Source organism: Kitasatospora sp. NBC_00374, assembly GCF_041434935.1.
In the GTDB taxonomy this organism is placed as follows: Bacteria; Actinomycetota; Actinomycetes; order Streptomycetales; family Streptomycetaceae; genus Kitasatospora.
This window is the reverse complement of sequence record NZ_CP107964.1, coordinates 4807070-5729815: the sequence shown is the minus strand read 5'-3', so window position 1 is coordinate 5729815 and position 922746 is coordinate 4807070. Positions and strand designations below refer to the sequence as shown.

Genomic DNA, 922746 nt, shown 5'->3' with positions numbered 1-922746 from the left:
TCGGCGAGGTGGTCCGCCGGGCCGCCGCGGAAGGCCGCACGGTCAAGGCGGTCGGCTCGGGCCACTCCTTCACCGCGGTCGCCGCCGCCGGGGACGGGGTGCTGGTCCGACCGGACGGGCTCACCGCCGTCCGTGACATCGACCACGAGGCGGGCACCGTCACGGTCGAGTCCGGTCTCCCGCTGCACCGGCTCAACCGGCTGCTGGCCACGGCCGGCCTCGCACTCGCCAACATGGGCGACATCGAGGTCCAGACCGTGGCCGGCGCCACCAGCACCGGCACCCACGGCACCGGCCGCGACTCCGGCTCGCTGGCCGCACAGATCAGGGCCGTGGAGATCGTGCTCGCCGACGGCTCCGTCCAGCACTGCTCGCCGACCAAGAACGCGGAGCTCTTCCAGGGCGCCCGGCTCGGCCTCGGCGCGCTCGGCGTGATCAGCGCCCTCACCCTCGGTGTCGAGCCCGCCTTCCTGCTCACCGCCCACGAGCAGCCGATGCTCTTCGACGAGGTGCTGGAGCGCTTCGACGACCTGACCGCCGTCAACGAGCACTTCGAGTTCTACTGGTTCCCGCACACCGACCGGTGCAGCACCAAGCGCAACAACCGCAGCCAGGGCCCGGCCGCCCCGCTGCCCGGGTTCAAGGCCTGGCTGGACGACGACTTCCTCTCCAACACCGTCTGGGAGGGCGCCTGCCGGGTCGGCCGCCGCTTCCCCGCCGCCATCCCGACGATCGCTCAGCTCGCCAGCCGCGCCTGGTCGGAACGCACCTTCACCGACACCGCGCACAAGGTGTTCACCAGCCCCCGCAAGGTGCGCTTCACCGAGATGGAGTACGCCGTCCCGCGCGAGGCGGCCGACACCGTGCTGCGCGAGCTCAAGGCCCTGGTGGAGCGCTCGAACTGGCGGATCAGCTTCCCCGTGGAGGTGCGCACCGCGCCCGCCGACGACCTCTGGCTCTCCACCGCCAACGGGCGCGACAGCGTCTACATCGCCGTCCACCTCTACCGCGGCAGCCCCGAGCAGGGCTACTTCACCGAGGTGGAGAAGCTGATGACCGCTCACCGGGGCCGCCCGCACTGGGGCAAGCTGCACACCCGGGACGCCGAGTACCTCGCGTCGGTCTACCCGCACTTCGGCGACTTCACGGCGCTGCGCGACAAGGTCGACCCGGGCCGGCTGTTCACCAACGACTACCTGCGCCGGGTGCTCGGCGCCTGATCCGTCAGGGGGACGGCGAACCGCTCGGGGCCGCGGCCGACGCCGACGGCTCGCCGGAGGGGCCCGGCGGACTCGCCGCCGCGCCGTTCGACGGAGTACCGCTCGGCGAAGCGCCCGACGGGCTCCCCGACGGCGTCCCGCCCGGCGACCCGGACGGCCCGACCGACGGACTGCCCAAGGGGCCGGCGCCCCCGCCCGGCGGGACGCTCCCAGGCCCGGACGGCACGGCCGCCGGGCCGGAGCCGCCGGTGGAGCCCTCGGCGGGCGGCTGCCGCACCGGTTCGCCACGGCCGGGGTTGAGCGAGGTCCCGGTCCGCGAGTCCCCGCCGGTCAGGCTGCTCACCGGCTCGCCCGCCACCACCTCGACCGCCAGGATCGGCACCATCGCCAGGCCGAAGACCAGCGCGGACACCGCCGCGTACGTGCGCCAGGTCCACCGACGGCGGGCCCGGACCAGCCGCGGCTCGTTCCACTCCCCGGTCGCCACCGGTACGGCGTCCGGGGCCGGCACCTGGCGCAGCCCGTTGACGGTGGCGCCCGGCCCGCGGTCCACCGCGCCGCGCAGCTGCTCGCCGGTCCGCCGGAAGAGGTGCTGGAAGAACGCGCTGCCGACGGTGGCCCCGACACTCACCACGGCGGCGCCGATGATCGTGCCGTACACCCCGAGCTCGGAGGCGAGGACCGCGCCGGCCACGGTGGCCAGGGCGCTGGCGGCGACCTGGGCCACACTCAGGTCCAGCCGCCCGCGGCCCTGCCCGCTCTTCCCGCCCGCGGCCGCGGCCCCTGCCTGCGGCGCGAACCGCTCCCTCTGCTGCGGCATCGACATCCCTCGGTCAGCGCGTCGCGATTTCGAACAAGTCAGCCCATCTTGCACAGACAAGGACACATAGGGCGAAAATCCGACTCCCTGAAGTCGATATATGTGAAGATGATCACCACCGAGTGATCGAGGGTCTGCCATTGGAGTGCGGGCTCTTGAGATTCCGGTGATTCGCGGGAGACTTGAGCGGCGAGCCGCCCCTGTCGATGCCACGAATGGAGTACTGTTCGTGGAGCCTGAGCCTTCGGTCGATCAATCGGCTGACCGTCGGAAGACGATCGGAACGCCCGGGCGCAACGTCGACCGGCGACGTGGCAAACAGGCAACCGTGCCACAGCGGCGCGCCCGGGCGAAAGCCCGACACGCCGGGTAACTCTGCAAGGTTGTGGCCACTCGCCAGCGGGCAGGCCACACTCAGTACGGGAGCAGCGACGCAGGTGACGTCGGCAGGCACCACCCGGGAGGTAACCGTGCCCGAACTGCGCGTCGTGGCCGTCAGCAACGACGGCACACGGCTGGTGCTCAAGGCTGCCGACAGCACGGAGTACACCCTCCCGATCGACGAGCGGCTGCGCGCCGCCGTCCGGGGTGACCGGCCTCGGCTCGGCCAGATCGAGATCGAGGTCGAGAGCCACCTCCGCCCCCGTGACATCCAGGCGCGGATACGAGCCGGTGCCTCCGCCGAGGAGGTCGCCCAGGCCGCCGGCATCTCCGTCGACCGGGTCCGCCGGTTCGAGGGTCCGGTGCTGGCCGAGCGCGCCTTCATGGCCGAGCGGGCCCGCAAGACCGCGATCCGCCGGCACGGCGAGTCGACCGGTCCGCAGCTCGGCGAGGCCGTGGCCGAGCGGCTCGCGCTGCGCGGCGCCGAGAAGGACACCGAGCGGTGGGACTCCTGGCGTCGGGACGACGGCACGTGGGAGGTCATCCTCGCGTACCGCTCCGACGGCGAGGGCCGCAGCGCCAGCTGGACGTACGACCCGCCGCGCCGGCTGGTGCAGCCGAACGACGACGAGGCCCGCGCGCTGATCGGCGAGAACGTCGATCGCGAGGAGGACTCGGTCTTCCCGTTCATCCCGCGGATCGCCCGGCTCCCCCAGGACCGGCCGTCCCGGCCGATGATCGAGCGGCCATCGGCCGACCGGATCATGTCGTCCCGGGAGGTCCGCGAGGTCCGGGAGGCGCGCGAGCCCAGGGAGGCGACCGCCGAAGCACGGGACTCGCTGACCAGCCTGCTGGACGTGGTGCCCGCCTTCCGCGGCGATCTCGCGATCGGTCCGGCTCCCGAGCCCGCCGTGGCCGAGGAGCCCGAGGTCGCGGAGGAGCCGGCCGCGCCCGCGGCCAGCATCGGCGCCGGTTCGGCGTACGCGGACATCCTGATGCCCCGTTCGGTCGCCCCGCACCGGGACAGGCTGGTCGGTACGACGGACCGTCAGGCCGAGGCGGACGGCGTCCGTCCGGGCCGGCGGGCCACCGTGCCCAGCTGGGACGAGATCGTCTTCGGCAGCCGGCGCAAGAAGCAGGACTGAGACGAAGCAGCACCGAGGCCGCGAACGGGCGGCCGCTCCCTCCCCGGAGGGCGCGGCCGCCCGTTTCGTCGTACCCCGGAGCGTCAGCCCGGCAGGGCTCCGGTCGCCGCCGGGTTGCGGGGGTCGCCCGACCACTCGCTCCAGGAACCGGGGTAGAGCGCCGCACCGTCCCGGCCGGCGATCGCCAGAGCCAGCAGTTCGTGTGCGGCCGTGACCCCGGAGCCGCAGTAGACGCCCACCCTGCGGCCCTCGACGCCCAGCGCGCCGAAACGGGCCGCCAGTTCGGCAGCCGGGCGGAAGCGGCCGTCGGCCGACAGGTTCTCGGTGGTCGGCGCGGAGACCGCACCGGGGATGTGCCCGGCACGCGGGTCGATCGGCTCGACCTCACCGCGGTAGCGCTCCCCCGCCCGGGCGTCCAGCAGCAGCCCGGCGCGGGCCAGCTCGGCCGCGCCGGCCGCGTCCAGGGTCGGCAGCTGACCGGGCACCGGCGCGAAGTCGCCGCCCCCGTCCACCGGAAGGTCGGTGCTCTCGGGCAGACCGGCCGCCCGCCAGGCGGCCAGTCCGCCGTCCAGCACCCGGACGTCCTGGTGGCCGGCCCAGCGCAGCAGCCACCAGGCCCGGGCCGCGGAGGTGGCCGGGCCCGCGTCGTAGACGACCACCGCACGCCCGGCCCGCACCCCGGCCCGCCGCAGCGCCACGCCGAACACCTCGGGGTCGGGCAGCGGATGCCGGCCGGCCGCACCGGGCGGGGCGGCCAACTCGGCGTCCAGGTCGAGGTAGTGCGCGCCGGGCAGGTGGCCGGCCGCGTACTCCTCGGCGCCGGGCGGGCCGCCCAGCTGCCAGCGGACGTCCAGCAGGACCGGCGGGGTGGCTGAGCCGAGTGCGGCGTGCAGCTCGGCGGTCTGGATCAGCGGGTCGGGAGTAGCCGTCATGCCGCCATTGTCGCCCGACGGCTCAGCTCTTTGTACGGTCTTTGCCCGGCCTCGCGGTCGGTCGCGGGGCTCGGGACGGGCCGGGGTGCGACGATGCGGCCTGGACACGTCGGCCACCCGGTGAGGAGACCCGATGACGGCGGTGCAGGTGCGGCTCGCTCAGGGCACACCCTGCTGGGTGAGCCTGACGACCGGCGACCCGGACGGCGCCAAGGCGTTCTACGGCTCCCTGCTGGGCTGGGAGTTCGAGCCCGGGCCGACCCGGCTCGGCGACTTCGTCCGGGCGGCCCTGAACGGCACGGAGGTCGCCGCTCTGGGGGTCGTCCCGCCCGGCACGGCCCACCCGGCCGGATGGACCACCTACTTCACGGTGGACAGCGCCGACCGGGCAGCCCAGCGGATCCGGGAGTGCGGCGGCACGGTGGCGGTCGGCCCGCTCACGACGGACCGGACCGGGCGGACGGCGATCGCCGCGGACCTGTCGGGTGCGGTCTTCGGCATCCGGGAGGCGGCCGGACACCTCGGCCGGGAGGTGGCCGGCGAACCCGGACGGCAGGCGGCGGGCCGGCCCGGCGCACCCACCTGGAACGAGCTGGTCACCGGCGACGAGGAGAGCGCGACGGCGTTCTACCGGGCGGTGCTGGGACGGTCCGTGGCGACCGGGATCCGGTACCGCGCCGCCCGGCCCGGCGGGCCGTCGCGCTGGCGGGTGCACTTCGCGGTGGCGGACACGGACCTGACGGTCCACCGGGCGCTCGCCCTGGGCGGAGTCCTGCGGGCGGGACCGTACGACACCCCCGACGGACGGGTGGCCTGGCTGGCCGACCCGCAGGGCGGGCGGTTCGCGGTGGCCGGTCCGGCCCGGACGGGGTCAGGCCCTGTCTGACGGTCCCCAGCGGCTCTGCTCCTCGAAGGGCAGCACGTCCGGGGAGAGCACCGCGGCCCGGGAGGTCGCGGCGGTGAGGCGCCGGCGGTGGTGGCGGCGGCAGAGCACCTCGTAGCCGATCTCGTCCTCGTTCACGGCGACGTCGCCGACCACCACCTGCGCCCCCTCGACCACCATCACGCCGCCGACGGTCCGGGCGTTGTGGGTGGCGCGGGCTCCGCACCAGCACAGGGCCTCGACCTGGAGCACCTCGACCCGGTCGGCGAGCTCGATCAGCCGCTGGGAGCCGGGGAAGAGCCTGGTCCGGAAGTCGGTGGTGATGCCGAAGGTGTAGACGTCGATGCCGAGTTCGTCGACCACCCGGGCCAGCTGGTCGATCTGCTCGGTGGAGAAGAACTGGGCCTCGTCGCAGATCAGGTAGTCCACCTTGCCGCCGGCGGAGAGCAGGTGGACGACGTGCGACTGGAAGTCGAAGTCGTCGGTCACCTCGACCGCCTCGGTCCGCAGTCCGAGGCGGCTGGAGATGGTCGCCGCACCGGCCCGGTCGTGGCGGGTGAAGATGATGCCCTTGCGCCCGCGCGCCGCGTGGTTGTGGTCCATCTGCAGCGCGAGCGTCGACTTGCCGCAGTCCATCGTGCCCGAGAAGAACACCAGTTCAGCCATGGGTGGAGCGTGGGCCTTTCAGTGAGGTTGCCGGGTCAGGCGCGGACTTCGAGCAATGGCACCAGTTGCTCGACCGGGGTCATCGAGCCGTGCAGGCCGATCATCGAGGACTCGCCCGGCTCCTTGCGGGAGGCGATCACCGCGATGTCGTCCCGGGCGGCGGCCACCACGTCACCGATCCGGTGGTACACCCGGTCGTCCACCACCGGGCCGAACCAGCCCTCGGCTATCGCCCGGTCGCGGCTGGCGACCCACATCCGGTCGCCGAGGACCTCGCTCCAGACCGTGAACACGTCGTTGGCCGCCCCGGGCACCGCGTACACGTGCCGGGCCCGGCCCTCGCCGCCGAGCAGGGCCACCCCGGCGCTCAGCTCCCAGTCCTCGTCGAAGTCGACCCGGTCCTCGGGGGCGATGTCGATCATGCCGTGGTCGGCGGTGATGTACAGCGCGGAACGCGGCGGCAGCTGCTCGGCCAGCCGGCGCGCCAGCCGGTCGACCGTGTTCAGCATCATCCGCCACTCGTCCGAGTCCACCCCGAAGCGGTGCCCCGCACCGTCCAGCTCGCTCACGTAGGTGTAGACCAGCGCCCGGTCGTGGTCGGCCAGCCAGCGGGCCGCCTCGTCCATCCGCTCCTCGCCGGTGGTCCGGCCGAGGAAGGAGCCGCCGGACAGCGCCACCCGGGTCAGCGGGGTCTGCGCGAACAGCGGCGAGGAGACCTGACTGGTCGCCACCCCGGCCCGGTGGACCTGCTCGAAGACGGTCGGGTACGGCTGCCAGCTGCCCGGGTCCACCGGGGGCTGCCAGCGCAGCTGGTTCATCAGGTACCCGGTGCCCGGCACGGCCACCGTGTAGCCGGCCAGCCCGTGCAGCCCCGGCGGCGTGCCCGTGCCGACCGAGGCCAGCGAGGTCGCCGTGGTGGACGGGAAGCCCGCGGTGATCGGATTGGCGCCGGCCATCAGGGAGGTCAGGAACGGGGCGTACTCCGGGTGGCGCCGGATCAGCTCCCAGCCCATCCCGTCGACCAGGAACACACAGACCCGGTCGGCGGGCTCCAGCACCAGTCCGCTGTGGAAACCGGGCAGCCCGAGCCCGACCGCCACGGCCGGCAGCAGGTCGGCCAGCGACCCGCTCCCGTAGGCGGGCACGGGTGCGTCGGCGGGGTCGAGGATCTCGAACGCGTCGTAGTCGAGGTGCGGCATTCGGTGACGGACCTCAGCCCCGGGTGCTGACGGTCGCCTCGGACAGCGCGCGCGCGAACACCAGCGCCTGGGCGACCGTCTCCGGGCCGTCCCCCGCCTCGCTGACCCGCAGCGACAGGTCGTCCGCGGTCGCGGAACCGGTGTAGCCGTGGTCCGCCTCGCAGTTCGGGTCCGAGCACCCGGCCGGCTCCAGGTCGAGGCGCTGCACCGCACCCCAGCCGATGGTCAGCACGACCTCGCGCGGCAGCGTGCCGGGCGTGTACGTCTCGGGGTTCGCGACCATGCGGCTGACCACCACGGAGTTGATCCGGTCCAGCCGGACCGTCTCGGTGGAGGTGGTCGCGTACGGCACCGGGTTGCCCGCGTCGCCGTTCTGCTCGTCGGTGTGGCTGACCACGAACCGGGACGAGGTCAGCACCAGCACGGTGACGTGCCGGCGCACCTCGTTGGCGTCGAAGGTCGTCTCCTGGTGCACCAGGTAGGAGGTGATCGGCTCAGGGCCCACCGCGGACTCGACCGCCTCGGACACCAGCGCCGGGTAGTAGCCGCTGCGCTCGATCGCGGACCGCAGGTCCTGCGTGGTGGTGGTACCGGTCTTGGCCATAACTCCATCCTGGCATGTCCCGCCGACGAAGCGGGCGGCACTGCGCCGAGCTTCCGGGCCTTCCACGCCCCGTCGAAGGGGCGCAACCACGAAAGGTTACAGGGTGCTCATGGCACGTGGCCCCAGATCGCTGCGGACCGGCAGGGGCGCGATCCGCACCTGCGCGCCCAGCACGGCCAGCCCGCGCGGGGCCACCACCACCGGTTCGAGGTCGACCGAGGCCACCTCCGGCAGGTCGTCGACCAGCCGGGACACCCTCAGCAGCAGTTCCTCCAACGCCCCCGTGTCCACCGGCGCCGCGCCGCGCCAGCCGAACAGCAGCGGCGCGGCCCGGACCTCCCGGATCAGCTCCGCCGCGTCCCGGTCGGTGGCCGGCACCAACCGGTGGGCCAGATCACCCAGCAGTTCCGACGGCGCGCCGGCCAGCCCGAAGGAGAGGATCGCGCCGACCGCCGGGTCGACCGTGGCCCCGATCACCGTGTCCACCCCGCGCGGAGCGAGCCGCTGCACCACCAGCCGGGCCCGCTCCGCCCCGCCGAGCAGCGCGTCCAGCTCCCGGTGCGCCCGGCGCAGCTCCGCCTCACCGGTCAGGTCCAGCCGGACGCTGCCCAGGTCGGCACGGTGGCGCAGGTGGTCGGCGGTGGCCTTCAGCGCGACCGGGTAGCCGAGCTCGGCCGCGGCGCGCACCGCGCTCCGCTCGTCCGGTGCCGGGACGGTCGGGCTGACCTCGATGCCGTAGGACCCGAGCAGGCGCACCGTGTCGGCCTCGGGGAGGGTGACCCGGGCGCCGCCCGGCTGGGTGCGGGCGGCCACCGCCGCCCGGGTCTCCAGCGCGGCCTCCACCAGCGCCCGGGCGCCGGCCTCGTCGATCCCGTCCAGTTCGGGCACCCGGGCGGTCTGCTCCGCCTCGGCGGTACGGCGGCGCCAGTCGGCGTACCGGACGGCGTCCGCGAGGGCGTGCACCGCCCGCTCGGGCGCCGGGTAGGCGGGGATCCGGCCGGGCCGCAGCCGCTCGGTGAGACCGGTCAGCGCGAGGTGGGTGAGCAGCAGCGGCTTGCCCACCTCGCGGCCGAGCGCGGCGGCGTCCAGCAGCGCCCCGGCGATCTCCGGGTCGTCGGTGCTGAGCTCCTGGTCGGGCCCGGCGCCCTGCACCCCGATCGGCGGGATGGCGACCGCGATCACCGCGTCCACGCCCGGGTCGCGCAGCGCGGTGTGCAGGGCGATCCGGAAGTTCTCGCCGGTGGCGGCGGTGGTGAGGTCGACCGGGGTGCGCGGGCGCAGCCCGGCGCTCAGGCAGGCGTCGTGGGTGAGCAGGCCGAGCGAGTCGGAGTTGCCGACCACCGCCACCCGGTCGCCGGCCGGCAGCGGCTGCCCGGCGAGCAGCTCGCCGGTGTCGAACAGCTCGGTGATGGTGTCCACCCGGACCACCCCGGCCTGCTGGAACAGGGCGTCCACGGTGGCGTCGCGTAGCCGGCCGGCGGCCGGCTGCACGGCGTGGCCGGGCGGCAGGCTGCCGGTGTGCCGGGCGCCCTTGAGCACCACCACCGGCTTGGCGGCGGCCAGCCGGCGGGCGATCCGGGTGAACTTGCGCGGGTTGCCGAAGGACTCCAGGTACAGCAGCAGGACCTCGGTCGCCTCGTCCTCCTCCCAGTACTGCAGCCAGTCGTTGCCGGAGACGTCGGCCCGGTTGCCGACCGAGGCGAAGGAGGAGACCCCGAGCCCGCGGCGGTGCGCGGCCTCCAGGAGCGCCACCCCGATCGCGCCCGACTGGCAGAACAGGCCGAACGGCCCTCGCGCGGGCAGCACCGGCGCCAGCGAGGCGTTCAGCGGGCACTCGGGGTCGGTGTTGATCAGGCCGAACGCGTTCGGGCCGACCACCCGCATCCCCGCGGCCCGGGCCTGCCGGACCAGGGCGCGCTGCCGGTCCCGGCCCTCCGGCCCGGTCTCGGCGTACCCGGCGGTGACCACCACCAGCCCCTGCACACCGTGGGCGCCGCACTCGGCGACGGCGGCGGGCACACCGGGCTCCGGGACGACGATCACCGCGAGGTCGATCGGCCCGCCGATCTCGAGGACCGAGCGGTGGGTGGCCACGCCGTCCAGTTCCGTCCCGGCCGGTGCGTTCCGGTTCACCGCGTACACCGGGCCCCGGAAGCCCGCCAGGTCGCGCAGCACCGCCCGGCCCACCGCGTGCGGGTTGCGGGAGACCCCGACCACCGCGACCGAGCGCGGGGTGAGCAGCCGCTGCACCGAGCGGGCCTCGGCGCGGTGCTCGCGGGCCCGCATCACGGCGAGCGAGGCCGCGGTGGGCTCCAGGTCGAACTCCAGGTGCACCACGCCGTCGGCGATGCTGCGGCGCTGGGTGTAGCCGGCGTCGGTGAAGACCTTCACCATCTTGCGGTTCTCGGGGAGCACCTCCGCGGTGAAGCGGCGGATGCCGCGCTCCTGGGCGACCGCCGCGATGTGCTCCAGCAGCGCGGAGGCGACGCCCCGGCCCTGGTGGGCGTCCTGCACCAGGAAGGCCACCTCGGCGTCGGTGCCGGTGGTGGAGGGGCGGCCGTCGGCGTCGATCCGGTCGTAGCGCACGGTGGCGATGAAGCGGTCACGGACCACCACGGCGAGGCCGACCCGGTTGATGTAGTCGTGGTGGGTGAAGCGCCGGACGTCCTTGTCGGACAGCCGGGGGTACGGCGCGAAGAAGCGGAAGTACTTGGACTGGTCGGAGACCTGCTCGTAGAACTCCACCAGGCGCCGCGCGTCGGCCTCGGTGATCGGCCGGATCCGGGCCGTCCGGCCGTCGCGCAGCAGCACGTCGGCCTCCCAGTGCCGGGGGTAGCTGTGCTCGTCGCCCCGGTGCGGGGGGCGGGCCGCGGAGTCGTCCACGATCGTCAGGTTATCCGGCCCCGGGCCGGATGGCGCCGGGCATGCGCGCGCGGCAGGGTGGGGCCGGGCCGCTGGTCACGAATCGGCCGCCGACCGGTTCCGAACCGTGCACCGGGCGGCGCGCGGAGGCGACCGCCATGCAACACTGGTCTAGACAACATGGCTTTACCAGCACCACCTGAAAGGCACGTCACATGGCCGAGCGCCGCGTCACCATCGGTTGGCCCGAGGGCCTGCACGCCCGTCCCGCCTCCGTCTTCGTCCGCGCCGTGACCTCCACCGGCCTGCCGATCACCATCGCGAAGGAAGGCGGCAACCCCGTCAACGCCGCCTCCATGCTCGGCCTGCTCGGCCTCGGCGCCGAGGGCGGCGACACCGTCGTCCTCGCCTCCGACGCCGACGGCGCCGACCAGGCCCTGGACCGCGTCGCCAAGCTCGTCCAGGAAGGCCTCGACGAACTCCCCGCCGCCTGACCCGGCACCACGAAGGGGTGCCCCGCCGACCGCGGGGCACCCCTTCTCGGCAGCATCGGCACCGACCGTCAGAACACCGACCACCCCGTCGCCGTGGTCAGCGCGTCGAGCGCCGCGACCCCCAGCACCGAGTTCCCCGCCACGTCCAGCCCCGGACTCCACACGCACACCGAACCACGCCCCGGCAGCACCGCGAGCACCCCACCGCCCACCCCGCTCTTGCCCGGCAGCCCCACCCGGAACGCGAACTCACCCGCCGCGTCGTACGTCCCGCAGGTCAGCAGCACCGCGTTGACCCGCTTCGCCTCACTGCGCGTCAGCAACCGCGAGCCGTCCATCCTTATCCCGTGCCGCGCCAGGAACAGCCCCGACAACGCCAGGTCGCGACAGCTCGCCGCGATCGCACAGTGCGCGTAGTAGTGCACCAGCACGCTGTCCACCGGATTGCGCAGATTCCCGTAGCTCGCGATGAAGTGCGCCAGCGCCGCGTTCCGATGCCCGTTGCGCGCCTCCGAGGACGCCACCGCGTCGTCGGTGTCCACCAGCGCGTTGCCCGACTCGGCCCGCAGGAAGTCCCGCACCGCCCCCGCCGCGTCCCCCGTCAGCTCCAGCAGCCGGTCCGTCACCACCAGCGCACCCGCGTTGATGAACGGATTGCGCGGAACACCGTGCTCCGTCTCCAACTGCACCAGCGAGTTGAACGGATTCCCGGACGGCTCCCGCCCCACCCCCCGCCAGAGCCCCTCGTCCCCCTCCGCCATGGCCAACGCCAGCGTGAACAGCTTCGAGACACTCTGGATCGAGAACGGCTGCTCCCAGTCCCCCGCCCCGTACACCTCGCCGTCCACCGTCGCGATCGCCATCCCGAACGCCCCCGGATCGGCCTCGGCCAACGCCGGAATGTAGTCCGCGACCCGGCCCCGCGCCTCCCCGCGCAGCGCCTGGCCCATCACGTCGTGCAGCAGTCCCTGGTAGTCCACGGGGGCCATTGTGTCCTGCGGGACGGAATGGACAAGCAGTCGGACATTTCGACTTTAGTGAATGCGCACCATCGGATGATCCTTGCCGGTCCGACGCCGGAGCGCCACGCCGGCCGCCGAGGATGAGCGCCATGAGCAGCTTCGACCTCGCAAACCCCGAGCACGCCTACATGTTCGGCTTCATCCAGGCGGACGGGCACCTCAGCGAGGATTCTCGCAACCGAGGGCGGCTACGAGTCGAGCTGTCGGCACGCGACCTCGCCCTCCTGCTGGAGTTCCAGCGGATCTGCCCCTGGCCCAGCAGCGTCACCAGCCGGACCAGGGCCACGAACTTCGCCGATGCCCACGCCTCCGTCTCCTGGTCGGTCCACGCGCGTGAGTTCAGGACGGCGTTGAAGGAGCTCGGGCTGCCGGCGGGCCGGAAGTCGACCACCGTCGCACCGCCAGTAGCGCCGTTCGCCCCACGCGACTACCTCCGCGGGCTGATCGACGCCGACGGCTCGGTGGGACTGACGGGAACGGGCAAGCCGTTCGTTGCCCTGACCACCGCCAGCGACGCCCTGATGCGTTTCTTCCGCGACTACGCGCAGGACCTCACCGGCGCCCGGCGCACCCTGAACCGCAACGCCCGCGACGCCGTCTACAACGTGCTCTACAGCAACGAGGAGGCCGTCACGCTGGCCCGTGACCTCTACTACCCCGGGTGCCTGGCCCTTCCGCGCAAGCAGGCGGCCGCACTCGGTGTCACCGCCTGGCTCCGGCCACCGGGGAGCCGCAAGGTCCTCCGGAAGGTGTGGACGGCCGAGGAGGACAGCGCGCTCCTGGCCGCCGCCCGCCCGGAGGAGGCCGCCGCCCTGCTGGACCGCTCGGTCAGCAGCTGCTCCATGCGCCGATGGCGCCTGCTGGGACCGGAGAAGGCCAGGGTGCGGTTCCCCCGCACCCCGGCCACCTGAGATCAGCCCTTCACGCAGACGACCTGCTTGAGCTGCGCGACGACCTCGACGAGGTCCTTCTGCTGGGCGATGACCCGCTCGATCGGCTTGTACGCGCCCGGAATCTCGTCGACCACACCGGAGTCCTTGCGGCACTCCACGCCCTTGGTCTGCTCGGCCAGGTCGTGCGCGGTGAAGCGCTTCTTCGCCGCCGTCCGGCTCATCTTGCGGCCGGCGCCGTGCGAGGCCGAGTTGAACGAGTCCTCGTTGCCGAGACCACGGACGATGTACGACCCCGTACCCATCGAGCCGGGGATGATCCCGTAGTCGCCCGAACCGGCCCGGATCGCGCCCTTACGGGTCACCAGCAGGTCGACACCGTCGTACCGCTCCTCCGCCACGTAGTTGTGGTGGCAGCTGATCATCTCGTCGAAGGCCACCTTCGCCTTCGGGAACTCACGCCGCACGACGTCCTGGAACAGCGCCATCATCATGGCCCGGTTGTTCTTGGCGTACTCCTGGGCCCAGAACAGGTCCTGCCGGTAGGCAGCCATCTGCGGGGTGTCCGCGATGAAGACGGCGAGGTCCCGGTCGATCAGGCCCTGGTTGTGCGGAAGCGAACGGGCCACGGTCATGTGGTGCTCGGCCAGCTCCTTGCCGATGTTGCGCGAACCGGAGTGCAGCATCAGCCAGACCGAATCGGACGTATCTACACATACCTCAACGAAATGATTGCCTGATCCGAGTGTCCCCATCTGCTGCATGGCACGCTCACGCCGCCACTTCACATCTGACGCCACACCGTCGAAGCGGCCCCAGAAGTCGTCCCAGCCCGCCGTCGCGAAGCCGTGCAGCTTTCCCGGGTCGACCGGCTCGGAGTGCAGCCCGCGGCCGACCGGGATGGCCTGCTCGATCTTGGAACGCAGCCGGGACAGGTCGTCCGGCAGATCCTTGGCGGTGAGCGAGGTCTTGACGGCGGTCATCCCGCAGCCGATGTCGACCCCGACCGCGGCCGGGCAGACCGCGCCCTTCATGGCGATCACGGAGCCGACCGTCGCCCCCTTGCCCAGGTGGACGTCGGGCATCACGGCGAGGCCGTGCAGCCAGGGCAGCGTGCTGATGTTGCGCAACTGGTCCATCGCCTGGCTCTCGACGGTGGCCGGGTCGGTCCACATCCGGATCGGAACGCGGACGCCGGGAACCTCGGTGTACGACATGGCGGTACGACCTCCCAGGGTCGGTTGGTTCAAGCGTAGAAGAGTTGCCGCGCGAGATGTCCCGGCGTGGCTCGGGGAAGTCCTGTGGCTGCCGCGCTCAGGCCGACGGTCGTCGGCCGGTCGATCGCCGGAGGGACGGTCGTGGGGAGCGTCGACAGATGTGCTCGACCCGCATGGTGACCGCCTCCTTCCGTGATCCGTCGCAGCGGTTGCGGGAGTTATCTACCCACACTCCGGGCAGCGGGCGCAACGCAATTGGGGCCGCTGCTCATCGCTAGTCCTGGCCGGCGCCGGTGGCCCGCCAGAGGTCGTGGAGGCCCTGGGCCAGCGTGATTCCCGGCTGCCACCCCGGGGCTCGGCCGGCCCGGGAGATGTCGGCCTGCTGCCAGGCCACGCCGGCCGAGCGCGCCGAGCCGGGCCCGTTCTCGGCGACCGTGCCGCCGTAGCGGCTCGCCGCGACGAGGCCCTCGGCTATCGCGCGCACCGGCCGGGCGCGCCCACTGCCGATGTTGATGATCCGCGGGAGGCGGGCCGGTGTGCGGGCGGCGGTGACGACCGACCGCGCGATGTCGCGCACGTCGACGAAGTCCCGGTGGCCTGCCAGGGATCCCATCCGGACGACGGTTCCGTCGGCCGCCCCGGACCGCACCGCTCTGTGGAGTTCCGTGGCGAGACGCCCCGGCAGCCTCGACGAGGTGCGAGCCTATGAATCCCTCGGCGCCGGTGACGGCAACGGTCTGCGTGTCTTCCCCTGTCTCGGCCGGTCGGTGGCAGGCCGCTCGGCCCTCGGCCGGTCTGCGGATGTGCGAGGGGCCCGGCGGAGCTGCTGCTCCACCGGGCCCGCGGGGTCCGTGGTCAGTTGGCGATCACGGTGACGTCGCCGATGCCGAGTTCCTTGACCGGTTCGGCGATCACGGAGGCGTCGCCGACCAGGACGGTGACCAGGCGGTCCGGGGGGAAGGCGGCGACGACGGCCTCGGTGGCCGCGTCGGTGCCGAGTTCGGCGAGCTCGCGGTAGACCTCGGCCTGGAAGTCGTCGGGCAGGTACTGCTCGACCTGGTCGGCGAGGGTGGCGGCGACGGAGCCGGCCGTCTCGAACTTGAGTGGGGCGACGCCGACCAGGAACTGGACGGCGTCCTCGCGCTCGGCGTCGGTGAGGCCCTCGGCGGCGAGGGTCCGCAGGATGGTCCAGGTGTCGGCGAGGGCGGGGGCGGTGGAGGCGGTGTCCACCGAGCCGCTGATGGCGAGCAGGGCGCGGCCGGAGCCGTCGGCCGCGGAGCGCAGCGGCTGGGCGAAGGAGCGGACGCCGTAGGTGTAGCCCTTCTCCTCGCGCAGGACGCGGTCGAGGCGGGAGGTGAGGGTGCCGCCGAGGCAGTAGGTGCCGAGGATCTGGGCCGCCCAGGCGGGGTCGTGGCGGTCGGGGCCGATCCGGCCGATCAGGAGCTGGGTCTGGACGGAGCCGGGGCGGTCGACGATGACGACGCGGCCGGTGTCGTCGGCGGTGACGGGGGCGTGCACGCTGGGGGCGTCCGTGCTGCCGGTCCAGCGGCCGAGGGTGGTTTCGAGCAGCGGGATCAGGTCGATGCCGGTGAGGTCGCCGACGACCACGGCGCTGGCGGTGGCCGGTCGGACGTGGGCGTCGTAGAAGGCCTGGACGGCGGGGCGGTCGATGGTCTTGACGGTGTCGGCGGTGCCGCTGCGGGGGCGGGAGAGGCGGTCGGCGTCGTCGAAGAGGGTGGCGTAGAGGGCCTTGGCGGAGCGCCGCGCCGGGTTGGCCTGCTCGTGGACGATCTCGTCGAGCCGGTTGGCGACCAGGCGCTCGATCTCGTCGGTGGGCAGGGCGGGGGCGCGCAGGGCGTCGCCGAGCAGGGTGAGTCCGCGTTCGAGGCGGGAGGCGGGCACTTCGAGGGAGACGCGGATGGCGGGGTGGTCGGCGTGGGCGTCGAGGGTGGCGCCGGCGCGTTCCAGCTCGCCGGCGTACTCCTCGGCGGTGAGGGTGTCGGTGCCCTCGCTGAGGGCGCGGGCGAGGATGTTGGCGACGCCGTCCAGGCCTTCGGGTTCGGCGGCGAGCGGGGCGTCGATGACGATGTCGACGGCGACCAGCTGCTGGCCGGGGCGGTGGCAGTGGAGCACGGTGAGGCCGTTGGCCAGGGTGGCGCGCTCGGGTGCAGGGAAGGCCCACGGGGTGGGGGTGCCGGGCCGGGGCTGGGGGTGGAAGGTCATCGCGGGGGTGGGGTCGGTGCTCATGCCGCCGTCTCCTCGGTGGTCGTGTCGGCGGTGGTGTCGTCGTCGGTGGTGGGTTCGTAGACGAGGACGGCCCGGTTCTCGGGGTGGAGTCGGGCGGCGGCGACGGCCCTGACCTCCTCGGCGGTGACGTCGAGGACCTTGGTGAGGGCGTTGTTGAGCAGCTCGGGGTCGCCGAACAGGACGGCGAAGCGGCAGAGTTCGTCGGCGCGGCCGGCGACGGTGGTGAGCCGGTCGAGCCACTCGCGTTCGATCTGGGCCTGGGCGCGTTCGAGTTCCTCGGCGGTGGGGCCTTCGGTGGCGAAGCGGGCGAGTTCCTCGTCCGCGGCGGCCTGGATCTGCTCGATGGTGGCGTCGCCGGAGGTCTTCACGTCGAGCCAGCCGAGCGAGGGTGCGCCGGCGAGGCGGAGCAGGCCGAAGCTGGCGGCGACGGCGGTGCGGTCGTGCCGGACCAGGCGGTTGTAGAGGCGGCTGGATTCGCCGGAGCCGAGGATGGTGAGGGCCAGGTCGGCGGCGTCGGCCTCGCGGGTGCCGTCGTGCGGGAGGCGGTAGGAGGCCATCAGCGCGCGGGAGGGGACGTCCTCGTGGATGACCTCGCGGACCTCGCGGCCGAGGGTGTCGGGGAGGGTGCCGTCGCGCGGGGGCTGCTTGCCGTCGTGGGCGGGGATGCTGCCGAAGTACTTCTCGACCCAGGCGATGGTCTGCTCGGGGTCGAGGTCGCCGACGATGGAGAGCACGGCGTTGTTGGGCGCGTAGTACGTGCGGAAGAACGTGCGGGCGTCCTCCAGGGTGGCCGCGTCCAGGTCGGCCATGGAGCCGATCGGGGTGTGGTGGTACGGGTGGCCGTCCGGGAAGGAGAGTGCGGTGAGCTTCTCGAAGGCGGTGCCGTAGGGCACGTTGTCGTAGCGCTGGCGGCGTTCGTTCTTGACGACGTCGCGCTGGTTCTCCATCGAGGTCTCGTCGAGGGCGACGAGCAGCGAGCCCATGCGGTCGGCCTCGAGCCAGAGGGCGAGCTCCAACTGGTGGGCGGGCATGGTCTCGAAGTAGTTGGTGCGCTCGAAGCTGGTGGTGCCGTTGAGCGAGCCGCCGGCGCCCTGGACCAGCTCGAAGTGGCCGTTGTTGCTGACGTTGGCGGAGCCCTGGAACATCAGGTGCTCGAAGAGGTGGGCCAGGCCGGTGCGGCCCTTGACCTCGTGTCGGGAGCCGACGTCGTACCAGAGGCAGACGGCGGTGACCGGGGTGAGGTGGTCCTCGGACAGCACCACCCGCAGGCCGTTGGCCAGGCGGTGCTCGGTGATGGCGAGGCCTCGGGTGGAGGCGGGAGCCGGGTTGGCCATGCGGGTTTCCGGTCCTTTCGGGGAAGCGGTCGGTCTTCCGTGGAGGCGGGAGGCGTTCCGTCTTCGGCTTGGTCAGGGGGCGGATGGCGTTCCCCCATTGTGGTGTAACGCGCAACGGTGCGTGATGTGTCCGCGCGCGGGGCGCGTTCGCCACGGGCGGAAGCGGGGGCGGCGGGTGGCCTGCGGCAGTGGCTGTCGGCGGGAGGGTCCACAATGGGGGGCGCCGTGCCTCCGTACGGTTCGACTCAGTTATCACAGACTCGGTCCGACAAGATCTGACGCAGCCGACTGACGCAAGGGAGCCCCGCCGCGATGGCCCGCCGCAGTTCGCCCACCCCGCCGCCCGGAGACTTCGAGGAGCGGATCCTCGATGTCGACGTCGTGGACGAGATGCAGGGCTCGTTCCTTGAGTACGCCTACTCGGTCATCTACTCCCGCGCCCTGCCGGACGCGCGGGACGGCCTGAAGCCGGTGCACCGGCGGATCCTCTACCAGGCCAACGAGATGGGCCTGCGCCCGGAGCGCGGGCATGTGAAGTGTGCGCGGCTGGTCGGCGAGGTGATGGGCCGGCTGCACCCGCATGGTGACGCGTCGATCTACGACTCCGTGGTGCGGATGGCGCAGCCGTTCTCGATGCGGCTGCCGCTGATCGACGGGCACGGGAACTTCGGTTCGCTGGGCAACGACGATCCGCCGGCCGCGATGCGGTACACCGAGTCGCGGCTGACGGCCGCGTCGATGGCGATGGTGGAGTCGATCCACGAGGACACCGTCGACTTCGCCCCGAACTACGACGGCAGTGAGCAGGAGCCGTCGGTGCTCCCGTCGGCGTTCCCGAACCTGCTGGTGAACGGCACGTCCGGGATCGCGGTCGGGATGGCGACCAACATGCCGCCGCACAACCTGGCGGAGGTGGTGGCGGCCGCGCGGCACCTGATCAAGCACCCGGGTGCGGACCTGGAGACGCTGATGCGTTTCATCCCGGGTCCGGACCTGCCGACGGGCGGCCGGATCGTCGGGCTGTCGGGGATCCGGGACGCGTACGAGTCGGGCCGCGGCACGTTCAGGATCCGGGCGACGGTGTCGGTGGAGGCGGTGACGGCCCGCCGCAAGGGCATCGTGGTCACCGAACTGCCGTACAGCGTCGGTCCGGAGAAGGTGATCGCGAAGATCAAGGACCTGGTCGGTTCGAAGAAGCTGCAGGGCATCGCGGACGTCAAGGACCTGACCGACCGTGAGCACGGCCTGCGGCTGGTGATCGAGGTCAAGAACGGCTTCGTGCCGGAGGCGCTGCTGGAGCAGCTGTACAAGCTGACGCCGATGGAGGAGACCTTCGGCATCAACAACGTGGCGCTGGTGGACGGCCAGCCGCTGACGCTGGGCCTGAAGGAGCTGCTGGAGGTCTACGTCGACCACCGCTTCGAGGTGGTGCGCCGGCGCAGCGAGTTCCGGCGGCGCAAGCGGCAGGACCGGCTGCACCTGGTCGAGGGTCTGCTGGTCGCGCTGGTCGACATCGACGAGGTCATCGCGATCATTCGTTCCAGCGACGACGCGTCGCAGGCGAAGGACCGCCTGATGGCCCGGTTCGGGCTGTCCGAGACGCAGACGGCGTACATCCTGGACACCCCGCTGCGCCGGCTCACCCGGTTCGACCGGGTGGAGCTGGAGAGCGAGCAGGCGAAGCTCAACAAGGAGATCCAGGAGCTCACCGAGATCCTGGAGTCGGACACCAAGCTGCGCAATGTGGTGTCGGGCGAGCTGGCCGCGGTGTCGAAGCAGTTCGGTACCGAGCGGCGGACGGTGCTGCTGGAGGCGGGGACGGTGCCGAGTGCGGCGCTGTCGGTGCCACTGGAGGTGGCGGACGACCCGTGCCGGGTGCTGCTGTCCTCGACGGGTCTGCTGGCGCGGACGGCGGACGGCGAGCCGCTGGAGTCGGGCGGTTCGCGGGCCAAGCACGACGCGGTGGCCTCGGCGGTGCCGGCCACCGCGCGGGCGGACGTGGGTGTGGTGACGACGGCGGGCCGGGTGCTGCGGCTTCCGGTGATCGACCTGCCGGCGCTGCCGCCGGGCACGTCGGCGCTGGCGGGCGGGGCCGCGGTGAGCGAGTTCCTGCGGCTGGAGGCCGGGGAGCGGGCGCTGGCGCTGACCACGCTGGACGAGTCGTCGCCGGGTCTGGCGCTGGGGACGGCGCAGGGTGTGGTCAAGCGCGTGGTGCCGGAGTGGCCGGCCAACAAGGACGAGTTCGAGGTGATCGCCCTCAAGGAGGGTGACACGGTGGTCGGTGCGGTGGAGCTGCGGACGGGCGAGGAGGACCTGGTGTTCATCGCCTCGGACGCCCAGCTGCTGCGCTATCCGGCGGGTCAGGTCCGGCCGCAGGGACGGCCGGCCGGCGGTATGGCGGGTATCAAGCTGTCGGACGGCGCCCGGGTGCTGTCGTTCACGGCGGTGGACCCGGCGGCGGACGCGGTGGTGGTCTCGGTCGCGACCGGGTCGGACACGCTGACCGGCGGCGAGCAGACCAGCTGGAAGGTCACGCCGTTCGAGCAGTACCCGCGCAAGGGGCGGGCGACCGGTGGTGTGCGGTGCCAGCGCTTCCTGCGTGGCGAGGACGCCCTGGTGTTCGCCTGGGCGGGCGCGGAGCCGGCCCACGCGGCGGGGGCGAACGGCTCGCCGGTCCAGCTGCCGGAGCGGGACCCGCGCCGGGACGGCTCGGGGTCGCCGGTGACGGCGAAGATCGCGGCCATCGGCGGGCGCCTGTAGCGCCGGGCCGGTGGACATGAGGACGGGGGCGCCTGCGGGCGCCCCCGTCCTCATTGGTCGCAGCCCGCGCGGTCCGCACGGCCTGCCGGACTCCCTGCGCGTACGGACCCGACGCGTGCCCTGCGCCCCCGGAAGGCCTGCGGCAGCGCCGATCCGGGCCGGTGGACGACGAGTAGGGTTGGCCGGGTGAGCACCTGTACAACGCTGTCCCGCGAACTGACCGAGCCGCTGGCCGCGACCGCGGCGACCGCCACCACCTGGGTGCTGGTGGAGCAGGCCGGCCCCTGGGGGGCGAAGGCGCTCACCGAGAGTCACCTGGACCCCGAGCTGGGCCGGACCCTGGACCGGGCCGCGGCCGGCACCGGGGTCCGGATCGCCCTGATCCGCAGGCCCGGGCGCCACGCGGACCTGCGGCCCGAGGCACTGCGCCAGGTGATCGTCGCGCACACCCGGCCGGGTGCCTCCTGGGTGCGCAGGATGAGCGTGGCCGATCCGGCGGAACTGCGGGCGCTCGACTTCACCGCGCTCGGCGCGGGCGTGCACGGCGGCCTCGGCAGCGAGCACGTCGGCGACCCGATCGCCCTCGTGTGCACCAACGGGCGGCGGGACCAGTGCTGCGCGGTGCTCGGACGGCCGCTGGCGGCTGAGCTGGCGAGCGCCGGCCACGCCGAGGTCTGGGAGGTCACGCACCTCGGCGGGCACCGGTTCTCGCCGACCATGCTGGTGCTGCCGTTCGGCTACGCGTACGGGCGGTTGAGCGGCGCAGCCGCCAAGGAGGTGCTGACCGCGACGGCGAACGGGCACACGGTGCCGGAGTGGTCGCGGGGGCGTTCCTGCTGGGAGCGGCCCGGGCAGGCGGCCGAGCAGGCGGTGCGCGGGCTGACCGGTGAGACCGGGGCCGAGGAGCTGACGTTGGTTCAGCGGGCCGGTGGCGAGGGGCGGTGGGCCGTCGTGGTGACGCACCGGGACGGGCGGCGCTGGCGTGTTTCGGTCGTCGCCGGGGTCAGCGAGCCGCCGCGGCCGGAGAGCTGCGGGAAGGCGCCGGGGGTGCCGGTGCGGATGGACGTCGTTTCGGTCGAGGCGTTCTGAGGGGGCGTCCGGGCCGGGCCGGCGCCACTGGCGGGCGGATGACAGATTTCACCATCTGTCATCCGCCCGCTGTCGTTCGCCGCCCGTCATCCGCCATCGGTCGCCGGCCATGGGCCGCCGAACCCACGCCTGACGCCCGACCGAACGTTCCGGCGCCGATTCAAACGTGAGACAACCCACAGTGACTGTTCCGTCACAGATATGACATGCTCGCCACAGCAAGCCAACCGGCTCTGATTCAAAGGAGAACAGCGCCATGATTTCGCGTATCGCAAGCCTGGTGGCGGCAACGGCCGGAATCCTCGCCCTCACCGTCGGCCCGTCCACCGCTGCAGCCCCGGTGAAGGCCTCCTGTCCCAGCCTGGCGAACACCCCGTGCGCCTGGCATCAGCCCACCGGCGCCGGCGTCGTCGGCTCGGCCCGGATCAGCGCCGCCAGCAGCAGCCAACTCACCCTCCTGCGAGTGGAGGTGAAGATCCAGCGCGCCTGGGGCAGCCCGTGGGAGACGGTCGCCTCGGCCACCCGCGTCCAGACGGGCTCGATCCAGCTCAGCACGCCGGTCGTCACCACCGAGTTCCTCACCCTGGTCTGCGCCACCGGGGGCCCGGCCGGCCGGGCCGAACTCCAGTCGACCACCTGCACCAGCCCGCACTGACGCCCAGTCACCACGGCACGACGGGGCCGCGCCGGGACGTTCGCCGGCCGGCTCCGCCCCCTGCCCACCGGAGAGGTGCAAGTGTAATGTCACACGGCATGAAACCCTCCCGCCATCTCCCCCTGGCCGCCGCGCTGCTCAGCGCGGCGGCGGTGCTGGCAGCCCCGCCGGCCCACGCCGACGCGGGCACCTCGGCCGGCTGCCGCACCACCGTCGCCGCACCCGACCGCGAGCAGAGCAGACTCCGCGACCCGCGGACCGCCGCCCTCACCGACCGGGCCGGGCTGACCACCTTCACCGCCCGCTTCCCGGCCGCCCTGTGCAGCGTCCGGAACCCGGTCGAGGCGGGGCAGTTGATGGACTCCTGGGGCGAGGCGCTGTGGCAGTCGGCGGTCGGCCGCGCCCAGGGCCGGCGTCCCGGCGGCGACCTGGCCCCCGGGGACGACCGTCCGCTGTACTGGACCAGAGTCGCGATGACCGCCCAACTCGCCTCCTGGCAGCCGGGTTTCCCGGTCGACACCTCGACCCTGCGAGCCCGTTTCGAGGACGCCTCCCGCGGCCTCACCAACAACGGTTTCAGCACAACCCCCGGCGTGCGACGGGTGTTCATCAGTGGCTTCGACCCGTTCGGCCTCGACGGGGACATCCGGACGGCCAACCCCTCGGGTTCGGCCGCCCTCCGGCTCAACGGCCGCAAGGTGCCCCTGGCGAACGGCGGCACCGCCGAGATCCGGGCCGTCGTCCTCCCGGTCCGGTACGAGGACTTCGACCGCGGGATCGTCGAGCGCGCCTTCGGCCCCAGAATGGCCGCCGGACCGCGGTCGGCCGATCTGATCACCACGATCAGCCAGGGGTACCCGGGACTGTTCACCCTGGAGGCCTGGGCCGGGCGGGCCCGCTCGGCGGATCCGTACCCGGACAACCAGGGCGCGCTCTCCGGCGGCAGCTACGACCACCCGGTCGACGCGCCGGGTCTGGGCCCGGGCGCGGAGTTCATCGCCACCACCCTGCCGACGGACGCCATGACGGCAGCGACCCAGACGCCGTACCCCGTCCTGCTCAACACCCAGGTCAGCGAGATACCGGCCGGGCAGAGCGAGCCGGTGGACCTGCCCGACGGACCGACGCCCGGCTCACGTGCGGTGGCCGGCGGAGGCGGCGGCTACCTCTCCAACGAGGTCGCCTACCGCAGCAACCGCCTCCGCCTGGAGCTCGCCCCCGCCCTCCCCGGCGGGCACCTGCACACCCCGGTGCTGACCGGCCTGCCCTCCGACCGGGACCGGCTCACCGGCCCCGACTTCGAGCGCAACGAGAACGAGATCACGGCGGAGATCCTCACCATCCTGACGTCCTGACCGCGGCCCGACCGCGCCGGCGGGGGCCGGACTCACACCGCGCCGGCCCCCGTCAGCGACCGGACCTCCAGCTCGGCGTACCGGTCCGGATCCGGCATCTCCCGCGAGGTCACCGTCCCGATCCAGCCCGCCAGGAAGCCCAGCGGGACGGAGACCAACCCCGGGTTCTCCAACGGGAACCAGTGGAAGTCCACCCCGGGCACCAGGGAGGTCGGCGAGCCGGAGACGACCGGTGAGAACAGCACCAGCAGCACCGCGGGCACCAGCCCCCCGTACACCGACCAGACCGCACCGCGGGCGGTGAACCGCCGCCAGAACAGGTTGAAGAGCAGGGTCGGCAGATTGGCCGAAGCCGCCACGGCGAACGCCAGCCCGACCAGGAACGCCACGTTCAGCCGCTGGGCGAACAGGCTGAGCACGATGGCCAGAGCGCCGATCACCACGGCGGAGACCCTGGCCATCACCACCTCCTGCTGTTCCGTCACCTCCCGCTCGTCCGGACGGCGCCAGGCGCGGGCGTAGAGGTCGTGGGCGAAGGCGGCCGAGGACGCCAGGGTCAGCCCGGCGACCACGGCGAGGATGGTGGCGAAGGCGATCGCCGAGATCAGCGCGAACAGCACCACGCCCGCGGTCGACCCCGCGCCTCCGCCCAGATCCAGCGCGAGCAGCGGAACGGCGGTGTTCCCCGCCGGGTTGGCCGCCCGGATGTTCGGCGCACCGACCAGCGCCCCCGCTCCGAGGCCGAGCACGACGGCCATCAGGTAGAAGCCGCCGACCAGGGCGATGGCCCAGATCGTGGAGCGCCGGGCGGCCCGCGCGGTGGGGACGGTGTAGAAGCGGCTGAGGATGTGCGGGAGCCCTGCCGTGCCGAGCACCAGCGCGAGGCCGAGACTGACGAAGTCCAGCCGGCGGGTCGGGCTGCCGCCGTACCTGAGCCCGGGTTCGAGATAGCGGTACCCCGCCCCGCTGCGGTGGGCGGCGGAGCGCATCAGCTCGGCCACGTCCCCGTGGAAGCGGGCCAGCACCAGCACCGTCAGCAGCACCGAACCGGCCAGGAGCAGCAGCGCCTTGACGATCTGGATCCAGGTGGTGGCGCGCATTCCGCCGACCGTCACGTAGACGATCATCAGGGCGCCGACCGCCACGATCGTCCAGGCCTTGGCGGCAGCGCTGTCCGTGCCGAGCAGCAGGGCCACCAGGCTGCCGGCCCCGACCATCTGGGCGATCAGGTACAGCAGGGTGACCACCACACTGGCCGTACCGGTGGCGGCCCGCACCGGGCGCCGGTTCATCCGGACCGCGAGCACGTCGGCGAGGGTGTAGCGCCCGGCGTTGCGGACCAGTTCGGCGACCAGCATCAGGACCAGCAGCCAGGCGACCAGGAAGCCGATGCTGTACAGCACGCCGTCGTAGCCGTAGAGCGCGATCAGGCCGGTGACACCGAGGAAGGAGGCGGCGGAGAGGTAGTCCCCCGACAGCGCGAGGCCGTTCTGCAGCGGGCCGAAGCCGCGGCCGCCGACGTAGAAGTCCTCGGCGGCCTGGCCCCGGCGGCCCACCCAGAGAGTGATCGCCAGAGTGATCAGCACGACCACCGCGAAGAGCGCGACCGCCAGGCCGTGGTGCGGGCCGACGGGGGCCGGGGAGGAGGACAGGGCGCCGGTCATCGCAGCTGGTCCTGGGTGTCCCAGCGCAGTTCCAGGGCCGCCCGGTCGCGCTCGGTGCGGGCGTTGCGGGCGTACAGCCAGGTGAGCACGAAGGTCGAGGCGAACTGCAGCAGCCCCAGCAGCCAGGCGACGTTCACCGGGCCGGCCAGCCGGATGCGCATCAGCTCGGGCGCCGCGGCCTGGGCCAGGACGTAGAGCAGGTACCAGCCGAGGAAGAGCCCGGTGGCCGGGAAGGCGAAACCGCGGTAGCTGCGGCGGATCTCCCGGAAGGCCGGGCTCTGCTGCACGGCGCGGTAGACCTGGCCGGCCTCGACACCGGCGTGCGGACCAGCGGCAGGGGCGGGCGGCCCTACGGGGACGGCGGCGGGCGCCTCCCCGACGGCGGTCCCCTGCCGGGCCACGGCCGGCGCGGCCGTCCGGGCTCCGGCCCGGCCGGCCGGCGTGGTCGCCGTACGCCCGGCGGGCTCGGCGGCCCACCAGTCGAACCTCTCCTGCTGTGCCACTGGAGCTCCATGGCCGGGCCGCTCCGCATGGGGGCGGGCGTCGGGTTCGCCGCCGGAGCGGGTGCTTCCGGTAAGCGCTGACCGGTCCAGGATCCGGTGCGATCCGCCTGGCCGGGCCCGGTTGCAGATACGTTCACCCAATCAGGTGGCGTACGTGGCCAGCACCACCTCGGTGGCCGGGTGCCAGGTCCGGATCCGGCGGGTCGCCTCGACGCCGTCGCAGCGCGGCATCCCAAGGTCCATCAGGACCACGTCGGGCGCCGGCTCGGCGACCGGGGCCAGGGCCTCCTCCCCGTCCGCGGCCGCGCCGACCACCTCGACAAACGCCCAAGGGCTCGCCACCCGGGGGTGGAGAGCCCTTGGGGGAACCGGCCGGTCAGGCGTCGATGCGCGAACGGTCGAGGGTGGCGGCCGAGTTGACGATGAAGTCCCGGCGGGGCGCCACGTCGTTGCCCATCAGCAGGTCGAAGGCCTTCTCGGCCGAGTCCAGGTCGACCAGGTTGATCCGGCGCAGGATGCGGTGGCGCGGGTCCATGGTGGTCTCGGCCAGCTGGTCGGCGTCCATCTCGCCGAGGCCCTTGTAGCGCTGGATCGGGTCCTTCCAGCGCAGCCCCTTGCTCTGGAAGCCCAGCAGGGTGCGGCGCAGCTCGGCGTCGGAGTACGTGTAGTGGTACTTCTCCTGGCCGCGCTTGGGGTTGGTGAGCTCGATCCGGTGCAGCGGGGGGACGGCGGCGAAGACGCGGCCCTTCTCGACCATCGGGCGCATGTAGCGCTGAAAGAGCGTCAGCAGCAGGCAGCGGATGTGCGAGCCGTCGACGTCGGCGTCGGCCATGAAGATGACCTTGCCGTAGCGGGCCTGGTCGATGTCGAAGGAGCGTCCGGAGCCCGCTCCTATCACCTGGATGATCGAGGCGCACTCGGCGTTCTTGAGCATGTCGGCCACCGAGGCCTTCTGCACGTTGAGGATCTTGCCGCGGATCGGCAGCAGGGCCTGGAACTCGGAGTTGCGGGCGAGCTTGGCGGTGCCGAGCGCGGAGTCGCCCTCGACGATGAACAGTTCGCTGCGGTCGACGTCGTCGCTGCGGCAGTCGGCCAGCTTGGCGGGCAGCGAGGAGGTCTCCAGGGCGGTCTTACGACGCTGGGCCTCCTTGTGCTGGCGGGCGGCGACGCGGGTCCGGGCGGCGGCGACGATCTTCTCCATGACCGCGCGGGCCTGGACCTTCTCGTCCTTCTTGGTGGAGGCGAGGAAGGCCTTGAGCTCCTTGGCGAGTACCGCGGAGACGATCCGGTTGGCGGCCGAGGTGCCGAGCACCTCCTTGGTCTGGCCCTCGAACTGCGGCTCGGCGAGCCGGACGGTGACCACGGCGGTGAGGCCTTCGAGGGCGTCGTCCTTGGTGATGTCGTCCTCGGCGACCCGCAGCAGCTTGGCGGAGCGCAGTACCTCGTTGACGGTCTTGGCGAGCGAGCGCTCGAAGCCGGTGACGTGGGTGCCGCCCTTGGGGGTGGCGATGATGTTGACGAAGGAGCGCAGGGTGGTGTCGTAGCCGGCGCCCCAGCGCAGGGCGATGTCGACGCCGAGGGTCCGGGTGACCTCGGTCGGTGTCATGTGGCCGAGCTCGTCCAGGACGGGGACGGTCTCCTTGAAGGTGCCCTCGCCCTGGAGCCGGAGCACGTCGCAGACCGGCTTGTCGGGGGCGAGGAACTCGCAGAACTCGCCGATGCCGCCGTCGAAGCGGAAGGTCGCCTCGTCGACCTTCTCGCTCTCCGTCAGCCGTTCGTCACGGACGACGATGGTGAGGCCGGGGACCAGGAAGGCGGTCTGCCGGGCGCGGCTGTGCAGGCTCTCCAGCGAGAGCTTGGCGTCCTTGAGGAAGATCTGCCGGTCGGCCCAGTAGCGGATCCGGGTGCCGGTCCGGCCGCGGGGGGCCTTGCCCTTCTTGGTGAGGCCGTTGGCGGCCTCGAAGGGGGCGTCCGGGCTGAGCTCGGTGAAGATGCCGGGCGTGCCGCGGCGGAAGCTGATGGCGTGGGTGTGGCCGCCGCGGTCCACCTCGACGTCCAGTCGGGCGGAGAGCGCGTTGACGACCGAGGCGCCGACGCCGTGGAGGCCGCCGGAGGCGGCGTAGGAGCCGCCGCCGAACTTGCCGCCGGCGTGCAGCTTGGTCATCACGACCTCGACGCCGGACAGCCGGGTCTTCGGCTCGACGTCGACCGGGATGCCGCGGCCGTTGTCACGCACCTCGACCGACCCGTCACCGTGCAGCAGCACCTCGATCCGGTCGCAGTAGCCGCCGAGCGCCTCGTCGACCGAGTTGTCGATGATCTCCCAGAGGCAGTGCATCAGACCACGGCTGTCCGTCGAGCCGATGTACATACCCGGCCGCTTGCGGACGGCCTCCAGGCCCTCGAGGACGAGCAGGTGCCGTGCGGTGTAGTTGGAGCTGTCCTCCCCGGCGACCAGAGCGGACGGCACGGACGTTTCAGCACTCACTCGCTGCACTCCTCAATGACGTTCTGACTCGGCTGACCGGATGGTGCGGCCGCCCCGGGGGGACGCCCCGCTCTCTCAGCAACTGAGACACCGGCCTCCCGGCTCCGTTCGGCTTGTACGCGCTGCGCGAACAAGACCTTCACCGGGGCCGGGTGCTCCAGGGTGCCATCTCCACCTGACACCACGGTTCCTGGCGGGCCGTAGAACCGGGAGCAGGCGGCGGAGCTGCTGGGATGCAGGCTATCGGGGCCCGGGACGGGGCTTATGCTCCAACCCAGCAGAGGATTATGCTACGCGGACCCCGGACATCGCTTCGCTAGGACGTTCGAGGCCGATCGGCGGGTCGTCGGATTCGGTACGCATGAACCACCGGAGCCCGGGGCACGTCCTCATCAACAACAAGACTGCAGAATCCTCGAACCGAGAAAAGCCACGAGCGGGAACGAAATCGACCTGGTTGGATGTTGACCCTGGTACGACAGCTCGTCGAGCTAGAGAAGAGGCGACGTGACTACTGTTCTGACCCCTGCGAGCCCGCTCACCGCGGCTGAGCGCTGCGACCGGTGCGGCGCCCAGGCCTACCTGCGCGTTGTCCTCGCGAGCGGCGGAGAGCTGCTCTTCTGCGCCCACCACGGGCGGAAGTTCGAGCCTGAGCTCAAGAAGATTGCCGTGGAAATACAGGACGAGAGCGGTCGACTGACCGCGACGCCCGCCACGGCCGGCGAAGACGAGCGTTGATCTTCGCGCTCGCCCCGACGAGCTGAATCGGTCTTCAGGGCCGATGGGCCGGTCGACAGGCTTCCCAGCCTGTCGACCGGCTCTGGCGTTTCTCCGGCACCTCGAGTGACGGCGGGATCACTCACTGACGCCACATCGAGTGGCCTTCACCACAACGCCGGTGGCCGCACCGGGTGCCGGCCCGGCCGGAGCCCCGGCGGTCGGTCGACTCCAGGTCACCATGCCAGCACGGAACGTACATCGTCGGCCACGGCCGCGATCCGGGTGTAGACGCCCGGGTGGGCGGCCTCCGCACAGCCCGTGCCCCAGGAGACCAGGCCGACCAGCCGCCCGGCCACCACCAGCGGGCCGCCGCTGTCGCCCTGACAGGCGTCCTTTCCGCCGTGCTCGGCCGCCGCGCACACCATCGTCCGCGCGTCGAAGACGCTCTCGGCACCGGGCGGGTACGCGTGGGAACAGTCCGTGTCCGGGATGATCGGCACCTCGACCTCGCGCAGCGTCGGCGAGTACCTGCCCCGGCCCGTGGTGTCTCCCCAGCCGAAGACCTGCGCCGTGGTGCCGGGCGCGTACGGCTCGGTCTCGCCCTGGCCCACCATGTCGATCACCTCCCGGCCGGTCTGCGGCTCGGCGAGGGTGAGCACGGCCACATCGCGCTCGTTGGTGGCGAAGTTGTAACCCTCGTCGACCCAGACGTCGCGGACCGCGACCTCCTGACCCTGGCGACCGTTGAGGTCGTCCCGGCCGAGGATGACGCGCAGGCCCGGCCGGTCGGTGCGGCGGCCCGTGCTCTCGTTGTAGAAGCAGTGCGCCGCCGTCACCACCTTCGTCCCGGAGATCAGCGCCCCGCCGCAGAACTGGCCGGAGCGCGCGCTGCCGAACTGCTCCCGGCTGGACAGCGCCACCATCCACGGGTGGTCCTTGGTGCCGACGCTCCAGCCGCCGACGATCCGGCGCTGCGCGGCGGCCGGCGCGGCCGATGCCAGCGTGAGCATCGGGGCGGGCAGGGCCGAGAGTGCGAGAAGGGCGACCGCTCGGCGGGAACGGCCGACGGCGGCCGACGAGCGTCGGGGCAGGTGGGCGTCCGAGCTGGGCAACACCGGGTCTCCCAAGATGGTTCGACAGCAGCCAACCGGCACAGCGTAGTCGAGCGGACACCCTGCGTACCGGAGGCGCCCTGCGGGCCACCCGGACGAGTGATCGCCAGGCCACGGCGGCTGACGGCGCGGGCAGTGCGGCCGGCCGCCGACAGGGGCCCCGAACGCCGAGGAGCCCGGCACACTCCCCTCGACGGGGACGTGTGCCGGGCTCCTCGGTAGGGCCCGAGCCTCTTAGTCCAGGTAGTCGCGCAGCACCTGGGAGCGGGACGGGTGGCGCAGCTTGGACATCGTCTTCGACTCGATCTGGCGGATGCGCTCACGGGTGACCCCGTAGACCTTGCCGATCTCGTCGAGCGTCTTCGGCTGACCGTCCGTCAGGCCGAAGCGCATCGAGACCACGCCGGCCTCACGCTCGCTGAGCGTGTCGAGCACGGAGTGCAGCTGCTCCTGGAGCAGGGTGAAGGAGACCGCGTCGGCCGGGACGACCGCCTCGGAGTCCTCGATCAGGTCACCGAACTCGCTGTCGCCGTCCTCGCCGAGCGGGGTGTGCAGCGAGATCGGCTCGCGGCCGTACTTCTGGACCTCGATGACCTTCTCGGGGGTCATGTCGAGTTCCTTGGCCAGCTCCTCCGGGGTGGGCTCGCGGCCCAGGTCCTGGAGCATCTGGCGCTGGACGCGGGCCAGCTTGTTGATGACCTCGACCATGTGCACCGGGATGCGGATGGTGCGGGCCTGGTCCGCCATGGCGCGGGTGATCGCCTGCCGGATCCACCAGGTCGCGTAGGTGGAGAACTTGTAGCCCTTGGTGTAGTCGAACTTCTCGACCGCACGGATCAGGCCCAGGTTGCCCTCCTGGATCAGGTCCAGGAAGAGCATGCCGCGGCCGGTGTAGCGCTTGGCCAGCGAGACCACCAGGCGGAGGTTGGCCTCCAGCAGGTGGTTCTTGGCCCGGCGGCCGTCCTCGGCGATGATCTCCAGCTCGCGCTTGAGCTTCGGCGCGAGCTTGTCGGCGGCGCTGAGCTTGTCCTCGGCGAACAGGCCGGCCTCGATGCGCTTGGCGAGCTCGACCTCCTGCTCGGCGTTGAGCAGTGGAACCTTGCCGATCTGCTTGAGGTAGTCCTTGACCGGGTCCGCGGTGGCGCCGGCGACGGCGACCTGCTGGGCCGGTGCGTCGTCCTCGTCGTCGTCGGAGAGGACGAAGCCCTCCGACTCCTCCTCGGGCTCGGCCTCGGCCTTGTCGGCCGGCAGGGCGGCATCCTCGACCAGCAGCTCCTCGTCGCCGGAGCCCTCGTCACCGCCCTTGCCCGCGGCCTTGGCCGTGGTGGTCTTCTTGGCGGCGGTCTTCTTGGCGGGTGCGGCCGCCTTCTTCGCCACGGTCTTCTTGGCCGGGGCGGGGGCCGCCTTCTTCGCGGTGGCGCCGATCTCCGTGACGGTCTCGACCACGGTGACCTCGGCGGCCGCCGCAGCGGCGACCGCAGCGGCGGACGGGGTCGCCGACGGCGCGATCCGCACCGGGGGCTTGGTGGGGGCGGACGGCGTGCGGGTGGTGACAGCCTTGGTCGCGGTGCGCTTGGTGGTGCTCTTGGCCGCGACACTCTTGCGCTTGGCGCCTGCGGGCTCGGCGGCGCTGACCATCAGATCCACCCCCTCCTCAATCAGCACCTGGTTGAGGCTGCGCATGACGTTCTTCCACTTGGTGACCGGGATCTGGTCCGCCTCGAACGCATGGCGCACGTCGTCACCGGCGATCTGCCCCTGGGCCTTGCCCCGCTCGATGAGCGCGAGCAGAGCCGCGGACTCGGCAATCTCGGGGGGGAGCGAACGGGATGTGCTGGCCGACACGAACAACCTCTCGGACGATGAGTGGACTAGAACCTCGGCCCGGCTGCCCGGGACGGCGGATTCCCGTACCCGCACGACAACGCGCGGTGACGGTTCCGACGACTCGGGGGTGGGGACGTGGACTGGGTCTTTAGGACGGCAGCAGCGCCGCAGACCAACACAGCATTCTGACATGCCCGTGTTGTTCCGGAGCTGCTTCCGCTCCGTACACATCGCTGCCGCCCCTCAAGTGTTACGCATGCTCTTCGTGTCGCCCGTCACATCGCGGCGCGGCGGATCACCAGGGGCTGTTCGGGGGTATCCGGAGAGCCGTTCGAGGGGGCGCGGGAGGCTCCGGGAAAGGCGATGGCCCTCCGGCTGCCCATCGGGCAGCTGAAGGGCCTGGTGCCGTCTCCCGCGGGGGCCTCGCCCCCGTCAGTGCTCGCGGGGGGCCGGGACGGACGGCTCGACCTCCGCCGGGTGGACGGTGAGCAGCGCCCGGATGGCGGCCTCCGCCGCCGTGCCGTCCCCGGTGCCGAGCGCGTCCACCAGCCGGATGTGCAGGCTCAGCGACGGGTCGCAGGGGCGGTCGCAGGTGGTGGTCGGGCCGCCGGACACCTGGAGGGCGCAGCCGACGATGCCGGAGAGGTGCTCCAGCATGCGGTTGCCGGCCATCTGCAGGATCAGTCCGTGCAGCTCCGCGTCGGCGCGGGCGTAGCTGACCACGTCGCCCTGGGCGCCGGCGTGGCCCATGATCTCGGTCAGCTCGACCAGGCGGTGCTGGACGTCCTCCCGGCCGTGGCCCGCGGCCAGCCGGGCGGCCAGCGGCTCGATCGCCCAGCGCAGCTCGAACAGCTCGCGCCGCTGCTCGTCGCGCTGCGGGCCGAAGGCGCGCCACTCGATGATGTCCGGGTCCAGCAGGTTCCAGTCGCCGACCGGACGGACCCGGGTGCCGACGTTGGGGCGGGCACTGACCAGACCCTTGGCCTCCAGCACCCGCAGCGACTCGCGGACGACGGTGCGGGAGACCTCGAAACGCTGACCGATCTCCTCCGGCACCAGCGGGCGGTCTGCACCGAGATCACCGGAGACGATCATCTGGCCGAGCTGCTGGACCAGCTGGCCGTGCAGGCCACGGCCGCGGCTGCTGGTGGTCTTGCGGCCGACCCTGGAGAGGTCGGACTCGGCGCCCTCCCAGCGCGGGGCGGGCGGGGTGGGCCGGTCGGCGTAGGGGAAACGGTCCAGCTCGCCGGGGCCGATCGCGTCGGCCGGGCGGGCTGCGGTCATGGTGGGGTGCGCAAGGGTACTCACACGTCCTTTGTCGGCGATCGGGGGGTCCGCCTTGAGGATTCTCGTGAAAAGCACACGAAAGGGTGATCGCCCGTGACCGGATAATTGACTTCTTATCAGGCAGAAGTCACCATTTCGGACTTGCGATCTGAACGATCCCTGACGGGTGGTCACCGCATCGGAGCGGCAACCCGGTGATCACAGGGCCCGGCGGCGGATCTGCACCAGCACACCCGCCAGCACCAGCAGGACCGCGGGCACCGCGAGGGCGCCCGCCAGCGCGACCGCGCCCGCCGACGGCGACCCGGAGGGCGCACCCAGGTGAAGGACGCCGAGGCCGGACCCGAGGTCCAACCCGTCCAGCCGCTCCAGCCCGTACCGGAACGGCATCAACTCCCGGGCCCAGACCGGCCAGCCGCCGCCGGCCTGACGCAGCGCCAGGCCAACGGCGGGCGCCATCAGCACGGGCAGCGCCGCCAGCAACAGCACACCGGCCGCGGCGCTCCGCACCACCGAGGTGATCAGCAGCCCGGCCCAGCCGCTGAGCAGGACCAGCGCGGCGAAGGCCGGCAACGAGTGGACCAGTGCGGCCGGCGGCGCGGCCGCGAAGAGTTCGGGGCGCAGCAGCGCCGGGTCCGCCAGCGCTCCGACGGTCACCTCCGGCGGCAGCGCGATCCGGACGACCAGCGCGTCCAGCGTCAGGGTGAGGACCGCCAGCAGCAGTGCGACCGGGGTCAGCACGGCGAGCTTGGCCGCCACCAGCGCGAGCCGCCGCCCGAGTCTCACCCGCGACGCCGCCAACCCCGGGTGCCGCACCTCGTGACCGTACGAGAGCGCGCCCAGCGCCCCGGCGCCCAGAGCCGCGAAAGGCAGCGGCAGCAGCGGGACCAGGGCGGTGACGGCACGGACGGCGTCCCGGGCGGACAACGGCCCGCCGGGCAACCGCACGGTGAGCACCGCCGCGGTGGCCACGTTGCAGACCACGACGGTGGCCACGATCAACCAGGTCGAGCGGAGGCTGCGCAGTCGGCGCACCTCGTAGGCAAGTACGCGCACGGTCACTCACTCAGCTGGTCGGGCCCGGCGGACGGGCGGGCGGCGGGGCGGAGGGTGGGGCTGTCGACGGGGGCGGCGGGGCGGTCGGTGGGGGTGGTGTGGGTGGTGTGGGTGGTGTGGGTGGTGTGGGTGGTGTGATCCGGATGGTCGGCCCGGGGTCGGCGGCCCGGACGGTCGAAGTGCTCCAGGCTCTCGAACGGGTCGAAGTGGTCCAGCCGCTCGAGGGGGTCGGGGTGGTGAATGGTGCGGGAGCGGTCGCCGTGGTCGGCGTTGCCGGCGTGGCCGGGTCGGTCGCGGTGGTCGGCGTGGTGGGGGCGGTCTGCGTGGTCGGCCGCCGTGGGGGCCGCCGACGACAGCGAGACCGGGATCAGGCCGGTGTGGGCGGGCTCGGACAGGGGTTCGCGCGGCCCGGGAGCCGAGGGCTGGGCTCCCGGCGGCGGCTCGGCCTCGCCGGCGGGCCGGGCGTGGCGGCGGGTGCGCTCCTGGTCCTCCGCCTGGGCCTGGAGCTGGACCTGTCCCGAGCGGCCGGAGACGGTCGGCAGGGTCGGACGCGGGACCGGCTGCTCGACCACCCGGTCGGCCAGTTCGTGCAACAGGATGCCGTGCCGGTAAGCGAGTTCGCCGATCTCGGTGCGGCCGATGCCGCTCACCGCGATGCCCGTGGTGCCGTCCGGTCGCACCTCGGCACCCTGACCCAGCAACAGGTCTGCCAGCCGGGCGATCTGCGGTCCGCGGACGGCGGTCTCGCCGCCCAGCCTGGTGCGGCGGAAGTCGGTCACCGGCTGGTCTGCCACCAGCCGCCCCTGGTCCAGAGTGATCACCCGGTCGGCCAGCACCGCGGCCTCCTCCGGGCTGCGGGTGGTCACCAGGACCGTCCCGCCCGCCACGGCGAAGGAGCGCAGGAAGGAGTGGAACCACTCCATGCCGCGCGGGGACAGGCCTTCGGTGGGGGCGTCGAGCACCAGTGTCTTCGGGCTGCCGAGCAATGCGCCGGCCAACGCCAGCCGCCGGTTCATCCCCGGCGAGAAGGAGCGCAGCCGCTGATCGGCGACGGTGACCAGCCGGGTCTGTTCCAGCAGATCCTCCGCCCGGCGGGCCGGCACCCCGATCGCGGCGGCGAGCATCAGGAGATGGCTGTGCGCCCGCCGGCCGGGGTGGCCGGCGGGTGGGAACTGCCGGGATCCGCCGGGGCCGCCGCCGGCGAACAGGACCCCGACCTCGCGCTCCGGTCGGCGCAGCGCGCGGTAGGTGCGGCCGCCGAAGAGGGCGACGCCCTGGCCGCGTTCGAGCTCCACCATCAGCCGGAGCGCGGTGGTCTTGCCCGAGTCCGCGGCCCCGAGCAGGGCGGTGACGACACCGGGCCGGGCGTCGAAGGTGAGGTCGAGCAGGGCGGGCGGGCGTCCGCGCCGGTAGACCTTGGTCAAGCCGGTGGTCTGGATCATCGCTGGTGCTCCCATGTCCTCGTCCGACCGGGTCTGCGAGGCACCGGGGGCGTCCCCGTGTGCCTGCGCGAGCACACTAGGACGCGATCGTGCCGAAACCGGGCATTACGGATGTGTGGGAGACGGCGTGGCCCGGCAGCTCACTCGATCAGGGGACCGGCCGGCCGCCCGGAGGGCGGCACCCGCCCGCCGGGTGGCGGTCAGGCTTCCGGGCGCAGCATCGGCGGGTTGAGGACGGTGGCGCCCCCGGCGGTGAAGAGCTGGGCCGGGCGGCCGCCCTGACGGGTCGTGGTGCCTCCCGACGGCAGCAGGAAGCCCGGGGTGCCGGTCACCTTGCGGTGGAAGTTCCGCGGGTCCAGGGTGACGCCCCAGACCGCCTCGTACACCCGGCGGAGCTCGCCCACGGTGAACTCCGGCGGGCAGAAGGCGGTGGCCAGCGAGGAGTACTCGATCTTGGAGCGGGCTCGCTCGACGCCGTCCGCCAGGATCTGGCCGTGGTCGAAGGCCAGCGGGACGCCGTCGGTCGGGGTCTGGCCGAGCAGGTCGCCGACCGGCGCCCACCGTGCGCCGCTGGCGTCACCTCCGGGGCGCGGGGTCGGCAGGTCGGGCGCCAGCACCAGGTGGGCGACGCTGACAACCCGCATCCGCGGGTCGCGCTGGGGGTGGCCGTAGGTCGCCAGCTGTTCCAGGTGTGCGCCAACCGCGGCCTGGCCGGGCGCGGAGGAGGCTCGCAGGCCGGTCTCCTCGGCCAGCTCGCGGGAGGCCGCCTCGGCCAGCCCCTCGTCGGGGCGTACGAAGCCTCCGGGCAGGGCCCAGTAGCCCTGGAAGGGCGCCTCACCTCGTTTCACCAGCAGTGCGCAGAGCGCGTGCTCGCGAACCGTCAGCACCACCAGGTCGACTGTGACTGCGAACGGGGGGAAGGCCGACGGGTCATAACGCGACATGGCGACGATGATAGTCGTCTCTTTGACGATAAGCACAGAGCGCCGCAGCCCGGGCCTCGAATCCCCGCTCCCCGGCGGGTCACCGAGGCGCGCCTCCGTGCACCCGTGTGCCCGCGTGCCCGCGTGCCCGCGTGGCCCCTGCGCCTCCGGGCCTCCGGGCCTCCGGGCTCAGCCGGCGCCGAGCTGGAGCTCCGTCGACGCCTCTTCCACCACGGCCACACCGATCCGGCTCACCCGGACCGAGAAGGGCTCGTTCGCCACCCGGAGGCCGGTGAGCTGGAGCATCCCCAGCGGCGCGGTGCTGGCCGGTCGGACCGCCACCCGCCCGGCCGGGACGTCGGGGCGGACGCCGGCGAGCGAGAGCACGAGGTGCACAGCGGCAGCGGCGGCGACCGCGGCCGGGCGGCAGGCCGCCGGGTGCGGCGCAGGCGGGCAGTCGGCCACCCGTTGCTCACCCGCGTACATCTCGGGGAGCCTGCCCTCGAAGTGGCGGGCGGCGTCCAGCAGGCCCTCCAGCAGGACTCCGGCCTCGCGCTCGAAGCCGGCCTCCGCGAGGCCGGACACCGCGAGCACCGTCTCGTGGACGCGGACCGCGCCACTGCGGTGGCCGAGCGGGTTGAACCGCGGGGACTTGGCGCTCAACGTTCGCAACCCCCAGCCTGTGTCCAGCTCCGGGGAGGCCAGCCGCTGGGCCAGGACGCGGGTCTGCTCGCGGTCGAGCAGACCTTCGTGGAGCTCGCCCTCACCGGCCAGGCCGCGGTCGAGCAGGTGGACGAAGGAGGCGGCGACGGCCGGCACCGTCCGGCCGCCGGCCAGCATGGCCGCGGCCGGACGCCCACCTGACAGGTCGTCGATCCAGAACTGCTCCCGGAATCGCTCCCGCAGACGGGCCGCCCAGGCGCGCCACTCCTCGGCGCCGGGGCGGCCGAAGGCGGCGAGCAGGTCGGCGCCGTGCAGGGCGGCCCGGTGCGCCTGGGCCTGCACCTCGCACCTGGCGGCCGCCGGGCGGGTGGCGCGGTCCTCCGCGGTACGGCCCAGGTCCGTGACGAACCCCTCGGGGCCGTCCTCGCCGTCCCCGAGGGCGCCGCGCAGGGCTCCGAGGGCCCGCTCCGCGGCGGGCAGCAGCTCAGCCACCTCCTGGCGCGGAAGGCCCCAGCGCCAGGCCTCGGCCAGCAGGGTGACGAACAGCAGGGTGGCCTCGGTCGCCGTGCAGGAGGGCGGCAGCTCGGGCCCGGCGTGTCGGAGCGGGCCGGGGATCAGCCCGTCCAAACGGCCGCCCGAGCCGACCTCCGCCGAGCCTGCGGAATTCACGCCGTCGGCGCTGGCCGGTGCGGCCGCGGACGTCGCCCCGACGGACTGCGGTGCGGCCGGGCCACCGGGGCCCGGTGCACCGCCCACGTGCTGGCGCCTGGCGAGGGCCCGCAGGGTGCCCGCGGCCAGCCGGGTGCCCAGCGGCAGGGTCAGCCTTGCGGCCCAGATCGCGTCGGCCGGGGTCATGCCGAAGCGCCACGGCGCGCCGGAGGCGGCGTACAGGTCGGTCGGCCGGTCCGGGTCGGCGATCAGCAGGCCGCCCAGGGTGTCCAGCGAACGTACGACCAGTTGCACGGCGCGGGGGTCGTCGCTGCGCACCTCTGGTTCGGCCCAGGGCAGCGGCACGCCGGCCCCGCGGCCGGTCGGCGGGCGGACGGCCGCCGACGCCGACTCCAGCTCCGCACACAGTTCGACGGACCAGCGCGCCCCGGCCTGGACCTCCAAGTCCCAGCGGAGCACGCCGGCCCCGGCCAGGACGGCATGCGGGGAGGGCTGGGCGGACACCGTCGCGCTGCGGCCGTGGCCCGCCCAGCGCAGGCCTGCGGACTGCACCTGCCCCGGAAGGTCCGCCGAGCGGCGGCCGGCCGCGATGTCGGTGAGCAGACCGAGGTCGGTACCGAGCGCGATCTCCAACGGCAGGCGGGCCGGGCGGGCACCGGTGTTGCGGACGGTGATGCTCTCCGTCCCGTCGGCGTGCCGCAGCCGCTCCACGGTCAGCGCCGGGTCGGGATCGGGATCGCCGGGGAGGCGGACCGCGCCGAGGAAGCGCGCGGCGGCGGCCGAGGTGAGCGTGCCCTGGAGCGGCATCGGCTCCATGCCGCCGACTCGGACCTCCATCCGGGCGAGCGTGCGGACCCCGGCCCGGAAGAACCCGTGCAGGCCGTGGCCGCGGAGCTGGCCGTCGATGCCCGAGGAGGCCATCGCGGGCGCGTTGACGCACAGGACGGCGTCGTGGGTCGAGACCTGCTGGGGCCTGGGCGGCGGGCCCGGCTGGCGGGGAGGAGCGGCGGCCGGGTGGTCGGGCCGGGGCCGCGGCGAGGCGGTCGCCGGATGGCCGGGGGGCTGATGGCCGGACGGCGGGTACGGGGGCGATGGGCTGCCGGCCGGCCCGGAGCCTGCGGGCTGGACGCCCGGCGGCGGAGGTGTCGCCCGAGGCTGCTGGTGCGGCCAGGCGGCCGGTGCCGCAGGTGGCACCGCGCTCGGCCCGACCTGCGGCCCTGCCTGTGCCGGCCTCATGGTGCTCACCGGGCTCTCCTCCCCTTGCTCGACCGGTCTGTTCGTTCTCGTCGTCCCCCGGCCCCGAGCCGTGTCGGCTCGCGATCGGTACTGCCCTGCTGCCCCTGCGGCTGTACCGGTGCAGGCTCCGGCCGTCGAACCGTGGCCGTCCCGGAGAGTACAGCTCCCGGCACGGTCCGTGTGGCCCATGACCGTCGTGGGGCGCTGGGCCACGGCTCCGCCGCCGCCGTGCGGCGGTAGGAGCATCGGTCGCGGTTCGGCTTCGGTGGCATCCCGCAGAGTGAACGCACCGCACCTGCCCCAGGTCACGCCGGTCCGGTGTCCCCCTGCCCGGCGGCCGCGCGCACCTCGGACCCCACCCGATCGCCGATGGCACCGGGCGTCATTGCCCGGAATCACGCGGCTCCGGGCGCCTCGGGCCGTGACCCGGCCGCGGCTACCCGTGTGCGCCGCCAGGATACGGTGCGTGGGCACCGGCGCCCGCATCGGAGACCCCGGCGGAGGCTGCCGAACCAAGCCTGTGACCAGCACGGACCGAGGAGTTGCATGTCCACCACCAGCCGGCTGCCCGGAATCGTCACCACCGATCACGTCTTCCGGGTGCCGCTCGACCACCGGCGGCCCGAAGGCGAGCGGATCGAGGTGTACGCCCGAGAGGTGGCAGCCGCAGGCCGTGAGCACGACGATCTGCCGTGGCTGCTGTTCCTCCAGGGCGGCCCCGGCGGCAAGGCCGGGCGGCCCCTCGGCCGGGACGGCTGGCTGGCCCGGGCGCTGGACGGGTACCGGGTGCTGCTGCTCGACCAGCGCGGCACCGGCCGCTCCACCCCCGCGGGGCGCCAGACACTGGCGCGCCGGGGCGACGCCCGGCAGCAGGCCGACTACCTCGCGCACTTCCGCGCCGACGCGATCGTGCAGGACGCCGAACTGATCCGACGCCTGCTGCTCGGGGACGGGGGGAAGTGGAGCCTGCTCGGGCAGAGCTACGGCGGTTTCTGCACCCTGACCTACCTGTCCCTCGCGCCGCACGGCCTGCGCGAGGCGTTCGTGACGGGAGGCCTGGCCGGACTGCGGACCTCGGCCGACGACGTCTACCGCGCCGCGTACCCAAGGGTGGCGGACAAGAACGCGGCGCACTACCGCCGCTACCCGCAGGACGCCGAGACGGTCCGCCGGATCGCGGCGTACCTCACCCGGCGCCCGGCCGACCTGCCGGACGGCGGCCTGCTGACCGTCCAGGCGTTCCAGGCGCTCGGGCTGCTGCTCGGCGGCGGAGCCGGCTCGCACAGCCTGCACTACCTGCTGGAGGAGGCCTGGGTGGAGGGCGTGGACGGGCCGGAGCTCTCGGACACCTTCCTGGCCGGTGTGCAGGCGCAGGTGTCCTTCGCCACCGGGCCGCTCTACGCGCTGATGCACGAGTCGATCTACGGCCAGCGCTCGGTGGACCCGGCCGGCACGGGCTGGGCCGCGGAGCGCGTCCGCAAGGAGTTCCCCGAGTTCGACGCGGCACAGGCGCTGGCCTCGGACTCCCCGGTCCTGTTCACCGGGGAGATGATCTACCCCTGGATGTTCGAGACCGACCCGGCGCTGCGGCCGCTGCGTGAGACGGCGCAGCTGCTCGCCGAGCGCACGGACTGGCCCGACCTGTACGACCTCGATCGGCTGGCGGCCAACGAGGTGCCGGTGTTCGCCGCGGTCTACCACGACGACATGTACGTCGACACCGCGGACTCGCTGGCCACCGCGCGGGCGGTGGGCAACGTGCGCACCTGGGTGACCAACGAGTGGGAGCACGACGGCCTGCGGGTGAGTGGTGGCGCGGTGCTCGACCGGCTGATCCGGATGGCGCGCGGCGAGCTGTAGCCGCACCACCCGGCGCATGACGGGATACACCGGCGCGACCCGGCCTCGGAGCGGTCGCCGGGGCATCTCAGCCACCCACCGCGTGGTCCCGGTGACGGCGCTGCACCGGAAGGCGCAGTCGGCGCCGGGCGAGGCGCCTGCGTGGGCCCTCCGCTGCCCCGGCGGGTGGCCCGCCCTCCGCGGGCTCCGCGTCGGGGCCCTCGGCGGTCTGCTCCGGGGCGGGCCCGCCGGGGCCGGCCGCACCGCCCGCGTCCGGCGCGTCCTGTTGGGTGCCGGCGCCGTCGTCGAGGCCCGCGGTGTGGCGATCGGTGCCGCGGGGCCGGGCCTGGCGGGGCGGAGCGGGATCGGAGGCCGGCCCGGGCCGGCTCGAGGGCGGGGTGGCCCGGCCGGCCCGCTCCCTGCGGACGCTCTCCAGGAGCAGGTCGGGCAGCAGGCCGCCGTTGATCGACTCGTGGAGCAGGTGGGCCAGGGTGTAGCCCGGGTCGATGTCGAGGGCCCGGGCGAGCACGATCCGGGCGGTGGCGGTGTCCCCGGCCAACCAGGCCGTCCATGCCAGCAGGGTCATCGGTGGCGGGGCGAGGTGCTCGAACGGGGGCACGCACCGCTGGGCGAGATAGCGCCACAGCCGCTGCGCGGCGACCAGTTCGTCCGGTTCGCTGTACTCGGCGGCGCGATCGCGCCCGAGCTTGTCCTGCAGGCCGATCAGCAGGCGGGCCACCCGGTCGGCATCGAGCGCCCTGGCTCCGGCCCGGAACTCGGTGACCGCGCCGGCGAGCATCCGGGCCGTCCGGTCGACCGCTCCGGCCCGGCCGCCGGGCCCGGCCAGCTCGCGGATGAAAGGCGCCCCCGCCTGCTCGATGGCCTCCCGCAGCGTCAGCGCCTCGGGCGGCCCGACCGGGGCGAGGCCTGCCGTGATCGTCTTTCGGCTGCCGCGCGGTGCGAGCCCGGCGAAGGTGGCCGCCGCGGCCAGCGGGCCGGGACCGTCCGCGGATCGGATCGGGGTACCTCCCGGGTCACAGCAGTCGGCCCCGGTGCACAGGAAGGACCACCAGCTGCCGCCGGAGACGCACAGCGACTCCTTGACGCCGACGCCCTCCCGCTCGAAGGCCGCGGCCAGCGCGGCGGAGAGCGGCCCGAGGCCGGCGAGTACGCGACGCGCCGAACCGGCACCCGGAGCAGGGTCCCGGCAGAGGTAGACCAGCACCTGGGCCGGACGCTCGTAACGCTGCTCGGAGAGCTCGACCAGCAGCCGCGCCGTGTCGCCTGCGACCCGCGGCCAGACAGCGGGGTCGTCGGGGATGTCCACGCGGATGACTCCTCCCTGCTGAAGCTCGGGGCCCTGCAGCCCGACGACCACGATGCTGTCGTCGGGGAAGAAGCCGAGCAGGTACGGGAGCATCTCTGCCATGTCGGCCGGTCCGCGCATTCTGACCGGCAGCTGCCCGGGGAGCGGACCGGGCCCGAAGCCGGGCAGCGGACCGGGCACGGGGCCGGGCATCGGTTCAGGCGCAGGGCCGGGCAGGGGACCGAGGTCGGGGTTCGTTTCACCGCGTTCGTCGTTCATGACGGGAAGCCTGCCGCAGCCGCGCCCGGCTGCCGGAAAGCTCTGTTTTCCTGTGGATAAGTCGGGGGGTCCAGCATTTGGTCACTCGTTCGGGGGACCAACACGCGGCTGCGCACGATGTTCTGTCGATCCCTCAGCTGCTCCTGCGGCCGCCTGTTTCGGCCCAGCGCCCCCGACTCCCGGCCGTCGCCGTTCGTCGCCGTTCGTCGATTGTCCGCGGCACGCTGTATTGATTGAGGCATGGACGAGCCGACTCCGCACCACCCCACCGACACTCCAGACCGCGCCGCCGTGCGGATGCGGGCCGAGGCGGTGCTGCGTGAGCTGGCAGGCCCGTCCGCGGTCCTGCGGGAGGACCAGTGGTCGGCCATCGAGGCGTTGGTCGTCGACGGGCGGCGCGCCCTGGTCGTGCAGCGCACCGGCTGGGGCAAGTCGGCGGTGTACTTCATCGCGACCGCGCTGCTCCGCGCCCGCGGTTCCGGCCCGACGGTGATCGTCTCCCCACTGCTGGCACTGATGCGGAACCAGGTGGACTCCGCCGCCCGCGCCGGGATCCACGCCCGCACCATCAACTCCGCCAACCCCGAGGAGTGGGACGGCATCCAGGCGGAGGTGGCGGCCGGCGCCGTCGACGTCCTCCTGGTCAGCCCGGAACGCCTCAACAACCCGGACTTCCGTGACCAGGTGCTCCCGAAGCTCGCCGCCTCCACCGGTCTCCTGGTGGTCGACGAGGCGCACTGCATCTCCGACTGGGGCCACGACTTCCGCCCGGACTACCGCCGGCTGCGGACGATGCTGGCCGATCTGCCGCCGGGTGTGCCCGTCCTGGCCACCACCGCCACGGCCAACGCCCGGGTCACCGCCGACGTGGCCGAGCAGCTCGGCACCGGCGGGACCGACGAGCGAGCCCTGGTGCTCCGCGGCCCCCTGGACCGGGAGAGCCTGAGCCTCGGCGTCCTGGCCCTGCCTGACCCGGCACACCGGCTGGCCTGGCTCGCCGAGCACCTCGCCGAACTCCCCGGCTCCGGCATCATCTACACCCTCACGGTGGCCGCCGCCGAGGAGATCACCGCATTCCTGGGCGAGCGCGGCTACCCGGTGGCCTCCTACTCCGGCCGGACGGAGGACGCCGACCGCCGCAGCGCGGAGGCGGATCTGCTGGCCAACCGGGTCAAGGCGCTGGTCGCCACCTCGGCCCTCGGGATGGGCTTCGACAAGCCGGATCTCGGCTTCGTCGTGCACCTGGGCTCGCCGGGCTCCCCCATCGCGTACTACCAGCAGGTGGGCCGGGCCGGGCGCGGGGTCGACCGGGCCGAGGTCCTGCTGCTGCCGGGCCGGGAGGACGAGGCGATCTGGCGGTACTTCGCCTCACTCGGCTTCCCGCCCGAGGAGCAGGTCCGACGGACGCTCGACGCGCTCGCCGAAGCCGGCCGGCCGCTGTCCACCGCCGCGTTGGAGCCGCGGGTCGACCTCCGTCGGGCCCGTCTGGAGACCATGCTCAAGGTGCTGGACGTGGACGGCGCGGTGCGCCGGGTCCGCGGCGGGTGGACGTCGACCGGGGAGCCCTGGGCCTACGACGCCGCCCGCTACGCCAAGGTCGCCGAGTCCCGGGAGGCCGAGCAGCGCGCGATGCGCGAGTACGCGACCACCGCGGGGTGCCGGATGGAGTTCCTCCGCCGCCAGCTGGACGACCCGGAGGCAGTCCCGTGCGGCCGCTGCGACAACTGCGCCGGCCCGCGCCACGGCGTCGAGGTGTCCGAGGAGGCACTCGCCGCGGCCCGGGCCGCGCTGGGCCGTCCCGGGGTCTCGTTCGAGCCGAGGCGGCAGTGGCCGACGGGCATGGAGGCCATCGGGGTCTCGCTCAAGGGCCGGATCCCGGCCGGCGAGCAGGCCGAGACCGGCCGGGCCCTGGGCCGGCTCTCCGACATCGGCTGGGGCACCCGGTTGCGGGCACTGCTCGCCGACCAGGCTCCGGACGGGCCCGTGCCCGCCGAGGTGCTGGACGCGATGGTCAGCGTGCTGGCGGACTGGGCGCGCGGCCCGGGCGGCTGGGCCGGTCCGCCCGCGGCCGACGGCGCCCGGCCGGCCCGGCCGGTGGGTGTGGTGACCATGGCCTCGGCCACCAGGCCCGCCCTGATCGGCAGCCTGGGCGAGCGGCTGGCGGCGGTCGGGCGGCTGCCGCTGCTCGGCCGGATCGAGTACGCGACCGGGGAGCCGCCGCACGGGCCGCGCAGCAACAGCGCGCAGCGGCTGCACTCGTTGTCGGGGACCCTCGTGGTGCCGCCCGCGCTGCGCGCCGCGCTCGCCGAGGCTCCCGGGCCGGTGCTGCTGGTCGACGACCTGGTGGATTCCGGCTGGACTGTCACGGTGGCGGCCAGGCTGCTGCGTCAGGCCGGGGCCGGAGCCGTCCTGCCGCTCGTTCTGGCCGTCCAGGGCTGAGCATCCGGGCCGGGCAGCCCGGCTTCCGGCGGCCCCGCGTCGGTCGGCCGTCTGCCGCTCCGATTGCCCCGTTCCGGCAGCGCCCGCACCGGGCTTCGGGCGGCTCGGCTCGCGGACCCGGGCGAACCGACCCGCCATCCTTCGAATGGCGCCACCCGCGGCGTGGAATATATCCGGCAGAACACTGACTTTCGGGCGGCGTCTGTCATTTCATCGTTGCCGCTCGACCCGCTCTGACATGAGAATTGGACGGTATCCATAGCCCGGTCCACGGACCAGGCCCTCGGCGTACGCCCGCACCAGCGCGCCTGCGGGCCCGGGAAGGAGGATCGTGATCAACGGTATCGACCGAGGTCAGACCCCCTGCGATGGCGCGCGGACGATCGATCTGGCGACCTGGACCGGGTCTGATGTCCCCTTGCTGAGAGCACCACGCGAGTTTGTCACCGAGCTGCACGGCCGGCACCTCCCCCAGCCGGGCACCAACGTGCTCGCCGTGCTCGACCCCCTGCACCGGGTGGTCGCCTCCGCCTCGTTCACCGGCCGACCGCACGCCACGGACGGTTGGCACCACCGCAACACGATCCTGGCCCAGCTCCGCCGCATCACCTCGCACGATCTGCGGCTCACCGTGCCGACCCGGACCGCCGTCCTGCTGCGCTGCCGCGAGGGCGGACCGGACTGGACGGAGCAGGACGGCGCCTGGATGTGGGCGCTGCGGGACGCGGCGGCCCTGCACGGACTGCGCTGCGGGTCCTACCTCACCCTGACGCCAGCTGGCTGGCTTTCCCTCGGGGACGGGCACCATGGGCACACCCCGCACTCGGGATCCTGGACGGACGGCCCGGTCCACACCGTCAGGGAATTGCCTGAGCGGGTCTCTCCGGGGTCGGCGGCCCGCTGCCGGCCGGTACCGGTCGGGTCACCGGGACACGTGGGACAGGGCGGCCGACTGGCCCAGGTGAGCCGGCTTGCACAGGGCGAGGAGCCGCAGACCCGCGAGCTCCAGGACGAAGGTCGGCACGAGCACCCTCCGCGCGAGCTGCACGCCCGTGAGCTGCGCGCCCACGACCTGGGGCAGCTGGCCTCGACGGCGCCGCTCTCCCCGGGCGACGCCGCGGTCCGGCGCGCCGCCGCCCGCTGAACGCGGGGACGCCGCACTCGGCCGACCCGAGCACTCCGGTCGACGCGACGCCTCGGTCGCCGGGACACCACACGGCGTCCCGGCGACGGAGCCGTCAGGCCGGTACCCGGCCGCCCGGCCGCCCCAGCACCGGCGCGACCGCCGCGGCGTCGCCGCAGACGACCAGCAGCGCCGCTGCATGGCCGAGCGCCTTCCGGGCCGCCTGGTGGACCCGGCCGGGCCGGGTGTCGTTGACGACCAGGACCACGACCTCGCGCCGCATCGGCCGGGTGGCGTGGGCATCCGCGTAGAAGACGTCGCCGCCCTCCGCCAGTTGGGCCCAGTACGCCGCCTCGCCGAACGAGCGCTCGTGGCGCTGCCAGGGATGGGCATCGCCCGCGGTCAGGACCAGGATCTCGCCGGGGCTCCGTCCGGCCTCCAGCAGCGCGTCCACCGCTTCGTCGGCACGCTCCAGCGCCCGCCGCGGGTCTGCGGCGATCAGCTGCACGGCGGGCGCCGCCGACGCCGCGGGAGGCCCGGCAGCGCCGGGCTTGGGGATCAGGGCGCTCCGGGCCGGAGGTCCGGGCCTCGGCGGTGCCGGGCGCGGCGGCGGGCCGGGCCGGGCCGCGGCGGGTACTCGGGAGGCGGAAGCATCCGGCTTGCGGGGGGAGGGAACGCCGGGGCCCGGGACACTCTCGTGAGTCCCCGGCTCCTCGGGAAAGACTGGCATACCCGGATATCTATCAAACGACGGTCGGACACGCACAGGCGCCCCCATGGTTTGGACACCTCGCTCCGACGGTCCACACCCGTCCGATTCTGACGATTCATCGCCAAATCGGGCGTCAGAAGCCCAAGGAGAGCTGCTCGTCCTGTGGCTCGCCCAGCCGGCCGCGTTTGAGGTGCCGCCAGCGGGGCAGCGCGTCGAGGTACGCCCACGAGAGCCGGTGGTGCCCGGTCGGCCCGTACTCCTCCAGGGCCGCCCGGTGCACCGGCGAGGGGTAGCCCGCGTTGTCCCCGAAGGCATAGGCGGGGAGGTCGGCGCCCAATTCGGCCATCAGCCCGTCCCGCTGGACCTTCGCCAGCACGGAGGCGGCCGACACGCAGACGCAGGACTGGTCCCCCTTGATCACCGTCCGGACCTGCCAGGGGCCGCCGAGGTAGTCGTGCTTGCCGTCGAGGATGATCGCGTCCGGTTGGACCGGGAGCGCCTCCAGAGCCCGCACGGCGGCCAGGCGCAGGGCGGCGGTCATGCCGAGTTCGTCGCACTCCAGCGGTGAGGCCTGGCCGATGGCGTAGGCGAGGACCCAGTCCGCCAGCACCGGCGCGAGGGCGGTGCGGCGCTTCTCGGTGAGCAGCTTCGAGTCGGTGAGGCCGTCCGGAGGGCGGCGAAGGCCGGTCACCGCGGCGCCGACCGTCACCGGACCGGCCCAGGCGCCGCGCCCGACCTCGTCCAGGCCGACCACGGTGCGGGCGCCGGCCCGGCGCAGCGAGCGCTCCACCGAGTGGGTCGGGGGGTCGTAGGGCATCGGTTCGGTCCGTTCGGCTGTGGTCTGGCAGCTTCCAGCCTACGGCCTGATCCGGCCCCGCCCGCGCCCACCCGCCCCCCCCCCCGGTCGGACCGTCCGGACCGACAGGGCCGGCCGCACCAGGGCAGCGGCCAGAGCCAGCAGGTCGGCCCCGGCGGTCAGGGCCGGACCATCGGCAACAGGACCTGCTCCGCCAGCTCTCGGCAGAACTCGGTGTCCAACGGGCCGTCCCAGACCTTCGCGCGGTAGAGCAGCATCGCCGGGGCCACATCGGCGACCAGGGAGGTGGCGGCGCCGCGCCGGACGTCACCGCGTTCCTCGCCGCGGCGGAGGATGGCGAGCATGGCTTCGGTGACCGGCTCGATCACCCGGCTCAGCACGAACCCCTTGAACGGGACGACCTGTTCGTGGTCGAGCTCGGCCATCAGCGCCCGGACCGCCGTACCGGCCCGGGAGTTCATCATCTCCCCCAGATACGCCGTGAGCTGGACCAACTCGTCCCGCACGGACCCGAGGTCGGGGATGTCCGTAGGGGGTGGGAGAGTTGAGCCCAGGGCGTCCACGACCAAATCGGCCTTGGAGGCCCAGCGCCGGTACAGCGCGGCCTTGCCGGTGTGCGCCGCACCGGCCACCCCCTCCATCGTCATCCGCGCGAACCCACCGGAGGTGAGCTGATCGAGAGCCGCATCGAAGATCGCCACTTCCAGCGCCCGGCCGCGCCTGCGCGCGGCCGGGGCCGCGACGCCCGGACCGACCCCGGCCGCGACCTGGGGTGGAGCGGACCTGAGGGTGGCCACCACGAGGTCGACCGCGCCCGGACCGGCAGGCACGGCTTCCCTGCCGGTCGGCACCCGGGGAGCCGCGCGGTGCGCGGGCGGAACCTCGGGTGCGACGGGCTCCGGCCGGCGATCAGTCTGATTCATCGTCACCAATCCTAGAGAACGCTTGCGTTCACAATAGTCGACCGGCTATCGTCACGCTAGTGAACGGATCCGTTCACTGAAGCAGCATCAGGCCGCCCGCGTGCGGTCGGCCACGGATCGACTCGGCATCGAGCACTCATCGAACAACCGTAGCCAGCAGGGGGAATGCAATGGCTGTATCGGAAACGCTCAGCAAGTCCGCTCCACCAGAAGTCGGCCAAGGCCGGAGCAAGGGCCTCGCCCTGACGGTCATCGCGGCCACGCAGCTGATGGTCGTCCTCGACGCCACCATCGTGAACATCGCGCTCCCGCACATCAAGACCGCCCTCGGCTTCTCCGACACCAGCCTGTCCTGGGTGATCAACGCCTACACCCTCGCCTTCGGCGGCCTGCTGCTGCTCGGAGGCCGGATCGGTGACATCCTCGGCCGGCGCCGGGTCTTCGTCGTCGGCGTCCTGCTGTTCGGGCTGGCCTCCCTGATCGGCGGAATCGCGCAGGACGCCGGCATGCTGCTGGCCGCACGGGGGCTGCAGGGCATCGGCGGCGCGATCTGCTCGCCCACCGCGTTCGCGCTGATCGCCACCAATTTCCAGGAGGGACCGGAACGCAACCGCGCCTTCGGTGTGTTCTCCGCGGTCGCGGGTTCCGGCGCGGCGATCGGCCTGCTGGCCGGCGGCGCGCTCACCGAGTACCTCAACTGGCGCTGGGTGTTCTTCGTGAATGTGCCGATCGCCGTCCTGATCGCCGTCGCGGCGCCGCGGTTCATCAGCGAGTCGGAGCGTCAGGAGGGCCGCTTCGACGTGCCGGGCGCGCTGGCGTCGACGCTCGGCCTGGTCGGCCTGGTCTACGGTTTCATCCGGGCCGCCTCCGACGGTTGGAGCGACAGCGTCGCGCTGGCCTCCTTCGCGATCGGTGCGCTGCTGATCGTGGCGTTCGTGGTGATCGAGCGACGGACGGCCCAGCCGATCACCCCGCTCCACCTGTTCCGCAACCGGAACCGCACAGGCGGTCTGATCATGATGCTCTGCCTGGCCGCGGCCATGTTCGGCATCTTCTTCTACATCACCATCTTCGCGCAGACAGTGATCGGCTACAGCCCGCTCAAGGCCGGCGTGGCCTTCCTCCCGATCAGCGTGGCCATCATCGTGGCGGCTCAGTTGGCGTCCGCCTTTCAGGCCAGGTACGGCCCGAAGGTCTTCATGGCGGGCGGGGCCGTCCTGGTGGCCCTGGGCCTCATCTGGCTGACGCAGCTCAAGGCCGACAGCAGCTACCTCTCCGGGGTGCTCGGCCCAACGGTCGTCTTCGGCTTCGGCATGGGTCTGATCTTCGTGCCGGTGATGCTGCTCTCGGTGGCCGGAGTCTCGGACCATGAGACCGGAGCCGCCTCCGGCCTGCTCAACTCGACGCAGCAGATCGGCGGCGCACTCGGCCTCTCGATCCTCACCACGGTGTTCAGCACCGCGGCAAAGGACGAGGTCAAGACCCAGCTCCCCGACTTCCAGGCCCACGCCACCCCGGCACAACTCGCCTCATTCAAGGGTGAGTTCCCGCTCGGCAGCCCCTGGTACAGCCAGGTGCTGGCACACGGCATCGGCCAGGCCTTCATCGTGGGCGCCGTGCTGGCAGTGGTGGCCTTGCTGGCAGCGGTCTTCGTGGTCAAGGCCAAGGCCGGCGACCTTCCCGCCGAGGGCCCTGCCGGGATGGCCATCTGACGACAGATCGGCTGCGAGGGCGCGAGCCCGCACCCGACACCGGCGGTGGACGTGCCCCCCGGCACGCCCACCGCCCCCGGCCCCAGGCGCCCCCGGCCCCCGACCTTGCGACAACGGCCTGCGGCCACAAGGGCCCAACAGGCCTCGCGGAGCTACCTCCCGTAAGGGTCCACCCGGACGCCCGCACGCCGGCACGCCGTACCCCGGTCCTTCTCCACCGGACGCTCCCGCAGGATCTCGCGGGCGCGGGCCTCGGAGAGGCTGGTCGCGTACCAGGGCGCTTCCTCCGAGAGGTCCTCCGCGATCTGCTGCAGTGCACAGGTGCGTCGGTCGCCCGAGAGGCGGTCAAGAGCGGGAACGGCGTCCGCCGACAGGTTGCGCAGGTAGTCGATGTCCACCTTGCCGGTCCGCTCGGACATGGCCACGTTCTGCTCGGCGATCCACGCGTCCGGCGAGCTCAGTCCGAGGACGGCGGTACCGATCACGGCACTCAGCACCACGGCCCGGGGCAGCCAACGCTGCGAGCCGAGCACCACCGCGACAATGATCAGCGCGAAGACCACGCCGAGCCAGAGCTCCACCGCGGCGACCGAGACCCTCAGCCGAGTGAGACCGAAGGCATCCACATAGATCTGCATGCGGTAGATCGCGGAGGCCACGACCGCCAGCGTGAGCGCACACAGGACGCTCAGCAGCACCCGGACCATCAGCCGGTCTCCCGCCGTCTCGCGAGGGGCCCAGCGCTTCGCCAGGGCCACCACCACCAGGGTCAGCACGATGACCCACAGAAGCTGCCAGAATCCCTCCCTCGCGAACTGCGACGGGATCACCCCGGGCTTGGTCCTGATCGCGTCGTCGCTGCCGATCACTGCCGCCACCTGGGTCGACACGAACACCGCGAACAGCAGGCTGAGGACGGTCATGGGCAGCGCCCACTCCACCCGGCTGCGCTGCTTGCCGGGTGCCACCGGGAACTTGTCCCAACGCCGGGGAGCTGCCGCGGTGTGCGCCGCTCCCAGGGACACCAGCAGGCCGACCAGGAAGAGCAGCACCCGCAGCGGCAGGTCCTCGGCGTCCAGACTCGGCGTCAGCCCTTCCAGCAGATCGGCCACCGTCGCGTCGGCACTGGCGAAGAGGGCGCCGAAGACCACCAGCAGACCCACCGAGACCGCCACTGCCTTCAGGACCTGCACCGCCTTCCCCCGGCCGGGGAGGTTGGCGCCGCGCAGGCCGCCCGCCGCCCAGGGCAGCGAGGTCGTCACATGCGCCCAGAACCCCACCGGGCCGAGCAGGACGCCCGACCACCGACTGCCGCCGTGCAGCGCGAGGGAGCCGGTGCCCGCCGCGACGATGATCGCCGGCGCGGTCGGCCAGCCGGCCGAGCTGATCGCGGGCACCAGCAAAAGCGCGAGCGCCCCGAGGGTCCACACCACCGTCCACGGCCGTACCCTTCGACCCGCCGACCGGGCCGACAGCGTCGCCGCGGCGGTCGCGACGACGGCGCACAGCAGCAGGTTGACGCCCAGCCCCTCACCGAGCAGGGCAGCCGAGGCCAACCCCGCACCGACACCGGCCAGGGGCACCCAGGGACCGGGCGCGGCCGCTTTCCGGGGCTGGGTCAGCTTGATCCAGGCCGGTGTGGGCGGCTGCGGGTAGGGAGGCCGATAGGGGTTGGCCGGCGCCGGTCGATAAGGATTGCCCCCCGCAGCGCCGGGTGCACCGGACGCTCCGGGCGGGACCGGCTGGCCGGGCACCCTGGGAGGTACGGCCGCACCCGGCGACGGGGACGACGGCCCGGCAGCCCCGGACGACGCAACGGACTTGGCCGACTCGGGCTGCACGACCACCCCGGACGGCTCGGACGGCTCGGTGGACTCGGAAGACCTGGCGGGCTCGGACGACTCAGCAGGCTTGGGCGGTTCGGACGCGGTGGAGATGATTCCCCCTCAGGATGACCGGGCCGCGGCAGCGCCGCCAGAAAGGGCGCTCCGCGTGCAGACGTCGCGACTCTAGGCCCGAACCGATCATTCTGAACAGGTTCAAAACCCCCGTGGGGCGGCTGTGTCGCAGAGTTGTGACACAGCCGCCCCACGGGGGTCTCAGTCAGTCAGGTCGCCGCGCCCTCAGTACGCGCCGTACAGCGAGTAGGCGAGTGAGTCCTTGACGGCCGGTCCGAAGTCCGACGGCCAGGTGCCGAACGGCACGCCGCCGCTGCTGTAGGCGCCCTGCCCGGCCGTCCCCCCGCTGTAGTTCATGTTGTTCACGGAGGAGGTGCTGCCGTTGCTGTTGTAGACCAGCCAGTAGGTGGTGTTGGCGGCCAGCGTGACGCTCACCGGGACGGTGTTCCAGGCGTTCGGCGTGAGCGCGCCGCCGACGGTGGAGATCACCAGGGTGCCCGGCGACCCGGCGTTGTCGGTGTAGACCGCCAGCTGGTACTGGTTGTTGGGGGCCGCGCTCACCGAGCCGACGTGGACGCTGAGCGAGGTCAGCGGCACCGGGGTGGCGCCGGTGGTGACCTTGCTGCCGTTCATGTGGTTGGAGTCGGTGTCGTCGATCAGGGTGCCGACCGCCGTGTTTCCGATGGTCTTCGGCGGGGCGCCGCCCGTGGTGAAGGACAGGGTGAACGGGCTCGCCAGCGGGTTGCCCGCGTTGTCCTTCACCCCCTGCACGGTGGCCGTGTAGCCGGTGGTCAGGGCCAGCGCGGCGTTCGGCGTGAAGACCGCGCCGTTGGTGGCGGAGTCGTAGGTGACCGTGCCGGCCACCGGCGTCGAGCCCGGGGTGGTCTTCAGCGTCACCGTCGAGGTGCTGACCGTCGACGGGTTCAGCGGCTCACTGAAGTTGAACCGGACCGTCGAGGAGGGAGCCACGCCGGTCGCGCCGGCCGCCGGAGTGGTCCCGGTGACGGTCGGCGCCGTGGTGTCCTGGCCGTAGGTCGCGCTGTACGAGCCGACGGCGCCGTCGAAGAAGGCGTACGAAACGCCCTTGACGGTCTCGATCCGGTAGGTGACGGCCTGGCCCTGTCGGCTGATCCCGGTCAGCGTGCCGGCCGCCGAGGTCACCGGCACCATCGCGCGCAGCCCGTTGGTCCCGCCGGTGATGTCGAACGTGAGCTTGTTGCTGCTCCAGGCCATCTTGCTGAAGGCCGAACCGTTGCGTCCGTCGAGCCAGTTCAGCATCTGGCGGCCGGACACCACCGGCGCGCCCTTGGCCTTGGCCGCCGAGATGATCGCGTCGGAGGCGGTGGACGCGGCGTAGTCGGTGTGGATGTTGGCGGTCAGCGCCGCGTAGTAGCCCTTGCTGCCGTAGGCCGCGTCCAGCAGCGTGTTGACCGTCGACGGGTAGGTCTGGCCGGACTCGTCGGTGAGCTGGGTGGTGGCCTGGTACTCGTCGATGACGCTGCCGTCGGTGTCGGCGAACTTCATGATCTGGGCGGTGCCGTTGAAGTAGCCGGCCCGGTCCTTGGTGAAGGAGGCGGGGTAGAAGTAGTAGTCCTCGTCCAGCCGGATCCCGTTGGCGAGCTTGGTCTTGGCCTGGGTCGCCCAGTCGTCCCACTCCACGCAGTGGGTGCGGCTGCTCGACGGCATCGGCAGGGTGGAGTACTTGGCCTTCCAGGCGTTCAGCTGGGTGGCGTAGACGGACTGCAGGTTGGCGGCGGTCCCCCAGGGCTTGCAGTCGGTGGTGACGTGCACGCCGACCTCGAAGCCCTCGTCGGTGTAGGCCTGGGCCTGCGCCGGGGTCATCGGGTCGTCGGTGTAGATGTACGAGGAGCCGCGGACGCACTCCCAGTTGGCCACGTTGCAGCCGGGCGGGCTCTGCGCGATGTAGCCGTCCCAGCGGCCGACGGTGCCGCCGATGCCGTGGTCGTCGCCGCTCATCACCACGACGGCCTTGACGTCCCGAGGGAAGTACCAGAACCGGGGCAGCGGCTTCTTGGCCGCGTCCATGGTGGTGATCAGGTTGGCGAGCAGCCGCTGCTGCTCGTCGGCGATCGGGATCAGGGCCTTGTCGAGGTTGTTCCAGTCCGGCTGGCCGCCGGTGCCGTAGAACATCTCGCTGGCCTCGAAGCCGTCCGTGGAGTCGCGCTGCTGGCCGGCCCAGGCGATGTTGCCCTGGCGGGTCTGGACCACGGACTTGGCCAGGTCGAAGGTGAACGCGGCGGCCCGGCCGGTGCCCACGGTGCGCAGCGTGACGGCGGGGTTGGCGGTCGCGGTGTTGGCGTCGCTGTAGAGCGTCGCCACGGCGGTGGCACCGTTCAGGGTGTAGCGGTCGGCCGCGCCGTGGAAGCCCATGGTGTCGGCGGTGAGGCCGGCGCCGGGGGCCGCCGAGGTGTCGATCTTCAGGTAGGTGTCGGCGAGGGTGTCGGGCGTCGCGGTGAGGCCGAGCAGCGGCGCGAGCTGCTTGTCCGGGCGCATCGCGATCAGCCGGCCGCCGCCGTTGGTCCAGGTGCCGAACATGCTCACCTGGGCCGGGGTCAGTGCGCTCTCGCCGAGCAGCACCACGTCGTAGGAGGCGAGGGTGGCGGCGGACACCGCGGAGAGGTCGCTGACCTTGTAGTAGTTCAGCCCCTCGGCCTTGAGGATCTCGGTGTAGTACCGGGTGTACGGGTTGGCCGGGTTGCTGACCAGCAGGATCGGCCCCTCGGCGCCGGGGCCGGCGCCGGGCGGGGTGACGGTGCCGGCGTCCGGCGTGTACGTCGCGTAGATGGAGAAGCTGACGCTGTCCGTCGAGACGGTGCCGAAGGTGGCGGGCCAGGTGCCGAAGGCGGTGCCGCCGACGCTGTAGCCGCTGGTGCCCCCGGAGGCGTACTTGAGGTTGTTGACCGCCGCGGAGCTGCCGTTGCTGTTGTAGGCGAGCCAGTACGGGGTGTTGGGTGCGAGCGTCGCCGTCAGCGCGAGGGTGTTCCAGCTGTTGGCGGTGAGGGTGCCGGCGGCGCTGCTGGCCAGCAGCGAGCCGGGCTTGCCTGAGCTGTCGGTGTAGAGGCCGACCTGGTACTGGTTGTTGGGCGCCGCGTCGACCGCGCCGGCGTAGACGCTGATGCTGCTGACCGCGCCCCCGTTCGAACCCGTGACATACCGTGAGGTATTCATGTGGTTGGAGTCGCCGGAGTCGATGGCGATGCCGACGGTGGTGGTGCCGAGCGTCGCTGTGCCGGCCGCGTGGGCGGGGGCGGCGACCAGAGCTGCGGCTGCCATCAGGGCCGCCACCAGGCCCGACGCACGTTTCCTGAACCTCACACAAGCCCCCAGATCGGATTACCACACCAGCGGCGGAATCGCCGCTACCGGTGTACCGGCTGGGAGCACGATGTGTCTTCGAAATCCCCACATTCCTGGGACAGGTCAACCCGAAATCCGGTCAGCCCTTGACGGATCCGGCCAAGAGCCCGCGGACGAAGTAGCGCTGCAGGGCGAAGAAGACGCCCAGCGGGACGATCAGCGAGAGGAACGCCCCGGCCGTCAGCAGCTCCCAGCGACCGCCGAAGGAACCCGAGAGCTGCGCCAGCCGGGCGGTCATCGGGGCGACGTCCGGGGAGCCGCCGGCGAAGGTGAGCGCGACCAGCAGGTCGTTCCAGACCCAGAGGAACTGGAAGATCGCGAAGGAGGCGAGGGCCGGTGTGCAGAGCGGCAGCACGATCGAGCGGAAGATCTTGAAGTGCGAGGCGCCGTCGACCACCGCGGCCTCCATCAGGTCCCGCGGCAGCTGGGAGATGAAGTTGTGCAGCAGGAAGGTCGCCAGCGGCAGCGCGAACATGGTGTGCGCCAGCCAGACCGGCGCGTAGGTCCCGCTCAGGTCCACGGCCGGGACGATGGTGACCCCACCCAGGTGGGCCCCGCCGGAGAACAGCTGGAGCAGCGGGATCAGTGCCATCTGCAGCGGCACCACCTGCAGCGCGAAGATCACGAAGAAGACGGTGTCACTGCCCCGGAAGCGGACCCAGGCCAGCGCGTACGCGGCCATCGAGGCCAGCACCAGGGGAAACAGGGTGGCCGGCAGGGTGATCGCCAGCGAGTTCACCAGGTACGGCATCAGGCCGCCGCTGACACCGAAGCCTCCCTCGAACAGCACCGTGTGGTAGTTGGACAGGGTCAGGTCGGGGTGGACGAACACGTCCCACCAGCCGGTCTCCGCCACGTCCCGCTTGGGCCGCAGGGAGGTGGCCAGCAGGCCGAAGGTGGGGATCGTCCAGAGCACGGTCACCACGATCACCAGCAGCGAGGCGAGCGGGCTGCTGAACGAGCGCCGGACGGCCCGGGCGCCGGTCACCCCGGTCTTCTCCCGGGCGGTCCGGGCAAGCGCGGTCTCGCTCATCGGGTCGCACGCTCCTTGCGCAGCTGGACGATGTTGTAGGCCACCAGCGGCAGCACCGCCAGGAAGAGGATCACCGCGAGCGCGCTGCCGCGGCCGTAGTTGAACTGGACGAAGGACTGCGAGTACATCTCGTTGGCGAGCACCTGGGTCCCGAAGTTGCCGCCGGTCATGGTGCGGACGATGTCGAACGCCTTGAGCGTGGTGATCATGACGGTGGTCAGCACCACCACCAGCGTGGTGCGGATCATCGGCACGGTGACGAACCAGAACAGCCGGGCGCCGCCCGCGCCGTCCAGCCGGGCGGCTTCGGTGATCTCGTCCGGGATGGCCTTGATCGCGGCGGAGAGCACCACCATCGCGAAGCCGGTCTGGACCCAGACCATGACCGCCATCAGCAGGAAGTTGTTGAGCGGCTGCGACAGGATCCAGTTCGGCGGATGCTCCCAGCCGAGGCTGACCGCCAGCTGGCTGAGGACGCCGACCTGCCGCTGGGCCGGATCACGGGCCTCGTAGACGAACTTCCAGATGATGCCGGCGCCGACCAGCGAGACCGCCATCGGCATGAAGATCAGCGACTTGTAGACCGCCTGGCCCTTCATCCGGTCCACCAGGAGCGCGAGCAGCAGGCCGAGCCCGGTGGCCGCCAGCGGGGCGACCACCAGCCAGAGCAGGGTGTTCAGCAGGACCTCGTGGACGGAGTCGGTGGTCAGCGCCCAGTCGTAGTTCTTTAGGCCGAGGAACCGGGTCGAGTCGTCGTTGCGAACGCTCAGGAAGATCGTCCGGATCAGTGGCACCACCAGGCCCACGATCAGCAGCAGCACGGCGGGGCCGAGCATCACCGCGATGGCCAGCGGCCGGGAGAACCGGCCGCCCGCCCGGCCCGCGGCGAAGAAGACGACCAGGAGGATGCCGAGGAAGCCGGCGATGGCGCCGGCGCTGTTCCCGAGCTTGACCGTCGCGTCCGTCCACGCCGAATCGGCCAGCTGGGCCGCGGCGAGGGGTGCCGTTGGCATACGAAGGTCCTTCCTCGGACTACGGGCCGGGCGGTCCCGCGGGCGGGACCGGGTGCGGCCCGGACAGCAGGGGCGACAACAGGGGCGGAGGGGAGGGGCAGCGCGGGCGGGTGGGCCCGCGCTGCCCGGTGGCGGTCGGCTACTGCGGCCAGGCCGCGTCGATGTCGGCCGCCACCTTCGGGATGGCCTGTCCCTCGGCGAACCAGGCGGTGAGGGCCTTCCACTCGGCGCCCGCGCCGACCGCGGCCGGCATCAGGTCGGAGCCGTCGAAGCGGAAGGTCGCCGCCGGGTCGGTCAGCGCGTCGGCGGAGAGCCGGTCGATCGGGTCGGTGTAGAGGCTCTTGTCCACGCCCTGGTTGGCCGAGACCCAGCCCTGGGACACCTTGACCCGGCTGCTCGCCCAGTCCGCGCTGGAGAGGTAGTTCTGCACCGCCTGCACCTCGGGCCGGCCGGCGAAGGCGGTCAGGAACTCGCCGCCGCCCTCGACCGGGTTGGTGACCGACGGGTTCACGGCCGGGAGGTGGAAGGCGAAGATGTCGCCGTCCGGGCCGATGGTGGTGCCCTGCGGCCACTGCGCCCGGTAGAACGAGGCCTGCTGGAGCATCCAGCACTTGTTGGTGAGGATCGGCGCGCCGGCGTCCTGGAAGGTGGTGGTGGCGATCGACTTCACGTCACCGATGCCGCCGTTGACCCACGCCGGGTTCTGCATCCAGCCGGCCACCGTCTGCATGGCCCCGGTGATCTTCGGGTCGCCGAACTTGACCTGGTGGTTCACCCACTGGTCGTAGACCTCGCCACCGTGGGTACCGAGGACGACCTCCTCCAGCCAGTCGGTGGCGGGCCAGCCGGTCGCCGTACCGGAGCCGATGCCGCCGCACCACGGCTTGCCGCCGCCCGCCTTGGCGATCCGGTCGCTGAGCGCCATCAGGTCGGCCCAGGTCTTGGGCGCCTCGTAGCCGGCCTGCTTGAAGGACTTCGGCGAGTACCAGACCAGTGACTTCATGTTGGCGCTCATCGGAGCGGCGTAGAAGGTGCCGTTGACCGAGCCGTAGGTCTTCCAGACCGGGTTCCACTTGTCCTCGTTGGCCACGGTCTGGGCCGGCGGCTTCACGACTTTACCGGTCTTGACCATCTGGGCGAGCAGGCCCGGCTGCGGGACGATCGCGAAGTCCGGCGCGTTTCCACCGGCCACCCGGACCGGCAGCTGGGATTCGAAGTCTGGGGAGCCCTCATAGACGATCTTGATGCCCGTACAGGAACTGAACTCGGACCAGGACTTCTCCAGCGAGTCGGACTCCGGGCTGCGAATCGATGCGAACATCGTCACCTTGGTACCGGAGTGGCCCGCATAGGCCTGGTACTTGGCGCAGTCGCCGGTCAGCGGGGAGGCGTCGGCGACGCCGCCGCCCTTCCCGGAGCTGCCCGAGCTGTTGGAGCAGGCTGCGGTAAGTACCAAGGCGAGAACGGCCGGTGCGGCAAGCAGGCGGCGGTGACGCAAGCCGGTCATCGGTGTCCCCCGGTCGCGGTCAGGGTGGTGGTCAATGAGTCCTCCTTGCCAGGGCATGGGCATGCCAGCAGTAAGACAGAACAACACTGCGCTGAACCGGAGATTGTCTACCCAGCGATCGCTGGCTTTTAGACGTTAACCCACAGGTCATTCAGCGCCAAGGTGCGCGTTCGACCTTCACCCGCCAGTGCCTCAGTCGTGACAAGGCTGTGCTGGAGGACCGGCCACATCCGGCCCTCCAGTGCGCTACCGCGGGTCCACCGCGCCCGCGGCGGCCGCCGGCAGCCGCGGCTCAGAGCCGGACCGGCAGTTCCCGCAGGCTGTTGACCACCATCGACGGACTCGGCCGCAGGTCGCCGTCCTCGACCGCCAGCGCCAGGTCGGGGAAGCGCGCGAACAGGGCCGGCAGCGCGACCCCCGCCTCCAGCCGGGCCAGCGGCGACCCCGGGCAGACGTGCGGGCCGTGGCCGAAGGACAGGTGCCGGATCGGGTCCCGGGTGACGTCGAACAGTTCCGCCGTGACCCCGTGCTGGGCCGGGTCCCGCCCGATCGCGTTGTACGAGATCAGCACCGGGTCGCCCTGCGGGATGACCTCGTCGCCCACCTTGATGTCCTCGCTGGCGAAGCGGAACAGGAAGTTGCTGGTCGGCGGCGTCCAGCGGAGCGACTCCTCCACCACGGCCGACCACTCGACCCGGCCCGAGCGCACCAGGGCCAGCTGGTCCGGGTGGGTCAGCAGGGCCCGGACCGCGTTGCTGATCAGGTTGACCGTGGTCTCGTGGCCGGCTGCGATGATCACCCGCAGGGTGGCCGCGGCCTCGGCGTCGCTCAGCGCACCGCCCTCCACGTCCGCCGCCAGCAGGGCGCTGGTCAGGTCGTCACCGGGCTCCGCCCGGCGGGCCGCCACCAGGTCCGCGACGAAGGCGGTCAGCGCGGCGATGGTCGCCGGGACGTCCGCCGGCTTGGTGGTGCTGCTGAAGAAGCGCTCGTACAGCTCGCGGATGTAGGCGTGGTCCCGCTCGGGCACGCCCAGCAGCCAGCCGATCACCGACATCGGCAGCGGGAAGGCGAAGACCGTCTTCAGGTCCACCACCGGTCCGGCCTGCTCCAGGTCGTCCAGCAGCCGCGCGGTGATCTCCTCGATCTTGGGCCGCATCAGCTCCACCCGGCGCGGGGTGAAGGCCTGCGCGACGATCGCCCGCAGCCGCCGGTGGTTCGCGCCGTCCGTGGTCACCATGGACGGGCCGGGCACCGCCAGGCCGATCAGCGGCCAGGTCTTCGGCACCTCGCCGCGCTGGTACGCCGCCCAGTGCCCGGCATCCTTCACCAGCCGCTGGTCGGTCAGCAGCTCCCGGGCCTCCGCGTGCCGGGTGACCGCCCAGCCGCGCACCCCGCCGAGCAGCTCCACCGGTACCACCGGCCCGGCCGCCCGCAGCCGGGCACCCTCCGCGACGTTGTCGCTCGCCAACGGGTCCATCATGATCGGGGCAGTCATCCGCTCACTCTCCAGCAGTCGGCATTCGGCAGTCGGGTCGGTCGGCGGTCCGCGGGGGTCGTTCGGCGCGGCGACCGGTCCGGATCCGGTCGGTCAGTCCGTGACGTAGCCCGGCGTGAACGCCACCGGCAGCGCGACCAGTGCCCGCACCCACGCGGACGGCCGCCAGACCAGCGCGCTCTCGGACACCGCCAGCCGCAGGTCCGGAAGCCGGTCGAGCAGGACCTCGATCGCCGTGGTCGCGATCACCTCAGCGGCCTCGCGCGCCGGGTGCGGGCAGCCGTGGTCGCCGTAGGAGAAGCTCAGGTAGGCGCGGTTGCCCTCGGCCGGCCGGCCGTCGTCGGGCCGGACCGCCGGGTCGGCGTTGGCGCCCGCGAAGCCGAGCAGGACCATGTCCCCCTTGTTGATCTTCTGCCCGCCGAGCTGGGTGTCCCTGGTCGTCCAGCGCCCCGCGAAGATCTGGGTCGGGGTGTCCTCCCAGAGCGCCTCCCCGAGCGCCTGGCCGATCGAGCGCCGGCCGCCCGACAGCGAGGCCGCGAACCGGTCGTCCGTCAGCATCAGCCGCAGCGCGTTGGAGATCCAGTACGCGGTCGTCTGGTGGCCCGCGATCAGCAGCACCCGCAGGTCGCGCATGATCTCGTCGTCGGTCAGCGCGGCCTCGTGCGCCACCAGGGCCGAGGTGACGTCGGCGGCCGGGTGCTCCCGGCGCTCCTGCACCAGCTGCAGCATGACGGCCAGCAGGTCGACCGCGCCGGCCTGCGCTCCCGGCCCGCCGTCCACCATCGCCACCAGCGCGCGGATCAGCCGCGGCGTCTGGGTGTCGTCGAGCCCGAACATCCGGCACAGCGCCAGCAGCGGCACCTGGTGGGCGTACTCGGCGACCAGGTCCGCCTCGCCGCGGCCCGCGAACTCGTCGATCAGCCGGTCGGCGATCTCCTCGCAGTACTTCTTCAGCTCGTACGCGTCCACACCCGTCAGCGCCTCGTCCACCGCCGCCCGGCGGCGCTGGTGCTCGGTGCCCTCCGCGTACATCACCGACGGGGCCGAGGTCATCATCGGCCGCAGCGGCCAGTCCTCGGGGATGCTCGGCCAGGCGTGCCAGCGGTTGGAGTCCCGCCCGAACACCTTCGACTGGCTGGTCACCAGCTGGAGTTCGCGATAGCCCATCACCAGCCAGGCCGGCACTCCCCCGGCGAGCTCGACCGGCGCCACCGGGCCGTGCGTCGCCCGGAGCTCCTGGTAGACCTGCGCCGGGTCGGTCTGGAACCGGGGACCGTACAGCGGGGCCGCACCGGCATGCGCCGGGCATCCCGGCGGCGGGGTGATCGCGGGCTCGGTCACGGGGTCTCCTCCACAACGACTCTCTGGGCTTCGGCCAGCCGGTGCAGGTGCCGGACCAGCTCGATCAGCACCTGCTTGCTCGACTCCCGGCTACGGGCGTCGCAGTCCACCAGCGGGACGTGGTCGGGCAGGTCCAGCGCGGCCCGGACATCGGCCAGGGTGTGCTCCGGGCCGTCGAAGTTGTTCCGGGCCACCACGAACGGCGTCCCGTGCTGCTCCAGCCGGTCGATGGCGTACCAGGACTCCTCCAGCCGGCGGGTGTCGACCAGCACCACCGCGCCCAGCGCACCGGAGAACAGCCGGTCCCAGAGGAACCAGAAGCGCTCCTGCCCCGGGGCACCGAACAGGTAGAGGACGTTCTCCGCGTTGAGCGTGATCCGGCCGAAGTCGAACGCCACCGTGGTCGAGCGCTTGTCCCGGACCGCGGAGAGGTCGTCGATGCCCTCGCCCGCCCGGGTCATGGTCTCCTCGGTGTTCAGCGGACGGATCTCGCTCACCGAGCCCACCAGGGTGGTCTTGCCGACCCCGAAGCCGCCGACCACCACGATCTTCAGGGCGTTCTCGGCGGTGCTGCGCAGCGGCACGCGGCCGGGGCGCCGCAGGGTGTCAGAGCTGTTGGAGACCATGCAGCACCTGCTTCAGCATGTCGAGATCGGGCAGCCGGGCCTTGTTCGGCGCGAACCGGGGGTGGCGGGCGGTGACGGTGCCGGCCTCCAGCAGGTCGCCGAGCAGGATCTTCACCACGCTGACCGGCAGGTCCAGCTCCGCGGCCACCTCCACCACGGCGGTCGGGGTCTCGCACAGCCGCAGGATCCGGGCGTGCTCGGACTGCATGCCCGGTGCGGGCTCCCGCTCCGTGACGATCAGGGTGACCAGGTCGAAGGCGTGCTCCGGCGGACGGCTCCGCCCCTTGGTCACGGTGTAGAGCCGGTCCGGGTCCTCGTCGCGTCCCGGCAGGTTCCGCGGGGCGTTCACACCCCGGCCTCGATCTCGCGCGGCGGGGCGCTCAGGTACGCCCCGATCTGCTCGATCAGACCGTGCATGTTGTGCCCGACCACGCCCACGTCGGCGTCGTCCTCGGTGACCACCGCCAGGTGGGCCCCCTCGCCGGCCGCCACGATGCACAGGATGCCGCCGTGGAACTCGGTCATCGACTGCCGCACCCCGCCCGAACCGTCGCCGAACTCGATCGACGCCCCGTGCGCCAGGCTCTGCATGCCCGAGGCGATCGCCGCGAGCTGGTCCGCCTGGTCGGTACCCAGTCCGACCGTGTGACAGAGCTTCAGCCCGTCCGCCGACAGCACCAGGGCGTGCCGCGCCCCCGGAGTGCCGCTCAGCAGATTCTCCAACAGCCAGTCGAGATCACGGTCGGTGCTGCTCATCAGGAATCGTCCTTCGGGAGAGCGTCATGGGTGTCCGGCCCCTGCTGCAGGGCCTTCCGGAAGGCGCCGAACCGGGCCGCCGACAGGGCGGCGGCACCGGGGCGGACGGGCTGCGCCGCCGGAGCGGGCGCGGAGGTCTGGGTGGCCGTGGCACCGGCCAGGGTCTGCCCGCGGCGGCGCTGCGGCAGGCCGCCCGGGCCCGCGGGAGCGGTCTCGGCGGCCTCCTCCGGACGGGCCGGCTCGGGACGGGCCGGTTCCGGGCGGACCGACTCGGGGCGGCGCGGCTCCAGTACCGGGCGGGGGTCGCTGCCGCGCCGGTCCGGCGACTGGCCCGTCGTCAGCGCCTTGGCCAGCGCCGGGCTCGGATGGGTGACCAGCTGCTCCGGGATCAGCACCACCACTCCGGTACCACCCCGGGCCGACGGCCGGAAGGAGATCGACAGGCCGTGCTTGCGGGCCAGCGAGCCCACCACGGCCAGGCCCAGCCGGCTGCCGGCGGAGAGCGTGGTCAGGTCCAACGGCTCGGCGGACACCGCCTGTTCGGCCCGGCGCAGCCAGCTGCCGCCCAGGCCGAGACCGCCGTCCTCGACGGTGATCACCAGGCCGGAGTGGACCTCCTCGACGTACACGTGCACCTCGGCCGGGGGCGCCGAGAAGTTGGCCGCGTTGTCGAGCAGTTCGGCCAGGGTGTGCATCACGCCCTCGGCCGCGAAGCCCGCCACGGCCGCCGTCGACGCCGAGTGCAGGCGCACCCGCTGGTAGGCGCCGATCCGGCCGAGCGCCCCGCGCAGGATCGACTCGACGCCGATCGGCTTGGTCCACCGGCGGCCCGAGCGGGCGCCGGTGAGCACCGCGATGCTGTCGGCCATCCTGCCCACCTGCGCGGTCGAGTGGTCCAGGCTGAGCAGGTCGCCGAGCACGTCGTCGCCGTGCCGGTGCTGCATCTCGCGCAGTTCGGCGTGCATCGAGGTGGCCAGCGCCTGGACCCGGCCGGCCGCGGTGGCACACACCGCGAGGGCCGCGGCCCGCTGGCGCTCGCCGCGGCCGATCTCCTCCGCCACCGACCGCAGCAGGCCGTCGTGGGCGGTCGCCGGGCGGCCGGCCAGCACGGTGTTGACCGCGGCTCCGGAGCGCAGCCGTCCGATCACCTCGGGCAGGACCTCCTCGGCCAGCCGGGCCAGTGCGGCCCGCTCCTGGTCGGCGGTGTGGACCGCGGCGCGCAGCCCGGCGGCCTCGCTCTCGGACTCGGTCAGCGCGGTGCGCACGCTGTGCAGATCGGCGCGGTCCCGCTCGGCTCCGGCCTGGGCCTCGGCCAGGGCGGCGCGCAGGGCGGCCGCGACGTTGTGGGCGGAGTTCAGCTCGGCGTGCAGCTGGGCCGCCGAGCTCTGGAGTGACGCCACCTCGTGCTGGGCCACGGACAGCTCGGTCTCGGCCCCACGGGCCCGGCCGGCCAGCCGGGCCGCGACCAGGACCAGCACGGACCACAGCAGCACCGCCCCGCCCGCCGTGCCGGCGACGGCCGAGCGGTGTCCGGGATCGGAGCCGGCCACCGCCGCGACGGCGGCGCCCACCCCCAGCAGCAGAGCGGCGGCCGCCCCGAGCACGGTGCCGAGGTCCAGACCTTGGTACGCCGCGCGGGAGGGGCGCGTGCGAGCTCTCATCTATCTGATCCTCGGTGCAGGCGTCAGCGGCGGGCGGTCGACATCGCGCGACCGCCCGGGACGCACAGCACGGCGCGCTCCGGGGGGCTGATCAGTACACGCGGTCATCAGATCATATCGATTCAGCACACGGTCTCAACCGGCCAGTTGACGTTCCGTTGTGAAGACCCAACCCTGCGCATCCGCACAACTCCTCCGGAACACCGGTCGATCCGCTCCCCGGAGGGTCCGGATCCGGACCGGAACCACCCGGCGGACCTGGCCGGACTGCCCCGACGCCCCGACGCGCGGCACCCCGGCGCACCCGGCGCACCCGGCGCAGGACCGACGATCCGGCGTGTGAGCCGGTGCAGTGCGGTCGCCGTCCCACCGGGGTGGTGCCGCAACGCGCCCCACCCGTCCGCTGTGCGCCGCAACGCCCGGAGGGCGCCGACCTGTCGGTCGACGCCCTCCGGGTGAGTCACGGCTCGGCCGTCCTCGCACCGCGCGCCCCGGCGGGCGCGCTGCCGTCCAGGGTCAGCTGCAGCCGCTGGTGGAGCCGCAGCCCTCGCAGAGGTAGCAGCTGCCGGCCCGGCGCATCTTGGTGCCGCAGGAGAAGCAGAGCGGTGCGTCCGCGCTCAGGCCCAGCTGGATCTCCGCCAGCTCGGTGGAGTTGTGGGCCCTGGCCGGCGCCGGGGCGACCGCCTTCGGCTGCTCGGCCGCGGGCTTGGGCGCGGCCGCGAGGGGTGCGGACTGGGCCAGGCCCTCGACGTCCAGGTCCTCCTCGACGGGCTCGTAGGAGCCGGTGTCCAGGTGCCGCTGGCGCTCCTCCACGGAGTGGATGCCGAGGGCGGAGCGGGTCTCGAAGGGCAGGAAGTCCAGCGCCAGGCGGCGGAAGATGTAGTCGACGATCGACTGGGCCATCCGCACGTCCGGGTCGTCGGTCAGGCCGGCCGGCTCGAAGCGCATGTTGGTGAACTTCGAGATGTAGGTCTCCAGCGGCACGCCGTACTGCAGACCCACCGAGACGGCGATGGAGAAGGCGTCCATCATGCCCGCGAGGGTCGAGCCCTGCTTGGACATCTTCAGGAAGACCTCGCCGAGGCCGTCGTCCGGGTAGGAGTTGGCGGTCATGTAGCCCTCGGCGCCACCGACCGTGAAGGAGGTGGTGATGCCGGGACGGCCCTTGGGCAGGCGGCGGCGGACCGGACGGTACTCGACCACCTTCTCGACGACCTTCTCGACCTCGGCGGCGGCCTCGGGAGCCGCCGCGGCCGGGGTCTTGGTCTTGGCCGAGAGCGGCTGGCCGACCTTGCAGTTGTCGCGGTAGATGGCCAGCGCCTTGACGCCGAGCTTCCACGCCTCGAAGTAGATCTCCTCGATCTCCTCGACGGTGGCGACCTCGGGCATGTTGACCGTCTTGGAGATGGCGCCGGAGATCCACGGCTGGATGGCCGCCATCATCCGGACGTGGCCCATCGCGGAGATGACCCGCTCGCCCATCGCGCAGTCGAACACCTCGTAGTGCGCGGGCTTCAGACCGGGCGCGTCCACCACGTTGCCGTGCTCGGCGATGTGGGCGACGACCGCCTCGATCTGCTCCTGCTGGTAGCCCAGACGCCCGAGCGCCCGCGGCACCGTGCCGTTGACGATCTGCATCGAGCCGCCGCCGACCAGCTTCTTGAACTTCACCAGGGCGAGGTCCGGCTCGACGCCGGTGGTGTCGCAGTCCATCATCAGGCCGATGGTGCCGGTCGGTGCGAGCACCGAGGCCTGGGCGTTGCGGAAGCCGTTGCGCGCGCCGATCCGGAGCACGTCGCCCCACGTCTCGGTGGCGGCGGCCCACACCGGGGCGTCCAGCTCGTCGACCGGGACGGCGGCCGCGTTGGCGTCGGCGTGCTGCTGCATGACCCGCTGGTGCGGGGCGGCGTTGCGGGCGTAGCCGTCGTACGGGCCGACCACGCCGGCGAGTTCGGCGCCGCGGCGGTAGGCGGTACCGGTCATCAGGGAGGTGATGGCGCCGGCCAGGGCGCGGCCGCCCTCGGAGTCGTACGCGTGGCCGGTGGCCATCAGCAGGGCGCCGAGGTTGGCGTAGCCGATGCCGAGCTGGCGGTAGGCGCGGGTGGTCTCGCCGATCTTCTCGGTGGGGAAGTCGGCGAAGCAGATGGAGATGTCCATCGCGGTGATGACCAGCTCGACGACCTTGGCGAAGCGCCCGGCGTCGAAGCTGTCGTCGTCGCGGAGGAACTTCATCAGGTTGAGCGAGGCGAGGTTGCAGCTGGAGTTGTCCAGGTGCATGTACTCGGAGCAGGGGTTGGACGCGTTGATGCGGCCGGACTCCGGGCAGGTGTGCCAGTGGTTGATGGTCGAGTCGTACTGGATGCCCGGGTCGGCGCAGGCCCAGGCGGCCTCGGCCATCTTGCGGAAGAGCTTCTTGGCGTCGACGGTCTCGATGACCTCGCCGGTCATCCGGGCGCGCAGGCCGAACTCGGTGCCGTTCTCGACCGCGGTCATGAACTCGTCGGAGACGCGGACCGAGTTGTTGGCGTTCTGGTACTGGACGGAGGTGATGTCGTCCCCGCCGAGGTCCATGTCGAAGCCCGCGTCGCGCAGCGCGCGGATCTTCTCCTCCTCCTTCACCTTGGTCTCGATGAAGGCCTCGACGTCGGGGTGGTCGACGTCCAGCACGACCATCTTGGCCGCGCGGCGGGTGGCGCCGCCGGACTTGATGGTGCCGGCGGAGGCGTCGGCGCCGCGCATGAAGGAGACCGGGCCGGAGGCGTTGCCGCCGGAGGAGAGCAGCTCCTTGGAGGAGCGGATCCGGGAGAGGTTCAGGCCGGCGCCGGAGCCGCCCTTGAAGATCATGCCCTCTTCCTTGTACCAGTCGAGGATCGACTCCATGGAATCGTCGACGGCCAGGATGAAGCAGGCGCTGACCTGCTGGGGCTGCTTGGTGCCGACGTTGAACCAGACCGGCGAGTTGAAGCTGAAGACCTGGTGGAGGAGGGCGTGGGTCAGCTCGTGCTCGAAGATCTCGGCGTCGTCCGGGGAGGTGAAGTAGCCGTTCTTCTCGCCGGCGGCGCGGTAGGTCAGCACCACCCGGTCGATGATCTGCTTGAGGCTCCACTCGCGCTGCGGGCTGCCGACCGCGCCGCGGAAGTACTTGGACGTGACGATGTTCACCGCGTTGACCGACCAGAAGTCGGGGAACTCCACGCCGCGCTGCTCGAAGTTGATCGAGCCGTCCCGCCAGTTGGTCATGACGACATCGCGCCGCTCCCAGCTGACCTGGTCATAGGGGTGGACGCCAGGGGTGGTGTAGATGCGTTCCATCCGCAGGCCTCCCTTGGGAGCCTTCCCGGCGCCCTTGGCGGTCTTGTCGGACTTCGACCCGCGTGCGGAACCGCTCGTCGTGTCTGTCACTTCTGGTCCTCCTCCTGGGCAAACGCCCTAGGTGCCCCGAACCTTCCGGGCACCGCTGGTTCGCTTCTCCTGGCGTGCGGCAGCCGATCGGCCGGCCGATGTGCACGTTTTGTTCTGATCTGTGCGCGCGTTTTGGACGCACGGGGGCCCCGAAGGGCCGCAGGGCGGTGACCGACCCGCTAGGGGGCGGCGGCGGTGGCCGGCACGGGTGCGCAGTCCTCCGCGGTGACGGGCCGCTCGACGCGGAGCTCCGCGATCGCCGCCTCGAAGTCCTCCAGGCCGTCGAAGGCCTTGTAGACGCTCGCGAACCGCAGGTACGCGACGACGTCCAGCTCCTTGAGCGGGCCCAGTATGGCCAGCCCGACGTCGTGGGTGGACAGCTCGGCGCTGCCGCTGGCCCGGACGCACTCCTCGACCCGCTGGCCGAGCTGGGCCAGCGCGTCCTCGGTCACCGGGCGGCCCTGGCATGCCTTTCGGACACCCGAGATCACCTTCTCCCGGGAGAACGGCTCGGTCACTCCACTGCGTTTGATCACCATCAGCGTGGCCGTCTCCACCGTGGTGAAACGGCGGCTGCAGTCGGGGCACTGGCGGCGTCGGCGGATCGAACTTCCGTCATCGCTCGCGCGGCTGTCCACGACGCGACTGTCCGGGTGCCGGCAGAAGGGGCAGTGCACCTGAGGACTTCCTCCCTGGCGGCAAGACATCGGACTCCGCCACTCTACCGGACCACAACCTGTAGGTACGAGCGAGGAGACTAGCCACTAGATCTGGGAGTCGGGGGGCGACGCGCCGGGACGGGTCGAGATCCGCGCGCAGAGCGGAATAGACTGTTCGAGTCGAACATTTAATCGATGTACACCCAAAGCCTTGATCGAGTCAGCTAACTCCTTGATAATTCACTCGAACGTGTGTTTGGCGCAACCTTTCGATAGGTGCACCAGTTGAGCTGCACAAGGGAGTACGCCTGTCGAATGAGGGCCGCGATGAACACCGTAGAAGCAAGGACCGCCATTCCGGTGCAGGAGCGCTCGGCGCGCACCACGGACCAGAGCATGGACCACAGCATGAGCCAGAGCCAGCCGATCGAGCACGCCTCGGTGCAGGACGTGGCGCTCGTCCAGACCACCCCGCCCCGCGCCATGCCCGGCCGCCCCCCCGGCATCCGCACCGACGAGGCCGGCCTGACCGAGCGCCAGCGACGGGTCATCGAGGTGATCCGGGACTCCGTGCAGCGCCGTGGGTACCCGCCGAGCATGCGGGAGATCGGCCAGGCCGTCGGCCTGTCCAGCACCTCCTCGGTGGCGCACCAGCTGATGGCCCTGGAGCGCAAGGGCTTCCTGCGGCGCGACCCGCACCGCCCGCGCGCCTACGAGGTCCGCGGCGTCGAGGTGACCCGGCCCAACACGGCGGAGACCGCGGGGCGTCCCTCCACCTCCTACGTGCCACTGGTCGGCCGGATCGCGGCCGGCGGCCCGATCCTCGCCGAGCAGACCGTCGAGGACGTCTTCCCGCTGCCCCGTCAGCTGGTCGGCGAGGGTGAGCTGTTCGCCCTCACGGTCCGCGGCGACTCGATGATCGAGGCCGCGATCTGTGACGGCGACTGGGTCACCGTCCGCCGCCAGCCGGTCGCCGAGAACGGCGACATCGTGGCCGCGATGATCGACGGCGAGGCCACCGTCAAGCGCCTGAAGCGCGAGGACGGCAAGATCTGGCTGATGCCGCACAACCCCGCGTACGAGCCCATCCCGGGCGACAACGCGACCATCCTCGGCAAGGTCGTGGCGGTGCTCCGCCGGCTCTGACCCGACCGGCGGACAGTCGACGGGGGCTCCGGGCCGATTCGGCCGGAGCCCCCGACTCATGTCCGGCTACGGGGCGGTCCGCTTCACCACCGGGCGGACCGGCGCGGCCGCGGCGTCGATCGCGGCCAGCGAGCGGCGCACCTGGTTGCGGTCGGTGGTGTACCAGAAGTCCGGCATCGAGGAGCGGAAGAAGCCGCCGTACCTGGCCGTGGCCAGCCGCGGGTCGAGCACCGCCACGATGCCCTTGTCGTCCGCCGCCCGGACCAGCCGTCCGGCGCCCTGGGCCATCAGCAGCGCGGCATGGGTCGCGGCGACCGCCATGAACCCGTTGCCGCCGTGCTCCTCGACGGACTTCTGCCGGGCGCTCATCAGCGGGTCGTCCGGACGTGGGAACGGGATCCGGTCCATCACCACCAGCTGGCAGGCCGAACCCGGCACGTCCACGCCCTGCCAGAGCGAGAGGGTGCCGAACAGGCAGGTGGAGGCGTCCGAGGCGAACTCCCGGATCAGCTCGCCGAGGGTGTCCTCGCCCTGCAGCAGGATCCGGTTGTCCAGCCGCTCGCGGAGTGCCTCGGCCGCCGTCTGCGCCGCCCGCATCGACGAGAACAGGCCCAGGGTACGGCCGCCGGCCGCGCCGATCAGCTCGGTGAGCTCGTCCAGCATCTGCGGCCGGTCGGGCTCCCGGCCGGGCGGCGGCAGGTGCTTGGCGACATAGAGGATGCCCTGCTTGGGATAGCTGAACGGGGAACCGACGTCGATCCCGCGCCAGTACGGCGGCGCCTCGTCGCCCTGCGCCGGCTCCGGCTCGGCGACCGAGCGCTCGTCCGGCAGCCGTCCCTCGACGGGCAGGCCGAGCGAGCTGGCCACACCGTTGAAGTCGCCGCCCAGCTTGAGGGTGGCCGAGGTGAGGACGACCGAGCGCTCCTTGTAGAGGTTCTCCCGCAGCAGCCCGGACACGCTCAGCGGCGCGACCCGCAACGAGGCCGCGCCCAGGCCGAAACGGTCGGACCGCTCGATCCAGACCACGTCGTACTCGGAGTCCTGCAGCAGCCGGTCGGCGGTCTCGTGCAGGGTCTCGGCGGAGGCCATCGCCTGCTTGCGCACCGCGTCCTCGTCGGTGAGCGCCTTGTCCCGGGTCTCGCCGAGCGAGGTGATCACCTGCCGGCAGGCGTCCCGGACGGCGGCCACCGCGTAGGCCAGGTACTCGGGCAGTTCCTCGACCCGGCCGGGCTGGGCGGTCTCCATCAGCCCGTGGAAGTTCTCGGCGGCGGCCTGGAGGGCGTCCACCGCCTTCTCGTTGGCCAGCTTGGCGGCCCGGCGGACGGCGCGGTTGACGGCGTGCACCGACATCTCGGCGGTGGCCGCACCGGTCACCCGGTTCACCAGTTCGTGCGCCTCGTCGATGATCAGCAGCCCGTGCTCGGGCAGCACCGGGGCACCCTCGATGGCGTCGATCGCCAGCATGGCGTGGTTGGTGACCACCACGTCGGCGAGCTTGGCGCGTTCGCGGGCGGCCTCGGCGAAGCACTCCCCGCCGTAGGGGCACCGGGTGGCCCCCAGGCACTCCTTGGAGGTGACGGAGAGCTGGGCCCAGGCCTTGTCGGAGACGCCGGGCGTGAGGTCGTCCCGATCCCCCGTGTCGGTCTCGCCCGCCCACTCGCGCAGCCGCAGCACGTCCTGGCCGAGCTTGCCGGTCGGGCCGCCGAGGGCCTCGACCGGGTCGAACAGGCCCTCCCCCTCGTCCGCCGGGGTGCCCTCGTGCGCGCGGTGCAGGCAGAGGTAGTTCGACCGGCCCTTGAGCATCGCGAACAGCGGGCGGCGGCGCAGCACCGGGTGGAGCGCGTCCACCGTGCGGGGCAGGTCCCGTTCCACCAGCTGGCGTTGGAGCGCCAGGGTGGCGGTGGCCACCACCACGCGGTCGCCGTGGGCGAGCGCGGGCACCAGGTAGGCGAGGGACTTTCCGGTACCGGTGCCGGCCTGCACCAGCAGGTGCTCGCCCGCGTCGACCGCGGCGGAGACCGCCTCGGCCATCCGGACCTGGCCGGGGCGCTCGACGCCGCCGACCGAGGTGACCGCGGCGTGCAGCAGTTCCGGGAGGCGGGACGCGGGGACGGCGGCCGATGTCGTGTCGCCCGGCCCTTCGTCGGCCGGCGCTGCGTCGGCCGGCGCTTCGTCGCCCGGCTGAGGGAGGGATTCGGAGTCGTTCGTCATGGCGCTCCCAACCCTACGGGGCGGGAGTGACAATCCGGGTGGCCGATCGGTTCCTGCGGCTCGAAAGCGTCGTACGGGCTGCGCTCCGGCGTCGTGCGCGGGGGCAGCAGCGCGGTGGCGGGCGGCGCGAAGGTGGTCCAGGCGGTGCGGGCCGGCAGGCGGTGGATCGCCCGCCCCGCCACCGCGTTGAGGATGACGGCGGCGCGGTGGGCGCCCAGCCCGAGGTCCGGGACGCCCACCCCGTGCGTGTGGAGCTCGGCGTTCTGCACGTACAGGGCGCCGGTGAGCGGGGGGCCGGTGGCCACCCGGTGGTGCGGGTCGACCTGGTAGCGGCCCTGCTCGTCCCAGTCGATCAGGTGGGCGATCGGGTCCAGCAGGTCCGGGCGGACGGCCCGGTAGCCGGTGGCCAGCACCACGGCCTCCGTGCGCACCGCGTGCCGGAGCCCCGAGTCCACGTGCCGGCAGCGCAGTTCCAGGCCGCCGCACGGCCCGGCCAGGGCCTCGGTGACGGCGGTGCCGGGAACGATCTCGACCGGTTCGGCGGCCAGTGGGCGGCCGACGGTGCGCTCGTAGAGGTGGTCGTGGATCTCGGCCAGGGTCTCGGCGCTGGCCGCCTTGTGGAGCTGCCACTGCGCGGGGACCAGGCGGTCCCGGACGGGGCCGGGCAGTCCGTGGAAGTAGCGGGTGTAGTCGGGGGTGAACTGCTCCAGGCCGAGCTTGGAGTACTCCATCGGGGCCAGCGCGCGGCTGCGGGTCAGCCAGCGCAGCCGGGTGCCGTCGCCGGCCCGGGTGCGCAGCAGGTCGAGGAAGATCTCGGCGCCGGACTGGCCGGAGCCGAGCACGGTGATGTCCCGGGCGCCGGCCAGGCCGGACCGGCGGTCCAGGTACTCGGCCGAGTGCCAGACCCGGGGGTGTCCGGCCAGTGCGGCGAAGGCCTCGGGGCGGACCGGGCCGGTGCCGACGCCGAGCACCACCGCCCGGGCGAGCAGCGGGCCCGCGCCGGTCTCGGCCCGGTAGAGCTCGGCCCGGGGCTCCCAGTGCAGGGCGGTGACCTCGGTGCCGAAGCGGCAGTTGGGCAGTCGTTCGGCGGCCCAGCGGCAGTAGTGGTCGTACTCGCGGCGGGGCAGCTGGAAGCGTTCGGCGAAGTAGAACGGGAACAGCCGTTCCTGATCGCGCAGGTAGTTGAGGAAGGACCACGGGTTGGTCGGGTCCACCAGGGAGACCAGGTCCGCCAGGAACGGCACCTGCATCCTGGCCCCGTCGACCAGCATGCCGGGATGCCAGCGGAACTCCGGCTTCGCGTCGCAGAACAGCGTGCGCAGGCCGTCGGTCCGGTCGGCGAGCGCGGCGAGGGACAGGTTGAACGGGCCGATGCCGACGCCCAGGAGGTCGTACGGCTCGCACTGCGGGAGGTCCATGCCCATCCAGTTCGGGGAGGAGTGCGGGAGGTCGGCGCAGGCCCGCGGCGGGCCGGGTGCCGGTGGGGGTCAGCGGGCGCGGCCCGGGCGGGGGCGCACCATCAGGGCGGCCCGTTTGCCGGGGAGGTGGAGTTCGGCGGCGAGGTCGAAGCCGGCCCGCCGGAACGCCCCGAGCGAGGCGGTGTTGCGCAGGTCCGGCTCGGCGACCACGCGCTGGCAGCGCGGGCGGCGGTCCAGGATCCGGCCGGCGAGCGCGGCCAGCAGCAGGCTGCCGAGGCCGCGCCCGCGGCTGTCGGCGGGGCCGAGCAGCAGGTGGACGCCGGTGTCGTGGGGCCGCGCCGGGTAGTACCGGGCGAGCGGGTCGAGGTCGGCCCGGTAGAGCTCCCAGTAGCTCATCGGGACGCCGTCCAGCAGGCCCAGGCAGGGGAGGCTGCGGCCGTCGCCGTCGAGTTGGGCGCGCAGGTGCCGGCCGGTGGTGGCGGACGGTCCGGCGAGCTGCCAGAAGGCGTCCACCGCCGGATCGTTCATCCAGGCCGTGACCAGCGGCAGGTCGGTGTCCGGACGGACCGGACGGAGCCGGAACTCGCCCGCGGCGGTGGGCATCGGGCCCCAGTCGGCGACGCCGTCCAGCGGATCCGCCGCGAGGGGCTCGGCGGCCGTCACGGCGCCACGGGGTTGCGGACCGTCACGTACACCGACTGGGTCTCGACCGGGCCGACCAGTTCGTCCAGGCCGTGGAGTCTGGTGAGCAGGTTCGCCTTGCAGCGCAGGGTCGGCGAGTCCAGCAGGCGGGCGGGGAGCCCGGAGCCGGTGGCGGCGGCCTCGGGGCCGGCCAGGAAGGCGCGCAGGGCGGCCAGCAGGACGGACTCGTCGGCCAGGCCCTGGGAGCCGAGGCCGCCGATCAGCCCCAGGACGTGGTTGATGCCGAGGTAGTAGGTGAAGCGCTCGTCGGCGACGTGGTCGGGCACGAAGGTGTCGCTGTGCGCGCCGATCCCGGGCAGCCGGGCCGCCAGGCGGTCGGCGTGCGAGGCGCGGTAGTAGTAGCCCTGGTTGTCGCGGTAGCGCCCGCCGACCGGCCAGCCGGCCGCGTCCAGGACGGCAAGGCTGTTCTGCTGGTGGGCCTCCAGGGCGATGCCGGCCCGGCCGTCCAGCCAGAGGACGGGCAGCACCACGGCGTGCAGGTAGCGCAGAAACCATTCGGTGGCCACGGCACGGGTCGGCCGGCCGCTGCGGCGGGCGAGTTCGCCGAGGATGTCGGAGAGCTGGGAGCGCATCCGCTCCAGCGGCTGTTCGGCGATCAGGCCGGCCACGCACAGCGCCCGGTCGGTGGGGCCGAAGGGCTGCTCGCGGAGCACGGTGTCCAGCCCGTGCGGGTCGCCCAGCCGTGGGTGGTCGACGCCGATCCAGGCCGGGTCCCGGACGATGTCGAAGCCCGGGTGGACGGCCTGCAACTCGGCGGCCAGGCCGGCCTCCAGCAGCCGGTGCACCTCCAGGCCCCGGTGCAGTTCCTTGCGGAGGTTCTCCCGGCGGGAGTTGGTGATCCGCAGGCCGAGCGAGAGTTTCAGCATCCACGGGGTGCCCGGGCGGCAGACGGTGCGGACGGAGGACGTGGGGTGCCACGGCTCGCCGTACGGCCCGAGGTCGTGCAGCAGGCCCTCGTCGAGCAGGCCCACGACGGCGGGGCGCAGCAGCAGCTCTCTCGCCTGCCAGGGGTGCAGTGGCAGCGCGGCGGTGCCGGGTGGCAGCAGCTCCGGCCGGCCGAGCAGCCGGGCGGTGATCTCCTCGGCGGGCTGTCCGGTGGCGGAGTCCGCGGCGAGCAGCTCGCGGTCCACGGCGTACCAGTGCAGCCGGAAGCTGCCGCCCAGTTCGGGCGAGTAGGCGGCGCTCTGGGCGGGGCCGAGACCGTCGCGGCTCTTGGGGGTGGGGTGCAGCGGGTGGCCGAGCAGCAGCGACTGCTCGGTGCGCAGGAACGGCGTCCCGGCCGTCGGCCCGGCGGCCCTGCGGTGGGCCAGGATCTCGGCGCTGCGGCCGACCGAGTCGGCCACCCGGGCGGCGAGGTCGGCGATCTGCCCTGGGTCGGGCCGTTCGGCGGCCGCGCCGGCGAGCAGCGCGGCGACGGTGACCGGGTCCACCGGGCCGGCCGTCCCGCCGCCCGCGGTGACCGTGGTCCGGCCGAACCGGTGCCAGCCGCACGCGGACCAGTACCGGACGGGGGCGGCCAGTTCGGCGGCCCCGCCGAGGACGGCGATCCGCAGCTGCCCGGTGTCGTCGGGGACGGCGCCGGTCTCCCTGGCCCAGCAGCGCAACAGGCTTTCGCCGGCGGCCTGTTCGGCGGCCGTGCCCGGGTCGGGGTGGAGCAGGGGATCCGCCCCGGCCGCGGCGGCCGGCGCCGCCGGTGGTGCGGGTACGGCCGGCGCGGCTCCGGTGAGGGCGGTGCTCAAGGCTGCTCCTTGGGGGCTGGACTACTGGTAAGGGCTACCTATCCCACCCCGGTGAGCACAAGATCAATCCACTCGTTCCGGTGAATGACAGCGGATCACTCACCCCTGGGAGTGAGCACGGTCACTCCGACGGGCAGTGCCGGTCACGAAAAGGTGACCGCTCGTCAACAGGCCGACACCCCGGACTCCGGCCGCTCGCGCGGATGGGAGACTGCCGCAGGGGCATTTCTGCCGAACCACCGGGGGGTGTGGTCCATGAGGACGATTCGCCGTGCCGCCGTGGCGGCCGCGACGGCCGTCGCCGTCCTGTTCGCCGTGCCGGCCTGCGGCCCGGCGGGTGGCGCCGACCGCGCGTCCGGGCTGCCGAGGAGCTGGGACGAACTGAAGGGCTGGCGCTTCGAGGACTGGGACAACTGGGCCTCCAAGCACGTCTTCCACAACCCCGAGACCGGTGGTGTGTGGAGTCCGGAGACGATGGGCGACGCCGCGCCGCAGCAGCCCGCACCCCCGGCCGTACCGCCCTCGGCCACCGCCGGCCCCGAGAGCACGGCTGCCACCGGGAGCGCTGTTGCCACCGGGACCACGGCCGCCCCCACCGCCACGGCGTCCGGCGCCACGGTCGCGCCCACGCCCTCCACCGGGCCGGCGCCCGCCGTGGTCCAGGCCGTGGCCGTCCCCCGCCCGTACACCCGGTACGCCGCGTCCGGCAAGGTGTTCATGACCGCGCCGAACGGCGGCACCGGTCAGTGCTCCGCCACGGTGGTCGCCGACCCGGCGCACCCCGGCCGGAGCAACCTGGTCTGGACGGCGGCGCACTGCGTCCACGAGGGCCAGGGCGGCGACTGGTTCAAAAACATCATCTTCGTGCCCGCCTACAACAGTTCGGGGGCGGCCGGCGGGGGCCGCCGGGCGACGCTGCCGGAGGTGGCGCCGCTGGGCCAGTGGTGGGCGGACAAGGTCATCACCTCACCGCAGTGGACCGCCGAGGGCGGGCACTCCGGCAACGCGGCCAACCAGTACGACTTCGCCGTGCTCCGGGTGCACGACCCGGCGAACACCGAGCGGTCGCTCGAGGAGACGGTCGGCACCGCCGTCCCGGTCTGGTTCGACGCCCCGCGGGACGAACTCACCGTCTCGGCCTGGGGGTATCCAGCCGTCCGCCCCTTCGACGGCCAGGAGTTGGACCGCTGCGACTCGGGTCGGCCCGGGCAGCTCTCGTTCGACCCGAAGCGTCCGGCGATGCTGACCATCGGGTGCACCATGACCGCCGGCGCCAGCGGGGGCGGCTGGTTCGCCACCACGCCGGACGGCCGGCAGGCGCTGGTCAGCAACACCTCCATCGGCAACCTCGACCACACCTCGCTGAACGGCCCGTACCTGGAGAGCGTGGCCCGGCAGGCACTCGACTACCTGTCCAAGAAGTGACACCTGATCAACCGACCATCCGAACGACGGGGGAACCCAGCACATGCCAACCACCATCCGGCGCTCCGGCGCGGTCACGGCCGCCTTCGTCATCCTGCTCGCCCTGACGGCCGCCGCCTGCGACGACGACACCACCCCGCAGGCCGCTCCCCCGGCCACCACCGCGGCCGCCTCGGCCTCCGGCAACGGCAAGAGCGGGATCAAGCTGCCGGACTCGCTGAAGGACCTCAAGAACTGGAGCGCCGACGACCTGGCCAAGTGGGCCGCCGAGCACGGCTTCAAGCCCGAGGTGCTGAAGGGCTACTGGAATCAGGTCAAGATGGAGGCGGCCAAGGGCGTCAAGCCCAAGGAGGCCAACATCGCCACCGCCAAGTCCCCCAGCCGGGCCGAGGTCCAGCTGCCGCCGGCCATCCCGGCCGTCGCGGAGAAGCACCCGTACAACGCCGCGACCGCGGTGGTCGGCAAGATCTTCCTGAGTGTCAGCCCGAGCGCCGACGCGGAGTGCTCCGGCACGGTGGTCTCCGACCCCGCCAACCCCGGCCGCAGCAACCTGGTCTGGACGGCGGCGCACTGCGTCCACCAGGGCAAGGGCGGCGACTGGTTCAAGAAGATCGGCTTCGTGCCCTCGTACAACAAGGGCGGCGCCGCGAGCGGCGGCAGGAAGGCCACCTTCGAACAGCTCGCCCCCTTCGGCGCCTGGACCATGGACGACGGCTACATCGACCCGCACTGGTACCAGGAGGGCGGTGACAAGGGCGGCCCGGCCAGCCAGTACGACTTCGCCGTCTTCCACGTGCGCAACGAGGACGGCAGCGGCCGCTCGCTGGAGGAGACCGTCGGCGGTTCGATCCCGGTCTGGTTCAACGCCCCGGCCGACCAGGTCACCGCCGCCTCCGCCTACGGCTACCCGGCCGACGCCCCGTTCGACGGCCTGGAGCTCGAGCACTGCGACTCGAAGGTCAGGCTCACCCCGTACGTCTACGACGCCGAGCGCCCGCCGATGAACGCGATGGGCTGCACCATGACCGGCGGCTCCAGCGGCGGCGGCTGGTTCGCCCAGCACGGCGGCAAGCCGGCGCTGGTCAGCAACACCTCGGTCGGCAACGACGCGGGTACCTTCCTGGCCGGCCCGACTCTCGGGGCGGACGCGCAGAAGGGCTTCGACTACTTCAGCCGGAAGAAGCACTGACCCGCCGCCCCGCCCGGTCGAACGCCGCGGGCCCGGCCTCCGTGCAGGAGACCGGGCCCGGGGTGTGCCGTACGGGTCAGACCTGGCCGACCACGGCGAACCGCTCCAGCTCGGCGGCCAGCTCGGCCGCCACCTTGGCGCGCAGCAGGGTGCCGTCGCCGGTGTGCTCGGTGGAGATCAGCTCGCCCTCGGCGTGCACCCGGGAGACCAGGTCGCCCCGGGTGTAGGGAACCAGCGCCAGCACCTCGACGGCCGGGCGCGGCAGCTCGTCGTCGATCAGCTTCAGCAGCTCGTCCATGCCGTGCCCGGTGCGGGCCGACACCACGAGGGCGTGCGGCTCGCGGCGCAGCAGCCGCTGGAGCACCAGCGGGTCGGCGGCGTCGGCCTTGTTGATCACGACGATCTCCGGCACGTTCTGTGCGTCGACCGAGACGATCACCTCACGGACGGCGGCCAGCTGCGTCTCCGGCTCGGGGTGCGAGCCGTCGACCACGTGCAGGATCAGGTCGGCCTCGGCGACCTCCTCCATGGTCGAGCGGAAGGCCTCGACCAGGTGGTGCGGCAGGTGCCGGACGAACCCGACGGTGTCGGCCAGCGTGTAGATCCGGCCGCTCGGGGTCTGGGCCCGCCGGACGGTCGGGTCCAGGGTGGCGAACAGCGCGTTCTCCACCAGGACGCCCGCGCCGGTGAGCCGGTTGAGCAGGGACGACTTACCGGCGTTGGTGTAGCCCGCGATCGCGACCGAGGGGACCTGGTTGCGACGGCGCTCCTGGCGCTTGGTGTCGCGGCCCTTCTTCATGTCGGCGATCTCCTTGCGGAGCTTCGCCATCTTCTCGCGGATCCGGCGCCGGTCGGTCTCGATCTTGGTCTCACCGGGACCACGGGTGGCCATACCGCCGCCGGAGGAGCCGGAGCCACCGCCACCCATCTGACGGGAGAGCGACTGACCCCAACCACGCAGGCGAGGCAGCATGTACTGCATCTGCGCCAGCGACACCTGCGCCTTGCCCTCCCGGGACTTGGCGTGCTGGGCGAAGATGTCCAGGATCAGGGCGGTCCGGTCGACCACCTTGACCTTGACCACGTCCTCCAGCTGGATCAGCTGGCCGGGGGTGAGCTCTCCGTCGCAGACCACGGTGTCGGCGCCGGTGGCGGCCACGATGTCGGCCAGCTCGCGGGCCTTGCCGGAGCCGATGTAGGTGGCGGGGTCGGGCTTGTCGCGGCGCTGGATCACGCCGTCGAGCACCTCGGAGCCGGCGGTCTCGGCCAGGGCGGCGAGCTCCGCGAGGGAGTTCTCCGCCTCCTCGACCGTGCCGCTGGTCCAGACGCCGACCAGCACCACGCGCTCCAGGCGGAGCTGGCGGTACTCGACCTCGGTGACGTCCTGGAGTTCGGTGGAGAGGCCCGCGACACGGCGCAGGGCCGCACGCTCGGAGCGGTCGTACTGGTCACCGTCGTAGGTGCCGAGGTCCTCGTCGATCGCCGCGAGGTCCTCGTCCATCAGGGCGTCGGCCTTGATGTCGGTGAGTCGGCGGCCGGAGTCGCCGGCCTGGGTGCGGCTGTCGAACGTGGAGGTCATCTCATCCTTTTGCTGGATCGGAGGCCGGTGCGCCGCCCGGATCGGCGGATGCACGAGGAGTCTGCCCCCTGACCGCCCGGAAAACCACCGTGGACGAGACGGGCTACCCCTGCGGACCGCGGGCCGCATCGGCACTACTGCTGCCTTGCGTCAACGCCGCGGACCGGCCGTGAATTCCCCATGATGGTCGCATGCCGCTCCGGCCCGGGTCATCCGGATTACCGCCGCCCGGCCGGTACACGTCGTACACGCCGGACACCCGGAGCATCGCGCGCATCACGGCGGGCAGCGCCCCGGCCGCGGGCAGCTCGACGGTGTAGCTGTGCCGGACCCGCAGCTCCTGCGGCGGGCCGACCTCGGCCGAGACGATGTCCACGCCCTCGGCGGAGATCACCGCGGTCAGGTCGGCGAGCAGCCGGGGGTGGTTCAGCGCCTCGGCGTGCAGGGTGACCCGGTAGCCGGAGGCGGGCTCCGCACCGGGGATCCAGGTCAGCTCCAGGTCGGTGCGGCCGGCCGTGCGCATCTGCTCCCCGGCCGGGCAGTCGGTCCGGTGCACGGCGACCGCGCCGCCGCGGATGGAGAAGCCGGTCACCTCGTCGGGCGGCACCGGTGTGCAGCAGCGGGCCAGCCGGACGGCCGCGCCCGGGCGGCCGGCCACGGCCACCGGTGAGCTGCGCCGGCCGGCGGCGGGCGGGGCGAGCGGAACGGGGTGGCCGGGCGCGCGCCCGGACCCCGCCGGGGCGGCGCCCGGCACCGGGCTGCCCGCCGGGTGGTCGGCCAGCCAGCGTTCGATCGCCAGCCGGGCGGCCGGGGTCCGGGTGTACTCCAGCCATTCGGCGGCCGGGCCGGAGGCGTCGCCCGCCTCGGTGAGCACGGCCAGCACGTCGCCGTCCTTGAGCGGGGTGGACAGCGCGGTGAGCCGGCCGTTGACCCGGGCGCCGATACATCGGTGGCCGGTGTCCTCGCCGAGCAGGTACGCGGCGTCCACGCAGCTGGCCCCGGCCGGCAGCTGCAGCGTCTCGCCGGTCTCGGTGACGGCGGTGATCTCCCGGTCGTCCGAGAGGTCGGCGGTCAGCGCGGACCAGAAGGCGTCCGGGTCCGGGGTCTCCTGCTGCCAGTCGAGCAGCCGGCTGAGCCAGCCGGGGCGGGCCGGGTCGGTGCGGTCCAGCTCGGACTCGTCGCCGGTCGGCTGCGGCGCGTCGCCCTGGTGCGGGTCGCCCAGGGCGACCACGCCGAACTCGGCCACCCGGTGCATCTGCCGGGTGCGCACCAGTACCTCGACCACCTCGCCGCCGGGCAGCGACACGGCCGTGTGCAGGGACTGGTAGAGGTTGAACCGGGGGGCGGCGATGAAGTCCTTGAACTCGCCGGGCAGCGGCGTCCAGCAGGTGTGCAGCTCGCCGAGGACGGCGTAGCAGTCGGCGTTCTCCTCCACCACGACCAGCAGCCGGCCGAGGTCCGCGGGAAGCAGACCCTGCGGTCTGCCGTCCGGCCCGGCGGCGGCGTTGCGTTTGAGCAGCACCCGGTGCGCCGACACGTGGTGCCGCGGCCGGACGGCCACCGAGGCCTGGACCCCGGTCTCGGCGAGCTGGCGGGCGAGCGCCTGGGCGAAGGGCTGCAGCAGCCCGTCCGGCCGGGCCTCGTGGACGGCCAGCAGCGCGCCGGTCCGGGCGTACTCCTCCGGGTGGAGGGTGGCGAAGACGATGTCCTCCAGCTCGGCCTTGACCACCTGGATGCCGAGCCGCTCGGCGAGCGGGATCAGGACGTCCCGGGTGACCTTGGCGATCCGGATCCGGCTGGCGGGCTTCATGTGACGGATCGTCCGCATGTTGTGCAGCCGGTCGGCGAGCTTGATCACCATCACCCGGACGTCGTCGCCGGTGGCCACCAGCATCTTGCGGAAGGTCTCGGCCTCGGCGGCGGCGCCGAAGTCCACCTTCTCCAGCTTGGTGACGCCGTCGACCAGGTACGCCACCTCGGGGCCGAAGTCGGCGCTGACCTGAGCCAGTGTCACCTCGGTGTCCTCGACCGTGTCGTGCAGGAGCGAGGCCACCAGGGTCGTTGTCCCGGCGCCGAGTTGGGCCAGGATCATGGTGACGGCGAGCGGGTGGGTGATGAACGGCTCGCCGCTCTTGCGGGTCTGACCGCGGTGGCTGGTCTCGGCCGTCCGGTAGGCGCGGCCGAGCAGGGCCAGGTCGGCCTGCGGATGGTGCACCCGGTGTGCCTGCACGATCGGCTCGATGGCGTCCGGCACGGGGCCCCGGCCGGTCGCCAGCAGGGCGGCCCGGCCGGCCCGCCCGAGCGCGGCCCGGCTGAGCCGGGGCAGCGGACGCTTGGGTACGGCGTACGGGACGGCCTCGTGCTGGCCGGCTTCGATGGTCATCTGCACCTCCGGCAGTGATCACCGGAGCGAGGTCCGACCCGGTGGTCCATGCTACCGAGCACAGCACGTTCCGCGACGGCCTGCTCCCACTCCGTGAGCCGAATCACCCGATCAGGGGGATTCGCACGGAAGGGAACGGGGCAAAGCGGGCCGCTCTCAGCCCGTCGGAGCGCCCAGCCACGCGGGGTCGAGGGTGCCGGAGGCGACGATCACCGCGGGCCCGGTCATCTCCACCCGGCCGTCCGGGAACTCCTCGATCACCAGCCGGCCGCCCGGGAGGTCCACCGTGTAGCTGACCGGCTCGCCGGTCACGGCCGGGTCGACGCCGTCCCGGCGGGCGGTGGCCACCGCGACGGCGCAGGCGCCGGTGCCGCAGGACCTGGTCTCGCCGGAGCCGCGCTCGTGCACCCGCATCTCGACGTGGCGCGGGCCGCGGTCCACCACGAACTCGACGTTGACACCCTCGGGGTACGCGGCGGCCGGGGTGGTCAGCGGGGCGGTGTAGAGGTTGCCGGCGTCGGCGAGGCTGTCGACGAAGGCCACCGCGTGCGGGTTGCCCATGTTGACGTTCCGGGCCGGCCAGCGGCGGTCGCCGACCGCGACCTCGACGGCGTCCGGGCCCGGCAGCAGCGCCCGGCCCATGTCGACGGTGACCTCGCCCGGCGTGCCGTCCGGGCCGTCACCGGCCACCGTGACCCGGCGGACGCCCGCCCGGGTGGCGACCGCGAGCGGGCCCGGCTCGGCCAGCCCGGCGTGGACCAGGTAGTGGGCGAACACCCGGACCCCGTTGCCGCACATCTCGGCGATCGAGCCGTCCGCGTTGCGGTAGTCCATGAACCACTCGGCCTCGCCGGCCAGGTGCGCCGCCGCCGGGTCGGCCGCCGAGCGGACCACCCGCAGCATCCCGTCGCCGCCGATCCCGGCCCGCCGGTCGCACAGCCGCGCGACCTGGGCCGGGCCCAGGTCCAGCCGGCCGTCCGGGTCGGGGAGGATGACGAAGTCGTTCTCGGTGCCGTGGCCCTTGAGGAACGGCAGGCCCGCCGCGGTGGAGTCGCTCACATCCACGATCGTACTGATCCGGCCACCGGGCCGGGTCGCCGGTTCACCCCGTGGGCGGCCGGACGGGAGGCGGCCGGCCGGAGGCCCGGTCAGCCCCGGAGCTGGACGACCCGCCAGACGGCCAGCGCCACCGCGGCGCAGGCCGTCAGGGTGTAGAGCACGATCGCCCGCCAGCCGGCCCGCTGACCGCTGCCGCGCCGCGGCACGCCCGGCCACTTGTATCCGGCCCGGCGGGCGGCCATCGCACCCCAGCCGACCGAGGCGGAGGTGAGCAGCAGGCCCAGCATGCCGATCATCGCGGAGGCGCGGTCGCTGCCGAAGGCGAGGGGGAAGGCGAACATCAGCGAGCCGAGGGTCGCCATCAGCACGATCGGCAGCAGCTGCCACCAGCGCAGCCGGCGGCGCGGGCGGATGTCCCGCTCGTGCACCACACCGGCCAGGTCGTCCGTGACGGGCAGGGCCACCGCGTAGGAGGTGGTCGGCACCACGAGCTCGGGCAGCGCGTCGGCGACGCTCTGGGCGTCACCGGGCAGCTGCTCGGTTTCGGGGCCGGTACCCGTGGACACGCGGCCTCCCCCTGACGCTTCGACACGAGCTGACGGGCTCGCAGGTGGTGAGGCCGACCGAGTGCGACCGACCCCAAGTGCTACCGATGATGGCATGTCCAGAGTCGCGGGCAGGTCGTCGCGGGGGTCGTCGGGTGATCCGTGGCCAGGACGTGATCGCCCTGTAACCCCCGGTTCGCGCAGGACCTGCGGCTGCCGGTGCAGCTGCACGGGCCGATGGCCGAAAACCGCCCCCGGCCGTCGGGGTCAGGCCGGCGGCTGATTCCGGATCAGCTCCAGCGAGCGCTCCAGCAGGGCCACCGGGTCGGTTCCGGCCGGGCGGGACAGCCAGTGGATCCGGTCGTCCCGGCGGAACCAGGACTCCTGCCGGCGGGCGAACCGCCTGGTCGCCCGGACGGTCTCGGCCCTGGCCTCGTCCTCGGTGCACTCGCCGGCGAAGTACCCCAGCACCTGCTGGTAGCCGAGCGCCCGGCCCGCCGTACGGCCCTCGCGCAGGCCCAGTTTCTCCAGTTCGCGGACCTCGTCCAGCAGCCCGGCCTGCCACATCCGGTCAACCCGCAGGCTGATCCGCTCGTCCAGTTCGGGCCGCGGCACCTGCACGCCGATCTGCACCGCCGGGTAGACGGCGGTGTGGCCGGGCAGGTTGGCGGTGAAGGGCTGCCCGGTGATCTCGATCACTTCCAGCGCGCGGACGATCCGACGCCCGTTGCTGGGCAGGATGGCCGCGGCGGCCGGCGGGTCGAGCTCGGCCAGCCGGCGGTGCAGCAGGCCCGGGCCTTCGGCCTCCAGCTCCGCCTCGAGACGGGCCCGGACATCCGGGTCGGTGCCGGGGAAGTCCATCTGGTCGATCGCCGCCCGGACGTACAGCCCGGAGCCGCCGACCAGGACGGGGCTGCGGCCGGCCGCGAGCAGCCGGTCGATCTCGCCCCGGGCGAGGCGCTGGTACTCGGCGACGCTGGCGGCCTCGGTGACGTCCCAGATGTCCAGCAGGTGGTGCGGGATCCCGCCGCGCTCCTCGACGGTGAGCTTCGCGGTGCCGATGTCCATCCCCCGGTAGAGCTGCATCGAGTCGGTGTTGATCACCTCGCCGCCGAGGCTGCGGGCGATGGCGACCGCGAGGTCGGACTTGCCGGCGGCGGTCGCGCCGACCACCGAGACGACGCGGGGCGGGAGGGGGTGGGTACTGGTCACGGTTCCAAGTCTCGCAAAGAGCCGGAGCGGGCCGGATGCCGATCCGGGTGGTTCGGGTGGCTGTGGAGTGGTATGTCAGATTTGCGGCCGAGAACATTCGGGCCGATCACGGCGTTGGACCAGTAGCGGCAGCAGCGACAGGGAGAGCACCCCATGAGCCTGATGGACAACCTCAAGGGCAAGGCCGAGGAGCTCAAGGTCAAGGCCGAGGAGCTCGCCGGCAAGCACAACGAGAAGATCGACGAGATGGTCGACAAGACCGGCACCGCGGTGGACCGGGCCACCAAGCACAAGTACAGCGAGAAGATCGAGCACGGCACGACCAAGGCCAAGAGCGCCGTGGACCACTTCGCCGCCAAGCCGAAGGAGGACGGGCCGCCGGCCTCCTCCTGAGCCGGCCCCCGGTGGCGGTCCGGGTCAGCGCCAGGAGGCCACGAAGTACCCGACGCCGTAGGGCGCCGCGTCGTAGCGCAGCCGCGCGTTGAGACCGGTGCCCTCGGCGGCCCCCGCCAGCACCTGCCACGGGGCCCGGCCCTCGGCCATCAGCTCGCCGGCGAGGTCCGGGTCGAGGGCCGCCAGTGCGGCGGTGTCGGCCGCCCCCAGGGCGGCCGACACCGCCGCGTCGTAGCCCTCGGCCCGCTCGTCCAGGTAGCCGGGCGCCTTCACCGAGCGGCAGGCACTGCCGTCGCCCATGACCAGCAGACCGACCCGGTCGGCCAGGTCGGCCAGACCCTTGCCCAGCCCGAGCAGCCGCTGCGGACCGGTGTCGGTGGGCACCGCGCAGGCGTGCGTGGGCACGGCCGCCCCGGCCTGCTCCAGCAGCCAGGCCCCGACGGTCAGCGACGGCGTCAGTTCCGTGCCGCCCGGTCCGCCCAGCGGCAGCCGGGCCGCGAGCTCGACGCCGTAGCGCTGGAAGGAGCCGACGCCGCCCTCGGTCCAGACCTCGGCCCGGGGGCCGGTCCCGACCACCACGATCAGCTCGGCCGCCGACCCGAGCAGTTCGCCGACGGCCTCCCGGCAGGCCGCCCGCAGCGGCTCCAGTTCGGGGGCGGCCCCGGCGGCGACCGCCGGTACGAGAAGCGGCGGGCAGGGGCAGACGGCGGCGGCGACCAGCATGTGGATCACTCTAGCCCGGCCCGGCCGCGGGTGACCGGCCGCGCGACGCCGACGGCCCGGCGGGGTGTCCCGCCGGGCCGTCGGTCGTGCTGACGGGCTCGGTCAGTCGCAGCCGCAGCCGCTGCCGGTGGGAGCGGCGGCCGGAGCGGCGACCGGAGCGGGCCGGCCGATGCTCGGCAGGCCGAGCATCACCCCGGCCGGCTTGGCCGCCGGGGCGGCCTGCCGCTTCTCCCAGGCGTCGCCCGCCCGGGTGCGGCGGACGGCCAGGGTCGGGCCCTCGGCGAGCAGGTGGTGCGGGGCCGCGTAGCTGATCTCCACGGTCACCACGTCACCGGGGCGGACCGGGTCCACGGGACGGGTGAAGTGCACCAGCCGGTTGTCGGGGGCGCGGCCGGAGAGCCGGTCGGTCCGGTCGTCCTTCTTGCCCTCGCCCTCGGCGACCAGGATCTCCAGCTGCCGGCCGACCTGCTTCTTGTTCTCCTCCCAGGAGATCTCCTCCTGCAGGGCGACCAGCCGCTCGTACCGCTCCTGGACGACGGCCTTGGGGATCTGGCCGTCCATCTCGGCGGCCGGGGTGCCGGGCCGCTTGGAGTACTGGAAGGTGAAGGCGTTGGCGAAGCGGGCCTCGCGGACCACGTGGAGGGTCTGCTCGAAGTCCTCGTCCGTCTCGCCGGGGAAGCCGACGATGATGTCGGTGGAGATGGCGGCGTCCGGCATCGCGGCGCGCACCTTCCGGATGATGCCGAGGAAACGCTCCTGCCGGTACGAGCGGCGCATCGCCTTGAGCACGGTGTCCGAGCCGGACTGCAGCGGCATGTGCAGCTGGTGCATCACGTTCGGGGTCTCGGCCATCGCGGCGATCACGTCGTCGGTGAAGTCGCGCGGGTGGGGGGAGGTGAAGCGGACCCGCTCCAGGCCCTCGATCTGACCGCAGGCGCGCAGCAGCTTGGAGAAGGCCTCGCGGTCTCCCAGGTCGGAACCGTAGGAGTTGACGTTCTGGCCGAGCAGGGTGACCTCGACCACGCCCTCCGCGACCAGCGCCTCGACCTCGGCGAGGATGTCACCGGGCCGGCGGTCCTCCTCCTTGCCGCGCAGCGCCGGGACGATGCAGAAGGTGCAGGTGTTGTTGCAGCCGACCGAGATCGCCACCCAGGCCGCGTAGGCGGACTCACGGCGGGTCGGCAGCGTGGAGGGGAAGGTCTCCAGCGACTCCAGGATCTCCACCTGGGCCTGCTGCTCGACCCGGGCCCGCTCCAGCAGCGCCGGCAGGTGGCCGATGTTGTGGGTGCCGAAGACCACGTCGACCCACGGCGCCTTGCGCACGATGGTGTCGCGGTCCTTCTGGGCCAGGCAGCCGCCGACGGCGATCTGCATGCCCTGGTGGCTCTGCTTGGCGGGGGCGAGCCGGCCGAGGTTGCCGTACAGCTTGTTGTCGGCGTTCTCACGCACCGCGCAGGTGTTGAAGACCACCAGGTCGGGGTCACCGTCCTGGTCGGCCTTGGCGTACCCGGCCTCCTCCAGCAGCCCGGACAGGCGCTCGGAGTCGTGGACGTTCATCTGGCAGCCGTACGTGACGACCTTGTAAGTTCGCAAGCTCTCCTCCATACCCACAACTGCAAGGGTAAGGGCAGCGGCCGGGGCCTCCCGTCCGGCCGTCGCGCCTGGCAGTATCCCTGCATGGCCCACACCTCGATCCCCGCCCGCACGGGCGCCGCCCTGCGCCGGGCCGCCCGCAGCCGCCCGGTGCTGGCGGCCGTGGTGCTGCTGCTGGTCGCGGCCGCCCTGGCCGCCTGGCGGATCACCGACGCGGGCTCCCCCCGGCACCAGACGCGGGAGATCGGCTTCGCCACCGGCGTCCCGGGCGGGGTCTACGACCGGTACGGCCAGCTGCTGCGCAAGCACGTGGTCGACGCCGTCCCCGGTGCCAGGCTGCGGCTGGACAACTCCGAGGGCTCGGTCGACAACCTGGAGCGGGTGGTCACCGGACGGGACGACTTCGCCATCTCCACGGCCGACGCCGTGACCTCGTTCAGCAGCCCCGACAAGCCCCGGCTGCGCGCGATCGCCCGGCTGTACGACGACTACCTCCAGCTGGTCGTACCGGCCGGCTCCCCGGTGCAGAAGGTGTCCGACCTGCGGGGGCTGCGGGTCGGGGTGGGCCAGCCCAAGTCCGGCGTGAACCTCGTCACCCGCCGGCTGCTGGAGGCCGCCGGCCTCGACCCGGACCGCGACATAGTGCCGTACGGACTCGGCATCGGCGACGCCGCCGACCAGCTGCGGTCCGGGCAGCTGAACGCGTTCTTCTGGTCCGGCGGGCTGCCCACCTCGGCGCTCACCAACCTCGCGGCCGGCTACCCGATCCGGATCGTGCCGCTCGCCGACCTCGCCGAGCCGCTGCAGCGCCAGGAGGGCGGCGGCGCGGACGCCTACCGGGCGGCCACCATCCCCGCCAACACCTACCCGGGCATCCAGCCCGCCGGGACGACGGTGGCCACCGTCGCCGTGCCCAACCTGCTGGTCACCCGGGACGACCTCGACCCGGCCCTGGTCCAGGGCATCACCCGGGCGGTGATCGACAGCCGCGACACCATCGGCGCCCAGGTGCACGCCGCCCAGCTGGTGGACCTGCGCACGGCCGTCTACACCGACCCGCTGCCGCTGCACGAGGGCGCCCGCCGCTACTACACCTCGGTCAAGCCGTGACCCGCTGACGTCCTGGCGGCGGCCGCCGGCCTCAGCGCTGCCGCGGCACGGTGAGAACGACCGCGAGCCCGGTCGGCTCGACCTGCCCGAAGTCCAGCGAACCGCCGCCGGCCAGCAGCAGGGTGCGGGCGATGGAGAGGCCGAGCCCGGAGCCGTCCACGTTCTGGTGCCGGGAGCTGCGCCAGAACCGGTCGCCGACCCGGCCCAGCTCCTCCTCGGTGAGACCGGGGCCACGGTCACTGACGGTCACCACCACCTCGCGCTTGTGCAGCTCGATGCCGACCGTCACGGCCGAGCCCGGCGGCGCGAACTTGAGCGCGTTGTCGAGCACCGCGTCGAGCGCGCTGCCGAAACCGATCGGGTCGGCCAGGCCGTGGGCCAGCAGCGGGGCGTCCCAGTCCAACCGCAGGCCGCGCTGTTCGGCGGTCGGACGCCAGGACTCGATCCGGGCCAGCACCAGGCGGGTCAGGTCGACCGGCTCGGGCTCCGGGCGGGAGTGCTCCGCGGTCGCCAGGCCGAGCAGGTCGTCCAGGACCCGGGCCAGCCGGACGCCCTCCTCGCGGACCCCGCCGAGCTCCTCGTCGTGTCCCTCGGGCAGTTCGAGGCCGAGCAGCTCGACCCTCAGCAGGAGCGCGGCGAGCGGGTTGCGCAGCTGGTGGGACGCGTCCGCGACGAAGGCCCGCTGCTGGTCCATGGCCAGCACCACGTGGTCGGCCATGTCGTTGAAGGAGCGCGCCAGCCGGCGCAGCTCGGGCGGCCCGCCGCTGGGGGCGACCCGGGCGTTCATCCGGCCCGTCGCGATGTCGTGGGTGGCCCGGTCCAGGGTGCGCACCGGGCGCAGCACCCACCCGGTGAGCAGGACCGCGAACAGGATCGCGACGATCATCGCCAGCACCTCGCCGCCGGCGATCACCATCCACTTCTGCAGCACCCGGGCGCGCAGCGGGCCGGTGGGCGACTCCGTGATCACCACCGCGACCACGTCGCCGTCCCGGACGACGGGCAGCGCGACCGTCAGCGTCTGGTCCTTGCTCCACGGCCAGACCTGCCGGGGATTGTGGCTGCGCCGGCCGTCCAGCGCCTCCTGGAACGCCTCGGCCCCCGGGCCGACCGTGACCTGCCAGCCCTGCGGGGCGACCGCGACGGGCCCGCCGTCACGGTAGAAGATGCCGATCCGGATGCCGTACAGCTCGTGGTACCGGGTGACCTCGCCGACCAGTGAACTCAGCCGGCCGCTGTCCCCGGCCACGGGCTGGTAGTCACCCTTCATCGCCGTGTTGGATCCGCCGGACCGGCCCGGGGTGGGCAGGTCCTGGGCGAACCGGGCCGCGTCGTCGATCCGGTCGACCACCACCTCGCTCTGCTCCGAGGCCGCCGTCAGATAGCCCAGCGGCACCCCGAGGGCGGCCAGGACGGCGGCCATCAGGGTGAGCAGGATTCCGAGCAGACGGGTGCGCACGAGTGGTCAGCGCCCCGCTTCGCCGTGGTCGGCGGGCCGGTCGAAGGCGGCCTCGGGGCCGGTCGGGCGCCCGTCGGCGGGCTGCTCCGGGATCAGCCGGTAGCCGACCCCGCGGACGGCCTCGACCAGGCCGGGCAGGCCGAGCTTGGTGCGCAGCGAGCCGATGTGCACCTCCAGGGTGCGGCCGTTGCCCTCCCAGCCGCTGCGCCAGACCTCGCTGAAGATCTGCTCGCGGCGGTAGACCACGCCGGGGCTCTGCGCGAGCAGGGCCAGCAGGTCGAACTCCTTGCGGGTGAGCGGGACGTCCCGGCCGTTCACGCTGACCCGGCGGCGCTCGCGGTCGATCACCACGCCGCGCGCCTCCAGCGGGCCGCGCGGCGGGTTGGGGCCGTCGGGCTCGGCCACCGCGGCGGCGGGCGCGGTGAGGCCGCGGCGGGCCACGGCGTGGATCCGGGCGAGCAGCTCGCCCATGTCGTACGGCTTGGTCACGTAGTCGTCGGCGCCGAGGTTGAGGCCGTGGATGCGCGACCGGATGTCGGCGCGGGCGGTCACCATGATCACCGGAACGCTGCTCGCGGCCCGGATCCGGCTGCACACCTCGAAGCCGTCCCGGTCGGGCAGGCCGAGGTCGAGGAGGACCACCCGGTAGGGGTCGTTGCCGTCCGGGACGAGCGCGTCCAGCGCCTCGTGCCCGCTGCGCGCATGCCTGACCTGGAAGCCGTGCCGGCCCAGGACAGCGCTCAGTGCCGCGGCGACCCGGTCGTCGTCCTCGACCAGAAGCAGTCGCATCGTGCTCCTCTCCCTCGTTGATCCTCTGGATGCTGCCCCACCCCGGACGTACTGGGCAGGTCGCAGTATTCTCCGGCCCCGGTCCGCCATTGTCACGGTGGCCTCTGCCACGTGCCACGGCGCACCGCCCCGGCGGGCGGGCCGCCGGGGCGGGCCCGGCCTGCGGCCGTCGGCCGGGGCGGGCCTCCGTCCGGGGTCGCCCGCGGTCGTCCGCGCCCGCCTGCGGTCGGTCCGGGCGTCGGGCCGGACGCCGTGGACGTTACGGAGCGGGACCGGCGGTAACGGCCGGTGTGGCCGGATCGTGATGCTCAAGTTCCGCTCAGATCGGCTGACATGACATCGTCGGCTTTCCTATGGTCACCCCACCGGGGGCTGCGGGCTCCGCCGGCTCCGGCCCCCGGTACCAGCGTCGGCAGGGCCGGCTGCGGGCTCCTGTCGCCCGGGCCACCTGCTGGGCAGCCCAAGGGAGTTCACCCTCTGGGACCGGACATGAGGGAGCAGGGCGCGATGACCGAGAAGACCGTCACCGACTCCGTCGCCGGGTCGACTCCCCTGGTCGTCCTGAACGGCGTCGACAAGCACTTCGGCGCACTGCACGTGCTGCAGGACGTCAACCTGGAGATCGCCCGGGGCGAGGTCGTGGTCCTGATCGGCCCGTCCGGCTCCGGCAAGTCGACCCTCTGCCGGACGATCAACCGGCTGGAGACCATCGACTCGGGCACCGTCCTGATCGACGGCCGCCCGCTGCCCGCCGAGGGCAAGGCGCTGGCCCAGCTGCGCGCCGAGGTCGGCATGGTGTTCCAGAACTTCAACCTGTTCGCGCACAAGACCGTGCTGGAGAACGTGGTGCTGGGCCAGGTCAAGGTGCGCAAGGTGAAGCGCCCCGAGGCCGAGGCGACCGCCCGCGAGCTGCTGGACCGGGTCGGTGTGGGCGCCCAGGCGGACAAGTACCCGGCGCAGCTCTCCGGCGGTCAGCAGCAGCGCGTCGCGATCGCCCGCGCGCTGGCCATGAAGCCCAAGGTGATGCTCTTCGACGAGCCCACCTCGGCCCTCGACCCCGAGATGGTCAACGAGGTGCTGGAGGTGATGCGTTCACTGGCCGCCGACGGCATGACGATGGTCGTGGTGACGCACGAGATGGGCTTCGCCCGCTCCGCCGCCAACCGGGTGCTGTTCATGGCGGACGGCCGGATCGTCGAGGAGAACACCCCGGAGGCGTTCTTCACCGCCCCGCGCACCGACCGGGCCAAGGACTTCCTCTCGAAGATCCTGCACCACTGAGGCCACCGCTGATCTAGCGTCAGTGCCGACCGGGCGTACGGCGGCCCCGCCGGGGCCCGCCCGCGCCGAACGGAACTTCCCGACCCCAGTGCCCGGTTGACCCGTGGCCAGATCCGAGGAGAACAGACCCTCATGAAGACCCGTCGCACCATCGCCGCCGCCCTCGCCGTGCTGACCCTGACGGCCGTCGCCGCCTGCGGCAAGGAGGGCTCGCCGAACGACGACGCGGCCGGGTCGGCCAAGCCCCAGCTGCCGACGTACACCGTGAAGACCGACTTCAAGCTGGAGTCCTCGCCGGCCTGGGTGAAGGCCAAGGCGGACGGCAAGCTGGTCATCGGCGCCAAGTCCGACCAGCCGTTCCTCGGCTTCGAGGACGTCCAGACCAGCGTCCGCAGCGGCTTCGACATCGAGATCGCCAAGATGATCGCCGCCGACCTCGGCTTCTCGGAGAAGCAGATCTCGTGGCAGACCGTCGCCTCCGTCAACCGTGAGACCGCGATCTCCGGCGGCCAGGTCAACTACTACGTCGGCACCTACAGCATCAACGACAAGCGCAAGGCCACGGTCTCGTTCGCCGGCCCGTACTACATCGCCGGCCAGGACCTGCTGGTGCAGAAGGACAACACCACGATCACCGGTCCGGAGAGCACCAAGGACAAGAACGTCTGCACGGTCACCGGCTCGACCTCGATCGACCAGATCAAGAAGTACGGCGCCAAGGTCACCCAGTACGACTCGTACTCGCAGTGCGTCGAGAAGCTCCTGAGCGACGAGGTCGACGCGGTCACCACCGACGACGCGATCCTCAAGGGCTACGCGGCCAAGAACGCCGGCAAGCTCAAGGTGGTCGGCAAGACCTTCTCCACCGAGAACTACGGCGTCGGCCTCAACAAGGACGACAAGGCGCTGCGCGACGCGATCAGCGACGCCCTGAAGGCGCACGAGGACAACGGCGACTGGAAGAAGGCCTACGACGCCACCCTCGGCCTGTCCGGCTCGGCCGCGCCGGAGGTCCCCGCCCTGCAGCGGTACTGATCCGATCCGTCGGGGCTCCCCGGCCCGCCCGTCCCACCGGCGGGCCGGGGCGGCTCCGCGGCCCCGAGCCACCACGTAACCACCAATGAGAGGAGGGCCGCCGGCATGGGCATATTGTTCGAGGACGGTAATTTCGCGCTGTTCCGCGACGGCTTCCTGCGGACGGTCGAGCTCAGCGCGGTCAGCGCGTTCTTCGCGCTGCTGCTCGGCACCGTCCTGGCGGCCTTCCGGGTCTCCCCGGTCCCGGCCCTGCGGGCGCTCGGCACCGTCTGGGTCAACACCTTCCGCAACACCCCGCTGACCCTGCTGTTCTTCGCGGTGACCTTCGCGCTCCCGCGGCTGGACGTGCACCTGTCGTCGTTCACCTTCGCGGTGCTCGCGCTCAGCGCCTACACCGCGAGCTTCGTCTGCGAGGTGCTGCGCGCCGGTGTCAACACCGTGCCGCTCGGCCAGGCCGAGGCGGCCCGCAGTCTGGGGATGGGCTTCGGCCAGACGCTCGGCCTGGTGATCCTGCCGCAGGCCGTCCGCTCCGTGATGTCCCCGATGAGCTCCATCTTCATCGCCCTGCCGAGGAACTCGGCGATCGCCGGCGCGTTCAGCGTCTCCGAGCTCTACAGCGTGCAGGCGACACTGACCGACAAGGGGTACGCCATCTTCGGGATCTTCCTCTGGATTGCGATCGCGTACCTGTTCATCAGCTTCAGCGTGCAGCAGCTCTTCAGCTTCGCCGAGAAGCGGCTGGCGGTGGCCCGATGAGCAGCCAGTCCGCCTCCGTCCTCTACGACGCGCCCGGCCCCCGGGCCAGGATGCGCTACCGGGCCTTCGGGATCCTCTCGCTGGTCGGCATCGCCGGTCTGCTCTGGTTCGTCTACAGCCGCCTGAACGACGCGGGGCAGTTCTCCGCCGACCTCTGGGCGCCGTTCGAGTACGCCAAGGTCCAGCAGCGGATCGTCGACGGACTCCTGGAGACCCTGAAGGTCTTCGGCCTGGCCGCCGTCGCCTCCATCGTGCTCGGCACGGTGCTGGCCGCGGGCCGGCTCTCCGACCACCGGCCGCTGCGCGCGGTCTCCACCGGGATCGTCCAGTTCTTCCGGGCGATGCCGCTGCTGATCATGATCTTCGCGCTGTACCGCGGCGTGTTCAGCGCCGACCCGTTCTGGGCCCTGGTGATCGGCCTCACCCTGTACAACGGGGCCGTGCAGGCGGAGATCATCCGCTCGGGTGTCAACGCCGTCCCGCGCGGACAGGCCGAGGCCGCCTACGCACTGGGCATGCGCAAGACCACGGTGATGACGACCATCCTGGTGCCGCAGGCCGTCCGGTCGATGCTGCCGGCGATCATCGGCCAGTTGGTGGTCACCCTCAAGGACACCTCGCTCGGGTACGTCATCACCTTCAACGAGCTGCTCTACCAGGGCAAGCTGATCGCCAGTAACTCGGACGGCTACCCCTACATCCCGGTGATCCTGGTGATCGGCCCGATCTACATCGGGATGTGCCTGGCGCTCACCGGTCTGGCCAAGTGGATCGAGGCGCGCGGCCGACGCGGCGCGAACCGGCGCACACCTGCCGCTGCTTGACGGACACCCAGGTGATCTGTTGCATTGCTCTTCGTGACACCACCCGGAGCCTTTCCAGCACTGAGCATTGAATCCGGGCACCTCCCGCCGCGCCGGGCGGAGGTCCCCGCGTGGACCCGGTGATCGTGGTCGGGGCCGGGCCGGTCGGCCTGGCCCTGGCCCTCGCCCTGGCCCGCAACGAGGTGCCCAGCATCGTGCTGGACGAAGGCGCCGGGCTCTGCCCGGAGAGCCCGCGCACCGTGGTGCTCGGCAGCGACACCACCTCCTTCCTGACCAGGCTCGGCTACACCCGGGCCGAGTCCGACGCGGCCCGGTGGGACGCCTTCACCATCTGGCGCCGCCGCACCGAGGTGCTACGGCTCCCGCTGGACGGCTCCCCCGTCCTGCACCTCGCCCAGCACCGCCTCCAGCGCGGACTGCGGGACGCCGTCACCGCCACCCCCCTGATCCAGCTCGTCCCGCTCAGCCGCGTCGTCGAGCTGGAACAGGACCGGGACGGCGTGAGCGTACGGACCGAGCACACCCAGGACGGCAGCCGGACCTGGTGGCGCGGCAGCCACCTGGTCGGCTGCGACGGCGCGCGCTCCACCGTCCGCCGGCTGCTCAAGATCCGCTTCCCCGGCCGCCCCGCCGTCGACCGGCACGCGATGGCCACCGTCCGGGTCGACCTCCCGTTCCACGGCGAGGCCCGGCTGCACCGCGAGCCCCCGTGGCGGGGCGACCGCGAGGCCTGCGCCCGCCCGCTCCCGGACGGCCTCTGGCGCCTCGACTGGCGACTGCCACCCGGCCGCCCGCAGCCCAGCGAGCCCATCGACCCGCACGCCACCTGGCCCGGCATCGTCACCGGCGACACCCTGCTCACCCGGGTCAAGGCCACCCTCACCGGCTGGTGCGGCGGTGAACTGCCCACGTACGAGCTGCTCGCCGCCGCCGACCACACCGCCCAGCAGCGCCTGGCCGCACGCTTCCGCTCCGGCCGCTGCTTCCTCGCCGGCGACGCCGCCCACCTGCACGGGGCCCTCGGCATGCAGAACCTCGCGGACGGCCTGCGCGACGCCGACAACCTCGCCTGGCGACTCGCGCTCGCCTGGCACCTGCACTCCGGCGGACCGCAGCCCGGCGGCTCGCTGCTGGACGGCTACGAGACCGAGCGGCGCGGCGCGGTCGGCGCCCGGCTGCGGGCCGTCGACCAGTCGATGCCGCTGCTGCGCCCGCTGCGCGGCTGGCAGCAGACCCGGCGGTCACTGCTGACCGGTTCGTTCCGCAAGCACGCACCCCTGCTGGCGGACGGTCAGCTCGGCACCGGACGGTTCGGCGGCGCGCCCGCGTACCCGGCCGCCCCCTCGGGGGTGCCCGGCCGGGTGCCGGTGCAGCGGGGGCCCGGGCGGGGCACCTCGCTCACCGAGAGCCTGCCCGCCACCGCGCCCGGGGTGCTGGTGCCGGACGTACCGGTGGTCACCACGGAGGGCGCCACCGATCAGCTGCGCTCCCACCTCGGCGGCGGGTTCCTGTTGCTGCTGGTGGCGCCCGGGACGGCCGTCTGGGCCTCGCAGCACTGGCTCGGGGCCGGGTTGATGCCCCGGCTGGCGGAGGTCGCGACGGCGCTGCCGGTGCCGGCGGAGGTGCTGGTCACCGAGGAGTACCCGGGTGCCGACCCGCACACGGTGCTGCTGATCCGGCCGGACGGACACCTGGTCGGCACCACCCAGGGCTGCCGGGCGGACGCGCTGCTGGCGCTCGCCGACGGCGCGCGCGGGGGCGGGCCGGGCGCGCTGGCGAGCGCGGACAGCTGACCGACGGCAGGCGTCGGACTCCCGATGCCGGCTGACCGACTCCGAACTCCGTCAGCCGGCATCCCACCCCCGTCACCGCGCCGTCAGCGCGCGAACTCCGTCGCCCGGCTCTCCCGCACCACCGTGATCCGAATCTGCCCCGGGTACGTCAGCTCCTCCCGCACCCGCCGGGCCACCTCCCGCGCGATCACCTGGGCCCGCCGGTCGTCCACCAGCTCGGGCTGGACCATCACCCGCACCTCGCGCCCCGCCTGCATCGCGAACACCTTCGACACCCCGTCGTACCCGCGAGCGATCTCCTCCAGCCGCTCCAGCCGGCGCACATACGTCTCCACCGACTCCCGTCGGGCCCCCGGCCGCCCACCCGAGCACGCGTCCGCCGCCTGCACCAGCACCGCCTCGACCGTGCCCGGCTCGACCTCGCCGTGGTGCGCCTCGATCGCGTGCACCACCTCCGGCGGCTCCCCGTGCCGCCGCGCGAACTCGGCCCCGACCGCGGCGTGGCTCCCGGCCACCTCGTGGCTGAGCGCCTTCCCGATGTCGTGCAGCAGCGCGGCGCGCCGCACCGGCTCCGGCTGCACCCCCAGCTCGGCCGCCATCATCCCGGCCAGGTGCGCCGACTCCACCAGGTGGCCGAGCACGTTCTGCCCGTACGAGGTCCGGTAGCGCAGCGTTCCGAGGGCGCGGACCAGCTCCGGGGCCATCTCGCCGACCCGCACGGCCAGCAGCGCGTCCTCCCCGGCGCGCACGCACAGCCGCTCCACCTCGGCCCGGCTCCGCTCGTGGACCTCCTCGATCCGGGCCGGCTGGATCCGGCCGTCCCCGACGAGCGCCTCCAGGGTCAGCCGCGCGGCCTCCCTGCGGACCGGGTCGAAACAGGAGAGCTGGACCACCCCCGGGGTGTCGTCCACCACCAGGTTGACGCCGGTGACCGCCTCGAACGCGCGGATGTTGCGCCCTTCACGGCCGATGATCCGGCCCTTCATGTCCTCGTTGGGCAGCGGGAAGACCGTGGTGACCGACTCGGCGGTCTGCTCGGTGGCCAGCCGCTGGACCGAGACCGCGATGATCTCCCGCGCCCGCAGTTCCCCTTCGGCCCTGGCCGCCCGCTCCAGCTCCCGCACCGTCACCGCGGCCTCACGTCTGGCCTCGGTCTCCACCTCCCGGACGATCTCCGCCCGCGCCTGGGCCGCCGTCAGCCCGGTGACCCGCTCCAGCGCCTGCCGGTGACCGGCCTCCAGCTCCCGCAGCTCGGCCTCGGCGACCACCAGCTCGGCCGAGCGCGTGGCGAGTTCGTCCTCCTGGAGGTGCAGCCGCCCGAGCTCGGCGGCCAGGCGCTCCTCGCGCCGGTCCAGCTCCGTCCGGCGCTGACGGAGCATCATCCAGCCGGCGACGAGCACCAGGCACAGCGCCAGGGCCAGCACCAGACCGGCTCCCAGCAGAACGGGCCCCGAACCGGCTTCAGTCGCGATCGTCATCCGACTCACTCCCCCGTCCCTGCGCACACTCTGCCGTGGCGGCGGCGAGGGAACCGCCTTCGGCCGACCTCGCGCCCCGCGCGCCGTCGACATGATCGGAGAGACCGCCTCGCTGCTTGCGAGGCTAGGCGCAGGTTACGAAACGGTCAAGATGCGATCGAGAATTGACGTCGATGGACCGGACGCGCCGTCAGCCACAGCGCGGTCGGCGGAACCCGGGGCCCGATGAACAGGCCCGGTCGGCGGCAACGGCGGCAAGGCGGCGCCGTCACCAGTCGCCGCCGTCCGAGGAGTCCTCGTCCTGGCCGCCCTCGTCGGCCAGCGCCGCCAGGACGACCCGGAAGGCCAGCCCCTCCGGGTAACCGCGCCGGGCCAGCATCGCGACCAGCCGCCTGATCCGGGCCTGCCGCTCCACACCCCTGGTGCTCCGCAGCCTGCGGTCGACCAGCGCCCGCGCGGAGTCGGTCTCGTCCTCGGAGTCCACCTGGGCCACGGCCTGTTCGACCAGATCGCCCGAGACTCCCCTGGTCCTGAGCTCCTGGGTCAGCGCCCGTCGTCCGCGGCGGCCCTGCCGCGACTCCACCCAGGCCTCGGCGAAGGCGCCGTCGTCGATCAGCCCGACCTCCTCGAAGCGGTCGAGCACCTGCTCGGCGATCTCCTCCGGGATCTCCCGCCGCCGCAGGGCGTCGCCCAACTGCTTCCGGGTCTTCGCCGCACCGGTCAGCAACCGCAGGCAGATGTCCCGCGCCCTGGTCTCCGGATCGGCGGACTCCGCCGGCTCGGCGGCCGACGGCCCGTCCCGCCGCTGCCGGCGCTCACGCGCACCGGGCCCCGCGGACGGTCCGGCGAAGGACTCGGCGGTCGGCTCCACGGGGGCGCCGGCCGGACCGGCGGTCTCGTCGGCGACCGCGCTGCGCCGACGCCGACGCCCGCCGGGCAGCTGCGAGGCGGGCATCAACTCCGAGAGGTCCAGCACCGGCTCCGGCAGTGCGGCCGACCCGGGCGTCACAGCCCGCCCGGGCTCCGGCTCCGGCTCCGCGACGGCGGCGAACCAGTCGGGCGGTCCCCAGTCACCGGGCTCCTCGGAGCGGCCCGGTGACTGGTCGGGGTGGTGCATCAACGACTCAGGCCTTGGCCGCCGCCGTCTTCTTCGCCGCCGCGGTCTTGGCCGGTGCGGCGGCGGGGGCCTCGACGGCAGCGGCGGGCGCGTCCGCCGCATCGGCCGGAGCCTCGACCTTCGGGCCGATGCCGAGCTTGCCCTTGATCTTGGCCTCGATCTCGTCGGCCAGCTGCGGGTTGTCCCGCAGGAAGTTGCGCGCGTTCTCCTTGCCCTGGCCGAGCTGGTCGCCCTCGTAGGTGTACCAGGCGCCGGACTTGCGGATGAAGCCGTGCTCGACGCCCATGTCGATCAGGCCGCCCTCGCGGCTGATGCCGACGCCGTAGAGGATGTCGAACTCGGCCTGCTTGAACGGCGAGGCGACCTTGTTCTTGACGACCTTGACGCGGGTGCGGTTGCCGACCGCCTCGGTGCCGTCCTTCAGGGTCTCGATCCGGCGGATGTCCAGCCGGACGGAGGCGTAGAACTTCAGCGCGCGGCCACCGGTCGTGGTCTCCGGCGAACCGAACATCACGCCGATCTTCTCGCGCAGCTGGTTGATGAACACGGCGGTGGTGTTCGACTGGTTCAGCGCACCGGCGATCTTGCGCAGGGCCTGGCTCATCAGCCGGGCCTGCAGACCGACGTGCGAGTCGCCCATCTCGCCCTCGATCTCCGCGCGCGGCACGAGCGCCGCCACCGAGTCGATGATCACCAGGTCGATCGCGCCGGAGCGGATCAGCATGTCGGTGATCTCCAGCGCCTGCTCACCGGTGTCCGGCTGGCTGACCAGCAGGGCGTCGGTGTCCACGCCGAGCTTGCGGGCGTACTCCGGGTCGAGCGCGTGCTCCGCGTCGACGAACGCGACGGTGCCGCCGAGCCGCTGGGCGTTGGCGGCCAGGTGCAGGGTCAGCGTGGTCTTGCCGGAGGACTCCGGGCCGTAGATCTCGACCACCCGGCCGCGCGGGATGCCGCCGACGCCGAGCGCGACGTCCAGCGCGGTGGATCCGGTCGGGATCACGTCGATCGGGCTGCGGGCCTGGTCGCCGAGGCGCATCACCGAGCCCTTGCCGAACTGCCGCTCGATCTGGGCGAGCGCGGTCTCAAGAGCCTTCTCGCGGTCCGTTGCTGCCATGGCTTCCACCCTCGGGTTCTGTGCTGTGCGCTTCATCGTCATCGACGCTAGCGCGTCCCACTGACAATCGGCCCCGATCGGGCTCGGCCTGTGGAAAACTCGCCGCCATTGAGTATAGGGAACGAATGTTCGATTCCCGCAGGGATCCCTACCCCTGCTTCCCGGCCCCGCCCTGACCTGCGCAATCACCGGTCCCATAGCCGTCCCGGCCCCGACCCTGCGGCGCACGCTCCACGCGCCCGCGCCGGTCCGACCCGCGGTCCACCCGCTCCCGCTCGTCCGACTCACGCGACTCGCGCCCACCCGGCTCCCCCTCGTCCGCCTCCGGCGCGCCCACCATCCGCCGCAGCCGGCGGGCGGCCAGTCGGCGCCGCTCCCGCCAGGCCTTCCCGCGGTCGATCCGCGGGTCGGTGGTCACCTCGTAGCGGCGCACGTACGTGCCCACGAAGCCCTGCAGGGTGGCCGCGGCCGGGATGGCGATCAGCGCGCCCACCGCGCCCAGCAGCGCCGCCCCGGCGATCACCGAACCGAAGGCCACCGCCGGGTGCACGTCCACCGTCCGCGCGGTGATCCGCGGATGCAGCAGGTAGTTCTCGATCTGCTGGTAGACGATGACGAAGGCCAGCACCCAGAACGCGTCCGACGGCTGGACGGTCAGCGCCACCAGGACGGGCAGCGCACCGGCGATGTACGTGCCGATGGTCGGGACGAACTGCGACATCACACCGACCCAGATGCCCAGCGCGATGGCGTAGGGCAGGTCGAGGATCTGGAACACGATCCAGTGCGCCACGGTGGACACCAGCGCCAGCAGCGCCCGGGAGTAGAGGTAGCCACCGGTCTTCGCCAGTGCGATCTCCCAGGCCCGCAGCACCTCGCCCTGCTTGTCCGGAGGCAGCAGCGAGCAGACCGTCCGGCGCACCCGGGGCCCGTCGGCGGTGAAGTAGAAGGTGAACAGCCCGACGGTGAAGGCCTGGAACAGGCCGCCGATCACCGTGCTGGAGACGCCCCACACGTTGTCGGCGGCCTGCTGGGCGTACTTCTCGATGGTGCCGGAGTCCTGCAGCACCTGGTGCTGGAGCTGGTCCAGGGAGAAGTCCTGGTGAAAGGTCCGGTTGACCCAGCCGATCAGATTGTCGAGCAGGTGCGGCAGCCGGCCGGCGATCTGGGTGACCTGGTCGACGAGCAGCGTGCCGAGGGCGGTCAGGAAGCCGGCCACCGCCACCGCCAGGCCGATGAACACCAGGAAGGTGCCCAGCCCTCGGCGCACCCCGCGGGCGGCCATCCGGTCCACCGCGGGTTCCATCGCCAGCGAGAGGAAGAAGGACACCAGCAGCATCACGAACAGGTCGATCAACTGGTGGAAGGCCCAGTCGGCGAGCTTGAACAGCCCGACCAGCACCAGGGCCAGCACCATCGCCCGGGGCAGCCACCTGGGCATCGCACCGCCGGTCAGCCGGGTACGGCCTGCGGGGGCTCGACGTGCGGGGGCCGGGTCCTTCGTCTGGGGTTCTGCGCTGCTGACCACCGGGCCAGTCTCACCCATGAACCGGGGCGAACCGGACGGACCGGGCGCCCCGGGTGCGTCGGCGCCCCGGCCCTGCCCCTCCGGTCAGCCCGTCCGGTCAGCGCAGCAGCGCGGACACGCCCTGCGTCCGGCAGACCACCCGCCAGACGTCCTTGGCCTCCCAGCCCGCCGCCAGCGCCTGGTTGACCGTCCGGCCGCCGAGTTCGCTCATCAGGTGGTCCTGCGCGAACGACTCGGCGTACACCTCGCCGAAGTGCTCGTGCATCCGTCGCCAGAACTCCGTCAGCCTCATGCCGCCAGTATCCCAAACCGTCCCGGCGACCGGCCGGGATTCCTACGGCTGCCGGTCCGCCCGTTCCAGGGCGTACTCCACCTCGCCGTGCTCGGCTCCCTCGACCGGTTCGGGCCAGTCCTCGTGGAACGTGCGGACGAGCCGCAGCCCCGCCTTCTCCATCACCCGCCGGGAGCCGAGGTTGACCGCCATGGTGGTGGCGAAGACCCGGTCGACCCCCAGTGCGGTGAAGCCGTGCCGGACCAGTGCACGCGAGCCCTCGGTGGCGTACCCCCGCCCCCAGGCGGCCCGCCGCAGACGGTAGCCGAGCTCGACCTCGCCGGGCGGCCCGTCCCGGTGCGGTCGGAACTCGAACCAGCCCAGGAACTCCCCGCCGGCCCGCTCGATCGCGGCCCAGTGGCCGAAGGACGGGTGGCGGCGGTACGCGTCGAGGTACCGGGGCAGCAGTTCCCGCTCCACCACCTCGCGCGGGGTGGGCGTGCCGCCGGTCAGGTAGCGCATCACCTGCGGGTCGGAGTCCAGCTCCACCAGCAGGTCGACGTCGGCGGCGGTGAAGCGGCGGAGCAGCAGCCGTTCGGTCGTCAGGTGTACGGACACCGCTCGATCCTGCACCGGCCCACCCCGCGGCCGCCTCCGGTTTTCTCCGGGCTCCGGCGGCCCGGGGCCCGGGACCGGGCGGCCGTCAGTCGGGCAGGACCAGCACCCCGGCGCCGTAGTACTCGCGGTACGACGGGTCCGCGCAGACGGCCGCGGCACGCTGGCAGCCGGCCGCGGCGGCCGCCGCCAGCCGGGCGACCACCTCGTCCGGGCCCCAGTCGGGGTGGGCCGCCACCGCCACCGCCACCGCGCCGGTGACGTGCGCGGCCGACATCGAGGTGCCGGCCAGGGCGGCGTACTGGCCGCCGGGCCAGTCGGAGACCACCGCGCCCTGGGTGCCCCCGTCCGGGTCGCCGCCCGGGGCCGCGATCGAGATCCGGCCGCGCCCGTAGTTGGAGTAGCCGGCGGGCAGGCCCCGGCGGTCCACGGCGCTCACGGTCAGCACCCCGGGGAGTTCGCCGGGCAGCCGGATGCACTCGCTGCCGAGCAGCCGGTCCTCGCCGGGGCCGGAGAGCCGGTCGTTGGGGCTGCGCCGGTCGGGCCGGGGAGCGGTCAGGTCCTGGCTGTCGTTGCCGGCCGAGGCGACCACCACGGCGCCCTTCCGCTGGGCGTAGGCCACGGCCCGGCCGACGGCGGCGGCCAGCGCCGCCTGGTCCTCGTCCTGTGGGCAGTTGTACTTCCACGGGTCGGCGAAGTAGCTGTCGTTGACGGCCTTGGCGCCGTGGTCGGCGGACCAGAGCATCCCGCAGACGATGTTCTCCGTGTAGTACTGGCCGAGCGGCCCGAGCAGCCGGACGGCGGCGATCCGCACCCCGGGGGCGACACCGGTGACGCCGTGGCCGTCGCGGGCCGCGCCGACGATGCCGGCCACATGGGTGCCGTGTCCGCTCTCGGCCACCCCGGGGTCGGGCCGCCAGGAGCCGTACCGGGCGTCGGGCCTGCCGTCGGCGCAGGAGACCGAGGCCTGGGGGTCGACGGCGGAGCGCAGGTCCGGATGGGTGTCGTCGACCCCGGAGTCGAGCACCGCGACCAGGACGCCGTGCAGTGCCGGGGCATTGGGCAGCGGCGGCGCGTCGGGGGTCCGGGCGGCGCTCTGGGCCAGGCCGGGGGCGCGGAGCAGCGCGGCGAACCGGCTCTGCGACTCGGTGGCGCCGATCATGGCGAGGTTCCAGTCGCTCTGCTCCCCGGGGTCGGGCACGGTCGCGGTGGAGTCGTCGGCACCGTCCGTGCTCGGCGCGAAGGATCCGGCGCCGCGAAGCGGCCTGGGCGGTCCCGGTACGGGGGTGGTCCGGGTGGCTCCGACGGCGGCCACCCCAGGCCGGCCGCGCAGGCGTTCGGCGAAGGCGCCGGTGGCGTAGGCGAGCACCACGCCGATCTGCGGGTAGTCCTGCAGCACCAGACCGCCGGCCGCGCGGGCCTGCTCGGCGGCGAGTTCGGCGCCCGCGGCGTCCTGCCGGTCGGCGAGCACCAGGTAGCTGAGGTAGCCGCGGGCCGGGCCGGAGACGTACGGGACGGCTCCGCCGAGCAGCAGCGCGGTCAGCAGCATGACCATCAGGATGCGGGCCGGGCCGCGGTGGTGCCGGGCGGTTCCGCCGGGCGGGCTCACCTGCTCCATCGTGCGGTCTCCGCTCGTCGGGCCGGTCCAGAGGGTGCTCCAGCGCCATCCAGCGAGGCTCTGAGCTATTACCCTATGGTCATTTTGTCCGGGTTTGCCCGCCAGATTGCGGCAGCAGGGGCCACCCGGGCCCGCGACCGCCGCTGTCAGTGGCGGCGTGCACCATGGGGGCATGGCGCCGCACAGCAACACCGAGCCCCCGACGGACTCGCTGGCCGGCTTCGCCCCGGCCACCCGGGCCTGGTTCACGGGCGCCTTCGACGCACCCACCGAGGCTCAGACCCGGGCCTGGGCCGCGATCCGGCAGCAGACCGACGTCCTGGTGGTCGCGCCCACCGGCTCCGGCAAGACGCTGGCCGCCTTCCTCTCCGCCCTCGACCGGCTCAGCCACACCCCGCCCCCGGCCGACCCGAAACGCCGCTGCCGGGTGCTCTACATCTCGCCGCTCAAGGCCCTCGCCGTCGACGTGGAGCGCAATCTGCGCGGCCCGCTGGCCGGCCTGCGCCAGGCCGCCGTCCGGCTCGGCCTGCCCGAGCCGGACGTCGAGGTCGCGATCCGCTCCGGCGACACCCCGGCGGCCGACCGCCGCCGCTTCACCAGCCATCCGCCGGACATCCTGATCACCACCCCGGAGTCGCTCTTCCTGCTGCTCACCAGCGCCGCCCGGGAGGCCCTGCGCGGCATCGACACGGTGATCCTCGACGAGGTGCACGCCGTCGCCGGCACCAAGCGCGGCGCCCACCTCGCGCTCAGCCTCGAACGGCTGGACGAGCTGCTCGACCGGCCGGCCCGGCGGATCGGACTGTCCGCCACCGTCCGGCCGGTCGAGGAGGTCGCCCGCTACCTCAGCCCGCAGCGCGGCGCGGCCGTCGTCCAGCCGCCCTCCACCAAACGGTTCGACCTCTCCGTCGTCGTCCCCGTCGCCGACCTGGACGAGCTCCCGGCCACCACCGACGACCCGGCGCGCCAGGCCTCCATCTGGCCGCACGTCGAGGAGCGGATCGTCGACCTCGTCCAGGCCCACCGCTCCACCATCGTCTTCGCCAACTCCCGCCGACTGGCCGAGCGCCTGTGCAACCGGCTCAACGAGATCGCCGTCGAGCGTGCCTCCGGCACCGCCCTGCCCGCCGCACACGCCCCCGCCGAGCTGATGGGCGGCTCCGGCGCCGCCGCCGGCGCGCCCCCCGTCCTGGCCAGGGCCCACCACGGCTCGGTCTCCAAGGAGCAGCGCGCCCTGGTCGAGGAGGAGCTCAAGGCCGGCCGGCTGCCCGCCGTGGTGGCCACCTCCAGCCTGGAGCTCGGCATCGACATGGGCGCCGTCGAGCTGGTGGTCCAGGTCGAGTCGCCGCCCTCGGTCGCCTCCGGCCTCCAGCGGGTCGGCCGCGCCGGCCACCAGGTCGGGGCCGTCTCCACCGGCGTGTTCTTCCCCAAGTACCGGGGCGACCTGGTCCAGTCCGCCGTGGTCACCGAACGGATGCGGGACGGCCGGATCGAGGCCCTGCGCATCCCCCGCAACCCGCTGGACGTGCTGGCCCAGCAACTGGTCGCGATGACCGCCCTGGACACCTGGGACGTCGACGAACTGCTCACCACCGTCCGCCGGGCCGCCCCCTTCGCGACCCTCCCGCAGTCCGCCTTCGACGCCGTCCTCGACATGCTCGCCGGGCGCTACCCGTCCGACGCCTTCGCCGAGCTGCGCCCCCGGCTCGTCTGGGACCGCGTCGCCGGCACGGTCACCGGCCGCCCCGGCGCCCAGCGGCTCGCCGTCACCTCCGGCGGCACGATCCCCGACCGCGGCCTGTTCGGCGTCTTCATCGCGGGCACCGACCCCAAGAAGGGCGGCGGCCGGGTCGGCGAACTCGACGAGGAGATGGTCTACGAGTCCCGCGTCGGCGACGTCTTCACCCTCGGCACCACCTCCTGGCGGATCGAGGAGATCACCCACGACCGGGTGCTGGTCACTCCCGCCCCCGGCATCCCCGGGCGGCTGCCGTTCTGGAAGGGCGACACCCTGGGCCGCCCGCTGGAGCTGGGCCGCGCCCTCGGGGCCTTCGTGCGCGAACTCGGCGCCCTGCAGCCCGAGGCCGCCACCGAGCGGCTGCGCGCGGCCGGCCTGGACGACTGGGCCGCGGGCAACCTGCTGACGTACCTCGCCGAGCAGCGCACCGCCTGCGGCCATCTGCCGGACGACCGCACCATCGTGGTCGAGCGCTTCCGCGACGAGCTCGGCGACTGGCGGATCGTCATCCACTCCCCGTTCGGCGCCCAGGTGCACGCCCCCTGGGCGCTGGCCATCGGCGCCCGGCTGCGCGAGAAGCACGGCCTCGACCCGCAGGTCATGCACGCCGACGACGGCATCGTGCTGCGTCTGCCGGACGCCGACCTGCTCGACTTCCCCGCCGACCGGCCCGCCACCGAGGAGGCCCCGGTCGGCGCCGACGCCGCACTGTTCGACCGGGCCGAGATCGAACAGATCGTCACCGACCAGGTCGGCGGCTCGGCCCTGTTCGCCTCCCGGTTCCGCGAGTGCGCCGGCCGGGCCCTGCTGCTCCCCCGCCGCAGCCCCGGCCGGCGCACCCCGCTCTGGCAGCAGCGCCAGCGCGCCTCCCAGCTGCTGGAGGTCGCCGCCGAGTACGGCTCCTTCCCGATCGTGCTGGAGGCCGTCCGCGAGTGCCTGCAGGACGTCTTCGACGTGCCCGGGCTGGCCGAGCTGATGGGCGATCTGGAGTCCCGCGCCGTCCGGCTGGTCGAGGTCACCACCCCCGAGCCCTCCCCGTTCGCCCGCTCGCTGCTGTTCGGATACGTCGCCCAGTTCCTCTACGAGGGCGACTCCCCGCTCGCCGAGCGCCGCGCCGCCGCCCTCTCCCTCGACTCCCGGCTGCTCTCCGAACTGCTCGGCCAGGCCGAGCTGCGCGAACTGCTCGACCCCGCCGTCCTCGCCGAGCTGGAGGCCGAGCTCCAGCGGCTCACCCCGGAGCGCCGGATCAAGGACGTCGAGGGCGTCGCCGACGCGCTGCGGCTGCTCGGCCCGCTGAGCGAGGCCGAGCTGACGGCCCGCGGCGCCGACCCGCTCTGGGCACTGGAGCTGGAGGCCGCCCGCCGGGTGATCCAGGTCCGGACCGGCGGCGAGCAGCGCTGGTCCGCGATCGAGGACGCCGGGCGGCTGCGCGACGCGCTGGGCACACCCCTCCCGGTCGGCGTCCCCGAGGCCTTCACCGAGCCGGTCAAGGACCCGCTCGGCGACCTGATGGCCCGCTACGCCCGCACGCACGGCCCGTTCACCGCCGCCGAGGCGGCCGCCCGCTTCGGCCTCGGCACCGCGGTGGTGGTCGGCACGCTGCACCGGCTGACGGCCGCCGGCCGCCTGGTCCAGGGCGAGTTCCGCCCGATCGAGGGGCACACCTCCACCGTCGAGTGGTGCGACGCCGAAGTGCTGCGCAGGCTGCGTCGGCGCTCACTGGCGGCCCTGCGGCAGGAGGTCGAGCCCGTCCCGCCCCGCGCCCTGGCCGCGTTCCTGCCGCAGTGGCAGCACCTTGCCGGCCACCGGCTGCGCGGCCCGGACGGCCTGCTCCGGGTGGTGGAGCAGCTCCAGGGCACCGCGCTGCCCGCCTCCGCGCTGGAGAAACTGGTCCTGCCCGCCCGGCTGGCCGACTACACACCGGGCCTGCTGGACGAGCTGATGGCCGCCGGCGAGATCGGCTGGTCCGGGGCCGGCGCGCTGGCGGGCAAGGACGGCTGGATCGGCCTCCACCTGCCCCAGGACGCCCACCTGCTGCGCCCCGAGCCCGTCCAGCCCGCGCTGACGCCCGTCCACACCGCCCTGCTGTCGGCCCTGGCCGGCGGCTACGGCCTGTTCTTCCGCCAGCTCGCGGAGCGCACCCCCGACACCCCGGAGGCCGAGCTCACCGAGGCCCTGTGGGACCTGGTCTGGGCCGGGTACGTCACCAACGACACGCTGGCCCCGCTGCGGGCCCTGCTCGGCTCGGGCCGCACCGCCGGGTCGACGGCGCACCGGGCGCCCAGAGCCGCCCCGCGCGGCCGCTACGGCGGCGCCGGGCGGGCCCTGGGCCGCCCCGGCACGCTGCGCTCGGGCCCGCCCACCGCCGTCGGCCGCTGGTCGCTGCTGCCGGAGTACGACACCGAGCCGACCGCCCGGGCCGCGGCCCAGGCACAGGGCCTGCTCGACCGGCACGGTGTGCTCACCCGCGGCGCGGTGGCCGCCGAGCGGGTCCCGGGCGGCTTCGCCGGGGTCTACCGGGTGCTGTCGGCGTTCGAGGAACGCGGACGGGCCCGCCGGGGCTACTTCGTGGAGGGTCTGGGCGGCGCCCAGTTCGCCATGGACGGCGCGGCCGACCGGCTGCGCTCGGTCAACGGCCGGCTGGAGCGGACCACCGGGGCCGAATGGCCGTCGGCCGCCCCGACCGAGGCACCGCAGGTGCTGGTCCTGGCTGCGGCGGACCCGGCCAACGCGTACGGCGCGGCGCTGCCGTGGCCCGAGCCACCCACGGGGTCCGAGGACGCCGGGGCCGTCTCCGGGCACCGGCCCGGCCGCAAGGCGGGGGCCCTGGTGGTGCTGGTCGACGGGGAGTTGAGCCTGTACGTCGAGCGGGGCGGCAGGTCGCTGCTGGCCTGGTCCGCCCCGGAGCCCGCGACGGCCGCGCTCGCGCAGGCCGTCCGGGCCGGCGCCCTCGGTACCGTCACGGTCGAACGGATCAACGGTGAAGCGGCCCTGACCTCGGCGCTCGGCACGTCGCTGGAGGAGGCCGGCTTCCACCCCACGCCGCGCGGCTACCGCCTGCGCGGTTGAGCTCTTCGGGTTGCTCCGAGTCCGTCAGGTCCCGGCGGCCCCGGAGGCCGCGGGAGCGGACGGGTCGGCGGGATCCGGGGGCTGCGGCGGCGCGGCCGTCCGGCGCTGCGGTCCGGTGAGCAGGCGGTTGCTGTGCACCGGGACGAGCCCGAGGCCCCAGCCGCCGGCCAGCATGCCGAGTGCGGCGCCGCCCAGACCGGCGGCGCCAGCCGTCAGCAGCCAGAGCGCTGTACCCGTGAGCAGCAGCGCGACCCACCAGGGGCCGCACCGCCCGGCCGTTCGCCGCAGGACCGCTTCCGCAGCGGTCGCGCACACCGACCACGTAGTCCGCACCACGGCCTCCTCCGCTCGGCCCCGCGCGGGGCGCGGGGAGGGCGAGGCCGGGTCAGGCCGCTACCACGTCCATGGCGGCAGCCTTGGGCGAGATGGTCCCGGCCCGGTCGACCCCGGGGGCCGGCAGCGATACCGGTTCGAGGACCGGCCTCAGCAGATCACCCTCCGAGAGGGTGGCCATCGCCGCAAGTTCGGCGAGCGACAGCTCGTCGCTGACCTCGCGCATGACCTCCGACATCCGGACGTCCAGTGCGTCACAGATGGCGGAGAGCAGCTCGGAGGAGGCCTCCTTCTGCCCCCGCTCCACCTCGGAGAGGTAGCCGAGCGAAACCCTGGCAGCTGCCGACACCTCGCGAAGTGTGCGGCCCTGGCGCTGGCGCTGCCGACGCAGCACATCGCCCAGCAGGCGACGGAGCAGGATCATCGGTGCCTCCCTCCTCGGACTGCGAATCGAGATGTCACGCCCCCACCGTACCGCCTTGTCCGCATCGTGTGCGGGGACCATGGTCGTGTTCACTCTGGGCTGCAAGGCTGCCCCCTCCCCTGTCTGTTCCCCGCAAGGACCCCGGCAGGACCCCGCCGGTTCCCCTTCCGGAGTGTCCGGCCGGGGCCGTGCAGCGCGTCCCCTGGCTGGTATCTGCCCAGCCAGGGCATCCGGTCTAACACGATCCTCCCGACGAGGCGCGCAGTTCAGCGATTTCAGCAAACCTCAGCGGGACGGCGCCGGGCGCGCTAGGTGTCCCAGCAGCAGTTCCAGAGCCGCCGTCACCGCGGACCGTCGGATTTCGGCACGGTCCCCTGACAACCTCGGAGAGGCCACCAGTGTTCCCGCCGGCCCGGCGAGCGCCACGTGCACGGCGCCGACCGGCTGCCCGTCCTGGGGTTCGGGGCCGGCCACACCGGTGGTGGCGAGCGCGTAGTCGGCCCCCAGCAGCCGCCGGACGCCCTCGGCCATCTGGCGGGCCACCACCGGGTGCACGGGCCCGTGGACGGCCAGCAGGCCCTCGTCCACGCCGAGCACCGAGGCCTTCAGGTCGGTGGCGTACGCGGTGACGGAGCCACGGAAGGTCGCCGAGGCGCCCGGGACGTCCACCAGCTCCGCCGCGAGCAGGCCACCGGTGAGTGACTCGGCCACCGCGAGGGTGGCGCCGTGCGCCCGCAGCGCGGCGTGCACCTCGGCCGCGAGCGCGGTCACCGGGCCGCCCGCTCCTCGGCCCGGCCCTCGCGGCGCAGCCGGACGGCCTGGCCGACGTAGTCCAGTCCGGTGCCGACCGTGAGCACGACCGCGACGGCCATCAGCACGGCCCGCGCGGTGGCCAGCCAGCCGGTCAGCGGCAGCACGTACATGCCGACCGCGATGCCCTGGGTGAGGGTCTTCAGCTTGCCGCCCCGGCTGGCCGGGATCACCGCGTAGCGGATCACCCAGAAGCGCATCAGGGTGATGCCGAGCTCCCGCGCCAGGATGACGGCCGTGACCCACCAGGGCAGGTCGCCCAGGACGGACAGGCCGATCAGCGCCGCACCCATGATCGCCTTGTCGGCGATCGGGTCGGCGATCTTGCCGAAGTCCGTGATCAGCCCCTTGCGGCGGGCCAGCTCACCGTCGAACAGGTCGGTGATCATGGCGATCGCGAACGAGGCCCAGGCCACCGCGCGCCACTTGGGGTTGTGGCCGCCGTCGGCGAAGAGCAGCGCGACGAAGACCGGCACCAGCAGCAGCCGTGCCATGGTCAGCACGTTGGCGATGTTCCAGATCCCCGGGGGCGGGGGCAGAGCGGCCGTCGGCCGGTCCCGGCCGGCCGCGGTTGGGGCGCCTGGCCCGTTGGTCATGCCCCGACTCCCACGTGCTCGGCCTCGTCGGCCGCCGCCTCGCCGGCCGCGGCCTCGGAGGACAGTGCCTCGGGGGACAGCGCCTCGGCCACCAGGTCGACACCCTCGGTGCCGACCACCCGGGCGCGGTAGAAGCGGCCGACGACCGCGTCCTCGACCCCGAGCAGGGTGGTCAGACCGTCGGTCTCGGGTGCCTGGTGGGCGGCCCGGCCCTCGACCACGCCGTCCTCGACGGACTCGACCAGCACCTCGACCTCGTCGCCGATCCGCTGCTCGGCCCGCTGGGCGGTGAGCTCCTCGGCCAGCCGGGACAGCTTGGCGAGCCGGTCGGCGACGACGTCCTCGGGCAGCTTGCCGTCGAAGCCGGCCGCCTCGGTGCCGTCCTCGTCGGAGTAGCCGAAGACGCCGATGGCGTCGAGGCCGGCGTGCGTGATGAACCGTTCCAGCTCCGCGAAGTCCTCCTCGGTCTCGCCGGGGAAGCCCACGATGAAGTTGGACCGGGCGCCCGCCTGCGGGGCCTTGTCGCGGATGGTCTTCAGCAGCCCGAGGAACTGGTCGGTGTTGCCGAACCGGCGCATCCGGCGCAGCACCGCCGGAGCGGAGTGCTGGAACGAGAGGTCGAAGTACGGCACGACCCCGGGCGTCCCGGTCATCACGTCGATCAGGCCGGGCCGCATCTCGGCCGGCTGCAGGTAGCTCACCCGGACCCGTTCGACGCCCTCGACCGCCGCGATCTCGCTGAGCAGCGTCTCCAGCAGCCGGATGTCGCCGAGGTCCTTGCCGTACGAGGTGTTGTTCTCGCTGACCAGGACGACCTCCCGGACGCCCTGCTCGGCCAGCCAGACGGCCTCGTTCAGCACGTCGGACGGGCGGCGGGAGATGAACGAGCCGCGGAAGGCGGGGATGGCGCAGAAGGAGCAGCGCCGGTCGCAGCCGGAGGCCAGCTTGACCGAGGCCACCGGGTTGTCGTCCAGGCGCTTGCGCAGGGTGCGCGGGCCGGAGGCGGGGGCGACGCCGTCGGGCAGGTCCTCGGGGGTGCCGTGGCCCGGCAGTGCCACCTCGGCGGCGGCCTCCTGGCGCTTGACGGGGCTGAGCGGGAGCAGCTTGCGGCGGTCGCGCGGGAGGTGGGAGGCGTGGTGGCCGCCGGACAGGATGGTCTGCAGGCGGTCGGAGATGTCGGTGTAGTCGTCGAAGCCGAGGACGCCGTCGGCCTCGGGCAGGGCGTCGGCGAGTTCCTTGCCGTAGCGCTCGGCCATGCAGCCGACCGCGACCACGGCCTGGGTACGGCCGTGGCCCTTGAGGTCGTTGGCCTCCAGCAGGGCGTCGACGGAGTCCTTCTTGGCGGCTTCGACGAACCCGCAGGTGTTGACCACGGCGACGTCGGCGTCGGCGGCGTCGTCGACCAGCCGCCAGCCGTCGGCCTCCAGTCGCCCGGCGAGTTCCTCGGAGTCGACCTCGTTGCGGGCGCATCCGAGCGTGACCAGGGCGACAGTGCGGGGTTCAGGCATGACGCCAAGATTAACGCGCGGGCCCCGGTGCCGTTCGCCCCGGAGTCCGCGCGCGTTGATCGTCGGGCCTTCGGAGCCCTGCGGGTCAGCCCGCCTGCGGGTCGCCGGGGGTGTAGGTGAGATGCACCACCTGCCCGTCCGTCCCGGCCGGACCGAGGTCCTTGCCGTTGACGTACACGTGGACGGCGCCCGCGTTGCCGATCACCAGCGTGATCTTCGCGGGGTCGGTGAAGGTCTGGTCCTGGCCGGTGTCCAGGTTGTTGGAGAACAGCGACTTGCCCTTGCCGTCCTTGGCCGTGACCCAGCTCTTGCCCTTCTCCGCGACCAGCTTGACGGTCACCTTGTCGACCGGGGCGGCGGCGATCGCGGCGGGGGAGCTGGGGGCCGGGGCGGGCGGCTGGGCGGAGGCGGTCACCGGGGCGGCGGCGGTGCTGGGCAGCGGCTCGCTGGCGGCCCCCGCGCCGGCGTCGACGGAGTTGTCGGTGAAGAGGTTGAAGCCGATCAGCGCGACCACGGCGGCGATCGCCAGCATCATGGCGGCGGTCCAGTTCGGGCGCCGGTGGTCGGTGACCTTGATCGGGCCGGTGTCGAGCAGCTGGGTGGCCCGCTGCGGGCCGGGGGCACCGCCGTGGTCGGCGTCGTACCGGGTGACCAGCTGGTCGCCGTCGACGCCGACGGCCCTGGCGAGGGCCCGGATGTGGCCGCGGGCGTAGACGTCGCCGCCGCAGCGGCTGAAGTCGTCCTCCTCGATGCCGTGCACGATCGGCACCCGGACCCGGGTGGCGGCGCTGACCTGGTCGACCGTCAGACCCGCGTCGAGCCGGGCCGCCGAGAGCACCCGGCCGATGCTCGGCGACTCGGCGGCCGGTGGTTCGACCACGGACGGCTGCGGCGTCGTCTGGCCGGACCCGGTCTGCCCGGGGACGGCGCTGGACGCGGAGGAGCCGTGGCTGCCGCGACGAGGGGACTTGCCGATGGACACTGGGCGCGCCTTTCGAGCGTTGGCCACCTGCTGAGAAGACAGTCTAGGGGCGGGGCCGGAACGTTTCTCAAGCGGACGGGCCCGAACGGGCATCCCGGGCCCCCATCCGCTGACGGTCGGTCAGCCCGGCCGGGCGGGCCGAGCGTCCGTGCCCGGATGGACGCCCTTTCGCCTGCCCCGGTTCCGGCCGACCACACTGCTCCGAACGAGGTTCCTCCGAACGGGTGAGACGGGCCGCTGCTCACCCTCGAAGGGTGATCAGAACCCCGTCCAGTTCGTCCGGTTTGACCAGCACGTCACGGGCCTTGGAGCCCTCGCTCGGCCCCACGATCCCACGCGACTCCATCAGGTCCATCAGCCGCCCCGCCTTGGCGAAGCCGACCCTCAGCTTGCGCTGGAGCATCGAGGTCGAACCGAACTGGGTGGAGACGACCAGCTCGGCCGCCTGGATCAGCAGGTCCAGGTCGTCGCCGATCTCCTCGTCGATCTCCTTCTTCGGTCCGCCGCCGACCGTGACGTCGTCCCGGTAGACCGCCGCCATCTGGTCCTTGCAGTGCTGGACCACCTTGGCGATCTCCGCCTCGGTGACGAAGGCCCCCTGCATCCGGACCGGCTTGCTGGCGCCCATCGGCAGGAACAGCGCGTCGCCCTTGCCGATCAGCTTCTCCGCGCCGGGCTGGTCCAGGATGACCCGGGAGTCGGCCATCGCCGAGGTGGCGAAGGCCAGCCGGGAGGGCACGTTGGCCTTGATCAGGCCGGTCACCACGTCCACCGAGGGCCGCTGGGTGGCCAGTACCAGGTGGATGCCAGCCGCGCGGGCCAGCTGGGTGATCCGGACCACCGAGTCCTCGACGTCGCGCGGGGCGACCATCATCAGGTCGGCCAGCTCGTCGACGATCACCAGCAGGTACGGGTACGGGGTCAGCTCCCGCTCACTGCCGAGCGGCGGCTGCACCTTGCCCGCGCGCACGGCCGCATTGAAGTCGTCCACGTGCCGGAAGCCGAAGGCCGCCAGGTCGTCGTAGCGCAGGTCCATCTCGCGCACCACCCACTGGAGGGCCTCGGCGGCCTTCTTGGGGTTGGTGATGATCGGCGTGATCAGGTGCGGGATGCCCTCGTACGCCGTCAGCTCGACCCGCTTGGGGTCGACCAGGACCATCCGGACCTCGTCCGGGGTGGCACGGGCGAGCACCGAGGTGATCAGGCAGTTGATGCAGGAGGACTTGCCGGCGCCGGTGGCGCCCGCGACCAGGATGTGCGGCATCTTGGCGAGGTTGGCCATCACGGTGTGGCCCTCGACGTCCTTGCCCATGCCGACCACCATCGGGTGGCCGTCCTCGGCGGCGGCGCGCGAGCGCAGCAGGTCGCCGAGGTTGACCATCTCCCGGTCCCGGTTGGGGATCTCCACGCCGACCGCCGACTTGCCGGGGATCGGACTGATGATCCGCACGTCCGGGCTGGCCACCGCGTACGCGATGTTCTTGGCCAGCGCGGTGATCCGCTCGACCTTGACCGCCGGGCCGAGCTCGACCTCGTAGCGGGTGACCGTCGGGCCGCGGGTGAAGCCGGTGACCCGGGCGTCCACCTTGAACTCGGCGAACACGCCGGTGAGCTGGGCGACCACCTCGTCGTTGAGCTTGGAGCGGGCCTTGGCGGGCGCGCCGTAGTCCAGCAGGTCCAGCGGCGGCAGCGCGTACGTGATGTCGCCGGCCAGCTGGAGCTGCTCCATCCGCACCGGCGCCGGCCCGTGCCCGTCGGGGGCCCCGGCGCTGCGGGCCTGCGGAACGGCCAGGTCCTCCGGCGGTGCGGTGCGGTCCTGCACCTGGTGCATCATGCTGGCCACCGCCGGGGAGGCCGGCACGCCGTAGAGCAGGGCGCCGTCCAGGTCGGCGGCCACCCCGGCGGCGAGGTCCCTGGTCTGGTACGGGTCCTTCTCGAAGGAGACCGCCTCCGGCTCCTCGGCCGGCTCCGCCTTGCGGCGACGGCGGCCGCGGCGGCGGGAGAGCTCGTCGGTGTCCGCGCCCTCGATGGTGAAGGGCAGCGCGTCGGGATCGGCGTCCTCGGGCGGTTCGGTGGAGAACTCCCGGCCGGCCCCGGCGCCGTCCGCCGCCGCGGAGGCCGCCGCCTCGGCGGCGGACGGCTCGACCACCCCGAGGCGCACCCCGAGCTGCCGCAGCCGCTCGGGAATCCGGTTGACGGGGGTGGCGGTGAGCACCAGCAGGCCGAAGAAGGCGACCAGCAGCAGCAGCGGAACGGCGAGCGGCGGCCCTGCGGCGGCCATCATCGGGGTGGACGCGGCCCAGCCGAGGATGCCGCCGGCCTGCCGTATCTTGGTCGCCCCGCTGCCCATGCCGGGCGCACCGCAGCCGATGTGCACCAGCCCGAGGACGCCGACCACCAGGGTGCTCAGGCCGATCAGGATCCGCCCGTTGGCCTCCGGGAGTTCGGGGTGCCTCATCAGCCGGACGGCGACGGCGACGAGCAGGAACGGCACCAGCACGTCGAGGCGGCCGAACAGCCCGGAGACCACGTTGGTCGCCACCTCGCCCAGCCAGCCCTGCGGGCTGAACCAGGTGCCCGCCGCGGTGACCAGGCCGAGCGCCAGCAGCAGCAGTGCCAGGCCGTCCTTGCGGTGGGCCGGGTCGAGGTTCTTGGCACCGTCGCCGAAGCCCCGGAAGACCGCTCCGACGCTGTGGGCGAGGCCGAGCCAGACGGCGCGCACGGCGCGGAAGAGTATGGGGCGCGGCGGGGGCGGGGCAGGCGCGGCCGCGGGCTTGCGCGCCGCCGCCTTCCGGGCCGCCGGAGCCGCCTTCTTGGCCGCGGGGACGGCCTTCTTCGCGGGTGCCTTCCCGGCCGGCGCCTTCTTGGCCGGCCCGGGCTTGGGGTTGCGTGCCGCGCTGCCGGGCGTACGTGTGGCCATGGGTCAGCAGCCTACCGGCGGCCGGGGCGAGTGCCCATGCCCGGACCCCGTCGCGGGGCCCGTGTCGCCGAACACCTGCTCGCCTGACGGCCGGTCAGCGAACCCGCCGTCACCGCTGCCGACCACCGGGCTCGGCCGGTGGTGCGAGGGGTGGTGCGGAGCTCAGTTCGCGCCGGGGCGCATCGCGTCGAGCGCCCGGCGCAGACCTGCCAGCTTGCGTTCGAGATGGGCGGAGGAGGCGGCCGCACCAGGATCGGCGGAGTCGTCCAGCTGCTTGGTCAGCGCCTCGGCCTGCTCCTCGACCGCGGCGAGCCGGGCCGAGAGCTCGCCCAGCAGCGCGCCGCCGAGGCTGGCCGCCTCGCCCGACTCCAGCTGCAGGCGCAGCAGCGCGGCCTGCTCCTTGAGCTGGCAGTTCTTCATGTAGAGGTCGACGAAGACCGAGACCTTGGCGCGCAGCACCCACGGGTCGAAGGGCTTGGAGATGTAGTCCACCGCGCCCGCCGCGTAACCGCGGAAGGTGTGGTGCGGACCGTGGTTGATCGCGGTCAGGAAGATGATCGGGATGTCCCGGGTCCGCTCCCGGCGCTTGATGTGGGCGGCCGTCTCGAAGCCGTCCATCCCGGGCATCTGGACGTCCAGCAGGATGACCGCGAAGTCGTCCGTCAGCAGCGCCTTGAGCGCTTCCTCACCGGAGGAGGCCCGGACCAGCGTCTGGTCCAGCGCGGACAGGATCGCCTCCAGCGCCAGCAGGTTCTCCGGCCGGTCGTCGACCAGGAGGATCTTCGCCTTCTGCACCTGGACCCGCCCTCCTGCCGCTTGTCTTCCGAGGGACGGCACCCGCGTGCCGCTCACCACTGCCCCGGTCATGCTAGCCGTACCCCCTCGCCCGCCACATCGCTTGGCGCGATCCGGCCGATGGCCGCCCCGGGGAAGTGCCGCGTCCGGCGCAGGCCGCACTGAGCGTCGTGTCACCATCCGGTCACCGTTCGCAACGATGGGTGACCCTACAGCGTTCCCGGCCGGAGCCGCCAGTGCCGACCGCCCCAGGACCCCTGCCGCTATCCGACCGCCAGGAACTGGCGCATCACCGCCAGCAGGGTGTCGGCCTCCACCGGCTTGGTGACGTGGGCGTTGGCGCCGGCCGCCAGGCTCTTCTCCTTGTCGCCCTTCATCGCCTTCGCGGTCAGCGCGATGATCGGCAGACCGGAGAACTGGGGCATCCGCCGGATCGCCTCGGTGGTCGCGTAGCCGTCCATCTCGGGCATCATGATGTCCATCAGCACCAGCGCGACGTCCTCGTGCTGCTCCAGCACCTCGATGCCCTCGCGGCCGTTCTCGGCGTACAGCACGGTCAGCCCGTACTGCTCCAGCACGCTGGTGAGCGCGAAGACGTTGCGGATGTCGTCGTCGACGATCAGCACCCGCTCGCCGTCGAACCGGCCGTGGAACTGCGCCTGCCCGCCGCTCCGCGACGAGGCCTCCGGCTGCTGCGGCACCGGCGGCTCGGCGAGCTGGGCCGAACGCCGGCGCTCGGCGGCGCCACGGCGGCGCTCCTCGGCCAGCTCCCGGACCTCGTGCGCCCAGTGGTCCGCCAGGTTCTCGCCCACCGGCACCGGGGTGCCGGCCGGGGTCACCCCGACCGCGGCGCGCACCGGCAGCGGCGACGGGCGCTCGATCGCGGGCGCGTCCGGGGCCTCGGTGCGCAGCGGCAGGTACAGGGTGAACGTGGAGCCCTGGTGCAGCTCGCTCTCGACGTGGATCTCACCGCCGAGCAGACGGGCGATCTCCCGGCTGATCGACAGCCCGAGGCCGGTACCGCCGTACTTGCGGCTGGTGCCGCCGTCGGCCTGCTTGAAGGCCTCGAAGATCTCCCGCAGTTTGTTGCCGGGGATCCCGATACCGGTGTCGGAGACGGAGAACGCGATCAGCGCCTCGTCCGGGTCCCCGATCGCCTCGGCCTCCAGCAGCATCTCCCGCACGTGCTGCGGGACGTCCGCCCCGGCCGGACGGATCATCAGCTCGACGGCGCCGGAGTCGGTGAACTTCACCGCGTTGGAGAGCAGGTTGCGCAGCACCTGCTGGAGCCGCTGCTCGTCGGTGTGCAGGGTGACCGGGAGGTCCGGCGAGACCCGGACGGCGAAGTCCAGGTTCTTGTCCGCCGCCAGCGGGCGGAACGCCGCCTCCACGTAGTCGACCAGCTGGACCAGCGCGATCTTGGCCGGGCGGACGTCCATCTTGCCGGCCTCGACCTTGGACAGGTCGAGGATGTCGTTGATCAGCTGGAGCAGGTCGGAGCCGGCGCCGTGGATGGTCTCGGCGAACTCGACCTGCTTGGCGGAGAGGTTGCCCTCGTTGTTGTCGGAGAGCAGCTTGGCCAGGATCAGCAGCGAGTTGAGCGGGGTCCGCAGCTCGTGCGACATGTTGGCGAGGAACTCGCTCTTGTAGCGGGAGGCGAGGGCCAGTTGCTCGGCACGCTCCTCCAGGATCTGCCGGGCCTCCTCGATCTCGCTGTTCTTGATCTCGATGTCGCGGTTCTGCTGGGCGAGCTGTTCGGCCTTCTCCTGGAGCTCCTCGTTGGTGCGCTCCAGCTCCTCCTGGCGCGCCTCCAACTCGGCCGACCGCATGGAGAGTTCGGCCGTCAGCCGCTGGGACTCCAGCAGCAGGCCCTCGGTCTTGGTGTTGACGCTGATGGTGTTGACGGTGACGCCGATCAGGTCGGCGATCTGGTTCAGGAAGTCGAGGGCGACGGCGGTGAAGGAGCTGAAGGTGGCCAGCTCGATCACGCCGAGCAGCCGGTCCTCGAAGAGCACCGGCAGGACCACCAGGTGGGACGGCGAGGCCTCGCCGAGCCCCGAGGCGATCTTGAGATAGCCCGGCGGGGTCTCCTTGACGATGATCGAGCGCTTCTCCACCGCGGCCTGGCCGATCAGCCCCTCGCCGGGCCGGAAGGTGGTCGGCATCGAGCGCCGGTTGTAGCCGTAACTGCCCAGCAGCCGCAGGACGGTGTCGTTCTCGTCATCGTCCTCGGTGATCAGCTCCGCGGTCCGGCCGGCCGGCTGGGAGAGGAAGAAGGCGCCGTGCTGGGCCGAGACCACCGGGGTGAGCTCGTTCATGATCAGCGAGGCGACGGCCTCCAGGTCGCGGCGGCCCTGCAGCAGACCGGACATCCGGGCCAGGTTGGTCTTCAGCCAGTCCTGTTCCTTGTTGGTCCTGGTGGTCTCGCGCAGGTTGGCGATCATCTGGTTGATGTTGTCCTTGAGCTCGTCGAGCTCACCGGACGCGTCCACGTCGATCCGCAGGCTGAGGTCGCCCCTGGTCACCGCGGTGGCGACCTGGGCGATCGCCCGCACCTGCCGGGTCAGGTTGTTGGCGAGCTCGTTCACCGACTCGGTGAGGTCCTGCCAGGTGCCGGCCACCCCGGGCACCCGGGCCTGGCCGCCGAGGCGGCCGTCGGTGCCGACCTCGCGGGCGACCCGGGTGACCTCGTCGGCAAACGCGCCGAGCTGGTCGACCATGGTGTTGATGCTGGTCTTGAGCTCCAGGATCTCGCCGCGGGCGTCCACGTCGATCTTCTGCGACAGGTCGCCGCGGGCGACGGCGGTGATCACCAGGGCGATGTTGCGGACCTGCCCGGTCAGGTTGTTCGCCATCAGGTTGACGTTGTCGGTCAGGTCCTTCCAGATCCCGGCCACGCCCGGCACGTTCGCCTGACCGCCCAGGATGCCGTCGGTACCGACCTCACGGGCCACCCTGGTCACCTCGACGGCGAACGCCGAGAGCTGGTCGACCATGGTGTTCAGGGTGCCCGCCAGCGCGGCCACCTCGCCCTGCGCCTCGATGGTGATCTTCTTGGAGAGGTCACCACTGGCCACCGCCGAGGCAACCTCGGCGATGTTGCGCACCTGACTGGTCAGATTCGACGCCATGAAGTTGACGTTGTCGGTCAGGTCACGCCAGATGCCGGAGACCCCGCGCACCCGGGCCTGACCGCCCAGAATGCCCTCGGTGCCCACCTCGCGGGCCACCCGGGTGACCTCGTCCGCGAACGCGGACAGCTGGTCGACCATGGTGTTGACGGTGGTGACCAGCTCGCGGATCTCGCCCTTGGCGTCCACGGTGATCTTCTTGGAGACATCGCCCCGGGCCACCGCGGTGGTGACCTCGGCGATGTTGCGGACCTGGCTGGTCAGGTTGTTCGCCATCAGGTTGACGCTGTTGGTCAGGTCCTTCCAGGTGCCCGACACCCCCGGCACGCTCGCCTGCCCGCCCAGGATCCCCTCGGTGCCGACGTCCCGGGCCACCCGGGTCACCTCGTCGGCGAACGCGCCGAGCTGGTCCACCATCGTGTTGATGGTGTTCTTCAGCTCCAGGATCTCGCCCTGGGCATCCACCTGGATCTTCTGTGAGAGGTCGCCCTTGGCCACCGCCGTGGTCACCTGGGCGATGTTCCGCACCTGGTTGGTCAGGTTGTTGGCCATCGAGTTGACGTTCTCGGTCAGGTCCTTCCAGACCCCGGCGACGCCCGGCACCTGCGCCTGGCCGCCCAGGATGCCCTCCGTCCCCACCGCGCGGGCCATTCTGGTCACCTGCTCCGCGAAGCCCGAGAGCTGGTCCACCATGGTGTTGATGGTGTTCTTCAGCTCCAGGATCTCGCCGCGCGCATCGACCTCGATCTTTCGCGACAGGTCGCCCTTGGCCACCGCCGTGGTCACCTCGGCGATGTTGCGCACCTGCGCGGTCAGGTTGTTGGCCATGAAGTTCACCGAGTCGGTGAGGTCGCGCCACACTCCCGCGACGCCCGGCACCTGGGCCTGACCGCCGAGGCGACCCTCGGTACCCACGTCCCTGGCGACCCTGGTCACCTGCGCGGCGAACGAGTTGAGCTGGTCCACCATGGTGTTCACGGTGTTCTTCAGCTCCAGCATCTCGCCGGCCACGTCCACCGTGACCTTGCGCGACAGGTCGCCCTTGGCCACCGCCGTGGTCACCTCGGCGATGTTGCGCACCTGCGCGGTCAGCCGGCCGGCCATGGTGTTCACCGAGTCGGCCAGGTCCTTCCAGCTGCCCGACACGCTCCGCACCCGGGCCTGACCGCCGAGCTTGCCCTCGGTCCCCACCTCGATGGCCACCCGGGTCACCTCGTCGGTGAACTCCGAGAGCTGGTCCACCAGCCCGTTGACCGTCCGGCCGACCTTCAGGAACTCACCCCGCAGCGGATAGCTCGCCCCCGTGGTGTGGACCGAGCGCAGCTCCATCCGCTGGTCCAGGTCGCCCTCGGCGATCGAGGTCAGCACCCGGCCCACCTCGGCCATCGGCCGGGCCAGATCGTCGATCAGCGCGTTGCAGTTGTCGACCGCCGCCATCCAGGCGCCCTCGCCGACCCCCATCTCCAGCCGCTCCGACAGCCGGCCCTCCCGGCCGACCGCCCGCCGCACCCGCGCCAGCTCACCCGTGAGGTGCTGGTTGCGCTCCGCGACCTCGTTGAACACCGCGGCGATCTCCGCGAGCACGCCGTCCCCCGGGAACGTGAGCCGGCGCCGGAAGTTGCCGTCCCGCATCGCGGTCAGCGCCGTCAGCAGCCGGCGCAACTCGGCGGGTTCCGCCCCGCGGTTGGGGTTGGCGCGGCGCCCGGCGACCCCGCGCGCAGGCGTCGCGGCCCGGCCACCGCGCTCGGCGGCCGAAGTCGTACCGGTAACGTCCTTGGTCGCCGAACTCAACGGGGCCCTCCCACATCGTGACGGTTCAGTACCGCTCGGGAAACAGGCACCGGGCCCGCTTCCGAACACCGCAGCGGGGCTGCACACAGCCACCGGTGCCGCTTCGACCGTACTGCGCCGAACGGACACCGCGGACTCCCCAGTCTGTCAGCACCGGCGCCAGGTGTCCGGCCGGTTGCACAGGGTCGTTGCCGACCCTGCGCAAAAGTGGTGGGGAGAATCACCCTCAGGTGCCCGATTCGGCTCCCCGCCCCCACAGCGCGCCCGGCGGAAAGTAGGGTGGACCGCTGCACCGGATCCCGTGCCGCGCACCGATCGCCCACCGGCGGCCGTCCTCCGAGGCGCCCGGCCGGGGACGAACCGGCACAGGACGGCCGGGGACGGGCAACGAGCACACCGGGCCGACAGCCGGACCAGAGCAGAGGAGACGTGGCAGTGGTCACCGCACGCGCAGCCGCCACCTTCGAACCGGTCGGCCGGTCGGCCGCCGCCGCCCGCGGCTTCGTCCGCGAGGCTCTGCTCGGCTGGGGACTGCCCGAGGTCGTCGACGACGCCGTCGTCCTGGTCAGCGAACTGGTCACCAACGCCGTGGTGCACGCCGGCACCGCCGCCGAGGTCTGCTGCCTGCGTGAGCAGGAGACCATCCGGATCGAGGTCACCGACCGCCATCCCGAACGCGGCCTGCCCGCCTTCGCCAACGTGCCGGTCCCCGCCCCCGAGAGCTACGCCGACCCCGACGGCGAGGGCGGCCGCGGGCTGCTGATGTGCTCCGCGCTCTCCGAGTGCTGGGGAGTCGAGTACTCCTCCGGCCGCAAGACCGTCTGGTTCCGACTCGCCCTGCCCGCCCAGGTCCGCGGCACCCGGTACGCCCTGCCCAGCATCCCCGGCGGCGAACTCCCCGACAGCGACGGCCCGGTCCGCGTCGCGGTGGTGCAGATCGACGACCTCGGCCTGGTCAGCTCCTGGAACGCCGACGCCGAGGCGCTCTTCACCCACACCGCCGACCAGGTCCTCGGCCGGTCCTGGTCCGAGTACGCCTGCTGGCCCCCGTCCAACGGCGCCGGCCTGCGCCTGGCCGACACCCTCCGGATGGCCCGCTGGGAGGGCGGTTTCGGCGTCCGGCGCCCCGACGGCACCCTGGTGGACGTGTACGCGCTCCAGGTCCGCCTGCGCGACACCCACGGCACCCCCTCCGCCCTCTGTCTGCTCGTCCGCGAGGAGGACCGCGCCGTCCTGCGCTCCCCCGCCGGCGCCGCCGACACCCCGGCCGCCGTCGAACCCCTCGACCTGCTGGTCGGCGCCGTCGCACCCGACGACCTCGGCGGGCTGCTCCAGCGCATCGTGGACCGCGCCCGCGACCTGCTCGACGCCGACGCCGCCTACCTGTTGCTCACCACCGAGGACGAGACCGAGTTCGAGGTCCGCGCCGCCACCGGCCTCGCCGCGGCCGCCCGGCGCTTCGTCAGGATGCCGATCGAGTCCGGCGCCGCCCGCTTCGACTCCGACCGGCTGCCGGCCGTGCACGAGGACCTCTCGGTGCGGCCCACCGTCGCCCCGCTGCTGGCCGGCACCGGGCTGCGCTCGCTGATCACCGTCCCGCTCAAGGTCGAGGGCCGGCTGACCGGTTCGCTCGGCGTCGCCGCGGCCGGCCCGGGCCGCTACGACAACGAGGACGCGCTGCGCCTGCAGTTCGCCGCCGACCGGATCGCCCTGGCCCTGGAGAGCGCCCGGCTGAACGAGCTGGAACGCCGCCGCCGCGGCGCGCTCTCCTTCCTGGTCGAGGCCTCCGAGCTGCTGGCCGGCACCCTGGAACACGAGCAGACCCTGGCCCTGATGGCCCAGATGGCCGTCCCCACCCTGGCCACCTGGTGCGCCGTCTACACCACCGGCGAGCAGAGCGGCGGGGCCGGCCTCGCGTTCGTCCTGCACGAGGACGAGGACCGGATCGACCCGCTGCGCGCCCTGCTCGACAAGACCCCCGCCCCGGCCGCCGACCCGGCCCCCGGCGCGCGGTTCTGGACGGCCCCCGCCGACACCGCCCGCGCGCTCGGCCAGGCCGACGGCCGCGAGCTGCACGGCATGCTCGGCGAGACCGTGGTACTGCCGCTGGCCGCCCGCAACCGGGTGATCGGCCTGCTGGTCCTCGGCGTCCCGACCGGCGCCCGGTTCCGCCAGGAGATCCTGGAACTCGGCGAGGACCTCTCCCGCCGGGCCGCCCTGGCGATGGACAACGCCCGCCTCTACTCCGAGCGGACCGCCACCAGCCAGGCCTTCCAGCGCGCCCTGCTGCCACCGGAGTTGCCGAAGATCCCGGGCGTCGAGGTGGAGGTCTTCTACCAGGCGGCCGGCGAGGGCAACGAGGTCGGCGGCGACTTCTACGACATCTTCCCGATCCGCGAGGGCACCTACGGCTTCGCCATCGGCGACGTGTGCGGCACCGGCCCCGAGGCGGCCTCGGTCACCGGCCTGGCCCGGCACTCGCTGCGGCTGCTCGCCCGCGAGGGGCTCAGCGCGCCGCAGGTGCTCAGCCGCCTCAACACGGCCATCCTCGACGAGGGCCCCCGCTCCCGCTTCCTGACCCTGCTCTACGGCGAGCTCACCCCGCGGGAGGACGGCAGCACTCTGCTCTCCCTGGTCTGCGCCGGCCACCCGCTGCCGCTTCGGCTGCGCACCGACGGCCGGGTGGACGCCGCGGCCACCCCGCAGCCGCTGCTCGGCGTGATGGACGAACTCGATCTGACGGCAGAGGAGTTGGTGCTCTCCCCCGGCGAGGTGCTGCTCTGCGTGACGGACGGCGTCACCGAACGCCGGGAGGGCAGCCGGATGCTCGGCGACGACGGCCTGGCCGAGGTGCTCACCGGCTGCACCGGCCTCACCGCCGGCGCGGTGGCGGCCCGGGTCCAGCGCGCGGTCGAGCGGTTCGCCCCCGAGCCGCCGTCCGACGACATGGCCATCCTCACGCTGCGCGTCCCCGGCCAGCGCCAACCCTGACGCCATGTCAGGCTGCGCGCCTGATCGTTCAGACTCGTTCAGCAACTGTCCAACCGTCGCTGCCCTACAGCTGACGACTGTACAAATTGTGAGATTCACAAGGGTACAAGCGGCTGTGGCCGGGTACACCGGAGACACCGGGGGATTCCCCCCGGAGGGGACATCGACCAGCACCTGACCTGCTGGTTCATCACTCGGTCGCAGCCGCCCGCACGCCTCTTCCGTGCGCCCGCGGCACGGCTTCGCGCACCCACTTCAGCACCATCCTCACCTTCACCGGACATCTGCCGATCATCGGCGCCCAGAAGTGAAAGGAGCCTCCGGTGAGCAATGAAGCCTCCGGGGCGAACGCCCGATCCGACGACGCGGGTCCGCTCGGCTACCTGGCCCTCGGTCTGACCCTGCTCGCAACCGGCCTGCTGTCCACCGGCATCCTCAGCGGAACCGGCATCAAGGACGCAGCCTCCCTCGCCCACCTGGTGGGTGGACTGACCCTCTTCATCGCCGGCCTCTGGCAGTTCCGGGGCGGCGACCGCTTCACCGGCACCGCCTTCGCCGGGCTCGGCGCCTTCTGGGCGACCTGGTCCGCAGGCGCCGGGGCGAGCAAGAATGCCGCAGGCCTGTTCCTGCTGCTCTGGGCCCTGCTGGCACTCACCGTGACGCTCGCCGGATGGCAGGGCGGCCTGTTCAACCGTCTCGTCTACGGTCTGCTGACGGTCTCGCTGGCGCTCAACGCCATCGCCACGTTCGCCGGCAACGACGGGCTCGGCAAGGTCTCCGGCTGGGTCGCCGCGGCCTCCGGCCTCGCCGCCTGGTACTGGGCCACCGCCACCCTCACCAACAGCGGGTGGGCCAGGGCGGTCCTGCCGCTGAAGTAAACCCTCCCCGGGTACGTCGGGCCGAGCCTCCTGCGGGAGTGCCCGGCCCCTCGCCGTTTCCGGATTCCCTCCGACCCGTCACCCCCGGCCGTCCCGGCCGTGACTGGTTGTCACGTTTGCGTCACACCACCTCCCAACCCTGCCTGCCCTGTCCTGCGCGGCTGCGAGACTCGGGCCATGACGGCTCCCCCGACGGTCGCACCACGGCATCGTGTCCTGCGCGCGGCGCCCGCTCTCGCCCTGACCGGCCTCGCGCTGGCAGCCTGCTCCTCCCCGGACGGCACCCCGCCCGTTCCGGCCGGCCACACCACGGTGGTCTTCACCCCGGCCCAGACGCTGGAGGACAGCCAGCTCCGGCAGGCCGCCGAGCTGCTGTCGGCCCGGGCGGGCAGGCGTGGCCTCAAGGACGTGCAGACCGATGTCTCCGGTGGCGCCGTCACCGTGACCGTCGCCGGGCACGTCGGGGACCAGCTCGCACCACTGGGCCGGCGTGGGGCGGTGGACTTCCGGCCCGTCCTCGCCATGCTTCCGGCCGGGGCCGTCGGCACCCCGCCCCAGGGGACGGTCCCCGCCGACCTGCTGCAGCAGTTCGACGCCCTCACCTGCACCCAGGCCCCCGACCCTCGCGCCCGGCGCGCCCTGTCCTCCGCGTCGACCCCCTCGGTGGCCTGCGGCCGCGACGAGGAGCAGGGGCAGCGGTACAAGTTCGCCCTCGCCCCGGTGGCGGTGAAGGGTACCGACATCTCCGAGGCACAGAGCGCCTTCGACGGGCAGAGCGGCGCGGGATGGCAGGTGCAGCTGACGTTCAACAGCGCCGGCTCGGAGGCCTTCTCCTCCGCCACCGCCGACCTCGCGACCCGGCCCGCGCCCACCAACCAGTTCGCCATCGTGCTGGACGGCCAGGTGCTGTCCCATCCCTACGTCGCCACGGCGATCACCGGTGGCACCGCCGTGATCTCCGGCAGCTTCGACGAAGGCGAGGCGAAGGGCCTGGCTGCCTCGCTGGCGACCGGTGTGCTGCCGGCCGAGTTCACCCCCGCCTCCCCCCAGGAGACGGACTCCTGAGAACGGCTCCCGGGCCGCGCTAGCGGTCCGCCTGCGTCCACTGCGGGACGGGCTCCTCGGCCGCGGCCGGCCGTCCTCCCTGCCCGGGCTCCTGGCCCCAGCCGGAGAAGGCGTGCTGGACCAGGTACACGACCAGCAGAAGACCGACCGCCACCAGGCCGTCGGCCCAGAAGTGGTTCGCCGTCACCACGACCACCACGACCGTCACGACCGGGTGCAGCAGCACCAGCCACCGCCACGGCCCCCGGGCGACCAGGACCACCGCCACCGCGACGATCACGCACCAGGCCACGTGCACGGACGGCATCGCCGAGAGCTGGTCCGGCACCACCCCCGCCACGGCGCCGCCGTACACCGACTGCCCGTACTGCGCCGCGACGTCGACGAATCCGTTGGCCGGCAGCATGCGAGGCGGGGCGACCGGAATGAACTGGATCAGCAGACAGGCCCCGGTGGTCAGCACCACCGTGTTCCGGACCCACCCGTACCTGTCCCGGTGCCGGAGGAACAGCCAGAGCAGCAGGACGAGCATCACGCCGAAGTGCATGGTGGCGTAGTAGTAGTTGGCCGCCTGCATCAGCCACGGATGCGGCATCGCCGCGCGTTGCCACGCCGCCTCGTCGGGGAGGCCGAACGACAGCTCCGTCCGGTGGATCCAGTCCGCCCGGTCCAGTGCGTGGTCGGTACTCATCAGCGAGAGGTGCCCGACCAGCTGCCACAGCGTGAACAGCGCCAGGAGCGTGCCCGCCTCCCGCAGCACGGCCGCAGCCGTCCGCGCCCGGCCGGCCCGGTGGACCGCGTACGCCGAGCCGAGCAGCGCCCCGGACACGACGGCCGAGGTCTGCCAGGTGAGGGTCAGGTTCTGCATTGGCGAAGGCTAACGCAGAAAGCCCCCCTCCCGGGCGGGAGGGGGGCTTTCTCTTAAAAATTGTTCGGCGGCGTCCTACTCTCCCACAGGGTCCCCCCTGCAGTACCATCGGCGCTTTGAGGCTTAGCTTCCGGGTTCGGAATGTAACCGGGCGTTTCCCTCACGCTATGACCACCGAAACACTATGAAACTGTCAACCGCACCAGCCATGTGACCAAACCTGGCTGGGGTCGTTGTTTCAGAACAACACAGTGGACGCGAGCAACTGAGGACAAGCCCTCGGCCTATTAGTACCGGTCAACTCCACCCCTCACAGGGCTTCCATATCCGGCCTATCAACCCAGTCGTCTACTGGGAGCCTTACCCTCTCAAGGAGGTGGGAGTGCTCATCTCGAAGCAGGCTTCCCGCTTAGATGCTTTCAGCGGTTATCCCTCCCGAACGTAGCCAACCAGCCATGCCCTTGGCAGGACAACTGGCACACCAGAGGTTCGTCCGTCCCGGTCCTCTCGTACTAGGGACAGCCCTTCTCAACACTCCTACGCGCACAGCGGATAGGGACCGAACTGTCTCACGACGTTCTAAACCCAGCTCGCGTACCGCTTTAATGGGCGAACAGCCCAACCCTTGGGACCTACTCCAGCCCCAGGATGCGACGAGCCGACATCGAGGTGCCAAACCATCCCGTCGATATGGACTCTTGGGGAAGATCAGCCTGTTATCCCCGGGGTACCTTTTATCCGTTGAGCGACGGCGCTTCCACAAGCCACCGCCGGATCACTAGTCCCGACTTTCGTCCCTGCTCGACCCGTCAGTCTCACAGTCAAGCTCCCTTGTGCACTTACACTCAACACCTGATTGCCAACCAGGCTGAGGGAACCTTTGGGCGCCTCCGTTACTCTTTAGGAGGCAACCGCCCCAGTTAAACTACCCACCAGACACTGTCCCTGATCCGGATCACGGACCCAGGTTAGACATCCAGCACGACCAGAGTGGTATTTCAACGACGACTCCACCCAAACTGGCGTTTGGGTTTCAAAGTCTCCCACCTATCCTACACAAGCCGAACCGAACACCAATATCAAGCTATAGTAAAGGTCCCGGGGTCTTTCCGTCCTGCTGCGCGAAACGAGCATCTTTACTCGTAATGCAATTTCACCGGGCCTATGGTTGAGACAGTCGAGAAGTCGTTACGCCATTCGTGCAGGTCGGAACTTACCCGACAAGGAATTTCGCTACCTTAGGATGGTTATAGTTACCACCGCCGTTTACTGGCGCTTAAGTTCTCAGCTTCGCCACACCGAAATGTGACTAACCGGTCCCCTTAACGTTCCAGCACCGGGCAGGCGTCAGTCCGTATACATCGCCTTACGGCTTCGCACGGACCTGTGTTTTTAGTAAACAGTCGCTTCTCGCTGGTCTCTGCGGCCACCCCCAGCTCGGAGTGCAAGACTCGTCACCAGGAATGGCCCCCTTCTCCCGAAGTTACGGGGGCATTTTGCCGAGTTCCTTAACCATAGTTCACCCGAACGCCTCGGTATTCTCTACCTGACCACCTGAGTCGGTTTGGGGTACGGGCCGCCATGAAACTCGCTAGAGGCTTTTCTCGACAGCATAGGATCATCCACTTCACCACAATCGGCTCGGCATCAGGTCTCAGCCTTAATGAGTGACGGATTTGCCTATCACTCGGCCTACACCCTTACCCCGGGACAACCACCGCCCGGGCTGGACTACCTTCCTGCGTCACCCCATCGCTCACCTACTACCCTGTTGGGTCACCGGCTCCACCACGTCCCTTTGTCCGAAGACTCCGGGCCGGCTTCACGGGCTTAGCATCAAGAGGTTCGACGTTGGCGCTTCAAAGCGGGTACGGGAATATCAACCCGTTGTCCATCGACTACGCCTGTCGGCCTCGCCTTAGGTCCCGACTTACCCTGGGCAGATCAGCTTGACCCAGGAACCCTTGGTCAATCGGCGCAAGAGTTTCTCACTCTTGTATCGCTACTCATGCCTGCATTCTCACTCGTGTACCGTCCACAACTGGATTCCTCCGCTGCTTCACCCGGCACACGACGCTCCCCTACCCATCCACACAGCCGTTGGGCCTATATATGTGAATGACACGACTTCGGTGGTGTACTTGAGCCCCGCTACATTGTCGGCGCGGAATCACTTGACCAGTGAGCTATTACGCACTCTTTCAAGGGTGGCTGCTTCTAAGCCAACCTCCTGGTTGTCTCTGCGACTCCACATCCTTTCCCACTTAGCACACGCTTAGGGACCTTAGTCGGTGTTCTGGGCTGTTTCCCTCTCGACCATGGAGCTTATCCCCCACAGTCTCACTGCCGTGCTCTCACTTACCGGCATTCGGAGTTTGGCTAAGGTCAGTAACCCGGTGAGGCCCATCGCCTATCCAGTGCTCTACCTCCGGCAAGAAACACACGACGCTGCACCTAAATGCATTTCGGGGAGAACCAGCTATCACGGAGTTTGATTGGCCTTTCACCCCTAACCACAGGTCATCCCCCAGGTTTTCAACCCTGGTGGGTTCGGTCCTCCACACGGTCTTACCCGCGCTTCAACCTGCCCATGGCTAGATCACTCCGCTTCGGGTCTTGGGCATGCAACTCAACCGCCCTATTCGGACTCGCTTTCGCTACGGCTACCCCACACGGGTTAACCTCGCTACACACCGCAAACTCGCAGGCTCATTCTTCAAAAGGCACGCAGTCACGAGACACACAGCAAGCTGCGCATCCGACGCTCCCACGGCTTGTAGGCACACGGTTTCAGGTACTATTTCACTCCGCTCCCGCGGTACTTTTCACCATTCCCTCACGGTACTATCCGCTATCGGTCACTAGGGAATATTTAGGCTTAGCGGGTGGTCCCGCCAGATTCACACGGAATTTCTCGGGCTCCGTGCTACTTGGGAGAAGCTCAAGTGAGCCGTACAAGTTTCGTCTACGGGGGTCTTACCCTCTACGCCGGACCTTTCGCATGTCCTTCGACTACCCATACGGTTTCTGACTCACCCAGCCGCCGGCAGACGACTGAAGAACTTTCCCACGACCCCGAAGTGGCAACCCCTGCCGGGTCTCACACCACTCCGGTTTAGCCTCATCCGGTTTCGCTCGCCACTACTCCCGGAATCACGGTTGTTTTCTCTTCCTGCGGGTACTGAGATGTTTCACTTCCCCGCGTTCCCTCCACATACCCTATGTGTTCAGGTATGGGTGACAGCCCATGACGACTGCCGGGTTTCCCCATTCGGAAACCCCCGGATCAAAGCCTGGTTGACGGCTCCCCGGGGACTATCGTGGCCTCCCACGTCCTTCATCGGTTCCTAGTGCCAAGGCATCCACCGTGCGCCCTTAAAAACTTGGCCACAGATGCTCGCGTCCACTGTGCAGTTCTCAAACAACGACCAGACACCCACCATCAACCCACCAACAGGCGGACATCAAGTAGGACCGGCTCACTGAAGCAACGACCAACCGGCCGTTCCCTCAGGACCCAACAACGTGCCCGACACACCCAACCCCAGGATTCGCTTTCCACGCCGAAGCAGTACTCGCAGTCCCCAGGACCAGTGTGTGCCGAATAGTCAACGTTCCACCCATGAGCGAGCACTCCGGAACATTCGTCCGAAGCTGCTATGTGCTCCTTAGAAAGGAGGTGATCCAGCCGCACCTTCCGGTACGGCTACCTTGTTACGACTTCGTCCCAATCGCTGGTCCCACCTTCGACGGCTCCTCCCCTTACGGGTTAGGCCACCGGCTTCGGGTGTTACCGACTTTCGTGACGTGACGGGCGGTGTGTACAAGGCCCGGGAACGTATTCACCGCAGCATGCTGATCTGCGATTACTAGCAACTCCAACTTCATGGGGTCGAGTTGCAGACCCCAATCCGAACTGAGGCCGGCTTTTTGGGATTCGCTCCGCCTCGCGGCATCGCAGCCCTTTGTACCGACCATTGTAGCACGTGTGCAGCCCAAGACATAAGGGGCATGATGATTTGACGTCGTCCCCACCTTCCTCCGAGTTGACCCCGGCAGTCTCCTGTGAGTCCCCATCACCCCGAAAGGCATGCTGGCAACACAGAACAAGGGTTGCGCTCGTTGCGGGACTTAACCCAACATCTCACGACACGAGCTGACGACAACCATGCACCACCTGTATACCGACCACAAGGGGGGCTACATCTCTGCAGCTTTCCGGTATATGTCAAGCCTTGGTAAGGTTCTTCGCGTTGCGTCGAATTAAGCCACATGCTCCGCTGCTTGTGCGGGCCCCCGTCAATTCCTTTGAGTTTTAGCCTTGCGGCCGTACTCCCCAGGCGGGGAACTTAATGCGTTAGCTGCGGCACCGACGACGTGGAATGTCGCCAACACCTAGTTCCCAACGTTTACGGCGTGGACTACCAGGGTATCTAATCCTGTTCGCTCCCCACGCTTTCGCTCCTCAGCGTCAGTAATGGCCCAGAGATCCGCCTTCGCCACCGGTGTTCCTCCTGATATCTGCGCATTTCACCGCTACACCAGGAATTCCGATCTCCCCTACCACACTCTAGCCTGCCCGTATCGAATGCAGACCCGGGGTTAAGCCCCGGGCTTTCACATCCGACGCGACAGGCCGCCTACGAGCTCTTTACGCCCAATAATTCCGGACAACGCTCGCACCCTACGTATTACCGCGGCTGCTGGCACGTAGTTAGCCGGTGCTTCTTCTGCAGGTACCGTCACTTGCGCTTCTTCCCTGCTGAAAGAGGTTTACAACCCGAAGGCCGTCATCCCTCACGCGGCGTCGCTGCATCAGGCTTTCGCCCATTGTGCAATATTCCCCACTGCTGCCTCCCGTAGGAGTCTGGGCCGTGTCTCAGTCCCAGTGTGGCCGGTCGCCCTCTCAGGCCGGCTACCCGTCGTCGCCTTGGTAGGCCATTACCCCACCAACAAGCTGATAGGCCGCGGGATCATCCTGCACCGCCGGAGCTTTACACCCACCCCCATGCGAGGACAGGTCATATCCGGTATTAGACCTCGTTTCCAAGGCTTGTCCCAGAGTGCAGGGCAGATTTCCCACGTGTTACTCACCCGTTCGCCACTGATCCACCCCGAAGGGCTTCACCGTTCGACTTGCATGTGTTAAGCACGCCGCCAGCGTTCGTCCTGAGCCAGGATCAAACTCTCCGTGAATGTCTACCGGTCATCCGGTAACCACTCGCGTTGAGCGGCACGGCAACCACCGGAATAGGGCGGCCCCGCGCACTGCGTCCTCGCTAGTGTTTTGTTACTAAAGGAATCTCCAACCGATCCGAAAGGACCGGCCGGGGATGTCAACATATCTGGCGTTGACTTTTGGCACGCTGTTGAGTTCTCAAGGAACGGACACTTCCTTCGGACCGCCTTCCAGCGGGCCCTCCGGGCGCTTCGTTCGTGTTTCCCAGCTTACCAGATGTTTTCCGCTCCGTTTTCCGGAGTTTCACTCACCCGACTCGCCGGTCTTTCGTGTTTCCAGCTTATCAGACGTTTTCCGCGCCGTTTCCGGGCTTCCCTGTCCGATTCGCCTTCCGCCGGTCCGACCTGACGGCCTGTCCGACGTCCTGAACTCTAGCCGAACCCCACTCCGAAAAGCGAATCCAACCGCAATCCATAAAAGCGCGCACGCCAATTCACACCGAGCCGCGACAAAGCACGACCCAGCCGAATGGAGATGGTGTTTCAAGGGATTGGCCGCCCCGGGACCGTCCGCGTAGACACGTGTCCGGTGCTCCCAGCCGAGCGACTAGAGAACACTACGCCCATCCCGGGCCGTAGGCAAACGAGGGCCGCCCGGCGGCCGCACCGCCGGCGGACGGCGGGGCGGGCCGGGCGGCCCTCGGGGTCGGTGGCGTCGGCGGGCTCTGCCCGCGGACGGTCAGGAGTTGGTCGGGAAGCCCAGGTTGATCCCGCCGTGCGACGGGTCCAGCCAGCGCTGGGTGACGACCTTGCCGCGGGTGAAGAACTGGACGCCGTCCGGGCCGTAGGCGTGGGCGTCGCCGAAGAGCGAGGCCTTCCAGCCGCCGAAGGAGTAGTAGGCGACCGGGACGGGGATCGGCACGTTGATGCCGACCATGCCGACCTCGATCTCGTTCTGGAAGCGTCGGGCCGCGCCACCGTCGTTGGTGAAGATCGCGGTGCCGTTGCCGTAGGGGTTGGAGTTGATCAGCTCCACACCCTCCTCGTAGGAGGCGACCCGGACGACCGAGAGCACCGGGCCGAAGATCTCGTCGTTGTAGACGGACATGCCGGGCTTGACGTGGTCGAACAGGGTCGGGCCGAGCCAGAAGCCGTCCGTGGTCGGGGCGCCGGTGGCGTCCTCGGCCGCGATCGTGTGCTTGCGGCCGTCGACGCTCAGCTCGGCGCCGTCGGCGACACCGGACTCCACGTACGAGGTGACCTTGTCCCGGTGCTGGCCGGTGACGAGCGGGCCCATCTCGGAGTCGCCGTTGCAGCCCGGGCCGACCTTGAGGGTGGCCATCCGGGACTTGATCTTCTCGACCAGCTCGTCGCCGATCGGGTCGACCGCGACCAGGACGGAGATCGCCATGCAGCGCTCGCCGGCCGCACCGAAGCCCGCGTTGATGGCGGCGTCGGCGCTGAGGTCGAGGTCGGCGTCGGGGAGGACCAGCATGTGGTTCTTGGCGCCGCCGAGCGCCTGCACGCGCTTGCCGTACCGGGTGCCGGTCTCGTACACGTAGCGGGCGATCGGGGTGGAGCCGACGAAGCTGACCGACTTGATGTCGGGGTGCTCCAGCAGGCGGTCGACGGCGACCTTGTCGCCGTGGACGACGTTGAAGACGCCGTCGGGCAGACCGGCCTCCTTCCACAGCTGGGCCATGAAGTTCGCGGCGGACGGGTCCTTCTCCGACGGCTTGAGGACGACCGAGTTACCGGCCGCGATCGCGAGCGGGAAGAACCACATCGGGACCATGGCCGGGAAGTTGAACGGCGAGATGATCGCGACCGGGCCGAGCGGCTGGCGGATCGAGTAGACGTCGATGCCGGTGGAGGCCTGCTCGGTGAAGCCCCCCTTGACGAGCTGCGGGACACCGCAGGCGTACTCGACGACCTCCTGGCCGCGGGCCAGCTCGCCGAGCGCGTCCGAGTGCACCTTGCCGTGCTCGGAGACGATGATCGCCGCCAGCTCGTCCTTGCGGGCGTTGAACAGCTCGCGGAAGTTGAAGAGCACCTGGGTCCGCTTGGCCACCGAGGCCGTGCGCCACTCGGCGAACGCGGCGGACGCGGCCGCCACCGCCTGGTCGACCTCGGCGATCTCCGCGAAGTCGACCTGGCCCGCGACCTGACCGGTGGCCGGGTCGAAGATGTCGCCGCGCCGGGGCGCGGAGCCGGCGGTGGCGACGGGGGCGCCGCCGATCCAGTGGGTGATGTGCTTGCTCAAGGTCTTCTGCCTCCGAAGTCCGTACGGCGCAGCGCCGCCGGTACCGTGCCGGCACCACCCGGACGAGGGGCCGGGCGGCGGGAACACGGGGCTCCCGCGCTCAAGCTCCAGTCTGGTGACCGGGCGGGCGGGTCTCAACGAGCAGCATGACGGGGAACGGAGATTCACCCTTACAGGTCGTCGGGCGTGGGGCCCTCCGGGTCATCGCGCTCCGGATCGGTCTCCTCCAGATAGGGGTCGTGCAGGCCGTCGGGGAGGGTGAGCGTCTCCATGAGGTCGAGCCGCAGGTCCTGGGCCCAGTTCTGGGCCCAGGCCTGGAGCGCGGTGCGGTCGGCGCCGACGAGTTCGGCGGCGCCCTCCAGCCGGTCGGCGAGGACGGTGGGCTGGAAGTCCTCGTCGAGTCCGGCGGTGAGGGAGAGCAGCTCGCCCTCACGAAAGTGGTCGGTCAGCGCGTGGACGGCGGCCAGGTCTGCGGGCAGGGCTCGGTCGCACAGTTCCAGGACGGCGAGGCCGGCGGCGTCGGCCAGGGCGATGACCGGGACGGGGGCGTCCAGCAGCAGGGGCGGGTGCCGCAGGGGCTCCTTGCGGAGCTCGATCGGGCAGGAGGCGCCGGAGAGCTGGATCCGCCGGGGTGTGCCCTGTTCGGCGCGGACGGGGAGTCCCCAGGCCCGGAACGTCTCGGCGAGTCCGGCCGCCAGTTCGTCCAGCGGCGGGCCCTCGGAGGCGATCAGGACCAGGCCGGTGGACCGTCCGACGGCCAGGCCGTGGGCGCGCAGGGCTTCGGTGCCTGCCAGGGCGAGGGCGTACCGCAGGCAGTACGGCTGGGCGGTCTCCAGCAGCTGGAGGTGCTCCTCGGCGAGCAGGCTCGGGGTCATGTCTCAAGTCTCCCGTCCCGGGGCCGCGGGTGCAGGGGGCGGTTCGGCTGTCCGCCTCACCCGGCGGTGTGGCGGCGCGCCGCCGCGTCGTGCAGGGCCATTTCCAGCAGGGCGGGGTCGACCAGGCGGCCGGAGCCGTCCGGGGGGACCAGCCAGCGCAGCCCGTGTCGTCGTCGAGCGGGGTGCGGCAGTGCCACCCACAGGCCGGGGCCGGCGACCTTGACCCCGGTGCCGAACCAGCGGGCGGCCGTGCCGACCGGGACGAGGAAGCCGACCTGTCCGCCGCCGGCGAGCGCGGGGCCGCCGCCGGGCAGCCGGGTCAGGAGGCCGAGGGCGGGCAGGCCGAGTCCGTCGGGGACGGACAGCAGGTCCCACTGCTGTCCGGCGGGCAGCAGCAGGAGGGCGGCGCCGGCCCGGGCCCAGTCCTGCCGGCAGCGGTCGGGGTCGGAGGCCGCGCTCGCGAGCCAGGTGAGTGCGGCGTCGTGGGGGTTTCCGGATGCCATGGTGGTTCCTCCGCTCGATGGGGTCTCACGGGGAGAGCGGCGGCCACGTCGGCTCTTACACGGGTGGCGGGGCACGGGGACAGCATGAAGGGGGCGCATCCGGGAATGGACGCGCCCCCTTCGGGGTCGGGCGAACGGTCAGCTGTCGAAGCCCAGACCGAGGCGGTCGAGCGTGCGCAGCCACAGGTTGCGGTGGCCGCCGTTGTGGTCGGCGCGGTCCAGCGACCACTTGGTGATCTCGATGCCGGCCCAGCGGACCGGCTCCGGCGGGAACGGCAGCGGCTTGCTGCGCACCATCTCCAGCGAGGTCCGCTCGGTCAGCTCGCCGGCCAGCAGGTCGAGCATGACCTCGGCGCCGTACCGGGTGGCGCCCACGCCGAGTCCGGTGAAGCCCGCGGCGTAGGCGACCTTGCCCTTGTACGCGGTGTCGAAGAAGGCCGAGAACCGCGTGCAGGTGTCGATCGCGCCGCCCCAGGCGTTGGTGAAGCGCACGCCCTCCAGCTGCGGGAAGGTCTCGAAGAAGTGCCGGGCGAGGGTCCGGAAGGTCTCCGGCCGCTGGTCGTACTCGGCCCGGACCTTGCCGCCGTAGTTGTAGACGGCGTCGTAGCCGCCCCACAGGATGCGGTTGTCGGCCGAGAGCCGGAAGTAGTGGAACTGGTTGGCGCTGTCGCCGAGGCCCTGGCGCCCGCTCCAGCCGATCGAGGCGAGCTGCTCGGCCGTGAGCGGCTCGGTCATCAGCGCGTAGTCGTAGACCGGGGCGATGTACGGGCGCACCCGCCGGACCAGCGAGGGGAAGACGTTGGTGCCGAGTGCCACCCGCCGGGCGCGGACCCGGCCGTACGCGGTGCGCACGGCCATGCCGCTGCCGTACTCGGCGAGGTCGGTGGCGCGGGTGCGCTCGAAGATCCGCACGCCCTGCGTCAGGCAGGCGGCCTTCAGGCCCCAGGCCAGTTTGGCCGGGTGGACCATGGCGACGCCGTCCTTGTCCCAGACGCCGCCGAGGAAGGTCGGCGAGTCGACCTCGCGGCGCAGCTCGTCCGCGTCCAGGACGGTGAGGTCCAGTCCGTACTCGGCGACCGCCTCGGCGACCTCGTGGAGTTCGGCGAGCTGGTGGGGCTGGGTGGCGACGTCGATCTCGCCGGTGCGCTCCCACTCGCAGTCGATGCCGTAGCGCTTGACCGCGTCCTCGATGGCCTGCAGGTTCGCGGCGCCCTGGCGTTCCAGCTCGGCGAGTTCGCCGGGCCAGCGCTGGAGCCCGTTGCCGAAGCCGTGGGTGAGGCTGGCCGCGCAGAAGCCTCCGTTGCGCCCGGAGGCGGCCCAGCCGATCTCGTTCCCCTCGACCAGGACGACGTCCAGCGAGGGGTCCCGCTCCTTGGCGATCAGTGCCGTCCACAGGCCCGAGTAGCCGCCGCCGACCACCAGCAGGTCGCAGGTGGTGTCGCCGACCAGGGCGGGCAGGGCCTGGGGCCGACCCGGGTCCTCCAGCCAGAACGGGGTCGGCTGGACGTCACTGAGCGCACGGGCGGAGTCCATGCTCTATCAGCTACTTTCTGGTCGTCGATGGTGTCGCGCGGCCTGCCGGGTGCCGTGTCAGGCGCGCGCCTTTCGTCGGTTGCCGATCGTCTGGCCGACGACGGTGAGGACCACTGCGGCGAGGAACATCGCGGTACCGATCACATTGACCTGGACCGGGATGCCGCGCTGGGAGGCGCCCCAGACGAACATCGGGAAGGTGACCGTGGTCGGTCCCGAGTTGAACTGGGTGATGATGAAGTCGTCGAAGGAGAGCGCGAAGCTGAGCAGCGCGCCGGCGGCGATGCCGGGGGCGGCGAGCGGCAGGGTGATCTTGAGGAAGGTCTGCACGGGGGTGGCGTAGAGGTCCTGGGCGGCCTGCTCAAGCCGGGGGTCCATGCTCATCACGCGGGCCTTGACGGCGGTCACCACGAAGCTGAGGCAGAACATGATGTGCGCGATCAGGATGGTGGTGAAGCCGAACGGGATGCGCATGTTGAGGAAGAGCGTGCCGAGCGAGGCGGCCATCACGACCTCGGGCATCGCCATCGGCAGGAAGATCATCGCGGTGGTGGCGGACCGGCCGCGGAAGCGGTGGCGGGCCAGCGCGAAGGCGACCATGGTGCCCAGCACGGTGGCGCCGAGGGTGGCCAGGGCGGCGATCTTCAGGCTGAGGGTGAGCGAGCCGCACATGTCGGCGACGCCGCAGGGGTCGGTCCAGGCGTCGGTGGAGAACTCCTTCCACTCGTAGTTGAACTTGCCCGCGGGCTTGTTGAACGAGAAGGCGAGCACCACCAGGTTCGGCAGGACCAGGTAGGCGAGGGCGAGGATGCCGGCCAGGACCACGAGGTTCCGGCGAACCCATGAGATCAGTCGGGTCATCAGACCAGGTCCTCCGTTCCGGCCTTCTTCATGTAGACCGTCACCATCCCCAGGATCAGGGCCATCAGGATGAAGCTCAACGCCGCCGCGGTCGGGTAGTCGAGCACGTTCAGGAACTGCTTCTGGATGCCGTTGCCCACCATCTGCTCACTCGGCGAGCCGAGCAGCTGGGCGTTGATGTAGTCACCCGAGGCCGGGATGAAGGTGAGCAGCGTGCCGGCCACCACGCCGGGCAGCGAGATCGGGAAGGTGACCTTGCGGAAGGTGGTGAACGGCCGCGCGTACAGGTCGCCGGCCGCCTCGTGCAGCCTCGGGTCGATCCGCTCCAGCGAGGTGTAGAGCGGCAGGATCATGAACGGCAGGAAGTTGTACGTCAGACCGCAGACCACCGCGAGCGGGGTGGCCAGCACCCGGTGACCGGAGGTCAGGCCCACCGCGTCGCTGATGTCCAGCAGGTGCAGCGTGTTGAGGGCGCTCACCACCAGGCCGCCGTCCGAGAGGATGGTCTTCCAGGCCAGGGTGCGGATGAGGAAGCTGGTGAAGAACGGCGCGATCACCAGGATCAGGATGACGTTGCGCCAGCGCTTGCTCGCCTTGAAGGCGATCGTGTACGCGAGCGGGTAACCGATGGCCAGGCAGAGCACCGTGGCGGTGGCCGCGTACGAGAACGAGCGGACGAAGTGCCAGCGGTATTCGACCAGGGCGTCCCAGTACGTGGCGAAGTGCCAGGTGACCCGGAAGCCCTCCTCGAGCGAGCCGGTCTGCAGCGACGTGGAGCCCTGGTAGACCATCGGCACCGCGAAGAAGACCACCAGCCAGGCGATGCCGGGCAGCAGCAGCCAGTACGGGGTGAGTCTGCGGCGGGTGCGCCTGGGCTCGGCCAGCGGTACGACCTGGGGTGGCGCCGCCTCGGTGGTGGTGGTCATGCCGCCTCCTCCCCGGTGCCGGCGTCGATCGCCTGGGTGGCGTCCATGCCGAAGGAGTGGGCCGGGTTCCAGTGCAGGACGACCGGGGCGCCGGGGGCTATCCGGAGGTCGCGGTCCATGTTCTGCTCGAAGACGGCGAGCTCCTGGCCGGTCTCGGCGCGCACCACGTACTGGGTGGAGACGCCGATGAAGCTGGAGTCGACCACCGTGCCGGCGACCTGGTTGCGGCCCTCGGCCACCACCGTGTCGGCGTGCGCGATGGTGATCTTCTCGGGCCGCACCCCCAGGTGGACCCTGGTCGCGTCGGTGGCGCAGCGGGCCTTCGGCAGGGCGAGCCGCACGCCGGAGGCGCTCAGCAGCAGGTCGCCGCCCGCGCGGCCGGTGACCTCGGCGGGGATCAGGTTGGACTGGCCGAGGAAGTTCGCCACGAAGGTGGTGGCCGGGTTCTCGTACAGGTCGGCGGGGGCACCGAGCTGCTCGATCCGGCCGCCGTTCATCACCGCGATGGTGTCGGCCATGGTCATGGCCTCCTCCTGGTCGTGGGTGACGTGGACGAAGGTGATGCCGACCTCGGTCTGGATCCGCTTGAGCTCCAGCTGCATCTGGCGGCGCAGCTTGAGGTCGAGGGCGCCGAGCGGCTCGTCGAGCAGCAGCACCTGGGGGTGGTTGATCAGGGCGCGGGCGACCGCGACGCGCTGCTGCTGGCCGCCGGAGAGCTGGTGCGGCTTGCGGCGGGCCATCGGGCCGAGCTCGACCAGGTCGAGCATCTCCTCGACCTGCTTCCTCACGTCCTTGCGTCCCCGCCGGCGCAGCCCGAAGGCGACGTTCTCGAAGATGTCGAGGTGCGGGAAGAGCGCGTAGCTCTGGAAGACGGTGTTCACCGGGCGCTTGTACGGCGGCAGGGCGGTGACGTCCTGGCCGCCGATCACCACGGTGCCGCCGCTGGGCTCCTCCAGGCCGGCGATCATGCGCAGGGTGGTGGTCTTGCCGCAGCCGGACGCCCCGAGCAGGGCGAAGAACGAGCCCTGCGGCACGGTCAGGTCGAGCGGGTGGACGGCGGTGGACGCGCCGTAGGTCTTGCTGATGCCGGTGAGGCGAACGTCTCCGCCGGCGGCCGCGGTGTCGCGCAGCTGCTCCGTCATGGTGTCCCTCTGTCAGATGCCGTACTGGGTGCCCGGAGGCCGAGTGGTGGTCAGGCGCCGATCAGCTTGGAGAACTTGTCCTCGAACTCGCTCTCCTCGGCCTCGGTGAGGCTGCGGAAGGCGTGCACCTTGGCGGCCATCTCCGGGGTGGGGATGACCAGCGGGTTGGCGGCCGTGTCCGGGTCGAGCGCGGCGAGCTCGGCCTGGACTCCGCTGACCGGGGACACGTAGCCGATCCCGGCCGTCAGTGCGGCGGCGACCTTCGGCTGGTAGTAGAAGTCGATCAGCAGCTCGGCGTTCTTCTTGTGCTGGGCCTTGGCGGGGATCAGCATGTTGTCGGTCGAGGAGACGTATCCGTGCTCCGGGATGACGAACTCGATGTCCGGGTTGTCCGCCCGCAGCTGGATCAGGTCCCCACCCCAGGCGACACAGGCGGCGATGTCGCCGGAGGACAGCTCCTGGCCGTAGTCGTTGCCGGTGAACTTGCGGATCTGCTTGCTGTCCACGGCCTTCTGCAGGCGGTGGATGGCCGCGTCGTAGTCGTCGGCGGTGAACTTCGCCGGGTCCTTGCCCATCTCCAGCAGGACCATTCCCACGGTGTCCCGCATCTCGGAGAGGAAGGTGACCCGGCCCTTGAGCTCGGGGTCGTCCAGCAGCTGGGTGACGCTGGTGACGGCCTTCCCGCCGGTGGCCTTCTTGTTGTAGGCGACCACCACCTGGATGCCGGCCCACGGGTAGGAGTACTGCCGGTTCGGGTCCCAGTCCGGGGTCCGCAGGCGGTCCTCGATGTTGGTCACGGCGTGCGTGAGGTTGGCGGGGTTGAGCCGCTGGGCCCAGCCGAGCCGGATCAGCCGGGCGGCCATCCAGTCGGTGAGCACCATGAGGTCGCGGCCGGTGTCCTGGCCGGACGCGAGCTGGGGCTTGACCTTCCCGAAGAACTCGACGTTGTCGTTGACGTCCTCGGTGTAGCGGACCTTGATGCCGGTGGCGGCCTCGAACTCGTCGAGGGTGGCGTGCTTCTGCTCGTCCTGGGCGTCCACGTCGATGTAGAGCGGCCAGTTGGAGAAGTTCACCGCCTTCTCCTCGTCCGAGTGGTCCGGGGCGGTGACCGCGTCACCGGTGGCGGAGCTCCTGGCCGGCGGGATGCCGCAGGCCGCAAGGGTGCCGGCACCTGCGGCGACCGCGCCGGCCTGCAGCAGGGCGCGCCGGGACAGCGCGGCCCGGCCTCCGGTCAGACTGCGTTCCCAGGCCTTGCGGACCGGGTCCGGCAGACTGCCGGTGATCTCGTTGAGCTCCATGCGGGGACACCCTCCTGGGGGAAGAGGACGGGAGACGACGGGGGTTATCGGTCTCCGAAGATCGTGCGGTGCCAGTCCTTGCGGACCACCGCCGTGGTGTCGAACATGACGTGCTTGACCTGCGTGTACTCGTCGAGCGAGTACTGCGACATGTCCTTGCCGTAACCGGAGGACTTGTAGCCGCCGTGCGGCATCTCGCTGATGATCGGAATGTGGTCGTTGACCCACACGCACCCGGCGGCGATCTCCCGGGTGGCCCGCAGCGAGCGGTGCACGTTGGTGGTCCAGGCGGAGGCCGCCAGGCCGTACGGGGTGTCGTTGGCCAGCCGCAGGCCCTCGTCGTCGCTCTCGAAGGGCAGCACGACCAGCACCGGGCCGAAGATCTCGCCCTGTACCACCTCGCTGTCCTGCGCGACGCCGGTGATCAGGGTCGGCCGGTAGTAGGCGCCGAGCGAGAGGTCGCTGCCGTCGTGGCCGACGGCCGGGACCTGACCGCCCGTCACCACGGTGGCGCCGTACGAACGGGCCCGGTCGACGAAGCCGGCCACCCGGTCCCGGTGGGTGTACGAGACCAGCGGGCCGAGGTCGGTCCGCGGGTTGAGCGGGTCGCCGAGCCGGACGGCGGCGAACAGCTCGGCCACGCCCGCGACGAAGGCGTCGTACAGCGGGCGCTGGACGTACGCGCGGGTCGCGGCCGTGCAGTCCTGGCCGCTGTTGATCAGCGAGGCGGCGACCGCGCCGTGCACGGCGGCCTCCAGGTCGGCGTCGTCGAAGACCACGAACGGGGCCTTGCCGCCGAGCTCCAGGTGGGTGCGCTTGACGGTGGCGGTGGCCAGCTCGGCGACCCGCTTGCCGACCGGGGTCGAGCCGGTGAAGGACACCATCGCGACACCGGGGTGCGAGATCAGGTGCTCGCCGGCCGGTCGCCCGGCGCCGGTGACCACGTTGACCACGCCGTCGGGGATGCCGGCCTCGGTACAGGCCCGGGCGAACATCAGCGAGGTGAGCGGGGTCAGCTCGGCGGGCTTGAGCACGATCGTGTTTCCGGCCGCGATCGCCGGGAGGATCTTCCAGGCGGCCATCTGCAGCGGGTAGTTCCACGGGGAGATGGAGCCGACCACGCCGATCGCCTCGCGGCGGACGTACGAGGTGTGGTCGCCGGAGTACTCCCCGGCGGCCTTGCCCTCCAGGTTGCGGGCGGCGCCCGCGAAGAAGGCGGTGTTGTCGACCGTGCCGGGGACGTCGAACTCGGTGGAGAGCTTGATCGGCTTGCCGGTCTGCGCGGTCTCCACCCGGGCGAACTCCTCGGCGCGCTCACCGAGGATCGCCGCCAGCTTCAGCAGCGCCTCCGAACGGGCGCCCGGGGTCGCACCGGACCACTCGGGGAAGGCGGCCCGCGCGGCGGCGACGGCAGTGTCGACGTCGGCGGTGGAGGCCAGCGTGACCTGCTGGACGACGCTGCCGTCGGCCGGGTTGACGACCTGGAAAGGTTCGCTGCCGGTGCCCTCGGTCAGCCGGCCCGCGATGTACTGCGCGCCTGCGCTGAAGTCGGTCAGGTCCATCAGTTCCTCCATGTGCCCGGTGGTTCGACGGCAGCGGCGTGGGGGTGCCGCTGCCCGTCATGCTGCACGCGTCGACGAGTCGTATCCGGTACTGCGCGGGCGCGGCTGGTCGAGTCGCGCCTAGCAGCTCCGGTCGGCCCGCGAGGTCGAATCGCCGGGATTGCGTGATCCTGGCAGGCGCGGTCGGCGCCCACAAGGGATTCCGCTGTTGCCATCTGGTTACGCGACGGATTCCGGCGGCAAGCGCGCTCAGCGCCACTGCCGACTCGCTGACGATGCCCGCTCCGGCGTCCGGGTGACAAGGGTCACTGCGACAGGCCGGACCCCGAGCGCCTTACAGGGTGAAAGGCATCATCCGGGTGACAGGGCGTCGCGGAGATGGATGATTTACCTGACACTCTGAACCCGCAGGAGGACCCGCGATGCTCCCCACCGTCGCCCGCGTGCTCGACCTGGACGTGATGCGGCGCGGCCTGCCCCAGGTGGTGGCCGGCGCGGAGCACCTGGAGCGCCCGATCCGCTGGGTGCACGTCAGCGAGCTGCCCGACGTCGCCGGCGTGCTGCAGGGCGGCGAGCTGGTGCTGTCCACCGGCATCGCGCTGCCCGAGGACCGCGAGGGCCTGGCCCGCTACGTGCGCGAGCTGGCCGAGGTCGGTGTGGCCGGGCTGGTGATCGAGTTCGGGCGGCGCTACTTCGACTCGCTGCCGCGCGCCCTGGTGCACGCCGCCGAGCAGCGCGGCCTGCCACTGATCGTGCTCCGCCGCGAGCTGCGCTTCGTCGCCGTCACCGAGGCCGTCCACGCGCTGGTGGTCAACGCCCAGCTGGAACAGCTGCGCACCTCCGAGGCGGTGCACCAGATCTTCAACGAGCTGGCCACCGAGGGCGCCGAGCCGGGCGAGGTGGTCCGCCAGGTCGCCCAGCTGGCCGGCGCGCCGGTGGTCCTGGAGAACCTCGCCCACCAGGTCCTGGCCCATGACCCGGCGGGCCGGCCGGAGGCCGAACTGCTGGAGGGCTGGGAGCGCCGCTCGCGCGGGGTCCGCCCGCCCGGCCGCACCGGGCACGACCCGCGCAGCGGCTGGCTGGTCACCACGGTCGGCGCCCGCGGCCAGGACTGGGGCCGGCTGGTGCTGGTCGACGAGCCCGGCCCGCTGCCGGAGGGCGTCCCGCACCGGCACACCATGATGCTGGAGCGCGGCGCGGCCACCCTCGCCCTGAACCGGCTGGTGGTCCGCGACCGGGAGAGCCTGGAACGCCAGACCCACCGCACCCTGCTCTCCGGGATCCTGACCCACGCCCTGACCGTCTCCGAAGTGGCCCTGCGCGCCCAGGCGCTGGGGGTGCCGCTGGAGGGCCGCCGGCTGGTCGGGGTGGTACTGCGCAGGCGCCAGGGTCCGATCCCGGCGGCGCTGGAGGCCCAGGCCCGGCTGCGTGACTTCACCGAGCTGGCGGCCACCGCGATCCGCACCGCCCGGCTGTCCGCCCTGGTCGGCGCGTTCGACGACGAGGGCGTCGGGCTGCTGATCGCACTCGGCTCCCAGCAGGACGAGCACGCGGCGCTGGAGGCCTTCGCCGCCGCCCTGCGCAAACTGCTCGCCGAGGCCACCCGCGAACCGGCCGCACCGCTCCCCCAGCCGGTGATAGCCGTGGGCTCCTCGGTCGGCTCGGTCCGCGACGCCCGGCGCACCCTGCTGGAGGCCACCCAGGTCGCCGACGCCGCCCTGCACGACGTCCCCGGCGGCCGGGCGGCCGCGTACTACCGGCTCCCGGACGTCCGGCTGCGCGGCCTGCTGCACCTGCTGCGCGACGACGAGCGGCTGCAGACGTACGTCGAGCGCGAGCTCGGCCCGCTGCTCGCGTACGACGCCGAGCACGGCGGACAGCTGGTCCGGATGCTGCGGATCTACCTGGAACAGGGGCGCAACAAGTCGGCGGCGGCCGACGCGGCGCACCTGTCCCGGCCGTCCTTCTACGACCGGCTGCACAAGGTCGAGCGGATCCTCGGGGTCGACCTCGACCAGGTCGAGTCCTGTCTGTCGCTGCACGTGGCGCTGCTGGCACTGGACGCCGTGCGCCGCTGACGGGTGGTCAGCGGCGCTGCCGGGGGCCGGTTCAGACCCCGGCGACCTGGCCCCACACCTGGTGGAACCCGGGCCGTTCGGCCGGGGTGACGTCGCGCATGGTGTGCAGCCGGGCCCGCATCTCGTCGGTCGGGAAGATCAGCGGTTCCTCGGCCAGCGCGGCGGTCTCCTCGTCGGCGCTGCCCGCGAGGACGTCACGGGCGGCCGGGACGGGACAGATGTACTGCACGAAGGCGGCGAGCTCGGCGGCCACCTCGGGCTGGTAGTAGTGGTCGATCAGCAGCTCGGCGTTGCGCTTGTGCAGCGCGCGGTCCGGGATCATCAGGCTCTCCGCCCACAGCTCGCCGCCCTCCTCGGGCACTACGAACTCGATGTCCGGGTTCTCGGCCTTCAGCTGGATCGCGTCGCCGGAGTACGCCTGGCAGGCGACGGCCGCGCCCGAGGCCAGGTCGCTGGTGTAGTCGTTGCCGGTGAAGCGGCGGATGTGCCGGCTGTCGACCAGCTTCTGCACCTGGGCCATGGCCCGGTACGCGTCGTCGGCGGTGAACGCCGAGATGTCCGCGCCCTGGGCCAGCATCAGCAGGCCGAGCGCCTCGTCCATGCCCGCGAAGAGCGTGACCCGGCCCTTGAGATCCGGTGCCCAGAGGTCTCCGGTGCTCCGGATCTCACGGCCCAGCGCCTTGCGGTTGTAGGCGATCCCGGTGATCCCGGACTGCCAGGGCACGCTGTGTGCCCGCTCCGGGTCGAAGGCGGGCCGGCTGAGCTGCGGGTCCAGGTACGTGGTGACGTTCGGCAGGTTGGCCCGGTCGAGCGACTGCACCCAGCCGAGCGCCACGTAGCGCGCCGCCATCCAGTCGCTGATCACCATCAGATCGCGCCCCGGCGCCCCGCCCTGGGCGAGCACCGGGCTGATCTTGCCGAAGAACTCGTCGTTGTCGTTGATGTCCTCGCTGTACTCGACCGCGATCCCGGTCCGCTCGGTGAACTCCTCCAGCGTCGGCCGCCTGCCGGAGCCCTCCTCGACGTCGATGTACTGGGTCCAGTTGGAGAAGACGAGCGAGGCGTCCGACTCCGAGCGGTCCGGCACCGACCGGCGCTCGGCCGGCACGTAGGCGGGGGCGATGCCGCAGGCGGGCAGCGAGCCGAGGCCGAGCAGACCGGCGGCCCCGATCATCGAACGACGGGAGAGCGTGGTGACCATGGGGGAGGTTCTCCAGACATAGGACGGCCCCGGGCAGCGCTGCCCGGGGCCGCGGTGCGGAGCCGGTGAGGGTCAGACGGTGTGCGCGTCGGCCACGGTGAGGGCCTCGTCGAGGACGGCCAGACCGGTCTTGGCCTCCTCCTCGGTCACGGTGCACGGCGGCACCGCGTGGAAGCGGTTCATGTTGATGAACGGCCACAGACCGCGCTGCTTGCAGGCGGCGGCCAGCTCGGCCATCGGCGCGTTGGCGGCGCCGGCCGCGTTGTACGGCACCAGCGGCTCGCGGGTCTCCCGGTTCTTCACCAGGTCGAGTGCCCAGAACACGCCCAGGCCGCGGACCTCGCCGATCGAGGGGTGCCGCTCCGCCAGCTCCCGCAGGCCCGGGCCGAGCACGGTCTCGCCGATGTGCTTGGCGTTCTCCACGATGCCCTCCTCGGCCATCGTGTTGATGGTCGCTACCGCGGAGGCACAGGCCAGCGGGTGGCCCGAGTAGGTGAGCCCGCCGGGGAAGGGCCGCTCGGCGAAGGTCGCCGCGATCTCGGCCGAGATCGCCACGCCGCCCAGCGGGACATAGCCGGAGTTGACGCCCTTGGCGAAGGTCAGCAGGTCCGGGGTGATGCCCCAGTGGTCGGCCGCGAACCACTCGCCGGTCCGGCCGAAGCCCGCCATCACCTCGTCGAGGATGAAGACGATGCCGTAGCGGTCGCAGATCTCCCGGACCCCGGCCAGGTAGCCGGCCGGCGGGATCAGGATGCCGGCGGTGCCGACCACGGTCTCCAGGATGATCGCCGCGACGGTGGCCGGCCCCTCGAAGGCGAGCACCTGCTCCAGGTGCGCCAGCGCGCGCTCGCACTCCTGCGCCTCGTTCTCGGCGTGGAAGTTGGAGCGGTACGCGTACGGGCCCCAGAAGTGCTTGATGCCGGAGACGCCGGTCTCGTTGGCCCAGCGGCGGGGGTCTCCGGTCAGCGCGATCGCGTTGGCGGTGGCGCCGTGGTACGAGCGGTAGGTGGAGAGCACCTTCTGCCGGCCGGTGTGCAGCCGGGCCATCCGGATGGCGTTCTCGTTGGCCTCGGCGCCGCCGTTGGTGAAGAAGATCTTGTCGAGGTCCCCGGGGGTGCGCTCGGCGATCAGGCGGGCCGCCTCGCTGCGGGACTCCTGCGCGAAGCCGGGAGCGATGGTGCAGAGCTTCCCCGCCTGCTCCTGGATCGCCGCGACCACCTTCGGATGCTGGTGCCCGATGTTGGTGTTCACCAGCTGCGAGGAGAAGTCGAGGTAGCGGTTGCCGTCGTAGTCCCAGAAGTAGGAACCCTCGGCGCCGGCCACCGCGAGGGGGTCGATCAGCGCCTGGGCGGACCACGAGTGGAAGACGTGTGCGCGGTCGGTGGCCTTGACGACCTGCCCGGCAGCCGAGTCAGCGGTGGGGATGCTCATGCCGCAAGCGTAGGGAAGTCCGCCGCCCGCCAGCAGGTGCATCTTGTCAGGCGGTCCTCGCGTCGGCCGACAGCTTGACAGGGGGCGCGCGGACGACGAAACGGGCGCGGGGAACGGCGGCCGTGCGCCTCCGTGGAGGCCGGGCCGCGCGGTTCCCCGCGCCCGTGGGCGGCTGTCCGTACCGGACGGCCGGCAGGCGACGCCGAAGGTCGCCGGACGACTACTAGATGGCGGTCATCACGTGCTTGACGCGGGTGTAGTCCTCGAAGCCGTAGGAGGAGAGGTCCTTGCCGTAGCCGGACTTCTTGAAGCCACCGTGCGGCATCTCCGCGACCAGCGGGATGTGGGTGTTGATCCAGACGCAGCCGAAGTCCAGGCGGCGGGACATCCGCATGGCGCGGGCGTGGTCCTTGGTCCAGACGGAGGAGGCGAGGGCGTAGTCCACCCCGTTGGCGTAACCGACGGCCTGGTCCTCGTCGGAGAACTTCTGCACGGTGATGACCGGGCCGAAGACCTCGTTCTGGATGATCTCGTCGTCCTGGTTCAGCCCGGAGACGACGGTGGCGGCGTAGAAGTAGCCGACGTCGCCGACCCGGTGGCCGCCGGCCTCGACCTTGGCGTGCGCGGGCAGGCGCTCGATGAAGCCCGCGACCTGCTTGAGCTGGTTCGCGTTGTTCAGCGGGCCGTAGAGCACGTCCTCGTCGTCGATGCCGCCCGTCCTGGTGTCGGCCGCGGCCTTGGCCAGCGCCTCCACGAAGGCGTCGTGGATCGACTCGTGCACCAGCACGCGGGTGGCGGCGGTGCAGTCCTGGCCGGCGTTGAAGTAGCCGGCCACCGAGATGCCCTCGACGGCCTCGGCGATGTCCGCGTCCTCGAAGACCACGACCGGGGCCTTGCCGCCCAGCTCCAGGTGGACCCGCTTGACGTCCTTGGCGGCCGACTCGGCGACCTGGATGCCGGCCCGCACGGAGCCGGTGATCGAGGCCATCGCGGGGGTGCGGTGCTCGACCATCAGGCGGCCGGTCTCGCGGTCGCCGCAGATCACGTTGAAGACGCCGGCCGGCAGGTCGAGGTCACGGAGCACGCCGCCGATGATCTCGGCGAGCAGCACGGTGGACGCCGGGGTGGTGTCCGAGGGCTTCAGGACGACGGTGTTGCCCGCGGCGATGGCCGGGGCGAACTTCCAGACGGCCATCATCATCGGGTAGTTCCACGGCGCCACCTGCGCGCAGACGCCGACCGGCTCGCGGCGCACGATCGAGGTCATGCCGTCCATGTACTCGCCCGCGGCCTTGCCCTCCAGCAGGCGGGCGGCGCCGGCGAAGAAGCGCAGCTGGTCGACCATCGGGCCGATCTCCTCGGAGAGGGTCAGCCCGCGCGGCTTGCCGGTGTTGCGACACTCGGCGTCCACGATCTCGTCGGCGCGCGCCTCGACCGCGTCGGCGATCTTCAGCAGCAGCTTCTGCCGGGTGCTCGGGGTGGCGTCCCGCCAGGCCGGGAACGCGGCGTCGGCGGCGGCCATGGCCGCGTCCACATCGGCCTCACCGGACAGCGGCGACGTCGCGTACACCTCGCCGGTGGTGGGGTCGATCACGTCCAACGTGCGGCCGTCGGCCGCATCGACGAACTCACCGTTGATGTAGTTGCGCAGCGTACGAAGCTCGCTCACGGGTCTCTCCTACGGTCTGGCCTGCGGCGTTGCAGTTCCGGCGCCAGGTTACTCCGGCACCGCGCGAGGCGGACCCGACGAAACGGCAGGTCCGCTGTCCACATTTGGACGTGTTCACGCGTTCGCGTGTACCTCCTCAGGCTACCGCGACACCTGGCGGTATCGACAGGCGTTCCGCAGAAGAACGACGCAATCCGTACCGATTTTTCGAAACAGCGACGAAATCAGCAGTACGTTGGGTTGCGCGACCGGAGTCGATCAGGCACAGTGGCGACGTGGCCAACCGCGACCGGAACGCCAGCGTTCCCCTCGACGCCGCCTCCAAGGCGATCATCGAGCAGCTCCAGGAGGACGGGCGCCGCCCGTACGCCGCCATCGGCAAGGCCGTCGGCCTTTCGGAGGCGGCCGTGCGCCAGCGCGTCCAGAAGCTGCTCGATCAAGGCGTGATGCAGATCGTCGCCGTCACGGACCCGCTCACCGTCGGCTTCACCCGTCAGGCGATGGTCGGGATCCGAATCGAAGGCGACATCGAACCCGTCGCCGACGCGCTGGCCGCCCTCGACGAGGTCGACTACGTGGTCTGCACCGCGGGCTCCTTCGACCTGCTGGCCGAGCTGGTCTGCGAGGACGACGAGCATCTGCTCGAACTGATCAACAAGCGCATCCGCGCGCTTCCCGGCGTGCGGAGCACCGAGAGCTTCGTTTATCTGAAGCTCCGGAAACAGACCTACACCTGGGGCACCCGATGAGCGCCGACCCGGCACAGAAGGACCTTTCGAAGACCGCCTACGACCACCTGTGGATGCACTTCACCCGCATGTCGTCGTACGAGAACTCCCCCGTGCCGACCATCGTGCGCGGTGAGGGCACCTACGTCTTTGACGACAAGGGCAAGAAGTACCTCGACGGCCTCGCCGGCCTGTTCGTGGTCCAGGCCGGCCACGGCCGCGAGGAGCTGGCCGAGGCCGCCGCCAAGCAGGCCAAGGAGCTCGCCTTCTTCCCGGTGTGGAGCTACGCCCACCCGAAGGCCGTCGAGCTGGCCGAGCGCCTCGCCAACTACGCCCCGGGCGACCTCAACAAGGTCTTCTTCTCCACCGGCGGCGGCGAGGCCGTCGAGACCGCCTGGAAGCTGGCCAAGCAGTACTTCAAGCTGACCGGCAAGCCGACCAAGTACAAGGTCATCTCGCGCGCCGTCGCCTACCACGGCACTCCGCAGGGCGCCCTGTCGATCACCGGCCTGCCGGGCCTGAAGGCCCCGTTCGAGCCGCTGGTGCCGGGCACCCACAAGGCCCCGAACACCAACATCTACCGCGCCCCGGCCTTCCTGGCCGGCCCCGACGGCACGGTGGACCCGGAGGCCTACGGCCGCTGGTGCGCGGACGAGATCGAGGTCGCCATCCTCAACGAGGGCGCTGACACCGTCGCCGCCGTCTTCGTCGAGCCGGTGCAGAACGCCGGCGGCTGTTTCCCGCCGCCGCCCGGGTACTTCCAGCGCCTGCGCGAGATCTGCGACCGCCATGACGTGCTGCTGGTCTCGGACGAGGTCATCTGCGCCTTCGGCCGCCTGGGCACCATGTTCGGCGCCGACAAGTTCGGCTACCAGCCCGACATGATCACCTGCGCCAAGGGCATGACCTCGGGCTACTCCCCGATCGGTGCCACGATCATCTCGGACCGCCTGGCGGAGCCGTTCTACAAGGGTGACAACACCTTCCTGCACGGTTACACCTTCGGCGGCCACCCGGTGTCCTCCGCGGTCGCGCTGGCCAACCTCGACATCTTCGAGCGCGAGGGCCTCAACCAGCACGTGCTGGACAACGAGGCGAACTTCCTCGGCACCCTGAACAAGCTCCGCGACCTGCCGATCGTCGGCGACGTCCGCGGCAACGGCTTCTTCTACGGCATCGAGCTCGTGAAGGACAAGGTCACCAAGGAGTCGTTCAACGACGACGAGGTCGAGCGCGTGCTCTACGGCTTCCTGTCGAAGGCGCTCTACGACAACGGCCTGTACTGCCGCGCCGACGACCGTGGGGACCCGGTCGTCCAGCTGGCGCCGCCGCTGATCTCGAACCAGTCGACCTTCGACGAGATCGAGCAGATCCTGCGGACCAGCCTCACCGACGCGTGGGCCAAGCTCTGATCTTCCCCCACCCTCCGCCGCCAGGGCGGTCCCGGTCTCCGGGACCGCCCTGCGGTGTTCTCCCGACGGTCCGGTTCCGGCCCTGGCAAGGTTTTCCGGACCCAACACGCCGGATTGAGGATGATTTGCCCCTGGATGGGCCAGTGTGCCGCAACCACGGGGAGCCCCGGTCGTTCTAATCTGACGACTGTCATATCCCTGCGCAGCCATCAGGATGGAACCTCATGTCAGCGGCCCCGCCTGACAACGACGTGCTGTGGGCCCGAGGGATCGTCAAGTCCCACCACGGCACCCCCGCCCTGCGCGGGGTCTCGCTCGGCGTCCACGAGGGCGAGGTGTTCGCGGTCACCGGTCCGCGCGGATCGGGCAAGAGCACCCTGCTCGGCTGCCTCTCCGGCCTCCTCCCGGTCGACGAGGGCGAGGTGTGGTTCAACAGCGGCCCCGTCCACACCCTCTCCCGGACCGGCCGCGAGAAGCTCCGCCTTGAGCGCTTCGGCTTCGTCGGCTCCGAGCCGCATCTCGTCCCCGAGCTGACGGCCCGGGAGAACGTCGCCCTGCCGCTGCTGCTCGCCGGCGCCGGCCACCGGGCCGCGCACGGAGCCGCCGGAGAGTGGCTCGAACGCCTGGACGTCGCCGACTGCGCCGCCCTTCGGCCCGCCGAGATGGTCCAGAGCCAGCGTCAGCGGATCGCCGTCGCCCGGGCCCTGGCCCCGCTGCCCACCGTGGTCTTCGCCGACGAGCCCACCGCGCCGCTGCACCGCGACGCCCAGAACCAGGTCCTGCGGATACTCGCCAGCGCCGCCCGCTCCCACCGGCTCACCCTGGTCCTCGCCACCCACGACCCGGAGCTCGCCCGCTACGCCGACCGCACGGTCGCGATCGTCGACGGCCGGCTCACCGGGCCGGTCGCACCGGTACCGCCGCGGGACACCTCCGCGGTCTCGGCCGGGCGCTGAGGGGGACGGCAGTGCTCTATCTCCGACTGGCCCGGGGCTACCGGACCCTCGACCTCGGCCGCTGGCTGCTCACCGCGGCCGCCGCCGCCGTGGTCGCGGCCTTCCTGCTACGGGCGCTGGGCCGGGCGCTCGGCGACCCCGCCGGTGCCTCGCTGCCCCGCCTGATCTGGTGCCTGCCGCCGCTGGCCGCGGTGAGCTGGCTCGCCGCCGCCACCGCCCGCGCCGTCCCCTCCCAGCGCCCGGAACGGATCGCCGGACTGACCGCCGCCGGCGCCGGCCTCAACCGGATCCGCGCCCTGATCGCCGGCGAGACCGCCCTCGCGTGCGTACTCGGCAGCGGCAGCGCCCTGCTGCTGTTCCTGGTGCTGCGCAACGACATCGCCGGCCCCTCGCTCGCCGCCGACCTTGGCATGGGCACCCCGCTGCCGGCCGCCGCCCCGATCACCCTGCTGGCGCTCGTCCCGCTGGTCGGCGGGCTCGCGGCGGCAGGTGCCGTCAGAGCCCCGGAGCACCTTCCCGGCCGCACCGCCCGCACCGCCGCGGTCCCCGCCCACGGACCGCTGCGGATCGCCCTGCCACTCGGCCTCACCGTGGTCGGCACCGCCCTGGAGCTGTACGGGCTGCGCCCCGGCGCCGCCCAGGACGGCCGGCCCATCGACCTGCCCGCCGGGCTCGGCTCCGCCAGCGCCGCCCTGCTCGTCGGCTGGTCGTTCGCCGCGCTCGGCACGGCCCTGCTCACCGGGCCGCTGCTGGCCCTCACCGGGCGCCTGCTCGCGCTCGGCCGACCGACCCCGCTGCGGCTGCTCGCCGGACGCGGGCTGACCGCACAGTCGGACCGGCTGGCCGGCCCGCTCGCGGTCCTCGTCCTCACCCTCGCCGTGGTGCTCACCGCCGCCCGGCACTGGACCGGCCACCCCGGCACGGCCGAGCCACTGCCCGTGGCGGAGGGAGTGCTGCTGGTCGGCTGCGCCGCGGGCGCGGTCGCGGCCCGCCTGGTCGAGGTCAGGAGCAGCCGACGCGAGGTCACCGCCCACCTGCTCGGGCTCGGCGCCGCTCCCGGTCTGCTGGTCGGCGCGGTGGCCCTGCGCACGCTGGCCGCCGGCACCGTGCTGCTGGTGACCGGCGGCCTGACCGCACTGCTCGCCTCCGGCGCGCTGACCGCGTAGCGGCCGCCCGCCCCCGCTCAGCCCGCGGCGGCCAGCTGGCCGCAGGCGCCGTCGATCTCCTGGCCGCGGGTGTCGCGGACGGTGGTCGGCACGCCGTGGGACTGCAGCCGGCGGACGAACTCGCGCTCGTCCTCCGGGCGGGAGGCCGTCCACTTGGAGCCCGGCGTCGGGTTCAGCGGGATCAGGTTGACGTGCACCCGGTGGTTCTTGATCAGCCGGCCGAGCAGGTCCGCCCGCCAGGCCTGGTCGTTGATGTCCTTGATCAGCGCGTACTCGATGGAGATCCGGCGGCCGGACTTCTCCGCGTAGTTCCACGCGGCGTCCAGGACCTCGGCGACCTTCCAGCGCGTGTTGACCGGCACCAGCTCGTCGCGGAGCTCGTCGTCGGGGGCGTGCAGCGAGAGCGCGAGCCGGCAGCTCAGACCCTCGTCCGCGAGCCGGTTCATGGCCGGCACCAGGCCGACGGTGGAGACGGTGATGCCGCGCTGCGACAGGCCGAAGCCGTCCGGCGCCGGGTCGGTGAGACGGCGGATCGAGGCCAGCACCCGGTTGTAGTTGGCCAGCGGCTCGCCCATGCCCATGAAGACGACATTGGACAGCCGCGCCTCGCCGCCCGGGATCTCGCCGGCCTTCAGCGCCCGCATACCCGCGGCGATCTGCTCGACGATCTCCGCAGTGGAGAGGTTGCGGGTCAGACCGGCCTGGCCGGTGGCGCAGAACGGGCAGTTCATCCCGCAGCCCGCCTGCGAGCTGATGCACATCGTGACCCGGTCCGGGTAGCGCATCAGCACGGACTCGACCAGCGTGCCGTCGAAGAGCTTCCACAGCGTCTTGCGGGTGGTGTCGTCGTCGCAGGACACGTGCCGGACGACCGACATGAGGTCGGGCAGCAGGCGCTCGGTGAGCTTCTCGCGGCTCGCGGCGGGGATGTCCGTCCAGCTCTCCGGGTCGTTCGAGATCCGGCCGAAGTAGTGGTTGGACAGCTGCTTGGCGCGGAACGGCTGTTCGCCCAGCTCGGCGACCGCCTCCTTGCGCTCGGCGGGGCTGAGGTCGGCGAGGTGTCGCGGGGGCTTGGCGCCGCGCGGCGCGACGAAGGTCAGTTCTCCGGGCTTAGGCATGGTTGTTCCAGTGTCGCAGATCGGCGCAGTGCCCCTGCGCGCGCTGCCGCCGAGCGCCCGAGAGCCCCGAACGACGGGAGTCCGGGGCTCTCGTAGGGGGTACTCCTGGCTCGGGCAGCCGCTCGCGCCGGGCTCAGCCGCGGGGCTCAGCTTCCGACGAAGGCGGCGAGCAGCAGCCAGACTACCGGGGCGGTCGGCAGCAGCGAGTCCAGGCGGTCCATGATGCCGCCGTGGCCGGGCAGCAGCGTGCCCATGTCCTTGATCCCGAGGTCGCGCTTGATCATCGACTCGGCCAGGTCGCCGACCGTCGCCGTGACCGCCGCGCAGCCACCCAGGATCAGCCCCTGCCACCAGGTGCCGTCGTCGATCACGTACTGCATGAGCAGGGCGCCCGCCAGCATCGACAGCCCGATGCCGCCGGCCAGGCCCTCGCGGGTCTTGCCGGGGCTGATCGTGGGAGCGAGCTTGTTGCGGCCGAACTTGTAGCCGACGGCGTACGCCCCGGTGTCGCTGCAGATAGTGACGACCAGGAAGAGCAGGATCCGCCAGGCGCCGTCGTCCGCGGCCAGCATCAGCGCCACGAAGGTGGCCAGGAAGGGTACGTAGAAGGCGGTGAAGATGCCGGCCGTTATGTCGCGCAGGTAGTTCTCCGGCGGCGTGCTCATCCGCCAGACCATCACCGCCAGACCGGTCAGCGCCAGCACGGCGGCCGCCCACTGGGCTCCGGCGAAGTAGCCGGTGACCACCATCGCCACGCTGCCGAGCAGCAGCGGGATCCGCGGGACGTGGACGTCCTTGCGCTCGGCCAGCCGGCTGGTCAGCTCCCAGACCCCGACGCCCACCGCGGCGGCGACCACCGCCAGGAAGAACGCCTTCACCACGAAGAGCGAGGCGCCGATGACCGCGCCGAGGCCGACGCCCACGCCTATCGCCGCTGGCAGGTTGCGGCCACCGCGGGGCTTGGGGGGCTGCTGGTCGGGCTGGGCCACGGGTGTCTCCTGGACAAGAGGGCATCATCTGAGTCTGCGCCGCAGTGCCCCCTTGGTACACCGCAGTGCGCTGCGAGTGACCCGTTCGGTCCGTCGGACCGGGTACCTCCGGCAACGGCCGGGGCCACTCGCAGCGTCGGGTGCGGAGGTGCTGTGCCGAAAAGATCAACGGGGAGCGCCCCGCCCCGGATGACAGGGTCGCGGGGCGCGTCGCCCGTCAGACCTCGAGCAGCTCGGCTTCCTTGTGCTTGAGCAGCTCGTCGATCTGAGCCACGTACTTGGCCGTGGTGTCGTCGAGCTCCTTCTCGCCACGACGGCCGTCGTCCTCGCCGATCTCGCCGTCCTTGACCAGCTTGTCGATCGCGTCCTTGGCCTTGCGGCGGATCGACCGGATGGAGACCTTGGCGTCCTCGCCCTTGCCGCGGGCGACCTTGATGTACTCCTTGCGGCGCTCCTCGGTCAGCTGCGGGAACACCACCCGGATGATGGAGCCGTCGTTCGACGGGTTGACGCCCAGGTCCGAGTCCCGGATGGCCTGCTCGATGTTGCGCAGCGCGGTCTTGTCGAACGGGGTGACGACCGCCATCCGCGGCTCCGGCACGGCGAACGAGGCGAGCTGGTTGATCGGCGTAATCGCGCCGTAGTAGTCGGCGACGATCTTGGCGAACATCGCCGGGTGCGCGCGGCCGGTGCGGATCGCGGCGAAGTCGTCCTTCGCGACGGATACGGCCTTCTCCATCTTCTCCTCGGCCTCGAGGAGGGTCTCTTCGATCACTGTGTGCTCCCTGTCCGCTTCATCTGCTGTAGTCCCGTACCGGTACACCGGACGGCTGATTGCTGCTCAGGCCCGGGCGGAATCCTGGCTGATGAGTGTGCCGATCTTCTCACCCTTCACCGCACGGGCGATATTGCCCTCGGCCAACAGCTCGAACACCAGCATCGGCAGGCTGTTGTCCTTGCACAGCGTGATCGCGGTCAGGTCCGCCACCTTCAGATCGCGCGAGATCACCTCGGTGTAGTCCAGCGCGTCGAACTTGACCGCCGAGGGGTTGGTCCGCGGGTCGGCGTCGTAGACCCCGTCCACGCCGTTCTTGCCCATCAGCAGGACCTCCGCGTGGATCTCCAGCGCACGCTGCACGGCGGTCGTGTCGGTGGAGAAGTACGGCATGCCCATTCCGGCGCCGAAGATGACCACGCGGCCCTTCTCCAGGTGCCGCACGGCGCGCAGCGGGAGGTACGGCTCCGCGACCTGGCCCATGGTGATGGCGGTCTGGACCCGGGTCTCGATGCCCTCCTTGATCAGGAAGTCCTGGAGCGCCAGGCAGTTCATCACGGTGCCGAGCATGCCCATGTAGTCGGAGCGGGCCCGGTCCATACCGCGGACCTGCAGCTCGGCGCCGCGGAAGAAGTTGCCGCCGCCGATCACCACCGCCACCTCGGTGCCGGCGCGGACCACCGTGGCGATCTCCCGGGCGATCGCGTGCACGACGTCCGGGTCGACGCCGAGGCCGCCGCCACCGGCGAAGGCCTCACCGGACAGCTTGAGCAGCACCCGCCGACGGTTGCCGTCCTGCGCGGTCTCCTGCGTCTGGTGCATGGGCCTCTCCTTCTCCGCCTGCGGGTTCGCAGGGCTGCATGTGCTGCTCACAGTGCCGGGTGTGCGGTCCCCGGACCTGCGGGTACACGCGAGGAGGCCACTGCCGCGGGAACCGGTACGGTGTCCTGCACGGCAATGGCCTCCTCGTCGTTCATGGTGCCGACGCGGCCCCCCTCGGGGTACCGGAGAGCCTGATCGGCGCGTTCCTGCCGCCCACTCGGGACGGAGCGCCTCCTACCTTAGGCCGGAAGCGCGCGGGAACTGGTTTCAGGCGCCGACGCGGAAGCGGACGAAGCGCTTCAGGGTGACGCCGGCCTCGTCGAGGACCTTGGCGACGGACTTCTTGTTGTCCTTCGCGAAGGCCTGCTCGAGAACCGAGTTCTCCTTGACGAAGCCGGTCACGCGACCCTCGACGATCTTCGGCAGAGCAGCCTCGGGCTTGCCCTCCTCGCGAGCGGTGGCCTCGGCGACGCGACGCTCGTTCTCGATGTCGGCGGCCGGGATGTCCTCGCGCGAGAGGTACTTCGGGGCGAAGGCGGCGATGTGCTGCGCGACGTCCTTGGCGACCTCGGCGTTCTCCTTGTCGAGCTCGACCAGGACGCCGACCTGCGGCGGCAGGTCCGGGGAGGTGCGGTGCATGTAGGCGGCGACGAAGCCGTCACCCGAGAACTGGGCGAAGCGCTTGAAGACGATCTTCTCGCCCAGGTTGGCGTTGGCCTCGTCCACGAACTGCTGGACGGTCTTGCCGGCCTCGATCTCGGAAGCCAGCGCGGCCTCCAGGTCGGCCGGGGCGACGGCGGCGACGTGCTTCGCCAGCGCGTCGGCGACCTCGACGAACTTCTCGCCCTTGGCGACGAAGTCGGTCTCGCAGTTCAGCTCGAGCAGGACACCGGAGTTGCCGCCCTCCAGGACCAGCGACAGCGCGCCGTTGGAGGCGTCGCGGCCCTCGCGCTTGGCAACACCCTTCTGGCCCTTGATGCGCAGGAGCTCCTGGGCCTTCTGGACGTCGCCCTCGGCCTCGTCCAGAGCCTTCTTGCAGTCCATCATGCCGGCGCCGGTGAGCTCACGGAGCTTCTTGACGTCCGCGGCGGTGAAGTTCGCCATGGTGTGATCTCTTCTCACGTCTCGCGTGTCAGCGTGGGGTTGTGCCGGGACCGCTGGTTCGGCCCCGGCACGGGAGAGAGGGGCACCTACCGGCTACGTACCCGGTGGGCGCCCCTCACCCTTTGGTACGTCAGGCCTGGTCGGCCTCGGCGGCCGGAGCCTCGACAGCGGCCTCGGCGGCGGCGGGGGCCTCAGCCTCGGCGGCGGGGGCCTCGACAGCGGCGGCCTCGGCCTCAGCCTCGGCGGCGGGGGCCTCGTCGGCCTTCTGGCCCTCGAGGATGTCCTTCTCCCAGTCGGCCAGCGGCTGGTCGGCGCCCGGCTCGGCCTTGGCGTCGCCCTTGGCGACACCGGCGCGGGCCTTCAGGCCCTCGGCGACGGCGTCGGCGATCACGCGGGTCAGCAGGGTGACGGAGCGGATCGCGTCGTCGTTGCCCGGGATCTTGTAGTCGACCTCGTCCGGGTCGCAGTTGGTGTCGAGGATGGCGACAACCGGGATGTTGAGCTTCCGGGCCTCGCCGACCGCGATGTGCTCCTTCTTGGTGTCGACGATCCAGACAGCGCTGGGCACGCGCTGCATGTCACGGATACCACCGAGGGTCTTCTCGAGCTTGGTGTGCTCGCGCTCGAGGACCAGGAGCTCCTTCTTGGTGAGGCCGGAACCGGCCACGTCCGTGAAGTCGATCTCGCTGAGCTCCTTCATCCGCTGAAGGCGCTTGTAGACGGTCTGGAAGTTGGTCAGCATGCCGCCGAGCCAGCGCTGGTTGACGTAGGGCATGCCCACGCGGCCGGCCTGCTCGGCAATGGCCTCCTGCGCCTGCTTCTTGGTGCCGACGAAGAGGACGCTGCCGCCGTGGGCAACGGTCTCCTTGACGAACTCGAACGCGCGGTCGATGTAGTTCAGCGACTGCAGCAGGTCGATGATGTAGATGCCGTTGCGCTCCGTGAAGATGAAACGCTTCATCTTCGGGTTCCAACGACGGGTCTGGTGACCGAAGTGGACGCCGCTCTCCAGCAGCTCCCGCATCGTGACGACGGCCATGGCCGTGCTCCTCAGGTGTTGCGCCCGGCTCATCCGCCCTGTGCTCACGTATGTGCTTGCGCAGTGCGGCCTGGCGCCGGGTCGGTCTCGGTTGTCCGTGCCGGTCGGGATGACCGCCACGCCTGACACCCCGGACGTGCCGTGCCCGCCTCCGTCTGCACTGCGGCGCTGGGCCGAAGGCCGGGGACGCGATCCTGGCGGGGACGTGATCCACGGCTGCGCAGACTCGGGGGACCGAGCGGCACTCGCACCGGAAGGGCCTCGCCGGGCCCTCGCGGGCCGGCTGCTCCACCGGTGGCGGGGCGTGCGAAGTCGACCCGGCGGACCGGGTCGCGTGTGAAGTGTACGGGAAGCGCCGAGCCAGGAGCGACCCCGGACGTTGGGCGGGGCAGACGGTGGCGCCGATCCGGCCTCGCCCGGCGGGTACAGGGGCTGGTTCACGGGCCGGATTGTGGGCTGGATTGCGGGCTGGTCCGGGCTGGATTGCGGGCTGGCGTACAGGCGGATGCCGAGGGCGGCTCCGGTTGGGCGAAGGCGGGGCGGCGGCCGCTCTGTGGCTGCTCTGTGGTGTGGCTGTGGCGCGGTGCGAGTGGGGCTGGGTGGCGCTTGCGACTGCCGCCCGAGGTCACGTCGGGGGTTGGTGGTGGGCACCCGCGGGAGGAACAGAACGGGCCCTCGCGTTCACCCGTGTGGGGGATGCCCGTTCTCCACAGCCCGGGGTTGTCCACAGGAAACGGGGTGAGTCTGGTCGGCATTCCGGATGGGCGGGAGCCTCGGGCCCATGACAGCGCCCCGGTTGACCTCTGTCCTCACCCCGGCCCTGACCCTGGCCCCCGGCACACCCTCCGCTACGCACCCGGCGACCCCTCCGCCCGGGCCCGACCGGCGGTGGCGGGCCGTGCTGCTCGTCCTGTTCCTGACGACGGGCATTCCGGCTGTTTTACTGCCGCCGCCCACGGCCCGTGCCGCGTCGGCCGCCGCCGTCATACCGGCGTCCGACGGCGCCGTCCCCGCCGCCGCCCCTGCCCCCGGGCGGGCCTGGCCGGTCGGCGATCGCTCCGGACTGCTCCGGCGGTTCGACGCGCCGACGGCCCCCTGGGCCGCCGGACACCGCGGGGTCGATCTGGCGGCCTCGCCCGGCACACCGGTACGGGCGGCGGCCCCCGGCGTGATCGCTTTCTCCGGGACGGTCGCCGGACGCCCTGTGGTCACGGTGCAGCACCCCCGGTCGGGCAGCCCGCCTCTGCGGACCACCTACCTGCCAGTGACCGGCACGGTGCCGGTGGGCACCGCGGTGTCGGCCGGGCAGGTCATCGGTGAGGTCGCCACCGGGACCGGTCACTGCGCGACGGGCTGCCTGCACTGGGGGCTGCTCCGCGGGGGGCGCTACCTGGATCCGCTGGCCCTGTTCGGCTCAGGCCGAGCACGGCTGCTGCCGCTCTCAGCTGCCCGACGAGGCGGTTGACGCTCCGGACGTCAAGCCGTGCAGAGCGAGCGCGACGGCCGTGTCCGCGATCTGGTCGGCCGCGGCCCGCGCGGCCTGGTCGTCGGAGCCTGCGTCGCTCCCCGAGTCGGTCGCCGGGTTGGTAGCCGGGTTGGTAGCCGGGCCGGTCGCTGTGTCGGTCGCAGCGTCGGCTGCCTGGTCGGCGCCGTATACCGGCCGCCCTTGCGCCAGCACCCGTTCGGACTGCCGGACCGCCGCCTCGACCACGCCCTGCAGCAGGGCGGCAGCGAGCCTCGGCTGCGGATGCCCGAGCTCCTCCAGGGCCTGGAGCACCAGGCCCACCAAGCCTGCGTGGGCCGCGCGGATCCGCTCCCGCGAGGCGTCGTCCAGCTCCAGTTCGGAGATGGCCACCACGGAGCGGTGTCGCGGATCACCGGCGAGCGCGAGCTGGCCTCGGACATAGGCCTCGATCTGGGCCTCGGCCGTGTCGCACGCGGCCATCCCGGCCTCGATCTCGGCCGCCCAGAGCGGGAGGTCCACCGCGCACAGCGCCTCGACGACGGCCGCACGGGAGCGGAAGTACTCGTACACCGACGAACGGGCAAGTCCGGTCCGAGCGGCGAGCGCGGGAAAGGTCAGGGCGTCACCGCCCCCCTCGGTCAGCAGGGAGCGCGCAGCGTCCAGGAGCGCTGCTCGTTGCAACTGGCGATGCGCGGCCACCGTCGCCGCTCGGATCTTCGGCACCCCCCAACTCTACGAACCCCTGCGGGCTCCCGGTACGGTGCCGCGCAATTCCGGTCCGCCCGGCCGAGGCAGCGGCCGAGCGGGGCGATGGTCGGCTGAGTCCCGGCCGGCATGGCGCGAGCTGGTCAGCGCATGTCGGACAGCTTGGCGCGCAGTTGGAGAACGGACTTGGTGTGGATCTGACTCACCCTGCTCTCCGTCACCCCGAGTACCTGGCCGATCTCGGCCAGGGTCAACCCCTCGTAGTAGTAGAGCGTCACCACGGTCTTCTCCCGCTCCGGCAGCGTGTTGACAGCGGTCGCCAGCAGCCGACGCAATTCTCGGTCCTCGGCGACCTCCACCGGATTGTCGGCCCCGGTGTCCTCAAGGGTGTCCATCAGGCTGAGCCGGTCACCGCTCTCCCCCACCGGATGGAGCAGTTCGTCCAGCGCGACGACGTTGGCGAGCGAGAGCTGGCTGAAGATGGCGCGCAGATCCTCCAGCGTGATGCCCATCTCCGCCGCCACCTCGGGCTCGTGCGGCGTCCGGCGCAGCCGCGCCTCCAGGGTGGCGTAGGTCCGCTCCACCGCCTTGGCCTTCTGCCGGACCGACCGTGGGATCCAGTCCAGTGCCCGGAGCTCGTCGATGATCGCACCGCGGATCCGGCTGATGGCGTAGGTCTCGAACTTGATGGCCCGGTCGACGTCGAACTTCTCGATCGCGTCGATCAGCCCGAAGACCCCGGAGGAGACGAAGTCGGCCTGCTCGACGTTGGCTGGCAGGCCCACACTGACCCGGCCCGCGACGTACTTGACCAGCGGCGAGTAGTGCAGGATCAGCTGCTCGCGCAGCCGTGGGTCACCATCCTCCTTGTAGGACCGCCAGAGCTTCTCCAGTGCCGTGCGCTCGGCCGTGACGGGCTGTGACTTCGGCTTGAGCTGCGCTGCGGACGGGGAGCCTGAGGAGGGTGCCGAGGCAGAACCGGGCGAAGGAGCGGACGTAGGACTGGAAGCAGGGCCTGAGGCAGGGCCGGAAGCCGAACCTGGAGCAGGGCAAGGGCCGGGGGACGAGGCGGGGATGGCGCCGGAGGTGGAGGCGCCGGTGAGGTCGGCGCCGGATACCGTCGGCGCCGCCCCTGCCTCTGAGCAGGAACCCGGTGGGCGGACCAACGTCGGCTCCGGCCCGGGCACGCGGCCTGCCCCCGCGCTCTGCGGCCCGGGTGGACGGCCGATCTGCCGCGCCAGCCCCACGATCGCCGGCGCCTTCGGCGGCTGCAGCTCCGCCGTGGGACGGGCATCGGCCGCCGTCCCTTCCGAGGGCCGAGCGTCACCGGGCACCCGGTGTCCGGGGGTATGTGTGGGCATGCGTTGGTCTGCGCCGTTCTGCCGAGTCCTGTGCCGATAGGGAAGCCAGATGCGAGCGTAGCGTGATCGCATCACTGCATTGTGCTACCGCCACTCGGTCGTCCCCCGATCCGGTGGCTGATCCGGCAGGTAATCCGGTCACCGGCCCCGCAGGCAGCGGGCACTGCGTGCGGCGTGGCGCGACGGGAAGGTCAACGGCTCCGTGGCAGCCGCCAGTGAGCTCCGGACCGTTCGACGTGGCCGAGCGAGCCCAGCTCGTACAGCCGTTGGAGGACTTCGTCAGTGGACAGGCCAGTCCGCCGGGCCAGTCGCTCGACCGGCGCTCCGTCGGCGCCGGCCGGTACGGCATCCAGCACCTGGGCTGCGGCGGGCTCCAGGAGATCCCTGGGGAGGACGGGCCCGGATCTGACGGGGGCCAGGTCGTCACCGATCGACCCGATCAGCTCTCCGACCTCGCCCGCGTCGGTGACCAGGGTGGCCGCCCCGCTGCGGATCAGGGCGTGCACGCCGGCCGAGAGTTCCGAGGTGACGGGGCCTGCGACCCCCATGGTGTGCCGATTGAGATCCCGGGCGCGGCGCGCCGTGCTGAGGGCCCCGCTGCGCATCGCCGCCTCGACGACCACCGTGCCCCGGGTGAGCGCGGCGATCACGCGGTTGCGCAGCACGAATCGGGCGCGGGTGGGGTGCTCGCCCGGTGGCAGTTCACTGAGCAGGATCCCCTGTTCGGCAATGTTGCGGATCAGCTGGGTGTTGCCCGGCGGATAGGCCACGTCGACGCCGCAGGCGAGCACCGCGACGGTGATTCCGCCCGCCGCGAGCGCACCCCGGTGCGCTGCGGCGTCGATGCCGTAGGCGGCGCCGGAGACGATCACCCAGCCTCGTTCGGCGAGTTGGGCAGAGAGCTCGCCGGCCACATGCGCTCCGTAGGCACTGCAGGCCCGAGCACCGACGACGGCCACCGAGCGCAACGCCAGAAGTCTCAGCGAGCCTGTCCCGCGCACCCACAGGCCGATGGGCCGGGTGTCACCGAGATCGTCGAGCTGCGAGGGCCACTCGCAGTCGCCCGGAATGATGAACCGCCCGCCTCGCGCTTCCACCCGTTCCAGTCCTGCACCGGGATCCACGGCCCGGAGCCTCGCCCGGTACGAGGCCAGGCGCGCGCTGCTCAGGTCGTCCGGGCCGGGAGCCGTCCGGCCGCTGATGACCTCCAGCAGGGCGGAGGCAGTCGTGCTGAGGAGCCGGCGCCCGATCACCGCGTCCCCTGGTTCGACGATGCTGCTCAGGGTCGCGCGGGCGCGGCGTTCCTGATCCGACGGTGCCGGTCGGGCCGCCACAGCCGCATCGGGTGACGGCGGCCCTGTCCCCGGAGCCGTCCGGTCGGCGGGTGCGGTGACCGCGGCGGTGGTGTGGTCGGCGGTCGTCCGGGCGTGTTCCACCGTGGCCTCCAGGGCGAGTGGGTCTGCGGGGCGTTCAGCGGGGTGCGGGCGGGGCGGCGAGGTGCGGTACGGGTGCGGGCTGACGGCCCCGAGCGGCCTGCCGGATCAGAGCTCGCCGCCGAGGTCCGTGCCCGGATCGACCGGACCGGTGGGGGCGCGGTCCTGGTGTGGGAGCCCGCGTTGGACTCCGGTCCGCAACATCAGCGCGGTCCGAACGTCCAGGCGGCCCGGTTGGTCCCGACCGGCCAGGTCGGCGACGGTCCAGGCCACCCTGAGTACCCGGTCCAGCCCGCGCGCGGTGAGCAGACCGCGTTCCAGGTCCTGCTCGGCATCGGCGAGCGCCCCGGGAGCCACCCGCCAGCGGGTGCGCAATTCGTGCCCGGGGACCTCGCCATTGGTCCGCCACGGCGTCTCGGAGAGCCTGGCAGCCGCACGTGACCTGGCGTCCAGCACCCGGGCGGCGACGCTCCGGGTGCTCTCCGCCGACCTGTCCTCGCCCAGAAGCTCGACTCTGGTCACGGAGGCGACCTGAACCTGCAGGTCGACCCGGTCCAACAGGGGGCCGGACAGCCTCGCCTGGTAGCGGTTGACCATCGCGGGGGTGCACTCACATCCGCCTCCCCGCATCGAGTGGCGGCCGCACGGGCACGGATTGGCCGCGAGGCACAGGAGGAAGCGGGCCGGCAGTCGCATGGAACCGGCGGACCGGGCGATCATCACCTCACCGGACTCCAACGGCTGCCGCAGCGCGTCGAGGGCGCGGACGGAGAACTCGGGCGCCTCGTCGAGGAAGAGCACTCCTCGGTGCGCAAGCGACACGGCTCCGGGCCTCGGCAGCCCGCTGCCACCGCCGACGATGGCCGGCATGGTGGCCGAGTGGTGCGGCGCGCAGTAGGGCGGGGTGTCGATCAGCGGGCGGCCCGGCGGGAGGAGACCGGCGACCGAGTGGACGGCGGTGACCTCCAGCGCCTCGCTCTGGGTGAGCGGCGGCATCAGGCCCGGCAGTCGCTCCGCCAGCATGGTCTTGCCTGCTCCTGGCGGGCCTTTCAGATACAGGTGGTGAGCCCCGGCGGCGGCGATCTCCAGGGCGCGTCGGGCCTCGTACTGGCCGGCCACATCGGCGAGATCGGGCACAGGTCGGGGCGAGCCGCCGAGATCCCGAATTCCCATCCCGGGGAGGAGCAGGCCCGCCAGCATGGGGTCCGGCTGCCCCGCCACCGGTTCCGGGGCCTCGTCCGGTGGCGCCGTCCCCGACAGCAGGGCGATCAGCTGGCGCAGGCTGCGTACGCCGAGCACGGAGACACCGGGGACCAGGGAGGCCTCCGCCGCAGCCTGTTCGGCGACCACGATCTGGCGGTACCCGGCGTCTGCGGCGGCCAGGACCGCGGGCAGGACGCCGCGGACCGGTCTGACCTTTCCGTCCAGGCCGAGCTCGCCGATGATCAGCAGCTCGGCGATGGCGTCGGGCGGCAGTCTTTCGGCGGCTGCCAGGACGGCGCACGCGACGGCCAGGTCGAAGCCGCTGCCTCCTTTGGGCACCGAGGCTGGGCTGAGCCCTACGGTGAGTTTGCGTTGCGGCCAGCTCTCGCCGCTGTTGACCACCGCGGCGCGTACCCGGTCGCGGGCCTCGCTGAGAGCCTTGTCCGGGAGCCCCACGAGGGCGAAGGCGGCAACTCCGGGTTCGAGATCGGCCTGGACCTCGACGACGACGCCGTCGACGCCGACCAGCGCGACGGAGCAGGTGCGGGCGAAGGCCATCTCAGATCGCCCCTCGGAGGTGCTCGACCTGCGCCGCGCCCTTGAGGCGGTTGACCACGGCGACCAGATCGATGCGCACACCGCCGGGCGGCGGCGGTGCGGGGGCGACCGTCGCAGCGGCCGGTGCGTGTTCGGGCGCTACGGCGACTGGGAGCCCGTCGCCGCGAGGTTTTCCGGACCGCCTGCGCGTCCTGCCGGTCTTTCTCTCCGTGCCCGGCCTTTCGGCCTGCCCGGCCGGCTGTCCTTCCTCGCCGGCCGCCGGGTCCTTGTCCAGGCCAGCGGCAACGCCGTCCGGCAGGGCGGCCACACCTGCCCGGGCGGCCTCGACCGCCTGAACGAGCCGGTCGAAGTGCACCGGCCAACGCTCGTCCAGCCATCGCTCGGCGAGGCGGTGGAGCCGTTGCGCCTTGGTCTGGTCGATGGCCTGGGTGGGCTGCTGAAAACCTCGCTCCGAGCGGGTCTTGACCTCGCAGACCGCCAGCGTGTCCCCGTCCAGGGCGACGATGTCCAGCTCGCCCTCGGCACAGCGCCAGTTGCGTTCCAGGATCCTCAGGCCGCCCTGGACGAGCCAGCGGGCGGCGACCTCCTCGCCGTATCGGCCGAGGCCGTTGTTGCCACTCTGCACGGCAATCACCTCCGAGACAGGAGGTTGCCGAGCCGGGGCCGACAGGACCAGAGGGTGCTCGTTCCCTGTGGACAAGTCGGGGCTGTGGATAACCGGTGTCACCCACAGGAGTGGTGATTCGGCCGAGCTCTGGACAGCCGGCGAGCGCGGCGGTCAGTGTCGGTGGCTCCGGGGTGGCCTCAGCTCAGTTGCCGAAGGCCGCGTCGTCGGAGGGCAGCTCAAGATCGCTCTTCGCCAGTTCCTCGATATTGACGTCCTTGAACGTCAGCACCCGCACCTTGCGGACGAACCGGGCCGGCCGGTACATGTCCCAGACCCAGGCATCCGCCATCGACACCTCGAAGAACACCTCCCCCTGGACCGAGTGGACCTGCAGGTCGTAGTCGTTCGTGAGGTAGAAGCGCCGCTCTGTCTCGATCACGTACTTGAACAGGCCGACGACATCCCGGTACTCCCGGTAGAGCTTGAGCTCCATCTCGGTCTCGTACTTCTCGAGGTCTTCGGCACTCATCCAAGCGTCCCCTCAACTCGTCACGTCCACCCCATTGTGGACCACCACACCTGTCCTCAGAGCCGAACCGGCGGGTCCGGTGGATCGCCGGTGGAGACGCGCTCCAGCAGCCCCGCCAGTTCCGCCGGATAGACCGTCTCCCGGGTCGCCCGCAACTCCGCGAGTGTCCACCACCGCGCGCCGAGCAACTGGGCATGTTCCTGCTCGCCGCTCACGGCGAGACCCACCTCGGTCGTGCTGCTCCAGGCCAGGTGGAACCACTGCTCCTGCTCGAAATCCTGCCCTTGATAGGAGAAACCAGTCGTGCCATACGCCACCAGAGGCCCCAGCTCCACGTCGACGGGCCCGAGTTCCTCGGCGAGTTCCCGAAGCGCGGCCGTCCTGAGGTCCTCGCCGCGCTCGATGCCACCGCCCGGCGTGATCCACCAGGTCACCCCGGGTACCGCAGGGTCCGACCCGTGGAGCAGCAGCACCCGCCCTCGGGGGTCCAGGAGCAGGACGCGGACCGCCTTGCGCCGTACCACCGCCACCTGGATCACCTCCGTGCTGCGGGTCCGCCTGCGGCCGCCACGGGCTGTGCCGAAGATCCCCTCGTGGGCGGGATCATGGGCGGGATCATGGGCGGAGCGGGTCCCGCGGGTTCTGTGTGCCGTGTGGGCCGCGCCGTGGTCCGTCACGGCGGGCGGACTGCCGCAGGGTGGGTCAACGTCTGAGGCGTCTCCTGGTCCACCGGGCCACGGAGACCGCCCACCCGACCGCCGAGGCCAGCACGACCACTGCGGCGCCTCCCACCATCGCGTAGACGGCCGGCCGCAACGGGCCGGGGCTGTGGGCGTTCGGCCCACCGAGGTTGTCGAAGGCGGAGGTCCGCTCGTGAGTCCGGATCCTGGAGGTCGGCACGACGGTCGCCTCCACCCGGCCCTCCACGCCGGAGGCGGCGATCGTGCCCGACGCGATCTCCAGGTGGCTGCGCGAATCCAGCGAGTTGGACCGGAAGTCACCCAGCAGGAACAGCCGCCCTTCGGGCACCGTCACGCTGAACCCGGTACCGGGGCCGATGCCGCGCTCCAGGTAGGGCTCGTCGATCGCGACACCGTTGACGCTGAGCCGCTGTTGATCGTCACAGCAGGCCACGGTGTCCCCGGCGACCCCGATCACGCGCTTGGCCATCTCAGCGTTGCCCCAGAGCGGCTCTCGGAAGATCACGATGTCGCCCCGTCCGACCGAGGCACCATCGACCCGCCGGGCCAGCACGGTGTCGCCGCCCTCGATGGTCGGAGACATCGAGGTGGTCGGGATGCGGTACGGCCGGTAGTACCCGGCGATCAGGCCGAAGCCCGCCACCAGGACCACGAAACCGAGTGCGATGACCGCGCCCTGGAGCAGTACCGCCTTGCTCCGGCGCGGCCGGGACGCTGCCGGCACGGACGCCGTCCGCTCCGCCACACTGCTCATCGTCACCAACCCGTTCTGTTCGGCCCACCCGGTGGCTCCGGCCCGGACGGGCCCGGACCGTACTGGCGGGTCGGTTCGCGTCCGAGGCCGGACCCCGTCCGCTGCATCGGCACCGGCGAGCGGGGATCCCCGACGGGTCCGGAAAGACTCGCGGGCCGCGGCACGTGCGAGCAGATTACTCACGAGTACCGCGGCCCGCGCAAGAGTCGGCCACAGATCAATGTGCCCGGGACGGTATTCACCGCCCGGCCACCGGCGAGGTCACCGGCGGCGGCGAAGCCACCAGACAGCGGGGAGGACGGCCGCCGCTCCGGCCAGTGGGGGAGCCATCGGTCCGGCCGACGAGAGCCCCTTCTGGTCGAAGGTCTCCGGCACCGGGAGAGTCGCCCAGTCACCGATCGGCCATGCCACGACGAACGCCCGGCCGACCACGTTGTCCACCGGCACCGTGCCGCCGCCCGGCTGGTCCTGGTGGTAGCGCGAGTCGAGCGAGTTGCCGCGGTGGTCCCCCATCACCCAGATCCGCCCCTCCGGCACCTTGATCGGCCCGAAGGGCTTCTCACCGCACGGAGTGTTCCCGGGATAGATGTACGGCTCGTCCAGGGCAATGCCGTTCACCTTGACCGGCCCGTTGCCCTCGCACTCGACTGTGTCGCCGCCGACACCGATGACCCGCTTGATCAGGTCCTTCTCGTTGCTGGACGGCATCAGCCCGATAAAGCTGAACACGTCCTGCACACCACGGACGAAGGCGCTGTCGCTTCGCTGGCCCGGCTCGTCGTTCAGCCAGCCGCCCGGGTCCTGGAAGACCACCACCTCACCGCGCTCGGGCTCGGCACCGAACCACGGCGTCAGCTTGTCGACCAGGACGCGGTCTCCGACCTGGAGGGTGTTCTCCATGGAGCCCGAGGGGATCGAGAAGGCCTGCACGAAGAAGGTCTTGATCACCAGCGCCAGGATCAGCGCGATGCCGATCAGGATCGGCAGTTCCTTCCAGAACGACCGCGGCTTCTGGGCCCTCGCCGGCGACTCCTCGGCGTCGTCCGACTCGGCCGTGTCCTTCTCGCCCGGCCCGCCCGGAGTTCCGGGCCCGAACTCGTCCGACGGGCCCTGCCCGTCGAACGGCTCACCCTGCCGGGCAGCCATCTCGGCGCCATTGGGCTCCGAGGACGGCTCGGCCTCGGCCGACCGGACCCCTCGGCCCCCTGCGCCCTCAGGCTCCGGGGCGCCCGAACGGGCACCGATCACCAGATCCCCCACGACATCTCCTCCCTGCTGTGCGGACGCCTGCGCGCCCGCGCTCACCAGTGCCGCACAGCGGGCACCACGTTGCGTGATCGACCGTCAACCCGCCTCAGAACCGCCCGACAAGGGTCGTCCTGACACCAGCGCAGCCTTGGAGACGACCGAGCAGCACACCGGACGATGCGGCATCGAACGATACGGCACTGAACGGCCGGCACCCGGCACTCCAGCACTTCTCTATCACTCCCGATCGACACACCGGTGCTCCCACACGGCGGTCGGGCCGACCGGCAGGTCGAGTGATCATCCGCTCCGGTCTATCGCCGACGGCGGACCAGGATCGGGAGAACTCCCAACACACCCATAACGAGCGGAGGTTCCGCAGGATCCGGCCGACCGAGGGCCAACTGCGATCCCGGCACACCGACAAGGGTCTGCGATTCCGCCCGCCCGGAGGCGGCCGCCCGGGCCGGAACGGAGGAGAGTGACGACGGTGCACCGAGTTGACCGGTGCGGGAGACCGGCCAGGCGATCAGGAAGGCCCGACCGACCACGTTGCTCATCGGGATGGTGCCGTTGCCCGGATTCGCCATGTGGAAACGGGAGTCCGCCGAGACGTCGCGGTGGTCGCCCATCACCCACAGCCGCCCGGCCGGCACCGTGACCTTGAACGACGTCCGGGAAGGGGCATTCCCGGGGGCGACGTAGGACTCGTCCACGGCGACCCCGTTGACGCTCAGGCGCCCCTGCTTGTCGCAGCACTCGACGGTGTCACCCGGCACCCCGATGACCCGCTTGATCAGGTCTCCCTCGTCGTTGGAGGGAATCAACCCGGCGGTCGAGAGGACCGACTTCACCCGCCGCATGACCGGACCGTCCGAGGAGCGCTCATGATCGGACTCGAGCCAACCGCCGGGGTCCTTGAACACCACGACATCGCCACGCCCCGGCTCACTGCCGAACCAGGGCGTCAGCCGGTCGACCAGCACACGGTCGCCCACCTGGATGGTCGGCTCCATCGAACCGGAGGGGATCACGAAGACCTGCACCAGGAACGTCTTGAGCACCACCGCGATGATCAGCGCGACCACAGCTATCAGGGGCAGCTCCCGCAGGAGCGAGCGCCTGCGGCGGCGGGCGGCACGACGCGCGGTACGGCGGCGCTCGGCGCGACCGCGGACGGGCATGGTGGACGGTGTCCTCGGTGCGGAGTTCCCGCTGGCGACCGGTACCGGCCGCTCGGCCAGTCGGCCCCTAGCCCTGCTGCCCATGTCCGGTGGCCCCCTCTATCGCCGAGAATCCCGACGGCCGGTCGAGCGACGTCCACCGGCCGACCGGGAAGACCACCCAGTCCGCACGGCCGATCACCTTCTGCTCCGGGACGGTGCCACCGCCGGGCTCACCCAGGTGGTCCCGGGAGTCCCTGGACGCGCTCCGATGGTCACCCATCACCCAGAGCTTGCCCGCAGGGACCACGATGTCGAAAGCCACCCGCGAGGGCGCGTCGCCCGGTGCCAGATACACCGACTCGTCGATCGGCACTCCGTTGACCCTGACCCGGCCGTCCGCACCGGAGCAGGTCACCCGGTCGCCCCCGACACCGATAACCCGCTTCACGAACACCGAGTTCCCGGTCGGCAGCAGCCCGAGGTCGGCGAGCAGGCCGCGCGGACCGGAGAGCTCGTCGGCGTAGGGAAGGAAGGAGCCCGTCCCGTCGAACACGATCACGTCGCCGCGCTGCACATGCCCGCCGAACGCGTAGGCGAGGCGGTTCACCACCAACCGGTCACCCGGCTTGAGGGTGTTCTCCATCGACTCGGACGGCACCGCGAACGGCCGGGCAACGAAGGCGTTGACCAGCACGAGGAGCACGGCACACGTGCCCGCCACCGCCATCAGGTCACGCACCCACCGGCCGGGCCGGGCGGTGGCAGGCTCGCCAACCGCACTCCCGTCCACCGCCGCAGGCTCGGCGGCGCTGACCGCCTCCGTACCGCCGACGGCACCGTCGCCGGCGCCGTCACCGGCGTCGGAAACGACCACGGACCGCGCCGGCGAGTCCGCACCGAGTGGCGCGGGACTGCTGACGCGGTCCGTGGGTGGTTCTTGCGTGCTCATCGCGCTGAGCTTATCTCCAAGGCGACAGCCTTGAAGAGGGCCCGGCGTGACCTGAGCGGAAGCGGCCCCGGAAGCCGGAGCCGTCCGATCAGTTGTCGCGCTTCTCCTTGATCTTCGCGGCCTTGCCGCGCAGGTCACGGAGGTAGTACAGCTTGGCGCGGCGGACGGCACCGCGGGTCACGACCTCGATCTTCTCGACGACCGGGGTGTGCACCGGGAAGGTGCGCTCCACGCCGACGTTGAAGCTGACCTTGCGGACGGTGAAGGTCTCACCGACGCCGGCGCCGTGACGACGGATAACGACGCCCTGGAAGACCTGGACACGGGAGCGGTTGCCCTCGATGACCCGGACGTGAACCTTCAGGGTGTCACCGGCGCGGAAGGCCGGGATGTCGGTACGCAGCGAAGCGGCGTCGACACCAGCGAGCTTGTTGCTCATTTTGGTCTCCATCGCAGGCGCCACGGGCCGCCCACGGAAAATCGTCACAATGGGGATTGCTGCGGGCCGCATCGGCTGGCGGTGATCCCCCCGCGGCGGGGGCACCGGTCCACGTGACGCCCTCTAGGGGCACCCAGCGACAGACAACAGTCGCCTATTCTTCCACAGCATCGGCCATCGGCCGAAATCGGCCCAGCTCGCCGTCCCACACCAGGCCGAGGACGCTGAGCGCCTCTCGCTCCTTCTTGTCGAAGGCGCCGAGCTGCCAACGCGCCACCAGGTCGGGGCGGTGCGCCAGAGTGCGGGCGAAGGCCTGCTCGCGACGCCAGCGGGCGATCTTCCCGTGGTGACCGCTCAGCAGCACCTCGGGAACCTCGCGGCCGCGCCACTCCGCGGGCTTGGTGTAGACGGGGCCTTCCAACAGGTCGGCCATCGCGCCGGGCGCGAAGGAGTCGTCCCGGTGCGACTCGGCGTTGCCCAGCACGCCCGGCAGCAGTCGGGCGATCGCCTCGACCATCACCAGCACCGCGACCTCGCCGCCCGCCAGCACGTAGTCGCCGATGGAGGCCTCGACGACCGGCATGCGGGTCGCGGCCTCCTCGATCACGCGGCGGTCGATGCCCTCGTACCGCGCGGGAGCGAAGGCCAGCCACGGCTGGTCGGCGAGCTCCTGCGCAAGCTCCTGGGTGAACGGCCGCCCACTGGGAGTCGGCACGACCAGGGTCGGCACCTCTCCCTCGGGTCCTTCGGCGAGCACGGCGTCCAGCGCGGCGCCCCAGGGCTCCGGCTTCATCACCATGCCCGGCCCGCCGCCGTACGGGGTGTCGTCGACCGTGCGGTGCACGTCCGTGGTCCAGGAGCGCAGGTCGTGCAGGTGCACGTCGAGCTGCCCGCGGGCCCGGGCCTTGCCGACCAGCGAGACGTTCAGCGGCTCCAGATACTCGGGGAAGATCGTGACGACGTCGATCCGCATCCGGCTCACGCGACGCCCCCGGCGCCGGAGCCGCCGTCGGCGCCACTGCCAGTGCCAGTGCCACGGCCGACGTCGGCACCGCTCCCCGCAGTGCCATCGCTCTCGGACGCGGACTCCACCTCGACCTCGACCTCGACCTCAGCCTCGACCTCGACCTCGGGCTCGGCATCGACCTCGATCGGGTCGATCAGGCCGGGCGGCGGGTCGATGACAGCCCGCTGGTTCTCCAGGTCAATGGTCGGCACGATCCGGGTGACGAACGGCACCAGCACCTCGGTCCCGTCCGTCTTCGTGACGGTCAGCAGGTCCTGGTAGGGCAGGTGGATGACCTCGGTGAGCTCGCCGACCAGGGTTCCGTCGACGAGGACCACGTCCAGGCCGATGAGCTGATGGTCGTAGTACTCCTCCGGGTCCTCCGGGCTCTCGTCCGGATCCACCTCGGCGATCAGCATGGTGCCGCGCAGCGCCTCGGCGCCGTTGCGGTCCTTGACACCGGCGAAGCGCAGCAGCAGTCGGCCGCTGTGCACCTTGCCGGACTCGATGGTCAGCGGGCCGGCCGAGGCCGGGTCGGTGAGCAGGACCGCGCCCGGGCCGAGCCGGAGTTCCGGCTCGTCGGTACGGACCTCGACGCTGACGTCCCCCTTGATGCCGTGGGCGCGGCCGATCTTGCCGACGACGAGCTGCACGGTGATCGCTCTCCTGGTGTCGTGCGCTGCTGAGCTGAGCAGAGGTGGGCGGAAGGTATGGAACCGGGGGCGGCGGGCGGGCCGGCCCCGAACAACGAGGAAGGGCCGGCCGGGACGACTAAGCGTCCCGGCCGGCCCAGAAACCTGACGGTCGAGTGTCAGCGAATGCTGTCCACGTCGACCAGGTCGACCCGGACGTTGCGACCGCCGAGAGCGCCGACCACGGTGCGCAGAGCGCGCGCCGTACGGCCGCCACGACCGATCACCTTGCCGAGATCATCGGGGTGAACACGTACCTCGATGGTGTGGCCCCGGCGGAGCTGGCGCGAACGCACCTGCACCTCGTCGGGGTGCTCGACGATGCCCTTCACCAGGTGGTCGAGGGCTTCCTCGATCACGCTCAGGCCTCGGTGGAAGCGGCCTCGGCCTCGTCAGCCTTGTCCGACTTCTTGGCCTTCGGGGTGATGGCGACACCGGTGGTGGCGTCCTCGAAGCCGGCGACGGCCTTCGCGAACAGGTGCGAGAAGTCCTCGACCTTCGGCGCGGCGACCTTCAGCGGCTCCGGAGCCGGCAGGCCCTTGAACTTCTGCCAGTCGCCGGTCAGCTTCAGGATGGCGAGAACCGGCTCGGTCGGCTGGGCGCCGACGGACAGCCAGTACTGGGCGCGGTCGGTGTCGACCTCGATCTTCGAGGGGTCGTAGGTCGGCTGGTAGATGCCGATCTCCTCGATCGCGCGGCCGTCACGCTTGGTGCGCGAGTCGGCGACGACGATGCGGTAGTGCGGGGCGCGAATCTTGCCGAGACGCTTGAGCTTGATCTTGACTGCCACGGGAGTGGATTCTCCTGGTGTTGACGTGGGTGAGCGGCCGGATGGCACCGCGTGGGGTTGCGGGCCCGGTCGTTCAAGGGACACGCCAGCCGTAGGAGAGAGGGGTCCTGCTCGGCTGCCGAGTACTCAGCTGTCCATTCTGCCATACCGGGGCAGGTCGGCCCGACCGAGGGTCCCCGCCCCCGGTAGAGCCGAACAGCCACTCGGCGGCAGATGGCAGCGGCCGTCGACAGTCGGCGCAGTGCGCCGCCGGTCGGCCCGACCAGCCTCCGTCGCCCTCCAGTCACACCGTGTACCACCGCTGCGACAGCCGTCGCGCTTCCGCCCCTGCTTCGGCGTCCGTCACACCTGCTCTGCCCCTGCGGGTCCTGCGACCTACTACCACTGCGGCTATTCCTACTACCGCGGCCTTGCGTACCACTGTCCTGCCTACTACTGCCTTACCTACTACTGCCTTGCTGCTGCGCTCCGCGGCCCCTGTCGGCCCGACGCACTCGCCGTCCGACGGATGGCGGATGCGTGCCCACCGCACGGGTCGGCCACAGGTGCGGGGCGCGTCGACGATCCACAGCGCCGGAGTCACGGAGGCCCAGGCGCCGGCGCCGACTACGCGATCTTGAAGGGCTGCTGGCAGGCGCCGCACACGATCGAGGCCTGCGCGAGCACCGACGGAACCACCCGCACGTTCCGGCCGCACCCGCAGACCGCCTTGACCCGCACTCCGCCACCGGACGAACCGTGCCGCGCCGCCGGGCCGCGGAACGCCCGGTGCCCGCCCTCGCCGGCCACGGCCAGCTGGTGGGCGCCCAGCGCGCGGTCGAGCCGCTCGATGGTGCCGGAGTACCGGTCTCTGGTGTCGTTGAGCATGGTCACCTGCGAGAAGCCGCTGCTCGCGTGCGGCTCCACCGGATGGGCCAGCCCGAGCTCGGAGGCGAGCATCAGGAAGCGCCGGTTGTGATACCGGCCGGCCCTGGAGGTGTCACGGATCTCGCGGGCGGCTGCCAGCCCGTGGGCGGCCTCGTGCAGCAGGCGCTCGAAGTCGAGCCGCGTGCCACAGGCCGAGGAGGACTCGCCGATCAGTGCCTCGGGCGAGGCCAGGTCGGGGAGATCCTGATGGTGGGCCTGGATGTCACTCCAGGCGGCGGCCAGTTCGGCCGCCAGGACGAGAGGCTGTGTCGTGCTCACGCTGTACCAACGATGGGAAGAGAGCCGGCGTTCCACGAGTTCCCGTTCGCGGGGAATTCCCAGCGAACTCTCAGGAATACACAGCTGTGCGCGAATTGCGCTGCTCGGATCTGACGCAAGACCAACCCCCTGCAACTCTGGGCCCGCCGGATTCGGCGAGCTCTCGGCTATCGCCCAAGGGCGCCGCCGCCCATAGGGCGGACGGCCCGCGGCCTGGTCAAAATTGACAGGGCCACGGGCCGTATACCGTACCGCTAGTTCAGCGAGACCGGCAGTTGACTGGTGAGTAGTCTCAGCAGAGAACACAGACCCGAGGACGAACGGCATTCGAACGGACGTCAGCGCCCACGGATACCGGAATGTTCAGCGACGGTTCACCGGCTGAGGCTACTACTCGGGTGATCATCACCACCGTCACCGGGAGCTGAGCTCTGCCCGGCCACCCCGCCGACCCTGCCCTCCGCCGAACCGGTCCTCCGCCGAACCGGCCAGTCACTGAACCGGCCCTCCGCCGAGCCGGCCCGCCACGGAACACACCGGTCCCTCCCCCGTCGAGCCCGTCCGCCCCACCGTCGGAGTGACGGTGGGGCGGACAGGGCTGCGGGACGACGAGGCTGCGAGCGCCGGGCCACGGCCTTCGGCCGACTGCGGATCCGCTACGTCAGTAAGCGCGCGCCACGATCGCGATGTTGCCGTCCTGGTCGTCGGTGGCCGGCACCGAGCCGTCGGCGGCGACGATGCAGCGCACCGAGACACCCTGCTCGGCCAGCTTGGCCTCGCCCTCCGGGCCGAGCTCGGCCCAGGAGATCCGGCCCCAGCCGGTGGCGGCGGCCTCGACGGCCTCGTCCAGGTTCTTCACGTCGACGGTGCGGGACTCGCGGCGCTCACGCGACTGACGGAGCAGCAGCGCCTGGTCCTCCTCGAGGATCCCGGGCAGCAGTGCGGCCAGGGCGTCGACGGCCACCGGCTCCTTGCCGCCGGGGATACGGCGGGCCAGCATCGCGGTGCCGTTCTCCAGGTCGCGCGGGCCGACCTCGATGCGGACCGGAACGCCCTTGAGCTCCCAGTCGACGGCACGGCGGCCGAACGGGGTGTCGGTGCGGTCGTCGACCACGACCCGGACCCCGGCGGCCTCCAGCTGGGCGCCGATCTCGCGGACCTTCGCCAGCACCGCGTCGTCGCCCTTGATGGCGAGCACGACGACCTGGACGGCGGCCAGCCGCGGCGGGACGCGCAGGCCGTTGTCGTCGCCGTGCGACATGATCAGGCCGCCGACCATGCGGGTGGAGACGCCCCAGGAGGTCTGCCAGACGTGGTCACGCTGGTCGCCGCCGGAGAGGAAGGTGGTGTTGAAGGCCTTGGCGAAGTTCTGGCCCAGCTCGTGGCTGGTGCCCATCTGCAGGGCCTTGCCGTCGCCCATCATGGCCTCGAGGGTGAGGGTGTTGATGGCGCCGGCGAACCGCTCCTTGGCGGTCTTGCGGCCGAGCACCACGTCGATGCCCAGCACGTTGGTCATGAAGTCGCCGTAGACCGTGGTGTGGATCCGCGAGGCGTAGTCGCGCGCGTCCTCGTACGTGGCGTGGGCGGTGTGGCCCTCCTGCCAGAGGAACTCGGTGGTGCGCAGGAAGACGCGCGGGCGCAGCTCCCAGCGGACCACGTTGGCCCACTGGTTGATCAGCAGGGGCAGGTCGCGGTGGCTCTGGATCCACTTGGAGAAGTACTCGTTGATGATCGTCTCGGAGGTCGGCCGGACGACGACCGGCTCCTCCAGCTGCTTGCCGCCACCGTGGGTGACCACGGCGAGCTCGGGGGCGAAGCCCTCGACGTGCTCGGCCTCCCGGGTCAGGTAGGACTGCGGGATGAACATCGGGAAGTAGGCGTTCTGCGCGCCCGCCTTCTTGATGCGCGCGTCCATCTCCTGCTGCATCCGCTCCCACAGGCTGTAGCCGTACGGTCGGATGACCATGGTGCCGCGCACCGGACCGTTGTCGGCCAGCTCAGCCTTGTTGATGAGGTCCTGGTACCAGCGGGGGAAGTCGTCCGCCTGGGGGGTGAGAACGGGTGCCTTAGCCATGGGGCAGATGGTACGGGGACTCGGCCGTCGACTGTGAATCGGTTTACCTGCCGAACGGGCGGCCCGCGTACCCGCCCCGCACCGGCGCATCCCACCGGCGCACCACCGCGGCGCGCGGATACCTGCTCGCACCCCTCTGGACGCCGGGCCCCGACCGCTGTTCGCTGGATGCGGGGCGGGGTCCATCGGGGGGAGCCGTAGACATCTCAACAGACACCGATGCAGACATCGGAATCCAGAACCGGATGGGAGGCCGCGATGGCTTCAGCGCAAGTGGCCGGCACAACCGCACAGCGCCCCGACGCAGACGGCATGGCGGGGTCGCACGGCCGGGCGCGGGACTGGGCGGAGATCCAGGAGCGCATGCTCGTGCCGCTCTACCAGGCGGTCTTCGAGCGGCTGGAGGTCGGCCCGGCCACCAGTGTGCTCAGCCTCGGGTGCCGCTCCGGGCTGGCCCTGCTGCTCGCCGCGGCCCGCGGCGCCCAGGTCTCCGGACAGGAGCCGGAGGCGGAGCTGCGGGAGCTCGCGGAGGGCCGCGGACTGCGGGTGCTGGCGGAGTCCGCGGGCGGCGTACGAGGGCCGCAGCAGGCCGCGCAGCGAGTCACCCGGACGGCGTACGGCATCCCCCGGGCGGCCCATTCGCTGGTCACTGTTTTCGAGCAGCTTCCCTACGTCCGGGATCCGGCCGGGCTGGTCGCCGAGGCGGCGGGGCTGACCCTGCTGGGCGGGCATCTGGTGCTCGCCTCCTGGGGCCCGCCGGAGCGGTGCGAGAGCGCGGGCGCCCTGGATGTCGCGCGCCGCCTCTCGGTCCGTACGCCCGCCTGCACGCCGTTCGCCCTCAGCGGCCCCGGCGCGTTGGAGGACCTGTTGAGCGGTGCGGGGCTGCGGCCGGCCGGCAGCGGGCGGGTGAACTGCCCGTTCGCCTATCCGGACCTGGAGAGCGCGGTGCGCGGGATGTTGTCCACGGGACTGTTCGAGACCGCGATCGAGGACTCGGGGCAGACCCTGGTCGGCAAGGAGCTGGAGGAGGCACTGCATCCGTACGTCCAGCCGGACGGGTCGGTGCGGATGGCCAACATGTTCCGCTACGTGGTGGCGGAGCAGCCCCGCTGAGCAGCGCCGCCGGCGTCGCGGTGGGTGCGGCTCGGCCCGCCGGGGTGCCTCCCCGGCCGGGCGGGGTGGCCGCACCCACCGCTACCCCTGGCCACCGCTACCCCTGGCGCCCCGCCGGCCGGGGCCACTCCTCCGCCGTCAGGGCGAACCGTTCGTGGTCCCGCCAGGCCCCGGCCAGGAAGAGCATCCGCGGGGTGAATCCCTCGTGCCGGAAGCCGAGCCGCCGGGCCAGCGCGATCGAACGCTCGTTGTCCGGCTGGACGTTGATCTCCAGCCGGTGCAGTCCCAGGCCGCTGCGCTCCATCGGGGCGAAGCAGCGGTCGACCACCAGCCGCATGCCCTCGGTCATCAGCCCGGTGCCCGCGAACGGGAGGTACGAGTCGTAGCCGAGGGCGCCGTTGCAGAAGCGGCCCATCACGATGTTGGCGACATTGCACTTTCCGACCAGCCCGCCGGTCGCGAGGTCCTCGATCAGGAAGGTCCGCAGCCCCGGCCCCTGCCGCTCCAGCAGCTCCGGAAGCCCGTCCGGCTCGACCGGGTTCCACCGCCCGATGTGGTCGGCGGACCGGCGGACCGCCTCGGCGTACGGTTCAGCGTCTGCGGGCCTCGGCGCCCGGATCCTCACTCGCATCGGACCATCATCGACCATTTTCGCGCACCCGTACGGTGGACCCGGCCCTCCGTGCACCACCCCGGAGCCCGATCCCGATCCCGATCCCGATCCCGATCCCGCCCCCGAGCGGGGTACGCCGACGGCCCGTCACCCCACAGGGGCGGCGGGCCGTCGGGACGGACCGTCAGATCAGGTCCTTGAACTCCTTGGGCAGCTCGAAGTCGGCCGGGCCCTTGCCCGCGCCGAGGCCGAACGCGCCGCCCGGGGCCGGGGCCTGCGGGGCGCCGCCGGGGCCGAGCGCCCGGCGCTCGGCGGCCGCCGCCTCCTCCTGCGCCCGCTTCAGCGGGTTGCCGGACTTCTTGCGGCCCTTGGCGGGCTGGGCCTTCTTCGCGGACTTCTTGCCGCCGCCGCCCATCCCGGGGATGCCCGGCATGCCGGGGATGCCCTTGCCGGAGGCCATCGCGGACATCATCTTGCGGGCCTCGAAGAACCGCTCGACCAGGTTGTTGACCTCGCCGACACCGACGCCCGAGCCCTTGGCGATACGGGCCCTCCGCGAGCCGTTGATGAGCTTCGGGTCGGTCCGCTCGGCCGGGGTCATCGACTTGATGATGGCGCCGACGCGGTCGACGTCCTTGTCGTCGATGTTGTTGATCTGCTCCCGGATCTGGCCCATGCCGGGCAGCATGCCGAGCAGCTTGGAGATCGAGCCCATCTTCCGGACCTGCTCCAGCTGCGACAGGAAGTCGTCGAGCGTGAAGTCCTTGCCGCCGCCCTGCAGCTTGGCGGCCATCTTCTCGGCCTCGGCCTGGGAGAAGGTCTGCTCGGCCTTCTCGATCAGGCTGAGCATGTCGCCCATGCCGAGGATGCGCGAGGCCATCCGGTCCGGGTGGAAGGCGTCGAAGTCGTCGACCTTCTCGCCGTTGGAGGCGAACATGATCTGGCGGCCGGTCACGTGGGCCACCGAGAGCGCGGCGCCACCGCGGGCGTCGCCGTCCAGCTTGGACAGCACCACGCCGGTGAAGTCCACGCCTTCGAGGAAGGCCTGCGCGGTGGTGACCGCGTCCTGGCCGACCATGGCGTCGACGACGAAGAGGACCTCGTCCGGGGTGACGGCGGCGCGGATGTCGGCGGCCTGCTGCATCAGCTCGGCGTCGATGCCGAGGCGGCCGGCGGTGTCGACGATGACCACGTCGTACTGCTTCTGCTTCGCGTACTCGATCGAGTCGCGGGCGACCTGCACCGGGTCGCCGACGCCGTTGCCCGGCTGCGGGCCGTAGAAGGCCACGCCGGCGCGCTCGGCCACCACGCCGAGCTGGGTGACGGCGTTGGGGCGCTGGAGGTCACAGGCGACCAGCAGCGGGGTGTGCTTCTGGGACTTCAGCCAGTGGCCGAGCTTTCCGGCCAGGGTGGTCTTACCGGCACCCTGCAGACCGGCCAGCATGATCACGGTCGGGCCGGTCTTGGCGTACCGCAGGCGGCGGGTCTCGCCACCGAGGATGCTGATCAGCTCCTCGTTGACGATCTTGATGATCTGCTGCGCCGGGTTCAGCGCGCCGGAGACCTCGGAGCCGAGCGCGCGGTCCTTGATCTGCTTGATGAAGGCCCGCACCACGGGGAGCGCGACGTCCGCCTCCAGGAGGGCGATCCGGATCTCGCGCGTGGTGGCGTCGATGTCCGCCTCGCTGAGGCGGCCCTTGCCCCGGAGGTTCTTGAACGTCGCTGCGAGGCGGTCGGAGAGAGTGTCGAACACGTCGGTCGCGGGTCCCTTGCGGCATCGGTACGGGTACTGTCGTCGCCCCCAGGGTATCCGCCCGGCCCAGCTGCGGTCTCCACCCCGGTGGACGATCGGCCCGCAGGGCGGTTCGGGCAGTGGTCACGGCGGCCCCGGCCGGCCCGGACCGCCCGGGCGTGACGCCCCACGCGTCACACCCGTCACAGCAGGTCAGCTGGGCGGGCGCGGTCAGCCCAGCGCGGACTGGACCGCCCTGGCCACCTCACCGGCCCGCTCGGCCGCCAGCGGCTTCCCGGCCGCGTCCGTCACGTAGAAGGCGTCCACCGCGTCCGCCCCGAGGGTGGAGACGTGTGCGGTACGGACCCGGACACCGGCCGCGTCCAGCGCCCGGCCGATCCGGTGCAGCAGCCCGGGGGCGTCATGCGCCCGCACCTCCAGGATGGTGGCGCTGCGCGAGGTGTCCGGGGCCACCGCGACCACCGGGGGCGGGGTGGCGATCCCCCGCCGGCGCGGCGCCGCGGCGTCCCGCTCGGCCAGCTTGCGCGAGACGTCCAGCGAGCCGTCCAGCGCCCGCCGCAGGTCGGCCCGGAGCCGGGCCGCCTCCGGCAGCTCGCCGTACTCGGCGGCGACCGTCCAGGAGATCAGCAGCACCGGGCCGGCTCCGATCGGGTCCAGCTCGCGCAGGCTGGCCGCGCGGACCGTCAGCCGGTGCAGCGCGAGCACCCCCGCGACGGTGCCCAGCAGGCCCGGCCGGTCCGGGAGGGCCAGGGTCAGCTCGACGCCCATCGGCTCGGTGACCGGCGACTCGTGGTCCGTCTCGGCGTGCAGCGCGAGCGCCGGGGCGCCGGTCCTGGCCGCCTCGACCGCCAGCCGTTCCTCGTCGACGGTCGGCTCGGCGTCCGCCGGGAAGCCCCCGTCGCCGGCCAGCTGCGCGGCGGCGCGGGCCGCCAGCCCGGAGACCAGCGAGGCCCGCCAGCCGCTCCAGGCCGCGGGGCCGGTGGCGGTGGCGTCCGCCTCGGTGAGCGCGTGCAGCAGTTCCAGCTGGGGCAGGGTGCCGACCACCTTGGTGATCAGGTCGACGGTGGCCGGGTCGTCCGGGTCCCGCCGGGTCGCGGTCTCCACCAGGGTCAGGTGGTGGCGCACGAGCAGTGCCAGGGTCTCGGTGTCCGCCCGGTCGAAGCCCATCCGGGCGGCGACGTCGCGGACGATCACCTCGCCGGCCTCCGAGTGGTCCCCCGGCCAGCCCTTGCCGATGTCGTGCAGCAGGGCCGCGACCAGCAGCAGGTCCGGGCGGGCCACCCGGCGGGTCATCGCGGCGGCCCGCACCGCCGTCTCGATCAGGTGCCGGTCCACCGTCCAGCGGTGGACCGCGTTGCGCTGCGGCCTGCACCGGACCCGCTCCCAGTCCGGCAGCAGCCTGCTGATCAGGCCCTCCGCCTCCAGGGCCTCCCAGACCGGCAGGCAGGCCTCTCCCGCGCCGAGCAGGGTGATCAGCTGCTCGCGGGCCTCGTCCGGCCACGGCACCGGCAGCGGTCTGGTCTCGGCGGCCAGCCGCCGGACGGTGGCGTACGAGACGGTCAGCCCGGCCTGCGCGGCCGCGGCGGCGGCGCGCAGCGGCAGCACCGGGTCCTGCGCCGGGCGGGCGCTCTGGGCGAGGACGGCCTCGCCGTCCTGCTCGACCACGCCCTCGGCGAGCGGGCGCCGTTCGACCGCGCCCTTGGCGACCGCGCCGCCGGCCCGGCCGACGCCGCTGAACGGGAAGGCCAGCCGGGAGATCCGGCGGCCGCGCTGGGAACGGGCGGCCAGTATCCGGTCGACCGAGCGCCAGGTGACGTCCCCGGCGTACGCGATGGTGCGCGCGGCCTCGTACACCTGGCGCAGCAGGGTGTCCGCGTCCAGGACGCCGAGCTGCGCGGCCACCTGGTCCTGGTCCTGCAGGCTGAGCCGCTCGGTGGCCCGGCCGGTGACCAGGTGCAGGGCGTCCCGGACGTCGGCGAGTCGGCGGGCGGCGGCCTCCAGCCCGTCGCGCGGCGCGTCGGCGAGCCAGGTGGCGGCGATGGCGTTGAGCGCGACCACGTCGCGCAGGCCGCCGCGGGCCTCCTTGAGGTCCGGTTCGAGCAGGAAGGAGAGCTCGCCGTGCCGCTCGGCCCTGGCCCGTCCGAGTTCGTGCAGCTCGGGCAGCCGCTGGGCGGCGCCGGCCCGCCAGTCGGCCAGGACGGCGGAGCGCAGGCCCGCGGTCAGCTCGGGGTCGCCGGCGATGTGGCGGGCGTCGAGCAGGCCGAGCTGGGCCTTGAGGTCCTCGGCGGCCACGGTCCGGGCCTCGGCCAGGGTGCGGACCGAGTGGTCCAGCGCCGCGCCGGAGTCCCAGACCGGGTACCAGAGCCGCTCGGGCAGCTCGGGGTCGAGTGCGCCGTCGTGCAGCAGCAGGACGTCGAGGTCGCTGCGCGGGGAGAGCTCGCCGCGGCCGTAGCCGCCGACCGCGACCAGGGCCGTCCCGGCCGGCGCGCCGGCCCGGCGGAACAGCCCCGTCAGCCAGCGGTCGGTCAGCCCGGACAGCGCGGTGCGCCGTTCGGCACCGGACAGGTCGGGGTCGGCGAGCAGCCGGGCGCGGTCGGCGCCGTGGTCGCCCGGGCGGGCCGGGTCGGTGGGGTGGGCTTCGGTCGCGGTCACGTCGTGGTCCCCATCCGTGTACGAGCAGGCACCGGGCGGCTCCGGCGGCGTTGCCGGATGCACCCCCGGCGACAGGAGCCGGATACGCCTTCGGCGGACCTGCCTGGAGCAGGTCCGCCAAGGGACGGTTGTGCTGAATGCTAGAGCGCGTCGGGCCCGCGCTCGCCGGTGCGCACCCGGACGGCCGTGTCGACCGGGACGGACCAGACCTTGCCGTCACCGATCTTGCCGGTCCGGGCGGCCTTGACCACCACGTCGATCAGCTGTTCGGCGTCGTCGTCCTCGACCAGGATCTCGATCCGGACCTTGGGCACCAGGTCCACGGTGTACTCGGCACCCCGGTAGACCTCGGTGTGGCCGCGCTGCCGTCCGTAGCCGCTGGCCTCGGTGACGGTCAGGCCGTGCACCCCGAAGGCCTGCAGGGCGTCCTTCACCTCGTCGAGGCGGTGGGGCTTGATGACTGCGGTGATGAGCTTCATCAGGCGTCGACCTCGGTCTTCCTGGCGGTGGCGGTGGTGGCGGGGGCCGCTGCGGTGGCCCGGCCGAGGCTGGCGCCGACGGCGCTGAAGTCGTACGCGGACTCGGCGTGCTCGGCCTGGTCGATGCCGGCCACCTCGACGTCCTCGGAGACCCGCAGGCCGATGGTCCTGTGGATGGCCTGGCCGAGCAGCCAGGAGACCACGAAGGAGTAGACGGCGACCGCGGCGACACCCAGGGCCTGCTTGCCGAGCTGGTCGAAACCGCCGCCGTAGAACAGGCCCTGCGCGGTCTGGCCGACGTGGCCGGTGGCGAAGAAGCCGATCGCCAGCGAGCCGACGATGCCGCCGACCGCGTGCACGCCGACCACGTCGAGCGAGTCGTCGAAGCCGAACCGGTACTTCAGGCTGATCGCGGCGGCGCAGACGGCGCCGGCGATGAGGCCGATGGCGATCGCGCCGAGCAGGGAGACCGAGCCGCAGGCGGGGGTGATGGCGACCAGGCCGGCCACCGCGCCGGAGGCGGCGCCCAGCGTGGTGAACGCGCCGTGCTTGATCTTCTCGTAGGCGAGCCAGCCGAGGACGGCGGCGGCGGTGGCGACCTGGGTGTTCATGAAGGCCATGCCGGCGACGCCGTTGGCGGCCAGGGCGGAGCCGGCGTTGAAGCCGAACCAGCCGAACCAGAGCAGGCCGGAGCCCAGCATCACCAGCGGCAGGCTGTGCGGCCGCATCGGGTCCTTCTTGAAGCCGATCCGCTTGCCGAGCACGAGGCACAGCGCGAGACCCGCCACACCGGCGTTGATGTGCACCGCGGTACCGCCGGCGAAGTCGATCACGCCGTTGCGGTCGCCGAGCCAGCCGCCGTTGCCGCCGTCGAAGAAGAACACCCAGTGGGCGACCGGGAAGTAGACGATCGTGACCCAGAGCGCCACGAACAGGGCCCAGCCGGTGAACTTGGTGCGGTCCGCGACGGCGCCGCTGATCAGCGCCGGGGTGATGATCGCGAACATCAGCTGGAAGGCGGAGAACGCCGTGACCGGGATGGTGCCGGTGATGTCGTTCAGCCCGATGCCGCGCATCCCCAGGAAGTCCAGGTTGCCGATCAGGCCGGCGCCGGCGTCGGGGCCGAAGGCCAGGGTGTAGCCGTAGAGGACCCAGAGCACGCTGACGATCGCAAGCGAGATGAAGCTCATGACCAGCATGTTGAGTGTGCTCTTGACCCTGACCATGCCTCCGTAGAAGAAGGCCAGACCCGGGGTCATCAACATGACCAGGGCCGCACAGATGAACACAAAGGCGGTATCGCCCGCGCTGAAGCCGTCCGGCATCGGCGTCTCCTCTGAAATGAAAGCCGCTCCACACCCGGGATCCCTGTCCCGTGCCACCCGGGGTGTCGGCGATGAAGAGGAGAGTGCCGAAGGCGGGTTTCGGCCGATGCGGCTCGGTGTTTCACCGCAGTGACGTCGTTGACGTACGCGTTACGAGGGCGTGAACTACGGCCGTGCCATGACAGATCTTGCGATACCTTGCGGCCGCACCGCACCGGACGTGCCGGAAACGTCACCGACCGTGGAGGCCTTCTCGCGGCGGGGCGGGGGAGCCCGTACGGATGCGAGTTGCGGTGGCCTCCACGGTCGGAGCCTGCTCCGGCGATGGCCGGAAATCGGTGGGCGCGGGGTCGGACCCCGGAGTCGGGGCCCCGAAGTCCAGCCCCGGACTCAGACTGCGGTGGCGGCGAACTCCGGGATGTCCTGCACCACGCGCTCGGCGAGCCGGGAGACCTCCGGCACGTCCTTGTACTGCCGGGTGGCCGCCTCCGAGGTCTTGCGGACCCGGGTGTTGAGCCGCTCCGAACGCACCTTCTTGGCGATGTCCACGGCCTGCTCGCACATCACGGCGGCCTGCTCCGGCTCGTTCTGCAGCAGGTGGACGCTGGCCATCCCGACCAGGTTGAAGGCGTACGAGCGGACGTGCTCGCCGTCCTGCCGGAAGAGGTCGACCGCGCGCTCCATGACCGGGGAGGCCATCGAGGCGTAGAGCGGGCTGCGGGTGGAGTGGTAGGCCAGGTCGCGGAAGGAGTGCGCGTTCTCCGCGTTCAGCTCGGCCTCGGAGAAGAACTTCAGCCAGTCCGGGGTGCCGTCGCCGGGCCTGCAGTCACTGAAGGTGTCCTCGGCCAGCCGGGCCGCCCGGGCGCAGCGGTTGACCTCGCCGATGGTCGCGTAGGCGCGGGCCTCCATCGCGTAGAGCAGGGCCTGCTGGCGCGGGCCGGCGGTGTCGCGGCTGCCGTACTGGGCGAGGTGGATCAGCTCCAGGGCGTCCTCGCCCCGGTTGAGGTGGATCATCTGGCGGCTCATGTCGGTGAGGATCAGCGCGCCGAACGGCCGGTCCCCCGCCTCCTTGGCGGCGTGCAGCGCGAGCACGTAGTACTTCTGGGCGCTCGGGTGCATACCGACGTCGTACGACATCCAGCCGGCCAGGTGGGCCAGCTCGGCGGTCAGCCGGAACAGCCGCCTGGTGGTCTGCTCCGGGTAGGTCTCCTGCAGCAGGTCGGTGACCTCGTGCAGCTGGCCGACCACAGCCTTGCGGCGCAGGCCGCCGCCGTTCTGGGCGTCCCACTGCCGGAACATCTCGGTGGTCTGCTCCAGCAGCTGGAGCTCGGGCTCGGAGAGCCGGCCGGTGTGCGGTTCGCCGTGGTTGGCGGCGGTCAGGATGGGCATCGGTGCTCCGCCGGGGCCGGGGGTGAGCCAGCGCTGCATCGGCTCGATCAGCGCCGCGCCGGCCGTCAGTGCGAGGGAGGTGCCGAGAAAGCCGCGGCGGTTGAGCATCAGGTCGCTGCGCGAGTACTCGCTGATCAGCTGGACGGTCTGCTCGCCGCTCCACGGCAGGTCGACGCCGCCGCCGACGGTGGAGACCGGGACGGCGGCGCGCAGGCCGAGGTCCTCCACCGACACCACCGAGCCGAACCGCTCGGAGAACAGCTCGGAGAGGATCTTCGGGATCGGCTCGCGCGGCTGTTCGCCGTCGAGCCAGCGACGCACCCGTGAGGTGTCGGTGCTGACGTGGTGCGCACCGATCTGCCGGGCCCGGCGGTTCACCTGACGGGCCAGCTCCCCCTTGGACCAGCCGCTGCGTGTGAACCACGAGGTCAGCTTCTCGTTCGGTTGCTTGTCTCCCATGGGAACGTCCCCATCCCGCCCGGCCCCACCGGGGGCCCCGATCGTGTGCCCGACAGTCGCGGGCGCTTGCTCGACGTGCTTGCGGTGCCTGTGCCGTGCCATGCCTCGTACCGCGCACCGGAATGAGCGGCCCATTGCATTCCGTAGCCTGAACGTAATGCCCCATCGGCCATCCGGGGGAGCATGACTCAGGAAACGCCACCTTTCGCCACCCCTGCGAGTGAACAAACGGCGGACCTCAGGCGGTTCACTGGTAGCCCGCCCGGCGTGACACCGGCACATGCCGGTCCCGCGGAGGGACGCTCCACCCGCCGCTGCCTGCGGCCAACTTCCGCGAGGAGACGGCGCGTTGCCGGCCTCGGAGACCACGGAGGCACCCCGTGCAGCAACGACGATCCGGCATCCGGCGAGCCGGTGCAAGGCGGCTCCTGGCCCGCGCCACCCGAATTGGTGCACGCCGTCCGCTGCGCGCCGCCAACGCGCCACGCGCACCGCACCGGACAATTGACGCATGGTCACGTTCCCGTAACCACCGGCAACCCGATCCTGTTGGGGGAGGCATGGACAACCTGTTCGGCGATCTCCGGCTGGGCACCCTGTGGTCGACACCGCGGACCGCCCGTCGCACCCGCGCCACCTCGCTCCAGGCGGCCACCGAGTACACCGGCCGGCTCGGCTGGGCGGTCGCGGTGGGCGCCACCGCACCGGGGCGCGCCTCCGGCGACGGCTCGTGCGACTGCGCCACGCCGTACTGCGCCGCCCCGGGCCTGCACCACGAGGTCGGCCCCGAGCTGGCCGCCGGCACCCCCACCCAGGAGCTGACCGGCCGGTGCGCCGCGGGCGCCCCGCTGCTGCTGCCGGCCGGGCGCCACTTCGACGTCCTGGACGTCCCGGCCCAGGCGGGCCTGCAGGCGCTGGTGCGGCTGGAGCGGATGGGCACCCAGGTCGGCCCGGTCCTGGCCGCCCCGACCGGCCGGCTGCTGTTCTTCGTCGCCCCCGGCACGGCCCAGCACCTGCCCGAGCTGCTCTACCGGATGGGCTGGGACGACGCCGCCCTCGACCTGGCCTGCCACGGCACCGGCAGCTACGTCGCGGCCCCGCCGACCGTGCTCGCCGGGCTCGGCCCGATGCGCTGGCTGCGCCGGCCCTGCCGGGAGAGCGCGGCCTGTCCGCCGGAGGCCCGGCTGCTGCTCGGCACCCTCGCGTACGCCTGCCACCGCAGCCGCGCCCGCACCGCCGAGCCGGCCTGGCTGGCCTCCTGACCCGCCGGGCCGCCTCCCGGCCGCAAGCCGAAGGGCCGTCTCCCCCGCGGGGAGACGGCCCTTCGGCGGGAACGCCCGCGGCTCAGTCGCCGATCAGCGCGTCCACGAACGCTGCCGGCTCGAACGGCGCCAGGTCGTCCGCGCCCTCGCCGAGCCCGATCAGCTTGACCGGCACGCCCAGCTCGCGCTGGACCGAGATCACGATGCCGCCCTTGGCGGTGCCGTCCAGCTTGGTCAGCACGATGCCGGTGATGTCGACCACCTCGGCGAAGACCCGGGCCTGGACCAGACCGTTCTGACCGGTGGTGGCGTCCAGCACCAGCAGCACCTCGTCGACCGGGCCGTGCTTCTCCACCACCCGCTTGACCTTGCCGAGCTCGTCCATCAGGCCGGTCTTGGTGTGGAGCCGGCCGGCCGTGTCGATCAGCACGGTGTCCGCGCCCTCGGCGATGCCCTCCTTGACCGCGTCGAAGGCCACCGAGGCGGGGTCGCCGCCCTCCGGGCCGCGGACGGTCTGCGCGCCGACCCGCTCGCCCCAGGTCTGCAGCTGGTCGGCGGCGGCGGCGCGGAAGGTGTCGGCGGCGCCGAGCACCACCTTGCGGCCGTCGGCGACGAGGACCCGGCCGAGCTTGCCGGAGGTGGTGGTCTTGCCGACGCCGTTGACGCCGACCACCAGCACGACCGCCGGGCGGCCGTCCTCGTGCTTGGCGGTCTTCAGCGAGCGGTCCGCCTCGGTGCCGATCAGCCCGGTCAGCTCCTCGGCGAGCAGCGTGCGCAGCTCGGCCGGGGTGCGGGTGCCGAGCACCTTGACCCGGGTGCGCAGGCTGTCCACCAGCTCCTGGGTGGCCGCCACGCCGACGTCGGCGGTGAGCAGGGTCTCCTCGATCTCCTCCCAGGTGTCCTCGTCCAGCCGGTCCCGGGAGAGCAGGGTCAGCAGTCCCTTGCCCAGGGTGTTCTGGGAACGGGAGAGCCGGGAGCGCAGCCGGACCAGCCGGCCCGCGGTGGGCTCGGGCACCTCGACGGCCGGCGGGGCGACGGCCTCCTCGACCGGCACCTCCTCGACCGGCGCCTCCTCGACCGGGGCCGGGGCGGCCTCGACCGGAGCCTGCGCCGGCGGTGCCTCGGCGGTCGCCTCCTCGACGGCCTCCGGGGCCTTGGGTGCGGGAGCGGTGACGACGGGGGTCTCCGCCCGCGGGGGCAGTTGCTTGCGTCGTCTGCCGGTAACGACGAGACCCGCGATCGCGCCGACGGCGACCACGGCGATGACTACGGCAAGGATCACGTATTCCATAACCCCCCCAGTATCCGCGACACCCCTGCCGCGGGGAACGGTGACATTCGCGGCCTGTGTCACCTTCCGCCCGTCTGCCGCACCCGGTGCGACGGACGGGGAGGTCAGGGCGAGGTCGGGCGGAGGTCAGTCCGTGCCGACGGCGGCTTCCCGCCGGCGGGGCGGCACGGGCCGTTCGCGGTGTTCCTCGCGCAGCCGCTGGCTGATCACCTGGGAGATGCCGTCGCCCTTCATGGTCACGCCGTAGAGCGCGTCGGCCGACTCCATGGTCAGTTTCTGGTGGGTGATCACGATCAGCTGGGAGCTCTCCCGGAGCTCCTCCATGATCGAGACCAGCCGGCGCAGATTGGTCTCGTCCAGCGCCGCCTCCACCTCGTCCATCACGTAGAAGGGGCTGGGCCGCGCCTTGAAGATCGCGACCAGCAGCGCCACCGCCGTCAGCGAGCGCTCGCCGCCCGACAGCAGGGACAGCCGCTTCACCTTCTTGCCCGGCGGCCGGGCCTCCACCTCGACCCCGGTGGTCAGCATCGAGTCCGGGTCGGTCAGCACCAGCCGCCCCTCCCCGCCGGGGAACAGCCGCGAGAACACGCCCTCGAACTGCGCCGCCGTGTCGTGGTACGCCGCCGTGAACAGCTGCTCCACCCGCACGTCCACGTCCCGCACGATGTCCATCAGGTCGCGCCGGCTCTTCCTCAGGTCGTCCAGCTGCTCCCCCAGGAAGCGGTGCCGCTCCTCCAGCGCCGCGAACTCCTCCAGCGCCAGCGGGTTCACCTTGCCCAGCTGCTGGTAGGCCCGCTCGGCCGCCTTCAGCCGTTTCTCCTGCTCGGCCCGGACGTACGCAGTGGGCTCGCCCGGCTCCTCGCCCTCCTCCGGGAGCGGCGGCGGGACGAGGGTGTCCGGACCGTACGAGGCGAGCAGCTCGCCGCCCTCGATGCCGAACTCCTCCAGCGCCCGGGCCTCCAGCTGCTCGATCCGCAGCCGCTTCTCGGCGCGCAGCACCTCGTCGCGGTGGCCTGCGTCGACCAGCCGGTCCAGCTCGGCCTTGAGCTCCCGGCCGGTCTCCCGCCCGGCCCGCAGCTCGCTCTCGCGTGCGGCCCTGGCCTGCTCGGCCTCGGTGCGTTCCGCCTCGGCCCGCGCGAGCGAGCGTTCCAGACAGCCGAGCAGCTGCCGGGCGCCGGCCGCGACCGCGGTGGCCACGGCGGCCTCGTGCCGGGCGCGCTCGCGGAGCTCGGCGGCCCGGGCCCTGGCCTCGCGCTCGGCCAGGGCCGCCCGGTCCAGTTGGTCGGCGCGGCCGGTCAGCGCCCGGACCCGCTCCTCGTGGGTGCGCACCGCCAGCCTGCTCTCCACCTCGGCCTGGCGGGCCGCCGATCCGGCCTCGGCCAGCCGGTCACACTCGGCAGCGTCCGGTTCCTGGTCGCCGATCTCGGCGAACTCCTCGGCGGTGGCGAGCCGTTCGGCCAGCTCCTCGGCCGCGGCCAAGGCCTCGGCCAGGCCCTGTTCGGCCCGGGCCGCCGCGCCGGCCAGCCGCTCCGCCTCGCCCTCGGCCGCCCTGGCCTGACCGCCCAGCCGTCCCAGCGAACCGGCCAGCTCGGCCCGTTCGCGCTCGGCCCGGCGCCGGTGGGCCGTCAGCTCCTCCAGCTCCGCGGCGAGCTCCCGCCGGCGTTGCGCGGCCCGGTCGAGCAGTTCCGCCGCCGCCGCGTGGCGCTGCCGCGACTCCTCGATCAGCCTGGCGGTGTCCGCCACCGCCGCCTGTGTCTCCAACTGGCTCGGCGCACCGGCCGAGCCGCCCTGGGCGAAGCCGGCCGAGAGCAGGTCGCCGTCGGCCGTCACCGCCGTCAACCCGGGTTGCGCCGCGATCAGGAGGCGGGCCTGCCCGAGGTCCGCCACCAGGACGGTGCGCGCCAGCAGTACCGCGGCCGCGGCCAGCAGGCCGGCCGGCCCGGTGAGCAGCTCGACCGCCCAGCGCGCCCCCGGGGGCAGGGCAGGCCGTTCCCCCGCGGCCGGGGGCCGGGCGATCAGCAGCGCGGCCCGGCCGGCCTCCTCGGCGCGCAGGCGGCCGAGCGCCTCGGCGGCCGCCGCCACACCGTCCACCGCCACGGCGTCCGCGGCCGCGCCCAGGGCGGCCGCGATCGCGACCTCGTGGCCGGGCTCGGTGACCAGCAGTTCGGCGACCGGGCCGAGCACACCCGCCTCGGCGCCCCGGTCGAGCAGCGCGCCGCTGCCGTCCCTGCGTCGCAGGCCCATGGCCAGCGCCTCGTGACGCGCCGTCAGGGCGGCGCGCTCCCGCTCGGCGGCGCCCAGCTCATCCCGCGCGGCGGCCAGGTTCCGCTCGGCCCCGGCCAGCGTCTCCCGGGCCTGCCGGTGGGCGTCCTCCGCCTGCTCGTCACCGGCCTCCACCCGCTCGGCCTGTTCGCGCAGGTGCTCGTACTCCTGCCGGGCGGCCTCGGCCCGCAGCGCCGCCTCGTCCCTGGCCTCGGCCAGCCGGCCGGTCTCGGCCTCGGCGCTCGCCGCCTTCGAACGCGCCGCCGCGGCCTGACCCTGCAGCCGGGCGAGCCCCTCCCGGCGGTCGGCGATCGCCCGGGCCGCGGCCTTCAGCCGCCGCTCCTCCTCGGTGAGCGCCCGCTCCAGCGCGGCCCGTTCCTCGACCGCCTCGGCCAGCGCGTAGCGCGCCTCCTCCAGCGCCTGCGCGAGCGCCTCCTCCTCCTCGCGGATCCGCTGCGCCTCCCGCTCCAGTTCCTCGGGGTCGCGTCCGCGGCGCTCCTGGGCCTGTCCGCTGCCCTGCGCGTGCCGGATCCTCGCCTCGGCCAGCCCGATCGTCCCCCTGGTCCGCTCCCCCAGCGCGGAGAGCCGGTACCAGGTCTGCCGGGCGGCCTCCAGCTGCGGGCCGAGCTGCTCGACCTGGGCCTCCAGGACGGCCTCGCGCTGCTGCGCGCCGGCCAGTTCCTGCTCGACGGTGGAGCGGCGCAGCCTCAGCGCCAGCTCGTCCGCGATCTCGACCTCGACGGCCTGCCGCAGGGCGAGCAGGTCGTCGGCGAGCAGCCGCAGCCGGGCGTCGCGCAGTTCGGCCTGGATGCCGGCGGCCCGGCGGGCGATCCTGGCCTGTCGGCCGAGTGGGCCGAGCTGGCGGCGCAGCTCCGCGACGAGGTCCTGGACGCGGTTGAGGTTGCCCTGCATCGCGTCCAGCTTGCGCAGCGCCTTCTCCTTGCGCTTGCGGTGCTTCAGGACGCCGGCGGCCTCCTCGATGAAGGCACGGCGGCCCATCGGGTCCGCGTGCAGCACGGAGTCCAGCCGGCCCTGGCCGACGATCACGTGCATCTCGCGTCCGATACCGGAGTCGGAGAGCAGTTCCTGGATGTCGAGCAGCCGGCAGGTGGAGCCGTTCAGCGCGTACTCGCTGCCGCCGTTGCGGAACATCGTCCGGGTGATCGTCACCTCGGAGTACTCGATCGGCAGTGCCCCGTCGGTGTTGTCGATCGTCAGGCTGACCTCGGCCCGGCCGAGCGGGGCGCGCCCGCTCGTCCCGGCGAAGATGACGTCCTCCATCTTGCCGCCGCGCAGCGACTTGGCGCCCTGCTCGCCCATCACCCAGGAGAGCGCGTCGACGACGTTGGACTTACCGGAGCCGTTCGGCCCGACCACGCAGGTGATCCCCGGCTCGAAGCGCAGGGTGGTGGCCGAGGCGAAGGACTTGAACCCGCGGAGCGTCAGACTCTTCAGGTGCACCTGCGTGCCCTCCTGACCTCGGCGTTCCGGCTCTGCTGGCGACTGTATCCGGCAGTGCGGACGGCGAGTGGTCAGGAGGCGGTTTGGCCACGCCGGGGTTGGGCACCTTTACCGAAAAAGACCGCATGCGACTGATGGCCGGACACGACGAAGGGACGTCACCAGGACGTCCCTTGCAGGCTGCATCCCTGATCGGGAAGCTCAGTGCACAACAGCGTCGATCTGCGAGGATCGGGCGGGATCAGGTGAGGGCAGGCTCCCGGTGATCCAGTTCGATGCTGCTGAGCAGCGAGTGCTCGTCAGCGACGGCAATCAGTGCGTCGTTCTCCGTCTGGAGCCGGTTGAGCTCGGCTTCCAGATCCTGGACGCGCTGCTGGAGCCGTCGCATCTCGGAGAGCATTCGCGGGTCGGGGCCGCCGACGTACCCGAGAAGCGCCTTTGCCATGATGAATGGTCCTCCACGCTGAGTGACCGAACCGGGAGCGGTACTGGTCTAGGGGGAAGGGAACACGCACCCGACGACGCGACCGGCTGTGCTGGCTGGGCACCCCGGGACAACCGCAGTGAGCTGGGCCCACGGCGGACTGACCCGACCGGGAAAACGTGGACGTGTGCGCGGGTTTCCAGAGTCTCACCAAAGACGGTACGGGTCAACACGATCACCGCACGCTACCGCGCCCCTGTCACCTGCACGGCGGAACGTCACGTCGTGGGGCGGGGGCGGGCCCACCGAGGGGCCCGGTGGATCACTGCACGGTGCGGAGTCAACCACGAGTCTGCCCGGATGGCAACCGCATGACACCGGCAGTTGCCCCGACCGGGGGACATCTCCCGCGCGTCAGCGGATGGCGAAGCCGTCGTAGCCGTCGCCGGTCGCGCTCCAGATCTCGGTCACGCCGCTGACCTGGCCGGGAGTACCCGGTCCGCGCAGCAGCGCGAGCAGTTCGTCGCACTCGGCGTGCAGGCCCTCGGCCACCACCTGCACCCGGCCGTCGCCGAGATTGCTCGTGTAGCCGGTCAGGCCGATCTCCAGCGCGCGGGCCCTGGTCCACCAGCGGAACCCGACCTGTTGGACCTTCCCGCGCACCCACGCGGTGACCCGGACCGGCTGCTGACTGTCATGACCGTGCATGCGCCGACCCTATCCGCCGGGCCGGACGGCTCAGAAGCCGCCGAAGTCGCCGCCACCGCCGAAGTCGCCACCGCCCGAGTCGCCGAAGCCGCCGAAGTCCGAGGAGTTGAAGTCGCCGCCCGAGTAGTCGCCGCCCTCGACCCCGTTGCCGCCGTCGAACCCGTCGGAGGCGGCCCAGGCCGTCCCGGGGGACATCATCGAGCCGAGCATGGTGCCGACCAGCAGACCGGGCAGGATGCCCGAGCCGAAGTAGCCGCCCGCCCAGGGGCTGTAGGCCGGCCCCGCGTTCCAGTACGGCTGGTCGCCGTGGTCGGTGCGGACGGTGCGGATGTCCGGGTCCCGGCCGTCCGCCAGCCGGGCCGCGTCCGCGGCGCAGACCGGGACCGAGCGCGCCGCGCCGCCGGCCGGGGCCCAGTCGGCGTCCTGCACCGAGGGACCGTGCCGGGGGTCGAAGAAGCACGGCACCCGGCGCTCGGGCAGGGCGCGGTGCTCGCGCCGGGCGGCCAGCGTGGCCAGCGCGAAGCGTCCGTCGGCGAGCGCCTCGGTGACCGGGCGGACGTCCTCGGGCCGCTTCGCCGCGTCCATGGTCCGCTTGGCGTTCTCGTAGGCGTCCAGGGCATGGGTGTAGTCGGCGCGCTGGACGTCGTCGGCGTCCGGGGCGCCGGGGGTGAACTCCAGCCGGTCCAGCTCCTCGCCGAAGGCGGTGATGTCCTCGTCCACGACGGTGCGCAGCTGGGCCAGCTCGGCCTGCTCGCGGGCCAGCCTGCGCCGCTTGGAGCGGCGCAGCAGCAGGAAGGTGCCGGCGCCGGCCAGGCCGAGCAGGGCGATCGGGACGACGATCGCGGCGGTGCTGACCCCGCCCGAGTCGACGCCGTGGCCCCTGGTCTGGCTCTTGGCCTGGTCGACGAAGTCGTCGAGGGTGCCGGCGATGTCGCCGGGGTGCGAGCGCGCGGCCGCGCCGGCGATCCGGTCGGCGGTGGCGGGGGCAAGCGCCTGGCGGTCGGCGAAGGCCTTGAACTGTTCGCCGCGCCAGATCGCGTAGACCCCGACGATGCCGACCTTGGTCCGCAGGTCCTGGGCGACCGTCCCGGCCGGGTAGGTGTCGTCGGCCGGCACGACCGCGACGAAGATCGGCTTGTCGGCCCGCTCGATCTGCTGGGTGAGCGCGGCCGTCTGGGCCTCGGAGAACCGGCCGGTCATCGCGGGGTCGACGTAGACCTGCCCCTGCTTGAGGGCGCTCGCCGCCTGGTCGACCCCGGAGGCCGCGGAGGCGACGGAGGCCGGGCCGGCGAACACCAGGAGCAACCCGAGCAGTGCCGCCAGCAGGGCGGCGGCTGCGATGCCCGGGATCCGGCGGGAGATGGTTCTCATGGGACCGACGGTACCTGGCGGGGAGGGTGGTGTGCCGATACCTCAGGCTGACCCACCCCCGCCGACCGACCGGTCTTCCGAGCCGGGTAGATCATCTGCCGCCCGGACCAGGCATAGTGGTGCCTGCCTTCCCGGCCCTCGGCCCACCGCCGAGCCCTCCCGCCCACGGCCCACCTCTGAGCCTCGGCCGCCCCTGATCGGAGCACCTGGTGATCATCGGACTCGTCACCGCCGTGGCGGCCTCCGTCTGCTACGGCACCGGATCCGTCCTGCAGGCCGTCGGCACCCGGCGGTCGGCGCGCGAGGAGGTGGCCGCCCGCGGTGCCGGGGCGGGTGCGACCGAGCACGGCGGGCCGAGCCTCTCCTCGACCGCCAAGGCGGCGGTGACCTGGGAGTTCATCGTCGGCACCGTGCTCGACCTGATCGGCTTCGGGCTGGGCGCGCTGGCGGCCCGGCTGCTGCCGCTGTTCCTCTCCCAGACCATCATCAGCGCCAACCTGGTGATCACCGCCCTGCTCAGCATCAAGCTGCTCGGGCTGCGGCTCAAGCAGCTGGAGTGGATCTCGATCGGCGTGCTGTGCGGGGCGCTGGTGATGCTGGCCGTCGCCGCCGGGCCGGAGGGCGGGCACCACGCCGCGATGTCCTTCCACTGGGGGCTGCTGATCGGCTCGGTGGTGCTGATCGCCGGCGGCAGCCTGATCGTGCGCCGGCTCGGCCGGAGCGGGGCGATCGTGGCGGGTCTGCTCTCCGGCCTCGGCTTCGGCGCGCTGGGCGTCGGCGTACGGATCCTGAACGGCGTCGACCCCTTCGACCTGGCGCAGCTGCTCGGCGACCCGGCGCTGTACGCGATCCTGGTCGGCGGCATCGGCGGGATGTACCTGCACACGGTGGCCCTGCAGGTCGGCTCGGTGAACGGCGCGACGGCGGCCCTGGTGGTCGGCGAGACCGTGGTGCCCGGGATCGTCGGTGTGGTGTGGCTGGGCGACACCTCGCGCGAGGGCCTCGGCTGGCTGGCCGTGTTCGGCTTCGTGCTCGCGGTGGTGAGCGCGGTGGGGGTGGCCTACTTCGGCCAGAGCGAGGCCGAGGAGCACGGCGCCCAGCCGAAGCTCCCCGAGCGGGCCGGCCTCTGATGGCCCCCGCCGGCGCCGTCGGCCGGGGCAACCGGCCCTAGCGGGGCCGCGGGACGCGCTGGCAGCGCGGGCAGAAGTAGCTGGAGCGGTTCATCCAGGCGGCCCGCCGGATCGCGGTGCCGCAGCGGCGGCAGGGCTCGCCCTCCCGCCCGTAGGCGTCCAGCTCGCGGGAGAAGTACCCGCTCTCGCCGTTCACGTTGACGTAGAGGCTGTCGAAGCTGGTACCGCCGACGGCCAGCGCCGCCCCCATGACGTCCCGGGCGTGCTGGAGCAGCCGGGCCGCCTGCGGGCGGGTCAGCGTGGCGGTCGGCCGGTCGTAGTGCAGGGCCGAGCGCCAGAGCGACTCGTCGGCGTAGATGTTGCCGACGCCGCTGATCAGGGTCTGGTCCAGCAGCGCCCGCTTGACGGTGGTGCGCTTGGCCCGCAGCGCGGTGATGAACGCGGCGTCGTCGAAGCGCGGGTCGAGCGGGTCGCGGGCGATGTGCGCGATGGACACCGGGGTGTGCTCGGGGTCCCCGGGCTCGGACTCCTCGACGGCCAGGCCGCCGAAGGTCCGCTGGTCGACGAAGCGCAGTTCGCGGCCCTGGTCGGTGAAGCGCAGCCGGACCCGCAGGTGGGTCTCGTCGGGCACCGAGGGGTCCTGGACGAGCAGCTGGCCGCTCATGCCCAGGTGGCCGATCATCGACTGGCCCTCCCCCAGCGGTACCCAGAGGTACTTGCCGCGGCGCTGGGCCGCACCGAGGGTGCTGCCGGTGAGCCGGGCGGTGAACTCGGCGGCGCCGCCGGGCTGGCGGCGGACGGCGCGCGGGTGCAGCACCTCGACCTGGGCGACGGTACGGCCGGCGGCCCAGCGGGCCAGGCCGCGTCGGACCACCTCGACCTCGGGAAGTTCAGGCACCTCAGGCCCCCCGGCCGGGTCAGGCGGCGCCGGGGCGGTCGTCGGCGTACTTGGCCTTGATGGCCCGCCAGGCGCTCTCCGCGGCCTTCTGCTCCGCTTCCTTCTTCGAGCGGCCGGTGCCGTGCCCGAAGTCCTCGCCCGCCACGCGGGCGGCGGCGGTGAACGTCTTCTCGTGGTCCGGACCGGACTCGGCGACCACGTACTCCGGCACTCCGATGCCCACCGAGGCGGTGAGCTCCTGGAGGCTGGTCTTCCAGTCCAGGCCGGCGCCGAGCTGCGCGGATTCCGCGATCAGCGGGTCGAACAGCCGGTGGACGAACACGGTGGCGGCGTCCAGGCCCCGGTCCAGGTAGACGGCGCCGATCACGGCCTCGACGGTGTCGGCGAGGATCGAGGACTTGTCGCGTCCACCGGTCCCCTCCTCACCCTTGCCGAGCCGGATGAAGGCACCCAGGTCCAGGCCTCGGCCGACCTCGGCGAGCGCGCGGGAGTTGACCACCGCGGCGCGGAGTTTGGCGAGCGTGCCCTCGGCGACCTCTGGGTGGAGGCGGTAGAGGGTGTCGGTCACCACCAGGCCCAGCACCGAGTCGCCGAGGAACTCCAGGCGCTCGTTGGTGGGCAGCCCACCGTTCTCGTACGCGTACGAGCGGTGGGTGAGGGCACGTACCAGAAGGGCGCGCTCAAGTGTGTACCCGAGGCGCCCTTCCAGGACGTCGTATTCGGTCGAGGCCGGCCCACTGCCCTTGCCCCCGGTGGAAGAGTCCTTCACGGTGGGAGCCTGCTTGCGGGGGGAGTTGCTCTCCGACATCGATCCGTGCACCCTGCCGATCAGACCGAGAGGACCTGGCGGCGGTTGTACGTGCCGCAGCTGGGGCACGCGATGTGACCGAGCTTCGGCTCGTGGCAGCGGTCGCACGCCACGAGGGCCGGAACGACGGCCTTCCAGTTGGAACGGCGGTGGCGCGTGTTGCTGCGCGACATCTTCCGCTTCGGAACAGCCACGGCTACTTCTCCTGGTTCTCGGCGAGACCCTCACGGGTACCGCTGTTCTTGATTCCGTCACCCTCGTCGCCGGGGGCGGCGGAGAGTCCCTGCAGTGCCGCCCACCGGGGGTCGGCGGCGTCGTGGTGGTGCGACGGGTCGTCGCTCAGGCGTGCACCGCACTCGGCGCACAGTCCCAGGCAGTCTTCCTGGCACACCGGCTGCAGCGGCAGTGCGAGCACCACCGCGTCACGCAGCACCGGCTGGAGGTCGAAGAAGTCGCCCTCCAGACGGTAAGTCTCTTCGTCCGAGTCCCCGTCGAGGTCCTCGTCGGCGCCCGAAACCCGGCCACGGCCACGGTCGTCGGACTCCGGGTAGTAGTACAGCTCCTGGAAGTCGACCGCCAGGTCGTCGTCCAGCGGCTCCAGGCAGCGCACGCACTCGCCCTCGACGTGGGCTTCGGCGGTGCCGGTCACCAGGACACCCTCGACCACGGACTCCATCCGCAGCTCGACGGCGATCTCGGCGGCCTCCGGGACGGTGATCACGTCTTCGATACCCAGCCCCTCGGGGGCCGCCACGGTGCGGGAGACCCTGCGCAGCGAACCGGGGCGACGGCCGAGCTCATGCGTGTCGAACACGAGCGGGTCGCGGTGGTCGAGGCGGTTCAAGGTGTCCTGACTTCCTGGTGGCGACGCGCACGGTATGTGCTGCCGCGAGTTCCTGAAGAGTGTGTTGCCGCCGTGTTGCGGGCAGCAGACGGCCCCGGAACAGGCCGAGTGGTCAGACTACCGGAGAGTGCGGCCAGGCCCAACTTCGGTCCCGTTCCGGACGGCCTCAGCGGCCGCCGAGCTCCCGCAGCCTGGTCATGTCGATCATGCTGGTGTCGAAGAAGCTGGTCTCGTCCAGACCGGCCTGCTGCGGCACCTGAGGGTGCCCCTGGGCCTGCTGCCCCTGCTGGTAGCCCGCGTCCGGCACCGGGTTGCCCCAGGCGTCGTACTGCTGGACCTGAGGGTAACCGGGCTGCTGCTGGTAGTACGGGTCGTGCCCGGCCGCGGCGTCCTGCCCCGGGTAGACGGGCTGCTGCTGGTAGCCGTACGGGCTGTTCGCGCCGGTGTCGGCCTGCGGGTTGCCCCACTGGTCGGTCTGCGGGGCGCCGGACGGGTCGTAGCCGCCGCCGTAGACCTCCGCGTACTGCGGGGCGGCGTACTGCTCGTCGCCGGGGGCCTGCCAGCCGGCCGCGGCGGGGGTCTGCTCCGGCCAGCTCTGCTGCTGCGGGACCTCCTCGCGGTACCAGGGCTGCTCCTCGCCGTCCTCGGCGAATCCGGAGGCCACCGCCTCGGCGCGGTTCTTCAGCTGCTGGGCCTCGTCGGCGGCGGCCAGGTAGGCGCCCAGCTCGTCGATCGGGGCCTTGCCGAGCAGGGTGTCGCGGCCCTTGCCGACGGCCTGCAGGGTCTTGCTGAGGACGGCCTCCAGGGTGGCCAGCTTCACATCGACGTACTCGTCGACCTCGGGGCTCGGGGTGGCGTGCGGCTGGAACTCCTCGCCGTCGCTCTCGCCCCCGGCCTCCGGCTCGTAGACGCCCGCCGCGCCGCGCAGCTTGGTGCGGCCGCGGCCGACCGCGCCGAGGGTCTTGGTGAGGACCACCTCGAAGTTGGCGAGCTTGCTGTCGACGTAGTCGTCGGCCTCGGCGCGCTTGGTGTGCGCCTCGGAGCGGGCCTCGGCGAGGATCCGGTCCGCCTCGGCCTGGGCCTGGCGGACCACCTCGGTGTCGGAGATCAGCGAACCGCGCTCGTCGTGCGCGCCGCGGATGATCTGGTCGGCCTGGGCGTGCGCGTCGGCCACCATCTGCTGGTGGTCGGCGACCACCGACTGGGCCTGGGCCAGCTCGGCCGGCATGGTGTCGCGCAGGTCGCGGAGCAGCCCGACCAGTTCGGCCCGGTTCACCACGCAGGATGCCGACATCGGCATGGCGCGGGCGTTCTCCACCACGGCGACGATCTCGTCGAGTTTCTGCTGCACGTCCACGAGCGCATCAGTCTTTCCGTGTGCCGCCGAGGTGCGGCGGAGGCAGTCCCCGTCGGCTCGGCAGCGCCCACGGGGCGGGAGTACAGACTGTACGGCCACTGCGCCCGGAGCTCACAACGCCGAGGGGTCCGCGCCACCCGACAGGTGGACAGGATGTGACAGTTCGCCAGGAGTGTCCGGGTTGACCGGATCAGCCCCGGCGCTCGGCGATCCGCGCGACGAGCTGTCGGTTCACCGTCTCGGGCAGCAGGTGGGAGACGTCGCCGCCGTAGGAGGCGACCTCCTTGACCAGCGAGGAGGACAGGAAGCTGTAGGTCGGCGAGGTCGGCACGAAGAGCGTCTCGACGCCGGTCAGGCCGTGGTTCATCTGCGCCATCTGCAGCTCGTAGTCGAAGTCGCTGACCGCCCGCAGGCCCTTGATGATGGCCGGGATACCGCGGTCCCGGCAGAAGTCCACCAGCAGGCCGCTGTGCGACTCGACCTCGATGTTGCCGTACCGGGCGCAGGTCTCCTCGATCAGCGCGATGCGCTCCTCGATGGTGAACATGCCCTGCTTGTTCTTGTTGATCAGCACGGCGACATGGACCACGTCGTACAGCTTCGAGGCCCGCCCGATGATGTCGAGGTGCCCGTTGGTGATGGGGTCGAAGGACCCCGGACAGACGGCGCGGCGCATGTCGTGTGCTCCCTTGTGGGGGTTCCGGGTACTACGGGTGTCGGTCGCCCTCGGCGGCGGCGCGACCGTACCAGAGGGTGCCTTCGCCGTAACGGCGGGAGCGCAGCGGCTCGATCCCCTCCGGCCAGCCGAACTCGCCGCCCCGGGTGCTGCGTTCCACGGTGACGAGTGCGTCCTCGCTGAGCCAGCCCCCCGAGCCGAGTGTGATCAGCATCTCGCGCACCTCGTCGTCGGTCACCGAGTACGGCGGGTCGAGGAAGACCAGGTCGTACGGCGCCCCGGACGGGCTCTGCGCGATGACCCGCTCGGCCCGGTCGGCGCGCACCTCGGCGCCGGGCAGGCCGAGGGTGCGGACGTTCTCCCGGATGACCCGGGCGGCGCTCGGGTCGGACTCGACCAGCAGCGCGTGCTCGGCCCCCCGGGACAGCGCCTCCAGGCCGACCGCGCCCGAGCCGCCGAAGAGGTCGAGCATCCGGGCCCCGTGCACGGTGCCGCGCAGGGCGGCGAGGGTGGAGAACATCGCCTCCCGCGCCTTGTCGGAGGTCGGGCGGGTGGTCCGGCCGGGCGGCACTGCCAGCCGGCGGCCGCCGGCCGTGCCGGCGATCACGCGGGTCATGAGGTGGTGGGTCCTTTCCGTCAGGCACCACCACGCTATCCGGCTTTGCCGCCGGGCCGCGTCCTCAGGCCCCGCCGGCCGCGGCGGGCACGCTCGCGGCCTGCAGCGGCGCCAGCGGTGCCAGTGGGGCCCGCGGGCAGTGCTCGGGGTGGCGGGGGTCGTGGCCGAGCTCCCGCAGCCGGGCCCGGACGGCGTCCGGGGTCCGGCCGTAGCGGGCGGCGATCCGGGCGATGCTCTCCCCCGCGTGGAACCGCCGGACCAGGTCCGCCTCCGGCGACGCGTCCGGACCTGCCCCGACGGCGGCCAGGACGCGGTCGAGCGCGCCGCGCAGGCCGGCGGCGTCCTCCACCGGCAGCCGGAGCCGGCCCGAGGCCCCCGGGCCGGTGACGCTCAGCACCACCTCGCGACCGCCAGGGCCGACGGCCTCCACCCGCAGGACGGCGCCACCCAACGGGATCTCGCCGATCTGACGCAATGCCATGACAGAACCCCCTGGATGCCGCGCCGACGACGCACCCGCGGCGCGCCCTGACACGGCCATCATCACCGGCGGCACTGACAGTTGGCGTACCGTCAGCCCTTCTCCAGGTACTCGGCCCGGTCCTCGTCGAGCAGGCTCTCCAGCGCCGTCCGCAGCTCCGGATGGCGGGCGAGGTCCGGGTCCTCGGCGACCAGGGCGGTGGCCTCCTCGCGGGCGGTGGCGATGACGTCCTCGTCCTCCAGCACGGAGAGCACCTTGAGCGAGGACTTCACCCCGGACTGGGCCTGCCCCAGCACGTCGCCCTCGCGGCGCTGCTCCAGGTCGATCCGGGACAGCTCGAAGCCGTCCAGCGTGCCGGCCACCGCGTCCAGCCGGGCCCGTGCGGAGCTGCCCGCCGGCATGTCGCTGACCAGCAGGCACAGGCCGGCCGCGCTGCCCCGGCCGACCCGGCCGCGCAGCTGGTGCAGCTGGGAGACGCCGAAGCGGTCTGCGTCCATGATGACCATCACGGTGGAGTTGGGGACGTTGACGCCGACCTCGATGACCGTGGTGGCGACCAGCACGTCCACCTGCCCGGCGGTGAAGCGCTGCATCACCTCGTCCTTGGCGTCCGGCGCCAGCCGGCCGTGCAGAATCTCCACCCGCAGCCCGGCCAGCGGACCCTTGGTGAGCATCTCGGCCGTCTCCACCACGGACAGCGGCGGGCGCCGGTCGTCGCTCGCGGCGCCGAGGTCCTCGGGGTCGTCCGGCATCGCCTTGCGCTTCTTCTTCGCGTCCGGCGGCTCGTCGCCGATCCGGGGGCAGACCACGTACGCCTGGTGGCCCTTGCCGACCTCCTCGCGCACCCGTTCCCAGGCGCGGGCCAGGAAGTTGGGCTTCTCCACCGCCGGCACCACATGGCTGGAGATCGGGGAGCGGCCGGCCGGCAGCTGGTCCAGCACGGACGTCTCCAGGTCGCCGAAGACCGTCATGGCGACCGTCCGCGGGATCGGCGTGGCCGTCATCACCAGTAGGTGCGGGGGCTGCCCGCCCTTGGCCCGCAGGGCGTCGCGCTGCTCGACACCGAACCGGTGCTGCTCGTCGACGACGACCAGGCCGAGGTCCTGGAACTGCACCTTGTCCTCGATCAGCGCATGGGTGCCGATCGCGATGCCCGCGTCCCCGCAGGCCATGTCGAGCAGCATCTGCCGACGGGCCGGCGCCCCCATCGAGCCGGTCAGCAGGGCCACCTTGGTGCCCAGTTCGGAGCCGCCGAGCATGCCGCCCTCGGCGAGGTCCCCCATCATCTCCACGATCGAGCGGTGGTGCTGCTGGGCGAGCACCTCGGTGGGGGCCAGCAGGGCGGCCTGCCCGCCGGCGTCCACCACCGCGAGCATGGCGCGCAGCGCCACCAGGGTCTTGCCGGAGCCGACCTCGCCCTGGAGCAGCCGGTGCATCGGGTGCTCGCTCGCCAGGTCGGCGAAGATCTCGCCGCAGACCTTCTGCTGACCCTCCGTCAGGGTGAACGGCAGCCGGGCGTCGAAGGCGTCGAGCAGACCGCCGGGGCGGGGGCGCCGGGCCACCGCGGGCAGCGCGGAGTCCGCCGCCCGGCGCTGGGCGAGCGCGACCTGGAGGACGAACGCCTCGTCCCAGCGCAGCCGGCTCTGGGCGCGCTCGCGGTCGGCCTGGCCGCGCGGCCGGTGGATCAGCTCCAGCGCCTCGGGCAGCGGGATGAGTTCGTGCTTGTCCCGCAGGGCGGCGGGCAGCGGCTCGCCGACATCGCCGAGGTGCTTGTCGAGTGCGGTCTGCACGCACAGGGACAGCTTCCAGCTGGGCAGCTGGGCACTGGCCGGGTAGACCGGGATCAGCCGTCCGGCGAACTGCCGCGCGGCGTCCGAGTCGGCCTCCTCGTCCAGCAGCTGGTAGTCCGGCGAGGCGAGCTGCCGGGTGCGGTTGAACAGGCCGACCTTGCCCGCGAACAGGCCCTGGGCCCCGGGGCGCAGCTCCTTCTGCCGCCAGCCCTGGTTGAAGAAGACCAGGCTGAGCCGGCTGCGCCCGTCGGTGACCACCACCTCCAGCCGGTCGCCCTTGCGCCCCTTGAAGGGGATCAGGGTGACCTTCTCGATCCGGGCCAGCACGGTGACGTGCTCGTCCACCTCCAGCTCGTCCAGGCTGGTGAGCGAGCCGCGTTCGACGTACCGGCGCGGATAGTGGTGCAGCAGGTCGCCGACCGTGCGCAGCTTGAGGCTGTCGGCCAGCACCTTCGCGGTGCGGTCGCCGACCAGCTTGGTCAGTGATTCATCGAGAGCGCCCATCAGCTCCTATTGGACACCACCGGGCGGACAGTCCCGTCCTACTCCACCCCGATGAGCAGTGGAGCCGACTCCTGGCCGCCCCGGTAGACCAGGGTGTCCACCTCGGGGCGCTGCCTGCGGGCGTGGGTCACCAGCAGGTCGGCCAGCTCGTCGGAGGCGGCCTCGCCCAGGACGAGGGTGACGAGTTCGCCGCCGGCCGCCAGCATCCGGGAGAGCACGGTGACGGCGGTGTCGGCGAGGTCGGCGCCGATCACGGCGACGTCCCCGTCGATCAGGCCGAGCACGTCGCCGGCCTGGCAGACCCCGGCCATCGTCCAGGACTCCCCTTCGGCGACGGCGAGTTCGGCGTACCGGGTGGCGCCGGCGGCGGAGGTCATCGCGACCACGTCCTCGTCGAACCGGCGGGAGACCTCGTGCACGGCGAGCGCCGCCAGCCCCTGGACCGGGGAGCGGGTGGGCAGCACGGCGATCCGCAGGCCCTCCTCGCGCAGCTGGTCGGCGGCGGCCCCGGCGGCGGCCCGCAGTTCGGGGTCGTTGAGCAGCAGGACCACCTCGCGGGCGGCGCAGCGGCGGACGGCCTCGACCAGTTCGCCACTGACCGGCGGGCGGTCCGGGTCGGCGGAGAGCACCGCGGAGCCGGCCTGTTCGCAGAGTTCGGCGAGGCCGCTGCCGGTGACCACGCTGAGCACGGCCCGGCCCTGCGGGGTGGGGGTGGTGATCTCGCCCTGCCGGGCGGCGGCCTCGGCGAAGTGGGTGATCCTGATCCGGTAGGGCCGGCCGGCCTCCACCCCGGCCTCGACCGCGGCGCCGGCGTCGTCGACGTGCACATGGACGGTCCACAAGCCGTCGCCGCCGCCGACCACCAGGGAGTCGCCGAGCCCGGCGAGCCTGGCGCGCAGGGTGGGCAGTGCGTCGTCGGGGGCGTCCAGCAGGTAGATCACCTCGAAGGCGGGGTGGCCCGGGCCGGGCGGCCGCTCGTGGCCGTCGCAGCCGGGCTGTGCGGCCGGGGCGGTCACGGCGGACTCCCGGCGCAGCGCCACCGGGCCCATCGGGGTCTGTCCGCTGACGGCGTCCAGCAGGGCGCCGAGGACGGCCACCAGGCCGCGTCCGCCGGCGTCCACCACGCCGGCCTCGGCCAGGACGTCCAGTTGGAGCGGGGTGCGCGCCAGGGCCTCGCGGGCGGCCAGGTAGGCGGCCTCGGCGACGGCGGCGAGGGTGTCGGGCCCGGTCGCGGCGGCGCGGGCGGCGGCCGCGGCGACGGTGAGCAGCGTCCCCTCGACCGGTTCGGCCACCGCCTGGTAGGCGGCCTCGGCGGCGCCGGCGAGGGCCAGCCGCAGGTGCGCGGGTGCTCCGCCGTCGGCCAGTGCGGCGGCGAGTCCGCGCAGCCACTGGGCGAGGATCACCCCGGAGTTGCCGCGGGCGCCGATCAGCGCGCCCCGGGCGAGGGCGGCCATCGCGGGGCCGAGGCCGGGCTCGGGGTGCTGCGCGAAGCAGGTCTCGGCGTTGGCCGCGGCGGACTCGACGGTGAGGTAGAGGTTGGTGCCGGTGTCGCCGTCGGGCACGGGGTAGACGTTGAGCGCGTCGATCTCCTCGCGGGCCTCGCCGAGGGCGGCCAGCGAGAGCCGGTACCAGGTGCGGACGGCCGGGGCGTCGAGCGTGTCCAGCACCAGGTCTCCTCCGGGTGAACGCCACGGGAACGCGACTGAACGCGGTGGCTAGGGCGATGCTGGCAGGTTATCGGTGCCCGGCCCCGGCCCGCCCGCGCGGCCCCGGGGGGGGGCGGCACCGGCCGAGAGGAACGATCACGGCTCTGAGCATGGTAGTTTCGTTGGGCGGGAGCGGCCGTTGTATGCTTCTCCGGTTGCCTGGAACAACCTGGGCTCACCCCTTGATCCGATTCAACCCACGATGAGTGGGGCGGTCGCTCAGCCGGGGTTTTCGAACGTATCTGATCTGAAGTCTTGGAGTGACTCCTGTGGCTGCCAACTGCGACGTCTGCGGCAAGGGGCCGGGCTTCGGCAACAGCATCTCCCACTCGCACCGCCGTACCCCTCGTCGTTGGAACCCCAACATCCAGACGGTGCGCGCTGTGGTTGGGCGGACGCCGAAGCGGCTCAACGTCTGCACCTCGTGCATCAAGGCCGGTAAGGTCTCGCGCTGACGCGCAGACCGGTAAGCCGGTCCTCCGGACAGCCGATCCATCCTCGGGTGGGTCGGCTGCTCTGTCTTTCCGGGCCCGCACGGCACTGAGGGGGTCAGGAGGTTCTCCTCCTGACCCCCTCAGTGCTGTCCGCTTCCCTTTCTCAGCGCCAGCGCCAGGCGTGGTCGACCGGACCGATGCCGGCGCCCAGCGCGAAGCCGGCCGCGATGGCGCCGGTGATGTACTCCTTCGCGGCGGCGACCGCGTCGGGCATCGCGCCGCCCTTGGCGAGCTCGGCCGCGATCGAGCTGGCGAGGGTGCAGCCGGTGCCGTGGGTGTGCCGGTTGTCGTAGCGCGGTGCGCGGTACCAGTGCTCGGTACCGTCCCGTCCGACCAGCAGGTCGGCGGCCTCGCCCTCCAGGTGGCCGCCCTTGACCAGCACCCAGCGCGGCCCGAGGGCGAGCAGCGCGTCGGCGGCGGCCCGCATGTCCCGCTGCCCGGCGACCTCGATGCCGGTGAGCTGGGTCACCTCGTGCAGGTTGGGCGTGGCCAGGGTGGCGAGCGGCAGCAGGCGTTCCCGTACGGTGGCCACCGCCTCGGCCGCGAGCAGCGCGTCGCCGTGCTTGGAGACCCCGACCGGGTCGACCACCACCGGGGCGTCGACGCCGGCCAGCAGCTCGGAGACCACCGTGACCAGCTCGACCGAGGCCAGCATGCCGGTCTTCACCGCCTGCACCCCGATGTCGTCGACCACGCTGCGGAACTGCGCGCGCACGGCCTCCGCCGGCAGTTCCCAGTAGCCCTGGACGCCGAGCGAGTTCTGCGCGGTGACGGCGGTGATCACGCTCATGCCGTGCACGCCGAGCGCGAGCATCGCCTTGAGGTCCGCCTGGATTCCGGCGCCGCCGCCGGAGTCCGAACCGGCCACGGTGAGCACCCGGGGGGGCGCGGAGGGGGAAGGGGCTGTCGAAACCATGCCGCCAACCTACCGGGAGCCGTTCAGAGCACGGCCTCCGATTCCGACCAGCGGTCCTCGGGGACGGTCTTGAGCCGGGTGACGGCGTCGCCGATCGACACCAGCCGGATGTCGTTGCCGCGCAGCGCGGTGAAGTGTCCGAACGTGCCCTGGTGGACGGCCTCCACGGCGTGCCAGCCGAACCGGGTGGCGAGCACCCGGTCCCGCGCGGTGGGTGTGCCGCCGCGCTGGGTGTGGCCGAGGATGACCGGCCTCGCCTCCTTGCCGAGCAGGCCCTCCAGTTCGTTGGCGAGCCGGTTGCCGATCCCGCCGAAGGTCTGGTGGCCGTACTGGTCGAGCTGGCCGTGCTCGAAGCGCAGCGTGCCGGGCAGCGGCCTGGCGCCCTCGGCGACGGCGATGATGGCGAACTTCTTGCCCCGCCGGAACCGCTCCTCGATCATCCGGGCGACGCCCTCGATGTCGAAGGGCTTCTCCGGGATGAGGATCCCGTGGGCGCCACCGGCCATCCCGGCGGTCAGCGTGATCCAGCCGGTGTGGCGGCCCATCAGCTCGACCACCAAGACCCGCTGGTGCGACTCGGCGGTGGTCTTCAGCCGGTCGATCGCGTCGGTGGCGACGTGGACGGCGGTGTCGAAGCCGAAGGTCACGTCGGTGGCGTCGATGTCGTTGTCGATGGTCTTGGGCACGCCCACCACCGGCAGCCCGGCCTCGCTGAACATCCTGGCGGCGGTCAGGGTGCCCTCGCCGCCGATCGCGATCAGCGCGTCGATGCCGATGTTGCGGGCCAGGATCCGGGCGTTGTCGATGGCCCAGTCGATCCGTTCGCGCTGGACCCGGGCCGAGCCGAGGATGGTGCCGCCGAGGGTGAGCAGGCCGGTGACGTCGTCGTGCGAGACCACCCGGGAGCGGCCCTCGATCAGGCCCCGGAAGCCGTCCTCGATCCCGACGATCTCGTCGCCGTGGACGTCGGTGCCCCGGTGGACCACCGACCGGATCACCGCGTTGAGGCCGGGGCAGTCGCCGCCGCTGGTCAGAACACCGATGCGCATGGTGGCTGTGCTCTTCCGCTCCATGGGGCCCCGCAGGCCGGGCGCGGCCCCGAGTGGCCCCGAGTAGATGGACCCGTGCAGTCGGGCACCGGCGGGTGGGCCGGACCGGCGCCGACAGCGCAAGCCTACGCACTCGGCCCGTTCGCGGGCCGCTCCCGCGCCACCGCCCCGCGCGGCGGTATCCGGGCGGGGATATCCGAACGGGTCGGTATAGCTCAGGCGTCGGCGAAGTGGTCCCAGCCGCCGGCCCGGTCCCAGGGGGCGCCGTCGACGGTGACCCGGCCGCCGCGGGCCGCGCTCGCGGTCCGCACCACCTCGCCGACCACCCGCCACCGGGCGGGCAGCTGGACGGACTTGGGGAAGGTGGCCACGATCGCGTGGTCCTCGCCGCCGGAGAGCACCCACAGCAGCGGGTCCACGCCGACCGCCTGGCCGATGTCGGCCATCTGCGCGGGGATGTCGAACTCGGCCGCGCGCAGGTCGATGTCGACCCCGCTGGCCCTGGCGACATGGCCGAGGTCGGCGACCAGGCCGTCGCTGACGTCGACCATCGCGTTGGCGCCGAGGTCGGCGGCGGCGGGGCCGGCGTGGTACGGCGGCTCCGGGCGCCGGTGCGCCTCGACGAAGGCGCGCGGCGAGCGGAATCCCCGCTGCAGCACGGTCAGTCCGGCGGCCGACCAGCCCAGCCAGCCGGTCACCGCGACCACGTCGCCGACCTGGGCGCCGGAGCGGAGCACCGGCGCCCGGCCCTGGAGGTCGCCCAGCGCGGTGATGGCCAGGGTGATGGTCTCGCCGCGGACCACGTCCCCGCCGACCACGGTGGCGCCGGCCACCTGGCACTCGTCGCGCAGCCCGTCCATCAGCTCGGTGGCCCAGGTCGTGGGCAGGTCGGCGGGGGCGACCAGGCCGAGCAGGATCGCAGTCGGCACCGCGCCCATGGCGGCCACGTCTGCGAGGTTCTGGGCGGCGGACTTGCGGCCGACGTCGTACGCGGTGGACCAGTCGCGGCGGAAGTGCCGTCCCTCGATCAGGACGTCCGTGGTGGCCACCACCCGGCCGTCGGGTGCCTTGACGACGGCCGCGTCGTCCCCCGGCCCGAGTTCGACGGCCGGGGTCAGCGGCAGCCTGGCGGTCAGCTCCCGGATGAGTCCGAACTCGCCGAGCTCGCCCACGGTCCCCTGCATCTGCCGTCCTCTCAACTCACGTCGTCCGAGCCTGCGGATGGCTCCGCGGCCCTGGTCGGCACGCCTGCGCCCACCCGAGTCCCGCGCGCCCCCGCGCGCAGCGTACGCCCTTGGGCCCGGCAGGGGACTCCCGTACCGGCGCCACCGCGCGGTAGCGTGGTCATCCAGCCTGCCGGTCGGCCCGCCGCACCACCCTGGCCGGTCCCCGGAGGGCGATCTCCGTTCCCGAGCCGCCTGGAGGTCCCTGTGGTCCATGCATACATCCTGATCCAGACCGAGGTGGGCAAGGCGACGGCCGTGGCCGAGTCCATCTCCAAGATCGAGGGCGTCCTCACCGCCGAGGACGTCACCGGACCGTACGACGTGATCGTCCGTGCCGCGGCCGACACGATGGACAACCTGGGACGGATGGTCGTCGCCCAGGTGCAGCAGGTCGAGGGCATCACCCGGACCCTGACCTGCCCGGTGGTGAACCTGTAAGGCCCGGCTAGCATCGGCGGGTGACCCTGACCTCCCGCCTGACCACGCTGCCCGCCCCGGTCCGCTGGCTGACCCTGCCCGCGGTGCTGCTGACCGGGGTCGTCGTGCTGCCCTTCGTCTGGGCCGCACCCGCGGAGGTCACCCCGCCGGTGCCCCGGGCCGGGGCCGCCGAGTACTGCGCCACGCTGGACCGGGCGCTGCCCGACACGGTTCTCGGTCACCGGCGTGAGGACCCCTCCCCCGCGTCGCCGTACACCGCCGCCTGGGGCAGCTCGCCGCGGACGGTGCTGCGCTGCGGCATCGAGCGGCCCGGCTACCTGGACGACGACCCGCTGAAGCAGTCCCCCGAGGTCAACGACGTGCAGTGGGGGATGTCCGGGACGCCCGACGGCGGGTACCGCTTCGTCACCACGCTGCGCAAGGCGTACGTCGAGATCGAGGTACCCAAGGGCGCCTACCCCGGCTACACCGACCCGCTCGGCTCGTTCGCGGACGCCATCAAGGCCACCGTCCCCGACGGCCTCTGAGGCCGGACCGCCCGCCGTCCGGGACGGCGAGCAGGCCCCGGGCCGCGGGGCCTGCTCCGCGATGTCCGCCGGGAGTTCCGGCCGGGGCCTACCGCAGGCCGGTCGGGCGCCGCAGCGCGGCCTGCAGCAGGCGGTCGATCAGCTCCGGGTACGGGACCCCGCTGGCCTCCCACATCTTCGGGTAGGCCGAGATGGGGGTGAAGCCGGGCATGGTGTTGATCTCGTTCACCATCCAGCTGCCGTCCTCCAGCAGGAAGAAGTCGACCCGGGCCAGGCCCTCGCAGCCGAGCGCCTCGAACGCCGCCACGGCCTGGCGGCGGATCTCGGCGGTCTGCTGGGCGTCCAGCCGGGCCGGGATCTCGACCTCGGAGGAGTCGATGTACTTGGCCTCGAAGTCGTAGAACTCGAAGTCCCCGCCGACCAGGATCTCGGCCGGCACGCTGGCCCGCGGGCCGTCCTCGAACTCCAGCACCGCGCACTCGATCTCGCGGCCGGCGACCCCGGCCTCCACGATGATCTTCGGGTCGTGGCGGCGGGCCTCCTCGATCGCGGCGTCCAGCCCGGCCAGGTCCTTGACCTTGGTGATGCCCATGCTGGAACCCGCCCGGCAGGGCTTCACGAACAGCGGCAGGCCGAGCGCGGCGATCCGCTCCCGGGCGGCGGCGCGGCCCTGCTCGCTCTCCCACTCACGGGGCCGGACGACCGTCCAGTCGCCCACGCCGATGCCGTGCGAGGCGAGGATCCGCTTGGTGTACTCCTTGTCCATGCCGGCCGCGCTGGCCAGCACGCCGGAGCCGACGTACGGCACCCCGGAGAGCTCCAGCAGGCCCTGCAGGGTGCCGTCCTCGCCCCAGGGACCGTGCAGCAGCGGCAGCACCACGTCCACCTCGCCGAGCACCTTGGGCGCGGCGCCCGGCTCGCTCCAGACCACCTCGCGGCTGGCGGGGCTGCCCGGCAGCGCGACCTGGCCCTCGGTGGACTCGGCGACCTGGTCGACGTCGGGAAGCCGGCCGTCGGTGATGGCCATCCGGTCGGGCTCGTCCCCGACCAGGGCCCAGCGGCCCTCATGGGTGATGCCGATCGGCAGCACCTCGTACTTGCTCCGGTCGATCGCCCTGAGCACACTGCCGGCCGTGACGACCGAGATGGGGTGCTCGGAGCTGCGGCCGCCGAAGACGATCGCGACGCGCGGCTTGGCCGCGTGGTTCGGGGAGGTCTTTTCGATGCTCATATCGCTTTTGAGACTACCGTGCGGATGTTTCCGGTTCCTGTCACCGGCGCTCCGGCTTGGCCGAACGCGCCATCAGCCCCTTGAGCACCTCGCGGGTCGGACGCCCGTTGTGGACCACGTCGACCACGGCCTCGACGATCGGCATGTCGACTCCGCTGCGCCGGGCCAGGTCGAGCACCGACTCGCAGGACTTGACGCCCTCCGCGGTCTGGCTGGTCGCCGCGACCGCCTGCTCCAGGGTCATGCCGCGGCCGAGGTTGGTGCCGAAGGTGTGGTTGCGGGACAGCGGCGAGGAACAGGTGGCGACCAGGTCGCCCATGCCGGCCAGGCCGGCGAAGGTGAGCGGGTCGGCGCCGAGCGCGACACCGAGCCGGGTGGTCTCGGCCAGGCCGCGGGTGATCAGGGTGGCCTTGGTGTTGTCGCCCAGGCCCATGCCGTCGGCCATGCCGACCGCCAGCCCGATCACGTTCTTGACCGCGCCGCCGAGCTCGCAGCCGACCACGTCGGTGTTGGTGTACGGGCGGAAGTAGGGCGTGTGACAGGCCGTCTGGAGCCGCTTGGCGACCGACTCGTCGGTGCACGCGACCACGGTGGCGGCCGGCTGGCGGTTCGCGATCTCCCGTGCCAGGTTGGGCCCGCTGACCACGGCCACCCGCTCGGGACCGACCCCGGCGACCTCCTGCAGCACCTCGGTCATCCGCTTGGCGGTGCCGAGTTCGATGCCCTTCATCAGGCTGACCAGCACCGTCTGCGGACCGAGCAGCGGCGCCCAGGCGGCGAGGTTCTCGCGCAGCGTCTGCGAGGGCACCACCAGCACCGCGAAGTCCGCGCCCGCCATCGCCTCGGCGGGGTCGGCGGTGGCCCGGACCGACTCGGGCAGCCGGACTCCCGGCAGGTAGTCCGGGTTGACGCGGGTCTGGTTGATGGCGTCGGCGAGCTCCTTGCGGCGGCCCCACAGGGAGACCTCGCAACCGGCGTCGGCCAGGATCATCGCGAAGGCGGTGCCCCAGGATCCGTTCCCGAATACGGCACAACGGGTCACTGGACCTGCTCCTCGGTGTCGTCCTCGCCGGCCGCGCGCTCGCGCTTGCCGGCCGCCGTCGCGGCCCGCTCCCGGGCGGCGCGGCGCATGTCGTAACGCTCGGCCGGGGGAAGTTCACCACGGATGCCGGCCAGCACGTCGGTGATCGCGGCCATGATGTCCTCGGTGGCCTCGCGCAGCACCTGCGCGGTGAGTTCCTTGCCCTGGTACCGGCTGAGGTCCACCGGCGGTCCCGCGGCCACCGTCACCCGGTGCCGGGGGAAGAGGTTGAACTTGCTCTTCCCGCCCCGGCCGTAGGGCGGGACGATCTCGTGCGCGCCCCAGTGCGCCACCGGGATGACCGGCGCGCCGGTCATCAGCGCGACCCGGGCGGCGCCGCTCTTGCCGGTCATCGGCCACAGGTCGGGATCCCGGGTGAGCGTGCCCTCCGGGTAGAACTGCACGCACTGGCCGCGCTCGACCGCGTCGATCGCGGCGCGGAACGCCTCGGCCGCGTCGGTGGACTCCCGGAACACCGGGATCTGGCCGGTCTTGCGCAGCATGAACCCGATGAACGGCACCGAGAACAGCTGGGACTTGCCGAGTATCCGCGGCGGCCGCCCGCTGTTGTACTGCCAGTGCGCGTAGACCACCGGGTCGATGACCGAGTTGTGGTTCACCACCGCCAGGAAGCCGCCCTCCTTCGGGAGGTGCTCCCATCCGCGCCAGTCCGGCTTCACCAGGGCGGTGGTCACCGGCTTCACCAGCACGGCCGCGAAGCGGTACCAGATGCCGTAGTCGGCGTTGCCGAACCTGGCGTACGAGCGGCGGGCCACCCCAGCTCCTCCTCATCCGGTGCGGCACCCCGGGTGCCGCACGTCTTCCCTCGCCTCCCGGTCTCACCGGTCGGGGTCGCCGGCCCGGCCCCTCGGTTGCCACCGCTGCCACCAGCGGTGAGGGCCTGACCTGCGGCTCACCCGGCCTGGCGGCCGGGAGCAGCCCCGAGGCGCGGACCAGTCTCACCCGCGGGCGCACCGGCTGTCGAGCGGACGTGCCCGTTCGCGGCGGGCACGTGAGCAACCGCACGCCGGGACGGGCGACACGGCTGGCCAGGGCTCCGGGCCCGACGCCAGAATGGCGCCGATGACCGAGGACACCGTACGCCCCGCCGGGCCGCCCACGCCCGCTCCCTCCCTGCCCGGACGCGGCAGCGGGGCTTCGGCCGTGCCCCGATGGTCACTCGTTCTGCCCGTGAAGCCGCTCGATCTGGCCAAGAGCCGGCTCGGGCCGTTCGCCGGGGCGCGACGGGCCGAGCTGGCGCTGGCGTTCGCCCTGGACACCGTCTCGGCCGCACTGGCCTGCCCCCTGGTGGCCCGGGTCCTGGTGGTGACCGGCGATCCGGTGGTGGCAGCCGGGGTCGCCGCACTCGGCGCGCTGGTGGTCGGGGACGAACCGGGCGGCCGGCACGGCGGGCTCAACCCCGCACTGGCGCACGGCGCGGCGCGAGCGCGCCTGTTCGCTCCGCGCGCCCCCCTCGCCACCCTCTCCGCCGACCTCCCCGCGCTGCGGCCCGCCGAACTCGCCCGCGTCCTGGCCGCCGTACCGCCCGGTCACCGCGCCTTCCTCGCGGACACCCCGGGAACCGGGACCACCCTGCTGGCCTGCCCGCCCGGACGGGCCCTGCGCCCGGCCTTCGGTCCCGGCTCCCGGGACCGGCACGCCGCCGACGGCGCCCGTGAACTCCCGCTCCCGGACGTGCCGTCGGTGCGCCGGGACGTCGACACCGGCGCGGACCTGGCCGAGGCGCTCGCCCTCGGCGTCGGCCCGCACACCGCCACCGTGGCCGCCACCCTGGTCTGAGCGCACCGGGCGCTCGCTATGCTGCTGGCATGCAGGCCACCTCGTTCACCTTCGACGCCGCGACCCGGACGGGCTCCGTCCTGCTCGACGACGGCACTCCGGTGCCCTTCGACGCGGCGGCCTTCGAGGCCGGCGGCCTGCGCCTGCTGCGGCCCGGCCAGCGGGTCCGGATCCGCACCGAGGGCAGCGGCGAGAGCCGCCGGGTGGTCTTCCTGACGCTGCAGACCTTCCCCGACCCCGGCGCGGATTCCTGAACCCCGCGGCTCGTGCCCCTTCACCCGTGGTGCGCCGTGCGGTCCCGGGTCCGGTCCGCCGGCTGGGTGGGGACCACTCTGACGACGTGTGAACGGCCCGCCATGGTGAAGGTCATGGCCAGCTGCCCGTCCCGCGCCAGCGCCGCCTCGACCCGCTCCACCACGCCCGGTCCGAAGAAGGCACGGTAGGCGTCGTACTGGGTCCAGCCGAGCGGCAGCATCCGCAGGGACCGCCAGAGCGCCGCAAGGGCGTCCGGCAGCCGGCTGAAGGTGGCCGGCCCGGCGACGCCCTCGATGGACACGGTGACCTGCCGTGGGGCGTTGGCGGTGGTCATCTCGGTGGCTCCTCGCTGTCGTCGTCGATCTCGGCCCAGACCAGGTGGGCCGCGTTGCTGTACTGGTGGCCGTAGCGGTCGGCCTCGGCCAGCGCGGCGAGCACCGCGCGGTGCGCGTCTTCCCCGAGATCGTCGGCAAGCGACGCCTCCACCCGGTAGCCGCCTCCCCCGGGCCGCCGGCGGACCCTGGCCCTGCTGCCGGCCGCGAGGGCGAGACGTCCGGCGAGGGCGAACGCCCTGGTACTCCGCACGCGATGTTTCTCCCTGCATGCAGCCACTCACTCAAGGTAAATCTAAATCATTAGATTCCACCTGATGCATTAGATTGTCAATGCTGAATCACCCGCCCTGCCGAAGCGCAGGGGCCGAGCCTGCCGCCGGGAGAGCCGGATATGCCTTCGGAGGAGCCCCCGTACCTGCGGATCGCCGACGACCTGCGCCACCGGGTGGCCGGCGGCGAGTGGCGGGTCGGTGAGCGGCTGCCGTCCCGCGCCCAACTCGCCCTCAGCTACCGGGTCGGCGCGAACGTGCTGCAACGGGCGCAGGAACTGCTGATCGTCGAGGGCGTCCTGGAGGGCCGGGCCGGATCGGGGACGTACGTACGGGTGCCCGCCGAGCGCCGCCCGATGGTGCGCTCCCGTCTCCGCGGCGACGACGGCCGCACCGCCCGGCCCCCGCTGCGGCCCGGTCTCGACGAACGGACCCCGGCCGGCACCTGGGACGCCCACAGCTTCGCCCGCACCCCGGCCCCGCCGCGGATCGCCGTCCGGCTCGGCATCGAGCCCGGCGATCCGACCGTACGCACCTGCTACGAGTTCCTGACCGACGGTCGGCCGGTGCAGACCGCCGAGAGCTGGGAGCCGATGGCGGTCACCGGCGGAACCCCGGTCCTGCTGCCCGAACTGGGCCCGCTCGCCGGGCGCGGCGTGGTGGAACGGATGGCCTCGATCGGGATCGTGGTCGACCGGGTGGTGGAACGCCCCCGCCCGGCCCGGGCCACCCAGGAACAGGCCCACCTGCTCGGCATCTCGGCCGGCGACCTGGTGACGCTGATCGAGCGGACCTCCTACGACCCGGACGGCCGGGCGGTGGAGACCGCCGACCTGGTCGTGCCCGACTCCCGCTGGGAGATCGTCTACGAGCTCCCGGTCCAGGGGCACTGAGCGGACGTCACGCCGACCGGCCCCGCGCGTCCTTCGGAACGCACACGGCTGCGGCGGCCCACCCCGGGATTCACCGGAGTTCGGGCCGCCGCAGCCGTCGTCTTGCTGGTCCTGCCGATCCTGCCCCGCACCGACGGTCCTGCGCGGTGCGTCCGGCCGCTGCCGGTCGAGCTCCGCCGGAGCTACTTGGCGGTGGCCTTGCGCGCGGTGGTCTTGCGCGTGGCGGTCTTCTTCGCCGGAGCGGTCTTCTTGGCCACTGCCGTCGTCTTCTTGGCGGGGGTGGCCTTCTTGGCCGCCGCGGTCTTGGCGGGGGTGGCCTTCTTCGCCGCGGTGGTCTTCGCCGCGGTGGTCTTGGCCGCCGTCGTCTTGGCCGCGGTGGTCTTCGCCGCCGTGGTCTTGGCCGCCGTGGTCTTCGCCGCGGTGGCCTTGGACGCCGTGGAGCGGGCGGTGGTGGTCTTCTTGACCGCCGTGGCCTTCTTCGCGGTGGTGGTCGCCTTGCGGGCGGCCGTCTTCTTGGCCGCGGCCGGAGCCGCAGCGGCGGCGGCAGCGGCGCGCTTGGTGGCGGCGCGCTTCACGGCGGCGGTGGTGCCGCTCTTGCCCGGGGTGAGGGAGCCCTTGGGGGCCTTCTTCACCGAGGGGCCTTCCTTCGGCAGCTTCTTGGCGCCGGAGACCAGGTCCTTGAAGCCCTGGCCGGGACGGAAGCGCGGAACCGCGGTCTTCTTGACCTTGACCCGCTCACCGGTCTGCGGGTTACGGGCGAAGCGCGCGGAGCGCTCCACCTTCTCGAAGGTGCCGAAACCGGTGACCGACACGCGGTCTCCTGCCACAACGGCACGCACCATGGTGTCGAGCACTGCGTCGACGGCCTCTGCGGCAGCCTTGCGACCGCCCAGCTGCTCGGCCACCGCTTCGACAAGCTGAGCCTTGTTCACGTCTTCCCCTTCGGAAACGGGCGCCGGATGATTCCATCCGTTCATTTCGCACGTTAGGTATGTATCTGCGGACTTTCAATTACCGAACGCGTGAATCACCCTAGTGTCGCAATGGATTTGCGCATCGGCGACCTCACAGGAGCGGCTGGCGCCCCTCGTCGAGGTCCTGCACAAAGCGACTCAACCGCCGCGCCGCCTCGGGGAGATCGCGCTTGGCGGTCTCCGTGACGATGAGCAGTTGACGGGTGAGAGCGGTCTTTGCATCGGTTGACACGTTCAGCGCAGAAACGCGAGCGTGTGCTTGCTTCAACCGCTCGGCCACAAGCGCGTAGAGCGCTTCGACTTCCGGGTCGTCCGGTTCCTCAGCAGGTGAGGTGTGTTGGTCCGTCCGGTCGTCAATTCGACTGCCGGCTGCGCCGTCCGTCTCCTCCGGCGCCGCGGGTTCGCCACCCGGGTACGGAGGTTCGGGGTTCCGGTGCATGTGACGATTGTGCCATCTGTACGGAGTTGCGCTGCGCCGGGGGTTTATGCAGACCTCGGCGACCGTCCCGAACTCCCGTCCCGAACAGCCGAAGACCCGCCCCCCCGAGGGGAGCGGGCCATCCGGCGAAGCATCAGAAAGCGCGTTCTCACGCCGCCGGGAGGGTGCGCGGCTTGAACGTCGGCCGGGTCGTCTCGAAGGCGGCGATCGCGTCCTCGTTCTGCAGCGTGATGCTGATGTCGTCCAGACCGTTGAGCAGCCGCCAGCGGACGTTGTCGTCCAGCTCGAAGGAGGCGGTCACGCCCTCGGCCCGCACCTGCCGGGCCTCCAGGTCCACGGTGATCTCGGCCGTGGGGTCGGCCTCGGTGAGGGCCCACAGCCGCTCCACCGTCTCCTGCGGCAGAACCACCGTCAGAAGGCCGTTCTTCAGCGAGTTGCCGCGGAAGATGTCGGCGAAACGCGAGGAGATGACGGCCTGGAAGCCGTAGTTCTGCAGCGCCCAGACGGCGTGCTCGCGGGAGGAGCCGGTGCCGAACTCGGGGCCAGCCACCAGGACGCTCGCGCCGGCCCGCTCGGGCCGGTTCAGGACGAAGTTCTCGTCCTTGCGCCAGGCCTCGAAGAGGCCGTCCTCGAAGCCGGTGCGGGTGACCTTCTTCAGCCAGTGCGCCGGGATGATCTGGTCGGTGTCGACGTTGCTGCGGCGCAGCGGAACGGCCCGGCCGGTGTGGGTGGTGAACTTCTCCATGCTGCTCAGACCTCCACGGCGACGTCGGACGACAGGTCGGCGGGCGCGGCCAGCCGGCCCAGCAGGGCGGTCGCGGCGGCGACCTGCGGGGACACCAGGTGGGTGCGGCCGCCCTTGCCCTGGCGGCCCTCGAAGTTGCGGTTCGAGGTGGAGGCGCAGCGCTCCCCGGGGGCCAGCTGGTCCGGGTTCATGCCCAGGCACATCGAGCAGCCCGCGTGCCGCCATTCGGCGCCGGCGGCGGTGAAGACCTTGTCCAGGCCCTCCTCGACGGCCTGCAGCGCGACCCGCACCGAGCCCGGGACCACCAGCATCCGCACGCCCTCGGCGATGGTGCGGCCCTCCACGATGGCGGCCGCGGCCCGCAGGTCCTCAATGCGGCCGTTGGTGCAGGAGCCGACGAACACGGCGTCCACCGTGACCTCGCGCAGCGGCGTACCGGCCGTCAGGCCCATGTACGTCAGCGCGTTCTCCGCGGCGACCCGCTCCTGCGGGTCCTCGAAGGAGGCCGGGTCCGGCACGTTGGCGCCCAGCGGCGCGCCCTGGCCGGGGTTGGTGCCCCAGGTGACGAACGGGGTGAGCTCGGTGGCGTCGATGAAGATCTCGTGGTCGAAGACCGCGTCCTCGTCGGTGGCCAGGGTCTCCCAGTACGCGACCGCGGCGTCCCAGTCCTCGCCCTGGGGGGCGTGCGGACGGCCCTGGAGGTAGTCGAAGGTGGTCCGGTCCGGGGCGATCATGCCGGCCCGGGCGCCCGCCTCGATCGACATATTGCAGATCGTCATCCGAGCCTCCATGGAGAGGCTGCGGATCGCCGAACCGCGGTACTCCAGGACGTAGCCCTGGCCGCCGCCGGTACCGATCTTCGTGATGATGGCCAGGATCAGGTCCTTGGCGGTGACGCCCTCGGGCAGCTCGCCCTCGACCGTGATCGCCATGGTCCTGAACGGGGCCAGCGGCAGCGTCTGGGTGGCCAGCACGTGCTCGACCTGGCTGGTGCCGATGCCGAAGGCCAGCGCACCGAACGCGCCGTGGGTGGAGGTGTGCGAGTCGCCGCAGACGACGGTGGTGCCCGGCTGGGTCAGGCCCAGCTGCGGGCCGACCACGTGGACCACGCCCTGCTCGATGTCGCCCAGCGAGTGGATGCGCACGCCGAACTCCGCGGCGTTGCGGCGCAGCGTCTCCAGCTGGATCCGGGAGACCGGGTCGGCGATCGGCTTGTCGATGTCCAGGGTCGGGGTGTTGTGGTCCTCGGTCGCGATCGTGAGATCGGTCCGGCGGACGGCGCGGCCGGCCAGTCGGAGCCCGTCGAAGGCCTGCGGGCTGGTCACCTCGTGCAGCAGGTGCAGATCGATGTAGAGCAGGTCGGGCTCGCCCTCGGCGCGCCGGACGACGTGGTCGTCCCAGACCTTCTCCGCCAGTGTCCGTCCCATCGCTTTCCCTCCAGCCGGCCGCATTGCCGGCCTTCTCGTGTCTTCGAGGTCTCTTCCCGAGCCACCCTGGTGAGGCTCGCCGCAGGCGACCTGCACGCCGGATCGTGTCCAGGATGTGGACACCTTGGTGAGGGTCCATCCTGGGTGTCTCCCGGGCTGCTCCATCCAGAGTGGCGCTTTTCTCGCAAGATTGAACTTGCGTCTCGCGTACTGAGACTGCAGTATCGAGACATGGACAACACTAGCGGCGTCGGCGTTCTCGACAAGGCCGCTCTGGTGCTCAGCGCACTGGAGTCGGGCCCCGCCACGTTGGCGGGGCTGGTCGCCGCCACCGGTCTGGCGCGGCCCACCGCCCACCGACTCGCCGTCGCACTCGAACACCACCGCCTGGTCACCAGGGACATGCAGGGCCGGTTCATCCTCGGCCCCCGGCTCTCCGAACTCTCCGCCGCGGCCGGCGAGGACCGCCTGCTCGCCGCCGCCGGCCCGGTGCTCACGCACCTGCGCGACGTCACCGGCGAGAGCGCCCAGCTCTACCGCCGCCAGGGCGAGATGCGGATCTGCGTGGCCGCCGCTGAGCGGCTCTCCGGCCTGCGCGACACCGTGCCGGTCGGCTCCACGCTGCCGATGAAGGCCGGTTCCGCCGCACAGGTCCTGCTCGCCTGGGAGGAGCCCGAGCGGCTCCACCGCGGCCTGCAGGGCGCGCGGTTCACCGCCACCGCGCTGAGCGGCGTACGGCGGCGCGGCTGGGCCCAGTCGATCGGCGAACGCGAGCCCGGTGTGGCCTCCGTCTCGGCCCCGGTGCGCGGCCCCTCCAACCGCGTGGTGGCCTCCGTCTCGGTCTCCGGCCCGATCGAGCGCCTGACCCGCCACCCGGGCCGGCTGCACGCCCAGGCCATCATCGAGGCCGCGAACCGCCTCACCGAGGCCCTGCGTCGCGGCTGAACAGGAACGCAGACGGCTGGGGCCGCCCCGCACTCCGCGGGGCGGCCCCAGCCGTTCTCCGAACCGACCACCGACGGCCACTGACCGCCGACCGCCGAGAAAAACAAAAAAGCCCCGGATCTACCGGAGCTTTCTTCGGGTGGTGCTGGTATTTCTGGCTGGGGTACCAGGACTCGAACCTAGACTAAATGAACCAGAATCACTCGTGCTGCCAATTACACCATACCCCAAAAGTACCCCCGACCGGATTCGAACCGGCGCTACTGCCGTGAGAGGGCAGCGTGCTAGGCCGCTACACAACGGGGGCCCGCACCATCACTGGTGCTGAGTACCCCCGACCGGATTCGAACCGGCGCTACTGCCGTGAGAGGGCAGCGTGCTAGGCCGCTACACAACGGGGGCATACTCATTACTGTATTCAGTTGGCAATTTGCATTGCGTACCCCCGACCGGATTCGAACCGGCGCTACCGCCTTGAGAGGGCGGCGTGCTAGGCCGCTACACAACGGGGGCCTGTACTGCGGAACCACTGTACTGCGCTGGGGTACCAGGACTCGAACCTAGACTAACTGAACCAGAATCAGTCGTGCTGCCAATTACACCATACCCCACCAGAGTTCAACCCCTGCGGGGCCTTCCTCGGTGCTTCGCGCCTCCCTGCCCGGGCGGCGCAGAAAGAACATTACCCGACGCGTGGCCCCGCTCCAAAATCGATAACCGCAGGCAGGGCCGTGGGCGCCTGCGGGCCTGGTCAGCGCACCAGACCCGCAGGCGCCCCGGACGGGCTCAGGAGGCCGGTACGAGCTCCAGGGCGGCGGTCAGCCGGCGGAGCGTCTCGGCCCGGCCGAGCAGCTCCATCGACTCGAAGAGCGGCGGGGAGATCCGCCGGCCGGTGACGGCCACCCGCAGCGGGGTGAAGGCGAACTTGGGCTTGATGCCCAGCCCGTCCACCAGTGCCTCGCGCAGCACCGCCTGGATCGGCTCCGGGGTGAAGTCCCCGAGCTCCTCCAGCGCCTTGATGCTGGCCTCCAGGACCGCGCGGGAGTCGGCGGTCAGCGCCTTGGCCGCGTCGTCGGGGTCGACCGCGAAGTCGGCCGGGTCGACGAACAGGAAGCCGGCCATCGCGACGATCTCGCTCAGCACGACCATCCGCTCCTGGGTGAGCGGCGCCACCGCGGCCAGCAGCTCCAGCTGCCCGGCGCCCGGCTCGGCCGGCAGCAGACCGGGGGCCTGCAGGTACGGCACCAGGCGGCGGACGAACTCCTCGGGCGCCAGCTCGCGCACGTGGCGGGCGTTGATCGCCTCGCACTTCTTGAGGTCGAAGCGGGCCGGGTTGGCGTTGACGTCGGCGATGTCGAAGGCCGCGACCAGCTGGTCCATCGAGAAGTGGTCGTCGTCCGCGGAGAGCGACCAGCCGAGCAGCGCAAGGTAGTTCAGCAGGCCCTCGGGCAGGAAGCCGCGCTCGCGGTACAGGTTGAGCGAGGCCTGCGGGTCACGCTTGGAGAGCTTCTTGTTGCCCTCGCCCATCACGTACGGCAGGTGGCCGAACCGCGGGGTGGTGCCGTTGCCGACGCCGATCTCGGCGAGCGCCGCGTACAGGGCGATCTGACGCGGGGTGGAGGAGAGCAGGTCCTCGCCGCGCAGGACGTGGGTGATCTCCATCAGCGCGTCGTCGACCGGGTTGACCAGGGTGTACAGCGGCGCGCCGTTGGCCCGGACGATGCCGAAGTCCGGGACGTCCTTCGGGTCGAAGCTGACCGGGCCGCGGACCAGGTCGTCGAAGGTCAGGGTGTGGTCGGGCATCCGGAACCGGACGATCGGCTGCCGGCCCTCCTGCCGGTAGACCTCGACCTGGTCGGCGGTCAGCGCGCGGCAGTGGCCGTCGTAGCCGCTGGGCCGGCCGGCGGCCCGGGCGGCCTCGCGGCGGGCGTCCAGCTCCTCCGTGGAGCAGTAGCACTCGTACGCGTGGCCGGCCTCCTTGAGGCGGCGGGCGACGTCCGCGTAGATGTCCATCCGCTGCGACTGGCGGTACGGCGCGTGCGGGCCGCCGATCTCGGGGCCCTCGTCCCAGTCGAAGCCGAGCCAGCGCATGGCGTCGAGCAGCTGGTTGTAGGAGTCCTCGGAGTCGCGGGCCGCGTCGGTGTCCTCGATCCGGAAGACCAGCGTGCCGCCGTGGTGGCGGGCGAAGGCCCAGTTGAAGAGGGCGGTACGGACCAGGCCGACGTGCGGGTTGCCGGTCGGGGAGGGACAGAAGCGGACCCGGACGGTCGGGTCCAGCTCAGAGTTAGCCACGCTTACAGCCTCAATCACGGGAGATGACCTTGTTGGCGAGAGTGCCGATACCTTCGATGGTGACGGCGACCTCGTCGCCGACGCCGATGGGGCCGACACCCGCGGGGGTGCCGGTGAGGATGACGTCGCCCGGGAGCAGGGTCATCGCTTCGGAGATGTGCGCGATCAGCTCGGCGACCGGACGGACCATCAGGGAGGTCCGGCCCGCCTGGCGGAGTTCGCCGTTGACCGTGCAGGTCACCGCGAGGTCGGACGGGTCCAGGTCGGTCTCGATCCACGGGCCCAGCGGGCAGGCGGTGTCGAAGCCCTTGGCCCGGGCCCACTGGCCCTCGCGCTGCTGGACGTCGCGGGCGGTCACGTCGTTGGCGCAGGTGTAGCCGAAGACCACCTCGGGCACCCGGTCGACCGGGACCTCGCGGCACATCCGGCCGATCACCACGGCCAGCTCGGCCTCGTGCTGGACGTCCGAGGAGAACGGCGGGTACGCGATGGCCTCGGTCGGGCCGATCACCGAGGTGGAGGGCTTGAAGAAGGTCAGCGGGACGTCCGGGACCTGGTTGCCCAGCTCGGCCGCGTGCGCCGCGTAGTTGCGGCCGACCGCGACGATCTTGCTGGGGAGCATCGGGGCCAGCAGCCGCACGTCCTGGAAGCGGTAGCTCTCACCGGTCGGCTGGGGAGCCCCGAACGGGTGCCCGGCCAGCGCGTGCAGCACCAGCGAGTCGGGCTTCGAGGGATCGCCCTCGACCACACCGAAGGAGACGCTGCCGGCGGCAGGGCTTCCTTCCCGGACGGAGAACCTGGCAATGCGCACTGCCCAGCAACCTCTCGGTTCGTCGGCCGCCGGGGCGCCCGGACGCTGGCGGAGCCCGCGGATCGGGGCCCCGCTCGATCGTCCCCAGGCTATCGCGTGGGCCGTCGCCCACCGGCTCACGGCGGGCGGGGGCGCTCCGAGGCCGGGCGAACCGCCGACGGGCCGGCGGCCGGCGACCCGCCCGGCAGGCCGCCGGACAGACGACAGGGGCGCCGGCCGCGTGTGCGGTCGGCGCCCCTGTCGGGAGTTGAGGATCAGTCCAGCGGGATGCGCGGGGCCGGGGCGACCATCAGCTTGGTGCGGCGCGGGTTGGCCGTGCTGTCGGGCAGCTCGACGGCGTACTCGCGGGGCTCCTTCGAGGCGAGGAAGCCGGGCAGCTGGCCGAAGTCCTCGACGGAAGCCAGGCTCGTCCGACGCGGGTTGGCCGTGGGGCGGCAGTTGAGCGTGGACTTCGAAGCCTTCGTCGGCTCGGGCATTGCGTCACACCTCGGGATCATGGGTCGGCCCGCTCGGTCGCGGCCGACCCGCAGGGGTCGGGGCTTTTGGGCGGGCCTCGGGATGGGCAGGCTGAATCACAGCGGCACACCACCGTGTGCCCGCCGGAGCAAGGTTAAGGATCTCCTTTCACAGCCGCCGTGACCAAAGCTACACATAGCGGTGTGACTTTGCTCACTTTTCCCGGGAAAATTGCCGCGATCTCGGTTATTTCCGGCGAGTAGAAATCATCGACATAGGGGATATCTCGGACATTTTGGGACCTCTGACACTCCGACGGATCCGCAGCCCACTTGGCATGCATCCGGCAAGTGTCCGAAAAGGGCCGTATTCCGGCACCCCTACCGCACAGTCCGTGAGGCGGTGCACGCACTGGGTAGCTCAGGACACCGACGGGTAACGCCCCTTGTTGGACTTCCCGTGCTGTGCTGGAATGCCACGGAAAAACTCGACACCGCCCTATCCCGCCACTCGCGGGAGGGGCGCCCGGTCCAGAGGTTGCGACGCCAGTGCAGGGACGTTTCAAGAGGGGCAGCGGCGCCGCGGGTGACCCGGAGCAGCGCGAGCCCATGTCAGGCTCCCACCAGGCAGCACCGATGACCGGCGCTGCCGCCGACCGGTTGGTCTCCGGCGGCTCCGAGCCAGATCCCGGTGACACCGCCGGCGCGGACAGCGCCGAGCACGCCGACAAGCAGAGCCGCCGATCCAGGCTGCGCGGAACGCTGAACCGCCGCCGGGCCACCGGCATCAGCCGGTTCGCCATGCGCAACTGGCGTATCCGGACGCGTCTGATCGCCCTGCTGCTGCTCCCCGTGATGGTCGCGCTGGTGCTCGGCGGCCTCCGGGTGCAGACCTCGCTGGAGAACTCCCGGCAGCTGGCACAGATGAAGGACCTGGCGGACCTGGCCCGTAAGGCGACGGCCCTGGCCAACGCCCTGCAGACCGAGCGCGACGTCAGCGCCGGCCCGCTCACCGCGAAGCTGGGCGACGCGACCGACCCCGACGTGGTCGAGGCCCGGAAGACCAGCGACGCGCTGAGCAAGGCGTTCAACGCCAGCGCCGACAAGTTCGACGAGCTCGACCTCGCCGGTGGCAAGACGCTGCTGCTGCAGGTCCGCAAGGACCTCAACCAGCTGACCGCGGCCCGGACGAGTGCGTACCGCAGCGCGGACAACATTCAGGCCACCATCACGAGCTACGACGTGATGATCAAGGACCTGATCGACATCATCCAGGACCTCGCGATCACCTCGAACAGCACCGAGTTGATCAAGATCACCCGTGCGCTGCGCCAGTTCTCGCTGGCCAAGGAGTCGACCTCCATGCAGCGCGCACTGATCAGCGCGGCGCTGGCCCGCCCCGGCCAGCCCGACCTGAGCACCTCGGACGAGACCTTCGGCATCCGCCTGCAGGGCGGCGAGGACAACGCGCTCGCCAACTTCACCGCCATCTACGGCGAGGGCGAGGCCCGCGCGAAGCGCGCGCAGATGAGCTACAACCAGCTGATCGCCGACTCCGACCGCTTCACCAAGGCGGTGCTCAACCCGAACGGCATCCAGCAGGCCGAGAGCCGGACCTACAAGGACTGGTACGACGCCGCCTCCGCCAAGATCACGGCGGAGAAGAACATCGAGACCTCGCTGGTCGAGGACCTGGACGGCAAGGCCCAGGCCCTGCAGTCCGACGCCGACACCGAGGCCCTGGTCAACGCGGCGCTGGTCGCGATCGTGCTCATCGTCGCCATCGCCGGCGCGGCCCTGATGGCCCGCTCGATGGTGCGCTCGCTGACCCGTCTGCAGACCGCGGCCGAGGACGTCGCCGAGCGGCGGCTGCCCGAGCTGGTCAAGACCCTCTCGGAGAGCGACCCGCAGGACGTCGACGTCACCGTCGAGCCGGTCGGCGTCGACTCCGCGGACGAGATCGGCCACGTGGCGCACGCGTTCGACATGGTGCACCGCGAGGCCGTCCGACTCGCCGCCGAGCAGGCGCTGCTGCGAGGCAACATCAACGCGATGTTCACCAACCTCTCGCGCCGCAGCCAGGGCCTCATCCAGCGCCAGCTGTCGCTGATCTCCGAGCTGGAGAGCCGCGAGGCGGACCCGGACCAGCTGGCCAGCCTCTTCAAGCTGGACCACCTCGCGACCCGTATGCGCCGTAACGGCGAAAACCTCCTCGTCCTCGCGGGCGAGGACCCGGGCCGCCGCTGGACCCGCCCCGTCCCGCTGGTCGACGTGCTCCGCGCCGCAGCCTCCGAGGTGGAGCAGTACGAGCGCATCGAGCTCGCCGCCGTACCGTCCACCGAGGTCGCCGGCCGCGTCGTCAACGACCTCGTCCACCTGCTCGCCGAGCTGCTGGAGAACGCCACCTCGTTCTCCAGCCCGCAGACCCGGGTCCGGGTCACCGGCCACGCCCTGCCGGACGGCCGGGTGCTGGTCGAGATCCACGACACCGGCATCGGCCTCAGCCCGGACGACCTCGCGGACATCAACGAGCGTCTGGCCAGCCCGCCCGTGGTGGACGTCTCGGTCTCCCGCCGCATGGGTCTGTTCGTGGTCGGCCGCCTGTCCCTGCGACACGGCATCCGGATCCAGCTCCGCCCCAGCGACTCCGGTGGCACCACCGCGCTGGTCATGCTCCCGATCGACGTCACCAACTCCGCCGACCGCCGGGGCGGCCGTCCCGGCGGCCCGGCCGGCCCCGGTGGCAAGCCGCAGCGCGGCGCCGGTCCGACCCCGCGCCAGCAGGGTCGCCCCGGTGCGGCCGAGGCACTGGCCGGACGGCAGACCGCCGCGCTGGGCCAGGGTCCGGGCTCCGCCCCGACCGGCCGCCCGCAGCTCGGCGCGCCGAAGTCCGGCGGCCCCCAGGGCGGCCAGCAGGGCGGCCAGCAGGCCGGTGGCGGGCTGTTCGGCGGCGGTCAGCCGTCGGGTGGTCCCGGCAACCGCGCCGGCGGCCTGCCGACCCGTGAGGTCGGCCAGGCGCTCCAGGGCGGCCCGGCTCCGCAGGGCGGCGGCCAGTCCGCCGACCTGCCGCCGCGCCGCGTGCCCGGTGCCTCCGGTGCCCCGGGTGCGCCCGGTGCCGGTGCCGGTGCGCCGGGCGGCATGCCCCGCCGGGGTCAGGCTCCGCGTCCGCAGGAGGGCCAGCCCGGCCGGCGGCCCGCGCCCGAGCGCCCGCAGCCGCGGGCCGGGGCCGAGCGCCCGGAGAACGCCAACCTGTTCGGCGAGCGTCCGCAGCACGGCCGGGCCGACCAGGCGCCGGCCGGCGACCAGGCCGGCGGCCGGCCGCAGCGCGGACCGCTCCCGGGCGGCGACGCCGCCCGCGGCGGGCTCGCCCCGCGCCGTCCGCAGGCCCCCCAGGGCCGCCAGGAGCAGCCGCAGCCGTCCGCCGAGAGCGACTCGGAGAGCACCGCCCAGTTCGCCCGGCCCCGCTTCGAGGCCAGCGACATCGACCCGCGCGACCCGCTGGGTCTCGGTCTGGTCGAGCCGGTGCTGCCCAGCGTTCCCGGCCCGGCCGGTCAGGGCCCGCAGGGCCAGGTGCCCCAGCAGCCGTTCGCGCCGCAGCAGAACGGGCAGCCGGGCGGTCAGCGTCCGCAGCGCCCGGCGGGCGCCGAGCGTCCGCAGCCGATGGCCCTGCCGACCGGCCCCGGCGACGACACCCAGTGGTTCCGTCCCGAGGACGCCGCCGAGGGTGGCCGCGCCGGTGGCTACCAGCCGCAGCGCCCCGGCACCACCGCCCCCGGGATCGCCCCGCAGGGCCGCCCGCACCAGGGCCAGGCTCCGCAGGGTCGGCCGCAGCCGGCTCCGCAGCAGCGCCAGGCCCCGCAGGGTGGTCCCGAGCAGGCGGCCCAGCGGCCGGCCCAGGGTCAGCCGCAGGCACCCGTCCAGGGCGAGGCCCCGTGGCGGCCGTCCGCCAACGACGAGCGGTGGCGGCGGGCCGAGCAGCTGCGTGAGCCCTCCACCGGTGGGCTGACCACCTCGGGGCTCCCGCGCCGCACCCCGCAGGCCAACCTGGTGTCGGGCACGGCGGAGGCTTCGCCGCTGACCGGCCCGCAGGTCTCCCGGAGCCCCGACGAGGTGCGCGGCCGGCTGACCAACCTGCGCCGCGGCATCCAGCAGGGCCGGCAGGCGGGTACCGGCACCAACCCCGGTGCCGGCCAGGCCCAGCAGGGCTTCGACGGCTTCGGCGGCGCCGCACGCGGCAACCGTCCCGGTCACGACGGGCAGCGCAACGCCGATGGCACCTTTGGCTTCGGCCCCGAGCACCAGGAGCGTTGAGTTGAGTCAGATGAGCCAGGCCGCACAGAACCTGAACTGGCTGATCACCAATTTCGTGGACAACACCCCCGGGGTGTCGCACACGGTGGTGGTCTCCGCAGACGGTCTTCTGTTGGCCATGTCCGAGGGCTTCCCGCGCGACCGCGCAGACCAGCTCGCCGCCGTCGCGTCCGGCCTCACCTCGCTGACCTCCGGCGCCAGCCGGATCTTCGAGGGCGGCGACGTCAACCAGACCGTCGTCGAGATGGAGCGCGGCTTCCTGTTCCTGATGGCCATCAGCGACGGCTCCTCGCTCGCCGTCCTGGCCTCCCCCGACTCCGACATCGGTCTCGTGGGCTACGAAATGGCCCTCCTCGTCGACCGCGCCGGAGCCGTCCTCACCCCCGCGCTGCGCGCGGAACTCCAGGGCAGTCTCCTGCATTGAGGTAGTCAACCGCGCCCCTGCGCCGGGCCGCCCGTCCGGGGCCCGGCGCCCAAACCCCGGCCGCCGAAAGGCGGCTGACCCCGCCTCAGCCGGCCCGTGCCGGCTGACAGCCGCCAGCGACGGCTGCAGCACAAGGAGGACTCATGACCCCGCCCCCGACACCCGCCGGCTCGTACGGCAGCGGGTACGGCAGTGGCTACGGCGGCCAGCAGGCCGGCGGTGGCTACGGTGGCCAGCAGTCCGACGGCTACGAGCAGCAGCCGCTGGTCCGCCCGTACGCGATGACCGGTGGCCGCACCAGGCCCCGCTACCAGCTGGCGATCGAGGCACTGATCTCGACCACCAGCGCGGCCGAGCGGACCGGCGGGCTGCTGCCGGAGCACGCCCGGATCGTGGGCCTGTGCCGCGAGGTCAAGTCGGTCGCGGAGATCTCCGCCCTGGCCGGGGTGCCGCTCGGGGTTGCCCGGATCCTTGTCGCAGACCTGGCCGAAGCCGGCCTGGTCGCCATCCACCAGCCCGCCGCTGCGGGCGAGTCGGGCGGTACGCCTGACGTCACGCTGCTCGAAAGGGTCCTCAGTGGACTTCGCAAGCTCTAACGCGGCCGCCCCCAGCCGCGCCACCACCTCGGCGAAGATCGTCGTCGCGGGCGGCTTCGGTGTGGGCAAGACCACCCTCGTCGGGGCCGTCTCCGAGATCAACCCGCTGCGCACCGAAGCCGTCATGACCTCGGCCTCCGCCGGCATCGACGACCTCACCCACACCGCGGGCAAGACGACCACCACCGTCGCCATGGACTTCGGCCGAATCACCCTCGACGAAGACCTGATCCTCTACCTCTTCGGCACCCCCGGCCAGGACCGCTTCTGGTTCATGTGGGACGACCTCGTCCGCGGCGCCATCGGCGCCGTCGTCCTCGTCGACACCCGCCGCCTCGCCGACTGCTTCCCCGCACTCGACTACTTCGAGAACAGCGGCCTCCCCTTCGTCGTCGGCCTCAACGGCTTCGAAGGACACCAGCCCCACACCCCCGAAGAAGTCCGCGAAGCACTCCAGCTCGGCCCCGACACCCCGATCATCGCCCTCGACGCCCGCCGCCGCGACAGCGCCAAGAGCGCCCTGATCACCCTCGTCGAACACGCCCTCCTGGCCAGACTCCGCTGATCGCCGGGCCTCTCGTGAGTGAGGTTCGGCACGTGCCCGCCTTCCGCCCTCCCGGCGGAGGCGGGCACGGGCGCAGTTGTCCATAACAGTTCGGTAGGCATTTGGAGATCACTAGTGACACAGGGTGATGTATCCGATTCAATATGCGCGGATGACCTTGCGTTTTGCTACTGACTGCCCATGAATGTCCGAATTGCTCGTGCCTGACCGGGTACGGAGAGCTGTTTGTCCCCCATCCCTGCACGTGCTGAAATTCCAGCTACCCCGTAGTCACCCTTGGCAGTTCCACCCACAGCGGGCTGCGGCCACCGGGGGAAGCCGCTGGATTGATCCATGGCCGCCAGTCGGTCGAGAGGTTGTTGTCGAGTGAGGCGTAAGCAGCCAGTCACCCCGCAGCGCTCCGAGCCCGGTCGAAACGAGCCGGGCGGAAGCGGCGGCCAGGTGCCCCCCTCCGGGTTCTCCGCGTTCACCCCGACCGAGGAGCGTCCGGGCAGCGGCCCGGCCGTCGTCATCGGCGGCGGTGCTTCGCAGCAGGCCGGTTCGAGTGCGAAGAGCCCCGGTCCGGACGACCGCCGGACGAGCTCCGGCCGTTACGAGTTCCTGTCCCCGCTGAACTGGCGGGTGCCGACGCGACTCGTCGCGATTCTGCTGATCCCGGTCATCATCGGCCTGGTCTTCGGCGGTCTGCGCGTCAACACCTCGTTCGACGACTGGGTCAAGGCCGACCGCGCGCTGAAGACCGCGGCCCTCGCCCGGGCCGCGACCCAGCTCGCCGACGCCCTGGAGAACGAGCGCGACCTCACCGCCGCGCCGCTCATCATCGGCAACGACACCGAGGGCACGGTCAAGAAGTACCGGGGCCTGACCGACCAGGCGCTGGCGGCGTACAACTCCGCCTTCGCCAAGGTCAAGGACGACCAGACGCTGGCCCGGCGCAACGAGGCCTTCCAGCAGCTCGTGGCGGACCTCCCGCACCTGCGGGACAACGCCTACAAGAAGGAACTCTTCGCGACCGCCACCCAGGGCGCGTACTCGATCATGTTCGCGCCGCTGCTGGCCATCGACAACTCCGTCGGCTTCGGCAGCTCCAGCGAGACCAGCCGCGGCCGCTCGATCTACGCCATGTCGCTGGCCAAGGCCTCGGCCTCCACCCAGCGCGTGCTGATGCTCAACCTGCTGGTCGGCATCGGCACCGGCACGGTCACCAAGTACGAGAACATCGAGCTGATCCAGACCCTGCTGGTCTCCGCCAAGCTGGAGCAGACCGCGATCAGCGAGTTCATCACCGGCAGCACCTCCGCGGACGCCAAGGTCTTCGCCGACGCCCTGGTCAACCAGGCCGCCGCCGACCTGCGCACGCCGCGCCGGATGCCCGGTGGCCAGGCCATCCCGACCGTCCAGGGCCTGCTGAACATCGGCATGGCCTACTCGGCGGCCGCGGCGGCGGGCGAGGCCAAGGGCAAGGAGCAGGCCGCGGCGACCTTCCAGGCCGCCAAGGACGAGGGTCTGACCCCCGAGAACTGGATGCAGGCCACCAACGGCCACATCAGCGCCCTGCGCGCCACCGAAGTCGCGCTCCTCGACCAGGTCGTCGCCGGCGCCGCGAACATCAAGTCCCGCGCGCAGACCGACGCCATCCTCAACTCGGCGATCGTGATCGCGGCCCTCGCGCTGGCCGGTCTGCTCACCGGCTTCATCGCCCGCTCGATGATCCTCGGTATGCGCGTCCTCAACAGCGCCGCGCTGGAGATCGCCAACCACCGTCTGCCGGACCTGGTCGAGAAGCTCTCCAAGACCGACCCGGACCGGGTGGACACCTCCGTCGCCGCGATCCCGCTGTGGGGCAAGGACGAGATCGGCGAGGTCGCCCGCGCCTTCGACCAGGTCCACGCCCAGGCGGTCTCGCTCGCCGCCGAGCAGGCCCTGCTCCGAGGCAACCTGAACGCGATCTTCTCCAACCTGTCGCGCCGCAGCCAGAGCCTGATCCAGCGCCAGCTGGCGCTGATCACCGACCTGGAGAACAACGAGGCCGACCCGGACCAGCTGGAGAACCTCTTCAAGCTGGACCACCTCGCGACCCGTATGCGCCGTAACGGCGAGAACCTCCTCGTCCTCGCGGGCGAGGAGCCCGGCCGCCGCTGGAACACCCCCGTGCCGCTGGTCGACGTGCTGCGCGCCGCCTCCTCCGAGGTGGAGCAGTACGAGCGCATCGAGCTGGCCGGCATCCCCGAGGCCGAGGTCGTCGGCCCCGCCGTGACCGACCTCGTCCACCTGCTCGCCGAGCTGCTGGAGAACGCCACCTCGTTCTCCAGCCCGCAGACCCGGGTGCTGGTCAACGCCACCCGCCTGCCGGACGGCCGGGTGCTGGTGGAGATCCACGACAAGGGCATCGGCCTCACCGCCGAGGACTTCGCGGAGATCAACGAGAAGCTGGCCGAGCCGCCCACGGTCGACGCCACCATCTCCCGCCGCATGGGCCTGTTCGTGGTCGGCCGCCTCTCGCAGCGCCACGACATCCGGGTCCAGCTCCGCCCGTCCGGCGAGTCCGCCGGCACCACCTCGCTGGTGATGCTCCCGCAGGCACTGACCCAGTTCAACGCCCCGCCGGAGCCGGAGGAGGAGTTCACGGTCTCCCGGATCTTCGCCGAGCAGGAGCCGAGCACCCAGAACTGGGACCAGGTCGGCCAGGCCCGCAGCGCCGCCGAGCTGGGCTTCGACGACCACCTGACCGGCCACGGGCAGGACGGTGGCTTCAGCCCCGCGCTGGAGTCCATGCAGCGCTCTCAGCGCCTCGAGCAGCGCCGCCTGGCGGCCCTGGAGGTCGGTCCCGGCGACGGTGACGGCGAGCCGGTCGAGGCCGAGCTGGTCGAGCCCCCGTACGGCGACGGCTACGGCCGCCCGCAGCAGGACCCGTACGGCCAGGAGCAGTTCGCCAACGGTCAGCAGTACGCCCAGGACGGCTACGGCGAGTACCCGGAGTACGCGGACAACCAGTACCAGGACCCGCAGTACCAGGGCGGCCAGTACCAGGACCCGCAGTACCAGGGCGCCGGCTACCAGGGCGAGGCCTACGGCCAGGACCAGCAGTTCGCCGACGGCGGCTACCAGGACCAGTACGGCCGTGAGCAGTACGCCGACTCCTCGTACCCGCAGGACGGCTACGGCGGCCAGCAGTACGACCAGGGCTACCAGCCCTACGGCGGGGCCTCCGAGGCCGCTGCCGGGCACCCGTACGGTCAGGAGGAGCCGCCTACGGCCCTTCCGCCCGCCGGTGGCGGGACGCTCGGCTCGGGCCTGCCGCAGCGCCGTCCCGGCCAGCAGCTGGCCGGCGGTTCGGCTCCGGTCTTCGGAGACCAGGGCACCGGCCAGGGCGGCGACAAGCCGAACTGGTTCGCCGGGGCCAGGGAGAGCGGCTCGGAGTCCGAGCAGCGCGGCCACCAGGTGTCGGCGCTCGGCGGCTACGGCCCGACCGGTCCCACCAGTTCGCCCACCACGTGGGAGTCGGCCAACGACGGCGACTGGCAGCGCGCGGAGCAGCTCCGCGAGCCCGCCGCCGGCGGCACCACTCCCTCCGGCCTGCCGCGCCGGGTTCCCAAGCAGAACCTGGTCGCCGGCAACGCCAAGCCGACTCCGCAGGAAGGCCCGCAGGTCTCCCGCAGTCCGGAGGAGGTCCGCGGCCGCCTGACCAACCTGCGCCGCGGCGTGGAGCAGGGCCGCAGTGCCGGCGGTGACCCGGGTGCCACCGGCAGCTTCCGGATCGATCCCCAGGAAATTTCCCAGCAGGGCCGGTCCGGCAACGGACAGCAGAACAGCAGCACCGATCTCTTCGGCGGCTCGAACCACCAGGAGCGTTGAGTTGAGTCAGATGAGCCAGGCCGCACAGAACCTGAACTGGCTGATCACCAATTTCGTGGACAACACCCCCGGGGTGTCGCACACGGTGGTGGTCTCCGCAGACGGTCTTCTGTTGGCCATGTCCGAGGGCTTCCCGCGCGACCGCGCAGACCAGCTCGCCGCCGTCGCGTCCGGCCTCACCTCGCTGACCTCCGGCGCCAGCCGGATCTTCGAGGGCGGCGACGTCAACCAGACCGTCGTCGAGATGGAGCGCGGCTTCCTGTTCCTGATGGCCGTCAGCGACGGCTCCTCGCTCGCCGTCCTGGCCTCCCCCGACTCCGACATCGGTCTCGTGGGCTACGAAATGGCCCTCCTCGTCGACCGCGCCGGAGCCGTCCTCACCCCCGCGCTGCGCGCGGAACTCCAGGGCAGTCTCCTGCACTGACGGTTCGTCGGATACCGTCCTGGTATTCGAAAGACCTCATTGCCCGTCCCGGGTCCCTCCCGGACACCGTTGGCCCACCGCCTCCGGTGTCCGTGAAGGACCCGGGTTCGGGCGTTGTACGGCCTTCGCACCACCGGCTCGGGGCGCAGCTGTTCCGGGCCAGCACCGCACCGCCGCACCCTGTGAGGAGAGGAACCGTGACACCGCCCGACGACCGCAGCGGCCAGTACGGCGTTCCGTACCCCGGCACCGGCCATGACGCCTTCGGAGCCCCCGGCGTCGGCCACGGGCACCAGTACCCGCCGCAGCAGCAGCAGTACTTCGCACCACCCCAGCCGGCCGCCCAGCAGCAGTACGGCCAGCAGCCCTACCAGGAGCCGCAGCAGCCGTACCGCGAGCCCGGGCAGTACGCCCGGCCCGAGGACGGCTACCAGGGCTACCCGGGGCCCGAGGCCTTCCCCGAACGGGACGAGGCCCGGTACCAGGAGGACTTCGGGCAGCACGACGACGACGGCCAGGACGCCGGCCCGCTGATCCGCCCGTTCGCGATGACCGGTGGCCGTACCCGGCCCCGCTACGAGCTCGCGCTGGAGGCCCTGGTCTCCGCCAGCGTCGAGCCGGCCCGGCTGGCCGGGCTGCTTCCGGAGCACCAGCGGATCTGCTCCCTGTGCACCGAGGTCAAGTCCATCGCCGAGGTCTCCGCCCTGCTCACCATCCCCTTGGGGGTGGCGCGGATCCTCGTCGCCGACCTGGCCGAAGCCGGTCTCGTGACCATCCACCAGCCCGCTGCCGGCGGCGAATCCGGCAACCAGCCCGACGTCACGCTGCTCGAAAGGGTCCTCAGTGGACTTCGCAAGCTCTAACGCGGCCGCCCCCAGCCGCGCCACCACCTCGGCGAAGATCGTCGTCGCGGGCGGCTTCGGTGTGGGCAAGACCACCCTCGTCGGGGCCGTCTCCGAGATCAACCCGCTGCGCACCGAAGCCGTCATGACCTCGGCCTCCGCCGGCATCGACGACCTCACCCACACCGCGGGCAAGACGACCACCACCGTCGCCATGGACTTCGGCCGAATCACCCTCGACGAAGACCTGATCCTCTACCTCTTCGGCACCCCCGGCCAGGACCGCTTCTGGTTCATGTGGGACGACCTCGTCCGCGGCGCCATCGGCGCCGTCGTCCTCGTCGACACCCGCCGCCTCGCCGACTGCTTCCCCGCACTCGACTACTTCGAGAACAGCGGCCTCCCCTTCGTCGTCGGCCTCAACGGCTTCGAAGGACACCAGCCCCACACCCCCGAAGAAGTCCGCGAAGCACTCCAGCTCGGCCCCGACACCCCGATCATCGCCCTCGACGCCCGCCGCCGCGACAGCGCCAAGAGCGCCCTGATCACCCTCGTCGAACACGCCCTCCTGGCCAGACTCCGCTAGACGCCCGCCGCCGGTGACGGCAAGGGGCCCGCGGACCTGTCGGTCCACGGGCCCCGGCGCGGCCGCCCGCGGTCAGCTCTCCGCGGGGTCCACCCCGGCGTGGATCAGGCCGTAGGTGTACGCGTCGTCAAGTGCCAGCCAGGAGGCGGCGATCACGTTGTCGGCGACCCCGACCGTGGACCAGGTGGCGGTGCCGTCGGTCGACTCGATCAGGACCCGGGTCTTGGAACCGGTGCCGTGCTGGCCCTCCAGGATGCGGACCTTGTAGTCGACCAGCTCCAGCTTGGCCAGCTGCGGGTAGATCCGTTCCAGGGCCGCCCGCAGCGCCTTGTCGAGCGCGTCCACCGGGCCGTTGCCCTCGCCGGTGGCGACCCTGCGCTCGCCCTTGGCCCAGATCTTCACGGTGGCCTCGTTGCCCGCGCGGCCCTCCGGCCCCTGCTCGCTGATGGTCCGCCAGGACTCCAGTGAGAAGAAGCGCTGCCGGCTGCCCCGCACCTCGTCGCGCAGCAGCAGTTCGAAGGACGCGTCGGCGGCCTCGTACGTGTAGCCGAGGTTCTCCTGCTCCTTCACCTTGGCCACCACCCGGCCGACCAGGTCGCGGTCGGCGGAGAGGTCGTAGCCGAGTTCCTTGCCCTTGAGCTCGATCGAGGCCCGGCCGGCCATGTCGGAGACCAGCATCCGCATGGTGTTGCCCACGAGTTCGGGGGCGATGTGCTGGTACAGGTCCGGGTCGACCTTGATCGCGGAGGCGTGCAGCCCGGCCTTGTGCGCGAAGGCCGAGAAGCCGACGTAGGGCTGGTGGGTCGAGGGTGCCAGGTTGACCACCTCGGCGATGGCGTGCGAGATGCGGGTCATCTCGGCCAGCCGGCCCTCGGGCAGCACCCGGAGGTCGTACTTGATCTCCAGCGCGCCGACCACCGGGAAGAGGTTGGCGTTGCCGACCCGCTCGCCGTAGCCGTTGGCGGTGCACTGGACGTGGGTGGCCCCGGCGTCGACCGCGGCCAGGGTGTTGGCGACGGCGCAGCCGGTGTCGTCCTGCGCGTGGATACCGAGCCGGGCGCCGGTCCGGGCGAGCACCTCGGCGACGGTGTCGCGGACGCCGGCGGGCAGCATGCCGCCGTTGGTGTCGCACAGGACGACGACGTCCGCGCCGGCCTGGTGGGCGGTGCGGACCACGGCGAGGGCGTACTCGGGGTTGGCCTTGTACCCGTCGAAGAAGTGCTCGCAGTCGATGAACACCCGCCGGCCCTGGGCGCGCAGGAACTCGACGCTGTCGCGCACCATCTCCAGGTTCTCGTCGAGGGTGGTGCGCAGGGCGAGCTCGACGTGCCGGTCGTGCGACTTCGCGACCAGGGTGATCACCGGGGCGCCGGAGTTGACCAGGGCCGCGAGCTGGGGGTCCTCGGCGGCCTTGCCGCCGGCCCGGCGGGTGGCGCCGAACGCGACCAGGCTGGCGTGCTTGAGGTCGAGTTCGGCGGCGGCGCGGGCGAAGAACTCGGTGTCGCGGGGGTTGGCGCCCGGCCAGCCGCCCTCGATGAAGCCGACGCCGAACTCGTCCAGGTGCCGGGCGATCGTCAGCTTGTCCGCCACCGTGAGGTTGATGCCCTCGCGCTGGGCGCCGTCGCGCAGCGTGGTGTCGAAGACGTGGAAACTGTCGTTGGGGCGGCTGTTGCTGGCCTCGGTCATGGCCCTGGGTTCTCCGTTCGATGGAGTTACTGCTGTTGCCGGTAGGGACCCGGCTCCACTGTCCAGCATCCCGCGCGCACCCGGTGTCCCTCGGCCCCTTGTGGGGGCTCCGGCCGGTCCGGGGCAAAACAAAAGACCCCTCGCGGGTGCGAGAGGTCTGCGCGCGGGTCTGGACGCTGGTGGTCGCTCCGCATTCGGGTACTGCGGAACGGTCACTGCGGACCGGCGCGCCTGCTGCTAATAATCAGCGAGAGCGAGGACACGCTTGCAGTCTGGCACACCGCCCGCATTCCGGCCGGGGCGTCTCGCGATGCGAAACGCCTCAGGTCAGCCGGTCGGTGGAGAGCTCGAACCCGAACGGCTCCGGCAGCGGCAGCGGTTCGCCGACCGGCACGCCGGTGGTGCTGGCGTAGTCACCGCGCGCGGGGTCGCTGTGCAGCACGATCCGGTTCGCCTGTCGGTCGACCAGCAGGTAGAGCGGGATTCCGGCGGCCGCGTAGCCGAGGCGCTTGGCCTCCCGATCCTTGCCCGGTCGGCTGGAGGTGACCTCCATGACCATCAGTACGCCGTCCGGCTTGGACCAGGACTCCCGGCCGAGCATGGCGTCGGCCGCGGTGAAGGTGCCGTCCGGGATGTAGCGGCCGCTCGGGACGATCAGGCCCTTGCCGCCCGCGAAGTCCATGTCCTTCGGGCACTGCCGGAAGACCTGCCGGACGATCCGGCCGATCGCGGTCTCGTGGTCCCCGTCCGCCGGTGGTGTCACGACGATCTCCCCCTCGATGAGCTCGGCCTTGAACCCCTCGGGGGTGTCCAGGGCCAGGAATGCGTCGAGGAGGTATCCGTCCTGGTCGTTCCAGGCCTCGGCGAAGTCATGCGTCAGCGCGCTCACAGCCCCTCCTTCAGGTCCGAACGGCTCAACGAGCGGGGTACCTCGAGGTTACCCAGAACGGGCGTCCCGCCGGGGCGGGACGCCCGGCACCAGGTCAGACGATCTTGTGCAGCCAGCCGTGGGTGTCCGGGGCCTGGCCGCCCTGGATGGCGAGCAGGGACTTGCGGAGCTCCATGGTGACCGGGCCGGGCTCACCCTTGCCCACGGTCCAGTCGGCGCGGGCCGACTTGACCGAGCCGACCGGGGTGATCACGGCGGCGGTGCCGCAGGCGAAGACCTCGGTGAGGGTGCCGTCGGCGTTGGCCTGCTTCCACTCGTCGGTGGAGATCTTCCGCTCCTCGACGGCGTAGCCGAGGTCCGAGGCGAGCTGGAGCAGGGAGTCACGGGTGATCCCGGGCAGCAGGGCGCCGGAGAGCTCCGGGGTGACGATCTTCGCGTCCTTGCCCTCACCGAAGACGAAGTACAGGTTCATCCCGCCCATCTCCTCGATCCACCGGTGCTCGGCGGCGTCGAGCCAGACGACCTGGTCGCAGCCCTTGGCGGCGGCCTGGGCCTGGGCGACCAGGGAGGCGGCGTAGTTGCCCGCGCACTTGGCGGCGCCGGTGCCGCCGGGGGCGGCCCGGACGTACTCCTCGGAGAGCCAGACCGAGACCGGCTTGATGCCGCCGGGGAAGTACGCGCCGGCCGGCGAGGCGATGATCATGAAGAGGTAGGAGTTGGCCGGGCGCACGCCCAGGCCCACCTCGGTGGCGAACATGAACGGCCGCAGGTACAGGCTCTGCTCGGCCTGCGAGGGCACCCAGCCCTGCTCCTGCTGGACCAGCAGCTCGACCGCCTCCACGAAGGTCTCGATCGGCAGCTCGGGCATCGCCAGCCGGCGGGCCGAGGCCTGGAAGCGGGCCGCGTTGGCCTCCGGCCGGAAGGTCGCGATCGAGCCGTCGGCCTGGCGGTAGGCCTTCAGGCCCTCGAAGATCGACTGGCCGTAGTGCAGCGTCATGTTGGCCGGGTCGATCTCCAGCGGCGCGTACGGCGTCAGCTGGGCGTCGTGCCAGCCCAGGCCCTCCGTCCACCGGACGGTCACCATGTGATCGGTGAAGACCCGGCCGAAGCCGGGGTTGGCCAGCCGGGCCTCGCGCTCCGCGTCGGACAGCGGGTGCGCGGAGGGCTTGAGGTCGAACGTGATGGGCGCCTGGGTGGGCGTACTCATGACTGTCTGTCCTTCACCGTGGGGTTGGTCCGGGCCGCCACCCTCGGTGAATCAACGCACGAAGGCACGGCCCACTGTCGATACTCGCATCCAGAGGGCCGTGCCGAACAGCCAGGCGGCTGTCTCGTCGTACTCCCGGCCCGTCAGCCGGATACTCGGGCGGAGAGCGCGTCGCCGACCTCGGAGGTGGAACGGGCGCCGGAGCGCTCCGCCAGGTCGGCCGCGACGGCGGCCTCGACCCGGGCGGCCTCGGCGGTGTAGCCGAGGTGCTCCAGCAGCATGGCGACCGAGAGCACGGTGGCGGTCGGGTCGGCCTTGCCCTGGCCCGCGATGTCCGGGGCCGAGCCGTGGACCGGCTCGAACATGGACGGGAAGTCGCCGGAGGGGTTGATGTTGCCGCTCGCGGCCAGGCCGATGCCGCCGGTGACGGCCGCGGCCAGGTCGGTGATGATGTCGCCGAACAGGTTGTCGGTGACGATCACGTCGAACCGCTCGGGCTGGGTGACGAAGAAGATCGTCGCCGCGTCCACGTGCAGGTAGTCGGTGGTGACCTCGGGGAACTCCCGGCCGACCTGCTCGAAGATCCGGGTCCACAGGTGGCCGGCGTGCACCAGCACGTTGTTCTTGTGGACGAGCGTGAGCTTCCTGCGCGGGCGGCCGGCGGCGCGGCGGTACGCGTCCCGGACCACCCGCTCGATGCCGAAGGCGGTGTTCAGGCTGACCTCGGTGGCCACCTCGTGCTCGGTGCCGGTGCGCAGCGAGCCGCCGTTGCCGACGTACGGGCCCTCGGTGCCCTCGCGGACCACCACGAAGTCGATCTTCGGGTCGCCGGCCAGCGGGGACTTCACACCGGGGAAGAGCGTGCCCGGACGGAGGTTGATGTGGTGGTCGAAGGCGAACCGCAGCTTGAGCAGCAGGCCCCGCTCCAGCACACCGGACGGCACGCTGGGGTCGCCGATGGCGCCGAGCAGGATCGCGTCCCGGCCCTTGAGCTCCGCGAGCACGCCGTCCGGGAGGGTCTCACCGGTGCGGTGGTAGCGGCGGGCGCCGAGGTCGTACTCGGCGGTCTCCAGCTTGACGTCGGAGGGGAGGACGGCGCTGAGCACCTTGAGGCCCTCGGCGACCACTTCCTGGCCGATACCGTCACCGGGGATCACTGCAAGGCGAAGGGTGCGAGACATGCTCGCGACCCTACTCCGGCGTCCCATGGGCTGACATCTCATGTCCGCCATTCGGACATACCCGACAGCTCGGGAGGCCCTGGCCGCGCCCGCGGCGGTCGCCGCGGGCGCGGTCCCGGTCCCGGTCGGCCGGATCCGGGGCTCAGCGCAGGGCGACGACCTCGGCCCGGCGCCCGTCCGGGTTGAGGTGGTGGACCAGGAGCAGCCTGGCCGCTGCCCCGGCCGGATCCCTGCGGACGTCCAGCAGCGTGCCCGGCTGCGCCGGGGCGGCGATCGCGGCCCGTCCGTCGGCCGCGCTGCGGATGTCCAGAGCCGGGTGCAGGACGTCGATCGTCAGGGTGGGCCGCTCGCCGTCCAGACCGATCGAGGAGAGCGCGTCCGCGGCGCTCGGCACCCCGCCGGCGGCGAAGCCCGTCCACAGCCCGTACCTGATCCGGCCGGTCAGGCCGGGCAGGGCCGCGAGCCGGACCGGCAGCACCAGGGCGTCGCTGTCCAGCAGGTCGGTGTCGGTGTCGCCCCAGCGCGCGTTCAGCGGCTGGACGTCCAGCTCGGTGCCGGTGCGGGCGTCCACGGTGCGGGCCACCAGGACGTCGCTGCCGCGCAGCCGGTCGGCCGAGACGACGGCGTCCGTCCTGCCGTCCCCGTCGACGTCCAGCGAGGCCCGGACACCGAACTGGCCGACCGGGGTCGCCGCCGGGCCCCACAGCGCCGCCGCCAGGTACAGCGTGCCGTGCTCCAGCGGCCCCGCGCCGACCGCCGGCGCGTCCGTGGCGGCGCCGGCCGCCCGGAGGTTGGCGGCCCGCTCGGCCGGGGTGCTCACGCACAGCCCGTCGGCCGGGCAGTCCGGCCAGCGCTTCGCCTCACCGCCCAGCTGGAAGGCGCTGACCAGCCCGCCGGCCCCGGACGGCGCCGCCGTGCCGTTGAGCACCAGCAGGGACGAGCCCGGCCGGGCCGCCCTGGCCTGCAGACCGGCGGCCAGCTCGGAGGCCGGGCGCGGGGCCGCGAACAGCGGCACCCGCAGCGCCGGCGCGTCGCCGGAGGCCGGCGTCAGCAGCAGCCGGCCGGACAGCTCGCCCCGGTAGCTGCGGGCCCGCCCGCCCTGGACGGTGTCGATGGTCGGATCGGGTGCCCGGTCGAGCCGGCCGGGGACCCGCAGCGTGACCTTCACCCTGGCCGTGCCGCCGGCCGGGACCTGGATCCGGGCCGGGCTCGGCTCGAAGGCGGCCCCGGGCAGCTCGGTCGCCGGGAGGTACCCGGTGGTGTAGGTCAGCGGGAGGTCGCCGAGGTTGCGGACCTCGACCTCCCGGGTCAGTTCGGTGCGGCGGGCGACCGGGACCGGACCGAAGGACAGGCCCACCGCGCCCTCCACCGCCCCCTCCCCCGCGGCGTACGCCACGGCGGGGGTGCGGACCGCCAGGTCCACCCGGGCACGGCCTGCGCCGGCGCGCTCCGGCCCGTACACCGGCCCGGTCCTGTTGTCGCCGCGCCAGGTGTCGCCGGCGGTGTTCATCAGGGCCGCCTTGACCTCGGCGACCGACCAGCCCGGGTGCGCCGCGCGGACCAGTGCCGCCAGGCCCGCGACGTGCGGGGCGGCCATCGAGGTGCCGTCCTCTCGCATGCCGCCGCCGCCGCTGCCGGCCTTGGCCGACCAGACGGTCTCGCCGGGCGCCGCCAGGTCGGGCTTGACCAGGCCCGGCTGCCCGATCCCGCGCGAGGTGAAGGAGGTCAGGGTGTCCACCCGCTGCGGCTGGTCCTGGGCCACCGCGCCGTGCAGCTGGTTGCCCGGGGTCGCCAGCTGGACCCGGACGGTGCCCTCGGCGACGGCTCTGGTGAGCCGCTCCCCGTCGGCGCGGGCCAGGATCGCGACCGGCACCCGGTCGTCGCCGGCCAGCTCGCCCAGGTTGTCGCCGTCCGCGGCGAACAGGGCGCCGAGCGCCCCGGCGTCGGCCGCGTGGTCGGCGCGGGCCGCCGATCCGCAGGCCCGGTCCGGGTCCTTGGTGTGCCAGGACAGCAGCGCCACCTTGCCCTTGAGCCGCGCGGCGTCGGCGGCGTCGAAGACGGTGCAGCCGTCCGCCTGGTCGACCGGCGCCACCAGGTCGCCGGTGACCTCGGCGGTCGACCACTGCTGGTACTTGGCGCTCCAGTGCGCCGGGACCAGGCCGGCCAGCGCCGGCGGGGCCAGCACCCGGATGCCGTCGGCGTCGCCGTGCCGGTCGACCGAGGCCGCCACCGCGAGCACCCGCGGCGCGATCCCCGGGCTGCCGCCGATGGCGTACACGTCGCCCTCGTTGCCTGCCGCGGCCACCACCACGGTGCCCAGCTCGGCCAGCCGGTCGGCGGCCAGCGCGTCCGCGTCGTCGGGGTTGCCGAAGCTGCTGCCGAGCGAGAGGTTGACCACGTCGAGGCGGTCCGTCAGGTCGCCGTCGCCGTTCGGGTCGGCGGCCACGTCCAGCGCCTGGGCCAGCTGGTCGGTGGAGCCGCTGCAGCCGAACACCCGGATCGCGTACAGCTGCGCCTCGGGCGCGGCACCGGGACCGACCTTGAAGCCGGCCGGGTCCAGCCCCGGCCGGTAGGGGCCGCGGTAGGTCTGCCCGGCGGCGGTGACGCCGTACCCGGCCGCCGTACCGGCCACGTGGGTGCCGTGGCCGTTGAGCGCGCAGTCGATCGGGTTGGCGTCCGGGTGCGGGACGGGCTGGGAGTTCGGCGCGGACGGGTCCGGGTTGTAGTCGTCGCCGACCAGGTCCTTGCCGCCGGCCACCTTGGCGTTCGGGAACAGGCCGGCCGGCGCCGGGGCGGCGCCGTCGACCGCCGTGAAGGCCTGCTCGGTGCCGGGGCCGCCGAAGTCCGCGTGGGTGTAGTCGACACCGGAGTCGATGATGCCGATCCGCACGCCCTTGCCGGTGTTCCCCTCGCCGGCCGCGGGGGACCACAGCTCGGGCGCCCCGGTGAGCGGGACGGAGTAGGAGTTGGCGCGCTCCTTGAGGGCGATCGGGTGCACCGCCCGGACGCCGGGCAGCGCGCCGAGCCTGGGCAGCGCGGCGACGGGAGCCCGGACGGCCAGCCCGGAGAGCACCGTGCCGGTGCGGTAGAGCAGTTGGACGCCCGGGTCGACCCCGCGGACCGAGTCGGCCAGGCCCTGGACGGCCTTGAGCGCCCTGGTCCGCTGCTCGGCCCCGGCCCGGGCCGCGTCCTGGCGGACGGCCTCCGGGCTCCGCCGGGCCCGGCGGGCCTCGTCGGCGGCCCGGCGCCAGGCGGGCGCTGCGGGCTCGGTGTCGAGTTCGAGCAGGAATCCGGCCGTGGGGCCGGCGTGGCCGACCTGCCCGGACGGCTCGGCCGCCGCCGCACCGGCGGGTGCGACGGCGGTCAGCAGGGCGAGGGCGAGTCCGATCCGGACGATCGGTACCGCTCCGCGAGGGGTGGATGGGGTGCGCACAGGTCCGTCTCCCCCGGCAGGGGTGGACTGATCTGCGTGCCGGTCAGCCGCGGTCCGCGCCGTGCGGAGATGGATCACCCTTCCGGAGGACCCAAATTAGGATCATCGAGCCGGAGTCCGCGAGCAGTGTCCCCCGTTGGGGAACGGCTTGCACTCCTGTGGGTGACGGATCGTCAGTCGTTCGGCGCAACAGGCCTGCCGGTTCAGCCGGCGTGGCCGGTGGCGCCGCCGTTGTCCCGGCGGTCCAGGGCGCGCTGCAGGGCGGCCGCGGCGTACGGGTGCGGCTCGCTGCGGCGGCGACGACGCGGGGTGTGGGCGGTGGGAGCGGCGGGGGCGGTGTGACGGTCTGCGACGGGGGGCATACCGGTCTCCTCGGTTCAGGGCGCACTCAGGGTGCAGTGGGGAGGGTCTGGGTACGCCGGCAAGGGTCACCTGCCGAACTGCGTACGGGCGCACACGGGCCACACACCCTGGGCTTGGAGGGGTGGCTCACCGTATGGCTCTTTCACGGTACGACGGCCCGGCGCCGCTGTCTGCATGATTAGTTGGATTTCCTAGTATCTGAGACGGGGTTCACCCGCCCGCCGGTGCCGGGGTGCACGAACGGCCCTCCCGCCGGTGGCGGAAGGGCCGTTCGAAGACGCTGCGGGGCGGTCTCAGCCGAGGTTGACCGCGCGGGCGAAGCGGGCGCCGATGGCCGCCGCGATCTCGGCCAGGACCTCCTGGGAGACCTCGCTGTCGACGGTGATCGAGGCCAGCGCCTCCGAGCCGTCCCGGGCCACCTGCATACCGGCGATGTTGATACCGGCGTCGCCGAGGATCCGGCCGAGGGTGCCGACCACGCCGGGGCGGTCCTCGTACTTGAAGAACGCCATGTGGTCGGTGAGCGCGACGTCGACGTCGAAGGCGTCCACGCCGACGATCTTCTGCTGCTGCTTCGGGCCGGAGAGCGTGCCGGAGATGGCGACCTCGCCGCCGTCGGCCAGCGTGCCGCGCACGGTGATCACGTTGCGGTGCTCGGGGCTCTCGCTGGAGGTCGTCAGACGGACCTCGACGCCACGCTCCTGGGCGAACAGCGGGGCGTTGACGTACGACACCGTCTCGGCCACCACGTCCTCGAACACGCCCTTGAGGGCGGAGAGTTCGAGCACCTTGACGTCGTGCTGGGTGATCTCGCCGCGGACCTCGACATCGAGCCGGACGGCGACCTCGCCGGCCAGCGCGGTGAAGATCCGGCCGAGCTTCTCGGCCAGCGGCAGACCCGGCTTGACGTCCTCGGCGATCACGCCGCCCTGGACGTTGACGGCGTCCGGCACCAGCTCGCCGGCGAGCGCGAGGCGGACCGAGCGGGCGACGGCGATGCCGGCCTTCTCCTGCGCCTCGTCGGTGGAGGCGCCCAGGTGCGGGGTGGCGACCACGTTGTCGAAGCCGAACAGCGGGGAGTCGGTGCACGGCTCCTTGGCGTAGACGTCCAGGCCGGCGCCGGCCACCCGGCCGTCGCGCAGGGCGCTGGCGAGCGCGGCCTCGTCCACGATGCCGCCGCGGGCGGCGTTGACGATCCGCACCGAGGGCTTGACCTTGTGCAGCGCCTCGTCGCCGATCAGGCCGACCGTCTCGGGGGTCTTGGGGAGGTGCACGGTGATGAAGTCCGAGACCTCCAGCAGCTCCTCCAGGGAGAGCAGCTTGACGCCCATCTGGGCCGCGCGGGCGGCCTGGATGTAGGGGTCGTAGGCGACGATCTTCATCCCGAAGGCGGACATCCGCTGGGCGACCAGGACGCCGATACGGCCGAGGCCGACCACGCCGAGGACCTTCTCGCTCAGCTCGACGCCGGTGTACTTGTTGCGCTTCCACTCGCCCTGCTTGAGCGCGGCGTTGGCCGGCGCGATGTTGCGGGCGACGGAGATCAGCAGGCCGCAGGCGAGCTCGGCCGCGGTGACGATGTTGGAGGTCGGGGCGTTCACGACCATCACGCCGGCCTTGGTGGAGGCCGAGACGTCCACGTTGTCGAGGCCCACGCCGGCACGGGCGACGACCTTGAGCTTCTTGGCGGCGGCCAGCGCCTCCGCGTCCACCTTGGTGGCGCTGCGGATCAGGATGGCGTCCACGTCCGCGATCGCGGTCAGCAGCTCGGTGCGGTCCGCGCCGTTGCAGTGCCGGATCTCGAAATCCGGGCCCAGCGCGTCGACGGTGGCAGGGGACAGCTCTTCGGCGATCAGTACTACGGATTTGCTGCTCACGACAGTGTCCTTAACTGTCCGGTTCTCCCCGGCACGTAGGTGGCGTGGCGAACGGGGGGAAGGTGGCATGCCGCGTAGGTAGACGCACGACGCTGTGGGCCTGACGCGCACTCGGAAGTGTATCGACGGGCTGGGTGCCGGGCTGCTCCCGTCCGGCGAAATCACCCGGACGGGAGCAGCCTGGTTGTACAAGGCAGTTGGACCGCCCGAAGGAGTTACGCCTCCGCGTCGACCCAGCTCATCAGCTTGCGGAGCTTCTTGCCGGTGGTCTCGAGCAGGTGCTCGGAGTCCGCGTTCTTGTACTCGTTGTACTTCGGCAGGCCCGCCTTGTACTCGGCGATCCAGGTGTTGGCGAAGGTGCCGTCCTGGATCTCCTCGAGGACCTTCTTCATCTCGGCCTTGGTGTCGGCGGTGATGATGCGCGGGCCGGTGACGTAGTCGCCCCACTCGGCGGTCTCGGAGACCGACCAGCGCATCTTCTCCAGGCCGCCCTCGTACATCAGGTCGACGATCAGCTTGAGCTCGTGCAGGCACTCGAAGTAGGCGATCTCCGGCTGGTAGCCGGCCTCGACCAGGGTCTCGAAACCGGCCTTCACCAGGGCGGCGGTACCGCCGCAGAGAACGGCCTGCTCACCGAACAGGTCGGTCTCGGTCTCCTCGGTGAAGGTGGTCTTGATGACGCCGGCCTTGGTGCCGCCGATGCCCTTGGCGTAGGACAGGGCCAGATCGAACGCCTTGCCGGTGGAGTCCTGCTCGACCGCCACGATGCACGGGACGCCGCGGCCCTCCTCGTACTGGCGGCGGACCAGGTGGCCCGGGCCCTTGGGGGCGACCATGCAGACGTCGACGTTCTCCGGCGGGGTGATGAAGCCGAAGCGGATGTTCAGGCCGTGACCGAAGAAGAGGGCGTCGCCCGCCTTCAGGTTGGGCTCGATCGACTCGGTGTAGACGTCGGCCTGGATCGGGTCCGGCACCAGGATCATGATGACGTCGGCCTCGGCCGCCGCGGTGGACGGGTCGGTCACGCGCAGACCGGCCTCCTCCGCCTTGGCGCGGGACTTCGAGCCCTCCAGGAGGCCGACCCGGACGTCCACGCCCGAGTCACGCAGCGACAGCGCGTGGGCGTGGCCCTGGCTGCCGTAGCCGATGACCGCGACCTTGCGGCCCTGGATGATGGACAGGTCGGCGTCGTCTTCGTAGAACAGCTCGGCCACGGGGGCACATCTCCTTGCGTGGTGGTGGTGCCGGTGCGTACCTACCGTACGTGGACCCGGCGGTGGGGTGGTGCGTTGCTTCACGGGGTGAGACAGCGGGGTTTCGGCGGCCCGGTCAGGCGCTGCGGTCGAGGGCCCGCAGCGAGCGGTCGGTGATCGAACGGGCGCCGCGCCCGATGGCCACCAGGCCGGACTGGACCAGCTCCTTGATGCCGTACGGCTCCAGCATCTTCAGCATCGCCTCCAGCTTGTCCGAGCTTCCGGTGGCCTCGATGGTCACCGCGTCGGGCGAGACGTCGACGGTCTTGGCGCGGAACAGCTGCACGATCTCCACGATCTGCGAGCGACTGTCGGCGTCGGCCCGGACCTTGACCAGGACCAGCTCGCGCTGGACGGCCTGGGTCTGGTCGAGTTCGACGATCTTTATCACGTTGACCAGCTTGTTCAGCTGCTTGGTGACCTGCTCCAGCGGCAGGTCCTCCACGTTGACCACGATGGTCATCCGGGAGATGTCCGGGTGCTCGGTCGGGCCGACGGCCAGCGAGTCGATGTTGAAACCCCGACGGGAGAACAGCGAGGCGATCCGCGCGAGCACGCCGGGCTTGTTCTCGACCAGGACGGAGAGGGTGTGCTTGGACATGATGGTCATGGTCTCTCTATCGGTGAGGTCGGGCCGTCAGTCGAGGTCGTCGCCGAAGTCCGGGCGCACGTCCCGGGCCGCGAGGATCTCGTCGTTGCTGGTGCCCGCGGCGACCATCGGCCAGACCATGGCGTCCTGGTGCACGATGAAGTCGATGACGACGGGGCGGTCGTTGATCTCCATCGCCTGCTTGATCACCGCGTCCAGGTCCTCCGGTCGCTCGCAGCGCAGGCCGACGCAGCCCATCGCCTCGGAGAGCATCACGAAGTCCGGGATCCGGGTGCCCTGGGCCGGCGGCTGCTTGCCGTCGTGCTCCGGGCCGGCGTGCAGCACGGTGTTGGAGTAGCGCTGGTTGTAGAACAGGGTCTGCCACTGCCGGACCATGCCCAGCGAGCCGTTGTTGATGACGGCGACCTTGATCGGGATGTTGTTCAGCGCGCAGGTGACCAGCTCCTGATTGGTCATCTGGAAGCAGCCGTCGCCGTCGATCGCCCAGACCTCGGTGTCCGGCTTGCCGGCCTTGGCGCCCATCGCCGCCGGGACGGCGTAGCCCATGGTGCCCGCGCCGCCGGAGTTCAGCCAGGTGGCCGGCTTCTCGTAGCTGATGAACTGCGAGGCCCACATCTGGTGCTGGCCGACGCCGGCCGCGTAGATGGCGTCCGAGCCGACCAGCTGCCCGATCCGCTCGATCACCTGCTGCGGCGACAGCTCGCCCTCCGGGGCGGCCTCGTAGCCGAGCGGGTAGGTCCGCTTCCACTCGTTGAGCTTGACCCACCAGTCCGTGTAGTCGCCCTTGTGCCCGGCGTCGAACTCGGCCTGGACGGCGACGATCAGATCGGCGATCACCTCGCGGGCGTCACCGACGATCGGCACGTCGGCCGGGCGGTTCTTGCCGATCTCGGCCGGGTCGATGTCGGCGTGCACGACCTTGGCGAAGGGGGCGAAGCTGTCCAGCTTGCCGGTGACCCGGTCGTCGAAGCGGGCCCCGAGGGTGAACAGCAGGTCCGTCTTCTGCAGCGCGGTGACGGCCGGGACGGAGCCGTGCATGCCGGGCATGCCCAGGTGCTGGGGGTGGCTGTCGGGGAAGACGCCGAGCGCCATCAGGGTGGTGACCACCGGGGCGCCGGTCAGCTCGGCCAGGATCCGCAGCTCGGCGCTGGCGTTCGCCTTGAGCACGCCGCCGCCGACGTACAGGACCGGCTTGCGGGCGGCGACCAGCATCTTCGCGGCCTCGCGGATCTGCTTGGCGTGCGGCTTGGTGACCGGACGGTAGCCGGGCAGCGAGGTCTCCACCGGCCAGCGGAAGACGGTGGTCGCCTGCAGCGCGTCCTTGGCGATGTCGACCAGGACCGGGCCGGGACGGCCGGTGCCCGCGATGTGGAACGCCTCGGCGATCACCCGGGGGATCTCGGCCGGGTCGGTGACCAGGAAGTTGTGCTTGGTGATCGGCATCGTGATGCCGCAGATGTCCGCCTCCTGGAAGGCGTCCGTGCCGATCGCCTTGGAGGCCACCTGGCCGGTGATCGCGACGATCGGCACCGAGTCCATGTAGGCGTCGGCGATCGGGGTGACCAGGTTGGTGGCGCCGGGGCCCGAGGTGGCCATGCAGACGCCGACCCGGCCGGTGGCCTGCGCGTAGCCGGTGGCGGCGTGGCCGGCCCCCTGCTCGTGCCGGACCAGGATGTGGCGGACCTTGGTGGAGTCCATCAGCGGGTCGTAGGCGGGGAGGATCGCACCGCCCGGGATACCGAAGACCGTGTCGGCGCCCACGGCCTCGAGAGAGCGGATGAGCGACTGGGCGCCGGTCATGGTCTCGGTGGTCTGGGGACCCGGAGCGTGGGCTGCCGGGGTGTCCCCGCGGCGGGGGGATGCGGCGTGCTCAGTCATCTGCCTGTCTCTTCTCGGGTTCTGCCGGCCCCGGCAGTTGAGGGTCCTGCCGTCCGGGGGCCGATCTCCGGCTCTGCCCCAATCGTCCCGTTTTAGGACGCTCAGGGCCAGGGGTATCGCGGGGGTGGAACAGGTTCAGTGCAACAAAAAACCCCTCGTGCCCAGGGCATGCGAGGGGTGGCGCGTCGGTCTGTCATGAGGCAGGCACAGGAGCCCGCTCAGCCGACGCGCCCGCCAAGTACGAGAATTCGGGTGCGCATGGCACCGACCTTCCTCCCGCGCGGTGCCGAGTGTCAAGCTGGTGGGACGGACGTCTCGCCATGCGGACCCCCGGACGGACCCCCCGCAACACGGCGTTGTGGCAGGTCGAGCGGCCCGTGGTGGTGTGCGGAGCGGCCCGCCACCGGCTCCGGACAGACACCCGAACGGGCCTCCGGTGCCAGGTGCGGGCGGCGGCCGGCGAGCGTCCCGACCGGGCGCGGCAGCGGGTAGACCCGGCGCACCAGGGCGCGCCCCAGCCGGGCCTCGTCCAGCGGCTGGGCGAAGGCCAGCCCCTGGGCCCGCCGGCAGCCCAGTTCCTGCAGGACGGCGACCTGGCGGGCCTGGTCGGCCCCCTCGGCGGCCGTGACCATGCCCAGGTCGCGGCCGAGCCGCAGGGCGTTGCCCGCCAGCGCCCGGGTGAGCGCCGAGTCGGCCAGGTCCTGGACCAGGCTGCGGTCCAGCTTCAGCACGTCGAAGGGCAGCCGCGCCAGGGTGCCGAGCGAGCCGCCGCCCGCCCCGAACCCGGCCACCGCGGTGGCCACGCCGAGCCGCCGCAGCGCGGCCAGCCGGCGCCCGAGCTCGTCGGCACCGTCGTCGGGGCCCGGGCGGGCCAGCTCCAGCATCAGCTGCCCCGGCGGCAGGCCGCTGTCGCGCAGGGCGGCCGCGACGGTCTCGTACATCCCGGGGGCGCACAGGCGCTCGCCGGTCAGCCGGACCGAGACCGGGACGTCGGGGGTGCCCGGCTCGGCTCTGCGCCGGGCGGCGGCCCGGACGGCCTCCTGCAGCATCCAGCGGGCGAACCTGGTCGCGGCGTCGCCCTGCTCGGCGGTGCGCAGGAACTCGGCCGGGGTGAGCAGCAGGCCCTGCGCGGAACGCCACCGCGCCTGCGCCTCGACCACCGCGACCTGCCCGGTGGCGAGGTCGACCACGGGCTGGTGAAGCAGGGTGAACCCGCCCTCCCGCACGGCCAGGCGCAACCGCTCCTCCAGCTCGGTGCGCCGCTCCAGCTCGGCCCGTATGGCCGGGGTGTAGAGCACCACCCGCCCCTTGCCCTCGGACTTGGCGCGGTACATCGCCAGGTCGGCGTTGCGCAGCAGCTCGTCGGAGCCGGCCTTGGGATCGGCACCGGGGGCCTGCTCGCGGGGGGCGAACGCGATGCCGATACTGGCCGCCACCCCCAGCTCGGCCCCGCCGATCCAGTACGGCTCGGAGAGCGCGGAGCGCAGCCGCTCGGCCAGCTCCTGCACCTGGACGGGGGCCAGGCGCCCGCAGATCAGGGCGGCGAACTCGTCACCGCCGAACCGGGCGACGGTGTCCCCGGAGCGGACGGCGCCCTGGAGCCGGCGGGCCGCCTGCACCAGCAGCTCGTCGCCGACCTGGTGTCCGGCGGTGTCGTTGACCGCTTTGAAGCCGTCCAGGTCGAGGAAGAGCACCGCGACCGTGCCGCCCTCGGCGGCCCGGTGCCCGCGGGCGGCCTCACCGTCGCCGGGGGCCAGCGCGGCCCGCACCCGCTGGGCGAACAGCGCCCGGTTGGGCAGGTCGGTGAGCGGGTCGTGGAAGGCGTGGTGCTGGAGCTGGGCCTGCAGCCGGACCCGCTCGGTGACGTCCCGGCTGTTGAGGATCAGCCCGTCCCGGTAGCGGTTGACGGTCGACTCCAGGTGCAGCCACTCGCCGCTGCCGGAGCGGATCCGGCACTCGACCCGGGCGGAGGGCTCGCCGGCGCCCTCGCGGCGGGACGGCACGCGGCCGCGGGCCAGGATCCGGCCGGCCTCGGAGAGCACCCGGTCGACGTCCTCGGGGTGCACCAGGTTGAGCAGGTTCCCGCCGACCAGTTCCTCGGGGTCGCGCCCGTAGACCCGCAGCGCGGCCGGGCTGACGTAGGAGAGCACCCCGTTCGCCCCGGCGATCATGATGACGTCGCTGGAGCCCTGGACCAGCGACCGGAAGTGGGCCTCCTTCTGGGCCAGCTCCTGCGCCAGCGAGAGGTTGTCCAGCAGCATCACCCCCTGCCGGACGATCAGGGCGAGGCCGACGGTGCACGCCGCGGCGAGCACCGCGCGGTCCACGAAGTGGCCCACGACCGCGTTGTAGAGGATGCCCACGGTGCACACGGTGGCCGCCACGTACGGTGTCAGCGCGCTGAAGGTGCTGGCCACCCGGCGGCGCGGGACCCCGCCCGCCGAGGGGTGCTCCCGGCTGGCCTGCCCGGCCGGCTGGGACCAGGGGGCGCGGGCCAGCAGGACGCTGCCGGCGAACCAGCCCGCGTCCAGCAGTTCGCCGGAGCGGTAGGTGCTGCGCAGTTCGGGGGAGGTGAACAGGGCGTCGCAGATCACCGTGACGGCGAGGGCCACCATCGCGGTGTGCACCGCCGCGCGGTTGCCGTCCCGGCTGCGGAACCGCAGCCCGACCACCAGGCTGACCAGCAGGATGTCCAGCACGGGGTAGCCGAGGCCGAGCGCCAGCTTGAGCGGGTCCCCGGCCTCGCCGCTGGCGACCCGGCCGAGCGCCAGGCTCCAGCTGAGGGTGAACAGCGAGCCGCCGACCAGCCAGGCGTCCAGCAGCAGGCAGAGCCAGCCGGCCGCGTTGCGCGGGCGCTGGGCCAGCACCAGCAGGCCGGTGATGGCGAGCGGGGCGAACAGCAGGAAGGCGAAGTCGGCGAGGGAGTCGGCCGGCACCTGGGTGCGCAGCACCACCTCGTACCAGCCCCAGGTGCCGTTGCCGAAGGCCACCATGGCGGAGGAGAGCCCGAACAGCAGCCAGGCCGGGCGGGCCGGGCCGTCGACGGCGCAGCCGTGCGCCATGCAGGAGAGCGCGGCGGCCAGGGCGGCCCCGGCCAGGCCGAAGTCACCCATGAACAGGGCGACCGAGGGCGAGCCCCAGCCGAAGGAGGCGCCGACGGTGTAGCCGAGGCAGAGCAGCAGGAGCAGGGCGCCGGCCCGGCCCGTGGTGCGGGTCCGCAGGACCAGCGAGCGGCGCAGCCGGGCGATCCGGCGGTGCTGCCGGACGGTGGTGCGCGAGGGGGGCCGGGAGGTGGGCAGCACCGCATCGGTGGAGTTCAATCGACGTCTCCCCCTCCGACCCCAGGACCGTGTCGGCCCGGGCCTCGGCTGTGCGGCGCTCCGCGGTGCCGTACCGGTGTTCCCGATCCGGACCCTACACCACTTTCGTCACTCAACGACACGCCCACTCAACTTAGAGTAATGACGCACGGAGGCGGCGTGGTGGGGTACGGGCCCGGGTCGCCCGATCGGCAGGGGCGCACGCCCCCAGGGCGCGCGCCGAGGCCTACGCGCCCTTGTCGGCGGCCGTCAGCTGCCGCCGGACACCAGGTCCACGTCCGGGAACAGCCGCCAACGATGGGCCAGGGCCGCCGCCTCACCGCGCCCGGCGACCTCCAACTTGCCCAGGATGTTGGAGACATGGACACTCGCGGTCTTCGGCGAGATGAACAGCTCCTCGGCGATCTGACGGTTCGTCCGGCCGAGCGCCAGCAGCCGCAGGACGTCCCGCTCGCGCGGGGTCAGCCCGAGTGCCTCGGCCGCCGGCGGCGTCGCGGCCGGGCCGGGTACGGCAGCGCCGGCACCGCCCGCGGCGCGGTCGGCCCGCAGCGGCAGACCGGCCCGTTCGGCGAGCCGTTCGGTCTCCCGCCGCAGGTGCCGGTCGCCGCACCGGCGGGCCAGCCCGTGGGCCTCGGCCAGCAACTCGGCGGCCGCGTCCCGCCGTCCGCCCGCCGCGGCGCACTCGGCGGCCCGCAGCAGCGCGTACGCCGCCGGGTACGGCAGCCCGGTCGGCCGCAGGGCCTCGACCGCGGCCGCCCAGTGCGCGTCGGTGTCGGCGCCGCGGGCCCGGGCCAGTTCGCCCTCCAGGAGCAGGAACCAGCCCAGCTGCAGCGGCACCTGCGGCCGGTGCCCGGCGACGGCGGCGGCGATCCTGGCCAGCGTCTCGGGCCGCCCGGGATCGGCGGCGGGCAGCCCCCGGACGTCCGCCTCGGCCGCGGCGGCCTGGACCAGCAGCGGGAGCAGCAGCGCCTCCTGGCCGTCCGGGAGGTCGCCGTCCAGAACGGCCAGCAGCTCCTGCCGGGCGGTCGCGGGCCGGCCCCGGCGGGCCGCGAGCCGGACGGCCACCCGGGCGGTCGGCAGGTAGTGCTGGGGCTTGTCGTCCCGGCCGGCGGCCCTGGTCTGCGCGAAGGCCGCCTCGGCGGTGGGCAGGTCGTCGGCGAGCAGCGCGAGTTCGGCCCGCAGCCGGGCGAGGAACTCGTGGTGCGAGTCCCGGGACGGGTCCTCGGCCCAGGCGTCGAGCAGCGCGGCCGCTTCGGGCAGCCGGCCGAGCGCGATCAGCGCCTCGGCGAGGTTGCCGGTGAGGATCGCGCCGGTGTTGCCGAGCAGCCCGGTGCTGCCGGCCGCCTCCAGGCCCTCCCGGGCGACCTCGGCCGCCTCCGCGGCCCGGCCCAGCAGGTTGAGCATGCTGGCGAGGTTGTTCAGCCCCCGGCAGAGCAGGTCGGGCACGCCCAGCCGTCGGGCCTGCGCCACCGCGTCGGTGAGCAGGGCCAGCCCCTCGGCGGGGTCGTCGAAGTCGGTGCGCAGGCTGCCCAGGGTCATCAGGGCGTGCAGTTCGACGCTGCTCGCCCCGACCTGCCGGGCGATCCGGGCGGCCCGTTCGGCGATCGCCTGGTGTTCCCGGGTGGGGCGCCGCAGCAGGGCGTGCGCGGCGTCCAGGGCGAGTACCTCGGCCTGCACCGCGGACGGCCCGAGGTCGGCCACCAGGCGGTGCGCGTAGGCGAGTTCGTCCGTTCCGCCGCGCCGGTCGAGGTGCCCGAGCATCCGGGCCCGCTGCATCCGGAACCACGCGGCCCTGGTCGGGTCGGACCGCTCGTCGACCAGCTTGACGCCGCGCTTGGCGAGGCTGAGCCCGCGCTCGCGCTCCCCGCTGCGGCGGGCCGCGACCACGGCCTCGGCCAGCACGTCGACCACCCGCAGCCGGTCGCAGGTGGCGTCGTGGGTGCCGGGGTCGCAGGCGCAGGGCGGATAGGTCTCGGCCCAGTCGTACGGGCGCAGGGTGTTCTCCAGGACGTCCTCGGAGACCTCGTCCCAGAGCTCCAGCGCGCGTTCCAGCATCCGCAGCTGCTCGGCGAATGCGTTGCGGCGGCGGGCGGCCCGGGCCGCTTCCAGGGCGGCCGGCAGGGCGCGGGCCGGATGGTGCGCGTGGTACCAGTAGTTGGCCAGCCGGGCGGGCCGCACCTCGCCGTTGACCAGACCCGGGTCCTGCTCCAGCGCGCCGGCGAACCGGCGGTTGATCCGGTGCCGTTCGCCCGGCAGCAGGTCGTCCGAGACCGCCTCGCGGACCAGCGCGTGCCGGAACCGGTAGCCCTCGCCGTCGGTGTCCGGCCGCAGGATGTTGGCGCCCACGGCGGTGCGCAGCGCCTCGATCAGCGGCTCCTCGCCCTCGTCCAGGACGGCGGCCAGCAGCTCGTGCTCGACACAGGAGCCGCCCTCCGCGGCGAACTTGACCACCTGTTGGGTCTCGTCGGGCAGTGCCTCGACCCGGACCAGCAGGATGTCCCGCAGCGATTCGGTCATCCCGGCCGGACAGCCCTGGCGGTGGGCGGTGGCCAGTTCCTCGACGAAGAACGGGTTGCCCTCGGAGCGGCGGTGGATCCGGTCCACCAGCGCACGGTCCGGCGCCTCGGTGCCGAGGATCCCGGCCAGCTGGGCGGCCACCTCGCCCTGGCCGAAGCGGTCGAGCTCCAGCCGCTGCACGGTGCGCAGCCGGTCGAGTTCGGCCAGGAAGGGGCGCAGCGGGTGGCGGCGGTGCAGGTCGTCGCTGCGGTACGTGGTGACGATCAGGACCCGGGAGCGGTGCAGGGTGCGGATCAGGTAGGCGAGCAGCTCGCGGGTGGAGCGGTCGGACCAGTGCAGGTCCTCCACGGCCAGGACCAGCGTCCGGTCGGCGCCGAGCCGCTCGAAGAGGCGGGCGGTGTGCTCGAACAGCCGGGCCCGGCCGAACTCGTCGTTCGGTTCGCCGTCGGCCTCCCCGAAGTCCGGCAGCAGCCGGGCCAGGTGCCCCTCCATGCCGGCCGCGGCCAGCTCCAACTCCGGCCCCAGCAGGCGGTGCAGGCGGCGAAGCGCGGTCGCCAGCGGGGCGTACGGCAGGCCCTCGGCGCCGATTTCCAGGCAGCCGCCCAGCGTTGTGACCGCCCCGCACGCGGCCGCGCTGTCGAGGAACTCCTCCACCAGCCGGGTCTTGCCGACCCCGGCCTCTCCCCCGATCAGCACGGTCTGCGGTTCACCGCCCTCGGCGCGGCGCAGGGCCGTCGCCAGAAGGTCGGTCTCCGCGCTGCGCCCGACGAAGACCGGGCTGACCGATATCTGCTCCATGCCGGCGAGCATGCCACAGGCCCGTATCGCGGACCGAGGCGTTATCCGGGGGCCGGACGGCCCGAAGGGGAGCACGCCGGTGGCGTGCTCCCCTTCCGTCCCGGATTCGGCACCCGGGTTGTGCCGCTCTGTCAGCATTCGCCGAGGCGGGCGGGCCGGGCGGCGGCCGTCCGGCCCGCGGCCGGGCCGCCGCGGCGTACGCTGCGGGCGAACCGGGCCCGCAGGCCGGTGCGGCCCTCGTCGGTGCTCCGGCCGGTCCGCGCCTCGCGGACCAGGCGGGCGCGGTCCGCCTCCTGCTGGAGCTGGTGCTGGCGCTGGCGGATGATCTCGTACTCGTACACGGTGGTGGTCCCCCTGGTCGGGACGCTTCCCGGCCTCGGTGGCCAGTCCGTCGTCCGGTCTCCAGATTCCCGTCCCAGTCGGGGGTGCGGCATCGGCAGCATGCCTCATCTTCGGCGGGCGCACCGCCTTAGGAACCTTCGCCTCGAAGCCGAAGGGCCCGTCCGTACCCCGGAACGCGGGGTACGGACGGGCCCTTCGGACTAAGGAGGCCTAAGGCGTCCTCAGGAGAGCTTCGCCAGCAGCATGTCCTTGACCTTGGCCGCGTCGGCCTGGCCCCGGGTGGTCTTCATGACCGCGCCGACCAGCGCGCCGATCGCCTGGACCTTGCCGTCGCGGATCTTGGCGGCGATGTCCGGGTTCTCGGCGATGGCCTGGTCGACGGCCGCGCCGAGCGCGGAGTCGTCCGAGACCACGGCCAGGCCGCGCTGCTCGACGACCGCGTCCGGCTCGCCCTCGCCGGCCAGCACGGCTTCGATGACCTGGCGGGCCAGCTTGTCGTTCAGCTTGCCCTCGGCGACCAGCGCGGCCACCCGGGCCACCTGGGCCGGGGTGATCGGCTGCTCGGCCAGCTCGGTGCCGGTCTCGTTGGCGCGGCGGGCCAGCTCGCCCAGCCACCACTTGCGGGCCTGGTCGGCCGGCGCGCCGGCGGCGATGGTCTGCTCGATCAGCTCGACCGCGCCGGCGTTCAGCACCGACTGCATGTCCTTGTCGGACAGGCCCCACTCGGCCTGCAGCCGGGCCCGGCGGACCCGGGGCAGCTCCGGCAGCCCGGCGCGCAGCTCCTCGACCCACGCGCGGGAGGGCGCGATCGGGACCAGGTCCGGCTCCGGGAAGTACCGGTAGTCCTCGGCGTTGTCCTTGATCCGGCCCGAGGTGGTGGAGCCGTTGTCCTCGTGGAAGTGCCGGGTCTCCTGCACGATGGTGCCGCCGTCGGTGAGGACGGTGGCGTGCCGCTGGATCTCGAACCTGGCCGCCCGCTCGACGCTGCGCAGCGAGTTGACGTTCTTGGTCTCCGAGCGGGTGCCGAACTTCTCGGTGCCGTTCGGGCGCAGCGACAGGTTGACGTCGCAGCGCATCTGGCCCTTGTCCATCCGGGCCTCGGAGACGCCGAGCGCCCGGATCAGCTCGCGCAGCTCGGCGACGTACGCCTTGGCGACCTCGGGGGCCCGCTCGCCGGCGCCCTCGATCGGCTTGGTGACGATCTCGATCAGCGGGATGCCGGCCCGGTTGTAGTCCAGCAGCGAGTGCGAGGCGCCGTGGATCCGGCCGGTCGCGCCGCCGATGTGGGAGGACTTGCCGGTGTCCTCCTCCATGTGGGCGCGCTCGATCTCGACCCGGAAGGTCGAGCCGTCCTCCAGTTGCACGTCGAGGTAGCCGTTGAAGGCGATCGGCTCGTCGTACTGCGAGGTCTGGAAGTTCTTCGGCATGTCCGGGTAGAAGTAGTTCTTCCGGGCGAACCGGCACCACTCGGCGATCTCGCAGTTCAGCGCGAGACCGATCTTGATCGCGGACTCGACGCCGATCGCGTTGACCACCGGCAGCGAGCCGGGCAGGCCGAGGCAGGTCGGGCAGGTCTGCGAGTTGGGCTCGGCGCCCAGCTCGGTCGAGCAGCCGCAGAACATCTTGGTCCTGGTACCCAGCTCGACGTGGACCTCAAGGCCCATCACCGGGTCGTACGAGGCAAGAGCGTCCTCGTACGAGACCAGACTGATGACGCTCACAGCGTCCCCTTCACTTGAGTCTTGGAGGTCCGTCAGCCCAGCAGCACGTCGTCGTCACCGAGCCGCTTGAGCTCACGGACGAGGAGCGCGGTGCCGGTGATCAGCGCGGCGGCGCCGACCAGGGCGTTGATCAGCTTGAGGGTGTCGTTCTCGCCACGCGCCTTCTTGACGTCCTTGACGATCGAGACCGCGCCGAAGGCACTGGTGCCGATGGACAGCCACAGGCCGGGCTTGGAGTGCTTCCAGCCCTTGATCGACGAAGAACTGGCTTTGGCCTTCGCAACGGTGCTCACAGTGCCGGTGCCTCCTCCAGCAGGGGGTGTCCCCACTTGTCGTTGAGTGCGGCCTCGACGGCGCCGCCCACGCGGTACAGGCGGTCGTCCGCCATCGCGGGAGCGATGATCTGCAGGCCGACCGGGAGATTGTCCTCCGGGGCCAGGCCGCAGGGCAGCGACATGGCCGCGTTGCCCGCCAGGTTCGACGGGATGGTGCACAGGTCGGCCAGGTACATCGCCATCGGGTCGTCGGCGCGCTCGCCGATCGGGAAGGCGGTGGTCGGCGTGGTCGGCGAGATCAGGACGTCGACCCCGGCGAAGGCGGCGTCGAAGTCACGCGAGATCAGGGTGCGGACCTTCTGCGCCGAGCCGTAGTAGGCGTCGTAGTAGCCCGAGGAGAGCGCGTAGGTGCCCAGGATGATCCGGCGCTTCACCTCGTCGCCGAAGCCGGCCTCGCGGGTGAGCGCGGTGACGTCCTCGGCGGACCGGGTGCCGTCGTCGCCGACCCGCATGCCGTAGCGCATGGCGTCGAAGCGGGCCAGGTTGGAGGAGGCCTCGCTCGGCGCGATCAGGTAGTACGCCGGCAGCGCCAGGGTGAACGACGGGCAGGAGACCTCGACGACCTCGGCGCCCAGCTCGCGCAACAGCTCCACCGACTCGTTGAAGCGCTGCATCACGCCGGCCTGGTAGCCCTCGCCGGCGAACTCCTTGACGACGCCGATCCGCATGCCGCGGACGTCGCGCATCTTCGCCGCCGCGACCACGGCCGGGACCGGCGCGTCGATCGAGGTGGAGTCCAGCGGGTCGTGGCCGGCGATGGCCTCGTGCAGCAGGGCCGCGTCCAGCACCGTCCGGGCGCACGGGCCGCCCTGGTCCAGCGAGGAGGAGAAGGCGACCAGGCCGTAGCGGGAGACCGAGCCGTAGGTCGGCTTGACGCCGACCGTGCCGGTGACGGCGCCGGGCTGGCGGATCGAGCCGCCGGTGTCGGTGCCGATCGCCAGCGGGGCCTCGTAGGCGGCCAGTGCGGCCGCCGAGCCGCCGCCGGAGCCGCCCGGGATCCGGGTCAGGTCCCACGGGTTGCCGGTCGGGCCGTAGGCGGAGTTCTCGGTGGAGGACCCCATGGCGAACTCGTCCATGTTGGTCTTGCCGAGGATGACCACGCCGGCGTCCTTCAGACGCTTCGTCAGGGTCGCGTCGTACGGCGGGATCCAGCCTTCGAGGATCTTCGAGCCGCAGGTGGTCGGGATGCCCTCGGTGGTGAAGACGTCCTTCAGCGCCAGCGGGACGCCGGCCAGCGGGCCGAGCTCCTCGCCGCGGGCGCGCCTGTCGTCGACGCTGCGGGCGGCCTTGAGCGCGCCCTCGGTGTCGACGTGCAGGAAGGCGTTGACCTTCTTGTCGACGGCGTCGATGCGGTCCAGGTGGGCCTGGGCGACCTCGACGGCGGAGACCTTGCCGGAGGCGATCGCGCCGGCCGTCTCAGCTGCGGTGTAGCGGATGAGATCGGTCATGGTGATCAGTCCTCCCCGAGGATCTGGGGCACGCGGAAACGCTGCTCCTCGGCGGCCGGGGCGCCGGACAGCGCCTGCTCCGGCGTGAGCGAGGGCCGCACCTCGTCCGCGCGCATGACGTTGGTCAGCGGCAGCGGGTGGGAGGTCGGCGGGACGTCCTGTCCGGCGACCTCGGAAACGCGGGCGACCGCGCCGATGATCACGTCGAGCTGCTCGGCGAAGTGGTCCAGCTCTTCGGCCTGCAACTCAAGACGCGACAGCCGGGCGAGGTGGGCGACCTCCTCGCGCGTGATGCCAGGCATGCAGCGATCCTCAAGGTGAGTTCTGGTGAGACCGGACGGCGCTGACGCGGCGCCCGGCCCGGACGGGCGGGCGCTCGGCGCACCCCGTCCTCTTGGTCTGTGGGGCCCATCCTATGGGGCGCGGCCCCGTCACCGGCCACGGAGATACGGCAGGCGGGACGAGAACGGCGCCCCGCCCACCCGTCGACCGGGGTGTGCGGGGCGCCGTCGGGCCGTCACTGCTGGGTGGTCGGCGCCTCCAGCTCGGGCTGGGCCTTGGCGCCCGGACGGACCTTGCCCACCGGGCGGGGCTGCGCGGCAGGACGCACCTGCGCCACCGGGCGGGCCGGCGCCCCGGGACGGACCTGGGCCGTTGGACGGACCTGGGTGGCCGTCAACCGCTCGACCGACGGCGCGCCGGTGCTGTGCACCATCAGCCAGGCGGTCGCCTGGTCGGCCGGCAGCGCCGCCGAGACCAGCCACCCCTGCACCGCGTCCACCCCCATGGCCTGCAGCCGCTCCCAGGTCTCGTCGTCCTCGACACCCTCGGCGACCACGGTCAGCCCGAGCGAGTGCGCCAGCTCCACCGAGCAGCGCACCACGGCGGCGTCGTGGTCGTCGGCGACCATCCGGGAGACGAAGGAACGGTCGATCTTGAGCTCGCCGACCGGCAGACTGCGCAGCCGCACCAGCGAGGAGTGGCCGGTGCCGAAGTCGTCCAGCGACATCTGCACGCCGTAGCGGCGCAGCTCGTCCAGGGTGTCGGCGGCGCGCCGGGAGTCGTCCAGCAGCAGCCGTTCGGTGATCTCCAGCTGGAGCGCGTCGGCCGGCACCTGGTTGCGGTCGAGGTGGCCGGCCACCCGGGCGGCGAAGCCCGGGTTCAGGACGTCCCGGGGCGACACGTTGACCGCGACCGGCACCTTGAGCCCCTGGGCCCGCCAGATCGCCAGCTGGCCGACGGCCGACTCCAGGACGTAGTCGGTGAGCCGGGGCATCAGGCCGCTGGACTCGGCCAGGCTGATGAACTCGTCCGGCGCGACCCGCCCCTGCCCGGCCCGCTCCCAGCGCAGCAGCGCCTCCAGGCCGACCACCCGGCCGTCGAAGGCCACCTTCGGCTGGTAGTGGAGCTTCACCTCACCGGTCTCCAGGGCCCGGCGCAGGTCGCCGAGCAGCCCGATCCGGTACGGCGTGTCGATGTCCCGCGCCTCGTCGTACTGCTCGACCCCGCTGCGGCTGCGCTGGGCGTGGGCCATCGCGACGTCGGCGCGTCGCAGCAGCGATTCGGCGTCCTGGGCGTGGGTCGGGTAGACGCAGACCCCGGCGCTGGCCTCCAGGACGAGCAGCAGCCCGTCCAGCCGGATCGGCGCGGCGAGCTCCACGATCAGGGCCTTCGCGACCCGTTCCATGGTCTCCGGGCTGCCGACGCCCGGCAGCAGGACGGCGAACTCGTCGCCGCCCATCCGGGCCACCACGGCCTGCCCGCTGCGCTGGACCGACGGGGGCAGCGCGGCGAACACGTCCTCGGGCGTGTCGGGCAGGCCGTGGTGGCCCGGGCCGGGTTGCTGCCCCGGGCCGGAGCGCAGCGCGCGGTGCAGCCGGCGGGCGATGTGCACCAGCAGCCGGTCGCCGGCGGTGTGGCCGAGCGCGTCGTTGAGCGAACGGAAGCGGTCCAGGTCGAGCAGGATCAGGCCGACGCTGTAGCCGTCCTCCCCGTCGTGCTGGGCGATCGCCTCCTGGGCCGCGATCAGTAGCGCCTGTCGGTTGGGCAGGTCGGTGAGCGGGTCGGTGAGCTGGTCCCTGGCCCGGTCGCGGGCGATCCGCCAGGCCGCCACGAGGACGGCCAGCGGGACCGCGAACAGCGGCAGCAGCTCGGGTTCGTACCGGTAGACCAGGACGGCGAGCGGGATGAGCGGCGCGGCCCCGGCCAGCACAACGCCGAGCAGCAGGACCGCACCTGCCACCCCCTGCGGCGGGCGTGTGGGCGCACCGCCGGTCGTACGATCCATAAGCCCTGTCCTCCGTCGGGCCCGCCCCGTCAGGCCGCCTTACGGTGAGGCACCGTGCTGGTGCCGATGGACGTCAGGCGACGGGGTGTCCCCACGGGCACCGGTCAAGACCGGAGCCGCCCACCCCTGCTGACTCTCTGTTGCGCTCCAGGGTATGCCGGGGTCGACCGGGAGGGCAGACTTTCGGACATCCCTGAACACGCCACCGGCCGGACTCCTCCCCCGGGAGGGGCCGACCCTGCCGCACAGTGACAGAATGCCCGAGTTCCCGGGGGCGGGCGCCGGTGACGCCGCATCAGGAGGATAACGACCGAGGGGCGGACGGGATCCGGGGGGCGTCACTCCCCGGTGGCGGGCTCCGCGGACTCGGGCCGGTCGGCGGGCTCCGCGGCCTCGGGCCGGTCGGCGGGTTCGGCGGCGGGCACCGGCGGCAGGCCGAGGTGGGCCCGGGCGGCGTCGGGGCCCTGCTCCAGCAGCACGGTGAAGCCCGCGTCGTCGAGCACCGGCAGCCCGAGCTGGACGGCCTTGTCGTACTTGGAGCCGGGGTTGTCGCCCGCCACCACGAAGTGGGTCTTCTTCGACACCGAGCCGGTGACCTTGGCGCCGCGCGAGGTCAGCGCCTCCTTGGCGCCGTCCCGGGTGTGGCCGGCGAGCGTGCCGGTGACCACCACGGTCAGGCCCTCCAGCGGGCGCGGGCCCTGCTCCTGCGCGCCCTCCTCGACGAAGCGCACGCCGGCGGCGCGCCACTTCTCCAGGATCTCGCGGTGCCACTCCTCCTCGTACCACTCCCTGACCGAGCGGGCGATGGTCGGGCCGACGCCCTCGGCGGCGGCGAGCTCCTCCTCGGTGGCGGCGAAGATCCGGTCCAGATCGCGGAACTCACGGGCGAGGGCCTGCGCGGCGACCGGGCCGACGTGACGGATCGACAGTCCGTTGACGAACCGCCAGAGCGGGCGGTCGCGGACGGCGGCGAGGTTGTCCAGCAGCAGCGTCAGGGACTTCTTCGGCTCGCCCTTGAGATTGGCGAAGAAGGTGGCCACCTTCTCCTTGCCCGTCCGGTCGTCCAGCTTGGGCATACCGGTCTTGGGCTCGCGCACCAGCACCTTGATCGGCAACAGCTGGTCGGCGGTGAGGCCGAAGATGTCCCCCTCGTTCCTGACCGGCGGGTCGGCGGGCTCCAGCGGCTGGGTGAGCGCGGTGGCGGCGACGTAGCCGAGGCCGTCGACGTCCAGCGACTCCCGGCCGCCGAGGTAGGCGATCCGCTCGCGCACCTGGGCCGGGCAGTACTGCGCGTTCGGGCAGCGCAGATCGATGTCGCCCTCGGACATCGGGCGCAGCTCGGCGCCGCACTCGTGGCAGTGCGAGGGCATCACGAACTCCTGCTCGGTGCCGTCCCGCAGGTCCTCGACCGGGCCGAGGATCTCCGGGATGACGTCACCGGCCTTGCGCAGCACCACGGTGTCGCCCAGCAGCACGCCCTTGGCCTTGACCACCTGCTGGTTGTGCAGGGTGGCGTACTGGACCATCGAGCCGGCCACCTTCACCGGCTCGGCGAGCACCGCGTACGGGGTGGCCCGGCCGGTGCGGCCGATGCCGACCTTGATGCTGGCCAGCTTGGCGGTGACCTCCTCCGGCGGGTACTTCCAGGCGATCGCCCAGCGCGGGGACTTCGAGGTGGCACCGAGCCGGCCCTGCAGCGGGATCTCGTCGACCTTGACGACCACGCCGTCGATCTCGTGCTCGACCGAGTGGCGCTGCTCGCCGAAGCGCTTGATGAACTCCCGGACCTCGTCGAGGGTGTCGACCACCCGGTTGTGCCGGGCGGTGGGCAGGCCCCAGTCGCGCAGCAGCGCGTAGGCGTGCGACTGGCAGTCGATGTCGAAGCCGACCCGGGCGCCGATGCCGTGCACCACCATGTGCAGCGGGCGCGAGGCGGTGACGTGGGTGTCCTTCTGCCGCAGCGATCCGGCGGCGGCGTTGCGCGGGTTGGCGAACAGCTTGAGCAGGGCCTGCGGGCGCTTGCCCGCCTTCTCCCGCTCGGCGTTCTCGGCCTTGCGGCGCTCGTTCTCCACCGCGAGCGAGGCGTTGAGCTCGGCGAACGCCTCGGTGGGCAGGTAGACCTCGCCGCGGATCTCGACCAGCTCGGGGATGTGCTCGCCCGTGAGCCGGTGCGGGATCTCCTTGATGGTGCGGACGTTGGCGGTGATGTCCTCGCCGACCCGGCCGGTGCCGCGGGTCGCGGCCAGCACCAGCTCGCCCCGCTCGTAGGTGAGGTTGACGGCCAGGCCGTCGACCTTCAGCTCGCAGAGGTAGTGGTACTCGATGCCGGACAGCTCGCCGGCGACGCGCTCGGCCCAGGCGGCGAGCTCCTCGTCGTCCATCGCGTTGTCCAGGCTGAGCAGCCGCTCGCGGTGCTCGACCTTGGCGAAGGCCTCGCCGGCGCTGCCGCCGACCTTCTGGGTGGGCGAGTCGGGGGTGACCAGCGCCGGGTGCTCGGCCTCCAGCGCCTCCAGCCGGCGCATCAGAACGTCGAACTCGGCGTCGCTGACGACCGGGGCGTCCTGGTCGTAGTACCGGACCCGGTGCTCCTCGATCTCGGCCGCGAGCTCCGCGTGCCGCGTGCGCACCTGTGCCGGGATCTCCTCCCAGCCCTCAACTGCCGCCACCCTGGGCCCTCCTGCCGTCTTACTCCGGGTTGTCCACCAGGCTCCGGGCCGCCTTCACACTGAGTGACAGTGCCCGCTTGGCGTAGTCGGGGGAGGCCCCCGCCAGCCCGCAGCTCGGCGTCACCAGCACCCGGCGGCCCAGCAGTTCCGGATCCAGCCCGAGCCTGCGCCACAACGTCCTGACACCCTGGACACTACCGGCCGGGTCCGACAATCCGGTGTCGGTGGAGGGCACCACACCGGCCAGGATCACGGTGCCGTCCTCGACCGCTTCACCGAGGACGTCGTCGTCACGTTCCGTCAGCAAGGAGAAGTCCAGCGAGACGCCCGCGACCCCGGCCCGGCGCAGCAGCGGGATCGGCACCTGCGGGGCACAACTGTGCACCACCACCGGCACGTCCAGGCTGCTGATCACCCCGCGCAGCGCCTCCTCGGCGACCTGCCGGTCGACGGCGCGCAGCCGCTGGAAGCCGCTGGCCGTCTTCACCGACCCGGAGAGCACGGCCGGCAGCGAGGGCTCGTCGAGCTGGAGCACGAGCTGCGCCCCCGGGATCCGGCTCCGGACGTCGGCGAGGTGACGGCGCAGGCCCTCGGTGAGCGACTCGGCGATGTCCCGGCAGGCGCCCGGGTCGGCGAGGGCCTTCTCGCCGTGCCGCAGCTCGACCGAGGCGGCCAGCGTCCACGGGCCGACCGCCTGCAGTTTGAGGGCGCCGCGGTACCCCTGGGTGAACTCCTCCAGGGCGTCGAGGTCCTCGCCCAGCCAGGAGTGGGCCCTCTTGGTGTCCCGGCCCGGCCGGTCGGCGAACCGCCAGCCGCTCGGTTCGACCTGGGCGAAGAGCTCGACCAGCAGGCCGGCCCCGCGTCCGATCATGTCCGCACCGGGGCCGCGGGCGGGCAGCTCCGGCAGGTGCGGCAGCAGTTCGAGCGAGCCCGTCACGGTCTTGGCGGCCTCGCGGGCGTCCGTGCCGGGCATGGACCCGGCGCCGGTCGCGGCTCCGGGCAGCGTCTGGAGGAGATTCTCGGTGCTCACGGGCACGAGCCTAGTGCTCCAGGACGGGCCCGGCCGTGCCGTCCGCGGCGGCGGCCGGGCCCGTCCCGCCCGTCAGCGGCCGGGACGGACCGTGATCTCGGTGAGCGCCGCGTCCCGCGGCAGGTCCAGCGCGGTGACGATCGCGGTGGCGACCGACTCCGGGTCGATCCACCGCGTCGGGTCGTACTCCTTGCCCTCCTGGTGGTGCACCTTGAGCTGCATCGGGGTCGCGGTGCGCCCCGGGTAGACCGTGGTCACCCGGACTCCGTTGCCCTGCTCCTCCACCCGCAGCGCGTCGGCCAGCGCGCGCAGGCCGAACTTGCTCGCGGCGTAGGCGCTCCAGTTCTCGTCGGCGCGCAGGCCCGCACCGGAGTTGACGAAGACCACCTGGCCGCGGGCCTGCCGGAGCGAGGGCAGGAAGAGTCTGGTCAGCTCGGCGGGGGCGACGGTGTTGACGTTCAGCTGGTACTGCCAGGCCTTGACCGGCAGGTCGCCGACGGTGCCGAGCTCGACCACGCCCGCGATGTGCAGCAGGGCGTCGACCTCCACCGGCATCTCCTGCTGGCCGAGCGCCCAGGACAGCTTGGCCGGGTCGGCGAGGTCGCCGACCAGCGTGCGGGCTCCGGGGAAGCGGGAGCGCAGCACGGCCGCGCGCTTCGCGTCGCGGGCCAGCAGCCAGAGCTCCGCGCCCCGGGCGGCGAGCCGCTCGGCGACGGCCGAGCCGATGCCCGAACCGGCGCCGGTGATCAGGTGTGCACCCATGATGGCCTCTCAGTCGTGGTCGCGTGGTGGGTCAGGAAGCCCGGTCGAGCTGTGCGAGCGCCTCGGCGGGGGTGGCGGCGAAGGAGATCAGCTCGGCCAGCGGCCGGGGCAGGAAGCCCTCGGCGTCCATCCGCTCCAGCTGGGTGCGCAGCCCCGCGTAGAAGCCCTCGGTGTCGAGCACCACGACCGGCTTGTCGTGCAGGGCGTGCTTCTTGAGCTCCAGCACCTCGGTCACCTCGTCCAGCGTGCCGAGCCCGCCGACCAGCACCACCACCGCGTCGGCCCGGGCCAGCAGCAACGCCTTGCGTTCGGCCAGGTCGGCGGTCATGACCAGCTCGTCCGCGCCTTCGTACGACTTGTGGGCGAGGAACTCCACCGAGATCCCGACCAGCCGTCCGCCGGCCTCCTTCACGCCGTCGGCGAGCAGGCCCATCAGGCCGGCGTGCGAGCCGCCCCAGACCAGGGTGTGCCCGCCCGCGCCGAGCAGCCGGGCGAACTCGGCGGCGGGCACGGTGTAGCGGTCGTCCAGCGAGTACGCGGAGCAGAAGACAGTGATGTTCATGATGGCCCCAGGTCTACCACGCGCCCCGGCCGCGGCCGCCGCCGGAGGCCCCGGCTCAGGCCGGGACGCCGCGGCGCTCGGTGGCGGAGATGGTGGCGGAGCCGACCACCCGGGTGCCGTCGTAGAGCACCACGGCCTGGCCGGGCGCGATGCCCCGGGCGGGGGTGTCCAGGCGGACCCGCAGCTCCTCGCCGTCGAGCGTCGCGGTCACCGGTACCTCCTCGCCGTGGGCGCGCAGTTGGGCGGTGTAGCGGCCCTCCCCGACGGCCGGGGTGCCGCACCAGCGCGGCCGGATCGCGGTGAGCCCGAGCACGTCGAGGCCCTCGGCGGGGCCGACCGTGACGGTGTTGTTCACCGGCGAGATGTCCAGCACGTAGCGGGGCTTGCCGTCGGCGGCGGGGCGGCCGATCCGCAGGCCCTTGCGCTGGCCGATGGTGAAGCCGTACGCGCCGTCGTGCTCGCCGAGCTTGGTGCCGTCGGCGTCGAGGATGTCACCGGTGGCCTCCCCGAGGTGCCTGGCCAGGAAGCCCTGGGTGTCACCGTCGGCGATGAAGCAGATGTCGTGGCTGTCGGGCTTCTTGGCGACGGCCAGGCCCCGGCGCTCGGCCTCCTCGCGGATCGCGTCCTTGGTGGTGTCGCCGAGCGGGAACATCGAGTGGGCGAGCTGGTCGGTGTCGAGCACACCGAGCACGTAGGACTGGTCCTTGGCCGGGTCGACGGCGCGGTGCAGCTCGCGCCCGCCGCCGGGCAGGTCGACGATCCGGGCGTAGTGGCCGGTGCAGACGGCGTCGAAGCCGAGGGCGATCGCCTTGTCCAGCAGCGCGGCGAACTTGATCTTCTCGTTGCAGCGCAGGCAGGGGTTGGGGGTGCGGCCCGCCGCGTACTCGGCGACGAAGTCGTCGATCACGTCCTCGCGGAAGCGCTCGGCGAGGTCCCAGACGTAGAACGGGATGCCGATCACGTCGGCGGCCCGGCGGGCGTCCCGGGAGTCCTCGATGGTGCAGCAGCCGCGGGCGCCGGTGCGGAAGGACTGCGGGTTGGCGGAGAGCGCCAGGTGCACCCCGGTCACCTCGTGGCCGGCCTCGGCCGCGCGGGCGGCGGCGACGGCGGAGTCGACCCCGCCGGACATCGCGGCCAGCACGCGCAGCGGTCCGTTGGCCGCCGCGCCCGCCTCCGGGCGCTCGCGGGGCAGGTTGCGGCCATCGGAAGGGGCGGTCGGGGCACCGGGGAAGTCGCTCATGATGCGACCAGCGTACGTGTTCCCGCCGGGCGGGCGGTAAGGGATTCGCCGCGGCCCGCGACCGGGCCGCGGCCCCGGCTCAGCGCCGGGCCGCCGCCGCCAGGCCCGCGTTGCGGGCCCGCTGCACGGCCGGGGTGATCGCCGCGGTGAGCGCCTCGACGTCGGCCCGGGTGGAGGTGTGGCCGAGCGAGAACCGCAGCGAGGCGCGGGCCAGCAGCGGGTCGGCGCCCATCGCCAGCAGGACGTGGCTGGGCTGCGGCACACCGGCCGAGCAGGCCGACCCGGTGGAGCACTCGACGCCCTGGGCGTCGAGCAGCATCAGCAGCGCGTCGCCCTCGCAGCCGGGGAACGAGAAGTGCGCGTTGGCGGCCAGCCGGCCGGCCGGCGCCGGGTCGCCGTTCAGGACGGCGTCCGGGACGGCGGAACGGACGGCGGCGACCAGCTCGTCGCGCAGCGCGCCCACCGCGGCGGCGTACGGTTCCCGCCGCTCGACGGCGAGCGCGGCGGCGGTGGCGAAGGCGGCCGCGCCGGGCACGTCGAGGGTGCCGGAGCGGACGTCGCGCTCCTGGCCGCCGCCGTGCAGCAGCGGCACCGGGTGGGCCTGACGGGCCAGCAGCAGCGCGCCGACCCCGTACGGGCCGCCGATCTTGTGGCCGGTGACGGTGAGTGCGGTCAGCCCCGACTCGGCGAAGGAGACCGGCACCTGGCCGAGCGCCTGCACCGCGTCGGCGTGCATCGGGATGCCGAACTCCTGTGCCACCGCGGCCAGTTCGTGGATCGGTTGGAGGGTGCCGACCTCGTTGTTGGCCCACATCACGGTGACCAGCGCGACCGAGCCGGGATCACGCTCGATCGCCTCGCGCAGCGCACCGGGGTGCACCCGGCCGTAGGCGTCGACCGGCAGGTAGTCGACCAACGCGCCCTCGTGCTCGGCGAGCCAGTGCACCGCGTCCAGCACCGCGTGGTGCTCCACCGGGCTGCACAGCACCCGGCGGCGGGCCGGGTCGGCGTCCCGGCGGGCCCAGTACAGGCCCTTCACCGCGAGGTTGTCGGACTCGGTACCGCCGCCGGTGAGCACGATCTCACTCGGGCGGGCGCCCAGCGACTCCGCGAGGGACTCCCGGGACTCCTCCACCACCCGGCGGGCCCGGCGGCCGGCCGCGTGCAGGGAGGAGGCGTTGCCGACGACTCCGAGCTGCGCCGTCATGGCGGCGACAGCCTCGGGCAGCATCGGAGTGGTCGCGGCGTGGTCGAGATAAGCCATAGCGGGACCAAGTGTAGGCGGCGATGGCGCACCCCCCAGCCGAAGACCGCAACAGGATCACGATTTGGCCATTGCACCCCCTGCAACGCGCCGTTAGCCTCCTGCCCACTGCCGGGCGTGGAGGGGTGGACACGATGTCGCAGACAGTCGACCGGGCGCTGACCATCCTGGCCGCCCTCGGGGAGGGACCGACCTCGCTGGAGCAGGCCGCGGGCCGGATCGGCGTGCACAAGTCGACGGCCCTGCGGCTGCTGCGCACGCTCCAGGAGCACGGCTTCGTCACCCGCCAGCCGGACCACCGCTACCGCCTCGGCGGGCGGCTCTTCTCGCTCGCCCAGCAGGCCCTGGAGACCATCGACATCCGGCAGGTGGCCGCGCCGTACCTGGCCTCGCTGAACGAGCGGTACGGGCACACCGTGCAGCTGTCGGTGCTGGAGGACGGCAAGGTGCTCCAGCTGGACAAGGCACAGAGCCGCTACCCCGACCGGCCCGGCTCGCGGCTCGGCCCGGACGGCCGGTTCGGCCACCGCACCCCCGCGGCCGCCACCGCGGTCGGCCGGGTCCTGCTGGCCGACCTGCCGGAGGAGCAGCTGACGGCGTTTCTGGCCTCGCAGCAGGCGGGCGGCCGGGAGCAGGGCTCCGAGGCGCTGCGCGAGGAGCTGGCCGCCGTCCGGCGCCAGGGCTGGTCGATGGACCAGGCCGACGCCCGGGAGCCGGTGAGCCTGATCGCCGCACCGATCGCCGGCACCGAGGGCCGGGCGATCGCCGCCTGCTCGATCTCCGCACCCGTCTACGAGGCCTCGCCGGCCGAGCTGAGCCGGCTGGTGCCGGAGCTGCTGTGCACGGTGGAGGCGATCTCGCTGGCGTACGGCGGGACGCCTACTCCTCGCTGGTGCGAGAACCGTTGCGGTGCCAAGCACGCGGAGCGCGCCAGCCGTACCTGAGCGCGAGCATCCGGATCACGAAGGCGGACAGCGCGGCGGCCGAGGCGTTCAGCGGGGTGAGCCGGTCGGTGGAGATCAGCACCGCGACCACGGTGGCGCCGACCAGGGCCGGCACGGCGTAGATCTCGCGGTCCCAGCGCAGCAGTGAGGGCTGCTCGGTCGCCAGGACGTCGCGGATGACGCCGCCGCCGGCGGCGGTGAGCATGCCGAGGGCCACCGAGGCGACCGAGCTGAGGCCGTAGTCGTGCGCCTTGATCGTGCCGGTGACGCAGAACAGGCCGAGACCCGCCGCGTCCAGGGTCTGGACGGCGGTGTTGATCCGCTCCACCTGCGGGTGCAGGAAGAACACCACCACCCCGGCGGCCAGCGGGGTGGAGAAGTACCCGAGGTTGCTGAAGGCCGCCACCGGTGTGGCCCCGATCACCAGGTCGCGCATCACCCCGCCGCCCAGTGCGGTGGCCTCGGCGAGCACGCAGATGCCGAAGATGTCCATGTTCTTGCGCACGGCGAGCAGGCCGCCGGACAGGGCGAAGACGAAGATGCCGATCAGGTCCAGGGTCTGCTGCACCCCTGGCGAAAAGATTTGCGAGGTCACAGGGGCCAGTGTCCATGCCGCATCCACGGCCGGACCAATTGACGGGTCGTCGGCCGCGGCCCTCAGGCGAGGGACTCGTGGGCCGCCGGGCCGCCGAGTGCGTCGAGCCGCGCCGGCATCCTCAGCGTGGTCATCCGGTGCCAGCCGCCGAGCCGCTCGTAGCCGAACACCCCGTGGATCCCGGCGGCCAGCGCGGCCGACTTGGCCCTGGGCCAGCGCAGGATCGCGCCCATGTGCGCCATCACCGCGAGGCTCACGTCCCGGTAGGTGCGGATCTCGGCCCGGGCGGTGTCCTGCAGGGTCCGCAGGATCTGCCGGCCGTGGCCGGCGGCGGCCAGCCGGAGCAGTTCCTCGTGGCAGTAGGCGAGGTGGTTGTCCTCGTCGGCGGAGATCATCCGCACCGCCCGGCCGATCTCCGGGTGTTCCCCGAAGACCCGCCTGAGCAGCCGCATCTGCTCGGCCGCCCGCTGTTCGGTGACCCGGCTGTGGGCGAGGTAGGTGATCACGTCGGCCTCGGTCAGCGGCTCGTCGCGGCGCAGCCGGGAGTGCGCCAGGCCGATCCCCTGGCGTTCCAGGATCATCGTGTAGTCGGTGCTCTCGGGCACCTCGACCGGTCCGAGGCCCCGCTTGTGCAGCAGCGCGTTGAAGATCCTTCCGTGCTTGTCCTCGTCCGCACCGTGCCGGGCGATGCGCGGGGCGAGCCACTGGTCGTCGACCAGCCTGGAGATCCGGCCGTTCTCCCAGCCGCCCTGGTCCTCGCCCTTGGCCGCGATGGAGCAGAAGAGCCGGAATGCCTCGTCGTGGTCGTGGATCTCGTGGAACAGACTGCGCGCCGACAGCACCGGACGGCCTCCCAGCTGCCCGGCCGGGGTCGGGCGTCGATCGGATCAGAACACCGATCAGTGAACGCACGCCCCCGTCCCGGCCGCAACGACTGGGGCCGCGGGCTGCACCGTACGGAGGACGGCGGGTGCGGCAGAAGGCCTAGAGCGGGGCCCGGCGGCGGGCCGGGCGGGCCCGGCGCTCCCGCGCCGCGCCGGGACACGCCGAAGGCCACCGGCCGCGGACGGTCGGTGGCCTTCGTGACGCTCGGCCCGGTCGGCCCGGGTCGCCCCGGTGCTCAGACCAGGACGGGGTTCTCCGGGAAGTGGCAGGCCACCTGGTGGCCGGCCTTGGCCGCGACCAGCGGCGGCTCCTGGCTCGCGCAGACCTCCTGGGCCTTCCAGCAGCGGGTCCGGAAGCGGCAGCCGCTCGGCGGGTTGATCGGCGACGGGACGTCGCCGGTGAGCAGGATCCGCTCCCGGCGCTCCTTGCGGGTCGGGTCGGGCACCGGCACGGCCGACATCAGCGCGGTGGTGTACGGGTGCATCGGGGCCTTGTAGAGCGAGTCCCGCTCGGCGATCTCGACGATCTTGCCGAGGTACATCACCGCGACCCGGTCCGAGACGTGCCGGACCACCGAGAGGTCGTGCGCGATGATCAGGTAGGTCAGGCCGAGCTCGTTCTGCAGGTCGTCCAGCAGGTTGACCACCTGGGCCTGGATGGAGACGTCCAGCGCCGAGACCGGCTCGTCCGCGACGATCATCTTGGGCTTGAGCGCCAGCGCCCGGGCGATGCCGATGCGCTGCCGCTGGCCGCCGGAGAACTCGTGCGGGTAGCGGTTGTAGTGCTCGGGGCTGAGCCCGCACAGCTCCAGCAGGTCCTGCACGGCCCGCTTGACGCCGTGCTCGGTCCGCACCTTCTGCAGCCGGAACGGCGCCCCCACGATGGTGCCCACGGTGTGCCGGGGGTTCAGCGAGGAGTACGGGTCCTGGAAGATCATCTGGATGTCTTTGCGCAGCGGCCGCATCGCACCCGTGCTCAGGTGCGTGATGTCGTTGCCCTCGAACTCGATCTTCCCGCCGGTGGGCTCCGCGAGCCGGGTGACCAGGCGCCCCATGGTCGACTTGCCGCAGCCCGACTCGCCGACCACGCCGAGGGTCTCGCCCGCGTTGACCGTGAAGTCGATCCCGTCCACCGCCCGGACGGCGCCGCTCTGCCGGCGCAGCAGTCCCTTGGTGATCGGGAAGTGCTTGGCCAGAGCGGTCACCCGGAGCAGCGGCTCACGGTCGGAGGCGGACGCGGGTGCGGGGATTGCCGCTGTCTGACTGTCCGTCATGGGGTGTCTCCTGAGGGGTGGTACGGGGTCACAGCCGGGGCGCGATCTCGTCGGTGAAGATCCGGTGGCGGTCGGCGGCCGGGATGTGGCAGGCGGCATGGTGCCGCTCGGAGGCCTCCGCCAGCACCGGCACCTCGGTGGACGAGCGCCCGCCGGTCAGCTCCGCGTACGGGCAGCGCGGATGGAAAGCGCAGCCGGACGGCACGTTGATCAGGCTGGGCGGGGTGCCCTTGACCGGGATCAGCCGGTCCTGCAGCTCGCGGTCCAGGCGCGGCATCGAGCCGAGCAGGCCCCAGGTGTAGGGGTGCTCGGGTGCCTCGAACAGCGTGGCCGCGGGGCCCCGCTCGATGCACTTGCCGCCGTACATCACCAGGATGTCGTCGGCCAGTTCGGCGACCACCCCGAGGTCGTGCGTGATGATGACGACCGCGGAGCCGAACTCCTGCTGCAGGTCGCGGATCAGGTCCAGGATCTGCGCCTGGACGGTGACGTCCAGCGCGGTGGTCGGCTCGTCGGCGATCAGCAGCGACGGGTCGTTGACCAGGGCCATCGCGATCATGGCGCGCTGGCGCATGCCGCCGGAGAACTGGTGCGGGTAGTCGTCCACCCGGCGGTCCGGCTGCGGGATGCCGACCCGGTCGAGCATCTCCACGGCCCGCTTGCGGGCGTCCTTCTTCCTCACCTCCGGGTGGTGCACCCGGTAGGCCTCCACGATCTGCTGGCCGATCGTGTAGTAGGGGTGCATCGCGGTCAGCGGGTCCTGGAAGATCATCGACATCTTCTGGCCGCGGAGCTGCCGGACGCGCTCGGGCCCGGCGGCGATCAGCTCCTCGCCGTCCAGCCAGATCTCGCCGGTGATCCGGGCCCGCTTGGAGCGGTGCAGGCCCATGATGCCGAGCGAGGTGACGGACTTGCCGGAGCCGGACTCGCCGACGATGCCGAGGGTCTTCCCGCGCTGCAGGTCGAAGCTGACCCCGTCCACGGACCTGACCAGGCCGTCGTCGGTGTCGAAGTGGATCCGCAGGTCGCGGACGGACAGGAAGCTGTCCGGCGAGGAGGACTGAAGGTCGATCATGACAGCCTCACGCGGGGGTCGACTGCGGCGTACAGGAGGTCAACCAGGAGGTTGCAGGCCACGATGAAGAAGGCGGCGACCAGGGTCACGCCGAGCACCTTGGGCAGGTCGTTCTCACCGATGGCGGCCACGGCGTAGGCGCCGATGCCCTTGAGCGAGAAGACCTGTTCGGTGATCAGGGCGCCACCGAGGAGCAGGCCCAGGTCCATGCCGAAGATGGTGATGATCGGGGTGAGCGCCGAGCGCAGGCCGTGCCGGACGATCACCTTCCGCTCGACCAGGCCCTTGGCCCGGGCGGTGCGGATGTAGTCCTCGCTCATCGTCTCCAGCATCCCGGCCCGGGTGAGCCGGGCGTAGAGCGCGGAGTAGAGGAAGGCCAGCGAGACCCACGGCAGGATCAGGTGTCCGGCCCAGGCGAACGGGTCGTCGGTGAAGTTGACGTACTCGACGTTCTCGAACAGCGGCCACTTGAAGTGGAAGAAGAGCAGCAGCAGGGCGCCGGTGAAGAAGACCGGGCTGGAGACGCCGGCCAGGGCGACGCCCATCGACAGCCGGTCGAAGATCGACTTGGGCTTGAGGGCCGAGATCACGCCGGTGGAGACACCGGAGACCAGCCAGATCACCGAGGCGCCGACGGCCAGCGAGAAGGTGACCGGGATGCGGGAGGAGATCTCCGGCCAGACCTCGACGTGGTTCTTGAACGAGTAGCCGAAGCAGGGGACGTGGCAGCTGACCGGGTCCGGGCCGAACTGGTACTCGGCGCCGCTCACCAGGGCCTTGAGGAAGCGGCCGTACTGGACGTACAGCGGCTGGTCGAACCCGAGGTTCTGCTTGACCGCGGCGATCGCCTCGGGGCTCGGGTTCTTGCCCACGTACTGGGCGGCCAGCTGGTCGGTGGTCTCCCCCGCCAGCGAGGGCAGCAGGAAGAAGATGCCGAAGGTGATGGCGCTGACGACCAGCAGCAGCACGACGGCCGCGAGGATCCTTCGGATGATGTAGGCGAACATAGTCGGTCGGCTGCGGCGGCCCGCCTCCGCCCGGGGTGACCGGGCCGGAGGCGGGCGCCGCTGCCTTCACCTGCCTTCAGGGGTGTGGAGCCAGGCTCTTACTTGGTGACGCCGATGTTCAGGTAGTCGTACTGACCGGAGAAGGCCGGGGTGGAGGCCATGTTGGTGGCGCCCACCGGGCGGTACAGGAAGACCTTGTAGTAGGTCAGCGGGACGATGACCGCCGCGTCCATGGCCTTCTTGTCGATCTCGCCGTAGATCTTCTCGCGGGCGGCGCGGTCCGGGTTGGCGATCGCGTCGTCCAGCAGCTTGTTGATCGACGGGTCGTTCAGCTGCGAGAGGTTGGTGTTACCGGACTTCTTGATCGCCCGGCCGTCCACGACCTGCTGCAGGAAGCCGTAGCCGGTCGGCCAGTCGGCGCCCCACTGCATCATGATCAGGCCGGTGCCGTGGCTGTCGGTGTACTCCGGCACGCCCGCGAAGTCCGAGAAGTACTTGCCCTGCGGGAACTGCTGGATGTCGACCTCGATGCCGACCTTCTTCAGCGCGGCCTGGATCGCGGTGGCCGAGGCGACCTCGGTCGAGCGGTCCTGGCGGGCCATGATGCTGGTCTTGAAGCCCTCCGGCTTGCCGCAGGCCTTCAGGGCCTCCTTGGCCTTGGCCTCGTCGCCCTTGTTGCCGGCGGTCTCGTACAGGTTGGACTTCTGGTAGCCCGGGATGTCCGGCGGCAGCACGGTGGAGGCCACGTCGCCGCGGATCGGGCCGCCGATCGCGGTCTGCACCGAGACCTTGTCGATCGCGAACTGGACGGCCTTGCGGCAGTCGATGTTGTCGAACGGCGCGACCTTGGTGTTGATCGCGGTGTAGACCAGGCGGCCACCGTAGGTGTTGTCGGTCTGCGCCTTGAGCTTCGGGTCCAGCAGGAGCTTGGCCTGGGTCTGCGGGTCGACACCCTTGCCGGCCAGGTCGACCTGGGCGTTGCCGGCCAGCAGGTCCTGGTCGATGGTGGACTGCGCGATCTTCAGCTTGACCTGGATCTTCTCGGCCAGCTGCTTGCGGATCGGGTCGGTCTTCGCGTCCCAGTTGGTGTTCGGGACGAGCACGACCTCCTTGCCGTCCTCGTAGCTCTGGAACTTGTAGCTGCCGGTGGAGGCGATGTGCTTCACATAGTCCGCGCCGGTGTCCTTGGCCTGCGGCACCGGGACCGTCTGCGGGGCGCTGACCAGGTAGTCGAAGTCCGCGAACGGCTGCTTCAGGTGGAAGACGATGGTGGTGTCGTCCGGGGTCTCGATGGACTTCAGGCCCTCGGGGCTCTTGTCCTTGTACGGACCCGCGTACGGGGTGTCGTTGTCCTTGAGCAGGTCGTGGAAGTAGGTCGGGCCGTTGGACAGCACGTCGGCCGCGAAGTTGGAGCGCTCCACCGCGTACTTGACGTCCTTGGAGGTGACCACGCTGCCGTCGTCGTACTTGATGCCGGCGCGCAGCTTGTAGGTCCAGCTCAGGCCGTCGGCGCTGACCTGGCCGAGCGACTCCGCGAGGTCCGGGACCAGCTTGTTGCCCTCCTCGCCGGCGGCCGGCTGGAAGGTGGTGAGGGGACGGCCGTACAGACGCGAGAAGTTGTACATGTACGCGTAGTACGTGTTACCGGGGTCGAAGGAGTCCGGCACGTCGGAGTGCTCGTAGACGACCGTGCCGCCCTTCTGCTCCGAGGCGTTCACGATGTTCTTCGTGGCCGCGTCGGCACCGGCGACGGAGCCGCCCTTGGTGGCGCCCTCGGAGCTGCCCTTGCTGCTGGAGCAGCCGGTGAGGGTGAGCGCCACGGCCGCGGCGAGCGCGGTCAGCGCGGCAGTACGGGACCTGCGCATAGCTGAAATCAACCCCTTGGAGGAAGAGCGATGACGGTGGAAAAAGTTCTGACGGTATGTCAGTTGTTCTTGGGGTCGAGGGCGTCACGGAGCCCGTCACCCAACAGGTTGAAAGCGAGCACGGTGATGAAGATCGCCAGGCCGGGGACCATCAGGTACTGCGGGTCCACCTGGTAGTAGTCGATCGCGTTGCTCAGCATCCCGCCCCAGGAGGCCTGCGGCGGCTCGATGCCGACGCCGAGGAAGCTCAGGCCGGCCTCGAAGAGGATGTTGGTCGGGATCAGCAGGGTCGAGTAGACCAGGATCGGACCGACCAGGTTCGGCAGCAGCTCCTTGAACAGGATGAACGGCCCCCGGGCACCGAGGCTGCGGGCCGCGTCCACGAACTCGCGCTCACGCAGCGAGAGGGTCTGGCCGCGCACGATCCGGCCCATGTAGGGCCAGTTGAAGAAGCCGATCACGAAGATCAGCACCGCGATGTGGAGCGAGGTGCCGTGCAGCCCGAACGCGCCGTCCTTGAGCGAGGCCGAGATGGCGATCGCGAACAGCAGCAGCGGGAAGGCCAGGAACATGTCCATCAGGCGGCTGATCACGGTGTCCACCCAGCCGCCGTAGTAGCCGGCGGTGATACCCAGCACGGTCCCGATGACATTGGACAGCACGGTGGCGCCGAAGGCCACCAGCAGCGAGACCCAGGAGCCTTCGAGGATGCGGGTCATGATGTCGCGCCCGTACTGGACGTCGACGCCCAGCGGGTGCTCCCAGCTCATCCCGCCCCAGTCGCCGAACGGGATGCCGCCGAGGTTGGCGTCCAGGGCGTCCTGGTGGAAGGCGTTCGGGTCGAGGCCGAAGACCGCCTCGATCGGCTTGGCCAGTGCCGCGAGCAGCACCAGCAGGATGACGACCACGCCGCCGGCGACGGCGGCCTTGTCGCGCTTGAAGCGCAGCCAGGCGATCTGGCTGAGCGATCTGCCCTCGATCCGCTTCGCCGGGCCTGGTTCCTGCTTGGCCTGGGACGCGGTGCCGATGGTCTCGTTCGATGTGGTCATGGTCAGTTCGGTCCCCTCGCCGACGGTGGCCGGCCCACGGTCTCCGGTCCGTTCGCGTACCGTCCGGCCCGATCAGGGCCGAAGCTGCGAAATGGACCGAATTGCGCCACTGATGCTTGGTGACGATGCGTCGGTGCGGTGGTGCCGGAAACGGTGCGGCGGTGCTGAAGGTGCGGTGCTGAGGTGCTGAGGATGCCAAGTACTGCAATACGACTGCCCGTTGCGACGAGCTGGTACTCCGGTCGGAACGCCGACCGCGCGGATCAGGTGTTTCAGCTTGCGCGTTCGCCTTCGTGGGGCTCCTGCCGCGCTCTGCATTGCGCAGAACTCTGTGTCATTCGGACAGGCTTGCGCCACCCCCCACAAGCGAAGGATGCCCAACTGTGATCTGCCTGCATGCATGGCCGTTTCCACCGCATATCGCTCTTCACACAGGTGTTACGTTCCTGTCAAGGCATCGGCTGACGGAAGGTCGCCAATGGCGGAGAACTGCCAGGTGGCCGCGCCGGGCCAGGCCGGAGGAACCGTCGGCGAATTGCCCGACGGCCGGTCATTCGAATGGTGTACGAACCTGATTCAGCGGCCCGGGTACCCGGGCCACGGCGGTTGCTGCCAGCCCGCGACGGACTGCCCCTGCGGCGGCGGGTAGCCGTACCCCGGGTACGGCGGGGGCGGCGGCGCCTGGGTGTGGCCGAACCGGGCCTCGCGGTCGTACAGCGGCCGGCCGTTGGCCCACAGCCACATGGCGACCGGGTCGAACTCGTCCGCCAGCATCACCGTGGACACCGACAGGCCCTCGGGCACGTGCGCCACCGCGCGCTGCACCAGCGCCCGGGCCGCCTCGACGGCGGGCGGCGAGGTGTCGTACAGGTCGAGGCCGATCGCCAGGTACGGCTCGCCCAGGGCCGGCTGGACCCAGGCCTGGCGCAGCGAGCGCAGCGGGCGCACCTCGGCCGCCTGGCGGTCCAGCTGCGCGTAGAACTGCGGCGCCTGCACCTGCGGTTCGCCGAGCTGGAGCGGGCCGGCCGGCAGCCGGTCCAGGCCGACGGCGATCCGGCGCAGGTCGGCCCAGGGCACGCCGACCCCGCCGCCGGGCACGTGCGGGTCGAGCCACAGGCCCCAGCGGGTGCGGTACAGCGCGTTGGCGATCTCCAGGCCGGTGATCACCTCGTGGCCGCGGGCCCAGCCGCTGGCGGTGAGCTGCCCGGGCGAGGTGACGGCCGGCGCGTAGCCGTGGCCGCCGATGTCCATGTTCCCGTACTGGGCGTCCGGGCTGCCGGGCTGCCCGTGCCAGAGCAGCATCCAGACCTGGCCCTCGGCGATCGCGCGCAGCAGCGCCTCGTAGGCCTCGTACCGCTCGGGCGCGACCTGGCCCAGGGCGCGCTCGATCGCGCCCGGGTCACCACCGGGACGCGCCGGGGCAGCCGGGCCCCACTGGCCCGGTGCGCCGCCGCCTGCCGCTCCCGCGCTCACGCGCCCACCTCGCTCTCGCCCGTCCCGTCGCCTCCGCCGGCCTCGCCGCGCGGGCTGTCGGCAGCAACCCTATTGGGCAGGCCCGACACACGTCATACCGCCGTCCCTCTACTGGACGGTCACCAGCGGGCGGGCCCGCTCAGGCCCGTACGTAGAACGGCCGTACCTGTGCGATCAGCCAGTCGACCACCGGATCGGCGGCCAGGTCGAGCAGCACCAGGTGGACGCCCCAGGCCGGGGCGGCGGTTCCCAGGGCCCGGCCGAGCGCCTCGCCCACCCGGGCCGGGTCGGCCGGCAGCGCCGGGTCGAGCTGGATGCCGAGATAGAGCAGCGTGGCCTCGCCCTCCACCTTGGCCAGCGCCCGGCGGGCCGTCAACACCTCCGGCAGCGCGGCCAGTTCGGCACCGGCGGCGGCGAGGAAGGCGTACGGCTCCTGGTGCGGCTCGGGCTCCTTGAGCGCCACCCGGGCCCCCTCCTGGACGGCCGGCGCCGGGCCGCGCTCGCCCTGCGGGCCGCGCCGCAGCTCGCCCACCCCCTCCGGCGGCACCGGGATGCCCACCGGCGCCTCGGGGTTGACCGCGATGCCGATCCCCAGCGGAAGACCGCGGGCGAACTCCCACATCGGGGCGATCGCGAAGGCCATCCCCGGCGCCTGGCGCAGGAACTCCTCCTGGGAGGAGAAGACCGGGACGTAGGGGGCACCCGCCAGCTCGATGGTGGGCAGGTCCAGCGACTCGCCCTGCCGGTCGGCGCCCGCGGGCAGCGGGATCCACACCTGGCTGCGGGCCAGCACCTCGATCACCCGGGGGGTCGCCCCCGGGTCGCCCAGAGCCGCGGTGAGGACCTGTTCCAGCTCGTTGACCGGCCAGCTCCCGCCCTCGGGAGCCGCGCCCGGCTCCGCCCAGGACTGCGCCTCGCCCGCCGGGTACCCCATCCGCCTCTGCCCCTTCCGCCCTGACCGGGCGAGCCACGTGCCGTGCGGCCCGTGCGCCGGCCGAAGAACCGTCCCACAGAGCGTATCGCCCGGCCCCCCTCCCGTAGGCCCCCCCGGGCATGCCATGATGACCCCGATCGAACTTCATACTGGCCGCTCGAACCCGCGCGGGAGAGTCCGGAGTGCCTCGTCAGAGGCTGGGCCGGCGCCGAAGGAGCAAGTCCTCCCCGGAATCTCTCAGGCACCCATACCGCACGGGCGAGGCACATCTGGAAAGTGGACACGGCCGCGCCGTGCGCCCACCCACGGTGCAAGCCGCCATTCTTATGTGCGGTGAAGCTCTCAGGTTGCGACGACAGACGGGGAGTCCTCGCCACCGCATGCCCGCATCCAGGTGCGGGCGCGCTCCAGAGTGCCCAGCCAAGGAGTCTCGCCGCCATGTCCCTCCGCCACACCGCGCTCGACGCGCTGCACCGATCGCTCGGCGCCACCATGACCGACTTCGCCGGCTGGGACATGCCGCTGCGCTACGGCTCCGAGCGCGAGGAGCACCTCGCGGTCCGCACCAAGGCGGGTCTGTTCGACCTCTCGCACATGGGTGAGATCACCGTGACCGGCCCGCAGGCCGGCGAGCTGCTGGACCACGCGCTGGTCGGCTTCATCTCCGCGCTCGGCGTGCTGCGCGCCCGCTACACCATGATCTGCCGCGAGGACGGCGGCATCCTGGACGACCTGATCGTCTACCGCACCGGCGAGACCGAGTACATGGTGGTCGCCAACGCCTCCAACGCCCAGGTCGTGCTGGACGCGCTGACCGAGCGCGCGGCCGGCTTCGACGCGGTCGTCCGCGACGACCGCGACGCCTACGCGCTGATCGCCGTCCAGGGCCCGGAGGCCAACGGCATCCTGGCCTCGCTGACCGACGCCGACCTGCCCGCGCTGAAGTACTACGCCCTGCTGCCCGCCACCGTGGCCGACCGCGACGTCTGGCTGGCCCGCACCGGCTACACCGGCGAGGACGGCTTCGAGATCTTCTGCGCCCCCGCCGACGCCGAGCACCTGTGGCAGGCGCTGACCGGGGCCGGCGCCCCGGCCGGCCTGGTCCCGGCCGGCCTGTCCTGCCGCGACACGCTGCGCCTGGAGGCCGGCATGCCGCTCTACGGGCACGAGCTGTCCACCGACCTCACCCCCTTCGACGCGGGTCTGGGCCGCGTGGTCCGCTTCGACAAGACCACCAACAACGGCGAGTTCGTCGGCCGCAAGGCCCTGGAGCAGGCCGCCGCGGCCGCCGAGACCAACCCGCCGCAGGTCCTGGTCGGCCTGGTCTCCGAGGGCAAGCGCGTCCCGCGCGCCGAGTACGCGGTGGTCTCCACCGAGGGAGCCCCGATCGGCCGGATCACCTCCGGCTCGCCGTCCCCCACCCTGGGCAAGCCGATCGCCATCGCGTACGTGGACGCGGCGCACGCCGCCCCCGGCACCGCGGTCGCCGTCGACGTCCGCGGCAGGCACGAGCCGGTCGAGGTCGTCGCGCTGCCGTTCTACAAGCGCGCCCGCTGAGCCGTACGAACCCCCGAGTCCGGTCCGCGCAGCGGACGGCTTCGCCTACCCTCTTGCGATCCTGGAGAATGACGTCATGAGCAACCCCACGCACCTGCAGTACACCAAGGAGCACGAGTGGCTGACCGCGGCTGACGCGGACGGCGTCTCGACCGTCGGCATCACCAAGCACGCGGCCGACGCCCTCGGCGACATCGTGTACGTCCAGCTCCCGGAGGTCGGTGAGACCGTCACCGCCGGCGAGACCTGTGGTGAGCTGGAGTCGACCAAGTCGGTCAGCGACCTGTTCTCGCCGGCCACCGGTGAGATCGTCGAGATCAACCAGGCCGTCATCGACGACCCGGCGCTGGTCAACGGCGAGCCCTTCGAGGGTGCCTGGCTGTTCAAGGTCAAGGTCGAGGCGACCGACGAGCTGCTCGACGCCGAGGCCTACACCGCCTTCACCACCGGCGTCTGACCGACCCGCGTGAAAGGGGGCCGGCCGCAGCGCGGCGGACGGCCCCTTCCCCTCAGGTAACCCGCCCAGCCCCACGGGAAGACCCACTCATGACGGTTCTCAACCAGTCCCTGCACGCGCTCGACCCGGAGATCGCCGCCGCGGTCGACGCCGAGCTGCACCGCCAGCAGACCACCCTCGAAATGATCGCCTCCGAGAACTTCGCCCCCGTGGCGGTCATGGAGGCCCAGGGTTCGGTCCTGACCAACAAGTACGCCGAGGGCTACCCCGGCAAGCGCTACTACGGCGGCTGCGAGCACGTCGACGTGGTCGAGCAGATCGCGATCGACCGGATCAAGGAGCTGTTCGGCGCCGAGCACGCCAACGTCCAGCCGCACTCCGGCGCGCAGGCCAACGCGGCCGCCATGTTCGCGCTGATCCAGCCGGGCGACACCATCCTGGGCCTCAGCCTGGCCCACGGCGGCCACCTGACCCACGGCATGAAGATCAACTTCTCCGGCAAGCTCTACAACGTGGCCGCCTACCACGTCGACGAGACCGGCGTCGTCGACATGGCCGAGGTCGAGCGCCTCGCCAAGGAGCACCAGCCGAAGCTGATCATCGCCGGCTGGTCCGCCTACCCCCGCCAGCTGGACTTCGCCGAGTTCCGCCGCATCGCGGACGAGGTCGGCGCCCTGCTCATGGTCGACATGGCGCACTTCGCCGGCCTGGTCGCCGCCGGCCTGCACCCGTCCCCGGTGCCGTACGCCGACGTTGTCACCACCACCACCCACAAGACCCTCGGCGGCCCGCGCGGCGGCGTGATCCTCTCCAAGGCCGAGTACGCCAAGAAGATCAACTCCGCGGTCTTCCCCGGCCAGCAGGGCGGCCCGCTCGAGCACGTGATCGCCGGCAAGGCCGTCGCCTTCAAGATCGCCGCCTCCGAGGAGTTCAAGGAGCGCCAGCAGCGCACCCTGGACGGCGCCAAGATCCTCGCCGAGCGCCTGCTGCAGGCCGACGCGACCGAGGCCGGCGTCTCCGTCCTCTCCGGCGGCACCGACGTCCACCTGGTCCTCGTCGACCTGCGCCACAGCGAGCTCGACGGCCAGCAGGCCGAGGACCGCCTCCACGAGGTCGGCATCACGGTCAACCGCAACGCCGTCCCGAACGACCCCCGCCCCCCGATGGTCACCTCCGGCCTGCGGATCGGCACCCCCGCCCTCGCCACCCGCGGCTTCCAGGCCGAGGACTTCACCGAGGTCGCCGACATCATCGCCGAGGCGCTGCTGCCCGCCTTCGACGAGGCCAAGGCCACCGCCCTCAAGGCCCGCGTCACCGCGCTGGCCGCCAAGTACCCGCTCTACCCGAACCTGTAGTTCACCTCGGGGTACGACGGGCGCCCCCCGCCGTACCTCCCGGTTCTCCGGGGCACCGCGCACACTGGACAGTGGACCGCGGTGCCCCGCGCCGTGCCCGCACCTTCTAGCACGTCTCCACGAGACCAGACAAGGACGTCCCCCGTGGCCATCAGCGTCTTCGACCTCTTCTCCATCGGCATCGGCCCGTCCAGCTCGCACACCGTCGGCCCGATGCGAGCGGCCCGGATGTTCGCCCGCCGGCTGAAGTCCGAAGGGCTGCTGACCCAGGTCACCACCGTCCGGGCAGAGCTCTTCGGCTCACTCGGCGCGACCGGGCACGGCCACGGCACCCCCAAGGCCGTGCTGCTCGGCCTGGAGGGGAACTCCCCGCGCACCGTCGACGTCGACCAGGCCGACCTGGACGTCGACCGGATCAAGGCCGACAAGCGGCTGCGACTGCTCGGCGCCCACGAGATCACCTTCGACCCGGACACCGAGCTGGTCCTGCACCGGCGCAAGTCCCTGCCCTACCACGCCAACGGCATGACCCTCTGGGCCTTCGACGCCGCCGGCGCCACCGTCCTGGAGAAGACCTACTACTCGGTCGGCGGCGGCTTCGTCGTCGACGAGGACGCCATCGGCGCGGACCGGGTCGTGCCCGACGACACCGCCCTGCGCTACCCCTTCCGCACCGGCGAGGAACTGCTGCGGCTCACCCGGGAGACCGGGCTGTCGATCTCCGGCCTGATGCTGGAGAACGAGAAGGCCTGGCGCAGCGAGGCCGAGATCCGCACCGGACTCCTGGAGATCTGGGGCGTGATGAAGGAGTGCGTCGACGCCGGCATGGCCCGCGAGGGCATCCTGCCCGGCGGCCTCAAGGTCCGCCGCCGCGCCGCCTCCGGCGCCCGCGCACTGCGCGCCGAGGGCATCGGGCCGGCCAACGCGATGGAGTGGGTCACCCTCTACGCGATGGCCGTGAACGAGGAGAACGCCTCCGGGCAGCGCGTGGTCACCGCACCGACCAACGGCGCGGCCGGCATCATCCCGGCCGTCCTGCACTACTTCCAGAACTTCATCCCCGGCGCCGACGACGACGGCATCGTCCGCTTCCTGCTCGCCGCCGGCGCGATCGGCATGCTCTTCAAGGAGAACGCCTCCATCTCCGGCGCCGAGGTCGGCTGCCAGGGCGAGGTCGGCTCCGCCTGCTCGATGGCCGCCGGCGGTCTCGCCGAGGTGCTCGGCGGCAGCCCCGAGCAGGTCGAGAACGCGGCCGAGATCGGGATCGAGCACAACCTGGGCCTCACCTGCGACCCGGTCGGCGGTCTGGTCCAGATCCCCTGCATCGAGCGCAACGGCATGGCGTCCGTCAAGGCCGTCACCGCGGCCCGGATGGCCCTGCGCGGCGACGGGCGGCACCACGTGTCGCTCGACAAGGCGATCAAGACCATGAAGGAGACCGGCGCCGACATGAAGATCAAGTACAAGGAGACCTCGCGCGGCGGCCTCGCGGTCAACGTCATCGAGTGCTGAGTCGGCACCACCGCTGAATGTCCCGGCCCGCACCGCGCGGGCCGGGGACTCCGGCCCGGAAACCCCCGGGGTGGTCGTCGGGATCGGTTGCCGGCCGCGAGCCCGGACGCCGGTGGCCACTTCGCGGGGCTGGAACCACTCCTCACCGTCGTCCCGGTGACCCGGCCGAAGGCGCTTCACAACGACCGAGTTCGAACCAGACGGTCTTGCCCGGGCCGGACGGGCGGGGGTGGGTGCCCCAGCCGGTGGCGAGCGCGGCGACGAGCACGAGGCCCCGGCCGGACTCGTCGTCGGGGCCGGCCCGGCGGGGGCGGGGGACGCCGTCGCCCGGGTCGGAGACCTCGACGCGCAGGGTGCCGTCCCGCAGGATGCAGCGGATGCCGACGCGTCGGCCCGACGGGACCCTGGCGTGCCGGCAGGCGTTGGTGACCAGTTCGCTGAGCAGGAGCAGGGCGGTCTCCGTCGTGTCCTCCGGCAGGCCCCACGCGTGGGCCTGGTCGCGCAGCAGCGCGCGGGCGCGGCCCGCACTGCGGGCGCGCAGCGGCAGCAGCCACTCGGCGGGAACGGCGGTGTGTGCGGTCATGGCTGTCCTCGGGGACGGGTTCACTCACGGGCGCGGTTTGCGCCGATCGACGCTCCCAAGGTGCCGGTCGGGCCCTACTCTCAGGAGTGACGCCACGGGTACAGAACGTGGTCGTACCCGGCGCGTACCTGGAGAGGGGACGGCACCCGGTGACGAGCGAGACCGCCCAGCCGCCGATGGCGTGGCGCTACTGCGGCAACCAGATCAAGCTCTGGCGCACCCAGGCGGGCGTCACCCGGGAGGAGTTGGGCAGGGCGGCCAACTACGAACCGGAGAGCGTGAAATCGATGGAGCAGGGGCGGCGCAGACCCAGCCTGCGCCTGCTGGAGGTGGCGGACGAACTCTGCGGCGCACGGGGCAAGTTGGTCGCGGCCACGGAGTACCTTGCGCCGGAGCGGTTCCCGTCGTTCTCGCGGGACTTCATGCGGTACGAGGCTGAGGCCCGGGTACTCAACTGGTACGAGAACCAGCTGATTCCAGGACTCCTCCAGACCGAGGACACCGCACGGGCACTGCTCAGCGCGCACTGGCCGCCGCTGGACGACGACACGGTCGAGGAGCGGGTCCGCGCCCGGCTGGCCCGCCAGGCGGTGCTGCACAAGCAGACCAAGTCGTTCACCTTCGTGATCGAGGAGGCCGTCCTACGCCGCCCGGTGTGCAGCAAGGGTGCTCACAAGCTGCAGTTGCAGCATCTCCTCGCGGCGGGCGAACCACGGCACGTCACCGTCCAGGTGGTGCCGTCGGTGGGCGTGCATCCTGGCGTCAACGGACCCTTCGTCCTGTTGGAGACGGCCGAGCATGAGCGGCTCGCCTACGAGGAGGGACAGGCGATGGGCATGCTCTACTCCGACGCGGAGAGGGTGAGCACACTGACCCAGCGCCATGCAATGATCGTTCGACAGGCTCTGAATCCCGAGGAGTCGGCGCGGTTCATCTGCAGGTTGGCGGAGGAGCTATGAGTACCGAACTGACGTGGTTCAAGTCCAGCCACAGCGGCACCGAGGGCGGCGCCTGCGTCGAGGTCGCCCCCTCCCCCGGCACCGTGCATGTCCGGGACTCGAAGGACAAGGCCGGCCCGACGCTCGGGTTCCCGCCGGGCCGGTGGGCGGAGTTCGTGGCGTTCGCGGCGCGGCAGCCGCTGCCGTAGCCCCGGGTTCGACCTCCCGACGCCGAGCGATCTCGGGTCGGAACGGGTGGGTTCTCACCCAAGTGCCCCCGTGACCATCAGGTATGACTAATCGTCACCCTCTCGCTACCATCCGCCACGGCCGTGTAGCGTGCGCAGCAACAGAACAACCCCCGCCGGCGCTCGCAACACCGGACGGGGGTCCGACCACCCCGACCGTGCAAGGCGATCCTGTGGCTTCCCAAGACTTTGGCGCCGCCCCGCCCCCGTACGCGCCTCCGATGGCCAAACCCGGCTTCGGAAAGCGCTCCGCACCCACCGAACACCCGCACGGCGCAGCGGACTTCGCACATCTGCCCGCCCGAGAGGCGTACCTGGCGGCGTTCATCGACCGGCTGCCCGAGGGCGCGGCGATCGACACCAGGACGCTCGCCCGGGAGCAGCCGCACTACGGGCAGCAGGCCGTGCGGTCCGCGCTGCGAAGCCTCTCCGAGGCGGGTCATCTGCGCCACGTCCGGGCGAACGCCGGTCCGGGCGGTGCCCATTGCGTGCAACGCACGTACTTCTCCCGTACGCCGCGCTCCGACGCCTGGTGGCAGGAATTCCTCGCGCGGAACGCTCCGGCCGGGGGCGCCCATGACCTCAAAGTGGCGATTCGCTGAATAATCACAGGCCGGCACGCCAATCCATTCGCACACCTAAGGTGAACTGGGTTACATGCCTTCCAATCCAATTTGCTCACATGCTGAGACCGTGCGATAGTCGAACAAGTCCGGCGCCCCGCGCGCCGACGCGATCCACGGCCTCCACGACCCGGTCCGGCCGTCACCACTGCGCAGCATGCACCCCCATTGGCCTGCGCGGTGACCTGCAGGGGCCCCCAGACCACGTACACCGTGGACGGGGGGCCCCGCACTGGTTTTCCGGGCGTCCCGGCTCAGCCCGCCACGCGTTCGCGCACCTTGAGTTCGAACCAGACCGCCTTGCCACGTGGCAGCAGGTCCGCCCCCCAGCGGTCGGAGACCTCCGCGACCACCCGCAGGCCGTGGCCGCTCTCGTGCAGCGGTTCGGTGGAGAGGATCAGACAGGGCAGCGCCCGCGAGGAGTCCCGCACCTCGACCCGGACGCAGCCGGGTCTGCGCACCATACGTAACCCGATCGTGCGACCCCCGGCATGCCGAACGGCGTTCGCGACCAGCTCGCCGGTGAGCAACTCGCCCGCCGCCAACTGCTGATGGAGGCCCCAGTCGGACAGGACCGCGAGGACCACCCGGCGGGCGATGCCGGCCGACTGCGGGCGGGACGGGAGCCGGGCCTCCTCGTCCGGGGCCCGGCCCCTGAGCTGCTGGAACGCGGTCTCCTGCAGCTCCGGGGAGGTCCGCCGTTCCAGCTCCGACAGTGCCGGCACACCGCACACCGAAAGGCCGTCATCGGCCAGTGCGGCCAAGGAATATGATGCCTGGTCCGCTTCGCCCCATCCTGCCATGCGCCCATCATTGCGGAACGCATGCGGGCGCGCACGGACAATGACCAAACGATCACTATTCGTCTGGCATATGCCCGCCACAATCGAACACCGGCCCGGGCGGGGCGTTCGAAACGCCCACCGGCGCCTACCAGTTGGGCCAGTCGAGGTTCCAGCCGCTCAGCCCGTTGTCGGCCGCGACCTGCCTGCCCTTGGAGTTGACCACGGTGACCACGTCGCCGACCAGCGAGGAGGCGTAGAACTTCCCGGCCCGCGAGCCGGCGCTGCCGCCCTTGCCGTCGGCCAGGCCGATGCAGCCGTGGCTGGCGTTGTAGGAACCGAACGCGTTGCCCCAGTAGTTGCCGTGGACGTACGTGCCGGAGTCGGTCAGCCGCATCGCGTGCGGCACGTCGGAGATGTCGTACTCGTCGCCCGAGCCGACCCCCGCGACGCCCTGGGAGGTCATCCGGGTGGTCTCGGACATCTCCTCGACCACCATGGTGCCGTTCCAGGTGTCGAAGCCCGCCTTGCCCGCCGTGAACGGCACGGTGTCGGCCTGCTGGCCGTCGCGCACCACCGCCATCTGGTGGGTGGCCACGTCCGCCGTGCTGATCTGCGAGCGGCCGATGGTGAACGGCTCGTCCCGGTCCACCCCGCCGTAGACGCCGGGCGAGACCTCGACGCTCTTCAGCCGGTAGTGCACGTTGACCTTGGTACCGGCCGTCCAGTACCGCTCCGGCCGGAAGTCGACCCGCTGGCTGCCGAACCAGTGGCCCTTGACCACCGTGCCGTCCGAGGTCTCGAAGGTGACGCCCTTCTCCACCGCCGCCTTGTCCTTCACCGGGCGCTCGAAGGTCAGCGAGACGATCATGCCGACGCCGTAGGTGGCGTTGTCGGCGATGTTGTCGTGGGCCCCGGCGTCCTTGGTCGGGGTGAGGGTGGTGAAGCCGCTCTCGGCCGTCGTCCGGATCCCGTTGGCGTCGGTCGCCGTCGCCGCCACCTTGTACTGCGCGGAGACCGCGAGGTTGGCGGCGGGCACCCAGCTGAGCCCGTCCGCGGCGACCGCGCCGGGCACCTGGGCGCCGTCCGGGCCGGTGACCGTGACGGTGGTCAGCCTGCCGCCGACCACCCCGACCTTGAGCGCCCCCGCGGGCTTGACGCCCTTGGCGCCGTTGGCCGGCTCGATGCTCAGCACGGCCGAGGAGGCGGTGGGCCCGGCGGAGGAGGCGGACGCCGCAGGGGCCGAGGAGGGCGCGGCCGCCGGGCCCGCGGCCGTGCCGCCGGCCGAGTTGCAGCCGGTCGCCAGCAGCACCAGCGCGCTCCCGAGCGCCCCTGCCGCCAGACCCGTGCGTATCGACTTCACTCGCGTGCTCCCCATCTCCCCAGTCGGCCGTCAGCCCTTTACACGTGGGGTCCTCTCGCAAGGTTGCGCGATCAGGGTCGAGATTCGGTCACGAACAGAGCACGGCCCGGTCGTTCCGAGGAACGACCGGGCCGTGCGGAGCGGGGTGCGGACTACCAGCTGCCCCAGGCGACGTTCCAGCCGCTCAGGCCGTTGTCCGGGGAGACCTGCTTGCCCTTGGAGTTCACGATCTTGACAACGTCGCCGACCATCGAGCCGGACCAGAACTTGCCCGCCGTCGAGCCGTCGTCGCCGCCCTTGCCGTCCTGCATCGAGATGCAGCCGTGGCTGGCGTTCGACTTCCCGAAGGCGCTGCTCCAGTAGTTGCCGTGCACGTAGGTGCCGGTGTTGGTGAGCCGCATCGCGTGCGGGACGTCCGGGACGTCGTACTCGCCGCCGACCACGTTGGCCACCGTGGCCGAGTTCATCCGGGTGACCTTCTCCTTGCTGGAGACGACCAGGGTGCCGTTCCACGACGGGTTGTCGTCGTTGCCGGCGGTGATCGGGATGGTCTGGGTGGTGCCGTCGCCCTTCTTGACCGTCATCTGGTGGCTGGCCGCGTCCGCGGTGCTCACCTGGTAGCGGCCGATGGTGAACGGCTCGTCCTTGTCCACGTCGCCGTAGACGCCGGGCGAGACCTCGACGTTCTTCAGGCGGTAGTGGATGGTCACCTTGGTGCCGGGCTTCCAGTACTCGGCCGGGCGGAAGTCCAGCCGCTGGGTGCCGAACCAGTGGCCCTTGACCACCGTGCCGTCGGAGGCCTCGAAGGCGATCCCCTGGGTGACCGCCTCCTTGTTCTTGACCGGCTTGCTGAAGGCCACCGAGACGATCATGCCGACGCCGTACGTGCCGTTGTCCGCGATGTTGTCGTTGGTCGCCGCGGTCTTCGCCGGGGTCAGCGTGGTGAAGGTGCTGGTCGAGGCGGCCTCCAGGCCCGCCGCGTCCTTGGCCTGCGCGTTCACCTTGTACACCATGCCGACGGCGAGGGAGTCGGTCGGCTTCCAGCTCAGGCCGTCCGCCGCGATCGCGCCGGCCACCGCCTTGCCGTTCTTGTCGGTCACCTCGACGTTGGTCAGCTTGCCGCTGGCCACCGCGACCTGCAGGCCGTTCGGGGCCACGTCGGTGGAGCCGTCCTTGGGCGTCACGGTCAGCTGCGCCGTCGAGACCTTCGCCGGCTCGGCCGCCGAGGCCGACGAACCACCGCCACCCGTCCCGCCGCCGGAGCCCCCGTCGCTGGAACCGCCGCCCCCCGAGCTGCACGCCGAGCCGAGCAGCAGCACGCCGCCCATCAGCACCGCGACCCCGGCCTGGCGGACGGCCCGTCCGGTCGTCCCCGTGTTTCTGCGTATTGCGGCGTCGGCCGCCTGAACCGGCTTCACGTCGGTCTCCCCTCCCGGTAACCCAAAGCGAATACACGCGCTGTGCCCGGGTCGGGTTGCACCGGGCGAAGGACAACTTTTTCGCGCTGCTCGCCGGGCAGGGACCCTGGACCGGCGCGGGAGGTCAGGATAACTGGCCCATACGGGTGAATCTTCAAGGGGCGGCGGGTGCCGGTTCAGTGAATGGTCATCCGGCCGCCGGGGCGCTTCCCCCGGTCCACCGCGCCCAGGGGAGGTTCCAGCCGTTGAGGCCGTTGTCCGGCGGCACCCGGTCGCCCGCGCCGCCGCGGACCTCGATCACGTCGCCGGTGATGGTGTGCTCGAAGAACCACCCCGCCGGGGAGTCCGCCGCACCGCCCTTCGCGTCGGCCAGCCCGATGCAGCCGTGGCTGGTGTTGGCGGTGCCGAAGATCGTCCGGGGCGACCAGTAGTTGCCGTGGACGAACGTCCCGGTACCGGTCAGCCGCATGGCGTGCGGCACGTCCTTGATGTCGTACTCGTCGCCCATCCCGACCGTCTGCGAGCTCATCCGGGTGACCTGGAACTTCTCCGAGACCACCATCGCCCCCAGGTAGGTGGAGTGCTCCGGGCCGCCCGCGCTGATCTTCAGGGTGCGCAGCACGGTGCCGCCCTGCCGGACGGTCATCGTCCGGGTGTCCAGGTCGACGGTGCTGACCTGGGAGCGGCCCACCGTGAAGCGGACCTCCTTGGACTGCGTCCCGACGTAGCCCGGCGCGCCCTGCACGTCCTTGAGCCGCAGGGTCAGCACCACCTTGGTGCCGGGCGCCCAGTACCGCTCCGGCCGGAAGTCCAGGCGGCGGTTGCCGAACCAGTGCCCGGCCACCCGCACCGGCGGGTCCGCGGCGACGGTCACGGCGCGCTCCACCGCCGCCCGGTCGGTGATCGCCCGGGTGAACCGGAGCGAGACCGGCATGCCGACACCGACGGTCGAGCCGTCCTCGGGGGTGTAGAACGCCGCGAAGGTCCGTGCGGGGGTCCGGGTGGCGAAGGAGACGTGCTGGGCGGCCGGGAGCCCGGCCTCGTCCTCGGCCAGCGCGTCCAGCGTGTACGGGGTGGCCGGCGCGAGCCGTCCGGTCGGGCTCCAGCTGCGCCCGTCGGCGCCGATCCGCCCGGGCACCTCGGCCCCGCGGTCGTCGGCGAGCCGCACGGACCGCAGCCGGCCCTGGGTCACCGCCACCCGCACCGGCACCTCGGCCGGGATCTCCTGGGCGCCGTCGACGGGCGTGACGGTCAGCTGGGCGCGGGAGACCGGTGGCGACGGGGCGGTCGCGGCGTCGGCGCTGCCGGCCGGCCGGTCCGCACCGGTGCACCCCGCCAGCAGGAACAGCCCGAGGACCGCCGCCCGCCGCGCCCAGTCCCGTACTCCGGGATGCATCCCGGACCTCCCCTGATCAGCTGGTTCGGCCGAAACCGGCCCGACAGCGGGCATAACGACGGCGGACGGGCGGGGACACGAGGGGGCGAGTTCACTCATCGGGCGCCGTCAGGATGCACAACGGGACACAATTGTTCACAGTCCGTCACGGGACGGTCCGTCACGTGACGGCGGCATCCGATCAGGGAACAACAGGAAAGCGGGGACGGGACCCCCGCGCTGGGAGGGTGCGGCGATGACTGCGTGGCAGGAGCTGGACACGGGGACGGACCGGGACGAGCCACAGCCCCGCGCCGCGCCCTCCAACGGCACGGCGCCCCACCCGGCCCCGCCCGACCCCTGGCCCGGCAGCTGGCAGCCGCTCGGCGCCCGCTTCCGCACCGACCTGCGGGGCGGCCGGGGCACCAACTTCGCGCTCTGGGCACCGGCCGCCGAGGCCGTCGACCTCTGCCTCTTCGACGAGCAGGGCCGCGAGAGCAGACACCGGCTCGCCGAGCAGACCTTCCAGACCTGGCACGGCTACCTGCCCGGCGTCCTGCCCGGCACCCGGTACGGCTACCGCGTGCACGGCCGCTGGGACCCGTGGACCGGCGCCCGCTGGAACCCGGCCAAGCTGCTGCTCGACCCGTACGCCCGGGCCGTCGACGGCCACTACACCACCCACGACGCCACCTGCGCCGCCGTCCGCAACTGGCCCGAGCGCGAGGTCGCCGACACCGTCCGGGACAACCGCGACTCCGCGCCGTACGTGCCCCGCGGCGTGGTCGTGCACGACGACGACGACTGGTACGACGACCACCGGCCCAAGACCCCCTGGGCCGAGACCGTCCTGTACGAGCTGCACGTGCGCGGCTTCACCATGCGCCACCCCGACATCCCGCCGCACCTGCGCGGCACCTACGCGGGCCTGGCCCACCCCGCGGCGATCGAGCACCTGACCCGGCTCGGCGTCACCGCCGTGGAGCTGCTGCCCGTCCACCACCACGTCAGCGAGGACCACCTGCAGGCCCGTGGCCTGGTCAACTACTGGGGCTACAACACCCTCGGCTACTTCGCCCCGCACGCCGGCTACTCCTCCGCCGGCAGCCGCGGCCAGCAGGTCGGCGAGTTCAAGCGGATGGTCCGCGCCCTGCACGCGGCCGGCATCGAGGTGATCCTCGACGTGGTCTACAACCACACCGCCGAGAGCGGCACCATGGGCCCGGCGCTCTCCCTGCGCGGCATCGACAACGGCGGCTACTACCGGCTGGACCGCAGCCGCCGCGGCTACGCCGACTACACCGGCTGCGGCAACACCCTGGACACCCGCCAGCCGCACACCGTCCGGCTGATCACCGACTCGCTGCGGTACTGGGTCACCGAGATGGGCGTCGACGGCTTCCGCTTCGACCTCGCCTCCGCCCTCACCCGGGGCAGCGACGGGGTCGAGATGCACCACCCCTTCCTCGGCGCCGTCTCCCAGGACCCGCTGCTCAGCCGGGTCAAGCTGATCGCCGAGCCCTGGGACGTCGGCGCCGGCGGCTACCAGGTCGGCGGCTTCCCCCCGCTGTGGGCCGAGTGGAACGACAAGTACCGCGACACCGTCCGGGACTTCTGGCGCGGCGCCCGGCCCGACGTCCGCGAGCTCGGCTACCGGCTCTCCGGCTCCTCCGACCTCTACCAGCGCGGCGGCCGCCGCCCGTACGCCTCCGTCAACTACGTCACCGCCCACGACGGCTTCACCCTGCGCGACCTGGTCTCGTACAACCAGAAGCACAACGAGGCCAACGGCGAGGACAACCGGGACGGCACCGAGGACAACCGCTCCTGGAACTGCGGCGCCGAGGGCGACAGCACCGACCCGGCCGTCCTCGCCCTGCGCCGGCGGCAGCTGCGCAACCTGCTCACCACCCTGCTGCTGTCCACCGGCGTCCCGATGCTCACCGCCGGGGACGAACTCGGCCGCACCCAGCACGGCAACAACAACGCCTACTGCCAGGACGACGAGACCAGCTGGCTGGACTGGTCACTGCTGGAGCAGCCCGAGTGGCGCTCGCTGGCCGACCTCACCGGCCGACTGATCGCCCTGCGCCGCCGGCACCCGGTGCTGCGCCAGCGCGCCTTCTTCTCGGGCCGCGCCGCCGTGCCGGGCGGGCAGCGGGATCTGGCCTGGTTCACCGGCACCGGCAAGGAGATGACCGAGGCCGACTGGTTCACCCCCACCGCCGTCCTCGGGATGCTGCTCTCCGGCTCCACGATGTCCGAACGCGACGAGCACGGCCGGCCGCTGCGCGACGACAGCTTCCTGCTGCTGCTCAACGCCGGCCCCCAGGCCGTCTCGTTCACCCTTCCGGGCGCCCCCTGGGCAGCGGTCTACCGGACCGAGGTGGACACCGCCCGGGACGAGCTCCCCGAGGGCCCGCACGCCGCCCTGACCGCCGTCACCCTGGCCGGCCGGTCCTGCCGGCTGCTCCGGGCGGTGGACGACCATGGCCGGTTCCCGCCGACAGGCGCGTAAAACCGGATGAGAAATGTCATGGCCTCGGCCTACCCTCTCGGCGATGGCCGAGAACGAGCACACCGCGCAGACCACCGCCGAGGACCTTGACCCACCGTCGGTCGACAGACCCGACCCGACGGACAGACCGGCACACCGGTCCACAGTGCGCTCCCTGCTGCGCATGTGGCCGTACGCCCGCCCGGCCCGCTGGCGGCTGGCCGGCGCCGTGCTCGCCGCCCTGATCGCCTCCGGCAGCGTGCTCGGTGTCCCGATCGTGCTCCGCCGGATCGTCGACGGACCGATCGCCCACCGCGACCTGGACGCCCTGTGGCCGCTGGCCGGACTCCTCCTGCTGCTCGGCCTGGTCGAGGCCGGGCTGTTCGGGGTCCGCCGGGTGATCGTGGCCCGACCGCTGGCCCGGGTCGAGACCGCGATGCGCGGCGACCTCTACGCCAAGCTGCAACGGCTGCCGGTCTCCTTCCACGACCGCTGGTCCTCCGGCCAGCTGCTCTCCCGGGCCACCTCCGACATGTTCACTATGCGGCTGTTCCTGGCCTTCCCGCTGGTCTTCCTGATCGTCAACACGATGGTCTTCCTGACCGGCACCACGCTGATGCTGGTCCTCAGCTGGCAGCTCGCGCTGATCACCCTGGTGCCCGCCGTCCCCCTGATGGTGCTCACCCGGTACTTCGAGAACGGGTACGCCGCCTCCGCCCGGCAGGCCCAGGACCAGAACGGCGACCTGGCCACCGTGGTCGAGGAGTCCATCCTCGGCATCCGCATCCTCAAGGCCTTCGGCCGCCACCGCACGATGACCGAGGAGTTCAGCGGCCACAGCCACCGGCTGCGCAGCACCGAACTGCGCAAGGCCGACCTGCTGGCCAACCTCTGGGCCGTCATCGTCGGCCTGCCGGAGCTCGCGCTCGGCTGCGCGCTGGCCGTCGGCGCCGTCCAGGTCGCCCACGGCACCCTCTCGGCCGGCACCCTGGTCGCCTTCCTCTCCACCGCCCTCGCGCTGCGCTGGCCGGTCGAGTCGCTCGGCTGGCTGCTCGCCTACGCCAACGAGGCCGCCACCGCGACCGACCGCTACTTCGAGGTCATGGACGAGCCCGACCTCCGGGAGACGCCGTCCGGTACCGCCCCGGTCGCCGACCGGGGCATCCGCCTCACCGGCGTCCGCTTCCGCTACCCCGACGCGCCCGCCGACACCCCCGACCTGCTGGACGGCATCGACCTGCACATCCGGCACGGCGAGACACTCGCCCTGGTCGGCGCCACCGGCAGCGGCAAGACCACGCTCACCGCCCTGCTCCCCCGGCTGTACGAGACCACCGGCGGCTCGATCACCCTCGACGGCCGCGACATCCGCGACATCCCCCGCGAGGAGCTGCGCCGGCTGGTCTCGGTCGCGTTCGAGGAGCCGACGCTGTTCTCCGCCTCGGTGCGGGACAACGTGCTGATGGGCGCTCCCGGGGCCGGCCCCGAGCAGCTCGCCACCGCCCTCGCCACCGCCCAGGCGGCCTTCGTCGACCGGCTGCCCGCCGGCCCCGACACCCAGGTCGGCGAGCAGGGGCTGAGCCTGTCCGGCGGCCAGCGCCAGCGCCTGGCCCTGGCCCGGGCGGTGGTCGGGGGCCCGGCCTTCCTGGTCCTGGACGACCCGCTCTCCGCCCTGGACGTGCACACCGAGGCGCTGGTCGAACGCGCCCTGCGCGAGGTGCTCTCCGGCACCACCGCCCTGGTGGTCGCCCACCGGCCGAGCACCGTACTGCTCGCCGACCGGGTCGCCCTCCTCGCCGACGGACGGATCACCGCCGTCGGTACCCACCCGGAGCTGTTGCAGAGCTCCCCGGCCTACCGCGCGCTGATGTCCGGCGAGGCCGCGCAGGAGCTCGAAGGGAGCACCCGGCGATGACCACCACCCTGGAGCCGGCCGAGGAGCTGGAGGAGCTCGGCACCGCGACACCGGACGACGAGGACATCCCCGTCCCCCCGGGTGCGGCCCGCACCCTGCTCGGACAGCTGCTCGGCCCGCACCGCCGCCGGATCCTGCTGGCCATGCTGGTGATCTTCGTCCAGCAGGCGGCCCTGCAGGCCGGCCCGCTGCTGGTCGCCGTCGCGATGGACCGGGGCATCCCGGCGCTGCGCGAGCACGACAACGGCCCGCTGATCGCGGTCACCGCCGCGTACCTGGGCTGCGCGCTGCTCTCCACCTACCTGCAGCGGCTGTTCATCCGGTACAGCGCCCGGATCAACCAGGACGTCCTGCTGGACCTGCGCGGCCGGATCTTCCGGCACGCCCAGCGGCTCAGCCTGGACTTCCACGAGCGCTACACCTCCGGCCGGATCATCTCCCGGGCCACCAGTGACGTGGACGCGCTGCGCGAACTGCTGAACGAGGGCCTGCAGGAGCTGCTCTCGGTCGCCCTGTCGGTCAGCTTCATCTCGGTGGTGCTGCTGGTGATGGACTGGCGCCTGGGGCTCGCCGCGCTGGCGTCCTTCCTGCCGATGTACCTGATCATCCGTTCGTTCCGGCGGCGCTCGCTGCGGGTCTACCGGCGCTCCCGGACGGCCGTCGCCTCGGTGATCGTCAAGTTCACCGAGACCATGAACGGCATCCGGCCGGTACAGGCCTTCCGGCGCGAGCGGGCCAACGAGGAGGCCTTCGGCACCGTCAACCGGCAGTCCGCCGCCGCCACCGCCGACGGCCTGCTGGAGATGGCCCGCTACGTCGGCTTCTCCCGGGCCGTCGCCAACGTGTGGATCACCGGCATCGTGGTGCTCGGCGCCTACCTGGTCACCGACGGCAGCCTGGAGCTGGGCGTGCTCACCGCCTTCGTGCTCTACCTGCGCCGCCTCTACGACCCGATCGACCAGCTGGCGATGTTCCTGAACAGCTACCAGTCGGCCGCCGCCGCGCTGGAGAAGATGGCGGGACTGCTGGCCCACGAGCCGTCCGTGCCCGAGCCCGCCGCCCCGGTCGCCCTGCCGGCGATCACCGGCAGCGGCCGGGCGGTGGACTTCCGGGGCGTCCGCTTCGCCTACCGCAACGGCAAGGAGGTACTGCCGGTCTTCGACCTGTCGCTGCCCGCCGGCCGGACCACCGCCGTGGTCGGCGCCACCGGCGCGGGCAAGTCCACCCTGGCCAAGCTGCTGGCCCGGTTCTACGACCCGACCGACGGCCGGATCACGCTGGACGGCACCGACCTGCGCGAGCTGGCCACCGCGGAGCTGCGCCGCAACGTGGTGATGGTGACCCAGGAGTCCTTCCTGTTCTCCGGCACGGTCGCCGAGAACATCGCGATCGGCCGCCCGGAGGCCACCCGCGCCGAGGTCGAACAGGCCGCGAAGGCCATCGGGGCGCACGAGTTCATCGCCGCCCTGCCGGACGGCTACGACACCGACGTGCGCAAGCGCGGCGGCCGGATCTCGGCCGGCCAGCGCCAGCTGGTCGCCTTCGCGCGTGCCCTGCTGGCCGACCCGGCGGTGCTGATCCTGGACGAGGCGACCTCCTCCCTGGACGTACCGGGCGAGCAGGCGGTGCAGCGCGCCATGCGGACCGTGCTGGCCGGGCGCACCGCCGTGATCATCGCCCACCGGCTCTCCACGGTGGAGATCGCCGACCGGGTCCTGGTCATGGACCAGGGCCGGATCGTCGAGGACGGCTCCCCGGCCGACCTGATCGGCGGCCAGGGCCGCTTCGCCCACCTGCACCGGACCTGGAAGGACAGCCTGGTCTGAGCCGCCGGCCGGCTTCAGCCCGGAGGATCCGCCGGCGCGACGCCCTCCGCGAGCAGCCGGTCGACCGCGGCGAGCGCCTGTCGCTGGCGTTCGCCGCGGTCACCGCACAGTTCCAGCCAAGGTGTCCGGCCGTCCGCCAGGACCTCCCGGAACAGACCGGCCGTCCAGGGCCGCAGGTGCTCGCCGTCCCGCAGGCCGTCGTCGTGGAACGGAGCTCGCTCAGGAAATCGCCGACGGGCATGGGTGCGGCCCCTCCCGATCATTATGGTCAGAGTGACGATAATGACCGGGAGGGGCCGCGCGAGCCGGATTCCTCGGCGGATCGACCCGGAGGGCTCAGCGCAGGACGCCCGCGTCCATCCCGACCGCCTCCGGGGGGAGGGAGATCAGCCCGAGCTCGGCCGGGGAGGCCAGCAGCGGGTGGGCCGGCAGCACCCGGACGGTGTAGCCGAACGGGCCGGTGCGGGAGAGCTCCAGCGAGCCCTCGTAGCGGCGGCGGCCGTCCAGGTCCGGTCCGCCGGCGGGCTTGAGGGCGATCGCGACGGCGTCGGAGATGCCGTCGCTCTCGTCCACCCGGCCGGAGACCACCTGTACCTCGACGTCGGTCGGCTGCAGCGGGCCGAGCGAGACCTGCACCCGCAGGGCCAGCGTGGCGCCCAGCTCCTGGGCCTCGTCCGGCCCGTCCGCCTCGACGTGCTCGACCCGGACGGCCGGCCAGGCCTGCCGGACCCGGGCCTTCCACTCCGCCAGCTCCCGGGCGCCCGGGTACGACGGGCCACCGGGCTCGGCCGCGGCCAGCTCGCGCCGGGCGTTGGCCGCCGGCGCGTACAGCCGCTCGACGTACTCGCGGACCATCCGGCCGGCCAGCACCTTCGGGCCGAGGGTGACCAGGGTGTGCCGGACCATCGCGATCCAGCGGTGCGGCAGCCCGTCCGCGCCCCGGTCGTAGAACCGGGCGGCGACCTGGTGCTCGATCAGGTCGTAGAGCGCGGCGGCCTCGATGTCGTCCCGCTTCTCGGCCTCGGCGCTCTCCGGGTCGAGCCGGCCGAGGCCCGCGCTGTCCGCGGTGGGGATGGCCCAGCCGTTCTGCCCGTCGTACCACTCGTCCCACCAGCCGTCCAGGATGGACAGGTTGAGGCAGCCGTTGAGGGCGGCCTTCATCCCGGAGGTGCCACAGGCCTCCAGCGGGCGCAGCGGGTTGTTCAGCCAGACGTCGCAGCCGGGGTACAGGTGCGTGGCCATCGCCATGTCGTAGTCCGGCAGGAAGACGATCCGGTGCCGCACGGCGTGGTCGTCCGCGAACGCGACCAGCTGCTGGATCAGCCGCTTGCCGCCGTCGTCCGCGGGGTGCGCCTTGCCCGCCACCACGATCTGCACCGGCCTGGTCGGGTGCAGCAGCAGCGAGCGCAGCCGCTCCTGGTCGCGGAGCATCAGCGTGAGCCGCTTGTACGAGGGGACCCGCCGGGCGAAGCCGATGGTCAGCACGTCCGGGTCGAGGGCCGTGGCGACCCAGCCCAGCTCCGCCTCGCCTGCGCCGCGCTGGCGCCAGGAGGCGCGCACCCGGCTGCGGGCCTCCTCCACCAGCTGGGCCCGCAGGGTGCGGCGCAGCTCCCAGATGTCGGCGTTGCCGATCCGCTCCAGGCCGGTCCAGCGCTTGGCCTCACCGATGGTCATGGCGTCCTCGGCCCGCTCCAGGCCGATCTCGCCGGCGCCGAGGCGGACCACCGCCGGGTCGATCCAGGTGGGGGCGTGCACGCCGTTGGTGACCGAGGTGATCGGCACCTCGGCGGCGTCGAAGCCCGGCCACAGGCCGTTGAACATGGCCCGGCTGACCTCGCCGTGCAGGGTGGACACACCGTTGGCGCGCTGGGCCAGCCGCAGGCCCATGGCCGCCATGTTGAAGAGCTTCGGATCCCCGCCCGTCCAGCTCTCGGCGCCGAGCGCGAGCACCTGCTCGACCGGGACGCCGGGCAGCGCGGCGTCGCCGCTGAAGTGTCGGGCGACCAGGTCCCGGTCGAAGCGGTCGATGCCCGCCGGGACCGGGGTGTGGGTGGTGAACAGGGTGCCGGCCCGGACGGCCTCCAGGGCCGCGCCGAAGTCCAGCGGCGGCTCGTCGGGGGCGGCGACGCCCTCGGCCGGTTTCTCGTCCGCGCCGACCAGCTCGCGGATCCGCTCCAGGCCGAGGAAGCCGGCGTGGCCCTCGTTGGTGTGGAAGACCTCGGGGGCGGCGTGCCCGGTGAGCCGGCAGTAGCTGCGCACGGCCCGGACGCCGCCGATGCCCAGCAGTATTTCCTGCATCAGCCGGTGCTCGCTGCCGCCGCCGTAGAGGCGGTCGGTGACGTTGCGCTCGGCGGGGCCGTTGGCCTCGATGTCCGAGTCCAGCAGCAGCAGCGGGACGCGCCCCACCTGGGCCTTCCAGATGTGCGCGGCCAGGCTGCGGCCGGCCGGCAGGGCGAGGTCGACCCGGCAGGGGGAGCCGTCCGGCTCGCGGAGCAGGCTGACGGCCAGCTCGTCCGGGTCGAGCAGCGGGTAGCGCTCCTGCTGCCAGCCGTCCCGGGAGAGCGACTGCCGGAAGTAGCCGTGCCGGTAGAACAGGCCGACGCCGATGATCGGCACGCCGAGGTCGCTGGCGGCCTTGAGGTGGTCGCCGGCCAGGATGCCGAGCCCGCCGGAGTACTGGGGCAGGGCGGCGGCGATGCCGTACTCGGGCGAGAAGTAGGCGATGGCGGCGGGCAGCGGGCCCGCGCCGTCTCCCGGGGGGAGTGCGGACTGGTACCAGCGGGGGCCGGTGAGGTAGTCGCGGAGGTCGTCCGCGAGGTCGCCGAGCCGGCGCAGGAACCGCCGGTCGGCGGCGAGTGCGGAGAGCCGGGCCGCCGGTACCTCGCCGAGCAGCCTGACCGGGTCCTCCCCGACGGCGGCCCACACCTCGGGGTCGACCGAGCGGAACAGCTCCCTGGTCTCGGGGTGCCAGGACCAGCGCAGGTTGAGCGCGAGTTCGTGCAGCGGCTGGAGTTGCTCGGGCAGGACGGTGCGGACGGTGAATCTGCGGATTGCCTTCACGGCCTGAAGCGTAGACCCCGCAGAGCGCCTGAAGGGGCGTCAACTACCGTATTGCGCACCCGTTCGGACCATTGGTGAGATCGCATCGGGCGCACTCCGGCACACGGGGGGCGCAGGGGGCGCGTGATGGCCGGAGGGCGCGCACTGGGCGCGTAAACACTTGGGAACAGCTGCATGTCGGGTGTCTGATTTGCCCCCGTTCATCGGCCAAAAACGGGTGCATACCCGCCCCGAGGACTTGCCGGTGGTGCGAGGATGCACAAAGGTCGTTGGTGCCGCGGGGAGTGCGAGCCGGTTGGCGCGCCCTGCTGCTCCAGGTCCGGGAGCATCTCGTTGACGAACCTTTTTCTTCCTTAGCCCATTCGGCCCTGAGCTGCGTTCTGAACGCGTGTCCTCATCCCTGCTCCGCTCGTTTCCGGTTGGGTTGGGTCACCTCGGGGCGTACCCCGAGCGGCGCGCGCCGGGACGCGCGCGCCTGCTCGGGAACACGAGTCGCGGTCGCGGGCCGGTGAGCAGGTTGCCGGGCGCGTCGGTGCGGGCAGGCTTCCGGTCGCACGTCCTTCCTCAGCCAGCAGTTCCTCCGGCACTCCCCGGCCACCGGCCCGCGGGAGCCGCCGCCGATCTCGGGCAGGAGTTTGGCATGCACGGCGACACGCGGGACCAGTCCACCTCGCCGTCGGGCTCACCCGACACACCGTCAACCACGGAGCAGCCCTTGCCGGCCCCGCGCGCCGGCGGACCCGACGGCGCCGCCGCCGCAGGCGCCGCCGCCCCGGCCCGCCGGGCCGCCCCGCGCAAGGCCGCCCCCCGCAAGGCCGCCCCCGGCGCCACCACCACCAGTACCGCCACCACGGCCCGACCCGCGGCAGCCACGGCGGCCGGCCGGCCGGCGCCCCGCAAGACGGCCGCTCGCAAGACGACCGCCCGCAAGACGACAGAGAGCGACACCGTGATCGGCCGCATCCCCGTCCTGGACGTCACCCCCCTAGTGGACGCCGGGCGACGCCCGGCCAAGGCCGTGGTCGGGGAGGCCTTCCTGGTCAGCGCCACCGTGTTCCGCGAGGGTCATGACGCGGTCAACGCCAACGTGGTGCTGCGCGACCCGCGCGGCCGCAGCGGCCCGTGGACCCCGATGCGGGAGCTGGCCGAGGGCACCGACCGGTGGGGCGCGCAGGTCACCCCGACCGCCGCGGGCCGCTGGTCGTACCTGGTGGAGGCGTGGAGCGACCCGGTGGCCACCTGGCGCAAGCACGCCGCGGTGAAGCTTCCGGCCGGAATCGACACCGCACTCGTCCTGGAGGAGGGCGCGCAGCTGCTGGAGCGCGCCGCCGCCGGGGTGCCGAAGAAGGACGCCCGGGCCCACGTCCTGGCCGCCGTGGACGCGCTGCGCGACCCCGGCCTGCCCACGCTCAGCCGCTACGCCGCCGCGCTGGCACCGGAGGTGACGGCCCTGCTGGCCCGCTTCCCGCTGCGCGAGCTGGTCAGCGCCTCCCGTCCGCTGCCGCTCCAGGTGGACCGGCAGCGGGCGCTGTACGGCGGCTGGTACGAGTTCTTCCCGCGCTCCGAGGGCGCCCTGGTCGACCCGTCGGGCGTCGCGCCGCCGGTCTCCGGGACGCTGCGGACGGCCGCCGAGCGGCTGCCCGCGGTCGCCGCGATGGGCTTCGACGTGGTCTACCTGCCGCCCGTCCACCCGATCGGCCGGGCCTTCCGCAAGGGGCCGGACAACACCCTGACGGCCGGCCGGCACGACGTCGGCTCGCCCTGGGCGATCGGCTCCCCCGAGGGCGGCCACGACGCGGTCCATCCCGACCTGGGCACCATCGAGGACTTCGACCACTTCGTCGCCGAGGCCGATGCGGTGGGCCTGGAGATCGCCCTCGACTTCGCCCTGCAGTGCTCCCCCGACCACCCGTGGGTCAACAAGCACCCGGAGTGGTTCACCCACCGCGCCGACGGCACCATCGCGTACGCCGAGAACCCGCCGAAGAAGTACCAGGACATCTATCCGGTCAACTTCGACCAGGACTTCGACGGGATCGTCAAGGAGACCCTGCGCGTCCTGAGGTTCTGGATGGCCCACGGGGTGCGGATCTTCCGGGTCGACAACCCGCACACCAAGCCGGTCAGTTTCTGGGAGAAGGTGCTCGCCGACATCGCCCGGACCGACCCCGACGTGATCTTCCTGGCCGAGGCCTTCACCCGTCCGGCGATGATGCACACCCTGGGGAAGATCGGCTTCCACCAGTCCTACACGTACTTCACCTGGCGCAACACCAAGCAGGAACTCACCGAGTACCTGACCGAGCTGAGCGGCGAGACCGCCGCCTACATGCGGCCGAACTTCTTCGCCAACACCCCGGACATCCTGCCCGAGTACCTCCAGCAGGGCGGTCCGGCCGGTTTCGCGGTCCGTGCCGTCCTGGCGGCCACCCTGGCACCCAGCTACGGCGTCTACGCCGGCTTCGAGCACTACGAGAACGAGCCCGCCCATCCCGGCTCGGAGGAGTACCTGCACTCGGAGAAGTACGAGCTGCGCCCCCGCGACTGGACCCGGCAGGACACCCTCGCACCGCTGCTCACCGCGCTGAACCGGCTGCGCCGACGGCACCCCGCCCTGCAGCAGCTGCGCAACCTGCGCTTCCACCCGACCGACAACGACCAGGTCATCGCCTACTCCAAGTCCGCGACCACCGAGGACGGCATCGAGGACCACGTGATCGTGGTGGTCAACCTGGACCCGAGGCACGCCCAGGAGGCGACCGTCACCCTCGACGGCGACCACCCGCTCACCGTGCACGACGAGCTCACCGGCGCCACCTACACCTGGGCCCGGCGCAACTACGTCCGGCTCGACCCGTCCGCCGGGCCGGCCCACCTCCTCACCGTTCGGAGGCATCCTCAGTGACAGTCAACGAGCCCGTCCCCGACACCTTCGCCGAGACGCCGCGCAAGGACCGGGATCCCGACTGGTTCAAACGCGCGGTCTTCTACGAGGTCCTGGTGCGGTCCTTCCAGGACAGCAACGGCGACGGCGTCGGGGACCTCAAGGGCCTCACCGAGAAGCTCGACTACCTGCAGTGGCTCGGCGTGGACTGCCTCTGGCTGCCGCCGTTCTTCGCCTCCCCGCTGCGGGACGGCGGGTACGACGTGGCGGACTACAAGTCGGTGCTGCCCGAGTTCGGCGACCTGGCCGACTTCGTCGAGTTCGTGGACGCCGCCCACCTGCGCGGGATGCGGGTGATCATCGACTTCGTGGTCAACCACACCAGCGACCAGCACCCGTGGTTCCAGGCGTCCCGCAACGACCCGGACGGGCCGTACGGCGACTTCTACATGTGGGCCGACGACGACAAGCAGTACCCGGACGCCCGGGTCATCTTCGTCGACACCGAGACCTCCAACTGGACCTACGACCCGGTCCGCAAGCAGTACTTCTGGCACCGGTTCTTCTCCCACCAGCCGGACCTGAACTACGACAACCCGCGGGTCGAGGAGGAGGTGATCGCGGCCCTGCGGTTCTGGCTGGACCTGGGCATCGACGGCTTCCGGCTGGACGCGGTGCCCTACCTCTACGCCCGCGAGGGCACCAACTGCGAGAACCTCCCGGAGACCCACGAGTTCCTGCGCCGGCTGCGCAAGGAGATCGACGCGGACTACCCGGACACGGTGCTGCTGGCGGAGGCCAACCAGTGGCCGGAGGACGTGGTCGACTACTTCGGCGACTTCGCCTCCGGCGGCGACGAGTGCCACATGGCCTTCCACTTCCCGGTGATGCCGCGGATCTTCATGGCCGTACGCCGGGAGTCCCGCTACCCGGTCTCCGAGATCCTCGCCAAGACCCCGGACATCCCGTCCGGCTGCCAGTGGGGCATCTTCCTGCGCAACCACGACGAGCTGACCCTGGAGATGGTCACCGACGAGGAGCGCGACTACATGTACGCGGAGTACGCGAAGGACCCGCGGATGCGGGCCAACGTGGGCATCCGCAGGCGGCTCGCCCCGCTGCTGGAGAACGACCGGAACCAGATCGAGCTGTTCACCGCCCTGCTGCTCTCGCTGCCCGGCTCCCCGGTGCTCTACTACGGCGACGAGATCGGGATGGGCGACAACATCTGGCTGGGCGACCGGGACGGCGTCCGGACGCCGATGCAGTGGACGCCGGACCGCAACGCGGGTTTCTCCTCCGCCGACCCGGGCAGGCTCAGTCTGCCGCCCATCATGGACCCGGTGTACGGCTATCAGGTGACCAACGTCGAGGCACAGCAGAGCAGTTCGAGCTCGCTGCTGCACTGGACGCGTCGCATGATCGAGATCCGCAAGCTCAACCCTGCGTTCGGCCTCGGCAGCTACACCGAGCTGCCGTCCAGCAACCCCGCAGTACTGGCCTTCGTGCGCGAGTACGAGGGAGACCTGGTCATGTGCGTGAACAACTTCTCGCGGTTCGCACAACCGACCGAACTGGACCTGCGGCGGTACGGGGGACGGTACCCGGTCGAGCTGATCGGCGGCGTGCGCTTCCCGTCCATCGGCGAGTGGCCCTACCTGCTCACCCTGGCCGGGCACGGCTTCTACTGGTTCCAGCTGCGCAAGCCCGGCGCGAAGTAGCACCGCGACCGACGAAGTAACGATCCATCAGGCCCCACAGCATCGAACCCTCCGGGGGCGCGAGAGCACCACCCCGCGCCCCCGGAGGCCTCTGCACCACCGCGTACGGAGAACAGCCCAACGGCCACCCACACTATGGCGTGACACCCGAGCCCCGCTCGCGTGCCGTCGCCGCCGCGCCGCCGAAATCCGGAAGACTGACGGACCCGGCCAGGACCCGTCGGGCAGTCCGCCCGCTTCCGGGGAAAGGGAGTCATGTCCGAAACCTCCCGTTCTCAAGCCCAAGTGCACCGCGACACGCCCGACGGCGCCCCCGGGTCCGTCAGTACGCGCGGATCCGGGGCCCGGAGAACTGCTGCGGGGGTCAGCGAGCTGGTCCACGCCGCGCTGCCGCTGATCGCCGCCTGGCTCCCCACCCAGCGCTGGTTCGCCGGCAAGGGGCGCGCGATCACCGGGCTCACCCCCGTGGTCGGCACCCCGCTGCAGGTCGGCGACCCCGCACTGCTGCACCTGCTGCTGCGGGTGGAACAGGGCACCGGGCCGGCCGCCCAGGGCGACATCTACCAGCTCCTGCTGGGGATCCGCTCGAAGGATCCCGGCGGGATCCCCCCCGGCGCCGTCCTCGGCCGGCTGGACGGCACCACCTACGACGGCGCCCAGCTCTACGACGCCGTGCACGACCCCGAGCTCACCGGGCGGCTGCTGGAACACCTGGCCACCGGCGACCGGTTCGGCCCGCTCTCGTTCCGTCGCACCCCCGGGCCTGGCCTGCCGAGCAACCTGCCCGGACGGGCCTCCACCGCGGAGCAGTCCAACAGCTCGGTCATCTACGGCACCTCCTTCATCCTCAAGCTGTTCCGCCGGATCAGCCCGGGCACCAACCCGGATCTGGAGCTCTCGCTCGCGCTCTCCCGGGCCGGCTCCACCCGGATCCCGCGGGTCGCCGCGTGGTTCGAGAGCCGCCTGGAGCGATCGGAACCGGCCACTCTCGGCCTGCTCCAGCGCTACCTGCCGGACGCCGAGGACGGCTGGGAGCTCGCCCTGGACCAGGTCGCCCGGCTCAAGGGCGACCCCTCCCCCGGCAACTTCGCCATCGAGGCGCACCGGCTCGGCCGGGCCACCGCCGAGGTGCACCGGGTGCTGGCCCGGTCGATGCCCACCGACCGGCTCGACCGGGAGCGGATCGCCCGGCTGGCCGGCGCGATGGCCGACCGGCTGGACAGCGCGGTGGCCGCCGTCCCCGGGCTGCTGCGCTACCGCTCGGCGCTGCGCGCCGCGTTCCAGCAGCTCACCGCCGACCACCTGGACGGCCTGCCGATCCAGCGGATCCACGGCGACCTGCACCTCGGCCAGGCCATGCGCACCCCGCACGGTTGGGTGCTGCTGGACTTCGAGGGCGAGCCCGCCAAGCCGCTGGCCGAACGACGGCTGCCGCAACCCGCTCTGCGGGACGTCGCGGCGATGCTCCGCTCGTTCGACTACGCGGCCGCCCACCTGCTGGCCGGAGCACCCGGCACCGACCCCGAGCTCGCCCACCTGGCGGCCGCCTGGGCCGCGCGCAACCGGGCCGCGTACTGCGCCGGGTACACCGCGGGCGGCGGCGCCGACCCCGCGGCCGCCCCGGAGCTGATGCGCGCCCTGGAGATCGACAAGGCGGTCTACGAGGTGGTGTACGAGGCCCGCCACCGGCCCAGCTGGCTGCCCATCCCGCTGGCCGCCATCAACCGCCTGGCCCTCACCGTCTGACCCCCGCTCAACCACCGCCGCAGGAGGATTCCGTCGTGACACCGCTCGGCCCGAAGTCCGACCGCACCAACCCCGCCGTGCCCGCCACCTTCCTGCCGGAGCGAGGCACCCCGGCCCGGACGGGCCGGACGCGGGCGGCCGCGGCGCCTCGGCGGGCCGAGCCGTCCGACGGCCTGCCCGCGGAGGGGTCACCCGTCGAGGAACTGCCCGTCGAGGAACAGCCCGGGGAGGGGCCGGCCGTCGAGGAGCAGCCCGCCGCCGTCCCCACGGCCACTCGCGCCTCGCGGGCCACCAGGGCCGCGCAGGTCCCGCAGCCGCGCCCGGACGCGGTACTGCGCCTGCCGGAGGCCCCACTGCCGCCGGCCGAGGTCGACCGGCTGGTGTCCGGCGGCCACCACGACCCGCACTCCCTGCTGGGCGCCCACCCCACCCAGGGCGGCACCGCGATCCGGGTGCTGCGGCCGTTCGCCGAGCGGGTGCTGATCGAGACCGAGCACGGGCCGGCCGAGCTGACCCACCAGCGGTCCGGGCTGTTCACCGGTCTGCTGGCGGGCGCGGAGTTCCCGGCGTACCGGCTGCGGGTCGGCTATCCCGGCGCCGAACCGCTGCTCCAGGAGGACGGCTACCGGGCCGCCCCCACCCTGGGTGAGCTGGACCTGCACCTGATCGCCGAGGGCCGGCACGAGCAGCTCTGGCAGGCGCTCGGCTCGCACGTGCGCGAGGTGGACGGGGTGCTCGGCACCGCGTTCGCCGTCTGGGCACCGAACGCGGTCGGCGTCCGGCTGATCGGCGACTTCAACCACTGGGACGGCACCGGCCACCCGATGCGCTCGCTCGGCTCGTCCGGGATCTGGGAGCTGTTCGTGCCCGGCCTCGGTGACGGCACCACGTACAAGTACCAGATCCGCACCAAGCAGGGCTGGGTGCTGGAGAAGGCCGACCCCATGGCCCGGGCCGCCCAGTGCCCGCCGGCCACCGCCTCCGTGGTGCACACCTCCGCGTACGAGTGGGGCGACGCCGAGTGGCTGGCCCGGCGGGCGAAGAGCGTGCACCACCGGTCCCCGATGTCGGTCTACGAGCTGCACCTGGCCTCCTGGCGGCCCGACCTGACGAGCTACCGCGCGATCGCCGAGGAGCTGCCCGGCTACCTGGAGGGACTCGGCTTCACGCACGTCGAGTTCATGCCGGTGATGGAACATCCGTTCGGCGGCTCCTGGGGCTACCAGGTCTCCGGCTTCTACGCCCCGACCGCCCGGCTCGGCACCCCGGACGACTTCCGGTACCTGGTCGACGCGCTGCACCGGCACGGCATCGGCGTGATCGTCGACTGGGTCCCGGCGCACTTCCCCAAGGACGACTTCGCGCTCGCCCGGTTCGACGGCGAGCCGCTCTACGAGCCCGCCGACCCACTGCGCGCCGAGCACCCCGACTGGGGCACGCTGGAGTTCGACTACGGCCGCACCGAGGTCCGCAACTTCCTGGTGGCCAACGCGGTCTACTGGTGCGAGGAGTTCCACATCGACGGCCTGCGGGTGGACGCCGTGGCCTCGATGCTCTATCTCGACTACTCCCGCGAGGGCGGCGGCTGGACCCCCAACCAGTACGGCGGCCGGGAGAACCTGGACGCCGCCGCCTTCCTTCAGGAGATGAACGCCACGGTCTACCGGCGCTGCCCGGGCGTGGTCACCATCGCCGAGGAGTCCACCGCCTGGGACGGCGTCACCCGCCCCACCGACACCGGCGGCCTCGGCTTCGGCCTGAAGTGGAACATGGGCTGGATGCACGACTCGCTGGTCTACATGTCCAAGGAGCCGGTGCACCGCAAGTACCACCACAACGAGATCACCTTCTCGATGGTGTACGCCTACTCGGAGAACTACATCCTGCCGATCTCGCACGACGAGGTCGTCCACGGCAAGCAGGCCCTGGTCGCCAAGATGCCCGGGGACTGGTGGCAGCAGCGCGCCAACCACCGCGCCTACCTCGGCTTCATGTGGGCCCACCCGGGCAAGCAACTCCTGTTCATGGGCCAGGAGTTCGCCCAGGGCGCGGAGTGGGACCACGAGCACGGCCCGCAGTGGTGGGTGCTCGCCGACGACTGGCCGGCCGGCGCCGACCACCGCGGCGTCCAGCGGCTGGTCGGCGAGCTCAACCGGGTCTACCGGGCCAGCCCCGCCCTGTGGGAGCAGGACACCACCCCGGACGGCTTCCGCTGGCTGGACGGCGGCGCGGCCGAGGACAACCTGCTCTCCTTCGTCCGGTACGCCGCCGACGGCACCCCGCTGGTCGCGGTCTGCAACTTCGCCCCCGTGGTCCGGCACGGCCACCGGATCGGCCTGCCCCGCCTGGAGCGCAAGGACCAGCTCTGGGAGGAGGCGCTCAACACGGACGCCCCGCGGTTCGGCGGCAGCGGCATCTCCAACTCCCGCCCGATCAAGGCCGAACCGACCACCTGGAACGGCCAGCCCCGCAGCGCCGAGCTGATCATCCCCCCACTCGCCACCGTCTGGCTGCGACCGGTCTGACCCCCGGCCCGGCAGCCGGGGACGACCCCCGGCGAACCGTCACGCGGCGCCGGCCGAGGCTCCCCCGCCTCGGCCGGCGCCGCGTGACCCGTTCCGTCGCCGCCGCCCGCCCGGGCGGCCCGGGTCGCCGGCCCCGCCCGTCAAGGGCCTGGGCCCCCTGTTTCCTGTGGCGACATCCACCTTCGCCCTTCCGTACGGACGGCGAATGTATGGTCGGAGCGAGGGATGCCCCACAACCGCGAGGGAACGGAGACAGCCACGTGGCGCGCAGCGTGTACGTGACCGGGATCGATCGGGGGGACGGCCGGCAGGCCGTCGAGCTCGGGGTCATGGAACTGCTCACCCGCCAGGTGGACCGGGTCGGTGTCTTCCGCCCGCTGGTGCACGCCCAGGCTCCCGGCGAGCCCGGCACCGACCACGTGGTCGAGCTGCTCAGGAACAGGTACCGGCTGGACCTGCCGACCGGCGAGCTGTACGGGCTGACCTACGAGGACGCGGCCGCACTGCAGGCCGCGCAGGGGCAGGACGAGCTGGTGTCCACCCTGGTCGACCGGTTCCGCGCGCTGGAGCGCAGGTGCCAGGCGGTGCTGGTGCTCGGCACCGACTTCGCCGCCACCAACATCCCGGACGAGCTGGCGTTCAACGCCCGGCTGGCGAACGAGTTCGGCGCCTGGGTGCTGCCGGTGGTCGGCGGGCAGAACGAGGACCCGCAGACCGTGATCGCCGAGGTCCGAAACGCCCACCGGGCCTACACCGACCTCGGCTGCTCCACCCTCGCGATGATCGCCAACCGGGTGGCCCCCGGCGCCAGGCAGCAGGTCGAGCAGACCCTGGCGCAGAAGCTGCCGGTGCCCGCGTACGTGATCCCGGAGGAGCTGGCACTGGCCGCCCCGACCGTGGCGCAGCTGGTCGAGGCGACCGGCGCCGAGGTGCTGCTGGGCGACGCGGCCGGGCTGGCCCGGGACGTGCGCTCGTTCGTCTTCGGTGGCGCGATGCTGCCGACCTTCCTGACCGCGCTCACCGAGGGCGCCCTGGTGGTCACCCCCGGCGACCGCGCGGACCTGGTGATCGGCTCGCTGGCCGCGCACGCCGCCGGCGCCCCGCCGATCGCCGGCGTGCTGCTGACCCTCGGCCAGCACCCCGGCCCGAACGTGATGGCGCTGGCCGCCCGGCTCGCCCCCGGCACGCCCGTCGCCGTGGTGCCGGAGGGCAGTTGGATCACCGCCGCCGCGCTCACCCACCTGGAGGGGCAGATCGGCCCGAACAGCCCACGGAAGACCGAGATCGCCCTCGGCCTGTTCGAACTCCACGTCGACACCGCCGAGTTGACCAAGCGGATCGAGCTGAGCCGCTCCGAGCGGGTGACCCCGATGATGTTCGAGCACGAGCTGCTGGAACGGGCCCGCGCCGCGCGCCGGCACATCGTGCTGCCGGAGGGCACCGAGGACCGGATGCTGCGCGCCGCCGAGGTCCTGCTGCGCCGCAACATCTGCGACCTCACCCTGCTGGGCGCCCCGGACACCGTGCACCGCCGGGCCGCCGCCCTCGGCATCGAGCTCCCGCAGCCGGACGACACCCAGGACCGCACCCAGGTCCGGATCGTCGACCCGGCGACCAGCCCGCTGCGCCGGCAGTTCGCCGAGCTCTACGCGAAGCTGCGGGCCCACAGGGGCATGACCGTCGAGCTGGCCCTGGACGTGGTCACCGACGTCTCCTACTTCGGCACCCTGATGGTCCAGGAGGGGATCGCCGACGGCATGGTCTCCGGCTCGGTGCACTCCACCGCCGCGACCATCCGCCCCGCCTTCGAGGTGATCAAGACCGCGCCGGACGCCGCGATCGTCTCCTCGGTGTTCTTCATGTGCCTGGCCGACCGGGTGCTGGTCTACGGCGACTGCGCGGTCAACCCCGACCCGGACGCCAGGCAGCTGGCCGACATCGCCATCCAGTCCGCCGAGACCGCCGCCCAGTTCGGCGTGGAGCCGCGGGTGGCGATGCTCTCGTACTCGACCGGCACCTCCGGCTCGGGCGTGGACGTGGACAAGGTCCGCCGGGCCACCGAGCTCGTCCGGGAGCTGCGGCCCGACCTGCCGGTGGACGGCCCGATCCAGTACGACGCGGCGGTGGACGCCCATGTCGCGGCCACCAAGATGCCGGGCTCGCCGGTGGCCGGGCGGGCCACCGTGCTGATCTTCCCGGACCTGAACACCGGCAACAACACCTACAAGGCCGTGCAGCGCTCGGCCGGCGCGGTGGCGGTCGGCCCGGTGCTGCAGGGCCTGCGCAAACCGGTCAACGACCTGTCCCGGGGGGCGCTGGTGGAGGACATCGTCCACACCGTCGCGATCACCGCCGTGCAGGCCCAGACCGCCGTCCAGGCCCGGACCGCCGGCGAAGGAGCGGCCCGGTGAGTGCGGGCACCCGGGTCCTCGTCCTGAACGCGGGCTCGTCCTCGGTCAAGTACCAGTTGATCGACATGCTGGACGGCGCCCGGCTGGCCGCCGGCCTGGCCGAGCGGGTCGGCGAACCCGGCGGCCGGCTGGTGCACACCCCGCGCGACGGCGCGCGGCGCGAGGCCCTGCGGCCCTTCGAGGACCACGCCGCGGCCCTGGAGGCCGTCGCCGCGGAGCTGGCTGCGGACGGGCTCGGCCTGGACTCCCCCGAGCTGGCCGCGATCGGCCACCGGGTGGTGCACGGCGGCCGGAGGTTCACCGCGCCGACCCTGATCACGGACGAGGTGCTGGCCGAGGTCCGGCGGCTGGTCCCGGTCGCGCCGCTGCACAACCCCGCCAACATCACCGGCATCGAGGTGGCCCGCCGGCTTCGGCCCGACCTGCCGCAGGTGGCCGTGTTCGACACCGCCTTCCACGCCACACTCCCGGAGTACGCGGCGCGCTACGCGATCGACCGGGCCGTCGCGGACGAGCACCGGGTACGCCGGTACGGGTTCCACGGGACCTCGCACCAGTACGTGTCCCGGGCCGCCGCCGCGCTGCTCGGCAAGGAGCCGGCCGAGGTCAACGTGATCGTCCTGCACCTGGGCAACGGGGCCTCCGCCTCGGCGGTGGCCGGCGGGGTCTGTGTGGAGACCTCGATGGGGCTCACCCCGCTGGAGGGGCTGGTGATGGGCACCCGATCGGGCGATGTCGACCCCGGCGTGGTGTTCCACCTGCACCGGGTCGGCGGCCTGACGATCGATGAGATCGATGCGCTGCTGAACCGCCGCAGCGGCCTGCTCGGGCTGTGCGGGGACAACGACATGCGCGAGATCCTGCGCCGCAGGGGCGAGGGCGACGCCGACGCGGCGCTGGCCTTCGACGCCTACGTCCACCGGCTGCGCAAGTACCTGGGGGCCTACTACGCGGTGCTCGGCCGGGTGGACGCGGTCGTCTTCACCGCCGGGGTGGGGGAGAACGCGGCGCCCGTCCGGGAGGCCGTCTGCGCCGGTCTGGAGGGGCTGGGAATCGTGGTCGACACCGAGCTGAACGCCGTCCGATCGGGTGATCCGCGGATCGTCTCGCCCGCCTACGCACGGGTGGCGGTGGCCGTCGTACCGACCGACGAGGAGCTGGAGATCGCGCGGCAGGCCTTCGCCCTGGTGCACACTGCTGAGGACTGAGCTGACTACCACTCAGTATCCCACCCTTCGGGATGGTTCGTTGGCGATCCCTCAGCTTTCGAGCGGAATGCACCGATAACACGAACGGATAGACTGACCGATATGCGCCGAGCGAAAATTGTCTGCACCCTGGGTCCTGCCACGGACTCCTACGAACAGCTGAAGGCCATCGTCGAGGCGGGCATGAACGTCGCCCGACTGAACATGAGCCACGGCACCCACCCCGAGCACGAGGAGCGGTACCGCAAGGTCCGCCAGGTGGCCGAGGACACCGGCCGCACCATCGGTGTGCTGGCCGACCTGCAGGGCCCGAAGATCCGCCTGGCGACCTTCGCCAACGGTCCGGTGACCGTCGACAACGGCGACACCTTCACCATCACCACCGAGGATGTGCCCGGGGACCAGCACATCTGCGGCACCACCTACAAGGGCCTGCCCGGCGACGTGAAGCCCGGCGACCCGATCCTGATCAACGATGGCGTCATCGCCCTGGAGGTCGTCAGCGTCGACGGCCCGCGGGTGAAGACCGTGGTGATCGAGGGCGGCGTGCTCTCGAACAACAAGGGCATCAACCTGCCCGGCGCGGCCGTGAACGTGCCCGCGCTCTCCGAGAAGGACAAGGACGACCTCCGGTTCTCCCTGCGCCTGGGCGTCGACATGGTCGCGCTCTCGTTCGTCCGCAACGCCGGCGACATCGACGACGTGCACAAGGTGATGGACGAGGTCGGCATCCGCGTCCCGGTCATCGCCAAGATCGAGAAGCCGCAGGCCGTCGAGGCGATGGAGGAGATCGTCCTCGCGTTCGACGCCGTCATGGTGGCCCGTGGCGACCTCGCCGTGGAGTACCCGCTGGAGCGGGTCCCGCTGGTGCAGAAGGAGCTCATCACCCTCTGCCGCCGCAACGCCAAGCCGGTCATCGTCGCCACCCAGATGATGGAGTCGATGATCCACGCCTCGCGGCCGACCCGCGCCGAGGTCTCGGACGTCGCCAACGCCATCCTGGACGGCGCCGACGCGGTCATGCTGTCCGCCGAGTCGAGCGTCGGCAAGTTCCCGGTCGAGACGGTCAAGACCATGAGCCGGATCGCCGAGACCGCCGAGCAGCAGCTGGTCTCCCAGGGCCTGCAGCCGCTCAACCCCGGCCGCAAGCCGCGCACCCAGTCCGGCTCGGTCGCCCGCGCCGCCTGCGAGCTCGGCGACTTCCTGAACGGCAAGGCGCTGATCGCCTTCACCAAGTCCGGCGACACCGCCCGCCGGCTGTCCCGCTACCGCTCGCCGATCCCGGTGATCGCCTTCACCCCGGACTCCGCCACCCGCAACCAGCTGTCGCTCAGCTGGGGCGTCGAGGCGTACGTGACGGAGCAGGTGGCCACCACCGACGAGATGGTCGAGCAGGTCGACCGCGAGCTGCTCCGCCTGGACCGGCTGGCCGAGGGTGACACCGTCATCGTCACGGCCGGCTCGCCCCCCGGCATCCCCGGCACCACCAACATGGTCCAGGTCCACCACCTGGGCACCCGCGTCAAGAACTGACGCCCGCGGCAGCACCGAGGGGCGGCCCTTCCCGGCAGGGAGGGGCCGCCCCTCGGGCGTGCACGGTCGGGCACTACTTGCCGACGTACGGTTCCTCGTCGTTGTAGAGCTTCATGCCGGGGATCTTGAGCGTCCCGCCGAACTGGCCGGCCTGGATCGCCGTGGCGTTGTTCAGGGTGATGTCGAGCGGGATCGGAACGCCGCTGAGCAGGTCCCACAGCCACTTGGGCAGGGTGTCCGGGGTGAGGGTGATCTCGCCCAGGTCGATCGGGATCGGCAGGCCGTAGATCTCCGCGAGGTGGCCGGACAGGCGCTCGACGTACATGGTGATCGGGCCGTTGCGCATGGTCGAGGTGGAGTTCGGCGCGCTCTTCACGTGGAAGGTCAGGCCGGGGATCTCGATCGTCGACATGTCGAGGTTGCCGATGTCCACGCTGGCGGTGGTGAACTTCAGGACGCGCTTGGTGCCGGTCGGGGTCTTCACGTCGTAGACACCGTTGAAGACCGAGCCGTGCAGGGCGAGCCTGGTCGACTTGAGGGTCCAGTTCTGCTCCGGCACCACGTGGCCCGGGCCGGCCGCCTTGGCGGCCACGTCACGGGTGTCCAGCACGCAGTTGGGGCCGGCCGAGGCGGAGGCCGACGGGGTCGGCGTCGCCGCCTTGCCCTTGGCGGCCGGGGCCTTGCCGGCGGAGGCGGACGGGGCGGCGCCGGCCGAGGCGGACGGCGCGGGCGCCGGGGAGGGAGCCCCCGAGGGCGAGGCCGAGGCGGACGGGGTGGCCTGCTTGGAGGAGGTCTCGACATTCGGCGCGGGCGGCACCGGGGTCGGAGTCGGGGCGGCGCTCTTCGCCGTGTTCGGGTGGAATATCCCGTCCACGATGTCGTCTATCAGCCCGGCCTGCTGCACCCCGGAGGTCTGCACGCTGTGGCCGCCGGTGGTGGAGGTGGTGTAGACGGCGGGGTCGGTCCCGGCGGCGGCGGACTGCTGGGCCGGCACCTTCGCCGCGGCCTGGGTGGCGGGCTGCGTCCCCGGCTTCGTCGCGGTGGACTTCTCCGCCGGATCCGTACCCGGGGTGATCTTGATTTCGCTCTGCGGGACCGGGGTCTCCTCGATCACCGTGTCGGGGGCGCTCGCGCAGGCCTTGTCGGTCTTCGAGTCCGCCATCGCCAGGGTGGGCGCGTAGGCGCCGACCAGCAGGACGGTCGGCACGGCGGCGATGGCCAGCGCGCGACCGCGCAGCCGGCTGCCGACACCGTTGCGGGGAGCGGCGTGGCGCGGGCCGGGCACGCGGCCCGTCGAGTCGTCTCGCTCGGTCACCGCGGCTCCTCCGGGTCGACGGCGGCCGGGGCCGCAGCGTGGGCCGGCGGCTGCTCCTCGGCCGTGGCCGGCTCGTCGTGCGCGGCCTGCTCGGCCGTCTGCGCCTCGCCGGCGGCGTCCTCCGGCAGCGGCTTGAGCGGGGTCCAGGCGACCAGCAGGCCACCGGCGATCAGGCCCGGCGTCACGCCGAAGCCGAAGCCGCCGAGGTTGGAGACCGGGATCGAGATCAGCGACAGGATCGTGGTGGCCACGCCGCAGAAGACCCGCACCAGCGGCTGGAACCAGGCCGTCAGGCCCAGCGCGATCATCAGCAGGCCGATGATCAGCGAGCCGGCGCCGGCGGTGGTCGCCATCGAGACCGTCAGCCCGCCGAGGCTCAGGTGCGCGTAGGGGAAGTAGAGGATCGGGACGCCCGCGAGCATGGCCAGCAGGCCGCCCCAGAACGGCCGGGTACGGCGCCAGGCGCGGAAGCTCGTCCGCATGCGCGCGTGAGCCGGCGCTTCCTCGGGCCAGGATTCGGCGGTTGCGCTGGACATGGTGCAACTCCTCGATGGTGTCTACGAGGGGGGAAAGCCAAGGAATTCGGCCGGGGGCAACGGAGATCCGCCGCCCCCGGCCAGGAGTCCGCGAGGACGGTGCGCCGACCGGCGCCCCGTCAGCTCACGGTCAGTAGCACTCGACGCCCGCGCCGGAGCCCCGGTTGATGTTGAGCTTCAGGCCGCTCAGCTTGAACGTGCCGGCCGAGGTCGCCCAGGCGGTCTGCTCCACCTTGGTCAGGTGGGCGGACTTGGCGGCCTGGGCGAAGCCCTTGGTGCCGGTGGGCGTGGTGTTGCCGAGGGCGCGGTACTTCTCGATCACGCCGCCCTTGTGCGCGTCCAGGGTCGAGGCGTCCTGGCCGATGTTGATGTCGGTGAACGTGGCGTCCGCGTTCAGCTGGTCGAGGTCGATCAGCAGGTTGGCGGCCTCGACCGGCTTGCCGGACTCGTTGCCGGCCTTGAGGACCAGGGTCCACTCGCCGAGCGGGCCGAGGTCGGTGACCACGGACTGGCACAGGCCCTGGATGGTGGCGGTGTCGAAGGCCGACACGGCGACCGGGTGGACCTTGTTGCCGTTCTTGTCCGGGGTGCCCTGGTCGACCGAGCCGAACTGGGCGAAGCCCTGGCCGTCCAGGTCGGCGGCGGTGACCTTGAAGCTCTGGCCGGACACGCTGAACGAGGCGGCCAGCGCGCTGTTGGCCAGGCTGACACCGATGGCGGCGGTCGCGGCGATGCTGGGGACCATCACGACGGCGAAGCGACGCCAGCGCGTCTTGCCGAAAGTCTGGGACATGCAGTCCTCCTTCTAGGACGTACATCTCCGGCCGGGTTCCGGTGCGACCCGCACTGGCCCGGCCCGGGATGGCAGAGAGCTACGTCCTCGGTAACGGAGAGCGCCAGACCGTCGTGGGACCGACGGTCGCGGCGATCACCCCCGAGCGACAACCGACGGCCGCACGGGGTGCGCGACCGACATGAGGCCAGGAGCCGCGGTGTGGGATCTGCGGCTACCCCCCTGTCCTCCAGACACCGGCCGGAGCCGGCGGCTGCCCGGTGGGGATCCCTCAGTGAGGGACCGGGCGTGGCCGATCGTGCTTGAATCCCGGGCGAAGCACAAGAGGTGCGTTACTGACGGGTAATCCAACAACAGGTGCCGATGATCATGGAATCGAAGGCATGGTTACCCAGAGTGACATTCTGAAGAATTTGTGGCGCTGAAATCCGCCGGAAACAGGAATGAAACACCCCTCCTTGGTCACCTGGGGTGAGCAAGGAGGGGCTCTGTCAAGATTTGATAAAGCTCTGGGGTTTTCGTGGGATTGTCGCCAAATCAACGGCGACACCGCAGGTCATCTGCCGTGCCACCGGACCGGGCGTCAGAACAGCACGCGGGCCAGCGCCGTCCGTGCGGCGACCACCCGCGGGTCGTCCGCGCCGATCACCTCGAAGAGCTCCAGCAGTCGCAGCCGCACGGTGTCCCGGTCCTCACCGAAGGTCTTGGCCACCGTCGCGACCAACCGGCCGAAGGCGTCCTCGACATGACCCCCGACCAGGTCCAGGTCGGCCGCCTCCAGCTGCGCGGTGACGTCCTTCGGGTCGGCGGCGGCCGCCGCCCGTACGGCCTGCAGGTCCAGGCTCTCCACCCGGCGCAGCAGCTGTGCCTGGGCCAGGCCCAGCTTGGCCTCGGTGTGACCGGGGCGGTCGGCGAGCACGTTCTGGTAGGCCTGGATGGCGCCGCCCAGGTCGCCGCGGTCCAGCGCGTCGTGCGCGGCCTCCAGCGCCGGGTCGGCCGGCACCCGCGGGGCCGCCGCGGCGGCCTCGCCCGCCTCGGCGGCGGCAGCCGGGTCGACCGGTGCGCCGACGATGCCGAACCGCTGCTCGGCGACGGCGATCAGCTGGTCGAGGATCTTGCGGACGTTGGCCTCGTTCTCCGCGCCCTGGAAGAGCGGGACGAGCTGGCCGGCCACCACCGCCATGACGGCGGGGATGCCCTGGATGCCGAACTGCTGGGCGATCAGCTGGTTGGCGTCCACGTCGATCTTGGCGAGCACGATCCGGCCGGAGTACTCCTCGGCCAGCCGCTCCAGGATCGGGCTGAGCTGCTTGCACGGGCCGCACCACTCGGCCCAGAAGTCGATCACCACGGGCACCTCGGCCGACCGCTGGACGACCTCGGTCTCGAAGGTCTCCTCGGTGACGTCGATGACCAGCGGCTGGGCCGGCGGCGCGGCCGGGTCGCCCCCGGCGGCGGTCTGACGGGCCCGCTCGGCCCGGGCCTGCTCGGCCTTCTGAGCGGCCTCACCGGCGGCCTTGACGGCGGCGAGGTCGACCGCACCGCGCAGGGCGGAGCTGTTGAGACGCGAATTCCGTGACTGCATGGCACCATCCTCCCCCGTCGACGCGGATGACGGGCGCCAACCGCCCGGAAAGGTCGTGCCGAGCCTTCCCCGCTCCGCCGCCCGCCATGCGGCGGGCACCGCTCCCCTCGTAGCCGTGCGTCCGGTGCGGATCCCCATCCACACCCGCGCCCGCCCGATCCCATGGGCCGGGGCGCGTGGTTGTCGCTCTTTCGCTACGAGTCGTAGCGTATCTGCACCCCGGGCACGTCCCGCAAGTCCCCCCGGCCCTCCACGGACGTGAGCTGCCCCACTTTCCGGTCGCACCCCCCTGCGGGTCCGACCGAACGGTCGCTACGGTGGCATTCCCCGACAAGTTACTTATCGGTAGAACGCAAGGAGGCTCGGTGGCCCCCACCACCCGGCAGCCCGCGGGACCTGCACAGGCCGCGGACGAAGCGCCCTTCGGCGCGCCCGGCCGCGGCAAGGGCCGGCCCCGCAGTGCCACCGCCGACCGCGCCATCCTGGACGCCACCAGGGCCGCCCTCGCCGAGATCGGCTGGGGCGGACTGACCATGGGACACGTCGCCACCCGGGCCGGCGTGGCCAAGACCACCCTCTACCGGCGCTGGCCGTCCAAGAACGAGCTCGTGGTGGACGCCGTGGCCAGCCTGTTCGACGACCTCGAAGTGGCCGACCTGGGCAGCCTGCGGGCCGACATCGAGGCCGTGGTGGCGCAGTTCGCCGACCTGCTGGCCCGGCCGGAGACCCAGGCCGCGCTGCTCGCCCTGTTCGCCGAGGGCAGCCGGGACCCGCTGCTGCGGCAGCGGATCCGGGAACGCATCGTCGACCCGCAGAAGCACCTGGTGCGGCTCGGCCGGGCCAACGCCCAGGCCCGCGGTGAACTCGACCCGGACCGGGACGAGGACACCGCCTGCGAGGAGATCGACATCATCTTCGACACCATCGCCGGGACCGTGGAGCACCGGATGCTGGTCAGCGGCGAGCCGATCACCGCCCGGTGGATCCACCGCTTCACCACCCTGCTGCTCAGCCCGCTGCCGGGCCTGTCCGCGGCCCTCGCGGAGACCCCGCAGGCCTGAGGCCCGCCCGCCGCGCGGCGGCCACCGGACGCCGAACGCGCCGAGGGGGCGCCAGGGATCACCCCCGGCGCCCCCTCGGGCATCCGGTCAGAACGAGGCGTTCTCCCGGTAGATGCCCCACTCGTCCCGCAGCGCGTGGCAGATCTCGCCCAGCGTGGCCTCGGCCCGGACGGCCCGGAGCATCGGCGGGATCATGTTCTCGCCGGAGCGCGCGGCGGCGAGCATCTCGTCCAGCCCGGCCCGGACGGCGGCCTCGTCGCGGGCGGCCTTGCGGGCGCCGAGCACCCGGACCTGCTCGCGCTCGACCTCGTGGCTGACCCGGAGGATCTCCAGCTCCTTGGTGACGCTGCCCGGGTGGCAGTTGACGCCGACCACCCGCTTCTCACCCTTCTCCAGCGAGCGCTGGTACTGGAAGGCCGCCTCGGCGATCTCCCCGGTGAACCAGCCCTCCTCGATGCCGCGCAGGATGCCGGAGGTGATCGGCCCGATCGGGTGGTCGGCGGTGCCCTTGTCGAGGATCCGCTGGAAGATCTCCTCGGCCTGCGCCTCGATCCGGTCGGTGAGCGCCTCCACGTACCAGGAACCGCCCAGCGGGTCGGCCACGTTGGTGACGCCGGTCTCCTCCATCAGCACCTGCTGGGTCCGCAGGGCGATCTCGGCGGCCTGCTCGGAGGGCAGCGCCAGAGTCTCGTCGAGGGCATTGGTGTGCAGCGAGTTGGTGCCGCCCAGCACCGCCGAGAGCGCCTCGACGGCGGTGCGCACCACGTTGTTGTACGGCTGCTGCGCGGTGAGCGAGACGCCCGCGGTCTGGGTGTGGAACCGCAGCCACTGCGCCTTGTCGGTCTTCGCGCCGAAGCGGTCGCGCATCCAGCGGGCCCAGATCCGGCGGGCGGCGCGGAACTTGGCGATCTCCTCGAAGAAGTCGAGGTGGGCGTCGAAGAAGAAGGACAGGCCGGAGGCGAAGTCGTCCACGTCCATGCCGCGGGACAGGCCGAGCTCGACGTAGCCGAAGCCGTCCGCGAGGGTGTACGCCAGCTCCTGCGCGGCCGTCGCCCCGGCCTCCCGGATGTGGTAGCCGGAGACCGACAGCGGCTTGTACGCCGGGATGTTGGCCTCGCAGTACTCCATCAGGTCGCCGATCAGCCGCAGGTGCGGCTCGGGCGCGAACAGCCACTCCTTCTGGGCGATGTACTCCTTGAAGATGTCGGTCTGCAGGGTGCCGTTGAGCACGCCCGGGTCGACGCCCTGGCGCTCGGCGGCCACCAGGTACATGCAGAAGACCGGGACGGCCGGGCCGCTGATCGTCATCGAGGTGGTGACGTCGCCGAGCGGGATGCCGCCGAACAGGATGTCCATGTCGGCGGCCGAGTCGATGGCCACCCCGCAGTGGCCGACCTCGCCGAGCGAGCGGCCGTCGTCCGAGTCGTAACCCATCAGGGTGGGCATGTCGAAGGCGACCGAGAGCCCGCCGCCGCCGGCCTCCAGGATCATCCGGTAGCGCTCGTTGGTCTGCTGCGCGTTGCCGAAGCCGGCGAACTGCCGGATGGTCCAGGTGCGGCCCCGGTACCCGGTCGGGTGCAGGCCGCGGGTGTACGGGTACTCACCGGGCCAGCCGATCCGCTCGAAGCCCTCGTAGGGCTGACCCGCGGGCGGCCCGTAGACCGGTTCGACCTCGTCGCCGCTCAGCGTGGTGAAGTCCGCGTCGCGCTTGCGGGCCTTGTCGTAGCGCTGCTGCCAGCGCTGGCGGCCGGCCTCGATCTCGTCGGCGTCCATCGACTCCGAACTCCGCTCCGTGCGGCCGCCCGTTCCCGGGACGACACAGCCAGTAGGACGTCTGGTGAGACGTACCACCAAAGTACTCGGACGTCCTAGTATCTGTCGATGGCCGCCCTCGGCGTGGCTCGCACGGAAAGCCGTACGGCGCCCGCCGGCCGTCCAGGGGGCGCGAAAAAGGCGCCCCCTCCCGACGGGGAGAGGGCGCCTGGCAGAAGCCGAGCGAGTGCGGGTCAGGCGCCGACCGGCTGCGCGTCCCGGATCAGCGGGGCCACCTCGCGGGAGACCCGGCGCTCGACGAAGAACACGGCGGTGGGGACGGTGCCGGCGAGCAGCACCCAGGCCAGCTTGCCGATCGGCCACTTGGCCTTGGTGCCCAGGTCGAAGGCGAGCACCAGGTAGACCACGTACAGCCAGCCGTGCGCGATGCCGACGGCGGTGGTGAAGCCGGCCGCGCCCGAGAGGTCGAGGACGTACTTGGCGACCATCCCGAGGGTCAGCAGGATCAGGAGGACGCCGGTCACATACGCCAGCGCCCGGTAGCGGGTCAGCACACTCTGCTTCATGGCATCGAGGGTAACCGCCCTCACGGGAGGCCCCCGCCGCGCCCCGGTCGACCTCCGCCCTGCCCCGCCGGTCAGGCCTGCTCGGGCTCGCGGAAGTCGCCGGCCGCCACCCGCAGGGGCCGCAGCAGGTCGAACACCTGGCCGCACTGCTCCGCGTCGTAGCCCTCCAGTCCGAAGTCGACGGCCATCAGCTCGCGGGTCGCCTCCTCCACCACCTCGCGGCCGCGGGCGGTGATCGAGGCGAGCACGCCCCGGCCGTCCAGCGGGTTGGGGCGGCGGGCGACCAGGCCCGCCCGCTCCAGGCGGTCGACGGTGTTGGTGACGCTGGTCGGGTGGACCATCAGCCGCTCGCCGATCTTGGAGAGCGAGAGTTCGCCCGTTCTGCTGAAGGTCAGCAGCACGAGCGCCTCGTAGCGGGCGAAGGTCAGACCGTACGGCTTGACCACCGCGTCCACCCGGGAGAGCAGGATCTGGTGGGCGCGCATCACCGAGGTGATCGCCGGCATGGCGGGGACGCTTCCCCACCGGCGCTTCCAGAGCTCGTCGGCGCGGGCGATCGGGTCGAAGTCGAGTGCGAGGGGCTTGGCCACATCCCCACCGTACCGGCGGGCCCCCGAGCGAGTAGCAGGTGTCCACGATGCTGGACAAGACCGGCTCCTGGCGGAATCACGCCAGCCGTTCAACGACTCGCAAGAGTGCGGTCAATGCTGTGAATATTCCGGCAATATTCAGTTAAATCAACCGAGTTGTCGGATTTCGCCAGGAATTCAGCCTCCGTTCGGACGTAAACCCCCTGAAAGCGCGGTGATTTGCGCGCTTTGCCCGGTTCGTTCTGCCGCCGCCGGCACCCGCCTCCCCGCCCTGAGCTGGCGAGACATGGCCAACTCTTGCTGCAGACCTGTCATTTGATCACTTCGATTGTCATGCTTCTCGCCAACCCGTCGGGCATCTGCCAACCCCACCCCGGCAGTTGCCTCCTGACCGCACGGGCCAGCACGTCAGCGCCCGTTCCGCCCCAGCAGGCATCACGTCCGGTGCCCCGGAGCGAGGCGCCACCGCGCACGCGGTTGATCCGGAAGGAATCCGTACGTGAAGCGAAAGCTGACAGTCGGAGCCGTTCTCTCTGCCTCGGCGATCCTCGCCAGCGCCATCCAGGTCAGCGCCGGCATCGCCCAGGCCGCCCCGATCGCCGACGCCCCCGTCGCCGGCAGCCAGCGGGCCGCACTCATCGCCCTCGCCGACGCCCAGGCCCCGGCCGCCGCCCGCGCCCTCGGCCTCGGCGCCCAGGAGAAGCTGGTCGCCAAGGACGCGGTCGTCGACGCCGACGGCAGCCGCCACCTGCGCTACGAGCGCACCCTCGGCGGGCTGCCGGTGATCGGCGGCGACGTCGTCGTCCACCAGGACTCCAAGGGCGCCGTCGTGGCCGCCAACCGGGCCGTCGACGGCTCGGTGGCCCCCACGACCACCACCCCGAAGCTCTCCGCCGCCCAGGCCGCGGCCAAGGCCTCCGACGCGGTGCAGGCGACCGTCGGCATCGCCAAGGACGCCGACGAGCCCGCCCTGGTCTCCACCGGGCAGGTCGGCGAGGCCAAGCTGGTCGTCTGGGCCTCCTCCGGCGCCCCGCGCCTGGCCTACCAGACGGTGGTCGAGGGGACCCGCGCCGACGGCACCCCGAGCCGGCAGCGCCTGGTCACCGACGCCGCCACCGGCGAGGTGCTCTCCAGCCACGAGGAGGTGCAGTCCGCGACCGGTTCGGGCAAGGGCGTGTTCGTCGGCAGCGTGCCGCTGACCACCACGCTGTCCGGCTCGACGTACCAGCTGAAGGACGCCGGCCGCGGTGGGATGTACACCACCAACCTGGCCAACAAGACCTCCGGCAAGGGCACCCTCTACACCGACGCCGACAACGCCTGGGGCACCGGCACCGTCTCCAACGGCCAGTCCGCCGCCGTGGACGCGCAGTTCGGCGCGGCGGCCACCTGGGACTACTACAAGAACACCTTCGGCCGCAGCGGCATCCGGGGCGACGGCGTCGGCGCGTACAGCCGGGTCCACTACGGGCGCAACTACGTCAACGCCTTCTGGGACGACGGCTGCTTCTGCATGACCTACGGCGACGGCTCCGGGAACACCCACCCGCTCACCGAGCTCGACGTGGCCGGCCACGAGATGACCCACGGCGTCACCTCGAACACCGCGGGCCTGGACTACTCCGGCGAGTCCGGCGGCCTCAACGAGGCCACCAGCGACATCTTCGGCACCATGGTCGAGTTCTCCGCCAACCTGGCGTCCGACAAGCCGGACTACCTGATCGGCGAGCTGATCAACATCAACGGCGACGGCACCCCGCTGCGCTACATGGACAAGCCCTCCAAGGACGGCGGTTCGGCCGACTACTGGTCCTCCACCGTCGGCAGCAAGGACGTCCACTACTCGTCCGGTGTCGCCAACCACTTCTTCTACCTGCTGGCCGAGGGCAGCGGCGCGAAGACCATCAACGGCGTCAGCTACAACAGCCCGACCTACAACGGCGCCACCGTCACCGGCATCGGCCGGGACAAGGCCGCCAAGGTCTGGTACCGCGCGCTGACCGTCTACATGACCTCGACCACCAACTACAAGGGTGCGCGCACCGCGACCCTGAGCGCGGCGACCGACCTCTACGGTGCGGGCTCCGCCGAGTACGCGGCGGTCGCCGCCGCGTGGGCCGGAGTCAACGTCAGCTGACCCGGCGCCACCACCGGCCACCTGAACGCGCGGCTGCCGGGCCCTCCGGAGGGGAGGTCCGGCCGCCGCGCCGCAGGCCCTGGCGGTGTCCGGTATCGCCGGATGCCGGACACCGCCGGGCTGACGAGATTCTGCCAATTGTCGTCATAGACCTGTCATTTGACGGTCTCGATTGTCATGCTACTGACCAGCCCCGTACGGCGCCCGCCACCACCCCACCGGCAGACGCCTGTTGACCGCACGGAGCAGCACGTCAGCGTCCGTTCCGCCCCAGCAGGCACTAACCCCGGTGCCCCGGAACGAGGCGCGACCGCGCACACGCGGTTGATCCGGAAGGAATCCGTACGTGAAGCGAAAGCTGACAGTCGGAGCCGCTCTCTCAGTCTCGGCGCTGCTCGCCGGCGCGATCCAGGCCGGCGCCGGCCTCGCCGAGGCCTCCCCCGCCCCGGCCGCCGCCCAGCAGCGCGCCGAGCTGATCGCCCAGGCCGACAGCCAGGCGCCCGCCGCGGCCCGCGCCCTCGGCCTCGCCGCCCAGGAGGAGCTGGTCGTCAAGGACGCGATCGTCGACGCCGACGGCAGCCGGCACGTGCGCTACGAGCGCACCTACGCCGGCCTGCCCGTCCTCGGCGGCGACCTGATCGTGCACCAGAACCCCAAGGGCGCCGTCACCTCGGTCGACCGCGCCGTCGAGGGCTCACTGGCCCCCGCCTCCCTCAGCCCGAAGCTCTCCGCGGACCAGGCCGCCGCCAGGGCCGCCGGCGCCGTCCGGGCCACCGTCGGCGTCGCCAAGGACGCCGACGAGCCCGCGCTCGCCTCGGTCGGCACGCCCAGCGGCGCCAAGCTGATCATCTGGGCCTCCTCCGGAGCACCCCGGCTGGCCTACCAGAGCACCGTCGAAGGCGTCCGCGCCGACGGCACCCCGAGCAGCCAGCTGCTGGTCACCGACGCCGCCACCGGCGAACTGCTCTCCAGCAACGAGCAGATCCACACCTCCAACGCCACCGGCACCGGGTACGGCGTCTTCGACGGCACGGTGACGCTGACCACCAACTACACCGGCAGCGTCTACCAGCTGAAGGACAACACCCGCGGCGGCATGTACACCGTCGACAAGAACGGCACGCTCTACACGGACGCCGACAACATCTGGGGCAACGGCCAGGCCGGCAACGGCCAGTCCGCCGCCGTGGACGCCCAGTTCGGCGCGGCCACCACCTGGGACTACTACAAGAACGTCCACGGCCGCAACGGCATCAAGAACAACGGCGTCGGCGCGTACAGCAAGGTGCACTACGGCACCAACTACGTGAACGCGTTCTGGAGCGACAGCTGCTTCTGCATGACCTACGGCGACGGCGCCGGGAACACCCACCCGCTGACCGCCATCGACGTGGCCGGCCACGAGATGACCCACGGCGTCACCTCCGCCACCGCGGGTCTGAACTACTCCGGCGAGTCCGGCGGCCTCAACGAGGCCACCAGCGACATCTTCGGCACCATGGTCGAGTTCTACGCCAACCTGTCGGTGGACAAGCCCGACTACCTGATCGGCGAGCGGCTCAACCTGAACGGCAACGGCACCCCGCTGCGCTACATGGACAAGCCGTCGAAGGACGGGGCCTCCGCCGACTACTGGTCCTCGACCGTCGGCAACAAGGACGTCCACTACTCGTCCGGCGTCGCCAACCACTTCTTCTACCTGCTGTCCGAGGGCAGCGGCGCGAAGGTGATCAACGGCGTCAGCTACAACAGCCCGACGTACAACGGCGCCGCCGTCACCGGCATCGGCCGGGACAAGGCCGCCAAGATCTGGTACCGCGCGCTGACCACCTACATGACCTCCACCACCAACTACAAGGCCGCCCGCACCGCGACGCTGAACGCGGCGAGCAGCCTGTACGGCTCGACCTCGGCGGAGTACAAGGCGGTGGCCGCGGCCTGGACCGCCGTCAACGTCAGCTGACGCCGGCGCCGCCCCGCAGACCCGCGGCGGCCGGGATCTCCGCAAGGGAGGACCCGGCCGCTGCGCCAAATTCCCGGGGCGCCCCGGGGTCAGGCCGCGGTGGCCGCGCTCCCGGCGGCGGCCGGGTACTCGCCGCGCTCCTCCTTGGCCAGCATCCGCTCGGCGAAGAACCCGCCGGTGGGCAGCACCGACAGGACGAACAGCACGATGCCGCGCCTGGCGTCCCAGCGCTGCTTCTGCCAGGCGAGCGCCAGGAACACCAGGTAGAGGATGAACAGCACGCCGTGCACCATGCCCATCACCGGAACGGCGTTGAAGCTGGTGGTGCGCTTGAGCACCGAGCAGACCAGCAGCAGGATGAACGACAGGCCCTCGGGGCCGGAGACAAGGCGCAGGCGGTGGACGGCGCTGCTCTTCACGGTGGGTTCCTCACGGGCGGGTCGGCCGGGCGATCGGGCGGGACGGGACGCTTGTGAACGGACGCACAAGCCGCCACCCATTATCACCGACCTCACGCCCCGCCCCGGCGCGGGGTGGCGAGGCTCACCCGGCGCGGGCGGGTTCGTCACAGCCGCGCCACGGAACACGCCGACGGCTCGGGTTCCGTCCGCCGTCCCCCCTATCCTGCTGCCGCGCGGTCTGACGGACAGACCCGCCACGGACACGGGGGCTGCTGCCAGATGTTCAAGCTCGACTGGGACCGCCGGACCTGCTCCCGGCGCGGCCACATCACTTACGCGCCGGCCGAGCCCGAGCTGCGCGAGCGGCTGCACGCACACACGGCGGTCGGCGACGCCTGGCGCTGCCTGCGCTGCGGGGACTTCGCGCTCGGCGCCCCGCACGGTGCGGGGCCGGCCGAGGAGGCTCCGCTGGTGCCGCGCGGGCGGGCCCTGCGGGACCTGTTCATCCTGCGCTTCCTGGCGGTCGAGCGGGGCCTGCGCGGGCTGCTGGTGCTGGTCGCGGCCTGGGCGGTGTGGAAGTTCTCGAACAGCCAGGACGCGGTGCAGCGGATCTTCGACGAGAACCTCACCGTCTTCCGGCCGGTCGCCGACCACTTCCACTGGGACCTGGAGCACTCCCCGGTGGTGGACACCGTCCGCAAGGCCTTCGGCCACGAGCACCGCACCCTGGTGCTGCTGGCGGTCGGCCTGGTGGCGTACGCGGTGATCGAGATCGTCGAGGCCGTCGGCCTGTGGATGAACCGGCGCTGGGCCGAGTACCTGGCGGTGGTCGCGACGGCCGCCTTCCTGCCGATCGAGGCCTACGAGCTGACCGAGCACATCAGCGTGCTGAAGATCTGCACGCTGCTGCTCAACATCGTCGCGGTGCTGTGGATCCTGCTCTCCAAGCGACTGTTCGGGCTGCGCGGCGGGCACGCGGCCTTCGAGGCCGAGCGGCACTCGGCCTCGCTGCTGGAGGTCGAGCAGGCGGCCGGGGCGGTCCCCGTCAAGGCCTGATCACCGGACAAACCGTCACAGAACGGTCCCTTCTGTCGCAGCTGGGTACCGAATGGCCCGAGCCCCTCCCCGGAGGGGGCTCGGTGCCGTTACATTCGCCCGGTGGCACAGTTTCGGCTCCAAGGGTCAAAGGTGCTCGCCGTCGACATGACGGGCGACACGGTCAAAGCACGTAACGGGACGATGGTCGCCTACACCGGGCAGATGGGCTTCAAGAAGCTCTCCGGTGGCGGCGACGGGCTGCGGGGCATGGTCACCCGCAGGCTGACCGGTGAGCAGATGGTGGTGATGGAGGTCAAGGGGCAGGGCACCTGCTTCTTCGCCGACAGGGCCAGCGAGGTGAACCTGGTGCGGTTGAACGGCGAGACGCTGTACGTCGAGGCCGAGAACCTGCTCTGCACCGAGGCGACCCTGCACACCGGCACCAGCTTCACCGGCCTCAACGGGATGGCGTCCGGCAACGGCCTGTTCACCACCAAGGTGGAGGGACACGGCTGGGCCGCGCTGACCTCGCGCGGTCCGGCGATCATCCTGCGGGTCTCCCAGGGCACCCCGCTGCGGGTCGACCCGGGCGCGTACATCGCGCACACCGGGAACCTCAACCGCAGCCTGAAGTCGGGTGCGGGCTGGACGACCCTGATCGGCGAGGGCGGCGGCGAGGCGATGCAGGTGGAGTTCACCGGCGAGGGCCTGGTCTACGTGCAGCCGTCCGAGAAGATGACCTTCGGGGGTGACGTCTGATGCCGTTCAACAAGATCAACAACAAGATGGTCGAGGCCCAGGTGCTGCCCGGCCAGAAGGTGTTCAGCCAGCGCGGTGCCATGCTCGCGTACACCGGCGAGGTCTCCTTCACGCCCAACGTGATGGGCGGCCAGGGCGGCGTGCTGTCGATGATCGGCCGGCGGGTGGCCAACGAGGACACCCCGCTGATGACCGTCGAGGGCCACGGCAAGGTGATGTTCGGGCACGGCGGGCACAACGTCCAGGTCATCGACCTCACCGGCGACACCCTCTACGTGGAGGCCGACCGGCTGCTCGCCTTCGACGGCAGCCTGCAGCAGTCGACCATGTTCATGGGTCAGCAGGGCGGTGTGATGGGCATGGTCCGCGGCCAGGTCACCGGCCAGGGCCTGTTCACCACCAAGCTCGACGGCCACGGCTCGGTCGCCGTGATGGCGCACGGCGGCGTGTTCGAGCTGCCGATCGGCCCCGGCCAGCCGGTGCACGTCGACCCGCAGGCGTACGTGGCGCACCGCGGACAGGTGACCAACAAGCTGTCCAGCGCGCTGGGCTGGCGCGACATGGTGGGCCGCGGCTCGGGCGAGGCGTTCCAGCTGGAACTGTCCGGCCACGGCGTGGTGTACGTGCAGGCGAGCGAGGAGAAGCTCTGATGTCCTACCCGCCGCAGCAGCCCCCGTACGGGCAGCAGCCGTACCCGCCCCAGCAGCCCTACGGGCAGCCGCAGCAGCCGTACGGGCAGCCGCAGCCGGGCCAGCCGCCGTACCCCCAGCAGGGCTACGACCAGGCGTACCAGCAGACCCAGGCCGCCATGCCCGGCCAGCCCTACGGCGCCCCGCCGCAGCAGCAGTACGGCGCGCCCCCGCAGGGCGCGTACGGCGCCCCGCTGCCCTACGCCGCACCGGGCGGCGAGGGGCCCACCGTGCACGACGCGCACAGCCTGCCGGTGAACGACAACGTCAACCCGTACGCCTTCTCGGTGGACCTCAACGGGGCCTACTACCTGCAGAAGGGCAAGATGATCGCCTACTACGGCGACATGCGCTTCTCGGGCATCGGCCGCGGTGCGATCGACCAGATGCTGGAGCGGAACTTCAACTCCCCGCTGCACGCCTCGGACTGGGTGGTCGCCGAGGGCCGCGGCAAGCTGCTGCTGGCCGACCGGGCCTTCGACCTGAACTCGTACGACCTGGAGAACGGCAACCTGACGGTCCGCTCGGGGAACCTGCTGGCCTTCGAGCCGACGCTGCAGCTGAAGCAGTCGATCATCCCGGGCTTCCTGACCCTGATCGGCACCGGCAAGTTCGTGGCCGCCTCCAACGGGCCGGTGCACTTCGTCGAGCCGCCGATCAAGGTGGACCCGCAGGCCCTGGTCGGCTGGGCGGACTGCCCCGCGCCGTGCCACCACTACGACCACGGCTACATGCACGGCCTGATCGGCGGGCTGCGCCACCTCACCGGGCTCGGCGGCGCCTCCGGCGAGGAGCACCAGTTCGAGTTCATCGGCGCCGGCCAGGTCCTGCTGCAGTCCTCCGAGACGCTGATGGCCGAGCGCTCGGTGGGCGTGGTGCACGCCGAGGCCGGGGTGCCCGGTGCCGGTTTGCCGCACCAGCCGGCCGGGCACGGTCAGCAGCAGCTGCCCAATGTGAACATCCCCGGCCTCGGCAACCTGGGCGATCTTGGACGGCGCTTCGGTCTCTGACCTGCGGGGTCAAATATTGTACAACTTTTAACAATCCAGGTTATGCTGGCGCCATGGAAACGAACCTGACCGAAGCGTCGGCGGTCTCCGCCTCCGAGTCCGAGGCGGAGACCCCCTGGCTCACCGCCGCCGAGCAGCGGTTCTGGCGCGCCCATCTGGAGGTCAGCAAGCTTCTCGACTACCAGCTCGGCCGCGAACTCCAGCCGCACAACCTCGCCATCAACGACTACGAGATCCTGGTGGTCCTCTCCGAGGCCCCGGACCGGCGGATGCGGATGACCGACCTGGCCACCGCCACGCTCCAGTCCAAGAGCCGGCTCTCGCACCAGATCACCCGGATGGAGAACGCCGGGCTGGTCCTGCGCCAGGAGTGTCCGGGCGACCGCCGCGGCCTGTACGCCAACCTCACCGGGCTGGGCTGGGAGACGATGCAGAAGGTCGCGCCGGACCACGTCCGCAGCGTCCGCGAGCACTTCGTCGACCGGTTCACCCCGGCGCAGATCGACGCGATGTACGCGGCGCTGGCCCCCGTCGCGGAGCATCTGCGCAACCTCCGCGGCCGGGGCTGAGCACCGGCCGCGGGAGGAGGCGTCGCGGGGGCCCCGGCGAGCGGGGCCGGACCGCTCAGGCGCCGGTCAGGTCGGCCACCAGCTGGTCGGCCGCGCCGTACGGGTCGAGCTCACCCGCGGCCACCCGCTCGGCGAGGGCGGACAGCCGCCGGTCGCCGTGCAGGTCGCCGATCCGGGCCCGCAGCGCGGCCAGCGCGATCGCCTGGACCTCGTCGGCCGCGCGCCGGCGCCGCCGGGCGGCCAGTTCGCCGGTCTCGGCCAGCCAGGCGCGGTGCTTCTCCAGCGCCTCGACCACCTCGTCCATGCCCTCGCCGCGGGCGGCGACGGTCTTGACGATCGGCGGGCGCCAGTCGCCGGGGCCCCGGGACTCGCCGAGGCCGAGCATGTGGTTGAGCTCCCGGGCGGTGGCGTCGGCGCCGTCCCGGTCGGCCTTGTTGACCACGAACAGGTCGCCGATCTCCAGGATCCCGGCCTTCGCCGCCTGGATCCCGTCCCCCATGCCCGGCGCCAGCAGGACGACCGTGGTGTCGGCCTGCGCGGCGATCTCCACCTCGGACTGACCGACGCCGACGGTCTCCACCAGGATCACCTCGCAGCCGGCGCCGTCCAGCACCCGCAGCGCCTGCGGAGCCGCCCACGACAGGCCACCCAGGTGGCCGCGGGTGGCCATCGAGCGGATGAAGACCTCCGGGTCGGTGGCGTGGTCCTGCATCCGGACCCGGTCGCCGAGCAGCGCACCGCCGGAGAACGGCGAGGACGGGTCGACCGCCAGCACGCCGACCCGCTTGCCGAGCCGCCGGTACGCCGAGACCAGCGCGGACGTCGAGGTGGACTTGCCCACGCCGGGCGAGCCGGTGAGCCCGACGGTGTACGCCTGCCCGGTGTACGGGGTCAGCGCGGCCATCACCTCGCGCAGCTGCGGCGCGGCGTTCTCCACCAGCGTGATCAACCGGGCGACGGCCCGCGGCCGGCCCTCCCTGGCCTGCGCGACCAGCGTGGTGACATCGACCATCAACGTGCTCCTCGATCGGGAACAGGGCTGCTCGCCGGGACGGTCGTCGTCCCGGCGAGCAGCCCTCGTGTCTGTGCCCTGCGTCCGTGCCGGCCGGTCAGGCCCCGGGCACCCGGACGATCAGGGCGTCGCCCTGCCCGCCGCCGCCGCACAGGGCGGCCGCGCCGACGCCGCCGCCGCGGCGCTGCAGCTCCAGCGCCAGGTGCAGCACCACGCGGGCGCCGGACATCCCGATCGGGTGACCGAGCGCGATCGCGCCGCCGTTGACGTTGACGATCTCCTCGGTGATGCCCAGGTCCTTCATCGACTGGTGGGCGACGGCCGCGAAGGCCTCGTTGATCTCGACCAGGTCGAGGTCGGCGACCTCCAGGCCCTCCTTGGCGAGGGCGTGCTTGATCGCGTTGGACGGCTGCGACTGGAGCGAGTTGTCCGGGCCGGCCACGTTGCCGTGCGCGCCGATCTCGGCGATCCAGCTCAGACCCAGCTCCTCGGCCTTGGCCTTGCTCATCACGACCACGGCGGCGGCGCCGTCGGAGATCTGCGAGGAGGTGCCGGCGGTGATCGTGCCGTCCTTGGTGAAGGCCGGGCGCAGCCGGCCCAGGGTCTCCACCGTGGTGTCGCCGCGGATGCCCTCGTCCTGGCTGAACAGCACCGGGTCGCCCTTGCGCTGCGGGATCTCCACCGGGGTGATCTCGGCCTCGAAGACGCCGTTCTTCTGCGCGGCGGCGGCCCGCTGGTGGGAGAGCGCGGCGAGGTGGTCCTGCACCTCGCGGCCGATGCCCAGCCGGGTGTTGTGCTTCTCGGTGGACTCGCCCATCGGGATGTTCTCGTAGGCGTCGGTGAGGCCGTCGTACGCCATCGCGTCGAGCAGCTCGATCGCGCCGTACTTGTAGCCCTCGCGGGACTTGGGGAGCAGGTGCGGGGCGTTGGTCATGGACTCCTGGCCGCCGGCCACCACGACGTCGAACTCGCCGGCCCGGATCAGCTGGTCGGCCAGCGCGATGGCGTCCAGCCCGGAGAGGCAGACCTTGTTGATGGTCAGCGCCGGGACGTTCATCGGGATGCCGGCCTTGATGGCGGCCTGGCGGGCCGGGATCTGGCCGGCTCCGGCCTGGAGCACCTGGCCCATGATCACGTACTGCACCTGCTCGCCGGTGATGCCCGCCCGCTCCAGCGCGGACTTGATCGCGAAGCCGCCGAGCTCCGCGCCGGAGAAGCCCTTGAGGGAGCCGAGGAGTCGGCCCATCGGGGTGCGGGCACCCGCGACGATCACTGAGGTAGTCATGGGACGAGCTCCTTCGCGCGTCATGGCCAGGAGAGGGTGTGGGGATGCGGCTCAATGTACTGACGTGTAACCCGGCCGTCACCGGCGCGAGGGTGTGATCAGCGGCACTGGCACTGTCCAGTCAACACCGTGTCAGGCCGCGCGGAGTGAATTGTGAGCAGGCTCGCACGTCGCGTAGTGGCCAAGGCCTGCCGCGATGCGCTGCACTGGTGCCCCGCCCAGTTGGACCACGCCCCGGAGGCCGTCATGCTGACCCGTATCGACCACATCGGAATCGCCTGCTTCGACCTGGACAGGACGGTGGAGTTCTACCGCGCCACCTACGGGTTCGAGGTGTTCCACTCCGAGGTCAACGAGGAGCAGGGGGTCCGCGAGGCGATGCTGAAGATCAACGACACCGGGGACGGCGGCGCCTCCTACCTCCAGCTGCTGGAGCCCACCCGCGAGGACTCCACGGTCGCCAAGTGGCTCGCGAAGAACGGCGAGGGCGTGCACCACATCGCGTTCGGCACCGCGGACGTGGACGGCGACGCGGCGGAGATCCGCGGCAAGGGCGTCCGGGTGCTGTACGACGAGCCGCGGATCGGCTCGATGGGCTCGCGGATCACCTTCCTGCACCCCAAGGACTGCGGCGGCGTCCTGACCGAGCTGGTGACCTCGGCCGCCCCCGGGGAGCACGGCGAGCACTGAGGTCGGCCCGCCCGGGCCGGTCCGACCGGCCGGTAACTTGGGAAAAGACAGATGCGCCCATTCCCCCGGGGGCTGCGCACACTACAATGCCCAGGTGCGCTAAGGCTCCGGGGAGGACCGGTCCGGTGAGCACGGCCGAGCGCGAGTGGAGCTGATCATCTGACGGCTCGTCTCGTTGCAGGGGAGTCCACTACGCGGGCACGGCTGAACGGTCGCAATTCGGATCTGTCACCATTCTCCAAAGGCAAGATTTCGCTCAGGAGTCCACCCGGACGGCGGAGCGCGGACCGACCGCGCACCACTGCGGGCGGCTCCGACCGTGGCACCGCCACGGATGCAAGGACCAGCCGATCCGGCCCCGGACACCCGGGGCCACCGGAACGGCCGGGTCGAGGACGCGACCAGGAGATGGATGGGACCGCGGAGTGCGGGGCTACGACCGCTACGAGGTTGAGGATCACCTCTCCCAGTTCGAGGCCGAGTTGGAGCGGGCTCGCAAGGAGCGGGACAAGACCATCGAGCATGCCGAGGACCTCGCCTACCAGGTGGAGGTGCTCAGGGCCAAGCTGCACGAGGCCCGTCGGCAGCTCGCTCAGCCGCGCGCCTTCGACTCCGTCACCGGCCAGGCCGAGCAGGTACTGCGCAACGCGGAACTGCAGGCCGAAGCGCTGCGCGCGGACGCCGAACGCCAGTTCCGCGAGTCGCAGGCCGCCACCCAGCGGCTGATGGCCGAGGCCGCCGAGCGCACCGCGCAGCTGGAGGCCGAGCTCTCCGTACGCCGCCGCCAGCTGGAGGAGGAGCTCACCGAGCTCCGCCGCTCCGCCGAGCGGCACGTCAACGAGAACGTCAACTGGGCCGAGCAGGCCCGGGCCGGCACCGAGCAGGAGGCCCAGCGCCTCCTCCAGGAGGCCCGCGCCGAGTCCGAGCGGATGGTCGCCGCCGCCCGCGCCGAGGCCGCTGCCCTCGCCGACCAGGCCCGCGCCCAGACCGCCGCCGACGTCGACGCCGCCCGCGGCGAGGCCAGGGCCGCCGCCGAGGCCGCCCTGCAGCGCGCCCAGACCGACGCCGAACGCCTGCTGCGGGCCGCTTCCGAGCAGGCCCAGCAGGCCAGCGCCGCCGCCGAGGAACTGCGCGGCAGCGCCGCCAGCGAGGCCCAGCAGCAGCTGGCCGGCGCCCAGGCCGCCGCCGGGCGCCAGCTCGCCGCCGCCCAGGCCGAGATCACCGCCCTCAAGCAGCAGGTCCAGGCCGACCAGGAGCGCGCCGCGGCCGCCATGGCCCAGGCCCAGGCCGAGATAGAGCGGCTGCGCGCCGAGGTGGAGGCGGAGGCCGAGCGGGCCCGCCAGGAGGCCACCGAGCTGCGTATCCACGCCGAGGCCGCGGCCCAGCGTCTGCAGGCCGAGGCCGAGGCCGCCGCCGAGCAGAAGGTCGCCGACGGCGCGGCCGCCAGCGAGCAGCGCTCGCTCACCGCCCGGGCCGAGATCGCCCGGATGGTCGCCGCCGCCACCCGCGAGGCCGACCTGATCAAGTCCGCCGCCGCCACCGCCAAGGCCGAGGCCGAAGCCGCCAAGGCCGCCGCCGCCGAGGAGAGCGAGCGCCTGCGCGGCGCCGCCGAGAGCGTCGCCACCCAGCTTCGCAACGAGGCCGAGACCGCCATCGCCGGCCTGCGGGCCGAGGCCGAGCGGGAGATCGCGGCACTGCGCGCGGAGGCCGAGGCCGCCGCCGACACCCTGCGCCGCGAGGCCGAGCAGGCCGGCCGCGCCGAGGGCTCCAAGGACGCCGCGATCCACCTCGCCAAGGCCGCCAAGCAGGCCGAGGACGTCCGGCTGCGGACCGCCCGGGAGGCCGAGGCCGCCCGCGAGGAGGCCTCCGCCGAGGCCGAGCGGCTGCTCTCCGAGGCAGCCGCCGAGGCCCGGCAGCTGCGCGAGCAGGCCGCGGCCGCCGTCGAGCAGGCCCAGAACACCGCACTGGACGACGCCGCCTCCATCCGCGAGCAGATGGAGCGGATGCACGAGGAGGCCACCCGCCTGCGGGCCGAGGCCGAGGACCTGCGCACCGAGGCCCGGGCCGAGGCGGAGCGGGTCCGCACCGAGTCCCGCCGCCAGGCCGTGGTGCAGATCGAGGAGTCGGCGGAGACCGCCGAGGAACTGCTCACCAAGGCCAAGAGCGACGCCGACGAGCTGCGGGCCGGCGCCCGGGCCGAGGTCGAGCGCCAGCGGGAGCAGGCCGCCGAGCAGGCCGCCGAGACCCAGGCCCGAGCGGAGCAGACGCTCACCCGGGCCCGCGCCGAGGCGGAGAAGCTCGCCGCCAACGCCGCCCAGCAGCACCAGGAGGCGCTGGCCGCCGCCAAGGCCGCCGCCGCCGAGAACCGCGTCGCCGCCGAACGGGAGACCGCCGAACTGCGGCGCGAGGCCGCCGAGTTCGACCAGCGGGTCCGGGCCGAGGCGCTGACCGCCGCCGAGGCGCTCCAGGCCCAGGCCCAGGCGTTCGACGCCGAACTGCGCGCCGAGGCCGCCACCGCCGCCGAGGACACCCGCGAAGAGGCTCGCAACTGGGCCGACAGCCACCGCATCGAGGCGGAGAACTGGGCCCGTCGCGAGCGCGGCGAGGCCGGGACCACCGCCGCCGCACTGCGCGAGGAGAGCCGTCGCGAGCGCGAGGAGGCCTCCGCCGCACTGCTGCGCGAGCAGACCGAGACCACCGAGCTGCTGGCCGCCGCCAAGGTGACCCGGGAGACCGCCGAGGCCGAGGCCGCCACGCTCACCGAGCGCACCGCCGCCGAGACCGCCGAACTGCGGGCGGCCGCCGAGCGCGAGAGCACCGAGCTGCGCGAGCAGGCCGCACAGGCGCTGGAGGACGCCGCGGCCGCCGCCGCCGAGCAGCTGGCCGAGGCCGAGGCCGCCGCCGAGCACCTGCGCGCCGAGGGCGCCCAGGAGCGGGCCCGGGCCGAGGAGCAGGCCGCCGAGCTGCGCCGGGAGGCCGAGGAGCAGCGCGCGCTGGCCGCCACCGAGGCCGAGGAGGCGACCGACGCCGCCACCCGCCGCGCGGCCGAACTGGTCGCCGGCGCCGAGGACGAGGCCGCCGAGATCCGCCAGTCGGTGGCCGGCCTGCACGAGTCCGCCTCCCAGCAGATCACCGAGCTGCGCGCCACCGCGGAGCGCGAGAGCACCGAACTGCGCGAGCAGGCCGAGCGCGAGAGCGCCGAACTGCGGGCCGAGGTGGCCGCCGAGGTGGCCGAGGAGCGCGAGCGGACCGCCGCCGAACTGGCCGCGGACCGGGAGAGCGCCGCGGCCGCGATCGACCGCGAGCGGGCCGAGGCCCAGGCGTACGACGCGGACCTGCGGGCCCGGGCCGAGGCCGAACGGCAGTCCGCGCTGGACTTCGCCGAGCAGCACCGCGCCGAGGCCGAGGGCCGGGCCCGCAAGACCGTGGCCGAGGCCGAGAAGCGGTCGGCCGCCGCGATCGCCGAGGCGGAGGAGTTCGCCGCGGCGCTGCGCGCGGAGGCCGAGGAGTACGCGCTGGCCACCCGCAGCCTCGCGGAGGACTTCGACGCCGCCACCCGCACCCGGGCCGACGAGTACGACGCCAAGACCCGGGAGGCGGCCGAGCAGTTCGACAAGTCCACCCGGGAGCAGGCCAAGTCGGTGCTGGAGCGGGCCTTCGCCGACGCCGAGCAGCTCGGCGAGGACGCCCAGACCACCGCACTGGCCACCACCGCCGCGGCCGAGGAGCAGGCCGACGCGATGGTGGCGGCCGCCCGCAAGGAGGCCGAGCGGCTGGTCGCGGCCGGCGAGGCGGCCGGTCAGGCCGAGGTCGAGAAGGCCAGGGCGGACGCCGACGCGCTGCTCTCCGAGGCCCGCCGGGACTCCACCGCGATCCGCGAGCGCGCCGAGGAGCTGCGCGAGCGCACCGACGCCGAGATCGAGGCGCTGCACGAGCGGGCCCGCAAGGAGAACGCGCAGGCCATGAAGTCGGCCGGCGAGCGGGTGGACGCGCTGGTGACGGCGGCCCAGGAGCAGCTGACCGAGGCCGAGGAGCAGGCGGTGGCCGCCGTCGCCGAGGCCGAGGAGCGGGCCGCGGAGCTGGTCCAGGCCGCCGAGGAGCGGGCGGCGGAGCTGACGTCCGAGGCCTCGGCCGAGGCCGGCAAGGTCCGGATCGCGGCCGTACGCAAGGCCGAGGGCCTGCTGAAGGAGGCCGAGCTGAAGCTCGCCGACTCCACCTCGCGGGCCGAGGCCCTGATCGTCAAGGCCGAGGCGAAGCTGAAGTCCGCCGAGGAGGATGCGGAGCAGCAGATCGAGGCGGCCGCCGACGAGGCCGCGAAGCGGCTGCGCCGGGTCGACGAGGCCGCGGACGAGCAGCTGCGGCTCGCCAAGGAGGAGGCCGAGCGGGTCCTCGCCGAGGCGAAGGCCGAGGCGGGGCGCGTGACCGACGAGGGCCAGCGGGAGTTGGACGAACTGGTCCGGCGGCGCAAGGACATCAACACCGAGATCTCTCGGGTCCAGGACGTGCTGTCGGCGCTGGAGGCGTTCGAGGCGCCGTCACCGGTCGCCCAGACCAACGGGGGAAGCGGGAAGGGCGGTGGAGGCGGTCGTGGGACCGGCCCCGTCGCCCGAGAGGGGGCGTCGAAGGCCGGCGCCGGAGTGGGCGCGCCCCGTTCGGGTGGCAATCGCTCCGGAGGGGCGCCACCCGATTGAGCGGACATTGTCCGCGAAGCATCGGCATTTCGCCGATGACACTCCGGTAACGTGTCAGGATTCCCTCAACCACCTCAGCGGTTCGACGACAGGAAGCCCAGAAATCCCATGAGCGACAGTCACTCCCCGCACGGCTTCGACCTGGTACGCCGTGGGTACGAGCGCGCCCAGGTCGACGAGCGGATCGCCAAGCTGGTAGCCGACCGCGACAGCGCGCTGGCCCGGATCGGTGCGCTGGAGAAGCGCATCGAGGAGCTCCACCTGGAGACCCAGAGCGCGCAGGCCCAGGTGGCCGAGGCCGAGCCCTCGTACGCCGGGCTCGGTGCCCGGGTGGAGAAGATCCTCCGGCTCGCCGAGGAGGAGGCCAAGGACCTGCGTGAGGAGGCGCACCGCGCCGCCGAGCAGCACCGCGAGCTGGCCGAGGCCGCTGCCCAGCAGGTCCGCACCGAGGCGGAGAACTACGCCAAGGACCGCAAGGCCAAGGCCGAGGACGAGGGTCTGCGGATCGTCGACAAGGCCAAGAGCGACAGCGCCCAGCTGCGCGCCGAGGCCAACAAGGACGCCCAGAACAAGCGCGAGGAGGCGGACGCCCTCTTCGAGGAGACCCGCACCAAGGCCGCCCAGGCCGCGCTGGAGTTCGAGACCAACCTGGCCAAGCGCCGCGAGCAGTCCGAGCGCGACCTGGCCGCCCGCCAGGCCAAGGCCGAGAAGCGCCTGGCCGAGATCGAGCACCGCGCCGAGCAGCTCCGCCTGGAGGCGGAGAAGCTGCGCACCGACGCCGAGCGCCGGGCCCGCCAGACGGTGGAGACCGCGCAGCGCCAGGCCGAGGACATCGTCGCCGACGCCAACGCCAAGGCCGACCGGGTCCGCAGCGAGTCCGAGCGCGAGCTGGCGGCGCTGACCAACCGCCGCGACTCGATCAACGCCCAGCTGACCAACGTGCGCGAGATGCTCGCCACGCTGACCGGCGCGGCCGTGGCCGCCGCCACGCTGCCGGCCGACGACGCCCTCGGCGTGCCGGCCCAGCAGTCCCGCTGAACACCCCCGGTGGGCCCGTACCGACCCCGGTACGGGCCCACCGTGCTGTCCGGCGGCCGGACGGACCGCGGACGGACGGCGGCCCGGTCAGACGCGGACCCGCCGCAGCAGGGCGCGGACGGCGGCGTCGAAGGTCTCCGGGGCCTCCAGTGAGCTGAGGTGGCCGACGGCCGGGATGACGGTCAGCTCGGCGTCGGCCATCGCCTCGGCCAGCATCCGCGCCTCGGCGATCGGGGTGACGGAGTCGGCCTCGCCGACGATCACGGCGGCTGGCACGGGCAGGCCGGCCAGCACCTCCAGCGAGTCGCCGCGGGCGGACATCGCCCGCTGGGCCCAGGCGACGGCCCGCGGTGAGGCCTCGGCGATCATCTCGCGGACCTCGGCGATCAGTTCGGGGCCGGCCGCAGGACCGAGCAGGTTCTCGGCCATCCGCTCGTCCACCAGGAGCCGTACGCTGTCCCTGGCCAGCACGGCGGAGGCGATCCGCTCCCGGTTGGTCCGGGCCGGCTCGGCGTCGGGCCCGGCCTTGGTGTCGGCGAGCAGCAGTCCGCACAGCCGGTCGGGGTGGCGCCGGGCGAAGGCCATCGCCACGTACCCGCCCATCGACAGCCCGCCGACCACCGCGCGTTCGACCCCGGCGGCGTCCAGCAGCCGGGCCACGTCGTCCGCGACGGTGTCCAGCGAGGGCTCGTCGTCACCGAGCGGAGCCGAGCCGAAGCCCCGCTGGTCCGGCGCGAAGACCCTGGCCAGCTCCCCCGCCGGGCCCGCCAGCCGCTCCAGCTGGGCGGACCACATCCGGGCGGAGAAGGGGAAGGCGTGCAGCAGGACGAGCGGGGTGCCGGTGCCGGTGCCGTGCGCGTGACCGGGCGGCGTCGTGGGGAGGGTCATGGTGCCACCGTATTGCGGGCCACCGACCCACCGCAGCCAGCGCGCCTGATGAGCGCCCCTGCCATAATCTGACGGAGAGTGAGGGAGCAACATGATCGAACTGCATCAGCTGACGAAACGTTACGGCGACAAACTGGCCGTGGACGGGCTCAGTTTCCAGGTGCCCCAGGGCGTGGTGACCGGCTTCCTCGGCCCGAACGGTGCCGGCAAGTCCACCACCATGCGGATGATCCTCGACCTGGACCGGCCGACCAGCGGCCGGGTCACCATCGACGGCAAGCGGTACGGGCAGCTGGCCGACCCGCTGCGGAAGATCGGCGCGCTGCTGGAGGCCAAGGCCGTCCACCCCGGGCGCACCGCCTACGACCACCTGCTCTGGCTCGCCCAGAGCAACCGGATCCCGCGCTCCCGGGTGGACGAGGTGCTGGCCCTGGTCGGCCTGACCTCGGTGGCCAAGAAGCGCGCGAAGGGCTTCTCGCTGGGCATGGGCCAGCGCCTCGGCATCGCGTCCGCGCTGCTCGGCAACCCCGAGATCCTGATGTTCGACGAGCCGGTCAACGGGCTCGACCCCGAGGGCATCCTGTGGATCCGCAACCTGATGAAGGGCCTGGCCTCCGAGGGCCGGACGGTCTTCGTCTCCTCGCACCTGATGAGCGAGATGGCGCTGACCGCCGACCACCTGGTGGTGATCGGCAAGGGCCGGCTGCTGGCCGACCTGTCGATGGCCGAGTTCATCAAGCAGAACTCCCGCTCCGCGGCCCGGATCCGCACCCCGCACGTCGAGCAGCTGCTGGACGCGCTGCAGGGCGCCGGCCTGCAGGCCGAGGCGCAGCCCGACGGCTCGTACGAGATCGAGGACGGCGATCTGGCCTTCCTCGGCGACCTGGCCGCCCGGCACGGCATCACCCTGCACGAGCTGAGCCCGCAGCAGGCCTCGCTGGAGGAGGCCTTCATGCAGATGACGGCGGACTCGGTGGAGTACCACGCGGGCGACGGCCCGGGCGCCGCTCCCGCCTGGGGCGCCGGCTGGTACCAGGGCCCGCATCCCACCCCACTCGGTGGAAAGGAGAACTGAGATGGCGTCCTTCCCCGCGATCCTGCAGTCCGAGTGGACCAAGATCCGCAGCGTTCGGTCCACCATCTGGACCCTGGCCCTGACCTTCGTGGTCACGCTGGGCCTGGGCGCGCTGCTCTCGCTGCTCACCAAGAACAACTTCCAGGAGTTCGCCGGCGACGGCCCGTTCGACGCCACCAGCACCTCGCTCTCCGGCATCGGACTCGGCGAGCTGGCCATCATCGTCTTCGGCGTGCTGGCGGTCGGCAACGAGTACAGCAGCGGGCTGATCCGGGTCTCGCTGGCGGCCGTCCCGCAGCGCGGCACCCTGCTGACCGGCAAGGCCGTGGTGCTGGGCCTGCTGGCGCTGGCCGTCTCGCTGGTGACGGTCTTCGTCACCTTCTTCGTCGGCCAGTCGCTGCTCGGCGAGCACTCCACCGACCTGGGCGAGCCGCACGTGCTGCGCGCGGTGCTCGGCGCGGCGGCCTACCTGACCATGCTCTGCCTGTTCTCGGCCGGCGTCACCGCGATGCTGCACAACCAGACACTGGCCCTGGGCATCCTGGTCCCGTTCTTCTTCCTGCTCTCGCCGATCCTGTCGGCGGTGCCGAAGGTGAAGACCGTGGCGCAGTACTTCCCCGACTACGCGGGCCGGCGGATGCTGCTGGTCTACGGCGAGAGCGGGCAGCCGTACGGGGCCGGGGCGGGCTTCCTGATCTGTCTGACGTGGACGCTGGCGGCACTGGCCGGCGGCGCCCTGGTGCTCAAGAAGCGGGACGCCTGACCCCCGACCCGACAGCAGACCTCAGTACCTGGGAGCGCCGCGGCCACGCTGGATGTTGGAGCCGCGGCGCTCCCGTGCGCCCCAGCAGGCCCGGTGCCAGTGCCTGCGGTCGTCCACGCCCGCGCCGTACTCCGGCCAGGCCACCACGTGCCCGACGCCCGGCGGGATCTCCTGGTCGCAGCCGGGGCAGCGGTAGAAGCGGCCCGCCGTCCCGGCCACGGTCTGCACCACCCACTCCTCGCCCCGGTAGCTCTCGGTACGGCGCAGCGAGCCACCCGGCGGGGCGGCCGGCGCGGCGTCACGATCGGCGGCGCTGTTGGTCCGGTTACGGCGGGGCGACACGTCAACTACCTCTCGGCCGGGCACGATTTAGCTTCCAGGGTAAAGGTCCTCAAACGGCATTCGGGGCCCATATCACGCCCCAACCCGGGGCCCGGGTGTTTCTCCCGAGATCCATCCTTTCTTCGGCGAGATTGGTCGATCGGCGTGCCATTGGCACATGACATGGGTTACTCACGAGGGGACAAGGCGGGGCTCGCAGACCCTGCGCGCTCCCGAGGAGGCCTCCGATGACCAAGACCACCCCGCGGCCCGAGATCCACTCGCCGGCCACCGGGCCGCTGCCCGCACCCGCGCTCGGGCAGCCGTCCGGTACCGACTCCATCCGGGTCGGCGCCTTCCTGCTCTCGGCGCAGTTCCCCGGCCAGAGCCACGCGGAGGCGCTGGAGCGCACGCTGAGCGCCACCACCGCCGCCGAGCGCTGCGGCCTGGACAGCGTCTGGCTGGCCGAGCACCACTTCGTCCCGTACGGCGTCTGCCCCGACGCGGCCACGCTGGCGGCCCTGCTGCTCGGCCGGACCCGCCGGATCGGCGTCGGCACGGCCGTCAGCGTCCTCTCCACCGGCCACCCGGTCCGGCTCGGTGAGCAGGCCGCGCTGCTGCACCTCACCTCGGGCGGCCGGTTCACCCTCGGGGTGGGCCGCGGCGGGCCCTGGATCGACCTGACGGTCTTCGGCACCGGGCCGGACGCGTACGAGCAGGGTTTCCCGGAGCGGCTGGACCTGCTGCTGCGCTGGCTGCGCGAGGGCCGGGTGGGCGCCGCCGGACCGCAGTTCCAGTTCCCGGAGGTCGCCGTGGTGCCCAGGGCCACCGAGCCGGTGCTGCCGGCCGACCCCGGCGGCCACGAGGGCCTGGCGGGGTGGCTGGGGCTGGACGGCGAGCCGGAGGCCGCGCTGCGCGCCTTCCCCCGTCAGCGCCACGAGCAGGGCCCCCACCGCAGGGCGGCGGGCACCGGCCCCCGGCCGGCCGCCGGACCGGGCGGGCCGCCCGTGGTGGTGGCCTGCACCTCCCCCGGCGGGGTGCGGACGGCGGCCGAGCGCGGCCTGCCGATGCTGCTCGGCATGCACTCCGGCGACGAGGACAAGGCCCAGATGCTGGCCGCGTACCGGACGGCCTGGCGGGCCGCCGGGCGCGGCGAGGAGCAACTCGCCCGGGTCGAACGCGAGCACGTCGCGGCCGGGGTCGTCCAGGTCGACGACCGAGCCGCCGGCGCCCGGGACGAACTGCTGCGCGCACTGCCCGGGTTCTTCGCCCACGGCCTCGGCGCCCACCGGACCGTGGACGACCGGGCACGGTCCATGCGCGACCCCCGCGCCTACACCGAACTGCTCTGCGATCTGCACCCGGTGGGCACGCCCCGGCAGTGCGCCGACCGGCTGCTGGCCACCGCCGAGCGGACCGGCATCCGCCGGTTCGCGCTGCTCACCGAGGGCTCCGGCGACCGGGCCGCCACCCTGCACAACATCGCCCGGCTGGGCGCGGAGGTCCTGCCCCAGCTCGGGTGAGAACGGACACACCTCGGTGGGCCGCCCCCGCAGGGACGGCCCACCGGCGGAAGGCGGTTCAGCAGTCGCGCAGCTCGGCCGACTGGTTGAGCAGCTGAGCCCGGACGGACGTGAAGCGCCGGTGGCGCTCCGCCGAGCTCTCGGAGGGCGAGAACACCGCCACCCGGTGACAGTTCTGGAACGCCAACTGCACGCCGAAGTGCCGCTGCAGGGCGCCTCGGATCGCGTCGCTGGCCATGGCCCGCAGGAGCTGGCCGCGGGCCTGCTCGCTGGGCGGCGGGACCTGGTTGTCGGCGAAGTCGGTGCCGTCGACCTTGAGCTGGGCGACCAGCGAGCTGATCAGCTCCCAGGCGTACGGCAGGGAGACTCGGACGCAGTCGACGAACTCCCTCTCGTCGACCTCGCCTCTCTCGGCCTTCTCAAGCAGGGCCGGTGAGACGTCGAGCGACATGGGTTCTCCTCTCGCGGTCCACCCTGACGCGGCTGCCCGGGTGGTCGTGCGGCTGTACGGATGGTGCCGTGCCGTGCTCACACGGATGGTGCGGGCGGCGGAGACCGCCCGGCCCGACCTGACGTCCGGTCGGGCTGACAGGGGCTCAGTGGGCGGCAGTCGGGACACCGCAGAGGGCCCGTGGGACCGCGCACCGAGGACAAGGGACGGCGCCCGGGTCGGCCGGAGCCCGGGCACACGCCGACGCCGTGGCGACACCGCCAGGTGGGGCGACGGCCACTCACTCCAGCCTGGCAGGCGACGCTCAGCCCGGCTGGAGAATCCGCCGATTCACCGCCCGCGCAGTGCCCTCGGGCGCAGATTGGCCGGATCCCGTCGGAGCGTTCATCGCAGTTCCCCATCCCCGTCGAACGCACCCCGACGACCGGACATCCGGATGCCGTACCCTTCGCGGACCGGCCCGACCGGCCTGCGGAGTGCCGTCACACCATGGTTCGCCGCCTTCGCGGATTCTTCACCCGGCTGTCGCGGAATCGCATCAACTGGCCCCGGTGGGCTAGCGTGGTCGACCGTGCGTCTCGTAATTGCCCGCTGCTCCGTCGACTATGCCGGACGGCTCTCAGCCCATCTCCCGTCCGCCACCCGCCTGATCCTGGTGAAGGCCGACGGGAGCGTCAGCATTCATGCCGACGACCGCGCCTACAAGCCGCTCAACTGGATGTCGCCACCGTGCACCCTCAAGGTGGCCGACGGCCTCTGGACGGTCACCAACAAGGCCGGCGAGAAGCTCCTCATCACCTTGGAAGAGGTGATGCACGACTCCTCGCACGAGCTCGGTGTCGACCCCGGCCTGGTCAAGGACGGCGTCGAAGCCCACCTCCAGGAGCTGCTCGCCGACCGGATGGAGGTGCTCGGGACAGGCTGGCAGCTGATCCGCCGCGAGTACCCGACCGCCATCGGGCCGGTCGACATCCTCTGCCGCGACTCCGACGGGGCCACCGTCGCCATCGAGATCAAGCGCCGCGGCGAGATCGACGGCGTCGAGCAGCTCACCCGCTACCTGGAGCTGCTCAACCGCGATCCGCTGCTCGCCCCGGTCAAGGGCGTGTTCGCCGCGCAGGAGATCAAGCCGCAGGCCCGGGTGCTGGCCACCGACCGCGGCATCGGCTGCGTGGTGCTCGACTACGACGAGCTGCGCGGCATCGACGACGACAAGCTCAAGCTGTTCTGAGCCCTACGGGGGCGGCGGGCTCGACGAGCCGGTCGGTGACGCGGAGGTCGGGGTCGGCGTCGGCGTGGGGCTCGACGACGGCGTCGGGGGCCCCGAGGTCGGAGGCGTCGCACCCTGGGTCGGGGTCACCGGCGGTGTGGTCGTCCCGGACTTGCCCGGGGTCGGCTTGCGGCTCGTCCGCGACGCACTCGGCGACGGTGCCGCGCTCGGAGTGTCCGAGGCGCTCTCGGAGGTCTCCGGGGTCGGCGACGGCGAGGGCGTCGGGCTCCCGCTGGACCCGAAGTCCAGACCGGACGGCAGGGGGTCGTCGACCGAAGTGCCGGGCCTGGTCCGGTTGCCGCTCTGCGGGTCCGGGCCGGCCAGACTGAGCCCGATCGCGGTGCCGAGCACCCCGACCGCGAGCACGGCCGCCGAAGCGGCCAGCACCGTCCGCCTGGTGTCCCGGCCCGTCTTGGGCGCCGTACGGAAGCGGAACGGCGCCTGCGCGATCGCCCGGATCACCGGCCGTCGCCCGACCGGCGCCAGCTCGGTGTCCTCGTCGCCCGCAGGCACGTCCAGAGTGGCCCGCAGCAGCTCGACCATCCGCCGAGCCGCCGCGCCGCCGCGCGGCTCGCCCAGCGCGGCCCTGAGCGCCACGGCGGCGTCCAGTTCGGCCGAGGCCCGCTGGGAGGTGCCCCGGCACAGGGCAAGCGCGCCGAGCTCCTGGTGGAACCAGGCCTCCTCGCCGCTGGCACCCAGTGTCCTGGCGGCCTCCAGACCGAGCTGCAGGGACCGCTCCCAGGCCCCCCAGCGCAGGGACAGCGCCAGCGCCGGTGCGGCCGCCCTGGCCAGCCGCAGGACCGCCTCCGGGCGCCCGGCCGTCCGGTCGGCGAGCAACGCGCCGAGGATCACCTCGGCCTCGGCCGCGATCTGCTCGGTGCCGACCGAACTGTGCCCGACCCACCAGGAGAAGTGCTCGGCCGCGCCGTAGCCGACCTCGCCGGTCTCCCAGTGCGGGGCCAGGCTCTCCAGCACGCCGGCCGCCAGGCGGTGGTGTCCGCCGATCGACACCGCCAGCCCCGCGTCGACCAGTTCCTGCAGGGCGCCCTCGCCCTGTCCCACGTCGATCAGGGCCGGCAGGTGCGCGGCGGTCGGGCACTCGCCGCCGAGCGCCAGGGCGAGGCGCAGCACCTCACGGGCCGGCTCCCCGAGCCCCTCCGCGAGCCGCAGCGCGGGCGCCGCGCTCTCCGCCACCGTCGGCAGCGGGACGGAGCGCCGCAACTCGCCCTCCAGCACGGCCGGATCGGCCGGCTCGTCGACCTCCTTGACCATGCCGAAGACGCTCCTGCGGTCCTCCTGGGCCGCCACCAGCGCGTCCACCGCGACGTCCCGCTGGCGCAGCAGCGCCGCGGCCTGGACGAAGCGCAGCGGCAGCCCCTCGGACTCGAACCACAGGTCGACCGCCCAGGAGCGCTCCGACTCGTCCAACTGACGGCCCGCCAGCCGGATCACCAGATTGAGGCAGGCTCCCCGGGAGAGGCCGGCCACCAGGTGGTCGCGCAGCCGGGAGCCGAGCTGGAGCGGCGGGCCGTCCGGCGGCACGGAGACCAGGAAGGCGCAGTCGGGTGCGGCGCCGAGCAGCCGGTCCAGCTCCGCCTCGTCCAGTTCGACGTCGTCGATCACCACGACGGCGCCGACCTCGCTCAGCCGCTCGGCCAGCTCCCGGCGGTCCGGGCGGACACCGGGGGCGTGGTGGGTGGCGGCGAACAGGTCCTGGAGCAGGTCGTCGGCGGACCTGCGGTGGCCGCTGAGGCGGACCACACCGTCGGGGGCGATGCCGTCGGCGGCGTCCGCGACGGCTGCCAGCAGGGCGCTGCGGCCCGAGCCGGCCTGGCCGACCAGTCGGACCGAACGGCCCTCGGCCAGCTGACCGAGCAGCTCCGCGATGTCGGCCTCACGGTCCAGCAGCGGCAGGTCGGCGGGGCCGGTGCCGAGCGCCAGCGGGCCGACCGCGAGGTTGGGCCCGGGCGCGGGGCCGGCCTGCGCCTGCGCCCTGCTGCGCCGGGGTTCGGGCCGCCAGCCGTCCGGGCAGGCGGTGGCCTCGGAGCCGTCCGCCCCGCCCACCGTCAGCATCAGGTCACCGGGGAACACCTCGCCGGTACGGGCCCGCAGCCCGTCCTGCCGGAAATCGCCGGTTGGCTGTCCCACGTCGTTGCTCCACCCATGCTCGGCCGCGCGCCACCGAACCCCCGGGCGCTGAGGACCGGCCGCTGACCGGATCCGGGCGGCCGTGACTACTGAGCGCAGACTTTCCCACACCCGCCCCGCCGAGCACAGACCCGGTCCCGGTTTCCGGCTCGACCACCAAGGATCGGACACGATCGAAGCCGACACCGCAGGCTGCGCCGCCTGTGGGTCGCCCACGGAACGGAGCGGCGCCGAAGGTGCTACAGGGTGGGGGCCACCAGCGGCGGGTTGGGCACGCCGAGCGCGGGGAGGGAGGCGCCGTAGGCGTCCGGGACGGCACCCTCGACGGCGAGGATGCGGTGCAGGCGGGTCGCGACCAGCAGCCGCTGCAGCTGGGCGGGGACGTCGCGCAGCACCAGTCGGCGGCCGAGCCGGCCGGCCCGGCGGTGGGTGCCCATGATGACGCCCAGGCCGGTGGCGTCCCAGAACTCCAGGCGGCCGAGGTCGAGCACCAGGTCGCCCTGCCCGCCGTCGACGGCGGAGTGCAGGCGGGCCCGGGCGTCGGCGGCGCTGCGCACGTCGAGCCGGCCTTCGATGGCCAGGCCGCGTTGGTCGCCGGTGATACGCACGTTCTCCTCCTCCGCTGTGCCGTTCCAGATCCGCAGGGGGCTCCGTCCGGGGGCGGGCGCCGGGCGCCCGCACACACGGGGCCGCGCCGGTCTCCCCCTCATCTGACGGTCAACCAACTCCGCGGGTTGCTCCCACCCGGCGGGATGGCGGACAACTTCACCCGTCCGAGGGAATATACGCAGGAAGTCCCCATACCCACGCTCGATTCCCGCCCAAATCACCCGTCTGCGGCGCGGGCGTGAGCAAACTCACCCGGGTGGTGGGCCGGGCTCCCGGCCCACCACCCGGACGGTTGCTACTTGCCCTCGTAGCCGTAGAAGCCGCGGCCGCTCTTGCGGCCGAGGTCCCCGGCGGTGACCATCCGGGCCATGATCTCCGGGGCGGCGAACTTCTCGTCCTGGGTCTCGGCGTAGATGTTGTGCGCGGCGTGCAGCAGGATGTCGACACCGGTCAGGTCGGCGGTCTGCAGCGGGCCCATCGGGTGGCCGAAGCCGAGCCGGCAGGCGGTGTCGATGTCCTCGGCGGTGGCGACGCCCGACTCGTACAGCTTGGCGGCCTCCACCACCAGCGCGGTGATCAGGCGGGTGGTGACGAAGCCCGCCACGTCCCGGTTGACCACCACGACCTCCTTGCCCACGCCCTCGGCGTACGCCCGGACGGTGGCCAGCGTCTCGTCGCTGGTCTTGTAGCCGCGCACCAGCTCGACCAGCCGCATCAGCGGCACCGGCGAGAAGAAGTGCACGCCGACCACGGACTCCGGACGCGAGGTGGCGGCCGCGATCCGGGTGATCGGGATGGCGGAGGTGTTGGAGGCCAGCACCGCACCGTCCTTGGCCAGCTTGTCGAGCTCGCGGAAGACCGCCTCCTTGACCTCCAGCTGCTCGAACACCGCCTCCACCACGATGTCCGCCTCGGCGACTGCGCCCAGGTCAGTGGTGACGGTGATCCGGCCCAGCGCCGCCTCCGCCTCCTCGGCCGTCAGCCTGCCCTTGGCGACGAACTTCTCGTACGAGGCCCGGATGCCCGCCAGACCGCGCTGCAGCGCCTCGTCGGTGACGTCCCGCAGGACCACCGGGTGCCCGGCCTGCGCCGAGACCTGGGCGATACCGGCGCCCATCAGGCCGGCACCGATCACGGCGATCTGCTGGGTGGCTGCGTTGCTCATGGCTGGGTCTCCCGAGTGACGATGTTCGCCCGTCGGGCCCGCCGGGAGCACGTGGTCCGAGGCCGGTGCTCCAGCGGGTCCAGGGCGGTGCCTGAAGGCGGCTCAGGGCAGGGGTCTCCCCCCGGAGCCGCGCCGCTCACGCGCCGGACTCTAATGCCCCGGCGGGCTCCGTGGTGAGATTGAGGAGTGTGATCTGTGCCGGACCGAGGAGAGGTCGACGCGTTGAGCGCTGTGCACCCGCTGGTGGCGCTGCTGATCAGCCTGGGCGCGGTGGCCGTCCTGATCCTGCTGATGCAGTGGACGTACCGCCGGGGCGGTTCCCTGGTCGCCCGACGGCCGCACTCCGGGAACCCCGACGAGTACGGGCTGCTGGTCACCGTGGCCGCGCCCGCCGACGCCGCCGAGGCCGCCCGGCTGGGCGGGCTGCTCACCGCCGCCGGGGTGCGGCACAACCTGGTGGACACCACCGCCGGGCCCCGGCTGATGGTCTGGCCGGGCGACGTCGAGCGGGCCCGGGCCGCGCTGGACCGGAAGTGAGCCCGGCCGGAACGGAACTGACGGTCAGTCGGGCGGCGCGATCCCCAGATCCTGGGCGAGGATCGCGGCCTGCACCCGGCTGCGCAGCCCGAGCTTGCCCAGGATCCGGCTGACGTGGGTCTTGGTGGTCGCCTCGGCCATCTCCAGCCGGGCCGCGATCTCCCCGTTGGACAGGCCCACCCCCACACAGCCGAGCACCTCCCGCTCCCGCGGGGTCAGCCCGGCCACCGCGGCCCCGGCGCCCAGGTGTTCCGGGCGTTCCGGTCGGGCGAAGGTGCTGATCAGCCGCCTGGTGACGGACGGTGCCAGCATGCCGTCGCCGCGCGCCACCGCGCGGATCCCGTCCACCAGGTCCTGCGCCTCGACGTCCTTGAGCAGGAAGCCCGCCGCCCCCGCCCGCAGCGCGCCGTAGACGTACTCGTCCAGATCGAAGGTGGTCAGGACGAGCACCTGGGCCGTTCCGGCGGCGACCACCCGGCGGGTCGCCGAGACCCCGTCCAGCCGAGGCATCTGGACGTCCATCAGCACGACGTCCGGGCGCAGTTCGGCGGCCAGCCGGACGGCCTGCTCGCCGTCGGCCGCCTCGGCGACCACCTCGATCCCCGGCTCGGCCCGCAGGATCATCACCAGCGCGGCCCGGACCGCCGCCTGGTCCTCCGCCACCAGGACGCGGACCGTCATGTCCCCTCCTCCCCCCGCCCGGGCTCGCGCGGCAGCACCGCCCGGACCCGCCACCGGCCGTCCACCGGCCCGGCCTCGAACCGGCCGCCGAGCAGCTGGGCCCGCTCCCCCATCCCCACCAGCCCGGCCCGGGCCCCGACCAGGGCCAGCCCCTCGCCGGGCCGGTACGGGCTCTCCGCGACGATCTCCAGCTCCTCGGGCCGGTAGCCGATCCACAGCCGGACGGTGCCCGCGGCGGCGTGCTTGACCGCATTGGTCAGCGACTCCTGGACGATCCGGTACGCGGCCAGTTCCACCGGTGCCGAGAGCTCGCCGCGCTCACCGCACTGCTCGGCCTCGAAGGCCAGTCCGGCGCCCCGGCCGGCCGCGCGGGCCTGGTCGAGCAGGGCGTCCACGGCGTCCAGCCGGGGTGCCGCGTACGACCGGTCGGGACGCTCCTCCCGCAGCAGGCCGATCATCCGGCGCATCTCGGCCAGACCCTGGACGCTGTTGTGCCGGATCACCGCGAGCGCCTCGACCAGCGGCTCGTCCGCGGCCCTGGACTGCCGGCGGGCCAGCGACTGCGCTCCGGTGGCGTGGATCGCGATCGCGGACAGATGGTTGGCGATCACGTCGTGCAGCTCACGGGCCATCCGGGCGCGCTCGGCGGCCACCGCCGTCCGGCGGTCCAGCTCGGCCAGCAGCGCGGTCTGCTCGGCCCGCAACCGGGCGCTCTCGGTCTGCTCCCGCTGGCGTCGCAGCAGATCGGCCGTCCACACCGGGGCGATGAAGACCAGCCCGCCCACCCCGAGCACCGTCAGCGCGGCGGACACCGTCCCGTAGTGCAGGGTGAGGCCGCTGAGCAGCAGCGTGACGGCGGCGCCGGCCGGGTGCAGGATCCGCGCCGGCCGGGCCGGGCCGTAGAGGGTCGCCGCGTAGAGCAGGTCGGTGTACATCACCACGGTGGCCAGCACCGAGCCGGCGAAGATGTTCACCCCGAAGACCAGCCCGCCGGCGCAGACGGCCACGATCGGGCGGGTCCGGCGCAGCAGCTCCAGCGCGGCCATCGCCAGCAGCGGCAACAGCGCCGCCCAGGCCGGGATGTGCTCGTTGTCGTCGTACGCGCCGAATCCGATCAGCAGGACGCCGCCGAGCAGGCCGGCCGCGGCGATCGCCCAGTCCTCCTGGCGCGGGGAGAGTGTCACGGTCCCCATCCCATCACCCCTTCCCCCGCGGGGCACCGACCCGGCGGAGGAGTTCGCCTACATCGAAGGTCGCACCCCGGGCTCGCTCCCCACGACGACGCCGCCGCGCCGCGGGCCGCGCGAGGCTGGAGCCATGTTCCCGATCATCATCGCCGGCGAGATCGGCTTCTGGGTCCTGCTGGCCCTCGCGCTGGCCGTCCGGTACCTGCTGCACCGGCGCGGGGCGAGCACCGTGCTGCTGCTCGCCCTGCCCCTGGTGGACCTGGTGATCCTCGGCGCGACCGTGGCCGACCTGCGCCGCGGCACCGTCGCCGACTGGTCGCACGGGCTCGCCGCCTCGTACGTCGGCTTCTCGGTCGGCCACGGACACTCACTGGTCCGGTGGACCGACGCGCACGCCGCCCACCGGTTCGCGGGCGCGCCGAGGCCGCCGAAGCCGCCCGGGTACGGCCGGGGGCGGGCCGTCCACGAGTGGCGGATCTTCGGCCGCACGCTGGTCTCGGCGGCGATCACGGTCACGCTGATCGCCGCGGTGCAGTGGCTGGTCGGCGACGACGCCCGTACCGCCGGGCTCGACCCCTGGTACCCGCGGGTGGCCACGGTCACCGCGATCGGCCTGGCCGTCGCGGCGAGCTACACGCTCTTCCCCAAGCGGGAGAAGGGCTAGCGGTTCTCCCCGGGCACCCAGAGCACGTCGCCCTGCTCCTTGTTGGCCACCCGCGCCAGGATGAACAGCAGGTCGGAGAGCCGGTTCAGGTACTTCGCGGTGAGCGGGTTGACGGACTCCCCGTGCAGGTCGATCGCCGCCCAGGTGGCCCGCTCGGCCCGGCGGACTACGGTGCAGGCCAGGTGCAGGTACGCCGCGCCGGGGGTACCGCCGGGGAGGATGAAGCTGCGCAGCTTCTCCAGCTGCTCCAGATAGTGGTCGCAGTCCGACTCCAGCCGGTCCACATAGCTCTGCAGGACCCGCAGCGGCGGGTACTTCGGGTCCTCCACCACCGGGGTCGCCAGGTCCGCGCCGACGTCGAAGAGATCGTTCTGAACCCGCGTCAGCACCGCCGACACGTCCTCGGGCAGCGCACCGACGGCGATCGCCACCCCGATCGCGGCATTGGCCTCGTTGGTGTCCGCGTACGCCACCAGCCGGGGGTCGGTCTTGGTGGTACGGCTCATGTCGCCGAGCGCCGTCGTGCCGTCGTCACCGGTGCGGGTGTAGATACGCGTCAGATTCACCATGGCCGCAGCCTACTCAGGCGGTGCGGGCCTCACCGGTGATTGCGACGCCGATCACAAAGCCCTTGGCGGGGCCCTCGGGGATGGTGACGTCCGTGCCGTACGGCATCCGGACCTCGGCCTCGTAGGTGGCCTTCTCCGGGTCGGGCGCGGTCAGCACGGTGACGTGGCCGGGGCCGTCATGGTCGTCGACCAGGACGTACACCGGGATGCCGGCCCGGGCGTAGGCCCTGCGTTTGCGGACCACGTCACGCTTGCGCGCCTCGGCCCCCGGCGAGACCACCTCGACCACCAGAAGCACTCCGGTGGCCGCGACCCCGAGGCCGTCCGGGTCCGGGATGTCATCGATCTCGGCGGGCCCGACGAACAGATCCGGGACCAGGACCTTCCGGCCATGAAGAACGTTCACATCCTGATACGCCGCGAAGTCGCTACCCGCCAGAGCGAGCACCATGGCATCGCGAAGGCGGTTGGCGATCCGGGCGTGACCGCGCCGTCCGGTAGGTGACACCTCGATGAACCCCTCTACGATCTCCGCCCGATAGCCCTCGGGGAGTTCGAGAGACCTCCACGCCTGCCAGAGCACCTCGTCCAGGTCCGGAACCAGGCCGAAGTCGAGATCGGGCTCGTGCGCCATAGCGGTCATTGGGAGCACACCTCCTCCGTACAGTGTGAGCGGGCCGAGTGCCGTGGCACAACCAACGCTCCGACCGTAGGTCACCGACAGGTCGTACGGAGAGCAGGGGACCGGAAGCCACCGGTCCGAGGGAACGCCGGCTACGCGACGTTGACCCTCTGCCCGGGCGGGGCGGCCTCCAGCCAGGCGAGGAAGCCGGTGAGGGCGTCGTCGCTCATGGCGAGCTCCAGGGGGGCGCCGTTGTGCAGGCAGCGCAGGACGACGGAACCGGAGAGCAGGGCGAGCTCCTCCTGCCCCTCCGGGTAGCGGCGGCCGAGCACCTCGATCTGGGTGCGGGGCAGCACCCGGCGCGGGCGGGGGGCGTACGAGAACACCCGGAACCACTCGATGGAGTCGCCGCTGTACCGGCCGATACCAAAAACCCACCCCTTGCCATCGGTCACCGGGACCGGGGCGGAGGTGGGCTGGCCGTTCTCATCGAGGTCGGGCTGTGTGGAGGCGTCCGCGGGCATTTTCAGCCGGAAGCTGCAGTCGAACGTTCCGCCGACCCGCTGGATCACCCGGCGGCGTACCGCGAAGGCGACCAGGCCGGCCACTCCGAGGGCCACCACCGTCGCACACACCACAAGGGCGAGGACCATGCTCACCGACCTCCTCGCTACCTGCGTCCCCGTTGCGGTCGTATCAACGACCGCACTGTCCTACCAACTGATACGACAGTCCCGGGGTCACGCATTCGCGTCCCCGGGACCGTCGGTCTGACTTACGCTCAGGCGGCCTTGAGGCCGCGGGCCGCCACCAGGCGGACCTCGGCCCGGCGCTCGGCGTGCTCGTCGAGCTCGCTCTGGGCGCTGTCCAGCGCGCGCTGTGCCCGCGCGACGTCGATCTCGTCCGCCAGCTCGGCCACCTCGGCGAGGATGGAGAGCTTGTTGTCGGCGAAGGAGATGAAGCCGCCGTGCACAGCCGCGATGACGGTGCCGCCGTCGGTGGTGCGGATGGTGACCGGGCCGGTCTCCAGCACGCTCAGCACCGGGGTGTGACCGGGCATGATGCCGGTGTCACCGGAGGCCGTACGGGCGACAACGATGGTGGCCGCACCGGACCACACCTTGCGGTCGGCTGCGACCAGCTCGACGTGCAGCTCAGCCAACGTGGGCTCCTAGGCTCTTGCCGGGAAATCGAAGCAATCCCGATTACTCGGCAGTTTCGGTAAGAATAACGGGCCCGCGCCCCCGGCAGGAAACCAAGGGCCCGGAGATGACCGGGATCACAACCGTCCTGTGCCGTGAGGGGTGGCCCCCGGGAGCCCGGGGACCACCCCTCACGTTCAGTCGGCCATCACGCCGGCCGGTTACAGCTGGTTACTTCTTCGCCAGGTCGGCGGCGTTCTTCTCGAGGTCCTCGATGCCACCGCACATGAAGAAGGCCTGCTCCGGGACGGAGTCGTACTTGCCGTCCGCGATCGCGTTGAAGGCCTCGATGGTCTCCGACAGCGGCACGGTCGAACCGTCCACGCCGGTGAACTGCTTCGCGACGTAGGTGTTCTGCGACAGGAAGCGCTCGATACGACGGGCACGGTGAACCGTGATCTTGTCGTCCTCGGACAGCTCGTCGATACCGAGGATCGCGATGATGTCCTGGAGGTCCTTGTACTTCTGCAGGATGCCCTTGACGCGGATGGCCGTGTCGTAGTGGTCCTGCGCGATGTAGCGCGGGTCCAGGATGCGGGACGTGGAGTCCAGCGGGTCGACGGCCGGGTAGATGCCCTTCTCGGAGATCGGACGGGAGAGAACCGTCGTCGCGTCGAGGTGGGCGAAGGTGGTCGCCGGGGCCGGGTCGGTCAGGTCGTCCGCGGGGACGTAGATCGCCTGCATCGAGGTGATCGAGTGACCGCGGGTCGAGGTGATGCGCTCCTGCAGGAGGCCCATCTCGTCGGCCAGGTTCGGCTGGTAACCCACCGCGGAGGGCATCCGGCCGAGCAGGGTCGACACCTCGGAACCGGCCTGGGTGAACCGGAAGATGTTGTCGATGAAGAGCAGAACGTCCTGCTGCTCCACGTCACGGAAGTACTCCGCCATGGTCAGCGCGGAGAGCGCGACCCGCAGACGGGTGCCCGGCGGCTCGTCCATCTGGCCGAAGACCAGCGCGGTCTTGTCCAGAACGCCCGAGTCGACCATCTCGTGGATGAGGTCGTTGCCCTCACGGGTGCGCTCGCCGACACCGGCGAACACCGACACACCACCGAAGTTCTCGGCGACGCGGTAGATCATCTCCTGGATCAGAACGGTCTTGCCGACACCGGCACCACCGAACAGACCGATCTTGCCACCCGTGACGTACGGGGTGAGAAGGTCGATGACCTTGATACCGGTCTCGAACATCTCGGTCTTGGACTCGAGGTCCTTGAACGCGGGAGCCTTGCGGTGGATCGGCCAGCGGACCTCGACCTGGGACTCGAACTCGTCCTTGTCGACGTTCAGCACCTCACCGAGGGCGTTGAAGACCTTGCCCTTGGTGATCTGGCCGACCGGGACGGAGATCGCCGAACCGGTGTCGGAGACCTGCGCGCCACGGACCAGGCCGTCGGTCGGCTGCATCGAGATGCCGCGGACCAGGCCATCGCCGAGGTGCTGGGCGACCTCGAGGGTCAGGATCTTCTTGCCCGAGCCGTCGGGGTTGTCCACCTCGACGTGCAGGGCGTTGAACATGTCCGGAATCGCGTCGACGGGGAACTCCACGTCGACGACCGGGCCGATGACCCGCGCGACGCGGCCCGTCGCCGTGGTCGGCTCAACTGTGGTGGTCATTCTCATTCGCTCCCGCGGCTAGCGTCGGCGAGCGCGTTGGCACCGCCGACGATCTCGCTGATTTCCTGGGTGATCTCGGCCTGACGGGCCGAGTTGGCAAGCCGCGTGAGCGACTTGATGAGCTCTCCCGCATTGTCGGTCGCGCTCTTCATCGCGCGCCGACGAGCGGCGTGCTCCGAGGCGGCCGACTGCAGCAGCGCGTTGTAGATCCGGCTCTCGACGTACCGCGGCAGCAGCGCGTCCAGCACGCCCTCCGCCGACGGCTCGAAGTCGTACAGCGGGAAGATCTCCGCCTTGGCCGGCTTGTCGTCGCTGAGCTTGACGTCGTCGAGCTTCAGCGGCAGCAGCCGGGCGTCCACCGGGGTCTGAGTCAGCATGGACTCGAACCGGGTGGAGACCAGGTGGAGCTCGTCCACGCCGCCCGTCTCGGCCGTGAAGGCCTCGATCAGGTCGACCGCCACGGCCTTCGCGTCACCGTAGGTCGGCTTGTCGGAGAATCCCGTCCACGATCCGCCGACCTCGAGGTTGCGGAAGTTGTAGTACGAGACGCCCTTGCGGCCGACGATGTAGGTCACCACGTCCTTGCCCTCCGCACGCAGCCGCGCGGAGAGCGCGATCGCCTGCTTGATGGCGTTGGTCGAGTAGCCGCCGGCCAGGCCGCGGTCCGCCGTGATCAGCAGGACTGCGGCCGTCTTGGCCTGCGGGTTCTCGGTGGTGAGCGGGTGCTTGGCGTTGGACCGGGTGGCCACCGCCGTCACCGCCCGGGTGAGCTCATCGGCGTACGGAGTGGAGGCGGCCACCGCGCGCTGCGCCTTGACGATGCGCGACGCGGAGATCATCTCCATCGCCTTGGTGATCTTCTTCGTCGCGGTGACAGAGCGGATCCGGCGCTTGTAGACCCGAAGCTGTGCTCCCATGGGTCGTTACGTCCTTTCCCTCGTTACCGGACTCAGGCCTGCTCGGACAGGAGCTTGCCGTCAGCCGTGGTGAAGCCCTGCTTGAAGGCGTTGATCGCCTCGGTCAGCGCGTCGATGGTGCCGTCCTCCAGCTTGGAGGTCTCGACGATGCCGGCCAGCAGGTCCTTCTTCTCGATCCGCAGGTGGTCCAGGAACTCGCGCTCGAAGCGGCGGATGTCCGCGACCGGGACGTCGTCCAGCTTGCCGGTGGTGCCGGCCCAGATGGAGACGACCTGCTCCTCGACCGGGAACGGCTGGTACTGGCCCTGCTTGAGCAGCTCGATCATGCGGGCACCGCGCTCCAGCTGGGCCTTGGAGGCCGGGTCCAGGTCGGAACCGAAGGCGGCGAACGCCTCCAGCTCGCGGTACTGGGCCAGGTCCAGGCGCAGGCGGCCGGCGACCGACTTCATGGCCTTGATCTGGGCCGAGCCGCCGACGCGGGAGACCGAGATACCGACGTTCACGGCCGGGCGGATGCCGGCGTTGAACAGGTCGGACTCCAGGAAGATCTGGCCGTCGGTGATCGAGATGACGTTGGTCGGGATGTACGCCGACACGTCGTTGGCCTTGGTCTCGATGATCGGCAGACCGGTCATCGAACCCGCACCCAGCTCGTCGGAGAGCTTCGCGCAGCGCTCCAGCAGGCGGGAGTGCAGGTAGAAGACGTCACCCGGGTACGCCTCGCGGCCCGGCGGGCGGCGCAGCAGCAGGGAGACGGAGCGGTAGGCCTCGGCCTGCTTCGACAGGTCGTCGAAGATGATGAGGACGTGCTTGCCGTCGTACATCCACTCCTGGCCGATGGCCGAGCCGGTGTACGGGGCGAGGTACTTGAAGCCGGCCGGGTCGGAGGCGGGAGCAGCCACGATGGTGGTGTACTCCAGCGCACCCGCGTCCTCCAGCGCGCCGCGCACGGACGCGATGGTGGAGCCCTTCTGGCCCACGGCGACGTAGATGCAGCGGACCTGCTTCTTCGGGTCGCCCGAGCGCCAGTTGTCACGCTGGTTGATGATCGTGTCGATCGCCACCGCGGTCTTGCCGGTCTGGCGGTCGCCGATGATCAGCTGACGCTGGCCACGGCCGATCGGGGTCATCGCGTCGATGGCCTTGATGCCGGTCTGCATCGGCTCGTGGACCGACTTGCGGACCATGACGCCGGGAGCCTGCAGCTCAAGGGCGCGGCGACCGGAGGAGGCGATGTCGCCCAGACCGTCGATCGGGTTGCCCAGCGGGTCCACGACACGGCCGAGGTAGCCCTCGCCGACCGGCACGGAGAGGACCTCGCCGGTGCGGTGCACCGTCTGCCCCTCCTCGATGCCCGAGAACTCACCGAGGACGACGACACCGATCTCGCGGGTGTCGAGGTTCAGCGCGAGGCCGAGGGTGCCGTCCTCGAACTTCAGCAGCTCGTTGGCCATGACCGAGGGAAGGCCCTCGACCTTGGCAATACCGTCCATGGCCTCGGTGACCGTACCGACCTCTTCACGCGAGGCGGCGTCCGGCTGGTACGACTGGACAAAGTCGGCCAGCGCGTCCCGGATCTCCTCCGGACGGATCGTAAGCTCCGCCATCAGGCTTCCCTGCTCTCCTAGTTTGCGATCCTCGGCCCGCCATTGAGGGCCGCAAGTACTCGACTCTCGGCCGGGTCAGGTGAACCGGCCGTACGTTTTGCCGGCCCACCCTGAGTGGAACCGACGCCCGACCGAGGGTCGGATGATGCTTGGTGTGATCAGCTTTCGAGGGCCTGGCGAGCGCCCTCGAGGCGGCTCGACACGGTGCCGTCGATGATCTCGTCACCGATCTGCACCCGGACACCGCCACGGACCTCGGGGTCGATGTCGATGTTCAGGTGCACCTGGCGGCCGTACAGCCCGGCCAGCGCAGCGGCGAGCCGCTCCTTCTGGACGTCCGACAGCGGGACGGCGGTGGTGACCAGGGCCACCACCCGTCCGCGACGGGCCGCAGCGAGCTTGGAGTAGGACTCCAGGCCCTGCTCCAGGCTACGTCCACGCGGGTTGGTGACCAGGGCGGTGACCAGGCGGACGGTGCCCGCGTTGGCCTTGCCGCCGAGCAGCTTCTTGATCAGCTCCGCCTTGGCGGCGACGCCGGCCTTCGGCTCGGTGAGCGCGGAACGCAGCTCGTGCGAGCCGCTGACGACCCGGCCGAACCGGAACAGCTCGTCCTCGACGTCGTCCAGCGTGCCGGCCTTGTCGGCGGCGATGATCTCGGCCAGGGCCGAGAGCTCCTCCACCGAGTCGACCAGGTCACGGGCGCCCGACCAGCGGGAGCGGACCAGGCCGGAGACCAGGTCGACGGTCTCGCCGGAGACCTGACCGGACAGCAGCGAGGCAACCAGCTGGGCCTTGTCCTGACCGGACCGCGAGGGGTCGGTCAGTACGCGGCGCAGCGAGACCTCGCGGTCCAGCAGGACCGTGACGGCGGCGAGCTCCTCGGCGAGCTTGGCCGCGTCCACCGAGGTGTTGTCGGTCAGGCTCTGCAGGTTCTCCCGGCCGGCGGCCAGGGCCTCACGGCTGGCGCCGATCACTTGGAACCCGCCGAGGCAGCGGCCTTGCTCTCCAGGTCCGCCAGGAAGCGGTCGATGACGCCGCTCTGGCGGGCGCTGTCCTCCAGCGACTCACCGACGATGCGGGAGGCCAGCTGGGAGGCCAGCGAGCCGACGTCCTGACGCAGGGCGGCAGTCGCCTGCTTCTTGTCCGCCTCGATCTGGGCGTGGCCCGCAGCGACGATGGCCTCACGCTGACGCTGGCCCTCCTCGCGCATCTCGGCGATCAGGGCCGCGCCCTGCTCACGGGCGTGCTCGGTGATCCGGGCAGCCTCGTGGCGCGCCTCGGCAAGCTCCGCGCGGTACTGCTCCAGCAGGGCCTGGGCCTCGGCCTGCGCGGCCTCGGCACGCTCCATGCCGCCCTCGATGGCGTCACGGCGCTCCGTCAGCACCTTCTCGATGCTGGGGAGGAGCTTCTTGCCGAGGATGCCGAAGACGACGAAGAAGCAGATCAGGCCGATGATGACCTCGGGCCACGCGGGAAGAAGAGGATTCATGATCTCCTCCTCCTGCGCGAGGTTGACCACGGGGTTCATATCTGAACCTTTCGTCGAAACGGGCTACGAGGGAATTACTTGTTGCCGAACACGAACGGCATGACGATGCCGATGAGGGCGAGCGCCTCGGTCAGCGCGAAGCCGATGAACATGTTCGAGCGGATGAGACCGGCGGCCTCGGGCTGGCGGGCCATGGCCTGCACACCGTTGCCGAAGATCAGACCAACACCGATGCCGGGGCCGATCGCCGCGAGGCCGTAGCCGATGGAAGCGACGGAACCGTAGACAGTGCCCTCAGCGAGGATGCTCATGGAAGTGTCCTTATGCGGGGTGGTGAACCGGTGGTGGTTGGCCACCGGGCGTTCGTGGGGTGGAGCGGTTCGCTACAGCGGACTCAGTGGGCTTCTTCGAGCGCACCGGCGATGTAGCTGCTGGCCAGCATCACGAAGATGTAGGCCTGCAGGAACTGGACCAGCAGCTCGAAGGCGGTGAGGCCGAGGGCCACCACGAAGGAGGCGCTGCCGTAGATCGCGCCGAGGCTCGGGCTGAGCAGGTACCAGGAGGCGATGGAGAACATCACGATCAGCAGGTGGCCGGCGAACATGTTCGCGAAGGCTCGGACCGCGAGCGTGAAGGGGCGCACGAAGATGTTCGAGAAGAACTCGATCGGCACCAGGATGAACATGACCCAGCCGGGGATGCCCGACGGCCAGCAGAGGTTCTTCATACCGCCGACGAAGCCGTGCTTCTTGAAGGTCAGGCCCATGTAGGTGACCCAGACGACGGCCGCGAGGCCGGCCGGGAACGCGATCGCCGCCGTCACCGGGAACTGGGCGAAGGGGATGATCGACATGATGTTCATCAGCCAGATGACGAAGAACATCGAGACCAGCATCGGGACGTACTTCTCGCCCTTCTTGCCGATCGTCTCCATCACGATGCTGCGCTTGACGAAGTCGTAGCCGATCTCACCGACCAGCTGCAGCTTGCCGGGCACGAGCCGGGGCTTGGCGAAGGCGGACCAGAAGAAGAGGACCACGAGCACCGCGACGACCATCGACAGCAGCATCGGCTTGTTGAACTCGATGCTGCCGATCGTGAAGATCGGCTCGAACTGGAACTCGTTCAGGCCGGGAGCGGGGAAGCCGCAGCCAGGGTCACTGAAGTGGCAGCTCCCAGAGGCGAGCAACGTGAGTTCAGTACCCACCACGGACTCCTTCGTCATGACGCATGGTTACGGCAACCTCGGTGTGTCGGCGTGGCCGGAAGCCACGGAGCGGCACTGGAACTTGTTGGGAATCTCGCTGACCCCAGGCGGCTTCGCACACAGCCGCGGAATCTTCGAAGACTGGGCGGAGTCGGGGGGCGATGCGTCCGAGCGGTATACCTGCGCCGCTTGGAGGGACCAGGCCGCATCCCGTACTCCGGTGTCGCGTCGGACGATAGCAGCCCATCAGGAGGGCATAAACACCGCCCCCCTCGCGCGAGGGACAGCCGGCGCTCGTCACTGTTGACGCTCCGACTTGGAGTCCTTGCGTTCGGACTCGTCGGACTGCACGTAGTAGATCTTGGCCTTCACGGCGCCGCGCACCTGGAAGCCCGTCCAGATCAGAGCGCAGCCGAGCAACGTGAAACCGAAGACTTTGGTGTCGAACAGGGTGGTGTTCTTGAACACCGCGAGAACAATCCCGACCAGCAGGATCTGCGTGGTGTACACCAGCAGCGCCGCGGCCATCAGAATGTGCGGATTGTTCCTGGTCAGCCGGTCGAGCGCGACCTGGCCGAAACTGAAGAAGGCCATCACCAGCAGCGTCGCGAACAGTGCGCCGAGCAGGCCCTTCGTCCCCACGAGTGCGGTGGAGATCGCAATGGCGACCACTCCGGCGACCGCAGTGGGGATTGCGGCGCCACGGAGGATCCGGGCGTCGTGGGACGGCATGTCGGCAGCTCCGGCGGCATGTCGGTGTGACGGGGGACGGGCACAGGGTGCGCGGCGGTGACGCCGCTCCCGAGAACCTCAGCCGTGGGACGACCGCTCGGCGGCCGACCCGTCGAGGGAGACCGACCGGGGACGGAAGTCCTCCACCTGTCAGGTCTTTCGGCGTGTTCTCGGTACTCGTGAACGGTATCACAAACTATTTGATGAGAGCTTTACCATGAACGTGTGGTACCTGTCACACCGGCGGCCCAACCGTGCCGCCTTACGGGCGTGTCGACTTGACGACGTGTCAGCCGCGCTGCTCGGAGTGCGAGCCGACCGCGGTGGCCCCGGTGCCGAGCCGGCCGAGCAGCTCCTTGTCGTCCGCGGACAGCTCCGACAGGGCCGGCTCCGGCTGCGGGACGCCCGGGACGCCCGGGGCGCCCGGGGCGCCCTGCGGGGCCGCCACCGGCCGGACGGAGGCCTCGTGCGACTCCTTGCGGTAGCGCGGCGGGACGAAGGCCTGCACGGCCCGCGGCGCGTGCGGACGGAACCGCGGCATCAACAGCACCACCAGGCCGACCAGGCAGAGCCCGGCGAGCGCCAGCACGACCGTGCGGCCGGTGTTGGTGACCGAGAAGGCGACCGTGCCGAACGCGATCAGGGCGGCCCAGAAGTACATGATCAGGACGGCCCGGCTGTGCGAGTGGCCGACCTCCAGCAGGCGGTGGTGCAGGTGCTGCTTGTCGGCCGCGAACGGCGACTTCCCGGCCCAGGTCCGGCGGACCACGGCCAGCAGCAGGTCGGCCAGCGGCAGTGCGATCACCGTCAGCGGCAGCAGCAGCGGGATGTAGGTCGGCACCAGGGCGTGCACGGTGGCGGTCTGCGAACCGGTCTGGGCGGTGACCAGGTCGGGGTCGACCCGGCCGGTGATCGAGATCGCGGCGACCGCGAGCATCAGGCCGAGCATCATCGAGCCGGAGTCGCCCATGAAGATCCGCGCCGGGTGCAGGTTGTGCGGCAGGAAGCCCAGGCACATCCCGATCAGGACGGCGCTGAACAGCACGGCGGGGGCGGCGTCGTTGATCCCGTAGCCGTACCAGAGGCGGTACGAGTAGAGGAAGAAGGCGCCGGCGGCGATGCAGACCATGCCGGCGGCCAGGCCGTCCAGGCCGTCGATGAAGTTCACCGCGTTGACCATGACGACCACCAGGGTGACCGAGATGATCATCCCCTGGGTCGGGGTGACCGCCACCGAGCCGACGCCGGGCACCGGGATGGAGATCACCGTGATGCCCTGCCAGACCATGACGCCGGCGGCGATCATCTGGCCGCCGAGCTTCACCAGCGCGTCGACGCCCCACTTGTCGTCCAGGACGCCCAGGATCCACATGATCCCGGCACCGGAGAGCAGCGCCTTGACGTCCGCGCTCTGAATGAACAGTCGGCCCAGGTGAGTCAGTTGGGAGGCCACCAGCAGGCCCGCGCACAGGCCGCCGAACATCGCGATGCCGCCCAGCCGGGGCGTCGGCTCCCGGTGCACGTCCCGGGCCCGTACCGGCGGCATGGCGCCCGCCAGGATGGCGAACTTCCGGACCGGGCTGGTCAGCAGGTAGGTCACGGCCGCCGAGACGAACAGGACCAGAAGATACTCACGCACCACTGGCCTCCTGGTTCACGGTCCGGTTGAGTACGGAGCGTACTCCGCCGCCCTGCCGGGGCGTGCTGGTTCGGGGTTCGGGGTGCGTCGCCACGGTGCACACCTTATTGAGTCGGACGCGCCGGGTGTGCATCGCGGTTCTCGTTGGCGGGCGCCCGGCTCCCCCGGGACGCTACCGGCGGCCGGCGAAGGACCGCGCGAGCTCCTGGACGCGGCCGCGGATCCGGGCGTCCGCACCGTGCTCCAGCACCTGCCCGATCAGCGCGCCGACCTCGGCCAGCTCGGCCTGGCCCATCCCCTGCGCGGCCGAGGCCCCGGTCCCCAGCCGGACACCCGAGGCCTCGGAGGGCGGCGCGGGGTCGAACGGGAGGGCGCACTTGCCGAGCATCAGGCCGACCGCGGCGCAGCGCCGCTCCGCCTCCGCGCCGGACAGCCCGAAGGCGCTGATGTCGGCGGTGACCAGGTGGGTGTCGGTTCCACCGGTCAGCGGACGCGCACCGGACTCCGCCAGGGACTGGGCCAGCGAGCGCGCGCCGTCCACCGCGCGCCCGATGTAGGTCGCGAACTCCGGCGTGCCCGCCTCCAACAGGGCGACCGCCTTGCCCGCCACCTCGTTCATCGCCGCCCCGCCCTGGGTGAACGGGAACACCGCCCGGTCGATCCGGTCCGCCAGGTCGGAGGTGCACAGCAGCAGGCCGCCGCGCGGCCCCCGCAGCAGCTTGTGGGTGGCGGCCACGGTCACGTCGGCGTACGGCACCGGGGAGGGCGCGGCGCCCGCCGCGACCAGGCCGATGGTCTGCGCGGCCGAGGCGACCAGATAGGCGCCCACCTCGTCGGCGATCTCCCGGAAGCCGGCCCAGTCCAGGTGCCGCGGGTGCGAGATGCCACCCGCGATGATCGCCTTCGGCCGGTGCGTCCGGGCCAGCGCACGTACCTGGTCGAGGTCGATCAGCCCGTCCTGCTCGCGGACGCCGTAGCCGACGAACTCGAACCAGCGGCCGGAGAAGTTCGCCCGGGAGCCCGCACTCAGGTGGCCGCCGTGCTGCAGCGACATCGACAGCACCACGTCACCGGGCCGCAGCAGCGCCGCGTAGGCCGCCAGCATCGCCGAAGTGGCCGACCTGGGCTGGACGTTGGCGTGCGGGGCGGTGAACAGCGCGCGGGCCCGGTCGACCGCCAGCAGCTCGACGGTGTCGGCCGGCGCGCAGCCGGTGTGGTGGCGGTGGCCCGGGTAGCCCTCGGCGTACTTGTCGATCAGCGGGCCGCCCAGGGCCGCCAGGACCGCGGGGCTGGTGAGGTTCTCGCCGGCCAGCAGCTGCAGGCTGTCGGCCCGGCGCTCGCTCTCCGCCGAGAGCAGGTCGGCGACCAGCGGATCCGCCTGCCGCAGCGCCTGCGCGGCCTCCCAGTGATGTCCTGTCTCAGTGAAGCCGTGCACGGCATCGGCGACGGTCATGGCGAGCTCCCGGGCAGCGGAGGGCTGGTTGAGTCCAGCGTAGGACCGCGCCCCCGTCCGGGCCCGTCCGCGCGCGCCGGGGTACACCCGTCAGGGCGTCGCCACCTTCTGAGCACCCGACAGACACATTTCGATCACAGCACCTCCGGGCATTCTCCCCACCCGGGGGCGCGCGGAACGGCCACGCCCCAGGCGGACCGGCTCACTGCCCGCCGGGCACGCCGGTCAGCGCGGTCACCACCGGGTCCAGGGCGTCGAATATCTCCTCGCCGCAGTTGCGGAACATCCCGATCGGCGCCCCGTACGGGTCGTTCACCTCGTCGAACTCCGGCGAGGCCGCCAGCAGCCAGCCCCGCAGCGCGGCCGCCGAGCGGACCAGCGCCCGGGCCCGGTCGGTCAGCCGCGAGTCGTCGCCCGCATGCGGCAGGGTGCCGGGGTCCACCCGGCGGACCAGCCGGGTGAACTCCTTGAGCGTGAAGGTCCGCAGCCCGGCCGAGTGCCCCATCGAGATGACCTGCGCCCGGTGGTCCAGAGTCGCGGTGAGCACCAGATCGGCGTCGATGACGTGCTCGTCCAGCAGCTCGCGCCCGGCGAAGCCGGCGCTGTCCGCGCCGTACTCACCGAGCACGGTGGCCGCGTGCGCCTCCATCGGCGCACCCTCGTGGCCCCAGGTACCGGCGCTCTCCACCACGATCCGCCCGGCGGCCGCCGGACCGAGCCGGGTGTCCAGCTCGAGCCGGGTCAGCCGCTCGGCGATCGGCGAGCGGCAGATGTTGCCGGTGCAGACGAAGAGGATCCGGAACGTGTCGAGCGGGCGGGGCACCACGGCCAGTGAGGAGGGTATGCCCGGGTCCGCACCGTGCACAGAGGCGGCGGCTGTCAACTGCCGGCCTCCAGGTCCGGGACGACCTCCCTCAGCTGCTCGACGCTGATCGCGCCCGCCCGCAGCACCACCGGCACCTTCCCGGTGACGTCGACGATGGTGGAGGCCATGGCGTGGTCGGCCTGGCCGCCGTCGAGATAGACCGCGATCGAGTCACCCAGCTGACCCTCGGCCTCGTCACAGGTGGACGGCGAGGGGCCGCCCGTCCGGTTGGCGCTGGACACCGCCAGCGGACCGGTGGCGTTCAGCAGCTCGATGGCGACCGGGTGCAGCGGCATCCGGACGGCGACGGTGCCCCGGGTCTCTCCCAGGTCCCAGCGCAGCGAGGGCTGGTGCTTGGCGACCAGGGTGAGCCCGCCCGGCCAGAACGCGTCGACCAGCTCCCAGGCCTGCTCGGAGAAGTCGGTGACCAGCCCGTGCAGCGTGGTCGGCGAGCCGACCAGCACCGGCGACGGCATGTTCCGCCCGCGCCCCTTGGCGGCGAGCAGCGCGCCCACCGCGTCCGGGGAGAACGCGTCGGCCCCGACCCCGTACAGGGTGTCGGTCGGCAGCACCACGAGCTCGCCGCGGCGGATCGCCGAGGCGGCCTCGCGCAGACCGGTCGCCCGGTCCCCGGCATCGGCGCAGTCATAACGGCGGCTCATCGGTGCGGTCCCCTTCCGAGATGGCTCAAGCTGATCGGTGCTGCCCGGCGGCTCACGACGACGCCCATCCGGGCGCGGCCGTGAGGCCCGGGCCCCACGACGACGCCCTTCGGGCTGTCGTGCTGTGCCCGATGCTTCACAACGACGCCCTCCGGGCTGTCGTGCTGTGCCCGATGCTTCACAACGACGCCCTTCGGGCTGTTGTGAAGCGCGGCCGGTGGTTCAGGTCGCGGTGGTCGGCGGCGTCCGTCCAGCCGCTCTCTTCCTTGAAGATCCACGGCACCTGGCCGCCCTGGGTGTCGGCGTGCTCGATGACCACCGCGCCGCCCGGCCGCAGCAGCCGGGCCGCGACGCGTTCGATGCCGCGGATGGTGTCCAGGCCGTCCTCGCCGGAGAACAGCGACATCTGCGGGTCGTGGTCGCGGGCCTCGGGTGCGACGTACTCCCACTCGGTGAGCGGGATGTACGGCGGGTTGCTGATCACCAGGTCGAAGCGGCCGTCCCAGGAGCGGTCGTCCTCGAAGGCCCGGGTGGCGTCCCCCGCGTGCAGGGTGATCCGGCCCCGGTCCGAGCTGGCGGCGATGTTGCGCCGGGTGTACTCCAGGGCGCCCTCGTCGAGCTCGAAGGCGTGCACGGTGGAACGGGGCAGTTCCTGGGCCAGCGCCAGCGCGATCGCGCCGGAGCCGCTGCACAGGTCGACCACCAGCGGCTCGGCGACGTCCATGTCGCGCACGGCGTCTATGGCCCACTCGACCACGGTCTCGGTCTCCGGCCGGGGTACGAAGACGCCGGGGCCGACCTCCAGCTCCAGGTAGCGGAAGAACGCCCGCCCGGTGATGTGCTGGAGCGGTTCACGCGCCTCGCGGCGGGACACCGCCTCCCAGTAGCGCGCGTCGAAGTCGCCGTCCGGCACGGTGTGCAGCTGGCTGCGCTTGACGTTGTGGATGTAGGCAGCCAGCTCCTCCGCGTCGAAGCGCGGCGACGGCACGCCGGCCGCAGCCAACCGCTGGGTGGCCTGGGCCACCTCGGCGAGCAGCAGGTTCATCCGTACACACCCCTGATTTGTGGGCTCGGGCTCGGTGCTCAGTTCTCCTGCGCGGCGGCCAGCTTGGCGGCGGCATCGGCGTCCACGCAGGACTGGATGACCGCGTTCAGGTCGCCGTCCAGGACCTGGTCCAGGTTGTAGGACTTGAAGCCGGTCCGGTGGTCCGAGAGGCGGTTCTCCGGGTAGTTGTACGTCCGGATCCGCTCCGAGCGGTCCACCGTGCGGACCTGGCTGCGACGCGCGTCCGAGGCCTCCTGCTCGGCGGCCTCCTGCGCGGCGGCCAGCAGCCGCGAGCGCAGGATGCGCATCGCCTGCTCCTTGTTCTGCAGCTGGCTCTTCTCGTTCTGGCAGGACGCCACGATACCGGTCGGCAGGTGGGTGATCCGGACCGCCGAGTCGGTGGTGTTCACCGACTGACCGCCGGGGCCGGACGAGCGGTAGACGTCGATGCGCAGATCGTTGGCGTGGACCTCGACCTCGACCTCCTCGGCCTCGGGGGTGACCAGCACGCCCGCCGCCGAGGTGTGGATCCGGCCCTGGGACTCGGTGGCCGGCACCCGCTGCACGCGGTGCACGCCGCCCTCGTACTTCAGCCGGGCCCAGACGCCCTGGCCGGGCTCGGTGGTGCCGCGGGTCTTCACGGCGACCGAGACGTCCTTGTAGCCGCCGAGGTCGGACTCGTTGGCGTCGATCAGCTCGGTCTTCCAGCCCACCCGCTCGGCGAAGCGCAGGTACATCCGCAGCAGGTCGCCGGCGAACAGCGCGGACTCCTCGCCGCCCTCGCCGGCCTTGACCTCCAGGATGACGTCCTTGTCGTCATTGGGGTCGCGCGGCACCAGCAGCAGCCGCAGCTCCTCGGTCAGCTCGTCCCGGCGGGCCTCGGAGGACTTCACCTCGGCGATGAAGTCCGGGTCCTCGGCGGCCAGCTCACGGGCGGCCTCGATGTCCTCGCCGGCCGCACGCCAGGCGCGGTAGGTGGCGGTGATCGGGGTCAGCTCGGCGTAGCGCTTGGCGAGCTTGCGGGCGTTGGCCTGGTCGGCGTGGACCGACGGATCGGCCAGCCGCTTCTCGAGGTCGGCGTGCTCGGTGAGGAGCTCTTCGACTGCCTCGAACATGGGGTGGGCCTACTTCCCGTGAGAGCTGGTGGTGCGAGGGGCAAAGGGCGAGGAGACGCGAACGGCGCCGGCCCCAGCCTCCCCACCGTACGACGGGGACGCTGGAAACCGGCGCCGAGGAAGCGCTAGGCCTGGGTGGTGCTGTGCTTCTTGCCGAAGCGGGCCTCGAAGCGGGCCACGCGGCCACCGGTGTCGAGGATCTTCTGCTTGCCCGTGTAGAACGGGTGGCACTGCGAGCAGACCTCGGCGCGGATCTCGCCGCTGGTCTCGGTCGAGCGGGTCGTGAACTCGGCGCCGCAGGTGCAGGTCACCTTGGTGAGCACGTACTCGGGGTGAACGTTGGGCTTCAAGGGATTCTCCTAGGTTTCGGGAGGGCACCGGGTCGGCAGCGGGAGCTGCACGTGAACCGGGACCGACGGACCAGTGTGCCAGCACTGACCGCATCTTCCCAAACCGGGTACATTTCGCGGTTATTCCGGGGCTATCCTGCGGCCCGGCCGCCGGTCACCGCGGCCGTGGGGCTGCGCGGCGCCGTACTGGCGGCCGTGGAGCCCTTGGCTGCCGGGGTACGGGTCGGGGATGCGCTCGGGCTGCTGGTGACGGCCGCAGGCACCGGCTGATCGGCCCGCAGGGCGGCCCAGAGCAGGTCCGACTCCGGGTGCCTGGGCACGACCCGGTTGGCGTCGCTGAGGGCGGTGGCGACGGGCAGGGTGACCATCGTCATCTGGTCCGGGCCGATCGGCCTCAGGGTGTCCACCAGGCCGACCAGGGAGTTGACCGAGGCCAGGTCGGAGTCGGTGGTGACGCTCCTGGTGAGCTTGTCCGCGGTCGCCCACAGCTTGGCCGGGTTGGATGTCAGCCCGGCACCCCCGACCTGCGCCATGATCGACTTCACCATCTGTTTCTGCAGCTCTATCCGGCCGAGGTCACTGCCGTCGCCCACGCCGTGCCGGGTCCGGACGAAGGCGAGGGCCTGGTCGCCGTCCAGGTGATGGGTGCCGGCCGGGAGCTTCAGGCCGCTGTCCTGGTCGCTGATGGGGGCCGCGGTGGTCACGGTGACCCCGCCGATGGTGTCGATCAGGTCCGCGAAACCGGCGAAGTCGATCTCCACGAAGTGGTCCATCCGCAGGCCGGTCAGCTGCTCGGTGGTCTTGACCGCACAGGCCGGCCCGCCGACCTCGTACGCCGAGTTGTACATCGCGCTGCGGGCTGCCGGGACGTTCCTGCCGTCCGGCGCGGTGCAGACCGGCCTGGCGACCAGGGTGTCGCGGGGGATGCTCACGACGCTCGCGCGGGAGTGGTCCTGGTTGACGTGGACCACCATCGCGGTGTCCGAGCGGGCCGTACCGTCGGTGGCGCCGCCGGCCAGCGCCCCGTTCGCCCCGCCCCGCGAGTCGGAGCCGAGTACCAGCAGGTTGAACGAGCCGTCGGTGGCGGCCGGCGGGCGGGCCTCGCCCAGCGTGCCGTCGATGTCGACGCTCCTGATGTTCCCGTTGAGCTTGAGGTAGGCGTAGCCGGCCGCGCCGGCGGCCAGCAGCACCAGGGCGGTCGCCCCGATGGCGAGATTGCGGGTGAGCCTGCGGCGGCGGCCGGTGCCCGGCGTGGGCCCCGCCTCGACCCCGGCCCGCGGCGCCGCGGTCCGCTCTCCCCTGCCTGGCCCGTCCGCCTCGTCGGGCCCGCCCGGTGGGCCGGATCCTCCGGGCCGGTCCTCCGCCCCGCCCGTGGGGCGCCGGGGGCGTCGCCGTCCCGCCTCGTCCTTCGGTGCGGCCATCTCGCCTCCTCGTCGCCCGGAGCGACCTCGGTCGCGCGCGCCGGAGCCGGTCGAAATGACCGTTATTCCGAGGATAAGCGAATCAGATGCCCAATTCTCCCCTTCTCAGCCAGTTCTCAGACAGCGCGAGAGCCCCGGACCGCAGTGCGGTCCGGGGCTCTCGTCGGCCGATACGTCGTCAGTCGCCGGAACCGGGAGTGGTCTTGGCGATCTGCATCAGGAACTCGGCGTTGCTCTTGGTCTGCTTCATCTTGTCCAGCAGCAGCTCGATGGCCTGCTGCGAGTCAAGCGCGTGCAGCACCCGACGGAGCTTCCAGGTGATCGCGAGCTCGTCGTTGGCGAGCAGGATCTCCTCCTTGCGGGTGCTGGACGCGTCGACGTCCACCGCGGGGAAGATCCGCTTGTCGGAGAGCTTGCGGTCGAGCTTGAGCTCCATGTTGCCGGTGCCCTTAAACTCCTCGAAGACGACCTCGTCGGCCCGGGAGCCGGTCTCCACCAGGGCGGTGGCGAGGATGGTCAGCGAGCCGCCGTTCTCGATGTTGCGCGCGGCGCCGAAGAACTTCTTCGGCGGGTAGAGCGCGGTCGAGTCGACACCACCGGACAGGATGCGGCCGGAGGCCGGCGCCGCCAGGTTGTAGGCACGGCCCAGACGGGTGATCGAGTCGAGCAGGATCACCACGTCGTGGCCCAGCTCCACCAGGCGCTTGGCGCGCTCGATGGCCAGCTCCGCGACCACGGTGTGGTCCTCGGCCGGGCGGTCGAAGGTCGAGGAGATGACCTCGCCCTTCACCGACCGCTGCATGTCGGTGACCTCTTCCGGACGCTCGTCGACCAGGACGACCATCAGGTGGCACTCGGGGTTGTTGTGGGTGATCGCGTTGGCGATCGCCTGCATGATCATCGTCTTGCCGGTCTTCGGCGGGGCGACGATCAGACCGCGCTGGCCCTTACCGATCGGCGACACCAGGTCGATGATGCGGGTGGTCAGCACGCCCGGGTCGGTCTCCAGGCGCAGGCGCTCCTGCGGGTACAGCGGGGTGAGCTTGCCGAACTCGGGACGGCCGCGGCCGCTGTCCGGGTCCATGCCGTTGACGGAGTCCAGCCGCACCAGGGCGTTGAACTTCTCGCGGCGCTCGCCGTCGCGGGGCTGGCGCACCGCACCGGTGATCGCGTCACCCTTGCGCAGGCCGTGCTTGCGGACCTGGGCGAGCGAGACGTAGACGTCGTTCGAGCCCGGCAGGTAGCCGGAGGTCCGGACGAACGCGTAGTTGTCGAGGATGTCCAGGATGCCCGCGACCGGGATCAGGACGTCGTCGTCGCCGACCACCGGCTCCGGGGCACCGGTGCCCTCGAAGCCCTCGCGGCGACGGCCGCGACGGTCGCGGTAACGGCCCCGACGGCCACGCCGGCCGTCGCCGAACTCGTCGTCGTCGTACCCGCCGCCCTGCTGCTGCTGGCCGGCCGGCTGCTGGCCGCCCTGACGCGCGGCCTGGCCGGCGTCCTGGGCACCGCCCTGCTGCTGGCCGCCCTGGCGCTCGGTGCGCTCGGGTCGCTCGGTGCGGTCGCGCTCGCGGCGGTTGCGGCGGTCGCGACGGGACTCGCGGGAGTCGCCGTCCTGCGCGTCGGCGGCCTCCGGACGCTCGGCGCCGCCCTCACGGCGGTCCCGGCGGTCCCGGCGGTCCCGGCGCTCGGTACGGGCCTCGCCGTCGAAGCCGCGCGGCTCGGCCTTGGTGTCGGCCTTCGCCTCCGCGACCACGGCACCGGCCTGCTCGGCGGCGGCCTCGGCGGTCGGGGCGCCGGCTGCCGAGGTGGCCCGGCGACGGGTCCGCTCGGTGCGCGCCGGCGCGGTGGTGGTCTCGGCGGCGGCCTGGACCGGGATCTCGATCTGCGGCTGGGCCTCGACGGCCGGAGCCGCGGCGGCGGCGCGGGTGCGGCGAGCCGGCTTCTCCTCGGCCGCGGGGGCCTCGGCCGGGGCCTCGTCGGCGACCGGAGCGGCCTTGGCGGCACGCTTGGCAGCCGGCGCGGGCGCGGCGGCGGCGCCGGCGAGCAGCGGGTCACCGCCGCTCTTGTCCTTGATGGCCTCGATCAGCTGGCTCTTGCGCATGCGTCCGGTACCGCTGATTCCGAGAGTCGAGGCGAGCTTCTGAAGCTCGGCCAGGACCAGGCCGTCCAGGCCCGCGGCGGCGCTGCGACGGCGCCGCGCCGGGGCCGCGGGGGCGGCGGCTGCGTCCGACGCCTCTGCGTCCGGGCGCGCGCCCATCAGATCGGTGGTGTCGCTCACTAAGGGTCCTTCCCTGGAGCGGACGTCGGCCTGTCTGGCTCGGCGACCGGTTGTGCTGTCCTGACCAACGTGTGTTCGCGCTGGTCCGAGGCGGGATTCCCCCGAAAGGCTGATCCGATCGGGAGAACTGCGAAGTGCGGTGCACTGTGGTGCGAGATGGCGCGGGCGGGCTCTGTCTGCCGACCCTGCTGCCTGGTGATACCCGGGCCCCCGTCGCGTGCAGGTACCCAGGGCTCCGCCCGTCCGGGCCTCAGTCTGGAGGCTGCGGGTGGGAGTCAGGTGCCTTCACGGCTTCGGGATGCGCCGCAGTCGCGCAGGCAGGCTGCGTACGCGCTGTGGTGGACTCCCGGAGAATCGTGGTCCCGCGCTTCCGCAGCTCACCCGGCACGGCTGTCGGGCCGCGCAGGCAGGATGTCGGGATCGGGACGCGTCGCACCGCGCCCCGGAGGGCACCTGGTGCAGCAATGAGGTTAACACTACCGACCCCCTGACACATTCCCCAGCCCTGTCCTTGTCAATCGTGTCCGTTCCGCGAATCCGCGCGGACACGTTCTCGCTGCTCAGCCCGGCGTGCGCCCCGCGCACCCTCACATGTCGAGGGGCAGTACCCGGGCTCCGGCGCGGTCGAGTTCCAGTCGGTGCGCGGCGAAGCCCGGCCCGGCGAAGTTCGCGACCTTGTCGGCGCCCGCCTCGTCGGTGAGCGCGAGCACGGTGGGGCCGGCGCCCGAGATCACGGCCGGCACGCCCTCGTTGCGCAGGCCGGCCACCAGCGCGGCGCTGTCCGGCATCGCGGAGGCCCGGTAGTCCTGGTGCAGGCGGTCCTCGGTGGCGGTCAGCAGCAGCTCGGGGCGGCGGGTGAGGGCCTCGACCAGCAGGGCGGCGCGGCCCGCGTTGACGGCCGCGTCGGCCAGCGGGACGGTCTTCGGCAGCAGGCCGCGGGCGGTCTCGGTGAGCACCGCGGTGGAGGGCACGAAGACGATCGGTACGACCTCGGCGGAGGGCTCGAGCACGATGGTCCTCGCGCCGTCGTCCTCCGTCCAGGCCACGGTGAAGTTGCCGCGCAGACAGGCGGCGACGTTGTCGGGGTGGCCCTCCAGTTCGGAGGCGAGGGCCAGCAGGGCGTCGTCGTCCAGCAGGCTCTGGCCGCCGATGGTGACGGCGCGGGCGGCCACCAGGCCGGCGCAGATGGCGGCCGAGGAGGAGCCCAGGCCGCGGCCGTGCGGTATCCGGTTGGCACAGACCACTTCGAGCCCGCGCGGCTGGCCGCCGAGGCGGTCGAAGGCGGCGCGCAGGGAGCGGACCACCAGGTGGCGCTCGTCCCGGGCCAGGTTGTCGGAGCCCTCGCCGGCGATGTCGACGGTGAGGCCGGAATCGGCCACCCGGACCACGACGTCGTCGTAGAGACCCAGGGCGAGTCCGAAGGCGTCGAAGCCCGGGCCGAGGTTGGCGCTGGTCGCGGGAACCCGGACCCTGACGGCGGCAGCGCGGAACGCAGGACCGGCCATGTGGTTGGTGTCTCCTGGGGAGTGGGACGGCCCGGTGGCGTACGGGCCAGTGGTACGGCGGCGGGGCCTGCCCGGCAGACTCCGGCGGAGCGGGCAACCGCAGGCCGAAGGCGCGGCCCGCCTGAAGCCAGACTATCGAAGAGAGGTTCCAGAGCGGTACACCCCGCTCCCGTTCGATCTGCCGTGTTGCCGGTTGTGGCCGGAAACCGTGCGGAAAACGGAAGGGAAAAAGACAGCGAATCGACACCGAAAGTGTCATCCGGACAGCAATGGTGGGCCGACCCCCGAACGAGGGCGACCCACCATTGACGTACTGTCAGGTGCGGATCAGCCGAGCAGCCCGAGGCGGACGGCGGCGGCCTCCGCGTCGATCGGGACGATCTGCGGCTGCGGTGCCCCGGCGACCGCCCAGTCCGGGTCCTTCAGACCGTTGCCGGTGACGGTGCAGACGATCCGCTGACCCGGATCGACCAGTCCGGCCTCCGCCTTGGCCAGCAGCCCGGCCACGCTGGCGGCCGAGGCGGGCTCCACGAAGACGCCCTCCTGCGCGGCCAACAGCCGGTACGCTGACAGGATCTGACGGTCGGTCACCTTGTCGATCAGGCCACCGGACTCGTCCCGCGCGGCCAGCGCGAAGTCCCAGGAGGCCGGGTTGCCGATCCGGATCGCGGTCGCGATGGTCTGCGGCTTGAGCACCGGGGCGCCGTCCACGATCGGGGCGGAGCCGGAGGCCTGGAAACCCCACATCCGGGGGGTGCGGGTGGCCAGACCGTCCGCGGCGTACTCCCGGTACCCCTTCCAGTACGCGGTGATGTTGCCCGCGTTGCCGACCGGCAGCACGTGGATGTCGGGGGCGTCGCCGAGCATGTCGACGATCTCGAAGGCGGCGGTCTTCTGACCCTCGATCCGCACCGGGTTCACCGAGTTGACCAGCGCGACCGGGTACTTCTCGGACAGTTCACGCGCGAGGGTGAGGCAGTCGTCGAAGTTCCCGTCCACCTGGAGGATCTTCGCGCCGTGCACCAGGGCCTGGCCCATCTTGCCGAGCGCGATCTTGCCCTGCGGCACCAGCACGGCGCAGACCATGCCGGCCCGCACCGCGTACGCCGCGGCCGAGGCCGAGGTGTTGCCGGTGGAGGCGCAGATGACGGCCTGGGCGCCGTCCTCCTTGGCCTTGGAGATCGCCATGGTCATACCGCGGTCCTTGAAGGACCCGGTCGGGTTGGCGCCCTCGACCTTGAGGTAGACCTCGCAGCCGGTGCGCTCGGAGAGCACCTGGGCGGGGACCAGCGGCGTGCCGCCCTCCAGCAGGGTGACCACGGGAGTGTCGGCGGTGACCGGAAGGCGGTCGCGGTACTCCTCGATGAGGCCGCGCCACTGGTGGGTGTGACCGCTGACTCTGTCGATGACGGCGTTCATGGCTGTTCCTACTCCCCTTCAACCCGCATGATGCTGGCCACGTCGCGCACGCTGTCCAGCGCGCGCAGCTTGTCGACCGTCGCCGACAGCGCGGCGTCGGTGGCGCGGTGGGTGACCACCACGAGCGAGGCGTCGCCGTCGCGGCCCTGTTGGCGGACGGTGTCGATGGACACCCCGTGCTCGGCGAAGGTGGACGCCACCTGGGCGAGTACGCCCGCGCGGTCGTCCACGTCCAGGCTGACGTGGTACCGGGTGACGACCTCGTCCATCGGCTTGGCCGGCAGCCGGGTGTACACCGAGTCGCCCGGGCCGGTGGCGCCGTTCAGCCGGTTGCGGCAGACCGCGACCAGGTCGCCGAGGACGGCGGACGCGGTCGGCGCACCGCCGGCGCCCGGGCCGTAGAACATCAGCCGGCCGGCCGCCTCGGCCTCCACGAACACCGCGTTGTACGCCTCGCGGACCGAGGCCAGCGGGTGGCTGAGCGGGATCATCGCGGGGTGCACCCGGGCGGTCACGGACTCACCGTCGGCGGCCCGCTCGCAGATCGCCAGCAGTTTCACCACGCAGCCCATCTGCTTCGCCGAGGCGATGTCGGCGGCGGTGACCTCGGTCAGGCCCTCGCGGTAGACGTCCGCGGCGGTGACCTTGGTGTGGAAGGCGATACCGGCCAGGATCGCCGCCTTCGCGGCGGCGTCGAAGCCCTCGACGTCGGCCGTCGGGTCCGCCTCGGCGTAGCCCAGCGCGGTGGCCTCCTCCAGCGCCTCGGAGTACCCGGCGCCGGTGGTGTCCATCTTGTCGAGGATGAAGTTGGTGGTGCCGTTGACGATGCCCAGCACCCGGTTGACCTTGTCACCGGCGAGCGACTCGCGCAGCGGGCGGATCAACGGGATGGCACCGGCCACGGCGGCCTCGTAGTAGAGGTCCACGCCGGCCTTGGCGGCCGCCTCGTGCAGTTCGGCGCCGTCCTTGGCGAGCAGCGCCTTGTTGGCGGACACCACCGAGGCGCCCTTGCCGATGGCCGAGAGGATGAGGTGCTTGGACGGCTCGATGCCGCCCACCACCTCGATCACCACGTCGATGTCACCCCGGGTGACCAGGGCCTCGGCATCGGTGGTGAGCAGGTGCTCCGGCACGCCCGGGCGGGCCCGGCCGGTCCGGCGGACGGCGATGCCCACGAGCTCCACGGGCGCGCCGATCCGCGCGGCGAGGTCGTCGGCCGTCGTCGTCATGATGCGCGCCACCTCGGAGCCCACCACACCACAGCCCAGCAACGCCACCTTCAGCGGGCGCGTACGCATCATCCGACTCCGCTCTGCATTCTCGGTCTCCGACGGGGCTCGGTCGGCGCCCATCGGTATTCGGTCTCTACCAGTCTCGGGGACATTCCGCACAGAACTACGGTCGTTCCATGATTTGAGACGAGGATTTCGTCATCCGATATCGAGGCGCAGGAGATCCTCCTCCGTCTCGCGCCGGACGATCGCCCGGGCCCGTCCGTCCAGGACGGCCACCACGGGAGGCTTGAGGGCGTGGTTGTAGTTGCTCGCCATCGAGCGGCAGTACGCGCCCGTGGCCGGCACCGCGACCAGGTCGCCGGGCCCGAGGTCGGCCGGCAGGAAGGCGTCCCGGACCACGATGTCGCCCGACTCGCAGTGCTTGCCCACCACGCGGGACAGCATCGGGCCGGCCTCGCTGGTCCGGGAGACCAGCGCCACCGAGTACTCGGCGTCGTACAGGGCGGTGCGGATGTTGTCCGACATCCCGCCGTCCACGCTGACGTACGTGCGCAGGCCCTCCAGCGGCTTCACCGTGCCCACCTCGTACAGCGTGAACGCGGTCGGGCCGACGATCGCGCGGCCCGGCTCCACCGACAGCCGCGGCACGGCCAGCCCCGCCCCGGCGCACTCGCGCTCGACGATCGCGGCCAGGGCGGCGGCGATCCCGGCCGGCTCACTCGGGTCGTCCTCGCTGGTGTACGCGATGCCCAGGCCGCCGCCGAGGTCGATCTCGGGGAGCTCCACGCCGTGCTCGTCCCGGATCTCGGCGAGCAGGCCGACCACCCGGTGGGCGGCCACCTCGAAGCCCGCGGTGTCGAAGATCTGGGAACCGATGTGGGAGTGGATGCCGCGCAGCTCCAGGCTCCCCTGCGCCAGCACCCGGCGGACCGCCTCGCGGGCGGCTCCGCCGGTGAGCGAGAGGCCGAACTTCTGGTCCTCGTGCGCGGTCGCGATGAACTCGTGGGTGTGTGCCTCGACCCCGACCGTCACCCGGATCAGCACCGGCTGCCGGACGCCCTGATTCTCGGCGATCGCGGCCAGCAGCTCGATCTCCTGGTACGAGTCCAGCACGATGTGCCCGACCCCCGCCTTGACCGCCTGCTCCAGCTCGGCCGCCGACTTGTTGTTGCCGTGCAGCGCGATCCGCTCCCCCGGCATCCCCGCCGCCAGCGCCACCGCCAGCTCGCCGGCGCTGCACACGTCCAGGTTGAGGCCCTCCTCGTGCAGCCAGCGGACCACCGCCTTGGAGAGGAAGGCCTTGCCCGCGTAGTACACGTCCGCACCGGGGCCGAAGGCGTCCCGCCAGGCACGGGCCCGGGCCCGGAAGTCCGCCTCGTCCAGGATGTACGCCGGGGTGCCGAACTCGGCCGCGAGCGCCCGCACGTCGAGGCCACCGACGGTGACCGCGCCGGACTCGCCACGCGCGACGGTCGCGGACCAGACCTTCGGGTCCAGCGCGTTGAGGTCGCTCGGCGGGGCCTGGTAGTGGCCCTCGGTCAGCACATCACCGTGGCGCGGGCCGGCGGGGTGGGCGGAACGGCTCATCGGGGCCTCTTCCTGGTGGGGTTCGCTGCGCTGCTCGTGCTGATTGCGCCGAGGGGCGGCGACCGTCCTGACGGACCGTCACCGCCCCCGTTGACGCCGGGAGTTGCCGCCCGCTACATCCGCTCGGGGGCGGATACGCCGAGCAGCGTGAGGCCGTTGGCGATGACCGTTCGCGTCGCGTCGGCCAGCCAGAGGCGGGCGTGCGTGAGGTCGGTGACCTCCTCGTCGCCCTTCGGCAGGATCTGGCAGTGGTCGTAGAACCGGTGGTAGTCGCGGGCGACGTCCTCCAGGTAGCGGGCGACCCGGTGCGGCTCGCGGAGCTCACCGGCCGACGCCAGCACCCGGGGGAACTCGCCGAGCTGGCCGAGCAGCGTGGACTCCCACTCGGTGGCGAGCAGCTCCGGCCTGAAGTCCGCGGCCTTGGTGATGCCGAGGTCGTTCGCCTTGCGCTGGACACCGCACATCCGGGTGTGCGCGTACTGGACGTAGAAGACCGGGTTCTCGTTGGTCTGGCTGGTCAGCACGTTGATGTCGAGCGTGATGGTGGAGTCGGTGGGCGAGCGCACCAGGGTGTACCGGGCCGCGTCCACGCCGATCCACTCGACCACGTCGTCGATGGTGATGATGTTGCCGGCCCGCTTGGACATCCGGACCTCTTCGCCGTCGCGAATCATCTTCACGAACTGGCCGATCTTCACCTCGATGTTGCGGTCCATGTCGTCGCCCGCGCAGGCCGCGATGGCCTTGAGGCGGTTGACGTAGCCGTGGTGGTCCGCGCCGAGCATGTAGACCGAGACCTCGCTGCCCCGGTCCCGCTTGCTCAGGTAGTACGCGGCGTCGGCGGCGAAGTAGGTGGTCTCGCCGTCGGCCTTGATCAGGACGCGGTCCTTGTCGTCACCGAAGTCGGTGGTGCGCAGCCAGATCGCGCCGTCCTGGTCGAAGACGTGGCCCTGCTCGCGCAGCCGCTCGATGGCCTTCTCGACCGCGCCCGACTCGTGCAGCGACTTCTCCGAGAACCAGACGTCGAAGTGGGTGCCGAACTCCTCCATCGAGCGCTGGATCTCGCCGACCATGAGCTCCAGGCCCTTGGTCCGGAAGGCCTGCAGCTGCTCGTCCTCCGGCAGGTCGAGAATGCCGGGGACGCCGTCGGTGATCGCCTTGGCGATGTCGACGATGTACTCGCCGACGTAGCCGCCCTCGGGGGCCGGCCGACCGTTGGCGACGGCCTGCAGCGAGGCGGCGAACTTGGTGATCTGCACGCCGGCGTCGTTCAGGTAGTACTCGGTGGTGACCTCGGCGCCGGTCGCCTTGAGCACCCGGGCCAGCGAGTCGCCGACGGCCGCCCAGCGGACGCCGCCGATGTGGATCGGGCCGGTCGGGTTGGCCGACACGAACTCCAGGTTGATCTTCAGGCCCTTGAGCGCCTCGTTGCGGCCGTAGGCCTCACCGGCCTCGACGATCTTGCGGGCCAGCTCGCCCTGGGTCGCGGCGTCCAGGGTGATGTTCATGAAGCCCGGACCGGCGATGTCGACCTTGGCGACCCCGGGCAGCTCGCGCAGGCGGGCGGCCACCAGCTCGGCAACGGCTCGCGGCGGCCGACCGGCCGGCTTCGCGAGCTGGAGGGCCACATTGGTGGCGTAGTCGCCGTGGTCCCTGTTCTTGGGTCGCTCGACCGTCACGTGCTCGGGCACGGCGACGGTCAGGTCGCCTGCCTCTACGACGGCGCTCACAGCGGCCAGGACTGCCTGGGAAAGCTCTGCGGGTGTCACGACGCCAAGGGTAGGCGAGAGAGGGGAGGGGCCCGCCACCCGGTTTGCCGGTTGAGACGTCGGGTATCAGGGGTAACTCTCACCCAGGGCCCCATGTTCGCCGAGAGCAGAATCCTCCCGAGCGGGCGCGGCGGCACCGAATCCGTACGCGAAGCCACCGGCCCGACCGGCCGCCCCGAGCGCCCTGAGCCGGCAGACCAGCGCCAGCAGATCCGCCGGGTCGAAGGGCTTGGCGAGATAGCCGTCCACCCCGACCGCCTCCCCGCGACGCAGATCGGCGGGTGTACAGGCGCTGATGATCGCGATCGGCAGCCGCCGCGTCTGCGGGGTCGCCCGCAACCGGGCCGCCGTCCGCAGGCCGTCCAGCCGGGGCATCATCACATCCAGCGTCACCACGTCCGGCGCGACCCGGCGCACCACCTCCAGGCACTCCGCGCCGTCGGCAGCCGTCACCACCTCGAAGCCCTCCAGCTCCAGGTTGACTCTGATCAGCTGGCGGATCACCTCGCTGTCGTCCACCACGAGGACCCGCCCCGACGCTCCCGGCACATCACCGAGGGTAGCCGCGCTCCCACCGCCCCGTCCGGGCTTTGCCCACTTCCCCGACCCCCACCGCCTCGCCGGCCGCCCGCACGCTCCCCCGCGCGCGCCCTCGCGACCCTCCGTGGAAACCCGTGCACAGAGCACGCTGGGAGCCTGGTAATGTTCTCCACGTCGCAAGAACACCGCGGCACACAGCAGGCCCCCGTAGCTCAGGGGATAGAGCACCGCCCTCCGGAGGCGGGTGCGCAGGTTCGAATCCTGCCGGGGGCACTTCGCAAGAAGTGCGAGATTGAGGCCCAGCTCAGCGGATGGTCGCCGCTGATCTGGGCCTTCGTCATGTCCCGGGCCGGCGCGGTCCTCGGCGATCGGGTGCGGCGCAAAGCGAGTCCGGTGACCCCGCCGCGCTGATGCTGCTGGTCGGCTTCGCCGCCGCCGCAGAGGTCGGAGCCCCGCCGGTCGCACCGACCGCACTGCTCTCAGGATGCCGATTCCAGGGTGTCGTCGAGGTCGACGAGCGTGCGGTCCCGGAGGACTCTGAGCATCTGTGCGGCAAGGACCAGCCGGGCCCGGCGCTCGTGCGATGCCACGACCACGTCGAGGACGGGCCGCGGGCGTGGAGGGCCCGGCCGGTAGAGCGTGCCGTACACCCCGCATTCGCGGTGGTCCTTCACCCTCACGAGGGTGGCGCCGCCGCGCAGGTGGGGGCAGAGCCGGACGGCGACGCGGGCGCACGGACGGCTGACGGGCGGGTGCGTGGCGGCGAGCCCTTCGGGCCAGTCCGGCCAGTCGTCGCGGTCGTCCTTGAGCAGCCAGAGGACCCCGTTCCTGTCGCGGTCCGCCGGACCGCCGCAGATCTGACACAACAGCCTGCGCATCGCCCGGCGTTGACGGCCGGAGTGGATCCGGCCGAACTCGGGCCGCCCCCTCCCGCGGCCGAGCGTCATACGTGCCCAGAGCACGCCCTCCGGATCACGGTCGTACGGGTTCTCGTCCCGGTAGGCGATGCCGACCCCGGGACGAAGGACGACGTCGGGGTGGACGAAGTGCTCGGTGCTCCACGCGGCGATGTACGGGATGACGTCCGGGCGTCCCAACGGCTCGGCCATAGGCCCTCCGATGCTGGCGGAGCAGGGCTCCGCAAGGAGCGGTAACATCTCTAGAGAACTTGGCATCTCTAGAGATGTCAAGCTGTGCCGCCCGGACCGACGGCCACCCGCCCCTAGGATGCTGAGACGAAGGAGGCAGATCATGCCCAGCGGCAGCGGCGAGAAGCAGCCCAAGTACCGGCGGATCGCCGACGCGCTCAGGGCCGCCGTCGACTCGGGGCAGTACCGGGCGGGCGACCGGTTGCCGGGCGAGAACGATCTGATGGAGACGTACGGGGTCGCGCGCATGACCGCCCGTCAGGCCCTGGGTGTCCTGCAGACCGAGGGCATCGCCGAGGCCCGCAAGGGTGCCGGGGTCTTCGTCCGGGACTTTCGCCCGCTGCGCCGCCACGGCGTCCAGCGGCTGGCGCAGCAGCGATGGGGGTCGGGCCGGTCGATCTGGTCGGCGGATCTCGGCGACCGGTCGCTGGAGGTCGACCAGGTGGCCGTTGCCCAGGAAGGTGCTCCCGAACAGGTCGCCGGGGTGCTGGGCGTGGAGCCGGGAGACCCGGTGTGCGTTCGACGGCGGCGGTTCGTGCTCGACGGGAGGCCGGTGCTGCTGTCCACGTCGTACCTGTCGGCGGCCCTGGTCGAGGGGACCGCCGTGACCCGGGAGGACTCCGGGCCGGTCGGCACCTACGCGCGGCTCGCCGAGATCGGGGCGGAGCCCGTCCGCTTCCGTGAGGAGATCCGTTCCCGGATGCCCGACGAGGACGAGCTGAGCCGGCTGGAGCTGACGGCGGGGACGCCGGTGATCCTCGTCTGCCGGACGGCGTTCGCCGCGGACGGTCGGGCCGTCGAGGTCAACGAGATGGTGCTGGACGCCGCGTCGTACGTCCTGGAGTACGACTTCGACGCCTGAGCGGCCCCGCGGCGTCAGCCTGGCCGGGTCACCCCGGCGGGGTGGTGGCCGGCGACGGGGTGGCGGCGGTGACGGCCCTGCGGTAGAGCTCGTCGACGGTCTTGTCGAAGGTGGCGCTGTACGAGGTGTCGTCGGTGTCGCCGCCCTGCTGGTAGCCGCCGATGACGCCGATCACCCGGCCGTCGGCGGCGTCGATCCAGGGGCCGCCGCTGGTGCCGCCGGGGAACGCAGGGCAGTCGATGCGGCGCTGGTGGGCGCTCTGACGGATGGTGGCGTTGGCGCACAGGACCGGCGCCTCGGACCCGTCGGGGTAGCCGTACAGCCGGACCCGGGCGGTGGCCGAGGCGTCGAGTCCGAGGAGGTTGCCGCCGACCACGTCCTCGATCTCCCGCCCGTTGAGGGGCGCGACCTGGAGGACGGCGTAGTCCTCGTCCGCGTCCCCGTCCTCGTCCCAGCCCGCGGTGGTGAACACCTTGACCACCTGCCAACTGCCGTGCGGGGCCTTGCCGTCGCGGTAGCCGGGGACGAAGCGCAGGCCGCTCGCGCCGGAGACGCAGTGGGCGGCGGTGAGGAGCAGGTCCTTGGTCTCGCTGTGGATGACGCTCGCCGTGCAGGAGTGGTGGCCGGCGGAGATCGAGCCGACGAAGAGGGCGCCGACCCGGTCGGTCTCCGCTCCGGTCTGCGCGGTGTCGGTGCTGCCGTCACCGCGGTAGAGGGTGGCCTTCTCCCCGCTGTGGTCGGAGCCTGCGGTCGGGACGGTGACGGACCGCGGGGGCTGGTCCGAGCCGGCGTCGGACACCTCGCCCGAGGGGGAGGCCGTCTGCGAGGGCGAGGCCGTGGGCGGCTCGGAGGAGGAGACCGCGGCGGACGCGTCCTGGTGCCGGCCGGAGGCGGTCGCCCTGGCGGCCAGCGTGCCTGCGCCCGCTATCGCCCCGGCGAGGCCCACGGCGAGCGCCGCGGTCACGGCGACCGGCCGGTTCATTCGCCGGCGCCCCTTGCCCTGACGGACCATCAGCTCTCTCAACTCCTGCCCGGTGCGCGCGTCGGCGCTGTCGGTTCTCGCATGTCACGGCCGGTGCGGCGCGTACATTCAAAATATGGGCTGCCGGGCTGGGAGAAGGGTGATTCGCCCCTGGGAGACTCGTGAGAATCGGCGGGGCCGCGCCGATCACGGTTGATCACCGTAGCGCCCCGCCCGGGGCGCGATCCGGGCGGGGCTCGTCACGGGAGCAGGAGCGACGCGCGAGCAGGACGGCGGGAGACCGGTCCTGTCAGGCGAGTGCGTGCGCCGTGGACTCGGCGTCCTGGCCGGCGGCTTCGCCGGGGGCCGGCCGGTGGTCGATCAGCAGGAACGCGATCACCGCCGCGGCCAGCAGGATTCCCACCGCCACCGCCGTGGCGACGGCGTAGCCGTGCACCGCGCCCTGGGCCTGGACCAGTGGATCGGCCGCGTCGCGGGAGAGCAGGTACGTGGTGGTGACGCTCGCCGCGATGGTGTTCAGCAGCGCGATACCGATCGAACCGCCGACCTGCTGGGACGAGTTGATGGTGGCGGAGGCCGCACCGACCTCGCCGGGCGCGACCCCGAGGGTGGCCAGGCTCATCGACGGCATGAACACCAGGCCCATGCCGAGGCCGAGCAGAATCTCGGCGGGCAGCACCATGGTGCCGTACGGACTGTCGACCTTCATCTGGGTCAGCCAGGCCATGCCGCCCGCGGCCAGCAGCAGACCGGGGACGATCAGGTTGCGGGACGGGACCCGGGTCATCAGCCGGGCCGCGATGCCGGTCGAGCTGAGGATGATCGCGCCGATCATCGGGAGGAAGGCGACGCCCGCCATCACCGGCGAGAAGTGCTTCACCGCCTGCAGGTAGTACGTCAGGAAGAGGAACAGGCCGAACATCCCGACCACGGCCAGGCCGACCGACAGCGCCGCACCGCCGCGGTTGCGGTCGGCGACGATGTGCGTCGGCAGCAGGGCGTGCGGGGTGCGCCGCTCGACCAGGGCGAAGACCGCCAGCAGGGCGACACCGCCCAGCAGGCAGGTCAGCACCAGCCAGTCGCTCCAGCCGCGGGACTCCGCCTCCGAGGTGCCGAAGACGATGGCCAGCAGGCCGCCGCAGCCCAGGAAGGCGCCCGGCAGGTCGAGCTTGACCCGGTGACTGCGGTCGATGTGGTCGCGCGCGAGCATGTAGTAGGCGCCGAGCGCGGCCGCGATCGAGACGGGGACGTTGACGAACAGGCACCAGCGCCAGTCGAAGTACTCGGTGAGCAGGCCGCCCAAGATCAGGCCGATGCCCGCGCCGGCGCCGGCGATCGCGCCGAAGATGCCGAAGGCCGTCGCGCGCTCACGGGGCTGGGTGAAGGTGTTGGAGAGCAGGCCCAGGGCCGAGGGCGCGAGCAGGGCTCCGAAGGCGCCCTGGAGGGCGCGGGCCGCGAAGAGCATCATCGGGCCGGCGGCGAAGCCGCCGAGCGCGGAGGCCGCGGCGAAGCCGAGCAGACCGATGATGAAGGTCCGTTTACGGCCGAAGAGGTCGCCGATCCGGCCGCCGAGGAGCAGCAGGCCGCCGAAGGCGAGCGTGTAGGCGGTGATCACCCATTGGCGGTTGCCGTCGGATATGCCCAGGTCCTTCTGCGCCGACGGCAGCGCGATGTTCACGATGGTCGCGTCGAGGACGATCATCAGCTGGGCGATCGCGATCACTGCCAGCGCCCACCAGCGGCGTGGATCAACCGCTTGGACGTCTGGGGTGGGCTGAGAGGACACCGTGGGCCGCCTTCCGGAGGGAACTGGGCTTGGGCGCGCGCAGCGCTCTTTACCAGGGAAGCTCTCGGGGCGGCGATGGGCAAGGTTATTGATGTGGATTTGATAGAGAATGTCTATTTTTGGGACCATAGTCCTAGTCCCGTCCCGGCCGGTCCTGGGTCCTGCCCCGGCCGGTCCTGGGTCCTGCCCCGGCCGGTCCTGGGTCCTGCCCCGGCCGGTCCTGGGACCTGCCCGGCGACGGCCCGGGAAGCGCGACGGCCGGGAAGCGACGGGCCGCCCCGGCGGCACCGGGGTGCCGGGGCGGCCCGTCGGCTGCGTCAGAGCGCGCTGAGCTCCGCGACCAGGTCGTCCAGGCCGAGCGAGCCCTGCGAGAGCGCGGCCATGTGCCAGGCCTTGAGGTCGAACTCCTCGCCGCGCGCCTCGGCCGCGGCCCGGGCGTTCGCCCGGCCCTGGAGCCAGGCCCGCTCGCCGAGCTTGTAGCCGATCGCCTGGCCGGGCAGGCCGAGGTAGCGGATCAGCTCGCTGTCCAGGAAGTCCGTGGACAGGCCGCAGTACAGGCCGAAGAACTCCCGGGCGTCGTCCGGCAGGACCGGCTCGCCGGGCTTGAACGGGGAGTCGGCCGGGAAGTCGAGGCCGACGTGCATGCCGATGTCGACGATGACCCGCAGCGCCCGCATCATCTGGGCGTTGAGGTAGCCGAGCCGGTGACCGGGGTCGGTCAGGTAGCCGAGCTCGTCCATCAGGCGCTCGGCGTACAGCGCCCAGCCCTCCAGATTGGCGCTGACACCGCCCAGGGTGACCTGGTAGGTGGAGAGCCGGTCGGCGACGTACGTCCACTGCGCGATCTGCAGGTGGTGGCCGGGGACGCCCTCGTGGTACCAGGTGGAGACCAGGTCCCAGACCGGGAAGGAGTCCCGGCCGAGGGTCGGCAGCCAGGTCCGGCCGGGGCGGGAGAAGTCCAGCGAGGGGCCGGTGTAGTACGGCGCGGCGGCACTGCCGGCCGGGGCCAGCCGCGACTCGACCTTGACCAGCGGGTCGGCCAGGTCGAAGTGGGTGCCCTGGAGGTCGTTGATCGCCTGGTCCATCAGGCCCTGCAGGTACTCGCGGGCGGCCTCGGCGCCCTTGATCGCCGGGCCGTCCGTCTCCAGCCACTTCATGGCTACCATCGGCGTGGCACCCGGGCGGACCTTCTCGGCCTCCACCCGCATCTGCGCCGCCAGGTCGTGGAACTGGCCCCAGGCCCACCGGTACGCCTCGTCCAGGTCCAGGTCGGCCCCGGTCCAGTAGCGGACCCAGCGGGCGTAGCGCTCGCGGCCGACCTGGTCGGGCGTACCGGCGGCGGCCGGCGCGTAGACCTCGCTGAGCCACCCGCGGAACTCGGCCAGCGCGGCCGTGGCCTCGACGGCCGCGGCGGACAGCTCCTCGCCCAGCTGCTCCGGCGCGTCCTTGACGAAGGTGCCGAACCATCCGCCGGGGACGTCACCGGCCACCCACTCGTCGATCTGGCCGATCACCGTGGTGATCTGGCGCGGGCCGGAGAGCAGGCCGCGCTCGACGCCCGCGGCCAGGCTCTCCCGGTACTGCCGCACCGCGAGCGGCACCCGGGCCAGCCGGCGGCCGATGATCCGCCACTCCTGCTCCGTCCCGGAGGGCATCAGGGTGAAGGCCTCGCGGACGTTGTGCACCGGCGAGCCCAGGTTGCGCAGCGAGCGCAGGTGCTCGCCGGCCTCGTGCACGGCGAGCTCGGCGGTCAGCCGCTCGCGCAGCAGCCGGGCGCAGCGCAGCTCGGCGTCGTCGAGGCCGCCGGTGGCCTCCGCGGCGTCGAGGTCGGCCAGGGTGCGGCGGGAGAGGTCGGCGAGCGCGTCGCTGCCGGCCGGGGAGAGGTCGGGGAGCCGGTCGTCCTCCAGATTCAGCCCGAGGTAGATCGCGGTCAGCGGATCGAGATCGGCGAGGGCGTGCACATAGGCGTCGGCGATACGGCGCGGGGTGGGGCCGTCTTCGTTTGAGGTGATCAGTTCATCAGCCATCCGGCCATCTTTTCGTAGCCGGTCGCAATTTCAAGACCTTCCCGACCCACGGTTCGCGGGGAACGCCTCCTCCGGTGGCGGGCTGACGGCCGGTCCGGTCACCGCCCGTCGGCCGGTGCGGGGCCGGGCGGCGTCCGCCGGCGGCGCCGCCAGGAGCGCCAGGCCCGGACCGGATCCCAGGTGGGACGGCCGACGGTGAACGGGTGGAAGCACAGACCGATCAGCACCGAGCAGAAGTGCCCGATGTCGGTGAACGTGTGCGACCTGACCAACGGCACCAGGTAGAACACGATCAGGGCGCCGCCGTACAGCAGCCGCCAGCGACCGGCGAAGCGGTAGGTGAGCACCCCCTCCACGCCGGCCAGGGCGTAGGACACCCCGACGTCCACGGTGTCCGCCATGCTCGCCGGCAGCCGCCCGGTGCCGACGCCCACGGCGACCACGCCCTCCGAGATCAGGGTGGCCAGTACGTGCGCGGTGAGCGCGACGGTGAGCCAGCGGGCGGTGCCCAACCACCGCTCGGCCGGGACGTGGAAGAGGTGGAAGACCACGAAGTAGAAGAGGAAGTCGGCCTGTTCGGTCCAGAGCGCACTGGCCACCAGGGCATGGATCGGACGGCTGCGGAGCTGCTCGAGATTGGTGCTGCGCCTGGCGAGGAACCAGTCCAGGCTGCTCGGCTCCATCCTGGTGACGATCAGGCTGGTGATCGCGAGCAGCAGCAGCCAGACGTACGTCCCCGGCGCCGCACGGATCCACCGCCACACCGCGCGCAGGGCCCGCCCGGCCCACACGCGCACGGCACGGGCACGGCCGGACGGGCGGGTCCCCCGGTGCCACCCGGACCTCCGCCGCATACCGCCGCTCCTCCGCCCACCACCGCCTGACGCCCTGTCACATGATGCGGCGGTGGGCGGCGCCGCCGACCGGCGACCCGCCGGGCCGGGCGGGTCCTGATCACCCGCTCCCGCCCCCTCCGGAACGGACCCCGGAGCACTACGCTGACCGGCATGGCAGCGCCCTCAGCACCTCCCACCTCTCCGGCCGGCTCCCCGAACCCCGTCCACTCCGCCGACTCCGCGGCCCCCGCCGCCGGCTCGGCGGGGGAGCGGCCGCGGCGGTCCGGGTACCGCCGGCTGCCCGTGCAGCAGCGCCGGGAGCAGCTGATCGCCGTCGCACTGGAGCTGTTCGGCTCGCGCCCGCCGGAGGAGGTCAGCCTGGACGACGTGGCCGAGGCCGCCGGAGCCTCCCGGCCCCTGGTCTACCGGTACTTCGCGGGCGGCAAGCAGCAGCTGTACGAGGCCGCGCTGCGCACCGCGGCCGAGGAGCTGACCAGCCGGTTCCGGGTACCGCCCCGGGGCGCCCCGACCGAGCAGCTGGCGGCGGTGCTGGACCGGTACTTCGACTTCGTCGCCGACCACGACGCCGGCTACGGCGCGCTGCTGCGCGGCGGCTCGGTGGTGGAGACGGCACGGACCTCGGCGATCGTCGACGACGTGCGCCGGGCGGCGCTCAGGCGCACGCTGCGCCACCTCGGGGTGCGGGACGCCGGGCCGAGGGTGACCCTGCTGGTCCGGTCGTGGATCTCGGTGGTGGAGGCCTCGGCGCTGAGCTGGCTGGACGAGGGGCGCCAGATCCCTCCAGACTCCCTCCGGGACTGGCTGGTCGACCAGTTCGTGGCGATGAGCGCGGCCACCGCGGGACACGATCCGCAGACGGCCCGGATGCTGGCCGGGCTGCTGGAGCTGGAGCCGCCGGGCGGGTCGGCGGATGCGCTGATCGCGCGGCTGCGGGGCCTGCGCGCACCCTGAGGCGCTCCGCGGCGGCGGCGGCCCGACCCCGTGCCAGGGCCGGGTCGCGGCAGGTCCGCGCGGGCGGGCCGGCCGCTGAGCGGGCCGGTCAGGCCTTTGCGAGCACCTGCCGCTGCCGTCCGAGGCCGTCGACCTCCAGCTCGACCACGTCGGCCGGGCGCAGGAACGGCGTACCGGGGTGGCCCAGCGTCACGCCGGCCGGGGTGCCGGTGATGATCACGTCGCCCGGTTCGAGCACCATGAACTGCGACAGGTAGCGGACGATCTCCAGCACCGGGAACACCATCTCGGCGGTGGTGCCGTCCTGCCGGAGCCGCCCGTTCACCCAGAGCCTGAGCCCGAGCGCCTGCGGGTCGCCGACCTCGTCCGGGGTGACCAGCCAGGGGCCCAGCGGGGTGAAGGTCTCGGCCGACTTGCCCTTGTCCCACTGGCCGCCGCGCTCGAACTGGAACGCCCGCTCGGTCACGTCGTTGACCGCCGCGTAGCCGGCGATCACCTCGGCGGCCGCCCGGTGGCTCTCCAGGTACCGGGCGGTGCGGCCGATCACCACGGCCAGCTCCACCTCGTAGTCGGTCTTCTCGCTGCCGCGCGGCACCAGGACCTCGTCCTCGGGGCCGACCACGGTGTTGCTCGGTTTGAGGAAGACCACCGGCTCCTCGGGGAGCTGGGCGCCCGCCTCGGCGGCGTGGTCCCGGTAGTTCAGACCGATGCCGACCACCTTGCCGGGCCGGGCCACCGGGGCGCCGATCCGCTGCCCCCCGATGTCCGTCCGCGGCAGCTCGCCGGCCTCCACGGCCGCGTCCAGCCCGGCCCGGTCCAGGCCGGAGAGGAAGGCGCCGTCGATGTCGGCGGTACGGCCGGAGAGGTCGTACGCGGCGCCGTCCCGGCCGAGCACCACCGGACGCTCGGCGCCCGCGGGGCCCACACGGAGGAGCTTCACTGCCCATCACCACCTGGTTCGTCGCATCTCGACGGGGAGGCCGCACACCTCTCCCGTCCTATGCGTCCGAGGTATATCAACGTCTTCGACCTGCGAACCAGTGGGTGGCTCTCGGCGAATTCCTATCAATCCGTACAGGTCGGTGGGGCGCCGAATCAGGTGGCCGCACCCTTGACAACCCGCCGCCGATCAGGTTTCGCGCTGCGGCCGGTAGTCCGCCTCGGACACCCCGAACGTCCAGGCCACCCCGGCCCGGGCGGTACGGGTGCTCGGCGGCACCCGCAGCCAGTAGGTGCGGAAGGTGCCGTCGGGCTCGGCGGTGGAGTTCACCACCTCGACCATCACCACCGGCTCGTCGTCGGGCAGCTGGATCCGCCACAGCACCCCGGTCTCGTCCCGGTGCAGCGGCTCGGCGCCGGAGTCGGCCAGGTAGCGCTCGTAGCCGTAGTACTCCAGCATCACCCGGCGCAGCTCGGCGTTCTCCTCGGCCCGGATCCGCTCCGGGGTGACGCCGGCCAGGCCGTCGAGGAACTCCGGCGGGACCGGCATGCCGCGCCAGGCGTGCAGCGCGAAGCCGTCCGGGTAGGCCAGGGCGGGGCCGTCCGCCCGGTCGAGGCGGCCGGCCTCGTCGCGGTGCAGCTCGGTGGGGCGCTCGCAGACCAGGGCCACCCCCTCGTACGGCCACCACCAGCCGGCGCCCGCCGCGATCTCGGCCAGCGGCGCCAGCGCGCCGAGGGCGCCGACGGCGTCGAAGGCCGCCAGCCAGGGGGCGTCGTGCGGGCCGAGCACGCCGTCCAGCAGGGCGAGGCGGACGGCGGCGCGGGCGGGGCGGGCCCGGTCCCGGACCTCCTGCTCGTCGTCCTCGGTCGGGGCCGGCGCCAGCCGGTCGAGCACCGCGTCCCGGATCCGGCCGGACAGGGCGCGGGTCTGCGGCCACAGCTCGCCGCCGGTCAGCGCCCACAGCTCAGCCCAGCCGGACGCGCCCAGGTCGGCGTGCACCCGCTCCCGGGCGGCCTCCCACGGGCGGGTCCGGATCGCCTCCCGGACACTCACCGCGCCGCCGGGCCGCACGCCGGCCGTGGCCGGCGCGGCCGCCGCCGGGCCGAGCGGCAGGCCCTCGGGCGCGGTGCCGCGCAGCGCCAGCGCGGCGAGCGCCGCCTCCAGCGGCGAGCCGAACCACAGCACGGCCGAGGGCTCGGCCAGGCCCGCCGCCCGGTAGGCCGCGCGGACCGCCCGCTCGACCGCGGGCCGGTCGGCGGGGCCGGTGCCCGCCGCGACCTCGCGCCAGCGGGCCACCGCCTCGCGGGGCGAGGACAGCTGCTGAACCACCATCGGATCTCTCCGTTCCGTATCGCCGGTCACCGGCTGCTCAGTCCGCCACGACCCGGACGGCGCCCGGGGTGTACTCGCGCTGGCGCACCACCCGGTACCAGCCCTTGGGCAGCGCGATCACCGCGTGCTCCTCGTGCACCACCCGGCCGCCCTCCGGCAGCCGCAGCCACGCGGTGCCGAACGGACCTGCCTCCCGGCGCAGTTCACCCGGGCCGACCACGGCGTGCGCGTGCCCGGTCACCTCACCGAGGGCCAGCACGAGCCGACCCCGCGGATCGCGCGGCCGCGCCGGCAGCCCGGCCACCACGGAGGGCACGGCGCTCTCCTCGACCGGCACGATCAGCACGTCACCCTGGCGGTACATCAGGCCTCCCGCGGTTGCTCCGACGGGGTGTCGGATGCACTCCCCGAAAGCTAGGGCGCCGGTCTGACAACCCGTTCCCCGCGACGCGGCGCACGGCGGCCGCCCCGCGCCCCGGTGCTTTCGAGGGCCTGCCGGCCTTCGGCCCGGCTTCGTCGCCAGGTGACCCGCCGGTAGGTCCCGCCCGGTCGAGCGGCTGTCGGCCGGGCCTGGTAGACAGGTCCGACCCCGCCCAGCCACAGGAGCAGCGCATGGCCATCTCCCAGCACATCGAGCACTTCCACGGCCTCCCGGTCTTCGACCTCGTCCCCGCTCTGGACGAGAAGGCGGAGCTGCCCGACGCGGCCGCGGTCGCCTGGAAGATCGGCCTCGAGTACGAGTCCGAGGAGACCTTCAGGCAGCGCTGGGAGCAGTTCCTCGACACGGTGGACGCCGACCGGGTGCGTGCGGTCGTGGTCGGCTCCTGGTGGCAGGAGGAGCAGGAGCCCGCGCAGGACACCGTCCGCCTGATCACGGAGAGCGCCGGGCGGCTGCCCGCGCTGCGGGCGCTGTTCTTCGGCGAGGTCACCTTCGAGGAGTGCGAGATCTCCTGGATCCAGCAGTCCGACGTGACGCCGTTCCTGACGGCGTTCCCGGCGTTGGAGGAGCTGGTGGTCCGTGGCTCCAGCGAGGACTGGGACGGCAACGGCGGCCTGACGGTGCAGCCCGTCCGGCACCCGGCGCTGCGGGTGCTGCGGTTCGAGTCCGGCGGTCTGCCCGGCTCGGTGGTCCGGGCCGTCGGCGCCTGCGACCTCCCCGCGCTGGAGGAGCTGGAGCTCTGGCTCGGGGTCGACCAGTACGGCGGGGACGCCACGCTCGAGGACCTCGGCCCGATCCTGGACGGGGCGCGGCTGCCCGCGCTGCGCCGGCTCGGTCTGCTCGACAGCCTCGCCCAGGACGCGATCGCCGCCGCCGTCGCTCAGGCACCGGTGGTCGCCCGGCTGGAGCGCCTCGGCCTATCCATGGGGATGCTCACCGACGAGGGCGCCGGCGCCCTGCTGGAGGGCCAGCCGCTCACCCACCTGCGGACGCTGGACCTGCACCACCACTACCTCACCGAGCAGATGCAGCAGCGGCTCACCGAGGCCCTGCCCGGTGTGGAGATCGACCTCTCCGGCGGCGGGAAGCCGGACGAGCGGTGGCGGTACGTGGCGGTCTCCGAGTGACCCGCCGGCAGGCCTCGCCCGGGCGCCGCGTCGTCGCCCGGGCCTGGTAGACAGTTCCTTCACTCCGCCCGCCGCACCGAGGAGCAGCGCATGTCCGTCGACCGTAACGGACCCCGCACCCCATGACGCTCACCGCTCCCGGCCCGCTGCCCGCGCCCGCGCCCGCGCTGACGGTCCTCGGCAACCCGGGCCACCGGCGGATCGCCCTGTTCGCCGCTGCGGCCCGGGCCGCCGGGCTGCCCGAGCCGGCCGTCCTGCCCTGGCAGGACGCGCTGCGCGGCACGTACCGGATCGCCCCCGGCACGCTGCTGCGGATCGAGTCCCCCGGCGAGGACGGGACGGTCGACCGGCTGCTGCGCGGCCCCGCGCTCGGCGCCGGCTGGGCACCGACCCGGGTGGAGGGCGGCGCGGCCTGGTACGCCGGGCTGACGGCCGCGCTCGACCGGCTGGCCGGGGCGGTCCGGGAGGCACCGGGGGCCCGGCTGCTGGGGGAGCCGGCCGAGATCGCCGTGATGTTCGACAAGCGCCGGGCGCACCGGCTGCTGGACGGCGCCGGGGTGCCGGTGCCGCGCGCCCTGCCGGGCCCGAGCCCGTCCGGCTGGGCCGAGTTGACGGAACGGCTGGCCACGGCCGGGCTGCGCCGGGTGTTCCTCAAGCCCGCCCACGGCTCCTCCGCCTCCGGGGTGGTGGCGCTGGAGTTCGGCCCGCGCGGGCAGGTCCTGGCCACCACCTCGGTCGAGCTGGCGGACGGGCGGCTGTACAACTCGCTGCGGGTGCGCCGCTACCGCTCCCCGTCGGAGGTCGCGACCCTGGTCGACCTGCTCGCGCCGGACGGGCTGCACGTCGAGCAGTGGGTGCCCAAGGCGTCCCAGCAGGGCCGGTCCGCCGACCTGCGGGTGGTGGTGGTCGCCGGCCGGGCGACCCACGTCGTGGTGCGCACCAGCACCCACCCGATGACCAACCTGCACCTCGGTGGCGCCCGGGGGGACACCGAACTCGTCCGCGCGGCGGCGGGCCCGGCCTGGCCCGGCCTGCTGGAGACCGCCGAGCGGGCCGCGGCCTGCTTCCCCCGCTCCCCCATGGTCGGTGTCGACCTGCTGCCGGTGGCCGGCTGGCGGCGCGGCCTGGTCGGCGAGGTGAACGCCTTCGGCGACCTGCTGCCCGGGCTGACGGGCCTGCCCGGCGGGCCGGCCGAGGGCCTGGACACCTACGGCGCCCAGATCGCCGCCCTGCCGGCCCACCGGCACCACCCCGCACCACCGACCGGAGCCCCGCGATGACCGCTCACATACCCGACATGCACCAGGTGGTCGGCAGCCACGACCTGCTCCTGGTCACCCTCGACACACTGCGCTTCGACGTGGCCGAGGAACTCGCCGCCGCCGGGCGGATCCCGCACCTGGCCGCCGTCCTGCCCGGCGGCCGCTGGGAGCGCCGGCACTCCCCCGGCAGCTTCACCTACGCCTCCCACCAGGCGATCCTGGCCGGCTTCCTGCCCACTCCGGCGAGCCCGGACGGGCCGCACCCCCGGCTGTTCGCGGCCCGGTTCGCCGGGTCGGAGACCACCGAGCGGCGCACCTGGGTCTTCGACACCGCCGACCTGCCGTCCGCGCTGGCCGCCGCCGGGTACCGGACGGTCTGTATCGGCGGGGTCGGCTTCTTCAACAAGCAGGGCCCGCTGGGCTCGGTCCTGCCCGGCCTGTTCCAGGAGAGCCACTGGGCGCCGGAGATGGGCGTGCCCTCGCCGACCTCGTTCGAGGCCCAGGTGGCCCGGGCGGAGCAGGTCGCCGCGCGGCAGCCGGACGGGCAGCCGCTGTTCCTCTTCCTCAACGTCTCCGCGCTGCACCAGCCGAACTGGTTCCACCTGCCCGGCGCCACCCGCGAGAGCGGCGACACCCGGGCCAGCCACGCCGCCGCGCTGGAGTACGTGGACGCGCACATCGGCCGGCTGTTCACCGCGATGAGCCGCCGCCGCCCGTGCTTCGCGATCGTCTGCTCCGACCACGGCACCGCGTACGGCGAGGACGGGTACACCGGCCACCGGATCGGCCACGAGGTGGTCTGGACCGTCCCCTACGCCCACTTCACCCTCCCCGCCGCCGAAGGGCCCGCCGCATGACCACCGCCGTCGAGCCCCCGCGGCCGTACCAGTCGTACGTCTACGCGTACCCGCACAAGACCGCCTACCGGCCGCTGCCCGAGCGCCCGGCCCTGCGCGAGCTGTGGGCGGGCGAGCCGCAGCACGCGCTCTCGCTCTACCTGCACATCCCGTTCTGCGAGGTGCGCTGCGGCTTCTGCAACCTGTTCACCCGGATCGGCAGCCCCGAGGGCCTGACCACCGCCTACCTGGACGCGCTGGAGCGGCAGGCCGGCGCCGTCCGGGAGGCCCTGGACGGCGGCGCCCGGTTCGCGCTGGCGGCCTTCGGCGGCGGTACCCCGACCTATCTCACCGCCGCCGAGCTGGAACGGCTGTGCGACATCGCCGAGCGGCGGATGGGCGTCGACCTGCGCGCGGTGCCGCTCTCCGTGGAGGCCTCCCCCGACACCTCGACGGCCGACCGGCTGGCGGTGCTCGCCGAGCGCGGCACCACCCGGCTCAGTCTGGGCGTCCAGTCGTTCCTGGACGAGGAGGCCCGCTCGGCCGTCCGCCCGCAGAAGCGGGCCGCCGTGGAGGCCGCGCTCGGCCGGATCCGGGCGGCCGGCTTCCCGGTGCTGAACATCGACCTGATCTACGGCATCGACGGCCAGACCGGGGCCAGCTGGCTGCGCTCGCTCGACGCGGCCCTGGCCTGGCGGCCGGAGGAGCTGTACCTCTACCCGCTGTACGTCCGGCCGCTGACCGGCCTGGGCCGGCGCCCGGCCGAGGAGTCCGGGGCAGGCTGGGACGCCCAGCGCCTCGCCCTCTACCGCGCCGGCCGCGACCACCTGCTGGCCAACGGGTACCGGCAGGTGTCGATGCGGATGTTCCGCCGGCTCGACTCCCCCGCCGCGGGCGACGGCGAGTACGCCTGCCAGACCGACGGCATGGTCGGCCTCGGCTGCGGCGCCCGCTCGTACACCTCCCGGCTGCACTACTCCTTCGACTACGCGGTCAACGCGACCGAGGTCCGCGGCATCATCGACGACTACGTGGCCACCGAGGGCTTCGGGCACGCCGAGCACGGCCACCCGATGAACCGGGACGAGGCCCGTCGCCGACACCTGATCCAGTCGCTGCTGCAGGCCGACGGCCTCGAACTCGCCGACTACCGCGCGCGGTTCGGCGGCGGACCGGCCGAGCACTTCCCCGTCGAGCTGGCCGAGCTGGACAGCCGCGGCTGGCTCGACCGGACCGGCCCGCGCCTCGCGCTCACCCCCGAGGGCCTGGCGTACTCCGACGCGATCGGCCCGCTGCTGTTCTCGGCCGAGGTCCGCGCCCGGATGGCCGCCTACGAGGCGAAATGACGGTCTTCCTGGGCCTGCCGGGCCAGGCCGCCGCGGCGCCGGAGCCGCTCGACCTGACCGTCCTGTACCGCGGCCCGCTCGCCTCCTGCGACTACGACTGCCCCTACTGCCCGTTCGCTAAGCGGCGGGACACCCCGGCCCAGCTGCGGGCCGACCGGGCCGCCCTGGAGCGGTTCGCCGCCTGGGCGGCCGGGCAGCGCGGCGACACCCTCTCGCTGCTGTTCACCCCGTGGGGCGAGGGCCTGGTCCGCTCCTGGTACCGGCGCGCCCTGGCGGAGCTGAGCCGGCTGCCGCACGTGCGGCGGGTGGCGATCCAGACCAACTTCAGCTGCCGCACCGACTGGCTGGCCGACGCCGACCTGGACACCCTGGCGTTCTGGATCACCTACCACCCGGGCCAGGTGACCCACGAGCGCTTCCTCGCCAGGTGCCGGGAGCTGACCGCGCTCGGCGCCAGGTACAGCGTCGGCGTGGTCGGCGAGCCCGAGCACCTGGCACCGGCCCGGCGCCTGCGCGCCGAACTGCCGCCCGAGGTCTACCTGTGGATCAACGCGGCCGACGGCCGGACCTACACCGACCCCGAGGCCGCCGGGTGGACGGCCCTCGACCCGCTCTTCGGCTACAGCCGCGACCCGCACCCCAGCGGCGGGCGGCCCTGCCGCACCGGCGAGTCCGTCGTCTCGGTCGACGGGGACGGCACGGTCCGCCGCTGCCACTTCGTGCGCCCGCCGCTCGGCAACCTCTACGACGGCTCCTACCGGGCGCAGTTGCGGCCGCGCCCGTGCCCGCTGCCGGTCTGCGACTGCCACATCGGCTACGTGCACCTGGAGACCCTGCCGCTCTACGACGTCTTCGCCGGCGGCGTCCTGGAGCGCATCCCGTACGCCCCGGGCCGGTCCGCCCCCGGCGAAGCGCCGGTGTGACGGGCGTCAGCCGGTCCTGGGCAGTCCGGGCGGGTTGATCTCGGAGGTCTGGACGGCCTCGTTCTCCAGGCCCCAGCGCTTCAGCACCTGGCCGTAGGTGCCGTTCCTGACAACCTCGTTGACGGCCTCGTTCAACGCCTTGACCAGGCCGTTGTCCTTCTTCGTGGTGGCGGCGATCTTGCCCAGGACCTGGTCGCCCGCCCCGGAGTAGGTACCGATCACCTCGGTCTCGCCGGTCTGCGCCGCGTGGAAGGCGGAGGTCGGGTTGGGGCCGAGGTAGGCGTCGATCCGGCCGGAGGAGAGCGCCAGGTAGTAGTCGGAGGAGTTCTGGAAGTACTTGATGTCGACCGGCTTCAGACCGGCCTTGACGTTCGCCTCGTTCCAGGCGATCAGCAGCTTCTCCTGGTTGGTGCCGGAGGCGACGGCGATGGTGTGACCCGCCACGTCCCCGGGCCCGGCGATCTTCCAGCCGGAGCCCTTCCGGGCCTCGAACCCGAGGATGTCCAGCCGGTAGGTGGCGAAGTCGTACTTCTCCTTGCGGGCCTCGGTCACCGTGATGTTGGTGATGCCGACGTCGTACTTGCCGCTGTCCAGGCCGACGAAGACGTTCTCCCAGGAGACCGGGTTGAGCTCGACCTTGAGCCCGAGCACGTCGCCGATCAGGTACGCCAGGTCCGGTTCGGCGCCGATGACGGTCCGGTCGTCGGTGGCGTGGAAGTCCAGGGGCGGCACGGTGCCCAGGGAGTCGACCACCCGGAGGGTGCCGCTCTTCCTGATCTCCTCGGGGACGAGGGCGGCGATCGCGTCCACCTTGGTGGTGGTGACTCTCTTCTGGTCGGCCGTCAGGTTCACCGTGACTCCGTTCGGCGCCACGCTGCCCTTGGTGCCGCCGAGGTCGGCGGAGGCGTCCGAGGACGAGCCGCAGGCACCGAGCACCAGGGCGGCGGACAGGGCGGCGGCGGCGACGACGAGGGCGCGACGGGGTAGGGACATGGCGGAACTCCGTTCGGGGCAGGGGTGGTTACAGGACCTTGGAGAGGAAGGCGCGGGTGCGCTCGTGCTGGGGGTCGTCCAGGACCTCGGCGGGCGGGCCCTGTTCGACCACCAGCCCGCCGTCCATGAAGACCACGGTGTCCGCCACCTCGCGGGCGAAGCCGATCTCATGGGTGACCACGATCATGGTGGTGCCGCTGTGGGCCAGGTCCTTGATGACGTCCAGCACCTCGCCGACCAGTTCGGGGTCGAGCGCCGAGGTGGGCTCGTCGAACAGCAGCACCTTGGGTTCCAGCGCCAGTGCCCGGGCGATCGCGACCCGCTGCTGCTGGCCGCCGGAGAGCCGGCGCGGGTAGGCGTCCGCCTTGTCGGCCAGGCCGACCCGGGCGAGCAGGTCGAGCGCCCGGGCCCGGGCCTCGGCCTTGGGCACCCCGAGCGCGCTGACCGGGGCCTCCACCAGGTTCTCCAGCACGGTGAGGTGCGGGAACAGGTTGAAGTTCTGGAAGACGAAGCCGAGGTGGGTGCGCTGGCGCAGCACCTCGCGCTCCTTGAGCTCGTACAGCCGGTCGCCGGCGCGGCGGTAGCCGATCAGCTCCCCGTCGATCGCGACATAGCCGCGGTCGAGCTTCTCCAGGTGGTTGATGGCCCGCAGCAGGGTGGACTTCCCGGATCCGGACGGCCCGAGGATCACCGTCACCGAGCCGGCCTCGGCCTGCAGGTCGACCCCGCGCAGCACCTCGAGCCGGCCGAAGCTCTTGTGGACGCCGCGGACGTCCACCATGGTCGTGGTCATGAACGGCCTCCCGGGGGTGCGGAGAGCCGGCTCTCCTGGATCTGGCGGACGAAGGCGCGGGCGCGCCGGAACGGGGTCGGCGGCGGGGTGCGCTCGGCGCCCCGGGCGAAGTACCGCTCGATGTAGTACTGGCCGATCGACAGCAGGGTGGTCAGCAGCACGTACCAGGCGGTCGCCACCATCAGCAGCGGGACCACCCGGCCGGTCCGGCCGTAGACCACCTGCACCTGGTAGAACAGCTCGCCGATCGCCATCACGTAGACGATCGAGGTGCCCTTGAAGAGCGAGATCACCTCGTTGGCGGCGTTCGGCAGGATGCCGCGCATGGCCTGCGGCAGGATGATCCGCCAGGCCTGCCGCAGCCGCGGGATGCCGAGCGCGGCGGCGGCCTCCAGCTGTCCGGCGTCGACCGAGATGACGCCGGCCCGGATGATCTCGGCGGCGTACGCGGCCTGGTGCAGCGCCAGCCCGAGGACGGCGGCGCCCAGCGCCCCGAGCACGTCCATGGTCTCGAAGTGCCAGACGGTGGGGCCGAACGGGATGCCGACGCCGAGCCGCTTGTAGAGATAGGACAGGTTGAACCAGAAGACCAGCTGGACGATCAGCGGGATCGACCGGAAGGCCCAGATGTACGTCCAGGCGATGGTCCGCAGGATCGGGCTGGGCGAGAGCCGCAGCGCGGCGACGACCGCACCCAGCGCGAAGCCCAGGACCGTTCCGTAGAAGGTGAGTTGGAGCGTGGTCCAGACGGCCCGCAGGATGCTGTCGGTGGTCAGGAAGGCGTTGAAGGTCTCCCAGTCCCAGCCGGGGTTGGTGGCCAGCCCGTGCAGGAACTGGGCGACCAGCACGACGGCGGCGGCGCCGGCGAGCCAGCGCCAGGGGTGCCGGGCGGGGACGACCTTCAGGCCGGCCAGGGCGTCGGACCTGGCCGTGGGCGGTGTGGCGGTGGTGGTGACGGTCATGGTGGCCGATTCCTCCGTTGGGGCCGGCTGCCGGCCGGCGGGGGCTGACACGGGATCACGGGTGCTCGGGCGGGCTGATCCTCGACTCGGTGATCGCCGAGTCGGCGGTGCCCCACTTCCGGAGGATCCTGGTGTAGGTGCCGTCCTTGATCAGCTGGTTGACGGCGGCCTGGAAGGCCGGGGTCAGCGCCGAACCCTTCTTGAACGCGAAGCCGACGTCGAGCCGGTGGAACTCGCCCAGGAACCTCGTCCCGGACGCCTCCTGGCCGGCCTGGTAGCGCAGGCCGTTGATGGTGGACATCACCACGTCGACCCGCCCCTGCTGGAGGCCGGTCAGCACCGCGCCGCTGTCCGCGAAGGCCCGCACCTCGTACGGCTTCCTCCCGGCGTCGGTGCAGACGTTCTTCCTGGTGTTGAGCGTGGTCTCGAAGGTGGTGCCGACACCGGTGCCGATGGTCAGGCCGCAGAGCTGGACCAGGTCGGTGACCGGCTGGATCGCGGTGTTGTCCTTCTTCACCGCGAAGCCCTGGCCGTCGTCGATGTAGGTGACGAAGTCGATGGTCCTCAGCCGGGCGGTGGTGACGCCGAAGTTGCCGGTGCCCACGTCGTACTTGCCGCTGTCCAGCGCCGGGAGGATGGTCTCGAAGGACGCCTCCTCGCGCTGGATGGTGATGCCGAGGACCTTGGCCACCGCGTCCGCGAAGTCCACGTCGATCCCCGCCGCCTTCCTGGTGGCCGGGTCCGGGTAGAACGCGCTCGGCGGCGCGCCGCCGGCGCCGCCGAGCCTGAGGGTGCCCGCCGTGCGGACCTCCTCCGGCAGCAGCGCCGCGATCGAGTCCACCTTCTGCTCGGCCGCGACCACGTCCTGGCTCGCCGCGGCGACGGCGGAGGCTCCCGGAGCACGGGGCGAGGAGGACGCCGGGGCCGGGCTGCAGCCGGCCAGGACCACGGCGGTGGCGGCGGCCAGGACTGCGGGGAGTGCGCGTCTCACGGGGCTGTGCCTCTCAGTGGTGTGCGGTGAGGTTCTTCTCGAACGGCAGCGGGCCGAAGGCCGGTGCCGGATCCGCCGCCGGGTCGAACAGCGGGGTGTAGCCGGTGGCCAGGTAGAGCCCCTTGGCCTCGGGCTGGCGCGGGCCGGTGGTGAGGTGGATCCGCCGGTAGCCGGCCGCCGCGGCGGCCGCCTCCAACTCGGCCAGCACCCGGCGGGCCAGCCCCCGGCGGCGGTGCGCCGAGTGCGTCCACATCCGCTTCACCTCGGCGGTGGACTCGTCGTAGCGCCGGTACGCGCCACCGGCCACCGGCTCGCCGCCCGCCAGCAGGAGCAGCAGCAGGCCGTGCGGCGGGGCGAACTCGGCGGCGGAGTAGCGGGACATCTCCTGGCGGCCGCCCGGGCCGTACCGGGTGACGTACTCCTCGGTGAGCTCGCGGACCAGCGGTTCGGTCAGCGGGTCGCCGAGCCGGACCCGTCTGACCTCGACCAGCGGGGTGGTCATGCCCGCACCCCGACCGGCTGCTGCCGGTCCCGCCGCCGCGCCGCCCCGTGCTCGGCGGCGAGCCGGGCGGCCTTGGCCGCGTCCCGCCTGGCGACCTCCTCGCGGACGATCGGGATGACGTGCCGGCCGAAGTCGACGGCGTCGCCGATCAGGTCGTAGCCCCGGGCGGAGAGGATCTCCACGCCGAGGTCGTAGTAGTCCAGCAGGGCCTGGGCGACCGTCTCCGGCGTGCCGACCAGCGCGTTGGAGTTGCCGGCGCCGCCGGTGGCCGCGGCGGTCGGGGTCCACAGCGCGCGGTCGTAGCGTTCGCCCCGCTCGGCGATCTCGATCAGGCGCTGCGAGCCGGTGTTCTCCGGTCCGCCGGCGGGCCGGCGGCGGACCAGGTCGCCGCCGGCCTTCCGCGCCTTGATCGCGTCGACCGTGCGGTGCGCCTTCTCCCAGGCCAGCTCCTCGGTCGGGGCGATGATCGGGCGGAACGCGACCTGGATCCGCGGGGTGTCGGTCCGGCCGGCCGCCACGGCGGCCTCCCGGACCCGCTCGATCTGCTCGGCCGTGGCGGCCAGCGGCTCGCCCCACAGGCAGAACACGTCCGCCTCGGCCCCGCCGGCCGCGTAGGCGGCCGGGGAGGACCCGCCGAAGGAGACGTTCGGCCTGGGCTGCTGGACGGGGAACACGTCCGAGACGAAGTCGTTGAACCGGTAGTGCTCGCCCTCGTGGTCGAAGGGCTCGTGCGAGGTCCAGGCCTTCTTGACGATGCCGATGTACTCGCGGGTGCGGGCGTAGCGCTGGTCCTTCGTCAGGAAGTCGCCCTCGCGCCGCTGCTCGTGGTCGTTGCCGCCGGTGATGAAGTGCACGGTGAGCCGGCCGTCGCTGATCCGGTCGAGCGTCGCGAAGGTCTTCGCGGCGAAGGTCGGGTACGAGACGTTGGGGCGGTGCGCCAGCAGGATCTGCAGCCGCTCCAGCCTGGCGGCGAGGAACGCGGCGGACGGCGCCGGGTCCGGCGCGCCGGCGCCGTAGGCGAACAGCACCCGGTCCCAGCCGTGGTCCTCATGGGCGCGGGCCAGGCGCAGGGTGTACTCGCGGTCGAAGGCCGCGGTGGTGCGGGGGGTGGTCTCCGAGCCGTCGCCGGTGGCGGCGATACCGAGGAACTCGACGGGCATGGTGCGGGCCTTCCTGGATGGCGCGGGCACGCCGGGGCCGGCCCCGGCACGGGGGCGTACGGGCGTGCGGGGGCGCGGGCTGAGGCGGGGAGGAACCGTCGGACAGCGGAGTGTGACGGAGAGTCAGCTGAGGAGGAGAGGGGCGGCAGCGCACGCCTGTCGATCCGTCGGGTGCGACGGCTTCCCGGCCCGCGACGGGGCAACCGAGGGAGGTCTCCGAAGGAGATCAGGGCCGGTCAGGCGGCCCGCTGCCGGGTCAGCCGCAACACGCCGCGGACCACACCCGACCGAAGTCGATGTGGCCGCGCGTGACCAGGCGCTGCTCGGCATTCATGGCGCAAGTTGAGCAGCGAACCTCGGACTTCGTCAACTACCGCCCGGTGGACGGACGATCCCCGGCCCGCCGCACCCGGTGTCCCCGAGCCGGCGGCCCTTGACACTCCCGGACCGGACCCGCGTACGATCGAGGCGGAGTGAGTGCGTACTGCGGAGCCGGCGAACTGTGCCGTCTCCCGGCCGTGTTGAGGGACTCGGCCACGCGCGTGACGGACAGCGGTCCTCTGCCTGCCCGCCCGCACCTGGAGCCCTCCATGGCCACGCCGCCCGACGTCCTCCCCCCGACCTCCCCCTCCCCGCCGCCTGTCCGGGACGAACCGTCCGCGCGGACCGCCGCCCCCGACACCGGCGCCCCCGACACCGCCGGGCTGCCGATCGTGCCGCGCCGCCGCCCCGGCCGGCTGGTCGCCGCCGCGGTCGCACTGCTGCTCTTCGGCATGGTGCTCAACTCCCTGGTCCGCAACCGGGCCTTCCAGTGGGAGGTCGTGGGCCAGTACCTCACCACCACCTCGATCACCACCGGGCTGCTGCTGACGCTCTGGCTGACGGCCCTGGTGATGGTCCTCGGCTTCGCCCTGGGTGCCCTGCTGGCCCTGGCCAGGCTGTCCGACAACCCGGTGCTCACCTCGCTGAGCTGGGGCTTCGTCTGGGTGTTCCGGGCGACCCCGCTGCTGGTCCAGCTGCTGTTCTGGTTCAACATCGGCGCGCTCTACCCGCACCTCGGGGTGGGCGTCCCGTTCGGCCCCGAGTTCCTCACCGTGAAGACCGTCAACCTGCTCGGCCCGGTGCTGACCGCCGTGATCGGGCTCACCCTGCACGAGGCCGCGTTCGCCGCCGAGGTGGTCCGCAGCGGCATCCTCTCGGTCGACCAGGGACAGTTGGAGGCCGCCGCCTCGCTCGGCCTCGGCCGGCGCCGGGTGCTGCGCCGGATCGTCCTGCCGCAGGCGATGCGCTCGATCGTGCCGACCGCCGGCAACATGCTGATCGGCACCCTCAAGGGCACCTCGATCGTCAGCGTGCTGGCCGTCCAGGACCTGCTCTACTCGGCGCAGCTCGTCTACAACCAGACGTACCAGGTCATCCCGCTGCTGATGGTCGCCACGCTCTGGTACATCGGCGTGACCAGCGTGCTCTCGGTCGGCCAGTACTACCTGGAGCGCCACTACGCCCGCGGCGCCACCCGGGACGGGCTGCCGCCGACCCCGCTGCAGCGGGCCGTGGCCACCTGGCGCCGACTGAACGCCAAGGCAGGGGCCGCGAGTTGAGCCCGCCGGTGATCACCGGCGCGGGCCCGCGCGGCCCGGCCCGGGTGCGCCCGGTCAGCCGGGCGCGCCTGCCGGCCTGCCGAGGGCAAGGGCGGTGACCTGCTCGGCCGTCAGGTGGTCGGGCGCGGAGTAGATCCGGTCGGCCAGGCCCTTGAGGCCGGTCCGGCGCTCCAGCTCGGTGACGCAGGTCAGGGCCTCCCGGTCGGTGTCGAAGTCCCAGACCGTCAGCCGGTGGACCACCGCCACCGCCTCCACCCAGCCGATCGCGGGCGGCGCCCCCGGGGTACGGCCCCAGCGCTGCACGTACCGCCCGAGCGTCAGCCGGGCCTCGCTCAGCAGCAGGTGATCCTCGCCCAGGAGCTGCTGGATCTGCGGGACCAGCTGAACCAGCTGCTGGATCCCGCCGCCGAGGTCGCCCACCGCCACGGTGTGGCCGGCCAGGTCGAGCCGGGCCCGCAGCACCCGGATGTCGTCGCCGCCGACCGCCGCCGTCAGGGCGGGCAGCAGTTCGTGCAGGCGCCGCAGGGCGGCGGCCGGGTCGCCGGCCCGCCCGACCTCGGCGGCCAGGTCGAGCCGGGCGCTCAGGGTCTCCGGGTCCCCGGTGCCCAGGGCCTGGGCCATGTCGAGGATCACCTGCTCCAGCAGGTGGATCGCCGCGCCCGGGTCGCCGGCCTCGCCCTGCCACCGGGCCACCTCCCGCCAGGTGGACAGGGTCTGGCGGTCGTACCGGCCGAGCTCGGCGACCATCTCCCGGGCCACCGCCTCCAGCAGCTGGGCGGAGCCGTCGGCGGTCCGTGCGGTCGGCGCGGCGGCGCGCAGCCGGATCAGCAGCGCCCGTACCTCGGGGACGGCCGCGGGCTCTGCGTCGGCGGGTCCGAACTCTCCCGGGGGCGCATCGGTGGGCGGCATCGGCTGGCTCACTCCTCGGGCAGCAGGCAGGACGGATGATCGGTAATTCTGTCGCGCGGAGCCGTACCGGTGCCACCCCCTCCGCCCCGCCGGCCGCAGTGCGAGGATGGGCGGCAGGGGTACGGCAACGGTGCGGCCCCACCCAGCAGGAGGTGTCAGCCATGGCCAAGCAGGCCCCGCAGAGCGACCCGGTGCAGGACGCGCCCGAGGTGGGCGCCCCGAAGCACGCGGCGGCCGGGCTGACCGCCGTCGCCAAGAGCCTGCAGATGGCCGGGGAGCAGATGAGCGCCCGGCGGACGCTGGCCACCCTGCGCAAGATCAACCAGCCGGACGGCTTCGACTGCCCCGGCTGCGCGTGGCCCGAGCCCGGGAAGACCCACACCGCGGAGTTCTGCGAGAACGGCGCCAAGGCGGTCGCCGAGGAGGCGACCGAGCGCCGGATCACCGCCGGGTTCTTCGCCGCCCACCCGGTGTCGGAGCTGGCCGAGCGGTCCGGGTACTGGCTGGGCCAGCAGGGCCGCCTCACCGAGCCGATGCTGCTGGAGGAGGGCGCCGACCACTACGTCCCGGTCTCCTGGGACCGGGCGTTCGCCATCGTCGCGGACGAGCTGAAGGCGCTGGACACCCCGGACGGCGCCGCCTTCTACACCTCGGGCCGGACCAGCAACGAGGCCGCCTTCGTCTACCAGCTGTTCGCCCGGCAGCTGGGCACCAACAACCTGCCCGACTGCTCCAACATGTGCCACGAGTCCTCGGGCTCGGCGCTGACCGAGACGCTGGGCATCGGCAAGGGCAGCGTCCACCTCAAGGACCTCTACCAGGCCGACCTGATCATCGTCGCGGGCCAGAACCCCGGCACCAACCACCCGCGGATGCTCTCCGCACTGGAGCGGGCCAAGCGGGCCGGCGCCAAGGTCGTCAGCGTCAACCCGCTGCCGGAGGCGGGGCTGGAGCGGTTCAAGAACCCGCAGAACGCCCGCGGCCTGGTCGGTGCGGGCACCAAGCTGACCGACCTCTTCCTGCAGATCCGGCTCGGCGGCGACCTCGCGCTGTTCCGCGCCCTGAACCAGCTGGTCCTGGCCGCCGACGGCGGGGTCGACCACGCGTTCGTCGCCGAGCACTGCCACGGCTACGAGGAGTTCGCCGCCGAGGCGGCCGCCACCGAGCGCGCCGAGGTGCTGGCCGCCACCGGGCTGCCCTGGGAGCAGATCGAGGAGCTGGCCCGGCTGGTGCTGGCCTCCGACAAGATCATCGTCTGCTGGGCGATGGGCCTGACCCAGCACAAGCACGCCGTGCCGACCATCCGCGAGGTGGTCAACTTCCTGCTGCTGCGCGGCAACGTCGGCCGCCCCGGCGCGGGTGTCTGCCCGGTGCGCGGACACAGCAACGTGCAGGGCGACCGCACGATGGGCATCTTCGAGCGCCCGAGCAACGCCTTCCTGGACGCGCTGGGCAAGGAGTTCGACTTCGAGCCGCCGCGCGAGCACGGTCTGGACTCGGTGGACACCATCCGGGCGATGCGCGACGGCCGGGTCGGGGTGTTCTTCGCGATGGGCGGCAACTTCGTCGCCGCCACCCCGGACACCCTGGCCACCGAGGCCGCGATGCGCAACTGTCGGCTGACCGTGCACGTGTCCACCAAGCTCAACCGCTCGCACGTGGTCACCGGCGCCCGCGCGCTGATCCTGCCCACGCTGGGCCGCACCGACCGGGACTGGACCGCCGCCGGCGCCCAGTTCGTCAGCGTCGAGGACTCGATGAGCATGGTGCACTCCTCGCGCGGCGGGCTGAAGCCGCCGTCCGACACCCTGCTCTCCGAGGTCGCGATCGTCTGCCGGCTGGCGCGGGCCGCGCTCGGCCCGCAGCACCCGGTGCCGTGGGAGGAGTTCGCCGAGTCCTACGACACGGTCCGGGACCGGATCTCGCGCGTGGTGCCCGGCTTCGAGGACTTCAACGAGAAGGTCCGCCGCCCCGGCGGCTTCGTGCTGCCGCACGGCCCGCGCGACCACCGCACCTTCCCGACCGCGACCGGCAGGGCGAACTTCACCGTCAACCCGCTCACCGCGCCCGAGGTGCCGGCCGGGCGGCTGCTGCTGCAGACCCTGCGCTCGCACGACCAGTACAACACCACGATCTACGGCCTGGACGACCGCTACCGGGGAATCACCGGCGGACGCCGGGTGGTCCTGGTGAACCCCGCGGACGCGGCCGAGCTGGGGCTGGCCGAGGGCTCGTACACGGACCTGGTGAGCGAGTGGCGGGACGGCGTCGAGCGGCGGGCCCCGCACTTCCGGGTGGTGCACTACCCGGTCGCCCGGGGCGGTGCGGCGGCCTACTACCCGGAGACCAACGTGCTGGTGCCGTTGGACTCCACCGCCGACATCAGCAACACCCCGACCTCGAAGGCCGTGGTGGTCCGGTTCGAACCGGACAGCGGGATCTGACCGACGGCCTGGCCCTCCGAGGAGGGCCGGGCCGGGCGCGCGTCAGTCCTGGGCGTGCCCGGTACCGCTGGGCGAGACGGCGGCCGTGCCCGCGGAGCCCGTACCGGAACCGGAGGGCGTGCCGGTGGCCGAGGCGGCGTCCGTCGGCGTGCCGGTGCCGGTGGACGGGGTGCCGGTGGTCGACGGCGTGCCGGTGCCGGTCGACGGGGTGCCGCTGCCGCTCGGGGTGCCCGAACCGGACGGCGTCCCCGAACCGGACGGCGTCCCCGTACCGCTCGGGGTGCCCGAGCCGGACGGGGTGCCCGAGCCGGACGGGGTGCCCGCGGGCGTACCGCCGGTGGAGGGCGACGGCGAGGTCTCCGGCGTCGCGGGCGTGGTGGGGGCGGGCGCCGGCGGGGTCGGCGTCAGGGTGGACGGCTTCGCGGGCGCGATCCGCACCTCGCCGACCTTCACGTCCGGCACCTTCCAGGCGCCGCCCTTGTCGTCCGCGGCCGCGTCCGGGTCGGGCCGCACCACGCCCAGGATCGGCATCGCGCCGATCTGGGTCACCTTGACCACGTCACCGGTGTGCGGGGCCTGGACGATCAGCCCGCCGCCGATGTACATGCCGATGTGGGTGGCACCGCCGTAGTAGACCACCAGGTCGCCGGCCCGGATCTGGTTCAGCGGGATGTGCTTGAGCTGGGCCCACTGCTCCTGGCTGGTCCGCGGCACGGACACCCCGGCGTGGATCCAGGCCTGCGAGGTGAGGCCCGAGCAGTCGAAGACGTCCGGCCCGGCGCCGCCCCACACGTAGTCCTTGCCGAGCTGCGCCAGCGCGTAGGCGACCGCCTTGCGGCCGGCCTCGGACGGCGTGCGCTCGCCCTTGCCGAGCGCGCCGGAGGCGAGGAAGGCCAGCTGCGCCTGGTCGGCCTGCTGCTTCTCCAGCTGCTCCAGCTCGGTGCGCTGGGCGCCGGTCAGCGAGCCGACCAGCGTCTCGACGTCCGCGAGCCGCTTGGCCACGTCCGCCTTGGCCTGCTCCTGCTGGGTGGCCACCGTCTGCTGCTGGGTCAGGGAGAGTTCGGCCTGCTGCTGGAGCACGGTCAGGGTGGCCCGGTCCGCCTTGAGGCGGTCCAGGAAGGCGGACTGCGAGCGGCCGGCGGCCTGCAGCAGCTCGGCGACCACCACGGCCTCGTACGGGTCGTCGGCCATCAGCAGCTCGCCGAGCTCGGAGGCGTGGCCGTTGCGGTACTGGGCGGCGGCCAGCTGCGCGGCGAGGTCGCCGCCGGCGTCCACGGCGGCCTGCTGACGGGAGATCCGGCCCTGCAGGTCGGTGATGGTCGCCTGGAGCGCGGCCAGCTTGGCCACCGAGCCGTTGTACTGCTCGGTGGCGGCCTCGGCCTGCTGGTAGAGCTGGTGCAGTTGGTCGAGCAGCGGCCCGAGGGTGGCCTTGGCGGCGGCCAGCGGGTCGGCCCCGGGCGCGACGGTGGGAGCGGCGATCGACGGGGCCGGGTCGGGCGCGGCGTACGCGGCACCGGCGAGCGGCAGCGAGAGCGCCGCGGCGGCCAGCACCGCCCCGCACCGCAGGGCGGCCCGCACCCACGGCCGTACTCCGGCCGTCTCCATCCGCTGCGCAGCCCCCATCGGCCCGCCCTCCCCCGCCTCGCGACCTCCGGCCGGGCGTCCCGCCCAGCCGCTACAACGGGCTGATCCTGCCATGTCCGTCCCACGCCGGGGCAGGTGGCATCGGTACGTACTGATGAACTTCTCATCTTCGCCACGGGACAGTGTGAGACAGGTCTCAGCAAACCATGTCGAGGTCGGACATTTCACGCAAACCCGCTGATCAGGCCTGACCTCTCCACGGTTTCACAGGCCCTGCGCAACCTCCGCGACATCATCAGAACCGCAATTCCCGGTCCAGTTAACCTTCCGTTCACCAGCCGTCCCTACGGTCGGCCTGACACCAGCGTCAGTCCGACAACTACGACGATTGTTTGGGTATGGAACACATCACGTTCCTGGTGGCCGTTGTGATCATCACGGCGCTCGCCTTCGACTTCACCAACGGCTTCCACGACACCGCCAACGCGATGGCCACCTCCATCGCCACCGGTGCCCTGCGTCCGAAGGTCGCGGTCGCCATCGCGGCCGTCCTGAACTTCGGCGGCGCGTTCCTCTCGGTGAAGGTCGCCACCACCATCTCGGGTGGCATCGTCAACGAGAAGGCCGGCATCCACCCCGAAGTGATCTTCGCGGCACTGGCCGGCGCGATCCTGTGGAATCTGCTGACCTGGCTCAAGGGTCTGCCCTCCAGCTCCTCCCACGCGCTCTACGGCGGCCTGATCGGCGCCACCGTGGTCGGGGTCGGCATGAACGGCGTCAACTTCAGCGTCGTGGTCAGCAAGATCCTGATCCCCGCCGTGGCCGCTCCGCTGGTCGCCGGCGCGGCCGCCTGGGGCGCCACCAAGCTGGCGTACCTGATCACCCGCGGCGGCACGGACACCACCACCAAGGGCTTCAAGCGGGGCCAGGTCTTCTCCTCCTCGCTGATCTCGCTCGCCCACGGCACCAACGACGCCCAGAAGACGATGGGCATCATCACCCTGACCCTGGTCTCGGCCCACGCGCTGCCCAAGGGCGCGCTGCCGCCCCTCTGGGTGATCGTCAGCGCCGGTGCGGCGATCGCGCTGGGCACCTACATGGGTGGCTGGCGGATCATCCGGTCGATGGGCAAGGGCCTGGCCGACATCAAGGCCCCGCAGGGCTTCGCCTCGGAGACCGCCGCCGCCACGGCGATCCTGACCTCGACCCACATGGGCTACGGCCTGTCGACCACCCAGGTCTGCTCCGGCAGCATCATGGGCGCCGGTCTGGGCGGGCCCCAGGGCACGCTGCGCTGGAGCCTGGTGCGCCGCATGGTCTACACCTGGGGCCTGACCCTGCCGGCCGCCGCCACCGTCTCCGGCATCGCCGCGTTCGTGGCGAGCCAGGGCGACTGGGGCGTGCCCCTGGTCGGCGCCGCGCTGGTGATCGGCTCGGGCTCGATGTGGCTCGCCTCCCGGCGCCAGCCGGTGAGCGCGGACAACGTCAACGACGTCACCCCGGTCGAGGTCGAGGTCACACCGACCCCGGCCAACCCGACCCCCACCACCACCGCCGTCGCGGCCTGACGGCGAGAGGCAGCCAGTCATGAGCATCAAGTGGGCCGCACTCGGCCAGACCGCGGGCTTCAGCCTGCTCATCACCCTCGCGGTGGTCGTCGTCTTCGCCCTCGGCAACCTCGCGCTCTCCCGCCGGGAGGCCGCGCTTCAGGCCCGGCAGGCCGGCGCCCCCGGGGCCGGCAGCGGCAACCTGGCACTCGCCGGGGCCGGCGTCTGCTTCGCCGCCTGCGCGGGCGTGGTGCTGTACGGGATCTCGCTGATCGCGGGCTGATCCCCCCGTCCCTACGTCGAAGGGCCCTCGGAGCCGGTGCTCCGAGGGCCCTTCGACGTGCAGGGGGTCAGTCCGCCACCAGCTCCGGGGCGGGCCGCGCGGCGGGCTCCGCGGCCGGCTCCTCGGTGGTGCGCAGCGGTACCTCGCGGATGAGGAGCACCACCAGGAAGGCGATCAGCGCGAACGGCGCGGCAACCAGGAACACCAGGCCGACCCCGTGCCCGAAGGCGTCGGTGACCAGGGGCACCAGCGGGGCGGGCAGCCGGTGCAGGTCCGGGATCTCGCCGCCGCCGGGGGCGGTGCCCGCGCCCGGCACGACGTGCGCGGCGGCGAGGTTCCGGGCGAGGTAGTGCGAGACCCGGTCGGACAGCAGGGCGCCGAGCGCCGAGACGCCCATCGCGCCGCCCATGGTGCGGAAGAAGGTGACCACCGAGCTGGCGGCCCCCAGCTCGTTCCTGGGCACGGTGTTCTGCACGGCCAGGACGAGGTTCTGGGTGGTCAGGCCGAGGCCGAGGCCGGTCACCGCCATGTACGCGGCCAGCGCCCCGTACCCGGTGTCGGCGCGGACGGTGCCGAGCAGGCCGAAGCCGACGGCGAGCAGCAGGGCGCCGGCGACGAGGTAGGCCTTCCACCTGCCGTACCTGGTGATCAGCCGGCCGGCCACGGTGGAGGAGACCGCCAGGCCGAGGATCATCGGCAGGGTGAGCAGCCCGGCCATGGTCGGCGACTCCTCCTTGGCGAGCTGGAAGTACTGGCTGAGGAAGGTGGTCGCGCCGTACATGCCGACGCCGATCAGCACGCTGGCGACCGAGACCAGGGCGACGGTGCGGTGCCGGAACAGGTCGAGCGGGATGACCGGCTCGGCGGCCCGGCGCTCGACCCGGACGAACAGCAGGGCCAGGGCGAGGCCGCCGCCGACCATCGCGGCGGTCTGCCAGGACAGCCAGGCGTAGTTCTTGCCGGCCAGGCTGATCCAGATCATCAGCAGGCTGACCGCGCCGGTGATCAGCAGCGCGCCGAGGTAGTCGATCCGCACCTTGCGGCGGGGGGCCTCGGGCAGGCGCAGGGTCCGCTGGAGCACCAGGATGGCGATCAGCGAGAACGGGATGCCCACGTAGAAGCACCAGCGCCAGCCGAGCCAGTCGGTGTCCACGATGACACCGCCGATCAGCGGGCCCCCGATGGTGGCGAGGGCGAAGACCGCGCCGAAGTAGCCGCTGTAGCGGCCGCGCTGGCGGGGCGGGACCATCGCGGCGAGGCAGATCTGGGCGAGGGCGGTGACGCCGCCGGCGCCGATGCCCTGGAGCACCCGGCAGGCGATCAGCTCGCCGGTGTTCTGGGAGAGACCGGCCAGTGCCGAGGAGACGATGTAGATCACCAGGGCGATCTGGACCAGGAGCTTCTTGCTCACCAGGTCGGAGAGCTTGCCCCAGATCGGGGTGGAGGCGGTGAGGGAGAGCAGCGCCGCGGTGATCACCCAGGTGTAGGCGGACTCGCCACCGTGCAGGTCGGTGAGGATCCTCGGCAGCGCGTTGGAGACGACGGTCGACGAGAGCACGGCCACGAAGAGACCGAGCAGCAGGCCGGAGAGGGCTTCGAGGACCTGTCGGTGGGACATGGGGGTCGTCGGCATACGGATCCTTCGACGGGAGTTTTGTTGCGTTTAGCAACCATACGGAGAGATGGTTGAGTAAGGCAACTTTTTCCCTTCCGGGGGATCCCCGCGACACACCCCCGAAACTACTTCATGATATGAAGTATCCATCCGCTTTGTCCTGACACCCAAGGAGCATGCGATGGCTGAGCCCGCATCAGGTTTCCTCGCCGAACTCAAGGACGCGGTGACACCCCGGGCCGCCCTGCTCGTGATCGGCGTCCTCCTGCTCCAGCTCGGCTTCATCACCTCGTACGTCGGCGCCCTGCACCACCCGAGCCCGCACGAGCTGTCGATCGCGGTGGTCGCCCCGCCGCAGGTCGCTCCGAAGCTGGTCAGCGGCCTCGACTCGGTCCCCGACAACGCCGTCCGGACCTCCACCGCGGCGGACCGGGCGGCCGCCGAGGAGCTGATCAGGGACCAGAAGATCTACGCCGCCTGGATCTTCGACCCGGCCGGCACCCGGGACACCCTGCTGGTCGCCGACGCCCGCGGACCGGCTGCGGCCCGCGCCGCCGAGGAGATCGTCACCCGGGTCGACCAGACCCAGAACCGCACCGTCGCCGTCGAGGACGTCGTCCCGCTGGCGGCCGGTGACGCCGAGGGCCTGTCCTCCTTCTACCTGGTGATCGGCTGGTGCGTCGGCGGCTACCTGGTCGCCTCGATCCTGGGCATCAGCGCCGGCGCCCGGCCGGCCAACACCCACCGGGCCCTGATCCGGCTCGGCACGCTCGCGGTCTACTCGGTCGCGGCCGGCGTCGGCGGCGCGCTGATCATCGGCCCGGTGCTGAACGCCCTGCCCGGCTCCAGCTGGGCCCTGGTCGGCCTGGGCTCGCTGGTGGTGTTCGCGGTCGGTGCGATCACCATGGCGATGGAGTGCCTGTTCGGCGTCGTCGGCATCGGCCTCGCGGTGCTGGTCTTCGTGGTCCTCGGCAACCCCAGCGCCGGCGGGGTGTTCCCGCCGCCGCTGATGCCGCCGTTCTGGCGGGCCATCGGCGCCTGGATCCCGAACGGCGCCGGCACCGACGTGGCCCGCTCGATCGCCTACTTCGGCGCCACCGACATCGCCGTGCCGCTGCTCGTCCTGGCCGCCTGGGCGGTGGTCGGGGTCGCCGTCACCCTGCTCGCGGTGGTGCGCCGGCCGGGTGCGCGGCCGCAGCCGGTCACGGCCTGACGCGCACCCGCCGGACGGTGGACTGCTCCGGGCTGACCCTGGCCGAGAGCCGGGTGAACACGAAGCGGTTCATCGCCCAGTAGCGGAAGATCATCGCCAGGAAGGTCCCGAGGATCATGCCGCTGACGAAGTCGGCGACCTCCTCGGCCAGCGGGCCGACCCCGGGCTCGCGCAGGTCCAGGACGTACCGGGACACCACCAGCGGCAGGTCGTTCACCCCGATCGCCAGCGCGCTCACCGCGCAGTAGAGGAGCGCCTCGCGCTGCCTCCCGGCGGCCCGGAACGACCACTGCCGGTTCAGGACGTACGACACGACGGTCGCCACCATGGTGGCGACGGTCAGCGCCACCACCGGCTTGGACGCCAGCACGGTCAGCCGCAGGCCGTAGTTCATCGTCATGGCCAGCACGAAACAGGTACCGCCCACCACCAGGAACTTCACCGGCTTTCGGTGTTTCACCAGGAACGGGCGGTACCGCTTCGGTACTCGGGCCAGGGCCCGCTGGGTCGGTGACGGCACCACGGCAGTATCGCACGTCACCACACCCGGGGCCGGTGCTCGGACGGCCGCGGGGCGGGCGGCTCAGCCCTCGGTGATCCGCAGCACGCCGGTGGCGGTGGTGCCCTGCAGGACCACCCGGCCCCGGTGCGATGGACCCGGCCATCTGCAGGGTGTCGAGCGCAGGAGTAGGGGTCGAGGAGCGTGGCGGCGGTGGTCCCGGGGACGAGCGGGTGGCAAGAGGCGTCTCACTGCGGGCGGGACGACCCCGCGGGGGCGCCGAGCGGACTCGGCGCCCCCGCGGGCCGTCCCGGCCCACCGGCCGGTGGGCCGGTCAGGCGGCCACCAGCACCTCGGCCGGCTCCAGGGCCAGCTTCAGCACCTCCCGGACGTCGGAGACCGGATGCACCGTCAGCCGCTCCAGCACCTCGGCCGGGACTTCGTCCAGGTCCGGCTCGTTGCGCTTCGGGATGATCACCGTGGTGATCCCGGCCCGGTCGGCGGCGAGCAGCTTCTGCTTCACCCCGCCGATCGGCAGCACCCGCCCGGTCAGCGAGACCTCACCGGTCATCGCCACGTCCGTCCGCACCTTGCGGCCCGACAGCAGCGAGGCCAGCGCGGCGGTCATGGTGATGCCCGCGCTCGGGCCGTCCTTGGGGACGGCGCCGGCCGGCACGTGCAGGTGGATGCCCTGCTCGCGCAGCCCGGTGACCGGCAGTTCCAGTTCGGCGCCGCGCGAGCGCAGGAAGGAGAGCGCGATGTGCGCGGACTCCTTCATCACGTCGCCCAGCTGCCCGGTGAGGGTCAGTCCGGTCGAGCCGGTCACCGCGTCGGCCAGCGAGGCCTCGATGTAGAGGACGTCGCCGCCCGCGCCCGTGACGGCCAGTCCGGTGGCCACGCCGGGGACGGCGGTGCGCCGCTCGGCCGGCTCCTGGGCCGACTCGGGGACGTGGTGCGGCCGGCCGATCAGCGCCCGCAGGTCGTCCGGACCGATCACGACCGGCAGCTGCCGCTCGCCCAGCTCGCTCTGCGCCGCGACCTTGCGCAGGATCCGGGCGATCGAGCGCTCCAGGTTCCGCACGCCCGCCTCGCGGGTGTACTCGCCCGCCAGCCGGCGCAGCGCGCCCTCGCCGACCGCGACCTCCTCCTGGTCGAGCCCGGCCTTCTCCAGCTGCCGGGGCAGCAGGTGGTCGCGGGCGATGACGACCTTCTCGTCCTCGGTGTAGCCGTCCAGGCGGACCAGCTCCATCCGGTCGAGCAGCGGCTCGGGAATGGCCTCCAGCACGTTGGCGGTGGCGAGGAAGACCACGTCGGAGAGGTCGAGCTCGACCTCCAGGTAGTGGTCGCGGAACGTGTGGTTCTGCGCCGGGTCCAGCACCTCCAGCAGGGCCGCGGCCGGGTCGCCCCGGTAGTCCGAGCCGACCTTGTCGATCTCGTCCAGCAGCACCACCGGGTTCATCGACCCGGCTTCCTTGATCGCGCGGACGATCCGGCCGGGGATGGCCCCGACGTAGGTGCGGCGGTGGCCGCGGATCTCCGCCTCGTCCCGGACGCCGCCGAGCGCCACCCGGACGAAGGAGCGGCCCATCGCGCGGGCCACGGACTCGCCCAGCGAGGTCTTGCCGACGCCGGGCGGGCCGACCAGCGCCAGCACCGCCCCGCCGCGCCGGCCGCCGATCTGGCCGAGCCCCTGGTCGGCCCGGCGCTTGCGGACGGCGAGGTACTCGACGATCCGGTCCTTCACGTCGGCGAGCCCGGCGTGGTCGGCGTCCAGCACCGCCCGGGCCGCGGCGATGTCGTACGCGTCCTCGGTGCGCTCGTTCCAGGGCAGCTCCAGGACGGTGTCCAGCCAGGTCCGGATCCAGGAGCCCTCGGGCGACTGGTCGGAGGAGCGCTCCAGCTTGTCGACCTCCTTGAGTGCGGCCTCCCGGACCTTCTCGGGCAGGTCGGCGGCCTCCACCCGGGCCCGGTAGTCGCCCTCCTCGTCGGCGGGGTCGCCGTTCAGCTCGGCCAGTTCCTTGCGGACGGCCTCCAGCTGACGGCGCAGCAGGAACTCCTTCTGCTGCTTGGCGACACCCTCCTCGACATCCTTGCGGATGGTGTCGTTGACCTCCTCCTCGGCGAGGTGGTCGCGCAGCAGGGTCAGCGCGTACTCCAGGCGCGCCACCTGGTCCGACTCCAGCAGCACCTTGAGCTTCTGCTCGACGGTGGCGAAGGGCGCGTAGCCGATGTTGTCCGCGAGCTCGCCGACGCCGTCGATCTGGGCGACCCGGTCGACGATCTGCCAGGCGCCGCGCTTGCGCAGCCACTGGGTGGACAGCGCCTTGTACTCCCTGACCAGCTCGGCGGCCCGGCCGGCCACCGGAAGGCCGGGGTCGGACTCACGGAAGGGGGTGGTCTCCACCCAGAGCGCGGCGCCGGGCCCGGTGGTGCCGGCGCCGATCCGCACCCGTCGCACGGCCCGGACCAGGGCGGCCGGGTCTCCGTCGGCCAGCCGGCCGACCTGCTCGACGGTGGCCAGGGTGCCGACCGCGCCGTACGAGCCGTCCAGCCGCGGCACCAGCAGCACCTGCGGCTTGCCCGCCCCGCGCGCCCCGGCCCGGGCGGCTTCGACGGCCGCGCGCACCTCGGTGTCGGAGAGGTCGAGCGGGACGACCATGCCGGGAAGCACGACCTCGTCGTCGAGCGGCAGCACGGGCAGAGTGAGCGGAGTGGACGTCGATGCCATGATCTCTCCCCAGTCAGCGAAGTTGAGTTGACCTGACTAAGGTTTGGCGCGGGCCGATTGTTCCCACCCCGATGTTCGCCCTGAGCGATCGGCGGCGATCGGCGCAGGGCCCGGCCGAAGGCGCGGCGCAGGGACAACGGCGGACCACGGTGCCCGGACGGGGAGAGGGGCGCCGGGACGGGGAGAGGAGGGCCGGGCGAGGGCCCGGGGGTCAGACTTCGGAGCGCGCGGGGGCAGTGCGGCGGGTCGACCAGGCGCGCGTCCACAGCGGCCGCGGCCGACGGCCCGGGCCGCGGCGCAGCCGGCCCCAGAGGGCAATGCCGACCAGCAGGGCGACCGGGTGCCCGACCCCGGTGACGAGGTCCTGGTCGGTGAGCATCTGGTGCCCGACCAGCGCGCCGGCCGCACCCAGCGTGACCACCCGGCCCGTCGGCGGCAGCAGCCCGGCGAGTGCGCCGAGACTGGTCAGCACGCCGTAGCTGACACCGATGTCCAGCGCGTCCAGGGCGTCGGTGCCGAGGCCGCCGCCGGCCACCGCACCGACCACGACCGCCTGCGAGACCAGCGTGGCCGTGATGTGCCCGGCTGCGAACACCCCGGCGGCCCGCAGCCCGCCGACCCGGCGCTCCAGCGGGGCGACGGTGGCGAGGAAGGCCCAGAGGTACGGCATCCACACCGGACCCGCCACCCAGACCCCGCTCAGCAGCAGGGCCGAGACCGGGCGGACCAGCAGGTTGTGGGCGTCACTGCTGGAGGCCGACTGCAACCGCTGCACCAGGTCGGGGTCGGCGAAGCGCGCGAACAGGGTGGTACCGAGCAGCAGGGCGAGGTAGCCGAACGCGAAGGGGTTGCGGCGCGGCGTGGGCAGCAGGAGCAGCGCGGCACGGCAGTGGCCGGCGCCGGTCGCGGCGGTACGCCCTTCGGTGTCCGTCATCGCGCCTCCGTCCGCGGGCCTTCCGTCCTACTCTCCCTCAACGCCCGTACGAACGCCGGAGATCCCCACCGCGGTTTGTCGTGACCACGATACGTTGGCTCCCTGGGAGTCCGCTGGGGATCCGCTGAGAATTCATCAGGTCCCGGCCACCGGACCACCGCCGCCCTGGTACGGACCAACCCTCTGTTTACGGACGAGTAGCTTCCCGGCCCGAGCGGACAATCCGATTGGAGGGCATACGTACCGTCATGGGGGTGGATTTCGGCCGGGTAAGGTATCGCCCCGTGCCCGGTCCGGAACCGGACCGGATCCGGCCCGCGGGCCGGAAATGTCCGGTCCACCTGCCGAAACGGGCACGGTGTCCGTACCCTGCGTGGAGTACGGAGAGGTACGGCGGCCCACACGGCGTACCACCCGCTCCTGCACCTTCGGCGGAAGGGTGCTCGGCGGATTCGACAACCCGGGCGCAGCCCAGACGGAAACAAGACGACTACGAGCGGAGCCCCGTCACCCCCACAGGTGGCCGGCCCGCAGCCCTGGGGGCGGTGGCGTGACCGTGACAGAAATGCAGCAAGAAAACACCAGCAGCAACCCGGTGGGCACTCAGCGACGAGTACTCGTCGTCGAGGACGAGCCCACCATCGCCGAATCCATCGCCGCCCGGCTGGGCGCCGAGGGGTTCAAGGTCGCCGTGGCCCACGACGGCCCCGGCGCGGTGGACGGCTTCCACACCTGGCAGCCCGACCTCGTCGTGCTCGACATCATGCTGCCCGGCTTCGACGGCCTGGAGGTCTGCCGCCGGATCCAGGCCCAGCGCCCGGTGCCGGTCCTCATGCTGACCGCGCGCGACGACGAGACCGACCTGCTGGTCGGCCTCGGGGTCGGCGCGGACGACTACATGACCAAGCCGTTCTCGATGCGCGAGCTGGCGGCCCGGGTCAACGTCCTGCTGCGCCGCGTGGAGCGCGCCCAGCAGGCGGCCAGGACACCGGCGCTCGGCAGCCTGCGCTTCGGCGACCTGGAGATCGACCACGTCCAGCGCCGGGTGCGGCTCGGCGCGGGCGACGTCCACCTGACGCCGACCGAGTTCGACCTGCTGGCCTGCCTGGCCGCCCAGCCGCGCGCGGTGCTCACCCGCGAGCAGTTGCTCGCCGAGGTCTGGGACTGGACGGACGCCTCGGGCACCCGCACGGTCGACAGCCACGTCAAGGCGCTGCGCCGAAAGATCGGTGCCAGCTGGATCCGTACGGTGCACGGCGTCGGGTACGCCCTGGAGGCACCGCTCTCCTAGTCGGCCGCGCCGACGGCTTGGGCCACCGGGGGGCCCAGGTCGTACTGCTGCGCACCGGCGGACCGCCGCACCCGCGCGGTGCGGGACGACGTCAGGGACACCATGACCTTTCCACAGCAACGCAGCGGGGACGCCAAGGCCGCCCCGCCCCCCAGCCTGGCCACCCGCGCCGTCCTGAGGGTCTGGGCCGACATCCGGCCTCTCGACCCGGTCCGCTCGATCAAGGGCAAGCTCGCCCTGCTGGTGATCGTCTCCGTGGTGCTGGCCACCGGGATGGTCGTGGTCGCGATCAGGTCCGAGACCCAGATCCGCATCATCATGATCTTCTCGATCATCGCCTCGCTGCTGTTCATGCAGTTCCTGGCCCACGGCCTGACCGCGCCGCTGCGCGACATGACCGCGGCCGCCCGGGCGATGGCCGACGGCGACTACAGCGCCCGGGTGCACGTCGCCTCCCGCGACGAGATCGGCGAGCTGGCCGCCACCTTCAACCGGATGGCCGGCGACCTGGAGGCCGCCGACCGGCACCGACGCGAGCTGATCGCCAACGTCTCGCACGAGCTGCGCACGCCCATCGCCGCGCTGCGCGCCGTGCTGGAGAACGTGGTGGACGGCGTCGTCCAGCCCAATCCCACCACCCTGGGCGCCGCGCTGGAGCAGACCGAACGGCTCGGGCGCCTGGTCACCCACCTGCTCGACCTGTCCAAGCTGGACGACGGGGTCGTCCCGCTGGACGCCCGCCCGTTCGAGGTCCGGCCGTTCCTGGACGGCGTGCTGCGCGGGGTGACCGTCGACGGCGCGACCGCCGGCGGCGCCTACGGCCGGCGCGGCGACGTCCGGCTGCGGCTGGACGTGAAGCCCGGCGGGCTCAGCGCCGTGGCCGACCCGGAGCGGCTGCACCAGGTGGTGGCCAACCTGGTCGACAACGCCTGCAAGCACTCCCCTGCGGGCGGCACGGTGACGGTCCGGGCCCGTCCCGGCGAGGCGCCGGGCGCCCTGCTGCTGGCCGTCGAGGACCAGGGCCCGGGGATCCGGGTGGAAGACCGCGAGCGGGTCTTCGAACGCTTCGGGCGGGCCGGCAGCGCCACCGCCCAGGGCCCGGGCAGCGACGGCGGCACCGGCCTGGGGCTGGCGATCGCACGCTGGGCGGTCGATCTGCACGGCGGCGAGATCCGGGTCGCGGAGGCCGCCCGCGGCTGCCGGATCGAGGTCACCCTGCCGGGTGAGGCCAGAGTGCCGGCCTGACGTCCGCACGCCGTCTCCGCAGGGTTGTCACAGAACTGGGACACAGCGGGCGCGGAGCCCGGCCGGATCCGCCCACTCCGGACCTGAACTGGGTTTTTGTCCGATTTAATGCCAGTATGGACGGGTGAATGGTGTGCTCGAGTTCCCATACTTGACGGGTTTCTAACGCACACATTCGGCCAAATTGCAGCTCGGCACTGTGATCTGGGCGACGCCTGGCCCCCGGGGACTGCGCGATCACTGGTCAGGGGCGTAGCCTTAATCCCCGCTGTCCACCATCCCAAAAGGAAGCGGAAGAGGGCGGTTGCCCCGTGTCGCCACACCCAGAAACCCCCAGCAGCTCGGCAAGCTCCACTGGCTTCGGCCCCAATGAGTGGCTCGTCGACGAGATCTACCAGCAGTACCTCCAGGATCCCAACTCGGTCGACCGAGCCTGGTGGGACTTTTTCGCCGACTACAAGCCCGGTACCGAGGTGACTTCAGTGACCCAGGCCGCAACCCCGGTCGGCCCCACGCCGACCACCGTTGCCGCTCCCGCTGCCCCTGCCGCTGCCGTTCCGGTCGCGTCCGCTCCCGCTGCCCCGGCCGTCGCGCCGGTCCAGCAGGCGCCCGCGCCCGTCGCCGCAGCCCCCGCCGCGCCGCCGGCGCCGAAGGCCGCACCGCCGGCCCAGGCCGCCGCCCCGGCCGCCGACGGGCCCGAGCTCGTCCCGCTGCGTGGCCCGGCCAAGGCCGTCGCCACGAACATGGACGCCTCGCTGGAGGTCCCGACCGCGACGTCGGTGCGTGCCGTTCCGGCCAAGCTGCTGATCGACAACCGCATCGTCATCAACAACCACCTGCAGCGCGCCCGCGGTGGCAAGGTCTCCTTCACGCACCTGATCGGTTACGCCCTGGTCCAGGCCATCAAGGCCAGCCCGGGCATGAACCACAGCTACCAGATCAAGGACGGCAAGCCGTTCCTGGTCAAGCCGGCCCACGTGAACCTGGGCCTGGCCATCGACCTGGTGAAGCCCAACGGCGACCGCCAGCTCGTGGTCGCGGCGATCAAGAAGGCCGAGACCCTCGACTTCTTCGGCTTCTGGCAGGCCTACGAGGACATCGTCCGCCGGGCCCGCGCCAACAAGCTGACGATGGACGACTTCACCGGCGTCACCGTCTCGCTGACCAACCCCGGCGGCATCGGCACCGTGCACTCCGTGCCGCGCCTGATGCAGAACCAGGGCACCATCGTCGGCGTCGGCGCGATGGAGTACCCGGCCGAGTTCCAGGGCTCCTCCCAGGAGACCCTGGCGCGCCTGGGCATCTCCAAGACCATGACGCTCACCTCGACCTACGACCACCGGGTCATCCAGGGCGCGGCGTCCGGCGAGTTCCTGCGCACCATCCACCAGCTGCTGCTGGGTGAGCACAACTTCTACGACGAGGTCTTCGAGTCCCTGAGGATCCCGTACGAGCCGGTGCGCTGGGCGACCGACGTCGCCACCACCCACGACGACGAGGTCAACAAGACCGCGCGCGTCATGGAGCTGATCCACGCGTACCGCGTGCGCGGCCACCTGATGGCCGACACCGACCCGCTGGAGTACAAGCAGCGCAAGCACCCCGACCTGGACGTCGTCCAGCACGGCCTCACCCTGTGGGACCTGGAGCGCGAGTTCGCGGTCGGCGGCTTCGGCGGCCAGCGCATGATGAAGCTCCGCGACATCCTCGGCCTGCTGCGCAACACGTACTGCCGCACCGTCGGCATCGAGTACATGCACATCCAGGACCCGAAGCAGCGCAAGTGGCTGCAGGAGCGCCTGGAGAAGCCGTACTCGAAGCCCGAGCGCGAGGAGCAGCTGCGCATCCTGCGCCGGCTGAACTCGGCGGAGGCGTTCGAGACCTTCCTGCAGACCAAGTACGTCGGCCAGAAGCGCTTCTCGCTGGAGGGCGGTGAGTCGCTGATCCCGCTGCTGGACGCGACCATCGACGCCGCCGCCGAGCACCGCCTGGACGAGGCCGTCATCGGCATGGCCCACCGCGGCCGCCTCAACGTGCTGGCGAACATCGTCGGCAAGCCGTACGCCCGGATCTTCGGCGAGTTCGAGGGCAACCTCGACCCGAAGTCCATGCACGGCTCCGGTGACGTCAAGTACCACCTGGGCGCCGACGGCACCTTCACCGGCCTGGACGGCGAGACCATCAAGGTGTCGCTCGCCGCGAACCCGTCCCACCTGGAGACGGTCGACCCGGTCGTCGAGGGCATCGTCCGCGCCAAGCAGGACGTCCTGGACCAGGGCGGCACCTCCTTCCCGGTGCTGCCGATCCAGATCCACGGCGACGCGGCCTTCGCGGGCCAGGGCGTGGTGGCCGAGACGCTGAACATGTCCCAGCTGCGCGGCTACCGCACCGGTGGCACCATCCACCTGGTCGTCAACAACCAGGTCGGCTTCACCGCCGCCCCGGCCAGCAGCCGCTCGTCGATGTACTGCACCGACGTGGCCCGGATGATCGAAGCCCCGATCTTCCACGTGAACGGCGACGACCCGGAGGCCGTGGTCCGTGTCGCGCGGCTCGCCTTCGAGTTCCGCCAGACGTTCCACAAGGACGTCGTGATCGACCTCATCTGCTACCGCCGCCGCGGTCACAACGAGGCCGACAACCCGTCGTTCACCCAGCCGCTGATGTACGACCTGATCGACAAGAAGCGCTCGGTGCGCAAGCTGTACACCGAGGGCCTGATCGGTCGCGGCGACATCACCATGGAAGAGGCGGAGCAGGCGCTCCAGGACTTCCAGGGCCAGTTGGAGAAGGTCTTCTCCGAGGTCCGCCAGGCCGCCGGTGCGCAGCAGCCCGCCACCAACGGCAAGCCGGTCGCGGACTTCCCGGTCAACATCCAGACCGCGATCTCCGAGGAGACCGTCAAGCGGATCGCCGCCTCGCAGGTCAACCTGCCGGACTGGCTGACCGTCCACCCGCGTCTGCTGCCGCAGCTGCAGCGCCGCGCGGCCTCGGTCGAGGACAACACCATCGACTGGGCCACCGGCGAGACGCTCGCCATCGGCTCGCTGCTGATGGAGGGTCACCCGGTCCGGCTGGCCGGACAGGACAGCCGCCGCGGCACCTTCGGCCAGCGCCACGCGGTCCTGATCGACCGCAACAGCGGCGAGGACTACACCCCGCTGCTGTACCTGACCGAGGACCAGGCCCGCTACACCGTCTACGACAGCCTGCTGTCGGAGTACGCGGCGATGGGCTTCGAGTACGGCTACTCGCTGACCCGCCCGAACGCGCTGGTCATGTGGGAGGCGCAGTTCGGCGACTTCGTCAACGGCGCGCAGACCATGGTGGACGAGTACATCGCGTCCGCCGAGCAGAAGTGGGGCCAGCACTCCGGCGTCACCCTGCTGCTGCCGCACGGCTACGAGGGCCAGGGCCCGGACCACTCGTCCGCCCGCCCGGAGCGCTTCCTCCAGATGTGCGCGCAGGACAACATGACGGTCGCGATGCCGACGTCGCCGTCGAACTACTTCCACCTCCTGCGGTGGCAGGTCCACAACCCGCACCACAAGCCGCTGATCGTCTTCACCCCGAAGTCGATGCTGCGTCTGAAGGCCGCCGCCTCGGCGACCTCGGAGTTCACCTCCGGCTCGTTCCGCCCGGTGATCGGGGACCACACGGTCGACCCGGCGAACGTCCGCAAGGTGGTGATCACCTCCGGCAAGTTCTACTACGACCTGGAGGCGTCCCGCACCGAGCGCGGCATCACCGACACCGCGATCGTCCGGGTCGAGCGGCTCTACCCGCTGCCGGTGGCCGAGCTCCAGGAGGAGCTGGGCCGGTACGGCGAGGACGTCCAGTTCATCTGGGCGCAGGAGGAGCCGGCCAACCAGGGTGCGTGGCCGTTCATCGCGATGAACCTGGTCGACCACCTGCAGGTCGTCGTCGGCCGCAGCGCCAACGGCGGTGCCCGACTGCGCCGCGTCGCCCGCACGGCCTCGTCCGCCCCGGCGGTCGGCTCGGCCAAGCGGCACGCCGCCGAGCAGCAGGCCCTGCTCGACGAGGTGTTCAACCTCTGAACGGCTGACGCCTGATCAGCACCACCCGGGCCCGGGCTCCGCTTCGGCGGGGCCCGGGCCCGGGTGCGTTGCGGGGCGGGCGGCCGGACGAGCGGCGGGAAACCGGATGATCCGAGCATCCGTCAAGGCCACAGCTCTGCAACCAAATCGCCAACTCGCTGGGATGTCGACCTGACGCACCGATAGGTTGGGCCCCGCACGCTGCCACCCGTGCCCGCACCGGGCGGCGGCCAGGACCGACATCCAAGCCCAGGGGGACAGCACCGTATGACTGCCGACACGCCGCGGGACTCCGCCGCGCCACTTCCGCCGATCTTCCAGCCGCTGCTCCCCGAGGACCCCCGGGAGGTCGGCGGCTACCGCCTGTTCGCCCGGCTGGGCGCGGGCGGCATGGGCAGGGTCTACCTCTCGTACACCCCGGGCGGTCGGCCGGTGGCGCTGAAGGTGGTCCGTCCGGAGTTCGCCGAGGACGCGGAGTTCCGCCGCCGGTTCGCCCAGGAGGTGACCAACGCGCAGCGGATCCACGGCCTGTACACCGCCCAGGTGATCGACTCCGGGCTGGACGCCGACGCGCCGTGGCTGGTCACCGCCTACGTGCCGGGCCCGTCGCTGCAGCAGGTGATCCGGGAGCACGGCGCGCTGCCAGTGCGGACGGTACTGCTGCTGATCGGCGGCATCGCCGAGGCCCTGCAGGCGATCCACAGCGTCGAGGTGGTGCACCGCGACCTCAAGCCGGCCAACGTCCTGATCGCGGGTGACGGCCCCCGCGTGATCGACTTCGGTATCGCCCGCGCGGCCGACGCCACGGCCCTGACCGGCACCGGGTTCCGGATCGGCTCGCCCGCCTTCATGTCCCCCGAGCAGGCCCAGGGCAAGCCGGTCACCCCCGCCACCGACGTCTTCGCGCTCGGCGCCCTCGCCGCGTACGTGGCCGGCGGCACCCCGCCGTTCGGCGAGGGCCCGGAGACGGCGGTGCTCTACCGGGTGGTGCACGAGGAGCCCGTCCTGGACGGCGTCCCGGAGGGGCTGCGGGAGCTGTTGGCGCGCTGCCTCGCCAAGCTGCCGGAGGACCGTCCGCAGCCCGCCGAGATCATCGAGATCGCCCGCAACCACCCGGCGGTCGGCGGCCAGCTGCGGTTCGCCGACGACTGGCTGCCCCGGCAGATCAACACCGAGATCACCCGCCGGTCCGACCTGCCGAAGACCCCGCCCACCCCGCTGCCGGTCGCGCCCGCGGTGCCCCCGGCGCCGCCGGCCCTGCCGCCGACCGCGCCCACGCTCGCTCCGACCGCGCACCAGACCGCGGCCACCGCCGCGTACACCGCCCCGGCCGGGCCGGCCGCTCCGCCGCAGCCGGCCCCGGCCGGCTTCGGTCCGCCGCTCGGCGCGTTCGGCCCGCCGCAGCCCACCACCGAGGCTCCGACCGGCCCGGTGACCGGCCCCACGCCGACCGTCCAGCTCCACCAGCAGCCGTCCTTCGACACCCCGCCGCCCGGCCCGGTGGTGCCGGAGTCCCGGCCGGCCGGCCCGGAGCCGCGTCGCAAGGGCGTCTCCTGGAAGGCGCTGCTGACCGTCGCCCTGGTGATGGCTCTCGGTGGCACGGTCGGCGGCGTGGTGCTGATGAACAAGCTCGGCGACAAGGGCGGCTCCTCGAACACCGCGTCGCAGGGCGGCTCCGGAGCGGCCTCCGCCGGCGACCGGAGCCCGTCCCCGAAGGCCGCCACCCCGTCCTCGCAGGACCAGGCCGGGGCCGTCACCCCGCCCTCGGCCTCGGCCAAGGCGAAGGCCAGTGCCGGTGCGACCGGCGACGCCTCCGCCTCGCCCTCCCGGCCGCCCAGGTACACCATGGTCTACGAGAACCGCGAGCTCTCCAGCCCCGACTCCAGTCACAGCTTCGACCTGGCCAACGGCAACGTGGTGCCGGACTCCGCGTCGCCGACCTGGGCGCTGTCGCCCTCGTACGACGACTTCGACTGGTCGTCCGGGACGAGTGACGTCTACATCACCCGGGAGCAGTCGCTGGCCCCCGAGGCGTGCTCGGCCGCCATCGACCAGCACCCGGCGGCCGACCTGAAGTACGACGACCTGCCGCCCGGCCGGATCTTCTGCCTGCGCAACCGTGCCAACGGCGGCGTGGTGGTCGGCAAGGTGGTCGAGCAGGGCAACAAGAGCACCGGTGCGGTGAAGGTCTCGTTCACCTACTACCGCAACGACAGCTGACCGACCCCGACTATCCTGACCTGGTCAGATCCCACCGGACCGGAGCGCACCGTGTACTTCACCGACCGCGGCATCGAGGAACTGGAGAGCCGGCGCGGCGACGAGGAGGTCACCTTCGAGTGGCTGGCCGAGCGCCTGCGCGAGTTCGTCGACCTCAACCCGGACTTCGAGATCCCGGTCGAGCGGCTGGCCACCTGGCTGGCCCGGCTCGACGACGAGGACGACGAGTGAGTGGCTGAGCCGCTGACGAACGGCCCGGGAGGCAACCGCCTCCCGGGCCGTTCGCGTGTCCGTGGGCAGAACCGCTTGACTTCGCCGATTCGCGATATATCGTGTTGAACAGAGGAACGCGATACATCGCGAACGGGAGGCGGGACGAAATGGCCCAGTGGACGATCGGTGAGCCCGACCGGATCGGCTTCGACGAGACGGTCGAGGCCCTGCACGTACGGCTGGTCGGCGGCGCCGTCAAGGTGGTCGCCACCGACGGCCCGGCACTGCTGGAGGTGACCGAGGTCACCGGGGAGCCGCTGCTGGTCACCCTGGAGGACGGGGTGCTGACGGTGGCGTACAAGGACCTCGGCTGGAGCGACTTCGGCGAGACGGTGAAGTCGGTGCAGTCGGTCAAGGACTTCTTCGGCTCGCTGCGTCGCGGGCGCCGCGCGGAGGTCACGCTGGCCGTTCCGGCCGGCACCGAGGTCAAGGTCGGCACCGTCTCCGCGGAGGCCACCGTCTCCGGGATCACCGGCGGCGTCGGCGCCCACAGCGCGAGCGGCGACGCGACCCTGGTGGGCCTGTCCGGGAAGGTGCTGGCCAACACCGTCTCCGGCGACGTGACCGCCCAGCGGGTCGCCGGTGAGCTCAAGGTCAACACCGTCTCGGGGGCGATCACCCTGGTGGCCGGCGCGGCCGAGCGGATCCTCGCCCACTCGATCAGCGGCGCGGTCACCCTGGACCTGGACGTGGCCACCCCGACCGACATCAAGGTCTCCACGGTCAGCGGCCAGGTCGGCATCCGGCTGCCCTCGGTGGCCGACGCCAAGGTAGAGGCCGGCTCCACCAGCGGTGATGTCTCCAGCACCTTCGAGGAGCTCAAGGTCACCGGCAGCTGGGGCACCAAGCGGCTCTCCGGCCAGCTCGGCTCCGGCGCCGGCAAGCTGCAGGTCACCTCCGTCTCCGGCCCGGTCACGGTGCTCCGTCGGCCCGAGGGCGAGGACGACCGCCCCGAGCCGGCCAAGGAGCTCCCGGCCGGCCCCGATCTGACCAAGGAGGTCTGAGATGACCCCGGTCTTCGGCCACGGCCGACTGCGCCTGTACCTGCTCAAGCTGCTCGACGAGTCACCGCGCCACGGGTACGAGGTGATCCGCCTGCTGGAGGAGCGCTTCCAGGGCCTGTACGCACCCTCGGCGGGCACCGTCTACCCGCGGCTGGCCAAGCTGGAGAAGGAGGGCCTGGTCACCCACAGCACCGAGGGCGGCCGCAAGGTCTACCGGCTCACCGACGCGGGCCGCCAGGAACTGGCCGACCGTCAGCCGGAGCTCGCCGAGCTGGAGGTGGAGATCGTGGAGTCCGTCTCCCAGCTGGCCGACGCGATCCGCGAGGACGTCCGGGACAACGCCAAGGACCTGCGCGAGGAGCTCTGGGGCGAGGCCGAGCAGGCCGCCGGGAAGCCCGCCGCAGCGCCGGGCGGTGACCCGTGGGCCGGCCCCTGGGGTGACCGCGAGTCCTGGCAGCGCGCCAAGGAGGAGTTCGCCCAGTTCAAGTCCCAGGCCAAGGAGCAGGCCAAGCGCGCCAAGGAGCAGGAGCGGGCGGCGAAGGAGAAGGCCCGGGCCGCCGAGCAGGAGGCCCGTCGGCTGCGCGAGCAGTCCAGGGCCGCCCGCAGCGCGGCGCAGCAGGAGGCGCTGCGGCTCAAGCGGCGGGTCGAGCAGCAGGTCCGCGAGCACACGGCCCGCGGCGACTGGTCGACCGGGCTCGCCGAGGGCCTGGCCGAGCTGACCAAGGGGCTGTCCTCGCTGGCGGACGCGGCCCGCTGGGGCGGCCAGTCGGAGGGCGAGGAGATCCGGGTCACCCGGATCGACCTGGACAAGGACGCCGACGACGCCGGGGCGGCCACCGCCGAGCTGCCCGGCTGGGCCCGCGTCGACCAGGCCGGCGAACCGGCCCGCGAGCTGGAGCGGCTGCTGGACCGCTTCCGCGACCAGGTCCGCGACGCGGCCCGGGACGGGCGGGGTGTGACGTCGGCTCAGCTTGCCGAGACCCAGGCCGTCCTGGCGTCGGCGGCCGAACGGATCCACCGCCTGCTCGGCTGACGAGCCGTCGGCGGAGCGGAGTGCGAGGTGTCTCCCGGCGCGTGCCGGATCGGCCCGGGCCGGGAGACACCTCGCGTCGGTGGGCGGTGCCTCAGGGGGTGAGGACGATCTTTCCGAAGACCTCGCCCTTGGCCAGCCGGGCGAAGCCCTCCCGCGCCTCGGTCAGCGGCAGCACGCTGTCGATCACCGGGCGGACCCCCGCCGTGGCGCAGAGCGAGAGCAGCCCGGCCAGTTCCTCCTTGGTGCCCATGGTCGAGCCGACCACCCGGAGCTCCAGGAAGAAGATCCGGTTCAGCTCGGTGGCCGTGGGGTTGGCACCCGAGGTCGCGCCGGAGATGACGATCGTGCCGCCGGGCCGCAGCGACTTCACCGAGTGCGACCAGGTCGCCGCACCGACGGTCTCCATCACCGCGTCGACCCGCTCGGGCAGCCGGGCGCCGCTCTCGAACGCGGCGTCCGCGCCGAGTTCGACCGCGCGGGCCCGCTTGGCCTCGTCCCGCCCGGTCACCCAGACCCGCAGGCCGGCAGCCTTCGCGAGGACGACCAGCGCGGTGGAGACGCCGCCGCCGGCGCCCTGGACGAGCACGGTGTCGCCGGGCTTCACGCCGGCGTTGGTGAAGAGCATCCGATAGGCCGTCAGCCAGGCGGTCGGCAGGCAGGCGGCCTGCTCGAAGCTGAGTTGGGCCGGCTTGGGCAGCAGGTTCCAGGTCGGCACCGCGACCTTCTGGGCGAAGGTGCCCTGGTAGCGCTCGGTCAGGATCGAGCGGGGCTCGGCGGGGCCGACCCCGTGGCCGCTCTGGCCGATCACCGAGTGCAGGACCACCTCGTTGCCGTGCTCGTCGACGCCCGCGGCGTCGCAGCCGAGGATCATCGGCAGCCGCTCGGCGGGCAGTCCGACCCCGCGCAGCGACCACAGGTCGTGGTGGTTGAGGGTGGCGGCCTTGACGGTCACCACGCTCCAGCCCTCGCGGGCCTCGGGTTCCGGGAGGTCTCCGAGTTCGAGTCCGCCGAGCGGGTCGGCGGGGTCGATTCGGGCGGCGTAGGCAGCGAACATGACCCGGACGATAGCCGCGACGGCCGGGGCCCGGAACCACGCGGAGGTGTGAGCTGCACCGCGTGTCCGTTCCCCGGCCGTCCGCCGGTCGTCCGTGAGGCAGTGTCAGAGGCGGGCGACACCCTCGGCCCGGGCGGCCTCGGCGACGGCCTTGGTGACGGCCGGCGCGACCCGCTGGTCGAACGGGGAGGGGATGACCTTCTGCGCCGTCAGCTCGTCGGCGACCACCGCGGCCAGGGCCTTGGCGGCGGCCAGCTTCATGCCCTCGGTGATCCGGGTGGCCCGGACCTGGAGCGCACCGGCGAAGATGCCGGGGAAGGCCAGCACGTTGTTGATCTGGTTCGGGAAGTCGGAGCGCCCGGTGGCGACCACGGCCGCGTACTTGTGCGCCACCTCGGGGTGGATCTCCGGGTTGGGGTTGGCCATCGCGAAGATGAAGCAGCCCTCGGCCATGGTGGCCACGGCCTCCTCCGGCACGGTGCCGCCGGAGACGCCGATGAACACGTCGGCACCCTTGAGCGCGTCGTTGAGGCTGCCCTGGACGCCGGTCCGGTTGGTCAGCGCGGCGATCTCGGCCTTGACGTCGGTCAGGTCGCCGCGGCCCTCGTGGACCACACCGCGCCGGTCGCAGACCGACACGTCGCCGATGCCGGCGGCGACCAGCATCTTGGCGATCGCGATGCCGGCGGCGCCGGCGCCGGAGATGACGGCGCGCAGGCTGCCGATCTCCCGGCCGGTCACCTTGGCCGCGTTCCAGAGCGCGGCGGTGGTGACGATCGCGGTGCCGTGCTGGTCGTCGTGGAAGATCGGGATGTCCAGCGCGTCCTGGAGCCGGCGCTCGATCTCGAAGCAGCGCGGGGCGGAGATGTCCTCCAGGTTGACACCCCCGAAGGAGGGGGCGAGCCGGACCACGGTCTCGACGATCTCGTCCACCTCGGTGCAGGCCAGCGCGATCGGCACCGCGTCCACGCCGCCGAACTGCTTGAACAGGATCGCCTTGCCCTCCATCACGGGCAGGGAGGCCTCCGGGCCGATGTCGCCGAGGCCGAGCACGGCGGTGCCGTCGGTGACGACCGCGACCACGTTCGACTTCCAGGTGTAGTCGTTGACCAGGTCGGGCTGCTCGGCGATGGCGGTGCAGACCCGCGCCACACCGGGGGTGTAGGCGAGGGACAGGTCGTCCGCGTCGCGGACCGGAACGGTCGCCCGGATCTCCATCTTGCCGCCGCGGTGGAGGGCGAAGACGGCGTCGACGGGATCGACGGTGTCCTGGGTGTTGGGGTGGATGATCTCCGCTGCCACGTTGACCTCTTCGTCAATGATCAGGCGAGGACGCGGCCGACGGTCGGGCGATCCGGCCGAATGACGGAAAACCCGGGTACGCGGGGGGCGTACCCGGTGGCCGGGTCGGGGCGCGGCCGTCGGGCGGCGCCCTCGGATGAGGGTTTCTGTTCTGCGCTGTTCTTCCGGTCGTACCCAGGCGTCACCAGCCGGAGCCGGGAAGGTGACAGACACCGCTTGAGCCTAGGTCGGGCGAAGGCACCGCACCTGTGCCTTTTCGTCCTTGTCACGCGCTGTTCACGGCCTTACGGCCACTTGACGACACCCGGATCTCGGAAGAACCCGGAGTGCCAGTGGCGGCAACACCTGGCCAGCACGCGCACCCGTAGGAGTGAACGCAGACACGGAGGGGAGTCGGTGCCTCGGATCCAGAGTCGAGTCTTCGACTTCCGGTCCTGTGCACCCCGGTCCTGTCGCGAACCGGCGGTCTGTGTTCGTTCGAACTTCGGGGGTCACCCGATACCAGATTCTGACACACCCGACACCCGGCTCATCAGGGCGGGATGGCAGGATCTGCGAATCGACCACCGGAACCGGACGGTCGCGCTCCCCCCTCGGCCGGCATCCGAGCGCGCGCCCGCCACCGCGGCGCACACCCGCGCACCCGGTGGGACAGCACCACCCCCTCTCCCACAGGAGGAGCAGCTCCATGCACCACAGTGCCCGCATACCCGGCCGTCTCGGCCGGACCGGCGCGGTCCTCGCCGTCGGCTCCCTGCTGATCACCGGCTGCAGCTCGGTCGGCAGCGCCACGCCCACCGAGGAGAACCTGCACGACCGGCTGCCGGACTCGATCAAGACCTCCGGCGTGCTGAAGATCGGTTCGGACCTGAACTACGCCCCGGTGGAGTTCAAGGGCGCCGACGGACAGCCCACCGGCCTCGACCCGGAGCTCGCGGAGGCCATCGGCAAGCAGCTCAAGGTGAAGGTCGAGTTCCTCGACACCGGCTTCGAGAAGCTGGTCCCCGGACTCCAGTCCAAGCAGTTCGACGTGGCCATGTCGGCGATCACCGACAACCGCCAGCGGCGCGACGGCACCGACGACAGCGGCCAGCAGATCAGCCCGGGCGTCGACTTCGTGGACTACTTCATGGCCGGTACCTCGATCCTGGTCGCGAAGGGCAACCCGAAGAGCATCAAGTCGCTGGACGACCTGTGCGGCCAGACCATCGCGGTGCAGCGCGGGACCACCCAGGCGGACATCGCCCAGCGCCAGACCGGCGCCTGCGACAAGGGCAAGAAGCCCCTGGTCATCAAGTTGACCGACACCGACGCCGAGGCTCTGGCGCTGGTCGCCTCGGGCAAGGCCGCGGCGGACATGAACGACTTCCCGGTGGCCGCCTACACCGTCCAGAAGGGCGTGAACGGCACCCAGTTCGACATGGCCGGACAGCAGCTGCAGCCGAACCCGTACGGGATCGCGGTCGCCAAGGACAACACCCAGCTGCGCGACACGCTGGTCAAGGCGGTCAACCGGATCATTCGCAGTGGCGATTACGACAAGATCCTCGAGAAGTGGAACCTCAAGGACGGCGCGGCGCAGAACGCCGTGGTGAACGGCGGCTGAGTCATGTCCCGGCCGGGGTGCTCGCGTTGCGCACTCCGGTCTGCATACTTATACACAGGGTGACAGGGGCTCGATATTCGTCCGAATAGCGGACATTGGGGTGCCTCGTTATCCGATTTTGATCTGTAGAGGGGCCCGTTCACCGGAACTCAGTGGCAGGATTCCCCCCAACTCGGTCGCAACGGCCCTCTCCCAGCCCAAGCTGCCGAAAGGCGTCACCAGGCCGAGGAAGTCGATCACATTCGTCCACCTCGGCGGAGGGTGGCGACAGAAATTCAGGCAGGACCAGCACAACCGAACGACCGGTAGTGCGGCCTCGGCAACGACGCCGGGCTCGCCGGACCTGGTGCACCGCTCCCCCGGCGGCGTGCTCCGCCCGACTCTCCTACAGGAGGAGATCCCCCTGATGACCGCCCGCACCCTTCGCCCCCGCCTCGTCGCCGCCGGCGCCACCCTCGCCGCCGGCACCCTGCTCCTGACCGCCTGCGGCAGCAGCGGCTCGAGCAGCACGGCGTCCGGGTCCGCCGTGAACCCGAGCGCCTCGGTCAAGGCCGTAACGGCCGACCCCTCGCTGGCCGCTCTGGTCCCCGCCGACCTCAAGTCGGGTGGAAAGCTGATCGTCGGATCGGATGCGTCCTACGCGCCGAACGAGTTCCAGGACGACAAGGGCGCCATCGTCGGCATGGACGTCGACCTGGCCAACGCCGTCGCCGCCAAGCTGGGCCTCAAGGCCGAGGTCCAGAACGCCGGCTTCACCGCGATCATCCCGGGCATCGGCGCCAACAAGTACCAGCTCGGCATGAGCTCCTTCACGGACACGAAGGAGCGCGAGCAGACCGTCGACATGGTCACCTACTTCACCGCCGGCACCGGCATGGCGGTCAAGAAGGGCAACCCCGACAAGATCTCCGCCGACGACCTGTGCGGCAAGAAGATCGCCGTCCAGACCGGCACCACCCAGGCCGACCAGATCGTCGACGTGATCAACCCGGCCTGTACCGCCGCGGGCAAGCCCACCGTCCCGAACGACGGTGACAAGTTCGACCTGCAGACGGACGTCACCAACGCCGTGGTCTCCGGCCGCGACCAGGTCATGATGGCCGACTCCCCGGTCATCGACTACGCGCTCAAGCAGACCGGCGGCCAGCTGGAGAAGCTCGGCCCGACGACCGACTCCGCGCCGTACGGCATCGCGCTGGCGAAGGGCTCGGCGCTCACCCCGGCGGTCCAGGCCGCGGTGCAGTCCCTGATCGACGACGGGACCTACAAGCAGATCCTGCAGAAGTGGGGCGTCGAGGCCGGCGCGATCGACAAGGCGCAGCTCAACGGCGCCACCAGCTGATCTCGTCCCCTCGTTCCACAGCGACCTGTTCTGAGGCCACAAAGTGAACTCTCTCCACAAGGGGCCGGCGGCCCCGGGACGGCCTGAAGTCATCAAGGCCGTCCCGGTCCGTCACCCCGGACGCTGGGTCGGCGCCGCCGTCATCCTCGTCCTCGCGGCGATGCTGATCCACGCCGTCATCACCGTCCCGGCATTCAAGTGGGACCTCGTCGGCCAGTACCTGTTCGACGACCGGATCCTGCACGGCCTGCTGGTCACCCTGGAGCTGACCGCGCTCGCCATGGTCATGGGCGTGATCGGCGGCATCCTGCTGGCCGTGATGCGGCTGTCCCCGAACCCGCTGCTCTCCGGCACCGCCTGGGTCTACATCTGGGTGTTCCGCGGCACTCCCGTCCTGGTCCAGCTGGTGTTCTGGAACTTCCTCGGCGTGCTGTGGGCCAGGCTCTCGATCGGTATCCCGTTCGGTCCCGAGTTCTGGTCGCAGGAGACCAACGTCCTGATCCCGACCTTCGTGGCGGCGCTGCTGGGCCTCGGCCTGAACGAGGCCGCGTACATGGCGGAGATCGTCCGAGGCGGCATCCAGTCGGTGGACGAGGGTCAGCACGAGGCCTCGCAGGCGCTCGGCATGAACCGCTTCGACACCATGCGGCGGATCATCCTGCCGCAGGCGATGCGGGTGATCATCCCGCCGACCGGCAACGAGACCATCTCGATGCTGAAGACCACCTCGCTGGTCAGCGTCATCGCTCTGGAGGAGCTCTTCCGCGCGGGCCAGAACATCTACTCGCGCAACTTCCAGAGCATCCCGCTGCTGATCGTGGTCAGCCTCTGGTACCTCTTCCTGACCTCGATCCTCACGATCGGGCAGTATTACATCGAGCGGCACTACGCCCGCGGTTCCAACCGCGCCCTGCCGCCCACCCCGATTCAGCGTATCCGGGGCCTGTTCAAGAGTGTCCGCTCGACGCCGGCACCGAAGCCCGCGGACGCCGGAGTGCACGGTGGCGGCGGCGAAGGAGGCGGTGTGTCATGACCGACGAGACCCAGATCCCCGCGGACGCCCAGCCGGGCAGCCAGATGGTCCGGGCCGAGGGCGTGCGCAAGTCGTACGGCCTGGTCGAGGTGCTCAAGGGCATCGACCTGGAGGTCAAGCAGGGCGAGGTGTTCTGCCTGATCGGCCCGTCCGGCTCCGGCAAGTCCACCTTCCTGCGGTGCATCAACCACCTGGAGAAGGTCAACGCCGGCCGGCTGTGGGTCGACGGCGAGCTCGTCGGCTACCGCCAGAAGGGCGACAAGCTCTACGAGCTCAAGGACCGCGAGGTCGCGATGAAGCGTCGCGACATCGGCATGGTCTTCCAGCGCTTCAACCTCTTCCCGCACATGACCGCCATAGAGAACGTCATCGAGGCGCCGGTGCAGGTCAAGAGCGAGAGCAAGGCCGAGGCCAGGGAGCGGGGCATGGCCCTGCTGGAGCGGGTGGGCCTGGCCGACAAGGCCAAGAGCTACCCCTCCCAGCTCTCCGGCGGCCAGCAGCAGCGGGTGGCCATCGCCCGCGCACTGGCCATGAAGCCCAAGCTGATGCTGTTCGACGAGCCCACCTCCGCGCTCGACCCTGAGCTGGTCGGCGACGTCCTGGACGTCATGCGCGGGCTCGCCGAGGACGGTATGACCATGATCGTGGTCACCCACGAGATGGGCTTCGCCCGCGAGGTCGGCGACGCGCTGGTCTTCATGGACGGCGGCGTGGTGGTCGAGTCCGGCCACCCGCGCGAGGTGCTCGGCAACCCCCAGCACGAACGGACCAGGGCCTTCCTCTCCAAGGTGCTCTGACCGAAGTCCCACCCAGCGGCCCGCCGGTGTTCCGGCGGGCCGCTCGGCGTTCCCCGGGCCGCTCGGCGTTCCCCGGGTCCTCCCCGGTCCGCGCCCGCCGGGAGCGTAATACCCTGGAGGCTGTACGCCCGTTACCGCTTCTGGAAGGACCACCGTGGAGCTCGCCTCGTACGCCGACTTCGCCGTCCGGCTGGTGAACAGCGAGGAGCCCGAGCGCGGCACCGACGCGCTGACCTCGGTGGACGCGGTGCGCGCGCTGTTCCCCGGCCCCTCCCGGGCCGCCGCCCTCACCGACGAGTCGGACCTGCCCCGGCTGCGGGCCGTCCGGACCAGGCTGCGCGGTGTGTTCGAGGCCGCCGCCGAGGGCGAGGACGTCCGGGCGGTCGACCTGCTGAACAGCCTGATGGTCGAGTACCCGGTCAGCCCGATGGTGTCCGGCCACGACGACCTGGACGAGAGCGGCCGGCCCGACTGGCACCTGCACCTCGCGGACAACGCCCCCACCGCCGCCGCCAACTACTCGGCCGTCGCCTGCATGGGGCTGGCCATCCACCTGACCGAGCTGGGCGTCGACCGGCTCGGCATCTGCCAGGCCGCCCCCTGTCGCAACGCCTACCTGGACACCTCCACCAACCGCTCCCGCCGCTACTGCTCCGACCGCTGCGCGACCCGGGCCAACGTCGCCGCCTACCGCGCCCGCAAGCGCGAGGAGGCCCTGCAGGCCGCGCAGCTCACTCCCCGGGCCTGAGGTCCACGGGCGGGAGCACCCCGAGCCGGGCCGTCAGCGCGGGCAGCCCGGCCAGCGGCCGGCGGGCCAGCGCGCGCTCCAGCCACGGCGCCGGGGCGAGCCAGGCCGGCGAGGGCCGCAGCCGCAGCAGCACCCGGCCGAGCACCAGCTCCGGCGGCACCGCGCCGTACTCCCGGCTGTCGGTGTTCACCAGCGGGTTCTCCGAGAGCATCCACCAGCCGCCAGGGCGCCGGCCCGCGGCCCGCTTGATCACCAGCAGGTCCTGCTGGAACGGGTGCCGGAACAGCACCACCGCGCCCGGCCGCACCGGCGCGCCGTAGCGCACCAGCACCCGGTCCCCGTCCGACAGCAGTCTGCGCATCGACGGGCCCGCCACGTCCACCACGCCGAACGGCGCGCCACCCTGCGGCCGACTCACCGGCATCCGCTCACCCCTGACCTCGTGTCCGCTGCTGTCGCCGGTCCAGTGTCACCCGGGCCGAGGCCACCGGGCACCCGCCGGGCGGCGGCCCGGCGCGCCGTCCGGTATCGGCCGGTTCGGCCTCCGACTTTGGTCCCGGGCCCCCGGGGCAGACGAGAATCCCGGGGGGCGTGAGGGTAATCTCAGGCGCGGGAAGACGATCCAAGGAAGGACTCCCATGTTCTCTCGTCTGTTTGCTCCGCGCGTCACCGCGCACGCTCACTGTGACCTCCCCTGCGGCGTCTACGACCCGGCGCAGGCCCGGATCGAGGCCGAGTCGGTGAAGGCCACTCAGGAGAAGTACCAGGCCAACGAGGACCCGCACTTCCGTGCGCGCGCCATCGTGATCAAGGAGGAGCGCGCCGAGCTGGTCAAGCACCACCTCTCCGTGCTGCACACCGACTACTTCAAGGCCCCGCACTTCGAGGCCTACCCGCAGCTGCACGACCTGTTCAACAAGGCCGGCAAGGCCGCCTCGGCCGCCAAGGCCTCCACGGACCCGGCCACCGGCCAGGCCCTGCTCGACCTGATCTCGGAGATCGACACGATCTTCTGGGAGACCAAGAAGGCCTGACCCGGGCTCACCACTGCCCGGCGGCGGCTCCGGCCCCGCCGGGCAGTGCCGTACCCGCCGTCAGCTGACACCCCGTCGCCCGCGCCCGGGCCCGCGGCGGCTTCCGGGCGACCGGCCGCGGCGGCCCCGGGCGGCCCGGCGGCCCGGCCCCGGCCCTCGCGGGCGGCCCCGGAAAGACACTCCCGCCGGTCCGGCCCGTCCGAGTACGCTCGCCGTATGATCCGCACCGCCGTCACCACCGACGTCCCCGTCATCCACGCCCTGATCCGCGAGCTGGCCGAGTACGAGAAGGCCCCGGACGAGGCGAAGGCCACGGAGGAGCAGCTGCGCGACGCCCTGTTCGGCGAGCACCCGGCGCTGTTCGGCCTGATCGCCGAGGACGACACCACCGGCGAGGCGGTCGGCTTCGCCCTGTGGTTCCGCAATTTCTCCACCTGGCGGGGTACCCACGGGGTGTATCTGGAGGACCTCTACGTCCGCCCCGGCAACCGTGGCGGCGGCCACGGCACAGCGCTGCTGACCGAACTCGCCCGGATCTGCGTGGACCGCGGCTACTCCCGGATGGAGTGGTCGGTGCTGGACTGGAACGAGCCCTCGATCGGGTTCTACCGCTCGCTGGGCGCCGTCCCGATGGACGGCTGGACGGTCTACCGCCTCACCGACGGGCCGCTCACCGCCCTCGGATCGACCCCGCGCTGAGCCCGTGGCGGGCGCCGGGTTCGTCCGTTCCCGTGACGGTGGCCGAAGATCACGACATCTGTCCCCCGATCGCGGTAACGTCTCGGGCGGATGCGCGGCGTTCCGGCCCTCCCGAGTGGGTATGACCGGTACGTACCGCACCACCCCTCTGGACAGTTGGGGCGAAGCAGTTGAGCCATGCAAGAGGAAGTGCCGCGGCCGTTCGGCCGCAAGCACCGCGCGTCACCCAGGAGGTGAGGGTGTCCCAGATCGACGGCGAGCCCGGAGTGAAGGACTTCGTGGAGGTCCGGCTGCCCGCTGCGGGGGCCTACCTCTCGGTACTGCGAACGGCGACAGCCGGTCTCGCGGCCCGGTTGGACTTCACCCTGGACGAGATCGAGGATCTCCGGATCGCGGTGGACGAGGCCTGCGCCATCCTGCTCCAGCAGGCGGTGCCCGGGTCCGTCCTGAGCTGCGAGTTCCGGCTGGTCGGCGACTCCCTGCGAGTCACGGTCAGCGCACCGACCACCGACGGGCGGGCCCCCGAGCGGGACACCTTCGCCTGGACGGTGCTCTCCGCGCTGGCCGGCGAGGTGGAATCCTCGGTCGGAGAGGACAAAACGGTCAGCATCAGTCTGCACAAGAAGCGCGGCGGGGCCTCCACCCCGCTGTAGCCCCTCGTGCCCGCAGTCCCCGCCGTACGCACGGTGTCGTATTCACCGCGCGTACGGCGCCCCGTATCGCAGTGCTCTGCGGTACAACCAGTGAGAAGTGCTCCCGGAACGGAACGGGTGATCGCCGTGAGTGATCTGGACCGCACAGCAGCCGCCGCTGGCCCGGCCGCCGCCGACCTGACCGTCCGTGCCGAGTCCGCGGTGCTCGACCGCGGTACGGCCGGCCCTGCCGTACCGACCCAGGCCGGCGCCGCCCGCACCGCCGCCCAACCCGACGCCCACCCGAAGGACTCCCACCGGATGACCCAGCCGACCGATCCGACGCCAGAGCGGCCCGAGGCGGTGCCCGCGAGCGAGCCCGACGCGGCCGAGCTGCGGGCGGCCGCGGAGGCTGTCCGCAGCAGCGTGCCGGCCCAGGCGCACCGCTCCGGCGCGCCGGACCGGGAGGCCGCCCGGGCCCTGTTCGTCCGGCTGGCCGGGCTGCCGGAGGGCTCCGCGGAGCGGGTGGAGATCCGCAACCAGCTGGTACGGATGCACATCCCGCTGGTGGAACACCTGGCCCGGCGCTTCCGCAACCGGGGCGAGCCGCTGGACGACCTGACCCAGGTCGCCACCATCGGCCTGATCAAGTCGGTGGACCGGTTCGACCACGAGCGCGGGGTGGAGTTCTCCACCTACGCCACCCCGACCATCGTGGGCGAGATCAAGCGGCACTTCCGGGACAAGGGCTGGGCCGTCCGCGTCCCGCGCCGGCTGCAGGAGCTCCGGCTCTCGCTGACCACCGCGACCAGCGAGCTCTCCCAGCGGCACGGCCGCTCGCCGACCGTGCACGAGCTGGCGGAGCACCTCGGGATCTCCGAGGAGGACGTGCTGGAGGGCCTGGAGTCCGCCAACGCGTACTCCACCCTCTCGCTGGACGTCCCGGACAGCGACGACGAGTCCCCGGCCGTGGCCGACACCCTGGGCGCGACCGACGAGGCGCTGGAGGGCGTCGAGTACCGGGAGTCCCTGAAGCCACTGCTGGCCCAGCTGCCGCCGCGCGAGCAGAAGATCCTGGTGCTGCGGTTCTTCCGGAACATGACGCAGTCTCAGATCGCCGCCGAGGTCGGCATCTCGCAGATGCACGTGTCCAGACTGCTCGCCCGGACCTTGGCCCAGCTGCGGGAGAAGCTGCTCGTCGAGGAGTGACCGATCACGTACGAACGGCCGGCGGCCGGAGGGATCAGTCCTCCGGCCGCCGGCCGTCGCGGTACCGGCTCACGCCTCCGGGCGGTAGAGCAGGGCCGTGACCTTCGGGTTGAGCAGCGCGACGATGCCGGCCAGCCCCAGCACCGCCACGGCCACCGCGACACCGGCCATCGCACCCCCGGACTGCCACATGTAGTAGGCGACCGGCAGGCAGATCGAGTTGGTCAGCACCGCCGGGCTGCGGCCCCAGCGACGGCCGCGCAGCAGCGCCCGGCCCGCCAGCAGCGGGAGCAGCCCCATCAGCAGCAGCACCAGACCGCCGGCCTCACTGCGCCCGAGCGCCGCCGAGTCGCCGAGCAGTCCGGCGACGAGGTCGTAGACGCCCCACCCGGCCAGTGCGGCGCCCTCCAGGGCGGTGATGCCCGCACCGACGAGCAGCGGGGCGGGGCGGGCGGGTGCGGCGGCGGGAGCGGGGGTTTCTGCGGTCACTCCAGCAGGGTATCCGCCGCCTGCCCGGAACCGCCCCGTAGGCTGGCGCCATGCGCGCTCTCCTGGTCGTGAACCCCAAGGCGACCACCACCAGCAGCCGGACCCGGGACGTGCTCACCCATGCGCTGCGCAGCGATCTGAAGCTGGATGTGGCCCACACCGAGTACCGCGGGCACGCCCGCGACCTGGCCCGCGACGCGGCGGCCGACGGCTCGGTGGACCTGGTGGTGGCGCTCGGGGGCGACGGGACGGTCAACGAGGTGGTCAACGGTCTGCTCGCGAACGGCCCCGCCGAGCGGGTTCCGCGGCTGGCGGTGGTGCCGGGCGGCAGCACCAACGTCTTCGCCCGTGCCCTGGGCCTGCCGAACGACCCGGTGGAGGCCACCGGCGCCCTGTTGAACGCGCTGGAGCAGGGCCGCGAGCGGGCCGTCGGCCTGGGCAAGGCGATGACCGAGGGGCTCCCGGACCGCTGGTTCACCTTCACCGCCGGCCTCGGCTTCGACGCCGGGGTGGTCGGCCGGGTGGAACAGCAGCGCAGAGCGGGGCGGAAGTCCACCCACGCGCTCTATGTCAACCAGGCGCTCCGGCACTATGTCACTGAGCGTGAACACCGCCGCTCCGGGCCGGTCACCCTGGAAATGAACGGCCAGGAGCCGGTTCCGGGCCTGGTTCTGGCCATAGTCTCCAACACCTCGCCATGGACCTACCTGGGGAACCGGCCGGTACTCCCCTCGCCCTCCGCCTCCTTCGACACGGACCTGGACGTCTTCGGCATCACTCGAATGACCGCGTTCGGCACCGCTCGAACGGTCCGTCAGATTCTGCGCTCGCACGCCCCTACGGACGAGGGCTCCCAGCCCTCCGGACCGTCCGGGAAGCACGTCGTCTCCTATCACGACGTCCGGCACTTCACCTTGGTTTCACAGGAACCGGCCCCGTTTCAGGTCGACGGGGACCACCTTGGAGACAGGAGTCGCGTCAGTTTCACAGGCGTTCGGCGGGCACTGCGTGTGATTGTGTGACCAGAAGGGGGTCCCACCCTTCTTCTCGAACGCGCTAGCCCCCTTCACCCCATAGAAGTACGGGCTGTGAGCTAGGCGACACCGAAGAATCAAAAATTCCTCCCCGAAGGGGGTTGTATCCGAGCCCGAGGTTTGCGAACCTCTACATGGCGATCGGGACACGTCGCAGCGGACATCGCGACACATCCCTTGATAGCCGGAACCCCACCCCAGCACAGACCACCCGGGCCCGATGGGCCTTTGGTCCCTTTTGCTGTTGCGGGATTCGTGAAAGCGTTCACATTCACAAGCCATCGAGTGAGTCGGCCGGGCCACAGCCTGCCGACCGGAGGAGTTGGACGACCATGGACTGGCGCCACCGCGCTGTCTGCCGCGAAGAGGACCCGGAGCTGTTCTTCCCGATCGGGAACACCGGTCCTGCTCTGCTGCAGATCGAGGAAGCCAAGGCCGTGTGCCGCCGCTGTCCCGTCATGGAGCAGTGCCTGCAGTGGGCGCTGGAGACCGGCCAGGACGCCGGCGTCTGGGGCGGAATGAGTGAGGACGAGCGTCGTGCGATGAAGCGTCGCGCCGCCCGCAACCGCGCCCGCACCGCCTGACACACCGTCAAGCAGCAATCCGATCAACCCATGATCAAGGGCTCCGCCGCATCGGACGGCCGAGCCTTCCGCATCACGGACCCCGTTCAGGCGAGGTCCGACGACGCGAGCAGCCCAGGCACTTGATACTGCTCACTTAGAGCAATATTGTGGAGCTCAGGCGCTCACCGTGTGCAACACGCGGGGCGGGCGTCGCGCCACCCAGAGCCCCCGTTCCGGCCGACTCCCCCCGACGGCCGGAGCGGGTTGAGAGGCCCTGTCGACCCACCCCCCCGGTCGACAGGGCCTCGTATCTTTTCTTTTCCCGGCCCTACCGCGTCCGCTCCCGCCCTGTCGGGCCCTCGCGGCCCAGCTAGGGCACCGGGATCTCCAGGACGACCTTCGTGCCGCCCTCCGGTACCGCGACCATGTCGAAGGTGCCGCCGAGCTCGCCGGTGACCAGCGTGCGGACGATCTGCAGGCCGAGGTTGCCGCTCTGCTGCGGATCGAACCCCTCCGGCACGCCCTTGCCGTCGTCCTGCACCGTGATCAGCAGGTACTCGTCCGGCTTGGCCCCGCCGTTCCAGCTGTCGGACCAGCCCATCCCGGTCGCCGGGGCACGCCCGCGCAGGGCGCTGACCTCCAGGTTTCCCGAGGAGGAGGGACCGAAGGCGTGCTCCAGGGCGTTCTGCAGCACCTCGGTGAGGATCATCGCCAGCGGCGTGGAGATCTCCGCCGACAGAATGCCGAAGCTGCCGGTCCGCCGGGTCGCCACCCGCCCGTCCTGGGACAGCTCCACACACATCGCCAGCACCCGGTCGGCGATCTCGTCGAAGGCGACCTGCTCGTCCAGGGCCTGCGAGAGGGTCTCGTGCACGATCGCGATCGAACCGACCCGCCGCACCGCCTCGTCCAGGGCGGCCCGCCCGGCGTCGGAGTCCATCCGGCGGGACTGCAGCCGGAGCAGGGCGGCCACCGTCTGCAGGTTGTTCTTCACCCGGTGGTGGATCTCCCGGATGGTGGCGTCCTTGGTCATCAGCTCCCGGTCGCGGCGCCGCAGTTCGGTGACGTCCCGGCACAGCACCAGCGATCCGGTGAGGACGCCCTTCGGCTTGAGCGGGATGGTCCGCAGCGTCACCACGCCGCCCTGCGCCTCCACCTCGGTCTGCCGGGGAGCCCAGCCGCTGGCCATCTTCACCAGCGCCTCGTGCACCGCCCCGCGCGAGGGCGGCACCAACTCCGCCGTGGTGCGACCCAGATGGCTTCCCACCAGATCGGTGCTGAGCCCGATCCGGTGGTACGCGGAGAGTGCGTTGGGGCTGGCGTAGGTGACCACGCCGTCCACGTCCAGCCGGATCAGCCCGTCGCCGACCCGCGGCGCGGCGTCCATGTCGGCCTGCTCACCCGGGTACGGGAAGGAGCCCGCGGCGATCATCTGGGCCAGGTCGGACGCGCTCTGCAGGTAGGTGAGCTCCAGCCGGCTCGGGGTGCGGACGGTCAGCAGGTTGGTGTTCCGGGCGATCACGCCCAGCACCCGCCCCTCCCGGCGGACCGGGATCGACTCGACCCGGACCGGCACCTCCTCACGCCACTCCGGGTCCCCCTCGCGCACGATCCGGCCCTCGTCGAAGGCCGCGTCCAGCAACGGCCGGCGACCGCGCGGCACCAGGTGGCCGACCATGTCGTCGTGGTACGAGGTCGGGCCGGTGTTCGGCCGCATCTGGGCCACCGAGACGTACCGGATGCCGTCCCAGGTGGGGATCCAGAGCACCAGATCCGCGAAGGAGAGGTCGGAGAGCAGCTGCCACTCCGAGACCAGCAGGTGGAGCCACTCCACGTCGGCACCGGTGAGGGTGGTGTGGCGGCGGACGAGTTCGTTCAGCGAGGGCACACGCCGAGCCTAGTCAACCGGCCCCCGGCACGGCCTGCCGGAGTAGCCCGCAATGTTGTCCAGACCAATTTCGACACTCCCCTGGACAACCCAGATTGGTCTAGTCCACAATGAACATGCACCAAGGAGAAGCCCCCCGCGCACACTGCCCTGACCGCGCGAGGCGACTCCTCGGTCGGACACCGCCGAACGAGAGTCCCGCACAACTCTCCTTCGGCCAGGCGTCCGACGACAGCTCCGGGCTGCGGTGCCGCATGGGTTGAGGGTCCCGTGTCGGCGCCGTGGCCCGTAGTGTTTTCCGCCTCCCGACGACGGCTCCGGGCTGCGGTGCCATGGGCCCCTCCTTGCCGATGCCGGGCAAGGAGGGAGGGTTGAGGGTCCCGTGTCGGCGCCGTGGCCCGTAGTGTTTTCCGCCTCCCGACGACAGCTCCGGGCTGCGGTGCCATGGGCCCCTCCTTGCCGATGCCGGGCAAGGAGGGAGGGTTGAGGGTCCCGTGTCGGCGCCGTGGCCCGTAGTGTTTTCCGCCTCCCGACGACAGCTCCGGGCTGCGGTGCCATGGGCCCCTCCTTGCCGATGCCGGGCAAGGAGGGAGGGTTGAGGGTCCCGTGTCGGCGCCGTGGCCCGTAGTGTTTTCCGCCTCCCGACGACGGCTCCGGGCTGCGGTGCCATGGGCCCCTCCTTGCCGATGCCGGGCAAGGAGGGAGGGTTGAGGGTCCCGTGTCGGCGCCGTGGCCCGTAGTGTTTTCCGCCTCCCGACGACGGCTCCGGGCTGCGGTGCCATGGGCCCCTCCTTGCCGATGCCGGGCAAGGAGGGAGGGTTGAGGGTCCCGTGTCGGCGCCGTGGCCCGTAGTGTTTTCCGCCTCCCGACGACGGCTCCGGGCTGCGGTGCCATGGGCCCCTCCTTGCCGATGCCGGGCAAGGAGGGAGGGTTGAGGGTCCCGTGTCGGCGCCGTGGCCCGTAGTGTTTTCCGCCCGCGCCCGCGCCCCACACCCCGCCCCGCCCCGCGTCCCGAACGCCGAGAGGCCCCCGCCGTTCCCGGCGGGGGCCTCCTGGCGTGCGGCGGCAGGCGTTCGTCAGTGCGTCTCGGTGACCTTGGCGAGGGCCCGCGGTGCGTCCGGGTCCTGGCCGCGGGCGATGGTCACCTCGTAGGCGAGCAGCTGCAGCGGCAGGATCTCCAGGATCGGCTGGACCTCCTCGGGCACCCCGGCCGGCAGGGCGAACCCGGCGGAGGCCTGGTCGACCTGCTCCTGCTGACCGACCACGACCAGGTCCGCGCCGCGGCCTCGCAGGCGGTCCAGGACGGGCTGGAGCGCCTCGCCGCCCTTGCCGTCCGGCACGATCGCGATGACCGGCGAGACGTTGTCCACCATCGCCAGCGGCCCGTGCAGCAGGTCGGCGCCGGAGAACGGCGAGGCGGGGATGTAGGTGGTCTCCATCAGCTTCAGCGCCGCCTCGCGGGCGGTCGGGTAGCCGTAGCCGCGCGAGGTGATGACCAGGCGCTGGGCGAAGCGGTACCGCTCGGCCAGGGCCTTCACCTCGGCCTGGCGGCCGAGGATGCCGGCCGCGAGCTCGGGCAGCACCTTGGCGGCCGCGCCGTCGCCGCCCCGCAGGCCCTCGACCAGCAGGTACAGCGCGAGCAGCTCGGCGGTGTAGGTCTTGGTGGCCGGCAGCGCCTTCTCCGCCCCGGCGAGCACGTCGATGTGGAACTCGGAGACCTCGGCCAGCGGCGAGGCGGCGTTGTTGGTGACCGCCAGCGTGACGGCGCCGGCCTCGCGGGCGGCCTTGGTGGAGGCCACCAGGTCGGGCGAGCCGCCGGACTGGCTGACGGTGATGACCAGCACGTCCGTCAGGTCGGGCTTGGCCCCGTACGCGGTGGTGGTGGACATCGAGGTCAGGCCGGCCGGCTTGCCCAGCAGCACCTCGATCAGGTACTTCGCGTACAGCGCCGCGTTGTCGGACGTGCCGCGGGCGGTGAGAAGGACGAAGCGCGGGTTCCGGGCGGCGATCTCGGCGGCGATCTCGCGGATCTTCGGGGCGCCCTCGTCGAGGATGCGCTGCAGGACGGCCGGCTGCTCGGCCATCTCCGCCGCCATGATCTTGCCGGGGACGGAAGAGACAGTCTGCGGGTCGGACATCTGATGTGCCTCCGATGAGATGGATCTACCCCGCTGCGGGCGGCTGCCCGGCGGGGACCTCTACGGCGGCGAGTCCGCACACTCGCTGCGGGCGCCGGTGAAGCGGGCGCCCACCGACGATCCTACGGGTGCGGTGCCCGGGAGGCACACTGCGGTTCACCTCTCGGGACGCCCGCACCCGGCCGGGTCGGCTCAGGACGGGTTGTTGATCAGCTGGTCGATCTGGGCGTCGGCGGCCTTGGCCGCGTCCTCGACGGACTTCCCCTTGAGGATGTCGTTCAGCATGTTCACGAGGATGTTCTGCTTCTCGACGGCGCCCCAGCCGGGTGCCATCGGGATGAACCAGGCGTCCGGCACCGCGTTGGCGGCGGCCGCGGTCTCGGGCTTGGACCGCAGCGGGGCGAGCTGGTCGAGGTTGTTCGGCAGGGTGTCCTTGTCCACCAGGATCTGCTGGGACTTGGCGGAGGTGAACATCCGGATCCAGTCCGCCGCGAGCGCCGGCGACTGGGACTTGGAGGTCACGGCCAGGTCGGAGCCGCCGATGAAGGAGGGCAGCGGCTTGCCGTTCGGGCCGGGCATGCCGGCCAGCTTGACGGTGTCCTTGAGCTTCGGGTCGCCGGTGATCGGCGCGAGGGCCACCGAGACCTCCCAGCCGTTGCCGTAGAGCATGGCGGCCTTGCCCTTGCCCAGGACGTTCGCCTGGTTGAGCTCGTTGGCCTTCACGTCGCCGTGGTTGTACTTCTTCACCAGGTCGACGAAGTGCTGGATGCCCTGCTGGGACTTGGGGTCGCTCAGGGTGCCGTGCCAGTTGCCGGCGTTGTCGAAGCGGGCGATGGCCCCGCCGTAGGCGGTCACGTAGGACATCGCCGCGTACCAGTACGGGCCGGGCAGGTAGAGCGCGGAGAATCCCGCACTGCCCTTGTTCTTCGCCTGGATCTTGTCCAGGGCCGCGAACAGTTCGTCCTCGGTCTTCGGGACCTCCGCGCTTCCGGTGGCGTCCTGGAACAGCTGCGAGTTGTAGATCCCGACCCGGGCGCCCGCGTAGTACGGAACGCAGTAGAGCTTGTCCTGGTAGGTGCAGGTGTCGGCGAGGCCCTTGATCCAGGTGCCGTTGTTCTCGAAGGACGACCGGTCCACCGGGGCGAGGGCGCCGGTGAGGATGTATTTCATGGTCTCGGTGTTGCCGAGTTCGACCACGTCGGGGGCGTTGCCGGCCTTGATGGCGCCGTCCAGGTTGGCGATCTTGTCCGTCCAGGTCTGGTAGCTCAGCTTGAGCTCGACCTTGGGGTACTTGGCCGCGAACTCGTCGTTGACCTGCTGGACCAGTTCGGGCCAGGTGGTCTGGGCCTCGTTCATCAGCCACACCGTGACCGAGCCGGTGGCCGTTCTGGGGTCGACGGCGGCCGAGGACTTCGAGGCGGCCGGGCCGCCGGACGCGCAGCCCACGGCGGTAGCCAGCAGGGCCGTCGTGCTGAGAGCCGCCAAGAGCTGACGCTTCACGCATTCCTCCGGTTCACAGATGAGGTCTGCGCTGTGGAACAGACCGGATTTCTCGGATCCTGGCCTAGACCACTTGGTGCGTCAACGCGCGATCACACCTCAAGTGACTTCCGTTGCAGACCCGTTGTGAGATCTGAGCGGTGCGCGTCAATGAAAACGGGGGCAAAGTGATCGAGACCCCCTTAATGCCCCGTTAAGGCGCGCACCCGCCGCGAGGGCGTTCGGCCGCCGGTCGCCCCGATTTGACCCGGTTGACTGCGCTTTGCCCGGGAGGGTTGGTCCGGACCAACCCTCCCCGGCCACCGACAGTGCACGGTCGCATCAAGCGTTGGTAACGGCTTGCACAGACGCCTGGGGAACCCTTGACGCCCTTCATTGGTCCATGCCAATCTCCAGGCGTTGGTCTAAACCAATGGTCTACTCCACCGCACGGATTGCACAGCCGCTCCCGGCAGTTCGTATCCGCGCCATCCGGTGACATTCCCCCACAGGCACAACGAAGCTCAGGGCTCTGGCCCGGCAGCCCGGTGCCACTCCTTGCTCATCCCTATGGAGGATGGTTTGAACCGCAAGATCGCAGCCGTGGCCGCCATTGCCACCGTGCTCGTCGCGTCCGCTTGCTCCTCGTCCGGCTCGTCCGGCAGTGGCGACGCCAAGCAGGCCACGCTGAGCAAGGACGGCAAGGGCAAGACCGTCACCGTCTGGCTGATGGACGACGCGCAGAAGGGCTGGCCGGCGGTTGTCGACGCGGCCAAGAAGCAGTTCGAGGAGGAGACCGGCGCCACTCTGAAGATCGAGTGGCAGACCTGGACCAACTACACCACCAAGCTCGACACCGCGCTGCTCTCCGGCAACGCGCCGGACGCCCTGGAGCTCGGCAACACCCAGGCCGCCAAGTACATCGAGGCCGGCTCCTTCGTCGACCTGACCGGTGTCAAGGGCCAGTTCGACAACTCGGACAAGTGGTTGGACTCGCTGGCCGCCTCCGGCCAGAGCGCGGACGGCAGCAAGACCTTCGCCGTGCCGTACTACGCGGGTGCCCGCGTCCTGATCTACCGCAAGGACCTCTTCGCGGCGGCCGGCGTCACCAACCCGCCGACCACCCTGGACGAGCTGAAGGCCGGCCTGGCCAAGGTCAAGGCCGCCAACGCGAGCGTCCCCGGCTTCTCGGCCCTCTACATCCCCGGCCAGAACTGGTACACCGCCACCGCCTTCGGCGCCGGCTCCTACGGTGTCAAGAACGTCATCGCCAAGAAGGACGGCGACAAGTTCACCGGCACCCTGACCGACCCGAAGTTCGTCGAGGGCATCAAGACCTGGAACGACCTCCAGAAGGACTTCTCGGTCGGCGGCACCACCACCGACGAGGCCACCCAGGACGCCCTGATGGCCAAGGGCAACATCGCCGCCATCATCGGCGCCGGCTGGGAGGTCGGCTCGGTCATCGACCCGAAAACCGGTGACCCGTCCCTGGCCGACAAGCTCGCCACCATCGCCCTTCCGGGCACCGCCGCGGGCGCCCCGACCCCGGCCTTCCTCGGCGGCTCCGACCTGGCCGTCCCGGCCAAGTCGGCCAACGCCGGCCTGGGCGCCACCTTCCTGCAGATCTACACCAACACCAAGCAGCAGACCGAGCTCGCGAAGTTCGCGATCCCGAACAACAAGACCCTGGTCGCCGCCTACAAGGCCGCCAAGCCGGAGAACAAGGCCGCCGGTGACGCGGCCGAGGGCTCGACCTGGTTCATCCCGAACTCGCCGCTGTGGTCCGGCGCCGACGAGACCGCGCTGAAGAACGCCTTCGGTGCCATCGCCGCCGGCGGCGACGCGGCCGCCGAGCTGAAGAAGGCTCAGGACACCATCGTCAAGGACCTGAACGGCTGAACCGGCTGACCGCAGCGCCGTCCGGAGCCCGCCGGGGCTCCGGGGCCTGCCAGCGCTGAGCGCAGAGGGGGTGGGCAGTTCGCGACGTACGCGGACTGCCCACCCGCGCGCCAGGACCCACCAGCCAGTTCCGCGGGCCCGGGAAGGACCCTGATGAGTGTGACTACCAACGAGACCCCGACACGGTCCGAAACGGCCCCGCCCGCAGCGCCGGCGCCGGCGCAGCGCCGCGGCTTCTTCGCCGCCGGCCACTACATCCCCTACGCCCTGATCCTCCCGGCCGCCGCCGTGCTGCTGGGGATCATGGCGTACCCGCTGTTCAGACTGTTCGACCTCGCGTTCCAGAACATCAACAGGTACGCCTACATCGTCAACCCGTCGCTGGGGAAGTACATCGGGTTCGAGGGCTTCGGGAAGATCCTGGGCGACGGCCAGTTCTGGGACGTCGTGCTGCGCTCCCTCTACTTCACGGCGGAGCTGGTCATCCTGTCGATGGTGCTGGGCATGCTCTTCGCCCTGCTCCTGAACCGGGTCTCGAACTGGGTCAAGGTCACCGTCATCACCGTGATGATGTTCGTCTGGGCCATTCCGGCGCTGGTCAGCGGCACCGTCTTCCGCTGGCTGTTCGCCAGCAACGGCGGTGTGGTCGACTACGTCGGCTTCCTGCTCACCGGTGACGAGTCGGTCAAGCACTACGACTGGTTCGGCGACCCGACCGTCGGCCTCTACGTGGTCTGCGCCGCGGTCATCATCTGGGGCGCGCTGCCCTTCCTGGTCCTGGGCCTCAACGCCGCGCTGACCCAGGTGCCCAAGGAGCTGATGGAGGCCGCCAAGCTGGACGGCGCCGGCCCCCTGCAGTCCTTCCGCCACGTGGTGATCCCGGTCATCAGGCCGTTCCTGCTGGTGACCACCGCGCTCAGCTTCATCTGGGACTTCCAGGTGTTCGCGCAGATCTTCTCGATCCGCAACACCTCGCCCGAGGACGGCTACTGGACCATCGGGATCTACCTCTACGAGAAGGGCATCGTCGCCTCGAAGTACAGCGACAGCTCGGTGATCTCGATCGCCATGATCCTTCTCATGCTGGCGGTGCTGGTCTTCTACATCCGCCAGATGCTCAAGATCGGAGCCAACGAGCGATGACCACCGTTGACGTGCAGACGGACCGCCCGGCCGAGCGGGCCGCCGCCACCCCCAAGGTGAGGACCAAGGTCCGCACCACCGGTGAGAGCCGGGGCATGACCTGGGTCTGGAACACCATCGGTCTCGGTTTCGCCGCCGCGATGGGCTTCCCGATCTACTGGATGATCATCACCACGTTCAAGACGAACAAGGACCTGATCTCCAAGGACCCGACCTTCTGGCCCAGTTCGTTCTCGTTCGACAGCTACTCGACGATCTTCGACGACAAGGCCTTCCTGCCGGCCCTGCAGAACACCGCCGTCATCACCGTCGGCTCGGTAGTGCTCGGCCTGGTGATCGGCTTCCTGGCCGCCGTCGCGGTGGCCCGGTTCGACTTCCGCGGCCGCAACTTCTTCATCGTCACGATGCTCGTGGTCCAGATGGTGCCGCTGCTGGCGATCCTCATCCCGCTGTACGTGGTGATGAACGAGGCCGGCCTGACCAGCTCGCTCTTCGGGGTGGTCCTCGCCTACCTGGTCTTCACCGTCCCCTACGTGGTGTGGACCCTGCGCTCGTTCATCGTGAACATCCCGGCCGAGCTGGACGAGGCCGCCATGGTCGACGGCTGCACCAAGTGGGGCGCCTTCTTCCGGGTGATCCTGCCGCTCACCCTGCCCGGTCTGATCACCACCGGCGTGTACAGCTGGATCCAGGCCTGGAACGAGTTCATCGTCGTCAACACCATGCTCAGCAGCGGCGGCAAGCAGACCTCGATGGCCTGGCTGACGTTCTACGCCACCACCCCCACCCGTGGCGCGGACTACGGCGCCCAGATGGCCGGCGCCCTGCTGGTCTCGCTGCCCGTGATCCTCATGTTCGTGATCTTCCAGAAGAAGGTGTCGGCGGGCCTCACCGCCGGTGCGGTCAAGGGCTAGCCCCTTCCTCACCCCACCGCACCTCCAGCACCTCATCCCCCAGGGAAGGAACCATGGCGACTCCTGGTACGGAAAGCGTCGAACTCCTGACGGACGCCGGAGCGGTCCTCCAGCCCGGATTCGCCGGCCTGACCGCGCCCGACTGGCTGCGCCGGAGACTGGGCTCGGGTGAGCTGGGCGGTGTGGCACTGTTCGGCCGCAACATCCGTACCCCCCAGCAGGTGGCGCAGCTGACCGGGGAGCTGTACGCGCTCAACCCGGACCTGCTGATCGCCACCGACGAGGAGGGCGGCGACGTCACCCGCCTGGAGGTGACCGCCGGCTCCTCCTACCCGGGCAACCTCGCGCTCGGGCGGGTCGACGACGTCGACCTGACCGAGCGGGTGGCCCGCTCGATCGGCTTCGACCTCGCCACGGTCGGCGTCAACCTGAACTACGCGCCCAGCGCCGACGTCAACTCCAACCCGCACAACCCGGTCATCGGGGTGCGCTCGTTCGGGGACGACGGCGACCTCGCCGCCCGGCACACCGCCGCCTACGTCCGCGGCCTGCAGTCGGCCGGCGTGGCCGCCTGCGCCAAGCACTTCCCCGGCCACGGTGACACCACCGGCGACTCCCACCTCGGGCTGCCCCGGATCGACCTGAGCCAGGAGCAGTTCCAGGAGCACCTGCTGCCCTTCCGGGCCGCCATCGCGGCCGGCGTGAAGAGCATCATGACCGCCCACATCCTCTTCCCCGCCTACGACGAGCGGCTGCCCGCCACGATGTCCTCGGCGATCCTGACCGGCCTGCTCCGCGAGGAGCTCGGCTTCGACGGGCTGATCGTCACCGACGGCATCGAGATGGGCGCCATCTCCGGCACCCACGGCGTCGCGGCGGGGGCCGTCCAGGCCGTCGCGGCCGGCGCGGACACCATCTGCGTCGGCGGCGGGCTGCAGGACGAGGCCGCCTTCCTGTACCTGCGCGACGCGCTGGTCTGGGCGGTCCGCGAGGGCCGGCTCTCCGCCGAGCGCCTGCACCTGGCCGCCGAGCGCAACCGCGCGGTCGCCCGCTGGTCGGCCGCCGTGCGGCAGTCCCAGGTGGGCACGCACGGCGAGGTCGGGATCGGCCTCGCGGCGGCCCGCCGGGCCCTGCGGGTGCACGGCGGGCTCCGCCCGGTCGAGGGCGTGCCGCACGTGGTCGAGTTCTCCCCCGGGGCCAACATCGCGGTCGGCGAGGAGACGCCCTGGGGTGTGGCAGGCCCGCTCACCGAGCTGATCCCCGGCACCACCCGGGCCCGGGTGAACGCCCCGGCGACCCGGATGGAGGGCTCCGGCCTGCTGCACGTCCCGGTGGCAGCGGAGGGCGCGGAGGTCGACGTCGCCCCGTTGCTGGGTGCCGCGATCGGCCGCCGGCTGGTGCTGGTGGTCCGCGACGTGCACCGGCACCCGTGGATGCTGCGCGCCGCCCTCGCCCTGGTCGAGGCCCGTCCGGACGCGGTGGTGGTGGAGATCGGCACCGCGCACGGCGTCGGAGAGATCTTCGGTGCCCGGGGTGTGCCGGTGCTGGCCACGCACGGTGGTTCGCGGGTCTGCGGCATCGCCGCGGCCGAGGCGCTGGCCGGTCTGGGCGTCAGCACCGCCCAGCCGGGCTGACCGCCGGACGGCCCCCTGACGGCGGGTTCCGGCGATCCGCCGGGGCCGGCCGCGGGGGTCGCCCGATTCTGGTTGCGGAAGGGAACTCACACCGACCGGCCCCAGCGTGCAACCATGTGCTGATACATCGATGGAGGAGCCGGTGACGGCTGCACTGCGAGGAGTGAGAGCGGCCATGAGCGGCGACAGGGACACGTCGGACCTCCCCGGAGGAACCACGGTGCCGGCACAGTCCGGACCTGCCACCGACACGGCGGCCCGCGTCCCCAAGTATTACGGCCTCAAGCGCCATCTGCTGCAGCTGACGGAGGTCCAGCCGGCCGGTACGCCGGTCCCGCCGGAGCGCGCGCTGGCGGCGCAGTTCGACACCTCGCGGACCACCGTCCGGCAGGCCCTGCAGGAGCTGGTCGTCGAGGGCCGGCTGGAGCGGATCCAGGGCAAGGGCACCTTCGTCGCCAAGCCGAAGGTCGCCCAGGCCCTCCAGCTGACCTCGTACACCGAGGACATGCGCGCCCAGGGCCTGGAGCCGACCTCCCGGCTGATCGAGATCGGCTACATCACCGCCGACGAGCGGCTGGCCCCGCTGCTGGACATCAAGCCCGGCGGGCGGGTGCTGCGGATCGAGCGGCTGCGCCTCGCCAACGGCGACCCGATGGCCATCGAGGTGGCCCACCTGTCCGCCAAGCGCTTCCCCGCCCTGCGCCGCAACCTGGCCAAGCACAACTCGCTGTACACCGCGCTGCGCGAGGTCTACGGGGTGACGGTGGCCGAGGCCGAGGAGACCATCGAGACCACCCTGGCCGACCCGCGGGAGGCCGGTCTGCTCGGCTCCGACCTCGGGCTGCCGATGCTCCAGCTCTCCCGGCACTCCTTCGACACCGAGGGCCAGCCGGTGGAGTGGGTCCGCTCGATCTACCGCGGCGACCGGTACAAGTTCATCACCCGGCTCAAGCGGCCGGAGTGACCGGAACGCACCCATTCGACCGATCTGTCCGTCCGGCTTGCGAGAAGTTCTGTCGCGGCCAGTGACACAGGTCACGGCGTGCCCTAAATTTCGCTCCCGTACTGACTACTGGTCACCAGAGGTGCTGCTCGGCGGGCGGACAGTGATGTGCGCTGCGGCGCCGACGAGGTGAACCCTCTTCAGCCGGAGCCGCAACATGTCCTCAGAAGTCCCAGCCCTGCCGGTGGTCACACCGGCCCGGGTGCTCGCCGGGCTGTGCCTGGCCGTGCCCGTCGTCTCGATGCTCTGGGTCGCCTCGTACACCAAGTCGGGGCCGGAGGTCGGCGGGGTGCCCTTCTTCTACTGGTACCAGTTGATGTGGGTGCCGGTGTCCGCGGTCTTCACCGTCGGGGCCTACCTGCTGATCAACCGCGACGAGAAGGCCCGCAAGGCCGCCGCGGGCGGTGAGGTCTGATGCACACGGGCGTCAACGTCACCGCGCTCACCGTCTTCCTGCTGTTCTTCGTGCTGGTCACGGTGGTGGGCTTTCTGGCCTCCCGCTGGCGCCGGCCGCAGGACGCGCTGCACCTGCACGAGTGGGGCCTCGGCGGCCGCAGCTTCGGCACCTGGGTCACCTGGTTCCTGCTCGGCGGCGACCTGTACACGGCCTACACCTTCGTCGCGGTGCCCGCGGCGATCTACGGCACCGGCGCGGCCGGCTTCTTCGCCGTGCCGTACACGATCATCGCGTACCCGCTGGTCTTCCTCTTCCTGCCCCGTCTGTGGTCGGTGTCGCGGGTGCACGGGTACGTCACCCCGGCGGACTTCGTGCGCGGCCGGTACGGCTCCAGGGGCCTGTCGCTGGCCGTGGCGCTGACCGGCATCCTCGCCACCATGCCGTACATCGCGCTCCAGCTGGTCGGCATCCAGGCGGTGCTGGACGTGCTCGGCGTCGGCGGCTCCGGGAACTGGTTCATGAAGGACCTGCCGCTGTTCCTGGCCTTCGCGGTGCTGGCCGCCTACACCTACTCCTCGGGCCTGCGGGCGCCGGCGCTGATCGCCTTCGTCAAGGACACCCTGGTCTACATCGTGATCATCGTCGCGGTGATCTACATCCCGATGCGGCTCGGCGGCTACGGCCACATCTTCGACGCGGCCGCGCAGAAGTTCTCCACGGTCAACCCCGCCACCGGCAAGCCGAGCGGCTCGCTGGTGCTCGGCCCGAACGCGCACTGGACCTACGCCACGCTCGCCTTCGGCTCGGCTCTGGCGCTCTTCATGTACCCGCACTCGGTGACCGGCGTGCTGGCCTCCAAGTCCCGCAACACGGTCCGCCGGAACATGGCGATCATGCCGGCCTACTCGCTGATGCTGGGCCTGCTCGCCCTGCTCGGCTTCATGGCCATCGCGGCCGGTGTCGGCAAGGGCGTGAAGGGCTTCAACGCCCAGCTGTCGGTGCCGCAGCTGTTCGAGAACATGTTCCCGGACTGGTTCACCGGCGCGGCCTTCGCGGCCATCGGCATCGGTGCCCTGGTCCCCGCAGCGATCATGTCGATCGCCGCCGCCAACCTCTTCACCCGCAACATCTACAAGGAGTTCATCCGCCCGGAGGCCACCCCGGCCGACGAGACCCGGGTCGCCAAGATCGCCTCGCTGCTGGTCAAGGTCGGCGCCCTGGCCTTCGTGCTCACCATGGACAAGCAGTTCGCGATCAACCTGCAGCTGCTCGGCGGCCTGTGGATCCTGCAGACCTTCGTCTCGATCGTCGGCGGCCTGTTCACCCGCTGGTTCCACCGCTGGGCACTGCTGGCCGGCTGGCTGGCCGGCATGGCCTACGGCACCTGGAAGGCCTACGGCGTCTCCTCGCCCGCCACCAAGCACTTCGGCGGCAGCTCGGCCGAGATCCCGTTCATCGGCGAGATCGGCTACATCGGCCTCACCGCGTTCGTGCTGAACCTGGTGGTGGCCGTGGCGCTGACGGTGGTCCTGCGGGCCGCCAAGGCGCCGGAGGGCGTGGACAGCACCTCGCCCGCCGACTACGGCGCCGACGCCGGCGAGCCGGCCGTCGAGAACGCACCCCAGCCGGCAGCGGCGCACTGAGTCATCGGGGGCGCGCGAAAGTCCGGCGTGCGCCCTGTGATCGCGCCGTCGCTTCCGTCAACACTTGAGGCGACGGCGCGATCATATCGGGCGATGATCTATGTGGCGGGCCGTTCGTCCCAGGCAGAGACGAGGGAGACGGGGAGACACTGCCATGACAGAGATCAGCACCATCCTGAACGGGCACCGGGGACGCAGCGAGGACAGCCGGCTGCCCTCCCTCCTGATCGCCACCCGGCACGGTGAGTCGACCGCGAACGTGGAGTTCCGCCACGCCGACGCCTCCGGGGCGCTGACCGTCCCGATCACCAGCCGGGACGCCGACATCCCGCTCTCCATGCGCGGCCAGGCCCAGGCCCAGGCGCTCGGCCGCTGGTGGGCCGCCCTGCCCGCCGCCGACCGCCCGCGCAGTGTCTGGTCCTCTCCGTACCTGCGCACCACCGAGACCACCCGGATCGCGCTCGCCCAGGCCTCCGGCCTCGGCGCGGTCCCGGTCAACCTGCCGATCCGCTACGACGAACGGCTGCGGGACAGAGAGCTGGGCATCCTGGAGATGCTCACCAAGGCGGCCATCGAGAAGGAGCACCCGGCCGAGGCGGTCCGCCGCCGCCGGATGGGCGAGCTGCACTACCGGCCGCCGGGCGGCGAGTCCTGGCTGGACGTCGCTCTGCGGATGCGCAGCCTGCTGCGCGACCTGGCCGAGGAGGAGGACGGCCGGCCGGTGCTGGTGGTCGCCCACGACTGTACCGTCCTGATGCTCCGTTACATCCTGGACCGGCTCACCGAGCCGCAGCTGCTCGCCCTCGAACCGGTGCGCAACTGCTCCGCCAGCCTCTGGCGGGCCGACCGGGGCCGGCTGGCCCCCGAGGGCTGGAACGCCACCGAGCACCTGGGCTGACCGGCCCCAAGGCCGCCGTCACACCCGGGCCGCCGGGCCGTTCGGGCCGCTGCCCGCGAACGCCCTGCGGTACGCCTGCGGGGTGGTGCCCAGCCTGCGGCCGAAGTGGTGCCTCAGCGTGGCGGCGTTGCCGAAGCCGCAGCGGGCCGCCACGGCGTCGACCGGCTCCTCGGTGCCCTCCAGCAGCCGCTGGGCCAGCAGCAGCCGCTGACCGGTCAGCCAGCGGTGCGGCGTGGTGCCGGTCTCCTGGTGGAAGCGGCGGGCGAAGGTCCGCGGCGACATGTGGGCCCGGGCCGCCAGTTCGTCGACGGTGTTCTCCCGGTCCAGGTGGCGGCGCATCCAGTCGAGCACCCCGCCCAGCGAGTCGCCGTCCTCGACGGGCAGCGGGCGGGCGATGAACTGCGCCTGGCCGCCCTCGCGGTGCGGGGCGACCACCATCCGGCGGGCGATCCCCCGGGCCACCTCGGCGCCCTGCAGCTTGCGGACCAGGTGCAGACAGGCGTCGATGCCCGAGGCGGTGCCGGCCGCGGTGATCACCGGGTCCTCGTCGACGTACAGCACGTCCGGCTCGACCCGGGTGAGCGGGAACCGTGCGGCGAGCCGGTCGGAGTGGCGCCAGTGGGTGGTGCAGCGGCGGCCGTCGAGCAGGCCGGCCGCGCCGAGCAGGAAGGTGCCGCTGCAGATCGACAGGACCCGGGTGCCACGCTCCACCGCGGCCCGCAGCGCCTCGATCAGCTCGGCCGGGAACTCCTCCTGGACGCCGGTCGCGGCGGTGATCACCAGGTCCGCCTCGGCGATCCGCTCCACTCCGTGCGGCACCTCCACCCGGAAGCCCGCGTGGGTGCGCAGCAGGCCGGGGCGGGCCGAGGCGAGCGCGAAGTCGTAGACCGGCAGGCCGTCGTCGGCCCGGTCCAGCCCGAAGATCTCGCAGGCCACGCCCAGTTCGAAGGGGTGGATCTCCTCCAGCACCACGGCCACCACGTTCGTCAGCATGGCTCCAGGATGACGGTGGCAGCATTTCGATGCAAGCAGGCATTTCTGCCACTCGTCCGGCACCGGCCCAGCGGCCAGGCTGAAGGCATGACCTCTTCGATCCTTGCGAACGTGCTCGTCCTGGCCGGCGTGGTCGGGACCTTCGGCCTGCTGGGCCTGCTGGTCGGCCGCGACCTCGACCGCACCGGACGGCACGGCCGGGACAACTGGCACCGGGCCGGCGGGTACCCGGCCGACCCCGGCCTTCCGGACCGCCTGCACGGCACCCTGCCCGCGGCCGCCGGCCCGGCCTTCGGCACACTTGGGGCATGGACCCCGACACCGACCTCGTCATCCGCCGCGCCCGCGAGGAGGAACTCGACGCCGCCGGCGAGCTCACCGTCGAGGTCTACGTCAAGGAGGGCCACAGCAGGCCTGACAGCCCCTACGCCGGGCTCCTCGCGGACGCCCGGCGCCGGGCCGAGGAGGCCGAGCTCCTCGTCGCCGTCGACCCCGCGGACGGCGCCGTGCTCGGCTGCGTGACCTTCGCCGCGGGCGGCAACGCGTGGGCCGACATCGCCGAGCCGCACGAGGGCGAGATCCGGATGCTCGCGGTCGCCCGGGCCGCCCGCGGCCGCGGCGCGGGCACCGCGCTGGTGCGGGCCGCGATGGAGCGCAGCCGGGAACTGGGACTGGCCGGGATGGCCTTCTCCACCCGCCCGCACATGACCGCCGCACACCGCGTCTACGAACGACTCGGGTTCCTGCGGACGCCCGCCCGGGACTGGGAGCCCGCGCCCGGCATCGACGTGATCGTTTATTCGATCACATTCTGACGGACGGTCCGGTGGCTCCACGCAGTCGAGCGACCACGACACGCGGCACTACATCTGGTGCCGCATCCTGAGACCGCCACAACATGTATGCTCGCTCTCGCTGTCGACGCAGGGAAACCCGGTGTGAATCCGGGACTGCCCCGCAACGGTGAGCGGGCTGCCCAGCACCCTGGGCCCGCGAGTCCGAGACCTGCCGACGGTGTGCCACATGGCTTCCCCGCAGATGCCTTGCAGCACCGCAGTACCGTCCGGGCCTCGCGGGTGGGCCGGGGTGGGACCACGCGCGCCTGGTGATTCGGCGTGCCGCTCCCCCCTGCCTGAAGCCGGTCCGGCCGATCTCGTCCGCCGCCGCCACAGGAGAGAGTGCGCCTTGACCGTCGCTGCCTCAGTCGCCCTGCCGTCCCAGGGTTCCTCCCCCAGCCTTCGGCCGGGTGGTGCCCCCAACGCCGCCGAGAGCGACCCCGGTGCCGCGCTGCTCCGGATGCTCACCGACCGCAGCACCGACCTCCCCCAGGTGGACCCCGGCCACGTCGCCGCCGCCGCGCTGCGCGGCCGCCACGCCGGCTCCGACTTCGCGGAGCTGCGCGGGCTGGCCGTGGAGGCCGCCGCGTCGATGATCGCCGAGGACCCCCAGTACTCGAAGCTGGCCGCGCGCCTGCTGGCGCTGGAGATCTCGGACGAGGCCGTCGGTCAGGGCGCCGTGTCGTTCTCCGCCTCGATCGCCGTCGGCCACGCCGAGGGCCTGATCGGCGACACCACGGCCGCCTTCGTGGCCAAGCACGCGGACGCCTTCGACGCGTTGATCGACCAGGGCGGCGACGACCGGTTCGAGTACTTCGGCCTGCGCACCGTGCAGTCCCGCTACCTGCTGCGCCACCCGATCACCCGCAAGGTGATCGAGACCCCGCAGCACTTCCTGCTCCGCGTCGCGGCCGGTCTGGCGGTCGGCGACGGCGAGCAGTCGGTGCGCGAGGTGGCCGAGCTGTACGCGCTGATGAGCGCGCTCTCCTACCTGCCCTCCTCGCCGACCCTGTTCAACTCCGGCACCAAGCACCCGCAGATGTCCAGCTGCTACCTGCTGGACTCGCCGCTGGACAACCTGGACTCGATCTACTCGCGCTACGCGCAGATCGCCCGGCTGTCCAAGCACGCCGGCGGCATCGGCCTCTCCTACAGCCGGATCCGCTCGCGCGGCAGCCTGATCCGCGGCACCAACGGCAAGTCCAACGGCATCGTGCCGTTCCTGCGGACGCTGGACTCCTCGGTCGCCGCCGTCAACCAGGGCGGCCGCCGCAAGGGCGCGGCCTGCGTCTACCTGGAGACCTGGCACGCCGACATCGAGGAGTTCCTGGAGCTCCGCGACAACACCGGCGAAGAGGCCCGCCGCACCCACAACCTCAACCTGGCGCACTGGATCCCGGACGAGTTCATGCGCCGGGTCAACGCCAACGCGGACTGGTCGCTGTTCTCCCCGGCCGACGTACCCGAGCTGGTCGACCTGTGGGGCGCCGACTTCGACGAGGCGTACCTGAAGGCCGAGCAGGCCGGCAAGGCCGTCCGCACCATCCCGGCGCAGACCCTGTACGCCCGGATGATGCGCACCCTGGCGCAGACCGGCAACGGCTGGATGACCTTCAAGGACGCCTCCAACCGCGCCGCCAACCAGACCGCGCTGCCCGGCCGCACGGTGCACTCCTCGAACCTGTGCACCGAGATCATCGAGGTCACCGACGACTCCGAGACCGCGGTCTGCAACCTGGGCTCGGTCAACCTCGGCGCCCACGTGGCCGAGGGCGCCTCCGTCGCCGACCTGGTGAACACCATGGACTGGGACCGGCTGGACGCCACCGTGCGCACCGCCGTGACCTTCCTGGACCGGGTCATCGACATCAACTTCTACCCGACCACCGAGGCCGGGACGTCCAACTCCCGCTGGCGCCCGGTCGGCCTCGGCGTGATGGGCCTGCAGGACGTCTTCTTCCAGCTGCGGATCGACTTCGACTCCGCCGAGGCCAAGCGGCTCTCCACGCTGATCGCCGAGCGCATCATGCTCACCGCCTACGAGCGCTCCAGCGAGCTGGCCGAGGAGTTCGGGCAGCACAGCGCGTACGCGGAGACCCGGGCCGCCCGCGGCCAGCTGCACATCGACCACTTCGACACCGCCCCGCAGTGGACCGAGCGCTGGGACGCGCTGCGCGCCCGGATCGCCACCACCGGCCTGCGCAACTCGCTGCTGCTGGCGATCGCGCCGACCGCGACCATCGCCTCGATCGCCGGTGTCTACGAGTGCATCGAGCCGCAGGTCTCCAACCTGTTCAAGCGCGAGACCCTCTCCGGCGAGTTCCTCCAGGTCAACCCGTACCTGGTGCGCGAGCTCAAGGAGCTCGGCGTCTGGGACCAGCAGACCCGGGACGCGCTGCGCGAGGCCAACGGCTCCGTCCAGGAGCTGAACTGGCTGCCCGCCGGCGTGCGTTCGCTCTACCGCACCGCGTGGGAGCTCCCGCAGCGTGCGCTGATCGACCTGGCCGCCGCCCGGCAGCCGTACATCGACCAGAGCCAGTCGCTGAACCTGTTCATGGCCGCGCCGACCATCGGCAAGCTCAGCTCGATGTACGCGTACGCGTGGAAGGTGGGTCTGAAGACCACCTACTACCTGCGCTCCCGCCCGGCCACCCGGATCGCCCAGGCCGCGTCCGGCGCCGCCCGCACCGCCGTCCCGGTGCCCACCCCGACCCTCTCCCCGGAGGAGGAGGCGGCACTCGCCTGCTCCCTGGAGAACCCCGAGTCCTGCGAGGCCTGCCAGTGAGTTCCGCCGATCGCGACAAGATGCTGCTCGACCCCGGGTTCGAGCTGACGCTGCGTCCGATGCGCTACCCGTCGTTCTACGACCGGTACCGGGACGCGATCAAGAACACCTGGACCGTGGAGGAGGTGGACCTGCACTCCGACGTCGCCGACCTCGCCAAGCTGAGCGAGGGCGAGCGGCACATGATCGGCCGGCTGGTCGCCTTCTTCGCCACCGGTGACTCGATCGTCGCCAACAACGTGGTGCTGAGCCTCTACAAGCACATCAACTCCCCCGAGGCCCGGCTCTACCTGTCCCGGCAGCTGTTCGAGGAGGCCGTGCACGTCCAGTTCTACCTGACGCTGCTCGACACCTACCTGCCCGACCCCGAGGACCGTGCGGCGGCCTTCGACGCGGTGGAGAACATCCCCTCCATCCACCAGAAGGCGCAGTTCTGCTTCAAGTACATGAACGCGGTCGACCACCTGGACTCGCTGCAGACCAAGGAGGACCGCCGCGCGTTCCTGCTGAACCTGATCTGCTTCGCGGCCTGCGTCGAGGGCCTGTTCTTCTACGGCGCCTTCGCGTACGTGTACTGGTTCCGCAGCCGCGGTCTGCTGCACGGCCTGGCCACCGGCACCAACTGGGTGTTCCGGGACGAGTCCATGCACATGGACTTCGCCTTCTCGGTGGTGGACACCGTCCGCTCGGAGGAGCCCGACCTCTTCGACGACGAGATGGCCAAGCAGGTCACCGAGATGCTGGAGGAGGCCGTCGAGGCGGAGCTCCAGTTCGCCCGTGACCTGTGCGGCGAGGGCCTGCCCGGGATGAACACCGAGTCGATGAGGGAGTACCTGCAGGCCGTCGCCGACCAGCGCCTGGCCCGGCTCGGGATGCCGATCCGCTACGGCTCCAGCAACCCGTTCGGGTTCATGGAGCTGCAGAACGTGCAGGAGCTGACCAACTTCTTCGAGCGCCGGGTCTCGGCGTACCAGGTCGCGGTCGAGGGCTCGGTCGCCTTCGACGACGACTTCTAGGAGGGCCGGCCGCCGCCCCGCCGTAGATGACGGCGGGGCGGCAGTCGCATATCGGCGCAGTCACCGATCGGGACCACCCCGAACCCGCACGCTAGTCTCCCTGGGTGTCACACACTTTTCCCCCATCCGCCCCTGAGGCGCCGGCGCCGCAGGCCGCGCCCACGCAAGCCGCTCCCGCAGAGACCGCGACCCGGTCAACGGGCCCGGCCAAGCCCCGCCTCGGCTGGCTGGACGCGCTGCGCGGGCTGGCGGCCCTGACGATCGTGGTCCAGCACTTCAGCCAGTTCCTGCTGCCCGGGGTCTTCGCCCGCACGAGCCACTGGCTCGACCTGGGGTCCTACGGCGTCTTCCTGTTCTTCCTGGTCAGCGGCTACATCGTGCCCGCGTCGCTGGAGCGGCGGGGCAGCGTTCGCGGCTTCTGGCTGAGCCGGCTGTTCCGGATCTACCCGCTGTGCCTGGTCGTGGTCGGCGTCGGCGTCCTGGTGTGGAAGCTCGGCGCCTACCGGACGCTGTCGCCGGTCAACGGTTTCGCCACCGAGCATCCGGCCCTCGCCGCGCTGGGCAACCTGACCATGCTGCACGACTTCCTCGGCATGGGCGGCGCGCTCTTCGTCATGTGGACGCTCTCGTACGAGATGGCCTTCTACTTCCTGGTGGCCGCGCTCTTCGTGCTCGGGGTGCACCGCCGCAGCGCCGAGATCTCGGTGGCGTTCGCGGTGGCGGGGGTCGCCGCCGTCGGTGTGTTCCCGCTGCTCGCCGTCACCCACGACCAGGCCTGGATCCGGCGGTCGGTCGTGCTGGTCGCCGCGGCGATGGCGGTCGGGCTGCTGCTGGTGATGAGCCGGCGCAGGCCGCTCGCGGTCGGCGGCGCCCTCGTGCTCGCCGCTCTCGCGCTCTACCTGCTGGTGGCGAACAGCCGCACGGGCTGGTTCAGCATGGCGATCCTGGCCACCATGTTCGCGGGCACCGCGTTCTACCGCGCCGAGCAGGGACAGATCGGCCGGGGCAGGTGCGCGGTGGCCGGCGCACTGGCGTTCGGCGCCATCGTCTGGGTCGGCACCCGGTACGGCGAGGGCGATGTCCTCGCGACCCACCTGCAGAAGCAGTGGCCGATCACCATGGCCGCCACCTGGGCCACCTTCGCTCTCGGCTACAGCCTGCGCAACCACCGGATCCCGCGGCTGTTCTCGTGGCTCGGCTCGATCAGCTACTCGATCTACCTGGTGCACGCCGTGCTGCTCTGCGTCCTGCTCCGGCTGGTCGGCCCGCACGCCGCGACGACCCTGTCCAGCGGAGCCCGGGTCGGGCTGGGCGTCCTGTTCTGCGTCGCGGTGGTCCTGCTGAGCCACCTGACGTTCCGTCTGGTCGAGCAGCCGTTCCAGCGGCTCGGCCACCGGGTGACCAAGCGGGTCGAGAAGCTCGGCGCCCGGTCGGTCTGACCTCCGGGCGCGACGGCGAAGGCCGGTGTGCGTCGCGCACACCGGCCTTCGCGTTCGGGCGGCGGCCGGTTGGGCCCGGTCGCCCCGGACGGGGTCTAGGCGTTCGGCACGGTGGCGTAGCGGGCGGTGCCCTCGGCCATCTGCTTCAGGGCGTCCTTGCGGTCGCGCTTGGAGAGCCGGTCGATGTACAGGTAGCCGTACAGGTGGTCGGTCTCGTGCTGCAGGCAGCGGGCGAAGAAACCGGTGCCCTCGACCCGGACCGGGTTGCCGTCCTTGTCCTGGCCGGTGACCGCGGCGTAGTCCGGGCGGGCCAGGTCCATGTACGCGGTCGGCACGGAGAGGCAGCCCTCGGCCGAGTCGTCCAGCGCCCGGCGGCCGGCCGGCAGCTCCTCCAGCACCGGGTTGACGATGTGTCCGATGTGGCGCACGCCCTTGTCGTCCGGGCAGTCGTAGACGAAGACCTTGAGGTCCACGCCGATCTGATTGGCCGCCAGGCCGACGCCCTGGGCGGCCTCCATCGACACGAACATGTCGTCGATCAGCGCCGAGAGCTCGGCGTCGAAGGACGTGACGTCCTTGCACTCGCGGTGCAGGACGGGGTTGCCGACCACGGTGATCGGACGGGCGGTGCCCTTGGAGAGGTCGGGCACCTCCCCGATCACCTGCTGGGCCTCGGGCTCGTCGTGGTCGTGCTCGTGGTCGTGCTCGTGGTCGTGCTGGTCCGCCATGGTCGCTTCCGCTTTCGTGGATCTACAGATGTACCGCTCAAGGGTACGGCCCCCGTCACCCCGATGGTCCTTACTCCCCCGAGACCGGCCCTCGCCCGCGAAGCCCTCTCAGCAGACCTCTTCGAGATCCCGGTACGCCCGGGTGGCGGGCGAGCCGGCCACCCAGCGCTCCAGCAGGATCCGCACCAGGGCCGAGGGCGCGGCGATGCCGCACTCCCGCTCGACCAGCCAGGCCAGTCCGGCGCTGCCCTGGCTCAGGTGGCTCAGGTGGCCGGGGTGGAAGGCGTCCCCGTCGTCGTGCGGGTCGTGGTGCACGGTGCGGCCGTCGTCGATCGCCATCCGGCTCTCCGAGCACGCCCGGCAGAGCAGCCGCACCGAGGAGGTCCAGTCCTCGGCCGCGTAGCCGGCGTCCGAGACCAGGCGCTCCAGGGCGTCCCGGTCGCCGGCGGTGGCCGCCTGGAGCAGCACCACGTGGGTCGGCACCGGGGAGGGCGCCCAGAGCTCGATCTCGTCGAAGACCGGGTACGCCACGCCGTCCGCGACCCGCTCGCCGTGCGGGGCGCCGTCGTGCAGCACCACCTCGCCCCAGCGGCGGCCGGAGGACGGCAGCGGGATGGAGAGCACCTCGATCCGGGCCGGGTCGAGCCGGCGGCCCCAGACCACCTCGGACTCGCCGTCCGGGGAGAGCCGGACCGGGGTGGTGCCGAGGTCCAGCTCGATCGTGCCGTCGGCGGCCGCGGCCGGCCCGCCGGGCAGCTTCAGACCGTACGCCTGCCAGGCGCGGCGGGCCAGCGGCCAGTCCTGCAGCGCGGTGGCGGTGATGCCGAGGTTCCACCAGTCCGGGGCGCCCTGGCCGCGGTCCAGCAGGGCGACGGCGCGCAGTCCCGCGGCGCGGGACTGCTCCCAGTCCCGGCGGAACTTGTGCAGCAGGGCGAGGTTGAACCAGGAGTCGGACAGCCACGGCTCCAGGTCCGCGGCCATCACCAGCAGGGCGCCCGCGTCCTCGTACCGGCCGTCGCCGATCAGCGTGAAGGCCCGGTCGGTCGTCTGCCGCCAGGTGGCAGACGGCCGGTGCCGTGCGCGGTGGAAGATCCTCACGTTCCGTCCCTGCCGTTGTCGTCCGCCGGGTCGCCCCGCCTCGGGTGTTCCCGCCACGACCGCATCCAACCACGCCACCCCTGGCGAGCGCTCCCTGCGCGGCCGTTCAGTCCGGTCCGGCCTCGTCGGCGCCGGAGCCGCCCGGCACCTGGCCACCCACTCTGGCCAGGGCGTCCAGCACGACCGGGTCGTAGGCCCGGCCGCGTTCCAGCCGGAGCCGTTCCAGTGCCTGCAACCGCCCGGCCATCTCCGGCAGGCCCGCGCTGCGGGCCGCGGTCAGCAGGTCGTCGTGCGCGTTGGCCACCTGGATGATCCGGGCGGCGACCGGGAGCGAGCGGTCCGGCCGGCCGTCCGGCAGCCGTCCGGGGTCGGCCAGCCTGGCGACCTGCTGCCAGACCTGCCGGGGCACCCCGGTCCGCCGGATCACCTCGCTGCCGAGGCGCGCGATCCGCTGCTGCTCCTCGGCGGGCAGCAGCGCGGTGGCGCCGCCGGGCACCGGCTCGACCAGCGAGAGCTGGCCGATGTCGTGCATCAGCGCGGCGTACTCCAGCAGGGCGAGCTCCCGGGTGCCGAGGCCGAGCTCGCGGCCGAGCGCGCAGGCGGTGTCGGCGACCCGCCGGGCGTGGCCGGGGGTGGTGTAGCCGGCCACCTCGGTGGCCCTGGCCAGCGTCTCGATGGTCTGTCCGGTGGTGGCCCGGGCCGCGGCCGCCCGCCGGAACGCGGCCCGGGCAAGCAGCAGCGGCGCGCAGAACAGCGGCAGCGCCCACAGCCCGACCTCGCCCGCCAGCAGGCTGAGCAGCATCCCGGTGGCCACGATCGCGGAGCCGATCCCGGCCAGCGAGCGCAGCTCGTCCTCCAGCGCCATGGCGAACCGCGCCCCCGTCCTGGCCCGGTGCAGTACGGCGGCCAGGGCGGCGTCGCAGAGCGCGGCCAGGACGGCGACCGCGATCACGAACACCCCGTAGCCGGGGCCGGTCAGCGGCATCCGGTCGATCGCCCCGCTGGTGTACAGCGGCTGGAACAGCACGGCCGCGAACGCCGCGGTGAGCAGCCGCCTGGCCGCGGCGTCGGCCCGGGCGGCGAGCGCCGGGGGGAGGAGTCCCCGGGGCCGCAGTCCGCCGCCGGCCGCCCGCCGCAGCAGTGCGCCCGCCAGGGTGCCGAGCCCGACCACCGCCACCACCTGCAGGGTGCCGTGCGAGGTGGGCAGGCCGCGCAGTGGGCCGAGCAGCGCGTACGCGAGGGCGGCGGCGGTGCCGACCGGCGCCTGGTCGCGGTCGCCCGGCAGGATCACCCTCACGCACTCGCCGAACGCGATCAGCCCGACGAAGGCCAGTGCCACGGCCGGCTCGGCCAGGCCGTGGGCGAGTGAGTGCAGCACCCCCGCGCCGAACAGCCCGGCGGCCGCGCCGTAGACCACCACGGGCGCCGTCCCGGTCACGGCGGGCCGCCGAAGGCGACGCCGGCGCCCTTGGCCGGGCTCCGGCGGGCGGGCTCGGGCACGCCGAGCGGGATGTCCGGCACCTCGCCGTCCCAGCCACCGGGCGGGGGCGGCTCGACCTGCCAGTCGTGCTCGGCCAGGGCGCGGACCAGGGCCCGCACCATCACCGGGTCGAACTGGCTGCCCGCGCAGCGGCCCAGCTCGGCCACCGCCTCGCCGACCGGGCGGCCGCGCCGGTAGGAGCGGGTGGAGGTCATCGAGTCGAAGGCGTCCGCGACCGAGATGATCCGGGCGAACTCCGGGATCCGGGTGCCCGCGAGCCCGTCCGGGTAGCCGCGGCCGTCCAGCCGCTCGTGGTGGTGCAGGATGCCGTCCCGGGCCTCGCCGAGGAACGCGAGCTCGCGGACCAGCTCGTGGCCGGCCACCGGGTGCACCTCGATCGCCCTGCGCTCGGCCTCGGAGAGCGGGCCGTTGCGCCGCAGCAGTTCGGTGGCGACCGCGAGCTTGCCGACGTCGTGCAGGGTGCCGGCGAAGTGCAGGGTCCGGATCCGGTCCTCCGCCATGCCGAGCTGGCGGGCGATCAGCACCGAGGCCCGGCCGACCCGCTCGCTGTGCCCGCGGGTGTAGGCGTCCTTGATCTCCACCGCCTGCACCAGCGCCTGCACGGTCGCCCGGTGGGCGGCCTGCTCGCGGTGGGCCTGGGCGGAGACCCAGGCCGAGATGGACAGCGGCAGCAGCGCGAGCAGCACGGCCAGCGCGCCGTACGGGCCCTGCCACAGGATCGCGACCATCAGGCCGCCGGCCCCGTGCAGCAGTGCGGGCAGCAGGCAGTTCCACAGGGCGCGGACCGTCCCGACGGCCGGACCGGCACCGGCGAGCCGGCGGACGGTGCCCACCAGAACGCCGTTGACCAGGCAGAACACCAGCACGGCGGCGAGTGCGCCGAGCGCGGCGCCGGGGAAGCGGGAGCCGAGCAGCAGCCGCGGCCCGCCGAGCAGGTGGAAGACCGCGGCGGCGGCGAACGCGGCGAGGGCGAGCTGGGAGGCGTTCCACAGCCGGCGCACCGCTCCGGGCTGCCCGAGCGGCCCGATCAGCGCGGCCGGGACGGCGACCAGCGCGGCGGCGGCCGGGGGCAGCATCAGGACTCCGGCGAACAGCACCGGGAAGAAGCTGCTGCCCGGGCGCCCGGCCGGTTCGGTCCTGACGGGTCGGCGGCCGAGCAGGCGCCGCCAGATCCGGGTGCAGGGCGTGGGCAGCCCCTGGGCGAGCGATTCCAGGCACAGGTGCAGCAGCGCGAGCGGCGCCAGCCGCCGGAGGTCGACCGGCCCGCCGAGCCAGCCCGCGGCCGTGGGGAGCACCAGCGGGAGCAGGCAGCAGACGGCGGCGAGGAGGACGCCGGCGACGCAGCCGGCCATCGCGCGCGGCAGGGCCGCACCGTCGCGAACACTGGCGATACCGGCCTCCCCACCCCGTGCTCTGCCCACCGGACGTGAGGGCCAGTCAGGAGAATAGGGCGCGACCCGAGGGCTGCGACGCACGATGGCGGATTGCCGCTGTCGGGGCAGCGACAGCTCACCCGAACGAGTGAAACGCCGGTCCGCGGAGCCGAATACGCCACGGCGGCCGCCCCGGACCTTAAATGCGTCCCAAGCCTTCGCCGGGCCCTTGACCCCCACAGGTGGTCCAGTCCATTTTATGGAGCAGACCGGCCCGCACCCGGGTCGTGCTCCCCGCACCGCGCTCCCGCGTACAGCGCCGTCCACCCCCGGGCCCCACCGCGCTCGTGCGGTCCCCCACACCCCTGCCCCGGAGAGGTTCCCGCATGGAACGAACCCAGCTCCGCTCCCCCGCGCCCCGCCGGCACCGCCGCCGGCGCGGCACCCTGGCCGCCGCCGCCACCGCCGCGCTCGCGCTGCTGGCCGGCGGCGTCGCCGCCCTGACCGGCAGCTCCGACGCGGTCGCCGCGCTCGGCGCCACCGACGCCCTGGGCAGCAACTGGTACGCCTCGGCCCCGTACCTGATGCCCGAGGACAACAGCCCGCCGGATCCGGCCGCCGTGATGGACGCGACCGGCCAGAAGGCCTTCCAGCTGGCCTTCATCCTGGACGCGGGCGGCTGTCGGCCCGCCTGGGGCGGCACCTCCTCGATCGACACCGACACCGTGATGCCGGCCGTCATCCAGAAGATCCGCGGCAAGGGCGGCGACGTCTCGGTCTCGGTCGGCGGCTACGGCGGCAACAAGCTCGGCCAGAGCTGTGGCACCCCGGAGGCGACCGCGGCCGGCTACCAGAAGGTGATCACCAAGTACCAGCTGAAGGCGATCGACTTCGACCTGGAGGAGCCCGAGTACGAGAACGCGGCGGCCATCCACAACGAGATCGGCGCCGCGAGGATCCTTCAGCGGGACAACCCCGGCCTGTACATCTCGATCACCACGGCCGGCACCAACGCGGGCACCGGCTGGTTCGGGACGCAGATGCTGAACGAGGCCAAGTCCCAGGGCTTCACCCCGAACAACTACTCGATCATGCCGTTCGACGGCGGGTTCAACGGCGCCACCGCGCAGACCGACGCGCTGGTGAAGTTCAATCAGATCCTGCAGACCACCTTCGGCTGGAGCGAGGCCACCGCCTACGCCCACGAGGGCGTCTCCCTGATGAACGGACGCACCGACGCCGCCGAGTACTTCCGGCAGGCCGACTTCCAGACCGTGCTCGACTTCGCCACCGCGCACAAGCTGGCCCGCTACACCTACTGGTCCGTCAACCGGGACCGTCAGTGCGCCGGGACGGTCGACCCCGGCCTCTCCGGCTCCTGCTCCAGCGTGGCCCAGAACGACTGGGACTTCACCAAGTTCACCGTCCGCTTCGCCGGAGCGACGCCGCCCACCACACCGCCCACGACTCCGCCGACCAGCCCGCCGCCCGGCAGCCCGAGCCCGAGCCCCAGCCCGAGCTCCGGCACCTGCACCCAGCCCCCGTGGAGCGCCACCACCACCTACACCAACGGCAACAAGGTCTCGTACCAGGGCCACAACTACCACGCCAAGTGGTGGACCCTGAACGAGGTCCCGACCGCCAGCGGCCAGTGGGGCGTCTGGGCCGACGACGGCCCCTGCTGAGGGAACGGCCCGCTGACGTACCGAAAGGCCGCGCGGGCCGGCCCCGGGGCATCCGGGGCCGGCCCGCGCGGTCGCGAGGCTCGCTGCGGCGCGGTGCTACTCCGCGGTGGCCGCGGCCGGGGCGCCCTGCCCGGCCGGCGGCCCGTCGGCGGACTTCGCGGCGGCCGCCGCCGAACGCTGCCCGGTCCGGATCGAGTCGATCCGGGCCAGCACCTTGGTGCGCAGATCGGCCGGGGTGTCGTCACAGCCGCAGGACCGCTTGATCAACGCCTTGATGGCCTGTTCGAGACCGTACTTCTCCAGGCAGGGCGAGCACTCCTCGAAGTGCACCCGCAGCTTGGCGCAGTCGCCTTCGGCCATCTCGTTGTCGAGAAATTCGTAGAGGTGGTCGAGCACCTCGCCACACTCGGTGTCGTGCGGATCGCCGCAGCTCATGAGCCCGCGCCCTTCGCTTCCTGACCTGCTCCACTGCCCGCCGGGACCAGCCCGCGGTCACGGGCGTAGTCCTCCAGCATGCCGCGCAACTGGCGACGGCCCCGGTGCAGTCGGGACATCACCGTACCGATGGGTGTACCCATGATGTCCGCGATCTCCTTGTAGGCAAAGCCCTCGACGTCCGCCAGATAGACGGCGATGCGGAATTCCTCCGGGATCGCCTGGAGGGCGTCCTTCACATCGCTGTCGGGCAGGTGGTCGAGCGCCTGCGCCTCGGCCGAGCGCAGACCGGTCGACATGTGCGACTCGGCCCGGGCCAGCTGCCAGTCCTCGATCTCCTCCGCCGCGGTGCGCTGGGGTTCGCGCTGCTTCTTGCGGTACGAGTTGATGAACGTGTTGGTGAGGATGCGGTACAGCCACGCCTTGAGGTTGGTGCCCTCGCGGAACTGGTGGAAGGACGCGTACGCCTTGGCGAATGCTTCCTGCAGCAGGTCCTCCGCGTCGGCCGGGTTGCGGGTCATCCGCAGCGCCGCCGAGTACATCGGATCGAGGTACATCAGCGCGTCGCGCTCGAAGCGCTCGCGCCGCGACTCCTCGCTCTCGTCCGCGGAGACCCGGAAGGTGTCCTCACCGATCGCCTCGGCCAGCTCGTCACCGGTGAGCGCCTCGCCCGCGGGCAGGCCCTCACTCGGACCGCCCACGCCCGACACGGACTCGTCATCGGTCCCGACGACCGGACCCACCTCCTCGGCACTGCGGGCCCGGCCCACGGCGGGCCGACCCGAGATGGAGGATATCGGGCTCACGGGCTTCTCGCCCGCGACAAGCCAGTCCGACCAGTCGGGTACGAGCGTGTTGGCCACCGCTCGCTCCTCCGGCCGCTCGGGGCACGCGATCGAACCCATGTGCTGCGCCACCTTCCACCGGGACTCTGCTGACGGTGGGGTCAACCATCGGACACCGTCCCGCATTCCCGACCGGAGTCGGGCGTTGGCAGGCAGTCGCCGGGCTCAGGTGCGGGCGGACAGCCAGTCGCCGACCGCGGCGGTGATCAGGGCCGACACCTCCTGCTGCCCGAGCGCGGCCCGCTTGGGCACCTTGAAGCCGTGGCCCGCCCCCGGCACCTCGACCAGCTCGTGGGTGGCCGGCAGCACCGGGAACTCCCCGGGCGTGCCGAAGGTGTCCGCGCCGCCCTGCACCACCAGCGTGGGCAGAGCGGTGCCCAGCAGTTCGTCGGCCCGGCTCTTCTCCGGCCGGCCCGGCGGGTGCAGCGGGAAGGACAGCGCGAGCACCCCCGCGGCGCCGCTGTCCCGCCCGGTCCGGCAGGCCACCCGGGCGCCCGCGCTGCGCCCGCCGACGAACAGCGGCACGCCGTCCTGCGCCAGCTCCGGCACCACCGGAAGCCAGCCCGCGTCGAGCGTCTTCGGGGCGGGGGCCAGCCTCTTCCCGGCCACCCGCCAGGGCTGCTCGACCAGGGCGACGGCGAAGCCGAGCGGCGGCAGCGCGGCGGCCAGCGCCTGCAGGTCCAGCGCCTCGACGCCGCCGCCGGCGCCGTGTCCGAGGGCGAGCCGGGCCCGGGGCCGGCCGGCGGTCTCGTACCGGGTGATCCGGGCGTCGCCGGCGGGGGTGGTGACCAGGGTCTGCACGCGGGGCTCCCGGAGTCGGCTCAGAAGAGAGTGGTGCGGTCCTCGTCGGTCAGCTCCCGCACCAGCTCGGGACCGTTGTTGCGGATGTTACCGACGGCGGTGCCCACCGGGTGCACCCGCAACGCGCCGGGCGCGGGCGGGACGAGCAGCGAGCGCAGCTCGTCCGGGTCGGTACGGGCCGGGTCCAGCCAGGCGTCGAAGCCGGCCGGGTCGAGGAAGAGCGGCATCCGCTCGTGGATCGGGGCGAGCAGCGGCTCGGCCTCGGTGGTGACCACGGTGCAGGTGACCCGCCAGGCGTCCGGGTGGTCGGCGGGGAGGGTGCGGTCGCGCCAGAACTCGTACAGACCGGCCAGCGCGAGCACGCCGCCGTCGGCCCGGGAGACGAAGTACGGCTGCTTGCCCGCCCGGCCCTTGGCCCCGGGTGTCGACTGCCACTCGAAGTAGCCGTCGATCGGGAGCAGACAGCGGCGGGCGGCGAAGGCCTGCCGGTAGGAGGGCTTCTCGTGCACGGTGTCGGCCCGGGCATTGATCATCTTGACCGCGGTGTCCGGGGACTTCGCCCAGGCCGGCACCAGGCCCCAGCGCAGCACCCGCAGCTGGCGGACCGGCGCCGGCAGGCCCTTCGGAGTGCGCTCCAGCACCACGAAGGCCGGGTCGGTGGGCGCCACGTTCCAGCTCGGGGCGAGCGTCTCGGTGGGATCCCACTGCTCCACCCCGAAGATCTCGACCAGGTCCTCGGGCTTGGTGGTGGAGGCGAAGCGACCGCACATGACGATCAGCTTGCCACGCCCGCCCCACCCGTACGGCGCAGTCTCACGGAACGGCATCGGAGAGAACCGGGCGCTACCGCCGCGCCGTCCCTGCATGGGAGGCTGCCGGTCCGGCAGTGGACCGAGGGACTTGGGCGGTACGGGATGGACTTCGCGAACGTGTGGCACCGGGTGGCGGACCCCCAGCCCCTGCCGCCGGGCTGGCTGGTGCTGGTCATGGCCGCCGCCGCCCTGCTCGCCGTCGCGGTGCAGCCGGCCTGGCGGCTGAGCCGGAACGTGGTGACCATCGCGCACGAGGGCGGGCACGGCCTGGTCGCGCTGCTCACCCGGCGGCGGCTGGCGGGGATCCGGCTGCACTCGGACACCTCAGGACTGACCCTCTCCTCCGGGCCGCCGACCGGCCCCGGCATGATCCTCACCGCCGCGGCCGGCTACATCGCGCCCTCACTGCTGGGCCTGGGCGGCGCCGCGCTGCTGGCCGCCGGGCGGATCACCGCACTGCTGTGGATCTCCATCCTGCTGCTCGCCGGAATGCTGATCAAGATCAGGAACGCCTTCGGGGTGCTCTCCGTGCTGGTCACCGGCGCGGCCTTCGTCCTGGTCTCCTGGTACGGCGGCGAGGAGCTCCGGGCCGGCTTCGCCTACCTCGGCGTCTGGTTCCTGCTGCTGGCCGGCGTCCGGCCGGTGGTCGAGCTCCAGCGCAAGCGCCGGCACGGCGGGGCACCCGACTCGGACGCCGACCAGCTGGCCCGGCTGACCGGGGTCAGCGCCCTGCTCTGGGTCGCGCTGTTCCTGGTGATCGCCCTGGTCTGCCTGCTGATCGGCAGCGGCTGGCTGCTGGACTGGCCGACCCGCTGAGCCACTCCCGGCACGCCCCGGCCGCCGCACCGGCGGGTACACCCACCACCCCTAGACTTGCCGCATGACCGACTCCCTGTGGCCCGCCCCTGTCGCCACCGCCGCCGTCGACGCGACCGTGACCATCCCCGGCTCCAAGTCCGCGACCAACCGCGCGCTGGTGCTGGCGGCGCTCGCCGACGGCCCGGGCTGGGTCCGCCGCCCGCTGCGCAGCCGTGACTCGCAGCTGATGGCGGACGGCCTGCGGGCACTGGGCGTCGGTATCGAGGAGACCGTGAACGCGGCCAGCGGCGGCACCGGCGGCGGCGAGGCCTGGCGGGTCATCCCGGCCGGCCGGCTGCGCGGGCCCGCCCAGGTGGACGTCGGCAACGCCGGCACCGTGATGCGCTTCCTGCCCCCGCTCGCGGTGCTCGCCGACGGCGCGGTGCACTTCGACGGCGACCCCCGCAGCTACGAGCGCCCCCAGCACGGCGTGATCGACGCGCTGCGCGCCCTCGGCGCGCGGATCGACGACGGCGGCCGCGGCGGCTTCCCGCTCACCGTGCACGGCACCGGCTCCCTGGACGGCGGCACGGTGGAACTGGACGCCTCCTCCTCCTCGCAGTTCATCAGCGCCCTGCTGCTCTCCGGGGCCCGCTACAACAACGGCGTGGAGATCCGGAACATCGGCGGCACCGTGCCCTCGCTGCCGCACATCCGGATGACCGTCGACATGGTCCGCAAGGCCGGCGGCCAGGTGGACGCCCCCGAGGACGGCGGCGAGAAGGACGTCTGGCGGGTCACCCCCGGCGCCCTGATCGGCCGTGACCTGGTGGTCGAGCCGGACCTCTCCAACGCCGCCCCGTTCTTCGCCGCCGCGTTGGTCACGGGCGGCCGGGTCACCGTCCGGGACTGGCCGAAGCACACCTACCAGCCCGGCGACCAGCTCCGCGAGATCTACACGCGGATGGGCGGCAGCTGCCGCTTCTCGGACGAGGGCCTGGAGTTCACCGGCACCGGCCGGATCCACGGCATCGAGGCCGACCTGCACGACGTCGGCGAGCTCACCCCGGTGATCGCCGCGGTGGCCGCGCTGGCCGACTCCGAGTCCCACCTGTACGGCATCGCCCACCTGCGCCTGCACGAGACCGACCGGCTCGCCGCGCTGGCCAAGGAGATCAACGACCTGGGCGGCAACGTCACCGAGACCGAGGACGGTCTGCGGATCCGCCCGCGTACTCTGCACGGCGGCGTCTTCCACACCTACGAGGACCACCGCCTCGCCACCGCCGCCGCCGTACTCGGCCTCGCGGTCAAGGGCGTCGAGGTGGAGAACGTGGCGACCACCGCCAAAACCTTGCCGGACTTCCCGCAGATGTGGGCCGACCTGCTGGGCCAGAGCTGACGGGAAGTAGAACAGCATGCGCCGCTACGGCAAGGACGCCGACGAGGACGACATCCGCAACCGCCCGGGCCGCAAGGGCTCCCGGCCGCGGACCCGGATCCGGCCCAAGCACGAGGACGCCGCCGAGGCGATGATCCTCACCGTGGACCGGGGTCGGCTGACCTGCCTGGTGGACGCGGGTACCAAGCAGGAACGCCAGATCATCGCCATGAAGGCGCGCGAGCTGGGCCGCAAGGGCGTGGTGGTCGGCGACGTGGTCAACGTGGTCGGCGACCTCTCCGGCGAGGCCGACACGCTGGCCCGGATCGTCCGGGTCGAGGAGCGCAGCTCCGTCCTGCGGCGCACCGCGGACGACGACGACCCGTACGAGCGGATCGTGGTCGCCAACGCCCAGCAGCTGGCCATCGTGACCGCGCTCGCCGACCCGGAGCCTCGGCCCCGGCTGATCGACCGCTGTCTGGTGGCCGCGTACGACGCGGGCATGGAGCCGCTGCTGGTGCTCACCAAGTCCGACCTGGCCTCCGCGGAACCGCTGCTGGAGTCGTACGCGCCGCTGGGCATCCAGTACGTGGTCACCCGGCGGGACGAGCTGGAGACGGCGGGCGCCGAGGCCGTCCGGGAGCACCTGCGCGGGCGCTCCACCGTGTTCATCGGACACTCCGGCGTCGGCAAGACCACCCTGGTCAACGCGCTGGTCCCGGCGCACCAGCGGACCACCGGCGTGGTGAACGCGGTCACCGGGCGCGGCCGGCACACCACCGTCTCGGCGCTGGCCCTGCGGCTGCCGCCGCCGCCCGGGGCCAAGCCGGGCTCGAAGAAGGCGCTGGACCCGGGCTGGGTGATCGACACCCCGGGCTTCCGGTCGTTCGGGCTCTCGCACATCGACCCGTCCCGGGTCATCCTGGCCTTCCCCGACCTGGAGCCCGGCACCGCCGACTGCCCGCGCGCCTGCAGCCACGACGAGCAGGACTGCGCGCTGGACGCCTGGGTCGCGGACGGCCACGCCGATCCGGCCCGGCTGTACTCACTGCGCCGGCTGCTCTCCACCCGCGAGGCCGGCGAGGGCGACTGACTCCGCTCGGCGACGCCGGACGCAACCACCGTTCGGCCGGTCGGAGGTGTCGGACGGCCCTGCCCTGGCGATCATAAGAAGGTCGGACCGACCGGTCCCGTCCCCCGGGAGACAGGGAGCCAGCGCGATGCCATGGGCCATGGTGATCCTCGCCGGTCTGCTGGAGACCGGCTTCGCGGTCAATCTCAAGCTGAGCCACGGCTTCACCAAGCTCTGGCCGACCGTCGCGTTCTGCGCGTTCGCCCTGGGCAGCTTCGGTCTGCTCACGCTGTCGCTCAAGTACCTGCCGGTCGGCAGCGCCTACGCGGTGTGGACCGGCATCGGCGCGGCCGGCACGGCGGTGTACGGCATGGTCTTCCTGGACGAGTCCAGCAGCACCCTCAAGCTCGTCTCGATCAGCCTGGTGATCGCCGGGGTGGTGGGCCTCCAGATCAGCGGCAGCGGGCACTGACCGGCGCCGATCCGCCGGGCCCGTCCGCTGAGCGAGCCGTGCTGTCGGGATCGTGGAGGGCTCGATATCGTTCGAGCATGGCCGACTACCACGACGATCTCCGACTCGCCCACGTCCTCGCCGACTCGGCCGACTCCATCACCATGGAGCGCTTCAAGGCGCTGGACCTCAAGGTCGAGACCAAGCCCGACCTGACCCCCGTCAGCGACGCCGACAAGGCCGCGGAGGAGCTGGTGCGCAGCGTGCTCCAGCGGGCCCGGCCGCGCGACGCGGTGCTCGGCGAGGAGTACGGCCTGCAGGGCACCGGCCCGCGCCGCTGGGTGATCGACCCGATCGACGGCACCAAGAACTACGTCCGCGGCGTACCGGTGTGGGCCACCCTGATCGCGCTGCTGGAGGAGGGCGTGGACGGCGAGCTGCAGCCGGTGGTGGGCATCGTCTCCGCCCCCGCGCTGAACCGCCGCTGGTGGGCGGCCAGGAGCCTGGGCGCGTACGCCGGCCGGAGCCTGGCCAAGGCGAGCCGGATCTCGGTGTCGGGCGTGGCCGACCTCGGGGACGCCTCGCTCTCCTACTCCTCGCTCAGCGGCTGGGAGGAGCGCGGCCGGCTCGACCCGTTCCTGGACCTGACCAGGGCCTGCTGGCGCACCCGCGCCTACGGCGACTTCTGGTCGTACATGATGGTCGCCGAGGGCGCGGTGGACATCGCGGCCGAGCCCGAGCTGAGCCTGTGGGACATGGCGGCGCCGTGCATCGTGGTGCAGGAGGCGGGCGGCCGCTTCACCGGGTTGGACGGCTACGACGGACCGAACGGCGCGGACGCGGTGGCCAGCAACGGGCTGCTGCACGAGGAGGCCCTGCGCCGGCTGAGCGTCTGAGCGCAGGACGGCGGCGGAACCGGCCGCGGAACTGGTCGCGGGCCCGGGAGCAGTCGAACTGCTCCCGGGCCCGCAGCTCTTGACGGCCCGCTACTTCTGCTTGCGCAGCTCGCGGACGGCCTCCTCCAGCCGCCGGCCGTAGTCGGCGTCGGCCTGGCGGAAGTTGTCGATCGCACGCTCGACGATGTCGTCGCGGTCGGCCGAGACCTTGGCGATGAAGCCGGCGAGGTTGGCTATCAGGCGCTGCCTCTCGTCCTCGGAGAACAGCCGGTAGAGCGTGCCGGCCTGGACGAAGTCGTTGTCCTCGGCGTGCGCGGGGGCCTCGTGGTTGCCGGTGAGGCCGGTCACCGGGGTGGGGGCCCAGAGCGGACGGCCGGTCTCGACGGGGCCGCCGAAGCTGTTGGGCTCGTAGTTCTTCTGCCGGCCGTGGCGGCCGTCGTAGAGGTAGCCGTCCCGGTTGTTGTTGCGTGCCTCGCCGGCGTGCGGGCGGTTCACCGGCAGGTGGTCGGCGTTGATGCCGACGCGGTAGCGGTGGGCGTCCGCGTAGGCGAACAGGCGGCCCTGCAGCATCTTGTCCGGGGAGGGGCCGATGCCGGGCACGAAGTGCGCCGGGGAGAAGATCGACTGCTCGACCTCGGCGAAGACGTTGTCGGGGTTGCGGTTGAGCTCCAGCTTCCCGATCTCGATCGGCGGGTAGTCCGCGTGCGGCCAGACCTTGGTCAGGTCGAACGGGTTGAACCGGTAGGTCACGGCGTCGGCGGCGGGCATGATCTGCACCTGTACCGTCCAGCTCGGGAACTCGCCGCGCTCGATCGACTCGCGCAGGTCGCGCTGGTGGCTGTCCGGGTCCTCACCGGCGAGCGCGTTGGCCTCGGCCTGGGTGAGGTTCCTGATGCCCTGGTCGGTCTTGAAGTGGTACTTGACCCAGAAGTACTCGCCGGCCTCGTTCTGCCACTGGTAGGTGTGCGAGCCGTAGCCGTTCATGTGGCGCAGGGTCGCCGGGATGCCGCGGTCGCCGAACAGCCAGGTCACCTGGTGGGTGGATTCGGGCGAGAAACCCCAGAAGTCCCAGACGTTGTCCGCCTCCTGGGAGCCGGTGTACGGGTCGCGCTTCTGGGTGTGGATGAAGTCCGGGAACTTGATGGCGTCCTTGATGAAGAAGACCGGCGTGTTGTTGCCGACCAGGTCGTAGTTGCCGTCCTCGGTGTAGAACTTCAGCGCGAAGCCGCGCGGGTCGCGGACCGCGTCCGCCGAACCGAGGTTGCCCGCCACGGTGGAGAACCGCAGGAAGGTCTCGGTCTGCTTGCCGACCTGCGACAGGAACGTCGCCCGGGTGTACGGCGTGACGTCGGCCGTCACCGTGAACGTGCCGTAGGCGCCGGCGCCGCGGGCGTGCACCACCCGCTCCGGGATCCGCTCGCGGTTGAAGTGGGCGAGCTTCTCGAAGAGGTACTGGTCCTGGATCAGCGCCGGGCCGCCCGTGCCGGCCGTCTCGGTGTTCTGGTTGTCGGCGACGGGCGCGCCGGCCTCCGTGGTGAGAGTGGGCCGCAGGTCGTCCTGGGTGGTCATGGCGTGCCTCCGCGTTATCCGGTCGTGACGAATCGATCCTAGCTTGGACTTTGTCCAAGTCAATACTGGAACCAAGTTAAGATCGTGCCCTACCCTTGACCCATGAGTGACCTGCTGGAACGACTCCGGACCCGCGGCTGGCGGCTCACCTCACAGCGGCGCGTGGTGGCCGAGGTCCTCGACGGTGAGCACGTCCACCTGACCGCCGACGAGGTGCACGCGCGCGCGGTCGACCGGCTGCCCGAGATCAGCCGGGCCACCGTCTACAACACCCTGGGCGAGCTCGTCGGCCTCGGCGAGGTGCTGGAGGTCGCCACCGACGGGCGCGCCAAGCGGTACGACCCCAACGCGCACCACGCACACCAGCACCTGATCTGCTCCGGCTGCGGCGCCATCCGCGACGTCCACCCCCAGGGTGATCCACTCGCCGCGCTGCCCGCCACCGAACGCTTCGGCTTTGTCATCTCGGGCGCCGAGATCACCTACCGCGGGCTCTGCCCCGACTGCCGCTGACAGCCCGGCCGCCCGGCCTCAGGCGCTGAGCTCCGCGTTGAGCGCCCCGAGCAGCCGCGCCGCCCGCTCGGCCACCTCGGCCGGCCCGTACTCGGCCGCCCGCCGGCACCAGCTCTCCGCCTGCACCGGCTCCCCCCGGCGCAGTGCCAGCAGCGCCAGCCGCAGCGCGGCCCGCCCGTGGCCCGCGTCGGCGGCCCGGGTGTACCAGAGCATCGCCTCGGCCTCGGAGTCCTGACGGGCCAACAGCAGCCCCAGGTTGAAGGCCGCGCTGCGGCTGCCCGCCTCGGCCGCCCGCCGGTACCAGCTCTCGGCGATCTCCAGCGCGCCGCGCTCCGCCGCCCGCACCCCCATCCGGACCTGGGCCCGGCGGTGCCCGGCGTCGGCGGCCACCGCGTACCAGTGCTCGGCCTCCGCGTCCGCGTCGCCGCGCCGGTCCAGCACCGAGGCCAGCCGGAAGGCGCCCTCGGCGGATCCGCCGGCCGCGGCCTGGCGGTAGCGGTCCAGCGCGGCGGTCAGGTGGCCGCGCTGCTCCTGGGCGACGGCCAGTTGGAGGGCGGCCTCGCCGTGGCCTTCCGCGGCAGCGCGCGCGTACCACTCGTGCGCCTGCTGCTGCTCTCCGCGCCCGGCGTGCAGGACGCCCAGGTTGAAGGCGCCGTCCACACTGCCGGCCTCGGCGGCCTTGGAGAACCAGGGCTCGGCGCCGGACTCGTCGCCGCGCTGGAGCAGGATCACGGCCAGCGCGTTGCAGGCCTCCCGGTGCCCGGCGTACGCGGCGCGCCGGTACCACTGCTCGGCCTGGGCCTCGCGGCCGGCGCCCGCACACAGCAGGCCCAGGTTGAACGCGCCGTTGTGGTCGCCGGCCTCCAGTGCCATCCGGTACCACCGCTCGGCCTCGGCCGAGGCGCCGCGGCCGGCGTGCAGGGCCCCGAGCGCGTTGGCGGCCGTGCCGTCCCCCGCCTCGGCCGCCTCCTGCCACCACTCGGCGGCGGCGGTCAGGTCCCCGGTGTCGCGCAGCAGGAAGCCCAGCGCGCACGCGGCCCGGGGCTCCCCGTTCTGCGCCGACTGCCGGTACCAGCGGGCGGCCTCCTCGATCAGCGCGGGCTCCTCCTGGGCACGCTCCTCCAGCAGGACGCCGAGCCGCAACGCCGCGCGGGCGTGGCTGCGGGCGGCGGCGGTGCGGTACCAGGTCTCGGCGGTCTCCTTGTCGCCGGCGGCCTCGCGCATCCGGGCCAGCCGGTAGGCGGCCTCACGGTGCCCGGCGTCGGCGGCGGCCTTGAACCAGCGCTCGGCGCGGACGTCCCGCCGATGCTCCATCAGATCGCCCAGCGCGTAGGCGCCGAGCGGGTGTCCGTGCTCGGCCGCGAAGTGGAGCCAGTACTCGGCCGCCTCCTCCTCACCCTGGTCGCGCAACTGCAGGCCGAGCGCGTGCGCGGCGGGGGCACTGCCCGCCACCGCGGCCTGCCGCCACCACTGCGCGGCCTCGGCACGGTGGCCCTGCTGGTGCAGCAGGACACCCAGGTTGTTGGCCGCGGCCCGCAGCCCCGCGGCCGCCGCACTGCGCAGGTACGGCTCGGCGTCCGCGAGGTCGCCGCGGCGCAGCAGCAGCGCGCCGAGCTGGCTGGCGGCGTTGGGGTCGCCGGAGTCGGCGGCCTGCCGGTGCCGGGACTCCAGTGCGGCCTGCTCGCGCGCGGCCAGCGCACTCTCGAAGCTGGTCGCGTCCGGGTCCGTCTCCGCGTCGGGGTCGACGGTCCCGTGCGCGTACGGGCCGATGGCGTCGACGAGTTGCTGGGCGGAGATGTGCACCAGGCTCTCCGGGCCGAAGCCTTCGGGCCGCGGTGCGGTGCGGGCGGTGGTGCGCTGCGCGGGCAGGGCGGTGTGCGTGTCGTCGGAGCTGATCGCCCAGCCCTCGGTGTCCGCCTCGATGGCGCTGTTCGCGCCCGCACCCCGGTCTGCCGGGTCTCCCGCTCCTCGCTCGTTCCTGCCGATCAGCTTCATGCCGACTCCCGCTCCCCCAGAGTGCTGCGGCATCCTCCCCCAGCCTTCGGCCGGGGGGACCCCCACCCCAGCCATCGGCCAGGACCGGAGAACTCCCACCCCAGCCATCGGCCGGCGCCGAGACCGGGGGACCTCCGAGGGGCCCCTCGGAGTCGACGGCCCGTCAACGGCCGCGCAGCGTCCCCCATGTGCTCCATCGTCGCATCACCCGCAACCCGCGTACACCTGCTCCGGTCGAATGTGACAGAGCGGGGCCGAAGCCCGGCGAGATTGCTTCAGCGCTTTGTCGATTTCCCGACACTGAGCCCCACAAACCCCGGTCACGCATCGTACCGGAGTGGATCAGCCTTTCGGCCACCCATGGCGAAGGCCCGGAGGATTTGATCCTCCGGGCCTTCTGCTACTGAGTAGCGGGGACAGGATTTGAACCTGCGACCTCTGGGTTATGAGCCCAGCGAGCTACCGAGCTGCTCCACCCCGCGTCGGTAACTCAACAGTAGCACGGACGCGGGGCAGATCATCAATCGGTTGTCGCAGCTCAGGAACCGGGTGACGGCGACGCGGTCGGCGTGGCCGTCGGTGGGGCCGTCGGCTTCGGGGCCGGCGCCGGGGTGGCGCCGCCCGTCGGCTGGGCCGCGGCCGCCCGGTTGAGCGCCTCCTGCAGCGCCTTCTGGGCCTCGCCGTACTTGGCCCAGTCGCCGCTCTTCAGCGCCTCCTGGCTGTCGTTGTACGCCTTCTGGGCGTCCTGGATCGCCTTGGTCACCGCCGGGTCACCGGTGCCCGGGGTGGGCGTGGTCGGCGTGGTGGGCGTGGTGGTGCCGGGCGTGGTCGGCGTGGTGGGCGCCGTCGGGGTGGTCGGCGCGGTGGCCGCGGCGTTGCCGAACACCTTGGTGAGCGCCTTCTCCAGGGTGTCCTCCAGCGCGACGTTGTCGTTGCCGTACACCGCCAGCACCTTCTTCAGCACCGGGACCCTGGCGCCGCGTCCGATCAGGTAGACCGGCTCGACGTTGAGCAGACCGCCGCCGACCGGGAGGGTCAGCAGGTTGCCGTACTCGATGTCGGAGTCGGTGCCCGTCCGCAGCAGGGTGAGCTGGTTGGCCACCGCCTGGTCGGAGTTGAACTTCGCCTGGGTCAGCTTCGGCCCGAGCGCCCCGGAGCCGCTGGGCACCTTGAGGACCCGGATCTTTCCGTAGTCCGGGCCCGGGTCGGCGCTGACGGCCATGAAGGCGGCCAGGTTGTCCCGTCCGCTCGGGACGAAGCTGGTGGTGAGCGAGAAGCTCGCCGCCGCCGCGTCGGGCATCCGGACGGTCAGGTAGTACGGCGGCTGGACCTCACCGGTGTTGGTGGTGGGGTCGATCGGCACCTGCCAGATGTCGGTGCCGTTGAAGAAGCCGCTCGCGTCGGTCATGTGGTACTGCGAGAGCAGGTCGCGCTGCACCTTGAAGAGGTCCTGCGGGTAGCGCAGGTGCGGCATCAGCGCGGCCGGGATGTCCGACTTCGGGGTGACCGTGTCGGGGAAGGCCTTCATCCAGGTCTTCAGCACCGGGTCGGTCTCGTCCCACTGGTAGAGCGTCACCTCGCCGGTGTAGGAGTCGACGGTGGCCTTCACCGAGTTGCGGATGTAGTTGACCTTGTTGACGGCGGTCAGCGTGCGGCCGCGCTGGTCGGTCAGCGAGTCCTTGGTGACGTCACCAAGGGTGGTCTTGGACGAGAACGGGAAGCCGTCCGAGGTGGTGTAACCGTCCAGCACCCAGACCAGCTTGCCGTCCTGCACCACCGGGTACGGGTCGGCGTCGATGGACAGCCACGGGGCGACCTTCTCGACCCGCTCCTTGGGAGTGCGGTCGTAGATGACCTTCGCGCCGTCGGCGATCGCTCCCGAGTAGAGGATCTGCGGCTCGGCGAACTTCACCGCGAACGCGGCCCGGGTCAGCGGGTTGTCCAGGGACACCCCGCTGCCGCCGGTGTACTTGTAGGTCTGCGCGGCGCCCGACTCCGAGGTGTAGTCGATCTCCTCGTTGGTGCCGCCGACGATCGAGTACGTGCTGGTCTTCTCGCCGTAGTAGACCCGCTGCTGGTAGTCCCCGAGGGTGCCGGTGGTCGGCAGCGAGGACTCGGTGTAGACCGGGTTGCCCAGCCCGTCGACCTGGTTGCCCTTGGCCGCGACGAGGCCGTAGCCGTGGGTGTACTTGAAGTGGTCGTTGATCCAGTTGCGCTGCTGGACACCGCCCAGGTCCAGCTCACGGACGCCGACCACGGTGTCCTGGCTGCCGTAGCGGTCGACGTCCAGGGTCTTCGGGAAGGCGTAGTACTTCCGCAGCGCCTCGTTCTGCTGGAAGGTCGGCGCGACCACGTTCGGGTCGAGCAGCCGGATGTCCGCGATCGTCTGGGCGTCCGGCTTCAGCGCGTCGGCGCTGGTGGTGCCCTTCGGGTCGTACTGCTGGGTCTGGCTGTCGGCGATGCCGTACGCCTGCCGGGTCGCGTCGATGTTCTTCTGGATGTACGGCGTCTCCTTGGCCTGCTCGTTCGGCTTGACCTGGAACTGCTGCACGATCGCCGGGTACACCCCGCCGATCAGCACGGCGGACAGCGCCATCAGGCCGAAGCCGATCAGGGCCGGCGCCCAGGTGCGGCGGATCGGGGTGAGGAAGAACAGCAGCGCGCAGATGATCGCGACGAAGAACAGGATGGTCTTGGCCGGCAGGAACGCGTTGGCGTCCACGTACCGCAGGCCGGTCCACCCGTCCACGCCCTTGTACGAGCCGGACTTCACCGCGAGCGCGTACCGGTCCAGCCAGTACGCCACGGCCTTGAGCAGGACGAACACGCCCAGCAGCACGGCGAGGTGCCCCTGCGCGCCGGCGCTGGCCCGCCGGCCCGGGCCCTGCAGCCGCAGACCGCCGTACAGGTAGTGGACCAGCACGGAGCCCAGCAGCGAGACGATCACCGCGCTGAACGCGAAGCCCAGCAGGAACTCGTACCAGGGCAGTTCGAAGGCGTAGAAGGACACGTCCAGGTGGAACTGGCTGTCCTTCACCCCGAACGCCGTCTCGTTGGTCCAGAGCATCCACGTCCGCCACTGCCCGGAGGCGGCGGCGCCGCCGATCAGCCCGACCAGCAGCGAGGCGCCGATCAGCAGCCACTTCTTGTAGGGCGCGACGCCCATCCGGTAGCGGTCGAGGCTCTGCTGCTCGACCGACATCGCGGCCAGCGGCGGCCGCAGCCGGTGCGCCAGCCAGAGGTTGGCGCCGACGATCACGGCCATCAGCAGGCCGAAGACCGCGAACAGGCCGGCCTTCGTCCACAGCTGGGAGGTGAAAACCGAGGAATAGTGGACCGACTTGAACCACAGCCAGTCCGTCCACACACCCGCGAACATCACGAACAGCAGGAACAGCACGGCCAGGACGCCTGCGGTCAGCAGGAGCACCTTGGTGCGACGGGAGGGCGGGCCGACTCTGGCACGGAAGCCCGGCCCCGGGCGATCCGGCATCTGGAATACCAAGGTGGCACCTCTGCTGTTGGGTCGTGAATGTCGTCTTGGGTTGGACTCCAGTGCAACTTAATCGGTCTTTACCGGAGTTCCCATGGAGAGGAACGAGATCGCCGCTTCCCCGGACCCGGTCTGCGGCCCGGCGGGGCCGGGACCCCCGCGCCCCGTGTGAGGATTGGGGCATGTCCGATGCCCACAACACCCCCTCCGGCAAGCCGTCCGAGGCCGCCGGCCTGCCCGCCGCGACCCCGCTCACCCGGGCCGCGCTGGAGATCGACGAGTACGCCGCCACCCTCGGCTGGGACCTCCCGGCCCGCCTGTTCGCCCTGGTGGACACCGCCAAGCTGCGCAAGGCGGACCCGCGGCTGGCCAAGCAGCTCGGCCTGACCGGCGGCGAGACCGCCGGCCTGACGCCGGTCGAACAGGAGGAACTGCCGGCCGGTACGGCGCTGGACAAGTTCCTCGGCACCATCGCCTGGCCGGACCAGGTGGTCGGCTGCGCGCTGGTGGTCGAGCGGCTGATGCTCCCGCCCGGCGCCGAGCAGACCCGTCCGAAGAACGCCACCGAGAGCGAGCTGGCCGACTGGGTGGCCAACCACCCGGCGCGCCAGGAGGTCCGGATCACCGCGGCGGTGCTCCGCGACGGCTCCCGCGAGATCGCCCTGCGGCTGCGCGAGAAGGACGTCGCCCGCGAGGTGCTGACCGGCCCCGACCTGGTGCCGGGCCTGACCGAGGCCCTGCTGGCGACCTTCTCCTGACCCGTCGGCCGCCCCGTCCCGCCCTCGCCGTCAGCGGGGGCAGGCGGGGAGCCCGGCGGTCTGGCCGGAGCTGATCCGGTCCAGCGCGCCGAGTGCGTCCTGCAGGGTCCCCACCTTGACCAGGGTGAGCCCGCTCGGGGTGGCCTTGGCCGCCTCCGAGCAGTTGTCCGCGGGCGTGAAGAAGTACTGGGCGCCCTTGTCGCGGGCCGCGATCAGCTTCATCTGGATGCCACCGATCGGCCCGACCTTGCCGTCGTCGGCGATCGTGCCGGTCCCGGCGACGAATGTGCCGCCGGTGAGGTCGCCCGGGGTGAGCTTGTCCACGATGCCGAGCGCGAACATCAGGCCGGCACTGGGGCCGCCGACGTCCTGCAGCCCGATATCGATCTTGAACGGGTAGGTGTGGTCGATCCCCGGCACGATGCCGACGATCGCCCGGTCCGCGTTCTGCGCCTTCGCGGTGGTGATCGACACCTCGGCCCGGTCCGTCTCGGCCGCACCCCGCGGGACGACCGTGAAGACCGTGGCCTCGCCCGGCTTGTGCTTGGTCACCTGCTCGGCCACCGAGGCGGCGGTGGTCACCGGCGTACCGTCCACCGCGACGATCCGGTCCCCCGCGTGCAGCTTGCCCTCGGCCGGGCTGCCGGCCGCCACCGAACCGACGATCACCTGCGCGCCGACCGGGATCCCCAGCTGGGTGAGCGCGGCGGTCTTCGCGCTGTCCTCGGAGGAGGCGAACTCCTCCGCGTTCTGCTGCTGGGCCTCCCGATCGGTCTGGCCCTTCGGGTACACGTTGTCGTGCGGGACCACCAGCACGTCGTCACGCAGCCAGCCGACCACCGCGGACACCAGGCCCGGCTGGTAGTTCGCCCCCGTGACCTGGACGGTCGTCATGTTGAGATGCCCGCTGGTCGGGTAGGTCTCGTGCCCGCTGATGCTGATCACCGGCTCGCCGGTCTTCTCCTGCACACCGAGGGTGTTGTACGTCGGCCCGGGGCTCATCTCGGTGTACGGCACCTTCATGACGACCGAGGCGCAGAGCAGGCCTATCAGCAGCAGGGTGGCGGCGAGCATCGTCGCGGAGCGGCGTGGCATGGCTCGACAGTACGGGAAGGGGGTGGCCGTCCGCCGCCGGGGCCCGGCTCGGGGCCTAGCGGTCGTGGCGGTCGGCGCCCGCGGTGCTGCGCTCCATGGCGGCGCGGAAGCGCTGGTGCTCGGCGAGGGAGGCCGGGTCGGCGGTGGATCGCGGGGCGCGGGCGGCCCAGAGGGCCCAGAGGGTGGCCAGCAGCAGGGCGACAATCGGAATGATCAACCAGGCGAGCGCAGCCATGTCCGTACTCCCAGCTCGTCGTGTCTATGAGCAGATTAACCGCACGGGCGGAGAACGGTGACAGCGCCATCCGGGTTACGGCCCGCCGGTCCGGCTCACCGCCACGGGGGATTCGTCTTACCGGCATCTGAGCCGAAGGAGTGAAGGACGGGCAGCTCAGCAGCTTCCCGCGCCGACCCACTCCTCCTCGCCGTCGGCGAAGACCTGGTGCTTCCAGATCGGCACCTCGTGCTTGAGGTCGTCGATCAGCCGGCGGGCCGCCGCGAAGGCCTCGCCACGGTGCGGACAGGACACCGCGACGATCACCGCCTTGTCGGTGATCTCCAGCCGGCCGACCCGGTGGACGGCGGCCAGGGCGCGGACCGGGAAGTCGGCGACGATCTTCTCGGCGATCCGGCGCAGCTCGCGCTCGGCGGTGGGATGGGCGCTGTACTCCAGCGCGGCGACCGACTTGCCGCCGTCGTGGTCGCGCACCGTCCCGACGAAGACGGTGGTGCCGCCGGCCGCGTCGTCGCCGACCGCCTCGTAGACCTCGTCGAGCGACAGCGGGGTCTCGCGGATCGCGAGCAGGCGGATCGGGTCGTGGTTCTCGGGCATGCCCCCATGATTCCCCATCGCGGGTACCGGAGGACAAGAGCCTTCCGCATCACGATTGGGAAATTTCGCATCGCGGTAATCACTGGGGGCCGGAAGGCCCGACACCCGCAGGTCAACACCCGCAGGCCGGCACCCGCAGGCCGGCACCCGCAGGCCGGCACCCCCAGGCCGACACCCGCAGACCTACGCCCGCAGGCCGACGCTCAGAAGCGCCGCCGCCTGCGCGCCCGGCGGACCAGCGCGGCGGTACCGACCAGCGCCACCGTCGCACCCGCCGCGCCCAGGCTGGTCGCCGCCTCCTTGCCGCCGAGCCGGCGCCCGGCCACCGCGTGCTTCCCGGCGACCTGGGCCAGCAACTCGGCCAGGACCTCCTCGTTGGTGAAGTTCGGCCGCCAGCCCGCCTCGTGCAGCCGGCTGCCGGAGACCACCCACGGATACATGGTGTACGCCAGGTCGCCCGCCGGCGCCGGGGTCAGACCGAGGCGGTGCAGCCGGGCCGCCGTCCCCAGGGCGAGCGAGGCGGGCAGTTCCATCCGGCGGATGCCGGACAGCGTCTCCACGTCCTCCTGCTCCAGCCAGCCGTCACAGCCGACCGTCACCTCGCCCTCGACCAGGCCGAGCGCCGCGTACTCCAGCGCCGAGGCCAGGTCGTCCACGTGGCAGAACTGCCAACAGGGCCGGGAGCCGGCCACCACCAGCAGCCTGGGCGCCTCGAAGTGCCTGGTCAGCACGGTGTCGATGCCCGGGCCGACCACCACGGCCGGCCGCAGCACCGTCACCTGCAGGCCCGGATGGGCGCGCGGCGCGCGGCGGGCGAGGCGCTCGATCTCCAGCAGGTCGCCGACCAGCGAGGCCTCCTCGGTGGCCCGCAGCTCGGAGTCCTCGGCCAGCGGCACCTCGTTGTCGGCGAGCGCGCCGTAGACCATCGCCGAGGTGCACAGCACCACCCGGTGCACCCCCGCGGCCGCGGCGGCGGTCACCACCGTCTGCGCGCCCCGCACGTTGTACGCGCTCCGGGCCCGGGGGTCGGACTCCATCCCCAGGTCCATCGCCAGGTGGACCACCACGTCGACTCCGGCCAGCCGCTCGGCCACCGCGGGGTCGCGGATGTCGAGCACCCGCCACTGCGCACCCGGCACCTCACCGCGCCGGTCGTCGACCGCCAGCACCTTGCGTACGGCGGGCGACGCCACCAGGCGTGCGGCGACCCGCTCGCCGAGCACGCCGGCGGCGCCGGTGACCGCCACGGTCAGCGGTCTGCCGCCGTAGGCTGGAGACGGCGAACCCGTGGTGACGGGGGCGTCCTCGTCTCCGGTCAGCCCAGAGCGAACGTCCGAAGGCGGGGAACTCACCGACCATCCTCCACGGTTAGCTTATGTGCGTACGTACGAGTGTCACGTACGGTCCATCCTGCCCGAGGCGCGGGCCCAGCGGTGCACCCGGCGCGGTCAGGCTGCGAGAGCATTGCCCCGCCCGCCGTTGCGGGCGTGCCGCCTCCCCCGCCACACCACCCGCGTGACGGCCGACCAGATCGAGGACCCCGTGAGCGACCTCCCCTTCGGATTCTCCACCCCGCCCGAGGAGCCTGAGGACGGCAAGGGCAAGCCCGAACAGAGCGGCCAGGACAAGAGCGGCCAGGGCGACCAGAGCAAGGGCGCATCACCGGAAGGTACCCCGCAGCAGCCGTTCGGCTTCGGCCCCGGCAATCCGCTGGGCGCGTTGTTCGGCATGGGCGCCCCCGGCGGCGCGGCCGGCGACAACCCCTTCGGGGCGATGCTGGGCAACCTCAACCCCAACGACCTGGGTGCGGCGTTCCAGCAGCTGGGCCAGATGCTGTCGTTCGAGGGCGGCCCGGTCAACTGGGATCTCGCCAAGGACATCGCCCGGCAGACCGTCGTCGCCGACCAGGCCGAGGGCCGCAGCAAGGACCGCTCGGTCAGCGCCACCGAGCGCACCGCGGTCGCGGACGCCGTCCGGCTGGCCGAGCTCTGGCTCGACTCCGCCACCGAGTTCCCGTCCGGGGCGAACACCGCCGTGGCATGGAGCCGGGCCGAGTGGATCGAGGCCACCCTGCCGGTCTGGAAGGACCTGGTGGACCCGGTCGCCGAGCGGGTCGGCAACGCGATGGGCGGCGTCCTGCCCGCCGAGATGCAGGCCATGGCGGGCCCGCTGATGGGCGTGATGCGCTCGATGGGCGGCGCGATGTTCGGCACCCAGATCGGGCAGGCGCTCGGCGCGCTGGCCGCCGAGGTGGTCGGCTCCACCGACGTCGGCCTGCCGCTCGCGCCGGCCGGCAAGGCCGCGCTGCTGCCGCAGAACATCGCCGAGTTCGGCGAGGGCCTGAGCGTCCCGGCCGAGGAGGTCCGGCTCTACCTGGCCCTGCGCGAGGCCGCCCACCAGCGGCTGTTCGCCCACGTGCCGTGGCTGCGGGCCCACCTGTTCGGCGCCGTCGAGGCGTACGCCCGGGGCATCAAGGTCGACAGCTCGCGGATGGAAGAGCTGGTCGGCCAGCTCGACCCGAGCAACCCCGAGGCGCTCCAGGAGGCACTGGCCGGAGGCCTGCTGCAGCCCGAGGACACCCCCGAGCAGAAGGCCGCGCTGGCCCGGCTGGAGACCGCCCTGGCCCTGGTCGAGGGCTGGGTGGACGCGGTGGTGCACGCCGCCGCCGAGCCGCACCTGCCGCAGTCCGGCGCGCTGCGCGAGACCCTGCGCCGCCGCCGCGCCACCGGCGGCCCGGCCGAGCAGACCTTCGCCACCCTGGTCGGCCTGGAGCTGCGCCCGCGCCGGCTGCGGGACGCCTCCCGGCTGTGGGCCTCGCTGGCCGACGCCCGCGGCATCGAGGGCCGCGACGCCCTGTGGAACCACCCCGACATGCTGCCCACCGCGGCCGACCTGGACGACCCCGACGGGTTCGTCCACCGCTCCTCCGACGAGGGGCTGGAGGGCGGCTTCGACTTCGACGCCCTCGACAAGCTGCTCGGCGAGGCCGCCCAGGGCAAGGGCCCCGGCGACGGCACCGCCAAGGGCGGCGACGGCGACACGGACGGCACCGACCAGGGCGACGAGGGCAAGCAGGCATGACGACCCCCGACGGCGGCGTCGCCTCCGACGGCGCCCTGCACGCGGACGCCGTCCGCGCACTGCGCTCGTGGTCGGTGGACGACGCCACCCAGGACCGCCTGCGCCGCGACTACCTCGGCCACCTGGCCGAGCACCCCGACGGTCTGTGGAAGGCCTGCCTGCCCGCCCACATCACCGCCAGCGCGGTCGTGGTCGACCCGGCGGGCGGGCGCGTCCTGCTCACCCTGCACCCCAAGGTCGGCCGCTGGCTCCAGATGGGCGGCCACTGCGAGCCCGGCGACCCGACCCTCGCCGCGGCGGCGCTGCGCGAGGCCACCGAGGAGTCCGGCATCGCCGGGCTGGAGCTGCTGGCCTTCGACGGCCGGCCCGCCCCCGTCAAGCTCGACCGCCACCAGGTGCGCTGCACCGGCAAGGACAAGCCGGAGAACACCCACCTGGACGTGCAGTACGTCGCGCTCGCGCCGAGCGGGGCCCGGGAGCTGATCAGCGAGGAGTCGCTGGACCTGCGCTGGTTCGGCTACGACGAGCTGCCGGAGCTCACCGACGGGTCCGTCCGCGAGCTGGTCGCGATCGCCCGGCGGCTGACCGGCTGAGGGCCCGGGCCGCGACCGGGCCGGTGGCTCCCGCCGCCGGCCCGGTCGCGGGCGCCGGTCGCGGACTCCAGGTACGGGCCTCAGCGAACGGGCCTCAGCCGCAGGCCTCGCGGGAACCCTCCATCGCCCCGGGCTCCGCCGCCGTCCCACCGCCCCGTGCCTCCGGGATGTGCGGCAGCCGCCCGGCCGAGGCGACGCCCTCCAGGTAGCCGCGGGCCCGCTCGGTCCGCGGATAGCCCTCCAGCAGCGCCCAGAACCGGGGGCCGTGGTCGGGGACCAGCAGGTGGGCGAGCTCGTGCAGGAGGACGTAGTCGACCACGTACTCCGGCATGCCCTGGAGCCGGTGCGAGAGCCGGATCGTGCGCTCGCTCGGGGTGCAGGACCCCCAGCGGGAGTTCTGGTTGGTCACCCAGCGGACCTGGCCCGGCACCGCCCGGCCGGCCAGGTACACCCGTGACAGCTCACGGGCCCGGGCCTCCAGCGCGTCGTCGTCGAGCGCCCGCCGGCTCTCCTGGGCGGCCAGCCGGTCGAGCATCTGGGCCACCCAGCGCTGCTCCTCGGTGTGCGACATCCGGGCCGGGATCAGCACGATCGTCCGGTCGCCCTCGCGGTAGGCGGAGACCGTACGGCTGCGCCGGGCACTGCGGCGTACCTCGACGTCGGCCCGGTGCCCGGCCGGCTGCTGCGCGGAGCCCCCGGCGGCCCTCGTGCCGTCCGGCCCCGGCCTCGGCTCGACCGGCCGCTGCGGCGGGGAAGGGTTCGCGGCAGGGCGGCCGCGCGCGTCGGACGCCGCCGTCCCCGCCCCCGGGGCCGGTCGTGCGCGCCGACGCGACGCCGACCGCTGGAGATCCCGTTCGGCTGTCACGGCACAGGACGTTACCCCGTGGCACCGACAGAAGTCCGCTGTCGCGGCCGGGAATCCCACCGGGCGGACCGGCCCGGCCCCGACCGGTGGACAGCACCGGGAACGGTTGTCCACAGGGTGTGCGAACGGATGGTCCGACAATGCTGCCGGACCTGTGGACAACGGGATTCGCGGACTCCCCCGGCTCGGGCATGCTGCTCCCACCGGGGCGGCCCGCCCCCGAGTCCGACGCCCCTGGAGGCAGCGATGCGTCCGATGCTCAAGCCTGCCCTCTCCCGGCTCTGGCGCGACCGGGAGACCCTTCAGTTCGGTGCCGTCCGGCGGCATGCCCGGGTGGTGGAGTCGGTGGACCGGACGGTGGCCGCCTTCCTGGAACTCATCGACGGCAGCCGGGACGGGGCCACGCTGCTCGCCGCCGGGGAGCGCCTCGGGCTCGACCGCGACTACTGCAACGCGATGCTCGACTCGCTGGCTCACAGCGAGCTGCTGGACGACGCCGACGCACTCCAGCAGGCCCTGGCACGGCACCCGAGGCCGCGCCAGGAACTGCTCGGCCCCGACCTCTCCTCACTCTCCCTCGTCCACCCCGAGCCCGGGGAGGCCGCCGAGGTTCTCCAGGGCCGGGCCCTGGCCAGGGTCGAGGTACGCGGGGCCGGCCGGGTCGGCGCCGGCGTCGCCGCCGTCCTGGCCGCCGGCGGGGTCGGTGCGGTGACCGTGGCCGACCGCGGCCGGGTCTCCGCCCGGGACTGCTCCCCGGCTGGCTTCCCGCCGACGGAGGTCGGCCGCCTCCGGGCGACGGCCGCGCGCGAGGTGGTGCACCGGGCCTCGGGCGCCGCCGCGGCCGACCGGCACCGCAGGCCCGTCACCGAGACCTCGGCGCCGACGGCCCTCGTGGTGCTGGCGCCGCGCAGCGGCGCCGGTGCCTTCACCGGCCTGGCCACCGAGGCGCAGGAGCTGATGCGGGCCGGCCGGCCGCACCTCTACGCCGGTGTGGTCGAACACCTCGGTGTGGTGGGCCCGCTGGTGGTCCCGGGTGCCTCCGCCTGCGGCAGCTGCGCCACGTTGACCCGGACCGACGAGGACGAGGCCTGGCCGAGGCTGCTCGCCCAGCTGGCCGACGACGGCCCCGGGCGGGTCCGCAGTCCCGCCTGCGACAGCGGCCTCGCCACCGCCGTGGCCGGGCTCGCCGCCCTGCACGTCGAGCTCTACCTGGACGGGGTGCTGCCGCCGAGCGTGGACGGCTGGTGCGAGATCTCGGCGGCCGACGGCATGGTCAGGCGACTGCGGCTGCCCGGCCATCCCGACTGCGGCTGCCGTTGGCAGACGCTGCCGCTGGCCCGCCCCGGCCCGACCGACACGGTGCGCGGTGGGTGACCCCGGGGAGCGGGTGACCAGGGGACGCCACGGGGGGGCGGGTGCCGCGGGGACCCGAGGGCGCGTGTGGGGCGACCCGCGCCCTCGTGCGCAACAGGACGACCGCGCGGCCGCCCCCGGCCCACGCCCGCCGGTGCCGTCCACGCCCTGGTCGCCGGCTCTGCCCCGGTCCGCCGACCGCCGGACCTGACGGACCGAACGGCAGTCCGGATTTTCCATCGGCCGCGGCGCAGTGAGCGGGCACAATGGCGTAGTGACCACGGTCCCGTGGTGTGTCGTGCCACGTCAGGCGGCGGCCGCGCGGGGCGTACCAAGAGGGAGGCCCGGGTTGAGCGATCTTCCGCGCAAGGCAGTGACCCGAACGGCACGGCTTGCCGCCCTGCCCCTCGGAATCGCCGGCCGGGCCACGCTGGGCCTCGGCCGACGGATCGGCGGCCGGTCCGCCGACGTGGTCACGGCCGAGCTCCAGCAGGCCACCGCCGACCAGTTGTTCAAGGTCCTCGGCGAGCTGAAGGGCGGGGCCATGAAGTTCGGCCAGGCCCTGTCGGTCTTCGAGGCCGCGCTCCCCGAGGAGGTGGCGGGTCCGTACCGGGCGGCCCTGACGAAGCTTCAGGAAGCCGCTCCCCCGATGCCCGCCTCCAAGGTGCACGCCGCACTCGCGGAGCGGCTCGGCGCGGACTGGCGCAAGCAGTTCCGCAGCTTCGAGGACCGCCCGGCTGCGGCCGCCTCGATCGGACAGGTCCACCGGGCGGTCTGGCACGACGGGCGGAAGGTCGCCGTCAAGATCCAGTACCCGGGCGCGGGCGAGGCCCTGCTGGCCGATCTGGGCCAGCTCAGCCGGGTCGCCTGGTTGATCGGCCCGCTGATCCCCGGGCTGGACGTCAAGCCGCTGATCTCCGAGCTGCGCGAGCGGGTCGCCGAGGAGCTGGACTACCAACTGGAGGCGCAGGCCCAGCAGCGGCACGCGGAGGAGTTCGCCGACGACCCGGACATCCGGGTGCCCGGCGTGGTCGCCCAGGCCGATCAGGTCCTGGTGACGGAGTGGATGGGCGGCACCCCGCTCTCCGAGGTGATCGCCAAGGGCACCCAGGCCGAGCGCGACCGGGCCGGCCAGCTGCTGGCCCGGTTCCTGTTCGCCGGGCCGTCCCGGACGGGACTGCTGCACGCGGACCCGCATCCCGGGAACTTCCGGCTGCTCAAGGACGACGGACCGGTCGAGGAGTGGCGGCTCGGTGTCCTGGACTTCGGCACCGTCGACCGGCTCCCCGACGGCCTGCCCACCCCGATCGGGGACTCACTGCGGATGGCGCTGGCCGGCGACGCCACCGGGGTGCTGGACATGCTCCGCGAGGAGGGCTTCGTCAAGCCCTCGATCGACCTCGACCCGGACGCGGTGCTCGACTACCTGCTGCCGATCATCGAGCCCGCCACGGTGGAGACCTTCCACTTCACCCGCAGCTGGATGCGTGCCCAGGCCGCCCGGATCGCCGATCCCCGCTCGCCCGCGTACAACCTCGGCAAGCAGCTCAACCTGCCGCCCTCGTACCTGCTGATCCACCGGGTCACCCTGAGCACCATCGGCGTGCTCTGCCAGCTGGGCGCCAACGCCCCCTTTCGCACGGAGATGCTGGACTGGCTGCCGGGGTTCGCCGAGGAGGCCGCACCGGCGTAGCCCTCGGCCCCGGGCGGGCCCGCCCGGCCCGGGAACACGAACGGCGATGGCCGCTCCCCTCCGCAGGGGAAGCGGCCATCGCCGTCAACGGTCGTTCCTGGGCCTACCGGTGACCCACCATCACATCAGGGCGATGGCGAGCGCCCGGCGGGCGCGCAGCGAGGCCCGCTCGGCCTTCCGGACGAGCTTCGCCGCCCGGTGGGCCTGCAGGGCCACGCGTTGGTGCTCCGCCTCTTGGAGGCGTTCCTGCATATGGGCTCGGGCCAGGGATTCCTGGAGAAGATGCATTTCGAGAGTCCTGTTCTGGATCTGAAGTTCGTTGGCCTGCTCGGCGCGGGCGGTCTTGTCGGTGGCGATGGGGGTCATGTGGTGGTCCTGCTTGTGGTGCGTCGTCGGAAAGTGGCTGGTGACTGCTGCATCCGCCTTGGCGGCGGCGAGGCGTACGGAGAGGCGCAGTGCGCGGTCCGTCGGGGGCTGCTCTCCCCGTCGGGCGGCGAGACGCGCGGCGGTCGTACCGGCGGGGTTCACGCCATGACCTCGGTCTTGCGCGGACGGCCACGGGGCCGCTTGCGGGCCACGACGACACCCTGGACGAAGAGCTCGCCACCCCAGACGCCCCACGGCTCGCGGCGCTCGAGCGCACCGGTCAGACAGGCCGCCTTGACCGGGCAGGTGCCGCAGAGCGACTTGGCGTACTCGACGTCCGCCGGCGTCTCGGCGAAGAAGACCTCGGGGTCGAAGGAGCGGCAGGGAACGGGGACGCCGAGCGCGTCGGCCTCGTCGATCGCGGTGAGCTGCATAAGAGAAACCTCCGGAGGGTCGGCCTGGTCGGCCTTGATGGTCTTGTCAGTCGGTACGGACGGGAGTGGCGGTGTGATGACCGTGGACACTGTTGGCGTCTTCCTCGTCTTTTCGCTGTGGTTCCGACTCGGCCGACTGGTTGGGCCGGGCCGGAGGCCCCGGGGGGCCTGGGTGGTCTTTCGTACCGGACAAAACAGAAGGGCCGCGGATCCTGGTGAAGGATTCCGCGGCCCTGGAGGCTTGACCTGAGGGTTACTCAGGTTCGTTCTCTCCAGGGTTCAGGCCCGCGGAAGGCCCGCATCCGGATGGCCGAGGCGCCATTGCTGGCGACCTTGACCTGGTTGATCTGCTGCTCGTCCTGCTTCTTGGTGGCTCCGGCACCGATGACCCGCAGATAGTCGCCATGCTTGGCTGCCACTACCGCTGCCTTCGGTGCCTGGGTCGGTCGCTCGTCACGCAGCTCGAGGCCGCCGGCGAACGTCGCCCAGTCACGGGACAGACCCGTCTCGACGGCGATGACCGCAGTGTCGCCCAGGCCACTGACAGTGAGACCACTGACAGCGGAGCCCGCGGCAACGCAGACACCGGTGGTGTCGAGACCCAGACCGCTGTCGGCAAGCACGACCACGTCGCGCAGCTGCGCGGGGCGGGTCGAGGTGCCGAGAATGCCGAACGATGAGACAGCTCCCTGAGGCATGGCGATAACGGTCTGGCCAGTCATTTTGGTGATCATCTTGAAGGTTTCCACTGTCTTCGCCTCCTCACGGCGTCTCGCGGTGCCCAGTCCCCCGGGCCCCGATGTTCGGATGTTGGTCAGGTCAAGCAGGTGCCGCCGACACGCAGAAGGATGCCCCTCTGCCTGCGGCTCGCGATCTCGTCCCCTTGACCGCTCCGGCAGGCTATTGCGCTCCATGCACGGGGCGCAAACTATTTTCCCGGCGAGTTTTCCGACGGGGTCGGCCGCCGCCCTCGCGGGCGGCTCAGGCCGGCTCGTCCGACTCCTCCGCGGGCTCGGCCGCGGACTCCTCCACGGGCTCGCCCGCAGGCTCTTCCGCGGAGTCCTCCCACGGATCCTCCCCCGCACACAACGAGAGCACGGCCGCACCGTACTTGTCCAGCTTCATGGCGCCCACACCGGAGATCACCGCCAGCTCGCGCTCGCCCGCGGGCACGTCCTCGGCGATCGCCATCAGCGTCGCGTCGGTGAACACCACGTACGCCGGCACGCCCTGCTGCTTGGCCTGCCGGGCCCGCCACTCCCGCAAGCGCTCGAACAGCGCCTCGTCCATCGAGGAGGGGCAGGTCTCGCACCGGCGCAGTTTCCGCTCGACCGCCTCGGTCAGCGTCCGGTCGCAGACCCGGCACTTGACCGGGCCGCGGGCCCGGCGCGCGGCCGAGCGGTCCGCCCCGGCCTCGACCCCGCCGCGCCCGCCGCGCGAGCGCGGTCCGGCCGCGCCCGACCCGGGGCGCAGCCCGTCCAGGAAGCGGGTGGGTTTGCGGCTCGCGCGCCCCCCGGGGGAGCGCGACAGCGCCCAGGAGAGCGAGAGGTGGGCCCGCGCGCGGGTGACGCCGACGTACAGCAGCCGGCGCTCCTCCTCGACCTGCTCGTCCGTCTTGGCGTAGATGATCGGCAGGGTGCCCTCGGTGAGTCCCACCAGGAAGACGGCGTCCCACTCCAGGCCCTTGGCGGCGTGCAGCGAGGCCAGGGTGACGCCCTCGACGGCGGGGGCGTGCTGGGCGGCGGCCCGGGCGTCCAGCTCGGCGACGTACGCCGCCAGGTCGGCGCGTTCGCCGGCCGCCCGGCGGCCCGCCTCGAACTCCTCGGCGAGCCGGACCAGCGCGGCCAGCGACTCCCAGCGCTCACGCACGGCGCCGGAGCCGGCCGGCGGGTTGGCGCCGAAGCCCCTGGTCGCGAGCACGGCGCGGACCTGCGCGGCGAGGTCGGGCGCGTCGGCGGTGAGCGGGTCCTCGCCGGCCCGGGCGGCGCCCTTCAGCAGCACGCCCGCCTCCCGCACCTCCGGCCGCTCGAAGAACCGCTCGGCGCCCTTGAGCTGGTAGGAGATGCCGAGGTCGGCGAGTGCCTGCTCGTAGACCTCGGACTGGCCGTTGGTGCGGAACAGCACCGCGATCTCGCTGGCCCGCACGCCCTGGGCCATCAACTCCTTGATCCGCTGCGCGGTGGTCTCGGCCTCGGTCGGCTCGTCCGCGTACTCGACGTAGACCGGCTCGGGCCCGGCCTCGCGCTGGGAGACCAGCTCCAGGCGGTGCTGGGCGGCCTGGCCGCGGGCCTGTGAGAGCAGGCCGTTGGCCAGGTGGACCACCTGCGGGGTGGAGCGGTAGTCCCGGACCAGCTTGACCACCGTGGCCTCGGGGTGGCGGTGGCGGAAGTTCAGCAGGAAGTCCGGGGTGGCGCCGGTGAACGAGTAGATCGTCTGACTGGCGTCGCCGACCACGCACAGGCTGGCGCCGCCGCCCGTCCACTGGTCGAGCAGCCGCTGCTGGAGCGGCGAGACGTCCTGGTACTCGTCGACCGTGAAGTGCCGGTACTGGGCTCGGACCTGGGCGCCGATCTCCGGGCGGTCCTCCAGGATCGCCGCGGTCAGCAGCAGCACGTCCTCGAAGTCGATCACACCGCGGTCGCGTTTGGTCTGCTCGTAGGTGGCGTAGACCCGGGCGATCTCGGCGGGATCGCGCGGGGCGTCCCGGCCGGTCTTCAGCACGGCGGCCGGATAGTCGTCCGGCACGATCTGGGTGACCTTGGCCCACTCGATCTCGGCGGTGAGGTCGCGCAGCTCGGTGCGCTGCACCCGCAGGCCGCTGCGGCCGGCCGCCTCGGCGACCAGCTGGACCTTGCGCTCCAGCAGGCGGGGCACCTCGCCGCCGACGGCGCGCGGCCAGAAGTACTGGAGCTGGCGCAGCGCGGCGGAGTGGAAGGTCCGGGCCTGGACGCCCTCCGCGCCGAGCTGCCGGAGCCGCCCGCGCATCTCACCGGCCGCGCGGGCGGTGAACGTCACGGCGAGGACCTGCTGGGGCTGGTAGACGCCGCTGCGCACGCCGTAGGCGATCCGGTGGGTGATCGCCCTGGTCTTGCCGGTGCCGGCGCCCGCGAGGACGCAGACGGGCCCGTGCAGGGCTGTGGCGACGGCCCGCTGCTCGGGGTCGAGGCCGGCCAGCACGGCGTCGGCGCCGACCGGCGCCTCGCCGCCGGATCCGTACGAGTCGTACCGGCCGAGTGCACCCAAGAGCTCTTCCTGCATGCAATCCATCCTCTCAGCCCGGCGGACCTGGCCGACCGGTCCGGACATCCTGACAGGGTGTGCCGACAGTCTGCGCGGAGTTGTCCACAGACCGACCACAATGGTCCGACTATCACCCCGCGCCCCGGCGTGTGGTCCGGGTCACACCCCGTGGTGGCGGCGGAATGGCCGGGTCACGCAGGGCGTTCAATCCGGCGACCGCACGCCACCCGACCCCCAAGGAGCTCCAGCCATGTCCGGCAGCGTCACGATGTACAGCACGACCTGGTGCGGCTACTGCAACCGCCTCAAGAGCCAGCTGGACCGCGAGGGCATCGGCTACACGGTGATCAACATCGAGGAGGACCCGGACTCGGCGACCTTCGTGGAGTCGGTGAACGGCGGCAACCAGGTCGTCCCGACCGTGCTGGTGGTCCCTTCCGGCGGCGGTGACCAGGTGGTCATGACCAACCCGAGCCTGCGCCAGGTCCAGGCCGCACTGGCCGGCTGAGCCCCGCCTGCGGCACCCCGCGGCCCCGCACCCCCGCCCAGGCGGCGGGCGCGGGGCCGCGGTCGTCAGCGGTCGTCAGCGGTCGTCAGCGGTCGTCAGCGGAAGTCGTACGGCCGGCCGACCGGCTCGCCCAGGCCGTACACCAGCCGGCAGCGGTCGGCCGCGTAGCGGGTCTCGATCACCCGGACCGGGCCGCGCCGGTCCGAGGCGACCCGGGTCTGGACCAGCAGCGGCACCCCCGGGCCGATCTCGAACCAGGCCGCCTCGGCCGGCCCCGGCATCCGGGAGACCAGGTGGTCGACACCGCCGGTCTCGGTCCGGCCGATCGCGGCGAGCGCCGCCTCGTCCCCGCCCGGCACCGGTTCGGGCTCCATCAGCGAGGTGCCGGCGGCCAGCCCGGCCCGGTAGTGGCTCTCCTCGATCGAGTAGGGCTCGCGGTCCGTCATCCGCAGCTGCCGGCGCACCACCACGGCCTCGCCGGGCGCCAGGCCCAGCCATCCGGCGATGTCCGCCCGGGCCCGGACGACGAGCATCTCGAAGTCCACCGTGAGCCTGCGCCCGGCCGCCCGGGCCTCCGTCGTGTAGACCTCCGAGGGGGCGGCCAGCGAGTCCCGCTGCCCGGGGACGCGGGCGGGCGCGTAGGCCCGGTGGTCCAGCAGCGGCTGCTGCTTCAGATAGGTGCCCTTGCCCTGGAGCCGCACCAGCCGGCCTTCGTTGACCAGCAGGTCGACCGCGAGCCGGACGGTGTTGCGGGCCACGCCGTAGTGGTGTTCCAGCTCGCTCTCGACCGGGAGCTGGGCACCGCCCTGCCACTCACCGGCCTCGATCCGGCGGCGCAGGTCGGCCGCGAGGCGCTGGTACTTGGGAGACGGCACGCCGCCGCGAGGGATTGTCACCCGAGAGAATGTAGCCATTCGGCTTGCACCGTTTCAGCGAAACCCGCCAATATCGGCCAGGCCCGCCGATTCGGGGACCGGCCGAGGCCCGGTCGATTACCGTCGAATTCACCGCGGCCCGCACACCTCGACCGACCGATCGCCGCCTCCCGCAGCAGGCCGCGGCCACCGCCGGACCCGCAGGGCACGGATCCGCAGCGGATCCGCAGCCGATCCGGGGCCTGCCGCCACCGGCCCAGGCACCCGACACCCGTCTCGCACACGGGGGCAGACTGTTCGAGTACGCCCGGTCTGGGCGCCGTCCGGAAAATGATTGCGAACCCAAACAGAAGGGGCGCACGGATAAATCCGCACGCCCCTTTGTGTCGACCTGCTTCCGAAATGTTTTCGAAAGTGGCCTCGAATCCCGCCGCTACCAGCGCGCAGCCGAGGGCAGTGGCTCACCGAACCAGAGCTCGACCAGGTGCCGGGCGATCGAGATCCCGGACGGCGGCAGGATCTCGCCCGCCGCCATCCCCGCCCGCAGCTCCTCGCGGGAGAACCAGCGGGCCTCCGCCAGCTCCTCGCCGTCCACCGTGATCGTGGTGCCGCCCGGCTCGGCGGTGCCCATGAACCCGAGCATCAGGCTGGACGGGAACGGCCACGGCTGGCTGGCCACGTACCGTACCTCGCCGACCCGGACCCCGGCCTCCTCCAGCACCTCCCGGGCCACCGCCTGCTCCAGTGACTCGCCCGGCTCGACGAATCCGGCCAACGTGGACCAGCGCCCCTCCGGCCAGATCGCCTGACGGCCCAGCAGGCAGCGGTCCTCGCCGTCGGTGATCAGCATGATCACGGCCGGGTCGGTCCGCGGGTAGTGCTCCGCCGCGCAGGAGGTGCAGCGGCGGACGTGCCCGGCCCCGGCCTTCTCGGTCGGGTGGCCGCACCGGGAGCAGAAGCTGTGCAGCCGGTGCCAGTGCTCCAGCGCCACCGCGTGCACCAGCAGGCCGGCGTCGCGGTCCGAGAGGGTGGCCCCGACCTCGCGCAGCCCGGCCGGGCGGGCGTCGCCGTCCAGCCGGCCCGGCAGGCTCTCGCAGGCCAGCCCGAAGTAGGAGACGCCGTCCTCGTCGGTGCCGAGGAAGTAGCGGTCGCCCGTCTGCGGCGCCTCGAAGGAGGGCAGCAGGACCAGCTCGCTGCCGCCCTCGGTGTCGACCACGAAAGCCTCACCGCCGGAGATCGGCAGCACCTTGGTGCTGGGGTGGCTCCAGGCGGCGGCCAGCCAGGGCTCGTCGAAGCGGTGCTGTGCGGCCCGGTCCACCCCGGCGCGGGCCAGGGCCAGGTGCTTGCTGTCAGGCACGCTGCTCAACTCGGTCCATCCCGTTCGGATCGTCAGGGTCGGTCATCATCGGTCTGGGGTCGGCCGGCCGGCGGCCGGCCGGGCACTGCGGCGTCCGCGTGCTCGGGGACGTCCGGGTGCTCGGGGACGTCCGGGCGTTCACGCCCGGGGCCAGTTCTCGGCGAGGTCGCCCCACAGGTACGCGGTGGCCTCCACCCCCTTGCGCAACAGGTCGAGCTCGACCTTCTCGTTGACGGAGTGCCAGCCGTCCGAGGGCACCGAGATGCCCAGGAACAGCACCGGCGCGCCGAGCACGTCCTGCAGGTCCGCGGCCGGCCCGGAACCGCCCTCACGGGTGAACAGGATCTTCTGCTCGAAGGCCCGGCCCATCGCCCGGACGGTGGACTGCAGCGCCGGGTGGTCCAGCGGGGTCAGGCACGGCCGGGTGGCGCCCGGGAAGACGATCTCGTGGCGGATGCCCTCCGGCACCCGCTCGGCCACCCAGGCGCGGACGGCCTCGCGGACCTTCTCCACCTCCTGGCCGGCCACCAGCCGGAAGGACAGCTTGAGGTGCGCGTCGGCCGGGACGATGGTCTTGCCGCCGGGGCCGGTGTAGCCGCCCCAGATGCCGTTGACCTCGGCGGTCGGCCGGGCCCAGACCCGCTCCAGGGTGGAGTAGCCCTTCTCGCCCCGGGTGCCGTACGACTTGGCCACCCGCAGCCACTGCGCCTCGTCGAACGGCAGCTCGGCGAAGAGCGCGCGCTCCTCGTCCGTCAGCTCGACCACGCCGTCGTAGAAGCCGGGGATCGCCACCCGCCGGTCGGCGTCGTGCAGCGCCGCGGCCAGCTCGGCCGCGATCGCGGCCGGGTTGGGCACCGCGCCTCCGAAGGAGCCGGAGTGGATGTCGGTGTCCGGGCCGGCGAGGTCGATCTGGCAGTCCGCCAGGCCGCGCATGCCGGTGCAGACGGTCGGGGTGTCCTCGGCCCACATCCCGGTGTCCGAGATGACCACCACGTCGGCGGCCAGCCGCTCGGCCTCGCGACGGACCAGCGCGACGAAGTTCGGCGAGCCGGACTCCTCCTCGCCCTCCACCAGCAGCTTCAGGTTGACCGCCGGAGCCGTCCGGCCGGTGGTGGCGAGGTGCGCGCGCAGGCCCAGGGTGTGGAAGAACACCTGGCCCTTGTCGTCGGCGGCGCCACGGGCGAAGAGCTGACGGCCGATCACGGTCGGCTCGAACGGGTCGGTCGCCCAGCCGTCCTCCTTGGCGGCCGGCTGCACGTCGTGGTGCCCGTACACCAGGACGGTGGGGGCGTTCGGGTCGTCCGACGGCCACTCGGCGAACACGGCCGGGAGGCCGTCGCTCTCCCACACCTCGGCGACCGGGAATCCGGTCTCGCTCAGCTTCGCCGCCAGCCACTGCGCCGACCGGCGGACCTCGCCGGCCAGCCCGGGGTCGGCGGAGACGGAGGGGATGCGGAGCCAGTCGGCCAGGTCCTGCAGGAAACCGGCCTCGTGCTGGTCGATGTACGAGCGGACGGCGCTGTCCGGGGTTTTCGTCATACGGACGACTTTAGTTCGCCGGGGTGGGCCGACGCCCACGGCCTCCGGCCACCGGCCCCGTAACCTCCGTCACTCGACGGGGTCCGGGGCCGGGTCCGGAGCGCTCAGGCGTCGCGGCGGACCATGACCAGCCGGGACCGGGTGAGCGCCATCGCCAGCAGGGTCGCCAGCAGCGGCAGCCCGACCAGCGTGATCGCGATGTTCGGCCAGGGGAAGGCGATCACCGCTTCCCTCGCTGTGCCGGCCGGCATCAGGCCCGACGCGGAGGCGGCCTCGATCTTCCGCAGCGCCACGGCCGGGACGATCCCCGCGAGCGTGCCGAGGATCGCGCCCATCGCCGCGATCACCCCGCACTGGAAGCCCGCCAGCCGGCGCCGGATGCCCCCGGTCGCGCCGACCGCCGAGAGGGTGGCCAGGTCGCGCTGGGAGTCGGCCGCCGCGAGGCCGGTGGCGATCCCGGCCGCGCCGAGCGCGACCAGCGCCGCGAAGCCGGTCAGGCCCAGGGTGACCAGGGTCCGGCTCGACCGGTAGCCGCGCTCGACCTCCAGCTCGGCCGAGTCGTCGATCCTGGCGACGGCGGCCGAGGCCTTCTGCTCGGCGCCGTCGCTCGGGGCGGCCTCGGGCAGCCAGACCGAACCGGCCTCGGTCGTCTCCAGGCCGAGGCGCCGAGCGGTCTCGGGGCTGACCACCGCGCCCATGCCGGGCGTGCGGGCGCTGACCAGCACCGCGTCCACGGCGACCTGGTGGACCGTCGGCCGGGGCCCCTCGCCCCGGCGCACGGGGGCCATGACCCGGGGCTCCTCCGAGCGCTCCGTCAGCTCCAGGGTGATCCGGCCGTCCTTGACGAAGACCTGGTCGAAGACCACGGCCTTGCCCTGGGCCAGGGCCTGAGCCGCCGCCGGATCGTCCACCCCGAACAGGTGGTGCAGCATGGTGGCGTCACCGGCCGGCACCTGCCCGTAGGTGGCACCGCCCAGCGCGAAGCGGCGCTCGAAGCAGCGCGGATCCTCGGTCACGACCCGCTGGTACTCCGGGTCGCCGAACGCGACCCGCGGCTCCCGGTCCGGGTCCGTCACCGGGCAGCGGCGCTCCTTCGGGACGGCGACCGAGACGCTGCCGCAGCCGTCCCCGGTCCGGCAGTCGCCCTGGTAGCCGGTGGTGAACACGTCCCCGCGCGAGCCGAGGTCGGGCATCGACTCCTCGACCGCGGCGCGCAGCGCGGGCAGCCGCGCCGGGTCCGCCTCCGGGCCGTAACCGATGGCGACCGACACCGCGCCGGCCGGCATGATCGCCCGGTAGTCCCGACGCCCCTCCTGCTCGGCACTGGCGGTGTAGATCCCGACCGCGACCGAGCCCGCCACCGCCGCCATCACGGCGGCGACCGCCGGCGCGGTCCGGCCGCGGTGGCGGACCGCGTCACGCAGCGCCAGCCGGGGGGCGAGCGGCATCTGCCGGCCCAGCCGGCCGAACAGGCCGACCAGCACCGGGGTGAGCGCCACCATGCCGAGCTCGGCGACGACCGAGCCGCCGAGCACCGAGGTGGAGCGGCCGCCGACACCGGTGCCGGCGCCCAGCAGGGCCAGCGCCGCGCCGCCGCCGACCATCAGCAGACCGAGCACGGCCAGCTTGCGGCTGGCGGGCTTGATCGAGCCGCGCCCGGTGAGCGCCTCCACCACGTCCTGCCGGGACGCCTGGACGGCGGGCACGACGGCCGCGAGCAGGCCGGTGACCAGGCCGATCGCCGCGATCCCGAGCAGGTCGAGCGGGTGGATGCCGAGGTGGCCGAAGCGGGTGCCGCCCTGCACCTCCAGCCAGGGCCGGGTGGCGACCACCAGGGCGACCGCGAGCACCACCCCGACGACGGCGCCGGCCAGGCCGAGCACCACACCGCCGCCGAGCACGACCGCCCGGACGTGCGCCCGGTCGCCGCCGCCGGCCGCGAGCAGGCCGAGCTGGCGGCGCGAGCGCCGGGCGCCGACCGCGAAGGCGGGCCCGGCCAGCAGGACGATCTCCAGCAGGGCCATGCCGACCACGGTCCCCAGGATGATCAGCCCGGTCTCGTCGATGCCGCCGCCGCCGTGGCGGTCCATCTCGACGAAGTAGGGCACCTCGGAGCGGGCCGGCGGGTCCATCAGGACGGCGCGCGAGGTGACCGCCAGGCCGTACTTGTTGAGCTCCAGCACCTTCGGCCAGTCCAACCGGGCCCCGGCGGGGAGCTGGACCAGCCAGCGCCCGGTCGTCGAGGTGCGGTCGTCCCGCTTGGGCTGGGCGGCCCTGAGCGGCTCGATCAGCGCGCCGGGCAGGCCGACCAGCTCGGGGGTGCTCAGGGTGTCGGGGTACTCGACCGCGGCGGTGATGGTGAACGGCCTGGTCTCCAGCCCCCGCAGCGTGGTGGTGTCGCCGACCTTGAGTTTGGCCCGGTCGAGGAAGGCGCCGGTGGCGGCCAGCTCCTGGGGCGTGGCGGGCGGCCGGCCCGAGGTCAGGTTGATCCTCCCCCGCCAGACCGGGTCCGCGAGGTCGGCCTCGGAGGTGCCGACCCGGAGCCGGCCGTCGCGGCTGGTGGCCGAGGCACCGCTGCCGTCGACGACCGGGACCAGCACCGTCCCGGCCGGGAGCAGTTCCCTGGCCAGGGCGGCCGGGTCGGTCGCGGCCGCGCCGCGGCGCTGTTCCGGGGTCGGCTCCTTGCCCTTCTCGGGCCCGTCGCTGGTGCGGCCCTGCCTGGCGTCGGGCTCCTGCAGCACCGTGCTGCCGAGCTGGTCCGCGTACAGCAGCGCGTCGGCGCGGCCCATCTGCCGGGTGGCGGCCTCGGACGGGCTGAGCTGGGAGCTGCGGAACACCACGTCGGCGCCGGTGACGCCGAGCACCGGGAGCGCGATCATGGCGAGGACCAGGGCGCTGCGGCCCTTGGCCCGCAGGGCGTCGCGGCGGGCGATCCGCAGGGTGGCCCGCCAGGCGGTGAGCCTCACAGCTCCTCGCTGCCCTTGACGCTGTTGGTGGCGGCGGTGAGCAGCAGGCTCGCGGCGTCCTGCCGGGCGGTCTCGTCGACCAGCCGACCGTCCCGCAGGAAGACCACCCGGTCCGCCCAGGCGGCGTGCCGGGCCTCGTGGGTGACCATCATCGCGGCGGCGCCGGCGTCGCAGCGGGCCCGGAGCACGGAGAGCACGGTCTCGCCGGTGGTGGAGTCGAGCGCGCCGGTCGGTTCGTCGGCGAGCACCAGCCGGCGGTCGCCGATCAGGGCCCGGGCGATCGCCACCCGCTGCTGCTGGCCGCCGGACATGTCGTCGGGGAAGCGGTCGGCGAGCTCGTGGATGCCGAGCTCCTCCAGCGCGGCCACGGCCTCCCGCCGGGCGGCCCGCGCGGACATGCCGTCGAGCTCACGGGGGAGTGCGATGTTCTCGGCGGCGGTCAGGGCGGGTATCAGGTTGTAGTCCTGGAAGACGTACCCGACCGAGCGCCGGCGGACCTCCGCCTGCCGCTTGCGGGTGAGTTCGCCCAGGGCGACGCCCTCGACCAGCACCCGCCCGCCGGTCGGCGAGTCGAGGCCGCCGGCCAGGGTCAGCAGGGTGGACTTGCCCGAGCCGGAGGGGCCCATCACGGCGACCAGCTCGCCCGGGTGCACCCGCAGGTCCACGCTCCTCAGGGCGTGCACCTGGGCGGCTCCGTGGCCGTGGACGCGGCTGACCTGTTCGAGGTGCAGCACCGGCGCTTCGGTTTGAGACATGGTCGGATTCCCCCTGCGCTTGGCGGTTCGTCGGTTCGTGGTGGTACCGGCCGTCCGGGCCGGAAGGGTCGGGGACGTGGCGGGCGGTCAGAGCCGGGAGCGGCGGCGCCCGGCCGGCGCGGGCTTCGCCGCCGCGGCCGCCTCGCTCTGTTCCTGTTCCTGTTCCTGCTCCAGTCGCCGGACCAATCGGGTCTCGCAGTGGTCCAGCCAGCGGATCTCTGCCTCGGTCTGGAAGATCAGCTGCTCCAGCACCAGCAGCCAGGCCAGGTCGGAGTGGCGTCCGGTGTCGGCGGCCAGGGCCTGGCCCTTGAGCCGGGTGTAGTCCTGGAGGGCCTTCATGCTGTGCCGGCGCTGGCCCTGGACCACGGCCGGGACGTCGACGCCCGGCACGGTCACCGCCATCGCGAGCTTGATCGCCAGTTCGTCGCGGGGCGGATTGGTCCGCGGCACCGGGGTGTCGAACCAGCGGCGCAGTTCCGCGCGTCCCTCATCGGTGGCGGCGTAGAAGAGATGTCCCTCCTCGTCCTCGCCGGCCGGGACGACCAGGCCGTCGCGCTCCAGGCGGCCCAGCGTGGTGTAGACCTGGCCGACGTTGAGCGGCCAGGTGGCACCGGTACGTGCCTCGAACTCGGTACGGAGCTGGTAGCCGTAGCGCGGGCCCTGGTCGAGCAGGGCGAGAAGACCATGACGGATGGACATACCACGTATGTATACCCGGTATGCGCAAACTGCTCAAGCCCGGCACCCGGTACCGTCGTACGGTGTGAGCCAGCTGCGCATCGCCACCTTCAACCTGTTGCACGGTCAGCCCCTGGCCGCCGACGGCAGTCCGCTGCCGTTCCCGGACGACGCGGCCGACCCGGGCGGACCGCTCGGCGAGGCCGTCGCCGGGCTGGACGCGGACGTGCTGGCCCTCCAGGAGGTGGACCGGCACCAGGAGCGGTCCGGCCTGGTCGACCAGACCGCCGTCGCCGCCAAGGCGATGGGCGCCTCGGACTGGCGCTTCGCGGCCGCCGTGCACGGCCGCCCCGCGCCGGTGGCCGGCTGGCTGCCCGACCCGGCCATGAGCGGCCTGCAGGTCTACGGCCCGGCCGAGGTCGACACCTCGACCGACCTGCCCGCGTACGGCACCGCCCTGCTCACCCGGCTGCCGGTGCACCACTGGCGGGCCCGCCGGTTCGCCCCCGCACCGTTCGGGCTGCCGCTGCGCGTGGCCGGCCGGCGCGGACTGACCACCGTGCCGGACGAGCCGAGGGCCACGCTGGCGGCGGTCCTGGAGGGGACGCACGGCCCGTTCACCGTGGTCGCCACCCACCTGTCCTTCGTGCCGGGGTGGAACGTCGCCCAGCTCGCGGGGATCCGGCGGTGGATCTCCGACCTCCCCAGGCCCTACCTGGTGCTCGGCGACTTCAACCTGATCGGCGCGGTGCCGCGCACCGTGCTCGGCAGCGCCAGCGCCCTGGAGCGGACCACCTCGCAGGCACGGATCCGGGAGCTGCGGGCCGCCCGCCGGGCCCGCGCGGCCCAGCCCGGCCCGCGACGGCGCCGGGGGCGCGAGCCGCGACCGCGCCTGCAGGGCTGGTACGACCTGGCCCGCACACCGACCTACCCCTCGCACCGGCCGGCCGTTCAGTTCGACCACGTGCTGGCGGTCGGCGTGCCCCGCCGCGCGGTCGGCCCCGCGGTCACCCCGCGCACGGCCGTCTCCGACCACCGCCCCCTGGTGGTGGACGTCACGCTGTAGCCGGCCACGCCGGGCGCTTCCTCAGGGCGTGACCGCGCCCGCCGCCTGCTGCCCCGCCTGGTGCGGGAGCCTGCACCCCGTCGGCTCGTACTGGAGCAGCAGCATCGCGGCGTCGTCGCCGAGCTTGTGGCCGACGTGCCGCACCACGTCCTCGTGCAACCGGCGCAGCACCTCGACCGGCCCGCCGACGGCCAGCCCCGGCAGCCGCTCGCCGAGCGGGTAGAAGACGCCGCGGTCGTCGCGGGCCTCGATCACGCCGTCGGTGTAGAGCAGGACCCGGTCGCCGGGCCGGAACGTCACCCGCTGGATCGGCGGCCGGACGTCGGCCGGGTCGAGCACGCCGAGCGGCGGTACCGGCTCGGCCGGTTCCAGCAGTTCGAGCTCCCCGTCGGTGCGGATCAGCATCGGCCCGGGGTGGCCGCAGTTGACGATCTCCGCGTTGCCGTCCGGGCAGACCCCGATCAGCACCAGGGTGACGAACTCCTCCTCCACACCGGGGTGGTCGTTCTCGTGCAGCGCACGGTCCAGGCTGACGGCCAGCCAGCCGGCCACCCGTTCGAGCGCGGGCTCCTGATGGGCCGCCTCACGGAAGGCGCCGAGGACGGCCGCGGCCGTCTCGACCGCGTTCAGCCCCTTGCCGCGGACGTCGCCGACCACCGCCCGGACGCCGTGCCGGGTGTTGACCACCTCGTACAGGTCGCCGCCGATCGAGGCGTGCGCCGCGGCGGCCGCGTAGTGCACGGCGGCCCGGACGCTGCCGACCCGGTCCGGGACGGAGCGCAGCAGCACCCGTCTGGCGATCTCGGCGACCAGCTGGGCCTCGGCCAGCGCGCGCTCCTGGCGCAGCCGGAGCGTGGCGCTGACCCAGCCGATCCCGGCCACCAGGGCGATCGCCAGCACCGTGGCGGTGTGCACGGACTCGCCGAGCACCTGGTTGTAGGCGGCCATCAGGAAGGCGACCGCCTCGGCCACCGCGCCGATGAACAGCGGGTACCAGGTGCGCCGGCTGACCACCGCGGCGAGGGCGGGCACGGCGGTGAGGGCGGGCTCCACCGTCACCCGGTTGTTGCTGAACCAGTCCAGCGAGGCCACCAGCAGCATGCCGATGAGCGGCAGCGCGTGGGAGAGTCTCGGCCAGGTACCCGTCGCCGTACCCGGGAGCGGCCCGGGGGCCGGCCCGGCGATCCGTTCTCTGATCCATCCGGTCGCGCTCAACGTCGGTCTCTCCAGCGAAGGTGGCCGGTGCCGGGGGACACCTGCAGTGATGACGGAAAGTCAGGGACTGCGTCCCTGCCGGTGGGTCGGCGCACGGACGTGACCGGTTACCGACCCCACAATAGGCGCGAAACGTGCACAGCACACGGGTTTCGCGTGATCCCGTGACGACTTGGATGCTCTGAGTGACTCATTCTTCACTATTCCCGATCAGAAGCCGGGTCAACTCTTTTCGGTCGGGAAGTCCTGACGGTCTTTCGACCCGCCCGCTGCGGACGTACAGGAAGGAAGCCGTGACCTGCTCCACCGGAACGCCCGCCTGCTCCGCCCAGGCCACCCGGTAGATGGCCAGTTGCAGCGGGTCGGCCGTCTCCTCCCGGTGGGTCTTCCAGTCCACGACCTCGTAGCGTGACGACTCCGGCGACGCTGAGCCACCGTCACTCTCCCGGTAGACCGCATCGATCCGGCCGCGCACCACTCGTCCCGCGAGCATCAGCTGGAAGGGCGCCTCGACCCGCAGCGGACGGCGCGCGGCGTACGGGCTGCGCAGGAAGGCCTCCTTGAGCCGGGCCAGGTCGCGCTCGTCCTCGATGCCGTCCTCGTCCATCCCCGGCAGCGCGCCGGGCTCGATCAGCAGCAGCGGCTCGATCCGGGACTGCACCCAGGCGTGGAAGCGGGTGCCGCGGCGGGCGGCCGGCTGCGGCGGGCGCGGCATCGGCCGGGCCAGCTCGCGGGCGAAGCCGTCCGGGTCGGCCGCGAGCCGCATCAGCTGGGACGCGGACAGCGAGCCCGGCAGCGGCACCTCGCGGACGGTCCGCCGGGACTTCTCCAACTCGCCCAGCAGGGAGGTCAGGTCGCGGTCCCAGGAGGCCACCGTGCGCAGGCTCTCGGGGGTGAGTCCGACCGGCTCGGGGCCGGGTTGCCCGGCCAGCCGGGCCTGGACCACCGTGGCGACCCGGCGGCGGGCCTGCTGGGCACCGCGGTCCAGCGGGAGCGGCCACGGTGTCTCCACCGACACCGTGAGCACCGGGTTCTCCGCGTCCGGCAGCGGCTCCTCGGCCCACCGCTCGACCTCGCCGCAGCCCGGCCGCTCGCAGAACTCCCGCAGCTGCCGCAGGAAGTCGGACGGCCCCCGGCGGCGCTTCTGGCTCGGCCCCCACCAGTGGCCGCTCGCCAGCAGCAGGGAGCGCGGCCGGGTGAAGGCCACGTAGCCGAGCCGCAGTTCCTCGGTGGTGGAGTGCGCGGCCATCTCCTTCTTGAACAGGCCGAGCTCCTTGGCCGTCCAGCCGGTCACCACCGGCAGGGTGGCCGTGTCCCCGCGCAGGGCGTGCGGCAGGACCTTCTTGGTGCTCGTCCACCGCTCGCGGCCCTTGCTACCGGGGAAGACGTCCTTCACCAGGCCGGGGACGGCGACCACGTCCCACTCCAGGCCCTTGGACTTGTGCGCGGTGAGCACCTTCACGGTGTCCTCGCCGCCCGGCAGGCTGTTGTCCAGCCCTCGCTCGTACTCCTGGGCGGCCCGCAGGAAGGCCAGGAAGGCGGACAGCCCCGGATCGCCGTCCAGGTCGGCGAAGCCGGCCGCGATGTCCAGGAAGCTGTGCAGGGTCTCCCTGCGGCGGGCGGCCAGCGCCAGCGGGGAGGCGGCCAGCTCCACCTCCAGGCCGGTGGCGGCCAGCACCCGGTGCAGCACGTCCATCAGCGGCTCCGCCAGCGAGCGGCGCAGCTCGCGCAGCTCGCGGGCGAGCCGGGCGAAGCGGATCTTCGCCTCCGGGGAGAACGGCAGCTCGTCCGGGGGCTGGGCCTCCAGGAAGGTCTCCAGCGCGTCCGCGAGCGAGACCACCTCGGTCGGGTCGGTCTCCGCCACGGCGGCGGCCAGCGGGTCGGCGCCGGGCAGCCGCTCGGTGCGGACCAGGTCGGCGGCCCGGCGGCCGAGCAGGGCGAGGTCGCGCGGGCCGATCCGCCAGCGCGGGCCGATCAGCAGCCGGACCAGCGCGGCGTTGGCCGTCGGATCCTGGAGCACCTCGCAGACCGAGACCAGGTCGGCGACCTCGGGCAGCTGCAGCAGCCCGCCCAGGCCCACCACCTCGACCGGCACCTCGCGGGCGACCAGGGCGGCGTGGATGTCCGGGAACGCGGCGCCGCCGCGGCACAGGACGGCGATCCGGCCGGGCGCGGTGCCGGTCCTGACCAGATGCGCGACCGAGTCGGCCAGCCAGCCGATCTCCTCCGCGTGGGTGGGCAGCAGCGCGCAGCGGACGAAGCCGTCCTGCTCGACGCCGGGGGCCGGGCGCAGGGCCTCGACGCCCTCGTGCATGGCACGCAGCGGGGCGGCGAGCCGGTTGGCGAAGTCGAGCAGCCGCCCGCCGCTGCGGCGGTTCTCGCTGAGCGCGTACCGGGGGGCGGGGGTGCCGTCGCGGCGCGGGAAGTGCACCGGGAAGTCGTCCAGGTTGGCGACCGAGGCCCCGCGCCAGCCGTAGATCGCCTGGCACGGGTCGCCGACGGCGGTGACCGGGTGGCCGGAGTCCTCGCCCCGGCCGAACAGGCCGGCCAGCATCAGCCGCTGGGCGACCGAGGTGTCCTGGTACTCGTCCAGCAGCACCACCCGGAACTGCTCCCGCAGCAGCCGGCCCACCTCGGGCCGCTGCTGGGCGAGCCGGGCGGAGGCGGCGATCTGGTCGCCGAAGTCCATCAGGCCGGCCGAGCGCTTGCGGCCGCGGTAGTCCTCGACCAGGTGCAGCAGCTCCTGCCGGGCCCGGGCGGCGGTGGGAACGGCCCGCAGGTCCTCGTTGCTCAGCCGCACCGTGGCGAGGGTGTCCAGCAGCTCCTCGTCGTACGCGCGCAGCGCCGCCGGCTCGACCAGGTGCTCGGCCAGCTCGCCGTCGAGCGCGATGAGGTCGGCGACCAGCGCGGAGAAGGTACCGGTCAGCCCGGGGAACGGGCCGCGGGCGGAGCGCAGGACCTTGGCCGCGAGCTGGAAGCGGGTGGCGTCGGCGAGCAGCCGGACGTCCGGTTCTATGCCCAGGCGCAGCCCGTGCTCCTTCAGCAGCCGGCCCGCGAAGGCGTGGTAGGTGGAGATCTCCGGCTCGCCGAGGGAGTCCTCCCCCGGCTCCAGCACCTGGGCCCGCAGCAGTGCCTTGCGGACCCGCTCCGCGAGCTCGCCGGCCGCCTTGTTGGTGAAGGTGAGGCCGAGCACCTGCTCCGGCCGGACCGCGCCCGAGCCGACCAGCCAGACCACCCGGGCGGCCATCACCGTGGTCTTCCCGGACCCGGCGCCCGCGACGATCACGGCAGGCTCCAGCGGGGCGCCGATGGCCAGCATCTGCTCCCGGTTGAAGGGAATGCCGAGCAGGTCCTTCAGCTGGTCGGGGTGGGTGAGCACGGCTTGCACGCCGACAACGCTAACCGCAAGCACCGACAGTGCGGGTCACTCGACCAGCTGTCGGCCGTCCCGCTGGGCGGAGCAACTGGCGCGGAAGGAGCACCGGGCGCAGTTCTCGCCCGCGGTCGGCACGAAGCGCTCGGCCAGCACCCGGCCGGCCGCGTCGGCCAGCAGGTTCTCGATCCACGGCTCGCCGTCCGGCGGGCCCTGGTGCTGGACCTTGGGCCCTTCGGCGTCCCGCTTGGCGGGCTCCCGCAGGTGGACCAGCTCGGCGCCACCCGCCGCGGCCCCCTCGGGGAAGCCGGGCAGGCCGTCCAGCGCGCCGTTGCGGACGGCCAGCTGGTAGACCGCCAGCTGCTTGTGCTCGGGCAGCGACTTGTCGGTGGGGATCCGCTTGCCGGTCTTGAAGTCGACCACGTACGCGCGGCCCACCGAGTCCTGTTCGACCCGGTCCATCGAGCCGCGGATCCGGACGGCGACCCCGCCCACCGTCAGGGTCAGGTCGAAGCCGTGCTCGGTGGCCACCGTGGTGCGGTCCCGCTCCAGCACGTGCCAGTGCAGGAAGCGCTCCAGGGCGGAGCGGGCCTCGGTCTTCTCCTGCTGGGACTTCCACGGCGCGTCGAAGGCCAGCGCGTCCCAGACCGTGTCGAGCCGCTCCATCAGGACCGCGAGGTCCGCCGGAGTCCGGCCGGAGCCGACCTCGTCGGCCAGCGCGTGCACCACGTTCCCGAAGCCCTGGGCGGCGGTGGTGCCGGTGGCCGCCTTCACGTCCTTGTCCAGGAACCACTGCAGGGCGCAGCTCTCCAACTGCTCCAGCCCGCTGCCGGACAGCCGGACCGGCACCCCCGGCTCGCGCAGCGGCTCGGGTGCGGCGCTCTGGTCGAGCAGGCCCCACCAGCGGTCCGGGTGCGCGGCCGGCACCAGCGGCACACCGTCCTCGTCGGCGGCGGCCGCCAGCAGCGCGAGCCGCTCGGCGGCGGCCTGCCGCAGACCCGGCGGCGCCGCCGGGTCGACGGTGACCGAGCGCAGCTCGGCGACCAGCGCGGCCACCGAGAGCGGCCGGCGCGGGCGGCCGGTGACGTCCTCCACGGTGACCTGCGGGGTCCTGCCGCGCACCCGGCCGGTCCGCGGGTCGAGCTCCTCGCGATAGAGCTCGCGCAGGAACCGGGACGGCTCGTCGCCGTCCTCGGCCTGGGCCCTGACCGCGGTCACGACCAGCCGTTCCTTGGCCCGGGTCGCGGCGACGTAGAACAGCCGGCGCTCCTCGCCGAGCAGCGCGGCCGGGGAGAGCGGCTCGGCCAGGCCGTCCCGCCCGATCCGGTCCGCCTCCAGCAGCGAGCCGCGGCGGCGCAGGTCGGGCCACAGACCCTCCTGGACGCCGGCCACCACGACCAGGCGCCACTCCAGCCCCTTGGAGCGGTGCGCCGTCATCAGCCGGACGGCGTCCGGGCGCACGGCCCGGACCGTCAGGGTGTCGGCGGCGATGTCCTGGGCCTCCAGCTCGGCCAGCAGCTCGGCCGCGCCGCGGTGCCCCGCGACCTGCTCCTCGGCCCGGGCGGCGGTCTCGAACAGGGCGCACAGCGCGTCCAGGTCGCGGTCGGCGTTGCGGCCGCCCGCGCCGCCGCGCAGGGCGGCCCGCTCCAGCCGCTCCCGCCAGCGGCGGCTGCCGTCCCACAGCTCCCAGAGCGCCTCCTCGGCGCTGCCGCCACCGGCCAGCAACTCCCGGACCTTGCGCAGCAGCATCCCCAGGTCGCGTGCCCGGCGGGCGTACAGCGGCTCCATCGCGACCAGCCGCTCGGGCTCGGCCAGCGCCTCGCGGATCAGCTCCTCGGCGGCGCGCGGCGCCCGCGGAAGCGGTCCGCGGGCACCCTCCCGCCGCTGGGCGGGGACGGCCGGGCGCGACAGCCCGCCCTCGGACCGGGGCGCGGACTCGTACTGCGGCTCCGGCTCCGGCTCCGCCTCCGGCTCGGGCTCGGTGAGGTCCCACTCGCCGTCCGCCCACTCCTCGGCACCACGCTCGGCCGCGCGGGCCGCCGCCCGCAGCGCGAGCCGGTCCTCCTCGCGCAGGGCCCGGCCGAGGCGCCGCAGGTCGGAGCCGTCCAGCCCGCCGAGCGGGCCGGTGAGCAGGGTGTGGGCGAGCTCCGCGGTGAGCGCCTCGACGGGCTCGGCGCAGACCCGCAGGGCCAGCAGCAGCGGGGTGACGGCCGGCTCCTCGCGCAGCGGCAGGTCGTCACCGTCGATCTCCAGCGGCACCCCGGCGGAGGTCAGCGCCCGGCGGACGCCCGGGATGGACCTGGCGCCGGCCCGGACCAGCACCGCCATCTCGCCCCAGGGCACGCCCTCCTCCAGGTGGGCGCGGCGCAGCAGGTCGGCGATCGTGTCCAGCTCGGTGCCGGGCGTCGGACAGGTGTACACCTCGACCCGGCCGCCCTCCTGGGCGGGCAGCAGCGCACGGTGCTGGGCGAGCTTGTCCGCCGGGAGCCGGCCCATCGGCATCCGGCGGGCCAGCTCCCGGGACGCGGCGAGCAGGACGGCGCCGGAGCGCCGCGAGACCCGCAGCACCCTGACCTCGGCGGGGCCGCCGTCCGTCCGTCGGAAGGTCTGCGGGAAGTCGAGGATGCCGTTGATGTCGGCGCCGCGGAAGGCGTATATCGACTGGTCGGGGTCGCCGACCGCGACCAGGTCCCGGCCGTCGCCGGCCAGCTGCCGCAGCAGCCGCACCTGGGACGGGTCGGTGTCCTGGTACTCGTCGACGAAGACCACCTCGTACCGCTGCCGCAGCTGCGCCCGCACCTCGGGACGCTCCGCGAGCAGCACCGCGCGGTGCACCAGCTCGGCGTAGTCGAGCACCCCGCGCAGGTCCAGAACGTCCAGGTAGTCGGCGAGGAAGTGGGCGGCGGCGGCCCAGTCCGGGCGCTGCACGCCGTCGGCGAAGCGGGACAGCTCGGCCTCGCCGAGGCCGAGCTCGCGGCTGCGGGCGAGCACCGCGCGGACCTCGTCGGCGAAACCGCGGGTGGTCAGACAGGCCCGCAGGTCGAGCGGCCAGCCGATCCGGCCGACGCCCAGCCGGGCGTCCTCGGCGTCACCGGCCAGCAGCTCGCGGACCATCACGTCCTGCTCCGGGCCGGAGAGCAGCCGCAGCGGCTCGGCGTACTCCTCGGGGCTCTGGTGGGCGCGCAGCAGGGCGTAGCAGAACGAGTGGAACGTGGTCGCCTGCGGGGCGAGGCCGTTGCCGACCCGCGCGGTCATCCGGTCGCGCAGCTCCATCGCCGCCTTGCGGCTGAAGGTGAGGACCAGGATCCGCTCCGGGTCGGTACCGTCGGCGATCCGGCGGGCGACGGCCTCCACCAGCGTGGTGGTCTTCCCGGTGCCGGGCCCGGCGAGCACCAGCAGCGGGCCCGAGGCGTGCTCGACCACCGCCTGCTGATACTGGTCCAGGACAGGCGGGGCGGGCTGCGCGAGCGGGTTGCGCACCAGGCGGAAAGGGGAGGTCAATGCGGTCCAGAACGGTCGTACTGCGGTGGTGCTTCGGTCAGCGTCGGGGCGGGCCTCGTGGGGCCCGCCCGTATCGAGCCTACGATCCTGCCCCGTCATTCCCGCCCGCGCACCCGGTTCGACCGGATCGGGGGCGTGCCGGAGCGGGTTCGCTACCGCCCGTCCCAGCGGGCCTGCCGGAGGTCGACCCGGGGCTCGCCGGCCACCGTGCGCAGCGGGGTGCCCTCGGTCCGGTACTCGGGCAGCGCCCGGAGTTCGTGGCCGGGCAGCGGCCGCCCGTCGGCGCGGATCACCCGCCACCAGGGCACCGCGGCACCGTACAGCGCCATCACCCGGCCGACCTGGCGCGGGCCGCCCTGGCCCAGGTACTCCGCGACGTCCCCGTACGTCATGACCCGGCCGGGCGGGATCCGCTCGGTGAGGTCGAGGACGGCCTCGGCGAACGGCGGCAGGTCGTGCCCGGCGCCTGCGGGGTGGAGGTCGGAGGGCTCGCTCATCTGCCGCATTCTTCCGCATCCGGTCGATTTCGGGACCCCTCGCGGATGATCCGCCGCGCCCGATGCGCCCCCTGTCCAGCACCGGACGCCGCGGCATGGCAGCATCTTCGGGGCAGCGCGCGATGATACAAGGACAAGACCAGATGACCGGGACGGCAGACGTGAACGTGGACAAGGGCTCGGACGAGTCCGCCACCGACGGTTCTGCGGGCCCCGAGCACACCGAACCCGAGGCCGTCTCGCTGGACAAGGCGCCGGACCTCACCCCCCGCCGCACGCCCCGGCAGGCCCGGCCGCAGGACGGGCCCGGCCCGGACGAGCCGCCCGCTCCGGAGCATGCCGAGCACCGGCTGGCCATCGACGAACCGCTGCTCCCGCCCCGCGCGCACCGCCCGTCCGACCTGCTCCGGTTCATCGCCGGCGTGCTCGCGATCATCGCCGTCTTCGTGCTGGCCCAGGTCGCGGTCGCGACCACCACCGGCATCGAGAACGACATCGCGAACAACACCGACAAGGTCCCGAGCCTGCTCAGCACCATCGCCGCGCTGGTCTCCAGCGTGGCCGTGCTGGCCGTGCCGCTCGCCTTCGCGGTGGAACGGCTGATCAAACGGGACGGCCTGCGGGTCGCCGACGGCGTGCTCGCCTCGGTGCTCGCGTACGGGGTCTCGCTGGGCGTGGACTGGTGGGTCGCGGCCGGCGCCCCCGGCACCGTCCGGGAGGCCCTCACCCAGCTGCGGGACGCCTCCGGGGACACCCTCACCGACCCGGTGCACGGGTATCTGGCCCCGGTGATCGCCTATATGACGGCCGTCGGCATGTCGAGCCGCCCGCGGTGGCGGGTGGCGCTGTGGATAGTGGTCATCCTCAGCGGTACGACCGAGCTGATCAGCGGTTACACCACCCCGCTCTCACTGCTGCTGACCGTCCTGATCGGCTGGTCCGTCGCGTACGGCACGCTGTACGCGATCGGCTCGCCCAACATCCGGCCGACCGGCAAGACCCTGCTGATCGGACTCCGCAAGGTCGGCTTCACCCCGTCCGCCGCGCACCGCGCGCCCGACGCCCCCGGCGACACCCGCCGCTACCTGGTCACCCAGCAGGACGGGCCACTGCTGGACGTCCACATCATCGACCGCGAGCAGCAGGCCTCCGGCTTCTTCTACCGGGCCTGGCGGCGGCTGCGGCTGCGTTCGGTGGCGGTGCGGCGCAGCCCGCAGTCGCTGCGCCAGGCGCTGGAGCAGGAAGCCCTGATCGCCTACGCGGCCGCCGCCTCCGGCGCCCGCGCCCCGCAGCTGGTGGCCACCTCGGAGCTCGGCCCGGACGCGGCGATCCTGGTCTACCAGAACGTCTCCGGCCGGACGCTGGACGAGCTCACCGAGGAGGAGGTCACGGACGACGTGATGGCCTCGCTCTGGGAGTCGGTCGGGGCCCTGCACGAGCGGCGGATCGCGCACCGCCGGCTGACCGGCGAGTCGCTGCTGGTGATGGACGAGAAGACCGGCTGCCTGGTCAACCTCTCCGGCGGCGACATCGCGGCCGGCGACCTGACCCTGCGGATCGACGTCGCCCAGCTGCTCACCACCTTCGCGCTGCGGATCGGCCCGGAGCGGTCGGTGGCGGTGGCGACCAGGGTGCTCGGCCCCGAGCGGGTGGCCGCCGCGCTGCCGCTGCTCCAGCCGGTCGGGCTGAGCCGCTCGACCCGGATCGACCTCCAGCGGATGACCAAGGAGCGCAAGGCCGCCGCCCAGGCGCTGGCCCTGGAGCAGGTCGCGGCGGGCGAGCGGACCCAGGAGCAGGCCGAGGAGGACATCGCGGTGGCCGGCGAGGATCTGCTGAGCCGGATCCGCGGCCAGATCCTGCAGATCGCACCCGAGGCGCCGATGGCTCCGGCGAAGCTGGAGCGGCTCAAGCCGAAGACGCTGATCATGGTCATCGCGCTGACCTTCGCGGCCTACCTCGCGCTCACCACCATCCAGCCGGGCCAGCTGAAGCTGTCCCAGATGAACTGGGCCTGGGCCTCGGTGGCACTGGTCGCCTCGGCGGCCAGCTACGTCGCGGCGGCGATGAGCCTGACCGGGTTCGTGCCCGAGCGGCTGCCGTTCAAGCGGACGGTGGCGGCCCAGCTGGCCGGATCGTTCGTCAAGCTGGTGGCGCCCGCGGCGATCGGCGGCATCGCGCTCAACACCCGCTACCTGCAGAAGGCCGGGATCCGCCCCGGGCAGGCGGTGGCCAGCGTCGGCGCCTCCCAGCTGGCCGGCCTGGCCGGGCACCTGCTGCTGCTGTTCGGCTTCGGTCTGATCACCGGGAGCCAGACCAACGGGGACCTGGGCGCCTCCCGGGCAGTGATCATCGGGGTGCTGACGGCCGCCGTCCTGGCCCTGGTGGTGGCCGCGGTCGCGCCGCTGCGGCGGTTCGTGGTGACCCGGGTCCGCTCGCTGTTCTTCGGCGTGGTGCCCCGGATGCTGGACCTGATGCAGACCCCGTCCAAGCTGGTCAGCGGCTTCGGCGGCATCCTGCTGCTGACCCTCAGCTTCACCTCCTGCCTCTACGCCTCGGTGCAGGCGTTCGGCGGGTCGATGACCTTCTCGGCGGTCGCCGTGGTCTTCCTGACGGCCAACGCGGCCGGTTCCGCGATCCCCACCCCGGGTGGTATCGGCCCGGTCGAGATCGCCCTGATCGGCGCCCTGACGGTGGGCAACGTCCCGCCCTCCGCGGCCACCCCCGCCGTCTTCCTGTACCGGCTGCTGACCTTCTGGCTGCCGGTGATGCCGGGCTGGATCTCCTACAACGTGCTGCAGCGCAGGAACGCGCTCTGAGGCCTGTCGGACAGGCCCGGGGCGGGCGGAGCCCGGCACCGACGGCGAAGGGCCGCCACCTCCCGGCGGAGGCGGCGGCCCTTTGGTCGCTCTTCGGTCGCTCTTCGGTCGCTCTTCGGTCGCTCTTCGGTCGCGCTTCGGGAGTCCGGCCGGCCGGTCGGCCGTCCCGTCCCGGACCGGTCCTAGTAGACCGGCTTGTGCGGCTCGATCTGGTTGACCCAGCCGATCACGCCGCCGCCCAGGTGGACGGCGTCGCCGAAGCCGGCCGACTTGAGGACGGCCAGCACCTCGGCCGAGCGCACGCCCGTCTTGCAGTGCAGCACGATCTTCTTGTCCTGCGGCATCTTCTCCAGCGCGGTGCCCATCAGGAACTCGTTCTTCGGGATCAGCGTCGCGCCCGGGATCGAGACGATCTCGTACTCGTTGGGCTCGCGGACGTCGATCAGGAAGATGTCCTCGTCCTCGTCCAGCCACGCCTTGAGCTGCTTGGAGGTGATGGTCGCGCCCTGCGCCGCGGCCTGGGCCTCCTCGGAGACGACGCCGCAGAAGGCCTCGTAGTCGATCAGCTCGGTGACCGTCGGGTTCTCACCGCAGAGCGCGCAGTTCGGGTCCTTGCGGACCTTCACCTGGCGGTAGGTCATCTCCAGGGCGTCGTAGATCATCAGCCGGCCGACCAGCGGCTCGCCGACACCGGCCAGCAGCTTGATCGCCTCGGTGACCTGGATCGAGCCGATGGACGCGCAGAGCACGCCCAGCACGCCGCCCTCGGCGCAGGACGGGACCATGCCCGGCGGCGGGGCCTCCGGGTAGAGGCAGCGGTAGCAGGGACCGTGATCGGCCCAGAACACGCTGGCCTGGCCGTCGAAGCGGTAGATCGAGCCCCACACGTACGGCTTGCCGAGCAGCACCGCTGCGTCGTTCACCAGGTACCGGGTGGCGAAGTTGTCCGTGCCGTCCACGATCAGGTCGTAGCCGGCGAAGATCTCCATCACGTTGGAGTTGTCCAGGCGGTCCTCGTGCAGGATCACCTCGACGTAGGGGTTGATCTCCTTGACCGAGTCGCGGGCGGACTCGGCCTTGGAGCGCCCGATGTCGGACTGGCCGTGGATGATCTGGCGCTGCAGGTTGGACTCGTCGACGGTGTCGAACTCGACGATGCCGAGCGTGCCGACACCGGCCGCGGCCAGGTACATCAGGGCGGGCGAGCCGAGGCCGCCGGCGCCGACACAGAGCACCTTGGCGTTCTTGAGGCGCTTCTGCCCGTCCATGCCCACGTCGGGGATGATCAGGTGGCGTGAGTACCTGCGGACCTCGTCGACGGTGAGCTCGGCGGCCGGCTCGACCAGGGGTGGCAGCGACACGGAAACTCCGATGGTCGTCAGTTCGGTATTGCCTACGCCAACAGTGTCACGTGCCCCCGGTATTCCGAGACAGCATGTCCGATGGGCGAGACACCCCGCACCGGATGGTGGGACCGTCCCGAGCGCCCGCGATCGGCCCCAACAGGCTTGCGGCGGCGGCCGGTCGGGCCCTCAGACCCGGCAGGCCGTCTCCAGCCAGACGTCTCCGAGCGACTCCTCCAGCGGCACCTGCGTCCGCCAGCCGAGACGGTCCCGGGCGGTCCGGACGTCGGCCTGCCGCCAGGCCACCGACTCCGGCACCGGGCGCGGCTCCGACGCCCGGAAACCGTCCCCGCCCGGGCCCGCCTGCGCGGGGACGTACACCGGCCGGCCGCCGTCCTCCGCCAGCGACCCCTCGAACCCGGAGGCCCGGACCAGCAGGTGGGCGGCCTCCCGGGCCCGGACGGCGTGCCCGCTGCCGATGTTGATCACACCGGTGGCGGCCGACACGGCGGCGGACTGGATCGCCCGCGCCACGTCCCGGACGTCCACGAAGTCCCGGTACCCGGACAGGTCCGGCATCCGGATCTGCAGCTCGTCCTGCTCCAGCGCCCGCCGCAAGCCCTCGGCCAGCCGCCCGAACAGCGAGGCCGTCGGCGAACCGGGCCCCACCACGTCGAAGATCCGCAGCACCAGGGCGTCCAGCCCCGAGGCCAGCACCAGCTCCGTCCCGGCCAGCTTGGACACCCCGTACGGGCCGACCGGCCGGGGCTCCGCAGTCTCCGGGATCGGCCCGCCCGGCTGCACCGGCCCGTACTCGGCGGCCGACCCGATGTGCACCAGCCGGGCCGGCTCCCGGCTGCGCCGGATCGCCTCGCAGACGGTGGCGACGGCCAGCGTGTTCGCCTGGATCAGCAACCGCGAGGTGCCGTACGTCGCTCCGGCGCAGTTGACCACCACCTGGGGGGCCACCGCGTCCAGGAACCGGGCCAGCGCACCGGGACTGCCCGCCGTCAGGTCGAAGCGGATGTCGGCCGAGTCCCGTCGGCCGAGCACCGTGACCTGCATGCCCGGATCGACCAGCAGACGCTCGGCGACCCGGCGGCCGATAAAACCGTCGGCGCCCAACAGCAGCACCCTCATCGGGGGTGTCCTTCCATGAAGCCCCGGGCACGGACGCCCGGGGCGGCTTGTCTCGACAGGACGGTCGACCGCGGCGCGGCGACCGGGACCCCCGGGTCAGCCGCCGGGCGGCCCGAGGACCGCCCGGTACGCCCCGGGGCGGCCGAACAGCGACCAGGTGTACGGCGCCAGCAGCGCCGCCGCCCCGCCGCAGGCCAGCAGCCGCGCACCCGCGGCGCCCTCCTGCGGCAGCAGCACGCCGAGCACCAGCGCGGCCACCCCGGCCGCCACCGGCACACAGGCGGCCAGGACCGCCCGCCCGCTGCCCCACAGCGCGGTGACCAGCACCAGCAGCAGGGCGACCGCGGCCTGCGCGCCCCACTGCGCGGTGCTCGCCCGCAGGGCGGCGTCGTGCAGCAGGCCACCGGCCGGCCCCGGCCGGGGCGCCCGCGCTCCCACGACCGCCAGCGCGGCGAAGGTCAGCATCCCGACCACCGCCAGGTGCAGCAGCACGGCGACCGGCAGCACCGGGCGCATCCGGGCCCGGAACTCCGCCAGGGTGGCGGCCGAGCCGAGATGGCCCCGCCCGGTCCGCAGCAGCCAGCCCGCGGACCGGCCCGCCGGGCCCAGGCACAGCACCTCGACGGCCGCCAGCAGACCGTCCACGGCGCCCGCCCCGGGCAGCACCGTCGGGGCCAGCAGCAGGGCGAGCCCCAGCCCGTAGCCGCACCGCAGGGCGGCACCGCCGACGGGCGCGGCCCGGGCCAGCGGGACGGCCGCGAGCAGCAGCAGGACGAGCGCGGCCGCCCCGCCGAGCCGGGGCAGCGCGAGGCCGAGCCCGAGCAGCAGCGCCGCCGGCAGCCCGTGCCGGACCGCACCGCGTACGGCCCGGCCCACGCCGCGGGCCCATGGCTCGGGCCGCTCCGGCGGACCCGGTGGCGGGGGGCGGCGCGGGACCCTGGCGTAGAGCTCCTCGGCCAGCCCGAAGACGTCCGCGTGGCGGTAGTGGCCGGCCGTGCCCGCGCCGATACCGGCGTCCTCCAGCGCGGCGGCGATCTCCAGCGCGTCCACGGCCTGCTCGCAGACCTCGCGGTGCCGGGTGAGCAGCTCCCGGACCGGGTCGGCGGGCGGGGCCTCGGCCAGGGCGCCGACCGCAGGCCGCCGCGCGCCCTTGTCCAGGCGTGGCCCGCGCCCGGACATCAGACCGCCTCGGCCAGGGCGCCCGACGCCGGGGCGCCCCGGCCGGCGGCCTCGCCCGATGTGCTCTCCCCGGCGGTCGGCCCGGCTGGCGGCCCGGACTGCGCGGCCCCGGCCACCCAGTACTCGGCGGGGCGGGCGAAGGGCTGCAGCCGCTCGCCCGCCGGGAAGGCCGGCCAGCGGGAGACCAGCTCCAGGTAGATCTCCCGGAAGGCGGTGGCCTCCGGCTCCACCGCGAACCGTTCCTGCGCGCGCAGCCGGCCCGCCAGGCCGAGTCTGGCCCGCCGCTCCTCGTCCCCGAGCAGCGCCAGGCAGGCGCCGGCCAGCGCCGTCGGGCTGCGCGGCGGCACCAGCAGGCCGGTCGGCCCGACCACCTCGCGCGCCACCCCGACATCGGTGGCGACCACCGCGCGTCCACTGAGCATCGCGTCGGCCAGCAGCCGCGGGCTGCGCTGGGCCAGGGCCGAGAAGACCACCAGCCGGCCGGCCTGCCAGGCCTCGGCCGGCGATCCGGGCCGCCCCTCGAACCGGACCGCCGCGGCGATGCCGAGGCGCTCGGCGACGGCCACGCAGTGCGCGCGGTAGCCGGGGACGCCCTCCTCCCCGTACATCCGCAGCCGGGCCCCGGGCAGCTCCTCCCGGATCCGGGCGAAGGCGTGCAGCACCAGCTCCGGGTCCCGCCCGGGCTCCAGCGCGCCGGCCCACACCAGGGTGGGCGACTCGGGCTCGGCTCCGGCGGCCTCGCGGGCCACCGCGGGGGTGCCTTCGTGGACCACTCTGATCCGGTCCGGTTCGGCCCCGCAGCGCTGCTGCCACTGCTGGTCGTAGGCGCTGCCGGGGGTGAGCACGGCGGCCTGCCGGTAGGTCTCCCCGGTGAGCTGCCGGAAGAAGGACAGCAGCAGCGCCCGGACCGGCCAGCGGTACGGCGCGGTCCGGTAGCTGCGGTACTGCTCGCGCAGGTGCAGGCCGTGCTCGGTGACCAGGAAGGGGATGCCGTGCAGCTGCTTGGCCACCAGGGCGGGCAGGGCCGCCGGGCCGCCGCCGACCACGTGGCACAGGTCGGCCGAGCCGATCCCGGCCGGCCCGGTTCCGTACCAGTCGGCCGACAGCGGGCGCAGGCACTGCTCCAGCAGGTCCGCCGCCACCAGGACGTCCCGGACCAGCGGCCGGCCCGCCGCGGTGTCCGCCCCCGGCGAGCGCCAGACCCGCTCCAGGACGCGCTGGGCGTGCCCGGAGGCGAGGAAGGCGGGCAGCCCGCCGTCCGTCCGGGCCAGCTCGGCGAGGCGGTACAGGCCGGGCCCGAAGGACGCCCGCTCCCCCGGCAGCACCAGGGCGCGCACCAGTTGCTCGTAGGCCTTGCGGTAGAGCCGCCGGCGGTGGGCCGAGGGCCTGTGGCCGGCCGGCCGGCGGCCCCACATCGCCAGCTCGTGCACCGCCGACAGCCCGCGCACCGGCGGCCGCTCGGGGCTCGGCCCGACCGGATCGGTCCGCTCTCCACGGGCCAGCAGGTACAGCTGGAACTCGTGCTCGACCAGCCCGTCGGCCAGTCGGCCGCACCAGCCGTCGCCACGCTGTGCGTTCGAATAGGTGCTCTCGGTGAGCAGAGCGATGCGCACGACGCCTCCAGAGCAGAGCGTTCGACCTGGGTTCAACGACTACGACACAGGGAGCCTGATCAACCAGTGACACCAATGCTCAGAAAGGCAACGGCCCCGGACGGCGCCGCCGCCACTCCCCGTGGCCACGGCACCCGGATCCGCTGTGCGGCCGCCGCACAACCCGACGGCCGCTGCTCCCCCCACACCTGTTCGGTCTGACAGCACGAAGGTAGAACGAGCAAGGCGCATCTCCTCGCTCACCTGCCTGGTTGCCACCTGAACGAGTGAACCGGCGTGACCTGGGGCGTTCTCCGGCGTTCACCGGCCCGAGGCCGGGCGCCGCGCATCAGATCTCCGCGAGGAACTCCCGGACGGCCCTGGCCACCTGCGCCGGGTGTTCCATCATCGCCACGTGCCCCGAGTCCGGCAGCACCAGCAGCCGGGCGTCCGCGAAGGCCTCGAAGGCCCGCTTCGCGGAGCGGTACGAGACCAGCTTGTCCCGCAGCCCGTACACCAGCAGCACCGGCACCCGTACCTGCGCGGCCTGCCGCCAGAGCGACTGGTCGCCGCGCTCGGTGTAGGCCGTGACCACACCGCGCGCCGAGCCGGCCAGCACCTGCAGCGCGTACGGCAGCGCCATCCGCCGCCGGTACTCGGCCACCGCCCGGGCGCGGCGCTCGGCCGGTATGGCAGCCGGGTCCGCGTACACCAGCCGCAGCAGGCTGTCGGTGGCGGCCTCGACGCCGCGGCGCCGGTCCGGGGCCCGGCCGAGCAGCGCGGGCAGGCCGGGCACCGCGAGCAGGCCGGTCGGCCAGGCGCTGCGCTGCGGAGGCAGCTCGGGCAGGGCCGGGGAGATCAGCGTCAGGCTGCGGACGAGGTCGGGCCGGACGGCGGCCACCCGGACCGACACGGCGCCGCCCAGCGAGTTGCCGAACAGGTGGACCGGTCCGCGGCCGGACTGCTCCAGGTACCCGATCACGGCCCGGGCGTGCCCGGAGACCGAGAGGTTGCCGTCCGACGGGGGCGCGGACCAGCCGAAGCCGGGCAGGTCCAGGGCCTCCCCCGCGACCAGGCCGGTCAGCTCGGTCATCAGCTCGGTCCAGTTGTCGGCCGAGCCGCCGAGACCGTGCACGTACAGCGCCGGCGGCAGCCCGTCCCGGGCCCCGTCGAGCGGGCCGCGGACGGCCAGCTCGGCACCCGGCACCAGCACGGTTCGGAACGATTCGGATTCGGACCCCAACGGCTCAGCACTCATGGAGCACGATGGTAGTAAGCAGGTACCCGGCACTACCGGCCACCGGGCCGGATCTCACCCTGTGGACAGCCCAGGTCCGGACCGTATTGTGGGCTCCCGACAAGGCTGTTTCTGCGTTTTGCTCGGCACCACCGGGAGCAGACCTGGTTACCGAAAAGTAGAATCAATGGCCCTGCCAGCCATGTCCGACCGTGAAGTGAGGAGCGCCGTGACGGCCATCCAGGAGGCGCAGGAGCGCCCGCGCGGTGCTCGCCTGCCGCGAAGCGCCCGCCGTGAACAACTGCTCGGTGCTGCTCAGGAGGTGTTCGTCGCCCAGGGTTACCACTCTGCGGCCATGGACGACATCGCCGACCGCGCCGGAGTCAGCAAGCCGGTGCTCTACCAGCACTTCCCGGGCAAGCTGGAGCTCTACCTCGCGCTCCTCGACAAGCACTGCGACGCCCTGGTCGACGCCACCCGCGAGGCGCTCGCCGCGACCACCGACAACAAGCTGCGGGTCGCCGCGACGATGGAGGCGTACTTCCACTACGTCTCCAGCGAGTCCGGCGCCTTCCGGCTGGTCTTCGAGTCGGACCTGACCAACGAGCCCGCGGTGCGCGAGCGCGTGGAGCGGGCCAGCGACCTCAGCGCCACCCTGGTCAGCAAGGTGATCGCCGAGGACACCGACCTGCCCGACGCGGAGGCCAAGCTGCTGGCCGCCGGCGTCTGCGGCCTGGCCCAGATCACCGCCCGCTACTGGCTCTCGCAGGGCCAGGAGATCCCCCGGGACGAGGCGGTCCGGCTGGTCGCCAGCCTGGCGTGGCGCGGTCTCAAGGGCTTCCCGATGCACCCGCAGGAGCCGGGCTCCGAGGGGGACGACGAGGAGTCCGCGGACAGCTGATCAGCGGACCTTCGCCGCGCGGCCCGAGCCGTGCTCTATGGTGAAGCCGTACGGCGCAAGGGCCGCGGACAGCTGTTCGAGGTGGTGCGCATGGCTGTTGCAACCCCGGAGGGATGGAAGCCGTGGAGGTCAAGATCGGCGTGCAGAACGCGCCCCGCGACATCGTGATCGAGAGCTCGCTGAGCGCTGACGAGGTCGCGAGCGCCGTCGCCAAGGCGCTGGAGGGCACCGAGAAGCTCCTCTCCCTCACCGACGAGCACGGCCGTCGCGTCCTCGTCCCGGCCGAGCGCCTGGCGTACGTGGAGATCGGCGAGCCGGCCGCCCGCAAGGTGGGCTTCGGCACCCTCTGAGGCGCCCGAGTCGAAACGGCGGTGTCCCGCTCCCTCCCCAAAGGGCGCGGGACACCGCCGTTTTCGCACCCCGGCGCGTACCGCCGGTGCCCGCCGGGTATGGCGAGGGGACGGCACCCATCGCGCCCCCGGGAGGCAGCCCGTGTACCTGGAGACGATCGCCTACGCCCTGATCGGCCTGACCGTCGGCATCGGAGCCCCGCTGCTGCGCCCGGGGTACTTCCCGGCCGGCCGGAGCCTGACCGTCTCGACGGCCCTGGTGGCCGCCCTGCTCGGCGGCCTGATCGCCCGCTACGCCTTCGACGGGCAGCAGACCGCCGCGGCGCTGGTGATCTCCTCGGTCAGCTCGGTGCTGCTGGTCTCGGTGCTGGCCCGGCCGGACCAGGCGCCCCGGCGCGGCGGCCACCGGCGGCACCGGCACGCCTGAGCGGGCACGGCGGGCTCCGGACGGCCGGGGCGATCGGGACCCGGCCGGGATGGACGAGACGGTCAGGACGCGAGGCCCAGGGCCGCCATCCGCTTGGTGTGCGCCTCGGTGATCCGGTTGAACATCTTGCCGACCTCGACCAGGTCGAAGCCCTTCACCTGGGCACCCCCGACCAGCAGGTTGGACAGCGCGTCGCGCTCGGCGACCACCCGCTGGGCCTGGCTGAGCGCCTCGCCCATCAGCCGGCGGCCCCAGAGCGCCAGCCGTCCGCCGACCCGGGGGTCGTCCTCGATCGCCTGCCGGACCCGGTCCACGGCGAACGCCGCGTGGCCGGTCTCGGCCATCACCCGGAGCACGAGGTCCCGGGTGTCGTCGTCGAGGCGGACGGCCACCTCGCGGTAGAAGTCGGTCGCGATGGCGTCGCCGACGTAGGCCTTGACCAGGCCCTCCAGCCAGTCGGAGGGCGCGGTCAGCCGGTGGAAGGCCTCCAGCGGCTCGACGAACGGCGTCATCACCTCGGTCGGGTCGGCCCCGACCTCGGCGATCCGGTCGTTCAGCAGCTGGTAGTGCTGGAACTCCGCCGACGCCATCCGGGCCAGCGCGGCCTTGTCGACCAGGCCCGGGGCGAACTTGGCGTCCTCGGCCAGCCGCTCGAAGGCGCTCAGCTCGCCGTAGGCGAGCGCGCCGAGCAGGTCGAGCACCGCGGCCCGGTAGCCCGGATCGGCCGCGCAGGTCGCCCAGTCGCCGATCGATTCGGCGTCGGCCGGGATGGTCGGTTCGGTCGGGGTGCCCTCGCCGGGTTCCTGAGTCTCCATGGCACGTCACCTTAGACCGCCGGACGCTCTCCGCCCCGCCCCGGCACCCGTCCCCGACCGCCGGGCCGGCGCGGCCGGCGGCCCGGCCCGACCCCCGCCCACCGGCCGGGTAAGGCGCGTCACGTGTTCGAGTCGGCGCTGGACTGTATGGTGGTAGTGAGGCCTGGTGTACTCGCGCGGCCCGTCCCTTCCGGACAGGCCGCGCAGACGTGCTCCGTACGGAGTCAGGCACTCACGTACGCGGATGCCCGGTCGGAGACCCGATCGGCTCCGACCATGGCCTGGACTTCGGGCCTTGGCACCGCATCAGTGGCCGAGCGAGGGCCGCCGCGGACCGCGCCGCACGGCGCAGGTCCCGCGCCGTCCCCTCACGGGAATCCTCCCCCACGCCGCCGGACCACGCGCCCTTCACCGGGTCGCGCGGGTCAGCAGGCAACAGGGACCGGCGCGGTGTGCGACCCACAGCTGTGACGAGCGGCCCTTCGCCGGGCCCGACACAGCGGTATGGCCGCCCGCCGCTCTCTCGCTCTCGGCCCCCGCATATGGAAGAGGCAGCACCCTGTCCACCACCGCTGAACCCACCAAGACCACTTTCCGGGACCTGGGGATCCTCCCGGAGACCGCCGAGGCCCTGGAGGCCGTCGGCATCATCCACCCGTTCCCCATCCAGGAGATGACCCTCCCGGTCGCGCTGACCGGGCACGACGTCATCGGCCAGGCCAAGACCGGCACCGGCAAGACCCTCGGATTCGGCCTCCCGCTGATCGAGCGGGTCGTCGTCCGCGCGGACGTCGACGCCGGCCGGGCCACCGAGGAGCAGCTCTCCGAGAGCCCCCAGGCGCTCATCGTCGTCCCGACCCGCGAGCTCTGCACCCAGGTCACCAACGACCTGCAGACCGCGGGCAAGGTCCGCAACGTCCGCGTGCTCGCCATCTACGGCGGCCGGGCGTACGAGCCGCAGGTCGAGGCGCTGCGCAAGGGCGTCGACATCATCGTCGGCACCCCGGGCCGGCTGCTCGACCTGGCCGGCCAGCGCAAGCTGGACCTCTCGCAGGTCCGCGCGCTGGTGCTGGACGAGGCCGACGAGATGCTCGACCTGGGCTTCCTCCCGGACGTCGAGAAGATCATCACCATGCTGCCCGCCAAGCGGCAGACCCTGCTGTTCTCGGCCACCATGCCGGGCCAGGTGATCAGCCTCGCCCGCCGGTACATGAGCCAGCCGACCCACATCCGGGCCGCGGCGCCGGACGACACCGGCCACACCGTGGCCAACACCACCCAGCACATCTTCCGCGCGCACTCGCTCGACAAGGTCGAGATGGTCTCGCGGATCATGCAGGCCGAGGGCCGCGGACTCGCGATGATCTTCTGCCGCACCAAGCGCACCGCGGCCGACGTCTCCGAGCAGCTGACCAAGCGCGGCTTCGCGGCCGGCGCCGTCCACGGCGACCTCGGCCAGGGCGCCCGCGAGCAGGCCCTGCGGGCCTTCCGCAGCGGCAAGGTCGACGTGCTGGTCTGCACCGACGTCGCCGCCCGCGGCATCGACGTCGAGGGCGTCACGCACGTCATCAACTACCAGTGCCCCGAGGACGAGAAGACCTACCTGCACCGCATCGGCCGCACCGGCCGGGCCGGGGCCTCCGGCACCGCGGTCACGCTGGTCGACTGGGACGACATCCCGCGCTGGCAGCTGATCAACAAGGCGCTGGACCTCAAGTTCCCGGAGCCGGAGGAGACCTACTCCACCTCCGCCCACCTCTACGAGCTGCTGAAGATCGCCCCGGGCACCACCGGCGTGCTGCCGCGCTCCGAGCGCACCCGGGCCGGCCTGAACGCCGAGGAGGTCGAGGACCTCGGCGAGACCGGCGGTCGCGGCGCCCGCGGCGGCAACGCCGGCGGCGGTCGCCCGCGCGGTGGTCGCAGCGGCGGCCCGGCGGTCGCGGCCCCCGAGCCCGAGGCCGCCGAGCGCCCCGCCCGCAAGCAGCGGGAGCGTCGCCGCACCCGCGGCGGCGCCCGCCCCGCCGAGGCGGCGGCCGGCACGGCCGTGGTCGAGACCGCGGCCGCCGTGGTCGAGGCCGTTCCGGTCGAGGCCACCGCCGCCACCGAGGCCCCGGCCCCGCGCCGGACCCGCACCCGTGCCCGCAAGGCCGCGGAGCCGGCCGTCGAGGCCGCTGCCGCGGTCGCGGCCCCGGTCGAGGCGGCCCCGGTCGCCGAGGCCCCGGTCGAGGCGGTCGCGGCCCCGCGCCGGACCCGCACCCGCAAGGCCGCCGAGGCCGTCGTCGAGGCGGCCGAGGCCGTGGTCGACGCCGCGGCCGCCGAGGCCGAGGCCGAGGCCGCGCCCCGCCGCCGGACCCGCGCCCGCAAGGTCGCGGAGCCGAAGGCCGCGGTGGAGACCCCGGCCGAGGCCGCTCCCGCCGCCGAGGCCCCGGCCCCGCGCCGCACCCGGGCGCGCAAGACCGCGGCGGCCGCACCGGCCGCCGAGGCCGTCGTGAGCATCCCCGCCCAGGAGGGCGAGCCCGCCGAGGCCGCTCCGCGCCGCCGCACCCGCGCCCGCAAGGTCGCGGAGCCGGTCGAGGCCACGCCGGAGGGCTGAGCCTCACCCAGCACAGCGCCCGGGCGGGCCGGATCAGCTCTGATCCGGCCCGCCCGGCGGCTTTTCATCCACCGGGTGCGTCAGGTGTGCACGGGCCCGCACCCCCGCAGGGCCTAAGCTCGGAACCCCGCCCCGGTCCCGGAGGAGCCCGCACCGATGAGCACCCCGCCGTTCCTGACGCTGCCCGGCTGCGCCCGGGCGCTGCGGCTCCCCACCGCGCGCGGGGAGTTCGCCGCGCTGCTGGCCGAACCGGCCGGCCCGGTCCGGGGCACGGCGCTGCTGGTGCCCGGTTTCACCGGCAGCAAGGAGGACTTCATCGCCCTCCTGGAGCCGCTCGCCGAGGCCGGCTACCGCATCGCGGCGATCGACCAGCGCGGCCAGTACGAGACCGGCGGCCCGGCCGACCCGGACGCCTACGCGGTGGCCGAGCTGGGCCGGGACGTGCACGCCCTGACCGCGGCCCTGACCGATGGTGGGCCACTGCACCTGCTGGGCCACTCCTTCGGCGGCCAGGTGGTCCGGGAGGCCGTCCTGGCCGCCGACGGCCCGCTGCCCTGGGCCTCGCTCACCCTGCTGTCGACCGGTCCGGGCGCCATCGACCCGGCCGAGGCCGCCCGCACCAAGCTCCTGGTGGACGCGCTGGCCACGATGGAGCTGGAGCCGATCTGGCAGGTGATGCAGCAGATGGAGAAGGCCCAGGCCGTCCCGCCGCGCCCGGAGATCGCCGACTTCCTGCACCGCCGCTGGCTGGCCAACGTCCCGCAGGCACTGGCCGCCATGGGCGCCCATCTGATCTCGGCGCCGGACCGGGTGGCCGAGCTGGCCGCGGTGGAGCTGCCGAAGCTGGTCCTCTCCGGGGTCCAGGACTACGCCTGGCCGGTGGACGAGCAGGCCGGAATGGCGCGGCGTCTGGGCGCCCGACGGGTCGCGGTGGAGGGAGCCGGGCACTCCCCCAACGCGGAGCAGCCCGCCGTGACGGCCGCCGCCCTGGCGGCGTTCTGGGGCTGACCCGGCCCGGCCCGCACCACGGCCGGCCGGCACCGGCCCTGCGCCAGCCCTGTGTCGGCCCTGTGTCGGCCTTGGCGCAGCCCTGAACCCGCCCTGAACCGACCCTCACACCAGCCCCGCACGCCCCACCCGGCACGCCGGATCCACCGGCTCGCCACAATCCACGCGACAAAAGTCGTTAGCTCGGGTAATATTTGATTCTGTCCGGGAATCAGTGCGCCCGCCCACCCCGTTGGCCGATCCGAGACCTCAACGACGAGAGTCACCCGAAACCGGGACTTTACGGACAGGCAACCGTTTGGAAGCACCGGCCCTGCACTGTGGTCACTGAGGCCACAGCTCCACGGCCGGCGCCTCCGGAGCACCACTGCCGACGGGGGAGCGATGCGGGCACCGACAGCACCGACCGGACGACCGACCCAGCCAGGGCTGAGCCAGCCTCAGCCGACGACGCCCCGCCCGCCGGGGCCAGGAAGGGAGAGGCCCATGCGCTTCGAGATCCTCCGACTGGACGACGCCCAGGGCGCCGCCACCGACCGCCTGATCGCCGACGCCGAGACCGTCAGCGAGTACGTGAAGGCCGCCGCGCTGACCGGCGAGCGTCTCTACATCCGACCGTGCAAGGCGATCTGAGCGGAGCCGGACCGGCCCGGGCCGCGTCCGACGTTCCGATACCCGGCTGACGCCCCGTCCTCCCCACACCGGTGGATGACGGGGCGTCAGTGCGTTCCGGCCCCACCCCCGACCAGCCGGGTGTTTGGCACCGCGGCCCGCGGGACATGCCCTACCGAGGCCGCACCCGCCGTCGGCCGCACCCGCCGGTCGGCGCGAGGCACCACGCGCGACGCACCACGTACGGGTGACCGTCCTTGACGCGGCGGACCGGAGGGAGGACCGTTGTCGGCTATGAGGGGCGAGCCAAGCTGCCCGAGGTGCGCCGGTCGGGTCCGCGCCCCCGGCCTGTTCTCCGACACCTGGCAGTGCGACCAGCACGGCGCCGTGCACCCGATGCAGCCGGTGCTGCCCCCCAGCGTGGAGGCACTGGGCGTCGCCGTCGCCCGCTCCCAGGTCCCGGTCTGGCTGCCGTGGCCGCTGCCGGTCGGCTGGCTCTTCACCGGCATCTCGCACGCGGGCGACGACCTCTCGGGCGCCCGGGCCACCGCGGTGGCCTGTTCGGGCCCGGCCCCACTGGGCGGCTTCGGCGAGCTGATCCTGGTCGCGGAGGAGCTGGGGGTCGGCCTCGGCGCCCGGTACGCGGGCCTGCCCGGCCCGGACCCGGGCGACTCCGTCTCGCTCTACAAGCCAGCCGACGCCAAGCTGATGGCGGCCGGCCGGCCCACCCCGATGTTCCACGTGCCGGAGGCCCCGCCGGACCGCGCGGTGTACGTCGGCGAGGCACGCGGCCTCTGGCTCTGGGCGATCGCCTGGCCCGAGCAGTCCGCCCTGCTGATGCACGACGAGCTGGTCCTCACCGACCTGCGGGACGCGGGCGCCGAGCTCGGCCTGCTGCCCTGCGGCGCCCTCTCCCCGCGGCTGCTCGGCTAGCGCGCGGGCGGACGGCACGGGCAGCGCGTCCGGGCCCGCGCGGCACCTCACTATCCTGGGGCCACCCCGACCCACAGGAGTCCAGCCCGTGCGCATCGACCTGCACGCCCACAGCAACGCCTCCGACGGCACCGACAGCCCGGCCGAGCTGGTCGCGGCCGCGGTGGCCGCCGGGCTGGACGTGGTCGCGCTGACCGACCACGACACCGTGGCCGGGCACGCGGAGGCCGCCGCCGCACTGCACGGCACCGGGCTGACCCTGGTGCCCGGCGCCGAGCTGTCCTGCCACACCGACGGCATCAGCCTGCACCTGCTGGCCTACCTCTTCGACCCCGCCGAGCCGGCTTTCGCGGCCGAGCGCGAGCTGGTCCGCACGGACCGCTTCCGGCGCGCGCGGCTGATCGTGGAGCGCTGCCGCGAGCTGGGGGCGCCGATCGACTGGCAGCAGGTGGAGCGGATCGCCGGCGCCGGCTCGGTGGGCCGCCCGCACATCGCCAGCGCCCTGGTCGAGGCGGGCGTGGTGGCGACCGTCTCGGACGCCTTCACCGCCGACTGGCTGGCCAACGGCGGTCGGGCGGACGTCCGCAAGCACGAGACCGATCCGGTGACGGCCGTCCGGCTGGTCCGCGCCGCCGGCGGCGTCCCGGTGTTCGCCCACCCCGGCGCGTCGAAGCGCGGCGCCACCGTCTCCGACCAGGTGATCGCCGAACTCGCCGGCGCCGGGCTGGCCGCGCTGGAGGTGGACCACCTGGACCACGACGAGCCGACCCGGGCGCATCTGCGCGGGCTGGCGGCCGAGCTCGGCCTGCTCACCACCGGCTCCAGCGACTACCACGGCACCCGCAAGACCGTCCGGCTCGGCGAGTACACCACCGACCCGGCGGTGTACGAGGCGCTGGTCGCCCAGGCGACCGGGGCCCGGCCGATCACCGGCTGAGCCCGGGCGCGGGCTCTCGCCGGACTGCCACACCGTCATATCCGGTCGGATCGTGAAAGACTCGGACATTCCACCCACGGCAGTCCGAGCCGAGAGCCCCCGAGATGAGCGAGCAGCAGCGCGAGGCAGAGCGGTGAGCCTCTTCGACACCACCACCTTCGGGTCGCTCTTCGTCACCCTCTTCGTGATCATGGACCCGCCCGGGACCATCCCGATCTTCCTCGCGCTGACCTCCGGCCGGGCGGCCCGGGTGCAGCGCCGGATGGCGTGGCAGGCGGCGGCGGTGGCCCTCGGGGTGATCACCTGTTTCGGCCTGTTCGGCCAGCAGATCCTGGACTACCTGCACGTCTCCATCCCCGCGCTGCAGGTCTCCGGCGGGATCCTGCTGCTGCTCATCGCGCTGGACCTGCTCACCGGCAAGATCGAGGAGCCCACCCAGACCAAGGACGTCAACGTCGCCCTGGTCCCGCTCGGCACCCCGCTGCTGGCCGGACCGGGCGCGATCGTCGCGGTCATCCTGGCCGTGCAGCAGGCGGACGGCGGCGCCGAGTACGCCGCCGTGTGGACGGCGATCCTGGCCATGCACGTGGTGATGTGGCTGACCATGCGGTTCTCGCTGGTCATCATCCGGATCATCAAGGAGGGCGGTGTGGTGCTGATCACCCGGCTGTCCGGCCTGCTGCTCTCGGCGATCGCCGTCCAGCTGGTGGCCAACGGCGTGTTCGCCTTCGTGAAGTCGTACACCTGACGGGGCGCCACCGGCCGCGCCCGCTTCGCCCGTCCGGGCTGCCCCGACCGTCCGGGCCGTCAGTCCAGCGGTACCGCGCGCCGCTGCGGGTCCCGCAGATCGGTACCGCCGCGCAGCCAGCGCTCCTCCAGCGCGGCCGCGCCCTGCACCCGCTTGAAGGCGGCCTCGTTCGGCGTCATCGGCAGCAACGGCAGGAAACGGACCGGCTCGGCCGGCTCGGGCAGCTCCAGGTCCTCGACCAGACCGCCGGGCTCGGCCACCAGGACGGAGGTGAAGGGCGCCCCCGGCCAGATCGGCTCCCCCAGGTCGAGCGAGCCGCCGGGGGTCACCACCAGGCCCTCGACCTGCGGCGTGGCGGCGAAGGTGGCCAGCGTGCGGAGCACCTCGTCGCGCCCTCCGCGGACGCTGAGCACCAACTCGGCCCGCGGGCCGCGCAGCGGGTCGGCGACCGGCGCCGACGGGTCCGCCATCGGGGCGGCGGCCATCCCCAGCGTCGCGTACCGGACCAGCCCGTCGGCGTCCGGGCCGAAGCGCAGCACCTCGATCCGGTCCGCGCCCAGGAAGGTGACGGCGGCCCGGCCCGCGGCCTCGCCGAAGGCGGTCAGCAGGCGGGCCTCGACGGCGGCGAGCACGGCCGCGCGGGAGAGGTCCGACGGTTCGTCAGGAGTGGAGAAATCACCGAACAGCGGGAAATCGTGCGACATGCACGCGACCTTAGCGCCCTCGTACGCGGGCACGTTCGGGCACACTCCAACACGGCCGGACCCGTAGCTGTTAGTGTGAGGAGATGGCCACCCGAGTCTTCTGACACTCGGAGCCGCGGCATGAAGGAGGTGGTTGCGGTGGATACCAGCCGACCATGCAGTACCGGCAGCTCTGCCCGACCTGCTCGCCTCCGCCGCCACCTGTCCTGATCTCGCGGTAGAGACGGCCTCACGCCCGGTCGGGAGAGCACCTTCCCCGGAGCCGAATCGTCCAAACGCCGCCCGCGGCAACTTTCCTGGACACCGGCAGCCTGCCCGCTGCCCTCGGCCCGGCATTCCATCGGTGTTCCCGCCGTCGCACCCGGCCGTCACCCAGCACCGCCGCGCGACGGCTCCTGCCCAAGGAGCCTGCTGCCATGTCGATGATCAACAACCTGCGCGCCGCCGTCCGGCCGAACCGTCGCCGGGCCGACTCCTACGACTCGATGCACCCCGGACACCCCATCTCCGCCGTCGTCGACTGCGCCGTCTACCAGCACGGCAAGCGGGCCGGCGAGGCCTGCAGCCCGCGCGAGGCGGCCCGGCTGGTCAAGCTCTGCCGGGACGAGGACGCCGGGGCCTTCAGCTGGATCGGCCTGCACGAGCCGACCGAGGCCGAGTTCGAGGGCATCGCCCAGCGCTTCGGCCTGCACCCGCTGGCGGTGGAGGACGCGGTGCACGCGCACCAGCGGCCCAAGGTCGAGCGCTACGACGACGTGCTCTTCGCGGTCTTCAAGACCATCCGCTACGTCGACCACGACCAGCTCACGCCGACCAGCGAGGTGGTCGAGACCGGCGAGCTGATGGTGTTCGCGGGGCGGGACTTCGTGATCACCGTCCGGCACGGCGGGCACAGCTCGCTGCAGGAGCTGCGGCACCGCCTGGAGGCCGACGCCGACGGCACCGGGCTGCTCGCCAAGGGCCCGTCCGCGGTGCTGCACGCGATCGCCGACCAGGTGGTCGACAACTACCTGCTGGTGGCCGACCGGCTGCAGACCGACGTGGACGAGATCGAGTTCGACGTCTTCGCCAACAAGGGCGGCCGCGGCGCCGACGTCGGGCGGGTGTACCAACTCAAGCGCGAGGTACTGGAGTTCAAGCGAGCCGTCACCCCGCTGCTGCGGCCCATGCAGCTGCTGTCGGAGCCGGTCCAGCGGCTGGTCGACCCGGACATCCAGAAGTACTTCCGCGACGTCGCCGACCACCTGGCCCGGGTCACCGAGCAGGTGCACGGCTTCGACGAGCTGCTGAACTCGCTGCTCCAGGCCAACCTGGCGCAGGTCTCGGTCGCCCAGAACGAGGACATGCGCAAGATCACCGCCTGGGCGGCGATCTTCGCGGTGCCCACCATGATCACCGGCATCTACGGCATGAACTTCGACTACATGCCGGAGCTGCACCACAAGTACGGCTATCCGCTGGTGCTCGGCAGCGTCGTGGTGATCTGCGTCGGGATGTACCGGGGCTTCCGCCGCAACGGGTGGCTGTAGGCCCTCGGGCGCCGCGCGCCCGGGCCCACGGCACCGTCAGCGCCGGCCCCCGCGGGCGACCAGGACCAGGCCGAGCAGGATCAGCGCGACGGCCGGGTAGGCGGCCACCGGCGGCCACTGGCCGAGCCAGAGGGCGGCGATCAGGGCCGCTCCCGGGGTCTCCAGCAGGATCGCGGTGGAGGTGACCGAAGGGCCGAGGGTGCGGACCACCCGGTTGCTCAGCGAGTGCCCGAGCAGCTGGGCGGTGACCATCAGCAGCACGATCTGCCACCAGACCCCGGCCGACCAGCCGGACAGCTCGGTGCCCGCGACCAGGCAGGTGACGAGCAGCACCGCGGCGGTGGTCGTGTAGCAGACCAGGGTGTACGCGGTGGTGCTGACGGTCCGCCGGACCTCGGCGCCGAGCAGCAGGTACCCGGCCGCCGCCAGACCGGCCCCGAGCGCCAGCGCGTCCCCGAGCAGGGCCCGCGGCGACAGCGAGAGGTCCACCCCGGTCAGGACCAGCACGCCGAGGAAGGCCACGCAGGTGCCGAGCCAGACCAGCCGCGGCGGACGGTGGCCGAGCAGCCGCATCAGCAGGATGGTCCACAGCGGGGTGGTGGTCACCAGGGCGGTGGCGGAGGCCACCGAGGTCATCCGCAGGCTGGGCATCCAGAGCGCGAAGTGCAGCGCCAGCAGTGCGCCGGCGGCGATCGCCAGCAGCAGCGCCCGCCGGCCGATCCCGCGCAGCTCGGCCCGGTGCCGCAGCAGCGCGTACGGCCCGAGCACCCCGACCGACATGACGTTGCGCCAGCAGGCGATCGCCAGCGCGGGGGCCGCGGTGGCGCTGATCAGCGGGGCTGACAGCGAGATCCCGGCGACGGAGACGGCCAGCAGCACCAGGTCGACGCGGGGCAGCGCTGGCGGCGGCCCGGCAGCGGCGCCGAGCCGGGCGGCGGCGGTGGCGGCGGTCGGGGCGGCAGGCACGGCTCTCCTCGGGAGGCGGCGGGACGGGTCGCGACAACGGTAAGGCCTATAACCGCCTCATGGCACTGTCGTCCTGACCGATGAGACAGGCCGCGGACGCCCAGGCCGTACGCTGTGGACCATGGAGCCTTCGACGACCACGGCAGCAGACTTCCTCGACCGCGCCCTCCTGGAGGAAGCCGCGAAGAAGTCCGGACTGCTCTGGGTCCGCGCCGACGGGCAGCAGCAGGCGCGCGCCCTCTGGCACGCCTGGTACGACGGCGCGGTCGTGGTCGTCGGCGACGGCGCCGAACAGCCGCTGCACGGCCTGGCCGCGGGGGCCGGCGCCACCGTGACCTGCCGCAGCAAGGACAAGTGGGGGCGGCTGACCAGCTGGCCCGCCACCGTCACCGAGCTGGCCCCGCAGAGCGAGGCCTGGCGGGCCGCCGTCGAGGAGCTCAGGGGCAAGCGGCTGAACGCCCCGGACACCGACACCATCGGCGAGCGCTGGGCCCGCGAGTGCCGGGTCCTGCGGCTGGCCCCGGCCGGCCCGCTGGACGAGCAGCCCGGCGCGATGCCGGACGGCTCGCTCGCCGCCCGGCCGATGCCCTCCCCGGCCACCACCCGGCTGCCCATCCCGGCCGGCCTGCCCAAGCTGCTGCTGAAGCGCCGCAAGCGCTGAGCGGACTCCCCTCGGCCGGGCGTGGCGGGCCGTCACGCCCGGCCGCAGGTCGGCGAGCTGCCGGGTTGCCGCGCGGGTAGCCTGGGCGCGGGCGGACCGATGTGGCAGTGAGGAGGAGCCGATGGCAGGGCCAGGCAGCCGGGTCTTCATCTCCCACCTCTCCGGTGTCGCCGTCTTCGACCCCAACGCCGACCAGGTCGGCCGGGTCCGCGACGTGGTGGTCTCGCTGCGCATCGGCGGACGCCCGCCCCGGGTGCTCGGCCTGGTGGTCGAGGTGGTCGGCCGCCGCCGGATCTTCCTGCCGATGACCAGGGTGACCAGCCTGGAGTCCGGCCAGGTCCTCACCACCGGCGTGATCAACATGCGCCGCTTCGAACAGCGCCCCTCCGAGACGCTCGTGCTGGCCGAACTGCTGGACCGCACCGTCACCCGGGTCAAGACCCAGGAGGAGGTCACCGTCCTGGACGTGGCCATGGTGCAGACCCGGGTCCGCGAGTGGGAGATCAGCAAGGTCTTCGTCCAGGTCGGCAAGGTCGGCCGGCTGCGCAAGGCCAAGGGCGAGACGCTCACCCTGGACTGGTCCGCGGTGACCGGCTTCTCGCTCGCCGAGGAGGGCCAGGGCGCGGCCAACCTGCTCGCCACCTTCGACCAGCTGCGGCCCGCCGACCTCGCCAACGTGATGCACCACCTGTCCGCCAAGCGCCGGGCCGAGGTCGCCGCCGCCCTCGACGACGACCGGCTCGCCGACGTCCTGGAGGAGCTGCCCGAGGACGACCAGGTCGAGATCATCGGCAAGCTCAAGGAGGAACGCGCCGCCGACGTCCTGGAGGCGATGGACCCGGACGACGCCGCCGACCTGCTCTCCGACCTGCCGGAGGAGGCCGCCGAACGGCTGCTGCGCCTGATGGAGCCGGACGACGCCGCCTCGGTGCGCCGGCTGCTCTCGTACGAACAGGACACCGCGGGCGGCCTGATGACCACCGAGCCGATCGTGCTGGAGCCGGACGCCACGGTGGCGGAGGCACTCGCCCGGGTACGGATCGCCGACAACAAGCCCGCCCTGGCCGCCCAGGTGTACGTCTGCCGGCAGCCGAACGAGACCCCGACCGGCAAGTACCTCGGCACCATCCACTTCCAGCGGCTGCTGCGCGAGCCCCCGTACACCCTGGTCGGCTCGATCGTCGACGACGACCTGGACCCGCTGCCCCCGGACACCCCGCTGCCGCTGATCACCAGCTACCTGGCGGCGTACAACCTGGTGGCCGCGCCCGTCGTCGACGAGGGCGACCACCTGCTCGGCGCCGTCACGGTGGACGACGTGCTCGACCACCTGCTCCCCGACGACTGGCGCGAGGCGGCCCTGCACGGCGGCGACACGCACGAGCACGAGAGCGAGGCGGCCGGTGGACGCTGACCGGAAGGGCCGGCGCGAGGACAGTCCACGCCAGCGGCTCCAGGGCGACCTGCGCCAGCTGCGGCAGCTGCGCGACCTGCGGACCAGGGAACGCAGCCGGATGCAGCGCACCGAGAGCACCGGCGGCAGCTCCGCCCGGGCCCGGCTGGACCAGCCGCGCACCGGCCGGCCGGGCCTGATCACCCTGCCGACGTACGACCCGGAGGCGTTCGGCAAGCTCTCCGAGCGGATCGCCCGCTTCCTCGGCACCGGCCGGTTCATCGTCTGGATGACGGTCGTGGTCCTGATGTGGGTGATCTGGAACACCCTCCTTCCGGACAAGGTGCACTTCGACGACTACCCCTTCATCTTCCTGACCCTGATGCTCTCGCTGCAGGCCTCCTACGCGGCGCCGCTGATCCTGCTGGCGCAGAACCGCCAGGACGACCGGGACCGGGTCAACATGGAACAGGACCGCGCCCGCAGCGACCGCAACATCGCCGACACGGAGTACCTGACCCGGGAGGTCGCGGCCCTGCGGCAGGGTCTCGGCGAGGTGGCCACCCGGGACTTCCTCCGCTCCGAACTGCAGTCGCTGCTCAAGGAGCTGGACGAACGGCGGGACACCTCCGAGGTGCTGTGACCGGCGGCACGTTACTGGGGCGTCGGGTGCCCCGCGCCGCGCCGTACCATCAAGGCATGGCCAACGAGACAGAGGTTGCGGCCGGCGTGACGGAGGAGTCCGTACGCAAGGCCCTGGCGACGGTGCACGACCCGGAGATCAACCGTCCGATCACCGAGATCGGGATGGTGAAATCCGTCGACATCGCCGCCGACGGCGCGGTGCGCGTCGCGGTCTACCTGACCGTCTCCGGCTGCCCGATGCGCGAGACCATCACCAACCGGGTCACCGAGGCCGTCGGCCGGGTGCCCGGGGTGACGGGTGTCGAGGTCGAGCTCGACGTGATGAGCGACGAGCAGCGCAAGGAGCTCTCCCAGCTGCTGCGCGGCGGCGCCCCCGAACGCGAGATCGCCTTCGCCAAGCCCGGCACGCTGACCCGGGTGTACGCGGTGGCCTCCGGCAAGGGCGGCGTCGGCAAGTCGTCCGTGACGGTCAACCTGGCCGCCGCGATGGCCGCCGACGGCCTGAAGGTCGGCGTCGTGGACGCGGACATCTACGGCCACAGCGTGCCGCGGATGCTCGGCGTCGAGGGCCGCCCGACCCAGGTCCAGGACATGATCATGCCGCCGTCGGCGAACGGCGTGAAGGTCATCTCGATCGGCATGTTCACCCCGGGCAACGCCCCGGTGGTGTGGCGCGGCCCGATGCTCCACCGCGCGCTGCAGCAGTTCCTCGCCGACGTCTACTGGGGCGACCTGGACGTGCTGCTGCTCGACCTGCCGCCCGGCACCGGCGACATCGCCATCTCGGTGGCCCAGCTGGTGCCGAACGCCGAGATCCTGATCGTCACCACCCCGCAGATGGCCGCCGCCGAGGTGGCCGAGCGGGCCGGCACCATCGCGCTGCAGACCCACCAGAAGATCGTCGGCGTGATCGAGAACATGTCGGGCATGCCCTGCCCGCACTGCGACGAGATGATCGACGTCTTCGGCACCGGCGGCGGCCAGACCGTCGCCGACGCGCTGACCCGCTCGGTCGGCGCCACCGTGCCGGTGCTCGGCTCGATCCCGATCGACGTCCGGCTGCGCGAGGGCGGCGACGACGGCCGCCCGGTCGTCCTGGCCGCCCCCGACTCCCCGGCCGCCGCCGCCCTGCGCACCGTGGCCGGCAAGCTCGGCGGCCGCCAGCGCGGCCTGTCCGGCCTCTCGCTGGGGCTGACCCCGAAGAACAAGTTCTGACTCAGGCGGCCATCCGCTCCGCAGGAATCTGAGGCGGCCCCGGGACTCCGTGTCCCGGGGCCGCTTCGGCGTTCACCGGCCGGAGCGCGGCGATCCGGGCGGGGGCGGCCGGGGTGACCCGGGGCGCCCGGGCGGCCGCGGGGCGGGTGGCGGCGGACCGGGCGGCCGCGGTGCGGGCCACGTGGAGCATCACGTACGCGGTGCGGACGAAGCCCAGCGTGAAGGCCGCGCCGAGCACCGGGAACAGCACCGAGCCGGCGAGCGCACGGTCCAGCGCGTAGCCGGCGAACAGGGCGTACGTCGCGATGTTGACCGTGAGCAGGGGCCAACCGGAGTCCGTCGCGGACCGGTTCAGACGTTGCCGGATCGTGCGCGGCCCGCCCACCGGGTGCGGGCCGAATCGCTGCTTGAGCGTGGGTCGAGGAGGTCGCTGCGCCATGGGCCCCATGACACCGTCGGGGCCCCCGCCCGCGCAATCCTCCGGCCGCGGGTTTGGCAGGTCGCCCCGGCTGCCCCGCGAGGGCCCCCTGACGGGGTCTCAGCGACCCTGGTAGCCCGAGAGGTCCGGGAGTGCCCCGAAGCCCACGCCGTAGGCGCTGACCCCGCGCCCGTACGCGCCGAGCAGGACCCCGGGTGCCTCGCCCGCCAGCACCCAGCCGTACTCGGACTCCCGGTAGCGGAAGGGCTGCGGCAGGCCGTTCACCGGAAGGGTGAGCGAGGACCAGCCGGGGCCGTCGAGGTCGTCGGCGAGGTCCCAGGCGAGGTTGGACTGCTGGTCGAGCCAGTCCTGGCGCAGGGTGCGGTCCAGCTGGCCGGGCCAGGTCGAGGCGAGCAGGCCGGAGCCGGCCAGCCAGGCCGCCGAGGAGGCCGAGGTGGCTTCCAGGGTGCCGGTGTTGTCCGCGCTGCGGCGCCCCGGCCTGCGGGCGACCGTGACCACCACGGCGAAGCGCCGGACGTCCCGGGCCTCCGGCTGCTTGGCCGGCTCGTCACCGTGGCCCAGCGAGCCGTAGTCCGCGCCCTCGTTCTGCGGTCCGGGCCTCGCGCCGGGGCCGGCGCCGACCTGGCCGAGCCACCGGCGGCCGGTCCAGCCGTCGTCCAGGCCGTACCAGGGGAAGTCGGCCGCCAGGTACGGCGCCAGCGGGTCGACCGGAGCGGCCGCCGCCTTCCTGCCCGTCACCGGGCGCTGCGGCCCGGCCGGGGGCGTACCGGGCTCCCCCGCCGGGGCCGTCCCCACCGCACCACTCCTCGCGTCCATCCGGCCGCCTCCTCCACAACTGTGTCCGACCGCGGCGCGCTCCATCCCGGCGCCCCCCGCGGCATTCAGCACAATAGCGGCGGACACGGCTGTGCCCCGCTCAGCCGGGCGGCGGGGCGGGGCGCGAGTACACGGCCGGTCGGGTCGGTCAGGTGGCGTCGGGGTCGAACGGCGGCCGCTCGTCGGCGGCCAGCGGGGTGCCGACGGCCTTGCTCAGGTTGGCGGCGGCGGGGGTGGCGGCGGCCGCGGCCGCGCCGGCGGGCTCGTCGTTCAGCGCGGACTTGAGGTCCAGGCCGTCCTTGAGCTCCTTGAACCCCAGGGGGTCCTCGGTGCTGCCGAGCAGTTGCTTGCGGACGAAGGTCTTCGGGTGGAGGTCCTGGAACTCGAAGTCCTTGAAGTCCGGTCCGAGCTCGCTGCGGATGTCCTCCTTGGCGCTGTCCGCGAACGACCGGATCTTGCGGACGAACCCCATGGTGTCCTGGATGAGCTTCGGAAGCTTGTCCGGCCCGAAGACCACCACGGCCATCACGAGCAGGGTGATGACCTCCAGTGGGCCTATGTCTGTGAACACGTAAGCTCCCCAGCTCCTGTTGAACGAACCCGATGAGCTCTGCGGACAGGGACAACGGTCATTACAGCGTAATGGCCACCGGCCGGTCCATGCCCCACCGCGGATGAAGCGGTGGTGAAGACCACCGGTGGCCGGCCCGCCGGAGCAGGGCGGGCCCGCGGGCCGGTCTCAGCGCAGGGGCTGGTTCGGGTAGCCCACCGGGGTGGCGCCCGACTGGGCGGGGCGCTGCTGCTGGGCCCCGGGGGACGGGGAGGTGAGCACCCGGTGCATCGGGTAGTCCACCGGCAGTTCCGCGGTGACCGGCAGGACCGCCCCGGAGCCGGGGCTGCGGACGGGGGTGACCGTGGTGCTGTGCTGCTCGTCGGCCGCGCCTGTGAGGCTGCTGCCGACCCCGCCGAGCGTGACGGCGGCCACCGAGAAGGCCCCGGCGGCGGCGAAGACGAACCGGCGGCCGAACGGAGCGGCCGAACGGAGTACCGGGGCCTCGGCCGCGGCGGCCAGCGGCCGCACCGACGGCAGGACGCCGCGCCGCGCGGCGCCGAAGGGCAGCGGGCCGGGGCGCTCCGCGCGGGGGTCGACACCCGGTATCGGGGCCTGCGCGCCGAGCGCGCCGCCGCCGAAGGACGAGCCCGCGCCGCGGCCGAAGGAGCCGCCCGTCAGCCGGCTGCCGCCGAGCGTGCCGGCGGCCTCGGGTGCCGGGGCGGTGATCCCGCCGCCCGGCCCGGGGCCGTCACCGTGCTCGCCGTCCGGCAGGGCGGCGACGGCCATCAGCCGGGACATCAGCATCGAGGACGGGGCAGGAGTGCCCGTCCGCGTCAGGAGGTGCTTGACGGCGCGGCCCTCGTCGGCCTCGGCGAGGCACTCGGGGCAGGTCGCCAGGTGCGCCTGGACGCGCTCGCGGGAGTCGTGGCCGAGCTCGCCGTCCAGGTAGGCGGAGAGCCGGTCGCCCAGGTGGTGCTCGTCCGCGGCGGGCTCGGCGGACCGCCCGGGGACGGGGCGCAGCCCAATGGTCTGGTCCTCACCGCGCCGGCCCAGCAGGGCCCGGCCCGCCCCGCGTCGTCCGCGGCCGGCGTCGGTCGGGCCGCCGCCGTTCACGAGCCCCTCCGATCGCTCTCACCGGTCGGCGCGACGCCGACCGGCAGCGGCTCCTCGGAGCCGCCGCGACGGGCCCGGCCGGGCGCGATGCCGGGGGCGCGGTGCTTGAGCGCGGCCCGCAGGTGCGAGCGGCCGCGGTGGATCCGGCTGCGGACGGTGCCGAGCTTCACGCCGAGGGTGGCGGCGATCTCCTCGTACGAGAGGCCCTCGATGTCGCAGAGGACCACGGCGGCGCGGAACTCGGGCGCGAGGGTGTCCAGCGCCTGCTGGACGTCGGCGTCGAAGTGGGTGTCGCTGAAATGCTGGGCGGGGCTGGGCTCGCGGCTGGGCAGCCGCTCGGCGGCGTCGTCCCCGAGGGCGTCGAAGCGGATCCGCTGGCGTCGGCGGACCATGTCGAGGAAGAGGTTGGTGGTGATCCGGTGCAGCCAGCCCTCGAAGGTGCCGGGGGTGTAGGTGGACAGCGAACGGAAGACCCGGACGAAGACCTCCTGCGTCAGGTCCTCGGCGTCGTGCTGATTGCCCGTCAGGCGGTAGGCCAGGCGGTAGACGCGGGCGCTGTGCGCCTCGACGATCTCCTCCCAGCTGGGCGGCGTCCAGCCCTGCGCGTCGGGCCCCTCTGCGAAGGTCGCGCGCGTGGCGGCGACCTCGGCCACCGTGTGGTCGGCTGCGGTCGACTTGTCCAGGGGGGTTTGCACAGACTGGTTCATCACGGGCTTCGGCGTACGGGCCGACGAGGTGCCGCGGGCGTGCCGCTGCACAGGGACGTCGCCCTCGGCCACACCTCCTCGGTCGGCTCTTCTGCCCAGCAGGGCCACCACCATATCCACCTCACCCGTCAGTTCTGGATAAGAGCGCCCGGCTGCCCCCTTGACCGGGCAACCTGTCTGCCTCGGCCGGGTGGTGCGCACTCGGATCGCCCGCTCCCGTGATGGGACAACGGCCGGTCGCCGAACGCGGTTCCCGCCCGGCCAGTAGTCTGTGGCTGAAAATGTCGACATCAGGTCGGCATCAGCCGCTCGGGGAGAGGCAGCCATCACCGACTTCGGGCCCGCGCGCGCGGCCCTCGCGGACACCTACGTGGGCGAGGACGCGGTGCTGACCTACGCCCGGGCCCAGTCCGCGCGGACCGGCATCCGGGCGATCGGGCCGAGCGGCGGCGCCTGCCTGCGGCTCATCGCCGCGGCGCTGGACGCCAAGGCGGTGGCGGAGATCGGCACCGGCACCGGCGTATCGGGGGTCTACCTGCTGCGCGGGATGCGGCCGGACGGAGTGCTGACCACCGTCGACTCGGAGCCGGTGCGCCAGCAGTACGCCCGGGAGGCGTACCACGCGGCCGGTTTCGCGGCGAACCGCTCCCGGTTCATCCCCGGCCGGGCGCTGGACGTGCTGCCGCGGCTCGCCGACGGCCAGTACGACCTGGTGTTCTGCGACGGCGACCCGGCCGAGTCCCAGGACTACCTTGCAGAATCGTTGCGCCTTCTGAGACCGGGCGGGATGGTCTGTTTCGAAGGGGTGTTCCAGGAGGGCCGACTGGCGGAACCCGACCACAACGACCCCCAGACGCACGCCGTCCGCGAGCTGGTCCGCGAGGTCAGGGACAGCGACCGGCTGCTGCCCGCCCTGCTCCCGGTCAGCGACGGACTGCTCTGCGCCGTCAAGCGCTGAGAGCGCCGCCCGCACCGGCCGGCCGAGTCCGGCCAAATCCGTACGGGAGCGCCGAGGGGACGGCGACAAGGACACTGCGAAGGGCCCGCGTCCGGTTCGGACGCGGGCCCCGCACACAGCTCCGGGAGAAGAGGGCAGCTCCCGCTAGGTCAGTCGCAGACCTTCTTCAGGGCCTCGCCCAGCTCTTCGGCCTCCTGAGGCGTGAGTTCCACCACCAGGCGTCCACCGCCTTCGAGCGGAACGCGCATGATGATGCCTCGCCCCTCTTTGGTGACCTCGAGCGGGCCGTCACCCGTCCGCGGCTTCATGGCCGCCATGCTCGTTCCCCTTCCTGCAACCGCGCAGCTCCGTACCGGAAGTCCGTCCACCGCCGGTATCGAACGCATTGATCGGAAGCCATTATCCCGCATGCAGCGCCCCAATGACCAACATCACCCCCCGCACCGGCCTCCGAAGGCCCCTCGGAGCCGTCCCGGGAGCGGTCCCGGGCCGCTCGGGACGGTGTTCGACCCGCTCCGGCGAGGTGCGATACCTCACACTCCCCAGGGCCGCCCGCACTCCGTCATGCTGGCCTGGCATCCGTGCAAGGACCGCCCCACGACATCCGGGAGCCCTCAGCCCATGACCGACTCCGTGCTGTACGAACTCGACAACGGACTGGCCGTCATCACGATCAACCGGCCGGAGGCGATGAACGCCCTGGACGTGCCCACCAAGATCGCCCTGCGTGACACCGTGACCGCGGCCGCGGAGGACCCCGCCGTCCGCGCGGTGCTGCTGACCGGAGCGGGCGAGCGGGCGTTCTGCGTCGGGCAGGACCTCAAGGAGCACCTCGGCCTGCTCAAGCGCGCCGAGGAGACCGGAGAGGCCCCTCTGAAGACCGTGGCGGAGCACTACAACCCGCTGGTGCGCGCCCTCGCCGGGATGCGCAAGCCCACCGTGGCCGCGGTCGGCGGCGTCGCCGCGGGTGCCGGGGCCTCGCTCGCCTTCGCCTGCGACTTCCGGATCGTCGCGGACACGGCCGGCTTCAACACCGCCTTCGCCGGGATCGCCCTCACCGCGGACTCCGGCGCCTCCTGGACGCTGCCCCGGCTGGTCGGCCACGCCCGCGCCACCGAGCTGCTGATGTTCCCGCGCACCGTGAAGGCGGACGAGGCGCTCGGCCTGGGCCTGGCCACCAGGGTCGTCCCGGCCGGCGAACTGGCCGCCACCGCACGCGAGTTCGCCCGGCAGCTCGCCGAGGGCCCGACCGTCGCGTACGGCGCCATCAAGGCCTCGCTCAGCTACGGCGCCGACCACTCGCTGAGCGAACTGCTCGACAAGGAGGACGAGTTGCAGACCCTGGCCGGGGACAGTGAGGACCACCGGATCGCGGTGCGCGCCTTCCTCGCCAAGGAGAAGCCGGTCTACCTCGGGCGTTGATCCGGCCCCGGCGCCGCGTCTTCCACAGGCGCCGGCAGCTCAACGCCCGGTGCGCACATGGCAGTCGGCGAGGTGGTCGTCCACCAGTCCGCAGGCCTGCATCAGGGCGTAGGCGGTGGTCGGCCCCACGAAGCGGAAGCCGTTCTTCTTCAACTCCTTGGCCAGCGCCGTCGACTCGGGCGTGACGGCCGGCACCTCGGCCAGTGTGCGGGGGGCCGGCCGGTCCGGGTCTGCGGCGAAGCGCCAGACCAACGCGTCCAGCCCGCCGTCCAGTTCACGGGCGGCCCGGGCGTTGGCCACGGTCGCCTCGATCTTCGCCCGATTGCGGATGATGCCCTCGTCCTGCAGCAGCCGCTCGGTGTCGGCCGGGCCGAACTCGGCCACCTCGGCGATCCGGAACCCCGCGAAGGCCGCCCGGAACCCCTCCCTGCGCCGCAGGATGGTGATCCAGGACAGCCCGGACTGGAAGGCCTCCAGCGAGATCCGCTCGAACAGCGGGTCCTCGCCGTGCACCGGCCGGCCCCACTCGGTGTCGTGGTAGACCCGGTAGTCGTCGGTCGACTCGCCCCAGCCGCAGCGCAGCAGGCCGTCCGGGCCGAGCAGCGCGCCGGTCAACGGTCGCCGGACCGGTCGGCCGGATGCTCCGCGTCGGCCTCGGTGCCGTCCTGCGGCTCGGTCCCGGAGCCGCCGACCACCTTGGCGAAGGCCTCCAGGCCGGGCAACGGCTCCACGCCGGCCTCGGTCTCCGGTGCGGCCTCGACGGCACCGCGGACGACCGCGGACGCCTCCAGTTCGGCGATCCGGGCGTCCCGCCCCGCCAACTCGGCGGCGAGCCGGTCGAGCACGTCGTCCACCTCGTCCATCCGGTAGCCGCGCAGGGCCATCGGCAGCCGCAGGCCGTCCACGTCCTGCCGGCTCAGCGGGCGGTCCTGCGGGAGCCGGACCGCCAGCCGGTCCCGCTCCGCCTCCGGCAGTGAGCCGCCCCCGCCCAGCGCCACCAGTGCGGCGCCGCCGACGACCACGGCCATCGCCACCACGATCACCCAGAACACGAGCTGTCCTCCAGAGTTCCCGGTCGGCCCCGACAGAGGTGGGATCATGGTCCCCAGTAGGCCGGGGCCCATCATTGCACCCGGGGAAGCTGTGGAGGAGACACCGGTGGCACTGCGCCTTGGCCCGCGAGAGTTCGGCGACGACGAACTGGTGATCATGGCCATCGTCAACCGCACCCCGGACTCCTTCTTCGACCGGGGCGCGACCTTCGCCGACGAGGCGGCCTTCGCCGCCGCCGACCGCGCGATGGCGGACGGCGCGGCCATCCTCGACATCGGCGGGGTCAAGGCCGGGCCCGGCGAGGAGGTCACGGTCGAGGAGGAGCTGCGGCGCACCGTGCCGTTCGTCGCGGAGCTGCGCAAGCGCCACCCCGACGCCGTCATCAGCGTCGACACCTGGCGGCACGAGGTCGGCGAGGCCGTCTGCGAGGCCGGCGCCGACCTGCTCAACGACGCCTGGGGCGGCGCCGATCCGAGGCTCGCCGAGGTGGCCGCCCGGTTCGACGTCGGTCTGGTCTGCACCCACGCGGGCCGCGCCGAACCGCGCACCCGGCCGCACCGGATCGGCTACCGGGACGTGATGGCCGACATCCTGGAGGTCACCCTCGGACTGGCCGAACGGGCGGCCGCACTCGGGGTGCGGCGGGACGCGCTGATCATCGACCCGGGCCACGACTTCGGCAAGAACACCCGGCACTCGCTGGAGGCCACCCGCCGGCTGCCCGAGATGACCGCGACCGGGTTCCCGGTGCTGGTCTCGCTCTCCAACAAGGACTTCGTCGGCGAGACCCTGGACCGCCCGGTGGACGAGCGGCTGCTCGGCACCCTGGCCACCACCGCCGTCTCCGCCTGGCTGGGCGCCCGGATCTACCGGGCACACCAGGTCGCCGAGACCCGCCAGGTGCTCGACATGGTGGCCTCGATCCGCGGCACCCGGCCCCCGGCGGTCGCCCGCCGCGGACTGGCGTGACCCTCCGGGCCCGGCCCGCCCCGGGCGCCCGGTCGGGTGCCGACGGTCACGGTCGGGACCGGCACCGGGCGCTCGGACACCCGGCGTTCGGACACCCGGCGCGCGAAGGAGTGCGCACGGGCGGGCGGAGCCTTCGGCCGCCGCGAGGCCTCAGACCTCCGTGCCGTTCGGCCGGCGGCTCTCCTCGAGGATCTTGAGCACGTCGTCGACCTCGTCGGTGACGTGGAACAGCTCCAGGTCCTGCGGCGACGCCTTGCCCTGGGCGACCAGGGTGTTCTTCAGCCAGTCCACCAGTCCGCCCCAGTAGGCGGTGCCGAAGAGGATCACCGGGAAGCGGGTGACCTTCTTGGTCTGGACGAGGGTCAGTGCCTCGAACAGCTCGTCCAGCGTGCCCAGTCCGCCCGGCAGCACCACGAAGCCCTGCGAGTACTTCACGAACATCGTCTTGCGGACGAAGAAGTAGCGGAAGTTCAGCCCGAGGTCGACGAACTCGTTGAGCCCCTGCTCGAAGGGCAGCTCGATGCCGAGCCCCACGCTGAGCCCGCCGGCGTCCGAGGCGCCGCGGTTGGCGGCCTCCATCGCGCCCGGGCCGCCGCCGGTGATCACCGCGTAGCCGGCCTCGGACAGCGCCCGGCCGATCGCCACGCCGGCCGCGTACTCGGGTGAGTCGACCGCGGTCCGGGCCGATCCGAAGACGCTGATGGCGGTGGGGAGTTCGGCGAGCGCGCCGAAGCCCTCGACGAACTCCGAGGTGATCCGCCAGACCCGCCACGGGTCGGTGTGCAGCCAGTCGGTCGGGCCGGTGGTGTCCAGCAGCCGCTGATCGGTGGTGCTGGTACCGACCTGGTCGCGGCGCAGCAGCACCGGGCCCTTCTGCTTCTCCGGCCAGGGCGTCTTGCGCTCGGGCGCGCCGAACTCCTCCGGGCCGGACCCGTCGTTTCTGTCATCTCCGGTGGCTGTCATGACGAAACCCTACGCCCGCGATGACGGCTTTTCGGGAAACGCCGGAGGGCGTGGAGTGAAACCGCCGACGCCACGCCCCCGGTGGGCGCCGGTCAGGCCAGCCAGGCCCGCAGCCGCTGCTCGACCTCCGCGATCGCGGTCAGCGAGCAGTGCTCCTCCCGCTTGTGCGCCAGGTTCGGGTCGCCGGGGCCGTAGTTGACGGCCGGGACGCCCAGGGCCGAGAACCGGGCGACGTCCGTCCAGCCGAACTTGGCCCGGGCCCGGCCGCCGACCGCGGCCACGAAGGCCTTCGCGGCGGGCCGGCCGAGGCCCGGCAGGGCGCCGGGGGCGGAATCGGTCACCTCGACCCGGTAACCCTCGAAGACCTCGCGGACGTGGGCCTCGGCCTGGGCCTCGGAGCGGTCGGGCGCGTACCGGAAGTTGACGGTCACGACGCACTCGTCGGGGATGACGTTGCCGGCCACGCCTCCGTCGATCCGGACCGCGTTCAGACCCTCGCGGTACTCCAGGCCGTCGATCTCCACCGTGCGCGCCCGGTAGTCGGACAGCCGGGTGAGCACCTCGGCGGCGTGGTGGACGGCGTTGTCGCCGAGCCAGCTGCGGGCGGCGTGGGCGCGGGTGCCGGTGAGCGTGATCCGGGCCCGCAGGGTGCCCTGGCAGCCGCCCTCGACCACGGCGCCGCTGGGCTCCAGCAGGATGGCGAAGTCGGCGGCCAGCCAGTCGGGGTGGGCGGCGGCGAGATGGCCGAGGCCGTTGCGGGAGGCCTCGATCTCCTCGCAGTCGTAGAACACGAAGGTGAGGTCGCGGTTGGGCTCGGGCAGGGTCGCGGCCAGCCGCAGCTGGACGGCGACGCCGGACTTCATGTCGGAGGTGCCGCAGCCGTAGAGCAGGTCGCCGTCCACGTACGAGGGCACGTTGTCGGCGATCGGAACGGTGTCCAGGTGACCGGCGAGCAGGACCCGCTCGGCGCGGCCGAGCGTCGTGCGGGCGACCACGTTGTTGCCGTACCGGTCGACGGTGAGGTGCGGGTGGGCACGGAGCGCGGCCTCGACCGCGTCGGCGAGCGGCTGCTCGTCGCCGCTGACGGAGGGGAAGTCGACCAGCTGCGCGGTGAGGGCGCCGCCGTCGAGGGTCAGGTCGAGAGGCGTGTTCGGGCTGCTCATGGTCGCCAAGCGTATCCGTGCGGGAGGCTCCGGACGGCGCCGCGCCCGGGTGGCCTCGCAGGTCCGCGCGGTCGGACGGCAACCGGATCGGGGCACACGGTCGTCCGACTGGGTACGGTGTGCGGGCGGTGTGATCGGGCGAGAGGAGCCGAGGTGTCCGAGGTGACGAGCGACGGGCAGGCCGGCTCCGGTGCGAACGGGCGGCGCCGTCGGCCGCTGCGCCGGCTGCTGACCGGGCTGGTGGCGCTGATGGTGGTGGCCGGCCTGGTGGTGTACCTCAACCGGGACAAGCTGAGCGCCCCGGCCGAGGGCTGCAAGATCGACACCGCTGCCGGTTCGGGCACCCTGGACCTCACGCAGGCCGCCAACGCCGCGACCATCACCGCGGTGGCGCTCTCCCGAGGGCTGCCGGAGCGCGCGGTGACCATCGCGCTGGCGACCGCGATGCAGGAGTCCAAGATCCACAATCTGGAGGGCGGCGACCGCGACTCGGTCGGCCTCTTCCAGCAGCGGCCGTCGCAGGGCTGGGGCACCGCGGACCAGATCATGGACCCGGTGTACGCCACCAACAAGTTCCTGGACGGCCTGGTGAAGGTCCCCGGCTACGCCCGGCTGCCGCTCACGGACGCCGCCCAGCAGGTGCAGAAGAGCGGGTTCCCGCAGGCCTACGCCAAGCACGAGACCAACGCGACGCTGGTCTCCGCCGCGCTCACCGGCCGCGAGCCCGCCGCACTGACCTGCGTGGTGCACGAGCTGTCGGCTCCCGCTCCGGCCTCCCCGGCCGCCTCCTCGACCGCCGCGCCGGACGCCCCGCCGGCCACCGCGCAGGCGGGCGCCCAGGCGGGCGCGCAGCAGCCGGTCGCTCTGACCGAGCGGGTGCGCCGCGAGTTCGGCCGCGCGGTGGCCGTGTCGGCGGCGCCGAAGGCCTCGAAGGACCCGCGCGAGGTGCTGGCGCTGGCCCCGCAGCCGACCGCCAGCGCGGACTCCGGCCCGGGGGCGCAGCGGCAGGCCGGCTGGGCGGTGGCCCAGTGGGCGGTGGCGCAGGCCAGCGAGCTCGGGATCGGCAGTGTGCTGTTCGACGGCAAGGTGTGGCGGGTGGACCGGCCGAAGGACGGCTGGAAGGCGCAGAACGACGGTTCGGGCACCGACCGGGTCCTGGTGACCCTCGGCGCGCCGGTCAGGAAGTAGCCGCCCACCCCGGGCGCCGGCGTCCGCGCCCGCGTCCGGCGGCCCGGGTCGCCCGGTTGACGGACTGGTGCGCGGGTTACCGCCCAACGGGTGATTCAGGTCAATTCCGGGTTACCGCCACCGGTCGGCGAAAGGCCCGGAACGCACACCTCCGCCCACCCCCGGTCCGGCCTTGCCCGTCAAGGGGAGTGACGGTTCTGCAGCAGGCCTCCCGAAGGGGGAAATGTCTGGTATGCCAGAAAGAGGATCGTCCGATCTTTAGAAACCCTTTACCTTGACCGACCGAAACCTTCTCGCTCCTCTAGCGGTAATCACGTCGTCCGCCCGACGGGACACCCGTCGCCGGGGCACACGCCGGGCATCCTCACCTCTTAGGAGCACCATGTCTCACCCCCTCAAGCGCCGGATCGCCCAGGCCGCGCTGCTCGTCGCGGCAGCCGGCGCGGCCCCCATGGCCGTGGCCGGGACCGCGTCCGCCGCCGACCTGGTGCCGCCGACCGACCTGGGGGCCGGCCTGACGTCCACACTCGACGGCGCGCCCAGCTCGTCCTCGACGGTGCAGGACGCGGCCCACGAGTTCGGCCAGGTCGCCGGCGCGACCGGCGCCGAGACCGTCTCCACCGGCGTCCCGCTCGCCGCCGACGCGGCCGGCAAGACCGTCGCGCACGCCCTGCCGGACACCAACGAGTCCCTCGGCAAGGTGACCTCGCCGGCCGCCAAGACCGCCTCCGCCGTCGGCACGGTCTCCAAGCTGGCCGCCGTGGCCGGCCCGGCGCTGGCCGAGAAGGTCGGCCCGGCCGTCACCGACAAGATCGCCCCGTCCGTCACCGACAAGGTGGTCCCGGCCACCACCCGCAGCGCCTCCGCCACGACCTCGCCGCTCGGCGCGGCCGGCGGCCTGCTGCCCACCGGCGGACTGCCGACGAGCGCTCTGCCCGGCACGGACGCCCTCGCCGGCGTCACCCACGTCGTCCCCGGTGCCGACGCGCTGACCGGGCTGGCCCACCCGGCCGCGGAGAACCGTCTCGGCGGCGTCCCCGGCCTCGGCGGCGGCAGCAGCCCGCTGGACGGCCTGACCGGCAGCCTGGGCCCGATCGGCTCGCTGCTCGGCGGTGTGGGCGGCGGCGGTCTGCCCGGCCTCGGCTAAGGCTTGTCCGGCAGGCACCGGTCCGCCGTCACCGGCTGACGGAACCACCCGCGCCGGCGGAACACGACGGGGGCGGGGCGCAGACCGTGCGCCCCGCCCCCGTCGTCACGCCCTCGAAGGCGCCGTCACCACCGCCGTCAGGAGCTCAGCCGCTGGACCGCCGCCGCCACCCGCTCGTCGGTGGCGGTGAACGCCACCCGCACGAACCGGTCGCCGGCCGGGCCGTAGAAGTCGCCGGGCGCCACCAGGATGCCCAGCTCGGCCAGCTCCGCCACGCTCTCCCAGCACGGCCGGCCCTGGGTCGCCCACAGGTACAGGCTCGCCTCGGAGTGCTCGATCCGGAAGCCGTACGCCTCCAGCGCCGCCCGCAGCGCCGAGCGGCGGGCCGCGTAGCGCTCCCGCTGCTCGGCCACGTGCGCGTCGTCCGCCAGGGCCGCGGCGGTGGCCGCCTGCACCGGGGCCGGCACGATCATGCCGCCGTGCTTGCGGACCTCCAGCAGTTCCCGCACGACGACCGGGTCACCCGCCACGAAGGACGCCCGGTAGCCGGCCAGGTTGGACCGCTTGGACAGCGAGTGGACCGCCAGCAGTCCCTCGTGGTCGTCCCCGCAGACCTCCGGGTGCAGCACCGACACCGGGTCGGCCTCCCAGCCGAGCTCCAGGTAGCACTCGTCGCTGACCAGCAGCACCCGGTGCTCGCGCGCCCACTCCACCGCGCGGCGCAGTTCGGCGGCGGGCAGCACCCGGCCGGTCGGGTTGGACGGCGAGTTCAGCCAGAGCAGCCGGACCCGGGAGCCGTCCAGCTCGTCGACGGAGTCGTACTCCACCGGTTCGGCCCCGCACAGCCTGGCCCCGACCTCGTAGGTCGGGTAGGCGAGACGCGGGTACGCCACCTGGTCGCCGGGGCCGAGCCCGAGCTGGCCGGGCAGCCAGGCCACCAGCTCCTTGGAGCCGATGGTCGGCAGGACGGCCTGCGGGCCGATCCGGGCGCCGAGCCGCCGGCCCAGCCAGCCGGCGATCGCCTCGCGCAGCTCCACCGGGCCCCAGACGGTCGGGTAGCCCGGGGTGTCCGTGGCGGCGGCCAGCGCCTTCTGGATCACCTCGGGCACCGGGTCCACCGGGGTGCCCACGGAGAAGTCGCAGAGCCCGCCGGGGTGGGCCAGCGCGGTCTTCTTGTACGGCTCCAGCTTGTCCCAGGGGAAGACCGGCAGGAGGTCGGATACGCGGCGCGCCGCCCCCGGGTGACCCGGGAGCGGCGCGCGCTTGCTGTTCTCGTTGCTCACAGCTGTGCTGCCACCGTTCAGTGGTCGGCGTTCTGCGGAGGCAGAGCGGCGATGAACGGGTGGTCGGAGTCGATCACGCCGAGCTTCGAGGCACCACCGGGCGAGCCGAGGTCGTCGAAGAACTCGACGTTCGCCTTGTAGTAGTCCTTCCACTCCTCCGGAGTGTCGTCCTCGTAGAAGATCGCCTCGACCGGGCAGACCGGTTCGCACGCGCCACAGTCGACACACTCATCCGGGTGGATGTAAAGAGAGCGCTTGCCCTCGTAGATGCAGTCAACCGGGCACTCTTCGATGCACGCCTTGTCCTTGACGTCGACACAAGGCTGCGCGATGACGTAGGTCACGCTGTCGTTCCTCCTCGGAAGGGCTGCCGCCCTACTGTTTACTCGGTCGCGCGGGTGAGCGCGGCGTCGTCGATGCCCGCACCTAGTATCGCGGGTCAGGGACCACAAATGCACAGGAGGTGCCCTTGAGGACTGGTGGAATCCCGGACACCGGCCGTCCGGAGGTCCGGATAGACCGTTCTGACGTGGGTCTACGGGTGTCCGTCCGCCGGATGTCGGAGCCGGTTGACGGGCGCCCGGTGTTCCGCGATGTGATCGGGGTGCTCGAATCCTGGACCGATCGTGAACTGACCGTGGTTCCGCGCCGCGGCGCGCCGGTCACCTTCCCGGCGGACCTGCTGGTCGCGGGCAAGACGGTGCCGCTCTTCCCCGCCCGCCGCGCTCCCCTGCCGGCCGCCACGCCGGTCGAGCTCCAGCGGATCGCCGCGGCCGGCTGGCCCGCCGTCGAGCAGGAACCGCTCGGCGAATGGACCCTGCGCGCCTCGGCCGGCTTCACCCGCCGGGCCAACTCCGTGCAGGCTCTCGGCGACCCCGGGCTGCCGCTGCCGGCCGCGCTGGACGCCGTCCGGGACTGGTACGCCGCCCGCGGCCTGCCCGCCCACGTCGAGGTGCTCACCCCCGGCTCACCGCCCGCGCTGGCGGCCGAACTCGACCGGGCCGGCGCCACCCTGGCACCCACCCAGGTCCGGGTCGCCCCGCTCGCGCCGCTCGCCCGCACGGTCCGGGACCCGCAGGCCGTCCGGCTCTCCAGGACGGCGGACGCGGCCTGGATGTCGCTCTACCGGCGGGTGACCGCGGACCCCGAGGTCGAGCGCGCCGCCCGCCAGGTGATCCACGGCGGTCCCTCGGTGTGGTTCGCCACCGTCCCCGCCCCCGAGGCCGGCGCGCCGCCGCTGGCCATCGGACGCCTCGCCGTCGACGGCGACTGGGCCTGCTTCAGCGCGGTCGAGGTCGCCCCCGCCGCCCGCCGCCGCGGCCTGGCCACCACGGTGATGGGCGTGCTCGCCGCCCGCGCCGCCGAGGAGGGCGCGACCGGCGGCTACCTGCAGGTCGAGGCCGAGAACGACACCGCCCTGGCGCTCTACGACCGGCTGGGCTTCACGACCAGTCACACTTACCACTACGCCCGCCTCTCCCCGCGGTAGCGCCCGCACCGCACGTACCGCCCGCACCGCACGCACCTCACGTACCGCCCGCCCCGCACGTACCGCCCGCCCCGCCCCTCCCGTACCGATGAAGGCTGCTGTGACCGAGCAGAGCAGATCCCGCTTCCGTACCGCGGCCAGGGCCGAGCACCCCGACCCGGTGCTGCTCTGCCTCCTGGCCGCCGCCGAGCACACCCTGGGCGACCTCGGCCGCCCGGAGGGTCCGGACGAACCGCCGACCCTGGACACCCTGCTCTCGGCCTGCCACGCGGCCCTGGACCGGCACGCCGCCGCGATCCGGCACGCCGTCGAGGAACGCACGCCCGGCGGGCCGGCGGAGACCGCCGCGCTGCTGGCGGCCGTCCTCGGCGGACGCGAGCGGTTCCACGGACGGCAGGCGGACTACCGGCGGCTGGAGTCCTCGCTCCTGCCGGACGTGCTGCGCCGCCGGCGCGGGCTGCCGATCACGCTCTCGCTGGTCTGGTGCGCGGTCGCCGACCGGGCCGGGCTGACCGTGCACGGCATCGCGCTGCCCGGGCACTTCATCGTCGCCGTCGGCGGCCCGGAGGCCGGCGAGGATTTCGTCCTGGCCGACCCCTTCCACGGCGGCCGGCTGCTGGACCTGCAGGACGCGGCCCGGCTGGTGCACGCCACCGGTCAGCGCTTCAGCCCCGACATGCTCTCCCCCGCACAGCCGTTGGACATCGTGCTGCGCGTCCTGGCGAACATCCGCAGCTGGGCGGCCGACCGGCCCGAACACGGCCGCACCCAGCTGTGGGCCACCGAACTCGCCCTGCTGCTCCCCCGCCACCCCGCCCAGCTCCGCCTGGAACGGGCCGAACTCCTCGTCCGCACCGGGGACTTCCTGGCCGGAGCGGCCGAGATGGACTCCTACGCCGAGATCCTGGACGCCTTCGACCCGGAGGCGGCGCAACGGGTCCGCCAGGAGGCCAAGGCGGCCCGGCACCGGCTGAACTGACCGGCCGTCAGAGCCAGCCCTTCTCCCGGGCCAGCCGGACGGCCTCCGCGCGGTTGCGCGCCCCGGTCTTCTGGATCGCCATCGACAGGTAGTTGCGCACGGTGCCCTCCGACAGGTGCAGCCGGCGCGCGACGTCCGCGTTGACCGACCCGTCGGCGGCCGCCGCCAGGACGTCCCGCTCGCGGCCGGTCAGCGGATTGGCCCCCTCGGCCAGCGCCGCCGCGGCCAGCGTCGGGTCGATCACCCGCTCCCCGCGCAGCACCCGGCGGACCGCGTCGGCCAGTTCGGCGGCCGGCGCGTCCTTGACCAGGAAGGCGTCCGCCCCCGACTCCATCGCCCGGCGCAGGTACCCGGGCCGGCCGAAGGTGGTGGCGATCACCACCTTGGTCTGCGGCCGGGCCCGGCGCAGCTCGGCGGCCGCCTCGATCCCGGTCATCCCGGGCATCTCGATGTCCAGCACGGCGACCTCGACGTCGTGCGCCACGGCCGCGGCCACCACCTCGTCGCCGCGCGCCACCTGCGCGACCACGTCGATGTCCCCTTCGAGGCCGAGCAGCGCGGCGAGCGCCTCCCGGACCATCCCCTGATCCTCCGCCAGCAGAACTCTGATCACTCGCGCAGACTATCGGCCGCCCCCACCGGCACGGTCCGCAACGGCACCAACGCCCGCATCCGGAAGCCCTTCCCGCGCGGCCCGGCGCCGCTCTCCAGCCGGCCGCCGACCAGCGCCAGCCGCTCCGAGAGGCCCGAAAGGCCGTTCCCCGGGCCGGACTTGCCCGGCCCCCGGCCGTCGTCGGCGACCTCCAGCACGGCGTAGCGCTCGCCCTCGCCCTCCCACACCTCGTCCAGCGTGACGGTGCACAGGGTGGCCCCCACGCCGTGCCGGACGATGTTGGTGACGGCCTCCCGCAGCGCCCAGGCGAGCGCGCCGGCCTCCTCGGCGCCGAGTCCGGGACGGTCCTGCGCCACCGCCCGGTCCACCTCGAGGCCGACCTGCGCGGTCGCCAGCGCCGTCCGGGCCGCGGCCAGTTCGACCGGCAGGGTGGGCCGCCGGAACCCGCTGACCGCCTCCCGTACGTCGATCAGCGACTGCCGGGCGACCTTCTCGATGTCGGCGACCTGGGCCCGCGCCTCGGGCTGCTTGTCCTGGTCCAGGAAGCGGCCGGCCAGCTCGCTCTTGATGGTGATCAGCGAGAGCGAGTGGCCGAGCAGGTCGTGCAGGTCACGGGCGAGCCGCAGCCGTTCCTCGGAGGCGGCCAGGTGGGCCACGGTGGCCCGGGCCTCGCGCAGTTCGCGCATGGTGGAGATCAGCCGCTGGAGGCCGGTCATCGCGAGGCCGCTGAGGAAGCACGGCAGCAGGATCGCGACCAGGGTGTCGCTCTCGGCCCGCACCAGCAGCGCGATCGCCAGCGTGAGCAGCGTGATCGCGATCACCCCGCGGATCCCCAGCCCGGGCGGCAGCACGGTGGCCACGCAGACCGAGGTGTAGGTGAACAGCGTCAGCCACGACTCGCCGAGGGTGAAGGAGGTGACGATCGCGATCACCAGCATCCCTGCCACCGCGACGTACTTCCCGTACCAGCCGTCGGGCCTGGTCGAGCGGATCGCCACCAGCGAGAGGTAGGCGGCGACGAAGACCGCCAGGGCCACCGAGCCGGCCGCCACGGCCGCGGTGCCGTGCCCGCCCCCGGTCAGGTCCTTCACCGGGTAGACGAGGTAGATCATCCACAGCGACATCCAGCTGAGCTTGACCACCAGTTGCCGCCGGTTCTCCACCGGCGCGCCCGGTACCGTCCCGAACGTGCCGGGCTCCCGCCCCTCCTCCCCCTGCTCGGAGGGGCGGCGGGACGGGAGCGGGTTCGGCATGGTGGCCATCATGCCGTCCTGCTGTCCTTGCGGTACAGGTACGCCGCGGCGGCCACGAACACGGCGAGGAACCCGGCCAGCCCGGCCACCGCACCGGTGTTCAGCGACTGCCCGGGCTGCACGAAGGAGGCCAGCTCGTTGTAGAGGTACACCGGGTTGAACCGGGCGAAGGCCTTCAGCGAGTCGGAGACCGGGAACCAGGTGCCGCCGAACAGCGCCATCAGCATGTAGACGATCATCACCACGGGCTGCACCGCGTCCGGCTCGGCCGCGTAGCCGAGGGCCACGCCGAGCGCGGCGAAGACGAAGCTGCCCAGCCACAGCGCCAGGGCCAGACCGAGCCACTGCGCGGCGGACAGCGAGACCCCCTCGATCGCGCCGATCGCGAAGACCACGGCGATCGCGGGCAGCGTGGTGACGGCGCAGGAGGCGATCTTGCCCAGGGTGTACGCCCGGCCGGGCAGCGCGGTCAGCCGCAGCTGGCGGACCCAGCCGCTCCTGCGCTCCAGCGAGATCCGCTGCGCGGAGCCGGTGAGCACCGCGCCGACCGCGCCGAAGGTGGCCATCGAGACCATGAAGTAGCTCTTCGCGCTCACCCCGCCGGCCACCGTGCCGCCGCTGTAGGCGCTGATGAAGAAGACGTAGAGCAGCCCCGGGTAGAGCAGGGTGAACATCAGGTACCGCTTGTTGCGCAGGGTGCGCATGATCTCCAGCTGGATCAGGGTGGTCATCGCGCGCTCTCCTCGGCGGTGTCGGTGTCCCTGGCGTCCTTCTCGCCTGTGATGGTCAGGAAGGCCTGCTCCAGGCCCAGCCCGGTGACCTCCAGTCCGCGCGGGTACAGCCCGGCCCGGTAGAGGCCGGCGACGCCCGCGTCGGCGTCCGTGGTGCGGATCCGCACCGTCCGCACGCCGCCGGCCGGCCCGGTCACGTCCAGGCCGACGGTGCCCGGCAGTGCGCGCAGCACGGACTCCTCGAACGGGCCGTCCGCGGGGTGCAGTTCGAAGCCGATCCGGCGGGCGCCGGCCTTGGCCTTGATCTCGGCGGAGGTGCCGTCGGCGATCAGCCGGCCCTTGTGCAGCACCAGCACCCGGTCGGCGATCGAGTCCGCCTCCTCCAGGTAGTGGGTGGCGAACAGCACCGTGCGGCCGGCCTCGGCCTGGGCCCGCATGGTGGCCCAGAAGGCCTGCCGGACGGAGACGTCCATCCCGGTGGTCGGCTCGTCCAGCACGATCAGGTCGTTGGCGCCGGCGATCGCCAGCGCGAACCGCACCCGCTGTTCCTGGCCGCCGGAGAGCCTGTCGACCCTGCGGTCGGCGAGCTCGGTGATGCCCGCGTCGCTCAGCACCTGCTCGGCCCGGTGGCCGCGCGGGTGGACGGCGCAGGCGAACCTGACCAGTTCGCGGACCTTGACGTCGTTCATCAGGCCGCCGCTCTGCAGCATCGCGCCGACCCGGCCGGCCTCGATCGCGGCCCTGGGGCCGGCGCCGAACAGCGAGACGCTGCCGTGGTCGGGCTCGCGCAGGCCGAGCAGCAGGTCCAGGGTGCTGGACTTGCCCGCGCCGTTGGGGCCGAGCAGCGCCACCGTCTCACCGGGCCGCAGGACCAGGTCGAGTCCGCTGACGGCGCTGACCCGGCCGTAGCTCTTGCTGACGTTGCGGAACGCGGCGACCTCGCCCTCGCGTGTCCGTGTCACCGTACTCATCCGTTCCCCGGTCCTCTCCGAATCGGCCGCGGTTCGGCCTGACTCCTCAAGGCTCCTCGGGGCCGGGATCGCGGGGCAGTGTGCACCGTCGTGTCCTCGGCATGACGGATGTCATGCCGACGGCCGGGCCCGGATGTCCGGGCCCGGCCGTCGGCAGGTGCCTCAGCCGGCCAGCGACTGCTTCAGGAAGTCCACCTGGAGCAGCAGCAGGTTCTCCGCGACCTGCTCCTGCGGCGTCATGTGGGTGACCCCGGAGAGCGGCAGCACGGTGTGCCGGCGCCCGGCGGCCAGCAGCGCGGAGGAGAGCCGCAGGGTGTGCGCGGCGACCACGTTGTCGTCGGCCAGCCCGTGGACGATCATCAGCGGCCGCTCCAGCTTCGGCGCGTCCTCGATCAGCGAGTTGGCCCGGTACACCTCCGGCCGGTCCTCGGGGTGGCCGAGGTAGCGCTCGGTGTAGTGGGTGTCGTAGAGCTGCCAGTCCGTCACCGGCGCCCCGGAGACGGCCGCGTGGAACACGTCGGGGCGGCGCAGCACCGCGAGCGCGGCCAGGTAGCCGCCGTACGACCAGCCGCGGATCGCCACCCGGCCGAGGTCCAGCGGGAACTCCTCGGCCAGCGCCCGGAGGGCGTCGACCTGGTCGTCCAGGGTGACCCCGGCGACGTCGAAGGCGATCGCCTTCTCCCAGGCGGGGCTGCGGCCGGGGGTGCCGCGCCCGTCCGCCACGATCACGGCGAAGCCCTGGTCGGCGAACCACTGCGAGGTGAGGTGCGGGTTGTGCGCCCGGACCACCCGCTGGCCGTGCGGCCCGCCGTACGGGTCCATCAGGACGGGCAGCGGCCCGTCCCGCTCGGCGTCGTACCCGGTGGGCAGGAAGACCGCGGACGGGATCCGCCGCTCGCCGGCGAACCGGAACAGCGGGCGGGCGGTGAGCAGCGGGGCCTCGGCGTACGAGGCGATGGTGGCGAGCACCTTGTCCTCGCGCAGCACCCGGACGGTGGCGCCGGGCCGCTCGGTCGAGCTGGTGGCGAGCACGGTGACGCCGCCCGCGTGGACGGCGGAGGCCGCGCCGTCGCCGTCGCCGTCGGACGCGAACGGCCGGACGCCGTCCGCGTCGGCCCGGAACAGGCCCTGCCAGCCGGGCGGCAGCTGCCGGTCGGCGTCCCCGGCGGAGGCGCTGAACAGCACGGCCTCGTCGGTGACCGCGACGACCGAGCGGACGTGCAGCGCGGCGTCGGTGACCGTCCGGTCGCCGACCGCCAGGGCCCGCACGCCGCCCTCGTCGGTGATCCGGACCAGCCGCCCGTCCGGGGTCCAGGCCGGCACGCCGGGGAAGAGGTCGTGCCAGACGGCGTCCTGCTCGGCCAGCAGCAGCTGGGTGGCGCCGGTGACCGGGTCCACGGTGCGGATCTGCTGGCTGCGCTGGTCGCGGGCCTGGACCAGGAGCAGCGGCGGGCCGCCGGCCGACCAGTGCACCCGGGCCAGGTACGGGAAGGCCTCGCGGTCCCAGCCGACCTCGGTGCGCCCGCCGGCCAGGTCGATCAGCCAGAGGCCGACCTCGGCGTTGGGGGTGCCGGCCGCGGGATAGGCGATCTCGGCGGGGAGGCTGCCCGGGTTGGCCGGGTCGGCGATCCACCAGCGCTGCACGGGCGCGTCGTCGGCCCGGGCGGCGAGCAGCCGGTCGCTGTCGGGGGACCACCAGAAGCCGCGGTCGCGGTCCATCTCCTCCTGGGCGATGAACTCGGCCTGTCCCCAGGTCACGCCCGCCCGCTCCGGAGTGGCCAGGGCCAGGTCGGCGCTGCCGTCGGTCCGGGTGATCCGCAGCTCGCCGGAGGTGGTGGCGTAGGCGACGTGTGCGCCGTCGGGCGACGGGCGGGGGTCGACCAGCGGGCCGGCGGCGGGCAGCTCCCGCGCCGTCCCGGCGTCGAGGTCGGCCGCGAAGAGCCGTCCGGACAGGGCGAAGGCGGCGAGCGTCGCCGCACCGTCCAGGGCGTAGCCGACGATCCCGGCCGAGCCCTCGCGGCTGCGCTCGCGGCGGGCCTTCTCGGCCGCCGAGAGGTGTTCCTCGCCGCCGCCGAGCAGCACGGCCGGGTCGGCGGCGATCCGCTCCTCCCCGGTGGCGGTGTCCACCGTCCAGAGCAGGTTGGCCCGGCCGGAGCCGGGGCCGGAACGGAGGAAGGCGACCCGGGAGCCGTCGGGTGCGACGGCGAAGGAACGGGGCGCTCCGACGGTGAAGCGCAGGGTGCGCGCGTACTGCCGGGGGAAGGTGTCCGCGGAGTTGTCGGTGGTCATGGCACCAGACCCTATGCGGTGGGGTCCTGTTGATCACTCGTTCGGAGCAGCCCGCGCAATCCGGCCGTGCGGGCCCCGGGCCCCGGTGCCAGCGGGCCGGGCGCCGTCCCGGGCCCCTCGCGCCGCACGCGGCCGGCTCACCGCACGTGATGCGGTGGTCACCGATCGGGTATGTGTTGTCCCATCGATGCGGAGCCGGACCGTCCCGTTCCTCCCGGCCCCGGGTCGACCGCACGTCCCCGCAGGTCCGACCGCCGCCCCTCCCGAGAGCGGCACACCCGAGAAGGGGTGTGAGCCGTCATGGCTTTGTCCATCTCCGCCGCCGTCCTGATGCTGGTCGTCGTGGTGCTGCTGATCCGCAGATCCGGCCTCAAGCTGCCGCACGCGATCATCTGCGCGCTGCTCGGCTTCTATCTCGCGTCCAGCTCGATCGCGCCGTCGATCCAGCAGGTGACCAGCAATGTCGCAGGGATGATCAATGGCCTGAAACTCTGACCCCGCCCCGCTCGGTAGGCTGCCGGTCATGACCGCTGCCGACGACCAGCCGCCCCGACGCCTGCTTCTGGTGCACGCCCATCCGGACGACGAGTCGATCGTCTCGGGCGCCGCCATGGCGCGCTACGCCGCCGAGGGTGCCCAGGTCACGCTGGTGACCTGCACCCTCGGTGAGGGCGGCGAGGTGATCTTGCCCGAGCTGGCCCATCTGACGGCCGATCGGGACGGCACCCTCGGCGAGTACCGGATCGGCGAGCTGACCGCCGCGATGCGCGAGCTCGGTGTCGCCGACTTCCGCTTCCTCGGCGGGCCGGGCCGCTACCGCGACTCCGGGATGATGGGCGTGCCCGACAACGACGTGGCCGGCTGCTTCTGGCAGGCCGAGGTCGACGAGGCGGCGGCCCACCTGGTCGCGGTGGTCCGCGAGGTGCGGCCGCAGGTACTGGTCACCTACGACGAGAACGGCGGCTACGGGCACCCGGACCACATCCAGGCGCACCGGGTCGCGCTGCGCGCGTACGAGCTGGCGGCCGAGCCGGGGTTCCGGCCGGAGCTCGGCGGGGCCTGGCGGATCGCCAAGGTCTACTACGCCCGGATGCCGCGCTCGGTGATCGAGCGGGGGCTGCGGGAGACCGCGGCCGAGGCGGGCTTCCCCGGCGTCGCGCAGGTCTCCGACGTCCCCGGCGTGGTGGACGACGAGGTGGTCACCACGGTGCTGGACGGTACGGCGTACGCGGGCGCGAAGGCCGCCGCGATGCGGGCGCACGCGACCCAGATCACGGTGACCGGCCGGTCCTTCGCCCTCAGCAACGACCTCGGCCAACCGCTGGTGGCGACCGAGTACTACCAGCTGGTGCACGGCAAGGCCGGCCCGGAGCAGCCGGAGACCGACCTGTTCGCCGGCCTCGACCTGGAGGAGCAGCGGTGATCAGGCGTCTGGTTCGGAGTCTGCTGGGCAGCCGCGAGCAGCGGCTGGCCGAGCCCCTGCCGTCACGCGGGGCCCGGGTGACCGGCTATGTGGCGCTGTTCGTGCTGGGCGGCCTGGTCTCACTGTGCGGAGCCTTTGTGCAGGCATTGTGGGCGCCGGCCGGTCTGCTGCTGGCGCTGGCCGCGACGCTCGCGGTGTTCTACGGCGGCCTGCGGCTGACCGGGACGAAGCTCGGCGCGGGCATCCCGCTGGCCGGGTGGTTCGCGATGCTGCTGGTGCTGATGACCCCGCGGCCGGAGGGGGATCTGGTCATCTCCACGGCGGTGACCTCCTACCTCTACCTGTTTCTCGGGTCGGTCGGCGGTGTGGTCTGCGCGACCCTGCCGACCCGGTCGGGCGTCGGCTTCCTGGCGCTGCCGCCCGATCGGCAACGGGCAGTCAGCCGGCCCCGCCCGTAGTCTCATACCGGAGGATTCGGACGTATCGGGTTCTATCCGATCCGGGTCGCCCGGCACCGCTTCCCAGTAAGGTGGTGCCGCAGCAGTCGGCCCCGGCGGCCTCGGAAGCAGGGCGGGAAGGTACCTTCGACCTCACTCCCGCGGTAGCCGAGCGCCACCGCCGCAGCCAACACGTGAACAAGCTGGTGTCGGAGGGGTCGCTCCGCTCCCTCGCGCGGCGGCAGTCGCCGTTGGGCAGGGCGGACACCCCACAACCCGCGGTCGGCGCCCCAGGCGCGAGCGCGAACCCGGAGCAGAGCAGCATTGAGCAGCCGCGAATCTGACAGCGCGAACCCGCAGCCCCGGCAGGGGGGCACCCCCGGCCGCAGGCGGGGGGAGGGCCCGGACGCCTACCCGTCCGGCACCCCGCCGTACGGCACGGGTGTGCCCGGCGGCTTCGGTGCCGACCCCTTCGGCCAGGCCGGGCAGCCGGCCCCGGCGCCCGAGGGGCCGGACAGCGACCTCCCCAAGACCGAGACCACGCTGACCACCCGGGTGCGGATCAACATCCCCGGGTCCCGGCCGATCCCGCCCGTGGTGGTGCGCTCTCCCGTGAAGAACGAGGACGCCCCCGCCGAGCCGCCCGCGGGCGGCTCCGGTCAGCCGCAGGGCCCCCGGCACCGCTCGGACAGCGCCGCCTCCCCGGTCCTCGGGGTGATGGACGCGGGAGCGCGGGCCGCCGCCCCGCCGAACCTGCCGCCGGAGTGGCAGGACGGCCGCCGGGCCGGTGCTCCCGCCCCGGCCCCCGCCGCCGCCAGCGAGGCCGAGTCGACCGGCGAGTGGTTCAAGCCGCGCCAGAAGGGCCGTCAGGACACGGCCGCCCCGGTCCCGGCCGGCGCGGGCGCCACCGCTCAGGCCGCGCCCCAGAGCGGCCCGCGGCAGGCGCCGCCCCCCGCTCCCCGGCCGACCGGTGCGCCGGCCTCGCCCTTCGCGGCGGCCCGGCCCGGCCCGGCCCCCGAGGACCCGTTCGGCTCGGGCCCGGCGCCGTCCGCGCCGTTCGGCAACGACCCCTACGGCAACGACCCGTTCGCGACCGCGCCGGCTCCGGCGCCGCAGGCTCCCGCCCGCGGGCCGCAGCACGACCCGTTCGGCACCGGCCCGGGCAACGCCGGCCCCCGGCGGTCGGCGGCCACCGAGGAGCCGGAGGACACCCAGATCGGCGGCTTCGAGCCGATCCGGGACGACGCGCCGCCCGTGGGCATATCCGGCCTCCCGGCGAACGGCATGTTCGGCGCCGCCCGCCCGGCGGCCCCGGCCGACCCGTTCGCACCGGCCGGCCCGGCCGACCCGTTCGCGCCGGCCGACCCGTTCGCCGCACCCGATCCGTTCTCGGCGCCGCAGCGTCCCCAGCAGCCCGGGCGGCCGGCGGCCGGCCGGCCCGGTGAGGGGCAGTCGCCGAACGGCCGCTTCGCCGACGTGCCGTACGAGCCGGCGAAGCCGTTCCCGGGCTCGCCCCGGGCCGTGACGCCGCCGGGCGCAGGCCAGGCGACCCCCCAGAACCCCGCTCAGAGCGCGGCCCAGAACCCCGCCGCGACGCCGCCCGACCCGAAGTCCGAGGCCGAACGCCCGCAGGCCGCCCCGCCGAAGGCCGCCAAGTCCCGCGGCCGCGGCTCCAAGCTCGTCGTGTACGCGGTGGGCGGGCTCCTGTTCGCCGGCGCCGCGGCGTACGGCACCGGGCTGATGATGAACCAGTCGGACATCCCCGAGGGCACCACGGTCCTCGGCACCGACATCGGCGGCGACACCCGCGACCAGGCGGTGAGCGCCCTGGACTCGGCGCTCGGGACCACCGCCCAGCGGCCGGTGCAGCTGAAGGTCGGCGGGCAGGCCGTCGAGCTCGATCCGGTCAGTTCCGGGCTGAGCTTCGACAGCACCGCCACGGTGGACGCGCTCACCAAGCACAGCTACAACCCCGTCGAGGTGATCGGCTCGCTGGCCGGCGGCAGCAAGGCCGTCGTACCGGAGGTGAAGGTCGACCGGGCGAAGCTCAAGGCGGCGCTGGACGCCCTCGCTTCCAAGTCCGGGCAGGGGCTGCAGGAGGGCTTCGTCCGGTTCACCGAGGCCGGGCAGCCCGAGGTGGTGCCGGGCAAGGCCGGGCAGACCCTGAACGCCGCCGGAGCGGTGGACAAGGTCGAGCAGGCCTTCCGCAACCGGGCCGCCGGACGGCCGGACGGCGAGGTCGCGCTGGAGCTGACGGACGCCCAGCCGAAGACCGGTCAGGAGGCCTTGCAGGCGGCCGCCGACGGCCTCGGCAAGCAGGTGGCCGCAGGGCCGGTCACGGTGCTGGTCGGGGCGAAGAAGTTCGAGTTCGGCAAGGTGACGGCGGCGAAGGTGCTGACGCTGGCGCCGGACGAGTCCGGCAAGATCGTGCCCAGGTGGGACCTGGACAAGCTGAACGCCGCGATGAGCAGCACCATCGGCAACACCAAGATTCGCAAGAACGGCGCCCTGGTGACCATCACGGCGCAGGACGTCGCGGACGCCATCGCCGGCGGTTTCGACAAAACGGGCAGGGACCGTACGTTCAAGTTCAACGTCTGACACACTGTCACATCGCCTGCGGGGCCGGGGCCGGGACTACCCGGTCCCGGCCTTCGCGCATCCGGTGCCATGGATTCCGACCGACTGCGTCCGGTTATCGGACACGTGGGCGTTAATTCAGGCCATGTTTACGCGTTCCGGCGATGGATGCCGTTCAACGGTCAATCAAGCCGCCCACCAGCGGTCATTCGCTGGCGAATCCTCGCCATTGGCGGTATATAACCGGACATACGCGCCCAAGTGTCGCACGCCAGCGGAACCGTACGTTCCGGGGCGGTGCAGACCTGGAAAACCCCTTGTGGCCTGCGGGTCATGCCGAAGAACCCATGGTCAAAACCGGTCTCCGCCTCAAGGATTGGATCCGGCGTTACCAATCTTTGATCCGACGCCAGTCGACAAGTCTTCACCAGGTCAGCAAGATGTGGCAGCGAGCCGTTCCACAGCGGCGACCGACTTTCTGACCAAACGTCCGACATTCGAGACGCCCCAAGGCACTCTGTGCAGCGGCCGCCATCCTCACGGATCGCGCAGACGGGGCCTTGTTCCGTCGGTGAGCGCGGGTCCGCACGAGGGAGAGAACCACCTTGGGTCGCTATATGCTGCGCAAGCTGGCCAATTATCTGATTCTGGTCACGCTTGCTGCATCTCTCTCCTATTTCATCGCCGGCCTCAGCCTGCACCCGCAGGCGAACTACGAGGGCCGGAACCCGCCGCTGGCGAAGAGCACCATCAGCAAGACGCTCGACGACGTCAACATGAACCCCGACACGCCGATCGTCAGCCGCTTCGCCACCTGGGCGAACGGGGTGGCCCACGGCGACCTCGGCAAGAGCATCGACGGTTCGCCCGTCAACGACGAGGTGGGCCGCCGGATCGGCGTCTCGACCCGCCTGCTCCTGCTGGCGACCCTGATCGGCTCGGTCGGCGGCGTCGCCCTCGGCACGCTGGGCGCGATCAAGCAGTACAAGTTCTTCGACCGGGCCTCGACCCTGGCGTCGTTCTTCATCCTGGCGATGCCGACCTTCGTACTCGGCCTGTTCCTCAAGCTGCTCACGATGAAGTTCCTGGGTGCGGGCACCATCCACTTCACCGGCGAGACCGATCCCGAGTTCGCCGGGCGCTGGGACTTCGCCGCGCTGGGCAACCGGGCCGAGCACATGCTGCTGCCCGGCCTGACCCTGATCCTCATTCAGATCGCCCTCTACAGCCGCTACCAGCGCAGCACGATGCTCGACGTGCTCGGCAGCGACTTCCTGCGGACCGCCCGGGCCAAGGGCCTGAAGCGGCGCGCGGCGCTGGTCAAGCACGGTCTGCGGACCGCGATCCTGCCGGTCGTCCCGCTGCTGGTCTTCAACATCGTGCTGCTGTTCGTGGGTGCCACCTTCACCGAGAAGACCTTCGGGTGGCACGGCATGGGTGAACTGCTGATCAACTCGATCACCCGTAACGACGTGAACTCGACCGCCGCGGTCGCCCTGTTCACCGCGGTCCTGGTCCTGATCGCCGGTCTGCTGTCCGACCTGCTCTACGCGGCGCTCGATCCTCGGGTTCGGGTGCGCTGACGCACCGTCCCCCCGACCGAGCACCGAAACACCCGTAGAGGAGAGAGCAATGAGCGCCAACCAGCCCGCCCCGTCGAACACCTCCGCCGCCGGCGGCGAAGCGGTCACCGCCCTGGCCACCGCCACGGCCGGTGTCCCGCCGCAGTCGAAGGCCGCCAAGCCCGCCGCCAAGCGGACCAGCCGCGGCCGGCTGACCCTCCGCCGCTTCACCCGCAACCGGCTGGCCCTGGTCGGGGTCGGCATCATCGTCCTGCTGTTCCTCGCCGCTTACGTCGGCCCGATGTTCAGCAAGTACGACTACAAGTTCCACGACTACATGGCCTTCACCCAGCCGCCCAGCGCGGACCACTGGTGGGGTACCAACCAGGGCGGCCAGGACCTGTTCGCGCTGACCATGCGCGGTCTGCAGAAGTCCCTGGTGATCGGTCTGCTGGTCGGCGTCATCAGCACCCTCGTCGCCGCCGTCGTGGGCGCCTTCGCCGCCTACTACGGCAGCTGGATGGACAAGACCCTGACCTGGGGCGTCGACCTGCTGCTGGTGCTGCCCAGCTTCCTGATCATCGCGGTGCTCTCCCCACTGTTCCGCAACACCAGCTGGCTGATCTTCGTCGTCCTGCTGGCGGCCTTCAGCTGGATGATCACCGCCCGGGTGGTCCGCAGCATGACGATGACGCTCAAGGACCGCGAGTTCGTCAAGGCCGCCAAGTACATGGGCGTGCCCGGCCCGGTGATCATCTTCCGGCACATCCTGCCGAACATGGCCTCGCTGCTGATCATCGACACCGTGATCCAGATCGGCGCGGCGGTCATCGGCGAGAGCGGCCTGTCCTTCTTCGGCTTCGGCGTCCAGGCCCCGGACGTCTCGCTCGGCACGATCATCGCCGAGAACACCACCAACGCCCCGACCTTCCAGTGGCTGTTCTACTTCCCGGCCGGCTGCCTGGTGCTGATCGGTGTCGCCGTCTCCTTCATCGGTGACGGTCTGCGCGACGCCTTCGACCCGAACTCCTCGGGCGCCAAGTCCAAGGGCAAGCGCACCAAGGTGATCAACCAGCTCCTCACCAACAAGGTCGACCCGAGCCCGAGCAACGCCACCGACGTGCTGACCGCCTCATGACCGCCGCGACCACCCCTTCGCAGCCCGCGGCCAGCAGCCCCCGTACCAAGGAAGGACTCCGACCGGTGACCGACACCCGGCTGGACAAGTCTCAGCCCGTTCTCGAAGTGACGGACCTTCACGTCTCCTTCCCCAGCGAGGCCGGCGAGGTGCGCGCGGTGCGCGGTGTCTCGTACGCCGTCCGCCCGGGCGAGGTGCTCGGCATCGTGGGTGAGTCCGGCTCCGGCAAGTCGGTCTCCTCGATGGCGGTGCTGGGCCTGCTGCCCGAGAGCGCCGAGGTCTCCGGCTCGATCAAGCTGAACGGCCGCGAGCTGCTCGGCCTCTCCGACAACGAGCTGTCGAAGATCCGCGGCAAGGACATCGGCATGGTCTTCCAGGACCCGCTGTCCGCGCTCACCCCGGTCTACTCGATCGGCACCCAGATCATCGAGGCGCTGCGGATCCACCAGGACATGACCAAGGAGCAGGCCCGCACCCGGGCGATCGAACTGCTCGACGTGGTCGGCATCCCGGACCCGAGGCGCCGGGTGGACAACTTCCCGCACGAGTTCTCCGGCGGTATGCGCCAGCGCGCGATGATCGCCATGACGATCGCCAACGACCCCAAGGTGATCATCGCCGACGAGCCGACCACCGCCCTGGACGTCACCATCCAGGCGCAGGTCCTCGAGGTGCTGAAGAAGGCTCAGGACGTCACCGGCGCCGCCATCGTGATGATCACTCACGACCTCGGCGTGATCGCCGGCTTCGCCGACCGCGTCCAGGTGATGTACGCCGGCAAGCCGGTCGAGTCCGGCGCGGTCGACGAGGTGTACTACGCCCCGCGGATGCCGTACACCATCGGCCTGCTGGGCTCGATCCCCCGGCTGGACAACACCGAGCGCAGGGCGCTCACCCCGATCGAGGGCACCCCGCCGTCGATGGTCGAGCTGCCGCAGGGCTGCCCCTTCGCCGCCCGCTGCCCGATCGCGATCGAGCGCTGCCGCGAGGTCGAGCCGATGCTCTCGATCAAGGAGGGCAACACCCACCCGACCGCCTGCCACCGCAGCCACGAGCTGGCCGGTTCGCTCGACCCGGCCACCATCTACCCGGTGCCGGAGATCCCGGCGCCGGTCGCGGCGGCGCGGCTGCCGCGCGAGGAGCGCCCGAAGGTCCTCGAACTCGACGGGCTGACCAAGCACTTCCCGCTTACCCAGGGCGCCGTGATCAAGCGCAAGGTCGGCGTGGTCAAGGCGGTGGACGGCATCACGCTGGACATCCGCGAGGGCGAGACGCTCGGCCTGGTCGGCGAGTCCGGCTGCGGCAAGACCACCACCCTGCTGGAGATCCTGGACCTGCCCAGCGGCCAGGCCGGCACCGTCACGGTGTTCGGCAAGGACGTCCGGGGCCTCGGCCGCGCCGACCGCAAGTCGCTGCGCCGGGACATGCAGATCGTCTTCCAGGACCCGATGGCGGCGCTGGACGCCCGGATGCCGATCGGCGACATCCTGGCCGAGCCGCTCAAGACCCACGGCTGGGCCAAGGACCGGATCGCCGCCCGGGTGCCCGAGCTGCTGGAGATGGTCGGCCTCAACCCCGACCACGCCGACCGCTACCCGCAGGAGTTCTCCGGCGGCCAGCGCCAGCGCATCTCGATCGCCCGCGCGCTCGCCCTGGAGCCCAAGCTGGTCATCCTGGACGAGCCGGTCTCGGCCCTGGACGTCTCCATCCAGGCCGGCGTGCTCAACCTGCTCGACGAGCTCAAGGCCAAGCTCGGCCTGAGCTACCTCTTCGTCGCCCACGACCTCTCGGTGGTCCGGCACATCGCCGACCGGATCGCCGTGATGTACCTGGGCCGGATCGTCGAGCTCGGTGACTCCGAGTCGATCTTCGACGCGCCGTCCCACCCCTACACCCAGGCCCTGCTGTCCGCCGTACCGCTCCCGGACCCGCGCCGGGAGCGCGAGCGGACCAGGATCCTGCTCACCGGTGACCTGCCCAGCCCGGCCAACGTGCCGAGCGGATGCCGGTTCCGCAACCGCTGCCCGAAGTACCTGACCCTCTCCGAGGGCGAGCAGCAGCGCTGCCGCGACGAGGACCCCGCGAACAGCAGCCTGGCCACGGACCACGTGGCCGCCTGCCACTACGCGGCCGCCCTCGAAGTGATCTGACCCCCACGAGCTGCGCCGCTTGACAGGCGCTTCCCGCCCCACCGCACGGCCGCATTGCCAACCCTCCAGCACCATCCGCTCCGGCGGCCCCGCTGGGCTTTACTCACCCGTTCCGTTACCACAGGGGGAATTCCCTTGAAGCACACCCGGATCCCGGTCGCGCTGGTCGCCACCATCGCCGCCGCCTCGCTCTCCCTCACGGCCTGCTCCAGCAGCAAGTCGGGTGGCGGGGACGCCGCTCCCGCCAAGTCCGAGGCCCCGAAGATGACCCAGCGGGCCATCAACGAGAAGGACCGCGCGGACCTGAAGCAGGGCGGCACCCTCAACTGGGCGATCGACCAGCTCTCCTCGCAGTGGAGCCCGCTGGAGGCCGACGGCAACGAGGTCTCCACGACGGATGTCATGAAGGCGCTCATGCCGACCTTCTGGCGTTCCGACGCCGGTGGCGTCCAGACCGTGAACAAGGACTACCTGCTCGACGCCAAGGCGGAGACCAAGGACGGCAAGCAGGTCGTCACCTGGACCCTCAACCCGAAGGCGAAGTGGTCCGACGGCGCCGCGATCACCTGGAAGGACATCGAGGCCAACTGGAAGGCCCAGAACGGCAGCAACCCCGACTTCAAGGCCACCTCGACCACCGGTTTCGACCAGGTCGAGAGCGTCGTCAAGGGTGCTGACGACTACCAGGCGGTCATGACCTTCAAGGCTCCGTTCTCGGAGTGGCAGGCGCTGTTCAACAACGCCGCCAACGCGCCGCTCTTCCCGGCCAGCCAGGTCGCCACCCCGGAGCTGTTCAACACGGCCTACGCGGACAAGATCCCGGTCACCGCCGGTCCGTTCAAGCTGGACAAGATCGACCAGACCGCGAAGACCGTCACCGTGGTGGCCGACCCCAACTGGTGGGGCCAGAAGCCGCTGCTGGAGAAGATCGTCTACAAGGCCATGGACACCAACACCATGCCGCAGGCGTTCCAGAACGGTGAGATCGACTTCTACAACAACGGCCCGGACGCCTCCGGCTTCAAGCAGATCCAGGCGACCCCGGACGGCGAGGTCCGCGAGGCCGGCGGCCCGAACTTCCGCCACTTCATGCTCAACGGCAAGTCCCCGATGCTGACCGACGCCAAGGTCCGTCAGGCCATCTTCAAGGCGATCGACCGCGAGACCATCGCCAAGTCGGACCTGAACGGTCTCGGCTGGCCGGCCGCGGCGATGAACAACCACTTCCTGGTGCCGAACCAGAACGGTTACAAGGACAACTCGGACGGTCTGAGCAAGTTCGACCCCGAGGCTGCCAAGAAGATGCTGGACGAGGCGGGCTGGAAGCTCGAGGGCGACGTCCGCAAGAAGGACGGCAAGGAGCTCGCGCTCAAGTTCGTCATCCCGGCGGGCGTGACCGTGGCCACCAACGAGGGCTCGATGCTCACCCAGATGCTGCAGCAGGTCGGCATCAAGGTGACCATCTTCACCGCCCCGTCGAACGAGTTCTTCGACAAGTACATCTACAAGTTCGACTTCGACATGACCGCCTTCTCGCTCATCGGCACCCCGTTCCCGGCCAGCTCCTCGACCGGTAACTTCAAGAGCGACGGCGCCTCCAACTACAGCCAGGTCGGCAGCCCCGAGCTGGACAAGGCGATGGAGGACGCCGGCAAGGCCCAGACCACCGACGCCGCGACCGCCGCGATCAACAAGGCCGACGCGGAGGCCTGGAAGGTCGCCGCCCTGGTCACCCTGTACCAGCGTCCCGCGATCTACGGTGTGAAGAAGAACGTCGCCAACCTCGGCGCCCCGGGCCTCTCGGACTACATCTACGAGAACATCGGCTTCACCAAGTGACACCTGCTCGGCACTGATCCACCGATCGGTACCTGACGGGGCGGGCCCCGGGGAGACCTCCCCGGCGCCCGCCCCGTCCGCCGTTCCGAGAGGCCCGCGCCGCCGCCTTCCTCCCGAGGCCTGCGCGCCGGGCCCACAGGCCGCCCAGCACGCCGAAAGGGCGGGCCCCGGGGAAGTGTTCCCCGGGGCCCGCCCTCCGTGCGTCTCAGGCGGCCGCTCAGGCCGCCGTCGGCTGCCGCACCTCGGCGAAGTGGCAGGCCGAGTCGTGCGCGGCCGGGCCGCTCAGCACCTGCGGGACGGCGAGCAGCGGCGCCTCGGTCGCGCAGCGCTCCTCGGCCTTCCAGCACCGGGTGCGGAACCGGCACCCGGAGGGCGGGTTGGCCGGCGAGGGCACGTCGCCCACCAGCACGATCCGGTCCCGGGACTCGCGGCCGGTCGGGTCGGGCACCGGCACCGCGGACAGCAGTGCCTGGGTGTACGGGTGGGTGGCGTGCTCGTAGATCTGCTCCTCGGTGCCGATCTCGACCATCTTGCCCAGGTACATCACGCCGACCCGGTCGGAGATGTGCCGGACGATGGAGAGGTCGTGCGCGATGAACATGTACGACAGGTCGAACTCGGTCTGCAGCTGGTCCAGCAGGTTGATCACCTGCGCCTGCACCGACACGTCGAGCGCGGAGACCGGCTCGTCGCAGATGATGATCTCCGGCTTGAGCGCGAGGCCGCGGGCGATGCCGATGCGCTGGCGCTGCCCGCCGGAGAACTGGTGCGGGTACCGGTTGATGTACTCCGGGTTCAGACCCACCACGTCCAGCAGGTCCTGGACGGCCTTGCGGCGGTCGCCCTTGGGCGCCACCTCCGGATGGATCTCGTACGGCTCACCGATGATGTCGCCGACCGTCATCCGCGGGTTGAGCGAGGTGTACGGGTCCTGGAACACCATCTGGATGTTGCGGCGCACGGCCCGCAGCGCACGGCCGCTCAGCCGGCTGATGTCCTCGCCCTTGAACAGCACCTCGCCGGCGGTGGCCCGCTCCAGGTTCATCAGCACCTTGGCCAGCGTCGACTTGCCGCAGCCCGACTCGCCGACGATGCCCAGCGTCTCGCCCTTGTGCAGGGTGAGGGTCACGCCGTCGACCGCCTGCACCGCGCCGATCTTCCGCTTGAAGAGGATCCCCTGGGTCAGCGGGAAGTGCTTGACCAGGTTCCGGACCTCCAGAATGGGCTCAGCCACGGAGGGTCTCCTTCCAGAAGTGGCAGGCGCTGCGGCGGCCCGCGAGCTCGCCGCCGTCCTCGTCCAGTACGGGCTGCAGCAGCGGCCGGTCGCTCCGGCAGAGGTCGGTGGCCTGCTCGCAGCGCGGGTTGAAGGAGCAGCCCGTCGGCAGGTGCAGCAGGCTCGGGGGCAGGCCCTGGATGGCGTACAGGTCCTGGCCCTTCTGGTCCAGCCGCGGGATGGAGCGGAGCAGGCCCTTGGTGTAGGGGTGCGCCGGGTTGCCGTAGAGCTCGTGGACGGGGGCGGTCTCGACGATCCGGCCGGCGTACATCACGGCGATCTTGTCCGCGACGTCGGCGACCACGCCGAGGTCGTGGGTGATCAGGATCAGGCCCATCCGGTACTCGGCCTGCAGCTCGGCGAGCAGGTCCATCACCTGCGCCTGGACGGTGACGTCCAGCGCGGTGGTGGGCTCGTCCGCGATGATCAGGTCGGGTCCCAGGGCCAGCGCCATCGCGATCATGATGCGCTGACGCATACCGCCGGAGAACTGGTGCGGGTAGTCGGTGACCCGCTGCCTGGCGGCCGGGATCCGCACCCGGTCCATCAGCTCCACGGCCTTGGCCAGGGAGTCCTTCTTGGACATCCCCTCGTGCACCCGGAAGACCTCACCGAGCTGCCAGCCCACCGAGAAGACGGGGTTGAGCGCCGACAGCGCGTCCTGGAAGATCATCGCGATCTTCCGGCCGCGGATCGACCGGCGCCGTTCCTCCGGCATGGTGAGCAGGTCCTCACCCTTGTAGAGCACCCGGCCGCCGCTGATCCGGCCGGGCGGGGTGTCCAGGATGCCCATGATCGCCTGTGCGGTCACCGACTTGCCCGATCCGGACTCGCCCAGCACCGCCAGGGTCTCCCCCGCGCCGACGCTGTAGCTGACGCCGTTCACCGCCCGGGCGATGCCGTCCCGGGTCACGAACTCGACCTGCAGGTCGTCGACCTGGAGCAGGGCCGGCTCGGCGCCGTCCTGCCGCAGTTCCACGGCCGGGCCGTCCTGTACTGCCTTGTCCATCGCTTTGCCGCTCCCGCTCCGCGTCGCGTCCGTGCTCGTCATGTCGCTCACCGCAGCTTCGGGTCGAGAGCGTCGCGGACCCCGTCGCCGACGAAGATGAAGCCCAGCGAGGTGAGCACCACCGCGAGCGAGGGCAGGGTCCACATGTAGTCGTACACGCCGATGAAGCCCCGGCCCGAGGCGAGCATGTTGCCCCACTCGGGGACCTCGGGGCTGACGCCCACACCGAGGTAGGACAGCGCGGCCTCGGCGACCACCGCGAGTCCGACGTTGAAGGTGCCGAAGATGATCACCGGCGCGATCGAGTTGGGCAGGATGTGCCGCATGATCACCCGCAGGTGCCCGGCGCCCAGCGCGCGGGCCGCGTGCACGTAGTCCATCTCCCGGGCGGACAGCACCGAACTGCGCAGCAGGCGCGCGACGGTGGCCCATCCGAAGATCGCCAGTGACAGCACCACCGGCCAGACGCCGCGCCCGGTGACGGTGATGATGATGATCGAGCCGATCAGCAGCGGGAAGGCGAAGAAGACGTCCGCGGTCCGCATCACCAGCGTGTCGTAGAACCGGCCGAAGTAGCCGGCTATCGCGCCCAGCACGATGCCGATCACCAGGGTCAGGATGATCGACACCAGACCCACGAAGACCGCGATCCGGGCCCCGTAGATGACCCGGGACAGCTGGTCGCGGCCGAGGATGTCGGTGCCGAACAGGTGCTCGGCGGTGGGCTGCTGGAGGGTGTTCATGAGGTTCTGCTTGAGCGGGTCGTACGGTGCGATCCAGGGGGCGAAGGCCGCGGTGACCAGCAGGCCCACCACCAGCACCAGCCCGACCAGGGCGAGCCGGTTGGCGGCGAAGCGGTGCCAGATCTCCTGCCACTCCTTGACCACCTTGACGGCCGGCTCGGCGCCCTCGGTGGAGCCGCGCTGCGCGGGAACGTCCTTCTTCAGCTCGGCGGTTGTTGTCTCGTCAGTCATGTTGGCGCCCTCAGCTCAGCCTGATGCGGGGGTCGAGCATCGCGTACAGCAGGTCCACCAGCAGGTTGAGCAGCACGAAGATCGCCACCGTCCAGGTGGCCACCGCCACCACGATCGGGTTGTTCTGCTGCTGGATCGCGGTGGACATCGCCATGCCGACGCCGTCCCAGTTGAAGATGGTCTCGGTGATGATCGCGCCGCCCATCAGGCCGCCGAACGAGATGCCGATGTACGTGACCACCGGGATCACCGAGTTGCGCATCACGTGCTTGAGCAGCACCTGCCGCTTGGGGACGCCCTTGGCGATCGCCGTCTTGACGTAGTCGGCCCGCAGGACCTCCAGCATGGTGCCGCGCATCAGCCGGGCGACCAGGGCCGCGTCGATGATGGCCAGCGTCACGGAGGGCAGGATCAGCTGGACGGGATCGCTCGGATCACCGATCACCGGCACCCATTTGAGCTGCACGGCGAAGAGGTTGAGCATCAGCATGCCGATCACGAAGGTCGGGAACCCGACCAGCAGGGTGGTGACCAGCGTGACGACGGTGTCCAGGAACGAGTACCGCTTGAGCGCCGCGAGCGTTCCGACGGCCGCGCCCAGCAGGACGTCGATGGCCATCGCGGCGACCGCGAGCTTGGAGGTGTTGACCAGCTTGGGCATCAGGATCTCGGAGACCTGACGGCGCTGGGTGTAGTCCTCGCCCATGTCGCCCTGGACCAGCTTGCCCACGTACGTGCCGTACTGGACGATCAGCGGCTTGTCGAGCCCGTACTGCTCACGCAGCTGCTTGACCACGGCGGGGTCGCGGGCGCGCTCGCTGCCGCCCAGCGATCCGACCGGGTCCCCGGGGATGACGAACAGGCAGGCGAACAGGATCAGCGTCGCGCCGAGCAGCACGAACACCATCTGGCCGAGCCTTCGCAGGAGATATCTGCCCATGGAATTGCCTCTCTGTGTGGTTGCGGCAGATAGGCGTCGCCCACCCCTGCGCTCCGCCGGGTCGGGCGGGCACGGTGGACCGACGGCCCTGCCTGGTCGAGGCAGGGCCGACGGCGGTGGGATTTCCGTACGGATCGAGGAACGGGCTGCGCCTGGTGCGAAGGGCCGGTTACTTCTGCGAGACCTTCGACAGGGTCGGGTTCTCGTTGAAGTCGTAGGACAGGTTGACCCACTTGTCGGTGTTGGCCACCCGCTGCTGGGTGCGGTTCCACAGCGGGATCAGCGCCAGGTCCTCACCGATCGCGAGCTTCTCGGCCTGCTGGTAGAGCTTGTTGCGCTCGGCCTGGTCCTTGGAGCCGGTGGCCTTCGCCAGCAGGGCGTCGAAGGCCGGGTTGCTGTAGCGGCCGCGGTTGTCGCCCTGGACGTTGTGGGTGGCCGGGTCCTCGTTGATCGCCGAGGTGGACAGCAGCGGGTTCAGGAAGTTGCCGGGGGTCGGGTAGTCGGCGCCCCACGCCGCGCGGTACAGGCCGGTGGCCTCCGGGCCCTGCTCCTTCTTCAGCAGCTCCTTGAACGGGATGCCGTCGATCTGGACGTCCAGGCCGAGGACCTCCTTCAGCTGCTGCGCCACGGCCTGGACCCAGGCGTCGTGGCCGCCGCCGGTGTTGTAGCCGAAGTACAGCTTGGTGCCGGGGGTCAGGCCGGCCTTGGCCGCGAGCTCCTTGGCCTTGTCCTTGTCCTGCTTGCCGCAGCTGGCGCAGACGCCCGGCTGGTAGGCGTCCTTGAACGCCGGCGGGACGAGCGTGGTGGCCTTGTTGCGGAAGCCCTTGAACACACCGCTGACGATGGCGTCCCGGTCGATCGCGTAGGAGACCGCCTCGCGGGCCTCCTTGCTCTTCAGCGGGCCGTTGAAGGTGATCGGCAGGATGTAGTTCATGCCGTTGGCGTCCCAGTTCAGGAACTCGCCCTTGGACTCGTAGACCGCCTTGGCCGCGCCGAGCTGCTCGGTGGGCATCCGGGCCCAGTCGAACTGGCCGGCCTGGAAGCCCTGGTACTCCAGCTGGTCGGCGTTGGCCGAGTTGAGGATGGAGATCTCGACCCGGTCGACGTGCGCCTTGGTCAGCCCGTAGCTGTCGTTGCGGACCAGGGTGATCTTGCTGTTGTGCTGCCAGGGGCCGTCCAGCTTGAACGGGCCGTTGCCGATCGGCTGGTCGTTGTAGGTCTTGTTGGTGGCCGCGCCGGCGTCCTTGGTCACCGGGCTGAACACGGTGTGGAAGGTCCGCAGGTCGAACTCGCAGTCCTTGATGGCGAGTTTGACGTTGAGGGTGGTGGCGTCGGGCGCGGACAGGCCGGAGAAGGTGGTGGCGGAGCCGTCCTGGAGCTTGTCGAAGCCGTCGATCTCGGCCATGTGGTACGCGACGTCGGAGGCGGCGTCCTTGGCGGCGGCGCGGGTCCAGCCGCGGATGAACGCCTCGGCGTCCACCGGCTCGCCGTTGCTGAAGGTGGTACCGCTCTTGATCTTGAACGACCAGGCGCTGCAGTCGTCGTTCGGGGTGCGGCTCTCGGCCAGCGCGTTGGAGAGCTTGCCGTCGGCGTCGACGCTGGTCAGACCGGTGAACAGGGCCTGGGTGACCAGGGTTCCCTCGGACTCCTGAGTGTTGTACGGGTCGATCGCGGTCGGCTCGACAATGCCCAGTCGGAACGTACCGCCGTCCTTGGCGGGCGCGTTGTTGGCCTGGGTCGGCTTGGCGCCACCGTCACCGGAGCTCCCGTTGTTGCTGCAGGCGGCCACAGCCAGGACGGTGGATGCCGCCACCACTGTCCATCGCATTGCCTTGGTGAGCCTCATTCAACTGCCTCTCGAGTCAGGGCGGGGAACGAAGTAGCTCCTTCGCCTCCTGGTGTTCCAGGCAGCCGAAGGTCAACGCTGCGTCGGCGCCACCAAGTTGACAGCGCGCTCGCTGTTTCGCGTGGAGCAACTATCGATCACGCCTCCCCCCGGGCGGAATCGCTGGCACATCTCTTTTCTGTTACATGGCCCTGCCAAGGCGATGTATTCTCCCGCAATTTCTCGCATATCGTTCACGGAGTTTCACAGATTGAACTCCGAATACCGGACGATCACATCCGATTTACGCAAAATGAGTTGACGATTCGTTGACCCGATACTTTGCCGCCCCTCCGGGCACGACGACGGCCCGCCCCCCGGGCACGGGGCGGGCCGTCGGTCGGACGGTACCGGCGGGGTCAGTCGTTCTCGGCCTCCCGCTCGGCCGCGAAGTGGCAGGCCGAGTCGTGGGACGCCAGGCCCTGCAGCCACTCCCGCGCGACCAGCGCCGGCACCTCGGCGGCGCAGCGCTCCTGGGCCTTCCAGCAGCGGGTGCGGAACCGGCACCCGGAGGGCGGGTTGGCCGGCGAGGGCACGTCGCCCGACAGCACGATCCGGTCCCGGGACTCCCGAGCCCTCGGGTCGGGCACCGGCACCGCCGACAGCAGCGCCTGGGTGTACGGGTGGGTGGCGTGCTCGTAGATCTCGGCGTCCGAGCCGATCTCCACCACCCGGCCCAGGTACATCACGCCGACCCGGTCGGAGATGTGCCGCACGATGGAGAGGTCGTGCGCGATGAACATGTACGACAGGTTGAACTCGGTCTGCAGCTGCTCCAGCAGGTTGATCACCTGCGCCTGCACCGACACGTCGAGCGCGGAGACCGGCTCGTCGCAGATGATGATCTCCGGCTTGAGCGCCAGGCCCCGGGCGATCCCGATGCGCTGGCGCTGGCCGCCGGAGAACTGGTGCGGGTACCGGTTGATGTACTCCGGGTTGAGACCCACCACGTCCAGCAGGTCCTGGACGGCCTTGCGGCGGTCGCCCTTGGGCGCCACCTCCGGGTGGATCTCGTACGGCTCGCCGATGATGTCGCCGACCGTCATCCGCGGGTTGAGCGAGGTGTACGGGTCCTGGAACACCATCTGGATGTTGCGGCGCACGGCCTTCAGCCCGGCCCCGCTGAGCCGCGAGATCTCCTCCCCCTTGTACCGCACGGACCCCGCGGTCGCCGGCTCCAGGTTCATCAGCACCTTGGCCAGCGTCGACTTGCCGCAGCCCGACTCCCCCACGATGCCCAGCGTCTCGCCCTGCATCAGGTCGAAGGAGACCCCGTCGACCGCCTTGACCGCCCCGACGTGCTTCTTGAACAGGACGCCCTTCGTCAGCGGGAAGTGCTTGACCAGGTCGCGCACCTCCAGGATCGGCTCCCCCTTGGGCACGTGATGGACGAAGGCGACCTCCTCCGGCGCCGCCGCCGGACCGATCGGGCTGGCTCCGCTAAACGTCATCGAGGGTCTCCTTCCAGTAGAAGCAGGCGCTGCCCCGCCCGGGCACCGGCGTACCGTCCTCCCCGGTGACGTCGAACAGCCGGGGCACCTCCTGCCGGCAGATCTCCTGCGCCCGCGGGCACCGCGGGTTGAAGGCGCAACCCGGCGGGATCCGCAGCAGGTTGGGCGGCAGGCCCTTGATCGCGTAGAGCTCCTCGCCCTTCTGGTCCAGGCGCGGGATCGAGTCGAGCAGGCCGCGGGTGTACGGGTGGGCGGGCCGCGCGTAGAGCTCGTGGACGGGGGCGGTCTCGACGATCCGGCCGGCGTACATCACGGCGATCTTGTCCGCGACGTCGGCGACCACGCCGAGGTCGTGGGTGATCAGGATCAGGCCCATGTGGTACTCGGCCTGCAGCTCGGCGAGCAGGTCCATCACCTGCGCCTGGACGGTGACGTCCAGCGCGGTGGTGGGCTCGTCCGCGATGATCAGATCGGGCTCCAGCGCCAGCGCCATCGCGATCATGATGCGCTGGCGCATACCGCCGGAGAACTGGTGCGGGTAGTCACCGATACGCTCCGCGGCGGCGGGGATCCGCACCCGGTCCATCAGCTCGATGGCCTTGGCCTTCGCCTCCTTGCGGGAGGCGCCCTGGTGCACCCGGAACATCTCGCCCAGCTGGTAGCCGACCGTCATCACCGGATTGAGCGAGGAGAGCGCGTCCTGGAAGATCATCGCGATCTTCTGGCCGCGGACCTTGCGCCGCTCCTCCTTGGACATCTTCAGCATGTCCCGGCCCCGGTAGAGGATCTCCCCCTTGGGGATGCGGGCCGGCGGCATGTCCAGGATGCCCATGATCGCCTGCGCGGTGACGGACTTGCCGGAGCCCGACTCGCCGAGCACGGCCAGCGTCTCACCGGCGGCGACCTGGTAGTTGACCCCGTTGACGGCCTTGGCGACGCCGTCGCGGGTCTTGAACTCCACGTGCAGGTCCCGGACGTCGAGCAGCGGCCCCTGGTAGGGCTCCTCCCGGACGGGCTTCGAGGTGTCGGCAGCAGTACTCACAGGGCTCCCCTTGCTCAGCGCAGCTTCGGGTCGAGGGCGTCGCGCACCGCGTCGCCGAGCATGATGAAGGCCAGGACGGTGATGCTCAGGGCCGCGGCCGGGAAGAACATCACGTACGGGGCCGTCCGGATCACCTTCTGGGCCGAGGAGATGTCCACCCCCCAGGAGATGGTCGGGTCCTCCAGACCGATGCCGAGGAAGCTCAGCGTCGCCTCGGCCGTGATGTAGCCGCCCAGCGCGATGGTCGCGACCACGATCACCGGGGCGACGGCGTTCGGCAGGATGTGCCGGAACATCAGCCGGGGGGTCCCCGCACCGAGCGCCTTGCCGGCCACCACGTAGTCGGACTGCTTGACCGTCAGCACCGCACCGCGCATGACGCGGGCGAGCTGCGTCCAGCCGAGGAAGGCCAGCGCCAGGACGACGGTCCACACGTTGCGGTAGGTGAAGGCGTTGAGCAGCACCAGGGCTCCGAGCAGCAGCGGGATGCCGAAGAAGATGTCGATGATCCGGGAGACCACCGAGTCGACCCAGCCCCCGAAGTACCCGGCGATCATGCCGGTCAGCCCGCCGAGGATGGTCACGGCGAGCGTCACGCAGATACCGACGGTGATCGACGCGCGGGCTCCGTACAGCACCCGGGCGTAGATCGAGCGGCCCTGACCGTCGTAGCCGAACCAGCCGGCCCCGAAGAAGTCGGTCCAGTCGGGCCGCCGCAGGTAGTTGAGGACCAGGTTGGACTGCCGGGGGTTGGCGTTGGTGAACAGGCCGGGGAAGATCGCGATGATCACCAGCAGCACGATCAGGGCCGCCGAGACGAGGAAGATCGGGCGGTGCCGCAGGTCCCGCCAGGCGTCGCCCCAGAGGCTGCGGGCCTCCTCCCGCTTGGCCGGGTCGGGCTCGATCAGGGTGTCCTGCTCGACCAGCAGGCCCTGGTTGCCGACGTAGTCGAGGTGGCCGCTGCCCGGCGGAGGAAGGGGTTTCGGGTCGTTCTCGTCATGCACGTCAGGCATAGCGGATCCTCGGGTCCAGGACGGCGTAGAGCAGGTCGACGAGCAGGCTGGCGACCAGGTAGACGATGACCAGGACGGTGACGATGCCGACCACGGTCGGCCCCTCCTTCTGCCCGATCGCGCGGTAGAGGATGTTGCCGACGCCCTTGACGTTGAAGATGCCCTCGGTGACGATCGCCCCGCCCATCAGCGCCCCCAGGTCGGTCCCGAGGAAGGTGACCACCGGGATCAGCGAGTTGCGCAGCAGGTGGCGGGTGATGACGGTGCGCCGCGGCAGGCCCTTGGCGGTGGCGGTGCGGATGTAGTCGGCCCGGAGGTTCTCACCGATCGAGGTCCGGGTGAGCCGGGCCACGTACGCGAGCGACAGCGCGGCCAGCACCGCGCCGGGCAGCAGCAGTTGAGTGATGTCGGTGGAGTCCTGCACGGTCGGGGTGACCCAGCCGAGGTTGGTGGCGAACACCGTCTGCGCGATGTAACCGAGCACGAAGACCGGGATGGAGATCACCAGCAGGGTGAGCAGCAGCACCAGGGTGTCGGCCACACTGCCCCGCTTGAGGCCGGAGAGCACGCCCAGCGGCAGGCCCACCACGATCTCGAAGAAGAACGCGATGAGCGCCATCCGGATGGTGACCGGGAAGGCGTCCGCCATGATGCTGGAGACCGAGCGGCCGGTGAAACTGGTGCCGAAGTCGAGGTGCAGGATGTTGTTCATGTAGTGCAGGTACTGCTTCCACAGCGGCTGGTCCAGGTAGAACCGGTGCCGCAGACTGGCCACCTGCGCGGGGTCGGCCGCCTTGTCGCCGTACATGGCCGCGATCGGGTCGCCCGGCAGGGTGTAGACCATCAGGAAGATCAGAAACGTCGCGCCGAGGAACACCGGGATCATCTGCAGCACACGCCTGAGGATGTAGCTGCCCATCGTGCCTCCTTCCTAAGGGGCCCTGGAGCCGGAGCCGTGGAACCGGGGCCCCGCCCTCCGTGCGGGGAGGGCGGGGCCGGTGACGGGCGGTGTCAGCCGTTGACCTCGACCTGGGTCCAGGCCGGGTTGCCGAAGGAGTCGAACGTGACGTTCTTGACGTTCGTGGAGTAGCCCGAGTTGGTCCGGTAGTACCAGAGCGGAATCGCCGGGAAGTCCTGGGCCAGGACGGCCTCGGCCTTCTGGTAGCCGGTGGCGGAGTCCTGGATGCTGGGCGCCGCGTCGGCCTCGTTGGCCAGCTGGTCGAACTGCGGGCTGCTGTAGCCGAAGTCGTTGCCCGCCGCGCCGGTCTTGTAGACGTCGGCCAGGAAGTTGGCGTTCAGCGGGTAGTCCTGCACCCAGCCGGTGCGGAAGGCGCCGTTGATGGTGTGCCCGGTGATCGCCTCGCGGGCGGTCTTGAAGTCCGCCTTCGGGTCGCCGACGCAGTCCACCCCGGTGTTCTGCCGGATGGAGTTGCAGACCGCGTCCACCCACTCCTTGTGGCCGCCGTCGGCGTTGTAGGTGATCTTCAGGCTGCCCCCGGGAACGCCGCCGCCCTCGGTGATCAGCTGCTTGGCCTGGGCCGGGTCGAAGTTGCAGAAGTTGCCGCAGGTACCGGACTTGTAGCCCTCGACCCCCTCGGCCGTCCAGGCGGTGGCGGGCGTGCGCGAGCCCTGCAGCACGGTCTTGGTGATGGTGTTGCGGTCGATCGCCATCGACAGGCCCTGCCGGACCTTCGCCGTGTTCGCGCCCTGCCACTCGGGCTGGTACAGGGTGAAGCCGATGTTCTGGATCGCGCCCTGCGGGGAGTCGATCGCCCGGTCGCCGAGGTCGGACTTGTAGGTCGCCAGCGCCGACGGCGGGACCTGGTCGATCACGTCCAGGTTGTTGGACTGCAGGTCCGCGTAGGCGGCCTCGGCGGTGGTGTACATCTTGAAGACCACGCCGCCGTTCTTCGGCTTGTCCACGCCCATGTAGCCCGGGTACGACTTCGTCACGACCTGCGTGTTGTGGTCCCAGCTGACGAACTGGTAGGGCCCGTTGCCGACCGGCTTCTGGCCGTACCCGGCCGGGTCGTTGAAGAAGGCGTCCGGCAGCGGCGAGAAGGCGATGTACCCCAGCTTGTAGGGGAAGTACGAGACCTTGCCGTTGAGCTTGATGGTGAAGTGGGTGTCGTCGGTCACCGTCAGGCCGGACATCGTGGTCGCGGTGGACGCCCCGCTCGCCGGGTGGACGTCCTGGTAGCCCTGGATGTCGGCGAACCAGGAGCTGTTGATCTGGTTGTTGGCGGTGGTCGCCGCCCAGTTCCAGGCGTTCACGAAGTTGGCGGCCTTCACCGGCGTGCCGTCGTGGAAGGTCCAGCCCGTCTTCAGCGTCACGTTGAAGGTCTGCGAGTCGCTGGTGTCGATCGACTCGGCGACCTGCATCCGCAGCTGCGCGTTGCTGGGGTCGTAGTCGGCCAGGCCCTTGAACAGGTTCTGCAGGATGCGCCCGCCACCGGTCTCGTTCGCGTTGGCCGGCTGCAGCGGGTTCTGCGGCTCACTGCTCTGGTAGCTGAAGGTCTTGGCGGCATCGGTCGAACCGCCGCTGCCGCTACTGCCGCTGCTGCCACAGCCGGTGGCCACCAGGGCCACGGATGTCGCACCGATGACGGCCCGGCGCACTCGGGTGGCTGAGGGCATGGGGCATCCTCCTAGGGGTGTGGAACGCATCACACCCCATGAGAGTCGCCGGGTCGTGGTGGCGCGACCGCAGTACCACCGGATGGGTGCACCCGATGGTCCGTCAGGAGACGGCGAAGGGCCCGCGGTGCGTGTCGCACCGCGGGCCCTTCGGACGGGCGGTCAGGCCGCCGTGGTCGCAGCCTCGCGGACCTCCGCGAAGTGGCAGGCCGAGTCGTGCGCGGCCGGGCCGCTCAGCACCTGCGGGACGGCGAGCAGCGGCGCCTCGGTCGCGCAGCGCTCCTCGGCCTTCCAGCACCGGGTGCGGAAGCGGCAGCCCGACGGCGGGTTCGCCGGCGAGGGGATGTCCCCGGAGAGCACGATCCGGTCGCGGGACTCGCGGCCGGTCGGGTCCGGCACCGGTACCGCGGACAGCAGTGCCTGGGTGTACGGGTGGGTGGCGTGCTCGTAGATCTGCTCGTCGGTGCCGATCTCGACCATCTTGCCCAGGTACATCACGCCGACCCGGTCGGAGATGTGCCGGACGATGGAGAGGTCGTGCGCGATGAACATGTACGACAGGTTGAACTCGCCCTGCAGCTGCTCCAGCAGGTTGATCACCTGCGCCTGCACCGACACGTCGAGCGCGGAGACCGGCTCGTCGCAGATGATGACCTCGGGCTTGAGCGCGAGGCCGCGGGCGATGCCGATGCGCTGGCGCTGGCCGCCGGAGAACTGGTGCGGGTACCGGTTAATGTACTCCGGGTTGAGACCCACCACGTCCAGCAGGTCCTGGACGGCCTTGCGGCGGTCGCCCTTGGGCGCCACCTCCGGGTGGATCTCGTACGGCTCGCCGATGATGTCGCCGACCGTCATCCGCGGGTTGAGCGAGGTGTACGGGTCCTGGAACACCATCTGGATGTTGCGGCGCACGGCCTTCAGCGCGGCGCCCGAGAGGCGGGAGATGTCCTCGCCCTTGAACAGCACCTGGCCGGCGGTGGCCCGCTCCAGGTTCATCAGGACCTTGGCCAGCGTCGACTTGCCGCAGCCCGACTCGCCGACGATGCCGAGCGTCTCGCCCTTCTGGAGGGAGAACGAGATGCCGTCCACGGCCTTGACCGCGCCGACCTGCTTCTTGAAGAGGATGCCCTGGCTGAGCGGGTAGTGCTTGACCAGGTCGCGGACCTCCAGGATGGGCTCAGCCATGGAGGGTCTCCTTCCAGAGGTGGCAGGCGCTCTTGCGGCCGGCGAGCTCGCCGCCGTCCTGGTCGAGCACCTGGTGCAGCGCCGGGATCTCGGTGCGGCAGAGGTCGGTGGCGGCGTCGCAGCGCGGGTTGAAGGCGCAACCGGCCGGGACCTTCAGCAGGTTCGGCGGCAGGCCCTTGATCGCGTAGAGCTCCTCGCCCTTCTGGTCCAGGCGCGGGATCGAGCGGAGCAGGCCCTTGGTGTAGGGGTGCGCCGGGTTCGCGTAGAGCTCGTGGACGGGGGCGGTCTCGACGATCCGGCCGGCGTACATCACGGCGATCTTGTCCGCGACGTCGGCGACCACGCCGAGGTCGTGGGTGATCAGGATCAGGCCCATGTGGTACTCGGCCTGCAGCTCGGCGAGCAGGTCCATCACCTGCGCCTGGACGGTGACGTCCAGCGCGGTGGTGGGCTCGTCCGCGATGATCAGATCGGGCTCCAGCGCCAGCGCCATCGCGATCATGATGCGCTGACGCATACCGCCGGAGAACTGGTGCGGGTAGTCGCCCACCCGCTGCGCGGCGGCGGGGATCCGCACCCGCTCCATCAGCTCGATGGCCTTGGCCTTCGCCTCCTTGCGGGAGGCGCCCTGGTGCACCCGGAACATCTCGCCCAGCTGGTAGCCGACGCTCAGCACCGGGTTCAGCGAGGACAGCGCGTCCTGGAAGATCATCGCGATCTTCCGGCCGCGGATCTTCCGGCGCTCCTCGTTGGACATCTTCAGCATGTCCCGGCCCCGGAAGAGGATCTCGCCCGAGGAGATCCGGCCCGGGGGCATGTCGAGGATGCCCATGATGGTCTGGGCGGTCACGGACTTGCCGGAGCCGGACTCGCCGAGCACGGCGAGCGTCTCACCGGCGGCGACGCTGTAGTTCACGCCGTTGACGGCCTTGGCGACGCCGTCGCGGGTCTTGAACTCGACGTGCAGGTCGCGGACTTCGAGCAGCGGGGTGCCGGGGACCAGTCGGTCCTGGGCCACGGCGGTCTTCTCGGTCGCAGTGGTCATGGTGCGTGCCACCTCTCTCAGCGCAGCTTGGGGTCGAGGGCGTCACGCACCGCGTCGCCGAGCATGATGAACGCCAGCACCGTGATGCTGAGCATGCCCGCGGGGAAGAACAGTGCGAACGGGGCGGTACGGATCACCTTCTGGGCCGAGTTGATGTCGATGCCCCAGGAGATGGTCGGGTCCTGCAGACCGATGCCGAGGAAGCTCAGCGTCGCCTCGGTGGCGATGTAGCCGCCCAGCGCGATGGTCGCGACCACGATCACCGGGGCGATCGCGTTCGGCAGGATGTGCTTGAGCATGATCCGTCCGGTGCCGGCGCCGAGCGCCTTGGCGGCGGTCACGTAGTCGGCCTGCTTCACCGTGATGACCGAGCCGCGCATGACGCGGGTCATCTGGGTCCAGCCGAGGGCGACCAGGGCGAAGACCACGCTCCAGACGGTGCGTGTGGTGAAGGCGTTGAGCACCACCAGGGCGCCCAGCAGCAGCGGGATGCCGAAGAACATGTCGGTGACCCGGGAGATGATCGTGTCGACCCAGCCGCCGAAGTAGCCGGCGAACATGCCCGCCAGCCCGCCAAGGATGGTGACACCGGCCGTCACGCAGATGCCGACCACGACCGAGGCGCGGGCACCGTAGATCACCCGGGCGTAGATCGAACGGCCCTGGCCGTCGTATCCGAACCAGTCGGCCTGGAAGAGGTGCGAGTAGTTCGGCTTCGTCAGGTAGTGGGTGCGCAGGTCGCCGGCGCGTGGGTCCACCGAGGTGAACAGGCCCGGGGCGATCGCGATCACGATCAGCAGCACGATGAGCAGCGCCGAGATGATGAAGATCGGCCGCTTGCGCAGGTCGTGCCAGGCGTCCAGCCCGAGGCTGCGGGCCTTCTCCTGCTTGGGCGCAGGGACCTCGGCCGTGCGCTGCGCCGGGATCTCGGTCTTGGTGTCGGTCAGGTCAGGCATACCGGATCCTCGGGTCCAGGACCGCGTAGAGCAGGTCGACGATCAGGCTGGCGGCGAGGTAGATGAGCACCAGGACGACCACGAACCCGGACACGGTCGCGCCCTCGTTGAGGTTGATCGCGTGGTACAGCGCGTTGCCGACGCCCTTGACATTGAAGATGCCCTCGGTGACGATCGCTCCGCCCATCAGGGCGCCCAGGTCGGTACCGAGGAAGGTGACCACCGGGATCATCGAGTTCCGCAGCAGGTGCGTGCCGATCACGCGGCGCTTCGGCAGGCCCTTGGCCACCGCGGTGCGCATGTAGTCGGCCTTGATGTTCTCGGCTATGGAGGTGCGGGTGAGCCTCGCGACGTAGGCCAGCGAGAGCGAGCCGAGCACGATGGCGGGCAGCACCAACTGGCCGAGGTTCTCGGAGTCCTGGACGGTCGGCGTCACCCAGCCGAGCTGGGTGGAGAAGACGTTCTGGAAGATGAAGCCCAGCACCGGCACCGGGATGGAGATCAGCAGCAGCGTCAGGATGAGGGTGCTCTTGTCGAACGCCTTGCCCCGGCGAAGACCCGCGAACAGGCCGATCGCCACACCCAGGACGATCTCGATGGCGAAGGCCAGCAGGGCCAGTCGCACCGTTACCGGCAGGGCGTCGGAGATCACCTCGATCACCGGGCGGCCGGACATGGTCGTCCCGAACTTACCCTGGAACAGGTCGACCATGTAGTTGTAGTACTGCTCGTACCACGGGACGTCGAGACCCATCTTGTGCCTGAACGCGGCGAGCTGGGCCGGGTCTGCCGCCTTGTCGCCCCACATCGCTGCGGCCGGGTCTCCGGGGAGCGCACGCGTCATCAGGAAGATGAGTGTGACCGTACCCAGGAAGACCGGGATCATTTGGAGCAGTCGCCTCGCGACAAAGCGCCCCATCATGCCTCCATCCAATACTCTGCCGGGCCGTCATCCCGTCACAGAGGTTCTATGGCGTGACAAGGCCGGTGCCGGTCCGCCTTTGTGGGGCGGAGGGCACCGGCCGTGTCGTTTCAAGCCGTGCGGTGCCGGCCTGATTACTTCTGCTTGACCTCGACCTGGGTGAAGACCGGGTCACCGAACGAGTCGAACTTCACGTTCTGGACGTTGTTCGAGTAGCCCGAGGTGGTCTTGTAGTACCAGAGCGGGATCGCCGGCATGTCCTTGGCCAGCTGGGCCTCGGCCTGCTGGTAGAGCTCCGCGGTCTTCTCGACCGAGGTGGCCTTGTCGGCCTCGGCGGCGAGCTTGTCGAACTCCGGGTTGGAGTAGCTGCCGTCGTTGGCGGCGGCACCGGTGCCGTAGACGTCGCGCAGGAAGTTGGCGTTCAGCGGGTAGTCCTGCACCCAGCCGGTCCGCATCATGCTCTCGACCTGCTTCTTCTTGATCAGGTCGCGCGAGGTCTTGAAGTCCGGCTTCGGGTCGCCGAGGCACTCGACGCCGGTGGCCTGGCGGATGGAGTTGCAGACCGCGTCCACCCACTCCTTGTGGCCGCCGTCGGAGTTGTAGACGATGGTGATCTTGTTGCCGGGGACGCCGCCGCCCTCGGTGATCAGCTGCTTCGCCTTGGCCGGGTCGTACTTGCAGGCGTCGCCGCAGGTGCCGGCCTTGTAGCCCATGGCGCCCGGGGCGACCCAGCTGTCGGCCGGCTGACGCGAGCCGTTCAGCACGGTCTTGGTGATGGTGTCGCGGTCGATCGCCATCGACAGGCCCTGGCGGACCTTGGCCTTGTCGACCGGCTTCCAGCCGTCCTGGTACAGGGCGAAGGAGATGTTCTGGATCGCGCCCTGGGCCTGGTCGACGGCCCGGCTGCCCAGGTCCGTCTTGTAGGAGGCGAGGTCGCTCGGGTCGACCTGGTCCAGCACGTCCACGTTGTCGGACACGAGGTCCTTGTACGCGGCCTCGGGCTGGGTGTAGTTCTTGAAGACGATGCCGCCGTTCTTCGGCTTGTCGAGGCCCGCGTACTTGTCGTACGCGGCGACGGTGATCGCCTTGTTGTGCTCCCACGAGACGAACTTGTAGGGGCCGTTGCCGACCGGGTTCTGGCCGTACTTCGCCGGGTCGGTGAAGAACGCCTTCGGCAGCGGCGAGAAGGCCGTGTAGCCGAGCTTGTACTGGAAGTACGAGACCGGGCCGGTCAGCTGGATGGTGAAGTGGGTGTCGTCGACGACCTTCAGACCGGACATGGTCTCGGCGGTCGGGTCACCCTTCTCCGGGTGCACGGCGTCGTAGCCGGCGATGTCGGAGAACCAGTCGGAGTTGATCTGGCCGTTCTTGGTGTTGGCCGACCAGTTCCAGGCGTCCACGAAGGAGGCCGCGGTCACCGGGGTGCCGTCGTGGAAGGTCCAACCGGACTTCAGGGTGACGGTGTAGTTGGTGGCGTCGGTGGTTTCGATCTTCTCGGCCACCTGGTTGCGCAGCTTGCCGTCGGCGGGGTCGTAGTCCACGAGGCCCTTGAACAGCTGCTTGATGATGCGCCCGCCGCCGACCTCCATGGCGTTGGCCGGCTGCAGCGGGTTCTGCGGCTCGCTGCTCTGGTAGCTGAACGTGCCGGTGGCGTTGACGGCGGCGTCGTTCGCGGCGCCGCCGCTGCTCGCACCGTTGCTGCCACAAGCGGTAGCTGCGAGGGCGACCGCGACTGCTGCGACGACCCACTTGGCCTGGCTGGCACCGCGCATGGGTGTGCCTCCTGAATCCGTGTTTCAAACGAGAGCGCACCGAGGGAGTTGGCCGGCATCGACTGCCATGGCCGAACGGTGCTTTCCTCGCCCGAGGTTCGGCGCGCACCCCTGCGCGTAACCCTTGACCCGAGCTCGACTGAACCCACTATCGGTCACACACGGATACGAACATGACCACTAGGGATCTCAATTTGGTCACATGGGTAGCCAGTTAGTTTCGATAATCGGACATTTGCGACATACACAGACAGGGTCGAAACGGACAGTTGACATGCATGACGGTCTGTCACGTTCGGATAGCGAACTACTGACGTGTGAACTGCTACGCGCGTCGACTGCAGAGCGTAAGAAAGGCGTCGGCCGGCCGCCCGCCCCGAAGGACGGACGGCCGGCCGACGCCGGCTGGGATCAGTTCTTCTTGGCGCGCGAGGCCGTACGGCCGCGCTCCTTCTGGTCCAGGACGACCTTGCGGATACGCACGGTCTCCGGGGTCACCTCGATGCACTCGTCCTCGCGGCAGAACTCCAGGGACTGCTCCAGCGAGAGCTTGCGCGGCGGCACCAGGTTCTCGGTGGTGTCCGAGGAAGCCGCACGCATGTTGGTGAGCTTCTTCTCCTTGGTGATGTTGATGTCCATGTCGTCCTGGCGCGAGTTCTCGCCGACGATCATGCCCTCGTACACCTCGGTCGTGGGCTCGACGAACAGCGTGCCGCGCTCCTGGATGCCCATCATGGCGAACGGCGTCACGACGCCCGCCCGGTCGGCCACCAGCGAGCCGTTGTTGCGCATCCGCAGCTCGCCGAACCACGGCTCGTGGCCCTCGAAGATGGAGTGCGCGATGCCGGTGCCGCGGGTGTCCGTGAGGAACTGGGTACGGAAGCCGATCAGGCCGCGCGAGGGCACGATGAACTCCATGCGGACCCAGCCGGAGCCGTGGTTCGTCATGGTCTCCATACGGCCCTTGCGGGTCGCCATCAGCTGGGTGATCGCACCGAGGTACTCCTCGGGGCTGTCGATGGTCATCCGCTCGACCGGCTCGTGCACCTTGCCGTTGATGACCTTGGTGACCACCTGCGGCTTGCCGACGGTCAGCTCGAACAGCTCCCGGCGCATGGTCTCGACCAGGATCGCCAGCGCCAGCTCACCGCGGCCCTGGACCTCCCAGGCGTCCGGACGCTCGGTCGGCAGCACGCGCAGCGAGACGTTACCGATCAGCTCGCGGTCCAGGCGGTCCTTCACCATGCGGGCGGTGACCTTGTGGCCCTTGCCGCCCTTGCCGACCAGCGGCGAGGTGTTGGTGCCGATGACCATCGAGATGGCCGGCTCGTCCACGGTGATCAGCGGCAGGGCGACCGGGTTCTCCAGGTCGGCCAGGGTCTCACCGATCATGATGTCCGGGATACCCGCGACGGCGCAGATGTCGCCGGGACCGGCCACCTCGGCCGGCTTGCGGGTGAGCGCCTCGGTCATCAGCAGCTCGGTGATCTTGACCTGCTGGACCGAGCCGTCCCGCTTCATCCACGCGACCTGCTGGCCCTTGCGCAGCTCGCCCTGCTCGACGCGGCAGAGCGCGATACGGCCGAGGAAGTTGTCGGCGTCCAGGTTGGTGACGTGGGCCTGGAGCGGGGCCTCCTCGTCGAACACCGGGGCCGGGACGTGCTCGAGGATCGTCGAGAAGAACGGCTCCAGCGAGTCGCTGTCGGCCGGGACGGTGCCGTCCTCGGGCTTGGTCATCGAGGCGACGCCGTCACGCGCACAGGCGTAGACGATCGGGAACTCGATCTGCTCCTCGGTGGCGTCCAGGTCCAGGAAGAGGTCGTAGGTCTCGTTGATGACCTCGTCGATCCGGGCGTCCGGACGGTCGGTCTTGTTGATGCACAGGATGACCGGGAGCTTCGCGGTCAGGGCCTTGCGGAGCACGAAGCGGGTCTGCGGCAGCGGACCCTCGGACGCGTCGACCAGCAGGACGACCGCGTCCACCATCGACAGACCGCGCTCGACCTCGCCACCGAAGTCGGCGTGGCCCGGGGTGTCGATGATGTTGATCGTGATCGGGGCGCCACCCTCCTTGGGGTGGTACTTGACGGCCGTGTTCTTCGCGAGAATGGTGATGCCCTTCTCGCGCTCCAGGTCGTTCGAGTCCATCATTCGGTCGTCGAGGTGCTGGTGGGCGGCGAAGGCGCCGGCCTGCTTCAGCATGGCGTCGACCAGCGTGGTCTTGCCGTGGTCGACGTGGGCGACGATGGCAACGTTGCGGATGTCATTGCGCGTGGGCATGCGGAGCGAACTCTCCCGAAATCGTGGGTTACGGCGCCCCGGCTGCGACCCTGCGACCCTGCGACCCCTGTTGATCGCTGCCGCCGTACCGCCTGCTACTACCGGTCCACCTGCCGGGCACGACATGCCACGGCTTCCTCCTATCGTACGGGGAACCACCCATGCGGGCCGAAACGGAGGGCCCCGAGGGGGTCAAGATCACAACTGGGACACGTGCTCCGCCCTCCGAACCGCCCGGGCCCCAGGCCGGTCCGGCCGTCCTGAGGCCCCGGCGCCGGTCGTGCGCCACACCCTGCTCGGAACGCTCTGCGCGCTCTCCGCGCCGTTCGCCCCGCCCGCCCCCGCCGGCCGGGACCGCCGTCCTCGGCCGCCGGATCGCGCCGCTGGTGGGCTCCGCGGGCGAGCCGGTCAGCCCTTGAGGAAGCCCACGTCCTGGAAGCGGGGGCTGGTGAAGCCGTACGCCCCGGCGCCGGCCACGCTGTTACGGACGGCCACCAGGTCGGGCCGCTGGTAGAGCGGAACGGAGTGGACCAGCTGCCAGATCCGCGCGTCGGCCTTCTGCAGCAGGTCACGCTGGGCCGCCGGGTCCAGCTCGGCGGCCGCCCGGTCGAGCAGCTGGTCGATCTCCTCGCTGCCGGTCCTGGCGTAGTTCAGGCCGACCACCGGCAGGCCGTCCGGGCCGGGCCGCGGCTTGGCGTACAGCGCGCGGTCCTCGCCGCCCGGGTAGCCGGTGGCCGGCCAGGAGAAAAGGGCCAGGTCGAAGTCGCCGGTGGCCAGGTGCTGCGCCACGAAGGTCTCCGGGGCGACCGCCTGCGGCTTGACCGCGATTCCGGCCGCGGTGAGCTCGGCGGCCAGCTCGTCCGCGGTCCGGCGGGCGGTGGCGGAGCCGTCCGGGATCAGCAGGGTGAGGCTCAGCTCCTTGCCGTCCTTGCTGCGGGTGGCGCCGTTCGCCCGCCACCCCGCCTGGTCGAGCAGGTCGGCGGCGGGGGTGTCGCCGAGGGCCGAGCTGTTGTCCCGGTAGCCGTCCTGGTCCGTCATCAGCAGGTGGTTGCCGAGCGCGGCGGCCTTGAGGCCGAGCGGGCCGAGCGCGGCGGTGGCGGTCTTCTGGCGGTCGACCGCGCGGGCGACGGCACGGCGGACGGCTTGGTCGGCCAGGGCGCCCCGGGAGGAGTTCAGGGTGAGCTGGGTGAAGGCGGCGGCGGCCGCCCGGTGCAGGGTGAGGCCGGGCAGCGCCTCGGCGCGCTTGAGGGCCTGCGCGGAGGCCTCGGCGGCGGCCGCCGCGTCCGGGGGCGCCGCGGAGCCCGCGCCGGCGGCCGGCACGGCGTGGTCGACGGAGGCGGTCAGCGCGGCGATGTCCAGCCGGTCCTGGTCCAGCGCGTCCAGCCGGTCGGCGGCCGGGACGGCCAGGAAGTCCAGCTCCTCGGCCTTGGCCGGCTCCCCCCACCAGCGCGGGTTGCGGGCCAGCGCGACCTTGCCGCCGGCCGCGTCGTACGCCGCCACGGTGAACGGGCCGGCCGAGGTCCTGAAGGTGTCGGCCAGCGGTTGGTTGAAGGCCTCCGGGGTGCCCGTGACGGCCGCCGGGTAGAGCGGGCTGAACAAGGCCCGCCAGGCCGCGTACGGCTGCGTCAGGACGACCCTGACCTCGTGCGGGTCGGCGCCCTGGGTGACCGACTCGATTCCGGCGTACCCGGCCGGGTGGTCGCTGTGGTAGGCCGGGTCGCTGCCGGACAGGGCCTTCCACTGGGCGGTGAAGTCGGCGGCGGAGACCGGGGTGCCGTCGCTCCACACCGCCTTGGGGTTGAGCCGGTAGGTGACGGTCTGCGGGCGCTGCCCCGGCGGGGTGGACTCGGCGGACACCAGGTAGTCCGGGTCGGCGCTGGCACGGGCGTGCGTATCGAGCCGGAACAGGCTCGGGAGCAGCGCGTGGGCCAGCAGCGCGGAGTCGGCGGTGGCCTCGGGCTGGTGGACGTTCAGGGTCGTCGGAACGGCGTCCACGGCCCACCGCAGGGTGCCGCCCTCACGGACGGTCGACCGGTCGGTGCCGCCGAGGTCGGCGGCGGCGGTTGAGGGTGCGGGGTCGTCCGAGCAACCGGCCGCGGTACCGGCCAGCAGCAGGGCGATGGCCACCGCGACGACCTGGTTGGCGCGCATGCGCTCCTCCGTCGATAGTCGGCCGACCCGAACAGACGGGTGGGATGACCACTGAAGGACACGCACGGGCCTGCCGCCCCGGCGACACGGCGGGGCGGCGGGGACAAACACCCGCCCGGGCTAGAGGGAGAGCTCGAACCAGACGATCTTGCCCTTGGGCGTCCGGCGGCTGCCCCAGCGCTCCGCCAGCAGGCTGACCAGTTGCAGGCCGCGGCCGCCCTCGTCGGTCTCCTGGGCACGGCGCTGCCGCGGCTGGGAGTAGCCGTCGTCCCAGACCTCGCAGACCATCGTGCGGTCCCGCAGCAGCCTGAGCCGGATGTCGCCGCGGCCGTGCCGCAGCGCGTTCGTGACCAGCTCGCTGACCAGCAGTTCGGTGGTGTCGACCAGCTCGTCCAGGCCCCGCACCAGCAGCCAGCGGCAGGCCAGCTCGCGGGCCTTGGCGACGGAGGTGAGCTCCGGCGGCAGCTTCCAGTCGCCGACCGAGTCCTCCGCCAGCGGCACGACCTTGGCCATCAGCAGGGCGATGTCGTCCTCGCCGTGGTGCGGGTTGAGCTCCTCCAGCACCTCGTCGCAGAGCTGCTCCAGCTCGCGGGAGCCGCTGTCCAGGGCCTCCCGGAAGGCCCGCAGGCCCTCGTCCAGCTGGTGCTTGCGGGACTCCACCAGGCCGTCGGTGTAGAGGCCGAGCACGGTGCCCTCGGTGAGGGACACCTCGACCTCCTCGAAGGGCTCACCGCCGACGCCCAGCGGCAGGCCGGGCGGCACCTCGACCATCCGGGCCGGCTCGCCCGGGGCGATCAGCGCGGGTGGCAGGTGGCCCGCGTTGGCGAAGACGCAGCGCTGCTTGACCGCGTCGTAGACGGCGTACACGCAGGTGGCCAGGTAGACCTCGGAGATCTCCTCGCCGGACTGGGTGTCGTCGCCCAGGCCCCGGGCGATCTCGTCCAGCGCCGAGAGCACCTCGGCCGGGTCCAGGTCGAGCATGGCGAGGGTGCGCACCGCCGTCCGGAGCTGGCCCATCGCGACGGCCGCGCGCAGGCCGCGGCCCATCACGTCGCCGATGACCAGCGCGGTGCGGCTGCCGGGCAGCGGGATGACGTCGAACCAGTCGCCGCCGACCTCGGTGTTGTTGTTGCTGGGCAGGTACCGGCGGGCGATCTCCAGGCCGCTGGCGGCCGGTTTGCCGGGGGGCAGCAGGCTGCGCTGCAGGATCAGGGCGCGCTCGTGCTCGCGGCGGTAGAGCCGGGCGTTGTCCACGCAGACCGCGGCGCGGGCCACCAGCTCCTCGGCGATGGCGACGTCGCGGGCGTCGAAGGGCTCGCTGCCGATCGCGCGGGAGAGCTGGACCAGGCCGAGGACCTGGTTGCGGGCGACCAGCGGGACGACCAGGGTCGAGCGCAGCAGTGGGTCCGGGCCGGGCTGCGGCACGGTGGAGCGGCCGGTGCGCAGCGCCCGGGCGTGCGGGGACCTGGGCGGGTAGCAGAGCGTGCCGCCGGCCTCGGCGACCTGGACGGTGCCGCCCTGCGAGCCGAACACCGAGGAGGCGTTGCCGACGCTGCTGCGCACGGCGACCCGGCGCAGCTCGCCGCAGCCGTCCAGGACGCCGGGTCGGCCGGTCAGCGGCCCGGCGTCGCCGGTCAGCAGGGCGGTGTAGAGGTCGACGTTGGCCACGTCGCAGAACTGCGGGACGATCACGTCGAGCAGTTCGTTGGCGGTGGTCTCCAGGTCGAGGGTGGAGCCGATGTGGCTGCTCGCCTCGTTGAGCAGGGCGAGGTTGCGGCGGACGCCCGCCGCCTCGCGCTCGGCGATGTGGCGGCTGGTGACGTCCTGCACCTGCCCGGCCACGCCCATCGGGTGGCCGGCCGTGCTGTTCAGCCGGTAGAGCGAGATCGACCAGGCCCGGTTCTCGTCCCGGCGGGCGAGCTCACGGCCGTCGCCGACCGGCCGGGCGACCGGCACCGCGCCGCTGAACCGCAGGTCGAGGATGGGGGCGCCGGTGCTCAGCACCTTGCGCAGGGCCACCAGCAGGCGTTCGGCCTCCCCGGCCGGGAAGACGTCCGCCGGGCCGAGCCCCTGGAGGTCCGGCGGGGCCAGGCCGACGGCGCCGGCGAAGGCGTCGTTGACCCGCTGGAGGCGCAGCTGCGGGTCGAACAGGAAGAAGCCGGTGGGGGTCTGGCCGAAGACCGCCTCGGAGGCGGCCAGCTCGGTCTCGATGGTGCGCAGCCGGCCGAGGTCGACGGCGAGGCAGGTGGCCCCGGGCGCGTCGCGGCCGGTGCTGGCCGGCATCACGTACAGCTCGGCGAGTCCCTCGCCGCCGGCCATGTCCCGGTACGGGGCGGTGCCGACCCACTCCTCGCCGTCGAGGATCCGCTCCAGCCGGGCCCGGCCGCGTTGCCACAGCTCGCGCGGGACGAACGTGGTGATCGGGTCGGCCCCGACCGCGTCGGTGGCGGGGAAGCCGAAGAACTCGGCGGCGCGGTCGCTCCACTGGCTGATCCGGCCGTCCGGGCCGATCGCGAAGGTGGCGACCCGGATGTAGTCGTAGATGGAGCCGGCCGCGCCGTGGCCCCAGCCGGGGGGCGCGGGTGCCGGTACCGGGCGACGCGCCCCGATCGGGGCACCCGGCTGACCGGGCACGGCGGCATGACCGCTGCCGCTCGTCGCGTTCCGCGCCGGGAGACTGTTCAACGGACCGACCCCTCCAACCCGTGCCCATCCGGATGTCGAGAAGACCGAATATTCGAAGTCCGAGTATTCATCATCCGGACGCGGGCGCACACGTCCCTGACATCACAACATCGAATCGGGCGGCTGAACCCCAGTCTCCGGAACGGGGCCGAGTCGGCCGGACGGCGGGACAGGACGGCCGGATCTCGACCCCGGATGGCGTGAACCGGTCGTCCGGGTGCGGTGCTCACACCTCCGGGTGGTCGTCGAGCAGGACGACCGGGTGCTCGCCGAACGAGAGATCCGGGTACTCGCCGAGCGGGAGCTCGAACCAGACCGTCTTGCCGACGCCCTCGGCCCTGGCCCCCCAGTGCAGGGCGAGCCGGCGCACCAGTTCCAGGCCGCGGCCGCCCTCGTCGCCCTCGGCCGCGTGCCGCTCCCGGGGCGGGTCGGGCAGCGGGTCGGAGATCTCCACCAGCAGGGTCTCGCCGAGGGTCAGCCGGACGCCGATCGGTGCGCTGGCGTACCGGACGGAGTTGGTGACCAGCTCACTGACCAGCAGCTCCGCGGTGTCGGTGAGGTGTTCCACGGTCCAGTCGGCGAGTGCGCCGCGGACCAGCCGGCGGGCCCGGGAGACGGCGGTGGGCTCGGCGGGCAGCGTCCAGCCGGCGGTCGGCACCCCGGTCTGGCCCCGGCCGAGCCGGGCCAGCAGCAGGGCCACGTCGTCCGGCTCACGGCCCTGCTCCATGGTGGCCAGCACCGCCTCGCAGGCCTGCTGGATCGAGGCGTAGGGCTGTTCCAGCACACTGAGCAGCCGGCCGAGCCCGACGTCCAGGTCCTTGTCGCGGGACTCCACCAGCCCGTCGGTGCACATCGCCAGCAGGCTCCCCTCGGGGATCTCCAGCTCGATCGACTCGAACGGGACGCCGCCGACCCCCAGCGGGGCACCCGAGGGCAGGTCGAGCACCTGGCCGACCCCGCCGGGCAGCGGTCCGCCGGTCCGCACCGGCCCGTCGACGCCCTCGCCCTTCGGCACGATCAGGACGGGCGGGATGTGGCCGGCCTTGGTGGCCACCAGCTTGCCGGTGGCGGGGTCGAAGACGGCGTACACGCAGGTGGCCAGGAGCGCCTCGTCGGGCCCCTGGGCCAGGTCGTCGGCCAGCTCGTGGACGTGCCGCAGCAGCAGCTCGGGGGCGAGGTCCAGGCCGGCCAGGGTGCGGACGGCGGTGCGCAGCCGGCCCATCGTGGCGGCGGCCCGCAGGCCGTGGCCCATCACGTCGCCGACCACCAGGGCGGTGCGGTCGCCGGGCAGCGGGATGACGTCGAACCAGTCGCCGCCGACCTCGGTGCCGCTGCTGCCCGGGACGTAGCGGTACGCGACCTCGACGCCGGTGGGCTGGGGCACCTGCTGGGGCAGCAGGGTGCGCTGGAGGGTGAGCGCGGCGGTGCGCTCGCGGGCGTACAGCCGGGCGTTGTCCAGCGAGGAGCCGGCCCGGTCGGCGAGCTCGACGGTGAAGGCCAGGTCGTCCCGGTCGAAGCCCTCCCGGTAGCCGGCCCGGCTGACCAGCAGCAGGCCGATCACGATGCCCCGGGCGCGCAGCGGGACGACCAGCCGGGAGTGCACCCCGAGGTCGTGGGCGGCCTGCACCTTGGGATCCCCGGGGTAGCTGATGTCACTCAACTCGTCGCTGCCCGAGAGAAGTTCGGGGACACCGCTGCGCAGTACCCGGCCGAAGGCGGAGTCCTCCGAGAAGGTGATCCGGGCTCCCCTGCGGAGCATCACCTCGACCTCGGGGCCGTCCTGGACGGAGGCGACGCCGAGTTGGAGCAGCGAGGTCCGCCGGTCGTGCCCGTGCCTGGGCAGGTCGTCACCGTGCGCGACCGCCCGCAGCAGGATCACGCCCGCGTAGTCGGCCAGCCGCGGCACCACGGCGCCGGCCAGTTCCTGCGCGATCCGGGAGGCGTCCAGCAGGTCGCCGACCCGGGAGCCGAACTCGTTGAGCAGCGACAGGCGGCGGCGGGCGTGCTCCACCTTGGCCACCGCGCGGTAGCGCTCCGTCACGTCCATGACCGTGCCGGAGATGCCGAGCACCCGGCCGGATCGGTCGGTCATCCGGCTGTAGGAGATCGAGCGGAAGCCGGAGCGGGCGGTGAGCGGCGAGGCCAGCGTCACGTCGATCACCGGCTCGCCGGTGGCCAGCACCTGGCGCTGGATCGCGGTGATCTCGTCGGCGGCCCGCTCGGGCAGGGTCTCGCCGGTGGTGCGGCCGACGTGGTCCTCGGGCAGGACGCCGTTCATCTCGGCCAGGGTCTGGTTGACGGCCGTGTACCGCAGGTCGGTGTCCAGGATCGCGATGCCGAGCGGGGACTGCTCGAAGAGCGCGTCGCGGACCGCGAGGTCGCGCTCGACGGCTCGCAGGGTGCCCGCGTCCGCGAGCGCGACCTGCAGGAACGGGGTGCCGTCGCCGTCCACCAGCAGGGAGATCCGGGCCTCCACCCGGACCTGCGCGCCGTCCCGGTCGGCCAGTTCGGTGAAGCCGTGCCAGCGGCCCTGCCGCAGGGTCTCCTGGATCGCCGCCCGGGCCTGCGTGATCAGTTCGGGGGCGGTCATCAGCTCGTCGATCCGCCGGCCGACCAGCACCTCGCTCGGCCAGCCGAGCATCTCCTCGGCCGCCGGGCTCCACAGCACCACCCGCCCCGCGGTGTCCAGGATCGCGATCGCGACCTTGACCACGTCGAACAGACTGCCCCCGGTGCGCTCCGGCGGCAGCCCGGTCGGCGGCGGCTCGCCGTGCGCGACCTGCGGGCCGACGGCGCCCGGGTACGCGAGCGTCGGCCGGCCGCGGACCGGGGTGCCGGCCCGGTCGGGGGCGGCGCGTTCGGCCGGGCGGTCGGCGGACGGGTCGGCGTCCGCCTCGGCGGCCCGGGAGGGGCGGGAGGGCCCGCGCAGCCGGGCCCGGGCCGCGGCCCCGCCGGGGGCGGCCGCGCCGCGCACGCCGGGCCCGGGAGAGCGCCGCGACCCACGCCGGGGAAGGCCGTGGGGCCGCCGCTCTCCCTCGCCGCTTCCCGTGCTCACCACCTACGGGGCCTCCGGCTTCCGGGCGGCGCACCGCGGCGGAACGCCGGGGTGCGGGCAGTCGCCGCGCCGGCGGCCGGGTGGCTCACCGATGGTGACGAATGCTGCCGAACAGTGACATACCCAGCAGAAGACGGTGCTATCCCGGCATCCGGGTCGTCTTTACCGATTGGCCCACCTGGACCGACGGCCGTGGTCCGGGGTCTGCTCCGCGGGCTCGACGAGCAGCTCCGCGACGTACGGCAGGACCTCCCGGTCGTGCTCCAGCCACTCGACGTCGTCCAGCTCGGCCGGGCCGAGCCAGCGCAGCTCGGAGTGGTCCTCCAGCGGCTGCGGCTCACCGGAGACGAGTTCGGCCGCCCAGATCCGCAGCTCCAGACCGGCCCGGACCGGCCAGCTTCCCGGCAGCTGCCGCAGTGCCCTGGCCCGCACGCCCAGCTCCTCCAGGAGTTCGCGCTCCAGCGCCTGCTCCTGGCTCTCGCCGGGCTCGGCCTTGCCGCCCGGGAACTCCCAGAAGCCCGCCACCGCGGGCGGGGCGCTGCGCCGCGCCGCCAGTACCCGGCCCCGGTGGATGAGGGCCCCGCCGACCACGATCCGCATCTCCATGGCCGTCCAGCCTAGGCCGACTCGGACTCCACCCAGTACAGCTGCTTGTGGCCGCGGGCCTCGTACTCGGCGGCGAGTGTCTCGGCGGCCGCGCGGGACAGGCCGGCCGCCACCAGGTAGCGGTTGCCGTTGTCGTCCTGGCGCATCACCCGAAAGGTCTCCACACCGCAGGACGGTACCGGGCCCGGCCCGGTGGGGGACAGGTCGGGCCCGGAGCAGAACTCCGACCATAGGCACGGTCTGCTACCGGCGGGTACGGAGGTGGTTAACAGCAGGTAAGCCGGTCGGCGTGCGGGAGGTGCGCGGGGAGCCGGACGGCAGGCCCGCCGGGCAGGCGCGGCGGGTGGCGCGAGACTACCGGAGCACGCCCGGGATGGACAGACCACAGGTGAACTCCCGGCAAACGGCGGGCTACGTCGTCTCACCCTTCGAGACGGAATCCGGCCGCCCGGAAACCCCCTCGCCCCGGCGGTACGCCGGCGGGGAGAATCACTCCATGGGAAAGACGTACGAACGGATCGGCGACCGGCTGCGGACGTTCATCGAGAGCCAGCCCGTCTTCTTCACCGCCACCGCACCGCTCGCCGGCGACGGGCACGTCAACCTCTCCCCCAAGGGCCGGTCCGGCACCCTGGTGGTGCTCGACGAACTGACCCTGGCCTACCTGGACTTCGGCGGCAGTACCGCCGAGACCATCGCCCACCTGCGGGAGAACGGCCGGATCACCCTGATGTGGTGCGCCTTCGAGGGGCCGCCGACGGTCCTTCGGGTGCACGGGCGCGGGGAGCCGGTGTTCCGGGACGACCCGCGCTTCAGCGGACTGCTGCGGCACTTCCCGCCCGAGGCGGACGGCGCGGGCCTGCGCGCGATCGTGCTGGTCCGGGCCGAGCGGGTGAGCGACTCCTGCGGGTTCGCCGTGCCGTTCATGGACTACCGCTCCGACCGCGAGCTGCACGCACAGTACTTCGGCCGCAAGAGCGACGAGGAGTTCGGCGGCTACTGCGAGGGCAAGCAGTACGTCGGCACCAGCCTCGACGGACTGCCCGCCCTCCCGCTGCCGCTGCCGCCCCGGCCGGCCTGAACCGGCCGGGGGGGTGGGCCGCCCGGCCCGCGTCAGGCGACGGTGAACCAGGTGGTGCGGGACTTCTTCCACTCGGCGTGGGTCAGGTCCTTGGCCGCGGTGCCGTCGTTGTACAGGTCCGCCGACCCGTCGTCGGTGATCAGCTGCGCACGGGCACCCGGCACGGTCAGGTCCGGCACGTCCACCACGGCCTCCCAGCCGCCGGCGTCGCTGGTCGGCAGGTCGGCGACCTTCACCGGCGCGTCGGCGCTCTGCCCGGTCCAGCGGTAGAGCGCGTACGGGTCGGAGTTGTCGTCGGCGGCCCAGGAGCCGGCGACGATCAGGTACTGGTCGGCCGCGTTCTTGCGGATGTCGCGGATCGACAGGCCGCCGAGGTCCAGCGTGATCGGGGTGCCGAAGGTGGCGTGCACCGAACCGCCCGCCAGCCGGTCGACGTTGGTGACCGGCACCAGCAGCGCCTTGCCGCCGTTCGCGGGCGGCACCAGCGGGGCGCGGAAGCCCACGTAGGCGGTGGTGGTGGAGCCCGGCGCGAACTCCAGGCCCTCGACGTTGAAGCCGTCGACCTGCTTGGGGATCTCGCCAGCGGCGGCGCCGGCCGCGAAACCGTAGCGGTTGCCGTTCGCCGTGTCCCAGGCGATCAGGTCGGCCCGCAGGCCCTTGTACGAGCCGCCCAGCGCGAGCTGGGTGCCGGCGCCGGAGCCGGTGATCGTGGTGGTGAACAGGGTCGCCCGGTCGGGCTTGATCTCGCCGTCCTTGTTGTTGCCCAGCGAGCCCAGCCAGTAGATCGTGTTGCCGACCCGGCTCGCGGCCTCGATGTCGATCTCCTTGGACACGCCGAGCGCCGAGGAGAAGTCCCAGGTGCGCACCGGCGCGCCGGAGGCGCTCCGGTCGTACAGGCGCAGCACGTTGGACTCGTCGTCCGCGACCACGATGTAGCCGCCGCCCGCGTCCACGGCCGCCGAGGCGTCGCTGGACCCGGTCAGGTAGCGGGCGTCCGCCGCGTGCTGCACGGCGGCCGAGGCCGCGTAGTGCAGGGTCTTGGTGGCGGTCCTGCCGCCGAGGCCGGTGACCTTGATCGTCAGGTCGGTGTAGCCCACGCCGCGCGCGGCCACCGTCAGGGTGCGGCTGCCGGTGGTGCCGGCCACCGCCACGTCGGTGGTCTTCGCCACGGCGGTCCTGCTGCTGGCGGAGGCGGCCACGGTCAGCGCGGAGACGTCCGCGCCGCTCTGGGAGACCGTCACGGTGACGGTGGGGTCGCCGGTGGCGCCGATCGCGCCGGAGAGGTAGCTCGCCGAGAGGGAGATGACGGGGGTGCCGTAGGTCACCGCGGAGGCGGGTGCGGCGAGCGCGGGGAGAGCGGACAGCACGAGCGCTGCGGCGGCGATACCGAGCGAGCTGGGACGGGACACCTGATGGCCCTTCGACTGACGTGGGGTGCGCGGTCCGGACCAGGGTGGGGGCGCCGGGCGAACGGCGGAGATACATCGACCGGCGGTTCGGCGAACAGCTCACCGATACCCGTACCGTTTCGGACGAGCCGACAGATTGGATCCGCGCCCATGCCCGCCACCCGCCCCCACGTGCTGCTCAGCGCCGCCGTCTCGCTCGACGGCCGGCTCGACGACGCCCGCCCCGAGCGGCTGCTGCTCTCCAACGCCGAGGACTTCGACCGGGTGGACGAACTGCGGGCCGCCAGCGACGCGATCCTGGTCGGCGGCAACACCCTGCGCCGGGACAACCCCCGGCTGCTGGTCAACTCCGCCACCCGCCGGGCGGCCCGGCAGGCGGCCGGCAAGCCCGCGTACCCGCTGAAGGTCACGCTCAGTGCGAGCGGCCGGCTGCCGGCGGGCCTGAACTTCTGGCACACCGGCGGCGACAAGGTCGCGTACACCACCGACTCCTCGGCACCCGGCCTGCGGGCGGAACTGGCCGGCCTGGCCGACGTGGTGGGGGTGGGCCCGCAGGTCGCGCTCGGCGCCGTGCTGGACGACCTCGGCGAGCGCGGGGTTGAGCGGCTGATGGTCGAGGGCGGCGGCAGTGTGCACACCCAGTTCCTGGCCGCGGGGCTGGCCGACGAGCTCCAGGTGGCCGTCGCCCCGCTGCTGGTCGGCCAGGCCGAAGCGCCGCGCTTCCTCGGGGTGGCCGACTACCCCGGCGGGCCCGGGCGGCGGATGCGGCTGCTGGAGGCACGTACGGTGGGCGATGTCGTTCTGCTCAGGTACGCCCCGAAGGAGTCCGCCCCGTGACCAGCCCCGAGACCGGCCCGGAGCCGGGCGACCTGCGCTGGCTGGCCCGCGCGGTCGAGCTGTCCCGCAACTGCCCGCCCTCCGCGACGGCGTTCTCGGTCGGCGCGGTGATCGTCGGCGCGGACGGTGAGCCGATCAGCGAGGGGTGGAGCCGCGAGGTCGACGCGCACAACCACGCCGAGGAGGCCGCCCTCGCCAAACTCGCGCCCGGTGACCCCCGGCTGCGCGGTGCCACCGTCTACAGCTCGCTGGAACCGTGCGGACAGCGCGCCTCCCGGCCGCTCACCTGCGCCCAGCTGATCATCGCGGCGGGCATCCCCCGGGTGGTGGTGGCCTGGCGCGAGCCCGAGCTGTTCGTCGCGGCCTGCCAGGGGACGGCGCTGCTGACCGCCGCCGGCGTGGAGGTGGTCGAGCTACCGGAGCTGGCCGAGGCGGCCCGTGCGGTCAACGCCCACCTGTGGGACCGCCGGTGATGCCGGACCGATGATTTTGTACTCTTGGGGAACAAACAAGCGCCCCGGGAGGCCCCGCATGTCCGCCGCCACCATCCTGTCCGTCCGCGCCCTGCTCTTCGACATGGACGGCACCCTGGTCAACTCGGACGCCGTGGTGGAGCGTTGCTGGCGCCGCTGGGCCGAGCGCCACGGACTCGACGCGGACGCGGCGATGGAGGTCGTGCACGGCCGCCAGGGCCACCTGAGCATGGCCATCCTGCTGCCCGACCGGCCGATGGAGCAGAACCTGGCGGAGAACCGGCAGATGCTGGCCGAGGAGACCGCCGACGTCGACGGCGTGGTCGCCGTCCCCGGCGCCGCCGCGCTGCTCGCCGCCGTCGACGGCCTGCCGCGGGCGCTGGTGACCTCCGCCGACGAGGCGCTCGCCCGGGTCCGGATGGGCGCGGCCGGACTGCCGCTGCCGGAGCTGCTGGTCACCGCCGAGTCGGTCGGCGCGAGCAAGCCCGACCCGGAGGGCTTCCTCAAGGCCGCCGCCGCCCTGGGCGTCGACCCGGCCGACTGCCTGGTCTTCGAGGACTCCGAGGCCGGCGTGGCGGCCGGGCGGGCCGCCGGCATGCGGGTGGTCGGGGTCGGCCCGCGCGCCGCCGCGCACGGGCCGACCGTCCACGTGGACGACCTGACCCGGATAGCCGTGGAACCGCGGCAGGACGGCTCGATCCTGCTCCGGATCGGCTGAGCCGCCCGCCCGCACGCCGGGCGGGGCCGTCACGTCATGACGGCTGGGCCGTCAGGAGGTGGCGGCCGGGAACACCGCGTCGGCCAGGCCGAACACGTACGACATGTTCGCGCCGCCGACGCCGGTCGGGTTGAGCGAGTAGACGATCTTCCGGCTCAGGTCCTTCGTCGCGAACACGCCGTTGGTGTACCCGGGCCGGGAACCGGTCTTGCCCCAGAGGTCGACGCCGTTGATCTGCACGTGCTCCAGGCCCTCGCTCATGCAGGCGCGGCCGCCGTTGCCGTCCGGGGTGGTCGAGCAGTGGCTGTTCTCGTGGTTCGGCACGTCCGGGACGGTGAACAGCCGCTGCTGCTGGGCCCGGGGCAGCAGACGCCCCTTGAACAGCGCCGTGAAGAAGCGGTCGAGATCCGGCGCGCTGGAGATCAGTCCGCCCTCCGCCCACGGCCACGGGCTCTGCTCGGTGACGTCCTCCTGCCGTGAAGTCCCGTCCGGGCCGGGCACGGTGAGGTAGACGCGCGCGGCCGGACGGGCCAGCCGCAGGTCGCTCGCCGCCGGGACGGCGGTGTCGCGCAGGCCCAGCGGCCGGATGATCCGGTTCTGCACCTCGTACGCGTAGCCGTGCCCGGTGACCTTCTCGATCAGCAGGCCCGCCACGAAGGTGTTCATCCCGTTGTACTGCTGCGCGGTGCCCGGCTCGAAGCGCAGCGACTCACCCGCCATGCTCGCGACCACCTGCTGCGGGGTGACGCTCTGCGCCCGGTGCTCGACGAACCAGGCGTTGGTCCCGTCGCCCCAGGCACCGCTGGTGCCGTTGGGCAGTCCGCTGGTGTGGTCCAGCAGTTGGCCGACCGTGATCGGCGGCCAGCCGGCGGGCAGGACGCCCGGCAGGTAGCGCTGCACCGGTGCGTCCAGGTCCAGCCGGTGCTCACCGGCGAGTTGGAGCACCACGGTGGCCGTGAACACCTTCGAGATGGAGCCGATCCGGAACCGGCCGTCGACGTCGACCGGACGGCCCGTCGTCAGGTCGCCGCTGCCCCAGGTGGTCTCGAAGCCGCCCGCACTGCCGGACACCCGTAGCAGGGCGCTGGTCAGATCGGCGTTCGGCAGCGCGGGCAGGGCCCGCCGGATCGCCGCCCCGTCCAGCGGCGGCAGCCCGGCCCCGGGCGCCTTCGCTCCCGGCCCGGCGGGTTCGGCCGCCACGGCCGGGGCGGCGAGGCCGGCCGTCAGCGCGACGAGCAGCGCGCCGGCGGCGGCCGGCCTGGCCCAACGGGCGCGATTCACCGTGGTGTTCATGTTCCGAGTACCCCCGAGCGACTGCTTCGGACCGGCGTCTCCGATCCCGCGACCAGCCTGCCCGGGCCCGCCCGCCCCGCCATCCGGGTTCGCCCCCGAACGACCCCCGGCCCGACCCGGACGCACCCCCGACCCGGAACCGGCCTTCCCTCAGGGCCGGTTGCACTCCGCCCCGGCCGGATCCGCGGCGAACCGGCGCCCGGACTCCTGCGCCTGCGCGAGCCGCCGCAGGCTGAGCAGCACCGGCTCGTACAGCACCGTGAGCGCGACGGCGGCCTCGACCTGCGCCATCGGGTCCCGGAACTCCTGCACCATGTCCAGGTCGTTGACGCCCAGCTGCTCGGCCGCCCGGGCGTACGGCATCAGGTGCGCGAGGCCGGCCGGATAGCCGAGCCGGGTCAGCGCGGCGACCGCCGCGACCAGCCGGGTCGCACTCGTCCAGTACTGGGAGTCCCCCGTGAAACTGCTCGCCTACGCCTACGCCTCCGCCCGCGAGCAGCTGCACCGCCCGGCCTGGAGCACCTTCAACCGCCGGGCCCGCGAGGCCCGCGGCAAGGTCGGCGTCTGGCACGAGACCTACATCGTCCGGGCCGGCTCCTACGAGACCGTCTACGTCGACATGCCCCCGTACGGCCTCGCCGCCGCCACCGCCCCGGTCCCGGTCGGCCACCGCGGCGAACGGGTCACCCAACGCCTCGGGCCCCGCCCGGCCGCCTGACGCCGCCGGGGGCGGAGCCTTGCCCACACAGAGCCACAGACGTACAGTTTCTTGTACCTAGAGGAAGGCGAGCCATGAAGACGATGACCTATTCGGAGTCCCGCGCACGGTACGCCGAGGTGCTCAACGCGGTCACGGACGACCGCGAGGAGATAGTGATCACCCGCGCCGGGCGCGAACCGGTGGTCATCGTCTCGCTGGAGGACTACGAATCCCTCAAGGAGACCGCTTACCTGTTGCGCAGCCCTGCCAACGCCCGCCGCCTCCTGGCCTCGATCGACGAACTGGAGACCGGCGGCGGGACCGTACGGGAGCTGGCGGACCCGGAGTGAAGATCACCTTTGCCTCCCGGGCCTGGGAGGACTACCTGTGGTGGCAAGTCCAGGACCGCAAGACACTCAAGCGGATCAACACGCTCATCGCCGATGTCGCACGCAACGGCAACGAAGGGATCGGCAAGCCGGAACCCCTCAAGCACGGGTTCCAGGGGTACTGGTCCCGCCGGATCACCGATGAGCACCGACTCATCCACAAGGTCACGGACGACTCCATCCTGATCGCCCAGTGCCGCTACCACTACGAGAGCTGACCCGGGGCCGCGGTCCTCGCCCACGACCGGGCACGGCGGACGGCGATCCGGAGAATCCGGCACGGGAGAGGACCCACCGGAGAAGACCGAGGGCCGGAGAAGACCGAGGGGCCCACCCCGAGCAGGTGGACCCCCTCCGACCCGCCGCCACGGCAGGTCGCCGGTGCGGAATTCGCGGTTGCTCAGACGTTGAAGCGGAACTCCACCACGTCGCCGTCCTGCATGACGTACTCCTTGCCCTCGATGCGGGCCTTGCCCTTGGCGCGGGCCTCGGCGATGGAGCCGGTCTCGACCAGGTCGTCGAAGGAGATGACCTCCGCCTTGATGAAGCCCTTCTGGAAGTCGGTGTGGATGACTCCGGCGGCCTCGGGGGCGGTGGCGCCCTTCTTGATGGTCCAGGCGCGGGTCTCCTTGGGGCCGGCGGTGAGGTAGCTCTGCAGGCCGAGGGTCTCGTAGCCGACGCGGCCGAGGGTGGCCATGCCGGTCTCCTCCTGGCCCATCGACTGGAGGAGTTCGAGGGCCTCGTCCTCGTCCATGCCGATCAGCTCGGACTCGATCTTGGCGTTGAGGAAGATCGCCTCGGCCGGGGCGACCAGGGCGCGCTGCTCGTCCTTGAACGCCTCGTCGGTCAGCTCGTCCTCGTCCACGTTGAAGACGTAGAGGAACGGCTTGGTGGTGAGCAGGTGCAGCTCACGCACCGAGGAGGCGTCGAAGCCGACCTCGAACAGGGTCTTGCCGGACTCCAGGACCTTCTGGGCCGCCTCGGCCGCCGCCAGGGTGGCCGCGGACTCCTTCTTCAGGCGGGCCTCCTTCTGGAGGCGGGGCAGCACCTTCTCGATCGACTGCAGGTCGGCGAGGATCAGCTCGGTGTTGATCGTCTCGATGTCGTCCTTGGGCGAGACCTTGCCGTCCACGTGCACCACGTCGGGGTCGACGAAGGCGCGGATGACCTGGCAGATCGCGTCCGACTCGCGGATGTTGGCGAGGAACTTGTTGCCCAGGCCCTCGCCCACGCTGGCGCCGCGGACGATGCCGGCGATGTCCACGAAGTCCACGGTCGCCGGCAGGATCCGCTGCGAGCCGAAGATCCCGGCGAGCTTGGCGAGCCGGGCGTCCGGGACACCGACCACGCCGACGTTCGGCTCGATGGTGGCGAACGGGTAGTTGGCCGCCAGCACGTCGTTCTTGGTCAGGGCGTTGAACAGGGTCGACTTGCCGACATTCGGCAGACCGACGATTCCGATCGTGAGCGACATGTAGCGATGTCCCGTGGGCTTGGAGGGAGGTGGAGCGGCACCGGTCCGGGCCGATCCCCCAGTCTACGGGGCGCGGTCAGGACGCCTTGTCGGGCTCCGGGAACTCGTGCCCCCCGGCCTCGGCCTCCAGGAACTCCAGCCGGTTGCCGAACGGATCCGCCGAGTGGAAGCGGCGGTAGCCGGGGAAGTCGTCGTCCCGGACGACCGGGATGCCGTGCTCCTCCAACCGGGTGGCCAGCTCGTCCAGCGAGCGGACCAGGATGCCGGGATGCCCCTTCGCCGAGGGCACGTGCCCGGCGACCACGCCGAGGTGCACCTCGACGCCTCCGCCCCGGAACCAGCAGCCGCCGCGGGCCGCCAGCACCGGCGGCTTGGCCAGCTCGGTCATCCCCAGGACGCCGGCCCAGAACGCCCGGCAGCGCTCCTCCGTGCCGGCCGGGACGTCCAACTGGACGTGGTGCAGGCGCTCGAACGTGAATCCGGCCATGTCGATCCCCTCCCCTCGCGTGAACCGTCACGCGACCGCCGAGCGACCCTACTCCCGGATCCGGACACGGAAGAAGCAATCCGCGGGCATTACACAGTGTGGCGATGATCGGACCGTACGTTGGGCGGGTGGAGCAGAGCATCCGTACCCAGCCGCCCGGGCCGAGACGGCGGCCGCCGACAGGTGCCGCCGCCGAGGCCGCCGTACCGGGGCCCGCCGCGCCCCCCGACTCCCGCCTGCGCACCGCCTCCGGCGGCCGGGCCACCCCCCGGCTGCGACTGCGGCTGGCGACCGACCGGCGCAGGCGGGGCGGCCCGCCCACCCGGCTGACGGGCAGCGGCACGGGCGTGGCCGCGGTGGGGGCCACCCTGGCGGTCGCCGCGGCGGACCGGCTGCTCTTCGGCGACCTCGGGGTGCTGTTCGGGCTCGGCTATCTGGCGATCTGCTTCCAGCTCGCCGTCCGGGTCCGGCTGCCGGACCTGCCGGCCGCCCCGATCAGCGGGCCGATCGCCTTCGCGCTGGCGCTGGTGTTCTGGCAGCCCGTCGACGCGCACGGCATCACCGGCCAGGTGGTGGCGCTGGCCAGCGGGCTGGCGCTGCGGGCCGGCTGGCTGTTCGCCGGCACCGGGCTCGCGGCGCTGATCGTGGCAGCCCGGTTCCTGGCGCAGCGCCGGATCCGCCGGGCCCGGTAGCCGGCCGGCGGCCTCCGCGCCGGCCGGGACTGCCGGGACTGTCAGCGCCGCTCAGCCGGCCTTGGCGGCCGCCATCGCCGCGCCGACGATCCCGGCGTCGTTGCGCAGCGTGGCCGGCACCAGCTCGGCCTCACGCCGGGTGAGCAGCGGCAGGAACTTCTCGTGCTTACGGCTCACCCCACCGCCGATGATGATCAGCTGGGGCGAGAAGAGCCGCTCCACCAGTTCGAGGTACTCGTCCACCCGCTCCGCCCACTGGGGCCAGCTCAGGTCGTGCCTCTCCCGCACGGCCGAGGACGCCCGGAGCTCGGCGTCCTTGCCGCGCAGCTCCAGGTGGCCGAGCTCGGTGTTGGGCACCAGGGCGCCGTCCACGAAGAGGGCGCTGCCGATGCCGGTGCCGAAGGTGAGCACCAGGACCACCCCGCCGTGTGCCCGCCCGGCGCCGTAGGTGAGCTCGGCGAGACCGGCGGCGTCCGCGTCGTTGAGCACGGTGGCCGGCAGCCCCAGGGCGTCCTGGAACATCGCGGCCGCGTCCAGGCCGATCCAGCGCTTGTCCACATTGGCGGCGGTGCGGGTGTGTCCGCCGACGACCACGCCGGGGAAGGTCAGGCCGACCGGCCCCTGGTGCCCGAAGCGCCGGACCACCTCGCCGACCGCCTCGACCACCGCCTCGGGCGAGGAGGGCTGCGGGGTCAGGACCTTGTGCCGCTCCTGGGCGAGGGCGCCCGCGTCCAGGTCGACCGGTGCGCCCTTGATCCCGGATCCGCCGATGTCCACACCGAATACCGTCGCCATGCCACCCTCCGTTATCCACAGCCTGTGCACAAACGTACGGGCGCAGGACCGCCCCCGCCTGCTGATACCCCGGCCCGGGCAGCACGACGCCCGGGTCCCCTCGGGGGCCCGGGCGCGGTGCGGCGTTCGGTGCGGGGAGCGGCCCCGCGGAGGATCAGAGCTTGCCGGCGGCCTCGGCGCGCAGGTCGCGGCGGAGCTCCTTGGGCAGCGAGAAGATCAGGTGCTCCTCGGCGGTCTTGACGGTCTGCACGTCGGCGTAGCCGCGCTCGGCCAGGAAGGTGAGCACGCCCTCGACCAGGATCTCCGGCACCGAGGCGCCGCTGGTCAGGCTGACCGTGGTAACGCCCTCCAGCCAGGCCTCGTCGATCTCGTCGGCGAAGTCCACCAGGTGGGCGGCCTTGGCCCCGTACTCCAGGCCGACCTCGACCAGGCGGACGGAGTTGGAGGAGTTCCGCGAGCCGACCACGATCAGCAGGTCCGTCTCGGGGGCGATCTGCTTGACCACCACCTGGCGGTTCTGGGTGGCGTAGCAGATGTCGTCGCTGGGCGGGCTGACCAGCAGCGGGAAGCGCTTCTTGAGCTCGCCGACGGTGGCCATGGTCTCGTCGACCGACAGGGTGGTCTGGGACAGCCAGACGACCTTGGACTCGTCCCGGACCTTGACGTTGGCCACGTCCTCGGCGCCGTCGACCAGGTGGATGCGGTCCGGGGCCTCGCCCATCGTGCCCACGACCTCCTCGTGGCCCTCGTGGCCGACCAGCAGGATGTCGTAGTCCTCGGCGGCGAAGCGCACGGCCTCCTTGTGCACCTTGGTCACCAGCGGGCAGGTGGCGTCGATGGTGGCGAGCTTTCCTGCCTTGGCCTCGTCGTGCACGGACGGCGCGACGCCGTGGGCCGAGAAGACCACGATCGAGCCCTCGGGCACCTCCTCCGTCTCGTCGACGAAGACGGCGCCCTGCTTCTCCAGGGTCTGCACGACGAACTTGTTGTGGACGATCTGCTTGCGGACGTAGATCGGCGCCCCGTACTGCTCCAGGGCCTTCTCCACGGCGATCACGGCGCGGTCGACGCCCGCGCAGTAGCCCCGGGGGGCGGCGAGCAGGACACGGCGCTGAGCAGTGGTGGACATGGCTCCATCGTACGGGTCCCGGCCTGGCCGGCTCGCGGACGGCGGCGGTGTCCGCGGGGCGGGTCGGGTCGGGCGCCGGTGCGGGCCGGGCGCCGGTGTGGGTGGGCGGCGCTAGCCTCGTACGCATGGCCAATTCCAGCTCACCCGAAGCGCCGATCCCGGTCGGCAAGGTCTCCGCGCTGATCGGGAGCTGGATCGACCGGCTGGGCGAGGTGTGGGTCGAGGGGCAGATCGCGCAGCTGAACCGGCGGTCGGGGGCCGGGATGGTGTTCCTGACCCTGCGCGACCCGGACCGGGACGTCTCACTGACCGTCACCTGCTTCCGGTCCGTCTTCGACCAGGTGGCCGAGGTGGTGCAGGAGGGCTCCCGGGTGCTGGTGCGCGCCAAGGCCGAGTGGTACACCGCGCGCGGCTCGCTGTCGCTGCGGGCCTCCGAGATCCGGCTGATCGGGCTGGGCGAACTGCTGGCCCGGCTGGAGCAGTTGAAGAAGCGGCTGGCCGGCGAGGGGCTGTTCGCGGCGGACCGCAAGCGCCCGCTGCCGTTCCTGCCGCACCGGATCGGGCTGGTCACCGGCCGCGGTTCGGCCGCCGAACGGGACGTGCTGGAGGTGGCCAGGCGCCGCTGGCCGGCCGTCCGGTTCGAGGTGCGCAACGTGCTGGTGCAGGGCGCAGGCGCGGCCGGCCAGGTGGCCGCGGCCGTCCGCGAGCTGGATGCCATGCCCGAGGTGGACGTGATCGTGGTGGCGCGCGGCGGCGGCAGCGTGGAGGACCTGCTGCCGTTCTCGGACGAGGACCTGATCCGCACCGTGGCCGCGGCCGTCACGCCGGTGGTCAGCGCGATCGGCCACGAGCCTGACCAGCCGCTGCTGGACTTCGTCGCCGACCTGCGGGCCGCCACCCCGACCGACGCCGCCAAGCGCGTGGTGCCCGACGTCGGCGAGGAGCTGGCCCGGGTGCACCAGCTGCGCGACCGCGCCCGGCGGCACATCACCGCCCGGGTCGAGCGCGAGCAGGCCGGCCTGGAGGGGGTGCGCAGCCGGCCCGTGCTGGCCGCGCCGCACCGGCTGGTGGAGGGCCCGGCGGCCGAGGTGACGGCGCTGCTGGAGCGTTCCCGGCGGGTGCTCGGCCACCGGCTGGACCACGCCGAGACGGACCTCGGGCACACCCTGGCCAGGGTGGTGGCGCTGTCCCCGCTGGCCACGCTGGAGCGCGGCTACGCCGTACTGCAGAAGGCCGACGGCACGGTGGTGACGGATCCGGCGCAGGTGGCGGCGGACGAGCGGCTGCACGTCCGGGTGGCGAAGGGCGGCTTCGGGGTGAGCGCGGACGCGGGCTGAGTGCCGCCGCCCTGTCGGCGCGAGGCCCTACGCTGGCGCCATGGCAGAGCAGCAGAGCACGGTCGGCGCCGACGACAGCCTGGGGTACGAGCAGGCGCGGGACGCGCTGCTGGAGGTGGTGCGGCGGCTGGAGGGCGGCGGCATCCCGCTGGAGGAGTCGCTGGCCCTGTGGGAGCGCGGCGAGCAGCTGGCGAAGGTGTGCCAGCGCTGGCTGGACGGGGCCCGGGCGCGGCTGGACGCGGCGCTGGCAGCCGAGGGCGGCACACCGGAAGCGGAGTGACCCGTATCACATCCAGGCCGAGGAATTGTTTAACATTCACAGACCGTTGTGGACTGGCGAACGGCGTACCGCGCCGCGAACGCCTCCTCCGCAACGCCCCGTGACAAGGTGACCAGCATGACTCTCGCCCTCGACGCCGCCGCCCAGGACCTGCTCTTCCGCGAGGCCCGGACCGCCAACACCTTCACCGACGAGCCGGTGAGCGACGAGCAGGTCCAGGCCATCTACGACCTGGTCAAGTACGCCCCGACCGCGATGAACCAGCAGCCGCTGCGGATCACCCTGGTCCGCAGCCCCGAGGCCCGCGAGCGCCTGGTCAACCTGATGTCGGACGGCAACAAGGCCAAGACCGCCGCTGCCCCGCTGGTCGCGATCCTCGCCCAGGACAACGAGTTCCACCACGAGCTCCCCACCCTGTTCCCGCACTTCCCGCAGGCCAAGGACGTCGTCTTCAGCGAGCGCCCGGCCCGCGAGGCCTCGGCCGCGATGAACGCCACCCTGCAGGCCGCGTACTTCATCATCGGCGTCCGCGCCGCCGGCCTGGCCGCCGGCCCGATGCTCGGCTACGACGCCGCGGGCATCAACAAGGAGTTCTTCGCGGACGGCGACCACTCGGTCGTGACCGTGATCAACATCGGCAAGCCGGGCGAGGACGCCTGGTACCCGCGCTCCCCGCGTCTGGCGTACGACGAGGTCGTCACCACCGTCTGATCGCTCGCCGACCGCACCGCGTACGCCGAAGGGCCCCCGGAAGCCGGGGGCCCTTCGGCGTACGCACCCGCTACCTGAGCGCCTGGGCGAGCTGGGCGAGCTCCTCGTACGAGGCGCTGCCGGTGACCACGGTGGTGGCGGCGCCGTCCTGCCGGGCCAGCCCGCGGTAGCGGTCGCCCTGGTAACGCTCCCAGTCCCGACCGGCCACCGGGGCGCTGCCGTCGGCCGCGCCGCCCGGCACCACCGCCGCCAGCACGTCGGCCTTGGCCGCGTTGCTCTGCTCCACCGCCGCGTAGTCCCCGGAGGGGGTCACGAAGCCCAGGTGCCAGACGTTGTGGCCGCTCTTGTCCTTGCGGTACTCGACCGAGGTGGCCCGCCAGGTGTCGGCCAGGCCCTCCGGGCCGAGCACCGGGTAGGGGGCCGCGCGCTTGGCCGAGGAGAGCGCCGACCGGTAGTCGACCCGGTGCACCCCGTCCCCCGCCGAATGCGGGATGAACAGATACCCGACCGCCACCACGCCACCGACCGCCAGCATCGACAGGACCATGTCCCGCACCGACTGCCGGCTTCTCATGCTGCTCTTGCCTGCCACCCCCACATGGTGACCCATCGCGGGCCCGACACCGGCACCCGGGGTCCCCGGGAGCGGCGATCCGGCCTGAATGCGCCCGTCGCCGCAGGTGGGCGGGGAGTGCGCCACAGACACCCGTCCGGGGGGCAGATACGATCGCACCACCCTCACCACGGCGTTCGACGCAGGCAGTAGTCGAGCGCTCACTGGCCGTCGCGTACAGAGAGGTAACGACGATGACCACGCAGTTCTCGCACAACCTGCCCAGCGCCCTGGAGGTGGCCCCCGAGGCTCCCGACCGGAACCTCGCGCTGGAGCTCGTCCGGGTCACGGAGGCCGCCGCCATGGCGGCCGGCCGCTGGGTCGGCCGGGGCGACAAGAACGGCGCCGACGGCGCGGCAGTGAAGGCCATGCGCACGCTCGTCTCGACCGTGTCGATGAACGGCATCGTCGTCATCGGCGAGGGCGAGAAGGACGAAGCCCCGATGCTCTACAACGGCGAGCGGGTCGGCGACGGCACCGGCGCCGAGTGCGACGTCGCCGTGGACCCGGTGGACGGCACCACGCTGACCGCCAAGGGCATGGGCAACGCGGTGGCCGTGCTCGCGGTGGCCGACCGCGGCACCATGTTCGACCCCAGCGCCGTGTTCTACATGGACAAGCTGGTGGCGGGCCCCGAGGCCGCCGACTTCGTCGACATCACCGCGCCCGCCGCGGTCAACATCCGCCGGGTCGCCAAGGCCAAGGGCAGCGCCGTCGAGGACGTCACCGTGGTGGTCCTGGACCGCCCCCGGCACGACGGCCTGGTCAAGGAGATCCGCGAGGCCGGCGCCCGGATCAAGTTCATCTCGGACGGCGACGTGGCCGGCGCCATCATGGCCGCCCGCGAGGGCACCGGCGTCGACCTGCTGATGGGCATCGGCGGCACCCCCGAGGGCATCATCGCGGCCTGTGCCATGAAGTGCATGGGCGGTGTCATCCAGGGCCGGCTGTGGCCCAAGGACGAGGCCGAGCGCCGGCGCGCCCTGGACGCCGGGCACGACCTGGACCGGGTGCTCAGCACCGACGACCTGGTCAGCGGCGAGAACGTGTTCTTCGTCGCCACCGGCATCACCGACGGCGAGCTGCTGCGCGGTGTGCACTACCGCCAGGAGACCGCCACCACCAGCTCGCTGGTGATGCGTTCCAAGAGCGGCACGATCCGCCAGATCGACTCCACCCACAAGCTGTCCAAGCTGCGGGCGTACAGCGCGATCGACTTCGACCGGGCCAACTGACCCGTCGACAGGCACAGTTGCGGCGGCCCCCGGACACCGGGCGGCCGCCGCAGGCGCGTTCAGCCGGCTATCCGGCGCTCCACCCCGACCCGGCGCACCTCGCGCAGCTCGCCGTCCCGGCGCCGCCGGCGGCTCAGCACCACCCGGCGCTCGGCCGCCGTCAGCCCGCCCCAGACGCCGTACGGCTCCGGCTGGGCCAGCGCGTGCTCCCGGCACTCCAGCAGCACCGGGCAGCGGGCACACACCCGCTTGGCCTGCTCCTCGCGGGCCAGCCGAGCCGCCGTCGGCTCCTTGGACGGCGCGAAGAACAGCCCCGCCTCGTCGCTGCGGCAGGCCGCCCCGGTGTGCCAGGGATTGTCGTCCAGGTGGTCGTGCTGCTGCGGTACCGCGCCCGACGGACTGCGGCGGGCGGCGACGGCACCGGGGGCACTGGACTCGATCGGATGCAGCACGGCGTACTCCTGACCAGGCTCAAGACTCGGGGGGAAGGCTCGCATTCCTGTCCGGCTGCCCCGCGCTCACCCCGCCGCGGCGTCGGCATACCGACGCCCGGGATCTCAGCCTCACAGGAACGATGTGCGAGAGGAACTACCCCGCCACCACCCGATTCATGCACACCGCACGCAATCGACCACGGTCTGCACTCGGAGCAACGTCCGGTGCCACCTGGCTAGTTGACGCCCCGACCGACCGGGCCCGGAGGCCCGGCAGGCACCTTGATCAGCCGTCCAGCTGCTTACGGACCCACTCGCGGAGCTTCTTGCCGCGGCGCGGCCGCGCCTCGCAGCCACCGAACACCGCGGCGCCCTTCACCACCACCACCGGGGCGTACGGGTCGGCCGAGGTCTGCTCCTTCACGTCGAAGCCCCCGAAGATGCCGACCCCGGTGCCGTGCAGGCTGACGTTCTCCGGCACCTTGATGTCGACCCCGCCGAAGATCGCGACCACCTCGATCACCACCTCCGGCGACTCGAAGACCGCGTCACTCAGATCGATCTCCACACCGCCGAAGACCGCCACCGCGCGCAGGTGCGAACCCACCCGCCACCGGCCCTTGCGGCTGGCCCCGCCGAACACCGCCACCATGCTCGGCGACTCCGTCCGGGCCGGCGGCCGGGCCGCGGCCGACGACTGCGGGGCCTCGATCGGGGCCTTCTCCATGGAGATCCGCGAGTGCGCCGGCAGGTCCCTGGTCAGCGGGACCAGCTCACCGAAGGTCCTGGCGCCGTAGGCCGCCTCGATCCGCTCGGAGTGCTCCTCGACGGTGAGCCGGCCCTCCGCGTAGGCGTCCCGCAGCAGCTCGGCGACCCGCTCGCGGTCGGCGTCCGAGGCACGCAGGTCGGCCTCGGCCACCGGGGCCGGCTCGGGGCGGGCCGAGGGCACCGGCTCGGCCTTCTTCATGGGTACGGGCTGGTGCCCCGGGGCGTCCTGCGACGGCGAGTTGTCCACAGGGAAAGACTAGTCAGTCAGCCCCCTCCCGAACGAGAGTTTCATTCGCCCGGCGTGACTCCGATCACGCAGGCACACCTTCGCTCGGGCCGCCGTGGCGCTGCGCCTACCCTGGAGGGTGCTTCGTCGACGCAGCCGAAAGACTTGAGGACCTCCCCATGGCCGCCACGCCAGAGTTCGCCTACCGTGACCTGCTCCCGATCGGTGCCGACCCCACGCCGTACCGCAAGATCACCTCGGAGGGCGTGTCCACCTTCGAGGCGAACGGCCGCACCTTCCTGCAGGTCGAGCCGGAGGCCCTGCGGCTGCTCACCGCCGAGGCGATGCACGACATCTCGCACTACCTGCGCCCGGCCCACCTCGCCCAGCTGCGCCGCATCCTGGACGACCCGGAGGCCAGCCCGAACGACCGGTTCGTCGCGCTGGACCTGCTGAAGAACGTCAACATCTCGGCCGGCGGCATCCTGCCGATGTGCCAGGACACCGGCACCGCGATCGTGATGGGCAAGCGCGGCCAGAACGTGCTCACCGAGGGCGGCGACGAGGCCGCCATCGCCCGCGGCGTCTTCGACGCGTACACCAAGCTCAACCTGCGGTACTCGCAGATGGCCCCGGTCACCATGTGGGACGAGAAGAACACCGGCAACAACCTGCCGGCCCAGATCGAGCTGTACGCCACCGACGGCGGCGCGTACAAGTTCCTGTTCATGGCCAAGGGCGGCGGCAGCGCCAACAAGTCGTACCTGTACCAGGAGACCAAGGCGATCCTCAACGAGGACTCGATGCTCGCCTTCCTGGAGCAGAAGATCCGCTCGCTGGGCACCGCGGCCTGCCCGCCGTACCACCTGGCGATCGTGGTCGGCGGCACCAGCGCCGAGTTCGCGCTGAAGACCGCCAAGTACGCCTCCGCGCACTACCTGGACGAGCTGCCCACCTCCGGCGACGCCGCCACCGGCCACGGCTTCCGCGACCTGGAGCTGGAGGCCAAGGTCACCGAGCTCACCCAGAAGATCGGCATCGGCGCCCAGTTCGGCGGCAAGTACTTCTGCCACGACGTTCGGGTGATCCGGCTGCCGCGGCACGGCGCCTCGCTGCCGGTCGCGATGGCCGTCTCCTGCTCCGCCGACCGCCAGGCGCTCGGCAAGATCACCGCCGAGGGCGTCTTCCTGGAGCAGCTGGAGACCGACCCGGCCAAGTACCTGCCGGACACCACCGACGAGCACCTCGACGACGAGGTCGTCCGGGTGGACCTGAACCAGCCGATGTCCGACATCCGGGCACAGCTGTCCGAGTACCCGGTCAAGACCCGGCTCTCGCTCAGCGGCACCCTCGTGGTCGCCCGCGACATCGCCCACGCGAAGATCAAGGAGCGGCTCGACCGCGGCGAGGGCATGCCCCAGTACCTCAAGGACCACCCGGTCTACTACGCCGGCCCCGCCAAGACCCCCGAGGGCTACGCCTCCGGCTCCTTCGGCCCGACCACGGCCGGCCGGATGGACTCCTACGTCGACCAGTTCCAGGCGGCCGGCGGCTCGATGGTCATGCTGGCCAAGGGCAACCGCTCCAAGCAGGTCACCAAGGCCTGCGCCGAGCACGGCGGCTTCTACCTCGGCTCGATCGGCGGCCCGGCCGCCCGCCTCGCCCAGGACTGCATCCGCAAGGTCGAGGTGCTGGAGTACGCCGAGCTCGGCATGGAGGCGGTCTGGCGGATCGAGGTCGAGGACTTCCCGGCCTTCATCGTCGTCGACGACAAGGGCAACGACTTCTTCGCCGAGGTCACGGACGGGCCGCTGATCACCAGCCTGCGGGTCCGCTCCGCCCAGTAGCCGCAACACGCGTGCCCCGCATCCGGGTCGGGTGCGGGGCACGCGGTGCAGGCCTGGTGATCAGGGGTGGTTGGTGACGTTGCCGAGCGGCTCGTAGACCTCGCCCGAACCGGGCTTGTCCTTCTTCGGCTCCGCCAGGGGCTCGACCTCGGGCTCGTCGGTCAGCCCTTCCAGGACCTCCAGGATCGGCTGTGGGTCGATCTCGGACGGCGTGTACTCGGACGGCGCGGCTGCCACCACGGGGGTGGGTACGACTGCCTCGGCGGTCGCGTTCTCGTTGTCAGCCATGCGGATTGGCCGCCTTTCGGTTCATCAGGTCACGCCCGCCGGATCGGATCGATCTGGGGGCCCGGACAGTATCCTAGGGACCGTTAAATGTCCTATAAACATCGCGCGGCCTGTCCACTTCTCCAACGTTTGCGCCGCCCGCTCTAAGCTGGCGCCTCACACTCGACCGGCGAGCGGGACGCTCGGAAATCATCACCACGGCCATAGGGGATCTCATGGAGCGTCAGGAGAAGTCGCACCCGGGCGCACTGCGCTTCCAGGTGCTCGGCCCGCTCCAGGCCTGGCGGGACGGTCGGCAGCTCCTGCTCGGCTCCCCTCAGCAACAGGCCGTTCTCACCGCTCTCCTGCTCAGCCACGGCAGACCCGTCACCACGCAGGACCTGGTCGACGGCCTGTGGGGCGACCGTCCGCCCCCGCAGGCCGTCGCGGCCCTGCGTACATATGTGTCACGTCTGCGTTCGGTGATCGAGCCGAATCGCGAGGTTCGCGCCCCGGCGGAGCTGCTGATATCGGTCAGCGACGGGTATGCCTTGCGAATTCCCTCGGAATCGCTCGATCTGTCCCTTTTTGACGGCATGTTTAGCACCGCCGCCGCCGCCCGAAAAGCCGGGGATTCCCGCGAGGCGCACCGGCTGCTCGTCGACGGCCTGAGCCTGTGGAGCGGACGTCCACTGGCCGGCGTCCCCGGCCCGTACGCCGACGCGCAGCGACTTCGGCTGACCGAACGTCAGGCCACCGCCCAGGAGGAGCGTTGCGCGGCGGCACTGGAGATCGGCCTGCACGCCGAGGTGATCGCCGAGTTGAGCTCGCTCGCGGCCGAGCATCCGCTGCGCGAGCGGCTGCGGGAGCTGCTGATGCTGGCGCTGTACCGCTGTGGTCGCCAGGCGGAGTCGCTGGGCGTCTACGCGGACACCCGGAAGCTGCTGATCGAAGAGCTCGGGGTCGAGCCCGGTACCGGGCTGGCCGGCATGCACGCCCGGATTCTGGCGGCGGACCCCAGCCTCATGGCGGCACCGACCGCCGTGCCCCGTGCCGAGGACGCTCCGACCTTCGTGCCCCCGGCCCAGCTGCCGGCCGACGTCTCCGACTTCAGCGGCCGCGGCAAGCTGGTCGTCGAGCTGCGCGAGATGGTCCGCAGCGGCTCCGGCCAAGCGGTGGTGGTGACCTCGCTGGCGGGCATCGGCGGCGTCGGCAAGACCACGCTGGCCGTCCACGTCGCGCACAGCCTCCGTTCGGAGTTCCCCGACGGCCAGCTCTACGTGGACCTCCGCGGCGCGGGTGCGTCACCGGCCGACCCCGCAGTCGTGCTCGGCTACTTCCTGCACGCGCTGGGCGCTCCGGAGACCCCGGACTCGGTGGACCAGCGCGCCGCGCTCTACCGTTCGCTGCTGGCTGACCGGCGGATGCTCATCCTGCTCGACAACGCCGGGGACGCGCAGCAGTTGATGCCGCTGATCCCGGGTGTGTCGGGAAGCGCCGTACTCGTCACGAGCCGTTCGAGGCTGGCCGAGATCCCAGGTGCGCACCTGGTCGACGTCGAGGAGCTGACCCCGGACGAGGCGCTGGCGCTCTTCTCCGCCATCGTGGGGGAACAGCGGGTCACGGCCGAGCCCGAGGCGGCCCTGGCCGTCGTCAAGGCGTGCGGGCTGCTCCCGCTCGCCGTCCGCATCGCCGCCGCGCGGCTGGCGAGCAGGCCGCGGTGGAGCGTCTCGGACCTGGCCCGCCGCTTAGCGGACCAGCGGCGACGGCTGCACGAGCTGCAGCTCGGCAATCTCGCCGTCGAGACCACCATCGGCCTCGGCTACGGCCAGCTCCAGCCCGAGGAGGCCCGAGCCTTCCGGCTGCTCTCCCTGGTCGACGCGCCGGATCTGCCGCTGCCGGCGGTCGCCGCGCTGCTCGGCACGTCCGAGGCCCGTGCCGAGGCACTGGCCGAGGCGCTGGTCGAGGCGAACATGCTGGAGTGCTTCACGCCCGGCCGCTACCGCTATCACGACCTGCTCCGGCTCTACGCCCAGGGGCAGAACGAACGGCTCAAGGACACCGCCGAGCAGGACACGGCCCTGCTGCGGCTGCTGGACGTCCTGCTCGCCACCATGCGCAACGCGTCCCAGGTGATCGAGCCGGACGACCTGCTGCCAGAACTGCTGCACGGCCCGTCCGCGCCCGGCCTCGACCTGGTCGACGGCACCGCGGCCCAGGACTGGCTGCGGGCCGAACTTCCGCTCGTGCTGGCCGGGGTGGAGGCGGCGGTGCAGGGGCCTCCGCAGCTGCTGCGCCCCGCCGTGGACCTCTTCATCATCCTGCGGTCGCTGATCGAGGACCCGACCCACGGCCCCCGGATCCGCGGCGCGCTGCAGACCGCCGAGCGTAACGCGCAGTCCTACGACGACTCCGCCGCGCTGGCCCGGATCCGGTTCGCGCTGGGCTTCCTCCAGCACGTCGCCGGCGAGTTCCAGCACGCCGAGGTCTCGCTACGGCAGAGCCTGGCGCTCCAGGGCCACGACGACGTCACCCACCTGAGGATCTCGGCCGCCAACCTGCTGGCGATCGTCCTCAGCCTCGGCGACCGGTCGGCGGAAGCACTGCCGTTCCTGGAACAGGCCCACGCGATAAGTCGCAGTCTCGGCGCCGTCGTCAGCGAGGCCCGGCTGCTGGGCAACATGGCGCGCGCTCAGGTCGGCCTGGGGAACCACACCGCAGGCGTCGCCTCGGCCCGCTCGGCGGTCACCGCCGCGCGCGCCTCCGGGAACGCGCCCTGCCTGGCGGACACCCTCTACCAGCTCGGCGTGGTGCTGCGCTCGACCGGATCGGCGGCCGAGGCCGCCGGGCACCTGCGCGAGGCCTACGAGCTCTACCAGGCTCAGCAGCACCGCATCTGGGAGGGCTACTCGCTCGCCCGGCTGGCGTCGTGCCTGCTCTCGGACGACCGGCATCGGGAGGCCGCCGAGGCCGCCGAGGAGTCGCTGGCGATCGCGCAGGAGATCGACGCCGCATACTGCCAGGGCCTGGCCAACGCCGCGCTGGGCGAGGCCCTCCTGAAGCTCGGACAGCCTGCGCGTGGGCTGGCCTGTCTCCAGGAGGCGCACTCGGTCTTCGCGCGGCTCGGTGTGCCCGAGGCTCTCCCCGTACAGAGCCTCATCGACGCGCAGCGGCACACCGAGCCCCTCGCACCCCCCGCGCCGTGACCTGCCCCCCCGACAGGTGCATCCCCCAGCGTCCGCGTTCCCGCAGCCCCCCGGCTGCGGGAACGCTCTGGCGCTTCCCCGGCGCTGACCCCACTGTGGCAGGGACCGATTGACGTTCGATAAACGGGCCGGCGCCCTGACGTTTCCGCAGGTCGGCAGGGTTGGTCCGCGCACCGTGCGGCGTGCGCCGCAGGTCCGCACCACCCTGCGGGCACCCGAGTGCTTCCACCGTCCGGCCATATTCACCCCAACGGACACGAGTTGGCCGGAAAGGGACCCCACGGCGCAGTGATCACGCATATTCTCGAAGGCCGGTGCACACACCGACCGGCCCACGCGGACCGGTTCGGAGCAGTGGACACGGGGAGCGTGACGGCCGCCGCGGGCAGGGCAGTCGGCCGGTCGGCGGCCAGGGTGGAAAGGTGCCTTGCGAATCGTGACGACCGGACAGATATCCGACCCCGCCCAGGGCCACGGCCAGGCCTCCGCGAACACCCGGGCCAGGGCCCACGCACAGCTCTGCCGGCGCCGGGCCGACCGCGCGCTGCAGGCCCTGGCCTTCGACGCCATAGGGCCCCGGTACAGCGAGGCCTTCCCCGCCAAGTCCGGACAGCTCGCCTGCGGTGAGTGGCTGCTGCGGGAACTCGGACCCGGCGCGCGGGTGCTGGACATCGGGTGCGGCTCCGGCGAGCCGACCCTGCGCCAACTCGTCGACGGCGGCCTGGCCGTGACCGGCGTCGACCTCTCCGACGGCATGCTGGGGCTGGCCCGCCGGGCCGTCCCGGAGGCCGGGTTCCACCGGATCGACATGTACGATCTGGCCACCCCGCGGGCCGCCCGGGCCTGGGGCGCGCCGGAGCTCGGCCCCGCCGGCCAGGGCAGTTTCGCCGCCGCCACCGCCTTCTTCTCACTGATCCTGCTGCCGCAGGACGAGATACCCGTGGTGCTCGGCCGGATCCGCGATCTGCTGCGCCCCGGCGGCCTGCTGGCCCTGGGCATGGTCGAGGCGGACCTGGACAACGCGCCGCTCCCCTTCCTCGGGCACGAGCTGAAGATCAGCGGTTATCTGCGGGAGGACCTGGCGCGCACGCTGGCCGGGGCCGGCTTCTCGGTGGAGTCGGGTTCCGGCCATCCGTACGCACCGGCCAGCACCACGCTGCCCCCCGAGGAGCAGCTGTTCCTGCGCTGCCGGCGCGTCAGCTGACCAGTCCTGCTCCACACCTCCAGAACGGGCGGCCCGTGCGCAACCATCTGACACCCGGGGCGGCGCAGCCGTCGGCCGTCCCCGTCCAGCGTCATCCACCGCCACCCGGACGGCCACCGGCGCCGGCCGACGGCCTCCGGGCCTCCGAGCGGCCGGCCGACCAGGTGACCGACCAGACGACCGAGCGGCTCGCCGAGCGGCTCGGCTACCTGGACGACGCCGCCCGGCGGATCAACAGCTCGCTGGACCTGCCGGCCACCCTGCGCGACCTCGGCCGGGTGCTGGTGCCCGCGCTGGCCGACGCGGCGGTGGTGCTGCTGCGCGACCCGCTGCCCGACGTCGAGCGCGACCCCGGGGTGCCCGCCGGTCTGCTGATCCACCACGCCCAGGGCACCCGGCTCGGCCGCGGCGGCGGGCCGCGGCCGGTCCGGCCGGACGGCCCGCTGGCGCCCGCACTGACCCGGCCGGGTCCGCCCGTCCCCCTGGTCCTGGGCACCCCCGCCGCCCTGCGGCACCTCCCGATGCTGGCCGAGCTGCTGGGCAACCGCACCCTCGGGCGGCTGCGGCCCGGAACGGCGCTGCTGGCCCTGCCGCTGCTGGGCCGCAAGGCCGTCCTGGGCATGCTGCTGCTGATCCGCCGCCCGGAGCAGGGCCGGCCCGCCCGCTTCGACCCGGCGGACACCGCGACGGCGAGCCATCTGGCCACCCAGGCGGGGCTGGCGGTGGACACCGCGCTGCGCTACTCCCGGGAGTGGGAGATCGCCGACGAGCTGCAGCGCTCGATGCTGCCCACCCACCTGCCGCAGCCGCACGGGGTCCGCCTCGCCCACCGCTACCTGCCCGGCGAGAGCGGCGCCCAGGTCGGCGGCGACTGGTACGACTCGATCCCGCTGCCCGGCAACCGGGTGGCGCTGATCGTCGGCGACGTGATGGGCCACTCGCTCACCTCCGCGGCCATCATGGGCCAGTTGCGGACCAGCGCGCAGACCCTGGCCGGCCTCGACCTGCCGCCGCACGAGGTGCTGTACCACCTCGACGAGCAGGCGCAGCGCCTCGGCCAGGAGCAGCATCTGGCCACCTGCGTGTACGCGGTCTACGACCCGATCGCCAACCGCGTGGTGCTGGCCAACGCCGGTCACGTGCCACCGGTGCTGGTCCAGCCGGACGGCCGCAGCGAGCTGCTGGACCTGCCGTCCGGCGCACCGATCGGGGTCGGCGGGGTGGACTTCTCCTCGGTGGAGCTGCCGGCCCCGCCCGGCTCGGCCCTGCTGCTGTTCACCGACGGTCTGGTGGAGTCCCGGCGACGCCCGCTCAGCACCGGCCTCGAACTGCTGCGCAGCCGGATGGCCACCGCGCACCGGCACTCCCCCGAGCACCTGTGCCAGGAGGCGCTGCGGATCCTGCCGCCGGGCGACCGGGGCGACGACATCGCCCTGCTGGCCGCCGCCTTCGACGGCATCCCGGCCGAGGACGTGGCGTACTGGTTCCTGCAGCCGCGGCACGAGACGCCGAGCCGGGCCCGCCGGCTGGCCTCGCACGCGCTGCGCCGCTGGGGGCTGGAGGGACTGTCGGAGAGCACCGAGTTGATGGTCAGTGAGCTGGTGACCAACGCGATCCAGCACGCCACCCGGCCGGTCACCCTGCGGCTGGTGCGCACCTCGGTGCTGCGCTGCGAGGTCGGGGACGACAACGCGGCGCTGCCACGGCCGCGGCGGGCCGGCCCGGACGAGGAGCGCGGGCGCGGCCTGCAGATCGTGGCCCGGTGCGCGGACCGCTGGGGCGCGACCCGGCTGGGGGCGGGCAAGGTGGTCTGGTTCGAGCAGCGGCTGCCGTAGCGGGCGCCCGTCCGCTCACAGGAAGCGGACCAGGGTCAGTTCGTCCCCGGCGTCGCCGCCCTCCCGGACGTAGAGGGAGCCGCCGCCTCGGCTGACCTGCTCCAGGTAGGCGTACACCTGCAGGGCCCGGTTGACGGTGTCGGTCCGGGAGTCGCCGGTGGCCGCGGCGGCCTGGTCCAGCGCCTTGGCCGCACGGGGCGTCAGGTTGACGGTCAGTCGGCGTTCGACCCCGTCCGACCGAACCGGCTCCGCGGTGTCCGACGGTCGAGGGTCCACGTTTCCTCCCCTGGTCCGTGCACGATCCGGCCGTCCGCAGGGTATTGAGCAGATACCGATCCGGCACGAACCGACGCTGGCACCATGGTCCCACCCCGTCGTGTCGATGTGAACCGTGGAGCGCCAGAAGGCTGGAGTCAGCGTGAGCCGAGCAGACGACGGTGACAGGCCCGAGGAGCCGGACGCCCGGTGCGCCCACCACCCTTTCGTGGAACGCCTCGACGGGGAGGAGCCCTCCGAGCGGGCGGACGTCGACGCGGCGAAGGTGGCCGTGCACCTGGGGCTCCACAGCGGGCTCAGCATCGAGGCCGAGGTGCACACCGCCGGGTCCAGCGGGCCGCTGCTCCCGGCGGCGTTCGCCGTCCTGATCGTCAGCCTCGCCCATCTGTGCCTCGGCGTCGGGATGGCCGCGGCGGCGGTCTGGGCGGGCGCCCCGGACTACCTGTGCCTGCTGGCCGGGGCGGCCGGGCTGGGCGCCGCCTGGCTGCTGACCCGCAACACGCTGCGCGCGGCCGGGACGGTGCCGTTCCCGGCCGCAGCGGCCGCAGCCGCCGTGGTGGCCGACCCGGCCGTGGTCGACGTCGTCGACCTGGTGGAGGTCGTCGAGGTGGCCGAGGCGGTCGAGGCGGTCGAGGTGGCCGAGGCGGTCGAGGTGGCCGAGGCGCCGCCCGCCCGGGACCCCGGGACGGCCGGCTGACCCCGACCGGCCGCCGACCAGGGGTCAGGGGTCAGGTCCCGAACTCCCGGGACACCTTCACCAGATGCTCCAGCGCGACGGGCACCCCGGGCCCGAGGACGGCCTCGGCCAGCGCGGGGCTGCGCCGCAGCCGGAGCACGGCACGCAGGACGTCCGCGTGGTGGAGCAGCCGGAGCGCGTCCAGGTACTCGCCGGCCTCCGTCTCGGCGCCGGACAGCCGGCTGCGGTGCCAGGCCAGGAGCACCGCCTGCACCACGGTGAACATCATCCGCCGCCCGCGCACCAGTTCGGCCCGGGCGTTGAGCGCGAAGACGTCGATGGTCGCCTCGCCCTTGGGGGTGAGCGGGTCGTAGGCCCCGGACTCCAGATAGAGCAGCAGGTGCTCGGCCGGGTCCTCGCGCGAGGGGTCGACCAGCAGATGGGCGCCGGTGACCGGGTCGCAGGGGAAGCGGTCGCGCTTCTGGTTGCTGTTGCAGTGGGCGCAGGCGAGCAGGTGGTTCTGCCAGTCGAAGGTCCGCAGCGGGGCCCGGGCGATCGGTTCGAAGTGGTCGATGTCGGTGCCGAGGTTGTCTCCGCAGTACATACATCGCTCCAGCCCGGGTGCCATCTGCCGGAGCAGCAGCCGCAGCTGGGCCTTGGGCTGGCGGGCGCCGCGCCAGGCGGCCCGGCCGACGGCGGTGCTGGGCCCGGCGTTCTGGATCGCCTCCGTGCGGCGGCCGAGCTCGGCCAGCAGGGCCGGCCGCAGTGGCGGCCGCTGCAGCGGGATCACCGGTCCCTGCCGAGCAGCCGGGCGGTGGCCTCGTCGGCCCGGGCGGTCAGCGAGCTGTTGAGCTTGGCGCCGAGTTCGCGGTACTCGGCGAGTTCGGCGGCGGAGGCGTCGCCGGCGTAGAGCTTGCGCTCCAGGCGGACCAGCAGGCGGCGTTCGGCCTCGGCGTTCGGCGAGTAGGCGCTGGCCAGGCCGAAGAGTTCGGAGAGCGCGGTGTCGTCGCCGCTGCCGTAGAGGATCCGCTGGTGCAGGTCCTCGCCGAGGAGCCGGGGCCCGGCGGCCCCGTCCTCGGGTCCGGGCAGCCGGATCAGGGCGCCAGGGTCGGAGGCCTGGCAGACGTACGGGCTGTGGGTCGCGACGATGAACTGGACCTTGGGGAAGTGCGCGGTGAGCCAGCTGCCGACCCGCTGCTGCCAGGCCGGGTGCAGGTGGGCCTCGATGTCGTCGATCAGCACGGTGGCGCGGACCGGCAGGGTGGGGGTGTCGTCCAGGTACTCGGGGCGGGTGCGGCGGGTGATCGCGGACAGCTCCGCGACCAGGGCGGCCAGCGCGGCCGTCCCGTCGCCGAGTTCGGGCAGCGGCAGGGCGACCCCGGCGCGGACCGCCCAGGGGCCGTCGGCGTGCGGCCGGGGGTCGAGCCGCCAGCCGTCCGGGAGCAGGCCGTCCTCCACCAGGGCGGCGGCCGCGCCCCGGATCTCGGCGGCGGCCGGGCGCCGGGTCGGGCCGAAGTAGCGGTGCCGGACGGACAGCGGGCCGGTCCGCTCGGCTCTCGGCCGCTCTCCGGCGGTGACCCGCCAGGCCGCGCCGCCGTTGAGCTCCACCGAGCCGGCCGGGCAGCCCGCAGTCAGCCAGCGGTCCGCGGCCACCGCGGGGTGTGCGCCGAGGGCCAGGGCGACGGCCTGCAGCAGGGTCGTCTTGCCGGAGCCGTTCGGCCCGGCCAGCACCGTCCAGCCGGCCGCCGTGCCGTCCGGCCGGGCGAGGTCGAGGTCGACCTCGCGCGGACCGCTGAAGCACTTCAGGCCGGACACCTTGATCCGGGAGACGTCCACGGCACCCCCTCAGGCTTGAACCACCGATCGAGGTATGCCCGGTGGATCACTCCACGATGCGCACCGGGAGCTCCCGCAGCACCCGTCGCAGTTCGGCGGCGAACCGGTCGTAGTCCGCGGAGCGGGCCGAGCCGGCCCGGGTGGCGAGGCCGATCCGGCGCCCGGGGGCGGGCGCGGCGAAGCGGACCGAGGCGAGCCGGTCGGCGCGGCCGGCCTCGACGTCGAGGGCGGTGGCGGGAAGCAGGGTCACGCCGAGCCCGCCGGCGACCAGTTGGACCAGGGTGGAGAGGCCGGCGGCCCGGGTGCTGCCGCCGCTCTGCTCGGCGCCGATCTCCCGGCAGATGTCCAGGGCCTGGTCGCGCAGGCAGTGGCCCTCCTCCAGCAGCAGCACGTCGAGGTCGAGCAGGACGTCCCGGGGGACGTCGACGCGCCCGGCCAGCTCGTGGCCGGGCGGGGTGACCAGGACGAAGTCCTCGTCGAAGAGCGGGATGTCCCGGGTCTGCGCCGAGCCGCCGGCGGGCAGCGCCAGCAGCAGGACGTCGAGGCGGCCGGCGGCCAGGCCCTCCAGCAGCGAGGGGGTGCGCTCCTCGTGGACGTGCAGTTCCAGCTCCGGGTAGCTGTCCCGGACCAGCCGCAGCACGGCGGGCAGCAGGTACGGCGCGACGGTCGGGATCACCCCGAGGTGCAGGACGCCGGTGAACGGGCGGCGGGCCGCCTCGACCTCCTCGGTCAGGGACTGCAGCGAGGACAGCACCCGGCGCGCGTGGCCGGCGACGCGCTCCCCCAGCGGGGTGATGATGACTCTGCGTGTCGTCCGCTCCACCAGCTGCGCCCCCAGCGCCTCCTCCAGCGCGGCCACCGCCCCGGAGAGGGCCGGCTGGCTGGCACCGATGGCCGCGGCGGCCTCCCGGAAGTGCCGGTGCTCGGCCACCGCGAGGAAGGATCGCAGCTGGGCGACGGTGGGAGTGCGGGGCGAGCGGGCTGTGGTGATGGACACACCGGCGTCGGGTTTGCGCGAGCGGTCCGTGCGGGCGGCGGGGCGGTGAGTACTGATAGCTCTCTCCGATCAGATGCAACGAGTCTAGCTATTTCCCTGATCAGTGCCCGCTGTGCAACCCTGGATCGTGCCTGAATCCGTCGAATCATAGGCAGATCAGGCAAAATCCCTCGATTTCTCACACCAGGAGAAGTGAACGTGCTCACGATCGGTGACAAGTTCCCGGAGTTCGACCTCAAGGCCTGCGTCGACCTCGACCCCGCGAGCGCCTTCGCCGACATCAACCACAAGTCCTACGAGGGCAAGTGGCGCGTGGTGTTCTTCTGGCCGATGGACTTCACCTTCGTCTGTCCCACCGAGATCGCCGCGTTCGGCAAGCTGAACGAGGAGTTCGCCGACCGCGACGCCCAGATCCTGGGTGTCTCCGGCGACTCGGAGTTCGTCCACCACGCCTGGCGCAAGGACCACAAGGACCTGCGCGACCTCCCCTTCCCGATGCTGGCCGACGTCAAGCACGAGCTGATGCAGGCCTGCGGCGTCGAGGCCGAGGACGGCACCGCCCAGCGCGCCGTCTTCATCGTGGACCCGAACAACGAGATCCAGTTCGTCATGGTGACCGCCGGCTCCGTCGGCCGTAACCCCAAGGAGGTCCTGCGGGTGCTGGACGCCCTGCAGACCGACGAGCTGTGCCCCTGCAACTGGACCAAGGGCGAGGACACCCTCGACGCCCAGGCCCTGCTGGCCGGCTGACCATGGCTCTCGACGAACTGAAGGCCGCCCTCCCGGACTACGCCAAGGACCTCAAGCTCAACCTGAGCGCGGTCATCGGCAACTCCGACCTCCCCGCCCAGCAGCTCTGGGGCACCGTGCTGGCCTGTGCGATGGCCACCCGCTCCCCGTCCGTGCTGCGCGAGCTGGAGCCCGAGGCCAAGGCGAACCTCAAGCCGGAGGCGTACACCGCCGCCAAGGGCGCCGCCGCGATCATGGGGATGAACAACGTCTACTACCGGACGCTGCACCTGCTCTCCGACAAGGAGTACAGCAGCATGCGGGCCGGTCTGCGGATGAACATCATCGGCACCCCGGGCGTCGAGAAGGCCGACTTCGAGCTGTGGTGCTTCGCGGTCTCCGCGATCAACGGCTGCGGCCAGTGCCTCGACTCGCACGAGGCGGTACTGCGCAAGGCCGGGGTCGAGCGCGAGGTCGTCCAGGCCTCGATGAAGATCGCCGCCGTGCTCCAGGCGGTCGCCGCCACCCTCGACTCCGAGGCCGTGCTGGCCGCTCTCTGAGCCACACCGACGAGCCGCACCGGCGCACGACATCACGACGGACCGTGGGGCCCCGCCGTCGGCGGGGCCCCACGGTCCGTCGTGATGTCGGCGGGCTCAGGCGGTGGTGGTCTCCGCCCCGGCCTCCGCCTCGGCCTCGGCCGCCTCGCGGGCCGCCTCCAGCGCCACGAAGACCTCCAGGCCGGCCGCGTTGCGCCGGCGCAGGTGCCCGACCACCGTGTTGGTGACGGCGATCAGCGGCACCGCCACGATCGCCCCGGCGATCCCGCCGACGATCGAGCCGGCCGCGACCCCCAGCACCACGCCGAGCGGATGGACCTGCACTGCCCGGCCCAGGATCAGCGGCTGCAGGATGTGCCCCTCGATCTGCTGCACCGCGACCAGCACCACCAGCACCATCAGCGCGGTGAACGGGTTCACCGTCACCATCGCGATCAGCACTGCGATCGTCCCGGTGACCAGCGCGCCGACCAGCGGCACGAAGGCGCCCAGGAAGATGATCACGGCCAGCGGGAGCGCCAGCGGCACCCCGAGCAGCTGGATCCCGATGCCGATGCAGAGCGCGTCGATGAAGGCCACGAAGACCGTGCCGCGCACGTACGCGGTCAGCGTGGCCCAGGCCTTCGGGCCGGCCCCCGCCATCGCGTACCGGGACCGGCTGGGCAGTCCGCGCAGCGCCCAGCCCCAGATCCGGGCGCCGTCGTAGAGCAGGAAGAAGGTGGTGAAGGCCGCCAGCACCACTCCGGTCAGCACCTCGACGGCGATGGTCACGCCGGTGAAGCCGGCCGAGGTGATCTGCTCCGAGTTGGTGCCGATCGCGGTGGAGATCTGCTTGGCGAAGTCCTCGATCTGCTGCTGGGTCAGATGCAGCGGGCCGTCCACCAGCCAGTCGCGGAGCTGGTTGACACCGGCCTGCACCTTGCGGGTGACCGACTCCAGGTTGGTGCTCACCTGCCAGACCACGAACCAGCCGACCAGGCCGATGCCGGCGATACCGCTCAGGAAGGTGCCCGCCGCCGCCAGCGACCGCGGCACCCCGAGCCGGCGCAGCCAGGAGACCGTCGGTTCCAGCAGCGCGGAGATCAGCAGCGCGGCCAGCACCGCGAAGGCGACCAGCCGCAGCATGTCGACCACCCGGAAGAGCACGTAGAGCGCGACCCCGAGCAGCAGCAGCCGCCAGGTCGACTCCGCCGCCACGCGCAGCCCCCAGGGCACGGCCTCGACCGGGGTGGCCGGCCGGCCCGGCGGGAACTCGCGGAGGGTCGAGATCCGCGACCGGGCGTCGGCCGGTCGCGGCGCCGGGATCCGGTCGGCCGCCAGCACCACGTGGTCCGCCCGCCCGTCCTCGGCCACCGTCCCGGCCACCGGCAGCGGGTGGAGCAACTGGTCGGCCGCCCGCAGCTCGCCGAGCGCGGCCGCCGCGACCACGGCCGCCTCGGCGGCGGCCTCCGCGGCTGCGGCCCGGCGGCGGCGTTCGACCGCCGCCAGTACGCCGGCGGTCACCGCGCCGGCCTTGGCCAGCGCCTTCCACGCCTTCGAGTCCCGCGCCATCCCCGTACCTCTGTTCCCCGCTCGCCCGCCGCGCCGTGGGTCCGCCACGATCGTCCGGGACGACGCTACCCGGCGGTGGGGTCCCCGGTCCGGCGGGCCCGGCAACCAGGGCGCACCTACACCCCGGCGAAACGGGACGAACATGCAGGAACCATCCGGTTTCATACCGGAGAGAGTGGGGAGGAGACCCATACCAGTGGACCAACTGTCCGCGGACCGGCCGGGGCCGGAGATCCAGGACCCTCTCGGGCTCCCCGCGTCCGCACCAGGACCGCACCGCCCGTGAGCGCACTGGTCAGCGCCGCCCGGGCGGCGCGGCCCGCCCGCCATAGGGCCACAGGAGCCGCCGCACACCCCGCGGCACGCGCGGAGCCCCCGACCAGGGACGGTCGGGGGCTCCGCGATGCCGAGCTCGTGGTGCCGGGAACGGGCGGTTCCTAGTACCAGTGGTGCGACTGCCAGAAGGACCAGGCGCCACAGGGGCTGCCGTAGCGGTCGTTCATGTACTTCAGGCCCCACTTGATCTGGGTCGCGGGGTTGGTGCGCCAGTCGGCACCGGCCGAGGCCATCTTCGACCCGGGCAGCGCCTGGACCAGGCCGTAAGCACCGGAGGAGGCGTTGGTGGCGGTGTAGTCCCAGCCGCTCTCGCGCTTCACGATCTGGCTGAAGCACTGGAACTGGGCGTCGTCACCGACGATCTGGAGCGCCATCTCCTGGACGGAGCCCGGGCTGACGGCGGCCAGCGTGGTGCGAGCCTTGTCGCGGTTCGCGGCCTCCTCGTCTGCCTTGCGCTTCGCCTCGGCGGCCTTGGCCGCCTTCTCGGCGTCGGCCTTGGCCTGTGCGTCGGCAGCGGCCTTCTGGCGCGCGGCCTCCTCGGCGGCCTTCTTGGCCGCCGCGTCGGCGGACACCTGCTGAGCGGTCGCCTGGCGGCTGAAGTTGTCGCTGACGATCTGCGCCTGGTCACCCGAGGGAACGTCGGCGAGCAGCGTGGCGCTCGCGACATCGACCGTCGTGACGGTCTTGCCCTCGCTGCCCGAGGCCGCACCCACGACGGCACCGACAGCGGTGACCGCGGTGGCGGAGGCCACAGCGACTCCCCGGACCGAGATCCGAGTCACATGGTTTCCTTCCAGCGTCGCCCACGCGTGACCGTGCGGGCGCAATCTGCCCCTTGGCACTGTCCTCCACACCTGCACTGGTCACGGGAGGCACTGGCCCGGCGCCGGCCCGAGAGACTCGGAACGACGATCGGATCGGGCGGCGTACGACTCATCGGTGTTCAGTTTTCCGCCCGCCAACCGGAGTTGCCGAGCGAGGTTTTGTCGTACGCGGGGCCTGACAGAACCCTCACCATGCCGCACGCGGCCATGTCTACGCAATTCCCGGTTGCGTGGCGCATCTCACAATCTTGGCGGGCGGCCAGTTTGGCCGATCGATGGACAAGGGCCCGTCATATGTGGTGACAGACAGGGGGCCTGCCGCCCGGCGGCAGGCCCCTTCGTGATGGATTGTCTGATTTTGTCCAGGCGATTTGTCTGACTGTCGGCACCCGATCCGTCGTACCCGTCCGAACTCGCCCTGGCCCGTCCGGAGTCGGCGGAGCGCGGTGCCGTCAGGGCTGGACGTCCTCCAGCATCTCCGTCACCAGCGCCGCGATCGGCGAACGCTCCGAGCGGGTCAGCGTGATGTGGGCGAACAGCGGGTGCCCCTTGAGCTTCTCCACCACGGCGACCACGCCGTCGTAGCGGCCCACCCTCAGGTTGTCGCGCTGGGCGACATCGTGGGTGAGCACCACCCGGGAGCCCTGGCCGATCCGGGAGAGCACCGTCAGCAGCACGTTGCGCTCCAGCGACTGGGCCTCGTCCACGATCACGAAGGCGTCGTGCAGGGAGCGCCCGCGGATGTGGGTCAGCGGCAGCACCTCCAGCATCCCCCGCGCGATCACCTCCTCGATCACGTCCGGGGTGGTGACGGCGGAGAGCGTGTCGAAGACCGCCTGGGCCCAGGGGCTCATCTTCTCCGACTCGGAGCCCGGCAGATAGCCGAGCTCCTGCCCGCCGACGGCGTACAGCGGCCGGAAGACCATCACCTTCCGGTGCTGCTGACGCTCCAGCACCGCCTCCAGGCCCGCGCACAGCGCGAGCGCGGACTTGCCGGTGCCGGCCCGGCCGCCCATCGAGACGATGCCGACCTCCTGGTCGAGCAGGAGGTCCAGCGCCACCCGCTGCTCCGCGCTGCGGCCGCGCAGTCCGAACGCCTCGCGGTCGCCGCGGACCAGCCGGACCCGGCCGTCGTGGGTGACCCGGCCGAGCGCGCGCCCGCGCTCGGAGGTCAGCACCAGACCGGTGTGCACCGGGAGTTCGCCCGCGCCCTCGATGTCCACCGCGACGTCGTGGCCGGCCCCGAAGAGGGAGTCCACCTGGTCGCCGGAGACCTGCAGCTCGGTCATGCCCGTCCAGCCGGACGTGATCGCCAGCTCGGCCCGGTACTCCTCGGCGAGCAGACCGACCGAACTGGCCTTGATCCGCAGCGGCAGGTCCTTGGAGACGACGGTGACGTCGTACCCCTCGGCCTGCAGATTGCGGGCGACCGCCAGGATGCGGGTGTCGGCCTCGCCGCCGCCCGCCCGGTAGCCGGCCGGCAGTATCGACGGATCGGAGTGGTTCAGCTCGACCCGGATGCTCCCGCCGAGCTCCCCGACCGGGATCGGCTCGTCGAGCCTGCCGTGGCGGATCCGGAAGTCGTCCAGCAGGCGCAGCGCCTGGCGGGCGAAGTAGCCCAGCTCCGGGTGGTGACGCTTGGCCTCCAGCTCGGTGACCACCACCACCGGGAGGACGACCTCGTGCTCCTCGAAGCGCGTCATGGCTAGGGGGTCTGCCAGGAGCACGCTGGTGTCGAGAACGTACGTGCGCCGGTCTGGTGTCCGGCGGCTCTTGGAACTGACCACTAGGCCTCCAGAGCGGATGACCCAGCGTCACCCGCGGCTCACCGGTCCCCGCGACCCCGGTGGCCGGGGTACCGGTCTTGACTGGTCTATTCCCAGGGTCGGCCCGGTGCATGCCCGCAGGGAAGAACAGCGGGATCACAAATGATGAACGTTTGGCGCGCTGGCCTGCGGGTATTCAGACTGACCAGGCGTCAGCGCGCACCCGTCGGGGGGCGCCCGCCGCGAGGCCGGGGCGCCGGGGTGGCGCCCGTCAGAGCCCGAGCCGCCGGTTGCGCAACTGGTAGTCGCGCAGCGCCCGCAGGAAGTCGACCTTCCGGAAGGCGGGCCAGTAGGCCTCGCAGAAGTAGAACTCGCTGTGCGCGCTCTGCCAGAGCAGGAAGCCGGACAGCCGCTGCTCGCCCGAGGTGCGGATGATCAGATCCGGGTCGGGCTGGCCGGTGGTGTAGAGGTGCTCGGCGATGTGCTCGACGGAGAGGATCTCGGCGAGCTCCTCGATCGAGGTGCCGCGGCCGGCGTGGTCCTGCAGGAGCGAGCGGACGGCGTCCGCGATCTCGTGCCGGCCGCCGTAGCCGACGGCCACGTTCACGGTGATGCCCTGGATGTGGGCGGTGGCCTGGGCGGCTTCCTTGAGGGTGTCCGCGGTCCGCTGCGGCAGCAGGTCGAGCGCACCGACCGGGTTGACCTTCCAGCGGCCGTCGGCGGCCAGCCGGCGGACGGTGTCCTCGATGATCCCGAGCAGCGGGACGAGCTCGTCGGCCGGCCGGGAGAGGTTGTCGGTGGAGAGCATCCAGAGGGTGACCACCTGGACGTGGGTCTCGTCGCACCAGCCGAGGAACTCGCTGATCTTGTCCGCACCGCGCTGGTGACCGTCGGCGGTGGTACCGCCGGTGGCCTTGGCCCAGCGGCGGTTGCCGTCGAGGATCACGCCGATGTGGTTCGGCGTGTTGGCCAGGTGCACCTCGACCCGGCGCCCGTACAGCCGGTACGCGTTGTCCAACAGGGTGCGCAGCCCTGGCGTGCGCTCGACCACGTCGCGCAGACCCATGTCGTACTGCCCCTCCGAGCTCATTACCCCCGGGTGCGAAATCCCCTGGCGCAGCCTACTCCCGGACCGAGCGCCACGGTAAAGCCGCAGGTACCGAAGGTGTCACAAGCACGTCGCGAAACCGTTCGGATGCGCCCGGTCACGAGCACGTCGGCTCGGACACGGAAAGGTATCCGGTTCCTTAAACGACCCCTAAGCCGGGGTTGGGCTCCTTGACGACCCCCATTGGTCTAGTCCAGCTTGTGACCCAGGACACGGCGGGCCCCGACCCGCCGCCCCCACAAGCACCTCTGCGGACCTTCCCTCCCCCACACGGAGCCGCCGCGACCCCCACCGCGGCGGCTCCCCCTCCTCCTCAGGAGTTCGCACATGGACCGTACGCTGCAGCAGCCGTCCCACCGGCGCCGGCGCAGTTCCGTACCGACCGCCCTCGCGGCGGGCGCCACCGCCCTCGCCGTGGCCGGCACCGGCCTCGCGCTGTTCGCGGGCGGCGCCGACGCCGCGATCGGCAACCTGGTCACCAACGGCGGCTTCGAGTCCGGCAGCCTCTCGGGCTGGACCTGTACCGGCACCGCCAAGGCCGGCACCCCGGCGCACTCCGGCTCGTACGCGCTGAACGCCACTCCGAGCGCCTCGGACACCGCCGAGTGCCGGCAGACCGTCAGCGTGCTCCCCAACTCCAGCTACACCCTGGCGGGCTGGGTGCAGGGCCCGTACGTCTACCTGGGCGCGAGCGGGACCGGCGGCACCGACCCGAGCAGCTGGTCCAGCCAGAGCAGCTGGAACCAGCTCTCCAGCACCTTCACCACCGGCGCCGGCACCACCAGCGTCACGCTGTACGTGCACGGCTGGTACGGCCAGGCCGCCTACGGCGCGGACGACATCACCCTGACCGGCCCGGGCGGCACCGCCTCCCCGTCGCCCACGGGCGGCAGCAGCGCGCCGACCTCGCCGTCGCCGTCCGCCTCCGCGTCCAGCTCGGCCCCGCCCTCGCCCTCGCCGTCCGCCAGCAGCAGCGCGCCGACCTCGCCGTCCCCGACACCCACGGCGACCTCCACCGGCCAGCCGAACACCGGCCTGCCCAAGCACGCGCTGACCGGCTACTGGCAGAACTTCGACAACGGCGCCACCGTCCAGAGGCTCCGCGACGTGCAGAGCGCGTACGACATCATCGCGGTCTCCTTCGCGGACGCGACCACGACCGCCGGCGGCATCAGCTTCACCCTCGACCCGGCGCTGGGCACCAAGCTCGGCGGCTACACCGACGCCGACTTCAAGGCCGACATCGCGGCGAAGCACGCGGCCGGCAAGAAGGTCGTGCTCTCGATCGGCGGCCAGAACGGCACCATCGTGGTCAACAACGCCGCCGCGGCCACCACCTTCGCCAACACCGCGTACGCGCTGGTCCAGCAGTACGGCTTCGACGGCGTCGACATCGACCTGGAGAACGGGGTCGACCCGGTCTGGATGGCGCAGTCCCTGCACACCCTGCAGAGCAAGGTCGGCGCGGGCTTCGTCCTGACCATGGCCCCCGAGACGATCGGGATGTACTCCACCGCCGGCAACTACTTCCAGCTGGCGCTGAACACCAAGGACATCCTCACCGTCGTCAACACCCAGTTCTACAACTCGGGCGGCATGAACGGCTGCGACGGCAAGGTCTACACCCAGGGCACCGTCGACTTCATCACCGCCCAGGTCTGCACCCACATCCAGGGCGGCCTGCGGCCCGACCAGGTCGGCATCGGCGTCCCGGCGTCCACCCGCGCGGCCGGCGGCGGCTACGTCAACTCGACCGTGGTCAACAACGCGCTCGACTGCCTGGCCACCGGCACCCACTGCGGCAGCTTCGTCCCGCCGGCCAAGTGGCCGACCATCCGCGGCGCGATGACCTGGTCCACCAACTGGGACGCCGCCAACGGCAACGACTTCTCCACCAACGTGGGCGCCCACGCCCACGCCATGCCGTAACTCTCCCCGGTGCGGCGCCCCCTGAGGGTGGGGCAGCCCGCGCCACCCCGGAGCCCGTCCCCGCCGCCGCACCGGCGGGGACGGGCTCCGGCCGTCGCGCTCACCCCGCGGCGAGCACCGCCAGCAGGGTGCCGAGCAGCATCCACGGGCCGAGCGGCAGGTCGTCGCCCCGGCCCGCGCGGCGGGTGAGCAGCAGCACGACGCCCCACCCCCCGGCCAACAGGAAGGTCAGCACGAAGCCGCCGAGCACCGCGGACCAGCCGTACCAGCCGAGCAGCGCGCCGAGCGAGGGCGCGAGCTTGACGTCGCCGAGGCCGATCGGCGCCACCAGGGCGAGCGCGAGGTAGAGCCCGCCGAGCGCGAGCGCCGCGTACAGGCAGCGCAGCAGGACGCCGCCGCGGTGCTCGGTGAGCAGCAGCAGGGCGGCGGTGCCCAGGGCGAGCGGGAGGGTCAGCGCGTCCGGCAGCCGGAAGACCCGCGCGTCGACCAGGGCCAGCACCACCCCGAACAGGCCCACCCAGACCAGCGGGAGAGCGCTCGGCCCGTGCGCGGCCGCGCCGATCGCGCCGCCGGTCGCCGCCGCCACCGCCTCGACCAGCCAGGCGGCCGGGCCGGCCCGTTCGCCGCAGCGCGGGCAGGTTCCGTCCGGCCGGCGCAGCAGACGGCCCGTCCGGCAGCACTCCCACCGGGGTTCACCGGCCGCCACCGCGTGGCGGGCGGCGGCCGCCCGCAGCCCGGGGGCCGTCAGCAGTCCCGCCACCGCCCCGACCAACACCGCGATCACGGTCTCCCCCTCCGTGCGAATGGGCCGAGCCTAACGGCCCGTACGATCACGGATCGAGCGGAAAGTGACCGGGGATCAGCACGGGGAACGGGGACGACGGGTATGGAGCAACTGGAGGCCAACGATCCGGAGTCGATCGGTCCGTACCGACTGCTGGCCCGGCTCGGCGCCGGCGGGATGGGCCGGGTGTACCTGGCCAGGTCGGCGGGCGGGCGGACGGTCGCGGTCAAGGTGGTCCGCCCGGAGCTGGCCGAGGACCAGGACTTCCGGACCAGGTTCCGCCGCGAGGTCGACGCGGCCCGGGCGGTCGACGGCGCGTACACCGCGCCCGTGGTGGACGCCGACCCGGACTCCGCCGTCCCCTGGCTGGCGACCACCTACGTCCTGGGGCCCTCGCTGACCGAGGCGGTGCAGACGTACGGGCCGCTGCCGGAGCGTTCGGTGCGGGCGCTCGGGGCCCGGCTGGCCGAGGCGCTCCGGGCGATCCACCGGGCGGGGCTGGTGCACCGCGACCTCAAGCCCTCGAACGTCCTGCTGGCCGCCGACGGGCCGCGCGTGATCGACTTCGGGATCGCCCGGGCGATGGACGGCGACAGCCTCACCCAGACCGGGGTGGTGGTCGGCTCCCCCGGATTCATGTCGCCCGAACAGGCGTCGGGCCGCGGGGTGGGAGCGCCGGGCGACGTGTTCTCGCTCGGCTCGGTGCTGGCGTACGCGGCGCTCGGGCGCGGCCCGTTCGACGGGGCGTCGGGGGCGGCCGCCCAGCTCTTCCGGGTGGTCTACCACGAGCCCGAGCTGGACGGGCTGCCGCCCGGCCTGCACCCGGTGATCGCCCACTGCCTGGCCAAGGACCCGGCGGCCCGGCCCACCCCGGCCCGGCTGGCCGACCTGCTGGCGCCCGGAGCGGCGGGGACCGGCCCGGCGGCCGACTGGCTGCCGGCACCGGTGGCCGCGGAGCTCGCGCGGCACGCGGCCTCGGTGATGGACATGGAGACCCCGACCCGGGGCACCCCGGCCACTCCGGACCGGCCCGAGGACCCGGCCGCCTCCCACCCGCTCACCGTACGGCTCGGCCGGGCCGCGCCGGAGCCGCAGCCGACGCCGCACCCGGCCACCCAGCAGGTACCGCAACCGGCACCGCCGCCGGTGGCCCGGCCGTCCCGGCGGCTGTTCCTGGCGGGCGGGGCGCTGGCCACCGCGGCGGCGGTCGGCGGCGGAGCCTGGGTGCTGACCCGCCCGGACGGCGGCGGCTCCCGGCCCCGCTCCGGCACCCCCTCGAAGCCGGCCGCCACGAGCGCCGCGCCGCAGCCGGTCTGGCAGTTCAGCTCCGCCGACCCGATGGGCGCGCAGCGCCCGGCGATGGTGCTCAAGGGCGCGCTCTACCTGGAAGGCACCGGTCTGACCTCGCTCGACGCGGCCACCGGCGCGGTCAACTGGGCACGGCAGGACGCCTTGTACTACCAGACCACGGTCGTCGGCGGCCGGCTGCTGACCCAGCTCGGCGGCGTCACCGAGGTCGAGCCCAAGAACGGCCGGGAGGGCACCAGCGCGCAGGTCACGTACCCGGGCAACCGTCTGATCAAGGTGCGCAACATCCTGGCCGGCGGCGACCAGGGGGTCTACCTGCTCGTCCAGCTCACCGCGAAGGGCGAGAGCGAGGGGGAGGCCGGCATCCTGGCGTACCGACCCGAGCTGGTGGGCGTGCGGTGGTTCCAGCCGGACCCGACCGCCGACGACCTGCTGGGCCACGGCCGGCTCAGCGGCACCACGCTGCTGCACACCGACCGGGAGGCCGGCATCGTCGCCCGCGACATCGCGGACGGGCGCCGGCTGTGGCGGGTGGCGACCGGCAACCGCGCCTCGTGGCCGATCTGGTGCGACACCGAGCGGCTGTACTGCATGGCCGACGACTCCGACCTGCAGGCGGTGGGGCTGGCGGACGGCCGTCAGCAGTGGCGGATCAAGGCGAAGGGCAACCGGTTCGGACCGGTGCTGTCCGCCGACGGCACCGTCTACACCGGCAACGGCACGGACTCCTTCAGCGCCTACGACGCGGCGACCGGAAAGGTCCGGTGGACCTGCTACCTGCCGCACTACCCGGGCACGGGCTGCCCCCCGGTGCTCGTGGGCGGGACGCTGTTCGTCCCCGGCGGGCCCACCCAGGGGGTGCACGCGCTGGACGCCCTGACGGGACGGCTCAAGTGGACCTTCAGCGACCCGGCGAACTCCAGCAAGGCGAACGACTGGTACCTGTCCACCGACGGGAGGCTCGCCTTCGCCCGGCTGACCACCAAGGTCTACGCGCTCCCGAGCGGGTGACCTGTGGCCAAGCCCACTCGATGATCTGCGTAACAGCGCCGTAAAGTAGTCGGGTATGCAGGTCATCCAGTCCAGCAAGCTCGCCAATGTCTGCTACGACATCCGAGGCCCGGTGCTCGACGAGGCGATGCGACTGGAGGACCAGGGCCATCGCATCCTCAAGCTGAACACCGGCAACCCCGCCGCCTTCGGCTTCGAGGCCCCGCCCGAGATCCTCCAGGACATCCTGAAGAACCTCGCCGGCGCACACGGCTACGGGGACTCCAAGGGCCTGCTCGCCGCCCGCCGCGCCGTGGTGATGCACTACGAGGACCGCGGGCTGCACGGCCTCTCCGTGGAGGACGTCTTCCTTGGGAACGGCGTCTCCGAGCTGATCCAGCTCGCCATGACCGCCCTGCTGGACGACGGCGACGAGGTCCTCGTCCCGGCCCCCGACTACCCGCTGTGGACGGCCTCGGTCAGCCTGGCCGGCGGCACCGCCGTGCACTACCGCTGCGACGAGCAGTCCGAGTGGTACCCGGACCTGGCCGACATCGAGGCCAAGGTCACCGACCGGACCCGGGCCATCGTGGTGATCAACCCCAACAACCCGACCGGCGCGGTGTATCCGCGCGAGGTGCTGGAGGGGATCGTCGAGATCGCCCGCCGCCACCAGCTGGTGGTCTACGCGGACGAGATCTACGACAAGATCCTCTACGACGACGCCGAGCACGTCCCGCTGGCCACCCTGGCGCCGGACCTCTTCTGCGTCACCTTCAACGGCATGTCCAAGGCGTACCGGGTGGCGGGCTTCCGCTCCGGCTGGATGGTGCTCTCCGGCGACCGGCACCGCGCCCGCAGCTACATCGAGGGCCTGACGGTGCTTGCCTCGATGCGGCTGTGCGCCAACATGCCCGCGCAGCACGCGGTGGCGGCGGCGCTCGGCGGCCGCCAGTCGATCAAGGACCTGCTGCTGCCGGGCGGCCGCCTGCTGGAGTCCCGCGACGCGGCGTACCGGCTGCTGAACGAGATCCCGGGCGTCAGCTGCGTCAAGCCCAAGGGCGCGCTGTACGCGTTCCCGCGGCTCGACCCGCATGTGTACAAGATCAAGGACGATGCGCAGATGGTGCTCGACCTGCTGCGCTCGCAGCGGATCCTGATCGTCCAGGGCACCGGCTTCAACTGGCCGGATCCGGACCACTTCCGCCTGGTCACGCTGCCCCGGCCCGAGGAGATCACCGACGCGGTCACCCGGATCGGCGACTTCCTGAGCGGCTACGCCCAGCCCTGACACCGGCTCGACAGCGCCTGGAGGCGAACGGGCGACAACCAGCCCCGAGCCGAAGGGCGCGCCGACGCCGGAAGCGACGAACGACAAGCGAGCGCAGCGAACGCCGGAGCGAGGAGCGCCGGCGCCGGGACCGCGAGCGCCCGGAGGCGAACGGGCGACAACCCGCCCTGAGCCGAAGGGCGCGCCGACGCCGGAAGCGACGAACGACAAGCGAGCGCAGCGAACGCCGGAGCGAGGAGCGCCGGCGCCGGGACCGCGAGCGCCCGGAGGCGAACGGGCGACAACCCGCCCTGAGCCGAAGGGCGCGCCGACGCCGGAAGCGACGAACGACAAGCGAGCGCAGCGAACGCCGGAGCGAGGAGCGCCGGCGCCGGGACCGCGAGCGCCCGGAGGCGAACGGGCGACAACCCGCCCTGAGCCGAAGGGCGCGCCGACGCCGGAAGCGACGAACGACAAGCGAGCGCAGCGAACGCCGGAGCAAGGAGCGCCGGCGCCGGGACCGCGAGCGCCCGGAGGCGAACGGGCGACAACACAGCACACCGCCGCCCCCGGTCAGGGCGGGGGCGGCGGGGGCTGGGTGCGGGCGGGTCAGCCCAGGCGCTTCACCAGGGCGCGGTACTCGTCCCAGAGCTCGGTCGGCGTGTGCTCGCCGAACAGCTCCAGGTGGGACGGGATGAGCGCGGCCTCCTGGCGCCAGATGTCGGCGTCGACGGAGAACAGCAGGTCGAGGTCGGCCTGCGGGATGTCCAGGCCGTCGAGGTCGAAGGAGTCCACGGTCGGCAGCACGCCGATCGGGGTCTCGACGCCCTCGCCCGCGCCGTCGAGGCGCTCGACGACCCACTTGAGCACGCGGGCGTTCTCGCCGAAGCCCGGCCAGATGAACTTGCCGGCGCTGTTCTTGCGGAACCAGTTGACGTAGTAGATCTTCGGCAGCTTGGCCGCGTCGGCCTGGGCGCCCAGCTTCAGCCAGTGGCCGAAGTAGTCACCCATGTTGTAGCCGCAGAACGGCAGCATCGCGAACGGGTCGCGGCGCAGCTCGCCGACGGTGCCCTCGGCGGCGGCGGTCTTCTCGGAGGCGACGTTGGCGCCCAGGAAGACGCCGTGCTGCCAGTCGAAGGACTCCGTCACCAGCGGGACGGCGGTGGCGCGGCGGCCGCCGAACAGGATGGCCGAGATCGGCACACCCGCCGGGTCCTCCCACTCGGGGGCGATGGTCGGGCACTGGGAGGCCGGCACCGCGAAGCGGGCGTTGGGGTGGGCGGCCGGGGTGCCGGACTCGGGGGTCCAGTCGTTGCCGCGCCAGTCCGTCAGGTGCGCCGGGGGCTGCTCGGTGAGGCCCTCCCACCAGACGTCGCCGTCGTCGGTGAGCGCGACGTTGGTGAAGACGGTGTTGCCCCAGAGGGTGTCGATCGCGTTGGCGTTGGTGTCCACGCCGGTGCCGGGGGCGACGCCGAAGAAGCCGGCCTCCGGGTTGATCGCGTACAGCTGGCCGTCGGCGCCGAACCGCATCCAGGCGATGTCGTCGCCGATGGTCTCGACCTTCCAGCCCGGGATGGTCGGCTGGAGCATCGCCAGGTTGGTCTTGCCGCAGGCGGACGGGAAGGCCGCGGCCACGTACTTCGCCTCGCCGGCCGGCGGGGTGAGCTTGAGGACGAGCATGTGCTCGGCCAGCCAGCCCTCGTCGCGGGCCATGGTGGAGGCGATGCGCAGCGCGTAGCACTTCTTGCCGAGCAGGGCGTTGCCGCCGTAGCCGGAGCCGAAGGACCAGATCTCGCGGGTCTCCGGGAAGTGCGAGATGTACTTGGTGGAGTTGCACGGCCAGGCGACGTCGGCCTCGCCCTCGGCCAGCGGGGCGCCGAGGGTGTGCACGGCCTTGACGAAGTCGCCGTCCTCGCCGAGCTGGTCGATGACCGCCCGGCCCATGCGGGTCATCACGCGCATCGACACGGCCACGTAGGCGGAGTCGGTGATCTCGACGCCGTAGGCGGCCAGCGGGGAGCCGACGGGGCCCATCGAGAACGGCACGACGTACATCGTGCGGCCCTTCATGGCGCCCTTGAACAGGCCGTTCGCGCCGGAGAAGACCTCCCGCATCTCGGCGGGGGCCTTCCAGTTGTTGGTCGGGCCGGCGTCCTTCTCCTGCTCGGAGCAGATGTAGGTGCGGTCCTCGACGCGGGCCACGTCCGTGGGGTCCGAGGCGGCGTAGTAGGAGTTCGGCCGCTTCTCGGCGTTGAGCTTCTTGAAGGTGCCCTGGGCGACCAGCAGCTCGGCGAGGCGGAGGTACTCCTCCTCGGAACCGTCGCACCACTCGATGCGGTCGGGCTGGGTCAGCTCCGCGATCTCGCTCACCCAGGCCAGCAGACGCTTGTGGCGGGTGGGCGCGGATGCGCTGAGAGCAGAGTTCTCGTACGACACGATCGCTCCGTTTCACACCATCTCGGCCAGGAGACGGCATCGCGGGGGGTTGAGGGTGGTAGCAGCGTAGCTCCGCAAGGGGCTCCGATTTCAGGCAGAACGGCAGTATTGGCCGAAGTTTTACTACAGTCTGGCTATCTACCAATCAGTAACAAGGCATTCCAGGCCACTCGAACGACCTTCGAGTGGCAGTCCTAATACTCCAGAACGTCTAAAAGTGACGATCACCACTACCTACGGACTAGTAACCTACGGTTCCGTAAGTAGGATGACGGCCATGACTGTGGAGGGGCCCATGACTGCGGATCCGGAGCGGACGACGGCGATGGAACCGCCCAAACCCAAGTGGCGCGGCTGGCTGCACGCCGGGATGTTCCCGGCCTCACTGGCCGCCGGCATCGTGCTGATCTGTCTGGCCGAATCCACCGCCGCGCGGGTGGCCTGCACGGTCTACTCGGTCAGCGCCTGGCTGCTGTTCGGCGTCAGCGCCGTCTACCACCGCTTCGACTGGGGCCCCCGGGGCGACGCGGTCCTGCGCAGGCTGGACCACGCGAACATCTTCCTGATCATCGCGGGCAGCTACACCCCGTTCACCGTGCTGCTCCTGCACGGCACCGCACGGCAGGTGCTGCTCTGGCTGGTCTGGGGCGGCGCACTGGCGGGGATCGGCTTCCGGGTGTTCTGGGTCGGCGCTCCGCGCTGGCTCTACACCCCGTGCTACGTCGCGCTCGGCTGGGCCGCGGTGTTCTTCCTGCCCGACTTCCTGCGGGCCGGCGGCGTGGCCGTGATGACCCTGATCGTGGTCGGCGGGGTGCTCTACACCCTGGGCGGGCTGGTCTACGGCCTCAAGCGGCCGGACCCGTCACCCCGCTGGTTCGGCTTCCACGAGGTCTTCCACGCCTTCACCCTCGGCGCCTTCATCGTGCAGTACGTCGGGATCTCACTGATCGCGTACAGCACCGCCGGCTGACACCCGCGCGTCCAACCTCTCCCGGGCCCGACGGCAGCGCTCACAGTGCGCCGCCTCGGGCCCTTCGCCTGCCGTGCGCACGTGCGCCCGAGTGCGGAAGCGCACCGCCACGTGCACCATCACCAGCAGCACCTCGGCGGCGGACACCACCCAGACCGCCCTCGGCCCGCCCAGCAGGTAGCCGAACACCACCGCGAGCGCGGCCGCGAGCGCCAGCACCGTGCCCCAGAACTGCGTGCGCCTGATCGCCATCGGCACCTCTCCGCCGTATGACCGTGGACCCGGACCTCTCCCCACCCAAGGTGACAGCCGCAACACGCTCCGGGGCGAACGGGGGGTCAACGCCGCATCAAATAAATGTGCCGGACCCGGACAGCCCACATTGACACCCTCCACCTTTTGGGAGTTACTGTCATTTGACACCAACCTCCGGAGGTCTCCCATGCCTGCCGTCCCCGACCCGCGCCGCTGGCTCGCCCTGATCGCCGTCGCCCTCAGCGTCCTGGTGATCAGCTTCGACCTGACGATCCTCAACGTGGCCCTGCCGACCCTCGCCGCCGACCTCGGCGCCACCACCGGCGCCCAGCAGTGGATCGTCGACGCCTACACCGTCGTGTTCGCCGCTGCGATGCTCCCGGCCGGCCTGCTCGGCGACCGGATCGGCCGGCGGCGGACCCTCACCCTGGGCCTGACCCTGTTCGGGCTCGCCTCCGCCGTCGGCATGCTCGCCGACAGCCCCGCCACCGTGATCGCGGCCCGCGCCGCGATGGGCCTGGCCGGCGCCCTGGTGATGCCGATGTCGCTGGCCGTCATCCCGGGCCTGTTCCCCGCCGGCGAGCAGCGCCGGGCGACCGCACTGCTGTCCACCGCGCTGGCCGCCGGCATGCCCTTCGGCCCGCTGCTCGGCGGACTGCTGCTCCAGCACTTCTGGTGGGGCTCGGTCTTCCTGATCAACCTGCCGCTGGTCGCCGTCGGCATCGCGGCCTGCCTGCTCCTGCTCCCCGAGTCCAAGGACCCGGCCGCGCCCGGGATCGACCTGCCCGGCGCCCTGCTCGGCGCGGGCGGGCTGGCCGCCCTCACCTACGGCATCATCGAGGGCCCCGGCCGCGGCTGGTCCGACCCGCTGGTGCTCGGCATGCTGACCGGCTCGGTGCTCGCCCTCACCGCCCTGGTGCTGCGCAGCCGCGGGCAGCGGCACCCGATGCTGGACCTCACCCTGCTCGCCGACCCGATGTTCCGCTGGTCGGCGGCGGCCGCGACGCTGGTCTCCGTGGTGCTGTTCGGGGCCTTCTTCGTCCTCCCGCTGTACTTCCAGAGCGTGCTGGGCACCGACGCCTTCGGCACCGGCCTGCGGCTGATGCCGATGATGCTCGGGCTGCTGGTGGCCGCCCGGCTCGGCGAGCGCCTGGTCGCCCGCTTCGGCCCGCGCGCGGTGATCACGGCAGGGCTCACCCTGCTGGCCGCCGCCCTCCTGCTCGGCAGCCGCACCACCCCCGCGGACGGCTACGGCTACACCGCCGTCTGGCTGCCGCTGGTCGGCGCCGGGATGGGGCTCGCCATCATCACCGCGACCGGCTCCGCCCTGCTGACCCTGCCGCCGGCCCGGGCCGGCGTCGGCTCGGGGCTGGTCCAGACCCTGCGCCAGGTCGGCGGGGCGATCGGGGTCGCCGCCTTCGGCAGCCTGCTGGCCGGCGGCTACCGGGGGGCGCTCGACACCACGGGCCTGCCGGCGGCCGCCGCACACACCGCCGGGGAGTCCGTGGTCGCCGCGGACGCCGTCGCCACCGCCCTCGGCGACCACGCGCTCACCCGCTCGGCACACGCCGCGTACGTGCACGGTATGGACTCGGTCCTGCTGGTCGCGGGTCTGATCGCGATCGTCTCGGCGCTGCTGATCGCGGCCCGGATGCCGTCCTCGGCCGGACCGGCCGCGCCGGCCCCGGCCCCCGGGAAGGCCGGAGCCGTAGCAGAATCTGGGGTATGACCGACACGCGCAGCGCCCCGGCCCCCACCCCCGCCTCCCCGGTGGAGGAGCTGATCGAGGCACCGCTGTCGCTGCGCGAGCGCAAGAAGCTGAAGACCCGCCAGGCGCTGCGGCGGGAGGCGTTCCGGCTGTTCGCCGAGCAGGGGTACGAGAACACCACCGTGGACCAGATCGCGGCGGCCGCCGAGGTCTCCCCCTCCACCTTCTTCCGCTACTTCGCCACCAAGGAGGACCTCGTCCTCACCGACGAGTACGACCCGGTGATGATCTCCGCGCTGATGGCCCGCCCCGCCGACGAACCGCTGCTGGTCTCCGGGCGGACGGTGCTGGTCGGGCTGCTGCGCCGGATCGTCGAGCGCGACCGCGACGAACTGCTGGTCCGGATGCGGCTGGCGCTGGCCGTCCCGGCCCTGCGGGCCAGGATGACCGAGTCCTCGGCGCAGCCCAAGCAGATGATCCTGGACGTGATGACCGAGCGGGCCGGCCTGGACGCCCCGACCCTGGAGATGCGGATCACCGCCGCGGCCTTCACCGCGGCACTGGTGGAGACCGCGCTGTACTGGGCCGAGCAGGACGGCCGCGAGGACATCGCCGACCTGCTCGACCACGCGCTGGAGGTGCTGGGGAACGGCCTGGCGGCCTGAGACCCTCCGACCCGGATCCGCCGGGCCGTTCCCCGTCACCCTCGCCCGGTGTCCGCTACCGCCCGCGGGCGGCCGCGCGGCGCCGGCGGGCCAGCGCGAGGGCGGCCACCAGGGTGGTACCGAGCGCCGCACCGGCCGTCAGCAGGGGCAGCCGGCCGGCCTCGGGGGCGGCGGCCTGCGCGTCGAAGCCGCCGCCGGTGCCCGTCCTGTCGTAGGCGCTGCCGGGCAGCTTGTCGCCGTACCGCCGGTGCACCAACTCCTGGTACGCGGCCAGGCTGACCCCGTCCGCACCCACCGAGCGGCGGGCGTCCTCGTCCAGCGGGAGCACCCGGCCGCCGCGCAGCACGTACCAGGCGTCCAGCTGCGGTTCGCGGAAGGCGGTGCCGCCGCCGCTGCTCGCCGCCCTGGCCGGGTAGTCGGTCTCGTCACCGCCGGTGGCGATGTTGACCACCCGCCAGCCGTCGCCCTGCCGGACGGTCCAGACCGAGGCGCTCCGGCCGTCCGTGGAGACCGCCTTGCTGGCGACGAAGTCGGCCGTGGCCACCAGGGCGCCGGCCGTGCCGGCCACGAAGCCCGCGCCGAGGGTGTACACCGCGACGGTCTCCCCGGTCAGCCGGGGGGCGGCCCGGTCCGCGGCCTGCGCCTCGTCGGCCGGGCTGATCGCCGGCCGCTGGGTCGGCGGGACGCCCTTGCGGGCGAAGAAGTGCCCCAGCCGGTCGAGCACGGCCGGGCTCTGGGCGGCGCTGCGGGCGGCCGCCAGGTCGGCGGGTGCCACCGGGGCGGGGCCGTCCGCCGCGAGGGCGGGCGCGGCGCCGGCCGAGGCGAGGCCCGCGACGAGGGCGGCGCAGGCGACGGCCCGCCGCAGGTTCTTCCGGTTGTCGGTCATGGCTGTCTCCTCACGCGCCGATCCGGTACAGGGAGTGGGTCCAGGAGAACGAGTTGTTGCTGACGTAGTACCAGTAGTCCGCCCAGTTGTAGCGGGAGCTGGAGGGCCACGGGTCGCCCCAGTAGACCCAGTTGTCGGCGGTGTCGTAGCCGTAGATCAGCTGCATGTGGCCACCGCCGGAGCTCCACTGGATCCGGGTCTCCACCGGGCGGTCGGCGTCGATCTCGCTCTGCACCGTGGTGTAGCGCAGGTAACCCGTCACGTACGAGCCCGGGTTGATGCCGATCCAGTTCAGCGCGGTCTGCACGTTGCCCAGCGTGGCCTGGTTGTTGGGGCAGGTGGAGTTGATCGACCGGTTGAACGCGGCGTTGCAGAACTGGTTCTGGCTGTAGTTGTGGCCGAAGTACGCGGCCACGGTGTTGCCGCTGCCGGCCCAGCACCAGTTGGTCTGCTGCTGTTGCTGCATGGTGATGTCGAGCGTGCGCCAGGTGGCGGCCTGGGCGGTCGGACCGGTGGGGACGGTCGAACCGGAGGCGGCGGTCCTGGTCGCGGGGGCGGAGGCCGGGGCGGGGGCGGGGGCCTCCGCGGCCGGGGTTCGGGCGTCGGCCGGGGTGGCCGCGGCCACCGTCAGGGTCGGCGCCAGGATGCCCAGCGCGAACGCGGCGACCGCGCGGCGCAGGTTTGTCCGGGGTGTTGGCATGGGGGTTTCCTCCTTGCGGCTACGCAGGAGTGGGGATGTGGGGGTGGCGTCCGGACGCGCTGCACCGAGGATCCGGCGTTGACCGGGCAGGGTCAACGGGACTGGAGCGCAAGGGGATCCTGGTGTGAACGGCCCCCGCCGGGTGTGAACGGAACCGCCCCGACCAGCGGTGTTGTCCAGGCCTGGTGACAACCCGCCGCCCAGGTGTGAATATTCACCCTCAGTCCGGGAGGCAGCCACGTGCCGGAGGCAGCCATGCAGCAGACCGTCCCGCCGGAACTGGCCGCAGCCCTGCGGACCGGCCCCTTCCATCTCGCCCTGCGCACCGCCATCGCCGCCCGCGGACTGGCCCTGCACCGGGTGCAGCAGCACCTGGCCCGCCGCGGCGTCCGGGTCGGGGTGACCAGCCTCAGCTACTGGCAGCAGGGCCGGCGCCGGCCCGAGCGGCCCGAGTCGCTGCGCGCCGTCCGGCTGCTGGAGGACGTGCTCGACCTGCCCACCCACTCGCTCACCCGGCTGCTCGGCCCCCGCCGCACCCCCGAACCACCGGCGGTCGGCCCGGCCACCCGCCCGTACCGGGACCTGATCGGCCCGGCCGAGGCCGTGGACGGGCTGCTCGCCACCATCGCCGGGCCTCCCGGCACCGCCCTGCACACCGTCACCCACATCGAACGGATCAGCGTCGGCGCCGACCGCCGCCAGCTGCGCCGCAGCTCACAGCACGTGCTGCGGGCCCACCGGGACGGCGTCGACCGCTACCTGGCGATCTACCAGGGCGACCCCGGCTGCGACATCACCCGGGTCGCCCTGCGCACCGAGGAGAACTGCCGGCCCGGCCGGATCCGCCGCGACCCGCAGGCCGGACTGCTGGTCGCCGAGCTCCTGCTGGACCGGCGGCTGCGCACCGGCGACACCCATCTGCTCGGCTACGGCTTCGAGGACGCGCCCGGCCCGGCCCCCAGCGACGAGTACGTCCGCGGCTTCAACGCGGGTGCCGGCCAGTACGTCCTGCAGGTCACCTTCCACCCCGACGCGCTGCCCGTCCGCTGCCACCGCTTCACCAGCCGCTCCCCGGGCGCGCGGCCCTCCGCGACCGAGGAGTTGACCCTGGACGGGCACCACGGCGTGCACCTGGTGGCCGCCGCGCTGCCGCCCTGCCTGCTGGGGATCCGCTGGGACTGGGAGTAGCCGGGGCCCCTCCGTCCGGGACGGTGCCCCGACGCGTCAGGCTCCGCCCGGTCGGCCCAGGTCGAGCGCGACCTCGTCCTGGACCGGCCGGTAGCCGAGCCTGCGGTAGATCGCGTTGCTGGTCGGGTTGGCCAGATCGGTGTGGAGCAGTACCTCGGCGGCTCCCCGGGCCAGCGCGTCGGCGGAGCCCGCGGCGACCAGTGCGCTCGCGTAGCCCCGGCCGCGCAGTCCGGGCGGGGTGTAGACCGGGCCGACCTTCACCGTCGCGGCGATCAGCGGGCCGACCCCGGCGAACGAGACCGGGCGGCCCCCGTCCTCCCACAGCGTCAGGGTGCCCGCGGCGGTCCGCCCGTCGACCAGCGCGCCGACGTCGGCCGGCAGCCGGATCCCGGCCTCGGCGGCGAACTCCCCGAACCAGCGCACCAGCAGCGCACGGTCCCCCGCGCGGGCCGCCCGGGACCGGCCACTCGGGGCGGGGACCGGCGCGCACAGCTCGCCCAGCCGGTGGAGCCGCTCCTGCCGGTCGACCGAGGTGGTGCCGCCCGTGAGCCGCTGCCAGGCCTCGGCGAAGGCCAGCGCGGCCTGCCTGCCGCCGTTCACCCGCTCCACCCGCAGGCCCAGACCGTGCATCAGCACGGCCAGTTCCGCCCCGGCCGCCGCGGGCATCAGGCCCAGCCGGGGCGGGAAGGGCGGCGTCCGGACGAAGGCCCCGGCGACCGGGGCCTGCGGTGCGGGGCGCCACCAGCCAAAGCCGGGCGGCTGGTCGCCGAAGGCGTCCGGGCCGTCCGTGCCGAGGCGGTGGGCGATCGAGAGCAGCACGGTGTTCTCGGCCGGGCGGGCGGCGAGGAACACGCCCGCCTCGGCTCGGAACTCTTCGAGGGAACTGCCGAGGGTCCAGGTCATACCGGGATCCTGGCCCGGGCCGAGGGCCGGGCGCACCCGGATCGCCTCAGTCCGTCACCCGGGCGCCCAGCCGGTCGGCCAGCTCACCGGCGTCCGCCGTCGGGGTGTCGCAGGTGAAGTGCCGGCAGACGTACGCGGCGGGCCGCCCGCCGAGCAGCGGCCGGTCGGCCAGCAGCGGGACGTCGGCGGTGCCGGCCTCGCCGACCGCGACCACCGCTCCCGGGGCCGTGCCGAGCAGCGCGGTGCGGTGCAGCGCGGCCGTCGCCGGGTCTCCCGCCGGTCCGACCACGGCCACCTCGCGCGGCCCGTCCAGCAGGGCCTCGGCGACCGCCAGGCCCCAGCCGATGAACCGCGGTGCCTTGGCGGCGAGCGCGCCCACGATGCCCAGCGCCCGTTCGGCGGCCGTGCGGTGGCGCTCGGAGCCGGTGTACGCGGCGTAGCCGAGCAGGGCGCCGGCGGCCGCCGTCCAGCCGGCGGGGGTCGCGTTGTCGGTCGGGTCCTGCGGACGGCGGATCAGTTCCTCGGCGTCGTCGGCGGTGTCGTAGAGCGCGCCCGACGCCTCGTCGAGGAAGTGCGCGAGGACGGTGTCCAGCAGGCCTCCGGCCAGGTCCAGCCAGGAGCTCTCGCCCGTGACGGCGTACAGCGCGAGGAAGCCCTCGGCGGTGTCCGCGTAGTCCTCCAGCACGCCCGCGTTGGTGCCGGGCCGGCCGTCCCGGGAGGTGCGCAGCAGCCGGCCCTCGGGGGTGAGGTGGACGGCGAGCAGCAGGTCGGCGGCGCGCTCGGCGGCCTCGACCAGGTCGGGGCGGTCCAGCAGGGCGCCGGTCTCGGCGAGGGCGGCGATGGCGAGGCCGTTCCAGGCGGCGACCACCTTGTCGTCGCGGGCGGGCGCGGGCCGTTCGGCGCGGGCGGCCAGCAGCCGGGTGCGGATCCGCTCGAAGGCCTCGGGGTCGGCGGGGTCGCGGAGCAGCTGGAGCACCGAGCTGCCGTGCTCGAACGTGCCGGTGACCTCGAAGAGTTCGACGGCGAGCGCGCCGTCCTCGGGGCCGAGGACGGCGGTCAGCTGCTCGGGTGTCCAGGCGTAGTAGGCGCCCTCGGTGGACTTCCCGGTGGCCGGGTCGGGCGAGTCCGCGTCCAGGGCGGACGCGAAGGCGCCCTCGGGGGTGCGCAGTTCGCGCAGCAGGAAGTCTGCGGTGGCGAGTGCGGTACGGCGGGCCTGCCCGCTGCCGGTGGCGCGCCACAGGTGCAGGTAGGTGCGCAGCAGCAGCGCGTTGTCGTAGAGCATCTTCTCGAAGTGCGGTACGACCCACCGGGCGTCGACCGCGTAGCGGGCGAAGCCGCCGCCGAGCTGGTCGTTGATGCCGCCGCGGGCCATCGCCTCGCAGGTGCGTCCGGCCATCTCCAGGGCGGCTTCGGAGCCGGTCCTGGCGTGGTGGCGGAGCAGGAACTCCACCACCATGGACGGCGGGAACTTGGGGGCGCCGCCGAAGCCGCCGGACCTGTCGTCGAAGCTGCGGCTGAGCCCGACCAGCGCCTGGTGCAGATCGGCGTCGGCGGGCGGGTGGTGGGCGGCGGCGCCGTAGACCGAGGCGCGCTCGGCGAGTTCGGCGCGGATCCGGGCGGCGACCTCGCCGACCTCCTCGCGGCGGTCGCGCCAGGCGGCGGTCACGCCCTCCAGCACCTGCCGGAAGCCCGGCATGCCGTGCCGGGCCTCGGGCGGGAAGTAGGTGCCGAAGTAGAACGGCTCCTTGTCCGGGGTGAGGAACACCGTCATCGGCCAGCCGCCCTGGCCGGTGGCGGCCTGGACCGCCTCCATGTAGACGGCGTCGACGTCCGGCCGCTCCTCGCGGTCGACCTTCACCGCGACGTAGTGCGCGTTGGCGTACTCCGCGACCGCCTCGTCCTCGAAGGACTCGTGGGCCATCACATGACACCAGTGGCAGGCCGCGTACCCGACCGACAGCAGCACGGGCACCCCGCGCCGACGCGCCTCCTCGAAGGCCTCCGGCCCCCACGGCCACCAGTCGACCGGGTTGTCGGCGTGCTGCAGCAGGTACGGCGAGGTCGCGTCCGCGAGACGGTTCGGCATGCCCCCATCCTTGCGCATCGGCGGCGCGCGCCGACGGAGGCGGAGGCTTCGGCCCGGGCCGCTACTTCTCGGTGGTCTCGGGCTCCTCGACGAAGTCGATCTTCTTGAAGCGGCTGTTCATCGACGTCAGCAGGAACCAGGTGGCGACGCCCAGCGCCGCGAAGACGACGAAGCCCAGCAGGCCGGGGGTCACCTTGGTCTCGTCGAGGGCGAGCTCGGTGGCGAGGTGGGTGAGGGTCACGGGGGTACTCATCTCTCCATGGTGACCCGGCCCTACACGGGCCGGGTCACCGGGGTGGTGCGTGTCGTGCGGGTGCGGCTACTTGCGCACGCCGGCGAAGAGGTCGTCCTCGGGCAGGTCGGTGTCGACGTGGGACTTGGCCAGCTCGTAGTCCTCGGTCGGCCAGACCTCCCGCTGGACGTCCAGCGGGACGCGGAACCACGGCCCGTCCGGGTCGATCTGGGTGGCGTGCGCGATCAGCGCCTTGTCCCGGATCTCGAACCAGTCGTCGCACCTCACCCGGGTGGTGATCTCGCGCTCGGCCCGGCCGCTCTTCTCCCAGCCCTCGATCCACTCACCGTAGGGGGAGTCGATGCCGTGCTCGGTGAGGTAGGCGTGCAGGGCGCGGATCCGGCCCATCGGGAAGCCGTGGTTGTAGTAGAGCTTCAGCGGCTGCCAGGGCGCCCCGGCCTCGGGGTACGCCTCCGGGTCCCCGGCGGCGTCGAAGGCCACCATGCTGATCTTGTGGGTCATGATGTGGTCGGGGTGCGGGTAGCCCCCGTTCTCGTCGTACGTGGTGATCACGTGCGGGCGGAACTCGCGGATCAGCTTCACCAGCGCACCCGCGGCCTCGTCCACGTCCTGGAGCGCGAAGCAGCCCTCCGGGAGCGGCGGCAGCGGGTCGCCCTCCGGCAGGCCGGAGTCGACGTAGCCGAGCCAGGCCTGGTCGACGCCGAGGATCTCGCGGGCCGCGTCCATCTCCTTGCGGCGCACCTCGTGGATGTTCGCCTCGACCCAGGAGTCACCCTGGAGCTTCGGGTTCAGGATGGAACCGCGTTCCCCCCCGGTGCAGGTGGCGACCAGGACGTCCACCCCCTGGGACACGTACATGGCCATGGTCGCCGCGCCCTTGCTGGACTCGTCGTCCGGGTGCGCGTGTACCGCCATCAGTCGCAACTGCTCAGTCAACGCCTGGTTCCTTCCAGGTATGTCCGGTTCGTCGGGCGGCTCCCCCGCCGCCTGTGGCGGACGTGCCCCTCCTATAGTGACGGACTGGAGGGCCCGTCGATTCCCGCTGCCGACCTAGGGCCCGTCGGCGAAAGGACCGAGCCCACCATGGCCTCCCGTACCAGGACCACCCCGGGTCTGCCCGAGGGCCGCTACAGCCGCCGCACCGACCAGGAGGCGGACCGCAGGCTGCGGGTGGCCGCCGTGGTGTGCGGGGTGCTCTTCCTGGGCCTGTTCGGCTGGCTGGGCGGCTCGTACCTGCTGCGCGAGACCACCATCAACGGCACCGTCCCCACCTTCGAGGCGGTCTCCGACAGCGAGGTGCAGCTCCAGCTCTCGGTGAGCAAGGGCGACGGCGTCGCCGGCGTCTGCACGGTGCGGTCGCGGGCCGCGGACGGCACGGTGGTCGGCCAGCACGACTTCCCCGTCCCGGCCGAGGACGACAGCTACACCGCGGTCGTCACGCTGCGCACCACCGCCCGGGGCACCACCGCCGAGCTGCTGGGCTGCACTCCCGCGAAGTGAGCGCGGCCCGACTCGGGGCCTTTTGCGCAAGTCACCCTTTCGGGCGCATATTCGAGGCGTCGGGCGGGAACCGGTACGGGGAGTCCGGTCCACCCCGACGCAACCGAGTGCTTACGCTCCGTCGATCACCCTCCCGCCGGGAGACGGAAATTGTTAGGCTCGTGGTTTCGCCCCTTCCCGGCCTCCGGCTCGGAAGCGGGCGTTGCTTTGTAGTACGACCGATATCGCCCCACCTGCTGACGAAAACCCTCAGCACCGCCCAGTACCGACGAGGAGCACCTGTGACCCAGACCAGCGATGACGTGACCTGGCTCACTCAGGCCCATTACGACCAGCTGAAGACCGAGCTGGAGTACCTGACCGGCCCGTGGCGCGTCGAGATCGCCCAGAAGATCGAGGCCGCCCGCGAGGAAGGTGACCTCAAGGAGAACGCCGGCTACCACGCGGCCAAGGAGGAGCAGGGCAAGACCGAGGCCCGGATCCGCCAGCTGACCCAGCTGCTGGAGCGCGCCAAGGTCGGCGAGGCCCCCGCCGACTCCGGCGTGGTGGCCCCCGGGATGCTGGTGACGGTCGCCTTCGACGGCGACCCGGAGGACACCATGGAGTTCCTGCTGGCCTCGCGCGAGGTGACCGACGACGCGCTCGACGTGTACTCGCCGCAGTCCCCGCTCGGCCGCGGCATCAACGGCAAGAAGGTCGGCGCGGACGCCACCTACGAGCTGCCGAACGGCCGCAAGGCCACCGTGAAGATCCTTGAGGCCAAGCCCTACAACGGCTGACCCCGCAGACACCGGAGCGGCCGTGACGCGTGCGTCACGGCCGCTCCGGCGTACCCGGCCCTGCGGCTGTCCGACCGCGGCGCGACCCCGGCTGTCCGACCGCGGCGCGACCCCGGCTGTCCGACCGCGGCGCGACCCCGGCTACCCGACCGCGGAGCGACCCCGGCTATCCGACCGCGGAGCGACCCTGCCTATCCGACCGCGGAGCGGTACTTGCGCACCGACAGCCACGAGAAGACCGCCATGATGATCAACGACCAGACCACCGAGACGATCACCGAGTGCTGCATCGGCCAGGAGTCCGGCGTCGGGCCGACCTGGTTGCCGAACAGGTCGCGGCAGGCCTGCACGGTGGCGCTGAACGGGTTCCAGTAGGCGATCGGCTGCAGCCAGGACGGCATCGAGCTGACCGGCACGAAGGCGTTCGAGATGAACGTCAGCGGGAACAGCCAGATCAGACCGGCCGAGGTGGCCGCCTCCGGGCTGCGCACCGACAGGCCGATCAGCGCGCCGATCCAGGAGAACGCGTAGCCGAGCAGGAGCAGCAGCCCGAACGCGGCGAGCGCCTTCGGGAAGCCCTCGTGGATCCGCCAGCCGACCAGCAGCGCGACCAGGGCCAGCACCAGCAGGGTGAACGCGGTCTGCACCAGGTCGGCCAGGGTGCGGCCGACCAGCACAGCGGAACGGGTCATCGGCAGCGACCGGAAGCGGTCGACCAGGCCCTTGGTCATGTCCTCCGCGATACCGGCGGAGGCGCCGGCGACCGCGAAGGTGACGGTCTGGGCGAAGATGCCGGCCATCAGGAACTGGGTGTACGTCGAGGAGCTGGCCGTGGTGCCGGGGATCTGGATCGCCCCGCCCATGACGTACGAGAACAGCAGGACGAACATCACCGGCTGCATCAGCCCGAAGACCACGATCTCCGGGATGCGGGTCATCCGGCGCAGGTTGCGCTTGGCGACCACCCAGGAGTCGTGGGCCATGGCGGCGATACCGCTGCGCTGGCGGGGGACGGCGCCGCCGATGGCGTGCGAGGTGGCGGTGGTCATCTCAGGCGTCCTTCCCGTGGCTCTTGCGCCCCTTGGCGGTCGGCTGGCCCTCGCCGTTGTCGGTCTCGGCCTCGGTGACGTGGCCGGTCAGCGAGAGGAAGACGTCGTCCAGGGTCGGCCGCCGCAGGCCGATGTCGTCGATCTCGATGGACCGGGCGTCCAGCTCGCGGATCACGTCGGCGAGCACCTTGGCGCCGCCGCTGACCGGGACGGTGATCTTTCGGGTGTTCTTCTCCACCGCCGGGTCGCCCTTGGCGTACGGCGCGAGCGCCGCGACCGCCTCGGTGACGTCGGCCCGGTCGTGCACGACGACCTCGACCCGCTCGCCGCCGATCTGCGCCTTGAGCTCGTCGGCGGTACCGCGGGCGATCACCTTGCCGTGGTCGACCACCGCGATGTCGTGGGCGAGGCGGTCGGCCTCCTCCAGGTACTGGGTGGTGAGCAGCAGCGTGGTGCCCTGCTCGACCAGGGTCTCGATGACCTCCCAGAGCGCCAGCCGGTTGCGCGGGTCGAGGCCGGTGGTCGGCTCGTCCAGGAACATCACGGGCGGGCGCACGACCAGCGCGGCGGCCAGGTCGAGCCGGCGCCGCATGCCGCCGGAGTAGGTCTTGGCGGTGCGGTCCATCGCCTCGGTGAGGTTGAACCACTCCAGCAGCTCCAGCGCGCGGGCCTTGGCGTCGCGCGGGGTCATCTGGTACAGCTCGCCGACCATCTGGAGGTTCTCACGGCCGGTCAGGTACTCGTCCACGGCGGCGTACTGGCCGGACAGGCCGATCAGGCTGCGCACCTTGTTGGGGTGCTTGAGCACGTCGACGCCGGCGACCGTGGCCCGGCCGGAGTCGGGGTTGAGCAGGGTGGTCAGCACCCGGACGGTGGTGGTCTTGCCGGCGCCGTTCGGGCCGAGCAGTCCGAGCACGGTGCCCTCGGGGACGTCGAGGCTGACGCCGTCGAGCGCGCGGACGTCCCCGAAGGTCTTCACCAGGTTCTCGGCTTGGATGGCTGGCGCCATGAGCCCGCCTCATCTCCTGTTGCGGAATGACTGATTTGCCCACTGTGTGTGGATAGCAGTACCCGAGCGGACCGGTCGGCAAGCTCGCGATACATCGCGAGTTTGGCAGTTCGCGATATATCGCGTCAAGGGTCATGCCTCCGGCCGTCCGGATCCCGCCGCGGTACGACCACACACCCTCTCAGGCGGCACTGACAACGCCCACCCCTATTACTGCGAGACCACGTAACCGGCGTCCCTCAGCTCGCCGATGACGGCCGCGCAGTGCTCCGGCCCCTTGGTCTCCAGGTGCAGGTCCACCTCGACCTCGGTCACGCCGAGCCGCGGGTCGATCCGCACGTGCGCCACGTCCAGCACGTTGGCGTCGACCCGGGTGAGCACCGCCAGCAGGTCCGCCAGCGAGCCCGGCCGGTCGGCCAGCCGGACCCGCAGCGACAGGTACCGGCCGGCCGCCGCGAGCCCGTTGCGCAGCACGCGCTGCATCAACTGCGGGTCGATGTTGCCGCCGGACAGCACCGCCACCACCGGGCCCTCGAACTCGTCCGGGTGCTCCAGCAGTGCCGCGATCGGGCTGGCCCCGGCCGGCTCGACCACCAGCTTGAACCGCTCCAGGCCCAGCAGCAGCGCCCGGGACAGCGACTCCTCGGAGACCGTGCGGATGCCGTCGGCCAGCGTGTTGATCACCTCGAACGGGATGTCCCCCGGCCGCCCCACCTGGATCCCGTCCGCCATGGTGGCGAAGCGCTCCAGCGTGACCGGCCGCCCCACCGCGAGCGAGGGCGGGTACGCCGCGGCGGCCGCCGCCTGCACCCCGACCACCCGGACGTCCGGGCGCAGCGGCTTGACCGCCGCGGCGATCCCCGCGAGCAGCCCCCCGCCGCCCACCCCGACCAGGATGGTGCGCACCTCCGGGCACTGCTCCAGGATCTCCAGGCCCAGGGTGGCCTGGCCGGTCACGATGTCCCAGTGGTCGAAGGGGTGGATGAAGACCGCGCCGGTCGCCTCCGCGTACCGCTGCGCGGCCTGCAGCGCCTCGTCCACCGTGCTGCCGTGCAGCCGCACCTCGGCGCCGTAGCCCTTGGTCGCCGCGACCTTGGGCAGCGGCGCGGCGAGCGGCATGAAGACGGTGGAGTGCACCCCCAGCAGCGCGGCGGCCAGCGCCACGCCCTGGGCGTGGTTGCCCGCGCTGGCGGCCACCACCCCGGCCGCCTTCTCCACCGGGGTCAGCCCGGCGATCCGCACGTACGCGCCGCGCAGCTTGAACGAGCCGGTGCGCTGGAGGTTCTCGCACTTGAGGTGGACCGGTGCGCCGATCAGCTCGGCGAGGTGCCGGCTGCTCTCCATCGGGGTGACCCGGGCGACCCCGGAGAGCATCTTCTGGGCGCCGCGGACATCGTCGATGGTGATCGGCCAACTGTGCATGCGGCCAGGGTACGGGGGCCGCGCATCACAAGCCGGGACGTCGGCGCTGTTCCCGGGTCCGCCGCTCGCGCGTACGCTGCTGGTTCACGAGCCACCCTCACCGCACCCCGATCGTGAGCCGCGATGACGACCACCTCGCCCCAGGCCACCGGAAGCAACGACCCGCTCCACGCCCAACTCCAGTACCAGGTCGCGGTGTTCGCCCGCCGGATGGAGCAGGTCCGGCTCGGCGCGGTCGGCGCGCTGGACCGCGCCGGCTACCTGCTGCTGGACCACCTGCACCGGCACGGCCCGGCCAACGTGAAGTCGCTGGCCGAGGCGCTGGGCATCGACTCCTCGACCGTCACCCGGCAGGCCGCGCCCCTGGTGCGGGCCGACCTGGTCGGCCGGGTGCCCTACCCGGCCGACCGGCGCTCCGTGCACCTCGCGCTGACCCCGCTCGGCGGCCGCAGACTGGCCGAGGTCCGGGCGGACCGGGAGGAGCTGATGCGTACGCTGACGGCCGGCTGGCCCGCCGAGGAGCAGCGGGCCTTCTGCACGCTGCTGGCCCGGTTCAACGACTCGCTGGAGTCGTACTGGGCCGGGCGGCCGGAGTGAACGGCCGTCAGCGCCGCGGCGGTCAGCCCAGAGCCTGCTGAAGGTCCGCCAGCAGGTCGTCGATCGACTCGATGCCGACCGAGACGCGCACCAGGTCGGCCGGCACCTCCAGGGCCGAACCGGCCACCGAGGCGTGGGTCATCCGGCCCGGGTGCTCGATCAGCGACTCCACGCCGCCGAGCGACTCGCCGAGGGTGAACAGCTTGGCGCGGTTGCAGACCTCGACCGCCGCCTCCTCGCCGCCGGCGACCCGGAAGGACACCATGCCGCCGAAGGCCTTCATCTGCTTGGCCGCGATGTCGTGCCCCGGGTGCTCCGGCAGGCCCGGGTACAGCACCTGGCTGACCTTGGCGTGCCCGCTGAGCAGCTCGACGATCTTCTCCGCGTTGGAGCTGTGCCGGTCCATCCGGACGCCGAGGGTCTTGATGCCGCGCAGCACCAGCCAGGCGTCGAACGGGCCGGAGACCGCGCCCATGGCGTTCTGGTGGTACGCCAGTTCCTCGCCGAGACCGGCCTCGGCCGCGACCAGCGCGCCGCCGACCACGTCCGAGTGCCCGCCCATGTACTTGGTGGTGGAGTGCACCACCACGTCGGCGCCGAGCGCGATCGGCTGCTGCAGGTAGGGGCTGGCGAAGGTGTTGTCGACCACCAGGATGGCGCCGGCGCCGTGCGCGATCTCGGCCAGACCGGCCAGGTCGGCGATGCCCAGCAGCGGGTTCGAGGGGGTCTCGACCCACACCGCGCGGGTGTTGGGGCGCAGCTGCTCGCGGACGGTCGCGAGGTCCTGCATGTTGGCGACGGAGAAGTCGACGCCCCAGCGGGTCAGCACCTTGGCGAACAGCCGGAAGGTGCCGCCGTAGGCGTCGTTCGGGATGACGATGTGGTCGCCCGGCTTGAGGACGGTCCGCAGCAGGGTGTCCTCGGCGGCGAGGCCGGAGGCGAAGGCGAGGCCCCGGCTGCCGCCCTCCAGCGCGGCGAGGCACTCCTCCAGCGCGGTTCTGGTCGGGTTGGCGGAGCGGCTGTACTCGTAGCCGCCGCGCAGCCCTCCCACTCCGTCCTGCTTGTAGGTGGAGACCTGGTAGATCGGCGTGACGACGGCCCCGGTCTGGGGGTCTGCTTCCTGACCCGCATGGATGGCGAGAGTCTCGAAGCCCTGGGGAAGCTGGTGCTCGGTCATGGAACCGAGCCTAGTGCGCGAACGCCGCGCGGGTCGGCCAACCCCGCAGCCGCCCCTCCCGCCCTCGCACCGGACGCCGGTGGTTCCGCTACGGCCTTCACCCGTCACCCACGTGATCAACTCGCCGGATCGTCCAGTTCTCCGCCCGGCATCGTCCTCGGTGTCCCGCTCTCCCGCCGGCCGCGGCACGCCGACCCGCGGCCGGGCGGCGGCACCCGGCGGCCGGCGCCCCGGGCGGTGACGGCTATCCTCCGGGTCTTGATCAAATCGGAGGATGACGCATGAGCAGTGGTGTACGGCTGGTGGGCGTGGTGGCGGCCGTCCGGATACAGGCGGCACTGCTGCTGCCGGTGAGCCTGGTGAGCTGCGTGCCCGCGGTCACCGGCGGTGCGCACCGGTTCACACCCGTCGCGACGGCGGGCATGGCGGCGGTGCTCTTCGTGAGCACCTTCGGGGCGCTGCTGAACAACCGCCGCCCCTGGTACCGGTCGAGGCTGGAGCGGCTGACCGCGCCCGGGCCGGACGCGGACGTGGTCGCGCTCGACCGGACCTTCGACCTGTACTCCCGTTCCATGACCGTACCCCTGGTGATGGTGCTGCTGGTGGGGCTCGTGGTCTGTTACTCGACCGGGGTGCCCATCGGGATGGCCGTGGCCGGCATCGCCGGCGGCATGCTGTGGCTGTCGGGCCGGCTCGCCGCCCAGGAGCGGCTCCTGGGCGGCTGGATAGTCGGCCCCCACATGCCCGTGCGGACGACCACCGCGGACCCGAACTACGCCGTCTACCGCGAGTCCCGCTTCTACCTGGTCCGCGACGCGTCGTCCTGACCACCCGCGGTGACGGACTCCGCGGGGCCGGCCTCAGGCCGCCCGGCGGACCTCGTGCAGGAAGCAGCCGAAGGCCAGCGCGCGGACGTGCACCACGGCCACCTCCGGGTCCGCCAGCACCTGGGCCACCGTCCGTTCCAGGTCCTGCGGGCCGGACGGGCGGCCTCCCAGGATCCGTCCGCGACGGTCGTAGCCGCGGACCACCCGCTCACCCCCGTGCAGACCGGCCGGCCAGCCGCCCGCCGGCCCGCGGCACTCCCCGGCGTGGACGAACACCGGCCCCTGCTCGTCGTACGGGCCGGGGTCGGCGCCGGTCTCGGCGGCCCAGCGGCGCAGCGGCGCGTAGGAGAGCAGCAGGATCTCCTCGCCCGGGCGGGCCCGGTCGAGGCAGCAGCGCAGGGGCGCTCCCCCGGTGGTGTCCACGGACGGGACGGGCGGGCGCCCGGCGTCGTCCCGCACGCGCAGGGTGCGGAGCACCTCGGCGGGGATGGCTCGGATGTCGAGTGCGTTCATGCGTCCAGCCTGCCGGGCCCGGGGCCGCCGGTCCGGCGGGAATCGGACCTCACGCTGTCCGCGGACCGGCCGTCAGCTCTTCTTCGGCAGCATCTGCTTGATGTCCTCGTAGTCGAGGCCGCTCTCGTTCATCATCCGGACGGTGCTCTCCTTGAGGCCGCCCGCGACCAGTTCCTTGATCTGGGCGTCGGTGAGCGGCTTGCCCGGGCCGAAGTCCCCGGCTCCGAAGTCCCCGGCGCCGAAGTCCCCGGAGTCGGGCTCCTGGCTCTGGACCAGCTCCATGAACCCGTCGATGTCCTGCTTGGTGAGGTTCTCGGCCCCGGTCGGGGCCTGCGGCGCGGCGCCCTGGTCGCTCAGCGAGAGCTTGAGCGGGACGTGCAGGCCCAGCCCGGCCTGGCCCTCGAACTGGGCGAGGTCCAGGACCACCGAGGACAGCGAGCCGCCCTTGAGGTAGAGGTCCACCCGCAGGGTGCGGTTGGGGAGGTCGCGGGAGTCGTCGAGCCGGTCGAGGCCGCCCGGAAAGCCGGGCACGGGGAAGCCGGGGAACGTGTCGGCGCCCGGGCGGACGGCGCCGAGCAGACCCTCCATCAGCGGCCGGGTGGGCGCGTTGAGGCGGATGTGCTCGACGCCGTCCCGGGTGCCGAGGTCGTCGAAGGTGACGTTGCGGGCGAAGACGTCCTTCAGCGAGGAGAACATCTCGTCGGCGGCCTTCGGGTCCGTCGAGGGCGCCGCGCCGGGGCCGCCGGGCCTGGCGCCCTTCGGCGCCCTGGCGCCGGCGGCGGTGTCGGTGAACTCCTGCAGCAGCGCCGGGTCGAACGAGACCCACTGGTTCGACAGGCCGTCCTTGACGGTCTTGAGCTCGGGCGGCAGCGAGTCGACCATCGAGCGGGCGTCCGCGGTGGCGTCGCCGGAGAGTCCGGCGAGCGCCACGGCGTCGGCCTTGGCGTAGACCTTGGCGTCGACCTGGCGGACGTCAAGGTAGGTCTTGCCGCCGCTCTTGGCCGCCAGCTCGTAGGCGATGTCGAGATCCTTGTCGCCGGTCAGGCCGTCGGGGCCGGCGGTGGCCGGCACGGAGGGGCCGATGTCCTTGAGCGGCTTGTCGGCGCCGAGCGAGACGGTCAGCTTCAGGTCGGTGATCATCTGGGCCTCGGACCGCTCCAGCGGTTCGCTGTCCGCGGAGGCCTTCGACAGCGCGATCAGCTGGTCCGCGGTGGCGTCGAGGGACAGTTCGACCTTGAGGTTCCTGGCGTCGCCGAGCCGGCCGAAGGCCGTGGACACCTTGTCCGCCGTGCTGATCTGTTCCACGGTGCCGCAGGCCGCGAGCCCGGCGGCGAGGACCGCGGTGCAGGCGGTCACGGCTATCGCGGTACGGGTGGTGCCGCGGCGGCGGATGGCGGTGCTGATGGCTGTCTCCTGAGGGACGGCGGCCCGGGCGTGCGTGCTGGGCGTGCGTGCTGGGCGGCGGGCGTACCGATACGGGGTCGGCGGTCAGCAAAGCACGCGCCGGGCACCGCGGGTACCGATTTTCTCCACCTCGCGGTGAGGACGCGGCCCAAGGTATACCCACGCTCCGTCAGCCCCGGAACGGGGTCGGCCCCGGATCCGGCCGCGTGCTCGTGGTGGGTCCGGGGCCGTCGCCCTGGTGGCGCGGGATCAGATCGCGCTGCCGGCCTGCCACTGGGCCCAGGCCATGTTCCAGTCGCTCAGGCCGTTGGCCGGATCGACCGGCCGGTCACCGGAGTTGACCACCTCGACCACGTCGCCGATCAGCGAGCTGTCGTAGAACTTCGCCGCGTCGGTGCGCGGGTCGTCGCCGCCCTGGACGTCACGCAGCGCGATGCAGCCGTGGCTGGTGTTGGCTTTGCCGAACTGCGAGGGTGGCGACCAGTAGTTGCCGTGGATGAAGGTGCCGGAGGCGGTCAGGCGCTGGGCGTGCGGCACGTCCGGGATGTTGTACTCGTCGCCCAGGCCGACCGTGGCGGAGTCCATCTTGGTCTGCTTGAACTGCTCCGAGATGACCAGCTTGCCGGACCAGGTCCTGTGGTCGGGAGCGCCGCCGATGATCGGGTAGACCGCGGTGACACGGCCGTCGGTGGTCACGGTGAGGGTGTGCGCGGCCAGGTCGGCGACGCTGGTCTGGCTGCGGCCGACGGTGAAGGTGACGTCCTTGGACTGGATGCCGTAGACGCCCCGCACCCCCTCGACGTCCTTCAGCCGGAGCTTGAGGGTGACCCGGGTGCCCGCGGCCCAGTACTGCTGCGGGCGGAAGTCCAGCCGGGTGCTGGAGAACCAGTGGCCGACGACCTCGACCCCGGGGTCGGCGACCACGGTGATCGCCTCCTGGACGGCCCTGCGGTTGGTGATCGCCTTGTTGAACCTGATCGACACCGGCATGCCGACACCGACCGTGGAGCCGTTCTCCGGCGTGAAGTACCCGACGAAGGTGCTGGCCGGGGTGGCGGTGGCGAAGCTCGCGTTGGCGTCCGCCTCGCGGTTGTCCTTGTCGACGGCGGCGACGGCGACGGTGTACTTGGTGCCGCTGAGCAGCTGCCCCGTGGAGGTCCAGGCGGACCCGTCCGGAGTCGGCTGCCCGGGTATCAGGGTGCCGGCCTCGTCGGCGAGCGTGACCGAGCTCAGCCTGCCGTCCACCACGGTGACCTTGACCGGCTGCCCGAAGGGGGCGTCGGTGGTGCCGTCGGCCGGCGAGATGGTGATCTTCGCGATCGAGGCCTTGGGGCTGCTGCTGGGGGTGGCGGCGGCCCCGTCCGTCGGCCCGCCGGAGGCCGCGCCGGCGCCCTTGTCCTCGTTGCAGGCCGCGACGAACAGCACCGGCGCGCCCAGCAGCCCTGCGAGGACGCCGCGACGGGTCCACTGGCCCCCGCGCGGTCGGTCCTGCTTCTCCGGCTTCTCCGGTGCGGTCACTGCGCACTCCCTGCTGCTCGCCCTGCGGACATTCCGACCGAAACCCGTCATTCGATCGGGTTCGTTCCCTGCCGAAATGGTTGAGACCATACGAGAGTACTCAAGATCCCAACAGAACGGACAAACGAGCGAAAAAGCCGCCCGCCCCGGAGGTCTCCGGAGCGGGCGGCAACAGCGGGGCGACCCGGACGGGCTACTCCACCTCGTGCTCCTCCCAGGTCTCGTCCTCGGGGTCGTAGTCGGTGATCGCCGACTCCCAGGTGGCCGAGGTCAGCTCGACGCCCGGCACCTCGCCGAGCAGCGCGACCGGGTCGACGAAGTGGGCGAGGGAACCCGACGGGTCCACCTCGATGGCCTCCACGGACTGGGCGCGCTCCTCGTCGTCGAGGTACTCGTCGCCGTCGACCTGGGCCAGAGCCGCGGCCTTGAGCGCCTGCTCGTCGGTGATCTCCGCGATGAGCTCTATGGTGAGGCGGACGTAGCGCGGAGCGTCCTGCCCGGAAAGATCAGTGCTGGTCATGCCTGCGAGAGTAGGCGAGCGGGCCGCCGCACGGAAACGGGAGCGAGCGACCGGTTTCACGGCGTGAGCCTCAGGGCGCGCATCGCGCAGGGCCCCGGCCGGCAAGAGGGTGCACCACATACGGCAGGGCCGGTCCCCGGAGTCCGGGAACCGGCCCTGCCGCCTCCGCACAGGCTCCCCCACCCGGGAGCCGCGGAGACGCGCCTTACGGCGCGATGGGTGGCGCGGGGGCCACCACACCCTGCCGATCGGCCGAAGCCGGACAGGGGCGGGACGACGGCAGCCCCCGCGCGCAGGACACGGTGGGCCGGGTCAGGGCCGACCGACGTGTCCGTGGTGACCGCGATGCCGGGGAGCCGCTCCCGACCTCCGCTGTCACCATGCTCGGCGTCTTGCCGTTGACCAATACGATGCCGGACGGTTGTTAACCCCGTGATGCGCGGACGTGACGTCGGTGTACCAACCGCCGAACCCGACCCGCTTTCACCCGTCCGGCCCGCGAAGGCCGCTGATCCCGGGTCAGTGACCGGCGCGGCTGGTCAGGTAGGACAGCAGGTCCTGCCGGGTGACGATGCCCTGCGGCTTGCCCTCGACCAGCACCACGGCCGCGTCGGCCTTCTCCAGCACGGCCATCAGGCTGGTCACCGACTCGCCCGAGCCGACCACCGGCAGCGGCTTGGACATCACCTTGTCCAGGGTGTCGGAGAGCTGGATGCGCTGGCCGAACAGGCCGTCCAGCAGCTCGCGCTCGACCACCGAGCCGACCACCTCGCCGGCCATGATGTCGGGGTGGCCGGCGCCGGCCGAGACCACCGGCATCTGCGAGACGCCGAAGTCGCGCAGCACCCGGACGGCCTCGGCGACCGTCTCGGTGGGGTGCATGTGGACGAACTGCGGGATGCCCTCGTGCTCGACGGCGTCCTTGCGGGCCAGCACCTCGCCGATGTGCGCCTCGTCGGCGGCGGTCGGCAGGAAGCCGTAGTCGGCCATCCAGTCGTCGTTGAAGATCTTCGAGAGGTAGCCGCGGCCGCCGTCCGGCAGCAGCACCACGACGACGTCGTCCGGTCCGAGCCGGCGGGCCACCTCCAGGGCGGCGACCACGGCCATCCCGCAGGAGCCGCCGACCAGCAGGCCCTCCTCCTTGGCGAGGCGGCGGGTCATCTGGAAGGAGTCCTTGTCGGAGACCGCGACGATCTCGTCCGCCACCCCGCGGTCGTACGCGGTCGGCCAGAAGTCCTCACCGACACCCTCGACCAGGTACGGGCGGCCGGTGCCGCCGGAGTACACCGAGCCCTCGGGGTCGGCGCCGATGACCTGCACGGCGCCGCCGGAGGCGTCCTTGAGGTAGCGGCCACTGCCGGAGATGGTGCCGCCGGTGCCGACGCCCGCGACGAAGTGGGTGATCTTGCCGTCGGTCTGCTCCCACAGCTCGGGGCCGGTGGAGTGGTAGTGCGAGGCCGGGTTCTCCGGGTTCGAGTACTGGTCCGGCTTCCAGGCGTTCGGGGTCTCCCGGACGAGGCGGTCGGAGACGTTGTAGTACGAGTCCGGGTGCTCGGGCGCGACGGCGGTCGGGCAGACCACCACCTCGGCGCCGTAGGCCCGAAGCGTGTTGATCTTGTCGGTGGAGACCTTGTCAGGGCAGACGAAGATGCACTTGTAGCCCTTCTGCTGGGCCACGATGGCCAGGCCGACGCCGGTGTTGCCGGAGGTCGGCTCGACGATCGTGCCGCCCGGCTTGAGCGCGCCCGAGGCCTCGGCGGCCTCGATCATGCGCATCGCGATCCGGTCCTTCACCGACCCGCCGGGGTTGAAGTACTCCACCTTCGCCAGCACCGTGGCACTGATTCCGTCGGTTACCTTGTTGAGCTTCACCAGAGGTGTGTTTCCGACCAGATCAATGATCGAGTTGTGGTACCGCACGGGGATCCTCCCGGTCTGTGGCTTCTGTGACTGTGGGTACTGAAAGCCTATGGCCCCGGATGGCCGATGGGCGCCGATAGCGCGCGGGTCCAGGCGGGTACCTAGGACTACGGAGCCCTCGCACGAGCCCGTGCGGGGCGAACGCACAAGGGGGTGCCGGATGCCAGGGGCACAGGCGTCGCGGGCCCGGGTGGCCCGCCGGATCGCGACCGCCGCGGCCTACGGCGGTGGCGGGCTCGGGCTTGTCGGGGTGGGTGTGGCCGGTCTGCTGCTGACCGAGAGCCGGCTGGCGATCCGCGCGATCGGACTGCTGGAGGGCGACGCGCCACGGGCCGACGGGGTGTACGGGGACGCCTTCGCCGAGCCCGGGGACGCCCGCCCGCCGCTGCGGCTGGCCTTCCTGGGGGACTCCACGGCGGCCGGGCTCGGCGTCACCCGGGGCCAGGAGACCCCGGGGGCGCTGCTCGCCTCGGGCCTGGCCTCGGTGGCCGAGCGCCGGGTGCGGCTGCGCAATGTGGCCGCCTCCGGCGCCCGCTCCTCGGACCTGACCCGGCAGGTCGAGCTGGCGGCGCCGTTCCACCCCGAGCTGGCCGTGATCATGATCGGCGCCAACGACGTGACCAGGCGCAGCCCCGCCTCCCAGTCCGTCCGGCAGCTCGGGGAGGCGGTGCTGGCCCTGCGGGACCTCGGCTGCGAGGTGGTCGTCGGCACCTGCCCGGATCTGGGCACGATCAAGCCGGTGCGGCCGCCGCTGCGCTGGGTGGCCCGCCGGGTGAGCCGGCAGCTGGCCGCGGCCCAGACCATCGCGGTGGTGGAGTGCGGCGGCCGGACGGTCTCGCTGGGCTCACTGCTCGGCCCGGAGTTCGCCGCCCGGCCGGAGATGTTCGCCGCCGACCGCTACCACCCGTCCGCCCAGGGCTACGCGACGGCGGCGATGGCCCTGCTGCCCTCGCTCTGCGCCGCCCTGGACCTCTGGCCGGCGGAGACCGTCCCGAGCGTGCCGGTGCAGGGCGACGCGGTGCTGCCGGTGGCGGTGGCCGCCGCCGCCGCGGCCGGCCAGTCGGGCACCGAGGTGGTCGCGGTCGGGCCGGACGGCGCCCGGCGCTGGGCCCAGCTGCGGCACCGGCTGCGGCTCGGGCTGCCGGGTGCGGGCAGCGCGCCGGAGCCGGAGTCCGCGTCGGCGAACTCACACCCGGGGGCGGGTGACGCCGGAGCTACTTAACGGTAACTTTCCTCCGAGCGACCCTCGGGGCCCTTCCGCACCCGGTCTCGCTCGACCGCCCAGGCCACGCAGCGAGGAGCCCACCATGCCCGAAGCCGTCATCGTCAGCGCCGCCCGTTCGCCGATCGGCCGGGCGTTCAAGGGATCGCTCAAGGACGTCCGCCCGGACGACCTGACCGCGCAGATCATCGCCGCCGCGCTGGCCAAGGTGCCCGAGCTGGACCCGCGCCAGATCGACGACCTGATGCTCGGCTGCGGCCTGCCCGGCGGCGAGCAGGGCCACAACCTGGCGCGGATCGTCGCCGTCCAGATGGGCATGGACTACCTGCCGGGCGCCACCATCACCCGCTACTGCTCCTCCTCGCTGCAGACCACCCGGATGGCACTGCACGCGATCAAGGCCGGCGAGGGCGACGTTTTCATCTCGGCCGGTGTCGAGACCGTCTCGCGCAGTGTCAACGGCACCTCGGACGGCATGCCGGGCACCCTCAACCCGTTCTTCGACGACGCGCTCGCGCGGACCGCCAAGCGGGCCGAGGAGGGCGGCGGCGAGTGGCACGACCCCCGCGAGGACGGGCTCGCCCCGGACGCGTACATCGCGATGGGCCAGACCGCGGAGAACCTGGCCGCGCTCAAGGGCGTCACCCGGGCCGACCAGGACGAGTTCGGCGTCCGTTCGCAGAACCTGGCCGAGGCCGCGATCAAGGCGGGCTTCTGGCAGCGCGAGATCACCCCGGTCACCACCCCCGACGGCACCGTGGTCTCGGCCGACGACGGCCCGCGCGCGGGAGTGACCCTGGAGGCCGTCTCGGGCCTGAAGCCGGTGTTCCGGCCGGACGGCACCGTGACCGCGGGTAACTGCTGCCCGCTGAACGACGGCGCCGCGGCCCTGGTGATCATGTCCGACACCAAGGCCCGCGAGCTCGGCCTCACCCCGCTGGCCCGGGTGGTCTCCACCGGCGTCAGCGGCCTGTCCCCCGAGATCATGGGCTACGGGCCGGTCGAGGCCTCGCGGCAGGCGCTCAAGCGTGCCGGGCTGTCCATCGGCGACATCGACCTGGTCGAGATCAACGAGGCCTTCGCGGCCCAGGTCATCCCCTCCTACCGGGACCTGGGCATCGACCTGGACCGGCTGAACGTCAACGGCGGCGCGATCGCCATCGGCCACCCCTTCGGCATGACCGGCGCCCGGATCACCACCACCCTGATCAACTCCCTGCAGTGGCACGACAAGCAGTTCGGCCTGGAGACCATGTGCGTCGGCGGCGGCCAGGGCATGGCGATGGTCATCGAGCGGCTCAGCTGACCTTTCGGTGGCCCCGCCACCCGTTCGGACTCACCGAGAGTAATTGAGAGCCGGATCACACCTCAGGTGCGATCCGGCTCTTCTCATTGTCGATTCGGACCGTTTGATCGACACTCCGGAATGGATCGACTGCGCTGCGTAGAACGGTATTACCTAACAATTTGAGGACAAGGAGGAAAGTCACAGACAAATTGGACATCAGCCACTGCAGCATCTGCCTTTCATGCGGCAGTGTGGAGACGTAACCCCGTTCCACTCCTCGCAAGGAGTACGTTCCGTGAGCGCCGTCTACACCTCCCTGCTGCTGATCCTGATCCTCGTGTCGACCACCGTCCTGCTGCAGCTGCGCCGTGTCGCACGCCGGCTGGACGACTCCGCAGCCCCCGTAACCACCGCCACCCCGGCCGTGGTTGACGAGGCCGTCATACGCCGCGCCGTGACCGAGGCGCTCGCGGCCGACCGGGAACGGGAGATCACCGAGGCCCGCGCATTCTGGGCCGAGCAGGAGGCCAGGGCGGCCGAGGACGCCCCTCTCTTCGACACCCCGTTCACCTCCGTCGGCGAGGAGTGGCCGCTGTTCTTCCCCCGGCCGACCGGCCCGGAGGAGGCCGCGGACCACTCCGGCACCATGGACCCGGCCTTCGGCGAGGCGCTGCGCTCCGCGCTGGAGGACCTGATCAACGACGGCGGCCCCGCCCAGGGCGGCGTCCACCCCTCGATGCCGGCGGCCCACCCCGGCCACGGCGGCGGCGCGGCCCACCCCGCCGACACCGGCGAGGCCCGCGCCCGGCGTGAGGCCGACCTGCTCGCCACCGGCCTGGACGCCGGGCTGCTGGACGCCGACACCGAGCCGGCCGTGGTCCCGGACCCGCGCCGGCACCCCTCGCACCCCGAGTTCGTCCCCAGCCCGACCCCGTCCCGCGAGTGGACCGACGACCGGCTGACCGCGCTCGCCGAGGAGCGGGTCGGCCTGACCGACGTCCGCCCCGGCCCGCTCGGCACCCTCGACGTGTACGCCTTCGCCGACGGCACCACGCTCTGCGTGGCCCCCGGCGACCGCGAGGCGGCCTACCGGCTGATCGACGCGGTCCGGGCGGGTGAGGACGTGCGGCTGCTCGGCGGCTCGCGCTTCTCCGGCTCGTACTCGCTGACCTTCTCCACCGACGACGACGCCGTGTACGTCCTGGCCGACCGGGTGGTCGCCAGCATCTGAGCACGGCAGCAGCACCGGCCGGGGCCGGTCGGACGCCAGGGGTTACGGCGTCCGACCGGCCCCGGTGCGTCTCCCGGCGTGCTTCCCGGCCGCCGTCGGGCGGCCGCTCAGGCGACCAGCTCGCCGACCGCGACCACCTCGGCCACCGCCGCGGCCAGCACCCGTGGGTCCCCGGTGGCGGCGGCCAGGTCGTGACCGGCCACCGCCAGCTGGTCGCCGACCGCGAAGTCGCCGGCGCCCGGGAGTTCGCGCGGCGGCTCGCCCTCCAGCCGCAGGGCGGTGGCGGCGAGGCTCCGGGCCAGCGCCAGCGCGGCGGCGGCCCGGGACGGGTGGCCGGGGACGGCGCCGCGCAGCCGGCTCTGCGGCATCGAGCGGAACCGGTCCGCCAGCCGGTCGACGGCGGCGGTCAGGGTGAGAGCTTCGGACATGCAGCGAGGCTACCCGCAGACGCCGCGGGCCCCGGGAGTACGAGACTCCCGGGGCCCGCGATCGGCGGCGCCGACTAGTCGTCGCCGCGCAGGATCGCGATCACGCGGAGCAGGTAGACGTAGATCCAGATCAACGAGACCGTCAGCCCGAACGCCGCCCGCCAGGACTCCTTCTGCGGTGCGCCGCCGCGGATGCCTGCCTCGATCTCCGCGAAGTCCAGCGTGAGGAAGAAGGCGCCGAGGGCGACGCCCGCCAGGCCGAACAGCAGCCCGATCGGGCCCGAGCTCAGACCGAGGTCCGCGCCGGCCGTCCAGGCGGCAAAGTTGATCATCGCGAGGAAGGTGAAGCCCAGGCCGATCGCCGTGCCGATCCGGGCGTAGCGCCCGGTGACCCGGATCCAGCCGCTCCGGTACGAGACCAGCATCGCGGCGAAGACCGTCAGGGTGCCCAGCACGGCCTGGATGACGATGCCGTCCCAGACCGTCTCGAAGGCCTTGGAGATCACCCCGAGGGCGACGCCCTCAAGACCCGCGTACAGCAGGATCAACGGCGGGCTGACGCTGCGCTTGAAGTTGATGACCAGGCCGAGCACCATCGCGACCAGCGACGCGCCGATGGCCAGGCCGAAGTTCCCGACCGGGACGGTGAACCAGGCCACCGCGCCGACGGACACCAGCGTGAGCAGCGTGAGAGCCGTCCGCGCGACCACGTCGTCCATGGTCATCCGGCCGGTGTCGAGCGGACCGGCCGACGGGGCCTGGTAGAGCTCGACCAGCTGGTCGTCCGTCAGCGCGCCGCCGTGGGGCTGCTGGGCGGCGTAGGGGTTGTTGGCGTACGGGTTCGCACCCGGCGCCGGAGCGCCGTACGGCTGCTGGGCGGTGTTGAACCCCGCGTAGCCGGTGTCGCGGGAGAAGGACCCGTCCCGCGAGAAGACCGGATTGCTGCTTCTCATGCTCATTCCCTCCGGGGGGCGGCACGGCACCACCCACCACGGGACAAGAGTAATGTCTTGGCAAAGGGTCGCGCGTACGCCGCGAGGATGATCTCTCGCGGCGTCGCGGGCGGAGCTGGTGCCCGGAGCCGGACTCGAACCGGCACGGCCTTCCGGCCAAGCAGTTTTAAGCTGCCCGTGTCTGCGTTCCACCACCCGGGCGTGAACCGCTCCCGCCCCTGTTCGGGCTACCCCTGAGCCTAGTCGCCCGACTCCCGGTTTCGCATGTTCCCGGCCACGGAAGTTGTCATGCTTCCTTGCCATCTGACGAACCGTCTGTGATCCGGCCAGCTGATGAGCTGTTATCGGCCACCCGGCCCGCCTCAGGGATGGTGTCATCCCGCAGGAGGAGGGTGACGGTCCGGTGTACGCCCTGCGGTGGTGTGCCCAACCGTCCGCCGGAGCGACGGAAACCGGCGATCCCGCGTCGGACCATGGAGACGCGGCCATCCTGTGCCCGGCCGCCCTGCCCGTCCCCTCCCGACAGGAGCCCCTCGTGAGCACCATGACGACCACCACCGCCGCCGCCCGCGCCACCGGCCTCAACAAGGTCTACGGCGAGGGCGAGACCCGGGTGGTGGCGCTGGACGACGTGAGCGTGGCCTTCGGCCAGGGCGAGTTCACCGCCATCATGGGCCCCTCCGGCTCCGGCAAGTCCACCCTCATGCACTGCATGGCCGGCCTCGACACCGTCTCCTCCGGCTCCGCCACCATCGGCGACGTCGAACTCGTCGGCCTCAAGGACAAGCAGCTCACCCGACTGCGCCGCGACCGCATCGGCTTCGTCTTCCAGGCCTTCAACCTGCTCCCCACCCTGACCGCCCTGGAGAACATCACCCTCCCCATGGACATCGCCGGCCGCAAGCCCGACCAGGCCTGGCTCGACACCGTCGTCGACACCGTCGGCCTCTCCGGCCGCCTCAGCCACCGCCCCTCCCAGCTCTCCGGCGGCCAGCAGCAGCGCGTCGCCTGCGCCCGCGCCCTCGCCTCCCGGCCCGACATCGTCTTCGCCGACGAACCCACCGGCAACCTCGACTCCCGCTCCGGCGCCGAGATCCTCTCCTTCCTGCGCAACTCCGTGCGCGAACTCGGCCAGACCGTCGTCATGGTCACCCACGACCCCGTCGCCGCCTCCTACGCCGACCGCGTCGTCTTCCTCGCCGACGGCCGCATCGTCGACGAACTCCACCACCCCACCGCCGACACCGTCCTCGACCGGATGCGCCGCTTCGACGCCAAGGGCCGCACCAGCTGACGCCCGGCCAACCGCCGCCCCGCACCTCCGACTTCAGGACACCCATGTACCGCACCGCACTGCGCAACGTGCTGGCCCACAAGGGCCGCCTGCTGATGACCGCGCTCGCCATCATGCTCGGCACCGCCTTCGTCGCCGGCACCATGGTCTTCTCCGACACGCTCGGACTGGCCATGAAGAACAGCTACTCCAAGAGCTACTCCGACGTCTCGGTGCTGGTGACCGACCGGGCGGCCGGCTCCTCGGTCCGCGCCGACCAGCGCGGCGACCACGCCGCGGCCCCCCTGACCGACGCCACCGTCCGTCAGCTCGGCGCCCTGCCCGGCGTCGACCGGGCCCGTGGTGTGGTCTCCGGCTTCACCGGCGTGGCGGACGCAAAGGGCAACCTGATCGGTCAGGCGTGGAGCGCGCAGGGCGCCAACTTCGTCCCCGACGCCTCCGGCCGGGACTCCCGCTACCCCCTGGTCGAGGGCCGCGGCCCCAGGACGGGCACCGAGGTCGCGCTGGACCGGGCCACCGCCGAGGCGAACGGCTTCAAGGTCGGCTCCACCGTCCGGATAGCCGGCAACGGCCCGGCCGTGAACGCCACCCTGACCGGCATCGTCACCACCGACGACCCGACCGTCACCTCCGGCGGCACGCTGACCCTGATGGACACCGCCACCGCCCAGCGGATGCTGGCGACCCCCGACCGGTACAGCAGCGTGGTGCTGACCGCGAAGGCGGGCACCGCCGAGGGCGCACTGCTCACCGCCGTCCGCGACACCCTGCCCAAGGACGGCCGCTTCGGCCTCGAGACCGGCCAGGAGCTGACCGACCAGCAGACCCGGATGATCGCCGATTCGACCACCGCCATGAAGACCATGCTGCTGGTCTTCGCGGCCATCTCGCTGTTCGTCGGCATCTTCATCATCGCCAACACCTTCAGCATGCTGATCGCCCAGCGCATCAAGGAGCTGGCCCTGCTGCGCGCCGTCGGCGCCGGCCGCCGCCAGGTCACCGGCTCGGTGCTGGTCGAGGCCCTGCTGATCGGTACCACCGCCTCGGCGGCCGGCCTGCTGGCGGGCGTCGGGATCGGCGCCGGGATGCAGTCGCTGATCCACTCGTTCAGCCCGGGCATGCCCACCGGCTCCCTGGTGGTCGCCCCGGCCACGGTGGTCACCGCCCTCGTCGTCGGTGTGCTGGTCACCGTACTGTCCGCGGTGCTGCCCGCCGTCCGGGCCTCGCGGATCCCCCCGGTGGCCGCGATGAGCAGCGGCGAGCAGCCCACCACCCAGAAGGGCCTGATCGTCCGTAACACCATCGGCTCGCTTATCACCGCCGGCGGTCTGGCGCTGATCCTGGGCGGCGCGTCCGCCGCCGACAAGTCCGGGCGCACCCTGATCGAGCTCGGCGCGCCGCTGACCCTGATCGGCATCTTCGTCCTGCTGCCGCTGCTCTCCCGCCCGGTGATCGCCCTGGTCGGCCCGCTGCTCGCCCGGCTGGCCGGCACCCCCGGCAAGCTGGCCCGGCGCAACGCCGTGCGCAACCCCCGCCGGACGGCCGCCACCGCGGCGGCGCTCACCATCGGCCTGACCCTGGTCAGCGCCATGACGGTGCTCGGCAGCTCGGTCAACGACGCGGTCGCCCGGACGGTCACCGGCACCATGAAGGCCGACTACAACGTGGCCATGGCCACCCACGGTGACCTCTCCCCCGAGGTCGCCACGGCCGTCGCCAAGGCCCCCGGAGTGGTCGCCTCCTCCCCCGTCACCAACGTCTACTGGTCGTTCGACGGCAAGAACCGGGCGGTCAACGGCTTCGACGCGGCCGGCTTCGACCAGCTGGTCGCGCCCGTCCTGGAGAGCGGCTCCGCGGACGCCCTCAAGCAGGGCCGGATCCTGGTCGACAGCAACGTCGCCAAGAGTGCGAACCTCGCGGTCGGCTCCGCCCTCACCGTCACCTACGACGACGGCACGTCCGGCAGCGTCACGGTCGGCGGCGTGTTCCGCGCCAGCGACATGCTCTCGCCCGTGCTGATGGCCAACTCCGAGGTGACCAAGCACGCCGAGCAGCCGTACGTCAGCGAGATCCTGGTGAAGGGCGCCGACGGCGCGACGGCCGCGCTCAAGCAGTCCGTCAAGGAGGCCACCGGCAGCAACCCGGTGATCGAGGTCAAGAGCAAGCAGGACATGCAGGACGAGTTCAGCCGGGCCATCTCCTTCGCGCTGAACATGATGTACGGCCTGCTGGCGATGTCCGTCCTGGTCGCCGTCCTCGGTGTGGTCAACACCCTGGCGATGTCGGTCTTCGAGCGCAAGCGCGAGATCGGCATGCTGCGGGCGATCGGCCTGGACCGAGGCGGGATCAAGCGGATGGTCCGGCTGGAGTCGGTGGTCATCTCGCTGTTCGGCGCGGTGATCGGCGTCGCGCTCGGCTGCTTCCTGGCCTGGGCCACCAACCGCACCCTGGCCCCCGACCTCCCGGGCCTGACCACCGTCGTCCCCTACGGCCGGATGCTGGTCTTCCTGGCCCTGGCCGGACTGGTCGGCATGGTCGCCGCCATCTGGCCGGCCCGCCGGGCCGCCAGGCTGGACATCCTGACCAGCATCAAGACCGACTGACCGGACGGGCACACGAGAAGGCCCCCGGCCGACCCCCCACGGAGGGTGGGAGTCGACCGGGGGCCTTCTTCGTCACTTCGGGACTTCTCGGAACTTCTGTACTCCGCCCGGTCGCACTGCCGGCTGAGCACCACGGAGGTCGTGGTCCGGCGACGTTGCCGGGCGGAGAGCCTCCGACTCGTACCCGGGCGTCCACGCGCCCGGATCTGGTCGTCTACTTGCTGGTCGCGAGCTCCTTCTCGGCCGGAGCGGCCTGGGCCACGATCTTGGGCGCCGGGCCGGCGGCCTCCTGGAAGGCCACGAACGGCTTCTCCATCTCGGCGAGGCCGACGGTCTCCCGCTTGAGGAACATCGCCAGCGTCCAGTCGGTGAAGACCCGGATCTTGCGGTTCATGGTCGGCACCCGGCTGCCGTGGTACAGGCGGTGGAACCACCAGGCCGGACGGCCCTTCAGCTTGTACTTGCCGAAGAGGATCGCCACGCCCTTGTGCAGGCCGAGACCGGCGACCGCACCGAGGTTCTTGTGCTTGTACTCGGCCTGCGGGAAGCCGCGCATGCCGGAGATGACGTTGTCACCGAGCACGATGGCCTGACGGACCGCGTGCTGGGCGTTCGGCGGGCACCAGGCGCCCTCGCCCACGGCGAGGTCCGGCACCTGGGCGTTGTCGCCGGCCGACCAGACGTAGTCGAAGCCCTTGACCTGCAGGGTCGGGGCGGTGTCCACGTGGCCGCGCGGGCCCAGCGGCAGGCCGAAGTTGGCCAGCACCGGGTTCGGCTTCACGCCGGCCGTCCACACGATGGTGGAGGCGTCCGCCTCGACGCCGTTCTTCAGCACGACGTGCTGGTCGACGCAGGAGTCCATCGAGGTCTCGATGTAGATCTCGATGTTGCGCTCTTCGAGCTTCTCCTTGGTCCACAGACCGAGGTCCGGGCCCATCTCGGGGAGGATCCGGTTGGCCGCCTCGACGAGGATGAAACGCATGTCCTCGCGGCTGACGGTCTTGTAGATCTTCGCCGCGTCGCGGGCCATGTCCTCGACCTCGGCGATGGTCTCGACGCCGGCGAAGCCGCCGCCGATCACCACGAAGGTCAGGGCCTTGCGGCGGACCGCCTCGTCCGTGGTGGACTCGGCCTTGTCCAGCTGCGCCATGACGTGGTTGCGGAGGCTGATCGCCTCCTCGACCGTCTTCATGCCGATGCCGTGCTCGGCCAGGCCGGGGATCGGGAAGGTGCGGGAGACCGAGCCGGTCGCGACGACCAGGTACTCGAAGGGCAGCTCGTACGAGTCGCCGGCCGCGGGCTGGATGGTGGCGACCTTGCGGGCGTGGTCCACACCGGTGACCGCACCGGTGAGCACCTCCGCCTTCTTCAGGGCGCTGCGCAGCGGGGCGACGAGGTTGCGGGGCGCGACGTTGCCGCCGGCCGCCTCGGGGAGGAAGGGCAGGTACGTCATGTACGGCCGCGGGTCGACGACCGTGACGGTCGCTTCGCCATAACGCATCTTCTTGAGGATGCGCATCGCGGCATACAGGCCGACGTAACCACCGCCGACAATGAGGATGCGAGGACGCTCCGTGGTGCTCATATCCGAAAGTATCCACCCCCGCCCGGAGCACCCTTCGTGAGGCCCGTCACAGACCTCTGGACACCCTCTGCTACACTGCGCGGCCACAATCGGGGGCCCGACGGGTGTCCTCACGGCCCGGCCCGGCGCACCGTGAGCGCGGCGCGGGCAACCGCCTCGCTGAGCAGCAACGATCCCGGACGGGCCCGGGTTCCCGCGCCTCATTTCGATTCCATCGCCGAGTCGGAGGCGCCACCTGGGATCCACGGGGGGATCCACCCGGGCAGCCTTCGGTCCCGCATATCGGACGTTGCGGGCACGCGGGTGCGTCGAAAGGCTGGATCGCCATGTGAAGAAATTCACGAACTTTCTCGCGGCACGACCCACAGACCGCGGCCCCGGGTCGGCGGATGCCGTCCCGGGGCCGGTTCGGTAAGGGGTGAGCGGGGTCAGGGGGCGATACTCCAGGCGATCCCGTCCAGGATGTCGTGCTCGCTGACCACCAGCTCGGCGGCGCCCGTGCGCTCCATGATCTCCAGCAGCACCACGGCGCCGGCCGCGATCACGTCCACCCGGCCCGGGTGCATCACCGGAATGGCGGCGCGCTCGGCGTGGGTGGCGGTCAGCAGCCGGCCGGCCACCTCGCGGACCTGCTCCAGGGTGAGGCGGGAGTGGTGGATCCGCTCGGAGTCGTACTCCGGCAGCTCCAGCACGATCCCGGCGACCGTGGTGACGGTGCCGGCCACGCCGACCAGGGTGGCGGCGGAGTCCAGCGGGACGGTCTCGGCGGCCAGGTCCAGTGCGGCCCTGATGTCCGCCTTGGCCCGGGAGATCTGACCCAGCGTCGGCAGCTCGGTGCCGGCGAAGTGCCGCTCGGTCATCCGGACGCAGCCGATGTCGACCGAGCGGGCCGCCTGCACCTCCTCGGCGCCGAGCACGAACTCGGTGGAGCCGCCGCCCAGGTCGAAGACCAGGTACGGGGTGGCCAGGTCGGTGCCGGACAGCTCCTTGGTGGCGCCGAGGAAGGACAGGTGGGCCTCCTCCTCGCCGGTGATGACCTCGGGCCGGACGCCCAGGATCTCCCGCACGCCCCGGGTGAACTCCTCGGCGTTCTCGGCGTCCCGGGAGGCGCTGGTGGCCGTCAGCCGGATCCGGTCCGGGCCGACGCCGTGTCCGGTGATCAGCTCCGCGTACGTGCGGCAGGCCGCGAAGGTGCGCTCCAGCGCCTCGGGCGCCAGCCGGCCGGTGCTGTCCACGCCCTGGCCGAGCCGGTTGATGACCATCCGCCGGTCGAGGTCGGTGATCTCGCCGGTCTCCGGGTCGAGGTCGGCGATCAGCAGCCGGATCGAGTTGGTGCCGCAGTCGATCGCGGCGACCCTGGTGACGGTCACTGGCCCTCTTCCTCGGTCTGCGCGCGCTTGGCGGCGCGCTCGGCGGCCTTCTGCTCCTTGGCCGCGATCACGGCCGCGTGGTCCTCGGCGGCGGCGCGCTGCTCGGCGACGGCGGCGGCGCTCGCGGCCACCTCGGCCGGGGACACGCACGGGCCCTTGGCCCACCAGTCCTCCAGCATGCCGATCGCCTCGTCGCCGAGCGGGTTCACGCCGGGGCCGGCCGCCAGCGAGTGGCCGACGAGCACGTGCAGGCACTTCACCCGGTCCGGCATGCCGCCGGCGCTCGGGAAGTTCTCCAGCACCTCGATCGCGTCCCGCCGGGCGATGTAGTCCTCGTGCGCCGCCCGGTAGGCGGCGGCCAGCTCCGGGTCCTCGGCCAGCCGGGCCGTCTGATCCTTCATCACGCCGTCCGCCTCCAGGGTGCCGATCAGCGAGGCGGCCTTGGGGCAGGTCAGGTAGTAGAGGGTGGGGAAGGGGGTGCCGTCGGGCAGCCGGGGCGCCGTCTCCACGACGTCCGGGTTGCCGCAGGGGCAGCGGTGGGCGACGCCGCGCAGGCCGCGCGGGACACGGCCGAGCTGGGCGGCGATGGCGGCGACGTCGGAGTCGGCGACGGGAGTGTGCTCAGTGGTCATCAGCGGTCTGTCTTCGATGAGGGGCGGGGGTTCGGGTGCGCTTCGGCGCTGGGGGCGGGTCCGGTCGGGGGCGGGGCGGTGTCGGCCAGGTCGACCGACTCCCAGAATCCGGCGTACCACGGCTTGAGGGGCTTCGCCTGGGCTGCGGGGGCCGCACCGGCCGACGAGGACTTCACGGTCGCCGAGGGCGTCGGGTCCACCGACACGAACGGCGTCTCACCCGGCTGCGCGTAGTGCAGCCGCTCCCGCGCCTGCGCCTTCACGTACTCCGGGTCCTGCCAGCGGGCCCGGTCCCGGGTGAGCTGCTCGACCTGCTGCCGGACCTGCTCCGCCCGCGCCCGCTGTTCGGCGACCTCGGACCGCTGCGCGATGAACTGCCGGGCGGGGTAGGCGAGTATCGCCACCAGCGAGCACAGGACGAGTACCAGGACGGTGGCCCGGCTGGTGAACCGCGGCCGCGTCGCGAGCCCCGGAATCCTCCACCTGGCCATCTCCTACCCCTCCCCGCGGTGAGCGGGCCCTGCACGCCGGGGCCCCGGCACCCACCCTACGGGGTGAGGACCGGGGCCCAGGTGCAACGGCCGTGTGTCAGGCTCAGCCTTCGGACTTGAAGCGCGGGAACGCGCCGCGGCCCGCGTACTCGGCGGCGTCGTCGAGGATCTCCTCGATGCGCAGCAGCTGGTTGTACTTGGCGACGCGCTCGGAACGGGCCGGGGCGCCGGTCTTGATCTGGCCGCAGTTGGTGGCGACGGCGAGGTCGGCGATGGTGACGTCCTCGGTCTCGCCGGAGCGGTGCGACATCATGCAGCGGTAGCCGTTGCGCTGGGCCAGCTCGACGGCGTCCAGGGTCTCGGTCAGCGAGCCGATCTGGTTGACCTTCACCAGCAGCGCGTTGGCGGTGCCGGACTCGATGCCGCGGCGCAGGCGCTCCGGGTTGGTGACGAACAGGTCGTCGCCGACCAGCTGGACCTTGTCGCCGAGCTTGTCGGTCATGGCCTTCCAGCCGTCCCAGTCCGACTCGTCCAGCGGGTCCTCGATGGAGACCAGCGGGTACGCGGCGACCAGCTCGGCGTAGTAGTCGATGAGCTCGGCGGAGGAGATCGCCTTGCCCTCGAACTGGTACGAGCCGTCCTGGTGGAACTCGGAGGCGGCGACGTCCAGGGCGAGCGCGACGTCCTTGCCCGGGGTGTAGCCGGCCTTCTTGATGGCCTCGGTGATGAGGTCGAGCGCCTCGCGGTTGGAGTCCAGGTTCGGCGCGAAGCCGCCCTCGTCGCCCAGGCCGGTGGAGAGGCCGCGCTCCTTCAGCACGCCCTTGAGCGTGTGGTAGACCTCGACGCCCCAGCGGACGGCCTCGGAGAAGGACTCCGCGCCGATCGGGGCGATCATGAACTCCTGGATGTCCACGTTGGAGTCCGCGTGCGAACCGCCGTTGAGGATGTTCATCATCGGGACCGGCAGGACGTGCGCGTTCGGGCCACCGAGGTAGCGGAACAGCGGCAGGTCGGAGGCCTCGGAGGCGGCGTGCGCCACGGCGAGGGAGACGCCGAGGATCGCGTTGGCGCCGAGCGAGGACTTGTCCGGGGTGGCGTCCAGGTCGAGCATGGCCTGGTCGATCAGGCGCTGCTCGGTGGCGTCGTAGCCGACCAGCTCCGGGCCGATCTGCTCGATGACGGCGAGAACGGCCTTCTCGACACCCTTGCCGAAGTAGCGGTTCTTGTCGCCGTCACGCAGCTCGAGAGCCTCGAAGGCGCCGGTGGAGGCGCCGGACGGGACGGCGGCACGGCCCGTGCTGCCGTCGTCGAGCCCGACCTCGACCTCGACCGTGGGGTTACCGCGCGAGTCGAGAATCTCACGGGCTACGACGACATCAATGGACGGCACGAGGCATCTCCTTGCGGAAGCGGGATGTGTTGTCGTTACGACCAGAGCCTAACCGCACGCGACGCCCGGGCCGCGCAGACCGTGGCCCCGTCTCACCGTGTGACCCGGCTACCGACCGGTAGTTCACCTGAATGCCCACAAAACAGGCCGCCCCGCCCCGAACGGGGCGGCCTTCCACCCGGCCGCGGTCAGCCGAGCCGGAGCACCTGGCCGGGCTCGATCAGGTCCGGGTCGGCACCGATCACGGCCTGGTTGGCCTGGTAGAGCTGCTGCCAGCCGCCGGCGAGGTGCCGGGCGTCGGCGATGCCGGACAGGGTGTCGCCCGGGTTCACGGTGTAGGCGTCGCCGGACTGCGCGGCCGGGTCGTCCGACACGGCGGGCTCGTCCTCCTGGGCGACGGCCTCCTTGGGCGCGGCGGGCCGCGGGGCCTTCGGCGTGGCGGGCTTCTTGGCCGCCTTGGCCGGGGCGGCGCTGCGGGCGGAGCCCTCGTCCGAGTCCCCGGCGTCCACCTGCGCGGGCGCACCGCCCTTGGTGAGCCCCGCCTTGACGGAGCAGACCGGCCAGGCGCCGGGCCCCTGCGAGGCCAGGACCTTCTCGGCGACGGCGATCTGCTGGCCCTTGGAGGCCTGGTTGGCCTGCGCGGCGTACCGCGTACCGCCGAACGACTTCCAGGTGCTGGGGGTGAACTGCAGCCCGCCGTAGAAGCCGTTGCCGGTGTTGATCCCCCAGTTGCCGCCGCTCTCGCACTGCGCGACCCGGTCCCAGGTCGACACGGGTGCGGCGTGTGCGCCGCCGGCGGTGAGCAGCGGCAGTGCCAGACCGACTCCGGCCACGCCTGCGGCGGCGATGACCTTCTCGGCCTGGGTCCTGCGACGGTGACGGCCCGTTCCGGTGAACAGCATGAGGATTCCTCTCCGCACGCCTGCGAGGTGAGCTGTCGGGTTCGGACCGGGAGGTTGGCCCGTCCGCCTCGGCGGAGCAGGAGGGGGTTCCTGCTTCCGCATCGGCGGCTTCACCCCTAGCCGTTGGGGACGGCAACAAACCTGGGTCCCCCGCCCCTGTCCAGGGTCTGGTCGGTTTCCCGAGGCGCGGCGGACAGGATTCGGCGTTCCGCGTTCGGGGCCCACGGCTGCGGGCTCCACGGAGATTAGGCAGATCTGTCGGTCAATCACAAGCTCATATCGCCAACATCACGCATAAATTACGTACCGTCATGGATCGTCTGCCAACTATCCCGGTATGTCCGGGTTGATGAGCATTCAGCGGACCCGCCGGACAACCCCAAGGACACGCCGAGCCGCGTGTCCGACACCCCCGTCCGGGCTGTTTCCGGACAGCCGGAACACCTTCCCGCGGACTCCCGGGCTGGAAACAGCCGATTTCCGGCCGCCGGAACGACGCCTCGTCAGCACGCGTCCGAATGGAGGAATGTCATGCCCGAATCGAATCCCCGGCAGGCGGCGTGAACGCGACCGGGAGTTCGCGCAGGCCGCGCATGATGAGGCCGCCGCGCCAGCGCAGGGCGTCCGGGTCAGCGTCGAGCCGGAGGTCGGGGAGGCGGGTCAACAGGGTGGCGATGGCGAGCTGTCCCTCAAGCCGGGCCAGCGGGGCGCCGATGCAGTAGTGGATGCCGTGGCCGAAGCCCAGGTGCGGGTTGTCCCGGCGGGCCAGGTCCAGGGTGTTCTCCGCCGCGAAGCGCGCCGGGTCGCGGTCGGCCGCGGCGAGCACCACCAGGACCGGGTCGCCGACCGGGATGTCCACCCCGCCGATGCTGAGCGGGTGGGTGGCGAACCGCCAGGTCGCCAGCTCCACCGGTCCGTCGTAGCGGAGCAGTTCCTCCACGGCGGTGGCCAGCAGCGCGCGCTCGCCGCGCCGGACGGACTCCTGCAGCAGGACCCGCTGCTCGGGGTGGCCGAGCAGCGCGTACAGGCCGTTGCCGATCAGGTTGACGGTGGTCTCGAAGCCGGCGAAGAGCAGGATGAAGGCCATCGCCGCGGCCTCGTTCTCGGTCAGGTGCTCGCCGTGGTCACTGGCCCGGATCAGGCCGGAGATCAGGTCGTCGCCCAGGTCGGCCCGCTTGCGGTGGATCAGCTCCAGCAGGTAGGAGCGCATCTTCTTGACCGCCCGGGCCACTCCGCCGCGCGGGCCGCGGCCGTGCCGGATCATCATCCCGGCCCAGTCCCGGAAGTCGTCCTGGTCCTCGGCCGGGACCCCGAGCAGGTCGCAGATGGCGTAGATGGGGAGCGGGAAGGCGAACTCGTGGATCAGGTCGGCCGAGCCGCGGGCCGCGAAGTCGTCGATCAGCCGGTCGGTCAGCTGCTGCACCCGGGGTTCGAACTCGGCGACCCGGCGCGGGGTGAAGGCCTTGGACACCAGGCGGCGCAGCCGGGTGTGGTCCGGCGGGTCGATGTTCAGCAGGTGGGTCATCAGGTCCGCCTGCCGCTCGCCCGGGATGCCGACCCGGCCGCTGCGGTGGCCCTGCCCGCTGTGGTGGGCGGGGTTCTTGGACAGCCGGCTGTCGGCGAGCGCCTGCCGGGCGTCCGCGTACCGGGTCACCAGCCAGGCGTCCACCCCGCTGGGCAGTGTGGTGCGGTGCACGGGGGCGTGCTCACGCAGCCAGGCGTACGCGGGGTAGGGATTGGCGGCGAACTCCCACGTGAAGAGCTCGGGCTGGGTGGACTCGACGGATTCCGGCATGTCATGACCGTAACCTTTGCCTGCGCGGGCGTGAGTCTGGTCACCTGAGGGGTAATCCCTGTTGCGGAGGGTCGCTGCGTGCCTACGATCCTCCGACAACCGTGTGTGGGCCGCTGTGCGGTGCGGTCCACGGGGTTTCGCTCTGAAGGAGGAGCAGGCCATGCGAGTAACCGGGGCAGTGGTGGTCATCGCGGTGCTCGGCGGCGGGTCGGGGGCCGACCTCGCGCGCCGTTTCGCCGCCGCGGGCGCGGCCGGTCTCCTGATCGCGGATCTCCACCCGGGGGTGGCCGAGGACCTGGCCACCGAGCTGGACCGGCCCGGCTGCCCGGTGGTCGGGGTGAGCGCGGACGTCCACCAGCCCAGCGACGTCGCCGCGCTGGTGGAGACCGCCCGCAAGCACCTCGGCCCGATCGACCTGTTCGCGGTGGCCGGACCGGACGGCGAGCGGATCGTGGCGCTCGCCGACCTGCCCGACCACCTCGACCCGCTGGCCGAACTGCTGGCGCTGGTCGGCGAGGCGATCAGCGAGGTCGTACCGGCCCAGCGCCGGGAGTCGGTGCCGGCTCCGGTCGCGCCGGTGGCGGCGGCTCCGCAGGGCTGAGCACCGCCTCGGGCACGAACCGGGCGCCGGCCGCCCCGGCCGGCTCCGGCCACAGCAGGCACAGCGCCGTGTGGACGAGTGCCGCGGCGCCGAACGAGACCGGCAGGCTGAGGTCGACGCCCGCCGTCAGCTCGGCCAGCGGGCCGACGTACAGCGGGTTGTTGACCCAGAGCACGCCCAGCACCGCGCCGGTGAGGAAGGCCGCCACCGCCCGTGGGTTGAGCCCGCGGGTGTACCAGTAGCGGCCCGCCGGTGCGACGGCCGGGGCGAGTTCGGCCGGGTGGTACCGGCCGCGGTGGAACAGGTAGCCGACGGTCAGGACGGCCGCCCAGGGCGCCACCGCGGTGAGCAGCAGCGAGACGAACGCGGACATCGAGTCCATCGCGTCGTACACCACCGCACCGAGGTAGAGCGCCAGGATCGAGGGCACCGCGACCGCGAGGGTGGCGGTGGCCCGCGAGGTGCGCCAGAACAGCGAGTTGACCGAGAGCCCGGCCGCGTACAGGCACAGGCCGCCCTGCGGGAGGGTGCCGACCAGGCCGAACACCACGATCACCGGGACGCTCCAGCCCGGCACGGCGTCGGTCAGGCCCTGCAGCCAGAGCGGGTCGGTGGGGAAGAAGGTCGTCACGTACGCGCCGACCAGCAGGGCGGCGATGCAGGTGAGGAACATGCTTGCCCCCGCCCACAGCAGCACCGGCCGGTCGCCGCGGCGACCGGACATGTAGCGGCTGTAGTCGCCCTGGAAGGTGGCGTACGAGAGCGGCGCCGCCGCCGAGGCGGTGGCGGCCAGCAGCCAGGTGGCACCCGGGCTGCCGAGGGCGAGCTCGCCGCCGCCGTAGCCGGGTTCGAACCCGGGCGCCAGGACGACGACCAGGAAGAGCAGCATCAGGCCGCCCAGGACGGCGGTGGCCTTGTAGGTGCGGACCAGGGCGTTGTGCCCGAGCGCCGCGACCAGCACCACCGCCACCGCGGCGGCCGGCATGGCCAGGGCCAGCGGGCCGCGGCCGACCGGGGTGCCGATGATCTCGTGCGCGGCGACCATCACGGCCGTGCCGCCGGTCCACACCGAGATGGCGAAGAAGCCGATCGCCACCGCGATGGTGATCACGTTGCCCAGGGCCCGGCCGCGGACGCCGAAGTGCGCGCCGCTGGCCATCGGGTCGTTGAGACCGGTCCGCAGGCCGAAGCGGACCAGCGGCAGGACCATCAGGGTGCCGACCGCGACACCGGCCAGGATCGCGGTGCACGCCGCCCACCAGCCCAGGCCGTAGCTGACCGGCAGCGCGCCGAGCACGACGGTGCCGAAGCAGAACTGGGCGGAGGACCAGATCCAGCCGAACTCGCCGGGTCCGGAGGTCCGTTCGGACTCGGGTATGGGGTCGATGCCGTGCTGCTCGACCTGGGGGCCGCGGGCGGCGGCCCCCAGGTCGGACAGTTCACGGCGGTCCGCCGTCACCTCGCCCCGTCGGCCAGGGCGGCGGCCTCGCGGCTGCCGTCCGAGCCGTCCGCGACCACCGCGACCACCCGGAGCGGGTCGCAGGCCGGCCCGGCGGTGCGCCGGCCCGAGTCGAGGTCGAAGGTCGAGCTGTGCAGCGGGCAGCGGATCCGCAGGGTCTGCTCGTCCACGTGTCCGAACAGCAGCCGGCCCTTGCGGTGCGGGCAGGCGGCCTGGACCAGCACCCGGCGGCCGGAGATCTCCACCAGGACCAGCTGGTCGGTCACCTGCCGCACCCGTGGGCCCGTGGCGGCGGTCATGACGCCGCCCCCGCCCGGGCCCGGGCGTACGCGACCGCCGCGTCGTTGGCCTCGCCGACCACGGCACTGGTCAGCGTGACCCCCGCCCACACCTTGGCCAGGTCCGCCCCGAGCTCCTCGTCGTAGGCGCGGATCGCGGAGCGCATCTGGCGGCTGTGGTACTGGTCGATGTAGAGGTGCTCGGTGAAGTACTGGTGGTGGGTGATGCCGAGCCGCTTGGCCGCCTGGGCGAAACCCTGGAAGCCGTACAGCACGCTGGCCTCGAAGTAGGCGTAGGCGCCGAGGAAGTACTCCGGCGACTCGGCCCGGGCGGCCAGCCAGTGGAAGAGGTTGACGTAGGCGAGGCCGGCGGCACCGGTCCCGTCGATGTAGTCCTCCAGCTCCACGGACATCCCGAGCTCGGTGAGCAGGTCCCGGTAGAGCTGGGAGTGCGCCTGCTCCTCGTTGCCGCAGCCGAGTTCGTCGATCAGCACCCGGAAGACGGCCATGCCCGAGCGGTACGGCAGCCGGGGCACCACCGGCAGCAGCGGCTGCGACTCGATCAGCCCGTCGACCGCGAACTGCGCGACCACGGCCTTGAACTCGTCCAGGTCGGCGGTCAGCGCCAGGTAGTCCTGGCTGGGCGGGATGTCCGCCTGCTCGGCCGCGTGCAGTGCGCCGAGCGCCTTTATCAGCGCCGCGACGGACTCGAACCGCGGCGCCGCCGCCGCGTGTTCCTCGGCCAGCCGACCGATCCAGGCCTCCTCGGTGGCCCGCATCCAGCCGTACTCCTCGGCGGTCGGCAGCCGGCGGTTGAGCCGGAACAGCCTGCGCTGGTCCCGGAGTCGGGCCTGCGCCTCGGTCTCCAGGGTCGCGCTCACCGCTCGGCCACCACGTCCGGGAAGGCGATGACCTCGCGGCGGTGCAGCTCCTGCTTGACGTAGCGGTACCAGTCGTCGCGGAAGATGCCGTACCGCTCGCAGGCCTCGTCGACCCGCTTCTGCACCTCGGGCGCCGGGTCCACCAGGACGGCGTTGCACAGCGCCGGGTCCAGGTTGGCCAGCGGGCCGATCATGCCCGCGACGCCGGGGACGTCGGAGAGCAGGTTCTCCCAGCCCTCGAAGACCGGGATGGTGAGCCCGGCCGCGGCCCGCCGGGTGTACTCGGCGGAGCCGCTGGACTCCTTGATGCCGACGATGCCCGGGAGTTCGCAGATCCGCAGCAGGGTCTCCAGCTCGATCTTGTTGCCGGAGACCGCCTCCTCGTTGTAGAGGAAGAGCGGGATCGGCACCGCCTCACGGATCCGCCGGTAGTGCTGGTAGATCTCGTCCTGGGAGATGTCCGACCGGAACGGGGTCGTCACCACCGCGGTCGCGGCCCCCAGGTCGAGGGCGACTCTCGCCCGTTCGATCACGGCCTCGGTGTCCGGCAGATGGATGCCGGCCAGCACCGGCAGCCCGTCCGCGTACCGGACCGTGTACGTGATCATGTCCCGCCACTGCGCCTCGCTCAGCTTCCAGCCCTCGCCGGAGCTCAGCGCCGGCATCAGACCGGTGACCTCGGCCCGGACGGACCCGATCAGTCGGGCCACGCTCGCCTCGTGGACCCGGCCGTCGGCATCCACCGGGGTGACCAGCGGAGCGATCGTTCCGGAGTACGTCATGACTTCTCCTCAGAGCCGGAGGGCGGCACCCGCAGGGCGAGCGAGTCCTGGTAGAGCGGTTCCAGCAGGCCGGGGAAGACGGGCTCCCGGGCCGGCAGGGGCACCGCGGCGACCGGCAGCCCGGGCCGGGCCCGCAGGGCCGGGTCCGCCGTGACCAGCGTGCCGCCCCGGTTGACCACCTGGCCGAGCAGCAGCCGCTGGGTGAGCGGGAGTCCGGCCAGCTCGGGCGTGCCGGCCGCGGCCGCGAGGTCGCCGTCCGAGTAGCCGATCCGGTCGATCCGCATGTCGGTGTGGAGGTTGTCCATGAACGGGTAGTAGGCGTCCTGGACCTGCCGGGAGTACTGCCAGACCAGGTTGTCGCACCAGCCGACCTGTTCCAGGTTCAGGATCACCCGACCGCTGAGCCGGCTGACGAAGAACTCCTTGAAGCTCCGTCGCACCGTCTCGTCGCTGCTGTGCATCGCCATGAAGGCGGTGCCGTCGATGAAGGTCTCAGAGCTGCTCATGGCGCTTCAGCACCTCGCGGAGCCGCTCCATCGCCGAGGCGAAGACCTTGGGCTCACGGGCCAGCGCGAGGCGCACGTAACGCTCCCCGCGGCTCGGCTCGTTCCAGTAGAAGAAGGTGCCGGGCAGCACGTACACCTCGGAGTCGTACAGCTCGGCCTGGAGCGCCGAGGCGGTCAGGTGCTCGGGCTTGATCCGGAACCAGGCGACGCTGGTGTTGACCACCGGCGTCTGGTACTCCAGCACCGCGCCGTCCAGCGCCCACTCGGCGGCCCGGCGGTTCTGGGTGATGATCTCGCGGACGGACTCGAAGCCGTCCTCGATGGAGTCCTCGATGTACTGGGTCACCATGTTGAGGACGAACGGGGAGACGTTCAGCAGGACGCTGGTGTGCAGGTTGTAGACGTCCTCGTGGATGTTCCGGCTGGCCGTGATCATCGCGCACTTGGCGTCCTGGATCGGCCAGGTCTTGCCGGTGTCCTCGATCACCATGTAGGTGACGCCGGACTCCTCCAACAGCTGGTAGACGTCCACCCGCCCGATCTCCGGATCACACAGGGCGAAGGAGGCGAAGCAGAAGTCGATCATCAGCAGCTTGTCGTGGTCGACGCAGTAGCGGATGACCTCGCGGAAGCCGTCCAGCCCCTGGGCGAGCAGGGTGAACCCGGTCGGGTTGTTCGGGTCGACCAGGTAGATGGCGTCCGTCTCGACGTTGGCGACCAGCCCGTCGTAGATGCCGGCCGTCTCGGCCAGCGTCTGCTCCGGGAGCGGCTTCAACGGCACCTGCATGTTGCGCAGCAGGTCGGTGAGGTTGTCGAAGCAGGGCTCGATGAGCGAGACCGTCATCTCACGCCGCTTCAGATACATCGCGGCGACCATGGTGGCCACACTCGCCGAGTACGAGAGCAGGGTCCGGCCCATCGTGCGGGCGGTGGGCTGGCGGTGCAGTCGGAAGAAGGCGTCGATGAACTGCGCCTCGAAGTAGGACTGCTGGTTCTGCTCGGACTCGTACCAGAGCTCCGGCAGCCGGCCCACGATCTTGTCCTGGCTCGCCGACTGACGCTGGTGCGTGTGCGCGTCGGCCAGGTTGAACCTGGTCTTGAGTGCTTCGATCTCGTGCTGAGTCAGGTCCACGAAGGAGCTGACGTCGGAGGTGCTCGTGCTCGACATAGCAATATCCCCCTTGCTGCTGATCGAAATACGGGTGATGAAGATTCGATCACGGGAACGACCTTCGAATCTTCGTTCATCACCCTAGAGGAGCATCGCCGCGCCCAGGGGTAACAGAACGATAACTTTGAATTTACATTCAGCGCCCGAGATTGGTTCGTGATGAGACTTTCCGGGCAGCACGAATAGGCACCCCGGAGACCCCGGGATGCCTATTCGAGATGCGCTATGAAAATACGTTCCGACGGCCGCGAACCTTGCCGCGGCGCATCGGACGGCGAGGAATCAGGCCGCGGCGGCCCGCTGGAGCAGGTCGTCGAAGGCCTTCGGGTCGTCGCTCTCGATCACCGGCCAGCCGATGCCGTAGCCGCCCTCCCAGCGGACCTTGATGCCCGGGTTGGCGTGGTCCGTGCCGTCCGGCAGGAACAGGTGCGGACTGCAGTTGACCCGGTCCGTCGCGGAGACAGCGGCCTGCGCGGAGAGCTCGCTGCGGGCGCGGCCGTCGTTCAGGGCCGCCTCCAGCTCGTCGACGTCGACCACCTCGGCGGACCGGGCGGCCTCCAGGATCACCTTGCGGTTGCTGATACAGCGGGACTCCGCCCAGAACGCCCTGCGCAGCGCCAGGTCCAGCTGCTCGGCGGCCCGGAAGCTCTGCGCCTTGGCGGCCTGCACCGCCTCCAGGGCCGGCAGCGTGGTCGACGGGTACAGCCAGTCCTTGGCCTGCCAGAGCTGCCAGCCGGCCCCGGGCTCCAGGCTCGCGTTCCGGGCCACCTCGCTGTCGGTGCCCGGGCGCGGGCTGGGCGCGTTGTTGAGCAGCTCCAACGGGAAGGCCCGGTGGTCGAACCAGACCTTGCCGTCCAGCCCGAGCCGGGTGCGGGCGGTGTGCAAGCGGTGCACGGCGATGTGCGCGAACGAACACCAGATGTCGGAGAAGACGGTGACGACACCCGGCTGCGGGGTCAGGTCGGCTGCGGACATGGGGTGGCTCCTGTCGAACGGTGCGGATGCTGCGAGTGCTGCGGATGGTCCAGAGGTTGCGGCGGGTACTGACGGTGCCGCGGGTGCGGCCGTGGCCTGCGGGTTCGCCCCGGAACTGCCGGGACGGCGGTGCGGGCCGGGACTCACGAGCCCACCGAGGACTCGGCCTCGTGCGCGGCCAGCGCCGCGTCGAGGTCCAGGTCCGCGTCGGCGAGCCAGGCGGGGAGGGAGGGGATCTCCGACATCGCGGTGAACAGGTCGTCGACCCGGCCCTCCACCGTCGGTCCGTGCGCGCTGAGCAGCCGGGCCGGCCGCAGCCCGGCGATCTTGGCGAGAACCCGCCGGAACTTCTCCTCGCCGGCCACCGCCGTCCAGGGGGCGATGGCCCGGTTGAGTACGGAGAATCCGGCGAAGAACTCCTCCTCCGGTATTTCCGAGAGGTGCTGGGCCGGCTCCGACACCACCGTCCCGAAACTGTCCGAGCTGTACAGCGTGCCGTCCGAGTGATCGAACAGCGCGACCGTTCCCGGGGAATCGTAGGTCGGTGGACGATGGAAGCTGATCGTCCGGTCGGGGAGTTTCCAGGTACCTCCCGGATTGACCGTCACCACCCGCTCGCCCGGTATGTGGAATTCCTCTCCGAGCCGCGTCAGCGATATCGGGTTGGTGATCAGCCGGGCCTGCGGAGCCGCGTCCAGAATGGCCGGAAGGCTGCCGGTGTGGTCCCGGTCGTCATGGGTGACGACCACCCAGCGCAGGTCGGCCGGGTCGATCAGGTCCCAGAGCGCCTTCTGGAACGCGACCCGGTCCACCGGCATGCCGGTGTCGACCAGGAAGGGCTCCTCGCCGCGGACCAGAAAGGCGTTGACCGCCTGCAGGCCGAGCCCCGGGATCGGCAGGTCGGACGGGATCACCTGGATGTTCGGGCCGGCCTGATAGCTGTCTCTCATGGATGGGACCTCCGAGCTGGACGTCGACGGGACGGGGAGGTTCGGACGTGCGAGAGTCGCGTGCGAGAGGGGCGTGCGGGACGGACGCCCGGGGCGGACCCCGGGCGTCCGTGCGGCCACGGCGGCCGGCCCGCGGCGCAGGACGGCCGGACCGGGTCAGGACGTCCGGATCGGCTCAGGACAGCTGGATCGCCAGCGAGCCGCCGATCAGGCAGACCAGACCGACCAGCCGGGACGAGTTCAGTGCGCGCTTCGGCAGCCGGAACAGTCCGTTGTGGTCGATCACGGCCGAGGTGAGCTGCTGCCCGGTGACGGTGAGCGCCACCGTCACCGCCGCACCGATGCTGGGGATGAGCATGAAGGTGCCGGTCACGTAGGCCGCCGCGCAGGCGCCGCCGAGCCAGCCCCACCAGGGCATCTTCTTCAGCGGGGCGACCTTCGGCGCCGGCGTGCGGTTGGTGGCCCGCAGCGCCAGCAGCACCACGGCGATGGTGACCGTGGCGACCGTGAAGCTGATCGCCGCGACGGTGACCGGCGCGTTGAGGTCGGCGCGCAGCTTTGCGTTGATGGCGCCCTGGATCGGCAGCACGCCGCCGGCCACGATGCCCAGCGCCAGCCAGCCGACCCGGCCGGCGGTGCCCAGCTGCGCGGCCCCGGGCGCGGCCCCCGCCGAGGCCTTCAACTGGCCGCGGACGATCACGATGATGCCGACCAGCACCGCGATGGCACCGAGCACGATGCCGACCCCGACCGGCTTCTTCTCCAGCCCGAACAGGCCGAGCAGGTCGATGCCCAGGGAGGCGAACATCTGACCAGTGACGAACAGCCCCACGCTCACCAGCGCCCCCAGGCGTGGGAACAGCAGGATGCCGCTGGTGATGTAGAGCGGGCTTGCCAGGCCACCGAGCAGGTGCCAGCCCTCGACGTCCGAGAGCTTGCCCAACGCGCCCAGGGTGCCGAAGACGGCGGCGATGACGATCAGGATGCCGGTGGCGACGCTGAGCTGCACGGTCGAGGCCCCGTAGGGGGTGCCGACCGCCGAGTTCAGCTGCAGATTCACCGAGGCCTGGACGGCCAACAGGCAGCCGACCAGCAGGGCTACGGCGAGCAGCGCGCTGTGCATGGCCTCGTCCTCTCAGAGTCAAACGGACAGTGTGTCCATTTAGAGTACACGCGCAGCGGCTAAGTGGACAGTCGACTCAGTTTCTTCTGCGTCGGGTAGTAAGCTCGAAAACATGCACAGCGGGCAGCACCGACGCGATCTGGCCATGACCACAGGCCTGCCGGTCCCCACTCCCCCGGCGCAGGCGAGGCCCCGTGAACGGGCCGACGCGGCGCGCAACCGCGCCCAGATCCTGGCCGCGGCCGAGGAGCTGTTCGCCACCAGAGACCCGGCCACCATCACCATGGACCAGCTGGCCAGGGCCGCCGGCGTCGGCCGCGCCACGCTCTACCGGCGCTTCCCCGACCCCGCCGCCGTCGCCGTCGCGCTGCTGGACGAACACGAGTACCGGCTCCAGGAGCAGTTGCTCAGCGGCCCCCCGCCGCTGGGGCCCGGCGCACCCCCGGGGGAGCGACTGGCGGCCTTCTACGTGGCCGCGATCGACCTGCTGGAGCGTCACCTCCCGCTGGCCCTGGGCGCGGAGACCGGGCCGGCCCGGTTCACCTCCGGCGCGTACGGGTTCTGGCGGGTCCACATCCGCACCCTGCTGGTCGACGCGGACGTCCCGGACCCGGACGCCCACATCGACCTGCTGCTCGCTCCGCTGGCCCCGGAGCTCTACGACTTCCAGCGCAACCGGATGGGGATCAGCAGCGACCGGATCATCGCGTGCGTGGCGGGGATGGCGCGGCGCTTCATGCGGTAGGCCTGCGGCCCGCAGGCGGGGATGCGGGGGGGGCGGGCTTCGCGGGCGGGTGCGGGGATCTTGGCCGGCTGTTCGCGCAGTTCCCCGCGCCCCTGGAGAAGGCGGACGCCCACGGAGACCCGAGGGTACGGGGCGGGGTCCGTGGGCGAGTGCGGGGGCCGTGGCCGGTGGGGCGCGCAGTTCCCCGCGCCCCTGCAGAAAGGCGGCGCGGGGTGGGGTCAGACACCCCATGACGTTTGAGGTCAAGCGGCATGGAGGTGTGCGTGGTGGGACCAGGCGGTTGCTTCGTCGTAGTGGGTGCGGGTCTTGAGGCATCCGTGGAGGATGCCGACGAGTCGGTTGCCGACCTGGCGGAGAGCGGGGTTGTAGCCGGCCTCGCGTGCGCGCTGCTTGTCGTAGTAGCGGCGGGCGCCGGGTGAGGCGCGCAGGGCGGAGAACGCCTGGCGCTGGAGGGCGTCGGCGAGCCGGTTGTTGCGGACGTAGCGGGCCTGGACGGTGTGGCTCTTGCCGGAGGCCCGGGTGACGGGGCTGGTGCCGGCGTAGTTCTTGCGGGCTTTGGCGGAGGTGTAGCGGGTGGGGTCGTCCCCGAACTCGGCGAGCACCCGGGCGCCGGTGATCTCTCCGATGCCGGGCATGGAGAGGTAGATCTCAGCGTCCGGGTGCGCGAGAAAATGCGCCCTCACCTGCTTTTCCATCGCGGCTATCTGCTCGTTGAGGGCGAGCAGGAGCCGGGAGTGGGCAATGGTGGCGGCCGCGTAGGCGGCCGTGACTGGCTCGGGCAGCTCCAGCTGCTTCTCGCGCAGTGCGGCCTGGATCGCGCCGGCCTTCTGGTCCCGGTTGTGTCGGCGGGCCCGGGCGAGGACGGCGGCGATCTGGGTGCGGGTCAGCTTCGCCGCCGCCTGCGGTGTGGGTGCTCTGATCAGCAGTTCCAGTGCGTCGGTGCTGGTCAGTTCCAGGGACGCGTAGGCGTTCAGGGCGGCGGGGAAGTACTCGCGCAGCGTGCTGCGGAGCCGTTGGAAGGTGCGGGTGCGTTCCCAGATCAGGGTCTGGTGGGCGCGGGTCACGACCTTGACGGCCTGGGCCTGGTCGCTGTCGCCGGCGATGGGCCGTAGCTGGTCGCGGTCGATGCGGACCATGTCGGCCAAGGCGTGGGCGTCGCCCTTGTCGCTCTTGGCGCCGGAGGTGCTGTACCGCTCCTTGAACCGGGCGACCTGTCGGGGGTTGATCGCGTAGACCTGGTAGCCGGCGGCGAGCAGGGCCTGTACCCAGGTGCCGCGGTCGGTCTCGATCCCGACGATCACGTCGGCGGGATCGGGGTCCTCTCCGGCGTGCTTGGCCACGAGCTCGTGCAGCTTGGCGATGCCTTCCGCGCCCTCGGGCAGCCTCGCGGTTGCGAGGCGTCGGCCGGTCGCGTCCTGGACCTCGACGTCGTGGTGGTCCTCGGCCCAGTCGTCGCCGATCAGCAGCAACTCTTCCTCCCCATAGCGTATTTGCTGGTCGTGCAGCCTGCGGAAGACACGGCACGCGGCCTAATGGATCCAGTGCTCACGCCCTGTTCGGCGGGCACGCCACCCCATCAGCGGTCATGGCCTTCCGGCCGACCAGCAGGGGCACGGTCTGACCCCAGAACTCGCAGTGGTTCCGGCGGAGAGAGTGCTCACCTGCTGGCGGCTACGGCACCGAGTCTCTACGACTCAGCAAGTCCCATTAGGCGGGGAGGCCTTCGGCGGAGCGGACGGCGGTGCGGTAGCGGCGGGCCGCTGCGCGCAGGGCCGCGTCGACGTCGACGCCCGCGTCGTAGCCGCGCTGGGCGACGGCCAGCAGCAGGGCGCCGGCCGACTCGTCGGTGAGCCGCTCGGGCAGCTCCCAGGGCTGGTCGGGCACACCGGTGAAGCCCGCGCGGCGGACCCGGGAGACCAGTTTGGCCGCGTAGGCGAGTGCGGGAAGCCCGGCCGGCACGCCGTCCAGGACGGACTCGCGCTGCTTCTCGGCAGCCTTCAGCTGCTCCCAGTTGGCCTCGACCTGGGCGGACTCGGTGGCCGTCACGTCGCCGAAGACGTGCGGGTGTCGGTACATCAGCTTCTCGACGATGTCGCCCGCGACGTCGTCGATCGAGAACGGGTCCTCCGGGTGCTCCTCGGCGATCCGGGAGTGGAAGAACACCTGCAGCAGGACGTCGCCGAGCTCCTCGCGGAGCGTCTCGCGGTCCCCCTCCTCGATCGCCTCGACCAGCTCGAAGGCCTCCTCCACCAGGTACTTCACCAGGCTGCCGTGGGTCTGCTCGGCGTCCCAGGGGCAGCCGCCGGGCGAGCGCAGCCGGTCCATCACCGACGCCAGGTCGAGCAGCCTCGCCCCGGGCAGGTCGTACGAGCCGGGCAGCACCTCGATCTCGGGCGCCGTTCCGGCTTCCTCCACCGAGATCCGGGCCAGCGCGTCGGTCAGCCCCGGGTCCCCGTCGGGGCTGCCGAGCCAGAGCACCGGGGCGGCCCCGACCAGCCGGCGGGCCAGCGCGGGGGCGGTCCCGCGTTCGACGAGCTCGACCTCGACCCCCGCCTGCCGCAGCGCGGGCAGTTGGGGGTGGGCCGGGTCCGCGGCGAGCACCCGCGCGGCGCCGCGCAGCGCCTCCCAGGCGGGCCAGGAGAGCAGGCCGGGGGCCACCCGGTGGGTGGTGGTCAGCAGGGTCAGCTTCGGAGTGTCCACATCCCCGAACCTACCCGGCCCGGCAGACCGGTCAGTAGAGGGTGCTGTTCTGCGGCAGCCAGTCCTCGGGCGCGTCGGTGAGCCCGATCTGCGCCGGGTCCCAGTGGCCGTAGCGGGGGTTGACCTCGATCCGCAGCGCCGTTCCGGCCGTCACCAGCGCCTTGCGGATCGCCGCGTCCCCGGCCGCGGACCGGGCGTCCTGGCCGTCGGCGGCGGCGAGCTTCTGCAGGCCCAGCTGCTGCCGGTAGAAGTCCTCGATGCCGGTGGCCGGCACGCCCTGCTTGCCGAGCAGCTCGCGCTCCAGCGCGTCCGGGCCGCCCAGCAGCTTGGCGTCGGCCTCCCGGGCCTGGACGATCTCGGTGTCGGCGACCGAGACGCCGCGGTCGGCCAGCGCCCGGGCGATCACCCGGTCCAGGACCAGCTCGGCGACGGTTCGGCGGGCCAGGCCGGCCCGCTCCGCGCGGGAGCCGCCGGGCTGGGCGGCGGCCGCGTCCCGGACGGCGGTGACCTTCGCCTCCACCGCGGCGACGGTGATCCGCTCGTCGCCCACCACCACTGCGGCGCCCTGGTGGGCCGGGGTACTCCCACAGGCGGTCAGCAGGGCGGCGAGGGAGAGTCCGGCCGCCGTCCCGGCGAGTCGGCGGGCGGCGGAGCTGGTGCGGATCACGTGCGGCCTCCAGAGTGTGGCTGTGGCTGGTGCGGTCTCCGGTGGTTCTCCTGACAGGCACAGACAATAGGGAGCCGTGCGGCCCGGTGCCAGACCTTGGTCCGAACGGGTCACCCGTCGGTGGCGTACGGATGGCCCGCCACCGGCGCCGGTGGGGCCGGCCGCTGCGGCGACCGGCCCCACCGAAGCCCGGCTACCGCCTCGCCCCCGCCAGGTCGTCGAACATGGTGCCGAGGAACTCCGAGCTCCACGCCAGCAGTTCACGCCCGACCAGCGGCTTGCCGCCGATCCGGCCGCCACTGCTCGGCCTCGGTACCAGCAGCTGCGCGGCCGCGGCCTTCACCTGGCTGCGCGGGTAGAGCCGGTTCAGCCGCAGCTGCTGCGACTCCCGCAGCTCGACCGGACCGAAGCGGACGAAGTTCCCCTGCAGGGTGATGTCCCCGATGCCGCAGCGCCGCGCGTACAGCCGCAGCGCGGCCACCAGCAGCAGGTTCTCCACCTGCTCCGGCAGCTTGCCGTAGCGGTCGGTGAGCTCCTCGCGGACCTGGACGATGTCCTCCTCCGAGTTGACCGCGGCGATCGAGCGGTACGCCTGCAGGCGCAGCCGCTCGCCGGGGGCGTAGTCGTGCGGCACGTGGGCGTCCACCGGCAGCTCGATCTTCACCTCCAGCGGCTCCTCCTCCGGCGCGGCGCCGCCGGTCGCCAGCGAGTCGCGGAACTCGGCCACCGCCTCGCCCACCATCCGCATGTAGAGGTCGAAGCCGACCCCGGCGATGTGCCCGGACTGCTCGCCGCCGAGCAGGTTGCCGGCGCCGCGGATCTCCAGGTCCTTCATCGCCACGTACATGCCGGCGCCCATCTCGGTGTGCTGCGCGATGGTGGCGAGGCGCTCGTGCGCCGTCTCGGTCAGCGGCTTCTCCGGCGGGTACAGCATGTACGCGTACCCGCGCTCGCGGCCGCGCCCGACCCGTCCGCGCAGCTGGTGCAGCTGGGAGAGGCCGAAGGTGTCGCCGCGCTCCACGATCAGGGTGTTGGCGTTCGAGATGTCGATGCCGGACTCCACGATGGTGGTGGAGACCAGCACGTCGAACTCCTTCTCCCAGAAGTCGACCACCACCTTCTCCAGCAGGTTCTCCCCCATCTGCCCGTGCGCGGTCGCGACCCGCGCCTCGGGGACGAGGTCCTTCAGCCGGGCCGCCGCCTTGTCGATCGACTCCACCCGGTTGTGGATGTAGAAGACCTGGCCCTCGCGCAGCAGCTCCCGCCGGATCGCCGCCGAGATCTGCTTCTCGTCGTACGGGCCGACGAAGGTCAGCACCGGGTGCCGCTCCTCCGGCGGGGTGGTGATGGTGGACATCTCCCGGATCCCGGTGACGGCCATCTCCAGCGTCCGCGGGATCGGCGTCGCCGACATCGTCAGCACGTCGACGTTGGCCCGCAGCTTCTTCAGCTGCTCCTTGTGCTCGACGCCGAAGCGCTGCTCCTCGTCGACGATCACCAGGCCGAGGTCCTTGAACCGGGTCTCCGAGGAGAACAGCCGGTGGGTGCCGATGACCACGTCCACCGAGCCCTCGAACAGGCCCTCCAGGACGGCCTTCGCCTCGCTGTCGGTCTGGAACCGGGAGAGCGCCTTCACCACCACCGGGAAGTTGGCGTACCGCTCGGCGAAGGTGGAGAAGTGCTGCTGCACCAGCAGCGTGGTCGGCACCAGCACCGCCACCTGCTTGCCGTCCTGCACGGCCTTGAAGGCCGCCCGCACCGCGATCTCGGTCTTGCCGTAGCCAACGTCGCCGCAGATCAGCCGGTCCATCGGGACGGACTTCTCCATGTCCGACTTCACCTCGGCGATGGTGGTCAGCTGGTCCGGCGTCTCCGCGTACGGGAAGGCGTCCTCCAGCTCGCGCTGCCACGGGGTGTCCGGGCCGAAGGTGTGGCCGGGGGCCGCCATCCGGGCCGAGTAGAGCTTGATCAGATCGGCGGCGATCTCCTTGACCGCCTTCTTGGCCCGCTGCTTGGTCTTGGCCCAGTCCGCGCCGCCGAGCCGGTGCAGGGTCGGGGCCTCCCCGCCGACGTACTTGGTCACCTGGTCCAGCTGGTCGGTCGGCACGAACAGCCGGTCGCCGGGGTGGCCGCGCTTGGCGGGGGCGTACTCCAGCACCAGGTACTCGCGGGTGGCGCCCTGGACGGTGCGCTGCACCATCTCGACGTACCGACCCACGCCGTGCGCCTCGTGGACCACGTAGTCGCCGGCCGCCAGGGCCAGCGGGTCGATCGCGTTGCGGCGCCGCGACGGCATCCGGCGCATGTCCTTGGTGGAGGACTTCTGGCCGGACAGGTCGGTCTCGGTGACCACGGTCAGCCTGAGTGCCTCGTCGACGAAGCCGTGCTCGATCGAGCCGCAGGAGACGTGGACGACGTCCCGGGTCGGCGCCTCGGCGAGGTCGGCCACCAGCCGCGCCGCGATGCCCTCGTTGCCGAGCACCTCGGCCAGCCGGGCGGCCGGGCCGTGGCCCTCCGTCACCATGACGACCCGCCAGTCGGCGGCCAGCCGCTCCTTGGCGTCGGCGATCGCCCGGGCGGTGTCGCCCCGGTACGCCTCCACGGCGTGCATGCCGAGGGTGAGGGTGCCGGCGTCGCTGTACCGATCAGCGGCCTCGCCGCGGGCCGGCACCTCGCCGACCGCGGCGTCGCTGGTGGCGAACGGGCTGACCGACCACCACGGCAGGCCGATCCCGGCGGCGTGCTCGCGCACGTCGGCCAGGGACCACAGCGAGGCGGCCGAGACGTCGATCTGCTCGATGTCGATCGGCCGGTCCGCGCCGGCCGCCGCCGCCACCCACGAGGCCTGCAGGAACTCCTGGCTGGTCGCCACCAGGTCGGCCGCCCGGGTCCGGACCCGCTCCGGGTCGCAGACGACCGCGATCGACCCCTGCGGCAGCACGTCGAGCAGCAGCTCCATGTCGTCCACCAGGACGGGCGCCAGCGACTCCATGCCCTCGACGGCGATGCCCTGGGCGATCTTGTCCAGGATCTCGGCCAGCTCCGGGTGCTCCGCGGCCAGCGCGGCGGCCCGGGCCCGCACCTCGCCGGTGAGCAGCAGCTCCCGGCAGGGCGGGGCCCACAGGCCGTGCTCGGCGATCTCCAGCGAACGCTGGTCGGCGACCTTGAAGTAGCGGATCTCCTCGACGTCGTCGCCCCAGAACTCCACCCGAAGCGGGTGCTCCTCGGTCGGCGGGAAGACGTCCAGGATGCCGCCGCGGACGGCGAACTCGCCACGCTTCTCGACCAGTTCGACCCTGGCGTAGGCGGCCGCCGCGAGCCCGCGGGCGACCTCCTCCAGGTCGTGCTGCTCCCCGCGCCGCAGCGCCACCGGCTCCAGCTCGGCCAGCCCCTTCACCTGCGGCTGGAGCACCGAACGGACCGGGGCGACCACCACCTGGACCGGGCCGGCGGCCGGGTCGTCGGCCCGCGGGTGGACGATCCGGCGCAGCACCGCGAGGCGCCGTCCGACCGTGTCCGAGCGAGGCGACAGGCGCTCGTGCGGCAGGGTCTCCCAGGCCGGGAACTCGGCGACGGCGTCGGCCGGCAGCAGCGAGCGCAGGGCGGCGGCGAGGTCCTCCGCCTCCCGGCCGGTGGCCGTCACGGCCAGCACCGGGCGGCCCCGCTCACCCGCGGCCCCGGCCAGCGAACGGGCCAGCGCCGCGATCGCGAACGGCCGGGCGGCGGGCGGCCCGACCAGGTCGAGGTGTTGACGGCGGCCGGTGGCCGCCGCCTCGATCGCCTCGGCGAGGGCGGCGTCCCGTACGACGACATCGAGCAGTCCGGACAGGCTCATGAAGTCTCTTCTTCGCTCCGTGGCTGGAGTGGCCCGAGGCCGGAGAGCCCGGCCGGGCAACGCGAACAGCCCGGCACGCGATGCGCCCCGGGGGTGTCCAGCCTACGCCGCGGCACCCGCCGCCACCCGATGCACCGGGCGCCGCCGCCTGCCCCGCCCGGTGCGTGCGGGCCACCAGAGATCATGAAGTCGACATACTCCTGTCACTGCCCGTCCATGGTGGCCGCGCAGGATGGTTCCCGTGCCCGCCGCACCCAACCGTGGGGGATGGCTGCAGCGGCACCGTTCGTATTCCGATGGGGGTCGGAATGCGAGGCCGGGCGGCCCTGGGTGGGGGCGCCCGTGCCCCCACGCCGGGACCTCGGCGCCCTTTCCTGGAGGGCGCCGAGGGTCTCGGCCCGTCGGCGTTCCAGACCGATTCCATTGGTTGGGATGATCCCGCTCTGCCCGTTGTGCACGCGTTTCCGCGAAGCCGCCCGCGCCGGGTCCGCGCTCCGTACCCTCGTGTGAAGGCGGTGTGGGGCAGCCCTGAACACGGTGTGGGCGTCACCGCGACGGAGGGGGTACTTCAGTCATGCGCGTGGTCATCGCAGGCCAGGGCTACGTCGGTCTGCCGCTGGCGGTCCGGGCCGCCGAGGTGGGGCACGAGGTCGTCGGCTACGACGTGGACGACCGCCGGATCAAGCGGCTGGCCGTCGGCGAATCGTACGTCGAGGACATCCCCGCCGAGCGGCTGCGGCCGCTGCTCGACAGCGGGGCCTACCTGCCCTCGGCCGAGCCCGGGGACGTGGCCGGTTTCGACATCGCGGTCATCACCGTGCCCACCCCGCTGCGGGACGGGGTGCCCGACCTCTCGTACATCGAGTCCTCGGCCCGGCTGCTCGCGCAGCACCTGCGGCCCGGGGCCACCGTGGTGCTGGAGTCGACCACCTACCCCGGGACCACCGAGGAACTGCTCGCACCGCTCCTTGAGGAGGGCTCCGGCCTGCGGGCGGGCGAGGACTTCCACCTCGGCTACAGCCCCGAGCGGATCGACCCGGGCAACCCGACCTGGAAGCTGGAGAACACCCCCAAGGTGGTCTCCGGCACCACGCCGGCCGGTCTGGCCGCCGTCGACGGCTTCTACGGCCGGCTGGTCGAGCGGACGGTCCCGGTGTCCTCCTGCAAGGAGGCCGAGCTGACCAAGCTGCTGGAGAACACCTTCCGGCACGTCAACATCGCGCTGGTCAACGAGCTGGCGATGTTCGCCCACGACCTCGGCATCGACGTCTGGGAGGCGATCGACGCCGCGTCCACCAAGCCCTTCGGCTTCCTGCGGTTCACTCCCGGGCCCGGCGTCGGCGGGCACTGCCTGCCGATCGACCCCTCCTACCTGTCCTGGCGGGTCGAGCGGGCGCTCGGCCAGTCGTTCCGGTTCGTGGAGCTGGCCAACGACGTCAACAGCCACATGCCGGACTACGTGGTGCGGCGGCTGGCGGAGGCGCTCAACCAGCGCCGCCGCGCGGTCAACGGCTCCCGGGTGCTGGTCCTCGGCCTGGCGTACAAGAAGAACACCGGCGACGCCCGGGAGACCCCGGCCGCCCGGGTCGTGGAGCTGCTCACCCGGATGGGCGCCGAGGTCCGCGCGGCCGACCCGCACGTGGTGGTCGGCGTCCACGTGGCCGAGCCGGAGATCCCCGGTCAGCGTGCCGCCGAGCACGACGGCCACGGCGGCGGCCCGCTGGCCGGCGTCCGACGCGTCGAGGCGACCCCGGAGGAGCTCGCCGCGGCCGACGCGGTGATCCTGCTGGCCGACCACGACGAGTTCGACTACGAGGCGGTCGTCGAGCACTCCCCGTACGTACTGGACTGCCGCCGCCGGCTCACCGGCGCGGCGGTCGAGGTGCTCTGAGGCCGTCGAGGTGCTCCGGGGCCCGGGCCCGGGCCCGGGCCCGGGCCGACCGGCCGGGTGATCCGCCGGGGCGCTGCCTCAGCCCCGGCGGATGACCCGGCCGGCGTCGTAGTCGGATCCGTCGTCGATGATGACGATCTTCGGAACGATCTTCGTCTCGACCTCGGAGGGCAGGTCGGCCGGGGCCTCGGCCGCCTCCAGCGGCGGCTTGCGGGCCCACGGCGGCGTCTCGGCCGCGGGCAGCGCGTCGGGCAGCGGCGGGACGGACGGCAGCCCGGCCGTCTCCGCCTCGGCGCCGGGCACGGGCGCGGGCGCGGGAGCCGGGGCCGGGGCCGGAGCGGCGGCCGGGGCCCCCGGCGGGAGGGCCGGCTGGGCCTCGACCGCGCCGACCGCCGCGCCGGTCAGCGCCGCCAGGGTCTCCTTGATGTGGTCCAGGTGCGTCTGGACGACGTCGAGCCGGGTGGTGAAGTCACGCTGCTCGCGCTCGCTCGCGGTGCGGACCCGCTCGGCCTCGTGGCGGGCCTTCATGATCAGGTCGTCGGCCTTGGCCTGGGCCTCGCCCTCGATCCGGCGGATCTCCCCGAGGACGGTCTCCCGGTGCTGCTCGGCCTCCCGGAGACGGCGTTCCGCGGTCGCCGAGATCTTGGTGTCCTCGCCGTCGGCCTTGGCCTCGGCCGCCGCGAACATCTCGTCGGCCCGGCGCCGCAGCTCGGCGAGCTTGCCCTCGGCCCGTTCCCCGGCCTCGGCCGCCTCCACCCGGGTGCGGGCCGCGTCGCCGGTGCCGCCGTCGCGGATCGCCCGGGCCTCCTGGTCGGCCTCGGCACGCAGCCGCTCGGACTCCGCCCGGGTGCGCTCCTCGGTCCGGCGGGCGGCCTCGTCCGCCTCTCTGCGGACCGTCCCGGCATACTCCTTGGCGGCCCGGTCGGCGTCCTGCCCGGCCTCGTAGGCGTTGTCCCTGGCGTCCTCCGCGGCCCGCTCGGCCGCGGTCCGCACGGCCAGCGACTCGGCGTCGGCGATCGCCATCAGGGCGGCCGCCTGGTCGCTGAGCCGCCCGTAGTCGGGCTCCGGCGCGTCAGCGGCGGCCTGCACCACCTCGGCGAGCCGGTTCTCCATCTCGCGCAGACCCGCGCCGAGGACGCTCAACCGCTCCCAGGCCCGGTCCCGGTCGACACTCAACGCGTCCAGCGTCCGGTCGACCTGCTCGGGTGCATAGCCTCGCCGGGCAACGGTGAAGCCGGACGGGGAGACGGCATCGCTCATCGGCTCTTCCTTCGTGCTCGCGGGCTGCGCAGCCCTCATCCGATGTGGTCGTCGAGGACTAATACTGCCCATCCTCTTGACCTATTTTGCGCAGATACGCTGGAAAGCCCAAGAAGGCGAGGCCGCACCGCAACCCGAAGGAGCCGCACCTTATCCGGCCCGGCCCCTTCGTGCCCGTACCTGACGCGGTTACATCAAGCCGTCCCAGAACTGTTCCACCAGCACCGCCCACCAACTCTCCGGCGTGTACAGCGCGGCCGGGTCGACGGCGATCAGCTGGGCCTGGAGGTCGGTCGTCCAGCGGCCCGCCTGTTCGGGCGTCAGCCCGTACCGCAGGCGCCACATCCGCCCGAGCACCGCGAGGCTGCGGACGAACTCCGGCACCCCGCTGTTGACGAAGCGCGGGGCCTCGCCGGGCCCGTCCAGGTCCACCGCGACCACCGCCGCGGTGCCGTACTGCACGCACAGCTGGCGGCCGTAGTCGTTGCCGAGCACCAGGTACCCGCCGAAGTCCGGGGCGGCCGGGCGGCCGCGCTCCGCGGCGAGCTCGGCCAGCGTCGGGATCGGCCGGCCCTCCTGGGCCTGGGCCCAGAAGAACGGTGCGAACTCCCGCGGGAGCCCGGCCCACATCAGGGTCTGCGAGACCGGCTCGGGCACCCCCTGCCGGGCGACCGCGCGCTGCTCGAAGCGGAACACACCCGGGCCGAAGGACTGGCCGAGCTCGCCCGCGAGCTGCTGCGGGGCGAGCGGCGGCAGCTGCGGGATCACCCCGGGGGCGGGCAGCGGCACCCGGACCGGGCGCGGCCGTTGCGGGGCGGCGGCCAGCTGGTGCAGCTGGTCCAGGTGGTCGTTGAGCTGGGCCATCCCGGCCTGCCGGGCCCGCTGGTCACGGCCGTACGGGACGGTGTGGCTGATCCGCACGTTGGGCCAGGACGCCTTGACCATGCGGGCGCAGTAGCCGCCCGGCAGGTCGCACAGTTCCAGGTCGGTGTGCAGCTCCAGCACCTGGTCCGGCGGCACGTTGAGAGCCCGCAGGTCCTGCAGCGCCTTCCACTCCGGGTGCGGGGTGCCGGGCTCGCTGCGGTGCAGCAGGGTCTGCTCGGAACCGTCCGGACCGCGGTAGCTGACCACGGCCTGGGTGCCCGGGCCGATCGCGGGTGTGCCCGGTGCCACCGGGGCCACCGGCGGCGGCTGGACGCCCTGCGGCACGGCCGGCGGGGCCAGCACCGGGGCGGGCGCGGGCGCCCCGCCCGGGACGGGATAGCCGTAGCCGACCGGCGGCGCGCCCGGGCTCGGGACGGCCCCCGGCGGGGGCGGCGGAGGCAGCGGCGGCCCGCCGGCCGACAGGTCGACGGCCGGGGTGGCCAGCTGGGTGGCCTGGTACGCCACGTCCGAGGCGGCCGGGCGCGGCGGCTCGGCGGCCGGCCGGCCCGCGCCGGGGCTCAGCTCCACGGGGACCGGCGGCGGGGGTGCGCCGGCACCGCCGCGGCCGCCCGCACCCGAGCGGCTGTCCGCGGACCCGTGCAGGTCGGCGGGGGCCGGCGGCGGTGGCGCGGTGGGGGCGTTGCGGCCGCTCGGCGCACCGGGCGCGGCGCCGGCACCGCCGGCGCGGCCGTGGCCCAGGTCGGCGGGCGGGGGCGGCGGCGGGACGGCCGGGCCGGACCGGCCGAGACCGGGCGCCGGGGCGCCCGGGACGGGCGCACCGGGTGCGCCGGGCAGGCCCAGCAGCCCGGGCGGGCCGTCGGAGGCGAGCATGGTCGGCGCGTACTCGATGGACGGGCCCGGCTGCGGCGTGACCGGAGCGGGCCTGCCGGGCAGGTTCTCCGGCGTCGCCAGCATGGTCGCGGCGTGCTCGATGGACGGCGCGGGCGGGCCGGGCGGGGCCGACGGCGGCGGGAAGCCGGGCGGCGGCGGCAGCGGGACGGGCCGGGCGCCCGGCGGGGGCGGCGGGGCCGCGGTCAGGTCGGGGGCCCCGGCGAGGAAGCCCTCGGGCATCGGCATGGTGGCGTCCACCGGTACCGGCGCCGCGGCGGCGGGCCCGACCGGCCCGGGCAGCGCCACGGTCAGCCCCTCGGAGTCCGCGACGGGGGCGTGCGGGGCGCTCAGGCCGTAACCACCGGGCATCGGCACGGTCAGGCCCTCGGACCCGGCCGACGGGACGGCGGCGCCGTACGGCTCGGCGGCCGGCGGCGGCACGGCACCCGGCAGCGGCGCCTCGTCCCGGGCGGCCGGCGGCGCGAGCATGGTCGGCGCGTCCCCGGCCGGCCGGTCCGAGGCGGGCGGGGCGGTCAGGTGCGCGGGCTCCGGGAGCGGGGCGGCCGGAGCCGCGCCGAGGGCGGGCCCGGCCGCGGCGGCCGTCTGCGCGGCCAGCTCGGCGGCCTCGGCGGCGAGCGCGTCGGCGCCGGCCTGCTCGAACCACTGCGGCGGGCTGAGCAGGAAGGAGGTCGCCTCGACCGCGCCGGGCACCGGCCTGGCCGCGCCGGCCGGGTTGGGCTCGGTCCGGCTGCCGTAGCGCTCCTCGAACTGCCGCACCACCTCGTTGACCGGCAGCGGCGGCCAGAGCGTGCTGGCCCCGCTGTCCCGGGTGATCACCAGCCGGGGGCCGCCGCCCTCCGCCGCCGGCCCCTCGGCACGGTCGTCGGCCCAGCAGACGAAGCCCAGGTCGAACTCGCGCACCCGGACCTCACGGTGCTGGGAACGCGGCACCCCGCCGTTGATCCACTCCTCGGCGGTCTCCTGAGCCTGCGCGTAGGTCGTCACCACGCCCCCTCCACCCCTTCCTCACCGGCCACCGTGTGCTCCGGCATCAGTTCACCGGGACGGCACGGGCGAACCCGCCGTCCACCATCAGCTCCGCGACCGTCTCCAGCTCCGGCGGGCTGCCCGCCAGCCGGAGCAGGAAGGCGTCGAAGCTCTCCCCGCAGGGCAGCAGCAAGCGGGCCACCCGTTCCTCGGGCGGCTCGGGCACGGCCGAGTCCCGGGCGTCGTCGTACGGGCAGAACCAGACCGACCCGAGCTGCTCCCCGCGCACCTTGACCGCCAGCAGACCGCCCTGGACGTAGCTGACGGCCAGGTAGTCCTTGGTCAGGTGGTCGCGCAGGCACTTGTTGGCGTACACCAGGTCGTGGGCGCCGTACTCGTCACTGATCGTCAGGAAGGGCTGGTCGAGCAGGATGCCGCACTCGACGTCCAGCGCGACCCCGGCCGGGGCGCGGCCGCCGGCCAGCTTCAGGAAGCCGCGGTAGGCGGCGGGCAGCGGGTGGCCGAGCCGCTGCTCGGCGCGCTGGATCTGGTCCTCGGGGACGGCCAGCGGGTCGCCGCCGTCCCTGGCGAGCGAGAAGTGCACCGGACGGTGCTCCTGGAGCGGACGGGTGCCGCGCCGGCCGTGGTCGGCGGTGGAGCGGGCCAGGCCGCCGTGGTGCCGCAGCAGGGCCTTGACCTCGACCGGGATCAGCTCCATCCGGCGCAGCCCCGGGGCGGGCCGGCCGACCACGTGGTGCCAGGTCCAGCCGGGCGGGGTGGCCACGGCGGTCTCCAGGTCGGCCCAGAGCTCGTGGCCCTGGGTGTAGAGGGCCGCGTTGGCCGAGACGTAGTCGGTGAGCCGCAGTTCGTCGACGCCGAAGCCCTCGGGCGGGTCGGCCACCTCGGCGGCGGCCACCGCGTAGGCGCTGAAGTCCGGGTAGCCGTACTCGTCCACCCGTACCCCGGCGGGGTGTCGGGCGGCCCGGACCGGGTCCGGGAACTGCACCACCTGACCCGCGTACGCCGAGTTGGGCGCGGCGGCGGTGGCGGGCCGACCTGTCGTCATCTGGGTGCCCCCACACTGGCTGAAGCAGATTTGCTGGGGTCCAGCGTAGGGGGTGCGGGCGGGGGGCCGTCCCCCCGCCCGGGAGGTTGTCGCGCGCGGGGCGCGGGCGGTCAGATCCGGGCCAGTGCCTTGGCCAGGGTCTCGGCCACCCGCTCCTGCTGGGCCTCGGTGATCTGGGGGTACAGCGGGATGGTGAGGATCTCGCCTGCGGCCCGCTCGGCGACCGGGAAGGCGCCGGCCGGGTGGCCCAGGTGGTGGAACGCGGGCTGCAGGTGGACGGGGACCGGGTAGTGCACGCCGGCCCCGATCCCGGCGGCCTGCAGCTCGGCCAGGACGGTGTCCCGGCCGCGCTCGACCCGTACCGCGTACAGGTGCCAGACGTGCTCGTTGCCGGGCGGGGTGCGGGGGGTGGTCAGGCCGTCGAGGCCGGCCAGCAGCCGGTCGTAGCGGTCGGCGGCGGCGCGGCGGGCCGCGTTCCAGGCGGGCAGCCGGCGCAGCTTCGCGCGCAGTACGACGGCCTGCAGGGTGTCCATCCGGGAGTTGAATCCGAACCGCTCGTGCACGTACTTGCGGCCGGAACCGTGGTCCCCGATCAGCCGGACGGCGGCGGCCAGCGCGGCGTCGTCGGTGACCACCGCGCCGGCGTCGCCGTAGGCCCCGAGGTTCTTGCCGGGGTAGAAGCTGGTGGCGGAGATCCGGCCCCAGGAGCCGGAGAGCCGGCCGTCCTGCCGGGCGCCCTGGGACTGCGCGCCGTCCTCGACCACCGGGCGGTCGCCCGCGAGGTCCAGCAGCGGCCGCATCGGGGCGAGCTGGCCGTTCAGGTGGACCGGGACGACGGCGGCGGCCCGCGGCAGCGCCTCCGCGACCCGGGCGGGGTCGATCAGCAGGTGGTCGGGGTCGACGTCGACCAGCACCGGACGCAGCCCGGCCCGGATCACGGCCTCGGCGGTGGCCACGAAGGTGTTGGCCGGCAGCACCACCCCGGCGCCGTCGGGCAGGTCGAGGGCGCGCAGGGCCAGCTCCAGCGCGTCGGTGCCGTTCGCGACGCCGACCGCGTGCCGGACCCCGGAGAACGCCGCGTACTCCTCCTCGAAGGCCACCACGTCGGGGCCCTTGATGTACGCGCCGCTCAGCAGGACCCGGTCGAAGCCCTCCCGGACCTCCTCGGCGATCTCGGCGTGGGCGGCTTGCAGGTCGACGAGCGGGATGTCGGTCACCCGGGGCTCCTCAGCTGGTTGTCCGGCCCTCGGGCCGGGGTGGATGGGCGTCCTTGGGCGGCTCCGCCGGCTCGACGAGCAGCGGGAGCGCACCGCCGGCGAGGCAGGCACCGGTGGCCGCGTCCCACTTCCAGTGGTGGCGCGGGCACTCGACCAGCCCGTCGGCGATCACGGCGTGGCTCAGGTCCTCGCCGGCGTGCGGGCAGTAGCGCTGGAGCCGCAGGCCGTCACGTTCGATGGTCTCGGTCCTGGTGCGTTCGCGTACCAGCTGCCTGGTCTGGGCGGGCCGGTGGCCGTACCGGAGCAGGCTGAGCAGGGTGAGGTCGAAGACGTCCGGGTCGCGGTGCAGGCTGAGCCGCATGGACAGCAGCGCCTCCTCCCAGCCGGTCCGGCCGTCCAGGACGGCCCGCAGGGCGCGGGCGGGCACCCTGATCACGTACGAGGGGTCGACCGGCTCGTCCTCCAGCTCGACGTGTTCGGCGAGTCGGCCCAGCGCCAGCCCCCAGGCCGTGCCCTCGGCCTCCAGCCGCAGACCGGCCCGGTAGTCGGCGAGCAGTGGGCGGTTGAGCCGCTGCAGCCGCTCGAAGTGGGCCTCGACCTCGGCGGCGGTGACCGGTTCGACCGGCTCGCGGTGGTAGGCCTCCCACTCGGTCCGGCGGCGCTCGCGGTAGTCGGCGAGGTAGCCCTCGGGGTCGCTGTGCCAGCGGCCGGGCGGGGCGGGGGCGTCGATGCGGTCGCCCGGGGCGGTGCGGATCACCTCGGTCGTCGGGCAGGCCTCGGCGAACCGCTCGGCGACGTCCTCCCAGTGCGGGAAGATGGTCCGCTCGCGGTCGTTGAAGCGGGCCAGCTCCGGGTCCAGGAAGCAGGCCGGTCCGGCCGACGGCAGGTAGGCCCTCGCCCCGGTCAGCCGGACCTTGCGGACCAGGGTGTCCAGCAGGTCGGCGCGGACGGCGGCGGTCTTGGCGGCCATCGCCCGGGGCGGGTAGTCGTAGGCGTTCGGGTACCACATGGCGCCGGAGTACTGGGCGGCCAGCAGGTCGATGTCGCCGGGGAGTTCGGACATCGGGGTGTTGCAGTCGTTGAGGTCGAGGAAGCGGTGGCCGCCGAGGTCCAGCAGCAGTCCGCTGTCCTCCTTGTGGCTGGTGTCGAGCAGCATGGTGGCGGTGCAGTCCGGCCCGAGCCGGTATTGCTCGCGGTGGCCGAGCCGGACCTGCTCGCCGAAGCCGAGCGCGGCCAGGCGCCGGCCAGGCTCGCCGGTCCGGAAGCGCGGCACCAGGACGGTGGTCTCCCGGGACAGCTGGGCGAGCAGCCGCTCGTCGAAGTGGTCCTCGTGGGTGTGCGAGATGTAGAGGTAGTCGTACCGCCCGGCGACCGTCTCGGGCAGCAGCTCCCGGTTGTCGGGGTACGGGAACCACGCGCCCAGGAAGGCCGGGTGGAACCAGGGGTCGATCAGGATGCGCAGGCCGGCGTGCTCGACCACGAAGCCGGCGTGCCCGAGGTGTCTGATCGACGTCCCGGCCGGCAGCGTCACCCGATGGCCTCGCGGAGCGCGGCGACCACCTGGTCCTGCTGGGCCTCGGTCAGGGAGTGGTAGAGGGGCAGGATCAGCGAGCGCCGGGTGATCAGCTCGGTGGCGGGCAGCGGCAGCCTGGCGGTGCCCTTGTAGGGCGTCTCCAGGTGCGCCGCCATGATGCCGCGGCGGGCCGAGACTCCGGCGGCGGCCAGCGCGGTCAGCACCACGGTGCGGTCCGGGGCGCCGTCGGGCAGCAGCAGCCAGCAGGCCTGGAAGTTGCCGGTGCCGTGGGCCGGGTCGGCGACCAGGCCTTCGGCCAGCGGGCCGAGCAGTTCCCGGTAGCGGGCGGCCAGTTCGCGCCTGCGCGCGACCATGGCGGGCAGCTTGCGCAGCTGGACCAGGCCGACGGCGGCCTGGATGTCGGTCATCCGGTGGTTGAAGCCGATCTCGTCGTACGTCTCCACCACGCCCGCCCCGCCGCCGGCGGCCGCGTGCCGGTCGGCGGCCGAGACGCTCATCCCGTGCTCGCGCAGCCGGCGCAGCCGGGCGGCGAGTTCGCCGTCCTGGCAGGTGACCATGCCGCCCTCGCCGGTGGTGAGCAGCTTGCGCGGGTGGAAGGAGTAGGCGGCGATCTGCGCGGTGGACCCGACCGGCCGGCCGCGGTAGACGGAGCCGGCGCCGCAGGCGGCGTCCTCGACGACGGTGATGCCGCGCGGTTCGACCAGGGCGCGGATCGCGTCGAGGTCGACCGGGACACCGCCCTGGTCGACGGCGATCACGCCCCTGGTGCGCCCGGTCAGCGCGGCGGCGACCGTGTCGGCCGTCAGGTTCCCGGTGGCCGGGTCGACGTCGGCGAAGACCGGCACCGCGCCGACGTAGGTGACGGCGTTGGCGGTGGCGATGAAGGAGAGCGAGGGCACCACCACCTCGTCGCCGGGCCCGACCCCGGCGCCGATCAGGGCCAGGTGCAGCGCGGTGGTGCAGGAGGACACCGCGACGGCGTGCTCGACGCCGAGGTGGTCGGCGAAGGCGCGCTCGAACTCGGCGACCCGGGGGCCCTGGGCCACCCAGCCGGAACGGACGGCCGCCGCGGCGGCCTCGGCCTCCTCCTCGCCGAGCCAGGGCAGCATCACGGGGATGGTGGGCATCGCGGGAATGACGGACACGGGGATGCTCCGAAGGACGTGACGGGAAGAGACGGGGGGTTACTGCTCGCGCCACCAGGCGACCAGCTGGCGCAGGCCCTCGTCCAGGCCCAGCTCGGGCTTCCAGCCCAGGTCGCGTTCGGCCGCGGAGATGTCGGCCAGACGCCGCACCACTCCGCCGGCGGTACCGCGGGCCGGACCGTGCTCGACGTCCAGGTCGGTGCGGTCCATGGCGGCCAGCAGGGCGTCGGCGAGGCCGCGCAGCGAGACCTCGGTGGAGCTGGCGATGTTGTAGACCCGGTCGGTGACCGCCGCCTCGGCCGCCAGCAGGTTGGCCCGGGCGATGTCCTCGGTGTGGACGAAGTCCATGGTCTGCGCGCCGTCGCCGAAGATCAGCGGCGGCTGGTCGCCGGCGATCCGCTCCATCCAGCGGATGAAGACCTCGGTGTAGCGGCCGTGCACGTCCATCCGCGGGCCGTACACGTTGAAGTAGCGCAGTGCGACGTAGTCCAGCCCGGACATGGCGTGGAAGCTGCGCAGCAGGCCCTCGTTGAAGACCTTGGCGGCGCCGTAGAGGGTGTCGTTGTGGTACGGGTGCTGGGTCTCGGGGGTCGGGAAGGTGTCGGCCAGTCCGTAGACCGAGGCGGTGGAGGAGGCGATGACCTTCTTCACGCCCTTCTCGGCGGCGGCCTCGACCACGTCGAAGGTGCCGTCCACCATGATCTCCAGGGCCAGCCGGGGTTCGGCGGCGCACTGGGTGATCCGGATCGCGGCGAGGTGGAAGAGCAGGTCGGTGTCGTCGCCGAGCAGGTCGCGCAGCAGTGCGCGGTCCCGGATGTCGCCGTCCACCACCCGGAGTTGGCCGGGCGCCGCGGCGGCCTGCGCGGTGGCGAGGTTCTCCGTCCGGCCGCGGACGAAGTTGTCCAGCACGATCACCTCGCGGGCCCCGCCCCGGATCAGCTGGTCGACGACGGTGGAGCCGATGGTGCCGGCCCCGCCCGTGACCAGGCAGCGGGAGCCCTCAATGGCGACAGCGTTCATCGGGCGACGGCCCTTTCCTGAGCGGTGATCAGTTCGGTGTCGTCGGCGCCGCCGACCGGTACGGTGGCCCCGCCGAGCTCCAGGCTGCGCGAGGCGGCGTGCAGCAGCTGCAGCACCCGCAGGCCCGAGCGGCCGTCGGTGAGCGGGGCGCGGCCCTCGGTGATGGACGCGGCGAACTCGCCCATCACGTTGCGCAGGGCCTCCTGCTCGACCAGCGCGGGGGCGACCATGTCGCCCACCCGGTACGAGATCAGGGCCCGGTGCCGGATGGCGTCGGTCAGCTCGTCCGGCGGGGTGAGGTCGACACCGCGGTCGTGGACGGCCAGCCGCGCCTGCGGGTTGAGGTCGTCCCAGACCAGGGTGCGGCGGGAGCCGCCGATCAGGGTGGTCCTGACCTTGGTCGGGGAGAGCCAGTTGACGTGGCAGTGCGCCAGCGCGCCGTTGCTGAGCCGGACCGTCAGATAGGCCACGCAGGCCCGGCCGGCCCCGATCGGGTCCGCGCCCTGGGCGCTCACCCCGACCGGTTCGACGCCGGGCGGCAGCACGAAGTCGAGGATCGACAGGTCGTGCGGGGCGAGGTCCCAGAGCACGTCGACGTCGGGCTGGACCAGCCCGAGGTTGATCCGGACCGAGTCGAAGAACTGGATGTCGCCGATCTCGCCGCCGTGCACCAGCTCGCGGATCCGGCGGACCACCGGGGTGTAGCAGAAGGTGTGGTCGCACATCAGGACCAGCCCGCGCTCCTCGGCGAGCTCCACCAGCTCGGCCGCGTCCGCGACGGTGGTGGTGATCGGCTTCTCCACCAGGACGTGCTTGCCGGCCTCCAGGGCCGCCCTGACCAGCTTGTAGTGCGCTGCGGCCGGGGTGGCGATCGCCACCGCCCGGACCCGCTCGTCGGCCAGCACCTCGTCGAAGGAGGTGGTGGTCCGCACCGTGCTGTACTCGCCGAGCACCCGCCGGGAGCGCTCCTCGTCGAGGTCGCACAACCAGTGCAGCCGCAGCCCGGCCGTCTGCTGCGCGTTGCGGACCAGGTTCGGCCCCCAGTACCCGGCGCCGACCACCGCCAGTCCGATCCGCTCGACCGGCTGCGGCTCGGCCACCCCCGGAGTCGGCACATGCTCACCCGGCGCCTCGTGCGCCACGTCCCTGGACCCGCTCGCCACCGCAAGACCCCCCTTGCCCCGGCCCCGGAAGCCTCCTCGCCCCGGCTGCCTCTGCTGCCCGGCGAAGCCCGGGCACAGGCCGCTCTCCCCACGGCCCGACCCCTCTGACCTCGCAGTGGAACGGTACCGGGCACCGCGGCCGAAAAGGGTCCGAATCCGGAAACCCGGCACAGCCCCGGCCCGGCCCGGCAGCCTGGAGCGCACGCTCCGTACACCGCCGCCGACCGGCACCGGAGCACCGGCCGCACCACCCCGGGGCGCCGGGTGTCGGAGGCGTTTGGCAGTCTGGTCCCACCACCTCGTGTCGGCCCCGGCCGGCACCGGTGGTCACCATCCGTCAGCAGACCCCCGGCAGCGGAGAACTGCCGATGCGCCGAGCACAGCCGAGGAGCAGCCATGGACCATCCGGAGCCCCGAACGGGCGCACCGGCCCCCGTGCTGCGCCACCAGCGGGACAGCCTGCTGCCGGCCGTCGCCGCCGCGCTGTCGCTCAAGGGCGGCGAGGTCCACACGCTGGCCGGCGGCAAGTCCGACCGGGCGCCGCTGCTGCATCCGCTGGTCGCCGAGTTCCTGGCGGAGCTGCCGGTCGAGCACCGGGAGCGTTTCCTCGGCCACTGCCCGGAGCCCGCGCTGCTCTCGCAGTTCCTGGCGGGGGTGGACGCCGGCCGGTCCAAGCGGGCGGCCCGCAAGCCGCTCAGCCTGCAGGAGGCGCGCAAGGCCCTCAAGGGCGCCCGGATGACCACCGTGCGGATCCGCGAGGAGGGCGATCCGGCGCACGGCACCCACGCGCCGCCCTGCCGCTCCTGCACCCCGCTGCTCGACCACCTGAACGTGACGAGCGTCGCGGTCGGGCCCACCGCCCGCTGAGCGACGCCCCTCCCCTGCCCCCCAGTCACCGGAGCACACCCTGAACCCGTCCGCGGTCCGCACCCAGCCCCGCTTCCCGGCCGACGTGGCCGCCGCCCTCAAACAGGCCGGCTGGCACCCCGGCCGCTGGGAGATCATCCAGGCCGAGCAGTGGGCCGACGAGCTGGCCGCCCACGGCGCGCCACCGGACGTCCGGCACTCGGTGTTCCCCGCCGCCGTGGAGGCCTGGGCCGAGTTCGGCGGGCTCTCCTTCGACCTGTCCGGGGCCGGCCGCGCGCAGGCCAGGACGCCGTTCCTGCTGGACCCGCGCTGCGGGCTGCACCAGCCCCGTACGCTGGCCGACCTCGGTCGGGCGCTGGACAGCAAGGTCGCACCGCTCGGCGAGGAGGCGTTCGGCCAGGCGCTGCTCGCCATCGACGAGGGCGGCCGGGTCTTCAGCCTGGACCACGCGGGCGAGTGGTTCCTCGGCCACTCCATCGACCAGGCCGTCAGCACCCTGGTGCTCGGGCTGCCGCAGGAGCGCCTGCGGACGGCGGCCGAGACGGACTGACCGCCGTCGGTTGTCCCGACTCCGGCCAATCCCCTCCCACCGGGCCTCCGTTGCCGCCACACTGTGCCGCACGGAATGTGGAGCTTGTGAGGGGACCACCGGGAGGAATCGCGATGAGCGTCCAGACGGCTGCCGCGCGCACGACGGCGTCACCGCCCGCCCACCTGCCGGAACGCCAACCGCTCTTCGACAACGCCAAGTTCGCCGCGATCGCGCTGGTGGTCTGCGCGCACACCTGGATGCCGCTGCTGGAGGTGGACCGGACGGTCGCCGCCGCGGTGCTCACCATCGCGGCCTTCTCGATGCCGGTGTTCATCACCCTGTGCGGGTACTTCGCCCGCCCGAGACCGGGCCGGCCGCCGGTGGACGGCGGCCGGCTGATCTCCCAACTGGCCATCCCCTACCTGGTCTTCCAGCTCCTGTACAACCTGGTCGGGATGGCCCTGGAGAAGCGGCTCGCCCCGATCCGGCTGCTGGAGCCCCGCTGGCTGACCTGGTTCCTGCTCTCCCTGCTGGTCTGGCGGCTCAGCGTGCCGCTGTGGACGGCGCTGCGCCACCCGCTGCCGGTGGCCGTGCTGGTCGCGACCGGGTCGGGGGCGATGGCCGCCTTCCCCGAGGAACTGGCGCTCGGCCGCACCCTGGGCTTCCTGCCGTGGTTCGTGCTCGGCCTGGTGCTGCGGCCCGGCGACCTCGCCACGCTGCGCCGTCCGGCCGTCCGCCGCTGCGCGCCGTTCGCCCTGGCGTCGGTGTTCGGTGCGATCTGGCTGGCCTCGCCCAAACTGCTGAACCCGGGCTGGGTGGAGTACACCGAGAGCGCCGCCGAGCTGCACGTCGGCTACCCGGTCTGGGTGGCCGTCCGGTTCGCCCTGGCCGGCCTGTCCCTGGTGGCCGGCGCGGCGTTCCTGGCCCTGCTGCCCGACCACCGCACCCGGTGGACGGCGCTGGGCGGAGCCTCCCTCTACGTCTACCTGCTGCACGGGCTGCCGCTGAAGCTCGTCCAGGCCTCCGGGATCTACCACGCCCGCAGGCTGCACCACTGGTACACCGCGCTGCCGCTGCTCGGCGCCTGTGCCCTGACCCTCGCCGTCCTGCTCGCCACCCCGGCGGCGGTCCGCTTCTTCGGGCCGCTGGTCCAGCCGCGGCTGGACTGGCTGCTGGGGCCGCGGTCAGGCGAGCCGGTCCGAGCGGACGGCCAGGCGTGACGGCAGCAGCGCCTCGACCCGGAAGCCGCCGTCCTCGGCCGGGCCCGCGCTGAAGCTGCCGCCCAGCGCCACCACCCGCTCCCGCATGCCGACCAGTCCGTTGCCGCCGCTGGGCAGCGCGACCTGCTCGCGCCCGCCGTCGGCCGGGGCGTTCACCACCGTGACCCGCACCCCGTTGGGCAGATAGCTGACCAGCACGCTCACCCGGGCGCCGTCGGCGTGCTTGTGCGCGTTGGTCAGCCCCTCCTGCACCAGCCGGTACGCCGTCCGCTCGGCCTGCCCGGTGTACGGGCAGTCGTCCCCGCTGACCGCCAGGTCCACCAGCATCCCGGCCGCCCGGGACTGCTCGACCAGCCGGGGCAGCCCGGCCAGGCTGTCCGGCCGTTCGGTCTGCTCGACCGGCTCCGCCATCCGCAGCACTCCGAGGATCTCGCGCAGCTCGTCCAGCGCCTGCCGGCCCACCTCGCCCATCAGCCGGGCGCTCTGCTGCGCCCGGCCCGGGTCCCGCGGGATGGTCCGCTCCAGGGCGGCGGCGTGCACCACCATCAGGCTGACCCGGTGCGCGACCACGTCGTGCATCTCGCGGGCGATCCTGGTCCGCTCCTCCAGCCGGGCCCGGCGGGCCCGCTCCCTGGCCTGCTCGGCGAGCAGGCCGAGCTCGGCCTCCAGACCGTGGGCCCGGTCCTGGAGCGACTCGACCAGGCGGCGCCTGGCCCCCACGTACAGGCCGGTGACCACCGGCGGGACGGTCAGCCCGACCGCCACCAGCGCGGCCATGAGGACGAACACCCAGGTCGGCGGCAGTGGTGTGGCCGGATCGCCCTGTTCCGGGGCGTTGATCGCGAACAGCACCATGCCGAAGGTCTCGACCAGGGCCAGCGAGGACAGCGCCACCACCCGCCGCCGCCGCGACGGCCACTCCCAGGTGGCCGCCAGCGTGTACAGCGAGACCACCAGCAGGAGGATCCCGAACAGGCCGGGGACGAACACCAGGGCCACCAGCACCGGCACGGCCGGCCAGCGCCGCCGCACCACCAGGGTCGCCCCCGCCAGCGCCCCCGGCACGGCCGCCGCCACCGCGACCCCGACCCCCTGGTGGAACCGGTCCTGCACCACCCCGTACGCGCCGAACGCGCACTCCAGTGCGGCCAGCACGGCCAGCACGACGTCCAGCAGCGCACTGCGGCGCCGCTCCCACCACCACAGTGAGTGGGCCGGCCCGCCCCCGTCAGGCGACTTGCTCATGGGGGACAGCCTACGGGCGGGCCCCCGCCCGGCCGTACCCAGTTCCCGGCCACCGGCGGCACGCGCCCGGCTGTCCGCCATCCGGCCACCTCTCGGACGCGGCACCCCGTGCCACCTATGCTGGTCCGCGACGGACAGCGCGGTCCGCACCGATCTCCCGACCCGTCGGTGGGCCCACTTCCCGGCCGATGGTCGGGCGAGAGAGCCGTTGCCCGAACCCCACCACCACAGGGAGCCCGCCGTGACCGCTCCGGTCCCCACCTCGGCCGACAGCCCGTCCCCGTCCGGACACGACCCGGTAGCCGCCAACGCCGCACTCCGCGCGGACATCCGGCGCCTGGGAGACCTGCTCGGCGAGACCCTGGTCCGGCAGGAGGGCCCCGAACTGCTCGGCCTGGTCGAGCAGGTCCGGCTGCTGAGCCGTACCGACGGCGAGGCCACCGCGCAGCTGCTCGGCGAGATCGACCTGGAGACCGCCGGCAAGCTGGTCCGCGCCTTCTCCACCTACTTCCACCTGGCGAACGTCACCGAGCAGGTGCACCGCGGCCGCGAGTTCGCCACCCGCCGGGCACGCGAGGGCTCGCTGCTCGCCCAGACCGCCGACCAGCTGGCCGACGCCGACCCCAAGCACCTCCAGGACACCCTCGCCCACCTGGCGGTCCGGCCGGTCTTCACCGCGCACCCGACCGAGGCCGCCCGCCGCAGCGTGCTGAACAAGCTCCGCCGGATCGGCGAGCTGCTGGAGCGCATCCACCGCGAGCACGTGGCCTCCGGCCTGTCCACCTCGGACCCGGTCCGGCACAGCTCGGCCAAGCGCCAGGCCGACCGCCGGCTCGCCGAGGTGATCGACCTGCTCTGGCAGACCGACGAGCTGCGGATCGCCCGCCCCGAGCCCACCGACGAGGCCCGCAACGCCGTCTACTACCTGGACGAGCTGTACCGCGAGGCCGTCCCGGAGGTCCTGGAGGAGCTGCACGAGGAGCTGGCCCGGGTCGGCCTCACCCTCCCCGAGGGCGTCCGTCCGCTGACCTTCGGCACCTGGATCGGCGGCGACCGGGACGGCAATCCCAACGTCACCCCGCAGGTCACCTGGGACGTGCTCAACCTCCAGCACGAGTACGGCATCAAGGACGCCCTGGCCGCCGTCGACGACCTCCGCAACGCGCTCTCCACCTCGGTCCGCCTCGCCGGCGCCTCCGCCGAGCTGCTGGAGTCGCTGGACGCCGACCTCGCGCTGCTGCCCGAGCTGAGCCCGCGCTACAAGCGGATGAACGCCGAGGAGCCGTACCGGCTGAAGGCCACCTGCGTGCGGCTCAAGCTGGAGAACACCCGCGAGCGACTGGCCTCCGGCACCCCGCACATCCCCGGCCGCGACTACGTCGGCACCCGTGAGCTGGTCGCCGACCTCAAGCTGATCCAGGACTCGCTGCACAGCCACCGCGGTCAGCTGATCGCCGACGGCCGCCTGGCCCGCGCGATCCGCACCATCGAGGCGTTCGGCCTGCAGCTCGCCACCATGGACGTGCGCGAGCACGCCGAGGCCCACCACCACGCGCTCGGCCAGCTCTTCGACCGGCTCGGCGAGGAGGCCTGGCGCTACACCGACATGCCGCGCGAGTACCGCCAGCGGCTGCTCTCCAAGGAGCTGCGCTCGCGCCGCCCGCTCGCCCCCACCCCGGCCCCGCTGGACGCGGCGGGCGACAAGACGCTCGGCGTGTTCACCACCATCCGCGAGGGCTTCGAACGGTTCGGCGACGAGATCGTCGAGAGCTACATCATCTCGATGTGCCAGGGCGCGGACGACGTGTTCGCCGCCGCCGTGCTGGCCCGCGAGGCCGGCCTGATCGACCTGCACGCCGGGATCGCCAAGATCGGCATCGTGCCGCTGCTGGAGACCACCGACGAGCTCCAGGAGGCCGACCGGATCCTGGACGAGATGCTCTCCGACCCCTCCTACCGGCTGCTGGTCTCGCTGCGCGGGGACATCCAGGAGGTCATGCTCGGGTACTCCGACTCCTCCAAGTTCGGCGGCATCACCACCTCCCAGTGGGAGATCCACCGGGCCCAGCGCCGGCTGCGCGACGTCGCCCACCGCTACGGCATCCGGCTGCGCCTGTTCCACGGCCGCGGCGGCACCGTCGGCCGCGGCGGCGGCCCCTCGCACGAGGCGATCCTCGCCCAGCCCTGGGGCACCCTGGAGGGCGAAATCAAGGTCACCGAGCAGGGCGAGGTGATCTCGGACAAGTACCTGCTGCCCTCGCTCGCCCGGGAGAACCTGGAGCTGACCATCTCGGCCACCCTGGCCGCCTCCGCGCTGCACACCTCCCCGCGCCAGGCCCCCGAGGAACTGGCCCGCTGGGACGCCGCGATGGACCAGGTCTCCGAGGCCGCGCACACCGCCTACCGCGCCCTGGTCGAGCAGGAGGACCTGCCGAAGTACTTCTTCGCGGCCACCCCGGTCGACCAGCTGGCCTCGCTGCACCTGGGCTCGCGCCCGTCCCGCCGCCCCGACTCGGGCGCCGGCCTGGACGGCCTGCGGGCCATCCCGTGGGTGTTCGGCTGGACCCAGTCCCGGCAGATCGTCCCGGGCTGGTACGGCGTCGGCGCCGGTCTGGCCGCCGCCCGCGCGGCCGGCCTCGGCGACGTGCTGGGCGAGATGTACGACCAGTGGCACTTCTTCCGGAACTTCCTGTCCAACGTCGCGATGACGCTGGCCAAGACCGACCTGCGGATCGCCCGCCACTACGTCGAGCAACTGGTGCCCGCGGAACTGCACCACGTCTTCGACCAGATCGTCGCCGAGCACGAGCTGACCCTGCGCGAGGTGCTCCGCCTGACCGGCGAGACCGAGCTGCTGGAGCACAACCCGGTGCTCAAGCAGACCTTCACCGTGCGGGACGCCTACCTCGACCCGATCTCCTACCTCCAGGTCACCCTGCTGCGCCACCAGCGCGAGCTGGTCGCGCAGGGCCGCCCGGAGGACCCGCTGCGGGCCCGCGCGCTGCTGCTGACCGTGAACGGCATCGCCGCCGGCCTGCGCAACACCGGCTGACGCCGGCCTCGGCGACATACGAGAGGGACCGACCCCGGGGTCGGTCCCTCTCTCGCTTCGCGCGCCCCGCTCAGTAGGTGGAGGGCCGGCCGGCGCGGCGCCGCCGCAGCCAGGTCGCCGCTCCCCCCGCGGCGACCAGCAGGCCCCCGCCGACGGCGTACAGCCCGGCCGAACCGCCGACCGAGCCGACGACCGGCGTCGGCGGGATCAGCTGGGCGGCGGCCGGCTCCGGCGCCGCCGACGGACCGCCGGACGGATCGGCCGCGTGCGCGGGCTGGATCGCGAGCCCGCTCGCGGCCAGGCACAGTACAGCTCCGCCGGCAGTACGCCCCCAGCGGACACGGCGTGACCGAACCACAGTCCTTACCCCCGAATCGACACCTCAACCCCTTCGTACAGAGCTGACCGTATCGGATCGGGTGGGCGTGCCTGAGTGGGTTTCAGCCCCCGTCCCCCAAAGCGTTGCACGACCGTTGTGTACCGCGCGCCACAGGAGACAAAAGGGAACTGATCTCCCGTCAGGAGTTGTAGGTGCCCTGGGCCCGCTCCAGGCCCTCCGACAGCAGCGCCTCGACCGCGTCGGCGGCCCGGTCCACGAACCAGTCCAGCTCCTTGCGCTCGACGGAGGAGAAGTCCTTGAGCACGAAGTCCGCGACCTCCATCCGGCCCGGCGGGCGGCCGATGCCGCAGCGCACCCGGTGGTAGTCGGGGCCGAGCGACTTGGTGAGGGACTTCAGGCCGTTGTGGCCGTTGTCGCCGCCGCCGGTCTTCAGCCGCAGCGCCGCGTAGTCGATGTCCAGCTCGTCGTGGACGGCGACGATCGCGCTGTTCGGCACCTTGTAGAAGTCCCGCAGCGCCGTGGTCGGCCCGCCGGAGAGGTTCATGAAGGTCATCGGCTTGGCCAGCACCACCCGCCGGCCGGCCAGCCGGCCCTCGGCGACCTGGGCCCGGCTCTTGTGCGCCTTGAACCGCGCACCGATCCGCTCGGCCAGCAGGTCGGCCACCATGAAGCCGATGTTGTGCCGGTTGCGGGCATAGCCGTCGCCGGGGTTTCCCAGCCCGACCACCAGCCAGGGCCCCGTGTACTCGTCCGCCGCCGCGCTCATCCTGCCGCTCTCCGCTCACTGTCGACCTGCTCGGCCCCCATTATCCGCGACCCGGCCCCGCCCGCCCGGGGCCCCCGCCCCGCCCGCCTCGTCCGCCCGGCTGACGTACGGTCAGGGGATGACCGCCACCGCGCCGCCGCCCGCCGCCGCCCTGGCCCAGGAGATCCGGGTCCGGCTGGCCGAGAACGCCGTACCGGGCCGAGCCGAGGCCGAGCGGACCTACCTCAAACACGAGCTGACCCACCTGGGCGTGCCCGTCCCGGCCGTCCGGGCGGTGGTCCGGGGCGTCCTGCGGGCTCATCCCGGGCTCGACCGCGGCTCCGTCCTGGAGCTGGCCGAGGAGCTCTGGGCCCCGCCGGTGCACGAGTCGCGGACCTGCGCCGCCCTGGTGCTGGAGAGCCGGGTCGGGCTGCTGCGCCCGGCGGACACCGCCCTGCTGGAGCGGATGCTGCGGACCGCCACCACCTGGGCGCACGTGGACCTGATCGCACCGAAGGTGGCCGGCCCGCTGCTGCTCGGCCATCCGCAGGTGGCCGCCACCGCGCTGCGCTGGAGCCGGCAGGAGGAGCTGTGGGTGCGCCGGGGCGGGGTGCTGGCGTACCTGCTGCCGCTGCGCTCGCCGGCCGCGTTCGAGGAGCACTTCGGCGGCTTCACCGCGCTGGCCGACCCGCTGCTGTCCGACCCCCGGTTCTTCGTCCGCAAGGCGATCGGCTGGACCCTGCGGGAGGGCGCCGAGCACCATCCGGCCGAGGTCGCCGACTGGCTGGCCGGACGGCTGGAGCGGGTCTCGGGGCTCACCCTGCGGGAGGCCCTGCGGCCGGTGGACGAGGCGGTCCGGGCCCGGCTGCTCGCCGCCCGCGGCTGAGGCCTGTCCAACAGACCCCGGGGCCCGGGGCGGGTCCGGACACGCCGCTGCCCCGGCCGCCCCGCGAGGGGGCGACCGGGGCAGCGGTCGAGCGGTTCAGCGGGAGGCTCAGGCCTCGGTGCCGGCCTCGGCCTCGGCGGCCTCGGCGTCCGCGTCGGCCTGCGAGGCCTGGGCGCCGATGACCTGCAGCACGACGGCGTCGGCGTCGACGGCCAGGGTGGTGCCCTTGGGGAGCTCGATGTCACCGGCGGTGATCGAGGCACCGGCCTCCAGGCCCTCGACCGAGACGGTCACGGACTCGGGCAGGTGGGTGGCCTCGGCCTCGACCGGCAGCGCGTTCAGCACGTGCTCGAGCAGGTTGCCACCAGGGGCCAGCTCGCCCTCGGCGATGACCGGGATCTCGACGGTGACCTTCTCGCCGCGCTTGACCAGCAGCAGGTCGACGTGCTCGATGCTGCGCTTGATGGCCTCGCGCTGGACGGCCTTCGGCAGCACGAACTCGTCCTTGCCGTCGATCGGGACGACCAGCAGGGCGTTCGGGGTCTTGAGGGCCATCATCAGGTCGTGGCTGGGCAGGTTCAGGTGAACCGGGGCGTGGCCGTGGCCGTAGACGACACCGGGGACGAAACCGGCGCGGCGGGCGCGGCGGGCGGCACCCTTGCCGAACTCGGTGCGGGACTCGGCGGCAAGGCGGATCTCGGACACGACTGCACTCCTCGTAAAAGCTGGCGGCGGGTGCAGGCGACAACGAAAAACCGCCGGGCCACACCCTCAAGTACGTTCGGGGGGACGCTCGGCGGCGGATGACGGGTGGTCCCGGCCGGACTGCGGCTGGACCAGCGCGTCGATCACGGATCCGGCACCCGCGTGGGCACACGGCATCCCTCGCCGAGCAGTCTCACGAGTCTAACCGCAGGGCGCGTCAACCATGAAATCGGCCCCCGGTGCAGACAGCGCCGGGGGCCGATGGAGTACCGAGGGGATCAGTGCACGCCCTCGAACAGGCTGGTCACCGAGCCGTCCTCGAAGACCTCGCGGATCGCGGCGGCGATCGACGGGGCGATCGACAGGGTGGTCACCTTGTCCATCTGGAGCTGCGCCGGGGTCGGCAGGGTGTTGGTGAACACGAACTCGCTGACCCGCGAGTTCTTCAGGCGGTCGGCGGCCGGACCGGAGAGCACACCGTGGGTGGCGGCGACGATCACGTCGGCCGCGCCGTTGTCGAACAGCGCGTCGGCGGCGGCGCAGATGGTGCCGGCGGTGTCGATCATGTCGTCGACCAGGACGCAGACCCGGTCCTTGACGTCACCGACGACCTCGGCGGACAGGATGGTGTTCGCCTGGCTCATGTCGCGGCGCTTGTGGATGATCGCCAGCGGGGCGCCGAGGCGGTCCGACCACTGGTCGGCGACCTTCACCCGGCCGGCGTCCGGCGAGACGATGGTCAGCTTGTCCCGGTCCACCTTCTGGCCGACGTAGTCGCACAGCAGCGGCAGCGCGAACAGGTGGTCCACCGGGCCGGAGAAGAAGCCCTGGATCTGCGCGGTGTGCAGGTCCACGGCCATGATCCGGTCGGCGCCGGCCTGGGCCAGCAGGTCGGCGATCAGACGGGCCGAGATGGGCTCGCGGCCGAGGTGCTTCTTGTCCTGGCGGGCGTAGCCGTAGAACGGCAGGATCGCCGTGATGCTCCGGGCGGAGGCCCGCTTCAGAGCATCGATCATGATCAGCTGCTCCATGATCCACTGGTTGATGGGAGCCGTGTGGCTCTGCATCACAAAGCAGTCCGCGCCGCGCGCGGAGTCCAGGAAGCGGACGTAGATCTCGCCGTTGGCGAAGTCCAGGGCCTTGGTCGGGACGAGTTCCGTCCCGAGCTCCGAGGCCACCTCCGCCGCCAGCTCAGGGTGGGCACGGCCGGAGAAGAGCTTGAGCTTCTTCTCACCCGACGTCGTGATCCCGCTCACTGCACCGTCTCCTCGTGTTGCTGCCGCACATGGACCCGCCCGGACGCACCCGGGCAGGACCCGGGCGGGCGGATGGGCGGGGGTTGGGGAGTACGCCGAGGCGCGGACCGGAGGCCCAGTGGCGCACGCATGTACTCCAGGTTACGCGCCTCGCCGTGAAGCGTCCGCCCCGGGACCACTCCTCAAGATCCCCACCGGTCGGCCCGGTGCTACTTCGCCCCGCCCGTCCCAGCAGCCTCGGCGGCCTGCGCGGAGGCCGTACCGGGCCGCTTGCGCGCCACCCAGCCGGCGATGTTCCGCTGCTGCGCCCGGGCGACCCCGAGGGCGCCGGCCGGGATGTCGTTGGTCACCACGGAGCCGGCCGCGGTGTAGGCGCCGTCACCGACCGTCACCGGGGCGATGAACATGTTGTCGGAACCGGTGCGGCAGTGCGCCCCGATCACCGTGCGGTGCTTGTTCACACCGTCGTAGTTCACCGTGACGGACGCCGCACCGATGTTGCTGCCCTCGCCGATGGTGGCGTCGCCGATGTACGACAGGTGCGGCACCTTGGCGCCCTCGCCCAGCTCGGAGTTCTTGATCTCGACGTAGGTGCCGGCCTTCGCCTTACGGGCCAGCTTCGTCCCCGGCCGCAGGTAGGCGTACGGGCCGACCGAGGCCAGCTCGCCGATCTCGGCGCCCACCGCCGTGGTGTTGCTCACATGCGCACCGGCGCCGACCCGGGTGTCCGTCAGGGTGGTGTTCGGACCCACCTCGCAGCCCTCGCCCAGGTGGGTGGCGCCGTGCAGCTGGGTCCCGGGCAGGACCAGGGCGTCCGGCTCGTAGCTGACCTGGACGTCGAACCAGGTGGAGGCCGGGTCGACGACGGTGACGCCCTCCCGCATCGCCCGCTCGACCAGCCGCGCGTTCAGCATCCGGCGGGCCTCGGCCAGCTGGACCCGGTCGTTGATCCCGACGATGTCCCGGTAGTCGGCGGCGACCACCGCGCCCACCCGGTGACCCGCCGTACGCAGGATCTCCAGGGTGTCGGTCAGGTACTCCTCGCCCTGCACGTTGTCGGTACCGAGCCGGCCCAGCGCCTCGGCGAGCAGCTTGGCGTCGAAGGCGAAGACCCCCGAGTTGATCTCGGCGACGGCGCGCTGGGCCTCGGTGGCGTCCTTGTGCTCGACGATGGCGGCGACCCCCCCGCTCCCGTCCCGCAGGATCCGGCCGTAGCCGGTGGCGTCCGGCACCACGGCGGTGAGCACCGTGACCCCGTTGCTCTGCGCGGTGTGCGCCTCGGCCAGCGCGGCCAGGGTGGCGCCGGTGAGCAGCGGGGCGTCGCCGGTGGTCACGATCACCGTGCCGTCCAGCTGCACGCCGTCGGCCGCCAGCGCCTCCAGGGCGGTGCGCACGGCGTGGCCGGTGCCCTTCTGCTCCAGCTGCACGACCGACCGGACGCCGGGGTACTGCTCGGCCAGGTGCGCCTGCACCAGCTCGCGCATGTGCCCGACCACCACGACCAGTTGCCGGGGGGTCAACTCCTGTGCGGCGCTGACCGCGTGGCCGACCAGGGTGCGACCGCAGATCGGGTGCAGCACCTTGGGCAGGGCCTTGGACTTCATCCGAGTCCCGCCACCGGCGGCGAGCACGATCACGGCAGCGGTCTGGTTGGCACTCACGCGGGAGGCTCCTCGGTCGGTTCACGGTGAGGGAGAAAGTCTGCCGGGTTCGACCCGCACAGCCGCGGCCCGGCAGGTCAGAGGATAACCGGGAGCCGAACGGGCGAGCGCCCGCGGCGCCGGTGCGCGAGGGGAGGAGGGCTCCCCGGGCAGGAATCGAACCTGCGAAGACCAGATTCAAAGTCTGGGCGCCCGTGCCAGCAGAGCAACCGGGGATGGCAAGCACACCCTACGGGTTTCACGGCCTCAGCTCCACCACTATGGCGGTTCCCCGCCACGGGTCCAGGGCGGGTGCGACACGTCTTCCCTTCGGAGGCCGCATTACCTACGATGCCGTAAGTTACGGCTACGTAGGTACCGGCTTCGCCCCCCCAAGGACCGTCATGACCATTCAGGCCGACGAAGCGCGCCCGCAGGCCGCGGACCCCGCCCTCGTACCGTTGAACGCCACCATGAGCGGCGATCGGCAGGGACTCGCCGAGCGCGTCACCATAGGGCTCTTCATCGCGGTGCCCTTCCTCGCCGTGGTCGCCGCCGTGCCGGTGGCCTGGGGATGGGGACTCGGCTGGCTCGATCTGACCATCGCGACGGTGATGTACTTCCTCACCTGTCACGGCATCACCATCGGCTACCACCGCTACTTCACCCACGGCTCGTTCAAGGCCAACCGGGCCCTGCGGATCGCCGTGGCGATCGCCGGCAGCCTGGCCGTCGAGGGCCCGCTGGTGCGCTGGGTGGCCGACCACCGCAAGCACCACCGGTTCAGCGACAAGGAGGGCGACCCGCACTCCCCGTGGCGCTACGGCGAGAGCGTGCCCGCCCTGCTCAAGGGCCTGTGGTGGGCGCACATGGGCTGGCTCTTCGACGAGGAGCAGACCCCGCAGCACAAGTACGCGCCCGACCTGGTCAACGACCCGGACATCCGGCGGATCTCCCGGCTGTTCTGGCTCTGGACGCTGATCTCGATGCTGCTGCCGCCGCTGATCGGCGGGCTGGCCACGCTCTCCTGGCAGGGCGCGCTGACCGCGTTCTTCTGGGGCACCCTGGTCCGGATCGCGGTCCTGCACCACGTCACCTGGTCGATCAACTCGATCTGTCACGCGATCGGCGCGCGCCCCTTCAAGTCCCGCGACCGGTCCGGCAACGTCTGGTGGCTGGCCGTGCTCTCCTGCGGCGAGTCCTGGCACAACCTGCACCACGCCGACCCGACCTCCGCCCGGCACGGTGTGCTGCGCGGCCAGATCGACTCCTCGGCCCGGCTGATCCGCTGGTTCGAGCAGGCCGGCTGGGCGAAGGACGTCCGGTGGCCCAGCAGGGAGCGGATCGCCGCCCGCCGCACCGCATGAGGCGTGCGCTGAAGCATGATGTAGGGGTGAACGGGAGCAACGGAGACAGCGCGGCCGACCATCGAACCTCGCGGACAGAGGACGGTGGCCCGGCGCCCGCCCGTACGCGCTCCACGGCGCCGGCCCGCGGCGCGAAGACCCGTGGGCGGGTCCGGATGACCGGGAAGCAGCGGCGCGAGCAGCTGCTGGAGATCGGCCGGTCGGTCTTCGCCGAGCGCGGGTACGACGGCACCTCGGTGGAGGAGATCGCCGAGCGCGCCGGGGTGTCCAAGCCGGTGGTGTACGAGCACTTCGGCGGCAAGGAGGGGCTGTACGCGGTCGTCGTCGACCGCGAGATGCAGCTGCTGCTGGACATGGTCACCGGGGCGCTCACCGGCGGGCACTCGCGCGAGCTGCTGGAACAGGCGGCGTTCGCGCTGATGGACTACATCGACACCTCCACCGACGGCTTCAAGATCCTCGTCCGGGACTCCCCGGTGGCCCAGTCCACCGGCAGCTTCGCGTCGCTGATCAGTGACATCGCCGTCCAGGTGGAGGACATCCTGGGCCTGGAGTTCAAGTCCCGGGGCTTCGACGCCCGACTGGCACCGATGTACTCGCAGATGCTGGTCGGCATGGTGGCACTCACCGGCCAGTGGTGGCTGGAAGTGCGCAAGCCGCAGAAGGCCGAGGTGGCGGCGCATCTCGTCAACCTCGCCTGGCACGGGCTGGAGGGCCTGGAGCGGCATCCCAAGCTGGTGGGCGACCGAAAGGGCTGAACGGGCCCTGGGGAGATGGTGACCGTTGGCGGTCTTCCTCCTGGCGATCAGCGCCGCATGCTGCCTCGGACTCGGGTTCGTGCTCCAGCAGCACGCGGCGCAGCGCGCCCCACGTGACGATCTGCTGCACTGGCGCCTGCTGCTCGACCTGATGCGGATGCCGGACTGGCTGCTCGGCATCGGGTTCATGATCGGCGGCCAGGTGCTGAGCGCGCTCGCCCTGGACAACGGCGAGGTCTCGCTGGTGGAGCCGCTGCTGGCGACCAGCCTGGTGTTCGCGATGCTGCTGGCCCGGGTGCTCACCGGGCAGTCCCTGGGCCGCTCCGGCTGGGGCGGGGTGGTGCTGATCGCGGTCGGGGTCACCACGTTCATCGCCGCCGGGCGACCACAGGGCGGCGAGCCGCCGGAGAGCCAGCTGCGCTACTGGCTGGTCTTCGGGATCGTCGCCGGGCTGGCCCTGCTGCTGGTCGGCGTGGCCAGGCGGCTGCCGCTGCTGGAGGAGGCCACCCTGCTGGCCCTCGCCGCGGGCCTGCTCTACGGCCTGCAGGACGCACTCACCCGCTCGGTCGCCGAGAAGCTGGACGTCGACGGCCTGGGGGCCGTGCTCGCCACCTGGCAGCCGTACACCGTGGTGGTGATCGGCGTGGTCGGCCTGCTGCTGGTGCAGTCCGCCTTCGAGGCGGCGCCGCTGCGGATGTCGCTGCCCGCGCTGACCGCGGCCCAGCCGCTGACCGGGATCGCCTGCGCGGTCGGCTTCCTCGGCGACCAGGTGCGGACCACCCCCGCGGCGGTGGCCGGGCAGGTGATCGGCCTGGTCGCCGTCGTGGCCGGGGTGGCCCTGCTCGGCCGGCACCCGGCGATGCCCGGCTCGTCCTGAGCCCGTCCCCGGGCCTGCGGTGCCGCGGGGCCCGCGGGTCAGCGGCGCACGCCGACGGCGAAGACCCGGTGGAACGGGAAGACCGTGCCGTGCGGACCGGTCGGGTACGCCTCGCGCAGCAGGGCGCCGTACTCGGCGAGGAAGGACTCCCGCTCGGCCGGGTCGGCGAGGTGCCCGAGCACGGGCCGCAGCCCGGTGCCCTTCATCCACTCCAGCACCGGGTCGGTGCCCGGCAGCAGGGTGCGGTAGGTGGTCTCCCAGACGTCGGCGGCGCAGTCGGCCGCCAGCAGGGTGTGCAGGTACGCGTCGGGCTCGGGCATGTCCGGGCGGAGCCGGAGGTCGCCGAGGCGGGCGCGCCAGCGCGGGCCGCGGCGGAGCTCGTCGAGCAGGGTGTGGCTGGGCTGGTCGAAGTTGCTCGGCACCTGGAGCGCGATCACGCCGCCAGGCCGCAGCGCCCGGGCCCAGCGGGGCAGCAGGGCCAGATGTCCCTCGATCCACTGCAGGGTGGCGTTGGTGGCGATCAGGTCGGGCGCGGCCGGCGCGGGGTCGTAGTGCGTCGCGTCCGCGAGCAGGTACGCGGCGCTCGGCTCGCCCTCGGCGGAGCGGGCGGTGGCGAGCATCTCGGCCGAGCTGTCGATGCCGGTGAGGTCGGCGTCGGGCCACCGCTCGCGCAGGACGGCGGTGGAGTTGCCCGGGCCGCAGCCGATGTCCAGCACGGTGGGGGCGGCCGGGAGCTCGGGCACCCGGGCGAGCAGCTCGCCCAGCGGCCTGGTGCGGTGGTCGGCGAAGCGCAGGTACTGGTCGGGGTCCCAGGTGGGCATGGCTTCCTCGCTAAGTATCTCGACATCAAGATATCCACTCAAGGCTGCCTTTTGTTATCTCTTGATGTCAAGAGACTTCACATCGACACAACCACCGATACACTGATCGTCATGGAGGACGAGGTCGACCGGCTGGTCGCAGCATGGCGCCGCGAGCGCCCCGACCTCGACGTGGAGCCGCTCGAAGTGCTCAGCCGGGTCAGCCGGCTCGCCCGGCACCTGGACCGCGCCCGCCGGATCGCGTTCGCCGAGCACGGGCTGGAGCCCTGGGAGTTCGACGTCCTGACGGCCCTTCGACGGGCCGGCTCCCCCTACCAGCTCTCCCCCGGCCAGCTGCTCACCCAGACCCTGGTCACCTCCGGCACCATGACCAACCGGATCGACCGTCTGACCGGCAAGGGCCTGGTCAAGCGACTGCCCGACCCGGACGACCGGCGCGGCGTGCTGGTCCGGCTGACCGGCGACGGCCGCGACAAGGCCGACCAGGCCCTCGCCGGGCTGCTCGCCCACGAACGCGAACTGCTCGCCCAGCTCAGCGCCGGCCAGCAGGGCGAGCTCGCCGCCCTCCTGCGACAGCTCACCGCCCCCTTCGACCAGGCCGGCTGAGCCACCACCCCGCACCGTCCCAGGGCGCCGGGCCGTCCCGGCGCCCCCTTGGCGCACACCACCCGGGGGCCGGGTCAGAAACCGTCCGGGTACGGGCTGCTCAGCGCCGGTACCGCCTCGACCTCGGGGGTGCGGTACCCGGGCAGCAGCTCGGCCAGCCGGCGGCGGACCTCGATGTCGGAGTTGTCCGCCGCGGCCTCGTACAGACCGGTCAGCCCTCCGGCCAGGTCCTCCGGCACGGCCGAGTGCTCGGCCACCGTGGCGTAGATCCGGCTGTGCGCCGTCGGCAGCCGTTCCTCGCGCTCGGAGAACAGCGCCTCGTTCAGCTTCTCCCCCGCCCGCAGGCCGGTGTAGCGGATCTCCACCTCGTCCGCGCCCATCTGCACCTGCCGGGCGAAGTTGTGCACCAGGTCGACGATCCGTACCGGCTCGCCCATGTCCAGGACGAACACCTCGCCGCCCTCGGCCATCCGGCCGGCCTCCAGGACCAGCCCGACCGCCTCCTCGATGGTCATGAAGAACCGGGTGACGTCCGGGTGGGTGACGGTGACCGGACCGCCGCTGCGGAACTGCTCGGCCAGCACGGACAGCAGCGAACCGCGGGAGCCGAGCACGTTGCCGAACCGGACGGCGGTGAACACCCCCGTCCCCAGGTTGCGCGCGTCCCGCGCGTTGGCCTGCACGATCAGCTCGGCCAGCCGCTTGCTGGCGCCGAGCACGGAGGTCGGGTCGGCGGCCTTGTCGGTGGAGATCAGGACGAACCGCTCCACGCCGGTGGCCAGCGCCGCCTCCACCAGGTTGTCGGTACCGAGCACATTGGACTTCACCGCCTCGGAGGGATGGCGCTCCAGCAGCGGCAGGTGCTTGTGCGCGGCCGCGTGGAACACCACCTCGGGCTTGAGGTCGCGGAATATCTGCTGGATCCGCGGCCGGTCCCGGATGTCCGCGATCACCAGCGAGTCGTCGGTGAGCAGGGCCTCGCCCCAGATCTCCAGCTGGAGCCGGTGCAGGTTCGACTCGTCGTGGTCCAGCATGTAGAGCTCGGCCGGCCCGAAGGCGTTGACCTGACGGCAGAGTTCACTGCCGATGGAGCCGCCGGCGCCGGTCACCAGCACCCGGCGGCCCTCGATCACCGCCCGGACGTCCGGCGACACCACGTGCAGTTCGGCCCGGCCGATCAGCTTGTTCACGTCCAGACTGCGCAGATCCGATCCGACCACCTCCCGGCGCAGGGCGGACAGGAAGGACGGCAGGTAGCGGACCGCGACCCCGGCCGCCGCCGCCGCGGTCGCGAGCGCCCGGACCTTGCGGTGGGGCAGGCCGGGGATGGCCAGCACCACCACCTGCGCCCGGTGCTTCACGGCCAGTTCGGTCAGGTCGGCCAGCCTGCCGAGGACCGCCACACCGTCGATCTCCAGACCGGCCTTGGCCGGGTCGTCGTCCAGCACGCCGACCGGGGCGAGCCCGAACTCCGGGGTCCGGCCCAGGTCACGGACCAGCGCGGAGCCGGCCGCGCCGGCTCCGATCACCAGGGTCCGCAGACCCGTCGAGCTGTCAACTTGCCGTGGAATGCGCATGGTGAATGGATCCAGGCGTGCGGCATTGCTGTGCGGCGACATCTGTCCTCCGGTTTCCCTGACCTGACGGAGTCGGTATCTGGGTGTGGCGGGGGCTGGTCAGCCGGCGCCGGGGCCTGTGGTCGAGGCGACGGTGTGAGCGGGTAGCGACGGGGGCGGCGGCTCGGCCGGCGAGATCCCCGCCCGCCGCGCCACCGCGACGGCCGCGAGGGTGGAGTGCACCCCCAACTTGCCGAGGACGTTCTGCATATGCGTCCGGACGGTGTGCGGCGAGAGGTACAGCCGCTCGGCGACCGCCTGGCGGCCGAGGCCGGCCACCATGCAGCGCAGCACCTCCTCCTCCCGCGGGGTGAGCGCCGCGACCAGCCGCTCGCTCTCCGAACGGTCCCGCCGGGCCGAGGTCAACTCCCGGACCACACCGGTGAGCAGGGCGGGCGGCAGGAACGTCTCGTCCCGCAGCACCCCCCGGACCACGGTCATCAGGGTGCCGAGCGAACTCTCCTTCGCCACCCAGCCGCTGGCCCCGGCGTGCAGGGCCCGGACGGCCCGGCGGGGGTCGTCCTGCGCGGCCAGCACGACGGCGCGCAGCTCGGGGTGGCTGCGACAGACCCTGGCCAGCAGTGCGATCCCGTCGCCGGTGCCCCTGGCGGGGGCGGCCGGTGTGGGCTCCCGCTGGAACTGCGGCACCGGGCGGACCGCCGCCGGCCCCTGGTGTCCGGCGGGCTGCTGCGGGCCCGCCGGCTGTGACCGGGCGGCCGGCAGCAGGCTCGGCCGGCGCGGCACCGGCACCGTGTACGGGCCCCTGCGCGACTCCGACTGCTCCTGTTCGGACGGACTCTGACGGTGCGCCGGCGACGGCGCGGCGGACTGCGGGGCCGGTCCGAGATCGGCGTCGATCAGCACCACGTCGTAGGCGCGGTGCTCGGTGACGGCCCGCTCCAGAGCGCGTTCGGCCGCCGCCGCGGTGCCGGCCGCACCGACGTCCACGTCGGGCTCGCCGGCAAGCGCCGCGGCCAGTGCCTCGGCGAAGATCCGGTGGCTGTCGACCACCAGGACGCGAATCCGCCCCATCGTCCCTTCCCCCCTGCTCCGGCCCCGGCCCCCACCGGCACCGGACTCAGCGTACGGGGGTCGGGGACGGACGGGTGGGGGTTTGGTGAAGTTTCGCCACGCTGTGGGGATTTGGTCCGCTCAAGCGGCGGATGGGGCTCCGCACCCGTCCGCACCGGCGAACCGCCGTCGACCAGGGCGTTCGCCCGCCGGGCCGGGCCGGGCACCCTGCGGCGGGCCGGACCGGCCGACCCGGGCCGAGGGGGCCGCAGCGGCCCGGGCGGGGGCCGGTGCGCCGGCGAACCAACCATCGGCAAGGGAAGGAGAGTTGGACGACCGCGCCGCCGCACTCGGGCGGAGTGCGGCGGCGCGGTCGACGGTCGGGGCGGTCGGTCGGGGCGGTCGCTCGTCGGGGCGGGTCGGTCCGCACCGGCCGGGCTCAGGCCAGCCGGCGCGCCCCGGCGGACGGGAGGGCGGTGAAGAGCCCGGGCTCGGCGTGTCCGGCCGCCGCGAAAGCCGCACCGACGGCCTTGGCCACCTGCTCCGCCCCCGCCTCGGCGACCAGCGCGACGACCGAGCCGCCGAACCCGCCGCCGGTCATCCGGGCGCCGAGCGCCCCGGCGTCGACCGCGGCGGCCACCGCCAGGTCGGTCTCCGGGCAGGAGACCCCGAAGTCGTCCCGCAGCGAGGCGTGCCCGGCGGACAGGATCGGTCCGAGCCCGGCCAGGTCTCCCGCGTCGAGCAGCGCGACGGCCTGCTCCACCCGGGCGTCCTCGGTGACCACGTGCCGTACCAGCGGCCGCAGTTCGGCGGGCAGCCGGGCCAGCGCACCGTCCAGCGCGGCGAGCGGCAGGTCGCGCAGCGCGGGCAGGCCCAGCAGGGCGGCGGCCCGCTCGCAGCCGGCCCGCAGCCGGGCGTAGGCGCCGTCGCCGAGGTCGTGCTTGACCCGGGTGTCGACCACCAGCAGCCGCAGGCCCTGCCCCGCCAGGTCCAGCGGCACCTGGCGCTGCGTGAGGTCGCGGGTGTCCAGGAACAGCGCACCGCCCTCGGCGCAGCACAGCGAGGCCATCTGGTCCATCACCCCGCACGGCACCCCGACGAACGTGTTCTCCGCCCGCTGGGCAATCAGTGCCAGCTCGGCCGGGGCCAGCCCGAGCCCGTACAGCCCGTCGCAGGCCGCGGCGAGCACGCACTCCAGGGCCGCCGAGGAGGACAGCCCGGCCCCGGTGGGCACGTCGCTGTCGATGTGGACGTCCAGCCCGCCGACCGGGTGGCCGGCCTCCCGCAGCGCCCAGACGACGGCCGCCGGGTAGGCGGCCCAGCCGGTGACCCCGCCGGGGGTCAGCCCGGCGGGCCCGACCTCGGTCACCCGGCCGTCGCCCTGCTCGCTGTACAGCCGCAGCAGGTCGTCGTCGCGGCGCCGGACGGTGGCCTTCGCGGTGTGCGGGAGGGCGATCGGCAGCACGAAACCGTCGTTGTAGTCGGTGTGCTCGCCGATCAGGTTCACCCGGCCCGGCGCCGCCCAGACCCCGTCCGGGGCGGCACCGAAAACGGACCGGAAGTCGGTCATACGCGGTTCTCCAGGGTGAAGTTCCAGGCGTCGGCGACGATGTCGTCGAGCTCGGGGCGGCGCGGCTGCCAGCCGAGCGCCTGGTGGGCGCGGTCGGCGGAGGCGACCAGGACGGCCGGGTCGCCGGGGCGGCGCTCGCTGACCACCACCGGGATCTCACGGCCCGTCACCCGGCGCACCGACTCGATCACCTCGCGGACCGAGAAGCCGGCCCCGTTGCCGAGGTTGCAGATCAGGTGCTCGCCGGCCTTGGCCGCGTCCAGCGCCAGCAGGTGCGCGTCCGCCAGGTCGGCGACGTGGATGTAGTCGCGGATGCAGGTGCCGTCCGGGGTCGGGTAGTCCTCGCCGTAGACGGCGATGTGCGGACGCTGACCGAGCGCGGCCTGGAAGACCAGCGGGATCAGGTGCGACTCCGGCTCGTGCCGCTCGCCGTACGCGCCGTAGGCCCCGGCCACGTTGAAGTAGCGCAGCGAGACGGCGGCCAGGCCGTGCGCGGCGCACTCGCTGGTGATCAGGTGGTCGACGGCCAGCTTGGTGGCGCCGTAGGTGTTGGTGGGCGCGGTGCGGGCGGTCTCGGCGATCGGCACCGACTCCGGCTCCCCGTAGACGGCGGCGGTGGAGGAGAAGACCAGCTTGCGCACGCCCGCCTTGCGCATGGCGCTGACCAGTTCGAGCGAGCCGGCCACGTTGTTGCGCCAGTACTTCTCCGGGTCCGCGACCGACTCGCCGACCTGGGAGGAGGCGGCGAAGTGCAGCACCGCGTCGAAGCTGTGGTCGAGCACGTCCGCGGCGTCCTGGATCCGGCCCCGGACGAACTCCGCGCCCTCGGGCACCCCGGCGAGGAAGCCGGTGGACAGGTCGTCGAGCACCGTGACCTGGTGCCCGGCCTCCAGCAGGTGCGCGGCCACGACCCCGCCGACGTAACCGGCGCCACCGGTGACCAGGTACTTACTCATGATGCGACCTCCCGCAGGCGCTGCGCCGCCGCCTCGGGCGACACATCGTTGATGAACGCGTCCATGCCGGACTCCGTGCCGGCGAGGAACTTGAGCTTGCCCACCGTACGCCGGATCGTGAACAGCTCCAGATGCAGCGCGAGCTCCTCCCCCCGGAGTGCGGGCGCCTGGTGCCAGGCCGCGATGTACGGCGCCGGTGCGGCCGGACCATTCTCCCCCGACTCGGTGAACAGCCGGTCGAAGCGCCGCAGCAGCTCCAGGTAGAGCCCGGGGAACTCGGCCCGCTCGGCCTCGTCGAGGGCGGTCAGGTCGGGCACCCGGCGGTTCGGGTACAGATGCACCTCGTACGGCCAGCGGGCGGCGAACGGGACGAACGCCGTCCAGTGCTCGCCCGACAGGACCACCCGGACGGGGTCCGCGCGCTCGGCCGCGAGCAGGTCCTCGAAGAGGTTGCCACCGGTCCCGGCGCGGTGCAGCGCGGCCGAGGCGATCATGCGCTCGGTGCGGGCGGTGGCGAACGGGAAGCCGTAGATCTGGCCGTGCGGGTGAGCCAGCGTCACCCCGATCTCCGCACCGCGGTTCTCGAAGCAGTAGACCTGCTGGATGCCCGGGGCGGCGGACAGTTCCGCGGTGCGGTCGGTCCACACGTCCAGCACCAGGCGGGCCTTGGCGGGCGACAGGTCGGCGAAGGAGGCGTCGTGGTCGGCGGTGAAACAGACCACCTCGCAGCGGCCGACGCCCGGCCCGCCGGTGCGGACCGGGTCGGTGCGCACCGGGACGTGGGCGGCGGCGTCGGCCGCGAGCGAGGGAAAGCGGTTCTCGAAGACCACCACGTCGTAGTCGGCACCGGGGATCTCGCTCGGGCGGCCGGGCCGGGAGGGGCACAGCGGGCACTGGTCGGCCGGCGGGTGGTAGGTGCGGGCCTGACGGTGGGCGGCGACGGTCACCCAGTCACCGGTGGCCGGGTCCCGGCGCACCTCGGAGAGGCTGGTCGGGGCGTCGAGCGGGCGCTGGTCCACGGCGTTCCGCAGGACGTCGGAGTCCGTGTCGTAGTAGATGAGTTCGCGGCCGTCCGCGAGTTTGGTCGTGGTCTTCTTCACGGCCTCCGCCTTCCAGGATCCTACTCAAACATTTTCAAACACAAACAACCACCAGTCAACAGTTAGCGGCAGGCGAGATCGACGGAGGGCGCCCGAAGGCTGAGCGAACTCGGGGTGACACCGCGACGACACGGCGGCGACAGGGCAGCGGGCGTCAGGACACGGAGGACGGACGGGCCGGAGGACTTCACGGCCCCGCACCAGGTCGGACGGGTGACGCGGCGCGGCTCAGGAGGCGGCGCGGCACAGGAGAAGGCCGCGCTACGGAAGGCGGCGGAGCCGTTCGAGCAGACCGGAACGGGCCGCGACGGCCGCCGCCTCCAGCCGGGTCCTGGCCCCGAGCTTCATCAGCACCCGCTGCACATGGGTCCGCGCGGTGCTGGAGGCGATTCCCATCCCGGCCGCGATCGCGGCCGTGTCCTGCCCCTCCGCGATCCGCGCCAGCACCTGGGTCTCCCGACGGGTCAGCTCCCGCAGCAGCCGCAGCGCCTCGTCGTCCGGCTCGGCGGCCGGCCACAGCAACTGCTCGAAGGCCCCGCGCAGCACCTCCACCGCGACCGCCGCCTCCCCGGCCCGGACCCGGGTGATCGCGCGCTCCACCACCTCGATCCGCTCGTCCCCCCGGACGTATCCCGCCGCACCGGCGGCGAAGGCCGCCGCGACCCGGGCCGGCTCCCCGACCGGGCCGAGCACCACCACGCAGATCTCCGGGCGCTCCCGCCGCAACCGCCGCAGCGGCTCGAACGCGTCCCGGTCCGGCCCCCCGGACCGGGTGCCCGGCGCAGCGCCCGCGGCCATCCCCAGCAGGCAGACCTCGGGACGGCAGCCCGCCACCAGGTCCACGGCGGAGGCGGCCGGGGCCCCGACCGCGAGCACCCGGTGGCCGCGCTGGTGCAGTGCCGCCGCGAGCGCCTCGGCCAGCAGCCGGTGGTCGTCCGCCACCACGAGCCGAACGCCCATGGGCGCCCTCCCAGTCCCCGTCCGGCGGTGCACGACCGGCCCACGTCTCCCGTACCGGCACCGCGGACCGCGTCGCAGGCCGCCGTTGACGCACCATCACAGCGCATCGGGTACCGCCACCGCTAGGGCGCGTACCCGGCGTCACCCCGCCGGGTACGCGCCGGGCGCAGAGATCGGGGCCGGGATCAGGACCGCGATCAGGACTGCGGTCAGGACTGCGGTCAGGACCGGGAAACGGCGAAGGCCCCCGCCTTTCGGCGAGGGCCTTCGTACTCCTTGCGGAGCCCCCATGCGGAATCGAACCGCAGACCTTCTCCTTACCATGGAGACGCTCTACCGACTGAGCTATAGGGGCCGGTGCAACGAGGAAGACACTACATGGTCGTCGGCCGGAACGTGAAATCGATCCCGCGACCGAGCCCTCCCCGCTGCCGCCGGCCGCCGTCAGCTCCGCTGCGGCGCCCCAGGGCCGGCCGGGGCCGGGATCGGGACCGGCCGCCCGGTCAGCACCCGGCCGCGGGTCTCGGGCAGGGCGAGCAGACAGACCAGCGAGAGAGCGCCGAGCCCGGCGAGGTACCAGCCGACCGGCTGCGCGGTCCCGTAGGCGGCGGTGAGCCGGGTCGCCACCAGCGGCGCCGTGGCGCCGCCGACCACCCCGCCCAGGTTGTAGGTCAGCGCCGCCCCGGTGTACCGGACCCGGGTGGGGAAGAGCTCCGGCAGGTAGGCGGCCATCGGGCCGAGCATCGCACCGAGCAGGGCCATCGCGGTGACCAGCGCGAGCGCGACCAGCGCCGTCCGGCCGGTCTCCAGCAGCGGGAAGAGCGCCACCGACCAGAGCGCGCCGAGCAGGGTGGCCAGCTGCAGCACCCGGCGCCGGCCCCAGCGGTCCCCGGCGTCCGCGCTCCACCACACCGAGCCGGCCATGACCACCGTGCCGGCCAGCAGCAGCGCCAGCACCAGCGTCCGGGCCAGCCCCAACTCGGTGGTGGCGTAGGCCAGGGCGTACGTGGTGGTCAGGTAGAACAGCCCGTACCCGACCATCAGGGCGCCGCCGCCGAGCAGGACCGGCCGGCGGTGCTCGCGCAGGACCTCCAGCACCGGCACCCGGGCCCGGTCGCGCTGTTCCCGGAAGACCGGCGTCTCGGCGATCCGCAGCCGGACGAACAGTCCGACCCCCACCAGCAGGACCGAGGCCAGGAACGGCAGCCGCCAGCCCCAGGCCAGGAAGGCCCGCTCGGGCAGCCACTCGGCCAGCGCCAGGAAGGCCGCGGTGGCCAGGAAGAAGCCCGCGCACGGCCCGAGTTGCAGGTACCCGCCGTACCGGCCGCGGCGCCCGGGCGGCGCGTACTCGGCCAGCAGCAGCGCCGCCCCACCCCACTCGCCGCCCAGCCCGATGCCCTGGCACAGCCTCAGCACGGTGAGCAGCACCGGCGCCCAGACGCCCCACTGCCCGTACCCGGGGAGCAGGCCGACGGCCGCCGTCGAGACACCCATCAGCAGCAGCGACACCACCAGCGTGGTCTTGCGGCCCAGCCGGTCCCCGAAGTGGCCGAAGAGCACCGCGCCCAGCGGGCGGGCCAGGAAGGCCGCCGCGTACACCGAGAAGGCCGCCAGCAGCGCGCCGGTGGCGCCGAGGCCGGGGAAGAACACCCGGCCGAAGACCAGGGCCGCCGCGGTGCCGTAGATGAAGAAGTCGTAGAACTCGATCGCCGTGCCGATCAGTGCGGCGGCGGCGACCCGGCGAAGGCCCGCGGGGGCGCCGCCCAAGGCGGTGTCAGATGTCATAGCGCCCACCCTGAGGGGGCTATGACCTGCGAGGACAGCAGGCACAAGGGTGATTCGGGAGCGTACGGACTGTCGCCCGCCGGGGGTGGTGCGCAGGGCCGCACGCGGCGGTATGGTGTGCGCTCCCGGTGCGGAAGGGTGCGGCCATGGGAGATCTGTTCGAGGACCAGGGTGTGGTCGAGCGGCTGCTCGCGGTCGTGGGTCTCGGGGTGAGTCTGCTGTTGCTCGACCTCGGGATCACCCAGCACCGCCACGGCGGTTCGATCGCCTGGGTGGTGATCGCCGTCGTCCTGGTGCTGGCCTCCTGCTGCGAGACGGCCCGCCGGTTCCGCTCGCGCCGCTGAGGCACGCGGGCCACGCCGGCCGTCGGGCTGTCCGGCCCGACCGCGCCGGGCCCCGCCCCGGAGCAGGACCGCTGCCACGGGGCGGACGGTGCGTCAGGCCTCCTCGGCCAGCTCCAGCCAGGCGAGCTCCAGCTCCTCCTTCTCCTCCTTGACCTTGCGCAGCTGGGCGTCCAGCTCCGCGACCTTGGAGAAGTCGGCGGCGTTCTCGGCGAGTTGGGTGTGCAGCTTGGACTCCTGCTGGTCCAGCTTGGCGATCTGCCGCTCCAGCTTCTGCATCTCCTTCTTCTGCGCCCGGGTGTCGCCGACCGGCTTGGCCGCCGCCACCGGCAGGGCCGGCGCCGACTGCTCCGCCATCCGGGCCCGCCGCTGCAGGTACTCGTCGATGCCGTTGGGGAGCATCCGCAGCCGCTTGTCGCCGAGCAGGGCGTGCACGGTGTCGGTGGTGCGCTCGATGAAGAAGCGGTCGTGGCTGATCACCACCATCGAGCCCGGCCAGCCGTCGAGCAGGTCCTCCAGCTGGTTGAGGGTCTCGATGTCCAGGTCGTTGGTGGGCTCGTCGAGGAACAGCACGTTCGGCTCGTCCATCAGCAGCCGCAGCAGCTGCAGCCGGCGCCGCTCACCGCCGGACAGGTCGCCGACCGGCGTCCACTGCTTGTCCTTGCCGAAGCCGAACTGCTCGCAGAGCTGACCGGCGCTCATCTCCCGGCCCTTGCCGAGGTCCACCCGGCCGCGGATCTGCTCCACCGCCTGCAGGACCCGGGTCGCCGGGTCCAGCTCGGCGATCTCCTGGGAGAGGTACGCCAGCCGGACGGTCTTGCCGACCTTGATCACACCGGACGCCGGCTGCACGTCGCCGTCGGTCGCGTACGCGGCCTGCATGGCCCGCAGCAGCGAGGTCTTGCCCGCGCCGTTGACGCCGAGCAGGCCGATCCGGTCACCGGGGCCGAGGTTGAAGGTGAGGTTCTCCAGCAGCAGCTTCGGACCGGCCTTGACGGTGACGTCCTCCAGCTCGAAGACCGTCCGGCCCAGGCGCGCGTTGGCGAACTTCATCAGCTCGCTCTTGTCGCGCGGCTCCGGGACGTCCGCGATCAGCGCGTTGGCCGCCTCGATCCGGTAGCGCGGCTTGGAGGTACGGGCCGGGGCGCCGCGGCGCAGCCAGGCCAGCTCCTTGCGGGCCAGGTTCTGCCGCTTCTGCTCCTCGGTGGCCTCGATCCGGGAGCGCTCGGCGCGGGCGAACACGTAGTCGGAGTAGCCGCCCTCGTACTCGCGCACCTCACCGCGCTGGACGTCCCACATCCGGGTGCAGACCTGGTCCAGGAACCACCGGTCGTGGGTGACGCAGACCAGTGCGGAGCGGCGGTTCTGCAGGTGCTGGGCGAGCCAGGCGATGCCCTCGACGTCCAGGTGGTTGGTGGGCTCGTCCAGCACGACCAGGTCGTGCTCGCCGAGCAGCAGCTTGGCCAGCGCGATCCGGCGGCGCTCGCCACCGGACAGCGGCGCGATCACGGTGTCCAGGCCGAGCTCGAAGCCGGGCAGGTCCAGGCCGCCGAACAGGCCCTGGATGATGTCCCGGATCCGGGAGTCGCCCAGCCACTCGTGGTCGGCCCGGCCGGCGATCACCTCCTGCCGGATGGTCGCCTTCGGGTCCAGCGAGTCGTGCTGGGTGAGCACCGCCATCTGCAGCCCGCCGGAGTGCGTGATCCGGCCGGAGTCGGGCTCCTCCAGCTTCGCCAGCAGCCGGATCAGCGTGGTCTTCCCGTCACCGTTGCGCCCGACGACACCGATCCGGTCCCCCTCGCTGACGCCCAGGCTGACCCCGTCCAGCAGGGCGCGGGTGCCGTAGACCTTGGTGACGGACTCGATGGTGGCGAGGTTGACGGCCACTGCTGCTGCGCTCCTGGGATCGACTGCACGCGGGGAGTGCCCCGACCTCCCCAGCCTAGTGGGCGGGCAACGGGACCCGGCCCGGTGCTCGGCGCGGTACCGTGCGAATGTCAGGCAGCGAACCGGACGGAGGACCGGCGCGACCGGGACGAGAAGCCGCGCGCCCACGCCGAGACCGGCGTCCCCGTGTACCTGCTGATCGACCGCGACAGCTGCGAGGTGCTGGTCTACAGCGAGCCCGAGGACGGCACGTTCGTCAGCCTGGTCCGCCGGCCGTTCGGCAAGACCGTCGCCCTGCCCGATCCGGTCGGGATCAGCCTGGACTCCGAGCCGTTCAAGGCCTGGGCGCGCTGACCGCCGCGCCCGGGATCGGGCCGTACGTCACGTGGGCGGCGCGGCAGGTGCCGGAGTCCGTCAGGGCGCGGGCGACGGCCGTGGCCGCCTCGGCGTCCTTGGCGAGGAAGGCGCAGGTCGGGCCGGAGCCGGAGACCAGGGCGGCCAGGGCGCCGGCCTCGGTGCCGGCCCGGAGGGTGTCCGCGAGCGAGGGCCGCAGCGAGAGGGCGGCGGCCTGGAGGTCGTTGGCCAGGGCCTCGGCGAGGGCGACCGGGTCGCCGTCCGCCAGGGCCGCGAGCAGTGCCGGGTCGGCGTCCGGGGTGGGCACCTCGGCCTCGGAGGAGCCGGTGCCGGCCTCGTCGCGCAGGCGGTCGCACTCGCGGAAGACGGCCGGGGTGGACAGGCCGCCGTCGGCGACCGCGAAGACCCAGTGGAAGGTGCCGCTCACCGGGAGGGCCTCCAGGATCTCGCCCCGGCCGCGTCCCAGCGCGACCCCGCCGACCAGCGCGAACGGCACGTCGGACCCCAGCTCGGCGGCCAGGTCGAGCAGCGTCTCGAACGGGGTGTCCAGAGCCCAGAGCTCGTCGCAGGCGACCAGGGCGGCGGCGCCGTCCGCACTTCCGCCGGCCATGCCGCCGGCCACCGGGATGGCCTTGGCGATGTGCAGGCTGACGTTGGCCTCGATGCCGTGGTGGGCGGCCAGCAGCCGGGCCGCGCGGGCGGCCAGGTTGGTGTCGTCCAGCGGCACCAGCGCGGCGTCGGGCCCGGAGCAGGTCAGGGTGACCCCCTCGCCGGGGGCGGCCGTCACCTCGTCGCCGAGCGCGACCGCGAAGAAGACGTTGGCCAGGTCGTGGAAGCCGTCGGCGCGCAGGCCGCCGACGCCCAGCTGGACGTTGACCTTGGCGGGGACCCGGACGTTGATCACTGTGCGTCGGCCTTCGGCTTGTGCTCGGCAATGGCGGCGAACTGCTCGACCGTCAGCATCTCGCCGCGCAGCCTGTGGTCGATCCCGGCCCCGGCGAGCGCCTGCTCGGCGGCGGCCGGCGAGCCGGCCCAGCCGGCCAGCGCGGCACGCAGCGTCTTGCGGCGCTGGGCGAAGGCCGCGTCGACCACCGCGAAGACCTCCTGGCGGGTGGCCGTGGTCTGCGGCGGCTGCCGGCGCACCAGCGAGACCAGGCCGGAGTCGACGTTCGGCGCGGGCCAGAAGACGTTGCGGCCGATCGCGCCGGAGCGCTTCACGTCCGCGTACCAGTTGGCCTTGACCGACGGCACCCCGTACACCTTGTTGCCGGGCTTGGCGGCGAGCCGGTCGGCGACCTCGGACTGCACCATCACCAGCGTGCGCTCGATGCTGGGGAAGGTGGCCAGCATGTGCAGCAGCACCGGGACGGCCACGTTGTACGGCAGGTTGGCGACCAGCGCGGTCGGCGCCGGGCCGGGCAGCTCGGTGACCTCCATCGCGTCACTGAGGACGAGGTCGAAGTCCTTGGCGCGGGCCGGCATCCGGGACTCGATGGTGGTCGGCAGGTGCCGGGCCAGCAGCGGGTCGATCTCCACCGCCGTGACGTGCGCCGCGACCTCCAGCAGGGCCAGGGTGAGCGAACCGAGCCCGGGCCCGACCTCCACCACCGCGTCCTCGGCGGTCACCCCGGCGGCCCGGACGATGCGCCGGACGGTGTTGCCGTCGATGACGAAGTTCTGCCCGCGCTGCTTGGTCGGCTTCACGCCCAGCGTGGCGGCCAGCTCCCGGATGTCGGAGGCGCCCAGGAGGTGGCTGTCAGGGGTGGGGTCGGTGGTGCTCACCCGCCAAGGATACGGGCGGGGCGGGGGCTCACAGTTCGACGACCTGCTTCAGGTCGATCTCGACCGGGTACGGCACCTCGGTCCGGAGCACACCCTCGTGCTGGGCGACCGGGAGGTAGACACCGCGATCCCCGTCACGGCGGAACTCATGGACGACGGGAAGGTTCGCATCGTCCCGCTCCACCCGCCAGTACGAGGGGACCCCGCTCTCGGCGTAGATCCCCGGCTTCCGGAATCGGTCGTCGCTCCGCGAGCCCTGGGAGACCACCTCGACGGCCAGTGCCACGGACTCGATCGGAAGGCACTCCAACTCGAAGATGTCGAGCCCGGTCTTGTCGAACACCGAGACGTCCGGCTTCACCGGGTTGTACTCGTCGACCAGGACACAGCGCTCGACGAGTACCTCGAAGGGCGTCACCAGAGCGGCGAGCAGCGCCCGCTCCAGCTTGGCCCGCACCAGGTCGTGCCAGAAGTTCGTCTGTCCCCGGACCACGATGACTCCGTCCACCAGATCCCATTCGAACGGCAGGTCGAGGTCCTTGACCTGCTCGTACGTCCAGCCCTGGGACGGCGGATGCATCCAGTCGATCGGCTCGGCGGTCATCGCCACCTCCCTCACTGCACTCATGCTAACCAGCGTGGCAGTGCCGCAGGAGTGCCGAATCGATCCTGCGGATGGGGACTTTCGTTCGATCGGCTCAGTACCCGAAGGCCCGCGCCGTGTTGGCCGCGATCGCGGTGGCCAGCTCGTCCTCGTGCAGCGACAGCGTGTCCGCCATCGACCGCAGGGTGACCGGGATCAGGTACGGCGCGTTGGGGCGGCCCCGGTACGGGTGCGGGGTGAGGTACGGCGCGTCGGTCTCGATCAGCACCCGGTCGAGCGGGGTGACGGCGAGTGCGTCCCGCAGTTCCTGGTTGGCCTTGAAGGTGACCGGCCCGGCGAAGGACAGGTACCAGCCCTGCTCGGCGCAGATCTTGGCCATCGCGGCGTCGCCGGAGTAGCAGTGGAAGACGGTGCGCTCGGGCGCGCCCTCGGCCAGCAGCAGCTCGATGACGTCCTCGTGGGCGTCCCGGTCGTGGATGACCAGCGCCTTGCCGTGCCGCTTGGCGATCTCGATGTGCCGGCGGAAGGACTCCTTCTGGATGTCCACCCCCTCCGGGCCGGTCCTGAAGTAGTCCAGCCCGGTCTCGCCGACGGCCTTGACCTGCGGCAGCGCCGCGAGCCGGTCGATCTCGGCGAGCGCCTCCTGCAGGGCGGTGTCGCCGCCCGCGCCGCGGTGCTGCCGGGACCAGCCGTCACCGTCGCCGAGGACCAGCCGGGGAGCCTCGTTGGGGTGCAGCGCCACGGCGGCGTGCACCTGCTCGAACTCCCCGGCGAGGTCGGCGGCCCACCGCGAACCGGCCACGTCGCAGCCCACCTGGACGACGGCGGTCACCCCGACCGAGGCGGCCTTCGCCAGGCCCTCGGCCGGGGTGCCGGACTGCATGTCCAGGTGGGTGTGCGAGTCGGCCACCGCCACCGCCAGCGGCTCGGGCAGCGGCGGCGGGGTGGACCGGTCTGCGTCCTTCTTCGCCATGTCAGGCAGCGGGCTTCTCTTCGAGGCGCGGGAACAGGATGTCGCCCTTGGTGACCTGCGACCCGGCGGGCAGCCGGCCCCAGTCGGCGACGGTGCCGATGGTCTGCTCGGCGAGCGCGCCCAGCGAGGCCTCGGCGCCGAGCGACTCCCAGAGCTTCTCGGAGGTCCGCGGCATCAGCGGGTTGAGCAGCACCGCGGTCGCCCGCAGCGCCTCGGCCGCCGTGTAGAGGATGGTGGCCAGCCTGGCCTGCCCCTCGGGGGAGGTGTCCTTGGCGACCTTCCAGGGCTCCTGCTCGGTCAGGTAGCCGTTGACCTGTTTGACGAACTCGAAGATCGCCGCGATGCCGCCGGCGAAGTCCAGGTCCTCACCGATCTTCTGGTCGGCGGTCCTCACGGCGGCGGCCAGGCCCTCGACGACGGCCTGCTCGGCGGCGCCGGCGGCGGTGGCCGCGGGCAGGGCCCCGTCGAAGTACTTGCCGACCATCGCGGCGACCCGGGAGGCCAGGTTGCCGTAGTCGTTGGCCAGCTCGGAGGTGTACCGGGCGGTGAAGTCCTCCCAGGAGAACGAGCCGTCGGTGCCGAACGGGATGGCCCGCAGGAAGTAGTAGCGGTAGGCGTCCACGCCGAAGTGCGAGGTGAGGTCCTGCGGCGCGATACCGGTGAGGTTGGACTTGCTCATCTTCTCGCCGCCGACCATCAGCCAGCCGTTGGCGACCACGCGCTTGGGCAGCGGCAGCCCGGCGGCCATCAGCATGGCGGGCCAGATCACCGCGTGGAAGCGCAGGATGTCCTTGCCGACCAGGTGCACCGAGGCCGGCCACAGCTCGGCGAAGCGCTCCGGGTCGCTGCCGTAGCCGGCGGCGGTGATGTAGTTCTGCAGGGCGTCCACCCACACGTACAGGACGTGCTTCTCGTCCCAGGGCAGCGGAACGCCCCAGTTGAAGGTGGAACGGGAGATCGAGAGGTCCTGCAGGCCCTGCTCGACGAAGCGCAGCACCTCGTTGCGGGCCGAGGCCGGCGCGATGAAGTCGGGGTTCTCGGCGTAGAACTCCAGCAGCTTCGGACCGTAGGCGGAGAGGCGGAAGAAGTAGTTCTCCTCCTCCAGCCACTCGACCGGCTTCTTGTGGATCGGGCAGAGCTTCTCGTCGTCGGTGGCGCCGGGCAGCAGCTCACCGGGGAGCTTGTACTCCTCGCAGCCGACGCAGTACGGGCCGGAGTAACCGCCCTTGTAGATCTCGCCCTTGTCGTGCAGGTCCTGGACGAACTCCTGCACGCGGTCGGTGTGCCGCTGCTGGGTGGTACGGATGAAGTCGTCGTTGGCGATGTCGAGGTGCTGCCAGAGCGGCTTCCAGGCCTCTTCGACCAGCTTGTCGCACCACTCCTGCGGGGAGACGCCGTTGGCCTCCGCGGTACGCAGGATCTTCTGCCCGTGCTCGTCGGTGCCGGTCAGGTACCAGGTCCGCTCGCCGCGCTGGCGGTGCCAGCGGGTGAGGACGTCGCCCGCCACCGTGGTGTACGCATGGCCCAGGTGCGGGCGGTCGTTCACGTAGTAGATCGGGGTCGTGACGTAGTACGCCGAGCGCCGGGCCTCGGTGGTGGTGTCGTCTGCAGTGGCCGCCATGGTCAGAAATCTTAGCCGCGCGAAGGAACCACCCTCGACCGGTCGGCCGGCGGGCGGTTCCCTCGGCGGCACCGTGGGTCAGGACCCCTGGTCGGTGTGGCGGGAGAAGAGCCCGAACCAGCGCCGCCGCGGCTCGGCCGCGGGTGCGGCGGCGGAGCCGGCGACCGGCGCGGCGGCCGGTCCGGCGTGGGTGGAGTAGCCGGGCGCGGTGTGCACCTGGTGGTCGGCGCTGGCGACCCGGCCCTCGCGCATGATCCGGACGGTGTGCCCGCCGCACCCCGGGCAGTTCGGCTGCCGCAGCGGGGACGGGACCCGCACGCCGTTGGCGCGGTACTCGAAGACGATGTGCCCGTCCTGGGCCACGTGGTGCTCGATGTCGTACGCCTGCTCCCAGCCGTAGCCACAGCTCAGGCACGCGAAGGAGTAGGCCTCCCGGACCGTCTCGACCGGCGTCTGCGGCCGGGTGGTCAGTCCGAGGCCGCTCGGTGCGTTCCCACTCAGAGGGCTACCGATCGTGTCGCTCATAGCCGTCTCCCAGTGCCCGCCGGGCGAGGCGCCCGGCTCGGGTCTTTCCATCTCAGGAAATGCCCGGACGGCCTCGCTCGCTACCCGGCTTGCCAAGTCTTGGGTCCGAATTGGCGAGCGTTGTACCAAGTCGCGGCCAAAGCTTCGCGCGTCGGGCGTTTACGAGGTGCTTCCCTCCAAAGTACGCGCCGATCCCGTGCCGGGCACCTGTATCGAGCTGGTGTTTTTCCCACGCGAACCGGGCTCGCTCCGTGCCCGCACCACGCCCGCGCAGCGCCCGCGCAGCGCCGGTCCGCCGCCCGCGCGCGGCCCGTCCGGCCGCCGGCTCAGCCGCTGTTCTTCGCCGCGACCACGGCGTCGAAGACCTCTCGCTTGGGCAGCCCGAGTTCGACGGCCACGGCCGCGATGGCCTCCTTGCGGCGTTCCCCGGCCTCTTCCCGAACGGCCACCCGGCGCGCCAGTTCTTCGGGGCCGAACTGTTCCGGGGCGGCCGGCGGGGCGCCCGCCACCACGACGGTGATCTCGCCGCGGACACCGTCCGCGGCCCAGGCGGCCAGCTCGGCGATCGGGCCGCGCTTGACCTCCTCGTAGGTCTTGGTGAGCTCGCGGCAGACGGCCGCCGGGCGCTCGGGGCCGAAGGCCTGCGCCATCGCGTCGAGCGTCTCGGCGATCCGGTGCGGGGCCTCGAAGAACACCATGGTGCGGGGCTCGGCCGCGACCTCGGCCAGCTGGCGGGAGCGGTCGCCGGCCTTGCGCGGCAGGAAGCCCTCGAAGGTGAAGCGGTCCACCGGGAGGCCGGACAGCGCCAGCGCGGTGAGCACCGCGGAGGGCCCGGGGACGGCGGTGACCTTGATGTCGGCGGCGACCGCCGCGGCCACCAGCCGGTAGCCGGGGTCGGAGACCGAGGGCATCCCCGCGTCCGTCACCAGCAGCACCCGGGCGCCGCCGAGCAGCGCCTCGACCAGCTCCGGGGTGCGGGCCACCTCGTTGCCCTCGAAGTAGGAGACCACCCGCCCGGCGGGCGTCACCCCGAGCGCCTGGGTCAGCCGGCGCAGCCGCCGGGTGTCCTCGGCCGCGATCACGTCGGCCGAGGCGAGCTCGGTGAGCAGCCGGGGCGGCGCGTCCGCGACGTCGCCGATGGGGGTGCCCGCAAGTACCAGTACGCCTGTCACCCCGCCATCCTCCCAGGCCGCGGGGGGCCCGCGGACCGCGACGGGGTTCCCGGCGCCGCGGCGGCGGGAGCGGCGGCGGGGCCGTTTGCGGCGCGGACGGCGAATTGCTGACGAACCGGGCAACTGCGGAGGGAGGGGTACCGCTCTCACCCGTCGCCCCTACGATGTGGCGCGTGAGCGGCGACATCGCACCCCGGACGCCCATTGGCGTAGACCACCCCGAGCAGACCGGCGTGGCCCTGCTCGACACGGCCAAGGTCCCGGCCCCGCGTGCGGCGGCCGGCTCCGCCTGGGCGCGGCGACTGGCCGGGTACGGCTACCGCGCCCCGGAGCTCCCGGAAGCGGCCGAGCGGCTGGTGCCGCCGATGCCGGACGGCCCGGGGGTGACCCCGCGGCTGGTGCCGCCCTCGCCGGTCCTGCTGCGGCTGGGGGTGCGACTGCCGGACGGCCTGTGGTCCTGGCTGTGCCGCTGGGCGGGGTGGCTGGGGCCGCTGGCGGTGGCGCTGTTCGGCGGGGTGCTGCGGTTCGCCGGGCTGGGCACGCCGAACGCGTTGATCTTCGACGAGACGTACTACGCCAAGGACGCGTACGCGCTCTGGCAGGGCGGCTACGAGACCAGCTGGGCCGACGACGCCAACGCCCAGATCATGGCGCCGCACCAGACCATCCCGTACCGGACCGACCCGGCGTACATCGTGCATCCGCCGGTCGGGAAGTGGATCATCGGGCTCGGCGAGCAGCTGTTCGGCATGCACCCGTTCGGGTGGCGGTTCATGGTGGCCGTCCTCGGCACGCTGTCGATCCTGATGATCGCCAGGATCGGCCGGCGGCTGTTCCGCTCGACCCTGCTGGGCTGCGTGGCCGGGCTGCTGCTGTCGGTGGACGGCCTGCACTTCGTGCTCAGCCGCTCCGCGCTGCTGGACCTGGTGGTGATGTTCTGGGGCCTGGCGGCCTTCGGCTTCCTGCTGCTGGACCGGGACCGCACCCGGGCGGTGATCGCCCGCCGGCTGGTCGACCGTCCGAACGGGAACTGGCTCGTCACCGGATGGCGCCCCTACCGGCTGGCCGCCGCGGTCAGCCTGGGGCTGATGACCGCGACCAAGTGGAGCGGCCTGTACGTCCTGGTCGCCTTCTGCCTGCTGAGCGTGGCCTGGGACATGGGCGCCCGCAAGCTCGCCGGCAGCCGCAACTGGGCGGCCTTCGGTCTGTGGGACGCGCTGGTCGCCGGCCCGCTGATGCTGGTGATCACGGTCGGGGTGTACCTCGTCTCGTGGACCGGCTGGTTCATGAGCAGCACCGAGCCCGGCAAGGGCGGCTACGCCCGGGACTGGGCGATGCACCAGCCGCACGTCCTGCCGGACCACCTGCTCGGCCTGCCGATGCCGCAGTTCGAGGCGCTGCGCAGCCTGTGGCACTACCACGCCACCATGTACGACTTCCACGTCGGACTGACCAGCCCGCACACCTACCAGTCGAACCCGTGGAGCTGGCTGCTGGTCGGCCGGCCGGTGTCGTTCTTCTACGAGTCGCCCAAGTCCGGCGAGTCCGGCTGCACCGCCAACGAGTGCGCCCGCGAGGTGCTGGCGATCGGGACGCCGCTGCTGTGGTGGGCCGGTGTGGTGGCCCTGGCGTACTGCCTGTACCGCTGGCTGGCCCGGCGGGACTGGCGGGCCGGGGCGGTGCTCTGCGGGCTGGCCGCGAGCTACCTGCCGTGGCTGTACTACCAGGAGCGGACGATCTTCCTCTTCTACGCGGTGGCCTTCGCACCGTTCGTGGTGCTGGCCGTCACGATGATGATCGGCGCGATAGTCGGGCCGGTGACGGCCTCGCGCGACCGGCGGCTGGTCGGCGGCGCCGCGGCCGGTCTGCTGATTTTCGCGGTGATGTGGAACTTTCTGTACTTCTACCCGCTGTATACGGGACAGATGATTCCGATGGACGACTGGCGGGGCCGGATGTGGTTCACCAGTTGGATCTGACGCCTGGTACGTAGCAGATGTGTCACAAGTGACGATTGTGTTGTGAGTGCACGCAAGGCGGCCGCGTACCGTGTCAGGGCCGATCCATCGGCCTGACCACACGGGGGACGCACATCATGAACAAGGGCGCCAAGATCGGGATCAGTACGGTCGCCGTCGCCATGCTGGCGGTGGCCGGCTACGGGGCCTACAACATCGCGACCGCGGTGACCGGCGGCGACACGTCGAAGTCGGACAAGCCCCGCACGGTGGTCGCCGAGGCGCCCGGTGCCGACCAGGCCGCAGCGGGGGCCAAGGCCTTTCTGGAGGCCTGGGCCAAGGGCGACCTGGAGGCCGCCGGCGCCCTGACGGACACCCCCCAGACCGCGATCGCCTCCCTGACGGCCTTCCGGCAGAAGGTGAACCCGAGCGGGATCACCCTCACCCCCGGCGGTCCGGCGGCCGCGCCCGCCGCCTCCGGCGCGCCCACCACCGGCACGAGCCCGAGCGCCGCGGCGAGCCCGCCGCCCGCCAACCAGGTGCCGCTGTCCTTCAAGGCCAAGGTGGAGTTCGCCCAGACCGGCACCGCCTGGACGTACGACGGCGTGCTCGGCATGGTGAAGATGAGCGACGGCAAGGCCGCCGTGCACTGGACGCCGTCCGTGATCCACCCCAAGCTCGGCCCGGGCGAGTCGATCGCGGTCAAGCCGGTCACCGCGACGACGAACTCCGTGGCCGACCGCAAGGGCCGGCCGCTGACCTCGGCCTCGATCACCCCGCTGCTCACCCAGATCAAGGCACCCGCCCCCGAGGGCGCGGCCGAGACCGGTACGGCCGTGGTGATCAGCGACGACGCCGGCAAGGCCAAGCCCGAGACGGTCTTCTCCATCGTCGACCCGAAGCCCGCTCCCCCGCTGAAGCTCACCATCGACGCCGACCTCCAGAAGGCCGCCGAGGCCGCGGTGCAGGAGGCATCGAAGGGCGGCACCCTGAAGGCCTCGATCGTGGCCGTCGAGCCCAGCACCGGCAACATCCTGGCCGTCGCCAACGCCCCGGCCACCGGGCAGAACCGGGCCTTCCTGGGGTCCATCGCCCCCGGCTCCACCATGAAGATCATCACCTCGGCGGCGCTGATGGAGGCCGGGGTCACCCCGGACACCCCGGTGGCCTGCCCGGACGGCACCAACGTGGGCGGCCGCGACTTCGCGAACGACTTCAAGGAGCCGCACCTCGACTACAAGTTCCGCCAGGACTTCGCCCAGTCCTGCAACACGGCCTTCATCAACGAGGGCAACGCCCGGCTGAAGAACGACACCCTGCCGAGCATGGCCAAGGACGTCTTCGGCCTCGGGCTGGTCTGGCAGACCGGCCTGTCCAACTTCGACACCGCCGTGCCGGCGCCGACCGGCGCGACCGACAAGGTGTCGGAGTTCATCGGCCAGGGCCGGATCCAGACCAACTCGCTGGCGATGGCCTCGGTCGCGGCCACCGTCCAGAACGGCACCTTCCGCCAGCCGATCCTGGTCGCCGGGCTGCCGCAGGCGGCGGCCAAGCGCCAGCTGTCCGGCGAGGTGCTCTCCGGGCTGCGGACCGTGATGAACGAGACCGTGCGCACCGGCACCGCCGCGAAGCTGATGTCCGGCATGGCCGCCGGCTCCGGCGCCAAGACCGGCACCGCCGAGGTCGGCAACCAGGCCGCCAGCAACAGCTGGTTCACCGCCTTCCGGGGCAACCTCGCCGTCGCCGCCGAGGTCGAGAGCGGTGGGCACGGTGCGGACGCCGCCGGCCCGGCCGCCGTCAAGCTGCTCCAGCTCGGGAACGGCTGACCGATCGACGCGGCCGCGCATCGCGGCGGCCGCGCGGTTCAGGCCGCCGCGAGGACGGCCGGGGCGGGCTCCCGGCCGTCCTCGATCCGCCAGCTCCAGCTGCGGGTGGCGAGCCGGGGCCACAGCACCAGCACGGCGGGCAGCGCCAGGTACCCGAAGCGGCCGGCCGGGGCGAGCATGAACGCCACGGCGAGCCCCGCGGCCAGCAGGTCGCAGGCGGCGACCGCCGAGGTCGGGGGGTAGGCGAGCAGCCAGAGCGCGATGGCCAGGCCGGCCAGGCAGAGCAGGGTGAGCGAGATGGTGTGCCCGGTCGGGCCGAGCCCGGCCAGGATCTTGCCGGGCAGCGGGCTGCCGGCCGGGGTGTGCACGGCCGTCAACCCGAGCGGGAAGCGGACCACCTGTTCGCGCAGCGCCGTCGCCGAGCTCAGCGCGACCGGCAGGATCACCGCGGCGCTGACCGAGAGGGAGACCGCGGCGGCCCGGGCGGCGGGCCGGCGGCCGTGCAGCCGCCAGATCAGCAGCAGGGCCACCGGCAGCGCCGGCCAGGCCGTCCACTTGAGGGTGCAGGCGAGCGCGAGCACCAGCCCGGCGGAGACCGGGCGTCCGCGGGCCGCGAGGGCCATCGCCAGGCAGCAGACACCGATCAGCGGCAGGTCGACCCCGCCGACGGCGAGGGCCAGGGCGATCAGCGGTGACGCGGTGAGCGCGGCGAGCGGCAGCAGCGGGGCGCGGCCCGGCGTCGCCGGGCGCAGCAGGCGCCAGCAGGCCAGCAGGCAGACCAGCAGGGTGAGCGCGAACCAGATCCGGGCGTCGCCGAGCACCTGGGTGAAGGGGTTGGCGTTGCCCAGGGCCGCCCGGGGCAGTCCGAACAGGGCCATCGCCGGCAGGTAGGGGTTGTAGTCGGAGACCACGACCGGGTCGGCCAGGTACGGGCTGCCGGTGTGCAGCAGCAGCCGGGCGGAGCGCTCGACCACCATCACCTCGGACTGGTGCCGGCCCTTGAGCGCGAGCAGGATCAGCGGGGTGAGCACGGCGCCGACCAGCGCGACCAGGGCTGCGGCCCGGGGGCCCCAGCGCGGCGGCAGGGTGAGGCACAGGACGGCGGCGAGGGCGTAGGTCGGGGCGGCGACGGTGCCCCAGAAGACCTGGTTCGGCAGGTCGGAGACGAGCGGGAACGCCCCGGCCCAGCCCGCGGCGACCGCGCAGCCGAGCGCCTGGACGCCCTGACGCCCGACCCAGCCTCCCGGCCCTCGGCCGGCCGGACCGCGCTGTCGGGGGACCCGGCCGTCGCCGCCCCGCCCGGGCGGGCCGTGCACGGCGCAGCTGGCCTGCTCTGCGGAGAACGGCGGACGTGTGCTCACCATGTCAGGAAGATTAGGCCGTCGAGTGTGCGGTGTCCCCGCACTCGGCGCGCTTGTTCTGTGGAGCTTCGGCCCGGACCGGGGCGGACGGCGGTCGCCGACCGCCCCGGACCTGGTCAGTTGTCCCCGGTCGGGTCCGGGTCCGCCGTGGTCTCGGCGAGCCGCGAGTGCTTGACGCTGTAGCCGAGGTAAACGACCGCGGCCACCGCCAGCGCGCCGCCGAACGCGGACAGCTGCCAGAGGCCGATCGAGCGGCGCAGGTGGATTCCGGAGCGGCCGCCGCCCTCCGGCGCCCCGGTGGGCAGCGGCTCGCGGCCCTCGCTCTCGGCCAGCAGGGCGGCGACGGGCTTGCGTCTGAGGACTTGCCGGCCAAGGTCGGTGGTGCTGGCCAAAGCGCGGCCTTTCTGGGCGGGGTCGAGGGTGTTCGCACGGCTGGTCACCTGACGGGCCGTGGAGTGCCATTCGGGACCAACCGAACAAAGATGGGACAGTACCCCGCGAATGCACCAGTGGCGCAAACGGTACGCGCCGAGGTCCACCTTGTACGGATCGTCACATACGGGCCGACAATTCAGACATATCGCGCACGCCCGGCCGGTGGCGGCTCAGCAGGTGGCGGCCCTGCTCGGCGGCTTGACCGTCGACGGCTCGGCGGTCAGCGGCCGTTCAGCACCGCCTGCATGACCGACCTGGCGATCGGCGCCGCCAGACCGCCGCCCGTGACGTCGGTGGCGTCGCTGTCGGCGATCACCACGGCCACGGCAACCGGCGGTACGTCGTCCGAGCCGTTCGGCCGGGCCCAGGAGATGAACCAGGCGAACGGCGTGCCGGAGTTGCCGACCCCGTGCTGGGCGGTGCCGGTCTTGCCGCCGACGGTGGCCCCGGGGATCCGGGCGTTGCGGCCGGTGCCGTTCTCCACCACGTCGGTCATCAGCCGCTGCACCTGGCCGGCCACCGCGGAGCTCAGCGCCTCCTTGTAGACGACCGGTTCCATGACCTGGACGGAGCTGCCGTCGCTCTTCGTCAGCTTGTCCACAAGCTGTGGATACATCACCCGCCCGCCGTTGGCGACACCCGCCGCGACCATCGCCATCACCAGCGGGGTCGCGGCGGTGTCGTACTGGCCGATCGAGGAGAGCGCGAGCTGGGACCGGTTCATGACGGTGTCGAAGTTGCTCCGTGCGGCGCGCACCGGGACGTCCAGCTCGGCGTCGTTGAAGCCGAACCTCTCCGCCATCGACACCATCCCCTCCAGCCCCACCTGCACCCCGAGATAGCCCAGCACGCTGTTGCAGGAGAGCACCATCGCGGTGTCCAGCGACAGGTTCGGCCGGTCGCACGCGGAGGTGTCGTTGACCAGCTCCGTGGTGGTGCCCGGCAGCACGTACGGCGAGGGCGCGCCGGTCGGCGCGTTGATGTCGTCGACCACCCCGGCCGTCAGCGCGGCCGCCGCGGTGACCACCTTGAAGGTGGAACCGGGCGGGTAGGTCTGGCGCAGCGCCCGGTTCAGCATCGGCTGGTCGGTGTCGGCCTGCAGTCGGTCCCAGGCCTGCCGGTCGACGGTGCCCGACCCGGCGAAGCCGCCCGGGTCGTACGAGGGCGTGCTGGCCAGCGCCAGGATCCGGCCGGTGGCCGGCTCCAGTGCGACGACCGCGCCCTGCTGGCGGCCGAGCCCCTTGAGCGCCGCCTGCTGGGCCGCCGGGTCGATGGTGGTGTGGACGTCGCCGCCCGGGTTCTGCCTGCGGGCGACCGTGTCCCAGACCGCCCAGCTCGCGAGCCGGCTGTCGGTGCCGGAGAGCAGGTCGTCGTAGACCCCTTCGAGCTGGGTGTTGCCGTAGGTCTGCGAGGAGAAGCCGGTGACGGCGGCGTACCGGGAACCGTCGGTGTAGGTGCGCTTGTAGTCGTACCGGCCGCCGGTCGGCTCGGAGCCGGTGACGGGCTCGCCCCCCACCAGGATGTTGCCGCGCGGCTGGTCGTAGCGCTGGATGGTGAGCCGCTGGTTGGCCGCGTTGTGGTCCAGCTCGTGCTTCTGGAAGACCTGCACCCGGGTCGCCTGCACGGCGAGCGCCACGATCAGCAGCACGCAGAAGGTGCCGGCCCGGCGGCCGGTGGTGGAGATGCCCGGCAGGCCCTGCGGTCCGCCCGAGGAGTCGCCCTTCGCCCGGTGGTGACGGCGCATCAGACCTCCTCGGCCGGCAGCGGGCGGCGGGCCACGTCGCTCATCCGGACCAGCAGCGCGATGATGATCCAGTTGGTCACCACGGACGAGCCGCCCTGCGCGATGAACGGCAGTGTCATCCCGGTCAGCGGGATCAGGTCGAGCACCCCGCCGGCCACCACGAAGACCTGCAGGCCGACGATGGCGGCCAGCCCGATCGCGAGCAGCCGGCCGAACGGGTCGCGCAGCGCGATACCGGTCCTGAAGCCCCGGGAGATCAGCAGGGCGTAGAGCAGGAACAGTGCCATCAGGCCGGCCAGTCCCAGCTCCTCCCCGATGGTGGCCAGGATGAAGTCCGACTTGGCCGCGAAGCCGATCAGGATCGACCGGCCGAGACCGAGGCCGGTGCCGAGCAGCCCGCCCCAGGCGAACGCGAACAGCGACTGGGCGATCTGGTTGGGTCCCCGGCCCGCCGCGATCGAGCCGAGCGGGTCCAGCCAGTCGGTCACCCGGCCGTGCACGTGCGGGGACAGCCAGCCGACGCCGACGGCCCCGACCGCGGCCAGGAAGAGCCCGATGGCGATCCATCCGGTACGGGCGGTGGCCACGTACAGCATCACCACGAACAGGCCGAAGAACAGCAGCGAGGTGCCGAGGTCGGTCTCCAGCACCAGCACGCCGACGAAGGCCGCCCAGATCAGCAGCACCGGGCCCAGCACCCGGCCGCGCGGCAGCTGGAACCACAGCACCTTGCGGCCGGTCAGGGCGAGCGCGTCCCGGTGCACGGCCAGGTAGGCGGCGAAGAAGATCGCCAGCAGGATCTTGGCGAACTCGCCCGGCTGGAAGGAGAGCGGTCCGATCGTGATCCAGATCCGGGAGCCGTACACCGGCGGGAAGGCGATCGGCAGGACCAGCAGCACCAGCGCGACCAGCGCGCCGATGTAGGCGTAGCGCTGCAGGATCCGATGGTCGCGCAGCAGCAGCACGACGGCGATGAACAGGCCCACCCCGAGGGTGGACCAGAGCAGTTGGGTGGGGGCCGCCGAACTCCTCGGCGTGGCCCGGTCCAGCCGGTAGATGACGACCAGTCCGATGCCGTTGAGCAGGATCGCGATCGGCAGCAGCAGCGGATCCGCGTACGGGGCCTTCCAGCGCACCGCGGCGTGCGCCAGCAGGGCGAGCACCCCCAGCGCGACGCCGTAGCCGGCCACGTCCGCGGGCGCGCTGCCGTCGATGTTCACCCCGACCTCGATGTAGCCGAAGACGGAGATCAGCACCGCCGCGACCAGCAGGGCGAGTTCGGTGTTGCGTCGGGTCCGGACCGGCGGCCCGGAGGGGACGTCGGCCCGGACGGTCGCTGAGGGTGTGGCCACGGGCGTCCTGTCCGGCGGCGGGATACGGAGCGGGGCGGACGGGCATCGGCCCCGTCCGCCCCGGACGACGGCTCGGCTCAGAGGGCCGTGCCCTGCGCCGCCTTGGCGGCCTCGCGCAGGTGTTCCTCCTCCTCGGTGGTCAGCGAGGTCTGGATGATCCGGCCGCCGAAGCGGGCCAGCGCCGGGACGACCTTGTCCGCGGTGGCCTTGCGGACCAGCAGGAAGACCGCGGCGCTGCCCGGCTCCAGGTTCTGCCCGACCTGCCGCATGAAGTTGTCGTCCACCCCGACGTCCGTCGAGGCGCCGACCGCCGCCCCGGTGGCGCCGCCGATCGCCGCACCCAGGAACGGCATGAAGAACAGCAGCCCGATCACCCCGCCCCACAGCGCACCCGAGGCGGCACCCGCGCCGGTGGTGGAGACCGCCTGGTGCAGCTTGATCCTCCCGTCGTCGCGGCGTTCCACCACGACGATGTCCTCCAGCTCGATCAGCCGCTGCTTCTGCAGGCCGATCGCCTCCTCGCGGACCTGCTGGGCGGTGGCGAGGTCCGGGTAGGCGATCGCGAAGAGGTTGCTCACGGGGGTGGTCCTTTCCACGGCTGCGCGTACGGGTCCGGCTCTCCGAGCACCCTAACGAGGATTAGCCATATTTATAGGGCTTCCTACCGGTGTGTCCGATATTGCCGGACCGGCCCGGTACGGCCCGGTACGGCCCCGCACGGCCGCTACTCCGCGCGCCGCCGCGCCACCAGCGCCGCTCCGGCCGTCGCCGCCGCGGCCACCAGCAGCGCCACCACGGGCGGCCACGGCAGCAGCTCGACCCCGCCGTGCCGGGAGCCGGTGACCAGCGTCCGGATGGTCAGGTTGGCCGGGGAGCCCGGCGCCGCCACCACCAGCGTGGCCGCGGCCAGGCCGAGCGGGATCCCGTACTGCGACCCGAGCAGCACCGGGCGGTTGGTCAGCGCCCCGACCGCCACTCCCAGCAGCACCGCCACCACGCCCGCCAGCAGACCCGCGCCCGCCACCCGCCACAGGGCGTCCTCGGGCCGCGCGCCGACCGCCAGCGCCGCGGCCGTCCCGGCGCAGGCCAGCGCCAGCCCGCACACCAGCGCCGCGAGCAGCGCGGACAGGTGCACCCTGGCCGCCCCGGCCGCGGTGACCAGGCAGGCCCGGGAGGCGGCCGGCTCGACCGTCACCGCGCAGCGCACCAGCCAGACGGTGACCGGCAGCAGCACCCCGGCCTGCCAGCCCAGGATGCCGCTGGGGTCGTCCCCGGCCGTGACGCCGATGCCCATCAGCAGCAGGTACGCGAGGACGGGCGGCAGCCAGCGCTGGGAGCGCACCAGCAGCTCCAGCCGGTACCGCGTCAGCACCCTCACGCCGACTCCCCCCGCTGCGGCCCGACCGGGCGGACGGACCGGATGTGGGCCCCCGTCGGCCCGGTGAGCAGGCCGCGCAGCAGGATGTCCGAGTACCCGGCCGCCACCTCCAGCAGCGTTCCGCCGTCGTCCAGCGGCGTGCGGGCCGGAGCCCCCGGCAGCCGGGCCGGCAGCTCGCCCTCGACCTCGATCCGCACCAGCGCTCCCGACGGCCCCCGCGCCGGCGGGTCTACGGCCCGCAGCGCACCCTCGCGGACGGCGTACCCGGCGGTGGTGAGCCCGGCGAGACGGTTCGGGTCGTGGTCGACGAACAGCACCCGGCCGCCCTGCGCGGCCCGCTCGGCCGCCGCCTCGTCCAGGGTCGCGCGGGCCTCCCGGTCGAGGCCGGTCCAGGCCTCGTCGAGCAGCAGGACATCGGCCTCGGCCAGCAGCGCCTGGGCGACCGCGACCTTCTGGCAGGTGCCCTTGGAGAGCCGGCCGATCGGCGTCCGGGCCCGGTCCGCGATGCCGAAACGTTCCAGCCAGTGGGCGGCCCTGCGCCGCGCCTCGGCCCGGGTCAGGCCGTGGACCAGCCCCAGGTGGTGCAGGTAGGTCTGCGCGTCGAAGGGCAGCGCGGGCGGGAACCGCTCCGGTACGTACGCCCGGCGGCCCGGGACGTCCAGGGTGCCGGCGCCGGCCGACTCGATCCCGGCCACCAACTTGAGCAGGGTCGACTTGCCGCTGCCGTTCGCCCCCTCGATCCGGACCAGCTCGCCCGGACCGACCGTCAGCGAAACCCCGCGCAGCACCCACGGCCCGCGGCGGCCGTACCGCTTGCCGACCCCGCTCAACCTCACCGGCTCCCCCTCGCCCTCTTTCCCCGCAGGGTAGTTCGCAGAACGGGTCCGCATTGGGCGTTCCCAACTGATGATCCATAGGATTCGGGCCGTGACCATCACCCGATCCCGACGGCCGGCCCGGCCGGCAGGCCTGCTGGCCGCACTGGCGATAGCCGCCGGTGCGGTACTCAGCGGCCTCCCGGCACACGCCGACGAACCCAGCGGCGGCGCTGCCGCCACCCGCGAGGCACCCAAGGTCGACCTCGTCCTCGATGTCAGCGGCTCCATGCGGGCCGAGGACATCCAGGGCAAGAGCCGGATCTCGGTCGCCCAGAAGTCCCTGAGTGAGGTCATCGACGCCCTCCCGGCCGAGACCGACTTCGGCATCCGCACCCTGGGCGCCACCTACCCGGGCGGCGACAAGGCCGAGGGCTGCAAGGACACCAAGCAGCTCTTCCCGGTCGGGAAGACCAACAAGGTCGAGGCCAAGACCGCGGTGGCCACCCTGCGGCCCACCGGCTGGACCCCGATCGGGCTCGCCCTGCGCGGCGCCGCCCAGGACCTCGGCGACGGCCCGACCACCCGCCGGGTGGTGCTGATCACCGACGGCGAGGACTCCTGCGCCCCGCCGGACCCGTGCGACGTGGCCCGCGAGCTCGCCGCCCGGGGCATCCCCCTGGTGGTGGACACCCTCGGCCTGGCCCACGACGACAAGACCCGCCAGCAGCTGCTGTGCATCGCCAACGCGACCGGCGGCACCTACACCGACGTCCGCACCCAGGAGCAGCTGACCCAGAAGGTCACGCAGCTGGTCGGCCGGGCCGCCGAGACCCACAACGTGACGCCCGCCAAGACCACCGGCACCGACAAGTGCGAGACCGCCCCGGTCCTCACCCCCGGCGTCTACGCGGACCGTGAGAAGTTCTCCGAGCACCGCGTCTACCGGGTGCCGGTCAAGCCCGGCCAGGAGCTGCGCGCCTCGGTCAGCGTCACCCCCGACCGGGCGGTCGCCCGGGACTACGGGGTGCTGCTGCAGGCCACCGACGCGGCCGGCCAGGAGCTCGTACGCGGCACCGACGCCGGCAGCGGACGCACCGACGTCGCCTCGACCGGCGTGCGCTGGTCCGCCCCCGGCGACCCGGACGCCTCGAAGAGCGCCTCCCCGTCCGCCACCGGCAAGCCGGGCACCGACGGCACGGTCTGCCTGATCGTCAGCAACTCCTTCGCCGCCCAGGCGGGCGTGCAGGCCGAACCCGGACTGCCGCTGGAACTGACCGTGGACGTGGCCGCCGCCTCGCCCGCCCCCGACGGTCCGGCCATGGGCCTCGGCCGGGGCTGGATCCTTCTGCTCACGCTGACCCTGGCCGGGCTGCTCACCGGGCTGGTCTTCGGCTGGGTGGCACGCTGGCGAATCGCCGTCTGGCGGGAGAACTGACGATGCGTACGACACCCACCACCCTGCGGGCCCCGGCCCTCGCGGTCTCCGCGCTCACCCTGGGCCTGACCGCGCTGGCCGCACCGGCGGCCTCGGCCGCCTCGCCCTCCGCCTCCCCCTCGCCCTCCTCGTCGGCCTCGACCGGGCCGGTGACCACCGCGGGCACCACCTTCCTGACCGCGGCCACCCTGGCCCCCGGGCAGGACGCCAAGGTGGCCGCCTCCACCGGTGACTACCTGTACTGGGCGTTCGCCGCCTCCGAGGGCCAGACCGACACGGTGCAGGTCACCGTCACACTGCCGCCCTCGACCGACCGGACCGGGCCGCAGACCTGGTCGGTGGAGCTGTTCGACGGCCTGCGCCGCCGCCAGTCCTGCACCGCCGGGCCGCAGAACGCCACCGCCCAGCAGGGCTCCGCCTCGGTGGCGCTGAGCTGCACGCTCCGGCAGATCCGGTCCTGGGCCGAGCCGTGGTCCGGCGACCCGCTGCCGGGCACGTACTACGTCCGGCTGTCGGTCGCCGACGTCCCACAGCAGGACCTGGGCCTGGCCGCCCAGGTGCAGCTGCACGTCACCGCCAAGGGCGGGGCGGACGACGCCCAGCCGGAGGGCGGCTCGCTGAAGGCCCCGCTGGTACCGCCGGTCAACGCCGGCGCCACCGCCGCCGCCGGGGCCACCGCGGCCCCGGCCGCCTCCACCACCCGGGCCGCCGCGCCGGTCGAACCCGAGTCCCACTGGTACTCGGACATCTTCTCCGGCTGGAACACCCGCTGGTTCTGGACGCTGGCGGGCGGCGCCCTGGCCGCCCTGGCCGGAGTCGCGGGCTACACCCTGACCAGGCACCCGCGCGGGCGGCGCCCGACCGGCCCCGCGCCGGTGCCCCGCCAGACCCAGGCCCCGCAGCCCGACCCGTACCGCTCGTGATGCCCGGAGCCCGACGTCCGAGGTCCGACGACTGACGACTGACGACTGACGGTTCGCTTCGTGCCGAAGGCCCGGCCGGATTCACTCCGGCCGGGCCTTCGGCATGTCGTCGGCGTCTGCGACACCTGCGCTCGATCCGCCGGTCAGCCGACCGGTGCGGGCCTGCGCGGCGCCGGGCCCGGTACGTCGAGGCCGCGGACGGCGGCGACCAGCGGCGCGAGCTCGGCCCGCTGCTCGGCTGGCGCTTCACCTTCGCCCTGGTGGCCGGGCTCGGCGTGCTCGGGCTGCTCGGCATCGCCGCGCTGATCCCGCAGGACGAGCCGCCCCGCCCCGGCGAGGCCCGGATCCGCCGTGAACTGGCCGCCTTCCGGGGCGTCCAGGTGGTCCTCGCGATGGCGATGACCGTGCTCGGCTTCGGCGGCGTGTTCGCCGCGATCACCTACATCGCGCCGATGACGACCGAGGCCGCCGGGTACGCGGACGGCTCGGTGACCTGGCTGCTGGTGCTCTTCGGGCTCGGCATGGTGGCCGGCAACCTGGTCGGCGGCCGCTACCGGGTCGGCGCCCTGCTCGCCGCCGCCGCGCTGGTCCTCGCGGTCGTCTCGGTCACCCTGGAGCGCCGGACCCGGGCCGCCGCACCGGCCGCACCGCTCCCGGAGCCCGCCCCGGTCGGCTGAGACCGGCCTGCCGCCCGCACGGCGGCGGGGGCAGGCCGGGCCTGCCCGCTCAGCGGCCGGCGCCGAGCAGTTCGAGGACGCGGACGGCCGAGGTGCCGAGGCCGGTCGGGGCGAACCGGTCGGCGCCGCCCGGGGCCGCCGCCGCGGGCCGGCCGCGGCCGGGGAGTTCGGGGGCGAACTGACGGATCAGGTCCTGCTCCCCGTAACGGCGGCAGTCCTGGTGCCACTTGAGGATGCCCGAGAGCCAGTTCTCCAGCTCCTTCACGTAGCCGTCGAGGATCTTCCGCGCCTCCGGGCTCAGGTCGTAGCCCTCGTACAGCAGCGGCAGCTCCGTCCCGGCGACGTGCTGGAACTGCTCCATCCGCGAGGTCATCAGCTCGTGGACCATGGCCAGGCCGGTCGGATAGTCGCAGTCGAAGAAGTTCTGCACCACCAGGACGGCGTTGTGGAACTCGCCCTCGTACTCCAGCTCCTTCTGGTACGAGAAGACGTCGTTGATCAGACAGGCGTAGTCGGCGGCCGCGTTCTCCAGTGAGCGCATCGGCCCGCTCTGGTAGATCTCCGCCGGGACCTCGTTCCCGTGCGAGAGCCGGCACAGGCTCATGGTGAGGTCGGAACCGAAGGTCGCGCGGCGCATCTCCATGTAGTCCACCGGATCGGGGATGCGGTTCTGAGCCTGGTTGGCCAGCTCCCACAGCCAGCTGGCGGTCATGTCCTCGATGGTCTGGCGGAACTTGCGGCGGTGCTCGACCGGCATCGGGCCCGCGGTCCGCTCCCAGAGGTCGGCCAGGCCCCGCTCCATCCCGGTCAGCGGCACCGGGGCCGGCTCGCCGTCGACCGGCATGAAGGACGCGAGCCGCTCGGTGGTGGCCTTCGCGCCGGCCAGGTCCCGGGTGCGGCCGAAGACCACCGGGTAGTAGTCGTCCGCGTAGGTGCCCCAGGCCAGCCAGCCCGAGGTGAGGTCCAGCTCCTCCAGCGTGGCATCCGGGTGGATGCCCGCGGCGCAGAGCGGGAGGTCGTAGTCGAGCAGTTTCTCCTCGGTCCACACGTGCGAGCCCGGATCCCCCGGCTGGATCTCCAGCATGCGCATCCGGTGGCACCAGTCGACCATGTTCCGCCGGGCCTGGTCCAGGTACGGGCTGAGGGTGAGCTGGAACGGCATGTGGAAGTCGGGCAGTTGCGAGGGCCCGGTCTTCCGGAACGGCACGTGGCTGTGGCTGCGCCGCCGGCTGCCCGCGTCCAGCAGCCCGGTGGCCCGGGTGAGGTCCGCGGCCGTGGTGCCGATGCCGCCGATCCGGTACGGCTCCCACCGGGTGGCCGCCGCCGCGCCCTCGGCGCTGCCGTTCATGTACCGGCTGGAGCGCATGTGCCACTCGTGGCCGCCCGACTGCCAGTCCTGCAGGCCCTTGACGTACGCCAGCACCCGGGCCGCGCCGAGCGGATCCAGCCCATTCTCCGCGAACAGCGGGCCGAGCTCGGTGAGCGCAGTGTTCTCGAACTGCTGGAGGCGTGAGGTGAGCAGCTCGTTGACGGCGTCCGCGGCCTCCTGGGTGGTGCAGTTCAGGAAGGTCTCCAGGACCAGGACGCCGTTGCTCAGCTCGCCCTCGTCGAGGATCTCCCGCTCGTACGAGAACAGGTCGTTGCGCAGGTGCACCCCGTCCGAGAAGGCGTCCCTGAGCACCCGCAGCGCGCGGGAGTCGGCCACCGGGGCCGGCACCTCGGCCTGCGCCGCGTACTCGATCAGACCGGCCGACCAGGGCGCGCCGCCGACCTTCCGACGCATCTCGATGTACTCGACCGGGTTGGCGATCCGGTGGATGTCGATGTTGGCGAGTTCCCAGTCGGACTCGTTCAGCAGGTTCCTGGTGCTCTCGGCGAAGCGCTCGCGCCAGGCCATCGACATGGCCGGCACCGTCCGGGCCCACAGGTCGGCCAGGCCCGCCTCGACCGGGTTGGTCGGCTCCGGGAAGCCGTCGGCCAGGTCCATCGGCATGAAGGCCGGCAGCCGGTCGAGGTACTCCTTGCCGGCCTTGCGGTCCTGCGGGCGCTTGAAGACCTCCAGGAAGTGGTCGTCGAAGAAGAAGACCCAGACGTACCAGTCCGTCACCAGGGAGAGCGTCGGGCCGTCGCAGTCCGGGTGGGTGTACGCACAGAGCAGGGCGTAGTCGTGCGAGTCGAGGTCGTGCTCGTCCCAGACGCCCGACCCCTCCAGCATCCCCATCCCGCGGGCCCACCGCTTGGTGTGCTCCCGGGCCTCCTCCAGATGCGGGTTGAGCCGGGCCGGATACGGCATGTAGAAGTCCGGCAGTTCAAACGGCTGCGACACGTGCGTCGGCCCTTCGTCGACGATGGCGGCACCAGGACCAGCGGGAGCGGGCAACGGCTCTGCCGGGCGCCTGATGATCCGTCACGAGGCTAGGCGGCCGGACCGGTCGCTCCCGGACGGCCGCCGGAAACTCGCCCGATCGGGTGAAGCTCACCGAGACACCCGCCCCACCGGGCCTCCCCCACGGCCTCACTGACCACCCGTCCGCCCGGGCCTCCACCCCGACCCCGGCCGCACAACGCAGAAGTCCCGCCCGATCAGAACGATCGGGCGGGACTTCCGTTGGGTGGAGCTGAGGGGATTCGAACCCCTGACCCCCTCGATGCGAACGAGGTGCGCTACCGGACTGCGCCACAGCCCCAACGAGAAAGAACTCTATCACCTCTGCGGGGGCACTCATGACCGCCCCCGAACGGCCACCGCCCCGTCGCGGTGGCGGTGGCCTGCGACGGGGCGGTGGGGCGGTCATTCGTTGGCGGCCCGCAGGCGTGGCCGGCTCTCGGCCTCGGCCGGTGGCGGGGCGTGCTCGGCGTACTGGTCGAAGAGCGGCGTGTTGCGGGGCTCCGCCGCCGTGCGGCCGGAGTCCCAGGTGCCGGGCGAGCCCAGGTCCAGGCTCCGGGTGACCCGGGGCGCGACCGGGGCGGTCACGTAGGTGGGCAGCGGGACGGGCACGGGCTCCCAGGAGTCGGGGCCGGCCGCGCCGCGCTCCCGCATGCCGTCCACCCACTCCTCGTGCTCGGTGGCCTCGGCGACGGCCGTGGTCGCGGACTCCGGCCGGGCGCCGCGCGGGCCGCGGTCGGCGTGGGGTTCGTGGCCGCCGGGCTCGGTGGCCAGCCGCAGGTGCGGGCGCCCCGGGTCCGTGGCGTGGGCCGCGTCGTGCCGGTCGGCCCGCTCCGGCTCCTCCGCCGGCGTCGGCGCGGCGCGCTCACGCTCGCGGGCCCGCAGCCGCTCGGCGGCCTGGGCGGCCCGTGCCCGGTCCAGCTTCACCTCGAAGCGCTGGCGCTCCAGCCGGCGGAGATGGCCGATGTAGAGGGTGAGGAGGAGGGCGGGCACCATCGGCACCCAGATGAAGGCGACGCCCGCCACGGCCGCCACGACGGCGCCCAGCGCGAAGGCGAGGAAGAGCGCGGTGACCATCCGGCGCCGCCGCGCGAGCAGCCGCGCCCGGCGCTCGGCGGAGGCCTGCCCGTGGGTGGAGCCGTGGCCGTGGATGGCGCCGTTGCCGTGGATGGCGCCGTGGCCGCTCCCGGGCGCGCCGTCGCTCCCGGGGGAGGGCTCACGGTGCACCTCGGCCGGTTCCGGGCACGCCGGTTCGCCGCGCGCCGGATCGGGCGCGGGCTCGGGTTCCGGCTCGCGCGCGAGCCCGGGCTCGGGCTCGGGCTCGGTGTCGGACTCGGCGGACGCGGGCTCGGTCGCCCCGTCGCCGGTCCCGGTCTGGTCACCCAGGGTCCTGGCCGCTCGCCGCTCCATGGCCGATCGTCCGGCCAGCAGGCGGATCGCGGTGCTGAAGCGTTCCGTCGGACGCGACTCGTTGAGCTCGTCCTGCCTGCGGAGCCACATCGGCACCAGATAGGCAGCCCAGGCCCCTACGATGACCGCGTAGATAAGGCCGCTACTGCTCACGTTTCACACGGTACGGGCGCAGGGGAAGGCCTGGCAGCAATTTGGCACGGCGTGTCGTGCGATCAAGCTGATTCTCCGACTATTTTGCCGGTATTTGTGCTGGCTCGACCCGGGCGCGATGCCATATCGATATCTATTTCGAACATACATTCAATTACCGTGCCGATGGCCACTTCTGATCGACCGCCAGCGGGTCAGCATCCCTTCCGGGACCTCCTCCACCGTCAGTGCGTACACGAGGTGGTCCCGCCAGTCCCCGTCGATGTGGAGGTAGCGCGGCCGGGTGCCCTCCTCGCGGAAACCGAGCTTCTCCACCACCCGCCGGCTCGGCCGGTTCTCGGGCCGGATACAGACCTCGATGCGGTGCAGGCCCAGGGCCCGGAAGCAGTGGTCGACGGCGAGCGCGACGGCGGTCGGCATGATGCCCCTCCCGGCGGCCGTCTCGTCGATCCAGTAGCCGACGTTGGCCGAGCACATCGAGCCCCAGGTGATCCCGCCGACCGTGAGCTGGCCCACCAGTTGGTCCCCGTACAGCACCACGAACGGCAGCATCCGGCCGGCCGCCGCCTCGTTGCGCAGGTAGCGGACCATCTGCCGGTAGGTCGGCCGGGTCCCGGCCGAGGTCCCCGCCGGAGCGGGCGGGACGGTGGCCTCCCAGCGCCGCAGCCAGTCCCGGTTGCGGCGGCTGACCTCCTGCCAGGAACGCTGGTCCCGGACCCGGATGGGGCGCAGCGTGATCTCGCCCTCGCGCAGTTCGACCGGCCAGCCCGCGTTCAGCTCGTACTCCCCTCGGACGGCCGGGGCTCGGCGGGGGCGGGAGCGGGGGCGGCGTCGGGTCGGGGGTGGTCCCCGCCGGCCAGCTGGTCCACGGCGTGCGGGAGCAGCGGTGCGAGCACGGCCAGGCCGTCCTTGACCCCGCCGGTCGAGCCCGGCAGGTTGACGATCAGGGTACGTCCGGCCAGGCCCGCCAGCCCCCGGGACAGCGCGGAGGTCGGTACCTTCTCCCGCCCGTACGCCCGGATGGCCTCGGGGATGCCCGGGATCCGGCGGTCGATCACCCGGGCGGTCATCTCGGGGGTGAGGTCCATCGGCGAGATACCGGTGCCGCCGGTGGTGAGCACCACGTCGTAGCCGGCGGCGACGGCGGAGCGCAGCGCCGCCTCGACCGGCTCGCCGTCCGGCACGACCTGCGGGCCGTCCACGGTGAAGCCCATCCGCTCCAGGCCGGCCACCAGCAGCGGCCCGCCCTTGTCCTCGTAGACGCCGGCCGAGGCGCGGTTGGACACGGTGACGGCGAGGGCCCTCACCGGGCGTCCTCGCGGGCCCAGTCGCCGCTCTTGCCCCCGGTCTTGGTGAGGACGCGGACGTCCTCGACGGCGGCGGCCTTGTCGACGGCCTTGACCATGTCGATCACGGTCAGTCCGGCCACCGCGACGGCGGTGAGGGCCTCCATCTCGACGCCGGTGCGGTCGGCGGTCCGCACCGTGGCGGTGATCTCGACGGCTTCGTCGGTGACGGTCAGGTCGACCGTGACGCCGGAGATGGCGATCGGATGGCAGAGCGGGATCAGGTCGGGGGTCTTCTTGGCACCCATGATCCCGGCGATCCGCGCCACCGCGAGGGCGTCGCCCTTGGGGACGCCCTCGCCGCGGAGCAGTTCGATCACACGGGCGGAGACCCGGACCCGGCCGGCGGCTACCGCGGTGCGGACGGTGGTGGCCTTCTCCGAGACGTCGACCATCCGGGCTGCGCCGGTGTCGTCGACGTGGGTGAGGCGGTCGCCGCTTGGGTTGTCGGTCACGGGTCACTCCAGGAGCGCGGGTCGAATACCGCGCTACCGTACAGCAGCTTGTTCGGCGCTCGGCTCGTTCGCCGGGGGCCCGGGCGGCCCTGGGAGGATCGGGGCTCAGTCGGTCAGGAGCACGACGTCGAGGGTGGTGCCGGCCGGGACGGCGGTGGTGTCCTCGGGGACGGTGATCAGACAGTTGGCCCGGGCCAGGGCGCCGACCAGGTGCGAGCCCTCGCCGCCGACCGGGGTCACCCGGCCGTCGGCGTACCGGCCGCGCAGGAACTGCCGGCGACCGGCCGGGGAGCGCAGGTCCGCGGTGCAGAGCGCGGGCACCACCGGGCGGTGGACGTCGGGCGCGCCGAGCATGGTGCGGATCACCGGGCGGACGAAGAGTTCGAACGAGATGTACGAGCTGACCGGGTTGCCGGGCAGGGCGAGCAGCGGGACGCCGGCGCCCGCACCGATCCGGCCGAAGCCCTGGGGTTTGCCGGGCTGCATCCGCAGCCGGCGGAAGTCCATTCCGCCGTAGCTCTCGAAGACCTCCTTGACCACGTCGTACGCGCCGACGCTGACGCCGCCGCTGGTGACGATCAGGTCGGCCCGGCCGAGCTGGTCCTCCAGGACGGAGCGCAGCACCGCCGCGTCGTCGGGGACTCCGCCGACCCGGTACGCGATGGCGCCGGCGTCCCGGGCGGCCGCGGTGAGGGTGAAGCTGTTGGAGTCGGAGATCCGGCCGGGGCCGACGGGCTCGCCCGGCTGGACCAGCTCGCTGCCGGTGGAGAGCACCACCACGCGCGGCCGGGGACGCACCCTGACGGTGCCGCGGCCGATCGCGGCGAGCAGGCCGAGCTGGGTCGGGCCGAGCACGGTGCCGGCGTCGAGGACCCGGTCGCCGCTGGCGAGGTCACTGCCGCGGCGGCGGATGTGGGCGCCCTCGCCGACCGGGCGCAGCACCCGGACCTCCTCGTCGGCGACGGCGGCGGACATCGCGTCGGCGGCCTGCCCGGTGCCGGTGCCGCCGTCGGTCCACTCGACCGGGGCGACGGCCTCCGCGCCGGGCGGCAGCGGTGCGCCCGTCATGATCCGGGCGGCCTGGCCGGGGCCGACCTTGGGCAGCTCGCCCGCTCCGGCGGCGATGTCGCCGACCACGGCGAGCACCGAGGGGTACTCGCCGGTGGCGCGGGCGGTGTCGGCGGTGCGGACGGCGTACCCGTCCATCGAGCTGTTGTCGAAGGGCGGCAGGTCGACGTCGGAGACGACGTCCTCGGCCAGTCGGCAGCCCTGGGCGTCGAGCAGCTGGAGCTCGATCGGGGGCAGCGGGGCGATGCCGGAGAGCACGTCGGCCAGGTGCTCGTCGACGCTCCACATGCGGGGCGCCGCCGGGGCCGGGGGCTCCTCGCAACAGGGGTTGTCGGTCCCGGTCATCGCCTCACGCTCACTCTCGTACGGTTCAGCCCTGCATCTCGGTGGCGACGAACTCCTTGAGCCAGGACCGGAACTCCGGGCCGAGGTCCTCTCGTTCGGACGCCAGACGGACGATAGCGCGGAGGTAGTCGGCGCGGTCGCCGGTGTCGTAGCGGCGGCCCTTGAAGAGCACGCCGTGGACGGGGCCGCCCGCGGAGTCGTCGCGGGCCGCGAGCTCGCGCAGCGCGTCGGTCAGCTGGATCTCGCCGCCGCGGCCGGGCGGCGTGTTGCGCAGCACCTCGAACACGGCCGGGTCCAGCACGTAGCGGCCGATCACCGCGTAGTTGGACGGCGCGTCCTCGGTGTCGGGCTTCTCGACCAGGTCGGTGATCCGGAAGACGTCCTCGCCGAAGCCGTTGGGCTTGACGGCGGCGCAGCCGTAGAGGTGGATCTGGGAGGGGTCGACCTCCATCAACGCGACGACGGAGCCGCCGAGTTCCTGCTGGACCTCGATCATGCGGGAGAGCAGCGGGTCACGCGGGTCGATCAGGTCGTCGCCGAGCAGGACGGCGAACGGCTGGCCCGCCACGTGCTGTTCGGCGACCAGGACGGCGTGGCCGAGGCCCTTGGGGTCGCCCTGGCGGACGTAGTGCATGTTGGCGAGCTGCACGGACTCCTGGACGCGGCGCAGCCGGTCGTGGTCGCCCTTGCGGGTGAGGAGCTCCTCCAGCTCGTACGCGCGGTCGAAGTGGTCCTCGAGGGCCCGCTTGTTACGGCCGGTGACCATCAGTATGTCGGACAGCCCGGCGGCGGAGGCCTCTTCGACGACGTACTGGATGGCGGGCTTGTCGACGACCGGCAGCATCTCCTTGGGAGTCGCCTTGGTCGCCGGCAGGAACCGGGTCCCCAGCCCGGCCGCGGGCACGACGGCCTTGGTGACGGGGGTGCGGGCGTTCGTCTTCGTCATGCGTTGACCTTACTAAGGCGTGCGTGCGCCCAACTGAGAGTGACGTGAACCGACTATGAAACCGTATCCCGGGACGCGCCCTTGGCGGTGGCGCGGGATGTGCCGGCAGAGGTGAGTGGGGCCTTGCCTGCGCAGGTGGACACACTACCGGGCGCGGCGACCGCGTCCGGAAAGGCCAGGTGATGGCTGCGAGGCGGTTGTGCGACCGCGGTGTCGACGGGCGGTGTCCCCCGGCCTTCGCCGGACCCGGGCCGATCCCGGCCGGCCCGTTCGCCGCCGGGACCTTCGTGGGCGACCTCTCCGGCGGTGTCCGTTCCGGATGCCTCCGGGGCGACCGGTCCGGGTGCGGCCGGCTCCGGCGGTGCGGCGCGCTCGACGGCCGGGCGCTGCACGCCGTCGCGCCAGCAGTCGCCGCCGGCGTGGCGGGCCTCGCCCAGGGCCCGGTCCGCGGCACGCAGCAGCAGGGCGGCGTGGCCGCCGTCCCGGGGAAGTTCGGCGATGCCGATCGCGGCGCTGAGGCCGTTGCCGCCGGCCGGGCGGCGCGGGGCCGGGCCCGCGGGCGACCAGTCCAGCAGCTGGTGGCGGCGGACGGCCCAGCAGAGCCGCTCGGCCACCTGCACGGCGCCTTCGGCCCCCGTGTCGGGAAGGAGGATCAGGAACTCCTCGCCGCCGTACCGGCCGAGAGTGTCGGAGCGGCGGATCTCGATGCTGAGCCGCTGGACCAGGTCCCGCAGGATGGCGTTGCCCCGACCCCGGCCGTGCTCGGCCACGATCGCCTCGAATCCGGCGATCTCCAGCATCAGCAGTGCGAGCGGGCGGCGGTGGCCCTCGGTCTGCTCGGCCCGGCGGGAGCGCTCGATCTCCTTGTCCAGGGTGAGCTGGAGGTGCCGGTAGTTCCACACCCCGGTGAGCGGGTCGCAGGCCGCGGTGCGCTGCAGCTCGGCGCACTCCTGTTCCAGTTCGGCGACCCGCTGCCGCAGCCCGTCCTCCCGGGCGGCCGTCTCGGTGGTGGTCCGGCGCAGCTTCACCACGCACCACCCGGCGGTGGCCAGCGCGGCCGCGCCGATCGGAGCCAGGGCCTGCGCCAGGAGCGGGGTGGACATCGGTGGCCTTCCGCGTGTCAGGCTCTGCACACCGAGCCGGTGCCGAGCTGTGGAGATCCCATGAGTGCCAATCCTTTGTCCAACGACAAGGCCCCACTGAGGTCACGGCTGCTGGCGCGCAGGCGGGCGCTGACCTCCGCCGAACGGGCCACGGCGGCCGAGGCCCTGGCGGAGCGTGCCGGGCAGCTCGCGGCCCCGGACTCGACGGTGGCGGCGTACGTGTCGGTGGGCGCGGAGCCGGGCACCGGGCCCCTGCTGGACGCGCTGCTGGCCCGGCGGGTGCGGGTGCTGCTGCCGGTCCTGTTGCCGGACAACGACCTGGACTGGGCCGAGTACCGGGGCGTCGAGGGCCTGGCCGCGGCCGCACGGGGCCTGCTGGAGCCGACCGGGGAACGGCTCGGCCCGGCCGCGGTGTGCGCGGCCGGGCTGGTGCTGCTGCCGGGGCTGGCGGTCGACCGCCGCGGCATCCGCCTCGGCCGCGGCGGCGGGTCGTACGACCGGGTGCTGGCCCGGCTGACGGCGGCCGGGGCGCGGCCGTACCTGGCCACCCTGCTGTACGACCCGGAGCTGCTGGACGAGGTGCCGGCCGAGCCGCACGACCTGCCGGTGGACGCGGCGGTCACCCCGTCCGGGGTGACCCGCTTCGGCCGCTGAGCCGCCCCGGGGCGGGGCGGCCGGCGGCTCAGCCCGCGGTCAGCGTCATGGTGTGCTTGGCGGACTTGCTGACCGCGTCCGCCGAGAAGGCCCAGGGCAGCAGTTTGCCGTCCGCCCAGAGCTGGGTCTGGTCGTTGTAGTTCTGGTGGAAGGCGTGGCCGGAGGCGCCCCCGACGTTGATCCAGTGGGAGGCGTCGAAGTCGCTCAGGTCGACCACCATCCGCATCGACGGGATCCAGTCGACCTGGTACCCGGCCGCCGCGTTCCAGCCGGCCGCGTCGACTGCGGCGGTGCCGCCGGAGAGCCGGTAGGGGCCGCGGTTGAGCAGCCGGCGGACCACGCCCGAGGCGATCGAGGAGTCGTCGCTGCCGATGGTCTGCTCCTTGAGGGTCAGCGTGTGCAGCCGGCCCCAGCTCCAGGTCTTGATGTCCTTGCCCAGCTGGGCGGTGAGGTCCTGGCGGGCGTCCTTCATGGCCTCGCCGAGCAGGCTGTCCAGGCCGTGCTGGGAGCGGTGGTTGGAGTCGATGTAGTCCCACCAGCCGTTGTCGGGCTGGGTGAGCAGCTGCCGGACCGTCTCGGTCCACCGGTCGCCGCCGTCCGGCTGGGCGTTCTTGGCCTCGCGGGTGCCGCACTCGGTGACGGCCTGGGTGGTGTTGCCGACGGCGCCCTCGGGCAGCGTGGCGTCGCGCTTCTGCCGGACCAGCAGGCAGTCGCCCTCGGCCCGCAGCCCGGCCGGGAACTTCTGCCCGAAGGCCAGGGTGAGGAGCTGGCGCCAGACGCCGTTGTAGTAGGCGGCGGCGGCCGAGTCGGCGTCCTGGTGGAAGTTCCAGTCCTTGAGCAGGTCCTGGGCCTCGCGGACGTACGGGTCGTCGATCTGCACCTTGAGCAGCAGCGGGACCAGCGTCTGCGCCATCACGCTGGTGTTGTCCAGCTGGATGGCCTGCATGTCGTCCGGGGAGATCTTGCCGCCGTTCTTCAGGCGGGCGTCGAGCTGGTCGGTGATCTCCTTGGCCCGGGTGCCGTACTCCCAGTCCTTGGTCAGCAGGTACTTGTAGCCCGGGTCGACCACGGCCTGGTTGGCGGTGACGATGTACCCGGCCGTGGGGTTGAAGCTGTAGGGCAGGGCCTTGAAGGGGATGTAGTCCTTCTTCCAGCCGTACGAGGAGTCCCAGCCGGGGGCGGGGTAGGTGCCGTCGCCCTTGGTCCGCTGCGGGATCATGCCGGGCGCCTGGTAGCCGATGTTGCCCTTGGTGTCGGCGTAGATCAGGTTCTGCGCGGGGACGGCGAAGTCCTCGGCGGCGCTGCGGAAGTCGGACCAGCCGGTGGCCTGGTCGATCTTGAAGACCGCGTCCATGGTGTTGGAGGGGGTCAGGGCCGTCCACTGCAGGGCGACGCCGTAGCCGGCCGCGCGGTCCGGGGCGGCGTTGCCGACCGGGGCGTTCTGGCCGACGTGCTGCTGCTCGGTGCTCTGGTCGGAGATCAGCGGCAGGCCGTCCTGGGTGGTGCGGACGGTGATGGTCCGGTCCTCGCCGCCGGCGACCTTGATGGTCTCCTTGCGGGCCTTGAACTTCGCCTCCTTGCCGTCGACCAGGTAGGTGTCCGGGCCGGTGACCTTCTCCAGGTAGAGGTCGGTGACGTCGGCGCCGAGGTTGGTGAAGCCCCAGGAGATGTCCTTGTTGTGGCCGATGACCACACCGGGCATGCCGGCGAAGGTGAAGCCCGCGGTGTCGTAGGTGCAGCCCTTGCCGACCGTGCGGCAGTGCAGCCCCATCTGGTACCAGACCGAGGGCATCCCGGGGCCCAGGTGGGGGTCGTTGGCGAGCAGCGGCAGCCCGGTGGTGGTGTGCTTGCCGTCGACGACCCAGGAGTTGGAGCCGATGCCCTGGCCCTGCCGGCCGAGCAGCTGCGGCATCCCGGAGATCTTGTCGGAGACGTCCTTGAGCAGCGCGTCGGTGGCGGCCCGGCTCTGCGCGGTGGCACCGGTCGGCGAGCCCGGGGCGGTGGAGCCGTCGGCCGGCTTGAAGGTGCCGTCGGCGCCGACGGCGCCGGCCTTCACGATGGTGCCGTTGCGGGCGTAGGGATAGTCCGGGTAGAGCTGGGCGATCTTGTCCTGGCCGAAGTCCTGCGCGAGCAGGGCGCGGTCGATCTCCTCCTGCATGTTGCCGGAGAGGTTCCAGGCCATCGCCTTCAGCCAGGCCACCGAGTCGACCGGGTCCCACTTCTCGGGCTTGTAGTCGTCGTTGACGGCCCCGAGCAGGGTGTACTCCAGCGAGGCGCTCGATCCGCCCTGGTGCTCGTCCAGCCAGGCGTTCACGCCGTCCGTGTAGGCCTGCAGGTTCTTCTTGGTGTCCTCGGAGAGCTTGCTGTCGTACTCCTGCTGCGCGACCTGGCGCCAGCCCATGGTGCGCAGGAAGCCGTCGGTCTCAATCTGGCTCGAACCGAACATTTCGGACAGCCGCCCGGCGGTGACGTGCCGTCGGACGTCCATCTCCCAGAACCGGTCCTGGGCCTGGACGTAGCCCTGGGCCCGGAACAGGTCGGCATTGGTGTCGGCGTACAGCTGAGGGATGCCGTTGGCGTCCCGCTTCACGTCGACCGGCGCGGTCATCCCGGCCACCTTCACGGTGCCTTCGACCGCCGGGAAGGAGGCGTGGACGGTGCGCACCCCCCAGTAGCCGCCACCGGTCACGGTGGCGACCAGCAGCACGGCCAGCACGATCACGATCAGGCGAGCGCGCCGGAACTTCTTCGAGCGGGACATCCGGATCCTTGGCTGGGAGATGGCGGCCGTGACAGGTCACCACATTAGGGCGACTCAGGTGGCGGACGAACACGGGGGACGCCCACGGTGGATCAGGGGGACGATACCTGGAGAGGGTGGCCGCGGGACCTGGGCGGGTGGCTGGAGAGCGATATCAAAGATCAGGTAAAATGTTAGACTGAGTAACGATTCATCAGCTGCCCCCTCACGACACCGAGGTGCTCCTGCGTGACCGTCGACCAGCTGAACCAGTTCCTGCTCGAGTTCTCCGTGATCCTTCTGGTCGCGGTGGTCGCCGTGCGCATCTCCACCCGCTCCGGCCTTCCCAGCCTGTTGATCTACCTCGGCATCGGCGTCGCCCTGGGCCAGAACGGCCTCGGCATCACCTTCAACAACGCCGAGCTCACCCAGGTCCTCGGCTATGCCGCCCTGGTCGTGATCCTCGCCGAGGGCGGCCTCAAGACCAGCTGGAAGGCGATAAAGCCGGTGATGCCGGCCGCCACCGTGCTCGCCACCCTGGGCGTCGCCGTCAGCGTGTTCGTCACCGCGGCCGGCGCCCACCTGCTGGTCGGCCTGGACTGGCGGACCAGCATGCTGCTCGGCGCGATCGTCTCCTCCACCGACGCCGCGGCGGTCTTCTCGGTGCTCCGGATGGTGCCGCTGCCCGAGCGGCTGACCGGCCTGCTGGAGGCCGAGTCCGGGTTCAACGACGCCCCCGTGGTGATCCTGGTGGTCTCCTTCGCCACCGCCGGCGAGCTCGACCCCTGGTACCTGATGGTCGGCATCATCATCGCCGAGCTCGCCATCGGCGCGGCCGTCGGCTACACGGTCGGCCGGCTGGGCGCGTACGGGGTCAAGCACGTCGCCCTGCCCTCCTCCGGCCTCTACCCGATCGCCGTGCTGGCGCTGGTGGTGCTCGCCTACGCCGGCGGCGCGCTGCTGCACGGCTCCGGCTTCCTGGCCGTGTACATCGCCTCGGTGGTACTCGGGAACAGCAAGCTGCCGCACGGCCCCGCCGTCCGCGGCTTCGCCGACGGGCTCGCCTGGATCGGCCAGATCGGCATGTTCGTGGTCCTCGGCCTGCTGTGCACCCCCGCCTCGATGAGGTCCGCCGTCGTCCCGGCCCTGGTCGTCGGCACCGTGCTGGTCTTCGTCGCCCGGCCGGCCTCGGTGCTGGCCACCATGACCCCGTTCCGGCTGCCCTGGCGCGAGCAGGCCCTGCTCAGCTGGGCCGGACTGCGCGGCGCGGTGCCCATCGTGCTCGCCACCATCCCCCTCGTCGCCGGCGTGCCCAAGGCCCAGGAACTCTTCAACATCGTCTTCATCCTGGTCGTGGTCTTCACCCTGCTCCAGGGCCCGACCCTGCCGCTGGTGGCCAGGTGGCTGCGGATCGGCGAGGGCTCGCTCGGCCAGGACCTCGGGATCGAGTCCGCGCCGCTGGAGAAACTCCACGGCCACCTGCTGTCGGTCTCCCTGTCGGCGGAGTCCCGGATCTCCGGCGTCGAGGTCAGCGAGCTGCGGCTGCCCAAGGGCGCCGCGGTCACCCTGGTGGTCCGCGACGGCGCGAGCTTCGTCCCGGACCGGGCCACCGTGCTGCGGGCCGGCGACGAGCTCCTGGTGGTCACCACCGACGCCGTCGGCGAGGCCGCGGAACGGCGGCTGCGCGCGGTGGACAAGGGCGGCAAGCTCGCGGGCTGGCTACGGGGACGGTAACCGGGCCCGGGCGGGAACGGGCGGCAGGGTCGCGGATGTGCTCCTGTTCACCTTCCGTTGCCAGGCCCGGGCCGCCGGCACCCGCTACTATGAAGGTTGATACGCATCGAACTGACTGAATCACCCGCAACATCTGCCTGAAGCAGAGTTGGCGCGACCGCTCGGCGGCCGCGGTCCGCAGTGAACTGTGATCTCTGGCCCCCGCTTCCACGACCCGGCCAGCCGGACCCGGTATCTACCCCGGTCGACGCGCGAGAGGACGACTCTCGGCGCCGTCGGGGCTCTCCCTGCCCTGTGTGCGCTACCAGGCAGCAGGAAGGACCGACCGTGACGGCCCGCCGAACGGTCGACAGCCCCACCGCCCCTGCCCGCGCCGGCTACGGAGCGCTGCTGCGCACCCCCGGCGCCTGGACGTTCCTGGCCCCGGCCTTCGCCGCCCGGCTCCCCTACGCGATGCTCAGCCTGGGCATCGTCCTGCTGGTCCTGAAGACCCATGGCTCGTACGGCACGGCCGGCACCGTCGCGGCGGTCTCCGCCGTCGCCCAGGCCCTCGTCGGGCCGCAGACCGGACGCCTGGCCGACCGCTACGGCCAGGCCGCCGTGCTGCTGCCCAGCGTCGCCGTGCACGCGCTGTCGGTCGGCGCCCTGATCGCGCTGGCCCTCGGGCACGCCCCGGCCTGGGCGCTGTTCCTGGCCGCCGCACCGGCCGGCGCCAGCGTGCCGCAGATCGGTGCGATGGTCCGGGCCCGCTGGGTCGGCCGGCTCTCCGACCAGCCCGCCATGCTGAACACGGCCTTCGCGTTCGAATCGGTGACCGACGAGTTCACCTTCGTGGTCGGCCCGGTCCTGGCCACAGCGATCGCGACCCAGGTCAGCCCGGCGGCCGGACTGATCGCCGAAGCCACCCTGACGGTGGCCGGCGGACTGGCCTTCGCCGCGCAGCGCCGTACCGCCCCCGTCCGCCACCCGCGGGTCGAGGGCGCGCGCCGGGTCTCGGCCCTCGCCTCCCCCGGCGTCCGGCTGCTGGCCGCCTCGTTCCTGGGCGTGGGCACCGTCTTCGGCGCCATGCAGGTCTCGGTCACCGCCTTCACCGAGTCGATCGGCCGGGGCAGCGCCAGCGGCACCGTCTACGGGATCTTCGCCGGCGGCTCCATGGTGGCCGGTGTGCTCTACGGCATGGTCGGCTGGAAGCGCTCGGCCCGGCAGCGGATGCTGTTCTGCTACGCGCTGCTGGTGGTCGGCTGCTCCACGCTCTGGGCGATGCCCAACCTGGTCGCGCTGACCATCGCCGGACTGTTCTGCGGACTCGCCATCGCACCCACGCTGATCACCGGGTACACCCTGGTCGAGACCCTGGTCGCCGACGGCGCCAAGACCGAGGCCTTCACCTGGCTGACCGGCGCGATCGGCCTCGGGCTGGCGATCGGCTCGACCGTCGCCGGACAGCTGATCGACCGGAGCGGCCCCTCCGCCGGGTTCCTGGTGCCGGTCGCCGGTGCCGGAATCGGCCTGGCCGCACTGGTCGCCCTGCGCCGCCTGCTGGTGGCACCCGGCACCCGCAGCCGGACGGTCGCCCGCAGCGCCGGCGCGGCGCCCAGGGGCGCGAAGATCGCGGCCGCGGAGAGCTGAGCACCCTCCGGGCCGACGCCGGCCGTGGCGGTGCGGTGACGGCCGGCACGGCGGCCGGCACGGCGGCCAGCACGACGGCCGGCACGACGGCTGACACTCGGATCACATCCGGAGCGCTGGACTCAATCAACGGAATACCGCATGATTGAGGATCGTTAGCACTCATCAGGCCAGAGTGCCAGGGGGAAGTGCAGGAGGAAGAGCAAGTGCCCACGTACCAGTACCAGTGCACCGAGTGCGGGACCGGCCTGGAGGCGGTGCAGAAGTTCACCGACGAGGCGCTGACCACGTGCCCCGAGTGCCAGGGGAAGCTCCGCAAGGTCTTCTCGGCCGTGGGTGTGGTCTTCAAGGGCTCGGGTTTCTACCGGACCGACAGCCGCTCCTCGTCCAGCAGCTCGGTGACCCCGGGGGCCTCGTCCTCCTCGTCCACCGGCTCCTCCTCCACCGGGTCCTCGGGATCGACCTCCGGCGGTTCCGGCAGCAGCTCCTCCACCTCTTCGTCCGCGCCGGCGTCCGCGCCCGCCGCGAGCTGAGGCGGCGCGAGACACGTCCTCTGCCCGCAGCCCTGCCGAGGACGTGGCCGGGGGACGGCACGACAGCAGAACTCACGATGGCCCGGCACCCCGCAGCGATGCGGCGGTGCCGGGCCGTCGGCGTTCTGCGGTGGCCGGTCGCCGAGGCCGATGTCGGTGTCGGTTTCGATGTCGGTGCCGGTGGTCGCTTCGCCGTGGCGCGGAGGCCGTTGCGACGTCAACACCTGGCGGCCGTTCACTCGCGTGGGGGACGCGAGTTGTCCACAGGGCGGGGTTGTCCACAGGAATTCCCGGGGGCATTCCTGCAGCTCGGCCGTCGGCGCACCCTGGGTTCCGGCGGGCCCGACCGGCGCCCGTGGAATCCAGCGCCCGAAGGCGGTGCCCCACCATGACCATGGCTGCCCACCTCACTCCCCCGCCGCAGGCACCCGCCGTTCCCCCGCGCCAGGAGGTCCCCCTCTTCCCGCCGATCCGGCCCGGCGGCGGTGGGCGGCACCGGCTCCGGCAGGCCGTCCGGCACCGGCCCGGCATGCTGGTGGCAGGCCTGCTGGCCGCGGCCGCAGCGCTCTCCGCGGGCCCGTTGCGACTCGGCCCGCCGCCGCCCGCGACCATCGCGCCCGTCGTCGGACAGAACAACGCCGCCCACTGCCCCGGCGGCCCGGCATCGCCCGGCTGAGCGCCCGAGTACGTCAACCCGACACCCGGGAATTCACCCGTGACGATTGCGCCAGTCGCCGTTCAGCGCAGCATGAAGGGCTTCAAGGAATTCCTGCTCCGCGGCAACGTCGTGGACCTCGCCGTCGCCGTGGTCATCGGCGCCGCATTCACCACCGTCGTCAACGCGTTCGTCACGGGCGTCATCAATCCGCTGGTCGGAGTCTTCGGCACGGAGGACCTCGCCGCCTACCGTTCCTGCCTGAAGGGCCCCTGCACGGTGGACGCCTCGGGCGCCGTGACCTCGGGCATCTACATCCTGTGGGGCTCGGTGCTGAGCGTCTCCTGCAGTTCGTGATCGTCGCGGCGGTGGTCTACTTCGCGCTCATCCTGCCGATGAACCACTTCATGGCCAAGCGCAAGTCCGTCGACGAGGTCGCGGCCGAGGCCGAGGTCAAGGAGGTCGTGCTCCTCGCCGAGATCCGGGACGCCCTGGTCAATCAGCGCTGACCGACTGCCCCTGTCCCTGCCCCTGTCCCTGTCCCTGCCACCGCTCCGCCGGCGCCGGGGGTCGCCGCCCCCGGACGCTCCCGCCCGGCCGGTCCCGATCGGTCCCCGTCGGCCGGCGCCCGTCGTATCAGTCCCAGTCCCAGTCCCAGTCCCAGTCCCCGTCGATCAGTCCCCGTGGTGGGGCGGCCGCTGGCTGAGGTACCAGTCCAGGCCCCGTCCGCCACCGCCACCGGGGCGCTCACCCCAGCCCTGGTCGGTGTCGTCACTGGTCTGCCGCTCCAGCGGATCTCCGAAGACCAGCCGCGCCTTCGGTGCCGGGCGGTCCCGCTCCGGCTTCCGCCCGTCGCCGTGCCCCTCACCCTGCCCCCGGTCCGTGTCCCTGCCCGTGTCCCGCTCCGCGTCCTGCTCAGCCATCTCGCCCTGCCTCCATCGTCGCCGCCCCACCAAGCCTAGGCCGGGCAGCGGTCGGCCCCGGCACAGCCGCAGCCGTACCGGGGCCGTCGGCTCCCGTGCTCACCCCCACAGTCCCCGCCCGGCGGCGGCGGGCAGCGGTCAGGCCGCCTCGAAGCCCGCGTGGTCGGCGATCTTCTTCAGTTCGGCCAGCGCGTGCTTCTCGATCTGCCGGATGCGCTCCCTGGTCAGACCGTGCTGCTTGCCCACCTCCGTGAGCGTCCGCTCACGGCCGTCCTCCATGCCGTAGCGGGAGCGGATGATCGACGCCGTCCGGTCGTCCAGCCGGTCGATCAGCGTGTCGAGCTCCTCGCGGCGGAGCATCACCATCACCGCGTCCTCGGGAGAGACAGCCCCGGTGTCCTCCACCAGGTCGCCGAACTGGGTCTCGCCCTCGTCGTCCACCGACATGTTCAGGCTGACCGGGTCCCGGGCCCAGTCGAGCACGTCCTTGACCCGCTGCTCGCTGATGTCCAGCTCGGCGCCGACCTCGGCCGGCTCGGGCTCGCGGCCGAGTTCCTTCGCCTTCTCGCGCTGCACGCGGCGGATCCGTCCCAGCTCCTCCACCAGGTGGACGGGCAGCCGGATCGTCCGCGACTGGTCGGCGATCGACCGGGTGATCGCCTGCCGGATCCACCACGTCGCGTAGGTGGAGAACTTGAAGCCCTTGGAGTAGTCGAACTTCTCGACGGCGCGGACGAGGCCCGCGTTGCCCTCCTGTATGAGATCCAGCAGGGGCAGGCCGCTTCGCGGGTAGCGCCGGGCCACCGCGACCACGAGTCGCAGATTGGAGCGGATGAAGACGTCCTTGGCGCGCTCGGCGTCCTCCGCTATCACCTCCAGCTCCTCCCGGGTCATGCCCTTCGGGAGTGGGCCCTCGTCCAGCAGGTGCTGGGCGTAGACACCGGCCTCGATCCGAAGCGAGAGCTCGACCTCCTCGGCGGCATCGAGCAGGGGTGTCCTGGCGATCTCGTCGAGATACATGCCGACGAGGTCGCGGTCGGCCTCGAAGTTGGTCGGGCGGGCCGAGCGAGTCCGGTCGGCCCTGTCGCGAACGACGGCACGGGTGGCCATGCTTGCTCCCTTGCTGGTGTTGCCGGGTCTGCCTGCGTCTGCGCCGATCAGGCGGATCGGTACAGCGGGATCCACCAGGGACCCCGCGGGGAGATCCACGGGCTCAAAGAGATGCGCGGGCCTCACCGAGGCTCACACGTAACGATCCAACGCACAGAAATCGGACAACATTCCCAACTCCCTCAGATTTTCTCCCTTGATGGAGTACCCTGCCCATTTTCACCCGCTCGGGCACCCAGCGTGACGGCGGACACACGCCTCGCGTTCACCGGGTAGGCGCCAACCCGGCACAGAAGATGCCGAATTGCGACTCACCGGCCGCCGGAAGGGCTCGCCACGCCGGGAAGGGGACTGTCATGCCGCAGCGACACTCCGACCGACCCCCATCCAGCACAACGACCGCACCCCGCCCGTTGTGCCGCGACAGCGCAGCAATCCGACCCGGCGCCAGTCCCCGCATCGCCGACCGGCCCACATCCGCGACCACATGCACATCCGCGACCGGCCCGGCCGACCGGAACAGCCTCGATCGGCCGGGGTTCCTGACGGACGGTGAGGAAGGTCACACCACTGTCGAGCGAACCGGAAGGACGGGGGAACCGTGTTCCACCAGCGGAATCAGCCTGCGATGCGGTGGACCAAATCGTCACGAACCGCCCGAATCGCCCGCAATCGGGGTCGCTTGATGCCCAACTTCGCAGGGTCACCGCCCTCGTGGCGATCATCACCACACTGCACCCGGTTCCCCAGGGAGTGCCGCGGTAAGGCAGACTTCTCCGGCTGGGGTGCAGTCCGCACCCGGCGCGGGGAGGCCGAGTCCGGCACGGACCTGGTCGGCCTTGTCCGACAGGCCGCCTCCGTACACCGACGTTTCGCCGGACCGGTGTCGCGGGGTTTCCCGCAGCACCACCTCCCAGGCACCGAGTGACGGGGGTCTGATGACCACGCACACGACGGACGGGTCCTCCGACCCGAACGCGTACATCGACCCGCCCACCATGGCGCTGCGCATCCCGTCGCAGGCCGTCCCCGGCACCCCGCCGATGCCGGCCGCGCCGCCGACCGTCCCGGCCCAGGCCTCCGCCCCGGCCGCCGAGAAGCCCGCCGCGTCCGCCGGCCGCAACGGCCTGATCATGGCGCTGGGCACCATGGCGTCGCGCGCCCTCGGATTCGTCCGCAGCGCGATGATCGTCGCCGCCCTGGGATCCGGGCCGCTCGGCGACACCTTCAACATCGCCAACTCGCTGCCCAACGTCGTCTACATGATGCTCATGGGTGGCGTCCTGGCCTCGGTGTTCGTTCCGGAGCTGGTGCACGCCGCACAGACCCACAAGGACGGCGGCGTCGCCTACACCGACCGGCTGCTGACGATCTGCGGGGTGGCCCTGGTCGTCCTGACCATCACCGCCTGGTTCGCGTCCCCGCTGATCGTCGACGCGTACTCGGGCTACCCGCCGGGCGTGAAGCGGGACCTCACCATCGCCTTCGCCCGGTACTGCCTCCCGCAGATCTTCTTCTACGGCGTCTTCACCCTGTTCGGCCAGGTGCTCAACTCCCGTGACCGCTTCGGCGCCATGATGTGGACGCCGGTGCTCAACAACGTCGTGGCGATCGCGGTGTTCGGCCTCTACACCGTCGTCGGCAGCAACGCCCAGAGCGTGGAGCAGGTCACCTCCTCCGACACCATGCTGCTCGGCCTCGGCAGCACCCTGGGCATCGTGGTCCAGGCCCTCGGGCTGCTGCCCTCGCTGCGCAGTTCCGGCTTCCGCTGGCACCCCCGCTTCGACTGGCGCGGCGCCGGGCTCGGCAAGCCGCTGCGCGCCGCCGGCTGGGCCCTGCTGCTGGTCGTCGTCACCCAGCTGTCGTTCGCGGTGATCAGCCAGCTGACCGCGCGCGCCGGCGACCTCGCCGACGACGCCAAGCTGCACCTGGGTCTCGGCAACCTCGCCTACACCAACGCCTACCAGCTGTTCATCGTCCCGCAGGGGGTCATCACCATCTCCCTGGTCACCGCGCTGCTCCCCGGGATGTCCCGGGCGGCGAGCGCCGGCCAGTTCAGCCGGATCGGCTCCGACCTCTCGGGGATGCTGCGCTCCTCGGCCGCCATGATCATCCCGATCACGGTGCTGCTCGTCGCCCTCGCCTCGCAGATCACGACGATCGCCTACGGCCACGGCAAGACCACGCCGGGCGACACCTGGGTGGTCGCCCAGGTGCTGATCGCGTTCGCGATCGGCCTGCCCGCGTTCTGCGCCCAGTACGCGCTGGCCCGCGGCTTCTACGCGATGGGCGACGCCCGCACCCCGTTCTGGCTCACGGTGGTCAGCACCGGGACCAACGCCGGTCTGTCCTGCGTCGCGTTCTGGCTGCTGGACCCGCGCTGGATCATCGTCGGGATGGCCGTCGCGCAGACCGTGGCCTGCCTGATCAGCGTCACCATCACCGGCTGGGCACTCGGCCGCCGGCTCCGCACGGCTCCGCAGCCGGCCGAACCGGCCGCCGCACCGGACGCCACCCTCGTCCTCAGCACCCGCCGGGCGAAGCCGACCAGCGGCCTCGAAGGCGGCCGGGTGGTCACCCTGCACCTGGCCATCCTGCTGGCCTGTGTGCCCGGCGCTCTGGCCGCCCACTGGATCGCCGCCTGGTTCGGCACCGGCCTGCTCGGCAACCTGGCCGGTCTGGCGGCCGGCTCGGCGGCCGTCCTGATCTCGCTGTTCGCGTTCGCCCGCCCGCTCGGCGCGGGCGCCGCCGTGGGCCCGCTGGCCCGCAAGCTGCGCATCCCGTACCCGGAGCCCGTGGCGGCCACCGGCACGAGCGGACGCCACCGACGCTGAGCCCGGCCGGGCCGGGCCGACGTTGGGCTGGCCGTGGCCGACCTGGGCCGGCCGCCGGTCACGGGCCGGTCAGCAGCGACGGCAGGGCACGCATGTCGTCGAAGACCACCGTCCCGGGCCCGGCCAACCGAGCGGCCGGTGTCACCCCGCCCGCGTAGCCGAACGACCCCATCCCGGCCGCCCGGGCGGCCTGCACCCCGGGCGCACTGTCCTCGACCACGGCGCACCGCACCGGGGCGACCCCCAGCCGCTGCGCGGCGTGCAGGAACAGGTCCGGTGCGGGCTTGCCCCGGGCGACCTCGGTGGCGCTGAAGATCCGCCCCGCGAACCGCTCGTACAGGCCCGTCCTGCCCAGGGTGTGCCGCATCTTCTCGTGACTCCCGCTGGAGGCGACGCAGTACGGCAGCCCGCGCTCGTCCAGGGCGTCCAGCGCCTCGACGATCCCGTCGACGGCCGGCAGCGCCGCGTCCACGGCCTCCCGGTGAAGCTCGCGGAACCGCTCGTCCCACGCCTCGGCCACGGCGGCGCCGAGCCGCCCGCGGATCTTCTCCCCGATCGACGCCGTCGAGCGCCCGACGAACTCCTCGATCACCTCGGCCTCGCTCAGCGGCCAGCCGTACTCGGCGCCCAGCGCGACATGGGTGCGGACGGCGATCGGCTCACTGTCGACGAGCACGCCGTCACAGTCGAAGAGGATCAGCTCGACCACATCCCGGCGGGCGGCGGACCGCCCGAGAGCCGGCTCCGGTACCTGGGCGATGCGGGTGTCCATGCCGTGCGTTCTCCCCCTGCTCGTGTCACGTCCACGCCAGGATGTCAGGCGCCCGCGGTGCGGCGGCCGTCGCCCCGGGACCGGTGGACGTGCTCCTGCGAACCGGCCGGCCCCGGCGCACCGCGTCAGCTCTGCTGGTAGAGCACCGCGCCGGTGCGGCAGTCCAGGTCGACGAAGACGTACAGGCAGCCCTCGCCGCCCCACAGCTCGCTGCCGCAGTTCATCGACACGAAGAGCATCGTCCGCCCGCAACGCGAACAGGCCGGCTGCTCCGGGTCCTGGATCCACTCCGGCTGTCCGCCGAGCGTCGATCCGCCGTCGTGCCACGCCGATCCGCTTGCGCCCGGCGGCCGAGCCGGGCCGAGCACCAGCCGATTCGGGTAGGGGTCCCAGCCGTCGAGCACCGGGCCGTTCCACGGCGGCCGGACATTCCCGGCCGACCACACACAGCCGCCCTCGCCGTCGTACTCGCTGAGGACCGTCCCGTAGTCGGTGCAGCGCGGGCAGGCCAGTACCCGGACGTGGTCCGCCGTCGGCAGCGAGAGCGCCTTCGCGGCCGCCGACCCGGGCGGCAGGTCGAGCGCGTAGTGCAACTCCATACCGCACCAGGGGCAGTGCTCACCCGACTCACCCCCGAACACCGCCTCCCCCGCCTCGGCCTCCTCGTCGACCGCCAGCAGCGCGAACGCCCGGCCCACCACCAGGTCCCGGCGCCGGCCCTCCCGGTCCAACTCCCAACCGGCCGAACGCGTGTGGTCGTCGATGTCCACGGAATCCCGCCAGCGCACGAACGCCTCATGCGCGACACCCGGATCACCGGCGGCCACGCAGTCACGCAGGAGGTACGGCTCCGGGTCCCCCTCGTCGACCATCGCGACCAGCGCCCCGGTGGTGGCCAGGTCCGCACCCCGATAGACCTCGCTCCGCCCGAACACCCGGGCGCCCAGCAACCGCCGGTGGTACCGCGCCACCCGCCCCGGCTCGCCGGCCGCCGCAGCCGCCAGCTCCCACACCGCTTCCTCCTCGTCGCCCTCACAGCAGGCGGCAACCAGATTCTCCAACTCGTCATCCGTCAGCACGCCTCGCACCCTACGCACCCACCCGGACACCCCGCCCCGGCCCGGCCCGGCCCGCCCCGGCTCCGCCGACGACGAAGGGCCAGCTTCCGAGGATCTCCCTCGTGGGCTGGCCCTTGCTGCGTGCTGCGCCGCGAGCGGCGGAGTGCCCCAGGCAGGATTCGAACCTGCGACACCGGCTTTAGGAGAGCCGTGCTCTATCCCCTGAGCTACTGAGGCAACGGACGGGTTGCCCGCGGTGTCACCTCGCCCGGCCTGAAGGGGTTTCAGGTTGCGAGGTCACAGCCGAGCGGCCGACCGACCCCTGACAGACTAGCGGATGCAGCCTCCGAAGATCTCCTCTGCCGGCCCATCGCCCGGAGGCGGTCGCTGCCGTCCGCGGGCCGCGGGCCCGCCTCCTGCGGCGGCGCGCCTGTCGTGCCGCGGTTGCGCGCCGCTCACGCCGGCCAGGGCGTGCCGGGAGGGCCGCCCGCTCGTTGTGCATCCCGACCGCCCTGCTCCTGGCATCCGGTGCGGCGGTCTGTCGGCATGATGGATGACGTATGCCCATTCGGGCGATTCAAGTAGTTTGCTGGGTAGATGAGCATGTGGCCACGGATCATCAGGTCCGCCGGTGTCTGGCTGTGTCCCGCGCTGGCGATGCTGGCTGCCGGGTTGTGGCGGATCGGCACTCCGGACCTCTGGCGGGACGAGCTGTCCAGCTGGACTGCCGCGACCCGCGGGCTGGGCGAACTGTTCGCGATGCTTCACCAGGTGGACGCCAGCATCGGCGCCTACTACGTGGTCCTGCACTTCTGGACCGAGCTCTTCGGCGCCTCCGCGACCGCGCTCCGACTCCCGTCGGTGCTCGCGATGGCCGGTGCGGCCGCGTTCACCGCGCTGATCGGACGGCGGATGTTCCGCAGCTCCGCGGCCGGCCTCGCCGCCGGGCTGCTGTTCGTCGCGGTGCCGGGCGTTTCCCGCTACGCGCAGGAGGTCCGGACGTACGCGTTCGTGGTCTGCGCGACGGCGGCCGCCACCTGGTTCCTGCTGCGAGCCCTGGAACGGCCCGGGTTCGGCCGCTGGGCGGGCTACGCGGCCTGTACAGCGGTCGGCGCGGTCTTCCACCTGGTGTCGCTGAGCGCACTGGTCGGACAGGCGGCCCTGGTGCTGCTGCGGGCCCGGCGGGCCTCACGCGGCCTGCTCTGGCAGTACCCGCTCGCGGCGCTGGTCGCGGTGGTGCCGGCGGTGCCGGTGATACTGCTGGGCGCTCAGCAGTCCGGGCGGCAGCTGAGCTGGCTGCAGCGGCCGAACCTGGACCTGCTGCGGATGTTCTGGAACGGGTTGCTCGGACCGGCCTCCCTGTTCTACGCCTTCGTGGTCCTGGCCTCCTTGGCCTTCCTGCGGCGGGGCAGCCGGGGTGCGGCGGTGGAGCTGCTGCTGCTCGCGGTGTTGCCGGTGGTGGCGGTGTGGCTGGTGTCGCAGGGCAGGACGTCGTACTTCCTGGACCGCTACCTGCTCTTCACGGTCCCCGCCTGTGCCGCGCTCGCGGGCGGCGGGGTCGGTGTCCTCCGGGCTGCCCTGCGGGGCGCCGCGCCGGTGCGCGCGGCCGACCGTGCCCCGGTCGCGCGCGGGCGCATCCCGGGCGCCACCGCACCCGCCGCTCCGGCGGCCCACGCGGCCCACGCGGCGCCCGCGGCGCCCGCCAGATCCGCGGCAGCATCCGCTCTCGCCGCTCTCGCCCTGCCCACCGTCGCGCTCGCCCTGCTGATCCCCTTCGTCCTGGGCCTGCCGATGCAGAAGGCACAGCGCGGCACCCTCGCCCACAGCCCCACCGACTACCGGGCGGCGGCCGCCCTGGTATCGGCCGGCTACCGCAGCGGCGACGGCCTGGTGGCGGCGGCCGGCAGCCAGGCCTGGCGGATGATCGGCCCGGGAATCGCCTACCATCTGACCCCCGGGGTGCAGCCCACTCCGCTGTTCGTGCGGCAGTCCGCGGCGCAGGCCGAGGACCTCTTCCCACAGGAGTGTTCGATGCCCGCAAGCTGCATCGGAACCGAGCCGCGGGTGTGGGTCGTTACCATCGGCACTGGTGATGACCCGTACCTGAGCCTCCCGGCCGACCAGGCCAGGGCGCTGCGGACGGAATTCACCCCGACCGAGGTCCGATATGTCCGCGGACTCACGGTGTCGCTGCTGGTACGCAGCCGCCGGTAGCCGACGTGGAGGCCAGACAGGCCGACGCGCCACACCAGAGTGAAAGGCACAGACGTGACTGCCCCCCAGGAGAGCACCTTCGCCGATCTCGGCAAGGTGCTGGTGATCATCCCGACCTACAACGAGGCCGAGAACGTCGAACGGATCGTCTCCCGGGTCCGCGTTGCCGTCCCCGAGGTCCACGTCCTGGTGGCAGACGACAACAGCCCGGACGGCACCGGCGACCTCGCCGACAAGATCGCGGCGGAGGACGGCAACGTCCACGTCCTGCACCGCAAGGGCAAGGAGGGCCTGGGCGCGGCCTACCTGGCGGGCTTCCGCTGGGGCATCGACCACGGCTACGACGTCCTGGTCGAGATGGACGCCGACGGCTCGCACCAGCCGGAGGAGCTGTCCCGCCTGCTGACCGCCCTGCGCGGTGCCGACCTGGTGCTCGGGTCCCGGTGGGTGCCGGGTGGCGCGGTGGTCAACTGGCCGAAGTCCCGGCTGCTGCTCTCCCGCGGCGGTTCGCTCTACTCCCGGGTCATGCTGGACGTCCCGATCAAGGACGTGACCGGCGGCTACCGGGCCTTCCGCAAGGAGACCCTGCTCGGCCTCGGCATGGAGAAGGTCGCCTCCCAGGGGTACTGCTTCCAGGTCGACCTGGCGTGGCGTGCCGTCAAGGCCGGCTACAAGGTGGCCGAGGTGCCGATCACCTTCGTCGAGCGTGAGCACGGCGCGTCCAAGATGAGCCGCAACATCGTGGTCGAGGCGCTCTGGCGGGTCACCGCCTGGGGCGTCGGCGCCCGGGTGTCGAAGCTCACCGGCCGGAACGCCTGACACCACGGGACGACTCCCGGGCCCGGCCCAGGCTCCGCACCCGCCCCACGCACGCACTCGCCCCACGCACCCGTCCCGCCCGGCACGGCTCGGACCGAGGACCGGCCCGAGCCGCCGAGCGGCGCCCGGGCTCCCGGTGCTGTCCCGCCGCGCCCGCGGGCCCGGCCCACCGCCGGGCACCGCGGGAGTGTCCGGGTGCGCCGCTGCGGGGCTCGGGTGAGCATGAGGCATCGGCCAGGCCCGGGAGGTACCCCGTGACAGACCCGCACGACGGCGGCCGGGAGGATCCCGGCCGACCGGGTCATGGCCGCTGGCACCGGGTCAGGGACCGGGCCGCCGGACTCGCGACGACCGCGAAGGCGGCGCCGGAACAGGTCCCGATCGTGGGCCGAACGGTCGGCCACCTGCTGCGGGTCAACCTGCTGGACAACGCGACCCGGCTGGCCGCGCAGACCTTCCTGAGCGCGCTGCCCGCCCTGTTCGTGGTGGCGGTGTTCGCTCCCGCCGTTATCCGCGACGGCGTCACCAGCTCGCTCCGCGACCACCTCGGGCTGAAGGGCAGTACCCAGCAGCAGGTCCAGCAGCTGCTGTCGGCGGGCCACGACGACGTGACGCAGAGCTTCGGCGCGATCGGCGCCCTGGTCACCCTGCTGTCCGCGACCGCCCTCAGCCGGGCCCTGCAGCGGGTCTGCGAGCGCTGTTGGGAGATGCCCAAGTCCAGGACCAGGGTGGCGGTGTGGCGGTGGCTGGTCTGGCTGGCGGTGTGGCTGATGTTCCTGGTCTTCGAGGTGCCGATCCGCAGGGGCTTCGGGCTCGGCCCCCTGCTGGGCATCCCGCTGGCCTGTCTGGCCGGCACCCTGCTCTGGTGGTGGACCCAGCACCTGCTGCTGGGCAACCGGGTGCGCTGGTACCCGCTGCTGCCCGGCGCGGTGTTCTGCGGGGCTGCCGAGCTGGTGCTCGGGATCGCCGCTCAGGTGTACCTGCCGGGCGCGATGACCCGCAGCGTGCAGAAGTTCGGCCCGTTCGGGGTGGTGTTCACCTCGCTGTCCTGGCTGATCCTGCTGTTCGCGGCGATCACCCTGTCGCTGGTGCTGGGCCGGGTCATGGCGGAGGAGCCGGCCGTCGCCCACTGGCTCGGCACCCGTACCGAGCCCGGCCGATGGGGCGGATGGGGTGGCCCGCGCGGATGGGGCAGGCAGCGCCGCAGAGCTCCGGACCGGCCCCCTGACCGGCCCCCTGACCGGCCGGCGGACGGGCCGGCGGACGACTGAGCCCCGGACCGGTACGAGGTGCCGTACGGTCCGGGGCTCGGTGCCACCGGGCTGAGGGGATCCGCCCTTATCCGGGGCTCAGCGGATCTGGAGCTCAGCGGATCCGGGGCTCAGGGGCTCCGGCGCTCAGAGGATCCGGAACAGACGGTCCGCGATGGACGGCGGCGCCAGGTCGGACTGCAGGATGACCGGGACCTCCACCCGGCCGTCGCCCTCGCCCGCCGAGACGGTACCGACCTGGGTACCGGCCTTGGCGGTGTGGCCGAGCTTGACCGCGTCGAGGGTGACGTGGGCCGTGATGCCGGACCAGCCGGCCACCGTGAGGTCCTTGCTCGCGACCACCGGGACCTTGCCGCCGAGACCGTTGTCCACGTGGCCGACCACGTCACCCTGCTTGGCCAGGGTCTGGCCGGTGAGGCCGTTCTGAGCGGCCGTGATGATCTTCATGCTGATCGGCTGCGCGGCCCGGACCAGGCTGGGCTCCTCCTTGGTCGCGGGCTGGCCGAGGGTGACGCCGAGGATCATCCGCTTGGTGCCGCCGACGTCCTTGACCGCCGCCCACATCAGGCAGGAGCCGGCCGGGGTGGAGGAACCGGTCTTCACGCCGATCACGCCGTTCTTCGGCGAGAGGATCTCGTTGGTGTTGAAGACCCGCTGGTTGTTGAACTTGGTGTCGGGCTCGGCCACGATCTGCCGGAAGATGTCGATCTTCATGACCTGCTCGGCGAGCTTGAGCTGGTCCTTCGCCGTGCTCTTGGTGTCGTTGCTGTAGCCGGCCGGGTCGGCGTAGGTCGTGTTCGTCATGCCGAGCTTGGCGGCCTGGTCGTTCATCTTCTTGACGAAGGCCTCCTCCGAGCCGGAGTCCCATCGGGCCAGCAGCCGGGCCACGTTGTTGGCCGACGGCAGCATCAGCATCTCCAGCGCCTCGTACTGGTTGAGCTGCTGCCCCTCGGTCAGCGTGATCTTGGACTGGTCGGGGTCGCTGGACTCCTGCGCGGCCTGCTTGTCGACGGTGAGGACCGGTCCGGTCTCCCCCTTCTTCAGCGGGTGGGCCTGGAGGATGAGGTACGCGTTCATCACCTTGGTGACGCTGGCGATCGGGGCCGGGGTCTCCGGGCCGGAGCTGCCGAGGCTGCCGACGCCGACCACCTCGGCGGCGGCCTGGCCCTTGGCCGGCCACGGCACGGCGAGCTGGTCGCCCGTGAACGTGAAGGTGCCCGCTAGGCTCGACTTGGTCTTGGGGTCCGGCAGCGGCCGGAGCAGCTGGGCGACCACCAGGACACCGAGCACCAGCGCCACCAGGACCGTCCAGATGGTGGCCCGCTTGACCGCCCGCTGGAGCGGGGTGACCGGTCGCCGGCTGAGCGCGGCCAGCACCTCCATCGCCTCGACCGTGTTCTCCGGCCCGGGCGCCGGCCTCGGCTCCGGCCTCGGCTCGGGCGTCGGGCCGGCCGACGGGACCGGAGGCACCGGCGGAACCGGCGGAACCGGAGGCACGGTCTCCGGCACCGGGAGCGGCCGGGGCGCGGAAGCGGCGGCGGCGGCCGGAGCAGCAGTGGCGGCGGCCGGCAGCGGCCGGGTCGCCCGCACGGGCTCCGGGTCGGCCTTCGGCGCGGGCCCGGTATCCGGCTCGCGCTCGGGCTCGGGCTCGCGCTCGGCGGCGAGAGCGGCGGCCGGCACCGGGGCAGGGTCGGCGATCGGCTTGGCGGCCATCGGTGTGGTGGCCTTCAGCGCGGCCCCGGCGCTCTCCCGGCCGTCCCGCATGGCGAGACGGGGGTCGGCGCCGGGCGGCTCCGCGGCCCGCTCGACGGCGGGGCTCTTCCCCGCCGCCGGCTGCGCCACCGGCTCCGCCGACACGTCCGCCGGCGGCTCGTCACCGGCCGCGGCGCCGCTCTCGGTATCCTCCTCGGCAGCGCTCTCGACCTCGGCCTCGGCGTCCGCCCCGACCTGCTCCGGCGCCTCCCGGCGCGCTGCCGCCGTGCCGCTCGCCGGACCCGCCGCCGTCACCTCCTTGGGCAGCCGCAGCGCCGTGGTGGCGTTGTCCACCGGCAGGCGAAGCGCGGTGGTCCGGGAGTCCAGATCCTGGATCCGAAGCTGCACGGTCGAGCTGCTCGGTTCGGCACCCGACCCGGTCGGCTCGGGCTCGGCCGATCCGGTCTCGCCGTCGCTGCGCACGTTGTCGGGGGACTCGCCCACGTGACCCATCCTCCTTGTCCGCCCGGCCCAGCCCGGGCCGACCGTCGACCTGTCTTTTTTCGCGCAGGTTCTCGACCTGCTCCACTAGCAGTACAGTCTCGGGCACCCGTGACCCCGGGGGCACGCGCACCCCGCCCGACCGGCGGTTATTGACCCCACCCGGGCTGTTCCCCGGGTCAGACGCTGCGCCCTTCGGCGGCGGTTCCCCGGTCTGCGGGGCCGTCTGCGGCAAGGTCACGATTCGGAGGCGTACTCGACAAGCCTGTGTGAGAGGCGTCACTCTGTCATTCATCCACGCGGGGAGGCTTGGATGGGCAGGAGCCGCAGAACAATTCCCGAGGAGCTCTTGCTGCTCGCACTGGACCCGGCCACGGGCACCACTGCGCAGCCGCAGACCCTCGACCTCGGACTTGCCGGGGCACAGCTGGTGGAGCTGTCCCTGGCCGGACGGATAGTCCCGGACGGAGATCGGATCGCCGTGGTGATGGCACGGCCGACCGGTGATCCGACCCTGGACCACGCACTGGAGCTGCTGCGCCGTCGTGGCAGCCCGGTCCGTGCCGCGCACTGGATCGGTGGGCCCCGGCTGGGGCTGCGCCAGACGTACCTCGCGCACCTGGAACGGTGCGGCATGGTGACGGCGGTGCCGGGACAGATGTGCGGGGTGCTGCCGACGACGCGCTATCAGGCGTCGGACGACTGCACCAACGGAGCGATCAAGCAGCGGCTCGACACCGCGATCCGGACCGGCGTCCCGCCGGACCCCCGGACCGCGGCGCTGGCCGCCCTGGCGCACGCGGTCGGGCTGGGGAAGCACCTCTACCCGGGTAACGAGGGCAGGTCCTCGCGGTCACGGCTGCGCGACCTGATTCGCTACGACCCGCTCGGCGGCATGGTCGCGCATGCCGTGATGGACGTGCAGAACGGGCTGCCGGTGCAACAGAATCGCGCTCCGGCAGGGCCACCGGGCCGGCCCGCACCAGGTCGTGGTGTGGCGGCACGGGTGGGCGCGCGATGATCGGCGCGCGCCGTTAGCCGGCAAAGCACTTCTCGGGGCGGTTCGCCCGGCGCACCAGTCGCCGGACGGGCCGCCCCGCCGCCGTTCCCGGGCCCGGGCCCGCTCCCGACGCCGCCCGCCCCGTCCGCGCCCACTGCCGTGCCCGCCGCCGGGCCCGCGAAACTGCCCGCTGCCGGACGGCCGCGAAGGCATACAGTCGGCCGTACGGGCCGCTCCGGCCCGTGGCCGGCTTCCACCACGCGCGTGCTGCGGCACGACTCGACACGCTTACCGCACCTCAAACGCCTTTATCGGTAAGGCGCCTGGAGCGCAAGGGCCAAGATCCGGAATGAACGGTTTTCCGATGATCTGTTCTACTGCGCTCGGGTGATTCCCCGGCACGGACCGGAGGCGAGATGGCATGCTGCTCCACATCAGGGGGTTGGTACCAATTTCCACACTCTTCCGAGGCACGGCGCCGTCCGCCGCGCCTGAGGTCCGGCCGGAGGTCGATGTGTCCACCAGCGTCAATCCCACAGTCCGGCGCCGGAGACTCGGCGCCGAGCTGCGGCGCCTGCGTGAACTGCGGCAGATGACCGCAGAAGAGGTGGCCGGGCGGCTGATGGTGTCCCAGTCGAAGATCAGCCGCCTGGAGAACGGGCGCCGCAGCATCAGCCAGCGGGACGTCCGCGACCTGTGCGACGTCTACGAGGTGACGGACGAGCGGATCCGGGCCGGGCTGATGGAGATGGCCCGCGAGTCCCGCCAGCGCGGCTGGTGGCACGACTTCGGCGACATCCCGTACAGCGTCTACATCGGCCTGGAGGCGGAGGCCTCCTCGATCCGGGCGTACGAGTCCTCCTTCATCCCCGGGCTGTTGCAGACCCGGGAGTACGCCGAGGCGGTGGTCGCGGGCACGCAGCCCGACACCGAGCCGGGGGCGATCAAGCGGCGGGTGGACGTCCGGCTCAAGCGGCAGGACCGGATCTACGGCGACGACCAGCTCGGCAGCCTCTGGGTGGTGATAGACGAGGCCGTCCTGCGGCGGGCGGTCGGCAGCTCCCAGGTGATGGCGGACCAGCTGAGCCAGCTGCTGACGCTGAGTCAGCGCGCCAACATCAACCTGCAGGTGATCCCGTTCGAGCGCGGCGCCCACCCCGGTATGACCGGGACATTCTCCTTGCTGGAGTTCCCGGAGTCAGCGGATTCGACGGTTGTCTACTTCGAAGGGGTGACGAGCGATCTCTACCTGGAGAAGGACGCGGACGTGCGCCGCTATACCAATCTCTATGACCACCTGCGGGCCGCCGCACTCAGCGTCACGGAGAGCCGGTCATTGATACACACCTATGTAGAAGGGTTCAGAGCCAAATGAGCACCAAGTCCCTGAGCAACCTGGCCTGGCGCAAGAGCAGCCACAGCGGCGGCAACGGCGCCTGCGTGGAGATCGCCGTGCCGAGCCCCGTCGCTGTCGCGGTTCGCGACTCCAAGGACCCTGAGGGCCCTCAACTGCACTTCCCCAACGAGGCCTGGGCCGCGTTCGCCACCGCTGCCGGTTCCGGCGCCTTCGGTGAGGTCTGATCGCATCCGTCCGCCCTGTCCGGTGCCCGCCGTCCTCCCGCGGCGGGCGCCGTGCCACCCGGGTCCGGGCCCGGCTCAGCCGGCCGGGTAGCGGGTCCGCCAGCCCTCGGTCCCGTGCAGCTCCGGCCCGTGCAGCAGTTCCAGCACGAAGTCGTCGGCCAGCTCCAGGATCGCTCCCCGGCCCTCCAGTTCGATCACCAGCTCGGGCGGCAGCGCCGTCTCCCCGTGCAGGACCCCGAGCAGGTTGCCGCAGATGGAGCCGGTGGAGTCGCTGTCCCCCGAGTGGTTGACGGCCAGCAGCAGGCCGGACTTCACGTCCTCCGCCACCAGCGCGCAGTACAGCCCGATGGCCAGCGCCTCCTCCGCCACCCAGCCCTCGCCGAGTGCCTCCACCCGCTCCTGCGAGGGTGCGCCGGCCCGTACGGCGTCCAGGGCGGCCCGCAGCGCGGCGGTGGCCTCCTCGTGCCGCGGCCGCTCGGAGAGCAGCGCCAGCGCGAGGTGCACCCCCTCCTCCAGGGTGCCGCCCCTGGCCACGGTGTGGACGATCACCGCGAACGCCCCGGCCGAGAGGTAGCCGGTGGGATGCCCGTGGGTCAGCACCGAGCACTCGACCGCCAGTTGGAACACCAGCGCCGGCTCCCAGGCGGTGAGCAGGCCGAACGGGGCGGCCCGCATCACCGTGCCGCAGCCCTTGGAGTGCGGGTTGCGCGGCTCGTCGACGGTGCCGAGCCGGTCGGCGTCCGGGCCGGAGAGTCCGGACAGGCAGGACTGGCCGGGGGCCCGCTGGGCGTACAGCCACTCCTCGCGGCCGAGCCAGCCGAGGTCGGAGCGGCGCTCGTCCGGGCCCCAGTCCCGCTGGGTGGCCGCCCAGCGCAGGTAGGCCCGGTGGACGTCGCTGGGCGGGTGCCAGTTGCCGCCGTCCCGGTTGATGTGCGCCCGGATCAGGCCGTCCAGGGTGTAGAGGGTCATCTGGGTGTCGTCGGTGACCGCGCCGCGCCGCCCGTACGCCGGCACGTAGCCGGTGACGCCCTGCGGGCCGTGCGTCTCGACGATCTTCTCCAGCGGCTCGAACTCGATCCCGGCGCCGAGCGCGTCACCGATCGCACCGCCGAGCAGGCAGCCCCGCACCCGGCTGCGGAAGTCCTGCTGCTGCGCGCGTGACCACAGTGGCATCACGGAGGGGCCTTTCGTCCGGGGCTGAGCGGGGCCGGTCGCTGGCACGCCGCAGGGCGGCCGGACCGACGCCCGCGATCGATCGAGCGCCACCGCACTGTATTCGAAGAGGTTGACGGCTTCACCCCCTCCCTCGAACGCCAGGTCTTCAATATTTTGTTGCTGCCGGGGACATCCGCAGGCCACCGAGGTCGGACCGGGCCTCCCCCGGGGCCCGCCATGGCCACCATCGCCCGCCACCCGGCCGCCGCTGCCGCCCTCGCCCCCGGCTCCGCCACGCTCGCCAGCACCGCCGCGGCCGAGGCCGACGCCGCCGTCCCGGCCAAGCTGCCGCCGGCCCACCAGGCCGTCCTTCGGCCCCTTCGACCGATACCCGGACGACGGGCTGCACCAGGACCGCCACGCCCTGCGCGACCTGCGTGAGGACCTGGTCGGCTGAGCCGCCTCAGGGAGGCGCCCCGGCGAGCCGGGGCAGGCGGGCGTCGATCGGCTGGAGGTCCGGCCAGGGGCCGCTGCGCCACCGTCCGGGCGGTACCCGTTCAGTCCAGTACCGGCAGCAGCTCCGGGAGGTGCCCGTCGGAGGCCAGTGCCGCGGCCCGGCGCTCGGCGGGAACCTCGCCGTAGGTGGTGGTGCGCTGGCGGTGCGGCCGGCCGGCCGCCTCGGCGATCGCCTCCAGGTCCCGGACGGACTTGTAGCTGCCGTACGCCGAACCGGCCATCCGGGAGATGGTCTCCTCCATCAGGGTGCCGCCCAGGTCGTTGGCGCCGGAGCGGAGCATCTCGGCCGCGCCTTCGGCGCCCAGCTTCACCCAGCTGGTCTGGATGTTGGGGATGTGCGGGTGCAGCAGCAGCCGGGCCATCGCCACCACCGCCCGGTTGTCGCGGGCGGTCGGGCCGGGGCGGGCGACGCCCGCCAGGTAGACGGGGGCGTTGGTGTGGATGAACGGCAGCGTGACGAACTCCGTGAAGCCGCCGGTCCGCTGCTGGATCTCGGCGAGCAGCCGCAGGTGGCCGAGCCAGTGCGCCGGGGTGTCGACGTGCCCGTACATCATCGTGGAGGAGGAGCGGATGCCCAGCTCGTGGGCGGTGGAGACGACCTCGACCCAGGTGGCGGCGGGCAGCTTGCCCTTGGTGAGCACCCAGCGGACGTCGTCGTCCAGGATCTCCGCGGCCGTGCCGGGGATGCTGTCGAGGCCGGCCTCCTTGGCCTGCTGGAGCCAGTCCCGGATCGAGAGGTTGGTCCTGGTCGCGCCGTTGACCACCTCCATCGGCGAGAAGGCGTGCACATGGATGCCCGGGACGCGGGCCTTCACGGCGCGGGCGATGTCGAAGTAGGCGGTGCCGGGCAGGTCGGGGTGGATGCCGCCCTGCATGCAGACCTCGGTGGCGCCCACCTCCCAGGCCTGGGCGGCGCGGTCGGCGACCTGGTCCAGCGAGAGGGTGTAGGCGTCGGCGTCGGTGCGGCGCTGGGCGAAGGCGCAGAACCGGCAGCCGGTGTAGCAGACGTTGGTGAAGTTGATGTTCCGGGTGACGCAGTAGGTGACCTCGTCGCCGACCGCCGAGCGGCGGACGTCGTCGGCGATCCGGCAGAGCGCGTCCAGGGCCGGGCCGTCGGCGTGGAAGAGGGCCAGGGCCTGGTCGTCCGTCAGGCGGGTGGGGTCGTCGGCGGCGGCCGAGAGGGCCTGGCGTACGTCCGACGGCAGGCGCCGGACACTCCCGGCCGACACCTGCTCGCGCAACACCCCCCAGTCCCCGTACACCTCGTCGAAGTCCGCCCGCCGGTCGCCCGTCCGCCCCTCGGTGTCGATGGTGCGGTGCAGGTCCGTGCGCCCGTACGAGGCCGGCAGGTCCTCGGGCTCCTGCCAGGGCAGACCGACCGGCTTCGCCTCCTCGCGGGCGAGCCCGGTCGCCGGGTCGGCGAGCGCCCGGACGTGCGGCATGATCCGCGGGTCCAGCCAGGGCTCGCCGCGCTGCAGGTACTCCGGATAGACCGTCAGCCGCTCGCGCAGCGTGAAGCCCTCGGCGGCGGTCCGGGCCGCCAGCTCGTCGATGTGCGGCCAGGGCCGCTCCGGGTTGACGTGGTCGGGCGTCAGCGGCGAGACCCCTCCCCAGTCGTCGATGCCCGCCCCGATGATCAGCGGGTACTCCTTGTCGACCAGATTCGGCGGGGCCTGGATCCGGGCGGACGGACCGAGCACCAGCCGGGTCACCGCGACGGCGGCCGCCAGCTCGGCCAGCTCGGCGTCCGGCATGGCCCGCATCGCGGTGTCCGGCTTGGCCCGGAAGTTCTGCACGATGACTTCCTGGACGCCGTGGTACTGCCGGGCGATCCGGCGGATCGCGAACAGCGCGTCGGCCCGCTCCTCGTACGTCTCGCCGATCCCGATCAGCACCCCGGTGGTGAACGGGACGGCGCTGCGGCCGGCGTCCTCCAGCACCCGCAGCCGCACGGCCGGCTCCTTGTCGGGCGACCCGTGGTGCGGGCCCCCGGGCTCGGACCACAGCCGGGTCGCGGTGGTCTCCAGCATCATCCCCATCGACGGGGCGACCGGCTTGAGCCGCTGGAAGTCCGTCCAGCCCAGCACACCGGGATTGAGATGGGGCAGCAGGCCGGTCTCCTCCAGCACCCGGATCGACATCGCCCGCACATACGCGAGGGTGTCGTCGTAGCCGTGCGCGTCCAGCCACTCACGGGCCTCGGGCCAGCGCTCCTCGGGCCGGTCCCCGAGCGTGAACAGCGCCTCCTTGCAGCCCAGCGCGGCACCCTGACGGGCGATCTCCAGCACCTCGTCCGGGGCGAGGAACATGCCGTGCCCGGCCCGCTTGAGCTTGCCCGGGACGGTGACGAAGGTGCAGTAGTGGCAGCGGTCCCGGCACAGCCGGGTGAGCGGGATGAAGACCTTCTTCGAGTACGTGATCACCCCGGGCCGCCCGGCCTGGGCCAGCCCGGCGTCCCGGACCCTCGCCGCGGTCGCGCACAGGTCGCGCAGGTCCTCGCCGCGGGCCTGCAGCAGCACCGCCGCCTCGCCCGGATCCAGCGCGACACCGTCCCTGGCCCGGCGCAGCGCCCTGCGCATCGAGTTCGCGGTGGGGGCGGGCCGGGGTTCGGGGCGGGGGGCGTCCGTTGCGTCCATGGGGCGACGATACGCGAGCGATCAGACCACAGGAGGACGTGACCCTGACGTGGGCTCAGGGTCACGTGAGACGGCAGGCGTACCCGGATCTGCCCCTGTGGGGCGATGTCACGACCCGGGTCGCGGGCCTCTAATGGAGACTGCAACGGCAGCTACGGAGGGTGGGAGATCATGGTGGAGCAGAACACGCCGTACCGGGCACGGCGGCGGACGACCATGCGGGTACTGGTCGCGGTGGGCGTGGCGGCCGCGGTCGCGACGGGCGTCGGCCTGGTGCCGGCACTGGCCAGCGACACTCAGCCGAACCTGCCGTCGATCACCGCGGAGCAGCTGGTGGCGAAGGTCCTGGGCTCCGAGACCGACACGTTCAGCGGAACGGTGAAGGTGAAGGCCGACCTGGGGCTGCCGACCCAGCTGCTGGGCATGGCGGGCGGCGCGGGCGGCCGGGGCGGCTCACCGCAGACGAAGGCGGTCGAGCTGCTCGGCGGCGAGCACACGCTGCAGATCGCCGCGGACGGCCCGGACCGCCAGCGGGTCGGCCTGGTCGGCGACCTGAGCGGCTACGAGGTGATCCACAACGGCGACCAGGTCTGGGCCTGGGACAGCGTCCACAACGAGGCGTACCACGCGACGGCGCCGAAGGGCGGCGAGCACCGCAAGGCCGCACAGGCCCCGCTCGGCTCCGGTCTGGCGACACCCCAGGAGCTGGCCCGGCAGTTCCTGGCGGCCGGCTCGGGGACGACCTCGGTGACGGTGGACGGCACCGTCGAGGTGGCCGGGCGCCCGGCCTACAAGCTGAGCGTCAAGCCCACCCAGGCCGGCTCGACCATCCGCGAGGTACGGATCTCGGTCGACGCCGAGCACGGCGTGCCGTTGGCGGTGCTGGTCCAGGGGGCGGACGGCAGCAGGGTGCTGGACGCGCACTTCGGCTCGGTGTCCTTCGCCAAGCCCGCCGCCAAGACCTTCGAGTTCAGCGTGCCCAAGGGTGCCAAGGTGACCGAGGCCGACGACCCGGCCAAGGGCGCGGCCCGGGGCGGCGCGGGGACCGCGGCCGCGGGGTCCGCGCACGAGGGGCCGAAGGGCGCCGAGGCCGCCCCGGACGTCAACGTGGTCGGCGAGGGCTGGACGGCGGTGCTCGCCACCCGCCTGCCCGACGCCCAGGCCGCGGCCGCCGCCGGCAAGGACGCGCACGGCAGGGGCGGCCACGGCAGCGGCGTCCCGCAGAACCTGCAGTCGCTGGCCGGGTCGCTGGGCAAGCCGGTCGGCGGCGGCACGCTCGTCAGCACCAAGCTGCTGAACGTGCTGATCACCGACGACGGCCGGGTCTTCGCGGGCGCCGTCACCCTGCCGGTGCTGCAGAGTGCGGCCGGGGTGAAGTAGTGACCTCTCCGGTGACGGAGCGGTCGGCGGGCCGGGCTGCCGAGAGCGGCCCGGCCCCTGCCGCCGCCGAGGACGTGATCCGCACCCGCGGGCTGACCAAGCGCTTCCGCGGCGGCCAGCTCGCCGTGGACGGGCTGGACCTGACGGTCCCGAGGGGGAGCGTGTTCGGCTTCCTCGGCCCCAACGGCTCCGGCAAGACCACCACCATCCGGATGCTGATGGGCCTGATCGCACCGACCGCCGGGGCGGCCTCGGTGCTCGGCGAGCCGATGCCGCAGTCGGTCGGCCGGGTGCTGCCCCGGGTCGGCGCGCTGATCGAGGGCCCGGCCCTCTACGGCTTCCTGAACGGCCGGGACAACCTGAGGCGCTTCGACGCCGCCGACCCGACCGCCGACCCTCGGACCCGGGATCGCCGGGTGGCCGAGGCACTGGAGCGGGTCGGGCTGACGGCCGCGGCCGGCAAGAAGGCGAAGGCGTACTCGCTGGGCATGAAGCAGCGCCTCGGCCTGGCCTCCGCGCTGCTGCAGCCGCGCGAGCTGCTGGTGCTGGACGAGCCGACCAACGGGCTCGACCCGCAGGGGATGCGGGAGATCCGGGCGCTGGTCCGGGAGGTCGCGGCGGAGGGCACCACGGTCTTCCTCTCCTCCCACCTGCTGGACGAGATCGAGCAGGTCTGCACGCACGCGGCGGTGATGTCCCGGGGCCGGCTGGTGGTCCAGGGCACCGTCGCCGAGCTGGCCGCCCGGGCGCAGGGCCGGCTGGTGGTCCGCACGCCGGACACCGGGCGGGCCGCGGCCGTGCTGGCCGAGCACCGGGTGGCCGACGTCCGCTCCGGCGAGGGCCTGGTGGAGGGCACCGCCGAGCTCGGCGAGGGCCCGCTGGCCGACCTGTGCGCCGCGCTGGTGGGCGCCGGGGTGCGGGTGCACGGCTTCGGAGTGGAGCGCGGCACGCTGGAGGACGCGTTCGTGGCACTGACCGGGGAGGGCTTCGATGTCGCAGGTTGAGACGGCGGACCGGGCAACGGGCCCGACCGCGGGCGGGGCGACGGGCGGGGCCCTGGTCCGGCCGCAGACCGTGCCGGGCTTCCTGGCGCTGTTCCGCAGCGAGGTGGCTCTGACCTTCCGCCGGGTCCGGACGATCGCCCTGCTGGCCATCCTGGCCGCGCTGCCGGTACTGATCGGCGTGGTGGTGAAGATCGAGACCGACGGCGAGAGCGGTGGCGGCCCGGCCTTCGTCGCCCAGGTGACCCAGAACGGCCTGTTCCTGGTGTTCACCTCGCTGGCGCTGACGCTGCCGGTGTTCCTGCCGATGTCGGTCGGCGTGGTGGCCGGTGACGCGATCGCCGGCGAGGCGAGCGGCGGCACACTGCGCTACCTGCTGGTCGCCCCGGCGGGGCGGACCAGGCTGCTGGCGGCCAAGTTCACGGCGGCGCTGGCGTACTGCCTGGTGGCCACGGTGGTGATCGCGCTGGCCGCGCTCGCGACCGGCGCCGCGCTGTTCCCGATGGGCGAGGTCACCCTGCTGTCCGGCGACTCGATCGGGCCCGGCACGGCCCTGCTGCGGGCCGTCCTGGTGGCCGGGGTGGTGGCGCTCTCGCTGGCCGGGCTGGTGGCGATCGGGCTGTTCGTCTCCACCCTGACGGGAAGCGGCATCGCCGCGATGGCGACCACCGTGGTGCTGGTGATCACCGTGCAGATCCTGGACAGCTTCCCGCAGTTGCACGCCGTCCAGCCCTACCTGTTCAGCCACCACTGGCTGAGCTTCGGCGACCTGCTGCGGTCCAGCATGTACTGGGACAACGTGCTGCAGAACCTCGGCCTGCAGGCGCTCTACGTGGCCGTGTTCGGGTCGGCGGCGTGGGCCCGGTTCGCCTCCCGGGACATCAGCGCGTAGCGGGTGGCCGGTTCAGGCGGCCGGCGGTGTCCGGGTGGTCGCGGCGGCGCAGGCGAGCACCGCCAGCTGGGCCGGCGCGACCAGGAACAGCGGCGACCAGTCGGGGCAGACCAGCCGTACGCCGGCGGTCAGCCCGTGCAGCCTGGCCCGGTAGGATCCCTTGAGGTCGACCCGGTCCAGCCGGTACGGCGGCGCGAGGGTGATCGCGGGGCAGCCCGGCCGCTGCCACTGGATGGTCATCGGTCCGCCGCGCGAGCCCTGGGTGAGCACCAGCTCCCCGGCCTCCGCGCTGGCCGGCTCCCGTCGTACCGCGGGCACCCGGAGGGCGTCCGCGACGGTTCCCGGGCGGGCGGCCCGGCGCGACGGGCGGGTGAACCGCCCCATAAGGTCGACCATCGCAAGCCCTCCTGCGGGCCCCTGGGCACGGTGCCGAGCTGGGTACCCGGCGACAACCCCGTGTGGCACCCCGGACGTTAGCAGCAGAGCACTCCGCTTGAGGAGATCCGGAATCGAGATGTTCACCCGCTCCGGCGGCCGGGCGCCCGACCGCCCGACCGGGGGACGCCGGGAACCTTGACGGCCGCCACCCCGGGCAGGTGGGATGGGGCACCGTCCCGGGCGGGCACCCGCTGCTCGCACGGCGCCTCGACCCACCTGCGGCCACCGTCGTCCGCACCACCGGGGGAGCCCACCAGCCATGACGATCCGTCGCCGGGAGCTCCTGCTGGGCGTGCCCGCGGTCGGGGCCGTGACCCTGCTGGCGGGATACGGACGGGCGGGCGTCGCCCGGGCCTCCGCCCCGGGCCCCACCGGGCAGCTCGAGCTCTACTCCTGGTGGACCGACGGCCCCGAGCAGAACGGCCTGCTGGCCCTGCTCGCCGACTTCAAGGGCCGCGCTCCCCTGCTGAGCTGCTACAACGGCGCACGCGACAGCCGGGCCGCCGCCGACCCGCAGGCGGAGCTGGCCAGACGGCTGGCCGCCGGCGATCCGCCGGACAGCTTCCAGTGCCATGCCGGCGCCGAACTCGCCGACCTGGTCGCGGCCGGACGGCTGACCGGGCTCGACGGGCTCTACCGGCAGGAGGGCTGGGCGACGCAGTTCCCCGCCGCCCTGCTGCCGCGGCTGCGCAGCCGCGGCGGGTACTACGGCGTACCGGTCGACATCCACCGGGCCAACCTGCTCTGGTCCAACCCCGCGGTGCTGGCCCGGGCGGGCGCCGATCCGGCTCCCGCGACGGTCGGCGCGCTGGTGGAGAACCTGCGCCGGGTGGCCGGCACCGGCCTGGTCCCGCTCGCCCTCGGCGGCTCCTGGAGCGCCAAGCACCTGCTGGAGACGGTTCTGCTGGCCGCGGTCGGCGCGGACGGCTGGCCCGCGCTCTGGCACGACACGGCGGAGCACGGGACGGCGGAGCACGGGACGGACACACGCGGCACGGACACGCGCGGCACGGACGGGGGTGACGGCGGTTGGGGCTCGAGGCGGGTGACGGGCGCCCTGCACGACTTCCGGGAGCTGCTGGCGCTGAGCAGCCACGCCGACCCCGCGCTGCCCGGCTGGGAGGACGCCACCGCGCTGGTCGGCTCCGGCCGGGCCGGGTACCAGGTGATGGGCGACTGGGCCGAGGGCTACCTGCGGGGCACCCTGGGGCTGCGCCCCGGGCTGGGCTACGACTGGGCGGCGGCGCCCGGCACCGCCGGGGTGTTCCAGTACCTCTCCGACGTGTTCACGCTGGCCGCCGGGGCCAGGCACCCGGAGGCGGCACTGGCCTGGCTGGCCGAGTGCGGCAGCCCGGACGGCCAGGTGGCCTTCAACGGCGCCAAGGGCGCGATCCCCGCCCGGACCGACCTGCCCGCGCAGGCCCGGGCGCTGTTCGGCCCGTACGCGCGGTGGTCGCTGGACGAGTGGCGCGGCGCGCGGATCGTGGGCTCGCTGACCCACGGTCTGGTGGCCTCCACGGCCTGGAACGCGCGGATCGACGCGGCGCTGGAGGTCTTCCTCGGGGACCGGGACGTGCCGCGGTTCCAGGACGCGCTGGCCGCGGCGGCGGCCGCGTCCCGGCCGAGCGCCGCTAGCGGGTGACGGCGGGAGCGGTGTCCGCGGCAGCGGTGTCCGGAGCAACGGTGTCCGCAGCAGCGCTCTGCGGCACGGCGCTCTGCGGCACGGCGCTCCCCGGCACGGCGGCCCGGGCCCGGGCCGCGGCGGCGGCCGCGCGATCGGTCCTGACGCGGTGCAGCGCGTCGACGCTGAGCACCGCCAGCGCGGCCCAGACCAGGGCGAACCCGGCCCACCGGGCGGGGGGCATCGACTCGTGGAAGACCGCGACGCCGATCAGGAACTGGAACACCGGCGCGAGGTACTGGAGCAGTCCGAGCGTGGTCAGCGGGACCCGGACGGCGGCGGCGCCGAAGCACATCAGCGGGATCGCGGTGATCACACCGCTGAGGATCAGCAGCCCGGAGTGGCCCCAGCCGTACTCGCCGGGAACGACCCGCCCGAGGCTGCCCTGGCCGCGGAGGGCGAGGTAGCCCAGGAAGGCCAGCGCGAAGGGGAACATCGCCGCGCTCTCCAGCGCGAGGCTCTCCGGACCGCCGAGCGCGACCCGCTTCTTCAGCAGCCCGTAGGTGGCGAAGGACAGCGCCAGGGTGAGGGCGATCCAGGGCAGCCGGCCGTACCCGACGGTGAGGACGACGACGGCCGCCGCGCCGATGCCGACCGCCACCCACTGGGCGCGCCGCAGCCGTTCGCGCAGCACCAGGACGCCGAAGCCGATGGTGACCAGGGGGTTGATGAAGTATCCGAGGCTGGTCTCCACCACGTGGCCGGAGTTCACACCCCAGATGTAGACGCCCCAGTTGACGGAGATGAAGGCGGCGGCCAGCGCGGACAGCGCCAGCCGCCGGGGCTGGGCGAACAGCGGCCTGATCCAGGCCCAGCGGCGTTGGACGAGGAGCATCAGGGCGACCGCGACCATGGACCAGACCATCCGGTTGGCCAGGATGTCGGCGGCCCCGGCAGGCTCCAGGAGCGGCCAGAACAACGGGAACAGGCCCCAGATCCCGTAGGCGGCGAAGCCGTACCAGAGTCCTCTGCGTCCCTCTGCCATCCCGGGCCTGCCCTCCGCGCGCACTGGTGTCGGACCGACGGTAGCGGGCGGGAGGGCAGGATGTCATCTCCGTTTTCGGTTTTTGCTCATGACATCTTCGACACCGCAGGTCAGACGCTCAGCGCGGCCTTCACGGTGTCCGCGAGCGGGACGGTCGGCCGGCCGATCAGCCGGGCCAGGTCACCGTTGGCCCGGGCCAGGTCACCGCGCGCGATCGCCTGGTCGACGTCCACGAAGACCTCCGCGAACCCGGCCGGCATACCCGCGCCGACCAGCACCTCGTGGTGCTCGGCAGGCGGGACGTCGCGGTAGGCCACCGGGGTGCCCGCCTGTGCGGCCAGCGCGGCCGCGTACTCCGCGAGCGTCCACGCGACGTCGCCGCTCAGCTCGTACACGGCGTTCTCGTGGCCCTCGCCGGTGAGCACCGCGACCGCCGCGTCGGCGTAGTCGGCGCGCGGCGCGCTGGCGACCCGGCCGTCCCGGCTGCTGCCGACCACCTCGCCGCGGGCCACCGCACCGGCGGCCTGCGCGGTGTAGTTCTCGGTGTACCAGCCGTTGCGCAGGAAGACGAAGGGCAGACCGGACTCGCGGATCACCGCCTCCGTCGCCTTGTGCTCGTCGGCCAGCGTGAAGCTCGCCTCGTCGCCGCCGAGCACCCCGGTGTAGGCCAGCAGGCCCACCTCGGCGGCCTTCGCGGCCTCGACCACGGCACGGTGCTGCGGCTCGCGCTTGCCGATCTCGTTGCCGGAGATCAGCAGCACCCGGTCACCCGCGGTGAACGCGGCGGCCAGCGTCTCGGGGCGGTCGTAGTCCACCACCCGGACCTCGACGCCGCGCGCCGCCCAGTCGGCGGCCTTCTCGGCCGACCGGACGGCCACGGCGATCCGCTCGGCGGGGACCTCGGCCAGCAGGCCCTCGACGACGAGGCGGCCCAGCTGTCCGGTGGCACCGGTGACGACGATCATCTTCTGCTCCTTGGAAGGTTGCCCTCTGCTTCGCCACTCACTTTATGGATGGCACTAACCTTCCGTAAGTACGCACTTGGAAGTAGGGTACTGACATGGAGGTAATCGAGAGGGAACGCCCACTGCCGGAGAGCTCGATCGTGGAGAGGCTGCCGGACGTCTACGACCGGATGTGCCCCTCGCGCGGCGTCCTGGAGCACGTCACCAGCCGCTGGGGCGTGCTGGTCCTGGCGGCCCTGATGGAGCGCGGGTACCGGTTCAGCGAGCTGCGCCGCCGGGTCGCCGGGGTGAGCGAGAAGATGCTCGCCCAGACCCTGCAGAACCTGGAGCGCGACGGTTTCGTCCTGCGGGTGGCCCACCCGGTGATCCCGCCCCGGGTGGACTACAGCCTGACCCCGCTCGGCGGGGAGGCGGCCCAGCTGGTCTCCGACCTGGCGCACTGGGTCGAGGCCCGGATGTGCTCCGTGGCCGAGGCCCGCGAGGCGTACGACGCCCGCTAGGCCCCACCCGGCAGCGCACCTGCACCCACACCGGGCACGGTGAGGAAGTCACCGTCCAGGGCCGCGTCGACGGTCGGTCAGGCGCGGCCGCCCTCGATCAGGCCCGCCAGGCCCTCCAGCACCCGGCGAAGGCCGAACTCGTAGGCGTGGTCGGGGCTGTGGGCGCCGCCGTGCGCCTCGCCCGCGGCCGAGCCGACCCGTGCCGCGGTCGGATAGCGCTCGGGGTCGAAGACCCGGGCGAGCAGCTCGGCGTTGCCCTCCCACCACGCGCGGTCCCCCATCGCGCTCTCCTGCTCGGCGGCCCGCGCGTCGGCGGCCGCCCGGGCGCAGCCCTCGACGAAGCCGAGCAGGAAGGTCAGCGCGGCGTCCATCTCGACGTCGCCGAGGCCCAGCCCGTCGAGGGCTCGCAGCTCGTACTCGTACTTGCCCATCAGCCCGGGGCCGAGCGGCGGGCGGCCGGTGGAGATGCCCGCCACCCACGGGTGACTGCGGTACAGCGTCCGGTTGTCCTCGGCGACGGCGGTGAGCCGGGCCCGCCAGCCCTCCCCGGCGGGGGCGCTGCGGGGCATCGCGGCGTAGACGGTGTCCAGCATCAGGTCGAGCAGCTCGGCCTTGCCGGGGACGTAGGTGTAGAGCGCCATCGGGGAGAGGCCGAGCTCCTGGGCGACCCGCCGGATGGTGACGGCCTCGACCCCCTCGGCGTCGGCCAGGGCCACGGCCGCGGCGGCGATCTCGGGGACGCTGCGGGCCTGCCGCGGGCCGCGCCGGCCTGTCGCGGTGGCCGGTTGGCCCCAGAGCAGGGCGAGCGTCCGTGCCGGATCCCCTGCGCTGCTGCGTTCCGTGGCCATGTCGACAGTTTTCCACAGGCAGATTCTCCGTACTGTGTATACTGTACTGCGTACGCCGATTCTGACAGGAGCATCCTTGACCGCTTTCCGTGCCGTGGACGAGTTCGACCGCCAGGTCCAGCGCCTGATCGCGCTGGACTACCCCGCCCTCACCGGCCTTCCGCCGGACGGGTTCCGCGCGCTGCTGGCCCCGCTGCGGGCGGACGCCGCGCCCTGGGCACCACCGCGCCCGAGCCCGCCGAGGGACGGGTGCCCTTCGTCCTGGTGGTCGGGCGCGAGCTGGCGCCGCCGGCCCTGACCGTGCCGCTGACGACGCTCGCGGGCAAGTCCAGGCCCGGCGTCATCGACCGCAACTACGCGCCGGGGGACGTCGAGCGGTTCGTCCCCACCGTCGGGCTCCCGTCCGGCTCCGCCCACCTGCTGCTGGACGTCCAGCGGGGCGAGGAGTTCTGCGGCGTCGTCCCCGGCGACGCCATGACGGTGATCGCCGACCGCGGACGGCAGCTGCTGACCGTGGAGGAGGGCATCGCCCTGGTCACCCAGTACCCGGCGGCACTGGCCAAGAACAAGTGCTTCTCGCTCGGCGCCTCGCGCTGCGGCGACCGCCGGGTGCCGGCGATCTGGATCAGCCAGGGCGCACCGAAGCTGGGCTGGTGCTGGGAGGGCAACCCGCACACCTGGCTGGGTATGGCCTCCGCGGGAGGCCGTGCCTGACCCGGTCCGGCCGCCGGACGGGCCGCCGACCCGGCGAAGCCCTGCTCCCGGCCCGCCGTGCAGCCGTACAGCCCTCCGCGGACCGCTGCGGCTCCGCCGGATGGCCCTCAGAGCGCACGGGCGCCCGGCCGTCTCCCGGCCGGGCGCCCGCGTGCACCTCGAAGGGGGCTGTCGACGTTCCGGTCAGCCGACCGTCCAGGTGTCACTGCCGGCCAGCAGGGCGGCCAGGTCGCCCTCGCCCTTCTCGGCGGTGGCGCGCTCCAGCTGCTCGGCCATCAGCGTGTCGTAGACCGGGCGGCGGACGTCCCGCAGGACGCCGATCGGGGTGTGGTGCAGGGTGTCGGCGTCGGCGAGCCGGGTGAGCGCGAAGGCGGTGGTGGGGCTCGGGGTGTGGGCGTCGTGCACCAGCACCTGCGCCTCGTTCTCCGGGGTGAGCTCGGCGACGGTCAGCTCGCCGTCCGGCCCGCGGAGCACGCCCTTGCCGGCGAAGGTCACCGGCCGGCCCTGTTCGAGCCGGATCAGCGCCTCGTCCCGGGTGCCCGGCTCCTTCAGGATCTCGAAGGCGCCGTCGTTGAAGATGTTGCAGTTCTGGTAGATCTCCACCAGCGCGGTGCCCTCGTGCTCGGCCGCGGCACGCAGGACGGACTGCAGGTGCTGGCGGTCGGAGTCGATGGTGCGGGCGACGAAGGTCGCCTCGGCGCCGACGGCCAGCGACAGTGGGTTGAACGGCGCGTCCAGGGAGCCCATCGGCGTGGACTTGGTGATCTTCCCCAGCTCGCTGGTCGGCGAGTACTGGCCCTTGGTGAGCCCGTAGATCCGGTTGTTGAAGAGCAGGATCTTCAGGTTGACGTTGCGCCGCAGGGCGTGGATGAGGTGGTTGCCGCCGATGGACAGCGCGTCGCCGTCCCCCGTCACCACCCACACCGACAGGTCGGGCCGGGAGGCCGCCAGCCCGGTCGCGATCGCCGGGGCGCGGCCGTGGATGGAGTGCATCCCGTAGGTGTTCATGTAGTACGGGAAGCGCGAGGAGCAGCCGATCCCGGAGACGAAGACGGTGTTCTCCCGGCGGATGCCCAGCTCGGGCATGAACGCCTGGACGGCGGCGAGGATCGCGTAGTCGCCGCAGCCCGGGCACCAGCGGACTTCCTGGTCGGTCTTGAAGTCCTTGGCGCTCTGCGGACCGTCGGCCTTGGGGACCAGGTCGAGGGAGCGGAACTCGGTCACTGCTGCTCTCCTTCCAGCGATCCGATCGCGGCGGACAGGACGTCCGCCAACTGGGCTGCCTTGAACGGGAGTCCGCGCACCTGGTTGTACGACTGCGCGTCCACCAGGTACTTGGCGCGCAGCAGCAGGGCGAGCTGGCCGAGGTTCATCTCGGGCACGATGACGCGCTCGTAGGAGCGCAGCACCGCGCCGAGGTTGGCGGGGAAGGGGTTGAGGTTGCGCAGGTGCGTCTGGGCGACGCGGCCGCCGTCGGCGCGGACCCGGCGGACGGCGGCGGCGATCGGGCCGTAGGTAGATCCCCAGCCCAGTACCAGGACGCGGGCCGCCCCCTGAGGATCGTCGACCTCCAGGTCGGGAACGGCGATGCCGTCGATCTTGGCCTGGCGGATCCGGACCATGAAGTCGTGGTTGGCCGGGTCGTAGGAGATGTTGCCGGTGCCGTCCTGCTTCTCGATGCCGCCGATCCGGTGCTCCAGGCCCGCCGTGCCGGGCACCGCCCACGGGCGGGCCAGGGTCTGCGGGTCCCGCTTGTACGGCCAGAACGCCTCCGAGCCGTCCGCCAGCACGTGGTTCGGGCCGGAGGCGAACTCGACGGAGAGATCCGGGAGTTCCTCCACCGGCGGGATCCGCCACGGCTCGGAGCCGTTCGCCAGGTAGCCGTCCGAGAGCAGGAACACCGGGGTGCGGTAGGTGAGCGCGATCCGGGCGGCCTCCACCGCAGCGTCGAAGCACTCGGCGGGGGTCGCCGGGGCCACGATCGGCACCGGGGCCTCGCCGTTGCGTCCGAACATCGCCTGCAGCAGGTCGGCCTGCTCGGTCTTGGTCGGCAGGCCGGTGGACGGGCCGCCGCGCTGGATGTCCACCACCAGCAGCGGCAGTTCCAGCGAGACCGCGAGACCGATCGTCTCCGACTTCAGCGCCACGCCCGGCCCCGAGGTCGTGGTGACGCCGAGCGCCCCACCGAACGCCGCCCCGAGCGCGGCGCCGATGCCGGCGATCTCGTCCTCCGCCTGGAAGGTCCGCACGCCGAAGTTCTTGTGCCGGCTCAGCTCGTGCAGGATGTCCGAGGCCGGGGTGATCGGGTACGAGCCGAGGAACAGCGGCAGCCCGGCGAGACGCGCCGCCGCGATCAGCCCGTAGGACAGGGCCAGGTTGCCGGAGATGTTCCGGTAGGTGCCGGCCGGCAGCCGGGCGGGCGGGATCTCGTACGAGACCGCGAAGTCCTCGGTGGTCTCGCCGAAGTTCCAACCGGCCCTGAACGCTGTGATGTTGGCCTCCGCGATGGCCGGCTTCCCGGCGAACTTCGTCCGCAGGAAGGCCTCCGTCCCGTGCGTCGGCCGGTGGTACATCCAGGACAGCAGGCCGAGCGCGAACATGTTCTTCGCCCGCTCGGCGTCCTTGCGGGCGAGGCCGCTGTCCTTGAGCGCCTCCAGGGTCAGCGTGGTCAGCGGGACCCGGTGCAGGTGGTAGGCCTCCAGGGAGCCGTCGGCCAGCGGGTCGGCGGCGTAACCGACCTTGGCCAGCGCCCTCTTGGTGAATTCATCGGTATTGACGATGATCTCCGCGCCACGCGGCAGATCCGCCAGGTTGGCCTTCAGTGCGGCCGGGTTCATCGCCACCAGCACGTTCGGCGCGTCGCCCGGGGTCAGAATGTCATGATCGGCAAAGTGCAACTGGAAACTGGACACACCGGGAAGAGTCCCGGCGGGTGCCCGGATCTCCGCCGGAAAGTTCGGCAGCGTGGAGAGGTCGTTCCCGAAGGACGCCGTCTCCGAGGTGAACCGGTCACCCGTGAGCTGCATACCGTCGCCGGAGTCACCCGCGAAGCGGATGATCACACGATCCAGACGTCGAATCGGCTTGGCAGGTCTTCCACTGATACCGGACCGGGTGGCGGACTCCTGGCCGCCCTCCCCGTCCGAGCCGTCCACTGCTGCTGACTGATCGACCTGACTGGTCACTGCCGCGGACCTCCTCGTGGCGCCAGCCGCGGGCGTGAGCCGTGTGCCCCGTCCGCCTGGTGCACCAATCCGCATCCTAAGCGGGCCGGGCCCGGCGGGAGGGGAACTCGGACTCATGGACCGACCCGGCTCGCCCGGATGCCGTGCCGCCACTCGGTACAACGCCGGCAGCGGCGCCACTCATCCCCCGGTCAGGAGTTCAGATAGGTCAGAACGGCCAGCACCCGGCGGTGGTCGGCCGGGCTCTGGGCCAGGCCCAGCTTCGAGAAGATGTTGGAGACGTGCTTCTCCACCGCGCCGTCCGAGACCACCAGCTGCCGGGCGATCGCGGTGTTCGTCCGGCCCTCCGCCATCAGCCCCATCACCTCCCGCTCGCGCGGGGTCAGACCCGCCAGTACGTCGCCCTTGCGGCTGCGGCTGAGCAGCTGCTGCACCACCTCCGGGTCCAGCGCCGTGCCGCCCCCGGCCACCCGCACCACCGCGTCCGCGAACTCCCGGACCTCGGCGACCCGGTCCTTGAGCAGGTAGCCGACGCCCCGGGTGGAGCCCGCCAGCAGCTCGCCGGCGTAGCGCTCCTCGACGTACTGGGACAGCACCAGCACACCAACGTCCGGGTAGAGCCCGCGGAGCGTGACGCAGGCGCGGACGCCCTCGTCGGTGTGGGTCGGCGGCATCCGGACGTCCGCCACCACGACGTCCGGGAGCTCGCCGGCGGCGGCCAGCTCGTGGACGGTCCTGAGCAGGGCCTCACCGTCCCCCACACCGGCGACCACCTGCAGGCCGCGGTCGGTGAGCAGCCGGGTCAGGCCCTCCCGCAGGAGTACGGAGTCCTCGGCGATGACGACGCGCAGCATTCGGCGGCCCTTCAGGAGCTACGGGATCTTGATCGACCCGAACAGTCTCCCGCATCGGCGCGAGCGGCCGGCCCGGAACGGCCCAACCCGGGGCGGGCCGGGCAGCCGCTACATGGTGCGGATGGCGACCGTGTCGCAGAGCTCCTGGAGGGCGGCCTTGGCCGGGCACTCGGGGAGCGGGTCGAGGAGCGCGCGGGCCTCCTCGGCGTAGCGGAGCGTCTCGCGGCGGGCCCGCTCCAGCGCCGGGTGCCGGCGCAGCAGCCGCAGGGCCTCGGCGTGCCGGTCGTCGTCCGCGGCGAGGTCGGTGTCGAGGAGCTCCCGCAGGCGGGTGTCCTCGGGGTCCGAGGGGTCGGCCGGCATCTGGCGGAGCAGGAGCACCGGCAGGGTCGGCACACCCTCGCGCAGGTCGGTGCCGGGGGTCTTGCCGGACTCGTGGCCGTCGCTGGCGATGTCGAGGACGTCGTCGGCGAGCTGGAAGGCGGTGCCGATGCGCTCGCCGTACTGGGCGAGGATGTCGACCACCCAGGGCTCGGCACCGGACATCAGCGCGCCGAAGCGGCAGGAGACGGCGACCAGTGAGCCGGTCTTGCCCGCGATGACGTCCAGGTAGTGCTGGAGCTCGTCGTCGCCGGGCCTGGGTCCGGCGGTCTCCAGGATCTGGCCGGTGACCAGGCGCTCGAAGGCGTCGGACTGGATCCGGACGGCCTCCGGGCCGAGGTCGGCGAGGACCTGGGAGGCGCGGGAGAAGAGGAAGTCGCCGGTCAGGATGGCGACCGAGTTGTCCCAGCGGGAGTTGGCGCTCGGGGCGCCGCGCCGTACCGGGGCCTCGTCCATCACGTCGTCGTGGTAGAGCGTGGCGAGGTGGGTGAGTTCGACCACCACGGCGGCGGGCACCACGCCGGGGGCGTACGGGTCGCCGAACCGCGCGGCGAGCATGACCAGCAGCGGGCGGAAGCGCTTGCCGCCGGCCTCGATCAGGTGGCTGGCGGTGATCGTGATGAACGGGACCTCGCTCTTCACGGCCTCGACCAGCGACGTCTCCACGGCGTCCATCCCGGCCCGGACGTCGCGGGTCAGATCGCGGTCCTGCACGCTCAGCCCGAAGGGCCCCACGACGGTCACGAAGACCACTCCTGTCCCTGGTCGATCAAGCGGGCTGGTTCCCTGAGCGCCGCCGTTGCACGTACAAGGCAGCGTATCCGGTCGGGAGTGGATCACTGCACGGGCGTGCCCGCCCGCCGCCCACGACAGTAGGTCGCGGGCCGCGGGCGGGCCGGGCCGGGCGGTGCGCCCTAGCGGACGAAGACCGAGGCCTTCGAGGCCAGGTCGAGGAAGTACTGCGGCAGCAGTCCGAGCCCGAGCGTGACCAGCACACCGACGCCGATCGCGGTGGCGGTGAGCGGGCTCGGCACGGCCACCGCGGGGCCGTTCGGCTGGGGGTCGGAGAAGAACATCAGCACGATGACCCGGATGTAGAAGAACGCGGCGATGGCGGAGCTGAGCACACCGACGATCACCAGCGGGGTGGCCCCGCCGGCCGCCGCGGCCTGGAAGACCGCGAACTTGCCGGCGAAGCCGCTGGTCAGCGGAATCCCGGCGAAGGCCAGCAGGAAGAGCGCGAAGACCGCGGCGACCAGTGGCGAACGCCGTCCGAGGCCGGCCCAGCTGGACAGGTGGGTGGCCTCGCCCTTGGAGTCCCGGACCAGGGTGACCACGGCGAAGGCGCCGAGGGTGACGAAGGAGTAGGCCAGCAGGTAGAAGAGGACCGCGCCGATCCCCTGCCGGCTGGTGGCGATCACGCCGGTCAGGATGAAGCCGGCGTGGGCGATCGAGGAGTACGCCAGCAGGCGCTTGACGTCCTGTTGGGTCACCGCGAGGATCGCGCCGACCACCATGGTGAGAATCGCCACACCCCACATGACGGGCCGCCAGTCCCAGCGCAGGCCGGGGAAGGCCACGTAGAAGAGCCGCAGGAACGCCCCGAACGCGGCCGCCTTGGTCGCCGCCGCCATGAAGCCGGTGACCTGGGTGGGCGCGCCCTGGTAGACGTCCGGGGTCCAGGCGTGGAACGGCACCGCGCCGACCTTGAACAGCAGGCCGACGCTGACCATGGCCAGGCCGATCAGCAGCAGCGCGTCGTTCTGGGTGGTGGTGGCGAGGGCCGGGGTGACCGGGGCGACGCCGGAGACCACGTCCGCGATGTCGCCGAGCCGGACGCTGCCCGCGTAGCCGTACAGCAGCGCGGTGCCGAACAGGAAGAACGCCGAGGCGAAGGCGCCGAGCAGGAAGTACTTGACCGCTGCCTCCTGGGAGAGCAGCCGGCGGCGGCGGGCCAGCGCGCAGAGCAGGTAGAGCGGGAGGGAGAGGACCTCCAGCGCCACGAACATGGTCAGCAGGTCGTTGGCGGCGGGGAAGAGCAGCATGCCGCCGACGGCGAACAGGGTGAGCGGGAAGACCTCGGAGGTCCGAAGGCCCGCGCGGGTGGCCTCGCGCTCCTGCTCGCCGCCGGGGACGGCCGAGCCCTGGGCGGCGAAGGCGTCCACCGTGTTGCCGTTCAGGCGCGGCTCCAGCCGGCCCTCGGCGAAGGTGAGCACCGCCAGGACGGCGCTGAGCAGGATGACGCCCTGGAGGAACAGCGCCGGGCCGTCGATGGCGACCGCGCCCATCGCCAGCAGGCCGGCCTTGGTGGTGGCGTGGCCCTGGGCGGCGAGCACCACCACGGCGGCGAAGGCGCCGCCGAGGCCGAGCAGGGCGATGCCGAGCTGGGCGCCGTGCCGCATCCTGCGGGGCAGGAAGGCCTCGGCCAGGATGCCCACCAGTGCGGCGCCGAAGACCACCAGCATCGGTGAGAGCTGGCCGTACTCGATGTGCGGGGCGGGGATGCTGGGGCTGTTGCCGCCGGCGGCGGCCAGCCAGTGGGTGGCGCTCACTCGTGCTCACCTCCGGTGGTGGCGGCGACCGGGTGGGCCGGCGCCGGGTCGCTCTGGTGGACCTGGGAGAGGGTGGCGTCCACGGCCGGGTTGACGATGTCGGTGAGCGGCTTCGGGTACACGCCGAGGAGGATGGTCAGGGCCACCAGCGGGGTGACGACCGCCAGTTCGCGCAGCTTCAGGTCGGGCAGGTTCCGCACGCCCTCCTTGACCGGTCCGGTCATGGTGCGCTGGTAGAGCACCAGGGCGTAGAGAGCGGCGAGCACGATGCCGAAGGTGGCGATGATGCCGATCACCGGATAGCGGGAGAACGTCCCCACCAGGACCAGGAACTCGCTGACGAACGGGGCGAGTCCGGGCAGGGACAGGGTGGCCAGGCCGCCGATCAGGAAGGTGCCGGCCAGCACCGGGGCGACCTTCTGGACGCCGCCGTAGTCGGCGATCAGGCGCGAGCCGCGGCGGGAGATCAGGAAGCCGGCCACCAGCATCCACGCGGCGGTGGAGATGCCGTGGTTGACCATGTAGAGCGTCGCGCCGGTCTGGCCCTGGCTGGTCATCGCGAAGATGCCCATGATGATGAAGCCGAAGTGCGAGATCGAGGCGTACGCGACCAGCCGCTTGATGTCCTTCTGGCCGACGGCCAGCAGAGCGCCGTAGACGATGGAGACCAGCGACAGCACCAGGATCGCCGGGGCGAAGGTCTTCGAGGCGTCCGGGAACAGGCCGAGGCAGAACCGCAGCATCGCGAAGGTGCCGACCTTGTCGACCACCGCGGTGATCAGCACCGCGGTGCCGGCGGTGGCCTCGCCCATCGCGTTCGGCAGCCAGGTGTGCAGCGGCCACAGCGGGGCCTTGACGGCGAAGGCGAAGAAGAAGCCGAGGAACAGCGCCTTCTGGGCGACCGGGTCGATCACCAGCTTGCCGTCGGCGATGGCGCCGGTCAGGGTCGGCAGGTCGAAGGTGGCGAAGCCCTGGTCCTGCCCGATCACGTACAGCCCGATCACCGCGGCCAGCATGACCAGGCCGCCGAGCAGGTTGTAGAGCAGGAACTTGACCGCCGCGTACGAGCGCTGGGCGGCCGAGTCGGGGCCGCCCGCCCGGTCGCCGAAGCCGCCGATCAGGAAGTACATCGGGATCAGCATGGCTTCGAAGAAGACGTAGAACAGGAAGACGTCGGTGGCCAGGAAAGAAACGATCACCATCGCCTCGACCGCCAGGATCAGGGCGAAGAAGCCCTGGGTGCGGCGGCGGTTCTCGAAGCTGCCCTCCGGGGCGGGTTTGGGCCCCTCCTGCCCGGCGGCGGGCAAGGAGGTGGGCCCCTCCTGCCCGGCGGCGGGCAAGGAGGTGGGCCCCTCCTGCCCGGCGGCGGGCAAGGAGGGCGGATCAGCGTCGTGCCAGGAGGCGAGCATCACCAGCGGCACCAGGACGGCGGTGAGCAGGGTCAGCACCGCGCCGATGCCGTCCACGCCGAGCGAGAAGCTGATCCCGAAGGAGCGGATCCAGCTGTACGACTCGGTGAGCTGGTAGCGCGCCCCGCCGGGCTCGAACCTGACGGCCACCAGGGCGGTGAGCGCCAGGGTGGCGGCCGAGACGGCGATCGCGACGAGCTTGGTGGTGCGGCGTCGGGCGTCGGTGGTGCCGGCGGGCAGCGCGGCGGTGAGCACCGCGCCGGCGGCGGGGACGGCACAGGTGGCGGTCAGCAGATAGCTCATGGCCGTCCTCCCCGGCGGGCACGTGGGCGAGTCACAGTCATCTAGACCGACCTCATCAGGAGAGTGGTGGCGACCAGCACCAGCGTGCCGCCGAACATGGAGAGCGCGTACGAGCGCACGAAGCCCGTCTGCATCCGGCGCAGGCGTCCGGAAAGCCCGCCGACGGTGGCGGCCAGGCCGTTGACGAAGCCGTCGACGGCCTTGCTGTCGAAGAAGACCAGCGAGGCGACCAGGCCGGTGCCCGGGCGGACCAGCACCGCGTGGTTGATCTCGTCCTGCATCAGGTCGCGGCGGGCGGCCCGGGTGAGCAGGGAGCCGACCGGCGGGGTGACCGGGACGGGCGCGCGGCCGTACACGGCGTACGCGAGGCCGACGCCGACCACCATGAGGGCGGTGGTGATCAGGGTGACGGTCAGCGGGGTCAGCGGGGAGTCGCCCTCGGCGTGGCCGGTGACGGGCTCCAGCCAGTTGACGAAGGAGTCGCCGAGGACGAACAGGCCGCCCGCGAAGACCGAGCCGAAGGCCAGGACGATCATCGGCAGCGTCATGGTGGAGGGCGACTCGTGCGGGTGCGGCTCGTGTCCCTCGCCGTCGGTCTTCCAGCGCTTCTCGCCGAAGAAGGTCAGCAGCATCACCCGGGTCATGTAGAACGCGGTGACCGCGGCGCCGACCAGTGCGCAGGTGCCGATGATCCAGCCCTCGGTGCCGCCCTTGGCGAAGGCCGCCTCGATGATCTTGTCCTTGGAGAAGAAGCCGGACAGACCGGGGAAGCCGATGATCGCCAGGTAGGCGAGGCCGAAGGTGACGAAGGTGATCGGCATGAACTTCCGCAGGCCGCCGTAGTGGCGCATGTTCACCTCGTCGTTCATGCCGTGCATGACCGAGCCTGCGCCGAGGAAGAGCCCGGCCTTGAAGAAGCCGTGGGTCACCAGGTGCATGATCGCGAAGGCGTACCCGATCGGGCCGAGGCCGGCCGCGAGGATCATGTAGCCGATCTGCGACATGGTCGAGCCGGCCAGCGCCTTCTTGATGTCGTCCTTGGCGCAACCGACGATCGCACCGTAGAGCAGGGTGACCGTGCCGACCACCACCACGACCAGCTGGGCGTCGGGCGCGAGGTTGAAGATCGCCGAGGAGCGGGTGATCAGGTAGACGCCGGCGGTGACCATGGTGGCCGCGTGGATCAGGGCCGAGACCGGGGTCGGGCCCTCCATCGCGTCACCGAGCCAGGACTGCAGCGGCACCTGGGCCGACTTGCCGCAGGCCGCGAGCAGCAGCATCAGGCCGATCGCGGTCAGCTTCCCCTCGCTCGCCTCGCCCGCGGCGCCGAAGACCGGGCCGAAGGTGAAGCTGCCGAACTGGGTGAACATCAGCATGATCGCGATCGACAGCCCCAGGTCGCCGACCCGGTTGACCAGGAACGCCTTCTTGGCCGCCGTGGCCGCGCTGGGCTTGTGCTGCCAGAAACCGATCAGCAGGTACGAGGCGAGGCCCACGCCCTCCCAGCCGACGTACAGCAGGAGGTAGTTGTCCGCCAGCACCAGCAGCAGCATGGCCGCCAGGAACAGGTTGAGGTAGCCGAAGAACCGGCGGCGGCGCTCGTCGTGGGCCATGTAGCCCACCGAGTACAGGTGGATCAGGGTGCCCACGCCGGAGATCAGCAGCACGAACACGATGGACAACTGGTCGAGCTGGAAGGCGACGTCGGCCTGGAAGCCGTTCACCGGGATCCAGCTGTACAGGGTCTCGTACAGCGTCCGGTCGTCGCCGGGGCGGCCGAGAAGGTCGGAGAAGAGCACGAGCCCGAGGCCGAAGGAGACGGCGGCGAGCAGCGTGGCCAGCCAGTGGCCGAACCGGTCCAGCCGGCGGCCGCCGAGCAGCAGCAGGGCAGCACCGGCCAGCGGGGCCGCCACGAGCAGCGGAATGAGAGAGTTCACCGAAGGCCCTCCGCCTACAGCTTCATCAGGTTGCTGTCATCGACCGAAGCCGAGTGCCTGGTCCGGAAGATGGACACGATGATCGCCAGTCCGACCACGACCTCGGCCGCGGCGACCACCATGGTGAAGAACGCGATGATCTGGCCGTCCAGGTTGCCGTGCAGCCGGGAGAAGGTGACCAGAGCCAGGTTCGAGGCGTTGAGCATCAGCTCCACGCACATGAACAGCACGATCGCGTTCCGCCGGATCAGCACACCGGACGCGCCGATGGTGAACAACAGCGCGGCGAGGTAGAGGTAGTTGACGGGGTTCACTCCGTCTCCTCCTTCACGTCCTTGGTGGGCACGGTCTCCAGCTGCTTGCGGGGACCGGTGACCTGCGGCCGGGCGGAGGACGGGCGGCCCAGCCAGTCGGCGGTGCTCTCCTCCAGCTCGGCCATCCGCTCCAGCATCGGCCGGCTGACGTCGCGGATCTGGCCGCGCTCGCGCAGGGTGGCCATCACCGAGTCCTCGGCGATGGTGCCGTCCGGCAGCAGGCCCGGGATGTCCACCGCGTTGTGCCGCGCGTACACGCCGGGCGCGGGCATCGGCGGCACCTGGATGTTGTCCCGGACCCGCTGGGCGGCCAGCTCGCGCTGGGTGCTCGCGGCGTGCACCCGCTCGCGGTGGGTCAGCACCATGGCGCCGATCGCCGCGGTGATCAGCAGTGCGCCGGTGACCTCGAAGGCCCAGACGTACTTGGTGAAGATCAGCCGGGCCAGGCCCTGGACGTTGCCCTCGGCGTTGGCCTCGCCGAGGCCGGTGAAGTGGTCCAGCTTCGCGTTGGCGACACCCGCGATCAGCAGCACCCCGAAGCCGAGCCCGCAGACCACGGCGGCGATCCGCTGCCCCTTGAGCTGCTCCTTGAGGGAGTCCTCCGAGGTGACGCCGACCAGCATGACCACGAAGAGGAAGAGCATCATGATCGCGCCGGTGTAGACGACGATCTGCACCACGCCCAGGAAGACCGCGCCCTGGGCCAGGTAACAGACCGCCAGGGCGAGCATCGTGGCGGCCAGGCAGAGCGCGCTGTGCACCGCCTTCTTCATCAGCAGCATGCCCAGTGCGCCACCGACGGCGATCACGGCGAGGACCCAGAACTGGACGGCCTCTCCGGTGGAGGTCATGACTGCACCTCCTTCTCGTGGTCGGTGCGTTCCTGCTGGACGGTGTCGGGCGCCGCCGCGGTGATCTCGCCCCGGTAGTACGCGCCCTCGTCGGCGCCCGGGAAGATCGAGTGCGGCGAGTCGACCATGCCCTCGGTCAACCCGACCAGCAGCTGTTCCTTGGTGAAGATCAGGTCGGCCCGGGTGGAGTCGGCCAGCTCGTACTCGTTGGTCATGGTCAGCGCCCGGGTCGGGCAGGCCTCGACGCACAGCCCGCACAGGATGCAGCGGGCGTAGTTGATCTGGTAGACCGCGCCGTAGCGCTCACCCGGCGAGTAGCGCTCCTCGTCGGTGTTGTCCGCGCCCTCGACGTAGATCGCGTCGGCCGGGCAGGCCCAGGCGCACAGCTCGCAGCCGATGCACTTCTCCAGGCCGTCCGGGTGCCGGTTCAGCTGGTGGCGGCCGTGGAAGCGCGGGGCGGTGGGCTTCTTCTGCTCCGGGTACTGCTCGGTCAGCCGCTTCTTGAACATGGCCTTGAAGGTCACGCCGAAGCCGGCGGCCGGGCCAAGGATCGACGGCTTGTCAGCACTCTTGTCCGACATCTCGGTTCAGCTCCCTTCGGAATGGTCGGCCCCGTTGAGGGCGTCCTGGAGTTGCGGGGTGCGGCTGCGCCTGCGCGGCACCGGCGGGAGCTCCTGCCCGGGCAGCGGGGGCACCGGATAGCCGCCCGCCAGCGGGTCGAACTCGGCCTGCACCTTGGGCGCTTCGGGCTCGGCCTTGCGCGTCACCACGTCCCGCACCAGGGCCAGCAGCAGCAGGACCGCGATGGGTGCGCCGACGTACAGCACCACCTTGCCGAAGTCGTAGCCCTCGTTGCGCAGGGCCCGGACGCTGGCCACCATCACCAGCCAGACCAGCGAGACCGGGAGCAGGACCTTCCAGCCCAGCTTCATGAACTGGTCATAGCGCAGCCGGGGCAGGGTGCCGCGGAGCCAGATGAAGAAGAACAGCAGCAGCTGGATCTTGATGATGATCCACAGCAGCGGCCACCAGCCGTGGTTCGCACCCTCCCAGAAGGTCGAGATCGGCCACGGGGCCCGCCAGCCGCCCAGGAACAGCGTGCTCGCCACGGCCGAGACGGTGACCATGTTGACGTACTCGGCCAGCATGAACATCGCGAACTTCAGCGAGCTGTACTCGGTATTGAAGCCGCCGACCAGCTCGCCCTCGGCCTCCGGAAGGTCGAACGGCGCCCGGTTGGTCTCGCCGACCATCGCGATGATGTAGACGATGAACGACACCGGCAGCAGCACCGCGAACCAGGTCGGCTGCTGCGAGGCGACGATCTCCGAGGTGGACATCGAGCCCGAGTAGATGAACACCGCCGCGAAGGACAGGCCCATCGCGATCTCGTACGAGATCATCTGCGCGGCCGAGCGCACCCCGCCGAGCAGCGGGTAGGTGGACCCGGAGGACCAGCCGGCCAGCACGATGCCGTAGATGCCCACCGAGGCGGTGGCGAGGATGTAGAGCAGGGCGATCGGCAGGTCGGTGAGCTGCATCGGGGTCCGGGTGCCGAAGATCGAGATCTCGTCGCCGGCCGGGCCGAAGGGGATCACCGCGAAGGCCATGAAGGCCGGGATGGCGCTGACGATGGGGGCCAGGATGTAGACCGCCTTGTCGGCGCCCTTCACCACCAGGTCCTCCTTCAGCGCCAGCTTGACGCCGTCGGCCAGCGACTGGAGCAGACCCCACGGGCCGTGCCGGTTCGGGCCGATCCGCAGCTGCATCCAGGCGACGACCTTGCGCTCCCAGACGATCGCGATCAGCACCGTCAGGACCAGGAAGGCGAAGACGAAGACGGCCTTCAGCAGCACCAGCCACCAGGGGTCGCGGCCGAAGAAGCCCAGGGTCTCGTAGGCGGCAAGCATCATTCCTCCTCGGCCGGGGCGATGGTGACCAGGTGGCCGACGGTGGTGCCGAGGGCGCGGTGCGCGCCGCCGGGGGTGGAGTTGAGGGGAAGCCAGACCGTCCGGTCGGGCAGCTCGTCGGCGAGCTCCAGCGGGAGGACCAGCGAGCCCGCCGGGCCGGTGATCCGCACCGCCCGCTCGGCGCCGATCTCCTTGGCGGTCACCGGCGACAGCCGGGCCACCGCGGGGTGCCGGGTACCGGCCAGGTGCGGGTCGCCGACCTGGAGCGAGCCGTTGTCCAGCAGCAGCCGGTGGCCCGCGAGGACGGCCTGGCCCGCGGCCGGGCGGGGCAGCGGGGCCGGGTGGACCACCGGGGCGGTCGGCCGGTCGCCCTGCCACGGGGCGAAACGGTCCAGCTCCAGCCGGGCCGCCCGGACGTCCGGCAGGCCGAGCGGCCGGCCGAGCGCGTCGGCGAGCATGTTCAGCACCCGCACGTCCGAATGCAGCTGACGCTGCATCAGCTGGTCGGCCTTGAGCGCGGGTTCGAACATCCGGACCCGGCCCTCCCAATCCAGGAAGGTGCCGGCCTTCTCGGCCACCGCGGCGACCGGAAGCACCACGTCGGCGTGGTCGGTGACGGCCGACGGCCGCAGCTCCAGCGAGACCACGAAGGAGGCCCGGGTCAGCGCCTCCTCGGCCAGCGCCGGATCGGCGAGGTCGTCCAGGCCCACCCCGCCGAGCACCAGCGCGGTCAGGTCGCCCTGCACGGTCGCCGCCAGGATCCGGTCGGTGTCGCGGCCGCCCCGGGCGGGCAGCCCGGCCACCCCCCACAGCTCGGCGGCCTCGGCCCGCGCGGCCGGCACGGACACCGCCCGACCGCCGGGCAGCAGCCCCGGCAGCGCACCGGCCTCGACCGCCCCGCGCTCCCCCGCCCGGCGCGGCACCCAGGCCAGCCGGGCACCGGTCACGGCCGCCAGCCGCAGCGCGGCGCTCAGCCCGCCGGGGACGGCCGCCAGCCGCTCGCCCACCAGGATCACCGCGCCCGGGCTGCGCAGCTGGTCGGCCGCGCGGCCCGCGTCGTCCGCGAGCACCTCGTCGCCGGCCAGCGCCGTCAGCCACTCGGCCTCGGTACCGGGCGCCGCCGGCAGCAGCGCACCGCGCAGCTTGCCGAGGCCCCTGGTGGCGTGCGAGGCGATCGCGTAGACCTTCAGGCCCGCGGCCCGGTTGGCCTTGCGCAGCCGCAGGAACACGATCGGCGCCTCCTCCTCGGGCTCCAGGCCCGCGAGCAGCACCGCCGGGGCGGCCTCCAGCGCGGTGTACGAGACACCCGTGCCGTCCAGGTCGACCCCGTGTCCGGCGACGGCGGCGGCCAGGAAGTCCGCCTCCTCGCCGCTGTGCGGGCGGGAGCGGAAGTCGACGTCGTTGGTGCCGAGCGCGACCCGGGCGAACTTCGCGTAGCCGTACGCGTCCTCGACCGTCACCCGGCCGCCGGTGAGCACGCCCGCGCGGGCGCCGCGCAGCCCCTCGGCGGCGGCCGCCAGGGCCTGCGGCCAGGAGGCGGGGACGAGTTCACCGCTCGCGTCGCGGACCAGCGGGGTGGCCAGCCGGTCGCGCTGCTGCGCGTACCGGAAGGCGAACCGGCCCTTGTCGCAGTTCCACTCCTCGTTGATCTCCGGCTCGTTGCCCGCCAGCCGGCGCAGCACCTTGCCGCGGCGGTGGTCGGTGCGCTGGCCGCAGCCGGCCGAGCAGTGCTCGCACACGCTGGGCGAGGAGACCAGGTCGAACGGGCGGGACCGGAACCGGTAGGCGGCCGAGGTGAGCGCGCCGACCGGGCAGATCTGGATGGTGTTGCCGGAGAAGTACGACCGGAAGTCGTCGCCCTCGCCGGTGCCGACCTGCTGCAGCGCGCCGCGCTCGACCAGGTCGATGAACGGGTCCCCGGCGATCTCCTGGGAGAACCGGGTGCAGCGGGCGCAGAGCACGCAGCGCTCGCGGTCCAGCAGGACCTGGGTGGAGATCGGCACCGGCTTCTCGTAGGTCCGCTTCATGCCCTCGAAGCGGGAGTCCGCGGCGCCGGTGGACATCGCCTGGTTCTGCAGCGGGCACTCGCCGCCCTTGTCGCAGACCGGGCAGTCCAGCGGGTGGTTGATCAGCAGCAGCTCCATCACGCCGCGCTGCGCCTTCTCGGCGACCGGCGAGCTGATCTGGGTGCGGACCACCATGCCCTCGGTGACCGGGATGGTGCACGAGGCGACCGGCTTGCGCTGGCCCTCGACCTCCACGATGCACTGCCGGCAGGCCCCGGCCGGGGCGAGCAGCGGGTGGTCGCAGAAGCGCGGGATCTGGGTGCCGATCTGCTCGGCGGCGCGGATCACCAGGGTGCCCTTGGGGACCTGGACCTCGACGCCGTCGATGGTGAGCGTGACGAGGTCGGTGCTCGTCTCGGTGACGGTCACGCGTGCACCTCCCTCTCGGTGGCGGACTCGGGGGCGGGCGACCGGTCGGCCCACACCGTGGCGGCGGCCGGGTCGAAGGGGCAGCGGCGCTCGGCGAGGTGCTGCTCGTACTCGGCGCGGAAGTGCTGCAGCGAGGAGACGATCGGGCTGGCGGCGCCGTCGCCCAGCGCGCAGAAGGACTTGCCGTTGATGTTGTCGGCGATGTCCAGCAGCTTCTCCAGGTCGCCGTCGACGCCCTCGCCGGCCTCGATCCGCTTGAGCAGCTGGACCAGCCAGTAGGTGCCCTCGCGGCAGGGGGTGCACTTGCCGCAGGACTCGTGGGCGTAGAACTCGGTCCACCGGGTGACGGCCCGGACCACGCAGGTCGTCTCGTCGAAGATCTGCAGCGCCTTGGTGCCGAGCATCGAGCCGGCCGCGCCGACGCCCTCGTAGTCGAGCGGGACGTCGAGGTGCTCGTCGGTGAACATCGGGGTGGAGGAGCCGCCCGGGGTCCAGAACTTGAGCCGGTGGCCGGCCCTGACTCCGCCGCTGACGTCCAGCAGCTGCCGCAGGGTCACGCCCAGCGGTGCCTCGTACTGGCCGGGGTTGGTGACGTGCCCGGACAGCGAGTAGAGGGTGAAGCCGGGGGACTTCTCCGTGCCCAGCGACTTGAACCAGTCCTTGCCGCGGGCCAGGATCGGCGGCACCGAGGCGATCGACTCGACGTTGTTGACCACCGTGGGGCAGGCGTACAGGCCGGCGATGGCCGGGAACGGCGGGCGCAGCCGGGGTTGGCCGCGGCGGCCCTCCAGGGAGTCCAGCAGCGCCGTCTCCTCGCCGCAGATGTACGCCCCGGCGCCCGCGTGCACGGTGATGTCGAGGTCGATGCCGGAGCCGAGGATGTCCTTGCCGAGGTAGCCGGCCTCGTAGGCCTCGGCGACGGCCGCGTGCAGCCGGCGCAGCACCGGGACGACCTCGCCGCGCAGGTAGATGAAGGCGTGGTCGCAGCGGATCGCGTAGGACGCGATGATCATGCCTTCGATCAGGCTGTGCGGGTTGGCGAAGAGCAGCGGGATGTCCTTGCAGGTGCCCGGCTCGGACTCGTCGGCGTTGACCACCAGGTAGTGCGGCTTGCCGTCGTTCTGCGGGATGAACTGCCACTTCATGCCCGTCGGGAAGCCGGCGCCGCCGCGGCCGCGCAGGCCGGAGTCCTTGACCAGGGCGATCACGTCGTCCGGGGGCATCTCCAGGGCGGCCCGCAGGCCCTGGTAGCCCTCGTGGCGGCGGTAGGTGTCCAGGGTCCAGGGGCGGGTGTCGTCCCAGGAGGCGGAGAGGACCGGTGAGAGGAGCTTCTCGGCCGGCTCTGCGGAGGTCATCACGCTTCCGTCCCTTCGTGCCGGGGTGCAACCACCTTGGTGCCCGGGGTGCCGGGCAGGGCCTCGCCCTTGGCCAGCCGCAGCCCGGCCAGCGAGGGGGCGCCGCCGGCCCCGGAGGCGTCCACGGCGCCGGGGCGCTCGTCGGGGAAGCCGGCCAGGATCCGGGAGGTCTCCTTGAAGGAGCAGAGCCGGGCGCCGCGGGTGGGCGCCGGGTCGTGGCCGGCCCGCAGGTCGTCGACCAGCTTCCTGGCGCTCTCCGGCGTCTGGTTGTCGTAGAACTCCCAGTTGACCATCACCACCGGGGCGTAGTCGCAGGCCGCGTTGCACTCGATGTGCTCGATCGAGATCTCGCCGTCGTCGGTGGTCTCGTTGTTCTTGATTCCCAGGTGGTCCTGGAGTTCGGCGAAGATCTGGTCGCCGCCGAGCACCGCGCAGAGCGTGTTGGTGCAGACGCCGACGTGGTACGTGCCGGCGGGCTTGCGCCGGTACATGGTGTAGAAGGTCGCGACCGCGGTCACCTCGGCGGTGGTGAGCTCCAGCTGCTCGGCGCAGAAGCGGATTCCGGTCGGGCTGACGAAGCCCTCCTCGGCCTGCACCAGGTGCAGCAGCGGCAGCAGCGCGGAGCGGGCCACCGGGTAGCGGCCGATCAGCTCGCGGGCGTCCGCGGCGAGGCGCTCGTGCACCTCGGCCGGGTACGGCTTGGCCGGCAGTGCCGGCAGACCGAGTTCTACGTTGGTCACCGGTCCACGCCTCCCATCACCGGGTCGATCCCGGCCACCGCGACGATCACGTCGGCGACCTGGCCGCCCTCGCACATCGCCGCCATCGTCTGCAGGTTGGTGAACGACGGGTCGCGGAAGTGGACCCGGTACGGCCGGGTCCCGCCGTCGCTGACCACGTGCACCCCGAGCTCCCCCTTGGGCGACTCGACCGCCGTGTACGCCTGGCCGACCGGGACCCGGAAGCCCTCGGTGACCAGCTTGAAGTGGTGGATCAGGGCCTCCATCGAGGTGCCCATGATCTTGCGGATGTGGTCGAGCGAGTTGCCCAGGCCGTCCGGGCCGACGGCCAGTTGGGCCGGCCAGGCGATCTTCTTGTCGGCCACCATCACCGGGCCGGGCTTCAGCCGGTCCAGGCACTGCTCGGCGATCCGCAGCGACTGCCGCATCTCCTCCAGGCGGATCAGGAACCGCCCGTAGGAGTCGGCGGTGTCGGCGACGGCCACGTCGAAGTCGTAGTCCTCGTAGCCGCAGTACGGGTCGGACTTGCGCAGGTCGTGCGGCAGGCCGGTGGCCCGCAGGATCGGGCCGGTGGCGCCGAGTGCCAGGCAGCCGGCCAGGTCCAGGTGGCCGACGTCGACCAGCCGGGCCTTGAAGACCGGGTTGTCGGTGGCCAGCTTGTCGTACTCGTGCATCCGCGAGCGGAGCAGCTTGATGCCCTCGCGGACCTGGTCGACGGCACCGGGCGGGAGGTCCTGGGCCAGGCCGCCGGGGCGGACGTAGGCGTGGTTCATCCGCAGGCCGGTGACCAGTTCGAAGATGTCGAGGATGACCTCGCGGTCCCGGAAGCCGTAGATCATCAGCGTGGTGGAGCCGATCTCCATACCGCCGGTGGCCAGCGCCACCAGGTGCGAGGAGATCCGGTTGAGCTCCATCATCAGGACCCGGATCACGGTCGCCCGGTCCGGGATCTGGTCGGTCACACCGAGCAGCTTCTCGACGGCCAGGCAGTACGCGGTCTCGTTGAACAGCGGAGTGAGGTAGTCCATCCGGGTCACGAAGGTGGTGCCCTGGACCCAGTTGCGGAACTCCATGTTCTTCTCGATGCCGGTGTGCAGGTAGCCGATGCCGCAGCGGGCCTCGGTCACCGTCTCGCCGTCGATCTCCAGGATCAGCCGCAGCACGCCGTGGGTGGACGGGTGCTGGGGGCCCATGTTGACGATGATCCGCTCGTCGTCCGCGCGGGCGATGGCCTCGACCACCTCGCCCCAGTCGCCACCGGTGACGGTGAAGACCCGTCCCTCGGTGGTCTCGCGCGCACCTGCTTCGTAGTGAGTGGTCATCAGCTGTACGACCTCCGCTGGTCGGGCGCCGGGATCTGGGCGCCCTTGTACTCGACGGGGATGCCGCCGAGCGGGTAGTCCTTGCGCTGCGGGTGGCCCAGCCAGTCGTCCGGCATCATGATCCGGGTGAGCGCGGGGTGGCCCTCGAAGACCAGGCCGAAGAAGTCGTAGGTCTCGCGCTCGTGCCAGTCGTTGGTCGGGTAGACGCTGACCACGGACGGGATCCTCGGGTCGGCGTCCGGCGCGGTGACCTCCAGCCGCAGCAGCCGGCCGTGGGTGATCGAGCGCAGGTGGTAGACCGCGTGCAGCTCGCGGCCCCGGTCGTTCGGGTAGTGCACGCCGCTCACGCCGAGGCAGAGCTCGAAGCGCAGCGCCGGGTCGTCGCGCAGCGTGCGGACGGTCCCGAGCAGGTGCTCGCGGCTGATGTGGAAGGTGAGTTCACCCCGGTCCACCACGGTCTTCTCGATCACGTCGGCCGGGTCGAGCCCCTGCTCCTCCAGCGCGCCCTCCAGCTCGTCGGCCACCTCGTCGAAGCCGTGGCCGTACGGGCGGACGCTCGCGGGGGGCAGCGCGATCGGCGCGGTGAGGCCGCCGAAGCCGGAGGTGTCGCCGGTGCCCTTGGCGCCGAACATGCCCTCACGGCGCCCGACCACCTCGACCGGCAGCTCGGTGTGGTGCGGCTCCTTGCGGACGGCGGGGATGTCGCTGTCGCTCATCGCAGCAGCCCCCGCATCTCGCTGAGCGGGGTGGCCTGGAGGGCGAACTCCTCCGCCTCCTCCTCGGCCCGGCGCTTGTTGACCCCGAGCTTCTCGTGCTGGATCTTGTCGTGCAGCTTGATGATCGCGTCCAGCAGCATCTCGGGGCGGGGCGGACAGCCCGGCAGGTAGATGTCCACGGGGACGATGTGGTCGACGCCCTGCACGATCGCGTAGTTGTTGAACATGCCGCCGGAGGATGCGCAGACACCCATCGAGATGACCCACTTGGGGTTCGGCATCTGGTCGTACACCTGGCGCAGCACCGGGGCCATCTTCTGGCTCACCCGACCCGCCACGATCATCAGATCGGCCTGGCGCGGGGAGCCGCGGAAGACCTCCATGCCGAAGCGGGCCAGGTCGTAGCGGCCCGCTCCGGTGGTCATCATCTCGATCGCGCAGCAGGCGAGCCCGAAGGTGGCGGGGAAGAGCGACGCCTTCCGTACCCACCCGGCGGCGGTCTCCACGCTGGTGAGCAGAAAGCCGCTCGGCAGCTTCTCCTCGATTCCCATCAGTTCCCTCTCAATGCGATCCAAGTCCGGTGGCGATGACGCCCGTTCACCTTGCGCTCCGGTTCACAAGGCCGGCGCGGTCAGTCCCACTCCAGACCGCCGCGACGCCACACGTAGGCGTAGGCGACGAAGACGGTGGCGATGAAGAGCAGCATCTCGACCAGCCCGAAGATCCCCAGGGCGTCGAAGCTGACCGCCCACGGATAGAGGAAGACGATCTCGATGTCGAAGACGATGAAGAGCATCGCCGTCAGGTAGTACTTGATCGGGAACCGCCCGCCGCCCATCGGCTGCGGGGTCGGCTCGATGCCGCACTCGTACGCCTCCAACTTGGCCCGGTTGTACCGCTTGGGGCCGGTCAGTGAGGCCATCGTGACGGAGCCGACCGCGAACGCCGCCGCGATGGCACCGAGTACGAGGATCGGCGCGTAGGCATTCATAAGCCCCCGCTCCCTCCGTCCAGTCGTCCTTGACTGCAGATCGGAATCGCAGGATCACCGCAGGTGAACCCGTGATCCACTTACCGAGATCCATCCCATGTGAGGCAGTTCACAAAGCCTGGATCGAGCGCATCCTATGCCTGTCGGCTTGTGATCTGCGACACGCAGTTCCAGACGATCTTTGTGATCTACGACACCTGACAAACGATCACGTAGGCGATCAAGTCGCAATCAATCAACACAGCGGAGGCAAATGGGCACAATCAGTCGCATTCGACAGTGAACCGACAGGTCAGAGGCCTTCGCCTATATCAAGCATGCGACGGCCGAAGCAAATTTCAGCCGCCTCAGGTTGACGTGTTATAGGCCCTCACCCGCTCGGGTGGCCGGCTCGGTGCACCCGCTTGACCCTTTGTTCACAAGCGCACGAGGAGCACCGCCCGGCGGGCGGCCGGCGATCTCCCGCTCGCGGACGGAGAGCGGTCCGGCGGGGCCGGCCGGACCCGGCGCCACGGGCGATCCCGCCGTCCCGCGGCCCCGCACGGCCTCGCAGCCCCGCACGGCCTCGCCGGCGTGGTCACGACCGCCTGCTACCCGCCGCTGCCCGCCTTGGCCGCCGCGGACACCGGCCGGTCCGCCGCGGCGGCCCGCTCCCGAGGGCCGGCGACGGCACCCTCGGCCGGCGGCACCGCCCGTCGACCCCACTCGGTGCCGGCCAGGACGCACACCCCGCCGGCCAGCGCGAGCAGCCCCGGCCGGTCGCCCCCGACGGCGATGCCGAAGACGGCGGCCCAGAGCGGTTCGGTGCCCAGCAGCAGGCTGACCCGGGACGGCGAGGTGGCCCGGACCGCCCACATCTGCACGAAGAAGGCGAACAGCGTGCAGAGCAGGCTCAGGTAGAGCAGGAAGCCCCACCGGGCCGGCCCGAAGGTGCCCGCCAGAGTCAGCGGGGACGGGCCGGCGAACGGCGCCACCAGGGCGAAGACCGCCGTCGCGGTGGCCAGTTGGACCCAGGTCAGGGCGAGCGAGTCGGTGCCCTTCAGCGCCCGGGTCCGCGACATCGCGAGCACGTGCACGGTACGGACCACCGCCGCGCCGAGCACCAGCAGGTCGCCGGCCGAGGGGGCGCGCAGGCCGCCGTCGCCGGTCAGCAGGGCGACGCCCAGGACCGAGAGCCCGGCCGCGGCCAGGAACGCCCGGGGCAGGGCGGTGCGGCGCACGGCGCTCTCGGCGAGCGGGGTGAAGACCATGGTGAGGCTGATGACCAGGCCCGCGTTGGTGGCCGAGGTGTGGACGGCGCCGTACGTCTCCAGCAGGAAGATCGCACTCAGCACGGCACCGAGGACCGCCCCGCCCAGCCACTCCCGGACGGTCAGCGCCCGCAGCGCCCGCCAGGCGAACACCGCGAGCACCGGGAGCACCAGGCCGAAGCGCAGCACCAGCATCGCGACCACGGTGTCGGGCTCGGCGAGGTGCTTGACCACCAGGAAGCTGGAACCCCAGACCACGGCCACGCCGAGGACGGGCAGATCACGCAGGGTACGGCTCATCGGGGCTCCTCCGGGGAACGCGGTCGGCAGGCCAATAGCCCGTACGCCGTCGGACGGAGCTGGTCACCGATGCGGGCGACGGGTCATCCTCACCCGGCGGCGGCCGTGCGATCAACACCTTTCAGCGCGGGACCGCCCGCAGCACACCCGCGGCCCGCCACGCTCCGTCACCGGGCGCCACCGGATGCCACAGCCCGGACGCACGCCCAGACTGGAGGTACGGCCCGCCCTGCGCACCGAACGGAGAGGAGCCGGCCATGCCTCTGCCCCTGTACGGCGTCGCCATCGGCACCTTCCACGACTTCACCCGAGACCCGCAGCACGAGTACGGCGAGTGGTACCACGGCCACCTGTCCCTGAACACTCCGGCCGGGATCCGCGAAGCGGCCCTGGACGTCGACTCGCCGAGCGGCGTGGGCGTGGGATACCGCCTGGTCACCGGACTGACCGGGGCGGACATCGTGACCGTCCGCGCCCTGCCGGACGGTTTCCACCCGCTGGCGTCGGCGCCCGAGGCGGGCGCGCTCGACTACCAGCGAAGCCCGCTGCTCCAGGATCCGGGCTGGCTGCCGCCCCTGCGCAGGCTGGTCGAAGGACTGGTCGGGGTGCTCCTGCGCCCGGCGGTCGGCGCGCCGGTGTACGGCCCCAACCTGGCGGACCGGCTGGCCGCACTGCTCGCCTGCCTCAAGGTGAAGGTCCACCCCTGGGTGGCCAGCGACGGTGACAACGCCCTCGACGTCCTGGAGCCGCGGCTGCGCTCGGCGAGCCGGATCTACGTCTTCGGGCAGCGCTTCGGCGACGGCCTCGGCGTGCACGACGTCCACCTCAACCAGGGGGATCCGTACGGCAGTCAGTGGTGGGACACGGACGGGATCTGGCAGGACGGAGCCGTGCTCTGCGAGCAGCCGAACGGCCGGGTGACGGTCTGGCAGATCAAGTTCAACACCCAGCGGCTGCCGACGGACGCCCAGGGGCATCCGGTCTGACGACACCGAGGAGTAGCGGTCCGCGGAACGGGCATTGATGACACGGCCATGCCATTAACGTCCGTTCACGTACCGGAGGTCCTCGCACATGAGGCGCAAGCACTGGGCCCTGCTCCTGACCGCCACCACCGTCCCGCTCGCCCTGGCCACCACCGCGGGATCCGCCGCGGCCGCCCCGGCGCTCCAGGTGGGTTGCAGCTACACACCGGCCGTCCCCGCCGACAACTTCAAGGGCATCCCGGTCTTCGACGCCGCCAAGGCCGCCAAGCCGTACAAGGCCACGCTGAAGACCAGGCAGGGCGACATCACCTTCAAGGCGCTGACCGACAAGGCCCCGTGCACCACCTTCTCGTTCCGCTTCCTCGCCGAACACGACTACTTCGACGGGAGCCACTGCCACCGCCTCACCACCCAGCGGATCTTCGTGCTCCAGTGCGGCGACCCGACCGGCACCGGCAGCGGCGGCCCGGGGTACTCCTTCCCGGACGAGAACCTGACCGGCGCGACCTACCCGGCCGGCACCGTGGCGATGGCCAACGCCGGGCCGAACACCAACGGCAGCCAGTTCTTCTTCGTCTGGAAGGACACCAAACTCTCCCCCGCCTACACCCCGTTCGGGCAGGTCACCGGCGGCCTGGACGTGCTGCAGAAGATCGCGGCGGCCGGCGAGGACGACCAGAACGGCCCCGGCGACGGCTACCCGGCGGTCAGGACCGACATCCGCAACGTGAAGATCGCCAAGGGCTGACGGCCGACCGGTATCCCGTACGGTGGGGGCCCACCCCCTGCCGTACGGGAGCCGCCGCATGGACCGCAGCACCACCTGGGAGAACGTCGACCAGCTCGTCGCCTGGCTGGACCGCGTGAGCGACCTCTCCCCGGGCGACGAGAGACTGCTGCGGATCCTCAAGCTGTCGGAGGAGGTCGGCGAGGTCGGCCAGGCCGTCATCGGCGCCACCGGCCAGAACCCGCGCAAGGGCGTCACCCACAGCTGGGAGGACGTCCAGCACGAGCTCTGCGACGTGATCTTCGCGGCCCTGGTCGCCCTGCGCACCCTCACCCCGGACGCCCGCGAGGTCTTCGAGCGGCGGATGGCGTACGTCAGGCAGCGCTCGCTCGGCACCCTCCCGGCCGAGCGGCTCGACCTGGTCCCCCTTCGGGTGGACCACGCCGAGGAGATGGCCGCCGTCCTCGCCGACCCGGCCCTGCACACCTACACAGGCGGCGCCCCCGACTCACCCGAGGAACTGCGCGCCCGCTACCGCCGGCTGGCCGCCGGCTCCCCCGAGCCCGAGACCACCTGGCACAACTGGGTCATCCACCTGCGCGAGGACGGCTGCCTGGCCGGCTACGTCCAGGCCACCGTCACCGGCCGGACCGCCGAACTCGCCTGGGTCGTCGGCACCCCCTGGCAGGGCCGCGGCATCGCCACCGAGGCCGTCCGCGCCGCCGCCGTGCACCTGACGGCAGGCCAGGTCGACACCCTGGTCGCCCACATCCACCCCGACCACCACGCCTCGGCGGCCGTCGCCACCGCCCTCGGCCTCACCCCCACCGACCTCTGGTACGACGGCGAACGCCGCTGGCAGTCCTGACCCCGGCGACCGTGCGCGCCGGCCGGCCCCGCTACTGGGCGCCGAGTGCCATCCACTTCTCCGGCGTGGTCAGCGGCTCGAACCCGACCTTCGCGTAGACCTCGTGGGCGTCGGCGGTGGCCAGCAGGATGCGGCGCAATCCGTAGCCGGCGAGGCGGTCCCGGACCGCGGCGGCCAGGGCCGTGCCCAGGCCCTTGCCTCGGGCCGCGGGGGCGATGTAGACGTCGCACAGCCAGCCGAAGGTGGCCCGGTCGGTGACCACCCGGGCATAGCCGAGCTGGTCTCCGGACACGCTGTCGTAGACCCCGAAGTTGAGCGAGTTGGCGATCGCCAGGTCCTGCTTCTCCCGGGGCCGGCCGAGCGCCCAGTAGGCGTCCGAGGACAGCCACACGTGGATCAGCGCGGCATCGAGCCGCGCCGGGTCGGTGGAGATCTCGTAGCCGTCCGGCAGGTCACTGTTCATGCCCGGGATCCAAGCACGCCGACCCGGCGCCGGGCCACCGGAAAATCCGGCGGCCCGGCCCGGGCCGGGCCGGCTGGTGTCCGTACCCGCGACCGCCGCGGCCGCGTGGCCGCTACGCGTTGGGTGCGACCTTCGTCAGCCCGTTGATCAGGCGGTCCATCGCGTCGCCGCCCCGGGGGTCGGTCAGGTTGGCGAGCAGCTTGAGGGTGAACTTCATCAGGAGCGGGTGGGTCAGGCCGCGTTCGGTGGCGAGCTTCATGACCTTGGGGCTGCCGAGGAGCTTCACGAAGGCCCGGCCGAGCGTGTAGTAGCCGCCGTAGACCTCCTTGAGGACCTTGGGGTAGCTGTGCAGGACGCGCTCGCGTCCGGCCTCGGTGATCCGGGCGGAGGCCTGGACGATGACGCCGGCCGCGATCTGGCCGGACTCCATCGCGTACGCGATGCCCTCGCCGTTGAAGGGGTTGACCATGCCGCCGGCGTCGCCGACCAGCAGCAGGCCGCGGGTGTAGTGCGGCTGACGGTTGAAGGCCATCGGCAGCGCGGCGCCGCGGATCTTCTCGGTCATGTTCTCGGGGGTGTAGCCCCACTCCTCGGGCATCCCGGAGCACCAGGTGGTGAGCACCTCGGGCCAGTTGAGGTTCCCGAAGGCGGGCGAGGAGTTGAGGATGCCGAGGCCGACGTTGGAGGTGCCGTCGCCCATGCCGAAGATCCAGCCGTAGCCGGGCAGCAGCTCGTCCTTCTTGCGCGGGTCGCGCAGCTCCAGCCAGGACTCCAGGTAGTCGTCGTCGTGCCGGGGCGAGGTGAAGTACGTCCGGTAGGCGACGCCCATCGGGCGGTCCTCCATCCGGTGCAGGCCCATGGCGACCGAGAGCCGGGTGGAGTTGCCGTCGGCGGCGACCACCAGCGGGGCCTTGAAGACGACCGCCCGCTTCTCCTCGCCGACCTTGGCGGTGACGCCGGTGATCCGGCCGGTGCGCTCGTCCAGCACCGGGCCGGTGACGTTGCACCGCTCGTACAGCCGGGCACCGGCCTTCTGGGCCTGACGGGCCAGCAGCTCGTCGAAGTCGGCCCGCTTGCGGACCAGACCGTAGTCGGGGAAGGCGGCCAGCTCGGGCCAGTCCAGCTCCAGCCGGACGCCGCCGCCGATGATCCGCAGGCCCTTGTTGTGCAGCCAGCCGTTCTCGGTGGAGACGTCGATCCCCATGTCGACCAGCTGTTTGGTGGCGCGCGGGGTGAGCCCGTCCCCGCAGACCTTCTCGCGCGGGAACTCGGTCTTCTCCAGCAGCAGCACGTCCAGCCCGGCCTGGGCCAGGTAGTACGCGGTGGTCGACCCCGCCGGACCGGCGCCGACCACGATGACGTCCGCCGTGCTCTCCACGGGGTTGTCCGGCTTCGTCAGATCGGCTGCGGTGTCGGTGGTCACGGCTGGCACTCTCCTGCGAACGGCGGTGGGGGCTCGGGACTGGACGAGGGGCCGCGGACGGCCCCCCGCAGTCTAGTTGTCAGGCCTTGAAACCCCGGTGCAGGGCGACGATGCCGCCGGTGAGGTTGCGCCAGGCGACCTTGGACCAGCCGGCCTGCTGGAGCTTGGTGGCCAGCGCGGGCTGGTCGGGCCAGGAGCGAATCGATTCGGCGAGGTAGACGTAGGCGTCCGGATTGCTGCTGACGGCGGTGGCGACCGGGGGCAGCGCACGCATCAGGTACTCGGTGTAGACCGTCCGCAGCGGGGTCCAGGTCGGGGTGGAGAACTCGCAGATCACCAGCTTGCCGCCGGGCTTGGTGACCCGGTACAGCTCGCTCAGCGCGGCGTCGGTGTCCTGCACGTTGCGCAGCGCGAAGGAGATGGTGGCGGCGTCGAAGACCCCGTCGGCGAAGGGCAGCCGGGTGGCGTCGCCCGCGGTCAGCGACAGCTCGGGGTGGCGGCGCTTGCCCTCGGTGAGCATGCCGAGCGAGAAGTCGCACGGGACGACCTCGGCGCCGGCCTCCAGGAAGGGCAGCGAGGAGGTGCCGGTGCCGGCCCCCAGGTCGAGGATCCGCTGGCCGGGCTCGGCACCGATGGCGTCGGCCACGGCGCGTCGCCAGAGCCGGGTCTGGCCGAGGGAGAGGACGTCGTTGGTGCGGTCGTACTTGGCCGCGACGTCGTCGAACATCGCGGCGACTTCGTGCGGCTGCTTGTCCAGAGAGGCTCGGGTCACGCCACCCATTGTTCACCTTGGCACCGGCGGTCCGGGCGACGGGGTGTCTTCGGGGGTGGCGTGCGGTGGCTCCGAAGGGCGCTTTGCACACCACGCGCGCCGCTGCGCGCCCGCGCGCGCGGCTCGGGGCAGCGCTCCACGCGGCGCCCGGCCCAGCGTTCGCTGCCCCGCGTCAGCGCAGGGCGCGTCGGCCGCCCTTGCGCCGTCGGCGGGAGCGCTTGCCGTGGGTGATGGCGGGCATGCCCTCGCCGAGCGCCTCGGCGGCCAGCGCGACCGTGGTGCGGACCCGGGAGTCCCCGCGCCGGGTCGGGTTGGCCCGGCGGTGGCGCCAGATCCGGGCCACGCAGGCCGCGCACAGCAGCAGGGCGACCGGCACGCTGATCTGCGCCAGACCGACGCCCACCGGCTGCGGGTAGCGCTCGCCGCAGACGCGGACGGCGCCGGGGTCGCCGGCGGCGTGCTCCAGGCAGATGCCCGCGCCGAGTTGTGCGCCCTCGGGCAGCCACAGATCGGCGGCGACCAGTTGACGGCCACCGGCCTGGTAGCGGACCTGGCTGTAGGTGCCGCTGCCGCCGGGCAGCTGGGTGATGGTGCCCTCGACCCGGACGGGGTCGGCCGCGATCCGGTCGGCCTGGTCGGCCTGGCGCCAGCCGAGCAGGCACAGCCCGAGGGCGAGCACCGCGCTGAGCACGGCGACGAGGTACCAGCCCCGGCCGAGCCGTGGCCGAGCCGAGGGCCCGAACGGCCCGTTCGGTCGGGGGGCGGTCGCGGATTGCATGGTTCCCTGTCCTGGCTGCGTCACCTGAGTGGCTGTCGGGGATCGTAGCCGCTGGCGGGGCCTCAGGTCACGGTGACGGCCGGTCATCCGATATGAGGATCGCCACGCTCAGGTCGGTTTCCGGCCGCCCCATGGCGGGAAACTCACGCCACGTCACCGACGGCGGTACAGCAGGCGTCCCCCCAGGACGGTGGCCAGGCAGCAGCCCGCCCCGGCCTGCGCCAGGGCCTCGACGGACGGGGCGTCGAACACCGCGAAGTCCGCCGCCGCACCGACCGTCAGTGCACGGTGCACCATCTCGCCCGGCGTCCCCACCGCCAGCGGATCCAGCCCGCCGTCCTGTTCGCCCGCGGGCTCCCCGCCCCCGGCGCGCCCGGCCCCGGGCAGCGCGGCCAGCCCCGAGCGGGCCACCGCGGTCCGGACCACCGGCAGCTCGAACGGGCCGGCCACCGCCGTCGTCCCGTACGCCAGCATCCGCTGCAGGCCGCGCCGGGCGCTGCCGCCCCGGCGGTCCGGGTCGACCTCCAGCAGCAGCGGTTCACCGCCCAGGTCCTCCCGCGGGTCCGGGTGGTAGGCCCGCTCCAGCAGCCAGTGCCCGAAGGGGTTGCGCAGCCCCGGCAGCAGCAGACCGCCCCACTCCCGGACGCGGGCGCCGCGGCCGGAGAGCTCCGGGAACGGCCCCAGCGCGGCCACGGTCGCGCCGTCCACCAGCACCGCCCCGTCGGTGATCGACGGGGCGGTGGGGTCGGCCGGGTCGGGCACCAGCAGGGCGGCCCGGTGGAGGGTCAGCATCAGGTGGTCGAGAGGATCTTCAGCTCGGGGTGCGCCGTGCCGCCGTCCAGCGCGGTGGAGGCGATGTGCGAGGCCACCCGGGGGTCGACCGGGTCGTTGGCCGGGTCGTCCAGCACCCGCAGGTGCTGGTAGGTGGTGGAGCGCTGGGCGGGGGTGCGGTCGGCGGCCCGGATCAGGTGGATCAGCTCGGTCAGGTTGGAACGGTGCTTGGCACCGGCCATCGAGACCACGTTCTCCTCCAGCATGACCGAGCCCAGGTCGTCCGCGCCGTAGTGCAGCGAGAGTTGACCGGCCTCCTTGCCCGTGGTGAGCCAGGAGCCCTGGATGTGGGCCACGTTGTCGAGGAAGAGCCGGGCGATCGCGATCATCCGCAGGTACTCGAAGACGGTGGCCTGGGTGGAGCCCTTGAGGTGGTTGTTCTGCGGCTGGTAGGTGTACGGGATGAAGGCCCGGAAGCCGCCGGTGCGGTCCTGCACGTCGCGGATCATCCGCAGGTGCTCGATCCGCTCGGCGTTGGTCTCGCCGGTGCCCATCAGCATGGTGGAGGTGGACTCCACCCCGAGGCCGTGGGCCGCCTCCATGATCTCCAGCCAGCGCTCGCCGGACTCCTTCAGCGGGGCGATCGCCTTGCGCGGCCGGGCCGGCAGCAGCTCGGCACCGGCGCCGGCGAACGAGTCCAGGCCGGCCCTGTTGATCCGGGTGATCGCCTCCTCGATGGAGACCTTCGAGATCCGGGCCATGTGCTCGACCTCGGACGCCCCGAGGGAGTGGATCACCAGCTGCGGGAAGTCCGCCTTGATGGCGGCGAAGGCGCGCTCGTAGTACTCGACGCCGTAGTCCGGGTGGTGGCCGCCCTGGAACATGATCTGGGTGCCGCCCAGCTCGACCGTCTCGGCGCAGCGGCGCAGGATCTCGTCCAGGTCGCGGGACCAGCCCTTGTCGCTCTTCGGCGCCACGTAGAAGGCACAGAACTTGCAGGCCGTCACACAGACGTTGGTGTAGTTGATGTTGCGCTCGATGATGTACGTCGCGATGTGCTCGACGCCGGCGTAGCGGCGGCGGCGCACCGCGTCGGCGGCGGAGCCGAGCGCGTGCAGGGGTGCGGAGCGGTAGAGCTCCAGCGCCTCCTCCGGGGTGATCCGGCCACCGGCGGCCGCGCGGTCCAGGACGGCCTGCAGGTCGTTGGCGGAAAGGGTCTGCTCGGACACCTGGCGGGCCTTCTTTCTGTCCATCCATCGGGTCGCCTCAGCCGGAGGGGAGCCCCGGCCGACATGACCGAACCAGCCTACGCCAGGCCGTTTCGGCCGCTGCTCAGGCCCGCTGGGCGAGGTCCCCGGCGGGGTCGGAGCCGAGCGGCGCCCCACTGACCTGGAGGTGCAGGGTGTGGGCGTTCTTGAGGGTGTAGGTCTGCTGCTCGGGCGCGCCGGTGCAGCCGGGGTCCGCCCCGGCCGACCGCTCCTGCAGCACGATCCGGTCGGGGGCCACGGTGAGCAGGGTCAGCTCGCCGCGGCAGACCGTACTGCTGAGCCGGGAGGCGTTGCTGGTCTGCCCGACCTTCTCGCCGACCCGGCCGGCCCTGAGCTCGACCCGGAAGGTGCTCGGCAGCGGGACGATCTGGGTGGTGATGGTGCCCTCCCAGGTGCCGAGGAAGGCGGCCGGCAGGGCGTCGGGGCCGGTCACCGCCTGGTCCTGGCTCGGCTTCTCCCGGTCCCAGGGCAGGCCCTGGGACCACAGCACGGCTCCGCCGGCCGCCGCGAGGACGAGCGCGCCCGCCGCGGCGGCGCGGGCGAACCGGCGGCGCGGCCGGCCCGGCACCCCGGGCCGCGGTCCGGGCTGCGATCCGGTGTGCGGCCCGGTCGGTGCCCCGGCCGGCGACCCGGTCGGGCGGGCGTCCGCCTGGGTGGGGGTGCGGTCGGCGTACGGCGCGTCCGCGAAGTCCCGGGCGGGACCCGGTCCGGCCGGCGCCACCTCGCCCTCCAGGTCGAGCAGTTCGACGGCGCTGCGGGCGACCGCGTCCGAGAGGACCGGCGGCAGCCAGCCGCCCGCGGCGGGGCCCGGGGCCCCGGCGGCCAGCCGTTCCCGCAGGGCCGCAGGCGCGGGCCGGTCCTCGGGCCGCTTGGCCAGGCACTCCCGGACGACGGCGCGCAGGCCGCCGTCCAGCCCGGTCAGGTCGGGCTCCTCGTGCACGACGCGATAGAGCAGCACCGCCGCGCTGACCCCGTCGCCGAAGGGCGCCGTGCCGGTCGCCGCGTACGCCAGCACGGCGCCGAGCGAGAAGACGTCCCCGGGCGGGCCGCTCTGGCCGCCGCCCGCCTGCTCGGGCGACATGAAGCCGGGCGAGCCGACCACGAAGCCGGACCGGGTGAGCTCGGCGGCGCCGTCCAGGGCGCGGGCGATGCCGAAGTCGATCAGGCGCGGCCCGTCCAGGGCGAGCAGCACGTTGGAGGGTTTGACGTCCCGGTGCACCAGCCCGAGGCCGTGCACATGGGCGAGCGCCCCGGCCAGTTCCGCCCCGAGGGCGTGGACGGCGGGCGCGGGCAGCGGCCCGAAGCGGCGGACGGCGGCGCCCAGCGCGGGCCCCGCCACGTACCCGGTGGCGACCCAGGGGCGCGGGCCCTCGGTGTCCGCGTCCAGGACCGGCGCCGTCCTGGCGCCGCCCACCAGCCGGGCCGCCTCCACCTCCTGACGGAACCGGGCCCGGAACTCGGGATCGTCGGCGAGTTCGGCGCGCACCACCTTGACCGCGACCGTCCGGCCGCCGGCGGTGCGGCCCAGGTACACCCGGCCCATCCCGCCCGCGCCGAGCCGGCGCAGCAGCCGGTAGTCGCCGATCTGTCGCGGATCGTCCGAACCCAGCGGCTCCATGGCCCCGTCCCCTCGTGTGCCGGCGCGGCCGCCTCCGGCGGGCCCGTCGGGCGGGCCGGTGCGGCAGGCCAGACAGTACCGGTCCGCGGCGGCCCGGTCAGGGACTCAGCCGACCGGGGCCGGCTCCAGCAGGCTGATCGTCACATCGTGGGCGAAGCCGCTGTCGGGGGCGACCCGGCGGGCGAACTCGGCGATGCCGGCCAGCTGGCGCTCGCCGAGCGAGTAGTCGAGGGCCTGGCTGAAGTACCGCTCCAGCAGGGGCGCGTCGAAGGACTCCCAGCGGGCGGCCTGCTCGGCCACCTGCGCGGCCTCGGCCAGCGAGAGGTCCCGGGACTCCAGGAAGGCGCGGTGCACGGCGGCCACCGTCTCGGGGTGGCGGTCGGCGTACTCGCGGCGGGCGGCCCAGACGGCGAAGACGAACGGCAGGCCGGTCCACTCCTTCCACATCGCCCCGAGGTCGTGCACGGCCAGCCCCTGACTGGGCGCCTGCTCCAGCGAGGCCCGCAGCGCCGGGTCGCCGATCAGCACGGCGGCGTCGGCCTCGGCGAGCATCGCGTCCAGGTCCGGCGGGCAGGCGAAGTACTCCGGGCGCACGCCCTCGCGCTCCTCCAGCAGCAGCCGGGCGAGCCGCACCGAGGTCCGGCTGGTCGAGCCGAGGGCGACCCGGCGGCCGTCCAGCTCGGCGAGCGGCACCTTGCTGACGATCACGCAGGACATCACCGGGCCGTCACTGCCGACGGCGATGTCCGGCAGGACGACCAGCCGGTCGGCGTTGCGCAGGTACTCCACACAGGTGATCGGGCCGATGTCGAGCGTGCCGGCGACCAGCTGGTCGCTGAGCTTCTCGGGGGTGTCCTTGGTCAGATCGAGATCGAGCAGGTTTCCGGTCCGCGCCAGGCCCCAGTAGAGGGGGAGGCAGTTGAGGAACTGAATATGCCCGACCCGTGGCCTTACCGCCGCCGGGCCGCCTGCGTCCGTACCGGTCACCGCGTGCTCCCTCTGCTGTTCGTACTCTGCTGGCAGGGTATGCCTGCCTTACGGGAGGCCTCGCATCCGGTGGCCGACACACCGCGTACGGCTTCCGGAGACCCCTGGTCGGGGCAGCCCTCGCGTGCTACGGTTCCACACAGTTGCAGTTTGATTCCCCTTGCAGTACTTGGAGCCTGCGGAGCATGTAACCGCAGGCTTTTTGTAATTTTTCACCAGCATCAATTGAGCACTGATTGAGCACTGTGCGAAAAAACTCCGGACCCACTCCGGAGGCGGGGCGATCAGCGCAGCGGACCGGGTGCCACAAGGTGTGGTGCCCGCTACGTCGCTCGCAAGGAGAACGGTATGGCGACCGGAACCGTCAAGTGGTTCAACGCCGAGAAGGGCTTCGGCTTCATCGCCCAGGAGGGCGGCGGCCCCGACGTCTTCGTCCACTACTCCGCCATCAACGCGAGCGGCTTCCGCTCGCTGGAGGAGAACCAGGCGGTCAGCTTCGACGTCACCCAGGGCCCCAAGGGCCCGCAGGCGGAGAACGTCACCCCTGTCTGATCCATCCTCTGATGATCTGATCGCTCGGGGCCCCGTGTGGGTCCACAGGCGGCCCTGACCAGCCGCCAGCAAGAGCATGACGAGCAGTACCAAGGGGGCCCGCCCCGGTCCGGTTCAGCCGGACCCGGCGGGCCCCCTGCCTGCGTCACGGGCCCGCGGCCGGCGGCGCCGGTGCGACCGCGCAGGTCGGCGGGGGCGGATTCCGGCCATCGTGCCGCCGCTGCGGCCCACGCCCGGCCGCCGGCCCTCGCCAAGGCCCGGGGTGGAGTGTGAGGATGGCACGTCGAGGCGCGAGGGCGGGGGCCGATGCTGCGAATCCACTTCACCGCGGACGATCTGGCCCGGACCAGGCTGGCCCCGGGCGCGGACGCCGCCGCGGAGCTGACGATCAGTCTCCAGTTACTCGGCGGCGCCCTGCCGACAGACCGGCTGGCGCCCTGGCGGCGCGGCCTGCGCGGACAGCTCGGCCCGCACGGTCGGGTCCTGCTGGAGCTGCTGGCCCCCGGGGCCGGTCTGCCCGAGTTCCTGCACCTGCCGGGCGGCGGCACCATCGGGTCCAGCCCGACCGACACCGCCGACGTGGACCAGTCGCTGATCGACCGCCACCTGGACCGGCTGGCCGTCCGCCGGGCGCCGACCCCGTTCACCCGGGCCCTGGCCCGAAGGAGCACCGACGCACTGCAGTTGCTCGGCACCGCCGTCTCCGACTACCGGACGCAGGCGGTCGACCCGTACTGGCACCGGATCCGCGCCCAGGTCGACGCCGACCGGGCCCTGCGCGGCCGCGCCCTGACGGACGGCGGCGTGGAGCGGCTGCTGACCACCCTGCACCCGCGGATCCGCTGGCGGGCCCCGGTGCTGGAGGTGGATCTCGGCCCGTCCTGGACGAGCGACGTCCGGCTGACCGGACAGGGCCTGCTGCTCCAACCGGTGCTGCTCTCCGCCGGCGGGCCGGTCTTCGGTATCACCTCCGGCCCCGGCGGGCTCCCCGAACTGCTCTACCCCGCCCGGCCCGAGGAGCCGCTGCTGCCCGACACCGCCCCGGACCTCGACGCCCTCGGCGTCCTGCTCGGCCGCACCCGCGCCGCCGTACTGGAGGCCCTCGCCGACACCGGCGGCTGCTCGACCGGCGAACTCGCCCGGGCCACCGGCACCGCCGCCGCGACCGCCAGCCAGCACGCGGCGGTCCTGCGCGCCGCAGGCCTGGTCCTCACCCGGCGCTCGGGCAGTTCGGTACTGCACACCCTCACCCCGCTCGGGCGGTCACTGCTCCCCGAACACCCGGCCGGCACCGCCGCCGAAGCCCTCCGCCGGGCCCCGAAACCACGCTGAACCACAGGGCCCGCAGCGGCGGGGCGCACCGCTCGACGGCCGCTACCGGCCGGACGAACCGAGCCCTCCCCCGGGTTGACGGGGAAGGGCTCGAAACCGTCGGTGTGTCAGGCCGCGACGACGACCCCGACGGGGGCCACGGGCTCGTCGAGCAGGTCACCGGTCGGGTTGTTGTACGCCGTCAGGTCGAGGGTCTTCTCGCGGGCCGCGACCAGGATCGGCACGACCGACTGTCCGGCAACGTTCGTGGCCGTTCGAACCATGTCGAGGATCGGGTCGATGGCCAGCAGCAGGCCGACGCCTTCCAGGGGCAGGCCCAGGGTGGAGAGGGTGAGGGTGAGCATCACGATCGCGCCGGTGAGGCCGGCCGTGGCGGCGGAGCCGACCACCGAGACGAAGGCGATCAGCAGGTAGTCGCCGATGCCGAGGTCGATGCCGTAGACCTGGGCGACGAAGATCGCGGCCAGCGACGGGTAGATCGCGGCGCAGCCGTCCATCTTGGTGGTCGCGCCGAACGGGACCGCGAAGGAGGCGTACTCGGTGGGCACTCCGAGGCGCTCGGTGACCCGGCGGGTGACCGGCAGGGTGCCGACGGAGGAGCGGGAGACGAAGGCGAGCTGGATCGCGGGCCAGGCGCCCTTGAAGAAGTTCAGCGGGTTGAGGCCGCCGACGAACCTGAGCAGCAGCGAGTAGACCACGAAGAGCACCAGGGCGCAGCCGACGTACACGTCGACGGTCAGCGTCGCGAACGGCTTGAGCAGGTCCCAGCCGTACTTGGCGACGGACTTGCCGATCAGGCCGAGGGTGCCGAGCGGCGCCAGCCGGATGACCCACCACAGGGCGGTCTGCACGAGGTCGAGGACCGACTCGCTGAGCTTGAGGACGGGGGCGGCCTTCTCGCCGATCTTCAGGATGGCCGCGCCGGTGACGACGGCGAGGAAGACGATCTGGAGGACGTTCACCTCGACGAACGCGGTGGCGATGTTGGTCGGGACGATGCCGGTCAGGAAGTCGACCCAGGTGCCGGCGTCCTCGACGCCCTTGACGCCTTCGGTGGACAGGCCGGCACCCTTGCCCGGGTCGGTGAGCAGGCCGAGGGTGAGACCGATGGCGACCGCGATCAGCGAGGTGATCAGGAACCAGAGCAGGGTGCGCACGGCGAGCCGGGCGGCGTTGGTGACGTTGCGCAGGTTGGCGACGCTCACCACGATCGCGGTGAAGACCAGGGGCGGCACGGCCAGTTTGAGCAGCTGGACGAAGGTCTTGCCGATGGTCTCGAGCGTGGTGGTGAGCCAGGAGATGTCCTGGGACCGGGCGAGCCAGCCGAGCAGGCCGCCGAGGACGAGGCCGCCGACGATCTGGACCCAGAACGGGGTCTTTCGGACCTTCGCCAGGAACGAGGGTGCTGTGGACATGGGGATGCGGCTCCGGGGAGGCGGGAGGGCAGGCAGGGGGGTGGGGCGCGACGCGGCGGCACGGCGGGAGGCGGCGGACGGGGGGTCCGGGGCCTTCAGGAGGGGCGTGCCGCCTTGGTACAGCGCCGGGAGCGACAGCGGCGCGGGCCGTCCACAGCACCGGACAGGCGCGGGCAGCACGGCATGAGCGGAGTGCTCGTCCCGTGCTGAAGTGCGGCGCCTGCGGTGGTCATGGCCGGAAGATTAGCAATAAACCTTTGAGATGTTCAAAGTACAGGTTTGAGTTGCGTCAACGAACCATCCAGAACCGGACAGATTGACCCCGGTCGGTTATACGTATAACTTAGCTGGTGACCCCCCGCTGCCGCCGCCTGCCCAGGAGACCGAACACCATGGGCTACCTCGCCCTGCTCCGCGCCCCGCACGTCACCCGACTGCTGCTGGGCACCCTGCTCGGCCGACTGCCCGCCGGCATGACCGCCCTGGTGATCGCCCTGGCCCTGCGCGAGGCCGGCGCCCCCTACAGCAGGATCGGCCTGGCCACCGCCGCGTACGCGATCGCCGCCGCCGTCGGCGGGCCGGTGCTCGGACGGATCGTCGACCGCACCGGACAGCCCCGGGTGCTGATCGTCTCCGCCGTCGTCGCCGGGCTCGGCTACGCCCTGCTCGCGCTCACCCCCGGCTCACCGTCCGCCGCCCTCACCGGCGCCGCCCTCGCCGGACTGGCGATGCCGCCGCTCGAACCCTGCCTGCGCTCACTGTGGCCGGCCGTGGTCGAGGAGGAGCAGCTGGACACCGCCTACGCCTTCGACTCCGCCTCCCAGCAGGTGCTGTACGTGGCCGGGCCGCTGGCCGTGGCCGGGCTGGCCGCCGCCTTCGGACCGTCCACAGCCCTGTGGACGGCCGCCGCGCTCGGCCTGCTCGGCGCGCTGGTGGTCGCCACCACCGCCCCGGCCCGGGCCTGGCAGGCACCGCCCCGGGAGGCTTCCGCCGGGCTGCTCGGCCCGCTGCGCTCACCCGGCCTGGTGCTGCTGCTGGTCGGACTGGCCGGGGCCGGCTGGACGGTCGGCTCGCAGAACGTCCTGTTCATCGCCTACGCGGAGAGCCACCCCGGCAGGCTGCCGGGCGGCGCGGGCAGCCTGCTGGCGCTGGCCGCGCTCGGCGGGCTGGTCGGCGCGCTGGTCTACGGCGCGCTGCCGTGGCGGATCAGCACCGCGACCCGGACCTGGACGATCGCGCTCGGGATGGCCGTCAGCTACCTGCCGTTGCTGCTGCTCCCCGGCCCGCTCGCGATGGCCGGCCTGGCGCTGCTCTCCGGGATCTCCCTGGCCCCGCTGCTGGCCGCCGCCTTCGTCCTGGTCGCCGAGCTGGCCCCGACCGGCACGGTGACCGAGGCCTTCGCCTGGCTGGTCACCCTGTTCGCGACCGGGAACGCGGCCGGCTACGCCGTCTCCGGCCTGCTGGCGACCGACTCGCTGCCGGGTGTCGCACTCTGCGCGGTGGGCGGGATCGCGCTGGGCGGGCTGCTGCTGTTCGGCTGCCGCCGCCGGCTGCGGCCCACGGCTCCCACGGCTCCCGCCGCCACCTCGCCGGACGGGATGCCCGAGCGGATGTCGGAGCGGATGCCGGAGCGGACGCCGGAGCACGCACCGGTCGCCTGACCGGCCGTCAGGACGGTTCGCCGGCCGGGTCGGTCGAGCTGCGGAGCACCAGGGTGGTGGCGAGCGGCGCCACCTCGGGCGCCGGCTCGCCGCGCAGCAGGGCGGCGAGCGCGGTGACCCCGGCCCGGCCGAGCTCCTCGCCGGGGAGGTCGACGGTGGTCAGCGGCGGGGCCAGCAGCTCGGCCACCGGAATGTTGTCGATCCCCACCACCGAGACGTCCGCGGGGATCCGCAGGCCGAGTTCGGCGGCGGCCTGGTAGAGCCCGGAGGCGACCACGTCGTCGTCGCAGACCACGGCCCGCGGCCGGTCCGGGCCGCCGAGCAGCCGGTGCGCGGCCTCGAAGGCGGCCTGCCGGCCCTCGTTCAGGCTGACGCCCAGCTCCACCACCTCGAAGTCCCGGGTGGCGTGCTCGAAGGCGGCCTGCCGGACCCGGAAGGTGTACGCGGAGTGGGTCGAGCGCAGGTGGCCGATCCGCCGGTGGCCGAGCGCGGCGAGGTGTTCGACCGCCTCCCGCATGCCGCCGGCCACGTCGAGCTCGACGGTCGGCCGGCCGCGGTTGACCGCCGGGTCCGCGTCCAGGAAGACCGCGGGGGTGTCCGGCGGGAGGTCGCCGAGCTGGCTGTCGTCCGGGGAGCAGACCAGCAGGCCGTCGAAGCGGCTGGTGGCGGCGGCGTCGGCGAGGGTGGCGCTCCCCCAGCCGCTGCTGACCACGACGGCCAGCCCGTGCTTGCCGGCCTCCTCGTGGACCCCGGTCAGGACCCGGCCGAAGAACGGGCCGAGCAGGTTGGGCACCGCGAGCAGGATCATCCCGCTGCGGCCCAGCCGCAGCTGCCGGCCGGCCGCCTGCGGGCGGTAGCCGAGGCTGCGGGCCGCCTCCCGGATCCGCTCACGGGTCGCCTCGGAGACGCGGTGCCCGGCGTCGGAGCCGGAGAAGACCAGCGAGACGGTCGCCTGGGAGACACCCGCGAGCCGGGCCACGTCACGGCCGGTCGGCCGCTTCGGCGGGGTCGGGGCGGCGGCCGGTCCGGCCTCGGACGGTGGCACCAGGGGTCAGTTCTGCACGGCCGGGGCGGCTGCGGCACGGGCGGCGTCGTCGGCCGCGTCCTCCTGCGCGTTCTGCGCGGCGGTGCGGGCGCGGATCGTCTCGACCTTCTCGGTGATCTGCGCGGACATCGCGTCCCGCTGCTTGCTCAGCAGCACGTAGCTGATCGGCGCGGACACCACGCCGGCGAGCAGCACCAGGAACACCACGCCGGAGTTGCCGGTCACCGGGATCACGCCGAAGTGGCCCAGCAGCAGGGCGATCAGCAGGCAGCCCAGGAAGATACTGACCCGCAGGGAGGTGTAGCGGAGCGTGGCGTGCGTCTTGCTGCTCACGGGAGGAGGTCCTAACTGCAGGGGTACGGCGAGCGGAGCTGGCCCACAGGGCGCGGTTCCCAGTGAAGCATGCCGAACGGCCGTGGCCGCAGACAGGCTCAGTGCAGCCCCAGCCACATCGTGACCTCGTCCCGGTCGTCCCCGTCGGCGACCCGGATCGCCCCCGGCACCCGGCCGACCTCCTTGTACCCGCAGCGGCTGTAGAAGTCCTCCAGGCCCAGCCCCCCGCGCACGGTCAGCTTCAGCCCGGCCAGGCCCCAGTCGCGGGCGATCCGCTCGGCCTCGGCCAGCAGGGCCGCGCCGTACCCGCGCCCCTGCAGGGCAGGGTGGACCATGACCCGGGTGAGCAGCCGCCAGTGCTCCATCAGGTCGAAGCGCATGGAGGTGAAGAACAGCAGCCCGGCCGGCCGGCCGCTCTCCTCCTCGTACGCGACCAGCAGCCGGTCCGGCTGCCCGGGCCCGGTGCCCTCGAACGCGCGCTCGGCGACCGGCTCGACCTGCGCCGGGCCCACCGGCGGCACGAAGCCGACCGCGCCGCCGGCGTTGGTGGCGTCCACCCACAGGGCGGTGACGGCGGCGCGCAGGTCGGGGGTGAGGTCCGGGTCGAGCGTGAAGCGCAGGGTCATGTCCCGGAGACTAACCGGCCGGGTCGGCGACGGGTGTGCCGGCGGGGCGCCGGGCGAGGCCCAGGCAGAGCAGGACCGCGACCGCGCACAGCCCGCCCGCCGCGTACCAGGCCAGGTCGTAGTCGCCGAACCGGTCGCGGGCCAGGCCGGCCAGCGAGGCGACGGCGGCCGCCCCGATCTGGTGGGCGGCCAGCACCCAGCCGAAGACGACCGGAGCGTCCGCGCCGAAGTGGCGGCGGCAGAGCGCGATGGTCGGCGGGACGGTGGCCACCCAGTCCAGGCCGTAGAAGATCACGAAGGCCAGGATCGGCGGCCGTAGCGAGTCGGCGAACAGCTGCGGCAGGAACAGCAGCGAGACTCCGCGCAGCGCGTAGTAGGTGACCAGCAGCGCCCGGGAGTCGAAGCGGTCGGTGAACCAGCCGCTGGCCACGGTGCCGACCACGTCGAAGATGCCGACCAGGGCGAGCAGGCTCGCGCCGGTGGTGACGGGCATGCCGTGGTCGTGCGCGGCCGGGATGAAGTGGGTGCCGACCAGGCCGGCGGTGGTGGCGCCGCAGATCGCGAAGGAGCCGGCCAGCAGCCAGAACGCCCGGGTGCGGGCGGCGTCCCGGAGCACCCGCAGCGACCTGGCCAGGGCGCTGCCGGTCACCGCGGGCGGGGCCGGCTGTCCGGTCGCGCCGAGCGGCAGCAGGCCGAGGTCGGCGGGACGCTCGCGCATCAGCAGCAGGACCGGGACGGCGACGGCGGTGGCCGCCAGCGAGACGACCACCACGGCGGTCCGCCAGCCGTACTCGGTGACCAGTGCGGCCAGCACCGGCATGAAGACCAGGTTGCCCGCCGCGCCTGCGGCGGTGAGCACCCCGGTGACCAGGCCCTGGTGGGCGTGGAACCAGCGGCCGGTGATGGTGGTCGCGAAGGCGCCCGCCATCGAGCCGCTGCCCAGGCCCACCAGGACGCCCCAGCAGAGCACCAGCTGCCAGGGCTCGGTCATCAGGACCGTCAGCCCGGAACCGGTCGCGATCAGCAGCAGCGCGCAGACCGTCACCAGCCGGACGCCGAAGCGGTCCATCAGGGCGGCGGCGAACGGGGCGGTCAGCCCGTACAGGGTCAGGTTGACCGAGACGGCGCTGGAGACGGTGGCGTGCGACCAGCCGAACTCGCTGTTCAGCGCGTCCATCATCAGGCCCGGGGTGGAGCGGAAGCCGGCCGAGCCGATCAGCACGATCAGTGCGACGCCGGCGACCACCCAGGCGTAGTGGAGCCGGGGGGATCTCGCGGGGGCGGGGACGGGGGCGGTCTGCGGTGGGGTGCTCAGGTCGGTCACGGACCGAGTGTCCGGTCGCCGGGCGGTAGGGACGAGAGGTCTGACTGCCACGTTTCGTCAGGATCGGGCCACCGGAGGGGCGGTCACCCGGCGCAGACCCCGGATCGGCGGGGAGAGCAGCAGGGCGGCGACCACCAGCAGGGTGATTGTGCCTCCGGCGGCCAGCAACTCGCGTTCGCCGAAGACCTCGACCGCCGGGCCGACCAGGGCGGCGCCGAGCGGGACCATGCAGACCGAGCCGGCGACCTCGTACGCGTGGATCCGGTTCAGCACCTCGCCGGGCACCTGGGTCTGCACGCTGGTCGCCCACATGACGGCCCAGAACGTCAGGCCCGCCCCGGAGAGCAGCTGGGCCATGACCAGCAGTGGCACCGGGAGGTCCAGCGCCAGCGCGAACTGGTAGGCGGGGAAGGCGGTCAGGGTCAGGGCCCCGCCGGCCAGCGGGCGGGCGGGCTTGATCCGGATCGCCGCCACGCCGCCGAGTACGGTGCCCGCACCGAAGGCGCAGTTGAGCAGGCCGTAGACGGTCGGGCCGTGCTGCGGCACCACCACGCCGGCGGCCAGCGGCAGCAGCGGGCCGACCGACAGGACGCTGAAGAACAGCCAGATCACGATGACGCCCCACATCCAGCTGCGGGACCTGAACTCGTGCCAGCCGACGACCAGGTTGCGCCAGAGGCTGTCGCCCTCGGGCGGGGCGGGCACCCGGCCGAGCCGCAGCGCGAGCAGGCACAGCGCGCTGACCCCGTAGGCGACGGCGGCGATCACCATCACCCAGCCGGTGGCGGCGGCGCCGGCCAGGACGCCCGCGAGGGCGGGGCCGACCAGGGCGGTGACCGCCTCGGAGATCCGCAGCACGCCGTTGGCGCCCTGGACGTCCCGGGCGACCAGCGGGACGGTGGAGGCCGCGCCGGGCTGGAACATCGCGGCGGCGGTGCCGGCCAGCGAGAGGAGTGCGTAGAGCTGCCACAGCTGGTCGACGCCGCGGAAGAACAGCAGGGCGAGCAGGACCCGGGTGGTCAGGTTGAGCAGGTCCGCGGCGATCATGAGCCGGCGCGCGGTGAACCGGTCCGCCAGGACGCCGCCGACCAGGACCAGGCTGACGAACGGGGCCAGCAGGAAGGCCATCGCGTAGCCGACCGTGCCGATCGGCCGACCGGCCGCGAGCAGCCCGGCCGAGACCGCGACCGGGAGCATGGCGTCGGAGAGCAGGCTGGCGCTGCGGGCGGTGAAGTAGAGCCGGAATCCGGTGGACCAGATGGCGGGTCCGGGTCCGGCGGGGACGGGGGCGGGGGTGGCGGCGGCGGGGGCGTCCTGCAGTTCGGGTGCGGTCACAGGAGAAGTTTTGGTGTAGACCACTGCTGAATTCCAGTGGTTGAGGTCACGATGCGGCGGCGTTCCGCGCGCGCCCGCGCCGGCCCGGACGGCAGTCCGCCGTGCGCGCCCCGAGCGCGGCGCGGCAGACCGCCATCCGACCTGGCGCCCGAGCCCTGAAGCCGCGCGCCGGCGCTCCGCACTCGTCGAGGTGGCAGCCCCGGGCGGCAGGCAACGGCTGTCCCCCTGTGCCCGCACCGGCCGGGAGTCGCCTCGACGTCCCCTCGCAACGGAGAGCTGCACCCAAGAGTGATCAGTCGGATACGTCACGTCAATGGGTTGTCCGAAATTCGGAATGGTTGCGGCGCATTTGACACTCGGTGGCGCACGGTGTCGGCCGGGAGCGCGCCGAACGCGCCCCCCGGGGCGGGCGGGACCGGCGTGCCGTCAGCTGCACCCGGTGGGCGAGGCACGGACGGGACGTCAGAGCGCGAGAGCGGCGGCGGCCGGGTCGCCGGGACAGTCGGCGTGGTCCCGGGCGTCCGGGTCGATCTCGCACCAGACCCGCTTGCCCGAGCCGTCCGGATACCAGCCCCACCGGTCGCACAGCAGCTCGACCAGCTCCAGCCCCCGCCCGTTGGTGGCCTCGCCGCCCGCATGCCGCGGAGCCGGGGCGACCAGGCTGGCGTCGGCCACCTCGACCCGGACGGGGACACCCCGGCCCACCCCGTCGACGACCGCTCCGTCGAAGCCTCCGCCGAGACCCCCGCCGAGCCCTCCGCCGACCGCGCGGGGACCGCCCGGAACCGGCATGGACAGCCGCAGCACGGCCGGGCAGCCGGTGTGCACCACCGCGTTGGTGACCAGCTCCGACACCACCAGCACCAGCGTCTCGGCGACCTGCGCGTCCGGGTCCAGTCCGTGGCCCTTCAGCCGGGCCCGTACCCACCGCCGGGCCCGGCCGACCTCGGACGGGTCCGCCTGGACCGCCAGCTGAACCTGAAGTACCTGCACCGCTCCACCACCCGCACTCGGTATCCGGCCCGGTAGTCGGCCGCTCTCCCTGCTGCCCGGACCGGGCGGGCCGGGGTCTTGGTCACGTCGGTTCGGCCGGCCGCGCACCTCGGGAATGCCTGCCGGGCTTCCCATGGCTTCGGCACGAATACGCCTCAGGATGATTCCGCAGGTCCGCCGGAGCAAGCGCTTCAGGCATATTCCAGCGATCGGGGGACAGCTCGGTGCATACTGTCCCGCTCACCCTGGCGAGCGTCGCACCGGCGATCGTCCGCCCGGGCCACGCCTTCCCACGCCCTCCCGCACCCTCCGCACGAGCAGAACGAAGGTACCGCCACGGGGCTCCGGCGTCCCGTCTGCCACGAGCGAACCACCCTTCCCACATATGTCCGGTTCGCATCGAACACCCCCCCTGTGCGGAGGGTCCGGCCGCAGAAGTGTCGGAAACCCGGCATTCTCCTTCTTCGTACGAATCCACCCCGGCTCCCCGCGGAAGGGCTACCGTTGAGTAGGGCCGCCCGGGGACACGGAGGGGGCGAGGGCCATGTCCGACCGCACCCCGAGCTGGGACGAGCAGATCCAGTGGCGGCTGCTGCGCGGCGAGGAGTCCGCGCTCGGCGAGCTCTACGACCGCTTCGCCCCGCTGGTGCACGGCCTGGCCGGGCGGATCCTGGACGACCAGGACGCCGCCGAGCAGCTCACCCGCGAGGTCTTCGCCCGGCTCTGGCAGCACCCGGACGCCTTCGATCCGGCCCGCGGCTCGCTGCGCGCCTGGCTCGGCACCCTGACCCAGCGCCGGGCGGTCGAACGCCTCCGCTCCCAGCGCGGCGACGGCCCGGAGGTCGAGGCCCGGGCCACCGCCGCCCGGGTCCAGTACATGGTCGCCGCCCTGCCGGAGCCGCTGCGCGAGACCATCGCGGTCGGCTGGTACGACGGGCTCGGCTACCCGGAGACGGCCCGCCGGCTCGGCATCACCGAGCAGGCCGCCAAGCACCGGATGCGGCTCGGCCTCCAGCTGATCTCCTCCGCGCTCGCCGAGCAGGCCGGCGCGGACCTCGACGGCTGCCCGGGGCCGGCCCGATGACCGGGACGGAGCCGGGCCGGGTGCCCGACGGGCCGGCGCACGAGGAACTCCGCTCGCTGCTGGGCGCCTGGGCCCTGGACGCCTGCCCGCGGCGGGAGGCCGCCGAGCTGAGCCGCCATCTGGAGCGCTGCCCCGACTGCGCGGCCGAGGCCGGCCGGCTGCGCGAGGCCGCGCACTGGCTGTCCCCCGACGACTCGCTCGACCCGGCCGACGGACTGCGCCGGCAGGTGCTCGACTGGTGCCTGGCGAAGCGGCCGGCCGAGCTCCCGGTGCCGCCGTGGGCCGCGCCGTACGCCGCCGAGACCGCCAAACTGGACGCCCTGCTCCGCGACCTCGGGCCCGGCGAGTGGCAGGAGGTCGCCGAACTGCCCTGGCACGGCGGGACGCAACGCTGGCGGCCGGCCCAGGTGCTCTGCCACCTCGCGGCCGTCGACGGCTACCTCTCCCCCGCGCTCGACCTGCCGGACCCGGTCCCCGGCACGGACCCGGCGCCGCGGGTCCCCGCCCAGGGCGCGCCGGTACACCTCCCGGTAGCGGGCCGTCCCGACGACGTCCTGGCCCGTACCCGCCGGCTGATCGAGGACCAGCGCGGCAACCCGCCCGCCGCGGTGCAGACCCTGTGGCGGCGGCAGAGCCACGCCCTGCTCCGGGCCGCGGGACTCGGTGCCGACGGCGGCACACCGGTCGACTACGGCTTCGCCGTGCCGCCGCTCGCCGACGCCTTCCTGGACCGCGCCTTCGAGTGCTGGATCCACGGCGACGACCTCGCCCGGGCGGTGCACTACCCGTACCCCCCGCCCGCCCCGCAGCACCTGCGGCAACTCGTCGACCTGGCCGCCCGGATGCTGCCGCGGCTGCTGACCGCCCTGCCCGGGACCTCCCCCGGCGCCGGCCGGCTGCTCCGGCTGGTGATCGACGGCCCGGCCGCCGGCGAGTGGCGGATCCCGCTCGACGGAGCCGACGACGGCACCCCGCCGACGGCCGAAATGGTGCTGGACGGCCTGGAGTTCTGCTACCTCGCCGCCGCCCACCGGGATCCGGACCGCCTCCCGGTCGGGCGGCAGGGCGACCGCGCGGCGATCCGGCAGGTGCTGCACGCCGTCCCGCTGCTCTCCCGCCCCTGAGCCCTACTCCGGCAGGCCGGTCTCCAGTGCCAGCAGGTCCGCGACCGACTGCCGGCGGCGGATCAGCCTGGTCCGCCCACCGTCCACCAGCACCTCCGGCAGCAGCGGCCGGGAGTTGTACAGCGAGGACATGCTGGCCCCGTACGCCCCGGTGTCGTGGAACACCACCAGGTCGCCGATCTCGGCGCGCGGCAGCGGCACCGGCTCCACCTCCCCGCCGGCGGCCTGGGTGAACACGTCGCCCGACTCGCACAGCGGCCCGGCCAGCACGGTGTCCCGCAGCGTGTCCCGGCGGACCTCGCCGCCCGGCGCCAGCACCGAGGCCCGGTGGCTGCTGCCGTACATGGCGGGCCGCATCAGGTCGTTGAAGCCCGCGTCGACCAGGACGAAGTGGTTGCTGCCGACCGGCTTCTGCGCCCGTACCTCGGTCGCGAGCAGGCCCGCGCCGGCCACCAGGAAGCGGCCCGGCTCGATCTCCAGGCGCACCGGGTGGCCGAGTTCGGCGGCGATCTCCGCCCGGGCCGAGTCCCAGAGCCCGAAGTAGCGGTCGGTGTCCACCTCGGGCTGCCCGGGCGCGTACGGGACGGACAGGCCGCCGCCGGCGGAGATCGCCCGGATGTCCCGGCTGGCCAGCCGGACCTGCTTGACCATGGTCTCGCAGACCGCCTCCAGGTGGCCGTAGTCCACCCCGGAGCCGATGTGCATGTGGAAGCCGACCAGGTCCAGCCGGTACCGGTCGACCAGGTCGAGGCTCTCCGCCAGGTGCTCGTGCCAGATGCCGTGCTTGCTCTGTTCGCCGCCGGTGTTGGTCTTGCGGCTGTGGCCGTGGCCGAACCCGGGGTTGATCCGGATCCACACCGGGTGGCCCGGGGCCACCCGGCCGAGCTGCTCCAGCATCTGCGGCGAACCGACGTTGACCGGGATGCCCAGCTCCACCACGCGGCGCAGGGTCGGGCGGTCCAGCAGGTCGGCGGTGAAGACGATCGGGTCGTCCGGGTCACCCGGCCGGTAGCCGGCCGCCAGCGCCCGCTCGACCTCGCCGATCGAGACCGAGTCCACCAGCACGCCCTGCTCCCGCATCAGCCGCAGGATGTGGATGTTGGAGCAGGCCTTCTGGGCGAAGCGGATCACGTCGAACCGCCGCAGCCGTTCGGCCTGTGCCCGGATCACGTCGGCCTCGTAGAGCCAGACGGGAGTGCCGAACTCCTCGGCGACTTGGGCGATCCGGGGGCCGTCGACGACGCCGGGGAATTCCTCGGCGCCGGGGGCGGGGGAAGTCGTCATGGTCAGTCCTTCGCGCGGATTCGTCAGCTGGACCGAGCGCACCGCCGGTATCGAATTCGACGGGCTGCTGAATTCCGGCTCGACGGACAAGGACCGGCCGCGCGCTGCGGAGCCACCGGTTTCCCCCGTTCGGCGGCGGCCACGTTACCGCCGCGGACGGCCGGGAAAGAAACCGGAGTTGACGCCCCGGAGGGTATCCGGAAGGGGATTCTGCGGCGGGCCCGGCATTCCGGCGGAGTACTTCCGGAATACCGGTCGGCCACCGCACGAACCGCGCCCCGCACACCGCGGAGAAAACAAATCCTCCGGATCAGCCGAAGACCACGGTACGGGCACCGTTGAGCAGCACCCGGTGCTCGCTGTGCCACTTGACCGCGCGGGCCAGTGCCTGGCACTCGACGTCACGGCCGAGCGCCACCAGCTGGTCCGGCGTCACGTCGTGGGTCACCCGGGCCACCTCCTGCTCGATGATCGGGCCCTCGTCCAGGTCGGCCGTGACGTAGTGCGCGGTCGCGCCGATCAGTTTCACGCCCCGGGCGTGCGCCTGGTGGTACGGCTTGGCGCCCTTGAAGCTCGGCAGGAAGGAGTGGTGAATGTTGATCACCCGGCCGGAGAGCTCCTTGCACAGCCGGTCGGAGAGCACCTGCATGTAGCGGGCCAGCACCACCAGGTCGACGTGCTGGTCGGCGACCAGGTCGAGCAGCCGCTGCTCGGCCTCGGCCTTGGTGTCCTTGGTGACCGGCAGGTGGTGGAACGGGATGCCGTACGACTCGGTGAGCTCGCGGAAGTCGGTGTGGTTGGACACCACCGCGGCGATCTCCACCGGCAGCGCGCCGATCCGGGTCCGGAACAGCAGGTCGTTCAGGCAGTGGCCGAACTTGGACACCATCAGCACCACCCGCATCCGCTCGGTGCTGTCGTGGATCTGCCAGTCCATCCGGAACGAGGCGCCGATCGCCGCGAAGCTCGCCCGCAGCTTGTCCGCGGTCACCGGCTGCTCGGCGGAGAAGTGCACCCGCATGAAGAAGAGCCCGCTGTCGCCGTCACCGAACTGCTGGCTGTCGATGATGTTGCAGCCGGTCATGAAGAGGTAGCTGGACACCGCGTGGACGATCCCCTGCTTGTCCGGGCAGGACAGCGTGAGGACGTACTGGGCGGGGGCGGACTGCTCTTCCACGGTTGCGATTCCCCTGGGTCTACGGAAGGCGAGGCTTCGGTCGGTTCGGGCGCGGCTGGCCGGCGAATGGTCAAGCCTGTCACAGATCGCCCACCACCGGCCGCCACCGCCCGCACCGCGAGACCCGGCCGGGCCCGGCTCCGGGCACCGCCCAGGGCCTGCCCGAGCACCCCTAGGCGGCCCTGGTGAGGATGCGCAGCACCTCCAGGCTGCGCGGCGGGACGTCCGGGTCCTCGCCGTCACCGGCCGCCAGGTACGCGTGCGCCTCGCGGGCCGCGGCGACCGCGTCCGGCCAGCCGGGGTGGCCGAGGTACGCGGCGGCGGGCGCGTCCGCGCCGACCTCGTGCAGGATCCGCAGCACCCGCAGCACCGCGGCGTCCACCAGGCCGGCCTCGGTGGGGTCGCGCAGGATCGTGCCGAGGTACTTCTCGGCCGGCCAGCGGTCCAGCCAGGTGTCCTCGACGAGCCGGTAGACCGCGTCGGTCACGTCACCGTAGCCCGGGCGGCCGGCCAGCCAGGCGTCCTGTTGGAAGGCGGGGTCGGACAGCATGTGCAGCGCCGACCGCAGCCGGGCTCGCCAGCGCCACCAGGGCAGGTCGTTCAGGGGCATGCCGCCCATCGTGCTCGACCGGTGCCCCGTTCGAGAAGAGGGTCGGGCGGACCGATACCGAGAATCCATGCTGTCGGACATAAGAATCGATCGTACGTTCCCCCTCTTTCGTGATCTACACGCGTCACCCCCCGCTGTTCCGTTCCCGTTGACCTGCCGTTCGTTTTCCGGTCCTCCCCCCGTGCCCGCACAGGTCAAGGCTGGTCCGGGCCGGACGGGCGCGCAGCGCTCGGCGGCAGCACCCCGGGAGGGCACAGCATCATGACGCGGACCGGATCAGCCGACCGCCCACGACCTACCGACGACCGGCCCCCGGCCACCGCCACGGACTGTCCCGGACGCCGCCGGACAGCCGGCGCACTGGCCGCGGCCGCCGCACTGCTCCCCGTCCTGCTCACCGTCTCGGCCTGCGGAGGCCCGGCCGACGCCGCCGCGGCGGGCCGCTCCGAGCTGACCGTGATGACCTGGGCGCCGTCCGGCACCGGTTCCACCGACCGGCCGGGCATGACCGCGCTCGCCGAGGCGATCGGCCGCGAGATCAACGCCAAGGGCGGCCTGGACGGCCGCAGGCTGCGGGTGCTCACCTGCAACGAGCAGAACACCGCCGACGGCGTCGCGGCCTGCGCCCAGCAGGCGATCGACGCCCACGTGGCCGCGGTGATCGGCTCGTACAGCCAGTACGGCACCGACTTCATGCCCGCACTGGAGCGGGCCGGCATCCCCTACCTGGGCGGCTACGGGATCTCCTCGCCCGAGTTCAGCAGCCCGCTGTCGTACCCGGTGGCCGGCGGCAGTCCCGCCCTGATCGCCGGCAGCGGACGGCAGCTGGTCGAGGCCGGCTGCAAGACCGTGGCACTGATCCGCCCGGACACCCGGGCCGGCGACACCCTGGTCAACTACCTGAACGGCGCTCTGAAGCCGGCCGGCGTCAAGCTGACCGACGTGCCCGCGCCGGAGAAGTCCAACAACTACAGCGACTACGCCCGCCGGGCCATCGGCGACGACCGGGCCGGCAACTGCGTGATCAGCGCACTCGGCTCCGAGCCGACCTCCAACCTGCTCGACCCGTACCGGCGCCTGGCTCCCAAGCACACCCAGCTGGCCTCGGTGATCGGCAGTTTCCAGCAGTCGGTGGTCGACTCCACCGGCGGCGACGCCGGCCCGCTGCGCGGCGCCTTCGCGACCGGCTGGTACCCGGCCGAGTCCTCGAAGGTGTGGGACGCACTGCGCTACACCGCCCGCAGCTACGGCACCGGGGACGCGATGATCGACGTCGCCGACCCCGGGGTGCAGACCACCTGGGTCGCCTACGAGGTCTTCCGGCAGGCCGCCGGGCGAGCCGACCACGGCAAGCCGCTGAGCTCCCGGACGCTGCGGGCCGTGCTCGACAGCGGCGAGCCGATCGAGACCGGCGGCGCCACCCCGCCGCTCAGCTGGGGCCTGACCAACATGCTCCCGAGCGCCGACTCGCCGCGGCTGGTGAACACCTCGGTGACCTTCCAGCAGGTCCAGGGCGGCCGGCTGGTCGAGCAGCGGACCGGCTTCGTCGACGTCCGCTGGGTGCTGGCGGGAGGCAAGCCCCCGGCGTGAAAGGGCAGGCCCCCGGCGTGAGAGCGGGGGCGGCCGGGGGAGAGAGACCGAAGGGGCGGTGCGGGCCGGGACGGCCGCACCGCCCCTTCGGACGACCGGTCGGTCAGAGCTCGCTCTTCTCCTTGTTCGGCAGGCCGGTCTGGGCCGCGATGGCGTTCCACAGCTCGGAGGCCTGGGTCTTGGCGGTGGTCGCCGTGCCGCTGGCCGTGTTGCCGCTCTTGGCGTGCTGGTTCTCGGCCTGCTTGGCCGGGTCGCAGGCGGCGATCGAGTCGGCGGCCCAGGCCGCGTACTCCTTGTCCGCCGTGGACGAGGCCACCCAGGCCTTCTGCAGCTGCTCGACCAGCTGCGGGCCACCGGTCAGCTTGTCCACCTTGAGGCCGCCCAGCTCGGCGACCAGCTGGTCGCGCTGGGTGGCCGCCGCGGTCAGCGCGGCCTGGGCGTCCGGCAGCTTGTCGCACTTCTGCACCGACGAGACCGCGCCGATCACCGCCTGGCGGCTGGAGCTGGCCTTCCCGAGCAGCTCGGACATCGCCTTGGCCTGGGCCTGCGTCTCCGGGCTCACCCCGCCCGCGCCGGCGGTGGCGGGTGCGCTGCCGGACGGCTTGGCGACCGGCGGCTGGGTGCCCTTCTCCTCGTCCCCACCGCTCATCAGCACGGCGACCAGGATGCCGGCGGCCACACAGCCCGCCACCACACCACCGATGATCAGCTTCTGCGAGGGCCGCCGGCCCGGGCCGCGACCGGGGTCGGCCGCCGGGTACCCCGGCTGCTGCGGGACGCCGAACTGCTGCCCGCCGAAGGTCTGGGCGCCCTGGTCGTGCCCGCCGAAGGTCTGCTGCCCGCCGTAGCCGGGCTGGCCGCCGTAGCCGCTCTGGGCACCGTACGCCGGCGGCTGCTGGGGCTGCGCCGCGGGCGCGGGGTAGGACTGCGGCGACGCCGGGTAGCCCGGCTGACCGCCCATCTGCTGCTGCGGCAGCCCGTTGCCGATGCTGGGCTCGCTGCGCGGGTACGGCGGCAGGAACTGCGTCTCGGGCGCCGGATCGGCCTGCGGGGCCGCTGCGGGCCCGGGCTGCTGCGGGGCGCCCCAGTACTCGGGGCCGCCCCCCGGGGCCTGCTGCTGGGGCGGCGCGGCCTGCTGCTGGCCCTGCTGCGGGGGCTGGCCGGCCTGCGGATCGCCCTGCGGTCCGGCCGGCTCCGGCCGGAACAGGTCGTCCATGTTGAAGTCGTTCGAGTTGGAGTACGAGCGGCGCTGGCTCACGCGGGTTCCTCACCTGTGCACGGCCCTGGGTCGGCCCGGGCCTCTCGGTTCCTCCGCGCACTCGCTGACGGCGGACCACAACTGCTGAGCCACGCTACCGGTTCACTGCCGATGATGACTACGTGGGCAGGCGTTCTCACCCCTGCCCACGGCCCGCAGGGCAGGTCAGGCCGCCTCTCCCTCCGTCCTGGCGTGGAACTCGCGGACCGCCCGGTGCGCCCGGTACGGCTCCAGCCGGCTGCGGAAGTCGTCCAGGTACTCCACCCCCCGGTTCGACCGCAGCCCGCTCAGCAGCCGGACCGCCTCCGCCCCGGTCTGGCAGGCGCGCTCCAGATCGCGCTGCTGGAGCTGGGCGGTGGCCAGCAGCACCAGGTCGACGGCGCGCCGGCGGACCCGGTGCGCGGGGTGCAGTTCGAGCGCCGTGCGGGCGTAGTGCTCCGCCTTCTCGCCCTGCTGGAGGTCCCGGTGACAGTGCGCCAACTCGTCGGCGAGGTAGGCCTCGTCGAAGTGGGCGATCCAGTCCGGGTCGTCCTCGGGGTTGCGACGCTCCATGGCGGCCAGGGCCTTGGCCGCCACCGCCTCGCAGGCCGCGGTGTCGCCGAGCAGGGCGTGCCCGCGCGCCTCGGCGGCGTAGAACATCGCCATCGCGGTGGGGGTGGCCACCGAGCGGGCGCCCTCCTGCGCGGCGCGGGCGAGTTGGGCGATCTCCCGCGGGTTGCCGAGAGTGGCCGCGAGGTGACTCATCGAGGCGGCCAGCACATAGCCGCCGTATCCGCGGTCGTCGGCGGCCTGGGCGAGCCGGAGCGCCTGGATGTAGTACCGCTGCGCCAGGCCGGGCTGGGCGGTGTCCACGGCCATGTACCCGGCCAGCTCGGTGAGCCGCGCGACGGCCCCGAAGAGCTGGCGCCCGGTCTCCTCGCGGTAGGCGCCGCCGAGGAACCCGGAGACCACGCTGTTGAGGTAGTGCACCACCACGGGGCGCACGTGCCCGCTGCCGAACCGGTGGTCCAGGTCCACCAGCATCTGCGTGGTGGCCCTGATCGCCGCCACGTCGGCCAGGCCGACCCGGGTGCCGCCGGTGCGGGCCACCACCGGGTCGGGCGGGGTGATCAGCCAGTCCCGGCTGGGCTCGACCAGGGCGGAGGCCGCCACCGCGGCCCCGGCCAGGAAGTCCCGGCGGCCGACGTCGCTGCGCCACAGCTCGCACACCTGCTCCAGCGCGGCCGGCAGGTTGGCGGCGAACTGCAGGCCCACGGCGGAGCTGAGGTTCTTTCCGTCGGCCATCCCGATCTCCTCGACCGTGACGCCGCGGCCGAGTTTGCGGCCGAGCGCCTCGGCGATCACCGCCGGTGCCTGGCCGCGCGGCTGCTGACCGCGCAGCCACCGGGCGACCGAGGTCTTGTCGTACCTCAGATCAAGTCCGTGCTCGGCGCCGCACAGGTTCACCCGGCGGGCGAGGCCCGCGTTGGAGCAGCCCGCTTCCTGGATGAGCTGCTGCAGACGCTCGTTGGGCTCTCGTGCGACGAGTGCTCTCGCGGCCATTGGGCTTCGCCTCCCCTACGCCACCCCGGCCGTGGACCGACGGGCGTACGACTCTGGTGCTAGCTTGCCGATGCGCCGACCGGCAGCGGCATGGGCCCCTGCCGGGGTACGGCGACACCAGCGCAATACCCACGGTGACGGGTCCACTCCCCTTGCGCCCTGCTGAATGCCCCAGTGCGCCCCTCCTGCGCCCGTTACGAGTACCGGCCGAGGCGGCCTGAAATCGTCCACCTCACCGATACGGGTGACATCTCCGGCTCCGCGCTGACCCAGCCTCCGCGCGCCCGTAACCCCACTCACCGACGGTAGTTGAGCAGCACGTGGAAGACACCCCAGGAGCCCCTGAGCAGGGCCTGCCCCCGCTCCTCATCGAAGCCGTCAGTTACGCGGAGGACCGCCACTGGGAGGTCGTCCCGGGCACATGGCTGATCGACGGCGACGGCCCGGCCCACTGCTCGTGCGGCGAACGGTGCGAGCTGCCCGGTGCCCACCCGGTCGGGGAGGACTGGCGCCGCCGGGCCAGCGCCGGCCCCGGTGTGGTGCGCCGCTGGTGGACCGAGAACCCGAACGCGTCGATCCTGCTGCCCACCGGGCGCTCCTTCGACGTCCTGGACGTCCCGGAGGTGGCCGGCTGCCTGGCGCTGGCCCGGATGGAGCGGATGGGTCTCCAGCTCGGCCCGGTGGTGGCCGTGCCGGCCTCGGCGGGGCAGGTCGGGCGGCGACTGCACTTCCTGGTGCTGCCCGGGGTGCAGGCCAAGCTCCCGGAGATGCTGCGCACGCTCGGCTGGGGTTCGGGGCGGCTCGACCTGTCCGCCCGCGGCGAGGGCGACTGGATCGTCGCACCGCCGTCCCGGGTCGGACCGTACAGCTTCGCCCAGTGGGCCCGGCCGCCGTCCGCGCTCAACCGCTGGCTGCCGGACGCCGCCGAACTGATCAACCCGCTGGCCTACGCCTGCGGCCGGGAGGCCCCCGCCGCCGCCCGCTCCGCGCGGCACCAGCCCGCGGCGGTGCGCTGACCGCCCGCCGCCCCGGACGGCCGCCCTGCGCCCCATCGGGTGAGGGCGTGCTCCGCGCGACACCCCGCGCGCATCTGACGGGCCTTGTCTCCCACCGGAGGCGGGGTCCGTCAGACGCATGTCGGGATAAGAGACCGGTGTACCCGGTGATCGTCCGAAGAAGCCCCTCGTACGAGTGACAGCGCTCAAGGATTGCGGTGATCTGCCGAGTGGGAGGAATTGCTGCGAGAGGGGCGATCGATCCGGAAGGGAGCACACAGCCGAGGGACGCAGGACCGGGAGGGAATCAGGACCGGAAGGGAGCAGGACCAGGGGGCGCAGGCCGGGGGGGTGCCGGAGGGGCGTTCGGACGGGGAAGCCGAACGTGGCACCGGTGTCGGGGAGGGTCGCGGTGCCCACCGAGCTCGGGGTGGTCGGGGACCGCGGCGGCAGGGAGGGACAGGGTGGGAGCGGCAGGTCCGGCGCATGGGGATGCGCCGGGCCTGCCGGCCTGTCCGGCGCGGGGCCGGCCGAGCCGAAGGACCGGTGAGGCCGCGGGCGGCCGCCGGCAGCGGTCAGCTCTCGGCCACGAACACGTGCCCGGCGATCTCCTTCGGCAGCTCCACCGCGTTGTCGCCGCTGCCGACCAGTACCCCGCCGAGCCCGGCCGTCACCTGGACGACCGCCCCGGGGCGCACCCCGGCCCGGCGCAGCGTCAGCATGAGCTCGCCGTCGGTCTGGATCGGCTCGCCGATCCGGCGGACCACCACCGTGGTGGCCTGCTCGCCGACCGTCAGCGCCTCCAGGGTGGTCAGCGCGGCGTCGAAGCCCTCGCCCTCCGCCTTGGCGTCGCCCAGCTCGTCCAGGCCCGGGATCGGGTTGCCGTACGGGGACTGGGTGGGGTGGCCGAGCATGGCGAGCACCTTGCGCTCGACCGTCTCGCTCATCACGTGCTCCCAGCGGCAGGCCTCCTCGTGCACCTGCTCCCACTCCAGGCCGATCACGTCGACCAGCAGACACTCGGCGATCCGGTGCTTGCGCATGACCCGGACGGCGAGTCTGCGGCCCTCGGACGTCAGCTCCAGATGGCGGTCGCCCGCGACCTGCAGCAGGCCGTCGCGCTCCATCCGCCCGACGGTCTGGCTGACCGTGGGGCCGCTCTGCTCCAGCCGCTCGGCGATCCGGGCGCGCATCGGGGTGATGCCTTCTTCCTCCAGCTCCAGAATGGTGCGGAGGTACATCTCAGTGGTGTCGATCAGACCAGACATCGCCCCTGGCTCCCGTTCCTCGGTGTCCTCACCGCCAATTCTGACGTACCGGAGTGACAACCAGTGCCGCCGGACGGCTATGCCCTGCGGATTTGGTGGCTGTTGACAGGGGAGCGCCCCAGGCAGCACGGTGCTCGCCAGATCTTTCTCCATACGCGGTCTGGACCACCGGACCGCCCCGCGCCCTGATGGAGTTCCGATGACCGACCTGGTCGGGCAGTACTTCGACGCCGCCGTGGCCCACCTCCGGCGGGTCCGAACCGAGGAGGCCGGGAACATCGAGGCCGCCGCGGAGCTGTTGGCCGAGGCGGTGGCGGACGGTCGCCGAATCTTCACCTTCGGCGCCGGACACTCCTCGCTGGCCGCACAGGACGTGGTCTACCGGGCCGGCGGCCTGGTGGTGATCAACCTGCTGAACGTGCCCGGGATGACCGGCGTGAACGTGATGCCCGCGCCCCTGGGCAGCGCCCTGGAGCGGGTCTCCGGACTGGCCACCGCCACCCTGGACCTGACCCCCGCGCGCAGCGGCGACCTGCTCTTCCTGATCTCGCTCTCCGGCCGCCAGGTGATGCCGGTCGAGCTGGCCCGGCACGCCCGGGACCGGGGTCTGCGGGTGGTGGGGGTCACCTCGCTGGCCTATCCGGCGGAGGTCTCCTCCAACCACCCCTCGGGGACCTTCCTCAAGGACAACTGCGACGTGGTGCTGGACAGCAAGATCGCGGTCGGCGACGGCGAACTCTCCCACCCGGCGGCGGGAGTGCCGTTCGGATCCGTCTCCACCATCGTCACCAGCGCCCTGATGCAGGCCGTGGTCGCCTCGGCGGTCGGCCGGCTGGCCGAGCGCGGGATCACTCCGCCGCTGTTCCGCTCGGGCAACGTGGACGGCGGCACGGAGTGGAACGCCAAGGTGATGGCGGACAACGCGGACCGCATCCTGTACGCGTACTGAGACCTGTTCGCCCACCGGGACCGGCCGCCCACGCACGTTTCCCGGCACGTCCCCGCCGCCGGGCGCGCCCGGCGGCGGCCGCGAGGCGTAGCCGGGCCCGGCCCCGGGCAGGATCCAGCTGTTCGGTATCCAGGTATCCATGGGCGGCGGGGCGACCGGGGGGTCAGCATGGCGGCGGGGGCGGCGCGATCGATCGGCTGGGTGCGCGAGGACGAGCTGCTGCCCGAGATCTTCTGGGCCTCGGACTCCGCCTCGCTGCAGGGACAGCGCCGCTCCGTCGCACTGTCCCGCTGGGAGCTGGTGCTGCTGGTGGTGGCCGCCGCCACCGGTTCCGCCGACGGCGACCTGTGGGCCTGGACGGCCGCCTTCGCCTACCTGCTGACCCTGGCGATGGCCACGGTGGCGGCCCGGCAGAATCCGCAGCGGCTCTGGTACGACGGCCGGGCGATCGCCGAGTCGGTGAAGACCCTCTGCTGGAAGTACGCCGTCCAGGCCGACGCCTACCAGCCGCCGCCGAAGAAACTGCCCGACGCCGAGCGGCTGTACGACGTCCAGCTGAAGGGCATCCTCGGGGAGTTCGACACCGCGCAGGTGATCCCGGAGATGTCCCGGATGGACAACGACCTGCAGACCTGGCGGGAGCCGGCCCACCACCCGCAGATCACCGACATGATGACCCGGCTGCGCGACCAGCCGCTGGAGGTGCGCCGTGAGGTGTACCTGCGGGAGCGGGTGCAGGCCCAGCGCGAGTGGTACCGCAGCAAGGCCCAGCGCTGCCGCAACGCGGCCCGGCGGGCCGGGCGGCTGGCGATCGTGCTGCCGCTGCTCGGGCTGACCCTGGCGGTGCTGCGCGCCCTGGGGTGGTTCAGCTACGACGCGCTGGGCACGGTCTCCGCGGTCGCGGCCTCGGTGTCGGCCTGGGCGCAGCTGCGCCAGTACCGGCCGCAGGCGGCCGCGTACGGGCTGGCCGCGGACGAGTTGGCCAAGGTGGAGGCCCAGCTGACCCAGCTGAAGCTGGACTCCGAGCAGGCCGAGGACTACTGGGCCCGGCTGGCCCGGGACGCCGAGGACGCCATATCCCGGGAGCACACGACCTGGCAGGCCCGCCGCGAGGTGCGCGGCCTGGACGTGCCGAACTGAACCCGTAGGGCAATCGACCTGTTCGGCGAGTGATCTGGAGGCAGCCGGTGGTGGCACGGACGGTCGAGGCACCGGGCGGACGTGCGCTGGCGGTGGAGGTCTCCGGGGACCCTCAGGGCAGCCCGGTGTTCCTGCTGCACGGGACCCCGGGCAGCAGGGTGGGCCCGGCGCCGCGCAGCAGTGTGCTGTCCCGGATGGGGGTGCGGCTGATCTCCTTCGACCGCCCGGGCTACGGCGAGTCGGACCGGTTGCCGGGCCGCCGGGTGGCCGCGGCGGCGACGGACGTGCTGACGATCGCCGAGGACCTCGGCCTGGAGCGCTTCGCGGTGGCCGGGCGCTCGGGCGGTGCCCCGCACGCGCTGGCCTGTGCCGCGCTGCTCGCGGACCGGGTGACCCGGGTGGCCGCCCTGGTGAGCCTGGCGCCACGGAACGCCGAGGGGCTGGACTGGTACGGCGGGATGACGCCGTCGAACGTCCGGGAGTACCACCAGGCGGAGCGCGGGCTGCTGCGGATCGCCGACGCCTTCCAGCTCAGATCGCGGGTGATCAAGCGCGACCCGGTCCGGCTGATCAAGGATCTGGTGCCCGAACTGCCGCCCACCGACCGGACGGTGGTGACGGATCCGGGGATCCGCCGGATGCTGCTGAGCACCTACCGGCAGGCCTTCCGCTACGGCGCCTTCGGCTGGATCGACGATGTGCTGGCCTTCACCACCGACTGGGGTTTCCGGGTGCAGGACATCCGGGTGCCGGTGCGGCTGTGGCACGGGGCGGACGACCAGTTCTCCCCGGTGGACCACTCGCGCTGGCTGGCCGACAACATCCCGGGCGCCGAGCTCTACCTGGAGCCCGGGGCGGCGCACTTCGGGGCGTTCGAGGAGATGGCCTCGACGCTGAAGTGGCTGGTCGGCTGAGCCGGCCGGACGTCGCGGGCTCGCACCACCGACCTCACACCCGCACGGTCACACCGCCGCAGTCACACCACCGGGGTGAGCGGCGGGTCGCCCGCCAGGACGGCGAGCACGTTGTCGACGGCGAGGCCGCCCATGGCCTGCCTGGTCCGCACGGTGGCGCTGCCGAGGTGCGGGACGAGGACGGCCCGCTCCTGCGCGAGCAGGTCGGGGTGGACGGCCGGCTCGTGCTCGAAGTTGTCCACGGCGGCGGCGAACAGGTGCCCCGAGGCCAGCGCCGCGGCCAGCGCCCGCTCGTCGACCACGCCCGCCGTCATGCTCACCACCACCGCGCCGGGCGGCAGTTGGGCGAGCCGCTCGGCGTCCACCAGGTGCCGGGTGGCGTCGGTGAGCGGGCAGGTGACCACCAGGACCCGGGACTCGGCGAGCAGCCGGTCGAGCGGCAGCGGACGGGCCCCGGCCTCGCGGTCGGCGGGGAGCCTGCTGCGGTTGTGGTAGCCGACGGGCATGGCGAAGCCGGCCGCGCGGCGGGCCACGGCCTGCCCGATCCGGCCCATGCCGAGGATGCCGAGCGGGGTGCCGGCCAGTTCCATCCCGAGCATGAAGGTCGGCGCCCAGGCCCACGGCCGCCCGGAGCGCAGCAGCCGCTCGCCCTCGCCCAGTCGGCGGGTGGCGGCCAGCAGGAGGGCCCAGGCGAGGTCCGCGGTGGCCTCGGTGAGCACCCCGGGGGTGTTGCTGACCAGCACGCCGCGCTCGGCGCAGGCGGCCAGGTCGATGTTGTGGGTGCCGACCGCGTGGTTGGCGACGATCCGCAGGCCGGGGCCCGCGGCGGCGAGGAACTCGGCGTCCACCCGGTCGTCGAGGGTGGTGATCACGGCGGTGCGGCCGGGCAGCGCGGCCAGCAGTTCGGCCCTGGCCATCGGCTGCTCGCTGTCGTGCAGGGTGACGGCCGGCGGCGCCAGCCGGTCGAGGACACCGTCGGCGAGGCGGCGGGTGACGAGGACGGGGGGTGTCACGGTCTCGGTCATCAGGCCCGCAGGCTACACCGCCTGCGGGCCCGGCCGGCGGTCACAGCGGCTGCGGCTCCAGGTCCCGGTTGATCCGGTGCCAGTTGTGGGCCGAGACCACGGTGGGGTGCCCTTCGTCGAAGAGCTCCAGCAGGATCACCATCGCGTGCTTGCGCATCGCCTCGGCCTCCCGGGCCCGGCCCGCGGCGCGGAGGGTGATCGCCAGGTTGAGCTGGCAGACCACGGCGTCGGGGTGGGTCGGACCGTACCGGTTGTCCAGGCCCGCGTGCGCCACCCGGCCGATCTCCTCGGCGCGCGCCAGCTGGCCGCTCTCGGCGTACGCGTTGGCCAGGTTGATCATCGCGTTGAGGGTGTACGGGTGGTCCGGGTCGAGCACCCGGGACAGACCCTGGACGGCCTGTTCGCCGAACCGCACGGCCCCGGCGACGTCGCCGCTGCCGCGCAGGTAGATCGCCAGGTTGTTCTGGCAGGCCAGGGTGAACGGGTGGTCGTCGCCGAGCAGCCGGCGGTGCCCGTCGTAGGCGGCGGCGGCGATGTCGCGGGCGGTCTCCTTGTCGCCGGCCGCGCTGTGGTCGGCCGCCAGGTTGAGCTGACAGGCCAGGGCCTCCGGGTTCTCGGTGCCGTACCGCTCGACGTAGCGCTGGTAGGTCTGCTCGGTGAGTTCGCGGGCCTCGCCCAGCTCGCCGGCCCGGCGCAGCGACACGGCCAGCGACTTGGCGTTGCGCAGGGTCTCCGGCAGATCCGGCCCGAGGATGGAGGTGAACGCCTCGTAGACCTCCCGCAGCAGTTCGGCGGAGCCCTTGTAGTCGCCCATCTCCCGCAGGTCCCGGGCCAGGTTGGACTTGCTGGAGAGGGTGTACGGGTGGGCCTGGTCGAGGACCGCGGAGCGGCGTTCGAAGGTGTCCTGGTCGAGGTCGCGGGCGGCCACGCTGTTGCCGACCAGCCGGTGGTCGATGGCCAGGTTGTTGGCGACGGACAGCGTCCGGGCGTCGTCCTCGCCGAACAGCTCCACGAACTGGCTGTACGTCTCCAGGTCCATGGTCAGCGCTTCCTGGAAGCGGTTGAGGTACCGCAGGTCGGCGCCCATCGAGTTCGCCGTCATCAGGGTGAACGCGTTGTGCTCGCCGAGCAGTTCGCGCTGGCCGGCCAGGGTGGCCTGGTCCATCTCCAGCGCCTCGGTGTACGAGCCCATCGAGCGCAGCACGTTGGCGAGGTTGAAGCGCAGGCTGAGGATCTGCCGGCGCAGGAAGCGCCGCTCGGCCGGGTCGGCCTCGACCTCGTACCGCTCGGCCCAGACCGCGTCCAGCTGGCGGGCCAGCTGGAGGGCCTGGTCCAGGTCGACGGTCTTCCACAGGTAGCGGACCCGGTCGATGAGCAGTTCGCGGACCTCGCGCTCGTCGCAGTCCTGGGCCCGGGAGGGGCCGAGGTGCGGCCAGATCTTCTCCAGGGTGGGCCAGTTCTCGGGGTTGTCGGTGTCGCCGAGCTGCGGGCGGGCGCTGGCCAGGATCCGGTGCACCTCGTGCATGGTGCTGTTCTGGTCGGCCTGGGTCATCCCGCTGCGGACCACCGCCTGGACCAGCCGGTGCACCTGGAAGCTGGAGGCGTCGGTCTTGGCGAGGGCGTACCGGCTGACCGCGCGGATCACCTTGCCCAGCATGAAACTGTCGGTGAGCTCGGCGTCGAACGGCTCCAGGGCGCGCCGCATCTGCTCGCTGTAGAAGAAGTGCTTGAGCGAGATCGGCTCGGGGGCGAAGAACGCGGACAGCTCCAGCAGCCGGACGGCGGCCGGGGACTGCTCGCGCAGCCGGGCGATCGACACGTTCCAGGTCAGACCGACCGGGGTCGGGTAGTCGACCGGGGTCTCGCCGGCCGCGAGCACCTTGGTGGCCGCCGCCTGCAGCTGGGCGACGTAGGTGTCGACCGGCGTACGGGTGGTCTCCAGCCAGGCCGCGGCGACCTCGACGGCCAGCGGCAGGTCGCCGAGCGCCTCGGCCACCCGGTCGGCCTCCTGCCTGGTCAGGCCGCGGACCCGGCGGGTGATGTGGTCCACGCTCTCGGCCCGGGTGAAGACGTCGACGCCGAGCACGCCGGCCTGCCCCGACCAGCCCTGGTTGCGGGAGGTGACCAGGATGTGGCCCGGGCCGTCGGGGAAGTACGGGCGGATCCGGGAGGGTTCGTCCGCGTTGTCGAAGACCAGCAGCCAGCGGGAGGTCGGCGAGCCCCGGCGGAGCGCGTCGCGGGCGGCCTCGGCCGCCTCGTTGACGCTGTCGCTGGTGCGCAGGCCGAGCCGGCCCGCGAGCTCCGCGAAGGACTGGGCGGCCGACTCGGTCTGCTCGGCGTTGATCCACCAGACCAGGTCGTAGTGCGACATGTACCGGTGGGCGTACTCCAGGGCCACCTGGGTCTTGCCGATGCCGCCGAGCCCGTACAGCGTCTGCGGGGTGGGCAGCACCGCGGTGGGGCCGCCGACCAGCTGTTCGCGCAGGTCGTCCAGCACCTTGGTGCGACCGGTGAAGGAGTGGTTGCGCTGCGGGACGGACCAGTACGCGGGCTTGGCGCCCGGGAAGCGCGGGGTGTCGGTGGCGCGTTCGCCCAGGTCCGCCTCGCCCCGGCCGAGGGCGCGCAGCAGGGCCTGGACGGCCTCGGCCTCGTCCCGGCCGACCAGGTCGACGGGGTTGCGGTTGTTGTACGGCGCGGTGATCCGGATGTCGCCGACCCGGACCGGGATCAGCTGGCGCCGGGCGCCGGCCGGGTCGGCGCTGACCGTCCGGCCCCACAGCGCCTGGGCCTGCGGCGAGGAGAGGTAGGCGGAGGAGAGCACGGCGACCGTGCGGTAGGCCGAGTCGATGCCGCGCTCGGTGGAGGTGCGCGGGTTGGTCCCCACGCCGAGGTCCATCGAGACCACCCGGAAGCCGGCCTGGCCGAGCACGGCGGAGATCCAGTCCGCCCAGGCCCGGTCCTGCGGGACGTAGCTGAGGTAGAGGTCGGCGGGCGCGGTCGGTCGGCGGCGGACGAACGCGGCGAGGTTGCGCAGCCGCAGGTCCTCGTCCATCGGCGGCAGGCCGGTGACCTGGCCGTGGGTGAGCTCGGAGGTCAGCCGCTCGCAGGCGGCCAGGATCGAGGCCGGCTGCTGGGGCAGGTCGCCGAACGGCGCGAGGATCTCCTCGTAGGCGTAGAACGGCCGGTACGGGATCTCCACCGAGGCCCAGTAGCGCAGCAGTTCGGCCTCGCTCAGACCCTCGGGCAGGCCGCCGAACTTGATCCGGGCGAGTGCCCGGCCGGCGTCGGCCTTCTCCTTCTCGCCCTCGTCGATCCGCATCGGCACCGGCAGGATCCGGATCCCGCGCGACTCGTACTGGGTGTCGATGGTGTGCGCGACCCGGGAGGCGCCGTCGATCGACTGGTCGCTGAGGGTGAAGCAGACCACCAGGTCGTCGGGCATCTCCACGGTGCAGATGTCGGCGGTGTCGGTGAGCCCCGTCCGGCTGTCGATCAGCACGTAGTCGTAGCGGCGCTTCATGTCCCGGCGCAGCGCCTCGATGAAGGCGGCGCCGTTGTGGTTCTCGTAGAGCAGGTCCCAGTCGATCCGGTTGCCGGTGCCCGAGTAGTCGCGGTTGAGCTGCCCGGCCGGGACGAAGTCCAGGCCGCCCTCGCCCGGGAAGTGCGGCCAGGCCAGCGAGATGGCGTGCGGGTGGATCCGGGCGAAGTCCTCGTGCCAGTTGAGGTCGCGGTTGAGCGGGCGGCGGGCCTCTTCGAGGTAGTCCGCGAAGAGGTCCATGATGCCGGTCGTCCCGGCGACCACGTCCGGGTCCAGGAACGGCCGGAAGAACTGGTCGAGGCCGGGGGCCTCCAGGTCCCAGTCCACGGTGAGCACCCGGTGCCCGTTGGAGGCCAGGATCCAGGCGGTGTTGGCCAGCGCCATGGTGCGCCCCGTGCCGCCCTTGTACGAGTAGAAGGTGATGATCCGGCCCTGGCGGTCGTCCTCCGTTCTGGCGCCGTAGTCCCGCTCGGTGCGGTGGCCGGTGGCCCGGAGCTTGTCCCCCGGCCGCTCGGCCGGCCGGTGCGCCCAGGTCGGTGTGTCGGTCATGGCTCTCCTCCCCCACGGGCAACCCGTCCGAGGCCGCCGTCGTCATCCCTGCCGTACCCGTCGGTCGTCGGCTCCGCACCACGCAGGCCCTGTCGCAGGCTGGGCCTGCGCGGTCCCGTCGCGCCGGCCGGGCCTGCCGGGCCCGGCCTTGTCTCGCTCCGCTGGTCGAAGGCGTTGGTCGCCTGCATCACGGCCCGTTCGAGTTCGCCGCGGAACTCCTCCAGGCTGCCGGGGGTGCCGCCGACCGGGCTGCGCAGGCTGGGCCGGTGGGCACCGCGGCTGAGCCGCAGGACTTCCTCGCTCAGACCGTTGAGCATCTCCTCGTCTCTTCGGCACTCCGGGTCCTCCGGGTTCCACGGCTCCAGGACGCTCACCCAGGGCAGGTTCCTCCGGTCCAACTGCCTGATCTTACCGCTTCGTTGACGATCGGTCAGGGCCCAGCGGTCGACCAGCAGCACGCTCGGGCCGGCCGGTTCCTCGGCCAGCAGCACGTCCGCCTCGTCCTCGAACTCGCCGACGGTCGGCACGAAGCCCATCCGCCGGGCCACCTCGGCCGCGTCCTCGGCCAACGGCCGTGCCGATTGCGGCTGGTAGGGCTGCCAGTCGAGCCGGCGCGCCCCGTAGCAGTCCGGGCCGCGCCCGGCCGGCAGCTCCCGGCGGCGCAGCGAGTACACCGAGATCCGCACCCGGTCGGTGGGCGGCGGCGGCTCGAAGGCGCTCGGCTGGGACTCGAAGTCCGCCTGCTGGCCGAGGGGTATGACGGTCTGCTTGGCGACGTGGACGATCCGCTCGGCGAGCCGGTACACGGCGTTCTCGTACTGGCCCCGGTACGAGGCGATCTTCATCAGCGCGTACAGCCCCTCGGCCGCGTAGTCGCCGCCGAAACTGTCGTGGCTGAACTGGAGTTCACTGGCCACCCGGGGCAGCGGGTAGTGGTTCATCGCCACCCACAGCACCGGGACGATCCCGGTGTGCCGCTCGCCGCCGGGCCGCCGCTGGTACACCGGCCGCTGGCTGAACAGGTGCCACTCCTTGCCGCAGGCCTGGCTGGCGAAGTAGCGCGGCGAGTAGAGCGGCACGAACACCCGGCAGTTGGCGAGCTCGGCGGAGAGCCGCTCGGCCCACTTCTGCCCCTGGTGCATGGAGCGGTCCATGAAACCCACCGGGTGGCCGGACGGCGCGTCGGTGAGCTGGAAGATGGCCTCGCAGAGGTCGTTGTACAACTGTGCGACCCAGATGTTGGGATCGCCCGAACCCCGGTTCCCCGCCCGCGGAATATGCGCATAACTGAGGAAGAAATACGGACGCTGGTCCCTGCCACTGTCCCCCTGGCCGTTCAAGCCGCGCCTCCCCCGAGACAGCTGATACCCACAGAAGCTCCTCAGTCTAGGAACGGCTAGTTCCCGATGGAATAGGGCCGTACACCCCACCGTAATCACGGAGCGCTGAGCAGGAGTCAACTTTTCCTGTTGAGAAGCCACTTCGTCGCAAGATCCACGGTCTCGGCGATCGGCAGCAGAAAGCACTCGGCGTCCCCCAGCCTGCCCCTGACCAGGCCCGCGCACTCCCGGACGACCGCCTGCGCCATCTCCTCGAAGTGCCTGACCTCCAGCCGGAGCGCGTCGAAGTGCACCCACTGCCGCACCCCGCGCCCGTCCCGGATCACACAGCCGTAGTGCTGCTGGGCCTGCTCCGGCTGCCAGTACTCGGCGAGGTGGAAGACCGTGCAGCACACCCACGGCACGCTGACCAGCAGGACCCGGGCCCCCTCCTGGTAGAGCCGGTGGGTCGGCGAGCGCTCGCCGAGGTGGCTGCGCAGGTCGTGGCCGGCCATCAGGCGCCCGGCCGCCGGGCCGACCGCCGCGAACGAGGTCTGCGGGTGGTCGCTGCGCACCGCGTGCTCGGTGGTGCGGATCTCCTCCGCGAGCCGGCCCATGGTGCGCGAGGCCGGCGTGCTCGCCCGGTCGAACGCCGGCATCGTCGCCCGGTAGCCGCGCAGCTCGGCGGGCGGCAGCCCGGCGGTCGCCGCCCGGTCCAGCGGGGAGGTGTCGGAGTTCTCCGGGGTCGCCGTGTACGCCACCAGGGTGCCGGCCGGGCCGAGGGCGGCCCGCAGGGCGGCGACGATCGCCGCCGACCCGCCGTCGACCGGACCGATCGCTTTCACGGAGGACTGCACGAGCAGGGTCTCGCCCTCCCTGACGCCCAGGTCGCGCACATGGGCGGTCAGCTCCGCTTGGGAGTACACCACGGCCTCCAGTAGCCGCCCGGCGCCGCGGCCGGACTCGGGACATCCACCGCTCAGTGGCCGGTGGCCACCACTGCCTCCGGGCTGCGCGCCCGCCACCGCGCCAGGTTCTCCGCCGCCGCGTGCCGGGCCCCCGCCTCGGCGTCGGCGCCCACCGGGACGTCCAGCCACGGCGTGAGGGCCGCCCGCATGCCGAGGGCGAACCGCAGGCCGCCGTCGGTGAGCGAGCCGGAGCCGATCAGCGTCCGCACGGCCTCGGCGGTGTGCGCGCGCCAGGTCGCCAGCTGCAGCCGCGCCCGGGTGCCCGCCGCACCGCCCGCCCCGTCGTACGTCCGGGCCCGGGCGCCCCAGAACTCGGTCACCGCCAGGTGCGCGTACGTGCCCTGCAGCAGCCCCTCCAGCGGGCGCGGGTCGGGCCGCCAGGGCGCGTAGTAGAGCCGGTCGTCGGCCGGGTCGTACAGGTCGTGGAAGTCCAGGACCGCACCCAGCTTGACGTGCTGGAACTCGTGCGCGATCAGCAGCGCGAGGATCGCCGGGTCGGCCGGGCGGGCGATGCCGACGGCGCCGAAGGCCTGCCGCGCGGCCGCGCTGATGTCCCGGCCGGCCGGGCCGGGGCGCAGCGGGGTGACGGTGGACAGGCCCGCGGTGATCCCGGGGACGTGGCCGGGCAGCTCCCGGCCGAGCAGGGCCCAGGCGGCCCGCAGGTCCGCCGTCCAGGCGGTCAGCTCCGGGTCGGTCAGCCGGTCGGCGGCCGGCCACTGGTGGCTGTCGCGCTGCGGGTCGGTGTCCTCCAGGGTGACCGTCCAGCCCGGCAGGCCGATCCGGCGGACCGGCTGCCAGCGTCCGTCGGCCGGGGCGTCCCCGCGGACGCGGACGCCCGCGACGGTGAACCCGTCGGCGGTGACGGTCAGCCGGGCCTCGCCGCTGCCGCCGGTCAGCACCCGTCCGAGAGTGGGCAGGTGGACGGCGCCGCCGCGGACCGGCAGGACGAGCTCCACCGGCAGGCCGGCCCGTACCGCGGCGGCCGCGGCCAGCTCGGCGAGGCCGCCGAGGTCGGCGCCGGGCTCACCCTGCAGGCAGCGCACGGCCCAGGAGCGGGCGTACGGATGCGTGAGCACCGCGTCGAGTGCGCCGGGCGCACGGCCGTCCAGCTCGGCGAGGACGCCCCAGGCCTGCGAGGGGCCGGCGGCGACGGCGGCCAGCAGCCGTCTGGTCAGGCCCAGCTGCGCGGCGGCGAGGGTTCGGACGGTCTGCCCGCCGCCGTGGCCGGAGGCCAGTTCGAGCAGTTGCTCCTCGGTCAGCACCGCGGGGGGAGCGGCCTCCCGGGCGGGCGTCGCGGCGCTGTCCCGGACGGTGGTGATCAGTTTCATCAGATCTCCGCAGAAGACCGACGGATTGTCGAAGCCGCCACCGCTGCGGTAGCGGTGCGCGTAGAGGCCGCCACCGCAGGAGCGCACCACCGGGCAGGCGCGGCACTGGGCGCTGAGCCCGGCCAGGCCCGACTGGCGCTCCATCATGCCCGGGTGCAGGGCGACTTCGTCCAGGGTGTGCGCGAAGACGTCGAACCCGGTCGCGGGTGCGCCGTCGTAGGCCGTCTTGAGGCTGTCGGCCTGTTCGAGGCTGCCGTCCGTCTCGATCACCACGAGGTCCGCCGGATCGAGGCCGAGGGACTCGGTGAGGCTGGAGCGGCCGCGCAGGGTGCGGTGGATCGACTCGAAGCCGCGGACCGGCACCGGGCGGCCCTGCTCGGTCCAGCGGTCGTGGACGGCCAGCAGCCAGTCGGCGTAGGGCGTCGGCCCGGCGCCGTCCGGGCGCTTCGGCGGGACGTCCCAGGTGGCGTGGGGCAGGAGGAAGTCGATCCGCGGCGGGTCGAGGGCCACCAGCGCCTCGTACACCGCCAGGGGGTCGTTCTCGACGTCGATCGTGCACAGCAGTCCGGCGTACAGGTGGCGGAACTCCGGCAGGCGCAGCAGCTCCACTGCGGCGAGCACCTTGGCGTGGCTGCTGCGGCCGTCGGCGAAGCGCCGGTGCCGGTCGTTGGCGACCCTGTCGCCGTCGAGCGAGATGCCGACCTTGACGTCCAGCTCGTCGAAGAGCTCGCAGAACTCCCGGCTGAGCAGTACGCCGTTGGTGTGGATCCGCAGATCCAGTGCGCAGTCCTCGGGCAGGGCCGCGCGCAGCAGCTCGGCGGCCCGACGCAGCCGCACCGGACCGGCGAGCAGCGGTTCCCCGCCGTGCAGCACCACATGGACCGCTCTCAGCCGGTGAGCGGCCACGTGTTCCGCGATCCGCTCCGCAGTCCCGGCCAGCACCTCGTCGCTCGCGGCCCGCGGACGCCCGCGCCAGCTGGTGTCTGCGTGTTCGTAGACATAGCAGTGGTCACAGGCCAGGTCACAGCGACTGTGCACCTTCAGCACGAACTGCCTGAAGGGGACCGGATGGTGCGTCATGAAGGTGAACCGCCGTCAAAGGGTGTGTGGCAACGCGGGGAACCGATTCAGCGCAACCTCAGATGGACGACTGGAAAGCCGCGACCGACACGTGGTTGGTCACGGCGCCCGGCAGTGCGCGCCGAAGCTGCGCGACGAGCTCGTCGGCTCCCAGTGCGGCGAGTTCGGCGAGCGACACTCTTCCTTCACCGATCTGACCGTCAGTCAAATACTCTACGGGCTCGTTGGCAAGTGCAGTAGTCATGGCAGTGCTGCCCTTCTTCCGTGGACATGGGCGATACATGGGCCGTTGTCTGACTGTTCTTCAGATCTCGGGCTGTTCTTCAGGCATCGGATCGCCGCGGTGGTGAGGGCCGCCTGTCGCGACTGCCACTGTGGTACGACGCCTGGCCAAATGTTATGCCCCGAAGCGGCACGAAGTGCCCGCATCACCTACGGCGGGAGCGGGGCGCGGGCGGCCGCCGGAAGTCGTCTGGTCGTCCCAAGTGCACTTGTGCTCGGCGGCGCGGTCGGGGGGATTCACTCGTTCGGCGAAGCGTGCGCGCCGCCGGCCCGCTCGTGCTCCTCCTGCGCCAACCGGCTGACGGCCTCCCGGGCCCAGCGGGTGTCCGGGTGGTCCGGACCGAGGATCCCGTCCAGCTCCGGGAGCAGGTCGCGCAGCCTGCGCAGGCCCTCGGCCGCCCCGCCCGCGCACGCCGTCCAGTAGGCGTGGGCGGCGCGGCCGACCAGGATCTCCGGGTGCTCCGGGGTCAGCCAGCGGCCGGCGTCGGCGAGCAGGTCGCGCAGCAGCGCCGCCGCGCCCGCCGCGTCCCCCGTCTCGCCCGTCCACTGGGCCGCCCGGCGCCGGAAGCCGTACGGCGTCGGGTGGTGCGGGCCGAGCGCTTCGGCCAGCCGCGGCAGCAGCGGTGTGATCATGCGCAGCGCGGCGGCCGGGTCGCCGTTCACCCCGGTCCAGTGACCGATCTCGGCCTCGGCGACCAGGGTGAGCTGGTCACCCGGGCCGAGTGTGCGCCGGAGGTCCGGCAGCAGTGCCCGCCACAGGTCCAGTGCCTCGGCCGACCGTCCGCTCAGTCCGGTCATGGACGCGATGTTGGCCCGGGTGCGCAGCGTTTCGCGGTCCTCCGGGCCCAGGACCCGGATCTGCCGGGGCAGCAGGTCGCGGTAGAGCGGGAGGGCCGCGGCCGTGTCGCCGCCGAAGGCCGTCCAGAAGGCCGTCTGGTGCCGGCTGAAGAGTGCGTCGGGGTGGTCGGTGCCGAGCCGCCGCTCCTGCTCGGGCAGCAGGTCACGGTAGGCGGCCACGGCCGCGGCCCAGTCGCCCGACCAGCCGCTCCAGTGCCCGATCCGGGCGCGCAGCGCGTCCACCCGGCCGTGGTCGGGCCCCAGCCGGGCGAGCAGGTCCGCGAGCAGGTCGCGGCACAGGCGCAGCGCGGTCTGCGGGGCACCCGCGGCCCCGATCCACTCCGCCAGGTCGAACCGCCCGCCCAGCACCGCCGGGTGGTCCGGGCCGGACTCGGCCAGCACCCGTTCCAGGACCTGCTCGCCGAGCTCGACGGCCTCGGGCCAGCGCTGTTCGCGGACCAGGGCGGCGAGCGCCCCGTCCCGCTCCGCCAGGGCCCCGAACGGCACGTCCGTGACCGGCCCGCCGTCGGTGGCCGCCCGGCCGGGCGCGAAGTGGCCGAGCAGCGCGGTGTCCGTGCCCGCGAAGGCCCGGGCACCCGGGGGCAGCGCGGCGCTGCCCCCGGTGCCGGCCTGCAGGGCCGGCAGGTACCGGCCGCCGGCCGTCCCGCGCCGCAGCAGGTCCGTGACGAGTGCGGCGGTGCCCAGCACCTCCCGGCTGGGCAGCGACTCCAGCAGCAGCTCTCGCAGCCCCGGGCGGAAGTCGTAGCGGACCGGCCGGCCTGCGGCGTCACCGGCCGGCCGGTCGGCGGGCGCGCCGCCGGTAAACGTCGCATCGGCGGGCGCGCCGTCCGCGGGTGTGCGGCGCAGCAGGCCGCCGAGCAGTACTTCGGCGAGGTGGGCCGGGCTGCTCCGCCCGCCCAGGACCGCCCGCTGCACCAGGCGCATCACCGGCAGCGTCAGCGGGCGGACGGCGGCCAGGTGACCGGCCAGCCGGAAGGCCTCGGGCGAGGCGGCGGCGTGGAACAGCGCGAGCCTGGACCGCATGTCCGGTGCCTGCTCCGCCCCCGGGGCGGGCCGGGGTACGTCGGCGGCCGGCCGGCCGGCGCCGTCGACCTCGGCGACCTGGACGGTGATCGCGCCTGTGCCGGCGACCAGGGCGGCCCAGGACGCCACGGCCGCCGGGCCGAACTCCAGGACCGGCACCGGCAGGCCGCCGAACGGCGCGAGGTCCGGCGGCAGCACCGGGTCGGCGACCCGCCAGCCGGTGTTGGGGCAGCCGGCCCGGGCGCCGGTCAGCAGCTTGGTCTCGGTCCGCAGGCCGGTGCCGGGCCACAGCCGCGGGGGCAGTGGCTGCAGGACGGCGGTGGGGCAGGTACGGGCCCAGGCCGCCAGCAGCGGTTCGATCCGGCCTTCCCGCCAGCCGGCGCCCACCGCGTCCGAGAGCACCAGGACCACACCGCGGCCGTCGGCGGGGCACACCGCGCGGGGCGGCAGCGGCGTCCCCGGGGCCGCGAACGGGCGGTGGGACAGGTACGGGCCGTCCGGGTGCCGGGTGTCCAGACCGTAGCTCCTGACCCGGCGGAAGATCCCGGCGCTCTGCAGCAACGCGCCCAGCTCCCGGGAGAGTTCGCGCCAGACCTGCATGGACAGGCCGTCGTCGACCACCAGGGCGACGTCCAGCCAGCGTTCGCGGCGTGGGCGCAGCGCGAGGTCGAGCACGCCGGTGTCGGCCACCAGGTCGGCGGTCGCGTTCTCGTCGAGTTCCCGCTCGCGGGACGAGGGCACCGGGCGCCGCAGCGGTCGCAGGGCGCGGGTGAGCCGGCGCTGCGCCGGCAGCGCCCGGTCGGCCCGCAGCAGGACGGGCAGCGCGGCGGCGCCGTCCACGGCCGGGCCCGCCGCCGCGTACACGTCGGCGCCAGGGGGCGGCGGCAGGATGTCGCCGTGGACGGCGCCGTCCGGACCGGGCGGAGCGGGCGGTCCGGGCCGAGCGGGCGGCGCGGCCGCCGCCGGCCCGGGGGCGACCGCGGCCGGGGCCACCCGGGCGGCCAGCCACAGCACTTCGGCGAGCTCGGCGGCGGTGAGGGTGATCCCGGCCGCCGCCAGCACCGCGTACAGGCGCTCGACCGGGGACGGTTCGGTCACTGCGCGGGCCCGGCGTCGTCCAGCGAGCGCAGCACCGCGGCCACCAGGTGGTCGCGTTCCAGGTCGACCCCGTTGATCCGCAGGTGCACGGCGTTCAGCAGCTGGTCGGTGGCCAGGACCGCCTGGCCGGTGTCCCGTCGTTCCAGGAACGCGGCGATCAGGTCCTCGGCGGCCGCCAGGCCTTCGGCGCCCAGGTGGGCGGCGACGATCTCCCGCAGCTGCGGCCCGGTCGGCGGTCGGAGGTCCAGCCGGACGCACCGGCGCAGGAACGCCGGCGGGAAGTCGCGCTCGCCGTTGCTGGTGAGCACCACGACCGGGAACTCGCGGCAGGCGACCCGGCCGTGCCGCACGGTGTGCCGTTCCCGGCCGCCCTCGACCATGACCGGCACCTCGGCCTGGCCGGTGCCGAGCCGGGCCAGTTCGGGGATCACGAACTCGCCTTCCTCGAAGACCACCAGCAGGTCGTTGGGCAGGTCGACGTCGCCCTTGTCCAGCTCGTCCACCAGCAGCACCCGCGGGCGGCCCGGCGCGCCGGTGGCCAGGGCCGTGCCGAGCGGGCCGAGCCGCAGGTAGCTGCCGAGGTCCTGGCTGTCCTCGCCGGCGCGCCCGGCGTCGCGCAGCCGGCCGACCGCGTCGTAGCGGTACAGGCCGTCGGTCAGCTGGGTCCGGCTGTTGACGTCCCAGCGCAGCGGGGCCCCGAGCCCCAGCTCGTGGGCGATCGCGTGGGCGAGGGACGACTTGCCGGTGCCGGGCGGGCCGGTGACGAGCAGCGGGCGGCGCAGGTGGAGTGCGGCGTTGACGACGTCCGCCTCGGCCTCGGTGATGTGGTACCTGCTCGCGTGCCGTTCGGCGCCGTCGGCCGGGAACCGCCGCCAGGGCGGGGGCGGCGGCAGCTCGCGCGGGCGGGGGACCCGGTCCCCGCGGTACAGCCGCCAGCCGTTCGGATCGGCAGTCATGGTGCGTGTCCCTCTCTCTGATCGGCCGTCACCGGGCGGTTCGCCGCGTGGTTCGCCGGACGGCTCACTGGGGGTCGCTGAGCGGCAGCGCGGCCGGTATGCCGTCCGGGCCGTCGTAGACCAGCGCGAGGTGCTGCCCGACGCCGCCCTCCCCGGCCCTGATCCGGGCCTCGTAGACCGCCCGCGGCAGCTGGGCGACCGTCAGCCCGGCGGTCAGCTCGCGCAGCAGCGCGCCGGCCCGCCGGTCGGCCGTCGGCCTCGGCCACACCACGCCGGGGACGCCGACGGCCAGCGCGATGGCGCGCAGGACGCCCGTCCCGGCGGGCGGGCAGCACAGGGCGACCCCGCTGACCGGCGCCGGCCGGCCGCGCTCCTGGACGGCCGGATCACGCTCCTCCTGGGGCAGTACGCGCCCGGTGTGCCGGGCCTGCCAGCGGTAGCGGAGCTCGGGCCGGTACTCCGGCCGGCGCAGTTCGGGGCAGCGCAGCACCACCAGGAAGTCCTGGCCGAGCACGCTGGGGAACAGGTCGTCGGGACGGTAGACCCACCGGTCGACGTCGAGGTCGAGGTCGTCCTTGCGGACGAAGAACTCCACCTTCGGCACCGTGCCCGGCTCGCTCTCCCGGGTGGCGTGGGCGAGCACCTCGGCGAGCACCTCCAGCAGCGCCGACCGGCTGAGCGGGGTGTCGTGGAAGCCGCGGTGCAGCACGGAGCCGTCCGCGCCGTGCACCCGCAGGGTGCAGCCGAACAGGTCGGCGCCGCCGGAGCGCCACAGCTGCACCTGGACCAGCGGCGCCTCGGCCTCCTCGCGGGCCCGGCGGATCCGCTCGGCCTCGGCTGCCCGGGTCCGGTGCCCGGCCAGCGCGGCCACCAGGTCCAGGCGGTCGGCCACCGCGTCGTTCCAGTTCTGCAGGGCGGTGCGGGCCCCCTCGTCGGCGGCCTCCCGGGCCGCGAACTCGATCACCTGGAGCAGGTACGGGACCTGGCCGAAGCGCGGCCGGTAGCCCTCCAGGACCCGGACCAGCTCGGGCCAGTCGGCCTGGGCCGGGGTGGGCCCCAGCGGCAGCGCGCGGGCGGCGACCCGGTGGGGAGCCGCCGGGTGGCCGGCGAGCAGAGCGAGCAGCTCGCGGTGCTCGGGGGCGGTCAGCAGTTCGTCGGGCGCCAGGAAGACCGCCTGCACCTGCAGGGCGGTCCGCTCCTCCCGGGTGGGCGCGCGGTCGGCCAGCACCGCGACGAGGGTGGCGACTCCGTGCGGGGCGGAGAGCGCGGTCAGCGCGAACCACTCCGGCGCCGCCAGCTCGCCGTCGGCCGGGGGCGGGGTGCCCAGCCGGGTGGCCAGGTCCAGCGCGGCGTCCGCGCGCTCGGGGGCGTCGGGCAGGTAGCGGTGGACCGGTTCGACGAGCCGGCGCCACAGCGGGGCGTCGCCGGCCGGGTACGGCCGGGGCTCGTCCTCCGCGTGGCCCGGCCGGCCGGCCGGCAGCAGCCCCGGGAGGTGTTCGGCGATCACGCCGGTCGGGATGGCGAAGGCCCGCCTGCCCCGGCGGCTGACCACCAGTCCGACCACCCGCTGCCGGCCGCGGTCCCACAGCGGCGAGCCGCTGTACCCCTCGACCAGGCCCTGGGCGGAGTCCGGGGTGTCCAGGACGAGCCAGCGGTCGGTGACCCCCTGCACCACCACGGCGGCCACGGTGCTCGGGTTGCCGCTGCCGTACCAGGCGAAGGCGGAGGGGCCGGTGCGGTGCCGGCCGAGCGGCGCGCCGGGTACGGGGTGCGCGGGCCGGTCCACGAGCCTGAGCAGCGCGAGGTCGGCCGACCACTCCGGGTCGCCTTCCCGGACGTCCTCCTCCCCCGCACCGCCGCGCCCCGGGAGCCACCGCTCGACCGCGACCCGGTAGCGTCCGTCGGGCGCCAGGCCGGGCAGCGCCACCAGCAGCCCGTCGACCGCGCCGTCCCGCTCGACGGGCGGCGGCTGGGCGAACGGGGGCCGGCCGAGGGCCTGGTTGACCACGTGCGCGCAGGTCAGCACCCGGCCACCGGCGAGCAGCAGGCCGCCGCCGTAGGCGCGCGCCTCGCCGGCCCGGTAGAGGGCGGCGTGCGCGGCCTTGACCGGTGCGTCCGGATCGCCGTCCGTCGTCGATTGACGCAAAACCGCCCCTCTCGGCCCTGTCAGGGCGCGGCCCGCTCGGCGGGGGAGGGTGCCGGAACGGCCGCGGCGGGGCGGCCGGTCCGCCAGCTCGCGCGGACGACGAGCGCGGCCTCCGCCCCGGCCGACACGATGCCCAGCCGCAGGTCCTTCGACAGCTTGACGCCGAACTCCACCTCGACCTGCTCGGGCGGCCGGGCGGCGGAGAGCACCGCGCCGTGCACCAGGTCGAGCACTCCGCCGAGCGGGCGCAGGGCCTCCCGCAGGGCCTGGGCGGTGGTGTGCGCGGCGTCCCGGGCCCGGCCCACGGCCACCGTCGGGCCGGAGTCGCCCGGCAGGTCGGGGAGGTCGGCGGCGCCCGCCGCCGGCCCGGGCGCCGCCAGGTCGAAGACCTGCAGCAGGACCGACGTGCCGTCGCCGAGCGTCACTTCGGTGAATCCCGTCATGCCGGACACTCTCGCACCGCGGGACCCACGGGACCTACCCCAACGGGCTTTGCCTGCAGCGGGTTTCGGCCATCGCGCCGGGGCCGGCCGGGCACCTCGCCGGAGGGCTCAGGGGCAGAGCCGCTCCACCCGCCAGCCCTCGCCCTCGACGAGGTAGCGGAGCCGGTCGTGCAGCCGGTTCTCGCGTCCCTGCCAGAACTCGACGGTGTCCGGGATCACCCGGTAGCCGCCCCAGAACGGCGGGACCGGCACGCCTTCGCCCTCCGGGTAGCGGGCCTCCAGGTCGGCGTAGCGCCGCTCCAGCACCTCGCGGCCGGCCACCGGGCTGGACTGCTCGCTGGCCCAGGCGCCGAGCTGGGAGCCGTGCGGGCGGGTGCGGAAGTAGGCGGCGGTCTCGTCCCGGCCGACCTTCTCCACCCGGCCGCCCACGATCACCTGGCGGGCCAGCGAGATCCACGGGAAGAGCAGCGAGGCCTGCGGGTTGGCGGCCAGGTCGGCGCCCTTGCGGGACCCGTAGTTGGTGTAGAAAACGAAGCCGCGGCGGTCGAAGCCCTTGAGCAGCACGGTACGGGAGCCGGGTCGTCCGGCCGCGTCGGCGGTGGAGAGCACCATGGCGTTGGGCTCCTCCACGCCGGCCGCCACCGCCTCGTGGAACCAGTCGGTGAACTGGGCCACCGGGTCGGCGGCGATCTTGGCCTCGGCCAGGCCGTCGTGCTGGTACTGCTTGCGCATCGCAGCCAGGTCCGGTCCGGGCCGGCCCTCGGTGCGCGTGGTCAGGGCTGTCGGGTGGCGTTCCGCGGTAGGCACGCCAACATCATCCCGTACGACAAGCGTCGGGCACCGCTACGTCCGTGCAAACCCGGGTGGGAGATAAGGTGTCTCGCCACCGCTCCACCGCCCTCCGCGCGGGAGACTTGTCCGGAGACATCCGGATTTTCCCGGAACGTCCGCCAACGATGCCGGACACGCGGCCCGGGGCCGGAGTGGCCCATGGGGGAAACATCACCGTGGTGGTGTATGGCGCAATGCACTGGGTGCCTGAGAGTCTGACACCGAGTGCCAACCACCATCGGTCACCGACGCGCCGCACCACCATCGCGACGCGCCGTATCGGATCACTGAAGGAGCCGTCTGATGTCCGATTTCGTACCCGGGCTCGAAGGGGTAGTCGCCTTCGAGAGCGAGATCGCCGAGCCAGACCGTGAAGGCGGCGCCCTGCGCTACCGCGGTGTGGACATCGAAGACCTCGTGGGTCACGTCTCCTTCGGCCACGTCTGGGGTCTGCTGGTCGACGGGAAGTTCGCCCCCGGTCTGCCCGCCGCCGAGCCGTTCCCGATCCCGGTCCACTCCGGTGACATCCGGGTCGACGTGCAGTCCGCCCTCGCGATGCTCGCCCCGGTCTGGGGTCTCAAGCCGCTGCTCGACATCTCCGCCGAGCAGGCCCGCGACGACCTCGCCCGGGCCGCCGTGATGGCGCTGTCCTACGTGGCCCAGTCCGCCCGCGGCCAGGGCCGGCCGATGGTCCCGCAGAGCGAGATCGACAAGGCCGAGACCATCGTCGAGCGGTTCATGATCCGCTGGCGGGGCGAGCCCGACCCGAAGCACGTCAAGGCCGTCGACGCCTACTGGACCTCGGCCGCCGAGCACGGCATGAACGCCTCCACCTTCACCGCCCGCGTCATCGCCTCCACCGGCGCCGACGTGGCGGCCGCGCTCTCCGGCGCGGTCGGCGCGATGTCCGGCCCGCTGCACGGCGGCGCCCCGTCCCGCGTGCTCGGCATGATCGAGGAGATCGAGCGCACCGGCGACGCCGTCGGGTACGTGAAGAAGGCCCTCGACAAGGGCGAGCGCCTGATGGGCTTCGGCCACCGCGTCTACCGCGCCGAGGACCCGCGCGCCCGCGTGCTGCGCCGCACCGCCAAGGAGCTCGGCGCCCCGCGCTTCGAGATCGCCGAGGCGCTGGAGAAGGCCGCGCTGGAGGAGCTGCACAACCGCCGTCCCGACCGCGTGCTCGCCACCAACGTGGAGTTCTGGGCCGCGATCATGCTGGACTTCGCCGAGGTCCCGGCCCACATGTTCACCTCGATGTTCACCTGCGCCCGGACGGCCGGCTGGTCCGCCCACATCCTGGAGCAGAAGCGCACCGGCCGGCTGGTCCGCCCGGCCGCCCGCTACATCGGCCCCGCCTCGCGCAGCCCGCAGGACGTCGAGGGCTGGGACGCGCTCACGCGCTGACCAGGCATCACCCTTTCGGGCGGGTCCGGAACCGCGTTCCGGACCCGTCCGAGCAGCGGGAATCGCATCTCAGCGGGCGGACTTCCGTACCGCGCGCACAGGCCGGGGCAGTAGGCTGCGCCTGTGGCTCAGATCCAGATCCCCGCTGACATCAAGCCCGCCGACGGCCGTTTCGGCTGTGGCCCCTCCAAGGTGCGTCCCGAGGCGCTGAGCGCCCTCGCGGCCACCGGCACCTCGCTGCTGGGCACCTCCCACCGGCAGGCCCCGGTCAAGAACGTGGTCAAGCGCGTCCGTGAGGGCGTCGCCGACCTGTTCTCGCTTCCCGAGGGCTACCAGGTGGTACTGGGCAACGGCGGCTCCACCGCGTTCTGGGACATCGCGGCCTTCGGCCTCGTCCGCGAGAAGTCCCAGCACCTCAACTTCGGCGAGTTCTCCTCCAAGTTCGCGTCCTCGGTCAAGGCGGCGCCCTGGCTGGGCGACCCCTCGGTGATCAAGTCCGAGCCGGGCACCCACCCGCTGCCGGTCGCCGAGGCCGGGGTGGACGTCTACGCGCTCACCCACAACGAGACCTCGACCGGTGTGGCGATGCCGATCCGCCGCCCGGCCGGCGGCGACGAGGGCTCCCTCGTCCTGGTCGACGCCACCTCCGGCGCCGGCGGCCTCCCGGTCGACATCACCGAGACCGACGTCTACTACTTCGCGCCGCAGAAGTCCTTCGCCTCCGAGGGCGGCCTGTGGCTGGCGACCTTCTCCCCGGCCGCTCTGGAGCGCGCCGCCGAGATCGCCGCCTCCGGCCGGTACATCCCGCCGTTCTTCGACCTGCCGACCGCGATCGACAACTCCTCGAAGGACCAGACGTACAACACCCCGGCGATCTCGACGCTGTTCCTGCTGGCCGACCAGCTGGAGTGGCTGAACGGCAACGGCGGCCTGGACTGGGCGGTGGCCCGCACCGCGGAGTCCTCCTCCATCCTCTACACCTGGGCCGAGAAGGCCTCCTTCGCGCAGCCCTTCGTGGCCAAGCCCGAGGAGCGCTCGCAGGTGGTCGGCACGATCGACTTCGACGAGTCGATCGACGCCGCCGCGATCGCCAAGGCCCTGCGGGCCAACGGCATCGTCGACACCGAGCCGTACCGCAAGCTCGGCCGCAACCAGCTGCGGATCGCGATGTTCCCGGCCGTCGACCCGGCGGACGTCCAGGCGCTCACCGCCTGCATCGACTACGTGGTCGGCGCGCTCTGACCCGTCCGACCCCGCCGCGACGGCGCGGGGGCCACCACCCGGTGGCCCCCGCGCCGTCGTCGTTTCCCGGGTCGGTCCCGGCTCAGCTCCGCACGAGCGAACTGACCACCACGACGACCAGCAGCAGCACCAGGGCGCCGGTCACGATCCGCATACGAGTCTTGGGGTCCACGGTCATCGAGGTTACCCGGTGGCCAGACCCGCCTCCGCCCGGCCCCTCTCCGGGCCGTACAGCCCGGTCAGCTCGGCCGCCAGATCCTCCGCCCGCACCGTGCGCAGCCGGCCGTCGCCGCGGTACTGCTGGGCCCGGAACACCGACGGTGCCACCCCGACCCGCCGGGTGAAGATCCGGGTGAAGTACGCCGGGTCCGCGTACCCCACCCGCCGGGCCACCGCGGCGACCGGCAGCTCGCTCGCCGCCAGCAGCTCCTTGGCCTCGTTCAGCCGCACCGCCAGCAGGAACTCCTTGGGCCCGACCGCCCCCACCGAGCGCACCGCCCGGCGCAGCTCCGCCACCGACATGCCGGCCCGGCGGGCGTGCTCCGCCACCGACAGCGGCAGGAAGGCGTCCCGCCGCAGCACCTCCAGCACCGGGGCGCCCTCCGGGTCCAGGTCGGCCCGGTGCCGGCGCAGTTCCACCAGCAGCTCGTGCACGCCCGCCGCCGCGTCCGCCCCGGTCAGCGGACCACCCCGGCGGCAGGCCCCGGCGATCCGCGCCACCACCCGCTGCGCGGGCTCCGCACTGGTCAGCGGCACCACGGTGGCCTCCGGCAGCAGGCCCAGCTCGGCGTAGGCCGCGGTGGCGGGGCCGGCGAAGTCGACGAAGGACTCGGCCCAGCCGCGCTCGTCGGGCGCGTAGTGGTGCGGGACACCGGGCCGCAGCCACAGCACCGCGGGACCGGTCACCGGCCGACGGGTGCCGTCCGGCTCCTCGAACCAGCCGCGGCCGCCGGTGACCACCACGGCCACCCAGTGGTCCAGTGTCCGGGGCCCCACGGTCGGCAGGCGTCCGCGCTGCATCCCGACCCCCAGACAGGCCAACCCGGTCCGCAGCTGGGCCGGGCCGGGGGTGAGGTACTGCCACCAGCGCTCCATCTGCTCCCCACTCGTCCGCGGGCCGGGCGTACCCCGTCACCCTGCCCACCGGACGAACAATCCAACACGCCGCCGGGCTTTGTCCATGGCTCCACCGGGGGCGTTCCCGCAGGCTGGAGGCATGCTCACCTCTGACTCCACCGGCTTCGCACTGGACGGGCAGCCGCTTCGGATCCTCTCCGGGGCCGTGCACTACTTCCGTACCCGGCCCGAGCAGTGGCCCCAACGGCTGGCCGCACTGCGCGCGATGGGCCTGAACACCGTCGAGACGTACGTGCCGTGGAACCTGCACGAACCCGCCGAGGGCCGGTTCGAGCGGTTGGCCGAACTGCCCGCGTTCCTGGACGAGGCGGCCCGCCAGGGCCTGTGGGCGATCGTCCGCCCCGGCCCGTACATCTGCGCCGAGTGGGACAACGGCGGCCTGCCGGCCTGGCTCACCGCGCGCGTGGGCCGCCGGGCGCGGACCTCCGACCCGCAGTACCTGGCCGCCGTCGACGCCTTCCTCGACGTGCTGCTGCCCGACCTCGTGGACCGTCAGGTGGACCGGGGCGGCAACGTGCTGCTGGTCCAGGTGGAGAACGAGTACGGCTCCTTCGGCAGCGACCGTGCCTACCTGCGCCACCTCGCCGACGGGCTGCTGCGCCGGGGCGTCACCGTCCCGCTGTTCACCTCGGACGGTCCGACGGACCACATGCTCGCGGCCGGGACGCTGCCCGGGGTCCTGGCCACCGTCAACTTCGGCTCCGACCCGGAGGCGGGCTTCGAGCTGCTGCGCCGGCACCGGCCGCAGGACCCGCCGTTCTGCATGGAGTACTGGAACGGCTGGTTCGACCACTGGGACAAGCCGCACCACACCCGGGACGCCGCGGACGCCGCCGACACCCTGCGCCGGATCCTGGCGGCCGGCGGCTCGGTCAACCTCTACATGGCGCACGGCGGCACCAACTTCGGTACCGGCGCCGGCGCCAACCACGAGGACGCGCCGCACAACTCGACCGAGTGGACCCGCTCCCCGTACCAGCCGGTCACCACGTCCTACGACTACCACGCCCCGCTGGACGAGCGTGGCGCGCCGACCGGGAAGTACGAGCTGTTCCGCGCGGTGCTGGCCGAGTTCGCGGCCGAACACCCGGAGCAGGCCCGCTTCCTGGACGACCGCACACCCGCCTTCCCCGAGCTGCCCGAGGTGCTGGCGGCCGGCCGGGTGGAGCTGACCGAATTCGCCGAACTGCCGTTCGGGCCTGCGGTCGAGGCTCCGGTGCCGCCGACGCTGGAGGAGCTCGGTCTGGAACACGGCCTGGTCCGCTACACCTTCCGGATCCCCGGGCCCGGCCCCGAACTCCCGCTCGTGGTCGAGGGCCTGCGGGACCGCGCGACGCTGCGCCTCGACGGCAAGCGGGTGGCCGAGCTGTACCGGGGCGCCGAGGGCGATCCGGTGACGGCGGCGGGCGGCGCCGAGGTCGAGCTGCTGGTGGAGTCGCTCGGCCGGGTCAACTACGGCCCCCAGGTGGGCGAGACCAAGGGCATCACCGGCGGCGTCCGGTACGAGCGCCAGTACCTGCACGGGTGCCGGGCCGAGCCGCTGCCGCTGGAGCCGCTGCCCGAGCTGGACTTCGCCCCGGGCGAGCCCGCCCCGGAGGTCTTCGCCCGCGGCACGCTCACCCTCCGCACCACCGGGGACACCTTCCTGGCCGTCCCCGGCGGCGGGCACGGCTACCTGTGGGTCAACGGCTTCCTGCTCGGGCGCTACGACGCGGCCGGCCCCCAGACGACGCTGTTCTGCCCGCAGCCGCTGCTGCGCGAGGGCGCCAACGACCTCGTGGTGCTGGAGCTCGGCGACGCCGCCCCGGCGGCGGTGGAGCTGCGGGAGGCACCGGAGTTGGGCTGAACGCCCGGCGCGACGGCCCGGCCCCCTCCCGGGAGCGGGCCGCCCGGCCGCCGTCCGCCGTGGGTCAGGCCTCCCAGCGGGCCAGCGGCCAGGAGGCCACCGTCCGGTAGCGCGCCGGGCCGAAGCCCCGCTCGCTGCTCATCAGGTGCAGTTCCGCGGCCTCCCACTCGGTGCCCCGGAACTCCTCCAGTGCGGCCGCCATCGCCTGCAGCTCGCCGACGGCCGAACGCCGTTCGGCCCGCCGCTGCCCGTGCGAGGAGCCGGCCCGCGCCAGCGTCAGGTGCGGGTGGAAACCGTGCTGGTCGGACTCGATCCCGACCTGCGGCAGCGCCTCCCGGACGGCCTCCGCCAGCCGCCGCAGCGCCCACACCTCCCCCGCGATCCCGGCCCACAGCACCCGGTCGCCGAAGGTGCCGCCGCCCGCCAGCCGCAGCCGGTGCGCGCCGTGCTCGTCCGCGGCCCGGGCCAGCAGTGTCTCCAGGGCCGGCACGTCCACCACCGGCACCTCGCCGAGGAAGGCCAGCGTCAGGTGCCAGCCGGCCACCTCGCTCCAGCGCAGCCGGTCGGCGCCGGGCATGTCCATCAGCGGTGCGGCCGCGTCCACCAGTTCCTGGATCGCCGCCGTCGGCGGGTTCACCGCCACGAAGAGTCTCATGGCGCCATCCTGCCGCCTGGCGCCGGCGTCTTCCCGTCCATTCCTCTGCACACAGCGGACCGCACCGACTAGAACTGTCGTATGAAAATCCGCACCGGGGGGCCCGCCGACGCCCCCGCCACCCTGGCCCTGCTCGACGCCGCCGTCGCCTGGCTGGTCTCCCTGGGCCGGACCGGCCAGTGGGGCGACCAGCCGTGGACCAGCCATCGGAAGGCCGTCGAGCGCACCGAGCGGTACGCCCGCGACTACCTGCTGCGGGTGGCCGAGGACGCGGACGGCCGTACCGTCGGCGTCTGCGTGCTCGCCGAGGAGGGCCCGGAGTACGCGACCGCCGTCGACCGGCCCGAGCTGTACGTCAGGCTGCTGGTCACCGACCGCGCGCACAAGGGCTCCGGGATCGGCGCCGCGCTGATCGCCGACGCCGTCGAGGAGACCCGACGGCGCGGCCGCGGCCTGCTGCGGGTGGACTGCTACGCGGGCGACGACCGGAGCCTGGTCGCCCAGTACGAGCGGCTCGGGTTCACCCCGACCGAGTCCTTCGAGGTCGACCAGTCCGGCACCCCGTGGCCCGGACAGCTCCTGGAGATCCGGCTCTGAGGCCGTCGGGCCGGGCCGCCATCCGCTCGGCGGCGGCCCGGCCCGGTCTCAACTGGCCGTGGCCAGCTGCTGCCTGGACACCGTCCGCGGCACCACGGTCACCACCCGGCTGCCCCGGTGCAGGTCGACCCGCACCTTCAGGTCCGCGGCGCGGGCCAGCACCAGGCCCACCACGCCCGCCGCGACGGCGGACACCAGGCCGCAGGCCAGCAGACCGACCCGCGGACCGTACTCGGCGGTCACCCAGCCGACCAGCGGCGCACCGATCGGCGTACCGCCGGTGAAGACCAGGACCAGCAGGCCCATCACCCGACCGCGCATCGCGGGGTCGGTGGCCAGCTGCAGCGCCGAGTTCACCGAGGTGTTGAAGGTCAGCCCGAACACGCCGATCAGGGTCAGCAGGATCGCGAACGTCCAGAACCCGGGCGCGAACGCGGCCAGCACCTCCAGCGCGCCGAAGGCCAGCGCCGCGGCGACCAGGCCGCGCAGCCGGGGCATCCCCCGCCGCGCCGCGAGCAGCGCGCCGACCAGTGAACCGGCCGCCATCGCGGTGTTCAGCAGACCGTACTGGCCGGGGCCCACCTTGAAGGTGTCGTGGGCGAAACCGGAGAGCAGGGTCGGGAAGTTGAAGCCGAACGTCCCGATGAACCCGGCCAGCACCATCGGCCAGAGCAGCTCCGGACGCTCGCGCACATAGCGCAGGCCCTCGCGCAGCTGGCCCTTCTCCCGGGCGATCGGCGCGGTGGGCCGCAGCTCGCTCGTCCGCATCGCCAGCAGTCCGCCGATCACGGCGGCGAAGGACAGCGCGTTGACCGCGAAGGCCCAGCCGCTGCCGACGGCGGCGATCAGCAGACCGGCGATCGCCGGGCCGACCAGCCGCGCGCACTGGAAGTTGGCGGCGTTCAGGCTGACCGCGTTGGACAGGTCCTTCGGACCGACCATCTCGCTGACGAAGGCCTGCCGGGTGGGGTTGTCCACCACCGTCACCAGGCCGAGCAGCAGCGCGAACAGGTAGACCCAGTACTCGGTCACCGCACCGGTGACGGTCAGCACCGCGAGCCCGGCGGCCAGCAGACCCATCACACCCTGGGTCACGATCAGCAGACGCCGCTTGGGCAGCCGGTCGGCGAGGACGCCGCCCCACAGGCCCAGCAGCAGCATCGGGAGGAACTGCATCGCCGTCGTGACACCGACCGCGAACGGGCTGCCGGTCAGGCTGAGGACCAGCCAGTCCTGGGCGATCCGCTGCATCCACGTCCCCGAGTTGGAGACGATCTGGCCGGCGAAGAAGTAGCGGTAGTTACGGACCCTCAGGGAGGAGAACATCCCTCCGGGCCGGGTGAAGCGGGCCCCCGTGGGGCCGACGCCGGAACTGCGGGTGGAGCTGTCCCCCGAAGGGGCGGACGCGGCGGTGGAGGCCGCCGCGGTGCGTTCGCAGGGGTCGTCGTCGCCGGTGCCCGGCAGGCCCACGGGTGCGGGCGCCTGGCTCTCGGCGGTGGCGGCGGTACCCGCTGCCGGATCGGTGGTGGAGTCGTCGGTACGGATGGCGGCGCTGGCTGCGGCCGGCGGTGTCACGTGGTGCTCCCCTCGGTGCGCGGCGGCGGGCAGGGTTGCCGTCGCGCGACTGGTCTCTCTGATCGGTCCTGCGGTGATGCGGTACTCCTTCGTGTTTCCGTGCCTGATGTCGCGGGCGCGCCGGTCGCAGGCGCGCCTGTCGCGGCCCCCCGTCAGAGGTGCGCCAGCTTGTAGAGCACGGGCGCCGCCGCACGCAGCTGCGCCCACTCCTCCTCGGTGAGCCCGCCGGCCAGGTCGGCCAGCCAGGCGTTCCGCTTCCGGCGGGACTCGGCGAGCATCTCGTCCGCCTGGTCGGTGCTGCTGACGACCACCTGACGGCGGTCCTCCGGGTGCGGCTCACGCCGCACCAGCCCCTTCTCCTCCAGCATCGCGATGATCCTGGTCATGGACGGCGGCTGGACGTGCTCACGCCTGGCGAGCTCGCCGGGGGTGGCACTGCCGCACCGGCCGAGGGTGCCGAGCACCCCGATCTCGGTGGGACTCAACGACTCCTCGACCCGCTGGTTTCGCAGCCGGCGGGCAAGGCGCATCGCGGACGAACGCAGCTGGCTGATCGCCGCCAGGTCGTCCTCGGACATCTCGGGCATGTCCTTAGCCTATGTCATTACTTTCGCTAAGGAAAATCCATTTCCCACCCGCCCCGTCCGGCGCGTTGCCATACATCCGACCCTCGGATGCGGCATGCTTATCGAACACTCGATCGATTCAGTCCGGACTCAGCCCAGGGAGACCACCGTCATGCCCGGATTCGCCGACCTCGCCATGGTCACCATCGACTGCGCCGACCCGGCCGCACTCGCCGAGTTCTACGCCGGCGTGCTCGGCTGGGAGATCGCCCACAGCCAGGCCGAGTACGCGATGCTGGCCAACCCGGTCGAGGGCGGCGCCCCGATCGGGTTCGGCCGGGTCGACGACTACCGGCCCGCGCCGTGGCCCAACCCGAACGGCAGCAAGCAGTTCCACCTGGACTTCCACGTGGACGACGTGGAGCTCGCCGTCGCCCGGGCCCAGGAGCTCGGCGCCGTCCGGCCCGACCACCAGCCCGGCGGCGACGGCTGGACGGTCATGCTCGATCCCGCGGGCCACCCGTTCTGCCTCTGCCCGCGCTGACCTCCCGGACGCCCCCGGCTCCCGGCCCCACCCGCAGGTGTTCCGGCGTCCCGGCCGGTCCGGTCCGGTGCACGAAGGCCCGGCGCAGCCCGTGGTACGGCTCGCCCGGATCGAAGAAGTTCCTTCGCATCCGGGCCAGTTCGTCCGCACGGTAGGCCGCCGCCGGGCGCAGCTCCTCGTCCCGGGCGCGCCGCCGCTTCTTCGCGAGCAGCCGGTCGGCCAGGGCCGGCGAGGCCGCCAGCGCCGCCGCCTCCCGCTCCACCCGGGCCCGGAACCGGGCCGCGTCGCCCGCCCACACCCGGTCCACCAGGCCCAGCTCGGCCGCCTCCGCCGCCCCGACCGGCAGCGCCGCCGAGGTCAGCCGACCGGCGTGGTGCTCGCCGACCCGGCGCGGCAGCGTGTACGTCCAGTACTCCGAGCCGTACAGCCCCATCAGCCGGTAGTGCGGGTTGAGCACCGCCGAGGCCCGGCACCACACCTCGTCCGCGGCGATCGCCAGCATCAGCCCGCCGGCCGCGGCGTTGCCCGCCAGCGCCGACACGGTCAGCTTCTCCGTGGTCAGCACCGCCTCGACCAGGTCGTCCATGGCGTTGATGTTCCGCCAGGACTCCTCACCCGGGTCCTCGGCCGCCTCGATCACGTTGAGGTGGATGCCGTTGGAGAAGAAGTCCCGGGCCGGCCCGAGCACCAGCACCGACGTCGGCCGGGCGCACGCCTCGCGGTACGCGGCCAGCAGCCGTTCGCACTGACCCGTGCTCATCGCCCCGCCGGGAAAGGCGAACTCCAGGTGGCCGACCCCGTCCCGCTCCCGGTAGCGCAGCTCGGACCAGGTCTCCCGCCGGGCCGCCGCGGCCGGCTCCACCGGCACCTCGGGCACCCCCGCCAGCAGCCCGCCCAGCACCCGCGCCGCCGGCAGCTTGTACGTCGCCGGGCCGCCCGGCACCCTGCGCGGGCGCAGCTGCGGGATCCAGACCGCGCCGTCCGCGGTGGCCCGGCAGATCGCACCGTCCCTGGTCGCCAGCACGGAACCCGGCGCCCCGCGCAGCCGGTCCTCCGGGTGACCGCCGTGCAGGAAGTACTCCCGGCCGAACAGCGTGTCCAGCACACCGGGCTGGGAGTCCGCGGCGCGCAGCCTGCGCAGCACCGTCGCGGTGGGGTCGGCGGCCCAGTCGATCCGCCGGAACTCCTGCGCGTGGTACGGGCGCAGGGGTCCGGTGGCACCCGCCGCCGGGACGAAGCCGCCGCCGGCGAACCGCTCGACGGCCAGCGCCACCGCCGCGGCGGCCGCGTCGGCGACCTCGGTCCGGTACAACTCGCTCTTCCCGCACGGCGGTACGGGGAACGACGCGGACGCCCAGACCGGCCCGGCGTCCATCTCGGCGACCGCCTGCAGCACCGTCACACCCCACTCGGCGGCGCCGTCCGCGATCGCCCAGTCCAGCGAGGACGGGCCGCGGTCGCCCGGCGGCCCGGGGTGCACGATCAGCACGGTGTACCGGCGCCAGACGTCCTCCGGCACCGCCCGGGTCAGCATCGGGGCCACCACCAGGTCCGGCGCGAAGCGGCCCAGCGTCACCCGCAGCGCGTCCTCCCCCGGCGCCAGCTCGACGGCGACGGTGTGGCCGCGCCGGCGCAGGTCGACGTGGACGCGCTGGGTGAGGCTGTTGAACGCGCTGGCCAGCAGCAGGATGCGCACGGTGCCCTCCAACGGCGCGGAACGGATCCCACCGAAGGTACTCGCCGCATGACGGAACGTCACCGCACCTGGCCGGAGCGGACCGGATCCGACCGCCGACGGGTCACTCCACGATCAGCTGGAAGCCGAGCCGCCCGAACCGCACCTGGTCCCCGGCCCGCACGGACACCGCGCCCACCACCCGCAGGCCGTTCACGAACGTCCCGTTGCTGGAGCCCAGGTCCTGCAGCACCCAGCCGTCCGCCGCGGGCCGCAGCTCGGCGTGGACCCGCGACACCGAGGCGTCGCCCAGCCGCAGGTCCGCGCCGGTCTGCCGGCCGATCACCACCCGGGCCGCCCCCGGCCCCGGCAGCCGCAGGCCGGGCAGCTGCTCGGTCTCCCACGTCCGCCGCAGCCGGACCTGGAAGGCCGACACCTTGGCCACCCCGCGCAGCACCGCCCGCTGGAACCGCCCGTACGTCTGCAGATCGGCCACCACCGTGGCCAGCTCGGCCCGGCTCCGGGCGGTCAGCACGAGCTCCATCCGCCGGATGAACGTGTCGTGCGACAGCTGCCCGTTGCCCACTCCCTCCCGCAGTACGTCCAGCGCCCGGTCACGCTCGACCTGCGACGGCCGGGCCACCTGGGTGCGGAACTCGAGAGAGGTCATGAACAGATTGTCAGCGGCCCGCCGGGGCCCTGTCCAGAATCCAGCAGCACCGCGACGGCCCGACCGCCGCGATCACCCTTCCGCGGTCACCCTTCGTAGACCGCCCGGGCGAGCCGGTCGGGTGTGAGCACTCCCAGCAGGAAGCCCTCGTCGTCCACCACCGGCCACGCCTGCAGCGACCTGACCTGCATCGCCACGGCCGCCGTGTCGACGGCCATCTCCGGCCAGGCGTACGGCCCCTGGTCATGGGCGACGTCCCGGATCGGAACGCGCTCGGCGAGACGCGGATCGGCGAGGAACGGGGCCAGCTGAGCCCTCGTCACCAGGCCGGAGCAGCGGCCGTCGTGGTCGCGCAGCACCAGGTACGGGACGTTCGCCCCGCGCAGGACGTCATTGGCCCGGTCGATGCTGGTGTCGTCGGTGATCTGGTAGTCGGGCGCGGCCATCACGGCTCCGACGGTGCCCGCAGCCGTCGCCACCGTCGGCGGTGTCATCAGAATGGCCATGGCTGCACCGGCCCGTCCCCGGGCCGGCCTGGACCGACCCGGCCTTGTCACGCACCCAGGACGAAACCGGACGAGGGTGGCCGGGATACGAGAAGCCCTGGATGCCTCCACGGTACTCCGCCGCAGGCCCGGCCCGGCGCGGGCCAGCGGCGGAGTACCGTGGAAGGACCAAGGACTCCCGTACCGGCGACCGAGCCGGTGTCACCCTGGTCGAACGCGGCCCCTCGACGGGCCGGGACGGGCGGCACCCCGTGATGCCGACACAGTCACCCTCACCCTCACCACTGCTCCCGCGCCTCGCCCTGGAGACCAGCCTCGCCCGCAACGGCATGTTCGACGGCGCCTGGTGGCCCCGGACCCGCGACCTCGAAGCCGAACTCCCGGACCTGATCACCGCACTGTCCGCCCACTACGGCCCCATCGTCCGGGTCGGGCTGGACACCTCCACCTGGGACACCGTGCCCCGCTCCGTCCAGGTCGCCGGCCTGCTCGTGCGGATCGGCCGCTTCAGCGCCAGCGGCGACACCATGAGCCTCACCCGCGGCCTCCAGGACCAGTTCGTCCTCCTGGTCATCCCCCCGGACACCGCCGCCCACACGGCCACCGCCGCCATGACCCGCGCCGCCACCGCGGGCAACCACGCCACCGCCACCGACCTCCTGCGCACCCGCGCGGCCTGAGGTCGTGGTCACCGTCGTAGTGGAACACCGTGACCCCCGGGCGCTCCTCCGTGGCGGCAATGGCGGAGCGTTCCCCTCACCCGGCCGCACCACCGGAGAGGTCCCACACGCACGGAGCTCTTAGCGTGCAGCCATGGGCACGATGCGTAGTTGTCCGGCCGGGATCGACGGCTCGACCCTGGTGGCGAACGCGAACGCCGCCGGTCCGGGGTGCGGTGCAGGCCGCAGGACCGACACGGACCGGTGGGCGTCCGCATGCTGAAGAAGGCCCTGGTCGCGTTGGGAGTCGTGCTGGTTCTGAAGAGCCTGTTCGCGCTCTGCCTGGTCAGCGCGCTGCAGCTGCTCGTCTTGCGCGACACCCCGTTCGGGGTGACCGGCGCGTCCCCGGTCGTGAACGCGGTGTCCTCGAAGGTGTCGCTCCAGACCCTGAGCTACGCCGACGAGTCCGCGGTGATGGAGGCGATCGGCCAGAGCAAGCTCTACGGGGCCTACCTGCCGGGCGCGACGAACGACACGCTGATCGTGGTCCCCGCGAAGAGCTTCTTCGCTCAGGTGGAGGTGGAGGCCGCGTTCGAGGACGCGGCCAAGAAGCTCGGCAGGCCCCTGACGGTACAGACCGTCAAGCCGCTGCCGAAGTACGACCGCCTCGGCGGCGTCTCCGGCCTGCTCCTGATCCCGCTGCTCATCGGCGGCTACCTGGCGGCCACCCTGCTGCTCAAAGCAACCAGAACAGCGGCCGCCCCCTGGCACGTGGCCATGCTCGTCGGATACTCCGCGGTCGGCGCCCTGCTGACCGACCTCATCGCCGGACCAGGCATCGGCGCCTACTCCAACAGCCACTTCTGGCCGCTCCTGCCGTGCTTCATCCTGATCGCCGCGTCCGTCGCCCTCGCGGCCGCCGCCTTCCAACGCCTCCTCGGACCGCCGGGCACCCTCGTGGTCGCGACCCTGTTCATCATCGTCGGCGGCTCCGCGGCCGGCGGCGTCGGCGTCACCCTCCTGCCCGACTACTGGCAGCACCTCGGCGCCATCTTCCCGCCCCAGCACGCCGTCACCCTGATCCGCAACGTCATCTACTTCAACGGCAACAACATCACCGAACCGCTGATCATCCTCGGCCTGTACGCGCTGGTCGGCGGCATCGTCATCGGCTTCCTGGGACGGTGGCGGCCGGTCAGGACAGTCGGCGCAGGTGCACCCGCCGACACCCCGAGCGGAAAGGCCCGGGGCCCGAAGACCGCCGTCCGGGTCCTCGTCGCGCTGGCGATCGCCGCCCTCATGCAGTGCCTCTTCACCGCCAACTACATGAGTTCTGCACACGAACCCGTCGCGACCGACATGCCGTTCGGTGCCACCGGCCAGTCCCCGCTCCTGGCCGCGACCCAGAAGAACCTCTCCCTCAAGGTCACGCTCTACCCGAACGAGCAGGCCGCGAAGAACGCGATCGACCAGGCCAAGATCTACGGCGCGCTCATCCCCGGGCCGACGTCGAACACCCTGCTCGTCGTCCCCACCCTCAGCGACGTCGCCCCGCTCGACCTGGCGGCGAACTTCGAGATCGCCGCGAAGAGACTCGGGCAGCCCCTCAACGTCCAGCAGTACGCACCGCACCCGCTGGCGAAGAAGGACCCCTTCGGCCTCGTCCCGTCGCTGATGATCATCCCACTGCTGGTCGGCGGCTACATGGCCTCGACCATCCTCAAAGCCACCACCGGCAGCGCCACCGGCCGCCGGCGCCTGACCGCTCTCCTCGGCTTCTCCGTCCTCGCCGGCCTGGCGGTCAACCTCGTCGTCGGCCCCTGGCTCCGGGGCTACCCGCTGGACAAGTTCTGGCTCGTCTGGCCGATCCTGTCGCTGATCATCGCCGGCGTCGCGCTCGTCGCCGCGGTCCTGCAGAAACTCCTCGGAGCCGCCGGCACCCTCGTGACCGTCATCGTCATGGTGCAGTTCGGCAACCCCTCCTCCGGAGGGGCGAACGGTGTCCCGTACCTCCCGGCGTTCTGGCGTGACATCGGACCGTTCCTCCCGCCCCGAAACGCCTACATCCTGCTCCGCAACTCGATCTACTTCGACGGCCACGGCACCACCCAGGCCCTCGTCGTCCTCCTGGTCTACCTGGCCGTCCCCGCGATCGCACTCGCCCTCCTCGACCGGTACCGCACCCCCGAGATCCCGATCGCCCCCGAGACCGAAACCGAAGCGACCGCGCTCACCGTCCCCGTCGGCGGCCTGCCGTAGTCGAGAACCCGACTTGCTCTGAGGCCGTCACGAATCCGCTTCACTTCCTCAAGGGCGGCGCTGCGCGCCGCCGGGCAAGACCGGGGGCCACTCGACCACATTTCGGCCAGGTCCAGAAGCCTGCCCAAGATCGCGCGGCAGCTACGGCCCCAGGACGAACCCGCCAAATCACCGGCCAGCCCCCGACGTCCGCGCCGTGATCCGCAGTGGATGATCCACCCACCGGGGGAAGCGGCCCGACGCGTCCACCAACCGCACCGTCAGCGTGAAGTCGCCGCGACTACCGATCCGTTGAACGATGAACTCGCGCGCCCACCGGCCGGTCAAGCGTCCTTCGAGGTACTGGCGATGCTGCTCGCCCAGAGTGAGCCCGTCCAGGACCGTGAGCAACGCTTCAAGAGCCTCCGGCACACTCCCGAACGACACCTCGGGCATCACACCCTCGATCCCCGCCACCACTCGGAAGTCCCCGAGCGCGGGCACAGGCGAAGGGACGAGCGCCGCCGGCCAGCCCACCATCGACGCGTCCGTCATGCCGCCACCTCACCCGAACGACGCGGATGGTGGCAATGCACCGCAACCGTCCGACCAACCACCACGATGAACCGCGCCGCCGCCGTCCGAAGCCCCGCACCGCAGTAGAAGCAACGCTCCAGCCGCACCCGCACCCGCACAGAGCGGTAGCCCCCACTCATGACTCCCCTTCCACCGGACCGACCACGGCCCACACGAACTTCCCGACACCACCCGGACGCGGAGAACACCCCCACGCCACCGCCAGCCTCTCCACCAGCCACAGACCGCGCCCCGACTCTGCGGCGACGTCGACGTCAACGTCCGTCGGCGGGACCGGTCGCCGGTCGCTCGCGTCGTGCACCTCGATCCGGAGCTGATCAGCCGCCGCAATCTCGAACTTGACCGCGATCAACCGCCCGGGCGTCCGGGCGTGCTCCACCGCATTGGTCACCAGCTCCGACAGAACCAACTGACCGACATCGAGGAACCGTTCGGAATGCCCCCGCTCCAGCAGGAAGCTTCGAAGAGCGGACCGGGCCTGGCCGGCGGACCTACGGCTGCGCGGCAGCCAGCATCCTGATCCGGCAGGCAGATCCTCTTCTCGGCGCGGATTGACCCTTTCCCGCGCGCCCGTCGACCTGATCATTCCGGCACCGCCCTCCGAGGCTGTCCACCGAAGCGCCCAGCCATCCGGGCGCCCGCCTTCAGGATTGCGAAGCGGAGGAGCGGCAACGTACCCAGCGCGATTACCCAGCGTGGGTAAACTCACAGACAATCAACTTCTGCTGAGGTCAAGGAAGATCACGCGACCGACGGGGGTGCCACGTGACGGATGCGCGACTTCCGGAGAGACTTCCGCGGGCACTTCTCGCAGATCCCGAGATGATCACTGCGTGCCGGGCCAGGGACTTCTCCGCAGTCTTCCGGCTGCTGAAGCACGCCGGCATCTACCCGTCACTGATCGCTCGCGCGTGTGATCTGACACCGAGCCGAGTCGGCGAGGTGATCGCAGGTAAGCGCCGGATCGAGAAGATCGACCTGGTCGAACGGGTTGCAGACGGCCTGCGTATCCCCGGGCATATGCTCGGGCTCGCCACCCGCCCGTGGGAGCAGCAAGGCGGATCACCTGCGCCGCCCGGGCCGACGCATCGCCAACCGATGCCCGAGGCGACCTCTGAAAGGGCCGCCCCACGCCAGCTCATCGAGCCCGAGTTCTTCGCCGCACAGATCCGCACCATCATGCCCAGTCACTACAAGGCGGCGAATCTCTTCGGCGCGCGGCACGCACTCGATCCCGTCGAACGGCACGTCAGGTCGATCGACCGTCTTCAGCTCCACACCTTCGGTCCGGTGCGGGAGGATCTGCTCACTCTTGGTGCGCGCATGGCGGAGTTCCTGGGGTGGCTCTACCAGGATCTCGGCGACTTCAGGCAGGCGGCTGCCTGGTCGGATCGGGCGATGGAGTGGTCCCAGGAGACCGGCGACGACCTCATGACGTCCTACGTGCTTTTCCGGAAGAGCAACCAGGCCACCGCCCGCCGGCACCCCCAGCAGGCCGTCAGTCTCTCGCGGGCCGCCCAGAGGGTGCCTGGGGTGACGCCGAGAATCCGGGCGCTCGCGACGCAGCAGGAGGCCCAAGGCCACGCCCTTCTGGGGAACACCCGCTTCGCTCAGACGAAGTTCGACGAGGCCGCCGAGCTCGCCGCGGCCCCGGACGAACCCGAGGACGATGCCGCGCTGGACACGGCGTACTGCACACCGACGTACGTCGAGATGCAGCGCGCCAACTGTTGGATCGAGCTCGGCGAGCCGGAGCGCGCCGCACGGGTCTTCGAGACGGGTTTGGTCACCCTGCCGCAGGTCTACCGCAACGACCACGGCGTGTACCTCTCGCGGCTCGCACGCGCCTACGCGACCGCAGGCGAGCCGGAACAGGGGGCCGCAGCAGCGGACCGCGCCCTGTCCATCGCACTGGACACGGAATCGGCCCGCGCGCTCGCCGAACTCACCGCAGCCGGAAACGCCCTGATGAGCTGGAGCGACGTCCCGGCGGTGGCGGAGTTCTCCGCCCGGCTGTCGCTCGCCCGCAGCGTGATCGGCCCTCGCCCGAGCCTGAGTTGATGGGAGAAGCTGAGGCCATGGACGCACTGATCACTCAGGCCACTTCCGCCGACGAGCTCCGCCGAGGTTCCCGCGTGGCTGTCCTCCCCGTCGGCAGCTTCGAACAGCACGGGGCGCACCTGCCCCTCACCACCGACACCGTGATCGCCAGCGTGATCGCTCAGCGCATCGCCACCGACTACGACCTGTTCCTCCTGCCACCCATCACCATGTCGTGCTCCCACGAGCACGCGTCCATGGCGGGCACTGTGAGCATCAGTGCGGCCACGCTCTACGCGGTGGTCAACGACATCTGGAAGTCACTCCAGGCCTCCGGCATCACCGGGCTGATCGTCGTCAACGGCCACGGCGGCAACTACGTGCTCTCCAACGTCGTCCAGGAGGCCAACACCACCGGCCGCAACCTCGCGCTCTTCCCGGTCCGGGAAGACTGGCACCGGGCTCGCGAGGACGCAGGCCTGGAGAGCACCGGCGCGGCAGACATGCACGGCGGCGAGCTGGAAGTCTCGCTCCTGCTCCACGGCGCCCCACACCTCATCCGGGACGGGATCGAGGGGGACGACCACTCGGCCCCCGAGCGCCCGCACCTGCTCACCCTGGGCATGACCGGCTACACCGAGAACGGCATCATCGGCAGCCCGTCCCTGGCCACCTCGGTGAAGGGAAAGGCGATCCTGGACAGCCTGACCCGATCCGCAGCGGCCCACCTGGAAGTCCTGAGCGCGAGCTGATCAGGCGCCGCCCGGGTCAACGGATCGAGCCCTTCCCCCGAACGAGGGAAGGGCTCGATGGCACCGGCGGGAACAGCCTCGCCTGCCGTTCAGGTTTGCCGGATCAGAGCAGGCCCAGCGCAGGCATCATGTAGTAGAAGACGAAGACCGCCGCCACCGCGTACATCGCGATCGGCACCGTCCGCCATTTGCCGGCCGCCACCCGCAGCACGCAGAACGTGATGAATCCGATACCCAGGCCGTTGGTGATCGAGTAGGTGAACGGCATCATCACCATGGTCAGGAACGCCGGGACGGCGATGGTGTAGTCGGTCCAGTCGATCGCCGTGATGGAGTTCGCCAGGATCAGGAAACCGACGGTGACCAGGGCCGGGGTGGCCGCCTGGGCGGGGACCATGGTGGCGAGCGGGGTGAGGAAGAGGGCCACCAGGAAGAGCGCACCGGTGACGATCGAGGCGAAGCCGGTGCGGGCGCCCTCGCCGACGCCGGCGGTGGACTCGACGAAGCAGGTGTTGGCGGAGGAGGAGGTCGCGCCGCCGGCGGCGGTGGCGATGCCGTCGACCATGAGGATGCGGTTGATGCCGGGCAGGTCGCCCTTCTCGTCCAGCAGGTGGGCCTCGTCGGCGACACCGAGGATGGTCCCCATCGCGTCGAAGAAGCACGACATCAGCACCGTGAAGACGAAGAGCACCCCGGTGAGTGCCCCGACCTGG

Annotated in this window: 766 protein-coding genes, 12 tRNA genes, 3 rRNA genes, 9 pseudogenes and 3 riboswitches (2 of these 793 only partly in view); of the genes and pseudogenes, 269 read left to right on the top strand and 521 right to left on the bottom strand. The window is 72.5% G+C overall.

Going from position 1 to position 922746, the window contains the following annotated elements:
- Positions 1-1220: the 3' portion of a D-arabinono-1,4-lactone oxidase gene (locus OG871_RS25635; protein WP_371499662.1), read on the top strand. The gene continues 97 nt to the left of window position 1, outside the view; 1220 of the gene's 1317 nt are visible here — the last part of the coding sequence; its start codon lies beyond the left edge, outside the window; it ends in the stop codon at positions 1218-1220.
- A 4-nt stretch (positions 1221-1224) separates the two neighbouring features.
- Here OG871_RS25635 and OG871_RS25630 read toward each other — a convergent pair whose 3' ends face one another.
- A complete protein-coding gene (locus tag OG871_RS25630) occupies positions 1225-2040 on the bottom strand; it encodes a hypothetical protein (protein ID WP_371499660.1) in 816 nt (271 codons plus the stop codon).
- Positions 2041-2477: 437 nt separating this feature from the next.
- Here OG871_RS25630 and sepH point away from each other — a divergent pair, with 437 nt between their 5' ends.
- Positions 2478-3566, top strand: a complete 1089-nt coding sequence (gene sepH / locus OG871_RS25625) for a septation protein SepH (RefSeq protein WP_371499658.1) — start codon at positions 2478-2480, stop codon at positions 3564-3566.
- An 83-nt stretch (positions 3567-3649) separates the two neighbouring features.
- On the opposite strand, the gene OG871_RS25620 is transcribed toward sepH, so the two are convergent.
- The gene (locus OG871_RS25620) at positions 3650-4498 is read right to left on the bottom strand and encodes a sulfurtransferase (protein ID WP_371499656.1); all 849 of its coding nucleotides are present in this window, start codon (positions 4496-4498) and stop codon (positions 3650-3652) included.
- A 133-nt stretch (positions 4499-4631) separates the two neighbouring features.
- On the opposite strand from OG871_RS25620, the gene OG871_RS25615 reads away from it, so the two are divergent.
- Positions 4632-5384 carry a VOC family protein gene (locus OG871_RS25615; protein ID WP_371499654.1) on the top strand — a complete coding sequence of 251 codons (753 nt, stop codon included), beginning with the start codon at positions 4632-4634 and terminating at the stop codon, positions 5382-5384.
- Here the strand turns inward: OG871_RS25615 and OG871_RS25610 are convergent.
- The 4 genes from OG871_RS25610 to OG871_RS25595 all read right to left on the bottom strand — a co-directional run bounded on the left by OG871_RS25610 (position 5370) and on the right by OG871_RS25595 (position 10733).
- Positions 5370-6047 carry a thymidine kinase gene (locus OG871_RS25610; protein WP_371499652.1) on the bottom strand — a complete coding sequence of 226 codons (678 nt, stop codon included), beginning with the start codon at positions 6045-6047 and terminating at the stop codon, positions 5370-5372. The two genes, OG871_RS25615 and OG871_RS25610, sit on opposite strands and share 15 nt — an antisense overlap.
- Before the next feature lie 35 nt (positions 6048-6082).
- The gene (locus OG871_RS25605; RefSeq protein WP_371499650.1) at positions 6083-7246 is read right to left on the bottom strand and encodes an alkaline phosphatase family protein; all 1164 of its coding nucleotides are present in this window, start codon (positions 7244-7246) and stop codon (positions 6083-6085) included.
- Positions 7247-7259: 13 nt separating this feature from the next.
- On the bottom strand, positions 7260-7850 hold the full coding sequence (locus OG871_RS25600; protein ID WP_371499649.1) for a DUF5998 family protein: 591 nt from the start codon (positions 7848-7850) through the stop codon (positions 7260-7262).
- A gap of 96 nt (positions 7851-7946) precedes the next feature.
- A complete protein-coding gene (locus OG871_RS25595; RefSeq protein WP_371499647.1) occupies positions 7947-10733 on the bottom strand; it encodes a GNAT family N-acetyltransferase in 2787 nt (928 codons plus the stop codon).
- Between the two features lie 194 nt (positions 10734-10927).
- Here OG871_RS25595 and OG871_RS25590 point away from each other — a divergent pair, with 194 nt between their 5' ends.
- Positions 10928-11206: an HPr family phosphocarrier protein gene (locus tag OG871_RS25590; RefSeq protein WP_371499645.1), complete on the top strand. Its 279-nt coding sequence runs from the start codon at positions 10928-10930 to the stop codon at positions 11204-11206.
- Positions 11207-11274: 68 nt separating this feature from the next.
- Here OG871_RS25590 and OG871_RS25585 read toward each other — a convergent pair whose 3' ends face one another.
- The gene (locus OG871_RS25585) at positions 11275-12186 is read right to left on the bottom strand and encodes a glutaminase (protein ID WP_371499643.1); all 912 of its coding nucleotides are present in this window, start codon (positions 12184-12186) and stop codon (positions 11275-11277) included.
- 131 nt (positions 12187-12317) lie between these two features.
- Here OG871_RS25585 and OG871_RS25580 point away from each other — a divergent pair, with 131 nt between their 5' ends.
- On the top strand, positions 12318-13139 hold the full coding sequence (locus OG871_RS25580) for an LAGLIDADG family homing endonuclease (protein WP_371499641.1): 822 nt from the start codon (positions 12318-12320) through the stop codon (positions 13137-13139).
- 2 nt (positions 13140-13141) lie between these two features.
- Here the strand turns inward: OG871_RS25580 and OG871_RS25575 are convergent, their stop codons facing one another.
- The 4 genes from OG871_RS25575 to OG871_RS25560 all read right to left on the bottom strand — a co-directional run bounded on the left by OG871_RS25575 (position 13142) and on the right by OG871_RS25560 (position 17916).
- Positions 13142-14335, bottom strand: coding sequence for an RtcB family protein (locus OG871_RS25575; RefSeq protein WP_371499640.1), 1194 nt, complete (start codon positions 14333-14335; stop codon positions 13142-13144).
- A gap of 274 nt (positions 14336-14609) precedes the next feature.
- Positions 14610-15020, bottom strand: coding sequence for an NAD-dependent epimerase/dehydratase family protein (locus OG871_RS25570; RefSeq protein ID WP_371503419.1), 411 nt, complete (start codon positions 15018-15020; stop codon positions 14610-14612).
- A gap of 170 nt (positions 15021-15190) precedes the next feature.
- Complete coding sequence (locus OG871_RS25565) at positions 15191-16558, bottom strand: M16 family metallopeptidase (protein WP_371503418.1); 1368 nt, start codon at positions 16556-16558, stop codon at positions 15191-15193.
- Between the two features lie 20 nt (positions 16559-16578).
- Positions 16579-17916: a M16 family metallopeptidase gene (locus tag OG871_RS25560; RefSeq protein ID WP_371499638.1), complete on the bottom strand. Its 1338-nt coding sequence runs from the start codon at positions 17914-17916 to the stop codon at positions 16579-16581.
- 312 nt (positions 17917-18228) lie between these two features.
- Between OG871_RS25560 and OG871_RS25555 the strand changes: the two genes are divergently transcribed.
- The 4 genes from OG871_RS25555 (at position 18229) to OG871_RS25540 (ending at position 23775) form a co-directional block, all read left to right on the top strand.
- Positions 18229-20676: a DNA topoisomerase (ATP-hydrolyzing) subunit A gene (locus OG871_RS25555; protein ID WP_371499636.1), complete on the top strand. Its 2448-nt coding sequence runs from the start codon at positions 18229-18231 to the stop codon at positions 20674-20676.
- 186 nt (positions 20677-20862) lie between these two features.
- Complete coding sequence (locus OG871_RS25550) at positions 20863-21765, top strand: sucrase ferredoxin (RefSeq protein WP_371499634.1); 903 nt, start codon at positions 20863-20865, stop codon at positions 21763-21765.
- Between the two features lie 256 nt (positions 21766-22021).
- Positions 22022-22420: a hypothetical protein gene (locus OG871_RS25545; protein WP_371499632.1), complete on the top strand. Its 399-nt coding sequence runs from the start codon at positions 22022-22024 to the stop codon at positions 22418-22420.
- Positions 22421-22518: 98 nt separating this feature from the next.
- Entirely contained in the window at positions 22519-23775 is a 1257-nt protein-coding gene (locus OG871_RS25540; RefSeq protein WP_371499630.1) for a pyroglutamyl peptidase, read from the top strand.
- Between the two features lie 32 nt (positions 23776-23807).
- On the opposite strand, the gene OG871_RS25535 is transcribed toward OG871_RS25540, so the two are convergent.
- The 4 genes and pseudogenes from OG871_RS25535 to OG871_RS25520 form a co-directional block, all read right to left on the bottom strand.
- Positions 23808-25439, bottom strand: a complete 1632-nt coding sequence (locus tag OG871_RS25535) for a cation acetate symporter (protein ID WP_371499628.1) — start codon at positions 25437-25439, stop codon at positions 23808-23810.
- Positions 25436-25942, bottom strand: a complete 507-nt coding sequence (locus tag OG871_RS25530) for a DUF485 domain-containing protein (protein WP_371499627.1) — start codon at positions 25940-25942, stop codon at positions 25436-25438. Before OG871_RS25530 ends, OG871_RS25535 begins: the two co-directional genes overlap by 4 nt.
- 147 nt (positions 25943-26089) lie before the next feature.
- A pseudogene (locus OG871_RS25525) lies at positions 26090-26263 on the bottom strand (response regulator transcription factor); the annotation flags it as partial.
- A gap of 55 nt (positions 26264-26318) precedes the next feature.
- Positions 26319-28430 carry a type IIA DNA topoisomerase subunit B gene (locus OG871_RS25520; RefSeq protein WP_371499625.1) on the bottom strand — a complete coding sequence of 704 codons (2112 nt, stop codon included), beginning with the start codon at positions 28428-28430 and terminating at the stop codon, positions 26319-26321.
- Between the two features lie 507 nt (positions 28431-28937).
- On the opposite strand from OG871_RS25520, the gene OG871_RS25515 reads away from it, so the two are divergent.
- Entirely contained in the window at positions 28938-29168 is a 231-nt protein-coding gene (locus OG871_RS25515; protein WP_371499623.1) for a hypothetical protein, read from the top strand.
- 215 nt (positions 29169-29383) lie between these two features.
- Here the strand turns inward: OG871_RS25515 and OG871_RS25510 are convergent, their stop codons facing one another.
- The 7 genes from OG871_RS25510 to OG871_RS25480 form a co-directional block, all read right to left on the bottom strand.
- The gene (locus OG871_RS25510) at positions 29384-30262 is read right to left on the bottom strand and encodes a trypsin-like serine protease (protein ID WP_371499621.1); all 879 of its coding nucleotides are present in this window, start codon (positions 30260-30262) and stop codon (positions 29384-29386) included.
- A gap of 234 nt (positions 30263-30496) precedes the next feature.
- Complete coding sequence (locus OG871_RS25505) at positions 30497-32113, bottom strand: RNA polymerase sigma factor (protein WP_371499619.1); 1617 nt, start codon at positions 32111-32113, stop codon at positions 30497-30499.
- Between the two features lie 408 nt (positions 32114-32521).
- Positions 32522-33397, bottom strand: a complete 876-nt coding sequence (locus OG871_RS25500) for a FadR/GntR family transcriptional regulator (protein ID WP_371499618.1) — start codon at positions 33395-33397, stop codon at positions 32522-32524.
- A gap of 177 nt (positions 33398-33574) precedes the next feature.
- On the bottom strand, positions 33575-34432 hold the full coding sequence (locus tag OG871_RS25495) for a hypothetical protein (protein WP_371499617.1): 858 nt from the start codon (positions 34430-34432) through the stop codon (positions 33575-33577).
- 2 nt (positions 34433-34434) lie between these two features.
- Complete coding sequence (locus OG871_RS25490; RefSeq protein ID WP_371499615.1) at positions 34435-35874, bottom strand: ATP-binding cassette domain-containing protein; 1440 nt, start codon at positions 35872-35874, stop codon at positions 34435-34437.
- A 200-nt stretch (positions 35875-36074) separates the two neighbouring features.
- On the bottom strand, positions 36075-36818 hold the full coding sequence (locus OG871_RS25485; protein WP_371499613.1) for an NUDIX domain-containing protein: 744 nt from the start codon (positions 36816-36818) through the stop codon (positions 36075-36077).
- Between the two features lie 168 nt (positions 36819-36986).
- Positions 36987-39050: a glycogen debranching N-terminal domain-containing protein gene (locus OG871_RS25480; protein WP_371499612.1), complete on the bottom strand. Its 2064-nt coding sequence runs from the start codon at positions 39048-39050 to the stop codon at positions 36987-36989.
- Between the two features lie 861 nt (positions 39051-39911).
- Here OG871_RS25480 and OG871_RS25475 point away from each other — a divergent pair.
- Complete coding sequence (locus tag OG871_RS25475; RefSeq protein WP_371499610.1) at positions 39912-41225, top strand: alpha/beta fold hydrolase; 1314 nt, start codon at positions 39912-39914, stop codon at positions 41223-41225.
- Positions 41226-41292: 67 nt separating this feature from the next.
- Here OG871_RS25475 and OG871_RS25470 read toward each other — a convergent pair whose 3' ends face one another.
- The gene (locus OG871_RS25470; protein WP_371499609.1) at positions 41293-42633 is read right to left on the bottom strand and encodes a DUF4192 family protein; all 1341 of its coding nucleotides are present in this window, start codon (positions 42631-42633) and stop codon (positions 41293-41295) included.
- Positions 42634-43086: 453 nt separating this feature from the next.
- On the opposite strand from OG871_RS25470, the gene OG871_RS25465 reads away from it, so the two are divergent.
- Together OG871_RS25465 and OG871_RS25460 are read left to right on the top strand one after the other, a co-directional pair.
- Positions 43087-45228, top strand: coding sequence for a DEAD/DEAH box helicase (locus tag OG871_RS25465; protein ID WP_371503417.1), 2142 nt, complete (start codon positions 43087-43089; stop codon positions 45226-45228).
- A gap of 382 nt (positions 45229-45610) precedes the next feature.
- A pseudogene (locus OG871_RS25460) lies at positions 45611-46060 on the top strand (hypothetical protein); the annotation flags it as partial.
- A 406-nt stretch (positions 46061-46466) separates the two neighbouring features.
- Here the strand turns inward: OG871_RS25460 and OG871_RS25455 are convergent.
- The 3 genes from OG871_RS25455 to OG871_RS25445 all read right to left on the bottom strand — a co-directional run bounded on the left by OG871_RS25455 (position 46467) and on the right by OG871_RS25445 (position 48803).
- The gene (locus OG871_RS25455; RefSeq protein ID WP_371499607.1) at positions 46467-46859 is read right to left on the bottom strand and encodes a hypothetical protein; all 393 of its coding nucleotides are present in this window, start codon (positions 46857-46859) and stop codon (positions 46467-46469) included.
- 337 nt (positions 46860-47196) lie between these two features.
- Positions 47197-47880 carry a ribonuclease HII gene (locus tag OG871_RS25450; protein WP_371499605.1) on the bottom strand — a complete coding sequence of 228 codons (684 nt, stop codon included), beginning with the start codon at positions 47878-47880 and terminating at the stop codon, positions 47197-47199.
- 158 nt (positions 47881-48038) lie between these two features.
- Complete coding sequence (locus tag OG871_RS25445; RefSeq protein WP_371499603.1) at positions 48039-48803, bottom strand: TetR/AcrR family transcriptional regulator; 765 nt, start codon at positions 48801-48803, stop codon at positions 48039-48041.
- A 170-nt stretch (positions 48804-48973) separates the two neighbouring features.
- Here OG871_RS25445 and OG871_RS25440 point away from each other — a divergent pair, with 170 nt between their 5' ends.
- Positions 48974-50515 (top strand): MFS transporter, encoded by a 1542-nt coding sequence (locus OG871_RS25440; protein ID WP_371499601.1) that lies wholly within the window; start codon positions 48974-48976, stop codon positions 50513-50515.
- 152 nt (positions 50516-50667) lie between these two features.
- Here OG871_RS25440 and OG871_RS25435 read toward each other — a convergent pair whose 3' ends face one another.
- From OG871_RS25435 to nrdR, 13 genes are all read right to left on the bottom strand, one after another.
- Positions 50668-52071, bottom strand: coding sequence for a DUF4153 domain-containing protein (locus tag OG871_RS25435; protein ID WP_371499599.1), 1404 nt, complete (start codon positions 52069-52071; stop codon positions 50668-50670).
- 567 nt (positions 52072-52638) lie between these two features.
- Positions 52639-55707, bottom strand: coding sequence for an Ig-like domain-containing protein (locus OG871_RS25430; protein WP_371499598.1), 3069 nt, complete (start codon positions 55705-55707; stop codon positions 52639-52641).
- Positions 55708-55870: 163 nt separating this feature from the next.
- Positions 55871-56824 (bottom strand): carbohydrate ABC transporter permease, encoded by a 954-nt coding sequence (locus OG871_RS25425; RefSeq protein ID WP_371499597.1) that lies wholly within the window; start codon positions 56822-56824, stop codon positions 55871-55873.
- Positions 56821-57837 (bottom strand): carbohydrate ABC transporter permease, encoded by a 1017-nt coding sequence (locus OG871_RS25420; protein WP_371499595.1) that lies wholly within the window; start codon positions 57835-57837, stop codon positions 56821-56823. Before OG871_RS25420 ends, OG871_RS25425 begins: the two co-directional genes overlap by 4 nt.
- Before the next feature lie 139 nt (positions 57838-57976).
- Positions 57977-59344, bottom strand: a complete 1368-nt coding sequence (locus OG871_RS25415; RefSeq protein ID WP_371499593.1) for an ABC transporter substrate-binding protein — start codon at positions 59342-59344, stop codon at positions 57977-57979.
- Positions 59345-59636: 292 nt separating this feature from the next.
- The gene (locus tag OG871_RS25410) at positions 59637-60839 is read right to left on the bottom strand and encodes a cytochrome P450 (RefSeq protein ID WP_371499591.1); all 1203 of its coding nucleotides are present in this window, start codon (positions 60837-60839) and stop codon (positions 59637-59639) included.
- A gap of 93 nt (positions 60840-60932) precedes the next feature.
- On the bottom strand, positions 60933-62180 hold the full coding sequence (locus OG871_RS25405) for a cytochrome P450 (protein WP_371499590.1): 1248 nt from the start codon (positions 62178-62180) through the stop codon (positions 60933-60935).
- The gene (locus OG871_RS25400; RefSeq protein ID WP_371499588.1) at positions 62177-62806 is read right to left on the bottom strand and encodes an ATP/GTP-binding protein; all 630 of its coding nucleotides are present in this window, start codon (positions 62804-62806) and stop codon (positions 62177-62179) included. Before OG871_RS25400 ends, OG871_RS25405 begins: the two co-directional genes overlap by 4 nt.
- Positions 62787-63155 carry a DUF742 domain-containing protein gene (locus tag OG871_RS25395; RefSeq protein ID WP_371499587.1) on the bottom strand — a complete coding sequence of 123 codons (369 nt, stop codon included), beginning with the start codon at positions 63153-63155 and terminating at the stop codon, positions 62787-62789. The genes OG871_RS25400 and OG871_RS25395 overlap by 20 nt, the downstream gene beginning before the upstream one ends.
- Entirely contained in the window at positions 63152-63562 is a 411-nt protein-coding gene (locus OG871_RS25390; protein ID WP_371499585.1) for a roadblock/LC7 domain-containing protein, read from the bottom strand. Before OG871_RS25390 ends, OG871_RS25395 begins: the two co-directional genes overlap by 4 nt.
- Positions 63562-65223: an ATP-binding protein gene (locus OG871_RS25385; RefSeq protein ID WP_371499583.1), complete on the bottom strand. Its 1662-nt coding sequence runs from the start codon at positions 65221-65223 to the stop codon at positions 63562-63564. The genes OG871_RS25390 and OG871_RS25385 overlap by 1 nt, the downstream gene beginning before the upstream one ends.
- A gap of 516 nt (positions 65224-65739) precedes the next feature.
- Positions 65740-68625, bottom strand: a complete 2886-nt coding sequence (locus OG871_RS25380) for a vitamin B12-dependent ribonucleotide reductase (RefSeq protein WP_371499581.1) — start codon at positions 68623-68625, stop codon at positions 65740-65742.
- Positions 68626-68804: 179 nt separating this feature from the next.
- Positions 68805-69302, bottom strand: coding sequence for a transcriptional regulator NrdR (gene nrdR / locus OG871_RS25375; protein WP_371499579.1), 498 nt, complete (start codon positions 69300-69302; stop codon positions 68805-68807).
- A 309-nt stretch (positions 69303-69611) separates the two neighbouring features.
- Between nrdR and lexA the strand changes: the two genes are divergently transcribed.
- Entirely contained in the window at positions 69612-70430 is an 819-nt protein-coding gene (gene lexA / locus OG871_RS25370; protein ID WP_371499577.1) for a transcriptional repressor LexA, read from the top strand.
- 66 nt (positions 70431-70496) lie between these two features.
- Here lexA and OG871_RS25365 read toward each other — a convergent pair whose 3' ends face one another.
- From OG871_RS25365 to OG871_RS25350, 4 genes are all read right to left on the bottom strand, one after another.
- Positions 70497-72641: an ATP-dependent DNA helicase gene (locus OG871_RS25365; RefSeq protein ID WP_371499575.1), complete on the bottom strand. Its 2145-nt coding sequence runs from the start codon at positions 72639-72641 to the stop codon at positions 70497-70499.
- Positions 72638-74059 carry a lysine N(6)-hydroxylase/L-ornithine N(5)-oxygenase family protein gene (locus tag OG871_RS25360; protein ID WP_371499573.1) on the bottom strand — a complete coding sequence of 474 codons (1422 nt, stop codon included), beginning with the start codon at positions 74057-74059 and terminating at the stop codon, positions 72638-72640. Before OG871_RS25360 ends, OG871_RS25365 begins: the two co-directional genes overlap by 4 nt.
- Before the next feature lie 69 nt (positions 74060-74128).
- Positions 74129-74824 (bottom strand): GNAT family N-acetyltransferase, encoded by a 696-nt coding sequence (locus OG871_RS25355; protein ID WP_371503416.1) that lies wholly within the window; start codon positions 74822-74824, stop codon positions 74129-74131.
- Positions 74719-76500, bottom strand: coding sequence for an IucA/IucC family siderophore biosynthesis protein (locus OG871_RS25350; protein WP_371499571.1), 1782 nt, complete (start codon positions 76498-76500; stop codon positions 74719-74721). The genes OG871_RS25355 and OG871_RS25350 overlap by 106 nt, the downstream gene beginning before the upstream one ends.
- 255 nt (positions 76501-76755) lie before the next feature.
- Between OG871_RS25350 and OG871_RS25345 the strand changes: the two genes are divergently transcribed.
- Both OG871_RS25345 and OG871_RS25340 read left to right on the top strand, forming a co-directional pair.
- Positions 76756-77925, top strand: coding sequence for a serine protease (locus OG871_RS25345; protein ID WP_371499569.1), 1170 nt, complete (start codon positions 76756-76758; stop codon positions 77923-77925).
- A gap of 43 nt (positions 77926-77968) precedes the next feature.
- The gene (locus OG871_RS25340) at positions 77969-79114 is read left to right on the top strand and encodes a serine protease (RefSeq protein WP_371499567.1); all 1146 of its coding nucleotides are present in this window, start codon (positions 77969-77971) and stop codon (positions 79112-79114) included.
- Between the two features lie 76 nt (positions 79115-79190).
- Here the strand turns inward: OG871_RS25340 and hflX are convergent, their stop codons facing one another.
- The 5 genes from hflX to miaA form a co-directional block, all read right to left on the bottom strand.
- Entirely contained in the window at positions 79191-80693 is a 1503-nt protein-coding gene (gene hflX / locus OG871_RS25335) for a GTPase HflX (protein WP_371499565.1), read from the bottom strand.
- A gap of 103 nt (positions 80694-80796) precedes the next feature.
- Entirely contained in the window at positions 80797-83076 is a 2280-nt protein-coding gene (locus tag OG871_RS25330) for a bifunctional (p)ppGpp synthetase/guanosine-3',5'-bis(diphosphate) 3'-pyrophosphohydrolase (protein ID WP_371499563.1), read from the bottom strand.
- Positions 83077-83232: 156 nt separating this feature from the next.
- On the bottom strand, positions 83233-84135 hold the full coding sequence (dapF, locus tag OG871_RS25325; protein ID WP_371499561.1) for a diaminopimelate epimerase: 903 nt from the start codon (positions 84133-84135) through the stop codon (positions 83233-83235).
- 89 nt (positions 84136-84224) lie between these two features.
- Positions 84225-84701 (bottom strand): hypothetical protein, encoded by a 477-nt coding sequence (locus tag OG871_RS25320; protein WP_371499559.1) that lies wholly within the window; start codon positions 84699-84701, stop codon positions 84225-84227.
- Between the two features lie 246 nt (positions 84702-84947).
- Positions 84948-85892 (bottom strand): tRNA (adenosine(37)-N6)-dimethylallyltransferase MiaA, encoded by a 945-nt coding sequence (gene miaA, locus OG871_RS25315; protein ID WP_371499557.1) that lies wholly within the window; start codon positions 85890-85892, stop codon positions 84948-84950.
- Positions 85893-86045: 153 nt separating this feature from the next.
- Between miaA and OG871_RS25310 the strand changes: the two genes are divergently transcribed.
- Positions 86046-86285: an antitoxin gene (locus tag OG871_RS25310; RefSeq protein WP_371499555.1), complete on the top strand. Its 240-nt coding sequence runs from the start codon at positions 86046-86048 to the stop codon at positions 86283-86285.
- A gap of 24 nt (positions 86286-86309) precedes the next feature.
- On the opposite strand, the gene OG871_RS25305 is transcribed toward OG871_RS25310, so the two are convergent.
- Positions 86310-87008, bottom strand: coding sequence for a hypothetical protein (locus tag OG871_RS25305; RefSeq protein WP_371499553.1), 699 nt, complete (start codon positions 87006-87008; stop codon positions 86310-86312).
- A gap of 102 nt (positions 87009-87110) precedes the next feature.
- Complete coding sequence (gene miaB, locus OG871_RS25300) at positions 87111-88613, bottom strand: tRNA (N6-isopentenyl adenosine(37)-C2)-methylthiotransferase MiaB (RefSeq protein ID WP_371499552.1); 1503 nt, start codon at positions 88611-88613, stop codon at positions 87111-87113.
- A 72-nt stretch (positions 88614-88685) separates the two neighbouring features.
- Here miaB and OG871_RS25295 point away from each other — a divergent pair, with 72 nt between their 5' ends.
- A complete protein-coding gene (locus tag OG871_RS25295; protein WP_371499550.1) occupies positions 88686-89711 on the top strand; it encodes a TAXI family TRAP transporter solute-binding subunit in 1026 nt (341 codons plus the stop codon).
- A gap of 31 nt (positions 89712-89742) precedes the next feature.
- On the opposite strand, the gene OG871_RS25290 is transcribed toward OG871_RS25295, so the two are convergent.
- Both OG871_RS25290 and OG871_RS25285 read right to left on the bottom strand, forming a co-directional pair.
- A complete protein-coding gene (locus OG871_RS25290) occupies positions 89743-91170 on the bottom strand; it encodes an ATP-binding protein (protein ID WP_371499548.1) in 1428 nt (475 codons plus the stop codon).
- A 6-nt stretch (positions 91171-91176) separates the two neighbouring features.
- Complete coding sequence (locus OG871_RS25285; RefSeq protein WP_371499546.1) at positions 91177-91959, bottom strand: response regulator transcription factor; 783 nt, start codon at positions 91957-91959, stop codon at positions 91177-91179.
- Between the two features lie 507 nt (positions 91960-92466).
- Here OG871_RS25285 and OG871_RS25280 point away from each other — a divergent pair.
- From OG871_RS25280 to OG871_RS25260, 5 genes are all read left to right on the top strand, one after another.
- Positions 92467-93240: an amino acid ABC transporter ATP-binding protein gene (locus tag OG871_RS25280; RefSeq protein WP_371499544.1), complete on the top strand. Its 774-nt coding sequence runs from the start codon at positions 92467-92469 to the stop codon at positions 93238-93240.
- A 132-nt stretch (positions 93241-93372) separates the two neighbouring features.
- A complete protein-coding gene (locus OG871_RS25275) occupies positions 93373-94275 on the top strand; it encodes a glutamate ABC transporter substrate-binding protein (protein ID WP_371499542.1) in 903 nt (300 codons plus the stop codon).
- A gap of 105 nt (positions 94276-94380) precedes the next feature.
- A complete protein-coding gene (locus tag OG871_RS25270) occupies positions 94381-95031 on the top strand; it encodes an amino acid ABC transporter permease (protein ID WP_371499540.1) in 651 nt (216 codons plus the stop codon).
- On the top strand, positions 95028-95855 hold the full coding sequence (locus OG871_RS25265; RefSeq protein WP_371499538.1) for an amino acid ABC transporter permease: 828 nt from the start codon (positions 95028-95030) through the stop codon (positions 95853-95855). The genes OG871_RS25270 and OG871_RS25265 overlap by 4 nt, the downstream gene beginning before the upstream one ends.
- A gap of 110 nt (positions 95856-95965) precedes the next feature.
- Entirely contained in the window at positions 95966-97648 is a 1683-nt protein-coding gene (locus OG871_RS25260) for an FAD-dependent monooxygenase (protein ID WP_371499536.1), read from the top strand.
- 83 nt (positions 97649-97731) lie between these two features.
- On the opposite strand, the gene rny is transcribed toward OG871_RS25260, so the two are convergent.
- The 7 genes from rny to OG871_RS25225 all read right to left on the bottom strand — a co-directional run bounded on the left by rny (position 97732) and on the right by OG871_RS25225 (position 105389).
- The gene (gene rny / locus OG871_RS25255; protein WP_371499534.1) at positions 97732-99126 is read right to left on the bottom strand and encodes a ribonuclease Y; all 1395 of its coding nucleotides are present in this window, start codon (positions 99124-99126) and stop codon (positions 97732-97734) included.
- Between the two features lie 268 nt (positions 99127-99394).
- Positions 99395-100243: a RecX family transcriptional regulator gene (locus OG871_RS25250; RefSeq protein ID WP_371499532.1), complete on the bottom strand. Its 849-nt coding sequence runs from the start codon at positions 100241-100243 to the stop codon at positions 99395-99397.
- Positions 100244-100250: 7 nt separating this feature from the next.
- Positions 100251-101357 carry a recombinase RecA gene (gene recA / locus OG871_RS25245; RefSeq protein WP_371499530.1) on the bottom strand — a complete coding sequence of 369 codons (1107 nt, stop codon included), beginning with the start codon at positions 101355-101357 and terminating at the stop codon, positions 100251-100253.
- Positions 101358-101505: 148 nt separating this feature from the next.
- Positions 101506-102885, bottom strand: coding sequence for an AI-2E family transporter (locus OG871_RS25240; protein WP_371499528.1), 1380 nt, complete (start codon positions 102883-102885; stop codon positions 101506-101508).
- Between the two features lie 97 nt (positions 102886-102982).
- On the bottom strand, positions 102983-103177 hold the full coding sequence (locus OG871_RS25235) for a DUF3046 domain-containing protein (protein WP_371499526.1): 195 nt from the start codon (positions 103175-103177) through the stop codon (positions 102983-102985).
- A 42-nt stretch (positions 103178-103219) separates the two neighbouring features.
- Positions 103220-103774 carry a GNAT family N-acetyltransferase gene (locus OG871_RS25230; RefSeq protein WP_371499524.1) on the bottom strand — a complete coding sequence of 185 codons (555 nt, stop codon included), beginning with the start codon at positions 103772-103774 and terminating at the stop codon, positions 103220-103222.
- Positions 103775-103859: 85 nt separating this feature from the next.
- The gene (locus OG871_RS25225) at positions 103860-105389 is read right to left on the bottom strand and encodes a S8 family serine peptidase (RefSeq protein ID WP_371499522.1); all 1530 of its coding nucleotides are present in this window, start codon (positions 105387-105389) and stop codon (positions 103860-103862) included.
- Between the two features lie 172 nt (positions 105390-105561).
- Here OG871_RS25225 and OG871_RS25220 point away from each other — a divergent pair, with 172 nt between their 5' ends.
- Positions 105562-110196 carry an ATP-dependent helicase gene (locus OG871_RS25220; RefSeq protein ID WP_371499520.1) on the top strand — a complete coding sequence of 1545 codons (4635 nt, stop codon included), beginning with the start codon at positions 105562-105564 and terminating at the stop codon, positions 110194-110196.
- A gap of 24 nt (positions 110197-110220) precedes the next feature.
- Here the strand turns inward: OG871_RS25220 and OG871_RS25215 are convergent, their stop codons facing one another.
- From OG871_RS25215 to OG871_RS25175, 9 genes are all read right to left on the bottom strand, one after another.
- The gene (locus tag OG871_RS25215) at positions 110221-110529 is read right to left on the bottom strand and encodes a hypothetical protein (protein ID WP_371499518.1); all 309 of its coding nucleotides are present in this window, start codon (positions 110527-110529) and stop codon (positions 110221-110223) included.
- Between the two features lie 52 nt (positions 110530-110581).
- Positions 110582-110953: a helix-turn-helix domain-containing protein gene (locus tag OG871_RS25210; protein ID WP_371499516.1), complete on the bottom strand. Its 372-nt coding sequence runs from the start codon at positions 110951-110953 to the stop codon at positions 110582-110584.
- A gap of 285 nt (positions 110954-111238) precedes the next feature.
- Positions 111239-111724 (bottom strand): CinA family protein, encoded by a 486-nt coding sequence (locus OG871_RS25205; protein WP_371499514.1) that lies wholly within the window; start codon positions 111722-111724, stop codon positions 111239-111241.
- Positions 111721-112359 (bottom strand): CDP-diacylglycerol--glycerol-3-phosphate 3-phosphatidyltransferase, encoded by a 639-nt coding sequence (gene pgsA / locus OG871_RS25200; protein ID WP_371499512.1) that lies wholly within the window; start codon positions 112357-112359, stop codon positions 111721-111723. The genes OG871_RS25205 and pgsA overlap by 4 nt, the downstream gene beginning before the upstream one ends.
- Positions 112356-113867, bottom strand: a complete 1512-nt coding sequence (gene rimO / locus OG871_RS25195) for a 30S ribosomal protein S12 methylthiotransferase RimO (protein ID WP_371499510.1) — start codon at positions 113865-113867, stop codon at positions 112356-112358. The genes pgsA and rimO overlap by 4 nt, the downstream gene beginning before the upstream one ends.
- 85 nt (positions 113868-113952) lie before the next feature.
- On the bottom strand, positions 113953-114849 hold the full coding sequence (locus OG871_RS25190) for a helix-turn-helix domain-containing protein (protein WP_371499508.1): 897 nt from the start codon (positions 114847-114849) through the stop codon (positions 113953-113955).
- A gap of 241 nt (positions 114850-115090) precedes the next feature.
- The gene (locus OG871_RS25185) at positions 115091-117769 is read right to left on the bottom strand and encodes a DNA translocase FtsK (RefSeq protein ID WP_371499506.1); all 2679 of its coding nucleotides are present in this window, start codon (positions 117767-117769) and stop codon (positions 115091-115093) included.
- Between the two features lie 162 nt (positions 117770-117931).
- Complete coding sequence (locus OG871_RS25180; protein ID WP_371499504.1) at positions 117932-118564, bottom strand: response regulator; 633 nt, start codon at positions 118562-118564, stop codon at positions 117932-117934.
- 263 nt (positions 118565-118827) lie between these two features.
- The gene (locus OG871_RS25175) at positions 118828-123327 is read right to left on the bottom strand and encodes a HAMP domain-containing protein (protein WP_371503415.1); all 4500 of its coding nucleotides are present in this window, start codon (positions 123325-123327) and stop codon (positions 118828-118830) included.
- 594 nt (positions 123328-123921) lie between these two features.
- On the opposite strand from OG871_RS25175, the gene OG871_RS25170 reads away from it, so the two are divergent.
- From OG871_RS25170 to OG871_RS25160, 3 genes are all read left to right on the top strand, one after another.
- Entirely contained in the window at positions 123922-126477 is a 2556-nt protein-coding gene (locus OG871_RS25170) for a SpoIIE family protein phosphatase (RefSeq protein WP_371499502.1), read from the top strand.
- 323 nt (positions 126478-126800) lie between these two features.
- Positions 126801-127355, top strand: a complete 555-nt coding sequence (locus OG871_RS25165) for an acetate uptake transporter (protein ID WP_371499500.1) — start codon at positions 126801-126803, stop codon at positions 127353-127355.
- 177 nt (positions 127356-127532) lie between these two features.
- Entirely contained in the window at positions 127533-128420 is an 888-nt protein-coding gene (locus OG871_RS25160) for a hypothetical protein (protein WP_371499498.1), read from the top strand.
- A gap of 19 nt (positions 128421-128439) precedes the next feature.
- Here OG871_RS25160 and OG871_RS25155 read toward each other — a convergent pair whose 3' ends face one another.
- The 13 genes from OG871_RS25155 to OG871_RS25095 all read right to left on the bottom strand — a co-directional run bounded on the left by OG871_RS25155 (position 128440) and on the right by OG871_RS25095 (position 145429).
- Positions 128440-129288: a phosphatase PAP2 family protein gene (locus OG871_RS25155; protein WP_371499496.1), complete on the bottom strand. Its 849-nt coding sequence runs from the start codon at positions 129286-129288 to the stop codon at positions 128440-128442.
- 62 nt (positions 129289-129350) lie between these two features.
- Positions 129351-129467, bottom strand: a 5S ribosomal RNA gene (gene rrf / locus OG871_RS25150).
- A gap of 88 nt (positions 129468-129555) precedes the next feature.
- Positions 129556-132677 (bottom strand): 23S ribosomal RNA (locus tag OG871_RS25145).
- Between the two features lie 283 nt (positions 132678-132960).
- Positions 132961-134484 (bottom strand): 16S ribosomal RNA (locus tag OG871_RS25140).
- The 16S, 23S and 5S rRNA genes sit together here, the layout of an rRNA operon.
- A gap of 721 nt (positions 134485-135205) precedes the next feature.
- Positions 135206-136729, bottom strand: a complete 1524-nt coding sequence (locus OG871_RS25135) for a CoA-acylating methylmalonate-semialdehyde dehydrogenase (protein WP_371499494.1) — start codon at positions 136727-136729, stop codon at positions 135206-135208.
- Positions 136730-136899: 170 nt separating this feature from the next.
- A complete protein-coding gene (locus tag OG871_RS25130) occupies positions 136900-137604 on the bottom strand; it encodes a hypothetical protein (RefSeq protein ID WP_371499492.1) in 705 nt (234 codons plus the stop codon).
- Between the two features lie 56 nt (positions 137605-137660).
- Entirely contained in the window at positions 137661-138107 is a 447-nt protein-coding gene (locus OG871_RS25125; protein WP_371499490.1) for a hypothetical protein, read from the bottom strand.
- Between the two features lie 138 nt (positions 138108-138245).
- Positions 138246-139640: an NAD(P)/FAD-dependent oxidoreductase gene (locus OG871_RS25120; RefSeq protein ID WP_371499488.1), complete on the bottom strand. Its 1395-nt coding sequence runs from the start codon at positions 139638-139640 to the stop codon at positions 138246-138248.
- Between the two features lie 57 nt (positions 139641-139697).
- A complete protein-coding gene (locus OG871_RS25115) occupies positions 139698-140501 on the bottom strand; it encodes an ABC transporter permease (RefSeq protein WP_371499487.1) in 804 nt (267 codons plus the stop codon).
- Positions 140501-141427, bottom strand: a complete 927-nt coding sequence (locus OG871_RS25110) for an ABC transporter permease (RefSeq protein ID WP_371499485.1) — start codon at positions 141425-141427, stop codon at positions 140501-140503. Before OG871_RS25110 ends, OG871_RS25115 begins: the two co-directional genes overlap by 1 nt.
- The gene (locus OG871_RS25105; protein WP_371499484.1) at positions 141424-142569 is read right to left on the bottom strand and encodes an ABC transporter ATP-binding protein; all 1146 of its coding nucleotides are present in this window, start codon (positions 142567-142569) and stop codon (positions 141424-141426) included. The genes OG871_RS25110 and OG871_RS25105 overlap by 4 nt, the downstream gene beginning before the upstream one ends.
- Before the next feature lie 50 nt (positions 142570-142619).
- Positions 142620-143867 (bottom strand): spermidine/putrescine ABC transporter substrate-binding protein, encoded by a 1248-nt coding sequence (locus tag OG871_RS25100; RefSeq protein ID WP_371499482.1) that lies wholly within the window; start codon positions 143865-143867, stop codon positions 142620-142622.
- A 44-nt stretch (positions 143868-143911) separates the two neighbouring features.
- Positions 143912-145429, bottom strand: coding sequence for a gamma-aminobutyraldehyde dehydrogenase (locus OG871_RS25095; RefSeq protein WP_371499480.1), 1518 nt, complete (start codon positions 145427-145429; stop codon positions 143912-143914).
- A gap of 422 nt (positions 145430-145851) precedes the next feature.
- Here OG871_RS25095 and OG871_RS25090 point away from each other — a divergent pair, with 422 nt between their 5' ends.
- Positions 145852-147507 carry a PucR family transcriptional regulator gene (locus OG871_RS25090; protein ID WP_371499478.1) on the top strand — a complete coding sequence of 552 codons (1656 nt, stop codon included), beginning with the start codon at positions 145852-145854 and terminating at the stop codon, positions 147505-147507.
- A 31-nt stretch (positions 147508-147538) separates the two neighbouring features.
- Here OG871_RS25090 and OG871_RS25085 read toward each other — a convergent pair whose 3' ends face one another.
- The 3 genes from OG871_RS25085 to OG871_RS25075 all read right to left on the bottom strand — a co-directional run bounded on the left by OG871_RS25085 (position 147539) and on the right by OG871_RS25075 (position 151808).
- Entirely contained in the window at positions 147539-148708 is a 1170-nt protein-coding gene (locus OG871_RS25085) for a spermidine/putrescine ABC transporter substrate-binding protein (protein ID WP_371499476.1), read from the bottom strand.
- A gap of 72 nt (positions 148709-148780) precedes the next feature.
- Complete coding sequence (locus OG871_RS25080; RefSeq protein ID WP_371499474.1) at positions 148781-150139, bottom strand: aspartate aminotransferase family protein; 1359 nt, start codon at positions 150137-150139, stop codon at positions 148781-148783.
- Positions 150140-150362: 223 nt separating this feature from the next.
- Complete coding sequence (locus OG871_RS25075; RefSeq protein WP_371499472.1) at positions 150363-151808, bottom strand: gamma-aminobutyraldehyde dehydrogenase; 1446 nt, start codon at positions 151806-151808, stop codon at positions 150363-150365.
- A 275-nt stretch (positions 151809-152083) separates the two neighbouring features.
- Here OG871_RS25075 and OG871_RS25070 point away from each other — a divergent pair, with 275 nt between their 5' ends.
- The 4 genes from OG871_RS25070 (at position 152084) to OG871_RS25055 (ending at position 156070) form a co-directional block, all read left to right on the top strand.
- Positions 152084-152557, top strand: a complete 474-nt coding sequence (locus tag OG871_RS25070; protein WP_033822804.1) for an Lrp/AsnC family transcriptional regulator — start codon at positions 152084-152086, stop codon at positions 152555-152557.
- Positions 152554-153948, top strand: a complete 1395-nt coding sequence (locus tag OG871_RS25065; RefSeq protein ID WP_371499470.1) for an aspartate aminotransferase family protein — start codon at positions 152554-152556, stop codon at positions 153946-153948. Before OG871_RS25070 ends, OG871_RS25065 begins: the two co-directional genes overlap by 4 nt.
- Before the next feature lie 224 nt (positions 153949-154172).
- Positions 154173-154904, top strand: coding sequence for an ABC transporter ATP-binding protein (locus tag OG871_RS25060; RefSeq protein ID WP_371499468.1), 732 nt, complete (start codon positions 154173-154175; stop codon positions 154902-154904).
- Positions 154905-154915: 11 nt separating this feature from the next.
- Positions 154916-156070 carry a hypothetical protein gene (locus OG871_RS25055; protein WP_371499467.1) on the top strand — a complete coding sequence of 385 codons (1155 nt, stop codon included), beginning with the start codon at positions 154916-154918 and terminating at the stop codon, positions 156068-156070.
- Between the two features lie 17 nt (positions 156071-156087).
- Here OG871_RS25055 and rlmN read toward each other — a convergent pair whose 3' ends face one another.
- From rlmN to rpsB, 6 genes are all read right to left on the bottom strand, one after another.
- On the bottom strand, positions 156088-157188 hold the full coding sequence (rlmN, locus tag OG871_RS25050) for a 23S rRNA (adenine(2503)-C(2))-methyltransferase RlmN (protein ID WP_371499465.1): 1101 nt from the start codon (positions 157186-157188) through the stop codon (positions 156088-156090).
- Between the two features lie 146 nt (positions 157189-157334).
- Positions 157335-158177, bottom strand: a complete 843-nt coding sequence (locus OG871_RS25045; protein ID WP_371499463.1) for a phosphatidate cytidylyltransferase — start codon at positions 158175-158177, stop codon at positions 157335-157337.
- 217 nt (positions 158178-158394) lie between these two features.
- Complete coding sequence (gene frr / locus OG871_RS25040) at positions 158395-158952, bottom strand: ribosome recycling factor (protein ID WP_371499461.1); 558 nt, start codon at positions 158950-158952, stop codon at positions 158395-158397.
- A 66-nt stretch (positions 158953-159018) separates the two neighbouring features.
- Positions 159019-159774 (bottom strand): UMP kinase, encoded by a 756-nt coding sequence (gene pyrH, locus OG871_RS25035; protein WP_363641522.1) that lies wholly within the window; start codon positions 159772-159774, stop codon positions 159019-159021.
- Positions 159775-160041: 267 nt separating this feature from the next.
- The gene (gene tsf / locus OG871_RS25030; RefSeq protein ID WP_371499460.1) at positions 160042-160878 is read right to left on the bottom strand and encodes a translation elongation factor Ts; all 837 of its coding nucleotides are present in this window, start codon (positions 160876-160878) and stop codon (positions 160042-160044) included.
- A gap of 130 nt (positions 160879-161008) precedes the next feature.
- The gene (gene rpsB, locus OG871_RS25025; protein WP_371499459.1) at positions 161009-161917 is read right to left on the bottom strand and encodes a 30S ribosomal protein S2; all 909 of its coding nucleotides are present in this window, start codon (positions 161915-161917) and stop codon (positions 161009-161011) included.
- Between the two features lie 781 nt (positions 161918-162698).
- Between rpsB and OG871_RS25020 the strand changes: the two genes are divergently transcribed.
- Complete coding sequence (locus OG871_RS25020) at positions 162699-163382, top strand: M23 family metallopeptidase (RefSeq protein WP_371499457.1); 684 nt, start codon at positions 162699-162701, stop codon at positions 163380-163382.
- Between the two features lie 216 nt (positions 163383-163598).
- Here OG871_RS25020 and OG871_RS25015 read toward each other — a convergent pair.
- From OG871_RS25015 to proS, 18 genes and pseudogenes are all read right to left on the bottom strand, one after another.
- Positions 163599-164081, bottom strand: a pseudogene (locus OG871_RS25015) (TetR/AcrR family transcriptional regulator); the annotation flags it as partial.
- 149 nt (positions 164082-164230) lie between these two features.
- A pseudogene (gene whiG / locus OG871_RS25010) lies at positions 164231-164998 on the bottom strand (RNA polymerase sigma factor WhiG); the annotation flags it as partial.
- Positions 164999-165639: 641 nt separating this feature from the next.
- Positions 165640-166782, bottom strand: a complete 1143-nt coding sequence (gene dprA, locus OG871_RS25005) for a DNA-processing protein DprA (RefSeq protein WP_371499455.1) — start codon at positions 166780-166782, stop codon at positions 165640-165642.
- 207 nt (positions 166783-166989) lie between these two features.
- Positions 166990-168642: a YifB family Mg chelatase-like AAA ATPase gene (locus tag OG871_RS25000; RefSeq protein ID WP_371499454.1), complete on the bottom strand. Its 1653-nt coding sequence runs from the start codon at positions 168640-168642 to the stop codon at positions 166990-166992.
- A gap of 1 nt (position 168643) precedes the next feature.
- Positions 168644-169267: a YraN family protein gene (locus OG871_RS24995; protein WP_371499452.1), complete on the bottom strand. Its 624-nt coding sequence runs from the start codon at positions 169265-169267 to the stop codon at positions 168644-168646.
- A 184-nt stretch (positions 169268-169451) separates the two neighbouring features.
- A complete protein-coding gene (locus tag OG871_RS24990; protein ID WP_371499450.1) occupies positions 169452-169778 on the bottom strand; it encodes a DUF2469 domain-containing protein in 327 nt (108 codons plus the stop codon).
- A gap of 56 nt (positions 169779-169834) precedes the next feature.
- Entirely contained in the window at positions 169835-170302 is a 468-nt protein-coding gene (locus OG871_RS24985; protein WP_371503414.1) for an NUDIX hydrolase, read from the bottom strand.
- A gap of 178 nt (positions 170303-170480) precedes the next feature.
- Positions 170481-171233 (bottom strand): signal peptidase I, encoded by a 753-nt coding sequence (gene lepB, locus OG871_RS24980; RefSeq protein ID WP_371503413.1) that lies wholly within the window; start codon positions 171231-171233, stop codon positions 170481-170483.
- Between the two features lie 261 nt (positions 171234-171494).
- On the bottom strand, positions 171495-172493 hold the full coding sequence (gene lepB, locus OG871_RS24975; protein ID WP_371499448.1) for a signal peptidase I: 999 nt from the start codon (positions 172491-172493) through the stop codon (positions 171495-171497).
- 302 nt (positions 172494-172795) lie between these two features.
- Positions 172796-173665, bottom strand: coding sequence for a signal peptidase I (gene lepB, locus OG871_RS24970; protein ID WP_371499446.1), 870 nt, complete (start codon positions 173663-173665; stop codon positions 172796-172798).
- 67 nt (positions 173666-173732) lie between these two features.
- Entirely contained in the window at positions 173733-174596 is an 864-nt protein-coding gene (gene lepB / locus OG871_RS24965) for a signal peptidase I (RefSeq protein WP_371499444.1), read from the bottom strand.
- Positions 174597-174684: 88 nt separating this feature from the next.
- On the bottom strand, positions 174685-175035 hold the full coding sequence (gene rplS, locus OG871_RS24960; protein WP_371499442.1) for a 50S ribosomal protein L19: 351 nt from the start codon (positions 175033-175035) through the stop codon (positions 174685-174687).
- A 154-nt stretch (positions 175036-175189) separates the two neighbouring features.
- Entirely contained in the window at positions 175190-176008 is an 819-nt protein-coding gene (gene trmD / locus OG871_RS24955; RefSeq protein WP_371499440.1) for a tRNA (guanosine(37)-N1)-methyltransferase TrmD, read from the bottom strand.
- Positions 176009-176013: 5 nt separating this feature from the next.
- Positions 176014-176694, bottom strand: coding sequence for a ribosome maturation factor RimM (rimM, locus tag OG871_RS24950; RefSeq protein WP_371499438.1), 681 nt, complete (start codon positions 176692-176694; stop codon positions 176014-176016).
- A gap of 158 nt (positions 176695-176852) precedes the next feature.
- On the bottom strand, positions 176853-177092 hold the full coding sequence (locus tag OG871_RS24945; protein ID WP_033824615.1) for an RNA-binding protein: 240 nt from the start codon (positions 177090-177092) through the stop codon (positions 176853-176855).
- Between the two features lie 2 nt (positions 177093-177094).
- Positions 177095-177523 carry a 30S ribosomal protein S16 gene (gene rpsP, locus OG871_RS24940; protein WP_371499436.1) on the bottom strand — a complete coding sequence of 143 codons (429 nt, stop codon included), beginning with the start codon at positions 177521-177523 and terminating at the stop codon, positions 177095-177097.
- A gap of 606 nt (positions 177524-178129) precedes the next feature.
- A complete protein-coding gene (locus tag OG871_RS24935) occupies positions 178130-178708 on the bottom strand; it encodes a hypothetical protein (RefSeq protein WP_371499434.1) in 579 nt (192 codons plus the stop codon).
- Positions 178709-179369: 661 nt separating this feature from the next.
- Positions 179370-180782 carry a proline--tRNA ligase gene (proS, locus tag OG871_RS24930; protein WP_371499432.1) on the bottom strand — a complete coding sequence of 471 codons (1413 nt, stop codon included), beginning with the start codon at positions 180780-180782 and terminating at the stop codon, positions 179370-179372.
- Between the two features lie 258 nt (positions 180783-181040).
- Between proS and OG871_RS24925 the strand changes: the two genes are divergently transcribed.
- On the top strand, positions 181041-181895 hold the full coding sequence (locus tag OG871_RS24925) for a class I SAM-dependent methyltransferase (protein ID WP_371499430.1): 855 nt from the start codon (positions 181041-181043) through the stop codon (positions 181893-181895).
- Positions 181896-181992: 97 nt separating this feature from the next.
- Here OG871_RS24925 and OG871_RS24920 read toward each other — a convergent pair whose 3' ends face one another.
- The 6 genes from OG871_RS24920 to OG871_RS24895 form a co-directional block, all read right to left on the bottom strand.
- Positions 181993-182526 carry a GNAT family N-acetyltransferase gene (locus tag OG871_RS24920; RefSeq protein WP_371499428.1) on the bottom strand — a complete coding sequence of 178 codons (534 nt, stop codon included), beginning with the start codon at positions 182524-182526 and terminating at the stop codon, positions 181993-181995.
- Between the two features lie 166 nt (positions 182527-182692).
- A complete protein-coding gene (ffh, locus tag OG871_RS24915) occupies positions 182693-184261 on the bottom strand; it encodes a signal recognition particle protein (protein ID WP_371499426.1) in 1569 nt (522 codons plus the stop codon).
- A 210-nt stretch (positions 184262-184471) separates the two neighbouring features.
- Positions 184472-186913, bottom strand: a complete 2442-nt coding sequence (locus OG871_RS24910; RefSeq protein WP_371499424.1) for a [protein-PII] uridylyltransferase — start codon at positions 186911-186913, stop codon at positions 184472-184474.
- A 140-nt stretch (positions 186914-187053) separates the two neighbouring features.
- Positions 187054-187392 carry a P-II family nitrogen regulator gene (locus OG871_RS24905; protein WP_363641476.1) on the bottom strand — a complete coding sequence of 113 codons (339 nt, stop codon included), beginning with the start codon at positions 187390-187392 and terminating at the stop codon, positions 187054-187056.
- On the bottom strand, positions 187392-188717 hold the full coding sequence (locus tag OG871_RS24900; RefSeq protein ID WP_371499422.1) for an ammonium transporter: 1326 nt from the start codon (positions 188715-188717) through the stop codon (positions 187392-187394). The genes OG871_RS24905 and OG871_RS24900 overlap by 1 nt, the downstream gene beginning before the upstream one ends.
- Positions 188718-189107: 390 nt before the next feature.
- Positions 189108-190565 (bottom strand): hypothetical protein, encoded by a 1458-nt coding sequence (locus OG871_RS24895; RefSeq protein WP_371499420.1) that lies wholly within the window; start codon positions 190563-190565, stop codon positions 189108-189110.
- Positions 190566-191125: 560 nt separating this feature from the next.
- On the opposite strand from OG871_RS24895, the gene OG871_RS24890 reads away from it, so the two are divergent.
- A complete protein-coding gene (locus tag OG871_RS24890) occupies positions 191126-191827 on the top strand; it encodes a bifunctional DNA primase/polymerase (RefSeq protein ID WP_371499418.1) in 702 nt (233 codons plus the stop codon).
- Between the two features lie 82 nt (positions 191828-191909).
- On the opposite strand, the gene ftsY is transcribed toward OG871_RS24890, so the two are convergent.
- The 5 genes from ftsY to OG871_RS24865 all read right to left on the bottom strand — a co-directional run bounded on the left by ftsY (position 191910) and on the right by OG871_RS24865 (position 199344).
- Positions 191910-193118, bottom strand: a complete 1209-nt coding sequence (gene ftsY / locus OG871_RS24885) for a signal recognition particle-docking protein FtsY (protein ID WP_371499416.1) — start codon at positions 193116-193118, stop codon at positions 191910-191912.
- 126 nt (positions 193119-193244) lie between these two features.
- Positions 193245-196841 (bottom strand): chromosome segregation protein SMC, encoded by a 3597-nt coding sequence (smc, locus tag OG871_RS24880; RefSeq protein WP_371499414.1) that lies wholly within the window; start codon positions 196839-196841, stop codon positions 193245-193247.
- 241 nt (positions 196842-197082) lie between these two features.
- A complete protein-coding gene (locus OG871_RS24875; protein WP_371499412.1) occupies positions 197083-197286 on the bottom strand; it encodes a hypothetical protein in 204 nt (67 codons plus the stop codon).
- 393 nt (positions 197287-197679) lie between these two features.
- Complete coding sequence (locus tag OG871_RS24870; protein ID WP_371499410.1) at positions 197680-197973, bottom strand: acylphosphatase; 294 nt, start codon at positions 197971-197973, stop codon at positions 197680-197682.
- Positions 197974-198003: 30 nt separating this feature from the next.
- Positions 198004-199344, bottom strand: coding sequence for a hypothetical protein (locus tag OG871_RS24865; protein WP_371499408.1), 1341 nt, complete (start codon positions 199342-199344; stop codon positions 198004-198006).
- Positions 199345-199553: 209 nt separating this feature from the next.
- Here OG871_RS24865 and OG871_RS24860 point away from each other — a divergent pair, with 209 nt between their 5' ends.
- Positions 199554-200474 carry a hypothetical protein gene (locus OG871_RS24860; RefSeq protein WP_371499407.1) on the top strand — a complete coding sequence of 307 codons (921 nt, stop codon included), beginning with the start codon at positions 199554-199556 and terminating at the stop codon, positions 200472-200474.
- Positions 200475-200511: 37 nt separating this feature from the next.
- Here OG871_RS24860 and mutM read toward each other — a convergent pair whose 3' ends face one another.
- From mutM to OG871_RS24810, 10 genes are all read right to left on the bottom strand, one after another.
- Positions 200512-201372, bottom strand: a complete 861-nt coding sequence (mutM, locus tag OG871_RS24855) for a bifunctional DNA-formamidopyrimidine glycosylase/DNA-(apurinic or apyrimidinic site) lyase (RefSeq protein WP_371499405.1) — start codon at positions 201370-201372, stop codon at positions 200512-200514.
- Positions 201373-201391: 19 nt separating this feature from the next.
- Entirely contained in the window at positions 201392-202180 is a 789-nt protein-coding gene (gene rnc, locus OG871_RS24850) for a ribonuclease III (RefSeq protein ID WP_371499404.1), read from the bottom strand.
- Between the two features lie 20 nt (positions 202181-202200).
- A complete protein-coding gene (rpmF, locus tag OG871_RS24845) occupies positions 202201-202374 on the bottom strand; it encodes a 50S ribosomal protein L32 (protein WP_030056747.1) in 174 nt (57 codons plus the stop codon).
- Between the two features lie 2 nt (positions 202375-202376).
- Positions 202377-203024, bottom strand: a complete 648-nt coding sequence (locus tag OG871_RS24840; protein ID WP_371499402.1) for a DUF177 domain-containing protein — start codon at positions 203022-203024, stop codon at positions 202377-202379.
- Between the two features lie 166 nt (positions 203025-203190).
- Positions 203191-204381, bottom strand: a complete 1191-nt coding sequence (locus OG871_RS24835; protein ID WP_371499400.1) for a cell division initiation protein — start codon at positions 204379-204381, stop codon at positions 203191-203193.
- A 190-nt stretch (positions 204382-204571) separates the two neighbouring features.
- A complete protein-coding gene (gene coaD / locus OG871_RS24830; RefSeq protein WP_371499398.1) occupies positions 204572-205057 on the bottom strand; it encodes a pantetheine-phosphate adenylyltransferase in 486 nt (161 codons plus the stop codon).
- A 31-nt stretch (positions 205058-205088) separates the two neighbouring features.
- Positions 205089-205673, bottom strand: a complete 585-nt coding sequence (gene rsmD / locus OG871_RS24825) for a 16S rRNA (guanine(966)-N(2))-methyltransferase RsmD (protein ID WP_371499397.1) — start codon at positions 205671-205673, stop codon at positions 205089-205091.
- Positions 205674-205737: 64 nt separating this feature from the next.
- Complete coding sequence (locus tag OG871_RS24820; RefSeq protein ID WP_371499395.1) at positions 205738-206154, bottom strand: hypothetical protein; 417 nt, start codon at positions 206152-206154, stop codon at positions 205738-205740.
- 92 nt (positions 206155-206246) lie between these two features.
- Positions 206247-208448, bottom strand: coding sequence for an ATP-dependent DNA helicase RecG (gene recG / locus OG871_RS24815; protein WP_371499393.1), 2202 nt, complete (start codon positions 208446-208448; stop codon positions 206247-206249).
- 38 nt (positions 208449-208486) lie between these two features.
- Positions 208487-210115 (bottom strand): DAK2 domain-containing protein, encoded by a 1629-nt coding sequence (locus tag OG871_RS24810; RefSeq protein WP_371499391.1) that lies wholly within the window; start codon positions 210113-210115, stop codon positions 208487-208489.
- A gap of 308 nt (positions 210116-210423) precedes the next feature.
- Here OG871_RS24810 and rpmB point away from each other — a divergent pair, with 308 nt between their 5' ends.
- Complete coding sequence (gene rpmB, locus OG871_RS24805) at positions 210424-210609, top strand: 50S ribosomal protein L28 (RefSeq protein WP_073813963.1); 186 nt, start codon at positions 210424-210426, stop codon at positions 210607-210609.
- A 142-nt stretch (positions 210610-210751) separates the two neighbouring features.
- On the opposite strand, the gene thiD is transcribed toward rpmB, so the two are convergent.
- The 3 genes from thiD to OG871_RS24790 form a co-directional block, all read right to left on the bottom strand.
- Positions 210752-211564 (bottom strand): bifunctional hydroxymethylpyrimidine kinase/phosphomethylpyrimidine kinase, encoded by an 813-nt coding sequence (gene thiD, locus OG871_RS24800; RefSeq protein ID WP_371499389.1) that lies wholly within the window; start codon positions 211562-211564, stop codon positions 210752-210754.
- Positions 211565-211587: 23 nt separating this feature from the next.
- The gene (locus OG871_RS24795) at positions 211588-212613 is read right to left on the bottom strand and encodes a 6-phosphofructokinase (protein WP_371499387.1); all 1026 of its coding nucleotides are present in this window, start codon (positions 212611-212613) and stop codon (positions 211588-211590) included.
- A 215-nt stretch (positions 212614-212828) separates the two neighbouring features.
- Positions 212829-213797, bottom strand: a complete 969-nt coding sequence (locus tag OG871_RS24790) for a thiamine-phosphate kinase (protein ID WP_371499385.1) — start codon at positions 213795-213797, stop codon at positions 212829-212831.
- A gap of 246 nt (positions 213798-214043) precedes the next feature.
- Between OG871_RS24790 and OG871_RS24785 the strand changes: the two genes are divergently transcribed.
- Positions 214044-214277, top strand: a complete 234-nt coding sequence (locus OG871_RS24785; protein ID WP_363641437.1) for an Lrp/AsnC ligand binding domain-containing protein — start codon at positions 214044-214046, stop codon at positions 214275-214277.
- 20 nt (positions 214278-214297) lie between these two features.
- Entirely contained in the window at positions 214298-214804 is a 507-nt protein-coding gene (locus OG871_RS24780) for a DUF3515 domain-containing protein (RefSeq protein WP_371499383.1), read from the top strand.
- 88 nt (positions 214805-214892) lie between these two features.
- Here the strand turns inward: OG871_RS24780 and OG871_RS24775 are convergent, their stop codons facing one another.
- From OG871_RS24775 to OG871_RS24765, 3 genes are read right to left on the bottom strand one after another with little or no spacing between them, the layout of a single operon-like run.
- Positions 214893-216035: a D-alanine--D-alanine ligase family protein gene (locus tag OG871_RS24775; RefSeq protein ID WP_371499381.1), complete on the bottom strand. Its 1143-nt coding sequence runs from the start codon at positions 216033-216035 to the stop codon at positions 214893-214895.
- A 40-nt stretch (positions 216036-216075) separates the two neighbouring features.
- Positions 216076-217026: an NAD(P)H-dependent glycerol-3-phosphate dehydrogenase gene (locus OG871_RS24770; RefSeq protein ID WP_371503412.1), complete on the bottom strand. Its 951-nt coding sequence runs from the start codon at positions 217024-217026 to the stop codon at positions 216076-216078.
- 47 nt (positions 217027-217073) lie between these two features.
- A complete protein-coding gene (locus tag OG871_RS24765) occupies positions 217074-217892 on the bottom strand; it encodes a lysophospholipid acyltransferase family protein (RefSeq protein WP_371499379.1) in 819 nt (272 codons plus the stop codon).
- A 307-nt stretch (positions 217893-218199) separates the two neighbouring features.
- On the opposite strand from OG871_RS24765, the gene cofC reads away from it, so the two are divergent.
- Together cofC and OG871_RS24755 are read left to right on the top strand one after the other, a co-directional pair.
- The gene (gene cofC, locus OG871_RS24760; RefSeq protein WP_371499377.1) at positions 218200-218916 is read left to right on the top strand and encodes a 2-phospho-L-lactate guanylyltransferase; all 717 of its coding nucleotides are present in this window, start codon (positions 218200-218202) and stop codon (positions 218914-218916) included.
- 29 nt (positions 218917-218945) lie between these two features.
- Positions 218946-219170: a hypothetical protein gene (locus tag OG871_RS24755; RefSeq protein WP_371499375.1), complete on the top strand. Its 225-nt coding sequence runs from the start codon at positions 218946-218948 to the stop codon at positions 219168-219170.
- Between the two features lie 20 nt (positions 219171-219190).
- Here OG871_RS24755 and OG871_RS24750 read toward each other — a convergent pair whose 3' ends face one another.
- Together OG871_RS24750 and OG871_RS24745 are read right to left on the bottom strand one after the other, a co-directional pair.
- The gene (locus OG871_RS24750; RefSeq protein ID WP_371499373.1) at positions 219191-219505 is read right to left on the bottom strand and encodes a hypothetical protein; all 315 of its coding nucleotides are present in this window, start codon (positions 219503-219505) and stop codon (positions 219191-219193) included.
- Positions 219502-219756: a hypothetical protein gene (locus OG871_RS24745; protein ID WP_371499371.1), complete on the bottom strand. Its 255-nt coding sequence runs from the start codon at positions 219754-219756 to the stop codon at positions 219502-219504. The genes OG871_RS24750 and OG871_RS24745 overlap by 4 nt, the downstream gene beginning before the upstream one ends.
- A gap of 141 nt (positions 219757-219897) precedes the next feature.
- Here OG871_RS24745 and OG871_RS24740 point away from each other — a divergent pair, with 141 nt between their 5' ends.
- Positions 219898-220668, top strand: a complete 771-nt coding sequence (locus OG871_RS24740) for a GntR family transcriptional regulator (RefSeq protein WP_371499369.1) — start codon at positions 219898-219900, stop codon at positions 220666-220668.
- Positions 220669-220850: 182 nt separating this feature from the next.
- On the opposite strand, the gene OG871_RS24735 is transcribed toward OG871_RS24740, so the two are convergent.
- The 4 genes from OG871_RS24735 to leuC form a co-directional block, all read right to left on the bottom strand.
- Positions 220851-221600: an HU family DNA-binding protein gene (locus OG871_RS24735; RefSeq protein ID WP_371499367.1), complete on the bottom strand. Its 750-nt coding sequence runs from the start codon at positions 221598-221600 to the stop codon at positions 220851-220853.
- A gap of 133 nt (positions 221601-221733) precedes the next feature.
- On the bottom strand, positions 221734-222081 hold the full coding sequence (locus OG871_RS24730; RefSeq protein WP_371499365.1) for a hypothetical protein: 348 nt from the start codon (positions 222079-222081) through the stop codon (positions 221734-221736).
- Between the two features lie 148 nt (positions 222082-222229).
- The gene (gene leuD / locus OG871_RS24725; protein WP_371499363.1) at positions 222230-222826 is read right to left on the bottom strand and encodes a 3-isopropylmalate dehydratase small subunit; all 597 of its coding nucleotides are present in this window, start codon (positions 222824-222826) and stop codon (positions 222230-222232) included.
- A gap of 5 nt (positions 222827-222831) precedes the next feature.
- Positions 222832-224253 (bottom strand): 3-isopropylmalate dehydratase large subunit, encoded by a 1422-nt coding sequence (gene leuC, locus OG871_RS24720; RefSeq protein ID WP_371499361.1) that lies wholly within the window; start codon positions 224251-224253, stop codon positions 222832-222834.
- 231 nt (positions 224254-224484) lie between these two features.
- Between leuC and OG871_RS24715 the strand changes: the two genes are divergently transcribed.
- A complete protein-coding gene (locus OG871_RS24715; RefSeq protein ID WP_033823066.1) occupies positions 224485-225198 on the top strand; it encodes an IclR family transcriptional regulator in 714 nt (237 codons plus the stop codon).
- Between the two features lie 155 nt (positions 225199-225353).
- Here OG871_RS24715 and OG871_RS24710 read toward each other — a convergent pair.
- The 8 genes from OG871_RS24710 to OG871_RS24675 form a co-directional block, all read right to left on the bottom strand.
- Positions 225354-225428: transfer RNA gene (locus OG871_RS24710), tRNA-Gln, on the bottom strand.
- A gap of 4 nt (positions 225429-225432) precedes the next feature.
- Positions 225433-225505 (bottom strand) — tRNA-Glu (locus OG871_RS24705).
- Between the two features lie 22 nt (positions 225506-225527).
- A tRNA-Glu gene (locus OG871_RS24700) sits at positions 225528-225600 on the bottom strand.
- Between the two features lie 38 nt (positions 225601-225638).
- A tRNA-Glu gene (locus tag OG871_RS24695) sits at positions 225639-225711 on the bottom strand.
- A gap of 26 nt (positions 225712-225737) precedes the next feature.
- Positions 225738-225809 (bottom strand) — tRNA-Gln (locus tag OG871_RS24690).
- 175 nt (positions 225810-225984) lie between these two features.
- Positions 225985-227490 (bottom strand): glutamate--tRNA ligase, encoded by a 1506-nt coding sequence (gene gltX / locus OG871_RS24685; RefSeq protein ID WP_371499358.1) that lies wholly within the window; start codon positions 227488-227490, stop codon positions 225985-225987.
- 10 nt (positions 227491-227500) lie between these two features.
- Positions 227501-228301: a fumarylacetoacetate hydrolase family protein gene (locus OG871_RS24680; RefSeq protein ID WP_371499356.1), complete on the bottom strand. Its 801-nt coding sequence runs from the start codon at positions 228299-228301 to the stop codon at positions 227501-227503.
- A gap of 254 nt (positions 228302-228555) precedes the next feature.
- Complete coding sequence (locus tag OG871_RS24675) at positions 228556-228777, bottom strand: hypothetical protein (protein WP_371499354.1); 222 nt, start codon at positions 228775-228777, stop codon at positions 228556-228558.
- Between the two features lie 615 nt (positions 228778-229392).
- Between OG871_RS24675 and OG871_RS24670 the strand changes: the two genes are divergently transcribed.
- The 8 genes from OG871_RS24670 (at position 229393) to OG871_RS24635 (ending at position 240359) form a co-directional block, all read left to right on the top strand.
- On the top strand, positions 229393-233067 hold the full coding sequence (locus tag OG871_RS24670; protein ID WP_371499352.1) for a nitrate- and nitrite sensing domain-containing protein: 3675 nt from the start codon (positions 229393-229395) through the stop codon (positions 233065-233067).
- A gap of 10 nt (positions 233068-233077) precedes the next feature.
- Positions 233078-233491: a roadblock/LC7 domain-containing protein gene (locus OG871_RS24665; RefSeq protein WP_184942492.1), complete on the top strand. Its 414-nt coding sequence runs from the start codon at positions 233078-233080 to the stop codon at positions 233489-233491.
- A 143-nt stretch (positions 233492-233634) separates the two neighbouring features.
- Positions 233635-234087: a DUF742 domain-containing protein gene (locus OG871_RS24660; protein WP_371499350.1), complete on the top strand. Its 453-nt coding sequence runs from the start codon at positions 233635-233637 to the stop codon at positions 234085-234087.
- Positions 234068-234652, top strand: a complete 585-nt coding sequence (locus OG871_RS24655; protein WP_033823131.1) for an ATP/GTP-binding protein — start codon at positions 234068-234070, stop codon at positions 234650-234652. The genes OG871_RS24660 and OG871_RS24655 overlap by 20 nt, the downstream gene beginning before the upstream one ends.
- A 441-nt stretch (positions 234653-235093) precedes the next feature.
- Positions 235094-238507 carry a nitrate- and nitrite sensing domain-containing protein gene (locus OG871_RS24650; RefSeq protein ID WP_371499348.1) on the top strand — a complete coding sequence of 1138 codons (3414 nt, stop codon included), beginning with the start codon at positions 235094-235096 and terminating at the stop codon, positions 238505-238507.
- A 10-nt stretch (positions 238508-238517) separates the two neighbouring features.
- On the top strand, positions 238518-238931 hold the full coding sequence (locus OG871_RS24645; RefSeq protein WP_035797811.1) for a roadblock/LC7 domain-containing protein: 414 nt from the start codon (positions 238518-238520) through the stop codon (positions 238929-238931).
- A 197-nt stretch (positions 238932-239128) separates the two neighbouring features.
- A complete protein-coding gene (locus OG871_RS24640; protein ID WP_371499346.1) occupies positions 239129-239794 on the top strand; it encodes a DUF742 domain-containing protein in 666 nt (221 codons plus the stop codon).
- Positions 239775-240359 carry an ATP/GTP-binding protein gene (locus OG871_RS24635; RefSeq protein ID WP_033823131.1) on the top strand — a complete coding sequence of 195 codons (585 nt, stop codon included), beginning with the start codon at positions 239775-239777 and terminating at the stop codon, positions 240357-240359. The genes OG871_RS24640 and OG871_RS24635 overlap by 20 nt, the downstream gene beginning before the upstream one ends.
- Positions 240360-240431: 72 nt before the next feature.
- Here OG871_RS24635 and cimA read toward each other — a convergent pair whose 3' ends face one another.
- The 24 genes and pseudogenes from cimA to OG871_RS24515 form a co-directional block, all read right to left on the bottom strand.
- Positions 240432-242045: a citramalate synthase gene (gene cimA / locus OG871_RS24630; protein ID WP_371499344.1), complete on the bottom strand. Its 1614-nt coding sequence runs from the start codon at positions 242043-242045 to the stop codon at positions 240432-240434.
- Positions 242046-242367: 322 nt separating this feature from the next.
- Positions 242368-242934: a Uma2 family endonuclease gene (locus OG871_RS24625; protein WP_371499342.1), complete on the bottom strand. Its 567-nt coding sequence runs from the start codon at positions 242932-242934 to the stop codon at positions 242368-242370.
- 94 nt (positions 242935-243028) lie between these two features.
- The gene (locus tag OG871_RS24620) at positions 243029-244141 is read right to left on the bottom strand and encodes a branched-chain amino acid aminotransferase (protein ID WP_371499340.1); all 1113 of its coding nucleotides are present in this window, start codon (positions 244139-244141) and stop codon (positions 243029-243031) included.
- 143 nt (positions 244142-244284) lie between these two features.
- Entirely contained in the window at positions 244285-245322 is a 1038-nt protein-coding gene (locus OG871_RS24615; RefSeq protein WP_371499338.1) for a 3-isopropylmalate dehydrogenase, read from the bottom strand.
- A gap of 142 nt (positions 245323-245464) precedes the next feature.
- A complete protein-coding gene (locus OG871_RS24610) occupies positions 245465-248755 on the bottom strand; it encodes a S8 family serine peptidase (protein WP_371499336.1) in 3291 nt (1096 codons plus the stop codon).
- Positions 248756-248958: 203 nt separating this feature from the next.
- Positions 248959-249117 (bottom strand): hypothetical protein, encoded by a 159-nt coding sequence (locus OG871_RS24605; protein ID WP_371499334.1) that lies wholly within the window; start codon positions 249115-249117, stop codon positions 248959-248961.
- Between the two features lie 294 nt (positions 249118-249411).
- Positions 249412-250995, bottom strand: a complete 1584-nt coding sequence (serA, locus tag OG871_RS24600) for a phosphoglycerate dehydrogenase (RefSeq protein ID WP_371499332.1) — start codon at positions 250993-250995, stop codon at positions 249412-249414.
- Between the two features lie 215 nt (positions 250996-251210).
- Entirely contained in the window at positions 251211-252209 is a 999-nt protein-coding gene (gene ilvC / locus OG871_RS24595) for a ketol-acid reductoisomerase (protein ID WP_371499330.1), read from the bottom strand.
- Between the two features lie 115 nt (positions 252210-252324).
- Positions 252325-252849: an acetolactate synthase small subunit gene (ilvN, locus tag OG871_RS24590; protein ID WP_371499328.1), complete on the bottom strand. Its 525-nt coding sequence runs from the start codon at positions 252847-252849 to the stop codon at positions 252325-252327.
- A gap of 36 nt (positions 252850-252885) precedes the next feature.
- The gene (locus OG871_RS24585; RefSeq protein ID WP_371499326.1) at positions 252886-254736 is read right to left on the bottom strand and encodes an acetolactate synthase large subunit; all 1851 of its coding nucleotides are present in this window, start codon (positions 254734-254736) and stop codon (positions 252886-252888) included.
- 293 nt (positions 254737-255029) lie between these two features.
- Positions 255030-257975, bottom strand: a complete 2946-nt coding sequence (locus OG871_RS24580; RefSeq protein ID WP_371503411.1) for a putative bifunctional diguanylate cyclase/phosphodiesterase — start codon at positions 257973-257975, stop codon at positions 255030-255032.
- 330 nt (positions 257976-258305) lie between these two features.
- Positions 258306-261371 (bottom strand): AAA family ATPase, encoded by a 3066-nt coding sequence (locus tag OG871_RS24575; protein WP_371499324.1) that lies wholly within the window; start codon positions 261369-261371, stop codon positions 258306-258308.
- Positions 261372-261502: 131 nt separating this feature from the next.
- Positions 261503-261712, bottom strand: a complete 210-nt coding sequence (locus OG871_RS24570; RefSeq protein ID WP_371499322.1) for a hypothetical protein — start codon at positions 261710-261712, stop codon at positions 261503-261505.
- Between the two features lie 222 nt (positions 261713-261934).
- Positions 261935-263434: an Asp-tRNA(Asn)/Glu-tRNA(Gln) amidotransferase subunit GatB gene (gene gatB / locus OG871_RS24565; protein WP_371499320.1), complete on the bottom strand. Its 1500-nt coding sequence runs from the start codon at positions 263432-263434 to the stop codon at positions 261935-261937.
- Between the two features lie 32 nt (positions 263435-263466).
- Positions 263467-263727 (bottom strand): hypothetical protein, encoded by a 261-nt coding sequence (locus OG871_RS24560; RefSeq protein WP_371499318.1) that lies wholly within the window; start codon positions 263725-263727, stop codon positions 263467-263469.
- A complete protein-coding gene (gene gatA, locus OG871_RS24555) occupies positions 263724-265217 on the bottom strand; it encodes an Asp-tRNA(Asn)/Glu-tRNA(Gln) amidotransferase subunit GatA (protein ID WP_371499316.1) in 1494 nt (497 codons plus the stop codon). The genes OG871_RS24560 and gatA overlap by 4 nt, the downstream gene beginning before the upstream one ends.
- Positions 265218-265222: 5 nt before the next feature.
- The gene (gene gatC, locus OG871_RS24550; protein WP_035797834.1) at positions 265223-265519 is read right to left on the bottom strand and encodes an Asp-tRNA(Asn)/Glu-tRNA(Gln) amidotransferase subunit GatC; all 297 of its coding nucleotides are present in this window, start codon (positions 265517-265519) and stop codon (positions 265223-265225) included.
- 215 nt (positions 265520-265734) lie between these two features.
- A pseudogene (locus tag OG871_RS24545) lies at positions 265735-267441 on the bottom strand (putative bifunctional diguanylate cyclase/phosphodiesterase); the annotation flags it as partial.
- Positions 267442-267842: 401 nt separating this feature from the next.
- Positions 267843-270170, bottom strand: coding sequence for an NAD-dependent DNA ligase LigA (gene ligA, locus OG871_RS24540; RefSeq protein WP_371499313.1), 2328 nt, complete (start codon positions 270168-270170; stop codon positions 267843-267845).
- A gap of 19 nt (positions 270171-270189) precedes the next feature.
- The gene (locus OG871_RS24535) at positions 270190-271200 is read right to left on the bottom strand and encodes a methionine synthase (RefSeq protein WP_371499312.1); all 1011 of its coding nucleotides are present in this window, start codon (positions 271198-271200) and stop codon (positions 270190-270192) included.
- 72 nt (positions 271201-271272) lie between these two features.
- A complete protein-coding gene (locus OG871_RS24530) occupies positions 271273-271962 on the bottom strand; it encodes an SDR family oxidoreductase (protein ID WP_371499310.1) in 690 nt (229 codons plus the stop codon).
- 31 nt (positions 271963-271993) lie between these two features.
- Positions 271994-272524, bottom strand: a complete 531-nt coding sequence (locus OG871_RS24525; protein ID WP_371499308.1) for a TIGR00730 family Rossman fold protein — start codon at positions 272522-272524, stop codon at positions 271994-271996.
- Positions 272525-272579: 55 nt separating this feature from the next.
- A complete protein-coding gene (mnmA, locus tag OG871_RS24520; RefSeq protein WP_371499306.1) occupies positions 272580-273764 on the bottom strand; it encodes a tRNA 2-thiouridine(34) synthase MnmA in 1185 nt (394 codons plus the stop codon).
- Positions 273765-273843: 79 nt separating this feature from the next.
- Positions 273844-275028 carry a cysteine desulfurase family protein gene (locus OG871_RS24515; RefSeq protein WP_371499304.1) on the bottom strand — a complete coding sequence of 395 codons (1185 nt, stop codon included), beginning with the start codon at positions 275026-275028 and terminating at the stop codon, positions 273844-273846.
- Positions 275029-275162: 134 nt separating this feature from the next.
- Here OG871_RS24515 and OG871_RS24510 point away from each other — a divergent pair, with 134 nt between their 5' ends.
- Positions 275163-275972, top strand: coding sequence for an IclR family transcriptional regulator (locus OG871_RS24510; RefSeq protein ID WP_371499302.1), 810 nt, complete (start codon positions 275163-275165; stop codon positions 275970-275972).
- On the opposite strand, the gene OG871_RS24505 is transcribed toward OG871_RS24510, so the two are convergent.
- The 9 genes from OG871_RS24505 to OG871_RS24465 all read right to left on the bottom strand — a co-directional run bounded on the left by OG871_RS24505 (position 275908) and on the right by OG871_RS24465 (position 286128).
- On the bottom strand, positions 275908-276567 hold the full coding sequence (locus OG871_RS24505) for a trimeric intracellular cation channel family protein (protein ID WP_371499301.1): 660 nt from the start codon (positions 276565-276567) through the stop codon (positions 275908-275910). The two genes, OG871_RS24510 and OG871_RS24505, sit on opposite strands and share 65 nt — an antisense overlap.
- A 62-nt stretch (positions 276568-276629) precedes the next feature.
- Positions 276630-277409, bottom strand: coding sequence for a ferritin-like domain-containing protein (locus OG871_RS24500; RefSeq protein ID WP_371499299.1), 780 nt, complete (start codon positions 277407-277409; stop codon positions 276630-276632).
- 278 nt (positions 277410-277687) lie between these two features.
- Positions 277688-278725, bottom strand: a complete 1038-nt coding sequence (locus OG871_RS24495; protein ID WP_371499297.1) for an ABC transporter ATP-binding protein — start codon at positions 278723-278725, stop codon at positions 277688-277690.
- Between the two features lie 28 nt (positions 278726-278753).
- Positions 278754-279800, bottom strand: coding sequence for an ABC transporter ATP-binding protein (locus OG871_RS24490; RefSeq protein WP_371499295.1), 1047 nt, complete (start codon positions 279798-279800; stop codon positions 278754-278756).
- Entirely contained in the window at positions 279797-280807 is a 1011-nt protein-coding gene (locus OG871_RS24485) for an ABC transporter permease (protein WP_371499293.1), read from the bottom strand. Before OG871_RS24485 ends, OG871_RS24490 begins: the two co-directional genes overlap by 4 nt.
- A 98-nt stretch (positions 280808-280905) precedes the next feature.
- On the bottom strand, positions 280906-282672 hold the full coding sequence (locus tag OG871_RS24480; protein WP_371499291.1) for an ABC transporter substrate-binding protein: 1767 nt from the start codon (positions 282670-282672) through the stop codon (positions 280906-280908).
- Between the two features lie 59 nt (positions 282673-282731).
- Positions 282732-283721 carry an ABC transporter permease gene (locus tag OG871_RS24475; protein WP_371499289.1) on the bottom strand — a complete coding sequence of 330 codons (990 nt, stop codon included), beginning with the start codon at positions 283719-283721 and terminating at the stop codon, positions 282732-282734.
- Positions 283722-284297: 576 nt separating this feature from the next.
- Positions 284298-285194, bottom strand: a complete 897-nt coding sequence (locus OG871_RS24470) for an enhanced serine sensitivity protein SseB C-terminal domain-containing protein (protein WP_371499287.1) — start codon at positions 285192-285194, stop codon at positions 284298-284300.
- Between the two features lie 139 nt (positions 285195-285333).
- Positions 285334-286128, bottom strand: a complete 795-nt coding sequence (locus tag OG871_RS24465; RefSeq protein WP_371499285.1) for an enhanced serine sensitivity protein SseB C-terminal domain-containing protein — start codon at positions 286126-286128, stop codon at positions 285334-285336.
- A gap of 158 nt (positions 286129-286286) precedes the next feature.
- Positions 286287-286391: riboswitch (glycine riboswitch) on the top strand.
- 175 nt (positions 286392-286566) lie between these two features.
- Between OG871_RS24465 and gcvT the strand changes: the two genes are divergently transcribed.
- From gcvT to OG871_RS24445, 4 genes are all read left to right on the top strand, one after another.
- Positions 286567-287685 (top strand): glycine cleavage system aminomethyltransferase GcvT, encoded by a 1119-nt coding sequence (gene gcvT / locus OG871_RS24460; protein ID WP_371499283.1) that lies wholly within the window; start codon positions 286567-286569, stop codon positions 287683-287685.
- A 76-nt stretch (positions 287686-287761) separates the two neighbouring features.
- Complete coding sequence (gene gcvH / locus OG871_RS24455) at positions 287762-288142, top strand: glycine cleavage system protein GcvH (protein WP_371499281.1); 381 nt, start codon at positions 287762-287764, stop codon at positions 288140-288142.
- An 89-nt stretch (positions 288143-288231) separates the two neighbouring features.
- On the top strand, positions 288232-289497 hold the full coding sequence (gene glyA, locus OG871_RS24450; RefSeq protein WP_371499280.1) for a serine hydroxymethyltransferase: 1266 nt from the start codon (positions 288232-288234) through the stop codon (positions 289495-289497).
- A 144-nt stretch (positions 289498-289641) separates the two neighbouring features.
- Complete coding sequence (locus OG871_RS24445) at positions 289642-291009, top strand: L-serine ammonia-lyase (protein ID WP_371499278.1); 1368 nt, start codon at positions 289642-289644, stop codon at positions 291007-291009.
- Positions 291010-291151: 142 nt separating this feature from the next.
- Here the strand turns inward: OG871_RS24445 and OG871_RS24440 are convergent, their stop codons facing one another.
- The gene (locus tag OG871_RS24440) at positions 291152-291592 is read right to left on the bottom strand and encodes an ATP-binding protein (RefSeq protein ID WP_371499276.1); all 441 of its coding nucleotides are present in this window, start codon (positions 291590-291592) and stop codon (positions 291152-291154) included.
- 176 nt (positions 291593-291768) lie between these two features.
- Between OG871_RS24440 and OG871_RS24435 the strand changes: the two genes are divergently transcribed.
- From OG871_RS24435 to OG871_RS24425, 3 genes are all read left to right on the top strand, one after another.
- The gene (locus OG871_RS24435; protein ID WP_371503410.1) at positions 291769-292551 is read left to right on the top strand and encodes a Scr1 family TA system antitoxin-like transcriptional regulator; all 783 of its coding nucleotides are present in this window, start codon (positions 291769-291771) and stop codon (positions 292549-292551) included.
- Positions 292548-292739, top strand: coding sequence for a DUF397 domain-containing protein (locus OG871_RS24430; RefSeq protein WP_371499274.1), 192 nt, complete (start codon positions 292548-292550; stop codon positions 292737-292739). Before OG871_RS24435 ends, OG871_RS24430 begins: the two co-directional genes overlap by 4 nt.
- A 260-nt stretch (positions 292740-292999) precedes the next feature.
- The gene (locus OG871_RS24425; protein ID WP_371499272.1) at positions 293000-293380 is read left to right on the top strand and encodes a hypothetical protein; all 381 of its coding nucleotides are present in this window, start codon (positions 293000-293002) and stop codon (positions 293378-293380) included.
- Between the two features lie 275 nt (positions 293381-293655).
- On the opposite strand, the gene OG871_RS24420 is transcribed toward OG871_RS24425, so the two are convergent.
- The 4 genes from OG871_RS24420 to OG871_RS24405 all read right to left on the bottom strand — a co-directional run bounded on the left by OG871_RS24420 (position 293656) and on the right by OG871_RS24405 (position 298360).
- On the bottom strand, positions 293656-294126 hold the full coding sequence (locus OG871_RS24420) for an ATP-binding protein (RefSeq protein WP_371499270.1): 471 nt from the start codon (positions 294124-294126) through the stop codon (positions 293656-293658).
- 205 nt (positions 294127-294331) lie between these two features.
- On the bottom strand, positions 294332-295546 hold the full coding sequence (locus OG871_RS24415; protein WP_371499268.1) for an Ig-like domain-containing protein: 1215 nt from the start codon (positions 295544-295546) through the stop codon (positions 294332-294334).
- Between the two features lie 152 nt (positions 295547-295698).
- Positions 295699-296964, bottom strand: a complete 1266-nt coding sequence (locus tag OG871_RS24410) for an Ig-like domain-containing protein (RefSeq protein ID WP_371499266.1) — start codon at positions 296962-296964, stop codon at positions 295699-295701.
- Between the two features lie 187 nt (positions 296965-297151).
- Positions 297152-298360, bottom strand: a complete 1209-nt coding sequence (locus OG871_RS24405) for an Ig-like domain-containing protein (protein ID WP_371499264.1) — start codon at positions 298358-298360, stop codon at positions 297152-297154.
- A gap of 235 nt (positions 298361-298595) precedes the next feature.
- Here OG871_RS24405 and glgX point away from each other — a divergent pair, with 235 nt between their 5' ends.
- Genes glgX through OG871_RS24390 form a run of 3 tightly spaced genes read left to right on the top strand, consistent with a single transcriptional unit; the run spans position 298596 to position 304577 of the window.
- The gene (glgX, locus tag OG871_RS24400; protein ID WP_371499262.1) at positions 298596-300857 is read left to right on the top strand and encodes a glycogen debranching protein GlgX; all 2262 of its coding nucleotides are present in this window, start codon (positions 298596-298598) and stop codon (positions 300855-300857) included.
- A 43-nt stretch (positions 300858-300900) separates the two neighbouring features.
- A complete protein-coding gene (locus OG871_RS24395) occupies positions 300901-302751 on the top strand; it encodes an ABC transporter ATP-binding protein (protein ID WP_371499261.1) in 1851 nt (616 codons plus the stop codon).
- Positions 302748-304577, top strand: a complete 1830-nt coding sequence (locus OG871_RS24390; protein ID WP_371499259.1) for an ABC transporter ATP-binding protein — start codon at positions 302748-302750, stop codon at positions 304575-304577. The genes OG871_RS24395 and OG871_RS24390 overlap by 4 nt, the downstream gene beginning before the upstream one ends.
- Positions 304578-304591: 14 nt before the next feature.
- Here OG871_RS24390 and OG871_RS24385 read toward each other — a convergent pair whose 3' ends face one another.
- A complete protein-coding gene (locus OG871_RS24385; RefSeq protein WP_371499257.1) occupies positions 304592-304840 on the bottom strand; it encodes a hypothetical protein in 249 nt (82 codons plus the stop codon).
- A 73-nt stretch (positions 304841-304913) separates the two neighbouring features.
- Positions 304914-307637, bottom strand: a complete 2724-nt coding sequence (gene glgP, locus OG871_RS24380; RefSeq protein WP_371499255.1) for an alpha-glucan family phosphorylase — start codon at positions 307635-307637, stop codon at positions 304914-304916.
- A 949-nt stretch (positions 307638-308586) separates the two neighbouring features.
- Between glgP and OG871_RS24375 the strand changes: the two genes are divergently transcribed.
- The 7 genes from OG871_RS24375 (at position 308587) to pyk (ending at position 321665) form a co-directional block, all read left to right on the top strand.
- Positions 308587-310542, top strand: a complete 1956-nt coding sequence (locus tag OG871_RS24375; RefSeq protein WP_371503409.1) for an alpha-1,4-glucan--maltose-1-phosphate maltosyltransferase — start codon at positions 308587-308589, stop codon at positions 310540-310542.
- A complete protein-coding gene (gene treS, locus OG871_RS24370; protein ID WP_371499253.1) occupies positions 310539-312242 on the top strand; it encodes a maltose alpha-D-glucosyltransferase in 1704 nt (567 codons plus the stop codon). Before OG871_RS24375 ends, treS begins: the two co-directional genes overlap by 4 nt.
- A gap of 255 nt (positions 312243-312497) precedes the next feature.
- On the top strand, positions 312498-313988 hold the full coding sequence (locus OG871_RS24365) for a maltokinase (protein ID WP_371499251.1): 1491 nt from the start codon (positions 312498-312500) through the stop codon (positions 313986-313988).
- Between the two features lie 35 nt (positions 313989-314023).
- Positions 314024-316513, top strand: coding sequence for a 1,4-alpha-glucan branching protein GlgB (gene glgB, locus OG871_RS24360; protein WP_371499249.1), 2490 nt, complete (start codon positions 314024-314026; stop codon positions 316511-316513).
- 260 nt (positions 316514-316773) lie between these two features.
- Complete coding sequence (gene pta / locus OG871_RS24355) at positions 316774-318924, top strand: phosphate acetyltransferase (protein WP_371499247.1); 2151 nt, start codon at positions 316774-316776, stop codon at positions 318922-318924.
- Positions 318921-320132, top strand: coding sequence for an acetate kinase (locus OG871_RS24350; RefSeq protein ID WP_371499246.1), 1212 nt, complete (start codon positions 318921-318923; stop codon positions 320130-320132). The genes pta and OG871_RS24350 overlap by 4 nt, the downstream gene beginning before the upstream one ends.
- 102 nt (positions 320133-320234) lie before the next feature.
- Positions 320235-321665, top strand: a complete 1431-nt coding sequence (pyk, locus tag OG871_RS24345) for a pyruvate kinase (protein ID WP_371499244.1) — start codon at positions 320235-320237, stop codon at positions 321663-321665.
- Between the two features lie 73 nt (positions 321666-321738).
- Here pyk and OG871_RS24340 read toward each other — a convergent pair whose 3' ends face one another.
- The 4 genes from OG871_RS24340 to trxA all read right to left on the bottom strand — a co-directional run bounded on the left by OG871_RS24340 (position 321739) and on the right by trxA (position 325894).
- Positions 321739-322980 (bottom strand): hypothetical protein, encoded by a 1242-nt coding sequence (locus OG871_RS24340; protein ID WP_371499242.1) that lies wholly within the window; start codon positions 322978-322980, stop codon positions 321739-321741.
- On the bottom strand, positions 322977-323516 hold the full coding sequence (locus OG871_RS24335; protein ID WP_371499241.1) for a DUF6114 domain-containing protein: 540 nt from the start codon (positions 323514-323516) through the stop codon (positions 322977-322979). Before OG871_RS24335 ends, OG871_RS24340 begins: the two co-directional genes overlap by 4 nt.
- 130 nt (positions 323517-323646) lie before the next feature.
- On the bottom strand, positions 323647-324309 hold the full coding sequence (locus OG871_RS24330; protein ID WP_371499238.1) for a DUF6230 family protein: 663 nt from the start codon (positions 324307-324309) through the stop codon (positions 323647-323649).
- Between the two features lie 583 nt (positions 324310-324892).
- Positions 324893-325894, bottom strand: coding sequence for a thioredoxin (gene trxA / locus OG871_RS24325; protein ID WP_371499236.1), 1002 nt, complete (start codon positions 325892-325894; stop codon positions 324893-324895).
- A 365-nt stretch (positions 325895-326259) separates the two neighbouring features.
- Between trxA and OG871_RS24320 the strand changes: the two genes are divergently transcribed.
- Entirely contained in the window at positions 326260-326955 is a 696-nt protein-coding gene (locus tag OG871_RS24320; RefSeq protein ID WP_371499234.1) for a TetR/AcrR family transcriptional regulator, read from the top strand.
- Between the two features lie 87 nt (positions 326956-327042).
- On the opposite strand, the gene OG871_RS24315 is transcribed toward OG871_RS24320, so the two are convergent.
- The 3 genes from OG871_RS24315 to OG871_RS24305 form a co-directional block, all read right to left on the bottom strand.
- The gene (locus tag OG871_RS24315) at positions 327043-328728 is read right to left on the bottom strand and encodes a methylmalonyl-CoA mutase (protein WP_371499232.1); all 1686 of its coding nucleotides are present in this window, start codon (positions 328726-328728) and stop codon (positions 327043-327045) included.
- 233 nt (positions 328729-328961) lie between these two features.
- A complete protein-coding gene (locus tag OG871_RS24310) occupies positions 328962-329294 on the bottom strand; it encodes a DUF3817 domain-containing protein (RefSeq protein ID WP_371499230.1) in 333 nt (110 codons plus the stop codon).
- A 71-nt stretch (positions 329295-329365) separates the two neighbouring features.
- A complete protein-coding gene (locus OG871_RS24305; RefSeq protein WP_371499228.1) occupies positions 329366-329884 on the bottom strand; it encodes a MarR family winged helix-turn-helix transcriptional regulator in 519 nt (172 codons plus the stop codon).
- Positions 329885-330383: 499 nt separating this feature from the next.
- On the opposite strand from OG871_RS24305, the gene OG871_RS24300 reads away from it, so the two are divergent.
- Entirely contained in the window at positions 330384-332021 is a 1638-nt protein-coding gene (locus OG871_RS24300; protein WP_371499226.1) for a M4 family metallopeptidase, read from the top strand.
- A 346-nt stretch (positions 332022-332367) separates the two neighbouring features.
- Positions 332368-333984 carry a M4 family metallopeptidase gene (locus OG871_RS24295; RefSeq protein ID WP_371499224.1) on the top strand — a complete coding sequence of 539 codons (1617 nt, stop codon included), beginning with the start codon at positions 332368-332370 and terminating at the stop codon, positions 333982-333984.
- An 89-nt stretch (positions 333985-334073) separates the two neighbouring features.
- Here OG871_RS24295 and OG871_RS24290 read toward each other — a convergent pair whose 3' ends face one another.
- Complete coding sequence (locus tag OG871_RS24290; protein WP_371499222.1) at positions 334074-334403, bottom strand: DUF3817 domain-containing protein; 330 nt, start codon at positions 334401-334403, stop codon at positions 334074-334076.
- Positions 334404-334664: 261 nt separating this feature from the next.
- Here OG871_RS24290 and OG871_RS24285 point away from each other — a divergent pair, with 261 nt between their 5' ends.
- The 5 genes from OG871_RS24285 (at position 334665) to OG871_RS24265 (ending at position 338450) form a co-directional block, all read left to right on the top strand.
- The gene (locus OG871_RS24285) at positions 334665-335441 is read left to right on the top strand and encodes a DUF2127 domain-containing protein (protein ID WP_371499221.1); all 777 of its coding nucleotides are present in this window, start codon (positions 334665-334667) and stop codon (positions 335439-335441) included.
- A gap of 102 nt (positions 335442-335543) precedes the next feature.
- Positions 335544-336182 carry an AIM24 family protein gene (locus OG871_RS24280; protein ID WP_371499219.1) on the top strand — a complete coding sequence of 213 codons (639 nt, stop codon included), beginning with the start codon at positions 335544-335546 and terminating at the stop codon, positions 336180-336182.
- Positions 336182-336832 carry an AIM24 family protein gene (locus tag OG871_RS24275; protein WP_371499217.1) on the top strand — a complete coding sequence of 217 codons (651 nt, stop codon included), beginning with the start codon at positions 336182-336184 and terminating at the stop codon, positions 336830-336832. The genes OG871_RS24280 and OG871_RS24275 overlap by 1 nt, the downstream gene beginning before the upstream one ends.
- Before the next feature lie 158 nt (positions 336833-336990).
- The gene (locus OG871_RS24270; protein ID WP_371503408.1) at positions 336991-337881 is read left to right on the top strand and encodes an AIM24 family protein; all 891 of its coding nucleotides are present in this window, start codon (positions 336991-336993) and stop codon (positions 337879-337881) included.
- A 53-nt stretch (positions 337882-337934) separates the two neighbouring features.
- Complete coding sequence (locus OG871_RS24265; protein WP_371499215.1) at positions 337935-338450, top strand: MarR family winged helix-turn-helix transcriptional regulator; 516 nt, start codon at positions 337935-337937, stop codon at positions 338448-338450.
- Between the two features lie 55 nt (positions 338451-338505).
- On the opposite strand, the gene meaB is transcribed toward OG871_RS24265, so the two are convergent.
- Entirely contained in the window at positions 338506-339462 is a 957-nt protein-coding gene (gene meaB, locus OG871_RS24260; RefSeq protein WP_371499214.1) for a methylmalonyl Co-A mutase-associated GTPase MeaB, read from the bottom strand.
- Between the two features lie 97 nt (positions 339463-339559).
- Positions 339560-340747: an acetyl-CoA C-acetyltransferase gene (locus tag OG871_RS24255; protein WP_371499212.1), complete on the bottom strand. Its 1188-nt coding sequence runs from the start codon at positions 340745-340747 to the stop codon at positions 339560-339562.
- A 246-nt stretch (positions 340748-340993) separates the two neighbouring features.
- Here OG871_RS24255 and mce point away from each other — a divergent pair, with 246 nt between their 5' ends.
- The 3 genes from mce (at position 340994) to OG871_RS24240 (ending at position 347166) form a co-directional block, all read left to right on the top strand.
- Positions 340994-341437, top strand: coding sequence for a methylmalonyl-CoA epimerase (gene mce, locus OG871_RS24250; RefSeq protein WP_371503407.1), 444 nt, complete (start codon positions 340994-340996; stop codon positions 341435-341437).
- Positions 341438-341862: 425 nt separating this feature from the next.
- Positions 341863-346128 carry a hypothetical protein gene (locus tag OG871_RS24245; RefSeq protein ID WP_371499210.1) on the top strand — a complete coding sequence of 1422 codons (4266 nt, stop codon included), beginning with the start codon at positions 341863-341865 and terminating at the stop codon, positions 346126-346128.
- A 108-nt stretch (positions 346129-346236) separates the two neighbouring features.
- Positions 346237-347166 (top strand): cellulose-binding protein, encoded by a 930-nt coding sequence (locus OG871_RS24240; RefSeq protein WP_371499208.1) that lies wholly within the window; start codon positions 346237-346239, stop codon positions 347164-347166.
- A gap of 87 nt (positions 347167-347253) precedes the next feature.
- Here the strand turns inward: OG871_RS24240 and OG871_RS24235 are convergent, their stop codons facing one another.
- The gene (locus OG871_RS24235; RefSeq protein ID WP_371499206.1) at positions 347254-348054 is read right to left on the bottom strand and encodes an alpha/beta fold hydrolase; all 801 of its coding nucleotides are present in this window, start codon (positions 348052-348054) and stop codon (positions 347254-347256) included.
- 91 nt (positions 348055-348145) lie between these two features.
- Between OG871_RS24235 and OG871_RS24230 the strand changes: the two genes are divergently transcribed.
- Both OG871_RS24230 and OG871_RS24225 read left to right on the top strand, forming a co-directional pair.
- Entirely contained in the window at positions 348146-349129 is a 984-nt protein-coding gene (locus OG871_RS24230) for an ABC transporter ATP-binding protein (protein ID WP_371499205.1), read from the top strand.
- 1 nt (position 349130) lies between these two features.
- Positions 349131-349892 carry an ABC transporter permease subunit gene (locus OG871_RS24225; RefSeq protein ID WP_371499203.1) on the top strand — a complete coding sequence of 254 codons (762 nt, stop codon included), beginning with the start codon at positions 349131-349133 and terminating at the stop codon, positions 349890-349892.
- Between the two features lie 21 nt (positions 349893-349913).
- Here OG871_RS24225 and OG871_RS24220 read toward each other — a convergent pair whose 3' ends face one another.
- Positions 349914-350234, bottom strand: a complete 321-nt coding sequence (locus tag OG871_RS24220) for an ATP/GTP-binding protein (RefSeq protein WP_371499201.1) — start codon at positions 350232-350234, stop codon at positions 349914-349916.
- A 320-nt stretch (positions 350235-350554) separates the two neighbouring features.
- On the opposite strand from OG871_RS24220, the gene OG871_RS24215 reads away from it, so the two are divergent.
- Positions 350555-351736 (top strand): LLM class flavin-dependent oxidoreductase, encoded by a 1182-nt coding sequence (locus tag OG871_RS24215; RefSeq protein WP_371503406.1) that lies wholly within the window; start codon positions 350555-350557, stop codon positions 351734-351736.
- Positions 351737-351794: 58 nt separating this feature from the next.
- On the opposite strand, the gene OG871_RS24210 is transcribed toward OG871_RS24215, so the two are convergent.
- Complete coding sequence (locus tag OG871_RS24210; RefSeq protein WP_371499199.1) at positions 351795-352187, bottom strand: SCO5389 family protein; 393 nt, start codon at positions 352185-352187, stop codon at positions 351795-351797.
- A gap of 571 nt (positions 352188-352758) precedes the next feature.
- On the opposite strand from OG871_RS24210, the gene nucS reads away from it, so the two are divergent.
- On the top strand, positions 352759-353418 hold the full coding sequence (gene nucS / locus OG871_RS24205; protein WP_371499197.1) for an endonuclease NucS: 660 nt from the start codon (positions 352759-352761) through the stop codon (positions 353416-353418).
- A 3-nt stretch (positions 353419-353421) separates the two neighbouring features.
- On the opposite strand, the gene OG871_RS24200 is transcribed toward nucS, so the two are convergent.
- The 3 genes from OG871_RS24200 to OG871_RS24190 form a co-directional block, all read right to left on the bottom strand.
- The gene (locus OG871_RS24200; RefSeq protein ID WP_371499195.1) at positions 353422-355605 is read right to left on the bottom strand and encodes an ATP-binding protein; all 2184 of its coding nucleotides are present in this window, start codon (positions 355603-355605) and stop codon (positions 353422-353424) included.
- 239 nt (positions 355606-355844) lie between these two features.
- On the bottom strand, positions 355845-356213 hold the full coding sequence (locus OG871_RS24195) for an STAS domain-containing protein (protein ID WP_371499193.1): 369 nt from the start codon (positions 356211-356213) through the stop codon (positions 355845-355847).
- 296 nt (positions 356214-356509) lie between these two features.
- Positions 356510-357379 carry a 3-hydroxyacyl-CoA dehydrogenase family protein gene (locus OG871_RS24190; RefSeq protein ID WP_371499191.1) on the bottom strand — a complete coding sequence of 290 codons (870 nt, stop codon included), beginning with the start codon at positions 357377-357379 and terminating at the stop codon, positions 356510-356512.
- Between the two features lie 222 nt (positions 357380-357601).
- Here OG871_RS24190 and OG871_RS24185 point away from each other — a divergent pair, with 222 nt between their 5' ends.
- On the top strand, positions 357602-357916 hold the full coding sequence (locus OG871_RS24185; RefSeq protein ID WP_371499189.1) for a hypothetical protein: 315 nt from the start codon (positions 357602-357604) through the stop codon (positions 357914-357916).
- Between the two features lie 24 nt (positions 357917-357940).
- On the opposite strand, the gene OG871_RS24180 is transcribed toward OG871_RS24185, so the two are convergent.
- Together OG871_RS24180 and OG871_RS24175 are read right to left on the bottom strand one after the other, a co-directional pair.
- Positions 357941-358597 carry a response regulator gene (locus OG871_RS24180; protein WP_371499187.1) on the bottom strand — a complete coding sequence of 219 codons (657 nt, stop codon included), beginning with the start codon at positions 358595-358597 and terminating at the stop codon, positions 357941-357943.
- Complete coding sequence (locus tag OG871_RS24175; RefSeq protein ID WP_371499185.1) at positions 358594-359790, bottom strand: sensor histidine kinase; 1197 nt, start codon at positions 359788-359790, stop codon at positions 358594-358596. Before OG871_RS24175 ends, OG871_RS24180 begins: the two co-directional genes overlap by 4 nt.
- A 124-nt stretch (positions 359791-359914) precedes the next feature.
- Here OG871_RS24175 and OG871_RS24170 point away from each other — a divergent pair, with 124 nt between their 5' ends.
- A complete protein-coding gene (locus tag OG871_RS24170) occupies positions 359915-360448 on the top strand; it encodes a hypothetical protein (protein ID WP_371499183.1) in 534 nt (177 codons plus the stop codon).
- On the opposite strand, the gene OG871_RS24165 is transcribed toward OG871_RS24170, so the two are convergent.
- The 27 genes from OG871_RS24165 to OG871_RS24035 form a co-directional block, all read right to left on the bottom strand.
- A complete protein-coding gene (locus OG871_RS24165) occupies positions 360445-361017 on the bottom strand; it encodes a cob(I)yrinic acid a,c-diamide adenosyltransferase (RefSeq protein WP_371499181.1) in 573 nt (190 codons plus the stop codon). The genes OG871_RS24170 and OG871_RS24165 overlap by 4 nt on opposite strands.
- A gap of 13 nt (positions 361018-361030) precedes the next feature.
- Positions 361031-361660 carry a Uma2 family endonuclease gene (locus tag OG871_RS24160; RefSeq protein WP_371499179.1) on the bottom strand — a complete coding sequence of 210 codons (630 nt, stop codon included), beginning with the start codon at positions 361658-361660 and terminating at the stop codon, positions 361031-361033.
- Between the two features lie 131 nt (positions 361661-361791).
- Positions 361792-362292, bottom strand: a complete 501-nt coding sequence (locus OG871_RS24155) for a DUF2550 domain-containing protein (RefSeq protein WP_350637995.1) — start codon at positions 362290-362292, stop codon at positions 361792-361794.
- Between the two features lie 128 nt (positions 362293-362420).
- Entirely contained in the window at positions 362421-362801 is a 381-nt protein-coding gene (locus OG871_RS24150) for a F0F1 ATP synthase subunit epsilon (protein WP_371499177.1), read from the bottom strand.
- Between the two features lie 211 nt (positions 362802-363012).
- On the bottom strand, positions 363013-364458 hold the full coding sequence (gene atpD / locus OG871_RS24145; protein ID WP_371499175.1) for a F0F1 ATP synthase subunit beta: 1446 nt from the start codon (positions 364456-364458) through the stop codon (positions 363013-363015).
- 2 nt (positions 364459-364460) lie between these two features.
- The gene (locus tag OG871_RS24140) at positions 364461-365375 is read right to left on the bottom strand and encodes a F0F1 ATP synthase subunit gamma (protein WP_371499173.1); all 915 of its coding nucleotides are present in this window, start codon (positions 365373-365375) and stop codon (positions 364461-364463) included.
- Between the two features lie 32 nt (positions 365376-365407).
- Positions 365408-366982, bottom strand: coding sequence for a F0F1 ATP synthase subunit alpha (gene atpA / locus OG871_RS24135; protein WP_371499171.1), 1575 nt, complete (start codon positions 366980-366982; stop codon positions 365408-365410).
- A 158-nt stretch (positions 366983-367140) separates the two neighbouring features.
- A complete protein-coding gene (locus tag OG871_RS24130) occupies positions 367141-367956 on the bottom strand; it encodes a F0F1 ATP synthase subunit delta (protein ID WP_371499169.1) in 816 nt (271 codons plus the stop codon).
- Entirely contained in the window at positions 367953-368510 is a 558-nt protein-coding gene (locus tag OG871_RS24125; RefSeq protein WP_371499168.1) for a F0F1 ATP synthase subunit B, read from the bottom strand. Before OG871_RS24125 ends, OG871_RS24130 begins: the two co-directional genes overlap by 4 nt.
- Before the next feature lie 35 nt (positions 368511-368545).
- Entirely contained in the window at positions 368546-368782 is a 237-nt protein-coding gene (gene atpE, locus OG871_RS24120) for an ATP synthase F0 subunit C (protein WP_030282059.1), read from the bottom strand.
- Between the two features lie 83 nt (positions 368783-368865).
- On the bottom strand, positions 368866-369696 hold the full coding sequence (gene atpB, locus OG871_RS24115; protein WP_371499166.1) for a F0F1 ATP synthase subunit A: 831 nt from the start codon (positions 369694-369696) through the stop codon (positions 368866-368868).
- 279 nt (positions 369697-369975) lie between these two features.
- Positions 369976-370410, bottom strand: a complete 435-nt coding sequence (locus OG871_RS24110; protein ID WP_371499164.1) for a hypothetical protein — start codon at positions 370408-370410, stop codon at positions 369976-369978.
- A gap of 289 nt (positions 370411-370699) precedes the next feature.
- The gene (locus OG871_RS24105) at positions 370700-372049 is read right to left on the bottom strand and encodes an MraY family glycosyltransferase (RefSeq protein WP_371499162.1); all 1350 of its coding nucleotides are present in this window, start codon (positions 372047-372049) and stop codon (positions 370700-370702) included.
- A 172-nt stretch (positions 372050-372221) separates the two neighbouring features.
- On the bottom strand, positions 372222-373502 hold the full coding sequence (gene glyA / locus OG871_RS24100; RefSeq protein ID WP_371499160.1) for a serine hydroxymethyltransferase: 1281 nt from the start codon (positions 373500-373502) through the stop codon (positions 372222-372224).
- Between the two features lie 202 nt (positions 373503-373704).
- Complete coding sequence (locus tag OG871_RS24095) at positions 373705-374346, bottom strand: protein-tyrosine-phosphatase (protein ID WP_371503405.1); 642 nt, start codon at positions 374344-374346, stop codon at positions 373705-373707.
- Between the two features lie 35 nt (positions 374347-374381).
- Positions 374382-375029 carry an L-threonylcarbamoyladenylate synthase gene (locus OG871_RS24090; protein WP_371499158.1) on the bottom strand — a complete coding sequence of 216 codons (648 nt, stop codon included), beginning with the start codon at positions 375027-375029 and terminating at the stop codon, positions 374382-374384.
- 178 nt (positions 375030-375207) lie between these two features.
- Complete coding sequence (gene prmC, locus OG871_RS24085) at positions 375208-376074, bottom strand: peptide chain release factor N(5)-glutamine methyltransferase (protein ID WP_371499156.1); 867 nt, start codon at positions 376072-376074, stop codon at positions 375208-375210.
- Between the two features lie 38 nt (positions 376075-376112).
- Positions 376113-377189, bottom strand: coding sequence for a peptide chain release factor 1 (gene prfA, locus OG871_RS24080; RefSeq protein WP_371499154.1), 1077 nt, complete (start codon positions 377187-377189; stop codon positions 376113-376115).
- A 125-nt stretch (positions 377190-377314) separates the two neighbouring features.
- A complete protein-coding gene (gene rpmE / locus OG871_RS24075; RefSeq protein WP_363638586.1) occupies positions 377315-377539 on the bottom strand; it encodes a 50S ribosomal protein L31 in 225 nt (74 codons plus the stop codon).
- 131 nt (positions 377540-377670) lie between these two features.
- Positions 377671-378960 (bottom strand): LCP family protein, encoded by a 1290-nt coding sequence (locus OG871_RS24070; protein ID WP_371499152.1) that lies wholly within the window; start codon positions 378958-378960, stop codon positions 377671-377673.
- Between the two features lie 178 nt (positions 378961-379138).
- Positions 379139-381241 carry a transcription termination factor Rho gene (rho, locus tag OG871_RS24065; protein WP_371499150.1) on the bottom strand — a complete coding sequence of 701 codons (2103 nt, stop codon included), beginning with the start codon at positions 381239-381241 and terminating at the stop codon, positions 379139-379141.
- A gap of 587 nt (positions 381242-381828) precedes the next feature.
- Positions 381829-382746, bottom strand: coding sequence for a homoserine kinase (gene thrB / locus OG871_RS24060; protein WP_371499148.1), 918 nt, complete (start codon positions 382744-382746; stop codon positions 381829-381831).
- A 327-nt stretch (positions 382747-383073) separates the two neighbouring features.
- Positions 383074-384165 (bottom strand): threonine synthase, encoded by a 1092-nt coding sequence (gene thrC / locus OG871_RS24055; RefSeq protein ID WP_371499146.1) that lies wholly within the window; start codon positions 384163-384165, stop codon positions 383074-383076.
- Positions 384166-384173: 8 nt separating this feature from the next.
- Entirely contained in the window at positions 384174-385466 is a 1293-nt protein-coding gene (locus tag OG871_RS24050; RefSeq protein WP_371499144.1) for a homoserine dehydrogenase, read from the bottom strand.
- Positions 385467-385595: 129 nt separating this feature from the next.
- Positions 385596-386987: a diaminopimelate decarboxylase gene (gene lysA, locus OG871_RS24045; protein WP_371499143.1), complete on the bottom strand. Its 1392-nt coding sequence runs from the start codon at positions 386985-386987 to the stop codon at positions 385596-385598.
- 113 nt (positions 386988-387100) lie between these two features.
- Positions 387101-388756, bottom strand: a complete 1656-nt coding sequence (gene argS / locus OG871_RS24040) for an arginine--tRNA ligase (protein ID WP_371499141.1) — start codon at positions 388754-388756, stop codon at positions 387101-387103.
- Between the two features lie 66 nt (positions 388757-388822).
- Positions 388823-389305, bottom strand: coding sequence for a PleD family two-component system response regulator (locus OG871_RS24035; RefSeq protein WP_371499140.1), 483 nt, complete (start codon positions 389303-389305; stop codon positions 388823-388825).
- Positions 389306-389497: 192 nt separating this feature from the next.
- Between OG871_RS24035 and OG871_RS24030 the strand changes: the two genes are divergently transcribed.
- Positions 389498-389569: transfer RNA gene (locus OG871_RS24030), tRNA-Arg, on the top strand.
- Between the two features lie 206 nt (positions 389570-389775).
- Here the strand turns inward: OG871_RS24030 and OG871_RS24025 are convergent.
- Entirely contained in the window at positions 389776-390405 is a 630-nt protein-coding gene (locus tag OG871_RS24025; protein ID WP_371499138.1) for a hypothetical protein, read from the bottom strand.
- Positions 390406-390547: 142 nt separating this feature from the next.
- Here OG871_RS24025 and OG871_RS24020 point away from each other — a divergent pair, with 142 nt between their 5' ends.
- Entirely contained in the window at positions 390548-391306 is a 759-nt protein-coding gene (locus OG871_RS24020; protein WP_371499136.1) for a GntR family transcriptional regulator, read from the top strand.
- Positions 391307-391334: 28 nt separating this feature from the next.
- Here the strand turns inward: OG871_RS24020 and OG871_RS24015 are convergent, their stop codons facing one another.
- From OG871_RS24015 to OG871_RS24000, 4 genes are all read right to left on the bottom strand, one after another.
- Positions 391335-392288 (bottom strand): serine protease, encoded by a 954-nt coding sequence (locus tag OG871_RS24015; RefSeq protein ID WP_371499134.1) that lies wholly within the window; start codon positions 392286-392288, stop codon positions 391335-391337.
- A gap of 289 nt (positions 392289-392577) precedes the next feature.
- Positions 392578-393990 carry an MFS transporter gene (locus OG871_RS24010; protein ID WP_371503404.1) on the bottom strand — a complete coding sequence of 471 codons (1413 nt, stop codon included), beginning with the start codon at positions 393988-393990 and terminating at the stop codon, positions 392578-392580.
- Positions 393991-394391: 401 nt separating this feature from the next.
- Positions 394392-396101 carry a DUF885 domain-containing protein gene (locus OG871_RS24005; protein WP_371499133.1) on the bottom strand — a complete coding sequence of 570 codons (1710 nt, stop codon included), beginning with the start codon at positions 396099-396101 and terminating at the stop codon, positions 394392-394394.
- Positions 396102-396199: 98 nt separating this feature from the next.
- Complete coding sequence (locus OG871_RS24000; protein ID WP_371499131.1) at positions 396200-396898, bottom strand: rhomboid-like protein; 699 nt, start codon at positions 396896-396898, stop codon at positions 396200-396202.
- A gap of 210 nt (positions 396899-397108) precedes the next feature.
- Here OG871_RS24000 and OG871_RS23995 point away from each other — a divergent pair, with 210 nt between their 5' ends.
- The gene (locus OG871_RS23995) at positions 397109-397909 is read left to right on the top strand and encodes a TetR/AcrR family transcriptional regulator (RefSeq protein WP_371499129.1); all 801 of its coding nucleotides are present in this window, start codon (positions 397109-397111) and stop codon (positions 397907-397909) included.
- 88 nt (positions 397910-397997) lie between these two features.
- Here OG871_RS23995 and OG871_RS23990 read toward each other — a convergent pair whose 3' ends face one another.
- The 3 genes from OG871_RS23990 to OG871_RS23980 all read right to left on the bottom strand — a co-directional run bounded on the left by OG871_RS23990 (position 397998) and on the right by OG871_RS23980 (position 400545).
- Positions 397998-398849, bottom strand: a complete 852-nt coding sequence (locus tag OG871_RS23990) for a fumarylacetoacetate hydrolase family protein (protein WP_371499127.1) — start codon at positions 398847-398849, stop codon at positions 397998-398000.
- 189 nt (positions 398850-399038) lie between these two features.
- Positions 399039-400181: a DUF6745 domain-containing protein gene (locus tag OG871_RS23985; RefSeq protein WP_371499125.1), complete on the bottom strand. Its 1143-nt coding sequence runs from the start codon at positions 400179-400181 to the stop codon at positions 399039-399041.
- Positions 400182-400218: 37 nt separating this feature from the next.
- Complete coding sequence (locus OG871_RS23980) at positions 400219-400545, bottom strand: hypothetical protein (RefSeq protein ID WP_371499123.1); 327 nt, start codon at positions 400543-400545, stop codon at positions 400219-400221.
- Positions 400546-400793: 248 nt separating this feature from the next.
- Here OG871_RS23980 and OG871_RS23975 point away from each other — a divergent pair, with 248 nt between their 5' ends.
- The 5 genes from OG871_RS23975 (at position 400794) to OG871_RS23955 (ending at position 406114) form a co-directional block, all read left to right on the top strand.
- Complete coding sequence (locus OG871_RS23975; RefSeq protein WP_371499121.1) at positions 400794-401747, top strand: STM4015 family protein; 954 nt, start codon at positions 400794-400796, stop codon at positions 401745-401747.
- 122 nt (positions 401748-401869) lie between these two features.
- Positions 401870-403027 carry an STM4014 family protein gene (locus tag OG871_RS23970; RefSeq protein WP_371499119.1) on the top strand — a complete coding sequence of 386 codons (1158 nt, stop codon included), beginning with the start codon at positions 401870-401872 and terminating at the stop codon, positions 403025-403027.
- 17 nt (positions 403028-403044) lie between these two features.
- On the top strand, positions 403045-403866 hold the full coding sequence (locus OG871_RS23965; protein ID WP_371503403.1) for an STM4013/SEN3800 family hydrolase: 822 nt from the start codon (positions 403045-403047) through the stop codon (positions 403864-403866).
- Positions 403863-405191, top strand: coding sequence for an STM4012 family radical SAM protein (locus OG871_RS23960; protein WP_371499117.1), 1329 nt, complete (start codon positions 403863-403865; stop codon positions 405189-405191). The genes OG871_RS23965 and OG871_RS23960 overlap by 4 nt, the downstream gene beginning before the upstream one ends.
- Positions 405188-406114, top strand: coding sequence for an STM4011 family radical SAM protein (locus OG871_RS23955; RefSeq protein ID WP_371499115.1), 927 nt, complete (start codon positions 405188-405190; stop codon positions 406112-406114). The genes OG871_RS23960 and OG871_RS23955 overlap by 4 nt, the downstream gene beginning before the upstream one ends.
- Positions 406115-406120: 6 nt before the next feature.
- On the opposite strand, the gene OG871_RS23950 is transcribed toward OG871_RS23955, so the two are convergent.
- The 6 genes from OG871_RS23950 to OG871_RS23925 are packed head-to-tail and all read right to left on the bottom strand — an operon-like array spanning position 406121 to position 411515.
- Positions 406121-407107: an ABC transporter substrate-binding protein gene (locus tag OG871_RS23950; protein WP_371499114.1), complete on the bottom strand. Its 987-nt coding sequence runs from the start codon at positions 407105-407107 to the stop codon at positions 406121-406123.
- A 28-nt stretch (positions 407108-407135) separates the two neighbouring features.
- On the bottom strand, positions 407136-407900 hold the full coding sequence (locus OG871_RS23945; RefSeq protein WP_371499112.1) for an amino acid ABC transporter ATP-binding protein: 765 nt from the start codon (positions 407898-407900) through the stop codon (positions 407136-407138).
- On the bottom strand, positions 407897-408862 hold the full coding sequence (locus OG871_RS23940; RefSeq protein ID WP_371499110.1) for an amino acid ABC transporter permease: 966 nt from the start codon (positions 408860-408862) through the stop codon (positions 407897-407899). Before OG871_RS23940 ends, OG871_RS23945 begins: the two co-directional genes overlap by 4 nt.
- 55 nt (positions 408863-408917) lie before the next feature.
- Complete coding sequence (locus tag OG871_RS23935) at positions 408918-409853, bottom strand: ABC transporter substrate-binding protein (RefSeq protein ID WP_371499108.1); 936 nt, start codon at positions 409851-409853, stop codon at positions 408918-408920.
- A gap of 13 nt (positions 409854-409866) precedes the next feature.
- Entirely contained in the window at positions 409867-410355 is a 489-nt protein-coding gene (locus OG871_RS23930; RefSeq protein ID WP_371499106.1) for a GNAT family N-acetyltransferase, read from the bottom strand.
- Positions 410352-411515, bottom strand: a complete 1164-nt coding sequence (locus OG871_RS23925) for an LLM class flavin-dependent oxidoreductase (protein WP_371499105.1) — start codon at positions 411513-411515, stop codon at positions 410352-410354. The genes OG871_RS23930 and OG871_RS23925 overlap by 4 nt, the downstream gene beginning before the upstream one ends.
- A gap of 590 nt (positions 411516-412105) precedes the next feature.
- Between OG871_RS23925 and OG871_RS23920 the strand changes: the two genes are divergently transcribed.
- Positions 412106-413116: an amino acid ABC transporter permease gene (locus tag OG871_RS23920; protein ID WP_371499103.1), complete on the top strand. Its 1011-nt coding sequence runs from the start codon at positions 412106-412108 to the stop codon at positions 413114-413116.
- Positions 413117-413170: 54 nt separating this feature from the next.
- On the opposite strand, the gene OG871_RS23915 is transcribed toward OG871_RS23920, so the two are convergent.
- Complete coding sequence (locus OG871_RS23915; RefSeq protein WP_371499101.1) at positions 413171-414025, bottom strand: hypothetical protein; 855 nt, start codon at positions 414023-414025, stop codon at positions 413171-413173.
- 161 nt (positions 414026-414186) lie between these two features.
- Between OG871_RS23915 and OG871_RS23910 the strand changes: the two genes are divergently transcribed.
- Entirely contained in the window at positions 414187-416469 is a 2283-nt protein-coding gene (locus OG871_RS23910; RefSeq protein WP_371499099.1) for an FdhF/YdeP family oxidoreductase, read from the top strand.
- Positions 416470-416511: 42 nt separating this feature from the next.
- On the opposite strand, the gene OG871_RS23905 is transcribed toward OG871_RS23910, so the two are convergent.
- Positions 416512-418092, bottom strand: a complete 1581-nt coding sequence (locus OG871_RS23905; RefSeq protein ID WP_371499097.1) for a C40 family peptidase — start codon at positions 418090-418092, stop codon at positions 416512-416514.
- Between the two features lie 359 nt (positions 418093-418451).
- On the opposite strand from OG871_RS23905, the gene OG871_RS23900 reads away from it, so the two are divergent.
- Positions 418452-419621, top strand: coding sequence for an anion permease (locus OG871_RS23900; RefSeq protein WP_371499095.1), 1170 nt, complete (start codon positions 418452-418454; stop codon positions 419619-419621).
- 19 nt (positions 419622-419640) lie between these two features.
- On the top strand, positions 419641-419883 hold the full coding sequence (locus OG871_RS23895; RefSeq protein WP_371499093.1) for a hypothetical protein: 243 nt from the start codon (positions 419641-419643) through the stop codon (positions 419881-419883).
- A 67-nt stretch (positions 419884-419950) separates the two neighbouring features.
- Here the strand turns inward: OG871_RS23895 and OG871_RS23890 are convergent, their stop codons facing one another.
- The gene (locus OG871_RS23890) at positions 419951-421516 is read right to left on the bottom strand and encodes an MDR family MFS transporter (protein ID WP_371499091.1); all 1566 of its coding nucleotides are present in this window, start codon (positions 421514-421516) and stop codon (positions 419951-419953) included.
- 163 nt (positions 421517-421679) lie between these two features.
- On the opposite strand from OG871_RS23890, the gene OG871_RS23885 reads away from it, so the two are divergent.
- Entirely contained in the window at positions 421680-422711 is a 1032-nt protein-coding gene (locus OG871_RS23885) for an ABC transporter permease (RefSeq protein WP_371499089.1), read from the top strand.
- Here OG871_RS23885 and OG871_RS23880 read toward each other — a convergent pair.
- The 3 genes from OG871_RS23880 to OG871_RS23870 all read right to left on the bottom strand — a co-directional run bounded on the left by OG871_RS23880 (position 422701) and on the right by OG871_RS23870 (position 426872).
- Positions 422701-423231, bottom strand: coding sequence for a GtrA family protein (locus tag OG871_RS23880; RefSeq protein ID WP_371499087.1), 531 nt, complete (start codon positions 423229-423231; stop codon positions 422701-422703). The two genes, OG871_RS23885 and OG871_RS23880, sit on opposite strands and share 11 nt — an antisense overlap.
- A 313-nt stretch (positions 423232-423544) precedes the next feature.
- On the bottom strand, positions 423545-425938 hold the full coding sequence (lon, locus tag OG871_RS23875) for an endopeptidase La (RefSeq protein WP_371499085.1): 2394 nt from the start codon (positions 425936-425938) through the stop codon (positions 423545-423547).
- A gap of 211 nt (positions 425939-426149) precedes the next feature.
- Positions 426150-426872, bottom strand: a complete 723-nt coding sequence (locus OG871_RS23870) for a rhomboid-like protein (protein WP_371499083.1) — start codon at positions 426870-426872, stop codon at positions 426150-426152.
- A 565-nt stretch (positions 426873-427437) separates the two neighbouring features.
- Between OG871_RS23870 and OG871_RS23865 the strand changes: the two genes are divergently transcribed.
- From OG871_RS23865 to OG871_RS23835, 7 genes are all read left to right on the top strand, one after another.
- Positions 427438-428163 (top strand): response regulator transcription factor, encoded by a 726-nt coding sequence (locus tag OG871_RS23865; protein ID WP_371499081.1) that lies wholly within the window; start codon positions 427438-427440, stop codon positions 428161-428163.
- A 102-nt stretch (positions 428164-428265) separates the two neighbouring features.
- Positions 428266-429408, top strand: a complete 1143-nt coding sequence (locus OG871_RS23860) for a sensor histidine kinase (RefSeq protein WP_371499079.1) — start codon at positions 428266-428268, stop codon at positions 429406-429408.
- A gap of 311 nt (positions 429409-429719) precedes the next feature.
- Complete coding sequence (locus OG871_RS23855; RefSeq protein WP_371499077.1) at positions 429720-433466, top strand: multifunctional oxoglutarate decarboxylase/oxoglutarate dehydrogenase thiamine pyrophosphate-binding subunit/dihydrolipoyllysine-residue succinyltransferase subunit; 3747 nt, start codon at positions 429720-429722, stop codon at positions 433464-433466.
- Between the two features lie 267 nt (positions 433467-433733).
- The gene (locus tag OG871_RS23850; RefSeq protein ID WP_371499075.1) at positions 433734-435686 is read left to right on the top strand and encodes a serine/threonine-protein kinase; all 1953 of its coding nucleotides are present in this window, start codon (positions 433734-433736) and stop codon (positions 435684-435686) included.
- A 51-nt stretch (positions 435687-435737) separates the two neighbouring features.
- On the top strand, positions 435738-435917 hold the full coding sequence (locus OG871_RS23845) for a DUF6104 family protein (protein ID WP_030235677.1): 180 nt from the start codon (positions 435738-435740) through the stop codon (positions 435915-435917).
- Positions 435918-436066: 149 nt separating this feature from the next.
- Entirely contained in the window at positions 436067-436963 is an 897-nt protein-coding gene (locus tag OG871_RS23840; RefSeq protein WP_371499073.1) for a DUF4097 domain-containing protein, read from the top strand.
- 1 nt (position 436964) lies between these two features.
- Positions 436965-437996: a helix-turn-helix transcriptional regulator gene (locus OG871_RS23835; RefSeq protein WP_371499071.1), complete on the top strand. Its 1032-nt coding sequence runs from the start codon at positions 436965-436967 to the stop codon at positions 437994-437996.
- Between the two features lie 91 nt (positions 437997-438087).
- On the opposite strand, the gene OG871_RS23830 is transcribed toward OG871_RS23835, so the two are convergent.
- Complete coding sequence (locus OG871_RS23830; protein ID WP_371499070.1) at positions 438088-439050, bottom strand: zinc-binding dehydrogenase; 963 nt, start codon at positions 439048-439050, stop codon at positions 438088-438090.
- A gap of 105 nt (positions 439051-439155) precedes the next feature.
- Positions 439156-440352 carry an NADP-dependent malic enzyme gene (locus OG871_RS23825; protein WP_371499068.1) on the bottom strand — a complete coding sequence of 399 codons (1197 nt, stop codon included), beginning with the start codon at positions 440350-440352 and terminating at the stop codon, positions 439156-439158.
- A 688-nt stretch (positions 440353-441040) separates the two neighbouring features.
- Here OG871_RS23825 and OG871_RS23820 point away from each other — a divergent pair.
- From OG871_RS23820 to OG871_RS23800, 5 genes are all read left to right on the top strand, one after another.
- Positions 441041-441958 (top strand): ABC transporter substrate-binding protein, encoded by a 918-nt coding sequence (locus OG871_RS23820; protein ID WP_371499066.1) that lies wholly within the window; start codon positions 441041-441043, stop codon positions 441956-441958.
- A 406-nt stretch (positions 441959-442364) separates the two neighbouring features.
- Entirely contained in the window at positions 442365-443300 is a 936-nt protein-coding gene (locus tag OG871_RS23815) for an ABC transporter substrate-binding protein (protein WP_371499064.1), read from the top strand.
- Between the two features lie 43 nt (positions 443301-443343).
- Complete coding sequence (locus OG871_RS23810) at positions 443344-444333, top strand: amino acid ABC transporter permease (protein WP_371499062.1); 990 nt, start codon at positions 443344-443346, stop codon at positions 444331-444333.
- A gap of 44 nt (positions 444334-444377) precedes the next feature.
- The gene (locus OG871_RS23805) at positions 444378-445130 is read left to right on the top strand and encodes an amino acid ABC transporter ATP-binding protein (protein WP_371503402.1); all 753 of its coding nucleotides are present in this window, start codon (positions 444378-444380) and stop codon (positions 445128-445130) included.
- Positions 445131-445284: 154 nt separating this feature from the next.
- Complete coding sequence (locus OG871_RS23800; RefSeq protein WP_371499060.1) at positions 445285-445878, top strand: ABATE domain-containing protein; 594 nt, start codon at positions 445285-445287, stop codon at positions 445876-445878.
- Here the strand turns inward: OG871_RS23800 and sodX are convergent.
- Positions 445862-446302, bottom strand: a complete 441-nt coding sequence (sodX, locus tag OG871_RS23795; protein ID WP_371499058.1) for a nickel-type superoxide dismutase maturation protease — start codon at positions 446300-446302, stop codon at positions 445862-445864. The genes OG871_RS23800 and sodX overlap by 17 nt on opposite strands.
- Before the next feature lie 214 nt (positions 446303-446516).
- On the opposite strand from sodX, the gene sodN reads away from it, so the two are divergent.
- The 4 genes from sodN to OG871_RS23775 all read left to right on the top strand — a co-directional run bounded on the left by sodN (position 446517) and on the right by OG871_RS23775 (position 449452).
- Positions 446517-446912 (top strand): superoxide dismutase, Ni, encoded by a 396-nt coding sequence (sodN, locus tag OG871_RS23790; RefSeq protein ID WP_371499056.1) that lies wholly within the window; start codon positions 446517-446519, stop codon positions 446910-446912.
- 216 nt (positions 446913-447128) lie between these two features.
- Positions 447129-447611 (top strand): N-acetyltransferase family protein, encoded by a 483-nt coding sequence (locus tag OG871_RS23785; protein WP_371499054.1) that lies wholly within the window; start codon positions 447129-447131, stop codon positions 447609-447611.
- A 239-nt stretch (positions 447612-447850) separates the two neighbouring features.
- Entirely contained in the window at positions 447851-448264 is a 414-nt protein-coding gene (locus OG871_RS23780; RefSeq protein ID WP_371499052.1) for an anti-sigma regulatory factor, read from the top strand.
- Positions 448265-448390: 126 nt separating this feature from the next.
- A complete protein-coding gene (locus tag OG871_RS23775; RefSeq protein WP_371499051.1) occupies positions 448391-449452 on the top strand; it encodes an RNA polymerase sigma factor SigF in 1062 nt (353 codons plus the stop codon).
- 69 nt (positions 449453-449521) lie between these two features.
- Here OG871_RS23775 and OG871_RS23770 read toward each other — a convergent pair whose 3' ends face one another.
- On the bottom strand, positions 449522-449941 hold the full coding sequence (locus tag OG871_RS23770; protein ID WP_371499049.1) for a hypothetical protein: 420 nt from the start codon (positions 449939-449941) through the stop codon (positions 449522-449524).
- A gap of 50 nt (positions 449942-449991) precedes the next feature.
- On the opposite strand from OG871_RS23770, the gene OG871_RS23765 reads away from it, so the two are divergent.
- Both OG871_RS23765 and OG871_RS23760 read left to right on the top strand, forming a co-directional pair.
- Positions 449992-450963, top strand: coding sequence for a diacylglycerol kinase family protein (locus OG871_RS23765; RefSeq protein WP_371499047.1), 972 nt, complete (start codon positions 449992-449994; stop codon positions 450961-450963).
- A 344-nt stretch (positions 450964-451307) separates the two neighbouring features.
- On the top strand, positions 451308-451559 hold the full coding sequence (locus OG871_RS23760) for a WhiB family transcriptional regulator (protein WP_014138019.1): 252 nt from the start codon (positions 451308-451310) through the stop codon (positions 451557-451559).
- Between the two features lie 352 nt (positions 451560-451911).
- Here the strand turns inward: OG871_RS23760 and OG871_RS23755 are convergent, their stop codons facing one another.
- The 3 genes from OG871_RS23755 to OG871_RS23745 all read right to left on the bottom strand — a co-directional run bounded on the left by OG871_RS23755 (position 451912) and on the right by OG871_RS23745 (position 457067).
- Entirely contained in the window at positions 451912-453429 is a 1518-nt protein-coding gene (locus OG871_RS23755) for a PAS domain-containing sensor histidine kinase (protein WP_371499045.1), read from the bottom strand.
- A 1076-nt stretch (positions 453430-454505) separates the two neighbouring features.
- Positions 454506-455567 carry an SIS domain-containing protein gene (locus OG871_RS23750; RefSeq protein WP_371499043.1) on the bottom strand — a complete coding sequence of 354 codons (1062 nt, stop codon included), beginning with the start codon at positions 455565-455567 and terminating at the stop codon, positions 454506-454508.
- Between the two features lie 192 nt (positions 455568-455759).
- Complete coding sequence (locus OG871_RS23745) at positions 455760-457067, bottom strand: extracellular solute-binding protein (protein WP_371499041.1); 1308 nt, start codon at positions 457065-457067, stop codon at positions 455760-455762.
- A 561-nt stretch (positions 457068-457628) separates the two neighbouring features.
- On the opposite strand from OG871_RS23745, the gene OG871_RS23740 reads away from it, so the two are divergent.
- The 8 genes from OG871_RS23740 (at position 457629) to OG871_RS23705 (ending at position 466580) form a co-directional block, all read left to right on the top strand.
- Positions 457629-458948: an extracellular solute-binding protein gene (locus OG871_RS23740; protein ID WP_371499039.1), complete on the top strand. Its 1320-nt coding sequence runs from the start codon at positions 457629-457631 to the stop codon at positions 458946-458948.
- A gap of 153 nt (positions 458949-459101) precedes the next feature.
- The gene (locus OG871_RS23735) at positions 459102-460091 is read left to right on the top strand and encodes a carbohydrate ABC transporter permease (RefSeq protein WP_371499037.1); all 990 of its coding nucleotides are present in this window, start codon (positions 459102-459104) and stop codon (positions 460089-460091) included.
- Positions 460088-461005 (top strand): carbohydrate ABC transporter permease, encoded by a 918-nt coding sequence (locus tag OG871_RS23730; protein WP_371499035.1) that lies wholly within the window; start codon positions 460088-460090, stop codon positions 461003-461005. The genes OG871_RS23735 and OG871_RS23730 overlap by 4 nt, the downstream gene beginning before the upstream one ends.
- Positions 461006-461058: 53 nt before the next feature.
- Entirely contained in the window at positions 461059-462639 is a 1581-nt protein-coding gene (locus OG871_RS23725; RefSeq protein ID WP_371499033.1) for a glycoside hydrolase family 3 protein, read from the top strand.
- A gap of 175 nt (positions 462640-462814) precedes the next feature.
- A complete protein-coding gene (locus OG871_RS23720; protein ID WP_371499031.1) occupies positions 462815-463603 on the top strand; it encodes a GntR family transcriptional regulator in 789 nt (262 codons plus the stop codon).
- A gap of 196 nt (positions 463604-463799) precedes the next feature.
- Complete coding sequence (locus OG871_RS23715; protein ID WP_371499029.1) at positions 463800-464057, top strand: DUF3311 domain-containing protein; 258 nt, start codon at positions 463800-463802, stop codon at positions 464055-464057.
- Positions 464057-465682: a monocarboxylate uptake permease MctP gene (gene mctP, locus OG871_RS23710; RefSeq protein WP_371499027.1), complete on the top strand. Its 1626-nt coding sequence runs from the start codon at positions 464057-464059 to the stop codon at positions 465680-465682. The genes OG871_RS23715 and mctP overlap by 1 nt, the downstream gene beginning before the upstream one ends.
- Before the next feature lie 154 nt (positions 465683-465836).
- Positions 465837-466580, top strand: coding sequence for a histidine phosphatase family protein (locus OG871_RS23705; RefSeq protein WP_371499025.1), 744 nt, complete (start codon positions 465837-465839; stop codon positions 466578-466580).
- An 18-nt stretch (positions 466581-466598) separates the two neighbouring features.
- Here the strand turns inward: OG871_RS23705 and OG871_RS23700 are convergent, their stop codons facing one another.
- Entirely contained in the window at positions 466599-467573 is a 975-nt protein-coding gene (locus OG871_RS23700) for a helix-turn-helix domain-containing protein (protein ID WP_371499023.1), read from the bottom strand.
- A 308-nt stretch (positions 467574-467881) separates the two neighbouring features.
- On the opposite strand from OG871_RS23700, the gene OG871_RS23695 reads away from it, so the two are divergent.
- The 4 genes from OG871_RS23695 (at position 467882) to OG871_RS23680 (ending at position 473649) form a co-directional block, all read left to right on the top strand.
- The gene (locus OG871_RS23695) at positions 467882-468388 is read left to right on the top strand and encodes a GNAT family N-acetyltransferase (protein ID WP_371499021.1); all 507 of its coding nucleotides are present in this window, start codon (positions 467882-467884) and stop codon (positions 468386-468388) included.
- A gap of 70 nt (positions 468389-468458) precedes the next feature.
- Positions 468459-468601: riboswitch (cobalamin riboswitch) on the top strand.
- Positions 468602-468869: 268 nt separating this feature from the next.
- Positions 468870-471194 carry a ribonucleoside-diphosphate reductase subunit alpha gene (locus tag OG871_RS23690; protein ID WP_371503401.1) on the top strand — a complete coding sequence of 775 codons (2325 nt, stop codon included), beginning with the start codon at positions 468870-468872 and terminating at the stop codon, positions 471192-471194.
- Between the two features lie 20 nt (positions 471195-471214).
- Positions 471215-472210 carry a ribonucleotide-diphosphate reductase subunit beta gene (locus OG871_RS23685; protein WP_371503400.1) on the top strand — a complete coding sequence of 332 codons (996 nt, stop codon included), beginning with the start codon at positions 471215-471217 and terminating at the stop codon, positions 472208-472210.
- 104 nt (positions 472211-472314) lie between these two features.
- Entirely contained in the window at positions 472315-473649 is a 1335-nt protein-coding gene (locus tag OG871_RS23680; protein WP_371499019.1) for an acyltransferase family protein, read from the top strand.
- Positions 473650-473744: 95 nt separating this feature from the next.
- Here the strand turns inward: OG871_RS23680 and def are convergent, their stop codons facing one another.
- The 4 genes from def to OG871_RS23660 all read right to left on the bottom strand — a co-directional run bounded on the left by def (position 473745) and on the right by OG871_RS23660 (position 478397).
- Positions 473745-474377, bottom strand: coding sequence for a peptide deformylase (def, locus tag OG871_RS23675; protein ID WP_371499017.1), 633 nt, complete (start codon positions 474375-474377; stop codon positions 473745-473747).
- 108 nt (positions 474378-474485) lie between these two features.
- A complete protein-coding gene (locus tag OG871_RS23670) occupies positions 474486-475475 on the bottom strand; it encodes a tetratricopeptide repeat protein (protein ID WP_371499015.1) in 990 nt (329 codons plus the stop codon).
- Between the two features lie 106 nt (positions 475476-475581).
- Entirely contained in the window at positions 475582-476913 is a 1332-nt protein-coding gene (locus OG871_RS23665; protein ID WP_371499013.1) for an HD-GYP domain-containing protein, read from the bottom strand.
- Positions 476910-478397, bottom strand: coding sequence for an HD-GYP domain-containing protein (locus OG871_RS23660; protein WP_371499011.1), 1488 nt, complete (start codon positions 478395-478397; stop codon positions 476910-476912). Before OG871_RS23660 ends, OG871_RS23665 begins: the two co-directional genes overlap by 4 nt.
- A 338-nt stretch (positions 478398-478735) precedes the next feature.
- On the opposite strand from OG871_RS23660, the gene OG871_RS23655 reads away from it, so the two are divergent.
- A complete protein-coding gene (locus OG871_RS23655) occupies positions 478736-480034 on the top strand; it encodes a carbohydrate-binding protein (protein ID WP_371499009.1) in 1299 nt (432 codons plus the stop codon).
- 96 nt (positions 480035-480130) lie between these two features.
- Here the strand turns inward: OG871_RS23655 and rsrA are convergent, their stop codons facing one another.
- The 4 genes from rsrA to OG871_RS23635 all read right to left on the bottom strand — a co-directional run bounded on the left by rsrA (position 480131) and on the right by OG871_RS23635 (position 482885).
- Positions 480131-480469, bottom strand: coding sequence for a mycothiol system anti-sigma-R factor (gene rsrA / locus OG871_RS23650; RefSeq protein ID WP_371499008.1), 339 nt, complete (start codon positions 480467-480469; stop codon positions 480131-480133).
- Positions 480466-481179, bottom strand: coding sequence for a sigma-70 family RNA polymerase sigma factor (locus tag OG871_RS23645; RefSeq protein WP_371503399.1), 714 nt, complete (start codon positions 481177-481179; stop codon positions 480466-480468). The genes rsrA and OG871_RS23645 overlap by 4 nt, the downstream gene beginning before the upstream one ends.
- A gap of 300 nt (positions 481180-481479) precedes the next feature.
- Complete coding sequence (locus OG871_RS23640; RefSeq protein ID WP_371499006.1) at positions 481480-482115, bottom strand: alpha/beta family hydrolase; 636 nt, start codon at positions 482113-482115, stop codon at positions 481480-481482.
- 20 nt (positions 482116-482135) lie between these two features.
- The gene (locus tag OG871_RS23635; protein WP_371499004.1) at positions 482136-482885 is read right to left on the bottom strand and encodes an SOS response-associated peptidase; all 750 of its coding nucleotides are present in this window, start codon (positions 482883-482885) and stop codon (positions 482136-482138) included.
- Positions 482886-483029: 144 nt separating this feature from the next.
- Here OG871_RS23635 and OG871_RS23630 point away from each other — a divergent pair, with 144 nt between their 5' ends.
- From OG871_RS23630 to hisN, 5 genes are all read left to right on the top strand, one after another.
- On the top strand, positions 483030-483743 hold the full coding sequence (locus OG871_RS23630) for a M50 family metallopeptidase (RefSeq protein ID WP_371499003.1): 714 nt from the start codon (positions 483030-483032) through the stop codon (positions 483741-483743).
- Between the two features lie 64 nt (positions 483744-483807).
- Positions 483808-485127, top strand: a complete 1320-nt coding sequence (gene aroA, locus OG871_RS23625; RefSeq protein ID WP_371499001.1) for a 3-phosphoshikimate 1-carboxyvinyltransferase — start codon at positions 483808-483810, stop codon at positions 485125-485127.
- Between the two features lie 16 nt (positions 485128-485143).
- Positions 485144-486199, top strand: a complete 1056-nt coding sequence (gene rsgA, locus OG871_RS23620) for a ribosome small subunit-dependent GTPase A (protein WP_371498999.1) — start codon at positions 485144-485146, stop codon at positions 486197-486199.
- 127 nt (positions 486200-486326) lie between these two features.
- Positions 486327-486650, top strand: coding sequence for a multidrug efflux SMR transporter (locus OG871_RS23615; protein ID WP_371498997.1), 324 nt, complete (start codon positions 486327-486329; stop codon positions 486648-486650).
- A 77-nt stretch (positions 486651-486727) separates the two neighbouring features.
- Positions 486728-487525, top strand: a complete 798-nt coding sequence (gene hisN, locus OG871_RS23610) for a histidinol-phosphatase (protein ID WP_371498996.1) — start codon at positions 486728-486730, stop codon at positions 487523-487525.
- 90 nt (positions 487526-487615) lie between these two features.
- On the opposite strand, the gene OG871_RS23605 is transcribed toward hisN, so the two are convergent.
- A complete protein-coding gene (locus OG871_RS23605) occupies positions 487616-489094 on the bottom strand; it encodes a catalase (protein ID WP_371498994.1) in 1479 nt (492 codons plus the stop codon).
- Positions 489095-489196: 102 nt separating this feature from the next.
- Between OG871_RS23605 and OG871_RS23600 the strand changes: the two genes are divergently transcribed.
- A complete protein-coding gene (locus OG871_RS23600; RefSeq protein ID WP_371498993.1) occupies positions 489197-489607 on the top strand; it encodes a Fur family transcriptional regulator in 411 nt (136 codons plus the stop codon).
- An 18-nt stretch (positions 489608-489625) separates the two neighbouring features.
- Here the strand turns inward: OG871_RS23600 and OG871_RS23595 are convergent, their stop codons facing one another.
- The 3 genes from OG871_RS23595 to OG871_RS23585 all read right to left on the bottom strand — a co-directional run bounded on the left by OG871_RS23595 (position 489626) and on the right by OG871_RS23585 (position 495095).
- A complete protein-coding gene (locus OG871_RS23595) occupies positions 489626-491602 on the bottom strand; it encodes a sel1 repeat family protein (protein ID WP_371498992.1) in 1977 nt (658 codons plus the stop codon).
- Between the two features lie 408 nt (positions 491603-492010).
- Positions 492011-492084: transfer RNA gene (locus OG871_RS23590), tRNA-Met, on the bottom strand.
- 56 nt (positions 492085-492140) lie between these two features.
- Entirely contained in the window at positions 492141-495095 is a 2955-nt protein-coding gene (locus OG871_RS23585) for a UPF0182 family protein (protein WP_371498991.1), read from the bottom strand.
- Between the two features lie 182 nt (positions 495096-495277).
- On the opposite strand from OG871_RS23585, the gene OG871_RS23580 reads away from it, so the two are divergent.
- Positions 495278-495853 (top strand): PPA1309 family protein, encoded by a 576-nt coding sequence (locus OG871_RS23580; RefSeq protein WP_371498989.1) that lies wholly within the window; start codon positions 495278-495280, stop codon positions 495851-495853.
- A 30-nt stretch (positions 495854-495883) separates the two neighbouring features.
- On the opposite strand, the gene OG871_RS23575 is transcribed toward OG871_RS23580, so the two are convergent.
- The 4 genes from OG871_RS23575 to OG871_RS23560 form a co-directional block, all read right to left on the bottom strand.
- Positions 495884-496948, bottom strand: coding sequence for a PDZ domain-containing protein (locus tag OG871_RS23575; protein WP_371498987.1), 1065 nt, complete (start codon positions 496946-496948; stop codon positions 495884-495886).
- Between the two features lie 55 nt (positions 496949-497003).
- A complete protein-coding gene (locus tag OG871_RS23570) occupies positions 497004-497183 on the bottom strand; it encodes a hypothetical protein (RefSeq protein WP_371498985.1) in 180 nt (59 codons plus the stop codon).
- 156 nt (positions 497184-497339) lie between these two features.
- Positions 497340-497780 carry a molybdenum cofactor biosynthesis protein MoaE gene (locus OG871_RS23565; protein WP_371498983.1) on the bottom strand — a complete coding sequence of 147 codons (441 nt, stop codon included), beginning with the start codon at positions 497778-497780 and terminating at the stop codon, positions 497340-497342.
- Positions 497781-497983: 203 nt separating this feature from the next.
- Positions 497984-499132, bottom strand: coding sequence for an NAD-dependent epimerase/dehydratase family protein (locus tag OG871_RS23560; RefSeq protein WP_371498981.1), 1149 nt, complete (start codon positions 499130-499132; stop codon positions 497984-497986).
- Positions 499133-499322: 190 nt separating this feature from the next.
- Between OG871_RS23560 and OG871_RS23555 the strand changes: the two genes are divergently transcribed.
- Together OG871_RS23555 and OG871_RS23550 are read left to right on the top strand one after the other, a co-directional pair.
- A complete protein-coding gene (locus OG871_RS23555) occupies positions 499323-500861 on the top strand; it encodes a zinc-dependent metalloprotease (protein WP_371503398.1) in 1539 nt (512 codons plus the stop codon).
- Positions 500858-501454 carry an NUDIX hydrolase gene (locus OG871_RS23550; RefSeq protein WP_371498979.1) on the top strand — a complete coding sequence of 199 codons (597 nt, stop codon included), beginning with the start codon at positions 500858-500860 and terminating at the stop codon, positions 501452-501454. The genes OG871_RS23555 and OG871_RS23550 overlap by 4 nt, the downstream gene beginning before the upstream one ends.
- Positions 501455-501548: 94 nt before the next feature.
- Here the strand turns inward: OG871_RS23550 and OG871_RS23545 are convergent, their stop codons facing one another.
- Positions 501549-502319 (bottom strand): M48 family metallopeptidase, encoded by a 771-nt coding sequence (locus tag OG871_RS23545; protein ID WP_371498977.1) that lies wholly within the window; start codon positions 502317-502319, stop codon positions 501549-501551.
- Between the two features lie 255 nt (positions 502320-502574).
- Here OG871_RS23545 and OG871_RS23540 point away from each other — a divergent pair, with 255 nt between their 5' ends.
- Together OG871_RS23540 and OG871_RS23535 are read left to right on the top strand one after the other, a co-directional pair.
- Positions 502575-503693 (top strand): ThiF family adenylyltransferase, encoded by a 1119-nt coding sequence (locus OG871_RS23540; protein WP_371498975.1) that lies wholly within the window; start codon positions 502575-502577, stop codon positions 503691-503693.
- 328 nt (positions 503694-504021) lie between these two features.
- On the top strand, positions 504022-505365 hold the full coding sequence (locus OG871_RS23535) for an ABC1 kinase family protein (protein WP_371498973.1): 1344 nt from the start codon (positions 504022-504024) through the stop codon (positions 505363-505365).
- Positions 505366-505485: 120 nt separating this feature from the next.
- On the opposite strand, the gene OG871_RS23530 is transcribed toward OG871_RS23535, so the two are convergent.
- The 4 genes from OG871_RS23530 to OG871_RS23515 all read right to left on the bottom strand — a co-directional run bounded on the left by OG871_RS23530 (position 505486) and on the right by OG871_RS23515 (position 509423).
- On the bottom strand, positions 505486-505893 hold the full coding sequence (locus OG871_RS23530) for a hypothetical protein (RefSeq protein WP_371498971.1): 408 nt from the start codon (positions 505891-505893) through the stop codon (positions 505486-505488).
- Positions 505890-506255: a WhiB family transcriptional regulator gene (locus OG871_RS23525; RefSeq protein ID WP_371498970.1), complete on the bottom strand. Its 366-nt coding sequence runs from the start codon at positions 506253-506255 to the stop codon at positions 505890-505892. Before OG871_RS23525 ends, OG871_RS23530 begins: the two co-directional genes overlap by 4 nt.
- Positions 506256-506422: 167 nt before the next feature.
- The gene (locus tag OG871_RS23520) at positions 506423-506914 is read right to left on the bottom strand and encodes a hypothetical protein (protein WP_371498968.1); all 492 of its coding nucleotides are present in this window, start codon (positions 506912-506914) and stop codon (positions 506423-506425) included.
- Between the two features lie 232 nt (positions 506915-507146).
- Positions 507147-509423, bottom strand: a complete 2277-nt coding sequence (locus tag OG871_RS23515) for an ATP-dependent DNA helicase UvrD2 (RefSeq protein ID WP_371498966.1) — start codon at positions 509421-509423, stop codon at positions 507147-507149.
- A 232-nt stretch (positions 509424-509655) separates the two neighbouring features.
- Here OG871_RS23515 and OG871_RS23510 point away from each other — a divergent pair, with 232 nt between their 5' ends.
- Positions 509656-509913: a mycoredoxin gene (locus OG871_RS23510; protein WP_371498965.1), complete on the top strand. Its 258-nt coding sequence runs from the start codon at positions 509656-509658 to the stop codon at positions 509911-509913.
- A 95-nt stretch (positions 509914-510008) separates the two neighbouring features.
- Here OG871_RS23510 and OG871_RS23505 read toward each other — a convergent pair whose 3' ends face one another.
- The 6 genes from OG871_RS23505 to OG871_RS23480 form a co-directional block, all read right to left on the bottom strand.
- Positions 510009-510809, bottom strand: a complete 801-nt coding sequence (locus tag OG871_RS23505; RefSeq protein WP_371498963.1) for a GntR family transcriptional regulator — start codon at positions 510807-510809, stop codon at positions 510009-510011.
- Positions 510810-511221: 412 nt separating this feature from the next.
- Positions 511222-512154: an NAD(+) diphosphatase gene (gene nudC / locus OG871_RS23500; RefSeq protein WP_371498961.1), complete on the bottom strand. Its 933-nt coding sequence runs from the start codon at positions 512152-512154 to the stop codon at positions 511222-511224.
- A gap of 129 nt (positions 512155-512283) precedes the next feature.
- Positions 512284-513684 carry a dipeptidase gene (locus OG871_RS23495; protein ID WP_371498959.1) on the bottom strand — a complete coding sequence of 467 codons (1401 nt, stop codon included), beginning with the start codon at positions 513682-513684 and terminating at the stop codon, positions 512284-512286.
- 104 nt (positions 513685-513788) lie between these two features.
- On the bottom strand, positions 513789-516650 hold the full coding sequence (locus OG871_RS23490) for an FtsX-like permease family protein (protein ID WP_371498957.1): 2862 nt from the start codon (positions 516648-516650) through the stop codon (positions 513789-513791).
- Entirely contained in the window at positions 516647-517405 is a 759-nt protein-coding gene (locus OG871_RS23485) for an ABC transporter ATP-binding protein (protein WP_371498956.1), read from the bottom strand. The genes OG871_RS23490 and OG871_RS23485 overlap by 4 nt, the downstream gene beginning before the upstream one ends.
- 87 nt (positions 517406-517492) lie before the next feature.
- Entirely contained in the window at positions 517493-518104 is a 612-nt protein-coding gene (locus OG871_RS23480) for a PadR family transcriptional regulator (RefSeq protein WP_371498955.1), read from the bottom strand.
- Positions 518105-518168: 64 nt separating this feature from the next.
- On the opposite strand from OG871_RS23480, the gene OG871_RS23475 reads away from it, so the two are divergent.
- Positions 518169-519149, top strand: a complete 981-nt coding sequence (locus tag OG871_RS23475; RefSeq protein ID WP_371498954.1) for an endonuclease/exonuclease/phosphatase family protein — start codon at positions 518169-518171, stop codon at positions 519147-519149.
- 21 nt (positions 519150-519170) lie between these two features.
- Here OG871_RS23475 and OG871_RS23470 read toward each other — a convergent pair whose 3' ends face one another.
- From OG871_RS23470 to OG871_RS23455, 4 genes are all read right to left on the bottom strand, one after another.
- Positions 519171-520364, bottom strand: a complete 1194-nt coding sequence (locus tag OG871_RS23470) for a PP2C family protein-serine/threonine phosphatase (RefSeq protein WP_371498953.1) — start codon at positions 520362-520364, stop codon at positions 519171-519173.
- A gap of 190 nt (positions 520365-520554) precedes the next feature.
- A complete protein-coding gene (locus OG871_RS23465) occupies positions 520555-523752 on the bottom strand; it encodes a UvrD-helicase domain-containing protein (RefSeq protein ID WP_371498952.1) in 3198 nt (1065 codons plus the stop codon).
- Positions 523753-523788: 36 nt separating this feature from the next.
- On the bottom strand, positions 523789-527238 hold the full coding sequence (locus OG871_RS23460; RefSeq protein ID WP_371498951.1) for an ATP-dependent helicase: 3450 nt from the start codon (positions 527236-527238) through the stop codon (positions 523789-523791).
- A 152-nt stretch (positions 527239-527390) separates the two neighbouring features.
- The gene (locus tag OG871_RS23455) at positions 527391-527735 is read right to left on the bottom strand and encodes an MGMT family protein (RefSeq protein ID WP_371498950.1); all 345 of its coding nucleotides are present in this window, start codon (positions 527733-527735) and stop codon (positions 527391-527393) included.
- Between the two features lie 143 nt (positions 527736-527878).
- Between OG871_RS23455 and OG871_RS23450 the strand changes: the two genes are divergently transcribed.
- Positions 527879-530551: a flippase-like domain-containing protein gene (locus OG871_RS23450; RefSeq protein WP_371498949.1), complete on the top strand. Its 2673-nt coding sequence runs from the start codon at positions 527879-527881 to the stop codon at positions 530549-530551.
- A gap of 182 nt (positions 530552-530733) precedes the next feature.
- On the opposite strand, the gene moeZ is transcribed toward OG871_RS23450, so the two are convergent.
- The 5 genes from moeZ to OG871_RS23425 all read right to left on the bottom strand — a co-directional run bounded on the left by moeZ (position 530734) and on the right by OG871_RS23425 (position 537063).
- Positions 530734-531912 carry an adenylyltransferase/sulfurtransferase MoeZ gene (moeZ, locus tag OG871_RS23445; protein ID WP_350637860.1) on the bottom strand — a complete coding sequence of 393 codons (1179 nt, stop codon included), beginning with the start codon at positions 531910-531912 and terminating at the stop codon, positions 530734-530736.
- A 171-nt stretch (positions 531913-532083) separates the two neighbouring features.
- The gene (locus OG871_RS23440; RefSeq protein ID WP_371498948.1) at positions 532084-533034 is read right to left on the bottom strand and encodes an NAD-dependent epimerase/dehydratase family protein; all 951 of its coding nucleotides are present in this window, start codon (positions 533032-533034) and stop codon (positions 532084-532086) included.
- Between the two features lie 96 nt (positions 533035-533130).
- Positions 533131-534213 carry a hypothetical protein gene (locus OG871_RS23435; RefSeq protein ID WP_371498947.1) on the bottom strand — a complete coding sequence of 361 codons (1083 nt, stop codon included), beginning with the start codon at positions 534211-534213 and terminating at the stop codon, positions 533131-533133.
- Positions 534213-535826 carry a DUF3492 domain-containing protein gene (locus OG871_RS23430; protein WP_371498946.1) on the bottom strand — a complete coding sequence of 538 codons (1614 nt, stop codon included), beginning with the start codon at positions 535824-535826 and terminating at the stop codon, positions 534213-534215. The genes OG871_RS23435 and OG871_RS23430 overlap by 1 nt, the downstream gene beginning before the upstream one ends.
- A gap of 328 nt (positions 535827-536154) precedes the next feature.
- On the bottom strand, positions 536155-537063 hold the full coding sequence (locus OG871_RS23425; protein ID WP_371498945.1) for an alpha/beta fold hydrolase: 909 nt from the start codon (positions 537061-537063) through the stop codon (positions 536155-536157).
- A 208-nt stretch (positions 537064-537271) separates the two neighbouring features.
- Between OG871_RS23425 and OG871_RS23420 the strand changes: the two genes are divergently transcribed.
- From OG871_RS23420 to OG871_RS23410, 3 genes are all read left to right on the top strand, one after another.
- Complete coding sequence (locus OG871_RS23420) at positions 537272-537943, top strand: TetR/AcrR family transcriptional regulator (protein WP_371498944.1); 672 nt, start codon at positions 537272-537274, stop codon at positions 537941-537943.
- 122 nt (positions 537944-538065) lie between these two features.
- The gene (locus OG871_RS23415; protein WP_371498943.1) at positions 538066-538293 is read left to right on the top strand and encodes a DUF3107 domain-containing protein; all 228 of its coding nucleotides are present in this window, start codon (positions 538066-538068) and stop codon (positions 538291-538293) included.
- Positions 538294-538435: 142 nt separating this feature from the next.
- The gene (locus OG871_RS23410) at positions 538436-538720 is read left to right on the top strand and encodes a hypothetical protein (protein ID WP_371498942.1); all 285 of its coding nucleotides are present in this window, start codon (positions 538436-538438) and stop codon (positions 538718-538720) included.
- Between the two features lie 62 nt (positions 538721-538782).
- Here the strand turns inward: OG871_RS23410 and OG871_RS23405 are convergent, their stop codons facing one another.
- Positions 538783-539535, bottom strand: coding sequence for a ferritin-like fold-containing protein (locus OG871_RS23405; protein WP_371498941.1), 753 nt, complete (start codon positions 539533-539535; stop codon positions 538783-538785).
- 673 nt (positions 539536-540208) lie between these two features.
- Here OG871_RS23405 and OG871_RS23400 point away from each other — a divergent pair.
- The 6 genes from OG871_RS23400 (at position 540209) to OG871_RS23375 (ending at position 546366) form a co-directional block, all read left to right on the top strand.
- Positions 540209-542128 (top strand): DEAD/DEAH box helicase, encoded by a 1920-nt coding sequence (locus OG871_RS23400; protein ID WP_371498940.1) that lies wholly within the window; start codon positions 540209-540211, stop codon positions 542126-542128.
- Positions 542129-542284: 156 nt separating this feature from the next.
- Positions 542285-543136 carry an alpha/beta fold hydrolase gene (locus OG871_RS23395; RefSeq protein ID WP_371498939.1) on the top strand — a complete coding sequence of 284 codons (852 nt, stop codon included), beginning with the start codon at positions 542285-542287 and terminating at the stop codon, positions 543134-543136.
- A gap of 486 nt (positions 543137-543622) precedes the next feature.
- Positions 543623-543769, top strand: coding sequence for a hypothetical protein (locus OG871_RS23390; RefSeq protein WP_371498938.1), 147 nt, complete (start codon positions 543623-543625; stop codon positions 543767-543769).
- A gap of 273 nt (positions 543770-544042) precedes the next feature.
- Positions 544043-544681: a DUF6758 family protein gene (locus OG871_RS23385; RefSeq protein WP_371498937.1), complete on the top strand. Its 639-nt coding sequence runs from the start codon at positions 544043-544045 to the stop codon at positions 544679-544681.
- Positions 544682-544769: 88 nt separating this feature from the next.
- On the top strand, positions 544770-545618 hold the full coding sequence (locus tag OG871_RS23380; RefSeq protein ID WP_371498936.1) for a PHP domain-containing protein: 849 nt from the start codon (positions 544770-544772) through the stop codon (positions 545616-545618).
- Between the two features lie 133 nt (positions 545619-545751).
- The gene (locus OG871_RS23375; RefSeq protein ID WP_371498935.1) at positions 545752-546366 is read left to right on the top strand and encodes a MarC family protein; all 615 of its coding nucleotides are present in this window, start codon (positions 545752-545754) and stop codon (positions 546364-546366) included.
- A 59-nt stretch (positions 546367-546425) separates the two neighbouring features.
- Here the strand turns inward: OG871_RS23375 and OG871_RS23370 are convergent, their stop codons facing one another.
- Positions 546426-547070: a suppressor of fused domain protein gene (locus tag OG871_RS23370; RefSeq protein ID WP_371498934.1), complete on the bottom strand. Its 645-nt coding sequence runs from the start codon at positions 547068-547070 to the stop codon at positions 546426-546428.
- A gap of 416 nt (positions 547071-547486) precedes the next feature.
- Between OG871_RS23370 and corA the strand changes: the two genes are divergently transcribed.
- Positions 547487-548599 carry a magnesium/cobalt transporter CorA gene (corA, locus tag OG871_RS23365; protein WP_371498933.1) on the top strand — a complete coding sequence of 371 codons (1113 nt, stop codon included), beginning with the start codon at positions 547487-547489 and terminating at the stop codon, positions 548597-548599.
- A 36-nt stretch (positions 548600-548635) separates the two neighbouring features.
- Here corA and OG871_RS23360 read toward each other — a convergent pair whose 3' ends face one another.
- On the bottom strand, positions 548636-549565 hold the full coding sequence (locus OG871_RS23360) for a DMT family transporter (protein WP_371498932.1): 930 nt from the start codon (positions 549563-549565) through the stop codon (positions 548636-548638).
- 121 nt (positions 549566-549686) lie between these two features.
- Here OG871_RS23360 and OG871_RS23355 point away from each other — a divergent pair, with 121 nt between their 5' ends.
- From OG871_RS23355 to OG871_RS23340, 4 genes are all read left to right on the top strand, one after another.
- The gene (locus tag OG871_RS23355) at positions 549687-550226 is read left to right on the top strand and encodes a hypothetical protein (protein ID WP_371498931.1); all 540 of its coding nucleotides are present in this window, start codon (positions 549687-549689) and stop codon (positions 550224-550226) included.
- A gap of 121 nt (positions 550227-550347) precedes the next feature.
- Positions 550348-551640 carry a magnesium transporter MgtE N-terminal domain-containing protein gene (locus tag OG871_RS23350; RefSeq protein WP_371498930.1) on the top strand — a complete coding sequence of 431 codons (1293 nt, stop codon included), beginning with the start codon at positions 550348-550350 and terminating at the stop codon, positions 551638-551640.
- 100 nt (positions 551641-551740) lie between these two features.
- The gene (locus tag OG871_RS23345) at positions 551741-552262 is read left to right on the top strand and encodes a DUF1003 domain-containing protein (protein WP_371503397.1); all 522 of its coding nucleotides are present in this window, start codon (positions 551741-551743) and stop codon (positions 552260-552262) included.
- Between the two features lie 56 nt (positions 552263-552318).
- Complete coding sequence (locus OG871_RS23340; protein ID WP_371498929.1) at positions 552319-553479, top strand: Mrp/NBP35 family ATP-binding protein; 1161 nt, start codon at positions 552319-552321, stop codon at positions 553477-553479.
- A gap of 1 nt (position 553480) precedes the next feature.
- Here the strand turns inward: OG871_RS23340 and OG871_RS23335 are convergent, their stop codons facing one another.
- The 5 genes from OG871_RS23335 to sigE form a co-directional block, all read right to left on the bottom strand.
- The gene (locus OG871_RS23335; RefSeq protein WP_371498928.1) at positions 553481-553918 is read right to left on the bottom strand and encodes a hypothetical protein; all 438 of its coding nucleotides are present in this window, start codon (positions 553916-553918) and stop codon (positions 553481-553483) included.
- A 99-nt stretch (positions 553919-554017) separates the two neighbouring features.
- Positions 554018-554734: a hypothetical protein gene (locus OG871_RS23330; RefSeq protein ID WP_371498927.1), complete on the bottom strand. Its 717-nt coding sequence runs from the start codon at positions 554732-554734 to the stop codon at positions 554018-554020.
- 148 nt (positions 554735-554882) lie between these two features.
- Positions 554883-555305 carry a sec-independent translocase gene (locus OG871_RS23325; protein ID WP_371498926.1) on the bottom strand — a complete coding sequence of 141 codons (423 nt, stop codon included), beginning with the start codon at positions 555303-555305 and terminating at the stop codon, positions 554883-554885.
- Positions 555306-555473: 168 nt separating this feature from the next.
- Positions 555474-556400 carry a zf-HC2 domain-containing protein gene (locus OG871_RS23320; protein ID WP_371498925.1) on the bottom strand — a complete coding sequence of 309 codons (927 nt, stop codon included), beginning with the start codon at positions 556398-556400 and terminating at the stop codon, positions 555474-555476.
- Positions 556397-557221: an RNA polymerase sigma factor SigE gene (gene sigE, locus OG871_RS23315; protein WP_371498924.1), complete on the bottom strand. Its 825-nt coding sequence runs from the start codon at positions 557219-557221 to the stop codon at positions 556397-556399. The genes OG871_RS23320 and sigE overlap by 4 nt, the downstream gene beginning before the upstream one ends.
- 175 nt (positions 557222-557396) lie before the next feature.
- On the opposite strand from sigE, the gene OG871_RS23310 reads away from it, so the two are divergent.
- Positions 557397-558065, top strand: a complete 669-nt coding sequence (locus OG871_RS23310; protein WP_371503396.1) for an O-methyltransferase — start codon at positions 557397-557399, stop codon at positions 558063-558065.
- A 149-nt stretch (positions 558066-558214) separates the two neighbouring features.
- On the opposite strand, the gene OG871_RS23305 is transcribed toward OG871_RS23310, so the two are convergent.
- The gene (locus tag OG871_RS23305; RefSeq protein WP_350637835.1) at positions 558215-558382 is read right to left on the bottom strand and encodes a DUF3117 domain-containing protein; all 168 of its coding nucleotides are present in this window, start codon (positions 558380-558382) and stop codon (positions 558215-558217) included.
- 304 nt (positions 558383-558686) lie between these two features.
- Here OG871_RS23305 and OG871_RS23300 point away from each other — a divergent pair, with 304 nt between their 5' ends.
- Positions 558687-559487, top strand: coding sequence for an enoyl-CoA hydratase-related protein (locus OG871_RS23300; RefSeq protein WP_371498923.1), 801 nt, complete (start codon positions 558687-558689; stop codon positions 559485-559487).
- 39 nt (positions 559488-559526) lie between these two features.
- On the opposite strand, the gene OG871_RS23295 is transcribed toward OG871_RS23300, so the two are convergent.
- Complete coding sequence (locus OG871_RS23295; RefSeq protein ID WP_371498922.1) at positions 559527-560102, bottom strand: DNA-3-methyladenine glycosylase I; 576 nt, start codon at positions 560100-560102, stop codon at positions 559527-559529.
- Positions 560099-560539: a DivIVA domain-containing protein gene (locus tag OG871_RS23290; RefSeq protein WP_371498921.1), complete on the bottom strand. Its 441-nt coding sequence runs from the start codon at positions 560537-560539 to the stop codon at positions 560099-560101. Before OG871_RS23290 ends, OG871_RS23295 begins: the two co-directional genes overlap by 4 nt.
- Positions 560540-560696: 157 nt before the next feature.
- On the opposite strand from OG871_RS23290, the gene folP reads away from it, so the two are divergent.
- Entirely contained in the window at positions 560697-561509 is an 813-nt protein-coding gene (gene folP / locus OG871_RS23285) for a dihydropteroate synthase (protein WP_371503395.1), read from the top strand.
- 150 nt (positions 561510-561659) lie between these two features.
- On the opposite strand, the gene OG871_RS23280 is transcribed toward folP, so the two are convergent.
- Together OG871_RS23280 and dapE are read right to left on the bottom strand one after the other, a co-directional pair.
- Positions 561660-562472, bottom strand: coding sequence for a TIGR00730 family Rossman fold protein (locus OG871_RS23280; RefSeq protein WP_371498920.1), 813 nt, complete (start codon positions 562470-562472; stop codon positions 561660-561662).
- Between the two features lie 92 nt (positions 562473-562564).
- Positions 562565-563635, bottom strand: a complete 1071-nt coding sequence (dapE, locus tag OG871_RS23275) for a succinyl-diaminopimelate desuccinylase (RefSeq protein WP_371498919.1) — start codon at positions 563633-563635, stop codon at positions 562565-562567.
- A 153-nt stretch (positions 563636-563788) separates the two neighbouring features.
- Between dapE and OG871_RS23270 the strand changes: the two genes are divergently transcribed.
- Entirely contained in the window at positions 563789-564823 is a 1035-nt protein-coding gene (locus OG871_RS23270; protein ID WP_371498918.1) for a hypothetical protein, read from the top strand.
- A 382-nt stretch (positions 564824-565205) separates the two neighbouring features.
- Positions 565206-565970 carry a hypothetical protein gene (locus OG871_RS23265; protein ID WP_371498917.1) on the top strand — a complete coding sequence of 255 codons (765 nt, stop codon included), beginning with the start codon at positions 565206-565208 and terminating at the stop codon, positions 565968-565970.
- A 137-nt stretch (positions 565971-566107) separates the two neighbouring features.
- Here OG871_RS23265 and dapC read toward each other — a convergent pair whose 3' ends face one another.
- Both dapC and fdxA read right to left on the bottom strand, forming a co-directional pair.
- Entirely contained in the window at positions 566108-567253 is a 1146-nt protein-coding gene (gene dapC, locus OG871_RS23260; RefSeq protein WP_371498916.1) for a succinyldiaminopimelate transaminase, read from the bottom strand.
- 17 nt (positions 567254-567270) lie between these two features.
- Positions 567271-567597: a ferredoxin gene (fdxA, locus tag OG871_RS23255; protein ID WP_345282199.1), complete on the bottom strand. Its 327-nt coding sequence runs from the start codon at positions 567595-567597 to the stop codon at positions 567271-567273.
- Between the two features lie 212 nt (positions 567598-567809).
- Here fdxA and OG871_RS23250 point away from each other — a divergent pair, with 212 nt between their 5' ends.
- Positions 567810-568742 carry a GNAT family N-acetyltransferase gene (locus OG871_RS23250; RefSeq protein ID WP_371498915.1) on the top strand — a complete coding sequence of 311 codons (933 nt, stop codon included), beginning with the start codon at positions 567810-567812 and terminating at the stop codon, positions 568740-568742.
- A gap of 100 nt (positions 568743-568842) precedes the next feature.
- Positions 568843-569721 (top strand): transglutaminase family protein, encoded by an 879-nt coding sequence (locus OG871_RS23245; protein WP_371498914.1) that lies wholly within the window; start codon positions 568843-568845, stop codon positions 569719-569721.
- Between the two features lie 7 nt (positions 569722-569728).
- Here OG871_RS23245 and OG871_RS23240 read toward each other — a convergent pair whose 3' ends face one another.
- The 5 genes from OG871_RS23240 to OG871_RS23220 form a co-directional block, all read right to left on the bottom strand.
- Positions 569729-570301: a DNA-binding response regulator gene (locus OG871_RS23240; protein WP_371503394.1), complete on the bottom strand. Its 573-nt coding sequence runs from the start codon at positions 570299-570301 to the stop codon at positions 569729-569731.
- A 29-nt stretch (positions 570302-570330) separates the two neighbouring features.
- Positions 570331-571587, bottom strand: coding sequence for a sensor histidine kinase (locus OG871_RS23235; RefSeq protein WP_371498913.1), 1257 nt, complete (start codon positions 571585-571587; stop codon positions 570331-570333).
- Between the two features lie 8 nt (positions 571588-571595).
- Positions 571596-572318: an ABC transporter permease gene (locus OG871_RS23230; RefSeq protein ID WP_371498912.1), complete on the bottom strand. Its 723-nt coding sequence runs from the start codon at positions 572316-572318 to the stop codon at positions 571596-571598.
- The gene (locus tag OG871_RS23225; protein ID WP_371498911.1) at positions 572315-573289 is read right to left on the bottom strand and encodes an ABC transporter ATP-binding protein; all 975 of its coding nucleotides are present in this window, start codon (positions 573287-573289) and stop codon (positions 572315-572317) included. Before OG871_RS23225 ends, OG871_RS23230 begins: the two co-directional genes overlap by 4 nt.
- Before the next feature lie 162 nt (positions 573290-573451).
- Entirely contained in the window at positions 573452-575578 is a 2127-nt protein-coding gene (locus OG871_RS23220; protein ID WP_371498910.1) for an alpha/beta fold hydrolase, read from the bottom strand.
- A gap of 300 nt (positions 575579-575878) precedes the next feature.
- Here OG871_RS23220 and OG871_RS23215 point away from each other — a divergent pair, with 300 nt between their 5' ends.
- The 8 genes from OG871_RS23215 to OG871_RS23180 all read left to right on the top strand — a co-directional run bounded on the left by OG871_RS23215 (position 575879) and on the right by OG871_RS23180 (position 586707).
- Positions 575879-576073, top strand: a complete 195-nt coding sequence (locus OG871_RS23215) for a DUF2304 domain-containing protein (protein WP_371498909.1) — start codon at positions 575879-575881, stop codon at positions 576071-576073.
- Positions 576074-576101: 28 nt separating this feature from the next.
- Positions 576102-577001: an N-acetyl-1-D-myo-inositol-2-amino-2-deoxy-alpha-D-glucopyranoside deacetylase gene (gene mshB, locus OG871_RS23210; protein WP_371498908.1), complete on the top strand. Its 900-nt coding sequence runs from the start codon at positions 576102-576104 to the stop codon at positions 576999-577001.
- Positions 576998-577459 (top strand): DUF6113 family protein, encoded by a 462-nt coding sequence (locus OG871_RS23205; RefSeq protein ID WP_371498907.1) that lies wholly within the window; start codon positions 576998-577000, stop codon positions 577457-577459. Before mshB ends, OG871_RS23205 begins: the two co-directional genes overlap by 4 nt.
- A 303-nt stretch (positions 577460-577762) precedes the next feature.
- Positions 577763-580039, top strand: a complete 2277-nt coding sequence (locus OG871_RS23200) for a hypothetical protein (protein ID WP_371498906.1) — start codon at positions 577763-577765, stop codon at positions 580037-580039.
- 584 nt (positions 580040-580623) lie between these two features.
- A complete protein-coding gene (locus tag OG871_RS23195; RefSeq protein ID WP_371498905.1) occupies positions 580624-581601 on the top strand; it encodes an ABC transporter permease in 978 nt (325 codons plus the stop codon).
- 49 nt (positions 581602-581650) lie between these two features.
- Positions 581651-582718: an ABC transporter permease gene (locus OG871_RS23190; protein WP_371498904.1), complete on the top strand. Its 1068-nt coding sequence runs from the start codon at positions 581651-581653 to the stop codon at positions 582716-582718.
- A gap of 65 nt (positions 582719-582783) precedes the next feature.
- Positions 582784-584868, top strand: coding sequence for a dipeptide ABC transporter ATP-binding protein (locus OG871_RS23185; protein WP_371498903.1), 2085 nt, complete (start codon positions 582784-582786; stop codon positions 584866-584868).
- A 135-nt stretch (positions 584869-585003) separates the two neighbouring features.
- Positions 585004-586707, top strand: coding sequence for an ABC transporter family substrate-binding protein (locus OG871_RS23180; protein WP_371498902.1), 1704 nt, complete (start codon positions 585004-585006; stop codon positions 586705-586707).
- A gap of 217 nt (positions 586708-586924) precedes the next feature.
- On the opposite strand, the gene OG871_RS23175 is transcribed toward OG871_RS23180, so the two are convergent.
- The 21 genes from OG871_RS23175 to OG871_RS23075 all read right to left on the bottom strand — a co-directional run bounded on the left by OG871_RS23175 (position 586925) and on the right by OG871_RS23075 (position 615752).
- Complete coding sequence (locus OG871_RS23175) at positions 586925-587941, bottom strand: ABC transporter ATP-binding protein (RefSeq protein WP_371498901.1); 1017 nt, start codon at positions 587939-587941, stop codon at positions 586925-586927.
- A complete protein-coding gene (locus tag OG871_RS23170) occupies positions 587934-588989 on the bottom strand; it encodes an ABC transporter ATP-binding protein (protein WP_371498900.1) in 1056 nt (351 codons plus the stop codon). The genes OG871_RS23175 and OG871_RS23170 overlap by 8 nt, the downstream gene beginning before the upstream one ends.
- Before the next feature lie 47 nt (positions 588990-589036).
- Complete coding sequence (locus OG871_RS23165) at positions 589037-589963, bottom strand: ABC transporter permease (protein WP_371498899.1); 927 nt, start codon at positions 589961-589963, stop codon at positions 589037-589039.
- Between the two features lie 10 nt (positions 589964-589973).
- Positions 589974-590903: an ABC transporter permease gene (locus OG871_RS23160; RefSeq protein WP_371498898.1), complete on the bottom strand. Its 930-nt coding sequence runs from the start codon at positions 590901-590903 to the stop codon at positions 589974-589976.
- A 169-nt stretch (positions 590904-591072) separates the two neighbouring features.
- A complete protein-coding gene (locus tag OG871_RS23155; protein ID WP_371498897.1) occupies positions 591073-592731 on the bottom strand; it encodes an ABC transporter substrate-binding protein in 1659 nt (552 codons plus the stop codon).
- Positions 592732-593147: 416 nt separating this feature from the next.
- On the bottom strand, positions 593148-594239 hold the full coding sequence (locus tag OG871_RS23150) for an ABC transporter ATP-binding protein (protein ID WP_371498896.1): 1092 nt from the start codon (positions 594237-594239) through the stop codon (positions 593148-593150).
- Complete coding sequence (locus OG871_RS23145) at positions 594229-595281, bottom strand: ABC transporter ATP-binding protein (RefSeq protein ID WP_371498895.1); 1053 nt, start codon at positions 595279-595281, stop codon at positions 594229-594231. Before OG871_RS23145 ends, OG871_RS23150 begins: the two co-directional genes overlap by 11 nt.
- 14 nt (positions 595282-595295) lie before the next feature.
- Positions 595296-596294: an ABC transporter permease gene (locus tag OG871_RS23140; RefSeq protein WP_371498894.1), complete on the bottom strand. Its 999-nt coding sequence runs from the start codon at positions 596292-596294 to the stop codon at positions 595296-595298.
- Complete coding sequence (locus OG871_RS23135; RefSeq protein ID WP_371498893.1) at positions 596287-597213, bottom strand: ABC transporter permease; 927 nt, start codon at positions 597211-597213, stop codon at positions 596287-596289. The genes OG871_RS23140 and OG871_RS23135 overlap by 8 nt, the downstream gene beginning before the upstream one ends.
- A gap of 92 nt (positions 597214-597305) precedes the next feature.
- Complete coding sequence (locus OG871_RS23130) at positions 597306-598931, bottom strand: ABC transporter substrate-binding protein (RefSeq protein ID WP_371498892.1); 1626 nt, start codon at positions 598929-598931, stop codon at positions 597306-597308.
- A 162-nt stretch (positions 598932-599093) separates the two neighbouring features.
- Positions 599094-600116 carry an ABC transporter ATP-binding protein gene (locus tag OG871_RS23125; RefSeq protein ID WP_371498891.1) on the bottom strand — a complete coding sequence of 341 codons (1023 nt, stop codon included), beginning with the start codon at positions 600114-600116 and terminating at the stop codon, positions 599094-599096.
- Entirely contained in the window at positions 600109-601161 is a 1053-nt protein-coding gene (locus OG871_RS23120) for an ABC transporter ATP-binding protein (RefSeq protein WP_371498890.1), read from the bottom strand. The genes OG871_RS23125 and OG871_RS23120 overlap by 8 nt, the downstream gene beginning before the upstream one ends.
- 17 nt (positions 601162-601178) lie before the next feature.
- Positions 601179-602117, bottom strand: coding sequence for an ABC transporter permease (locus OG871_RS23115; RefSeq protein ID WP_371498889.1), 939 nt, complete (start codon positions 602115-602117; stop codon positions 601179-601181).
- Positions 602110-603036: an ABC transporter permease gene (locus OG871_RS23110; RefSeq protein WP_371498888.1), complete on the bottom strand. Its 927-nt coding sequence runs from the start codon at positions 603034-603036 to the stop codon at positions 602110-602112. The genes OG871_RS23115 and OG871_RS23110 overlap by 8 nt, the downstream gene beginning before the upstream one ends.
- A gap of 137 nt (positions 603037-603173) precedes the next feature.
- The gene (locus OG871_RS23105; protein WP_371498887.1) at positions 603174-604811 is read right to left on the bottom strand and encodes an ABC transporter substrate-binding protein; all 1638 of its coding nucleotides are present in this window, start codon (positions 604809-604811) and stop codon (positions 603174-603176) included.
- A gap of 411 nt (positions 604812-605222) precedes the next feature.
- Positions 605223-607091: a translational GTPase TypA gene (gene typA, locus OG871_RS23100; RefSeq protein ID WP_371498886.1), complete on the bottom strand. Its 1869-nt coding sequence runs from the start codon at positions 607089-607091 to the stop codon at positions 605223-605225.
- 408 nt (positions 607092-607499) lie between these two features.
- Entirely contained in the window at positions 607500-609242 is a 1743-nt protein-coding gene (locus OG871_RS23095; protein WP_371498885.1) for an ABC transporter family substrate-binding protein, read from the bottom strand.
- Between the two features lie 120 nt (positions 609243-609362).
- On the bottom strand, positions 609363-611876 hold the full coding sequence (locus OG871_RS23090; protein ID WP_371498884.1) for a SpoIIE family protein phosphatase: 2514 nt from the start codon (positions 611874-611876) through the stop codon (positions 609363-609365).
- A gap of 277 nt (positions 611877-612153) precedes the next feature.
- Positions 612154-614901 (bottom strand): SpoIIE family protein phosphatase, encoded by a 2748-nt coding sequence (locus OG871_RS23085; RefSeq protein WP_371498883.1) that lies wholly within the window; start codon positions 614899-614901, stop codon positions 612154-612156.
- Between the two features lie 243 nt (positions 614902-615144).
- A complete protein-coding gene (locus tag OG871_RS23080) occupies positions 615145-615588 on the bottom strand; it encodes an NUDIX domain-containing protein (protein WP_371498882.1) in 444 nt (147 codons plus the stop codon).
- A gap of 11 nt (positions 615589-615599) precedes the next feature.
- Positions 615600-615752: a hypothetical protein gene (locus tag OG871_RS23075; RefSeq protein ID WP_371498881.1), complete on the bottom strand. Its 153-nt coding sequence runs from the start codon at positions 615750-615752 to the stop codon at positions 615600-615602.
- 332 nt (positions 615753-616084) lie between these two features.
- Between OG871_RS23075 and OG871_RS23070 the strand changes: the two genes are divergently transcribed.
- Complete coding sequence (locus tag OG871_RS23070; RefSeq protein ID WP_371498880.1) at positions 616085-616669, top strand: pyridoxamine 5'-phosphate oxidase family protein; 585 nt, start codon at positions 616085-616087, stop codon at positions 616667-616669.
- A gap of 32 nt (positions 616670-616701) precedes the next feature.
- On the opposite strand, the gene OG871_RS23065 is transcribed toward OG871_RS23070, so the two are convergent.
- Entirely contained in the window at positions 616702-618054 is a 1353-nt protein-coding gene (locus tag OG871_RS23065) for a DUF3616 domain-containing protein (RefSeq protein ID WP_371503393.1), read from the bottom strand.
- Between the two features lie 174 nt (positions 618055-618228).
- Here OG871_RS23065 and OG871_RS23060 point away from each other — a divergent pair.
- Both OG871_RS23060 and OG871_RS23055 read left to right on the top strand, forming a co-directional pair.
- Positions 618229-619388, top strand: a pseudogene (locus OG871_RS23060) (dihydrofolate reductase family protein).
- A gap of 58 nt (positions 619389-619446) precedes the next feature.
- Positions 619447-620106, top strand: coding sequence for an HAD-IA family hydrolase (locus OG871_RS23055; protein ID WP_371498879.1), 660 nt, complete (start codon positions 619447-619449; stop codon positions 620104-620106).
- A 51-nt stretch (positions 620107-620157) separates the two neighbouring features.
- Here OG871_RS23055 and OG871_RS23050 read toward each other — a convergent pair whose 3' ends face one another.
- Positions 620158-621399, bottom strand: coding sequence for a serine hydrolase domain-containing protein (locus OG871_RS23050; RefSeq protein ID WP_371498878.1), 1242 nt, complete (start codon positions 621397-621399; stop codon positions 620158-620160).
- A 150-nt stretch (positions 621400-621549) separates the two neighbouring features.
- Entirely contained in the window at positions 621550-621762 is a 213-nt protein-coding gene (locus OG871_RS23045) for a hypothetical protein (protein ID WP_371498877.1), read from the bottom strand.
- A 94-nt stretch (positions 621763-621856) separates the two neighbouring features.
- Between OG871_RS23045 and OG871_RS23040 the strand changes: the two genes are divergently transcribed.
- From OG871_RS23040 to OG871_RS23030, 3 genes are all read left to right on the top strand, one after another.
- Entirely contained in the window at positions 621857-622117 is a 261-nt protein-coding gene (locus tag OG871_RS23040) for a monooxygenase family protein (protein ID WP_371498876.1), read from the top strand.
- Between the two features lie 74 nt (positions 622118-622191).
- Positions 622192-622449 carry a type II toxin-antitoxin system Phd/YefM family antitoxin gene (locus tag OG871_RS23035; RefSeq protein WP_371498875.1) on the top strand — a complete coding sequence of 86 codons (258 nt, stop codon included), beginning with the start codon at positions 622192-622194 and terminating at the stop codon, positions 622447-622449.
- Complete coding sequence (locus OG871_RS23030; protein WP_371498874.1) at positions 622446-622706, top strand: Txe/YoeB family addiction module toxin; 261 nt, start codon at positions 622446-622448, stop codon at positions 622704-622706. The genes OG871_RS23035 and OG871_RS23030 overlap by 4 nt, the downstream gene beginning before the upstream one ends.
- A gap of 182 nt (positions 622707-622888) precedes the next feature.
- On the opposite strand, the gene ychF is transcribed toward OG871_RS23030, so the two are convergent.
- Both ychF and OG871_RS23020 read right to left on the bottom strand, forming a co-directional pair.
- Positions 622889-623962, bottom strand: a complete 1074-nt coding sequence (gene ychF, locus OG871_RS23025; protein WP_371498873.1) for a redox-regulated ATPase YchF — start codon at positions 623960-623962, stop codon at positions 622889-622891.
- Between the two features lie 76 nt (positions 623963-624038).
- Positions 624039-624449 carry a VOC family protein gene (locus OG871_RS23020; RefSeq protein WP_371498872.1) on the bottom strand — a complete coding sequence of 137 codons (411 nt, stop codon included), beginning with the start codon at positions 624447-624449 and terminating at the stop codon, positions 624039-624041.
- A gap of 128 nt (positions 624450-624577) precedes the next feature.
- On the opposite strand from OG871_RS23020, the gene OG871_RS23015 reads away from it, so the two are divergent.
- Positions 624578-625141 (top strand): DUF6542 domain-containing protein, encoded by a 564-nt coding sequence (locus OG871_RS23015; RefSeq protein ID WP_371498871.1) that lies wholly within the window; start codon positions 624578-624580, stop codon positions 625139-625141.
- 51 nt (positions 625142-625192) lie between these two features.
- On the opposite strand, the gene ppgK is transcribed toward OG871_RS23015, so the two are convergent.
- Together ppgK and OG871_RS23005 are read right to left on the bottom strand one after the other, a co-directional pair.
- Entirely contained in the window at positions 625193-625936 is a 744-nt protein-coding gene (gene ppgK, locus OG871_RS23010) for a polyphosphate--glucose phosphotransferase (protein WP_371498870.1), read from the bottom strand.
- A 154-nt stretch (positions 625937-626090) separates the two neighbouring features.
- A complete protein-coding gene (locus OG871_RS23005) occupies positions 626091-627065 on the bottom strand; it encodes a 4-hydroxy-3-methylbut-2-enyl diphosphate reductase (protein WP_371498869.1) in 975 nt (324 codons plus the stop codon).
- A 125-nt stretch (positions 627066-627190) separates the two neighbouring features.
- Between OG871_RS23005 and xseA the strand changes: the two genes are divergently transcribed.
- The 3 genes from xseA (at position 627191) to OG871_RS22990 (ending at position 629393) form a co-directional block, all read left to right on the top strand.
- Complete coding sequence (gene xseA, locus OG871_RS23000; RefSeq protein ID WP_371498868.1) at positions 627191-628402, top strand: exodeoxyribonuclease VII large subunit; 1212 nt, start codon at positions 627191-627193, stop codon at positions 628400-628402.
- Positions 628403-628442: 40 nt separating this feature from the next.
- Positions 628443-628682, top strand: coding sequence for an exodeoxyribonuclease VII small subunit (locus tag OG871_RS22995; protein WP_371498867.1), 240 nt, complete (start codon positions 628443-628445; stop codon positions 628680-628682).
- A 117-nt stretch (positions 628683-628799) separates the two neighbouring features.
- Positions 628800-629393 (top strand): malonic semialdehyde reductase, encoded by a 594-nt coding sequence (locus OG871_RS22990; protein WP_371498866.1) that lies wholly within the window; start codon positions 628800-628802, stop codon positions 629391-629393.
- 70 nt (positions 629394-629463) lie between these two features.
- On the opposite strand, the gene OG871_RS22985 is transcribed toward OG871_RS22990, so the two are convergent.
- Positions 629464-629967 carry a DUF4245 domain-containing protein gene (locus OG871_RS22985; RefSeq protein WP_371498865.1) on the bottom strand — a complete coding sequence of 168 codons (504 nt, stop codon included), beginning with the start codon at positions 629965-629967 and terminating at the stop codon, positions 629464-629466.
- A gap of 233 nt (positions 629968-630200) precedes the next feature.
- Between OG871_RS22985 and glpX the strand changes: the two genes are divergently transcribed.
- Positions 630201-631241 (top strand): class II fructose-bisphosphatase, encoded by a 1041-nt coding sequence (gene glpX, locus OG871_RS22980; protein WP_371498864.1) that lies wholly within the window; start codon positions 630201-630203, stop codon positions 631239-631241.
- A 59-nt stretch (positions 631242-631300) separates the two neighbouring features.
- Here the strand turns inward: glpX and OG871_RS22975 are convergent, their stop codons facing one another.
- Positions 631301-631693, bottom strand: coding sequence for a WhiB family transcriptional regulator (locus OG871_RS22975; RefSeq protein WP_371498863.1), 393 nt, complete (start codon positions 631691-631693; stop codon positions 631301-631303).
- 268 nt (positions 631694-631961) lie between these two features.
- A complete protein-coding gene (locus OG871_RS22970; protein WP_371503392.1) occupies positions 631962-632642 on the bottom strand; it encodes a DUF1707 domain-containing protein in 681 nt (226 codons plus the stop codon).
- Positions 632643-632848: 206 nt separating this feature from the next.
- Between OG871_RS22970 and OG871_RS22965 the strand changes: the two genes are divergently transcribed.
- Positions 632849-634516: a fumarate hydratase gene (locus OG871_RS22965; RefSeq protein ID WP_371498862.1), complete on the top strand. Its 1668-nt coding sequence runs from the start codon at positions 632849-632851 to the stop codon at positions 634514-634516.
- A 60-nt stretch (positions 634517-634576) separates the two neighbouring features.
- On the opposite strand, the gene OG871_RS22960 is transcribed toward OG871_RS22965, so the two are convergent.
- Entirely contained in the window at positions 634577-634804 is a 228-nt protein-coding gene (locus OG871_RS22960; RefSeq protein ID WP_371498861.1) for a hypothetical protein, read from the bottom strand.
- Positions 634805-635019: 215 nt separating this feature from the next.
- On the opposite strand from OG871_RS22960, the gene OG871_RS22955 reads away from it, so the two are divergent.
- From OG871_RS22955 to OG871_RS22945, 3 genes are all read left to right on the top strand, one after another.
- Positions 635020-637989 (top strand): BTAD domain-containing putative transcriptional regulator, encoded by a 2970-nt coding sequence (locus OG871_RS22955; RefSeq protein ID WP_371498860.1) that lies wholly within the window; start codon positions 635020-635022, stop codon positions 637987-637989.
- A 544-nt stretch (positions 637990-638533) separates the two neighbouring features.
- Positions 638534-639193, top strand: a complete 660-nt coding sequence (locus OG871_RS22950; protein ID WP_371503391.1) for a class I SAM-dependent methyltransferase — start codon at positions 638534-638536, stop codon at positions 639191-639193.
- Between the two features lie 164 nt (positions 639194-639357).
- Positions 639358-641028, top strand: a complete 1671-nt coding sequence (locus OG871_RS22945) for a SpoIIE family protein phosphatase (protein ID WP_371498859.1) — start codon at positions 639358-639360, stop codon at positions 641026-641028.
- 15 nt (positions 641029-641043) lie between these two features.
- Here the strand turns inward: OG871_RS22945 and OG871_RS22940 are convergent, their stop codons facing one another.
- Positions 641044-641304 (bottom strand): hypothetical protein, encoded by a 261-nt coding sequence (locus tag OG871_RS22940; RefSeq protein ID WP_371498858.1) that lies wholly within the window; start codon positions 641302-641304, stop codon positions 641044-641046.
- Between the two features lie 142 nt (positions 641305-641446).
- On the opposite strand from OG871_RS22940, the gene OG871_RS22935 reads away from it, so the two are divergent.
- Positions 641447-642001, top strand: a complete 555-nt coding sequence (locus tag OG871_RS22935) for a hypothetical protein (protein ID WP_371498857.1) — start codon at positions 641447-641449, stop codon at positions 641999-642001.
- A 31-nt stretch (positions 642002-642032) separates the two neighbouring features.
- Here OG871_RS22935 and OG871_RS22930 read toward each other — a convergent pair whose 3' ends face one another.
- From OG871_RS22930 to OG871_RS22920, 3 genes are read right to left on the bottom strand one after another with little or no spacing between them, the layout of a single operon-like run.
- Positions 642033-642770: an HNH endonuclease gene (locus tag OG871_RS22930; protein WP_371498856.1), complete on the bottom strand. Its 738-nt coding sequence runs from the start codon at positions 642768-642770 to the stop codon at positions 642033-642035.
- Positions 642767-643816 carry an AAA family ATPase gene (locus OG871_RS22925; RefSeq protein ID WP_371498855.1) on the bottom strand — a complete coding sequence of 350 codons (1050 nt, stop codon included), beginning with the start codon at positions 643814-643816 and terminating at the stop codon, positions 642767-642769. The genes OG871_RS22930 and OG871_RS22925 overlap by 4 nt, the downstream gene beginning before the upstream one ends.
- A gap of 46 nt (positions 643817-643862) precedes the next feature.
- Positions 643863-644807 carry a LysR substrate-binding domain-containing protein gene (locus OG871_RS22920; protein WP_371503390.1) on the bottom strand — a complete coding sequence of 315 codons (945 nt, stop codon included), beginning with the start codon at positions 644805-644807 and terminating at the stop codon, positions 643863-643865.
- 204 nt (positions 644808-645011) lie between these two features.
- Between OG871_RS22920 and OG871_RS22915 the strand changes: the two genes are divergently transcribed.
- Both OG871_RS22915 and OG871_RS22910 read left to right on the top strand, forming a co-directional pair.
- Positions 645012-645563 (top strand): peroxiredoxin, encoded by a 552-nt coding sequence (locus OG871_RS22915; protein ID WP_371498854.1) that lies wholly within the window; start codon positions 645012-645014, stop codon positions 645561-645563.
- Positions 645564-645565: 2 nt separating this feature from the next.
- Positions 645566-646102 (top strand): alkyl hydroperoxide reductase, encoded by a 537-nt coding sequence (locus OG871_RS22910; protein ID WP_371498853.1) that lies wholly within the window; start codon positions 645566-645568, stop codon positions 646100-646102.
- A gap of 96 nt (positions 646103-646198) precedes the next feature.
- On the opposite strand, the gene OG871_RS22905 is transcribed toward OG871_RS22910, so the two are convergent.
- The 4 genes from OG871_RS22905 to OG871_RS22890 all read right to left on the bottom strand — a co-directional run bounded on the left by OG871_RS22905 (position 646199) and on the right by OG871_RS22890 (position 651645).
- On the bottom strand, positions 646199-647653 hold the full coding sequence (locus tag OG871_RS22905) for an AI-2E family transporter (RefSeq protein ID WP_371498852.1): 1455 nt from the start codon (positions 647651-647653) through the stop codon (positions 646199-646201).
- A 437-nt stretch (positions 647654-648090) separates the two neighbouring features.
- Positions 648091-648771, bottom strand: a complete 681-nt coding sequence (locus tag OG871_RS22900; RefSeq protein WP_371498851.1) for a transglycosylase SLT domain-containing protein — start codon at positions 648769-648771, stop codon at positions 648091-648093.
- 494 nt (positions 648772-649265) lie between these two features.
- Positions 649266-650600 carry a PhoH family protein gene (locus OG871_RS22895; protein ID WP_371498850.1) on the bottom strand — a complete coding sequence of 445 codons (1335 nt, stop codon included), beginning with the start codon at positions 650598-650600 and terminating at the stop codon, positions 649266-649268.
- Between the two features lie 250 nt (positions 650601-650850).
- Positions 650851-651645, bottom strand: a complete 795-nt coding sequence (locus tag OG871_RS22890; protein ID WP_371503389.1) for an isoprenyl transferase — start codon at positions 651643-651645, stop codon at positions 650851-650853.
- 369 nt (positions 651646-652014) lie between these two features.
- Between OG871_RS22890 and OG871_RS22885 the strand changes: the two genes are divergently transcribed.
- Positions 652015-653616 carry a chitinase gene (locus tag OG871_RS22885; protein ID WP_371498849.1) on the top strand — a complete coding sequence of 534 codons (1602 nt, stop codon included), beginning with the start codon at positions 652015-652017 and terminating at the stop codon, positions 653614-653616.
- 100 nt (positions 653617-653716) lie between these two features.
- On the opposite strand, the gene OG871_RS22880 is transcribed toward OG871_RS22885, so the two are convergent.
- Positions 653717-654400: a prepilin peptidase gene (locus OG871_RS22880; protein WP_371498848.1), complete on the bottom strand. Its 684-nt coding sequence runs from the start codon at positions 654398-654400 to the stop codon at positions 653717-653719.
- Positions 654401-654502: 102 nt separating this feature from the next.
- Here OG871_RS22880 and OG871_RS22875 point away from each other — a divergent pair, with 102 nt between their 5' ends.
- On the top strand, positions 654503-656719 hold the full coding sequence (locus OG871_RS22875; RefSeq protein ID WP_371498847.1) for a PQQ-binding-like beta-propeller repeat protein: 2217 nt from the start codon (positions 654503-654505) through the stop codon (positions 656717-656719).
- A gap of 55 nt (positions 656720-656774) precedes the next feature.
- Complete coding sequence (locus OG871_RS22870; protein ID WP_371498846.1) at positions 656775-657989, top strand: pyridoxal phosphate-dependent aminotransferase; 1215 nt, start codon at positions 656775-656777, stop codon at positions 657987-657989.
- 588 nt (positions 657990-658577) lie between these two features.
- On the opposite strand, the gene OG871_RS22865 is transcribed toward OG871_RS22870, so the two are convergent.
- Positions 658578-660404 carry a phosphoenolpyruvate carboxykinase (GTP) gene (locus tag OG871_RS22865; RefSeq protein WP_371498845.1) on the bottom strand — a complete coding sequence of 609 codons (1827 nt, stop codon included), beginning with the start codon at positions 660402-660404 and terminating at the stop codon, positions 658578-658580.
- Positions 660405-660672: 268 nt separating this feature from the next.
- Here OG871_RS22865 and OG871_RS22860 point away from each other — a divergent pair, with 268 nt between their 5' ends.
- Positions 660673-661374: a hemolysin III family protein gene (locus OG871_RS22860; protein WP_371498844.1), complete on the top strand. Its 702-nt coding sequence runs from the start codon at positions 660673-660675 to the stop codon at positions 661372-661374.
- On the opposite strand, the gene OG871_RS22855 is transcribed toward OG871_RS22860, so the two are convergent.
- The gene (locus OG871_RS22855; protein ID WP_371498843.1) at positions 661345-661626 is read right to left on the bottom strand and encodes a hypothetical protein; all 282 of its coding nucleotides are present in this window, start codon (positions 661624-661626) and stop codon (positions 661345-661347) included. The genes OG871_RS22860 and OG871_RS22855 overlap by 30 nt on opposite strands.
- A 190-nt stretch (positions 661627-661816) precedes the next feature.
- Here OG871_RS22855 and OG871_RS22850 point away from each other — a divergent pair, with 190 nt between their 5' ends.
- Both OG871_RS22850 and OG871_RS22845 read left to right on the top strand, forming a co-directional pair.
- Entirely contained in the window at positions 661817-663358 is a 1542-nt protein-coding gene (locus tag OG871_RS22850; protein WP_371498842.1) for an MFS transporter, read from the top strand.
- Positions 663355-664002 carry a TetR family transcriptional regulator gene (locus OG871_RS22845; protein WP_371498841.1) on the top strand — a complete coding sequence of 216 codons (648 nt, stop codon included), beginning with the start codon at positions 663355-663357 and terminating at the stop codon, positions 664000-664002. Before OG871_RS22850 ends, OG871_RS22845 begins: the two co-directional genes overlap by 4 nt.
- Before the next feature lie 55 nt (positions 664003-664057).
- Here the strand turns inward: OG871_RS22845 and OG871_RS22840 are convergent, their stop codons facing one another.
- Both OG871_RS22840 and OG871_RS22835 read right to left on the bottom strand, forming a co-directional pair.
- Entirely contained in the window at positions 664058-664888 is an 831-nt protein-coding gene (locus OG871_RS22840) for a hypothetical protein (RefSeq protein ID WP_371498840.1), read from the bottom strand.
- 10 nt (positions 664889-664898) lie between these two features.
- Entirely contained in the window at positions 664899-665588 is a 690-nt protein-coding gene (locus OG871_RS22835; RefSeq protein ID WP_371498839.1) for a papain-like cysteine protease family protein, read from the bottom strand.
- 255 nt (positions 665589-665843) lie between these two features.
- Here OG871_RS22835 and OG871_RS22830 point away from each other — a divergent pair, with 255 nt between their 5' ends.
- A complete protein-coding gene (locus tag OG871_RS22830) occupies positions 665844-666776 on the top strand; it encodes a hypothetical protein (RefSeq protein ID WP_371498838.1) in 933 nt (310 codons plus the stop codon).
- 36 nt (positions 666777-666812) lie between these two features.
- On the opposite strand, the gene OG871_RS22825 is transcribed toward OG871_RS22830, so the two are convergent.
- The 4 genes from OG871_RS22825 to mca all read right to left on the bottom strand — a co-directional run bounded on the left by OG871_RS22825 (position 666813) and on the right by mca (position 670954).
- A complete protein-coding gene (locus tag OG871_RS22825) occupies positions 666813-667679 on the bottom strand; it encodes a GNAT family N-acetyltransferase (protein ID WP_371498837.1) in 867 nt (288 codons plus the stop codon).
- Positions 667680-667725: 46 nt separating this feature from the next.
- The gene (locus tag OG871_RS22820) at positions 667726-669765 is read right to left on the bottom strand and encodes a thioredoxin domain-containing protein (protein WP_371498836.1); all 2040 of its coding nucleotides are present in this window, start codon (positions 669763-669765) and stop codon (positions 667726-667728) included.
- A 61-nt stretch (positions 669766-669826) separates the two neighbouring features.
- Entirely contained in the window at positions 669827-670018 is a 192-nt protein-coding gene (locus OG871_RS22815) for a hypothetical protein (protein ID WP_371498835.1), read from the bottom strand.
- 66 nt (positions 670019-670084) lie between these two features.
- Entirely contained in the window at positions 670085-670954 is an 870-nt protein-coding gene (gene mca, locus OG871_RS22810; protein ID WP_371498834.1) for a mycothiol conjugate amidase Mca, read from the bottom strand.
- Between the two features lie 147 nt (positions 670955-671101).
- Between mca and OG871_RS22805 the strand changes: the two genes are divergently transcribed.
- Both OG871_RS22805 and greA read left to right on the top strand, forming a co-directional pair.
- Complete coding sequence (locus tag OG871_RS22805) at positions 671102-671518, top strand: DUF4307 domain-containing protein (protein ID WP_371498833.1); 417 nt, start codon at positions 671102-671104, stop codon at positions 671516-671518.
- A 281-nt stretch (positions 671519-671799) separates the two neighbouring features.
- The gene (gene greA, locus OG871_RS22800; protein WP_371498832.1) at positions 671800-672297 is read left to right on the top strand and encodes a transcription elongation factor GreA; all 498 of its coding nucleotides are present in this window, start codon (positions 671800-671802) and stop codon (positions 672295-672297) included.
- 191 nt (positions 672298-672488) lie between these two features.
- Here greA and OG871_RS22795 read toward each other — a convergent pair whose 3' ends face one another.
- The 3 genes from OG871_RS22795 to ilvA all read right to left on the bottom strand — a co-directional run bounded on the left by OG871_RS22795 (position 672489) and on the right by ilvA (position 675777).
- Positions 672489-673346 (bottom strand): ABC transporter permease, encoded by an 858-nt coding sequence (locus tag OG871_RS22795; protein ID WP_371498831.1) that lies wholly within the window; start codon positions 673344-673346, stop codon positions 672489-672491.
- Between the two features lies 1 nt (position 673347).
- The gene (locus tag OG871_RS22790; protein WP_371498830.1) at positions 673348-674355 is read right to left on the bottom strand and encodes an ATP-binding cassette domain-containing protein; all 1008 of its coding nucleotides are present in this window, start codon (positions 674353-674355) and stop codon (positions 673348-673350) included.
- Positions 674356-674565: 210 nt separating this feature from the next.
- Positions 674566-675777: a threonine ammonia-lyase gene (gene ilvA / locus OG871_RS22785; RefSeq protein ID WP_371498829.1), complete on the bottom strand. Its 1212-nt coding sequence runs from the start codon at positions 675775-675777 to the stop codon at positions 674566-674568.
- A 123-nt stretch (positions 675778-675900) separates the two neighbouring features.
- On the opposite strand from ilvA, the gene OG871_RS22780 reads away from it, so the two are divergent.
- Positions 675901-676374, top strand: a complete 474-nt coding sequence (locus OG871_RS22780; protein ID WP_371498828.1) for a MarR family winged helix-turn-helix transcriptional regulator — start codon at positions 675901-675903, stop codon at positions 676372-676374.
- 22 nt (positions 676375-676396) lie between these two features.
- Here OG871_RS22780 and OG871_RS22775 read toward each other — a convergent pair whose 3' ends face one another.
- Positions 676397-677551 carry a cystathionine gamma-synthase gene (locus OG871_RS22775; RefSeq protein WP_371498827.1) on the bottom strand — a complete coding sequence of 385 codons (1155 nt, stop codon included), beginning with the start codon at positions 677549-677551 and terminating at the stop codon, positions 676397-676399.
- A 281-nt stretch (positions 677552-677832) separates the two neighbouring features.
- Between OG871_RS22775 and OG871_RS22770 the strand changes: the two genes are divergently transcribed.
- The gene (locus OG871_RS22770) at positions 677833-678378 is read left to right on the top strand and encodes a hypothetical protein (RefSeq protein WP_371498826.1); all 546 of its coding nucleotides are present in this window, start codon (positions 677833-677835) and stop codon (positions 678376-678378) included.
- Positions 678379-678411: 33 nt separating this feature from the next.
- On the opposite strand, the gene OG871_RS22765 is transcribed toward OG871_RS22770, so the two are convergent.
- The 5 genes from OG871_RS22765 to OG871_RS22745 form a co-directional block, all read right to left on the bottom strand.
- Positions 678412-678891 (bottom strand): DUF1203 domain-containing protein, encoded by a 480-nt coding sequence (locus OG871_RS22765; protein ID WP_371498825.1) that lies wholly within the window; start codon positions 678889-678891, stop codon positions 678412-678414.
- Positions 678892-678963: 72 nt separating this feature from the next.
- A complete protein-coding gene (locus OG871_RS22760) occupies positions 678964-680247 on the bottom strand; it encodes a hypothetical protein (RefSeq protein WP_371498824.1) in 1284 nt (427 codons plus the stop codon).
- 297 nt (positions 680248-680544) lie between these two features.
- Positions 680545-681813: an Ig-like domain-containing protein gene (locus OG871_RS22755; RefSeq protein ID WP_371498823.1), complete on the bottom strand. Its 1269-nt coding sequence runs from the start codon at positions 681811-681813 to the stop codon at positions 680545-680547.
- A gap of 193 nt (positions 681814-682006) precedes the next feature.
- Entirely contained in the window at positions 682007-682333 is a 327-nt protein-coding gene (locus OG871_RS22750) for a hypothetical protein (RefSeq protein ID WP_371498822.1), read from the bottom strand.
- 519 nt (positions 682334-682852) lie between these two features.
- Complete coding sequence (locus OG871_RS22745; protein WP_371498821.1) at positions 682853-684253, bottom strand: cystathionine beta-synthase; 1401 nt, start codon at positions 684251-684253, stop codon at positions 682853-682855.
- 160 nt (positions 684254-684413) lie between these two features.
- Here OG871_RS22745 and OG871_RS22740 point away from each other — a divergent pair, with 160 nt between their 5' ends.
- The 3 genes from OG871_RS22740 to OG871_RS22730 all read left to right on the top strand — a co-directional run bounded on the left by OG871_RS22740 (position 684414) and on the right by OG871_RS22730 (position 687994).
- Positions 684414-685475, top strand: a complete 1062-nt coding sequence (locus OG871_RS22740; RefSeq protein ID WP_371498820.1) for an SGNH/GDSL hydrolase family protein — start codon at positions 684414-684416, stop codon at positions 685473-685475.
- Positions 685476-685560: 85 nt separating this feature from the next.
- Complete coding sequence (locus OG871_RS22735) at positions 685561-686781, top strand: acetyl-CoA C-acetyltransferase (protein WP_371498819.1); 1221 nt, start codon at positions 685561-685563, stop codon at positions 686779-686781.
- Positions 686782-687058: 277 nt separating this feature from the next.
- Positions 687059-687994: a hypothetical protein gene (locus OG871_RS22730; RefSeq protein WP_371498818.1), complete on the top strand. Its 936-nt coding sequence runs from the start codon at positions 687059-687061 to the stop codon at positions 687992-687994.
- Positions 687995-688101: 107 nt separating this feature from the next.
- Here the strand turns inward: OG871_RS22730 and OG871_RS22725 are convergent, their stop codons facing one another.
- The 3 genes from OG871_RS22725 to OG871_RS22715 form a co-directional block, all read right to left on the bottom strand.
- Entirely contained in the window at positions 688102-688422 is a 321-nt protein-coding gene (locus OG871_RS22725; protein ID WP_371498817.1) for a hypothetical protein, read from the bottom strand.
- Positions 688423-688496: 74 nt separating this feature from the next.
- Positions 688497-689375, bottom strand: a complete 879-nt coding sequence (locus OG871_RS22720; protein WP_371498816.1) for a Bax inhibitor-1/YccA family protein — start codon at positions 689373-689375, stop codon at positions 688497-688499.
- 116 nt (positions 689376-689491) lie between these two features.
- Positions 689492-689576, bottom strand: a tRNA-Leu gene (locus OG871_RS22715).
- A 343-nt stretch (positions 689577-689919) separates the two neighbouring features.
- Between OG871_RS22715 and OG871_RS22710 the strand changes: the two genes are divergently transcribed.
- Both OG871_RS22710 and OG871_RS22705 read left to right on the top strand, forming a co-directional pair.
- A complete protein-coding gene (locus OG871_RS22710; protein WP_371503237.1) occupies positions 689920-690669 on the top strand; it encodes an ABC transporter ATP-binding protein in 750 nt (249 codons plus the stop codon).
- Positions 690670-690713: 44 nt separating this feature from the next.
- Entirely contained in the window at positions 690714-693272 is a 2559-nt protein-coding gene (locus tag OG871_RS22705) for an ABC transporter permease (protein ID WP_371498815.1), read from the top strand.
- A gap of 214 nt (positions 693273-693486) precedes the next feature.
- Here the strand turns inward: OG871_RS22705 and OG871_RS22700 are convergent, their stop codons facing one another.
- The 7 genes and pseudogenes from OG871_RS22700 to OG871_RS22670 all read right to left on the bottom strand — a co-directional run bounded on the left by OG871_RS22700 (position 693487) and on the right by OG871_RS22670 (position 701437).
- Entirely contained in the window at positions 693487-694857 is a 1371-nt protein-coding gene (locus OG871_RS22700; RefSeq protein ID WP_371498814.1) for an NAD(P)/FAD-dependent oxidoreductase, read from the bottom strand.
- Between the two features lie 428 nt (positions 694858-695285).
- Entirely contained in the window at positions 695286-696227 is a 942-nt protein-coding gene (locus tag OG871_RS22695) for an exopolyphosphatase (RefSeq protein WP_371498813.1), read from the bottom strand.
- Between the two features lie 131 nt (positions 696228-696358).
- Positions 696359-696859, bottom strand: a pseudogene (locus OG871_RS22690) (DUF501 domain-containing protein); the annotation flags it as partial.
- Positions 696859-697350, bottom strand: a complete 492-nt coding sequence (locus OG871_RS22685) for a septum formation initiator family protein (RefSeq protein ID WP_371498812.1) — start codon at positions 697348-697350, stop codon at positions 696859-696861. The pseudogene OG871_RS22690 and the gene OG871_RS22685, both read right to left, overlap by 1 nt.
- A gap of 103 nt (positions 697351-697453) precedes the next feature.
- The gene (eno, locus tag OG871_RS22680) at positions 697454-698740 is read right to left on the bottom strand and encodes a phosphopyruvate hydratase (protein ID WP_371498811.1); all 1287 of its coding nucleotides are present in this window, start codon (positions 698738-698740) and stop codon (positions 697454-697456) included.
- A gap of 188 nt (positions 698741-698928) precedes the next feature.
- Positions 698929-699642, bottom strand: a complete 714-nt coding sequence (locus OG871_RS22675; protein WP_371498810.1) for a transglycosylase family protein — start codon at positions 699640-699642, stop codon at positions 698929-698931.
- Between the two features lie 3 nt (positions 699643-699645).
- A riboswitch (cyclic di-AMP (ydaO/yuaA leader) is annotated at positions 699646-699825 on the bottom strand.
- Between the two features lie 346 nt (positions 699826-700171).
- Positions 700172-701437, bottom strand: a complete 1266-nt coding sequence (locus OG871_RS22670; protein WP_371498809.1) for a cytochrome P450 — start codon at positions 701435-701437, stop codon at positions 700172-700174.
- A 160-nt stretch (positions 701438-701597) separates the two neighbouring features.
- Here OG871_RS22670 and OG871_RS22665 point away from each other — a divergent pair, with 160 nt between their 5' ends.
- Positions 701598-702038, top strand: coding sequence for an SDR family NAD(P)-dependent oxidoreductase (locus OG871_RS22665; protein WP_371498808.1), 441 nt, complete (start codon positions 701598-701600; stop codon positions 702036-702038).
- On the opposite strand, the gene OG871_RS22660 is transcribed toward OG871_RS22665, so the two are convergent.
- The 9 genes from OG871_RS22660 to OG871_RS22620 all read right to left on the bottom strand — a co-directional run bounded on the left by OG871_RS22660 (position 701959) and on the right by OG871_RS22620 (position 710163).
- Entirely contained in the window at positions 701959-703497 is a 1539-nt protein-coding gene (locus tag OG871_RS22660; RefSeq protein WP_371498807.1) for a cytosine permease, read from the bottom strand. The genes OG871_RS22665 and OG871_RS22660 overlap by 80 nt on opposite strands.
- Positions 703494-703796, bottom strand: coding sequence for a Rieske (2Fe-2S) protein (locus OG871_RS22655; protein ID WP_371498806.1), 303 nt, complete (start codon positions 703794-703796; stop codon positions 703494-703496). The genes OG871_RS22660 and OG871_RS22655 overlap by 4 nt, the downstream gene beginning before the upstream one ends.
- Positions 703793-704656 (bottom strand): iron-containing redox enzyme family protein, encoded by an 864-nt coding sequence (locus OG871_RS22650; protein WP_371498805.1) that lies wholly within the window; start codon positions 704654-704656, stop codon positions 703793-703795. The genes OG871_RS22655 and OG871_RS22650 overlap by 4 nt, the downstream gene beginning before the upstream one ends.
- Complete coding sequence (locus tag OG871_RS22645) at positions 704653-705438, bottom strand: dihydrodipicolinate synthase family protein (RefSeq protein WP_371498804.1); 786 nt, start codon at positions 705436-705438, stop codon at positions 704653-704655. Before OG871_RS22645 ends, OG871_RS22650 begins: the two co-directional genes overlap by 4 nt.
- Positions 705435-705944, bottom strand: a complete 510-nt coding sequence (locus OG871_RS22640; protein ID WP_371498803.1) for a DUF6190 family protein — start codon at positions 705942-705944, stop codon at positions 705435-705437. Before OG871_RS22640 ends, OG871_RS22645 begins: the two co-directional genes overlap by 4 nt.
- Complete coding sequence (locus tag OG871_RS22635) at positions 705931-707112, bottom strand: aminotransferase class I/II-fold pyridoxal phosphate-dependent enzyme (RefSeq protein ID WP_371498802.1); 1182 nt, start codon at positions 707110-707112, stop codon at positions 705931-705933. The genes OG871_RS22640 and OG871_RS22635 overlap by 14 nt, the downstream gene beginning before the upstream one ends.
- Positions 707113-707397: 285 nt before the next feature.
- Complete coding sequence (locus tag OG871_RS22630; RefSeq protein WP_371498801.1) at positions 707398-708090, bottom strand: DsbA family protein; 693 nt, start codon at positions 708088-708090, stop codon at positions 707398-707400.
- 143 nt (positions 708091-708233) lie between these two features.
- A complete protein-coding gene (locus OG871_RS22625) occupies positions 708234-709040 on the bottom strand; it encodes an MBL fold metallo-hydrolase (protein ID WP_371498800.1) in 807 nt (268 codons plus the stop codon).
- 175 nt (positions 709041-709215) lie between these two features.
- On the bottom strand, positions 709216-710163 hold the full coding sequence (locus tag OG871_RS22620; protein ID WP_371498799.1) for a DMT family transporter: 948 nt from the start codon (positions 710161-710163) through the stop codon (positions 709216-709218).
- Between the two features lie 145 nt (positions 710164-710308).
- Between OG871_RS22620 and OG871_RS22615 the strand changes: the two genes are divergently transcribed.
- Positions 710309-710908, top strand: coding sequence for a TetR/AcrR family transcriptional regulator (locus OG871_RS22615; protein ID WP_371503388.1), 600 nt, complete (start codon positions 710309-710311; stop codon positions 710906-710908).
- 242 nt (positions 710909-711150) lie between these two features.
- On the opposite strand, the gene OG871_RS22610 is transcribed toward OG871_RS22615, so the two are convergent.
- The 4 genes from OG871_RS22610 to mfd all read right to left on the bottom strand — a co-directional run bounded on the left by OG871_RS22610 (position 711151) and on the right by mfd (position 718110).
- Complete coding sequence (locus OG871_RS22610; RefSeq protein WP_371498798.1) at positions 711151-712377, bottom strand: IS110 family transposase; 1227 nt, start codon at positions 712375-712377, stop codon at positions 711151-711153.
- Between the two features lie 238 nt (positions 712378-712615).
- Positions 712616-713608, bottom strand: coding sequence for a MazG family protein (locus OG871_RS22605; RefSeq protein ID WP_371498797.1), 993 nt, complete (start codon positions 713606-713608; stop codon positions 712616-712618).
- Between the two features lie 31 nt (positions 713609-713639).
- Complete coding sequence (locus OG871_RS22600; RefSeq protein WP_371498796.1) at positions 713640-714275, bottom strand: hypothetical protein; 636 nt, start codon at positions 714273-714275, stop codon at positions 713640-713642.
- Between the two features lie 193 nt (positions 714276-714468).
- The gene (gene mfd / locus OG871_RS22595) at positions 714469-718110 is read right to left on the bottom strand and encodes a transcription-repair coupling factor (protein ID WP_371498795.1); all 3642 of its coding nucleotides are present in this window, start codon (positions 718108-718110) and stop codon (positions 714469-714471) included.
- Positions 718111-718684: 574 nt separating this feature from the next.
- On the opposite strand from mfd, the gene OG871_RS22590 reads away from it, so the two are divergent.
- The gene (locus OG871_RS22590) at positions 718685-720001 is read left to right on the top strand and encodes a nucleotide sugar dehydrogenase (RefSeq protein ID WP_371498794.1); all 1317 of its coding nucleotides are present in this window, start codon (positions 718685-718687) and stop codon (positions 719999-720001) included.
- Positions 720002-720079: 78 nt separating this feature from the next.
- Here OG871_RS22590 and OG871_RS22585 read toward each other — a convergent pair whose 3' ends face one another.
- From OG871_RS22585 to OG871_RS22550, 8 genes are all read right to left on the bottom strand, one after another.
- Positions 720080-721261, bottom strand: a complete 1182-nt coding sequence (locus tag OG871_RS22585; protein ID WP_371498793.1) for a hypothetical protein — start codon at positions 721259-721261, stop codon at positions 720080-720082.
- Positions 721262-721450: 189 nt separating this feature from the next.
- On the bottom strand, positions 721451-724024 hold the full coding sequence (locus OG871_RS22580; RefSeq protein WP_371498792.1) for an SUKH-4 family immunity protein: 2574 nt from the start codon (positions 724022-724024) through the stop codon (positions 721451-721453).
- A gap of 43 nt (positions 724025-724067) precedes the next feature.
- On the bottom strand, positions 724068-725069 hold the full coding sequence (locus OG871_RS22575) for an SMI1/KNR4 family protein (RefSeq protein WP_371498791.1): 1002 nt from the start codon (positions 725067-725069) through the stop codon (positions 724068-724070).
- A gap of 110 nt (positions 725070-725179) precedes the next feature.
- A complete protein-coding gene (locus OG871_RS22570; protein WP_371498790.1) occupies positions 725180-726286 on the bottom strand; it encodes a DegT/DnrJ/EryC1/StrS family aminotransferase in 1107 nt (368 codons plus the stop codon).
- A gap of 10 nt (positions 726287-726296) precedes the next feature.
- On the bottom strand, positions 726297-727817 hold the full coding sequence (locus OG871_RS22565; protein ID WP_371498789.1) for an MBL fold metallo-hydrolase: 1521 nt from the start codon (positions 727815-727817) through the stop codon (positions 726297-726299).
- Positions 727814-728965 (bottom strand): DegT/DnrJ/EryC1/StrS family aminotransferase, encoded by a 1152-nt coding sequence (locus OG871_RS22560; RefSeq protein ID WP_371498788.1) that lies wholly within the window; start codon positions 728963-728965, stop codon positions 727814-727816. The genes OG871_RS22565 and OG871_RS22560 overlap by 4 nt, the downstream gene beginning before the upstream one ends.
- 39 nt (positions 728966-729004) lie before the next feature.
- Positions 729005-729985, bottom strand: coding sequence for an NAD-dependent epimerase/dehydratase family protein (locus OG871_RS22555; protein WP_371498787.1), 981 nt, complete (start codon positions 729983-729985; stop codon positions 729005-729007).
- Positions 729982-731085 carry a Gfo/Idh/MocA family protein gene (locus OG871_RS22550; protein ID WP_371498786.1) on the bottom strand — a complete coding sequence of 368 codons (1104 nt, stop codon included), beginning with the start codon at positions 731083-731085 and terminating at the stop codon, positions 729982-729984. The genes OG871_RS22555 and OG871_RS22550 overlap by 4 nt, the downstream gene beginning before the upstream one ends.
- Before the next feature lie 459 nt (positions 731086-731544).
- On the opposite strand from OG871_RS22550, the gene OG871_RS22545 reads away from it, so the two are divergent.
- From OG871_RS22545 to OG871_RS22535, 3 genes are all read left to right on the top strand, one after another.
- Positions 731545-732015 carry a YwqJ-related putative deaminase gene (locus OG871_RS22545; protein ID WP_371498785.1) on the top strand — a complete coding sequence of 157 codons (471 nt, stop codon included), beginning with the start codon at positions 731545-731547 and terminating at the stop codon, positions 732013-732015.
- Positions 732016-732100: 85 nt separating this feature from the next.
- On the top strand, positions 732101-732565 hold the full coding sequence (locus tag OG871_RS22540; RefSeq protein WP_371498784.1) for an SUKH-3 domain-containing protein: 465 nt from the start codon (positions 732101-732103) through the stop codon (positions 732563-732565).
- A 113-nt stretch (positions 732566-732678) separates the two neighbouring features.
- Positions 732679-733767: an acyltransferase family protein gene (locus OG871_RS22535; RefSeq protein ID WP_371498783.1), complete on the top strand. Its 1089-nt coding sequence runs from the start codon at positions 732679-732681 to the stop codon at positions 733765-733767.
- On the opposite strand, the gene OG871_RS22530 is transcribed toward OG871_RS22535, so the two are convergent.
- A complete protein-coding gene (locus tag OG871_RS22530) occupies positions 733732-735012 on the bottom strand; it encodes a sensor histidine kinase (RefSeq protein ID WP_371498782.1) in 1281 nt (426 codons plus the stop codon). The two genes, OG871_RS22535 and OG871_RS22530, sit on opposite strands and share 36 nt — an antisense overlap.
- Before the next feature lie 241 nt (positions 735013-735253).
- Here OG871_RS22530 and ppc point away from each other — a divergent pair, with 241 nt between their 5' ends.
- Positions 735254-738064 carry a phosphoenolpyruvate carboxylase gene (gene ppc / locus OG871_RS22525; protein ID WP_371498781.1) on the top strand — a complete coding sequence of 937 codons (2811 nt, stop codon included), beginning with the start codon at positions 735254-735256 and terminating at the stop codon, positions 738062-738064.
- A 70-nt stretch (positions 738065-738134) separates the two neighbouring features.
- On the opposite strand, the gene OG871_RS22520 is transcribed toward ppc, so the two are convergent.
- Together OG871_RS22520 and pth are read right to left on the bottom strand one after the other, a co-directional pair.
- Positions 738135-738422 (bottom strand): hypothetical protein, encoded by a 288-nt coding sequence (locus tag OG871_RS22520; RefSeq protein WP_371498780.1) that lies wholly within the window; start codon positions 738420-738422, stop codon positions 738135-738137.
- A 160-nt stretch (positions 738423-738582) separates the two neighbouring features.
- Positions 738583-739170 carry an aminoacyl-tRNA hydrolase gene (gene pth, locus OG871_RS22515; protein ID WP_371498779.1) on the bottom strand — a complete coding sequence of 196 codons (588 nt, stop codon included), beginning with the start codon at positions 739168-739170 and terminating at the stop codon, positions 738583-738585.
- A 118-nt stretch (positions 739171-739288) separates the two neighbouring features.
- On the opposite strand from pth, the gene OG871_RS22510 reads away from it, so the two are divergent.
- Positions 739289-740035, top strand: coding sequence for a DNA alkylation repair protein (locus OG871_RS22510; RefSeq protein WP_371498778.1), 747 nt, complete (start codon positions 739289-739291; stop codon positions 740033-740035).
- Positions 740036-740143: 108 nt separating this feature from the next.
- Here OG871_RS22510 and OG871_RS22505 read toward each other — a convergent pair whose 3' ends face one another.
- From OG871_RS22505 to OG871_RS22490, 4 genes are all read right to left on the bottom strand, one after another.
- Positions 740144-740740 (bottom strand): 50S ribosomal protein L25/general stress protein Ctc, encoded by a 597-nt coding sequence (locus OG871_RS22505; RefSeq protein ID WP_371498777.1) that lies wholly within the window; start codon positions 740738-740740, stop codon positions 740144-740146.
- Between the two features lie 278 nt (positions 740741-741018).
- Positions 741019-741996, bottom strand: coding sequence for a ribose-phosphate diphosphokinase (locus OG871_RS22500; protein WP_371498776.1), 978 nt, complete (start codon positions 741994-741996; stop codon positions 741019-741021).
- Between the two features lie 209 nt (positions 741997-742205).
- On the bottom strand, positions 742206-743657 hold the full coding sequence (gene glmU, locus OG871_RS22495; RefSeq protein WP_371498775.1) for a bifunctional UDP-N-acetylglucosamine diphosphorylase/glucosamine-1-phosphate N-acetyltransferase GlmU: 1452 nt from the start codon (positions 743655-743657) through the stop codon (positions 742206-742208).
- A gap of 141 nt (positions 743658-743798) precedes the next feature.
- Positions 743799-743873, bottom strand: a tRNA-Gln gene (locus OG871_RS22490).
- Positions 743874-744040: 167 nt separating this feature from the next.
- Between OG871_RS22490 and OG871_RS22485 the strand changes: the two genes are divergently transcribed.
- Genes OG871_RS22485 through OG871_RS22475 form a run of 3 tightly spaced genes read left to right on the top strand, consistent with a single transcriptional unit; the run spans position 744041 to position 746638 of the window.
- On the top strand, positions 744041-745003 hold the full coding sequence (locus OG871_RS22485) for an acyl-CoA desaturase (RefSeq protein WP_371498774.1): 963 nt from the start codon (positions 744041-744043) through the stop codon (positions 745001-745003).
- Positions 745000-745761: a TetR family transcriptional regulator gene (locus tag OG871_RS22480; protein ID WP_371498773.1), complete on the top strand. Its 762-nt coding sequence runs from the start codon at positions 745000-745002 to the stop codon at positions 745759-745761. Before OG871_RS22485 ends, OG871_RS22480 begins: the two co-directional genes overlap by 4 nt.
- Positions 745762-745786: 25 nt before the next feature.
- Positions 745787-746638 carry a DMT family transporter gene (locus OG871_RS22475; protein WP_371498772.1) on the top strand — a complete coding sequence of 284 codons (852 nt, stop codon included), beginning with the start codon at positions 745787-745789 and terminating at the stop codon, positions 746636-746638.
- Between the two features lie 38 nt (positions 746639-746676).
- Here the strand turns inward: OG871_RS22475 and OG871_RS22470 are convergent, their stop codons facing one another.
- On the bottom strand, positions 746677-747459 hold the full coding sequence (locus OG871_RS22470) for a methyltransferase domain-containing protein (protein ID WP_371498771.1): 783 nt from the start codon (positions 747457-747459) through the stop codon (positions 746677-746679).
- Positions 747460-747570: 111 nt separating this feature from the next.
- Between OG871_RS22470 and OG871_RS22465 the strand changes: the two genes are divergently transcribed.
- Positions 747571-748065 (top strand): MarR family winged helix-turn-helix transcriptional regulator, encoded by a 495-nt coding sequence (locus OG871_RS22465; protein WP_371498770.1) that lies wholly within the window; start codon positions 747571-747573, stop codon positions 748063-748065.
- 74 nt (positions 748066-748139) lie between these two features.
- On the opposite strand, the gene OG871_RS22460 is transcribed toward OG871_RS22465, so the two are convergent.
- The 8 genes from OG871_RS22460 to OG871_RS22425 all read right to left on the bottom strand — a co-directional run bounded on the left by OG871_RS22460 (position 748140) and on the right by OG871_RS22425 (position 757063).
- Positions 748140-749642 (bottom strand): polysaccharide biosynthesis protein, encoded by a 1503-nt coding sequence (locus OG871_RS22460; RefSeq protein ID WP_371498769.1) that lies wholly within the window; start codon positions 749640-749642, stop codon positions 748140-748142.
- A gap of 99 nt (positions 749643-749741) precedes the next feature.
- On the bottom strand, positions 749742-750713 hold the full coding sequence (locus tag OG871_RS22455) for a LuxR C-terminal-related transcriptional regulator (RefSeq protein WP_371498768.1): 972 nt from the start codon (positions 750711-750713) through the stop codon (positions 749742-749744).
- A gap of 418 nt (positions 750714-751131) precedes the next feature.
- Positions 751132-752262, bottom strand: a complete 1131-nt coding sequence (gene galK, locus OG871_RS22450; RefSeq protein WP_371498767.1) for a galactokinase — start codon at positions 752260-752262, stop codon at positions 751132-751134.
- Positions 752259-753218, bottom strand: a complete 960-nt coding sequence (galE, locus tag OG871_RS22445) for a UDP-glucose 4-epimerase GalE (RefSeq protein WP_371498766.1) — start codon at positions 753216-753218, stop codon at positions 752259-752261. The genes galK and galE overlap by 4 nt, the downstream gene beginning before the upstream one ends.
- On the bottom strand, positions 753215-754318 hold the full coding sequence (gene galT / locus OG871_RS22440) for a galactose-1-phosphate uridylyltransferase (RefSeq protein ID WP_371498765.1): 1104 nt from the start codon (positions 754316-754318) through the stop codon (positions 753215-753217). The genes galE and galT overlap by 4 nt, the downstream gene beginning before the upstream one ends.
- 261 nt (positions 754319-754579) lie before the next feature.
- Positions 754580-755278 (bottom strand): LuxR C-terminal-related transcriptional regulator, encoded by a 699-nt coding sequence (locus OG871_RS22435; protein ID WP_371498764.1) that lies wholly within the window; start codon positions 755276-755278, stop codon positions 754580-754582.
- 282 nt (positions 755279-755560) lie between these two features.
- Positions 755561-755633, bottom strand: a tRNA-Thr gene (locus tag OG871_RS22430).
- Between the two features lie 89 nt (positions 755634-755722).
- Positions 755723-757063, bottom strand: coding sequence for an MFS transporter (locus OG871_RS22425; protein ID WP_371498763.1), 1341 nt, complete (start codon positions 757061-757063; stop codon positions 755723-755725).
- A 146-nt stretch (positions 757064-757209) separates the two neighbouring features.
- Here OG871_RS22425 and OG871_RS22420 point away from each other — a divergent pair, with 146 nt between their 5' ends.
- Complete coding sequence (locus OG871_RS22420; RefSeq protein ID WP_371498762.1) at positions 757210-757407, top strand: hypothetical protein; 198 nt, start codon at positions 757210-757212, stop codon at positions 757405-757407.
- 93 nt (positions 757408-757500) lie between these two features.
- On the opposite strand, the gene OG871_RS22415 is transcribed toward OG871_RS22420, so the two are convergent.
- On the bottom strand, positions 757501-759291 hold the full coding sequence (locus OG871_RS22415; RefSeq protein ID WP_371498761.1) for an ABC-F family ATP-binding cassette domain-containing protein: 1791 nt from the start codon (positions 759289-759291) through the stop codon (positions 757501-757503).
- A gap of 84 nt (positions 759292-759375) precedes the next feature.
- Here OG871_RS22415 and OG871_RS22410 point away from each other — a divergent pair, with 84 nt between their 5' ends.
- Positions 759376-759645 (top strand): Uma2 family endonuclease, encoded by a 270-nt coding sequence (locus OG871_RS22410; RefSeq protein ID WP_371498760.1) that lies wholly within the window; start codon positions 759376-759378, stop codon positions 759643-759645.
- Here the strand turns inward: OG871_RS22410 and OG871_RS22405 are convergent.
- From OG871_RS22405 to rsmI, 7 genes are all read right to left on the bottom strand, one after another.
- The gene (locus tag OG871_RS22405) at positions 759626-760549 is read right to left on the bottom strand and encodes a 4-(cytidine 5'-diphospho)-2-C-methyl-D-erythritol kinase (RefSeq protein WP_371498759.1); all 924 of its coding nucleotides are present in this window, start codon (positions 760547-760549) and stop codon (positions 759626-759628) included. The genes OG871_RS22410 and OG871_RS22405 overlap by 20 nt on opposite strands.
- On the bottom strand, positions 760546-761427 hold the full coding sequence (gene rsmA, locus OG871_RS22400) for a 16S rRNA (adenine(1518)-N(6)/adenine(1519)-N(6))-dimethyltransferase RsmA (protein WP_371498758.1): 882 nt from the start codon (positions 761425-761427) through the stop codon (positions 760546-760548). The genes OG871_RS22405 and rsmA overlap by 4 nt, the downstream gene beginning before the upstream one ends.
- 28 nt (positions 761428-761455) lie before the next feature.
- On the bottom strand, positions 761456-762055 hold the full coding sequence (locus OG871_RS22395) for a Uma2 family endonuclease (RefSeq protein WP_371498757.1): 600 nt from the start codon (positions 762053-762055) through the stop codon (positions 761456-761458).
- Between the two features lie 70 nt (positions 762056-762125).
- Positions 762126-763004, bottom strand: coding sequence for a TatD family hydrolase (locus OG871_RS22390; RefSeq protein WP_371498756.1), 879 nt, complete (start codon positions 763002-763004; stop codon positions 762126-762128).
- A 1-nt stretch (position 763005) separates the two neighbouring features.
- On the bottom strand, positions 763006-764625 hold the full coding sequence (metG, locus tag OG871_RS22385; protein ID WP_371498755.1) for a methionine--tRNA ligase: 1620 nt from the start codon (positions 764623-764625) through the stop codon (positions 763006-763008).
- 78 nt (positions 764626-764703) lie between these two features.
- Complete coding sequence (locus OG871_RS22380) at positions 764704-765150, bottom strand: hypothetical protein (protein ID WP_371498754.1); 447 nt, start codon at positions 765148-765150, stop codon at positions 764704-764706.
- Between the two features lie 326 nt (positions 765151-765476).
- Entirely contained in the window at positions 765477-766322 is an 846-nt protein-coding gene (gene rsmI, locus OG871_RS22375) for a 16S rRNA (cytidine(1402)-2'-O)-methyltransferase (RefSeq protein ID WP_371498753.1), read from the bottom strand.
- Between the two features lie 164 nt (positions 766323-766486).
- Between rsmI and OG871_RS22370 the strand changes: the two genes are divergently transcribed.
- The gene (locus OG871_RS22370; protein WP_371498752.1) at positions 766487-768301 is read left to right on the top strand and encodes a dolichyl-phosphate-mannose--protein mannosyltransferase; all 1815 of its coding nucleotides are present in this window, start codon (positions 766487-766489) and stop codon (positions 768299-768301) included.
- A gap of 116 nt (positions 768302-768417) precedes the next feature.
- On the top strand, positions 768418-770106 hold the full coding sequence (locus OG871_RS22365; protein WP_371498751.1) for a penicillin-binding transpeptidase domain-containing protein: 1689 nt from the start codon (positions 768418-768420) through the stop codon (positions 770104-770106).
- 38 nt (positions 770107-770144) lie between these two features.
- Here OG871_RS22365 and OG871_RS22360 read toward each other — a convergent pair whose 3' ends face one another.
- From OG871_RS22360 to OG871_RS22330, 7 genes are all read right to left on the bottom strand, one after another.
- A complete protein-coding gene (locus tag OG871_RS22360) occupies positions 770145-771470 on the bottom strand; it encodes a glycosyltransferase 87 family protein (RefSeq protein ID WP_371498750.1) in 1326 nt (441 codons plus the stop codon).
- A 113-nt stretch (positions 771471-771583) separates the two neighbouring features.
- Entirely contained in the window at positions 771584-771907 is a 324-nt protein-coding gene (locus OG871_RS22355; protein WP_371498749.1) for a hypothetical protein, read from the bottom strand.
- A gap of 215 nt (positions 771908-772122) precedes the next feature.
- On the bottom strand, positions 772123-773646 hold the full coding sequence (locus tag OG871_RS22350) for a penicillin-binding transpeptidase domain-containing protein (protein WP_371498748.1): 1524 nt from the start codon (positions 773644-773646) through the stop codon (positions 772123-772125).
- Entirely contained in the window at positions 773646-774998 is a 1353-nt protein-coding gene (locus OG871_RS22345) for an FtsW/RodA/SpoVE family cell cycle protein (RefSeq protein ID WP_371498747.1), read from the bottom strand. Before OG871_RS22345 ends, OG871_RS22350 begins: the two co-directional genes overlap by 1 nt.
- 77 nt (positions 774999-775075) lie before the next feature.
- Positions 775076-775576, bottom strand: a complete 501-nt coding sequence (locus OG871_RS22340; protein WP_371498746.1) for a DUF1269 domain-containing protein — start codon at positions 775574-775576, stop codon at positions 775076-775078.
- 146 nt (positions 775577-775722) lie between these two features.
- On the bottom strand, positions 775723-776376 hold the full coding sequence (locus OG871_RS22335; protein WP_371498745.1) for an ABC transporter: 654 nt from the start codon (positions 776374-776376) through the stop codon (positions 775723-775725).
- Positions 776373-777212, bottom strand: a complete 840-nt coding sequence (locus OG871_RS22330; protein ID WP_371498744.1) for an ATP-binding cassette domain-containing protein — start codon at positions 777210-777212, stop codon at positions 776373-776375. Before OG871_RS22330 ends, OG871_RS22335 begins: the two co-directional genes overlap by 4 nt.
- A 70-nt stretch (positions 777213-777282) precedes the next feature.
- Between OG871_RS22330 and OG871_RS22325 the strand changes: the two genes are divergently transcribed.
- From OG871_RS22325 to OG871_RS22315, 3 genes and pseudogenes are all read left to right on the top strand, one after another.
- Positions 777283-778629 carry a VWA domain-containing protein gene (locus tag OG871_RS22325; protein ID WP_371498743.1) on the top strand — a complete coding sequence of 449 codons (1347 nt, stop codon included), beginning with the start codon at positions 777283-777285 and terminating at the stop codon, positions 778627-778629.
- 2 nt (positions 778630-778631) lie between these two features.
- Positions 778632-779552, top strand: a complete 921-nt coding sequence (locus tag OG871_RS22320) for a peptidase (protein ID WP_371498742.1) — start codon at positions 778632-778634, stop codon at positions 779550-779552.
- Positions 779553-779773: 221 nt separating this feature from the next.
- A pseudogene (locus tag OG871_RS22315) lies at positions 779774-780187 on the top strand (MFS transporter); the annotation flags it as partial.
- A 91-nt stretch (positions 780188-780278) separates the two neighbouring features.
- Here OG871_RS22315 and OG871_RS22310 read toward each other — a convergent pair.
- The 9 genes from OG871_RS22310 to OG871_RS22270 form a co-directional block, all read right to left on the bottom strand.
- Complete coding sequence (locus OG871_RS22310) at positions 780279-782555, bottom strand: germacradienol/geosmin synthase (RefSeq protein ID WP_371498741.1); 2277 nt, start codon at positions 782553-782555, stop codon at positions 780279-780281.
- A 287-nt stretch (positions 782556-782842) separates the two neighbouring features.
- Positions 782843-782916: transfer RNA gene (locus OG871_RS22305), tRNA-Ala, on the bottom strand.
- A gap of 104 nt (positions 782917-783020) precedes the next feature.
- On the bottom strand, positions 783021-784178 hold the full coding sequence (glpR, locus tag OG871_RS22300; RefSeq protein ID WP_371498740.1) for a gephyrin-like molybdotransferase receptor GlpR: 1158 nt from the start codon (positions 784176-784178) through the stop codon (positions 783021-783023).
- Positions 784179-784328: 150 nt separating this feature from the next.
- Positions 784329-784955, bottom strand: coding sequence for a GNAT family N-acetyltransferase (locus OG871_RS22295; protein WP_371503387.1), 627 nt, complete (start codon positions 784953-784955; stop codon positions 784329-784331).
- Positions 784952-785485 carry a molybdenum cofactor biosynthesis protein B gene (locus OG871_RS22290; protein ID WP_371498739.1) on the bottom strand — a complete coding sequence of 178 codons (534 nt, stop codon included), beginning with the start codon at positions 785483-785485 and terminating at the stop codon, positions 784952-784954. Before OG871_RS22290 ends, OG871_RS22295 begins: the two co-directional genes overlap by 4 nt.
- A complete protein-coding gene (moaC, locus tag OG871_RS22285) occupies positions 785482-785919 on the bottom strand; it encodes a cyclic pyranopterin monophosphate synthase MoaC (RefSeq protein WP_371503386.1) in 438 nt (145 codons plus the stop codon). Before moaC ends, OG871_RS22290 begins: the two co-directional genes overlap by 4 nt.
- Positions 785920-786084: 165 nt before the next feature.
- On the bottom strand, positions 786085-787335 hold the full coding sequence (gene glp / locus OG871_RS22280; protein WP_371498738.1) for a gephyrin-like molybdotransferase Glp: 1251 nt from the start codon (positions 787333-787335) through the stop codon (positions 786085-786087).
- 82 nt (positions 787336-787417) lie between these two features.
- Entirely contained in the window at positions 787418-788338 is a 921-nt protein-coding gene (galU, locus tag OG871_RS22275) for a UTP--glucose-1-phosphate uridylyltransferase GalU (RefSeq protein ID WP_371498737.1), read from the bottom strand.
- A 53-nt stretch (positions 788339-788391) separates the two neighbouring features.
- On the bottom strand, positions 788392-789441 hold the full coding sequence (locus OG871_RS22270; RefSeq protein WP_371498736.1) for a GGDEF domain-containing protein: 1050 nt from the start codon (positions 789439-789441) through the stop codon (positions 788392-788394).
- A gap of 60 nt (positions 789442-789501) precedes the next feature.
- Here OG871_RS22270 and OG871_RS22265 point away from each other — a divergent pair, with 60 nt between their 5' ends.
- The gene (locus tag OG871_RS22265) at positions 789502-790095 is read left to right on the top strand and encodes a 5-formyltetrahydrofolate cyclo-ligase (protein ID WP_371498735.1); all 594 of its coding nucleotides are present in this window, start codon (positions 789502-789504) and stop codon (positions 790093-790095) included.
- 28 nt (positions 790096-790123) lie between these two features.
- Here the strand turns inward: OG871_RS22265 and OG871_RS22260 are convergent, their stop codons facing one another.
- Positions 790124-792856: a penicillin acylase family protein gene (locus tag OG871_RS22260; protein ID WP_371498734.1), complete on the bottom strand. Its 2733-nt coding sequence runs from the start codon at positions 792854-792856 to the stop codon at positions 790124-790126.
- A 228-nt stretch (positions 792857-793084) separates the two neighbouring features.
- Here OG871_RS22260 and OG871_RS22255 point away from each other — a divergent pair, with 228 nt between their 5' ends.
- The 5 genes and pseudogenes from OG871_RS22255 to mscL all read left to right on the top strand — a co-directional run bounded on the left by OG871_RS22255 (position 793085) and on the right by mscL (position 797895).
- Positions 793085-794569, top strand: coding sequence for a potassium/proton antiporter (locus tag OG871_RS22255; RefSeq protein ID WP_371498733.1), 1485 nt, complete (start codon positions 793085-793087; stop codon positions 794567-794569).
- A 327-nt stretch (positions 794570-794896) separates the two neighbouring features.
- Positions 794897-796198 carry an MFS transporter gene (locus tag OG871_RS22250; RefSeq protein WP_371498732.1) on the top strand — a complete coding sequence of 434 codons (1302 nt, stop codon included), beginning with the start codon at positions 794897-794899 and terminating at the stop codon, positions 796196-796198.
- Between the two features lie 206 nt (positions 796199-796404).
- Positions 796405-796731, top strand: a complete 327-nt coding sequence (locus tag OG871_RS22245) for an FmdB family zinc ribbon protein (protein WP_371498731.1) — start codon at positions 796405-796407, stop codon at positions 796729-796731.
- Between the two features lie 388 nt (positions 796732-797119).
- Positions 797120-797407: a hypothetical protein gene (locus OG871_RS22240; protein ID WP_371498730.1), complete on the top strand. Its 288-nt coding sequence runs from the start codon at positions 797120-797122 to the stop codon at positions 797405-797407.
- A gap of 72 nt (positions 797408-797479) precedes the next feature.
- Positions 797480-797895 (top strand): annotated as a pseudogene (mscL, locus tag OG871_RS22235) (large conductance mechanosensitive channel protein MscL).
- 165 nt (positions 797896-798060) lie between these two features.
- On the opposite strand, the gene OG871_RS22230 reads toward mscL, so the two are convergent.
- Both OG871_RS22230 and OG871_RS22225 read right to left on the bottom strand, forming a co-directional pair.
- Positions 798061-798309 (bottom strand): hypothetical protein, encoded by a 249-nt coding sequence (locus OG871_RS22230; RefSeq protein WP_371498729.1) that lies wholly within the window; start codon positions 798307-798309, stop codon positions 798061-798063.
- A 138-nt stretch (positions 798310-798447) separates the two neighbouring features.
- Positions 798448-799419 carry an RNA polymerase sigma factor RpoD/SigA gene (locus tag OG871_RS22225; protein WP_371498728.1) on the bottom strand — a complete coding sequence of 324 codons (972 nt, stop codon included), beginning with the start codon at positions 799417-799419 and terminating at the stop codon, positions 798448-798450.
- 938 nt (positions 799420-800357) lie between these two features.
- Here OG871_RS22225 and murJ point away from each other — a divergent pair.
- Positions 800358-802253, top strand: coding sequence for a murein biosynthesis integral membrane protein MurJ (gene murJ, locus OG871_RS22220; protein ID WP_371498727.1), 1896 nt, complete (start codon positions 800358-800360; stop codon positions 802251-802253).
- Between the two features lie 58 nt (positions 802254-802311).
- On the opposite strand, the gene OG871_RS22215 is transcribed toward murJ, so the two are convergent.
- From OG871_RS22215 to OG871_RS22205, 3 genes are all read right to left on the bottom strand, one after another.
- Positions 802312-803025 (bottom strand): HAD family hydrolase, encoded by a 714-nt coding sequence (locus OG871_RS22215; RefSeq protein ID WP_371498726.1) that lies wholly within the window; start codon positions 803023-803025, stop codon positions 802312-802314.
- Positions 803026-803150: 125 nt separating this feature from the next.
- The gene (locus OG871_RS22210; protein WP_371498725.1) at positions 803151-804104 is read right to left on the bottom strand and encodes a hypothetical protein; all 954 of its coding nucleotides are present in this window, start codon (positions 804102-804104) and stop codon (positions 803151-803153) included.
- Between the two features lie 143 nt (positions 804105-804247).
- Positions 804248-804320: transfer RNA gene (locus OG871_RS22205), tRNA-Arg, on the bottom strand.
- A gap of 360 nt (positions 804321-804680) precedes the next feature.
- On the opposite strand from OG871_RS22205, the gene OG871_RS22200 reads away from it, so the two are divergent.
- The 3 genes from OG871_RS22200 (at position 804681) to OG871_RS22190 (ending at position 808387) form a co-directional block, all read left to right on the top strand.
- Positions 804681-806297 (top strand): glycosyltransferase family 39 protein, encoded by a 1617-nt coding sequence (locus OG871_RS22200; protein WP_371498724.1) that lies wholly within the window; start codon positions 804681-804683, stop codon positions 806295-806297.
- Positions 806298-806351: 54 nt separating this feature from the next.
- On the top strand, positions 806352-807116 hold the full coding sequence (locus tag OG871_RS22195; RefSeq protein ID WP_371498723.1) for a polyprenol monophosphomannose synthase: 765 nt from the start codon (positions 806352-806354) through the stop codon (positions 807114-807116).
- A gap of 254 nt (positions 807117-807370) precedes the next feature.
- The gene (locus OG871_RS22190; RefSeq protein ID WP_371498722.1) at positions 807371-808387 is read left to right on the top strand and encodes a YhjD/YihY/BrkB family envelope integrity protein; all 1017 of its coding nucleotides are present in this window, start codon (positions 807371-807373) and stop codon (positions 808385-808387) included.
- Positions 808388-808513: 126 nt separating this feature from the next.
- Here the strand turns inward: OG871_RS22190 and OG871_RS22185 are convergent, their stop codons facing one another.
- The gene (locus tag OG871_RS22185; protein WP_371498721.1) at positions 808514-810583 is read right to left on the bottom strand and encodes a D-alanyl-D-alanine carboxypeptidase; all 2070 of its coding nucleotides are present in this window, start codon (positions 810581-810583) and stop codon (positions 808514-808516) included.
- Positions 810584-810893: 310 nt separating this feature from the next.
- On the opposite strand from OG871_RS22185, the gene OG871_RS22180 reads away from it, so the two are divergent.
- The 3 genes from OG871_RS22180 (at position 810894) to OG871_RS22170 (ending at position 813161) form a co-directional block, all read left to right on the top strand.
- Positions 810894-811601, top strand: a complete 708-nt coding sequence (locus OG871_RS22180) for a GPP34 family phosphoprotein (RefSeq protein ID WP_371498720.1) — start codon at positions 810894-810896, stop codon at positions 811599-811601.
- 493 nt (positions 811602-812094) lie between these two features.
- A complete protein-coding gene (locus tag OG871_RS22175) occupies positions 812095-812955 on the top strand; it encodes a helix-turn-helix domain-containing protein (RefSeq protein WP_371498719.1) in 861 nt (286 codons plus the stop codon).
- The gene (locus OG871_RS22170; protein ID WP_371498718.1) at positions 812952-813161 is read left to right on the top strand and encodes a DUF397 domain-containing protein; all 210 of its coding nucleotides are present in this window, start codon (positions 812952-812954) and stop codon (positions 813159-813161) included. Before OG871_RS22175 ends, OG871_RS22170 begins: the two co-directional genes overlap by 4 nt.
- A 75-nt stretch (positions 813162-813236) precedes the next feature.
- Here the strand turns inward: OG871_RS22170 and OG871_RS22165 are convergent, their stop codons facing one another.
- Positions 813237-814334 (bottom strand): ADP-ribosylglycohydrolase family protein, encoded by a 1098-nt coding sequence (locus OG871_RS22165; RefSeq protein ID WP_371498717.1) that lies wholly within the window; start codon positions 814332-814334, stop codon positions 813237-813239.
- 539 nt (positions 814335-814873) lie between these two features.
- Positions 814874-817468, bottom strand: coding sequence for a bifunctional FO biosynthesis protein CofGH (locus tag OG871_RS22160; protein WP_371498716.1), 2595 nt, complete (start codon positions 817466-817468; stop codon positions 814874-814876).
- Positions 817469-817639: 171 nt separating this feature from the next.
- Here OG871_RS22160 and OG871_RS22155 point away from each other — a divergent pair, with 171 nt between their 5' ends.
- The 3 genes from OG871_RS22155 to OG871_RS22145 are packed head-to-tail and all read left to right on the top strand — an operon-like array spanning position 817640 to position 820741.
- Complete coding sequence (locus OG871_RS22155) at positions 817640-818848, top strand: outer membrane lipoprotein carrier protein LolA (RefSeq protein ID WP_371498715.1); 1209 nt, start codon at positions 817640-817642, stop codon at positions 818846-818848.
- Positions 818849-818859: 11 nt separating this feature from the next.
- Entirely contained in the window at positions 818860-819852 is a 993-nt protein-coding gene (locus OG871_RS22150; protein ID WP_371498714.1) for an ABC transporter ATP-binding protein, read from the top strand.
- Positions 819839-820741: an ABC transporter permease gene (locus OG871_RS22145; RefSeq protein WP_371498713.1), complete on the top strand. Its 903-nt coding sequence runs from the start codon at positions 819839-819841 to the stop codon at positions 820739-820741. The genes OG871_RS22150 and OG871_RS22145 overlap by 14 nt, the downstream gene beginning before the upstream one ends.
- A gap of 12 nt (positions 820742-820753) precedes the next feature.
- Here the strand turns inward: OG871_RS22145 and OG871_RS22140 are convergent, their stop codons facing one another.
- The gene (locus OG871_RS22140) at positions 820754-821137 is read right to left on the bottom strand and encodes a hypothetical protein (protein ID WP_371498712.1); all 384 of its coding nucleotides are present in this window, start codon (positions 821135-821137) and stop codon (positions 820754-820756) included.
- 301 nt (positions 821138-821438) lie between these two features.
- Between OG871_RS22140 and OG871_RS22135 the strand changes: the two genes are divergently transcribed.
- Positions 821439-822821 carry an ABC transporter substrate-binding protein gene (locus tag OG871_RS22135; RefSeq protein WP_371498711.1) on the top strand — a complete coding sequence of 461 codons (1383 nt, stop codon included), beginning with the start codon at positions 821439-821441 and terminating at the stop codon, positions 822819-822821.
- Here OG871_RS22135 and rarD read toward each other — a convergent pair.
- Together rarD and OG871_RS22125 are read right to left on the bottom strand one after the other, a co-directional pair.
- On the bottom strand, positions 822811-823845 hold the full coding sequence (gene rarD, locus OG871_RS22130) for an EamA family transporter RarD (protein ID WP_371498710.1): 1035 nt from the start codon (positions 823843-823845) through the stop codon (positions 822811-822813). The two genes, OG871_RS22135 and rarD, sit on opposite strands and share 11 nt — an antisense overlap.
- A gap of 110 nt (positions 823846-823955) precedes the next feature.
- Positions 823956-824810 carry an NAD(P)H-binding protein gene (locus tag OG871_RS22125; protein WP_371498709.1) on the bottom strand — a complete coding sequence of 285 codons (855 nt, stop codon included), beginning with the start codon at positions 824808-824810 and terminating at the stop codon, positions 823956-823958.
- A 95-nt stretch (positions 824811-824905) separates the two neighbouring features.
- Between OG871_RS22125 and OG871_RS22120 the strand changes: the two genes are divergently transcribed.
- Positions 824906-825310: a winged helix-turn-helix transcriptional regulator gene (locus tag OG871_RS22120; protein WP_371498708.1), complete on the top strand. Its 405-nt coding sequence runs from the start codon at positions 824906-824908 to the stop codon at positions 825308-825310.
- A gap of 77 nt (positions 825311-825387) precedes the next feature.
- Here OG871_RS22120 and OG871_RS22115 read toward each other — a convergent pair whose 3' ends face one another.
- A complete protein-coding gene (locus OG871_RS22115; RefSeq protein WP_371498707.1) occupies positions 825388-826158 on the bottom strand; it encodes a TetR/AcrR family transcriptional regulator C-terminal domain-containing protein in 771 nt (256 codons plus the stop codon).
- 76 nt (positions 826159-826234) lie between these two features.
- Here OG871_RS22115 and OG871_RS22110 point away from each other — a divergent pair, with 76 nt between their 5' ends.
- Both OG871_RS22110 and OG871_RS22105 read left to right on the top strand, forming a co-directional pair.
- Positions 826235-826456, top strand: coding sequence for a hypothetical protein (locus tag OG871_RS22110; RefSeq protein ID WP_371498706.1), 222 nt, complete (start codon positions 826235-826237; stop codon positions 826454-826456).
- Positions 826408-826872 (top strand): DUF5701 family protein, encoded by a 465-nt coding sequence (locus OG871_RS22105; protein ID WP_371498705.1) that lies wholly within the window; start codon positions 826408-826410, stop codon positions 826870-826872. Before OG871_RS22110 ends, OG871_RS22105 begins: the two co-directional genes overlap by 49 nt.
- Positions 826873-827055: 183 nt before the next feature.
- On the opposite strand, the gene OG871_RS22100 is transcribed toward OG871_RS22105, so the two are convergent.
- The 19 genes from OG871_RS22100 to OG871_RS22010 form a co-directional block, all read right to left on the bottom strand.
- Positions 827056-828096 carry a 2-oxoacid:ferredoxin oxidoreductase subunit beta gene (locus OG871_RS22100; RefSeq protein ID WP_371498704.1) on the bottom strand — a complete coding sequence of 347 codons (1041 nt, stop codon included), beginning with the start codon at positions 828094-828096 and terminating at the stop codon, positions 827056-827058.
- Positions 828093-830057 carry a 2-oxoacid:acceptor oxidoreductase subunit alpha gene (locus OG871_RS22095; protein WP_371498703.1) on the bottom strand — a complete coding sequence of 655 codons (1965 nt, stop codon included), beginning with the start codon at positions 830055-830057 and terminating at the stop codon, positions 828093-828095. The genes OG871_RS22100 and OG871_RS22095 overlap by 4 nt, the downstream gene beginning before the upstream one ends.
- 191 nt (positions 830058-830248) lie before the next feature.
- Entirely contained in the window at positions 830249-830911 is a 663-nt protein-coding gene (locus tag OG871_RS22090) for a LuxR C-terminal-related transcriptional regulator (RefSeq protein ID WP_371498702.1), read from the bottom strand.
- 108 nt (positions 830912-831019) lie between these two features.
- The gene (locus OG871_RS22085; protein WP_371498701.1) at positions 831020-832033 is read right to left on the bottom strand and encodes a polyprenyl synthetase family protein; all 1014 of its coding nucleotides are present in this window, start codon (positions 832031-832033) and stop codon (positions 831020-831022) included.
- Between the two features lie 170 nt (positions 832034-832203).
- A complete protein-coding gene (gene nuoN / locus OG871_RS22080) occupies positions 832204-833841 on the bottom strand; it encodes an NADH-quinone oxidoreductase subunit NuoN (protein WP_371498700.1) in 1638 nt (545 codons plus the stop codon).
- Entirely contained in the window at positions 833838-835553 is a 1716-nt protein-coding gene (locus tag OG871_RS22075) for an NADH-quinone oxidoreductase subunit M (RefSeq protein WP_371498699.1), read from the bottom strand. Before OG871_RS22075 ends, nuoN begins: the two co-directional genes overlap by 4 nt.
- A gap of 41 nt (positions 835554-835594) precedes the next feature.
- Entirely contained in the window at positions 835595-837490 is a 1896-nt protein-coding gene (gene nuoL, locus OG871_RS22070) for an NADH-quinone oxidoreductase subunit L (RefSeq protein WP_371498698.1), read from the bottom strand.
- Positions 837491-837504: 14 nt separating this feature from the next.
- A complete protein-coding gene (nuoK, locus tag OG871_RS22065; RefSeq protein ID WP_035798594.1) occupies positions 837505-837804 on the bottom strand; it encodes an NADH-quinone oxidoreductase subunit NuoK in 300 nt (99 codons plus the stop codon).
- Positions 837801-838655: an NADH-quinone oxidoreductase subunit J gene (locus OG871_RS22060; protein WP_371498697.1), complete on the bottom strand. Its 855-nt coding sequence runs from the start codon at positions 838653-838655 to the stop codon at positions 837801-837803. Before OG871_RS22060 ends, nuoK begins: the two co-directional genes overlap by 4 nt.
- Positions 838652-839236: an NADH-quinone oxidoreductase subunit NuoI gene (gene nuoI, locus OG871_RS22055; protein WP_371498696.1), complete on the bottom strand. Its 585-nt coding sequence runs from the start codon at positions 839234-839236 to the stop codon at positions 838652-838654. The genes OG871_RS22060 and nuoI overlap by 4 nt, the downstream gene beginning before the upstream one ends.
- A 6-nt stretch (positions 839237-839242) precedes the next feature.
- The gene (nuoH, locus tag OG871_RS22050; RefSeq protein WP_371498695.1) at positions 839243-840568 is read right to left on the bottom strand and encodes an NADH-quinone oxidoreductase subunit NuoH; all 1326 of its coding nucleotides are present in this window, start codon (positions 840566-840568) and stop codon (positions 839243-839245) included.
- Positions 840565-843000, bottom strand: a complete 2436-nt coding sequence (locus OG871_RS22045) for an NADH-quinone oxidoreductase subunit G (RefSeq protein ID WP_371498693.1) — start codon at positions 842998-843000, stop codon at positions 840565-840567. The genes nuoH and OG871_RS22045 overlap by 4 nt, the downstream gene beginning before the upstream one ends.
- On the bottom strand, positions 842997-844355 hold the full coding sequence (gene nuoF, locus OG871_RS22040) for an NADH-quinone oxidoreductase subunit NuoF (RefSeq protein WP_371498692.1): 1359 nt from the start codon (positions 844353-844355) through the stop codon (positions 842997-842999). Before nuoF ends, OG871_RS22045 begins: the two co-directional genes overlap by 4 nt.
- Entirely contained in the window at positions 844355-845095 is a 741-nt protein-coding gene (gene nuoE / locus OG871_RS22035) for an NADH-quinone oxidoreductase subunit NuoE (RefSeq protein ID WP_371498691.1), read from the bottom strand. Before nuoE ends, nuoF begins: the two co-directional genes overlap by 1 nt.
- The gene (locus OG871_RS22030) at positions 845092-846417 is read right to left on the bottom strand and encodes an NADH-quinone oxidoreductase subunit D (protein ID WP_371498690.1); all 1326 of its coding nucleotides are present in this window, start codon (positions 846415-846417) and stop codon (positions 845092-845094) included. The genes nuoE and OG871_RS22030 overlap by 4 nt, the downstream gene beginning before the upstream one ends.
- Positions 846417-847133 (bottom strand): NADH-quinone oxidoreductase subunit C, encoded by a 717-nt coding sequence (locus OG871_RS22025; RefSeq protein WP_371498689.1) that lies wholly within the window; start codon positions 847131-847133, stop codon positions 846417-846419. The genes OG871_RS22030 and OG871_RS22025 overlap by 1 nt, the downstream gene beginning before the upstream one ends.
- Positions 847130-847684: an NADH-quinone oxidoreductase subunit B family protein gene (locus OG871_RS22020; RefSeq protein WP_371498687.1), complete on the bottom strand. Its 555-nt coding sequence runs from the start codon at positions 847682-847684 to the stop codon at positions 847130-847132. The genes OG871_RS22025 and OG871_RS22020 overlap by 4 nt, the downstream gene beginning before the upstream one ends.
- An 80-nt stretch (positions 847685-847764) precedes the next feature.
- The gene (locus OG871_RS22015) at positions 847765-848124 is read right to left on the bottom strand and encodes an NADH-quinone oxidoreductase subunit A (protein ID WP_371498686.1); all 360 of its coding nucleotides are present in this window, start codon (positions 848122-848124) and stop codon (positions 847765-847767) included.
- A gap of 590 nt (positions 848125-848714) precedes the next feature.
- Positions 848715-849674 (bottom strand): DMT family transporter, encoded by a 960-nt coding sequence (locus OG871_RS22010; protein ID WP_371498685.1) that lies wholly within the window; start codon positions 849672-849674, stop codon positions 848715-848717.
- 257 nt (positions 849675-849931) lie between these two features.
- Here OG871_RS22010 and OG871_RS22005 point away from each other — a divergent pair, with 257 nt between their 5' ends.
- From OG871_RS22005 to OG871_RS21995, 3 genes are all read left to right on the top strand, one after another.
- Positions 849932-850660 carry a DUF2278 family protein gene (locus OG871_RS22005; RefSeq protein ID WP_371498684.1) on the top strand — a complete coding sequence of 243 codons (729 nt, stop codon included), beginning with the start codon at positions 849932-849934 and terminating at the stop codon, positions 850658-850660.
- Positions 850661-850748: 88 nt separating this feature from the next.
- The gene (locus tag OG871_RS22000) at positions 850749-851408 is read left to right on the top strand and encodes a peptidylprolyl isomerase (protein ID WP_371498683.1); all 660 of its coding nucleotides are present in this window, start codon (positions 850749-850751) and stop codon (positions 851406-851408) included.
- 343 nt (positions 851409-851751) lie between these two features.
- Positions 851752-852255, top strand: a complete 504-nt coding sequence (locus tag OG871_RS21995) for a GNAT family N-acetyltransferase (RefSeq protein ID WP_371503385.1) — start codon at positions 851752-851754, stop codon at positions 852253-852255.
- A 31-nt stretch (positions 852256-852286) separates the two neighbouring features.
- Here the strand turns inward: OG871_RS21995 and OG871_RS21990 are convergent, their stop codons facing one another.
- The 8 genes from OG871_RS21990 to OG871_RS21955 all read right to left on the bottom strand — a co-directional run bounded on the left by OG871_RS21990 (position 852287) and on the right by OG871_RS21955 (position 860335).
- Positions 852287-852718, bottom strand: coding sequence for a GNAT family N-acetyltransferase (locus OG871_RS21990; RefSeq protein ID WP_371498682.1), 432 nt, complete (start codon positions 852716-852718; stop codon positions 852287-852289).
- Between the two features lie 112 nt (positions 852719-852830).
- The gene (locus tag OG871_RS21985) at positions 852831-854150 is read right to left on the bottom strand and encodes a geranylgeranyl reductase family protein (RefSeq protein ID WP_371498681.1); all 1320 of its coding nucleotides are present in this window, start codon (positions 854148-854150) and stop codon (positions 852831-852833) included.
- A 70-nt stretch (positions 854151-854220) separates the two neighbouring features.
- Positions 854221-854913, bottom strand: a complete 693-nt coding sequence (locus OG871_RS21980) for a demethylmenaquinone methyltransferase (RefSeq protein ID WP_371498680.1) — start codon at positions 854911-854913, stop codon at positions 854221-854223.
- Between the two features lie 172 nt (positions 854914-855085).
- Positions 855086-855691, bottom strand: coding sequence for a hypothetical protein (locus OG871_RS21975; protein ID WP_371498679.1), 606 nt, complete (start codon positions 855689-855691; stop codon positions 855086-855088).
- Between the two features lie 153 nt (positions 855692-855844).
- A complete protein-coding gene (locus OG871_RS21970) occupies positions 855845-856483 on the bottom strand; it encodes a hypothetical protein (protein WP_371498678.1) in 639 nt (212 codons plus the stop codon).
- Positions 856483-857715 carry a cyclic dehypoxanthinyl futalosine synthase gene (gene mqnC, locus OG871_RS21965; RefSeq protein WP_371498677.1) on the bottom strand — a complete coding sequence of 411 codons (1233 nt, stop codon included), beginning with the start codon at positions 857713-857715 and terminating at the stop codon, positions 856483-856485. The genes OG871_RS21970 and mqnC overlap by 1 nt, the downstream gene beginning before the upstream one ends.
- A gap of 79 nt (positions 857716-857794) precedes the next feature.
- Complete coding sequence (locus OG871_RS21960) at positions 857795-859348, bottom strand: serine/threonine-protein kinase (protein ID WP_371498676.1); 1554 nt, start codon at positions 859346-859348, stop codon at positions 857795-857797.
- Between the two features lie 105 nt (positions 859349-859453).
- Positions 859454-860335 carry a menaquinone biosynthetic enzyme MqnA/MqnD family protein gene (locus OG871_RS21955; protein ID WP_371498675.1) on the bottom strand — a complete coding sequence of 294 codons (882 nt, stop codon included), beginning with the start codon at positions 860333-860335 and terminating at the stop codon, positions 859454-859456.
- A gap of 348 nt (positions 860336-860683) precedes the next feature.
- Here OG871_RS21955 and OG871_RS21950 point away from each other — a divergent pair, with 348 nt between their 5' ends.
- Positions 860684-860887, top strand: coding sequence for a cold-shock protein (locus OG871_RS21950; RefSeq protein ID WP_003998944.1), 204 nt, complete (start codon positions 860684-860686; stop codon positions 860885-860887).
- Positions 860888-861193: 306 nt separating this feature from the next.
- Entirely contained in the window at positions 861194-862219 is a 1026-nt protein-coding gene (locus tag OG871_RS21945) for an ArsR family transcriptional regulator (protein ID WP_371498674.1), read from the top strand.
- 107 nt (positions 862220-862326) lie between these two features.
- On the opposite strand, the gene OG871_RS21940 is transcribed toward OG871_RS21945, so the two are convergent.
- Positions 862327-863634 carry a dicarboxylate/amino acid:cation symporter gene (locus OG871_RS21940; protein ID WP_371498673.1) on the bottom strand — a complete coding sequence of 436 codons (1308 nt, stop codon included), beginning with the start codon at positions 863632-863634 and terminating at the stop codon, positions 862327-862329.
- A 350-nt stretch (positions 863635-863984) separates the two neighbouring features.
- Between OG871_RS21940 and OG871_RS21935 the strand changes: the two genes are divergently transcribed.
- The gene (locus tag OG871_RS21935) at positions 863985-865295 is read left to right on the top strand and encodes an MFS transporter (RefSeq protein ID WP_371498672.1); all 1311 of its coding nucleotides are present in this window, start codon (positions 863985-863987) and stop codon (positions 865293-865295) included.
- 7 nt (positions 865296-865302) lie between these two features.
- On the opposite strand, the gene OG871_RS21930 is transcribed toward OG871_RS21935, so the two are convergent.
- The 6 genes from OG871_RS21930 to OG871_RS21905 all read right to left on the bottom strand — a co-directional run bounded on the left by OG871_RS21930 (position 865303) and on the right by OG871_RS21905 (position 870951).
- A complete protein-coding gene (locus OG871_RS21930) occupies positions 865303-866340 on the bottom strand; it encodes a LacI family DNA-binding transcriptional regulator (RefSeq protein ID WP_371498671.1) in 1038 nt (345 codons plus the stop codon).
- Between the two features lie 6 nt (positions 866341-866346).
- The gene (locus tag OG871_RS21925; protein ID WP_371498670.1) at positions 866347-866673 is read right to left on the bottom strand and encodes a DUF4229 domain-containing protein; all 327 of its coding nucleotides are present in this window, start codon (positions 866671-866673) and stop codon (positions 866347-866349) included.
- A 98-nt stretch (positions 866674-866771) separates the two neighbouring features.
- Entirely contained in the window at positions 866772-867299 is a 528-nt protein-coding gene (locus OG871_RS21920) for an N-acetyltransferase family protein (RefSeq protein WP_371498669.1), read from the bottom strand.
- A gap of 10 nt (positions 867300-867309) precedes the next feature.
- Entirely contained in the window at positions 867310-868614 is a 1305-nt protein-coding gene (locus tag OG871_RS21915) for an MFS transporter (RefSeq protein ID WP_371503384.1), read from the bottom strand.
- A 66-nt stretch (positions 868615-868680) separates the two neighbouring features.
- Entirely contained in the window at positions 868681-869958 is a 1278-nt protein-coding gene (locus tag OG871_RS21910) for an MFS transporter (protein ID WP_371498668.1), read from the bottom strand.
- 462 nt (positions 869959-870420) lie between these two features.
- Complete coding sequence (locus tag OG871_RS21905; protein WP_371498667.1) at positions 870421-870951, bottom strand: ATP-binding protein; 531 nt, start codon at positions 870949-870951, stop codon at positions 870421-870423.
- Positions 870952-871495: 544 nt separating this feature from the next.
- Here OG871_RS21905 and OG871_RS21900 point away from each other — a divergent pair.
- Together OG871_RS21900 and OG871_RS21895 are read left to right on the top strand one after the other, a co-directional pair.
- Complete coding sequence (locus OG871_RS21900; protein WP_371498666.1) at positions 871496-872035, top strand: sigma-70 family RNA polymerase sigma factor; 540 nt, start codon at positions 871496-871498, stop codon at positions 872033-872035.
- On the top strand, positions 872032-873159 hold the full coding sequence (locus OG871_RS21895; protein ID WP_371498665.1) for a zf-HC2 domain-containing protein: 1128 nt from the start codon (positions 872032-872034) through the stop codon (positions 873157-873159). The genes OG871_RS21900 and OG871_RS21895 overlap by 4 nt, the downstream gene beginning before the upstream one ends.
- Before the next feature lie 3 nt (positions 873160-873162).
- Here the strand turns inward: OG871_RS21895 and lysA (OG871_RS21890) are convergent, their stop codons facing one another.
- The 3 genes from lysA (OG871_RS21890) to OG871_RS21880 form a co-directional block, all read right to left on the bottom strand.
- On the bottom strand, positions 873163-874443 hold the full coding sequence (lysA, locus tag OG871_RS21890) for a diaminopimelate decarboxylase (protein ID WP_371498664.1): 1281 nt from the start codon (positions 874441-874443) through the stop codon (positions 873163-873165).
- 310 nt (positions 874444-874753) lie between these two features.
- The gene (gene purU, locus OG871_RS21885) at positions 874754-875620 is read right to left on the bottom strand and encodes a formyltetrahydrofolate deformylase (protein WP_371498663.1); all 867 of its coding nucleotides are present in this window, start codon (positions 875618-875620) and stop codon (positions 874754-874756) included.
- 172 nt (positions 875621-875792) lie between these two features.
- On the bottom strand, positions 875793-876299 hold the full coding sequence (locus tag OG871_RS21880; protein ID WP_371503383.1) for a hypothetical protein: 507 nt from the start codon (positions 876297-876299) through the stop codon (positions 875793-875795).
- 192 nt (positions 876300-876491) lie between these two features.
- Here OG871_RS21880 and OG871_RS21875 point away from each other — a divergent pair, with 192 nt between their 5' ends.
- Positions 876492-877820, top strand: coding sequence for an ABC transporter substrate-binding protein (locus tag OG871_RS21875; RefSeq protein ID WP_371498662.1), 1329 nt, complete (start codon positions 876492-876494; stop codon positions 877818-877820).
- Between the two features lie 103 nt (positions 877821-877923).
- Here the strand turns inward: OG871_RS21875 and OG871_RS21870 are convergent, their stop codons facing one another.
- Both OG871_RS21870 and OG871_RS21865 read right to left on the bottom strand, forming a co-directional pair.
- On the bottom strand, positions 877924-879078 hold the full coding sequence (locus tag OG871_RS21870; RefSeq protein WP_371498661.1) for a hypothetical protein: 1155 nt from the start codon (positions 879076-879078) through the stop codon (positions 877924-877926).
- Between the two features lie 165 nt (positions 879079-879243).
- Complete coding sequence (locus OG871_RS21865) at positions 879244-880620, bottom strand: transcriptional regulator (RefSeq protein ID WP_371498660.1); 1377 nt, start codon at positions 880618-880620, stop codon at positions 879244-879246.
- 320 nt (positions 880621-880940) lie between these two features.
- On the opposite strand from OG871_RS21865, the gene OG871_RS21860 reads away from it, so the two are divergent.
- Positions 880941-881636, top strand: coding sequence for a bifunctional DNA primase/polymerase (locus OG871_RS21860; protein ID WP_371498659.1), 696 nt, complete (start codon positions 880941-880943; stop codon positions 881634-881636).
- A gap of 554 nt (positions 881637-882190) precedes the next feature.
- On the opposite strand, the gene OG871_RS21855 is transcribed toward OG871_RS21860, so the two are convergent.
- Positions 882191-882883 (bottom strand): metal-dependent transcriptional regulator, encoded by a 693-nt coding sequence (locus OG871_RS21855; protein WP_371498658.1) that lies wholly within the window; start codon positions 882881-882883, stop codon positions 882191-882193.
- Positions 882884-883082: 199 nt separating this feature from the next.
- Between OG871_RS21855 and OG871_RS21850 the strand changes: the two genes are divergently transcribed.
- From OG871_RS21850 to OG871_RS21840, 3 genes are all read left to right on the top strand, one after another.
- Positions 883083-883832, top strand: coding sequence for a sugar isomerase domain-containing protein (locus tag OG871_RS21850; RefSeq protein WP_371498657.1), 750 nt, complete (start codon positions 883083-883085; stop codon positions 883830-883832).
- Between the two features lie 201 nt (positions 883833-884033).
- Positions 884034-884972 (top strand): DUF4231 domain-containing protein, encoded by a 939-nt coding sequence (locus tag OG871_RS21845; protein WP_371498656.1) that lies wholly within the window; start codon positions 884034-884036, stop codon positions 884970-884972.
- A 50-nt stretch (positions 884973-885022) separates the two neighbouring features.
- On the top strand, positions 885023-885886 hold the full coding sequence (locus tag OG871_RS21840) for an alpha/beta fold hydrolase (RefSeq protein WP_371503382.1): 864 nt from the start codon (positions 885023-885025) through the stop codon (positions 885884-885886).
- A gap of 62 nt (positions 885887-885948) precedes the next feature.
- Here OG871_RS21840 and OG871_RS21835 read toward each other — a convergent pair whose 3' ends face one another.
- The 11 genes from OG871_RS21835 to pdxH form a co-directional block, all read right to left on the bottom strand.
- Positions 885949-886911, bottom strand: coding sequence for a 2-hydroxyacid dehydrogenase (locus tag OG871_RS21835; protein ID WP_371498655.1), 963 nt, complete (start codon positions 886909-886911; stop codon positions 885949-885951).
- Between the two features lie 40 nt (positions 886912-886951).
- The gene (gene fxsT / locus OG871_RS21830; protein WP_371498654.1) at positions 886952-890998 is read right to left on the bottom strand and encodes an FxSxx-COOH system tetratricopeptide repeat protein; all 4047 of its coding nucleotides are present in this window, start codon (positions 890996-890998) and stop codon (positions 886952-886954) included.
- Positions 890995-892428 (bottom strand): TIR-like protein FxsC, encoded by a 1434-nt coding sequence (locus OG871_RS21825; protein WP_371503381.1) that lies wholly within the window; start codon positions 892426-892428, stop codon positions 890995-890997. Before OG871_RS21825 ends, fxsT begins: the two co-directional genes overlap by 4 nt.
- Before the next feature lie 26 nt (positions 892429-892454).
- A complete protein-coding gene (locus OG871_RS21820; protein ID WP_371498653.1) occupies positions 892455-893246 on the bottom strand; it encodes an aminoglycoside N(3)-acetyltransferase in 792 nt (263 codons plus the stop codon).
- A gap of 50 nt (positions 893247-893296) precedes the next feature.
- Positions 893297-895693, bottom strand: coding sequence for an FxsB family cyclophane-forming radical SAM/SPASM peptide maturase (locus OG871_RS21815; protein WP_371498652.1), 2397 nt, complete (start codon positions 895691-895693; stop codon positions 893297-893299).
- Between the two features lie 58 nt (positions 895694-895751).
- Positions 895752-895937 (bottom strand): hypothetical protein, encoded by a 186-nt coding sequence (locus tag OG871_RS21810; RefSeq protein WP_371498651.1) that lies wholly within the window; start codon positions 895935-895937, stop codon positions 895752-895754.
- Between the two features lie 275 nt (positions 895938-896212).
- The gene (locus OG871_RS21805) at positions 896213-898954 is read right to left on the bottom strand and encodes an SAV_2336 N-terminal domain-related protein (protein WP_371498650.1); all 2742 of its coding nucleotides are present in this window, start codon (positions 898952-898954) and stop codon (positions 896213-896215) included.
- Positions 898951-899910 (bottom strand): AAA family ATPase, encoded by a 960-nt coding sequence (locus OG871_RS21800; protein WP_371498649.1) that lies wholly within the window; start codon positions 899908-899910, stop codon positions 898951-898953. Before OG871_RS21800 ends, OG871_RS21805 begins: the two co-directional genes overlap by 4 nt.
- A 64-nt stretch (positions 899911-899974) precedes the next feature.
- Entirely contained in the window at positions 899975-902056 is a 2082-nt protein-coding gene (locus OG871_RS21795; RefSeq protein WP_371498648.1) for a trypsin-like peptidase domain-containing protein, read from the bottom strand.
- Positions 902057-902076: 20 nt separating this feature from the next.
- Positions 902077-902499: a CU044_2847 family protein gene (locus tag OG871_RS21790; RefSeq protein WP_371498647.1), complete on the bottom strand. Its 423-nt coding sequence runs from the start codon at positions 902497-902499 to the stop codon at positions 902077-902079.
- Positions 902500-902607: 108 nt separating this feature from the next.
- Positions 902608-903231, bottom strand: a complete 624-nt coding sequence (pdxH, locus tag OG871_RS21785) for a pyridoxamine 5'-phosphate oxidase (protein ID WP_371503380.1) — start codon at positions 903229-903231, stop codon at positions 902608-902610.
- A 402-nt stretch (positions 903232-903633) separates the two neighbouring features.
- Between pdxH and OG871_RS21780 the strand changes: the two genes are divergently transcribed.
- Both OG871_RS21780 and serC read left to right on the top strand, forming a co-directional pair.
- The gene (locus OG871_RS21780) at positions 903634-904734 is read left to right on the top strand and encodes a citrate synthase 2 (RefSeq protein WP_371498646.1); all 1101 of its coding nucleotides are present in this window, start codon (positions 903634-903636) and stop codon (positions 904732-904734) included.
- Positions 904735-904857: 123 nt separating this feature from the next.
- Positions 904858-905976 (top strand): phosphoserine transaminase, encoded by a 1119-nt coding sequence (serC, locus tag OG871_RS21775; RefSeq protein ID WP_371498645.1) that lies wholly within the window; start codon positions 904858-904860, stop codon positions 905974-905976.
- A gap of 183 nt (positions 905977-906159) precedes the next feature.
- Here the strand turns inward: serC and OG871_RS21770 are convergent, their stop codons facing one another.
- A complete protein-coding gene (locus tag OG871_RS21770) occupies positions 906160-907071 on the bottom strand; it encodes an AraC family transcriptional regulator (RefSeq protein WP_371498644.1) in 912 nt (303 codons plus the stop codon).
- A gap of 121 nt (positions 907072-907192) precedes the next feature.
- Between OG871_RS21770 and OG871_RS21765 the strand changes: the two genes are divergently transcribed.
- Positions 907193-908959, top strand: a complete 1767-nt coding sequence (locus tag OG871_RS21765; RefSeq protein WP_371498643.1) for a beta-galactosidase family protein — start codon at positions 907193-907195, stop codon at positions 908957-908959.
- Between the two features lie 64 nt (positions 908960-909023).
- Here OG871_RS21765 and thpR read toward each other — a convergent pair whose 3' ends face one another.
- On the bottom strand, positions 909024-909614 hold the full coding sequence (gene thpR, locus OG871_RS21760) for an RNA 2',3'-cyclic phosphodiesterase (RefSeq protein ID WP_371498642.1): 591 nt from the start codon (positions 909612-909614) through the stop codon (positions 909024-909026).
- 81 nt (positions 909615-909695) lie between these two features.
- Between thpR and OG871_RS21755 the strand changes: the two genes are divergently transcribed.
- Positions 909696-910211 carry a GNAT family N-acetyltransferase gene (locus OG871_RS21755; RefSeq protein ID WP_371498641.1) on the top strand — a complete coding sequence of 172 codons (516 nt, stop codon included), beginning with the start codon at positions 909696-909698 and terminating at the stop codon, positions 910209-910211.
- A gap of 48 nt (positions 910212-910259) precedes the next feature.
- Here the strand turns inward: OG871_RS21755 and OG871_RS21750 are convergent, their stop codons facing one another.
- Both OG871_RS21750 and OG871_RS21745 read right to left on the bottom strand, forming a co-directional pair.
- The gene (locus OG871_RS21750; RefSeq protein ID WP_371503379.1) at positions 910260-911537 is read right to left on the bottom strand and encodes an MFS transporter; all 1278 of its coding nucleotides are present in this window, start codon (positions 911535-911537) and stop codon (positions 910260-910262) included.
- 401 nt (positions 911538-911938) lie between these two features.
- Complete coding sequence (locus OG871_RS21745; protein WP_371498640.1) at positions 911939-912373, bottom strand: MarR family winged helix-turn-helix transcriptional regulator; 435 nt, start codon at positions 912371-912373, stop codon at positions 911939-911941.
- Positions 912374-912524: 151 nt separating this feature from the next.
- On the opposite strand from OG871_RS21745, the gene OG871_RS21740 reads away from it, so the two are divergent.
- Positions 912525-912896: a VOC family protein gene (locus tag OG871_RS21740; RefSeq protein ID WP_371498639.1), complete on the top strand. Its 372-nt coding sequence runs from the start codon at positions 912525-912527 to the stop codon at positions 912894-912896.
- Here the strand turns inward: OG871_RS21740 and OG871_RS21735 are convergent.
- The 3 genes from OG871_RS21735 to OG871_RS21725 form a co-directional block, all read right to left on the bottom strand.
- Positions 912850-914592, bottom strand: coding sequence for a hydrogenase maturation protein (locus OG871_RS21735; protein WP_371498638.1), 1743 nt, complete (start codon positions 914590-914592; stop codon positions 912850-912852). The genes OG871_RS21740 and OG871_RS21735 overlap by 47 nt on opposite strands.
- 103 nt (positions 914593-914695) lie before the next feature.
- Positions 914696-915241 (bottom strand): FHA domain-containing protein, encoded by a 546-nt coding sequence (locus OG871_RS21730; protein WP_371498637.1) that lies wholly within the window; start codon positions 915239-915241, stop codon positions 914696-914698.
- A gap of 86 nt (positions 915242-915327) precedes the next feature.
- Positions 915328-915747, bottom strand: coding sequence for a CBS domain-containing protein (locus OG871_RS21725; RefSeq protein ID WP_371498636.1), 420 nt, complete (start codon positions 915745-915747; stop codon positions 915328-915330).
- 254 nt (positions 915748-916001) lie between these two features.
- Here OG871_RS21725 and OG871_RS21720 point away from each other — a divergent pair, with 254 nt between their 5' ends.
- On the top strand, positions 916002-916427 hold the full coding sequence (locus OG871_RS21720; protein WP_371498635.1) for a DUF5994 family protein: 426 nt from the start codon (positions 916002-916004) through the stop codon (positions 916425-916427).
- A 255-nt stretch (positions 916428-916682) separates the two neighbouring features.
- A complete protein-coding gene (locus tag OG871_RS21715; RefSeq protein ID WP_371498634.1) occupies positions 916683-918665 on the top strand; it encodes a hypothetical protein in 1983 nt (660 codons plus the stop codon).
- 168 nt (positions 918666-918833) lie between these two features.
- Here the strand turns inward: OG871_RS21715 and OG871_RS21710 are convergent, their stop codons facing one another.
- Complete coding sequence (locus OG871_RS21710) at positions 918834-919199, bottom strand: hypothetical protein (protein WP_371498633.1); 366 nt, start codon at positions 919197-919199, stop codon at positions 918834-918836.
- 157 nt (positions 919200-919356) lie between these two features.
- On the bottom strand, positions 919357-919827 hold the full coding sequence (locus tag OG871_RS21705) for an ATP-binding protein (RefSeq protein ID WP_371498632.1): 471 nt from the start codon (positions 919825-919827) through the stop codon (positions 919357-919359).
- A 236-nt stretch (positions 919828-920063) separates the two neighbouring features.
- On the opposite strand from OG871_RS21705, the gene OG871_RS21700 reads away from it, so the two are divergent.
- Together OG871_RS21700 and OG871_RS21695 are read left to right on the top strand one after the other, a co-directional pair.
- The gene (locus OG871_RS21700; protein WP_371498631.1) at positions 920064-921302 is read left to right on the top strand and encodes a hypothetical protein; all 1239 of its coding nucleotides are present in this window, start codon (positions 920064-920066) and stop codon (positions 921300-921302) included.
- Between the two features lie 74 nt (positions 921303-921376).
- On the top strand, positions 921377-922033 hold the full coding sequence (locus tag OG871_RS21695) for a creatininase family protein (RefSeq protein ID WP_371498630.1): 657 nt from the start codon (positions 921377-921379) through the stop codon (positions 922031-922033).
- A gap of 103 nt (positions 922034-922136) precedes the next feature.
- Here OG871_RS21695 and OG871_RS21690 read toward each other — a convergent pair whose 3' ends face one another.
- Positions 922137-922746: the end of an NCS2 family permease gene (locus tag OG871_RS21690; protein ID WP_371498629.1), read on the bottom strand. 857 nt of this gene lie beyond the right edge of the window; 610 of the gene's 1467 nt are visible here — the last part of the coding sequence; its start codon lies off the right edge, out of view — the gene reads right to left on this strand; it ends in the stop codon at positions 922137-922139.

Excerpts from the sequence above, each read along its gene's own strand:
- rimO (WP_371499510.1), bottom strand. The coding sequence starts at position 113,867 with ATGCCTGAACCCCGCACTGTCGCCCTGGTCACGCTCGGATGCGCCCGC.
- OG871_RS22320 (WP_371498742.1), top strand. The coding sequence starts at position 778,632 with ATGCGTACGACACCCACCACCCTGCGGGCCCCGGCCCTCGCGGTCTCC.
- OG871_RS22820 (WP_371498836.1), bottom strand. The coding sequence starts at position 669,765 with ATGCCGAACCGTCTCGCGGACGCGACCTCGCCGTACCTGCTGCAGCAC.
- OG871_RS23820 (WP_371499066.1), top strand. The coding sequence starts at position 441,041 with ATGCACCACAGTGCCCGCATACCCGGCCGTCTCGGCCGGACCGGCGCG.
- OG871_RS24670 (WP_371499352.1), top strand. The coding sequence starts at position 229,393 with ATGACCGGCGCTGCCGCCGACCGGTTGGTCTCCGGCGGCTCCGAGCCA.
- OG871_RS24770 (WP_371503412.1), bottom strand. The coding sequence starts at position 217,026 with ATGATCCTGGCCGACGCCGGTTGCGAGGTCTCCCTGTGGGGCCGCCGC.
- prmC (WP_371499156.1), bottom strand. The coding sequence starts at position 376,074 with ATGAACCTGCTGCTCGCCGAGGTGGCCCAGGCCACCCAGCGGTTGGCT.
- trxA (WP_371499236.1), bottom strand. The coding sequence starts at position 325,894 with ATGCAGTCACGGAATTCGCGTCTCAACAGCTCCGCCCTGCGCGGTGCG.
- OG871_RS23915 (WP_371499101.1), bottom strand. The coding sequence starts at position 414,025 with ATGCCGCCCACCGATGCGCCCCCGGGAGAGTTCGGACCCGCCGACGCA.
- OG871_RS23345 (WP_371503397.1), top strand. The coding sequence starts at position 551,741 with ATGCAGCGCACCGAGAGCACCGGCGGCAGCTCCGCCCGGGCCCGGCTG.
- OG871_RS22640 (WP_371498803.1), bottom strand. The coding sequence starts at position 705,944 with ATGAGCAGCTCTGAGACCTTCATCGACGGCACCGCCTTCATGGCGATG.
- OG871_RS24090 (WP_371499158.1), bottom strand. The coding sequence starts at position 375,029 with ATGAGCCGCCGTTATGACTGCGCCGATGCCGGGGACCGGGCGACCGGT.
- OG871_RS24925 (WP_371499430.1), top strand. The coding sequence starts at position 181,041 with ATGGCTTCAGCGCAAGTGGCCGGCACAACCGCACAGCGCCCCGACGCA.
- OG871_RS23165 (WP_371498899.1), bottom strand. The coding sequence starts at position 589,963 with ATGACTGACGAGACAACAACCGCCGAGCTGAAGAAGGACGTTCCCGCG.
- OG871_RS25065 (WP_371499470.1), top strand. The coding sequence starts at position 152,554 with ATGAGCGCCGACCCGGCACAGAAGGACCTTTCGAAGACCGCCTACGAC.
- OG871_RS21770 (WP_371498644.1), bottom strand. The coding sequence starts at position 907,071 with ATGGAGCGCTGGTGGCAGTACCTCACCCCCGGCCCGGCCCAGCTGCGG.
- OG871_RS22215 (WP_371498726.1), bottom strand. The coding sequence starts at position 803,025 with ATGGACACCCGCATCGCCCAGGTACCGGAGCCGGCTCTCGGGCGGTCC.
- OG871_RS22390 (WP_371498756.1), bottom strand. The coding sequence starts at position 763,004 with ATGGCGAAGAAGGACGCAGACCGGTCCACCCCGCCGCCGCTGCCCGAG.
- OG871_RS23760 (WP_014138019.1), top strand. The coding sequence starts at position 451,308 with ATGGACTGGCGCCACCGCGCTGTCTGCCGCGAAGAGGACCCGGAGCTG.
- OG871_RS24180 (WP_371499187.1), bottom strand. The coding sequence starts at position 358,597 with ATGACGGTCCGCGTCCTGGTGGCGGAGGACCAGGCGGCGGTCCGGGCC.
- OG871_RS24790 (WP_371499385.1), bottom strand. The coding sequence starts at position 213,797 with ATGCAGGGGACCGTGGGCGAGCTCGGCGAGTTCGGACTCATCCGGGAG.
- galK (WP_371498767.1), bottom strand. The coding sequence starts at position 752,262 with ATGACCGACTTCCGGTCCGTTTTCGGTGCCGCCCCGGACGGGGTCTGG.
- OG871_RS23230 (WP_371498912.1), bottom strand. The coding sequence starts at position 572,318 with ATGACCACCCTGATCCAGCTGGAGATCATGCGCACCCTGCGCAACAAG.
- OG871_RS22575 (WP_371498791.1), bottom strand. The coding sequence starts at position 725,069 with ATGACGACAGGTCGGCCCGCCACCGCCGCCGCGCCCAACTCGGCGTAC.
- OG871_RS22465 (WP_371498770.1), top strand. The coding sequence starts at position 747,571 with ATGGAGGACGAGGTCGACCGGCTGGTCGCAGCATGGCGCCGCGAGCGC.
- OG871_RS24385 (WP_371499257.1), bottom strand. The coding sequence starts at position 304,840 with ATGATCGGGAGGGGCCGCACCCATGCCCGTCGGCGATTTCCTGAGCGA.
- OG871_RS21835 (WP_371498655.1), bottom strand. The coding sequence starts at position 886,911 with ATGACCGAGACCGTGACACCCCCCGTCCTCGTCACCCGCCGCCTCGCC.
- OG871_RS25285 (WP_371499546.1), bottom strand. The coding sequence starts at position 91,959 with ATGCGACTGCTTCTGGTCGAGGACGACGACCGGGTCGCCGCGGCACTG.
- OG871_RS23870 (WP_371499083.1), bottom strand. The coding sequence starts at position 426,872 with ATGACGGACACCGAAGGGCGTACCGCCGCGACCGGCGCCGGCCACTGC.
- OG871_RS25390 (WP_371499585.1), bottom strand. The coding sequence starts at position 63,562 with ATGAGCAGCACCGACCGTGATCTCGACTGGCTGTTGGAGAATCTGCTG.
- OG871_RS21850 (WP_371498657.1), top strand. The coding sequence starts at position 883,083 with ATGACCGACCTGGTCGGGCAGTACTTCGACGCCGCCGTGGCCCACCTC.
- OG871_RS21800 (WP_371498649.1), bottom strand. The coding sequence starts at position 899,910 with ATGACTGCCGATCCGAACGGCTGGCGGCTGTACCGCGGGGACCGGGTC.
- OG871_RS23965 (WP_371503403.1), top strand. The coding sequence starts at position 403,045 with ATGCACCAGGTGGTCGGCAGCCACGACCTGCTCCTGGTCACCCTCGAC.
- rsrA (WP_371499008.1), bottom strand. The coding sequence starts at position 480,469 with ATGAGCTGCGGCGATCCGCACGACACCGAGTGTGGCGAGGTGCTCGAC.
- prfA (WP_371499154.1), bottom strand. The coding sequence starts at position 377,189 with ATGTTCGAGGCAGTCGAAGAGCTCCTCACCGAGCACGCCGACCTCGAG.
- OG871_RS22890 (WP_371503389.1), bottom strand. The coding sequence starts at position 651,645 with ATGGGTCTGCGCGACGTGGTCGAGCGCACGCCAGGGCTGCGCACCCTG.
- OG871_RS24730 (WP_371499365.1), bottom strand. The coding sequence starts at position 222,081 with ATGCACCGGAACCCCGAACCTCCGTACCCGGGTGGCGAACCCGCGGCG.
- OG871_RS23390 (WP_371498938.1), top strand. The coding sequence starts at position 543,623 with ATGCGCTTCGAGATCCTCCGACTGGACGACGCCCAGGGCGCCGCCACC.
- OG871_RS24615 (WP_371499338.1), bottom strand. The coding sequence starts at position 245,322 with ATGTCTCGCACCCTTCGCCTTGCAGTGATCCCCGGTGACGGTATCGGC.
- OG871_RS23920 (WP_371499103.1), top strand. The coding sequence starts at position 412,106 with ATGGCCACGCCGCCCGACGTCCTCCCCCCGACCTCCCCCTCCCCGCCG.
- OG871_RS22020 (WP_371498687.1), bottom strand. The coding sequence starts at position 847,684 with ATGGGAATCGAGGAGAAGCTGCCGAGCGGCTTTCTGCTCACCAGCGTG.
- OG871_RS22885 (WP_371498849.1), top strand. The coding sequence starts at position 652,015 with ATGGACCGTACGCTGCAGCAGCCGTCCCACCGGCGCCGGCGCAGTTCC.
- OG871_RS21745 (WP_371498640.1), bottom strand. The coding sequence starts at position 912,373 with ATGCCCGAGATGTCCGAGGACGACCTGGCGGCGATCAGCCAGCTGCGT.
- OG871_RS21970 (WP_371498678.1), bottom strand. The coding sequence starts at position 856,483 with ATGCTGACCCTCCACCGGGCCGCCCTGCTGGTGCCCGACCCGGCCGAC.
- OG871_RS22470 (WP_371498771.1), bottom strand. The coding sequence starts at position 747,459 with ATGCCCACCTGGGACCCCGACCAGTACCTGCGCTTCGCCGACCACCGC.
- OG871_RS25535 (WP_371499628.1), bottom strand. The coding sequence starts at position 25,439 with ATGACCGGCGCCCTGTCCTCCTCCCCGGCCCCCGTCGGCCCGCACCAC.
- dapE (WP_371498919.1), bottom strand. The coding sequence starts at position 563,635 with ATGAGCAGCCCGAACACGCCTCTCGACCTGACCCTCGACGGCGGCGCC.
- OG871_RS25160 (WP_371499498.1), top strand. The coding sequence starts at position 127,533 with ATGACGGCTCCCCCGACGGTCGCACCACGGCATCGTGTCCTGCGCGCG.
- pth (WP_371498779.1), bottom strand. The coding sequence starts at position 739,170 with ATGAGCGCGGCGGCGGACGAGTACACGGGGCCCTGGCTGGTGGTCGGG.
- OG871_RS25225 (WP_371499522.1), bottom strand. The coding sequence starts at position 105,389 with ATGGAGCAGGTGAGCCCGCCCGGCGGAACCGCCCGGCACCACCGCGGC.
- OG871_RS24645 (WP_035797811.1), top strand. The coding sequence starts at position 238,518 with ATGAGCCAGGCCGCACAGAACCTGAACTGGCTGATCACCAATTTCGTG.
- OG871_RS25600 (WP_371499649.1), bottom strand. The coding sequence starts at position 7,850 with ATGGCCAAGACCGGTACCACCACCACGCAGGACCTGCGGTCCGCGATC.
- OG871_RS21975 (WP_371498679.1), bottom strand. The coding sequence starts at position 855,691 with ATGCAATCCGCGACCGCCCCCCGACCGAACGGGCCGTTCGGGCCCTCG.
- OG871_RS23580 (WP_371498989.1), top strand. The coding sequence starts at position 495,278 with ATGTCCGATGCCCACAACACCCCCTCCGGCAAGCCGTCCGAGGCCGCC.
- OG871_RS21880 (WP_371503383.1), bottom strand. The coding sequence starts at position 876,299 with ATGGATTCTCGGTATCGGTCCGCCCGACCCTCTTCTCGAACGGGGCAC.
- rsgA (WP_371498999.1), top strand. The coding sequence starts at position 485,144 with ATGCGCCGCTACGGCAAGGACGCCGACGAGGACGACATCCGCAACCGC.
- OG871_RS25000 (WP_371499454.1), bottom strand. The coding sequence starts at position 168,642 with ATGGCCTTCGCCCGCACCTGCTCCGTCGCGCTGGTCGGCGTCGACGGC.
- corA (WP_371498933.1), top strand. The coding sequence starts at position 547,487 with ATGTCGATGATCAACAACCTGCGCGCCGCCGTCCGGCCGAACCGTCGC.
- leuC (WP_371499361.1), bottom strand. The coding sequence starts at position 224,253 with ATGGGACGGACACTGGCGGAGAAGGTCTGGGACGACCACGTCGTCCGG.
- OG871_RS24905 (WP_363641476.1), bottom strand. The coding sequence starts at position 187,392 with ATGAAGCTCATCACCGCAGTCATCAAGCCCCACCGCCTCGACGAGGTG.
- sigE (WP_371498924.1), bottom strand. The coding sequence starts at position 557,221 with ATGGTGGTGGCCCTGCTGGGCAGAAGAGCCGACCGAGGAGGTGTGGCC.
- thpR (WP_371498642.1), bottom strand. The coding sequence starts at position 909,614 with ATGAGACTCTTCGTGGCGGTGAACCCGCCGACGGCGGCGATCCAGGAA.
- OG871_RS24020 (WP_371499136.1), top strand. The coding sequence starts at position 390,548 with ATGCCCAGCGGCAGCGGCGAGAAGCAGCCCAAGTACCGGCGGATCGCC.
- OG871_RS22240 (WP_371498730.1), top strand. The coding sequence starts at position 797,120 with ATGACCATGGCTGCCCACCTCACTCCCCCGCCGCAGGCACCCGCCGTT.
- mshB (WP_371498908.1), top strand. The coding sequence starts at position 576,102 with ATGACCGCTGCCGACGACCAGCCGCCCCGACGCCTGCTTCTGGTGCAC.
- OG871_RS21815 (WP_371498652.1), bottom strand. The coding sequence starts at position 895,693 with ATGACGCACCATCCGGTCCCCTTCAGGCAGTTCGTGCTGAAGGTGCAC.
- OG871_RS25440 (WP_371499601.1), top strand. The coding sequence starts at position 48,974 with ATGGCTGTATCGGAAACGCTCAGCAAGTCCGCTCCACCAGAAGTCGGC.
- OG871_RS21900 (WP_371498666.1), top strand. The coding sequence starts at position 871,496 with ATGTCCGACCGCACCCCGAGCTGGGACGAGCAGATCCAGTGGCGGCTG.
- OG871_RS23815 (WP_371499064.1), top strand. The coding sequence starts at position 442,365 with ATGACCGCCCGCACCCTTCGCCCCCGCCTCGTCGCCGCCGGCGCCACC.
- pgsA (WP_371499512.1), bottom strand. The coding sequence starts at position 112,359 with ATGACCAACGGGCCAGGCGCCCCAACCGCGGCCGGCCGGGACCGGCCG.
- OG871_RS24050 (WP_371499144.1), bottom strand. The coding sequence starts at position 385,466 with ATGATGCGTACGCGCCCGCTGAAGGTGGCGTTGCTGGGCTGTGGTGTG.
- OG871_RS22005 (WP_371498684.1), top strand. The coding sequence starts at position 849,932 with ATGCCTCTGCCCCTGTACGGCGTCGCCATCGGCACCTTCCACGACTTC.
- OG871_RS23700 (WP_371499023.1), bottom strand. The coding sequence starts at position 467,573 with ATGCTGACGAACGTGGTGGCCGTGGTGCTGGAGGAGATCCACCCCTTC.
- OG871_RS24310 (WP_371499230.1), bottom strand. The coding sequence starts at position 329,294 with ATGAAGCAGAGTGTGCTGACCCGCTACCGGGCGCTGGCGTATGTGACC.
- OG871_RS22030 (WP_371498690.1), bottom strand. The coding sequence starts at position 846,417 with ATGACCACTCACTACGAAGCAGGTGCGCGCGAGACCACCGAGGGACGG.
- OG871_RS23370 (WP_371498934.1), bottom strand. The coding sequence starts at position 547,070 with ATGTCGCACGATTTCCCGCTGTTCGGTGATTTCTCCACTCCTGACGAA.
- OG871_RS23035 (WP_371498875.1), top strand. The coding sequence starts at position 622,192 with ATGAAGACGATGACCTATTCGGAGTCCCGCGCACGGTACGCCGAGGTG.
- glp (WP_371498738.1), bottom strand. The coding sequence starts at position 787,335 with ATGTGGAGCGTCGACGAGCACCTGGCCGACGTGCTCTCCGGCATCGCC.
- miaB (WP_371499552.1), bottom strand. The coding sequence starts at position 88,613 with ATGGAGGAGAGCTTGCGAACTTACAAGGTCGTCACGTACGGCTGCCAG.
- OG871_RS22480 (WP_371498773.1), top strand. The coding sequence starts at position 745,000 with ATGAGGCGTGCGCTGAAGCATGATGTAGGGGTGAACGGGAGCAACGGA.
- OG871_RS22870 (WP_371498846.1), top strand. The coding sequence starts at position 656,775 with ATGCAGGTCATCCAGTCCAGCAAGCTCGCCAATGTCTGCTACGACATC.
- OG871_RS22670 (WP_371498809.1), bottom strand. The coding sequence starts at position 701,437 with ATGCCGGAATCCGTCGAGTCCACCCAGCCCGAGCTCTTCACGTGGGAG.
- OG871_RS25580 (WP_371499641.1), top strand. The coding sequence starts at position 12,318 with ATGAGCAGCTTCGACCTCGCAAACCCCGAGCACGCCTACATGTTCGGC.
- OG871_RS23395 (WP_371498939.1), top strand. The coding sequence starts at position 542,285 with ATGAGCACCCCGCCGTTCCTGACGCTGCCCGGCTGCGCCCGGGCGCTG.
- OG871_RS22155 (WP_371498715.1), top strand. The coding sequence starts at position 817,640 with ATGGTGGAGCAGAACACGCCGTACCGGGCACGGCGGCGGACGACCATG.
- lepB (WP_371499446.1), bottom strand. The coding sequence starts at position 173,665 with ATGCCCGTCCGCGGTCGCGCCGAGCGCCGCCGTACCGCGCGTCGTGCC.
- ilvA (WP_371498829.1), bottom strand. The coding sequence starts at position 675,777 with ATGCACAGTTGGCCGATCACCATCGACGATGTCCGCGGCGCCCAGAAG.
- OG871_RS22620 (WP_371498799.1), bottom strand. The coding sequence starts at position 710,163 with ATGCACAGCGCGCTGCTCGCCGTAGCCCTGCTGGTCGGCTGCCTGTTG.
- OG871_RS22015 (WP_371498686.1), bottom strand. The coding sequence starts at position 848,124 with ATGAATGCCTACGCGCCGATCCTCGTACTCGGTGCCATCGCGGCGGCG.
- OG871_RS24005 (WP_371499133.1), bottom strand. The coding sequence starts at position 396,101 with ATGGCTGATGAACTGATCACCTCAAACGAAGACGGCCCCACCCCGCGC.
- OG871_RS22840 (WP_371498840.1), bottom strand. The coding sequence starts at position 664,888 with ATGACCGACAACCGGAAGAACCTGCGGCGGGCCGTCGCCTGCGCCGCC.
- OG871_RS22265 (WP_371498735.1), top strand. The coding sequence starts at position 789,502 with ATGAGTGCCAATCCTTTGTCCAACGACAAGGCCCCACTGAGGTCACGG.
- OG871_RS25400 (WP_371499588.1), bottom strand. The coding sequence starts at position 62,806 with ATGGTCTCCAACAGCTCTGACACCCTGCGGCGCCCCGGCCGCGTGCCG.
- OG871_RS22360 (WP_371498750.1), bottom strand. The coding sequence starts at position 771,470 with ATGGTGAGCACACGTCCGCCGTTCTCCGCAGAGCAGGCCAGCTGCGCC.
- galE (WP_371498766.1), bottom strand. The coding sequence starts at position 753,218 with ATGAGTAAGTACCTGGTCACCGGTGGCGCCGGTTACGTCGGCGGGGTC.
- OG871_RS22160 (WP_371498716.1), bottom strand. The coding sequence starts at position 817,468 with ATGGACGCAACGGACGCCCCCCGCCCCGAACCCCGGCCCGCCCCCACC.
- OG871_RS21725 (WP_371498636.1), bottom strand. The coding sequence starts at position 915,747 with ATGGCCATTCTGATGACACCGCCGACGGTGGCGACGGCTGCGGGCACC.
- OG871_RS24285 (WP_371499221.1), top strand. The coding sequence starts at position 334,665 with ATGTTCAAGCTCGACTGGGACCGCCGGACCTGCTCCCGGCGCGGCCAC.
- rny (WP_371499534.1), bottom strand. The coding sequence starts at position 99,126 with ATGACGATCGCGACTGAAGCCGGTTCGGGGCCCGTTCTGCTGGGAGCC.
- OG871_RS25590 (WP_371499645.1), top strand. The coding sequence starts at position 10,928 with ATGGCCGAGCGCCGCGTCACCATCGGTTGGCCCGAGGGCCTGCACGCC.
- OG871_RS22985 (WP_371498865.1), bottom strand. The coding sequence starts at position 629,967 with ATGAGAAGCCGGCAGTCGGTGCGGGACATGGTCCTGTCGATGCTGGCG.
- OG871_RS24465 (WP_371499285.1), bottom strand. The coding sequence starts at position 286,128 with ATGGGGTACCCGGCGGGCGAGGCGCAGTCCTGGGCGGAGCCGGGCGCG.
- thiD (WP_371499389.1), bottom strand. The coding sequence starts at position 211,564 with ATGGTTTCGACAGCCCCTTCCCCCTCCGCGCCCCCCCGGGTGCTCACC.
- OG871_RS23115 (WP_371498889.1), bottom strand. The coding sequence starts at position 602,117 with ATGCCTGACCTGACCGACACCAAGACCGAGATCCCGGCGCAGCGCACG.
- OG871_RS23225 (WP_371498911.1), bottom strand. The coding sequence starts at position 573,289 with ATGAGTACGGTGACACGGACACGCGAGGGCGAGGTCGCCGCGTTCCGC.
- OG871_RS23150 (WP_371498896.1), bottom strand. The coding sequence starts at position 594,239 with ATGACGTTTAGCGGAGCCAGCCCGATCGGTCCGGCGGCGGCGCCGGAG.
- OG871_RS23725 (WP_371499033.1), top strand. The coding sequence starts at position 461,059 with ATGGCGACTCCTGGTACGGAAAGCGTCGAACTCCTGACGGACGCCGGA.
- OG871_RS23350 (WP_371498930.1), top strand. The coding sequence starts at position 550,348 with ATGGCAGGGCCAGGCAGCCGGGTCTTCATCTCCCACCTCTCCGGTGTC.
- OG871_RS23455 (WP_371498950.1), bottom strand. The coding sequence starts at position 527,735 with ATGAGCGAGCCCTCCGACCTCCACCCCGCAGGCGCCGGGCACGACCTG.
- OG871_RS23155 (WP_371498897.1), bottom strand. The coding sequence starts at position 592,731 with ATGCGATGGACAGTGGTGGCGGCATCCACCGTCCTGGCTGTGGCCGCC.
- ftsY (WP_371499416.1), bottom strand. The coding sequence starts at position 193,118 with ATGGAATACGTGATCCTTGCCGTAGTCATCGCCGTGGTCGCCGTCGGC.
- OG871_RS25330 (WP_371499563.1), bottom strand. The coding sequence starts at position 83,076 with ATGACCATCGAAGCCGGCCAGCACGAGGCCGTCCCGTACGCCGTACCC.
- OG871_RS25105 (WP_371499484.1), bottom strand. The coding sequence starts at position 142,569 with ATGACGGAGCAGCTGCGCGACACCGCGGCCGCCGGCGGAGACGTTCGC.
- hflX (WP_371499565.1), bottom strand. The coding sequence starts at position 80,693 with ATGACCTCCACGTTCGACAGCCGCACCCAGGCCGGCGACTCCGGCCGC.
- OG871_RS22955 (WP_371498860.1), top strand. The coding sequence starts at position 635,020 with ATGGAGCGTCAGGAGAAGTCGCACCCGGGCGCACTGCGCTTCCAGGTG.
- OG871_RS23885 (WP_371499089.1), top strand. The coding sequence starts at position 421,680 with ATGGCTGAGCCCGCATCAGGTTTCCTCGCCGAACTCAAGGACGCGGTG.
- OG871_RS22780 (WP_371498828.1), top strand. The coding sequence starts at position 675,901 with ATGACGACCACCTCGCCCCAGGCCACCGGAAGCAACGACCCGCTCCAC.
- OG871_RS22535 (WP_371498783.1), top strand. The coding sequence starts at position 732,679 with ATGAGCGTCCAGACGGCTGCCGCGCGCACGACGGCGTCACCGCCCGCC.
- OG871_RS24515 (WP_371499304.1), bottom strand. The coding sequence starts at position 275,028 with ATGGCTTATCTCGACCACGCCGCGACCACTCCGATGCTGCCCGAGGCT.
- OG871_RS22180 (WP_371498720.1), top strand. The coding sequence starts at position 810,894 with ATGGGCAGGAGCCGCAGAACAATTCCCGAGGAGCTCTTGCTGCTCGCA.
- OG871_RS24175 (WP_371499185.1), bottom strand. The coding sequence starts at position 359,790 with ATGGGGACCGTGACACTCTCCCCGCGCCAGGAGGACTGGGCGATCGCC.
- OG871_RS23405 (WP_371498941.1), bottom strand. The coding sequence starts at position 539,535 with ATGGAGACTCAGGAACCCGGCGAGGGCACCCCGACCGAACCGACCATC.
- OG871_RS22905 (WP_371498852.1), bottom strand. The coding sequence starts at position 647,653 with ATGGCGCGGGACTCGAAGGCGTGGAAGGCGCTGGCCAAGGCCGGCGCG.
- recA (WP_371499530.1), bottom strand. The coding sequence starts at position 101,357 with ATGGCAGCAACGGACCGCGAGAAGGCTCTTGAGACCGCGCTCGCCCAG.
- cofC (WP_371499377.1), top strand. The coding sequence starts at position 218,200 with ATGACCGAGGACACCGTACGCCCCGCCGGGCCGCCCACGCCCGCTCCC.
- mctP (WP_371499027.1), top strand. The coding sequence starts at position 464,057 with ATGCACACGGGCGTCAACGTCACCGCGCTCACCGTCTTCCTGCTGTTC.
- OG871_RS22960 (WP_371498861.1), bottom strand. The coding sequence starts at position 634,804 with ATGGCTGACAACGAGAACGCGACCGCCGAGGCAGTCGTACCCACCCCC.
- OG871_RS25305 (WP_371499553.1), bottom strand. The coding sequence starts at position 87,008 with ATGCTGGTCGCCGCCGCCGTCTGCCCCTGCCCGCCGCTTCTCGTACCG.
- lepB (WP_371503413.1), bottom strand. The coding sequence starts at position 171,233 with ATGAGCAGTGTGGCGGAGCGGACGGCGTCCGTGCCGGCAGCGTCCCGG.
- OG871_RS23895 (WP_371499093.1), top strand. The coding sequence starts at position 419,641 with ATGAGCATCAAGTGGGCCGCACTCGGCCAGACCGCGGGCTTCAGCCTG.
- OG871_RS21710 (WP_371498633.1), bottom strand. The coding sequence starts at position 919,199 with ATGACGGACGCGTCGATGGTGGGCTGGCCGGCGGCGCTCGTCCCTTCG.
- OG871_RS25250 (WP_371499532.1), bottom strand. The coding sequence starts at position 100,243 with ATGCACCACCCCGACCAGTCACCGGGCCGCTCCGAGGAGCCCGGTGAC.
- glgX (WP_371499262.1), top strand. The coding sequence starts at position 298,596 with ATGACTGCGTGGCAGGAGCTGGACACGGGGACGGACCGGGACGAGCCA.
- OG871_RS23300 (WP_371498923.1), top strand. The coding sequence starts at position 558,687 with ATGACCGACTCCGTGCTGTACGAACTCGACAACGGACTGGCCGTCATC.
- gatA (WP_371499316.1), bottom strand. The coding sequence starts at position 265,217 with ATGACCGATCTCATCCGCTACACCGCAGCTGAGACGGCCGGCGCGATC.
- OG871_RS22090 (WP_371498702.1), bottom strand. The coding sequence starts at position 830,911 with ATGCTGCGCGTCGTCATCGCCGAGGACTCCGTACTCCTGCGGGAGGGC.
- OG871_RS23240 (WP_371503394.1), bottom strand. The coding sequence starts at position 570,301 with ATGGTCCGGGAGGCGCTCGCCGCGCTGCTCGGCCTCGAAGGGGACATC.
- OG871_RS23265 (WP_371498917.1), top strand. The coding sequence starts at position 565,206 with ATGTCTCACCCCCTCAAGCGCCGGATCGCCCAGGCCGCGCTGCTCGTC.
- OG871_RS22370 (WP_371498752.1), top strand. The coding sequence starts at position 766,487 with ATGTGGCGCGTGAGCGGCGACATCGCACCCCGGACGCCCATTGGCGTA.
- OG871_RS23385 (WP_371498937.1), top strand. The coding sequence starts at position 544,043 with ATGAGGGGCGAGCCAAGCTGCCCGAGGTGCGCCGGTCGGGTCCGCGCC.
- OG871_RS23765 (WP_371499047.1), top strand. The coding sequence starts at position 449,992 with ATGCGCGCTCTCCTGGTCGTGAACCCCAAGGCGACCACCACCAGCAGC.
- rsmD (WP_371499397.1), bottom strand. The coding sequence starts at position 205,673 with ATGACCCGCGTGATCGCCGGCACGGCCGGCGGCCGCCGGCTGGCAGTG.
- OG871_RS22790 (WP_371498830.1), bottom strand. The coding sequence starts at position 674,355 with ATGGCGCCAGCCATCCAAGCCGAGAACCTGGTGAAGACCTTCGGGGAC.
- OG871_RS24585 (WP_371499326.1), bottom strand. The coding sequence starts at position 254,736 with ATGACTGAGCACGCCGCATCCCCCCGCCGCGGGGACACCCCGGCAGCC.
- OG871_RS23955 (WP_371499115.1), top strand. The coding sequence starts at position 405,188 with ATGACGGTCTTCCTGGGCCTGCCGGGCCAGGCCGCCGCGGCGCCGGAG.
- OG871_RS22075 (WP_371498699.1), bottom strand. The coding sequence starts at position 835,553 with ATGAGCTATCTGCTGACCGCCACCTGTGCCGTCCCCGCCGCCGGCGCG.
- OG871_RS23495 (WP_371498959.1), bottom strand. The coding sequence starts at position 513,684 with ATGACGAAAACCCCGGACAGCGCCGTCCGCTCGTACATCGACCAGCAC.
- OG871_RS23730 (WP_371499035.1), top strand. The coding sequence starts at position 460,088 with ATGACCACCGTTGACGTGCAGACGGACCGCCCGGCCGAGCGGGCCGCC.
- OG871_RS23595 (WP_371498992.1), bottom strand. The coding sequence starts at position 491,602 with ATGAAGCTGATCGGCAGGAACGAGCGAGGAGCGGGAGACCCGGCAGAC.
- folP (WP_371503395.1), top strand. The coding sequence starts at position 560,697 with ATGGCCATCGTCAACCGCACCCCGGACTCCTTCTTCGACCGGGGCGCG.
- mnmA (WP_371499306.1), bottom strand. The coding sequence starts at position 273,764 with ATGAGCGACTTCCCCGGTGCCCCGACCGCCCCTTCCGATGGCCGCAAC.
- OG871_RS22485 (WP_371498774.1), top strand. The coding sequence starts at position 744,041 with ATGACCATTCAGGCCGACGAAGCGCGCCCGCAGGCCGCGGACCCCGCC.
- mce (WP_371503407.1), top strand. The coding sequence starts at position 340,994 with ATGCTGACCCGTATCGACCACATCGGAATCGCCTGCTTCGACCTGGAC.
- OG871_RS24025 (WP_371499138.1), bottom strand. The coding sequence starts at position 390,405 with ATGGCCGAGCCGTTGGGACGCCCGGACGTCATCCCGTACATCGCCGCG.
- OG871_RS25430 (WP_371499598.1), bottom strand. The coding sequence starts at position 55,707 with ATGGCAGCCGCAGCTCTGGTCGCCGCCCCCGCCCACGCGGCCGGCACA.
- atpE (WP_030282059.1), bottom strand. The coding sequence starts at position 368,782 with ATGAGCATCCTCGCTGAGGGCACTGTCTACGGTTCCGTCGCTTCCATC.
- OG871_RS23355 (WP_371498931.1), top strand. The coding sequence starts at position 549,687 with ATGGAGCCTTCGACGACCACGGCAGCAGACTTCCTCGACCGCGCCCTC.
- OG871_RS24190 (WP_371499191.1), bottom strand. The coding sequence starts at position 357,379 with ATGAGCAACGCAGCCACCCAGCAGATCGCCGTGATCGGTGCCGGCCTG.
- OG871_RS23110 (WP_371498888.1), bottom strand. The coding sequence starts at position 603,036 with ATGGGGCGCTTTGTCGCGAGGCGACTGCTCCAAATGATCCCGGTCTTC.
- OG871_RS25420 (WP_371499595.1), bottom strand. The coding sequence starts at position 57,837 with ATGCCAACGGCACCCCTCGCCGCGGCCCAGCTGGCCGATTCGGCGTGG.
- galU (WP_371498737.1), bottom strand. The coding sequence starts at position 788,338 with ATGACGAAGACGAACGCCCGCACCCCCGTCACCAAGGCCGTCGTGCCC.
- OG871_RS25220 (WP_371499520.1), top strand. The coding sequence starts at position 105,562 with ATGGCGCCGCACAGCAACACCGAGCCCCCGACGGACTCGCTGGCCGGC.
- OG871_RS22830 (WP_371498838.1), top strand. The coding sequence starts at position 665,844 with ATGCAGCAGACCGTCCCGCCGGAACTGGCCGCAGCCCTGCGGACCGGC.
- OG871_RS22845 (WP_371498841.1), top strand. The coding sequence starts at position 663,355 with ATGACCGACACGCGCAGCGCCCCGGCCCCCACCCCCGCCTCCCCGGTG.
- pyk (WP_371499244.1), top strand. The coding sequence starts at position 320,235 with ATGCGCCGAGCGAAAATTGTCTGCACCCTGGGTCCTGCCACGGACTCC.
- OG871_RS22665 (WP_371498808.1), top strand. The coding sequence starts at position 701,598 with ATGCGAGTAACCGGGGCAGTGGTGGTCATCGCGGTGCTCGGCGGCGGG.
- OG871_RS21740 (WP_371498639.1), top strand. The coding sequence starts at position 912,525 with ATGCCCGGATTCGCCGACCTCGCCATGGTCACCATCGACTGCGCCGAC.
- OG871_RS21715 (WP_371498634.1), top strand. The coding sequence starts at position 916,683 with ATGCTGAAGAAGGCCCTGGTCGCGTTGGGAGTCGTGCTGGTTCTGAAG.
- OG871_RS22965 (WP_371498862.1), top strand. The coding sequence starts at position 632,849 with ATGGCCGCCACGCCAGAGTTCGCCTACCGTGACCTGCTCCCGATCGGT.
- OG871_RS21940 (WP_371498673.1), bottom strand. The coding sequence starts at position 863,634 with ATGTCCACAGCACCCTCGTTCCTGGCGAAGGTCCGAAAGACCCCGTTC.
- metG (WP_371498755.1), bottom strand. The coding sequence starts at position 764,625 with ATGGCGGCCACTGCAGACGACACCACCACCGAGGCCCGGCGCTCGGCG.
- OG871_RS23830 (WP_371499070.1), bottom strand. The coding sequence starts at position 439,050 with ATGTTCGCTGCCTACGCCGCCCGAATCGACCCCGCCGACCCGCTCGGC.
- rarD (WP_371498710.1), bottom strand. The coding sequence starts at position 823,845 with ATGGCAGAGGGACGCAGAGGACTCTGGTACGGCTTCGCCGCCTACGGG.
- def (WP_371499017.1), bottom strand. The coding sequence starts at position 474,377 with ATGGCGGACCAGCACGACCACGAGCACGACCACGAGCACGACCACGAC.
- OG871_RS24125 (WP_371499168.1), bottom strand. The coding sequence starts at position 368,510 with ATGAACCCCGTGGTCAACCTCGCGCAGGAGGAGGAGATCATGAATCCT.
- OG871_RS24155 (WP_350637995.1), bottom strand. The coding sequence starts at position 362,292 with ATGGTCCTCGCCCTTGTGGTGTGTGCGACGGTGGTGGCCCTCGGAGTG.
- OG871_RS22510 (WP_371498778.1), top strand. The coding sequence starts at position 739,289 with ATGACCGCCACCGCGCCGCCGCCCGCCGCCGCCCTGGCCCAGGAGATC.
- OG871_RS25555 (WP_371499636.1), top strand. The coding sequence starts at position 18,229 with ATGGCCCGCCGCAGTTCGCCCACCCCGCCGCCCGGAGACTTCGAGGAG.
- OG871_RS24795 (WP_371499387.1), bottom strand. The coding sequence starts at position 212,613 with ATGCGCATCGGTGTTCTGACCAGCGGCGGCGACTGCCCCGGCCTCAAC.
- OG871_RS23960 (WP_371499117.1), top strand. The coding sequence starts at position 403,863 with ATGACCACCGCCGTCGAGCCCCCGCGGCCGTACCAGTCGTACGTCTAC.
- OG871_RS24675 (WP_371499354.1), bottom strand. The coding sequence starts at position 228,777 with ATGCCCGAGCCGACGAAGGCTTCGAAGTCCACGCTCAACTGCCGCCCC.
- atpA (WP_371499171.1), bottom strand. The coding sequence starts at position 366,982 with ATGGCGGAGCTTACGATCCGTCCGGAGGAGATCCGGGACGCGCTGGCC.
- OG871_RS25235 (WP_371499526.1), bottom strand. The coding sequence starts at position 103,177 with ATGAGGCTGACGGAGTTCTGGCGACGGATGCACGAGCACTTCGGCGAG.
- OG871_RS24890 (WP_371499418.1), top strand. The coding sequence starts at position 191,126 with ATGGACAACCTGTTCGGCGATCTCCGGCTGGGCACCCTGTGGTCGACA.
- OG871_RS24015 (WP_371499134.1), bottom strand. The coding sequence starts at position 392,288 with ATGAACCGGCCGGTCGCCGTGACCGCGGCGCTCGCCGTGGGCCTCGCC.
- OG871_RS22735 (WP_371498819.1), top strand. The coding sequence starts at position 685,561 with ATGCCCGAAGCCGTCATCGTCAGCGCCGCCCGTTCGCCGATCGGCCGG.
- OG871_RS24990 (WP_371499450.1), bottom strand. The coding sequence starts at position 169,778 with ATGAGTGCCGAAGACCTCGAGAAGTACGAGACCGAGATGGAGCTCAAG.
- OG871_RS24865 (WP_371499408.1), bottom strand. The coding sequence starts at position 199,344 with ATGAGAACCATCTCCCGCCGGATCCCGGGCATCGCAGCCGCCGCCCTG.
- OG871_RS23055 (WP_371498879.1), top strand. The coding sequence starts at position 619,447 with ATGTCCGCCGCCACCATCCTGTCCGTCCGCGCCCTGCTCTTCGACATG.
- OG871_RS25610 (WP_371499652.1), bottom strand. The coding sequence starts at position 6,047 with ATGGCTGAACTGGTGTTCTTCTCGGGCACGATGGACTGCGGCAAGTCG.
- OG871_RS23840 (WP_371499073.1), top strand. The coding sequence starts at position 436,067 with ATGGCCCAGTGGACGATCGGTGAGCCCGACCGGATCGGCTTCGACGAG.
- OG871_RS23250 (WP_371498915.1), top strand. The coding sequence starts at position 567,810 with ATGTCGGAGCCGGTTGACGGGCGCCCGGTGTTCCGCGATGTGATCGGG.
- sodX (WP_371499058.1), bottom strand. The coding sequence starts at position 446,302 with ATGCCGGTGAGTCGGCCGCAGGGTGGCGCGCCGTTCGGCGTGGTGGAC.
- OG871_RS22010 (WP_371498685.1), bottom strand. The coding sequence starts at position 849,674 with ATGAGCCGTACCCTGCGTGATCTGCCCGTCCTCGGCGTGGCCGTGGTC.
- OG871_RS23335 (WP_371498928.1), bottom strand. The coding sequence starts at position 553,918 with ATGGCGCAGCGACCTCCTCGACCCACGCTCAAGCAGCGATTCGGCCCG.
- OG871_RS25485 (WP_371499613.1), bottom strand. The coding sequence starts at position 36,818 with ATGTCGCGTTATGACCCGTCGGCCTTCCCCCCGTTCGCAGTCACAGTC.
- atpD (WP_371499175.1), bottom strand. The coding sequence starts at position 364,458 with ATGACCACCACAGTTGAGCCGACCACGGCGACGGGCCGCGTCGCGCGG.
- OG871_RS22140 (WP_371498712.1), bottom strand. The coding sequence starts at position 821,137 with ATGGTCGACCTTATGGGGCGGTTCACCCGCCCGTCGCGCCGGGCCGCC.
- OG871_RS23190 (WP_371498904.1), top strand. The coding sequence starts at position 581,651 with ATGAGCGCCAACCAGCCCGCCCCGTCGAACACCTCCGCCGCCGGCGGC.
- OG871_RS25465 (WP_371503417.1), top strand. The coding sequence starts at position 43,087 with ATGCGGGCCGAGGCGGTGCTGCGTGAGCTGGCAGGCCCGTCCGCGGTC.
- OG871_RS23655 (WP_371499009.1), top strand. The coding sequence starts at position 478,736 with ATGGAACGAACCCAGCTCCGCTCCCCCGCGCCCCGCCGGCACCGCCGC.
- OG871_RS25125 (WP_371499490.1), bottom strand. The coding sequence starts at position 138,107 with ATGGCATCCGGAAACCCCCACGACGCCGCACTCACCTGGCTCGCGAGC.
- OG871_RS23160 (WP_371498898.1), bottom strand. The coding sequence starts at position 590,903 with ATGGGCAGATATCTCCTGCGAAGGCTCGGCCAGATGGTGTTCGTGCTG.
- OG871_RS25020 (WP_371499457.1), top strand. The coding sequence starts at position 162,699 with ATGACAGCGCCCCGGTTGACCTCTGTCCTCACCCCGGCCCTGACCCTG.
- OG871_RS24395 (WP_371499261.1), top strand. The coding sequence starts at position 300,901 with ATGGCCGAGAACGAGCACACCGCGCAGACCACCGCCGAGGACCTTGAC.
- OG871_RS22555 (WP_371498787.1), bottom strand. The coding sequence starts at position 729,985 with ATGAACGCTGTCGCCATTGAGGGCTCCCGCTGCCTGGTCACGGGCGGG.
- OG871_RS24525 (WP_371499308.1), bottom strand. The coding sequence starts at position 272,524 with ATGAACATCACTGTCTTCTGCTCCGCGTACTCGCTGGACGACCGCTAC.
- OG871_RS22170 (WP_371498718.1), top strand. The coding sequence starts at position 812,952 with ATGAGCACCAAGTCCCTGAGCAACCTGGCCTGGCGCAAGAGCAGCCAC.
- lepB (WP_371499444.1), bottom strand. The coding sequence starts at position 174,596 with ATGAGCACGCAAGAACCACCCACGGACCGCGTCAGCAGTCCCGCGCCA.
- OG871_RS22910 (WP_371498853.1), top strand. The coding sequence starts at position 645,566 with ATGGCTCTCGACGAACTGAAGGCCGCCCTCCCGGACTACGCCAAGGAC.
- rnc (WP_371499404.1), bottom strand. The coding sequence starts at position 202,180 with ATGTCGGAGAGCAACTCCCCCCGCAAGCAGGCTCCCACCGTGAAGGAC.
- OG871_RS23685 (WP_371503400.1), top strand. The coding sequence starts at position 471,215 with ATGCTGCTCGACCCCGGGTTCGAGCTGACGCTGCGTCCGATGCGCTAC.
- OG871_RS21810 (WP_371498651.1), bottom strand. The coding sequence starts at position 895,937 with ATGACTACTGCACTTGCCAACGAGCCCGTAGAGTATTTGACTGACGGT.
- OG871_RS23970 (WP_371499119.1), top strand. The coding sequence starts at position 401,870 with ATGACGCTCACCGCTCCCGGCCCGCTGCCCGCGCCCGCGCCCGCGCTG.
- OG871_RS23045 (WP_371498877.1), bottom strand. The coding sequence starts at position 621,762 with ATGCCGTACGCCCGGGCGGCCGAGCAGCTGGGCGTCAACGACCTGGAC.
- OG871_RS25560 (WP_371499638.1), bottom strand. The coding sequence starts at position 17,916 with ATGGCCAACCCGGCTCCCGCCTCCACCCGAGGCCTCGCCATCACCGAG.
- OG871_RS23575 (WP_371498987.1), bottom strand. The coding sequence starts at position 496,948 with ATGCCACGCCGCTCCGCGACGATGCTCGCCGCCACCCTGCTGCTGATA.
- OG871_RS24140 (WP_371499173.1), bottom strand. The coding sequence starts at position 365,375 with ATGGGAGCACAGCTTCGGGTCTACAAGCGCCGGATCCGCTCTGTCACC.
- OG871_RS23080 (WP_371498882.1), bottom strand. The coding sequence starts at position 615,588 with ATGGAGATGCGGATCGTGGTCGGCGGGGCCCTCATCCACCGGGGCCGG.
- OG871_RS24255 (WP_371499212.1), bottom strand. The coding sequence starts at position 340,747 with ATGACTACCTCAGTGATCGTCGCGGGTGCCCGCACCCCGATGGGCCGA.
- OG871_RS25475 (WP_371499610.1), top strand. The coding sequence starts at position 39,912 with ATGTCCACCACCAGCCGGCTGCCCGGAATCGTCACCACCGATCACGTC.
- OG871_RS25130 (WP_371499492.1), bottom strand. The coding sequence starts at position 137,604 with ATGACCCCGAGCCTGCTCGCCGAGGAGCACCTCCAGCTGCTGGAGACC.
- OG871_RS21920 (WP_371498669.1), bottom strand. The coding sequence starts at position 867,299 with ATGACCCTGCGCTTCACGCTCGACCCGGACCTCACCCCCGACCTGCGC.
- OG871_RS23995 (WP_371499129.1), top strand. The coding sequence starts at position 397,109 with ATGGCAGCGCCCTCAGCACCTCCCACCTCTCCGGCCGGCTCCCCGAAC.
- OG871_RS25110 (WP_371499485.1), bottom strand. The coding sequence starts at position 141,427 with ATGACCACCACCACCGAGGCGGCGCCACCCCAGGTCGTACCGCTGGCC.
- OG871_RS21780 (WP_371498646.1), top strand. The coding sequence starts at position 903,634 with ATGTCCGATTTCGTACCCGGGCTCGAAGGGGTAGTCGCCTTCGAGAGC.
- OG871_RS22380 (WP_371498754.1), bottom strand. The coding sequence starts at position 765,150 with ATGAGCGACACGATCGGTAGCCCTCTGAGTGGGAACGCACCGAGCGGC.
- OG871_RS24170 (WP_371499183.1), top strand. The coding sequence starts at position 359,915 with ATGTTCCCGATCATCATCGCCGGCGAGATCGGCTTCTGGGTCCTGCTG.
- OG871_RS22025 (WP_371498689.1), bottom strand. The coding sequence starts at position 847,133 with ATGAGCGACAGCGACATCCCCGCCGTCCGCAAGGAGCCGCACCACACC.
- OG871_RS21865 (WP_371498660.1), bottom strand. The coding sequence starts at position 880,620 with ATGGCCGCGAGAGCACTCGTCGCACGAGAGCCCAACGAGCGTCTGCAG.
- OG871_RS24490 (WP_371499295.1), bottom strand. The coding sequence starts at position 279,800 with ATGATCGACCTTCAGTCCTCCTCGCCGGACAGCTTCCTGTCCGTCCGC.
- leuD (WP_371499363.1), bottom strand. The coding sequence starts at position 222,826 with ATGGAGAAGTTCACCACCCACACCGGCCGGGCCGTTCCGCTGCGCCGC.
- OG871_RS22850 (WP_371498842.1), top strand. The coding sequence starts at position 661,817 with ATGCCTGCCGTCCCCGACCCGCGCCGCTGGCTCGCCCTGATCGCCGTC.
- OG871_RS23860 (WP_371499079.1), top strand. The coding sequence starts at position 428,266 with ATGACCTTTCCACAGCAACGCAGCGGGGACGCCAAGGCCGCCCCGCCC.
- OG871_RS23630 (WP_371499003.1), top strand. The coding sequence starts at position 483,030 with ATGGACTTCGCGAACGTGTGGCACCGGGTGGCGGACCCCCAGCCCCTG.
- ychF (WP_371498873.1), bottom strand. The coding sequence starts at position 623,962 with ATGTCGCTCACGATCGGAATCGTCGGTCTGCCGAATGTCGGCAAGTCG.
- OG871_RS24480 (WP_371499291.1), bottom strand. The coding sequence starts at position 282,672 with ATGCGCAGGTCCCGTACTGCCGCGCTGACCGCGCTCGCCGCGGCCGTG.
- OG871_RS24265 (WP_371499215.1), top strand. The coding sequence starts at position 337,935 with ATGGAAACGAACCTGACCGAAGCGTCGGCGGTCTCCGCCTCCGAGTCC.
- OG871_RS22805 (WP_371498833.1), top strand. The coding sequence starts at position 671,102 with ATGGCCTCCCGTACCAGGACCACCCCGGGTCTGCCCGAGGGCCGCTAC.
- thrB (WP_371499148.1), bottom strand. The coding sequence starts at position 382,746 with ATGGCCGGTCCTGCGTTCCGCGCTGCCGCCGTCAGGGTCCGGGTTCCC.
- OG871_RS22765 (WP_371498825.1), bottom strand. The coding sequence starts at position 678,891 with ATGAACGCACTCGACATCCGAGCCATCCCCGCCGAGGTGCTCCGCACC.
- OG871_RS23440 (WP_371498948.1), bottom strand. The coding sequence starts at position 533,034 with ATGAGGGTGCTGCTGTTGGGCGCCGACGGTTTTATCGGCCGCCGGGTC.
- OG871_RS23540 (WP_371498975.1), top strand. The coding sequence starts at position 502,575 with ATGCTCAAGCCTGCCCTCTCCCGGCTCTGGCGCGACCGGGAGACCCTT.
- OG871_RS25410 (WP_371499591.1), bottom strand. The coding sequence starts at position 60,839 with ATGACTGCCCCGATCATGATGGACCCGTTGGCGAGCGACAACGTCGCG.
- gcvH (WP_371499281.1), top strand. The coding sequence starts at position 287,762 with ATGAGCAACCCCACGCACCTGCAGTACACCAAGGAGCACGAGTGGCTG.
- glyA (WP_371499160.1), bottom strand. The coding sequence starts at position 373,502 with ATGACCGTCGCCGATGCCGTGCACGGCTTCACTGAGACAGGACATCAC.
- OG871_RS22145 (WP_371498713.1), top strand. The coding sequence starts at position 819,839 with ATGTCGCAGGTTGAGACGGCGGACCGGGCAACGGGCCCGACCGCGGGC.
- moaC (WP_371503386.1), bottom strand. The coding sequence starts at position 785,919 with ATGGTCGACGTCTCGGAGAAGGCCACCACCGTCCGCACCGCGGTAGCC.
- OG871_RS25540 (WP_371499630.1), top strand. The coding sequence starts at position 22,519 with ATGAAACCCTCCCGCCATCTCCCCCTGGCCGCCGCGCTGCTCAGCGCG.
- OG871_RS23050 (WP_371498878.1), bottom strand. The coding sequence starts at position 621,399 with ATGAACACCACGGTGAATCGCGCCCGTTGGGCCAGGCCGGCCGCCGCC.
- OG871_RS22585 (WP_371498793.1), bottom strand. The coding sequence starts at position 721,261 with ATGAGCGATGCCGTCTCCCCGTCCGGCTTCACCGTTGCCCGGCGAGGC.
- OG871_RS23905 (WP_371499097.1), bottom strand. The coding sequence starts at position 418,092 with ATGGGGGCTGCGCAGCGGATGGAGACGGCCGGAGTACGGCCGTGGGTG.
- OG871_RS23635 (WP_371499004.1), bottom strand. The coding sequence starts at position 482,885 with ATGTGCGGTCGCTTCGCCTCCACCACCAAGCCCGAGGACCTGGTCGAG.
- OG871_RS22425 (WP_371498763.1), bottom strand. The coding sequence starts at position 757,063 with ATGACATCTGACACCGCCTTGGGCGGCGCCCCCGCGGGCCTTCGCCGG.
- ilvN (WP_371499328.1), bottom strand. The coding sequence starts at position 252,849 with ATGTCCAAGCACACCCTCTCCGTCCTGGTCGAGAACAAGCCCGGCGTG.
- rplS (WP_371499442.1), bottom strand. The coding sequence starts at position 175,035 with ATGAGCAACAAGCTCGCTGGTGTCGACGCCGCTTCGCTGCGTACCGAC.
- OG871_RS23890 (WP_371499091.1), bottom strand. The coding sequence starts at position 421,516 with ATGCCGACGACCCCCATGTCCCACCGACAGGTCCTCGAAGCCCTCTCC.
- pyrH (WP_363641522.1), bottom strand. The coding sequence starts at position 159,774 with ATGCACCAGACGCAGGAGACCGCGCAGGACGGCAACCGTCGGCGGGTG.
- OG871_RS24330 (WP_371499238.1), bottom strand. The coding sequence starts at position 324,309 with ATGTCCCAGACTTTCGGCAAGACGCGCTGGCGTCGCTTCGCCGTCGTG.
- pdxH (WP_371503380.1), bottom strand. The coding sequence starts at position 903,231 with ATGCGCAAGCAGTACCAGCACGACGGCCTGGCCGAGGCCAAGATCGCC.
- OG871_RS22700 (WP_371498814.1), bottom strand. The coding sequence starts at position 694,857 with ATGAGCACCACGGAGCGTCCTCGCATCCTCATTGTCGGCGGTGGTTAC.
- OG871_RS24425 (WP_371499272.1), top strand. The coding sequence starts at position 293,000 with ATGGCCAAACCCGGCTTCGGAAAGCGCTCCGCACCCACCGAACACCCG.
- OG871_RS21705 (WP_371498632.1), bottom strand. The coding sequence starts at position 919,827 with ATGATCAGGTCGACGGGCGCGCGGGAAAGGGTCAATCCGCGCCGAGAA.
- OG871_RS25175 (WP_371503415.1), bottom strand. The coding sequence starts at position 123,327 with ATGCGGGACGGCAACTTCCGGCGCCGGCTCACGTTCCCGGGGGACGGC.
- OG871_RS23330 (WP_371498927.1), bottom strand. The coding sequence starts at position 554,734 with ATGGACGCGAGGAGTGGTGCGGTGGGGACGGCCCCGGCGGGGGAGCCC.
- OG871_RS22740 (WP_371498820.1), top strand. The coding sequence starts at position 684,414 with ATGCCAGGGGCACAGGCGTCGCGGGCCCGGGTGGCCCGCCGGATCGCG.
- OG871_RS21950 (WP_003998944.1), top strand. The coding sequence starts at position 860,684 with ATGGCGACCGGAACCGTCAAGTGGTTCAACGCCGAGAAGGGCTTCGGC.
- OG871_RS23120 (WP_371498890.1), bottom strand. The coding sequence starts at position 601,161 with ATGACCACTGCGACCGAGAAGACCGCCGTGGCCCAGGACCGACTGGTC.
- OG871_RS22855 (WP_371498843.1), bottom strand. The coding sequence starts at position 661,626 with ATGGCGATCAGGCGCACGCAGTTCTGGGGCACGGTGCTGGCGCTCGCG.
- OG871_RS23515 (WP_371498966.1), bottom strand. The coding sequence starts at position 509,423 with ATGCAGGAAGAGCTCTTGGGTGCACTCGGCCGGTACGACTCGTACGGA.
- OG871_RS24575 (WP_371499324.1), bottom strand. The coding sequence starts at position 261,371 with ATGGAGCAGATATCGGTCAGCCCGGTCTTCGTCGGGCGCAGCGCGGAG.
- OG871_RS24665 (WP_184942492.1), top strand. The coding sequence starts at position 233,078 with ATGAGCCAGGCCGCACAGAACCTGAACTGGCTGATCACCAATTTCGTG.
- OG871_RS23170 (WP_371498900.1), bottom strand. The coding sequence starts at position 588,989 with ATGGACAAGGCAGTACAGGACGGCCCGGCCGTGGAACTGCGGCAGGAC.
- OG871_RS24010 (WP_371503404.1), bottom strand. The coding sequence starts at position 393,990 with ATGATCGTCCTCGACGCGACCATCGTGAACATCGCGCTGCCGTCGGCG.
- meaB (WP_371499214.1), bottom strand. The coding sequence starts at position 339,462 with ATGGTCGATGTCACCACGCTGGTCGCGCAGGCCAGGGAGGGCCGGCCG.
- OG871_RS23125 (WP_371498891.1), bottom strand. The coding sequence starts at position 600,116 with ATGGCTGAGCCCATCCTGGAGGTCCGCGACCTGGTCAAGCACTACCCG.
- OG871_RS21895 (WP_371498665.1), top strand. The coding sequence starts at position 872,032 with ATGACCGGGACGGAGCCGGGCCGGGTGCCCGACGGGCCGGCGCACGAG.
- OG871_RS23850 (WP_371499075.1), top strand. The coding sequence starts at position 433,734 with ATGACTGCCGACACGCCGCGGGACTCCGCCGCGCCACTTCCGCCGATC.
- OG871_RS21995 (WP_371503385.1), top strand. The coding sequence starts at position 851,752 with ATGGCGTACGTCAGGCAGCGCTCGCTCGGCACCCTCCCGGCCGAGCGG.
- OG871_RS24475 (WP_371499289.1), bottom strand. The coding sequence starts at position 283,721 with ATGACCACATCGAACGAGACCATCGGCACCGCGTCCCAGGCCAAGCAG.
- OG871_RS24160 (WP_371499179.1), bottom strand. The coding sequence starts at position 361,660 with ATGACCGCTATGGCGCACGAGCCCGATCTCGACTTCGGCCTGGTTCCG.
- OG871_RS21750 (WP_371503379.1), bottom strand. The coding sequence starts at position 911,537 with ATGTTCTCCTCCCTGAGGGTCCGTAACTACCGCTACTTCTTCGCCGGC.
- xseA (WP_371498868.1), top strand. The coding sequence starts at position 627,191 with ATGGCCAATTCCAGCTCACCCGAAGCGCCGATCCCGGTCGGCAAGGTC.
- OG871_RS22995 (WP_371498867.1), top strand. The coding sequence starts at position 628,443 with ATGGCAGAGCAGCAGAGCACGGTCGGCGCCGACGACAGCCTGGGGTAC.
- OG871_RS22795 (WP_371498831.1), bottom strand. The coding sequence starts at position 673,346 with ATGACCACCGCCACCTCGCACGCCATCGGCGGCGCCGTCCCCCGCCAG.
- OG871_RS25445 (WP_371499603.1), bottom strand. The coding sequence starts at position 48,803 with ATGAATCAGACTGATCGCCGGCCGGAGCCCGTCGCACCCGAGGTTCCG.
- OG871_RS22455 (WP_371498768.1), bottom strand. The coding sequence starts at position 750,713 with ATGGGGCGGATTCGCGTCCTGGTGGTCGACAGCCACCGGATCTTCGCC.
- OG871_RS24275 (WP_371499217.1), top strand. The coding sequence starts at position 336,182 with ATGCCGTTCAACAAGATCAACAACAAGATGGTCGAGGCCCAGGTGCTG.
- OG871_RS23510 (WP_371498965.1), top strand. The coding sequence starts at position 509,656 with ATGTCCGGCAGCGTCACGATGTACAGCACGACCTGGTGCGGCTACTGC.
- trmD (WP_371499440.1), bottom strand. The coding sequence starts at position 176,008 with ATGCGGATCGACGTCGTCACGATCTTCCCCGAGTATCTGGAGCCGCTG.
- OG871_RS24210 (WP_371499199.1), bottom strand. The coding sequence starts at position 352,187 with ATGTCGCTCGACGTCTCACCGGCCCTGCTTGAGAAGGCCGAGAGAGGC.
- OG871_RS23605 (WP_371498994.1), bottom strand. The coding sequence starts at position 489,094 with ATGACCACCCAGGACGACCTGCGGCCCACTCTCACCACGGAGGCCGGC.
- OG871_RS24920 (WP_371499428.1), bottom strand. The coding sequence starts at position 182,526 with ATGCGAGTGAGGATCCGGGCGCCGAGGCCCGCAGACGCTGAACCGTAC.
- lon (WP_371499085.1), bottom strand. The coding sequence starts at position 425,938 with ATGGCATCGACGTCCACTCCGCTCACTCTGCCCGTGCTGCCGCTCGAC.
- OG871_RS24775 (WP_371499381.1), bottom strand. The coding sequence starts at position 216,035 with ATGAGCATCGAAAAGACCTCCCCGAACCACGCGGCCAAGCCGCGCGTC.
- OG871_RS22260 (WP_371498734.1), bottom strand. The coding sequence starts at position 792,856 with ATGTCCCGCTCGAAGAAGTTCCGGCGCGCTCGCCTGATCGTGATCGTG.
- OG871_RS23985 (WP_371499125.1), bottom strand. The coding sequence starts at position 400,181 with ATGGTGGTTCAGCAGCTGTCCTCGCCCCGCGAGGCGGTGGCCCGCTGG.
- OG871_RS25210 (WP_371499516.1), bottom strand. The coding sequence starts at position 110,953 with ATGATCCTGCTCCGTCGCCTGCTGGGCGATGTGCTGCGTCGGCAGCGC.
- OG871_RS24485 (WP_371499293.1), bottom strand. The coding sequence starts at position 280,807 with ATGTTCGCCTACATCATCCGAAGGATCCTCGCGGCCGTCGTGCTGCTG.
- OG871_RS23925 (WP_371499105.1), bottom strand. The coding sequence starts at position 411,515 with ATGCCCGTCGAGTTCCTCGGTATCGCCGCCACCGGCGACGGCTCGGAG.
- OG871_RS22460 (WP_371498769.1), bottom strand. The coding sequence starts at position 749,642 with ATGCGCATTCCACGGCAAGTTGACAGCTCGACGGGTCTGCGGACCCTG.
- OG871_RS22545 (WP_371498785.1), top strand. The coding sequence starts at position 731,545 with ATGGACCATCCGGAGCCCCGAACGGGCGCACCGGCCCCCGTGCTGCGC.
- gcvT (WP_371499283.1), top strand. The coding sequence starts at position 286,567 with ATGTCCCTCCGCCACACCGCGCTCGACGCGCTGCACCGATCGCTCGGC.
- OG871_RS24390 (WP_371499259.1), top strand. The coding sequence starts at position 302,748 with ATGACCACCACCCTGGAGCCGGCCGAGGAGCTGGAGGAGCTCGGCACC.
- OG871_RS25490 (WP_371499615.1), bottom strand. The coding sequence starts at position 35,874 with ATGATCCAGACCACCGGCTTGACCAAGGTCTACCGGCGCGGACGCCCG.
- OG871_RS24740 (WP_371499369.1), top strand. The coding sequence starts at position 219,898 with ATGCCTTCGGAGGAGCCCCCGTACCTGCGGATCGCCGACGACCTGCGC.
- OG871_RS23480 (WP_371498955.1), bottom strand. The coding sequence starts at position 518,104 with ATGTCCATCCGTCATGGTCTTCTCGCCCTGCTCGACCAGGGCCCGCGC.
- OG871_RS24900 (WP_371499422.1), bottom strand. The coding sequence starts at position 188,717 with ATGCCGGACGGCTTCAGCGCGGGCGATACCGCCTTTGTGTTCATCTGT.
- nuoH (WP_371498695.1), bottom strand. The coding sequence starts at position 840,568 with ATGATGCTTGCCGCCTACGAGACCCTGGGCTTCTTCGGCCGCGACCCC.
- OG871_RS22720 (WP_371498816.1), bottom strand. The coding sequence starts at position 689,375 with ATGAGAAGCAGCAATCCGGTCTTCTCGCGGGACGGGTCCTTCTCCCGC.
- OG871_RS22635 (WP_371498802.1), bottom strand. The coding sequence starts at position 707,112 with ATGTCGAGCACGAGCACCTCCGACGTCAGCTCCTTCGTGGACCTGACT.
- OG871_RS23435 (WP_371498947.1), bottom strand. The coding sequence starts at position 534,213 with ATGTCCGGGCGCGGGCCACGCCTGGACAAGGGCGCGCGGCGGCCTGCG.
- OG871_RS23550 (WP_371498979.1), top strand. The coding sequence starts at position 500,858 with ATGACGACCCCCGACGGCGGCGTCGCCTCCGACGGCGCCCTGCACGCG.
- OG871_RS23305 (WP_350637835.1), bottom strand. The coding sequence starts at position 558,382 with ATGGCGGCCATGAAGCCGCGGACGGGTGACGGCCCGCTCGAGGTCACC.
- OG871_RS24620 (WP_371499340.1), bottom strand. The coding sequence starts at position 244,141 with ATGAGTACGCCCACCCAGGCGCCCATCACGTTCGACCTCAAGCCCTCC.
- OG871_RS22685 (WP_371498812.1), bottom strand. The coding sequence starts at position 697,350 with ATGGCCAGGTGGAGGATTCCGGGGCTCGCGACGCGGCCGCGGTTCACC.
- OG871_RS24430 (WP_371499274.1), top strand. The coding sequence starts at position 292,548 with ATGAGTACCGAACTGACGTGGTTCAAGTCCAGCCACAGCGGCACCGAG.
- OG871_RS23930 (WP_371499106.1), bottom strand. The coding sequence starts at position 410,355 with ATGACCACCCCGCTGGTCGAGGTCAGACGGGTCCGGCTCGGCGACCCG.
- OG871_RS22230 (WP_371498729.1), bottom strand. The coding sequence starts at position 798,309 with ATGGCTGAGCAGGACGCGGAGCGGGACACGGGCAGGGACACGGACCGG.
- OG871_RS22615 (WP_371503388.1), top strand. The coding sequence starts at position 710,309 with ATGACCACAGGCCTGCCGGTCCCCACTCCCCCGGCGCAGGCGAGGCCC.
- OG871_RS22825 (WP_371498837.1), bottom strand. The coding sequence starts at position 667,679 with ATGACCTGGACCCTCGGCAGTTCCCTCGAAGAGTTCCGAGCCGAGGCG.
- OG871_RS23340 (WP_371498929.1), top strand. The coding sequence starts at position 552,319 with ATGGCCAACGAGACAGAGGTTGCGGCCGGCGTGACGGAGGAGTCCGTA.
- OG871_RS22000 (WP_371498683.1), top strand. The coding sequence starts at position 850,749 with ATGAGGCGCAAGCACTGGGCCCTGCTCCTGACCGCCACCACCGTCCCG.
- OG871_RS25120 (WP_371499488.1), bottom strand. The coding sequence starts at position 139,640 with ATGGACTCCGCCCGTGCGCTCAGTGACGTCCAGCCGACCCCGTTCTGG.
- OG871_RS22835 (WP_371498839.1), bottom strand. The coding sequence starts at position 665,588 with ATGCCAACACCCCGGACAAACCTGCGCCGCGCGGTCGCCGCGTTCGCG.
- OG871_RS22395 (WP_371498757.1), bottom strand. The coding sequence starts at position 762,055 with ATGAGTGCAGTGAGGGAGGTGGCGATGACCGCCGAGCCGATCGACTGG.
- OG871_RS25385 (WP_371499583.1), bottom strand. The coding sequence starts at position 65,223 with ATGAGAGCTCGCACGCGCCCCTCCCGCGCGGCGTACCAAGGTCTGGAC.
- OG871_RS23400 (WP_371498940.1), top strand. The coding sequence starts at position 540,209 with ATGACCCTCCCGGTCGCGCTGACCGGGCACGACGTCATCGGCCAGGCC.
- glpX (WP_371498864.1), top strand. The coding sequence starts at position 630,201 with ATGACCACGCAGTTCTCGCACAACCTGCCCAGCGCCCTGGAGGTGGCC.
- OG871_RS23130 (WP_371498892.1), bottom strand. The coding sequence starts at position 598,931 with ATGCCCTCAGCCACCCGAGTGCGCCGGGCCGTCATCGGTGCGACATCC.
- OG871_RS25280 (WP_371499544.1), top strand. The coding sequence starts at position 92,467 with ATGACCGAGAAGACCGTCACCGACTCCGTCGCCGGGTCGACTCCCCTG.
- OG871_RS22750 (WP_371498822.1), bottom strand. The coding sequence starts at position 682,333 with ATGACCAGCACTGATCTTTCCGGGCAGGACGCTCCGCGCTACGTCCGC.
- OG871_RS24510 (WP_371499302.1), top strand. The coding sequence starts at position 275,163 with ATGTCGCAGACAGTCGACCGGGCGCTGACCATCCTGGCCGCCCTCGGG.
- OG871_RS22435 (WP_371498764.1), bottom strand. The coding sequence starts at position 755,278 with ATGGGCGTTCGGCTCGTGGTGGCGGACGACCACCGGCTGCTGGCCGAG.
- OG871_RS22625 (WP_371498800.1), bottom strand. The coding sequence starts at position 709,040 with ATGAGAGACAGCTATCAGGCCGGCCCGAACATCCAGGTGATCCCGTCC.
- OG871_RS24715 (WP_033823066.1), top strand. The coding sequence starts at position 224,485 with ATGGACAACACTAGCGGCGTCGGCGTTCTCGACAAGGCCGCTCTGGTG.
- OG871_RS23940 (WP_371499110.1), bottom strand. The coding sequence starts at position 408,862 with ATGACCGTCACCACCACCGCCACACCGCCCACGGCCAGGTCCGACGCC.
- gatC (WP_035797834.1), bottom strand. The coding sequence starts at position 265,519 with ATGCCTGGCATCACGCGCGAGGAGGTCGCCCACCTCGCCCGGCTGTCG.
- OG871_RS21875 (WP_371498662.1), top strand. The coding sequence starts at position 876,492 with ATGACGCGGACCGGATCAGCCGACCGCCCACGACCTACCGACGACCGG.
- OG871_RS22270 (WP_371498736.1), bottom strand. The coding sequence starts at position 789,441 with ATGTCCACCCCGCTCCTGGCGCAGGCCCTGGCTCCGATCGGCGCGGCC.
- OG871_RS22115 (WP_371498707.1), bottom strand. The coding sequence starts at position 826,158 with ATGGCCACGGAACGCAGCAGCGCAGGGGATCCGGCACGGACGCTCGCC.
- OG871_RS24820 (WP_371499395.1), bottom strand. The coding sequence starts at position 206,154 with ATGGCATTGCGTCAGATCGGCGAGATCCCGTTGGGTGGCGCCGTCCTG.
- OG871_RS25275 (WP_371499542.1), top strand. The coding sequence starts at position 93,373 with ATGAAGACCCGTCGCACCATCGCCGCCGCCCTCGCCGTGCTGACCCTG.
- OG871_RS24270 (WP_371503408.1), top strand. The coding sequence starts at position 336,991 with ATGCCCGGCCAGCCCTACGGCGCCCCGCCGCAGCAGCAGTACGGCGCG.
- OG871_RS24875 (WP_371499412.1), bottom strand. The coding sequence starts at position 197,286 with ATGGCAAAGGCGCTTCTCGGGTACGTCGGCGGCCCCGACCCGCGAATG.
- OG871_RS23425 (WP_371498945.1), bottom strand. The coding sequence starts at position 537,063 with ATGAGTGCTGAGCCGTTGGGGTCCGAATCCGAATCGTTCCGAACCGTG.
- OG871_RS23720 (WP_371499031.1), top strand. The coding sequence starts at position 462,815 with ATGAGCGGCGACAGGGACACGTCGGACCTCCCCGGAGGAACCACGGTG.
- OG871_RS21990 (WP_371498682.1), bottom strand. The coding sequence starts at position 852,718 with ATGAACAGTGACCTGCCGGACGGCTACGAGATCTCCACCGACCCGGCG.
- OG871_RS24750 (WP_371499373.1), bottom strand. The coding sequence starts at position 219,505 with ATGACCACCGCCAACGCCCCACGGCAGGTCACCGTGTCCATCGAGGGC.
- coaD (WP_371499398.1), bottom strand. The coding sequence starts at position 205,057 with ATGCGCCGCGCCGTCTGTCCGGGGTCCTTCGACCCCATCACCAACGGG.
- rpsB (WP_371499459.1), bottom strand. The coding sequence starts at position 161,917 with ATGGCCGTCGTCACGATGCGGGAGCTGCTGGAGAGCGGCGTCCACTTC.
- OG871_RS25470 (WP_371499609.1), bottom strand. The coding sequence starts at position 42,633 with ATGGCAGAGATGCTCCCGTACCTGCTCGGCTTCTTCCCCGACGACAGC.
- OG871_RS22705 (WP_371498815.1), top strand. The coding sequence starts at position 690,714 with ATGTACCGCACCGCACTGCGCAACGTGCTGGCCCACAAGGGCCGCCTG.
- atpB (WP_371499166.1), bottom strand. The coding sequence starts at position 369,696 with ATGACGAAGGAGTCCGTGGTGGGTACTGAACTCACGTTGCTCGCCTCT.
- OG871_RS24605 (WP_371499334.1), bottom strand. The coding sequence starts at position 249,117 with ATGCCCCCCGTCGCAGACCGTCACACCGCCCCCGCCGCTCCCACCGCC.
- OG871_RS25100 (WP_371499482.1), bottom strand. The coding sequence starts at position 143,867 with ATGGAGCTCAACGAGATCACCGGCAGTCTGCCGGACCCGGTCCGCAAG.
- OG871_RS22860 (WP_371498844.1), top strand. The coding sequence starts at position 660,673 with ATGACGGCCATGACTGTGGAGGGGCCCATGACTGCGGATCCGGAGCGG.
- hisN (WP_371498996.1), top strand. The coding sequence starts at position 486,728 with ATGGCCGACTACCACGACGATCTCCGACTCGCCCACGTCCTCGCCGAC.
- OG871_RS23835 (WP_371499071.1), top strand. The coding sequence starts at position 436,965 with ATGACCCCGGTCTTCGGCCACGGCCGACTGCGCCTGTACCTGCTCAAG.
- OG871_RS22135 (WP_371498711.1), top strand. The coding sequence starts at position 821,439 with ATGACGATCCGTCGCCGGGAGCTCCTGCTGGGCGTGCCCGCGGTCGGG.
- rlmN (WP_371499465.1), bottom strand. The coding sequence starts at position 157,188 with ATGCCTAAGCCCGGAGAACTGACCTTCGTCGCGCCGCGCGGCGCCAAG.
- OG871_RS23235 (WP_371498913.1), bottom strand. The coding sequence starts at position 571,587 with ATGCCGAACCCGCTCCCGTCCCGCCGCCCCTCCGAGCAGGGGGAGGAG.
- fxsT (WP_371498654.1), bottom strand. The coding sequence starts at position 890,998 with ATGACCGACACACCGACCTGGGCGCACCGGCCGGCCGAGCGGCCGGGG.
- OG871_RS25310 (WP_371499555.1), top strand. The coding sequence starts at position 86,046 with ATGAGCCTGATGGACAACCTCAAGGGCAAGGCCGAGGAGCTCAAGGTC.
- OG871_RS23450 (WP_371498949.1), top strand. The coding sequence starts at position 527,879 with ATGACCGGGACGGCAGACGTGAACGTGGACAAGGGCTCGGACGAGTCC.
- OG871_RS25605 (WP_371499650.1), bottom strand. The coding sequence starts at position 7,246 with ATGCCGCACCTCGACTACGACGCGTTCGAGATCCTCGACCCCGCCGAC.
- OG871_RS25565 (WP_371503418.1), bottom strand. The coding sequence starts at position 16,558 with ATGACCTTCCACCCCCAGCCCCGGCCCGGCACCCCCACCCCGTGGGCC.
- OG871_RS21765 (WP_371498643.1), top strand. The coding sequence starts at position 907,193 with ATGCTCACCTCTGACTCCACCGGCTTCGCACTGGACGGGCAGCCGCTT.
- OG871_RS22060 (WP_371498697.1), bottom strand. The coding sequence starts at position 838,655 with ATGACCTCCACCGGAGAGGCCGTCCAGTTCTGGGTCCTCGCCGTGATC.
- OG871_RS24440 (WP_371499276.1), bottom strand. The coding sequence starts at position 291,592 with ATGACCGCACACACCGCCGTTCCCGCCGAGTGGCTGCTGCCGCTGCGC.
- OG871_RS24895 (WP_371499420.1), bottom strand. The coding sequence starts at position 190,565 with ATGGGAGACAAGCAACCGAACGAGAAGCTGACCTCGTGGTTCACACGC.
- OG871_RS22725 (WP_371498817.1), bottom strand. The coding sequence starts at position 688,422 with ATGTCCGAAGCTCTCACCCTGACCGCCGCCGTCGACCGGCTGGCGGAC.
- OG871_RS22590 (WP_371498794.1), top strand. The coding sequence starts at position 718,685 with ATGCGCGTGGTCATCGCAGGCCAGGGCTACGTCGGTCTGCCGCTGGCG.
- OG871_RS24405 (WP_371499264.1), bottom strand. The coding sequence starts at position 298,360 with ATGCATCCCGGAGTACGGGACTGGGCGCGGCGGGCGGCGGTCCTCGGG.
- OG871_RS24230 (WP_371499205.1), top strand. The coding sequence starts at position 348,146 with ATGATCGAACTGCATCAGCTGACGAAACGTTACGGCGACAAACTGGCC.
- OG871_RS25085 (WP_371499476.1), bottom strand. The coding sequence starts at position 148,708 with ATGGTCACCACGCTCTCCCGTCGTTCGATGATCGGGGCCGCCGGTCTG.
- OG871_RS23750 (WP_371499043.1), bottom strand. The coding sequence starts at position 455,567 with ATGTCCGACCCGCAGACTGTCTCTTCCGTCCCCGGCAAGATCATGGCG.
- mqnC (WP_371498677.1), bottom strand. The coding sequence starts at position 857,715 with ATGGACAGAAAGAAGGCCCGCCAGGTGTCCGAGCAGACCCTTTCCGCC.
- OG871_RS24240 (WP_371499208.1), top strand. The coding sequence starts at position 346,237 with ATGAGCGACAGTCACTCCCCGCACGGCTTCGACCTGGTACGCCGTGGG.
- OG871_RS23715 (WP_371499029.1), top strand. The coding sequence starts at position 463,800 with ATGTCCTCAGAAGTCCCAGCCCTGCCGGTGGTCACACCGGCCCGGGTG.
- OG871_RS23070 (WP_371498880.1), top strand. The coding sequence starts at position 616,085 with ATGGGAAAGACGTACGAACGGATCGGCGACCGGCTGCGGACGTTCATC.
- OG871_RS22645 (WP_371498804.1), bottom strand. The coding sequence starts at position 705,438 with ATGACGTACTCCGGAACGATCGCTCCGCTGGTCACCCCGGTGGATGCC.
- tsf (WP_371499460.1), bottom strand. The coding sequence starts at position 160,878 with ATGGCGAACTTCACCGCCGCGGACGTCAAGAAGCTCCGTGAGCTCACC.
- OG871_RS25295 (WP_371499550.1), top strand. The coding sequence starts at position 88,686 with ATGGCCCACACCTCGATCCCCGCCCGCACGGGCGCCGCCCTGCGCCGG.
- OG871_RS23220 (WP_371498910.1), bottom strand. The coding sequence starts at position 575,578 with ATGACCACCGACAACTCCGCGGACACCTTCCCCCGGCAGTACGCGCGC.
- OG871_RS21945 (WP_371498674.1), top strand. The coding sequence starts at position 861,194 with ATGCTGCGAATCCACTTCACCGCGGACGATCTGGCCCGGACCAGGCTG.
- OG871_RS21855 (WP_371498658.1), bottom strand. The coding sequence starts at position 882,883 with ATGTCTGGTCTGATCGACACCACTGAGATGTACCTCCGCACCATTCTG.
- OG871_RS24755 (WP_371499375.1), top strand. The coding sequence starts at position 218,946 with ATGCAGGCCACCTCGTTCACCTTCGACGCCGCGACCCGGACGGGCTCC.
- OG871_RS23020 (WP_371498872.1), bottom strand. The coding sequence starts at position 624,449 with ATGGCCGGATTCACGTTCGAGCGCCTGCACCACGTCCAGTTGGACGTC.
- OG871_RS25425 (WP_371499597.1), bottom strand. The coding sequence starts at position 56,824 with ATGAGCGAGACCGCGCTTGCCCGGACCGCCCGGGAGAAGACCGGGGTG.
- OG871_RS23005 (WP_371498869.1), bottom strand. The coding sequence starts at position 627,065 with ATGTCCACCACTGCTCAGCGCCGTGTCCTGCTCGCCGCCCCCCGGGGC.
- OG871_RS22125 (WP_371498709.1), bottom strand. The coding sequence starts at position 824,810 with ATGATCGTCGTCACCGGTGCCACCGGACAGCTGGGCCGCCTCGTCGTC.
- OG871_RS23690 (WP_371503401.1), top strand. The coding sequence starts at position 468,870 with ATGCTCACCGACCGCAGCACCGACCTCCCCCAGGTGGACCCCGGCCAC.
- OG871_RS23585 (WP_371498991.1), bottom strand. The coding sequence starts at position 495,095 with ATGCCGGATCGCCCGGGGCCGGGCTTCCGTGCCAGAGTCGGCCCGCCC.
- OG871_RS25270 (WP_371499540.1), top strand. The coding sequence starts at position 94,381 with ATGGGCATATTGTTCGAGGACGGTAATTTCGCGCTGTTCCGCGACGGC.
- OG871_RS23695 (WP_371499021.1), top strand. The coding sequence starts at position 467,882 with ATGGACCCCGACACCGACCTCGTCATCCGCCGCGCCCGCGAGGAGGAA.
- OG871_RS24365 (WP_371499251.1), top strand. The coding sequence starts at position 312,498 with ATGTCCGAAACCTCCCGTTCTCAAGCCCAAGTGCACCGCGACACGCCC.
- OG871_RS25620 (WP_371499656.1), bottom strand. The coding sequence starts at position 4,498 with ATGACGGCTACTCCCGACCCGCTGATCCAGACCGCCGAGCTGCACGCC.
- OG871_RS22775 (WP_371498827.1), bottom strand. The coding sequence starts at position 677,551 with ATGACCGAGCACCAGCTTCCCCAGGGCTTCGAGACTCTCGCCATCCAT.
- OG871_RS21720 (WP_371498635.1), top strand. The coding sequence starts at position 916,002 with ATGCCGACACAGTCACCCTCACCCTCACCACTGCTCCCGCGCCTCGCC.
- OG871_RS24335 (WP_371499241.1), bottom strand. The coding sequence starts at position 323,516 with ATGTCCAGCGCAACCGCCGAATCCTGGCCCGAGGAAGCGCCGGCTCAC.
- OG871_RS22770 (WP_371498826.1), top strand. The coding sequence starts at position 677,833 with ATGAGCAGTGGTGTACGGCTGGTGGGCGTGGTGGCGGCCGTCCGGATA.
- OG871_RS22165 (WP_371498717.1), bottom strand. The coding sequence starts at position 814,334 with ATGCCACTGTGGTCACGCGCGCAGCAGCAGGACTTCCGCAGCCGGGTG.
- OG871_RS22970 (WP_371503392.1), bottom strand. The coding sequence starts at position 632,642 with ATGAAGAAGGCCGAGCCGGTGCCCTCGGCCCGCCCCGAGCCGGCCCCG.
- OG871_RS22225 (WP_371498728.1), bottom strand. The coding sequence starts at position 799,419 with ATGGCCACCCGTGCCGTCGTTCGCGACAGGGCCGACCGGACTCGCTCG.
- glyA (WP_371499280.1), top strand. The coding sequence starts at position 288,232 with ATGACGGTTCTCAACCAGTCCCTGCACGCGCTCGACCCGGAGATCGCC.
- aroA (WP_371499001.1), top strand. The coding sequence starts at position 483,808 with ATGACCGACTCCCTGTGGCCCGCCCCTGTCGCCACCGCCGCCGTCGAC.
- OG871_RS25340 (WP_371499567.1), top strand. The coding sequence starts at position 77,969 with ATGCCAACCACCATCCGGCGCTCCGGCGCGGTCACGGCCGCCTTCGTC.
- OG871_RS21730 (WP_371498637.1), bottom strand. The coding sequence starts at position 915,241 with ATGACCTCTCTCGAGTTCCGCACCCAGGTGGCCCGGCCGTCGCAGGTC.
- OG871_RS23280 (WP_371498920.1), bottom strand. The coding sequence starts at position 562,472 with ATGACAGCCACCGGAGATGACAGAAACGACGGGTCCGGCCCGGAGGAG.
- OG871_RS25545 (WP_371499632.1), top strand. The coding sequence starts at position 22,022 with ATGATTTCGCGTATCGCAAGCCTGGTGGCGGCAACGGCCGGAATCCTC.
- OG871_RS24495 (WP_371499297.1), bottom strand. The coding sequence starts at position 278,725 with ATGACGGACAGTCAGACAGCGGCAATCCCCGCACCCGCGTCCGCCTCC.
- OG871_RS25480 (WP_371499612.1), bottom strand. The coding sequence starts at position 39,050 with ATGGCCTCCTCGGGCATCGACGGCCAGCTCCGCGGCCACGGCCTGCAC.
- proS (WP_371499432.1), bottom strand. The coding sequence starts at position 180,782 with ATGGCTAAGGCACCCGTTCTCACCCCCCAGGCGGACGACTTCCCCCGC.
- OG871_RS23105 (WP_371498887.1), bottom strand. The coding sequence starts at position 604,811 with ATGCGCGGTGCCAGCCAGGCCAAGTGGGTCGTCGCAGCAGTCGCGGTC.
- OG871_RS25090 (WP_371499478.1), top strand. The coding sequence starts at position 145,852 with ATGCTCCCCACCGTCGCCCGCGTGCTCGACCTGGACGTGATGCGGCGC.
- recG (WP_371499393.1), bottom strand. The coding sequence starts at position 208,448 with ATGGGCGCTCTCGATGAATCACTGACCAAGCTGGTCGGCGACCGCACC.
- cimA (WP_371499344.1), bottom strand. The coding sequence starts at position 242,045 with ATGACCGAGGCCAGCAACAGCCGCCCCAACGACAGTTTCCACGTCTTC.
- OG871_RS22710 (WP_371503237.1), top strand. The coding sequence starts at position 689,920 with ATGACGACCACCACCGCCGCCGCCCGCGCCACCGGCCTCAACAAGGTC.
- OG871_RS24315 (WP_371499232.1), bottom strand. The coding sequence starts at position 328,728 with ATGGACGCCGACGAGATCGAGGCCGGCCGCCAGCGCTGGCAGCAGCGC.
- OG871_RS23805 (WP_371503402.1), top strand. The coding sequence starts at position 444,378 with ATGGTCCGGGCCGAGGGCGTGCGCAAGTCGTACGGCCTGGTCGAGGTG.
- OG871_RS23565 (WP_371498983.1), bottom strand. The coding sequence starts at position 497,780 with ATGCCCGAGAACCACGACCCGATCCGCCTGCTCGCGATCCGCGAGACC.
- typA (WP_371498886.1), bottom strand. The coding sequence starts at position 607,091 with ATGCCCACGCGCAATGACATCCGCAACGTTGCCATCGTCGCCCACGTC.
- OG871_RS22420 (WP_371498762.1), top strand. The coding sequence starts at position 757,210 with ATGGGAGATCTGTTCGAGGACCAGGGTGTGGTCGAGCGGCTGCTCGCG.
- OG871_RS24660 (WP_371499350.1), top strand. The coding sequence starts at position 233,635 with ATGACCCCGCCCCCGACACCCGCCGGCTCGTACGGCAGCGGGTACGGC.
- OG871_RS23975 (WP_371499121.1), top strand. The coding sequence starts at position 400,794 with ATGGCCATCTCCCAGCACATCGAGCACTTCCACGGCCTCCCGGTCTTC.
- OG871_RS23135 (WP_371498893.1), bottom strand. The coding sequence starts at position 597,213 with ATGGGCAGCTACATCCTCAGGCGTGTGCTGCAGATGATCCCGGTGTTC.
- OG871_RS23900 (WP_371499095.1), top strand. The coding sequence starts at position 418,452 with ATGGAACACATCACGTTCCTGGTGGCCGTTGTGATCATCACGGCGCTC.
- OG871_RS23910 (WP_371499099.1), top strand. The coding sequence starts at position 414,187 with ATGGCCAAGCAGGCCCCGCAGAGCGACCCGGTGCAGGACGCGCCCGAG.
- OG871_RS23600 (WP_371498993.1), top strand. The coding sequence starts at position 489,197 with ATGAGTGACCTGCTGGAACGACTCCGGACCCGCGGCTGGCGGCTCACC.
- OG871_RS24870 (WP_371499410.1), bottom strand. The coding sequence starts at position 197,973 with ATGCACGGTCATGACAGTCAGCAGCCGGTCCGGGTCACCGCGTGGGTG.
- OG871_RS25155 (WP_371499496.1), bottom strand. The coding sequence starts at position 129,288 with ATGCAGAACCTGACCCTCACCTGGCAGACCTCGGCCGTCGTGTCCGGG.
- OG871_RS25265 (WP_371499538.1), top strand. The coding sequence starts at position 95,028 with ATGAGCAGCCAGTCCGCCTCCGTCCTCTACGACGCGCCCGGCCCCCGG.
- OG871_RS25575 (WP_371499640.1), bottom strand. The coding sequence starts at position 14,335 with ATGTCGTACACCGAGGTTCCCGGCGTCCGCGTTCCGATCCGGATGTGG.
- OG871_RS22990 (WP_371498866.1), top strand. The coding sequence starts at position 628,800 with ATGACTCTCGCCCTCGACGCCGCCGCCCAGGACCTGCTCTTCCGCGAG.
- murJ (WP_371498727.1), top strand. The coding sequence starts at position 800,358 with ATGACCACGCACACGACGGACGGGTCCTCCGACCCGAACGCGTACATC.
- OG871_RS21960 (WP_371498676.1), bottom strand. The coding sequence starts at position 859,348 with ATGGAGCCGCTGGGTTCGGACGATCCGCGACAGATCGGCGACTACCGG.
- OG871_RS21755 (WP_371498641.1), top strand. The coding sequence starts at position 909,696 with ATGAAAATCCGCACCGGGGGGCCCGCCGACGCCCCCGCCACCCTGGCC.
- OG871_RS25360 (WP_371499573.1), bottom strand. The coding sequence starts at position 74,059 with ATGGACCTCCCGCAGTGCGAGCCGTACGACCTCCTGGGCGTCGGCATC.
- OG871_RS23950 (WP_371499114.1), bottom strand. The coding sequence starts at position 407,107 with ATGTCCCTACCCCGTCGCGCCCTCGTCGTCGCCGCCGCCGCCCTGTCC.
- mfd (WP_371498795.1), bottom strand. The coding sequence starts at position 718,110 with ATGAGCCTGTCCGGACTGCTCGATGTCGTCGTACGGGACGCCGCCCTC.
- OG871_RS23485 (WP_371498956.1), bottom strand. The coding sequence starts at position 517,405 with ATGTCTCAAACCGAAGCGCCGGTGCTGCACCTCGAACAGGTCAGCCGC.
- OG871_RS22530 (WP_371498782.1), bottom strand. The coding sequence starts at position 735,012 with ATGAGCAAGTCGCCTGACGGGGGCGGGCCGGCCCACTCACTGTGGTGG.
- OG871_RS23140 (WP_371498894.1), bottom strand. The coding sequence starts at position 596,294 with ATGCCTGACGTGCATGACGAGAACGACCCGAAACCCCTTCCTCCGCCG.
- OG871_RS22875 (WP_371498847.1), top strand. The coding sequence starts at position 654,503 with ATGGAGCAACTGGAGGCCAACGATCCGGAGTCGATCGGTCCGTACCGA.
- OG871_RS21790 (WP_371498647.1), bottom strand. The coding sequence starts at position 902,499 with ATGACGGGATTCACCGAAGTGACGCTCGGCGACGGCACGTCGGTCCTG.
- OG871_RS25060 (WP_371499468.1), top strand. The coding sequence starts at position 154,173 with ATGTCAGCGGCCCCGCCTGACAACGACGTGCTGTGGGCCCGAGGGATC.
- OG871_RS23945 (WP_371499112.1), bottom strand. The coding sequence starts at position 407,900 with ATGACCACGACCATGGTGGACGTCCGCGGCGTCCACAAGAGCTTCGGC.
- OG871_RS23570 (WP_371498985.1), bottom strand. The coding sequence starts at position 497,183 with ATGGCTGCGCTCGCCTGGTTGATCATTCCGATTGTCGCCCTGCTGCTG.
- nuoF (WP_371498692.1), bottom strand. The coding sequence starts at position 844,355 with ATGACCTCCGCAGAGCCGGCCGAGAAGCTCCTCTCACCGGTCCTCTCC.
- OG871_RS21700 (WP_371498631.1), top strand. The coding sequence starts at position 920,064 with ATGATCACTGCGTGCCGGGCCAGGGACTTCTCCGCAGTCTTCCGGCTG.
- OG871_RS25365 (WP_371499575.1), bottom strand. The coding sequence starts at position 72,641 with ATGACGAACGACTCCGAATCCCTCCCTCAGCCGGGCGACGAAGCGCCG.
- OG871_RS24165 (WP_371499181.1), bottom strand. The coding sequence starts at position 361,017 with ATGGTGAATCTGACGCGTATCTACACCCGCACCGGTGACGACGGCACG.
- OG871_RS23705 (WP_371499025.1), top strand. The coding sequence starts at position 465,837 with ATGACAGAGATCAGCACCATCCTGAACGGGCACCGGGGACGCAGCGAG.
- OG871_RS23095 (WP_371498885.1), bottom strand. The coding sequence starts at position 609,242 with ATGCGCGCCAACCAGGTCGTCGCGGTGGCCATCGCCCTGCTGCTGGCC.
- OG871_RS22655 (WP_371498806.1), bottom strand. The coding sequence starts at position 703,796 with ATGACCGCCGCCACGGGCCCACGGGTGCGGCAGGTGACCGACCAGCTG.
- OG871_RS22325 (WP_371498743.1), top strand. The coding sequence starts at position 777,283 with ATGATCCATAGGATTCGGGCCGTGACCATCACCCGATCCCGACGGCCG.
- OG871_RS25345 (WP_371499569.1), top strand. The coding sequence starts at position 76,756 with ATGAGGACGATTCGCCGTGCCGCCGTGGCGGCCGCGACGGCCGTCGCC.
- OG871_RS25630 (WP_371499660.1), bottom strand. The coding sequence starts at position 2,040 with ATGCCGCAGCAGAGGGAGCGGTTCGCGCCGCAGGCAGGGGCCGCGGCC.
- OG871_RS23735 (WP_371499037.1), top strand. The coding sequence starts at position 459,102 with ATGAGTGTGACTACCAACGAGACCCCGACACGGTCCGAAACGGCCCCG.
- nuoI (WP_371498696.1), bottom strand. The coding sequence starts at position 839,236 with ATGTCGGACAAGAGTGCTGACAAGCCGTCGATCCTTGGCCCGGCCGCC.
- OG871_RS22120 (WP_371498708.1), top strand. The coding sequence starts at position 824,906 with ATGGAGGTAATCGAGAGGGAACGCCCACTGCCGGAGAGCTCGATCGTG.
- OG871_RS23215 (WP_371498909.1), top strand. The coding sequence starts at position 575,879 with ATGGCTTTGTCCATCTCCGCCGCCGTCCTGATGCTGGTCGTCGTGGTG.
- OG871_RS22630 (WP_371498801.1), bottom strand. The coding sequence starts at position 708,090 with ATGTCCGCAGCCGACCTGACCCCGCAGCCGGGTGTCGTCACCGTCTTC.
- OG871_RS22675 (WP_371498810.1), bottom strand. The coding sequence starts at position 699,642 with ATGCTGTTCACCGGAACGGGCCGTCACCGTCGCAGGACCCAGGCCGAG.
- OG871_RS25095 (WP_371499480.1), bottom strand. The coding sequence starts at position 145,429 with ATGGACCTGACCGACTTCAGCGCAGGCGCGCAGTACATCGCGGGCCGG.
- OG871_RS22365 (WP_371498751.1), top strand. The coding sequence starts at position 768,418 with ATGAACAAGGGCGCCAAGATCGGGATCAGTACGGTCGCCGTCGCCATG.
- OG871_RS24110 (WP_371499164.1), bottom strand. The coding sequence starts at position 370,410 with ATGCCGTCCCACGACGCCCGGATCCTCCGTGGCGCCGCAATCCCCACT.
- OG871_RS24070 (WP_371499152.1), bottom strand. The coding sequence starts at position 378,960 with ATGGCCGCACCGAAGGACGAGGCGGGACGGCGACGCCCCCGGCGCCCC.
- OG871_RS23980 (WP_371499123.1), bottom strand. The coding sequence starts at position 400,545 with ATGTACCGCCAGGGTGACGTGCTGATCGTGCCGGTCGAGGAGAGCGCC.
- OG871_RS25615 (WP_371499654.1), top strand. The coding sequence starts at position 4,632 with ATGACGGCGGTGCAGGTGCGGCTCGCTCAGGGCACACCCTGCTGGGTG.
- OG871_RS24235 (WP_371499206.1), bottom strand. The coding sequence starts at position 348,054 with ATGACCCTCCCCACGACGCCGCCCGGTCACGCGCACGGCACCGGCACC.
- OG871_RS23615 (WP_371498997.1), top strand. The coding sequence starts at position 486,327 with ATGCCATGGGCCATGGTGATCCTCGCCGGTCTGCTGGAGACCGGCTTC.
- OG871_RS24530 (WP_371499310.1), bottom strand. The coding sequence starts at position 271,962 with ATGGGTGCACACCTGATCACCGGCGCCGGTTCGGGCATCGGCTCGGCC.
- OG871_RS25450 (WP_371499605.1), bottom strand. The coding sequence starts at position 47,880 with ATGCCCTACGACCCCCCGACCCACTCGGTGGAGCGCTCGCTGCGCCGG.
- OG871_RS22815 (WP_371498835.1), bottom strand. The coding sequence starts at position 670,018 with ATGAGTACCCCCGTGACCCTCACCCACCTCGCCACCGAGCTCGCCCTC.
- lexA (WP_371499577.1), top strand. The coding sequence starts at position 69,612 with ATGAACACCGTAGAAGCAAGGACCGCCATTCCGGTGCAGGAGCGCTCG.
- OG871_RS25185 (WP_371499506.1), bottom strand. The coding sequence starts at position 117,769 with ATGGCCACACGTACGCCCGGCAGCGCGGCACGCAACCCCAAGCCCGGG.
- OG871_RS24435 (WP_371503410.1), top strand. The coding sequence starts at position 291,769 with ATGGCGTGGCGCTACTGCGGCAACCAGATCAAGCTCTGGCGCACCCAG.
- OG871_RS24225 (WP_371499203.1), top strand. The coding sequence starts at position 349,131 with ATGGCGTCCTTCCCCGCGATCCTGCAGTCCGAGTGGACCAAGATCCGC.
- lysA (WP_371499143.1), bottom strand. The coding sequence starts at position 386,987 with ATGAGCCGTTCCGCCCACCCCGCCGGCCCGCGCCACGGTGATGTGCTG.
- OG871_RS25080 (WP_371499474.1), bottom strand. The coding sequence starts at position 150,139 with ATGAGCATCCCCACCGCTGACTCGGCTGCCGGGCAGGTCGTCAAGGCC.
- OG871_RS22200 (WP_371498724.1), top strand. The coding sequence starts at position 804,681 with ATGAGCATGTGGCCACGGATCATCAGGTCCGCCGGTGTCTGGCTGTGT.
- sodN (WP_371499056.1), top strand. The coding sequence starts at position 446,517 with ATGTTCTCTCGTCTGTTTGCTCCGCGCGTCACCGCGCACGCTCACTGT.
- OG871_RS23785 (WP_371499054.1), top strand. The coding sequence starts at position 447,129 with ATGATCCGCACCGCCGTCACCACCGACGTCCCCGTCATCCACGCCCTG.
- OG871_RS25115 (WP_371499487.1), bottom strand. The coding sequence starts at position 140,501 with ATGACCCGACTGATCTCATGGGTTCGCCGGAACCTCGTGGTCCTGGCC.
- OG871_RS23865 (WP_371499081.1), top strand. The coding sequence starts at position 427,438 with ATGCAGCAAGAAAACACCAGCAGCAACCCGGTGGGCACTCAGCGACGA.
- thrC (WP_371499146.1), bottom strand. The coding sequence starts at position 384,165 with ATGAACGCCGTCATCGACAGAGTCAGCGGTCACACCCACCAGTGGCGC.
- OG871_RS25415 (WP_371499593.1), bottom strand. The coding sequence starts at position 59,344 with ATGACCGGCTTGCGTCACCGCCGCCTGCTTGCCGCACCGGCCGTTCTC.
- ppgK (WP_371498870.1), bottom strand. The coding sequence starts at position 625,936 with ATGGCGACGGTATTCGGTGTGGACATCGGCGGATCCGGGATCAAGGGC.
- OG871_RS22350 (WP_371498748.1), bottom strand. The coding sequence starts at position 773,646 with ATGCGCCGTCACCACCGGGCGAAGGGCGACTCCTCGGGCGGACCGCAG.
- lysA (WP_371498664.1), bottom strand. The coding sequence starts at position 874,443 with ATGACGACTTCCCCCGCCCCCGGCGCCGAGGAATTCCCCGGCGTCGTC.